Origin of the sequence: Phycicoccus jejuensis, assembly GCF_044797865.1 — a bacterium.
In the GTDB taxonomy this organism is placed as follows: domain Bacteria; phylum Actinomycetota; class Actinomycetes; order Actinomycetales; family Dermatophilaceae; genus Phycicoccus; species Phycicoccus jejuensis.
Window position 1 is genome coordinate 1,873,514 of record NZ_CP085209.1, and the last position, 905,640, is coordinate 2,779,153.

General features: G+C 73.6%; 845 protein-coding genes, 14 tRNA genes, 3 rRNA genes, 1 other RNA gene, 10 pseudogenes and 4 riboswitches (1 of these 877 running past the window's edge). Of the genes and pseudogenes, 475 read left to right on the top strand and 398 right to left on the bottom strand.

The window, feature by feature from the left end; all coding sequences use genetic code 11:
* The 3 genes from LG324_RS08840 to thpR form a co-directional block, all read right to left on the bottom strand.
* Positions 1–233 carry the 5' portion of a type II toxin-antitoxin system RelE/ParE family toxin gene (locus LG324_RS08840; RefSeq protein ID WP_404352977.1) on the bottom strand. The gene continues 82 nt to the left of window position 1, outside the view, so only the first 233 of its 315 coding nucleotides appear in the window; it begins with the start codon at positions 231–233; its stop codon lies beyond the left edge, outside the window.
* Between the two features lie 116 nt (positions 234–349).
* Positions 350–423: transfer RNA gene (locus LG324_RS08845), tRNA-Arg, on the bottom strand.
* 199 nt (positions 424–622) lie between these two features.
* A complete protein-coding gene (gene thpR, locus LG324_RS08850; protein ID WP_404352978.1) occupies positions 623–1,189 on the bottom strand; it encodes an RNA 2',3'-cyclic phosphodiesterase in 567 nt (188 codons plus the stop codon).
* A 69-nt stretch (positions 1,190–1,258) separates the two neighbouring features.
* Here thpR and LG324_RS08855 point away from each other — a divergent pair, with 69 nt between their 5' ends.
* The 6 genes from LG324_RS08855 (at position 1,259) to LG324_RS08880 (ending at position 9,039) form a co-directional block, all read left to right on the top strand.
* The gene (locus LG324_RS08855; RefSeq protein WP_404352979.1) at positions 1,259–2,965 is read left to right on the top strand and encodes a dynamin family protein; all 1,707 of its coding nucleotides are present in this window, start codon (positions 1,259–1,261) and stop codon (positions 2,963–2,965) included.
* The gene (locus LG324_RS08860; protein WP_051750327.1) at positions 2,962–4,626 is read left to right on the top strand and encodes a GTPase; all 1,665 of its coding nucleotides are present in this window, start codon (positions 2,962–2,964) and stop codon (positions 4,624–4,626) included. The genes LG324_RS08855 and LG324_RS08860 overlap by 4 nt, the downstream gene beginning before the upstream one ends.
* A 174-nt stretch (positions 4,627–4,800) precedes the next feature.
* Positions 4,801–5,304: a single-stranded DNA-binding protein gene (locus LG324_RS08865; RefSeq protein ID WP_404352980.1), complete on the top strand. Its 504-nt coding sequence runs from the start codon at positions 4,801–4,803 to the stop codon at positions 5,302–5,304.
* Positions 5,305–5,365: 61 nt separating this feature from the next.
* The gene (gene ettA, locus LG324_RS08870; RefSeq protein ID WP_030527462.1) at positions 5,366–7,048 is read left to right on the top strand and encodes an energy-dependent translational throttle protein EttA; all 1,683 of its coding nucleotides are present in this window, start codon (positions 5,366–5,368) and stop codon (positions 7,046–7,048) included.
* Positions 7,049–7,090: 42 nt separating this feature from the next.
* Positions 7,091–8,086: a glycosyltransferase family 2 protein gene (locus LG324_RS08875; RefSeq protein ID WP_404352981.1), complete on the top strand. Its 996-nt coding sequence runs from the start codon at positions 7,091–7,093 to the stop codon at positions 8,084–8,086.
* On the top strand, positions 8,083–9,039 hold the full coding sequence (locus LG324_RS08880) for an NAD-dependent epimerase/dehydratase family protein (RefSeq protein WP_404352982.1): 957 nt from the start codon (positions 8,083–8,085) through the stop codon (positions 9,037–9,039). Before LG324_RS08875 ends, LG324_RS08880 begins: the two co-directional genes overlap by 4 nt.
* 17 nt (positions 9,040–9,056) lie before the next feature.
* Here the strand turns inward: LG324_RS08880 and LG324_RS08885 are convergent, their stop codons facing one another.
* Positions 9,057–9,782 (bottom strand): class I SAM-dependent methyltransferase, encoded by a 726-nt coding sequence (locus tag LG324_RS08885; RefSeq protein ID WP_030527459.1) that lies wholly within the window; start codon positions 9,780–9,782, stop codon positions 9,057–9,059.
* Positions 9,783–9,848: 66 nt separating this feature from the next.
* The gene (locus tag LG324_RS08890) at positions 9,849–10,505 is read right to left on the bottom strand and encodes a TetR/AcrR family transcriptional regulator (protein WP_030527458.1); all 657 of its coding nucleotides are present in this window, start codon (positions 10,503–10,505) and stop codon (positions 9,849–9,851) included.
* Positions 10,506–10,598: 93 nt separating this feature from the next.
* Between LG324_RS08890 and LG324_RS08895 the strand changes: the two genes are divergently transcribed.
* Complete coding sequence (locus LG324_RS08895; RefSeq protein ID WP_404352983.1) at positions 10,599–11,744, top strand: acyl-CoA dehydrogenase family protein; 1,146 nt, start codon at positions 10,599–10,601, stop codon at positions 11,742–11,744.
* Positions 11,745–11,929: 185 nt separating this feature from the next.
* Here LG324_RS08895 and fabG (LG324_RS08900) read toward each other — a convergent pair whose 3' ends face one another.
* Positions 11,930–12,685 carry a 3-oxoacyl-ACP reductase FabG gene (gene fabG / locus LG324_RS08900; RefSeq protein WP_404352984.1) on the bottom strand — a complete coding sequence of 252 codons (756 nt, stop codon included), beginning with the start codon at positions 12,683–12,685 and terminating at the stop codon, positions 11,930–11,932.
* Between the two features lie 189 nt (positions 12,686–12,874).
* On the opposite strand from fabG (LG324_RS08900), the gene glgX reads away from it, so the two are divergent.
* From glgX to LG324_RS08935, 7 genes are read left to right on the top strand one after another with little or no spacing between them, the layout of a single operon-like run.
* On the top strand, positions 12,875–15,025 hold the full coding sequence (gene glgX / locus LG324_RS08905; RefSeq protein ID WP_030527455.1) for a glycogen debranching protein GlgX: 2,151 nt from the start codon (positions 12,875–12,877) through the stop codon (positions 15,023–15,025).
* Positions 15,026–15,028: 3 nt separating this feature from the next.
* Positions 15,029–17,551 (top strand): malto-oligosyltrehalose synthase, encoded by a 2,523-nt coding sequence (gene treY, locus LG324_RS08910; protein WP_404352985.1) that lies wholly within the window; start codon positions 15,029–15,031, stop codon positions 17,549–17,551.
* Positions 17,548–19,479, top strand: a complete 1,932-nt coding sequence (gene treZ, locus LG324_RS08915; RefSeq protein ID WP_404352986.1) for a malto-oligosyltrehalose trehalohydrolase — start codon at positions 17,548–17,550, stop codon at positions 19,477–19,479. Before treY ends, treZ begins: the two co-directional genes overlap by 4 nt.
* Positions 19,480–19,535: 56 nt before the next feature.
* On the top strand, positions 19,536–22,685 hold the full coding sequence (locus tag LG324_RS08920) for an FtsX-like permease family protein (protein WP_404352987.1): 3,150 nt from the start codon (positions 19,536–19,538) through the stop codon (positions 22,683–22,685).
* The gene (locus LG324_RS08925) at positions 22,682–25,531 is read left to right on the top strand and encodes a hypothetical protein (RefSeq protein WP_404352988.1); all 2,850 of its coding nucleotides are present in this window, start codon (positions 22,682–22,684) and stop codon (positions 25,529–25,531) included. Before LG324_RS08920 ends, LG324_RS08925 begins: the two co-directional genes overlap by 4 nt.
* Entirely contained in the window at positions 25,528–26,457 is a 930-nt protein-coding gene (locus LG324_RS08930) for an ABC transporter ATP-binding protein (RefSeq protein ID WP_404352989.1), read from the top strand. Before LG324_RS08925 ends, LG324_RS08930 begins: the two co-directional genes overlap by 4 nt.
* Positions 26,454–27,137, top strand: coding sequence for an ABC transporter ATP-binding protein (locus LG324_RS08935; protein ID WP_404352990.1), 684 nt, complete (start codon positions 26,454–26,456; stop codon positions 27,135–27,137). The genes LG324_RS08930 and LG324_RS08935 overlap by 4 nt, the downstream gene beginning before the upstream one ends.
* A gap of 55 nt (positions 27,138–27,192) precedes the next feature.
* On the opposite strand, the gene LG324_RS08940 is transcribed toward LG324_RS08935, so the two are convergent.
* Positions 27,193–28,143 carry an acyl-CoA thioesterase gene (locus LG324_RS08940; RefSeq protein ID WP_404352991.1) on the bottom strand — a complete coding sequence of 317 codons (951 nt, stop codon included), beginning with the start codon at positions 28,141–28,143 and terminating at the stop codon, positions 27,193–27,195.
* Between the two features lie 23 nt (positions 28,144–28,166).
* Positions 28,167–29,612, bottom strand: coding sequence for a PLP-dependent aminotransferase family protein (locus LG324_RS08945; RefSeq protein ID WP_404352992.1), 1,446 nt, complete (start codon positions 29,610–29,612; stop codon positions 28,167–28,169).
* 62 nt (positions 29,613–29,674) lie between these two features.
* Here LG324_RS08945 and LG324_RS08950 point away from each other — a divergent pair, with 62 nt between their 5' ends.
* Positions 29,675–30,367 (top strand): YitT family protein, encoded by a 693-nt coding sequence (locus tag LG324_RS08950; protein WP_242525782.1) that lies wholly within the window; start codon positions 29,675–29,677, stop codon positions 30,365–30,367.
* On the opposite strand, the gene LG324_RS08955 is transcribed toward LG324_RS08950, so the two are convergent.
* Together LG324_RS08955 and LG324_RS08960 are read right to left on the bottom strand one after the other, a co-directional pair.
* On the bottom strand, positions 30,324–30,797 hold the full coding sequence (locus LG324_RS08955) for a hypothetical protein (protein ID WP_404352993.1): 474 nt from the start codon (positions 30,795–30,797) through the stop codon (positions 30,324–30,326). The genes LG324_RS08950 and LG324_RS08955 overlap by 44 nt on opposite strands.
* 28 nt (positions 30,798–30,825) lie before the next feature.
* Entirely contained in the window at positions 30,826–32,277 is a 1,452-nt protein-coding gene (locus LG324_RS08960; RefSeq protein WP_404352994.1) for an MFS transporter, read from the bottom strand.
* Between the two features lie 118 nt (positions 32,278–32,395).
* Here LG324_RS08960 and LG324_RS08965 point away from each other — a divergent pair, with 118 nt between their 5' ends.
* Together LG324_RS08965 and LG324_RS08970 are read left to right on the top strand one after the other, a co-directional pair.
* On the top strand, positions 32,396–33,013 hold the full coding sequence (locus tag LG324_RS08965; protein WP_404352995.1) for a DJ-1/PfpI family protein: 618 nt from the start codon (positions 32,396–32,398) through the stop codon (positions 33,011–33,013).
* On the top strand, positions 33,010–33,477 hold the full coding sequence (locus tag LG324_RS08970; RefSeq protein WP_207022789.1) for a MarR family winged helix-turn-helix transcriptional regulator: 468 nt from the start codon (positions 33,010–33,012) through the stop codon (positions 33,475–33,477). The genes LG324_RS08965 and LG324_RS08970 overlap by 4 nt, the downstream gene beginning before the upstream one ends.
* Positions 33,478–33,522: 45 nt before the next feature.
* Here LG324_RS08970 and LG324_RS08975 read toward each other — a convergent pair whose 3' ends face one another.
* Both LG324_RS08975 and LG324_RS08980 read right to left on the bottom strand, forming a co-directional pair.
* Positions 33,523–35,655 (bottom strand): RecQ family ATP-dependent DNA helicase, encoded by a 2,133-nt coding sequence (locus tag LG324_RS08975; RefSeq protein WP_404352996.1) that lies wholly within the window; start codon positions 35,653–35,655, stop codon positions 33,523–33,525.
* Positions 35,656–35,995: 340 nt separating this feature from the next.
* Positions 35,996–37,351 (bottom strand): serine hydrolase domain-containing protein, encoded by a 1,356-nt coding sequence (locus LG324_RS08980; protein WP_404352997.1) that lies wholly within the window; start codon positions 37,349–37,351, stop codon positions 35,996–35,998.
* Positions 37,352–37,402: 51 nt separating this feature from the next.
* Here LG324_RS08980 and LG324_RS08985 point away from each other — a divergent pair, with 51 nt between their 5' ends.
* The gene (locus LG324_RS08985; protein WP_404352998.1) at positions 37,403–37,849 is read left to right on the top strand and encodes an acyl-CoA thioesterase; all 447 of its coding nucleotides are present in this window, start codon (positions 37,403–37,405) and stop codon (positions 37,847–37,849) included.
* Entirely contained in the window at positions 37,846–38,463 is a 618-nt protein-coding gene (locus LG324_RS08990; RefSeq protein ID WP_207022793.1) for a hypothetical protein, read from the top strand. Before LG324_RS08985 ends, LG324_RS08990 begins: the two co-directional genes overlap by 4 nt.
* On the opposite strand, the gene LG324_RS08995 is transcribed toward LG324_RS08990, so the two are convergent.
* The 6 genes from LG324_RS08995 to pepN all read right to left on the bottom strand — a co-directional run bounded on the left by LG324_RS08995 (position 38,445) and on the right by pepN (position 46,702).
* Complete coding sequence (locus LG324_RS08995; protein ID WP_157577402.1) at positions 38,445–39,833, bottom strand: MFS transporter; 1,389 nt, start codon at positions 39,831–39,833, stop codon at positions 38,445–38,447. The genes LG324_RS08990 and LG324_RS08995 overlap by 19 nt on opposite strands.
* A gap of 5 nt (positions 39,834–39,838) precedes the next feature.
* Positions 39,839–40,663, bottom strand: a complete 825-nt coding sequence (locus tag LG324_RS09000) for a glycerophosphodiester phosphodiesterase family protein (RefSeq protein ID WP_404352999.1) — start codon at positions 40,661–40,663, stop codon at positions 39,839–39,841.
* Between the two features lie 2 nt (positions 40,664–40,665).
* On the bottom strand, positions 40,666–42,471 hold the full coding sequence (locus LG324_RS09005; RefSeq protein ID WP_404353000.1) for an alpha-amylase family glycosyl hydrolase: 1,806 nt from the start codon (positions 42,469–42,471) through the stop codon (positions 40,666–40,668).
* A gap of 343 nt (positions 42,472–42,814) precedes the next feature.
* On the bottom strand, positions 42,815–43,213 hold the full coding sequence (locus tag LG324_RS09010) for a globin (protein WP_030527435.1): 399 nt from the start codon (positions 43,211–43,213) through the stop codon (positions 42,815–42,817).
* Positions 43,210–44,163, bottom strand: a complete 954-nt coding sequence (locus tag LG324_RS09015; protein ID WP_084696641.1) for a mechanosensitive ion channel family protein — start codon at positions 44,161–44,163, stop codon at positions 43,210–43,212. The genes LG324_RS09010 and LG324_RS09015 overlap by 4 nt, the downstream gene beginning before the upstream one ends.
* The gene (pepN, locus tag LG324_RS09020) at positions 44,150–46,702 is read right to left on the bottom strand and encodes an aminopeptidase N (protein ID WP_404353001.1); all 2,553 of its coding nucleotides are present in this window, start codon (positions 46,700–46,702) and stop codon (positions 44,150–44,152) included. The genes LG324_RS09015 and pepN overlap by 14 nt, the downstream gene beginning before the upstream one ends.
* A 112-nt stretch (positions 46,703–46,814) precedes the next feature.
* On the opposite strand from pepN, the gene LG324_RS09025 reads away from it, so the two are divergent.
* From LG324_RS09025 to trmB, 4 genes are all read left to right on the top strand, one after another.
* Positions 46,815–47,456, top strand: coding sequence for a DsbA family protein (locus tag LG324_RS09025; RefSeq protein ID WP_084696640.1), 642 nt, complete (start codon positions 46,815–46,817; stop codon positions 47,454–47,456).
* A 3-nt stretch (positions 47,457–47,459) separates the two neighbouring features.
* Positions 47,460–47,930, top strand: a complete 471-nt coding sequence (locus tag LG324_RS09030; RefSeq protein ID WP_404353002.1) for a ribose-5-phosphate isomerase — start codon at positions 47,460–47,462, stop codon at positions 47,928–47,930.
* A gap of 84 nt (positions 47,931–48,014) precedes the next feature.
* Positions 48,015–49,127 (top strand): PP2C family protein-serine/threonine phosphatase, encoded by a 1,113-nt coding sequence (locus tag LG324_RS09035; RefSeq protein ID WP_404353003.1) that lies wholly within the window; start codon positions 48,015–48,017, stop codon positions 49,125–49,127.
* Positions 49,128–49,179: 52 nt separating this feature from the next.
* Positions 49,180–49,860: a tRNA (guanosine(46)-N7)-methyltransferase TrmB gene (gene trmB / locus LG324_RS09040; protein WP_404353004.1), complete on the top strand. Its 681-nt coding sequence runs from the start codon at positions 49,180–49,182 to the stop codon at positions 49,858–49,860.
* A 142-nt stretch (positions 49,861–50,002) separates the two neighbouring features.
* Here the strand turns inward: trmB and LG324_RS09045 are convergent.
* A tRNA-Pro gene (locus LG324_RS09045) sits at positions 50,003–50,076 on the bottom strand.
* An 88-nt stretch (positions 50,077–50,164) separates the two neighbouring features.
* Between LG324_RS09045 and LG324_RS09050 the strand changes: the two genes are divergently transcribed.
* Positions 50,165–50,238 (top strand) — tRNA-Gly (locus LG324_RS09050).
* A gap of 15 nt (positions 50,239–50,253) precedes the next feature.
* On the opposite strand, the gene LG324_RS09055 is transcribed toward LG324_RS09050, so the two are convergent.
* Together LG324_RS09055 and LG324_RS09060 are read right to left on the bottom strand one after the other, a co-directional pair.
* Positions 50,254–51,228, bottom strand: coding sequence for a DUF389 domain-containing protein (locus tag LG324_RS09055; RefSeq protein ID WP_404353005.1), 975 nt, complete (start codon positions 51,226–51,228; stop codon positions 50,254–50,256).
* Positions 51,229–51,264: 36 nt separating this feature from the next.
* Positions 51,265–51,438, bottom strand: coding sequence for a hypothetical protein (locus LG324_RS09060; protein WP_404353006.1), 174 nt, complete (start codon positions 51,436–51,438; stop codon positions 51,265–51,267).
* Between the two features lie 265 nt (positions 51,439–51,703).
* Between LG324_RS09060 and tig the strand changes: the two genes are divergently transcribed.
* Positions 51,704–53,062 (top strand): trigger factor, encoded by a 1,359-nt coding sequence (gene tig, locus LG324_RS09065; RefSeq protein ID WP_404353007.1) that lies wholly within the window; start codon positions 51,704–51,706, stop codon positions 53,060–53,062.
* Positions 53,063–53,161: 99 nt separating this feature from the next.
* On the opposite strand, the gene LG324_RS09070 is transcribed toward tig, so the two are convergent.
* Positions 53,162–54,244 (bottom strand): LacI family DNA-binding transcriptional regulator, encoded by a 1,083-nt coding sequence (locus tag LG324_RS09070; protein ID WP_404353008.1) that lies wholly within the window; start codon positions 54,242–54,244, stop codon positions 53,162–53,164.
* Between the two features lie 109 nt (positions 54,245–54,353).
* Between LG324_RS09070 and LG324_RS09075 the strand changes: the two genes are divergently transcribed.
* From LG324_RS09075 to clpX, 6 genes are all read left to right on the top strand, one after another.
* Positions 54,354–55,595: an MFS transporter gene (locus tag LG324_RS09075; RefSeq protein ID WP_404353009.1), complete on the top strand. Its 1,242-nt coding sequence runs from the start codon at positions 54,354–54,356 to the stop codon at positions 55,593–55,595.
* Positions 55,596–55,761: 166 nt separating this feature from the next.
* Positions 55,762–56,388 carry an ATP-dependent Clp protease proteolytic subunit gene (locus tag LG324_RS09080; RefSeq protein WP_036829374.1) on the top strand — a complete coding sequence of 209 codons (627 nt, stop codon included), beginning with the start codon at positions 55,762–55,764 and terminating at the stop codon, positions 56,386–56,388.
* Positions 56,389–56,417: 29 nt separating this feature from the next.
* The gene (locus LG324_RS09085; RefSeq protein WP_030527423.1) at positions 56,418–57,065 is read left to right on the top strand and encodes an ATP-dependent Clp protease proteolytic subunit; all 648 of its coding nucleotides are present in this window, start codon (positions 56,418–56,420) and stop codon (positions 57,063–57,065) included.
* Between the two features lie 186 nt (positions 57,066–57,251).
* Positions 57,252–59,396, top strand: a complete 2,145-nt coding sequence (locus tag LG324_RS09090) for a hypothetical protein (protein ID WP_404353010.1) — start codon at positions 57,252–57,254, stop codon at positions 59,394–59,396.
* Between the two features lie 83 nt (positions 59,397–59,479).
* The gene (locus tag LG324_RS09095; protein ID WP_404353011.1) at positions 59,480–59,938 is read left to right on the top strand and encodes a DUF4118 domain-containing protein; all 459 of its coding nucleotides are present in this window, start codon (positions 59,480–59,482) and stop codon (positions 59,936–59,938) included.
* A gap of 239 nt (positions 59,939–60,177) precedes the next feature.
* Entirely contained in the window at positions 60,178–61,461 is a 1,284-nt protein-coding gene (gene clpX / locus LG324_RS09100) for an ATP-dependent Clp protease ATP-binding subunit ClpX (RefSeq protein WP_030527421.1), read from the top strand.
* An 86-nt stretch (positions 61,462–61,547) separates the two neighbouring features.
* On the opposite strand, the gene LG324_RS09105 is transcribed toward clpX, so the two are convergent.
* The 5 genes and pseudogenes from LG324_RS09105 to LG324_RS09125 all read right to left on the bottom strand — a co-directional run bounded on the left by LG324_RS09105 (position 61,548) and on the right by LG324_RS09125 (position 65,588).
* Complete coding sequence (locus LG324_RS09105; protein WP_404353012.1) at positions 61,548–62,066, bottom strand: hypothetical protein; 519 nt, start codon at positions 62,064–62,066, stop codon at positions 61,548–61,550.
* A 556-nt stretch (positions 62,067–62,622) separates the two neighbouring features.
* A pseudogene (locus LG324_RS09110) lies at positions 62,623–63,495 on the bottom strand (DUF58 domain-containing protein); the annotation flags it as partial.
* Positions 63,408–64,373, bottom strand: a complete 966-nt coding sequence (locus tag LG324_RS09115; protein WP_030527418.1) for a MoxR family ATPase — start codon at positions 64,371–64,373, stop codon at positions 63,408–63,410. The gene LG324_RS09115 and the pseudogene LG324_RS09110, both read right to left, overlap by 88 nt.
* Entirely contained in the window at positions 64,370–64,858 is a 489-nt protein-coding gene (locus LG324_RS09120) for a hypothetical protein (RefSeq protein ID WP_030527417.1), read from the bottom strand. The genes LG324_RS09115 and LG324_RS09120 overlap by 4 nt, the downstream gene beginning before the upstream one ends.
* On the bottom strand, positions 64,851–65,588 hold the full coding sequence (locus tag LG324_RS09125; RefSeq protein WP_404353013.1) for a DUF4129 domain-containing protein: 738 nt from the start codon (positions 65,586–65,588) through the stop codon (positions 64,851–64,853). The genes LG324_RS09120 and LG324_RS09125 overlap by 8 nt, the downstream gene beginning before the upstream one ends.
* Positions 65,589–65,648: 60 nt before the next feature.
* On the opposite strand from LG324_RS09125, the gene LG324_RS09130 reads away from it, so the two are divergent.
* Positions 65,649–66,326: a hypothetical protein gene (locus LG324_RS09130; protein ID WP_404353014.1), complete on the top strand. Its 678-nt coding sequence runs from the start codon at positions 65,649–65,651 to the stop codon at positions 66,324–66,326.
* A 105-nt stretch (positions 66,327–66,431) separates the two neighbouring features.
* Positions 66,432–66,728 carry a hypothetical protein gene (locus LG324_RS09135; protein ID WP_404353015.1) on the top strand — a complete coding sequence of 99 codons (297 nt, stop codon included), beginning with the start codon at positions 66,432–66,434 and terminating at the stop codon, positions 66,726–66,728.
* Positions 66,729–66,813: 85 nt separating this feature from the next.
* Here LG324_RS09135 and valS read toward each other — a convergent pair whose 3' ends face one another.
* The 4 genes from valS to eccD are packed head-to-tail and all read right to left on the bottom strand — an operon-like array spanning position 66,814 to position 73,399.
* Positions 66,814–69,444, bottom strand: coding sequence for a valine--tRNA ligase (gene valS / locus LG324_RS09140; RefSeq protein ID WP_404353016.1), 2,631 nt, complete (start codon positions 69,442–69,444; stop codon positions 66,814–66,816).
* Between the two features lie 43 nt (positions 69,445–69,487).
* Positions 69,488–70,735, bottom strand: a complete 1,248-nt coding sequence (locus LG324_RS09145) for a S8 family serine peptidase (RefSeq protein WP_404353017.1) — start codon at positions 70,733–70,735, stop codon at positions 69,488–69,490.
* A complete protein-coding gene (gene eccB / locus LG324_RS09150) occupies positions 70,732–72,063 on the bottom strand; it encodes a type VII secretion protein EccB (protein ID WP_404353018.1) in 1,332 nt (443 codons plus the stop codon). Before eccB ends, LG324_RS09145 begins: the two co-directional genes overlap by 4 nt.
* Before the next feature lies 1 nt (position 72,064).
* Positions 72,065–73,399, bottom strand: coding sequence for a type VII secretion integral membrane protein EccD (gene eccD, locus LG324_RS09155; RefSeq protein ID WP_404353019.1), 1,335 nt, complete (start codon positions 73,397–73,399; stop codon positions 72,065–72,067).
* 230 nt (positions 73,400–73,629) lie between these two features.
* Between eccD and LG324_RS09160 the strand changes: the two genes are divergently transcribed.
* From LG324_RS09160 to LG324_RS09180, 5 genes are all read left to right on the top strand, one after another.
* Positions 73,630–73,947: a WXG100 family type VII secretion target gene (locus LG324_RS09160; RefSeq protein WP_030527409.1), complete on the top strand. Its 318-nt coding sequence runs from the start codon at positions 73,630–73,632 to the stop codon at positions 73,945–73,947.
* A gap of 24 nt (positions 73,948–73,971) precedes the next feature.
* On the top strand, positions 73,972–74,262 hold the full coding sequence (locus LG324_RS09165; RefSeq protein WP_036829365.1) for a WXG100 family type VII secretion target: 291 nt from the start codon (positions 73,972–73,974) through the stop codon (positions 74,260–74,262).
* Between the two features lie 117 nt (positions 74,263–74,379).
* The gene (locus LG324_RS09170) at positions 74,380–74,967 is read left to right on the top strand and encodes a hypothetical protein (RefSeq protein ID WP_404353020.1); all 588 of its coding nucleotides are present in this window, start codon (positions 74,380–74,382) and stop codon (positions 74,965–74,967) included.
* 14 nt (positions 74,968–74,981) lie between these two features.
* Positions 74,982–76,457: a S8 family peptidase gene (locus LG324_RS09175; RefSeq protein ID WP_404353021.1), complete on the top strand. Its 1,476-nt coding sequence runs from the start codon at positions 74,982–74,984 to the stop codon at positions 76,455–76,457.
* Complete coding sequence (locus LG324_RS09180) at positions 76,457–77,926, top strand: WXG100 family type VII secretion target (protein ID WP_404353022.1); 1,470 nt, start codon at positions 76,457–76,459, stop codon at positions 77,924–77,926. Before LG324_RS09175 ends, LG324_RS09180 begins: the two co-directional genes overlap by 1 nt.
* Positions 77,927–78,103: 177 nt before the next feature.
* Here the strand turns inward: LG324_RS09180 and LG324_RS09185 are convergent, their stop codons facing one another.
* On the bottom strand, positions 78,104–79,678 hold the full coding sequence (locus tag LG324_RS09185) for a hypothetical protein (protein ID WP_404353023.1): 1,575 nt from the start codon (positions 79,676–79,678) through the stop codon (positions 78,104–78,106).
* A 121-nt stretch (positions 79,679–79,799) separates the two neighbouring features.
* On the opposite strand from LG324_RS09185, the gene eccCa reads away from it, so the two are divergent.
* Together eccCa and LG324_RS09195 are read left to right on the top strand one after the other, a co-directional pair.
* Positions 79,800–83,780, top strand: coding sequence for a type VII secretion protein EccCa (eccCa, locus tag LG324_RS09190; protein WP_404353024.1), 3,981 nt, complete (start codon positions 79,800–79,802; stop codon positions 83,778–83,780).
* 14 nt (positions 83,781–83,794) lie between these two features.
* The gene (locus LG324_RS09195) at positions 83,795–84,547 is read left to right on the top strand and encodes a 1-acyl-sn-glycerol-3-phosphate acyltransferase (RefSeq protein WP_030527403.1); all 753 of its coding nucleotides are present in this window, start codon (positions 83,795–83,797) and stop codon (positions 84,545–84,547) included.
* A 67-nt stretch (positions 84,548–84,614) separates the two neighbouring features.
* Here LG324_RS09195 and LG324_RS09200 read toward each other — a convergent pair whose 3' ends face one another.
* The 8 genes from LG324_RS09200 to LG324_RS09235 all read right to left on the bottom strand — a co-directional run bounded on the left by LG324_RS09200 (position 84,615) and on the right by LG324_RS09235 (position 92,345).
* Positions 84,615–85,088 carry a VOC family protein gene (locus LG324_RS09200; RefSeq protein ID WP_169742043.1) on the bottom strand — a complete coding sequence of 158 codons (474 nt, stop codon included), beginning with the start codon at positions 85,086–85,088 and terminating at the stop codon, positions 84,615–84,617.
* A gap of 146 nt (positions 85,089–85,234) precedes the next feature.
* On the bottom strand, positions 85,235–85,483 hold the full coding sequence (locus LG324_RS09205) for a hypothetical protein (RefSeq protein ID WP_404353025.1): 249 nt from the start codon (positions 85,481–85,483) through the stop codon (positions 85,235–85,237).
* A 168-nt stretch (positions 85,484–85,651) separates the two neighbouring features.
* Positions 85,652–86,191, bottom strand: coding sequence for an NUDIX hydrolase family protein (locus tag LG324_RS09210; RefSeq protein ID WP_030527400.1), 540 nt, complete (start codon positions 86,189–86,191; stop codon positions 85,652–85,654).
* Positions 86,188–87,066 (bottom strand): ECF transporter S component, encoded by an 879-nt coding sequence (locus LG324_RS09215; protein ID WP_404353026.1) that lies wholly within the window; start codon positions 87,064–87,066, stop codon positions 86,188–86,190. Before LG324_RS09215 ends, LG324_RS09210 begins: the two co-directional genes overlap by 4 nt.
* Positions 87,063–88,706, bottom strand: a complete 1,644-nt coding sequence (locus LG324_RS09220) for an ABC transporter ATP-binding protein (protein WP_404353027.1) — start codon at positions 88,704–88,706, stop codon at positions 87,063–87,065. The genes LG324_RS09215 and LG324_RS09220 overlap by 4 nt, the downstream gene beginning before the upstream one ends.
* Complete coding sequence (locus tag LG324_RS09225; RefSeq protein WP_404353028.1) at positions 88,699–89,820, bottom strand: energy-coupling factor transporter transmembrane component T; 1,122 nt, start codon at positions 89,818–89,820, stop codon at positions 88,699–88,701. The genes LG324_RS09220 and LG324_RS09225 overlap by 8 nt, the downstream gene beginning before the upstream one ends.
* A 21-nt stretch (positions 89,821–89,841) precedes the next feature.
* Positions 89,842–90,717, bottom strand: a complete 876-nt coding sequence (locus LG324_RS09230; RefSeq protein ID WP_404353029.1) for a hypothetical protein — start codon at positions 90,715–90,717, stop codon at positions 89,842–89,844.
* Positions 90,717–92,345: a hypothetical protein gene (locus LG324_RS09235; protein ID WP_404353030.1), complete on the bottom strand. Its 1,629-nt coding sequence runs from the start codon at positions 92,343–92,345 to the stop codon at positions 90,717–90,719. The genes LG324_RS09230 and LG324_RS09235 overlap by 1 nt, the downstream gene beginning before the upstream one ends.
* Before the next feature lie 110 nt (positions 92,346–92,455).
* Positions 92,456–92,528: riboswitch (cobalamin riboswitch) on the bottom strand.
* 313 nt (positions 92,529–92,841) lie between these two features.
* Here LG324_RS09235 and ileS point away from each other — a divergent pair.
* Both ileS and LG324_RS09245 read left to right on the top strand, forming a co-directional pair.
* Positions 92,842–96,174, top strand: coding sequence for an isoleucine--tRNA ligase (ileS, locus tag LG324_RS09240; RefSeq protein WP_404353031.1), 3,333 nt, complete (start codon positions 92,842–92,844; stop codon positions 96,172–96,174).
* A 115-nt stretch (positions 96,175–96,289) separates the two neighbouring features.
* Entirely contained in the window at positions 96,290–96,724 is a 435-nt protein-coding gene (locus LG324_RS09245) for a GNAT family N-acetyltransferase (RefSeq protein WP_404353032.1), read from the top strand.
* Between the two features lie 202 nt (positions 96,725–96,926).
* On the opposite strand, the gene LG324_RS09250 is transcribed toward LG324_RS09245, so the two are convergent.
* Positions 96,927–97,304 (bottom strand): rhodanese-like domain-containing protein, encoded by a 378-nt coding sequence (locus LG324_RS09250; RefSeq protein ID WP_207022830.1) that lies wholly within the window; start codon positions 97,302–97,304, stop codon positions 96,927–96,929.
* On the bottom strand, positions 97,301–97,771 hold the full coding sequence (locus tag LG324_RS09255; protein ID WP_404353033.1) for a cysteine dioxygenase: 471 nt from the start codon (positions 97,769–97,771) through the stop codon (positions 97,301–97,303). The genes LG324_RS09250 and LG324_RS09255 overlap by 4 nt, the downstream gene beginning before the upstream one ends.
* A 348-nt stretch (positions 97,772–98,119) precedes the next feature.
* Between LG324_RS09255 and LG324_RS09260 the strand changes: the two genes are divergently transcribed.
* Together LG324_RS09260 and LG324_RS09265 are read left to right on the top strand one after the other, a co-directional pair.
* Positions 98,120–98,920: a class I SAM-dependent methyltransferase gene (locus LG324_RS09260; protein ID WP_404353034.1), complete on the top strand. Its 801-nt coding sequence runs from the start codon at positions 98,120–98,122 to the stop codon at positions 98,918–98,920.
* A 52-nt stretch (positions 98,921–98,972) separates the two neighbouring features.
* Positions 98,973–100,364 (top strand): bifunctional folylpolyglutamate synthase/dihydrofolate synthase, encoded by a 1,392-nt coding sequence (locus LG324_RS09265; protein ID WP_404353035.1) that lies wholly within the window; start codon positions 98,973–98,975, stop codon positions 100,362–100,364.
* 17 nt (positions 100,365–100,381) lie between these two features.
* On the opposite strand, the gene LG324_RS09270 is transcribed toward LG324_RS09265, so the two are convergent.
* Genes LG324_RS09270 through LG324_RS09285 form a run of 4 tightly spaced genes read right to left on the bottom strand, consistent with a single transcriptional unit; the run spans position 100,382 to position 103,907 of the window.
* The gene (locus LG324_RS09270) at positions 100,382–100,993 is read right to left on the bottom strand and encodes a response regulator transcription factor (RefSeq protein ID WP_030527388.1); all 612 of its coding nucleotides are present in this window, start codon (positions 100,991–100,993) and stop codon (positions 100,382–100,384) included.
* On the bottom strand, positions 100,990–102,168 hold the full coding sequence (locus LG324_RS09275) for a sensor histidine kinase (protein WP_051750314.1): 1,179 nt from the start codon (positions 102,166–102,168) through the stop codon (positions 100,990–100,992). Before LG324_RS09275 ends, LG324_RS09270 begins: the two co-directional genes overlap by 4 nt.
* Positions 102,169–102,180: 12 nt before the next feature.
* Positions 102,181–102,999, bottom strand: a complete 819-nt coding sequence (locus tag LG324_RS09280; RefSeq protein ID WP_404353036.1) for an ABC transporter permease — start codon at positions 102,997–102,999, stop codon at positions 102,181–102,183.
* Entirely contained in the window at positions 102,996–103,907 is a 912-nt protein-coding gene (locus LG324_RS09285; protein WP_404353037.1) for an ABC transporter ATP-binding protein, read from the bottom strand. Before LG324_RS09285 ends, LG324_RS09280 begins: the two co-directional genes overlap by 4 nt.
* 128 nt (positions 103,908–104,035) lie before the next feature.
* Here LG324_RS09285 and LG324_RS09290 point away from each other — a divergent pair, with 128 nt between their 5' ends.
* From LG324_RS09290 to lpdA, 8 genes are all read left to right on the top strand, one after another.
* The gene (locus LG324_RS09290; RefSeq protein ID WP_030527384.1) at positions 104,036–104,308 is read left to right on the top strand and encodes a hypothetical protein; all 273 of its coding nucleotides are present in this window, start codon (positions 104,036–104,038) and stop codon (positions 104,306–104,308) included.
* Positions 104,305–104,718 carry a DUF4233 domain-containing protein gene (locus LG324_RS09295; RefSeq protein ID WP_404353038.1) on the top strand — a complete coding sequence of 138 codons (414 nt, stop codon included), beginning with the start codon at positions 104,305–104,307 and terminating at the stop codon, positions 104,716–104,718. The genes LG324_RS09290 and LG324_RS09295 overlap by 4 nt, the downstream gene beginning before the upstream one ends.
* A gap of 9 nt (positions 104,719–104,727) precedes the next feature.
* Positions 104,728–105,150 carry a nucleoside-diphosphate kinase gene (ndk, locus tag LG324_RS09300; RefSeq protein ID WP_030527382.1) on the top strand — a complete coding sequence of 141 codons (423 nt, stop codon included), beginning with the start codon at positions 104,728–104,730 and terminating at the stop codon, positions 105,148–105,150.
* A gap of 224 nt (positions 105,151–105,374) precedes the next feature.
* Positions 105,375–106,409, top strand: coding sequence for a rod shape-determining protein (locus LG324_RS09305; RefSeq protein ID WP_404353039.1), 1,035 nt, complete (start codon positions 105,375–105,377; stop codon positions 106,407–106,409).
* The gene (gene mreC, locus LG324_RS09310) at positions 106,406–107,245 is read left to right on the top strand and encodes a rod shape-determining protein MreC (RefSeq protein ID WP_404353040.1); all 840 of its coding nucleotides are present in this window, start codon (positions 106,406–106,408) and stop codon (positions 107,243–107,245) included. Before LG324_RS09305 ends, mreC begins: the two co-directional genes overlap by 4 nt.
* The gene (locus tag LG324_RS09315) at positions 107,242–107,733 is read left to right on the top strand and encodes a rod shape-determining protein MreD (RefSeq protein ID WP_404353041.1); all 492 of its coding nucleotides are present in this window, start codon (positions 107,242–107,244) and stop codon (positions 107,731–107,733) included. The genes mreC and LG324_RS09315 overlap by 4 nt, the downstream gene beginning before the upstream one ends.
* Entirely contained in the window at positions 107,730–109,715 is a 1,986-nt protein-coding gene (gene mrdA, locus LG324_RS09320; RefSeq protein ID WP_404353042.1) for a penicillin-binding protein 2, read from the top strand. Before LG324_RS09315 ends, mrdA begins: the two co-directional genes overlap by 4 nt.
* Before the next feature lie 38 nt (positions 109,716–109,753).
* The gene (lpdA, locus tag LG324_RS09325; protein ID WP_404353043.1) at positions 109,754–111,151 is read left to right on the top strand and encodes a dihydrolipoyl dehydrogenase; all 1,398 of its coding nucleotides are present in this window, start codon (positions 109,754–109,756) and stop codon (positions 111,149–111,151) included.
* A 110-nt stretch (positions 111,152–111,261) separates the two neighbouring features.
* Here lpdA and LG324_RS09330 read toward each other — a convergent pair whose 3' ends face one another.
* Both LG324_RS09330 and LG324_RS09335 read right to left on the bottom strand, forming a co-directional pair.
* On the bottom strand, positions 111,262–112,206 hold the full coding sequence (locus LG324_RS09330) for a hypothetical protein (RefSeq protein WP_030527376.1): 945 nt from the start codon (positions 112,204–112,206) through the stop codon (positions 111,262–111,264).
* Positions 112,203–112,442, bottom strand: coding sequence for a hypothetical protein (locus LG324_RS09335; protein ID WP_030527375.1), 240 nt, complete (start codon positions 112,440–112,442; stop codon positions 112,203–112,205). Before LG324_RS09335 ends, LG324_RS09330 begins: the two co-directional genes overlap by 4 nt.
* Before the next feature lie 252 nt (positions 112,443–112,694).
* Between LG324_RS09335 and LG324_RS09340 the strand changes: the two genes are divergently transcribed.
* From LG324_RS09340 to LG324_RS09350, 3 genes are all read left to right on the top strand, one after another.
* Positions 112,695–114,113, top strand: coding sequence for a pyridoxal phosphate-dependent decarboxylase family protein (locus LG324_RS09340; RefSeq protein ID WP_404353045.1), 1,419 nt, complete (start codon positions 112,695–112,697; stop codon positions 114,111–114,113).
* 99 nt (positions 114,114–114,212) lie between these two features.
* Positions 114,213–114,848, top strand: coding sequence for a DUF2510 domain-containing protein (locus LG324_RS09345; protein WP_030527373.1), 636 nt, complete (start codon positions 114,213–114,215; stop codon positions 114,846–114,848).
* 53 nt (positions 114,849–114,901) lie between these two features.
* On the top strand, positions 114,902–116,032 hold the full coding sequence (locus LG324_RS09350) for a hypothetical protein (protein ID WP_404353047.1): 1,131 nt from the start codon (positions 114,902–114,904) through the stop codon (positions 116,030–116,032).
* A gap of 20 nt (positions 116,033–116,052) precedes the next feature.
* On the opposite strand, the gene LG324_RS09355 is transcribed toward LG324_RS09350, so the two are convergent.
* Positions 116,053–118,104 (bottom strand): HelD family protein, encoded by a 2,052-nt coding sequence (locus tag LG324_RS09355; protein WP_404353048.1) that lies wholly within the window; start codon positions 118,102–118,104, stop codon positions 116,053–116,055.
* A 111-nt stretch (positions 118,105–118,215) separates the two neighbouring features.
* Positions 118,216–118,710, bottom strand: coding sequence for a CoA-binding protein (locus tag LG324_RS09360; protein WP_404353050.1), 495 nt, complete (start codon positions 118,708–118,710; stop codon positions 118,216–118,218).
* 106 nt (positions 118,711–118,816) lie between these two features.
* Between LG324_RS09360 and LG324_RS09365 the strand changes: the two genes are divergently transcribed.
* A complete protein-coding gene (locus LG324_RS09365) occupies positions 118,817–119,260 on the top strand; it encodes a VOC family protein (RefSeq protein ID WP_404353051.1) in 444 nt (147 codons plus the stop codon).
* A 583-nt stretch (positions 119,261–119,843) separates the two neighbouring features.
* Here the strand turns inward: LG324_RS09365 and LG324_RS09370 are convergent.
* The 3 genes from LG324_RS09370 to LG324_RS09380 all read right to left on the bottom strand — a co-directional run bounded on the left by LG324_RS09370 (position 119,844) and on the right by LG324_RS09380 (position 122,380).
* Positions 119,844–121,415, bottom strand: coding sequence for an HNH endonuclease signature motif containing protein (locus LG324_RS09370; RefSeq protein ID WP_404353052.1), 1,572 nt, complete (start codon positions 121,413–121,415; stop codon positions 119,844–119,846).
* Between the two features lie 145 nt (positions 121,416–121,560).
* A complete protein-coding gene (locus LG324_RS09375; protein ID WP_030527366.1) occupies positions 121,561–122,049 on the bottom strand; it encodes an SRPBCC domain-containing protein in 489 nt (162 codons plus the stop codon).
* A gap of 1 nt (position 122,050) precedes the next feature.
* Complete coding sequence (locus LG324_RS09380; protein WP_030527365.1) at positions 122,051–122,380, bottom strand: helix-turn-helix transcriptional regulator; 330 nt, start codon at positions 122,378–122,380, stop codon at positions 122,051–122,053.
* A gap of 231 nt (positions 122,381–122,611) precedes the next feature.
* Between LG324_RS09380 and LG324_RS09385 the strand changes: the two genes are divergently transcribed.
* Positions 122,612–123,757 (top strand): acyltransferase family protein, encoded by a 1,146-nt coding sequence (locus LG324_RS09385; protein WP_404353053.1) that lies wholly within the window; start codon positions 122,612–122,614, stop codon positions 123,755–123,757.
* 18 nt (positions 123,758–123,775) lie between these two features.
* Here LG324_RS09385 and LG324_RS09390 read toward each other — a convergent pair whose 3' ends face one another.
* Genes LG324_RS09390 through LG324_RS09410 form a run of 5 tightly spaced genes read right to left on the bottom strand, consistent with a single transcriptional unit; the run spans position 123,776 to position 129,594 of the window.
* A complete protein-coding gene (locus tag LG324_RS09390) occupies positions 123,776–124,348 on the bottom strand; it encodes a 1-acyl-sn-glycerol-3-phosphate acyltransferase (RefSeq protein ID WP_404353054.1) in 573 nt (190 codons plus the stop codon).
* A 59-nt stretch (positions 124,349–124,407) separates the two neighbouring features.
* Positions 124,408–124,665: a formate dehydrogenase subunit delta gene (locus tag LG324_RS09395; protein WP_036829348.1), complete on the bottom strand. Its 258-nt coding sequence runs from the start codon at positions 124,663–124,665 to the stop codon at positions 124,408–124,410.
* Positions 124,662–127,535, bottom strand: a complete 2,874-nt coding sequence (gene fdhF, locus LG324_RS09400; protein WP_404353055.1) for a formate dehydrogenase subunit alpha — start codon at positions 127,533–127,535, stop codon at positions 124,662–124,664. The genes LG324_RS09395 and fdhF overlap by 4 nt, the downstream gene beginning before the upstream one ends.
* Positions 127,532–129,112 carry an NADH-ubiquinone oxidoreductase-F iron-sulfur binding region domain-containing protein gene (locus LG324_RS09405; protein WP_404353056.1) on the bottom strand — a complete coding sequence of 527 codons (1,581 nt, stop codon included), beginning with the start codon at positions 129,110–129,112 and terminating at the stop codon, positions 127,532–127,534. The genes fdhF and LG324_RS09405 overlap by 4 nt, the downstream gene beginning before the upstream one ends.
* A complete protein-coding gene (locus LG324_RS09410) occupies positions 129,109–129,594 on the bottom strand; it encodes an NAD(P)H-dependent oxidoreductase subunit E (protein ID WP_404353057.1) in 486 nt (161 codons plus the stop codon). Before LG324_RS09410 ends, LG324_RS09405 begins: the two co-directional genes overlap by 4 nt.
* Positions 129,595–130,312: 718 nt before the next feature.
* Between LG324_RS09410 and rpsO the strand changes: the two genes are divergently transcribed.
* Positions 130,313–130,582: a 30S ribosomal protein S15 gene (gene rpsO / locus LG324_RS09415; protein WP_030527353.1), complete on the top strand. Its 270-nt coding sequence runs from the start codon at positions 130,313–130,315 to the stop codon at positions 130,580–130,582.
* A 196-nt stretch (positions 130,583–130,778) separates the two neighbouring features.
* Positions 130,779–133,178 carry a polyribonucleotide nucleotidyltransferase gene (locus tag LG324_RS09420; RefSeq protein ID WP_404353059.1) on the top strand — a complete coding sequence of 800 codons (2,400 nt, stop codon included), beginning with the start codon at positions 130,779–130,781 and terminating at the stop codon, positions 133,176–133,178.
* A gap of 157 nt (positions 133,179–133,335) precedes the next feature.
* On the opposite strand, the gene LG324_RS09425 is transcribed toward LG324_RS09420, so the two are convergent.
* On the bottom strand, positions 133,336–133,473 hold the full coding sequence (locus tag LG324_RS09425) for a hypothetical protein (protein ID WP_169742042.1): 138 nt from the start codon (positions 133,471–133,473) through the stop codon (positions 133,336–133,338).
* A 148-nt stretch (positions 133,474–133,621) separates the two neighbouring features.
* Between LG324_RS09425 and dapB the strand changes: the two genes are divergently transcribed.
* From dapB to LG324_RS09470, 9 genes are all read left to right on the top strand, one after another.
* A complete protein-coding gene (dapB, locus tag LG324_RS09430) occupies positions 133,622–134,371 on the top strand; it encodes a 4-hydroxy-tetrahydrodipicolinate reductase (RefSeq protein WP_404353061.1) in 750 nt (249 codons plus the stop codon).
* Positions 134,372–134,594: 223 nt separating this feature from the next.
* Positions 134,595–136,004, top strand: coding sequence for an MFS transporter (locus LG324_RS09435; protein WP_030527350.1), 1,410 nt, complete (start codon positions 134,595–134,597; stop codon positions 136,002–136,004).
* A 170-nt stretch (positions 136,005–136,174) separates the two neighbouring features.
* Positions 136,175–138,175: a molybdopterin oxidoreductase family protein gene (locus LG324_RS09440; RefSeq protein ID WP_404353134.1), complete on the top strand. Its 2,001-nt coding sequence runs from the start codon at positions 136,175–136,177 to the stop codon at positions 138,173–138,175.
* On the top strand, positions 138,172–139,650 hold the full coding sequence (locus LG324_RS09445) for an FAD-dependent oxidoreductase (RefSeq protein WP_404353062.1): 1,479 nt from the start codon (positions 138,172–138,174) through the stop codon (positions 139,648–139,650). The genes LG324_RS09440 and LG324_RS09445 overlap by 4 nt, the downstream gene beginning before the upstream one ends.
* Positions 139,647–142,229: a nitrite reductase large subunit NirB gene (gene nirB, locus LG324_RS09450; protein WP_404353063.1), complete on the top strand. Its 2,583-nt coding sequence runs from the start codon at positions 139,647–139,649 to the stop codon at positions 142,227–142,229. The genes LG324_RS09445 and nirB overlap by 4 nt, the downstream gene beginning before the upstream one ends.
* Entirely contained in the window at positions 142,226–142,600 is a 375-nt protein-coding gene (gene nirD, locus LG324_RS09455) for a nitrite reductase small subunit NirD (protein ID WP_030527346.1), read from the top strand. Before nirB ends, nirD begins: the two co-directional genes overlap by 4 nt.
* Positions 142,601–142,607: 7 nt before the next feature.
* Complete coding sequence (gene cobA / locus LG324_RS09460) at positions 142,608–143,837, top strand: uroporphyrinogen-III C-methyltransferase (protein ID WP_404353064.1); 1,230 nt, start codon at positions 142,608–142,610, stop codon at positions 143,835–143,837.
* Entirely contained in the window at positions 143,830–144,978 is a 1,149-nt protein-coding gene (locus LG324_RS09465; RefSeq protein ID WP_404353066.1) for a uroporphyrinogen-III synthase, read from the top strand. Before cobA ends, LG324_RS09465 begins: the two co-directional genes overlap by 8 nt.
* Positions 144,975–145,661 (top strand): sirohydrochlorin chelatase, encoded by a 687-nt coding sequence (locus LG324_RS09470; protein ID WP_404353067.1) that lies wholly within the window; start codon positions 144,975–144,977, stop codon positions 145,659–145,661. Before LG324_RS09465 ends, LG324_RS09470 begins: the two co-directional genes overlap by 4 nt.
* Before the next feature lies 1 nt (position 145,662).
* On the opposite strand, the gene LG324_RS09475 is transcribed toward LG324_RS09470, so the two are convergent.
* From LG324_RS09475 to LG324_RS09490, 4 genes are read right to left on the bottom strand one after another with little or no spacing between them, the layout of a single operon-like run.
* Positions 145,663–145,977 carry an AzlD domain-containing protein gene (locus LG324_RS09475; RefSeq protein WP_207022862.1) on the bottom strand — a complete coding sequence of 105 codons (315 nt, stop codon included), beginning with the start codon at positions 145,975–145,977 and terminating at the stop codon, positions 145,663–145,665.
* Positions 145,974–146,720: an AzlC family ABC transporter permease gene (locus LG324_RS09480; RefSeq protein WP_207022863.1), complete on the bottom strand. Its 747-nt coding sequence runs from the start codon at positions 146,718–146,720 to the stop codon at positions 145,974–145,976. Before LG324_RS09480 ends, LG324_RS09475 begins: the two co-directional genes overlap by 4 nt.
* Complete coding sequence (locus tag LG324_RS09485) at positions 146,717–147,322, bottom strand: GNAT family N-acetyltransferase (RefSeq protein ID WP_030527340.1); 606 nt, start codon at positions 147,320–147,322, stop codon at positions 146,717–146,719. The genes LG324_RS09480 and LG324_RS09485 overlap by 4 nt, the downstream gene beginning before the upstream one ends.
* Positions 147,323–147,324: 2 nt before the next feature.
* Complete coding sequence (locus LG324_RS09490; protein WP_404353069.1) at positions 147,325–148,056, bottom strand: enoyl-CoA hydratase-related protein; 732 nt, start codon at positions 148,054–148,056, stop codon at positions 147,325–147,327.
* A 62-nt stretch (positions 148,057–148,118) separates the two neighbouring features.
* Here LG324_RS09490 and LG324_RS09495 point away from each other — a divergent pair, with 62 nt between their 5' ends.
* Complete coding sequence (locus tag LG324_RS09495; protein ID WP_404353070.1) at positions 148,119–149,057, top strand: SMP-30/gluconolactonase/LRE family protein; 939 nt, start codon at positions 148,119–148,121, stop codon at positions 149,055–149,057.
* Here LG324_RS09495 and LG324_RS09500 read toward each other — a convergent pair.
* Positions 149,042–149,509: a dihydrofolate reductase gene (locus LG324_RS09500; protein WP_404353071.1), complete on the bottom strand. Its 468-nt coding sequence runs from the start codon at positions 149,507–149,509 to the stop codon at positions 149,042–149,044. The two genes, LG324_RS09495 and LG324_RS09500, sit on opposite strands and share 16 nt — an antisense overlap.
* The gene (locus LG324_RS09505; protein WP_404353072.1) at positions 149,506–150,315 is read right to left on the bottom strand and encodes a thymidylate synthase; all 810 of its coding nucleotides are present in this window, start codon (positions 150,313–150,315) and stop codon (positions 149,506–149,508) included. Before LG324_RS09505 ends, LG324_RS09500 begins: the two co-directional genes overlap by 4 nt.
* 34 nt (positions 150,316–150,349) lie before the next feature.
* On the opposite strand from LG324_RS09505, the gene dapA reads away from it, so the two are divergent.
* The 11 genes and pseudogenes from dapA (at position 150,350) to LG324_RS09560 (ending at position 163,977) form a co-directional block, all read left to right on the top strand.
* Positions 150,350–151,246 (top strand): 4-hydroxy-tetrahydrodipicolinate synthase, encoded by an 897-nt coding sequence (gene dapA / locus LG324_RS09510; protein ID WP_030527335.1) that lies wholly within the window; start codon positions 150,350–150,352, stop codon positions 151,244–151,246.
* Positions 151,243–152,928, top strand: coding sequence for a ribonuclease J (locus LG324_RS09515; protein ID WP_404353073.1), 1,686 nt, complete (start codon positions 151,243–151,245; stop codon positions 152,926–152,928). Before dapA ends, LG324_RS09515 begins: the two co-directional genes overlap by 4 nt.
* A gap of 363 nt (positions 152,929–153,291) precedes the next feature.
* Positions 153,292–154,188: pseudogene (locus tag LG324_RS09520) on the top strand (IS256 family transposase); the annotation flags it as partial.
* A 530-nt stretch (positions 154,189–154,718) separates the two neighbouring features.
* Complete coding sequence (locus LG324_RS09525; protein WP_404353074.1) at positions 154,719–155,642, top strand: radical SAM protein; 924 nt, start codon at positions 154,719–154,721, stop codon at positions 155,640–155,642.
* Positions 155,643–155,727: 85 nt separating this feature from the next.
* Positions 155,728–156,312 carry a hypothetical protein gene (locus LG324_RS09530; RefSeq protein ID WP_404353075.1) on the top strand — a complete coding sequence of 195 codons (585 nt, stop codon included), beginning with the start codon at positions 155,728–155,730 and terminating at the stop codon, positions 156,310–156,312.
* Positions 156,313–156,331: 19 nt separating this feature from the next.
* On the top strand, positions 156,332–157,615 hold the full coding sequence (locus LG324_RS09535) for an FAD-binding protein (RefSeq protein ID WP_404353076.1): 1,284 nt from the start codon (positions 156,332–156,334) through the stop codon (positions 157,613–157,615).
* 225 nt (positions 157,616–157,840) lie between these two features.
* Positions 157,841–158,701 carry a hypothetical protein gene (locus tag LG324_RS09540; RefSeq protein WP_404353077.1) on the top strand — a complete coding sequence of 287 codons (861 nt, stop codon included), beginning with the start codon at positions 157,841–157,843 and terminating at the stop codon, positions 158,699–158,701.
* Between the two features lie 75 nt (positions 158,702–158,776).
* On the top strand, positions 158,777–159,700 hold the full coding sequence (locus tag LG324_RS09545) for a cysteine protease StiP domain-containing protein (RefSeq protein WP_404353135.1): 924 nt from the start codon (positions 158,777–158,779) through the stop codon (positions 159,698–159,700).
* Positions 159,690–159,830, top strand: a pseudogene (locus LG324_RS09550) (hypothetical protein); the annotation flags it as partial. The gene LG324_RS09545 and the pseudogene LG324_RS09550, both read left to right, overlap by 11 nt.
* Positions 159,831–160,496: 666 nt before the next feature.
* Complete coding sequence (locus tag LG324_RS09555) at positions 160,497–163,241, top strand: DNA translocase FtsK 4TM domain-containing protein (protein WP_404353078.1); 2,745 nt, start codon at positions 160,497–160,499, stop codon at positions 163,239–163,241.
* Between the two features lie 34 nt (positions 163,242–163,275).
* Positions 163,276–163,977, top strand: a complete 702-nt coding sequence (locus tag LG324_RS09560; RefSeq protein WP_051750304.1) for an ion channel — start codon at positions 163,276–163,278, stop codon at positions 163,975–163,977.
* Positions 163,978–164,005: 28 nt separating this feature from the next.
* On the opposite strand, the gene LG324_RS09565 is transcribed toward LG324_RS09560, so the two are convergent.
* The gene (locus LG324_RS09565; RefSeq protein ID WP_404353080.1) at positions 164,006–165,199 is read right to left on the bottom strand and encodes a dipeptidase; all 1,194 of its coding nucleotides are present in this window, start codon (positions 165,197–165,199) and stop codon (positions 164,006–164,008) included.
* Between the two features lie 58 nt (positions 165,200–165,257).
* Between LG324_RS09565 and LG324_RS09570 the strand changes: the two genes are divergently transcribed.
* From LG324_RS09570 to LG324_RS09580, 3 genes are all read left to right on the top strand, one after another.
* Entirely contained in the window at positions 165,258–166,673 is a 1,416-nt protein-coding gene (locus tag LG324_RS09570) for a MiaB/RimO family radical SAM methylthiotransferase (protein WP_404353082.1), read from the top strand.
* Positions 166,670–167,413, top strand: a complete 744-nt coding sequence (gene pgsA, locus LG324_RS09575; RefSeq protein WP_404353084.1) for a CDP-diacylglycerol--glycerol-3-phosphate 3-phosphatidyltransferase — start codon at positions 166,670–166,672, stop codon at positions 167,411–167,413. The genes LG324_RS09570 and pgsA (LG324_RS09575) overlap by 4 nt, the downstream gene beginning before the upstream one ends.
* A gap of 202 nt (positions 167,414–167,615) precedes the next feature.
* Positions 167,616–167,924 carry a helix-turn-helix domain-containing protein gene (locus LG324_RS09580; RefSeq protein ID WP_030527327.1) on the top strand — a complete coding sequence of 103 codons (309 nt, stop codon included), beginning with the start codon at positions 167,616–167,618 and terminating at the stop codon, positions 167,922–167,924.
* A 374-nt stretch (positions 167,925–168,298) separates the two neighbouring features.
* Here LG324_RS09580 and LG324_RS09585 read toward each other — a convergent pair whose 3' ends face one another.
* Positions 168,299–169,174 (bottom strand): DNA-formamidopyrimidine glycosylase family protein, encoded by an 876-nt coding sequence (locus LG324_RS09585; protein ID WP_404353087.1) that lies wholly within the window; start codon positions 169,172–169,174, stop codon positions 168,299–168,301.
* A 6-nt stretch (positions 169,175–169,180) separates the two neighbouring features.
* Positions 169,181–173,884 (bottom strand): ATP-dependent helicase, encoded by a 4,704-nt coding sequence (locus tag LG324_RS09590; RefSeq protein WP_404353088.1) that lies wholly within the window; start codon positions 173,882–173,884, stop codon positions 169,181–169,183.
* Between the two features lie 151 nt (positions 173,885–174,035).
* Here LG324_RS09590 and LG324_RS09595 point away from each other — a divergent pair, with 151 nt between their 5' ends.
* Positions 174,036–175,403 (top strand): hypothetical protein, encoded by a 1,368-nt coding sequence (locus tag LG324_RS09595; protein ID WP_404353090.1) that lies wholly within the window; start codon positions 174,036–174,038, stop codon positions 175,401–175,403.
* Between the two features lie 37 nt (positions 175,404–175,440).
* Here the strand turns inward: LG324_RS09595 and LG324_RS09600 are convergent, their stop codons facing one another.
* The 4 genes from LG324_RS09600 to LG324_RS09615 form a co-directional block, all read right to left on the bottom strand.
* On the bottom strand, positions 175,441–175,914 hold the full coding sequence (locus tag LG324_RS09600) for a GNAT family N-acetyltransferase (protein ID WP_030527323.1): 474 nt from the start codon (positions 175,912–175,914) through the stop codon (positions 175,441–175,443).
* Positions 175,915–175,918: 4 nt separating this feature from the next.
* Positions 175,919–176,548 carry a dihydrofolate reductase family protein gene (locus LG324_RS09605; protein ID WP_404353092.1) on the bottom strand — a complete coding sequence of 210 codons (630 nt, stop codon included), beginning with the start codon at positions 176,546–176,548 and terminating at the stop codon, positions 175,919–175,921.
* Between the two features lie 70 nt (positions 176,549–176,618).
* The gene (locus LG324_RS09610) at positions 176,619–177,644 is read right to left on the bottom strand and encodes an agmatine/peptidylarginine deiminase (protein ID WP_404353136.1); all 1,026 of its coding nucleotides are present in this window, start codon (positions 177,642–177,644) and stop codon (positions 176,619–176,621) included.
* Between the two features lie 14 nt (positions 177,645–177,658).
* Positions 177,659–178,630 carry a nitrilase-related carbon-nitrogen hydrolase gene (locus tag LG324_RS09615; RefSeq protein WP_404353093.1) on the bottom strand — a complete coding sequence of 324 codons (972 nt, stop codon included), beginning with the start codon at positions 178,628–178,630 and terminating at the stop codon, positions 177,659–177,661.
* A 69-nt stretch (positions 178,631–178,699) separates the two neighbouring features.
* Here LG324_RS09615 and LG324_RS09620 point away from each other — a divergent pair, with 69 nt between their 5' ends.
* The gene (locus tag LG324_RS09620; protein WP_030527319.1) at positions 178,700–178,924 is read left to right on the top strand and encodes a DUF3046 domain-containing protein; all 225 of its coding nucleotides are present in this window, start codon (positions 178,700–178,702) and stop codon (positions 178,922–178,924) included.
* Positions 178,925–178,933: 9 nt separating this feature from the next.
* Here the strand turns inward: LG324_RS09620 and LG324_RS09625 are convergent, their stop codons facing one another.
* From LG324_RS09625 to LG324_RS09640, 4 genes are all read right to left on the bottom strand, one after another.
* Positions 178,934–179,917, bottom strand: a complete 984-nt coding sequence (locus LG324_RS09625) for an NBR1-Ig-like domain-containing protein (protein WP_404353094.1) — start codon at positions 179,915–179,917, stop codon at positions 178,934–178,936.
* 152 nt (positions 179,918–180,069) lie between these two features.
* Positions 180,070–180,999 carry a SpoIID/LytB domain-containing protein gene (locus tag LG324_RS09630; protein ID WP_404353095.1) on the bottom strand — a complete coding sequence of 310 codons (930 nt, stop codon included), beginning with the start codon at positions 180,997–180,999 and terminating at the stop codon, positions 180,070–180,072.
* A complete protein-coding gene (locus LG324_RS09635; RefSeq protein ID WP_404353096.1) occupies positions 180,996–181,862 on the bottom strand; it encodes a peptidoglycan DD-metalloendopeptidase family protein in 867 nt (288 codons plus the stop codon). Before LG324_RS09635 ends, LG324_RS09630 begins: the two co-directional genes overlap by 4 nt.
* A gap of 77 nt (positions 181,863–181,939) precedes the next feature.
* On the bottom strand, positions 181,940–182,773 hold the full coding sequence (locus LG324_RS09640; RefSeq protein WP_404353097.1) for a peptidoglycan-binding protein: 834 nt from the start codon (positions 182,771–182,773) through the stop codon (positions 181,940–181,942).
* A gap of 220 nt (positions 182,774–182,993) precedes the next feature.
* Between LG324_RS09640 and LG324_RS09645 the strand changes: the two genes are divergently transcribed.
* The 6 genes from LG324_RS09645 (at position 182,994) to LG324_RS09670 (ending at position 188,702) form a co-directional block, all read left to right on the top strand.
* Positions 182,994–183,923 carry an ABC transporter ATP-binding protein gene (locus tag LG324_RS09645; RefSeq protein ID WP_404353098.1) on the top strand — a complete coding sequence of 310 codons (930 nt, stop codon included), beginning with the start codon at positions 182,994–182,996 and terminating at the stop codon, positions 183,921–183,923.
* Positions 183,923–184,777: an ABC transporter permease gene (locus LG324_RS09650; protein ID WP_404353099.1), complete on the top strand. Its 855-nt coding sequence runs from the start codon at positions 183,923–183,925 to the stop codon at positions 184,775–184,777. The genes LG324_RS09645 and LG324_RS09650 overlap by 1 nt, the downstream gene beginning before the upstream one ends.
* Complete coding sequence (locus LG324_RS09655) at positions 184,774–185,589, top strand: ABC transporter permease (protein WP_030529243.1); 816 nt, start codon at positions 184,774–184,776, stop codon at positions 185,587–185,589. The genes LG324_RS09650 and LG324_RS09655 overlap by 4 nt, the downstream gene beginning before the upstream one ends.
* 40 nt (positions 185,590–185,629) lie before the next feature.
* Complete coding sequence (locus LG324_RS09660; protein ID WP_404353100.1) at positions 185,630–186,571, top strand: homocysteine S-methyltransferase family protein; 942 nt, start codon at positions 185,630–185,632, stop codon at positions 186,569–186,571.
* Positions 186,572–186,891: 320 nt separating this feature from the next.
* A complete protein-coding gene (recA, locus tag LG324_RS09665) occupies positions 186,892–187,890 on the top strand; it encodes a recombinase RecA (RefSeq protein WP_404353137.1) in 999 nt (332 codons plus the stop codon).
* An 11-nt stretch (positions 187,891–187,901) separates the two neighbouring features.
* Positions 187,902–188,702: a regulatory protein RecX gene (locus LG324_RS09670; protein WP_404353101.1), complete on the top strand. Its 801-nt coding sequence runs from the start codon at positions 187,902–187,904 to the stop codon at positions 188,700–188,702.
* 22 nt (positions 188,703–188,724) lie between these two features.
* Here LG324_RS09670 and LG324_RS09675 read toward each other — a convergent pair whose 3' ends face one another.
* A complete protein-coding gene (locus LG324_RS09675) occupies positions 188,725–189,135 on the bottom strand; it encodes a YccF domain-containing protein (RefSeq protein ID WP_030529247.1) in 411 nt (136 codons plus the stop codon).
* Between the two features lie 37 nt (positions 189,136–189,172).
* Between LG324_RS09675 and LG324_RS09680 the strand changes: the two genes are divergently transcribed.
* Positions 189,173–189,688 (top strand): hypothetical protein, encoded by a 516-nt coding sequence (locus LG324_RS09680; RefSeq protein WP_404353102.1) that lies wholly within the window; start codon positions 189,173–189,175, stop codon positions 189,686–189,688.
* The gene (miaB, locus tag LG324_RS09685) at positions 189,685–191,196 is read left to right on the top strand and encodes a tRNA (N6-isopentenyl adenosine(37)-C2)-methylthiotransferase MiaB (RefSeq protein WP_404353103.1); all 1,512 of its coding nucleotides are present in this window, start codon (positions 189,685–189,687) and stop codon (positions 191,194–191,196) included. The genes LG324_RS09680 and miaB overlap by 4 nt, the downstream gene beginning before the upstream one ends.
* A 175-nt stretch (positions 191,197–191,371) precedes the next feature.
* Here miaB and LG324_RS09690 read toward each other — a convergent pair whose 3' ends face one another.
* Both LG324_RS09690 and LG324_RS09695 read right to left on the bottom strand, forming a co-directional pair.
* Positions 191,372–191,575, bottom strand: coding sequence for a hypothetical protein (locus LG324_RS09690; protein ID WP_030529250.1), 204 nt, complete (start codon positions 191,573–191,575; stop codon positions 191,372–191,374).
* 179 nt (positions 191,576–191,754) lie between these two features.
* Positions 191,755–191,946 carry an antitoxin gene (locus tag LG324_RS09695; RefSeq protein ID WP_215514460.1) on the bottom strand — a complete coding sequence of 64 codons (192 nt, stop codon included), beginning with the start codon at positions 191,944–191,946 and terminating at the stop codon, positions 191,755–191,757.
* A gap of 144 nt (positions 191,947–192,090) precedes the next feature.
* Between LG324_RS09695 and def the strand changes: the two genes are divergently transcribed.
* From def to ggt, 4 genes are read left to right on the top strand one after another with little or no spacing between them, the layout of a single operon-like run.
* A complete protein-coding gene (gene def, locus LG324_RS09700) occupies positions 192,091–192,729 on the top strand; it encodes a peptide deformylase (protein ID WP_030529252.1) in 639 nt (212 codons plus the stop codon).
* Positions 192,726–193,682: a tRNA (adenosine(37)-N6)-dimethylallyltransferase MiaA gene (gene miaA, locus LG324_RS09705; protein ID WP_404353138.1), complete on the top strand. Its 957-nt coding sequence runs from the start codon at positions 192,726–192,728 to the stop codon at positions 193,680–193,682. Before def ends, miaA begins: the two co-directional genes overlap by 4 nt.
* Positions 193,675–194,553, top strand: a complete 879-nt coding sequence (gene dapF / locus LG324_RS09710; protein WP_404353104.1) for a diaminopimelate epimerase — start codon at positions 193,675–193,677, stop codon at positions 194,551–194,553. The genes miaA and dapF overlap by 8 nt, the downstream gene beginning before the upstream one ends.
* A gap of 58 nt (positions 194,554–194,611) precedes the next feature.
* Positions 194,612–196,495 (top strand): gamma-glutamyltransferase, encoded by a 1,884-nt coding sequence (ggt, locus tag LG324_RS09715; RefSeq protein ID WP_404353105.1) that lies wholly within the window; start codon positions 194,612–194,614, stop codon positions 196,493–196,495.
* On the opposite strand, the gene LG324_RS09720 is transcribed toward ggt, so the two are convergent.
* Entirely contained in the window at positions 196,486–197,091 is a 606-nt protein-coding gene (locus LG324_RS09720; RefSeq protein WP_404353106.1) for a class I SAM-dependent methyltransferase, read from the bottom strand. The genes ggt and LG324_RS09720 overlap by 10 nt on opposite strands.
* Positions 197,092–197,184: 93 nt before the next feature.
* On the opposite strand from LG324_RS09720, the gene hflX reads away from it, so the two are divergent.
* Together hflX and LG324_RS09730 are read left to right on the top strand one after the other, a co-directional pair.
* Positions 197,185–198,648: a GTPase HflX gene (hflX, locus tag LG324_RS09725; protein WP_404353107.1), complete on the top strand. Its 1,464-nt coding sequence runs from the start codon at positions 197,185–197,187 to the stop codon at positions 198,646–198,648.
* 222 nt (positions 198,649–198,870) lie between these two features.
* Positions 198,871–199,968, top strand: a complete 1,098-nt coding sequence (locus LG324_RS09730) for a GNAT family N-acetyltransferase (RefSeq protein ID WP_404353108.1) — start codon at positions 198,871–198,873, stop codon at positions 199,966–199,968.
* Here LG324_RS09730 and LG324_RS09735 read toward each other — a convergent pair.
* A complete protein-coding gene (locus LG324_RS09735) occupies positions 199,961–201,664 on the bottom strand; it encodes a formate--tetrahydrofolate ligase (RefSeq protein WP_404353109.1) in 1,704 nt (567 codons plus the stop codon). The two genes, LG324_RS09730 and LG324_RS09735, sit on opposite strands and share 8 nt — an antisense overlap.
* Before the next feature lie 162 nt (positions 201,665–201,826).
* On the opposite strand from LG324_RS09735, the gene LG324_RS09740 reads away from it, so the two are divergent.
* Positions 201,827–204,100, top strand: a complete 2,274-nt coding sequence (locus LG324_RS09740; RefSeq protein WP_404353110.1) for an ATP-dependent DNA helicase — start codon at positions 201,827–201,829, stop codon at positions 204,098–204,100.
* Positions 204,101–204,106: 6 nt separating this feature from the next.
* Here the strand turns inward: LG324_RS09740 and LG324_RS09745 are convergent, their stop codons facing one another.
* Positions 204,107–204,670, bottom strand: coding sequence for an adenylate kinase (locus LG324_RS09745; RefSeq protein ID WP_404353111.1), 564 nt, complete (start codon positions 204,668–204,670; stop codon positions 204,107–204,109).
* Positions 204,671–204,735: 65 nt separating this feature from the next.
* Here LG324_RS09745 and holA point away from each other — a divergent pair, with 65 nt between their 5' ends.
* Entirely contained in the window at positions 204,736–205,731 is a 996-nt protein-coding gene (gene holA, locus LG324_RS09750; protein ID WP_404353112.1) for a DNA polymerase III subunit delta, read from the top strand.
* A gap of 199 nt (positions 205,732–205,930) precedes the next feature.
* Entirely contained in the window at positions 205,931–206,191 is a 261-nt protein-coding gene (rpsT, locus tag LG324_RS09755; protein ID WP_030529263.1) for a 30S ribosomal protein S20, read from the top strand.
* A gap of 73 nt (positions 206,192–206,264) precedes the next feature.
* Here the strand turns inward: rpsT and LG324_RS09760 are convergent, their stop codons facing one another.
* Positions 206,265–207,116 (bottom strand): lysozyme, encoded by an 852-nt coding sequence (locus LG324_RS09760; RefSeq protein WP_404353113.1) that lies wholly within the window; start codon positions 207,114–207,116, stop codon positions 206,265–206,267.
* Between the two features lie 160 nt (positions 207,117–207,276).
* A complete protein-coding gene (locus LG324_RS09765) occupies positions 207,277–207,831 on the bottom strand; it encodes a type II toxin-antitoxin system PemK/MazF family toxin (RefSeq protein WP_404353114.1) in 555 nt (184 codons plus the stop codon).
* A 102-nt stretch (positions 207,832–207,933) separates the two neighbouring features.
* Between LG324_RS09765 and LG324_RS09770 the strand changes: the two genes are divergently transcribed.
* Positions 207,934–208,290, top strand: a complete 357-nt coding sequence (locus LG324_RS09770) for a DUF2200 domain-containing protein (protein WP_404353115.1) — start codon at positions 207,934–207,936, stop codon at positions 208,288–208,290.
* Between the two features lie 22 nt (positions 208,291–208,312).
* On the opposite strand, the gene LG324_RS09775 is transcribed toward LG324_RS09770, so the two are convergent.
* Positions 208,313–209,314, bottom strand: a complete 1,002-nt coding sequence (locus LG324_RS09775; protein ID WP_404353116.1) for an aminoglycoside phosphotransferase family protein — start codon at positions 209,312–209,314, stop codon at positions 208,313–208,315.
* Positions 209,315–209,555: 241 nt separating this feature from the next.
* On the opposite strand from LG324_RS09775, the gene lepA reads away from it, so the two are divergent.
* Together lepA and LG324_RS09785 are read left to right on the top strand one after the other, a co-directional pair.
* Positions 209,556–211,412 carry a translation elongation factor 4 gene (gene lepA / locus LG324_RS09780; protein ID WP_404347428.1) on the top strand — a complete coding sequence of 619 codons (1,857 nt, stop codon included), beginning with the start codon at positions 209,556–209,558 and terminating at the stop codon, positions 211,410–211,412.
* The gene (locus tag LG324_RS09785; protein ID WP_404353139.1) at positions 211,409–212,365 is read left to right on the top strand and encodes an MFS transporter; all 957 of its coding nucleotides are present in this window, start codon (positions 211,409–211,411) and stop codon (positions 212,363–212,365) included. The genes lepA and LG324_RS09785 overlap by 4 nt, the downstream gene beginning before the upstream one ends.
* Positions 212,366–212,423: 58 nt before the next feature.
* On the opposite strand, the pseudogene LG324_RS09790 reads toward LG324_RS09785, so the two are convergent.
* Positions 212,424–215,207: pseudogene (locus tag LG324_RS09790) on the bottom strand (choice-of-anchor D domain-containing protein); the annotation flags it as partial.
* Between the two features lie 186 nt (positions 215,208–215,393).
* Positions 215,394–215,978, bottom strand: coding sequence for an NUDIX hydrolase (locus LG324_RS09795; protein WP_404347431.1), 585 nt, complete (start codon positions 215,976–215,978; stop codon positions 215,394–215,396).
* A 52-nt stretch (positions 215,979–216,030) separates the two neighbouring features.
* Here LG324_RS09795 and LG324_RS09800 point away from each other — a divergent pair, with 52 nt between their 5' ends.
* On the top strand, positions 216,031–216,501 hold the full coding sequence (locus tag LG324_RS09800; RefSeq protein WP_404347433.1) for a hotdog fold domain-containing protein: 471 nt from the start codon (positions 216,031–216,033) through the stop codon (positions 216,499–216,501).
* Between the two features lie 12 nt (positions 216,502–216,513).
* Here LG324_RS09800 and LG324_RS09805 read toward each other — a convergent pair whose 3' ends face one another.
* The gene (locus tag LG324_RS09805; RefSeq protein WP_404347436.1) at positions 216,514–217,296 is read right to left on the bottom strand and encodes a tyrosine-protein phosphatase; all 783 of its coding nucleotides are present in this window, start codon (positions 217,294–217,296) and stop codon (positions 216,514–216,516) included.
* 48 nt (positions 217,297–217,344) lie between these two features.
* Entirely contained in the window at positions 217,345–218,013 is a 669-nt protein-coding gene (locus tag LG324_RS09810; protein ID WP_404347438.1) for a hypothetical protein, read from the bottom strand.
* 157 nt (positions 218,014–218,170) lie between these two features.
* On the opposite strand from LG324_RS09810, the gene LG324_RS09815 reads away from it, so the two are divergent.
* From LG324_RS09815 to hemW, 3 genes are read left to right on the top strand one after another with little or no spacing between them, the layout of a single operon-like run.
* Positions 218,171–219,307 carry a sensor histidine kinase gene (locus LG324_RS09815; protein ID WP_404347440.1) on the top strand — a complete coding sequence of 379 codons (1,137 nt, stop codon included), beginning with the start codon at positions 218,171–218,173 and terminating at the stop codon, positions 219,305–219,307.
* A complete protein-coding gene (locus LG324_RS09820) occupies positions 219,304–219,975 on the top strand; it encodes a response regulator transcription factor (RefSeq protein WP_030529284.1) in 672 nt (223 codons plus the stop codon). Before LG324_RS09815 ends, LG324_RS09820 begins: the two co-directional genes overlap by 4 nt.
* A gap of 12 nt (positions 219,976–219,987) precedes the next feature.
* Positions 219,988–221,208 (top strand): radical SAM family heme chaperone HemW, encoded by a 1,221-nt coding sequence (hemW, locus tag LG324_RS09825; protein ID WP_404347443.1) that lies wholly within the window; start codon positions 219,988–219,990, stop codon positions 221,206–221,208.
* Between the two features lie 39 nt (positions 221,209–221,247).
* Here hemW and LG324_RS09830 read toward each other — a convergent pair whose 3' ends face one another.
* Entirely contained in the window at positions 221,248–221,853 is a 606-nt protein-coding gene (locus tag LG324_RS09830) for a DUF4870 domain-containing protein (RefSeq protein WP_404347445.1), read from the bottom strand.
* A gap of 147 nt (positions 221,854–222,000) precedes the next feature.
* Here LG324_RS09830 and LG324_RS09835 point away from each other — a divergent pair, with 147 nt between their 5' ends.
* Complete coding sequence (locus LG324_RS09835; protein WP_404347448.1) at positions 222,001–222,303, top strand: TfoX/Sxy family protein; 303 nt, start codon at positions 222,001–222,003, stop codon at positions 222,301–222,303.
* Positions 222,304–222,306: 3 nt separating this feature from the next.
* Here the strand turns inward: LG324_RS09835 and LG324_RS09840 are convergent, their stop codons facing one another.
* Positions 222,307–223,182: a DUF3097 domain-containing protein gene (locus LG324_RS09840; protein ID WP_404347450.1), complete on the bottom strand. Its 876-nt coding sequence runs from the start codon at positions 223,180–223,182 to the stop codon at positions 222,307–222,309.
* A 169-nt stretch (positions 223,183–223,351) separates the two neighbouring features.
* On the opposite strand from LG324_RS09840, the gene hrcA reads away from it, so the two are divergent.
* The 4 genes from hrcA to LG324_RS09860 all read left to right on the top strand — a co-directional run bounded on the left by hrcA (position 223,352) and on the right by LG324_RS09860 (position 226,741).
* Positions 223,352–224,383, top strand: coding sequence for a heat-inducible transcriptional repressor HrcA (gene hrcA, locus LG324_RS09845; RefSeq protein ID WP_404347452.1), 1,032 nt, complete (start codon positions 223,352–223,354; stop codon positions 224,381–224,383).
* 48 nt (positions 224,384–224,431) lie between these two features.
* On the top strand, positions 224,432–225,559 hold the full coding sequence (gene dnaJ, locus LG324_RS09850) for a molecular chaperone DnaJ (protein ID WP_404347454.1): 1,128 nt from the start codon (positions 224,432–224,434) through the stop codon (positions 225,557–225,559).
* 28 nt (positions 225,560–225,587) lie between these two features.
* Complete coding sequence (locus tag LG324_RS09855; RefSeq protein WP_030529291.1) at positions 225,588–226,334, top strand: 16S rRNA (uracil(1498)-N(3))-methyltransferase; 747 nt, start codon at positions 225,588–225,590, stop codon at positions 226,332–226,334.
* A gap of 119 nt (positions 226,335–226,453) precedes the next feature.
* Positions 226,454–226,741, top strand: coding sequence for a DUF1905 domain-containing protein (locus LG324_RS09860; protein ID WP_030529292.1), 288 nt, complete (start codon positions 226,454–226,456; stop codon positions 226,739–226,741).
* A 13-nt stretch (positions 226,742–226,754) separates the two neighbouring features.
* Here LG324_RS09860 and LG324_RS09865 read toward each other — a convergent pair whose 3' ends face one another.
* Complete coding sequence (locus tag LG324_RS09865; RefSeq protein WP_404347457.1) at positions 226,755–227,192, bottom strand: VOC family protein; 438 nt, start codon at positions 227,190–227,192, stop codon at positions 226,755–226,757.
* A gap of 75 nt (positions 227,193–227,267) precedes the next feature.
* On the opposite strand from LG324_RS09865, the gene LG324_RS09870 reads away from it, so the two are divergent.
* The 5 genes from LG324_RS09870 to era are packed head-to-tail and all read left to right on the top strand — an operon-like array spanning position 227,268 to position 231,459.
* Positions 227,268–227,615 (top strand): histidine triad nucleotide-binding protein, encoded by a 348-nt coding sequence (locus LG324_RS09870; protein WP_030529294.1) that lies wholly within the window; start codon positions 227,268–227,270, stop codon positions 227,613–227,615.
* 56 nt (positions 227,616–227,671) lie between these two features.
* Positions 227,672–228,751 (top strand): PhoH family protein, encoded by a 1,080-nt coding sequence (locus LG324_RS09875; protein ID WP_404347460.1) that lies wholly within the window; start codon positions 227,672–227,674, stop codon positions 228,749–228,751.
* Positions 228,748–229,215, top strand: a complete 468-nt coding sequence (ybeY, locus tag LG324_RS09880; protein ID WP_404347462.1) for an rRNA maturation RNase YbeY — start codon at positions 228,748–228,750, stop codon at positions 229,213–229,215. Before LG324_RS09875 ends, ybeY begins: the two co-directional genes overlap by 4 nt.
* 13 nt (positions 229,216–229,228) lie before the next feature.
* Positions 229,229–230,521 carry a hemolysin family protein gene (locus LG324_RS09885; protein WP_404347464.1) on the top strand — a complete coding sequence of 431 codons (1,293 nt, stop codon included), beginning with the start codon at positions 229,229–229,231 and terminating at the stop codon, positions 230,519–230,521.
* Entirely contained in the window at positions 230,518–231,459 is a 942-nt protein-coding gene (gene era, locus LG324_RS09890) for a GTPase Era (RefSeq protein WP_404347467.1), read from the top strand. Before LG324_RS09885 ends, era begins: the two co-directional genes overlap by 4 nt.
* Before the next feature lie 10 nt (positions 231,460–231,469).
* Here era and LG324_RS09895 read toward each other — a convergent pair whose 3' ends face one another.
* The 6 genes from LG324_RS09895 to LG324_RS09920 all read right to left on the bottom strand — a co-directional run bounded on the left by LG324_RS09895 (position 231,470) and on the right by LG324_RS09920 (position 234,261).
* Complete coding sequence (locus LG324_RS09895) at positions 231,470–231,634, bottom strand: LuxR C-terminal-related transcriptional regulator (RefSeq protein ID WP_169742089.1); 165 nt, start codon at positions 231,632–231,634, stop codon at positions 231,470–231,472.
* A 63-nt stretch (positions 231,635–231,697) separates the two neighbouring features.
* Positions 231,698–231,961, bottom strand: a complete 264-nt coding sequence (locus tag LG324_RS09900) for a hypothetical protein (RefSeq protein WP_404347471.1) — start codon at positions 231,959–231,961, stop codon at positions 231,698–231,700.
* 187 nt (positions 231,962–232,148) lie between these two features.
* Positions 232,149–232,826, bottom strand: a complete 678-nt coding sequence (locus tag LG324_RS09905) for a LuxR C-terminal-related transcriptional regulator (RefSeq protein ID WP_404347473.1) — start codon at positions 232,824–232,826, stop codon at positions 232,149–232,151.
* Positions 232,823–232,969: a LuxR C-terminal-related transcriptional regulator gene (locus tag LG324_RS09910; RefSeq protein WP_404347475.1), complete on the bottom strand. Its 147-nt coding sequence runs from the start codon at positions 232,967–232,969 to the stop codon at positions 232,823–232,825. Before LG324_RS09910 ends, LG324_RS09905 begins: the two co-directional genes overlap by 4 nt.
* 18 nt (positions 232,970–232,987) lie before the next feature.
* The gene (locus tag LG324_RS09915; protein ID WP_404347478.1) at positions 232,988–233,494 is read right to left on the bottom strand and encodes a hypothetical protein; all 507 of its coding nucleotides are present in this window, start codon (positions 233,492–233,494) and stop codon (positions 232,988–232,990) included.
* 65 nt (positions 233,495–233,559) lie between these two features.
* Positions 233,560–234,261 (bottom strand): LuxR C-terminal-related transcriptional regulator, encoded by a 702-nt coding sequence (locus LG324_RS09920; RefSeq protein WP_404347481.1) that lies wholly within the window; start codon positions 234,259–234,261, stop codon positions 233,560–233,562.
* 271 nt (positions 234,262–234,532) lie between these two features.
* Here LG324_RS09920 and LG324_RS09925 point away from each other — a divergent pair, with 271 nt between their 5' ends.
* Together LG324_RS09925 and LG324_RS09930 are read left to right on the top strand one after the other, a co-directional pair.
* On the top strand, positions 234,533–235,567 hold the full coding sequence (locus tag LG324_RS09925) for an aspartate-semialdehyde dehydrogenase (RefSeq protein ID WP_404347483.1): 1,035 nt from the start codon (positions 234,533–234,535) through the stop codon (positions 235,565–235,567).
* Positions 235,568–235,741: 174 nt separating this feature from the next.
* Positions 235,742–235,996, top strand: a complete 255-nt coding sequence (locus LG324_RS09930) for an acyl-CoA-binding protein (RefSeq protein ID WP_404347485.1) — start codon at positions 235,742–235,744, stop codon at positions 235,994–235,996.
* Here the strand turns inward: LG324_RS09930 and LG324_RS09935 are convergent.
* Positions 235,986–236,921, bottom strand: a complete 936-nt coding sequence (locus LG324_RS09935) for a GNAT family N-acetyltransferase (RefSeq protein ID WP_404347487.1) — start codon at positions 236,919–236,921, stop codon at positions 235,986–235,988. The two genes, LG324_RS09930 and LG324_RS09935, sit on opposite strands and share 11 nt — an antisense overlap.
* A 69-nt stretch (positions 236,922–236,990) precedes the next feature.
* Between LG324_RS09935 and LG324_RS09940 the strand changes: the two genes are divergently transcribed.
* The 7 genes from LG324_RS09940 (at position 236,991) to LG324_RS09970 (ending at position 242,885) form a co-directional block, all read left to right on the top strand.
* Positions 236,991–237,584: an ankyrin repeat domain-containing protein gene (locus LG324_RS09940; RefSeq protein ID WP_404347490.1), complete on the top strand. Its 594-nt coding sequence runs from the start codon at positions 236,991–236,993 to the stop codon at positions 237,582–237,584.
* Between the two features lie 48 nt (positions 237,585–237,632).
* Positions 237,633–238,652 carry a 1-aminocyclopropane-1-carboxylate deaminase gene (locus LG324_RS09945; RefSeq protein ID WP_030529306.1) on the top strand — a complete coding sequence of 340 codons (1,020 nt, stop codon included), beginning with the start codon at positions 237,633–237,635 and terminating at the stop codon, positions 238,650–238,652.
* A gap of 66 nt (positions 238,653–238,718) precedes the next feature.
* The gene (locus LG324_RS09950; protein ID WP_404347492.1) at positions 238,719–239,342 is read left to right on the top strand and encodes a GNAT family N-acetyltransferase; all 624 of its coding nucleotides are present in this window, start codon (positions 238,719–238,721) and stop codon (positions 239,340–239,342) included.
* A gap of 188 nt (positions 239,343–239,530) precedes the next feature.
* Positions 239,531–241,273 (top strand): 2-isopropylmalate synthase, encoded by a 1,743-nt coding sequence (gene leuA / locus LG324_RS09955; protein WP_404347494.1) that lies wholly within the window; start codon positions 239,531–239,533, stop codon positions 241,271–241,273.
* A gap of 6 nt (positions 241,274–241,279) precedes the next feature.
* Positions 241,280–242,158 carry a PfkB family carbohydrate kinase gene (locus LG324_RS09960; protein WP_030529309.1) on the top strand — a complete coding sequence of 293 codons (879 nt, stop codon included), beginning with the start codon at positions 241,280–241,282 and terminating at the stop codon, positions 242,156–242,158.
* Between the two features lie 48 nt (positions 242,159–242,206).
* Positions 242,207–242,521: a VOC family protein gene (locus LG324_RS09965; protein WP_245616182.1), complete on the top strand. Its 315-nt coding sequence runs from the start codon at positions 242,207–242,209 to the stop codon at positions 242,519–242,521.
* A gap of 19 nt (positions 242,522–242,540) precedes the next feature.
* Positions 242,541–242,885 (top strand): iron chaperone, encoded by a 345-nt coding sequence (locus LG324_RS09970; RefSeq protein WP_030529311.1) that lies wholly within the window; start codon positions 242,541–242,543, stop codon positions 242,883–242,885.
* Positions 242,886–242,900: 15 nt separating this feature from the next.
* On the opposite strand, the gene LG324_RS09975 is transcribed toward LG324_RS09970, so the two are convergent.
* Complete coding sequence (locus LG324_RS09975; RefSeq protein WP_404347498.1) at positions 242,901–243,527, bottom strand: alpha-ketoglutarate-dependent dioxygenase AlkB; 627 nt, start codon at positions 243,525–243,527, stop codon at positions 242,901–242,903.
* Between the two features lie 118 nt (positions 243,528–243,645).
* Here LG324_RS09975 and LG324_RS09980 point away from each other — a divergent pair, with 118 nt between their 5' ends.
* Positions 243,646–244,326 carry an SDR family NAD(P)-dependent oxidoreductase gene (locus LG324_RS09980; RefSeq protein ID WP_404347500.1) on the top strand — a complete coding sequence of 227 codons (681 nt, stop codon included), beginning with the start codon at positions 243,646–243,648 and terminating at the stop codon, positions 244,324–244,326.
* 21 nt (positions 244,327–244,347) lie between these two features.
* Here LG324_RS09980 and LG324_RS09985 read toward each other — a convergent pair whose 3' ends face one another.
* Entirely contained in the window at positions 244,348–245,043 is a 696-nt protein-coding gene (locus LG324_RS09985) for a hypothetical protein (protein ID WP_404347502.1), read from the bottom strand.
* A 51-nt stretch (positions 245,044–245,094) separates the two neighbouring features.
* Between LG324_RS09985 and LG324_RS09990 the strand changes: the two genes are divergently transcribed.
* The 3 genes from LG324_RS09990 (at position 245,095) to LG324_RS10000 (ending at position 247,862) form a co-directional block, all read left to right on the top strand.
* Positions 245,095–245,931 (top strand): DNA-3-methyladenine glycosylase family protein, encoded by an 837-nt coding sequence (locus LG324_RS09990; protein WP_404347505.1) that lies wholly within the window; start codon positions 245,095–245,097, stop codon positions 245,929–245,931.
* A 402-nt stretch (positions 245,932–246,333) separates the two neighbouring features.
* Positions 246,334–247,059, top strand: coding sequence for a DNA repair protein RecO (recO, locus tag LG324_RS09995; RefSeq protein WP_404347507.1), 726 nt, complete (start codon positions 246,334–246,336; stop codon positions 247,057–247,059).
* On the top strand, positions 247,056–247,862 hold the full coding sequence (locus LG324_RS10000; protein WP_030529317.1) for an isoprenyl transferase: 807 nt from the start codon (positions 247,056–247,058) through the stop codon (positions 247,860–247,862). Before recO ends, LG324_RS10000 begins: the two co-directional genes overlap by 4 nt.
* Positions 247,863–247,878: 16 nt before the next feature.
* Here LG324_RS10000 and LG324_RS10005 read toward each other — a convergent pair whose 3' ends face one another.
* The 5 genes from LG324_RS10005 to LG324_RS10025 are packed head-to-tail and all read right to left on the bottom strand — an operon-like array spanning position 247,879 to position 251,387.
* The gene (locus tag LG324_RS10005; protein ID WP_030529318.1) at positions 247,879–248,289 is read right to left on the bottom strand and encodes a Fur family transcriptional regulator; all 411 of its coding nucleotides are present in this window, start codon (positions 248,287–248,289) and stop codon (positions 247,879–247,881) included.
* A complete protein-coding gene (locus LG324_RS10010) occupies positions 248,286–249,296 on the bottom strand; it encodes a metal ABC transporter permease (protein WP_404347511.1) in 1,011 nt (336 codons plus the stop codon). The genes LG324_RS10005 and LG324_RS10010 overlap by 4 nt, the downstream gene beginning before the upstream one ends.
* Positions 249,293–250,096 (bottom strand): metal ABC transporter ATP-binding protein, encoded by an 804-nt coding sequence (locus LG324_RS10015; protein ID WP_404347514.1) that lies wholly within the window; start codon positions 250,094–250,096, stop codon positions 249,293–249,295. Before LG324_RS10015 ends, LG324_RS10010 begins: the two co-directional genes overlap by 4 nt.
* Complete coding sequence (locus tag LG324_RS10020; RefSeq protein ID WP_404347516.1) at positions 250,093–251,043, bottom strand: metal ABC transporter substrate-binding protein; 951 nt, start codon at positions 251,041–251,043, stop codon at positions 250,093–250,095. The genes LG324_RS10015 and LG324_RS10020 overlap by 4 nt, the downstream gene beginning before the upstream one ends.
* 59 nt (positions 251,044–251,102) lie before the next feature.
* Complete coding sequence (locus LG324_RS10025) at positions 251,103–251,387, bottom strand: DUF6703 family protein (RefSeq protein ID WP_030529322.1); 285 nt, start codon at positions 251,385–251,387, stop codon at positions 251,103–251,105.
* Between the two features lie 71 nt (positions 251,388–251,458).
* Between LG324_RS10025 and LG324_RS10030 the strand changes: the two genes are divergently transcribed.
* Complete coding sequence (locus LG324_RS10030) at positions 251,459–252,853, top strand: glycine--tRNA ligase (protein ID WP_207022975.1); 1,395 nt, start codon at positions 251,459–251,461, stop codon at positions 252,851–252,853.
* Between the two features lie 35 nt (positions 252,854–252,888).
* Positions 252,889–254,151, top strand: coding sequence for a hemolysin family protein (locus tag LG324_RS10035; RefSeq protein ID WP_404347519.1), 1,263 nt, complete (start codon positions 252,889–252,891; stop codon positions 254,149–254,151).
* Positions 254,152–254,235: 84 nt separating this feature from the next.
* Here LG324_RS10035 and LG324_RS10040 read toward each other — a convergent pair whose 3' ends face one another.
* Complete coding sequence (locus LG324_RS10040) at positions 254,236–256,485, bottom strand: hypothetical protein (RefSeq protein ID WP_404347521.1); 2,250 nt, start codon at positions 256,483–256,485, stop codon at positions 254,236–254,238.
* 49 nt (positions 256,486–256,534) lie between these two features.
* Here LG324_RS10040 and LG324_RS10045 point away from each other — a divergent pair, with 49 nt between their 5' ends.
* Complete coding sequence (locus LG324_RS10045; RefSeq protein ID WP_404347523.1) at positions 256,535–258,286, top strand: hypothetical protein; 1,752 nt, start codon at positions 256,535–256,537, stop codon at positions 258,284–258,286.
* Positions 258,287–258,298: 12 nt separating this feature from the next.
* Here the strand turns inward: LG324_RS10045 and LG324_RS10050 are convergent, their stop codons facing one another.
* Positions 258,299–259,129 carry a sulfurtransferase gene (locus LG324_RS10050; RefSeq protein WP_404347525.1) on the bottom strand — a complete coding sequence of 277 codons (831 nt, stop codon included), beginning with the start codon at positions 259,127–259,129 and terminating at the stop codon, positions 258,299–258,301.
* A gap of 54 nt (positions 259,130–259,183) precedes the next feature.
* Between LG324_RS10050 and LG324_RS10055 the strand changes: the two genes are divergently transcribed.
* Positions 259,184–259,951, top strand: a complete 768-nt coding sequence (locus tag LG324_RS10055; RefSeq protein ID WP_404347527.1) for an alpha/beta fold hydrolase — start codon at positions 259,184–259,186, stop codon at positions 259,949–259,951.
* Here the strand turns inward: LG324_RS10055 and LG324_RS10060 are convergent.
* Positions 259,929–260,321: an MmcQ/YjbR family DNA-binding protein gene (locus tag LG324_RS10060; RefSeq protein WP_404347530.1), complete on the bottom strand. Its 393-nt coding sequence runs from the start codon at positions 260,319–260,321 to the stop codon at positions 259,929–259,931. The genes LG324_RS10055 and LG324_RS10060 overlap by 23 nt on opposite strands.
* Before the next feature lie 61 nt (positions 260,322–260,382).
* On the opposite strand from LG324_RS10060, the gene dusB reads away from it, so the two are divergent.
* The gene (dusB, locus tag LG324_RS10065) at positions 260,383–261,600 is read left to right on the top strand and encodes a tRNA dihydrouridine synthase DusB (RefSeq protein ID WP_404347532.1); all 1,218 of its coding nucleotides are present in this window, start codon (positions 260,383–260,385) and stop codon (positions 261,598–261,600) included.
* Between the two features lie 18 nt (positions 261,601–261,618).
* Here the strand turns inward: dusB and LG324_RS10070 are convergent, their stop codons facing one another.
* Positions 261,619–261,792, bottom strand: coding sequence for a hypothetical protein (locus LG324_RS10070; RefSeq protein ID WP_169742091.1), 174 nt, complete (start codon positions 261,790–261,792; stop codon positions 261,619–261,621).
* A gap of 202 nt (positions 261,793–261,994) precedes the next feature.
* Between LG324_RS10070 and LG324_RS10075 the strand changes: the two genes are divergently transcribed.
* The 8 genes from LG324_RS10075 (at position 261,995) to LG324_RS10110 (ending at position 268,938) form a co-directional block, all read left to right on the top strand.
* Positions 261,995–262,663 carry a YdeI family protein gene (locus LG324_RS10075; RefSeq protein ID WP_404347534.1) on the top strand — a complete coding sequence of 223 codons (669 nt, stop codon included), beginning with the start codon at positions 261,995–261,997 and terminating at the stop codon, positions 262,661–262,663.
* A gap of 10 nt (positions 262,664–262,673) precedes the next feature.
* Positions 262,674–263,915 (top strand): deoxyguanosinetriphosphate triphosphohydrolase, encoded by a 1,242-nt coding sequence (locus tag LG324_RS10080; protein WP_404347536.1) that lies wholly within the window; start codon positions 262,674–262,676, stop codon positions 263,913–263,915.
* 43 nt (positions 263,916–263,958) lie between these two features.
* Entirely contained in the window at positions 263,959–265,899 is a 1,941-nt protein-coding gene (gene dnaG / locus LG324_RS10085; RefSeq protein WP_404347539.1) for a DNA primase, read from the top strand.
* A complete protein-coding gene (locus LG324_RS10090; protein ID WP_404347541.1) occupies positions 265,896–266,432 on the top strand; it encodes a hypothetical protein in 537 nt (178 codons plus the stop codon). The genes dnaG and LG324_RS10090 overlap by 4 nt, the downstream gene beginning before the upstream one ends.
* 72 nt (positions 266,433–266,504) lie before the next feature.
* Positions 266,505–266,577, top strand: a tRNA-Asn gene (locus tag LG324_RS10095).
* 267 nt (positions 266,578–266,844) lie between these two features.
* On the top strand, positions 266,845–267,087 hold the full coding sequence (locus tag LG324_RS10100; protein WP_404347543.1) for an excisionase family DNA-binding protein: 243 nt from the start codon (positions 266,845–266,847) through the stop codon (positions 267,085–267,087).
* A gap of 182 nt (positions 267,088–267,269) precedes the next feature.
* Complete coding sequence (locus LG324_RS10105; protein ID WP_404347546.1) at positions 267,270–267,851, top strand: GNAT family N-acetyltransferase; 582 nt, start codon at positions 267,270–267,272, stop codon at positions 267,849–267,851.
* 367 nt (positions 267,852–268,218) lie between these two features.
* Positions 268,219–268,938: a MerR family transcriptional regulator gene (locus LG324_RS10110; protein WP_404347548.1), complete on the top strand. Its 720-nt coding sequence runs from the start codon at positions 268,219–268,221 to the stop codon at positions 268,936–268,938.
* A gap of 713 nt (positions 268,939–269,651) precedes the next feature.
* Here the strand turns inward: LG324_RS10110 and LG324_RS10115 are convergent.
* On the bottom strand, positions 269,652–270,464 hold the full coding sequence (locus LG324_RS10115) for a sulfite exporter TauE/SafE family protein (protein WP_030529337.1): 813 nt from the start codon (positions 270,462–270,464) through the stop codon (positions 269,652–269,654).
* Between the two features lie 345 nt (positions 270,465–270,809).
* Complete coding sequence (locus LG324_RS10120; RefSeq protein ID WP_404347550.1) at positions 270,810–272,204, bottom strand: rhodanese-like domain-containing protein; 1,395 nt, start codon at positions 272,202–272,204, stop codon at positions 270,810–270,812.
* 306 nt (positions 272,205–272,510) lie between these two features.
* Here LG324_RS10120 and LG324_RS10125 point away from each other — a divergent pair, with 306 nt between their 5' ends.
* Positions 272,511–272,912 carry a DUF302 domain-containing protein gene (locus LG324_RS10125; protein WP_404347552.1) on the top strand — a complete coding sequence of 134 codons (402 nt, stop codon included), beginning with the start codon at positions 272,511–272,513 and terminating at the stop codon, positions 272,910–272,912.
* A gap of 377 nt (positions 272,913–273,289) precedes the next feature.
* Here the strand turns inward: LG324_RS10125 and LG324_RS10130 are convergent, their stop codons facing one another.
* The 5 genes from LG324_RS10130 to LG324_RS10150 form a co-directional block, all read right to left on the bottom strand.
* A complete protein-coding gene (locus LG324_RS10130; protein WP_404347554.1) occupies positions 273,290–273,916 on the bottom strand; it encodes a DUF4396 domain-containing protein in 627 nt (208 codons plus the stop codon).
* Between the two features lie 71 nt (positions 273,917–273,987).
* Positions 273,988–274,296 carry a metal-sensitive transcriptional regulator gene (locus LG324_RS10135; RefSeq protein WP_404347556.1) on the bottom strand — a complete coding sequence of 103 codons (309 nt, stop codon included), beginning with the start codon at positions 274,294–274,296 and terminating at the stop codon, positions 273,988–273,990.
* Positions 274,289–276,574 carry a heavy metal translocating P-type ATPase gene (locus LG324_RS10140; RefSeq protein ID WP_404347559.1) on the bottom strand — a complete coding sequence of 762 codons (2,286 nt, stop codon included), beginning with the start codon at positions 276,572–276,574 and terminating at the stop codon, positions 274,289–274,291. Before LG324_RS10140 ends, LG324_RS10135 begins: the two co-directional genes overlap by 8 nt.
* The gene (locus LG324_RS10145) at positions 276,571–276,753 is read right to left on the bottom strand and encodes a hypothetical protein (protein ID WP_404347561.1); all 183 of its coding nucleotides are present in this window, start codon (positions 276,751–276,753) and stop codon (positions 276,571–276,573) included. The genes LG324_RS10140 and LG324_RS10145 overlap by 4 nt, the downstream gene beginning before the upstream one ends.
* A complete protein-coding gene (locus tag LG324_RS10150; RefSeq protein WP_030529344.1) occupies positions 276,750–276,959 on the bottom strand; it encodes a heavy-metal-associated domain-containing protein in 210 nt (69 codons plus the stop codon). Before LG324_RS10150 ends, LG324_RS10145 begins: the two co-directional genes overlap by 4 nt.
* A gap of 154 nt (positions 276,960–277,113) precedes the next feature.
* Here LG324_RS10150 and LG324_RS10155 point away from each other — a divergent pair, with 154 nt between their 5' ends.
* Positions 277,114–277,713 carry a phosphatase PAP2 family protein gene (locus tag LG324_RS10155; protein WP_404347564.1) on the top strand — a complete coding sequence of 200 codons (600 nt, stop codon included), beginning with the start codon at positions 277,114–277,116 and terminating at the stop codon, positions 277,711–277,713.
* Positions 277,714–277,720: 7 nt separating this feature from the next.
* Here LG324_RS10155 and LG324_RS10160 read toward each other — a convergent pair whose 3' ends face one another.
* Both LG324_RS10160 and LG324_RS10165 read right to left on the bottom strand, forming a co-directional pair.
* Positions 277,721–278,836, bottom strand: a complete 1,116-nt coding sequence (locus LG324_RS10160) for a sensor histidine kinase (RefSeq protein ID WP_404347566.1) — start codon at positions 278,834–278,836, stop codon at positions 277,721–277,723.
* Complete coding sequence (locus LG324_RS10165) at positions 278,833–279,558, bottom strand: response regulator (protein ID WP_404347568.1); 726 nt, start codon at positions 279,556–279,558, stop codon at positions 278,833–278,835. The genes LG324_RS10160 and LG324_RS10165 overlap by 4 nt, the downstream gene beginning before the upstream one ends.
* A 145-nt stretch (positions 279,559–279,703) precedes the next feature.
* Between LG324_RS10165 and LG324_RS10170 the strand changes: the two genes are divergently transcribed.
* The 3 genes from LG324_RS10170 (at position 279,704) to LG324_RS10180 (ending at position 282,071) form a co-directional block, all read left to right on the top strand.
* Positions 279,704–279,871, top strand: coding sequence for a hypothetical protein (locus LG324_RS10170; RefSeq protein ID WP_404347570.1), 168 nt, complete (start codon positions 279,704–279,706; stop codon positions 279,869–279,871).
* Complete coding sequence (locus LG324_RS10175) at positions 279,868–281,352, top strand: multicopper oxidase family protein (RefSeq protein WP_404347573.1); 1,485 nt, start codon at positions 279,868–279,870, stop codon at positions 281,350–281,352. Before LG324_RS10170 ends, LG324_RS10175 begins: the two co-directional genes overlap by 4 nt.
* 110 nt (positions 281,353–281,462) lie before the next feature.
* On the top strand, positions 281,463–282,071 hold the full coding sequence (locus LG324_RS10180; protein ID WP_404347575.1) for a DUF305 domain-containing protein: 609 nt from the start codon (positions 281,463–281,465) through the stop codon (positions 282,069–282,071).
* A 330-nt stretch (positions 282,072–282,401) separates the two neighbouring features.
* Here LG324_RS10180 and LG324_RS10185 read toward each other — a convergent pair whose 3' ends face one another.
* The 4 genes from LG324_RS10185 to LG324_RS10200 form a co-directional block, all read right to left on the bottom strand.
* Positions 282,402–282,731, bottom strand: coding sequence for a tyrosine-type recombinase/integrase (locus LG324_RS10185; RefSeq protein ID WP_404347578.1), 330 nt, complete (start codon positions 282,729–282,731; stop codon positions 282,402–282,404).
* An 8-nt stretch (positions 282,732–282,739) separates the two neighbouring features.
* Positions 282,740–283,270: a hypothetical protein gene (locus LG324_RS10190; RefSeq protein ID WP_404347580.1), complete on the bottom strand. Its 531-nt coding sequence runs from the start codon at positions 283,268–283,270 to the stop codon at positions 282,740–282,742.
* Between the two features lie 516 nt (positions 283,271–283,786).
* Entirely contained in the window at positions 283,787–284,446 is a 660-nt protein-coding gene (locus LG324_RS10195) for a Type 1 glutamine amidotransferase-like domain-containing protein (RefSeq protein ID WP_404347582.1), read from the bottom strand.
* 88 nt (positions 284,447–284,534) lie between these two features.
* Positions 284,535–285,215: a DUF4396 domain-containing protein gene (locus tag LG324_RS10200; protein ID WP_404347584.1), complete on the bottom strand. Its 681-nt coding sequence runs from the start codon at positions 285,213–285,215 to the stop codon at positions 284,535–284,537.
* Between the two features lie 209 nt (positions 285,216–285,424).
* On the opposite strand from LG324_RS10200, the gene LG324_RS10205 reads away from it, so the two are divergent.
* Positions 285,425–285,682, top strand: coding sequence for a hypothetical protein (locus LG324_RS10205; RefSeq protein ID WP_215514046.1), 258 nt, complete (start codon positions 285,425–285,427; stop codon positions 285,680–285,682).
* A 74-nt stretch (positions 285,683–285,756) separates the two neighbouring features.
* Here LG324_RS10205 and LG324_RS10210 read toward each other — a convergent pair whose 3' ends face one another.
* From LG324_RS10210 to LG324_RS10220, 3 genes are read right to left on the bottom strand one after another with little or no spacing between them, the layout of a single operon-like run.
* Positions 285,757–286,347, bottom strand: coding sequence for a GerMN domain-containing protein (locus LG324_RS10210; RefSeq protein ID WP_404347585.1), 591 nt, complete (start codon positions 286,345–286,347; stop codon positions 285,757–285,759).
* Positions 286,344–287,723, bottom strand: a complete 1,380-nt coding sequence (locus tag LG324_RS10215; protein ID WP_404347587.1) for an ATP-binding protein — start codon at positions 287,721–287,723, stop codon at positions 286,344–286,346. The genes LG324_RS10210 and LG324_RS10215 overlap by 4 nt, the downstream gene beginning before the upstream one ends.
* Complete coding sequence (locus tag LG324_RS10220; protein WP_404347590.1) at positions 287,720–288,430, bottom strand: response regulator; 711 nt, start codon at positions 288,428–288,430, stop codon at positions 287,720–287,722. The genes LG324_RS10215 and LG324_RS10220 overlap by 4 nt, the downstream gene beginning before the upstream one ends.
* Positions 288,431–288,552: 122 nt before the next feature.
* Here LG324_RS10220 and LG324_RS10225 point away from each other — a divergent pair, with 122 nt between their 5' ends.
* From LG324_RS10225 to LG324_RS10235, 3 genes are read left to right on the top strand one after another with little or no spacing between them, the layout of a single operon-like run.
* Positions 288,553–288,846: an STAS domain-containing protein gene (locus LG324_RS10225; protein ID WP_404347591.1), complete on the top strand. Its 294-nt coding sequence runs from the start codon at positions 288,553–288,555 to the stop codon at positions 288,844–288,846.
* The gene (locus LG324_RS10230; RefSeq protein WP_404347593.1) at positions 288,840–289,331 is read left to right on the top strand and encodes a hypothetical protein; all 492 of its coding nucleotides are present in this window, start codon (positions 288,840–288,842) and stop codon (positions 289,329–289,331) included. Before LG324_RS10225 ends, LG324_RS10230 begins: the two co-directional genes overlap by 7 nt.
* Positions 289,332–289,380: 49 nt before the next feature.
* On the top strand, positions 289,381–289,623 hold the full coding sequence (locus LG324_RS10235; RefSeq protein WP_207024826.1) for a hypothetical protein: 243 nt from the start codon (positions 289,381–289,383) through the stop codon (positions 289,621–289,623).
* 42 nt (positions 289,624–289,665) lie between these two features.
* Here LG324_RS10235 and LG324_RS10240 read toward each other — a convergent pair whose 3' ends face one another.
* The 4 genes from LG324_RS10240 to LG324_RS10255 form a co-directional block, all read right to left on the bottom strand.
* Positions 289,666–290,634, bottom strand: coding sequence for a cold-shock protein (locus LG324_RS10240; RefSeq protein WP_030529466.1), 969 nt, complete (start codon positions 290,632–290,634; stop codon positions 289,666–289,668).
* A gap of 91 nt (positions 290,635–290,725) precedes the next feature.
* Positions 290,726–291,496 carry a hypothetical protein gene (locus LG324_RS10245; RefSeq protein ID WP_404347596.1) on the bottom strand — a complete coding sequence of 257 codons (771 nt, stop codon included), beginning with the start codon at positions 291,494–291,496 and terminating at the stop codon, positions 290,726–290,728.
* Positions 291,497–291,505: 9 nt separating this feature from the next.
* A complete protein-coding gene (locus tag LG324_RS10250; protein WP_404347599.1) occupies positions 291,506–293,599 on the bottom strand; it encodes an ATP-binding protein in 2,094 nt (697 codons plus the stop codon).
* Entirely contained in the window at positions 293,596–293,991 is a 396-nt protein-coding gene (locus tag LG324_RS10255) for a response regulator (RefSeq protein ID WP_404347601.1), read from the bottom strand. The genes LG324_RS10250 and LG324_RS10255 overlap by 4 nt, the downstream gene beginning before the upstream one ends.
* 160 nt (positions 293,992–294,151) lie before the next feature.
* Here LG324_RS10255 and LG324_RS10260 point away from each other — a divergent pair, with 160 nt between their 5' ends.
* Together LG324_RS10260 and LG324_RS10265 are read left to right on the top strand one after the other, a co-directional pair.
* The gene (locus tag LG324_RS10260; RefSeq protein ID WP_404347603.1) at positions 294,152–297,238 is read left to right on the top strand and encodes a PAS domain S-box protein; all 3,087 of its coding nucleotides are present in this window, start codon (positions 294,152–294,154) and stop codon (positions 297,236–297,238) included.
* A 16-nt stretch (positions 297,239–297,254) separates the two neighbouring features.
* The gene (locus tag LG324_RS10265) at positions 297,255–297,938 is read left to right on the top strand and encodes an AbfB domain-containing protein (RefSeq protein ID WP_404347605.1); all 684 of its coding nucleotides are present in this window, start codon (positions 297,255–297,257) and stop codon (positions 297,936–297,938) included.
* A 39-nt stretch (positions 297,939–297,977) separates the two neighbouring features.
* Here the strand turns inward: LG324_RS10265 and LG324_RS10270 are convergent, their stop codons facing one another.
* The 5 genes from LG324_RS10270 to LG324_RS10290 all read right to left on the bottom strand — a co-directional run bounded on the left by LG324_RS10270 (position 297,978) and on the right by LG324_RS10290 (position 301,721).
* Positions 297,978–298,880 carry an amino acid ABC transporter permease gene (locus LG324_RS10270; RefSeq protein ID WP_404347607.1) on the bottom strand — a complete coding sequence of 301 codons (903 nt, stop codon included), beginning with the start codon at positions 298,878–298,880 and terminating at the stop codon, positions 297,978–297,980.
* Positions 298,877–299,542 carry an amino acid ABC transporter permease gene (locus LG324_RS10275; RefSeq protein ID WP_030529459.1) on the bottom strand — a complete coding sequence of 222 codons (666 nt, stop codon included), beginning with the start codon at positions 299,540–299,542 and terminating at the stop codon, positions 298,877–298,879. The genes LG324_RS10270 and LG324_RS10275 overlap by 4 nt, the downstream gene beginning before the upstream one ends.
* 90 nt (positions 299,543–299,632) lie before the next feature.
* Positions 299,633–300,460: a glutamate ABC transporter substrate-binding protein gene (locus LG324_RS10280; RefSeq protein WP_030529458.1), complete on the bottom strand. Its 828-nt coding sequence runs from the start codon at positions 300,458–300,460 to the stop codon at positions 299,633–299,635.
* A 63-nt stretch (positions 300,461–300,523) separates the two neighbouring features.
* A complete protein-coding gene (locus LG324_RS10285; RefSeq protein ID WP_404347610.1) occupies positions 300,524–301,264 on the bottom strand; it encodes an amino acid ABC transporter ATP-binding protein in 741 nt (246 codons plus the stop codon).
* A gap of 121 nt (positions 301,265–301,385) precedes the next feature.
* Positions 301,386–301,721 (bottom strand): cupin domain-containing protein, encoded by a 336-nt coding sequence (locus tag LG324_RS10290; RefSeq protein ID WP_404347613.1) that lies wholly within the window; start codon positions 301,719–301,721, stop codon positions 301,386–301,388.
* Positions 301,722–301,862: 141 nt separating this feature from the next.
* Between LG324_RS10290 and LG324_RS10295 the strand changes: the two genes are divergently transcribed.
* Positions 301,863–303,269 carry an NAD(P)/FAD-dependent oxidoreductase gene (locus tag LG324_RS10295; protein WP_404347616.1) on the top strand — a complete coding sequence of 469 codons (1,407 nt, stop codon included), beginning with the start codon at positions 301,863–301,865 and terminating at the stop codon, positions 303,267–303,269.
* Positions 303,270–303,411: 142 nt separating this feature from the next.
* On the opposite strand, the gene LG324_RS10300 is transcribed toward LG324_RS10295, so the two are convergent.
* Positions 303,412–304,311, bottom strand: a complete 900-nt coding sequence (locus tag LG324_RS10300; RefSeq protein WP_404347619.1) for a glycosyltransferase — start codon at positions 304,309–304,311, stop codon at positions 303,412–303,414.
* Positions 304,312–304,480: 169 nt separating this feature from the next.
* Here LG324_RS10300 and LG324_RS10305 point away from each other — a divergent pair, with 169 nt between their 5' ends.
* Genes LG324_RS10305 through LG324_RS10330 form a run of 6 tightly spaced genes read left to right on the top strand, consistent with a single transcriptional unit; the run spans position 304,481 to position 312,013 of the window.
* Positions 304,481–305,431, top strand: a complete 951-nt coding sequence (locus LG324_RS10305) for a glycosyltransferase (RefSeq protein ID WP_404347621.1) — start codon at positions 304,481–304,483, stop codon at positions 305,429–305,431.
* On the top strand, positions 305,428–306,606 hold the full coding sequence (gene glf, locus LG324_RS10310; RefSeq protein WP_404347623.1) for a UDP-galactopyranose mutase: 1,179 nt from the start codon (positions 305,428–305,430) through the stop codon (positions 306,604–306,606). The genes LG324_RS10305 and glf overlap by 4 nt, the downstream gene beginning before the upstream one ends.
* Positions 306,603–308,534 (top strand): glycosyltransferase, encoded by a 1,932-nt coding sequence (locus LG324_RS10315; RefSeq protein ID WP_404347625.1) that lies wholly within the window; start codon positions 306,603–306,605, stop codon positions 308,532–308,534. The genes glf and LG324_RS10315 overlap by 4 nt, the downstream gene beginning before the upstream one ends.
* Entirely contained in the window at positions 308,531–309,376 is an 846-nt protein-coding gene (locus LG324_RS10320; RefSeq protein ID WP_030529450.1) for an ABC transporter permease, read from the top strand. Before LG324_RS10315 ends, LG324_RS10320 begins: the two co-directional genes overlap by 4 nt.
* A gap of 1 nt (position 309,377) precedes the next feature.
* Positions 309,378–310,109 carry an ABC transporter ATP-binding protein gene (locus LG324_RS10325; protein ID WP_404347627.1) on the top strand — a complete coding sequence of 244 codons (732 nt, stop codon included), beginning with the start codon at positions 309,378–309,380 and terminating at the stop codon, positions 310,107–310,109.
* On the top strand, positions 310,106–312,013 hold the full coding sequence (locus LG324_RS10330; protein WP_404347630.1) for a DUF6541 family protein: 1,908 nt from the start codon (positions 310,106–310,108) through the stop codon (positions 312,011–312,013). The genes LG324_RS10325 and LG324_RS10330 overlap by 4 nt, the downstream gene beginning before the upstream one ends.
* Here LG324_RS10330 and LG324_RS10335 read toward each other — a convergent pair.
* The 4 genes from LG324_RS10335 to LG324_RS10350 form a co-directional block, all read right to left on the bottom strand.
* The gene (locus LG324_RS10335) at positions 311,905–312,759 is read right to left on the bottom strand and encodes a potassium channel family protein (RefSeq protein WP_404347632.1); all 855 of its coding nucleotides are present in this window, start codon (positions 312,757–312,759) and stop codon (positions 311,905–311,907) included. The two genes, LG324_RS10330 and LG324_RS10335, sit on opposite strands and share 109 nt — an antisense overlap.
* Before the next feature lie 46 nt (positions 312,760–312,805).
* Entirely contained in the window at positions 312,806–312,973 is a 168-nt protein-coding gene (locus LG324_RS10340; protein ID WP_404347634.1) for a hypothetical protein, read from the bottom strand.
* Between the two features lie 178 nt (positions 312,974–313,151).
* Positions 313,152–313,502 (bottom strand): hypothetical protein, encoded by a 351-nt coding sequence (locus LG324_RS10345; protein ID WP_404347636.1) that lies wholly within the window; start codon positions 313,500–313,502, stop codon positions 313,152–313,154.
* Positions 313,499–314,500 (bottom strand): SDR family oxidoreductase, encoded by a 1,002-nt coding sequence (locus LG324_RS10350; protein WP_404347638.1) that lies wholly within the window; start codon positions 314,498–314,500, stop codon positions 313,499–313,501. The genes LG324_RS10345 and LG324_RS10350 overlap by 4 nt, the downstream gene beginning before the upstream one ends.
* Before the next feature lie 149 nt (positions 314,501–314,649).
* On the opposite strand from LG324_RS10350, the gene LG324_RS10355 reads away from it, so the two are divergent.
* Positions 314,650–314,880 (top strand): hypothetical protein, encoded by a 231-nt coding sequence (locus LG324_RS10355; RefSeq protein ID WP_404347640.1) that lies wholly within the window; start codon positions 314,650–314,652, stop codon positions 314,878–314,880.
* Positions 314,881–314,933: 53 nt separating this feature from the next.
* Complete coding sequence (locus LG324_RS10360) at positions 314,934–315,596, top strand: hypothetical protein (protein WP_404347643.1); 663 nt, start codon at positions 314,934–314,936, stop codon at positions 315,594–315,596.
* Between the two features lie 129 nt (positions 315,597–315,725).
* On the opposite strand, the gene LG324_RS10365 is transcribed toward LG324_RS10360, so the two are convergent.
* A tRNA-Ile gene (locus LG324_RS10365) sits at positions 315,726–315,802 on the bottom strand.
* A gap of 171 nt (positions 315,803–315,973) precedes the next feature.
* Here LG324_RS10365 and LG324_RS10370 point away from each other — a divergent pair.
* Positions 315,974–316,549, top strand: coding sequence for a hypothetical protein (locus LG324_RS10370; protein ID WP_404347645.1), 576 nt, complete (start codon positions 315,974–315,976; stop codon positions 316,547–316,549).
* A gap of 202 nt (positions 316,550–316,751) precedes the next feature.
* Positions 316,752–317,255 carry a DUF3145 domain-containing protein gene (locus LG324_RS10375; protein WP_404353140.1) on the top strand — a complete coding sequence of 168 codons (504 nt, stop codon included), beginning with the start codon at positions 316,752–316,754 and terminating at the stop codon, positions 317,253–317,255.
* A 123-nt stretch (positions 317,256–317,378) separates the two neighbouring features.
* On the opposite strand, the gene fabF is transcribed toward LG324_RS10375, so the two are convergent.
* From fabF to argG, 6 genes are all read right to left on the bottom strand, one after another.
* Positions 317,379–318,620, bottom strand: coding sequence for a beta-ketoacyl-ACP synthase II (gene fabF, locus LG324_RS10380; RefSeq protein WP_030529437.1), 1,242 nt, complete (start codon positions 318,618–318,620; stop codon positions 317,379–317,381).
* A gap of 75 nt (positions 318,621–318,695) precedes the next feature.
* A complete protein-coding gene (locus LG324_RS10385; protein WP_030529436.1) occupies positions 318,696–318,941 on the bottom strand; it encodes an acyl carrier protein in 246 nt (81 codons plus the stop codon).
* A gap of 65 nt (positions 318,942–319,006) precedes the next feature.
* Entirely contained in the window at positions 319,007–320,020 is a 1,014-nt protein-coding gene (locus LG324_RS10390) for a beta-ketoacyl-ACP synthase III (protein WP_030529435.1), read from the bottom strand.
* Entirely contained in the window at positions 320,017–320,931 is a 915-nt protein-coding gene (locus tag LG324_RS10395) for an ACP S-malonyltransferase (protein WP_404347649.1), read from the bottom strand. Before LG324_RS10395 ends, LG324_RS10390 begins: the two co-directional genes overlap by 4 nt.
* Positions 320,932–321,033: 102 nt before the next feature.
* The gene (locus LG324_RS10400; protein WP_036830544.1) at positions 321,034–322,212 is read right to left on the bottom strand and encodes a CdaR family transcriptional regulator; all 1,179 of its coding nucleotides are present in this window, start codon (positions 322,210–322,212) and stop codon (positions 321,034–321,036) included.
* 170 nt (positions 322,213–322,382) lie between these two features.
* A complete protein-coding gene (gene argG / locus LG324_RS10405; RefSeq protein WP_404347652.1) occupies positions 322,383–323,810 on the bottom strand; it encodes an argininosuccinate synthase in 1,428 nt (475 codons plus the stop codon).
* Positions 323,811–323,883: 73 nt separating this feature from the next.
* On the opposite strand from argG, the gene LG324_RS10410 reads away from it, so the two are divergent.
* The 5 genes from LG324_RS10410 to LG324_RS10430 are packed head-to-tail and all read left to right on the top strand — an operon-like array spanning position 323,884 to position 329,252.
* Positions 323,884–325,947 (top strand): S8 family serine peptidase, encoded by a 2,064-nt coding sequence (locus LG324_RS10410; protein WP_404347654.1) that lies wholly within the window; start codon positions 323,884–323,886, stop codon positions 325,945–325,947.
* A 31-nt stretch (positions 325,948–325,978) separates the two neighbouring features.
* Positions 325,979–327,031, top strand: a complete 1,053-nt coding sequence (locus LG324_RS10415) for a hypothetical protein (RefSeq protein ID WP_404347656.1) — start codon at positions 325,979–325,981, stop codon at positions 327,029–327,031.
* Positions 327,032–327,046: 15 nt separating this feature from the next.
* Positions 327,047–327,904: a hypothetical protein gene (locus LG324_RS10420; RefSeq protein ID WP_404347658.1), complete on the top strand. Its 858-nt coding sequence runs from the start codon at positions 327,047–327,049 to the stop codon at positions 327,902–327,904.
* Between the two features lie 2 nt (positions 327,905–327,906).
* Positions 327,907–328,329, top strand: a complete 423-nt coding sequence (locus LG324_RS10425) for a hypothetical protein (protein ID WP_404347661.1) — start codon at positions 327,907–327,909, stop codon at positions 328,327–328,329.
* Complete coding sequence (locus tag LG324_RS10430) at positions 328,326–329,252, top strand: DUF4332 domain-containing protein (protein WP_404347663.1); 927 nt, start codon at positions 328,326–328,328, stop codon at positions 329,250–329,252. The genes LG324_RS10425 and LG324_RS10430 overlap by 4 nt, the downstream gene beginning before the upstream one ends.
* Positions 329,253–329,286: 34 nt before the next feature.
* On the opposite strand, the gene LG324_RS10435 is transcribed toward LG324_RS10430, so the two are convergent.
* The 3 genes from LG324_RS10435 to fdhD form a co-directional block, all read right to left on the bottom strand.
* Positions 329,287–329,589 (bottom strand): thiamine-binding protein, encoded by a 303-nt coding sequence (locus LG324_RS10435; RefSeq protein ID WP_215514013.1) that lies wholly within the window; start codon positions 329,587–329,589, stop codon positions 329,287–329,289.
* A 98-nt stretch (positions 329,590–329,687) separates the two neighbouring features.
* Complete coding sequence (gene aceE / locus LG324_RS10440) at positions 329,688–332,471, bottom strand: pyruvate dehydrogenase (acetyl-transferring), homodimeric type (protein ID WP_030529425.1); 2,784 nt, start codon at positions 332,469–332,471, stop codon at positions 329,688–329,690.
* 125 nt (positions 332,472–332,596) lie between these two features.
* Entirely contained in the window at positions 332,597–333,415 is an 819-nt protein-coding gene (gene fdhD / locus LG324_RS10445; RefSeq protein ID WP_404347667.1) for a formate dehydrogenase accessory sulfurtransferase FdhD, read from the bottom strand.
* A 268-nt stretch (positions 333,416–333,683) separates the two neighbouring features.
* Between fdhD and LG324_RS10450 the strand changes: the two genes are divergently transcribed.
* The 8 genes from LG324_RS10450 (at position 333,684) to LG324_RS10485 (ending at position 339,460) form a co-directional block, all read left to right on the top strand.
* Positions 333,684–334,217, top strand: coding sequence for a PH domain-containing protein (locus LG324_RS10450; protein WP_242525911.1), 534 nt, complete (start codon positions 333,684–333,686; stop codon positions 334,215–334,217).
* 35 nt (positions 334,218–334,252) lie between these two features.
* Positions 334,253–335,770: a PH domain-containing protein gene (locus LG324_RS10455; protein ID WP_404347669.1), complete on the top strand. Its 1,518-nt coding sequence runs from the start codon at positions 334,253–334,255 to the stop codon at positions 335,768–335,770.
* Between the two features lie 12 nt (positions 335,771–335,782).
* A complete protein-coding gene (locus LG324_RS10460) occupies positions 335,783–336,223 on the top strand; it encodes a DUF3052 domain-containing protein (protein ID WP_030529421.1) in 441 nt (146 codons plus the stop codon).
* 73 nt (positions 336,224–336,296) lie between these two features.
* Positions 336,297–336,776 carry a peroxiredoxin gene (locus LG324_RS10465; protein WP_030529420.1) on the top strand — a complete coding sequence of 160 codons (480 nt, stop codon included), beginning with the start codon at positions 336,297–336,299 and terminating at the stop codon, positions 336,774–336,776.
* 83 nt (positions 336,777–336,859) lie between these two features.
* Positions 336,860–336,932, top strand: a tRNA-Val gene (locus LG324_RS10470).
* 1 nt (position 336,933) lies between these two features.
* Complete coding sequence (locus tag LG324_RS10475; protein WP_030529419.1) at positions 336,934–337,782, top strand: Nif3-like dinuclear metal center hexameric protein; 849 nt, start codon at positions 336,934–336,936, stop codon at positions 337,780–337,782.
* Positions 337,779–338,519: a zinc ribbon domain-containing protein gene (locus tag LG324_RS10480; protein WP_030529418.1), complete on the top strand. Its 741-nt coding sequence runs from the start codon at positions 337,779–337,781 to the stop codon at positions 338,517–338,519. Before LG324_RS10475 ends, LG324_RS10480 begins: the two co-directional genes overlap by 4 nt.
* Positions 338,516–339,460, top strand: a complete 945-nt coding sequence (locus LG324_RS10485) for a reverse transcriptase-like protein (RefSeq protein ID WP_404347672.1) — start codon at positions 338,516–338,518, stop codon at positions 339,458–339,460. The genes LG324_RS10480 and LG324_RS10485 overlap by 4 nt, the downstream gene beginning before the upstream one ends.
* A 43-nt stretch (positions 339,461–339,503) precedes the next feature.
* Here LG324_RS10485 and LG324_RS10490 read toward each other — a convergent pair whose 3' ends face one another.
* The gene (locus LG324_RS10490) at positions 339,504–339,926 is read right to left on the bottom strand and encodes a maleylpyruvate isomerase N-terminal domain-containing protein (protein ID WP_404347674.1); all 423 of its coding nucleotides are present in this window, start codon (positions 339,924–339,926) and stop codon (positions 339,504–339,506) included.
* Between the two features lie 51 nt (positions 339,927–339,977).
* On the opposite strand from LG324_RS10490, the gene LG324_RS10495 reads away from it, so the two are divergent.
* Positions 339,978–340,451: a GNAT family N-acetyltransferase gene (locus LG324_RS10495; protein ID WP_030529415.1), complete on the top strand. Its 474-nt coding sequence runs from the start codon at positions 339,978–339,980 to the stop codon at positions 340,449–340,451.
* Between the two features lie 24 nt (positions 340,452–340,475).
* Here the strand turns inward: LG324_RS10495 and LG324_RS10500 are convergent, their stop codons facing one another.
* Positions 340,476–341,042: a GNAT family N-acetyltransferase gene (locus LG324_RS10500; RefSeq protein ID WP_030529414.1), complete on the bottom strand. Its 567-nt coding sequence runs from the start codon at positions 341,040–341,042 to the stop codon at positions 340,476–340,478.
* 463 nt (positions 341,043–341,505) lie between these two features.
* Here LG324_RS10500 and LG324_RS10505 point away from each other — a divergent pair, with 463 nt between their 5' ends.
* From LG324_RS10505 to LG324_RS10515, 3 genes are read left to right on the top strand one after another with little or no spacing between them, the layout of a single operon-like run.
* Positions 341,506–341,919, top strand: a complete 414-nt coding sequence (locus tag LG324_RS10505; protein ID WP_404347677.1) for a rhodanese-like domain-containing protein — start codon at positions 341,506–341,508, stop codon at positions 341,917–341,919.
* A complete protein-coding gene (locus LG324_RS10510; RefSeq protein ID WP_404347679.1) occupies positions 341,916–343,160 on the top strand; it encodes an O-succinylhomoserine sulfhydrylase in 1,245 nt (414 codons plus the stop codon). The genes LG324_RS10505 and LG324_RS10510 overlap by 4 nt, the downstream gene beginning before the upstream one ends.
* Positions 343,161–343,185: 25 nt before the next feature.
* The gene (locus tag LG324_RS10515; protein WP_404347682.1) at positions 343,186–343,653 is read left to right on the top strand and encodes an SRPBCC family protein; all 468 of its coding nucleotides are present in this window, start codon (positions 343,186–343,188) and stop codon (positions 343,651–343,653) included.
* Here LG324_RS10515 and LG324_RS10520 read toward each other — a convergent pair.
* The 3 genes from LG324_RS10520 to LG324_RS10530 all read right to left on the bottom strand — a co-directional run bounded on the left by LG324_RS10520 (position 343,637) and on the right by LG324_RS10530 (position 346,486).
* Complete coding sequence (locus LG324_RS10520; RefSeq protein ID WP_207024871.1) at positions 343,637–344,533, bottom strand: oxygenase MpaB family protein; 897 nt, start codon at positions 344,531–344,533, stop codon at positions 343,637–343,639. The genes LG324_RS10515 and LG324_RS10520 overlap by 17 nt on opposite strands.
* 115 nt (positions 344,534–344,648) lie before the next feature.
* Positions 344,649–345,743: an SLC13 family permease gene (locus LG324_RS10525; protein ID WP_404347686.1), complete on the bottom strand. Its 1,095-nt coding sequence runs from the start codon at positions 345,741–345,743 to the stop codon at positions 344,649–344,651.
* Complete coding sequence (locus tag LG324_RS10530; protein WP_215513999.1) at positions 345,740–346,486, bottom strand: YaaA family protein; 747 nt, start codon at positions 346,484–346,486, stop codon at positions 345,740–345,742. Before LG324_RS10530 ends, LG324_RS10525 begins: the two co-directional genes overlap by 4 nt.
* Before the next feature lie 32 nt (positions 346,487–346,518).
* Here LG324_RS10530 and LG324_RS10535 point away from each other — a divergent pair, with 32 nt between their 5' ends.
* The 4 genes from LG324_RS10535 to LG324_RS10550 all read left to right on the top strand — a co-directional run bounded on the left by LG324_RS10535 (position 346,519) and on the right by LG324_RS10550 (position 349,859).
* Positions 346,519–347,970 (top strand): RNB domain-containing ribonuclease, encoded by a 1,452-nt coding sequence (locus tag LG324_RS10535; RefSeq protein ID WP_404347689.1) that lies wholly within the window; start codon positions 346,519–346,521, stop codon positions 347,968–347,970.
* A 13-nt stretch (positions 347,971–347,983) separates the two neighbouring features.
* Positions 347,984–348,365, top strand: an RNA gene (gene rnpB, locus LG324_RS10540) — RNase P RNA component class A.
* A gap of 103 nt (positions 348,366–348,468) precedes the next feature.
* On the top strand, positions 348,469–349,182 hold the full coding sequence (locus tag LG324_RS10545; protein ID WP_404347691.1) for a B12-binding domain-containing protein: 714 nt from the start codon (positions 348,469–348,471) through the stop codon (positions 349,180–349,182).
* 20 nt (positions 349,183–349,202) lie between these two features.
* Positions 349,203–349,859: an MBL fold metallo-hydrolase gene (locus LG324_RS10550; RefSeq protein ID WP_404347693.1), complete on the top strand. Its 657-nt coding sequence runs from the start codon at positions 349,203–349,205 to the stop codon at positions 349,857–349,859.
* A 7-nt stretch (positions 349,860–349,866) separates the two neighbouring features.
* On the opposite strand, the gene LG324_RS10555 is transcribed toward LG324_RS10550, so the two are convergent.
* From LG324_RS10555 to map, 3 genes are read right to left on the bottom strand one after another with little or no spacing between them, the layout of a single operon-like run.
* The gene (locus LG324_RS10555; RefSeq protein ID WP_404347696.1) at positions 349,867–350,331 is read right to left on the bottom strand and encodes an anthrone oxygenase family protein; all 465 of its coding nucleotides are present in this window, start codon (positions 350,329–350,331) and stop codon (positions 349,867–349,869) included.
* Positions 350,332–350,335: 4 nt separating this feature from the next.
* Positions 350,336–351,115, bottom strand: coding sequence for a polyphosphate--glucose phosphotransferase (ppgK, locus tag LG324_RS10560; protein WP_030529403.1), 780 nt, complete (start codon positions 351,113–351,115; stop codon positions 350,336–350,338).
* Positions 351,112–351,984, bottom strand: coding sequence for a type I methionyl aminopeptidase (map, locus tag LG324_RS10565; RefSeq protein WP_030529402.1), 873 nt, complete (start codon positions 351,982–351,984; stop codon positions 351,112–351,114). Before map ends, ppgK begins: the two co-directional genes overlap by 4 nt.
* Before the next feature lie 44 nt (positions 351,985–352,028).
* Between map and LG324_RS10570 the strand changes: the two genes are divergently transcribed.
* Positions 352,029–352,220 carry a hypothetical protein gene (locus LG324_RS10570; protein WP_030529401.1) on the top strand — a complete coding sequence of 64 codons (192 nt, stop codon included), beginning with the start codon at positions 352,029–352,031 and terminating at the stop codon, positions 352,218–352,220.
* Positions 352,221–352,229: 9 nt separating this feature from the next.
* Here the strand turns inward: LG324_RS10570 and LG324_RS10575 are convergent, their stop codons facing one another.
* Together LG324_RS10575 and panB are read right to left on the bottom strand one after the other, a co-directional pair.
* A complete protein-coding gene (locus LG324_RS10575) occupies positions 352,230–352,919 on the bottom strand; it encodes a bifunctional 2-polyprenyl-6-hydroxyphenol methylase/3-demethylubiquinol 3-O-methyltransferase UbiG (RefSeq protein WP_245616186.1) in 690 nt (229 codons plus the stop codon).
* Complete coding sequence (panB, locus tag LG324_RS10580) at positions 352,916–353,791, bottom strand: 3-methyl-2-oxobutanoate hydroxymethyltransferase (RefSeq protein WP_030529399.1); 876 nt, start codon at positions 353,789–353,791, stop codon at positions 352,916–352,918. Before panB ends, LG324_RS10575 begins: the two co-directional genes overlap by 4 nt.
* 284 nt (positions 353,792–354,075) lie before the next feature.
* Here panB and LG324_RS10585 point away from each other — a divergent pair, with 284 nt between their 5' ends.
* The 19 genes from LG324_RS10585 (at position 354,076) to LG324_RS10675 (ending at position 376,828) form a co-directional block, all read left to right on the top strand.
* Entirely contained in the window at positions 354,076–356,373 is a 2,298-nt protein-coding gene (locus tag LG324_RS10585) for an immune inhibitor A domain-containing protein (RefSeq protein ID WP_404347702.1), read from the top strand.
* 107 nt (positions 356,374–356,480) lie between these two features.
* A complete protein-coding gene (locus tag LG324_RS10590) occupies positions 356,481–357,818 on the top strand; it encodes a glutamine synthetase family protein (protein ID WP_030529397.1) in 1,338 nt (445 codons plus the stop codon).
* Positions 357,819–357,828: 10 nt separating this feature from the next.
* Positions 357,829–360,819, top strand: coding sequence for a bifunctional [glutamine synthetase] adenylyltransferase/[glutamine synthetase]-adenylyl-L-tyrosine phosphorylase (locus tag LG324_RS10595; RefSeq protein WP_404347705.1), 2,991 nt, complete (start codon positions 357,829–357,831; stop codon positions 360,817–360,819).
* A 57-nt stretch (positions 360,820–360,876) separates the two neighbouring features.
* A complete protein-coding gene (locus tag LG324_RS10600) occupies positions 360,877–361,539 on the top strand; it encodes a PAS and ANTAR domain-containing protein (RefSeq protein WP_157577700.1) in 663 nt (220 codons plus the stop codon).
* A 67-nt stretch (positions 361,540–361,606) separates the two neighbouring features.
* On the top strand, positions 361,607–362,956 hold the full coding sequence (hisD, locus tag LG324_RS10605) for a histidinol dehydrogenase (RefSeq protein WP_404347707.1): 1,350 nt from the start codon (positions 361,607–361,609) through the stop codon (positions 362,954–362,956).
* A gap of 426 nt (positions 362,957–363,382) precedes the next feature.
* Positions 363,383–363,592: riboswitch (cobalamin riboswitch) on the top strand.
* A 158-nt stretch (positions 363,593–363,750) separates the two neighbouring features.
* Positions 363,751–366,177, top strand: coding sequence for a ribonucleoside-diphosphate reductase subunit alpha (locus LG324_RS10610; RefSeq protein ID WP_404347709.1), 2,427 nt, complete (start codon positions 363,751–363,753; stop codon positions 366,175–366,177).
* A complete protein-coding gene (locus LG324_RS10615) occupies positions 366,174–367,223 on the top strand; it encodes a ribonucleotide-diphosphate reductase subunit beta (RefSeq protein WP_030529392.1) in 1,050 nt (349 codons plus the stop codon). The genes LG324_RS10610 and LG324_RS10615 overlap by 4 nt, the downstream gene beginning before the upstream one ends.
* Before the next feature lie 88 nt (positions 367,224–367,311).
* Positions 367,312–368,436 carry a histidinol-phosphate transaminase gene (locus LG324_RS10620; RefSeq protein ID WP_404347711.1) on the top strand — a complete coding sequence of 375 codons (1,125 nt, stop codon included), beginning with the start codon at positions 367,312–367,314 and terminating at the stop codon, positions 368,434–368,436.
* Complete coding sequence (gene hisB, locus LG324_RS10625) at positions 368,433–369,047, top strand: imidazoleglycerol-phosphate dehydratase HisB (RefSeq protein WP_404347714.1); 615 nt, start codon at positions 368,433–368,435, stop codon at positions 369,045–369,047. Before LG324_RS10620 ends, hisB begins: the two co-directional genes overlap by 4 nt.
* Before the next feature lie 4 nt (positions 369,048–369,051).
* A complete protein-coding gene (locus tag LG324_RS10630) occupies positions 369,052–369,711 on the top strand; it encodes a hypothetical protein (RefSeq protein WP_404347716.1) in 660 nt (219 codons plus the stop codon).
* Positions 369,708–370,349 (top strand): imidazole glycerol phosphate synthase subunit HisH, encoded by a 642-nt coding sequence (gene hisH, locus LG324_RS10635; protein WP_404347718.1) that lies wholly within the window; start codon positions 369,708–369,710, stop codon positions 370,347–370,349. The genes LG324_RS10630 and hisH overlap by 4 nt, the downstream gene beginning before the upstream one ends.
* Before the next feature lie 149 nt (positions 370,350–370,498).
* Positions 370,499–371,236, top strand: coding sequence for a bifunctional 1-(5-phosphoribosyl)-5-((5-phosphoribosylamino)methylideneamino)imidazole-4-carboxamide isomerase/phosphoribosylanthranilate isomerase PriA (gene priA / locus LG324_RS10640; RefSeq protein ID WP_404347720.1), 738 nt, complete (start codon positions 370,499–370,501; stop codon positions 371,234–371,236).
* Positions 371,237–371,289: 53 nt separating this feature from the next.
* Positions 371,290–372,516: an MFS transporter gene (locus LG324_RS10645; protein ID WP_404347722.1), complete on the top strand. Its 1,227-nt coding sequence runs from the start codon at positions 371,290–371,292 to the stop codon at positions 372,514–372,516.
* 23 nt (positions 372,517–372,539) lie between these two features.
* Positions 372,540–373,289 (top strand): SseB family protein, encoded by a 750-nt coding sequence (locus LG324_RS10650; protein WP_404347724.1) that lies wholly within the window; start codon positions 372,540–372,542, stop codon positions 373,287–373,289.
* A gap of 231 nt (positions 373,290–373,520) precedes the next feature.
* Positions 373,521–374,243, top strand: a complete 723-nt coding sequence (gene infC / locus LG324_RS10655; RefSeq protein WP_404347725.1) for a translation initiation factor IF-3 — start codon at positions 373,521–373,523, stop codon at positions 374,241–374,243.
* A 60-nt stretch (positions 374,244–374,303) separates the two neighbouring features.
* A complete protein-coding gene (gene rpmI / locus LG324_RS10660) occupies positions 374,304–374,498 on the top strand; it encodes a 50S ribosomal protein L35 (RefSeq protein ID WP_030529383.1) in 195 nt (64 codons plus the stop codon).
* Positions 374,499–374,545: 47 nt separating this feature from the next.
* Positions 374,546–374,929 carry a 50S ribosomal protein L20 gene (gene rplT / locus LG324_RS10665; protein ID WP_030529382.1) on the top strand — a complete coding sequence of 128 codons (384 nt, stop codon included), beginning with the start codon at positions 374,546–374,548 and terminating at the stop codon, positions 374,927–374,929.
* An 11-nt stretch (positions 374,930–374,940) separates the two neighbouring features.
* On the top strand, positions 374,941–375,750 hold the full coding sequence (locus tag LG324_RS10670; RefSeq protein WP_404347728.1) for a TrmH family RNA methyltransferase: 810 nt from the start codon (positions 374,941–374,943) through the stop codon (positions 375,748–375,750).
* Positions 375,751–375,760: 10 nt separating this feature from the next.
* On the top strand, positions 375,761–376,828 hold the full coding sequence (locus LG324_RS10675) for an ATP-binding protein (RefSeq protein ID WP_036830533.1): 1,068 nt from the start codon (positions 375,761–375,763) through the stop codon (positions 376,826–376,828).
* Positions 376,829–376,832: 4 nt separating this feature from the next.
* On the opposite strand, the gene LG324_RS10680 is transcribed toward LG324_RS10675, so the two are convergent.
* The gene (locus LG324_RS10680) at positions 376,833–378,398 is read right to left on the bottom strand and encodes a catalase (RefSeq protein ID WP_404347730.1); all 1,566 of its coding nucleotides are present in this window, start codon (positions 378,396–378,398) and stop codon (positions 376,833–376,835) included.
* A gap of 144 nt (positions 378,399–378,542) precedes the next feature.
* Between LG324_RS10680 and LG324_RS10685 the strand changes: the two genes are divergently transcribed.
* The 13 genes from LG324_RS10685 (at position 378,543) to LG324_RS10745 (ending at position 393,037) form a co-directional block, all read left to right on the top strand.
* A complete protein-coding gene (locus LG324_RS10685) occupies positions 378,543–379,757 on the top strand; it encodes an MFS transporter (protein WP_404347732.1) in 1,215 nt (404 codons plus the stop codon).
* A 211-nt stretch (positions 379,758–379,968) separates the two neighbouring features.
* Positions 379,969–381,063, top strand: a complete 1,095-nt coding sequence (gene pheS, locus LG324_RS10690; protein WP_404347734.1) for a phenylalanine--tRNA ligase subunit alpha — start codon at positions 379,969–379,971, stop codon at positions 381,061–381,063.
* The gene (pheT, locus tag LG324_RS10695; protein WP_404347736.1) at positions 381,063–383,612 is read left to right on the top strand and encodes a phenylalanine--tRNA ligase subunit beta; all 2,550 of its coding nucleotides are present in this window, start codon (positions 381,063–381,065) and stop codon (positions 383,610–383,612) included. The genes pheS and pheT overlap by 1 nt, the downstream gene beginning before the upstream one ends.
* Entirely contained in the window at positions 383,609–384,424 is an 816-nt protein-coding gene (locus tag LG324_RS10700) for an SDR family oxidoreductase (RefSeq protein WP_404347738.1), read from the top strand. Before pheT ends, LG324_RS10700 begins: the two co-directional genes overlap by 4 nt.
* A gap of 323 nt (positions 384,425–384,747) precedes the next feature.
* Positions 384,748–385,791, top strand: a complete 1,044-nt coding sequence (gene argC / locus LG324_RS10705; RefSeq protein WP_404347741.1) for an N-acetyl-gamma-glutamyl-phosphate reductase — start codon at positions 384,748–384,750, stop codon at positions 385,789–385,791.
* 5 nt (positions 385,792–385,796) lie between these two features.
* Positions 385,797–386,201, top strand: a complete 405-nt coding sequence (locus LG324_RS10710) for an ACT domain-containing protein (RefSeq protein WP_215514050.1) — start codon at positions 385,797–385,799, stop codon at positions 386,199–386,201.
* Positions 386,201–387,355, top strand: coding sequence for a bifunctional glutamate N-acetyltransferase/amino-acid acetyltransferase ArgJ (argJ, locus tag LG324_RS10715; protein WP_404347743.1), 1,155 nt, complete (start codon positions 386,201–386,203; stop codon positions 387,353–387,355). Before LG324_RS10710 ends, argJ begins: the two co-directional genes overlap by 1 nt.
* 13 nt (positions 387,356–387,368) lie before the next feature.
* Positions 387,369–388,316, top strand: a complete 948-nt coding sequence (gene argB, locus LG324_RS10720) for an acetylglutamate kinase (RefSeq protein ID WP_030529371.1) — start codon at positions 387,369–387,371, stop codon at positions 388,314–388,316.
* Positions 388,309–389,523 (top strand): acetylornithine transaminase, encoded by a 1,215-nt coding sequence (locus tag LG324_RS10725; protein WP_404347745.1) that lies wholly within the window; start codon positions 388,309–388,311, stop codon positions 389,521–389,523. Before argB ends, LG324_RS10725 begins: the two co-directional genes overlap by 8 nt.
* Complete coding sequence (gene argF, locus LG324_RS10730) at positions 389,520–390,467, top strand: ornithine carbamoyltransferase (RefSeq protein WP_404347747.1); 948 nt, start codon at positions 389,520–389,522, stop codon at positions 390,465–390,467. The genes LG324_RS10725 and argF overlap by 4 nt, the downstream gene beginning before the upstream one ends.
* A complete protein-coding gene (locus tag LG324_RS10735) occupies positions 390,464–390,967 on the top strand; it encodes an arginine repressor (protein WP_207024900.1) in 504 nt (167 codons plus the stop codon). Before argF ends, LG324_RS10735 begins: the two co-directional genes overlap by 4 nt.
* The gene (gene argH / locus LG324_RS10740) at positions 390,964–392,409 is read left to right on the top strand and encodes an argininosuccinate lyase (protein ID WP_404347749.1); all 1,446 of its coding nucleotides are present in this window, start codon (positions 390,964–390,966) and stop codon (positions 392,407–392,409) included. Before LG324_RS10735 ends, argH begins: the two co-directional genes overlap by 4 nt.
* 4 nt (positions 392,410–392,413) lie before the next feature.
* Positions 392,414–393,037, top strand: coding sequence for a DNA-3-methyladenine glycosylase (locus tag LG324_RS10745; protein WP_036830556.1), 624 nt, complete (start codon positions 392,414–392,416; stop codon positions 393,035–393,037).
* On the opposite strand, the gene LG324_RS10750 is transcribed toward LG324_RS10745, so the two are convergent.
* A complete protein-coding gene (locus tag LG324_RS10750) occupies positions 393,023–394,069 on the bottom strand; it encodes an adenosine deaminase (protein WP_404347751.1) in 1,047 nt (348 codons plus the stop codon). The genes LG324_RS10745 and LG324_RS10750 overlap by 15 nt on opposite strands.
* Before the next feature lie 112 nt (positions 394,070–394,181).
* Between LG324_RS10750 and tyrS the strand changes: the two genes are divergently transcribed.
* The 21 genes from tyrS (at position 394,182) to aspS (ending at position 419,179) form a co-directional block, all read left to right on the top strand.
* Positions 394,182–395,456, top strand: a complete 1,275-nt coding sequence (gene tyrS / locus LG324_RS10755) for a tyrosine--tRNA ligase (RefSeq protein WP_404347753.1) — start codon at positions 394,182–394,184, stop codon at positions 395,454–395,456.
* Between the two features lie 646 nt (positions 395,457–396,102).
* Positions 396,103–397,628: ribosomal RNA gene (locus LG324_RS10760) — 16S ribosomal RNA — on the top strand.
* Between the two features lie 409 nt (positions 397,629–398,037).
* Positions 398,038–401,168, top strand: a 23S ribosomal RNA gene (locus LG324_RS10765).
* A gap of 83 nt (positions 401,169–401,251) precedes the next feature.
* A 5S ribosomal RNA gene (rrf, locus tag LG324_RS10770) occupies positions 401,252–401,368 on the top strand.
* Together the 16S, 23S and 5S rRNA genes form the textbook arrangement of a ribosomal RNA operon.
* 152 nt (positions 401,369–401,520) lie before the next feature.
* The gene (locus LG324_RS10775; RefSeq protein ID WP_404347755.1) at positions 401,521–402,519 is read left to right on the top strand and encodes a tetratricopeptide repeat protein; all 999 of its coding nucleotides are present in this window, start codon (positions 401,521–401,523) and stop codon (positions 402,517–402,519) included.
* Positions 402,516–403,454 (top strand): HAD-IIA family hydrolase, encoded by a 939-nt coding sequence (locus tag LG324_RS10780; RefSeq protein WP_404347758.1) that lies wholly within the window; start codon positions 402,516–402,518, stop codon positions 403,452–403,454. Before LG324_RS10775 ends, LG324_RS10780 begins: the two co-directional genes overlap by 4 nt.
* Before the next feature lie 47 nt (positions 403,455–403,501).
* Positions 403,502–404,305 carry a hypothetical protein gene (locus LG324_RS10785; protein ID WP_404347760.1) on the top strand — a complete coding sequence of 268 codons (804 nt, stop codon included), beginning with the start codon at positions 403,502–403,504 and terminating at the stop codon, positions 404,303–404,305.
* Complete coding sequence (locus LG324_RS10790; RefSeq protein ID WP_404347762.1) at positions 404,302–404,478, top strand: hypothetical protein; 177 nt, start codon at positions 404,302–404,304, stop codon at positions 404,476–404,478. Before LG324_RS10785 ends, LG324_RS10790 begins: the two co-directional genes overlap by 4 nt.
* 37 nt (positions 404,479–404,515) lie before the next feature.
* Entirely contained in the window at positions 404,516–405,286 is a 771-nt protein-coding gene (locus LG324_RS10795; RefSeq protein WP_404353141.1) for a TlyA family RNA methyltransferase, read from the top strand.
* 2 nt (positions 405,287–405,288) lie between these two features.
* The gene (locus LG324_RS10800) at positions 405,289–406,224 is read left to right on the top strand and encodes an NAD kinase (RefSeq protein WP_404347765.1); all 936 of its coding nucleotides are present in this window, start codon (positions 405,289–405,291) and stop codon (positions 406,222–406,224) included.
* Positions 406,221–407,909, top strand: a complete 1,689-nt coding sequence (gene recN / locus LG324_RS10805) for a DNA repair protein RecN (protein WP_404347767.1) — start codon at positions 406,221–406,223, stop codon at positions 407,907–407,909. Before LG324_RS10800 ends, recN begins: the two co-directional genes overlap by 4 nt.
* 14 nt (positions 407,910–407,923) lie before the next feature.
* Complete coding sequence (gene steA, locus LG324_RS10810) at positions 407,924–409,108, top strand: putative cytokinetic ring protein SteA (RefSeq protein ID WP_404347770.1); 1,185 nt, start codon at positions 407,924–407,926, stop codon at positions 409,106–409,108.
* Positions 409,105–410,073: a copper transporter gene (locus tag LG324_RS10815; protein WP_404347772.1), complete on the top strand. Its 969-nt coding sequence runs from the start codon at positions 409,105–409,107 to the stop codon at positions 410,071–410,073. The genes steA and LG324_RS10815 overlap by 4 nt, the downstream gene beginning before the upstream one ends.
* Complete coding sequence (locus LG324_RS10820; RefSeq protein ID WP_404347774.1) at positions 410,070–410,882, top strand: hypothetical protein; 813 nt, start codon at positions 410,070–410,072, stop codon at positions 410,880–410,882. Before LG324_RS10815 ends, LG324_RS10820 begins: the two co-directional genes overlap by 4 nt.
* Complete coding sequence (gene murJ, locus LG324_RS10825) at positions 410,879–412,516, top strand: murein biosynthesis integral membrane protein MurJ (protein ID WP_036829899.1); 1,638 nt, start codon at positions 410,879–410,881, stop codon at positions 412,514–412,516. Before LG324_RS10820 ends, murJ begins: the two co-directional genes overlap by 4 nt.
* Positions 412,513–413,589, top strand: coding sequence for a glycosyltransferase family 4 protein (locus LG324_RS10830; RefSeq protein ID WP_036829857.1), 1,077 nt, complete (start codon positions 412,513–412,515; stop codon positions 413,587–413,589). The genes murJ and LG324_RS10830 overlap by 4 nt, the downstream gene beginning before the upstream one ends.
* Positions 413,590–413,608: 19 nt before the next feature.
* Positions 413,609–415,321 carry a CTP synthase gene (locus LG324_RS10835; RefSeq protein ID WP_030528255.1) on the top strand — a complete coding sequence of 571 codons (1,713 nt, stop codon included), beginning with the start codon at positions 413,609–413,611 and terminating at the stop codon, positions 415,319–415,321.
* On the top strand, positions 415,314–415,958 hold the full coding sequence (locus LG324_RS10840) for an NUDIX domain-containing protein (RefSeq protein WP_404347777.1): 645 nt from the start codon (positions 415,314–415,316) through the stop codon (positions 415,956–415,958). Before LG324_RS10835 ends, LG324_RS10840 begins: the two co-directional genes overlap by 8 nt.
* Before the next feature lie 63 nt (positions 415,959–416,021).
* A complete protein-coding gene (locus tag LG324_RS10845) occupies positions 416,022–416,507 on the top strand; it encodes a YchJ family protein (protein ID WP_242525661.1) in 486 nt (161 codons plus the stop codon).
* Between the two features lie 3 nt (positions 416,508–416,510).
* Positions 416,511–417,233, top strand: coding sequence for a VOC family protein (locus LG324_RS10850; protein WP_404347779.1), 723 nt, complete (start codon positions 416,511–416,513; stop codon positions 417,231–417,233).
* Between the two features lie 122 nt (positions 417,234–417,355).
* Positions 417,356–419,179 (top strand): aspartate--tRNA ligase, encoded by a 1,824-nt coding sequence (gene aspS / locus LG324_RS10855; RefSeq protein ID WP_404347781.1) that lies wholly within the window; start codon positions 417,356–417,358, stop codon positions 419,177–419,179.
* A 94-nt stretch (positions 419,180–419,273) separates the two neighbouring features.
* Here the strand turns inward: aspS and LG324_RS10860 are convergent, their stop codons facing one another.
* Together LG324_RS10860 and LG324_RS10865 are read right to left on the bottom strand one after the other, a co-directional pair.
* The gene (locus LG324_RS10860; RefSeq protein WP_404347784.1) at positions 419,274–420,098 is read right to left on the bottom strand and encodes an alpha/beta fold hydrolase; all 825 of its coding nucleotides are present in this window, start codon (positions 420,096–420,098) and stop codon (positions 419,274–419,276) included.
* A 129-nt stretch (positions 420,099–420,227) separates the two neighbouring features.
* Complete coding sequence (locus tag LG324_RS10865; protein WP_404347786.1) at positions 420,228–421,025, bottom strand: GNAT family N-acetyltransferase; 798 nt, start codon at positions 421,023–421,025, stop codon at positions 420,228–420,230.
* 382 nt (positions 421,026–421,407) lie between these two features.
* On the opposite strand from LG324_RS10865, the gene LG324_RS10870 reads away from it, so the two are divergent.
* From LG324_RS10870 to LG324_RS10950, 17 genes are all read left to right on the top strand, one after another.
* Complete coding sequence (locus tag LG324_RS10870; RefSeq protein ID WP_404347789.1) at positions 421,408–421,923, top strand: DinB family protein; 516 nt, start codon at positions 421,408–421,410, stop codon at positions 421,921–421,923.
* Positions 421,924–421,970: 47 nt separating this feature from the next.
* On the top strand, positions 421,971–423,383 hold the full coding sequence (locus LG324_RS10875) for a replication-associated recombination protein A (RefSeq protein ID WP_404347791.1): 1,413 nt from the start codon (positions 421,971–421,973) through the stop codon (positions 423,381–423,383).
* 14 nt (positions 423,384–423,397) lie between these two features.
* A complete protein-coding gene (locus tag LG324_RS10880) occupies positions 423,398–423,712 on the top strand; it encodes a TraR/DksA C4-type zinc finger protein (protein ID WP_051750462.1) in 315 nt (104 codons plus the stop codon).
* Positions 423,713–423,765: 53 nt separating this feature from the next.
* Positions 423,766–424,131 carry a DUF948 domain-containing protein gene (locus LG324_RS10885; protein ID WP_173028971.1) on the top strand — a complete coding sequence of 122 codons (366 nt, stop codon included), beginning with the start codon at positions 423,766–423,768 and terminating at the stop codon, positions 424,129–424,131.
* Positions 424,132–424,133: 2 nt separating this feature from the next.
* The gene (locus LG324_RS10890; RefSeq protein WP_404347794.1) at positions 424,134–424,472 is read left to right on the top strand and encodes a hypothetical protein; all 339 of its coding nucleotides are present in this window, start codon (positions 424,134–424,136) and stop codon (positions 424,470–424,472) included.
* A 104-nt stretch (positions 424,473–424,576) separates the two neighbouring features.
* Positions 424,577–427,267 carry an alanine--tRNA ligase gene (gene alaS, locus LG324_RS10895; RefSeq protein WP_404347796.1) on the top strand — a complete coding sequence of 897 codons (2,691 nt, stop codon included), beginning with the start codon at positions 424,577–424,579 and terminating at the stop codon, positions 427,265–427,267.
* Complete coding sequence (gene ruvX, locus LG324_RS10900) at positions 427,267–427,800, top strand: Holliday junction resolvase RuvX (RefSeq protein ID WP_030528267.1); 534 nt, start codon at positions 427,267–427,269, stop codon at positions 427,798–427,800. The genes alaS and ruvX overlap by 1 nt, the downstream gene beginning before the upstream one ends.
* Positions 427,797–428,969 (top strand): endolytic transglycosylase MltG, encoded by a 1,173-nt coding sequence (gene mltG / locus LG324_RS10905; protein ID WP_051750463.1) that lies wholly within the window; start codon positions 427,797–427,799, stop codon positions 428,967–428,969. Before ruvX ends, mltG begins: the two co-directional genes overlap by 4 nt.
* Positions 428,963–429,790 carry a shikimate dehydrogenase gene (locus LG324_RS10910; RefSeq protein WP_404347800.1) on the top strand — a complete coding sequence of 276 codons (828 nt, stop codon included), beginning with the start codon at positions 428,963–428,965 and terminating at the stop codon, positions 429,788–429,790. The genes mltG and LG324_RS10910 overlap by 7 nt, the downstream gene beginning before the upstream one ends.
* Positions 429,787–430,470 (top strand): A24 family peptidase, encoded by a 684-nt coding sequence (locus tag LG324_RS10915; protein ID WP_051750464.1) that lies wholly within the window; start codon positions 429,787–429,789, stop codon positions 430,468–430,470. The genes LG324_RS10910 and LG324_RS10915 overlap by 4 nt, the downstream gene beginning before the upstream one ends.
* Positions 430,471–430,494: 24 nt before the next feature.
* Complete coding sequence (aroC, locus tag LG324_RS10920; protein ID WP_404347803.1) at positions 430,495–431,724, top strand: chorismate synthase; 1,230 nt, start codon at positions 430,495–430,497, stop codon at positions 431,722–431,724.
* On the top strand, positions 431,724–432,230 hold the full coding sequence (locus tag LG324_RS10925) for a shikimate kinase (protein WP_404347806.1): 507 nt from the start codon (positions 431,724–431,726) through the stop codon (positions 432,228–432,230). Before aroC ends, LG324_RS10925 begins: the two co-directional genes overlap by 1 nt.
* Positions 432,227–433,300 (top strand): 3-dehydroquinate synthase, encoded by a 1,074-nt coding sequence (aroB, locus tag LG324_RS10930; RefSeq protein WP_404347808.1) that lies wholly within the window; start codon positions 432,227–432,229, stop codon positions 433,298–433,300. The genes LG324_RS10925 and aroB overlap by 4 nt, the downstream gene beginning before the upstream one ends.
* A 139-nt stretch (positions 433,301–433,439) precedes the next feature.
* Positions 433,440–434,396, top strand: a complete 957-nt coding sequence (locus tag LG324_RS10935; protein ID WP_404347810.1) for a hypothetical protein — start codon at positions 433,440–433,442, stop codon at positions 434,394–434,396.
* A 216-nt stretch (positions 434,397–434,612) separates the two neighbouring features.
* Complete coding sequence (gene efp, locus LG324_RS10940; protein ID WP_030528275.1) at positions 434,613–435,173, top strand: elongation factor P; 561 nt, start codon at positions 434,613–434,615, stop codon at positions 435,171–435,173.
* 3 nt (positions 435,174–435,176) lie between these two features.
* Positions 435,177–435,590: a transcription antitermination factor NusB gene (gene nusB / locus LG324_RS10945; protein ID WP_030528276.1), complete on the top strand. Its 414-nt coding sequence runs from the start codon at positions 435,177–435,179 to the stop codon at positions 435,588–435,590.
* A gap of 42 nt (positions 435,591–435,632) precedes the next feature.
* The gene (locus tag LG324_RS10950) at positions 435,633–436,130 is read left to right on the top strand and encodes a GNAT family N-acetyltransferase (protein WP_404347813.1); all 498 of its coding nucleotides are present in this window, start codon (positions 435,633–435,635) and stop codon (positions 436,128–436,130) included.
* Between the two features lie 21 nt (positions 436,131–436,151).
* Here the strand turns inward: LG324_RS10950 and LG324_RS10955 are convergent, their stop codons facing one another.
* The gene (locus tag LG324_RS10955; protein ID WP_404347816.1) at positions 436,152–436,343 is read right to left on the bottom strand and encodes a hypothetical protein; all 192 of its coding nucleotides are present in this window, start codon (positions 436,341–436,343) and stop codon (positions 436,152–436,154) included.
* A 167-nt stretch (positions 436,344–436,510) separates the two neighbouring features.
* On the opposite strand from LG324_RS10955, the gene LG324_RS10960 reads away from it, so the two are divergent.
* Positions 436,511–436,885, top strand: coding sequence for a nuclear transport factor 2 family protein (locus LG324_RS10960; protein WP_030528279.1), 375 nt, complete (start codon positions 436,511–436,513; stop codon positions 436,883–436,885).
* A gap of 36 nt (positions 436,886–436,921) precedes the next feature.
* On the opposite strand, the gene LG324_RS10965 is transcribed toward LG324_RS10960, so the two are convergent.
* Positions 436,922–437,677, bottom strand: a complete 756-nt coding sequence (locus LG324_RS10965; protein WP_404347818.1) for a metallophosphoesterase family protein — start codon at positions 437,675–437,677, stop codon at positions 436,922–436,924.
* Between the two features lie 157 nt (positions 437,678–437,834).
* Here LG324_RS10965 and pyrR point away from each other — a divergent pair, with 157 nt between their 5' ends.
* From pyrR to coaBC, 12 genes are all read left to right on the top strand, one after another.
* Entirely contained in the window at positions 437,835–438,446 is a 612-nt protein-coding gene (gene pyrR / locus LG324_RS10970) for a bifunctional pyr operon transcriptional regulator/uracil phosphoribosyltransferase PyrR (RefSeq protein WP_051750499.1), read from the top strand.
* The gene (locus tag LG324_RS10975) at positions 438,443–439,387 is read left to right on the top strand and encodes an aspartate carbamoyltransferase catalytic subunit (RefSeq protein WP_030528282.1); all 945 of its coding nucleotides are present in this window, start codon (positions 438,443–438,445) and stop codon (positions 439,385–439,387) included. The genes pyrR and LG324_RS10975 overlap by 4 nt, the downstream gene beginning before the upstream one ends.
* Positions 439,384–440,691 (top strand): dihydroorotase, encoded by a 1,308-nt coding sequence (locus LG324_RS10980; protein ID WP_404347822.1) that lies wholly within the window; start codon positions 439,384–439,386, stop codon positions 440,689–440,691. Before LG324_RS10975 ends, LG324_RS10980 begins: the two co-directional genes overlap by 4 nt.
* Positions 440,685–441,833, top strand: a complete 1,149-nt coding sequence (gene carA, locus LG324_RS10985; RefSeq protein WP_404347824.1) for a glutamine-hydrolyzing carbamoyl-phosphate synthase small subunit — start codon at positions 440,685–440,687, stop codon at positions 441,831–441,833. The genes LG324_RS10980 and carA overlap by 7 nt, the downstream gene beginning before the upstream one ends.
* Positions 441,833–445,144, top strand: coding sequence for a carbamoyl-phosphate synthase large subunit (gene carB, locus LG324_RS10990; RefSeq protein ID WP_404347827.1), 3,312 nt, complete (start codon positions 441,833–441,835; stop codon positions 445,142–445,144). Before carA ends, carB begins: the two co-directional genes overlap by 1 nt.
* Positions 445,141–446,019 carry a dihydroorotate dehydrogenase electron transfer subunit gene (locus LG324_RS10995; protein ID WP_030528286.1) on the top strand — a complete coding sequence of 293 codons (879 nt, stop codon included), beginning with the start codon at positions 445,141–445,143 and terminating at the stop codon, positions 446,017–446,019. Before carB ends, LG324_RS10995 begins: the two co-directional genes overlap by 4 nt.
* Before the next feature lie 8 nt (positions 446,020–446,027).
* Positions 446,028–446,978 (top strand): dihydroorotate dehydrogenase, encoded by a 951-nt coding sequence (locus LG324_RS11000; protein WP_404347829.1) that lies wholly within the window; start codon positions 446,028–446,030, stop codon positions 446,976–446,978.
* A gap of 35 nt (positions 446,979–447,013) precedes the next feature.
* Positions 447,014–447,841, top strand: coding sequence for an orotidine-5'-phosphate decarboxylase (gene pyrF / locus LG324_RS11005; protein WP_245616139.1), 828 nt, complete (start codon positions 447,014–447,016; stop codon positions 447,839–447,841).
* 91 nt (positions 447,842–447,932) lie between these two features.
* On the top strand, positions 447,933–448,250 hold the full coding sequence (gene mihF, locus LG324_RS11010; protein WP_030528289.1) for an integration host factor, actinobacterial type: 318 nt from the start codon (positions 447,933–447,935) through the stop codon (positions 448,248–448,250).
* Positions 448,247–448,828 carry a guanylate kinase gene (gene gmk, locus LG324_RS11015; protein WP_030528290.1) on the top strand — a complete coding sequence of 194 codons (582 nt, stop codon included), beginning with the start codon at positions 448,247–448,249 and terminating at the stop codon, positions 448,826–448,828. The genes mihF and gmk overlap by 4 nt, the downstream gene beginning before the upstream one ends.
* A 3-nt stretch (positions 448,829–448,831) precedes the next feature.
* Complete coding sequence (gene rpoZ, locus LG324_RS11020; RefSeq protein WP_030528291.1) at positions 448,832–449,107, top strand: DNA-directed RNA polymerase subunit omega; 276 nt, start codon at positions 448,832–448,834, stop codon at positions 449,105–449,107.
* A 5-nt stretch (positions 449,108–449,112) separates the two neighbouring features.
* Complete coding sequence (gene coaBC / locus LG324_RS11025) at positions 449,113–450,381, top strand: bifunctional phosphopantothenoylcysteine decarboxylase/phosphopantothenate--cysteine ligase CoaBC (RefSeq protein ID WP_404347832.1); 1,269 nt, start codon at positions 449,113–449,115, stop codon at positions 450,379–450,381.
* 49 nt (positions 450,382–450,430) lie between these two features.
* Here coaBC and LG324_RS11030 read toward each other — a convergent pair whose 3' ends face one another.
* Together LG324_RS11030 and LG324_RS11035 are read right to left on the bottom strand one after the other, a co-directional pair.
* Complete coding sequence (locus LG324_RS11030) at positions 450,431–451,642, bottom strand: DivIVA domain-containing protein (RefSeq protein ID WP_404347835.1); 1,212 nt, start codon at positions 451,640–451,642, stop codon at positions 450,431–450,433.
* Positions 451,639–453,108 carry a hypothetical protein gene (locus tag LG324_RS11035; RefSeq protein WP_404347837.1) on the bottom strand — a complete coding sequence of 490 codons (1,470 nt, stop codon included), beginning with the start codon at positions 453,106–453,108 and terminating at the stop codon, positions 451,639–451,641. The genes LG324_RS11030 and LG324_RS11035 overlap by 4 nt, the downstream gene beginning before the upstream one ends.
* 128 nt (positions 453,109–453,236) lie before the next feature.
* Here LG324_RS11035 and metK point away from each other — a divergent pair, with 128 nt between their 5' ends.
* From metK to fmt, 3 genes are all read left to right on the top strand, one after another.
* On the top strand, positions 453,237–454,457 hold the full coding sequence (gene metK, locus LG324_RS11040) for a methionine adenosyltransferase (RefSeq protein WP_404347840.1): 1,221 nt from the start codon (positions 453,237–453,239) through the stop codon (positions 454,455–454,457).
* A gap of 70 nt (positions 454,458–454,527) precedes the next feature.
* The gene (locus LG324_RS11045; protein ID WP_404347842.1) at positions 454,528–456,579 is read left to right on the top strand and encodes a primosome assembly protein PriA; all 2,052 of its coding nucleotides are present in this window, start codon (positions 454,528–454,530) and stop codon (positions 456,577–456,579) included.
* Between the two features lie 34 nt (positions 456,580–456,613).
* Positions 456,614–457,549, top strand: a complete 936-nt coding sequence (gene fmt / locus LG324_RS11050; RefSeq protein WP_030528297.1) for a methionyl-tRNA formyltransferase — start codon at positions 456,614–456,616, stop codon at positions 457,547–457,549.
* 14 nt (positions 457,550–457,563) lie between these two features.
* Here the strand turns inward: fmt and LG324_RS11055 are convergent, their stop codons facing one another.
* Together LG324_RS11055 and LG324_RS11060 are read right to left on the bottom strand one after the other, a co-directional pair.
* Positions 457,564–458,250, bottom strand: a complete 687-nt coding sequence (locus tag LG324_RS11055) for a hypothetical protein (RefSeq protein WP_404347845.1) — start codon at positions 458,248–458,250, stop codon at positions 457,564–457,566.
* Positions 458,247–459,053: a DinB family protein gene (locus LG324_RS11060; RefSeq protein ID WP_404347847.1), complete on the bottom strand. Its 807-nt coding sequence runs from the start codon at positions 459,051–459,053 to the stop codon at positions 458,247–458,249. The genes LG324_RS11055 and LG324_RS11060 overlap by 4 nt, the downstream gene beginning before the upstream one ends.
* 71 nt (positions 459,054–459,124) lie before the next feature.
* Between LG324_RS11060 and LG324_RS11065 the strand changes: the two genes are divergently transcribed.
* The 12 genes and pseudogenes from LG324_RS11065 to LG324_RS11120 all read left to right on the top strand — a co-directional run bounded on the left by LG324_RS11065 (position 459,125) and on the right by LG324_RS11120 (position 468,057).
* A complete protein-coding gene (locus LG324_RS11065) occupies positions 459,125–460,615 on the top strand; it encodes an RsmB/NOP family class I SAM-dependent RNA methyltransferase (RefSeq protein WP_404347849.1) in 1,491 nt (496 codons plus the stop codon).
* Positions 460,616–460,662: 47 nt separating this feature from the next.
* Positions 460,663–461,319 carry a ribulose-phosphate 3-epimerase gene (rpe, locus tag LG324_RS11070; RefSeq protein WP_404347852.1) on the top strand — a complete coding sequence of 219 codons (657 nt, stop codon included), beginning with the start codon at positions 460,663–460,665 and terminating at the stop codon, positions 461,317–461,319.
* A 2-nt stretch (positions 461,320–461,321) separates the two neighbouring features.
* Complete coding sequence (locus tag LG324_RS11075; RefSeq protein WP_404347854.1) at positions 461,322–461,933, top strand: pentapeptide repeat-containing protein; 612 nt, start codon at positions 461,322–461,324, stop codon at positions 461,931–461,933.
* 69 nt (positions 461,934–462,002) lie between these two features.
* A riboswitch (FMN riboswitch) is annotated at positions 462,003–462,133 on the top strand.
* Between the two features lie 118 nt (positions 462,134–462,251).
* Positions 462,252–463,262 carry a bifunctional diaminohydroxyphosphoribosylaminopyrimidine deaminase/5-amino-6-(5-phosphoribosylamino)uracil reductase RibD gene (gene ribD / locus LG324_RS11080; RefSeq protein ID WP_404347856.1) on the top strand — a complete coding sequence of 337 codons (1,011 nt, stop codon included), beginning with the start codon at positions 462,252–462,254 and terminating at the stop codon, positions 463,260–463,262.
* 2 nt (positions 463,263–463,264) lie between these two features.
* Positions 463,265–463,879, top strand: coding sequence for a riboflavin synthase (locus tag LG324_RS11085; RefSeq protein ID WP_404347859.1), 615 nt, complete (start codon positions 463,265–463,267; stop codon positions 463,877–463,879).
* A gap of 74 nt (positions 463,880–463,953) precedes the next feature.
* Positions 463,954–464,433, top strand: a pseudogene (gene ribB, locus LG324_RS11090) (3,4-dihydroxy-2-butanone-4-phosphate synthase); the annotation flags it as partial.
* Positions 464,413–465,135: a GTP cyclohydrolase II gene (gene ribA / locus LG324_RS11095; RefSeq protein WP_404353142.1), complete on the top strand. Its 723-nt coding sequence runs from the start codon at positions 464,413–464,415 to the stop codon at positions 465,133–465,135. The pseudogene ribB and the gene ribA, both read left to right, overlap by 21 nt.
* Positions 465,132–465,638 carry a 6,7-dimethyl-8-ribityllumazine synthase gene (gene ribH, locus LG324_RS11100; RefSeq protein ID WP_051750469.1) on the top strand — a complete coding sequence of 169 codons (507 nt, stop codon included), beginning with the start codon at positions 465,132–465,134 and terminating at the stop codon, positions 465,636–465,638. Before ribA ends, ribH begins: the two co-directional genes overlap by 4 nt.
* Positions 465,635–466,402, top strand: coding sequence for a nicotinamide riboside transporter PnuC (gene pnuC, locus LG324_RS11105; protein ID WP_404347861.1), 768 nt, complete (start codon positions 465,635–465,637; stop codon positions 466,400–466,402). The genes ribH and pnuC overlap by 4 nt, the downstream gene beginning before the upstream one ends.
* 43 nt (positions 466,403–466,445) lie before the next feature.
* Complete coding sequence (locus tag LG324_RS11110) at positions 466,446–466,709, top strand: phosphoribosyl-ATP diphosphatase (RefSeq protein ID WP_030528308.1); 264 nt, start codon at positions 466,446–466,448, stop codon at positions 466,707–466,709.
* Between the two features lie 47 nt (positions 466,710–466,756).
* Entirely contained in the window at positions 466,757–467,602 is an 846-nt protein-coding gene (hisG, locus tag LG324_RS11115) for an ATP phosphoribosyltransferase (protein ID WP_030528309.1), read from the top strand.
* 14 nt (positions 467,603–467,616) lie between these two features.
* The gene (locus LG324_RS11120) at positions 467,617–468,057 is read left to right on the top strand and encodes a PH domain-containing protein (RefSeq protein ID WP_404347865.1); all 441 of its coding nucleotides are present in this window, start codon (positions 467,617–467,619) and stop codon (positions 468,055–468,057) included.
* Here LG324_RS11120 and LG324_RS11125 read toward each other — a convergent pair whose 3' ends face one another.
* Genes LG324_RS11125 through LG324_RS11135 form a run of 3 tightly spaced genes read right to left on the bottom strand, consistent with a single transcriptional unit; the run spans position 468,058 to position 471,013 of the window.
* Positions 468,058–469,296, bottom strand: coding sequence for a CynX/NimT family MFS transporter (locus tag LG324_RS11125; RefSeq protein ID WP_404347867.1), 1,239 nt, complete (start codon positions 469,294–469,296; stop codon positions 468,058–468,060).
* 32 nt (positions 469,297–469,328) lie between these two features.
* Positions 469,329–470,435, bottom strand: coding sequence for an aromatic acid exporter family protein (locus LG324_RS11130; protein ID WP_404347869.1), 1,107 nt, complete (start codon positions 470,433–470,435; stop codon positions 469,329–469,331).
* A complete protein-coding gene (locus tag LG324_RS11135) occupies positions 470,432–471,013 on the bottom strand; it encodes a hypothetical protein (RefSeq protein WP_404347871.1) in 582 nt (193 codons plus the stop codon). The genes LG324_RS11130 and LG324_RS11135 overlap by 4 nt, the downstream gene beginning before the upstream one ends.
* Positions 471,014–471,043: 30 nt before the next feature.
* Between LG324_RS11135 and hisF the strand changes: the two genes are divergently transcribed.
* From hisF to LG324_RS11225, 18 genes are all read left to right on the top strand, one after another.
* Positions 471,044–471,820: an imidazole glycerol phosphate synthase subunit HisF gene (gene hisF / locus LG324_RS11140; protein WP_030528314.1), complete on the top strand. Its 777-nt coding sequence runs from the start codon at positions 471,044–471,046 to the stop codon at positions 471,818–471,820.
* A 25-nt stretch (positions 471,821–471,845) separates the two neighbouring features.
* A complete protein-coding gene (locus tag LG324_RS11145; RefSeq protein WP_404347873.1) occupies positions 471,846–472,403 on the top strand; it encodes a hypothetical protein in 558 nt (185 codons plus the stop codon).
* 276 nt (positions 472,404–472,679) lie between these two features.
* A complete protein-coding gene (hisI, locus tag LG324_RS11150) occupies positions 472,680–473,048 on the top strand; it encodes a phosphoribosyl-AMP cyclohydrolase (RefSeq protein ID WP_404347875.1) in 369 nt (122 codons plus the stop codon).
* Positions 473,045–474,601 (top strand): anthranilate synthase component I, encoded by a 1,557-nt coding sequence (locus tag LG324_RS11155; protein ID WP_404347877.1) that lies wholly within the window; start codon positions 473,045–473,047, stop codon positions 474,599–474,601. The genes hisI and LG324_RS11155 overlap by 4 nt, the downstream gene beginning before the upstream one ends.
* Entirely contained in the window at positions 474,598–475,203 is a 606-nt protein-coding gene (locus tag LG324_RS11160) for a Trp biosynthesis-associated membrane protein (RefSeq protein WP_051750474.1), read from the top strand. The genes LG324_RS11155 and LG324_RS11160 overlap by 4 nt, the downstream gene beginning before the upstream one ends.
* A 65-nt stretch (positions 475,204–475,268) precedes the next feature.
* The gene (locus tag LG324_RS11165; protein WP_030528323.1) at positions 475,269–475,496 is read left to right on the top strand and encodes an HGxxPAAW family protein; all 228 of its coding nucleotides are present in this window, start codon (positions 475,269–475,271) and stop codon (positions 475,494–475,496) included.
* 14 nt (positions 475,497–475,510) lie between these two features.
* Positions 475,511–476,311 (top strand): indole-3-glycerol phosphate synthase TrpC, encoded by an 801-nt coding sequence (trpC, locus tag LG324_RS11170; RefSeq protein WP_404347880.1) that lies wholly within the window; start codon positions 475,511–475,513, stop codon positions 476,309–476,311.
* A complete protein-coding gene (trpB, locus tag LG324_RS11175; RefSeq protein WP_404347882.1) occupies positions 476,308–477,555 on the top strand; it encodes a tryptophan synthase subunit beta in 1,248 nt (415 codons plus the stop codon). Before trpC ends, trpB begins: the two co-directional genes overlap by 4 nt.
* Entirely contained in the window at positions 477,552–478,370 is an 819-nt protein-coding gene (trpA, locus tag LG324_RS11180) for a tryptophan synthase subunit alpha (RefSeq protein ID WP_404347885.1), read from the top strand. The genes trpB and trpA overlap by 4 nt, the downstream gene beginning before the upstream one ends.
* The gene (locus LG324_RS11185; protein ID WP_404347887.1) at positions 478,367–478,885 is read left to right on the top strand and encodes a MauE/DoxX family redox-associated membrane protein; all 519 of its coding nucleotides are present in this window, start codon (positions 478,367–478,369) and stop codon (positions 478,883–478,885) included. Before trpA ends, LG324_RS11185 begins: the two co-directional genes overlap by 4 nt.
* 30 nt (positions 478,886–478,915) lie before the next feature.
* Entirely contained in the window at positions 478,916–479,695 is a 780-nt protein-coding gene (locus tag LG324_RS11190; protein WP_404347889.1) for a DsbA family protein, read from the top strand.
* Between the two features lie 31 nt (positions 479,696–479,726).
* Positions 479,727–480,626, top strand: a complete 900-nt coding sequence (gene lgt / locus LG324_RS11195; RefSeq protein ID WP_404347891.1) for a prolipoprotein diacylglyceryl transferase — start codon at positions 479,727–479,729, stop codon at positions 480,624–480,626.
* Between the two features lie 129 nt (positions 480,627–480,755).
* On the top strand, positions 480,756–485,297 hold the full coding sequence (gltB, locus tag LG324_RS11200; RefSeq protein ID WP_404347893.1) for a glutamate synthase large subunit: 4,542 nt from the start codon (positions 480,756–480,758) through the stop codon (positions 485,295–485,297).
* Positions 485,290–486,750 carry a glutamate synthase subunit beta gene (locus LG324_RS11205; RefSeq protein ID WP_404347895.1) on the top strand — a complete coding sequence of 487 codons (1,461 nt, stop codon included), beginning with the start codon at positions 485,290–485,292 and terminating at the stop codon, positions 486,748–486,750. The genes gltB and LG324_RS11205 overlap by 8 nt, the downstream gene beginning before the upstream one ends.
* 196 nt (positions 486,751–486,946) lie before the next feature.
* Positions 486,947–488,410, top strand: coding sequence for a pyruvate kinase (gene pyk / locus LG324_RS11210; RefSeq protein WP_404347897.1), 1,464 nt, complete (start codon positions 486,947–486,949; stop codon positions 488,408–488,410).
* Between the two features lie 39 nt (positions 488,411–488,449).
* Positions 488,450–488,532, top strand: a tRNA-Leu gene (locus tag LG324_RS11215).
* Between the two features lies 1 nt (position 488,533).
* Positions 488,534–489,127 carry an ANTAR domain-containing response regulator gene (locus LG324_RS11220; protein ID WP_030528333.1) on the top strand — a complete coding sequence of 198 codons (594 nt, stop codon included), beginning with the start codon at positions 488,534–488,536 and terminating at the stop codon, positions 489,125–489,127.
* A 164-nt stretch (positions 489,128–489,291) separates the two neighbouring features.
* A complete protein-coding gene (locus LG324_RS11225; RefSeq protein WP_404347899.1) occupies positions 489,292–489,852 on the top strand; it encodes a GNAT family N-acetyltransferase in 561 nt (186 codons plus the stop codon).
* Between the two features lie 27 nt (positions 489,853–489,879).
* On the opposite strand, the gene LG324_RS11230 is transcribed toward LG324_RS11225, so the two are convergent.
* From LG324_RS11230 to LG324_RS11240, 3 genes are all read right to left on the bottom strand, one after another.
* On the bottom strand, positions 489,880–491,178 hold the full coding sequence (locus tag LG324_RS11230) for a DUF1501 domain-containing protein (RefSeq protein WP_404347901.1): 1,299 nt from the start codon (positions 491,176–491,178) through the stop codon (positions 489,880–489,882).
* 11 nt (positions 491,179–491,189) lie between these two features.
* Positions 491,190–492,944 carry a DUF1800 domain-containing protein gene (locus tag LG324_RS11235; protein WP_051750478.1) on the bottom strand — a complete coding sequence of 585 codons (1,755 nt, stop codon included), beginning with the start codon at positions 492,942–492,944 and terminating at the stop codon, positions 491,190–491,192.
* A gap of 168 nt (positions 492,945–493,112) precedes the next feature.
* Complete coding sequence (locus tag LG324_RS11240) at positions 493,113–493,544, bottom strand: hotdog fold thioesterase (protein WP_207021879.1); 432 nt, start codon at positions 493,542–493,544, stop codon at positions 493,113–493,115.
* Between LG324_RS11240 and polA the strand changes: the two genes are divergently transcribed.
* Positions 493,543–496,251, top strand: a complete 2,709-nt coding sequence (polA, locus tag LG324_RS11245; protein ID WP_404347904.1) for a DNA polymerase I — start codon at positions 493,543–493,545, stop codon at positions 496,249–496,251. The genes LG324_RS11240 and polA overlap by 2 nt on opposite strands.
* Positions 496,252–496,284: 33 nt before the next feature.
* Here polA and LG324_RS11250 read toward each other — a convergent pair whose 3' ends face one another.
* Positions 496,285–496,689: a hypothetical protein gene (locus LG324_RS11250; RefSeq protein ID WP_404347906.1), complete on the bottom strand. Its 405-nt coding sequence runs from the start codon at positions 496,687–496,689 to the stop codon at positions 496,285–496,287.
* Between the two features lie 84 nt (positions 496,690–496,773).
* Positions 496,774–498,015: a lipopolysaccharide biosynthesis protein gene (locus LG324_RS11255; protein WP_404347908.1), complete on the bottom strand. Its 1,242-nt coding sequence runs from the start codon at positions 498,013–498,015 to the stop codon at positions 496,774–496,776.
* 55 nt (positions 498,016–498,070) lie between these two features.
* Here LG324_RS11255 and LG324_RS11260 point away from each other — a divergent pair, with 55 nt between their 5' ends.
* Together LG324_RS11260 and LG324_RS11265 are read left to right on the top strand one after the other, a co-directional pair.
* A complete protein-coding gene (locus LG324_RS11260; protein WP_404347911.1) occupies positions 498,071–499,672 on the top strand; it encodes a hypothetical protein in 1,602 nt (533 codons plus the stop codon).
* Positions 499,673–499,774: 102 nt separating this feature from the next.
* Entirely contained in the window at positions 499,775–499,975 is a 201-nt protein-coding gene (locus LG324_RS11265; protein WP_404347914.1) for a hypothetical protein, read from the top strand.
* Positions 499,976–500,038: 63 nt separating this feature from the next.
* Here the strand turns inward: LG324_RS11265 and LG324_RS11270 are convergent, their stop codons facing one another.
* On the bottom strand, positions 500,039–501,223 hold the full coding sequence (locus tag LG324_RS11270; RefSeq protein ID WP_404347916.1) for a glycosyltransferase family 4 protein: 1,185 nt from the start codon (positions 501,221–501,223) through the stop codon (positions 500,039–500,041).
* A 28-nt stretch (positions 501,224–501,251) separates the two neighbouring features.
* Here LG324_RS11270 and LG324_RS11275 point away from each other — a divergent pair, with 28 nt between their 5' ends.
* Positions 501,252–502,025 carry a class I SAM-dependent methyltransferase gene (locus tag LG324_RS11275; protein ID WP_404347918.1) on the top strand — a complete coding sequence of 258 codons (774 nt, stop codon included), beginning with the start codon at positions 501,252–501,254 and terminating at the stop codon, positions 502,023–502,025.
* 80 nt (positions 502,026–502,105) lie between these two features.
* Positions 502,106–503,962: pseudogene (locus LG324_RS11280) on the top strand (alpha-(1->3)-arabinofuranosyltransferase family protein); the annotation flags it as partial.
* Between the two features lie 2,031 nt (positions 503,963–505,993).
* On the opposite strand, the gene LG324_RS11285 reads toward LG324_RS11280, so the two are convergent.
* Together LG324_RS11285 and LG324_RS11290 are read right to left on the bottom strand one after the other, a co-directional pair.
* Positions 505,994–507,244, bottom strand: a complete 1,251-nt coding sequence (locus tag LG324_RS11285; RefSeq protein WP_404347920.1) for an acyltransferase family protein — start codon at positions 507,242–507,244, stop codon at positions 505,994–505,996.
* On the bottom strand, positions 507,241–509,094 hold the full coding sequence (locus LG324_RS11290; RefSeq protein WP_404347922.1) for a hypothetical protein: 1,854 nt from the start codon (positions 509,092–509,094) through the stop codon (positions 507,241–507,243). The genes LG324_RS11285 and LG324_RS11290 overlap by 4 nt, the downstream gene beginning before the upstream one ends.
* 162 nt (positions 509,095–509,256) lie before the next feature.
* Here LG324_RS11290 and LG324_RS11295 point away from each other — a divergent pair, with 162 nt between their 5' ends.
* Positions 509,257–510,246, top strand: a complete 990-nt coding sequence (locus LG324_RS11295) for a DUF3068 domain-containing protein (protein ID WP_404347924.1) — start codon at positions 509,257–509,259, stop codon at positions 510,244–510,246.
* Positions 510,247–510,256: 10 nt separating this feature from the next.
* Here LG324_RS11295 and LG324_RS11300 read toward each other — a convergent pair whose 3' ends face one another.
* Positions 510,257–511,057, bottom strand: coding sequence for a class I SAM-dependent methyltransferase (locus LG324_RS11300; protein ID WP_404347926.1), 801 nt, complete (start codon positions 511,055–511,057; stop codon positions 510,257–510,259).
* A gap of 154 nt (positions 511,058–511,211) precedes the next feature.
* Between LG324_RS11300 and rpsA the strand changes: the two genes are divergently transcribed.
* From rpsA to LG324_RS11340, 8 genes are all read left to right on the top strand, one after another.
* Positions 511,212–512,705, top strand: a complete 1,494-nt coding sequence (rpsA, locus tag LG324_RS11305; protein ID WP_030528349.1) for a 30S ribosomal protein S1 — start codon at positions 511,212–511,214, stop codon at positions 512,703–512,705.
* Positions 512,706–512,882: 177 nt separating this feature from the next.
* Positions 512,883–513,848, top strand: coding sequence for a carbohydrate ABC transporter permease (locus LG324_RS11310; RefSeq protein ID WP_084696758.1), 966 nt, complete (start codon positions 512,883–512,885; stop codon positions 513,846–513,848).
* Positions 513,845–514,705, top strand: a complete 861-nt coding sequence (locus tag LG324_RS11315) for a carbohydrate ABC transporter permease (RefSeq protein WP_030528351.1) — start codon at positions 513,845–513,847, stop codon at positions 514,703–514,705. Before LG324_RS11310 ends, LG324_RS11315 begins: the two co-directional genes overlap by 4 nt.
* A gap of 96 nt (positions 514,706–514,801) precedes the next feature.
* Complete coding sequence (locus LG324_RS11320) at positions 514,802–516,094, top strand: ABC transporter substrate-binding protein (protein WP_030528352.1); 1,293 nt, start codon at positions 514,802–514,804, stop codon at positions 516,092–516,094.
* 13 nt (positions 516,095–516,107) lie between these two features.
* Complete coding sequence (locus LG324_RS11325; protein WP_404347931.1) at positions 516,108–517,199, top strand: ABC transporter ATP-binding protein; 1,092 nt, start codon at positions 516,108–516,110, stop codon at positions 517,197–517,199.
* A 30-nt stretch (positions 517,200–517,229) separates the two neighbouring features.
* Positions 517,230–517,700, top strand: coding sequence for a PPOX class F420-dependent oxidoreductase (locus LG324_RS11330; protein WP_030528354.1), 471 nt, complete (start codon positions 517,230–517,232; stop codon positions 517,698–517,700).
* Positions 517,697–518,902, top strand: a complete 1,206-nt coding sequence (gene coaE / locus LG324_RS11335) for a dephospho-CoA kinase (protein WP_404347933.1) — start codon at positions 517,697–517,699, stop codon at positions 518,900–518,902. The genes LG324_RS11330 and coaE overlap by 4 nt, the downstream gene beginning before the upstream one ends.
* Positions 518,903–518,990: 88 nt before the next feature.
* A complete protein-coding gene (locus LG324_RS11340; RefSeq protein ID WP_404347935.1) occupies positions 518,991–520,412 on the top strand; it encodes an APC family permease in 1,422 nt (473 codons plus the stop codon).
* On the opposite strand, the gene LG324_RS11345 is transcribed toward LG324_RS11340, so the two are convergent.
* From LG324_RS11345 to LG324_RS11370, 6 genes are all read right to left on the bottom strand, one after another.
* Positions 520,402–521,622, bottom strand: coding sequence for a pyridoxal phosphate-dependent decarboxylase family protein (locus LG324_RS11345; protein ID WP_404347938.1), 1,221 nt, complete (start codon positions 521,620–521,622; stop codon positions 520,402–520,404). The two genes, LG324_RS11340 and LG324_RS11345, sit on opposite strands and share 11 nt — an antisense overlap.
* 56 nt (positions 521,623–521,678) lie before the next feature.
* Positions 521,679–524,741 carry an alpha-mannosidase gene (locus tag LG324_RS11350; protein WP_404347940.1) on the bottom strand — a complete coding sequence of 1,021 codons (3,063 nt, stop codon included), beginning with the start codon at positions 524,739–524,741 and terminating at the stop codon, positions 521,679–521,681.
* Positions 524,742–524,757: 16 nt separating this feature from the next.
* Positions 524,758–525,681, bottom strand: coding sequence for a carbohydrate ABC transporter permease (locus LG324_RS11355; RefSeq protein WP_404347942.1), 924 nt, complete (start codon positions 525,679–525,681; stop codon positions 524,758–524,760).
* Entirely contained in the window at positions 525,678–526,619 is a 942-nt protein-coding gene (locus LG324_RS11360; protein ID WP_030528362.1) for a carbohydrate ABC transporter permease, read from the bottom strand. Before LG324_RS11360 ends, LG324_RS11355 begins: the two co-directional genes overlap by 4 nt.
* A 1-nt stretch (position 526,620) precedes the next feature.
* On the bottom strand, positions 526,621–527,979 hold the full coding sequence (locus LG324_RS11365; protein ID WP_404347946.1) for an extracellular solute-binding protein: 1,359 nt from the start codon (positions 527,977–527,979) through the stop codon (positions 526,621–526,623).
* A 140-nt stretch (positions 527,980–528,119) separates the two neighbouring features.
* Positions 528,120–529,436 carry an ROK family protein gene (locus LG324_RS11370; RefSeq protein ID WP_404347948.1) on the bottom strand — a complete coding sequence of 439 codons (1,317 nt, stop codon included), beginning with the start codon at positions 529,434–529,436 and terminating at the stop codon, positions 528,120–528,122.
* Positions 529,437–529,526: 90 nt separating this feature from the next.
* Between LG324_RS11370 and uvrB the strand changes: the two genes are divergently transcribed.
* Positions 529,527–531,641: an excinuclease ABC subunit UvrB gene (uvrB, locus tag LG324_RS11375; protein ID WP_030528365.1), complete on the top strand. Its 2,115-nt coding sequence runs from the start codon at positions 529,527–529,529 to the stop codon at positions 531,639–531,641.
* Positions 531,642–531,655: 14 nt separating this feature from the next.
* Here the strand turns inward: uvrB and LG324_RS11380 are convergent, their stop codons facing one another.
* Entirely contained in the window at positions 531,656–532,681 is a 1,026-nt protein-coding gene (locus LG324_RS11380; protein ID WP_404347951.1) for an aldo/keto reductase, read from the bottom strand.
* 244 nt (positions 532,682–532,925) lie between these two features.
* Here LG324_RS11380 and LG324_RS11385 point away from each other — a divergent pair, with 244 nt between their 5' ends.
* Complete coding sequence (locus tag LG324_RS11385) at positions 532,926–533,219, top strand: hypothetical protein (RefSeq protein WP_404347954.1); 294 nt, start codon at positions 532,926–532,928, stop codon at positions 533,217–533,219.
* 53 nt (positions 533,220–533,272) lie between these two features.
* On the opposite strand, the gene LG324_RS11390 is transcribed toward LG324_RS11385, so the two are convergent.
* From LG324_RS11390 to LG324_RS11400, 3 genes are all read right to left on the bottom strand, one after another.
* Complete coding sequence (locus LG324_RS11390) at positions 533,273–533,461, bottom strand: hypothetical protein (protein WP_404347957.1); 189 nt, start codon at positions 533,459–533,461, stop codon at positions 533,273–533,275.
* A 9-nt stretch (positions 533,462–533,470) separates the two neighbouring features.
* Positions 533,471–534,928, bottom strand: a complete 1,458-nt coding sequence (locus tag LG324_RS11395; RefSeq protein ID WP_404347960.1) for a DUF222 domain-containing protein — start codon at positions 534,926–534,928, stop codon at positions 533,471–533,473.
* Positions 534,929–535,043: 115 nt separating this feature from the next.
* The gene (locus tag LG324_RS11400; RefSeq protein WP_404347962.1) at positions 535,044–537,701 is read right to left on the bottom strand and encodes a phosphoenolpyruvate carboxylase; all 2,658 of its coding nucleotides are present in this window, start codon (positions 537,699–537,701) and stop codon (positions 535,044–535,046) included.
* Between the two features lie 66 nt (positions 537,702–537,767).
* On the opposite strand from LG324_RS11400, the gene LG324_RS11405 reads away from it, so the two are divergent.
* A complete protein-coding gene (locus LG324_RS11405) occupies positions 537,768–538,787 on the top strand; it encodes a TerC family protein (RefSeq protein WP_404347964.1) in 1,020 nt (339 codons plus the stop codon).
* A gap of 21 nt (positions 538,788–538,808) precedes the next feature.
* Here the strand turns inward: LG324_RS11405 and LG324_RS11410 are convergent, their stop codons facing one another.
* Genes LG324_RS11410 through LG324_RS11425 form a run of 4 tightly spaced genes read right to left on the bottom strand, consistent with a single transcriptional unit; the run spans position 538,809 to position 542,865 of the window.
* Positions 538,809–539,684: a DMT family transporter gene (locus tag LG324_RS11410; RefSeq protein ID WP_207021855.1), complete on the bottom strand. Its 876-nt coding sequence runs from the start codon at positions 539,682–539,684 to the stop codon at positions 538,809–538,811.
* Between the two features lie 16 nt (positions 539,685–539,700).
* Positions 539,701–540,363 carry an MBL fold metallo-hydrolase gene (locus LG324_RS11415; protein WP_404347966.1) on the bottom strand — a complete coding sequence of 221 codons (663 nt, stop codon included), beginning with the start codon at positions 540,361–540,363 and terminating at the stop codon, positions 539,701–539,703.
* A gap of 2 nt (positions 540,364–540,365) precedes the next feature.
* Positions 540,366–541,061, bottom strand: coding sequence for a maleylpyruvate isomerase family mycothiol-dependent enzyme (locus LG324_RS11420; RefSeq protein ID WP_404347968.1), 696 nt, complete (start codon positions 541,059–541,061; stop codon positions 540,366–540,368).
* A 10-nt stretch (positions 541,062–541,071) separates the two neighbouring features.
* On the bottom strand, positions 541,072–542,865 hold the full coding sequence (locus LG324_RS11425) for a glycoside hydrolase family 15 protein (RefSeq protein WP_404347970.1): 1,794 nt from the start codon (positions 542,863–542,865) through the stop codon (positions 541,072–541,074).
* 83 nt (positions 542,866–542,948) lie between these two features.
* On the opposite strand from LG324_RS11425, the gene uvrA reads away from it, so the two are divergent.
* Positions 542,949–545,975: an excinuclease ABC subunit UvrA gene (gene uvrA, locus LG324_RS11430; RefSeq protein ID WP_404347973.1), complete on the top strand. Its 3,027-nt coding sequence runs from the start codon at positions 542,949–542,951 to the stop codon at positions 545,973–545,975.
* 19 nt (positions 545,976–545,994) lie between these two features.
* Here the strand turns inward: uvrA and LG324_RS11435 are convergent, their stop codons facing one another.
* The 6 genes from LG324_RS11435 to LG324_RS11460 form a co-directional block, all read right to left on the bottom strand.
* Entirely contained in the window at positions 545,995–546,894 is a 900-nt protein-coding gene (locus LG324_RS11435; protein WP_404347976.1) for a hypothetical protein, read from the bottom strand.
* 87 nt (positions 546,895–546,981) lie between these two features.
* Complete coding sequence (locus LG324_RS11440) at positions 546,982–547,695, bottom strand: ABC transporter ATP-binding protein (protein ID WP_207021849.1); 714 nt, start codon at positions 547,693–547,695, stop codon at positions 546,982–546,984.
* Positions 547,692–548,522: an ABC transporter ATP-binding protein gene (locus LG324_RS11445; RefSeq protein ID WP_030528379.1), complete on the bottom strand. Its 831-nt coding sequence runs from the start codon at positions 548,520–548,522 to the stop codon at positions 547,692–547,694. Before LG324_RS11445 ends, LG324_RS11440 begins: the two co-directional genes overlap by 4 nt.
* Positions 548,519–550,231 (bottom strand): branched-chain amino acid ABC transporter permease, encoded by a 1,713-nt coding sequence (locus LG324_RS11450; RefSeq protein WP_404347980.1) that lies wholly within the window; start codon positions 550,229–550,231, stop codon positions 548,519–548,521. The genes LG324_RS11445 and LG324_RS11450 overlap by 4 nt, the downstream gene beginning before the upstream one ends.
* A complete protein-coding gene (locus tag LG324_RS11455; RefSeq protein WP_030528381.1) occupies positions 550,228–551,187 on the bottom strand; it encodes a branched-chain amino acid ABC transporter permease in 960 nt (319 codons plus the stop codon). The genes LG324_RS11450 and LG324_RS11455 overlap by 4 nt, the downstream gene beginning before the upstream one ends.
* Positions 551,188–551,370: 183 nt before the next feature.
* Positions 551,371–552,588, bottom strand: a complete 1,218-nt coding sequence (locus LG324_RS11460; RefSeq protein WP_242525650.1) for a branched-chain amino acid ABC transporter substrate-binding protein — start codon at positions 552,586–552,588, stop codon at positions 551,371–551,373.
* Positions 552,589–552,842: 254 nt separating this feature from the next.
* Here LG324_RS11460 and LG324_RS11465 point away from each other — a divergent pair, with 254 nt between their 5' ends.
* The 12 genes and pseudogenes from LG324_RS11465 (at position 552,843) to LG324_RS11520 (ending at position 563,133) form a co-directional block, all read left to right on the top strand.
* Complete coding sequence (locus tag LG324_RS11465; protein ID WP_207021846.1) at positions 552,843–553,322, top strand: Rieske (2Fe-2S) protein; 480 nt, start codon at positions 552,843–552,845, stop codon at positions 553,320–553,322.
* Positions 553,323–553,521: 199 nt separating this feature from the next.
* A pseudogene (locus LG324_RS11470) lies at positions 553,522–553,620 on the top strand (hypothetical protein); the annotation flags it as partial.
* A 98-nt stretch (positions 553,621–553,718) separates the two neighbouring features.
* Entirely contained in the window at positions 553,719–554,276 is a 558-nt protein-coding gene (locus tag LG324_RS11475; RefSeq protein WP_051750485.1) for a hypothetical protein, read from the top strand.
* Between the two features lie 152 nt (positions 554,277–554,428).
* A complete protein-coding gene (gene uvrC / locus LG324_RS11480; RefSeq protein ID WP_030528385.1) occupies positions 554,429–556,369 on the top strand; it encodes an excinuclease ABC subunit UvrC in 1,941 nt (646 codons plus the stop codon).
* A 10-nt stretch (positions 556,370–556,379) separates the two neighbouring features.
* Positions 556,380–557,279, top strand: a complete 900-nt coding sequence (rapZ, locus tag LG324_RS11485; protein ID WP_404347983.1) for an RNase adapter RapZ — start codon at positions 556,380–556,382, stop codon at positions 557,277–557,279.
* Entirely contained in the window at positions 557,276–558,232 is a 957-nt protein-coding gene (gene yvcK, locus LG324_RS11490) for a uridine diphosphate-N-acetylglucosamine-binding protein YvcK (protein WP_036829881.1), read from the top strand. Before rapZ ends, yvcK begins: the two co-directional genes overlap by 4 nt.
* A gap of 21 nt (positions 558,233–558,253) precedes the next feature.
* On the top strand, positions 558,254–559,234 hold the full coding sequence (whiA, locus tag LG324_RS11495; protein ID WP_030528387.1) for a DNA-binding protein WhiA: 981 nt from the start codon (positions 558,254–558,256) through the stop codon (positions 559,232–559,234).
* 161 nt (positions 559,235–559,395) lie between these two features.
* Positions 559,396–560,400 carry a type I glyceraldehyde-3-phosphate dehydrogenase gene (gene gap / locus LG324_RS11500; RefSeq protein ID WP_030528388.1) on the top strand — a complete coding sequence of 335 codons (1,005 nt, stop codon included), beginning with the start codon at positions 559,396–559,398 and terminating at the stop codon, positions 560,398–560,400.
* 21 nt (positions 560,401–560,421) lie between these two features.
* Positions 560,422–561,627 carry a phosphoglycerate kinase gene (locus LG324_RS11505; RefSeq protein WP_404347986.1) on the top strand — a complete coding sequence of 402 codons (1,206 nt, stop codon included), beginning with the start codon at positions 560,422–560,424 and terminating at the stop codon, positions 561,625–561,627.
* Positions 561,628–562,425 carry a triose-phosphate isomerase gene (tpiA, locus tag LG324_RS11510; RefSeq protein ID WP_207021842.1) on the top strand — a complete coding sequence of 266 codons (798 nt, stop codon included), beginning with the start codon at positions 561,628–561,630 and terminating at the stop codon, positions 562,423–562,425.
* A 101-nt stretch (positions 562,426–562,526) separates the two neighbouring features.
* The gene (secG, locus tag LG324_RS11515) at positions 562,527–562,769 is read left to right on the top strand and encodes a preprotein translocase subunit SecG (RefSeq protein WP_030528391.1); all 243 of its coding nucleotides are present in this window, start codon (positions 562,527–562,529) and stop codon (positions 562,767–562,769) included.
* 13 nt (positions 562,770–562,782) lie between these two features.
* A complete protein-coding gene (locus LG324_RS11520) occupies positions 562,783–563,133 on the top strand; it encodes an RNA polymerase-binding protein RbpA (protein WP_084696763.1) in 351 nt (116 codons plus the stop codon).
* Between the two features lie 450 nt (positions 563,134–563,583).
* Here LG324_RS11520 and LG324_RS11525 read toward each other — a convergent pair whose 3' ends face one another.
* The 7 genes from LG324_RS11525 to tkt are packed head-to-tail and all read right to left on the bottom strand — an operon-like array spanning position 563,584 to position 572,479.
* The gene (locus tag LG324_RS11525) at positions 563,584–564,060 is read right to left on the bottom strand and encodes a hypothetical protein (protein ID WP_404347989.1); all 477 of its coding nucleotides are present in this window, start codon (positions 564,058–564,060) and stop codon (positions 563,584–563,586) included.
* Between the two features lie 4 nt (positions 564,061–564,064).
* Positions 564,065–564,799 carry a 6-phosphogluconolactonase gene (gene pgl, locus LG324_RS11530; RefSeq protein WP_404347992.1) on the bottom strand — a complete coding sequence of 245 codons (735 nt, stop codon included), beginning with the start codon at positions 564,797–564,799 and terminating at the stop codon, positions 564,065–564,067.
* Positions 564,796–565,944 (bottom strand): glucose-6-phosphate dehydrogenase assembly protein OpcA, encoded by a 1,149-nt coding sequence (gene opcA / locus LG324_RS11535; RefSeq protein WP_404347994.1) that lies wholly within the window; start codon positions 565,942–565,944, stop codon positions 564,796–564,798. The genes pgl and opcA overlap by 4 nt, the downstream gene beginning before the upstream one ends.
* Positions 565,929–567,473 carry a glucose-6-phosphate dehydrogenase gene (zwf, locus tag LG324_RS11540; protein ID WP_404347996.1) on the bottom strand — a complete coding sequence of 515 codons (1,545 nt, stop codon included), beginning with the start codon at positions 567,471–567,473 and terminating at the stop codon, positions 565,929–565,931. Before zwf ends, opcA begins: the two co-directional genes overlap by 16 nt.
* The gene (locus LG324_RS11545) at positions 567,470–569,083 is read right to left on the bottom strand and encodes a glucose-6-phosphate isomerase (protein ID WP_404347999.1); all 1,614 of its coding nucleotides are present in this window, start codon (positions 569,081–569,083) and stop codon (positions 567,470–567,472) included. The genes zwf and LG324_RS11545 overlap by 4 nt, the downstream gene beginning before the upstream one ends.
* Positions 569,080–570,195 carry a transaldolase gene (tal, locus tag LG324_RS11550; protein WP_404348002.1) on the bottom strand — a complete coding sequence of 372 codons (1,116 nt, stop codon included), beginning with the start codon at positions 570,193–570,195 and terminating at the stop codon, positions 569,080–569,082. Before tal ends, LG324_RS11545 begins: the two co-directional genes overlap by 4 nt.
* Before the next feature lie 7 nt (positions 570,196–570,202).
* Positions 570,203–572,479 (bottom strand): transketolase, encoded by a 2,277-nt coding sequence (gene tkt, locus LG324_RS11555; RefSeq protein WP_404348004.1) that lies wholly within the window; start codon positions 572,477–572,479, stop codon positions 570,203–570,205.
* Between the two features lie 194 nt (positions 572,480–572,673).
* Here tkt and LG324_RS11560 point away from each other — a divergent pair, with 194 nt between their 5' ends.
* Complete coding sequence (locus LG324_RS11560; protein ID WP_030528400.1) at positions 572,674–573,603, top strand: heme o synthase; 930 nt, start codon at positions 572,674–572,676, stop codon at positions 573,601–573,603.
* Here LG324_RS11560 and LG324_RS11565 read toward each other — a convergent pair.
* Positions 573,545–574,861: an MFS transporter gene (locus LG324_RS11565; protein ID WP_404348007.1), complete on the bottom strand. Its 1,317-nt coding sequence runs from the start codon at positions 574,859–574,861 to the stop codon at positions 573,545–573,547. The two genes, LG324_RS11560 and LG324_RS11565, sit on opposite strands and share 59 nt — an antisense overlap.
* Positions 574,858–575,430, bottom strand: coding sequence for a helix-turn-helix transcriptional regulator (locus LG324_RS11570; protein WP_030528402.1), 573 nt, complete (start codon positions 575,428–575,430; stop codon positions 574,858–574,860). The genes LG324_RS11565 and LG324_RS11570 overlap by 4 nt, the downstream gene beginning before the upstream one ends.
* Before the next feature lie 198 nt (positions 575,431–575,628).
* Here LG324_RS11570 and LG324_RS11575 point away from each other — a divergent pair, with 198 nt between their 5' ends.
* Both LG324_RS11575 and LG324_RS11580 read left to right on the top strand, forming a co-directional pair.
* Positions 575,629–575,820, top strand: a complete 192-nt coding sequence (locus tag LG324_RS11575) for a hypothetical protein (protein WP_030528403.1) — start codon at positions 575,629–575,631, stop codon at positions 575,818–575,820.
* A 20-nt stretch (positions 575,821–575,840) separates the two neighbouring features.
* A complete protein-coding gene (locus LG324_RS11580; RefSeq protein WP_404348009.1) occupies positions 575,841–578,096 on the top strand; it encodes an ATP-binding protein in 2,256 nt (751 codons plus the stop codon).
* 260 nt (positions 578,097–578,356) lie between these two features.
* Here the strand turns inward: LG324_RS11580 and LG324_RS11585 are convergent, their stop codons facing one another.
* The 3 genes from LG324_RS11585 to LG324_RS11595 are packed head-to-tail and all read right to left on the bottom strand — an operon-like array spanning position 578,357 to position 580,785.
* Positions 578,357–579,280 (bottom strand): heme A synthase, encoded by a 924-nt coding sequence (locus LG324_RS11585; protein ID WP_404348011.1) that lies wholly within the window; start codon positions 579,278–579,280, stop codon positions 578,357–578,359.
* Between the two features lie 51 nt (positions 579,281–579,331).
* Entirely contained in the window at positions 579,332–580,075 is a 744-nt protein-coding gene (locus tag LG324_RS11590; protein ID WP_404348013.1) for an ABC transporter permease, read from the bottom strand.
* Entirely contained in the window at positions 580,072–580,785 is a 714-nt protein-coding gene (locus LG324_RS11595; RefSeq protein WP_404348015.1) for an ABC transporter ATP-binding protein, read from the bottom strand. The genes LG324_RS11590 and LG324_RS11595 overlap by 4 nt, the downstream gene beginning before the upstream one ends.
* 113 nt (positions 580,786–580,898) lie before the next feature.
* On the opposite strand from LG324_RS11595, the gene pssA reads away from it, so the two are divergent.
* The 10 genes from pssA to LG324_RS11645 all read left to right on the top strand — a co-directional run bounded on the left by pssA (position 580,899) and on the right by LG324_RS11645 (position 588,930).
* Positions 580,899–581,861 carry a CDP-diacylglycerol--serine O-phosphatidyltransferase gene (gene pssA, locus LG324_RS11600; RefSeq protein ID WP_404348018.1) on the top strand — a complete coding sequence of 321 codons (963 nt, stop codon included), beginning with the start codon at positions 580,899–580,901 and terminating at the stop codon, positions 581,859–581,861.
* A gap of 76 nt (positions 581,862–581,937) precedes the next feature.
* Entirely contained in the window at positions 581,938–582,630 is a 693-nt protein-coding gene (locus LG324_RS11605; protein WP_036829888.1) for a metalloregulator ArsR/SmtB family transcription factor, read from the top strand.
* Positions 582,627–584,048: a Fe-S cluster assembly protein SufB gene (gene sufB, locus LG324_RS11610; RefSeq protein WP_207021829.1), complete on the top strand. Its 1,422-nt coding sequence runs from the start codon at positions 582,627–582,629 to the stop codon at positions 584,046–584,048. Before LG324_RS11605 ends, sufB begins: the two co-directional genes overlap by 4 nt.
* On the top strand, positions 584,048–585,226 hold the full coding sequence (gene sufD / locus LG324_RS11615; RefSeq protein WP_404348022.1) for a Fe-S cluster assembly protein SufD: 1,179 nt from the start codon (positions 584,048–584,050) through the stop codon (positions 585,224–585,226). The genes sufB and sufD overlap by 1 nt, the downstream gene beginning before the upstream one ends.
* Entirely contained in the window at positions 585,223–585,564 is a 342-nt protein-coding gene (locus LG324_RS11620) for a non-heme iron oxygenase ferredoxin subunit (protein ID WP_404348025.1), read from the top strand. The genes sufD and LG324_RS11620 overlap by 4 nt, the downstream gene beginning before the upstream one ends.
* Positions 585,565–585,572: 8 nt before the next feature.
* On the top strand, positions 585,573–586,337 hold the full coding sequence (sufC, locus tag LG324_RS11625; RefSeq protein WP_030528413.1) for a Fe-S cluster assembly ATPase SufC: 765 nt from the start codon (positions 585,573–585,575) through the stop codon (positions 586,335–586,337).
* A gap of 1 nt (position 586,338) precedes the next feature.
* Complete coding sequence (locus tag LG324_RS11630; protein WP_404348027.1) at positions 586,339–587,634, top strand: SufS family cysteine desulfurase; 1,296 nt, start codon at positions 586,339–586,341, stop codon at positions 587,632–587,634.
* On the top strand, positions 587,634–588,080 hold the full coding sequence (sufU, locus tag LG324_RS11635) for a Fe-S cluster assembly sulfur transfer protein SufU (RefSeq protein ID WP_030528415.1): 447 nt from the start codon (positions 587,634–587,636) through the stop codon (positions 588,078–588,080). Before LG324_RS11630 ends, sufU begins: the two co-directional genes overlap by 1 nt.
* Positions 588,077–588,403 carry a metal-sulfur cluster assembly factor gene (locus LG324_RS11640; protein ID WP_030528416.1) on the top strand — a complete coding sequence of 109 codons (327 nt, stop codon included), beginning with the start codon at positions 588,077–588,079 and terminating at the stop codon, positions 588,401–588,403. The genes sufU and LG324_RS11640 overlap by 4 nt, the downstream gene beginning before the upstream one ends.
* Before the next feature lie 2 nt (positions 588,404–588,405).
* Entirely contained in the window at positions 588,406–588,930 is a 525-nt protein-coding gene (locus tag LG324_RS11645; protein WP_404348031.1) for an acVLRF1 family peptidyl-tRNA hydrolase, read from the top strand.
* A 12-nt stretch (positions 588,931–588,942) separates the two neighbouring features.
* Here the strand turns inward: LG324_RS11645 and LG324_RS11650 are convergent, their stop codons facing one another.
* Positions 588,943–589,350, bottom strand: a complete 408-nt coding sequence (locus LG324_RS11650) for a PPOX class F420-dependent oxidoreductase (RefSeq protein WP_404348034.1) — start codon at positions 589,348–589,350, stop codon at positions 588,943–588,945.
* Between the two features lie 107 nt (positions 589,351–589,457).
* On the opposite strand from LG324_RS11650, the gene LG324_RS11655 reads away from it, so the two are divergent.
* A complete protein-coding gene (locus LG324_RS11655) occupies positions 589,458–589,886 on the top strand; it encodes an iron chaperone (protein ID WP_207021822.1) in 429 nt (142 codons plus the stop codon).
* Positions 589,887–589,890: 4 nt separating this feature from the next.
* Here the strand turns inward: LG324_RS11655 and LG324_RS11660 are convergent, their stop codons facing one another.
* The gene (locus tag LG324_RS11660) at positions 589,891–590,811 is read right to left on the bottom strand and encodes a neutral zinc metallopeptidase (RefSeq protein ID WP_404348036.1); all 921 of its coding nucleotides are present in this window, start codon (positions 590,809–590,811) and stop codon (positions 589,891–589,893) included.
* A 126-nt stretch (positions 590,812–590,937) separates the two neighbouring features.
* Between LG324_RS11660 and LG324_RS11665 the strand changes: the two genes are divergently transcribed.
* Both LG324_RS11665 and LG324_RS11670 read left to right on the top strand, forming a co-directional pair.
* Positions 590,938–592,536: an ABC-F family ATP-binding cassette domain-containing protein gene (locus tag LG324_RS11665; RefSeq protein WP_030528421.1), complete on the top strand. Its 1,599-nt coding sequence runs from the start codon at positions 590,938–590,940 to the stop codon at positions 592,534–592,536.
* A 36-nt stretch (positions 592,537–592,572) separates the two neighbouring features.
* Positions 592,573–593,625 (top strand): metallophosphoesterase, encoded by a 1,053-nt coding sequence (locus LG324_RS11670; RefSeq protein ID WP_404348039.1) that lies wholly within the window; start codon positions 592,573–592,575, stop codon positions 593,623–593,625.
* 25 nt (positions 593,626–593,650) lie between these two features.
* Here LG324_RS11670 and LG324_RS11675 read toward each other — a convergent pair whose 3' ends face one another.
* Positions 593,651–594,991 (bottom strand): TrpB-like pyridoxal phosphate-dependent enzyme, encoded by a 1,341-nt coding sequence (locus LG324_RS11675; RefSeq protein WP_051750504.1) that lies wholly within the window; start codon positions 594,989–594,991, stop codon positions 593,651–593,653.
* A gap of 196 nt (positions 594,992–595,187) precedes the next feature.
* On the opposite strand from LG324_RS11675, the gene LG324_RS11680 reads away from it, so the two are divergent.
* Positions 595,188–597,089, top strand: a complete 1,902-nt coding sequence (locus LG324_RS11680) for an ABC transporter ATP-binding protein (protein ID WP_404348041.1) — start codon at positions 595,188–595,190, stop codon at positions 597,087–597,089.
* Positions 597,090–597,102: 13 nt separating this feature from the next.
* Here the strand turns inward: LG324_RS11680 and LG324_RS11685 are convergent, their stop codons facing one another.
* Positions 597,103–598,446 (bottom strand): DUF2252 domain-containing protein, encoded by a 1,344-nt coding sequence (locus LG324_RS11685; RefSeq protein WP_404348044.1) that lies wholly within the window; start codon positions 598,444–598,446, stop codon positions 597,103–597,105.
* Between the two features lie 39 nt (positions 598,447–598,485).
* Positions 598,486–599,274, bottom strand: a complete 789-nt coding sequence (locus LG324_RS11690; RefSeq protein ID WP_404348047.1) for an SURF1 family protein — start codon at positions 599,272–599,274, stop codon at positions 598,486–598,488.
* 33 nt (positions 599,275–599,307) lie between these two features.
* On the opposite strand from LG324_RS11690, the gene moaA reads away from it, so the two are divergent.
* The gene (gene moaA / locus LG324_RS11695) at positions 599,308–600,309 is read left to right on the top strand and encodes a GTP 3',8-cyclase MoaA (RefSeq protein WP_404348049.1); all 1,002 of its coding nucleotides are present in this window, start codon (positions 599,308–599,310) and stop codon (positions 600,307–600,309) included.
* Between the two features lie 21 nt (positions 600,310–600,330).
* On the opposite strand, the gene LG324_RS11700 is transcribed toward moaA, so the two are convergent.
* Positions 600,331–600,681 carry a DUF3099 domain-containing protein gene (locus LG324_RS11700; protein ID WP_404348051.1) on the bottom strand — a complete coding sequence of 117 codons (351 nt, stop codon included), beginning with the start codon at positions 600,679–600,681 and terminating at the stop codon, positions 600,331–600,333.
* A 61-nt stretch (positions 600,682–600,742) separates the two neighbouring features.
* On the opposite strand from LG324_RS11700, the gene fabG (LG324_RS11705) reads away from it, so the two are divergent.
* Together fabG (LG324_RS11705) and fabI are read left to right on the top strand one after the other, a co-directional pair.
* Positions 600,743–601,456 (top strand): beta-ketoacyl-ACP reductase, encoded by a 714-nt coding sequence (gene fabG, locus LG324_RS11705; protein WP_030528429.1) that lies wholly within the window; start codon positions 600,743–600,745, stop codon positions 601,454–601,456.
* Between the two features lie 38 nt (positions 601,457–601,494).
* Positions 601,495–602,253: an enoyl-ACP reductase FabI gene (gene fabI / locus LG324_RS11710; RefSeq protein ID WP_030528430.1), complete on the top strand. Its 759-nt coding sequence runs from the start codon at positions 601,495–601,497 to the stop codon at positions 602,251–602,253.
* A 3-nt stretch (positions 602,254–602,256) separates the two neighbouring features.
* On the opposite strand, the gene serB is transcribed toward fabI, so the two are convergent.
* Positions 602,257–603,480 (bottom strand): phosphoserine phosphatase SerB, encoded by a 1,224-nt coding sequence (serB, locus tag LG324_RS11715; protein ID WP_404348053.1) that lies wholly within the window; start codon positions 603,478–603,480, stop codon positions 602,257–602,259.
* A gap of 9 nt (positions 603,481–603,489) precedes the next feature.
* Positions 603,490–604,752, bottom strand: coding sequence for a hypothetical protein (locus LG324_RS11720; RefSeq protein WP_404348056.1), 1,263 nt, complete (start codon positions 604,750–604,752; stop codon positions 603,490–603,492).
* A 45-nt stretch (positions 604,753–604,797) separates the two neighbouring features.
* On the opposite strand from LG324_RS11720, the gene LG324_RS11725 reads away from it, so the two are divergent.
* On the top strand, positions 604,798–605,184 hold the full coding sequence (locus LG324_RS11725) for a hypothetical protein (RefSeq protein WP_404348058.1): 387 nt from the start codon (positions 604,798–604,800) through the stop codon (positions 605,182–605,184).
* Here the strand turns inward: LG324_RS11725 and LG324_RS11730 are convergent.
* Positions 605,174–606,004 carry an LLM class F420-dependent oxidoreductase gene (locus LG324_RS11730; RefSeq protein WP_404348060.1) on the bottom strand — a complete coding sequence of 277 codons (831 nt, stop codon included), beginning with the start codon at positions 606,002–606,004 and terminating at the stop codon, positions 605,174–605,176. The genes LG324_RS11725 and LG324_RS11730 overlap by 11 nt on opposite strands.
* The gene (glgC, locus tag LG324_RS11735; RefSeq protein WP_404348062.1) at positions 606,001–607,272 is read right to left on the bottom strand and encodes a glucose-1-phosphate adenylyltransferase; all 1,272 of its coding nucleotides are present in this window, start codon (positions 607,270–607,272) and stop codon (positions 606,001–606,003) included. Before glgC ends, LG324_RS11730 begins: the two co-directional genes overlap by 4 nt.
* A gap of 63 nt (positions 607,273–607,335) precedes the next feature.
* Between glgC and glgA the strand changes: the two genes are divergently transcribed.
* From glgA to LG324_RS11760, 5 genes are all read left to right on the top strand, one after another.
* Entirely contained in the window at positions 607,336–608,529 is a 1,194-nt protein-coding gene (gene glgA / locus LG324_RS11740; protein ID WP_404348064.1) for a glycogen synthase, read from the top strand.
* On the top strand, positions 608,526–609,011 hold the full coding sequence (locus LG324_RS11745) for an XdhC family protein (RefSeq protein ID WP_404348066.1): 486 nt from the start codon (positions 608,526–608,528) through the stop codon (positions 609,009–609,011). Before glgA ends, LG324_RS11745 begins: the two co-directional genes overlap by 4 nt.
* A gap of 49 nt (positions 609,012–609,060) precedes the next feature.
* The gene (locus LG324_RS11750) at positions 609,061–609,843 is read left to right on the top strand and encodes an ABC transporter ATP-binding protein (RefSeq protein ID WP_030528438.1); all 783 of its coding nucleotides are present in this window, start codon (positions 609,061–609,063) and stop codon (positions 609,841–609,843) included.
* 66 nt (positions 609,844–609,909) lie between these two features.
* Positions 609,910–610,383: an NfeD family protein gene (locus LG324_RS11755; protein WP_030528439.1), complete on the top strand. Its 474-nt coding sequence runs from the start codon at positions 609,910–609,912 to the stop codon at positions 610,381–610,383.
* 39 nt (positions 610,384–610,422) lie between these two features.
* Positions 610,423–611,613, top strand: a complete 1,191-nt coding sequence (locus tag LG324_RS11760; RefSeq protein ID WP_404348069.1) for an SPFH domain-containing protein — start codon at positions 610,423–610,425, stop codon at positions 611,611–611,613.
* Positions 611,614–611,655: 42 nt separating this feature from the next.
* Here the strand turns inward: LG324_RS11760 and LG324_RS11765 are convergent, their stop codons facing one another.
* Positions 611,656–611,952, bottom strand: coding sequence for a helix-turn-helix transcriptional regulator (locus LG324_RS11765; protein WP_030528441.1), 297 nt, complete (start codon positions 611,950–611,952; stop codon positions 611,656–611,658).
* A 111-nt stretch (positions 611,953–612,063) separates the two neighbouring features.
* Here LG324_RS11765 and LG324_RS11770 point away from each other — a divergent pair, with 111 nt between their 5' ends.
* The 5 genes from LG324_RS11770 (at position 612,064) to LG324_RS11790 (ending at position 616,728) form a co-directional block, all read left to right on the top strand.
* On the top strand, positions 612,064–613,326 hold the full coding sequence (locus LG324_RS11770) for an MFS transporter (protein WP_404348071.1): 1,263 nt from the start codon (positions 612,064–612,066) through the stop codon (positions 613,324–613,326).
* A complete protein-coding gene (locus LG324_RS11775; protein ID WP_404348073.1) occupies positions 613,242–614,018 on the top strand; it encodes a sulfite exporter TauE/SafE family protein in 777 nt (258 codons plus the stop codon). Before LG324_RS11770 ends, LG324_RS11775 begins: the two co-directional genes overlap by 85 nt.
* Positions 614,015–614,734: a sulfite exporter TauE/SafE family protein gene (locus LG324_RS11780; RefSeq protein WP_404348075.1), complete on the top strand. Its 720-nt coding sequence runs from the start codon at positions 614,015–614,017 to the stop codon at positions 614,732–614,734. Before LG324_RS11775 ends, LG324_RS11780 begins: the two co-directional genes overlap by 4 nt.
* A gap of 10 nt (positions 614,735–614,744) precedes the next feature.
* Positions 614,745–615,569 carry a TrmH family RNA methyltransferase gene (locus LG324_RS11785; protein WP_404348077.1) on the top strand — a complete coding sequence of 275 codons (825 nt, stop codon included), beginning with the start codon at positions 614,745–614,747 and terminating at the stop codon, positions 615,567–615,569.
* 82 nt (positions 615,570–615,651) lie between these two features.
* The gene (locus LG324_RS11790) at positions 615,652–616,728 is read left to right on the top strand and encodes a response regulator (RefSeq protein WP_404348079.1); all 1,077 of its coding nucleotides are present in this window, start codon (positions 615,652–615,654) and stop codon (positions 616,726–616,728) included.
* A 12-nt stretch (positions 616,729–616,740) separates the two neighbouring features.
* Here the strand turns inward: LG324_RS11790 and LG324_RS11795 are convergent, their stop codons facing one another.
* Positions 616,741–617,118, bottom strand: coding sequence for a DUF3037 domain-containing protein (locus tag LG324_RS11795; protein WP_404348081.1), 378 nt, complete (start codon positions 617,116–617,118; stop codon positions 616,741–616,743).
* Positions 617,115–617,879, bottom strand: a complete 765-nt coding sequence (locus LG324_RS11800) for a HipA family kinase (protein WP_404348083.1) — start codon at positions 617,877–617,879, stop codon at positions 617,115–617,117. Before LG324_RS11800 ends, LG324_RS11795 begins: the two co-directional genes overlap by 4 nt.
* 35 nt (positions 617,880–617,914) lie before the next feature.
* Between LG324_RS11800 and LG324_RS11805 the strand changes: the two genes are divergently transcribed.
* Positions 617,915–619,450: a protein kinase gene (locus tag LG324_RS11805; RefSeq protein WP_404348085.1), complete on the top strand. Its 1,536-nt coding sequence runs from the start codon at positions 617,915–617,917 to the stop codon at positions 619,448–619,450.
* Between the two features lie 77 nt (positions 619,451–619,527).
* Here LG324_RS11805 and LG324_RS11810 read toward each other — a convergent pair.
* A tRNA-Leu gene (locus LG324_RS11810) sits at positions 619,528–619,612 on the bottom strand.
* A 114-nt stretch (positions 619,613–619,726) separates the two neighbouring features.
* Between LG324_RS11810 and LG324_RS11815 the strand changes: the two genes are divergently transcribed.
* Positions 619,727–621,049 carry a M20/M25/M40 family metallo-hydrolase gene (locus LG324_RS11815; RefSeq protein ID WP_404348087.1) on the top strand — a complete coding sequence of 441 codons (1,323 nt, stop codon included), beginning with the start codon at positions 619,727–619,729 and terminating at the stop codon, positions 621,047–621,049.
* An 18-nt stretch (positions 621,050–621,067) separates the two neighbouring features.
* Here LG324_RS11815 and LG324_RS11820 read toward each other — a convergent pair whose 3' ends face one another.
* Positions 621,068–621,265 carry a DUF5703 family protein gene (locus LG324_RS11820; protein WP_242525646.1) on the bottom strand — a complete coding sequence of 66 codons (198 nt, stop codon included), beginning with the start codon at positions 621,263–621,265 and terminating at the stop codon, positions 621,068–621,070.
* Between the two features lie 37 nt (positions 621,266–621,302).
* Here LG324_RS11820 and LG324_RS11825 point away from each other — a divergent pair, with 37 nt between their 5' ends.
* Positions 621,303–621,623, top strand: coding sequence for a hypothetical protein (locus LG324_RS11825; RefSeq protein ID WP_030529234.1), 321 nt, complete (start codon positions 621,303–621,305; stop codon positions 621,621–621,623).
* Between the two features lie 31 nt (positions 621,624–621,654).
* Here LG324_RS11825 and LG324_RS11830 read toward each other — a convergent pair whose 3' ends face one another.
* From LG324_RS11830 to LG324_RS11840, 3 genes and pseudogenes are all read right to left on the bottom strand, one after another.
* The gene (locus LG324_RS11830) at positions 621,655–622,599 is read right to left on the bottom strand and encodes an aldo/keto reductase (protein ID WP_207021795.1); all 945 of its coding nucleotides are present in this window, start codon (positions 622,597–622,599) and stop codon (positions 621,655–621,657) included.
* A 10-nt stretch (positions 622,600–622,609) separates the two neighbouring features.
* Positions 622,610–622,732 (bottom strand): hypothetical protein, encoded by a 123-nt coding sequence (locus LG324_RS11835; RefSeq protein ID WP_404353174.1) that lies wholly within the window; start codon positions 622,730–622,732, stop codon positions 622,610–622,612.
* 245 nt (positions 622,733–622,977) lie between these two features.
* Positions 622,978–623,196, bottom strand: a pseudogene (locus LG324_RS11840) (SAM-dependent methyltransferase); the annotation flags it as partial.
* Between the two features lie 86 nt (positions 623,197–623,282).
* Between LG324_RS11840 and LG324_RS11845 the strand changes: the two are divergent.
* The gene (locus LG324_RS11845) at positions 623,283–624,293 is read left to right on the top strand and encodes a TIGR01777 family oxidoreductase (RefSeq protein WP_404348091.1); all 1,011 of its coding nucleotides are present in this window, start codon (positions 623,283–623,285) and stop codon (positions 624,291–624,293) included.
* Here the strand turns inward: LG324_RS11845 and LG324_RS11850 are convergent.
* Positions 624,263–625,729, bottom strand: coding sequence for an HNH endonuclease signature motif containing protein (locus tag LG324_RS11850; RefSeq protein ID WP_404348093.1), 1,467 nt, complete (start codon positions 625,727–625,729; stop codon positions 624,263–624,265). The two genes, LG324_RS11845 and LG324_RS11850, sit on opposite strands and share 31 nt — an antisense overlap.
* A gap of 177 nt (positions 625,730–625,906) precedes the next feature.
* Between LG324_RS11850 and LG324_RS11855 the strand changes: the two genes are divergently transcribed.
* Together LG324_RS11855 and LG324_RS11860 are read left to right on the top strand one after the other, a co-directional pair.
* The gene (locus tag LG324_RS11855; protein ID WP_404348096.1) at positions 625,907–626,953 is read left to right on the top strand and encodes an LLM class F420-dependent oxidoreductase; all 1,047 of its coding nucleotides are present in this window, start codon (positions 625,907–625,909) and stop codon (positions 626,951–626,953) included.
* A gap of 46 nt (positions 626,954–626,999) precedes the next feature.
* On the top strand, positions 627,000–627,863 hold the full coding sequence (locus tag LG324_RS11860; RefSeq protein ID WP_404348099.1) for an undecaprenyl-diphosphate phosphatase: 864 nt from the start codon (positions 627,000–627,002) through the stop codon (positions 627,861–627,863).
* 176 nt (positions 627,864–628,039) lie between these two features.
* Here the strand turns inward: LG324_RS11860 and corA are convergent, their stop codons facing one another.
* Positions 628,040–629,017 (bottom strand): magnesium/cobalt transporter CorA, encoded by a 978-nt coding sequence (gene corA, locus LG324_RS11865; protein WP_404348101.1) that lies wholly within the window; start codon positions 629,015–629,017, stop codon positions 628,040–628,042.
* A gap of 61 nt (positions 629,018–629,078) precedes the next feature.
* Here corA and LG324_RS11870 point away from each other — a divergent pair, with 61 nt between their 5' ends.
* The 8 genes from LG324_RS11870 (at position 629,079) to mshC (ending at position 634,977) form a co-directional block, all read left to right on the top strand.
* Positions 629,079–629,771: an MSMEG_4193 family putative phosphomutase gene (locus LG324_RS11870; protein WP_404348104.1), complete on the top strand. Its 693-nt coding sequence runs from the start codon at positions 629,079–629,081 to the stop codon at positions 629,769–629,771.
* Between the two features lie 113 nt (positions 629,772–629,884).
* Positions 629,885–630,574, top strand: coding sequence for an energy-coupling factor ABC transporter permease (locus LG324_RS11875; RefSeq protein ID WP_030529225.1), 690 nt, complete (start codon positions 629,885–629,887; stop codon positions 630,572–630,574).
* Complete coding sequence (locus LG324_RS11880; RefSeq protein WP_404348107.1) at positions 630,571–630,903, top strand: PDGLE domain-containing protein; 333 nt, start codon at positions 630,571–630,573, stop codon at positions 630,901–630,903. Before LG324_RS11875 ends, LG324_RS11880 begins: the two co-directional genes overlap by 4 nt.
* 1 nt (position 630,904) lies before the next feature.
* Positions 630,905–631,669, top strand: a complete 765-nt coding sequence (gene cbiQ / locus LG324_RS11885) for a cobalt ECF transporter T component CbiQ (protein WP_030529223.1) — start codon at positions 630,905–630,907, stop codon at positions 631,667–631,669.
* Positions 631,666–632,397 carry an energy-coupling factor ABC transporter ATP-binding protein gene (locus LG324_RS11890; RefSeq protein ID WP_030529222.1) on the top strand — a complete coding sequence of 244 codons (732 nt, stop codon included), beginning with the start codon at positions 631,666–631,668 and terminating at the stop codon, positions 632,395–632,397. The genes cbiQ and LG324_RS11890 overlap by 4 nt, the downstream gene beginning before the upstream one ends.
* A gap of 10 nt (positions 632,398–632,407) precedes the next feature.
* Positions 632,408–632,917 carry a DUF3090 family protein gene (locus LG324_RS11895; protein ID WP_030529221.1) on the top strand — a complete coding sequence of 170 codons (510 nt, stop codon included), beginning with the start codon at positions 632,408–632,410 and terminating at the stop codon, positions 632,915–632,917.
* Positions 632,895–633,698 (top strand): SCO1664 family protein, encoded by an 804-nt coding sequence (locus tag LG324_RS11900; protein ID WP_404348110.1) that lies wholly within the window; start codon positions 632,895–632,897, stop codon positions 633,696–633,698. Before LG324_RS11895 ends, LG324_RS11900 begins: the two co-directional genes overlap by 23 nt.
* Positions 633,699–633,720: 22 nt before the next feature.
* A complete protein-coding gene (gene mshC, locus LG324_RS11905; protein WP_030529219.1) occupies positions 633,721–634,977 on the top strand; it encodes a cysteine--1-D-myo-inosityl 2-amino-2-deoxy-alpha-D-glucopyranoside ligase in 1,257 nt (418 codons plus the stop codon).
* 7 nt (positions 634,978–634,984) lie between these two features.
* Here mshC and LG324_RS11910 read toward each other — a convergent pair whose 3' ends face one another.
* Complete coding sequence (locus tag LG324_RS11910) at positions 634,985–635,851, bottom strand: PAC2 family protein (RefSeq protein WP_404348113.1); 867 nt, start codon at positions 635,849–635,851, stop codon at positions 634,985–634,987.
* Between the two features lie 59 nt (positions 635,852–635,910).
* Between LG324_RS11910 and LG324_RS11915 the strand changes: the two genes are divergently transcribed.
* A complete protein-coding gene (locus LG324_RS11915) occupies positions 635,911–636,576 on the top strand; it encodes an HAD family hydrolase (protein WP_404348115.1) in 666 nt (221 codons plus the stop codon).
* Here LG324_RS11915 and LG324_RS11920 read toward each other — a convergent pair.
* On the bottom strand, positions 636,559–637,404 hold the full coding sequence (locus LG324_RS11920) for a RecB family exonuclease (protein ID WP_404348117.1): 846 nt from the start codon (positions 637,402–637,404) through the stop codon (positions 636,559–636,561). The genes LG324_RS11915 and LG324_RS11920 overlap by 18 nt on opposite strands.
* Positions 637,405–637,463: 59 nt before the next feature.
* Positions 637,464–641,258: a methionine synthase gene (gene metH / locus LG324_RS11925; RefSeq protein ID WP_404348120.1), complete on the bottom strand. Its 3,795-nt coding sequence runs from the start codon at positions 641,256–641,258 to the stop codon at positions 637,464–637,466.
* A 77-nt stretch (positions 641,259–641,335) separates the two neighbouring features.
* Between metH and LG324_RS11930 the strand changes: the two genes are divergently transcribed.
* Genes LG324_RS11930 through arc form a run of 3 tightly spaced genes read left to right on the top strand, consistent with a single transcriptional unit; the run spans position 641,336 to position 645,198 of the window.
* Entirely contained in the window at positions 641,336–642,433 is a 1,098-nt protein-coding gene (locus LG324_RS11930) for a site-2 protease family protein (RefSeq protein WP_404348122.1), read from the top strand.
* A gap of 10 nt (positions 642,434–642,443) precedes the next feature.
* Positions 642,444–643,427 carry a tRNA (adenine-N1)-methyltransferase gene (locus tag LG324_RS11935; protein ID WP_036830371.1) on the top strand — a complete coding sequence of 328 codons (984 nt, stop codon included), beginning with the start codon at positions 642,444–642,446 and terminating at the stop codon, positions 643,425–643,427.
* Positions 643,428–643,449: 22 nt separating this feature from the next.
* Positions 643,450–645,198 (top strand): proteasome ATPase, encoded by a 1,749-nt coding sequence (gene arc / locus LG324_RS11940; RefSeq protein ID WP_404348124.1) that lies wholly within the window; start codon positions 643,450–643,452, stop codon positions 645,196–645,198.
* Between the two features lie 98 nt (positions 645,199–645,296).
* Here arc and LG324_RS11945 read toward each other — a convergent pair whose 3' ends face one another.
* The 4 genes from LG324_RS11945 to LG324_RS11960 form a co-directional block, all read right to left on the bottom strand.
* Positions 645,297–646,307 (bottom strand): peptidoglycan-binding protein, encoded by a 1,011-nt coding sequence (locus LG324_RS11945; RefSeq protein ID WP_404348126.1) that lies wholly within the window; start codon positions 646,305–646,307, stop codon positions 645,297–645,299.
* A gap of 197 nt (positions 646,308–646,504) precedes the next feature.
* Positions 646,505–646,855, bottom strand: a complete 351-nt coding sequence (locus LG324_RS11950) for a DUF3054 domain-containing protein (protein WP_404348128.1) — start codon at positions 646,853–646,855, stop codon at positions 646,505–646,507.
* Positions 646,852–647,844 (bottom strand): ribose-phosphate pyrophosphokinase, encoded by a 993-nt coding sequence (locus LG324_RS11955; RefSeq protein ID WP_030529209.1) that lies wholly within the window; start codon positions 647,842–647,844, stop codon positions 646,852–646,854. The genes LG324_RS11950 and LG324_RS11955 overlap by 4 nt, the downstream gene beginning before the upstream one ends.
* Positions 647,845–647,848: 4 nt before the next feature.
* Positions 647,849–648,832 (bottom strand): alpha/beta hydrolase, encoded by a 984-nt coding sequence (locus LG324_RS11960; protein WP_404348131.1) that lies wholly within the window; start codon positions 648,830–648,832, stop codon positions 647,849–647,851.
* A gap of 20 nt (positions 648,833–648,852) precedes the next feature.
* On the opposite strand from LG324_RS11960, the gene dop reads away from it, so the two are divergent.
* The 7 genes from dop (at position 648,853) to LG324_RS11995 (ending at position 655,148) form a co-directional block, all read left to right on the top strand.
* Entirely contained in the window at positions 648,853–650,403 is a 1,551-nt protein-coding gene (gene dop / locus LG324_RS11965) for a depupylase/deamidase Dop (protein ID WP_404348133.1), read from the top strand.
* A gap of 63 nt (positions 650,404–650,466) precedes the next feature.
* Positions 650,467–650,661, top strand: coding sequence for a ubiquitin-like protein Pup (locus tag LG324_RS11970; protein ID WP_030529206.1), 195 nt, complete (start codon positions 650,467–650,469; stop codon positions 650,659–650,661).
* Positions 650,658–651,476, top strand: a complete 819-nt coding sequence (gene prcB, locus LG324_RS11975) for a proteasome subunit beta (protein ID WP_030529205.1) — start codon at positions 650,658–650,660, stop codon at positions 651,474–651,476. Before LG324_RS11970 ends, prcB begins: the two co-directional genes overlap by 4 nt.
* Complete coding sequence (prcA, locus tag LG324_RS11980; RefSeq protein ID WP_404348137.1) at positions 651,473–652,288, top strand: proteasome subunit alpha; 816 nt, start codon at positions 651,473–651,475, stop codon at positions 652,286–652,288. The genes prcB and prcA overlap by 4 nt, the downstream gene beginning before the upstream one ends.
* Entirely contained in the window at positions 652,285–653,664 is a 1,380-nt protein-coding gene (gene pafA, locus LG324_RS11985) for a Pup--protein ligase (protein ID WP_404348139.1), read from the top strand. Before prcA ends, pafA begins: the two co-directional genes overlap by 4 nt.
* A 120-nt stretch (positions 653,665–653,784) precedes the next feature.
* The gene (locus LG324_RS11990) at positions 653,785–654,732 is read left to right on the top strand and encodes an FKBP-type peptidyl-prolyl cis-trans isomerase (protein ID WP_404348141.1); all 948 of its coding nucleotides are present in this window, start codon (positions 653,785–653,787) and stop codon (positions 654,730–654,732) included.
* 38 nt (positions 654,733–654,770) lie between these two features.
* Positions 654,771–655,148, top strand: a complete 378-nt coding sequence (locus LG324_RS11995; RefSeq protein ID WP_404348143.1) for an FKBP-type peptidyl-prolyl cis-trans isomerase — start codon at positions 654,771–654,773, stop codon at positions 655,146–655,148.
* On the opposite strand, the gene LG324_RS12000 is transcribed toward LG324_RS11995, so the two are convergent.
* Complete coding sequence (locus LG324_RS12000) at positions 655,132–656,229, bottom strand: DUF3866 family protein (protein ID WP_404348145.1); 1,098 nt, start codon at positions 656,227–656,229, stop codon at positions 655,132–655,134. The genes LG324_RS11995 and LG324_RS12000 overlap by 17 nt on opposite strands.
* A gap of 35 nt (positions 656,230–656,264) precedes the next feature.
* Between LG324_RS12000 and LG324_RS12005 the strand changes: the two genes are divergently transcribed.
* Genes LG324_RS12005 through LG324_RS12035 form a run of 7 tightly spaced genes read left to right on the top strand, consistent with a single transcriptional unit; the run spans position 656,265 to position 663,514 of the window.
* Positions 656,265–657,278: a helix-turn-helix transcriptional regulator gene (locus LG324_RS12005; protein ID WP_404348147.1), complete on the top strand. Its 1,014-nt coding sequence runs from the start codon at positions 656,265–656,267 to the stop codon at positions 657,276–657,278.
* Entirely contained in the window at positions 657,278–658,276 is a 999-nt protein-coding gene (locus LG324_RS12010) for a helix-turn-helix transcriptional regulator (protein ID WP_404348149.1), read from the top strand. Before LG324_RS12005 ends, LG324_RS12010 begins: the two co-directional genes overlap by 1 nt.
* Before the next feature lie 3 nt (positions 658,277–658,279).
* Positions 658,280–658,594, top strand: a complete 315-nt coding sequence (locus LG324_RS12015; RefSeq protein ID WP_404348152.1) for a hypothetical protein — start codon at positions 658,280–658,282, stop codon at positions 658,592–658,594.
* Between the two features lie 34 nt (positions 658,595–658,628).
* Positions 658,629–658,934 carry a Sec-independent protein translocase subunit TatA gene (gene tatA, locus LG324_RS12020; protein WP_030529196.1) on the top strand — a complete coding sequence of 102 codons (306 nt, stop codon included), beginning with the start codon at positions 658,629–658,631 and terminating at the stop codon, positions 658,932–658,934.
* 21 nt (positions 658,935–658,955) lie between these two features.
* Entirely contained in the window at positions 658,956–659,768 is an 813-nt protein-coding gene (gene tatC / locus LG324_RS12025; protein WP_404348154.1) for a twin-arginine translocase subunit TatC, read from the top strand.
* A 5-nt stretch (positions 659,769–659,773) separates the two neighbouring features.
* The gene (locus LG324_RS12030; RefSeq protein ID WP_404348156.1) at positions 659,774–660,658 is read left to right on the top strand and encodes a YegS/Rv2252/BmrU family lipid kinase; all 885 of its coding nucleotides are present in this window, start codon (positions 659,774–659,776) and stop codon (positions 660,656–660,658) included.
* A gap of 45 nt (positions 660,659–660,703) precedes the next feature.
* The gene (locus LG324_RS12035; RefSeq protein ID WP_404348158.1) at positions 660,704–663,514 is read left to right on the top strand and encodes a DEAD/DEAH box helicase; all 2,811 of its coding nucleotides are present in this window, start codon (positions 660,704–660,706) and stop codon (positions 663,512–663,514) included.
* Between the two features lie 18 nt (positions 663,515–663,532).
* On the opposite strand, the gene LG324_RS12040 is transcribed toward LG324_RS12035, so the two are convergent.
* Positions 663,533–663,943: a VOC family protein gene (locus LG324_RS12040; RefSeq protein WP_207021764.1), complete on the bottom strand. Its 411-nt coding sequence runs from the start codon at positions 663,941–663,943 to the stop codon at positions 663,533–663,535.
* 106 nt (positions 663,944–664,049) lie between these two features.
* Here LG324_RS12040 and LG324_RS12045 point away from each other — a divergent pair, with 106 nt between their 5' ends.
* Entirely contained in the window at positions 664,050–664,487 is a 438-nt protein-coding gene (locus LG324_RS12045; protein WP_404348161.1) for a helix-turn-helix domain-containing protein, read from the top strand.
* Here LG324_RS12045 and LG324_RS12050 read toward each other — a convergent pair.
* On the bottom strand, positions 664,465–665,409 hold the full coding sequence (locus LG324_RS12050; protein ID WP_404348163.1) for a 5'-3' exonuclease H3TH domain-containing protein: 945 nt from the start codon (positions 665,407–665,409) through the stop codon (positions 664,465–664,467). The two genes, LG324_RS12045 and LG324_RS12050, sit on opposite strands and share 23 nt — an antisense overlap.
* Positions 665,410–665,475: 66 nt before the next feature.
* Here LG324_RS12050 and LG324_RS12055 point away from each other — a divergent pair, with 66 nt between their 5' ends.
* Together LG324_RS12055 and LG324_RS12060 are read left to right on the top strand one after the other, a co-directional pair.
* On the top strand, positions 665,476–665,898 hold the full coding sequence (locus LG324_RS12055; RefSeq protein ID WP_030529189.1) for an Lrp/AsnC family transcriptional regulator: 423 nt from the start codon (positions 665,476–665,478) through the stop codon (positions 665,896–665,898).
* Entirely contained in the window at positions 665,895–666,470 is a 576-nt protein-coding gene (locus LG324_RS12060) for a DinB family protein (RefSeq protein ID WP_404348166.1), read from the top strand. The genes LG324_RS12055 and LG324_RS12060 overlap by 4 nt, the downstream gene beginning before the upstream one ends.
* 12 nt (positions 666,471–666,482) lie before the next feature.
* On the opposite strand, the gene LG324_RS12065 is transcribed toward LG324_RS12060, so the two are convergent.
* The gene (locus LG324_RS12065) at positions 666,483–667,439 is read right to left on the bottom strand and encodes an NAD(P)/FAD-dependent oxidoreductase (RefSeq protein ID WP_404348168.1); all 957 of its coding nucleotides are present in this window, start codon (positions 667,437–667,439) and stop codon (positions 666,483–666,485) included.
* Positions 667,440–667,489: 50 nt separating this feature from the next.
* On the opposite strand from LG324_RS12065, the gene LG324_RS12070 reads away from it, so the two are divergent.
* Positions 667,490–668,062, top strand: coding sequence for a helix-turn-helix domain-containing protein (locus tag LG324_RS12070; RefSeq protein WP_404348170.1), 573 nt, complete (start codon positions 667,490–667,492; stop codon positions 668,060–668,062).
* Here the strand turns inward: LG324_RS12070 and ybaK are convergent.
* Together ybaK and LG324_RS12080 are read right to left on the bottom strand one after the other, a co-directional pair.
* A complete protein-coding gene (gene ybaK, locus LG324_RS12075) occupies positions 668,059–668,544 on the bottom strand; it encodes a Cys-tRNA(Pro) deacylase (protein WP_404348172.1) in 486 nt (161 codons plus the stop codon). The genes LG324_RS12070 and ybaK overlap by 4 nt on opposite strands.
* 24 nt (positions 668,545–668,568) lie before the next feature.
* Positions 668,569–670,014, bottom strand: a complete 1,446-nt coding sequence (locus tag LG324_RS12080) for a KamA family radical SAM protein (protein ID WP_404348174.1) — start codon at positions 670,012–670,014, stop codon at positions 668,569–668,571.
* Between the two features lie 87 nt (positions 670,015–670,101).
* On the opposite strand from LG324_RS12080, the gene LG324_RS12085 reads away from it, so the two are divergent.
* On the top strand, positions 670,102–671,160 hold the full coding sequence (locus LG324_RS12085) for an L-erythro-3,5-diaminohexanoate dehydrogenase (RefSeq protein ID WP_404348176.1): 1,059 nt from the start codon (positions 670,102–670,104) through the stop codon (positions 671,158–671,160).
* A gap of 133 nt (positions 671,161–671,293) precedes the next feature.
* Here LG324_RS12085 and LG324_RS12090 read toward each other — a convergent pair whose 3' ends face one another.
* Entirely contained in the window at positions 671,294–671,443 is a 150-nt protein-coding gene (locus LG324_RS12090) for a hypothetical protein (protein WP_404348179.1), read from the bottom strand.
* A gap of 98 nt (positions 671,444–671,541) precedes the next feature.
* Here LG324_RS12090 and LG324_RS12095 point away from each other — a divergent pair, with 98 nt between their 5' ends.
* Together LG324_RS12095 and LG324_RS12100 are read left to right on the top strand one after the other, a co-directional pair.
* Positions 671,542–673,095, top strand: coding sequence for an amidohydrolase (locus LG324_RS12095; RefSeq protein WP_404348182.1), 1,554 nt, complete (start codon positions 671,542–671,544; stop codon positions 673,093–673,095).
* Between the two features lie 122 nt (positions 673,096–673,217).
* Complete coding sequence (locus tag LG324_RS12100) at positions 673,218–673,655, top strand: hypothetical protein (protein WP_030529181.1); 438 nt, start codon at positions 673,218–673,220, stop codon at positions 673,653–673,655.
* A 30-nt stretch (positions 673,656–673,685) separates the two neighbouring features.
* Here the strand turns inward: LG324_RS12100 and LG324_RS12105 are convergent, their stop codons facing one another.
* Both LG324_RS12105 and LG324_RS12110 read right to left on the bottom strand, forming a co-directional pair.
* A complete protein-coding gene (locus LG324_RS12105; protein WP_404348184.1) occupies positions 673,686–675,122 on the bottom strand; it encodes a DUF222 domain-containing protein in 1,437 nt (478 codons plus the stop codon).
* A 105-nt stretch (positions 675,123–675,227) separates the two neighbouring features.
* The gene (locus LG324_RS12110) at positions 675,228–675,809 is read right to left on the bottom strand and encodes a GNAT family N-acetyltransferase (protein ID WP_404348186.1); all 582 of its coding nucleotides are present in this window, start codon (positions 675,807–675,809) and stop codon (positions 675,228–675,230) included.
* 127 nt (positions 675,810–675,936) lie between these two features.
* Between LG324_RS12110 and LG324_RS12115 the strand changes: the two genes are divergently transcribed.
* The 6 genes from LG324_RS12115 to LG324_RS12140 are packed head-to-tail and all read left to right on the top strand — an operon-like array spanning position 675,937 to position 681,555.
* Positions 675,937–677,544, top strand: coding sequence for a lysine 5,6-aminomutase subunit alpha (locus LG324_RS12115; protein WP_030529178.1), 1,608 nt, complete (start codon positions 675,937–675,939; stop codon positions 677,542–677,544).
* Positions 677,541–678,332: an OAM dimerization domain-containing protein gene (locus LG324_RS12120; RefSeq protein ID WP_404348189.1), complete on the top strand. Its 792-nt coding sequence runs from the start codon at positions 677,541–677,543 to the stop codon at positions 678,330–678,332. The genes LG324_RS12115 and LG324_RS12120 overlap by 4 nt, the downstream gene beginning before the upstream one ends.
* A complete protein-coding gene (locus LG324_RS12125; protein ID WP_404348191.1) occupies positions 678,329–678,721 on the top strand; it encodes a hotdog domain-containing protein in 393 nt (130 codons plus the stop codon). Before LG324_RS12120 ends, LG324_RS12125 begins: the two co-directional genes overlap by 4 nt.
* A gap of 14 nt (positions 678,722–678,735) precedes the next feature.
* Positions 678,736–680,298: an apolipoprotein N-acyltransferase gene (lnt, locus tag LG324_RS12130; RefSeq protein WP_404348194.1), complete on the top strand. Its 1,563-nt coding sequence runs from the start codon at positions 678,736–678,738 to the stop codon at positions 680,296–680,298.
* On the top strand, positions 680,291–681,070 hold the full coding sequence (locus LG324_RS12135; RefSeq protein WP_207021752.1) for a polyprenol monophosphomannose synthase: 780 nt from the start codon (positions 680,291–680,293) through the stop codon (positions 681,068–681,070). Before lnt ends, LG324_RS12135 begins: the two co-directional genes overlap by 8 nt.
* A complete protein-coding gene (locus LG324_RS12140) occupies positions 681,067–681,555 on the top strand; it encodes an FxsA family protein (protein WP_242525636.1) in 489 nt (162 codons plus the stop codon). Before LG324_RS12135 ends, LG324_RS12140 begins: the two co-directional genes overlap by 4 nt.
* 93 nt (positions 681,556–681,648) lie before the next feature.
* Here the strand turns inward: LG324_RS12140 and LG324_RS12145 are convergent, their stop codons facing one another.
* The 3 genes from LG324_RS12145 to LG324_RS12155 all read right to left on the bottom strand — a co-directional run bounded on the left by LG324_RS12145 (position 681,649) and on the right by LG324_RS12155 (position 685,108).
* On the bottom strand, positions 681,649–682,008 hold the full coding sequence (locus LG324_RS12145; protein WP_030529172.1) for an RNA polymerase-binding protein RbpA: 360 nt from the start codon (positions 682,006–682,008) through the stop codon (positions 681,649–681,651).
* Positions 682,009–682,146: 138 nt separating this feature from the next.
* Positions 682,147–683,709, bottom strand: a complete 1,563-nt coding sequence (locus LG324_RS12150; protein ID WP_404348198.1) for an MFS transporter — start codon at positions 683,707–683,709, stop codon at positions 682,147–682,149.
* Positions 683,710–683,779: 70 nt separating this feature from the next.
* Positions 683,780–685,108: a D-alanyl-D-alanine carboxypeptidase family protein gene (locus LG324_RS12155; protein WP_404348200.1), complete on the bottom strand. Its 1,329-nt coding sequence runs from the start codon at positions 685,106–685,108 to the stop codon at positions 683,780–683,782.
* Positions 685,109–685,453: 345 nt separating this feature from the next.
* On the opposite strand from LG324_RS12155, the gene LG324_RS12160 reads away from it, so the two are divergent.
* The 6 genes from LG324_RS12160 to LG324_RS12185 all read left to right on the top strand — a co-directional run bounded on the left by LG324_RS12160 (position 685,454) and on the right by LG324_RS12185 (position 691,858).
* A complete protein-coding gene (locus tag LG324_RS12160) occupies positions 685,454–685,816 on the top strand; it encodes a single-stranded DNA-binding protein (protein WP_051750644.1) in 363 nt (120 codons plus the stop codon).
* Positions 685,817–685,825: 9 nt separating this feature from the next.
* Positions 685,826–688,180 carry an ATP-binding cassette domain-containing protein gene (locus LG324_RS12165; RefSeq protein ID WP_404348203.1) on the top strand — a complete coding sequence of 785 codons (2,355 nt, stop codon included), beginning with the start codon at positions 685,826–685,828 and terminating at the stop codon, positions 688,178–688,180.
* Positions 688,177–688,956 (top strand): 2-phosphosulfolactate phosphatase, encoded by a 780-nt coding sequence (locus LG324_RS12170; RefSeq protein ID WP_404348205.1) that lies wholly within the window; start codon positions 688,177–688,179, stop codon positions 688,954–688,956. Before LG324_RS12165 ends, LG324_RS12170 begins: the two co-directional genes overlap by 4 nt.
* A 152-nt stretch (positions 688,957–689,108) precedes the next feature.
* A complete protein-coding gene (locus LG324_RS12175) occupies positions 689,109–689,837 on the top strand; it encodes an SGNH/GDSL hydrolase family protein (protein ID WP_404348207.1) in 729 nt (242 codons plus the stop codon).
* A 28-nt stretch (positions 689,838–689,865) separates the two neighbouring features.
* A complete protein-coding gene (locus LG324_RS12180) occupies positions 689,866–690,996 on the top strand; it encodes a methyltransferase domain-containing protein (RefSeq protein WP_404348209.1) in 1,131 nt (376 codons plus the stop codon).
* Between the two features lie 37 nt (positions 690,997–691,033).
* Complete coding sequence (locus tag LG324_RS12185; protein ID WP_030529164.1) at positions 691,034–691,858, top strand: DUF1028 domain-containing protein; 825 nt, start codon at positions 691,034–691,036, stop codon at positions 691,856–691,858.
* Positions 691,859–692,191: 333 nt separating this feature from the next.
* Here the strand turns inward: LG324_RS12185 and LG324_RS12190 are convergent, their stop codons facing one another.
* Both LG324_RS12190 and LG324_RS12195 read right to left on the bottom strand, forming a co-directional pair.
* Positions 692,192–692,815 carry an L-threonylcarbamoyladenylate synthase gene (locus tag LG324_RS12190; RefSeq protein ID WP_404348211.1) on the bottom strand — a complete coding sequence of 208 codons (624 nt, stop codon included), beginning with the start codon at positions 692,813–692,815 and terminating at the stop codon, positions 692,192–692,194.
* 20 nt (positions 692,816–692,835) lie between these two features.
* The gene (locus LG324_RS12195; protein ID WP_404348213.1) at positions 692,836–693,288 is read right to left on the bottom strand and encodes an OsmC family protein; all 453 of its coding nucleotides are present in this window, start codon (positions 693,286–693,288) and stop codon (positions 692,836–692,838) included.
* 85 nt (positions 693,289–693,373) lie between these two features.
* Between LG324_RS12195 and LG324_RS12200 the strand changes: the two genes are divergently transcribed.
* A complete protein-coding gene (locus tag LG324_RS12200; RefSeq protein ID WP_030529161.1) occupies positions 693,374–693,982 on the top strand; it encodes a histidine phosphatase family protein in 609 nt (202 codons plus the stop codon).
* Between the two features lie 4 nt (positions 693,983–693,986).
* Here LG324_RS12200 and LG324_RS12205 read toward each other — a convergent pair whose 3' ends face one another.
* Positions 693,987–695,468 (bottom strand): glutamate-cysteine ligase family protein, encoded by a 1,482-nt coding sequence (locus LG324_RS12205; RefSeq protein WP_030529160.1) that lies wholly within the window; start codon positions 695,466–695,468, stop codon positions 693,987–693,989.
* Positions 695,469–695,560: 92 nt separating this feature from the next.
* Between LG324_RS12205 and LG324_RS12210 the strand changes: the two genes are divergently transcribed.
* Together LG324_RS12210 and LG324_RS12215 are read left to right on the top strand one after the other, a co-directional pair.
* A complete protein-coding gene (locus LG324_RS12210; protein ID WP_404348216.1) occupies positions 695,561–696,733 on the top strand; it encodes an exonuclease SbcCD subunit D in 1,173 nt (390 codons plus the stop codon).
* Entirely contained in the window at positions 696,730–699,729 is a 3,000-nt protein-coding gene (locus LG324_RS12215; RefSeq protein WP_404348218.1) for an AAA family ATPase, read from the top strand. The genes LG324_RS12210 and LG324_RS12215 overlap by 4 nt, the downstream gene beginning before the upstream one ends.
* A 4-nt stretch (positions 699,730–699,733) precedes the next feature.
* Here LG324_RS12215 and gcvP read toward each other — a convergent pair whose 3' ends face one another.
* The 10 genes from gcvP to LG324_RS12265 form a co-directional block, all read right to left on the bottom strand.
* The gene (gene gcvP, locus LG324_RS12220) at positions 699,734–702,610 is read right to left on the bottom strand and encodes an aminomethyl-transferring glycine dehydrogenase (protein WP_404348220.1); all 2,877 of its coding nucleotides are present in this window, start codon (positions 702,608–702,610) and stop codon (positions 699,734–699,736) included.
* A gap of 72 nt (positions 702,611–702,682) precedes the next feature.
* A riboswitch (glycine riboswitch) is annotated at positions 702,683–702,779 on the bottom strand.
* A 50-nt stretch (positions 702,780–702,829) separates the two neighbouring features.
* Positions 702,830–703,417, bottom strand: coding sequence for a MerR family transcriptional regulator (locus LG324_RS12225; protein WP_030529156.1), 588 nt, complete (start codon positions 703,415–703,417; stop codon positions 702,830–702,832).
* Positions 703,418–703,576: 159 nt separating this feature from the next.
* Positions 703,577–704,068 carry a bifunctional nuclease family protein gene (locus tag LG324_RS12230; RefSeq protein WP_030529155.1) on the bottom strand — a complete coding sequence of 164 codons (492 nt, stop codon included), beginning with the start codon at positions 704,066–704,068 and terminating at the stop codon, positions 703,577–703,579.
* 42 nt (positions 704,069–704,110) lie between these two features.
* Positions 704,111–704,794 (bottom strand): MerR family transcriptional regulator, encoded by a 684-nt coding sequence (locus tag LG324_RS12235; RefSeq protein WP_404348224.1) that lies wholly within the window; start codon positions 704,792–704,794, stop codon positions 704,111–704,113.
* Between the two features lie 10 nt (positions 704,795–704,804).
* Positions 704,805–705,263, bottom strand: a complete 459-nt coding sequence (locus LG324_RS12240; protein ID WP_030529153.1) for an FHA domain-containing protein — start codon at positions 705,261–705,263, stop codon at positions 704,805–704,807.
* A 106-nt stretch (positions 705,264–705,369) separates the two neighbouring features.
* Entirely contained in the window at positions 705,370–705,756 is a 387-nt protein-coding gene (gcvH, locus tag LG324_RS12245) for a glycine cleavage system protein GcvH (protein ID WP_030529152.1), read from the bottom strand.
* A 27-nt stretch (positions 705,757–705,783) separates the two neighbouring features.
* Positions 705,784–706,554 (bottom strand): DUF881 domain-containing protein, encoded by a 771-nt coding sequence (locus tag LG324_RS12250; RefSeq protein WP_036830361.1) that lies wholly within the window; start codon positions 706,552–706,554, stop codon positions 705,784–705,786.
* Positions 706,551–706,883, bottom strand: coding sequence for a small basic family protein (locus LG324_RS12255; protein WP_030529150.1), 333 nt, complete (start codon positions 706,881–706,883; stop codon positions 706,551–706,553). Before LG324_RS12255 ends, LG324_RS12250 begins: the two co-directional genes overlap by 4 nt.
* Positions 706,880–707,773, bottom strand: a complete 894-nt coding sequence (locus LG324_RS12260) for a DUF881 domain-containing protein (protein WP_404348228.1) — start codon at positions 707,771–707,773, stop codon at positions 706,880–706,882. Before LG324_RS12260 ends, LG324_RS12255 begins: the two co-directional genes overlap by 4 nt.
* Complete coding sequence (locus tag LG324_RS12265) at positions 707,770–708,366, bottom strand: CDP-alcohol phosphatidyltransferase family protein (protein WP_207021737.1); 597 nt, start codon at positions 708,364–708,366, stop codon at positions 707,770–707,772. The genes LG324_RS12260 and LG324_RS12265 overlap by 4 nt, the downstream gene beginning before the upstream one ends.
* Before the next feature lie 83 nt (positions 708,367–708,449).
* On the opposite strand from LG324_RS12265, the gene LG324_RS12270 reads away from it, so the two are divergent.
* Positions 708,450–709,607, top strand: coding sequence for a MalY/PatB family protein (locus LG324_RS12270; protein WP_404348231.1), 1,158 nt, complete (start codon positions 708,450–708,452; stop codon positions 709,605–709,607).
* Between the two features lie 202 nt (positions 709,608–709,809).
* On the opposite strand, the gene LG324_RS12275 is transcribed toward LG324_RS12270, so the two are convergent.
* The 10 genes from LG324_RS12275 to ald form a co-directional block, all read right to left on the bottom strand.
* Positions 709,810–709,883 (bottom strand) — tRNA-Pro (locus LG324_RS12275).
* A gap of 89 nt (positions 709,884–709,972) precedes the next feature.
* On the bottom strand, positions 709,973–711,442 hold the full coding sequence (gene der, locus LG324_RS12280) for a ribosome biogenesis GTPase Der (RefSeq protein WP_404348233.1): 1,470 nt from the start codon (positions 711,440–711,442) through the stop codon (positions 709,973–709,975).
* 55 nt (positions 711,443–711,497) lie between these two features.
* The gene (gene cmk, locus LG324_RS12285; protein ID WP_404348236.1) at positions 711,498–712,193 is read right to left on the bottom strand and encodes a (d)CMP kinase; all 696 of its coding nucleotides are present in this window, start codon (positions 712,191–712,193) and stop codon (positions 711,498–711,500) included.
* Between the two features lie 24 nt (positions 712,194–712,217).
* Complete coding sequence (locus LG324_RS12290) at positions 712,218–713,300, bottom strand: prephenate dehydrogenase (protein WP_404348238.1); 1,083 nt, start codon at positions 713,298–713,300, stop codon at positions 712,218–712,220.
* Positions 713,300–714,211, bottom strand: coding sequence for a pseudouridine synthase (locus LG324_RS12295; RefSeq protein ID WP_404348241.1), 912 nt, complete (start codon positions 714,209–714,211; stop codon positions 713,300–713,302). Before LG324_RS12295 ends, LG324_RS12290 begins: the two co-directional genes overlap by 1 nt.
* The gene (gene scpB, locus LG324_RS12300; protein WP_404348243.1) at positions 714,208–714,846 is read right to left on the bottom strand and encodes an SMC-Scp complex subunit ScpB; all 639 of its coding nucleotides are present in this window, start codon (positions 714,844–714,846) and stop codon (positions 714,208–714,210) included. The genes LG324_RS12295 and scpB overlap by 4 nt, the downstream gene beginning before the upstream one ends.
* The gene (locus tag LG324_RS12305) at positions 714,839–715,726 is read right to left on the bottom strand and encodes a segregation and condensation protein A (protein ID WP_404348245.1); all 888 of its coding nucleotides are present in this window, start codon (positions 715,724–715,726) and stop codon (positions 714,839–714,841) included. The genes scpB and LG324_RS12305 overlap by 8 nt, the downstream gene beginning before the upstream one ends.
* 4 nt (positions 715,727–715,730) lie before the next feature.
* On the bottom strand, positions 715,731–716,546 hold the full coding sequence (locus LG324_RS12310) for a ParA family protein (protein WP_030529140.1): 816 nt from the start codon (positions 716,544–716,546) through the stop codon (positions 715,731–715,733).
* 128 nt (positions 716,547–716,674) lie between these two features.
* On the bottom strand, positions 716,675–717,613 hold the full coding sequence (gene xerD, locus LG324_RS12315) for a site-specific tyrosine recombinase XerD (protein WP_404348247.1): 939 nt from the start codon (positions 717,611–717,613) through the stop codon (positions 716,675–716,677).
* A 38-nt stretch (positions 717,614–717,651) separates the two neighbouring features.
* Positions 717,652–718,767, bottom strand: coding sequence for an alanine dehydrogenase (ald, locus tag LG324_RS12320; protein ID WP_404348249.1), 1,116 nt, complete (start codon positions 718,765–718,767; stop codon positions 717,652–717,654).
* Positions 718,768–718,890: 123 nt separating this feature from the next.
* On the opposite strand from ald, the gene LG324_RS12325 reads away from it, so the two are divergent.
* Positions 718,891–719,511 (top strand): hypothetical protein, encoded by a 621-nt coding sequence (locus tag LG324_RS12325; RefSeq protein ID WP_404348252.1) that lies wholly within the window; start codon positions 718,891–718,893, stop codon positions 719,509–719,511.
* Here the strand turns inward: LG324_RS12325 and hisS are convergent.
* Complete coding sequence (gene hisS, locus LG324_RS12330) at positions 719,495–720,844, bottom strand: histidine--tRNA ligase (RefSeq protein WP_404348255.1); 1,350 nt, start codon at positions 720,842–720,844, stop codon at positions 719,495–719,497. The genes LG324_RS12325 and hisS overlap by 17 nt on opposite strands.
* The gene (locus LG324_RS12335; protein WP_404348257.1) at positions 720,841–721,542 is read right to left on the bottom strand and encodes an MBL fold metallo-hydrolase; all 702 of its coding nucleotides are present in this window, start codon (positions 721,540–721,542) and stop codon (positions 720,841–720,843) included. The genes hisS and LG324_RS12335 overlap by 4 nt, the downstream gene beginning before the upstream one ends.
* Positions 721,543–721,613: 71 nt before the next feature.
* Between LG324_RS12335 and LG324_RS12340 the strand changes: the two genes are divergently transcribed.
* The gene (locus tag LG324_RS12340; protein WP_404348259.1) at positions 721,614–722,426 is read left to right on the top strand and encodes a peptidylprolyl isomerase; all 813 of its coding nucleotides are present in this window, start codon (positions 721,614–721,616) and stop codon (positions 722,424–722,426) included.
* Positions 722,427–722,428: 2 nt separating this feature from the next.
* Positions 722,429–723,790: a DUF349 domain-containing protein gene (locus LG324_RS12345; RefSeq protein WP_404348261.1), complete on the top strand. Its 1,362-nt coding sequence runs from the start codon at positions 722,429–722,431 to the stop codon at positions 723,788–723,790.
* Between the two features lie 40 nt (positions 723,791–723,830).
* Here LG324_RS12345 and LG324_RS12350 read toward each other — a convergent pair whose 3' ends face one another.
* From LG324_RS12350 to pdxT, 10 genes are all read right to left on the bottom strand, one after another.
* Complete coding sequence (locus tag LG324_RS12350; protein ID WP_207021726.1) at positions 723,831–726,152, bottom strand: bifunctional (p)ppGpp synthetase/guanosine-3',5'-bis(diphosphate) 3'-pyrophosphohydrolase; 2,322 nt, start codon at positions 726,150–726,152, stop codon at positions 723,831–723,833.
* A gap of 20 nt (positions 726,153–726,172) precedes the next feature.
* Entirely contained in the window at positions 726,173–726,706 is a 534-nt protein-coding gene (locus LG324_RS12355; RefSeq protein WP_404353143.1) for an adenine phosphoribosyltransferase, read from the bottom strand.
* A 5-nt stretch (positions 726,707–726,711) separates the two neighbouring features.
* Entirely contained in the window at positions 726,712–727,875 is a 1,164-nt protein-coding gene (gene secF, locus LG324_RS12360; RefSeq protein ID WP_404348262.1) for a protein translocase subunit SecF, read from the bottom strand.
* Complete coding sequence (secD, locus tag LG324_RS12365) at positions 727,872–729,659, bottom strand: protein translocase subunit SecD (RefSeq protein ID WP_404348264.1); 1,788 nt, start codon at positions 729,657–729,659, stop codon at positions 727,872–727,874. The genes secF and secD overlap by 4 nt, the downstream gene beginning before the upstream one ends.
* A 1-nt stretch (position 729,660) precedes the next feature.
* Complete coding sequence (gene yajC, locus LG324_RS12370) at positions 729,661–729,939, bottom strand: preprotein translocase subunit YajC (RefSeq protein ID WP_030529128.1); 279 nt, start codon at positions 729,937–729,939, stop codon at positions 729,661–729,663.
* Positions 729,940–730,095: 156 nt separating this feature from the next.
* Complete coding sequence (gene ruvB / locus LG324_RS12375) at positions 730,096–731,226, bottom strand: Holliday junction branch migration DNA helicase RuvB (protein ID WP_215511650.1); 1,131 nt, start codon at positions 731,224–731,226, stop codon at positions 730,096–730,098.
* The gene (gene ruvA, locus LG324_RS12380) at positions 731,223–731,828 is read right to left on the bottom strand and encodes a Holliday junction branch migration protein RuvA (RefSeq protein ID WP_404348267.1); all 606 of its coding nucleotides are present in this window, start codon (positions 731,826–731,828) and stop codon (positions 731,223–731,225) included. Before ruvA ends, ruvB begins: the two co-directional genes overlap by 4 nt.
* Positions 731,825–732,337, bottom strand: coding sequence for a crossover junction endodeoxyribonuclease RuvC (gene ruvC / locus LG324_RS12385; RefSeq protein ID WP_030529125.1), 513 nt, complete (start codon positions 732,335–732,337; stop codon positions 731,825–731,827). Before ruvC ends, ruvA begins: the two co-directional genes overlap by 4 nt.
* Before the next feature lie 91 nt (positions 732,338–732,428).
* A complete protein-coding gene (locus LG324_RS12390) occupies positions 732,429–733,190 on the bottom strand; it encodes a YebC/PmpR family DNA-binding transcriptional regulator (protein ID WP_030529124.1) in 762 nt (253 codons plus the stop codon).
* The gene (gene pdxT, locus LG324_RS12395) at positions 733,187–733,807 is read right to left on the bottom strand and encodes a pyridoxal 5'-phosphate synthase glutaminase subunit PdxT (RefSeq protein WP_030529123.1); all 621 of its coding nucleotides are present in this window, start codon (positions 733,805–733,807) and stop codon (positions 733,187–733,189) included. The genes LG324_RS12390 and pdxT overlap by 4 nt, the downstream gene beginning before the upstream one ends.
* 41 nt (positions 733,808–733,848) lie before the next feature.
* Between pdxT and LG324_RS12400 the strand changes: the two genes are divergently transcribed.
* Positions 733,849–734,364 carry a GNAT family N-acetyltransferase gene (locus LG324_RS12400; protein WP_207021719.1) on the top strand — a complete coding sequence of 172 codons (516 nt, stop codon included), beginning with the start codon at positions 733,849–733,851 and terminating at the stop codon, positions 734,362–734,364.
* A 12-nt stretch (positions 734,365–734,376) separates the two neighbouring features.
* Here the strand turns inward: LG324_RS12400 and LG324_RS12405 are convergent, their stop codons facing one another.
* Positions 734,377–735,951 carry a GGDEF domain-containing protein gene (locus LG324_RS12405; RefSeq protein WP_404348270.1) on the bottom strand — a complete coding sequence of 525 codons (1,575 nt, stop codon included), beginning with the start codon at positions 735,949–735,951 and terminating at the stop codon, positions 734,377–734,379.
* A 146-nt stretch (positions 735,952–736,097) separates the two neighbouring features.
* Between LG324_RS12405 and kynU the strand changes: the two genes are divergently transcribed.
* Positions 736,098–737,336 (top strand): kynureninase, encoded by a 1,239-nt coding sequence (kynU, locus tag LG324_RS12410; RefSeq protein WP_404348272.1) that lies wholly within the window; start codon positions 736,098–736,100, stop codon positions 737,334–737,336.
* Positions 737,337–737,362: 26 nt separating this feature from the next.
* The gene (locus tag LG324_RS12415; RefSeq protein ID WP_404348275.1) at positions 737,363–739,027 is read left to right on the top strand and encodes an MFS transporter; all 1,665 of its coding nucleotides are present in this window, start codon (positions 737,363–737,365) and stop codon (positions 739,025–739,027) included.
* A gap of 10 nt (positions 739,028–739,037) precedes the next feature.
* Here the strand turns inward: LG324_RS12415 and pdxS are convergent, their stop codons facing one another.
* Genes pdxS through pgsA (LG324_RS12440) form a run of 5 tightly spaced genes read right to left on the bottom strand, consistent with a single transcriptional unit; the run spans position 739,038 to position 743,330 of the window.
* Entirely contained in the window at positions 739,038–739,949 is a 912-nt protein-coding gene (pdxS, locus tag LG324_RS12420) for a pyridoxal 5'-phosphate synthase lyase subunit PdxS (RefSeq protein ID WP_030529118.1), read from the bottom strand.
* A 54-nt stretch (positions 739,950–740,003) separates the two neighbouring features.
* Positions 740,004–740,597, bottom strand: a complete 594-nt coding sequence (locus LG324_RS12425) for a hypothetical protein (RefSeq protein WP_404348277.1) — start codon at positions 740,595–740,597, stop codon at positions 740,004–740,006.
* Positions 740,594–741,781 carry a glycosyltransferase family 4 protein gene (locus LG324_RS12430; RefSeq protein ID WP_404348279.1) on the bottom strand — a complete coding sequence of 396 codons (1,188 nt, stop codon included), beginning with the start codon at positions 741,779–741,781 and terminating at the stop codon, positions 740,594–740,596. Before LG324_RS12430 ends, LG324_RS12425 begins: the two co-directional genes overlap by 4 nt.
* A complete protein-coding gene (locus LG324_RS12435) occupies positions 741,778–742,719 on the bottom strand; it encodes a phosphatidylinositol mannoside acyltransferase (protein WP_404348281.1) in 942 nt (313 codons plus the stop codon). Before LG324_RS12435 ends, LG324_RS12430 begins: the two co-directional genes overlap by 4 nt.
* Positions 742,716–743,330: a phosphatidylinositol phosphate synthase gene (gene pgsA / locus LG324_RS12440; protein WP_030529114.1), complete on the bottom strand. Its 615-nt coding sequence runs from the start codon at positions 743,328–743,330 to the stop codon at positions 742,716–742,718. Before pgsA (LG324_RS12440) ends, LG324_RS12435 begins: the two co-directional genes overlap by 4 nt.
* 69 nt (positions 743,331–743,399) lie before the next feature.
* Between pgsA (LG324_RS12440) and LG324_RS12445 the strand changes: the two genes are divergently transcribed.
* Positions 743,400–745,505 (top strand): elongation factor G, encoded by a 2,106-nt coding sequence (locus tag LG324_RS12445; protein WP_404348283.1) that lies wholly within the window; start codon positions 743,400–743,402, stop codon positions 745,503–745,505.
* A 7-nt stretch (positions 745,506–745,512) separates the two neighbouring features.
* Here the strand turns inward: LG324_RS12445 and LG324_RS12450 are convergent, their stop codons facing one another.
* From LG324_RS12450 to LG324_RS12470, 5 genes are all read right to left on the bottom strand, one after another.
* The gene (locus LG324_RS12450; RefSeq protein ID WP_030529112.1) at positions 745,513–746,052 is read right to left on the bottom strand and encodes an HIT domain-containing protein; all 540 of its coding nucleotides are present in this window, start codon (positions 746,050–746,052) and stop codon (positions 745,513–745,515) included.
* A 33-nt stretch (positions 746,053–746,085) separates the two neighbouring features.
* Positions 746,086–746,901: an SDR family NAD(P)-dependent oxidoreductase gene (locus tag LG324_RS12455; RefSeq protein ID WP_404348285.1), complete on the bottom strand. Its 816-nt coding sequence runs from the start codon at positions 746,899–746,901 to the stop codon at positions 746,086–746,088.
* A gap of 9 nt (positions 746,902–746,910) precedes the next feature.
* The gene (locus LG324_RS12460; protein ID WP_404348288.1) at positions 746,911–747,384 is read right to left on the bottom strand and encodes a GNAT family N-acetyltransferase; all 474 of its coding nucleotides are present in this window, start codon (positions 747,382–747,384) and stop codon (positions 746,911–746,913) included.
* 344 nt (positions 747,385–747,728) lie between these two features.
* A complete protein-coding gene (gene thrS / locus LG324_RS12465) occupies positions 747,729–749,714 on the bottom strand; it encodes a threonine--tRNA ligase (protein ID WP_404353144.1) in 1,986 nt (661 codons plus the stop codon).
* Positions 749,715–749,817: 103 nt separating this feature from the next.
* Entirely contained in the window at positions 749,818–750,294 is a 477-nt protein-coding gene (locus LG324_RS12470) for a GPP34 family phosphoprotein (protein ID WP_404348290.1), read from the bottom strand.
* A gap of 285 nt (positions 750,295–750,579) precedes the next feature.
* Between LG324_RS12470 and LG324_RS12475 the strand changes: the two genes are divergently transcribed.
* A complete protein-coding gene (locus tag LG324_RS12475; RefSeq protein WP_404348292.1) occupies positions 750,580–751,554 on the top strand; it encodes an IS481 family transposase in 975 nt (324 codons plus the stop codon).
* A gap of 163 nt (positions 751,555–751,717) precedes the next feature.
* Positions 751,718–752,470, top strand: a complete 753-nt coding sequence (locus LG324_RS12480) for an N-acetyltransferase (protein WP_404348295.1) — start codon at positions 751,718–751,720, stop codon at positions 752,468–752,470.
* A 14-nt stretch (positions 752,471–752,484) separates the two neighbouring features.
* Here the strand turns inward: LG324_RS12480 and LG324_RS12485 are convergent, their stop codons facing one another.
* Positions 752,485–753,507 carry a phosphotransferase enzyme family protein gene (locus LG324_RS12485; protein ID WP_404348297.1) on the bottom strand — a complete coding sequence of 341 codons (1,023 nt, stop codon included), beginning with the start codon at positions 753,505–753,507 and terminating at the stop codon, positions 752,485–752,487.
* A gap of 50 nt (positions 753,508–753,557) precedes the next feature.
* On the opposite strand from LG324_RS12485, the gene LG324_RS12490 reads away from it, so the two are divergent.
* The 3 genes from LG324_RS12490 (at position 753,558) to LG324_RS12500 (ending at position 758,253) form a co-directional block, all read left to right on the top strand.
* A complete protein-coding gene (locus tag LG324_RS12490; protein WP_404348300.1) occupies positions 753,558–754,481 on the top strand; it encodes an aminoglycoside phosphotransferase family protein in 924 nt (307 codons plus the stop codon).
* Between the two features lie 525 nt (positions 754,482–755,006).
* The gene (locus tag LG324_RS12495) at positions 755,007–756,350 is read left to right on the top strand and encodes a DUF222 domain-containing protein (RefSeq protein WP_404348303.1); all 1,344 of its coding nucleotides are present in this window, start codon (positions 755,007–755,009) and stop codon (positions 756,348–756,350) included.
* Between the two features lie 25 nt (positions 756,351–756,375).
* The gene (locus LG324_RS12500; RefSeq protein WP_404348306.1) at positions 756,376–758,253 is read left to right on the top strand and encodes an alpha/beta hydrolase family protein; all 1,878 of its coding nucleotides are present in this window, start codon (positions 756,376–756,378) and stop codon (positions 758,251–758,253) included.
* Here the strand turns inward: LG324_RS12500 and LG324_RS12505 are convergent.
* The 4 genes from LG324_RS12505 to LG324_RS12520 are packed head-to-tail and all read right to left on the bottom strand — an operon-like array spanning position 758,236 to position 763,043.
* Positions 758,236–759,510: an aromatic acid exporter family protein gene (locus tag LG324_RS12505; protein WP_404348308.1), complete on the bottom strand. Its 1,275-nt coding sequence runs from the start codon at positions 759,508–759,510 to the stop codon at positions 758,236–758,238. The two genes, LG324_RS12500 and LG324_RS12505, sit on opposite strands and share 18 nt — an antisense overlap.
* Before the next feature lie 44 nt (positions 759,511–759,554).
* Positions 759,555–760,406 (bottom strand): MaoC family dehydratase, encoded by an 852-nt coding sequence (locus LG324_RS12510; RefSeq protein WP_404348310.1) that lies wholly within the window; start codon positions 760,404–760,406, stop codon positions 759,555–759,557.
* 2 nt (positions 760,407–760,408) lie between these two features.
* Complete coding sequence (locus tag LG324_RS12515) at positions 760,409–761,758, bottom strand: 3-oxoacyl-ACP reductase (RefSeq protein ID WP_404348312.1); 1,350 nt, start codon at positions 761,756–761,758, stop codon at positions 760,409–760,411.
* Between the two features lies 1 nt (position 761,759).
* Positions 761,760–763,043: an acetyl-CoA C-acetyltransferase gene (locus LG324_RS12520; RefSeq protein WP_404348314.1), complete on the bottom strand. Its 1,284-nt coding sequence runs from the start codon at positions 763,041–763,043 to the stop codon at positions 761,760–761,762.
* A 100-nt stretch (positions 763,044–763,143) separates the two neighbouring features.
* On the opposite strand from LG324_RS12520, the gene LG324_RS12525 reads away from it, so the two are divergent.
* The gene (locus LG324_RS12525; protein ID WP_404348317.1) at positions 763,144–763,758 is read left to right on the top strand and encodes a TetR/AcrR family transcriptional regulator; all 615 of its coding nucleotides are present in this window, start codon (positions 763,144–763,146) and stop codon (positions 763,756–763,758) included.
* 6 nt (positions 763,759–763,764) lie between these two features.
* Here the strand turns inward: LG324_RS12525 and LG324_RS12530 are convergent, their stop codons facing one another.
* The 10 genes from LG324_RS12530 to LG324_RS12575 all read right to left on the bottom strand — a co-directional run bounded on the left by LG324_RS12530 (position 763,765) and on the right by LG324_RS12575 (position 771,996).
* Positions 763,765–765,024 carry a class I SAM-dependent methyltransferase gene (locus LG324_RS12530; protein WP_404348319.1) on the bottom strand — a complete coding sequence of 420 codons (1,260 nt, stop codon included), beginning with the start codon at positions 765,022–765,024 and terminating at the stop codon, positions 763,765–763,767.
* 21 nt (positions 765,025–765,045) lie between these two features.
* A complete protein-coding gene (locus LG324_RS12535) occupies positions 765,046–766,428 on the bottom strand; it encodes an FAD-binding oxidoreductase (RefSeq protein ID WP_404348321.1) in 1,383 nt (460 codons plus the stop codon).
* Positions 766,425–766,769 carry a hypothetical protein gene (locus tag LG324_RS12540; protein WP_404348323.1) on the bottom strand — a complete coding sequence of 115 codons (345 nt, stop codon included), beginning with the start codon at positions 766,767–766,769 and terminating at the stop codon, positions 766,425–766,427. Before LG324_RS12540 ends, LG324_RS12535 begins: the two co-directional genes overlap by 4 nt.
* Before the next feature lie 112 nt (positions 766,770–766,881).
* Positions 766,882–766,958 (bottom strand) — tRNA-Val (locus LG324_RS12545).
* A gap of 77 nt (positions 766,959–767,035) precedes the next feature.
* Positions 767,036–767,479 (bottom strand): TIGR02611 family protein, encoded by a 444-nt coding sequence (locus LG324_RS12550; RefSeq protein WP_051750631.1) that lies wholly within the window; start codon positions 767,477–767,479, stop codon positions 767,036–767,038.
* Positions 767,476–768,321: an aminotransferase class IV gene (locus LG324_RS12555; RefSeq protein ID WP_211251024.1), complete on the bottom strand. Its 846-nt coding sequence runs from the start codon at positions 768,319–768,321 to the stop codon at positions 767,476–767,478. Before LG324_RS12555 ends, LG324_RS12550 begins: the two co-directional genes overlap by 4 nt.
* A complete protein-coding gene (locus tag LG324_RS12560) occupies positions 768,318–769,349 on the bottom strand; it encodes a chorismate-binding protein (RefSeq protein WP_404348325.1) in 1,032 nt (343 codons plus the stop codon). Before LG324_RS12560 ends, LG324_RS12555 begins: the two co-directional genes overlap by 4 nt.
* A gap of 82 nt (positions 769,350–769,431) precedes the next feature.
* The gene (locus LG324_RS12565; protein WP_030529091.1) at positions 769,432–771,285 is read right to left on the bottom strand and encodes a phosphoenolpyruvate carboxykinase (GTP); all 1,854 of its coding nucleotides are present in this window, start codon (positions 771,283–771,285) and stop codon (positions 769,432–769,434) included.
* Between the two features lie 232 nt (positions 771,286–771,517).
* Positions 771,518–771,805, bottom strand: a complete 288-nt coding sequence (locus LG324_RS12570) for a hypothetical protein (protein ID WP_404348327.1) — start codon at positions 771,803–771,805, stop codon at positions 771,518–771,520.
* Positions 771,727–771,996, bottom strand: coding sequence for a 1-acyl-sn-glycerol-3-phosphate acyltransferase (locus LG324_RS12575; RefSeq protein WP_404348329.1), 270 nt, complete (start codon positions 771,994–771,996; stop codon positions 771,727–771,729). The genes LG324_RS12570 and LG324_RS12575 overlap by 79 nt, the downstream gene beginning before the upstream one ends.
* Positions 771,997–772,182: 186 nt before the next feature.
* On the opposite strand from LG324_RS12575, the gene LG324_RS12580 reads away from it, so the two are divergent.
* Positions 772,183–772,863, top strand: coding sequence for an alpha/beta hydrolase (locus LG324_RS12580; protein WP_404348331.1), 681 nt, complete (start codon positions 772,183–772,185; stop codon positions 772,861–772,863).
* On the opposite strand, the gene LG324_RS12585 is transcribed toward LG324_RS12580, so the two are convergent.
* Genes LG324_RS12585 through LG324_RS12595 form a run of 3 tightly spaced genes read right to left on the bottom strand, consistent with a single transcriptional unit; the run spans position 772,853 to position 777,623 of the window.
* Entirely contained in the window at positions 772,853–773,101 is a 249-nt protein-coding gene (locus LG324_RS12585) for a hypothetical protein (RefSeq protein ID WP_404348333.1), read from the bottom strand. The two genes, LG324_RS12580 and LG324_RS12585, sit on opposite strands and share 11 nt — an antisense overlap.
* The gene (locus LG324_RS12590; RefSeq protein WP_404348336.1) at positions 773,098–774,552 is read right to left on the bottom strand and encodes a glycosyltransferase; all 1,455 of its coding nucleotides are present in this window, start codon (positions 774,550–774,552) and stop codon (positions 773,098–773,100) included. The genes LG324_RS12585 and LG324_RS12590 overlap by 4 nt, the downstream gene beginning before the upstream one ends.
* The gene (locus LG324_RS12595; RefSeq protein WP_404348339.1) at positions 774,549–777,623 is read right to left on the bottom strand and encodes an EAL domain-containing protein; all 3,075 of its coding nucleotides are present in this window, start codon (positions 777,621–777,623) and stop codon (positions 774,549–774,551) included. Before LG324_RS12595 ends, LG324_RS12590 begins: the two co-directional genes overlap by 4 nt.
* Before the next feature lie 248 nt (positions 777,624–777,871).
* On the opposite strand from LG324_RS12595, the gene LG324_RS12600 reads away from it, so the two are divergent.
* Genes LG324_RS12600 through LG324_RS12620 form a run of 5 tightly spaced genes read left to right on the top strand, consistent with a single transcriptional unit; the run spans position 777,872 to position 782,127 of the window.
* On the top strand, positions 777,872–778,906 hold the full coding sequence (locus LG324_RS12600) for a sulfate ABC transporter substrate-binding protein (protein ID WP_404348341.1): 1,035 nt from the start codon (positions 777,872–777,874) through the stop codon (positions 778,904–778,906).
* A gap of 8 nt (positions 778,907–778,914) precedes the next feature.
* Positions 778,915–779,808, top strand: coding sequence for a sulfate ABC transporter permease subunit CysT (gene cysT / locus LG324_RS12605; RefSeq protein ID WP_030529084.1), 894 nt, complete (start codon positions 778,915–778,917; stop codon positions 779,806–779,808).
* Entirely contained in the window at positions 779,805–780,614 is an 810-nt protein-coding gene (locus tag LG324_RS12610) for a sulfate ABC transporter permease (RefSeq protein WP_030529083.1), read from the top strand. Before cysT ends, LG324_RS12610 begins: the two co-directional genes overlap by 4 nt.
* Positions 780,611–781,615, top strand: a complete 1,005-nt coding sequence (locus LG324_RS12615; protein WP_404348345.1) for a sulfate/molybdate ABC transporter ATP-binding protein — start codon at positions 780,611–780,613, stop codon at positions 781,613–781,615. Before LG324_RS12610 ends, LG324_RS12615 begins: the two co-directional genes overlap by 4 nt.
* The gene (locus LG324_RS12620) at positions 781,612–782,127 is read left to right on the top strand and encodes an RrF2 family transcriptional regulator (RefSeq protein WP_404348348.1); all 516 of its coding nucleotides are present in this window, start codon (positions 781,612–781,614) and stop codon (positions 782,125–782,127) included. Before LG324_RS12615 ends, LG324_RS12620 begins: the two co-directional genes overlap by 4 nt.
* 7 nt (positions 782,128–782,134) lie before the next feature.
* Here LG324_RS12620 and LG324_RS12625 read toward each other — a convergent pair whose 3' ends face one another.
* Positions 782,135–783,409, bottom strand: a complete 1,275-nt coding sequence (locus tag LG324_RS12625; RefSeq protein WP_404348351.1) for a competence/damage-inducible protein A — start codon at positions 783,407–783,409, stop codon at positions 782,135–782,137.
* A 77-nt stretch (positions 783,410–783,486) separates the two neighbouring features.
* Here LG324_RS12625 and LG324_RS12630 point away from each other — a divergent pair, with 77 nt between their 5' ends.
* Positions 783,487–785,691 (top strand): acyltransferase family protein, encoded by a 2,205-nt coding sequence (locus LG324_RS12630; RefSeq protein ID WP_404348353.1) that lies wholly within the window; start codon positions 783,487–783,489, stop codon positions 785,689–785,691.
* A gap of 212 nt (positions 785,692–785,903) precedes the next feature.
* Here LG324_RS12630 and LG324_RS12635 read toward each other — a convergent pair.
* The 6 genes and pseudogenes from LG324_RS12635 to LG324_RS12660 form a co-directional block, all read right to left on the bottom strand.
* Positions 785,904–787,046: pseudogene (locus tag LG324_RS12635) on the bottom strand (alpha/beta hydrolase-fold protein); the annotation flags it as partial.
* Positions 787,004–787,903: an OB-fold nucleic acid binding domain-containing protein gene (locus tag LG324_RS12640; protein WP_404348355.1), complete on the bottom strand. Its 900-nt coding sequence runs from the start codon at positions 787,901–787,903 to the stop codon at positions 787,004–787,006. The gene LG324_RS12640 and the pseudogene LG324_RS12635, both read right to left, overlap by 43 nt.
* Positions 787,900–788,178: a helix-turn-helix domain-containing protein gene (locus LG324_RS12645; RefSeq protein ID WP_404348357.1), complete on the bottom strand. Its 279-nt coding sequence runs from the start codon at positions 788,176–788,178 to the stop codon at positions 787,900–787,902. Before LG324_RS12645 ends, LG324_RS12640 begins: the two co-directional genes overlap by 4 nt.
* Positions 788,175–788,513: a MarR family winged helix-turn-helix transcriptional regulator gene (locus tag LG324_RS12650; RefSeq protein ID WP_404348358.1), complete on the bottom strand. Its 339-nt coding sequence runs from the start codon at positions 788,511–788,513 to the stop codon at positions 788,175–788,177. Before LG324_RS12650 ends, LG324_RS12645 begins: the two co-directional genes overlap by 4 nt.
* Positions 788,514–788,608: 95 nt before the next feature.
* Positions 788,609–788,989: a hypothetical protein gene (locus LG324_RS12655; protein WP_404348360.1), complete on the bottom strand. Its 381-nt coding sequence runs from the start codon at positions 788,987–788,989 to the stop codon at positions 788,609–788,611.
* Between the two features lie 104 nt (positions 788,990–789,093).
* Positions 789,094–790,035 (bottom strand): GlxA family transcriptional regulator, encoded by a 942-nt coding sequence (locus LG324_RS12660; protein WP_179658457.1) that lies wholly within the window; start codon positions 790,033–790,035, stop codon positions 789,094–789,096.
* Positions 790,036–790,143: 108 nt separating this feature from the next.
* Between LG324_RS12660 and LG324_RS12665 the strand changes: the two genes are divergently transcribed.
* Entirely contained in the window at positions 790,144–790,455 is a 312-nt protein-coding gene (locus LG324_RS12665) for a putative quinol monooxygenase (RefSeq protein ID WP_003941073.1), read from the top strand.
* 54 nt (positions 790,456–790,509) lie between these two features.
* Complete coding sequence (locus LG324_RS12670) at positions 790,510–790,674, top strand: ANTAR domain-containing protein (RefSeq protein ID WP_404348363.1); 165 nt, start codon at positions 790,510–790,512, stop codon at positions 790,672–790,674.
* Positions 790,675–790,700: 26 nt separating this feature from the next.
* Here LG324_RS12670 and LG324_RS12675 read toward each other — a convergent pair whose 3' ends face one another.
* The 4 genes from LG324_RS12675 to LG324_RS12690 all read right to left on the bottom strand — a co-directional run bounded on the left by LG324_RS12675 (position 790,701) and on the right by LG324_RS12690 (position 794,870).
* Positions 790,701–790,877 carry a hypothetical protein gene (locus tag LG324_RS12675; RefSeq protein ID WP_404348365.1) on the bottom strand — a complete coding sequence of 59 codons (177 nt, stop codon included), beginning with the start codon at positions 790,875–790,877 and terminating at the stop codon, positions 790,701–790,703.
* Between the two features lie 43 nt (positions 790,878–790,920).
* Positions 790,921–791,802 (bottom strand): MBL fold metallo-hydrolase, encoded by an 882-nt coding sequence (locus tag LG324_RS12680; protein WP_084696855.1) that lies wholly within the window; start codon positions 791,800–791,802, stop codon positions 790,921–790,923.
* The gene (locus LG324_RS12685) at positions 791,799–792,281 is read right to left on the bottom strand and encodes a DUF4383 domain-containing protein (protein ID WP_404348367.1); all 483 of its coding nucleotides are present in this window, start codon (positions 792,279–792,281) and stop codon (positions 791,799–791,801) included. The genes LG324_RS12680 and LG324_RS12685 overlap by 4 nt, the downstream gene beginning before the upstream one ends.
* Before the next feature lie 141 nt (positions 792,282–792,422).
* Positions 792,423–794,870, bottom strand: a complete 2,448-nt coding sequence (locus LG324_RS12690; protein ID WP_404348369.1) for an ATP-binding protein — start codon at positions 794,868–794,870, stop codon at positions 792,423–792,425.
* A 140-nt stretch (positions 794,871–795,010) separates the two neighbouring features.
* On the opposite strand from LG324_RS12690, the gene LG324_RS12695 reads away from it, so the two are divergent.
* On the top strand, positions 795,011–797,203 hold the full coding sequence (locus LG324_RS12695) for a catalase (RefSeq protein WP_404348372.1): 2,193 nt from the start codon (positions 795,011–795,013) through the stop codon (positions 797,201–797,203).
* A 70-nt stretch (positions 797,204–797,273) separates the two neighbouring features.
* On the opposite strand, the gene LG324_RS12700 is transcribed toward LG324_RS12695, so the two are convergent.
* From LG324_RS12700 to LG324_RS12750, 11 genes are all read right to left on the bottom strand, one after another.
* Positions 797,274–797,852 carry a DUF3618 domain-containing protein gene (locus LG324_RS12700; protein WP_404348374.1) on the bottom strand — a complete coding sequence of 193 codons (579 nt, stop codon included), beginning with the start codon at positions 797,850–797,852 and terminating at the stop codon, positions 797,274–797,276.
* Positions 797,849–798,262: a phage holin family protein gene (locus tag LG324_RS12705; RefSeq protein ID WP_051750625.1), complete on the bottom strand. Its 414-nt coding sequence runs from the start codon at positions 798,260–798,262 to the stop codon at positions 797,849–797,851. The genes LG324_RS12700 and LG324_RS12705 overlap by 4 nt, the downstream gene beginning before the upstream one ends.
* The gene (locus LG324_RS12710; protein ID WP_404348377.1) at positions 798,259–798,987 is read right to left on the bottom strand and encodes a hypothetical protein; all 729 of its coding nucleotides are present in this window, start codon (positions 798,985–798,987) and stop codon (positions 798,259–798,261) included. Before LG324_RS12710 ends, LG324_RS12705 begins: the two co-directional genes overlap by 4 nt.
* Before the next feature lie 127 nt (positions 798,988–799,114).
* Positions 799,115–799,582, bottom strand: coding sequence for a DUF4383 domain-containing protein (locus LG324_RS12715; protein ID WP_051750623.1), 468 nt, complete (start codon positions 799,580–799,582; stop codon positions 799,115–799,117).
* An 11-nt stretch (positions 799,583–799,593) separates the two neighbouring features.
* On the bottom strand, positions 799,594–800,442 hold the full coding sequence (locus LG324_RS12720) for an SDR family oxidoreductase (RefSeq protein WP_404348379.1): 849 nt from the start codon (positions 800,440–800,442) through the stop codon (positions 799,594–799,596).
* A 128-nt stretch (positions 800,443–800,570) separates the two neighbouring features.
* Positions 800,571–800,789 (bottom strand): hypothetical protein, encoded by a 219-nt coding sequence (locus tag LG324_RS12725; protein ID WP_404348382.1) that lies wholly within the window; start codon positions 800,787–800,789, stop codon positions 800,571–800,573.
* Between the two features lie 87 nt (positions 800,790–800,876).
* Positions 800,877–801,839 (bottom strand): carbohydrate ABC transporter permease, encoded by a 963-nt coding sequence (locus tag LG324_RS12730; RefSeq protein ID WP_404348384.1) that lies wholly within the window; start codon positions 801,837–801,839, stop codon positions 800,877–800,879.
* Positions 801,836–802,741 carry a carbohydrate ABC transporter permease gene (locus LG324_RS12735; protein WP_404348387.1) on the bottom strand — a complete coding sequence of 302 codons (906 nt, stop codon included), beginning with the start codon at positions 802,739–802,741 and terminating at the stop codon, positions 801,836–801,838. Before LG324_RS12735 ends, LG324_RS12730 begins: the two co-directional genes overlap by 4 nt.
* A complete protein-coding gene (locus LG324_RS12740) occupies positions 802,738–803,259 on the bottom strand; it encodes a hypothetical protein (protein ID WP_404348390.1) in 522 nt (173 codons plus the stop codon). Before LG324_RS12740 ends, LG324_RS12735 begins: the two co-directional genes overlap by 4 nt.
* Positions 803,260–803,464: 205 nt before the next feature.
* Positions 803,465–804,244, bottom strand: a complete 780-nt coding sequence (locus LG324_RS12745; RefSeq protein ID WP_404348392.1) for a sigma-70 family RNA polymerase sigma factor — start codon at positions 804,242–804,244, stop codon at positions 803,465–803,467.
* 144 nt (positions 804,245–804,388) lie between these two features.
* Positions 804,389–804,895: a hypothetical protein gene (locus LG324_RS12750; protein ID WP_404348394.1), complete on the bottom strand. Its 507-nt coding sequence runs from the start codon at positions 804,893–804,895 to the stop codon at positions 804,389–804,391.
* 150 nt (positions 804,896–805,045) lie between these two features.
* On the opposite strand from LG324_RS12750, the gene LG324_RS12755 reads away from it, so the two are divergent.
* Together LG324_RS12755 and LG324_RS12760 are read left to right on the top strand one after the other, a co-directional pair.
* A complete protein-coding gene (locus tag LG324_RS12755) occupies positions 805,046–806,056 on the top strand; it encodes an SDR family NAD(P)-dependent oxidoreductase (RefSeq protein WP_404348396.1) in 1,011 nt (336 codons plus the stop codon).
* A gap of 46 nt (positions 806,057–806,102) precedes the next feature.
* The gene (locus tag LG324_RS12760; protein WP_404348398.1) at positions 806,103–806,414 is read left to right on the top strand and encodes a cytochrome c oxidase assembly protein; all 312 of its coding nucleotides are present in this window, start codon (positions 806,103–806,105) and stop codon (positions 806,412–806,414) included.
* Here the strand turns inward: LG324_RS12760 and LG324_RS12765 are convergent.
* The 3 genes from LG324_RS12765 to LG324_RS12775 form a co-directional block, all read right to left on the bottom strand.
* Positions 806,368–808,131: a SelB C-terminal domain-containing protein gene (locus tag LG324_RS12765; protein WP_404348400.1), complete on the bottom strand. Its 1,764-nt coding sequence runs from the start codon at positions 808,129–808,131 to the stop codon at positions 806,368–806,370. The two genes, LG324_RS12760 and LG324_RS12765, sit on opposite strands and share 47 nt — an antisense overlap.
* Before the next feature lies 1 nt (position 808,132).
* Entirely contained in the window at positions 808,133–809,434 is a 1,302-nt protein-coding gene (selA, locus tag LG324_RS12770; RefSeq protein WP_030529056.1) for an L-seryl-tRNA(Sec) selenium transferase, read from the bottom strand.
* A 23-nt stretch (positions 809,435–809,457) separates the two neighbouring features.
* Positions 809,458–809,552: transfer RNA gene (locus LG324_RS12775), tRNA-Sec, on the bottom strand.
* 123 nt (positions 809,553–809,675) lie between these two features.
* Between LG324_RS12775 and fdh the strand changes: the two genes are divergently transcribed.
* The 7 genes from fdh (at position 809,676) to LG324_RS12810 (ending at position 819,778) form a co-directional block, all read left to right on the top strand.
* Positions 809,676–812,915, top strand: coding sequence for a formate dehydrogenase (gene fdh / locus LG324_RS12780; RefSeq protein WP_404348402.1), 3,240 nt, complete (start codon positions 809,676–809,678; stop codon positions 812,913–812,915).
* Positions 812,916–812,983: 68 nt separating this feature from the next.
* A complete protein-coding gene (locus LG324_RS12785; RefSeq protein WP_404348404.1) occupies positions 812,984–813,832 on the top strand; it encodes a 4Fe-4S dicluster domain-containing protein in 849 nt (282 codons plus the stop codon).
* A complete protein-coding gene (nrfD, locus tag LG324_RS12790; protein ID WP_404348406.1) occupies positions 813,829–814,767 on the top strand; it encodes an NrfD/PsrC family molybdoenzyme membrane anchor subunit in 939 nt (312 codons plus the stop codon). The genes LG324_RS12785 and nrfD overlap by 4 nt, the downstream gene beginning before the upstream one ends.
* The gene (selD, locus tag LG324_RS12795; RefSeq protein WP_030529051.1) at positions 814,764–815,756 is read left to right on the top strand and encodes a selenide, water dikinase SelD; all 993 of its coding nucleotides are present in this window, start codon (positions 814,764–814,766) and stop codon (positions 815,754–815,756) included. Before nrfD ends, selD begins: the two co-directional genes overlap by 4 nt.
* A gap of 842 nt (positions 815,757–816,598) precedes the next feature.
* Positions 816,599–817,099 carry a hypothetical protein gene (locus LG324_RS12800; protein WP_404348408.1) on the top strand — a complete coding sequence of 167 codons (501 nt, stop codon included), beginning with the start codon at positions 816,599–816,601 and terminating at the stop codon, positions 817,097–817,099.
* Between the two features lie 835 nt (positions 817,100–817,934).
* Positions 817,935–818,303 carry an ANTAR domain-containing protein gene (locus LG324_RS12805; protein ID WP_404348410.1) on the top strand — a complete coding sequence of 123 codons (369 nt, stop codon included), beginning with the start codon at positions 817,935–817,937 and terminating at the stop codon, positions 818,301–818,303.
* A 227-nt stretch (positions 818,304–818,530) separates the two neighbouring features.
* A complete protein-coding gene (locus tag LG324_RS12810) occupies positions 818,531–819,778 on the top strand; it encodes an IS256 family transposase (RefSeq protein WP_404348412.1) in 1,248 nt (415 codons plus the stop codon).
* A 211-nt stretch (positions 819,779–819,989) separates the two neighbouring features.
* Here the strand turns inward: LG324_RS12810 and LG324_RS12815 are convergent.
* The 4 genes and pseudogenes from LG324_RS12815 to LG324_RS12830 form a co-directional block, all read right to left on the bottom strand.
* Positions 819,990–820,497, bottom strand: a pseudogene (locus LG324_RS12815) (alpha/beta hydrolase fold domain-containing protein).
* A gap of 283 nt (positions 820,498–820,780) precedes the next feature.
* A complete protein-coding gene (locus LG324_RS12820) occupies positions 820,781–821,032 on the bottom strand; it encodes a hypothetical protein (protein WP_404348414.1) in 252 nt (83 codons plus the stop codon).
* Between the two features lie 1,261 nt (positions 821,033–822,293).
* Positions 822,294–822,803 carry a GGDEF domain-containing protein gene (locus tag LG324_RS12825; RefSeq protein ID WP_404353145.1) on the bottom strand — a complete coding sequence of 170 codons (510 nt, stop codon included), beginning with the start codon at positions 822,801–822,803 and terminating at the stop codon, positions 822,294–822,296.
* Positions 822,740–823,318, bottom strand: a complete 579-nt coding sequence (locus LG324_RS12830; RefSeq protein ID WP_404348416.1) for a hypothetical protein — start codon at positions 823,316–823,318, stop codon at positions 822,740–822,742. The genes LG324_RS12825 and LG324_RS12830 overlap by 64 nt, the downstream gene beginning before the upstream one ends.
* A gap of 445 nt (positions 823,319–823,763) precedes the next feature.
* Between LG324_RS12830 and LG324_RS12835 the strand changes: the two genes are divergently transcribed.
* Entirely contained in the window at positions 823,764–824,861 is a 1,098-nt protein-coding gene (locus LG324_RS12835; RefSeq protein WP_404348418.1) for a tyrosine-type recombinase/integrase, read from the top strand.
* Between the two features lie 441 nt (positions 824,862–825,302).
* Here the strand turns inward: LG324_RS12835 and LG324_RS12840 are convergent, their stop codons facing one another.
* Both LG324_RS12840 and LG324_RS12845 read right to left on the bottom strand, forming a co-directional pair.
* Positions 825,303–825,509 (bottom strand): excisionase family DNA-binding protein, encoded by a 207-nt coding sequence (locus LG324_RS12840; protein ID WP_404348420.1) that lies wholly within the window; start codon positions 825,507–825,509, stop codon positions 825,303–825,305.
* Positions 825,510–825,593: 84 nt separating this feature from the next.
* A complete protein-coding gene (locus LG324_RS12845; protein WP_404348422.1) occupies positions 825,594–826,655 on the bottom strand; it encodes a DUF4192 domain-containing protein in 1,062 nt (353 codons plus the stop codon).
* A gap of 578 nt (positions 826,656–827,233) precedes the next feature.
* Between LG324_RS12845 and LG324_RS12850 the strand changes: the two genes are divergently transcribed.
* The 4 genes from LG324_RS12850 to LG324_RS12865 all read left to right on the top strand — a co-directional run bounded on the left by LG324_RS12850 (position 827,234) and on the right by LG324_RS12865 (position 833,943).
* Positions 827,234–829,201, top strand: coding sequence for a site-specific DNA-methyltransferase (locus LG324_RS12850; protein WP_404348425.1), 1,968 nt, complete (start codon positions 827,234–827,236; stop codon positions 829,199–829,201).
* Entirely contained in the window at positions 829,185–831,974 is a 2,790-nt protein-coding gene (locus tag LG324_RS12855) for a DEAD/DEAH box helicase family protein (protein ID WP_404348427.1), read from the top strand. The genes LG324_RS12850 and LG324_RS12855 overlap by 17 nt, the downstream gene beginning before the upstream one ends.
* A gap of 1,076 nt (positions 831,975–833,050) precedes the next feature.
* A complete protein-coding gene (locus LG324_RS12860; RefSeq protein ID WP_404348429.1) occupies positions 833,051–833,347 on the top strand; it encodes a DUF6221 family protein in 297 nt (98 codons plus the stop codon).
* 209 nt (positions 833,348–833,556) lie between these two features.
* On the top strand, positions 833,557–833,943 hold the full coding sequence (locus tag LG324_RS12865; protein ID WP_404348431.1) for a hypothetical protein: 387 nt from the start codon (positions 833,557–833,559) through the stop codon (positions 833,941–833,943).
* Between the two features lie 137 nt (positions 833,944–834,080).
* Here LG324_RS12865 and LG324_RS12870 read toward each other — a convergent pair whose 3' ends face one another.
* From LG324_RS12870 to LG324_RS12890, 5 genes are all read right to left on the bottom strand, one after another.
* The gene (locus tag LG324_RS12870; protein ID WP_404353146.1) at positions 834,081–835,430 is read right to left on the bottom strand and encodes an ISL3 family transposase; all 1,350 of its coding nucleotides are present in this window, start codon (positions 835,428–835,430) and stop codon (positions 834,081–834,083) included.
* 138 nt (positions 835,431–835,568) lie between these two features.
* Complete coding sequence (locus LG324_RS12875) at positions 835,569–836,195, bottom strand: hypothetical protein (protein ID WP_404348433.1); 627 nt, start codon at positions 836,193–836,195, stop codon at positions 835,569–835,571.
* A gap of 5 nt (positions 836,196–836,200) precedes the next feature.
* The gene (locus tag LG324_RS12880; RefSeq protein WP_404348435.1) at positions 836,201–837,148 is read right to left on the bottom strand and encodes a Kiwa anti-phage protein KwaB-like domain-containing protein; all 948 of its coding nucleotides are present in this window, start codon (positions 837,146–837,148) and stop codon (positions 836,201–836,203) included.
* The gene (locus LG324_RS12885; protein WP_404348437.1) at positions 837,138–837,668 is read right to left on the bottom strand and encodes a hypothetical protein; all 531 of its coding nucleotides are present in this window, start codon (positions 837,666–837,668) and stop codon (positions 837,138–837,140) included. Before LG324_RS12885 ends, LG324_RS12880 begins: the two co-directional genes overlap by 11 nt.
* A gap of 329 nt (positions 837,669–837,997) precedes the next feature.
* The gene (locus LG324_RS12890; RefSeq protein ID WP_404348439.1) at positions 837,998–838,324 is read right to left on the bottom strand and encodes a hypothetical protein; all 327 of its coding nucleotides are present in this window, start codon (positions 838,322–838,324) and stop codon (positions 837,998–838,000) included.
* A 396-nt stretch (positions 838,325–838,720) separates the two neighbouring features.
* Between LG324_RS12890 and mobF the strand changes: the two genes are divergently transcribed.
* Positions 838,721–844,258, top strand: a complete 5,538-nt coding sequence (gene mobF / locus LG324_RS12895; protein WP_404348440.1) for a MobF family relaxase — start codon at positions 838,721–838,723, stop codon at positions 844,256–844,258.
* Positions 844,259–844,648: 390 nt separating this feature from the next.
* On the opposite strand, the gene LG324_RS12900 is transcribed toward mobF, so the two are convergent.
* The 3 genes from LG324_RS12900 to LG324_RS12910 form a co-directional block, all read right to left on the bottom strand.
* Positions 844,649–846,388 (bottom strand): hypothetical protein, encoded by a 1,740-nt coding sequence (locus tag LG324_RS12900; RefSeq protein ID WP_404348442.1) that lies wholly within the window; start codon positions 846,386–846,388, stop codon positions 844,649–844,651.
* Between the two features lie 507 nt (positions 846,389–846,895).
* On the bottom strand, positions 846,896–847,954 hold the full coding sequence (locus LG324_RS12905; RefSeq protein ID WP_404348444.1) for an ImmA/IrrE family metallo-endopeptidase: 1,059 nt from the start codon (positions 847,952–847,954) through the stop codon (positions 846,896–846,898).
* 25 nt (positions 847,955–847,979) lie between these two features.
* Positions 847,980–848,540 (bottom strand): hypothetical protein, encoded by a 561-nt coding sequence (locus LG324_RS12910; protein WP_404348446.1) that lies wholly within the window; start codon positions 848,538–848,540, stop codon positions 847,980–847,982.
* Positions 848,541–848,843: 303 nt separating this feature from the next.
* Between LG324_RS12910 and LG324_RS12915 the strand changes: the two genes are divergently transcribed.
* Positions 848,844–849,125 (top strand): hypothetical protein, encoded by a 282-nt coding sequence (locus LG324_RS12915; RefSeq protein ID WP_404348448.1) that lies wholly within the window; start codon positions 848,844–848,846, stop codon positions 849,123–849,125.
* Between the two features lie 107 nt (positions 849,126–849,232).
* On the opposite strand, the gene LG324_RS12920 is transcribed toward LG324_RS12915, so the two are convergent.
* The 26 genes from LG324_RS12920 to LG324_RS13045 form a co-directional block, all read right to left on the bottom strand.
* A complete protein-coding gene (locus LG324_RS12920; RefSeq protein WP_404348450.1) occupies positions 849,233–849,913 on the bottom strand; it encodes a hypothetical protein in 681 nt (226 codons plus the stop codon).
* A complete protein-coding gene (locus LG324_RS12925; protein WP_404348452.1) occupies positions 849,910–851,289 on the bottom strand; it encodes a type IV secretory system conjugative DNA transfer family protein in 1,380 nt (459 codons plus the stop codon). The genes LG324_RS12920 and LG324_RS12925 overlap by 4 nt, the downstream gene beginning before the upstream one ends.
* Before the next feature lie 71 nt (positions 851,290–851,360).
* On the bottom strand, positions 851,361–851,813 hold the full coding sequence (locus tag LG324_RS12930) for a hypothetical protein (protein ID WP_404348454.1): 453 nt from the start codon (positions 851,811–851,813) through the stop codon (positions 851,361–851,363).
* A gap of 17 nt (positions 851,814–851,830) precedes the next feature.
* On the bottom strand, positions 851,831–852,130 hold the full coding sequence (locus LG324_RS12935; RefSeq protein WP_404348456.1) for a hypothetical protein: 300 nt from the start codon (positions 852,128–852,130) through the stop codon (positions 851,831–851,833).
* Positions 852,131–852,229: 99 nt separating this feature from the next.
* Positions 852,230–853,777: a peptidoglycan DD-metalloendopeptidase family protein gene (locus LG324_RS12940; RefSeq protein WP_404348458.1), complete on the bottom strand. Its 1,548-nt coding sequence runs from the start codon at positions 853,775–853,777 to the stop codon at positions 852,230–852,232.
* A 22-nt stretch (positions 853,778–853,799) separates the two neighbouring features.
* A complete protein-coding gene (locus LG324_RS12945) occupies positions 853,800–855,329 on the bottom strand; it encodes an ATP-binding protein (protein ID WP_404348460.1) in 1,530 nt (509 codons plus the stop codon).
* Positions 855,326–856,837 carry an SCO6880 family protein gene (locus tag LG324_RS12950; protein ID WP_404348461.1) on the bottom strand — a complete coding sequence of 504 codons (1,512 nt, stop codon included), beginning with the start codon at positions 856,835–856,837 and terminating at the stop codon, positions 855,326–855,328. Before LG324_RS12950 ends, LG324_RS12945 begins: the two co-directional genes overlap by 4 nt.
* A gap of 17 nt (positions 856,838–856,854) precedes the next feature.
* Positions 856,855–858,312 (bottom strand): hypothetical protein, encoded by a 1,458-nt coding sequence (locus LG324_RS12955; RefSeq protein ID WP_404348463.1) that lies wholly within the window; start codon positions 858,310–858,312, stop codon positions 856,855–856,857.
* Positions 858,309–859,142 (bottom strand): hypothetical protein, encoded by an 834-nt coding sequence (locus LG324_RS12960; RefSeq protein ID WP_404348465.1) that lies wholly within the window; start codon positions 859,140–859,142, stop codon positions 858,309–858,311. Before LG324_RS12960 ends, LG324_RS12955 begins: the two co-directional genes overlap by 4 nt.
* Entirely contained in the window at positions 859,139–859,441 is a 303-nt protein-coding gene (locus tag LG324_RS12965; protein ID WP_404348467.1) for a hypothetical protein, read from the bottom strand. The genes LG324_RS12960 and LG324_RS12965 overlap by 4 nt, the downstream gene beginning before the upstream one ends.
* Positions 859,435–860,244, bottom strand: a complete 810-nt coding sequence (locus LG324_RS12970; RefSeq protein ID WP_404348469.1) for a hypothetical protein — start codon at positions 860,242–860,244, stop codon at positions 859,435–859,437. The genes LG324_RS12965 and LG324_RS12970 overlap by 7 nt, the downstream gene beginning before the upstream one ends.
* Positions 860,245–860,506: 262 nt before the next feature.
* The gene (locus tag LG324_RS12975) at positions 860,507–861,298 is read right to left on the bottom strand and encodes a hypothetical protein (protein ID WP_404348471.1); all 792 of its coding nucleotides are present in this window, start codon (positions 861,296–861,298) and stop codon (positions 860,507–860,509) included.
* 173 nt (positions 861,299–861,471) lie between these two features.
* Entirely contained in the window at positions 861,472–862,017 is a 546-nt protein-coding gene (locus tag LG324_RS12980) for a helix-turn-helix transcriptional regulator (protein ID WP_404348473.1), read from the bottom strand.
* A 395-nt stretch (positions 862,018–862,412) separates the two neighbouring features.
* On the bottom strand, positions 862,413–865,643 hold the full coding sequence (locus tag LG324_RS12985; protein ID WP_404348475.1) for a hypothetical protein: 3,231 nt from the start codon (positions 865,641–865,643) through the stop codon (positions 862,413–862,415).
* Positions 865,640–866,023: a pilus assembly protein TadG-related protein gene (locus LG324_RS12990; protein ID WP_404348478.1), complete on the bottom strand. Its 384-nt coding sequence runs from the start codon at positions 866,021–866,023 to the stop codon at positions 865,640–865,642. The genes LG324_RS12985 and LG324_RS12990 overlap by 4 nt, the downstream gene beginning before the upstream one ends.
* A gap of 62 nt (positions 866,024–866,085) precedes the next feature.
* Positions 866,086–866,514, bottom strand: coding sequence for a TadE/TadG family type IV pilus assembly protein (locus tag LG324_RS12995; RefSeq protein ID WP_404348480.1), 429 nt, complete (start codon positions 866,512–866,514; stop codon positions 866,086–866,088).
* Complete coding sequence (locus LG324_RS13000) at positions 866,511–866,936, bottom strand: TadE family protein (protein ID WP_404348482.1); 426 nt, start codon at positions 866,934–866,936, stop codon at positions 866,511–866,513. Before LG324_RS13000 ends, LG324_RS12995 begins: the two co-directional genes overlap by 4 nt.
* Positions 866,937–866,941: 5 nt before the next feature.
* A complete protein-coding gene (locus LG324_RS13005) occupies positions 866,942–867,145 on the bottom strand; it encodes a hypothetical protein (RefSeq protein WP_404348484.1) in 204 nt (67 codons plus the stop codon).
* 43 nt (positions 867,146–867,188) lie between these two features.
* Positions 867,189–868,094, bottom strand: coding sequence for a hypothetical protein (locus LG324_RS13010; protein WP_404348487.1), 906 nt, complete (start codon positions 868,092–868,094; stop codon positions 867,189–867,191).
* Positions 868,091–868,954 carry a type II secretion system F family protein gene (locus tag LG324_RS13015; RefSeq protein WP_404348489.1) on the bottom strand — a complete coding sequence of 288 codons (864 nt, stop codon included), beginning with the start codon at positions 868,952–868,954 and terminating at the stop codon, positions 868,091–868,093. Before LG324_RS13015 ends, LG324_RS13010 begins: the two co-directional genes overlap by 4 nt.
* Positions 868,951–870,558, bottom strand: coding sequence for a CpaF family protein (locus LG324_RS13020; protein ID WP_404348492.1), 1,608 nt, complete (start codon positions 870,556–870,558; stop codon positions 868,951–868,953). Before LG324_RS13020 ends, LG324_RS13015 begins: the two co-directional genes overlap by 4 nt.
* The gene (locus LG324_RS13025) at positions 870,555–871,334 is read right to left on the bottom strand and encodes a hypothetical protein (RefSeq protein WP_404348494.1); all 780 of its coding nucleotides are present in this window, start codon (positions 871,332–871,334) and stop codon (positions 870,555–870,557) included. The genes LG324_RS13020 and LG324_RS13025 overlap by 4 nt, the downstream gene beginning before the upstream one ends.
* A gap of 43 nt (positions 871,335–871,377) precedes the next feature.
* Positions 871,378–872,073, bottom strand: a complete 696-nt coding sequence (locus LG324_RS13030) for an SAF domain-containing protein (protein WP_404348497.1) — start codon at positions 872,071–872,073, stop codon at positions 871,378–871,380.
* Positions 872,074–872,089: 16 nt separating this feature from the next.
* Complete coding sequence (locus LG324_RS13035; RefSeq protein WP_404348499.1) at positions 872,090–873,040, bottom strand: hypothetical protein; 951 nt, start codon at positions 873,038–873,040, stop codon at positions 872,090–872,092.
* Positions 873,034–873,609 carry a hypothetical protein gene (locus tag LG324_RS13040; protein WP_404348501.1) on the bottom strand — a complete coding sequence of 192 codons (576 nt, stop codon included), beginning with the start codon at positions 873,607–873,609 and terminating at the stop codon, positions 873,034–873,036. The genes LG324_RS13035 and LG324_RS13040 overlap by 7 nt, the downstream gene beginning before the upstream one ends.
* Before the next feature lie 184 nt (positions 873,610–873,793).
* Positions 873,794–874,282, bottom strand: a complete 489-nt coding sequence (locus LG324_RS13045) for a helix-turn-helix domain-containing protein (protein WP_404353147.1) — start codon at positions 874,280–874,282, stop codon at positions 873,794–873,796.
* Positions 874,283–874,841: 559 nt separating this feature from the next.
* Between LG324_RS13045 and LG324_RS13050 the strand changes: the two genes are divergently transcribed.
* Positions 874,842–875,561, top strand: coding sequence for a hypothetical protein (locus LG324_RS13050; RefSeq protein ID WP_404348504.1), 720 nt, complete (start codon positions 874,842–874,844; stop codon positions 875,559–875,561).
* Between the two features lie 185 nt (positions 875,562–875,746).
* Here LG324_RS13050 and LG324_RS13055 read toward each other — a convergent pair whose 3' ends face one another.
* On the bottom strand, positions 875,747–876,691 hold the full coding sequence (locus tag LG324_RS13055) for a hypothetical protein (RefSeq protein ID WP_404348506.1): 945 nt from the start codon (positions 876,689–876,691) through the stop codon (positions 875,747–875,749).
* 221 nt (positions 876,692–876,912) lie between these two features.
* Here LG324_RS13055 and LG324_RS13060 point away from each other — a divergent pair, with 221 nt between their 5' ends.
* Positions 876,913–878,238 (top strand): hypothetical protein, encoded by a 1,326-nt coding sequence (locus LG324_RS13060; protein ID WP_404348508.1) that lies wholly within the window; start codon positions 876,913–876,915, stop codon positions 878,236–878,238.
* A 121-nt stretch (positions 878,239–878,359) separates the two neighbouring features.
* On the top strand, positions 878,360–879,082 hold the full coding sequence (locus LG324_RS13065; protein ID WP_404348511.1) for a hypothetical protein: 723 nt from the start codon (positions 878,360–878,362) through the stop codon (positions 879,080–879,082).
* Positions 879,083–879,412: 330 nt separating this feature from the next.
* Here the strand turns inward: LG324_RS13065 and LG324_RS13070 are convergent, their stop codons facing one another.
* A complete protein-coding gene (locus LG324_RS13070) occupies positions 879,413–879,802 on the bottom strand; it encodes a heavy metal-responsive transcriptional regulator (protein ID WP_404348514.1) in 390 nt (129 codons plus the stop codon).
* Between the two features lie 102 nt (positions 879,803–879,904).
* On the opposite strand from LG324_RS13070, the gene merA reads away from it, so the two are divergent.
* The 6 genes from merA to LG324_RS13100 all read left to right on the top strand — a co-directional run bounded on the left by merA (position 879,905) and on the right by LG324_RS13100 (position 886,463).
* Entirely contained in the window at positions 879,905–881,329 is a 1,425-nt protein-coding gene (gene merA, locus LG324_RS13075; protein ID WP_404348517.1) for a mercury(II) reductase, read from the top strand.
* Between the two features lie 49 nt (positions 881,330–881,378).
* The gene (merB, locus tag LG324_RS13080; protein ID WP_404348520.1) at positions 881,379–882,038 is read left to right on the top strand and encodes an organomercurial lyase MerB; all 660 of its coding nucleotides are present in this window, start codon (positions 881,379–881,381) and stop codon (positions 882,036–882,038) included.
* Positions 882,039–882,464: 426 nt separating this feature from the next.
* Entirely contained in the window at positions 882,465–882,950 is a 486-nt protein-coding gene (locus LG324_RS13085) for a TlpA family protein disulfide reductase (protein WP_404348523.1), read from the top strand.
* The gene (locus tag LG324_RS13090; protein WP_404348526.1) at positions 882,950–883,909 is read left to right on the top strand and encodes a cytochrome c biogenesis CcdA family protein; all 960 of its coding nucleotides are present in this window, start codon (positions 882,950–882,952) and stop codon (positions 883,907–883,909) included. Before LG324_RS13085 ends, LG324_RS13090 begins: the two co-directional genes overlap by 1 nt.
* Before the next feature lie 438 nt (positions 883,910–884,347).
* Positions 884,348–885,700: a dihydrolipoyl dehydrogenase family protein gene (locus LG324_RS13095; RefSeq protein ID WP_404348528.1), complete on the top strand. Its 1,353-nt coding sequence runs from the start codon at positions 884,348–884,350 to the stop codon at positions 885,698–885,700.
* A gap of 220 nt (positions 885,701–885,920) precedes the next feature.
* Entirely contained in the window at positions 885,921–886,463 is a 543-nt protein-coding gene (locus tag LG324_RS13100; RefSeq protein WP_404348530.1) for a DUF1440 domain-containing protein, read from the top strand.
* A 609-nt stretch (positions 886,464–887,072) separates the two neighbouring features.
* Here the strand turns inward: LG324_RS13100 and LG324_RS13105 are convergent.
* From LG324_RS13105 to LG324_RS13120, 4 genes are all read right to left on the bottom strand, one after another.
* Positions 887,073–887,147, bottom strand: a tRNA-Val gene (locus LG324_RS13105).
* Positions 887,148–887,162: 15 nt separating this feature from the next.
* Positions 887,163–887,233 (bottom strand) — tRNA-Cys (locus LG324_RS13110).
* Between the two features lie 22 nt (positions 887,234–887,255).
* Positions 887,256–887,328, bottom strand: a tRNA-Gly gene (locus LG324_RS13115).
* A gap of 108 nt (positions 887,329–887,436) precedes the next feature.
* The gene (locus tag LG324_RS13120; RefSeq protein WP_404348532.1) at positions 887,437–888,558 is read right to left on the bottom strand and encodes a YihY/virulence factor BrkB family protein; all 1,122 of its coding nucleotides are present in this window, start codon (positions 888,556–888,558) and stop codon (positions 887,437–887,439) included.
* A gap of 32 nt (positions 888,559–888,590) precedes the next feature.
* On the opposite strand from LG324_RS13120, the gene LG324_RS13125 reads away from it, so the two are divergent.
* Complete coding sequence (locus tag LG324_RS13125; RefSeq protein WP_404348534.1) at positions 888,591–890,270, top strand: acyl-CoA dehydrogenase family protein; 1,680 nt, start codon at positions 888,591–888,593, stop codon at positions 890,268–890,270.
* Here the strand turns inward: LG324_RS13125 and LG324_RS13130 are convergent.
* Complete coding sequence (locus tag LG324_RS13130) at positions 890,260–891,231, bottom strand: polyphosphate kinase 2 family protein (protein ID WP_030529044.1); 972 nt, start codon at positions 891,229–891,231, stop codon at positions 890,260–890,262. The genes LG324_RS13125 and LG324_RS13130 overlap by 11 nt on opposite strands.
* A gap of 39 nt (positions 891,232–891,270) precedes the next feature.
* On the opposite strand from LG324_RS13130, the gene LG324_RS13135 reads away from it, so the two are divergent.
* Positions 891,271–892,014, top strand: coding sequence for a dihydrofolate reductase family protein (locus tag LG324_RS13135; protein ID WP_404348537.1), 744 nt, complete (start codon positions 891,271–891,273; stop codon positions 892,012–892,014).
* Positions 892,015–892,033: 19 nt separating this feature from the next.
* Here LG324_RS13135 and LG324_RS13140 read toward each other — a convergent pair whose 3' ends face one another.
* The gene (locus tag LG324_RS13140; RefSeq protein WP_404348540.1) at positions 892,034–893,218 is read right to left on the bottom strand and encodes an alpha/beta hydrolase family protein; all 1,185 of its coding nucleotides are present in this window, start codon (positions 893,216–893,218) and stop codon (positions 892,034–892,036) included.
* On the bottom strand, positions 893,215–895,383 hold the full coding sequence (locus LG324_RS13145; protein ID WP_404348543.1) for an ATP-dependent DNA ligase: 2,169 nt from the start codon (positions 895,381–895,383) through the stop codon (positions 893,215–893,217). The genes LG324_RS13140 and LG324_RS13145 overlap by 4 nt, the downstream gene beginning before the upstream one ends.
* An 87-nt stretch (positions 895,384–895,470) precedes the next feature.
* Here LG324_RS13145 and msrB point away from each other — a divergent pair, with 87 nt between their 5' ends.
* Positions 895,471–895,896: a peptide-methionine (R)-S-oxide reductase MsrB gene (gene msrB / locus LG324_RS13150; RefSeq protein ID WP_404348545.1), complete on the top strand. Its 426-nt coding sequence runs from the start codon at positions 895,471–895,473 to the stop codon at positions 895,894–895,896.
* Between the two features lie 126 nt (positions 895,897–896,022).
* Here msrB and LG324_RS13155 read toward each other — a convergent pair whose 3' ends face one another.
* The 3 genes from LG324_RS13155 to hemG form a co-directional block, all read right to left on the bottom strand.
* Positions 896,023–896,940 carry a type IV toxin-antitoxin system AbiEi family antitoxin domain-containing protein gene (locus LG324_RS13155; RefSeq protein WP_404348547.1) on the bottom strand — a complete coding sequence of 306 codons (918 nt, stop codon included), beginning with the start codon at positions 896,938–896,940 and terminating at the stop codon, positions 896,023–896,025.
* A gap of 212 nt (positions 896,941–897,152) precedes the next feature.
* Entirely contained in the window at positions 897,153–897,878 is a 726-nt protein-coding gene (gene hemQ, locus LG324_RS13160; protein WP_404348549.1) for a hydrogen peroxide-dependent heme synthase, read from the bottom strand.
* Positions 897,875–899,347, bottom strand: a complete 1,473-nt coding sequence (hemG, locus tag LG324_RS13165; RefSeq protein ID WP_404348552.1) for a protoporphyrinogen oxidase — start codon at positions 899,345–899,347, stop codon at positions 897,875–897,877. Before hemG ends, hemQ begins: the two co-directional genes overlap by 4 nt.
* Before the next feature lie 176 nt (positions 899,348–899,523).
* Between hemG and LG324_RS13170 the strand changes: the two genes are divergently transcribed.
* Complete coding sequence (locus LG324_RS13170) at positions 899,524–900,483, top strand: DUF4349 domain-containing protein (protein ID WP_404348555.1); 960 nt, start codon at positions 899,524–899,526, stop codon at positions 900,481–900,483.
* Between the two features lie 227 nt (positions 900,484–900,710).
* Here the strand turns inward: LG324_RS13170 and LG324_RS13175 are convergent, their stop codons facing one another.
* From LG324_RS13175 to LG324_RS13190, 4 genes are read right to left on the bottom strand one after another with little or no spacing between them, the layout of a single operon-like run.
* Positions 900,711–900,875 carry a hypothetical protein gene (locus tag LG324_RS13175; protein ID WP_404348557.1) on the bottom strand — a complete coding sequence of 55 codons (165 nt, stop codon included), beginning with the start codon at positions 900,873–900,875 and terminating at the stop codon, positions 900,711–900,713.
* Between the two features lie 4 nt (positions 900,876–900,879).
* Complete coding sequence (locus LG324_RS13180; RefSeq protein WP_404348559.1) at positions 900,880–901,335, bottom strand: DinB family protein; 456 nt, start codon at positions 901,333–901,335, stop codon at positions 900,880–900,882.
* 32 nt (positions 901,336–901,367) lie between these two features.
* Entirely contained in the window at positions 901,368–902,444 is a 1,077-nt protein-coding gene (hemE, locus tag LG324_RS13185) for a uroporphyrinogen decarboxylase (RefSeq protein WP_030529033.1), read from the bottom strand.
* A 25-nt stretch (positions 902,445–902,469) separates the two neighbouring features.
* Positions 902,470–903,294, bottom strand: coding sequence for a DMT family transporter (locus LG324_RS13190; RefSeq protein WP_404348561.1), 825 nt, complete (start codon positions 903,292–903,294; stop codon positions 902,470–902,472).
* A gap of 454 nt (positions 903,295–903,748) precedes the next feature.
* On the opposite strand from LG324_RS13190, the gene LG324_RS13195 reads away from it, so the two are divergent.
* The gene (locus LG324_RS13195; protein WP_030529030.1) at positions 903,749–904,333 is read left to right on the top strand and encodes a DUF3000 domain-containing protein; all 585 of its coding nucleotides are present in this window, start codon (positions 903,749–903,751) and stop codon (positions 904,331–904,333) included.
* Between the two features lie 7 nt (positions 904,334–904,340).
* On the top strand, positions 904,341–905,597 hold the full coding sequence (locus LG324_RS13200; RefSeq protein WP_404348564.1) for an HRDC domain-containing protein: 1,257 nt from the start codon (positions 904,341–904,343) through the stop codon (positions 905,595–905,597).
* Positions 905,598–905,640 lie beyond the last annotated feature (43 nt).

A 905,640-nucleotide genomic window follows, 5' to 3' on the forward strand; every position in this document is an offset into this window, starting at 1 on the left:
TCCCCGCCGCAGAGCAGCAGGATCAGCCGGTCACCTTCATGCAGGTAGTAGACCCGGTAGCCCGGGCCGTAGTCGATGCGCAGCTCGGAGATGCCACCTCCGACCGGCTTCACGTCGCCGGGGTTGCCGGCGGCCAGTCGCTGGACGCGGACCAGGACCCGCGCGGCGGCCCTCCGGTCCTTCAGCTTGCGTAACCACCGATCGAACGTCGAAGACCTGACGACGTCGACCATGTGTCAACTGTAGTTCACAGTCTCCGAAGGAGGCAAGCGCGTCATCACGGCGCGGCTTAGGGCACGCTACGGAATGCGAAACCGTGTTTGTGCAGGTCAGGCCACGTTTTCGACGGCGCCCCCGGCAGGACTCGAACCTGCGACCTCGAGATTAGAAGGCTCTTGCTCTATCCAGCTGAGCTACGGGGGCCGGGCGCCGTCGAGGCGCCGGCCCACAGTGTAGGGACCGCCCCGGGGCGGAACCCCATCACCGACTTCTTGCGAGTTCCGCCGGTCGACGCGCCGTCCGCGCGGCGTGTCGGCGGCGGAACTCGCAAGAAGTGGGGAAGGAGACGCGGAGGACGACCGAGATGCCACGAGGACCGGAGCGGGCGGGGCGAAGCGGGCGGTCAGCCGGCGGTCGGGGCGCCGAGGGCGCACCGGGCCACGACCTCGTGCCGGGGCCGGTGGCCGCGCTCGGTCGGGAGGTGCGAGTGGACGACGACGACCTCGTCGGCGACCCACTGCGGCCCGCGGTAGGTGTCGAGGACGCGCAGCCAGCGCGTCGGGTCGACCGGCCGCGGGAAGCGCCCCAGCGTGAGGTGCGGCACGAAGGGACCGCCCTCGGGTGCAGCACCGACCACTGCGGCCGCGGAGCGCACGGCGCGCGACAGGGGCTCGAGCGAACCGCCGTCCTCCACACCGGTCCACAGCACGCGGGCGCGCGTCGGGTCGGGGAAGCACCCTCCGCCCGCCAGCCGCAACGACAGCGGGGAGCGCTCTGCCGCAACGGACTCCACCGCGTCGACGAGCGGTTCGAGCACGTGCGCGGGCATCCCGCCGGCGAACGCGAGCGTGAGGTGCCACTGGGCGGGCGACCCCCACCGGGGGCCCTCGACGTCACGGCGGGGCTCGAGGAAGGAGGCGAGGTCCTCGACGACCTCGGGGGGCGGCAGGACCGCGACGAAGACGCGCACGAGCGACATCATCGTCCGCGAGCACGGCGAATGGACGACCGGACACGGAAGCCTCTATAGGATTCGAGGGTGGGTGCGGACCGGGACGTGGAGGGCGTGGTCTCTGCCGTCGAGGGGCTGCGGGCCGCTGTCGACGCGGCGACGCTCCCGCTCGACGTCCCGGGGAGGGCCGAGGCCGAGGTCACGCGGCGGCAGCTGCTCGACCAGCTGGACGACTACGTGCTGCCCCGCCTGCGCTCGCTCGACGCCCCGCTGCTCGCCGTCGTCGGCGGCTCGACGGGCGCCGGGAAGTCCACGCTCGTCAACTCCGTCGTGGGCGAGGCGGTCAGCCGCTCCGGCGTGCTGCGGCCGACGACGACCTCGCCGGTGCTCGTCCACCACCCCGACGACGGACGTTGGTTCGAGGACGCCCGCGTCCTGCCGGGCCTCGCCCGGGTGACCGGCCACGACCCCGGAGAGGACCAGCCGGGCACCGTGCGCCTCGTCGCGTCGCCGGCGCTGCGGCCCGGTCTCGCGCTCCTGGATGCTCCCGACATCGACTCCGTCGTCTCGGCCAACCGCGAGCTCGCGACCCAGCTGCTCGGCGCGGCCGACCTGTGGCTGTTCGTCACGACGGCCGCGCGCTACGCGGACGCCGTGCCGTGGGACCTGCTGCGCACCGCGGCCGACCGCGGCACCGCCGTCGCCGTCGTGCTCGACCGGGTGCCGCCGGAGGCCGTCGACGAGATCCGGCCGCACCTCGCGTCGATGCTGCGCGACCAGGGCCTGCCGACCGCACCGGTGTTCACGGTCCCCGAGAGGCCCCTCGACGACGCCGGCCGCCTGCCCGCCGAGTCCTTCGCCCGCCTGCGCTCCTGGCTCGAGGCGCTCGCCGGTGACGCCCGGGCCCGCGACATCGTCGTGTCGCAGACGCTGCGCGGCGCCGTCGCCTCCCTCACCGGTCGCGCGGACGAGCTCGTGGCCGCGAGCCGCGAGCAGGACGCCGCCCGTGACGCCCTCGAGGCCGCCGCCGTCGACGCGTTCGGCGCCGGCCACCGCCGGGTCGCCGACGGGATGACCGACGGCACGCTGCTGCGCGGCGAGGTGCTGGCGCGCTGGCAGGAGTTCGTGGGCACGGGCGAGTTCTTCCGTCAGGTCGAGTCCACGGTCAGCCGCTGGCGCGACCGCATCACCGCCGCCGTCACCGGCCGCACCGCGCCGGCCGAGGGGCTGGGCGAGGCCCTGCACACGGGGGTCGCCGCGATGCTGCTCGCCAACCTCGAGTCGGCGCAGGCCGACACCGCCCGCACCTGGCGACGGTTGCCGGGCGGCCCGGCGGTCCTCGCCGACGTCCCTCCCGGGTCCAGCGCGGGCGGCGACGCCTCCGCCGTCGAGCGCCTCGTGCGCGACTGGCAGGGCGAGGTGCTCGAGCTCGTCCGCACCGAGGGCAAGGGCCGGCGCACCAACGCGCGGGTCGCGGCCTACGGCGTCAACGCGATCGGCCTGTTCCTCATGCTCGTCGCCTTCGCGCAGACCGGTGGCCTCGTCGGGGCCGAGATCGGGATCGCCGGGGGCACGTCGGTGCTGGCCCAGCGCGTGCTCGAGGCCATCTTCGGCGACCAGGCGGTGCGCGACATGGCGGCCAAGGCGCGCGCCCGGCTGCTCGAGCTCGCCGACGACCAGTTCGCGCAGGAGCGCGAGCGCTTCACCGCCGCTCTCACCGCGCACGCCGCGCCGGCCGGGCAGGCCGACGCCATCGCCGCGGCCGCGGCGCGCCTGCGGACGGCACGCCCGTGAGCCCCCTCCTCAAGGGCCGGGCGCACGGCGCCACGGTGTCGCCCGAGCGCCTCGCCGCCGCCTCCGACGCGCTGGCGGCGGCCGTCGACGCCGGTGGCCGCGAGCTGCCCGCGACCGAGTCCGCACGGGCGGCGCAGGTCGTCGCCAAGGTGGGGCAGCGCACGGGCATCGCGGGTGCCCACACGGTCGTCGCGCTGGCCGGCGCCACCGGCAGCGGCAAGTCCTCGCTCTTCAACGCGATCGTCGGCGCCGACGTCGCGACCGTCGGGGTGCGCCGCCCCACGACCTCGACCCCGACCGCCGCCGTGTGGGGCGACGAGCCCGCTGGGGAGCTGCTCGACTGGCTCGGCGTCGGCTCGCGCCACCTCGTCGAGGGGGAGGGGCCCGGCGGCCAGCTCGGCACGCTCGAGGGCCTCGTGCTCCTCGACCTCCCCGACGTCGACTCCCGCGAGAGCAGCAACCGCGACGAGGCCGCCCGGGTGCTCGAGCTCGTCGACCTCTTCGTCTGGGTCACCGACCCCCAGAAGTACGCCGACGCCCGCCTCCACGACGACCACGTCGCCGCGCTGGCGGCCCACGAGGCCGTGACGGTCGTCGTCCTCAACCAGGCCGACCGGCTCGCGGCCGAGGACGTCGCGCGCTGCCGCACCGACCTCGTGCGCCTCATGGAGCGCGACGGCGTGCCCGGCGCGACGGTGCTCGCCACCTCCGTGGCCAGCGGCGCCGGCCTCGACGAGCTGCGCCAGCGGCTGGCCAACGCCGTCGCGAGCCGGGCCACCGCCCGCGCCCGCCTCGCGGCCGACGTCCGCACGGTGGCCGGCTCCCTCGGGGGCGCCGTGGCCGACGCCGAGCCCGAGGTCGACGACGCGACCCGCGCCGAGCTGCTCGAGGCGCTGGCCCGGGCGGCGGGCGTGCCCACCGTCGTCGACGCCGTCGTCCGGGACTACCGGATGGAGGCCGCGTCCCGCACCGGGTGGCCGCTCAGCCGCTGGGTGCACCGGCTGCGGGCGCGGCCGCTGCGTCGGCTGCGGCTCGACGGCCGCGACGTGCGGGTCACCGAGTCCGACGTGCGCTCCGTGCTCGGCCGCTCGTCGCTGCCCCCGCCGACCCCGGCCGCCCGGGCCGCGGTCGCCCTCGCCACCCGTCGGGTCGCGGACCGCGCCGGCAGCGACCTGCCCGTGCCGTGGTCGGAGGCCGTCGAGCGCGCGGCCACGCCGGCCGGCCCCGAGATCGGTGACGCGCTCGACCAGGCCGTCGTCGGCACCTCGCTGCACGCCCGGCCCCCGGTCTGGTGGCGGGTCGTGGGCGTCCTGCAGTCGCTGCTGGCCGCGGCCGCCCTCGTGGGCCTGCTGTGGCTGTCCGCGTACGTCGTCGCCGGGTGGCTGCAGCTCGACACGGTCGTTCCCGACGTGCCGCGGGTCGGGGCGCTGCCGGTGCCGTTCCTCCTGCTCTTCGGAGGCCTGCTGCTCGGGCCGCTCCTCGCGCTGCTCGCGGCGTGGCTGGCGGCGGTGGGGGCCCGACGGCGGGGTGCGGTGATGGACGCGCGGCTGCGCGCGTCGATCGCGCGCGTCGCCGACGCCGAGGTCCTCGCCCCGGTGCGGCTGGTGCTCGAGCGCCACGCCGCGACCCGCACGGCCCTGCGCCGAGCCGCGGAGGTCTGAGCCGGCCTTCTCGCGGTCTCGGTGCCCCGGTGCCTCTCGGTCGGCGTCGTCCACAGGCGCGCCCGTTCACCACCGTCGTCCACAGATCGTGCGCGACCCGTTGTCGCCGTGCACCGTGGAGCCGAGGGTGGTCCCGAGGGGTCCCGACGGACGGGACCCGGGGAGGAGCACACGATGTACGAGACGCACGTGACGGTCCAGGGGCGCCTCGTGGCCGACCCCGTCGTCAAGCAGGGCCGCGCCGGGCCGTTCACGGTCTTCCGCATCGCCCAGTCCGAGCGGCACCAGGACCGCTCCGAGCCCGGGCGGTGGACCGACTCCGAGCCCAGCTACTACGACGTCACGGCCTACCGCACCATGGGCGACAACGCGTCGCGGTCGCTGCGCAAGGGGCACCCGGTCGTCGTCACCGGCCGGCAGCGGGTGCGCCAGTTCCGGCGCGACGACGGCTCGTCCGGCGCGGTCGTCGAGATCGCCGCAGACGCCCTCGGGCACGACCTGCGGTGGGGCAGCACCAGCTACACCCGCAACGGCGACCTCGCGCCCGCCCTGCCGGCGAGCGGGTTCGGCGACGCGCTGCGCGACGGCTACGAGGTGGTCGGCGAGGACGACGGGCACCGGGCCGCGGCGGCCGACACCGGGCCGCTCGTGCCCCCGGCCCGGGAGGACGCCGCCTGAGGGCGCGGCGGCGGGCGCCGCGGATTCGGGCAGGGGGTCCCGGCTCGTTAGGCTGGGGCCCATGCCCGAGTTCATCTACGTGATGTCGCGTGCCCGCAAGGCGCACGGCGACAAGGTCATCCTCGACGACGTCACGCTCTCGTTCCTGCCCGGCGCCAAGATCGGCGTCGTCGGACCGAACGGCGCCGGCAAGTCGTCCGTCCTCAAGATCATGGCCGGCCTCGACCAGCCGTCCAACGGCGAGGCGCGCCTGACCCCGGGCTACACGGTCGGCATCCTCATGCAGGAGCCCGAGCTCAACGAGGAGAAGACCGTCCTCGGCAACGTCGAGGAGGGCGCCGGCGAGATCAAGGCGAAGGTCGACCGCTACAACGCGATCTCCGCCGAGATGGCCGAGCCGGACGCCGACTTCGACGCGCTGATGGCCGAGATGGGGCAGCTGCAGGAGGCCATCGACGCCGCCGACGCCTGGGACCTCGACTCCCAGCTCGAGCAGGCGATGGACGCGTTGCGCTGCCCGCCGCCGGACGCCGACGTCACCGTCCTCTCCGGTGGTGAGCGTCGCCGCGTCGCCCTCTGCAAGCTGCTCCTGCAGAAGCCCGACCTGCTGCTCCTCGACGAGCCGACCAACCACCTCGACGCCGAGTCCGTGCTCTGGCTCGAGCAGCACCTCGCGAGCTACCACGGCGCCGTCGTCGCCGTGACGCACGACCGGTACTTCATGGACAACGTCGCCGAGTGGATCCTCGAGCTCGACCGCGGCCGCGCCTACCCCTACGAGGGCAACTACTCGACCTACCTCGAGAAGAAGCAGGCCCGACTGGCGATCCAGGGCAAGAAGGACGCCAAGCTCGCCAAGCGCCTCGCCGAGGAGCTCGAGTGGGTCCGCTCCAACGCGAAGGCGAAGCAGACCAAGTCCAAGGCGCGCCTCGCCCGCTACGAGGAGATGGCCGCCGAGGCTGAGCGCACCCGCAAGCTCGACTTCGAGGAGATCCAGATCCCGCCGGGGCCGCGCCTGGGCAGCAAGGTCATCGAGGTCAAGAACCTCACGAAGGGCTTCGGCGACCGCGTCCTCATCGAGGACCTCTCCTTCACCCTGCCGCGCAACGGCATCGTCGGGGTTATCGGCCCGAACGGCGTCGGCAAGACGACGCTCTTCAAGACGATCGTCGGCCTCGAGGAGGCCGACGGCGGCAGCGTCGACGTCGGCGAGACCGTCAAGATCTCCTACGTCGACCAGAGCCGCGGTGGCCTCGACCCGACGAAGAACCTCTGGGAGACCGTCTCCGGCGGCCACGACTACATCAACGTCGGCCAGGTCGAGATCCCCAGCCGCGCCTACGTCAGCCAGTTCGGCTTCAAGGGCCCGGACCAGCAGAAGAAGGCCGGTGTCCTCTCCGGTGGTGAGCGCAACCGCCTCAACCTGGCGCTGACGCTCAAGGAGGGCGGCAACCTGCTGCTCCTCGACGAGCCGACCAACGACCTCGACGTCGAGACCCTCGGCTCGCTCGAGAACGCGCTGCTCGACTTCCCGGGCTGCGCCGTGGTCATCAGCCACGACCGGTGGTTCCTCGACCGCGTCGCGACGCACATCCTCGCCTACGAGGGCACCGAGGCGAACCCGTCGCGCTGGTACTGGTTCGAGGGCAACTTCGAGGCGTACGAGAAGAACAAGGTCGAGCGCCTCGGTGAGGACGCGGCGCGCCCGCACCGCGTCACGTACCGCAAGCTGACCCGCGACTGACCGACGTCGCGACCCGTGTCGCCCGAGCCCTCCGGAGCAGCCGTGCCGTCCGATGAGCAACTCCCGCACCGGATCTCGGTCATCGTCCCGGTGTACCAAGGGCGTTCGACGCTGCCCGCGCTCGTCACGGAGCTCGAGCCGCTGACGAGCGTCGGGACCACACCGGCCGGCCGCGCGTACGTCGTCGACGAGCTCGTGCTCGTCGACGACTGCGGCCCGGACGGCTCGGACGTCGTGGTCCGCGAGCTGGCCGCCGAGCACGACTGGGTGCGCGCCGTCTGGCTGAGCCGCAACTTCGGCCAGCACGCGGCGACCCTCGCCGGTATCTCGGCCTCGGGCGGCGAGTGGGTCGTGACGATGGACGAGGACGGTCAGCACGACCCGGCCGACATCGGCGTCCTGCTCGACGCGGCGATGTCCGAGCAGGCCGACGTCGTCTACGCCAGGCCGTCGAACCAGCCCCCGCACGGCGCCGCCCGCAACTTCGCCTCCCGGTCGGCCAAGTGGATCGTCGGGCGGATGGCCAAGGGCGCCCCGGCCGCCGACTTCAACAGCTTCCGGCTCGTCCTCGGGGAGGTCGCCCGCTCGGTCGCGGCGTACGCCGGGCCGGGCATCTACCTCGACGTCGCCATCTCGTGGGTGGCGCGCCGCACCACGACGGCGGGGGTCCCGATGCGCGAGGAGGGCGGGCGCCCCTCGGGCTACGACCTGCGCCGCCTCGCCTCGCACTTCTGGCGCCTCGTCCTGAGCAGCGGCACCACCCCGTTGCGCCTCGTCAGCGTCACCGGCGCGGCCGCCGTCGTCCTCGCCCCGCTCGTCGCGCTCGTGCTCGTCGTCGGGCGGGTGTCCGGCAGCTGGGAGGCGCCCGGCTGGACCTCGACGATGGTCCTGCTCATGGCCTCGACGGGCGCCATCCTCTTCGCGCTGGGCGTGATCGCCGAGTACGTCGGCATGGCGGTCAACATGGCGATGGGCAAGCCGCTGTACCTGCCGGTCCGCGACCGCCGCGACGGTCCGCTCGGGCGGGACCAGGCGTGAGCCAGGGCCCGTCCGGGCCGCCGCGTGCCTGGGTGGTCGGCTCCGGCGGGCTGGTCGGGCGCCACCTCGTCGGCGCCCTGCACGCGGCCGGCCACGAGGTGGCCACCTCGCGGGTCCCGTGGGCCGACGAGGAGCGCTCCCTCGAGGTGCTGCGCCACGACCTCGACGACGTCGTCCGGCGTGCCGACGGGGGTCCCTGGGTGCTCGCGTGGTGCGCCGGGGCCGGGGTGGTGGCCACCGGCGCGGACGCCCTCGCCGCCGAGCTGCGCGTCTTCGAGCGCTTCTGCGCGCTCCTGCCCGAGGACCCGGACGGCGACGGGGTCGTCGTCCTCGCGTCGTCGGCCGGCGGCCTCTACGCCGGGTCCGGGGCGCCGCCGTTCACGGAGGCCACCCCGCCCGCCCCGCTCGTGCCCTACGGCCGCACCAAGCTGGCGATGGAGGAGGCGCTGGCCGCCGCGGTCGCCCGCACCGGCAGCCGGGCCGTCGCCGCCCGGCTGGCCAACGTCTACGGACCCGGCCAGACGCTGGGCAAGCCGCAGGGGCTGCTGTCCCAGCTGTGCCTCGCCCACGCGATGACCCGCCCGCTGCCGGTCTTCGTCTCGCTCGACACGATCCGCGACTACGTGTACGTCGCCGACGTCGCGCAGATGCTCCGGCGCTGCGCCGACCTGGTCCGGGCGGAGGCGCCCGGCGTGCTCGTCCCCAAGGTCGTCGCCTCCGGGCGTCCGGTCACCGTCGGCCACCTCGTCTCGGAGGCGCGGCGGGTCTTCCACCGGCCGGTCCGCACGGCGATGGCGCCGGGCGGGGCCGGGCAGGTCCTCGACCTACGGCTGGCGTCGGTGACGTGGCCCGAGGTCGACGTCCTCGCCTCGACCCCCCTTGCGGCCGGCCTGGCGGCGACGGCCGCCGACGTCCGCGCCCGGGTCGTCTCCGGGGGGCCGCTCGACGGCTGAGCCCGGCGGGGGCGCGGTCAGCCGACCCGCGTCGCCCCGACGAAGACCGACGAGCCGAAGGGGAGGTCGGTCCGCCGCAGGAGCGCGCGGTCGACCCGGCACATCGCGCGCAGCGTCGCGTTGAGCGGCCGTGGGACCCGCGGCACCTCGACGATGTCGGCGGCGCCGTCCGCGGTGCGGCCCGCCACCTTGCGGGCCGCGCGCTCGGCGACGAAGAGGGGGAAGACGGTGCTGAAGCCGTACGTCGCGCGCTCGACCCGGAAGCCGGACCGCTCGAGGGACGCGACCGCGCGCCGCCTCGTGTAGCGGCGGTGGTGGCCGTTGGCGACGTCGAAGTCCGACCACGCCCAGGTGTAGGCCGGCACCGACATGAGGAAGCGCCCGCCCGGCCGCAGGACGCGGCGCACCTCGGCGAGGGCGTCGGCCTCGGGGGCGCAGTGCTCGATGACGTCGAAGGCGGCGACGGCGTCGAAGGAGGCGTCCTCGAAGGGCAGGGCGAGCGCCGAGCCGCAGACCCCGTTCGCGGCGAGGCCGCGGGGGTCGATGTCGAGGGAGGCGGTGCGCCCCACGGCCTCCCGGAACCAGGCGGCGCTCGGGCCGTCCGCGCTGCCCAGGTCGAGGGCGGTGTCGGCCCCGTCGACGAGCTCGCGCAGGGCGACCTCGAGCAGGTCGGCCCGCGCGACGTACCACCAGTAGTCGGGGGTCGCGATCGAGGGGGATCCGCCGTGGCCGTGCTCCGTCACCGCGTCAGGCTATCGGCCGGAGAGGGCCGGTCCGCGCAGCGGCCGTTGCCCGGTGCGGGCGAGGGGTCAGCGGCGCCCGCCGGCGAGGCGCACGGCGAGGTCGCCGTAGGTGCGCTCGACCATCTCGGGGGTGCGTCGGCCGCCGGGGACGTACCAGCGGGCGACGTCGATGGCCATCGACAGCAGGGCCAGCGCGGTCGTGGGGACGTCCTCGACGTCGAGCTCGCCGGACTCGACGCCGTCGCGCAGCACGTCGGCGACGACCCGGTCGATCTCCTTGCGCAGGTCGATGACCTCGGCCTGGTGCTCGAGGGAGAGGTGGCGGAACTCGAACTGGACGATCCGGCCCAGCTGGTGGTGCTCGGCGTGCCAGCGCGAGAACCCGCCGATGATCGCGCGGAGGGCCTCGGTGGGGGAGGCGGCGTCGGAGGCCGCGGCGACGAGGAGGTCGCGGGCCCGGGCGTGGCCGCGCCGGCTGATCTCGAAGAGCAGCTTCTCCTTGGACGAGAAGTGCACGTAGACGCCGGCAGGGGAGAGGCCGGCCCGCGAGGCGATGTCGCGCGTCGTCGTCGCGGGGAAGCCGTTCTCGGCGAACGCGTCGGCGGCGGCGAGCATCACCCGCGTCGCGGTGTCGCCGACGTCGGTGGCGCCACCCGGCCGCCCGCCCTCGGGCGCGAGCGCGGCGAGGACGGCGGTCTCGGTCGCAGGAGTGGTCGCGGGCACGGTTGACAGCATGCCGCACCGGCGTCAGACTAAGCAAGCGCTTAGTCAACGGTGGCGTGCCGCCGCCGTCCGCCCACCGAGCCGAGGAGCCGCATGCCCCGCAACGTCTACGCCGCCGAGCACGAGGACTTCCGCGCCTCCGTCGCCGAGTTCGTCGAGCGCACGCTCAAGCCGCGCGCCGAGCAGATGCTCGAGGTCAAGGCCGTCGAGCGCGACATCTGGAAGGAGGCCGGCAAGCAGGGCCTCTTCGGCCTCGACATCCCCGAGGAGTTCGGCGGGATGGGGGCCGAGGACTACCGCTTCAACGCGATCGCGGCCGAGGTCATCGCCGGCTTCAACTTCGCCGTGTCGTCCTGCTTCGGCATCCACTCCGACGTCTGCCCGCCGTACATCGTCGACCTCGGCACGCAGGAGCAGAAGGAGCGCTGGCTGCCCGGCATGGCCAACGGCGAGCTCATCGCCGCCATCGCGATGACCGAGCCCTCCGGCGGCTCCGACCTCGCGGCGCTGAAGACCACCGCCGTGCGCGACGGCGACCACTGGGTCCTCAACGGCAGCAAGACCTTCATCACGAACGGCTACCAGGCCGACCTCGTCATCGTCGCGGCCCGCACCGACCCGTCCAAGGGCGCCAAGGGCATCACCCTGCTCGTCGTCGAGGAGGGGATGGAGGGCTTCACCCGCGGCCGCAAGCTCGACAAGGTCGGGCAGGAGGAGGCCGACACCTCCGAGCTGTTCTTCGAGGACGTCCGCGTCCCCGACTCCAACCGGCTCGGCGAGGAGGGCATGGGCTTCATCGCGATGATGCAGCGGCTGCCGCAGGAGCGCATCGGCGCCGCCGTCGCCAACACCGCGCACGCCTTCCAGATCTTCCGCGAGACCGTGGAGTACACCAAGGAGCGCAAGGCGTTCGGCCAGCCCGTCGGCTCGTTCCAGCACAACAAGTTCAAGATGGCCGAGCTGCTGACCAAGCTCGAGGTCACCCAGGCCTACGTCGACGACTGCATCGCCGCGCACGCCGAGGGCAAGCTGACCCCGGTCGACGCCGCGAAGGCCAAGTGGTTCTCGGCGCAGGTGCAGAACGAGGTGCTCGACGAGTGCGTCCAGCTGCACGGCGGCTACGGCTTCATGAACGAGTACCGCGTGGCCCGCGCCTGGCGCGACGCCCGCGTCTCGAAGATCTGGGCCGGCTCGAACGAGATCATGAAGGAGCTCATCGGCCGCGACCTCGGCCTCTGAGCACCTGACACCACGACGCCCCCGGACCGCAGCGGTCCGGGGGCGTCGTCGTGTCCGTCCGGTCAGGTCTCGGCGGCCCGGTGGTGCCGAGACCCCGGTTCGTCCACGAGACCCCGGTTCGGAACCGGGGTCTCGTGGACATTTCGGGGTGACCCCGAAAAGGGGAGACGGGTGGGGAGCAGAGGTCAGTCGAGGGGGCCGCCGGCGACGTAGATGACCTGGCCGGACACGAAGCCGGCCTCCTCGGAGACGAGGAAGGAGATCGTCGCGGCGATGTCGGCGGGCTGCCCGACGCGCGCGACGGGGATCTGCGACGCCGTGTGGGTGAGGAAGTCCTCGAACGAGACCTTGAGCCGCTCGGCGGTCGCCCGCGTCATGTCGGTCTCGATGAAGCCGGGCGCCACGGCGTTCGCGGTGACGCCGAACTTGCCGAGCTCGATGGCGAGGGTCTTGGTGAAGCCCTGGAGGCCGGCCTTGGCGGCGGAGTAGTTGGCCTGGCCGCGGTTGCCCTGCGCCGAGGACGAGGAGAGGTTGACGATGCGCCCGTAACGCTCCTGCGTCATGTGCGCCTGGCAGGCCTTGGTCATGAGGAACGCGCCCTTGAGGTGCACGGCCATCACCGAGTCCCAGTCGCCCTCGGTCATCTTGAAGATGAGGTTGTCGCGGATGATGCCGGCGTTGTTGACGAGGACGACCGGCGGGCCGAGCTCGTCGGCCACCCGCGCCACGCCGGCCTCGACGGCGGCCGCGTCCGCGACGTCGACGCCCACCCCGAGCGCGCGGCCCCCGGCGTCGCGGATGCGCCCGGCGACCTCCTCGCAGGCGGCCTCGTCGAGGTCGAGGACGGCCACGGCGAACCCGTCGCGGGCCAGCCGCTCGGCGGTGGCGGCACCGATCCCGCGGGCGGCTCCGGTGACGACGGCGACGCGCTGGTCGGACATGGGGTTGCTCCTCGGGGTCGGGGGGTAGGGCTGGCCCGACAGTAACCGAGACCCGTGACGAGGGTTCGACGGCTTGGTCCGTCGCGTCGCACGTCACCGGTAGGTTGAGTAGTCCGCAGCGGCCGGTCGGCCGCGCGACGCCGGCAGCGCCGCTGGCCCTGCAGCGACACCCCACGAAAGGCATCACCTGTGGAGATCTGGCCCGGCACCTCCTACCCCCTGGGCGCCACCTACGACGGCTCCGGCGTGAACTTCGCGCTGTTCAGCGAGGTCGCCGAGCGTGTCGAGCTCTGCCTCATCGACGACGACGGCGCCGAGACCCGCATCGACCTGCCGGAGGTCGACGGCTTCGTCTGGCACGGCTACCTGCCGGCGATCCAGCCGGGGCAGCGCTACGGCTACCGCGTCCACGGCCCGTACGAGCCCGAGAACGGGCACCGCTGCGACCCGAGCAAGCTCCTCCTCGACCCCTACGCGAAGGCCGTCGAGGGCCAGGTCGAGAACGACCCCGCCCTGTTCAGCTACGACTTCGACGACCCCGAGGTCCGCAACACCGACGACAGCCTCGGCAAGACGATGCTCGGCGTCGTCATCAACCCGTACTTCGACTGGGGCCACGACCGCCCGCCGCGCCACGAGTACCACGAGAGCGTCATCTACGAGGCGCACGTGCGGGGCCTGACGATGACCCACCCCGAGATCCCCGAGGAGATCCGCGGCACCTACGCGGCCCTGGGCCACCCGGCGATCGTCGAGCACCTGACGAAGCTCGGCGTGACGGCCATCGAGCTCATGCCGGTGCACCAGTTCGTCCAGGACACCTCGCTGCAGGCCAAGGGCCTGACGAACTACTGGGGCTACAACACGATCGGCTTCCTCGCGCCGCACAACGCGTACGCGCGCGCCGACCGCGGCGAGCAGGTCACCGAGTTCAAGGCGATGGTCAAGGCGCTGCACGAGGCGAACATCGAGGTCATCCTCGACGTCGTCTACAACCACACCGCCGAGGGCAACGAGATGGGCCCGACGATCAGCTTCAAGGGCATCGACAACGCCGCGTACTACCGGCTCGTCGACGACGCCAAGGAGCACTACTACGACACGACGGGCACCGGCAACAGCCTGCTCATGCGCCACCCGCACGTGCTCCAGCTGATCATGGACAGCCTGCGCTACTGGGTCACCGAGATGCACGTCGACGGCTTCCGGTTCGACCTCGCGGCGACGCTGGCCCGCCAGTTCCACGAGGTCGACAAGCTCTCGGCCTTCTTCGACCTCATCCAGCAGGACCCGGTGATCAGCCAGGTCAAGCTCATCGCCGAGCCCTGGGACGTCGGCGACGGGGGCTACCAGGTCGGCGGCTTCCCGCCCCTGTGGACCGAGTGGAACGGCAAGTACCGCGACACCGTCCGCGACTTCTGGCGCGGGGAGCCGGGCTCGCTCGGCGAGTTCGCCTCGCGCCTCACCGGTTCGAGCGACCTCTACGAGCACAACGGACGCAAGCCGATCGCGAGCATCAACTTCGTCATCGCGCACGACGGCTTCACGCTGCGGGACCTGGTCTCCTACAACGAGAAGCACAACGAGGCCAACGGCGAGGACGGCCGCGACGGCGAGAGCCACAACCGCTCCTGGAACTGCGGGGTCGAGGGCGAGACCGACGACCCGGAGGTGCGCGCCCTGCGCCGCCGCCAGCAGCGCAACTTCCTCGCGACGCTCCTGCTCAGCCAGGGCGTGCCGATGATCGCGCACGGCGACGAGATCGGCCGCACCCAGCAGGGCAACAACAACGTCTACTGCCAGGACAACGAGCTCTCGTGGGTCGACTGGGACCTCGACGACGAGCAGCGCGACCTCTTCGCCTTCACGAGCGCGGTCGCGAAGCTGCGCAGCGAGCACCCGGTCTTCCGCCGGCGCCGCTTCTTCGCCGGCAGCGCCGACCACGGCGGCCAGTCCGAGCTCGGCGACATCGCGTGGTTCCAGCCGAGCGGTGAGCGGATGGGCGACGGCGACTGGAGCGACGGCGAGGCGCGGATGATGACCGTCTTCCTCAACGGCGAGGCCATCCCGAGCCCGGACCTGCGCGGCCGACCGGTCGTCGACGACGACTTCCTCGTCCTGTTCAACGCCGACCACGAGGACCACGAGTTCGTCCTGCCCGGCGACGAGTGGGGCGAGCGCTGGTGCACCGAGATCGACACCGCCGCCGACAGCGTCGAGCCCGAGTGGCACGACGCGGGCTCGACGGTCACGGTCTCGGCGCGCTCGGTCATCGTCCTGCGCGACCCCCGCGAGGTGCTCACCCCCGCGGCGGGAGCGGCCGGCGCGACGAGGGTCTGACCCGTGGTGGCCCACCGCCCCGACCCCTCCCGCGTCGTCCCGACGGCGACCTACCGGCTCCAGGTCCACGGCGGGTTCGGCTTCGACGACGCCGCCGCGCAGGTCCCGTACCTGGCCTCGCTCGGCGTCTCGCACGTCTACCTCTCGCCCATCCTCCAGCCCGCGCCGGGGTCGATGCACGGCTACGACGTGCTCGACCACACGCGGATCAGCGAGGAGGCGGGCGGGCGCGAGGCGTTCGACCGGCTCGTCGCGGCGTGCCGTGGGGCCGGGCTCGGCGTCGTCGTCGACGTCGTCCCGAACCACATGGCCGTGCCCTCGCCGGAGCACCTCAACGCGCCGTTCTGGTCGCTCCTGCGCGAGGGCCGACGCTCGCCGTACGCCGGCTGGTTCGACGTCGACTGGGTCGCCGAGGACGACCGCATCCTCATGCCCGTGCTCGGCGCGTCGCTCGAGCAGGTCCTCGACCGTGGTGAGCTCGTCCTCGCCGCGGACGGCGGCCCGGGCGGGGCCGACCCGGTGCTGCGCTACTACGACCACGAGTTCCCGGTCGCGCCCGGCACCGAGGAGCTCCCGCTCGCCGAGCTCGTCGAGGCGCAGGCCTACCGGCTCTCGAGCTGGCGCGAGGGCGACGCCCTCAACTACCGGCGCTTCTTCGACGTGACGACGCTCGTCGCCGTCCGCGTCGAGGACCCCGTCGTCTTCACCGCGACGCACGCCCTGCTGCTCGCGCTGCACGGGCACGGCCAGGTCGACGGCTTCCGCATCGACCACCCGGACGGCCTCGCCGACCCCGGCGGCTACCTCGAGCGGCTCGCCGACGCCACCGGCGACGCGTGGGTCGTCGTCGAGAAGATCCTCGAGGGCGAGGAGCGGCTGCCCGACGCGTGGCGCTGCGCCGGCACGACCGGCTACGACGCGCTGCTGCGCGTCCAGCAGGTGCTCACGCCGGCCGACGAGACCGGCACGCTCGACCGCCTGTGGGCCGAGGTCGCCCCGGGAGAGGAGTCCCTCGAAGGGGTCGTCCAGGAGAGCAAGCGGCTCGTGGTGGACGACGTCCAGGCCGCCGAGGTCGACCGGCTGATGCGCCTGGCGCGCCGGGTCGTCCCGGACGCGGACGCCGTCGCCGTCCGCCGTGCCCTCGAGGCGCTGCTCGTCTCGATGGACCGCTACCGCGCCTACGTCGTGCCCGGTCGGGGTGTCGACCCCGAGCAGGCCGCGGTCGTCGACGACGCCGCCGCCCGCGCGCGGGGCATCCTCGCGCCGAGCGACGAGGACGCGCTCGACCTCGTCGTGCGCCTGGTGCTCGACCGCGAGGTCCCCGAGGCCGCCCCCGACACCGGCCGGGTCGCCGACGAGCTGCGGGTGCGCTTCCAGCAGACCTGCGGGCCGGTCATGGCCAAGGGCATCGAGGACACCGCGTTCTACCGGTGGTTCCGGCTCTCGGGGGCCAACGAGGTCGGCGGCCACCCCGAGGTCCTCGCCTCCGACGTCGACGCCTTCCACGCGTGGTGCGCCCGGCAGCAGGCCGAGTGGCCGACGTCGATGACGACGCTCACCACGCACGACACGAAGCGCTCGGAGGACACCCGGGCGCGTCTCATGGTCCTCGCCGAGGACGCCCGCGGCTGGGAGCAGTGGCTGGCCCGCGCCCGCGAGCTCGCGGCGCAGTACCGCACCGAGCGCGTCGACGCCCCGACCGAGTACCTCGTCTGGCAGACGCTCGTCGGGACGTGGCCGGTCAGCGGGGCGCGGCTCGAGGAGTACCTCCTCAAGGCGGTGCGCGAGTCCAAGGTCCACACCGCGTGGGTCGACGGCGACGAGGAGTACGAGTCGGAGGTCGTCGCCTTCGCGCGGGCCGTCGGGCGCGACCTCGCCGTGCACGAGCACCTCGACGCGTGGACCGGGCCGCACGAGGCCTCGGTGCGCGCGAACATCCTCGGGCAGAAGCTCGTCCAGCTGACGATGCCCGGTGTCCCGGACGTCTACCAGGGCTGCGAGATCGGGATGCTCGCGCTCGTCGACCCCGACAACCGTCGGCCCGTCGACTGGTCCGACCGCGCCGAGCGGCTCGCGCGGGTCGACGACGACGAGCCCTGCTTCGACCTCGACGACGACAAGATGCGCCTCACCGCGCTCGCGCTGCGGCTGCGGCGCGAGCACCCGGAGGCGTTCGTCGGGCCGGACGCCACGTACGAGCCGGTCGACACCGGCAGCGAGCACGCGCTGGCCTTCGCCCGCGGCGACGCCGACGGCGCCCGCGCGCTCGTCGTCGTCACCCGCGCCGCGGGCCGGCTCGCCGACGCCGGCGGGTTCGGCGACGCCGCGCTCGAGGTGCCGGCGGGGGAGTGGACCGAGGTGCTGTCGGGCCGTCCCGTGGCCGCCGGAGCCGCGCCGCTCGAGGGGCTGCTCGCCGACCGTCCGGTCGCCCTGCTCGTCCGGCAGGACCCGGAGGCCGAGGCCGATGACGCTGGCGTGGAGGACGCCGGCGCCGACGACGACACCGCGGAGGGACACCCGTCGTGAGCGAGCACGTCATCGAGGTGTGGGCGCCGAGCGCGACCCGCGTCGACATCGAGTGGTCCCCGGCCCCAGGGTCGGACGGTGTGCAGGAACCGACGAATGTGTCGAAAGATGCACACGCGGACGAGGGGTCCGGTGTGCAGGAATCGACACATTCGTCGGACGACGCACGGGTGGAGGCCGAGCGGCGGCGGGAGCCGATGGAGGCCGCCGACGACGGGTGGTGGCGCTGGACGCCGCCATCCGGCAGCGGCGAGCTCGACTACGCCTTCGTCCTCGACGGCGAGGAGCCCGCGCTCCCGGACCCGCGCAGCGCGTGGCAGCCCGAGAGCGTGCACGGCCGCAGCCGCACGGTCGACCCGGCGTCCTTCCCGTGGACCGACTCCGCCTGGCGCGGCCCGCGCGACGGTGCCGGCGTCCTCGGGGGCGTCGTCTACGAGCTGCACGTCGGCACCTTCACGGACGAGGGCACCTTCGACGCCGCCGTGGACCGCCTCGACCACCTCGTCGCCCTCGGGGTCGACGTCGTCGAGGTGATGCCCGTCGCGGCCTTCCCGACCGACCGCGGCTGGGGCTACGACGGCGTCGGCCTCTACGCCGTCCAGGACGCGTACGGCGGCCCGCACGCCTTCGCGCGGTTCGTCGACGCCTGCCACGCGCGCGGCCTCGGGGTCTGCCTCGACGTCGTGCACAACCACCTCGGGGCGAGCGGCAACTACCTCGCGCGCTTCGGGCCCTACTTCACCGAGGCCCACCACACGCCGTGGGGCGCGGCGGTCAACCTCGACCACGAGGGCTCCGCGCAGGTCCGCCGCTTCCTCGTCGGCAACGCGCTGCGCTGGTTCCGCGACCTCCACGTCGACGCGCTGCGCCTCGACGCCGTCCACGAGCTCAAGGACGACTCGCCGCGGCACTACCTCGCCGAGCTCTCGGACGCCGTCGCCGCGCTCGCGGAGGAGCTCGGCCGCCCGCTCGAGCTCGTCGCCGAGTCCGACCTCAACGACACCTCGATGGTCACGCCCACCGCCGACGGCGGGCGCGGGATGACGGCGCAGTGGGACGACGACGTCCACCACGCCCTCCACGTGGCGCTGACCGGCGAGACCCAGGGCTACTACGCCGACTTCGGCGGCACACCGGGCAGCGGCGAGGAGGGCCCGCTCGCGGTGCTGGCCAAGGTGCTGACCCGCGGCTTCCTCCACGACGGGACCTTCTCGTCCTTCCGCGACCGCCCGTGGGGCGCTCCCGTCGACCGCGAGCACCTCGACGCCCGGCGCCTGCTCGGGTACCTGCAGACCCACGACCAGGTCGGCAACCGGGCCACGGGCGAACGCATCTCGGCTCTCGTGGCCGACCCGGCGCTGCAGGCGGCCGGCGCAGCCCTGTACCTTCTCGGCCCGACCACCCCGATGCTCTTCATGGGCGAGGAGTGGGCCGCCTCGACCCCGTGGCAGTTCTTCACGAGCTTCGCCGAGGACTGGCTCGCCGACGCCGTGCGCGAGGGGCGCCGGGCCGAGTTCGGCTCGCACGGCTGGTCGGCCGACGCCGTGCCCGACCCGCAGGACCCCGCGACCCGCGACCGGTCGGTCCTGCGCTGGAGCGAGCTCGACGACGCCGACCACGCGCGGATGCTGCGCTGGTACACCGACCTGACGGCCTTGCGGCGGGGGCTGCTGCCGGCCGGCCCGACGCGGTTCGCCGACGTCGAGGTGTCCTTCGACGAGGACGCCCGCTGGCTCGTCCTGCGCCACGCCCCGGCCGGCGGTGACCCCTACGCGGTCGTCGTGACGCTCGGGGAGGACGGCGCCGACGTGCCGGTCGCCGGCGCTGCCGAGGTCCTGCTCGCCTGGGGCGACGGGGTCGAGGTGGACGCCGACCGCGTCGGGCATCGTTGCCGAAGCGTGTCCGTCGTGCGCGTGGAGCGGTCCTGACCCGCGGCTAAGGTGCCGCGGGGGCGGACGGTCCGCCCGCGGGAGGAGCGCTCGGCGTGGGTGGTGCACGGCTGCTCCGCCGCCGGCTGGGTGCCCACCCGGTGGCCGTCGCCGCCATCACGGTCTCCGTGCTCGCCTCCCTCGTCGTCGTCACGGCCCTGCAGCTGCTCTCGGCCCGGATCACCGACGCGGGCGTGCGCTCGGCGCTCGACGTCCCGCCCGTCGACCGGTCGGTCGTCGTCACCGGGTCGCTCCGCCCGGGGGAGCTCGGCGCGACGGACGCCGCGGTCCGTGCGGCGCTCGCGCCGCTGGCCGGCGCGACCGTCACCCGGGTCGGCACCGCGACCTCGCGGGGCATCGCCGGGCGCGGCTCGGGTGACCGGGCCGCCCTCGCCGACGTCGAGGGGCTCCGGCAGGCCGCCGAGCTGACCGCGGGACGCTGGCCGCAGCGGCCCGCCACGTCGTCGGCCGCCCCCCGGCGGGTCGAGGTCGTGCTGCCCGACGCGGCCGCCACGGCCCTGGCCGTCGCGCCCGGGGGGAGCCTGGACCTGACCGACCTCGTCGACCCGCAGGCCCCGCGCGTGACGGCCGAGGTGGTCGGCACCTTCCGGCCGCGCGACGCCGAGGACGGGCTGTGGAGCGACCTGCCGCTGGCGCTCGACGGCGTCGTGGCGTCCGACTTCACGTCCTACGGGCCCTTCGTCGTCGCCCCGGGCACCTTCGACGGCTCCCTCGTCGGCACCTCGACCGTCACGTGGCGGGCGGTGCCCGACCTCGGCGACGTGCGGGCCGGAGGGCTCGCCGGGGCCGGCGCCCGGGCCGACGACGTCCTGACCCGGCTGCGCGCCCTCACCGGGCTGCCGACCGTCGCGGGGGTACAGGCGAGCGCCGGGCCGGCCACGGTTGCGCTGCGCAGCCCGCGGGTGGCGAGCGACCTGCCCGCGCTCGTCGACGGCGCCACGGTCGTCGGCGACCGCGTGCGCGTCTCGCTGCTCACCCCGGCCGTGCTCCTCGTGCTCCTCGGCAGCGTCGCCCTCGTCGGCGCCGCCGCCCTGCTCGCCACGCTGCGCGACGGCGAGACCCGGCTGCTGCGGGTCCGGGGGGCCTCGACCCGGCGGCTCGCCGGGTTGGCGCTGGGTGATGCCGTCGTCGTCGCCGTGGTCGGCGTCCTCGGGGCGGTGCTCGTCGCCCCCGTGGTCACGCGCGCGGTCTCGGGCAGCGGGGCGTGGTGGTCGGCGACGGTGCTGCGCGACGCCACCCTCTGGCGGGCCCTCGTGCCGCTGGCCCTCCTCGCGGTGGCCGTCACGGTGGCCACGACGCTCTGGGTCGGCCGCTCCCGCGAGGACGCGCGCAGCCGTCGGGCCGGCCTGCGGCTCGCCGCGGGGTCGGGCCTCGACGTCGTCCTCGTCGTGCTCGGCGCGCTGGCGGCCGTCCAGCTGCGCCGCTACGACGCGGTGGGCCAGCGCAGCGTCGACCCCGTGACGACCATCGCGCCGGCCCTCGTCGTCGCCGGGCTCTCCGTCCTGGCCCTGCGGCTGCTCCCGCTCCTCGCCTGGGTCGTCGCGCGGTGGGGCGCCCGGCGCCCGGGGCTCGACGCCGCGTGGGGCGGATGGCAGTTCGCCCGTCGCGCGGCCACCCAGGGTGGCACGCTCCTCCTCGTCCTGCTGGCCGTCGCGATGGGCACGATCGCTCTCGGGCACTCGGCGACCGTCGGCCGCGCCGTGGCGGACCAGTCGGCGTTCGACACGGGCGCACCGCTGCGGGTCGTCCAGCAGGTCGCGGGCCCCTCCGCGGGCGCGACCGGCGCGCTCGTCGACCGCGCCGCGGGGGACCCGGGGCGCGTCACCCCGGTCTGGCGCACGTCCCTCGACCTCGGCAGCGTCGAGGGCGTCACCGTGCTCGGGATGGACGCCCGCGCCGCGGCCCGGGTCCTCCGGCCCCGGCCGGACACGCTCGACGCGCCGTGGGCGGAGGTCACCGGTCGCCTCCTCGCCGGGCGTGACCTCGGGGACGGCCTCGCCCTCCCCGGCACCCCGCGCGAGGTCTCGGTCACGGCGAAGATCGTCACCACCGGCAGCTCGAGCGCCGTCGGCCCCGAGGGGTTCGCGGCGTCCCTCGCCGTGCGGGACGCGCGCGGCATCGTCACGTCCGTGCCCCTCGGCGCCGTGGGCCCGGAGCAGCGCACCCTCACCGCGGACCTGTCCCGTCTCGGTCTCGTCGCCCCCGTGAGCGTCGTGGGCCTGTCGGTCCCGCTGCCCGACTTCGTCTACTTCTTCGTGCCCGAGCCGACCTTCGAGCTCGTGCTCACGTCGCTGGCGGCGGACGGCACCGACGTGCCGCTGGGTCGGGTGCTGGCGCCGCACTCCGACCGTGCCGGGCTCTGGCTCGCCGCCGCGCCCGGCCGGACGAGCGCCGTCCCCGCCGTCGTGACGCGCGAGGTGGCGGACGCGCTGCGGACCGGCCGCGGCGGGCGGGTGACGCTGCCCCTCGGCCTGCGCGAGCTGCCGGTCGAGGTGGTCGCCGTCGTCGACTCGCTCCCGACCGCGCAGCGGCCGGGGCGGGGCGTCCTCCTCGACCTGCCGACCGTCGAGGCGGCCGCCGAGCGCGTCGGCGGTGGCTCGGACGTCCGCAGCCGGCTCGTGCTCGAGCCCCAGGAGTGGTGGGCCGCCCCGGCGGACCCAGTGCAGGCGGCGTCCGCCGTGCGCGCCGGGCTGCCCTACGGGACGAGCCTCGAGGTGGAGGACGAGCTGGCCGCACAGCGCCTGCGCGACCCCGTCAACGCGGGGATGCGCTCGGCGATGCTGCTCGTCACCCTCGCGTCGGTCCTGCTGGCCGGGGTCGGGTTCGCGGCGAGCACCGCGGCGCTCGGGCGGGCCCGGCGGCACGAGAACGCCGTCCTCCTCGCGCTCGGCTCACCGCCGGAGCGCATCCGGGCCGTGCTCGTCCTTGAGCGCGTCCTCGTCGTGGCCGTCACCGTCGTCGTGGGCCTCGTGCTGGGTGTCGTCGCGGCCGTCACCGTCGTGCCGCTGCTCGTCGGTGGCGACGGGCACCCGCAGGTGCCGCCGGTGCGCGTCGAGCTGCCGGCCGGCCTGCTCACGGGGTACGTGCTCCTGCTCGTCCTCGCCCTCTCGGCGGTGGGCGCCGCCGTGCTGCGCAGCACCAGCCGCGACCTCGCGGGTGAGCTGCGGCGGGGGGAGTCGCCGTGAGCGGCCGCACGGCACCGGGCCGGCACGTCACCACCCGGGGCGGCCGCGCCGAGGGTGTGGCGGCCCTCGGCGCCCGCGCGCTCGCGCTGCGGGCGCTGGCGACCTCGCGGGCCCCCGCCGTCGTCCTCGCGCTGCTGGCCGCACTGACGGCCGCCTACCTCGTCGCCACCCCCCGGGCCGTCTCGGTGGCCACGGACGACGCCGTGGGCGACACCGTGGCGGCCGCCCGGGCCCAGGCGCGCGAGGTGGGGGTGCGCGCTGCCGCAGCCCCCTCGTACGACGTCCCGTCCCCCTCGGAGACACCCGGTGACGGGCCGGCGGCGCCCTTCACCGCGGTCGACGAGGCCGTACGCAGCGTCCTCGGACCCACGGTCGGGCGCCTGCTCGCCGACCCCACGTGGGCGGCGCAGAGCGGCTCGACCACGCTGACCCGCACCGACGGGACCACGCTGCGCCCCGACGGCTCGCGGGCCGTCGTCCGGGTGCAGAGCGGGCTCGACGACCACGTCCGGTGGACCTCGGGTGCCGCCCCCGGCGCCCCGAGCGGTACGCGCTCCCTCGCGCCCGTCCTGCGCGGCCACGTGACGGCCGAGGTCCCGGTCGCGCTCGCCGACGCGACCGCCCGCTTCTGGGGTGTCCGCACCGGCGACCGGCTCGTCGTGCAGCCCGGAGACCGGTTGCTGCCCCTCGCCGTCGTCGTCACCGGCACCTTCGACCCCGTCGACCCCACCGACGGCTTCTGGCAGGCCGAGCCGCGGATGACCGGCCTCGCGCGGATCGCGACCCCGCAGGGCGGCGTCGTCACCGAGGGCGCCGTCGTCGCGGACGCCTCCTCCTACGGGGCGGTGTCCGACGGGATGGCCCGGCCCGTCCCCGGCGTGGTCCTCGCCGGCGACTCGACCGTGCTCGCGGCGTCGTGGCGCTACCCCCTCGACGCCGCCCGGCTGCGCGCCGCCGACGTCGCCCCGCTGCGTGACGCCCTCGTCCGCCTCGACACCGACTCCCGCCTCGACCGCCCGGGGCTCTCGCCCCTCGAGGTCTCGACCGGGCTCGCCTCCGTGCTCGACGACTACGAGGCCTCGGTCCGGGCGACCGACGTGATGACGACCTTCGCCACGGCGGGCCTCACCGCGCTGGCCGTGCTCGTCCTCGCGCTCACCGCGGTCGTCGCCGTGGCACGGCGTGGACCCGAGGTCGCCCTCGTGCGGGCGCGTGGGGGGACCGTGGGCCAGGTGGTCGGACAGGTCGTCGCGGGCAGCGCCCTGCCCGCGCTCGTCGCCGCCGGGCTCGGGGCCGTCCTCGCGGTGCTCCTCGTCCCCGGGCGGCTCGGCATCGGCTCGTGGCTCGAGGTGGTCGCCGTCTCGCTCGTCCCCGTGCTCGCCGGGTCGGTGGCGGTCCTCCTGCGGGTCGGCGCCGTCGAGCGCGACGACTCGTCCGAGGAGTCGGTCCGCCGGCGACGGCTCGTCCGCGCGGCCCGGCGGGTGGTCGCCGAGCTCGCGGTCCTGGCCCTCGCGGTGGCCGCCGTCGCGACGGTCCGCCGTCGGGGCGCGGAGATCGCGGCGGGGACGACCGACTGGTGGGCCGCGCTCGCCCCCGACCTCGCCGCCGCGGTCGCCGCGCTCCTCGTCCTCCGCCTGCTGCCCGCCCCGCTGCGCGCGCTCGCCCGGTTCGCTTCACGCAGAAAGGGACTCGTGACGTTCGTCGGGCTCGCGCGGGCGGCGCGCACCGGGGCCAGTGCCACGCTGCCCGTCCTCGCGGTCGTCGTCGGCGCGGCGATGCTCGCCCTGCTGGCGTCGCTCACCCTCGCGGTGCAGGACCAGCGCGAGGTCTCCGCCCAGCGGCAGGTGGGGGCGGACGTGCGGGTCGACGCGGTCCGGGTCGGCGACGACGACGTGCGGGCGCTCGCCGCGCGTCCGGGGGTCCGGGGGGTCGTGGCGGCCTACGTCGCGGACGCCACCGTCTCGTCCGGGAGCCGGGCCACGCCGGTCGTCCTCGTGGCCACCGACCCGGGCGCCTACGCCGACCTCGTCGCCGGCACGCCGCTCGCCGTGCAGGGCCCGCCCGCAGCGTCCGGTCAGGGGCTCGTCGCCGTGGTGGGCCCCGGGGTCGACGCCGGCGACGGTGCCGAGGTGGTGGTGCGCGGCGAGCGGATCCCGTTGGGTCGCACCGTGGTCGATCCCGGCCTGGTGCGGCTCGAGGCCGGTCGTCAGGTCCCGGCGGTGCTCGTGCCGCTCGACCGGCTGACCGCCCTCGCACCGGCGGTGACCCCCCAGACCGCCTTCGTCGCGGCCGACGCGTCCGCCGCACGAGCCTTGACCGCCCTGCGAGACCCCGGGGCGGCGACACCGAGCGGCCGGGTGGGTGCCGTCGACTCGGTCCTCGCCGCGCAGGACCGCGTCGCCGACCGCGCGCTCTCCCGGCTCGTGGCGCTCACCTACTCCGTGGGTGCCGTCCTCGCGGGGGTCCTCACGCTGCTCGCCCTCGCGCTCCTCCTCGTCGCCACGCGTCCCGACCGCGCGGCCCTCGTCGTCCGGCTGCGGACGATGGGCCTGCCGCACGGGCTCGAGCGGCGCCTGGCCTGGACCGAGGTCCTCCCGGTCGTCGCCGTCGCGGCCCTGGCGGGGGCGGCCGCCGGCGCCCTCGCGCCCGCCCTCGTGGGTCCCGCGGTCGACCTCGCGCCGTTCACGGGCTCCGCGCCCTTCCCGCCGGTCGACCCCAGCCTCCCGGCCGCCGCGGGCGCCGCGCTGCTCGTCCTCGTCCTGGGGGCGCTCGCCCTCGTCCTCGACGCCGCGGCGGCCAGCCGCGGCCACCTCGCCGACCACCTGCGCACGGGAGACACGGCATGACCACGACCACCACGCCCCGCCGCCGCCGCGACTCCGGCCGCCCGGACGGCCCGGACATCCTCTGCGAGAACCTCGTCCGCATCTACCGGGCCGAGGGCATCGAGGTCGTCGCCCTGCAGGGCCTCGACCTGCGGGTGACCCGGGGGGAGCTCGTCGCCCTCGTCGGCGCGTCGGGGTCGGGCAAGTCGACCCTGCTCGGCATCCTCTCGGGGCTGGACCGGCCGAGTGCCGGCGTGGCCCGGGTCGCGGGGCACGACCTCGGGGCGATGCAGCGGCGCGAGCGGCTGGAGTACCGGCGGCGGACGGTCGGCTTCCTCTTCCAGCAGGCCGCCGCCAACCTGCTGCCCTACCTGAGCGCCGCCGAGAACGTCGAGCTGCCGATGATGCTCGCCGGCGTCCGGTCGGGGGAGCGCGCGCGCCGGGCCCGCGAGATCCTCGGCGTCCTCGGCATCCCCGAGTGCGCCGACCGGCGGCCCGGTGAGCTGTCGGGCGGCCAGCAGCAGCGGGTCGCGCTCGGGGTGGCCGTCGCCAACCGGCCGAGCGTCCTGCTCGCCGACGAGCCCACCGGCGAGCTCGACACCCGCAGCAGCGACGAGGTCTTCGAGGCCATCCGCCGCGCCAACACCGAGCTCGGGACGACCATCCTCGTCGTCACCCACGACGCGCACGTCAGCGAGCAGGTGTCCCGCACCGTCGGCATCCGCGACGGCCGCACGGCCACGGAGGTGCTGCGGCGCGACGCCGTCGGCGCGGACGGCGAGGCCGGCCGCGTCGTCGAGGAGTTCGCGGTGCTCGACCGCGCGGGGCGCCTGCAGCTGCCCGCCGCCTTCACCGGCGCCCTCGGGATGCGTGACCGCGTGCGGCTCGGGCTCGAGCCGGACCACATCGCGGTGCGACCGACCAGCGAGGACGAGGAGCAGGGATGACCGGGGAGCCGCTGCGGGTGCGCGAGGTGCACCGCACGTTCGGGTCGGGGGAGACGGCCGTCCACGCGCTGCGCGGGGTCTCGCTCGACGTCGCGCCGGGCGAGCTTGTCGCGCTGCGGGGCCGTTCGGGCTCGGGCAAGACGAGCCTGCTCAACGTCATCGGCGGGCTCGACCGGCCGGACGCCGGCATCGTGCACCTCGGCGACCTCGAGGTGACGACGATGACCGACGCCGACCTCCTCGCGCTGCGCCGCGGGCCCGTGTCCTACGTGTTCCAGTCCTTCGGCCTCGTGCCGGTGCTCACCGCCCGCGAGAACGTCGGCGTCCCCCTGCGGCTGCGCGCGGTCGACCCCGCCGAGCGCGAGCGCCGCGTCACCGAGGCGCTCGAGCACGTCGGCCTCGGCGGGCACACCGAGCACCGCCCGGACGAGCTGTCCGGCGGCCAGCAGCAGCGCGTCGGCCTCGCGCGGGCGCTCGTCGCCGAGCCCGGGCTGCTCCTCGCCGACGAGCCGACCGGTCAGCTCGACTCCGAGACCGGCCGCGACATCATGCGGCTCATCGCGCGCCTCGCGAAGGAGCGGACGATGACGACGCTGGTGACGACGCACGACCCCGCCCTGCTCGCCGTGGCCGACCGCGTGGTCGAGATCGCCGACGGCCACCTCGTCGACGCCGGCTGAGCGGGTGGAGGTGAAACCCGACCACGACAGGGTCGGACATCACCTCGACCCAGGGTCACTCGGGGACGCGGACCATCCCCTCCTGGGCGACGGTCGCGACGAGCGTGCCGTCCGCGGAGAACATCCGGCCGATGCCGAGGCCTCGGCCGCCCTGCGCCGACGGCGACTCCTGCGAGTAGAGCACCCACTCGTCGGCGCGTGCCGGACGGTGGAACCACATCGCGTGGTCGAGGCTGGCCATCTTCAGGCCCCGGGTCGTCCACGGCAGGCCGTGCCGGCGCAGGACCGGCTCGAGCAGGCTGTAGTCGGACGCGTAGGCGAGGACGGCGTCGTGGACGAGCGGGTCGTCGGGCAGGCGGCCGACCGCGCGCATCCACACGTGCTGCTCGGCGACCTGCTCGGCCGGCGGCCCGGCGAACAGGTTGCCCTCGACGTGGCGCAGCTCGATGGCGCGACGCGAGATGTGCTGTGCGCGAGGGTCGTCCAGCCCGGCGAAGAGCTCGGCGAGGGACGGGACCGATTCGGGGTCGGGCACCTGCGGGGCGGTGTCCTGGTGGTCCAGGCCGCCGTCGGGGGCCTGCCACGAGGTGCTCATCGAGAGGATGGGGTGCCCGTGCTGGACGGCGTGCACGCGCCGCGTCGAGAACGAGCGGCCGTCGCGCATCCGCTCGACGCTGAAGGTGATCGGCTGCGTGTCGTCGCCGGGGCGCATGAAGTAGGCGTGGAGCGAGTGCAGCCGCCGCCGCACGTCACCGACCCCGGCGACGGTGCGCCCGGACGCGACGACGCCCTGCGCGAGGACCTGGCCGCCGAACACGCGGCCGTGCGGCTGCTTCTGGCTCGAGCCGCGGAAGAGGGTGACGTCCTCGGCGAAGGTGTCGGGCAGCTCGACGCCGGGCGCCGCCGCGAGGCTGCGCGGCTGCACGCTCACCTGCGCCGAGCCGAGCTCCTCGAGGTCGAGGGTCTGGAGGAGGTCGACGAGCGGGTCCGGGTGCGGGTCGGTCACGGGGAAACGATAGCCAGCGCGCGTCAGGCGACGAGCGGGCGGCCGGGGCGCGCCCGCCCGGTGCGACCGCCCCGCACCCGCTCCGCGGCGCGGCCGAGGCGGACGGCCGCCTCGGCCATCGTCTCCGGCGGCAGCACGTGCGGCAGGCGCAGCCAGCGGTCGAGGCCTCCGTCGAGCGCGAAGCGCGGGCCGGCGGCGACGAGCAGGCCCTCGTCCTCGGCGGCGGCCGCCAGGCTGCTCGAGGGCAGGTCGGCCGGCAGCTCGCACCAGAGCGAGAGGCCGCCGCGCGGCACCCGGAAGGACGCCTCGGGCAGGTGCTCCCGCAGCCCCGCGGCCAGGGCGTCGCGCGCGGCGACGATCGCGTCGCGACGCTCGGTGGTGACACCGGGGGAGCGGCGCATCAGCTCGACGAGGACGAGCTGCTCGAGGACCGGGGCGCCGAGGTCGCTCGTGACCCGGGCCTCGACGAGCGACCGCAGCGCGCCGCGGGGGGCGCGGACCCATCCCGTGCGCAGGCCGCCCCAGTGCGACTTCGAGGAGCTGCCGATGCTCACCGCGGTCGGCGCGTGGGCCGCGAAGGGCAGCGGCATCGCCCCGCCCTCGAGGTCGATCTCGACGATCGTCTCGTCGACGACCGGCACCGTGCCGGCCGCGGCGAGGGCGCGACCCAGCCGGGCGCGGTCCTCGTCGTCGAGCAGGGCGCCGGTCGGGTTGTGGAAGTCCGGGATGAGGACGGCGGCCCGCGCCCCGGCCGTCGCGACCGCGCGCACCGCCTCGTCGACGTCCCAGCCGGTCGGGTCGACCGGCAGCCCGCGCAGCCGCGCGCCGGCGCCGCGCAGGGCGTCGAGGGTGTTCGGGTAGCTCGGGTCCTCGACGACGACGCGCTCGCCGGGCCGCAGGAGCGCGCGGACGACGACGGCGAGCCCGGCGACGGCCCCGGAGGTGACGAGCACGTCGTCGGGGCTCGTCGGCAGGCCGCGGGCGGTGTAGCGGTCGGCGACCGCCTCGCGCAGCTCGGGGACGCCGTAGGTGAGGTAGCCGGCGCCGCACAGGTAGGAGGGCAGTCGCTCGAGCGCCCGCTCGTAGGCCTCGAGCACCCCGGCGGGCGCGCGGGTGGCGGCGCAGGTGAGGTCGAGGACGTCGTCGGCGACGTCGGCCGGGAACAGGCCCCCGGTGCCACGTCGGCGGGCGCCGTCGGGGAGGGTCGCGACCGAGCCGGAGCCCTGCCGCGAGGTGAGGTAGCCGAGCTCGCGCAGCACGTCGTAGGCGCGCGTCACCGTCGTGCGGCTCACCCCGAGGTGGGTCGTGAGGTCGCGCTCGCTCGGCAGCCGGGTCCCGACGGCGATCCGGCCGTCGGCGACGGCGAGGCGCAGCGCGTCGGCGAGGCCGCGGTACGCGGGGCGGGTGGCCCCGAGGTCGCCGACGAGCCGGGCGGTGCGCGCGGCGCTGACGCTGGGGACGGTGCTCACGTGGCCACTGTCGCACGATTGGCCCTCGATTCACAGGCCAATCCCGCGGCAGGATGGGCGGCATGTCACCGCTCCAGCTGGCCCGCCGCGGGATGACCCGCCGGGTCCCCCTCGTCCCGATGACCCCGCTCGAGCAGCTGCGGGCCGGGCGGCTGCCGCACCGGCTCGCGCAGCTGTTCGTCGGGCTCGGGCTGTTCGGCGTGACGATGGGGCTGATGCTGCGCGCCGGACTCGGGGTCGAGCCGTGGGGCGTCCTCACGACGGGGCTCATCCGCTACGTGCCGATCACCTACGGCGAGATGGTCATCGCCACCTCGTTCGTCGTGCTCCTGCTCTGGCTGCCGCTGCGCCAGTGGCCGGGTGTCGGGACGGTGGCCAACGCCGTCGTCATCGGCCTCGCGACGGACGCCACGCTCGCCGTCGTCCCGCCGGTCGAGGGCCTCGGCTGGCGCGTCCTCGTCATGCTGCTCGGCGTCGTCGGCAACGGCGTGGCCGGCGCGATGTACATCGGCAGCCAGCTCGGGCCGGGGCCGCGCGACGGGCTGATGACCGGCCTGACCCGCCGCACCGGCCGCTCGGTGCGCCTCGTGCGGACCTCGCTCGAGGTGACCGTCGTCGTCCTCGGCTGGCTGCTCGGCGGGGTGGTGGGCCTCGGGACGCTCGTCTACGCGCTGCTCATCGGGCCGGTCGTCCAGCTCTTCCTGCCGTTGCTCACGGTGCGGGTCGACCCGCCGCCCACGCGCGGTACGCGCTGACGAGGGAGCGGGTGAAGGCGCCCGCGTCGTGCGGGCGCAGGGTGAGCGAGCCGCCGGCGGCGAGCGGGACCTCGACCACCCCCCGTCGGCCGGGCGGCGCGTCCGGCAGGGTGGCCGTGCCGTCGGCGAGCTCCGCGAAGCCGAAGGTCACCTCGTCGACGACGAGCCGGTCCGCGCCGACCGCCAGGCCGGACGGCTGTGGCCAGTCGCCCCACGCGCCGTCGCCGAGGACGAGCCAGGCCGGGACGGCGGCGAGGGCGAGGACGGCGACGAGCCAGTCGAGCGGGCCGTCCGGGGTGAGGTCGAGCCCGCCGTCGCGGCTGCGCAGCAGGGCACCGGCGACGAGCATGGACAGGGCGAGGACGACGACGAGCACGGTCAGCGACCGGCGCGCGTGCTCCTCGACGTACGTGTAGGCGGGGTGGGCCATGACCCCATCCTCACCCGGGGACGACCGGTCAGCCGACCCGGGCGTCGGGCTCGCGCCGCCAGGACCAGACGGCCGCCGCCCAGGCCGTGAGCAGCAGGACGACAGAGGCGCCGAGCGCCCAGCGCAGCGCGGTACCGGGGTCCTCGGTGCGGCCCACCGCGACCTGGTAGGTCGTCATGAGCACGGCCGCGCCGATGGCCGCGCCGATCCGCTGGCCGGTCTGGAGGGCCCCGCCCGCGGCGCCACCCATCGACGGCGGGACCTCGGCGAGCGAGAGCGTGATGTTCGGCGAGACGACGGCGCCTCCGCCGAGGCCGGCGACGAGCAGGGGGAGCGCGAGCAGCCACCACGGCAGGTCGCGGTCGGCCGCCGGGACGACGGCCGCGAGGGCGACGAGGCCGACCATCATCACGGCGAGCGCGACGACCGTCAGCGGGCGGCCGACGCGGCTGACCGCCCGGCCGGCCAGCGGGCTCGCGACGGCCGACCCGACGGCGAAGGGCGTGAGGAGGAGCCCGGCGTGCAGCGGCGTGAACCCGAGCCCGTCCTGGAGGAACACGCTGAGCACGAGGAAGATCCCCGTGAACCCGGTGAAGTAGAGGCTGCCGATGACGATGCCGCTGGCGTAGCCGGGCGTCTCGCGCAGCAGGCCGAGGTCGAGCAGCGGCGCACCCCCGTCGCGCACGACGCGCCGCTCGTGGCGGACGAAGGCGGCGCCGGCCAGCGGCACGAGGGCGAGGAGCAGGAGCGGCCAGCGGCTGCCGGACTCGAGGCTGACGATCGGGTAGAGGAGCGCGAGGACCGTCACCCCGAGGAGTGCGGCGCCGGGGAGGTCGAGGTGGGTGTCACCGGTCGTGTCGTCGGTGCGGCCGGGGACGAGCCGGGCGATGCCCACGAGGAGCACGAGGCCGATCGGCACGTTGACGAGGAAGATCCAGCGCCAGCCGCTCTCCTCGCCGAACGCGGCGATGAGCAGCCCGCCCAGCACCGGCCCGACGGCCGACGACACCGAGACGGTGAACCCGAACAGCCCGAAGGCGGTCCCGCGCTCGCGCCCCTGGAACAGCGACTGGATGAGTCCCGAGCTCTGCGGCGTGAGGATGCCGGCTGCGAACCCCTGGACGAGGCGCGCCGCGACGAGGACGCCGATGTTCGGCGCGAACCCCGCGGCCGCGCTCGCGACGACGAAGCCGCCGAGGCCGAGCAGCATGATCGCCCGGCGGCCGTGCGCGTCACCGAGGCGCCCGCCGATGACGAGCATCAGCCCGAGGGCGAGGGCGTAGCCGGACACGACCCACTGGACGCCGCCCGCCGAGGTGTCGAGCCCGGTCCGGATGGAGGGGATGGCGACGTTCACGATCGTCACGTCGAGCAGCACCATGAACCCGACGACGAGGGTGACGCCGAGGATGCGCCAGCGCCGGGGGTCGGGCGCGTCGTCGCGGGTGGTCTCGGCGCGTTCCTCGGTCTCCTGGCTCACCGCTCCACGCTAGGGGCCGTCGGGGCCGGTGACGCAGTCGGGTGCACGGCGAGCGGATGGAGCGTGAAGGGTCATCGGAGGTATTGACAACAGGCTGTCAAAAATGTAGGATGCTGTCATGACTTCCACCACCGTCCACCTCGCCGTCCTCGACACCATGGCCGACTGGGAGGTCGGCCACCTCGCCGCGCACCTGCGACACCTCGGCGGGCAGAGCCCCGTCGGCGGCTTCACCCTCGCGACCGTCGCCGCCCGGCCGGGCCCGGTGCGCACGATGGGCGGCCTCACGGTGCTGCCCGACCTCGTGCTCGCCGACCTCGACCCCGCCGACTCCGCGATGCTCGTCCTGCCCGGGGGCCGGACCTGGACGGATCCCGAGGTCGCCGGCCCGTTCGTCGACGCGGCCCGCGCCCACCTCACGGCCGGGGTGCCCGTCGCGGCCGTCTGCGGCGCCACGTGGGCGCTCGCCGCGGCGGGGCTGCTCGACGACGTGCGCCACACGAGCAACGACCCCGGCTTCCTGGCCTCCAGCGGGTACGCGGGCGGCGAGCGCTACGTGCACGAGCCCGCGGTCGTCGACGGCGACGTCGTCACGGCGACGGGCATCGACCCGGTGCACTTCGCGATGGCGGTCTTCCGGCGGCTCGGGGCCCACCCCGCGGAGCGGATCGACTCCTACGGGCGGCTGTACGCCGACCACGACCCGGCGGGGTACTTCGAGCTGGAGAGCGCGTGAGCGGCCGGCGCGCGGAGCCGACCCCCGAGCAGACCCTGCTGGCCGACAGCGCGCTCGCGGTCTTCCGGCTCAACGGCCAGTTCCTCGCCCTCGCCGAGGAGCTGGCCCGCCCGGCCGGCCTCACGGCGGCGTGGTGGCAGGTGCTCGGCGCCGTCCTGCCGACACCCCTGCCGGTCAGCGGGATCGCGCGCGAGATGGGCCTGACCCGGCAGAGCGTCCAGCGCATCGCCGACCTGCTCGTCGAGCGTGGCTTCGCCGCCTACCGCGACAACCCGGCGCACCGCCGCGCCAAGCTCGTCGAGGTGACCCCGGCGGGCCTGGCGGCCGTCCGCGACATCGCGCCCCAGCAGCGCGCCGCGGCCCGGCGGCTCGTCGACGAGCTGGGGGAGCGGCGCGCACGGGAGGTGCGGGATGCGCTCCAGGAGCTCGTGGCCGCGATGGAACGCCTCGGCGACGGGGTGTGACCGACGCGGGGTCCGGGCATCGGGGGGACCCGTGCGGGTGGCGCCTCAGCCGTCGACGGCGAGGACGAGCGGCAGCACCGCCGGAGCCCCGGCCTGCCGCAGCGCCCGCCCGGCGACGGTGAGGCTCCAGCGCGAGGAGACGACGTCGTCGACGAGGAGCACCGGCCCCGGGCAGTCGGCCAGCTGCGCCGCGAGGTCCGGGCCGACGACGACGCGGTCCCAGACGCCGGCCAGGCGGTAGGCGCTGTTGCCGCCCATCTCGCCGGTCGGCCCGCCGTGGGCGAGGTCGAGGGTGCCGAGGTCGCGCAGGCGCCCCATCTGCGCCAGCCCGGCCGCGAGCGACCGGACGAGCTGCGGGTGCGAGCGCGAGGGCATCGCGACCACGGCCACCGGGCGCTGCCCCCAGCCCCACTCGGCGAGGACCGGGACGCAGGCCCGCAGGAGCTCGGGGGAGGCGGGGGCGTCCTCGCGGAGCACCTCGCGCAGCCGCTGCCCCCAGCCGAGGTCGGACAGGCGGGCGAGCGCGCGGCCGGGCTCGAGCTGCTCGTCGGCGGCGATCCGGCCCTTGACCGGCACGCCGAGGCGGTCCATCCCCGAGGGCCACTGGGCGCGCGGGTCGATGACGGTGCCGACCTTCCGGAGGCGCTCGCGGGCGGCACCGACGACGGTGTCGGGGACGTCGGTCGGGTACCAGGGCCCGGCGCAGCCGTCGCAGCGGCCGCAGGGGACGGCGCTGTCGTCGTCGAGGCACTCCTGGAGGAAGGCCATCCGGCACGCGTCGGTGCGCTCGTAGTCGACCATCAGCTGCTGTTCGTCCTGCCGGGCCGCGGCGACCCGGTCGTAGCGCTCCGCGTCGTAGGTCCACGGGACGCCCGTCGAGGCCCAGCCACCGGAGACGCGCTGCACGGCGCCGTCGACGTCGAGGACCTTGAGCAGGAGCTCGAGGCGGGTGCGGCGGACGTCGACGATCGTCTCGAGGGCGGCGGTCGAGAGGGGGCGCCCGGCCTCGGCGAGCGCGGTGAGCACGGCGGCGGCCTGCTCCTCGCGCGGCATCGAGACGCTCGCGAAGTAGCGCCAGATGTCGCGGTCCTCGGGGCCGGGCAGGAGGAGGACGTCGGCGCGGTCGGTGGCGCGCCCGGCGCGACCGACCTGCTGGTAGTAGGCGACCGGGCTGCTCGGCGCGCCGAGGTGCACGACGAAGCCGAGGTCGGGCTTGTCGAAGCCCATCCCCAGCGCGGAGGTGGCGACGAGGGCCTTGACCTCGTTGTGCCGCAACGCCTCCTCGAGGCGCTCGCGGTCGGCCGGGTCGGTGCGGCCGGTGTACGGCGCGACGGCGTGACCGGCCTCGCGTAGGGACGCCGCGACGTCCTCGGCCGCCGAGACGGTCAGCGCGTAGACGATGCCCGAGCCGGGCAGCTCGCCGAGGTGCGCCAGCAGCCAGCCGAGCCGCTGCTCGGGGGACATCGAGCGGAGCACGCCGAGCCGCAGTGAGTCGCGGGCCAGGCCGCCGCGCACCGTGAGCACCGGCTGGCCGCCGGTGGACAGCTGCTCCTCGACGTCGTGGACGACGCGTGCGTTGGCCGTCGCGGTCGTCGCGAGCACCGGGACGTCGGCGGGCAGGCCGTCGAGGAGGTCGTGGATGCGCCGGTAGTCGGGGCGGAAGTCGTGCCCCCAGTCGCTGACGCAGTGCGCCTCGTCGACGACGAGCAGGCCGCAGCGCCGGGCGAGGTCGGGCAGCTGCTCGTCGCGGAAGCGCGGGTTGTTGAGGCGCTCGGGGCTGACGAGGAGGACGTCGACGGCGTCCTCGGCGAGGGCGGCGCGCACCTCGTCCCAGTCCTGCGCGTTGGCCGAGTTCATCGTCACGGCGCGGATGCCGGCGCGGCCGGCGGCGGCGATCTGGTCGCGCATCAGCGCGAGCAGCGGGCTGATGATGACCGTCGGCCCGGCACCCTCGGCCCGGCGCAGCGCCGTGGCGACGAAGTAGACGGCCGACTTGCCCCATCCGGTGCGCTGGACGACGAGGGCGCGCGAGCGGTGCTCGACGAGCGCCGAGACGGCCTCGAGCTGGCCGTCGCGGAAGTCGACGTCGTCGCGGCCGACGAGCCGCCGCAGCGCCGTGCGGGCGCGGTCGGCGACCTCGGGGGACGGGGGAGCGAGGACCTGGGCCGGTGTCGTCATGGTCCGCCCACCGTACGCACCCCGGCCGACACCGGGTCGCCTGCCGTCCACAGGCCGGCGTGCGAATGACGGCGCACCGGGACGACCCGGCCTCGCTGGGGAAGGGTGCGCTTCGCGGGGGTACCGAACTCGGGTGGAGCGCGGCCGTATCGGGTCACCCGATACGCGTGGGGCGAGTGGGGATCGGCGTGGCGGCGGCACTCGTGCGGGCGGGCTTGACCCGGGAAGGGTGCGCTTCGCGGGGGTACCGAACTCGGGTGGAGCGCGGCCGTATCGGGTCACCCGATACGCGTGGGACTGGAGGGGTTGGGGGCGGGTCGGGGTGCGGGTGGGGCGGCGGTCAGTGCCAGCCGAGTTCGTCGACGCCGCCGGGCACGTCGCTGTCGGGCGCGTAGGGGGTGCGCGAGAAGCGGAACGACGCCAGGTCGAGGTGCGAGACGGTGCCGTCCGCGCGGCGCACGACCCGCAGCGGCTCACCGGTGTGATACCCGTCGAGCCCGACCCAGGCGTCGGCCCCGACCGGCGCGAAGCGTGACCCGCGGCCCTGCCCGGGCTCGCCGAGGACGAGGTGCTCGCCGACGACCTTCGCCGTCGTCGTCGACGCGCCCCAGTGCCACGTCCCGACGAGCTCGAGCAGCGCCGGGTCCCCGTCGGCCGACCAGGGCTCGACGGACGGCGGCTCCTCGGTGCGCAGCACCTCGAGCAGGTCGTCCCCGAGGCCCTTGAGCGCCGGGGACGCGGTGGTGTTGGTCAGCGTGACGACGCCGTCGCCGCCGTCGAGCCGCACCCTCAGCCCAGCGAGGAAGCCCGGCATCGAGCCACCGTGGCCGGCGTACCGGACGCCGTCGACGTTCCAGACCTGCCAGCCGAGCCCGTGCGCGCCGGTCCACGGCTGCCCCGGCTCGTCGACGACGTGGTGCGGCTCGCACATCTCGGCGAGGGTGTCGGCGGAGAGCAGACCCGCCGTGTCGCCGCCGAGGAACGTGGCCCAGCGGGCGAGGTCCTCGACCGTCGTCCACAGCTGGCCGGCGGGCGCCATGGCCCCGCCGTCGTGCTCGGGCTCGCGCAGGAGGACGTCGGCGAAGGGGTGGACGGCCAGCCCCTGCGCGGCGCGGCCGTCCGGCCGGGTCGTCGTCCGGGTCATCCCGAGCGGCTCGAGGAGCTCGGCGCGCACGACCTCGGCCCAGCCGGTGCCGTGGGCCACCTCGAGCAGGCGGCCGAGCGCGCCGTAGCCGACGTTGGAGTAGTGGAAGCGGCGGCCGGCCCGGAAGCGCTGCCCGGCACCGGCACCCACGAGGTGGTCCCAGTCGCCCCCGGGCGTCCGCTCCCACCAGGGGCCGTCGGTCTCCGCCTGGGTGCCGGCCGCGTGCGTCAGCAGCTGCTCGACGGTGACCCCGCCGAGGGCCGAGCCGGGCACGTGCTGCTCGAAGCGGTCGGTGAGGTCCAGGCGCCCCGCGTCGCGCAGCCGCAGCACGCAGACGGCGACGAAGGTCTTGGTGATCGAGCCCATCCGGTACTGCGTGTCGGCGTCGGCCGGCTCGCCGTCCGCCCGGCCGTCGAGCGTGCCGACGGCACCGCTCCACGCGAGCCCTCCGTCGCGGACCAGCCCGGCCGCGACCGAGGGCAGCCGTCCCTCGCGCTGGGCGGTCGCGAGGCGGTGGTCGAGCAGGGCGGCGGTGCGGCGGAGGACGGTCACCCGGCCACCCTAGGACCGCGCTCCCGGGCGGTGGCTGCGAGGATGGCCCGCATGGCCGACCGCTACGTCGTCGAGGTCCCGCTGCGCTGGTCCGACATGGACGCCTACGGGCACGTCAACAACGTCCAGTACCTCCGCCTGCTCGAGGACGCCCGCGTCATCGGCTTCCGCGAGTGGTTCCCGGACCGGCCGACGCTGCTCGACGAGGGGATCGTCGTCTCCCGGCACTCCATCGAGTACCGCGCCCCGCTGACCTACCGGCCCGAGCCCGTCGAGGTCGACATGTGGGTGACCCGCGTCCACGGCGCCGGGTTCGACCTCGGGTACGTCGTGCGCGACCCCGCGTCGGTCGGCGAGGCCGTCTACGCCGTCGCCGAGACCGGTCTCGTCCTCTACGACTTCGCGACCGCCCGCCCGCGCCGGCTCGAGGCCGCGGCCCGCGAGGCACTCGCCGGGCACGTCGGCGAGCCGGTGGCCTTCCGGTGGGGTGGCCGATGAGCGACGTGCTCCACCTCGTCGACGTCGCCGCGCTCGGCGACCTCGGGCGCTTCGCCGGCCGGGCGCGCTCGCTCGACGAGCAGGGCGCGATGCGGCTGCAGGCCTCCGGCGACGTCCTCGCCGCGTGGGTCGGCGTGCTGCCGGGCAGCGGCATCCTCTCCGAGGGCGCCGTGCTCGGGCTGCGGACCTTCGCCCTCGCCGAGCCCGCCACGTGCGACGCCGTCGTCCCGCTCGGGGCGGTGACCGACCGGACCTCGAGGCCCGGCCGCGACGCGACCTTCCCGCTGCCCCCGACGCGGGCGCTCGCCGCCTGGTCGGCCGTCACCCCGCCGCGCTCCGGCTGGGAGCCCGCCGGCGAGCTGCCGGCCGACACCCTCGCCGAGGCCGCCCGCAGCGGTCTCGTCGAGGTCGGGGCGGCCGTCCGCGAGCGCGGGGCGGCCGCCGGCTTCGTGCGCGACCGGGTGTGGGGGCGTGACGTCGAGGGTGTGCGCGCGGGCGGTGCCTTCGCCGCGTTCTCGCTCGGCTTCCTCGCGCCCGGGTCGAGCGTGCGCGTGCTGCGCGCGAACCGGTGGACCCGGCTCAGCTGCGCCGGCGGTCACGTCCTGATGCGCTGACCCGTCGGGTAGACCACCGCGGCGACGACCGCCAGCCCGAGGAAGATCGCCCCGAAGAGCGCGTTGTCCTCGCCGGGGTCGTGCGCCGCGGCGAACGCGGCGGTCGCGCCCGCGATGCCGAGCACGCTGCCGAGGACGTCGGACAGCTGGATGGACGACGAGGTCTCGCCGTGCGCCTCGACCGGGCTCAGCTCGAGCGCGAGGATGGTCGTCGTCGTGACGCCGGTGCCCATCGCGAAGCCGGCGAGCAGCAGCGCGAAGACGCTGAGCCACGCCGGCAGGTTGACCCAGGCGACGAGCGAGAGCCAGCCGAGCCCGACGGCGAGCACGAGCCCTCCCACCTCGATGAGCCGGTGGCGCGGCAGGTGCAGCGCGTCGTGGCCCTGGTAGAGCGCGCCGAGCGCCCAGCCGACGGCGCCCACCGCGAGGGCGAGCCCGGCCACCTGGAGGCTGGCGCCGCGCTGGCCGGCGAGGAAGAGCGGGACGTAGGTGATGCCGCCGTAGAAGGCGGCGCAGAGCAGCGCCCGCGCGAGGACGACGCTCGGGACGCCGTGGCGCATGACGAAGGTGCCGGTCGGCAGCAGGCGCGGCGCGACGACGACGACGCCGACGAGCCCGACGACGGCGACCACCGTCTTCCACGACCACGTGATGACGAGCTCGTGCGTGCCGACCTGGAGCGCGCCGGCGGCCAGGGCGACGGCGAGGCCGGCCCAGGCGGTGCGGACGTGCGTGCCGTGGTCGCGGTTGGACACCGCCTCCTGGAGCCGGCTGACGTCGACGCGGCGCTGGGCGCGCCACAGCGAGATCCCCGTGACGATGACGGGGGCGACGACGATCCAGAACACCCAGCGCCACGAGATGTTCTCGGTCAGCCAGGCCGACAGCGGCGGCCCGGCGAGCGAGGGGACGACCCACGCGGCGGAGATGTACGTGAACAGGCGCGGACGGATCGCCTCGGGATAGATCCGGCCGGCGATGACGTAGAGCATGACGACGAGCAGGCCGCCGCCGAGGCCGGTCAGCGCGCGGCCGACGAGGAAGACGTCGAGGCGGGTCGCGCAGCCGCAGGTCGCGGCGCCGACGGCGAGCAGCGCCTGACCGACGAACGTGCCGGGCAGCGGACCGGACCGGTCGGTCCAGACGCCGGCGAGGACGATGCCGAGGAGCTGCGCGGTGAGCATCACCGAGAAGGCGAAGCCGTAGGAGCGCACGGCGTTCAGCTCGCGGGCGACGTCGGGCATCGCGGTCGAGACGGCCATCGACTCGAACGCGACGATCGTCACGAGGGCGAGGACGGCGAGGGTGACCTCGAGGTAGGACCGACTGAGCGGCCCACCCGTGGTCGTGCCGCTCCCCGTCGTGCGCATCGTCGTCACAGTAGCCCCCCGGCCTGCGGCAGGAGGGGGGAACCCCGCTGCGCCAGCACATCGGCGAGCACGTCGATCCGATCGGCCACGAGGCCGTCGACCCCGAGGTCGAGCAGGCGGTGGAACTCGGCGGCGTCCTCGCGACGGCCGTCGTGGAACCAGACGTGCACCTGCTTGCCGAGGTCGTGCGCCCGCCGGACGAGCCCGGGCGTCACGAGGACGAGGCTCCGGCCGGCGACGTGGTGCACGGCCGGGATCTGCAGGACCGGCGCCGGCGTGTGCAGCATCCGGGCGAGCAGGGCGGGAGAGAAGCGCAGCGCGGCGGTGCCGACCTGGCCGGCGGCGGTGGCGACGCGGGGGCCGAGGGCGCGGCGCAGCGCCCGGATGCGGCGCGGCGAGAACGACCCGAGGCAGACCCGGTCGAGGGCGTCGTGCTCGCGCAGGACGGCGACGGTCGGCTCGAGCGCCGCGTCGGCCTTGACGTCGATGTTGAAGCGGGTGGTCGGGAACGCCTCGAGGAGGTCGCCCAGCAGCGGGACGGGCTCCGTGCCGCCGACGCGCGCCACGCAGACCTCGTCCCATGTCAGGTCCGCGACGGCGCCGCGGGCGTCCGTCACGCGGTCGAGGACGGTGTCGTGGAACGCGACGACCTGCCCGTCGCGGGTGGCGTGCACGTCGGTCTCGAGGTAGCGGTACCCGAGGGCGACGGCGCGGGCGAACGCGGCCCGGGTGTTCTCGAGCCCGACGTTGGCGGGCAGGAGCGAGCCCCCGCGGTGGGCCAGCGCCAGGGGCGTCAGGTCCGAGAGATAGGCGTGGTCGGCGGCCCGCACGGTCAGCGGGCGGTGGGGCGCAGCCAGACTGTCGTGTCGGCCGGGAGCGTCCCCGGGTGCTCGAGCGGACCGGAGGCGACGAGGACCTCGCCGTCCGGCAGGGGGACCGGCGCCTCGCCGGTGTTCGTCACGACCAGCACGGCGTCGGCGCCCTCGCCGGAGCGGTAGGCAACGACGTCGCCGTCGGTCAGGTCGTCCCAGGTGAGGGCGTTGCCGCCGAGGCCGAGCTCGCGGCGCAGGCGCAGGAGGGTCCGGTAGAGCTCGAGGGTCGAGCCCTCGACGCCCTCCTGCCGGTCCACCGCCAGCGCGGCGTAGGCCTCGGGCTGGGGGAGCCACGGGTGGTCACCCGGGCCGAAGCCGAGGCTCGGGCCGTCGGCGGTCCACGGCATCGGGACGCGGCATCCGTCGCGGCCGACGACCTCGCCCTTGGTGTGGTGGAAGGTCGGGTCCTGGCGCACGTCGTGGGGCATCGTCGTGTGCTCGGGCAGGCCGAGCTCCTCGCCCTGGTAGAGGTACGCGCCGCCGGGCAGGCCGAGCATCAGCGCGGTCGCGGCGCGGGCGCGACGCAGGCCCAGCTCGGCGTCGGGCTGGGGGTCGTCGGCGGCGATGCCGTTGGGCCGCGGGCCGTCCTGGGGCAGGCCGAGGCGCGAGGCGTGGCGGACGACGTCGTGGTTGGAGAGGACCCACGTCGTGGGGGCGCCGACGGCGTCGTTGGAGCGCAGGGAGGACTCGATGACGGCCGCGAGCTCGCCTGCGTGCCACGGCGTCTCGAGGAAGTCGAAGTTGAACGCCTGGTGCATCTCGTCGGGGCGGACGTAGAGGGCGAGGCGCTCCTCGGGCTTGACCCACGCCTCGGCGCAGAGGATGCGGTCGGGCTCGCCGTAGGAGTCGAGGACCGTGCGCCAGGAACGGTAGATCTCGTGGACGCCGTCCTGGTCCCACATCGGGGCGCGGCCGGTGCCGGTGTGGTCGAGCACGGGGCCGTCGGCGTCGGGGACGGCGTCGGCATCGGCGCCGTCCTGCGGGCCGTCCTCGGTGAGGACCTCGTCGTAGAGGCCGACCGCGCCGTGCCAGTCGGGAAGGCCCTCCTCCTTGACCAGGCCGTGGGCGACGTCGACGCGGAAGCCGTCGACGCCCCGGTCGCACCAGAAGCGCAGGATCGACTCGAGCTCCTCGCGGACCTCGGGGTTCTGCCAGTTCAGGTCGGGCTGCGTCACGTCGAAGATGTGCAGGTACCACTGGCCGGGGGTGCCGTCGGCCTCGGTGACGCGGGTCCAGCCCTTGCCGCCGAACACGCTGGGCCAGTTGTTCGGCGGCTCGTCGCCGTTCGGGCCGCGGCCGTCGCGGAAGACGTAGCGGTCGCGCTCGGGGCTGCCGGGGCCGGCGGCGAGGGCTGCGCGGAACCAGGCGTGCTCGCTGCTCGTGTGGTTGGGGACGAGGTCGACGAGGACCTTGAGCCCGAGGTCGTGGGCGGTGGCGAGGAGGCGGTCGGCGTCCTCGAGGGAGCCGAAGAGCGGGTCGATGTCGCGGTAGTCGGCGACGTCGTAGCCCGCGTCGTTCATCGGCGAGACGTAGAAGGGGCTGAGCCACACGGCGTCGACGCCGAGGTCGCGCAGGTGGGGCAGGCGCGCGGTGATGCCGGGGAGGTCGCCGATGCCGTCGCCGTCGGCGTCGGCCCAGCTGCGCGGGTAGACCTGGTAGATGACGGCGTCGTGCCACCACGGGGCGCCGGGGGCGTCGGCCGGGTGGACCGTCGTGCCGGGGGCGGTCAGGGGGCTGCGGGAGGTCTGCGCGCTCACCGTGCCCATGCTCGCAAACAGCGGCGGCCGGCGCGAAACGAGGTCGGCGTGTCTCGCAGGGCGGGCCGGGTGGAACCCAGGTCCGCCCCACCCCGGTCGCCGAACCGTCCCGTCCGGCCGGGCGGTAGGTGCTCTCCCAGCCTCCTTGTCGATGCGAGGTTTACCTTGCGCTCCGCAAGGAATCAGTTGCTGCTGGAAGGTTTCCCTTCCCCGGCGCAGTGACTTGGTTGCGAGGTGGAAGGGAAACCTTGCGGGGTGGAAGGGAAACCTTCCGGACTGACAGGAGGCTGGGGGAGTACAGGTCTCCCGGCCGCTCTCAGGTTCGTGGACGCGTCGCCCCGCGGCTCCGGTGTCAGGGTGTGAGGGGCGGGTGCCCGTGCCCGTCGTCGGTGTTGACGAGCATGTGCGCAGCGCGCAGGAAGTAGTCGCGCATCTGCTCGGCCTGCGGCTCGGGGATGCCGGCCGCCTCGACCGCGCCGAGCATCGCCCGCATCCACCGGTCGCGCATGTCGAGCGTCACCGCGAACGGCACGTGCCGCATCCTCAGCCGCGGGTGGCCGCGCTCCTGGCTGTAGGTCGTCGGCCCGCCGAAGTACTGCTCGAGGAACATCCGCAGCCGCCGCTCCGCCGCCGCGAGGTCCTCCTCGGGATAGAGCGCGCGCAGCGGCTCGTCCGCGCGCACGTTCTCGTAGAACGCGTGGACCAGCCGCTCGAACGTCGGCGCGCCCCCGACCTCCTCGTAGACGCTCACGAGTGCGCCCCCGTCGCGAACGGCGGCAGCGGCGGGCCCTGGATGCCGGCCGCGTCGAACGCGTCCTTGAGGCGCAGCCGCAGCTCGCGCTGCACCCCGAAGTTCTCGCCGGGCAGGCACTTGACGAGCACCCGCACCGTGACCGTTTGGCCGGTAATCGCGTCGACGCCGAGCACGGCCGGCGGCTCGGTGATCTTCGGCTCCCACTCCGGGTCGTTGCCGAAGTCCTCGGTCGTGCGCCGCACGACCTCGAGCACCTTCTCGATCGGCTCGAGGTAGGAGACGGGCATGTCGATCCACGCCGCCGCGTACCCCTGCGAGAGGTTGCCGATCCGGATGACCTCGCCGTTGCGGACGTACCAGGTCACGCCGTTGGCGTCGCGCAGCCGGGTGACCCGCAGCGTGACCTCCTCGACCGTGCCGATCGCCTCGCCCGTGTCGATGACGTCACCGACCCCGTACTGGTCCTCGAGGATCATGAAGATCCCCGAGAGGAAGTCCTTGACCAGGCTCTGGGCCCCGAAGCCGATGGCCACACCGCCGACGCCGGCCGAGGCCAGCAGCGGGCCGAGCGGGAGCCCGAGCAGCGCCATCACCGTCAGCGCCGTGATGATCGCCAGCACGAAGGTCGAGATGCTGCGCAGCAGCGACCCCATCGTCTCCACGCGCTGGCGGTGCCGCTCGTTGGCGATGCCGGTCGCGTTGGCGAGGACCCGCCCCGCCCCGCCGCCCGTCGCCAGCCGGCTGGCGGTCCGCGAGGTCATCGTCGCGACGACCCGGCCGATGAGCCGGTGCGCCGCCCAGCGGGCGACGAACCCGAGGACGAGGACGAGGACGATCTTCACGCCGTTCGTGAGCGCCCACTGCTGGAACTTGTCCCAGTAGGTGCTCACCTCCTCGACGGTGGGGGTGGCGGCGTGGAGCAGGGAGAGCAGGTCAGTCACGGGCATCGCGCTCCTGGGCGGCGAGGGCGCGCGCCACCGGGTCACGGTTCTCGGCGACGAGGCGGCGCAGCGCGGCGGGGGCGTCGGGGTTGCCGTCGAGCCAGGCCTGCGTGGCCTCCAGCAGGTGGGCGTCGACGAGCGGGTGCGGGTAGAAGCCGGCGACGACCGACTCGACGAGGGCGTGGGAACCCTTCTGCTGCACCGTGTCGAGCATCGCGTGGTAGCGCTCCACGAACGGTGCGAGGAGCTCGGCCGGGGTGCCGGGGCGGGCGAAGCCCATCCCGCTGGCGTCGACGATCGCGTTGGGGCGGCCGGTCTCGTCGACCGACTCGCGCCAGGCGCGCTCCTTGGCCTCGGACGTCGGCACCGCGGCGAGGGTGCGGGCCGCGCGCTCACGCGCGGTCGCGGTGTCCTCGCGGCGCAGCTCGGCGGCGACCTCGTCCTCGGACGACGCCCCGGCCGCGGCCAGCGCGGTGAGCAGCGTCCAGCGCATCTCGAAGTCGACGTCGAGACCGTCGAGCACCTCGGTGCCCTCGTAGAGCCCGCGCAGCGTCGTGGCGTCGTCGCCGGCGGAGGTGAGCCCGGCTGCGGCGGTGACGAGCTGGAGCTGCGCGTCGCTGCCGGGAGCAGCGGCGCGGGCGATCTCCCACAGCCGGTCGCGGGTCGCGGCACGCATCGGGTCGCGGTGCGCGGGAGCCGTGTACGACAGCACCGCCGTGCGCAGCTGCATGAGCAGCGTGCGCAGCAGGGTCGAGTCGCTCTCGCCCGGAAGGCTGGCGAGCACGAGGTCGGCGAAGCGGCGCGCGCCCATCTCGCCGTCGCGGGTCATGTCCCACGCCGAGGCGAGGACGAGGGCCCGGGGGAGTGAGGAGGTGAAGCCCCGGGGGTGGGCCAGCGCCGTCGCGAGCGAGCGCTCGTCGAGCCGGATCTTGGCGTACGCGAGGTCGTCGTCGTTGACCAGGAGCAGGTCGGGCTGCTGCCGGCCGACGAGCGCGGGCACCTCGGTGCGCTCGCCGTCGACGTCGACCTCGAGGAGGTCGGTGCGGTGCAGCTCGCCGTCGCGCTCCTCGTAGAGGCCGATGCCGAGGCGGTGCGGGCGCAGCGTCTCGTAGCCCTCGGCGAAGGTCTGCTCGACCACGGCCGACGTGATGCGGCCGTACTCGTCGACGTCGACGACCGGGCGCAGCGTGTTGACGCCGGCGGTCTCGAGCCAGAGGCGCGACCAGGCGCGCAGGTCGCGGCCCGAGGTGGCCTCGAGCTCGGTGAGCAGGTCGTCGAGCGTCGTGTTGCTCCACGCGTGCTTGCGGAAGTAGGTGCGCAGGCCCTCGCGGAACGCGTCGCGGCCGACGTACGCGACGAGCTGCTTGAGCACCGACGCACCCTTGGCGTAGGTGATGCCGTCGAAGTTGACCTCGACGTCCTGCAGGTCGTTGATCTCGGCGACGATCGGGTGCGTCGTCGAGAGCTGGTCCTGGCGGTAGGCCCAGTCCTTCTCGTAGGTGCCGAACGTCGTCCACGCGTCGACCCACTCGGTGGCCTCGGCCTGGCACGTCGTCGAGGCCCACTCGGCGAAGGACTCGTTGAGCCACAGGTCGTCCCACCAGCGCATCGTCACGAGGTCGCCGAACCACATGTGGGCGAGCTCGTGGAGGACGGTGAGGGCGCGGCGCTCGACGAGCGCGTCGGGGACCTTGGAGCGGAAGACGTAGACCTCGGCGATGGTGACGCAGCCCGCGTTCTCCATCGCGCCCATGTTGTACTCCGGCGAGAACAGCTGGTCGTACTTCGCGAACGGGTACGCGCAGTCGAACTCCTCCTCGAAGAACGCGAAGCCCTTCTTCGTCAGCGCGAAGAGGTTGTCGGCGTCGAGGTAGGGCGTCAGCGACTTCCGGCAGAAGATGCCGAGCGGCACCTCGCCGCCACGGGTGGCGACGGAGTCGCGGACGACGTCGTACGGGCCGGCGACGAGCGCCGTGATGTAGCTGGAGATCCGCGGGGTGCGCTCGAACGCCCACGTCGCGGTGCCCTCGCCGGCCGGCTGCGGCTGCGGCGTGGGGGAGTTGGAGACGACCTGCCAGTGCGCCGGCGCCGTGACCGTGAAGGCGAACTCCGCCTTGAGGTCGGGCTGCTCGAAGACGGGGTACATCCGGCGGCTGTCCGGGACCTCGAACTGCGTGTAGAGGTAGACCTCCTCGTCGACCGGGTCGACGAAGCGGTGCAGGCCCTCGCCGGTGTTCGTGAAGCGCCCGGTCGCCTCGACGACGACCTCGTTCTGCTCGGCGAGGCCGGTCAGCCGGATGCGGCTGTCGGCGAAGTGGGTGGCCGAGTCCAGCGAGGTGCCGTTGACCGTGATGGACTCGACGGAGGCACCGACGAAGTCGAGGAAGGTCTCGGCGCCGGGCTGCGTGCACGTGAACCGGATGGTGCTCCGGGTCGGGAAGGTCGCCTCGCTCGACGCCACGTCGAGGACGACGTCGTGGGTGTCGACGGAGACGAGGGCCGATCGGGCCGCTGCCTCGTCGCGCGTGAGGTTCGTGCCGGGCACGGGTGCTCCTGTCGTTCGCAAGCGTGGAAGGGCGCCCGTCCACGGGCGCCCCGAGGACCATCCTGTCACGGGCCGCCACCTCTGGACCGGGCGGCGGGGTCGCGGTGGCAGGATGACGCGGGTGAGCACCGAGACCACCCCCACCGCCCGCGCCTCCGCCGAGTTCTGGTTCGACCCCCTGTGCCCCTGGGCCTGGATGACCTCCCGCTGGATGGGCGAGGTCGAGAAGGTCCGCGACGTCGACGTCACCTGGTCGGTCATGAGCCTGTCGGTCCTCAACGAGGGGCGCGACCTGCCCGAGGAGTACCGCGCGCTGATGGAGAAGGGCTGGGGGCCGGTGCGAGTCGTCGTCGCCGCCCGCGCCGCGCACGGGGACGACGTCGTCAAGCCGCTCTACGACGCGATCGGGAGCCGCATCCACCACGAGGAGCAGGACTACGACACCGCCATCGCCGGGGCGCTCGAGGAGCTCGGCCTGCCGGCGGAGCTCGCGGACGCCGCGACCTCCGACGCGCACGACGCCGAGCTGCGCGCGAGCCACCAGCGCGCGATCGACCTCGTCGGCGACGACGTGGGCACGCCGGTCGTCGCCGTCGACGGCGTCGCGTTCTTCGGCCCGGTCGTCACCCCCGCCCCGAAGGGCGAGGCCGCCGGCCTGCTCTGGGACGGCTGCGTCCTCGTCGCCCGCACCCCGGGCTTCTACGAGCTCAAGCGCTCGCGGACGCAGGGCCCGATCTTCGACACCGAGGGCTGAGCGGTGGCCCGCGTCCACCTCGGCGCCGACCACGCGGCCTTCGAGATGCTGAACGACCTCGCGGCCTTCCTCGAGGCCGAGGGGCACGAGGTGACCAACCACGGCCCGCACACCTACGACGCGCTCGACGACTACCCGGTCTTCGTCCTGCGCGCGGCGCAGGCCGTCGCGGCCGACCCCGGGGCGCTCGGGGTCGTGCTCGGCGGGTCGGGCAACGGCGAGCAGATGGCGGCCAACAAGGTCCCCGGCCTGCGCGCCGCCCTCTGCTACGACGAGGAGCTCGCCCGCCTGGCGCGCGAGCACAACGACGCCCGCGTCATCTCGATCGGCGCCCGGATGACCGACCCCGAGCTGGCGCGCACCATGGTGCGGACCTTCGTCGCGACCCCCTTCAGCGGCGAGGAGCGGCACGTGCGCCGCCTGCGGATGATCGAGGCCTTCGAGGCGGACGGGACCCTGCCGCCCGCCCCCTGACCGGCGCGTCGCCCGCAACGGTCGCCGCGTGTCAGGGCGATCGCCTACTGTGGCGCTGCCCGGACGACGACGCAGGGGGTGAGCATGGCCACAGGAGTCGAGCTCCCCGGCGTCCCGCGCCACGACCCCGAGGTCACGCGCCACCGGATGGTCGCCGGCCGGTTCTCCGGCGTCGACCAGGGGCGCGCCCTGACCTGGGGCCTCGTCACCGTCGTGACGCTGCTCGGCATCGGTGTCGTCTTCGACCCCGAGCTCGTGGCCATCTCGTTCGTCTTCCCGCTGATCGTGGTCTCCGGGCTGGTCCTCGAGCCGCAGCGGCACGGCATCGTCCTCGCGGCCGCCGGCGCCGTCGTCCTGCTGTGGGGCCCGCTCGCGCAGCTGAGCGTCGCGCGCGTCGTCGGGGTGTACGTCGCGGTCGCGCTCGTCATGGCGCAGACGGTCGTCATCTCGCGCTCGCGGGCGCTCGTCGGCACCCGGGGGCTCGGCGCCGACCGGATGTTCGCCGACCTGCGCGACCGCATCGACCAGGTCGGGCGCGTGCCGGCACTGCCGGCCGGCTGGCACGCCTCCTCGAGCATCCTCTCGGCGCACGGCGACCGTTTCTCGGGTGACTTCGTCATCGCCAACCTCTCGCCGGCGCACGACCGGCTCCAGGTGGCGCTCGTCGACGTCAGCGGCAAGGGCACGGGCGCCGGGGTGCGCTCGCTCCTGCTGTCCGGCGCGCTCGGCGGCCTGCTCGGGTCGGTCTCCGCCGACGGGTTCCTGCGTGCCGCCAACGACTACCTCGTGCGGCAGGGCTGGGACGAGGGGTTCGCGACCGCCGTGCACCTCGACCTCGACCTTCGGACCGGAGCCTTCTCGATCGGCAACGCCGGCCACCCCGCCCCGGCCCTGTTCACCGCCGGCCGCGGCCGGTGGACCGTCCTCGAGGGGCTGCACGGCCCGCTGCTCGGCGTCGTCCCGGACGTCGACTTCCCCCGCGCGACCGGCCGCCTCGACCGTGGCGACGCGCTGCTCGTCTACTCCGACGGCGTCATCGAGGCCCGGGGACGCGACCTCACCGACGGCGTCGACCGGATGCTCGGGGTCGCCGCCGCCTCCGTCGTCCGAGGTGGCGACATCGCCTGCGATGTGTGCGCGACGGCGCGTTCGGGGCAGGATGACGACCGGTCCGCCTTCTCGGTCCACCGCGGCTGAGGCCCGGCGAGCAGGCGGCCGGCCCGCCTCCCCGACCCGAAAGGCCCGACCCGTGGCACCCGGCCCGGTCCTCGACCACGAGCCCCGCGAGGGCGTGCGCACCTTCACCCCGCGCTGGCGCAACAGCCCGCTGACCGACGAGCGGATGGCAACCCTGCTGCCCGCCCGGGCGCTGCCCGACGGCCCGCTCGACCCGCCCGCCGCGTTCGGCCGGACCGGCCCCGTCGTCCTCGAGATCGGCTCCGGCCACGGCGCGGCCGCGGTCGCGTTCTGCCGCGCCCACCCCGAGGCCGACCTCGTCGCGGTCGACGTCCACGTCCCCGGTGTCGCCCGGATGCTCGCCTCCGCCGAGGAGGCCGGCCTGCGCAACCTCTGGGTGCACCCCGGTGACGTGCTGCCGCTGCTCACCGACCGCATCGCCCCCGGCACGCTCGACGCGGTGCACCTGTTCTTCCCGGACCCGTGGCCGAAGTCCCGCCACGCGAAGCGGCGCTTCGTCCAGCAGCACACCCTGACGCTCGTCGCCTCGCGGCTGCGCCCGGGCGGTCACCTGCTCGTCGCGACGGACATCGCCTCGTACGCCGAGCACTGCCGCGAGCAGCTCGCCGCGCACGGCGGCTACGACGTCGTCGAGGGGGAGCGGCCCGACTGGCGCCCCGAGGACGGCTTCGAGGCCAAGGGCCGGCGGGCCGGGCGGTCGGTCCACGAGTTCCGCTGCACCCTGCGTCCCTGAGCCCTGGGAGAGCTGGGTCGGGGTCGCCGGACCCGCCGTCGCCGCTCCCGCTCCTCCGTCGCGGGACCGGTTCCGGCTCCGGCCATCAGGCTACCCCGACGCCGAACGGCCCGACGCGCGGAGCGCATCGGGCCGTTCGGCGTCGGGGTAGCCGGATTCGAACCGGCGGCCTTCCGCTCCCAAAGCGGACGCGCTACCAAGCTGCGCCATACCCCGTGACGCGCGGGCGTCCTCGTCGATTTCCGGATCCCGCGCGAGCCGCCCTAGGCTAGCGGTGCCCTCGCGGTGCACGCCGACGAGGTGCGCGGGCGTAGCTCAATGGTAGAGCCCCAGTCTTCCAAACTGACTACGCGGGTTCGATTCCCGTCGCCCGCTCCACGGCCTCCCGGGCCCTCAGTAGTCGGGGTGTCCGAGCACCCCACGCCCGCGGACCAGCGTCCGACGCCGGACCGGCACCCGCGACCACACCGCCTGCTGCAGCGCGAGCGTCAGGGCGCCGGCGACCGCCATCCCCGCGAGGTTGAGCCCGAGCTGCGCGAGCGACCCGGTCACCTCGTGCCAGGCGCCGAACGCCGCACCGAGCGAGACGTTGGCCGCCGCCGGCACCGTCGTCACCGAGATGAAGACGCCCGACAGCCCGCCGGTGCGCGCGGAGGTCAGCGACAGGACACCCGCTGCGGCCGCGATGACCGCGACGACGAAGCTCCAGCGGTCCGGGGTGTAGATGAAGGCCGTCGCGGGGCGGTCGCCGACGATGTCCTCGTACGTCACCCAGCCGAGCGCCCGGCCCAGCAGGCCGGACAGGGCCGTCGCGACCATGCCGGCGAGGAAGCCGAGCACGAGGGTGCGCGTCGCGATGCCGAGCAGCCCGGCCTTGCGGCGGACGATCGCCAGGCCGATGGCCGCCACCGGGCCGAACTCCGGCCCGAGCACCATCGCGCCGATGACGAGGATCGGGGAGTCGAGGACGATGGCGACGCCGGCGATGAGCGTCGCGAGACCCATGAACGACAGGTAGGTCCAGTTGAGCTCGGCCTCCGAGTAGGCCCGGTGGCCGACCTCGGTCCACACGACGGCGTCGGCGCTGGCCCCGGGCGCGAGCCGCTCGGCCTCCAGGCCCGAGCGCGAGAGCCACGTGTCGACCGTCTCGACGCGAATCGTCCCCTCCTCGTGCACCCCGAGCGCGCGCAGCCCGTCGATGACCGGGTTGGCGCCCTCCCGGGCGATGTCGGCGGTGACGACGTCGCCCGGGGGGATGCGCGAGGCGCCGGGGTGCACGGCGAGGCCGGTGACGTAGTCGTCGGACTCCAGCAGCGTGAGGACGTCGTCGGTCAGCGACCCGGGGACGGAGATCCGCAGTGACAGCACCGCGCCAGTGTGCACCGGCGCGGTGCCGTCATCGCGTCACTTGCCGCCGTTGCCGCCTGCACGGAACGCGACCCACGCGTCCCTCATCCGCTCGGCCTGCCCGCGGGTGAACGTGTGCTCGAGCATCAGCCAGCGCCTGACCTCGTGGGTCGGGGTGTCGCCGAGGGCGTCCTTGCCCGCCGTGCCGCCGGGCATCGACTCGTCGAGCATGACGACGCCGTCGATGTGGTCGCGCCCGGTTGTTGTGGCGCTTCGGAAGTACGCCCCGCCGAGCAGCCCGCCCCCGACGTCCGGCGGTAGGTCCCGGGCGCCCGGGATGGCGTGAGGGCGATTCGGCCGCGCCGCGACGGGCCGCTAGCATGGGCCTTTGGTGTCGTCCCGGGCACCGGCGCCATGCGCGGCCCGGGTGCGGCCGGTGTGACCGGCCCCGCGACCCGTGACCGTCAACCCCGACACCCCAGGTGGAGTGCCCGAAGTGAAGAGTGCCGTCGAGACCCTGAGCCCGACCCGGGTCAAGCTGACCGTTGAGGTCCCGTTCGACGAGCTGAAGCCGCTGCTCGACGACGCGTACCGGACCATCGGTGGCCAGATCCAGGTCCCCGGCTTCCGCAAGGGCAAGGTCCCGGCCCGGATCATCGACCAGCGCGTCGGCCGTGGCGCCGTCGTGCAGGAGGCCGTCAACGAGGCCCTCCCGCGCTTCTTCGCCGAGGCCGCCGAGGCCGAGGACGTCCGCGCCATCGGCCAGCCCGAGGTCGACGTCACCGCCGTGCCGCTCGAGGACGGCCAGGAGCTCACCTTCACGGTCGAGACCGACGTGCGCCCGACCATCGAGCTCCCGGAGCTCACCGGCATCGCCGTGAGCGTCGACGACGTCGCCGTCTCCGACGAGGACGTCGAGGAGCGGATGACCTCGCTGCGCGAGCGCTTCGGCACCCTCGTCGGCGTCGACCGCGCCGTCGAGGACGGCGACCACGTCTCCATCGACCTGCGCGCCGAGATCGGCGGCGAGGAGATCGACTCCGTCACCGGCATCTCCTACGAGGTCGGCAGCGGCAACATGCTCCCAGGGATGGACGAGGCGCTCGCCGGCATGACCGCGGGCGAGACCAAGACCTTCACCGCTCCGCTGGCCGGCGGCGACCACGAGGGCGAGGACGCCGAGTGCACCGTCACCGTCCAGTCCGTCAAGGTCCGTGAGCTCCCCGAGCTCGACGACGAGTTCGCCCAGCTCGCCTCCCAGTTCGACACGATGGACGAGCTGCGCGCCGACGTCGTCACCCAGGCCGAGCAGGCCAAGAAGTACGAGCAGGGCATCCAGGCCCGCGACAAGGTCCTCGAGCACCTCCTCGAGACCGTCGAGGTCCCCGTCCCCGAGGGCATCGTCAAGGCCGAGGTCGACGCCCACCTCGAGGGCGAGAACCGGATGGACGACGACGAGCACCGCGCGGAGGTCGACGAGTCGACCCGCAAGGCGCTCAAGGCCCAGTTCCTCCTCGACGCCATCGCCGAGAAGCTCGAGGTCCGCGTCGAGCAGCCCGAGCTCATCGAGTACCTCGTGATGAGCGCGCAGCAGTACGGGATGGACCCGAACCAGTTCGCCCAGGCGCTCGACCAGCAGGGCCAGGTCCCCGCGATGGTCCAGGAGGTCGCCCGCCGCAAGGCGCTCGCGGCCGTCCTCGACGACGCGACCGTCATCGACGCCAGCGGCAACGCGGTCGACCTCGACGAGCTCGTGCCGGACGCCGAGGGTGACGAGGCGGCCGACGAGACCGAGGCCGTGGCCGACGAGGCCCCCGCTGACGAGCAGGCGGAGCAGGAGTCGGCGAAGGCCTGACGCCTCCCGTAGCAGCGACCACACGGCGCCGCACCCCGACCGGGGTGCGGCGCCGTGCGTCGTCCCGGGGGGGGGCGTCGGGGGTCCGGCGCGACGGCGTCAGGCGGCGGGCGGGGGAGCGGTCGTCGTACCGACCCGCAGCGTGACCTCGAAGTCGACGTCGGCGACCGGCTCGCCGTCGAGGGCCGCGCGCACGAGCCGGCCGAGGGCGCGGCCCTTCTCGGCCCCGGGCTGGACGACGGTGGTCAGCGTCTGGTCGAGCCACGGCAGGTCGACCCCGTCGAAGCCGGTGACGGACACGTCGCCCGGGACGTCGAGCCCGAGGGCCTGGGCCGCGCGGACGACGCCGGCCGCGAGCAGGTCGGCCTGGACGACGACGGCGGTCGGGCGCTCCGCCGCTGAGCGGTCGAGGAGGAGGCGGCCCGCCGCCTCGCCGGCACCGACGGTGAGGGCGGCGGCCTGGACGACGGGGGCGTCCGGGCCCACGAGGTCCCAGAAGCCGCGCAGGCGGCCGCCGGCGTCCGGGTAGAGCGCGCCGTCGAGGTCGGCGGCCGTCACGGCGCGGGTCGTGGCCGCGGGGTGCAGCGCCATCGCGACCGACGCGACCCGGGTGTGCCCGAGCCCGAGGACGTGCCGGGTCGTCAGGCCGATCGCGCCGGCCTCGTCGACCCGGACGTGCGCGACGCCGGGGTCGCCGGGCGAGCCGGCGCCGACGAGCGGGATGCCGCGGGCGCCGAGGTGGGCGACGACGGGGTTGTCACGCAGGCCGCAGAGGGGGAAGACGGCCGCGTCGACGGCCTGGGTCGCGAGCTGCCCGACGGCCCGGACTGGGTCGTCGGCCGGCTGGGCGACGAGCAGCATCGAGCGGCCGGCGGCCTCGAGCTCCTCGGCGAGGCCGTCGAGGACGGCGAGCGCGAAGGGGTCGCGGAACGCGTCGCGCAGCGGGGCCTCGACGACGACCGCCACGGTGCCGACGCGGCCCTGCCGCAGGGAGGAGGCGAGGGGGTCGGGGCCGGCGAAGCCCAGCTCCTCGGCCGCCGCGCGCACCCGGTCGGCGGTGCCCGGCGAGACCGGCCCCTTGCCGCTGAACACGAGGGAGGCGGTGGAGGTCGAGACCCCGGCCAGCTCGGCGACGTCGCGCAGGGTGGGGCGGCGGTCCCCGGCTTGACGTGGCTGGCTCATGCGGCCGACAATATCGAATCGATTCGATCGAATCGATTCGACGCGGGTCACGACCGCGTCACGGACACCCACGACCACCACGACCCGAGAGCGACCCGTGACCTCCGCCATGACCGCCCCGCCCCTGTCCCGAACCCGCGTCACGAGCGCCCGCACGGCCGTGTTCGTCGTGTTCGCGCTCGCCGGGCTCGTCTTCGCCTCGTGGGCGGCCCGCATCGCCGACACCAAGGTCGCGCTCGGCCTCAGCGCCGGCGAGCTCGGCGCGACGCTGCTCGCCGCGAGCGTCGGGTCGGTCACCGGGCTGCCGCTCGCCGGCCGGGTCAGCAACCGGCTCGGCGCCGGCCGCACCGTGATGATCGGGATGGCCGTCTCGCTCGTCGGGCTGATCGGCACCGGGGCCGTCGTCGACGCCGGCGCCTCGCGCGGGTTCGTCATGGTCGGGCTCTTCCTCGTCGGCCTCGGCGTCGGCCTCTGGGACGTGTCGATGAACCTCGAGGGCGCCGCCGTCGAGCGCGAGCTCGGCACCTCGGTCATGCCGCACTTCCACGCCGCGTTCTCCGGCGGGACGGTGCTCTCGGCCCTCGTCGGGGCCGGGATGTCGGCCGCCGGCGTGCCGCTCAGCCTGCACTTCGCCGGGGCCGTCGTCGTCACCGTCGTCGGCGCCGCGTGGGCGCTGCCGCGCTTCCTGCCGCAGGGCCTCGAGCTCGAGGAGCCGGGCGAGGCCGTCGCGGGTGGCGCGCGCGAGCGCTCGGCCTGGCTCGAGCCGCGCACCCTGCTCATCGGCGTCGTCGTCCTCGCCGCCGCCTTCACCGAGGGCACCGCGAACGACTGGCTGGCGGTCGCGTTCGTCGAGGGCCACGAGCTCCCGACGTGGGCCGGCGTCCTCGCGTTCGCCACGTTCCTCACGTTCATGACGGTCGGGCGGCTGCTCGGCACGCGCCTGCTCGACACGCACGGGCGCGTCCCGGTCCTGCGGGTCAGCTTCGGCCTGGCCGTCGTCGGCGCCGCGCTCGTCATCTTCGGGACCGACTGGCTCGCGTTCGTCGGCGCCGCCGTCTGGGGCGTCGGGGCCGCGCTCGGCTTCCCCGTCGGGATGAGCGCCTCGGCCGACGACCCCCGGCGCGCCGCCGCCCGGATGTCGGTCGTCGCGACGATCGGCTACGTCGCCTTCATCGCCGGCCCGCCGCTCCTGGGCTTCCTCGGCGACCGGGTCGGCGTGCTCCACGCCCTGCTCGTCGTCGGCGCGCTGGCCATCCTCGCCCTCTCCGTCGTCACCGCCGTCCGCGAGCCGGACGGTTGGCCGGTGGGGGAGCGGCCCCACGACCCCGCCGCGGGCAGCCCGGTCGGCTGACCCGGCCCGGGGGAACCCGGGGCGGGCCCGCGCACCCTCGTGCGCGGGCCCGCCCTCGCGCGTTGTGCTCACGGCGAACACGGGACCGGCAGTGGAGTGCGGCGGGGTGGCCGGGCGTTAGGGTCACTGACAGGAACGACCCACCACGAGCGAGGAGCATCCCAGCGTGACCAGCACCGAGATCGTCGCCGCGGGCGAGGGCCAGAAGGCCGGCCTCGACGACTCCATCTACAACCGACTCCTCAAGGAGCGGATCATCTTCCTCGGGTCCGACGTGCGCGACGACAACGCGAACGCGATCTGCGCGCAGATGCTGCTCCTCGCGGCCGAGGACCCCGAGAAGGACATCTGGCTCTACATCAACAGCCCCGGCGGCTCGGTCACCGCGGGCATGGCGATCTTCGACACCATGCAGTGGGTCTCGAACGACGTCGCCACCGTCGCGATGGGCATGGCCGCCTCGATGGGGCAGTTCCTCCTGTCGGCCGGCACCCCGGGCAAGCGCTACGCCACCCCGCACGCGCGCGTCATGATGCACCAGCCCTCGGGCGGCATCGGGGGCACGGCGTCCGATATCAAGATCCAGGCCGAGCAGCTGCTGCACATCAAGAAGCAGATGGCCGAGCTGATCGCCGAGCACACCGGGCAGACCGTCGAGCAGATCGAGACCGACTCCGACCGCGACCGCTGGTTCACCGCGGCCGAGGCCAAGGAGTACGGCTTCGTCGACCACGTCATCACCAAGGCCGACATGGCGGGACGCCGTGCCGACAACCCGGTGACCGGCGACTGACCCCGGCCGAGACGACGCGAGAGAGAGACATGAACGCAGACCTGACCGGCCGCCTCCACGTGCCCGGCCCGAGCAGCCGCTACATCCTGCCGCAGTTCGAGGAGCGCACCTCCTACGGGATGAAGCGCCTCGACCCGTACACCAAGCTCTTCGAGGACCGCATCATCTTCCTCGGGGTGCAGGTCGACGACGCGTCCGCCGACGACGTCATCGCGCAGCTGATCGTGCTGGAGTCCCAGGACCCCGACCGCGACATCCTCATGTACATCAACAGCCCCGGTGGCTCGTTCACGGCGATGACGGCCATCTACGACACGATGCAGTACATCCGCCCGGACGTGCAGACGTTCGTCATCGGGCAGGCCGCGTCGGCCGCGGCCGTGCTGCTCGGCGCCGGCGCCCCCGGCAAGCGCTTCGCCCTGCCGAACGCCCGGGTCCTCATCCACCAGCCGGCGATCGAGGGGACGGGCGGCATGGCCTCCGACCTCGAGATCCACGCGAACGAGATCATCCGGATGCGCGGGTGGCTCGAGGAGACGATCGCCAAGCACTCCGGCCGCGAGCTCGACCTCGTCCGCAAGGACATCGACCGCGACAAGATCCTCTCGGCCGAGGGCGCGAAGGAGTACGGCCTCATCGACGAGGTGCTCGCCTCGCGCAAGGCCTCGACCGTCTGAGGTCCGCCGCACCCCGCACCACCGACGCCGCCCGGCTCCGCGAGGACCGGGCGGCGTCGTCGTGCCCCCGGCCGTGGGGGCCTCGGCCCGTCCGCCCGGGTCCCGTCTGCGAGTTGTCGCAGAACGTGCGGCGTGCACCGGCCCGCGGCCCTAGGCTTCGCGCAGTTGCCGAGCAGGAGGGGGGCCGTGGTGGCTCGTCGTCGTCGTGGGTGGGTCGTCGCGGTCGTCGTGGCGATGGTCGGGGCAGGCGTCGTCGGGGCGGTCCCCGGCGCCGCCGCCAAGGAGGTGACCGGCAGCGCGATCGTCGTCTCCGGCGGCACCGACAGCAACGCCTGGGTGGACGACGCCTCGAACAGCACGATCACCTGGCGGGGCGACCGCTCGGCCGTCATCGTCACGGGGACTCACCCCGACGGCAGCAACGACAGCTACGCCTGGTTCTTCTCGCCGGGTGCGGCCGCGGCGCTGCCCACGGAAGGGACGCACGAGGTCTCGGCGTCGGGTCCGCTCTCGCTGCTCGTCGGCGAGGGGTCGCGCTCGAGCTGCCACGTCGAGGGCACGGTGTTCGTCCGCCAGCTGGCCTTCGACGACACCGGCGCCCCCACGAGCCTGGCCGTCGACTGGGAGGGACGCTGCGGCACCGCGACCTCCGGCCAGGTCCGGGTCGCCTCCGACGTGGCCTACGGGGGCCTCGACGTCCCCGAGGCGCTGGACTTCGGGCGGGTGACGATGGGCGAGATCCCGCCGGCGACCTCCCTCGTCGTCCGGGCGCGCGGGACGCAGGCGCCGGTCGTCACGAGCGTCGCGGTGGCCGCGGAGGCGGGCCAGGAGCCCCAGTACGTCGTCCTCCACGGTGGGGACGGGTGCACCGGCCGGACGCTCACGAACCTCCAGACCTGCACCATCCGGCTGCGACCCGCCCCCACGGCGCCCCGCTACACCAGCGGGAGCCACAGACTCCTCCTCGGCACGGCCGACGGGGCGACCGGCCTGACGTCCCTGCGCGACGAGGGCGTCTCGATGTCGCAGCGCGGGCAGTACACCCCGATGACGGGGCGGGTCATGGACACCCGCAAGGGCCTCGGGGTGCGCAAGGGGGCGGTCGGGCCCGGCGGCACGGTCACGCTCAAGGTCGCCGGCCGGGGCGTCGTCCCGGCGAGCGGCACCGCGGCCGCCGTCCTCAACCTCACCGTCACCGGGACCACCCGCGCCGGCCACGTCACGGCCTACCCGGCCGGGTCGACCCGACCGACCGCCTCGAACATCAACTTCCCGGCCGGCTGGACCGGCGCGAACCTCGTGACCGTCCCGATCGGCAGCAACGGCTCGGTCTCGTTCTTCAACAACGCGGGGTCGGCGCACCTCGTCGCCGACCTCGTCGGCATCTACTCGTCCGGCCCGTTCACGAGCCTGGGCCGCACCACCGACTTCTACCCCCACGAGCCGACCCGCCTGTTCGACTCGCGCACGGTGTGGAAGGAACGGCTGGGCCCGAACGAGTACTTCGCCGTGCGGGCCGACTACGGCGCCGCGATGAACGGCCGCGTCGAGGCGCTCGTGCTCAACGTGACGGCGACCGGCACGACGGGGACCTCCTACCTCAGCGCCACCGACATCGAGCCGCGCAACGCGCCGCCCTCGACCTCGACCCTCAACTACACGAAGGGCCTGACCGCCGCGAACATGGCCGTGGTGCCCCGGGTCGCCGCGACGTCCACCTCGCTGCGCGTGCCGACCGTGTGGGTCGCCAACACCGGCTCCGCGAGCACCCACGTCGTCATCGACGTCGTCGGCTTCTTCGCCACGCCGCAGGACGCTGACTACGGCCTGCGCTACCGCTCCCTGGCGCCGACCCGCGTGGTCGACACCCGCCGCGACCTCGGCGTGGCGAGCCTCGGGGCGGGCAAGGTCCAGCGCGTGCAGGTGCCGACCTCCGTGGCGGGCCGCGACACCTACAGCCTCGTGGGCAACCTCACCGGCGTCGCCCCCTCGACGAACACCTACCTCACGGCCTGGGACGCCGGTGCCCGCCCGACGGCGAGCAACCTCAACCTCATGCGCGGGGCCACCCGGGCCAACTCCGCGTGGCCCGGGCTCGACACCGGCAACGGGTTCCGGCTGCACAACGCCTCCGGCTCGGTGGAGGCGGTGATGGACGTGTCGGGCACCTTCGAGGGCTTCCCCCAGCTCCCCGACACGATCGCCGGGGTGCCGTTCGTCCTCGGGTCCACGGGCTCCGCCGTCGCCGCGCCCGTCGTCAAGGGCCCGGCCGTCGAGGCGCCGAAGGTCTCGGACGTCGCGCCGCGGGTGTCCGCCGTCGGGGGGCGCTGACCCGGCGTCAGGATGGCGTCAGGACCCCGTCAACACGGCGTCGGCGACCTCCCCACGAGGCGCAGGGGTGCTGCGCTGGGGGCATGTCCGCCCGTCGTGACCTGACCCTCCTGCACGCCGCCTCCGCCTTCGGCCCGGTCCTGCTCGCCGCGCTGCTCGGCCTCGCCCGGGACGCGCTGACGCCCACCGTCGTCGCCCTCGTGCTCGTCCTCGCGGTCGTCGCGGTCGCGGCGGCCGGCGACCGGCTCTCCGGGGTCGTCGCCGCCCTCAGCGCGGCGCTCGGCTACGACGTGTTCTTCACGCGCCCCTTCCTCAGCCCGACCATCGCCTCGCCGGCCGACGTCGAGCTCGTCGTGGCGCTCGTCCTCGTCGGGCTCGCGGTGAGCGAGGTCGCGATCCGAGGCCGGCGGGCCCAGGCCGCCTCCGCCTGCCCCGTGTCGACGGCCGGGTGCGGGAGCCGGAGCGCGAGGGGCTGCCGACCGACCGCATCACGTCCGTCGTCGCCACCTCGCCCCGGGGCGTCGTGGGACACGTGTCGCTGACCTCCGCGGCACGTGTGCGACGGCCGTCACGCGAGCAGCTGCGCGTGGCCGCGCTGCTCGTGCGGGTGGCGGCTCCGGGGGCCGACCACGAGGGACCCGGGGCCACCGGGACCGACCTCGCGTTGCGCTGACAGCGAACCCACGCGACGCGCCGGGCCCGCGGGGGCTTCAATGGGTGCGGCGGAAACCGTCGGCGGGTAGCGTCGGGGGCGTTGTCGAGCCGAGGTGGAGGACGTTCCGTGGCACGAGTGGGAGAGACCAGCGACCTGCTGAAGTGCTCCTTCTGCGGCAAGTCGCAGAAGCAGGTCAAGAAGCTGATCGCCGGCCCCGGCGTCTACATTTGCGACGAGTGCATCGACCTGTGCAACGAGATCATCGAGGAGGAGCTCGCCGAGACCGGCGACCTCGGCCTCGACGAGCTGCCCAAGCCGCGCGAGATCTTCGACTTCCTCGAGAACTACGTCGTCGGCCAGGACGTCGCCAAGCGCGCGCTCGCCGTCGCCGTCTACAACCACTACAAGCGCATCCAGGCGGGGGAGGCCGGCTCCAAGAAGGACGCCGACCACGTCGACATCGCGAAGTCGAACATCCTGCTCATCGGCCCGACGGGCTGTGGCAAGACCTACCTCGCGCAGACGCTCGCGAAGATGCTCAACGTCCCGTTCGCCATCGCCGACGCGACGGCCCTGACCGAGGCCGGCTACGTCGGCGAGGACGTCGAGAACATCCTCCTCAAGCTCATCCAGGCCGCCGACTACGACGTCAAGAAGGCCGAGACGGGCATCATCTACATCGACGAGGTCGACAAGATCGCCCGCAAGTCCGAGAACCCGAGCATCACCCGGGACGTCTCCGGCGAGGGCGTGCAGCAGGCGCTGCTGAAGATCCTCGAGGGCACGACCGCGTCGGTGCCCCCGCAGGGCGGCCGCAAGCACCCGCACCAGGAGTTCATCCAGATCGACACGACGAACGTGCTGTTCATCGTGGGCGGGGCGTTCGCCGGGCTCGAGAAGCTCATCGAGTCGCGCAACGGCAAGAAGGGCCTCGGCTTCGGCTCCGAGCTCCACACGCCGAAGGACCTCATCGAGAGCATCCACGAGGTGATGCCCGAGGACCTCATGAAGTTCGGGCTCATCCCCGAGTTCATCGGTCGCCTCCCGGTCATCACGACGGTCGCGCCGCTCGACGTCGAGGCGCTCGTGCGCATCCTCACCGAGCCCCGCAACGCGCTCGTCAAGCAGTACCAGAAGATGTTCGACATCGACGGCGTCGTCCTCGAGTTCAGCGACGACGCGATCGAGGCCGTCGCCGAGCAGGCGCTCGCCCGCGGCACCGGCGCCCGCGGCCTGCGGGCGATCATGGAGGAGGTCCTCCTCCCGGTGATGTTCGACGTGCCGAGCGACGACGAGATCGCCAAGGTCGTCGTCACCCGCGACGTCGTCCTGCGCAACGTCAACCCGACGATCGTGCGCCACGACGACGAGGGCGGCCGCAAGCGCACGCCGCGCAAGCGCTCCGCCTGACGGCGCACCCCCGCCACGTCGCGAGCCCGGACCGGTCGGTCCGGGCTCGCGGGCGTTCGGGGGCTCGGGCGGTGCGGCCGGCCGGGTCAGCCGGTGCGGGCCGCCCGCCAGGCGAGGACCGCGGTGGCGGCCAGCCCGGCGAGGGCGAGGGTCACGACGGCGGTGCCCCAGGCCGACGGGGTCCGGGTGCCGAGGAGCCCGACGATCGCCGCGCCCGCTCCCGCGGTCGCGAGCAGCCCGCCCTGGGTCGCCCAGCGGCGCAGGGTCGCCCGGGGCAGCCCGGCGCCGGGCGGGAAGGCGGCGAGCAGGGCGAGGCACAGGTGTGTCGCCAGCACGAGCGTCGCGACGAGCACCGCAGCGGCCCAGCCGCCGACGTCCGTCGGTGTCACGCCGCTCGTCCCGACGACGACCACCTGGCCGACGAGCAGCAGCGTCGCCCCCCAGCGACCCGGCCGGCGCAGCCCCCACCCCGTGAGACCGGCGAGCGGGAGCGCGAGGACGGCAGCCGTGACCGGGGTCGAGAGCGCGGCGAGCCCGAGGAGCAGGACGCCGGCGACGACGACGAGGAGGGCGGCGAGCGACCGCCAGCGGCGCGCGGGGGTCATCGGGCTGCTCCTGCCGTGCGGGGCCGACGTCCGATGCCGCGCAGCACCGTGTCGAGGGCGCCGTCGGCGCCCAGGGGACGACCGGCACCCCGGCCCGCGCGCAGCGGTGGGCCTCCCGCTCACGCTCCAGCAGCCGCAGCCGCCACGTGAGGGACGCCAGCCGCGGGTCCTCGATGCCCGTGGCGGCGACGAGCGCGGCGGGGTCGGCGTCGGGGGTCGCCAGGTGCCCCGGCAGGGTGTCGACGACGAGGACGACGTGCCCGCTGCGGGCCAGGCGGACGGCGTGAGCGAGCGGCTCGGCCGACACGAGCGCCGAGAGGATGACGACGACGGCGCCGGGTGGCACCGACCGGCGCAGCTGGGCCCGCAGGGCGCGCTCCTCACCGACCGAGCCGCCGGAGGGCTCGGCCCGGCCGAGGCCGAGGAGGATGCGGGTCAGCTGGTGGTGCCCGCCGACCGCCGGGACGTCGACGACCCCGCCGCCCCCGAGGACCGACACGCCCACCCGGTCGCCGGTCGAGAGGTAGTGGGCGGCGAGCGCACCGGCGGCGTCGACCGCGACGTCGAGGCTCGAGCGGCGACCGGTGTCGGTGTCGGGCACGCCGACGTCGCGCAGCGCGTCGACGAGGAGGCGGACCTCGGCGTCCTGGTCGGCGTGGGTCGTCGTGACGTGGAGGGTGCCGGTCCGCAGCGACACCGGCCAGCTGATGCGGCGCAGCCGGTCGCCGGTGCGGAACGGGCGCAGGTCGGCGAGCTCGGTGCCGGAGCCCTGCCGGTTCGAGCGGTGCTGCCCGACGAGGCCGGACGGGTGCGGCAGGCCGGCGCGCGAGGAGAACCGGCCCGGGCGCGGCACGACGGTCACGGCCCCGCGCAGCTGCTCGGGCGAGAGCCACACGAGTCCGCCGAGGTCGCCCAAGCCGGCGACCTGGGCGGGTCCGACCCGGCGCGAGCCCCACCGCAGCGCCTCGACCTCGACCCCGAGCGGCACCAGCTCGTGCGGCTGCAGGCCCTCGGTCGCCGCGGCCACGTGACCGTGCCGAGGCGTCGAGCGCCCCCAGCGGTCGGCGGGCAGGTGGGCGACGACGTCGCGCAGCCCGGGGACGGGCGCGAGGTCCAGCCGCCACACGAACGACTCGCCCTCGCGCACCACGAGCGGGTCGACCGACGACTGCACCCGGGGCGCCCGGCGGGGGCGCGTGACGAGCGACCACGCGGCCGCCCCGAGGAGCGGCACGCCGACGACGACGAGGTCACCGCGCCCGAACGCGACGCCCACGACGAGCACGAGCAGCCCGACGAGCAGGGCCCGACCGAGCGCTCGGGTGGGGCGCCACCCGCCGGTCACGCCGTGCGGGCCGTCGTGCGCGGGGTGCGGACGGTGCGCAGGACGTCCGCGACGACGGTGGCCGAGGTGACCTCGCCCATCCACAGCTCGGGCCGGACGACGACGCGGTGCTCGAGGACGGCGGGGGCGACGGCCTTGACGTCATCGGGGGCGACGTAGTCACGGCCGCGGACGACGGCCAGGCCGCGCGCCACGAGCATGAGGCCGAGCGAGCCACGGGGGGAGGAGCCCATCAGCACGTGCTCGTGCTCACGGGTGGCCCGGGCGAGGGCGACGCAGTACCGCCCGACCTCGGGCGAGACGGTGACGTCCTCGAGCGAGGCCTGCAGCTCGAGCAGCTCGGCGGCGTCGACGACGCGGCGCGCCTCCTGCTCCTCGCGGCGTCGCTCGAGGCGACGGCCGAGGACCTGCCACTCCTCGTCGGCGTCGGGGTAGCCGAAGGCCACGCGGACGAGGAAGCGGTCCAGCTGCGCCTCGGGCAGCGGGTAGGTGCCCTCGTACTCGACGGGGTTGGCGGTCGCGAGCACGTGGAACGGCCGCGGCAGCCGGAAGGTCTGGCCCTCGACGGTGACCTGCCCCTCCTGCATCGCCTCGAGCAGCGCGGCCTGCGTCTTCGGGGGCGTCCGGTTGATCTCGTCGGCGAGCAGCAGGCCGGTGAAGACCGGGCCCTGACGGAACTCGAAGCGCCGCTCGCCCTGGTCGTAGACGAAGCTGCCGGTGAGGTCGGAGGGCAGCAGGTCGGGGGTGAACTGCGCCCGGGTGAAGTCGAGGCCGAGCGCCTGCGCGAGGGTGCGCGCCGCGAGCGTCTTGCCGAGCCCGGGGTAGTCCTCGAGGAGGACGTGCCCGCCCGCGAGGACCGCCGCGACGACCACCTCGGTGGCCGCCCGCTTGCCGACGACGACGGTGTCGACCTCGTCGAGGACGGCGACGGCGCGTCGGTGGGTCGTGGCGAGGTCGGTCATGCGGTCTCCTTCGTCGGGGTCACGGTCTGCGTCGGGCGCAGCGACTCGAGGTCGGCGATGACCGCCTCGGCGTCCTGGGGGGTCAGGCGGCGCGGTGGCGCCGCGAGGTAGCGGGCGAGGGCTCCGTCGGGCGGGGTCACGGGGCGGCCCGCGGCTGCGCCGAGCCGCTCGGCGGTCAACGAGCGCACGAGCTCCTGGAGCTCGGCCGGGGCGCTCGTGTCCGTCCGGTTCGGGGCCAGCAGCCGGCGGAGGGCACCGATCCCGGGCTCGGGCGGGACCTCGTCGGCCCGGCGGGGGAGCCAGTCCCAGTCGACGCCGTCGTCGCGCTGCAGGGGCACGAGCAGCCCGATGAGCGAGACGACGAGGACGACCGCCGCGGCCGCCGCGAGCACGACGACGCCGCGGACGAGGACGAGCGCGACCAGCGCGACGCCGGCCACGCCGAGGCCGACGACCCGGCCTCGGGTCAGGTGCAGGTCACGCACGGGATCCGGCCTCCTGCCGTTCGACGGCGGCGCGCAGGTCGGCGGCGAGGCGGGTCAGGGCGGCCTCCGCCGTGGCCCGGTGGTCCTCGGTCAGCTCGTGGTGCGACCAGGCTGCCTCACGGTAGAGGGCCGCCAGCGACTGCAGGGTCTCCTCGTCGACCTCGAAGCGGCGCAGCACGCCCACGGCGGTCTCCGTCGAGGTGCGCGAGGCGCTGAGGGTGAGCCCGGCGGCCCGTAGCGTGTCCTCGAGCCGGTCCCACGCCGCGATGATGCCCTCCGCCGGCGTGCCCCGCCCGAGGACGACCAGCCGCTCCTCCGCGTCCTCGGAGAGCGCCGTGCCCAGCCGGGCCAGGTCCGGCCCGGCCGTGTCGTCGGCCTCGACGGCGCGCGGCCCCTGGAGCGAGCGGAGCAGCGCCCGCAGGACGAGGACGAGGACGACGAGGAGCGCGAGCCCGACGAGGCCCACCGCGGTCCACCCGACGAGCGCCGCGAGGGAGTCGCCGTTGACCGAGGCGGAGCGGAAGGCCCGGGCGTCGACCTCCGAGGAGGGGCGGAAGACGTCGTCGTCGGCGCCGTACTGTGTCACGGGGCCGAGGTGCGGGCCGCTGATGACCCGCGGGATGCCGGGGACCGAGGCCGCCCAGACGGCCAGCAGCGCCGCGGCGGCCGCGGTCGCCCCCAGGGCGACCCGGCTCCGCCGGGCGCGGTCACTGCGTCGTGCCTCCCCCACGCGACACACCCAACCACACGCGGCTTGGCGAGAGGGGGACCGGGAGGGGACGATGTGCCCGTGGCGACGACCTTCCGGCTGCGGGCCGGCGACACCGGCCCGGTGCAGCAGTCGCCGGTGACCTGCGGGTCGGCGTGCCTGACCGTCGCGCGGATGCTCGTCGACCCGGTCTTCGCGTCGTGGGTCCGGACGGGCGACCCGCACCCGCCCGGCTCACCGGCGGGGGCCACCCAGGCCGAGCGCTTCGCCGCGTACGAGCGGGTCGTCATGCGGCGCACGAACGGGGTGCTCTCGGGCGGTCGGCGCCCGAACCTGCCGTGGCCGCGGGCGCTCGGTACGCCGCCGTGGGGGGCGCTGCGCGAGCTGGAGTTCGGGGCGGCCCGTCTCGGGACCCGTTACACGCTCGACCTGCTGCGCGGCGCCGACGAGTACGGGCTGGTCGAGCGCTTCGAGACCCTCCAACAGGTCGTCGCCGACGGCGAGCCGGCGCTGCTGTACATCGGCAACGCGGTGCTGCCGCGCCACGTCGTCCTCGTCCTGCCCGGCGACGGCGACCGGATGCTCGACGTCTACGACCCCGGGACCGGCCGCGTGGGCCACCTGCGCCGGGACGAGGTCGTGCAGCACCGGATGCGCCTGTCCGGCTGGGACGTCCCCTGGGTGGCGGTGCGGCCGGCGGGTCTGCGCCGCGTCGAGGCACGCCAGGGCGCCCCGTCCCTCGGCCCGATGCCCGCCTGAACCCCGTCGAGTGAACAGGACACGCCGCGTGCGGGGCTCCGCAGACGGCGTGTCCTGTTCACTCGACGGGTGAGAGTGCCCGGGCGCGCGGTCTAGGCTGCGCTCGTGCCGCTGCCGCCCGACCTCGCCCCGGGTCGAGCCGCCGCGCTCGTCGAGGAGCTCGGCCGTGTCGTCGTCCTCTCGCCGGCCGGCACCGCCGACGCGGTCCGCACGGACCGCCGGCACCTCGTGCGGCACGCGCTGCTCGGGTCCGCCGTCGGCTTCTGGCTGGGGCGGCTGCTGGCGGCGGCGGTGCCGATGCCCCTCGCGCTCGGTGTCGCCCCCCTCTGCCTCGTCCTGGGCGCCGGAGCGGGTCCGCCTGCGCTGGCGCCCCCGCCCGCCCGCCTGAACCCCGTCGAGTGAACAGAACACGCCGCGTGCGGGGCTCCGCAGACGGCGTGTCCTGTTCACTCGACGGGTGAGGGCGCACCCGGCGAGCGAGGGGACCTCAGACGGTCGGCTTGGGGACCGGGACGAGCTCGAGGTCGCGCGTCGCGACCTCCTCGCCCTCGGCCCACTCGAGCGACCCGGTGAGCCGGCCGGCGGCCCGCAGGTCCGCCTCGCCGGCGCGCAGGTGCTCGAGCAGCGCGGCCGGGGCGACGATCGTCGCGGTGGGCACCTCGGCCCGCATCCCGACCTTGGCCTCGGACTTCGCCTTGCGGACGACCGCGAGGGCGGCCCCGACGGCGGGCAGCGCAGCGGGGTCGCCACCGGCCGGCACCTCGTCGGCGGTCGGCCACGGCGCGCGGTGCACCGTGCCCTCGTGGAACCAGCTCCAGACCTCCTCGGTGACGTACGGGAGGACCGGCGCCAGCAGGCGCAGGACGACGTCGAGGACGAGGCGCAGCGTGGCGCGGGCGGAGGCGGCCTCGGCGTCGCCGCGCGAGCCGTAGGCGCGGTCCTTGACGAGCTCGAGGTAGTCGTCGCAGAAGGTCCAGAAGAACGACTCGGTCACCTCGAGGGCGCGGGTGTGGTCCCAGCCCTCGAAGCCGGCGGTCGCCTTCTCGACGACCTCGCGCAGCGCGGCGAGCACCGACAGGTCGAGCGGGTCGGTGACCTGCGCGGCGAGGTCGCCCTCGACGTCGCCGAAGGAGAGGGCGAACTTGCTCGCGTTGAGGACCTTGATGGCCAGCCGCCGGCCGACCTTGATCTGCCCGACGTCGTAGGCGGCGTCGGCGCCGAGGCGACCGCTGGCCGCCCAGTAGCGGACGGCATCGGCCGAGTGCTCCTTGAGGAGGTCCTCCGGCGTCACGACGTTGCCCTTGGACTTGCTCATCTTCTTGCGGTCCGGGTCGAGGATCCAGCCCGAGATGGCGGCGTTCGTCCACGGCACGCTGCCGTGCTCGAAGTGCGCGCGCACGACCGTCGAGAACAGCCAGGTGCGGATGATGTCGTGGCCCTGGGGGCGCACGTCCATCGGGAAGACCTTCTCGAACAACGGGTCCGGGTCGACGCCGTCACGGCCGCGCCAGCCGGCGGCGATCTGCGGGCTCAGCGAGGAGGTGGCCCAGGTGTCGAGGATGTCGGGGTCGCCGACGAAGCCGCCGGGCACGCCGCGCTGGTCCTCGGTGTAGCCGGCCGGCGGGTTCGCCGCGGGGTCGACGGGCAGCTCGGACTCATCGGGGAGGATCGGGTGGTCGTGGTCCGGCTCGCCGTCGGCATCGACCGGGTACCAGACGGGGATCGGCACGCCGAAGAAGCGCTGGCGCGAGACGAGCCAGTCGCCGTTGAGTCCCTGGACCCAGTTGGAGTAGCGGTTGCGCATGAAGCCGGGGTGGAAGTCGACCTCCTCGCCGCGGGCCACCAGGGCCGCGTTGAGGTCGGCCTCGCGCCCGCCGTTGCGGATGTACCACTGGCGGGTCGTGACGATCTCGAGCGGCTTCTCGCCGCGCTCGTAGAAGTTGGCCTTGCGCTGCGTCGGCTTCGGCTCGCCGTCGAGGTCGCCGGACTCGCGCAGCGCGCCGACGATGGCCTCGCGCGCCGAGAACGCGGTCTTGCCCGCGACCTGCTCGGCGTAGAGGGCCTCGCCCGCCGAGCCGACGAGCCACTCGGGGGTCTCGGACTGCATGCGGCCGCTGCGCGTCACCAGCGAGCGGGTCGGCAGGCGGAGCTCACGCCACCAGAGCACGTCGGTCAGGTCGCCGAACGTGCAGCACATCGCGATGCCCGCGCCCTTGTCCATCTCGGCGGCGGGGTGCGCCACGACCGGCACCTCGACACCGAAGAGCGGCGTGCGCACGGTCGTGCCGAACAGCGGTCGGTAGCGCTCGTCGTCCGGGTGGGCGATGAGGGCCACGCAGCTGGGGATGAGCTCGGGGCGCGTGGTCTCGATGTGCACCGGGCCGTCGGCGCCGTGGAACGCCACGCGGTGGTAGGCGCCGGGGTAGTCGCGGGCCTCGAGCTCGGCCTGCGCGACGGCGGTCTGGAACGTGACGTCCCAGAGGCCGGGGGCCTCGGACTGGTAGGCCTCGCCGCGACGGACGTTACGGAGGAACGCCTGCTGCGAGGTGGCACGCGAGTGGTCGTCGATCGTCCGGTAGCCGATGGACCAGTCGTAGCTGTGGCCGATCCGGCGGAAGAGGGACTCGAACGCCTCCTCGTCCTTGACGGTCAGCTCGTCGCACAGCTCGATGAAGTTCTGGCGCGAGATGGGCATCTCGTCGGCGGCCTTCGTGCTCTTGGCGTTGCCGCGGAAGGGCGGCTCGAAGTCCGGGTCGTGGTGCAGCGACGCGTCGCCGCGCACGCCGTAGTAGTTCTGCACGCGCTTCTCGGTGGGAAGGCCGTTGTCGTCCCAGCCGATCGGGTAGAAGACGTTGAACCCGCGCATCCGCTTGTAGCGCGCCATGCAGTCGGTGTGTGTGTAGCTGAACACGTGCCCCATGTGCAGCGAGCCGCTGGCGGTCGGCGGCGGGGTGTCGATGGAGAACACCTGCGAGCGGTCACCGGCGAGGGCGGCCTCGCGGTCGAAGGCGTAGGTGCCCCGCTCCTGCCATACCGCGCCCCACTTCTCCTCCAGGCCGTCGAGGGACGGCCGGTCCGGGATGGCGGAGGCGGCGGTGGGGGAGGAGTGCTCGGTCATGGCCGACATCCTCCCAGACCCCGGAGGGTGCCCTCACCCGGGTTCAGCCGGTGCGGCGTCGGCGTGCGAGGCGCACGAGCGCCAGCCCCGTGAGGGCGCTGCCGGCCGCGACGGCCACCCAGAGCACCTGCCGCCGCTCACCGGCGCGCGGGTCCGCGACCGGGCGCACCTCGAGGCGGGTCGTGGCGGCCTCCGCGCGCGGCGGGGCGGTCGTGCCGGGCAGCGGCGGCCCGGCCATCCCGGCGTCGAGGACCGCCGTCAGCGCCTCGACCGGCTGGATGACGCCCCAGCCGACGGCGTCGTCGCGCGCGTCGCGCCGGTCGCGGGCGGCGGTGACCTCGAGGCGGTGGGCCCACAGCTGTGGCCCCTCGGACGGGAAGCGTTGTGCGAGGAGGGCGGCCGCCGCGCTGACGTACGCGGTGGCGTAGCTCGTCGACCCCTCGTCGGAGGACAGGTAGCAGTCGCCCCACGCGCCGAAGGTCGTCAGCACGTCGGTGCCGGGGGCCGCGACGTCGACGTGCGACCCCGTGACCGACCCCTTGGCCGGCCGGTCGTTGGCGTCGCTGGCGCCGACCCCGAGCACGCCGGGGTAGGCGGCGGGGTAGCGGGGGCCGCGCACGGGGTCCTGCTCGGTGCTCGTCCCGGCGGCCGCGACGACGAGGGCCCCCTTGCTCTGCGCGTGCTCGACCGCCGACCGCAGGCGGGAGTCGTCACCGGCCGTGCTCAGCGAGACGTTGACGACCTTCGCGCCGCCGTCGACCGCGGCCCGGATGCCCTCCGCGAGGGTGCCGGCGTCGGTGTCCGGCCCCTCCTGCGAGGTGCGCTCGTCGGACACGACCTTGATCGGGAGGATGCGGGCGGCGGGGGCGAGGCCCTCGACGCCGGACTTCGAGCCGACGGACCGGGCGGCGATGATGCCGGCGACCGCGGTGCCGTGCAGGCGGGTGTCGGTGCGGGCCGACCCCCCGACGAGGCTTCGCCCGTCGAGCACGGAGGAGCCGGTGAAGTGCTGGTTGCGGGCGACCCCGCTGTCGACGACGGCGACGGTGACGCCCCGCCCGGTGGCCATCGTCCACGCGGTGCGGGAGCCGAGCCGGACGAGCGCCGTCGGGGTGTCGGTGACCCACTGGGTCCGTCCCTCCTCGCACTGCTCGGCCGCGGAGGGCAGGACCGCGGCCACTGCCGGGGCGGACCCGGCGGAGGCGAGCGCCGGTGCGGCCGAGGGGAGCACGGCGGTGCTCGCGAGCAGGAGCGGCGCGGCGATGCGGGCCGCGCGGCGCCGCGAGGTCACGACGTGCCCGAGACGACCGTGCGGGCGGCGTCCTCGCCGAGGGCCGGGCCCGAGCGGAACAGCTCGGTCCAGGCCGCGGGGACCGGGACGACGTCTCCGGGCGTGTAGCCCAGGCGGGCGAGCACCTCGGTGTCGGCGCCGACGACCGAGTAGGCCGTGGCGGTCTGGTCCACGGCCAGCACGGGACCCTTGCCGAGCACCTGCCCCGACACCGCCCGGACGAGCGCGCCGGACCCGGTGTCGACGACGGTGCGGCCGCGGTCGGACGCCGGCGGGTCGCTGGTGACCGTCGTCAGCGCGACGACGGGGGCCGTGTTCGCCGCGGCCGTGAGCGTCGCGCACGGCGTGGTCTCCAGGGCCGTCGGCAGCTTCTCGGGCCAGGCCGTCGGGGCGGTGCGCTGCGGCACGACCTGGAGGCGGGCGATCTGCGCGCCCTCGACGGGCAGGACGTCGGCGGACGCCCCCGAGCCGAGGCGGTACATCGCGAGCGCGACGTCGGGCAGCGGCTCGAGGGTGCCGTCGGGGGTGACGAGGTAGTGACGACCGTCGTCCTGCAGCTCGAGCACGGACCCGACCGAGGCACCGGGCGGGAGACCGGGGAGCGGCTTGCCGAGGTCGTCGACGGTGAGCGGGCCGAGCGCCGGCCCCTCGGGGAAGAGGTTGAGCCACGCGGCCGGGGCGGCGACCGGCGGGCGCCCGTCGAGCCGCAGGGCGACCGAGACGGCCGACAGGTCGCGACCGCGCACCGGGTAGCGCATCCCGTCCGCGACGACGAACACCGCTTCGTCGGTGCGGACGAGCACGGCGGCGCCGTCGGCGGGCTCGGCCCGGCGCTTCGGACCGATGGCGGACGAGACCTGCTGCCCCGCACCGAGGCACGAGAGCCAGCCGGTGTTGACGAGGCGGTCGGCCGGTGCGAGGGAGTCGGGGGCACCGAGGATGCCGAGGGTCGCGCCGCGCTCCTTGTCGGCGAGCTCCTCGTCCGGCACGGCGAGCACCTTGAACTGGTTGCTCGGGATGAGCAGGCGGGCGCTGACGGTGTTGACGACCGGGTGCAGCACCTCGTCGATGGACACGTACCGCGCGCCGCTGTCCTCGGCGATGACCAGCCGGTCGTTGCCCCAGTCGTCCGGGAGCGACGAGCGCAGGTACCCGAACGCCATGCTGCCGAGGACGAGCACGACGGTGAGCGCGAGGCCACCCACGACGGCCCGCAGCGGGCGGTCGGGCTCGACCTCGCGACCGCCCGGGGCACCGCTGACGAACGCGGTGGTCAGCCGGCGACGGCTGAACGACTGCGCCTCGACGAGGTCCTTCTTCGTCGCCACGTCAGAGGATCCCGACGGTGGCGGCGGCCAGGGGCAGGAGCGACACGAGCGCGACGCCGTCGAGGGCGTCGGCGACCCGGCCGAGGCGGACCCGGGTGCGGGGGGCGAGGACGGCCAGCGCGACGACGACCGCGCCGGTCGCCCCGAGGAGCACCGCGAGGGCCGGTCGCCACGTCGGGTGCGTCAGCGCGGCGACGACGGCGGCGAGGGCCACGCCGAGGATGCCCGTGGCCATCGCGATGACGACGGTGGTGCGGGTGCGGGCGTGCCGCGTGCGCAGCAGCGTGGCAGCGCACCCGGCGAGGACGAGGGCGGTCCCGGCCAGCCCGTCGGCGACGAGCTGCGGCGTGACGAGGAGCACCGCCCCGCCGGTCGACAGCCCGACGGCGACCATCACCTCGTGACCGAGGGCCACCTGGCCGCGGACGCGCTCGCGGTCGACCTCGGGCACGTCGGCCTCGATCTCGGCCTCGGTGCGGGGTGCGTGCGAGCTGAGCCGGCTCGAGGAGAGGCCGGCCCAGGGGAGGACGTTGCCGACGACGACCGCGAGCACGAGGACGACGGCGCACACCGTCGTCACGTCGACCTCGAGCACCCCGGTCGCGAGGCCGACCGAGGTGGCGACGAGACCGACGACGGCCCCGGCGGCCAGCACCAGACGGTGCCGGGCCACGACGAGGGCCGCGGCGAGCCCCACGATCGCGACGGCGGAGCCGACCCAGACCAGGCCGCGGCCCCAGAGCGCGTCGGCCGGGGCGACGGCGCTGCCGGAGGTCGCCGCGAACGCGAGGGCGGTGAGCGCGAGGGCGAGCGCGCCGCCGGCCTGCGCCCGCGCGTGGAGGACGGCGGCCGACCCGACCAGGAGGAGGGCGACGGCGAGCGCGACGGCGGCGACGAGGAGCCCGGTGTCCCGAGCGGTGAACAGGGCCCAGGCCGCGCAGAGGAAGAGGACCACGGAGGCGCCGACCGCCGTGCCGGCGCTGTGCCGCGCGGTCCACGGGGCGAACTGCGTCTCGACGACGTCAGCGACGGCTTCGACGACGTCGTCGTAGACCTTGTCGGTCGAGGGGTCGACGACCTCGAGGCTCAGCACCGACCCGTCGGTCACCCCCTGGGCCGCGAACGAGCGGTCGGGGTCGAGGAGGGTCCCGCCGCCCGCGACGAGCCGGAAGCCGTGCGTGGCCTGCTCGGGGTCGAGGACCCCGAGCTCGCGCGCGAGCTCGGGGACGATCTCGACGACCGGGATGCCGCCCGGCACACCGAGATCCGCGCGGCGGGTGCCCGACGACACGGAGACTCGGACGAGCGACGCGGAGGCGGCGCTGGACTGGCTCACGGTTTCGACTCTCCCCTCGACGGCCGGCCCGGTGCCGGTCCCGACGCGCCCCGAGCATAGACGCGTGGGGTTCGGGGAGTTCTCCCCATCGACCCATTTCGCATGGCACCGTAGGGTCGAGTGCAGGACGAGGGGCCGCACCGGAACCACGTCCGATGGACACCAGCCCTTCAGGGGGTCAGTGAAAACGGCTGCGGCACGATCGTCGTCGCACGAGGGAAGGACACAGCATGGGTGACCAGTTCAGGGCCGGCGCAGGCGTCGTCAAGGCCAGCGCCGACATCGTCTCGGCTGCGCGGGGGGACCTCCGCAAGCAGGTCAACGACCTGCGCACGCAGATGGAGGCCGTCAAGGCGCACTGGGAGGGGCAGGGCGCTGCCAGCTTCCAGAACGTCAGCGAGGCGTGGAAGGTGCAGACGCAGGACATCGTCGACGTGCTCGACACGTTCGAGGCGAACCTCACCGGCACGCAGCGTCAGTACGACGCCGACGATGCCGCCGCGTCGTCGAACCTCAGCAAGTACAGCAGCATGCTCGGCAACGGCTGAGCCGACGAAGGGGACTGAACGATCATGGGTGACGGAATCAAGGTCGGCGGCGCCGGCATCGACGCGCTCGTCGACGACATGCAGAAGGGCCTCGGCCAGATCGAGGGCCGGCTCGGCGACATGAAGAACGACCTCAGCAAGTACGTGGAGCAGTGGGACGGTTCGGCCCGCGCCGCGTACTCGAAGGCCCAGGCCGACTGGGAGAAGCAGATCCAGGAGTGCAAGCAGCTCCTCATGGACGTCCGCCAGGCGGTCATCTCCTCCAAGGAGGACTACCTCGCCGGCGAGCTGCGCAACACCAACATGTGGGGCTGAGCGCCCGACGTGCACGCGCCGGGTGCCGGTGCCTCCTCGGGAGGCACCGGCACCGCGGCGTGACGGGGAGGACCACGGGCGCGGGGCGCCCGTGACGGAACGGACCGAGGAGACGACGTGCCACGACTCGACGACGGCGGACCGGGCGCTGGACCCATCCAGTACCCGAGCATCCTGCAGACGCTCGGGCTGGACTACGAGCAGGACTGGACGAGCTCGACCCACGACGCGCTGCGGACGGTCGAGTACACCGTCGCGTCGCGCTCGACCTTCGGCGACATCCCGGCGGCGCAGGATTTCGCGACCGTCTACACGGCCGCGGCCCACATCTACGAGGCGACGCTGCGGGGCATCCGCGACGACCTGACCGCCGCCGCGCAGGCGCTGGCCCAAGCCGGCGCCGAGCTCCGCGAGCGCGACGAGGCCTCCGGCGACGCCTTCCAGACCCTGCAGGCGCGCTGGGCGACGCCTGACGACTTCGCGTCCGCGCAGCAGACGGAGCGGGCCGCCCGGGACGAGGCCGCGGTCGAGGGGAGCGCGGCCCAGGTGCGCATCGCCGAGGAGGCGCCGGCGCCCACCGACCCCGTGGGCCCCGGTGTCGACACCGGCGCGGGCGGGACGTCGGCCTCCACCCCGACCGGTCCGTCGAGCGGTGGCGCCGCGCCGTCCACCCCGCCGCCCTCCAGCGGCATGGACGTCGGCTGATGCGTCGAGCCCGCGTGCCTGCCACCGCGCTCGCCCTGGCCCTCGTGGCCACGGCGGGCGGTGCCGCGGCCGCGTCCGCGACGGCCGGGACCCTCGCCGGTGCGCCCGACCGCCTGTCGGCGGCCGCGTCCCCGGGCGAGTGGTGGCGCACGGCGATGGGCGTCGACGAGCTCAACCGCCGGGGCACCGGCCAGGGTGTGACGGTCGCCGTCATCGACGGGCCGATCGACGCCGACGTCCCCGAGCTCCGTGGGAAGGTCGACTCCAGCCGGAGCCTCTGCAGGGGCGACGGCTACGACGCTCCCCTCCGCTCGCCGTCGGCCACGGGCAAGCCCGCCGAGCACGCCACGAGCATGGCGGCGCTCATCGCCGGCTCCGGGAAGGGCACGGGGCCGGGCGGTCGTGGGATCCGCGGCGTCGCGCCCGACGCGACGATCCGGCACTACGCCGCGTTCTACCGTGACGCGAAGGACCGGCCGACCTGTCCGTCCGTCGACGGCGGGGACAGCGTCGACGAGGGCATGGCCCGCGCGGTCGAGCGAGCCGCCTCGGACGGCGCCGACGTCATCAGCATCAGCCTCGTCGGCCGCTACGACGACGAGATCGTCGACGCCCTCCTCGCGGCCTACCGGGCCGACGCGATCGTCGTCGCCGGCACCCCCAACGACGCGAAGTCGGGGATGTGGCCCGGTGAGGGCAACGGGGTGCTCGCGGTGACGAGCGTCGACTCGGCCGGCCGGATCCCGGAGTTCGGCATCAAGGGCAGCGCGTCCCTCGCCCTCGCGGCGCCGGGCAAGGACGTCATGGCCGGCAGCTACGACGGCTCCGGCTGGCACAGCGACACCGTCGTCTCGGGCTCGTCGATCGCCACGGCGATCGTCGCCGGCGGCATCGCGGCGATGCGGTCCGCCCACCCGGACGCGAGCGCCGGGCAGATCCTCCACGCGGTCAAGGACAACGTGGGGCTGCGCGAGAAGAAGAGCGGCAGCGGCTACGAGACCTGGTTCCGGCGCAGCGGGGCGGACCTGCCCACGGTACGCAGCGCCAACCCCGCCTACGGCTGGGGCATCTTCGACCCTGCCGACGCCGTGGAGGTCGACCCCTCGGCGCTGCCGAAGGACAACCCGTTCGTCCGCCCGGGCAAGAACGAGGAGCCGACGGTGCAGCAGGTCGCGACGTCCATGGGCCTGCCGGCGTCGACCTCGACGGGCTCCGCGAGCCCGTCGACGTCCCCGACCGTCAGTGCGACCCCGTCCGGCACGCCGGCGGCCCAGGCGGCCCCGGCCGTCCGCGACGACGGCCCGGGTGGGCCGCCGTGGCTGCTCCTCGGCGCCGTCGGGCTCGTGCTCCTGATCCTCGCCGGAGGTGGGCTCGTCCTGCGCGGACGCCGTGCGGCCGCGGGGGCGTCCCCCACACCGACCACCTCTGCCACCACGACCAGCACCACGACGACGGACGGCGCCGCGAGCGCCGAGGGGAGGAACCACTGATGGTCATTCCTGACGAGGGCCCGAGCAACCCGGCGCTGCCGGCCGACGCGGGGCCCAACGAGCGCAAGCTCTACGGGATCTACGGATTCTCGACGGTCCTCGTGCGGATGACCGCCGACGACTGGGGGACCACCGCCGACACGGTGAGCAACCTCGCCACCGAGGTGCGCTCGGTCATCACGAAACTGCAGGGGGCGGACCGGCCGTGGACGGGCCCGGCCGCCGACGCGGCCTACGCCACGCTCCAGAGGCTCGCCGGCCAGCTCGATGACCGGGCTGAGGAGATCACCGGCATCAAGCGGGGACTGAACCAGGCCGCGGACGCGGCGGACACGGCGCGGCAGGCGTACCAGAACACGGTGCGCACGATCTCGACCGATGTCGACCGCTCGTCCTACGAGCACACCCAGGCGCGCCAGGGCGGTCAGCCCGCGCCGGACGGCAAGGTCTTCGACCAGGCCGGCTTCGACGCGGCCGTCGCCGCGCAGCGCGAGCAGCGTGAGCAGCAGTCCGCGACCGTGCTCGCCGGCTTCGGCTCCGGCATCCGTGGAGCGGCCCGGGAGATGCCCGTGGCCGCGCAGGACTCCGTGACCATCGACCCGGGGTCCTCCGGCGGGGGCGGCGGCGGGGGTGGGTACCCGTCCGGTGGCGGCCCGAGCGGGGGCTCGTACGTCGCGCCCTCGGGCGGTGGTGGGGGCGGTGGCGTCTACCACGTGTCGCACCCGACCGGCTGGGTGCAGGAGCCGGTCGTCGAGAACCCCCAGCCGCCGACGACCACCCCGCCGACGACCACCCCGCCGGTCGAGCCGCCGGCCCCGGTCAGCCCGGTCAGCCCGACGCCGACCCCGGTCCACCTCGACGGCGGCACGACCGGCACGGTCACGCCCGGTGGCGCCGGCAGCACCGGCTGGGCCGGGACCGCGCCGGGCGGTGGGTCATCCGGCGGCGGTGCCGGAGGCCTCGGCGGCGCCGGTGCGGTCGGCGGCGGCGCCCTCATGGGTGGCGCCGCGCTGCTCGGCAAGGGCGTGCTCGGGCGGATGGGTGGTGGCGCGTTCGGTGCCGCCGGCGCGGCCGGCCGCCCCGGCCTGGTGGCCGGCAGCACCTCCGCCGCGGGCCGTGGAGCCGGCGGAGCCGCGGGTCGCGGTACGGCCGGCGCGGCCGGGCGCACGACCGTCGCCCCCGGTGGTCAGGGTGCCGCCGCGCGCGGCGGTGCCCGGGGCGCCGGTGGCGGTCGCGGCGCGGCCGAAGTCACCGGGTCGCGCAGCACCGGGAAGTACGGGGTCCCGAAGGTCGGCGAGAACGGCGGCCGCGCTGCCGGGGCCAAGGGTGCCGTCGGAGCCGCCTCCGGGGGGCGCGGTGGACGCCGGGGCCGCGACGAGCAGGCCCAGGACGTCGACCACCTGACGCACGAGGACGAGGAGACCTGGTTCGAGGGCGAGGACGACGCGACTCCGCCCGTCTGGCGCTGACGCCCCGGCCACGTCACGCGAGCGCCCCTTCCCCGTGCCGGGGGAGGGGCGCTCCGTCGTGCCGGGGTCGTCCCGTCTCGCCGGGGTGGTGTGACGGGGCGGCCGGGCAAAGTCGGGGCGGCCGGGCAAAGTCGGGGCGGCGGGGCGAGGTCAGGGGTGGTCTCGCGTGGCCGGGGATCAGCCGGAGGTGAACCGGCGCAGCGCCTCGACGAGGCCACCGGCCACGACGGCGAGCGGCAGCGCGAGGACGACCGCGAGCGCCTCGAGCCGGTCGGCGCCGCGCGAGAGCCGGGTCGAGGCCCAGCCCCCGGACAGCGCGACGGCCCCGAGGACCGCGGCCACCCCGAGGACGACCGCCCCGGCGACCACGCCCCAGCGCCAGCCGCCGTCCCAGTCGACGACGGCGACCGAGGTCGAGAGGGTGAGGGACGCCGCGGTGGCGAGCATCGCGGCGCGCGCCAGCCGGTCGCGGACGTGGCGCGCCTGGTACCCCAGCGCGGCGGCCGAGGCGAGGAGGAGCGCCCAGCGCGACCACGGCGCGAGCGTCGACAGCGGCTGGGTGAGCGCGACGACCCATCCGGCGACGACGGCGAGGACGCCGAGGTAGGTCGTGCCGACCGAGACCACCGAGCGGGCCTGCGCGACGCGGTCGCGGACGTCGGTGGCGGTGACGCGGCGGCGGCGCGCGGCGTGCCGCTCGCGCACCGACCACACGGTCGTCGAGAGGCGGTCGGTGTCGACGAGCTGGGTCTGGTCGACGTCGAGGCTGGCGCTCGGCAGCGCGCGGACGACGACCGGAGCGAGGCCCACGACGAGGGCGGCGGCCACGGTCACCGGCTGCTCGGCGAGCACCGTGCCGGCGACGAGGGCGGCGAGCCCGCCGAGGCAGGCCAGGGCCGTCCGCTCGGCCCGGTCGGCGGGCGAGCCGTCGGACGACGCGAGCGCGAGCACCACGGCCCCGAGCGCGGCCGCCAGCACCACCGCGACCGCGACCCGCGACGGCGTGGACGCGAGCGGGACGAGGAGACCCGCGGCACCCGCGAGCGAGGGGGCGCCGACGAGCCGGACCAGGGCGGCACCGCTGCGGTGCCGGGGGGTGAGGAGGACGGCGGCCACGGCGGCGGCGAGCAGCACCCCGCTCGCCGCCCAGCGGACGGCGGCGGCGTCGAGGACCTGGTCGGTCGTGCCGGCCGGTGCGGCGAGGGCGAGCGCCGCGGCGACGAGCGCGACGACGGCGCTGGCCGCGACGAGCACCGGCCCGAGGTCCGAGGCGCGTCGCGCGGCGCGTCGGGCGGGCCCGCGACGACGGCGCCGCGGGTGGTGCAGCGCGGAGCGGCTGACCGTGGCGTCGACGTCGTCGACGGCGTCGCGGCGCTGGGTGGCGTCGTCGACGAGCGAGAGCCCGGGGTCGGCGGTCGCGACCGACGGCGAGCGCGACCCACCGGCCCACGCCGGGGCCGACGGGCGGGCGCCGGGGGCGGCGGAGGACCGGTCGAGGCTGACGACCCCCCGGTGCACGGCGTGGGTGGTCGTCCGGACGACGGTGAGGACGGCGCCGGCGGGCAGGTCGCCGGAGATCCGGTCCTGGGGCCCGAGGACGTGGCCGGCGGCGGTCGCGACCGAGCTCGGCGTGGCGCTGGAGGAGATGCCGAGGACCGAGAGGACCTCGCTGACACGGGTGCCGACCGGGACGACGAGGTCGTAGCTGCGCTCGTCCGCGACGAGCGTCAGCTGCTGCGTCGTCCCGTCCACCGGGCCCTCCCGTCGTTCTCCCGCACTCGATCCGGCCCACCTCGGGCCACTCCCCGCGGGGAACAGTATCCACGGGTACGGTAGGCCGAGCGCCAGAAGCACCACCGGGAGGGGAAGCAGGATGTCGGTGCCCGCACGCAGCGGCACGCGAGAGAAGGCACCGGAGGTCCCCACGGGACGTCTCGTGCTCCAGCCCCCTCCCGAGATCACCCCGTCCGAGGGCGCGAGCGGCCTGCTGATGCAGGCGGTGCCGATGCTCGGCTCGCTCGGCTCCATCGGCTTCGTGGCCCTGTCGCAGAACGGCGCCCGCGCCTGGCTGACCGCCGGGATGTTCCTCGTCGCCAGCGTCGGGTTCGTCCTCGCGAGCGGCCTGCGGCAGCGCCAGCAGCACGCCGCCGGCGTCCTCGCCGCGCGCCGCGAGTACCTCGCCTACCTGCAGGAGGTCCGCGGCACCATCCGCGACGCCGCCGCCCGCCAGCGCGAGGCGGCCCTGTGGGACTACCCGGACCCCGCGGCGCTCCCCGTCATCGCCGCGGAGGGCACGCGCGTCTGGGAGCGGCAGGTCTCCGACGTCGACTTCCTCCAGGTGCGGATGGGCACGACGTCGCAGCCGCTCTGCCTCGAGCTCGAGCCGCCGGAGACCCCGCCGCTGGCCCAGCTCGACCCCGTCGCCGCCTCGGCGCTGCACCGCCTCCTCTCGACCCACCGCGTCCAGCCCGGCCTGCCGGCCTCGGCGGCGCTGCGGGCGTGGCCTCACGTCGAGGTGACGGGCGACGCCGACCCCGCGCGCTCGCTGGCCCGCTCGCTCGTCCTCCAGGCCGCGATGCAGCACGCCCCCGAGGACCTCGTCGTCGCCGCCCTCGTCTCGCGCGAGGCGCGCGCCGAGTGGGAGTGGCTCAAGTGGCTGCCGCACGCCCTCAGCCCCCGCGAGCACGACGCGGTCGGGCCGGTGCGGCTCGTCGGCGAGTCGGTGCACGACCTCCTGCCGCTCCTGCCCCAGGAGATCGTCGAGCGTCCGCGCTTCGGCCCGAGCGAGCGCGGCGCGCTGCCGCACGTCCTGCTCGTCGTCGACGGCGGGCACGTGCCGCCGGGCAACCCGGTCGTCACGCCGGACGGCGTCCTCGGGGTCACCGTCCTCGACCTGCCGGAGCAGTGGGGCGAGCTCGACTCGGGGACGACGCTGCGCCTCGCCGTCGGTCCGCGCACGACGAGCGGCCCGCGCGCCGGCACCGCACCGCTCGAGGTCATCAGCCTCGCCCGCGGGGTGGCCCACGGGGTCGCCGACCAGCTCTCGACCACGCGCGCCGAGGCCGCCGCCCGCCGCCTCGCGCCGCGGTACACCGCCGACGAGCCCGAGGCGCGCGACGCCCTGAGCGCCTCCACCGAGCTCGTCGACCTCCTCGGCACCGGCGACGTCCGCGACTTCGACGTCGACACCGCGTGGCGCGCGCGACTCCAGCGCGACCGCCTCCGCGTCCCGATCGGCGTCGACGAGAAGGGCCTTCCCGTCGCGCTCGACATCAAGGAGTCGGCGCAGCAGGGCATGGGCCCCCACGGCCTCGTCATCGGCGCCACCGGCTCCGGCAAGTCCGAGCTGCTGCGCACCCTCGTGCTCGCGCTCGCGATGACGCACTCGCCGGAGTCGCTCAACTTCGTCCTCGTCGACTTCAAGGGTGGTGCGACGTTCGCCGGGATGGCCGACATGCCGCACGTCTCGGCCGTCATCACCAACCTCGGGCAGGAGCTCACGCTCGTCGAGCGCATGCAGGACGCGCTCCAGGGTGAGATGACCCGCCGCCAGGAGCTCCTGCGCTCGGCCGGCAACTTCGCCAACGTCACCGACTACGAGCGCGCCCGGGCCGGCGGCGCCGACCTCGAGCCGCTGCCGGCGTTGCTCATCGTCGCCGACGAGTTCTCCGAGCTGCTCGCCGCCAAGCCCGAGTTCGCCGACCTCTTCGTCGCCATCGGCCGCCTCGGCCGCTCGCTCTCGATGCACCTGCTGCTCTCGTCGCAGCGCCTCGAGGAGGGCCGCCTGCGCGGGCTTGAGTCCCACCTGTCCTACCGGATCGGCCTGCGCACCTTCTCGGCCGGCGAGTCCCGCACCGTCATCGGCGTGCCCGACGCCTACGAGCTGCCGCCGGTCCCCGGGCTTGGCTACCTCAAGCCGGACCAGACGACCCTGACGAAGTTCAAGGCCGCGTACGTCTCCGGCCCGCCGAAGGGCCGCCGGCGCCGCGCCGCGAGCGAGCCCGGCGGTGGCGGCCCGTCCGAGATCCTCCCGTACACCCTCGCCCCGGTCGCGGCCGGACGGCGCGCACCGGTCGAGCCCGCGGCCCCGGCGCCCCAGGAGGCCGCCGAGGAGCGCGCGGTCTTCGACATCGCCGTCTCGCGGATGAAGGGCCACGGCCGCCCCGCCCACCAGGTGTGGCTGCCGCCGCTCGACGTCCCGAACTCGATGGACCAGCTCTTCGGCGACCTGCGCGAGGACGCGGCGCTCGGGCTCACGAGCCCGTCGTGGCGGGCGCGCGGCGACTACGTCCTGCCCGTCGGCATCGTCGACCGGCCGCTCGAGCAGCGCCGCGAGCTGTTCGTCCTGCGCCTCGGCGGGGCCGGCGGCCACGTCGCCGTCGTCGGCGGACCGCGCTCCGGCCGCTCGACGTTCGCCCGCACGCTCGTCACGGCCATCGCCCTGACGACGACCCCGCTCGAGAGCCAGGTCTACGTCCTCGACTTCGGCGGCGGCACGTTCACGCCGATGGCCAAGCTCCCCCACGTCGCGGGCGTGGCCAACCGCAGCGAGCCCGAGGTCGTCCGCCGGCTCGTCGCCGAGATCCGGGGGATCGTCGACGCCCGCGAGGCCTACTTCCGCGCCAACGGCATCGACTCGATCGAGACCTACCGCCGGCGCCGGGCCGAGGGCCGGGTCGACGACGGCTACGGCGACGTCTTCCTCGTCGTCGACGGCTGGCCCACCGTGCGCGCCGAGTTCGACGAGCTCGAGGGGCAGATCACCGAGCTCGCCGGCCGCGGCCTGACCTTCGGCGTCCACGTCGTCCTCACGACCTCGCGCTGGATGGACTTCCGCAACCAGATCCGCGACGTCCTCGGCACCCGGGTCGAGCTGCGCCTCGGCGACCCGACCGACTCCGAGGTCGACCGGCGCGTCGCCGCCAACGTCCCCAAGGGGCGCCCCGGCCGCGGCCTGACGATGACCAAGCACCACTTCCTCGGCGGCATCCCGCGGATCGACGACCGCGGCAGTGTCGACGACCTCGGCGACGGCGTCGAGGACCTCGTCACGCGCGTCAACGCGGCCTGGCAGGGCCCGCGCGGCCCCAAGCTGCGCCTGCTGCCCGAGGAGATCACGCTCGACGCCGTCCGCGAGCTCGCCGGCCCCGACGACCGCCGGCTGCTGCTCGGTGTCGACGAGGCCAACCTCGCCCCGATCGGCCTCGACCTCGCCGAGGAGCCGCACCTCTACCTCCTCGGGGACGGCGACAGCGGCAAGACGGCGTTCCTGCGCACCGTGGCCCACGAGGTCGCGCGCCTGCACACCCCGGACGAGGCGAAGCTCTTCGTCGTCGACTACCGGCGTGGCTTGCTCGGCGAGCTGCCCGAGGCGCACGTCGGCGAGTACCTGACGACCGAGGAGCAGACCGTCGGGGCGGTCGAGGGCATCACGGAGTTCCTCCGCACCCGCCTGCCCGGCCCGGACGTGACCCCCGAGCAGCTGCGGGCTCGCTCGTGGTGGAGCGGCGCCGAGGTCTACTTCCTCGTCGACGACTACGACCTCGTCGTCACCTCGTCCGGCTCGCCGCTGCGGCCGCTCGTGCCCCTGCTCGCGCAGGCCGGTGACGTGGGTCTTCACCTCGTCGTCACCCGGCGCAGCGGTGGCGCCTCGCGGGCGCTCTTCGAGCCGGTGCTCCAGAGCATCCGCGACCTCGGCAGCCCCGGGATCCTGCTCTCGGGCAGCCCGGACGAGGGGATGCTCATCGGCCGCGTCAAGGCGTCGCCGCAGCCGCCCGGCCGCGCGCGCATCGTCTCGCGGGACCTCGGCGACCAGGTGTTCCAGACCGCGTGGCAGCCTCCTCGTCACCGCTGACCTAGGCTGCCCGCATGGAGCCCGTGTACCGCCCCGTCATCCACGCGGCCAAGACCCTGTTCTTTCTCCAGGGCACCCGCTTCACCATCACCGGTGAGGAGAACGTGCCACGCACCGGTGGCGCCGTCATGGCGATCAACCACACGTCCTACCTCGACTTCATGTACGCCGGCCTGCCGGCGTGGCCCCACCGCCGCTACGTGCGGTTCATGGCCAAGAAGTCGATCTTCGTCCACGGTGTCGCGGGGCCGCTCATGCGCGGGATGCACCACATCCCCGTCGACCGGCACAAGGGCGGCGAGGCGTTCCGGCTCGCCGTCGCCGCGCTCAAGGCCGGCGAGATCGTCGGCGTCTTCCCCGAGGCGACGATGTCGCGTTCCTTCGAGCTCAAGGAGTTCAAGCCGGGCGCGGTGAAGATGGCGCAGGTCGCCGGCGTGCCGGTCCTGCCGACGACGATCTGGGGCGGGCACCGGGTCTGGACCAAGGACCACCCCAAGCGGATGGGCCGGGCCAACATCCCCGTGCACATCGCGGTGGGGGAGCCGATCGTCCTCGAGCGCCGTGAGGACGTCACCGCGGCGACCGCGCGGGTCAAGGCGGCGATGCAGGCGCAGCTCGACGTGCAGCAGGCGGCCTATCCGGCGCTGACCGGCGACGAGCTCGTCTACCTGCCGGCGCGCCTCGGCGGCACGGCGCCGACGCTCGAGGCCTCGCACGAGGCCGACGAGCAGGACATGCGCCGCACCCGCGACAAGTTCACCGGCTGACCCCGGCTGCGCGCAGAAGGTCCCGCGGCTCCCGGATGATTCCCGGCGTCGCGGAAGGTCCTGCGCGTCAGCCGGTGCCGAGCAGGCGGGCCGCCAGGGCGGCCACCTCGTCGTCGGTGACCTCGCGCGTCGCGACGTCGGCGAGGACCGCGGCGTACTCCGCGGTCGGGGCCTGGAGCTCGAGGGCGATGCCGTCCGGGTCCCGGAAGTTCAGGTGGTACCCGAGCGGCATGTCCTGGATCGGGCTGTGCGGCACGCCCGCCGCCTCGAGCCTGGCCTGCCACTCGACGAGCTCGTCGCGGTCGGCCGCGGCGAGCCCGAGGTGGTCCAACCCGGTCACCAGCTCGCTGAACCGCGCCCGGGTGCTCTCGGGGTGACGCACCAGAGCGAGGACGAAACCGGTGCGCTGGTCGATGAGGATGCGCGCGTAGCCGGTGTCGAGGATTCGACGCAGCCCCAGCACCTGCGTGTAGAAACGCTCGCTCACGTCGAGGTCGGTGACGCTCAGCGACACGTGGTTGAGCCCGGAGAACTGCGGCACGACGACCACTGTGGGCGCAGCCGGGCGCGTCGGTCAAGATCCCACCGACCCGTCGCGCACCGACCGGTCGTCACGCAGGAGGTTCCGCGGCTCCCGGATGTTTACCGGCGGCGCGGGAGGTCCTGCGTGTGCGAGTGTCCGGGACGTCAGCCGGTGCCGGTCGGGGCGCGCGTGACCAGCCCTGCGAGCAGGCCGACGACGAGACCGAGCACCGTCGAGGGCGCCCCCACCTCGAGGACGGCGAACCAGGCGGTCGGCGGGTAGGCCAGCAGCCCCAGGACCAGGCCCACCGCGGCGCCCAGCAGTCCGAGGCCGACGGCGCCGGCCACGGCCAGGCGGACCGGCCGCGGCAGCGCCCCGACGGCGAGCGCCGTCTCCGTCCCAAGCCGGGTCATGGGCCCAGTGTGGACCGCGCCGGGCAGGAGGGGAAGACCGATGGCGAAGGACCGGAATCCCGCGCCCGAGCATCCGCGCCGTCACGGTGACGACGCGGAACCTCCACAGGGACGCGGATACATCCCCGTCCCGCCGGAGCAACCGCGCCGCGGGTGTGACCCAGCGGGTCAGACGGAGTGGCCGAGGTGGGCGAGCGCCTGCCGCAGGAGGACGCCGTGGCCGCGGTCCATCTCGGCCTGCACACCCGGGTCGAGCGCCTGGGCCGGGGTCAGCCACGTGAGGTCGAGCGCGTCGTTCTGCGGGGCGCAGTCACCGGCCACGGGCACGACGAACGCGAGCGACACCGCGTGCTGGCGCGGGTCGTGGAAGGGCGTGACCCCGGGCGTCGGGAAGTACTCGGCCACCGTGAACGGCTGGGGAGCCACCGGGATGCGCGGCAGGGCCACCGGGCCGAGGTCCTTCTCGATGTGGCGCAGCAGCGCGTCGCGGATGCGCTCGTGGTGCAGGACACGGCCCGAGACGAGCTCGCGGCAGACGCGGCCCTCGTCGTCGAGGCGCAGCAGCACACCGAGGGCGGTGACCTCGCCGCGGTCGTCGACCCGCACCGGCACGGCGTCGACGTAGAGGATCGGCAGCTTCTCGCGCGCCGAGTCGAGCTCCTCGCGGCTCAGCCAGGCGGGGTCGCGGTCGAGCTCGAGGGGGTTCATGGAGGCGATTGTGCCAACTCTCCCGGCGACCGCGACCGGGGGCTCGCCGGGGCGTCGGCGTCGCCCGCCTCCTCGAACGCCACGGGCGCCTCGAACGCGGCCCGCCGGGCGGCCCGGCGCAGCGCCCCGAGCACCGGCCGGGCGGTGACCGAGACGAGGACGACGTTGGTCAGTGCGCGCCCGAGGTCCCAGCCGAGGCTCGTCGCGAGGCTGAAGACGACGAACCGGTGGAGGTTCTCCAACAGGGGCGCCCCCGCGACGAACGACAGCCCGCCACCCATGCCGGTCGAGAACGGCCAGAACGACAGGTTGAGCAGGAACCCGTACGCGAGGCCGGCGAGCGCGCCGTAGCCCGCGAGCAGGGCCACCTCGGCCTTGCCGCGCACCCGCGGCAGGAGGCCGGCGCCCATCCCGACCCACGCGGCGCCGAGCATCTGGAAGGGCAGCCACGGGCCGACGCCGCCGGTGATGAGGGCCGACGCGAAGAGCGTGACCGCGCCCTGGACGAACCCGAACCCGGCGCCGAAGACGCGCCCGCCGAGGACGAGCAGGAAGAAGACGGTCTCGAGCCCGGCGGTGCCGGCACCGAGCGGACGCAGGGCGGCGCCGACGGCCGAGAGCACCCCGAGCATCGCCACCGCCTTGACGTCCATCCCGCCCTCGGCGATCTCGGCGAGGACGACCGCGAGCAGCAGCGGCAGGACGAGGGCGAAGACGAGCGGTGCGTCGGCCGAGTGGGCCAGGCCCGAGGACGGGTCGACGAGCAGCGGCCAGCCGAACGCGACGAGGCCGGCGAGGCTGACGAGCGCGACCGCCACGGTCGAGCGCGGCCGCATCCGGATGGCGCGCCCGGGGCGGGCGTCGGCCGCGCTCACCGGGCACCCGCCGGGAGCGCGGTCCGGACGGCGTCGACGGTCAGCCACGGACCCGGGCGCAGGACCTTGGCGACCTGCGGCGCGAACGCGGGGGAGGAGACGACGACCTCGGCGGTCGGGCCGTCGGCGACGACCTCGCCGGCGGCCATGACGACGACCCGGTCGGCGACCTCGGCGACGAACTCGACGTCGTGGGTCGCGACGACGACGGCCCGGCCGCGGGCGACGAGGTCGCGCAGGGTGGTCGTCAGGGCGGCCTTCGCGGTGGGGTCGAGGCCGCGCGTCGGCTCGTCGAGGAGCAGCACGGGCGGGTCGGCCGTCAGCTGCACGGCGAGCACGAGGGCGAGCTTCTGCCCCTCGGAGAGGTCGCGCGGGTGCCGGTCGGCCGGGATGCCCGGGGCCAGCCGGGCAAGGAGCCCGGCGCACGTCCCCGCGGGGACGGAGCTCTCACGGTCGGCCTGCGTGCACTCCCCGCCGACGGTGTCGAGGTAGAGCAGGTCCGTCGCGGTCTGCGGCACGAGCCCGACGACGGCCCGCCGGCGGGCCGGCGAGAGCTCGGACGGCTCGACGGGGGCGCCCGAGGGACGGGCCACCTCGACCCGGCCCGACGTCGGCCGCGTCGAGCCCTGCAGGGCCCACAGCAGGCTCGACTTGCCCGAGCCGTTGCGCCCCATGAGGGCGGTGACCTCGCCCGCGGCCAGGCCGAGGTCGACCCCGGCGACGGCGATGACGTCGCCCGGGTGGCGCACGACGACTCCGGCGGCGCGCAGGACGGGGGCCCCGCCCGGGCGTTCCTCGACCGCAGGGTCCGGCGCGTCGGCCAGTTCCGCCCGCAGGCCCCGGGAGGCCCGCCGGGCGTCGCGCACCGACAGGGGCAGCGGGCGCCATCCGGCCCAGCGGCCGAGCTCGACGACGGGCGAGGCGATGTCGCTCCACCGCATGACCTCGGCCGGCTCGCCGTCGCGCACGACCCCGCCGGCGCCGACGTGCAGCACGCGGTCGGCGTAGTGGAGCACCCGCTCGACCCGGTGCTCGGCGACGACGACCGTGACCGCGAGGTCGTGGACGAGCCGGGTGATCGTCGCGAGCACCTCCTCGGCGCCGGTGGGGTCGAGGGCCGAGGTCGGCTCGTCGAGGAGGATGACGCGCGGGTGGGCGGTCAGCACCGAGCCGATGGCGACCCGCTGCTGCTGCCCGCCGGAGAGCTCGCGCAGGTTCGCGCCGCGCAGCTCGGGGATGCCGAGGACGTCGAGCGTCTCCTCGACGCGCTTGCGCATCGTCGTCGCCGAGAGGCCGAGCTGCTCCATGCCGTAGGCGAGCTCCTCCTCGACGGTGTCGGTGACGAAGCCGGCGAGCGGGTCCTGGCCGACGACCCCGACGAGGTCGGCGAGGTCGCGCGGTCGGTGCTCGCGGGTGTCGCGGCCGTGGAGCAGCACGCGCCCGCGCAGGGTGCCGCCGGTGAAGTGCGGCACGCGCCCGCACATCGCGCCGAGCAGGGTCGACTTGCCCGAGCCGGTCCGCCCGACGACGAGCGCGAGCTCGCCCTCCTCGACGACGAGGTCGACGTCGCGCAGAACGGGGGCGTCGGCGCCGGCGGGGGTCACCGAGACCGACTCGAGGACGATCGCCTGGTCAGACACCGGCCACCTCCCGGGCACCGCGCTCCGGCACGCGCGACGGCGGGCGCGGCGGCTCGGGGGTGAGGAACGCCGGGAGGGCGGCGACGAGCAGCCCGACGACGGCGAGCAGGGGGAGCGCGGGGACGCCCAGCGGCTCGAGCGGCATGGCCAGGGCGTCCGGGGTGGTGCGGCCGACGACCGTGAGCACGGCGGCAGGCACGACGCCGCAGGCGACGGTCAGCCACTCGGGGCCGCCCCAGGTGTCGGGTCGGTAGGTGGTGGTGCGCACGTGGCGGCCGCCGAGCCAGAGGCCGGTCAGCGCGAGACCGAGGCCGACGACGAGCGACGGGGTGCCCATGAGCGTCGGGGTCGAGGCGTCGAGGACGCCGTAGAGGCCGACGGCGGTGAGCAGCAGCCCGAGGAGGGTGACCGCTCCCGTCACGAGGCGCTGCCGTGGGGCGGCGGTGCCGCTGCGGCCGTAGCCGCGCGAGTCCATCGCGGCGGCCAGCAGCAGGGATCGCTCGAGGGTGTCCTCGAGCACCGGCAGGGCGATGGCGGGGACGGCCCGGATGCCCGTGCGCGTCTCGCCGCGCAGGTCGCGGGCGCGCCGTACCCGCTGCACCGACTCCGCGAGCTGCGGTGCGACGGAGACCGACACGACGACCGCGGCGCCGACCTCGTGCAGCGCGGTGGGCAGGCTGCGCAGCAGGCGCTTGGGGTTGGCGAGGGCGTTGGCCGCCCCGATGCACGCGATGATGACGGCGAGCCGCAGGCCCAGCGTCGCGGCGCCGAGCAGCCCCTCGAGGTAGACGTCGCCGCCGACCTGGATGCCCGCCGCCCACGACGGCAGCGTCGCCTCGGGCAGCGGGAGCACGCGGAGGGTGCCGAACTTCAGCCCCACGGCGACGTGGAGGACCACGCGCACGACGATGATCGCCAGCCCGAGCCACAGGTAGAGCCGGAAGGCCCGGGCCCACGGCGAGGACCCACGGCGGGCCGAGACGACGAGGGCCGCGACGGCGAGCGCGAGGAGCAGCAGCAGCGGGTTGGTCACCGCGCTGACGGCCACGGCGAGCCCGATCGCCCATCCCCACCAGGCGCCCGGGTGGACGGCGCGGGGGAGCGATCGGGTCACCGTGGCATCATCCCAGCCGGCTCAGGACGCGCGACGGCGCGAGACCCACACGGCGCCGCCGCCGACGAGCAGGACGAGCGCCGCGCCCACGGCGAGCGTGCCGAGGCCGCCGCCGTCGGAGGCCTCGGCGCTGGTCGGCGCCGCGGCGAGGCTCGGGGCGTCGGACGGGTCGCTGCCGGGGGTCGCGGCCGCGGTCGCCGAGGGGGAGGCCGACGTCGTCGGTGCGCCGGTGGGGGTCGCCGACACCGAGGGGGCCTTCGTCGCCGAGGGCTTCTTGGCCGTCGAGGACGACGCCGACGGGGACGCGCCCTCGGTGGTCGAGGAGCCCGAGGTCGCCGACGAGCCCGACGTCGTGCGCGGCGCGCTCGTGGTCTTCCGCGGGGTGGAGGTGGGCTTGCTGGTCTTCTTCGGCGTGGAGGTCGGCTTCGGGGTCGACGTCGCCGTCTTCGCGGGCGGGGCCGTGCCTGGGGCGCGGCCGGAGCCGAACTTCCAGCCCTCGACGCTGCCCGGCTTCGGGTCGTAGGAGCCCGCGCCGAGGCTGCTGTAGCTCCACGAGCCCCCGCGCGAGGCGTGGAAGTACGCCCAGTACGCCGAGGCGGGCGGGGTGTTGACGCACCCGGCCGAGCTCGGTGCGCCGTCGATCCGACAGACGAAGCCCGGCTGCCGCTGGACCTGGGTCACCGAGAAGCCGGCCTTGGCGAGGGCGTCGAGGCCGCTCGTCGGGTCACCCGGAGCGCAGCGGACCGCCGTCGAGGAGCCGAAGTCGACGACGACGGTGACACCGGTCGTGCCGGAGCACGCGGCGGCCGACGCCGGGGCCGCCGCCGCGACGACCCCGGCGGTGGCCAGGGACGCCGCGGCGGTGACCGCGAGGAGGCGGCTGAGGAGGCGACGCATCAGGCGTGCGCCCCCCGACGGCCGCGCGAGAGGGCGACGGCGACGCCGCCGAGGACGAGCAGGACGAGCCCGACGAGCACCGGGACGAGCGGCTCGGACCCGGTCTGGGCCAGCGACCCGGTCGGCCCCGCCGCGACCGGGTCGGTGGTCGAACCGCCACCGGAGCCCGCGGTGCCTGTCGGGTCGCTCGTCGAGCCACCCGTCGAGGTCGGGGCGGAGGTGGAGGTGGCGGACCCGGACGGGCTGGCCGTCGGCGAGGCCGACGCACAGGCGAGGTCCGGGGCCTCGGCGTCCGCGCCGCGGGCGGTCACCGAGCCGAGCGGGGTGCCGGCGAGGGCGAGGAGCGCCTGCGAGGTGGAGCGGCGGTCCTGGTCGCCCGGGGTGGCGTCCTGGCCCGCGGTGCGCTGCGCGTCGTAGGCGGCCTGGTCGTAGGCGATGCCACCGCGCAGGGCCGTGGGGAAGGTGCAGCCGTACTGCAGGCCGGTCAGGTAGCCGACGGCGGCACGGGCCTGCGCGGAGCGGCCCCCGGCGAGGAAGGCCTGGCCGGCGAGCCCGGTGCTGTTGGCGTTGACCGCGGCGGTCGGGCCGGCACCGCCGACGGCGCCGTCGGCGTTCTGGCGCCCGGCGAGGTAGTCCAGGGCGTCGGACACGGCCGAGGACGCGCCACCGACCGCCACGAGGGCCTGGACGGCCATCGCCGTCGCGTCGGGGTCGGCGTTCGCGGCGTCGGTGCACCCGGCGTCGGTCATGTAGAGGGCGAACCCGCCACCCGGGCACTGCTGCGCGAGAAGGTAGGCGCGCGCGTCGGCGCTGACGGTGGCGCCCGCACGGTGCAGGCCGATCAGCGCGAAGGACTGCCCGAAGACGTTCGAGTAGTCACCCCACGGCGACTGGTCGGCGAAGCGGCCCTGGGCGTTCTCCAGGCCCTCGAGCGTGTCGACGAGGTCCCAGCCGCCGAAGGCGGTCGGGTCGACGCCCTGGGCGACCGCGACGTTGAGCAGCTTGGCGACCGAGCCGGCGTAGACGTCGTCGACGGTCGCCGGGTCGCCGTCGTCGTAGCTGGCGTAGTTCTTGACGTTGTCGGCGAGGTACTGGGTCGCCAGGGTCGCCTCGTCCTGGCCGGTGCCGGCGGCCGCGAGGGCGAGCACCGCGTCGGCGGTCACGCCGTAGTCGGCGTACAGCGTCCCGGCCACGTCGACGGAGAAGTGGTGCCCGCCGTCGCGCAGCTGCTCCTCGAGGTAGTTGGCGCCGACGAGCACGGGGTTCGTGGAGGTGGCGGGACCCTGAGCGGCCGCGACGCCGTAGCGGCGGGCGTCTCCACCGGGGACGAGACCGGTCGGGGCCTCGTCGGTGGGGGAGGCCGAGGGCTTCGGCGAGGCGGGCGTCGTGGCCGACGGGCTCGGCTCGGCGGTCGCGGTGGCCGAGGGGCTCGGCTCGGCGGTCTCCGAGGGACTCGGCGACGCGGAGGCGTCCGGCGTCGTGGTCGCCGACGGCGAGCTCGTGGCGGTGGCGGACGGGGAGGGCGACGCGTCGTCGGCGTGCGCCACGGCGGGCGCGCCGACGAGCGCTGCGGAGAGCAGCAGGGCCCCGAGCGCGCGGGCGCCGGGACGGAGCGTGGTGGGGGACATGGGGCCTTCCTGAGCGGTTCGTGACGAACGCCCGACCCACCGGGACACCCCGGCACCCGGGCTCCGTCCCGCATTCCTCGACGAGTGTGATGGAGCCGCTCGCGCCCGCTGGGCATTCCGACTCGCCACCCTCGCGGGTGACCTACGGCTGCGGGACAGTGCCGGACTTCGACCGGCTTCCCCCAGGCGGGTGCGTGTGGTGTCGCGCTCACGTGCGACGCGGTGAGCCTACCCCCACGGGACGTCGGCGGGTACCACGCACCCGGCCCCGGTATCATCGGGCCCACAGGCGCTCGAGCCGTCATCAGCGGTGAGCCTCCGGAAGAACGGGACGCGAGTCCTCACTAGACCCGGACGTCGGGGTCACGTCACGACCTGGTGCAAGAGCGGTCGCCCTCCGGGGCGGCAAGCGAGGTGGTACCGCGGTGGTGCCCGGTCAGCAGCCGGAGCCGTCGTCCTCGACCCCACGAGTCGACGACCCGCAGGAGCAGCCCCGATGACCTACCCCAAGGTGTCCACCACCGGCGACCACACCGGTGCGGCCTTCGGCGTCCCCGCCAGCCCGCGCCTCCCGGAGGTCGAGGAGGCGGTGCTCGCGCACTGGGCGGCCGACGACACCTTCCGGGCCTCGGTCGAGCAGCGCGACGCGGGGGAGCGCGGCGAGAACGAGTTCGTCTTCTACGACGGCCCGCCCTTCGCCAACGGCCTCCCGCACTACGGCCACCTCCTGACCGGCTACGTCAAGGACGTCGTCCCGCGCTACCAGACGATGAAGGGCAAGCGCGTCGAGCGGCGCTTCGGCTGGGACACCCACGGCCTCCCGGCCGAGCTCGAGGCGATGCGCCTCAACGGCATCAAGACGACCGACGAGATCCTCGAGCTGGGCATCGAGAAGTTCAACGCGGCCTGCCGCGAGTCGGTCATGAAGTACACCGGCGAGTGGCGCGACTACGTGACCCGTCAGGCGCGCTGGGTCGACTTCGACCACGACTACCGCACGATGAACGCCGACTACATGGAGTCGGTCATCTGGGCCTTCAAGTCCCTGTACGACAAGGGCTACGTCTACGAGGGCTTCCGCGTCCTGCCGTACTGCTGGAACGACGAGACGCCGCTGTCCAACCACGAGCTGCGGATGGACGACGAGGTCTACCAGAACCGGCAGGACCCGTCGGTCACCGTCGGCTACCTCCTCGACGACACCGGCGCCGACCCGGTCCTCGACGGCGCGCACCTGCTCGTCTGGACGACGACGCCGTGGACGCTGCCGAGCAACCTCGCGGCGATGGTCGGCTCCGACATCGAGTACGTGGTCGTCGAGGCGCCCGTCCCCGGCACCGACCGCACGTCCCGCTACGTCCTCGCCGAGGCGCGGCTGGAGGCGTACAAGCGCGAGCTCGCCTCCGCCGAGGGCGAGTTCACCGTCGTCGGCCGCTACCAGGGTGCCGACCTCGTGGGCCGTACGTACACCCCGCCGTTCAGCTACTACGCCGGCCACGGCAACGCCTTCCGCATCGTCGCGGCCGACGACGCCGTGACGACCACCGACGGCACCGGCGTCGTCCACACCGCCGGCGCCTTCGGTGAGGTCGACAAGGAGGTGACCGACCGCGAGGGCATCGAGGCGGTCATGCCGGTCGGCAAGGACGGCCGCTTCACCGCGCCGGTCACCGACTACGAGGGCATCCAGGTCTTCGACGCGAACGCGCTCGTCATCGACCACCTCAAGGCCGCGACCCGCGGCGAGGGCGCGACCGGTGCGGTCTCGCCCGGCACGGTGCTGCTGCGCCGCGAGTCCTACGACCACAGCTACCCGCACTGCTGGCGCTGCCGCGAGCCCCTCATCTACAAGGGCGTGGAGTCGTGGTTCGTCGAGGTCACCGCCGTCAAGGAGCGGATGGTCGAGCTCAACCAGCAGATCACTTGGACGCCCGAGCACGTCAAGGACGGCCAGTTCGGCAAGTGGCTCGAGAACGCGCGCGACTGGTCCATCACGCGGAACCGGTTCTGGGGCAGCCCGGTCCCGGTCTGGAAGTCGGACGACCCGGCGTACCCGCGGATCGACGTCTACGGCTCGTTCGAGGAGCTCGAGCGCGACTTCGGCGACCTCCCGCGTGACCGCGACGGCAACCCCGACCTGCACCGCCCGTTCGTCGACGAGCTGACCCGGCCCAACCCCGACGACCCGACGGGCCGCTCGACGATGCGCCGCGTCGAGGACGTCCTCGACGTCTGGTTCGACTCCGGCTCGATGTCGTACGCGCAGGTGCACTACCCGTTCGAGAACGCGGACTGGTTCGCGGGCACCGAGACCGAGGACGCCCACTTCCCGGCCGACTTCATCGTCGAGTACATCGGGCAGACGCGCGGCTGGTTCTACACGCTGCACGTCCTCGCGACGGCGCTGTTCGACCGGCCGGCGTTCCGCTCGTGCATCAGCCACGGCATCGTCCTCGGCAACGACGGCCAGAAGATGAGCAAGTCGCTGCGCAACTACCCGGACGTGCGCGAGGTCTTCGACCGCGACGGCGCCGACGCGATGCGCTGGTTCCTCATGTCGAGCCCGATCCTGCGCGGCGGCAACCTCGTCGTCACCGAGGAGGGCATCCGCGAGGGCGTCCGGCAGGTCATCCTCCCGCTCTGGAACGTCTGGTACTTCTTCTCGCTCTACGCCAACGCGGCGAACGGCGGCGTGGGGTACGAGGCGCGCTGGTCGACGGCGTCCACGGACCCGCTCGACCGCTACCTGCTCGCCAAGCTGCACGACCTCGTCGGCACCGTCGAGGCGCAGATGGACGCCTCCGACGTCCCCGGCGCGAGCGAGTCGGTCCGGCAGTTCGTCGACGTGCTGACCAACTGGTACATCCGGCGGTCGCGAGAGCGGTTCTGGGACACCGGGTCCGGCGACTCCGCAGCCGCGGAGCAGGCGTTCGACACGCTCTACACGGCGCTCGAGGTCCTCACCCGCGTGGCGGCGCCGCTCCTGCCGCTCGTCACCGAGGAGGTCTGGCGCGGGCTGACCGGCGGCCGCTCTGTGCACCTCGCCGACTGGCCCGCCGCGGCCGACCTGCCGGCCGACGACGCGCTCGTCGCCGCGATGGACCAGGTGCGCGCGGTGTGCTCGACCGGCTCGTCGCTGCGCAAGGCCGAGGGCCTGCGCGTCCGCCTGCCGCTGCGCGAGCTGACCGTCGTGACGGCCGACCCGGAGGGCTTCGCGCCGTTCACGGCCATCGTCCGGGACGAGCTGAACGTCAAGGGCGTGACGGTCCTCGACGTGGCCGAGGCGCACGAGTCCGACTTCGGCATCTCGCAGCGCCTCACGGTCAACGCGCGCGCGGCCGGACCGCGCCTCGGCCGCGACGTGCAGACCGCCATCAAGGGCTCGAAGTCCGGCGACTGGTCGGTCGCCGACGACGGCACCGTCACCTCCGGCGGGCTGGCGCTCGTCGAGGGCGAGTACACGCTCGAGACGGTCGTCGAGGGCGGCGCCGGCGGCTCGCTGGCGACGGCGATGCTGCCCGGCGGCGGCTTCGTCGTCCTCGACACCGAGGTGACGCCCGAGCTCGCCCGCGAGGGCATCGCGCGCGACCTCGTGCGCGCCGTGCAGCAGGCCCGCAAGGACGCCGGGCTCGAGGTGTCGGACCGCATCCTCCTCGAGGTGTCGGGCGACCCCGAGGTCGACGCCGCGGTCGAGGCCCACGGCGCGCTCGTCGCGGGCGAGACGCTGGCCGAGCGGGTCGACGCGCTCGACTCGCCCGACGGCGAGCGGGTCGTGGTCGTCACGGTCGGCGACGGCCACACGGCGCACGTGCGGGTCACCCGCCGGTGACCCTGCCGGCCGGCCGCTCCCCCACGGGTCCCACGCGTATCGGGTCACCCGATACGGCCGCGCTCCACCCGGGAACCGTTCCCGGGTGAAGCGCGGCGGACCCGGGTAGAGCGGCGTGGACGGCGCCGACGACGGCCCGCACTCCGTGCTGACGTGGCCCGTGGTCCCACCGGCCGCCGGGCGGGTCCGGTTGCGAGGGTTCCGGGACGCCGACCTCCCGATGGTGCTCGACCTCGCCACCGACCCCTACGTGCCGGTCATCTCGACGCTGCCTGCCGGGGCCGACGAGGCGGATGCCCTCGCCTACCTCGAGCGGCAGCACGGGCGCCTCGGGGAGGGGCGCGGGTTCAGCTTCTGCGTCGCCCTCGCGGACACCGACGAGGCGGTCGGCACCGCCGGGCTCTGGGTCGACGACCTCGGGCACGGGCGCTTCCGGGCCGGCTACACCGTCGCGCCGTCGTGGCGGGGCCGCGGCCTGGCGACGGACGCGCTGCGGGCGCTGACGACGTTCGCGTGGGCCGTCGAGGTGGCACACCGCGTCGAGCTGTAGGTCGAGCCGTGGAACACCGCCTCCCTCGCGGTGGCGGAGCGGGACGGCTACGTCCGCGAGGGGCTGCCGCGCGACCACCACCGCTTCGGCGACGAGTGGCGGGACATGGCCCTGCTGGCCGCCGTCCGGCCCTGACCCCTTCCCCGCGTCGAGTGCGGAAGTGGTTGTCCGGGCGACCACTTCCGCACTCGACTGCGGAGGATCAGCGCTCTGGGAGGCCCGCGGCGCGCCACGCCGCGAAGCCGCCGTCGACGTCGGCGGCCCGCAGCACCCCCACGTCGCGCAGTGCGGCGGCGGCCAGCGAGGAGGTGTACCCCTCCTGGCAGATGACGACGACGCGCAGGTCGTCGCTCGCGATGGGCAGCGCGGCGTCGTTCGTCGGGTCGAAGCGCCACTCGAGGACGTTGCGCTCCACGACGAGCGCGCCCTCGGGCTCGCCTTCCTCGGCGCGCTGCGCGGCCGGCCGGATGTCGACGAGCACCGCCTCGCCGGCGGCGAGCTCGGCGTGCGCCTGCGCCGGGGTCAGACGCTCGATGCGGTCGCGCGCCGCGGAGAGCAGGAGGTCGACGCGGCTGGTCACCAGGCCTCCGCGGTGCGGGTGACGACGGGCTGCAGCACCCCGTCATGCTCCTCGTAGTCGGTCATCGACGCCAGCCGCGGGGCGTACACGTGCAGCGACACGGCCGGGTCCGGGCCCTCGTTCGAGACGCGGTGGACGTACTGCGCCCCGAACCCGTGGGCGTCGCCGCGCCGGTGGACGCGCCGCAGCCCGCGGACGAGCCCGTGCGCGGCGGTCCGTTCGACGAGCGCGCCCTGGAGGACGACGAAGGCGCCCGCGCTGCCGCCGTGGTCGTGCCACTCGGTGTGCTGACCCGGGAGCCACGTGAGCAGCCAGGCCTCGTGCCCGTCGGTCGCGAGCAGGCGTCGGTAGTAGCGGCGCTCGGGGTCGAAGTCGACGGCGGGCCGCCACAGGGCGGGATCGGTGGCGAGCCGGCGGGCGGCCTCGAGGGGGGTGGTCAGGGTTCGGGGTCGGGAGATGACGGTCATGGTGGATCCTTCGGGTGGCGATGCGTGCGGGAGGGGACGTCGCGGCGCGCGAGGGCGCGGCCGCTCGACGGCGGTCGGTGGGGGAGGTCGGGCGTGCGGAGCGGTCAGCGCGGACAGCGACGACCCGCCGGCACGGCCGCCGGGGAGCAGGTCGACGATCGGGGCGAGCTCATGCGACGACCGTAGATGACAAAGCAATGGTTATGCAATCCATAACCAACTGTTGACTTCTTGTGGCGTCCTCGTGGCGACCCGCCCGTCGGCGAGGGCTGTCGCCGCGCCGGTGCTCGGGCGTAGCGTGACCGGTTGCCCACGGACGCGCCCGCGCCCCGCCGGCGAGGAGGAGCCATGGCCAGCGACGAGGTGGACGGTGCCCGGACGTTCCGGCAGCCGGGCGAGGTCTACGACCGCTTCATGGGTCGCTACTCCCGCGCCCTGGCCCCCGTCTTCGCCGACGCCGCCGGCGTGGCAGCGGGGCAGCGCGCCCTCGACGTCGGCTGCGGTCCGGGCGCCCTGACCGAGGTGCTCGTGGACCGGCTCGGGGCTGCGGCCGTCACCGCCGTCGACCCGTCTCCGCCGTTCGTCGCCTCCTGCCGCGGGCGGTGCCCGGGCGTCGACGTGCGCGAGGGGCGGGTCGAGGCGCTGCCGGTCGACGACAGTACCCACGACGTCGCCCTCGCCCAGCTCGTCCTGCACTTCGTGAGCGAGCCCACCGCGGCCGCCGCCGAGATGGTCCGCGTCGTGCGCCCGGGCGGGACGGTGGCCGCCTGCGTCTGGGAGTTCTCGGCCGGGATGGAGATGCTCCGCCTCTACTGGGACGCCGCCCTCGACGTCGACCCCGAGGCCCCCGACGAGGCACGCACCCTCCGGTTCGGGCGGCCGGGCGAGATCGCCGACCTCTTCTCGGCGGCCGGGCTGGGCGAGGTCGAGGAGAGCGTGCTGGCCGTGTCGTCGACCTACGCGGACGTCGACGAGCTCTGGACGGGCTTCCTCGCGGGCATCGGACCGGCGGGCAGCCACCTCCTCGGCCTGCCCGAGGAGCAGCGCGCCCGGGTGCGCTCCGGCGTCGAGCAACGCCTCGGCGGGACGGGTGGGCCGTTCACGCTGGGCGCGACCGCGCGCTGCGCGGTGGCCCGCCGCCCCGCGTGAAAGGGCACCGGCCGGTTCCCGTGGCGGCCGTGGGATGCGGGAGGATGGGCGGGTGAGCCCTGCACCCGACGCCGCCCAGCGCGAGGCCGCGCACGCCATCGAGGTCCGCAAGCGCCTGCGCGAGGTCGAGGAGTCCATCCTCTCCCGCGCGCCCGAGCACGACCTCCAGCCCTCGCTCGACCGCATCTCGGCCGTCATGGAGCTCGTCGGCGACCCGCAGCGCACCTTCCCGGTCGTGCACGTCACCGGCACCAACGGCAAGACCAGCACCGCGCGCATCATCGAGTCGGTGCTGCGCGAGATGGGCCTCAAGACAGGCCGGTTCACCAGCCCGCACCTGCACTCGATGCTCGAGCGGATCGCGGTCGGGGGTCGCCCGGTCGACGCCGAGCGCTTCCTCGCCGCCTACGACGACGTCATCCCGTTCGTCGAGATCGTCGACGCGCGCTCAGCGGCCGAGGGCGGCCCGCGGATGACGTACTTCGAGGTCCTCGTCGCGGTCGCCTACGCGGCGTTCGCCGACCTGCCCGTCGACGTCGCCGTCGTCGAGGTCGGGATGGGCGGCGCGTGGGACGCGACCAACGTCGTCGACGCCCCGGTGTCCGTCATCACGCCGATCGACGTCGACCACCGGCACTTCCTCGGGGACACGCCGGCCGAGATCGCGCAGGAGAAGTCCGGCATCATCAAGGCCGACGGCATCGCCGTGTCCGGCGTGCAGGACGACCGCGACGCGGCCGAGGTCCTCGTCGACCGCGCGGCCGAGGTCGGTGCGCGGATCGTGTTCGAGGGCAACGACTTCGGAGTCACGACACGCGAGGTCGCGGTCGGCGGTCAACAGCTGTCGCTCAAGGGTCTCGCCGGCGAGTATCCCGACCTGTTCCTGCCGCTGCACGGCGCCCACCAGGCGCAGAACGCCGCCGTGGCCGTCGCCGCCGTCGAGGCGTTCGTCGGGGGCGGCGAGCAGGCGCTCGACGTCGAGGTCCTGCGCGCCGGCCTCGCCGCGGTCGAGTCGCCCGGCCGCCTCGAGATCGTCCGTCGCAGCCCGACCGTCCTCGTCGACGCCGCCCACAACCCCGCCGGTGCCCGGGCGCTGCGCGACACGATGTCGGACGCGTTCACCTTCGTCAAGCTCGTCGGGGTCGTCGCCGTCATGGCCGACAAGGACGCCGCCGAGATGCTCGAGGTCCTCGAGCCGCTGCTCGACGAGGTCGTCGTCACCCGCAACACCTCGCCCCGCTCGATGCGCCCGCGCGAGCTCGGCGAGCTGGCGGCCGAGATCTTCGGCGAGCACCGCGTCACCGTCGTCGACGACCTGCCGGACGCCCTCGACCGGGCGGCGGGCCTCGCCGACGAGGGCGGCGTCGCCGGCGGCGTCCTCGCCACCGGCTCGGTCGTCACGGCCGCCGAGGTGCGGATGCTCCTCGGCACCACCGACGTCTGACCGCCGGCAGCGCGGCCTCAGAGCCAGCCGGCCTCGCGGGCGACGCGCACCGCGTCGGCGCGGTTGCGGGCCGTGGTCTTGCCGATGACGGAGCTGAGGTGGTTGCGCACCGTGCCCTCCGAGAGGTGCAGGGTCCGGGCCAGCTGCGCGATGGTCGCGCCCGACTCGGCGGCCCGCAGCACCTCGGTCTCGCGCGGGGTGAGCGGCGAGTCGCCGAGCGCCAGGGAGTCCGCGGCCAGCGCCGGGTCGACGACCCGCAGCCCGGCGTGCACGCGCCGGACAGCATCGGCCAGGGCGTGGGCCGGGGTGTCCTTGACGACGAACCCGGACGCGCCGGCCTGCATCGCCCGGCGCAGGTAGCCCGGGCGGCCGAAGGTCGTGACGACGAGCACCCGCACGTCGGGGTGGCGCTCGCGCAGCAGCGCGGTGGCGTCGATGCCGTCACCACCGGGCATCTCGACGTCCATGAGCACGACGTCGGGCGTGGTCTCGGCGACGATGCGGGCGACGTGCTCGCCGTCCTCGGCCTGGCCGACGACCTCGAGGTCGGGCTCGAGGTCGAGCAGCGCGGCGAGGGCGCCGCGCACGAGGGCCTGGTCGTCGGCGAGGACGACGCGGATGGGGGTCACGGACGGCTCCCGGTGTCGGTGGCGGAGACGACGATCTCGAAGCCGCGGGGCTCGAGGCGGCGTGCGGTGAGGACGGCGCCGGCGGTGCGCGCTCGTTCGGCGAGCCCGCGCAGACCGTGGCCGGCCGAGCGGGCGGCGGGACCTCCGGGCGGCACCCGTCCGTCGTCGGCGAGGCGCAGGCCGCCGTCGTCGATGGTGACCCGGCAGGTGCTCGCCCCGCTGTGCCGGATGACGTTCGTGACGCCCTCGCGGACGGTCCACGCGTAGAGCTCGCGCAGGTCGGGGGCGACCCCGTCGACCCGGCGCGGCAGGTCGGCCTCGATGCCCGCGGACGACAGTGCGGCCCGCGCGCGGGCGATCTCGCCGGCGAGCGAGATCTCGCGGAAGCCCTCGACCGCCCCGCGGACGTCGGCCAGCGCCTCGCGGGCGAGCGACTCGACCTCCTCCACCTCGGCCTTCGCGCGGGCCGGGTCGAGGTCGACGAGCCGGGCCGCGAGCTCGGCCTTGACCCGGATGACGGTGAGCGAGTGGCCGAGGATGTCGTGCAGGTCGCGGGCGACCCGGTTGCGCTCGTCCTCGACGGCGAGGCGGGCGTTCTCGCGCTGGGCCTCGGCGAGGTCGCGCGAGCGGCGGACGGCCACCATCCCGCTCGTGATGGCCAGCACCGCGAAGGCGATGGCGAAGCTCAGGCTGTTGTCGCGCTCCCACCCCGGGACCCGGTGTGCGAGAACCTCGTAGAGCGCGGCGAGACCGACCGCGATGACGTAGGGGACCCACCCGCCGAAGGTCCACATCGCCGACACGGCGACGAAGACCCAGGTCGCGGTGGCCGTCTGCCCGATGACGAGCACGCAGCCGGCCGACAGCGCGGAGAGCAGGGCGAAGCGCAGGGCGCGCGGCCACGGGCCGCCCTCCGGCGTCGTGACGCCCGACCGCGAGACGCCCGGCAGCGGGGAGACGACGTAGTGCCACACGTAGACGACGACGAAGAGCGCGAGCAGGCCGACGCCGGCCACCCGGTCCGCCCCGGTCGTCCGCCACGCGGTGACGAGGGGCTCGAGGAGGTAGACGACCCAGATGAGCCCGATGAGCCGCCGCGCGACCCCCGCCGACGCCGGGACCGGCGCGACGAGGTCGTCCTCGTCCCGCCGGCTCGCCCACGGCCGCCCCGTCACGCTCACAGGGTGTCAGACCCGGTCGGTGTCACGGCGGAAGCGCCACACGGCTCCCGCGACGAACAGCGCACCCCAGACGACGAGGTCGAGCACCCAGGAGACGTGGAAGGCGTCGTGCGTGCCGGCGGTGGTCAGCGTCAGGGGCCAGTGGGCCAGCTGGCTCAGGCCGTAGATCGGGGTGTACTGCGCGATCTGCCCGTAGAGGGAGTCGGTCGGGAGCGGTCCCGAGAACAGCCCGCCGAGGATGGCGAGGACGGCGAGCAGGGGCCCGAGGAACTGCATCGCGTTCTCGCTGGGCAGCAGGTAGCCCATGAAGAGCCCGAAGGCGGCGAAGACGAGCGACCCGACGACGATGACGAGCGCCATCTGCCACCACGGCGCGAGCCGGATGAGGTGCGCGGTCCCGGTGGCGGCGCCGACGGCGAAGGTCACCAGCGTGGCGCAGGTGCCGAGCACGACGGCGACGAGCATCTTGACGAGGACGTGCGACACCGGTCGGGCCGGGGTGAGCCGCAGCTGCCGGCTCCACCCGGCCGCGCGCTCGATCGAGACCGACGCGCCGGCTGACGTCGAGGCCATCACCGCGCCGTAGACCGCCATGCTCGCCATGACGTAGGCGCCGACGTTGGCGACGGCGTGCGGTCCGAGCACGTCGTCCTGGCCGGTGATCTGGCTGCCGATGAAGACGAGCATCACCGCGGGGAAGACGAAGGTGAACACGAGGACGCGGCGGTTGCGCACGAGCCGGCGCAGCTCGATGCGCAGCACGGTCGGGTTGAGCAGGGGGCGGCGCGGGGCCGGTCGGGCCGTCGACGTGGGCAGGGCGGTCATCGGGGGAGTCCTTCGGTCGTGGGGGCGGTGGCGTCCTCGCTGGTGAGCGCGACGAACGTGTCCTCGAGGCGCCGGCCGGCGATCTCGAGGTCGCGGGCGGCGGTGGCGGTGAGCAGGTGCCGGGCGAGGGCGTCCGAGTCGGTGCTCACGACGGAGATCGCGGCGCCGCGCACCTCGACCTCGACGACGCCCGGCAGCGCCCGCAGCGCGTCGGCGTCGGCGCCGGGCAGGGTGGCCCGCACGACGCGGCCCGCGCTCATCGCACCGAGCTCGGCCGGCGTGCCGTCGGCGACGACCCGTCCGCCGCGGACGACGACGACGCGGTCGGCCCAGGTCTCGGCCTCCTCGAGGTAGTGCGTCGCGAAGACGACGGTGCGCCCCTGCGCGGCGTCCGCGTGGATGGCCTGCCAGAAGGCGCGGCGGGCGGAGACGTCCATCCCGGTCGTCGGCTCGTCGAGGACGACGAGCTCGGGGTCGGGCACGAGCGCCATCGCGAAGCGGGTGCGCTGCTGCTCGCCGCCGGAGCAGTCCTTGATGCGGCGGCCGGCGATCGCGGTGACGCCCGCGGCCTCGAGCGCCTCGTCGACCGGCCGCGCGGACGGGAAGAGCGCGGCGGTGTACTCGACGCTCTCGCGGACCGTCAGGTCCTCGAGGAGGCCGCCGGACTGCAGCACCGCCGAGACGAGACCCCGGTCGACGGCCTCGCGCGGGTGCATCCCGAAGACGGAGACGTCGCCGTCGCTCGGCGTGCCGAGGCCGAGGACGAGGTCGATCGTCGTCGACTTGCCGGCGCCGTTCGGGCCGAGCAGCGCGACGACCTCGCCCTGGCCGATCGTGAGGTCGATGCCGTCGACGGCGCGCACGTCGCCGAAGTGCTTGCGGAGTCCCCTGAGGGTGATCGCGTCCATGGCCACGACCCTCCCGTGGGCGGCGGCCGGACGCCTCGGTCGGCCGTCACGAGAGCGCCGTGACGTCCGCGCGCGTCGGTGCGTGACGGATGTCAGGGCCTCCCGGCGGGCTCGCCTACGCTGGACGCATGACCCTGCTCAAGCTCGTGCTGATCGTGGCCGCGCTCGTGGCCGTCTGGTACGTCGTCCGGGCGGTGCGCGCGCAGCAGGGCGGCGCCGACGTGACGTTCACCCCGGTGGAGGAGCTCTCGGCGGACGTGCGGCAGGTCATCGACGCCTCGCTCGCGCAGGGGCAGGCGGTCGCGGCGATCAAGCACTACCGGGCGGCGACCGGAGCGAGCCTCGCGCAGTCCAAGGCCGCGGTCGAGACCTACAGCTGGAAGAGCGGCGGGCCCCGATGAGACGCCTGCACCTCTACGGGCAGCAGGGCAAGCTGACCTTCCGTCTCCTGGCGGTCGTCCTCGTCGGGCAGGCGATCGTGCTGTCGTTCTTCGCGCTCGTCGCCCGCGCGCAGGCCATCGCCGACGGGCGTCCCGACGACGGCGGCCGCCTGCTGTGGGTCGGGATGGGGCTGGCGCTCGCGGCGGTCGTCGCCGGTGGCCTGATGCGCCGTCCGTACGGCATCACCCTCGGCTGGCTCGTCCAGCTCGCGACCTGGCTGAGCGCGGTGCTCGTCCCCGCGATGATCGGGGTCGCCGTCGTCTTCACGGCGCTGTGGGTGCTGCTGCTCGTCCAGGGGGTCAAGGCGGACGCGCTCGTCGCCCGGCACGAGGCCGAGGTGGCCGCCGGGGGCGCGGTCGCCGCCGACTAGTCTGGGCGCGTGACCACCGAACGCTCCCTCGTCCTCGTCAAGCCCGACGGCTACGCCCGCGGCCTCACCGGGGAGGTCCTGCGCCGCATCGAGGCCAAGGGCTACCGCCTCGCCGCGCTCAAGGTCGTCAGCCCGACGACCGACATGCTGCACCGCCACTACGCCGAGCACGAGGGCAAGCCGTTCTTCGAGCCGCTCGTCGAGTTCATGTCCTCCGGCCCCGTGACGGCGGTCGTCATCGAGGGCGAGCAGTGCATCGCGGGCTTCCGCTCGCTCGCCGGCGCCACTGACCCGACGAAGGCCGCGCCCGGCTCGATCCGCGGCGACCTCGGCCGCGACTGGGGCGCCAAGGTGCAGAAGAACATCGTCCACGGCTCGGACTCCCCGGAGTCGGCCGCCCACGAGATCGGCATCTGGTTCCCCGAGCTCTGAGCCCCACGAGCACCACGCGTATCGGGTGACCCGATACGCCCGCGCCTCACCCGACAACGGTTCTCGGGTGAGGCGCAGCCAGGTCGGGCGAGGCGCGCGCCGCCCGCCCCGGCGAGGCACCACGCGTCACTCCCGTCACACCGACCACGGGATGCCGGAGCGCCTCGCCCCTCCCCGGCGTTGCGTCCCCGGCCCACCGGTGGGCCCGGCCTAGCCTGCACCGCATGAGCGGCTGGTCGACGGGATGGGTCCGGGGGAGGGACCTCGCCATCGACCTCGGCACCGCCAACACCGTCGTCTACGAGCGCGGCCGCGGCGTCGTCCTCGACGAGCCGTCGGTCGTCGCCGTCCGCGCCGGCACCGGCGAGCTCGTCGCCGCCGGCCGCCGCGCCAAGGAGATGCTCGGGCGCACGCCCGAGGCCGTCACGGCGGTCCGGCCGCTGCGCGACGGCGTCATCTCGGACGCCGACGTCACCGAGCGGATGATCCGCTGGTTCGTCGACCGCGTCGCCCCCTCGCGCCTGCGCCGGCCGCGGGTCGTCGTCTGCGTCCCGAGCGACATCACGAGCGTCGAGCGCCGCGCCCTCGAGGACGCCACGCTGCGCTCGGGCGCGCGCCGGGTCCACGTCGTCGAGGAGACGATGGCCGCCGCCATCGGCGCCGGCCTGCCCGTCGAGGGCACCGAGGCCTCGATGGTCGTCGACATCGGCGGCGGCACGACCGACGTCGGGGTCATCAGCCTCGGCGGCATCGTCGTCAGCCGCACGGTGCGCCTCGGCGGAGACGAGATCGACGAGGCGCTCGTCGCCTTCGTCAAGGCCGAGTACTCGCTGCTGCTCGGGGAGTCGAGCGCGGAGCGGCTGAAGATCGCAGTCGGGTCGGCCTTCCCGCTCGTCGAGGAGCTGACCGAGCGGGTCCGGGGGCGTGACCTCGTGACGGGGCTGCCGAAGACGGTGACCATCGGCTCGGCCGAGGTGCGCCGGGCCATCGAGACACCGGTCGCCCGGATCGTCGACCTCGTCCGGTCCGTCCTCGACGTCTGCCCGCCCGAGCTCGCCGGCGACGTCGTCGACCGCGGCATCGCCCTGACCGGCGGGGGAGCCCTCCTGCGCGGCCTGGACGAACGGCTCTCGCACGAGCTCGGGGTCCCCGTCCGTGCGGCCGAGGAGCCGCTGCACGCCGTCGCCCGCGGCGCGGGCCGGTGCGTCGAGGAGCTCGCGACGCTCCACCGCGTCCTCGTCGACACCCGCCGGCCGTGACCCGCGACCGACACCGCCGCCCCCGCGGCCGGCGCGTCGTGGCCGGGCTCGCCGTCGCGACCGCGCTCGTCCTCGCGCTCGACCTGTCCGGAGCCGTCGACACCTCACCCGTCCGCGGTCTCGCCGCCGCCGGTCTCGGGCCGCTCGAGCGCGCCGTCGGTCCGCGCGAGGACGAGGCCGCGCGCCTGCGGGCCGAGAACACCCGCCTGACGACGCGCCTCGCCGACACCGAGCAGCGCCTGGCCGCCGCCGAGCGTGCCGACGCCCTGCTCGACACCCCCACCCTGCGCGGGCTGACCCTCGTCGCGGCCCGCGTCGTGGGGGTCGGGCCGTCCGGACCGGCGGGGCCCGAGCGGGTCACCCTCGACGTCGGGGCGCGCGACGGGGTGCAGACCGACCGCGCCGTCGTCACCGCCGACGGGCTCGTCGGCCGCGTGGTCGCGGTCGGGCCGTGGACGTGCGACGTCCTGCTCCTCGGCGGACGCGAGGTCGCCGTCGGCGTGCGGGTCGGACCGCGGGGCGTCCTCGGTGAGGTGTCCGCGGCGGCGCCCGCGGGCGCGCCCGCGCCGAAGCCCGGCACCCTCGCGCTCGCCCCGGTCACCGGCGGAGCCCTCGCCACCGGCGACACCGTGACGACGCTCGGCAGCCCCGGCGACCGGCCGTTCCCGGCCGGCCTCGTCGTCGGGACGGTCACCGCCGTCGACGACGCCCGGGGACGGCCGACGGCCGGCGGGGTCGTCACCCCCGCCGTCGCGCCCGCCACGCTCGACGTCGTCGGCGTCGTCCTCGGTGAGCGCCGCGCGCAGCCGCGCCCGTCCGCGACCGCGGGGGGATGATGCGACCCCTCGGGCTTCTCACGCGGACCGCCCTCCTCGTCCTCGCGGCCGTCCTGCTCGCCGCGCTCGCGGCCCGGCACGTGCGGCCGGTGCCCGACCTCGTCGCGGTGCTCGTCGTCGGCTGGGCCCTCTGGCGCGGACCCGTCGCGGGCGCGCTCGCCGGGCTCGCCGGTGGATGGGCCCTCGACTTCGTGCCGCCCGGCGCCGACCTGCTCGGGCTGCACGCGCTCGTCTACGCCGGGGCCGGGCTGCTCGCCGGCCGCCTGCGCGTCGAGGGCCCGGTCGGCGCAGCGCGCGTGGCCGGGACCGCCCTCGTCGTGTCGGGGCTCGTCGAGGGGGCGGACGTGCTGCGGGCCCTGTCGGTCCGGGCGCCGGTCGACCTCGGCGAGGTGGTGGTGCGCGTGCTGCTCACCGCGACCGTCGCCGCGCTCGTGGTCCCGCTCGTGGTCCGCGCCGAGCGCGCGGTGGTGCGGCGGAGGTTCGGATGAGCGTCGTCGGCCGGCGCGGCCGCGTCACGGCGGTGCTCGTGGCCGTCGTCGTCGCCTTCGCCGGACTCGTGGTCCGGCTCGGCGAGGTGCAGCTCGCGCAGGCCGACGACCTCGCCGCCCGCGCGGTCGCGCTCGACACCCGGACGGTCCTCGTGCCGGCGCTGCGCGGGCGCATCCTCGACGCCCACGGCCGCGAGCTGGCGGGGCACCGGACGAGCACCGTCGTCACCCTCGAGCGCCGGGTCGTCGCCGACGACCGTGATGCCGCCCAGGCCGAGGTCCGCGAGGTCGCCCGGGTGCTCGGGCGCCCGCCGGAGGACCTGCTCGGGAGGCTCTGGCTGTGCGGCGAGGACGGCGCCCCGGCCGCGCCGGCGTGCTGGGCCGGGTCCGCCCAGGTGCCGGTCCCGCTCGCCGCGGACGTCGACCCGGCCCGCGCGCTCTCGCTCGTCGAGCGCCCCGACCGGTTCCCCGGCGTCGCCGTGTCCTCGGTCCCGGTCCGGACCTACCCCCGTCCGGCGGGCGCCCAGGCCGCGCAGGTGCTCGGCTACCTCGGTCGGGCGACCGCGGAGGACCTCGCGGCCGACCCGACGCTGCACCCCGACGACCTCGTGGGACGCGCGGGGCTGGAACAGCAGTACGACCGGGAGCTGCGGGGGACCCCCGGGCGGACCGTCGTGTCGGTCGACGCCCGCGGCCTCGTGACCGGGGTGGTGTCGCGGGTCGACCCCGTGCCCGGCCGTGACCTCGTCACCTCGCTCGACGCGACCGTGCAGGCCCGCGCCGAGAAGGCCCTCGCGACGGAGATGCGACGCGCGCGCGGCCGCGGATGGCCGGCCGACTCCGGCGCGGTCGTCGTCCTCGACCCCCGCTCCGGCGCGGTGGCCGCCCTCGCCAGCCTGCCGACGTACGACCCCAACGTGTGGACCGGCGGCATCTCGTCCGCCGACTACCGGCGCCTCACCGACCCCGCGGCGGGGACGCCCATGCTGTCCCGCGCCACCGACGTGGGCTTCGCCCCGGCGAGCACGATGAAGCCCGCGTCGGTCGCCGCGGCCGTCCGCGACGGGCGCTCGCTGCGCGCCACCTACGACTGCCCGGCGGTCTACCGGATCGGGAACCGCGACTTCAAGAACGTCGACAGCGCGCCGCGGGGCCGCATCAGCCTGGCGACGGCGGTCGAGATCTCCTGCGACACCGTCTTCTACCGGCTCGCGCACGACGCGTGGCTGCGCCAGGGTGGGCCCGACGCGCCGGTCACCACCCCCGACCCGTTCGCCTCGACCGCACAGGGTCTCGGCCTCGGCCGCGCGACGGGCGTCGACCTGCCGAGCGAGTCGGCGGGCCGGGTGCCCGACCGCACCTGGCGACGCGCGCAGTGGGAGCAGCAGAAGGACGAGCTGTGCCGCCGGGCGCGGACCGGGTACCCGGAGGTCGCCGACCGCGAGCGGCGCCGCTTCCTCACCGAGGTCGCGCGCGAGAACTGCGCGACCGGCTGGCAGCTGCGCGCCGGCGACGCGGCCAACTTCGCCATCGGGCAGGGCGACGTCCTCGCGACGCCCCTGCAGATGGCCGTCGTGTACGGCGCGATCGCCGACGGCGGCACCGTCCGCACCCCGCGCGTCGGGGCGACCCTCGTCGACCCGGTCTCGGGCGAGCGGACGGCGCTCGACCCCGGCCCGACCCACCGGGCGCCGATGAGCGCGGCCACCGACCGCTACCTCCGCTCGGCCCTGCGCAGGGTCGTCACCTCGGGGACGGCGGCCGCCGCCTTCGCCGGGATGCCGGCGGACTGGCCGGTCGCGGGCAAGACCGGCACCGGCGAGGTCGTCGGGAAGCGCGACACCTCGTGGTTCGTCTCCTACGCACCGGCCACCCGGCCGCGCTGGGTCGTCGCCGCCGTCGTCGCGCAGGGCGGCTCCGGCGGCTCGACGGCCGCGCCGGTGACGCGCGCGGTGCACCTCACCCTGCGCGGGCTGGGCTGAGCGTCACGAGCCGACGCCGCCCCGATAGGCTGTCGAGCATGGCTGACTTCGACGTCGTGGTGCTCGGTGCTGGTCCTGGTGGGTACGTCGCGGCGATCCGCGCGTCCCAGCTCGGGAAGAAGGTCGCGGTCGTCGAGAAGAAGTACTGGGGCGGGGTCTGCCTCAACGTCGGCTGCATCCCCTCGAAGGCGCTCATCAAGAACGCCGAGCTCGCCCACACGCTCCAGCACGAGAAGGAGCTGTACGGCATCGAGGGCGAGGCGACGATGAAGTACGGCGCCACGCACGCGCGCTCGCGCAAGGTGTCGGCCGGCATCGTCAAGGGCGTCCACTTCCTCATGAAGAAGAACAAGATCGAGGAGATCGACGGCTGGGGCACGCTGACCAGCGCCACCTCGATGGACGTCGCGCTCAACGACGGCGAGACCCGTCAGCTGACCTTCGACCACCTGATCATCGCGGCCGGTGCCGTCACCCGGATGCTTCCTGGCGTCGAGGTGTCGCAGAACGTCGTCACCTACGAGGAGCAGATCCTCGACGAGAACCTCCCCGGCTCGATCGTCATCGCCGGCTCGGGCGCCATCGGCGTCGAGTTCGCCTACGTCATGAAGAACTTCGGCGTCGACGTCACGATCGTCGAGTTCCTCGACCGGATGGTCCCGACCGAGGACGAGGAGATCTCCAAGGAGCTCCTCAAGCACTACAAGAAGCTCGGGGTCAAGGTCATGCTGTCGACGAAGGTCGAGGGTGTCGAGGACACCGGCTCCGGCGTCCGCGTCACCGTCTCGCCCGCCGCCGGCGGCGACCAGCAGGTCCTCGAGGCCGACAAGTTCATGTCGGCCATCGGCTTCGCCCCGCGCACCGAGGGCTACGGGCTCGAGGCCACCGGCGTGCAGCTGACCGAGCGCGGCGCCATCGCCATCGACGAGTACGGCCGCACCAACGTCGAGAACGTCTACGCGATCGGCGACTGCACCGCCAAGCTGATGCTCGCGCACGTCGCCGAGGCCCAGGGCGTCGTCGCCGCCGAGCACCTCTGCGGCGCCGAGACGATGCCGGTCGAGTACGACTTCATCCCGCGCGCCACCTACTGCCACCCGCAGATCGGCTCCTTCGGCTACTCCGAGGCGCAGGCCAAGGAGAAGGGCTACGACGTCAAGACGGCGAAGTTCCCGTTCTCGGCCAACGGCAAGGCGATGGGCCTCGGCGACGCCGTCGGCTTCGTCAAGGTCGTCGCCGACGCCGAGCACAACGAGATCATCGGCGCCCACATGATCGGCCCCGACGTCACCGAGCTGCTGCCCGTGCTGACCCTCGCCCAGAAGTGGGACCTCACCGCGGACGAGGTGTCGCGCAACGTCTTCGCGCACCCGACGCTCTCCGAGGCGGTCAAGGAGGCCGTCGAGGGCATCGCCGGCCACATGATCAACCTCTGAGCCGCGCACCCCACGCGCCCCTCGCACCTCCACATGTCGGGGTCACCCCGAAAAGTCCACGAGACCCCGGCTCCGAGCCGGGGTCTCGTCGACGTTCCGGGGTCCGGCCGTCACGTGGATGTCGGACGCCCCCACGCGGCAGGAACCACGACGACCGCCGCGAGACCGGCGAGGAAGAGGAGGGCCACGACACCGCTGTCGTCGACGTCCGGGGGCAGGGACGCTGCCTCGAGAGCCGAGGTCCGTGACGCGGCGACCTCGGCGACCTGCGCCTCGTACACGACGGCTCCGAGCTCGACGGGCGAGCTGACGGCAGGTGTGGGCCAGGCCGGGAGCGACGCGACGGCGGAGGGCGTGGCCGCCCGCGCCGAGCCGAGGTCGACGAAGGGCAGGACGATGTACACGAGGCCGACGCCCAGGGCGACGACGCTGGCACGCAGCGCGTAGGACCGACGGGTCGAGATGGCCGACGCGGCCGCGACGGTGGCATTGACCCGGGCGAGAACCTTGGGCTCCACCCCTCCGACGGCTTCGGGACCGCGCGTGGAGGCCTCCCGCCCGTCGACGTAGGCGAGGTACGCCGTGGACAGGACGACCGCTGCACCGAGGAACACGGGAGCCAGGACCCCGCGGGTGGGGAGCGGGTTGTCGGATGCCACGAACACGAAGCCGAGGATCCCGGTGTAGATCGTGACGATCGCCGCCGAGGCCTTCTGCACGGTGTCGGCCCCGGAACGAGCCCGGTCGACCGCGCCGACGGCGAGCGTCGTCAACGACGTGGCGAACGCCTGGAGACTGGCAAGGTCGGCCGCGCGATCGGCCGCGGCGAGTGCGCGCGCGTCGTCGTCGTCGGCCTTCAGCTCGGCGGTGGCCGCGGCCTGTGCTGCAGCAGCAGAGGCCAGTGCGCTCTTGTGCGTCTCGGTCGTGCGCTCCTCCTGCGCCGCCAGGCCGGCTGCATGCGCGGCGAGCCGCGCCTCCAAGGCCTTCTCCGCGCGAGTGTCGTCAGCGACGGCGTCGTCGGTCGGCCAGCCGTCGTCACCGAGCGGGCCCGTCATCGGTCCTCCTCGGGAGCCTCGTCGGCGGCCACGTCGAGATCCGGTCTGTGGATCTCGACGTCCGACACCGTCCATCCCTGATCGCCGTTGCCCTCGGCCCGGAACGTGGCCGGCCATCCGTCCGTGGTGTGCCCATCGTCAGCGGCCAGCACGTGGACCGTCACCCCCCGGGGCGCTCGGGCGAACTCCACGTCGTTGAACTTTCGCCGTTCCAGCGCGCAGTACGTGCGTCCCATCGCTGCCCCTCCTCGGCCACGATCCGATGACGGACGACTGTCCTCTGCACTCGGGGTGCCTGGCAAGACCCCGCTTCACCGGCACGGCTCCGACGACCGGGGCGGATGGCCCTGCCCACGACCGGGACCCACCCGGCACGTGCGGGGTGATCGTTGTCAGACCCTGTGTCCGAGAGCGACAAGCCCGCACGTGCGGGCTGAGGCGCGGGGCGCACGCGGCCGGGACCACCACGCGTGGGCAGAATGGCGCCCATGACGCCCGAGGAGTTCCGCGCCGCCGGACACCAGCTCATCGACTGGATCGCCGACCACCGCAGCCGCGTCCCGGACCTCCCGGTCGCCGCGCAGGTCCGACCGGGCGAGGTCCGCGACGCCCTCCCGCCGCACGCCCCCACCGAGCCCGAGCCGTTCGCCGACGTGCTCGCCGACCTCGACCGCGTCGTCGTCCCCGGCGTCACCCAGACCCAGCACCCCGGCTTCTACGGCTGGTTCCCCAGCAACGCGAGCCTGGCCAGCGTCCTCGGCGACATCGCGTCCGGGGGCGTGGGCGCGCTCGGCATCACGTGGCAGTCGGCGCCGGCGCTCACCGAGGTTGAGCAGGTCGTCACCGACTGGCTGCGCGACCTCTGCGGCCTGGCCCCCGAGTGGCGCGGCGCCATCCAGGACACCGCCTCCACCGCGTGCCTCGTCGCCATGCTCGCCGCCCGCGAGCGCGCGAGCGACGGCTCCGAGCACCGCGGTGGCCTCCAGTCCCTCGACGCCCCGCTCGTCGCCTACACCTCGCCGCAGGCGCACAGCTCGGTCCCCAAGGCCGTCCTCCTCGCCGGCTTCGGGGCCGACAACCTGCGCTACGTCGACGTCGACCCGGTGACCTACGCGATGGACCCCGCCGCCCTGCGCCGGGCGATGGCCGAGGACGCCGCGGCCGGTCGCGTGCCGGCGGTCGTCGTCGCCGCGGTCGGCACGACCGGCACGACGGCGATGGACCCCGTCCCCGCCATCGTCGAGATCGCCCGCGAGCACGGGGCGTGGGTGCACGTCGACGCGGCGATGGCCGGCTCGGCGATGCTCCTGCCGGAGATGCGCCACCTCTTCGCGGGGGTCGACGACGCCGACAGCCTCGCGTGGAACCCGCACAAGTGGATGGGCACGATCCTCGACACCTCCCTGCTCTACGTCCGCGACGTCGACCACCTCGTCTCGGTGATGTCGACGACCCCGAGCTACCTGCGGGCGAGCACCGACGACCAGGTCGTCCAGTACAAGGACTGGGGCATCCCGCTGGGCCGACGCTTCCGCGCGCTCAAGCTGTGGTTCCACCTCCGGCTCGACGGCGTGGAGGCCATCCGCGAGCGGCTGCGGCGTGACCTCGCGAACGCCCGGTGGCTCGCCGAGCAGGTGCAGGCCGAGCCGGGATGGCGGGTGCTGGCGCCCGTCGAGCTGCAGACGGTCTGCGTCGTCCACGAGCCCGAGGGGCTGACGGGCCGGGAGCTCGACGCGCACACCCTCGCCTGGCTCGAGGCCGTCAACGCGACCGGCCGGGTCTTCCTCGGGGCCAGCAGCCTCGACGGCCGCTGGATGGTGCGGGTGTCCGTCGGCGCGGAGGCCACCGAGCGGGCGGACGTCGAGGAGCTGTGGCGGCTGCTGCGCGAGGCGGTCGCGACCCGCTGAGCGACCCCCCTCCGGTCGAGGGGACCGACTTCGCCGGAACCGGCCGCGGACGCGCCCACCGGGTGTCACACTCGCCTCGAGCACGCCGGGAGGAGTCGTATGTCGCAGGTCAGGCACCGCAGGAGCCACGCCGTCGCCGGGCTGACCCTCTCCCTCGGCAGCGCCGTCGTCATGCTCGGGACGCTGTTGCCCGTGTACACCGTCGGGCGCGGCGCGGTGGCCCCCGACGTGTGGGCCGCGCTGGGGCTGGGCGCGGACGGCACGTCCGTCCGCCTCGCCGACGGCTTCCGCGAGTACCTCGTCCTGTCGGGCGCGGTCGCGCTGCTCATGGGGGTCGCGCTCATCCTCACCCGCCTCCGGTTCGTCGGCGGGGTGTGGCGTCTCGCGGCCCTCGTCGGGCTGATGGCGGGCTCGTTCGTCACCTTCGCCTTCTGGATGCTGCTCTTCGACCCCGGTGCGGCCGTCGGCCGCCCGTCGTGGTTCGCCGAGTCCGCCCCGGCCGTCCTCGACGCCTTCTCGGCCACCACCGTCGACGCGGGGGTCGGGCTCTACGTCCTCACCGTGGGCTGCGCGACGGGCGTCCTCGCGGCCCTCGTCCCCACCTTCCACACGCGGCGCGTCATCAAGGACGCGACGAAGGGTGGGGGCACCCTGGCGCCGGGCTGGTACCCCTCCCCGCACCACCGCCGCCGGCACCGCTACTGGGACGGCGAGAAGTGGACGGTCGGCGCCTGAGCCCGCCGCCGCGCCTGCCCTGACGCGAGGTCGCCCGAGGTTAGCCTCGGCGGGTGACCGACTCCCGCCGAGCCCCGTCCGCGACGCTCTCCGCGGTGGCGGCCGTCCTGCTCGCCCTGCTGGTCGTCCTCGCGCTGCTCGCGCTCGCCGTCGGGTGGGTGGCCGTGCTCGTCCTCGACGACGGCGTCAGCCGCTGGATCTGGGGAGTCCTCGGCGCGCTGGTGCTGTGGCGGCTCGTGCCGCGCCCCGCGCGCGTCGACCGTCGGGCGGTCGCGACGAGCCGCGAGGAGCAGCCGGCCGTGCACGAGCTCGTCGACGCCGTGGCGCGCGAGGTGGGCGTCGCCGCCCCGACCCGCGTGCTCGTCGACACCGTCGCCGCGACCCGGGTGCACCCCACGGGCTACCTGGGCGGGGCCGCGCTGGTCGTCGGCCTGCCGGAGTGGACGGCCCTCGACCCCGGGGAGCGGGTCGCCGGTCTCGCCCACGAGCTGCGCTGCTCGGGGGTCCGGCGGGGGCCGGCCGGCATCCTCGTGCGCCTCGCCGGGGACGTGCTCTCGGGAGCCCGGACGATCCTCACGCCCGTCCGAGCCGTGACCGCCGACCGCAAGGCCGTCGAGCAGGCGACCTCGACGATGGGCTACTACGGGCCGGGTGACGAGATGGCGGGCAACCTCGTGCGTCGCCAGGCGTCCGCAGCCGTCGGCGGCGCCGGGATGCACGTCGTGGCGGTGCCCTTCCGTGCGCTCCACGCGGTCCTCGACCGGGCCTGGCGTCCGACCCTGCACCACGCCGCGTTCGAGGCCGACCGGCGCGCCGCCGCGCTCGCCGGGCCCGCCGCGGTGCGTGGCTGGCTGCTCGCCGGCGTCGGGGTGCCGCGCGGCGCGACCGCCGCGCACAACGCCGCTCGTACACCGGGGGCCGACGTCTTCCTCGCCATCGAGGCGGCCGACCGGCCGGCGCCCGCCGAGCTGCGCTCCCGCCTCGAGGCCGCGCCCACGACGGCCGTCGACGCCGACCACCCGCCGACCCGCCAGCGCGTCGCCGCCCTCGAGGCCGGCGACGTGCCCGTGGGTGACGGATGGGTCGAGCGCAGCACCGTCACCGCTGCCGACGTCGAGCTCTTCCGGATGCGGGCCTCGCTCGCCGGCCGGCTCCGCGACGAGCTGGTGCACGGGCGCGGCTGACCCACCGCGCCCGACCGTCGTCAGCCGGTCAGGACCTCGGGCAGCGGCTCGGAGTGCACGACGACGAGGGCCGACACGGCCCGGGTCAGCACGACGTAGAGGCGCCGCAGGCCGGTGCGCTCGTCCGGCTCGCCGCGCACGACGGCCGCCGGCTCGACGACGACGACGCGGTCGAACTCGAGGCCCTTGGCGATGCTCGCCGGTACGAGCTCGACCTGACGGTCCTCGTCGTCCCCGTGGTCGGCGTCGAGCCGTCCGTGCGGGATGCCCGCGGTGGTCAGCGCCGACGAGACGGCGGTGACGAACGCGTCGGGCACGATGACGCCCACCGACCCGGGCTCGTCCGTCAGCGAGCGCACGGCGTCGACCACCGCGAGCGAGCGACGCTCCGGGTCGGCGCGCACGACGTCGAGGCGGCCGGGGTCGTCGCGCACCGAGACCGGCGCCGCCAGCCCCGGTGCGACGAGGGGCAGCAGGCGCGCGGCGTAGTCGATGACGAGGGCCGGGACGCGGAAGCCGCGGTCGAGGACGACGAGCTCGTGCTCGGTCCGACCGAGGTGGCGCATCGCCTCCTCCCAGGACGGGGTCGCCCACGGGGTGGTGCCCTGCGCGATGTCCCCGAGGACGGTCAGGCTGCCGGTCGAGGCCCGACGCCCGACGGCCCGCAGCTGCATCGGGGAGAGGTCCTGCGCCTCGTCGAGGATGACGTGGCCGAGGCTCGGCGTGCGGTCGAGGAGGTCGGCCAGCTCGTCGAGGAGCGCCATGTCGGCCCGCGACCAGCGCGCTGCCCCCTTGCTGCGGGGCGGCCTCTCCCAGAGCAGGACCCGCTGCTCGTCCTCGGTGAGGACGCCGTCCGCGGCGGCGGCCAGCGCATCGGCGTCCGAGAGCAGCCCGAAGAGCACGGCGGCCGGGTCGAGCGCCGGCCAGAGGTCCTTCGTCGCGGTGCGGACCGGTGCCGAGCGGGCGATCGAGTCCTGCACGGTGTCGCCCGGGAAGTCGCCCGAGCGTTCGATCTGGAGCATCACGAGGTGGGCCAGGCGCTGGGGGAGGAGCTCGCGGGCGGCGGAGTAGCGGACCCCGCGGGCGACGAGCCCGTCGAGCTCGTCCTGCACCTCGTAGGCAGGGACGCGCCAGCGGCGTGAGCCACGGGGGACGACGAGCGCGTCGTGAGCGCGGGCGACGTTGCGCCACACCGCGGCCCGTAGGACCTCGGCCATTCGGGCGTCGCCCTTGAGGAGCGCGACCTCGGTGGGGTCGTCGGCGCGCACGCGGCCGTGGTCGAGGAGGGTGTCGACGGTCGCGTGTTGCACCCGCACCTCGCCGAGCGAGGGCAGGACGGCGCCGATGTGGTCGAGGAAGGCGCGGTTGGGGCCGACGACGAGGACGCCGGCCCGGTCGAGGCGCCGGCGGAAGGAGTAGAGCAGCCACGCCGCCCGGTGCAGGCCGACGGCGGTCTTGCCGGTGCCGGGCGCCCCCTGCACGCAGATGCTCGTCGCGAGGTCGGAGCGGACGATCTCGTCCTGCTCGGGCTGGATCGTGGAGACGATGTCGCGCATCGGGCCGGAGCGGGGCCGCTCGATCTCGGCGGCGAGGATGCCGCTGCGGTCGGCGGCGTCTCCGGCGACGAGGCGCTCGTCCTCGTAGGCGGTGAGGCGGCCACGGTCGACGCCGAACCGGCGCCGCAGCTCGACGCCCATCGGCTCGGCGGGGGAGGCGCGGTAGAACGCCGTCGAGATGGGCGCTCGCCAGTCGACGACGACCGGGTCGCCGTGGGCGTCGCCGACGTGCCGCCGCCCGACGTGGAAGGTCTCCTCGCCGTGCTCGGTGCGGCAGTCGATGCGGCCGAAGAAGAGCGTGGTGCGCGGGTCGTCCTGGAGCGAGGCGACGCGGCGGGCGAGGACCAGGTCGAGGTAGGCCGCGTTGAAGGCGTCGGCCGCGGTCGACACGTCGAGCCGCTCGGTGGTCTCGCGCATCCGGCGCAGCTCGTCGCGCGCGTGGTCGAGGTGGGCCTGCTCGCGGGCGAGCACGTCGTCGGTGGGGGTGGTCGGGTGGTCGGCGGTCGTCGTGGGCACGGCGGAGCCGCCTCCTGCGGTGTGTGGGGTTCCCATGCTGGCGAACCGATGATGGTACACCCGGTGGGGGTAGGTGCGTCCAGCCCTCGGGACGTCCGACGGCCGGTCGCGTCAGACGGTCCGGGGGACCGCCCCCGTCCACGTGAGGACGCGGCACATCGCGTGGTGCACGCCGTCACCCTCGGGGTGGAACATGATCGGGCAACCACCGGCGATGACCGTCGCGCCGGCCGCCCGCGCGCGCACCACCGCCTCGGGGGAGACGGAGCCGGCGCCGGTCGAGCGGTGCAGCCAGAGTCGGCGGACGCCCGAGTCGAGAGACTCCTCGACGCTCTCGAGCGCGTGCGCGGCGGACGTGGCGACGACGACCGCGTCGACACCGCCGGGCACGGCCTGCACCGTCGGGTAGGCCGGGTCGCCCTCGACCTCGGTCGCGTGCGGGTTGACCGCGAAGACCTCGTAGCCGTGGTCGCGCAGCCACGTGTAGACGGTGTTCGCGCCGTGGCCCCGCGCGGTGCGCGAGACGCCGGTCACGGCGATGCGGCGCTGGGCGAGGACGTCGGCGGCCGCGACGCGGACCGGGACGGTGGTGGGTGTGGTGGCCATCGTGGGGCCTCCTTCTCGACGCCTCCCGATGCTCCCACCGCGGTCGGTGTCGCGCTGTTCCGTGGGTCACGCACCCGGTGTCGGTGGATGGGTCCACACTCGGCGCATGGATCGCTCAGCGCTGCCCGTCCAGGTCGTCATCGACTGCGCCGACCCCGCCGCCCTCGCGGAGTTCTGGGCCGGCGCCCTCGCCCCGCGGGGCTACGCGGTGCCGGCGCCGCCGGGCGGGTTCGCCGACTGGCCGTCCTTCCTCGCGGCGCAGGGGCTGCCGGAGGAGCGTTTCAACGACGCCTCGGCGCTCGAGGCCGAGGGGCAGCCGCGCATCTTCTTCCAGCGGGTGCCCGAGCCCAAGGAGGGCAAGAACCGCCTCCACCTCGACCTGCTCGGCGGGGGCGGCCCCTCCGTGCCGATGGAGGAGCAGCGCCGTCGGGTCGCCGCCGAGGTCGAGCGCCTCGAAGCGCTCGGCGCCGTCCGGGGCGAGGAGCACGCCGAGATGGGCGTCCACTGGGTGACGATGCGCGACCCCGAGGGCAACGAGTTCTGCGTCTGAGCGCTGCGGGCGACGGTGGCCGGCGCCGGGACGTGGCCGGTGGCGCGGGACGTGGGGCGATCACCCCCAGTCCGACGCCACGGGCGCCGCCCAGCGCGCTGCCACGGTCGGCGACGTCACGTCAGCCCACGTAGGCCGTCATCCTGATCGAGACCAGCACACCGGGGATCACGGCACCGAGCTTCGCGGCGTACCGCGCGGGCGGCGTCGCAGGGACCCACTGCGCGTAGGCGGCGTTCATTTCGGGGAAGTCGCCGGGGTCGTGCAGCAGGACCCGACCTCGACGACGTCGTCCTTCGTGCCCCCGGCCGCAGGACGAGACGGCCGACGGTCCGAGTCGGCCGAGACCGTCCGGAGCTGCGTGCCTGCCCGTCACCCGGCCACCGCCGTCTCGCTGTTCACGAGCGGTCCGACTCTCACGGGGGGCACGCGGTTCCTCGCTCCGTCACCGTCGTCGCCGTTCTCCAACCCGTCAGGCGTCCCTACCGGTGCGGTCCGTGGCGTGGGACGTGGGGCGATCACCCCCGCTCCTGCGCCACGGGCCACGCCGCCAACCAGAACACGTGAACGGGTGTCGGTCGGGTCAGAAGGGTGGCGTCGCGGGGAACGGGTCGCGCTGCCGGGGTGGGCGAAGACCGGTGACCCGATACGTCCGCGCCGGTCGATGGGCCTCGACGCGGCACCCGCGGGTGACGGGCGGCGCGGTGCCGCCGCGGTGCTCGAGGCCGAACTCGAGCGCCGAGTGCACCCGGGTCTGCGCGTCGCGTCGGGGCGGGGGAGGCGGCGGCTCGAGTTCACGTGCCGGGAGCACGAGCGGTCGGTGGTCGAGGGGGTGGGTGGTGCGGACCGCGCCGGTGGGATCGGTCCAGTGGAGGGCGCCGTCGGCGGACATCCGGACCGACCACCCCGGCCGCTGCTTGACGCGGTGGTGGCGGCGGCAGAGGCAGGCGAGGTTGGCGGCGCTCGTCGGCCCCAGCGGCCAGGCGAGGACGTGGTCGAGGTCGCAGAACCGGGCGGAGACCTGGCAGCCGGGGAAGCGGCACCGCCCGTCCCGGGCGCGGACCAGCGCGGCCAGTCGGGTACCGGGCCGGTAGGCGTCCGTCGCGAGCTCGTCGTCGGGGTCGGTGAGGGCGCCGCTGGTGGAGTGGAGCACCGGGGACACCGGAGCGGTGATCGCCGTCGCGCGCGCCAGCCATCCGCGGGGCACGAGGTCGGGGTCGCCGGCGTGCAGGCCGTGGACGGTGACGAGGTCGCGGTCGTCGAGGGGGGTGACGTCGCTAGGGGCCGCGACCACCTGAGCGTCGGCGGGAGCGACGAGCTGCACCCGCACGTCGACCGTCGCGTTCGACGTGACGAGGTCGGTGAGCGCCTTGGCCCGGGCCCGCTCGAGGTGCTCGCAGGTCCCGTCGTCGACGTACTGGCGGGCGAGGGTGTCGATGGCCGCCCACGCCGCGCAGGCGTCCTCGGACGGGAAGGTCCCGAGCCACGTGTCGACCCCTGGCTCGTCGACCCAGCGCCGCAGCCCCGAGGCCGCTCGCGCACGGACCGCCCTCTGCCGCAGCAGGTCCGGGGAGATGGCGGCCAGCACCCGCCGTGTCCGTCGGCGCAACCGGGCGGCGTCCTCGCGGTCGAACCACGGGCCGAGGGAGGCGACGACGCCGGAGGCGACCTCGGCCGGCACCTTCTCCAGCTCGGCCGCGACGACCTGCGCGCGGTAGGCGTCGAGCCGCCCCTCCGCCATCGCCGTGTGGAGCCCGCCGAGGCCGGTGCTCGTCGCCGTGCCGTCCGGGCCGTCGGCCGCACGCCGCACCGCGTCGCGCACCCGGCGTTCCGCGTGCACCGCCGACACCGACAGCACACCCGACACGACGGCCGGGGCGTCGAGGGCGACGTGCCCCGGCGCCCGGTGGGTCTCGACCAGCTCGCCCGTCTCCAGCACGACCGGCTCGATCGCCGCGAGCCGGACGATGGCCTCGTCCTGCGCCGCGGCGACCACGTCGGCGAGGGCCTGGAGCTCACTGAGCGCGTACGCCCAGTCGGCGACCGAGCCACCTACGAGGGTGGGGGAGAGCGACTCCGAGACCAGCGTGCGGGCACCGACGGCAGCGGCGGCGACGTCCGCGGCATCCGCCCGGCGCTGTGTGCTGGTGGCCATCGGCTCCCCCTCCCCTCGTGCTCCCATCCTACTCCTCGAGCCCGCGAATCGGAAGGTCATCCACGGTCAAAACGTCTGTTGCACAACGGAACAGAGAGGGAATGGGGGCGGCGTGACGGGTGTGACGACAGGCCCGGAAGCGACCTCAGCCGCGGGCGAGGAACGCGTCGATCTGCCCGATGGCGGACCGCGCCCCCTCCTCCATCCCCATGTCGAGGACCTGCTGCAGCGCCTCGGCGCTGGCGTAGGTCGTCGTGTAGACAGCGCGGGTGCCGCCCTCGGTCGCCGAGAAGTCGTAGACGCAGTCGGACACGGGCAGCTCGGGGTTGGGCGTCAGGTCCTCGTGGGCGAAGCCGTCGCGGAAGGTGAACCGCTCCGTCGGCTCCACGCCCGTCACGTCCCAGTAGCCGGCGAACTTCTCGCCCTCCGGGGAGGTCATGTAGTACGTCGTCCGAGTGCCGGCGCGCAGCTCGTGGTCGACGAACGTCGCCGGGTACTCCGGCGGGCCCCAGACCTGCTCGAGCTGGCGCGGGTCCTCGTAGAGCGCCCACACCCGGGCGACCGGGGCGGCGAACTCCGCGGTGATGGTCAGGGTGTGGTTCTCGACGTCCTTGGCGATGTCGGTGACGGGCATGTCAGGTCTCCTCGGTGAGCAACAGGTCGATCCGGGCGATCCGTCCCCGCCAGACCGCCTCGAGCTCGTCGAGCATCGAGGCGACCGACCGGACGGCCTCCACGTCACCGCTGGCCAGCTGCTCACGACCGTGACGTCGCTTCGTCAGCAGGCCCGCCCTCTCCAGGACGGCGACGTGCTTCTGGACGGCGGCGAAGCTCATGTCGTAGCCCGCCGCCAGCGTCGTGACCGAGTGCTCTCCGGCGAGGACCCGGCGCAGGATGTCGCGTCGCGTCCGGTCGGCGAGCGCGTGGAACAGCGCGTCCGCGCGGTCCTCGCTGCTCCCGGTCACGAGATCAACATACAACCAAACGGTTGTATGTTGTCAAGGGCCGGGTTCGGCGCGGGGAGGGGGCGTCGACGTGACGTACCTCGCACGCGACGGAGTCCCCGGCGAGCAGCCCCGTCGCGGACTCCGACGGCCTGACCTGCGGCATCGGGCATTCCCACTCCTTCTCAGCGACCAGCAAGACCTCGTCGTCCGACTTGAGCCGCCGCCCGACCTCTCGGCAAGGTCGTGGGGATGGAGCTGCTGACCCGCCGGCCGGCCCTCCCCGCGCTCACCGGCCTGCGAGCCGTCGCCGCGGTGTGGGTCGTCCTCTTCCACTACCGCGAGGAGATCCTCGCCCTCGAGCCCTCGCTCGCGCCCCTCGACACCTTCATGCGGGCGGGCTACCTCGGCGTCGACCTCTTCTTCGCCCTGAGCGGCTTCGTCCTCGCGTACACGTACGCCGACCGGATGCGCGCCCTCCGCTGGCGCGACACGCGCTCGTTCGTCCGCAACCGCTTCGCGCGGGTCTGGCCGGTGCACGTCGTCGCCCTGCACGTCGACGTCCTCACCGCCTTCCTCCTCGGCACCCTCGGGCGCACCGTCGAGGACAGCCGCCGCACCGGCGACGCCTACCTCCAGAACCTCGGGATGGTCCACTACTGGGTCAGCGACCGCCCGAGCTTCAACACCCCGGCGTGGTCGATCAGCGCCGAGTGGTTCGCCTACCTGCTCGCGCCGCTCCTCTTCGTCGCCGTCGCGCGCCTGCGCCGGTCCTCCACCGCGCTGGTCCTCGCCGCCGCCAGCTACGGCGTCATGCTCTGGATCTTCGCGACGATGGCCCTGCCGAACGGCAACCTCGAGAGCATGTTCTGGGTCCGGATCATGTTCGAGTTCGTCGGCGGCATGCTCCTCTGCCTCGCCTGGGTGCGCGGAGGGGCGCGCCTGGGCCGCCTCGCCCCCGTCCTGCCGCTGGCGCTCGTCGTCACCGCCGTCGTCCCCCAGACGTCGGCGGGGCGCTACTGGATGGCGCCCGCCCTCGGCCTCGGGGTCGCCGCGCTGGCGGCCTCCTCCGGCTGGCTCGCCCAGGTCCTCTCGCTGCGGTGGCTCGTCGCCGCGGGTGAGGCGTCGTTCGCGCTCTACATGGTCCACTGGCTCTTCGAGTGGCCGGTCGAGCAGGCCGTCGGCCTGGCGGCGGGCAACCCGTGGCTGGCGCAGCTCGTGCTCGTCGGGTTCGTGGGCGTCCTGGCGCTCGCCTCGTGGCTGATGATGGTCCTCGTCGAGCGCCCGGCCCGCCGCCTCATCGTCACCGGTCGCCGCCCCCGGCAGGACGAGCCGGCCGTCAGCGCGACGGCCCCGGTGCCGGCCGCGCCCCGACCGGAGCTCGTCGGCCTCCGGTGAGAGCCGGCTGCCGTACGGTCACGCCCCGGTGGGGCGGTCCTCCTCGCGCAGGCGCGGCTCGGTGCGCTTCTCGGGGTGGATCCCGCGCTTGTCGCGGTAGAACTCCCGGACGAGGTCCATGTCGGCGCGGACGTCGGGCGTCGCCGTGATGGTCGGCCCGAACCCCGCTGTGCGGGAAGGTCCGTCGATGAAGGCCAGCGCGATCGGCAGCTTGGCCGCGCGCGCGATCCGCCAGAAGCCCGACTTCCAGTACTCGCCCCGGTCGCGCGTGCCTTCGGCCGCGAGGATGAGCAGGAACGGCTCGCCGCTGCGGGCCTCGCGCACGAGCTCGCGCACGACCTGACCGGGGTTCCCGCGGTCCAGCGGGATGCCCCCGAGGCGGTGCAGCAGCCAGCCGAGCGGGCCCCTGAACAGCTCCTGCTTGATGAGCACGCGCGGCGTGACGTCGCCGCGCCACATGACGAGCAGCATCATCACGAAGTCCCAGTTGGACGTGTGCGGCGCCCCGACGAGGACGCCGGTGCGGGGGACCTCGCCGACCGCCCGCCACCGGGCCGCTCGCAGCACGGTCTTGGCCAGGGCGACGCGCATCGGGACCTCTCCGCGGCCGGCCCGTCCGGCGCGCGGCACCACGCTAGCGCCCGCCGCGGTCAGCCCCCGGAGGGCTCCCGCACCTCGGCCCGGTCGATGTCGCCGTCGACGAGGTCCTCGGCCGCGCGCACGAGCAGCGGGTGGAGGTCGGTGTCGCCCCGGCGGATGCGCGCGAGCAGCTCGTGGCGCATCCGCGGCTCCCAGAACTTCTTGATGTGGGTCGCGAGCTCCTCGGCGGCCTTCTCCGGCGCCAGCGCCTCGAAGTTGCGGACGAGGTCGTGGCCGAGGCGCACGACCGGCGCGACGTCGCCGCTCACCGGCGGTGCCTCGCCATCGCCCCGGCGGGCATCGCCGCGCCGCGCTCCTCGGGTGCGGCGCCACTCTCGGCCCGCGCGGCCTCGGTCGCCACGGTCACCTGCACGGCCGTCACCTTGTACTCGGGGCAGTTGGTCGCCCAGTCCGAGTTCTCGGTCGTCACGACGTTGGCGCCGGTGACCGGGTGGTGGAAGGTCGTGTAGACGACGCCGGCCGGCATCCGGTCCGAGACGAGCGCGGTCAGCCGGGTCGCACCGACGCGGGAGGCGAGCTCGACGACGTCGCCGTCACGGATGCCGCGCAGCTCGGCGTCGGACGGGTGGATCTCGAGCACGTCCGCCGGGTGCCACGTCGAGTTCGGCGTGCGGCGGGTCTGCGCCCCGACGTTGTACTGCGACAGGATGCGCCCCGTCGTCAGGACGAGCGGGAAGCGGCGGTTGGCGCGCTCGGTGGTCGGGACGTAGACCGTCGGCGTCAGCTGCCCGAGTCCGCGGACGAACTGCCCGACGTGCATCGTCGGCGTCCCGTGCGGGGCGGCGTCCGTGACCGGCCACTGCATCGAGCCCTCGGCGTCGAGCCGGGCGAACGAGACGCCGGCGAACGTCGGTGTGGTCGAGGCGATCTCGTCCATGATGCTGGCCGTCGAGCCGTACGACATCGGGTAGCCCATCGCGGTCGCGAGTTCGCACACGACCTGCCACTCGTCCTTGCCGACGCGGCTCGGCATCACCGGGCGGACCCGGTTGAGGCGGCGCTCGGCGTTGGTGAACGTGCCGTCCTTCTCGAGGAACGACGTGCCGGGCAGGAAGACGTGGGCGAAGCGCGCCGTCTCGTTGAGGAAGAGGTCCTGGACCACCACCATCTGCATCGAGCGCAGCGCGGCCTCGACGTGCTGGGTGTTGGGGTCGGACTGCGCGATGTCCTCGCCCTGCACGTAGAGCCCGAGGAAGGACCCGCCGATCGCGGAGTCGAACATGTTGGGGATGCGCAGCCCCGGCTCCGGCTGGATGGTCACGCCCCACAGCGACTCGTAGATCTCGCGCACCTCGGGCCGGGACACGTGCCGGTAGCCCGGCAGCTCGTGCGGGAAGGAGCCCATGTCGCAGGAGCCCTGCACGTTGTTCTGGCCGCGCAGCGGGTTGACGCCGACGCCCTCGCGCCCGAGGTTGCCGGTGAGCATCGCGAGGTTGGCCATCCCCATGACCATCGTCGAGCCCTGGCTGTGCTCGGTGACGCCGAGGCCGTAGTAGATGGCGGAGTTCGGTCCGGCCGCGTACAACCGTGCGGCGGAGCGCAGCTCGTCGGCCGGGATGCCGGTCTCGGCCTCCGTGGCCTCGGGCGAGTGCTCGGGCCGGGAGATGAACTCGAGGTAGCCCTCCGCGCCCTCGGTGCGGGTGCGGACGAACTCCTCGTCGAGCAGGCCCTCGGTGACGATGACGTGCGCCATCGCGTTGACGAACGCGACGTTCGTGCCCGGGCGCACGGGCAGGTGGTGCGCGGCCTCGACGTGGGGGCTGCGCACGAGGTCGATGCGCCGAGGGTCGGCGACGACGATCCGCGCGCCGGCCCGCAGGCGCTTCTTCATCCGTGAGGCGAAGACCGGGTGCGCGTCGGTCGGGTTGGCCCCGATGAGGAGGATGACGTCGGCCTGCTCGACGGAGCGGAAGTCCTGGGTGCCGGCCGAGGTGCCGAAGGCGTGGTTGAGCCCGTAGCCGGTGGGGGAGTGGCAGACCCGTGCGCAGGTGTCGACGTTGTTGTTGCGGAACGCCGCCCGCACCATCTTCTGGACGACGTACACCTCCTCGTTCGTGCAGCGCGAGGACGAGATGCCGCCGATGGACCCGACGCCGTGCTCGGCCTGGATGCGCCGGAAGCCCTCGGCCGCCGTCCGGATCGCCTCGTCCCACGAGACGACGCGCCACTCGTCGTCGATCGACTCGCGCACCATCGGCTGCAGCTGCCGGTCGTCGTGCGCCGCGTACCCGTAGGCGAAGCGGCCCTTGACGCACGAGTGCCCCTCGTTCGCGCCGCCGTCCTTCCACGGCACCATGCGGACGACGCGGGTGTCGTCCCCCGAGCCCTGCACCTCGGCCTTGAACGAGCAGCCGACGCCGCAGTACGCGCACGTCGTGACGACCGAGCGGGTCGGCATCCCGAGCTGCACGACGGACCGCTCCGTCAGCGCCTCGGTCGGGCAGGCCTGCACGCAGGCGCCGCACGAGACGCACTCGGACTGCAGGAAGTCGGTGCCGCCGGCCGAGATCCGCGAGTCGAAGCCGCGCCCCTCGACGGTGAGGGCGAACGTCCCCTGCGTCTCCGAGCAGGCACGCACGCAGCGCGAGCAGACGATGCACGCCGACGGGTCGTAGTCGAAGTACGGGTTGGACCGGTCGGTGGTGTCGGCGAGGTGGCTCGCGCCATCGAGGCCGTACCGGACCTCCGCGACCCCGGTGTCGCGCGCCCACTTCTGCATCTCACAGCTGCCGCGGGCGCAGCCGGCGCAGTCGGTCGGGTGGTCCGAGAGGTACAGCTCCATGACGTTGCGGCGCAGGTCCTGCACCTGCTCGGTCCGGGTGCTGACGACCATCCCGTCGGTGCAGGGCGTGGTGCACGACGCCGGGGTGCCCTTCCCGCCCTCGACCTCGACGAGGCAGAGCCGGCACGACCCGAAGGCCTTGAGCGAGTCGGTGGCGCAGAGCTTGGGGATCTCGATGCCCACCTCGGCGGCGGCGCGCATCACCGAGGTGCCGGCGGGCACCGTGACCTCGCGGCCGTCGATGCTCACGGTGGCGGGCGCACCGCCCCTGACCGGCGGTGTGCCGTGGTCGGTCTCGGACGCCAGGGCGTCGGGTCGCTCGTCGATGGTGGTCATGGCCGCGCTCCTCCGGTGGTGCTGGTGGCTGACTCGGGCATCGCGTCGGTGGCGGCGTCGGCCGCGGCGGGCTCGACACCGAAGTCCTCGGGCCAGTGCTCGAGGGCGCTGCGGACCGGCATCGGGGTGAGGCCGCCCATCGCGCAGAGCGAGCCCTTGGTCATCGTCGCGCAGAGGTCCTCGAGGAGGACCAGGTTGGACTCGCGCTGCGTCCCGGCCCGGATGCGGTCGATGACCTCGACGCCGCGGGTCGAGCCGACGCGGCACGGGGTGCACTTGCCGCAGGACTCCTTGGCGCAGAACTCCATCGCGAACCGCGCCATCGCACCGGCGTCCATCGAGTCGTCGAAGACGACCACACCGCCGTGGCCGACCATGGCGCCGGCCTCGGCGAAGGCCTCGTAGTCCATCGGCAGGTCGAACCGCGACGGGGGCAGGTACGCGCCGAGCGGGCCACCGACCTGGACGGCCTTGACCGGCCGCCCGGACGCCGTGCCCCCGCCGTAGCCCTCGACGAGCTCACGCAGCGAGATGCCGAAGTCGGCCTCGACGACCCCGCCGCGGGCGACGTTGCCCGCGAGCTGGAAGACCTGGGTGCCCCGGCTGCGACCCGTGCCGAGTGCGGCGTACGCCGCGCCGCCGTCGGCGAGGACCATCGGGACGGCCGAGAGCGTGAGGACGTTGTTGACGACCGTCGGCCGGCCGAACAGCCCCTCGAGCGCGGGGATCGGCGGCTTGGCGCGCACCTCGCCCCGCCTGCCCTCGAGGGACTCGAGCATCGACGTCTCCTCGCCGCAGATGTACGCGCCGGCCCCGACGCGGACGTCGAGGTCGAAGCGGCGACCGCTGCCGAGCACCGACGCCCCGAGGACGCCGTGCGCGTACGCGACGTCGATGGCGCGACGCAGGGTGCGGATGGCGTGCGGGTACTCGGAACGCAGGTAGACGAACCCCTCGGTCGCGCCGGTGGCGATCGCGGCGATCGTCATGCCCTCGACGAGGGTGAAGGGGTCGCCCTCGATGAGCATCCGGTCGGCGAACGTGCCGGAGTCGCCCTCGTCGGCGTTGCAGCAGACGAACTTCGTGTCGGCCTGCGCCGTGCGGACGGTCTCCCACTTGATGCCGGCGGGGAAGCCGGCACCGCCACGGCCGCGCAGCCCGGAGTCGGTGACCTCGCGGACGACCTCGGCGGGGTCGAGGGTGAGGGCGCGCTCGAGGCCGGCGAGCCCGCCGTGGGCGCGGTAGGCGGCGAGGTCGGTCGGCTCGATGACGCCGACCCGGGCGAACGAGACGCGGTGCTGGCCCGCGAGCCACGGGTGATCGTCGACCACGCCGACGCAGCGGGCGGTGTCGTCGAGCGCGCCTCCGAGCAGGGCGTCGACGTCGCCGGGTTCGACGTTCGCGTAGCCGACCCGTCCGTCGTCGGTCTCGAGCTCGACGAGGGGCTCGAGCCAGAGCATGCCGCGGGAGCCGTTGCGGCGGACGGTGGCGCCGGCCGCCTCGAGGGCCGCGGCGACGTCGTCGGCCCCGACCGAGACGGCGGCGGCGTCGGCCGGCACCCAGACGACGGGGTTCACGCCGGCCACCCCTCGGTGAGGGCGTCGAGCCGGTCGGGGGTGAGCCGGCCGTGGAGGGCGCCGTCGAGCATCCCGGACGGGCCGAGCGCGCAGTTGCCGAGACAGAAGACCTCGCCGACCTCGACGTCGGTCGAACCGGCCCACCGGTCGACGGCGGCCGCGACGGTGGCCTCGGCGCCGCGCGCCTGGCAGGCCTCGGCGCGGCAGAGCGTGACGCGGTGCGCGGTCGGGGGAGTGCGGCGCAGGTCGTGGTAGAAGGTCAGCACGCCGAGGACGTCGGCCCGGCTGAGGTTGAGGACGTCGGCGACGACCGGCACGTCGTCGTCGTGGACGTAGCCGTGCTGGTGGACGACCGCGTGGAGCACCGGCAGGAGCGGCCCGCGCATCGAGGCCATCCCCTCGGCGAGCGCCCGCACGGCGGCCGCGCGCCCGGGGTCGGCCGGCGCCGGGGCCGGTGCAGGGCTGGGTCCTCGCTGGCGCACGTCGTCCACCTCTCTGTGGGGTCGCTCACCTGTCCGGGCAGCCTACGACGGACCCGCCGGTAGCGGCAGGTCCTCCGGCCCGCGGCGCAGCCCCCCGAGCACGACGCGCCCTTGCCCCGTGGGCAACGCGCCACGACCGGCCACGACGACCCGCACGTGCGGGCTTTTCGTGGTCGCCGGGGAGCGCGGACAGCGATGACCTCGCACGTGCGGGCTTTTCGTGCTTGCCGGGGAGCGCGGACAGCGATGACCCCGCACGTGCGGGCTTTTCGTGCTTGCCGGGGAGCGCGGACAGCGATAACCCCGCACGTGCGGGATCATCCGGGACGAGAGCGGACAAGAGGTGACACATTCGTCGATTGCTGCACGCCCGAGCGGCCGGGCAGGTCCTCCGGCCCGCCGCGCAGCGCCCCGAGCACGACGCGCCCTTGCCCCGCGGGCAACCCGCGTCGGCTCTGGTCCGCTCTCCCGGGTGGCGGCGAGAAGTCGCCTCCACCCGGGCGATCACGACCAGAGCCGACGACCCGGACCAGAGCCGGGCGGTGGGAGGATGGGGGAGCAGGCCCGCCGGGAGGCCGGTCGCGCCGATTAGGGGTGCGTACCGGGCCGCTGGTAATCTTGCCAACTGCCGTCAGATCGGCCGCGGATCCAGAGAGCCCCGGTGAACCAGCCCGGGAGCGCCGCGCAGCAGAAACCCCCGAAGGAGAGTCGTCGCCCCATGCCGCTGAGCACCGACGTCAAGAAGCAGATCATTGCCGAGTACGGCACCACCGAGGGTGACACGGGCTCGCCCGAGGTCCAGGTCGCGCTCCTCACGCAGCGCATCAAGGACCTCACCGAGCACAGCCGTGCGCACAAGCACGACCACCACTCCCGTCGCGGCCTGCTGCTGCTGGTCGGCCGTCGCCGCCGCCTCCTGCGCTACCTGGAGAGCATCGACATCGAGCGCTACCGCTCGCTGATCAAGCGCCTCGGTCTGCGTCGTTGAGACTTCCGAGAGGGCGGTCCCCGCACACGTGTGCAGGGGCCGCCCTTCTCGCATGAACGGGCCCGGCCCGTTCGGAAGAACCCACAACTGAACATCGACAGCACGACCGGCGTCGCCCCGCGCGACGCCGCCTGAAGGACACACCCGCGCACAACGACGATGCGCGTGCGTGAATGACACGAGAGAAGGAGGCCCCGTGGAGGGTCCCGAGATCACCGCCACCGAAGCCGTCATCGACAACGGCAGCTTCGGCACCCGCACCGTCCGGTTCGAGACCGGACGCCTGGCCAAGCAGGCCGGCGGCGCCGTGAGCGCCTACCTGGACGAGGACACGATGCTCCTCTCCACCACCACCGCCGGGAAGCACCCGCGCGAGGGGTTCGACTTCTTCCCCCTGACCGTCGACGTCGAGGAGCGGATGTACGCCGCGGGCAAGATCCCCGGCTCGTTCTTCCGCCGCGAGGGCCGCCCGTCCACCGACGCGATCCTCACCTGCCGTCTCATCGACCGCCCGCTGCGCCCGACCTTCACCAAGGGCCTGCGCAACGAGGTGCAGGTCGTCATCACCGTCCTGGCGCTCAACCCGGACCACCAGTACGACGTGCTCGCCATCAACGCGGCCAGCGCCTCGACGCAGATCTCCGGCCTGCCGTTCAGCGGCCCGATCGGCGCCGTCCGCGTCAGCCTCATCGACGGCCAGTGGGTCGCCTTCCCGAACTTCAGCGACATCGAGCGCTCGACCTTCGACATGGTCGTCGCCGGCCGCGTCGCGGGTGACGACGTCGCGATCATGATGGTCGAGGCCGAGTCCACCGAGCACACCTGGGACCTCGTGAAGACCCTGGGCAAGCAGGCGCCGACCGAGGAGGTCGTCGCCGAGGGCCTCGAGGCCGCCAAGGGCTTCATCCGCACCCTGTGCGACGCGCAGGCCGAGCTCGCCCGCACCGCCGCGAAGCCGGTGCAGGAGTTCCCGGTCTTCCTCGACTACGAGGACGACGCCTACGCCGCTGTCGAGTCCGCCACCACCGGCGACCTCACCGCCGCCCTGCAGATCGCGGGCAAGCAGGAGCGCGAGGAGCGCATCGACGAGATCAAGGAGTCGATGAAGGCCTCCCTCGCCGAGCAGTTCGAGGGTCGCGAGAAGGAGCTCTCCGCCGCGTACCGCTCGGTGCAGAAGAAGCTCATCCGCGAGCGCATCCTGCGCGACAAGGTCCGCATCGACGGCCGTGGCCTCGCCGACATCCGCGCCCTGAGCGCCGAGGTCGAGGTCCTGCCGCGCGTGCACGGCTCGGCGATCTTCGAGCGCGGCGAGACCCAGATCATGGGGGTCACCACGCTCAACATGCTCCGGATGGAGCAGCAGCTCGACACCCTCTCGCCGGTGACGCGCAAGCGCTACATGCACAACTACAACTTCCCGCCGTTCTCCACCGGTGAGACCGGTCGCGTCGGGTCGCCGAAGCGTCGCGAGATCGGCCACGGCGCACTCGCCGAGCGGGCCCTCATGCCGGTCCTGCCGACCCGCGAGGAGTTCCCCTACGCGATCCGCCAGGTCTCCGAGGCGCTCGGCTCCAACGGCTCGACCTCGATGGGCTCGGTCTGCGCGTCCACCCTGTCGCTGCTCAACGCCGGTGTGCCGCTGCGCGCCCCGGTCGCCGGCATCGCGATGGGCCTGGTCTCCGCGGAGGTCGACGGGCAGACGCAGTACGCCGCGCTCACCGACATCCTCGGTGCCGAGGACGCGTTCGGCGACATGGACTTCAAGGTCGCCGGCACCCGCGAGTTCGTCACGGCCATCCAGCTCGACACCAAGCTCGACGGCATCCCCGCCGACGTGCTGGCCGGCGCGCTGACCCAGGCCCGCGACGCCCGCTTCCACATCCTCGACGTCATGAACGAGGCCATCGACGCCCCCGACGAGATGAGCCCCTTCGCTCCCCGCGTCATCAGCGTCACGGTCCCGGTCGACAAGATCGGCGAGGTCATCGGCCCGAAGGGCAAGATGATCAACCAGATCCAGGACGACACGGGCGCCCAGATCTCGATCGAGGACGACGGCACCATCTACATCGGTGCGACCGACGGCCCGTCGGCGGAGGCGGCCCGCGCGGCCATCAACGCCATCGCCAACCCGCAGATGCCGGAGATCGGCGAGCGCTTCCTCGGGACCGTCGTCAAGACGACGACCTTCGGGGCGTTCATCTCCCTCCTGCCGGGCAAGGACGGCCTGCTGCACATCTCCGAGGTGCGCAAGCTCGTCGGCGGCAAGCGGATCGACGCGGTCGAGGACGTCCTGTCCGTCGGCCAGAAGATCCAGGTCGAGCTCAAGGAGATCGACCCGCGCGGCAAGCTGAGCCTCGCGGCGGTCACCGCCGAGAGTGACGCCGGCTCCGAGGCCGCTGCCGAGGCGCCCGCCGCCCCGGCCGCCGAGGCGCCCGCGGCCGACGCGGACGCCTCCGACGACGACCACGACGAGGCCGGCGACGCCGGTGACGAGTCGGGCGAGGGCGGCGACCGTCCGCGTCGCAACCGTCGCCGTCGTGGCGGCCGCGGTCGTGGCGAGCGCTCCGGCGAGGGCGGTTCCAGCGAGGACTGACCCGGCCGGCGCCGCGCGCGTCATCCGGACCGGAGCCCCGGCACACCTGGTGTGCCGGGGCTCCGGCGCGTCCGGGCGCCACCGGGGACGTCCGGGGGAACGCGAGAGGCCCGCGCCCCCGGTGGGGGTGCGGGCCTCTGGCGTGACGTGCGGTCGGTCAGGCGGCGGCGCGGGGACGCAGCTGGTGCGGCGCGCTCCAGCGCATCTCCATCCGCGTGCGGCCCTCGGCGTCGGTGACCGGGACCCAGCGCACGGCCAGGCCGGTGCGGCTCGTCGTGGTCGTGACCTTCTTCATGTCAGGCCCCCTTTCCGTGGTGTTCACCTTCTGTTCACCTTCAGGATAGCCGACGGAACCGGCAAAGGTGAACGGACGGTGAACGACGGCGCGGCGCGGCGCGGACGCCGAGCGGGCCGGCATCGACGCGCTGGCTAGGGTGGTCGGCATGAGCACGACACGCGTGGCCGTCATCGGTGCGGCCGGCCGGATGGGGTCCACGGTCTGCGCGGCGGTCGAGGGCGCCGACGACCTCGAGCTCGTCGGCCGGTACGACGCCGGGGACGACCTCGGGGACCTCGGCGGGGCGGACGTCGTCGTCGAGTTCTCGGTCCCCGACGCCTCGCCGGCCAACGTCGCCCACTGCGTGGAGCGCGGCGTCCACGTCGTCGTGGGGACGACCGGGTGGAGCGAGGAGCGGCTCGCGACGCTGCGCGAGCAGCTCGGCGAGGACCCGACCGTCGGCGTCCTCGTCGCCCCGAACTTCGCGATCGGCGCGGTGCTCCTCATGGAGCTCTCCCGTCGCGCCGCCCCGTTCTTCGAGTCCGTCGAGGTCGTCGAGCTGCACCACCCCGACAAGGTGGATGCGCCGTCCGGCACCGCCGCGCGCACCGCCGACCTCATCGGCGCCGCCCGCGACGAGGCCGGCTGCGACCCCGTCCCGGACGCCACGACCCACGACCCCGACGGCGCCCGCGGCGCCCGCGTGCACGGCGTCCCCGTCCACTCCGTGCGGCTGCGCGGCCTCGTGGCCCACCAGGAGGTCCTCCTCGGGGGTCCGGGCGAGATGCTCACGCTGCGCCACGACTCCTTCGACCGGGTCTCCTTCATGTCCGGCGTCCTCGCCGCGGTCCGCCAGGTCGGCGACCGCCCCGGACTCACGGTCGGGCTCGAGCACTACCTCGGCCTCGGAGGCTGACGCTCGGACCGACCCCGAGGGTCCGGGCACCCCGGCCGCCACCCCGTGTGACGGCCGCGTTACGAAGTCCTCACTGGTGAGGCCGGTGCCGGCATGAGACCGATGTTGCGCACGGTTCACGCCCGTCACGGCCGCACGAAACACGCCCTCCCTAGATTTCCGGTCATCCAACGACGGGGCGCCGGGCCAGGTGTCCCCGGGGCACCGACCGGGAGGACCCGCGATGACCACCACGACCACACCCTCGGCGGGCACGGGCGCCGACGACCTCGGCGTCGTCGGACCCGGGCGCTGGATCGAGCGCTGGGACCCCGACGACGAGACCTTCTGGGAGCAGCGGGGACGTGGTGTCGCCCGGCGCAACCTCGTGTGGTCGATCGTCGCCGAGCACATCGGCTTCTCCGTCTGGCTGCTCTGGTCGATCGTCGTCGTCAAGATGACGGGCACCTTCGCCGCCGACGGCACCCTCGTCACGGCCGGGACCGCCGGATGGGCCCTCACGGCCGGGCAGGCGCTGACCGTGCTGGCCGTGGCATCGGGGGTGGGTGCCTTCCTCCGCATCCCCTACACCTTCGCCGTTCCCCTCTTCGGTGGTCGCAACTGGACGGTGGTGTCGGCGCTGCTGCTCCTCGTCCCCACCCTCGGCCTCGCGTGGGTCGTCCAGCACCCGGAGCTGCCCTTCGGCGTCCTCCTGCTCGTCGCGGCGACGGCCGGCCTGGGCGGGGGCAACTTCGCCTCCTCGATGGCCAACATCTCCTTCTTCTACCCCGAGCGCGAGAAGGGCTGGGCGCTCGGTCTCAACGCGGCCGGCGGCAACATCGGCGTCGCGGTCGCCCAGAAGGTCGTGCCACTCGCCATCGGGCTCGGCGGGCTGGCGGCCGGCCTGTCCAACGCCGGACTCGTGTACGTCCCGTTGGCCCTCGCCGCCGCCGTCACGGCGTGGCTCTTCATGGACAACCTGCGCGAGGCCAAGGCCGACCCGCGCCCGACGGCGACGGCGACCAAACACCTGCACACGTGGGTCATGGCCTTCCTCTACATCGGGACCTTCGGGTCCTTCATCGGCTACTCCGCGGCGTTCCCGACGCTGCTCAAGGTGGTCTTCGAGCGGCCCGACATCGCCCTCGGCTGGGGTTTCCTCGGGGCGCTCGTCGGCTCGGTGTCGCGTCCGCTCGGTGGGCGTCTCGCCGACCGTCTGGGCGGCGCCAGGGTCACCGTGGTCACGTTCGTCCTCATGGCCGCGGCCGGCTGGTCCGCCGTGATCGGGGTGCAACAGAAAAGCCTGCCGCTCTTCTTCGTCAGCTTCATGGTCCTGTTCGTCGCGACCGGCGTCGGGAACGGCTCGACTTACCGGATGATCCCGGCCATCTTCACCCGGATCGGTGCGCGGGACGGCGACGGCTCGGAGCGGTCCCGGACCGAGTTCAAGCGGCGCGCGGCCGGCGCGGTCGGCATCATCTCGGCGGTCGGCGCGTTCGGCGGCTTCGTCATCCCGTTCGTCTACAAGTTCTCGACCGAGCACTACGGCTCGATCGTCCCGGCGCTGCAGGTCTACGTCGCACTGTTCCTCGTCATGGCCGTCGTCACCGCCGCCGTGTACGTCCGCAAGGGCGCGACGATGGGCGCGGTCTGACCGTGGTCCCGACCTCCGCGCGGGAGACGGTGGGGCCGCTGTCCGGCGGCCCCACCGCCACCCACTGTCCCTACTGCGCCCTCCAGTGCGCCCAGACCCTCCTGCGCACTCCCGAGGGCCGGTTGCCCGTCGAGGTCCGCTCGCGGGACTTCCCGACGAACCGCGGGGGGATGTGCCAGAAGGGATGGAGCTCGGCCGAGGTCCTGGCGGCGCCCGACCGGCTCACCACACCGCTCGTGCGGCGGGACGGGCGGCTCGTGCCTGCCGCGTGGGACGAGGCGCTCGACCACGTCCACGCCCGGCTCGAGGCGATCCGTGCCGAGCACGGCGCGGAGGGCGTGGCCGTCTTCGGCGGCGGGGGGCTGACCAACGAGAAGGCGTACACGCTCGGCAAGTTCGCCCGGGTGGTGCTGCGCACCCCGTACATCGACTACAACGGTCGTTTCTGCATGTCCTCGGCGGCCGCCGCCGCCAACCGCACGCTGGGCGTCGACCGGGGGCTGGCCTTCCCGCTCGGCGACCTCGGCGACGCGGACGTCGTGCTCCTCGTCGGGTCGAACCCCGCCGAGACGATGCCGCCCCTGGCACAGCACCTCGCCGGTGCCCGCGCCCAGGGCGGGCTGGTCGTGGTGGACCCGCGACGCTCGGCCACCGCGCGCCTGACCGCCGACGGTGGGGGCGTGCACCTGGCTCCGGTGCCGGGGACCGACCTCGTCGTCCTCCTCGCCCTCACCCACGTCCTGGTCGACGAGGGGCTGGTCGACGCCGACTACCTCGCGGCGAGGACCACCGGCTGGGAGGACGTCCTGGCCTCGATCAGCCGGTGGTGGCCCGAGCGAGCGGAGGCGGTCTGCGGGGTGCCGGCCGACACCCTGCGTCGGGTCGCGCGGCGGCTGGCCGCCGCCGCCCCGGTGCACGGCGGCGGCGGGGCCTACGTCGTCACCGGGCGCGGGATGGAGCAGAGCGCCCACGGCACCGACACCGTCTCGGCGGCCATCACGCTGGCCCTGGCCCTCGGACTGCCGGGCCGGCGGGGGAGCGGGTACGGACCGCTCACCGGCCAGGGCAACGGACAGGGTGGCCGCGAGCACGGCCTGAAGTCGGACCAGCTGCCCGGCTACCGCCATATCGCCGACCCCGCGGCCCGCGAGCACGTCGCGCGGGTGTGGGGGGTGGACCCCCAGGACCTGCCCGGCCCCGGCGTCCCGGCGGTCGAGCTGCTCCGGCGGCTCGGCACCGGCGGCGGCCCACGCGCCCTGCTCGTCCACGGGGCCAACCTCGTGGTCTCGGCACCGAACGTCGGTGCGGTCCGGAAGGCGCTCGGCCGTCTGGACCTGCTGGTGGTCAGTGACGTCGTCCCGTCGGAGACGGCGATGCTCGCCGACGTCGTCCTCCCGGTCGCGCAGTGGGCCGAGGAGGAGGGCACGATGACGAACCTCGAGGGTCGCGTCATCCGTCGGCGCAGGGCGCTGGACCCTCCCGGGGACGCCAGGGACGAGCTGTGGGTGATGCGCGAGCTGGCCGCCCGCTTCGGGGTCGAGCTGTCCGACGACGCCCGTGAGGTGTTCGACGAGATGGCCCGGGCCTCGGCCGGCGGGAAGGCCGACTACTCCGGGATCACCTACGACCGGCTCGATGCGGGTGAGGCGCTGTACTGGCCCTGTCCCGCCGACCGGCCCGAGGGCACCCCGCGGATGTTCCAGGACGGCTTCGCCACCCCGGACGGGAGGGCGCGGCTGGTGGCGGTCGACCATCGGGCCCCTGCCGACGACGTCACGGGGGAGCGGCCGGTGCACCTCGTCACGGGCCGGGTGCTGCAGCACTACCAGTCCGGAGCGCAGACCCGACGCGTCGAGGAGCTCGTCGAGGCCGCGCCCGGGCCCGTGGCCGAGCTGTCGCCGGTCCTCGCCGACACCCTCGGCCTCGAGGACGGCGACCGGGTCCGCGTCTCGTCGGCCCGTGGCTCCCTCACCGTCCCGGCCCGGGTCACCGACGCCATCCGGCCGGACACCGTCTTCCTGCCCTTCCACTGGGCCGGCGAGCTGAGCGCCAACCTGCTGACCACCGACGCCACGGACCCGGTGTCCGGGATGCCCGAGTTCAAGGTGTGCGCCGTCCGCGTCGAGCGGGTCGCGCGGGCCGTCCCCGCCCCCGAGGAGGTCCTCGCATGAGGGTCGTCGTCATCGGCCACGGCATGGTGGGCTCCCGGTTCGCCGAGGAGCTCGTGGCCGCCGACCCCGGCGCCGAGGTCACCGTGCTCGGCAAGGAGCCCGTCCCCGCGTACAACCGGGTGCTGCTCTCGGGCGTCGTCGCGGGCTCGACCGACCCGGCCCTGCTCGCGATGGCCGGGCCGGCCCACCCGCGACTTCGGGTCCTCACCGGTGTCGCGGCGGTGGACATCGACCGGCAGGCCCGGACGGTGCGGGACGCGACGGGCCACGACCACGCGTACGACGTCCTCGTGCTGGCCACCGGGTCGGCAGCGCGCGTCCCGGCCATCCAGGGCGTCGCGGACGACCGCGGACTGGTCCCGGGCGTCCACGTGCTCAAGGACCTGGCCGACGCCACGGGCATCGTCGACCAGGCGGTGGGCGCCCGGAGGGCCGTCGTCCTCGGCGCGGGGGTCCTCGGCATCGAGGTCGCGACCGGGCTCGCCGCGCGCGGCCTCTCGGTGCGCGTGGTCCACCTCGGCCAGCGGCTCATGGAGCGACAGCTCGGGTGGGAGGCGGCGCAGGTCGCCGTGGGCAGCCTCGGGCGCCTCGGCATCACGACCCACGTCGGGGCCTCCGTCGCCGGCGTCCTCACCCGCCGCGACCGCCTGTCCGGGGTGCGCTTCGGGGACGGCCTCGAGGCCGCCGCGGACCTCTTCGTGATGTGCTGCGGCACCAGCCCGGAGACGGTCCTGGCGCGCCGCGCCGGACTCACCTGCGACCGGGGCGTCGTCGTGGGTGAGGACCTGTGCAGCCCCGACGACCCGGCGGTGTTCGCCGTCGGCGACTGCGCCCAGCCGCCCGAGGGCGGGCGCGGGCTGGTCGCCCAGGGTTGGGAGCAGGCCCGGCGGCTCGTCACCCGGCTCAGTCGGGCGGACGGCGGCCCGGGCGCCGACGGCACCACGGACGTCGTGCGCGTCAAGGCGGTCGGCCTGTCGATGGTGAGCATGGGCCTGTCCGGTGACTTCGACCGCGAGGACCCGCGCTACCGCGTGCTGTCCCTCAAGGACCCCGAGCGCGGCCGCTACGTCGAGGTCGTCGTCGCCGGGGGGCTGCTCGTCGGCGCGACCTGCCTCGGCGACGCCGAGGTCGGGGCGACCCTCTCGGCGCTCTACACCCGCTCGATGCCCGTGCCGGAGGACCCCGCGCTGCTCATGGTCCGCGTTCTCGCCGGCGGCGGCCCCGGGGTCGTCAGCCGGGCACCGGCCGACCTCGAGGACGGCGACCGGGTGTGCTCGTGCAACAGCGTGAGCGCCGGGGCCGTCCGGGCCGCCGTCCACGGCGGTTGCCGCACCGCCGTCGAGGTCTCGCGCCGGACCCGGGCGAGCACCGGCTGCGGCGACTGCCGCAGCACCGTCGAGGCGCTGGTCGCCGCGACGGCATCCGAGCAGGGCAGCCAGCAGACACACCCCGACCTCGTGAGGAGCCAGTCATGACCGAGCACGTCGTCGTCGTCGGTGGGGGGATGGTCGCCCACCGGTTCGTCGAGGCCCTGCGGGCCCGCGACACCGCGGGGGCCTTCGCCGTCACCGTCCTGGCCGAGGAGGAGCGCGCCCCGTACGACCGGGTCGGGCTCTCGGCCTTCTTCTCGGGCACGCCGCCGGAGGACCTCGCCCTGGGCGACCCGTCCCTGTGGGAGCACCCCCTGGTCACGCTGCGGCTCGGAGCGGGTGTGGGCGCACTCGACCGCGCAGCCCGCACCGTGACCCTGGCATCCGGTGAGACGCTCGGGTACGACCACCTCGTGCTGGCCACCGGCTCCTACGCCTGGGTGCCGCCGCTGCCGGGTGCCGACCTGCCGGGCGTCTTCGTCTACCGCACGGTCGAGGACGTCGTGGCCCTGCGCGACTGGGTGCACGCCCGCTCCGCGGTCCTCGGACGTCCGGTCCGCGGGGCGGTGGTCGGCGGAGGGCTCCTCGGTCTGGAGGCGGCGGGTGCGCTGACCAGCCTCGAGGTCGAGACGACCGTCGTCGAGTTCGCCCCGCGGCTGATGGCCCTCCAGGTCGACGAGGGTGGCGGCGAGGCGCTGCGCCGGATCATCGAGACGGTGGGGGTGAGCGTCCGCACCGGGGCGGCCAGCGAGTCGCTCGAGGCGGCCGAGGACGGCACGGTCGGCGGCCTGCGGCTGACCGGCGACGACACCGCGGTCCCGGTCGACGTCGTCGTGGTCGCCACCGGGGTCCGGCCTCGCGACGAGCTCGCGGCGCCCGCCGGGCTCGCCGTCGGCCCGCGCGGTGGGGTGCTCGTCGACGAGGGCTGCCAAACCGCGGACGAGCGGGTCTTCGCGGTCGGCGAGGTGGCCTGCATCGAGGGCCGCTGCCTGGGCCTCGTCGCGCCGGGCTACACGATGGCCGAGATCGCCGTGGACCGGTTGCTCGGTGGGGAGGCGACCTTCCCCGGCGCGGACCTGTCGACCAAGCTCAAGCTGCTCGGCGTCGACGTGGCCTCCTTCGGGGACGCCTTCGCCCAGGCCCCCGGGGCGCTGGAGATCGTCCACTCCGACCCGGTCGCCGGGACGTACAAGAAGCTCGTCCTGTCCGACGACGCGCGGGTGCTGCTCGGCGGCATCCTCGTCGGGGACGCCTCGGCCTACGCCTCGCTGCGCCCCATGGTCGGTGCCGAGCTGGGCGCCGACCCGGGGGTCTGGCTCTACCCCGAGGGCGCCGGCGCCCGCCCGCAGACCGAGCTGCCGGACGCCGCCCAGGTGTGCTCCTGCAACGGCGTGACGGCCGGGACGGTCCGGGCCTCGGTCATGGAGGGGTGCCACGACCTGCCGGCGGTCAAGACCTGCACCCGGGCCGGCACCTCGTGCGGCTCCTGCGTCCCACTCGTCAAGAAGCTGATGTCGGTGGAGTTGGCCAGGGCGGGCCTGGCCGTGTCCTCGGCGATGTGCGAGCACTTCGCGATGGCCCGGGCCGAGCTGTTCAACGTCGTCATGGTCAGCGGGCTGCGTCGCTGGAGCGAGATCGTGCAGCGCTTCGGCTCCGGGCGTGGCTGCGACATCTGCAAGCCGGCCGTCGCCTCCATCCTGGCCAGCCTCTACGACGAGCACGTGCTCGGCGAGGACCGGGCCGCCCTGCAGGACACCAACGACCGCGTGATGGCCAACCTCCAGAAGGACGGGACCTACTCGGTGGTGCCGCGGGTGCCGGGTGGGGAGATCCTGCCCGAGCAGCTCGTCCTCATCGGCGAGGTCGCGCGTGACTTCGGCCTGTACACCAAGATCACCGGCGGCCAGCGGATCGACCTCTTCGGGGCCCGCCTCGAGCAGCTCCCGGCCATCTGGCAGCGCCTCGTCGACGGTGGGATGGAGTCCGGGCACGCCTACGGCAAGGCCTTGCGCACGGTGAAGTCGTGCGTCGGGTCCTCCTGGTGCCGCTTCGGCGTGCAGGACTCGGTCGGGATGGCCGTGATGCTCGAGCTGCGCTACCGCGGGCTGCGCAGCCCGCACAAGGTCAAGCTCGGCGTCTCCGGGTGCGCGCGCGAGTGCGCCGAGGCCCGGGGCAAGGACGTGGGCCTCATCGCCACCGAGAACGGCTGGAACGTCTACGTCGGCGGCAACGGGGGGTTCACCCCCCGGCACGCCCAGCTGTTCGTCGAGGACGTCGACACCGACACCGCCGTGCGCGTCGTCGACCGGTACCTCATGTACTACGTCCGCACCGCGGACCGGCTGCAACGGACGGCGCCCTGGCAGGAGGACCACGAGGGCGGGCTCGACCGGATCCGCGAGATCGTCGTCGAGGACGTCCTGGGGATCGGTGCCGACCTCGACGAGCAGATGGCCCGCCACGTCGAGGCCTACGAGGACGAGTGGGCCGCAGTGCTGCGCGACCCCGTGCGGCTGCGGCAGTTCTCCTCGTTCGTCAACGCCCCCGACACCGCTGACCCCACTCTGGCCTACGTGGCCGAGCGTGGCCAGCGCCGCCCGGCCACCGAGGCCGAGCGGGCCGCCGGCCTCGCCACCCCCGGCCCCGTCCTCATCGCCTCGACCACCCTGGAGGTCCGCCCGTGACCGCGATCGCCGACCGCCCGACCCGCCTCGCCGTGTGCGACGTCGGGCAGCTGACCCCCGAGCTCGGTGCCGCCGCCCTCGTCGGCGACCGGCAGGTCGCGGTCTTCCTGCTCGGTGACGGCCGCGTCTTCGCCGTGGACAACGTCTGCCCCTTCTCGGGCGCGGCCGTGATGTCGCGCGGGATCACCGGCTCACGGGGGGAGGTGGCGACCGTCGCCTCGCCGGTCCACAAGCAGGTCTTCTCTCTCGAGGACGGCCGCTGCCTCGACGCGCTCGACCGCACGCCGCTGCCGGGACGTGGACCCGACTTGGCGACCTACACCGTGACCGTCGACCATGGACGCGTGACCATCCACCTTCCGGCGGCGTGACGCGCCCGTGACCACCCTCGTCGGCCTCGACCTGGCCGGACGCCGCGTGCTCGTCGTCGGCGCCGGTGCCGTCGGCATGCGCCGGGCACGGCGCCTCCTCGACGACGCCGCGCACGTCGTCCTCGTCGACCCCAGCCCCTCCGACGACGCCCGACGCGTCGCGAGCCACGGCGACGCCGAGCTGTTCGTGCGACGTGTCGAGGAGGCGGACCTCGACGACGTCTGGTTCGTGGTCGCCGCCACCGCCGACCCGGCCGTCAACGGGCAGGTCGCGGCCTGGGCCCGGGCACGTCGCACCTGGTGCGTCAACGCCTCGGACCGGCGCGACGGCAGCGCCCGGATGGCGGCCTCCAGCACCCACGGCGACCTCGCCCTCGGTGTCGTGTCCGTCGGGGACGCCGACCCCCGGCGGGCCGCCGTGGTGCGCGACCAGCTCGCCGCACACGTGGCCGGCGGAGAGGTCGACCTGCGCCGGCGCCGCGTCCGGCGCGGACGGGTCGTGCTCGTCGGCAGCGGCCCCGGGGACCCCGGCCTCGTCCCGCTCGCCGGGCTCGAGGCCCTGATGACGGCCGACGTCGTCGTCACCGACCGGCTGGGCGCGACCCCGCTGCTCGACCGGCTGCCGCCCGACGTGGAGGTGGTCAACGTCGGCAAGAGCCCGACCAACCACCCGGTGCCGCAGGCCGAGATCAACGCCCTCCTCGTCGACCGGGCCCTGCGCGGGCTCACCGTCGTGCGGTTCAAGGGCGGCGACCCCTACGTCTTCGGCCGGGGCGGCGAGGAGATGCACGCCTGCCGGCTCGCCGGGGTGGAGGTCTCGGTCGTCCCCGGCATCACCTCGGCGTTCTCGGTGCCGGCGCTCGCCGGCATCCCGGTGACCCAGCGCGGCGTCTCGACCTCGGTCCACGTCAGCTCCGGCCACGTCGGGGCCGACGACGCGACCCTCGCCGCGCTCGGCGCCGGAGCCACCGTGGTGCTGCTCATGGCCGTCTCGGCTCTGTCTGCCATCTGCGAGGCGGCGACCTCGGCGGGTGTCGACCCAGGGCTGCCGGTCGCGATCATCGAGTCGGGCTCGACCCACGCGCAGCGGGTGACGCGGGCGACCCTGCGCACGGCGCCCGTGGTCGCCGAGCGCGAGCGGGTGCGGCCGCCGGCGGTCATCGTCATGGGGCGGGTCGCGGCCGAGGGGTTCCTCGACGACCCGGTCTGCGCGACGGACGGGGGTGGCGATGACTGACGCGGCAGCCGGGCGCGTGCGCTCGCTGCAGGCCGGGGGGCCGGTGCTGGTCGGGTGCACTGTCGCGGTCACCGCCGACCGACGGTTCAAGGAGCTCGCGGCTGCGCTCGAGCGCCGAGGGGCGACCGTCGAGCACGCGCCGGCCCTCGAGGTCGTGCCGCACCTCGACGACCTCAGCCTCGTCGACCGCACGCGGGAGGTCCTCGAGAACCCGCCGGACGTCGTCGTCGCGACGACGGGCATCGGCTTCCGCGGCTGGGTGGAGGCCGCCGACGCGGCCGGGCTCGCCGAGGACCTCCTCGACGTCCTCGGGGCCGCCCGCCTCATCGCCCGCGGTCCCAAGGCGCGCGGCGCCATCGAGGCCGCCGGGCTGACGGCGGACTGGGTCGCCACGTCGGAGACGGCGCAGGAGATCCGGACGTTCCTCCTCGCCGAGGGGGTCGAAGGGCTGCACATCGCCGTGCAGCACCACGGGAGCGGCGCCGATGGGCTCGACGAGGCGTTTGTCCAGGCGGGCGCGAAGGTCACCTCTGTCGTCGTCTACAGCTGGGGTCCGGCCGACCCCGAGGTGCTCGCCGACTCCGTCGAGCGCACCGCTGCGGGGCTCGTGGACGCGGTCGTGTTCACCTCCGCCCCGGGGGTGCTCGCGTGGCTGGCCGCGGGGACGGAGCACTCGCTGCACGAGATCCACCGGCGCAACCACGCCGGCCGGCTGGTGCTCGCCACCGTCGGGCCGGTGACCGCCGCACCCCTCGTCGACGCCGGGCTGGCCCCACTCGTCCCGAGCCGATGGCGGCTCGGTGCGCTCGTCCGCGAGCTCGTGACGCACTACGCCGACCAACCGGCGCTCGAGACGGTGGCCGGCTCCCTCGCGGTGCGGGCCCGGGTCGCGGTCCTCGACGGCCGGGCGCTCCCCCTGGGGCCGGCCGGCGTGGCCCTCCTCGCCGACCTCGCGGCGGCCGGTGGCGCGGTGGTCCCGCGGGAGCGGCTCCAGCGGTTGCTGCCCGGCGGGTCGAGCGACGGGCACGCGGTCGACGCGGCGATCGCCCGCGTCCGAGAGGCCTGTGGCTGCAAGGACCTCGTGCGCACGGTCGTCAAGCGCGGGTACGCCCTCGCCCTGGCGACGCCCGAGGCCTCGTGAGACCGACCCTCGTCGTCTGCGGGCACGGCACCCGTGACCCGCGCGGCCGCGCGGTCGTCACGGCGGCGGTCAAGGCGGTCGCGGCACGGCTGCCGGGGGTCGAGGTGCGCGAGGCGTACGTCGACGTCCACGGACCGGCCGTCGACGAGGTCGTGGCGTCGCTGCCGCTGCGGCCCGACGGCTCGCGCGCCGGGGTGGTCGTCCCGCTGCTGCTCGCCGCCGGCTACCACGTGCGGGTCGACCTCGCCGAGGCCGTCGTCGGGCGGCCGGACGTCGTCGTCGCCCCCGCGCTCGGGCCGGACGACCGCCTCGTCGACCTCCTCGTCGAGCGGGTGGAGCAGGCCGGGGGAGCAGGCCCGCGGGACGCGGTCGTCCTCGCGCCGGCCGGGTCGAGCGACGAGCACGCGCAGGAGGCCTCGGCCGAGACGGCGCGCCGGCTCGGGGAGCGCCTGCGCCGCCCGGTGCGCCTCGGCTACGCGGCGGGCCCGCGGCCGCCGGCCGCCTGCGCGGTGACGGCGGCGCGCATCGACGGTGCCGAGCGCGTCGTGCTCGTCTCGTACCTCTTGGCGCCGGGGTTCTTCCAGCGCCGGCTCGAGGGGTGCGGCGCCGACGTCGTCACCGCCCCGCTGCTCCCGGACGACCGCGTGGTCGACGTCGTGCTCGAGCGCTACCGCACGGCCTGACTCAGCCCCAGCCGACGGCCCGTAGCAGCGCCGCGGTGGCGGCCGCCCCGGCGACGACGACGAGGAAGTTGGCGCGCACGAGGAGCAGGACGACGGCCACCGCGAGGGCCGCGGCGCGGGCGTCGAGGACGAGCGCCCCGGCGTCCCCGGCGACGGTCTGGACGGTGACGAGGGCGGCGAGCAGCGCGACGGGCAGCAGGGCGATGACGCGGGAACGACGCTCACCCTCGACCCAGTGGGCGGGCACGAGGTAGCCGGCGAGCTTGAGCGCGTAGGCCGCGGCGCAGGCGAGCAGCACGGTGGTCCAGGTCGTCACGGCAGCGGGTCCCGTCCGTCGAGCTCACCGGGGGCGGCCGTCGGCGACCCCTCGTGCCGTCCGCCGCGCCGCAGCCCGACGGCGAGGGCGGCGAGCACGGAGAGGATGACCGGCACGCCCGGCGGCAGGAGCGGGCTCGTGACGAGGGCGATGAACAGGGCGAGCACCGCGGTGGCCGCCGCGTCCCCGCTGCGCAGGCGCGGCCAGAGGAGCGCGGCGAAGGCCGCCGCCGCCGCGGCGTCGAGCCCGTAGGTGCGGGGGTCGCCGAGCGCGTTGCCGACGAGCGCGCCGACGAGGGTCATGAGGTTCCATCCGAGGAACACGGCGATGCCCGTGAGCCAGAACCCGATCCGCTGGGCCGGTCGCTCCGGCTGGGCCACCCCGACGGCGGTCGACTCGTCGATGGTCAGCTGGGCCGCCGCGAGCCGGCGCAGCCCCGCGACGCCGAGGAAGCGCGAGGTCTGCAGGGCGTAGAGGCCGTTGCGGACACCGAGCAGCGACGACGTCGCCACCGCGGCCACGCCGCTGCCCCCGGCCCCGAGCACCCCGACGACGGCGAACTGCGACCCGCCGCTGAACAGCAGGAGCGAGAGCGCCTGCGTCTGCCAGACGTCGAGGCCCGAGGCCACCGACAGCGCCCCGAACGAGACGCCGTAGAGGCCCGTGGCGCCGCCGACCGACAGGGCCTGGCGCCGCACCTCGCGCCGCCGCTCCGGGGGGAGCGGCGCCGCGGAGCCCGTCATCCCCCGTCCGGCTCGTCGAGCCGGGCCAGCACCCGCACCTCGCGCAGCGTGTCGCCGTCGGGCGAGACGACGCGGTCGCGGAAGGCGCCGTCGGGGCCCAGCCCCGAGCCCGCGAGGAAGGCGCGGGTCTCCTCGTCGTCGGCGAGCAGCCACGCGGTGACGGTGTCGGCCCCGGCCTGGCGCAGCTGATCGACGGCGGCGTTGACCAGCCGCGAGCCGTGGCCCTGGCGGCGGGCGTCGGGGTGCACGGCGAGGAGCGTGACCTCGCCCCAGGCCCCCTCGGCGTCGGGGTCCTGCGACGGCCCCAGCGCGACGGCGCCGACGACCTGCGGGCCGGCGCACGCGACGAGCAGCCGGTGCACGCCCTCGGGCGGGGCGGTCAGGCCGGCCCGCCAGGCACGCGCGAAGGCGTCCGGCTCGAAGAGCGCGATGACGTCGTCGGGCAGCCGGCCGGCGTAGGTCGCGCGGAAGACGTCGGCCTGCACCCGGCCCACGGCCGGCGCGTCGTTGGCGCGGGCGACCCGGACGCTCGCGTCGGCCGTGGGGCCGGCGTCGGACCCGTGGTCGTGCGGGTGGTCGTGGGAGTGGTCGTGCGTCGTCATCGTCAGACCCCCCGGAAGACGGCCGGGCGGCGCTCGGCGAAGGCGGTCCGCCCCTCGACGAGGTCCTCGCTCGACCACGCGTGGGCGAACGCGGCCTCGTAGCGCCCGAGCCCGGCCTCGTCGTCGTGCCGGACCCCGAGGCCGACCTTGGAGCCGGCCTGGCTCAGGGGGGCGAGCGACGCGGCACGCGTCGCGAGGGCCAGGGCGTCGTCGAGGCCCCCGCGCTCCTGCGCGAACCCGAGGCGCCACGCGTCGTCGGCGTCGAGGACGGCGGCCGTGAGGACCAGCTGCCGGGCCGCGCCCTCGCCCCAGCACCGCGCGAGCCGGTCGAGGGTCCAGTGGTCGACCATGAGGCCGAGCTTGGCGACCGGGACGGCGAAGCGGGCCGAGTCGCCGACGACGCGCACGTCGCAGGCGAGCGCGAGCTGCATCCCGAGGCCCATGCACGAGCCGTCGACCGCGGCGACGGTGGGGACGGGGACGGCCGCGAGGTGCTGGAGGACCTCGGCGAGGCGCTGCGTGAAGGAGACGTCCTCGAGGTCCGTGAGGTCGGCGCCGGCGCAGAAGTGGCCGCCGGCGCCGGTGAGGACGACCGCGCGCGCACCGGCGGCGAGCGCGGCGACGACCTCGTCGTGCAGCTGCTCGAGGGTGGCGAGGTCGAGGGCGTTGCGCCGGTGCTGGCGGTCGATCGTCAGGACGGCGACCCGGTCGGCGAGCGAGGCGTGGACGGTCACGGCCTCGACCCTACCGAGCGCCCCGGGTGACGCCCGGCCCGGCAGCCCCTACGCTCCCGGGCATGACGCTGCCGCTGACCGTCGTGCCGGTCCCGGGCCCCGGTGCGGAGGACGTGCTCGTCGGGGACGACGGGCGCGTCTGGACGGGGACGGCCGACGGCGTCGTCCACGTCCACGACCCCGCCGCCGGCACGGTGACGCCCGTCGCGGTGACGGGTGGGCGCCCCCTCGGCCTCGAGTGGCTGCCGGACGGCCGGGTGCTCGTCTGCGACGCCCACCGCGGCCTGCTCGCCCTCGACCCCGCGAGCGGCGACCTCGAGACGCTGCTCACCGAGGTCGACGGCGAGCACCTGCTCTTCACGAACAACGCCGCCGTCCAGCGCGACGGCACCATCTGGTTCACGGACTCGAGCCGGCGCTGGCAGGTCGAGGACTGGAAGAACGACCTCGTCGAGCACACGTGCACCGGGCGGCTGCTGCGCCGCACCCCGGACGGCGCCGTCACGACGGTCGTCGACGGGCTCGCCTTCGCCAACGGCGTCGCCCTCCTGCCCGACGAGCGGGCGGTGCTCGTCGCCGAGACCGGCACCTGCCGCATCCGCCGGGTCCCGCTGCACGGAGGGGAGCCCGGCGAGGTGACGACGTGGGTCGAGGACCTGCCCGGCCACCCGGACAACATCGCCCTCGGCTCCGACGGGCTGGTGTGGGTGACCGTCGCCTCGCCGACCGACCCCGTCCTCGGGGTGCTGCAGCGCAGCCCGCGCGCGGTGCGCGGCCTCGTCCGCCGCCTCCCGGACCGCGTCAAGCCGGCGCCGCGCCGCACCGCGCGGGTCCTCGCCCTCGACGACACCGCGCGCGTGGTCCACGACCTGTCCTTCGACGCGACCCGCTGGCACGTCGCGACGGGTGTGCGCGAGCACGACGGCCGGGTGTGGCTCGGCAGCCTCGTCGAGCCGGCGATCGCCGTGGGGGAGGTCCCGGGCGGTCAGCGCCGCTCGTAGGTGACCCAGGCGCAGCGCTCGCCCGGCACGCGCTCGGTCTCGACCCAGGTGGCCGGGTCGACGGGTGGGAAGTGCGTGTCGCCCTCCGGCTCGAGGTCGACCTCGGTCACGAGGAGCCGGTGCGCGTAGGGCATCGCCTCGGCGTACACCTGCCCGCCGCCGGCGACGAAGACCTCGTGGGCCGGGCCCGCGAGCGCGAGCGCCTCGACGAGGGAGTGCACCGTCTCGACCTCGGCGTGCGCCCAGTCGGCCTGCCGGGTGATGACGATGTGGCGCCGGCCGGGCAGCACCCGCCCGATGGAGTCGAAGGTGCGCCGGCCCATGACGAGGGGATGGCCCATCGTCGTGCGCTTGAAGAACGCGAAGTCCTCCGGCAGGTGCCACGGCATCGACTGCCCCGCGCCGATGACGCCGTTGCGGGCGACGGCGGCGATGAGCGAGACGCGGGTCATACGGCGATCGGCGCCTTGATCGACGGGTGCGCCTCGTAGCCGACGAGCTCGAAGTCCTCGAGCTCGTAGGCGTCGATCGAGAGCCGGGGCGCGATGGTCATCGTCGGCAGCGGCAGCGGCTCCCGGGTCAGCTGGAGCGTCGCCTGCTCGAGGTGGTTGAGGTAGAGGTGCGCGTCGCCGAGGGTGTGGACGAAGTGGCCGGGCCGCAGGTCGGTCTGCTGCGCGACCATCATCGTCAGGAGGGCGTAGCTCGCGATGTTGAACGGGACGCCGAGGAAGACGTCGGCGCTGCGCTGGTAGAGCTGGCAGTCGAGGAACGCCGGCCCGCCGTCGGCGGCCGGGCGGACGTAGAACTGGAACATCGTGTGGCACGGCGGCAGGGCCATGTCGTCGACGTCGGCGACGTTCCAGGCCGAGACGACGTGCCGCCGCGAGTCGGGGTTGGTCCGCAGCGCCTGCACGACCTTGGCGACCTGGTCGACGGTGCGCCCGTCCGGCGTCGGCCAGGAGCGCCACTGGTGCCCGTACACCGGCCCGAGGTCGCCGTGCTCGTCGGCCCACTCGTCCCAGATGGAGATGCCGCGCTCCTGCAGCCAGCGGACGTTGGTGTCGCCGCGCAGGAACCACAGGAGCTCGCCGATGATCGAGCGCAGGTGCAGCCGCTTCGTCGTGAGCACCGGGAAGCCCTCGGCGAGGTCGAAGCGCATCTGGTACCCGAAGACGCTCCGGGTGCCGGTGCCCGTGCGGTCCGACTTCTCGACGCCGGTCGTCATCACGTGGTCGAGGAGGTCGAGGTACTGGCGCACGGTCCCAGCCTAGGGGCGCACTAGTCTGGCGTGCATGACCTCCTCCCCGTTCGGCCGCGTCCTCACCGCGATGGTCACGCCGATGACCCCCGACGGTGCGGTCGACGGCCCGGGGGTCGAGGCGGTCGTCGAGCACCTCCTGGCCACCGGCCACGACGGGCTCGTCGTCAACGGCACGACCGGCGAGGCCTCCACCCTGACCGACGACGAGAGCGTCGACGTCGTGCGCCGCGTCGTCGCGGCCGCGGCCGGCCGGGCCAAGGTCGTCGCGGGCTGCGGCTCCAACGACACCGCGCACGCCGTCGCGATGGCCCGGCGGATGGCCGACGCCGGCGCCGACGCCCTCCTGCTCGTCTCGCCGTACTACAACAAGCCCACCCAGGCCGGCCTCGTCGCGCACTGCCGCGCCGTCGCCGACGCCACCGAGCTGCCGGTCATGCTCTACGACATCCCCGGCCGCACCGCCGTCCCGTTCGCCACCGAGACCCTCGTGGCGCTCGCCGAGCACCCGCGGATCGTCGCCGTCAAGGACGCCAAGGGCGACCTCGCCGCCTCGACCCGCGTCATGGCGGCCACCGACCTGCTGTGGTTCAGCGGGGAGGACGCCCTCAACCTGCCGCTCCTCGCGATCGGCGCCGTCGGCGTCGTCTCCGTCGTCGGCCACGTCGCCGGTGCCCAGTACCGGGCGATCCTCGAGGCCGTCGACCGCGGCGACCTCGACGACGCGCGGCGACTGCACCGGGGCCTGGTCCCCGTCGTCGACGCGATCATGTCGCCCTCGCAGGGCGCCATCATGGCCAAGGCCGCCCTCGTCGAGCTCGGGGTCATCGAGCACGCGAGCGTCCGCCTGCCCCTCGTCGAGTCCCCGCCCGAGCACCTCGAGGCGCTCCGGGCGGCGCTCGCCACCCTCCCCACCCCGAAGGACTCATGAGCCACCCGCACCCCGACCTCGACCTCCCCGCACCCCTCGCCCCCGGGGGCGTGCGCGTCATCCCGCTCGGCGGGCTCGGCGAGGTCGGCCGCAACATGACGGTCCTCGAGCACGAGGGCCAGCTGCTCGTCATCGACTGCGGCGTCCTCTTCCCGGACGACCACCACCCCGGCATCGACCTCATCCTCCCGGACTTCAGCGCGATCGAGGACCGCCTCGACGACGTCCAGGCGATCGTCCTCACGCACGGCCACGAGGACCACATCGGTGCCGTCCCCTACCTCCTGCGACGCAAGCCCGACATCCCGGTCGTCGGCTCGCAGCTGACCCTCGCCCTCATCGAGGCCAAGCTCAAGGAGCACCGGATCACGCCCTACACCCTCGGGGTCGCCGAGGGCGGGCGCGAGCGGCTCGGCGTCTTCGACTGCGAGTTCGTCGCGGTCAACCACTCCATCCCGGACGCCCTCGCCGTCTTCGTGCGCACCCCCGGCGGCACGATCCTCCACACCGGAGACTTCAAGATGGACCAGCTGCCGCTCGACGGCCGGCTCACCGACCTGCGCGCCTTCGCCCGCCTCGGGGAGGAGGGGGTCGACCTGGCCCTAGTGGACTCCACCAATGCGGAGGTTTCCGGGTTCACGGCCGCCGAGAGGGACGTGCGGCCAGCGATCGAGGAGGTTTTTGCAACGACACGCGGACGCGTGATTGTTGCTAGTTTTTCTTCACACGTGCACCGAATTCAACAGGTTCTTGACATTGCCGCCCAGTTCGAACGCAAGGTTGCCATGGTCGGACGCTCCATGGTGCGCAACATGGGGATCGCCGCCGACCTGGGCTACCTCAAGGTGCCCGACGGTGTCCTCGTCGATCTCAAGCAGCTCAACGATCTGCCCGACGACAAGGTCGTCCTCGTGTGCACCGGCAGCCAGGGTGAGCCGATGGCGGCCCTGTCCCGGATGGCCAACCGCGACCACCGAATCGAAATTGGTCCCGGCGATTCGGTCCTCCTGGCGTCATCCTTGGTCCCCGGGAACGAAAACGCCGTTTATCGAGTCATCAATGGCTTGATGCGTCTCGGCGCATCGGTCATACACAAGGAAAGCGCGCACGTGCACGTTTCAGGGCACGCAAGTGCAGGCGAACTGCTTTACTTCTATAACGTGTTGCGGCCAAAAAACGTGATGCCGGTCCATGGAGAATGGCGGCACCTCGTTGCCAACGCTAGAATTGCCGAGGCAACAGGTGTCGCTCATCGTAATGTTGCGCTTGCCGAGGATGGTGTCGTCGTCGACCTCGTCGACGGCCGGGTCAGCATCGCTGGGGCTGTCGAGTGCGGGTACGTCTACGTCGACGGCTCCTCGGTCGGCGACGCCGACGAGACGCTCCTCAAGGACCGGCGAATCCTGCGCGACGAGGGCTTCATCTCCGTTGTCGTCGTCATCGACTCTGTGACAGGCAAAGTCGTCGCGGGGCCGGAGATCACTGCGCGCGGCTTCGTCGAGGACGACGTGGTCTTTGAGGAGATCCGCCCGCGCATCGAGCAGGCGCTCGACGATGCGACAGCCCAGGGCGTCACGGACTCGCATCAGCTCCAGCAGGTCGTGCGCCGCACGATCGGGCCGTGGGTGGGGCGCAAGATCCGTCGTCGCCCGATGATCATCCCTACCGTGATCGAGGCTTGACTCTTAAAAATCGGATGTGCTCCGTCCACCGAAACGGGGGAGCGCATAAGGGCACCCCCCGCATATCGGGCCCATCCTCGGCGACGGGCCCGTGTCCGTTGAGACGGCTATCTTTGCCTCGGGCCTCCACACAAGAACGCTGAGGCAGGTCACGCCATTGAAGACAAGCGGAGTGCTGTAGTAGTCATCCACGAGATTGGTTACGCGGGCCGTTGATGACGGACCAACCTTCGGTTGCGGTGTGGATGTCTAAGCATCCGCCCGTGAGGTTCACGTTCGCCGCGCGCAAACTGCCGCGACGTCTTCGGCTTTACTCCGCCGGGCTGCCCCCCGCCAGAGTGGAAAGGGTGGACGGCCCGCTCCCACTGGGTGTCCACCAGGAAGGTCGATGACCTGGTCAAGGCGTTGGGCGCCGACAGCGGGATCTCCAAGTCGGAGGTGTCGCGGATCTGCGCCGACCTCGACGAGGAGGTCGGCGCGTTTCGGGCCCGCTCGCTCAAGGACGCGCAGTACCCGTACGTGTTCCTCGACGCCACGTACTGCAAGGCCCGCGTCAACAGCAGGGTGGTCTCGCAGGCGGTGGTGGTTGCCACCGCCGTGCGCGCCGACGGGCACCGGGAGGTCCTCGGGTTCGACGTCGGCGACAGTGAAGACGGGGCGTTTTGGACCGCCTTTGCCCGCTCGCTCAAGGCCCGCGGCCTGCACGGGGTGAAGCTGGTCATCTCCGACGCCCACGAAGGCCTCAAGGCCGCGATCGCCTCGGTGTTCTTCGGCGCGAGCTGGCAACGCTGCCGCGTGCACTTCATGCGCAACGTGCTGGCCAAGGTCCCCAAGGGCAACGCCGAGATGGTCGCCGCCGCGATCCGCACGATCTTCGCCCAACCCGACGCCCAGCACGTGCGTGACCAGCTCGACGTCATCGCCACCATGCTCGGGCGGCAGCTGCCGGTGGTGGAGTCGATGCTGCGCGAGGCCGCCGACGACATCCTCGCGTTCACCGCCTTCCCCCAGGCGCACTGGCGCAAGATCTGGTCGACCAACCCCCTGGAGCGGGTCAATAAGGAGATCCAACGCCGCACCGATGTCGTCGGTGTCTTCCCCAACCCCGAAGCCCTGCTCCGCCTGGCCGGTGCCGTCCTGGTCGAGACCCACGACGAATGGGCCGCCTGCGACCGCCGCTACCTCTCCGAGGAGTCCATGAAGACCATCGACACCGCCACAACCAAGGAGGTAGCCACCACCGCCGAGCTCACGGCATAGTCGACCCAGCAGAGCCTCACGCGACGGCGCAGTTACACCACCCCACGGGACTCACCCCTCCCACTTCTGCCATCTACTGGCACGCCGGCCAAGGTTCACAGCCCCCCACACGCAACGAACCCACCTTCGAAGGTCTCCCATCGGTCACCGTCCTGCAGCAAAAAGGATCTTCCGGGGTCTCTGATGCGAGCGCGGAGCCGAAGGCGACAGGCGTCCCGTAAGAAGTGCATCTCGACACACTGTCGGTGGGACTGGGTCGCGTTCGATCCAACAATTGATGTCCCATGCGAAGGCCGGAATCCGCGATGCTTTGTTGACTTGAGCCGCTCCTCGGCGACGCCGGCATGCGCTAGGGGTAGCGCAATCTCATGCTCGGCGGTCGCCGGTCATGGGTCCCACCGCGCCGCCTCGCCTGCGGAAAGCGGATGAACGGACGGACAAGGTCTGGTCTCATCAACAGACTTGCACTACCGTCTGCGTACTCGCAGTACCGCGCTGTGAGTCTGTCGGTTAGCGGGGGGGCTGAGGATATGAAGGCAGAGTGGTCGGACTACGGCGCGAGGGCCGCATTCGTTTTTGTTCCCAACCTGTGCAATGCAGCGTGCTCATTCTGTTACGTGGCGCCCAAATTCACAGAGTCTGCTCACTTAAGCCCAGTAGTCATGCGACGTGCTGGCAACTTTGCTGAAACCCTAGAAGAAATGGGATGCGAAGAGGTGAGGTTTACTGGCGGTGAACCACTACTGTTCGCCAACTTTGCTGCGCTCGTCTCGATCTTCATCTCACGCGGGTTTAAGTATCGAATATTGACGAATGGGCTATGCGTCGAGCCCCACCTTGATTACTTGACCGCTGCTCCACCAGAGCAGGTGACCATCAGTGTTCACGATACCCACATTCCCAGCATTGCGTTTGGTGTGCAAGTGGATAACGGCACTCTCTCGAAGAATCGCCGCGCCCTGGCCCAGATTACGACGGTTGAAGCGACCATAGTGATGAGCCCAAATCGTCCGAGCACCTTCACAGTCAGATCGCTAAGGAAAACTCTCCGGGAACTCAAGGCCGACGGCGTTCGACGGATCAAGTTGATTTTTGAGAACACTTTCGGCAGCGCTGGGGCCCTACAACAGTACGAATCTTTAGCGCAAGAGATCGCGACGGAATGGGGGCCTCATTTCGATGACATTAGGCGCACCGACGCCCATGAACACAAATGCAAACTACGATCCAAAGGTTTCCTGTCTCTGGATCTGGGTCGGGGCACGGCCACCGCGTGCTGCGTTCAAATGGGTGATGCTACGGTCCCGACGGCCTTCACGATGCAAATGGAAGCCACCCAGAAAGACGCGCAACGTTTGAGCGGTATGACTCTTCGCGCCGCGAAGGAAGCGGCAAGGGGCCAGCGACTTCCGTGCACTTCTCACTACGGAGGCTGCCCCCTTGCGCTCAAATGATGATTCAGGTGCCTACGCAACTTCTCGCCACGCTCTACAGCGCAGCGTCTTAGAAACTGTTGAAAGAAGCGCTGAAGGCTGCTACGTGAAAGGCTCCTTCAAATATGGAGACTTTCATTTCGCTGAAGGTAAAACATATAGCGATGTTGATGTCATCTATTCTCACAATGAGCAAGTTCGTCACGACTTAGCGCAGAGAATCGCTCGCGATTTGAAGTCATGCGGACACAATATCCGTGTCTCCGTCCTAGCCAAAGACTATACCCGGTCCATTTCCTTGACAGAATCAAGGATGTTGAGAGTTCTTGAGTATCTCAGGTTTGCCCGACGCTGTGAGGACGACCCTTCTTTTGCGTCGTATCTGTTGGCGAAGACCAGCCTAGGCTTAATATCGAACAAGCCGAGCGATCGTCTTGCGGATTCTTGCTTTAGTTCCGATGCGTTGATTGAAAAAGCGGTGGAATCTCGACTTGGGATTCGGTGCGACTTCTCCCTGGTCGACGCCAAGCTTCTCATGGAGGCGCAAGACTGTGAAAGCGCCTCGGTCTTCGTCTCCGTGCTCCTTGGCGACAGAGACTGGGCATACATGTGGTGCCTGGAAAAACTTTCAACAAGTTCGCTAGACGATTGGCTAAAGAGGCGTTTGCATGCACACCTGATTGGCGCTTGATATGTCTAGAAATTGCCCTGTGTTTGACGCAGTGGTGGTGGGTTTCGGTCTTGCGGGCGCGGTGTGCGCTGCGGAACTCTTGCGCAAGGGGGCCTCGGTCCTAATCCTTGATGCCGCATCGGCTGAGAAGGCGGGCGGCAACTCAAAGATTAGTGGGGGTGGCTTCCTCTCTAGTAGCGATCGGCGCGGAACGGTGTTATATCTGAAAGCCCTTGGCGCAGAGTCAGTGATGCTTGAGCAATGGGTCGAGGAAAGCCAAAACATTGTCTCTATCGCGAACCAGTACGGATATCGTTTAGAGAAGCGCCACAGCGCGAAGGCTGACTTTCCCGAGGTTGAGGGAGCGAATTCGATCGAAAAATGGGGTGAAGAACTTCCCGGGAAGCGCCTCAAGGACTTGCAGACGAGCGTGAAATCGAATGGCGCAGTCGTGGTGAACGGTGCTCGAGTTCGGTCTTTGCGGCTGGATCGGCTCGGCAGGGTGGACGAGGTGCATTTCACCAGAATGAATAGGAAATCCGTTGTTCGAAGTCGTTGGGGAGTAGTTCTGTGTTGCGGTGGCAGTGCGGCCACATTGCGCCAGTCTCATGCGCCGCCACTTACGCTGGGTTCGCCGTTCGCCCGTGGCGATGGAGCTCGCATAGCAGTCTCTGTAGGGGCGGTTCCGCACAATCATCTCAGTTACTGCGGTCCGTATTATGCGTTTCGCTACGGTCGAACGGTACTTGGTGTGACGCCAAGCCCACTCTATAAGTCTTACGGCCGCGACTATCTGTTGATGGATGCTGAGAGTGGCCGTCTGATTCCGCAGCCAGATGTGTCGCGTCACGGGTGGGCTTTGAGTGGTTCGCGCGGACCTTTTAGGCAAAGGTTGTCGAGGGCCATAGCCGTCACTTCGCTGGCTTCCAACTCTCAAGAGAGCGTGCTGGGGCGAGATGCCGGGCACGCGCCGGGCTATCTGGGATTTCATCACCCGGAAAAAGCAGAAACGTCCCTACGTAGGGCGCTAGTTTCGATCCGAGAAGACGCGATAATTGCAGAAACACGATCTGCCATTAAGAAGCTCGGAGATGCTCCGTTTGTAGGCATCCCAGTAGAAGGCGCGATTCTCAACACGCAAGGGGGGATCACTCGAGGTTATGGCGGAAAAGTCTGGGGGATCCATGGGGCGATTCCAGGTCTCTTCGCGGCGGGAGAGTTGGGATCCATGTTCGTTGGTCGCTATCAAGGCTCCGGAAACCTCACGGACTGCCTCCTCAGCGCCCGGTGGGCTGCTGAGGAACTATTGAAGAGAAAGGCATAGCAAGTGTCGATCCTGATGTGGTTCGTAGGCGCCGTAGGTGGCGTGGTTGTGCAATCGCTGCTTCTGACATTTTCCGCCAGGTATGCAGAGCGATGGCGTAGCACAATGGCGCATTTTCAGAGAATTTTGGGTAGATCCAGTCGAAGGAAGCTAGGCGCCAAGCCGAGGTTGAGTGGAGAATTACCGTCGTACTTTCGAGAGGGCGGTGATGCCATTGTAGATCTCGTGGTCTACGAGTTGAGTCTACGCCCGTTGATTCCGTTAATGGATTTACTATATTTTGAGTACCTGCGTAGACGCCTCGAGGTAGGTACGGTGAAGAAGGTGGTTGTGGTCCCCTGGAGTGGCTGGTCTCGGTCTGATGAGAACCTTCAGAAGGAGCACGACTTGTTGCAAAACTTGAAGATCGTTTTCGGGGAAGAATTTGGCAGAGTGAAGGTGTTGAGTGGCGCTGACTTTCAGCCATACGCCAAGTCACTTCTCCGGGAAGAGTTTTTCGACTCGTTAGAGTCTTTAGGGAGGTCGGAGTTCCTAAGAAGTTCTTCGCGAATCATGGGCTACCCCTTTCGTTCATACCATGACATAAATTCTGGACATCCAGAGAGCGTTCAATCGCGATCGTTGGTGGAACACAGTCTTCGTGGTTGGTTAGTGCTGAAATACCTACAAGACAATGAATTGCAGAGTGGAGATATCCGCTGCATTGGGGCGTTGATGTGGGAGCGTGAGCTGACCAAACTCCTGCTCCTGAAGAACCTGGAAGCATCGACTGGGGTCCGCCCCGCTTTGCTTCTGGGTAAGAGCATTACCTTTTGGCAATCGGGGCGCAAGCCGATCCCCACCTTCGAGAGTGAGGCGATTGAAGTATTTGGTGACTTCGATGAGCAGGTCACGAAGTTGACGAGGAAGTCAATAGCGGAGCTAGCTCGCACTCGGGAACTATTAGAGGCGATTCTTGAGTCACGTGCATTCGAGCTCACTTTGCGGGAATCTGCACCCCATGTGGCGCCTCGTCCCGCCCTTCGAAGGTCTGTAGAGCAGACGGCGGATTTGTTGTCTCAACTGCAAAGCAGATTGGGAGGGTGATGAGGCATGCGCAAGGTGCACATGTTGATGCAAGTCACAGACGGTGAGTTCGCTCGCAGTCTCGCCAAGGAACATATGCGTGATTTGCAGCTTGCGCCTGTTTTCGAACGTGAGTTGAGCTTCAGTGCCTGTTGGTTGCCGGACGCGATGGCTCGTTTGGTGGGGAAACTCGCAGCTCTCCCGTCGCCTATACGGCTCTTGGCACTCGCCCGGGGAGGCATCTCTGTCGGCGCCGCAGTTGCTGCGGCGTGGCCTCACTCGGTGCGGCCTCTTGAGTGGGCGATCGCTGGGTTCGACCGTGAACACGGGCTAGGGCGGTCTTCGGCGAACTTCGTTGACAGCCACCAGGTCGGTTCTGTAGTGATCTTGGACGGCTGGACGGGAAGCGGCTCAACGCTAGAGACTGTGCGTGCCAGGTTTCCGGGTCGAGAGAATTTAGTCGTGGCAGCCCTGGCGGACCCTGCTGGCGCGGCGGAAGTCTATGGCACGGATGCAGACGTGTTGGTGCCACCCGCTCTACTAATGCAGGCAGCTTCGTTCGGATTAGGGCGACCATCTTGGGACGAGGCTCATCAGGACTTTACCGTTGCTAGAGGTGGATGGTCTGACGATCTGATGAACTCGTTCATCCGCACGGCGACCACTTTTGCAGGCAAATCATCGGAAGTTCTGCCGGCGAGCGGTCCCACCTTCAACGACCCAGGCCAGAATGTGTTGCCTTCGTGCAGGTGCATAACGCACGGGATGTCTGAGACTTGGAGAGCATATGCGCGTGGACATCTAATCAGTATGCAAGTCGAGCCGGGGCTCGCCGCCATCCCACGGCTTGCTCGACTTATTGGGGCGGCGAAAGTACCAATCCGTAGGGGCAGTTGTAACGGTTTTGTGTGCTTGGGACTGGCGCCGGCATCGTGTCGCGAACACCAATCGGGCTTGGGGCGTGATCGCGCTTCTCGTTCCCTTGCTGTGGGTCGTCCACGTATCGATACGGGCGCTTGAGGACGCGACGGCCCAGGGCGTCACGGACTCCCACCAGCTCCAGCAGGTCGTGCGGCGCACGATCGGACCGTGGGTGGGGCGCAAGATCCGCCGGCGCCCGATGATCATCCCGACGGTCATCGAGGCCTGAGCCCGACCACGCGAGGGTCGTCGACCCTTCAACCGATTCCGCACTGAGCGTCCTCGCACGGTTCCGGCGCGGATCGGCTGCTCGGCGAGCCCCCACCTACGGAATCGGTAGCCGTTGCGGCGCCACGGCCACTCATCCGTTCCGATGACGTTGGGAGAGAAATCGCCGAACCCGCCCCGGAAAGGTAAAGCCTCCGTAAAGTGGTTCCCATCGGACGACATCCGGTGGGCCTGCAGGGGCCGACCGCGACAGCGTCCCCCCCAGGCGCCGTCCGACAGGTGAGCGGATCGACAAAGTTCTTCGAACCTCTAGCGAACCGGGTAAAGAGTTCGTAAAGTACGCGTCAGTGACCAGTCAACTCCACACCGGTGGAGGAGGTGGGCACGACCGCCGGGGCGCAGGGCTCCGGTGACCACGACGCACGGCAGGACGTCGGGCCGGCTCCGCAGGGGGAGCCCACCGACGGGAACGGGCAGGCTCCGCAGGGGGCCGCACCCGGTCCACCCGGCCGGCACGACTGTGCGGTGTCCCGCTCGGCGACAGGGGTCGAGCGGGGCACCGCACGTGCGTGTCGGCCGGGAACGCCGGCGGTCGGGCGGGAAATCCGTGGCTCCCGTGCCGCGTGTGACACGTGAGTCGGCTGTGACGCTCGCGTAGCCTGCGACCATGGCGACACGTACGTCCCCCACCTCCCGCTCCCGGGGTGGCAGCACGCGCCCCGCGACGCGGAAGAAGGCGGCGAGCCCCCGGACGGCGGCCAAGCGACCCGCGCGCTCGGGCGGGCTGCCACTGCCGCTGCGCGCCGCCCAGACCACGTGGATGGGCCTGGCCCACGCCACCGGCGCCGTCGCGCGCACGGTCGGTGACGCCGGGCGGGACCTCGAGCCGGAGCACCGCCGCGACGGCGTGGGCTTCCTGCTCGTCGCGCTGTCGGTCGTCGTCGCCGCCCGCGAGTGGTGGGGGATGCCGGGCGCCGTCGGCACGATCGTCCACGCCGTCGTCGCCGGGACCTTCGGCAAGGTCGGCTACGCCGTCCCGCTCGTGCTCCTCGCCTTCGGCATCCGGGTGCTGCGGGCGCCGCGCGAGGAGGAGTCGACCTCCCGCGCCGCCGTCGGCACCACCGCGCTCGCCTTCGCCGCCTGCGGCCTCGTCCACGTCTCCGCCGGCATCCCGACCCCGCCCGAGGGCGCCGACGGGATGCGCGCGGCCGGCGGCATCATCGGCTTCCTCGCCTCCAGCCCGCTCGAGGCGGCCGTGTCGGTCTACGGCACCGTCCCGCTGCTGCTCCTCCTCGGCCTGTTCTCCCTCCTCGTCCTCACCGCGACCCCGCTGCACCAGGTGCCCGAGCGCCTGCGCGGGGCGATGGACCGCCTGACCGGCCACCACCCCGACGCCGAGCCCGAGCCCGAGCCGGCCCCGAAGGCGACGCGCCGCCGCCGCACCGCCCGTGAGCTCGCCGACGCCGAGGCCTCCATGCACGGCGACGAGGCGTTCGAGCAGGCCGCGGTCGTCGACCCGCGCACCGGCAAGCGGCTGCGTCCCGGGCAGAAGCGCCCCGCGTCCGCCCCGGAGCCCGCCGCCGCGTCCTCGCAGACGGCCCCGCCGGCCGCGGCGGAGGCGCTCGCCCGGCAGGTCCAGGCCAAGGCCCCGCTCGAGGCGCCGCCCACCGCGCAGCTGCCCCCGCGCGTCGAGCAGCTCTCGCTCGCCGGCGACATCACCTACACGCTGCCGGACTCGGGCGTCCTCGAGCCGGGCAGCCCGCACAAGGCGCGCAGCGCGGCCAACGACCGCGTCGTCGAGTCGCTGACGACCGTCCTCGACCAGTTCGACATCGACGCGCAGGTCACCGGCTTCACCCGTGGCCCGACCGTCACCCGCTACGAGGTCGAGCTCGGCCCGGGCATCAAGGTCGAGCGGGTCACGGCCCTCTCGAAGAACATCGCCTACGCCGTCGCCAGCGCCGACGTGCGCATCCTGTCCCCGATCCCCGGCAAGTCGGCGATCGGCATCGAGATCCCCAACACCGACCGCGAGAAGGTCAGCCTCGGCGACGTCCTGCGCAGCCAGGTCGCGCGCGGGTCCGAGCACCCGATGGTCATGGGTGTCGGCAAGGACGTCGAGGGCGGCTACGTCATCGCCAACCTCGCGAAGATGCCGCACCTGCTCGTCGCGGGCGCCACGGGCGCGGGCAAGTCGAGCTTCGTCAACTCGATGATCACCTCGATCCTCATGCGCTCGACCCCCGACGAGGTCCGGATGGTCCTCGTCGACCCCAAGCGCGTGGAGCTGACCGCCTACGAGGGCATCCCGCACCTCATCACGCCGATCATCACCAACCCGAAGAAGGCCGCCGAGGCCCTCCAGTGGGTCGTGCGCGAGATGGACACCCGCTACGACGACCTCGCGGCGTTCGGGTTCAAGCACGTCGACGACTTCAACAAGGCGGTCCGTGCCGGCAAGGTCAAGCCGCTGCCGGGGTCGGAGCGGGTCATCACGCCCTACCCGTACCTGCTGGTCATCGTCGACGAGCTCGCCGACCTCATGATGGTCGCGCCGCGCGACGTCGAGGAGTCGATCGTCCGCATCACCCAGCTGGCGCGCGCGGCGGGCATCCACCTCGTCCTCGCGACCCAGCGCCCTTCGGTCGACGTCGTCACCGGCCTCATCAAGGCCAACGTCCCTTCGCGGATGGCCTTCGCGACCTCCTCGCTCGCCGACAGCCGCGTCGTTCTCGACCAGCCGGGCGCCGAGAAGCTCATCGGCCAGGGTGACGCGCTCTTCCTCCCGATGGGTGCGAGCAAGCCGATGCGCGTCCAGGGCGCGTGGGTCACCGAGTCCGAGATCCACGCCGTCGTCACGCACGTCACCGAGCAGCTCAAGCCCCGCTACCGCGACGACGTCGTCGTCGCCGCGCCGAAGAAGCAGGTCGACGACGACATCGGCGACGACCTCGACCTCCTGCTCCAGGCGACCGAGCTCGTCGTCACGACGCAGTTCGGCTCGACCTCGATGCTCCAGCGCAAGCTGCGCGTCGGGTTCGCCAAGGCCGGGCGCCTCATGGACCTCCTCGAGTCGCGCGGCGTCGTCGGGCCCTCGGAGGGCTCGAAGGCGCGCGACGTGCTCGTCAAGGCCGACGACCTGCCGACCACGCTCGCGCTGCTGCGCGGCGAGGACGTGCCGGACGCGGACGTGCCGTTCGACGGCGAGGCGATGGACGGGGACGCGCACACGCTGGCGTCCGCCGCGGCCGCCGGCCACGCCGTCCCCGAGGACGACACGGCGGAGGTGCCGGTCGTCCGCTACGGCGGCGACGCGGTGGCCGACGACCTCGACCGCTACCCGGCGGCCGTCGAGTACCACGACGGTGACGACGACGGCGAGGACGCCTGGGAGCTGACGGGCCGCCGGTGACCGGCCGCGGTCGCCGCCCGGCTACCGTGCTCCCATGACCTCGACCTGGGAGGAGCTGCGGGAGCCGCCGTCGACGTGGGAGCGGTGGAAGGCGACGCTGCGCAAGCAGCCCTCGGCCATGCTCCTCGCGGTGCAGATCCTCGTCATCCTCCTGCTGCCCTTCCTCGAGGACACCGAGGGCGGACGCGCCGTCATCTCGCTGCTCAGCCTCGCCGCGCTCGTCACCGCCGTCTTCACCGTGCGCAGCACGCCGGCGCTCACGTGGCTCTCGGCGACCCTCGCCCTGCCCGCGGCCGTGCTCGAGATCTGGAGCCTCGTCGACGACACCGGCTCCGTGCTGGTGTTCGCGCACTCGGTGCTCGCGCTCTTCTACTTCTACACGGCGTACGCGCTCATCTCGTACATGTTCGAGGACTCCTGGGTGACCAAGGACGAGCTCTTCGCCGTGGGCGCCGCCTTCACGGTGCTCGTCTTCGCGTTCGCCTACGTCTTCCTCGCGATCCAGGAGATCTGGCCCGGCTCGTTCATCGGGCACGCGGAGTCCGATCGTCGTACCTTCCTCGAGCTGATCTACCTCTCGGCGGCCCAGCTGACGAGCGTCGGCCTCTCCGACGTCGTCGCGGTCAAGCCCGAGGCCCGCGCCGTGAGCACCATCGAGCAGCTCGGCGGCGTGCTCTACGTCGCGATGGTCATCTCGCGGCTCGTCGCGCTGACGGTGATGCGCAACCGCCCCTGACCTGCTGCGCCCGGGGCGTCCCCGTCGCTCAGACGGCGACCCCGTCGAGGACCTCGATCCGCGCCAGGCCGGGGCCGCGGGTCGCGGCGATCTCGCCGGCGCGCTCCTGCGCCTCCCCGAGGACGCGCAGGGCGTTGCCGCTCGTGAGGGCGCCGAGGTCGGCGTCGCTCCACCCGCGCTCGGCGAGGGCGGCGAGCAGCCGGGGATAGCCGCTGACGTCCTCGAGGCCCGCCGGCTGCACGTCGACGCCGTCGTAGTCGCCCCCGAGGCCGATGTGCTCGACGCCGGCGACCTCGCGCACGTGCTCGCAGTGCGCCACGACGTCGTCGACCGTGGCCGCGGGGGCCGGGTGGGTCCGGCGGCGGGCGGCGGTGAACGCGGTGTAGGCGACGAAGTCGGACGACGAGATGCCCTCGGCCGCTGCGGCATCGGCGGCCTCGAGGTCCCACTCGCGCACGGCGGGGGAGACGAACTTGGGCACGAACGTCACCATGCAGAGGCCGCCGTTGCCGGGCAGGCGCTCGAGGACGTCGTCGGGGACGTTGCGGGGGTGGTCGCAGACGGCGAGCGCCGACGAGTGCGAGAAGACGACGGGCGCCTCGGTGACCTCCAGCGCGTCACGCATGGTGTCGGCCGAGACGTGGCTGAGGTCGACGAGCATCCCGAGCCGGTTCATCTCGCGGACGACCTCGCGGCCGAACGCCGAGAGACCGCCGAGCACCGCCTCGTCGGTGGCGGAGTCCGCCCACGGCACGTTGTCGTTGTGGGTGAGCGTCATGTACCGGACGCCGAGGGCGAAGAGCATCCGGAGGGTACCGAGCGAGGAGTCGATGCTGTGCCCGCCCTCGGCGCCCATGAGGGAGGCGATGCGGCCGGTCGCGAGGGCCTGCTCGACCTCGGCGCGGGTCGTCGCGAGGGCGAGGTCACCGGGGTGGCGTCGGACCATCTCGTGCACGGCGTCGACCTGCTCGAGCGTGGCCGCGACGGCGGCGTCGCCTTGGAGCTCGGCGGGGACGAAGACCGACCAGAACTGGGCGCCGACCCCGCCTTCGCGCAGCCGCGGGAGGTCGGTGTGGGTGGGGAGCCCGCCGGCCGCGAGGTCGAGGCGCTCCCAGTCGTAGCCGACCCGCTCGCGGGCCTCCCAGGGCAGGTCGTTGTGGCCGTCGAGGACCGGGTGGTCCGCGAGCAGCGCGGCGATGCGGGCCTGCGTGTGCTCGAGCATGCGCGCGACCCTACCGGGGGTGCCCGAGGGGCCGACCCGGCGCAACTAGAGTGGCGGCATGACGACCAGTGCGACCCGCGGCAGCGTCGCGCTCGTGACCCTCGGCTGTACCCGCAACGAGGTCGACTCGGAGGAGCTCGCCGGCCGGCTCGCGGCCGACGGGTGGACCCTCGTCGACGACGCCGCCGACGCCGATGTCGCCCTCGTCAACACGTGCGGCTTCGTCGAGCAGGCGAAGAAGGACTCCATCGACACCCTCCTCGAGGCGGCCGACCTCAAGGAGACCGGGCGCACCCGGGCCGTCGTCGCCGTCGGGTGCCTCGCCGAGCGCTACGGGCGCACCCTCGCCGACGAGCTGCCGGACGCCGACGCGGTGCTCGGGTTCGACTCCTACGCCGACATGTCGACCCACCTCCAGGGCATCCTCGCCGGCAGCCGCCCCCAGTCCCACGTCCCGACCGACCGCCGTCGCCTGCTGCCGCTCTCGCCGGTCGAGCGCCCTGCGGCGTCCGACAGCGTGGCGCTGCCCGGGCACGACGCCGAGGTCGTCCGCTCGCGCCTCGGGTCGGCCCCGTGGGCGCCGCTGAAGATCGCGAGCGGCTGCGACCGTCGCTGCGCCTTCTGCGCCATCCCGATGTTCCGCGGCTCGTTCGTCTCGCGCCGGCCCACCGACGTCCTCGCCGAGGCGCGCTGGCTCGCCGGGCAGGGCGTGCGCGAGCTGTTCCTCGTCAGCGAGAACTCGACGTCGTACGGCAAGGACCTCGGCGACCTCACGCTGTTGGAGTCGATCCTCCCCGAGCTCACGGCCATCGACGGCGTCGAGCGCGTCCGCGTCTCCTACCTCCAGCCGGCCGAGGTGCGCCCCGGCCTGCTCGAGACGATGGCCGCGACGCCCGGCGTCTCGCCCTGGTACGACCTGTCCTTCCAGCACGCCTCGACCCCGCTGCTGCGCCGGATGCGCCGCTTCGGCGGCACCGAGCCCTTCCTCGGGCTGCTCGAGGGCGCGCGCGCACGTCAGCCGCTCGCCGGCGCCCGCAGCAACGTCATCGTCGGGTTCCCGGGCGAGACCGAGGCCGACGTCGAGGAGCTCGAGCGCTTCCTCACCGCGGCCCGGCTCGACGTCGTCGGCGTGTTCGGCTACTCGGACGAGGACGGCACCGAGGGCGAGACCCTCGACGGCCACCTGCCGCAGGACGTCGTCGCCGAGCGGGTCGAGCGCGTCTCCGCCCTCGTCGAGGAGCTGACCGCGCAGCGCGCCCTCGAGCGCGTCGGGGAGCCCGTCACCGTCCTCGTCGAGGAGCACGACGAGGAGGACGCCCTGGTCGTCGTCGGCCGGGCCGACCACCAGGGGCCGGACGTCGACGGGGTGTGCCACGTGCGGATGACCGACGGTGCGCTGCCCGCCGTCGGGTCCTTCGTCGAGGGCGTCGTCGTGGGGGCGGAGGGAGTCGACCTGCTGGTGGAGCCGCGATGAGCGAACCCACCCCCCGCCCGCCACGCCCCGTGCGGCCCGGGCCGCTCGCCGACGGGCGGATGAGCGACCCGTACCGCGTCGGGATCGACCCCGCGAGCCCGGTCGTGCCCGAGACCGGCCCGAGCGCGTGGAACATCGCCAACTACCTCACGGTGCTGCGCCTCGCCCTCGTCCCGGTCTTCGGCTGGCTGCTGCTCACGCACGGCGGCGAGGACCCGGCCCACCGCTGGGCGGCCTTCGGGGTCTTCGCGGTCGCGATGATCACCGACCGCATCGACGGCGACCTCGCGCGCAGCCGCGGCCTCGTGACGAACTTCGGCAAGGTCGTCGACCCGATCGCCGACAAGGCGCTCGTGACGATGGCCCTCGTCGGCCTCTCGAGCGTCGGCGAGGTCATGTGGTGGGTCACCGTGCTCGTCCTCGTGCGCGAGTGGGGCATCACCGCGATCCGCTTCTGGGTCATCCGGCACGGCGTCATGGCCGCGGGGCGGGGCGGCAAGGTCAAGACGCTGCTGCAGACCTTCGGCATCGGGTTCTTCCTCTGGCCGCGCTCGACGCTGCCCTTCAGCGGCTTCTGGGACGCCTTGTCGTGGACCCTGCTCGGGGCCGCTGTCGTCGTCACCGTCGTCACCGGGGTCGACTACCTAATCCAGGCCCTGCGGCTGCGGCGCACGAGCGAGCGGGCGGTGCGCAAGCGCGCCGAGCGCGCGGCGCGACGGTCCGGGGGAGCCTCGCGGTGACCCCGGCGGGGGCGGCGCGGCCGGCGGGAACAGCCGTGGGGGAGCGCGCGTTCTCCGAGGACCGGCCGCGGGCCCGGGCCACGAGCCTCACGGCTCGGCTCGTCCACGAGGTCGGGACCGTCCGGAACCTCCCTGCCGACGAGGCCCCGGCGCGGTACCGTAGGGCGACCACCGACGAGCCGACGTCCCGAGAGGAGGCACCGTGATCCTGCTCCGCCACGAGCTGGGCGAGGTGCTCCGCGAGGTGCGCACCGCGCAGAAGCGCACGCTGCGCGACGTCGCCAAGTCCTCGGCGGTCTCGCTCGGCTACCTCAGCGAGATCGAGCGCGGCACCAAGGAGGCCTCCTCCGAGCTGCTCGCCTCGGTCTGCGACGGCCTCGGGATGACCCTCTCCGAGCTGCTCTCCCTCGTGCGCGACCGCGTCGCCCACGTCGAGACGATGACCGCCCCGGTCACCCTGCCCGTCGCGCCGGCCATCGCCGCCGACGAGGTCTCCGCCTCCGCGGCCTGAGCCCCGGTCCCGACCTCACCCTGCCGCCCCGACCTCGCGGCGCCGAGGTGTCATGGCACCCCGGCACGGCGAGCTGTCACCGGCACTGCGGGATCACGCCGGCGCGGCGGGATCGCCCCGGCGCGGCGAGGGGGCACCGGCACCGCGAGGGCACTCCGGCACGGCGAGCCGGCACCGTCTCGGCGGGATCACCCCGGCGCGGCGAGGGGTCACCGGTACCGCGACGGCACCCCGGCAGGGCGCGACACAGGGGAACGTCCGCGACACCCCGGTTCCGAGCCGGGGTCTCGTGGACATTTCGGGGTGACCCCGAAAAGTGGAGGCGGTGGGGGCTCGTGGGGCGGCGGGGCTCGTGAGGTGGTGGAGGCCGTGGGTCAGGGGGAGCGGCGGCGGTAGGCGCCGCGCGGGCCCGGGGTGCTGCCGAGGGGGCGCTGGGGGCGGCCGTCGTCGGTGGGGGCGAGACCGCCCTGGCACGTCGGGCACGAGAAGATCGTCCGCTCCCGAGGAGGCACGCCGGCCATCGCGACGCGCACGGTGCTGCCGCAGCGGCGGCAGGGTCGGCCCGAGCGGGCGTGGACGTAGGCCTCCTCGCCGGCCCGTTGGATGCCGGTGCTGCCCTGCCACCCGGTCCGCTCGGCCGCCGCCATGAGCCGGTGCAGCCTGGCGAGCATCCGGTCGAGCCGGTCGGGGTCGGCCTCGGCGGCCGGCTGCCACGGGAACAGCCGCTCGATGAAGAGCAGCTCGCTGGCCCAGAAGGTCCCGACCCCGGCGAGGGTGCGCTGGTCGAGGAGCGCCTCGACGAGCGTGCGCGGATGGGCGAGCAGGTGGTCGCGGGCGAGGTCGGGGTCCCAGTCGGGGCCGAGGACGTCCGGGCCGAGGTGACCGACGAGGTCGGACTCGCGCGCCGTCGGCACGAGGTCGAGCATCCCGAGGCGCAGCCCGAAGCCGGACCACTCGTCGGTGAGCACGGCGGCGCGCAGGTCCTGCCGACGCAGCGTGCGCTCGGTGCGCGGGCCGGGGTGCTCGACGCGCCACTGGCCCTCCATCCGCAGGTGCGTGTGGAGGGTCGAGCCGGTGTCGAAGCGCTGGAGGACGTGCTTGCCGCGGGCCACGACCTCGAGCGTGGTCGCCCCGCGCAGGTCGACGTCCGGGGCCGAGGGCCAGCGCAGCTCGGCGTGCGTCACGACGCGGCCGGCGAAGGCGCGGTTCAGCCGGTCGGCCGTCCGGTGGACGGTGTCACCCTCGGGCATCGACGATCACCGCCGCATCCGCAGACCGCGGGGGGTGAGGTGGAACCCGGCGGCCTCGAGCGCCGAGACGACGGGGTGGTCGGAGCCGAGGAGCTGCCCGCCGTCGGCCTTCTCGACGGTGATCCGGCCGAGGTGGCCCCGCCGGACGGCGTCGGCCAGGGCCGAGGCGGCGAGGGCGAGGACGGCCGGGTCGTCGGCGAAGGTGAGCAGTGTCTTGCCGCCGCGCTCGACGTAGAGCGCGAGGACGCCGTCGACGAGGACGACGACCGCCCCGGCCTTGCGCCCCGGCTGGTGCCGGCGCCGCTTGTCGTCGCCCTCGCCGTCGGACGGCTCGGCGACCCGGTCCGGCCACGGCAGGGCCGCGCCGTAGGGGTTGGCCGGGTCGCTCGCCGCGAGGACGACCGTCGTGGGATCGCCCCGCTTCTCGCAGCCCGCCGGACCGGTGCCGGCGCGGAGCCGGTCGACCGCGCCCGAGGTGCCGAACTGCGACGCGCCGAGCCCCTCGACGAAGTACCCGCGCCGCACCCGGCCGCTCTCCTCGGCCTTGCCGAGCACCCGGTAGACGCCGGCGAAGCCGCCGGGGACCTCCTCGGCGGCCACCGCGCCGCGGGTGACGATGCCGTGCCGGTCGAGCAGCAGCTCGGCGGTCGCGAGCGCGCGCAGCGTCGGGTCGGCGTCGGCCGGCGGCAGCAGCGCCCACCGACCGGTCACCCGGGCGGGGCCGGAGCGCGCCGGGAAGGCCGGCCGCGACGGGGCGGACCCCAGCGCCCCGAGCGGCCCACGGCGGCTGCCGTACCGGGTGCGACGCGGCGCGGGCGTGCTGCGCTTGTGCGCCGTCCGGCCGCCCGCGAGCACGGCGCGCACGGGGGCGAAGGTGTCGCCGGTGACGCGGCCGGACCAGACGAGGTCCCAGAGGGTCGTGGCGAGCGCCTCGTCGTCGGTGCTGCCGACCTGGTCGGAGAGGCCCCGGAAGAAGTGGGCGCCGCCACCGGCGAGGAGGTCGAGGACGGCGATGCCCTGCTCGGTCGGCACCCGCTCCGGGTCCGGGCCGGGCAGCGTGAGGTGCGCGGAGTCGGCGAGGTGCAGCGACACCCAGCCGTCGTCGCCGGGGAGGGAGCCGTGGCCGCACCACAGCACCTCGCCCCCGGCCATCAGCTCGTCGAGCAGGGCCGGGGTGTAGTCGGCGACGCGGGCGGGCAGGACGAGCGACTCGACGGCGCTCGCGGGCAGGACCGCACCGCTCAGCTGCTCGACGGCCCGCAGGACGCCGTCGCGCCCACGCAGTCGCCCACCGATGCCCTGCCACTCGCCGAGGAAGCGCCCGAAGGCGTCGGGCGTGACCGGCTCGACCTCGGCGCGCAGCGCCGCGAGCGAGCGCCGGCGGAGCATCCGCAGGACCTCGGCGTCGCAGAACTCGGTGGAGCCGCCGCCGGTCGGCAGGAGCTCGCCCTCGACGACGCGCCCCGAGGAGACGAGCCGGGCGAGGGTCTGCGCGGCCACGGCGACCCCGATGCCGTAGGCCCGGGCGACCTCGGAGGCGTGGAAGGGCGCGTGGGTGCGGGCGTAGCGCGCGACGAGGTCGCCGAGGGGGTCGGCGACCGGCTCGAGGAAGGTCTGCGGCACACCCGGCGGGAGCGAGGCCCCGAGGGCGTCGCGCAGCCGGGAGGCGTCGTCGATGGCGGCCCAGCGGTCCTCGCCGGCCACGCGCACCGGGATCGCCTGGCGGGCGGCGGCGAGGTCGGCGAGCCAGCCCTCGACGTCGGCGCCGGTGACGCCCTCGCGACAGCGCTGGAGCACGCCGTCGACGGACAGCGGGCCGAGGACGCGCAGCAGGTCGAGGACGTCGTCACCGTCGCGGGCCGCGCGCTCGGGCGTCAGGCGCTGCAGCTCGGCCTCGGTGCGGGCGACCTGCTCGGCGTCGAGGAGGTCGCGCAGCGCGAGCCCCTCGGAGCCGCCCAGGAGCTCGGCGAGGAGCGAGGGGTCGAGGGCCAGCGCCGCGGCCCGGCGCTCGGCGAGCGGGGTGTCGCCCTCGTAGAGGAACTGCGCGACGTAGCCGAACAGCAGCGACTTCGCGAAGGGCGACGGCGTGCTCGACTCGACCTCGACGACGGTGACCTTGCGCCCGGCGACGTCGCGCATGAGCTCCACGAGCCCGGGTACGTCGAACACGTCCTGGACGCACTCGCGCACGGCCTCGAGGACGATCGGGAAGGTCGGGAACCGGCTCGCGACCTCGAGGAGCTGCGAGGCGCGCTGGCGCTGCTGCCACAGCGGCTGGCGCCGGTCGGGCCGGCGGCGGGGGAGCAGGAGGGCGCGGGCGGCGCACTCGCGGAACCGGCTCGCGAACAGGGCGGAGCCGCCGATCTCGTCGGTGACGATGCCGCGCACGTCGTCGGGGTCGAGGGTCACGAGGTCGAGCAGCTCACGGCCGACGCTGCGCCGGTCGATGCCCTCGACGTCGTCGAACTCGAGGTCGGGCAGCCGCAGGACGATGCCGTCGTCGCCGTGCATCGCCTGCACGTCGACGCCGAAGCGGTCGCGCATCCGCGCCGACAGGGCGAGCGCCCACGGGGCGTGCACCTGCGCGCCGAAGGGGGAGTGCACGGCGATGCGCCAGTCGCCGAGCTCGTCGCGGAAGCGCTCGACGACGACGGTGCGGTCGTCGGGGACGTGGCCCGTGGCCTCGCGCTGCTCGCGCAGGTAGGTGAGGAGGTTGTCGGCCGCCCACTCGTCGAGCCCGGCCGCCATCACCCGCTCGCGGGCGGCGGTGGGGGAGAGGGCCTCGACCTCGCGGACGAACTCGCCGACCGCGCGGCCGAGCTCGGCGGGGCGCCCGAGGGAGTCGCCCTTCCAGAACGGCAGCCGGCCGGGCAGGCCCGGCGCCGGTGTGACGAGCACGCGGTCGTGGGTGATGTCCTCGATCCGCCAGGTGCTCGTGCCGAGCGTGAAGAGGTCACCGACCCGTGACTCGTAGACCATCTCCTCGTCGAGCTCGCCGACCCGCCGGCCCGGCCCCTCACCCGTCGCGAGGAAGACGGCGTAGAGCCCGCGGTCGGGGATGGTGCCGCCGGAGGTGACGGCGAGCCGCTGCGCACCACGGCGACCGGTCAGCGTGTCGGACAGCCGATCCCAGGTGATGCGGGCGCGCAGCTCGGCGAAGTCCTCGCTGGGGTAGCGACCCGCGAGCATGTCGAGGACGGACTCGAGCACCGGGCGGGTCAGTGTCGCGTAGGGCGCGGAGCGACGGGCCAGCGCGAGCACGTCGTCGACCGTCCACTCGTCGAGCGCGCACATCGCGACGACCTGCTGGGCGAGCACGTCGAGGGGCGTCTGCGGCACGTGGAGCGCCTCGATGCTGCCCGAGAGCATCCGTTCGACGACGACGGCGGTCTGCACGAGGTCGCCGCGGAACTTCGGGAAGAGCACGCCGCGGGAGACGGCGCCGACCTGGTGGCCGGCGCGCCCGACGCGCTGCAGCCCGGAGGCGACCGACGGCGGCGACTCGACCTGCACGACGAGGTCGACGGCACCCATGTCGATGCCGAGCTCGAGGCTGCTCGTGGCGACGACCGCGGGCAGGCGGCCGGACTTCAGCTCCTCCTCGATCTGGCCGCGCTGCTCCTTGCTGACCGAGCCGTGGTGCGCGCGCGCGAGCACCGGTGCGGCGCCGGCGGACTGACCGGACTGGGCCATCACCTGCGCCGGCGTGGCCTTGAGGACCGCCGGCCGCGGCGTCGCGCCCTCCGCCCCCACCTCGTCGGCCCCGTCGGCGGCCTCGACGCGCTCCTCCCAGATCTCGTTGAGCCGCGTCGTGAGCCGCTCGGCCAGGCGCCGGCTGTTGGAGAAGACGAGGGTCGAGGTGTGGTCGGCGACGAGGTCGACGATCCGCTCCTCGACGTGCGGCCAGATGCTCGCGCGCTGCTCCTGCCCGGAGGCCGCGCCCGCGAGGTCGCCGGTCGGCTGCCCGAGCTCGCTCATGTCGGGGACCGGCACGACGACCTTGAGGTCCCACTCCTTGGTCGACGGCGGCTGGACGATGTCGACGGGGCGTCCGCCGGCGAGGTAGCGCGCCACCTCCTCGACCGGACGCACCGTGGCGGACAGGCCGATGCGCTGCGCCGGCCGCTCGAGCAGCCCGTCGAGGCGCTCCAGCGAGAGGGCGAGGTGCGCGCCGCGCTTGGTGCCGGCGAGGGCGTGGACCTCGTCGAGGACGACCGTCTCCACCCCGGCCAGCGCCTCGCGCGCGGCGGAGGTCAGGAGCAGGAAGAGCGACTCGGGCGTCGTGATGAGCACGTCGGACGGGGTGCGGGCGAAGGCGCGCCGCTCGTCGGCGGGGGTGTCGCCGGAGCGCACCGCCACCGTGATGTCCGGTTCCGGCAGCCCGAGCCGGGTCGCCGCGTGCCGGATGCCGACGAGCGGGCTGCGCAGGTTGCGCTCGACGTCGACGGCGAGCGCCTTCATCGGGGAGACGTAGAGGACCCGGCACCGCTTGAGCCGCTCCTCGGGCACCGGCTCCGAGGCGAGGCGGTCGAGCGCCCAGAGGAACGCCGAGAGCGTCTTGCCGGAGCCGGTGGGCGCGACGACGAGCGCATGGTGCCCGCTGCTCACCGCCTCCCAGGCGCCCGCCTGCGCCGCCGTGGGCGCGCTGAAGCTCCCGCGGAACCAAGCGGCGGTGGCGGGGGAGAAGCGGTCGAGGACGTCGGCAGGCATGTGCTCCACACCCTCTCACCCGGCACCGACACCAGGGCGGTCCCGCGGCGTCCACGACCCTGCGCCGTGGACGGATTCTCCGGAACGGATGCCGGGTCGCACCCCGCGGCGTACGATCCCGCGCATCGGACACATCTGCTCGAGGGGACCCATGCGACGCCTTGCCGCCATCCTGCCTGCCGCCATCCTGATGGCCCTCGGGGTCAGCACCGGACCCGCCGAGGCGGTGGCCCCCGTCCCGGCGGCCAGCGCCGTCGCGGGCCCGACGGGGGCCTACACGCCGCTCAAGCCGGCCCGCCTGCTCGACACCCGCAAAAAGATCGGCGTCACGACGACGACCCCGCTCGGGGCCGGCCGCTACGTCGACCTCCAGGTGAGCACGCGTGGTGGCGTGCCCACGAGCGGGACGTCGTCGGTGATCCTCAACGTCACCGTCGTCTCGCCGAGCAGCGAGGGCTACGTGACGATCTACCCGACCGGCTCCAGCCGGCCGACCGCCTCGTCGGTCAACTTCAACAAGGGGTGGACGGGGGCCAACCTCGTCACGGTCAAGCTCGGCAGCGGGGGCAAGGTCCGGGTCTTCAACTACGCGGGCAACGCGCACGTCGTCGCCGACGTCGTCGGGTACTACCACGCGAGCACGAGCACGGCCACGAAGTCGTACGGCGGCTACGCGGGCGTGGACCCCTCGCGCATCCTCGACACCCGCACGACGAACGACCCGCTGCCGGCCGGCTACTACCTGAGCACCGGCGCCGACTTCACGACGGCCGTCAACCCGCACGTCCGGGCCTTCGCGGTCAACGTGACGGTCGTCAAGCCGACCTCCGCGGGCTACCTCACCGCCTGGAACGGTGACGAGAACGCCATCCCGGGCACCTCCACGCTCAACTTCACGAAGGGCAAGACCGTGCCCAACATGGCCGTGGTGCCGACGCGGGCCTGCGGCAGCGAGTGCGCGGACCCGACCACCCCGGTCATCGGCATCCTCAACACCTCCGGCGGCAGCGCCCACGTCGTCGTCGACCTCGTCGGGATCTACGACGACAACACGCTGACCGACACGTGGCGCTACCGCGCGCTGCCGGGCCCGACGCGCATCGTCAACACCAAGACCGGTCAGGGCATCTCCTCGGCGATCCCGTCCAACGGCACCCGCACGGTCACCACGCCGTCGTCGATCACGACCACGGACACGATGGCGCTCGTCACGAACACGACCGCGAACAAGCCCACGACGACCACGGTCCTCACGCTCTGGAACGCCGACTACACGCGGCCGACGGTGAGCAACCTCAACCCCGCCGCGGGCCAGCTGGTGTCGAACATGACGTTCACCGACATCGGCACCGACTACGACTTCTCGGTGCACAACCGCGTCGGGTCGACCAACCTCGTCATCGACGTGGCGGGCACGATGGAGGCCGCCCCGGCACCGGCGCTGGCGAAGAGTGCCGCGAAGGTCGCGGCGCCGCGGCTCGCCCCGCAGGGCGTGCAGCTGGCGGCCCGCCACCGCTGAGCCCGAGGTCCTGCGCCTCGACGGCCCGGCCCCCGGGTCAGCCGTCGAGGCGCAGGACCAGCTCGGCGACCTCCGCCCGGCGGCCGGCGGCCCAGCCCGCGTCCTCGCCGACGACGCGGAAGCCGTTGCGCTCCAGCACGCTGCGTGACGCGACGTTGTCGGCGGCCACCCGCCCGTGGACCGGCCGCTGCAGCTCCTCCGCGAGCAGCAGCCGCAGCGCCTCCGACGCGATGCCCTCGCCCCAGCGCGCGGGGTCGACCCAGGAAGTGACCTCGCGCTCGCCCTCGACGGTGAACGCGGCCACGGTGCCCACGAGCACGCCGTCGCGCTCGATGGCCCGGTGCCGGACGGCGGGGTCGGCCCGGACGCGGTGCTGGTGCGCGTCGAAGGCGGCCCGGTCGTCCGGGTCCTCACGGGTGAACGCGGCCATCCGCACGGCCGGCGGGTCGCGCTGCCACGCGAAGAGGGCGTCGTGGTCCTCGTCCCGCACCGGCCGGAGCGTCGTGCCCACGACGTCAGTCCCGACGGTCCAGCAGCAGGTGCACCACGCCGCTCGGCGAGGCGACCACCTCGATGGCGTACGTGTCCTCGAGCGACTCGAGCCCGTCCCAGAGCCGCACCCCGCGCCCGAGGAGGATCGGGACCTGGACGACGTGCGCGTGGTCGACGAGCCCGGCCGCCAGGAAGTCCCGGACCACCGTCGCCCCACCGCCCACCCGCACGTCGAGCCCGTCGGCGGCCTCCCGGGCGACCTCGAGCGCCTCGGCGACCGGGGCGTCGAGGAAGTGGAAGGTCGTGCCGGCGGCCATCTCGAGCGGGGGGCGCGGCCGGTGGGTCAGGACGAAGGTCGGGGTGTGGAACGGCGGGTCCTCACCCCACCAGCCGCGCCAGGCCGGGTCGTCCTGCCAGCCGGGCGGCCCGAACTTGTGTGAGCCCATGATCTCGGCGCCGATGCCGACCGAGTGCTGCTGCGCGAGGGCGTCGTCGACGCCGGACGAGCCGTTCGGCCCCCAGAAGCGGGTCGCGAACATCCACGTGTGGAGGCGCTGCCCGGCGTGGCCGAACGGCGCCTCGAGCGACTGCGGCTCCCCGGAGCCGAAGCCGTCGAGGGAGACGGCGAAGCTGTGGACGCGGGTGCGGGACATCGGTGGCCTCCTCGGTCGGTGCCCGGCACTCTGGCACGCCGGACCGACAGTCGGCACCCCCGCGGCGTGCTCAGCCCACCGGCTGCTGCTGCGTGATGCAGTGGATGCCGCCGCCGCGCGCGAACAGCGGGCGCGCGTCGACGCCGACGACCGTGCGGCCCGGGTAGGCCTGCCCGAGCACGCCGAGCGCCTCGTCGTCGCGCGGGTCGTCGAAGGCGCAGGCCACGACGCCGCCGTTGACGACGAGGTGGTTGATGTAGGACCAGTCGACCCAGCCCTCCTCGTCCTCGAGCGTCCGCGGCGCGGGCACCCGGACGACCTCGAGGGTGCGTCCCGCGGCGTCCGTCGACGACGACAGGAGGCCCTCGAGCTCGACCGACACCTCGTGGTCGGGGTGCGCCGGGTCGTCCTGCCAGTGCAGCAGGACCGTCCCGGGCGCGGCGAAGGCCGCGACGATGTCGACGTGGCCGCGGGTGCCGAACTCGTCGTAGTCGCGAGTCAGGCCGCGCGGCAGCCAGACGCAGCGCGTCGCCCCGATCGTGCGCGCCATCTCGGCCTCCACGTCGGCCCGCGACAGCCCGGGGTTGCGGCCGGGGTCGAGCTGCACGGTCTCGGTGAGCAGGACGGTGCCCTCGCCGTCGACGTGCAGGCCGCCGCCCTCGTTGACGAGGTCGGACCCGATGCGCTCGGCCCCGGCCCGCCCGGCGACGAACGTCCCGATGCGCGCGTCGTGCTCCCAGGTCGCCCACTCCTGCGCGCCCCAGCCGTTGAAGACCCAGTCGACCGCGCCGAGCGTGCCGTCGTCGTCGCGGACGAACGTGGGACCGATGTCACGCATCCACGCGTCGTCCAGCGGTGCCTCGAGCAGGTCGACGCGGTAGCGGCCGTGGCGGCCCTCGTCGAGCCAGTGCCGCGCCACGGCGACGGCCGCGGGGTCGACGACGACGGTGACCGGCTCGAAGCGCGACACGGCGAGCGCGACGTCGGCCCACGTCGCGCGGGCCTCGTCGGCGTCGGCGTCCGTCGCTCCGAGCGTGTAGCCCGAGGACGGCCAGGCCATCCACGTGCGCTCGTGCGGGGCCCACTCCGGCGGCATCCGCCAGGCCACGGTCAGCCCTCCCGCCGGTGCTCGGGCCGGATCGGGGCGGCGAGCGGCGCGTAGGAGTCGGGGCGGCGGGTCGCGAGGAAGGGGAAGAGGTCGATCCAGTCCCGGCCCTGGGCGAGGTCGAGGTCGGCGACGAGGACGGCCGCCTCGTCGCGCGGCGCCTGCACGAGGACCCGGCCGTAGGGGTCGGCGATGAACGACGAGCCGTAGAAGGTGATGAGGCCCTCGGTGCCGTAGCGGTTGGGGACGACGACGAAGACGCCGTTGGCGATGGCGTGCCCGACGATCGTGTGCTGCCACAGCGGCTGGGTGTCGAAGTCCGGGTGGTCGGGCTCGGAGCCGATCGCGGTCGGGTAGACGAGGACCTGGGCGCCGGCAAGGCCGTAGGAGCGGGCGACCTCGGGGAACCACTCGTCCCAGCACGTCGGCAGGCCGACGCGCATCCCGCCGACGGCGTCGAGCTCGTAGACGGGGTAGGCGTCCTGCGGCGGGCCGGCGCGGAAGTACTTGTCCTCGTGGTAGCCGGCCGTCACGGGGATGTGGGTCTTGCGGGTACGGCCGACGAGCCTGCCGTCGGGCGCGACGAGGACGGCGGTGTTGAAGCCGAGGCCGTCGTCGGAGCCGTCCGGCGCCGGCGCCTTCTCGTAGAGGCTCGCGTGCACGTGCACGCCCGCGGCGGCCGCGGCCTCCCGGGCGAAGGCCACGGTCGGGCCGTCCTCGAGCGACTCGGCCGTCGCGTCGGGGCGGCCCGTGGGCAGCGTGTCGGCCGGGTAGCGAGAGAGGGTGAGCTCGGGGAGGAAGACGACCTGCGCCCCGGCGTCGGCGGCGGTGCGGACGCCGTCGAGGAGCGTGGCGCGCAGCCGGTCGGCGTCCTCGTCCCAGGCGTGCTGGACCAGCCCGACCCGGACGGGCGGCTGCGAGGGCTCGTGGACACGGGCGAGCGAGGGGAGGACCCCGTCGGCGGTGATGAGGCGCATGGCGCCAGTATGCCGTCGCGGGACGGGCCGCCCGCACCGGCCGCGGGACGCGCCGCCTACGATCGGCGGATGCGTCACTCGAGGTTCTGGGAGCTCATGGCCGAGGAGTTCGGCGAGGGCTACGCGCGCTCGCTCGCGAACAACCAGCACCTCACCGCGCTGGGGGGCCGCACCGCGCAGCAGGCCCTCGACGCGGGCGAGGCGCCGCGCGCCGTCTGGGCGGCCCTCACCGCGCAGATGGACGTGCCCGTCGAGCGGCGGCACGGCCGCGAGGTCCCCCCGCCGCGCTCCTGAGCCGGGTCGTCAGCGCACGACCAGCTGGTAGGTGACGGGGCGGCTGCCCGGGAAGGCGACGGCGCCCTCGGCGTCGGTCAGCTTGAACCGCCCGATGCAGAAGGTGCCGGCGGTCGGTGCGGTGACCGCGGTCGCCACCTCGACGACGGCACCGGGCGCGGTGTCGGGCACCGGGACGTGCGTGATGGTCTGGCAGTCGTCCGGCCCGGCTGGACCACCGACGCGCTGCAGCCGGTAGCCGACCCACGGCCGGGTGCCGGCGTTCTTCAGCCGCCAGACCTTGGTCGTCGTGCTGCGGGGCGCGACGACCGAGCAGTCCGGGAGCGTCGCGTCCCCGACGAAGACCGCGAGGTCACCGGGGTGCGCCGGCTCCGCGGCGGGTGGGTTGGGCTGCTGGACCGGGCAGCGCGCCGGGGTCGGCAATGGCGCCGCGAGTCCGCCGGACCCGAGCGCGGCGGCCCGCTCGACACCGGCTCCGGTCATCCCGTCCGGGCTCGTCATCGACGACACGGCGGCGGCGACGAGCGCCACGGCGGCCGCGGTGCCTGCCAGGGTGAGCGCCCGCCGGGCCGCGCCGGGGGCGGCCGGCTCGGGTGGATCGGTCTCCGGGACGTCGGGGTCCGCCGTCGGGACGCTCGCGGGCGCCACCGCCGGGACGACGAGCGGCCCGGCGTCCGCCGGGGGCTGCGCCGCGCCCGGAGCCGGCCGGTCCTGCCCCGGGCAGGTGGGCGCGACGACGCGGTGGGCCGCGTCCCACGCGGTGCGTGTCGCCCCGAGATCCGCGTCGCAGGCACGGACGTACTCGCGCACCGTCTCCCACGTCGGGAGCCGGTGGCCCCGCGCGGCCTCGTGCAGCGTCGTGTGCGAGATGGCCCGCGAGCGCGCGGCCATCGCCCGGTAGGACGGGGTGCCGGCCGCCTCGCGCACCGCGCGCAGGTGCTCGGCGAAGGCGCTGACGGCCGCGCTGCGCGCGGCCCGGTCGGCGTCGGTCACGATGGCTCTCCCCTCGTCCCGGGTGGCGTCGGTGCGCCGAGGCCGAGGCTACCGACGCGTGGCGAGACTGCCACCCGGGGAGCGAGGAGGTCGATGGGGAGGCCTCCCCACCGCACGTGCGGTGGGGAGGCCTCCGGTCCGGGCGGGCCCGGTCAGGACAGGGTGATCCCGCGGTAGTAGGACGTGAGGATGGCGCGGTAGCCCTTGCCGGCGTTCGCCATGTCGCGGGAGCCGTTCTGCGACAGCCAGTCACCGGTGACCCACGCGGAGCACGCCGTGGAGGTGGCGCAGTAGTGGGCTCGCAGCACGGACCCGTCGCGGGTCATCCGCACCGACCACGTGCGGTCGACCGCGGCGCTCGTCGAGGCGACGGAGGACCCCGGGCGGTAGACCTGGTCGCCGGTGTCGTCCCGGACGTCGTAGCACGCACCGGACGGGGTCTTCCGGGTCGAGTGCAGCGCCCAGTACCAGGCGTAGCTCTTGACGGCGGTGGCGCCGGCGTCGAGCGAGGCCGAGGGCCAGGAGCTGACCCACTCGTTGGGCAGGACGTTCTTGACGTAGGTCTTGAAGTCCACCCGGTCGACCCGTCCGAGCGAGGTGCGGTAGACGAGGATCGTCGAGGGCAGCCTCGTGTTCGTCCCGTCCGTCGTGCAGCTCCCCCCGGCCCCGCCGTCGCCGATGCGGTGGGAGGCGTTGTTGTTCTTGAGGGTGGCGTTGAGGTTGGCCTTGGCGCCGGCGGCGAAGGTCTGGGAGGCGCCGGCGTGGCTGCTGTTGTAGTAGACGGTGACGCTCTTGCCGGTGCGGTTCCAGACGGAGGCGGCCTCGTTCTTGACGCAGAGCCCGTGGCCGGCCTTGGTGCCCTTGAAGTCGTAGCAGGAGGGCTGGGTGGTGCCGTAGTCGGCGATCGAGGTGGTGAAGTCGCTGACGGCGCCGGCGTTGTCGCTGTTGTAGAAGAGGCAGAACTCCCCGGTGTCGCAGACGCCGTCCCGGGAGGCCGCCTGGGCGGGGGTCGCCACGACACCCGTCGCGACGACCACCGCCCCGGCGACCGCGGCCCAGCGGGCGCGGGTCAGGGCGCTCACGGGCAGGACTGCTTGCGCCGGAGGGTCGTCGTGTTGTTCGGGTACGCCGGGCTGCCGTCCTTGAAGGTGGCCTTGACGACGGTCCCGTTGAGGCGCTGTTCGTAGTGCAGGTGCGGGCCGGTGGACCCGCCGGTGCTGCCGACGCGGCCGATCATCGTCTTCGCGGTGACGCTCTGCCCGACCGAGACGTCCTGCGAGCTGAGGTGCGCGTAGTAGGTCTTGTAGCCGCCGGCGTGCGAGATGACGACGTACCGGCCGTACGAGGTGTTGCCGAGGTTGGCCACGGTCGTCACGGTGCCCGGCGCGGACGCGTACACCTTCCAGCCGAGGTCGTCGGGGTAGTGGTTGAAGTCGACCGCGAGCGACGGGCTGTGGTTGCTGCGGGTCTGGCCCTCCCAGCTCTCGCCGCAGGGGAAGGGCAGGAGGAACCCGGACGAGGAGCCGCCGCTGCCGATGCGGTGGGAGGCGTTGTTGTTCTTGAGGGTGGCGTTGAGGTTGGCCTTGGCGCCGGCGGCGAAGGTCTGGGAGGCGCCGGCGTAGCTGCTGTTGTAGTAGACGGCGACGCTCTTGCCGGTGCGGTTCCAGACGGAGGCGGCCTCGTTCTTGACGCAGAGCCCGTGGCCGGCCTTGGTGCCCTTGAAGTCGTAGCAGGAGGGCTGGGTGGTGCCGTAGTCGGCGATCGAGGTGGTGAAGTCGCTGACGGCGCCGGCGTTGTCGCTGTTGTAGAAGAGGCAGAACTCCCCGGTGTCGCAGACGCCGTCCCGGGCCGCGGCCTGGGCGGGGGCGCTCGCGGCGACGAACGCCGTCGTCGCGGTGAGGGCGGCCGCGGCGCTCGCCGCGACCTTCTTGAAGGTGGTGCTCATCACGTCCTCCTGACGTGGGGGTGGACGGGCGCCGCGGTCGCGGCCGCCCGGGGTCGGGGGAGCGGGTCCCCCGGGGGTCACGACAGTCGCTGGTACTCCTCCCAGGTGCGGATGGTGACGCGGGGCCCGTCGTCGGGGCCGCGGTTCGCGAGGCCGTTGCGGCCGAGGTGGTAGTCGCCGACCTGGTGCTGGGCGGCGCTCGAGAGGTCGGTGTCGCTCATCGCGACGGCGTGCACGTGCCAGGGCCAGTCGCCCTGGGCGGGCGAGCGCAGCCAGGCGGCGAAGCCGACCTCGCGCAGCGCGCGGACGACGCTCGTGCGGGCGGCCGGGCCGAGCGCCTCGGCGTCGAGGTCGAGGGTGCCGCCGCCGTCGTGGGTGCCGGCCGACGTCGGGTCGCCGCCGGGGTTGTAGGAGCCCTGCTCGACGACGAGGGTGCGCCCGGCGCGCGCCTCGGCCGCCCGCAGCATCGAGCGGGTCCTCGTGTTCACCGTGACGCCGCGGAAGGCGACCTTCGAGCCGGGGGTGAGCGGCCGGACGACGCTCCACCGGCCGTCGCCGAGGTGGGTGAGCGACGTGCGCCCGGGCAGGCCGTTGGCCGCGAGCCCGGTGTACCCGAGCGAGCGCTGCCAGGCCGCGTACGCCGAGACGGTCAGGGTGCCGAAGTGGCCGTCGACGTAGGCGGGGTCGAGGAGGCCGCGGTCGGCGAGGGCGCGCTCGACGAGCCGCACGCTCGGGCCGGCGCCGGTCGTCAGGGCGCTGTCCGGACGGCGCGGGTCGACCTGGGCGGCGAGGACGACGGCCTCCATGTCGACGCTTCCGGCGGCCGCGGCGCTCGGGGCGCCGAGGGCGAGACCGAGCGGGGCGACGACCGCGCCGGCCAGGGCGGCGCGGCGGGTGGGACGGTGGGGCACGGGGTCCTCCTGCGGGGCGGGGTGGTGCGGTGCCGCCACGCTGGTCGTCCGGCGCGGCGTCCGCGCGCCGGCGGTGTCCCCGGACGGTCTGACACCCCGTGTCAGGCCCCTGACCTGCGCTGACACCATCCCTGTCAGGAGCCCGGCCGTCCCGGTCCCGGCCGACGAGGACCGAAATCCGGTGCGCGGTCGTCGGAGGGCTCGGCTAGCGTCAGCCCTCGTGACCGACGACGTGCTGCTGCGGGCCCGGGGCCTCACCAAGAGCTTCGGCGACTTCACGGCCGTCGACGGCATCGACGTGCAGGTGCTGCGCGGGGAGGCCTTCGGGTTCCTCGGCCCGAACGGCGCGGGCAAGTCCTCGACGATGAAGATGGTCGGCTGCGTCTCACCGGTCTCCGGTGGCGAGCTGCGCATCCTCGGGATGGACCCCGCCGCCGACGGCGCCGCCATCCGCGCCCGGCTCGGGGTCTGCCCCCAGCAGGACATGCTCGACGAGGACCTCTCGGTCGAGGAGAACCTCTGGGTCTACGGGCGCTTCTTCGGCCTCTCCCGCAAGGAGGTCCGCGCGCGCACCGACGAGCTCCTCGACTTCGCCCAGCTGACCGAGCGCCGTCACGACCGCGTCGAGCCGCTGTCCGGTGGGATGAAGCGTCGGCTCACCATCGCGCGGGCGCTCGTCAACGACCCCGAGGTCCTCCTGCTCGACGAGCCGACGACCGGCCTGGACCCCCAGGCGCGCCACGTCCTCTGGGACCGCCTGTACCGGCTCAAGCGCGAGGGCGTCACGCTCATCATCACGACGCACTACATGGACGAGGCCGAGCAGCTGTGCGACCGGCTCGTCGTCATGGACCACGGCCGGATCGTCGCCGAGGGCAGCCCGCGCGAGCTCATCGACACCTACTCCACGCGCGAGGTCGTCGAGCTGCGCTTCCCGGTCGACGAGCAGCAGCGGCACGTCGACGCCGCCCGCGCCGTGGCCGAACGGGTCGAGGAGCTGCCCGACCGCCTCCTCGCCTACACCGCCGACGGCGACGAGACCCTGGCCCGGCTCCACGAGCGGGGCGTCCGACCGCTGTCCTCGCTCGTGCGCCGCTCGACGCTCGAGGACGTCTTCCTCCACCTCACCGGTCGCTCGCTGGTCGACTGATGTCCGCGCCCACCGTCCCCGGACCCACCGTCGCCGACGCCCCGAGCGGGCGCCTCGGCCCGGGCCCGCGCCGCCCCACGAGCCGCGGCGAGCGGCTCGGCGCGGTGATGGCCCACCACCTGTACGTCTACCGGCGCACGTGGAAGGGCTCGGTCATCGGGCGCTTCGTCTCGCCGCTGTTCTTCCTGCTCTCGATGGGTCTCGGCCTCGGCGCCCTCGTCGACGCCCGCGCCGGCGGGGTCGAGGGCCTGCCGTACCTGCGCTACGTCGTCCCCGGCATCGTCGCGATGCAGGCGATGATGCTCGCGTTCGGCGACTCGACCTACGCTGTCATGGGCTACATCAAGTGGAACCGGATGTACTCGGCGATGCTCTCGACGCCGCTGCGGGTCGGGGAGGTCCTCTGGGGGCACCTGCTCGTCGTCGCGCTCCAGCTCGGCGTCGCGACGGCGATCTTCCTGCTCGTCGCCGCGCCCTTCGGGGCGTTCGGGTCCTGGTGGGTGCTGCTCGCCGTCCCGGTCGCGGTCCTCACCGGGATGGCGTTCTCCGTCCCCACGTTCGCGCTCGCGGCGTGGCTCGAGAACGACAACGGCTTCAGCATCCTCTTCCGCTTCGTCATGACCCCGTTGATGTTGTTCTCCGGCACCTTCTTCCCCGTCGACCAGCTGCCGGGGTGGATGCAGCCGCTCGCGTGGGTCACGCCGCTCTGGCACGGGGTCGAGCTCTCGCGCGACGCGTCCGAGGGGGTCTGGCCCGGCTGGGCCGGGGTCGGGCACCTCGGCGTGCTCGCCCTCTACGTGGGAGTCGGCGCCGTGCTCGCCCACCGCTCCTTCACCCGCAGGCTGCTGTCGTGAGCGCCGGCACGCTCGCGCGCGCGGCGCGGGCCGTCCCCGCCCCGGCCGGCATCGGCCTGGCGCGGTACGTCCTCATGCGCAACGTCACGGCGTTCCGGCGCGCGTGGCTGCTGCTGCTCAGCGGGTTCGTCGAGCCGGTCTTCTACCTGTTCTCCATCGGGGTCGGCCTCGGGGCGCTGGTGCGCACGGTCACCACCGACTCCGGCACGGTCGTGCCCTACGCCGAGTTCATCGCGCCCGCGCTGCTCGCGGCGTCGGCGATGAACGGGGCGATCGCCGACAGCACGTACAACGTGTTCTTCAAGCTGCGCTACCAGAAGCTCTACGACGCGATGCTCGCGACGCCGCTCTCCCCGCGCGACATCGCGGTCGGCGAGATCCTCTGGTCGCTCTCGCGCGGGGCCCTGTACTCGGCGATGTTCCTCGTCGTCGCGTGGGTGGCCGGGCTCGTGCACTCGTGGTGGGCGCTGCTCGCCGTCCCGGCCGCGGTGCTCGTCGGGCTGGCCTTCGGGGCGGTCGGGATGTTCGCGACGACCTTCATGAGCTCGTGGCAGCACTTCGACTACGTCACGCTCGCGGTGCAGCCGATGTTCCTCTTCTCGGCGACGTTCTTCCCGCTCTCGACCTACCCGGACGCCGTGCAGTGGCTCGTCGGGCTGACCCCGCTCTACCACGGGGTCGCGCTCGAGCGCGGGCTGATGCTGGGGGAGGTGTCGTGGGGCCTGCTGTGGCACGTCGGCTACCTCGTCGTCCTCGGGGCCCTCGGGGTCTGGGGCACGGCCCGACGCATCGCGACCCTGCTGCTCACCTGAGCCATACCCCCAGGGCGCGCGGCGGAGGACACTGCGGGGGATGGAGACCACCACCGGGTCCCTCGCGGCCCTGCACGACCCCGCGCTCCGAGGCTTCGTCACCGACGGCGGCCTCGAGACCGACCTGATCTTCCACCACGGCGTGGACCTCCCGGAGTTCGCCGCCTTCCCCCTCGTCGAGGACCCGACCGGACGTGAGCTGCTCGGGCGGTACTACGACGGGTACGCCGCCGTGGCGGCCGCCGCCGGGGCCGGGCTGCTGCTCGAGTCCCCGACCTGGCGGGCCAACCCCGACTGGGCGGCGCGGGTCGGCTACGACGTCGACGCGATGGTGCGCGCCAACGTCGCGGCCATCGACCTGCTGCGGGGGCTCGCGGCGGGCTACGACGTGCCGGCCGTCCTCGTCGTGGGCCAGCTGGGCCCCCGGGGCGACGGCTACGTGGCGGGGGAGGCGCCGGACCCGGAGGAGGCCCGCGCCTACCACGCACCCCAGGTCCGGGCCTTCGCCGACGCGGGCGCCGACCTCGTCTCGGCGCTCACCCTGACCACCCCCGCCGAGGGCATCGGGGTGGTCCTCGCGGCCCGCGAGGCGGGCCTGCCCGTCTCGGTCGGTTTCACCGTCGAGACCGACGGGCGCCTGCCCGACGGGAGCACGCTCGCCGACGCCGTGCGGGCGGTCGACGAGGCCGCCGCGCCGGACCACTACATGGTCAACTGCGCCCACCCGACGCACGTCCTGCCGGCGCTCGACGAGAGGGAGTGGGTGCGGCGGCTGCTCGGCACCCGGGTCAACGCCTCGACGATGAGCCACGCCGAGCTCGACGAGGCGGAGGAGCTCGACGACGGTGACCCGGACCGGCTCGCGGCGGACCAGATGCACGTGAGCCGTCGGCTCCCGGCGATGCGGGTGCTCGGCGGGTGCTGCGGCACCGACGTCCGGCACGTCGCGGCGATGTGGGGCGTCCCCGCACCGACCGGCTGAGGCCGGAGCCGGGTCCGGCGTGTCGTGGGCGTGTCCTGCGGGCGTCGAACACGTGTTCGCCTATGCTCGTCCACAGGTGGTGACCCCGGCAGCACTCGTCCACAGGTCCCACGGCGACCCGTGACCGGTGTCGGTGCCTCCACCTAGCGTCTGACCCAGACCTCGCGACGAGACCGACGGCGGGGGCCAGGTCGCCGGGAGGCGCGCTCGATGACGACACGAAGGACTGGTGTGACATGGCTGGATCCCGCGGAAGCGTGATGCCCAACCCGGTGGCCGCGGCCAACGGCAACGAGAAGGACAAGGCCATCGCCTCGGTGATGGCCCAGATCGAGAAGCAGCACGGCAAGGGTGCGGTCATGCGCCTCGGCGACGACGTCCGTCCGCCGATCGCCGTCATCCCCACCGGCTCGATCTCGCTCGACGTCGCGCTCGGCATCGGGGGCCTGCCCCGGGGCCGCGTGGTCGAGATCTACGGCCCGGAGTCCTCCGGTAAGACGACGGTCGCGCTGCACGCGGTCGCCAACGCGCAGAAGGCCGGCGGCATCGCGGCGTTCATCGACGCCGAGCACGCGCTCGACCCCGAGTACGCCAAGAAGCTCGGCGTCGACACCGACGCGCTGCTGGTCTCCCAGCCCGACACCGGTGAGCAGGCGCTCGAGATCGCCGACATGCTCATCCGCTCGGGTGCGCTCGACATCATCGTCATCGACTCCGTCGCGGCGCTCGTGCCCCGGGCCGAGATCGAGGGCGAGATGGGCGACAGCCACGTCGGCCTCCAGGCCCGCCTCATGTCGCAGGCGCTGCGCAAGATCACCGGTGCGCTCAACACCACCGGCACGACGGCGATCTTCATCAACCAGCTGCGCGAGAAGATCGGCGTCATGTTCGGCTCGCCCGAGACGACGACCGGTGGCAAGGCGCTCAAGTTCTACGCGTCGGTCCGCCTCGACGTCCGCCGCATCGAGACCCTCAAGGACGGCACCGACCCGGTCGGCAACCGCACCCGTTGCAAGGTCGTCAAGAACAAGGTCAGCCCGCCGTTCAAGCAGGCCGAGTTCGACATCCTCTACGGGCAGGGCATCTCCCGCGAGGGTGGCCTCATCGACATGGGCGTCGAGCACGGCTTCGTCCGCAAGGCCGGCGCCTGGTACACGTACGACGGCGACCAGCTCGGGCAGGGCAAGGAGAACGCCCGCGCGTTCCTCAAGGACAACCCGGAGCTCTCCGACGAGCTCGAGCGCAAGATCAAGGAGAAGCTCGGGGTCGGGGTCAAGCCCGAGCTCGAGGCCGTGCCGGACGTGCCGGTCGACTTCTGAGGTCGACGCCGATGGCGTTCAGCGAGGGATCGGCCCCGCCGCCCGAGTGGGCGGTGGGGCCGTCCCCGTCCCTCGACGACCTCCGCGCGCTCCTCGAGGGCGGCGGCGACCCGGTGACCACCGGGTCGCCGGGGTCCGCGGGGTCCTCGGGGGGAGCGTGGACCGCGCCGGGGGGCGACGACGCGCGCGAGGCGAGCAGCGGGGAGGTGCGCGGTGGGCCGCGCGGGCGCGGTGCCCGGTCCCGGGGTCGCCGGGCCGAGGGGCGCGGGGGCCGGGCCGGCTCCCGGCCCGCCGACCCCGAGGCCGACCCGCGGACGCGGGGCAGCGAGCCGGACCCGCACGACTGGGCCCGGCAGATCGTGCTGCGCCAGCTGACGGCGGCGCCGCGCAGCCGCCACCAGCTCGAGGACGTGCTGCGGCGCAAGGACTGCCCCGACGACGTCGCGGCAGCCGTCCTCGACCGGATGGAGGAGGTCGGTCTTGTCGACGACAACGCCTACGCCGGGATGCTCGTGCGCTCCCAGCAGGCGGGGCGCGGCCTGGCCCGGCGCGCGCTGCGGCAGGAGCTGCGGCGCAAGGGGGTCGACGACGACACCGCCGCGGCCGCCCTCGCCCAGGTCGACCCGCACGACGAGGAGGACCGGGCGCGCGCGCTCGTCGCGAAGAAGATGCGCACGATGCACGGCCTCGAGCCGCACGTCCAGACCCGACGCCTCGCCGGGATGCTCGCGCGCAAGGGCTACGACGCCGAGATGACCATGCGCGTCGTGCGCGAGGCGGTCCGCGAGGCGCCCGAGCACCGGCGGGACTGACCCGCGCTGATCCGTCCGGGGCTCAGAGCGAGTGCAGTGGGCGCCGGCCGGGCGGCAGGGCGTCCGTCGGCACGATCTCCTTGCCGTAGGGCACGAGCGAGACGGGCAGCATCTTGAGGTTGGCGATCGCCAGCGGGATGCCGATGATCGTCACCGCCTGCGCGACGGCGGTCATCAGGTGGCCCAGCGCCAGCCACCAGCCGGCGAGCACGATCCACACGACGTTGAGCAGCACGGACCCCGTCCCGGCGCCGGGCTTCTCGACCACCGCGCGGCCGAACGGCCACAGGGCGTAGCTGGCCATCCGGAAGGACGCGACGCCCAGGGGGAACGTCACGACGAGGACGCAGAGCACGACCCCGGCCACGGCGTAGCCGAGGGCCAGCCAGAAGCCCCCGAACACGAACCAGATGATGTTGAGCAGCGTGCGCACGCGTGTCCTCTCGTCGGTACCGGGTGCAACGGGCGCAGTGGCCGGAGCGTTCCGTCGGCCGCGCCGGCGGTCGTCCGCGTCAGGCGCCGGCCGGCCGACGGGCGACGACCTCGTCGTCGTCGACCTCGCCGGTCTCGACGAAGCCGAGCGAGCGGTACAGCCCCGCCGCGCGGGTGTTGGCCGGCGCGCAGGAGAGCGCGAAGCCGGCGGCTCCGGCCTCGGGCCGGCCGAGCTGGGGGAGGCCCGTTACCTCTTCCTCAACCAGCTGCCGGTGGTCCTCACGGCCCTCGTGCTCGCGGTGGTCCTCGCGTCGCCGGTCCTGCCGTGGGCCGGGCGGGTGGCGGCGTGGACGGCCGCCGGCGCCGTGGTGCTCGTCCTCGCCGGGGCGCGGCTCGTCATCGGCTGGTCGACGGCGAGCGAGGTCGTCCTGGGGCTCGGCGTGGGGCTGGCGTGGGCGGCGCTGCTGGCCTCCGCGGCCCGGCCGCCGACCGCGCCGGCCGACGCCGGCGTGACCGAGCCCGCCGTGGCGCCGCGTACCCTTGACGGGCCATGACTGCTGCCAAGACCTACGACGTGCGCACCCACGGGTGCCAGATGAACGTCCACGACTCCGAGCGCCTCGCGGGCCTGCTCGAGACCGCCGGCTACGTCGACCTCGCGAGCGTCCCCGACGCCGAGCGCCCCGACGTCGCCGACGTCGTCGTCTTCAACACCTGCGCGGTGCGCGAGAACGCCGACAACAAGCTGTACGGCAACCTCGGGCAGCTGCGACCGGCCAAGACCGCCAACCCGGACCTCCAGATCGCCGTCGGCGGCTGCATGGCGCAGAAGGACCGCGACACGATCGTCAAGCGCGCCCCGTGGGTCGACGTCGTGTTCGGCACCCACAACATCGGCAGCCTGCCGGCCCTGCTGGACCGCGCCCGGCACAACAAGCGCGCCGAGGTCGAGATCCTCGAGTCGCTGGAGACCTTCCCCTCGACCCTCCCCACCCGGCGCGACTCCGCGTTCGCCGGCTGGGTGTCGATCTCGGTGGGCTGCAACAACACCTGCACGTTCTGCATCGTCCCGAGCCTGCGCGGCAAGGAGCAGGACCGCCGTCCCGGCGACGTCCTCGCCGAGATCGAGGCCCTCGTCGCGCAGGGCGTCGTCGAGGTGACGCTGCTCGGCCAGAACGTCAACACCTACGGCGTCGAGTTCGGCGACCGCCTCGCGTTCGGCAAGCTGCTGCGCGCCTGCGGCGAGATCGACGGCCTCGAGCGCGTGCGCTTCACGAGCCCGCACCCGGCGGCCTTCACCGACGACGTCATCGACGCGATGGCCCAGACGCCGAACGTCATGCCGAGCCTGCACATGCCGCTGCAGTCCGGGTCCGACCGGGTGCTCAAGGCGATGCGCCGCAGCTACCGCAGCGAGAAGTTCCTCGGGATCATCGACCGCGTGCGCGCGGCCATCCCCGACGCCGCGATCACGACCGACCTCATCGTCGGCTTCCCCGGCGAGACCGAGGAGGACTTCGCCGAGACGCTGCGCGTCGTCGAGGCCTCGCGCTTCTCGAGCGCGTTCACCTTCCAGTACTCCATCCGTCCCGGTACGCCGGCCGCGACGATGGAGGACCAGGTCCCGAAGGCCGTCGTCCAGGAGCGGTTCGACCGGCTCATCGAGCTCCAGGAGCGCGTGTCCTGGGCGGAGAACCGCACCGTCGAGGGCCGCGAGGTCGAGGTCCTCGTCGCCCCCGGCGAGGGGCGCAAGGACGGTGAGACCGCCCGGATGAGCGGTCGCGCGCGCGACAACCGCCTCGTGCACTTCGCCGTGCCGGACGGGGCCGAGCGGCCGCGCCCGGGCGACGTCGTGACCGTGGGCGTCACCTACGGCGCCCCGCACCACCTCGTGGCCGACAGCGGCGTGCAGGGCGGGACCTACCGGCTGCGCCGCACGGCGGGCGGCGACGCGTGGTCGGCGCTCCAGGACGCGCCGGTGCCGGGCAAGCCGGCGGTGTCGCTCGGGATGCCCGGGGTCGGCCGTCCGGCGCCGGTCAGCGCCCCCGCCTGCTCGGCCTGAGCGTCCGGGGCGTCGAGGCGTCCTGCGCGCTGATTCACGCGGGTCGAGGTGAAACCCGACCACCAGAGGGTCGCGTTTCACCTCGACCGCGGTGGGGCAGCGGGAGTCGAGGTGAAACCCGACCACCAGAGGGTCGCGTTTCACCTCGACCGCGTGAGGAAGCGAGCGTCCCGGCTCAGACGAGGGACACGACGAGCCAGCCTGCTCCGGCACACACCGCGAGCACGGCGGCGAGGCCCCCGACGACCCGCAGGGCGGACCGGCGTCGGCGCGTCACGACGGCCTGCTCGGCCTGCGTGGACCTCACGGCGTCGTACAGCGGCGTCGGGTCGAAGGGCTCGATGTCGAGCTTCGGCAGACCGGAGTGCCAGTGCGACACGGAGGATCCTCTCGTCGTGATGGGGGAGCGGCCTGTCGACCATAGGGCCCGCAGCGGGTCGTTCGCGCCGGATCCGGGCCCGCGACACGGGTCTTGACCGAACCCCGAGGAGACCGTGACCGAACGGACGAGACCCCCGACCGGTCGTTCGGTCGGGGGCCTCGCGGCCGCGGTTCTGCTCAGCGTCCGCCGATCGCCTCGTCGGCCCGGGTCTGTGCGCTGTCGACCTGGTCGGCGTACTTGCCGCCGGTCAGCGAGTCCACGGCGTCGCCGCCGCGCTCGATGGCCTGGTCGCTCAGCGACTCGACCTGGTCCGGGTGCTGCTCGGCCAGCTCGGTGAGCTTCTCCTTGGCACTGTCGAGGAATCCCATCGGCGACCTCCTTCCGTTTCGGGGACAGGGCGCGCCCGCGACGGGGCGCCCCTCCAGTGGACACCCGGGGGTGCCCGCCGCGCCAGCCTTTTCAGTGCCGGGTGCGGTGCGGCTCGGTCGGCGCACTCTGGAAGAATCGCGCGCATGGCCATCCGACCCGTCGTCATCTGCGGCGACCCCGTGCTCCACCGACGCGCCGAGCCCGTCGAGGTCATCGACGACGGCATCCGCGAGCTCGTCGCGGACATGTACGAGACGATGGACGCCGCGCGCGGCGTCGGCCTCGCGGCCCCCCAGATCGGCGTCGGCCTGCGGATCTTCACCTGGCAGCTCGGCAACGAGGACGGCATCCCGGCCCGTGGCGTCGTCATCAACCCCTACCTCGTCCCCGCCAAGGCGGTGCCCGGCGACCCCGACCCGCACGACGAGTCCGAGGGCTGCCTGTCGGTGCCCGGCGAGGCCTACCCGCTGCGCCGCGGCGAGAGCGCCGTGCTCACCGGTCAGGACCTCGACGGCTCCGAGCTGCGCTACGAGGCCACCGGGTGGTTCGCCCGGATGCTCCAGCACGAGTACGACCACCTCAACGGCTTCCTCTACGTCGACCGGCTGCAGGGCAAGTGGGCCCGCCGCGCGAAGAAGGCGGTCAAGGCCAACGGCTGGGGCGTGCCCGGCCTGTCGTGGATGCCCGGCGAGGACCGTGACCCGTTCGGCCACGACGACGTCGACGACGACGGCCTCGACGCCGAGGGCGGCGGCCACGACCACGGGGACGGGGCGCGCTGAACCCGGCGCCGCCCGTCGTCGCCGTCGTCGGGGCCACGGCCACCGGCAAGTCCGGCCTCGGGGTCGCGCTCGCGCACCGGCTCGGCGGTGAGGTCGTCTCGGCCGACGCCTCCCAGCTCTACCGCGGGATGGACGTCGGCACGGCCAAGCTGACCCTCGCCGAGCGCGAGGGCGTGCCGCACCACCAGCTCGACGTCCTCGACGTCGTGGAGGAGGCGAGCCTCGCGGCCTACCAGCGGGAGGCGCGGGCCGACCTCGGGGCGGTGGTCCAGCGGGGGCGCGTGCCGCTCCTCGTCGGGGGTTCGGGCCTCTACGTCCGGGCGGCGCTCGACCGGCTCGAGATCCCCCCGACCGACCCCGAGGTCCGCGCGGCGCTGCAGGCCCGCGCCGACACCGAGGGCACGCCGGCGCTGTACGACGAGCTGGCGACGCTCGACCCCGCCGCCGCGGCCGCCATCGAGCCGAACAACACCCGGCGGGTCGTGCGAGCGCTCGAGGTCGTCCGGCTGACCGGCCGGCCGTTCAGCGCGACGATGCCCACCCGCGAGCTGCTGCGCCCCACCGTGGTCGTCGGCCTGCGGGTGCCCCGCGACGAGCTCGACGCCCGCATCGCCCGACGCACCCGGGCGATGTTCGACGCCGGCCTCGTCGAGGAGGCGCGCGGGCTCGTCGAGCACGGGCTGCGCGAGGGCCGCACCGCGAGCCGGGCCGTCGGCTACGCCCAGGCGCTCGCGGTCCTCGACGGCACGTCGACGCTCGAGGAGGCGGTCGAGGACACCGCGCTGCGCACCCGGCGCCTCGTGCGCCGCCAGGAGTCGTGGTTCGGCGCGGACCCGCGCATCCACTGGCTCGACGCGACCGGCCCGCGGCTGCTCGACGAGGCGCTCGCGCTCGTCGAGCAGGCGCAGGACGCCCGGTGCGGGGCGGGATGCGACGATGGGCCGCATGGCTGACCGGTTGGCGTTCACGAAGGGGCACGGGACCGAGAACGACTTCGTCCTCGTCCCCGACCTCGACGGTGCCCTCGGGCTGAGCGCGGGCCGGGCGGCGTGGCTCGCCGACCGGCGCGCCGGCCTCGGCGGCGACGGCGTCATCCGGGTCCTGCCGACGGAGGCCGCGGACGAGCCGTCGGTGCGCGAGCAGGCCTGCGACGCACGGTGGTTCATGGACTACCGCAACGCCGACGGCTCCGCCGCCGAGATGTGCGGCAACGGCACCCGCGTCTTTGCCGAGTACTTGCGCCGTGAGGGGCTCGAGACCGCCGACGAGTTCGTCATCGCGACCCGGGCCGGGGCCAAGGTCGTCCGCCGCGACGGCGACCACTGGGCCGTCGGCCTCGGCCCGTGGCGGCTCGCCGACCCGGTCGCGGCCGAGCGCGACGGGTTCGACGCGCTCGTGCACGTCGGTGAGGGCGACCCGTACTCGGCGCTCTCGGTCGACCTCGGCAACCCCCACACCGTCGTCGCCCTGCCCGAGGACGTCGACCTCGACGCGCTCGACCTGACCCGCGCGCCGGTCGTGCGCCCCGAGCCGCCGCACGGCACCAACGTCGAGCTCGTCCGCCCCGTCGGGCCCGGCCACGTCGTCCTGCGCGTCCACGAGCGCGGGGTCGGCGAGACCCGCTCGTGCGGCACCGGGGCCTGCGCGGCGGCCATCGCGACGAGCTTCTGGGCCGGGTCCCTCGACACCGGCGCGTCGTGGGTCGTCGACGTCCCGGGCGGCCGGCTCGCGGTGCGCCTGTCGGACGGCGGCGGGGTCGAGCTCGCCGGGCCCGCGGTGCTCGTCGCCGACGGCTCCGTGCCGCTGGGCCTCCTCCCGGCCTGAGCCCGGGCCGCGCCGCTCTCGCCGCGACAGGCCGCGGACCCCGGTCTACGGTGCTGTGATGGGGACCACATCCACCGTCGCACCCGTCCGCCCACGCCGCCTCGCGGCCGCCGGCCTCGCCCTCGGCCTCGCGGCGGCGCTCGGCGCCGGCGCGCCGTCGGCGCAGGCCCACGGCGGACCCGGGCACCCGGGGCACGGGGGCCCGCCCCCGGTCGGGCACGAGCTGCCCAAGGTCGCGGTGATGACCGGCTCGGGCGGGGCGGTCGCCAGCGTCGACCCGGTGGCCAGCCAGGTCGGCATCGACGTCCTGCGGGCCGGCGGCAACGCAACCGACGCCGCCGTCGCCACGGCGGCCGCGCTCGGGGTGACCGAGCCGTACTCGACCGGCATCGGCGGCGGTGGCTTCTTCGTGCACTACGACGCGCGCCGGCACCGGGTCCAGACCATCGACGGCCGCGAGGCCGCACCCGCCACGTACGACGCGCACCAGTTCCAGGCGCCCGACGGCACCGCCCTCGACTTCGCCACGGTCGTCGGCTCCGGCCAGTCGGTCGGTGTGCCCGGCACGCCCGCGACCTGGCAGCGAGCCGTGGAACGGTGGGGGACACGGAAGCTCGGCACGCTCCTCAAGCCGGCGGAGGAGATCGCCCGGCGCGGCTTCGTCGTCGACCAGACCTTCCACGACCAGACCGCCGACAACGCCGAGCGGTTCTCGGTCTTCCCCGCGACGGCGCGGGTGTTCCTGCCGGGTGGTGAGGCGCCGGCCGTCGGGTCCGTCTTCCGCAACCCCGACCTCGCCCGCGCCTACCGCGAGCTGCGCACGCACGGCGTCGACAGCCTCTACCGCGGCCGCCTCGGCGACGCCGTGCTGGCCGCCTCGCGTCGTCCGGCCACCGTGCCGGGGACGAGCGTCGCCGGGGGCGAGCTGACGCGCGCCGACCTGCGCCGCTACCGGGCGCTCGACAAGGACCCGGTGCACTCGCGGTACGAGGGCCGGGACGTCTACGGGATGCCGGTGCCGAGCAGCGGCGGCATCGCCGTCGCCGAGATCCTCAACCTCATCGAGGCGTACGACGCCCGGACCGGTACCCCGACCTCGCGCGTCGACGAGGTGCAGTACCTCCACCGCTTCTCCGAGGCCTCCGCCACGGCCTTCGCCGACCGCAACCGGTACGTCGGCGACGTGCGCGGCGTCCCGGCCCGTCAGCTCGTCTCGCAGGCCTTCGCCGACGAGCGGGCCTGCCTCTTCTCGGGCACCGCGGCGATGGCCCGCCCGGTGCCCTTCGGCAGCCCCGACGGGGACTACGCCGGGTGCGACGACGGCTCGGCCTCCGGGGTGCTGCCGCACGACGGGATGTCGACGACCCACCTCTCGGTCGTCGACCGCTGGGGCAACGCCGTGTCCTACACCTCGACGATCGAGCAGACCGGCGGCTCCGGCATCACGGTGCCGGGCTGGGGCTTCCTGCTCAACAACGAGCTGACCGACTTCGACTTCGTGCCGGTCACCCCCGGCGTCCCGGACCCCAACCTGCCCGGCCCCTCGAAGCGGCCGCGCTCGTCGATGGCGCCGACCATCGTCCTCCACGACGGCCGGCTCGAGCTCGTGGCCGGCAGCCCCGGCGGCGCGACGATCATCACGACGGTGGCCCAGGTGCTCCTCGGGCACTACGAGCGCGGCCTCACCGTCGCGGAGGCGCTCCAGGCGCCGCGGCTGTCGAGCCGCAACGGGACGAGCGAGCAGGTGGAGCCGGCGATCGCCGGCGGCCCGGTCGGGGCCGGCCTGGCCGCGCTCGGGCACCGGCTGTCGCAGACGTCGGAGATCGGGGCGGCGACCGCCATCAGCGTGCTGCGCGACGGGCGCTACACGGCCGTCGCCGAGAAGGTGCGCCGTGGTGGAGGCTCGGCCATGGTCGTGCGGCCGCAGGGGCGTCAGCCCTGACGGACCTCGAGCACACGGAACCCCTTGACCGAGGTGCGCCGGGTGCAGGGCATCCCGAGCTCGTGCTGCACCCAGCGCTGGAGGCTGTCCGAGCCGAGGTTCTTCTGGACCACGAGGGACGCGACGCCGTCGGGCGCGAGGCGGGGGAGCCAGGTGCTCAGGAGGTCGTGGAGGACCGCCTTGCCGACGCGGATCGGCGGGTTGGACCAGATGACGTCGAAGCGCACGTCGGCGGGGACGGCGTCGGCGGTGCCGGCGCGCACGCCGTCGAGGCCGAGGGCGGCGGCGTTGCGGCGGGTGAGGTCGAGGGCGCGCTCGTTGACGTCGACCGCCCAGACCGTCGCGGCCGGCGAGCGCAGCGCCAGGGTAAGGGCGACCGGCCCCCAGCCGCAGCCGAGGTCGAGGAACGTCCCGGCGGGCGGGGGAGCGGCGACCTCGTCGAGGAGCACGGCGGTGCCCTTGTCCAGGCCACCGGGCGAGAAGATGCCGCGGGCGACCTCGACCTCGACCGACCGCCCGGCGAGGCGCACCCGCAGGGGGCGTCGCTCGGCGTCGCTCGCGGGCTGCGCGGTGAAGTAGTGCTCGTGCTCGCTCATCGGGTCGAGAGGCTAGCGGCGCGGCCGCCGTCGGCGTGAACCGGAAGAATGCGGTCGCCTCCGGGCGTTGGACGGTGAGACCCTAGGGAGAACATGACTGGACGACACACCATCACCGGGCGGGCCGCGGCGCTCGCCGACTCCACCCGCCTCGACGACGCCGGGTTCGTGCTCGACGACGAGGCCTTCGACTACGACGGCGACCAGTACGACCGCGAGGAGCGGGCCGCGCTGCGCCGCGTCTCCGGGCTCTCGACCGAGCTCGAGGACGTCACCGAGGTCGAGTACCGCCAGCTGCGGCTCGAGCGCGTGGTGCTCGCCGCCGTGTGGTGCGACGGCACGCTCGTCGACGCCGAGAACTCCCTGCGCGAGCTGTCCGCGCTCGCCGAGACCGCCGGCTCCGAGGTGCTCGCCGGCGTCATCCAGCGCCGCACCAACCCCGACCCCGCGACCTACCTCGGCAAGGGCAAGGCCGCCGAGCTGCGCGACGTCGTCATCGCCGAGGGCGCCGACACCGTCATCTGCGACACCGAGCTCGCGCCGAGCCAGCGGCGTGCCCTCGAGGACGTCGTCAAGGTCAAGGTCATCGACCGCACCGCCCTGATCCTCGACATCTTCGCGCAGCACGCGAAGAGCCGGGAGGGCAAGGCGCAGGTCGAGCTCGCCCAGCTCCAGTACCTCCTGCCCCGCCTGCGCGGCTGGGGCGAGTCGATGTCACGGCAGGCCGGTGGCCAGGCCGCCGGCGGCCAGGGGATGGGCTCGCGCGGCCCGGGTGAGACGAAGATCGAGCTCGACCGCCGGCGCATCAACAGCCGGATCGCCAAGCTGCGCCGCGAGATCAAGGACATGAAGACGACCCGCGACACCAAGCGCGGGGGCCGCCGGGCCAACCGCGTGCCGGGCGTCGCGATCGCCGGGTACACCAACGCCGGCAAGTCGAGCCTGCTCAACCGGCTGACCGGTGCCGGGGTGCTCGTCGAGAACCAGCTCTTCGCCACCCTCGACCCCACGGTGCGCCGCGCCGAGACGCCCGACGGGCGCCTCTACACGCTCGCCGACACGGTCGGGTTCGTCCGCCAGCTGCCGCACCAGCTCGTCGAGGCCTTCCGCTCCACGCTCGAGGAGGTGGCCGACGCCGACCTGCTGCTGCACGTCGTCGACGGCTCGCACCCCGACCCCGAGGGGCAGATCTCCGCGGTCCGCGCCGTCCTCGCCGACGTCGACGCGACCGACGTCAAGGAGGTCATCGTCGTCAACAAGGCCGACCTCGCCGACCCCGAGGTGCTCGACCGGCTGCGCCGCCACGAGAAGCACTCGATCATCGTCTCCGCCCGCACCGGCGAGGGGATGGACGAGCTGCGCGCGCTCGTCGCCGAGGAGCTGCCGCGGCCGGACGTCGACGTCGACGTGCTCGTCCCCTACGAGCGCGGCGACCTCGTCAGCCGGGTCCACGAGACGGGGGAGGTGCTCGAGAGCGAGCACGTCGCCGACGGCACGCGCCTCACCGCGCGCGTCGACCCCGAGCTCGCCGAGGACCTCTCCGCCTACGCCGTCTGACCTGGTGATCTGCGGCGCGTCGAGCGCCGGGCGGGACCGGGTTCCGGCACGAGCTTCCGCGTCGTCACAGTGACGACGCGGAAGCCGGCCGTGGACGGGGATGCATCCCCGTCACGAGAAAACAACCGCGTCGTCACGGTGACGGCGCGGTTGTTCGAGCGGCCTCGTCCTGCGCTGCCCCCTGACGCTGCTGTTGCGAACAGTTTGCAATAGGGTGCCCGGGTGACGACCGTCCGCACCCTGCTCACCGACCGCCTGCGGCTGCGACTGCTCACGCCGGACGACCGCGACCTCTGGGTGCGGCTGCACACCGACCCCGAGCAGTACCCGTTCGCACCGTGGGCCGTGGCCCGCACCACCGACGAGGCTTCGGAGAAGCTCGACCTCGCTCTCGCGCACTGGGTCGAGCACGGCTTCGGGTACGGCGTCGTCGAGGACCGGGGCTCGGGGGAGGCGCTGGGCGTCGCGGGGGTCATCCACGGCCGCGAGCGGCGCCACCTCAACCTCTACTACCGCTTCGACCGTCCGCACCACGGGCGCGGGCTCGGACCCGAGGCGGCGCGGGCCGTGGTGGCGGACGCGCTCGAGCACGGCCCCGCCCTGCCGCTCGTCGCCACCGCCCGGCCGGAGCACCTCGCGTCCACCCGCACCGCCGAACGGGCCGGCCTGACGCACGTCGGCGCCGCCGACGAGGGCGCTCTTCTGCCGGGGGTGCCGCCGGAGGTCGTCGCGCGCGCCCGGGCCGCCGACCCCGCCGACGTGCCCGCGCCGGTCGTGCTCGTCGCGCCGTCCGTCCACGTCCACCGGGCACCCTTCGACCCCGGGGTCCGCGCCGAGGTGCTCGACCTCTGGTGCGCCGTCAACGACGCCGGCGGCGCGGTGGGCTTCCTGCCCGGCGCGGCCCGCGGACGGGTGGCCGAGGCGCTCGCGGCGCACGAGGACTCGATGGCCGACGGCCGTGCCGTGGCGGTGCTGCTGAGGGACCCGGTCGGGGCCCTCGTCGCGCTCGGCTGGTGGGTGGAGGGCCCGAACCCGCTGCTCGCCCACCGGCGGACGGCCTTTCGCGTGATGTCGCACCCGGAGCGGCGCGGCCGCAACCTCGGCCGACTGCTCATGGCCGCGCTGCACCGGGTGGCCCGCGCGGACGGCGCCGAGGTCGTCGAGCTGGGGGTCCGCGGCGGCACGGGTGTCGACGCCTTCTACGCCGGCCTCGGGTACGAGGAGGTCGGCCGGCTGTCCGGTGGCATCCGGGTGGCGCCGGGCGACGAGCGCGACGACGTGTGGATGGCCCGCCGGCTCGACGGGCGCCGGCTCAGCTGAGGCCGACGATCCGCCCGTCGTCGTCGACGTCGATGTGCTCGCTGGCCGGCACCTTCGGCAGCCCCGGCATCGTCATGATCTCGCCGGTGACGAGGACGACGAAGCCGGCGCCGGCGGCCAGCCGCACCTCGCGGACCGAGACCGTGTGGCCCTCGGGCGCGCCGCGCAGCGTCGGGTCGGTCGAGAACGAGCTCTGCGTCTTCGCCATGCAGATCGGCAGGTGGCCGTAGCCCTCGGCCTCGATGGCCGCGAGCCGCTTGGCCGCCTTCGGCTCGAAGACGACGTCGGCCGCGCCGTAGACCTTCGTCGCGACGGCGCGGGCCTTCTCGGCCAGCGGCACGTCGTCGGGGTAGACCAGCTGCATGTCGGCCGTCCCGCCCTCGATCACCTCGAGGACGCCGCGGGCCAGGGCCTGGGCGCCCGCCCCGCCCTCGGCGTAGTGCGTCGCCTCGTAGGCCCGGAAGCCCTCGGCCTCGACGAGGCGCAGGACCTCGGCGACCTCGGCGTCGGTGTCGGTTGGGAAGCGGTTGAGCGCGACGACGGCCGGCAGCCCGTAGACGTCGCGGACGTTGCGCAGGTGACGGCGCAGGTTGGCCATTCCGGCGGTGACGGCCTCGACCGACTCGGGCCCGAGGTCGGCGACGGCGACGCCGCCGTGGTACTTGAGGGCGCGGACGGTGGCGACGACGACGACCGCCGACGGGCGCAGGCCCGAGGTGCGGCACTTGATGTCGACGAACTTCTCGGCGCCGAGGTCCGCCCCGAACCCCGCCTCCGTCACGACGTAGTCGGCGAGCCTGAGCGCGGTGCGCGTCGCCATCACCGAGTTGCAGCCGTGCGCGATGTTGGCGAACGGCCCGCCGTGGACCATCGCGGGCGTGTGCTCGAGCGTCTGGACGAGGTTGGGCGCCAAGGCATCCCGCAGGATGACGGTCATCGCGCCGTGCACCTTGAGGTCGCGGGCGTGCACGGGCTGCTTGTCGCGGGTGTAGCCGACGACGATGCGCCCGAGCCGTTCGCGCAGGTCGGCGACGGAGGTCGCGAGGCAGAGGATCGCCATCACCTCGGACGCGACGACGATGTCGAAGCCGTCCTCGCGCGGCACGCCGTTGGCGACGCCGCCGAGCCCGACGACGACGTCGCGCAGGGCGCGGTCGTTGAGGTCGACGACGCGCTTCCAGGTGATGGTGCGCGGGTCGATGCCGAGCGCGTTGCCGTGGTGGAGGTGGTTGTCGAGGACCGCCGAGAGCAGGTTGTTCGCGGCGGCGATGGCCGCGAAGTCGCCCGTGAAGTTGAGGTTGATGTCGGTCATCGGGACGACCTGGGCGTAGCCGCCGCCGGCCGCGCCGCCCTTGATGCCGAAGACCGGTCCCATCGAGGGCTCGCGCAGGGCGACCATCGCGTTCTCGCCGAGCGAGGCGAGGGCGTCCGCGAGGCCGACCGACGTCGTCGTCTTGCCCTCGCCCGCGGGCGTCGGGGAGATCGCCGTGACGAGGACGAGACGGCCCTCGGGGCGGTCCGCGAGCGAGCTGACGAAGCCGAGCGAGACCTTGGCCTTCGTGTGCCCGTAGGGGACGAGGTGCTCGGGGTCGATGCCGAGCTTCTCTCGCGCCAGCTCGACGATCGGGGTGAGCTCGGCGGCTTCGGCGATCTCGATGTCGGGCGGGACGGGACGGGTCTGCGCACTCGTGGTCACGGTCGCCATCGTGGCACCCGCCGGGCCGGTGCGACAAGGGAAGCGACGCGCTGTTCGCAACGCGCCGCGCCATACGCAACACAAAGCGAGGGCTTCCGCCCGGCTGACGCTACCGGGGGACGGCCGCCGGAGCGCGTCGGGCCGACCGCCTAGGCTGCTCGGGTGCCCGACCTCGACGACCTCCTCCACGCCGCCGTCGGGGGCGTCGGCGGCACCGAGCGCCCCGGCCAGGTCGAGATGGCGCACGCGGTGGCCCGGGCCGTCGAGACCGGCGAGCACCTGCTCGTCCAGGCCGGCACCGGCACCGGCAAGTCCCTCGCCTACCTCGTGCCCGCCGTCCAGCACGCGATGGCGACGGGGAAGACCGCCGTCGTCGCCACGGCGACGCTCGCCCTCCAGGCGCAGATCGTCGACCGCGACATGCCGCGCCTCGCCGAGTCGCTGACGCCCGTGCTCGGCCGCCGCCCGACCTACGCGCTCGTCAAGGGCCGCCGCAACTACGTCTGCCTGCACAAGCTCGAGGGCGGCTTCCCGGACGACGACGCCGACAGCCTGCTCGCGGTCGGCGACGTCGACCGCGCCGCCTCTCGCCTCGGGGCCGAGGTGGTGCGCCTGCGCGACTGGGCCGAGGTCACCGAGTCCGGCGACCGCGACGAGCTCGTTCCGGGTGTCTCCGAGCGCGCCTGGCGGCAGGTGTCGGTCAGCGCCGAGGAGTGCCTCGGGTCGCGCTGCCCGATGGTCGCCGAGTGCTTCGTCGAGCGATCCCGCGAGGCCGCGCGCGACGTCGACGTCATCGTCACCAACCACTCGTTCATGGCCATCGACGCCTTCGAGGGCCGCCAGATGCTGCCCGAGCACGACGTCCTCGTCGTCGACGAGGGCCACGAGCTCGTCGACCGCGTCACCTCGACCATCACCGACGAGCTGACCCCCGGGTCGGTGCGGGCCGCCTCGAAGCGCGCCGGGCGTCAGGCCGACTCCGCCGAGGCGCTCGACGACGCCGCCGCGCTCCTCGAGTCCGTCCTCGAGCCGATGCCCGAGGGGCGGCTCACCGCGGTGCCCGACTCGCTCGCGCTGGCGCTCGGACGCATCCGCGACGTCGCCCGCCAGGCGCAGACCGAGCTCAAGCCGCAGCAGGGCGAGGAGGTCGACGGCGCCAAGCAGGTCGCGCGCGCCGCCGTCGAGGACCTCTTCGAGACGGCCGCCCGGATGCTCGAGGAGCGCGAGCTCGACGTCGTCTGGCTCTCCAAGGACCCCCGCCGCGGCCCGGTGCTGAGGGTCGCGCCGATGAGCGTCGCGATGCTGGTGCGCGACAAGGTCTTCGAGGACCGGACGGTCGTCATCACCTCCGCCACACTGGAGCTCGGTGGCACCTTCGACGCCGTCGCCGGCACCATCGGCCTGCGCGGCGAGGGCGCCCCGCGCTGGCGCGGCCTCGACGTCGGCAGTCCGTTCGACTACCCGAAGCAGGGCATCGCCTACGTCGCGAAGCACCTGCCGCCCCCGGGGCGCGACGGCACGGCGCCGCAGACCTTCGACGAGATCGAGGCGCTGGTCCGCGCCGCGAACGGACGCACCCTGGGCCTCTTCTCGTCGATGCGCGCCGCGCGCGAGGCCACCGAGGAGATGCGGAACCGGCTGGAGGACACCGACATCGTCATCCTCTGCCAGGGCGAGGACCAGATCTCGACCCTTGTCCGCGAGTTCGCCCGCGACGTGCGCACCTGCCTCTTCGGCACGCTGTCGCTCTGGCAGGGCGTCGACGTACCGGGGTCGTCGTGCCAGCTGGTCATCATCGACCGCGTGCCGTTCCCGCGCCCCGACGACCCGCTCGCTTCGGCGCGCTCGCAGGCCATCGCCCGGATGGGCGGCAACGGGTTCATGGCCGTCTCCGCCACGCACGCCGCGCTGCGGCTCGCGCAGGGCGCGGGCCGGCTCATCCGCCGTGGCGACGACCGCGGGGTGGTCGCCTTCCTCGACTCACGGATGATGACCGCGCGCTATGCCGGCTTCCTCCAGCGCTCGCTCCCGCCCTTCTGGCCCACGGCCGACCGCGAGATGGTCCTCGGGGCGCTGCGGCGCCTCGACGAGATCGCGCCCCCGCCGCTGCCGGTCCTGGAGCCGACCCGGCGCGGGCTGACCGGCGCCGTCGCCGGCACGTCGATGGCGGCCGCCGCCCCTGTCGCCGGGGTCACCGAGGCCGACGAGCGGCCGGTCGCCGACGCCCCGCCGCCCCCGCCGTCCTCGCGCACGGCCGTCACCGAGGGCCACGCGTGGACCGCGCAGGAGGACGAGGAGCTGCGCGACGGCGTCGAGCTCGGTCTCTCGCTCGGCGAGCTCGCCGAGTCGATGGAGCTGCCGCCGTCCGCCGTCGAGGCGCGGCTGGCCGGCCTCGGCCTCGAGGCCGGGAAGGGCCCGACCCTCACCTTCGACTGACCGCCGTCAGTCACTCGGCGAGGGTTCGAGCGCGGACAGCCACGTCTCCGTCCCCCGCGGGTCGGTGAACCGGAGCACCGGCGGGCCGTCGGGCGCGGCGCACATCGTGGCGACCTGCTGCTGCTTGCGCCGGAACGAGCGGTGGTGCCACGCGAGGATCGAGTCGCGCGAGAAGGTCTGTCGCCACGACTCGACGTTGCCGCCGCAGATCTCCTCCCGGTCGACGAGCCGCCGCGCCGTGCGCCGGAGCAGGCGGCTCAGCGAGACCCGGCGCCGATAGTCGAGGGCGACGACGAGGTCCGTGCGCTCGAGCACGAGGTCGCGCGTCGCGCTCCACAGGGAGTCCATGACCCACGCGGGACCCTCGACGTGGGGGCGCACGGCCCCGACCTGGGCGGCCGGGCCGAGCTGAACCCACCCGGGGCGCCACATGAGGTCGTCCGTCGCGACGTGGGGGACCCCCGTGGCGGCCGCCAGCCGGGCGGCGAACGTCGACTTGCCCGACCCGGTCACGCCGACGACGACCACCCGGCGGTGGCGGGCAGGGTCGAAGGGGGCGTCGAGGAGCACCGGGGGATCGTAGGACGACTCGGGGGCGGACGCGCGGCGTCGGCGCCGGGTGGCAGAGTGGCGGCATGACCGAGGACGTCGTCGCCGTCGCGCACCGCGTGCCGCCCTTCGTGCTCGTCTCGGGGCCCGAGGGCATCCTCGCCGAGCGCGCCGTCGCGCAGACCCTCGACGACCTCCGCGTCACGAGCCCGGACCTCGAGGTCATCCGCGTGTACGCGACGTCGTACCAGCCCGGTGAGCTCGTCCTCCACACGAGCCCGTCGCTCTTCGGCGGCGCCAAGTGCGTCGTCGTCCACGACCTCGACGAGGCCCCGGACGAGCTCCAGTCCGACCTGCTCGCCGTCCTCTCGGGGCCGGCCGAGCCCGACCTCACGCTCGTCGTCATGCACAAGAGCGGCCAGCGCGGCAAGAAGGTGCTCGACGCGCTGCGCGGTGCCGGCGCCCGGGTGCTCGACGCCCCCGCGGTCAAGACCGACCGCGACAAGACCGACTTCGCGACGCACGAGTTCCGGCGCGCGCGGCGCAAGGCGACCCCCGAGGCCGTCCACGCGCTCGTCGAGGCCGTCGGCAAGGACGTCCGCGAGCTCGCCGCCGCCTGCCAGCAGCTCGTCGACGACACCACCGGCGTCATCGACGAGCAGATCGTCCTCACCTACCACGGCGGCAAGGTCGAGGCCACGGGCTTCCGGGTCGCCGACGCGGCGCTGGCCGGCGACCCCGGCGAGGCGCTGCGGCTGCTGCGTCACGCGATCGCCGTCGGGGTCGACCCCGTCCCGATCGTCGCGGTGCTCGCCCAGCAGGTGCGCCAGCTCATCAAGGTCGGGTCCGCGGGCCGGGGGCGCCCGGCCGACATCGCCCGCGACGTCGGGATGGCCCCGTGGCAGGTCGACCGGGCCAAGCGGACGCTGTCGGGCTGGACCGCGGAGGGGCTCGCGACCTCGCTCCAGGCGCTCGCGGCGGCCGACGCCGAGGTCAAGGGCGGTGGTCGCGACCCCGTCTACGCCGTCGAGCGGGCCGTGCTGACCATCACCGCCCAGCACGGTCGTCACCGCGACGGCTGAGCCCGCGTCACCCTCTCGCCCGCCCGTTTTGGCGGGGGTGCGGGCCGCTGGTACCATTGTCGACTGCGTGCGCGTGTGGTCGCGCGCGCACGAGCACCACCCAGCGCGAGTCAACCACGGGTGCCCCACGCCCGGTCCCGACCCGCGACTGCCGCCCTCTAACGGCAACCGATTCCTCGACCGAAGGCACGATTTCACAGTGGCGAACATCAAGTCCCAGCTCAAGCGCATCAAGACGAACCGTCTCGCGACCGAGCGCAACAAGGCCGTCAAGAGCGAGTTCAAGACGGCCATCCGTCGCTTCCGCGAGGCGGCCGACTCCGGCAACGCCGAGCAGGCGCGCGAGGCGCTCAAGTTCGCGTCGACCAAGCTCGACAAGGCCGTGAGCAAGGGCGTCATCCACAAGAACCAGGCCGCGAACAAGAAGTCCGCGATGGCCAAGCGGGCCGCCTCGCTCTGAGCGGAGCAGCCCACGCACGAGGGCCCGTCACCGATCCGGTGACGGGCCCTCGGGCGTCCGCGGGGGAGTCGGCTCAGCCGAGGGCGAGCCGGCGCAGCCCGGCGAGGTCGCCGTTGAAGCGGTCCTGGTCGAGCGGGCTGTCGGTCCACTGCCAGAACGTGTAGTAGCCCCATCCGGCCGGCAGCGTGCCGACGCTCGTGCTGTACCGCGCGACCCACAGGGGGTTGGTCGTCGCGAAGGCGGTGCTGCCGCCGGTGCACTGGGTCCACCAGCTCGTCGCCGTGTAGATGACGGCGTCGCGGCCCGTGCGTGCCTTGTACCGGGACGTGAAGTCGCGGATCCACGACACCATCCCGCTCTGGCTCTTGCCGTAGCAGGTCGCGCCGTAGGGGTTGAACTCGATGTCGAGCACCCCGGGGAGCGTGCGCCCGTCGGCGCTCCAGCCGCCGCCGTGGTCGACGAACCAGTCGGCCTGCGCCGCACCGGAGGAGGAGTCGGGCAGGGCGAAGTGGTACGAGCCCCGGATCATCCCGACGTCGTACGAGCCGGTGTACTGCGCGCTGAAGGTCGGGCTGCGGTAGGTCGTGCCCTCGGTCGCCTTGACGTAGGCGAACTTCGTCCCCTTGGCCCACCATGACGCCCAGTCGACGGTGCCCTGCCACTTCGAGACGTCGATGCCGGGGGTCTGGGTGACGGCGGTGCGGGACGGCGCTGCGTCCGGGGCCACGCGCCGGGTGTCGCGGGCGGCAGGCCACCCCATGAAGGCGTCGCCGGTCCGGTCGATGCCGACCGCGCGGGCCTGCGCGGTCGGGTGCGGTACGGGGGCGGCCTGCGCCGGGAGGGCGGCGACGAGGCCCGCGAGGGCGGTGGCCCCGGCGGCGAGGGCCGCGAGGCCGCTGCGTCGGGTCGTGCGGTGTGGTCGCATCGGGGGGTCTCCTGCGTCGGGGGCTGGGGGAGCGCCTCGACGCTAGGACGGTGCGGGTCCGGACCGGGTCTGCCGGAGGTAAGGAGTTCCGCTCATCAGGTCAAGAGCGTGGAAATGTTCCGCTCCTGGCCAACGGGTGGGACGTTGCGCCCGCGACGGGTCAGCGGTTCGCGCGGACGGCGGCCGCGACCTCGAGGAAGCGGTCGCGGTCGAGGACCGCGCCCTCGCGGCGGACCGCGGCCGGGTCGACCCGCAGGACGCGGTTGACGCGCACCTCGCTCGGACGGCCCTGCCGGTCCCAGGCGCCGGTGCCGATGTCGACCCAGCGCCGCCCGGCCCGGCGCTCCTGCTCGGCGTCGCGGTCGTGGTCCTTGCTCGTCAGCTGGAGGCCGAGCAGCCAGTCGGCGTCGTGGCCGACGAGGAGGACCGGGCGGTCCTTGCCCTGCGTGTGGTCCTCCTCGTAGGGCACCCACGTCCAGACGATCTCGCCGGGGTCGGGGCGGCCGTCGGGGCGTGGCGCGTAGACCGGGTCGAGCGGGCCGGTGTAGTCGCCCGGGTAGCCGCCGGTCGGCCGGGTCGGTGCCGGCGGGCCGGAGCGCGGGGAGCGCTCCCTCGGAGTGGGGCCGTCCGCGCGGGGTGCACGCCGTGAGCCACCGCGCAGCAGCTCGCGGAGGGCGCCGTCGAGGACCGGGCGGAGAATGCGCTGCCACTGCATGGGCCCGACCCTAGCCGCGGACCGTGACGCGGCGGCCGAGGTCTCCTAGGCTCCGCAGAGGGCGGCCGCCGGGGCGCCGGCCCACGACGTGGAGGAGGACCCGTGACGGGACACCGCATCTTCGGGACGCCGTTCGCGAGCATCTACCCGCACTACGTCGCCAAGGCCGAGCGCAAGGGACGCACGCGCGCCGAGGTCGACGAGGTCATCCACTGGCTGACCGGCTACGACGAGGCCGGGCTGCGCCGGGCGCTCGAGGACGAGCGCGACCTCGAGACCTTTTTCGACCGGGCTCCGGCCTTCACGCCGCACGCCGGGCTCATCACCGGCACGATCTGCGGCCACCGGGTCCAGGAGATCGAGGACCCCCTGATGCAGCGCATCCGCTACCTCGACCTGCTCGTCGACGAGGTCGCGCGCGGCAAGAAGATGTCGTCGATCAAGCGAGGCAGCGCCTGACCCCTCCCGCGTCGGGAGCCGCTCAGCCGGTCAGGGACCAGCCACGACGGTGCGCGAGCAGGCGGGTCGTGGTGTCGGAGAAGAAGAGTGCGTGGGCCCGCAGGGCCTGCGTGCAGCCGGGGGGCGGGGGCGCGTCGAGGCCCTCGAGCATGAAGCCGACGAGGAAGGCCAGCACCGCGTCGACGTCGTCGTCGGCGGCGTCCTCGAGCAGGGGGGAGCGCTCGAGGTCGGTCAGGTCGATGCCGTGGTGGTGCATGAGCGGCCAGAGCGTGACGAGGTCGAACCACGCGGGGCCGACGGCGGCCTGGTTCCAGTCGACGACGCGCATCCGGCCGTCCGGCTCGCGCAGGAGGTTGTCGGGGCGCAGGTCGAGGTGCGTCAGCGCGTCGCCGTGGACGGCGTCGAGGACCCGCGAGGCCAGGTGGACCAGCTCGACGGCGCCGGCCCGCTCGGGGACGGCGTGGCCCATCGGCCAGGGCTGCGAGCCCTCCGCGAGCCGGCGCAGCGCGGGGACCGACGCGGTGGCGCCGGCGAGCTCGTCGCGGACCGTCGCCAGCCCGAGGCGCTCCACGACGGACGCGGGCGTGGCCGCGATCTCGCAGCAGGCGTCGTGCACCGCCGCCACGTCCTGCGAGGTCCACGGGTCACCCGGGCGGGTGCCGTCGACGAGGTCGAGGACGAGGACCCGCCAGCCGCCGCCGGCCTCGACGTCGGCGAGGCCCAGCATCCGCGGGGCGCGGGTGAGCCCGGTGAGCCCCGGCAGCAGCTCCGACTCGCGGCGCAGGGCACGCAGCACGTGCGGGGTCGAGGAGCCGGCCGCCTTGACGAACACCGTCCGGCCGTCGGCGAGGTCGACGGCGCCGGCGAAGGCGCCGCCGAACCCCGAGCCCACCGGGGCCTGCGCCCCGGCGACGGCGCTGCCGGCCACCGCGGTCACCGCGTCGCAGACCGCGGCCGGCAGGGTGTCGAAGGCCGGTCGCCGGCTCGTGCGGCCGTAGTCGACCTCGGGCACCGGGGGAGTCATCCGCCCACCGTGCCACGCGCCGTGTGCGGGCACGACCGGGTTCCCGCGCCGTGCCGGGGTGGTCGCGTCGTGCCGGGGTGGTCTCGTCCTGCCGGGGTGTCACAGCAGGGCGGCGAGGCGGGGTTGGGGCGGCAGGACAGCGTCGGGGCGGCAGGGCGCCGTCGCGTTCGGACCTGTCCGCCCGGCGTGGGAGACTGAGTGCACCGCCCGCTCGCCCCCGACCGCAAGGAACCGCGCACCCGTGTCACCCCGCGCCCGCACCGTGCTGCCGCCGCACGCGACACCGCCGGAGGCGATCCGCAACTTCTGCATCATCGCCCACATCGACCACGGCAAGTCGACCCTCGCCGACCGGATGCTCCAGATCACCGGCGTCGTCGACGACCGGGCGATGCGCGCGCAGTACCTCGACCGGATGGACATCGAGCGCGAGCGCGGCATCACGATCAAGAGCCAGGCCGTCCGGATGCCGTGGGAGGTCCAGGGCGCGAGCCACGTGCTCAACATGATCGACACCCCGGGCCACGTCGACTTCACCTACGAGGTCTCGCGCAGCCTCGCGGCGTGCGAGGGCGCCGTCCTCCTCGTCGACGCCGCGCAGGGCATCGAGGCGCAGACCCTCGCGAACCTCTACCTCGCGATGGAGAACGACCTCACGATCATCCCGGTCCTCAACAAGATCGACCTGCCCGCCGCCCAGCCCGAGAAGTACGCCGAGGAGCTCGCCGGCCTCATCGGCTGCGAGCCCGAGGACTGCTTCCAGGTGTCGGGCAAGACCGGCGTGGGCGTCGAGCCGCTGCTCGACGCGATCGTCGCGCAGATCCCGGCGCCGACCGGTGACGCCGACGCGCCCGCCCGCGCGATGATCTTCGACTCCGTCTACGACACCTACCGCGGCGTCGTCACGTACGTCCGGGTCGTCGACGGCAACCTCAACCCGCGCGAGCGCATCGCGATGATGTCGACCAAGGCGACGCACGAGCTCCTCGAGATCGGCGTCATCAGCCCGGAGCCGGTGCCCGGCAAGGGCCTCGGCGTCGGCGAGGTCGGCTACCTCATCACCGGCGTCAAGGACGTGCGCCAGTCCAAGGTCGGCGACACCGTCACCAACGCGGCCAAGCCCGCCACCGAGGCCGTCGGCGGCTACCGCGACCCCAAGCCGATGGTGTTCTCGGGCCTCTTCCCGCTCGACGGCTCGGACTACCCCGACCTGCGCGACGCCCTCGACAAGCTCAAGCTCAACGACGCCGCGCTCGTCTACGAGCCCGAGACCTCCGTCGCGCTCGGCTTCGGCTTCCGCTGCGGCTTCCTCGGCCTGCTCCACCTCGAGATCGTCCGCGAGCGGCTGGAGCGCGAGTTCAACCTCGAGCTCATCTCGACCCAGCCCAACGTCGTCTACGACGTGACGATGGACGACGGCACCGAGGTCGTCGTCACCAACCCCAGCGAGTTCCCCGGCGGCAAGATCGCCGAGGTCCGCGAGCCAAAGGTCCGCACCACCGTCCTCGCACCGAGCGAGTTCATCGGCGCGATCATGGAGCTCTGCCAGGGCAAGCGCGGGACGCTGCTCGGGATGGACTACCTCTCCGAGGACCGCGTCGAGATGCGCTACACGCTGCCGCTCGCCGAGGTCGTCTTCGACTTCTTCGACCAGCTGAAGTCGCGCACCCGCGGCTACGCGAGCCTCGACTACGAGCCCGACGGCGACCAGGCTGCCGACCTCGTCAAGGTCGACATCCTCCTCCAGGGCGAGACGGTCGACGCGTTCTCGGCGATCGTCCACAAGGACAAGGCGTACTCGTACGGCCTGATGATGGCCGGCAAGCTCAAGGACCTCATCCCGCGCCAGCAGTTCGAGGTGCCGATCCAGGCGGCCATCGGCGCCCGGGTCATCGCCCGCGAGAACATCCGCGCCATCCGCAAGGACGTGCTCGCCAAGTGCTACGGCGGTGACATCAGCCGCAAGCGCAAGCTGCTCGAGAAGCAGAAGGCCGGCAAGAAGCGGATGAAGAACATCGGCTCGGTCGAGGTGCCGCCGGAGGCCTTCATCGCCGCGCTGACGTCCGACGGCGCCGGGGCCCAGGCCACCAAGAAGTGACGCCCGTCGCGCGCTCCGGCTTCCTCGCCGGGCACCGACGTTCACTCCTCGTCCCCTCCGCGGCGCTGCTGTGGGGCACGCAGTTCGCGTTCCTCAACCCGGCGATCGGCATCATCCTCGTCTCGCTGTACGGGGCGTCGGCGGGGGAGGTGGGGCTGGCCCTGGCCGCCTACAACGTCAGCGGCTTCGTCTCGACGCTCGTCGTGCCGACGCGGGCCGACCGGCGCGGCGACTACCTCGAGCCGCTGCTGTGGTGCGGTGGCTTCACGATCGCGCTGACGACCGCGCTGGCGCTCGCGACGACCCTGCCGCTGGCGGTGCTCGCCCTCGTGGCGCTCGGCGGGCCGGCGGGCATCGCCATCGGCCTGCTCTTCGCCTACCAGCGGCACACCGGCGCGAGCGTGCAGCAGATCATGCGCACCCGGGCGGTGTTCTCTTTCGCGTGGGTCGGCGGCCCGCCGTTCGCCGCGTTCCTCATGGGTGTGCTCGGCCAGCGCTCGGTGCTGTGGGTCGTCGCGGCGCTGGGCGTCCTCGGCCTCGCGCTGACGCGGGTGATGATGCACGCGCACGCCACGTCGCCGCACGCGAACGCCGCTCCGCCACAGGGGGAGCCGATGGGCGTCGCGCCACGCGCAGGGCGGCGGTGCCCGGAGCGACGGTGTCGCAGCCCGGTGTGGGCATCGGCTCGCTGTCGGCGACCGCGTAGAACAGCTCCGGCGGGTAGTTGTCCGGGAACGAGATCGGCTGCGTCGGGTCGTAGCCGTCACCGGCGAGGACGATGCAGCCGGGGTCGGTCGGGTCGTCGCAGAGGTCCAGCCGCAGACCGTCGGCGTCCTGGTACCAGAGCGGGAACCCGTCGGCCCGACGCCCGGCCGAGACCGCCGGGTCCGAGGTGCTGCCGCGGCCGGAGAGCCCGACGTCGACCTGCGAGGGGCGTGCGCCCGGTGCGGTGAGGCGCAGGGCCGTCGTCCGGGTGCCGGCGGCCGAGGGGGTGAACCCGACGGTCACGGTGCACGTCCCGTCGACGGGGACCTCGGTGTCGCAGGTCGTGCCGACGACCGAGAAGTCCGCCGTGTCGCCGCCCACGAGGGTGGGGGCGTCGAGGACGAGCGGCGCGGTGCCGCCCCGGTTGGAGACCGTCACGGACTGGACGGCGGCGGCGCGTCCGACGTGGCGCTGCTCGAAGGCGAGAGGCCCGGAGGTGGACAGGGCTGCGATCCCTTGCGCGACCGACCCGACGCCGCGCAGGCGTACCTCGAACGGGTCGTTGAGCCCGGTGTGCCGCACCCGCAGGAGCGCGCTGCGGTCACCGACGGCACCGGGGGTGAACGTCAGGTCGACCTGGCAGGCGGCACCCGGGGCGAGGTCGCGACCGGAGCAGGCGTCGCTGCCCACCGCGAAGTCGGCGGCGTCGTTGCCCGCGACGGAGAGCGAGGTGACGCCGAGCGTCTCGATGCCCTCGTTGCGCAGGGTCACCCGGGCCGGGCCGGAGCTGCCCTCCTCGACAGTGCCGGCGTCGACGACCTCGGGGTCGGCGACGAGCGGACCGGCGAGCTTGCCCATGACCGTGAACAGGTCGGTCTGCGCGACGGTCGCCCCTGCGCTGACGAGCCGGACGTAGTTGGCCGGAGCCGTCTCGCCGACGGGGACGTAGGAGGAGCCGACGACCCGGTGCAGGGTCGTCGCGTCCCCGAGGTAGCCGGCCGGGGCGGCGGCGCCACGGGCCGGGTCCCAGCGCAGGAAGCCGGCGAGGACGGGGCTGGAGATGGCCTGGTCCCAGGCGCAGGGGGCGTCGGCCGTCGCCGCGAGGCAGCCGACGTCGCTCGTCCCGGTCGTCCGCTTGAGCCCACCGGCGTCGTCGGCCACGAAGGTGTACGTGCCGTACGGGTGGACGACGGAGTACTCCTGGCCGGCGCACAGGCCGCTCGTCGCGTTGACGCGGATGCGCCCGAAGGTCATCTGCTCGCCGCTCACCGGCTCACCGTTGACGAAGGCGGCCTCGAGGGCCATCCGGACCATCATCTTCCCGGGCGGGCTGTCACCGCAGCCGGGCGTGGTGATGAGGTCGCTGTCGACGACGCTGTAGAAGAACTCGTCGGGGAAGGTCGTCGGGAACGCGACGGGCCCGCTGCCGGGGTAGGTGCCACCGGCGAGGACGATGCAGTTGGGGTCGGTGGCGTCGATGCACTGCGCGAGGCGCACACCGCGCTCGTCCTGGTACCAGGTGGGGAACCCGGTGGCCGGGTCGATGGCCGGAGAGGACTTCGCGACACCGCCGAACCCGGTGCCCTGGAGGGCGACGTCGAGCGTCCCGGCGGGGTCGTCCGACGGGATGCGCAGCGTCGCGGAGTGCTCGCCGACGGCCTGCGGGAGGAAGGAGACGTCGACGCGGCAGGTGCCGCCCACCGGCACGACCGCTCCGGTGCAGGTGTCGAAGCCCTTCTCGAAGTGGGCCCGGTCCGAGCCGGCCAGCTCGAGCGTGCCGAGCGTGAGAGGGGCCGTGCCCGTGTTGCCGACCGTGACCGTCCGCGCGGACGAGGGGACGCGCAGCCGTTCCTGGCCGAAGCCGAGGGAGGAGGGGGCGGCGGTGGCGTGCGGCGCCTGGTGCGGCGCCGTGCCCTCGCCGGTCAGCGGGACGGTGGTGGGGGAGCGCAGGCCGTCGTGGGCTACGGTCAGCGTCGCGGTCCGGGCACCGAGTGCGGTGGGGGAGAACTGGACCCGGATGAGGCATGTGGCGTCGCGGACCAGAGCCGTTGCGGGACAGGTCGAGTCGACGACCCGGAAGTCGCCCGCGGCGGCTCCGGTGACCGTGACGCTGTTCGGCGTGGTGGTCCCCGCCGCGACGTTGCGAACCGTGACTTCTCGCACCGAGGACGACTGGCCGACCTCGGTCGAGCCGACGGTGACCGCCGCGGGGGAGACCTCGAGGGGACCGGCGACCTTGCCGGCGACCGTGAACAGGTCGGTGCGCAGCGGGGTCGCCAGCTTCGTGCCGGCGATGCTGAAGTAGTTGGCCGGGGACGCCTCGCCCGGAGCGGTGTAGGTGGCGCCGACGATGCGGTGCGCGGTGACGGCGTCGCCGAGGTAGCCGGCGGGCGCCGAGGGGGCGACGGCCGGGTCCCAGCGGAGGAAGTTGCGGGCCACGGGGCTCGAGAGGGCCAGGCGCCAGTCGCACGTGGCCGGAGCGACCGGGACGCACCCGATGTCGGTCGTCCCCTGGTTGCGGGCGAGCGCGCCCGCGGCGTCGGTCCGGAAGGAGATCGCACCGAACGGGGTCGTCGCGGTGTAGGTGCCGTTGGCGCACAGGCCACTGCTGACCGAGAGCCGGACCCGCCCGAAGACCATCTGCTCACCGGGGACCGGCGCGCCGTTGGCGAACGCGCCCTCGAGGGCCAGGCGGATCGAGGCGGTGCCGCGCTTGGTGCCCGAGCAGCCAAGGGTCGTCAGCCGTTGGGAGTCGGCGACGAGGTAGAAGAACTCCGAGGGGAAGTTGGTCGGGAAGACCTGCGGCCGGGCCGGGTCGTAGCCGGCGTCGGCGAGGACCACGCAGCGGGTGTCGGTCGGGTCGAGGCACGGCGCCAGCCGGGTCCCGCCGGAGTCCTCGAACCACGTCGGGAAGCCGTGCGCCGCGTCGAGGACGGGCGACACGGCGGGCTGCCCGCCGGCCGCGAGGGCGTCCCGCGCGGGCAGCGCAACGAGGCCGAGCGCCACCGCCAGCAGCGCGACGAGGGCCGTCGTCAGCCCACGGCGGGGTGCGGCGGCTGGACGGTCAGGGTGGATGGTGGTCGCGGTCATGACCGTGCTCCTCGGGTCCGCGGGTCGCGATGGACACGGTCATTGACCCAGCGTCACCTTGGGGAAAGCCTGTGGCGCACAGGGGCGACGGGCTGCGGGCGAGCGAGCGTCCGCGCCGGCCCGCCGGCAGGCGAGGACGACGCCATCGTGCGGGCGCGCGGGAGGGGGAGGACGCCGGAGGGACGGTCAGCCGGCGTGGGGGTCGACGGGGACCGTCGACTCCTCCACCCGCCCGCCGTCGACGGCCGCGTCGCGCCACCGGTCGCGGTCGGAGGCCAGGGCGACGAGGGCGCGCAGGCCGACGGGCCAGACGAGGTCGCCGGTGGCCTCGAGCGCGTCGAGGTCCCACCACGTCAGGCCGACGACCGTCATCCGCTCCTCCTCGGTGTGGCCGGAGGTGTCGACCTCGAACGTCGGGACGCGCACCGCCCAGAAGGTCTCCTCCTGGTCGACGACCTTGTCGCTCCACCCGTGCAGGACGCGTCGCTCCAGCAGCGGTCCCTCGAGGTCGGCCTCCGTGACCCGCAGGCCGGTCTCCTCGTGCAGCTCGCGCACGACCGCCTCGGCGTCGCTCTCGCCGGGGTCGACTCCGCCGCCGGGCGTGTTCCACCAGTGCGCGACGGGGTCGAGCCCGAGGTCGGAGTCCTCGATGAGCAGCACGCGGTCGTCCTCGTCGAGCAGGAGCACACGCACGGCCCGGCGGGTGAAGCGAGGACGGTCCGACGGGGCGGGAGCGACGAAGCCGGGCTGCCCGGGCAGGGGAGAGGTCACCGGCGCCACGCTACCGAGGGCCCCGTCGCTACCCGTGGGTAACATCAGCGGGGTGACCGACACCCACGCGCTCTACCGTCGCCTCGCCGCCCGACCCCTCGGACGGGAGGCCTTCTCGGTGCTCTTCGCGCTCAAGGCGCCCTACTTCCGCACCTTGCGTCCCCGGGTGCGCGAGATGCGTCCTCACCACGCCGAGCTCGTCGTGGCCAAGCGCTGGGGCGTCCAGAACCACCTCGGCACCGTGCACGCCATCGCCGTGTGCAACGGTCTCGAGGCGGCGATGGGCCTGCTCGCCGAGGCGACCACTCCGACCACCCACCGCTGGATCCCGCGGGGGATGGAGGTGCGCTACCTCGCGAAGTCGACGACCGACCTGCTCTGCGTGGCCGAGACCTCGCCGGCCGAGTGGGATGTCGGCGCGTCGGGTGACGTCCCGGTGCGCGTGCGGGCCCTGCGCACCGACGGCACGGTGGTGGTCGAGGGTGTCATCACCATCTACGTCAGCGAACGTCCCTCGCGCTGAACGCGACCGGTCTCAGTCGAGGGTGAGGCGGTCGCGCAAGCGCTCGACGTCGGCGTCCGACCAGCCCTGGGCGCGCAGCCAGTCGGCCGCCCCGCCCCAGCCCTCGTCGACGGCGTCGAGGATGGCCTCCATCGACTCCGCGCGGGGCCGCTGGTCCTCGAGGCTCTGGCGCGCCAGCGCCTCGCCGTACACCGGCCGCGGTCTGAGCCGGCCGACGATCTGCTCGAGCCGCTCGGCGGTCAGGACGTAGTCGGCGACGATCTCCTCGCGCGGGACGCCGGCCACCGACAGGGCCATCGCGACGACCGTGCCGGTGCGGTCCTTGCCGGCCGCGCAGTGCACGACCGCGGCGCCGCTCGCGCGGGAGACGACGTCGAGCGCGGCCGCCACGGCCTCCGGCCGCTTGGCGAGGTACCCGAGGTAGTGCTTGGCCCAGAAGGCGGCGTCGCGCTCGGGCTCGTCCTCGCTCCACGGCAGCGCCCGCTCGGCGGTGTCGCGCAGGCTCTCGCTCGGGCGGCGCTCCGGGATGAGCGAGTGGTGGTGGTGGGTCAGCGACCCCACGGCGTGCAGCGGCCCCGGACCCTCGACGCGCACCTCGGCCTCCGTGCGCAGGTCGACGACGTCGCTGACGCCGAGCTCGCGCACCAGCCGGTCGACGTCGGCGTCGCTGAGGTCCTGGAGGTTGTCGGAGCGGATGAGCCGCCCCGGCATGGTCGTGCGGCCGTCGCGGGTCGGCAGCCCGCCGAGGTCGCGCATGTTGACGAGCCCGTCGAGGTGGATCCAGCGGTCTGTCACCTCGTCATCGTAGGTCGACACCCGGACGCGTTCGGGCCCGGCCGCCGCTCAGCCACGGATCAGGGTGTCCGGACCGGGTCGGGCCGCCGCCGCGAACACCGGCATGGCGAGCACCGCCCAGCCGACGGTGTTCCACGCGCTGGGGGAGAAGTCCGCCGCGACGGCGAGCACGGCCGGCGCGACGAGCCACCACCCGGCGCGGCCGGCACGCCCGGCGCGTGCGACGCCGGCGGCGAGCAGGAGCACTGCGAGCGAGACGCCGAGGAGCAGCGCGAGGATGGACACCGCCGCCGTCGGGCCCTCCTCCAGCCGCTCGAGCGCGGTGGCGGGGACCCCGCCAGAGAGCACCTCCGTGAGCGTGAGCGTCAGCGTGTGGTGCATGACCAGTCCCAGGCCGCCGAGGGCCCCGAGGACCGAGGCGGTCCGCAGCGTGCGTCGCCCCCGTCCGTGCGCCCCGGCGCCGACGAGCGTGAAGCCGGCGACGAGGAGCATCCCGGCGAGGGCCCCGAGCAGCCCGCTCGCCGTGAACCGGCCCGTGTGGGCGAGGAGGAAGGCGGCCTCCCCGGTGGCGTCGAGACCGGCCGGGAAGCGCGGGGCGACGAGCTCGGAGACGAGGACGAGCACGGGCCCGGCCAGCACGGTGGCGGAGGGCCGGCGGCGGGGAACGCGGTCGTCGGTGCGCTCGCCGCGGTGACGGGTGAGGGCGGAAAGGGTCATGGCGGGCTCCTGGGTCCGGTGGGTCGAGGCCATCACCGTCGTCCCGACCCGGCGTCGCGCACCACGGTCCCGGGACCGGACGGACCCGCCTCGGGGGGCGCTGCACCCCCTCCGCGAGAGGGTGTCGCCCACCCCGCCGCGGGTCTAGCGTTCGCCCATGGACCGGGTGCGGGGGTGGGTGCGCGACACGGTCTCGCCGTGGGACGCGGCGCTCGCGGTCGGACTGGCCACGGCCGCCGGGCTCGACACCCTCCGCACGTCGGCCCCGCACCCCGGGGCGCGGGCCGTCCTCGCCACCCTCGTCGTCCTGGCTCTCCTCGTGCGCGTCCGGCACCCGATCGCCGCCTGCACCTGGGCCGCCTGCGTCCTCCTGGCGGAGTCGCTGCTCCTCGAGTCGCCCGACGAGGTCGCGGTGCTCGTCGCCCTCGTCGTGCTCTCGTACTCGGCCTACGCCCACGCCCCGGCCCGACGGGCGGGGCGCGGCGCCGCCGTCGTGGCCGCCGCGGCCTCGGTGTCGGTCGCCGTCGACCCCTCCGACTCGCTGTCCAACCTGCCCGCCACCCTCGTCTTCTTCGTCGTCGTCCCCGCAGCCCTCGGATGGTCGGTCCGCCGCCGGGCGCGCACCATCGACGTGCTCGAGGTGCAGCGCGAGGCGCTGACCCGCGAGCTCGGCGCGGTGGCGGCCGAGGAGCGCGCACGCATCGCCCGGGACCTGCACGACGTCGTGGCGCACGCGGTGACGCTCATCGCCGTCCAGGCCGAGGCAGGGAGCGCCCGGCTGCCACGCGACACGGAGGGTGCGGCCCGGTCGCTGGAGGCCATCGCGGCCGCGAGCCGCGAGGCGCTCGCCGAGCTGCACCGCCTGCTCGGGCTCCTCGACGACGTCCCGGTGGCCGCCGTCGGGCTCGCCGGCCTGCCGGGGCTCGTCGAGGGGGCACGGGCGGCCGGGCTCGAGGTCAGAGTCACCACGGAGGGGACCGTGCCGGTCCTCGACCCGGAGGTGGACCGCTGCGCCCTGCGGGTCGTGCAGGAGGCGGTGACGAACGCGCTGCGGCACGCCGACCAGCCGGTGGTGGACGTCGTGGTCCGGCACCACGGCGGGACGGCCCACGTCAGCGTGGCGAGCCGCGGCGCCCGTCCCCGTCTGTCGTCGTACGGCGGCTCGGGTCGGGGTCTCGTCGGGCTGCGCGCCCGGGTGGAGGCGCTCGGCGGCCAGTTCTCAGCGGGCCCGGTCGACGACCGCTTCGTCGTCCGGGCAGACCTCCCCGCCCGCGCCCGGGCGGTGGCGTCGTGACCACGGTCGTCGTCGTCGACGACGAGGAGCTCGTGCGCGACGGGCTCGTGGCCGTGCTCGGCGCGGCACCCGACCTCGTCGTCGTCGGCACCGCGGCGGACGGTGCCGCGGCCGTGGCCGTGACGCTCCGCGAGCGCCCGGACGTCGTCCTCATGGACCTGCGCCTCCCGCAGGTCGACGGCGTCGAGGCGACCCGTCGCATCGTCGCGGCCCGGGTCCCGTCGACCGTGCTCGTGCTCACGACGATGGAGACGGACGAGGCGGTCACGGCGGCCCTGCGCGCCGGGGCCTCGGGCTTCCTCCTCAAGAGCTCCAGCCGCGAGCGGCTCCACGCCTCCGTCCGGGCCGTCGCTGTCGGTGACTTCGTCCTCGCGCCGTCCATCCTGCGGCGACTCGTCGACGAGCGGCTCGCGGTGGGCGGCGCGCGGCGGTCGCCCGGGATGCGTCTCACCGATCGACAGCGTGACGTCGCGCGCCTCGTGGCCGCCGGGCTGACGAACGCCGAGGTGGCCGAGCGGCTGTCCCTGTCGACCGCCACGGTCAAGGGGTACGTGAGCGACGTCCTCACCGCCAACGGGCTCCGGGACCGCACTCAGCTCGTGGTGCGGGCGTACGAGAGCGGGCTGGTGCGCCCGGGAGGTGCGGTCGGTCCGCCCGGCACCGGGTGACACGATGAGGGCGTGCCCCGACTGCCCGACGGCGACCCCGCGCCGGCCTCCGGCGAGCTGCCCGCCGACGCGCTCGCCCGCCTCGCCGACGGACGGTTCGGCCTCTACCTCCACGTGCCCTTCTGTGCGGTGCGCTGCGGCTACTGCGACTTCAACACCTACACGCTGACCGAGCTGGGGCCCGGCGCGTCGACCGAGGACTTCGCGGGCACCGCGCTGGCCGAGCTCGACCTCGCCGCCCGGGTGCTCGGCGCTGCCGCGCCGGTCGTCGACACCGTGTTCGTCGGCGGCGGGACGCCGACCCTCCTGCCGGCGCACGACCTCGTGCGGCTCCTCGACGGCGTGCGCGAGCGGTTCGGGCTCGCCGACGGCGCCGAGGTGACGACCGAGGCCAACCCCGACTCGGTGACGCCGCAGGGCCTCGAGACCCTCGCGGCGGGTGGGTTCACGCGGGTGAGCCTCGGGATGCAGAGCGCCGTCCCGAGCGTCCTCGCCACCCTCGACCGCACGCACGACCCGGCGCGGGTCGGGCAGGCCGTCGCCGCCGCGCGCGCCGCCGGCCTCGCGACGAGCCTCGACCTCATCTACGGCACCCCCGGGGAGTCGCTCGACGACTGGCGCACGAGCCTCGAGGCCGCGCTGGCGCTCGAGCCCGACCACGTCTCGGCGTACGCCCTCGTCGTCGAGGAGGGCACGCGGATGGCCCGGCAGGTGGCCCGCGGCGAGCTGCCCGAGCCCGAGGGCGACGACGAGGCGGACAAGTACGAGCTCGCCGACTCGGTTCTCGCGCAGGCGGGTTACGGCTGGTACGAGGTGAGCAACTGGGCACGCACGCCGGCCGACCGGTGCCGTCACAACGAGGGCTACTGGCGGGGCGACGCCTGGTGGGGCGTCGGTCCCGGGGCGCACGGGCACGTCGGCGGCGTCCGCTGGTGGAACGTCAAGCACCCGCGCGCGTACGCGGCCCGGCTGGCAGCGGGCGAGTCCCCGGCGGCGGCCCGCGAGGTCCTCACCGCCGAGCAGCGGCACGACGAGGAGGTGCTCCTCGGGGTGCGCCTGCGCGAGGGGCTCGACCTCGGCCGGATCGACGACGCGGGCCGCACGGCCGTGGCCGGTCTCGTCGCCGACGGGCTGCTCGAGGGACCCGCCGCCGTCCGCGACCGGCGGGCCGTCCTCACCCTCCGCGGCCGCCTGCTCGCCGACACGGTCGTGCGCCGGCTGCTCGGTCCCTGACGGGGGAGCGGCCGGCGTACGGACCGGGTCAGCCGCGGGTCACTTGACGAAGCGCGGTGTGAACGGCGGGTTCCACCACTCGCCGTTGTTCGCCTTGACCATCCCGATGATGTGCATGACGAACGCGTAGATCCCGACGAGGAAGATCGTCACGAATCCGACGAGCACGAACATGAGGATGACCGAGACGACGACGCCGATGGCGGTCGTGATCTGGATGTTGAGCGAGTTCGCCGCGTGCGCCCGCACGAACGGCCCGCGGTCCTTGTAGACGAGGTAGATGACGAGGCTGCCGACGAAGCCCAGGGTCCCGGCGCTGATGACCATCGCCACGAGCCCGGCCGCGTGGCTGAGCAGGGCCCAGGTCTTCTCCTCCTGGGCGGTCAGCGGGGCAGCGGGCGCGTACTGGGGCTGGCCGTACTGCTGCTGGCCGTACGGCTGCTGGGCGTACTGCTGCTGCCCCGGGGCCTGCTGCGCGTACTGGGGCCGCGGCGGGGGCGGGGGCACCTCGCCCGCGGCCGGGGTCTCCCAGCCGGGCGTCGGTGCGGGGGCGGCGGGGGGCGCCGGGGGCTCGGCCGGCGGCGGCGGCACGATCTGCGTGGGCTCGTCGCGCGGGGCGTCGTCGCGAGGGGTGTTCTCGCTCATCTCTTCCTCCTGGAGTGGGTCTGGGACCATCGAACACCCGACGGCCGCGCGGCCCAAGGGGTTCCGGGGGCATGTCGGGGTCCGGGTCGGGGTGCGCTCAGGGCCGACCCCTACCGCCGGCACCGGTGCCGGGGCCACACTGGGCCCGTGGAGCTGCTCGAGCGGGTCCGGGCGGCGCTGCCGCCCGCGGAGGAGAAGCGGATGTTCGGGGGTGTGGCCTTCCTGGTCGACGGCGCGCTCGCGTGCTCGGTCGGGTCCCGGGGCCTCCTCGTGCGGACCGGTCCGGAGCGCTTCGACGAGCTCGTCGCCCGCCCCGGCGTCGAGCCGATGGTCATGAAGGGGCGGACCAGCCGGGGGTGGGTCGACGTCCACGCGTCGGTGCTCGAGGACGACGACGCGCTGGCGGGCTGGCTCGAGGTCGGCGTCGCCGCCGCACGGGCCGCCCGCTGACGCCTACTCGGGCGCCGTCACGAAGTCGATGAGCTCCTCGACGCGACCGAGCAGCTCGGGCTCGAGGTCGGTCCACGAGTCGACGGAGGCGAGGATCCGCCGCCACGCCTGCGCCATGTCGGCCTGGGTCGCGTGCGGCCAGCCGAGGTGCGCGGCGATGCCGTGCTTCCACGACGTCCCGCGCGGGATGACCGGCCACGCGTCCATCCCGAGGCGGCCGGGCTTCACGGACTGCCAGACGTCCACGTAGGGGTGGCCGACGACGAGGACGTGCTGCGCCCAGGGCCGCAGCGCCCGCGCCTCGTCGACGACGCGCGACTCCTTGGTGCCCGGCACGAGGTGGTCGACGAGCACCCCCATCCGGCGGCCGGGGCCGGGGGCGAAGTCGCGGATGGCGCCCGTGAGGTCGTCGACGCCGTCGAGCATCTCGACGACGACACCCTCGACGCGCAGGTCGTGCCCCCACACCTTCTCGACGAGCTCGGCGTCGTGCTTGCCCTCGACGAAGATGCGCGAGCCGCTCGCGACGCGGGCGCGCTGCCCGTGCACCGCGACCGAGCCGCTGGCCGTCCGGGTTCCCGCGGCCTTCGCGGCGGCGAGGCGCTGGGCCTCGGCGGCCCGCGGCGCGACGAGGGTCACGGGGGAGCCGTCGACGAGGAAGCCCGGGCCGAGCCGGAAGCCCTTGGTCCGGCCCCGCCGGTCCTCGAGGTGGACGACGTGGACGCCGCCGGCCTTCTCGACGCGCACGACCGCGCCGACCCATCCGGTCTCGACGTCCTCGACGACCGTGCCGGGCTCGGCCGGCAGCTCGACCGAGCGCCCCCGCCGGGGAGCGCGCCAGTCCCCCGAGAGCACGTCGGATCCGTACCTGTCCACCACGGCCGCGAGGCTAGCCGCGGGCGGCGACGGTCGCCGGGAGCGGCACGCGGGAGCGCCCCTCGGCTTTCGCGCGTGACGGTGCGACGACGTAGCATTGGCACTCGGACGGCGAGAGTGCCAGAGCCCGCCGTGCCGCCCGACCCGACGAGCCGCCCGAGGAGGAGCCCCGATGAGCGAGGACCGCCGCCTGCGCGTGCTCCGGGCCATCGTCCAGGACTACGTGCACACCTCCGAGCCGGTCGGCTCCAAGGCGCTGCTCGAGCGCCACCACCTCGGCGTCTCCGCGGCCACCGTGCGCAACGACATGGCCGCGCTCGAGGAGGACGGCCTCATCGCCGCGCCGCACACGAGCGCCGGCCGGGTGCCCACCGACGCCGGCTACCGCCTCTTCGTCGACCGGCTCTCGCAGATCAAGCCCATGTCGACCGCCGAGCAGCGCGCGATCGCGCACTTCCTCGAGGGGGCCGTCGACCTCGACGACGTCGTCGACCGCACGGTCCGGCTGCTGGCGTCGCTGACCCGGCAGGTCGCGGTCGTGCAGTACCCGTCCCTGTCGCGCTCCTCGGTGCGCCACGTCGAGCTCGTCCCGATCGGCCCCGGGCGGCTCCTCGTCGTCCTCATCACGACGACCGGCCGGGTCGAGCAGCGGGTCATCGAGGTCCCGGCCGACCTGACGACCGACGACGGCGAGCGCGTGCTGTCGGCGCTGCGCACCGAGCTCAACTCGGCGACGGCCGGCCGCACCCTCGCCGACGCCTCCTCCGAGCTCGCGGGCGTCCCCGAGTGCTTCGAGGACGGGGCGCGACCGGTCGTGCGGGCGGTCGTCGGCGCGCTCGAGGACTCCCTCGTCGAGGAGCGTGAGGAGCGGCTCGTGCTCGCCGGGACGGCCAACCTCGCCCGCGCCGGCGGCGACTTCACGTCGAGCATCGGCCCGGTGCTCGAGGCGCTCGAGGAGCACGTCGTCCTCCTGCGCCTGCTCGGCACGGTCGCCGAGGAGGGCGGCAGCCTCGCGGTGCGCATCGGGCACGAGAACCCCTACGCCGGGCTGCAGTCGACGTCGATGGTGAGCACCGGGTACGGGTCGGGCACCGACCTCGTCGCCGGGCTCGGCGTCGTCGGCCCCACGCGCATGGACTACCCCTCGACGATGGCCGCCGTCCGCGCCGTCGCCACCTACGTCTCCCGGATCCTCGCGGACTGACCCGCGCGGACCCCGCCACCACACCGACCCACGGAGGACCCCCCACCCGTGAACGACTACTACGCCGACCTCGGCGTCGCCCGCGACGCGAGCCCCGAGGACATCAAGCGCGCCTACCGCAAGGCCGCGCGCCGGCTGCACCCGGACGTCAACCCCGGCCCCGAGGCCGAGGAGCAGTTCAAGAAGGTGTCGCAGGCCTACGACGTGCTGTCCGACGCCGACAAGCGCCGCCAGTACGACATGGGCGCCGACCCCTACTCGGGGGGCGCCGCCGGCTTCGGCCAGGGCTTCTCGTTCAGCGACATCATGGACGCCTTCTTCGGCGGGCAGGCGGCCGGGCCGAACGCCGGCCCCCGCTCGCGCACCGCGCGCGGTCAGGACGCCCTCGTCCGCCTCGACATCGACCTCGGCGACGCCGTGTTCGGTGGCGAGAAGGAGCTGACCATCGACACCGCGGTCGGCTGCGGCACCTGCCACGGCGACGGCCGCCAGCCCGGCACCGGCTCGCGCACCTGCGACGTCTGCGAGGGCCGCGGCGAGATCCGCCAGGTCCAGCGCAGCTTCCTCGGCCAGGTGATGACCACCCGTCCGTGCATGACCTGCCAGGGCTTCGGCCAGATCATCACCGACCCCTGCTACGAGTGCAGCGGCGACGGCCGCGTCCGCACCCGCCGCACGCTCACCCTGCGCGTCCCCGCCGGTGTCGACACCGGCACCCGCATCCAGCTCGCCGGCGAGGGCGAGGTCGGCCCCGGCAACGGCCCGGCCGGTGACCTCTACGTCGAGGTCGCGGTCCGCAAGCACCCGGTCTTCCAGCGTCGCGGCGACGACCTCCACGCGAGCGTCGAGCTGCCGATGACGGCCGCGGCGCTCGGGGCCTCGCTCTCGATGGACACCTTCGACGGGGCGCAGGAGCTCGACATCAAGCGCGGCACGCAGTCCGGCGACACCCTGACCCTGCGCGGCCTCGGTGTCACGCACCTGCGCGGCGGTGGGCGCGGCGACGTCATCGTCCACACGAGCGTGCAGACCCCGACGAGGCTCGACGGCGAGCAGGAGGAGCTGCTGCGGCGGCTCGCGGCCCTGCGCGGCGAGGAGCGTCCGCAGGGGAAGATGGCCAACCCCGCGGACGGCGGCCTGTTCGGCAAGCTGCGCGACGCCTTCAAGGCCCGCTGACCCCGGCTCGTCCGACGCACCCAGCCCGATGACGCTGCCCGTCCACCTCGTCCCCGCCGGGACCCTCGACGCCGTGGGCCCCGGCTCGGCCGTGCGGCTCGACGGACCCGAGGGCCGGCACGCGGTGGCGGTGCGGCGCACCCGGGTCGGTGAACGGCTGGTGCTCGCCGACGGGGCGGGACGAGCCGTCGAGGGGGAGGTCGTGGGGGTCGAGCGCGACGCCCTCGACCTGCGCGTCGACGAGGTCCGCGACGAGCCCGAGCCCGCGCCGCGCTTCGTCCTCGTCCAGGCACTGGCCAAGGGGGAGCGTGACGACCAGGCGATCGAGTCCGCGACCGAGTGCGGGGTCGACGAGGTCGTGCCGTGGCAGGCCGCGCGCAGCATCGTCCAGTGGCGCGGGGAGCGCGGCGAGAAGGCCCGCCGCAAGTGGGACGCCGTGCTCGTCGCGGCCACCAAGCAGTCACGGCGCACCCGCCGGCCGGTGCTCGGCCCGACCGTGACCACCGCGGGGCTCGTCGAGCGCGCCCGGGACGCCGCGGCCCTCGTCCTCGTGCTGCACGAGGACGCCGAGGCCCCGCTGGCCGGGGTGGCCCTGCCGGGCGACGGGGACGTGCTCGTCGTCGTCGGGCCCGAGGGCGGCATCGCCCCGGAGGAGGTCGCGGCCCTCGAGGCGGCCGGGGCGCGGACGGTGCGGCTGGGGTCGACCGTGCTGCGGGCGTCGAGCGCCGGTCCGGCCGCGCTGGCGGTGCTCAGCGCCTCCTCCCGCTGGCGCTGACCCGACCTCTCCGCCGCCCTTCCCTCTGCCCGAACGCGTGTGAAACCGCCGGGGACGACCGGCGAGTTCACACGCGTTCGCGACGGGCGCGGGGTCGGGGACGGTCCTACGCTGGCGCGATGGACCTGGAGTTCACGGGGGAGGTCGTGGAGTGGCGCGGCCCGGCGCCGCACCACTTCGTCGCCCTGCCCGAGGCCGAGGCGGCCCGCGTCCACGAGGTCGCGCGGCTGGCGACCTACGGCTGGGGATGCATCCCGGTGGCGGGACGGCTCGGGGGCAGCGACTTCACGACCTCGCTCTTCCCCAAGGACGGCGGCTACCTGCTGCCGCTCAAGCTCGCGGTGCGCCGCCGCGAGGGTGTCGAGCTGGGTGACGTCGTGACGGTGTCGGTCTCGCTCGACGTCTGACGGGTGCCGCCGCTCACACGACGCAGAGCTCGTTGCCCTCCGGGTCGGCGACGACGACGTGGTCGAGCGCGCCGTCGTGGTGGTGCTCGGCGAGGACCGAGCCCCCCGCCGCCAGCAGCCGGCGCACGGTGGCGTCGAGCGCGGCCCGTCGCTCGTCCGCCGGCCGGTGCCGGCCACCGCTCACCTGGAGGTCGAGGTGCAGCCGGTTCTTCGCCACCTTGCGCTCCGGCACCCGGAGGAACGAGAGCCGGGGGAGCGCGCCGTCGGGGTCGACGAGGAAGGCGCCGTCGTCCCACTCCTCCTCCGGGACCCCGAAGGTGCGGTTCCACTCCTCCCACGAGCCGAAGCCCTCCGGTGGCGGCGCGTCGACGTAGCCGAGCGCCTCGCGCCAGAACGCCGCGACCGCCCGCGGCTCCGCGCAGTCCACGGTCACCGTCCAGTGCACCGTCATGCCGCACCTCCTGCTCGTCGGGGGCTCCAGTGCAGCACGCCGCGCCGACACCCCGCGCTCGTCTAGGGTCGGCGCATGAGCGAGACCTCCGAGTGCCTGTTCTGCCGCATCCTCGCGGGTGAGGTCCCGGCCGACGTCGTCGCCGAGACCGACCACTCGCTGGCCTTCCGCGACATCGGCCCCCAGGCGCCGACGCACGTCCTCGTCATCCCGCGCCGCCACGTCCCCGACATCGGGACGCTCGCCGCCGAGGCACCCGAGGAGCTCGCCGACGCCGTCGCGCTCGCGGCCCGCGTCGCCGACGACGAGGGTCTCGAAGGGTTCCGGCTCGTCGCCAACACGGGCGCGGCCGCGCAGCAGACGGTCTTCCACTGCCACCTGCACGTCCTCGGCGGGCGCGAGCTGACCTGGCCCCCCGGCTGACCGGCGCGCATTCCCGCGTGATGCCCGTCGGTGCGGGCCTCTAGACTGGCCCGACGATGTCAGACGCGCAGAACGACGGCCCGGCCCCCGACGCCGGCTCCAGCCCCAGCCAACCGCACGTGCCGCTGCACACGGTCACGATCCCGGCCGACGTCCAGATGGTGACGCTGCTCGGTCCCCGTGACGAGATGCTGCGGACGATGGAGCGCCAGTTCCCGCAGGTGCAGGTGCACGTGCGCGGCAACGAGTTCCACCTCGCCGGCCCGAGCGCCGAGGTCGCCCTCATCGAGCGGCTCATCGACGAGCTCCTCGACGTCATCGACGGCGGCCAGCCGCTCAACCGCGACGCCGTCGAGCGCTCCATCCAGATGCTCCGCGCGCAGACCGTCGAGCGTCCCGCCGACGTCCTGACGATGAACATCGTCAGCAACCGCGGGCGCACCATCCGGCCGAAGACGCTCAACCAGAAGCGCTACGTCGAGGCGATCGACGCGAACACCGTCGTCTTCGGCATCGGGCCCGCCGGCACCGGCAAGACCTACCTCGCGATGGCCAAGGCGGTCGCGGCCCTCCAGGCCAAGCAGGTCAACCGGATCATCCTCACGCGTCCGGCCGTCGAGGCGGGGGAGCGGCTGGGCTTCCTGCCCGGCACGCTCAACGACAAGATCGACCCCTACCTGCGGCCGCTCTACGACGCGCTGCACGACATGGTCGACCCGGAGTCGATCCCGAAGCTCATGGCGTCCGGCACCGTCGAGGTCGCGCCCCTGGCATATATGCGGGGTAGGACGCTTAACGATGCGTTCATCATTCTCGACGAGGCGCAGAACACCTCGGGCGAGCAGATGAAGATGTTCCTCACCCGCCTCGGCTTCGGCTCGAAGATGGTCGTCACCGGTGACGTCACGCAGGTCGACCTGCCCGGCGGCACGACGAGCGGCCTGCGGATCGTGCGCGACATCCTCGGCGACATCGAGGACGTCCACTTCTCCGAGCTGACGGCCGCCGACGTCGTGCGCCACCGGCTCGTCGGGCACATCGTCGACGCCTACGACCGCTGGGACGCGGGGCAGCAGAAGGGTCCGCGCCGCGCACCGGCCCGCCGTCCCTCCCCGCAGGACGGTCCGGGCGCATGAGCATCGACGTCCTCAACGAGACCGAGGTCGCGCTCGACGAGCTCGAGCTCGTCGCGTGCGCGCGCTACGTCCTCGCCGAGATGCGCGTCCACCCGCAGGCCGACCTCTGCCTGCGCCTCGTCGACGAGGCCGCGATGGAGACCCTCCACGTGCAGTGGATGGACCTGCCCGGCCCGACCGACGTCATGAGCTTCCCGATGGACGAGCTGCGCCCCGGCCGCGACGGCGTGCCGCCGCAGGAGGGCGTCCTCGGCGACATCGTGCTCTGCCCGACCGTCGCTGCGAAGCAGGCCCGCGAGGCCGGCCACGCCACCGAGGAGGAGCTGCTCCTGCTCACGACGCACGGCATCCTCCACCTGCTCGGCTTCGACCACGCCGAGCCCGAGGAGGAGAAGGAGATGTTCGAGCTGCAGCGCCAGCTCCTGCTCACCTTCCTCGCCACCCGCGGTCGACCGAGCACCTGAGCCGGAGGACCCCATGACCCGGCTCGTCGTCGCAGCCGTCCTCGCGACCTTCGTCGCGTTCCTCATCTCGATGGCCGAGTCGGCCTTCCAGCGGATGTCGCGGGTGCGCGCCGAGGAGCTGGTCGACGAGGGCCGCCCCGGCGCCGCCGCGCTCGTCCGGGTCGTCGGCGACACCGCCGCCTACCTCTCCGTGCTGTCGTTCCTGCGGGTCATCGCCGAGTCGACCGCTGCCGTGATGGTCACCCTCGCCGCGGTCGCGCTCGTCGAGGGCACGTGGCAGCCGTTCCTCGTGGCGATCGGCGTCATGGCGCTCATCAGCTTCGCCATCGTCGGTGTCTCGCCGGGCACCCTCGGCCGCCAGCACAGCGTCCGCGTCGCCCTGCTCGCGGCGCCGGTGGCCATCTGGCTGCGCCGGGTGCTCGGCCCGTTCTCCCGGCTGCTCATCGCGCTGACCAACGCCGTGACGCCGGGCAAGGGCTTCCGCGACGGGCCGTTCGAGAGCGAGTCCGAGCTGCGCGACCTCGTCGACGTCGCCCGCGAGAACCGGCTCATCGACTCCGACGAGCGCGAGATGCTCCACTCCGTCTTCGAGCTCGGCGACACCCTGACCCGCGAGGTGATGGTCCCGCGCACCGACATGGTCGCGGTCGACGACGACCGGGTCTGCCGCCAGGCGATGAAGCTCTTCCTCCGCTCGGGGTTCTCGAGGATCCCCGTCGTCGGCGAGAGCGTCGACGACGTCGTCGGCATCCTCTACCTCAAGGACGTCGTGCGGCGGATGAACGCCGACCCGGCGGCCGTCACCCTGCCGGTCACCGAGCTGATGCGCCCGGCCCGCTTCGTCCCGGAGAGCAAGCCGGTCGACGCCCTCATGCGCGAGCTCCAGCTCGAGCAGACCCACCTCGCCGTCGTCGTCGACGAGTACGGCGGCACCGCCGGCATCGTGACGATCGAGGACATCCTCGAGGAGATCGTCGGCGAGATCACCGACGAGTACGACCGCGAGGCCTTCGAGGTCGAGGAGCTGCCCGACGGCCGCACCCGCGTCGCCGCGACGATGCACGTCGACGACTTCGCCGAGCTCTTCGACGTCGACCTCGACGAGGACGAGGTCGACACCGTGGGCGGGCTCATCGGCAAGACGACCGGGCTCGTGCCCATCCTCGGGTCGTCCTGCGAGGTGGCGGGGCTGCGGCTCACGGCCGAGCGCATGTCCGGGCGGCGCCACCGCGTCGCCACCGTCCTCGTCGAGCGGGTCGCCCCCGAGCTGCCCGCCGACGCCGAGCTCGAGGAGAGCGTCGGATGACCGACAGCACCCCCATCGCCCCGCGCGAGGGCTACGTCGCCGGGTTCGCCTGCTTCGTCGGCCGTCCCAACGCGGGCAAGTCGACCCTGACCAACGCGCTCGTCGGGCAGAAGGTCGCCATCACCTCGAGCAAGCCGCAGACGACGCGGCACACCATCCGCGGCATCGTCACGACGAACGCGAGCCAGCTCGTGCTCGTCGACACGCCGGGCCTGCACCGGCCGCGCACGCTCCTCGGGGAGCGGCTCAACGACCTCGTCCGCGAGACGCTGCTCGAGGTCGACGTCATCGGCTTCTGCCTGCCCTCGGACCAGCGCGTCGGCCCGGGCGACCAGTTCATCGCCAACGAGCTCGCCGAGCTGCGCCGCGGCCGCCGCGTGCCGGTCGTCGCCATCGCGACCAAGTCCGACTCCGTCGACCGCCAGCGGCTCGCCGAGCACCTCATCGCCGTCGACCGGCTGGGGGACTGGGATGCCATCGTGCCGTGCTCGGCGACCCGCGGCGACCAGGTCGACGACGTGGCGGAGGTGCTGTCCGGCTACCTGCCGCCCTCGCCCGGGCCGCTCTACCCCGACGGCCAGCTGACCGACGAGCCGGAGGCCGTCATGGTCGCCGAGCTCGTCCGTGAGGCGGCCCTCGAGGGGGTGCGCGACGAGCTGCCGCACAGCCTCGCGGTCGTCGTCGAGGAGATGGTCCAGCGCGAGGACCGGCCGGCGGACGACCCGCTCCTCGACGTGCGCGTCCACGTGTTCGTCGAGCGCGACAGCCAGAAGGCGATCGTCATCGGCCGCGGCGGCTCGCGGCTGCGTGAGGTCGGCACGAACGCCCGGCAGGGCATCGAGGCGCTGCTCGGGCAGCGGGTGCACCTCGACCTCCACGTCAAGGTGGCCAAGGACTGGCAGCGCGACCCCAAGCAGATGCAGCGCCTCGGGTTCTGACGACTCCCGGTCAGCGGGTGCCGGCGGCGACGAGCATCGCGACGGCGTGCGAGCGGTTGCGGGCGCCCAGCCACGCGACGACCTCGCGGACCTCGTGCGACACGGTGCGCGCACCGACGCCGAGCGCGGTGGCGATCTCCCGGTCCGAGTGGCCGTCGAGCAGGAAGAGCGCCACACGAAAAGGTCTCTCCGGCAACGGGGTACGCAGCCCTAGTTCTTGCCACGGCACGGCGGCCTCTCACGCCTCCTCGAAGGCGGCACACGCGAGGGCCACGAGGTCGGGGTCGTCCGAGCCGTAGGCGGACCCCGACACGGCCACGCCGTCGGGACCGGGGACCACGAGGTACCGCTCGTCGAGGACGATCATCTTGAGGTGGACCGGCCCGATCCGGCAGCGCGGGTCGAAGGACGTGAGCAGGGGCGACTCGTGCGCGTGACGGGTGGAGAAGACGACCCTCTCGTGGAGGCCCCTCGACCGGGTCCGGTGGTTGAGGTGGTCCATGGCCGGGAGATGGACGGGACGTGACGGTCGGCGACCCGCCAGAACGAGCGTTCGGTCGCGGCCTGGAGCTCGCCGAACGCGCGGGCCAGCTCGCGGCCCTCCCCGAGCGGGCGCAGGACCCGGTCCCCGGAGGACAGCAGGGCACGGACCCGCTCGGCCAGCCGTCGGGTGTCGGCGAACGCCCTCGTCATGCAGCCCCCGCCAGCATCGCGATGGCGTGGGCCCGGTTGCGCGCACCCAGCCAGGCGACGACCTCGCGGACCTCCTGCGGCACGGTGCGCGCGCCGACCCGCAGCTCGTCGGCGACCTCGCGGTCCGAGTAGCCCTCCAGGAGCAGCAGAGCGACCTGGAAACGTCTCTGCGGCAGGGGTGGACGCAGCCCGACCTCCTGCCAGGGGGCGGAGCGGGACCACATCTGTTCGAACGCCCCGATGCCGAGCCGGACCAGGTCCGGGTCGTCGGTGCCGCACGCGGTGGCCGACACCCCGACCCCGTCGGGGCCCGGGACGACGAGGTAGTCCTCGTCCACGACGAGGACCTTGAGGGTGACCGGACCGATTCGGGCCTGCGGCTCGAAGGACGTGAGGAGGGGCGAGGAGCGGGCATGGGGCGTCGAGTAGATCGAGCGTTCCTCGATCCCTCGGGCGCGCGAGCGGTCGTCGAGCTCGTGCATGCCCCGGGCGGTCATCCGGATGTGGCGCTGCGCGGCCAGCCACACCGAGCGCCTCGTGCGCGCCTCGAGCTCCTCGAACGCCCGGACGAGCGCCCAGCCCTCGCCGAGCGGCCGGAGGACGGGGTCGTTCGCCCGCAGCAGGGTCTCGACCTGCGTGGCGAGTCGCCGGGTCGCGCTCCCTCCGACGCTCACGCCGCCCCCACGAGCATCGCGATGCCGTGGCCCCGGTTGCGGGCACCGAGCCAGTCCAGCACCGCCCGCACCTCGACGGCGACGGTGCGCGCGCTGACCCCCAGGGTCTCGGCGATCTGTCGGTCCGACAGCCCGTCGGCCATCCCGAGCGCGACATGGAACTAGCGGGGGTCCAGCGGGGGGCGCAGCCCGGCGTCCTGCCAGCCACGCCCGTGCGCCCACGCGTCCGCGATCGCCCGGGCAGCGAGGGCCACGAGGTCCGGGTCCTCGGTGAGGAAGGCGTGCACCTCACGGTCCAGGGGCCTCGGCGACGCGAGGAGCGCCGCCCGCTCGTCGACCACGAGCGCAGGGAGCGGGACATCCCCGATCCGGACCTCCGGCTCCAGCGTCGTCAGGAGGGGGAACGAAGCCGCCGCGCGGGGCGAGTACACCGTCCGCTCGTCGACCGCCCGGTCACGCGCCGGCCCGTCCAGGCCCAGCGTCCGTCGCAAGGACGAGAGCCTCGCTCCCCACTGCATGCTCCACACGCGGGCTGCCGTCTGCGCCGCCAGCCCGACGAGCACCTGCGTCACCTCGGCGGGCGTCGGCAGCGGGGTGAGCACGGGGTCCTGCTGGTCGATCGCCTCCGCGACGCGGCCGGGCAGCTCCGTCGCGGGCGGCTGGGGCACGGCGGTGTCTCCTGGGGCTGGTGGGGCCGCCCAGCCTAGAGGGGGTGGCGCGGACCCGCAGCAGGTCAGGGGCCGGCGTCGCCGATGAGGGCGATGGCGTGCGACCGGTTGCGCGCGCCGAGGCGACGGATGACCTCGGCGACCTCGGCCGAGACGGTCCGCTCCGAGACCCCGATGGCCCGCGCGATCTCCCGGTCGCTGGCACCGTCGGTCAGGTGGAAGGCGATCTCGACCATGCGCCGGGTGAACGGTGCCGTGTCGCCCGGGTGGGGGTCGACGGCGGCCCGCCACACGGCGTCGAAGGCGCGCACGGCGCCGCCGACGACCTGGGGCGCCGTGCTCGTCCACACCGAGCCGGCGAGCTCGTGGCCGGGCGGCGCACCGACGTAGACGCGCCGGGCGTCGACGACGAGCAGCGGCGCGTGCACCGGGTGGTGCCGGAAGTACGGGTGGTGGTGGCTGGCGAGCACCGGCAGGCGGGCCGAGGTGACGCGGTCGGTGACGTACCGGCCGTCGATGCCGGTCCGCCGCGAGGCGTCGGCGAGCGGGCGCGCCATCCGGACCTCCGACCACGTGGGGCGGAACGTCATGTGCCAGATGCTGCGGCGGACCGATCCCGCGAGGGCGGCGATGCCGGACTCGAAGGCCGGCGCGAGGTCACCGAGCGGTTCCATCCGCGGGTCGCCCCGGACGGCGAGCGCCTGCACCCACCGGAAGAACTCGCCCACGTCGTACGCGTGCTCCCCGGCACCGTCCTGGGTCCCCACGGATCCTGCTCCCTCCCACGGTTGCGAGATCTCGCAATCACGCTTCCCCCCTCGGGGCTCTTCGGGTCACAGTAGTGCCGCGACGGCCACCGCCGACGGAGGTCGTCGCGCCACGCGGTCCTCCGGGGCGGAGAGCAGGCGTGGCCGGGTGCACCGTTCCAGGGGTGGGGGTGCCCCGGCCACGCCACCGGCTCGGGCTCCTCGCCCGGGCGGTGACCGGATGCCGGGCCGTCGACGGCCGGCGGACGCCGCCCTCCCTAGACTGGCCGGCATGCGAGTCGGAGTCTTCGGTGCGACCGGTCAGGTCGGCAAGGTCATGCGTACCCTCCTGCACGAGCGGAACTTCCCGGTCGAGGAGATCCGCTACTTCGCGTCGGCGCGCTCCGCCGGCTCGACGCTGCCGTGGGACGGCCGCGACGTGACCGTCGAGGACACGGCCACGGCCGACTTCTCGGGCCTGGACCTCGCGCTCTTCTCCGCGGGGGGCGCGACCTCGCGTGAGTGGGCGCCCCGCGTGGCCGCTGCCGGGGCCGTCGTTGTCGACAACTCCAGCGCCTGGCGCAAGGACCCCGAGGTCCCGCTCGTCGTCTCCGAGGTCAACCCCGACGACCTCGACGACATCCCGAAGGGCATCGTCGCCAACCCGAACTGCACGACGATGGCTGCGATGCCGGTCCTCAAGCCGCTGCACGACCTCGCCGGGCTCGTCCGGCTCCACGTCTCCAGCTACCAGGCGGTGTCCGGCTCCGGCGGCGTCGGCCTCACCGAGCTCGACGGTCAGCTGCGTGGCGGGTACGCCGCCGGCGACCCCAAGGACCTCGCGCTCGACGGCTCCGCGCTCACCCTGCCCGACCCGCAGGTCTACGCCGTGCCGGTCGGCTTCAACGTCGTCCCGCTCGCGGGCTCGCTCGTCGACGACGGCAGCCTCGAGACCGACGAGGAGCAGAAGCTGCGCAACGAGTCGCGCAAGATCCTCCACATCCCCGGCCTGCGCGTCTCGGGCACCTGCGTGCGCGTCCCGGTCTTCAGCGGGCACAGCCTCGCGATCCACGCCGAGTTCGAGCGCGACATCAGCCCCGAGCAGGCGCTCGAGGTGCTCGGCCGCTCCGCCGGTGTCGTCGTCACCGACGTGCCCAACCCGCTCCAGGCGACCGGGCGCGACGAGGTGTTCGTCGGCCGCGTCCGCGCCGACCAGGCGGCGCCCGAGGGCAAGGGGCTGGCGCTGTTCGTCGTCGGCGACAACCTGCGCAAGGGTGCGGCCCTCAACGCGGTCCAGGTCGCCGAGGAGCTCGTCAAGCGCCGCTGAGCGCTGCCCCCGTCCGCGCCTCAGCTTTTCGGGGTCACCCCGAAATGTCCACGAGACCCCGGCTCCGAGCCGGGGTCTCGTGGACGAACCGGGGTGTCGAGGCGCCACGGCGGGCGTCGACGGCCGCCGGACGAGCGCTGGCCCCCGGGCGGGCCGACGCCTAGAGTCGCCGCCATGGCCACCGAGGACGAGTTCCGCGCCGCCGTCGAGGCGGTGTCCGGGCTGACGAAGGACCCGGGCAACGACACCAAGCTGCGCCTCTACGCGCTCTACAAGCAGGCCACCGAGGGCGACGTCGGCGGCAAGCGCCCGGGGATGATGGACTTCGTCGGCCGCGCCAAGTACGACGCCTGGGCCGCGGCCCGCGGGACGGACGCCGAGGCCGCCCGCACCGAGTACGTCGAGGTCGTGCGGGGCCTCAGCAGCTGACGCCGTCGTGGTCGCGGACGAGGTGGACCCACGTCGCGGCCACCCGCATCCCGACGCGCCGGTAGAGGTCGAGGGCCCCGGTGCGGCTGTCGGTCGACAGCTCTCTGCGCACCGCGCCGTGGGCGGCGGCGTGGCCGAAGCCGTCGGCGAGGAGCGCCTGCGCCAGACCCCGCCCGCGGTGCTCGCGCGCGACGGCGACCTGGTCGACGAACCCGCACCGCCGCTCGTCGACGACGGTGAAGCAGGCGCCGACGACCTCGTCGCCGAGCGCCGCGACCCGCAGGTTCCACGGCTCGAAGCCGGGCCGCCGGACGGTACCGGCCGCCCACTCGTCGTAGGTCTCGCCGGTGCGGTCCGACCACTCCCCGAACGCGGTCTCGATGACCTCGTGCGCCGCGTGCCGGTCGGCGTCGCTCGTCGCGGTGCGCAGCTCGTACCCCCGGGGGAGCGGACGCTCGGGCACCCGCGCCCCGGCCGGCAGCTCGAGCACCCACGAGGTCCAGCCGTCGCGGTAGCCGCGCGCCTCCAGCAGCCGGTGCCCGGCGGACCCGCGCGGTACCGTCTGCCCCACCGACGCCGCCCCGGTGGCGCGTGAGCGCGCCTCGGCCCACGCGGCGAGCCACGTCCCGACCCCGTGCCCGCGCGCGTGCGGGTGGACGGCGCCTTCGGCCCGGCTCCCGCGCCGGGCCACCTCCACCGCGCCCACGAGCCGCCCGGCGCGGAGGACGCCGCGGGTGTCCGTGGCCAGGTCCATGCTCGGGCGTGACCAGTCGGCCTCGATGTCGGCCCGCTCGAGGGCGACGACGCCGCTGTCCTCGAGCTGCGCGCTCGAGTACACGAAGTACACGGCGTCGAGGTCGTCGGCGGTCAGCGCACGCTCGGAGCAGCCGGCCGGGAGGGTGGGCAGATCGGGGGAGTGCGTCACCGGGACAGGATGTCCGACGGGCCGCGCGCCCCGCACCCGCGTTTCCGGCGGTGTCGCACACTGGGGTCCGTGACCACCGCCGACACCGACCTCCTCGCCGCCGCGTCGACGGGGGACGCCGACGCCGTCCGGGCCGCCCTCGACGCCGGGGCCGACACCGAGGCCCGCGACGAGCACGACCGCACGCCGCTCCTCCTCGCGGCCGCCGCCGACCACGTCGAGGCCGCCCGGGTCCTCGTCGCCGCCGGCGCCGACCCGGACGCCCTCGACGACCGTTACGACACCCCGTGGCTCGTCACCGGCGTGACCGGGAGCGTCGCGATGCTCGAGGTGCTGCTGCCCGCCGACCCCGACCTCACCGAGGTCAACCGCTACGGGGGCGTCTCGGTCATCCCGGCCAGCGAGCGCGGCCACGTCGACTACGTGCGCCGGGTGGTGACCACCGGCATCGACGTCGACCACGTCAACCGGCTGGGCTGGACCGCGCTCCTCGAGGCGGTCATCCTCGGGGACGGGGGAGCGCGCCACCAGGAGATCGTCCGCATCCTCCTCGAGGCCGGCGCCGACCCGTCCGTCGCCGACGCCGAGGGCGTGACCGCGCTCGAGCACGCCGAGCGCCTGGGCCGCACCGAGATCGCGCGCCTGCTCCGCGAACGGGGCTGACACGCGGGCCCCCCCGCGGTGGTAGACCTGCGGTGGTAGACCTGCGGGATGCGCCTGCACGAGATCCCGCGGTACCCGCTGACCTTCGGCCCGAGCCCGGTGCACCACCTGCGACGGCTGAGCGAGCACCTCGGCGGGGCGCAGGTGTGGGCCAAGCGCGAGGACGTGAGCAGCGGGCTGGCCTACGGCGGCAACAAGGTCCGCAAGCTCGAGTACATCGTCCCGGACGTGCTGGCCAGCGGCGCCGACACCCTGGTCTCCATCGGCGGGTACCAGAGCAACCACACCCGCCAGGTCGCCGCCGTCGCCGCGCACCTCGGCCTGAAGTGCCGTCTCGTGCAGGAGAAGTGGGTGCCGTGGGACGACCCGGTCAACGACCGGGTCGGCAACATCCTCCTCTCGCGGATGATGGGCGCCGACGCGCGGCTGGACCCGGCGGGCTTCGACATCGGCATCCGCGACTCGTGGAAGGACGCGCTGCGCGAGGTCGAGGAGGCCGGCGGGACGCCCTACCCGATCCCCGCGGGGGCGAGCGAGCACCCGCTCGGCGGAGTCGGGTTCGCGAACTGGGCCTTCGAGGTCGCCGAGCAGGAGAAGGCGCTCGGCGTCATCTTCGACACGGTCGTCGTCTGCACGGTCACGTGCTCGACGCACGCCGGGATGGTCGCCGGCTTCGCGGCCCTGGAAGACCTGACGGGCGTTCGCCGTCGGATCATCGGCATCGACGCCAGCGCCACGCTCGAGAAGACGCGGGCGCAGCTGGAGCGCATCGCCCGCCACACCGCCGAGGTCATCGAGCTCGGCCGCGACCTGCGCGACGACGAGCTCACCCTGCTGCCGGACTGGGCCGGCGACCTCTACGGCATCCCCGTCGACTCGACGATGGAGGCCATGCGCCTCGGCGCCCAGTACGAGGCGATGATCACCGACCCCGTGTACGAGGGGAAGTCCCTGGCCGGGCTCGTCGACCTCGTCCGGTCCGGCGACATCCCGAAGGACTCGACCGTGCTCTACGCCCACCTCGGCGGCCAGCAGGCGCTCAACGCGTACCACTCCCTCTGGCCGTGACCGGCGGGCACCCGCTCGACGACGTCGCCTGGTCCGCGCTCACCGGCCCGCAGGCCGGTCTGGCACGTGCGGCCGCGGGGGGCCCGCGCCCTCGGCTACCGCGACGGCATCGCCCCGTTCTGCGGCGTCGGCGTGCTCGACGCCGAGGGGTGGGACGCCCTCGCCGAGCTCGTCGGACCCGGGAACACGGCGGTGTTCCTGCGCGGCGAGGTGCCGCCCACGCCGGCCGGCTGGACCGAGCTCGTGCGCGAGCCGGCGACGCAGCTGGTCGCGGAGCGGCCCGTCGGTCGCAGCGGGGAGGACGGGCTGGTCGAGCTGGGTGACGCCGACTCGCCCGAGATGGTCCGGCTCGCGGCCGAGACCGAGCCCGGCCCCTTCGGCCCGACGAGCCACCTCGCCGGTCGCTGGTTCGGGGTGCGCCGCGAGGGACGGCTGGTCGCGATGGCCGGCGAGCGCATCCGGCCGCCCGGGTGGGGCGAGGTCTCGGGGGTCTGCGTGGCCGCCGAGGCGAGGGGCGCGGGACTCGGGGCGCTCGTGACCCGCGCCGCCGCCGGTGCCATCGAGGAGCGCGGTGACCGGGCGATGCTCCACACCCGGCTCGGCAACGACGGCGCCGACCGGCTCTACCAGCGCCTGGGCTTCACCGTCCGGCGGCAGGTCGACGTCGTCGTGCTCCGGCGCGACGGGTGAGCCCGACGGCCCGAGTCGTGGACACATCGCTCGCCACCCCGCGACCCCTGTGGCATGCTCGACGTGTGCGTTCCTCGCGCCTCCTCCTTCGCTGCCGCGGCGGGGCCTGACATCGGCCGCCCCTCGTCGCGGAGCTCCTGCTGCACCCGGCCGGCCCCCCGCAGACGAGACGAAGGCGTAGCGCAGAGATGATCCACCCCCAGCAGACCTCCGGGATGCCGACGGCGAAGTACGTGCCGTTCCAGGACCAGATCGAGGTCCACCTCCCCGACCGCACCTGGCCCGACCGCACGATGACGAAGGCGCCGCGCTGGTGCGCCGTCGACCTGCGCGACGGCAACCAGGCGCTCATCGACCCGATGGACTCCGAGCGCAAGATGCGGATGTTCAAGCTCCTCGTGCGGATGGGCTACAAGGAGATCGAGGTCGGCTTCCCGAGCGCCAGCCAGACCGACTTCGACTTCTGCCGCGAGCTCATCGAGGGCGGGCACATCCCCGACGACGTGACGATCCAGGTCCTCACGCAGAGCCGCGACCACCTGATCGAGCGGACCTTCGACGCGATCCGCGGCAGCAAGCAGGCGATCGTCCACTTCTACAACTCGACCTCGGTCCTCCAGCGCCGCGTCGTCTTCGGGATGAGCGAGGACGGCATCGTCGACATCGCGCTCCAGGCCGCGCGCCTGTGTCGCAAGCTCGAGGAGACGGTGCCCGAGACCGACGTCTACTACGAGTACTCGCCGGAGTCGTACACCGGCACCGAGCTCGAGTTCGCCGTGCGCATCTGCAACGAGGTCATCGACGTCATCGACCCGACGCCGGACCACAAGATGATCATCAACCTGCCCGCGACGGTCGAGATGGCGACGCCCAACGTCTACGCCGACAGCATCGAGTGGATGATCCGCCATCTCGACCGGCGCGAGTCCGTCGTCGTCAGCCTGCACCCGCACAACGACCGCGGGGAGGGTGTGGCCGCCGCCGAGCTCGGCTACCTCGCCGGCGCCGACCGCATCGAGGGCTGCCTCTTCGGCAACGGCGAGCGCACCGGCAACGTCTGCCTCGTCACCCTCGGGATGAACCTCTTCAGCCAGGGCATCGACCCCGAGATCGACTTCTCCGACATGGCCGAGGTCCGGCGCACCGTCGAGTACTGCACCCAGCTGCCCGTCCACGAGCGGCACCCGTGGGGCGGGGACCTCGTCTACACGGCCTTCTCCGGCTCCCACCAGGACGCCATCAAGAAGGGCCTCGGGGACATGGAACGCCGGGCGAAGGACAAGGGCACGAGCATCGACGACCTCGACTGGGGCGTGCCGTACCTGCCGATCGACCCGCACGACATCGGCCGCTCCTACGAGGCCGTCGTCCGCGTCAACAGCCAGTCCGGCAAGGGCGGGGTCTCGTACCTGCTCAAGGCCGAGCACGGGCTGGACCTGCCGCGCCGCCTCCAGGTCGAGTTCAGCCACGTCGTCCAGCGCCGCACCGACACCGAGGGCGGCGAGCTCTCGGGCGCCGAGATCTGGGCGATGTTCGCCGACGAGTACCTGCACGCCGAGTCGCCCGACCACCGGTGGGGACGGTTCAGCCCGGTCCGCTCGACGATCGCCGGCTCCGACGACGGCACCGACGTCATCGACGCCGTCATCCGGGTCGACGGGGTCGACACCCCGGTCCACGGCCGCGGCAACGGACCCATCGACGCCTTCACCGCGGCGCTCGCGACCCTCGACGTCGACGTCCGCGTCCTCGACTACCACGAGCACGCGCTGTCGGCCGGTGGCGACGCCCGCGCGGCCGCCTACGTCGAGTGCGCCGTCGGCGACCGCGTCCTCTGGGGCGTCGGGCTCCACGAGTCGATCGTCAAGGCGTCGCTGCGGGCCATCCTCTCCGCGGTCAACCGCGCCGAGCGCGCTCCCGCCGAGGGCTGAGCGCCGGTGTCCGGCACGGTCCTCGCGTGCGGGCTGGCGACGGTCGACGTCGTCCAGGTCGTCGAGGCCGTGCCGGGCCCGGACGAGAAGGTCGTGGCGCTCGCGGCCGACGTGACCGCGGGCGGCCCGGCGTGCAACGCGGCCCTGACCGCCGCCGCGCTCGGTGTGCCGACCCGGTTCGTCGGGGCGGTGGGCAGCGGGCCGCTGTCGGCGGTGGTGCTGCGCGAGCTCGCCTCCGGGGGTGTCGCGGTGACCGACCTCGCGCCCCCGGCCTTCGAGCCGCCCCTGTCGACCGTGCTGGTGACGCAGGCGACCGGGGAGCGGGCCGTGGTGTCGCGCAACGCCGTCGGGGTGGGGGATCTCGGGGCGCCGTCGGACTCGGCGCTCGACGCCCTGCTCGACGGGGTGGCGGCGGTGCTCGTCGACGGGCACCACCTGCCGGTCGCCGTGGCGGTCGCGCGGGCGGCCCGGCGGCGGGGCGTGCCGGTGCTCCTGGACGGGGGCTCGTGGAAGCCGGGGCTCGAGGAGCTGCTGGCCGAGACCGACCTCGCCGTGCTGTCGTCCGCGTTCACGGTGCCGGGCGACCCGGGGTCGGCCGGGGCGCTCCAGGCCGTCCTGACGGCGGGGCCGTCGTGGGCGGCGGTGTCCGACGGCGCCGGGCCGGTGCGCTGGCGCTGGGCGGGCGGTCTGCACGGCGAGGTGCCCGTGCCGGTCGTCGACGTCGTCGACACCCTCGGGGCCGGTGACGTCCTGCACGGAGCGCTCCTCGCCGAGCTCGGCCGTGGGGGAGCCGGCGACCTGCCCGCAGCCCTGGCCCGCGCGGTGGAGGTCGCCTCGCGCTCGGTGGCCCACCCGGGCGCCCTCGGCTGGGCGCGGCAGCGATGAGTTCCTGCCCCGGGACGGGTCTGCTCTGACATGGAAGCAACCCTCGTGATGCCCAACCTCCGCGTCTCCGACCTCGACGCCGCCGAGCGCTGGTACACGGCGCTGCTCGGGCGGGGGCCCGACGAGCGCCCGATGGACGGCCTGCTCGAGTGGCGCCTCGGCCCCGGTGCGGGCCTGCAGGTCTGGCGCGAGCCCGACGCGGCGGGTCGCTCCGGCTGCACCGTCACCGTCTCCGACCTCGACGCCGTCGCCGCGCGGTTGACCGCGGCCGGCGTCGCCCACGAGGGCGTCGAGCAGGCGAGCAGCGTGCGCATCCTGCGGCTCGCCGACCCCGACGGCAACCGCGTCGTCCTCACCGACTGACCGCCCCCGAGGAGCCCCCATGGCCGACACCGTCGACGAGTACCTGGCCGGCTTCGAGGGCGAGGTGCGCGAGCGGCTCGACGCGATGCGCCGGGTCGTCCGCGAGGTGGCGCCCGACGCGGTCGAGTCGATGGCCTACGGGATGCCCGCGTACAAGCTGGACAAGAAGCCGTTGGTCTACTTCGCCGGGTTCGAGCGGCACGTCGGCTTCTACGCGACCCCGAACGGGCACGAGGCCTTCGCGGAGGAGTTCGCCGCCTACCGGCAGGGCAAGGGCTCGGTGCAGCTGCCGTTGGACCGGCCGCTGCCGCTCGGGCTCGTCCGGAGGGTCGTCGAGTTCCGCGTCGCGAGCATCCGCGGCTGAACGGGTCCTCGCGCGTCAGCGCACTCCCCGCACCCGGAACTGGATGCTGATGCGCGGACCGACGGGGCGCGCGGTCTTCGGGACGGCGTGGTCCCAGGTGCGCTGGCAGGAGCCGCCCATCACGAGGAGGTCGCCGTGCCCGGCGGCGAACCGGCGGGAGGCGCCGCCCTCGCGCGGGCGGAGCAGGAGGTCGCGCGGGGCGCCGACGGACAGGATCGCCACCATCGTGTCCTGGTTGCGGCTGCGCCCGATGCGGTCGCCGTGCCACGCGACCGAGTCGTGCCCGTCACGGTAGAGGCACAGGCCGGCGGTGACGAACGGCTCCCCGAGCTCGGCGGCGTAGTGCGCCGAGAGGGCGTCGCGGGCCTCCTCGAGCGCGAGGTGGGGGAGCGGGTCGCCCTCCCCGTAGAAGGACAGCAGGCGCGGGGTGTCGACGACCGAGTCGTACATCTGCCGCCGCTCGGCGAACCACGGGACGTCACGGCGCAGCGCCTCGTAGAGCTCGTCGGCGCCACCGACCCATCCGGTGCGCTCGTCGACCCACGCGCTGTGGTCGAGCACCGTGCGTCGCACCGAGTCGCCGAGCGGCCGGACCTCGATGCCGTCGGCGAGGTCGAGGAGCGAGCCCTGGAGCACTGCCATGTGGTGAGCGTAGCCCGGAATCGAACACGTGTCCACGATCTCGCCCCACGTTCGACGCGCGCCGGAGGCGACGGGTCCGTGCCCGCGGGCACGCGGCGCCCGCTGCGAGAGTGGCGCCATGAGCGAGGAGAACGCACAGGTCGTGGCGGTCGTCGGTGCCTCGGGGGTGCTCGGCGGGCTGGTCGCGCGGGGGCTGCAGGAGCGGGGGTCCACCGTCGTCGCGGTCGGACGGGACGCGGGTCGGCTGGGCGAGGCCGTCCCGGGGGCGACCCAGGTGGTCGGCGAGATCGGGGACGCCGCGCTGGGGGACCGGCTCGTCGCGCACTGCCGCCAGGAGCACGGACGGCTCGACGGGGTCGTCAACGCGGCGGGCGTCGTCGCCTTCGGGACGCTCGTCGACACCGACGACGCCGTCATCGAGGAGCTCTTCCTCACCGACGTCATCGGCCCGCTCTTCCTCGCGCGCCGGGTGCTGCCCGCCCTGGGGGAGACCAAGGGCTACCTCGCGAACCTCAGCGCCGTCGTCGCCGAGGCACCGCTGCCCGGGATGGTCGCCTACGCCGCGGCCAAGGCGGCCCTGACCGCCGCCGACCGCGCGCTGGCCCGCGAGGCCCGCCGCAGCGGGGTGCAGGTCATCGACCTGAGGCCCCCGCACACCGAGACCGGGCTCGCGACGCGCCCGCTGGCCGGGACGGCGCCGTCGCTGCCGCAGGGGCTCGAGCCCCAGCAGGTTGCGCAGGTCGTGCTCGACGCGATCGAGCAGCGCACGGCCGAGGTGGCATCCGGCGACTTCGCCTGAGCCCGGTCGTGGTGGGCGGGCCTACTCCTCCTCGTCCGAGCTCTCCCCGGCGTCCTCGCCCTCGTCGTCGTCCCACGTGATCGCCAGCGAGGAGCCGTACGTGGCGCCCGACATCGGCGCGTAGGCGAACCAGCCGACCCCGTCCTCGCCGGGCGGCGGAGGCGGGTCCCAGAGGACGTGCTCGCCCGTGGCGGCCTCGCGCAGCGGTGCCAGGGGGAGGGAGGCCGCGCTCTCGGGCACGCCGAGGTGGTCCCAGCGCACGACGAGCTCGAGCGCGTCGCCGTCGGGGAACGGGTGGAGCCACCACCAGCGGCTCGAGCGCAACGCGTCGCCCTGGCCGCTGGTCTGCGCGAGGGTCGAGGGGCCGGCGTCCTCGTCCGGAGGGCCGTGCGGGGGGCGGTGTCCGAGGCGCGTCCCGTCGGCGAGCCGGACGCCGAAGCGCGGCTCCTGCTGCTCCCAGACGTGCGCGACGTCGTCGACCGGTCGGGTGGCGCCGGGCCGGACCCACGCCTCGACCTCGATCTCGAGACCGCGCGAGAACGCACGCGCCCGGGTCGCCCGGACGACGACGTCGGGGCCGGTGAAGATCGCGACGTCGAGGGGGACGGTCACCCCCACGACGTGCCGCGGCGGCATCCACGGGATGTCGTACTCGGGCTGGTCGGGCTCGAGCTCCTCCGGCTCCGGCCACGGGTCGAAGAACGGCTGCTGCGTCATCCCGGCAGCGTAGGGCGCAGCGGTGTCGCCGGGGTGGGGTTGGATGGGCGCGTGCCCGTCCCGCCCCTGACCGAGGAGGTCGTGTCCGCGCCGGTCGACGTGCCGGCGCTGCGGGCCTGGCTCGTCGCGCATGCCGTCGACGGCGTCGAGACGACGACGGTGGAGCCCGGCGGGAGCATCCACCGGCGGTCGGTCGGGGACGGGTGGCTCGAGGTCGTGCTGCCGGGGTCCGGTGCGCCGGTGCTGCGCTCGGGGGGACCGGGGGCGGCGGGCGCCCTAATGGCGGGGCGGCGGTGGCTCGGGCTCGACCTCGACCCGGCGCCGGGGGTGGCGGCGCTCGCCGACGACCCCGTCCTGGGGGTGCTGGTGCGAGCGCGGCCGCACGTGCGAGTGCCCGGTGCGCCGGACCCGTTCGCCGCCGCGGTCAACGTCGTCCTCGGGCAGCACGTGTCGCTCGCGGCCGGCCGGGTGTTCGCGACCCGGCTGGCGGCGCTGCTGCCCGTCGAGCCGGTGGCGCTCGCGGCCGCCGACCCCGACGAGCTGCAACGAGCGGTGGGCGTCACCGGCGCCCGCGCCCGCACGCTCGTGGCCCTCGGCGCCGCGGTGGCCGGGGGGCTGTCGCTCGAGGCCGAGCCCGACCCGGCGCTGCGGACCGCGCGGCGGGCCGAGCTCCTCGCGCTGCCGGGGGTCGGCCCGTGGACCGCTGACCTCGTGATGATGCGCTGCCTGCGCGACCCCGACGTCTTCCTGCCCGGAGACCTCGTCCTGCGCAAGGCGCTCGGCGGCGTACCGGCGCGTGAGGCGGCCCGGCTGGCCGAGGCCTGGGCGCCGCACCGCAGCCTCGCCGTCGTGCACCTGTGGACCCATCACGCCCTCGACCCCCGCTGACACCGGCGGACGCCGGGGCGCGGATGGTGGCGTCCCTCATGGCGCCAGAGCGGGGGTGATCACCCCATGTCCCGCGCCACGGTCGCGTGCAGGTCGTCAACGGGTCGTGACGACCCCGCACGTGCGGGCTTTACGTGCGCTGGGAGGGCGCCGGACAGCGATAACCCCCGCACGTGCGGGCTTTACGTGCGCTGGGGTGGGGCTCGGACCGCGATAACCCCGCACGTGCGGGCTTGTCGTGCGCCGGGAGGGGGTCGGACAGCGGCAACCCCGCACGTGCGGGCTTGGCGTGCGCTGGGAGGGCGCCGGACAGCGACAACCCCGCACGTGCGGGGATGTCCGGGGCGGGGTCGTCGGCGGGGCGGCGCCGGGGATGTCGGTGCGGGGGCGGATGATGGTGCGGTGCCCCTCTACCGCGACGAGGCGATCGTCCTGCGCACCCACAAGCTGGGTGAGGCCGACCGCATCGTCACCGTCCTGTCCCGGCGCCTCGGCAAGCTCCGGGTCGTCGGCAAGGGCGTGCGCCGCACCCGCTCCCGGTTCGGGGCGCGTCTCGAGCCGGGGATGCACATCGACCTCCAGTGCTACGAGGGCCGCACCCTCGACACCGTCACCCAGGTCGAGACGATGGACCCGTGGGGCGAGGCGATCGCCCGCGACTACCCCGCGTGGACGGCGGCCACGGCGGTGCTCGAGACCTGCGACCGGCTGACCGAGGAGCGCGAGCCCGCCCTCCAGCAGTACCTCCTGCTCGCCGGCGCGCTGCGCAGCCTGGCCCACCGCGAGCACGACCCCGGCCTCGTCCTCGACGCCTACCTCCTGCGGGCGATGGCCATCGGCGGGTACGCCCCGAGCTTCCACGACTGCGCCAAGTGCGGCGCGCCCGGCCCGCACCGCGCCTTCCACGTCGCGGCCGGCGGCGCGGTCTGCCCGGTGTGCCGCGCGCCCGGCTCGACCGCCCCGCACCCCGACACCCTGCGTCTGCTCGCCGCGCTCCTCGCCGGGGACTGGGCGCTCGCCGACGACGCCGACCCCCGGCAGCGCCGCGAGGGCAGCGGCCTCACCGCGGCCTTCCTCCAGTGGCACCTCGAACGCGGTATCCGCAGCCTCCGTATGGTGGAGCGGTGAGCGGCCCCACCCCCTACGAGCGCCCCTTCCCGCACCCCAGCGGCGCGCAGGCCCCGGTCATCGAGGCGTCGCGGATGCCGCGCCACGTCGCCGTCGTCATGGACGGCAACGGTCGCTGGGCCAACCAGCGCGGGCTCGCCCGTACCAAGGGCCACGAGGCCGGCGAGGCCGCGCTCCTCGACGTCGTCGCGGGCGCCATCGAGGTCGGCGTCACGCACCTGTCGGCGTACGCCTTCAGCACCGAGAACTGGAAGCGCAGCCCGGACGAGGTCCGCTTCCTCATGGGCTTCAACCGCGACGTCATCCGTCGCCGCCGCGACCAGCTGCACGCGTGGGGCGTGCGGATGCGCTGGGTCGGCCGGCGGCCACGCCTGTGGGGCTCGGTCATCAAGGAGCTCGAGACGGCCCAGGAGATGACGCGGCACAACACCGGCCTGACGCTGTACTTCTGCGTCAACTACGGCGGCCGCGCCGAGATCGGGGACGCCGTGCAGCGCCTCGCGCAGGACGTCGCCGCGGGCCGGCTCAAGCCGCGCAGCGTCGACGAGCGCACCGTGGCCCGCTACCTGCCGGAGCCGGACATGCCGGACGTCGACCTCTTCGTCCGCAGCTCCGGTGAGCAGCGCACGAGCAACTTCCTCCTGTGGCAGAGCGCCTACGCCGAGATGGTCTTCCAGGACCGGCTCTGGCCCGACTACGACCGCCGCGACCTCTGGGCCGCGGTCGAGTCCTACGTCGACCGCGAGCGGCGGTACGGCGGCGCCGTCGACGCACCCGGCGTGCCGGAGGCCCCGGCCGGCTGACCCCGCCCGACGGACGTCAGCGGCGTGCCGCGCACTCCGCGCAGAGGCCGTCGATCTCGACGGTGTGGCGCACCTGCGTGAAGCCGTGCTCGGCGGCCACGGCCTCGGCCCACCGCTCGACGGCGTCGCCGGTGACCTCGACCGCGAGGCCGCAGGAGCGGCACACGACGTGGTGGTGGTGGTCGTCGGTCGCGCACGAGCGGTAGACCGCCTCGCCGTCCGCGGTGCGGATGACGTCGACCTCGCCGTCGGCGGCCATCGCCTGGAGGTTGCGGTAGACCGTGGCCAGCCCGACGCGGGTGCCGTCGCCGGCCATCGACGAGTGGATCTCCTGGGCGGAGCGGAACTCGACGGTGCCGGTGAGCGCCTGCGCGATCGCGGCCCGCTGGCGGGTGGGCCGGCGGGCGGCCTGCGTCTGCTCGGTCATCGGGTCCCTGCCTCCTGCGGCCGGTCGTGCTCGGGTGCGTGGTGGTGGCCGTGCTCGTCGTAGTGCCCCTCGTGGGCGGCGTGGCGGTGGCCGTCGTGAAGGTAGTCGACGTGGTCGTCGTGCTCGACGGCGTCGTGGCCGCACCGGGGGCCGTGCTCGTGGTCGTGCCGCTCGGCGCGGCGGTGCGCGGCCCGCCGGGCGCGGCCGACGAGCCCGGTCACGACGGTGACCGTGAGGAAGAGGCCGATGGCGATGAGGACGATCGTGCCGCCGGACGGCGTGCCCGCCTCGTACGACACCGCCACCCCGCCGACGCTCGAGACGACGCCGACGAGCACCGCCCAGCGCACGCTCGCCCCGAAGCTGCGGGCCAGCAGCTGCGCCGTGGCGTTGGGGACGATCATCAGCGCGCTGATGAGCAGCAGCCCGACGATCCGCATCGACACGACGACCGTCACCGCCGTGAGCACGGCGAGCACGAGGTTGTAGGCGAGGACCGGCAGGCCCGCCGAGCGCGCGTACTCCTCGTCGTTGGCGACCGCGAAGAACCGCTGCCGCAGCACGGTCGTCACGACGAGCACGACGACGGTGAGCGCGGCGAGCAGGGCGAGGTCGCCGCCGCTCGTCGTGAGGATCGCCCCGAAGAGGTAGGCGGTGAGGTTCGAGGGGTTGCTCGCCGACGAGCGCGCGATGAGCACGACGCCGAGCGCGATGCCGCCGTAGAACATGACGGCGAGCGCGACGTCTCCGCTCGTGCGGCCGCTGGCGCGGATCAGCTCGATGGCGACCCCGGCGAGCACCGCCGCGACGAGGGCGCTGAGCACGGGCTGCGACCCGGTGAGGATGCCGACCGCGACGCCGGCGAGGGCGACGTGGCCCATCCCGTCGCCGATGAGCGACATCCGCCGCTGGACGAGGAAGGTGCCGACCAGCGGCGCGGCGATCCCGGCGAGGAGCGCGGCGACGAACGCCTGGCGCATGAAGTCCAGGGCGAGCATCTCGCTCACGGGTGCACCTCCCGGGGCGCGTCGAAGGGGCCGCCGACCGGCGCGGGGCGGGTCGGGTGGTGGTGGTCGTCGTGGTGGTGACCGGCGCCGGGGGCGTGCGCCGCGAGGTGGGCTGCGTACTGCGGCGGCGTACCGTCGAAGTCGAGGTGGCCGTCGTCCATGCAGACGATGCGGGAGACGACGTCGCGCAGGGCGTCGAGCTCGTGGGTGACGATGAGCATCGACGTGCCGTCGGCGGCCAGGTCACGGAGGGTCGCGGCGAGGGCGTCCTGGCTCGCGCGGTCGACGCCGGCGGTCGGCTCGTCCATCACGAGCAGGTCGGGGTGCCCGGCGAGGGCGCGGGCGATGAGCACCCGGCGCTGCTGCCCGCCGGAGAGTGAGGCGACCTCCTCGTCCGCGCGGTCGGCGAGGCCGACGGCGGCGATCGAGGCGGCGACGACGTCGCGGTCGGTGCGCCCGGCGGGCTTCCACCACGGGCGGTGCGGCAGGCGCCCGACGGCGACGATCTCGGCGACGGTGGCGCGCACCGTCGCCGACAGCGAATGGCGCTGCGGCACGTAGCCGATGCGCGTGTGGTCGTGCAGCTCCGCGCGCGGCACCCCGAGCAGCCGGACCTCGCCGCCCTGCTGCTCGGTCAGGCCGAGGAGGCCGCGGACGAGCGTCGACTTGCCGGAGCCGTTGTGGCCGAGCAGGGCCACGACCTCGCCGGCACGGACCGTGAGGTCGACGCCGGAGACGACCGTGCGGTCGGCGTACCCGAAGGCCGCCGACCGCAGGTCGATGAGGGGGGCGTCGCTCACCGGCACTGCTGGCCCTTCTCGAGCGTCGCGAGGTTGCTGCGCATCACCTCAAGGTAGTCCGTGCCCGCCGAGGAGTCGGTGATCCCCTCGATGGGGTCGAGGACCTGCACGGTGGCCCCGGTCTCGCGGGCGAGGGTCTCGGCGAGGGCGGGGGAGACGAGCGTCTCGCTGTAGACCGTCTTCACGCCGTGCTCCTCGATGTGGGCCGCGAGGTCGCGCAGCGTGGCGGCGTCGGGCTCGGCGTCGGGGGAGATGCCCGCGATGCCCTCCTGCGAGAGTCCGTAGCGCTGGGCGAGGTAGGCGAAGGCGGCGTGCCCGGTGACGAGCTCCTTGCTCTCGCACTGCGCGAGGCCGGTGCGGAACTCGGCGTCGAGGGCCTTCAGCTCGCCGACGACCGTCGAGGCGTTCGCCCGGTAGGTGGCGGCGTGCTCGGGGTCGGCCGTCGCGAAGCGCTCGCCGACGGCGGTGGCGACCTTCTCGAAGCGGACCGGGTCGAGCCAGAAGTGCGGGTCCTGGCTCCCCTCGTGGGCGTGGTCGGCGTGCTCCTGCGCGCTCTCGCCGGCGTGGTCGTGGCCCTCCTCGGTGGCGGTGAGGCTGAGGTCGGCGTCGGCCGAGACGTCGAAGGCGGCGTCCTTCGCCTGGCTCGCGACGGCGTCGTCGACGGCCGGCTGGAAGCCCTTGAGGTACAGGACGACGTCGGACTGCGCGAGCTCGCCCACGTCCTTCGGGGTCAGCTCGAGGTCGTGCGGCTCGGCGCCCGGCTTGGTCATCGCGCGGACGTCGACGAGGTCGCCGCCGACCTGCTGCGAGACCCACTGGAGCGGGTAGAACGCGGCCGACACCTCGAGGGCCTTGTCGCCGGAGCCACCGGAGCCGGGGTCGCTGCTCCCGCAGCCCGCGAGGACGAGGAGGGGGGCGGCGGCGAGGGTGGCGAGAGCGCGCTTCATGACAACGATTCTCATTCGGGATGAGAACCGTTGTCAAATCGCTCGGGGCGACCGTCCCGTCAGGTGCGGGGGAAGGCCTGGGTCAGGAGGATCGCGACCATGAGGACGACGACCGCGAGTCGCATGAGGCGCTCGGCCGTCGACAGGCGCGGCCACGCGAGCGCGAGGATCCATCCGAGGAGCAGGACGACGACGCCGATGAGCAGCCAGCCGGGCGAGGGCAGGAGGATGCCGGCGACGACGAGCACGAGCACGAGGAGGAAGGGGAGCGCCCGGGGGAGGGCGTCCAGCCGGCGCAGCGCGGGCAGGCTGGCCCGCTCGAAGGACTCGCGGAGGGTCGACACGGTGGACCAGCCTACGGGCCCGCGGCAAACCGGTTCGGAGCGCCCCGCCGCCCCTGTATAGCCTTGGCGCCATGGCTGCCCCCACCTCCGTCGTCGACACCGTCGTCTCCCTCTGCAAGCGCCGGGGCTTCGTCTTCCCGTGCGGCGAGATCTACGGCGGGACGCGGTCGGCCTGGGACTACGGGCCGCTGGGCGTCGAGCTCAAGGAGAACATCAAGCGGCAGTGGTGGAAGAGCACCGTGACCAGCCGCGACGACGTCGTCGGCCTCGACTCCTCGGTCATCCTCCCGCGCCAGACGTGGGAGGCCTCCGGCCACGTCGCGACGTTCTCCGACCCGCTCGTCGAGTGCCTCTCGTGCCACAAGCGCTTCCGGGCCGACCACCTCCAGGAGGCCGTCGCCGAGAAGAAGGGCATCGAGAACCCCGACGACGTGCAGCTCGCCGACGTCGCCTGCACGAACTGCGGCACCCGCGGCCAGTGGACCGAGCCGCGCCAGTTCTCCGGCCTGCTCAAGACCTACCTCGGCGTCGTCGAGGACGAGTCCGGCCTGCACTACCTGCGCCCCGAGACCGCGCAGGGCATCTTCCTCAACTTCCTCAACGTCATGCAGTCCTCGCGCCGCAAGCCGCCGTTCGGCATCGCCCAGACCGGCAAGAGCTTCCGCAACGAGATCACGCCGGGCAACTTCATCTTCCGCACCCGCGAGTTCGAGCAGATGGAGATGGAGTTCTTCGTCAAGCCCGGCGAGGACGAGGAGTGGCACCAGTACTGGATCGACGAGCGCACCCGCTGGTACGTCGACCTCGGCATCGACCCGGACAACCTGCGCCACTACGAGCACGCGCAGGAGAAGCTGAGCCACTACTCCAAGCGCACCGTCGACATCGAGTACCGCTTCCGCTTCGCCGGCAGCGAGTGGGGCGAGCTGGAGGGCATCGCCAACCGCACCGACTTCGACCTCACGACCCACAGCAAGCACTCGGGCACCGACCTCGTCTACTTCGACCAGGCGAGCGGCGAGCGCTACACGCCGTACGTCATCGAGCCGGCGGCCGGCCTCTCGCGCTCGCTCATGACCTTCCTCGTCGACGCGTACACCGAGGACGAGGCGCCGAACACCAAGGGCGGGGTCGACAAGCGGGTCGTGCTCAAGCTCGACAAGCGCCTCGCGCCGGTCAAGGCCGCCGTGCTGCCGCTCTCGCGCAACGCCGACCTCTCGCCGAAGGCCCGCGACCTCGCCGCGACGCTGCGCCGGAACTGGAACATCGACTTCGACGACGCCGGCGCGATCGGCCGCCGCTACCGCCGCCAGGACGAGATCGGCACCCCGTTCTGCATCACCGTCGACTTCGACACCCTCGAGGACCACGCCGTGACCATCCGCGAGCGCGACACGATGACGCAGGAGCGGGTGGCCCTGGACCAGGTCGAGGGCTGGCTCGCGCAGCGCCTCGTCGGCTGCTGACGCCGGTCGAGAGGGGCTGACCGATCGTGCCGGCCGTGCTGGGCGACATCGCCCTCGTCGTGGTGTTCGTCCTCGTCGGCGGTGTGTTCGCCGGCACCGAGCTGGCGCTCGTGTCGCTGCGCGAGAGCCAGCTCGTCCAGCTCGAGCGGCAGGGTGGCCGGGGCGCGAAGGTCGCCAGCGTCGCCCGCAACCCCAACCGCTTCCTCGCGGCCGTCCAGATCGGCGTCACGTTCGCCGGGTTCCTCTCGGCGGCGTTCGGCGCCTCGACGATCTCGCCGTACCTCACGCCCGTGCTCGAGGGCTGGGGCCTGCCCGAGGGCGCGGCTGCGACGGTCTCGCTCTTCGGGCTGACCGTGGCCATCGCCTACGTCTCGCTCGTGCTCGGCGAGCTCGTGCCCAAGCGGATCGCCCTCCAGCGCTCGACCGCGGTCGCGCTGCTCGTCGCGCCGGCGGTCGACCGCTTCGCCGCGCTGATGCGGCCCGTCATCCGGCTGCTGTCGGTCTCGACCGACGGCGTCGTGCGCCTGCTCGGGCTGGACCCCAAGGCCTCCGGCGAGGAGATCTCGGAGGAGGAGCTCCAGCACCTCGTCACCTCGACCGACGCGATCCCGGCCGACCGGCGCGCGGTGCTCGCCGAGGTCTTCAGCGCGTCGCAGCACACGATGACCGAGGTGATGACGCCGCGTCACGAGGTCGCCTTCCTCGACGCCGACCTCGGGCTCGCGGAGGCCGTCGCCGAGGTCGCGGGCCGGCCGCACTCGCGCTACCCCGTCATCGGCAGCGACTTCGACGACGTGCTCGGCTTCGTCCACGTCCGCGACCTGCACGAGGCGTCCGGCGGCGACGCACGGACGGTGCGCGACGTGACGCGGCCGATCGTCGCGCTGCCCGGCACCAACCGGCTGCTGCCCTCGCTCACCACGCTGCGGCACGAGCGGGCGCACATCGCCGTCGTCGTCGACGAGTACGGCGGCACCGACGGCATCGTCACGCTCGAGGACCTCGTCGAGGAGCTCGTCGGCGAGATCTGGGACGAGCGCGACGTCGTGCCGCGCGAGGCCGTCGACCCGGACGGCGAGGTGCTCGACGCCCGCTCGACGCTCGAGGAGTTCGCCGAGCGCACGGGGGTCGAGCTGCCCGACACCGGCGCCTACGAGACGGTCGGCGGCTTCGTCCTCGCGCAGCTCGGACGGGTCGCGGTCGCGGGGGACCGGGTCCCGGTGCAGGACAGGGTCATCGAGGTGCTCGACGTCGACGGCCACCGCATCGGCCGGGTCCGCCTGCTGCGCCCCACCTGACCGTCCGCGCCCCCTCCTCCCGCGAACGCGTGTGAAACCGCCGGTGGAGCCCGGCGGTTTCACACACGTTCGCGCTGAGTCGGCTCAGTCCTCGTCGCCCCAGGTGGCCCAGACCGACTCGGCCTCCTCGATGCGCCCGGCGCGCTCGAGGGCCCGGGCCAGGGCCGCCGCGACCTCGACCTGCTCCTCGCGCATCCCGGCCTCGCCGAGGGCGTCGAGCGACCCGCGGAGCACGGGCTCGGCATCCGCGAGCCGGCCGGCCTCGGCGAGGAGGACGCCCCGCTCGGCGTGCAGGACGAGGGCGAAGTCGCCGCCGACGAGCGCCACCGCGGCGTCGAGCCGGGCCAGCGCCTCGTCGAACCGGCCGGCGCCGGCGAGGACGTGCGCACCCTCGCGCAGGACGTCCGGCTCGAGGACCTCGGCGTCGAAGGGCTCCTCGCCGTGCCGCTCCTCGGGCAGCCGGGCGGCGAGCACCGCGACGTCGGCGAGCACGGCGTCGAGCGCGGCGAGGCCGCCGTCGACGTCACCGGACTCGGCGCGCACCGCCGCGCGTGAGCGCAGCGCCTCGAGGAGCACCGGCAGGGTCTCGCTGCGGCGGGCCAGCGCGACGGCCGCGTCGAGGTCGGTCGCGGCGACGTCGAGGTGGCCGCCGTCCCAGGCCGCAGTGCCAGCGCGGTAGCGCGCGTGGCTCGCCTCCTCGATCCGGGCGCCCTGCTCGAACGCGTCGCCCGCGACGACGAACGCCCCGCGCGCCGGCTCCCAGGCACCGAGGGCGAGGGAGGCGTTGCCGAGCGCCCAGGCGGTCGGGCCGACGAGCTCCGGCGCGTCCCGCCGGACCACCGGCAGGGCGGCGGCGAGCAGCTCCACCGCCTCGGCAGGCCGCCCCTGCTCGACCCACGAGAGGCCGAGGTGGCGCTGGGCGACCGCGAGCGAGAGCGGGTCGCGCAGCCGCACCGCGAGCGCGAGGGCGTCCGCGGCGCGCGGCTCCAGGCCCTCCCAGTCGGCGCGGTCGACGAGCAGGTCGCACCACGCGAAGAGCACCGACGTGCGCGTGCCGTCCGGGACCCCCGGGGCGGCGGCCGCGCGCTCGTAGAGACGGTCGGCGGTGTCGAGGTCGCCGGCGGCGCGGGCCACCCGGGCGCGCAGGTCGAGCGCCTGGACCGCGAGCACGGGATGCCCCGCCGCGAGCTCCTCGGCGGCGTCGAGCAACCGGTGCCCGGCCGGGAGATCGCGGGCGAGGACGAGGGGAGCGGCGTCGAGGTGGCAGAGGGCCCGGCGGGCCGGCTGGCCGAGGCGTGCGTACGCGTCAGCGGCGCGCAGCAGGTGGTCGGCGGCGTCGTCCGGGCGGGCCGACAGCGCGTACCAGCGACGGCTCGCCGCGGCGGCCTCGGTCCATCCGCGGGCCTCGAGCGCGTCGACGGCGTCGAGGATGCGGCGTCGCGCCCGCTCCACCTCGGGAGCGCCGGCGCCGAAGGAGGCGGCGGCCTCGCGCGCGTCGAGGACGAGCAGCTCGCAGCGCGCGTGCGCGACGCCCTCGTCGTCGAGCCCGCGCCCGGCCGCGGCGAGCGCCTCGTCGAGACGCAGGCGCTCGCGCACCGGGTCGCGCAGCAGGTGCACGGAGCTGCGGTCGAGCAGGGCCGCAGCCGCCCGGTGCGCCGGCTCGGTGAGCAGCGGCAGTGTCTGCTCGCGGGTCTCCAGCCAGCCGTGGAGCAGGCGCTCGAGCGCAGGGTCGAGCGTGCGTCGCCACGCCCGCGCGCGCTCGGCGAGGGCGACGACCTCGGCACCGCTCGCCGCCGCGCGCAGCCCGGCCTCGCCGGTCGGGGGCAGCGGCAGTCGGGTGGGCGGCAGGGCCGGACCGGGGGAGACGGCCCGGTCGTCGTGGGCCCGCTCGAGGGCCGCTCGATCCTCGTCGTCGGCGCAGAGCCCGCGGGCGAGGTCGTCGAGCCGGGCGCGGGCGGCCTCGACGTCGTCGTGCGCGACGCGCGACGGCACCATCCCGAGGCGCATGCCGTGGCCGAGGGTCCAGGCGGCGGACGCGGCGAGCCATCGGCGCTCGGTGGGGTCGGTCAGCGCCTCGACGCGGTCGACGCGCGGCAGGAGGAGGTCGAGGGCCCGGTCGGTGTTGCCCATGAGGACGACGGTGCGCAGGCACGCGGCGAGGCCGACGCCGTCGTCCGGTGTCGCGGAGAGCACCGGCCACGCCTCGCGCCAGCCCGCGACGGCGGCGTCGAGGTCGCCGGCGCGGGCCGCGGCCTCGGCGTCGAGGGCGGTCGCGCGCGCCCGGTCGACCTCCGCGCGGTCGGGGCCGGAGCGGACCTGCGATGCCTGCGCCATGGGCTCGATGGAACCAGATCGGTGCGACGATGTCGCGAGGAGGTGGCGGATGTCGGGCGAGGAGGCCGGGCGGGCGGCGGCGCGAGCCGGGTTCGCGGAGTTCGCCTCCGCCCACGAGGGGCTTGCGGTCCGGTCGGCGGTGCTCGTCTGCGGCGACGCGCGGACGGGCGAGCGGGTCGCGCTGGAGGCGCTGACCGCCGTCGCGCGCGACTGGGCCGTCGCCCGCGAGGAGGGGCCCGAGGCCGCCCTGCGGCGGGAGCTGCACCGCCGGGCCGTCGCGGCCGCCGAGCACCGCCCGCCCCGTGACGGGGACCTCGAGCCGGTCCCGGTGCCGGACGACGCCGGGGACGCCGTCGAGGCCCGACGCACCTCCGTCCGACGGGCGCTCGCCGCGCTCACCCCGCGGCAGCGCTCGGTCGCGGTGCTCACCTGGCTCGAGGACCGGCACCCCGGCGACGTCGCGACCGTCGTCGGCCGCCCCCTCGAGGACGTGCACGCCGACCTCGACACCGCCGAGGACGCCCTGCGCGCCGCATCCACCGGGGCGACCGGCGACGACGCCCATCCCTGGGCGCTGCTCGCGCTCGTCGCCGACGGGGTCGAGGAGCCGCCGCTCGCGGCGGCCGCGGAGGAGACCGCGGCGCGGAGCCGGCGGGTGCGACGGCGCGGCGCGCTGCTCGGCGGAGCGGTGCTCGTCGCCGGCGTGGCGGCTGCCGTCAGACTCGGCGGCGACCCCGAGCCACCGGCGCCCCGCCCGAGCCCGACGACGAGCGAGGGCGACGGACGCCTGACCCGCCTCGAGGTCGCGGGCATCGGCGTCTACCTCGCCCCGGTCGACGAGGAGCTGCTGCCGCCCTACCCCGACGCGCCGGAGCTGGCCCTGCCGGGGCGGCTCGGACCCGGTACCGACCGCCCGCTCGAGCTCCTCTCGGCGGCGGGCTCGAGGGCGTCGGTGCGCGCCGCGTTCCTCGTCCAGGTCGAGCCGGCCCGCTACCAGCCGGTCCTCTTCCTCCCGCGGCAGACCCCCGACGGCCTCCTCGTGCCGATGGCGCCGTTGCGTCCCACGGCCGACACGGCCGGCGCCCGCGGGGTCCCGCTCGGGCCGCGCACCATCGACACCGACCGGCACCGGCTGGTCTTCGCGCAGCCGGGTGCGGTCGTCATCCTCGAGGTGCGCAGCGCCCGGACCTTCCGCATCCCGGTGCGCGACGAGAACCTCGTGACCGCCGGCTGGGCCCCGGACGGGCACACCGTCGTCGCGACGAGCAGCACCGGTCGCTGGCTCGTCGACACCCGGCGCGGCACGGTGGTGCGGGCGGGGGGCGAGATCGTGCCGGGCTGGGCGGACATCGGGGTCTCGGGTGGCCGGCCGATGATCCGCACCTTCTCCGGCGCCGGTCGCCTGCTGTCGCTGCGCTCGCTCGACGGCCCGGAGATCGACGCGTACGGCGAGCCGATCTCCAACATCGAGGGATGGGCCTGCCGGGCGACGTTCTTCGGCGCCTCCAACGCCACCCTCGGCCGGATGCAGGGATTGATGGCGGCGCAGTCGGACGTGCGCCCGCAGCCGCGCATCCTCGCGGCCCCGAACGACGCGCCGCTCTTCGCCTACCGGCCGCTCGGGTGGGGGCCGCGCGACACCGTGCTGCTCGAGTCGCGCTCGGTCGGCCGCGACGGGCCGGTGCGCCGACTGCTGGCGTGGGACGTCATCGAGGGACGGATGTACCGGGTCGCCGAGCTCGACGCCGTCGCGCGCTACTCGCCTGACACACAACCCTTCACGGGCGCCTGGGCGCTCTGACGCGCCCCGGGCTCAGGGGGTCGGGCCGGTCGCCCGTGGGCGCGACGGGTCCGCGATCCAGCCGCTCCACGACCCGACGTAGGGCACGGCGTCGATGCGGACCTCGTGCAGCGCGAGAGCCATCTGCGCGGCCGTCACGCCCGAGCCGCACGACGTGCCGACGGGGGTGTCGCGGTGCACGCCGGCCGCTGCGGCGACCTCGCGGATGCGCGCCGGCGACAGGAACGTCCCGTCCGCGGTCAGCATCTCGGTCATCGGCAGGTTGACGGCCCCCGGCACGTGGCCGGCCTCGGGGTCGATCGGCTCGACCTCGCCGCGGTAGCGCTCGGGGGCGCGCACGTCGAGGAGCACCCCGTGGCGAGCCATCGCAGCGGCGCCGTCGGCGTCGAGCACGGGGACGGACCCGGCGCGGACGACGAGGTCGCCCGGCTCCGGCGACGGCACGTCGGTCGTGACGGGCTGCCCGGCGCGCTGCCAGGCCGCGAGGCCGCCGTCGAGGACGCGCACCTGCGGGTGCCCCGCCCAGCGCAGAATCCACCACGCGCGCGCCGCCGAGAGCGACGTGCGCTGGTCGTAGACGACCACGGCGTCGTCGTCGCCGACCCCGCACGCCCGCAGCGCGGCCTGGAGCACGTCGGGGTCGGGCAGGGGATGGCGCCCCTGCGCGCCGGGCGGGCCGGCGAGCGCGGTGTCGAGGTCGAGGAAGGGCGCCCCCGGCACGTGGCCGGCGGCGTACAGCTCGCGCCCGGGCGTCCCGGTCAGCGCGTACTGAACGTCGAGGACGCGGACCTCGCCGCGGGCCAGCGCCGTCGCGAGGTCGTCGGCGGTGATGAGGGCGCTCACCCGGCCATCCAACCACCGGTCCGCGGCGTCGGGCGGGTGCGCGAGGATGACCCCGTGCCTCGTCCCGTCCGGCTCGTCCTCGTCCACGGTTCGCAGCTAAGCCACGCGATGTGGGCCCGCTACGAGGCGCTGCTCGGCCCGGACGTCGAGCTCGTCCTGCCGGACCTGCCGGCGCACGGGGCCCGCCGCGGCGAGCCGTTCACCTGGGACGGCGCGCTCGCGGTCGTCGGGGAGGCCGTCGAGGCCGGTGACCCCGACGTGCCCGTCGTCCTCGCCGGTCACAGCCTCGGCGGCTACCTGGTGATGGCGTGGGCCGCACGGCATCCCGATCGGCTCGCCGGGCTGGCGCTCCTCGGGGCGTCGGCGGTGCCGGCCGGCCCGGGCGCCGCGCTCTACCGAGCGATCGCCGGGGTCGAGCAGCGGCTGGGCGCCGACCGGATGTCGCGCGCGCTCGACCGGCAGTTCGACACGATGCTGCCGCCGGCGTTCGCCGCGCTGCTCAAGGAGGCCGGCTACGGGTTCGACGGCATCCCCGCCGCGTGGGGCGGTGTGATGGGGGAGTGCCGCCCCTCGATGCTCGCCCAGGTGACCGCGCCGGTGCTGCTCGTCAACGGGCAGCTCGACCAGCTGCGCGTCGACGCCGGGCGTTTCCGGCGTGCCGCGCGCTCGGCCCCGTGGGTCCACGTCGTCACGGTGCCGCGCGGGCTGCACGTCTTCCCCCTGACGCACCCGGCCGAGACGGTCGCCGCCCTCTGGGAGCTCGTCTCCTGGGCCCGGCGTGGGCCCGTGGGCGACGGGGTCAGCGAGCGTCCAGCGCCCTGACCCGGCGCACGCCGGCCGTGCGCCGGTACGAGGTCTCGACGAGCTCGGCGACCTCGTCCCAGTCGGCGCCGGCGTCCAGGTCGAGCCCGAGCCATCCCGACGGCCCGAGGTAGGCCGGGACCCACACGCGCGGGTCGTGGAGGAGCGCCTCGCGCTCGGCGGGGTCGGGGAGGACGAGCACCGCTTGCTCGTGGCTCTCCCAGGCGCCGTCGACGCGCCGCGAGCCCCCGAAGTACGCAAAGACCTTGGTCGTGAAGAACGCCGGGTGCCCGTGGCTGACCTTCTCGGCCGCGTCCGGCAGCGCGAGCGCCACCGCGCGCAGGCGGTGCAGCAGCGGGTCGTCCTCGTCGAACATCGGCGGGTGCGCCATCGCGTCACCGTAGCCGCCGATTCACGCATCCCGCCCTCCCTCGGTGACAATGGACGGCGCCATGACCGCCACCACCGCCCCCACCACGCCCGCTCCCGTGCTGCCGCCGCTGCGCATCGGCAAGCACGTCGTCGAGTCGCCCGTCGTCCTCGCGCCGATGGCCGGCATCACCAACCGCGCCTTCCGGCGGCTGTGCCGCGAGTACGGCGCGGCCGGGCTCGAGGCCGGTGGGGCGTCCGGTGCGACGAGCCTCTACGTCGCCGAGATGGTCACCTCGCGCGCGCTCGTCGAGCGCACCCCCGAGACGATGCGCCTCATCTCGCACGACCCGCAGGAGCAGCCGCGGTCGGTGCAGCTGTACTCGGTCGACCCCGCGACCGCCGGGCTCGCCGCGCGGATGCTCGTCACCGAGGACCGCGCCGACCACATCGACCTCAACTTCGGCTGCCCGGTGCCCAAGGTGACGCGCAAGGGCGGTGGCTCGGCCCTGCCGTGGAAGACCGACCTGTTCCGCGGCATCGTCCGCGCGGTCGTCCGCGAGGCCGCGCCGTACGACGTGCCGGTGACGGTCAAGATGCGCATCGGCATCGACGCCGACCACGTCACCTACCTCGACGCCGGGCGCATCGCCGAGGCCGAGGGCGTCTCGGCCGTCGCGCTGCACGGGCGCACCGCCGCGCAGTCGTACTCCGGCACGGCCGACTGGGAGGCGATCGCGCGCCTCAAGGAGGCCGTGACGACGGTGCCGGTGCTCGGCAACGGCGACATCTGGTCGGCTGAGGACGCGCTCGAGATGGTCCGGCGCACCGGCTGCGACGGCGTCGTCGTCGGGCGCGGGTGCCTCGGGCGGCCGTGGCTGTTCACCGACCTCGCCGCGGCGTTCGCCGGGTCGGACTACCGGGTCGAACCGGGCCTGCGCGAGGTGACGTCGGTGCTGCGCCGGCACGCCGAGTACCTCGTCGACTTCTACGACGGCGACGAGCTGCGCGGCTGCCGCGACATCCGCAAGCACATCGCCTGGTACCTCAAGGGGTTCCCGGCGGGCTCGACGGTGCGCAACCAGCTGGCGCTCGTCGACTCGCTCGCCGCGCTCGACGACCTCGTCGCGACGATGGACCTCGACGCGCCCTGGCCGGGGGAGCCGGCCGAGGGGCCGCGCGGCCGGGCCGGCTCGCCCCGGGTCGTCGCGCTGCCGGAGAACTGGCTGCTCTCGCGCGAGCTCGACGACGCCCAGCGCGCGCAGGTCGCCCAGGCCGAGCTGTCGGTCTCCGGGGGCTGACGCGCCGTTCCGTCCGCGTCAGGCGTGGTCGGTGTCGCGCCCGAACACGCCGACGGCGATCCAGGCCAGGGCCACGACGACCCCGCCGATCGCGGCGTAGCCCTTGGGGGCGCCGCCGTCGAAGAGCGCGAAGCTCGCGCCGTAGAGCAGCGTGATGGCGAGGGCGGCGAACGAGAGGTAGCGGCGGTTCATGCCTTCGACCCTACGGGCGGCCCCGTCGCGGGCGGGTCCACCGGGAGGTGGACCGGCGGGTCCACCGCCGGGTCCACCACCCGACCGCTGGGCGCCACACCCGGAAGCTCCCGCGGCACGCAGCAGCCTCGCGGCGGCGTGGGAGGTCCTGCGTGCCGGCTCGGGGCTGCGCGGTGTCGGTGGGGCGCGGCAGGATGGCCGCGTGAGCGAGTCGACGGGGACCCCTGGTGGCACGGCCGAGCGGCCGGCGCTGTTCTTCGCCGACGCCGCCGAGTTCGGGCGCTGGCTCGCCGCGCACCACGACACCGCGCCCGAGCTCTGGATGGGGCTGTGGAAGAAGGACTCCGGCCGCGGGGGCATCACGTGGGCCGAGGCCGTGCGCGAGGCCCTGTGCTGGGGGTGGATCGACAGCCGGGCCGAGCGCATCGACGACGAGGCACGCCGCCAGCGGTGGACCCCGCGCCGCAAGGGCAGCAACTGGAGCGCCGTCAACGTCCGCGCCGTCGAGGAGCTGACGGCGCAGGGCCGGATGCAGCCGAGCGGCCTCGCCGCCTTCGCCCTGCGCCGCGAGGACCGCACCGGCACCTACTCCTTCGAGCAGCCCGCGGCCGCCCTCACGCCCGAGCAGGAGGCCGCCCTCGCCGCCGACCCCGCGGCCGCCGCGTTCTGGGCCGTCGCGACCCCCGGCTACCGCAAGATCGTCACGCACTGGCTGCAGGACGCCAAGCAGCAGGCCACCCGCGACAAGCGCCTCGCCGAGCTCGTCGAGGACTGTGCCGCAGGGCGGCTCGTCAAGTTCCAGCGCTACGGCACGCCGCCGTCCTGGGTGGCCCGGGCCGCTGCCGCCGCCGAGGCGGCGCGCGGGTCGTAGGCTCCGGCGGGTGACCTACTCCGCGCACGACCGTGAGCGCTGGGTCGCCGAGGACCCGGCGCAGAAGCTCTCGGACCGCGACGACTTCGCTCGCGACCGGGCCCGCCTCCTGCACTCCTCGGCGCTGCGTCGGCTGTCGGCCAAGACGCAGGTCGTCGCGCCGTCGTCCGACGACTTCGTGCGCAACCGGCTCACCCACTCGCTCGAGGTCGCGCAGATCGGCCGCGAGATCGGCGCCGCGCTCGGCTGCAACCCCGACGTCGTCGACACCGCCTGCCTCGCGCACGATCTCGGCCACCCGCCGTTCGGGCACAACGGCGAGTCGGCGCTCGACGCCGTGGCGGCCGGCATCGGCGGGTTCGAGGGCAACGCCCAGACCCTGCGGCTCCTGACCCGGCTCGAGGCCAAGCGCTCGCACGCCGACGGCCGTCCGGCCGGGCTCAACCTCACGCGGGCCAGCCTCGACGCGGCGACGAAGTACCCCTGGCGGCGCGGCGGCGGCCCGACGCCGACGACCAAGTTCGGTGTCTACGACGACGACCTCGACGTCTTCACCTGGTTCCGCGCCGACGCCCCCGCGGGCCGCCGGGCCTTCGAGGCCGAGGTGATGGACTGGGCCGACGACGTCGCGTACTCCGTGCACGACGTCGAGGACGCCATCGCGTCGGGCTGGCTCGACCCGCGTCGGCTGCGCGACGGCGCCGACGTCGACGCCGTGCTCGAGGTCGCCGGCCGCGTCTACGAGCCGGGCCTGGGCGCCGACGCCCTGGGCGCCGCGCTCGAGCGCGTCCTCGCGACCGGGGCGGTGCCCGAGGTCCACGACGGCTCGCGGGCCGCTCTCGCCGCGCTCAAGGACATGACCTCGCGGCTCATCGGCCGGTTCGCCGTCGCCGTCGAGGTCGCGACCCGGGCCGCCCACGGCGACGACGCCCTGGCCCGGCACGGCGCGACCCTCGTCGTCCCGGCCGAGGCCCGGGCCGAGTGCGCGGTGCTCAAGGCCGTCGCCGCGCACTACGTGATGCTCGCCGCCGAGCGGGTCGCCGTCTACGAGATGCAGCGCGAGGTCGTCGCCGCGCTCGTCGACGCCTACCGCACCGACCCCGCCCGGCTCGACGCCGACCTGCGCGCCGACCACGACGCCGCGACCGACGACGCGGCCGCACTGCGGGTCGTCGTCGACCAGGTGGCGTCGCTGACCGACGTCCGCGCGCTGGCGCTGCACCGGGCGTGGTGCCGCCGCCCGACGGCCTGACGCCGGCACGACCTAGACTCGGCAGCGGACGAAGGGAGGTCGGGTGCCGGGTCTCATCAAGGCGGAGGACATCGCCGCGGTCAAGGAGCGGTCCTCCATCGAGGACGTCGTGCGCGACCACGTCACGCTGCGCGGTGCCGGCGTGGGTTCCCTCAAGGGCCTGTGCCCCTTCCACGACGAGAAGACGCCGAGCTTCACGGTGCGCCCGGCGGTCGGCAGCTACCACTGCTTCGGCTGCGGCGAGGGCGGCGACGTCATCAGCTTCGTCCAGAAGGTCGAGCACCTCACCTTCTCCGAGGCCGTCGAGCGCCTCGCCGCAAAGGTCGGCATGGAGCTGCGCTACGAGGAGGGCGGCGGCCCCCGCGAGGGTGGCGTCTCGCTCGGCAAGCGCTCGCGGCTCGTCGAGGCCCATCGTGTCGCCGAGGAGTACTACACCGGAATGCTGCTCGACCGGGCTCGCTCCGACGCCCGGGTCGGGCGCGACTTCCTGCGCGAGCGGGGCTTCGACTCCACGGCCGTCGAGACCTTCGGGGTCGGGTTCGCGCCGATGGACGGTGACGCCCTGACGCGGCACCTCCTGCAGAAGGGCTTCACCGACGACGAGGTGACGACGGCCGGCCTGAGCGGGCGCGGCAGTCGGGGCCTCTACGACCGCTTCCGGGGCCGGCTCGTCTGGCCGATCCGCGACACGACCGGCGACACGGTGGGCTTCGGGGCCCGCCGCCTCTTCGACGAGGACCGCATCGCCGCCAAGTACCTCAACACCTCCGAGACCCCCATCTACAAGAAGGCGACCGTGCTCTACGGGCTGGACCTCGCGAAGAAGGCCATCGCCACCGACCGGCGCGCCGTCGTCGTCGAGGGCTACACCGACGTGATGGCGGCGCACCTGGCCGGCGTCGGGGGAGCCGTGGCCACGTGCGGCACCGCGTTCGGCGTCGACCACGTCAAGCTGCTGCGCCGCATCATGCGCGACGAGGCCGACCACGCCCCGGCCCGCGTCGTCTTCACCTTCGACGGCGACGCCGCCGGGCAGAAGGCCGCGATGAAGGCGTTCGGCGAGGACCAGCGCTGGGCCGCGCAGTCGTTCGTGGCCGTCGCGCCGGAGGGGATGGACCCCTGCGAGCTGCGCCTCGCGCGTGGCGACGCCGAGGTGCGCGCCCTCGTCGACGACGCCGTGCCGATGTTCGAGTTCGCCGTCCGCACGACGATCCGCCGCTTCGACCTCGAGACCGCCGAGGGGCGCGTCCAGGCGATGAAGGCCGTCGCGCCGATCATCGGCTCGATCCGCGACACCAGCCTGCGTCCCGAGTACGTCCGCACGGTCTCGGGCTGGCTCGGCGTCGAGGTCGAGCAGGTGGCCGACGCCGTGCGCCGCGCTGGCAAGCTCGCCGTCCCCGACGACGGGCCGGAGCGCCGGCAGACGGGCACCGACGAGGTCGCCGAACCCGGTCCGGGAGAGGGCGGCCCGGCGATGCCGATGCCCGACCTGCGCGACCCGGTGGTGGCCGCCGAGCGGCAGCTGCTCCAGACGATGCTCCAGTACCCGTCGCAGTACCCCGAGTCCGTGCTCGACGGGCTGCCCACCGAGGCGCTCACCGCGCCCGCGCACCGGGCGGTGCTCGACGGCGTGCGCATCGCCGCGGCCGCCGGCCACCGCACCGGCTCGACGGCCGGCTGGGTCGCCGCGGTCGGCGAGGCCGTCGCGGCGCCGGTGCGTCCGCTCGTGGCCGAGCTGTCCGTGGCGCCGCTGCCGGTCCGCTACGACGCCTCCACCGGGATGCCCCCGCAGCGCTACCTCGACAGCCTCGCGACGGGGGTCCGGGACGCTCACCTGACCCGGCGCATCGCCGACGCGATGGCCTCGCTGCGACGGGTGCAGAACGACCCCGACGTCGACGCCGAGGCGCTGCGCGAGCGCACGACCGCCCTGCACGCCCTCGAGCTCGAACGGGTCCGCCTGCGGCAGGGGGTGTCGTCGTGAGGTTGCGCTGGACGGGCCTGCGCGCCCCCACCGTTCCCGCCGACGTGGCCGCCGCCGTCGACACCTCCGGTGGCGAGAAGCTGCTCGCCTGGGCCACGGACGGCCTCGGCACGACGCTCGTCGCCGGGCGCCACCGCCTGCACGTCGTCGGTGCCGGCAAGGGGGAGGGGGCCGCGCCCGTCCTGCGGAGCGCCCGCCCCTGGCACCTCGTCGACGCCGGCCTGTGGAGCGAGGACGGCGTCCTGCGCATCACGTGGGTCGACGACGAACCGCCGCTGCGCGTCGCCCTCACCGAGCCGGGGATGTTCCCCGAGACGCTGCGCGAGCGGGTGCAGGCGTCGGTGGTCCTCGCCGAGACCATCGAGGTGGGTCGCAAAGGCACCGCCAAGGTCGTCGTGCGGCGTGACCTCGCGACGAACGCGCTGCTCAGCCAGGCCGTCCTGGGGCGCGGCGTGCGGATCTCCGACCCCGGCGTGGCCGACGACGTGCAGGCCGGCATCGACCGCGTCCGCGAGCAGGTCGGGCTGGACTGACCCCGATTTCGGCGGGCGGCCCAGGTGTTGCTATCGTTGCGGCGCTGCTGCGGCGACCCCGCGGCAGCACTTTCCCCTGTAGCTCAATTGGCAGAGCAGCCGACTGTTAATCGGCAGGTTGTTGGTTCGAGTCCAACCGGGGGAGCGAGCTGAAAGGGCGTCTGACCAGCGGAAACGCCGGTCGGGGGCCCTTTCGCTTACTCGCTGCATCGGATATGCATCGTTTGCACGCCCGTGCAAGAAGACTGGTGGGATGCCCAGCGCCTCCTCTTCGCGGGCTCCGTTGGAGCTAGGCGAGGCGCGTGCGCGCTGACAACGCGTGTCCTTCGCGCGTCACAGGAGGCGTCGTCAGGAGGACATGCGGGTCCACTGGGACCCTCGCTCAACCATTAGGGAGCGAGGAGGTGGTCGTATGCCGGTCATTGCTGAGCGACACCTGGAGTCGTTGGCGACGGCGGCGCGCAGAACGGGAGTGAGCGTCAAGACGCTGCGGCGACGGATCGCGGCGGGGGAGCTGTCTGCGTATCGAAGCGGTCGGCTCATCCGGGTCGTGGCAGGTGACGTAGATGCTCTGTTCGTCCCGATACCAACGCTCCGCGCCGTGGGAGAGGGCGCGGCTGCTCGTCGGAGTGCGGCGCGTCGCTCATCCGCCTAGCGAGGTTGTGCCGCGTTTCGCGGGTAGCATTCGACAGCCGGGGGAGTTGTTGCGGCGGGTTCGAGAGACAGGTCGGACCCGCCTCCGCCGCCTCGTTGGAGGCGGAGGGACGCACCGCCGAAGTCACGGAACGACTGTTACGGCGTCGCAGCTGGCACGGGCCTCGCCTTTAGTCTCACGGTATGCCCGAGTTCAGCTGGCGACCGGCCAACGACGCGACGAGCAAGGACGTCGAGGCCGTGTTCGACGCCGGCGGCGCCAGCAAGTGCCGCTGCCAGGCGCTCAAGGTGCCGGGCTGGATCTGGCGCGACACGACTCAGGATGAGCGCGATGCCGCGCTCTTGGTGCAGGCCGGCTGCGGCACGGCCGGCCTCGTGGGATACATCGACGACGAGCCGGCGGGATGGGTAGCGGTAGAGCCGCGGCAGAACTACCCGAGAATCTGGGCCCGGCAGAAGTCGTGGATGCGGATGGATCCCGACCGTGAGGGCGTCTGGTCGGTGACCTGCTTCGTCGTGCGCAAGGGCTTCCGTCGAAAGGGGCTGATGTACGAGCTCGCGGCCGCCACTGTCGAATACGGCAGGCAGGTCGGTGCTCTCGTCCTCGAGGGCTACCCCACCGAGCCACTACCGGGGAAGACCGTGATCTGGGACGAGGCGTCGGTCGGGCTGCTTCAGGTCTTCCTCGACGCAGGCTATGAGGTCGAGGCGTCGCCCACCCTGCGCCGGAGAGTGGTGCGATACCGGCTCGGCGCGTCGTCCTAACGGTCGGTTAAGCAGACCTGGGGAGACTCGTGAGACGAGTAAACGCGACTACGTGGAAGGGGTACTTCAGGTCGAACGGGCAACAACCGCGTTCCGATGGATTAGCCGTTCGAGCCCAACGGAGTAGCCGTCTCTGGGCCACGCCGCTGCAGCGGCGAAAAGTGGCGATCCGCGGCGAATGTGTAGCCGCCTATGGGTGCCCCTACAGCGAGGTGCTGGCCTCGGCACGGGTGCAATGGTCCGGGTAGGGGCCGGCCTTTCGTTCGGCTCACCGCGACGGTCCGGATGGGAGGCGGCCGGGCGGGCACGCGGTAGGGCACGATGTCGGCCTTGACCCTCAAGTAGGTCGAGACGGGAGGTTGCAGTCGTGGAGAACGAACTGCTCGGCATCGGCAAGGTGTCAGCTCTGAGCGGCTTGCCCGTCAGCGCACTGCGTTTCTATGACGGGGCCGATGTGCTGCCGCCGGCGCTGGTGGACCCGTCGTCGGGGTATCGCTACTACCGGCCGGACCAGGTTCGCCAGGCACGTCTGGTGGCGCACCTGCGGCGGGTCGGCCTCCCACTGGACGAGATCCGGACAGTGGTGGCCGAGCCGACGCACGCGGGACCGGTCCTGGCGGCCCACCTGGACCGGCTAGAAGCGGGCCTGGCCGACGCACGCAGGGAGATCTCCATCGTCCATGACCTGCTCAAGAACACGGAGACTCCCATGTACCACTGCACCCTGCCCGCCACCGCCCTAGTCCAGGCCCTGCGTGAGGTGAGGTACGCGGTCAGCCACGAACCGACGGAGGAGCGGCTGCACGGGGTCTACCTTGACAGCGAGGCCGGACGGGTGCGGGTGGTTGCGACCGACCGGTACCGGCTCGCCGCCAGCGCCATGTCCGCTTGCCTTGAGCGGCCCTCGGTGGGCGACAGCCTTGCCCAGAGGCTGCGGTTTCCGCGTCGCTCGGACCGGGATGCCCCCGAGTCCCGTAGAGATCGACGCACTGGCCGACCTCTTCGCTCGTCGCGTTCCGAGGTTTCGTTGCGAAAGCCCTGCGCGGAGGTTAAAGGCCGGGTAAAGTCATCGTCAGCGGAAGGGTAGGACAGAGGGTCGCAGGGGCCCGACGAAATCCGGTCTGCGACAGCCCGTAGGGCTTGGCAGGGAAGCCACCCGAGAAGTCTTCGGGACGACAAGTGAATCCAGCAGTTCGGGTCGGTACTCACCCACTCCGTGCAGGGCGGAACCGGTGAGGACGGACGAAGCACCAAGGGCGCAGGGGCTCGCGGTGGATTGGACTGGAGGCCAGGTGGCCTGGCCGGCTCCGCAGGGGGAGCTGACGCCACAGCCGCCGAACCGACACCACGGCGCCCCGTCCGACCACCACGTCGGGCGGGGCGCTGCCGCATTTCGTGTGATGCGGCGGCATCGAGGGAAGTGCAGGCGCGCCGCTCGGTCCGCGCGAGTTTCGAACGCCAGGTGGCCAGCGCGAACAAACTCTCGCCTGCCGATAAGCAGGGCTGCCTGCGGTTCGCGCTGAAGGTTGTAGGGACGTTCCTGTCGGCGGCCCGTCTGCGGTGCGTCCGGGTCTACCGGCAGCTCTTCCATCCGCTCATGGGGCGCCGCGGGTTCGCGTGAACTGGCTCAGCGATGTCCTTCATGCCACGAGCGAGATTTCCCTCTCGGCTGGTGGCTCTGGCCGTTACCGATGGGACTTGCGGCCAACCCACTCAAGGCCGAATTGTTCTGTCTTGGAGTCGAGTCGGTGGTTTCAGATTGCCATCCTTGGAGATGGCGAGGGCGAGCAAACGTTCCGGTCAGGAGAGCTGCAGGGCGCTGCGTGCTCCGGTGTAGAGGGCGACGGCCGTCAGGAGGAGGGCGAAGGCGCGGGTGAGGTGGCGGGGGGTGACGAGCGTGCTGATCCGTCCGCCGACGAGGCTGCCGAGGACGGCGACGGCGGTGAAGGTGGCGATGAGGGGCCAGTCCTGCTCGGCGGTCGTTGTCGTGACGCGGGCGGCGAGAGCGGTGGCGCTGTTGACGACGATGACGAGGAGGCTGGTGCCGACGGCCACGGGCATGGGGAGCTGGAGCACAAGGATGAGCGCGGGGACGAGGGCGAACCCGCCGCCGACCCCGAAGAACCCGGTGAGCAGACCGACGACGGTGGCGGTGACGACGAGCTTGACCACCCGGGGGCATGCGCACCGCAGCGGGCGCAGGGTGAGCATAGGGTCATGGGGCCCGACGGAGGGGTCGCCCTCGGCGGGGTTGGACCGGAGGGAGCGGCGCAGCATGAGGCCGGCGACGAAAAGCATGAGCGCGGCGAACGACGCAAGGAGGACGGCGGCGGGGACGTGGGCGCCGGCGGCGGTCCCGGCGAGGGACCCGGCCGTCCCCAGCGCGCCGAAGGTCAGGCCCTGCCCGAAGCGGACGTTCCCGCGGCGGGCGTGCGGGACCAGAGCGATGAGCGAGGTGGCGCCGACGATGAGCAGGGAGCTGGTCGTGGCGTGGTGGGGGTCCTGACCCAGGAGATAGACCAGGGCCGGGACGGTGAGGATCGAGCCGCCGCCGCCGAGGGCGCCGAGGGACAGGCCGATGAGCAGTCCGACGGGCAGGACGAGGGCGGACACGGTGGGGCTCCTTTGGTCGAGGTGCCGGGGGCAGGGCCTCCGGGTGAGATGAGGCTCCTGCCCCCGGCGGTCGTGGCGACCGTGCCGCGGGGCGGCGTGGTGGCCACAGTGGGCGCCGTCGGGAGGGGGTCCGGGCGCCCGGTTCGGTGGGCTGGGGCGGCTAGCGGCCCGTGGCCGGAGGGGCCGGCTCTGTCGGGACGTGGCAGATGCAGCGGGAACCGGCGGGGACGCTGGCCATCACCTGGTCGGCGTGCTGGCCGCAGCCGGCCCAGGTGGTGAGGCCGCAGGTGGGACAGGTGGCGGGGCGGCACACGGAGGTCTCCTTCGGTCGGTAAAGGGTGGGGGTCAGGCGGCGGTGACGAGGGGCAGGCCGGAGCGGGCGGCCTGCTCGGCGAAGCTGTCGTCGACGGCGACGACCCGGTGGCCGTGCGCGGCGAGGAGCGAGGCGGCGATCGAGGCACGGTAGCCGCCTGCGCAGTGGACCCACACCTCGCCGGCGGGGATCTCGTCCAGGCGGGTGAGGAGCTCGTGGAGCGGGATGTTGGTTGCGCCGTCGATGTGCTGCTCGGCGAACTCGGAAGCGCGGCGGACGTCCAGCACGCCGATCCGGCGGTGGTGGCGGACCTGGGCGAGGTCGGCGAAGACGGCGCGGGGGAAGGCGGCCAGCGGCTCGTCGGTCCAGTCGGTGGGGGAGCCGGTGGCTGCTCCGGCGAGGTGGTCGATCCCGATGCGGACGAGCTCGCGCTGGGCGTCGGCGACCTGCTGGGCGTCCTCCCCGAGGAGGGTGAGGGGAGTGCCCCACGGGATGAGCCAGCCGAGGTAGGTGGCGAACTGACCGTCCAGGCCGATGTTGAGGGTGCGGGGGACGTGGCCGGCGGCGAAGGCCGTCCGGGTGCGCAGGTCGACGACCCACTCGCCAGCGGCGAGGCGCGCGACCAGCGTGGACTTGTCGGCCTCCTGCGGGGCGTTGAGGTCCGGGGCGTCGGGCCCGGCGCTGTTGGCCGGAGCCATGTGGACGTAGTAGGCGGGGTAGGCGTCCAGCCCGGCGAGGGTGGCGGCTACCCAGGTGGCTTCGTCGTCGGTCAGCGCCGAGTTCTGTCGCTTCTCGACGCCGATCGTTGACGACGTGCTCCCGCCGGTGGAGCCGGCCGAGCAGAACGACCCGAAGCCGTGCGTGGGCAGGACGTGGGTGTGGTCCGGCAGGTCGTCGGCAAGCCGGTGCGCGGAGGCGAACTGGTGATGGACGAGCGCGTCGGTGTGTTCGTCGCCGAGCAGGTCGGGCCGGCCGGTCGCCCCGAAGAGCAGCGAGCCACCGGTGAAGACGCCGACGGTGTCGCCGTCCTCGCCGGAGGTCTCGAGCGCGTAGGCGAGGTGGGTCAGGGTGTGCCCTGGGGTCGCGATGACGCGCACCCGCATGCTCGGGGAAACCTCGACGACGTCGCCGTCCGCGACGGGGGTGTGCTCGAAGGCCACTTCGTCCGCGGCGTTGACGTAGTAGGCCGCGCCGGTCAGGCGGGCGAGCGCGAGGCCGCCGGTGACGTAGTCGTTGTGGACGTGGGTCTCGAAGACGTGCGTGATCCGCACCCCGGCGGCAGCGGCGAGGTCCAGGACGCGGTCGATGTCGCGCTGCGGGTCGACCACGACCGCCACCCGGCCGTCGTGGGTCAGGTAGGAGCGGTCGCCCAGGCTGGGGGTGTCGATCGGGACGATAACGGGCACGTGGGGCTGGATGCGGCTCACGGGAGCTCCTTCGACGGTGAGGCGGACGCGACGGGTGGCGCGGCAGCGTCTGGGACGGCGTGGGGCCGGGGGGCCGCCGGCGACGGGACACCGGCCACGGTCGGGTAGGCCCGCCGTCCACGGTTTTGCTCTGTCGTCTTTCGTGCAGCCGAAGATGTCCCCTAGGACGCTGGGCTGAGTTAATACCCCTAGGGGTATCTTTGTCAAGCCGCTCCGGAGAACTCGTGCCGCCGTCGGTCGTGTGACGATCGGCGTGCGCGGTGCCCGCGTGAAGACAGGCACCGCTCGCCGACCAGGAGGAAAGAGATGAGCTACGCACTGAGCATGACGGTCCACGCCCCGTACGCGCAGACCGTGGAGGCGACCCGCGTCGCGCTGGCCGACCAGGGCTTCGGGGTGCTGACCGAGATCGACCTGGCGCGCACGCTCGAGGAGAAGATCGGCGTCGACATCCCGCCCCAGGTCATCCTCGGTGCGTGCCGGCCGCCCCTAGCGCACGCGGCCGTCCTGGCGGAGCCGTCGATCGGTTTGCTGCTGCCGTGCAACGTCGTCGTGCGCGCGCTCGACGACTCGACGACGTTGGTGGAGGCCCTGGACCCCGGCATCATGGTCGGCCTGACGCACAACGACGCGATGGCCCCAGTCGCCTCGGAGGCCGGAGAGCGCCTCCAAGCAGCGCTGGCGAGCTTGTCCGAGCGCTCGAGCTAGTGAGGAGCCTCTACTTGTGCAGGCGGGTCAGCCTTGTTCGCGGGCGTCGCCGTGGCCCCTGTGGGGCGGCTCGTGGTGACCCGGGCGACCAGGCTTGCTCGAGACGCAGCCGGGCCTCCTCCGGGGCGGCCCCATGGTGGGTCCCGTGCGGCCTGTTGACGCACTTGAACAGCTGTAGGGACTGCAGCACCGATGGGTGACGACCTGTCACCTGTCATCTGTCAGTGCAGCAGTCCCGCATGAGCGACTCGGTTGCGAGGCCAACTGTTGGGGCACGGTTAAGGCACGCACTGTTCGACGATCCGGTGCCCTTGCAGGTCAGACGCCACCTTGAGATGCGCCCCCGGTAGGACTCCACCCTGCTGGCCTCGCTCAGGCTAAGAGCTGATGCTGGCGGCGATGGAGACCACGAATCCGCCGAGCATGAACGCAGTCAAGGTGGCGACGAGGGCGCCGGTGCCGAACGTGGGGATGAGGCGTCGTGCTCCGTGAGCGGGTGCGGCGTCGTGGTACTCGTGGGTGAGGGCGTGGCCCTTGCCGCGCTTGAGCAGGTAGGCGTTGACGGGGTAGGCGGCGACGAAGGCGACGGCGAGTGCGATGGCCATGCCGACCCAGAAGACGGTGTTGACGATGCCGGCGTTCATGGCGCCGGGGATGAGGGCCATGACGACGTTGTCGGTGACCTCCATCGTGGCGATGGAGACGGTGTCGGCGGCCAGGACGACGCGCAGGGCGGTGCCGACGGCGAGCCCGGCCTTGAGCAGGGGGAGGGTGGAGAGGGTGTAGCCGAAGAAGAAGGCCAGGGCGATGGAGAGGGCGATGGTGCTCGCGTTCCCGAGCCCGGCGGCGGTGCCGATGATGAGGCCGGCGATCTCACCGATGGCGCAGCCGGTCAGGCAGTGCAGGGTGGCGCTGACGGCCATGCGGGCCACGCCGCCGGTGGCGTGGCCGCCGTGGTGGTCGTGGCCGGTGTGGGTGGGCGCGTGCTCCGCGTGGCTGCTCATGGGTCCTCCCGGGGATGCGTGGTGGGGGCGTACCGGCGCGAGTGCGTCGGCACGCGTGGGGTCGGGCGTGGTCACGAGCGCACGAGGCGGCGGATGGCGTCGGAGGCTTCCTTGAGCTTGGCGGCGCCTTGGTCCTCGCCGGCGCGGGCGGCGTCCAGGATGCAGTGGGCGAGGTGGTCGTCCATGAGGCCGAGGGCGACGCCTTCGAGGGCCCGGTTGAGGGCGCTGATCTGGGTGAGGATGTCGATGCAGTACTGCTCCTGCTCGATCATCCGGGCGATGCCGCGGGCCTGGCCCTCGATGCGGCGCATCCGGTTGAGGTAGCCGTCCTTCTCGCTGATGTAGCCGTGGTGGTGCTCGGGGCTGCTGGGCTCAGGCATGGGGGTCCTCGGGGGTGTCGGTGGGCTGGGTGGTGGTGCCGGTGAAGGTGCGCAGGCGCAGGCTGTTGCCGACGACGAAGACGCTGGAGAAAGCCATGGCGGCGCCGGCGAGCATGGGGTTGAGCAGGCCGAGCGCGGCCAGGGGGAGGGCGGCGACGTTGTAGGCGAACGCCCAGAAGAGGTTGGTCTTGATGGTGCGCAGGGTGGCGCGGGAGAGGCGGATGGCATCGACGGCGGAGCGCAGGTCCCCGCGCACGAGGGTGATGTCGGAGGCCTCGATGGCGACGTCGGTGCCGGTACCCATGGCCAGGCCGAGGTCGGCCACGGCGAGGGCAGGGGCGTCGTTGACGCCGTCGCCGACCATCGCGACCGTCTTGCCCTCGGCCTGGAGGCGGGAGACGACCTGGGCCTTGTCTCGGGGGAGCACCTCGGCGATGACCTGCTCGATGCCGACCTGGGCGGCGATGTGCCGGGCGGCGGCCTCGTTGTCGCCGGTGAGCAGGACCGGTGTCAGGCCCATGGCCTGCAGCTCGCGCACGGCCAGATCGCTGGTGGGTTTGACGGTGTCCGCGACGACGAGCAGCGCCCGGGCTTGCCCGTCCCACCCGACGGCGACGACGGTCTTGCCCTCGGACTCGGCGCGCGCCTTGGCCTGCAGGAGCGCGGGGGAGAGGTGCTGGGACCAGTCGGCGAGCAGGGAGGGGCGTCCGACGACGACGGCGTGACCGTCGATGACGCCGTGGACGCCGCGGCCTTCGAGGTTGGTGAAGTCCTCGGGCGTCGGCAGCGGCCCGGTCTCGTCGGCGGCGGCGCGGGCGACGGCCTGGGCGATGGGGTGCTCGGAGGCGGCCTCGAGCGCTCCGGCCAGCCGGAGCGATTCGCGCCGGTCCTGGCCCGGTTCGGTGACGACCTCGGTCAGGGTCATCCGGCCGGTGGTGACGGTGCCGGTCTTGTCCAGCACGACGGTGTCGATCGTGCGGGTCGACTCCAGCACCTCGGGGCCTTTGATGAGGATGCCGAGCTGGGCTCCGCGACCGGTGCCCACCAGCAGGGCCGTGGGGGTGGCCAGGCCGAGGGCGCACGGGCAGGCGATGACCAGGACCGCGACGGCGGCCGTGAAAGCCGCGGAGGCGGGTAGGCCCGCTCCGAGCCAGGCGCCGAGGGTCGCGACGGCGAGGGCGATGACGACGGGGACGAAGACGCCCGAGATGCGGTCGGCCAGGCGCTGCACGGCGGCCTTCCCGGTCTGCGCCTGTTCGACCAGCCGGGCCATCTGGGCCAGCTGGGTGTCGGCGCCGACCCGGGTGGCGCGCACGACGAGGCGACCGCCGGCGTTGACGGTGGCGCCGGCCACGGCGTCCCCGGCGGCGACCTCGACCGGCACCGACTCGCCGGTGAGCATGGAGGCGTCGACGGCGGAGGTCCCGGCGACGACGACGCCGTCGGTGGCGATCTTCTCGCCGGGCCGCACGACGAACTCCTGGCCCGCCGTGAGCTGCTCGACCGGGATCTTGGTCTCGACGCCGTCGCGCAGGAGGGAGACCTCCTTGGCGCCCATCTCCAGCAGTGCGCGAAGGGCGGCGCCGGCCTGGCGCTTCGAGCGCTTCTCGAAGTAGCGCCCGGCGAGGATGAACAGGGTCACCCCGGTGCCGACCTCGAGGTAGATGTTGGCGGCGCCGTCCGAGGGGGCGATGGTCAGCTCGAACGGGTGGGTCATGCCCGGTGTGCCGGCGGTGCCGAGGAAGAGGGCGTAGAGGGACCACAGGAACGCGGCGAGGGTCCCCATGGAGATCAGGGTGTCCATGGTGGCGCTGCCGTGGCGCAGGTTGGCCCATGCTGCGCGGTGGAAGGGCCACGCGGCCCAGAGGATGACCGGGGCCGCGAGGGTGAGGCTGGCCCACTGCCAGTACGTGAACTGCAGCGCGGGGACCATCGACATCGCGATGACAGGGACCGACAGGGCTGCGGCGCCGATCAGCCTGTGGCGCAGCCCGGTCAGCTCGGGGTCTGGTGCGTCCTCGCTCGGCGCGCCTGGGGTGGCGGCCGGCGCCGGCAGGGCCGCGGTGTAGCCGGTCTTCTCGATCTCGGCGACCAGTGCGGCGGGATCGTAGCCCGCGGGGGTGGTGACCGTGGCCTTCTCGGTGGCGTAGTTGACGCTGGCCTGGACGCCGTCGAGCTTGTTCAGCTTGCGCTCGATGCGGTTGGCGCAGGAGGCGCACGTCATGCCGCCGATCTGCAGCTCGATGGACTGGCCCGTCCCGGGTGTGGTGGTGCTCATCGCTCGGACCCTCCGTGCTGGTGCGATGTGGTGGAGGCGGGTGAGTGGGGGGTCTGGCCCTGGTGCTCCCAGCGAGTCACCACGGCCTGCGGGACAAGCGCGCCGGCGGCGGTGAAGGAGGCGACGAAGACCAGGGCCAGGGCGGTCCCGAAGAGCGCCAGCCGGGTGGCGGCGCTCATCGGACGGGCTCGGCGGTGTACCCGGCTTCCTCCACGGCGGCCAGCACCTGCGCCTCGTCGACCTGGTCTCCGCCGACCACGAGCCGCCCGGACGAGGCGTCGACCTCGAGGACCTGGACGCCCGGGAGCTCGCCGACCTCTTCACGGACCGACATCTCGCAGTGCCCGCAGGTCATGCCGGTGACTCGGAACTCGGTGGTGCTCATGGTGTCTACCTCTCGTCGGGATACCCCTACCGGGTACCTGTACAGTTCAACGTATGCCCCAGGGGGGTATTCCGCAAGAGGCTGGTGTCCCACAGGTTCGGCACAGGTGGGAGCGGCACACTGCGGTGTCCCTGTGGAGAAAGGCCGCACCTGCATGCCCACGTCCTCGCTCGACGAGCGGCTCTTCGCCGCGGTCCAGTCCTTCGCCCGCTCGACGCCCTGGCTGCACGGGCCGGCCGTGCTCTTCGCGACCTACGGTGTCGTGCTGTTCGCCGGCCTGGCCCTGTGGGCGCTGCTGCGGGCCCGAGGCTGCAGCGACCGTCGCCTCGCCGCCGCCGGGTGGGTCGCGCTCGGCACGCTCGTGGCCGTGACCGTCAACCAGCCCGTCGCCGCCCTGTTCGGCGAGGCGCGCCCCTACGCGACGCACCCCGGCGCGCTCCTGCTCGTGCAGCGCACCACGGACGTGTCCTTCCCCTCGGACCACGCGACGATGGCCGGCGCCGTCGCTGTCGGTCTCCTAGTCGCCGCACCCCGGCTGGGCCGCTGGGCCGTCGCGGCTGCGGTCGCGATGGCGTTCACGCGCGTCTACGTGGGCGCCCACTACCCGCAGGACGTGCTCGCCGGGCTGCTGCTCGGCGGCCTCGTGGCGGGGGCGGGATGGCTGCTGCTGCGCCGTCCGCTGACCGCGCTGACCGGATGGCTGCGCGGCCGCCCCGTCGTGCGGGAGGTCTTCCGTCCCGTCGCGACCGGCTGACCTCCGGTCAGGCGCGCGGCAGCCGGAGCGCGAAGGTGGCGCCGGTGCCCGCGCCGTGGCTGCGGGCGGTCAGGGTGCCGCCGTGGGCCTCGGCGATGGCGCGGCTGATCGTCAAGCCGATGCCCGAGCCGCCTCCGTCGGCGGCGGTGCGGGAGGTGTCGGCGCGGTAGAAGCGCTCGAAGACGTGGGGCAGGTGCTCGGCGGTGATGCCCTCGCCGTCGTCCACCACGTGCAGGACCGCGTGGGCTCCGTCCTGTGCGGTGCGCACGGTGACGGTGCCCCCGGCCGGCGTGTGCCGCAGGGCGTTGCGCAGGAGGTTGGTCAGAACCTGACCGATGCGCTCGGGGTCGGCGTCGACCGCGAGCGTCGCAGCCGAGGTGTCGGTCCGCAGGGTGACCCCGCGAGCCTCGAAGGCCGCTGCCTCGGTGGCCAGGACGTCGTCGACGAGCGCGTCGAGGTCGACCCGGGCGGGGTGCAGCTCGAGGCGGCCTTCCTGGGCGCGGCTGACGGCCCCGAGGTCGTCGGCGAGGCGGCGCAGCCGGTGGGTGCTCGAGCGCAGCACCGCGAAGGTGGCGGCGTCCGCGGCGACGACGCCGTCCTCGAGCGCCTCGAGGTGGGCCTCGACGGTGGCCAGCGGGGTGCGCAGCTCGTGGCCGAGGTCGCTGAGCATCCGGCGGCGGGTGCCCTCGACCTGCTCCAGGCGGGCACCGAGCTCGTTGATCGTGCTCGACATCCGGTCCAGCTCGACCCCGAGGCCGGAGGCGGGGACGCGCACGTCGTAGCGCCCGGCCGCGACGTCGGCGGCGGCGTCGACGACGCGGCGGGTGGAGCGCTGGACCCGGCGGGTGAACCACACGCTGACGGCGAGCGCGGCACCGACGGAGACCAGCAGGGCGACGCCCATGGCCACGAGGAGCGCGTCGCGGAAGGCCATCTCGAGGTGGTAGGTCTCCGAGCTGCTGGGGTCGGTGCCGGCCTCGAGAAGGTGCTGGTGGAAGAGCCCCGGGCCCACGAGGGAGGCGACGAGGTAGGCGGTGACGGCGCCGGCGACGAGCAGCAGCGCCTGCGCGAGGAGCAGCCGCGCGCCGAAGCCGCGCGTCGCGCGGGGGCGGGACCGGCTCATGCTCCGGGGCCCATCCGGTAGCCGACCCCGCGCACGGTGCGCACGAAGACCGGGTCGGTGGCATCGTCGCCGAGCTTGCGACGCAGGTGCCCCACGTGGACGTCGACGAGGTGCTCGTCGCCGACCCACTCCGGCCCCCACACGGCGTCGATGAGCTGGCGCCGGGAGAAGGCCATCCGTGGGTTGCCGGCGAGGGCGGCCAGGACGTCGAACTCGGTGCGCGTCAGGTGCACCGGTTCCTGGTCCAGCCACACCTCGCGGCCGACGGGGTCGACGGCGAGCCGGCCGACGGTCAGGGCGTGGTCGGTGGGCTCGGGGTGGGTGGGTCGCCGGGGGCGGCGGAACATCACCTGGATGCGGGCGACGAGCTCACGGGGGCTGAACGGCTTGGTCAGGTAGTCGTCGGCGCCGACGGACAGGCCGATGAGGGTGTCGACCTCGTCGTCGCGGGCGGTGACCATGACGACGTAGGCGTCGGAGAAGGTGCGCAGCTGCCGGCAGACCTCGATGCCGTCCAGGCCTGGCAGGCCGAGGTCGAGCACGACGACGTCGGGGTCGACCTCGCGAGCCGCCTCCACGCCGGCCGGGCCGTCGTGGACGACGTGCGCCTCCATCCCGGCGCGCTCCAGGTAGCTGCCGATGAGCCGCGCCATGTGGACTTCGTCCTCGACCACCAGCGCGCGGACCCCCGGTGTGGTCGGGGAGGTCGGGACGCTCGGCATGGAGCGATCGTGTCACGCGACCACCGTCCGCGCGCCCGGGTGCGGGTACCCCCGGCGGGCATCTTCATCGAACCTTCACGCCACCTCGACGGGACCGTCGGGCTCGGCGCCAACCCTTGGTGAGGAGACGAAGGAGATGGTCCCGATGATGAACGGGTTCGCGGGCACCGGCTGGGTGATGTGGCTGGTGATGGGTGGCGTGGTCACCGCGCTGTGGGTCCTGGTGGTCCTCGCCGTCGTGGCGCTGGTGCGCCCCGGCGCGCGGGCCGCGCTCGACGAGACCGCCTCGCAAAACACGGTGGCGCGTCGATGAGCGCCACCCGCCGCAGCGTGCTCACCGGTGGGCTCGGCCTGCTGGGCCTGGGCGCGCTGAGCGCGTGCGGGGGCGGCGCCCGGCCGGTCGGGCCCCGCTCGGCCGCGGTAGCCTCGACCGAGGCTGCCCGCCACGCCCGGGGACTGGTCACCACCTCGCTGCGCGCCGCCCCGGCCACCGTCGACCTCGGCGGCGTCGTCGTCGACACCTGGGCCTTCGGGGACACGGTGCCCGGGCCGACACTGCGCGTCGACGCAGGCCAGGTCCTGCGCGTCGACGTGCGCAACGACCTGCCCGCCGACACCTCGGTGCACTGGCACGGCATCCGGCTGCGCAACGACATGGACGGCGTGCCGATGATGACGCAGGACGCGATCCGCCCGGGTGGGGCCTTTCGGTACGAGTTCACCGTGCCGGACCCCGGTACCTACTTCTTCCACCCCCACGTCGGCGTCCAGCTCGACCGTGGCCTGTACGGCGTCCTCGTCGTCGAGGACCCGCACGAGCCCGGCCGCTACGACGACGAGTGGGTCCTCGTCCTCGACGACTGGGTCGACGGCACCGGGCGCACCCCGGACGACGTGCTGGCCGGGCTGACCACCGGATCCGGTTCGGCCGACGCCTCCGGAGGGCACGGCATGGGTGGCTCGATGAGCGGCATGGGGGGCATGGGCTCCGGTGGGATGGGTGGGATGTCCGGCGGCGGCGGTGACGTCGTCTACCCCCACTACCTCGTCAACGGACGCGTCCCGGACGACCCGGACGTCCTGCGCGCCCGACCCGGCGACCGCATCCGCCTGCGCGTCGTCAACGCCGCCTCGGACACCGTCTTCCGGCTCTCCCTCGACGGCCACCACCTGACGGTCACCCACAGCGACGGCTGGCCCGTGGAGCCCGTCAAGGGCGACGCGCTCCTCATCGCGATGGGCGAGCGCTACGACCTGCTCGTCACCCTCGGCGACGGCGCCTTCCCGCTGACGGCGACCCCCGAGGGCAAGGACGGGCAGGCCCTGGCCCTCGTGCGGACCGCGAGCGGCACGCCCTCGGCCTCCGCAGCGGCGACCACCACGTTCGGCACCGTCCTTTCGCTGGAGAGCCTGCGCCCGCTGGCGGGGACCACGCTCGCCGCCCGCGAGAGTGACCGCACGCACGACCTGGCGCTCTCCGGATCGATGAACCCCTACCGCTGGACCATCAACGGCCGCAGCTTCCCCGACACCGACCCCCTCGAGGTCCGCTCGAGCGAGCGGGTCTCGCTGGCCGTGAGCAACATGTCGATGATGGTCCACCCCTTCCACCTGCACGGGCACACCTTCTCCGTGCGCGGCAGCGGGGTCCGCAAGGACACGGTCCTGCTGCGACCGATGCAGCGTCTCGTGCTGGACCTCGACGCCGACAACCCCGGCCAGTGGGCCGCCCACTGCCACAACGCCTACCACGCCGAGACCGGCATGATGACCACGCTCGGCTACGTCACCTGACCGGGCTGCGGTCGAGCTTCTTCACCGAACCTTCATGAAGCCTTCGGGGAACGACCGCACGCCCGCGAGACGGTGGGGACGTTCCCGTTCTCCACCACCGAAGGACACCCGTGCCCTCCACCACCCGTCGTCTCGCCCTCGGCGCCGTCGCCCTCACCGCCGCGACCCTGCTCGCCGCCTGCGGCTCCGACACCGACCACTCCGACATGCCGGGTATGACCGGGATGTCCAGCTCCAGCGCGTCCGCCACGGCCGGCGGTTCCTCGGCCCAGGGCGCGCCCGGCGACGTGATGTTCGCGCAGATGATGATCCCGCACCACCAGCAGGCCGTCGAGATGGCCGACCTCGCCCTCGACGCCAAGGCCGACGCCTCCAAGCAGGTGCGCGCCCTCGCCACCGACATCAAGGCCGCCCAGGACCCCGAGATCCAGACCATGCAGGGCTGGCTCAGCTCCTGGGGCGCCCCCGCCAGCGCCGGCATGGACCACGGCATGCCCGGCATGATGGGCGAGACCGAGATGGCCTCGCTCAAGGACGCCACCGGCACCGACTTCGACCGTCAGTGGCTCACCATGATGATCGCCCACCACGAAGGCGCCATCACCATGGCCCAGGACGTCCTCAGCAGCACCAAGGACGCCGAGGTTCGCACCCTTGCCGAGGCCATCATCGAGGCACAGCAGCAGGAGATCACCACCATGCAGGACCTTCTCGGCTGACCCAGCCCGTGCGAACGGGGCCCCACCGCGACGGTGGGGCCCCGTTCGCGCAGTCACGGTGCTGGGATGTCGAGTTGGCCTTGATCGGGCCGTCGCGGGGTCAGCTGTCGTCGCGGGGACTCGAGGTCTCTTGGACGCGATCATGGGGGTGTGGCGCACCGTGAGAGCCGGGCGGCCTTCCAGGCGGGGCGAGCCGAGTGGGTATGCACGGGGTCTCGAGTGATATGCGTGCAGCTCACAGATAATGATTGACAGTGACCCTCGGGCAGAACTCCACCTGTTGCAGGGCACGCCCCTCCAGGGGTCGGCTAATGGACCAGCGGCGGCCGTTCACGCAGTCATGGTGCTGCCGAAGTGGATGTCGGAGAACGCGGCGGCGGTGAGTTCGTCCATGCGACTTTGGGTGGCTCGGACGTATCGCTCGGCTGCTTGGGTCGAACTGTCCCCAAGGAACAGTTTGACCTCTGCGACATGCGCTCCCCGCTGAGCCATGCGGGTCGCTCCTGTTGCGCGCAGGTCATGGAAGTTGATCGGCCTGCCGACCGCGTTGCGCACGGCGGCCCACCCGCCTCTGCCCTTGCGAAAGGTGGTCTCAGAGAGCCATCCACCGTCATCGGCGGGGAAGAGCAGTCCGTTTCGCCCGACGATCCAGGTGTCCATGTGATGCGTCAACACCTCGAGCACGGGTACGGGAATCCGCTGGTCTCGCCTGCCGCTTGGCTCTTGGGGCCCTTCTCGTAGCGACGTCCATTGGGCCCGGTACCGATGGCTCGCGTCACTCGGACGACGGGGACCTTGGCCTTCAGCTCGATGTCCGAGCGGCGCAGCGCGATGATCTCTCCGAAGCGGAGGCCACAGCCGAGAGCGAGCGCGACCATGGCTCGCCACTCGGGGCGGATGGTGGTAAGGATGAGGCGCAGGTCGTCGTCGTCGATCACTTCGGTCCGGGACTTCGACCGGCGGCCAATGGAGCCGGCTCCGTCGATCTTGAAGGGGTTGATGGCCCCCGGAAGGACACCGTCGGCTGCGGTTGCGCTTCGCATGATGGCTGAGCCCAACGCGTAGCACTCCCGAGTGGTTTTGGGTTTGTCGTGGGGGAGGCTCTGCTCGTACCAGCGAAGGACGACCGTCGGTGTGATTTCGTCGAGAGAGAGTGGACCCAGGGAGGGCAAGAGGTACTTCCTGCCCTCTATCGTCACGCACGAGGGCATAGTCGTGTGTCACCGGCCATCATCGATCGTCGAGCCGCCTCCCACCCGCTGATGCGAAAGGACTGTCGCTACGCGGCGGAATGCCGCAGGCCAATAGAGGCCCTTCACATCGCGCTGGCGACTTGGGACACTCGGCCATGGAGATGTCCGGGTCTGAGATTGCAGCACTTGTCGGGGTGGCCGTACTTTTGAACGGTCTTGGGGTGCTGGCTTGGCGCCGAGGCTTGGTAGGCCGGTGGTTCCTGTGGGTGCTCGGGCTTGCGCTGCTCGCGGTTCCTGTCGACCCAATGCAGTTTCCTGGCGTGGGTGCAGCTGGATGCCTTGTCGCGCTTGCCCTCGCCCCGGTCGGTCCCGTTGCACTCTTGCGGCATCGCGCGAATCGCAAGCCGTTGCCAGCCCGCTAGCTCGCGCTCTACGCGGCGGTGTGCAACGGGTTGGCTCATCGGCCCCCGACGAGTCTCTGACGCAGCAGTTTGCGTTCCTGCGCCGCACGGGCAGGGACGGTTACGGCAGCCTCACCCAGGTGCCCTCGGAGACGACGTCGACAGAGTCGCCCACGACGGTGAGGGCTGTTTGGTCGTCGATGACGTAGGCCGGTCCGCCGATCGCGGTGGCCCACTGCTCGGCGTCGGCCATCGTGTTCGTCGGAAAGACGTCGAGGTGTGGGAAGAGGGAGAAGTCGACGAGCCCCAGCGTCCGGTCGTCGGGGGCGTCCGCCCACGCCACGAACTCGGACCCGATGCGCGGGGTCAGCACCATGCTGCCGGCGCTCACACCGACCCAGACCGTGTCCGTCAGCGAGGGCAGCAGGTCGGCGAGCCCGGACGTGCGCATCCAGTGGGCCAGGTACGTCGCGTCGCCGCCGTCGACGAGCAGGACGTCCGCGTCCCGCACCCACGGCAGCCAGCGGTCCTCACCGATGCTCGGCAGCGCGGTCAGCTCGAGGACGCCCACCGAGGCCCAGCCCAGCGCGGTGAGACCCACCCCGTGGCGCTCGCCCGTGACGAACCCCCGGACCGAGGCGGGCCCGCACATCGGGTGACCCCACTGCGCCGTGGGGACGGCCAGGGCCGTGCACTCGTCGATCGGCCTGTCCAGCAGGCCGACCAGCGCATTGCGGATGCTCGGGTTCGTGACGCCTCCGGAGGTGAGGAGCAGCTTCACGGGGTCTCCCGTCGGATGGTCGGTCGGGGTGGGTCGGTGTGCAGACCGGTACCGGTCGCCGGACTCATCGGCGTCGCCGCCGGCTGCGTCACATGCGCTCCTTGACGCCCCGGCGGACCAGCCACCAGTTCATCGGGTACGCCGTGGCGAAGCCGGCGAGCATCGCCAGCTGCATCGCGCACCAGAAGACGGGCGAGGACGCCTCGGGCCGCGCGCCGAGCAGCGGCTGGAGGACCCCGAACACGAGCAGCGCCATCATCCCGTACATGCCCACCTGCCACGCGGTGAGCGAGAGCGCGTCGGCCTTGAGGGCGGCGAGCAGCCCACGGCCGGGGGAGAGGTCACGCATCGGCACGATCGCGAAGTACTGGAACGCGATACCGATGGCGAAGGCGGCGACGAAGTCGAGCCCCCAGACGGCGAACATCCGGTCGGGGAGGAGACCGGGGTACCCGAACGGGACGAGCACGGAGGGCACGAGGAACGCGGTCGTCTCCGCGACCACGTCGCCCAGGGTGCAGCCCGCGCCGCAGTGCAGCGCCCCCTTGCCGACCGAGACCGCCATCGTCGACTCGTCGTCCACCCCGGCACGCCCGTGGCGGCGGTAGAACCAGAGCGCGGCGACGCTGCCGAACAGGGCCGTCACCGGCCAGACCACCGCCATCACGCCCATGCGGGGCGGCCGGCGGACGACGTCGACGGCGATCCACACGCCGCAGGCCAGCGCCAGGACGAGGGAGAGGGAGACGGCGGTCAGCCAGGTGGGCACGGGGCTCCTCGAGGTGCGGACGGTGGGACGGCGACCCGACCGTGATACCCCCGCCACCGGGCGTCGGAACGGTTGCGTGACATCCCGAGCGCGTTCGTCACGCAACCGCAAAGAAGCCGTCCGGTCGCTCGCAGCATCCCGCTGCCAATGTGGAGGGGTCAGACCGACCCGCCCACACGGAGCGGGTCCGAGCGAGACAGGGAGTTGACATGACCACCGGTTCCATCGTCCTCGAGACCAGCGACACCATCGACGAGCGCACGTCGCACGCCCTCGCCGCTGCCCAGCTCAAGGGGGAGTCGCGCGCCAAGGGACGCCGGCCGCGCCAGGTGGTCGAGTCCATCGCCCGCGAGATCCGGGGGATCGGGCTGCATCCGAACCTCACCGAGCTCTCGCGGCGCTACCAGGCGGGCGCTCCGCGCCTGCCTGGCTGGATCTCCGACGCGCCGGCCACCCGGGAGGCCTGAGGGAGCGCTCGGGATCCGGGCAGGGGACGGCCCGGGGTCGGACGGTGGAGGCTCAGCCGCTCGGCTCCGGGCCGTCAGCGTGTCGTCGCGGAGGTGACCGAGCGGTAGTCCTCGGCCGTCAGGGGGCGGTCGACGAGCGCGCCGCCGGGGACCGGTGCGGCGAGGGGCTGCCCACCGGAGGTCAGTGTCACCTCGTCCACGCCGGGCACCGAGGTCACCGTCAGCACGAGCTGGCCGACCGCCAGGGTGAGCCGACCGGCCCCCGGCGGCAGGTCCTTGGTGCCGATGTCGACGACCGCCCTGCGCCCGGACAGGGCCACGAGGGAGACGGGCACGTCGGGTCCCAGGGCGGAGGAGCGGCCGGCCGCCCGGTCGTCCTCGGTCGGACCCGCGGTCAGGCGGGCCAGCGTGCGCCGCACGGTGTCCGCGGTGGACGAGCCCGGCGACACCGGCGAGGTCGGCACGAGGGCGTCTCCCCGCACGAGGAACGCGCGCCCTCCGCCGCGGTCCGCCTCGGTCGGCGACGGCTCGGGCGCCTGCGAGGGCGCGAGCAGGTCGTAGGGCACGCTCTCGAGCGTGGTCGCCGGCGAGCTGCGTGGGGCGCCGCAGCCGGCCAGCAGGACGGCAGCGGTGAGGAGGAGCGCCGCGCGGCGCCGGCCCGTCATGCCCCGGCCCCCGACGACGGCGCGAGCGGCAGGCCGAGCACGAAGGTGGCGCCGCCGCCCGATGTCTCCTCGCAGCGGACCCAGCCCTCGTGCGCCCGGGCGATCTCCGCGACGAGGCTGAGCCCCAGCCCCGAGCCGGGTGCTGACCCCCGCGACCCGACCCGTGCGAAGCGCTCGAACACCCGCTCGCGCTCCGACGGCGGTACACCGGGCCCCCGGTCGACGACGCGCACGAGGACGAGGGAGTCCTCGCGGCGCAGCTCCAGCCGCTCGGCGCCGCCGCCGTGCAGGTCGGCGTTGTCGAGGAGGTTGACGACGGCGCGGTGGAGCTGGGCCTTGCTGCCGAGGACCGGGCCGAGGCCTGCGTCGGTGTCGACCGGGACGTCGGGGCGCGACGTCTCCGCGAGGGTGTGGCGCACCAGCTCCTCGAGGTCGACCGGCTCCGGCTCCCGCTCGAGCACCCCTGCGTCGAGGCGTCCCAGCTCGAGCAGGTGCTCGAGCGAGCGGTGGAGGCGACGCACCTCACGCCGGACGAGCTGCGTGGCGGCCCGCCGACGCTCGGTGTCCCCCTCGGGCGCGGCGTCGAGGACGTCGATGCTCGTCATCAGCGTCGTGACCGGGGAGCGCAGCTCGTGCGCGACGTCGGCGGCGAACCGCGCGTCGCGCTGCATGCGCTCGTCGAGCGCCTCGACCATCGTGTTGAACGACCCGACGATGACGGCGAGGTCCGGGTCCGAGGTGCGGGGCAGCCGCGTCGTCATCCGACCGGCGGCGATGGCGGCCGCGGCGGACGCCACGTCGCGCAGCGGCGCCACCACGCGGCGGGACGCGGCGCCACCGAGCAGCGCCCCGGCCGCGGCCGTCACGAGGGCGAAGGAGCCGAGGACGACCGCGAGCGTGCGCAGGGTCGACTCGAGCTCGGTCGTGGGGGAGAGCTCGTAGAACTGCACGCCGACGGCCGGGACGGGGACGCCGACCACGACCGCGGGCTCCCCACGCACCACCGTCCACGCGCGGGCGGCCGTGCCGTCGGCCACCAGCCCGCGCACGCGGTCCGGCACGTCGTCGGCACCGGTCTCGAGCGAGGAGGTGAACCACTGCCCACCGCGGTTGACGACGACGACGGCCCCCGGGGGCGGCGAGGTCTCGTCGAGGACGTCGCTCACCGAGGCCCCCGCGGTCAGCAGGCCCTCGCGCACGAGCGAGGCGTCGACGAAGGCCTGCCGGGCGGCCGTCGCCTCGCGCTGGCCGACGAGGTAGTGCCGGGCCGTCAGGTAGGTGCCGGCGGCGAGCAGCGCGGACACCGTGAGGGCGAGCAGGGCGAAGGACGCCGCGGAGGTGGCGCGGATGCCGAGGACGGGCAGCGTCGGCCTCACCCGGGGTCCAGCCGGTAGCCGAGGCCGCGCACCGTGACGAGCAGCGTCGGCTCCGATGGGTCGGCCTCGATCTTCGTGCGCAGGCGCCGGACGTGGACGTCGACGATGCGCTCGTCCCCGAAGTAGCCGCGGTCCCAGACCCGGTCGAGCAGGACCTGCCGGCTGAGGACGCGCCCGGCGGACTCGGCGAGCTCGCGCAGCAGGTGGTACTCCGTCACCGTCACGTGGACCTCGTCGTCACCGCGGCGGACGCGGCCCGCGAGGGTGTCGAGGACGAGCGGTCCGTGGGCGGCGTCGAGGACCACGACACCACCGGGCGGGGAGGCGGGTGCCGGCGCCGCCATCGGGGGCCGTCGCCGCAGGGCCCGCAGCCGCGCCCCGACCTCCTTGATCTCGAAGGGCTTGGTCACGTAGTCGTCGGCACCGGCCTCGAGGGCCGCGACGATGTCGTGCGTGTCGGCCTTGGCGCTGATGACGATGATCGGCACGTCCGAGCGCCGGCGGATCTCGCGGACGAAGCCGAAGCCGTCCATCCCGCCGAGCATGAGGTCGACGAGGAAGACGTCGACCTCGGCGAGCGACGGCTCCTGGAGGGCGTCCTCGGCGCTGGCGTGCGCGACGACGGCGTAGCCCTCGTCCTCGAGCGCCATCGACAGCGACGTGCGGATGCCGTCGTCGTCGTCGAGCACCAGGAGCCTCACGGACATCCCGGCAGTCTGCCAGCACGCGACGCCCGGACCGCCTCGTGAGGGCGGTCGGCCGTCAGTCGTCACACGACTGCAAAGAAGCGGGCCGTCCCGTCGTCATCCCGCGCTGGGAGCCTCGCGGGATGACCACGACGAGCGCCGAGACGCTGACCGTCCACCTCGACGGGGCGGTGGCCGGTGGGGACCTGAGGAGGGTGCGCGAGGCGCTCGCCCGGGGGCTGCGGACGGGCCGGCCGGTGCGGGTCGACCTCTCGGGCGTGGAGCGGCCCAGCTCCGAGACCGTCGCGACCATCCTCTGGGCGCACCGCAGCTGCGCCGGACGCAACGTCACCTTCTCGATCGTCGGGGACCGCGGGCCGACCCGCCGCGTGCTGCGCGGCTGCGGCGTCGTCGTCGAGGACGCGGACGCGTGCTGAGCCACGTGGTCGGACCGGCCCTCGTGCACCGGCACGCGGCCTGCGGCTGGACGGTCACGACGGTCGAGTACCCGGGCGGGGTGGCCGAGATCCGGCCCCGCACCCGCCTGACGCAGGTCGTCGTCAGCGACCGGACGGAGAGCGGCGGCGGCGTCGCCGGGGAGTGCTACGCGGCGGCCGCGTGCACCCACGACGGTGAGCTCGTCGTGGCGGTACGGGCTGCGCCGCCGGCGATCGTCGTCACCCCCGGTGGCTGCTCGACGGCGCCGGCGGACGGTCGACTGTGGGACAGCCGCTTCCCGGTCGTCGGCGAACGACTCGTCCTCCTGTCGGCCGACGCGCTCGAGGCCGCGCCCGACCTGCTCGCCGAGGGAGTGCGCTCCGGGACCGGTGCGCTCGCGAGCGACGACCCGGAGGCACTGCTCCTCGCGCTCGTCGGGGCCGGGGGGCGGGGCGCCGGAGCCGTCATCGACACGACGCCCTGACCGACCGCGGAACAGCTCACCGTGCGGCGCGGCGCACTACGGTGGGCCGGTGCGAACCCGGGTGGTGGTCGGTGCGGTGCTCGTCGCGCTCGCCTGCCTCCTCTCCGCGGCGGTCCTGTGGGCCGAGCCGGTGGAGTTCGGGTGGTTCGCGTACGCGGGCCCCGTGGATGTCCTCTCGCCGGGGTTCACCGTCGTCACGCCACGGCGCGGGGTCGGCCTCGCTCTGACCGGCCTCGCCCTGGTACTGCTCGGTGCGGCCGGGGGAGCCCTCCTCGGTCGGCGCCGGGGCTGAGCGGGTCCCGAGTCGACGGCGACCGCCGAGCGGGCCTGCGGCTCAGAGGAGCTCGACGCGGTCGGCCTGCGGCCCGCGGTCGCTCTGCCGCACCTGGAAACGCACCCGGTCGCCCTGGTAGAGCGCCTCCGCGCCGCGGATGACGGACACGTGGACGAACAGGTCCGGCCCGCCAGCGTCCGGGGCGATGAAGCCGAAGCCGCGCTCGTCGTCGTACCGGGCGACGACGCCCGTACCGCCCCGTGCAGGCGGGGCCGAGGACTCCCGGCGGTCGGACCGTCCGCGGTCGGGCCGTCCGCGGTCGGAGCGCCCACGGGCGGACGGTGCGGGCGCGCTCCGGCGAGCCGGGCGGCCGGCGAGGCGCACGTCGCGGGCCTGCGGCCCCTTCTCGCCCATGACGACGTCGTAGGTGACGCGGTCGCCCTCCTCGAGCTCCTGGAGGCCGTCGGCCAGCTCACGGACGTGGACGAACGCGTCCGGCCCACCGTCCTCCGGCGTGATGAACCCGAACCCCTTGTCCCAGTCGTACCAGGACACCGTGCCGTCGGCCCCGTCCGATGCCGGGCCGGACCCGGCGGCCTGCGCGGCGAGGGGGAGGAGGTGGTCGGCCTGCGGACCCTTCGGCCCGTCGACGACGAGGAAGGCCACGCGCTGCCCCTCGGACACGACGCCACCGCCGACGACGGCGGAGGCGTGGAGGAAGACCTCGGCGTCACCGTCGTCCGGCGTGACGAAGCCGTAGCCCTTGGTGGGCTCGTACCAGGCGACCGTGCCGAGCACGCCGAGCGTCGACTCGTCGCGCTCGGCGACGACGCGGACGCGGCGGGCGATCGGGCCGCGGTCGCCCTCCCCGACCTCGAGCTCGACGACCTGGCCCTCCCGCAGCACTCGCGTCCCGTCACCCCCGACGACGTCGGACGCGTGGACGTAGAGGTCCTCGGCGTCCTCGCCGAGGGCGATGAAGCCGAAGCCCCGGTCGGCGTCGAACCAGCGGACGGTTCCTTCGGTCACGGTGACTCCTCGGCGGTGCGTGGACGGTGCCCGCCCATTGTCGCCGACCGGCGGGGTGCGCGCGTCCACCGGTCCCGCCGGACCGTGACCGTCAGCCGGCCGCGGAGACCTCGTCCGCTGCGGGGGCGTCCGGCACGGCGAGGGTGCCGCGCTCCTCGCGGGCCCGGGCCGCGGCCATGACGGTCGCGAGGTCGGCGCCGAAGGTGTCCACGCCGGCGGCGTAGGTCAGCAGGAGGCGGTCGAGGTCGGCCATCGGGGTGGTGAGCTTGAGCTCGAGGGAGTCGGGGAGCGTGCCGGCGAGGCGGGCGAGCACCCGGGTGTCCGGCCGCGTCCCTCCCACCTCGAGGGAGTCGAGCCCGACGTGGGCGGCGACGGCGACCACGTCGTCGACCCGGTCCTCCGTGAGCCCGACGAGGTGGAGCCGCAGGTCCGCGGTGGCGGCGCGGGTGAGGTCGCGCAGCGTCTCGAGCCGGGACACGACGGTCCGCAGGTGCCGGCGGTCGAGGTCGTCGAGGGCGGCGGTCACCCGGACCTGGTCGGCGCCGTCGGCGACGGCGTCCTCGGCCTGCGCGAGGAGCAGCTGGAACGAGCACCAGTCGCGCAGCGGCTCCGTGGACTCCAGGTGGGCGGTGACGCGCTGGGCGTCCGGGAGGAAGGACCGGACCGCCGCCACCCGCTCGGGCACGCAGGTCACGCCGCGCAGGCCGTAGGCGGCAGCCCGTCGCGAGCTCCGTTCCACGTCGAGGAGCGAGCACCAGTCGGGGGAGGTGTCCTCCTCGAGCAGGGCCGCCACCGCGCCCGCGGTGAGCGGGCGCCCGTGGCGGTCCCGGCGGGTCGCCGGGAGGGTGTGACCGGGCATCATGGCTGCTCCTCAGGCCGGGACGACGGCCCGGCGTGCACGGACCTCGCGCAGGGTGTCGATGGTGTGGGCGACCGCCGCCGCGGCGTCGGCGTCGGAGGCCCCGAGGACCTCTGCCGCGGTGTCCTCGGCGGTGGGCAGGACGACGAGGACGGGGACGCCGGCCAGACGGGGGGCCGCGAGGCAGGAGCGGAGCAGCCCGCTGCGGTCGTGCGCGGCGAGCGGCGCGTCGACGACGACGAGGTGGAAGTCGTGGTGGTCGACGACCGCCGACACCTTCGCCGCCCGGGTCACGGTGCGGCACAGCAGGCCCCGGTCGGTGTAGCGCTGGCGCAGCTCCTCGGCGCGGTCGGCGGTGTCGGCGAGGACGAGCGCCCGGCGCGACCCGGCGAGCAGCTCGGCCACCGAGGTCCCCTCGGGCTCGGTCGACGGGGCGGGACCTTCCCCCGCGCGGACGCCGTCCGGGCCGGCGACGAGCACGACGGGCACGTCGGCCAGCTGCCGGTCGGCCTGCAGCCGCTCGACGAGGTCCCAGCGGGGCTCGCCCGGGACGCGGTCGCCGGCCACGACGGCGGTGGGGCGGCGCGCGGCCGCGGCGGCGGCCACCGTCGCGGGGCCGGAGCGGCTGACGACGTCCGCGGGAGCGGCAGCGAGCAGACCCGCGACCCGGTCGGCGGCGGCGCCGTCGGTGTCGACGACGACGACGCCGGCCGTCGACGCCGGCGCGGCGTCGGACGCCGTCACGGGCAGCGGCAGCTCGAGCGTGAGGGTCGTCCCGGCGTCCGGACGCGAGGTGGCCGTGACCCGGCCGGCGTGGGCCTCGACGATCGACCGGCTGATGCTCAGGCCGAGGTTGGCCCCGTCGCCGCCGCGGCCCGACGCCGGGCCCGACGCACCCGTCGAGCGGTCGAAGAGGGTCGCCAGCGCGGCGGTGGACACGAGCGGCCCGAGGTCGGTGACGGCGATGACGGCCGTCGTGTCGCGGACCTCCGCGGACACGCGCACCGAGCCGTCGACCGGGCTGTGCCGGACGGCGCTGCCGAGGACGTTGACGAGCGCCTGGACGAGCCGGTCGGCGTCCGCCATCAGGTGCGTGGGCCCGGCCGAGGTCACCCGGATCCGGACGTTGCGGCTGTCGGCCTGGGGTTCGACCTCGTCGACGGCGGCCCGGACCACCTCGTCGAGGTCGACGGGGACGAGGTCGAGGGTGAGCCCGTCCGAACCGGTGCGGGCGCGCTCGAGGTCGAGGACGCCGTTGACGGTGCGGACGAGGCGCTCGGTGCCGCTGAGGGCGACGCTGGCCATCCGGTGGACCGCCGGGCTCGCCGGACCGGCGGCGCCACCGGTGATGAGCCCGAGCGCGCCGCGGATGGAGGTCAGCGGTGTCCGCATCTCGTGGCTGACGACCGAGAGGAACTGGGCCCGCAGCAGCTCGGCGTGCCGCTCCTCGGTCACGTCCTGGAGCGTGCCGCGCAGGATCCCGCCCGGCGCGTCGACGCGCGCTCGCACCCGCACCTCGAGGAGGTCGCCGCGCGGCGCGGAGACCCGGCAGGTGAAGTCGACGGATTCACCGGTCTCGGTGCTGCGGCGCAGCTCGGGTACGGCGAGGCGGTCGCGGTCGTCCGGGTGCACAGCCTTCAGGACCTGTTGCGTCGTGAGATGGCCTGTGGTGGAACGGATCCCGAGGATCCGTCGGAACTCCGGGCTGACGGTGACGTCATCGGACGTCGGGTCCCAGGACCACGAGCCGACGTGCGAGAGAGACTGCGCGGCTTCCATCTCGACGGCGGCGGCGCGGGCGGCGCCGGCGGCGGAGCGGAGTCGTCCCGCCTCACGGTCGACGTCGCGCAGCAGCGACCGGCAGGCCAGGAGCGCGACCACGGCCCCGGAGGCCGAGGCGACGACGGCGACGAGGGCGAGCGCGGCCCGTCCGCCCGAGTCGGTGTCGAGCGCCCCGAGCAGGGCGAGGACGGCCCCGAGGGCGAGGACGGACGTCACGAGGGCGACGCCGAGCGAGCGGGTCAGGCGTCGACGGCCCCGCGCCGCCCACGCCTGCGGTGGGTGCCCGAGCTCGTCCGGCGAGGTGGTCGAGGGTGCGGTGCTCATGCGCGGACCAGCACCTCGCGGAGGCGGTCGGGCAGCGTCATCGGGTCGAAGGGCTTCTCGAGGACCGCGAGGACGGAGGTGCCGTCGATGCCGTCCCGCACGGCCTCGCCCTTGGCCGTGAGCACGACGACGGGGACCGTGGAGGCGCCGGGCAGGCCGTTGATGGCCCGCGCCGTCTCGGCGCCGTCCATCCCCGGCATCATCATGTCGAGCAGCACCAGGTCGGGCAGCCGGTGGCGGCAGGCCTCGACGGCGTGGGCCCCGTCGACGGCCGTCTCGACGGTGAACCCTCCGACGGCGCGCAGGCTCAGGGCCGCGACCTCGAGGACCAGCTCGTCGTCGTCGACGACCAGCACGTGCCAGGGGGAGTCCGTTCCCTCTGAGATGTTCATGGCGGCAGTGTGAAGGACCGGTCAAGGCCGCGTCTGCGGAAACTCTGGGGGGACAGCCGTTCGGCCAGTGTCTACGTGCGCGAGGCATCAGGAGGCGGGGGCGCGTCCTACGCTGCCGCCTGACCGGCGAGGTGGTCGTCCGGCGCCAAGGAGGGCCTCGATGCCAACGGAGACGGCGGTCCGCGCGCCGGCGGTCGACCGCGTCCCCGCCCGGCGGGTCATGACCTACCGGTCGGTCCCGGGCGCCCGCGGGCGGTTCGTGTCGGTGGGCGGTGGCGTCCGCGAGATGTTCGGGCTCGACCGCGACGAGCTGCTCGCCGACGTCGACTTCTGGGAGTCGCGCCTGCACCCGGCGGACCGCGACGCGGCGCTGCTGCGGGAGGAGGCGGGGCTCGAGCTCGGGGTCCTCGTCTCCGAGTACCGCTTCGTGCGGCACGACGGCCGGCTGGTGTGGGTGCTCGACGAGGCGACCGTCGTCGAGGACCCCGTCCACGGCCCAGTGTTCGACGGGGTGTTCGTCGACGTGACCTCGTTGCGGCGCTCCGAGCTCAAGGTGGCGGCGCACGGCCGGCTGGTCGACCTCACCAGCGCCGGGAGCACCCTGGGGGAGGCCCTCGAGCCGCTCGTGCACACGGCGATGGAGCTGTGCGCGGCCGAGCGCTGCGAGGTGTCCTTCCGCGACGGCCTGCACGTCTCGGTGACGGCGGCGGCGTTCGACGCCGGGGCGGCCGTGCCGGAGGACGTGACCCGGACCGGGTCGCGCGGCGAGTCGGTGCGGCTCGTGGCGATGCCCTCGCCCGAGACCGACGACACGCTGGAGTGGCTCGAGCTGATGACCCTGCGGGCCCAGCGGATGCTCGAGGACCGCGCCCGCTCCCTGGAGTCGGCGGCCCTGCTCAGCGCGACGCTCGAGTCGACGGTCGACGGCATCCTCGTCGTCGACCGGCACGGGCGGTTCGCGGGGTGGAACGAGAAGTGGGCGACGATGTGGCGGGTGCCGTCGGCGCTGCTCGCCGCCGGCGACGACAAGGCGGTCCTCGAGGCGGTCGTGGCCCAGGTTGCCGACCCGGTGGCCTTCATGGCGCGCATCGAGTACCTGTACGCCGCGACCGAGGAGACGAGCTTCGACGAGATCCTCTTCGAGGACGGCCGTGTCTTCCAGCGCTACTCGCGACCCCAGTCCGTCGACGGGGAGGTCGTCGGGCGGGTCTGGAGCTTCCGGGACATCACCGACGGGCGCGCGCTGCAGGAGGCGCTCTCGTCGCAGCAGCAACGGTTCCGGATGCTCGTCGAGCAGGTCAGGGACCACGCGATCGTCCACCTCGACGAGGACGGCGTCGTCACGAGCTGGAACGCGGGCGCCACGCAGGTGTTCGGTTACGAGGCGGCCGAGGTGGTGGGCCGGCACGTGGCCGTCCTGCACCCGGGGGAGGGTGACACGGCATCCGAGGAGATCCTGCGCCGGGCCCGCGCCGAGGGGGTCTCGCGCGACGAGGGCTGGCGGGTGCGACGGGACGGCTCGCTCGGCTGGATGAGCTCGACCGTCACGGCGCTGCGCGACGCCCGGGGCGGGCTGCAGGGCTACGCCGAGGTCGCCCAGGACCTGACGGACCGGCGCGCCGCGGCCGAGGCGCTGCGCGCGCAGCGCCAGGTCCTCGAGCTGCTCGGCACCGTCGCGTCCGCGGCGAACGCCGCGCCGGACGTGGAGTCGGCCGTGCAGCAGACCCTCCGGGCGCTGCTCGACCTCGGGGGGTGGGACCTCGCGCACGCCTGCCTCGCCCCGGACGGCGCGCCGTCCGGCGACGGCCGGTCGGACGGACGCCCCTGCGGTGCGGACCCGACGCACCTGTGGCTCGCCGTCGACGGGCTGTGCACCGAGGGCCTGCGGCGCGAGGTCGAGACCGCCGGCGTCGCCTCCCTCCCGGTCGTCGCCGAGGCGATGCGGCGCGGCGGTCCCGCCTGGGAAGCGGTCGACGCGTCGGACGGCTCGGCCTCCGCGCACGCCGTCCGCGCCCTCGGGCTGCGCACGGCGATGGCGCTGCCGATCACGGTCAGGGACCGGACCGTCGGTGTGGTGCAGGTGTTCTCGCGCGAGGAGACCGAGGTCGAGCCCGGCCTGCTCGACGTGATGGCGCAGGTCGGCGTTCAGCTCGGGCGGAGCGTCGAGAGGCACCATGCCGAGGCCGAGCTCGCGGCCCGGGCGGCCGACCTGCGCGACCTCAGCGACCGCCTCTCGACGGTGCTCGACTCGGTCGAGGAGGGCATCTTCGGCGTCGACGACCACGGCGTCGTCACCTTCGTCAACCGGGCCGGCGCGGACCTGCTGGGGCTGGCGCGGGAGGACGTGCTCGGCAGCCTCGACACCGACGTGCTGAACCGCCCGAGCGCCCCGGACGAGGCGATGTCCGACCCGCGGCTGCCCACGCGTGCCCGCCACGTCCGACCCGACGGCACCTCCTTCGCGGCCGAGTGGATGGTCTCACCGATGCAGACCGGCCGCGGCGCGGTCGTCATCCTGCGCGACGTCGAGGCCGCCCGGGCGGTCGAGCGGATGAAGGACCAGTTCATGGCGATGGCCAGCCACGAGCTGCGCACGCCGCTCACGTCGCTGCGCGGGGCGCTCGGGCTCCTCGGGGGCGGCGCGGTCGGTGAGCTGCCGGCGCCGGCGTCCCGGCTCGTCGACGTCGCGACCGCCAGCGCGGACCGGCTCGTGCGGCTCGTCGGGGACATCCTCGACACCGAGCGGCTGCGGACCGGGCGGATCGTGCTGCGCCACCGTGACGAGGTCGTCGAGGACCTCGTCGCGTCGGCGGTCGCCGACTCCTCGGCCGCGCGGGGGGCCACCGACGTGGTCGTGCACGGCGGCGCCGAGCCGACCCCGGTGCACGTCGACCCCGACCGCGTCGTGCAGGTCGTCACCAACCTGCTCGTCAACGCGGCGAAGTTCTCCCCGGCCGGGGCGCCGGTCACGGTGCGGGTCTCGCACGACGCACTGTGGGTGCGGGTCGAGGTGCAGGACGAGGGCCCGGGCATCCCGGCGGGTATGGAGGAGCGGATCTTCGAGCCGTTCGTCCAGGCCGACGCCAGCGACACCCGCGCGCACAACGGGTCGGGCCTCGGGCTGGCCATCGCCCGCGACATCGCCCGACTCCACGGCGGCGACCTGATCGGCCGCACGCGCGCTCAGGGCGGTGCCTGCTTCACCTTCACGCTGCCCCTGCCGGGGACGGGTCGCACCTCCGGCTGAGCGCGACGACGAGGATGTGCCCGTCGCTTCGGACCCGTCCGTCACGACGAGCTCGGGCCTGTCGCAGTACTGGCGGATCGGCAACGGGGGGCACGGGGTCATGGCTTCGCGCTGGCCGGGCGAGGCGTCGAGCACGGCTCTCGCGGGCAGCCTCGCCTTCGCGTCCTACTACACGTCCGCGCTGACGCCCCCCGACGTCCTGCGGCACCACGCCGCCGGTCGGACCGGACCGCCGACGAGCGGCCGGTGGTCGTTCTCGCGGTCGACGGTCGGCGACAGCACCTCGTACCTGCGGCACTGGGCCTTCCGCCTCTACGTCGCCCCCATCTCCATGAGCGACCCCGTCGGCACCTACGACTCGACCTGGACCCTGGAGCCGGGGCTCGCGGACGCCCGCTGCGTCTCGTTCCGGTCGACGAACTACCCGGACCGGCTGATCCGCCACAGGAGCGACATGCGGATGGTCATCGAGGTGCCGGACGGGTCGACGGCGTGGGACCAGTCGGCGACGTTCTGCCCCCACCTCGGCAACAACGGCGAGGGCACGTCGTGGTCGGCCTACGACGCCCCCACGCGCTACTGGCGCTCCTACGGCAACGAGGTGTGGCTGGCCTCGGACGGCGGCCCGAACTGGTTCGACGACCACACGAACTGGGCCGATGAGACGAGCTGGAACACCCGTCCGCCCGTCGTGCCCTGAGACCTCGGTGCCGCCCCATCGCGGGGCGACACCGAGACGTCAGCGGGCGCTGCTGCTCGTGGCCTCCGCGGTCGGCACCGTGTCCGAGGGCACCGCCGCCGAGCGGGGCGTACCGGCCGAGCGACCGCGCCGGCCGAGCCAGCGTTCCACGCGGCCCGCGAGGACGGTCAGCGCGTAGTTGACGAGCACGAACACCGCCGCCGCGACGATGTACGCCTGCAGCGTGTTGGCGTACGCGGACCCCAGCGTCTTCGCGGCGGTGAGGAGCTCCGGGTAGAGCACGACGGTGCCGAGCGCGGTGTCCTTGAGGACGACGACGAGCTGCCCGACGAGCGCGGGCAGCATCGCGCGCAGCGCCTGCGGCAGCTGGATGCTGCGCAGCGTCTGGCTGGGGGAGAGGCCGATCGAGAGGCCGGCCTCGGCCTGCCCGGCGGGCAGTGAGTGCACGCCCGAGCGCACGAGCTCGGCGATGACCGAGCCGTTGTAGAGCGTCAGGCCGACGACGACGGCGGCCATCGGGGCGTACTGGTTGGGCAGCCACGTCGCGGTCGCGAAGTAGCCGAAGAAGAGGAAGACCATCATGAGGAGGACCGGCACCGAGCGGAAGAACTCCACGACGACACCGCTCACCCAGCGCACCGCGCGCACGTGCGAGAGGCGGCCCATCCCGAAGACCAGGCCGTACACGCCCGCGAGGACGACCGACGCGGCCGCGGCCTTGAGGGTCTCCCAGAAGCCGGGGAGCAGGTACTCGGTCCACACGGCGGGGTCCGTGACGAAGGGGGTCCACAGCGCCGGGTCGAGCTGGCCGGCCTCCGACATCTTGCGGTACACGATCCACCCGGCGGCGACCACGAGGAGGACCCCGATGACCGTGAGGACGCTGTGCCGCAGTCGGGCCCGCGGGCCGGGGGCGTCGAAGAGGACGCTGTCGCTGCTCATCGCTTGACCGCCAGACGTCGGGAGAGGGAGGTGACCGCGAGGCCGATCGGCAGCGTGAGGATGACGAAGCCGAGGGCGAAGAGGAAGAACGTCGGCAGGCTCGCGCCCTCGTTCTCGGTGATCTGCGCGAGGAGGCCGGCGGCCTCGGCGGTGCCGAGGATGACCGCGGCCACCGTCGTGTTCTTGATGAGCGCGATGAGGGTCGAGCCGAGCGGCGCGATGGCGCCACGGAACGCCTGCGGCAGCAGCACCTCGCGCATCGACTGGCCGAAGGTCAGCCCGATGGAGCGGGCGGCCTCGGCCTGCCCGGCGGGGATGGTGTTGACGCCGCTGCGGATCGCCTCGCAGACGAAGGCCGCGTGGTAGACCGACAGCATGATGACCGCCCACCAGTAGGAGTCGCGGGCCTGGTCCTGGCTCAGCTGCAGCCCGAGGATGATGCTCATCCCGAGGATGCTGAAGACCATGAGGAGCGTCAGCGGCGTGTTGCGCAGGACGTTGACGTAAAACGCCCCGAGGGCCCGCAGGACGCGGACGGGGGAGACGCGGAAGACCGCGAGCACGGTGCCGATGACGAGCGAGCCCAGCGCGGAGAGCACGGAGAGCTGGATCGTCACCCAGAAGGCACCGAGGATGTCGTAGTTGCCGATGATGTCGCCCATCACCTCACCTTTCGGCCGGGGCGGTGGCCCTCGGGCCCGGCACCGCCCGCCCCGAGGGGCGGGCGGTGCGCGGGTCCGGACGGGCTGCGGTCAGGAGCAGGCGTCCGGGGTGGGCGGGTTGCCCGCCGGCGGCTTGTAGCCCGCCGGGCCCAGGTTCGCGTCGACGATCTTCTGCCAGTCGCCGTCGGTGATCATCTTGTTGATGGCGTCGGTGACCTTCTGGCAGGTGGCGGTGTCGCCCTTCTTGAGGCCGATGCCGTAGTTCTCCTGCGAGAACGGCTGGCCGACGACCTTGAGCTTGCCCTTGTACTGGTCCTGCGCGGCGTAGCCGGCGAGGATCGTGTCGTCGGTGGTCAGCGCGTCGACGCCGCCGGAGACGAGCGCGGTGACGCACTCGGAGTAGGTGCCGAACTCGCGGAGGTTGACGCCCGCGACCTCGTCCTTGACCTTCTGCGCCGAGGTCGAGCCGGTGACCGAGCACAGCTTCTTGCCGTCGAGGCTGTCGGGGCCGGTGATGGAGGAGTCGTCGGCCCGCACGAGGAGGTCCTGGCCGGCGACGAAGTACGGTCCGGCGAACCCGACCTTCTCCTTGCGCTCGTCGGTGATCGAGTAGGTCGCGACGATCATGTCGACCTGGCCGGTGCTCAGCAGGTTCTCGCGCTGGGCGCTCGGGGCCTGCACCCACTGGATGTCGCCCTCCTCGTGGCCGAGCTGCTTGGCCACGTACTTCGCGACGTCGACGTCCATGCCGGCGTAGTCGCTGCCCTTCTTCAGGCCGAGACCGGGCTGGTCGAACTTGATGCCGATCTTGATGCCGTCGCCGCCGGAGCCCTCCCCGCCGTCGTCGGAGCCACAGGCGCTCGCCGTGAGCGCGAGGACCGCCGCCGCGGCGACGAGTCCGATCCGGGTGCTCTTCATGTCGGTGTTCCTCCTGGTGTTGGTCGACTCGTGGTCGTCGGGTGGCCCGGTCGGCCGCCCCGGTCAGTGGGTCAGGATCTTCCCGAGGAAGTCCTTGGCGCGCTCGCTGCGGGGGTTGGTGAAGAACTCCTCCGGCGTGTTCTCCTCGACGATCTGCCCGTCGGAGAGGAACACGACGCGGTTGGCGGCCTTGCGGGCGAAGCCCATCTCGTGGGTGACGACGATCATCGTCATGCCGCTCTTCGCGAGCTCGACCATGACGTCGAGGACCTCGGTGATCATCTCGGGGTCGAGCGCGGAGGTCGGCTCGTCGAAGAGCATGACCTTCGGGTCCATCGCGAGGGAGCGGGCGATCGCCACGCGCTGCTGCTGGCCGCCCGACAGCTGCGCGGGGTACTTCTGCGCCTGGTGCGCGACACCGACGCGCTCGAGCAGCTCGGTGGCGCGCTTCTCGGCGTCGGCCTTCTTCATCCCGCGGACCTTGATCGGCCCGAGCGTGACGTTCTCGAGGATCGTCTTGTGGGCGAAGAGGTTGAAGGACTGGAAGACCATCCCGACGTCGGCCCGCAGCGCGGCGAGCTCCTTGCCCTCCTCGGGCAGGGCCTTGCCGTCGATGGTGATCGAGCCGGACTCGAAGGTCTCGAGGCGGTTGATCGTCCGGCAGAGGGTGGACTTCCCGGACCCGGACGGTCCGATGAGGATGACGACCTCGCCACGGCCGACCTCGAGGGTGATGTCCTTGAGCACGTGGAGGTCACCGAAGTGCTTGTTGACGTCCTTGAGGACGACCAGGGCTTCGCTCATGCACAGGGAACCTACTGATGCCGGTGCGGTCCGTGGCAAGCCGGGGTCGTCCGATGGGGCGGATGGGGCGCATTGTGACCGTTCCGAGACCTCCCCGCACCTCCAGCGCCTGCCGGAGCCCTCAGGCGACCCACACCTTCCGGAGCGGTTTCTCGACGCTCCACACCGTGCGCTCGCCGGCGTGCAGCCGGACGGCCGTCCCCGGGGCCAGGCGGATGCGCTCTCCGTCCTCGAACTCGACTGTGCCCGAACCGGACAGGATGACGAACACCTCGTCCACCTCGGTGTCACGGGCGGTGCCGGCGGACATCTCCCAGACCCCGACCTCGACCCCGCCGACGGCGCCGAGCGTCTGCACGGCGGCCGTCGGGTCGCCGTCGACGACCTCCTCGGCCGGCAGGGCCTCGTAGGCGAGCGGCAGCCGGGTCACGTCGTCGGCGAGGAGGCGCTGGGGCATCCCCGGATGCTGCCACGCGACGGATCGAGAAGCCAGGTGTGCGTGTGACCGTCCCGATCCGGAGGTGTCCTCGTCCCGCGGTGACGGATCCCGTGGACGACCCCTCGCCGCCGACGGTGCCGCTCGGGCATGATGCGGGGCATGGCCGTCTCCCCGGGTGCCGCGCACGCCTCCCTCGCCGACGCCGTCCCGGACGTGTTCTGGACCGACCGCCCGGCGCTGCGGCCGCCGGCCCGCGCGCCGCTCACCGGGCACGGCCACCGCGCCGACCTCGTCGTCGTCGGCGGTGGGTTCACCGGGCTGTGGGCGGCGGTCCAGGCCAAGGAGGACGACCCGTCGTGCGACGTCGTGCTGCTCGAGCGCGGGCGCCTCGGGGTCGCGGCCTCCGGACGCAACGGCGGGTTCGTCTCGCCGTCGCTGACCCACGGGCTCGGTCAGGGGGTGGCCTGCTGGCCGGACGAGGTGCCCACCCTCGAGCGGCTCGGGGCCGAGAACTTCGCCGCGCTCGCCGCCACCGTCGAGCGGTACGGCATCGACTGCGACCTGCACGTCCCCGGCGAGCTGACCCTCGCCCTCGACGAGCGCCAGGTCGAGACCGTCCGCGAGGCGCACGCGCTGCACCGGGCGCACGGGGTGCCGACCGAGCTGCTGACGGCGCAGGAGGCGCGGGCCCGGGTGGACTCGCCGCGCTACCTCGCCGGGATGCACGACCCCACCGTCGGCCTCGTCGACCCGGCGCGGCTGGTGTGGGGCCTGGCCGAGGCCGCCGAGCGGCTCGGGGTGCGCCTGCACGAGGACACCGCGGTCACCCGCCTCGACGAGGACGGCGACGGCGTGCGCGTCGGGACCGAGTGGGGGAGCGTGCACGGGCGCCGGGTCGTGCTCGGCACCGGCGCGTTCAGGGGTGTGCTCAAGCGGCTCGCGCTGTACACGCTGCCCGTCTACGACCACGTGCTCATGACCGAGCCGCTGTCCCCGGCGCAGCTCTCGTCCGTCGGCTGGGAGGGGCGCGAGGGCGTGACCGACGCCGGCAACCAGTTCCACTACTACCGGCGCACCCTCGACGACCGCGTCCTCTTCGGCGGCTACGACGCCAACTACCACTTCCCGGGGCGCATCGACCCGCGGCTGGAGCAGTCGGGGTCGCACGACCTGCTCGCCCGCCACTTCCTCGGGATCTTCCCGCAGCTCGAGGGCGTCCGGTTCACGCACCGGTGGGCGGGCGTCATCGACACGACGTCGCGCTTCACCCCGGTCTTCGGGACGGCGATGGGGGGCCGGCTCGCCTACGCCGTCGGGTACACCGGCCTGGGCGTCGCCTCGACGCGCTTCGGCGCGCGGGTGGCGCTCGACCTCGTCCACGGTCGCGACACCGAGGTCACCCGGCTCGGGATGGTGCGCCGCAAGCCGCTGCCGTTCCCGCCGGAGCCGGTGCGCGGCCTCGGGGTGCGCCTGACCCGGGCGAGCCTCGCCGCGGAGGACCGGACCGGGCGCCGCAACTTCTGGCTGCGGGCGATGGACGCCGTCGGCATCGGCTTCGACAGCTAGCCGGCCGGCGCCCGGGCGGTGTGCAGCAATCGTCGAATGTGTCGATTGCTGCACGGTCGGCGGGTTCGGGGTGTGCAGGAGTCGTCGGATGTGTCGGTTGCTGCACGGTCGGGCACTGCGGCGTGGCCGGGCTTCCCCGCCGTCAGCGGGACGGGGCGAACTGCTCTCGGCGCCCGGCGGCCGAGCGCTCGCGCCAGACGCGCCAGCCGTCGGGGTCGCGCTGGACGACGAGGTGGTACCAGGCGTAGCGCGCCTCGTCCGGCCAGCGGCGCCAGCGCATCCCGGGCTGGCTCGTCAGCCAGCCGAGGTTGCGGTAGGCCACCTTGGCCCGCTCCGGGTCGGCGGGGACGTAGACCGGCACCGACCCGCCGAGCAGCGGCACGACGTCGCGGGTGCCGGACGGGTGCAGCCAGGTCGCGTCGAGGACGGTCGCGAAGGGCAGGCCGCTGCGCACGAGGCGGCGGTGCATCTCGACCTCGTCGCCGCGCACGACGAGCCGGGGGTCCGGCACGCCGATCGCGTCGAGCGCCCGGGTCGACAGGAGCATCCCGTTGACGGGGTTGGCCACCCCGCGGACCACGCCGGTGCTGGGCAGGTCGGAGCGCAGCGACGCACGCCGCGTCCCCCGGCGCAGCCCGAAGGCGAGGCGCTCCGGGGCGTCGACGTCGAGGACCAGCGGGGCGGCGACCTCCAGCCCCTCGGCGTCGGCCGCGGCCAGCAGGGTGGCGAGGGTCGACGGCGTCGCCGGGCGGCCGTCGTCGTCGGCCAGCCAGACCAGGTCGGCACCGAGGGCGCGGGCCGTGAGCACCCCGTAGGCGAAGCCGCCCGCCCCGCCGAGGTTCGTCGAGGACGGCAGATAGGTGGTCGGGAGGTCGCAGCGCTCGACGACCTCGCGGGTCGCCGGGTCGTCGGCGTTGTCGACGACGACGAGGTCGTCCGGGCGGCGGTCCTGGCCGGCGAGCGCGGTCAGGCCCACGGACAGCAGCTCCGGGCGCCGGTAGGTGACGACGACGGCCACGACGCGGGGTTCGAGTGGTGCCACGTCCCCGACGCTAGGACCGCGCCGCGGCGCCGGCGCGACCCTCAGGTGAACGGCGGGGGAGCGGGACGTGTCGGTCCGTGGCGTCCGTGGGCGGACGGCCGGTCAGCGATCACCTCCCGGTCGTGGCGGGTTCACCGTCCGGACCCCTGCCGTCCCTAGCGTCCACGACGTGAGCGAACCCTTCTCCCTGCTCCTCCCCGTCTACCGCGGGGACCGTCCCGACCACCTGGTCACGGCGTTCCGCAGCACCGTGCACGAGCAGCTGCGGCGACCCGACGAGGTCGTCGTCGTGCAGGACGGCCACGTCGGGCCCGACCTCGCCAGCACCCTCGAGCGGCTCGAGTCCGGGTCACCCGTGCCCGTGCGTCGGCTCCGCCTGTCGCACAACGTCGGTCTGGCCCAGGCGTTGCAGAGCGGGTTGGCGGCCTGCCGCCACGACGTGGTCGCCCGGATGGACGCCGACGACATCTCGCTGCCCCACCGCTTCCTCGTCCAGCTCCCCGTCATCGAGGCGGGGGCCGACCTCGTCGGTGCCGCGGTGCTCGAGGTGGAGGAGACGGACGTGCGAGCCGGCGAGGGCGGTGTGCTGCGGGTCCCGCCCACCACGCCGCGCGAGATCGCCGAGGTCGCGCGCTGGCGCAACCCGTTCAACCACCCGACCGTCGTCTACCGGCGCAGCGCGGTCCTCGCGGCCGGCGGCTACCGCGAGCTCCCGCTCATGGAGGACTACTGGGTCTTCGCCCGGATGATCGCTGACGGCGCACGGGTCGCCAACCTCGCCGAGCCCCTCGTGCGCTACCGCGTCGGAGCGGGCGCCTACGAGCGCAAGGGCGGTCTGGGACAGCTGCGCTCGGAGCTGAGGCTCCAGCGTCGGCTGCACGACGAGGGCTTCACCACCCCCGCGCAGATGGTGCGCAACACCGTCGTCCGCGGGGGCTACCGCCTCGTCCCGACCGCGCTGCGCCGCCGGGCCTACCGACACACCTTCACGACCACCGCCGCGACGGCGACGGCGAGCCCGGAGCTCACCCTGCCCGTGGCGACGGACCGGAACCGCCCGCCGACCGGGGGGCGCCCCGTCCCGCCGTCCGCCCGCACGACGGCGGAGGAGCAGGCGTGACGCGCGCGGACCTCGTCGTCGTCGGGTCGGGGCTCTACGGGCTGACCGTCGCCGAGCAGGCGGCCCGTCGTGGCCTGGACGTGCTCGTCGTGGAGCGCCGGGACCACGTCGGCGGCAACGCCTGGAGCGAGACCGAGCCGGAGACGGGCATCGAGGTGCACCGGTACGGCGCCCACCTCTTCCACACGAGCAACGCGCGGGTCTGGGAGTACGTCAACCGGTTCACGGCCTTCACCGACTACGTCCACCGCGTCTGGACCGTCCACCGCGGCGAGGTCTACCCGATGCCGATCAACCTCGGCACGCTCAACCAGTTCTTCCGCAGCGTCCACGGGCCGGAGGCGGCCCGGGCCCTCGTCGCGGAGCAGGCCGCCGAGCTGACCGGCGAGCCGCGCAACCTCGAGGAGAAAGCGGTCTCGCTCATCGGCCGGCCGCTCTACGAGGCCTTCGTCCGCGGGTACACGGCCAAGCAGTGGCAGACCGACCCGACGCAGCTGCCCGCCGAGGTCATCAGCCGCCTCCCGGTCCGCTTCACCTACGACAACCGGTACTTCAACGACACCTGGGAGGGCCTGCCGGTCGACGGCTACGCCGCCTGGCTCACCCGGATGCTCGACCACCCGCGCATCGAGGTGCGTCTCGAGACCGACGTCCTCGAGCGCGGTCACGCGCTGCACCGCGACCGGCTCGTGGGGCAGGTGCCCGTCGTCGTCACCGCGCCGGTCGACCGCTGGTTCGACCACGCGCACGGTCGGCTGGGCTGGCGCACACTGGACTTCGAGCAGGAGGTCCTCCCGGTCGGCGACCACCAGGGCACGGCCGTCCTCAACGAGGCCGACGAGTCGGTCCCGTGGACGCGGGTGCTCGAGTTCCGCCACTTCCACCCCGAGCGGACCCACTACCCGAGCGACCGGACCGTCGTCGTGCGCGAGCACTCGCGGTTCGCCGGGCCCGACGACGAGCCGTACTACCCGGTCGCGGCCTCCGCGGACCGGGAGCGGCTCGCCGCCTACCGCGAGCTGGCCGCGACCGAGCGCGCCGTCGGCGTGCACTTCGGCGGGCGCCTCGGCACCTACAAGTACCTCGACATGCACATGGCGATCGCCTCGGCGCTCACCTTCGTCGACAACGAGCTCGACGCTCTCGTCTCGCGTTCCGCGGTGGGGGCCCGGTGAGCGCGCTCGACGTCGTCGCGCGGGTCGTCCTCCCGCTGGACGGCGACCTCGACGTGCTGCCCCTCTACGTCGACGGGCGCCACGTCCAGGAGCCGGTGGCCGCCTACGAGCCGCCGCCCCCGTCCCTGCCGTCCGACCAGCACCCCGACCAGGTGCTGGGCCGACGGTCCTACCGGGTCCCCGCCGGCGGGGGGACGTCGTTCGGCACCTACCTCAACGCCTTCCCGGCCTCGTACTGGCGTCGGTGGACCGGTGTGCGCGAGGTCGTCCTGCGGGTCCGGACGAGCGGCCGCGGGGTCCTCATGGTCTACCGGTCCTCGGCCCGCGGCGCGAGCGCGCGGGTGACCTCCCGCCGGCTCGAGGGCGACGCGACGCACGAGCTCCGCCTGCCGCTGGACACCTTCGCCGATGGCGGCTGGTACTGGTTCGACCTCGTGGCCGGCGACGAGGACCTCGTCCTCGAGCAGGCCGACTGGGCCGCGCCGGTCGACGACGACGGGCCGCGGCCCGCGGGCGGCACGACGGTCGGCATCACGACGTTCGACCGACCCTCCTCGTGCGCCGCGCTGCTCGCCCAGCTCGGCGCCGCCGACGAGCTCGCCGACGTCCTCGACGAGGTGCTCGTCGTCGACCAGGGCACCCGCACGGTCGAGGCGGACCCCGGTTTCGAGGAGGCGCAGCGTCTCCTCGGCGACCGGCTGCGCGTCATCCGTCAGCCGAACCTCGGTGGCTCGGGCGGCTTCTCGCGCGCGATGCTCGAGACGCTCGACGCGGGACGCTCCGAGCACGTGCTGCTCCTCGACGACGACGTCGTGTGCGAGCCCGAGGGCATCGCGCGGGCCGTCGCCTTCGCCCGGCACTGCCGCCGCCCGACCGTCGTCGGCGGCCACATGTTCTCGATGCACGAGCGCTCGGTGCTGCACGCCGTCGCCGAGGTCGTGCGCCCGTGGCAGTTCCGGTGGGCGCCGGCCGGGCCGTCGGTGCACGACCACGACCTGGCGCGCCGGACCCTGCGCGGCACCCCCTGGCTGCACCGCCGCCTCCACGCCGACTACACCGGCTGGTGGATGTGCCTCGTCCCGGTCACCGTGCTGCGCGACGTCGGGCTGTCGCTGCCCTTCTTCATCAAGTGGGACGACGCCGAGTTCGGGCTGCGGGCCGGCGCGGCGGGCCATCCGACGGTCTCGCTGCCCGGTGCCGCGGTCTGGCACGTGCCGTGGACGGACAAGGACGACAGCACCGACTGGCAGGCGTACTTCCACGCGCGCAACCGCATCATTGCCGCGCTGCTGCACTCGCGCTACGACCGGGGTGGGCGGCTGGTCCGCGAGAGCCTGCTCGTGTCGGTCAAGCACGTCCTCGCGATGCAGTACGGCGCGGCCGCGCTGCGCACCCGGGCGCTGCGCGACGTGCTGCGCGGGCCCGAGGCGCTGCACCCCGAGCTGGGCTCGACCCTGGCCGAGGTGCGCCGCCTGCGGGCCGGCCACGACGACGCCCGCGTCCGTCCCGACGCCCACGACTTCGAGCCGGTGACCCCGCGCCAGCGACGCCGTCGCGAGCCGGCCACCACCGCGCCGGCCGGCCGGCTGGGGACGGTGCTGGCCGGTGGCGCCGGGCTGGTGCACCAGGCCCGCCCGGTGCCGCCCCGGGCGGTCGAGGCCCCCGAGCACGAGCTCGCCGCCGCGGACGCCAAGTGGTGGTCCCTCGCGCGGATGGACTCCGCCCTCGTCGCGACAGCGGACGGCTCGGGGCTCGCGTGGCTGCGCCGCTCGCGGGGGGAGGCGGCCCGCGCGACCGCCGAGGCCGTGGCCGTGCACCGCGAGCTGCATCAGCGCTGGCCGGAGCTCGCCTCCCGCTACCGCGGCGCGCTGCCGGAGCTGACCGGCGAGGACGCCTGGCGCCGCACGCTCGGGATGGACCGGCGGTGAGCGAGCTCGTCGTCCAGGGCGTCGGCGGTGGGCTGGCGGAGGTGGCACGGCGGCGGTACCTGCTCTCGCTCCTCGTCCGCAAGGAGCTGCGCGTCCGCTACCGGGCCTCCGTGCTCGGGCTGGGCTGGTCGTACGTCAAGCCCGCGGTCACCTTCGGCGTCTACTTCGTCGGCCTCGGTCTCGTGCTGCGGCAGAACACGATCGCCGACTACGCCGTCTACCTCTTCGGGGGGCTCGTCGTCGTCACGGCCTTCTCGGAGGCGGTGGGCAACGCCACCCGCTCGGTCGTCACGAACGGCGAGCTGGTACGCAAGGTCTTCCTCCCGCGCGAGCTGTTCCCCGTCGCCAGCGTGTGCGTCGCGGGCGTCCACCTGCTGCCGCAGGTGCTCGTCCTCGTCGTCGGCGCGCTCGTGTCCGGGTGGCGACCCGACGGCGTGGGCGTCCTGGCGCTGCTCGCCTGCGTGGTGCTCGTCGCGCTCCTGTCGACGGGTCTCGGGCTCGTGCTGTCCGCGGTCGACGTCCTCTTCCGCGACGTCGAGAACGTCGTCGACCTCGTGCTGGCCGTCATCGTGTGGACCTCGCCGGTGCTCTACCCGACGCACCTCGTCGAGAGCCTCCTCGGGCCGGGGTCGTGGGGCTTCGCTCTCTACCAGCACAACCCGCTGACCGTCGCGGTCGACCTCGTGCACCGCGCGACGTGGCCCGCCGCGACCGCGCCGGGTGCGCTGCCCGACGGGCTCGTCGGCCGCACGGTCGTCGCGCTCGCCACGTCGCTCGTGCTGCTCGCGGTCGGGCAGCTCGTCTTCCGCCGCCTCTCCGGGCGCTTCGCGCAGGAGCTCTGAGGTGGCGAACCAGGTCGCGGTCTCGGTCGAGGGTGCCTCGAAGCACTTCCGGCTGCGGCACACGCACTCGCTCAAGGAAGGGCTGGTCTGGGCGGTCCAGGGCCGGCCGCGGCACGAGGACTTCCGGGCCCTCGAGACGCTGGACCTGGACATCCGGGAGGGCGAGTCGGTGGCGCTGCTCGGCCGCAACGGGTCGGGGAAGTCGACGCTCCTCAAGCTCGTCGCCGGGGTCATGTCCCCCGACAGCGGACGGGTGAGGGTGCGCGGCAGGCTCGCCGGGCTGCTCGAGGTGGGGGCCGGCTTCCATCCCGACCTCACCGGCCGCGAGAACGTGCACCTCAACGCCGCGATCCTCGGGATGGACCCGGGCGCCATCCGCGCCCGCTTCGAGGACATCGTCGAGTTCGCCGACGTCGGTCCGTTCCTCGACACCCAGGTGCGCTTCTACTCCTCCGGGATGTTCCTCCGGCTCGCCTTCAGCGTGGCCGTGCACACCGACCCCGACGTCTTCCTCGTCGACGAGGTCCTCGCCGTCGGGGACGAGGCGTTCCGGGACAAGTGCATCGCGCGGATCGGGCAGCTCTCGGCCGAGGGGCGCACGCTCGTGGTCGTCAGCCACGACCTGCCGCTCGTCGAGCGGCTCTGCGACCGCGGTGTCGTCCTCGACGCCGGCCGCGTCGTGCACGACGGCCCCGTCGTCGCGGCGGTCGAGCACCTCCGGGCGGTCCTGTGACGTGGTGGGGCGCCGCCCCGGCCGTCGGCACCGCGCTCCTCGCGCTGCTCCTGCCCGGGCTGCTGGTGGGCCGGGTCGTGGGGGTCCGGGGCGTGCTCGGCGTGGGCCTGGCGCCGGTGCTGTCCGTGGGCACGCTCGCGGTGACGGCGGTCGCCGCGTCCGTCGTCGGGGTGCCGTGGGGGCCGGTGGCCGCCGGGGTCGGGGCGCTCGTCGTCGTGGCCGCCGCGGCCGGCGTACGACAGCTCGTGCGGACGGTCCGGCCGGACGGGGTGGTGGACGCCGCGGAGCCTGCGTCCGTCCGGGTCGCGGCCGTCGTCGGCGTGGTGGCCGGGGGTGCGGCGCTCGTGGCCGGGTCCGTGCGCGGGGTCGGCGAGCCCTCCCGCTGGCCGCAGACGTTCGACGCGGTCTTCCACCTGTCCGCGTCCTGGCGGGTGCTGACCACCGGCGACGGGTCCTCGCTCGACCTCGGCACGCTCAACGCGCCGGGGCTGACGCACGCCTTCTACCCCGCGGCCTGGCACGACCTCGTCGCGCTCGTGGCCGGCGTCACCGGCTCGACGGTCGTCGTCTCCTCCACCGCCGTCGCGCTCGTCGTGGTCGCCGTCGTCCATCCGCTCGGGTGCGTCGCCCTCGCCCGCGTCGCCCTCGGGCGCCGTCCGGTCGCCGTCGCGGCCGCCGGGGCGCTCGCCGCCGGCGTCACCGCGTCACCGGTCGTCCTCTCCTCCTACGGCACCCTCTGGCCCAACGCGCTGGGGACGGCCCTGCTGCCCGCGGCGCTCGCCCTGCTCGTCGTGGTCCTGGGGGCGGGACGCGAGGTCGCCGTCGGCGCCTCCACGTCGGTCGTGCTGCTGCCGGTCGCCGCGGCGGGGCTCGTGCTCGCCCATCCCAACACCGCGGTCACGTGGCTCGTCCTCGGGGTCGTCGTCGCCCTCGTGACCCGGTGGCCGGCGGGCGGACGCAGACGGGTCCTCACGCTCGTCGCGGCCGCCGCCACCGTCTGGCTCGTCGCGTGGTCACCGCTGTTCGCCGCCACGCGGCGCACGTCCTGGCCGGCCCGCGAGACGGTTCCGCAGGCGCTGGGGGAGTGGGCGCTCCTCTCGCCGCAGCGGGTCCCCGTGCCCCTGCTGCTCGCCGGCCTGACCCTCGTCGGGTGCGTCGTGGCCTGGCGGCGGGCCCACCTGCGCTGGCTCCTGGCGGTGCACGTCGTCGGCGGCGGGCTCTTCGCGCTCGTCGCCGGGAGCGACTCCGTCGTCGCGCGGCTCGCGAGCGGGCCCTGGTACGACGACGCCTTCCGCCTCGCCGCGCTCGCGGCGGTGGGCGCCGTGCCCCTGGCCGCGCTCGCCGTCGAGGCGGTCGCCGCACGCGTGGCGGCCCAGCGCCGCGGGGTGTCCCCGGCGGTCGTGGGCGGCGCGCTGCTCGCCGCGGTGGCGGTCGCGACGAGCGGTCTGTCGTGGGCCGACACGGCGTCCGTCGTCGCGCGGTGGTACCGGTCCGAGCCGATGCTCGACCCCGCGGCCGCGGCCCTCCTCGGACGGCTCCCACGCGAGGTCGGGCCGGACGCCGTCGTCGCGGGCAACCCGTTCGACGGCGCAGCCCTCACCGGGCCGCTCGGCGACCGTCGTGCGCTCTTCCCGCACCTCACCGGTGCCTGGGACCCCGACCGCGTCCTCGTCGGCAGCTCGCTCGACGAGGCCGCCCGGCGGCCCGAGGTCTGCGCCGCCGTCCGTCGGCTCGGGGTCACCCACGTGCTGACGGGAGGCTCGCGCTTCTGGACGGACGACCGTCGCCGCCAGGGCTACGCCGGGCTCGAGGTCGAGGGATCGCCGGGGTTCGAGCGGGTCGACGCGGGCGGTGCCATGGTGCTCTGGCGGGTGACCGCCTGCGGCGCCGCCGCGGACGGCTGACCCGCGTCACCGCCGGTGGAGCCGGCCCGCAGCTCCTCGACCGTCCGCTGGAGACGGGCGATCTGCGCCGACAGCGCCTCGACGTCCGAGGCGGTCGCGGACCGCGAGGTCTCCTCGATCTCGGCCACCTGCTCGATGAGCCGGCTGGCGAAGGTCGCCGTCACGACACCGATGAGCGCGATGCCGGCGAGCATGAGGCCGACCGCGACCCACCGACTCTGCGTCGTCACGTGGTAGAGGTCGCCGTACCCGACCGTCGTCACGGTGGTCGCGGCCCACCAGAGCGCGTCGCCGAAGGTCCGGATGAGGGCGCCCGGTGCGCCGCGCTCGGCCTGGAGCTCCGCGAGGCTCGCGACGAGGATGACCATGAGCGCCGCGCCCGCGACGTAGACCGACACCCGGCCGCGCAGCGACCCGCCGGCCTTGCGGTTGAGGACGGCGAGCAGGGTGACGAGCCGCAGGAGCCGCAGCGGCCGGAGCAGCGGCAGCACGACCACCGCGAGGTCGATGAGGTTGTGCCGGACGAACTCGACCCGGTGCGAGGCCAGCCGGAGGCGCACGAGGTAGTCCACGAGGAAGGCCGCCCACGCCGTCCACGACAGGACCTCGAGGGCCGTCAGCCATCCCCCGGAGAGCGTCGGGTCGAGGACCGGCCACGCGTAGGCCACGAGGAAGAAGAGGGCGGCCACGGTCAGCGGCCACTCCGTCGCCCGCTCCCACCGGGCGCGGCGCAGGTCGTCGCTCATGCCGTCATGCTGGCACGCGGTCCGTCGGTGCCGGTGGACGCTCGGGTCAGGCGCCGTTGGCCTGCACCGCGATGACGACGACCCAGACGACGACGCCGAGCACGACGACACCGGCGAGCGCCTGCGGGAGCCGCGAGGCCCCACCCGCGCGGCGGCCCCGCGAGGCGAGCACCACGGCGACGACGAGCAGCACGGCGATGACGAGCAGGATCACGGAGGTCCCCAGGGTCGAGTGACGGTGGTCGGTGCGTGGGCTCGTGACCGGGCGGTCTCCGGGACCATGGCGTGGACGAACCCGGGGGGAAGAGTGCCACGCGAGCGCCGCTGCCGGGGCGTCGGGCACCCACGGCGATTCCGCGGTCGCACGAGGCCGGCGGCGGCCGGTGCGGACGTCAGCGGGGACCGGCCGCCACCCCGAGGGCGGCGCCGACGAGGGCGACGGCCCCGGTGGTCGTGGCGACGGTGCGCCGGGACGGTGACGCGAGGGCCAGGGCGAACATCGTCGCGGCGTGGACCACGTCGACACCGACCGCCACGCGGCGGCTGGCGCGGGGGGCGAGGAGCTGGACGCCGCCCTGGACGAGGTGGCGGCCGCCCAGCGCCCGGATGGCGAGCTCCTCGACGGAGTCGGGCGAGCGGCCCTCGAGCCGGCGCCACACGTCGTCACCCCGTGCGAGGAGCACCCCGCCCCAGGCGGTCCCCGCGACGCCGGCGAGCCGCAGGAGCGCGGAGCCGCCGTTCACCGACGCCTCCCGGCGACCGCGGCACCGGTGGCCACGAGGACGGCGGCGGCGCCGGCGAGCAGCGGGTAGTGCTGCGCGACCCACTGCTGGGGGCTGTGCGCGTGGGCGCGGTCGTCGAACGCGCCGTGGGCGCCGAAGTCGCGCCCGTCCGGCCCGTCGGCGGGCTCCCAGAGGTTGCTCGGCTGGTCGTCGGGCTTGCGCTCACCGGTCTGCTGCGACCCGAATCCGGTCCGGCCGAGGTAGCGGTCGAGCAGTCCCGGGACGACCGCGTTGGCCGCCAGCGTGCCGACGGTGCTCGCGCCGACCCAGTACTCGCGGCGCCGGGGGTGGTCGGCCGCGAACACGACCGCCCGGGCGGCCACCTCCGGCTGGTAGATCGGGGGCACGGGCTGTGCCTGCTGGGGGAGGCGCGAGAGCACCCAGGAGAACTGCGGCGTGTTGACCGCCGGCATCTGCACCATCGTCACCCGCACGGCGCTGCGCTCGTGCAGCAGCTCGGCGCGGACGGCCTCGTGGAACCCCTGGATGGCGTGCTTCGCGCCGCAGTACGCGCTCTGGAGGGGGATGCCGCGGTAGGCCAGGGCCGACCCCACGTGGACGATCGTGCCGCGGTCGCGCTCCTTCATCCGGCGCAGGATGCTCATCGTCGCGTAGACGTAGCCGAGGTAGCTGACCTCGGTGACCCGCCGGAACTCCTCGGGTCGGATGTCGTCGACGCGGGAGAACACCGAGGTGAACGCGACGTTGACCCACACGTCGACCGGGCCGAGCTCGCTCTCGATGCGCTCGACGGCGGCCTCGACGGCGTCGGCGTCCGCGACGTCGGTCGGGACGACGAGCGCTCGCGCCCCGAGCCCGCGCACCTCCTCGGCGGCGGCCTCCAGCCCGCGCTCACCGCGGGCGACCAGGGCGAGCGTGTCGCCCCGTCTGGCGAACTCGCGGACGGTGGCCCGCCCGATCCCCCCACTGGCTCCGGTGACGACGACGACTCTGGACACGTCGGTTCCTCTCGCTCGGGTACGGCGCGGATGCGTCATCCCGGTGCTACCCCGACCGGGCCGGGTTGACGCGTGCGGGGGCCGGCAGCAGACTGCCCCGACGGAAGGGACCCGGGGGACCGCGGCCGGGGAGCGACGGGGGTGGAGCGATGACGTCGGACGTGCACGACGCGGTGGAGCGACGACGCCGCCGGTGGGTGTCGCTCGTGCTCATCCAGGTCGGCCTGCTGCTCAGCGCACTGAAGGTCATCGAGGCGACGCACGAGCACCGGGGGTGGTGGGTCGCCGCGGCGGTCGTCACCGAGCTGCTTCTCGTCGGGGCCGTGGTGGAGGTGGCCCTGCGCAACCGGCGCGAGTCCAGGGCGGAGGCGAGATCGTAGGCGGCGACGACAGGCGGCCGCCTCTCGGCGACCGGGTCCGGGAGGGTGGGGCCGTGGATGACCTGCCGGCCGCGCACGTGGTCTGGCTGCTCGGCCAGGACGAGCAGTGGCTGCGGCCGCGCCACCATGCCGTCGTGACCGCGGCCCGCGCCGCCGCGCTCTGCGACGTCGTGGCGAGCGGTGCGGCCGAGTGGGTCGACGGTCCCGGAGGCGCCGCGGTCCGACCGGGACCCGCGGCCGGCACCGGGGACGGCGGTCTCGTCGCGTCGTGGGGTGCCGCGATGGCGGTGTTCGGCCCCGGACCGGTACCGCTCGTGCAGGCACTCGACGCCATCGGCCCGGACCTGTGGGACCGGCTGGGGACCGATGTCGTCCGGCGCGGGGCAGCGCTGGCCGTGCCGCGCAGGGTGCGCCGATGGAGGCCACCGCGCTGCCGCCCGCGACGTGAGGTCGTCGAGCCGCTCCGTCATCACCTCCTCGCCGTCGTCGCCGGCGCGACCCCGGCCGGGGCACGTGACGAGGCGGTGCTCGCGTCGGCGTCGTGCGCCGGTGTGCTCGAGCACGTCCTCAGCGACACCGCGTTCACCGACCTCGCGGTCATCGCTCCCGCCGAGGACGTCCTGGGCGAGAGCCACCTCGTGGCCAGGCTCGAGCCCGCGGTCTCCTCCCTCACGAGCCTCGGACCCCTGACCGGCCACCCGCCGCCGTCCGGCTGATGCCGATGCCCGCGGTGGCAGTGGTGGTGGCACACGTGGCGTCGGAGGTGGGGTCATCGCCCCACGTCTCGCGCCACGGGGCGCGCCACGACGGGGTCAGGCCGGCGCGGCCGGTGCATCCACGAGGCGTGGTGGGGCGTGTCGGGCTTGAACCGACGACCGACGGATTATGAGTCCGCTGCTCTGACCGACTGAGCTAACGCCCCGGGCCGTGACGCGTCGGCCACGGGTGCGCCGAGCCTAGCGGCGGCACGCCGTCGTCCGGACGGCGGTGGGCGGCCGTGAGGACACAGGGCAGGGACGTTGCGGCGACAGGTGCGGCACAGCCCGGCCCGTGACCGTGGGTGCAGATGGTCCCCACGACGAAGGAGCACCCCATGGACCGACAGACCAGGATCCTCGCGATCGGCGGGGTCGGCATCGCCGCCGCCGTCGCGCTCGGCCTCACCGGCGCCTCGCTCGCCGGGGCGGCCGACACGACGACGAGCACGTCGACCCCGTCGGCGTCCGCGTCCGCGTCGCCCGGCACCGGCGCCGATGCCAACGGCGGGGGCTCGTCGAGCGGCACGGTGCCCGACGGGGGTCAGGCCGGCGCCGACGGGATGCCCGGCGGTGGGCGCGGCGGGATGATGGACGAGGGCGGCACGCTCACGGCCAAGGCCGCGAGCAAGGCCGTCGCGGCGGCGCAGGGAGCCGTCGACGGCGGGACGGTCAGCGGCGTCCGCGCCCTGTCCGACGGCAGCTACGAGGTGACCGTCACCTCCGACGCCGGCCGGGTCGACGTGCTGGTCTCGGCGCAGTTCGCCGTCACCGGGACCGAGGAGCACGGCGGCCCGGGCGGGATGCCCGGCGGCGGGCAGGGCACCGGCGGCGGGCAGGGCACCGGCTCGAGCGACCCGAGCGACGCCAACGGCGCGAGCAGCACGAGCACCTCGGGCGCGACGACGATCTGACGGGCCACCGCGGCCGGGGCACCCGCACCACGAATCCGTGTGATCTCTGGTGCGGGTGCGTCGTGTGGGGCAGACTGTGCGCAGACAACCGGCACGCGTGGCGTGCCCGCAGACGCGAGACACGGCACGAACCGGCCCACGGCTCGAGCGGCGACGTTGGGGAAGACGTCCACCGCACGACAAGGAGACCGGGATGTCCGCGATGCAGCGCGCCACCACGCGTGGAGTGGTCTACGTCCACTCCACGCCCAAGGCGCTGTGCCCGCACGTGATCTGGGCGATCGAGGGAGTCCTCGGCGTCCGCGTCAGCGTGGACTGGACCGTCCAGCCGGCCGCCCCCGGGATGGTCCGTGGCGAGCTCAGCTGGGCCGGCGAGGCCGGCAGCGGCGCCCGCATCGCGTCGGCGCTGCGCGGCTGGGAGCACCTGCGCTACGAGGTGACCGAGGAGCCGAGCCCCGGCTCCGACGGCTCGCGCTGGTCGCACACCCCCCGCCTCGGCATCCACCACACGTGGACCTCGGCCAACGGCGACGCGGTCGTCAACGAGGACCGGCTGCGCGAGGTCGTCGTCCTCGCCCAGGGCAGCCCCGAGGCGATGCAGGAGATGATCGAGGAGCTGCTCGGGCTCGAGTGGGACGAGGAGCTCGAGCCGTTCCGCTACGCCGGCGAGGGTGCGCCGGTCCGCTGGCTGCACAAGGTGGGCTGACGCTCATCGCGTGCTACACCGCAGTACGTGTCGTTCCAGCGACACGTACTGCGGTGTAGCACGCAACCAGAGCGCGACGAACGCCCCCGGACCGGGTCGGTCCGGGGGCGTTTCGGCTGCGGCTCAGATGCTCTTGACGACGAGCGCGACGTTGTGGCCGCCGAACCCGAAGGAGTTGTTGAGCGCCGCGATGTCGCCGTCGGGCAGGGTGCGGTGCTCGCCGCGGATGACGTCGAGGTCGATCTGCGGGTCGAGGTCCTCGATGTTGATGGCCGCCGGCGCCGTGCGGTGGTGCACCGCGAGGACGGTCAGCAGCCCCTCGAGCGCGCCGGCCGCGCCGAGCAGGTGCCCGGTCATCGACTTCGTCGCGCTGACCGGCATCGCGTCGGCCGCGGACCCGAAGGCGCGGCGGATGGCGTTGGCCTCGGCCACGTCGCCGACCGGGGTCGAGGTCGCGTGCGCGTTGATGTGCACGATGTCGCTGTCGGTCAGCCCGGCCCGCTCGACGGCGGCCCGCATCGCGCGGGAGGCGCCGGCGCCCTCGGGCTCCGGGGCGGTGATGTGGTGGGCGTCGGCGGACATCCCGATCGAGGCGAACTCGGCGTAGATGCGCGCGCCGCGGGCCTTCGCGTGCTCGTACTCCTCGAGGACCATGACGGCCGCGCCCTCGCCCATGACGAAGCCGTCGCGACCCGTGTCGTAGGGGCGCGAGGCGCCGGCGGGGTCGTCGTTGCGGGTCGAGAGGGCCTGCATCTGGGCGAAGCCCGCGAAGCAGATGGGGTGCGTCGCGGCCTCCGTGCCACCGGCGACGACGACGTCGGCGCGGCCGTCACGGATCATGTCGTAGGCGGTGCCCATCGACTCCGCACCCGACGCGCAGGCCGAGACGGTCGTGTGGGCACCGGCGCGCGCGCCGAGCAGCAGCGACACGTTGCCGGAGGAGGTGTTGGGCATGAGCATCGGCACGGCGAGCGGGAAGACGCGGCGGACGCCCTTCTCGCGCAGGTTGTCCCACTGGTCGAGCAGCGTCCACACGCCACCGATGCCGGTGCCGATCGCGACGCCGAGGCGCTCCGGGTCGACCTCCGGCGAGCCGGCGTCCTCCATCGCGGCCTGCGAGGCGATGACCGCGTACTGCGCGCTCGGGTCCATCCGGCGGACCTGCACCTTCGTGAGGACCTCGAGCGGGTCCTGCGCGATGGTGCACGCGAAGTGGACCGGCATCTCGTACCGGTCGAGCATCTCCTGGGGCAGGGGCTTGGCCCCGGACCGTCCGGCGAGGATGCCCTCCCACGTCTCGGCGATCGTGCCGCCGAGGGGCGTGGTGGCACCGAGTCCGGTGACGACGACGCGACGCTCGCTCATGGGTGCTGCAGCTCCTTGTGGGTGCGGGTGGGGACCGGCGCGGCCTCCCGGTCGGGGAGGCCGCGCCCGGTGGGGTCAGCCCTGGTTGGACTGGATGAACGTGACCGCGTCGCCGACCGTCGTGAGGTTCTTGACCTCGTCGTCGGGGATGCGAACGCCGAACTTCTCCTCGGCGTTGACGACGATCGTCATCATCGACAGCGAGTCGATGTCGAGGTCGTCGGTGAAGGACTTGTCCATCTGGACCTCGGCCGGGTCGAGGCCGGTCTCCTCGTTGACGATCTCGGCGAGGCCGCTGAGGATCTCCTGCTGGTCAGCCATGTGCTGTCTCCTTCGGTGTGGGTGGGGTGGTGCTTCGGCCCGGGTGACCCGTGGGCCCACGGGAGTCAGGGGATGACGACGACCTGCGCCGCGTAGGACAGGCCCGCGCCGAACCCGATCTGCAGCGCGAGGCCGCCGCTCGGGATCTCGCCGTGGCGGACCATCCGCTCCATCGCCAGCGGCACGGAGGCCGCGGAGGTGTTGCCGGTGTACGCGATGTCGCGGGCGATCGGGAGGTCCGCGGGCAGCCCGAGCTTCTTGGCCATCGCGTCGATGATGCGGACGTTGGCCTGGTGGGGGATGAACGCGTCGAGCTGGTCGGCGGTGATGCCGGCGGCGTCGAGCGCCTGCTGGGCGACGGGCGCCATGCCCCAGACCGCCCAGCGGAAGACGGTCTGGCCGGCCATCCCGATGTGCGGCCAGCCGAGCTGCTTCTCGTGGACGTCGATCCAGGACTCGGTCTGCGAGATGGCCTCCCACTGCGCGCCGTCCGAGCCCCACACGGTCGGGCCGATGCCGACGGTGTCGGACCGGCTGACGACGGCGGCGCCGGCGCCGTCCGCGAAGATGAAGGCGGTGCCGCGGTCGTCGAGGGAGGTGAAGTCGGAGAGGCGCTCGACGCCGACGACGAGCACGTGCTCGGCCTGGCCGGTGCGGACCATGTCCGAGGCGAGCGAGATGCCGTGGCAGTACCCGGCGCACGCGGCGGAGATGTCGAACGCCGCGGCCGTGGACCCGAGGCGCTCGGCGACCAGCGGTGCGGCGGCGGGGGTCTGGTAGGGCCAGCTGACCGTCGCGACGATGACCGCACCGAGGTCGGCGCCGGTGATGCCGGCCATCTCGAGCGCGGGGGCGGCGGCGAGCACGGACATGTCGATGACCGACTCGCCCTCGCCGGCGAAGCGGCGCTCGATGATGCCCGAGCGCTCGCGGATCCACTCGTCGGAGGAGTCGATGCGCTCGACGAGCTCGCTGTTCGGGACGACCCGGCGCGGCCGGTACCCGCCGATGCCGGCGATCCGGGAGTGCGTGACCGGGCCGGCGGTGAGGTGGCCGGTGCCCTTGGGGGTGGGGCTCATGCGGAGTGCTCCTCGATGAGGGTGCGAGCGGCGTCGAGGTCCTCGGGTCCCTTGACCGCGAGCAGCTCGACGCCCTTGAGGGCGCGCTTGGCGAGCCCGACGAGCGTGCCCGCCGGGGGCAGCTCGATGATCGCGGTGACGCCGAGCGCGGCGAACCGGTCGGAGCAGAGGTCCCAGCGGACCGGGTTGGAGACCTGGGCGACGATCCGGTCGAGGACCTCGCGGCCGTCGGTGACGACCTCGCCGTCGCGGTTGGAGACCAGCGGCACGGCGGCGTCGGCGGGGGACAGGTCGCCGGCCGCGGCGGCCAGGGCGTCGACCGCGGGCTGCATGAACGACGTGTGGAAGGCGCCGGCCACCTTGAGCGGGATGACCCGGGCGCGCGTGGGCGGCTCGGCGGCGAGGGCCGCCAGGGCGTCGAGCTCGCCGGCGGCGACGACCTGGCCGGCGGCGTTGACGTTGGCCGGCGTGAGGCCGTGCGACTCGATGGCCGCGAGGACCTCGGTCGGGTCCCCGCCGACGACCGCGCTCATCCCCGTGGGCGTCGCGGCGCTGGCCTGCGCCATCTCGCGCCCGCGCAGGGCGACGAGGCGCATCGCGTCGTCCTCGGCGAGGACCCCGGCCGCGGCGGCCGCGGTGATCTCACCGACGGAGTGGCCGGCGAGCGCGCCGACGCCGCTGGTTCCGCCGAGCGCGCGCACCGCGAGCAGGCCGGCACCGACGAGGAGGGGCTGGGCGACCGCGGTGTCCTTGATCGTGTCCTCGTCCGAGGTCGTGCCGTGGGCGACGAGGTCGACACCGGCGGCATCAGACAGGGCGGTGAGGTGCTCGCGGGCACCGGGCAGCTCGAGCCACGGGGCGAGGAAGCCCGGGGTCTGGGAGCCCTGACCGGGGCAGACGATGATGATCACGTGCCCCAGCCTGCTATCCGGCGGGGTCGTGGCCCGGGACGGGCGGGGACGAACCTGTCGGGCGCCTTTTGTGGGATCCCCACAATCTCTGTCAGCGGGGCCTCAGGGACGCGGGGCGGTGCGGGCGGCCGGGCCGAGGCGGTGGAAGGCCAGGGCGAGCCGCACCGTCTGGGCGTCGTGGGCGTCGGTCAGGTCGTAGCCGGTGGCCTTGGCGATGCCCTGGAGCCGGTAGCGCACGGTGTTCGGGTGGACGATGAGCGCCCGCGCTGTGCCCTCGACCCCGACGCCCCCGTCGAGCCACGCCTGCGCGGTCTCGAGCAGCGAGCCACCGCTCGCCTCGAGCAGCGGGCGCACGATCCGGGCGGTGAGGGCGTTGCGGGCCGGGAGGTCGCCGAGGAGGGCGCGCTCGCCGAGGAGGTCGTCGGCGAGGACCGGGCGGGGCGCGGCCGGCCACGCGGGCGCAGCGGTGTGGCCGGAGATCGCGGCCCGGGCCGAGCGCCCGGCGGCGAAGAGGTGGGGGACCGTCGGGCCGACGACGAGGGGGCCGTCGCCGAGGTGCGGGTCGAGGGTCTCGGCGAGGGCGACGGGGTCGACGACGCCGCCGCCGATGCAGACCACCCGCGGGCCGTGGATGGCCACGAGCAGCTCGACCCCGCGGCGGCGGGCCGTGCGGTGCAGCTCGCCGAGCACCGGTCCGGTCGCGCCCGACGGTGTCGAGCCGACGACGACCGCGACGCCGCTCACCGCGCCCCAGCCGAGCGCCGCGGCCCGCGACTGCATCGACTCGTCCGCCTCGCCGCGGATGACGGCGTCGACGACGAGGGACTCCAGCCGGGCGTCCCACGCGCCGCGCGCCTCGGCGGCCTCGGCGTAGACCTCGGCCGCGGCGAAGGCGACCTCGCGGCTGTAGCGCAGGACGGCCTCGCGGGCGAGGTCGCCCTCGCCGGGGGCGGCGATGCCGGCGATCTCGCGCTCCACGACGCCGATGCTCGTCCGCAGGAGGTCGAGGGTCTGCGCGAGGCTGATCGAGCGGGTCAGCTCGCGCGGGGCGGTGCCGAAGACGTCGGCCGTGGCCGGCGCGCGCTCCTGGTCGCCGCCGAACCAGTCGATGAAGCTCGTGATGCCCGCCTGCGCCACGAGCCCGACCCACGAGCGGTTCTCGGCGCTCAGGGCGCGGAACCACTCGTGGTCGGTCTCCATCTGCCGGACCGCGGCCGCCCCGAGGTCACCGGCGGCCCGGCTGACCCGGGTGCGGGTGTCCTGCGAGGCGGTGGGCGGCACACGGTGAGTCTATTTGTGCGGCCCGGACAAGGAGCGGCGGGCGACGTCCCGGGGCGCGGCCGGTGGACACCGACGGCCCGAGACCCCGGAACGTCCGCGAGACCCCGGAACGGATCCGGGGTCTCGTGGACATTTCGGGGTGACCCCGAAATGTCGAGGCGGGTGGGGCGTCAGTCGGTGCCGGACTCCATCGCCGCGTGGTCGAGCGCCTGCTCGGCGTCGCCCGAGGCCTGCGGGTTGTCGGTGATCCGGTCGTAGCCGCCGGCCGGCAGCTCGCCGAAGAGGGTGCCGTTCTCGACGAGCAGCTGCCCCTGGTCGTTCGGCTGCTCGGCGTAGAGCTCGAGCTTGGCACGGCTGTCGGCGATGTCGAGGTTGCGCATCGTCAGCTGCCCGATCCGGTCCTGCGGGCCGAAGGCGGCGTTCTCGACGCGCTCCATCGACAGCTTGTCCGGGTGGTAGCTGAAGTTCTCACCGCGGGTGTCGACGATGGAGTAGTCCTCGCCGCGCCGCAGCCGCAGGGTGACCTGGCCGGTGACGACGGAGGCGATCCAGCGCTGGATGGCCTCGCGGAGCATGAGGCTCTGCGGGTCGAGCCAGCGGCCCTCGTACAGCAGCCGGCCGAGGCGGCGGCCCTCGTTGTGGTAGTTCGCGATCGTGTCCTCGTTGTGCACGGCGTTGAGCAGCCGCTCGTAGGCGATGTGCAGCAGCGCCATGCCGGGGGCCTCGTAGATGCCGCGCGACTTCGCCTCGATGATGCGGTTCTCGATCTGGTCCGACATCCCGATGCCGTGCCGGCCGCCGATGGTGTTGGCCTCGTGCACAAGCGCGACGGGGTCGAGCGCCTTGCCGTTGATGGCGACCGGGCGGCCCTCGACGAACGCGATCGTCACGTCCTCGCTCTCGATGGCGACGGCGGGGTCCCAGAAGCGGACGCCCATGATCGGCTCGACGACCTCCATCGACTCCTCGAGGTGCTCGAGCGTCTTCGCCTCGTGGGTCGCGCCCCAGATGTTGGCGTCCGTCGAGTACGCCTTCTCCTGGCTCTGCCGGTAGGGCAGGTCGCGCTCGGTCAGCCAGGCGCTCATCTCGTGCCGCCCGCCGAGCTCGTGGACGAAGTCGGCGTCGAGCCACGGCTTGTAGACCCGCAGGTTGGGGTTGGCGAGCAGCCCGTAGCGGTAGAAGCGTTCGATGTCGTTGCCCTTGAAGGTGGACCCGTCGCCCCAGATCTCGACGTCGTCGGCCTGCATCGCGCGCACGAGCAGCGTGCCGGTCACGGCCCGGCCGAGCGGCGTCGTGTTGAAGTACGTGCGCCCGCCGGTGCGGATGTGGAACGCGCCGCAGGCGATGGCCGACAGGCCCTCCTCGACGAGCGCGGCCCGGCAGTCGACGAGGCGCGCGACCTCGGCGCCGTACTGGCCGGCGCGGTCGGGGACGGTGTCGATCTCGGGCTCGTCGTACTGGCCGAGGTCGGCGGTGTAGGTGCAGGGCACCGCCCCCTTCTCGCGCATCCACGCGACCGCGACGGAGGTGTCGAGACCCCCGGAGAAGGCGATGCCGACGCGCTCGCCGACGGGGAGGGAGGTGAGGACCTTGGACATGGTGCAAGGATATACAGAGTTCTGCATACATCCAAACTCGTATCACGGAGCACGGTCCGGTGCTCCTCCCGTCGTGGCCACCCTTCACCGACCCCCAGCGGTCCACGTCAACGGCGTCCCCGTCGAGGTCCCCGACGGCGCCCGGCGGCGTGGGAGCGGCCCGCGCGTCGTGGCCCGCTTCAGCGGACCGGTCCTCGGGCACTGGGTCCCGACGCTGCGGCGGGCCGGCGCCGAGGTCGCCTTCTGGTGCCCGCCGCGGGGGGCCTGCCTCACGGTCCGGCGCGACCGGACCGCCGAGGCCGTCGGCCGCCTGCCGTTCGTCAGCGGGTTCGTCCCGTACGACGAGGCGCTGTGCCGCAGGCCGCTCACCCCGCCGGACGACGGGCCCGGGCGGACCTGGCTCGACGTCGTGTGCTTCTCGCACTCCGTGCGCCCCCTCGTCGTGGCCCGGCTGCGCGAGCTGGGGGCGACGGTCCTCGACCAGGGACGCAGCAAGGTGCGCATTGAGTGGCCGGGGGACCCCGCGCCGGTGCGGGCCCTCGTCGGCGTCAAGCTCGTCGAGCGGCCCCGCCTGCCACGCACCGCCACCGCCGGCCTCGCCCCCGACCTCGGGTGGGCCGCGGCCGGCGGATGGCGTGACGACCTCGACGGTGACGGCGAGGTCGTGGCGGTGTGCGACACCGGGTTCGACACGGGCGACCCCCGCACGGCGGTCGCCGACCTGCGCGGGCGGCTGCGCCACCTGCGCTCCTGGCCCCTCGGCCCCTCGTGGACGCCGTACGTCACCAACCCCGGCGCGGACGACGGCCCCGCCGACGTCGCGAGCGGCCACGGCACGTTCGTCACGGGCGTCGTGGCCGGCGACGGCGCGCAGAGCGGCGGACGCAACCGCGGCGTCGCCCCCGGGGTCGAGATCGTCGTCGAGGCGATCGAGCAGTTCGTCGCCGTCGCGCCGGGGCACCCCGAGGTCGGCCCGTCACGGCACGCCCTCGCCGGGCGTCCGACCGACCTGCGCGAGCTCTTCGACGACGGACGCAGGCGCGGCGCGCGCATCCACGTCGCCGCCTGGGGGACACCCGCCGGGGGCGCCTACGACAACGACGCGTACGAGGCCGACCTCTTCCTCCACGAGCACCCCGACACCGTGCTCCTCGTCGCGGCGGGCAACGGAGGGTCCGACCGGGGCGGCGACCGGGTCGCGGACCCCGGGTCCGTCGAGTCGCCGGCCTGCGCCAAGAACGTCCTCGCCGTAGGGGCCACCGAGGGGTCGACGCCGAACGGGTTCCCCGGCACGTGGGACCGGCTGCAGACCGAGGGCCGGCGCTTCGCCGACCCCCGCGACCGCGCCGACGCCACGAGCGGGCAGCCCGACCGGATGGCCCCGCTGTCCGCCGCCGGGCCGACGCGGGACGGCCGGCGCAAGCCCGACCTCTGTGCACCGGGCACCAACCTCGTCGGACCCCGCTCGACCGTCGCCACCGGCCGCGGCTGGGGGCTGGCCTCTCCCGCACCGCACTACGTCGTCGACGGCGGGACGAGCGCCGCCGTGGCCGCCGCCGCGGGCGCCGTCGCCCTCGTGCGCCAGGGCTGGCGCCGGGAGCGGGGCGGCCACGCACCGGCGGGGGCGACGCTCAAGGCGCTGCTCGTCGTCGGGGCGACGACCGTCCGCAGCCGCGACGGCTCCCGCCCCGAGGACCCGCGCTGGTGCGGCTTCGGCCGCGTCGACGTCGACGGGTCGCTGCCCCGGCCGGCCGACGGCAGCGAGGTGCGCATCCTCGAGAACGCCACCGCCTCCAAGGCCCTGCGGACCGGCGGGACGCGTGGCTTCAGGGTGCGCGTCCCCGACGGGGGCCGGCTCCGGGCCGCCCTGTGCTGGTACGACCTCCCGGGGGAGCGCCTCGTCTGCGACCTCGACCTCTCGCTCACCGGACCCCTCCCTGCGTCGCCGCCGGTCCACGGCAACCACGAACCCGGCCGACCCGACCGGCCCGGCGTCCCCGACCGCGTGAACACGGTCGAGGTCGTCGACGTCGACGGGCTGGCCGGCGGCACCTGGGTGCTCGCCGTCCACGGCGCGAACATCCCCCAGGGGCCGCAGCCCTACGCCCTCGTCGTCAGGACGTGGCCCGCGGGCTGACCGCACCCCACCCACCGCAAGGAGAGCCACCATGGCCAGCACCACCCGCCGCCGTCCGGCGAAGACGGCCGCCCGGGCCCGTACGCCCGAGCGTGAACCCACGACCACCGTCCCGGTGACCCCGGCGCCGCGCACCGCGGCGCCCGTCGTCCCCGCCCCCGCCGCGGCCCTCGCCGGCCTCGGCGCACCCGCCGGCCTCGGGGCCGGGGTCGCCGCCGCCGACGTCAGCGGCCAGCTCCGGGCCGTCGCGCCGACCTTCGGCGACGTCCTGAAGTCCATCGGCATCGGCGTCGCCGACTCGCAGGCCGCACTCGACCAGGGGGTCATCGACACCGTCAACGAGCTCGCCGACACGAACATCACCGTCGTCACCGACGTCATCCAGCACCTCGACGACGACGGCCTCCCCGTCGCCGCCGACACCGAGCTCGTGAGCACCGACCTCTCGGTCCTCAACTTCTTCATGCCGACCGTCCACGAGTGGAAGCGCGTCGCCCTCTCGATGGACCTCTCGTGCGGGGCGTTCAACGAGAGCGACGGGCTGACCTTCAGCGCCAAGCAGTCCGGCGGCGGCATCGGGGGAGCGGGCCTGTTCTGGGGCTTCCTCGGGGTGAACTACGAGTACGGGTACGAGAACACCCAGGACGTGCGGACCTCGCACGAGCAGGAGGCCAGCTGGTCCTCCGGCGAGGTGCGGCTGGATGCCATCCTCGGCCCGCGCACGACCGGCAAGCTGCCGGTGCCCAGCCAGGTCGCCATCGGCCCGCAGATCGTCTTCTCGCAGGGACCGGTCAAGGAGACCGCCGTCGCCGGCGCGGGCGTCAACCGCTCGGTCGACGTCGTCGTCACGGTGCGCAAGGCCGGTGGCGACGTCAACCCCAGTGTGCCGCTGCGGATCGAGGCCGGGGGGCTGCGCACCAGCTTCTCGACCACCGCGCCGTTCACCGGCAACAGCACGAACGCGGAGGGCCAGGTGCTCGTCACCGTCACCCGCAACGTCCCGAACGCCGGCGCCGCCGGCGCCCGCGTCACCCTCGTCGCCCGGCTCGGCGCGATGAGCCAGAGCTACGCGCTCACGATCTGAGAGAAGGAGAGTCCCATGGCAGACACCGACGTGAGCGGTCAGCTCAACACCGCCGGCATGGCCTTCGGCGACCTCGTCCGGCTCACCGGGCAGGCCGTCGCCAGCACGCAGCAGGAGCTCAACAAGACCGCGGCGGACACCACGTCCGCGCTGTCGCAGACGCTCGTCGACGTCATCGCGGTCCAGGAGGTCGAGTACGACGACGCCGGCACCGTGACGGGCGCGCAGACCTTCACCCAGAAGCTGCCGCTCATCGACGTCGTCGACCCCGTCCTCTACGAGTGGAAGCAGGTGCGCCTCCAGGGCCGCTTCTCGGCGTCGCAGTTCGCGACGACGCAGTCGAGCGACAGCTACGTGCACGGCAACACCGACTCGCACGGACAGGCCGGCATCGGCCTGATCTTCGGGGGCGGCTACAACAACTTCCAGTACGACTCCTCGCAGGCGCACGTCGACACGCGCTACCGCTCCGAGAGCTCGGTCGGCCTCCTGCGGATGAACGCCATCCTCGAGCCGCGCCACGACATCGGGGTGCCGCGCCCGCGCCAGGCGGTCGTCGGGCCGTCGATCGGCATCGACGCCGGCCCGATCACCGACGTGGGCGGGCCGCCGGCGGAGTCGAGGACGATGGAGGTCGTCATCACCTACGAGAACGCCGACGGCGACCCCATCCCGGGCAAGACGCTCGCGGTCGACTCGGCGGGTGTCGCCTGGGAGTACGTCGGTGGCGTCGACCAGACCGACGGGGACGGGCAGCTGACGATCCTCCTGACCCGGACCTTCGTCGACGAGACCGCCGACCGCACCCCGGTCGACGTCGTCGTCAGCGTCCGCAAGGGCATCGTGTCCGAGTCCACGACCGTCACGTTCTGACCGTGGCCACCGGCGACCCCTCGCCGACCGCGGGGAGCGGCACCCGGCAGACCGAGCTGGGTGCCCTCCTCGCGGGCACGGTCACCGCCGTCGTCGAGGCGCAGGACCTCCTCGACGAGCACGCCCGCGCCCGGGCCGCGGAGTACGCGGCCGCCGCGCCGGGCAGCCTCGCCCTCCCGCCGCTCTGGTACGCGTTCGACGAGGCGTCGGTCGACCTCGAGCTCTCGACCGAGGCCGTCCGCGTCGCGTCCGACGACGGCGGCCCGGCCCGCACGCGCCTGCTGTGCCGGACCGTCAACCCCGTCACCGTCGGCGTCTACGGCTACCGCTCCGCCGCCGGCACCCGCGTCCGGCTCACCCTGACCCCCCAGCGCGTCACCCCGACCCCGCTCCCGGTGACCGAGGAAGGACCCCCGTCGCCATGACCCCACCCCAGGTCCGCACGACGCTCGACCCCGGCCGGCTCCCGGCCCTCGACCGCATCGGCGTCGACCGCCTCGTCACGGTCGACGGCATCACCGGTGTCTTCACGCCGGTCACGGGCGCCGACCCCGCCGCCTCGGGGGAGAACCTCGAGAAGATCGTCGACGCCCTCCGCGGCGAGCTGGCCTCGGCGCGCGCCGAGAACGCCGCGCTCGAGGCGAAGCTCGCCGCGCTCGCCGACCCGCCCCGCTCGTCCGACGACCTCGCCGACGGGTTGCAGCACGCGCTCGACGGCATCGCCGAGCGCCTCGGGACGATGGGCAACGGCACGTCGAACTTCGCCGTGCGCGAGTTCACCCTGGAGTCCAAGGTGCACGTCGACGTCACCGCCGTCGGGACCATCGGCTTCCAGTTCGTGCGCCCCGGCGACCAGGTCAACGCGGCCGCGCTCTCGACCGTCTCGATGACCGTCGTCCCGGTCCCCAAGCCGCCGCCGGACGAGGTCGTGGCCGCGCCGGTCGTCGAGCGTCCGGTCGAGGACATCGACGGGCTGACCGACGCCCAGGTGGCGACGCTGCGCGGGGCGCACGTGACGACGACGAGCGGGTTCGCCCGGCTCGCGACCCGCGCGACCGCCTCGGCGGGCCTCGTCAGCCTGCTCGGCGTCGACCGCGAGGAGCTCGGCCGGTTCACCGTGCTCGCCGGGCTGCTCGGCGTCCCCGGGGTCGACCGGACGAACGCCGCGGTGCTGCACGACGCCGGCGTCACCGACGTCGCGACCTTGGCGGCCGCCGACCCGGCGGACCTCGTCGAGCGCTACCGGGTGGCCGCGAAGCCCCGGCGGGCGCTCGGCACGACGCCGGGCTTCGCCGAGGCCACCCGCTGGGTCGAGGCGGCCGCCGCGCTGACCACCACCCCGGCCTGAGCGGCGTCCGCTCGGGCGGGACCAGCGGTGGGGCTCAGCCCTCGCCGAGCACCTCGTCGATGCGCTGCACCTTGGAGGTGAGCATCCCCGTGTGCCCGGGCCGGATGTCGGCCTTGACGACGAGCGAGACGCGCGGGTGGCGCGCGGTCATCGCCTCGGTGCACTGCTTGAGGACGCCGAACACCTCGTCCCACTCGCCCTCGAGGTTGGTGAACATCGCGTTCGTCTCGTGGGGGAGGCCGGAGGCGCGGACGATGCCGACCGCCTCCGCGACGGCCTCGGCGTAGGAGCCGGTGTCGTCCGGGCTCGCGGGGGCGATGCTGAAGGCGACGATCATCGGGCTGCTCCTGGGGTGCTCACCCGTCGAGAGTAGAGAACACGCCGCCCGCGACGGTGCGCGGGCGGCGTGTCCTGTTCACTCGACGGGGTGGGCGGTCAGCTGTCGCCGCCCTCGTTGCCGGACGCGCCGGCGGTCACGTCGTGCAGCCGGTAGCGCTTGGCCGCCTCGGCCGGCACCGACGCCTCGACCTCGCCGCGCTCGGCGAGCACCTGCAGGGCGCGCACCGCCATCGACGGGCCGTCGATGTGGAAGTAGCGACGCGCCGCGGGGCGGGTGTCGGAGAAGCCGAAGCCGTCGGCGCCGAGCGACGAGAAGTCACCGGGCACCCACTGCGCGATCTGGTCCTGGACGGCCCGCATGTAGTCGGACACCGCGAGGACCGGGCCCTGGCGACCGGACAGCTGCGAGGTCACCCACGGGGTGGGCGCCTCCTGCTCCGGGTGCAGGAACTTCGCCTCGTCGCACCGGAGCCCGTCACGACGCAGCTCGTTCCACGACGTCACCGACCAGACGTCGGCGGCGACGTGCCAGTCGTTGCGGAGCAGCTCCTGGGCCTCGAGCGCCCACGGCATCCCGACACCCGACGCGAGCAGCTGCACGCGCGGGGCGTCGTCGCCGATGCCCTCGGTCGAGCCCTCGGCGTAGAGGTACATGCCCTTGAGCAGGCCCTCGCGGTCGAGGTTCTCGGGCTCGGCCGGCTGCGCCATCGGCTCGTTGTAGACCGTCAGGTAGTAGATGACGTTGCGCTGGTCGTCGGTCAGCGACTCGTCCGTGCCGTACATCCGGTGCAGACCGTCCTGGACGATGTGCGCGATCTCGTACGCGAACGCCGGGTCGTAGTGCACGACGGCGGGGTTCGTCGCCGCGAGCAGCGGGCTGTGGCCGTCGGCGTGCTGGAGGCCCTCGCCGGTCAGCGTCGTGCGGCCGGCGGTGGCCCCGATGAGGAAGCCGCGCGTCATCTGGTCGGCCGCGGCCCACACCGAGTCACCGGTGCGCTGGAAGCCGAACATCGAGTAGAAGACGTAGATCGGGATCATCGGCTCGCCGTGCGTCGCGTACGACGTGCCGGAGGCCGTGAACGCCGCCATCGAGCCGCCCTCGTTGATGCCGAGGTGGAGGATCTGGCCGTTCTTGGCCTCGCGGTAGGCGAGCATCAGCTCCGCGTCGACCGGCGTGTAGCGCTGGCCGTGCGGGTTGTAGATCTTGATCGTCGAGAAGAAGCTGTCCATCCCGAAGGTGCGCGCCTCGTCGGGGATGATCGGCACGATCCGCTTGCCGAACTCCTTGTCGCGCATGAGGTCCTTGAGCAACCGGACGAACGCCATCGTCGTCGCGACCTGCTGCTTGCCGGAGCCCTTCTTGACCTGGCCGTAGGCCGAGTCGTCGGGCAGGTGGATCGGGACGTGCGTCGAACGACGCTCCGGCACACCGCCACCGAGCTTGGCGCGGCGCTCCATCGCGTACTGGATGACCTCGTCGTCGGCGCCCGGGTGGAAGTACGGCGCGTTGTACGGGTCCTTCTCGAGCTGCTCGTCGCTGACCGGGATGTTCAGCGAGTCACGCAGGTTCTTGAGGTCGTCGAGCGTGAACTTCTTCATCTGGTGCGTCGCGTTGCGGCCGGCGAACGAGGTGCCGAGGCCGTAGCCCTTGATCGTCTTCGCGAGGATGACGGTCGGCTGGCCGGTGTGCTCGACCGCGGCCTTGTAGGCGGCGTACACCTTGCGGTAGTCGTGGCCGCCGCGCTTGAGCTTCCACCAGATGTCCTCGTCGGACCAGTCGGCGACCATCTTGCGAGTGCGCGGGTCGCGCGCGAAGAAGTGGTCGCGGACGTACTTGCCGTCGTTGGCGCGGAAGGTCTGGTAGTCGCCGTCCGACGTCGAGTTCATGAGGTGGACGAGGGCGCCGTCGCCGTCGGCGGCGAGCAGCGGGTCCCAGCCGCGGCCCCACACGACCTTAATGACGTTCCAGCCGGCGCCGCGGAAGAACGCCTCGAGCTCCTGGACGATCTTGCCGTTGCCGCGCACCGGGCCGTCGAGCCGCTGGAGGTTGCAGTTGACGACGAACGTGAGGTTGTCGAGCTCCTCCTGCGCCGCGATCTGCAGGGCGCCGCGCGACTCGGGCTCGTCCATCTCGCCGTCGCCGAGGAAGGCCCACGTGTGCTGCTGGCTCGTGTCCTTGATGCCGCGGTTGTGCAGGTACTTGTCGAACTGCGCCTGGTAGATGGCGTTCATCGGGCCCAGGCCCATCGACACCGTCGGGAACTCCCAGAAGTCCGACATCAGGCGCGGGTGCGGGTAGCTGGGCAGCGCGAGCGGCGAGCCGTCGACGACGTGGCTGTGCTCCTGGCGGAACCCGTCGAGGCGGTCGGCGCTGATCCGGCCCTCGAGGAAGGCGCGGGCGTACATGCCGGGGGAGGCGTGGCCCTGGAAGAAGACGTGGTCGCCGCCGCCCGGGTGGTCCTTGCCGCGGAAGAAGTGGTTCATGCCCACCTCGTAGAGCGTCGCGGCCGACGCGTACGTCGAGATGTGGCCGCCGACGCCGATGCCCGGCTTCTGGGCGCGGTGCACGACCATCGCGGCGTTCCAGCGCAGGAGGGCGCGGAAGCGGCGCTCGGTGTCCTCGTCACCGGGGAACCACGGCTCCTGCTCCGGGCCGATCGTGTTGACGTAGTCGGTCGTCGTCAGCGACGGGACGCCGACCTGCATCGACCGGGCCCGCTCGAGCAGGCGGAGCATGAGGTAGCGGGCGCGCATCCGTCCCGGGCCGTCGATGACGGCGTCGAGGCTGGCGAGCCACTCGTCGGTTTCGCTCGGGTCGATGTCCGGCAGGTGCGTCGGGATGCCGTTGAGGATGGGGCCGACGTCTTCGTGGAGGGCCACGCGCACGTCCTTTCAGCGGTCGCGGTCCGTGCCCCGGTCGGGGGCCGGAGCACCCATCCTTCACCCTCGCGCGGCCCGCGTCACAATCCGGGTCCGTGCTACTGGACGGTACGTCGAGCCGCAGGTCACGCCGGGGGGTCGGGCACCCGGTCCGGGCGGGAGTACAGCGAGATGCGCCCCTCGCGGACGAAGGCGGCGAGCGTGATGCCCGCGTCGGCCGCGAGCTCGACGGCCAGCGAGGTGGCCGCGCCCACCGCGACGACGACGGGGATGCCCGCGACCGCCGCCTTCTGGACGATCTCGAAGCTCGCCCGGGCGCTGACGACGAGGACGGTGCCGGACAGCGGCAGCTCGCGCTCGCGGGCCAGCCCGCCGATCACCTTGTCGACGGCGTTGTGCCGGCCGACGTCCTCGCGGACGGCGAGCAGCGTGCCGTCGGCGTCCGCGACGCCCGCCGCGTGCACGCCGCCGGTGCGCTCGAAGGTCGCCTGGTGGGTGCGCAGCGCGTCGGGCAGGCCGGCGAGGACGGAGGCCTCGACCCGCACCGCGTCGGCGGCGACGTCGAAGCGGCTCGCGGTGCGCACGGCGTCGAGGGACGCCGAGCCGCACACGCCGCAGGCGCTCGTCATCGACTCCGTGCGCTCGCGGGCCGGGCGCAGGAGGGAGACGTCGGGGGAGAGGGCCGCCTCGACGACGTTGAAGGTCGGCGAACCGTCGGGCCCGACGTCGGTGCAGTGCATCATCGTCGCGACGTCGTGGGCCGAGGCGACCATCCCCTCGGTGAGCAGGTGACCGAGGGCGAGGTCGAAGTCGTCGCCGGGGGTGCGCATTGTCGTCGTCACGGAGCTGCCGTCGACCCGGACCTCGAGGGGCTCCTCGACGGCCACGGTGTCGGGGCGCCGGTCGACGACCGCGCGGCCGAGGTCCATTCGCGTCCGCGGCACCCGTGTCGTCACCCGTCCCACGGCCCCATTCGAGCACACCGGGCCGCCGGTGTTGCGCGGAGCGGAACGGCGGGTGCCGACCTGCCGGCCGCGTCCTCGCGTGGAGCGGGTGAGCGCGACGGAGACCACGACCCCGCCGGAGGTCGGCCTGCGGGTCGACGCCGACGGCATCGGCACCAACGACCACCGGGTCGTCACCGACGTCCTCTCCGCGCCCTGACGGCCCGGGCACCCCACCGCCGTCGGGGCGCTGGGGCAGACTGGGCGCGTGCCCGAGACCCCGCCTCCCGCCGTGACCGCCGACCCCGGTGCGCCCTCCGGGCCCGTCACCCTGCGCGGCGGCGACCTGCCCTGGCGCACGGTCGCCCCGCAGCTCGCGACGGTGCGGCTCATCACCCTCGCGGTCGTCCTCGCGGTGCCGCTGCTCGCGACCGTCGTCGTCGCGCTGCTCGTCACGCCGTGGGTGTGGCTCGGCACCCTCGGGCTCGTCCTGCTCGGCGCCTGGGCGGCCTGGCTGATCTCGCGCCAGGTGAGCGCCATCTCGTGGGTCGAGCTCGACGAGGAGCTCGTCATCCGCAAGGGACGCCTCTTCCGCAGCCTCGTCAGCGTCCCCTACGGGCGGCTGCAGTACGTCGACATCCAGTCCGGGCCGCTGGCCCGGGCCTTCGGCATCGCCTCGTGCGAGATCCACACCGCCTCCCCCGAGAGCGGCGGCTCGTTGCCGGGGCTGCCCACCGAGGAGGCCGAGGCCCTGCGGGCGCGGCTCGCGGCCCGCGGCGAGACCCAGCGGGCGGGTCTGTGACCACACCGGGGGGAGCGCCCGACGAGGTCGGGACCGTGCGGGAGGCAGAGGACGCGGACGGCTGGCAGCGGCTGCACCCGCTCTCGCCGCTGCTGCGCGGCGGCGTCGTGCTCATCGCCGTGCTCGGCTACGCCGTCAGCCGCCTCGTCGACTCGGTGCTCTCCTCGCTCGACCCCACCGCCGAGCCCGACCCCGGCGCCGACTACGAGCTCGCGTGGACGAGCCACCCGCTCCTCGCGCTCGGCGCGCTCGTCGTCGTCATCGCCGCCGTCGCGGCCGTCGGCTGGGTCAGCTGGCGGTTCTCGCGCTTCCGCGTGGCCGCGGGGCAGGTCGAGCTGCGCACCGGTGTCCTCTTCCGCCAGCACCGACAGGTGCGGCTCGAGCGGGTCCAGGCCGTGGAGACGACGCGCCCGCTGCTCGCGCGCCTCGTCGGGCTGAGCCAGGTCGTCGTCCAGTCCGCCGGCGGCTCCGACTCCCACCTGACCCTCGCCTTCCTCGGCGCCGACCGCGCGGAGGAGGTGCGCGCGCACCTCCTCGAGCTGGCCGGCCGCTCCGACGAGGCCGCCCGGCCGGGGATGCCTCCTGCCGCCGAGCACGACCCCGGGGTCCCGGTCGGTGCCGCGCCCCGGGCCCCGGCGGTCGAGCCGCCCCCGCTCGTCGTCGTGCCCAACGGGCGCCTGTTCGTCGCGACGATCCTCCACGGCTCGACCATCGTCCTCGGGGTCATCCTGCTCGGCGCCGCCGTCACGGTGGGGGTCGCCGAGGCCGGCCTCGCCGTCCTGGCCGGGGCGCCGGCCCTGCTGCCCGTCGTCTTCGGCCTCGGCGTCAGCCGGGTCAAGGAGCTCCTCGTCCACGGCAACTTCTCCATCGCCCGCACCGGCACGGCCCTGCGCGTCCGCCACGGCCTGACGGACCTGCGCGTCTCGACCGTGCCGGTGCACCGCGTCCAGGCGGTCGAGGTGCTCCAGCCCCTCTGGTGGCGGCCGTGGGGATGGTGGCGCGTGCGCGTCAACGTCGCCGGCGTCCACGGCGGCGACAACGACGACGACGAGACCGTGATGCTGCCCGTCGGCACCGCCGACGAGGCGCTCGCCGTCCTCGCCGCGCTCGGCGCCCACCCCGAGGACCCCGTCCTGCTCGAGGCCCTGCACGGCGCCGGCGGGGAGCACGGATGGGTCGGACCTCCGCGCGTCGCGCGCTGGCTCGACCCGTGGAGCTGGCGGCGGACCGGCTACGCCCTCGCCGAGCACGCCGTCTACCTGCGCACCGGGCGGTTCACCCGGCGCACCGTCGTCGTGCCGCACGCGCGCATCCAGTCCCTCGGCCTGGCCCAGGGTCCGCTCCAGCAGCGACTCGGCCTCGCCAGCGCCCGCCTCGTCTCCACGCCCGGCCCGGTCGGCCCGGACGTCCCGCACCTCGCGCAGGCGGACGCCGAGGAGCTGCTCGAGCTCGTCGGTCGCCGCGCCCGCGAGGCGCGACGACTCGCCGGCCACCCCCTTGCACCCGGCCACGCGCCGTTGGTGGACTTTCCCCAGAACGATCCCCGAACGTGAGAGGTTGACACCGTGAACACCCCGACGCCGCCCCCGGTCGACCCCGGGTCCAGCGCCCCCGGAGCCGTCGAGCGACTCGGCTTCGCCCCCGAGCAGGTCGTCCAGGAGTTCGGCTGGGACGCCGACGTCGACGAGGCGCTGCGCGTCGCCGTCGAGGAGGCCTGTGGCGGTGAGCTCGAGGACGACGAGTACACCGGCGCCGCCGACGCCGTGCTCCTGTGGTTCCGCGAGGAGGACGGTGACCTCGGCGACGCGCTCGTCGACATGGTCGGCGTCCTCGAGGAGGGCGGGTTCGTCGTGCTCCTCACGCCGCGCGAGGGGGGTGAGGTCGACCCGACCGAGATCGACGAGGCCGCGGTGACCGCCGGCCTGCACCTCGCGGGGACCTACAACGCGTCGGGGGAGTGGCGGGCGCACAAGCTCGTGGCCCCGAAGGGCAACGGCCGCCGCTGACCGGGGTTGCACACCGTGGGGGGTACTCGTCACCGGTCGGCCGTGAGCACCCCCCAACTGGCAGGATGGACGCATGACCCCCGCTCCGAGCCCCCTCGCCGTCGGCGACGTCGCCCCGGACTTCACGCTGCGCGACCAGAACGGCGCCGACGTGACCCTCTCGGAGCTGACGGCCGAGAAGAACGTGGTGGTCGTCTTCTACCCGTGGGCGTTCTCGGGCATCTGCACCGGGGAGCTCGACGAGATCCGCGACCACCTCGAGCGGTACGTCACCGACGACCTCCAGGTGCTCTGCGTCTCGTGCGACGCCGTGTTCAGCAACCGCGCGTGGGCCGACATCCAGGGCTACTTCTTCCCGCTGCTGTCCGACGCCTGGCCGCACGGCGAGGTCGCCCGCGCCTACGGCGTGCTCAACGAGGCCAACGGAGCCTCGCTGCGGGGCACCTTCCTCGTCGGCCGCGACGGCCGGGTCGCGTGGACGCTCGTCAACGGCCCGGGGGAGCCGCGCGACTTCTCGGCCATCCCCTCCGCCGTCGCCGCGCTGGCGGTCTGAGCCCGGGTGGACCGACCGGTCCGCACCCGGACCTGCCATGATGTCGGCGGTCGGTGGCGCCGCGCACGGCGGGCCACCGCCCGGGGCCTGTAGCTCAGCTGGTAGAGCGCCGCGTTTACACCGCGTCGGTCGTCGGTTCGATCCCGGCCGGGCCCACATGAGCGACGACGCCCTGACCCTCCGCGAGGTGCTCGAGGTGCTCGAGCGCCTCTACCCGCCGGCCACCGCGCAGTCGTGGGACCGGGTCGGTCTCGTGACCGGCGACCCCGACCAGCCCGTTCGCCGCGTCCTCCTCGCGGTCGACCCGACGCTCGAGGTCGTCGAGGAGGCCCGCTCGCTCGGGGCCGACCTGCTGCTCACCCACCACCCGCTGCTGCTGCGCGGCGTCCACTCCGTGGCCACGACCTCGGCCAAGGGCGCGACGGTGACCGGCCTCGTCGTCGGGGACGTCGCGCTGTACGTCGCCCACACGAACGCCGACGTCGCCGACGAGGGCGTCTGCGAGGCGCTCGCCGACGCGTGCGGGCTGGCCGCGACCGAGCCGCTGGCCGTCGTCGAGGGCCAGGCGCTCGGCCGCGTCGGCGACCTGCCGTCGGCGCTGCCGCTGCGCGCGTTCGTCGAGGGGCTGGCGCGGCACCTGCCGCCGACCGCCGGCGGGGTCCGGGTCTCCGGTCCGCCGGACGCCCCGGTGCGCCGCGTGGCGCTGCTCGGCGGGGCGGGGGACGACCTGTTCGACGAGGTCCGGGCCAGCGGCGCCGACGTGTACGTGACGGCCGACCTGCGCCACCACCCGGCGCTCGAGGCCCGCGAGGAGGCGCGCGGCGGCACCCCGTACCTCGTCGACGCCGGGCACTGGGCGAGCGAGTGGCTGTGGCTGGCCCGTGCGCAGCAGGCGCTGGGTGCGGCCCTCGGCGACGACGTGACTAGGGTGGAGACCCACATCAGCACAGTGCGCACCGACCCGTGGACCTTCCTCGTCGGTGCCGACCTTGGAGGTACCCCGTGAGAGCCGACTCGTCCCGTCAGCAGCGGCTGCTCGACCTCCAGGCCATCGACACGCGGCTGGACCAGCTGGCGCACGCCCGCCGGACCCTTCCGCAGCTCGCGGAGCTCGAGGACCTCGCCGGCAAGGCGCGCCTCCTCGAGGACCAGCTCGTCCGCTCGCGCACCGAGCTCGGCGACGTCCAGCGCGAGGTCGCCAAGGCCGAGGCCGACGTCCAGCTGGTCCGCGACCGTGCGGCGCGCGACCAGGCCCGGCTCGACTCGGGCACCGGCACGGCCAAGGACCTCCAGGCGCTGCAGCACGAGATCGTCTCGCTCGCGCGTCGCCAGGGCGAGCTCGAGGAGGTCGAGCTCGAGGTGATGGAGCGCGCCGAGGCCGCCGAGCACGACGTCGCCGAGCTCGAGCGCGGGATGGGCGAGCTGACCGCCCGCATCACCGCGCTCGAGACCGCCCGCGACCGTGAGACCGCGCGCCTCGACGACGAGGCCGGCCACGTGGCCGCCCCGCGCGACACCGTCGCCGCCGAGGTCGGGGAGGACCTCGTCGCGCTCTACGAGAAGATCCGCAAGAGCTCCGGCGGGACCGGCGCGGCAGCGCTGCACCAGCGCCGTTGCGGCGGCTGCCGGCTCGAGCTCAACCCCGTCGAGATCCAGCGCCTGCGCTCGGCCGACGAGGACGAGGTGCTGCGCTGCGAGGAGTGCAACCGGATCCTCGTGCGCACGCCCGAGTCCGGCCTGTGAGCCGCCGGCTCACCGTCGAGGCCGACGGCGGGTCGCGCGGCAACCCGGGCGTCGCCGGGTACGGGGCGCTGGTGCGCGACACCGAGACCGGCGCGCTGCTCGCCGAGCGTGCGGAGCCGCTGGGCAAGGCGTCGAACAACGTCGCCGAGTACCGCGGCCTCATCGCGGGGCTCACCGCGGCGCACGCGATCGACCCCGGGGCGGTCGTGCTCGTCCGGATGGACTCCAAGCTCGTCGTCGAGCAGATGGCCGGGCGCTGGAAGATCAAGCACGAGGACATGCGCCGGCTGGCGCTCGAGGCCCGCGACGTCGTCGAGGCCATCAGGGCCGCGGGCGGCACGGTGCGCTACGAGTGGATCCCACGCGCCGAGAACAAGGACGCCGACGCCCTCTCGAACGACGGCATGGACGGCCTCACCGTCCATCGCGACCACGAGGGCGGGGCGTCGTCGGGTGAGGCCGACGCTGCCGGTGGTGACGACGAGGCGTCGGGCGGGGCGGCGTGCGCGCCGGTCCCGCGCCGCGACGGCACGCCGGTGCGGGTCGTGCTCGTGACCGAGGCGGAGGGGAGCGCGGCGCAGCAGGCCGCGCGGTCCGTCGAGCGCCTGCTGGGCGGCGCGCCCCGGTGCCTGCTCGAGGCGGGCACCGAGGCCTCGACCGAGACGGCCGCCGAGGTCGGTGACGCGCTCGGCGTCGACGCGGTCGTGGACGCGGCCTGGGCCTCGGCCGCCGCTGCTCCGATGGCCTGGGAGCGGGTCGTCTCCCGTGGCGGCACGACGGTCGTCGTCTGCCCGGCCGCCGTCGTGCAGGCGGCCCTGGGGCACGTCCTCGGGATGCCGGCCGAGCGCCACGACCGGCTCGCGGCGGCGCCGGGGTCGCTCACCGGGGTCGAGGTCTGGACCGACGGCGACGTCTCGGTGGCCTTCACCAACCGCACCTGAGGAGTCGCCGGCCGGTGCGGCCGACGACGTGCCGGCCGGGGCCTCAGCCCAGCGCGTCGGGGCCGTGGTGCCCGTCGGGCAGGGCGTCCGACGCGGCGAGCACGCGGTCGGCGACGTCGAGGAGCCGGGCGACGGCTGCCGAGGGCCGGCGGTGGGCGTCGGTCCACCGCCGCTGGTCCATGAGCACGAGCACGGGGTCGTCGCCCGAGCCGGCCTCGGCGTAGGCCGCCCAGTAGCTCGCGGCATCGACGGTGGCGGGGCCCGCCGTCCGCCGCGCGAGACCGCCGAGCAGCTCCTCCCATCCGGCGAGCACGTGGGCCACGACGTCGAACCGGGTCCATCCCGCGCAGCGCGAGGGCTCGAAGAGCGCGGGCTCCGGGAGGTCGCGGACGGCGTCGGCGACGGCGACGACGGACGCACGGAACGCGGCGAGACCTTCGGCGTGGTCGACGGTCAGCGGGGGCACCCGACCACCCTCGCACCGGCCGGGCCGGTGCGGGCGGGTACGGTCGCGCCGATGCCGCTGACCCGACCGCTGACCCCGGACGACCTCGACGCCCTGCTGCCGCTCCAGGAGGCGGGGGCGGTCGCCGCGCTCGGTCACATCTTCCCGCAGGAGACCCACCCCTTCCCGGCGGCCGAGGTGCGCTCGCGCTGGGTGCACGAGCTGGCGGACCCGGGCATCCGGTCGTTCGCGGCGGTCGAGGACGGCGAGCTCGTCGGGTTCGCGGCGGTGCGCGGGGCGGAGCTGTTCCACCTCGGGACGGCGCGCCCGACGTGGGGGAGCGGGCTCGCGGCCCGGCTGCACGACGAGGTCGTCGCGGCGATCGCCCGCGACGGGCACGCGGTGGCGTGGCTGCGGGTGTTCGAGGAGAACCGGCGCGCCATCCGGTTCTACGAGCGGCGGGGATGGGTGGCGACCGACGAGGTGTCGTGGTCGCTCTTCCCGCCGCACCCCGTCCTGCGGCGTTTCGAGCTGCCGCTGCGGTGAGCCCCCGCCCGGGCGGACGGCGCCTCAGCCGCCGAGGATCGCCATGAGGTGCACGTCGACCCACCCGTCGTCGAAGCGCAGGGCGTCGCGGCCGGTCCCCTCGTGGACGAAGCCGACCTTCTCGTAGACGTGGCGGGCGCGCGGGTTGAAGGCGTACACCTCGAGCGTGATGCGGTGCAGGCCCATCGTGCGCAGGCCGTGCTCGACGACGAGCCGCGTGGCCTCGGTGCCGAGGCCACGCCCGCGTCCGGCGCGACCGACGAAGGTCCGGAAGCCGCACGAGCGGTTGGCGGGGTCCCAGTCGTTGAGGACGACCTCGCCGACGACGGCGGCCGTGGTGTTGTCGACGACGGCGAGGACGAGCCGGTCGTCGGCGACGGCCCAGGACTCGTAGATCGCGCGGAGCCGGGCGGGGTCGATCGGCGGCGGCGAGTCGCCCGTGCGGTGGACGGAGCCGGTGAGCTCGGCGACCTCCGGGTCGTCGCGGACGACGGCGTCGAGGAGAGCGGCGTCATCCCCCGTGACCGGCCGGAGCGTCACGAGCTCGCCGCGGAGGGTGGGCTTCTCGCTGAACGGCGTCGCAGGGGCCATGCCCGTCAGCCTCCCCGCCGGACGGTCGGGCGATCAAGCGGGTTCTCGGCGCCGTGCGACGCCCGGGTCCCTGCCGCGCCGGCCCGAGGACGGAGAGGAGCGCGGCCCGCTGTTGTTCGCGTCACCCCCTGACGCAGTCATGATGAGCGGTCGGACCGCTCGTCCCGGTTGCTTCGAGGGGTGGAGCAACCGGCAGCGGCCGCAGGACCCCCGTGCTGCCGGGGGAGCCGGCGGGTGGAGGTGATGGTCGACCCTGGGGTGGTCGGGTTTCACCTCGAATCGGCAGCGGAGTCGGCGGGTGGAGGTGATGTTCGACCCTGGGGTGGTCGGGTTTCACCTCGAATCGGCAGCGGAGCCGGCGAGTCGAGGTGATGGTGGACCTTGGGGTGGTCGGGTTTCACCTCGACCCGGCGGGGCTGAGACGTCGTGCAGGCCCGGCAGCGACCGTCCTACCCTCGTGGGCATGACGTACGCAGGAGACGTGACCCCGCCCGAGGCCTACGCCGCCGTGACGGGCCCCGACGACGCCGTGCTCGTCGACGTCCGCACGAGCGCCGAGTGGTCCTTCGTCGGTGTTCCGGACCTCGCCGGCGCCGGCAAGGACGTCGTCTTCGTCGAGTGGAGCCGCTTCCCCGGCGGCGCCGTCAACGACTCCTTCGTGGACGACCTGCGCGCCGCCGGCGTCACGCCCGGTCGCCCCGTCTACTTCCTCTGCCGCTCGGGCGTCCGCTCGGTCGCCGCGGCGAACGCCGCCACCGCCGCCGGCCTCGGCCCCGCCTACAACGTCCTGGAGGGCTTCGAGGGCCCGGTCGACCACGCCGGCCACCGCCACGTCTCGGGCTGGAAGGTCGACGGCCTGCCGTGGAGCCAGCGGTGACGGCTCGCGACTCGCACACCGACCCCCACCCCGCGCCGACGCTGCGCCCGCGGACCCTCGCGGTCCGGGGCGGCCTGCAGCGCAGCGGTTTCGACGAGACCGCGGAGGCGCTGTACCTCACCTCCGGCTTCGTCTACGAGTCCGCGGCGCAGGCCGAGGCGGCCTTCAAGGACGAGATCGAGCACTACATCTACAGCCGGTACGGCAACCCCACCGTCTCGACCTTCGAGGAGCGGATGCGCCTCCTCGAGGGCGCCGAGGCCTGCTTCGCCACCGCCTCGGGGATGTCGGCCGTCTTCACGGCGATGGCCGCCCTCTGCGGGGCCGGTGACCGCGTCGTCGCCTCGCGCGCCCTCTTCGGGTCCTGCTTCGTCATCGTCGACGAGATCCTCCCGCGCTGGGGGGTCGAGACCGTCTTCGTCGACGGCACCGACCTCGACCAGTGGCGCGAGGCGCTCGCCGTCCCCACCACCGCCGTCTTCTTCGAGACCCCCAGCAACCCCATGCAGGAGCTCGTCGACGTCGCCGCCGTCTCCGAGCTGGCCCACGCCGCCGGGGCCACCGTCGTCGTCGACAACGTCTTCGGCACACCGGTGTTCAGCCACCCGCTGGCCCACGGCGCCGACGTCGTCGTGTACTCGGCCACCAAGCACATCGACGGCCAGGGCCGCGCGCTCGGCGGGGCGATCCTCGGGCCGAGGGAGTTCATCGAGGGCCCGGTCAAGAACCTCATGCGGCACACCGGCCCGTCGCTGTCGCCGTTCAACGCTTGGGTGATGACCAAGGGCCTCGAGACCCTCGACCTGCGGGTCCGCGCGATGGCGGCCACGGCGCTGCGCGTCGCCGAGACCCTCGAGCAGTGGCGGGAGGAGGGGCGCGGCCTCGTCCGGGTCGTCTACCCGCACCTGCCGAGCCACCCCCAGCACGAGCTCGCCCTGCGCCAGCTCGAGGGCGGCGCCGGCACCGTCGTGACCTTCGAGGTCGAGGGGGGCAAGGACGCGGCGTTCGCGCTGCTCGACGCGCTGCGGCTGGTCGACATCAGCAACAACCTCGGCGACGCCAAGTCCCTGACGACGCACCCCGCGACGACGACCCACCGCCGCCTCTCGCCCGAGGACCGTGCGGCCGTCGGGATCACCGACGGCACCGTCCGCGTCTCCCTCGGGCTGGAGGACCCGGACGACCTCGTCGAGGACCTCGACCGGGCCCTGGCCGCCGCGGAGGCCACCCACCGTCGGTGACCCACAGGCTGTTAGCGTCGCGCGCATGACCTCCCGCGACGTCGTCTCCGTGCAGCGACTCATCCCGTCCGACCCCGAGCCGATCTTCGCGCTGCTCGACGACCCGGCCGGCCACGCGCGCATCGACGGCGGCGGCTCCGTGCAGGGTGCCCGCAGCGGCGGCCGGCGGCTCGCCCTCGGCGACCGCTTCGGGATGGACATGAAGATCGGGCTCGCGTACTCGACCCTCAACACCATCATCGAGCTCGAGGAGAACCGGCGCATCGCGTGGCAGACGACCGCCTCCGGTCCCGTCGGCAAGTTCGTCGGCGGCCGCATCTGGCGCTACGACCTCGAGCCGGTCGAGGGCGGCACCCTCGTCACCGAGTCCTGGGACATCTCCGAGGAGGCGGCGGTGAGCAAGCCGTTCGTGCGCCGGATGGAGGGGATGACCCGCAAGAACATGGCGGCCACCCTCGAGCGCATCGAGGCGCTCGTCACGACGACGGGCTGAGCCCCTCCACCTGTCGCTCCTCGGCGACGCCGGCCATCGCCCACCGCACCGCCTTGGTGCCGACGAGGCCGAGCACGCCGGCGGCCCCGCGCACCGGCCCGTGCACCGGCAGCCGCAGCTCGCGCCGCGCCCAGTCCGGGAGGATGGCGACCCCGCCCGAGGCCAGCAGCCCGTAGCCGGCGCGCTGCGTCCAGGGCAGCGGGGGGTCGAGGAGCAGGAACCGGGCGGCGTCGCGCGCGGCGTCCGTGGCGCGCAGGACCGGCCGGTACGCCTCGAGCGCGGCGTGCAGCCCCGCGACGTCGGTCGGCACGGCGTCGGCGCCCAGCAGGCGTGCGACGACGGCCGACTGCTCGACGTAGGCGTCGGCCTCGTCGGGGTCGAGCGGCGTCGACGCGTAGCGCTGGTAGGCCGTGAGGAAGCTCCACGCCTCGGCGACGTGCACCCACGACAGCAGGTCCGGGTCGGAGGCACGGTAGGGCACGCCGTCCTCGTCCTTGCCGCGCACGCGCTCGTGGATGGACCGGACGCGGGCGATCGCCTCGTCGGCGTCCTCGACCGTCCCGAACGTCGTCGTCGCGAGGAAGTGGGACGTGCGCTGCAGGCGCCCCCACGGGTCGCTGCGGTAGCCGCTGTGCCCCGCGACGCCGGCCATCGCCGACGGGTGCAGGGACTGCAGGAGCAGGGCCCCCACGCCGCCGGGGAACATCGCGGCGTCCGCGTGAACACGCCACACCGGGTCGTCCGGGGTGAAGCGGCGCTCCCCGACACGCCCCCAGATGACGGCCGCGCGCTCCGACGCGTCGTCACCGGCCACGCGGGCCCGCAGGGCGTTGCCGAGGCGGCGCTGCGCCTGCCTGCCGATGTCGTCGACGACGCTCATCGTCCTCCGTCCGTCAGGGGCGACACGTCGCCCGGGGCTTCCTTCCTACCCACCCAACGGGCGACGGCACCCTCCGGCTTCCGGCTGTCGAAGGTCGGACCGGTGGGCGGTCGGCTCAGACGAGGGTGAGCGACAGGGTCGCGCTGACGACGACGAGCACCGCGCAGGCCAGCCCGGCGGGCACGAGCCACCGCCACGGGATGACCACGTCGCGCGCCCGGCAGCGCTGGATCCACAGCAGGGTGGCGAGCGAGGCCCACGGCGTGACGAGCGGGCCGGCGTTCGTCCCGACGAGCAGGGCGACGAGCCGCTCGACCGACCCGGCCGCGGCCGGCTCCAGCGCAAGGTAGGCCGGCAGGTTGTTGACGACGTTCGACAGCCCGGCCCCGGCGCCGGCGAGGGCGAGCAGCGCCCTGGCCCCCGTCCCCGCCGGGAGCGCCCCCGTCACGAGGTCGGAGAGGCCCCGCTGCTGGAGGACCTCGACGACGACCGAGATGGCGACGAAGCCGGCGGCCATCAGCCACGGCACCGGCAGGCCCCGCAGGAGGGACCGTCCGCGCCACCAGGTCGTGGCGAGCAGCACCGCGGCGGCGACGAGCGACACGAGCCACGGCGGGGCCCCGAGGGCGAACAGCGGCCCGAGGACGACGCAGACGACCGCGGCGGCGCGCAGGAGCACGACGTCGTGCGGCTCCGCCGGGGGAGCGACGTCGTAGGAGCCGCGCAGGCTGCGCCGGTGCAGCAGCGCGACGAGGAGGAGTGTCACGACCACGGCGACGATCGCCGGTGCCCACGACGCCTTGACGAAGTCGGTGTGCCCCAGCCCGGCCCGGCCGAGGGTGTGCAGCGCCAGGAGGTTGGTGAGGTTCGAGACGGGCAGGAGGAGCGACCCGGTGTTGGCGATCCAGAGGGTCGTCACGGCGAGCAGCCGCGGGTCGAGGCCGACCTGTGCGGCGATGGCGAGCCCGACCGGGGTCAGCAGGACGGCCGTCGTGTCGAGCGAGAGGACGATCGTCGCGCCGACGGCGAAGACCGAGAAGAGGACCCAGAGCACCCAGCGTCGGCCCCCGCCCATCCGCGCCACGGCGTGGCCGGCGACGTCGAAGACGCCGGCCCGCTCGGCGAGCTCGGCGGTGACGGTGATCGCGAGGAGGAAGACGACGACCGGGCCGAGGCGGCCGGCGAGGTCGAGCGCCTCTGCGCCGGTCACGGGGCGACGACGTCGAGCACCCAGGGCGCACCGCGCCGGGCCGGCTCGTGCAGCTCGGTGTCGAAGGCCCGCGCCACGACCTCGGCGACCGCCGGCACGGAGCGGGCCGCGACGCCCTCGACGCACAGGTGGCGTGCGACGAGCCCGCGGGTGTGCTTGGCCATGTGGCTGGCCCCCGGGACGCGCACCTGCACCCAGCGCTCGGCGACCCCGGGGCCGGGACGCCACGCGGCGGCGTACGCGGCCGAGCGGCAGTCGACGACCGCGCCGCGTCCGGCGGCCTCGGTCAGCGGCCCGTCGAGCGCCGGCCGCCAGTGCGACGCCAGCGCACCGACCTCGGGCAGCGTCACGCCCATCGAGAGGCGGTAGGCGGTGATCCGGTCGGTCGGGCGGACGGCGCCGTGCAGCGCCGAGACGACGACGAGCCAGCGGTTGGCCCGCCGGCGCGCCGCGGTGTCGAGCGAGGCGAGGTCGAGGGCGTCGTAGAGCACGCCCGTGTAGACCTGTGCGGCCGGGGTCGCGGGCAGCCGGTCGAGCGCGAGGTTGCGGGCGACCTCGTCGAGCAGGCCCTCCGAGACGCCGAGCGCCGCCGCCGCGTCGGGCGAGGCGCTCACCGCGGCGAGGTCGCGGGCGACGGCGGCGCGGGCCGGGGCGAGGTCGGGGAAGGACCAGGTGCCGGGGTCGGCCGGGCCACCGCGGGGACGGTTCCACTTCGACTCCGACGGCGGGAGCAGGATGAGCACCGGCACAGCCTACGGAGGTTAGGTTGGCTGCCATGCCGCATCCCAGGGTCGCGCTGCGGCCGACCGACGCCGACACCCCGCGCACCGTCGAGCAGGCCCTCCGGGACCGGTTCGCCGCCGTCCGCGCCGAGCTCGGCCTCGACGCGCCCTACCCCGCCGACGCCCTCGCGGAGGCCGAGCGCGTGGCCGCCGAGCAGCCCCGCGACGGGCACCCCGACGAGACCGACGTGCCCTACGTGACGCTCGACCCGCCCGGGTCGATGGACCTCGACCAGGCGCTGCACATCGAGCGCGACGGCGCGGGGCACCGGGTGCGCTACGCCATCGCCGACGTCCCGCTCTTCGTCCGCCCGGGCGGCGCCCTGGACCGGGTGACGCGCGAGCGGGGCCAGACCGTCTACTGCCCCGACGAGCGCGTGCCACTCCACCCGCCGGTGCTGTCCGAGGCGGCCGCCAGCCTGCTGCCCGGCGAGACCCGCCCGGCCTTCGTCTGGGACCTGCGCCTCGACGGCGAGGGCGTGCTGACGGACGCCGAGGTGCACCGGGCGACGGTCCGCAGCCGCGCCCGCCTCGACTACGCCGGCGTGCAGGCCGACGTCGACGCCGGCACCGCCGACGAGGTGCTCGTCCTCCTGCGGGAGGTGGGGGAGCGGCGCATCGCCCAGGAGCAGGCGCGCGGGGGCGCCAGCCTCCCGATGCCCGAGCAGCAGGTGAGCGAGCGACCCGACGGCGGCTTCACGCTCGAGTTCCGGCCGCCGGTCGCCTCCGAGGAGTGGAACGCCCAGCTGAGCCTCCTGACCGGCATGGCCGCCGCCTCGATGATGCTCGAGGGCGGCGTGGGCGTCCTGCGGACCATGCCGGCGCCGACCGAGGACGCGGTGGCCCGCTTCCGCCGCGCCGCCCGCGCGCTGCGGGTCGAGTGGCCGGAGGGGATGCCCTACGGCGACCTCGTGCGCGGTCTGGACCGCACCGACCCGCACCACCTCGCGCTCATCCACGAGGCGACCTCGCTCTTCCGCGGGGCGTCGTACACCGCCTTCGACGGCGAGCCCCCGGCCGAGCGCGAGCACGCCGCCGTCGCCGCGCCGTACGCGCACGTCACGGCGCCGCTGCGCCGGCTCGTCGACCGCTTCGGGCTCGTCGTGTGCGAGGCCCTCTGCCGCGGCGCCGAGGTGCCGGCGGAGATCCGGGCGGCCCTGCCGGAGGTCCCGGGCCTGATGACCGCCTCCGACCGCACCGCGCGGGCGGCCGAGCGCGCCTGCGCCGACGCCACCGAGGCCGCCGTGCTCGCCGGCCGGGTCGGCGAGCGGTTCGACGCCGTCGTCGTCGACCACCTCGAGAAGGGGATGGAGGTGCAGCTCGTCGACCTCCCCGTCCTCGCGAAGGTCACCGGTGACCGCGCCGCCCTCGGGTCGACCGTGCCGGTGCGGCTCGAGGCGGCCGACGTCGCGGCGGGGCGCGTCACCTTCGTCCACGACCGCTAGACTCCACCGCGGACGAGCCGGGCGGACGGTCGCGTCGGTGGGGAGACCCACCGCCGAGGAAGGTCCGGGCTCCGAAGGGCAGGATGGTGGCCAACAGCCACCCGGGGTGACCCGCGGGACAGTGCCACAGAGAACAGACCGCCCCGGTCGCGCGAGCGAGCGGGGCAAGGGTGAAACGGTGGTGTAAGAGACCACCAGCGGCCTGGGTGACCAGGTCGGCTCGGTAAACCCCATCCGGAGCAAGCCCAGACAGGATGCGTTCGAGGGCGGCCCGCCCGAGCATCCGGGTAGGGCGCTGGAGGTGGTCGGCAACGGCCACCCGAGATGGATGACCGTCACCGTGCGGCCGGCGACGGCGCACGGCACAGAACCCGGCCTACAGCCCGGCTCGTCCCCCGGCGCACCCGTGACCAGCGCGTTTTCCCCGACCCGCGATGCAGGATCGGCGCTTGTCGAAGGTTAGGCTCTTCGGGTTCCCGACAGAAAGCAGGCGTTCCGGTGCCCGGTGACCCGGCGATCGACCTCGGTCTCGCGCGTGAGCGCGTCATGGCCGCCACCCGCGAGCTCGACGGTGGGGCGGTCCGCGACGTGCTCCTCGACGCGCTGCTCGTCTCGGGGGTCGACGACACGGTGACCGGCGTCATCATGCCGGTGCTCAAGGAGGTCGGCGACGACTGGGAGTCGGGACGCCTCGGGGTCGTCCACGAGCACTTCGTCTCCAGCGCGTTCCGCGGCGTCCTCGGCGAGCTGCGGTTGCCGGTCTCGGGCCCGCAGGCGCGCACCGTCGTCCTGGCCTGCCCCCCGCGCGAGCTGCACGACCTGCCGCTCGAGCTGTTCGGCGCGATGCTGCACGCCCGCTGGTGGCGCGTCGTGAGCCTCGGCGCCAACTCCCCGATGACCGCGATCGGCGAGGCCGCGCGCTTCCTGCGCGCCGACGCCGTCGTCCTCGCCGGGGTGCGGCGCACCGCCTTCGACGCCCGGATGCCCTCGCTCGTGCGCCTCGGGCGCTCGCTGCCGCTCTTCGTCGCCGGCGAGGGCGCCAAGGCGCTCACCAGCTGCCCGCCCGAGCTCACCGTGCTGCCCGACGACCTCGTCGCGGCGGCCGACGTCGTCGACGCCCGCGTCCCGCGCCACGACACCGCGGAGGTTGCCGACCCCGCCGTGGCGAACGGCTCCCGACGCGACGACGACGCGGAGCCCGCGCTGGGCTGAGGCGGCCTAGCGTGGGGTCCATGCGGATCACCCACCTCGGTCACGCCTGCCTCCTCGTCGAGTGCGCGGGCACCCGTCTGCTCATCGACCCCGGGACCTTCGCCGACGACCTCACCGGCGTCCGCGACCTCGACGCGGTGCTCGTCACCCACCAGCACCCGGACCACCTCGACCTCGACCGCGTCCCCGCCCTCCTCGCGGCCAACCCCGGCGCGCTCGTCGTCGCCGACCCCGGCAGCCTCGAGGTCCTCTCGCGGGCCGGCATCGAGGCACGGGGGCAGGACGGCCCGACGCGGGTCGGCGAGGTGACCGTCACGCCCGTCGGCGAGGTGCATGCCCTCATCCACGACGAGATCCCGCGCATCCCCAACGTCGGCGTGCGCCTCGACGCGGACGGCGAGCCCTCGTTCTTCCACCCCGGCGACGCGCTCGACGCCGACCCCGGCCCGGTCGACGTCCTCGCCTTCCCGCTCCAGGCGCCGTGGGCGCGCAGCCGTGAGATGACCGCGTTCCTGCGCCGGCACGCGGCTCCCCACGCGGTGCCCGTCCACGACGGGCTGCTCCGGGCCCGCGGCCGCGCCCTCTACCTGGGGCAGGCCGAGCAGCTCGGCAGCCCCGACACCCGCATCCACGACCTCGCCGGCGCCGGCCCGACCGAGTTCCGCGCGGGCGAGTAGCCCCGCCTCAGGCCGGGACGGCGGCCATGGCGAGCAGCAGCGCCGACAGCAGCCCGAGCCCGGCCCGCGCGTGGTTGGCGCGGGTCCACGGGCCGGCGTAGGCGGGCCACGCCCGGGCCCCGTCCGACGGGTCCGTCGCGCCCAGCCGGTCGTTGAGCGGCACGTTGACGACACCGGTCACGGCGAACGCCACCACGGCCAGGAACGCACCGGCGACGGCCGGGACGACGCGGCCTCCCGTGACCACCGCCCCGACCGCCCCCGCGACCGCGAGCAGCGTCGAGCCGACGAGCAGCGCCATGAACGCCGGCGACGGGGCGCGCCGGTTGACCGCCTGCATCGCCCGGACGGCGTCCGCCGGCGGCAGGTCGCCGAGGGCGCGCATGACGAAGGTCGAGAAGGCGACGAACACCCCGGCGGTCGCCGCGACCGCGACCGACGCGACGACGAGGAGCCAGGTCGCGCCGCCCACGGTGTCAGCCGGTGTGGCGGCCGTGCCGCTGCTGGCTCGCGGTGGCGAGCACGGCGGCGCCGATGATGCCGGCCTTGTTGCGCAGCACCGCCGGAACGATCGGGGTGCGGATGTCGAGGAGCGGCAGGAACTCGTCGGAGTCCTTGGAGACGCCGCCACCGACGACGATGAGGTCGGGCCAGATGAGGTCCTCGAGGACGCGGTAGTAGCGCTGGAGACGTTCGGCCCACTCGGGGTAGCTGAGGTCCTCGCGCGTCTTGGCCGAGCTGGCCGCCCGCGTCTCGGCGTCGTGCCCGTCGATCTCGAGGTGCCCGAGCTCCGAGTTCGGCACCAGTACCCCTTCGTTGAAGATCGCCGTGCCGATGCCGGTGCCGAGGGTCGTGAGGACGACGAGGCCGTCGTGCCCCTTGGCCGCGCCGTAGTTGAGCTCGCCCACGCCCGCGGCGTCCGCGTCGTTGACGACGACGACGTCGTGCTGGAGGCGGTCCTCGAGCAGCTTCTCGATCTCGCAGCCGATCCACGACTTGTCGATGTTCGCCGCGGTCTTGACGACGCCGTGCTGGACGACGCCGGGGATCGTCACGCCGATGGGGGAGTCGCTGCGCACCTCGTCGAAGTGGTCGACGACCTGGGCGATGACATCACAGACGGCCTCGGGGGTCGAGACCGCCGGGGTGTCGATCCGCAGCCGCTTCTGGGCGAAGGTGCCCTCCGCGAGGTCGACGGGCGCCCCCTTGATGCCGCTGCCGCCGACGTCGATGCCGAGGGGGTGTCCGGTGCTCATGCTGCGTCTCCCAGGGTGAGGATCTCGGGACCGTCCTCGGTGACCAGGACGGTGTGCTCGAACTGTGCCGAACGTCGGCGGTCCTTCGTGACGACCGTCCACCCGTCGTCCCACATCTCCCACTCGTGGGTGCCGAGGTTGAGCATCGGCTCGACCGTGAAGGTCATGCCGGGCTCGATGACGGTGTCGTAGGAGGGCGCGGCGTCGTAGTGGGGGACGATGAGCCCGCTGTGGAACGCGGTGCCGATGCCGTGCCCGGTGAAGTCGCGGACCACGCCGTAGCCGAAGCGCTTCGCGTAGGACTCGATGACCCGGCCGATGACGTTGATCTCGCGCCCCGGGCGGGCGGCGCGGATGCCCCGCATCATCGCCTCGTGGGTGCGCTCGACGAGCAGGCGTGACTCCTCGTCGACCTCCCCGACGAGGTAGGTGGCGTCGGTGTCGCCGTGGACGCCGCCGACGAACGCGGTGATGTCGATGTTGACGATGTCGCCGTCCTCGAGCCGGCGGTCGTCCGGGATGCCGTGGCAGACGACCTCGTTGACCGAGGTGCACAGCGACTTGGGGAAGCCGCGGTAGCCCAGGGTCGATGGGTAGGCGCCGTGGTCGAGGAGGTACTCGTGCCCGACCCGGTCGATCTCGTCGGTCGTCACGCCGGGGGCGATGACGGCGGCGGCCGCGGCCATGGCGTCGGCGGCGATGCGGCCCGCGACGCGCATCCGCTCGATCGTCTCGGCGTCCTTGACCTCCGGCCCGGTGTACGGCTGGGGGGCAGGGCGGTCGACGTACTCGGGCCGGGGGATGCCGGCCGGCACGTCGCGACGCGGGGACACCGCACCGGGCGCCACGCTGGCGTGGGTCAGGGGCATAGGTTGGAGTCTAGGCAGAGCGCCCCGGCGAAGGAGAACCCGAGATGTCCTACTGGTACAACGTCGACACCGGCCAGGTCGAGACCGACGCGGACCGCAGCCAGGACGCGAACGTCCTCGGCCCGTACGACTCGCGGGAGGCGGCCGAGGGGGCCCTGCAGAAGGCGCGCGAGAACTCCGAGCGCTGGGACGCCGAGGACAAGGAGTGGGACGAGCGCGGGAGCACCTCGTCCTGAGCGGAGGGCTCAGCCGCCGAGGCGGCGGTGCACCGACAGCGAGTAGTCGCTGTCGGGGGTGAACCGGGTGCGGTCCCACCCGGCGAAGCGTCCGATGAACGAGAGCCCGGCCGCGCGGGCCCACCGGTCGTAGTCGGCGGGCGCGACCGCCGCGGCGCCGTCGGGCAGCGACCCCGCGAGCGAGAAGCCCGCGACGAGGTGCCCGCCGGGCGCCAGGTGCGCGGTCAGCCGTTCGAGCACCGCCGGAAGCGTGCCGTCCGCGAGGAAGGGCACGACGTTGCCCGCCATGACGACGACGTGGAACTCCTGCTCCGTGCGCAGGTCGAGCGTCGCGAGGTCGGCGACGACGAACCGGGTCCGGTGGTCCTCCTCGGCCAGGGCCACGAGGTCGGGGTCGGCGTCGACCCCGACGGTGTAGTGGCCGAGCCGGGTCAGCTCGCTCGCGACCCGTCCGTAGCCGCACCCGGCGTCGAGGACCCGGGAGGGCGGCGGCGCGAGCTCGGTGACGAACCGGGCCTCGCCGTGCAGGTCGCGGCCGGACGCCGCGAGGTCGAGGAAGCGCTGGCGGTAGGCGCGGGCGGCCTCCGGGCCGTGCTGGTGGGCCGACCAGCGGGTCGGCGGCCCCGGGCGGGGCGGGGGCGGGGTCGGGCTCCACATGGCGCTGGGACGCTCGCTGCCGGTGGCCGGGTTCCCGGTCACGACTCGAAGGAGTGCTCGGCGGCGGGGAACGTGCCGCCGGCGACGTCGTCGGCGTAGGCACGCGCGGCGCCGAGCAGCTCGCCGCGCAGGTCGGCGTACTTCTTGACGAAGCGGGGCGCCCGCCCGCCGCGCAGCCCGGCCATGTCCTGCCAGACGAGGACCTGCGCGTCGCACTCCGGCCCGGCGCCGATGCCGATCGTCGGGATGTGCAGGGCCTTCGTGACCTCGGCCGCGGCCGGCGCCGGGACCATCTCCATGACGACGGCGAAGCAGCCGGCCGCCTCGAGGGCGAGGGCGTCGGCGAGGAGCTTCTCGGCCCCCGCCCCGCGCCCCTGCACCTTGTAGCCGCCGAGCACGTGCTCGCTCTGCGGGGTGAAGCCGATGTGCCCCATGACCGGGATCCCGGCGCGGACGAGCAGCTCGACCTCGGGCACCATCGCGGCGCCGCCCTCGAGCTTGACGGCGTGCGCCATCCCCTCCTTCATGAAGCGGGTCGCCGTCGCCAGGGCCTGCTGCGGGCTCGCCTGGTAGCTGCCGAAGGGCAGGTCGGCGACGACCATCGCGCGGCGGGCGGCGCTCGTGACGGCGCGCACGAGCGGGACGAGGTGGTCGACGGTGACCGGCACGGTCGTCTCGAAGCCGTAGACGTTGTTGCCGGCCGAGTCGCCGACGAGCAGGACGGGGATGCCGGCCTCGTCGAAGATCTCGGCGGTGTACATGTCGTAGGCGGTGAGCATCGCCCAGCGCTCGCCGCGCTCCTTCATCGCGAGCAGGTGCGGGACCCGGACGCGACGCTGCGGGGCGGCCTGGGCCCCGGTGCCGTAGGGGGCGGTGGACTCGGGTGCGGGGGAGCCCGCGGCCTGCTCGCTCATGGGCCCGATCGTAGGCCGACACGCGTCGAGCGCCTTGGTAAAGAATTTACCTTTGCGGGGTGAAGTGCAGACCTTTTGCGCAATTCCGGTGCGGGCGAACGAATTCGACCATCTCGACGATACCCCCGCCGGTGACTTTCGGTCCCGTTCGGATGACCGTTCGCCGAAAAACCCACCGGTCAACCCTCGATCTGCCGCCGATCCTGTGGTTACGTCCACGGTGCCTTGCGCTGACAGGACGCGGGGCATCCACCCATGGAGGAGATCTCGTGAAGAGACGACACGTGAACGTGGTGTCGGGTGTGGCGGTGGCAGCCCTCGCGCTGACGCTGGCCCCGACCACGGCACAGGCGGTCCCCGCCGGTCCGGACACCCCGGAGAAGGGCACTGCGAAGAAGCTCGACAACCTGCCCAACCCCCTCGCCGAGGCGCAGGCCGAGCTGCGCGAGGACGCCGTCAAGCAGCTCGTCAACGGCACGGCGAAGACGACCACGATCAACGGCAACCGGGTGATCGAGGTCAAGAGCAAGAAGGGCGACGCCAACCGCAAGGGCAGGACGGCGGGCAAGACCAAGTACGTCAACTACCCGGTCGACCGCGAGGAGGACATCTTCACCGTCCTCGTCGACTTCGGTGACAAGGTCAACGCGGCGACCGGCGGCACCGCCGGCCCCGTGCACAACCAGATCCCGAAGCCGGACCGCAAGAACGACAACTCGACGTACTGGCTCGCGGACTTCAACCGGCAGCACTACCTCGACATGATGTTCGGCAACGGCGAGTCCTTCAAGGACTTCTACCTCAAGCAGTCCAACGGCCGCTTCCTCGCCAAGGGCGACGTCTCCGACTGGGTCAAGGTGCCCTACAACGAGGCGCGCTACGGCTCGAACAAGTACTCGGACGCGACCACCTACTGGCCGTTCGTCAAGGACACCGCCCAGGCCTGGTACGACGACCAGAAGGCCCAGGGCAAGACCGACAAGCAGATCAAGAAGTACCTCGCCCAGTTCGACAAGGTCGACCGCTACGACTACGACGGCGACGGCAACTTCAACGAGCCCGACGGCTACATCGACCACTTCCAGGCCATCCACGCCGGTGAGGGCGAGGAGGCCGGTGGCGGCGCGCAGGGCGAGGACGCCATCTGGTCCCACCGCTGGTACGCCTACTCCACCGACCAGGGCAAGACCGGCCCCGCGGGCAACAAGCTCGGCGGTGTGCCGCTGGGTGACTCCGGCATGTGGATCGGTGACTACACGACCGAGCCCGAGAACGGCGGCCTCGGCGTCTTCACCCACGAGTTCGGCCACGACCTCGGTCTGCCGGACCTCTACGACACCGCGGGTGGCGACAACGGCACCGGCTTCTGGACCCTCATGTCCGGCGGCTCGTGGCTGAACCACGGCAAGGACTCCATCGGCACCACGCCCGGCTACATGGGCCCGTGGGAGAAGCTCCAGCTCGGCTGGCTCGACCCGGTGGTCGTGCCCTACGGCCAGGACACCACGGTCAAGCTCGGCTCCGCCGACAAGGTGACCAACAGCGAGGCGCAGGCGATCGTCGTGCCGCTGCCCAAGCGCACGGTCGTCACCGAGAAGAACACGCCGCACTCCGGCAAGGGCGAGTGGTGGAGCGGGCTCGGCAACGACCTGTCCTCCACGCTCACCAAGGACGTCGACCTCACGGGGGCGACCTCCGGCTCGGTCGAGGCGTTCGTCTCGGGCAACATCGAGGTCGACTACGACTACCTCTACGGTGAGGTCTCCGCCGACGGCGGCGCCACCTGGACCCCGGTCGGCGACGGCATCGACGGCTCGCTCGACGGTGACACCGACAGCGCCCTCGCCTGGACCAAGGCCAGCTGGGACCTCTCCGACTGGGCCGGCAAGAAGGTCCAGTTCCGCTTCCGGATGTCCACCGACGGCGGTGTCGCCTCCGAGGCCTTCGTCGACGACATCACCACCAAGGTCGGCACGATGACGACCACGGACGACGTCGAGTCCGGCGCCGGCGCGTGGACCGCCAAGGGCGGCTTCGAGATCATCAACGGCACGACCGAGCGCCAGGTGCAGGACACCTACTTCGCCGAGAACCGCACCTACAGCGGGTACGACAAGACCCTCAAGACGGGTCCGTACAACTTCGGCTGGAGCAACACGCGTCCCGACTGGGTCGAGCGCTTCCCGTACCAGAACGGCATGCTCGTCTGGTTCGCCAACGGTGAGTACGGCGACAACAACACCAGCGCCCACCCGGGCGGTGGCCAGGTCCTCCCGGTCGACGCGCGTCCGAACCCGGTGGCCTTCGCCGACGGCTCGCTCCTCGGCAACCGTCGCCAGCCGTTCGACGCCACCTTCGGCCTCGAGCGCACCGACCGCGTGACGTTCCACAAGAACGGGTCCGCCTCGACGGTGCCGTCCTCGAAGGGCATCGCGACCTTCGACGACAGCAACCCGACGAAGTACTGGTCCTCGATCAACCCCTGGAACTCGACCAAGGTCGCGGGCTCGGGTACGACGATGACCGTCAAGAAGTCGAAGAACGGTGGTCGGACGCTCATGGTCAAGGTCGCCTTCAAGTGACCTGACGAGCACCCCGCTCACACACGGAGGGGGCCCGGGCGAGACGCCCGGGCCCCCTTCGGCGTCCCGTCGCCCCCGTGACGCACGGATGCGGCAGGATGCTGCGCATGGACCGTCAGCAGGAGTTCGTCCTCCGCACCATCGAAGAGCGCGACATCCGGTTCGTCCGGCTCTGGTTCACCGACGTCCTCGGCACCCTCAAGTCGGTGGCCGTCGCCCCGGCCGAGCTCGAAGGGGCCTTCGCCGAGGGCATCGGGTTCGACGGCTCGGTCATCGAGGGCTTCGCCCGCGTCTACGAGTCGGACATGCTCGCCAAGCCGGACCCGTCCACGTTCCAGGTGCTGCCCTGGCGCGGCGAGAGCAACGGCACCGCCCGGATGTTCTGCGACATCACGCTGCCCGACGGCACGCCGAGCATGGCCGACCCGCGGCACGTGCTCCAGCGGGCCCTCGCGAAGGCCGCCGACATGGGCTTCACCTTCTACACCCACCCCGAGATCGAGTTCTTCCTCCTCAAGCAGGGCTGGGTGCCCGGGCAGAGCCCCGCGCCGATCGACACCTCGGGGTACTTCGACCACACGCCGCACGGCTCGAGCGCCGACTTCCGCCGCGCCGCGATCACGATGCTCGAGGAGATGGGCATCTCGGTCGAGTTCAGCCACCACGAGGCCGCCCCGGGCCAGAACGAGATCGACCTGCGCTACGCCGACGCGCTGACGACGGCCGACAACATCATGACCTTCCGGACGGTCGTCAAGGAGGTCGCGCTCGAGCAGGGCATCTACGCCTCGTTCATGCCGAAGCCGTTCGCCGAGCACCCCGGCTCGGGGATGCACACGCACATGTCGCTCTTCGAGGGCGACACCAACGCCTTCCACGAGCCCGGCGCGCCCTACCAGCTCTCGAAGGTCGGGCGGCAGTTCATCGCCGGCCTGCTGCACCACGGCGCCGAGACCGCGGCGGTCACCAACCAATGGGTCAACAGCTACAAGCGACTCTGGGGCGGCGGCGAGGCGCCCGCGCACCTCACGTGGGGCCACAACAACCGCTCGGCCCTCGTCCGGGTCCCGATGTACAAGCCGGACAAGGGGCAGAGCACCCGCGTCGAGGTGCGCAGCATCGACACCGCGTGCAACCCCTACCTCACCTTCGCGGTGCTGCTCGCCGCCGGGCTCAAGGGCATCGAGGAGGGCTACGACCTCCCGCCCGAGACCGAGGACGACGTGTGGAGCCTCACCGACTCCGAGCGCCGCGCGATGGGCATCCAGCCGCTGCCGGCGAGCCTGTCCGAGGCGATCGAGGTGATGGAGTCGAGCGAGCTCGTGGCCGAGACCCTCGGCGAGCACACCTTCGACTTCTTCCTGCGCAACAAGCGGGCCGAGTGGGCCGACTACCGCAACCAGGTGACCGCCTTCGAGCTCGAGCGCTACCTGCCCGCCCTCTGAGCGTCGGACCGTGAGCTCCCGAGCGCCCGAGTCCGTCCCGGCGGGGATCGCCCGCCTCGGCTTCGCCGACCCCCGCCGCGCCAACGCCCTGCTCGACGACCCCGCCGTCGCCGAGCTCGCCGGGGACCCCGCGCGGATCGAGACCGGCGGGCTCAGCCAGTCGCTGGCCCGCACGGCCGACCCCGACGCGGCGCTGCTCGGGCTGGTCCGGTTCATGGAGGCCGTCGCCGTCGACCGCGCGCGACGGGCCGAGGTGGTGCGGGTCGTCGGGTCCGACCCCGTCGCCCGGCACCGCCTGCTCGCCGTCCTCGGCGCCTCGACCGCGTTGGCCGACCACCTCGTCGCCCATCCGGAGCAGTGGACCGCGGCGACGCAGGCCGCCCCCGTGCCGGCGGCGGAGCGGGTCCGCCGGCTCGTCGGGCAGGTGGCCGAGCCGGGGGAGCTGACCGGCGCCGACGCGCTGCGCATCGGCTACCGCGAGCAGCTCATCGGCATCGCCGCCCTCGACCTCACGGCCGACGACCCGCTCGAGGTGCTCCCGTCCACCGCGGAGGCGCTCGCCGACCTCGCCGCCGCCGCCCTCGAGGCCGCCCTGCACCTGGCCCGGCAGGAGGTCGGCCCGGACGCCGCGCGCACCCGTCTCGCGGTGGTCGCGATGGGCAAGACCGGTGGGCGCGAGCTGAACTACATCTCCGACGTCGACGTCATCTTCGCGGCGGAGCCCGCGGACGGCGTGCCGGAGGAGGAGGCCGTGGCGGTGGCCACCGACCTCGCGACCCGGCTCATGCGGCTGTGCTCGGCCTCGACCGGCGCGGGGTCGCTCTGGCAGGTCGACCCGGCGCTGCGGCCCGAGGGCAAGAACGGCCCGCTCGTGCGCACCGTCGCGAGCCACCTCGCCTACTACGAGCGCTGGGCCAAGACGTGGGAGTTCCAGGCGCTGCTCAAGGCGCGCCCGGTCGCCGGCGACGTCGAGGTCGGGGCCGCCTACTGCGACGCGGTGCAGCCGATGGTCTGGCAGGCCTCGACCCGTGAGCACTTCGTCGACGACGTCCAGGCGATGCGCCGCCGCGTCGAGGAGCACATCCCGAAGGCCGAGGCCGACCGCCAGATCAAGCTCGGCGCCGGCGGCCTGCGCGACGTCGAGTTCTCCGTCCAGCTGCTGCAGCTCGTCCACGGCCGCGCCGACGAGTCGCTGCGCACGGCGACCACCCTCGAGGGGCTCGCGGCGCTGTCGGCGGGCGGCTACGTGGGCCGCGAGGACGCCGCCGTCCTCGAGAACGCCTACCGCTACCTGCGCGCGCTCGAGCACCGCATCCAGCTGTACCGGCTGCGCCGCACGCACCTCATGCCGACCGGCGAGGACGACCTGCGCCGCCTCGGGCGGTCGATGGGGCACCGGAGCGCCCCCGGCGAGACGGTCATGGAGCAGTGGCGGGCCCGGCGGCGCGAGGTGCGCCGGCTCCACGAGCGCATCTTCTACCGGCCGCTGCTCTCGGCCGTGGCGCGCCTGTCCGACCAGGACGTGCGCCTGACCCCAGAGGCGGCCCGGGAGCGCTTCTCCGCGCTGGGCTTCCGCGACCCGGCGAACGCGCTGCGCCACCTCGAGGCCCTGACCGGCGGGGTGAGCCGCCGCTCGGCCATCCAGCGCCAGCTCCTGCCCGTCATGCTCGGCTGGTTCGCCGACGAGGCCGACCCCGACGCGGGGCTGCTCGCGTTCCGCCGGATCAGCGAGGAGCTGGGCTCGACCCACTGGTACCTGCGGCTCCTGCGCGACGAGGGGTCCGCGGCGGAACGCCTCGCGCACACCCTCGCCCGCAGCCGGTACGCGGCGTCGCTGCTCGAGCAGGCGCCCGAGTGCGTGCAGTTCCTCGGCGACTCCAGCGGGCTCACCCCGCGCTCGCGCGACGACGTGCTGCGGCGGATGCGCTCGGCGGCCGGGCGCAAGGACGACGCCGAGTCGGCGGTCCTCGCCGCCCGCGTCATCCGGCGCTCCGAGCTGTTCCGCATCGCCGTCGCCGACCTCGCGGGCACGCTCGGGCCGCTCGACCTCGGCGCCGCGATGACCGACCTCACCTCGGCGCTGCTCGAGCTGACCCTCGAGGTGTGCCTGCGCGAGGTCGTGGGGGAGGGCGAGCCGCTGACCCGGCTGCTCGTCGTCGGGATGGGCCGGCTCGGCGGGCGCGAGCAGGGCTACGGCTCCGACGCCGACGTCCTCTTCGTCCACGACCCGCTGCCGGGCGCCGACGAGGTCGCGGCGCAGGCCCAGGCGATGGAGGTGGTGCGCCGGCTCGTCGCGCTGCTCGGCCGCCCCGGGCCCGACCCGGTCCTCGACGTCGACGCCGGCCTGCGGCCCGAGGGCAAGCAGGGGCCGCTCGTGCGCTCGCTCGCCTCCTACCGCGAGTACTACGCCCGCTGGTCGCTGGTCTGGGAGGCGCAGGCGCTGCTGCGCGCCACCCCCGTCGCGGGCGACCCCGACCTCGCGCGGCGCTTCGTCGACCTCGTCGCACCCATCCGGTGGCCCGAGGGCGGTCTGGACGCCGGGCAGGTGCGCGAGATCCGCACGCTCAAGGCCCGGATGGAGTCCGAGCGGCTGCCGCGCGGCGCCGACCGCAAGACGCACTTCAAGCTCGGCCACGGCGGCCTGTCGGACGTCGAGTGGGTCGTCCAGCTCGTCCAGCTGCGCCACGCGCACGCGCACCCCGGGCTGCGCACGCCGTCCACCCTCGCGGCGCTCGAGGCGGCGGCGGAGCTGGGGCTCGTCGACGCCGAGCACGCGTCGGCGCTGGCCGGCGCGTGGCGGCTGGCGTCCGCGATGCGCAACGCCGGGGTCCTCTTCCGGGGCAAGGGGGTCGACTCGGTCCCCACCTACGACCGCGACGCCGACGGCGTGGCCCGCATCCTCGGGATGGAGTCCGGGACCGCCCAGGACCTCGCCGAGCGCTACCGGCGGGTGGCGCGCCGGGCGCGGGCGGCCTTCGAGGCCGAGTTCTACGACGCCTGACCCCCATCCTTCGACACCGCGGTGCGGGGCGTCGCGGGCCCGTGGCATGCTTCCGGCGTGGCATCGACTCCTGGTGTCCCTGCAGGTCAGGGCGGCGCGGTCTTCGCGGAGGCGACGTTCGACATCGCGTCCGCGCGCTGGACGTGGTCACCGGAGATGTACGTCCTCATCGGCGTCCGCGACACCGGTCGGGACCCCTCGGTCCTCGTCTTCGAGCGGATGCACCCCTCCGACCGGCCGGTGGTCGCGGAGGTCCTCGAGCAGGCCGTCCGCGAGCCCGGACCGTTCGCCGGGCAGTACCGGCTGCGCGACGACGAGGAGCGCGAGCGGGTCATCGCCTTCGTCGGTGACGTCATCCGCGACGCCGCGGGGGAGCCGACCGCCCTGCGGGGCATCGCCTTCGACGTGTCGCGGGCCAGCCGCCAGGTGTCGGCCGAGGCGGTGGCCGCCGCCACGGCCGACCGCGCGGCCATCGAGCAGGTCAAGGGCGCGGTGATGTTCGCCTACGGGCTCGACGCCGACGCCGCCTTCGGGCTGCTCTCGCGCTACTCGCAGCGGGGCAACGTCAAGCTCGCGACGATCGCGAGCCGGGTGACGGACCTGCTGGCGTCGCAGCCGGAGCCCGGCACCGAGCGCTCGCTGCTCCAGGTGCTGGAGCAGGCGCTGCGTCCCCCGCGCCGCGCGGCGGGTCGGGACGACGACGAGGCCGAGACCGGCTGAGCCGGACGGACGCCGGCTGTCGAACGTCGGCGCGGGGCGCTCGCGCACCGAACCTAGACTGGACGCCATGCCCGACCGCACGACGACCGTTGTCCCCCGCCTCGACCTGCGCGGACGCCGCCCCGGCCTGCGCGAGCTGCGGGCCGCGCTGCCGCGCGCCGAGTTCGACGTCGAGGCCGCCCTCGCGGCGGTCCGCCCCATCGTCGAGGACGTCCGTGACCGCGGCGCCGCCGCGCTCTACGAGGCCGCCGAGCGCTTCGACGGCGTCCGACCGCCGGCGCTGCGCGTCCCCGCCGACGTCATCGCCCGCGCCGTCGAGACCCTGGACCCGGTCGTGCGCGCCGCGCTGGAGGAGTCCATCCGCCGCGCCCGCCTCGTCCACGCCGACCAGCGCCGCCGCGACACGACCACGCAGGTCGCCGACGGCGGCACCGTCACCGAGCGCTGGGTGCCGGTCGACCGGGTCGGCCTCTACGTCCCCGGCGGTCTCGCGGTGTACCCGAGCAGCGTCGTGATGAACGTCGTGCCCGCCCAGCTCGCCGGCGTGCCGGGGCTCGCGGTCGCCAGCCCGCCGCAGCGCGACCACGGCGGGTGGCCGCACCCGACCATCCTCGCGGCCTGCCACCTGCTCGGCGTCGACGAGGTGTGGGCGATGGGCGGCGCGCAGGCCGTGGCCGCGTTCGCGTACGGGGTCGAGGACGGCGACGACGTCTGCGACCCGGTCTCGCTCGTCACCGGCCCCGGCAACATCTACGTCGCCGCGGCGAAGCGGCTGCTCAAGGGGCTCATCGGCATCGACGCCGAGGCCGGCCCGACCGAGATCGCCGTCCTCGCCGACGCCACCGCGGACGCCGACCACGTCGCGTCCGACCTCGTCTCGCAGGCCGAGCACGACCCGCTGGCCGCGGCCGTGCTCGTCACCGACAGCCCGGAGCTCGCCGAGGCCGTCGAGGAGGCGCTCGAGCGTCGGGTCGCGGCGACGAAGCACACCGAGCGCGTGGCCACGGCGCTCGCCGGCCGCCAGTCGGCGATCGTCCTCGTCGACGACGTCGAGGTGGGGCTGGACGTCGTCAACGCCTACGCCGCCGAGCACCTCGAGGTCATCACGGCCGACGCCGCCGCGGTCGCCGCCCGGGTCACGAGCGCCGGCGCCGTGTTCGTCGGCGCGTGGTCGCCGGTCAGCCTCGGCGACTACTGCGCCGGGTCCAACCACGTCCTGCCGACCGGCGGGTGCGCGGCGCACAGCAATGGCCTGTCGGTGCAGTCCTTCCTGCGCGGCATCCACGTCGTCGAGTACACGCAGGACGCCCTGCGCGAGGTCGGGGCGCACGTCGTCTCGCTCGCCCGCGCCGAGGACCTCCCCGGCCACGGCGAGGCCGTCCTGGCCCGCGTCCCCGAGGTCGAGCCCGGCGCCTGACGCCCGCCTCTGGTCCGGTTCGCCGAGTGGCGGTGACATCTCACCGCCATCCGGCAGACCGGACCAGAGCCGGCGGATCGGACCAGAGCCGGCGGACCGGACCAGAGCCCACGAATACCCCGCACGTGCGGGCTTTTCGTGGTCGCGCCGGTTCGGCGAGCGCGATGTCCGCGCACGTGCGGGCTTTTCGTGGTCGCGCCGGTTCGGCGAGCGCGATGTCCCCGCACGTGCGGGCTTTCCGTGGTCGAGCGGGCATCCGCTCGCTCCTCCGTGCGACCTGCGCGGCTGCGTGTGCGACCGCACCGGGACCTGCGCAGGTCGCCGGGAGGAGAGGAACGGCCCGGCCCGCGTGGTGAGGAGAAGCGCCCCGGACGACGGCGACACGCCACGACATGTGGGTGCGACGTGTTGTCGGTGACCCCACATATGGTGTGTCTCGCAGCTGGTCCTCGATCCACCCCCGGGTGGGAAGAGGGGCAAGAGGGAACCCGGTGAGAGTCCGGGACTGCCCCGCAGCGGTGAGTGGGAACGACCCCCGTCAGAGCACTGGGCCGAGAGGCCTGGGAAGCGACGGGCAGTAGGCGGCGCGAGCCGGGCCCGCGAGTCCGAAGACCTGCCAGTCGCGCCGTCCCCACCCGGGGGCGGCACCTTTCGCGGTCTCGTGGGACGGCCGACGGAGGGCAGGTGGGTTGTCCGGGGGACGGTGCGCGACACCGCCCACCCGGCGCTCCCGACGCTCCTCGTCACCCCTCGCGCGGCTCGCGACAGGCTCATCGAGCTCGCGAGGAGAGAGCATGACCACCACCGCCCAGGGCCCCGCCCCGGCGACCACCACCCCCGACCAGCCGGCTCCGGGGACCCACCGCACCGCGATGCGCGTGCGCAAGCGCGACGGGGACACCGAGCCCGTCGACGTGACGAAGATCGTCCGCGCGGTCGAGCGCGTCAGCGACGGCCTCGACGAGGTCGACCCGCTGCGCGTCGCGACCCGCACCATCAGCGGCCTCTACGACGGCGCGACGACCGCCGAGCTGGACCGGCTCTCGATCCAGACCGCCGCCGAGCTCATCGGCGAGGAGCCGGAGTACAGCCGCCTGGCAGCACGGCTGCTCGCCGGCTACGTCGACAAGGAGGTGCGCGGCCACGGGGTCGCGTCCTTCAGCCAGTCGGTCGCGCTCGGGCACGCCGAGGGCCTCATCGGCGACGCGACGGCGGAGTTCGTCGCGGCCAACGCCGTCAAGCTCGACCGCGCCGTCGACCCGGCCAACGACCGGCTCTTCGAGTACTTCGGGCTGCGGACCGTCTGCGACCGCTACCTGCTGCGCCACCCGACGACCCGGCTGGTCCTCGAGACGCCGCAGTACTTCCTCCTGCGCGTCGCCTGCGGGCTCGCGACGAGCACCCGTGAGGCGCTCGAGCTCTACCGGCTGATGGCGCGCCTGGACTACCTGCCGAGCAGCCCGACCCTGTTCAACTCCGGCACCCGCCACACGCAGATGAGCTCCTGCTACCTCGTCGACAGCCCGCGCGACGAGCTGGACTCCATCTACGAGCGCTACCAGCAGGTGGCGCGCCTGTCGAAGTTCGCCGGCGGCATCGGCATCGCCTTCTCGCGGGTCCGCGGGCGCGGCGCGCTGATCCGCGGCACGAACGGCACGAGCAACGGCATCGTCCCGTGGCTGCGCACCCTGGACGCGAGCGTCGCCGCCGTCAACCAGGGCGGCCGGCGCAAGGGCGCCGCGTGCGTCTACCTCGAGCCGTGGCACCCCGACGTCGAGGAGTTCCTGGAGCTGCGCGACAACACCGGCGAGGACGCCCGCCGCACCCACAACCTCAACCTCGCCAACTGGCTGCCCGACGAGTTCCTGCGCCGGGTCGAGGCCGACGAGCCGTGGAGCCTCGTCGACCCGAGCGAGGTGCCCGGGCTGACCGACCTCTGGGGCGAGGAGTTCGACGAGGCCTACCGCGCCGCCGAGCGCGAGGGCCGGGTCGTGCGCCAGGTGCCCGCGCGCGAGCTGTGGGGACGGATGATGCGCACGCTCGCCCAGACCGGCAACGGCTGGATGACGTTCAAGGACGCCGCGAACCGCGCGTGCAACCAGACCGCCGAGCCCGGCCAGGTCGTGCACCTCTCCAACCTCTGCACCGAGATCCTCGAGGTGAGCAGCGACGAGGAGACCGCCGTCTGCAACCTCGGCTCCGTCAACCTCTCGCGGCACCTGACGGCCGACCGCACCGACGTCGACTGGGCCAAGCTGCGCGCGACCGTCCGGACGGCCGTGACCTTCCTCGACCGCGTCGTCGACGTCAACTACTACCCGAGCGAGCAGGCGGCGGCGTCCAACCCGCGCTGGCGCCCGGTCGGCCTGGGCTATATGGGCCTGCAGGACGTCCTCTTCACGCTGCGGCTGCCCTTCGACTCCGACGAGGCCCTCGCCCTCTCGACGCGGATCGCGGAGGAGGTCCTGCTGACGGCGCTCGAGCGTTCCAGCGAGCTCGCCGCGGCGCACGGCCCGCACCCGGCGTTCCGGCGCACCCGGGCGGCCCGCGGGGTCCTCCACCCGGACCACTTCGACGTCACGCCGACGCAGCCCGAGCGCTGGGACCGGTTGCGCGAGAACGTGGCCGAGCACGGACTGCGCAACAGCCTCGTCGTCGCCATCGCCCCGACCGCGACGATCGCCTCGATCGCGGGCTGCGGCGAGTGCATCGAGCCGCAGGTCTCGAACCTCTTCAAGCGCGAGACGCTGTCGGGCGAGTTCCTCCAGGTCAACGGCCACCTCGTGCGCGAGCTCAAGGCCCGCGGCCTGTGGACCGCCGCCACGCGGGACGCCGTCAAGCGCGCCGAGGGGTCGGTGCAGGGCCTGACCGACCTGCCCGAGGACGTCCGCACGCTCTACCGCACGGCGTGGGAGCTGCCGCAGCGGGCGCTCATCGCGATGGCCGCCGCCCGCCAGCCGTACGTCGACCAGAGCCAGTCGCTCAACCTCTTCATGGCCAGCCCGACGATCGGGAAGCTGTCGTCGATGTACCTCCACGCGTGGAAGTCCGGCCTCAAGACGACGTACTACCTGCGCTCGCGGCCGGCGACGCGCATCCAGCAGGCGACGGTGTCCGAGACCCGCTCCGCCGCACCGCTGCCCACGACGACCACCCCGACCGACGAGGAGGCCCTCGCCTGCTCGCTCGAGAACCCCGAGAGCTGCGAGGCCTGCCAGTGACCACCCCCGCCACCACGCCCACCACCGCCTCGACCTCCGGCCAGGACGCGCGGCTGCTCGACCCCGGCATGAGCCTCACGCTCCGCCCGATGCGCTACCCGCACTTCTACGACCGGTTCCGCGACGCCATCAAGAACACGTGGACGGTCGAGGAGGTCGACCTGCACTCCGACCTCGCGGACCTCCGGAGGCTCAGCGCGGCCGAGCAGCACCTCGTCAAGCGCCTCGTCGCGTTCTTCGCGACGGGCGACACGATCGTCGCGAACAACCTCGTGCTCAACCTCTACGAGCACGTCAACGCCCCCGAGGCGCGCCTCTACCTCTCGCGCCAGCTCTTCGAGGAGGCGGTGCACGTGCAGTTCTACCTGACGCTGCTCGACACCTACGTCCCCGACGAGCGCGAGCGGTTCGAGGCGTTCGCGGCCGTCGAGAACATCCCGTCGATCAAGGCCAAGGCCGACTTCTGCTTCCGGTGGATCGACTCCCTGGCCGACCTGCGGACCCTCGAGACCCGTGAGGACCGGCGGGCGTTCCTGCTCAACCTCGTGTGCTTCGCGGCGTGCATCGAGGGGCTGTTCTTCTACGGTGCCTTCGCGTACGTGTACTTCCTGCGCTCGCGCGGCCTGCTCAACGGCCTCGCCTCCGGCACGAACTGGGTCTTCCGCGACGAGTCGATGCACATGGCGTTCGCCTTCGACGTCTTCGACACCGCCCGCGCCGAGGAGCCGGACCTCGTCGACGACGCCTTCGCCGACGACGTGCGCCGGATGCTCGCGGAGGCCGTCGACGCCGAGGCGCAGTTCGCGCAGGACCTGCTCGGGGGAGGGGTGGCGGGGCTGTCGACCGCCGACATGCGCTCCTACCTCGAGCACGTCGCGGACCGGCGGCTGGAGCGGCTCGGCATCACGCCCCTGTACGGCTCCCCGAACCCGCTGGCGTTCATGGAGCTGCAGGACGTCCAGGAGCTCTCGAACTTCTTCGAGCGCCGCGTCTCGGCCTACCAGGTCGGGGTCGGCGGCTCGGTGACGTTCGACGACGACTTCTGACCTGGACGGGCCGCGACGGGGCGGCGCGGCGGGCCGCAGGGTGGTCCGCCGCGCAGCCCCTCCCGGCAGCCCTCCTAGACTCCACGGCATGGACCCCCGCACGACGATCGAGGCGATGCTCCGGCCGGACCTGCGGGGCCGGACCGCCTACGGGGCACCCCAGCTCGAGGTGCCGGTGGCCCTCAACACCAACGAGAACTCCTACCCGGTGCCGGCGGTCGTCGCCGAGGCGATGACGCGCGCGGTGGCCGAGGTGGCCACCGGGCTCAACCGCTACCCGGACCGCGAGTTCACCGCGCTGCGCACCGACCTCGCCGCCTACCTCTCGCGCGGCGGCACCGCCGTCACGGCCGAGCAGGTCTGGGCCGGCAACGGCTCGAACGAGGTGCTCCTGCACCTGCTCCAGGCCTTCGGCGGCCCGGGCCGGGTGGCGCTCGGGTTCACCCCGGCCTACTCGATGCACCCGATCATCACGACGACGACCGGCACGACGTGGGTCGACGGGATGCGGGGCGTCGCGGGTGCCGGGGCCTTCGACCTCGACGCCGCGTCCGCGGTCGCCCAGGTGCGTGGGCTCCGCCCGGACGTCGTCTTCCTCTGCTCGCCGAACAACCCGACCGGCACGGCCCTGGACCTCGCGACGGTCGAGGCGGTGCACGACGCCACCGACGGCCTCGTCGTCGTCGACGAGGCCTACGCCGAGTTCGCGCGGCCCGGCACGCCGTCGGCCCTCACCCTCCTCGAGGGGCGCCCGCGGCTCGTCGTCACGCGGACGATGAGCAAGGCGTTCGCTCTCGCCGGGGGCCGCCTGGGCTACCTCGCGGCCGACCCGGTCCTCGTCGACGCCCTCCGGCTGGTCCGGATGCCCTACCACCTGTCCTCGCCGACGCAGGCCGTCGCCCGCGCCGCGCTCGCCCACGCCGACCTCATGCTCGAGACCGTCGGCGTCGTCAAGGACCAGCGCGACCGCATCGTCACCGAGCTCGCCGCGCTCGGGCTCGACCCGGTGGCCAGCGACGCCAACTTCGTCCTCTTCGGCGGCCTGCGCGACAGCCACGCGACGTGGCAGGCGCTGCTGGAGCGGGGTGTCCTCGTCCGGGACGTCGGCATCCCGCACTATCTTCGTGTCACCGCCGGGACGCCCGAGGAGACCACGGCCTTCCTCGACGCCCTGACCGCCCTCGTCCCCACCCACGCTGGAGCAGCCCCGTGAGCACCGCCGAGAGCCACCGCACCGCCACGGTGCGCCGGGCCACGTCCGAGAGCACCGTCGAGGTGACCGTCGACCTCGACGGCACCGGCCGCGGCGAGGTGAGCACCGGCGTCCCCTTCTACGACCACATGCTCCTCTCGCTCGCCAAGCACTCGCTGATCGACCTCACGGTGCGCGCCGACGGCGACACCCACGTCGACGCCCACCACACCGTCGAGGACGTCGCGATCGTCCTCGGGCAGGCCGTCCGCGAGGCGCTCGGCGACAAGTCCGGCATCTCGCGCTTCGGCGACGCCACCGTCCCGCTCGACGAGGCGCTCGTCCTCGCCGTCGTCGACGTCGCCGGCCGCCCCTACTGCGTCCACGAGGGCGAGCCGGCCGGCCAGGAGCACGTCGTCATCGGCGGCCACTACGTCGGCTCGCTGACGCGCCACGTGCTCGAGTCCTTCGCCTTCCACGCCCAGGTCGCCCTCCACGTCCGCGTCCTCGCGGGCCGCGACCCGCACCACGTCGTCGAGGCCCAGTTCAAGGCGCTCGCGCGCGCCCTGCGCGCCGCCGTCGCCCGCGACCCGCGGGTCGAGGGCGTCCCGAGTGCGAAGGGTGCGCTCTAACGCCGTGGCCGCCGACGCGCGCCCGAGCGCAGGGCACGGGCTGCTCCTGGTGCGCCGGCCACCCGCCGCGGTCGGCCGGTGGCTGCGCCGTGGGCTCGTCGCGGCGACGGTCGTGCCGTATGGGCGCTGGACGGCGGTGACGGTCGCCGAGGACGCGGCCCGCAGCGCCGCCCCCTTCGACGTCGCCCTCGAGGTGCTGGCCGCCCGGCCGGTGCCCCGCTCGGCGTGCCCGGCCATCGGGATGTTCGCCCTGGGCGGTCACGCGGTGGTCACCCTCCAGCCCGGCGGCGTCCGGCGCGCCCAGCACTGGCTCGTCTGGCAGCCCCGGACCGGGGTGGTCGAGACGCCGTCCCTGCCACGGCTCGCCCTCGGTGAGCTGGTCGGGGCCGCCGGTGGCGGCGCCCGCGTCCAGGACGTGGCCGGCGTGCTGCGCGCCGGGGACGGCGAGCCGCTCGACGTCCTCGTCACCGTGCTGCGCCTGCTCGGGCTGCCCGGCGAGGAGCTGCTCGTGCGCGGCCATCCGGTCGGCGCTGCCGACGTCGAGCCCGGCGCCCGCGGCGTCCTCGCCTTCGACCGCCTCGTCGCCGACGAGGCACAGCACCGCGCCGAGTGGGAGGCCGCCCGCGGCGAGCCCTCCGTCGGCCGGGAGCGGGAGGTCCGATGAGCCCCGACGTCGTCGTGCTCGACTACGGCAGCGGCAACGTCCGCTCGGCCGTGCGCGCGCTCGAGCACGTGGGCGCCCGCGTCACGCTGACCGGCGACCCGGAGGCGGCGCTGGCCGCCGACGGCCTCTTCGTGCCCGGCGTCGGCAACTTCCACGCCTGCATGGCGGGGCTCGCCGCCGCCCGCGGCCCGCTCATCATCGGCCGGCGCCTCGCCGGGGGCCGCCCGGTCCTCGGGGTGTGCGTCGGGATGCAGGTGCTCTTCGACGGCTCGGCCGAGCCGAGCGGCGCCCCGGTGCCCGGGGTGGGGGAGTGGCCCGGCACCGTCACCCGGCTGCACGCGCCGGTGGTGCCGCACATGGGCTGGTCCGAGGTCGAGGTCCCCCCTGGAAGCTCCCTGTTCGCCGGGGTGGAGTCCGAGCGCTTCTACTTCGTCCACTCCTACGCGGTCCACGACTGGGAGCTCGCGCCCCCGGACGACACCTTCGCGGGCGTCGCCCCGAAGGTCACGTGGGCCACGCACGGCGAGCGGTTCGTCGCCGCGGTCGAGAACGGTCCGCTCGCGGCGACGCAGTTCCACCCCGAGAAGTCCGGCGAGGCGGGGCTCACCCTCCTCGCCAACTGGGTCCGCTCGCTCTGACCGCGCCGTCAGCGGGACACCAGGTCCCCGGGCCGATCCCCCACGTCACGCGCGTATCGGGTCACCCGATACGCGTGAGGTCCGAGGGTGGGGGTGAGGTCGGGTGGACCGGTCGGTGGCGGCCGGTGGGCGACCGGCAGACTGGACCCATGAGCGACCAGCCCCGCCTCGAGCTCCTGCCCGCCGTCGACGTGGTCGAGGGCCGCGCCGTCCAGCTGGTCCAGGGCGTGGCCGGCAGCGGCGGCGAGTTCGGCGACCCGATCGAGGCCGCCCTGCGCTGGCAGGAGCAGGGCAGCGAGTGGCTGCACCTCGTCGACCTCGACGCCGCCTTCGGGCGCGGCTCGAACGCCGACCTGCTCGCCGAGATCGTCGGCCGCCTCGACATCCACGTCGAGATGAGCGGGGGCATCCGCGACGAGGACTCGCTGAACCGGGCCCTCGCCACGGGCTGCCGGCGCGTCAACATCGGCACCGCCGCCCTCGAGGACCCCGCGTGGACGGCCCGCGCCATCGCCGAGCACGGTGACCGCGTCGCCATCGGCCTCGACGTCCGGGGCACCACGCTGGCCGCCCGCGGCTGGACGAGCGAGGGCGGCGACCTGTGGGAGACCCTCGAGCGGCTCGACCGCGAGGGCTGCGCCCGCTACGTCGTGACCGACGTCGCCAAGGACGGGATGATGAAGGGCCCGAACGTCGGACTGCTGCGCGAGGTCTGCGCCCGCACCGACCGGCCTGTCGTCGCGTCGGGCGGCATCTCGACCCTCGAGGACATCGCCGCGGTCCGCGGGCTCGTCGCCGAGGGCGTCGAGGGCGCCATCGTGGGGTCGGCGCTCTACCGCGGCGCGTTCACCCTCCCCGAGGCCCTCGAGGTCGCCGGCCGCCCCTGAGGGGTGCGGGCGCCGTTTTCGCCAGCGTCGGTGGTGGGTGCGACCATCGGCGGGTGACCACCCGCTACCGCCGCGTGCTCGCGGTGCCCGCCCTGCGCCGTGCCCTCCTCCTCGGGGTGCTCGTGCGGATGCCGATCTTCGCCGGCGGGGTCGTCATCACGCTCCACGTCGTCTCGGCGCTGGGTCGCTCCTACGGCGAGGCGGGTGTGGTTGCTGCCGCTGCGACCCTCGCGATCGCCGTCTCCGGGCCGTGGCGCGGGCGCCTGCTCGACCGTCGGGGGCTGCGCCGCGTCGTCGCGCCGTCGGTGCTCGTCACGGCGGCCTGCTGGTCGGTGGCGCCGTTCCTCGGCTACTGGTGGCTGCTCGGGCTCGCGACCCTCGCCGGGCTGTTCGTCGTCCCGTCCTTCAGCATCATCCGGCAGGCGGTCATCGCGGCCGTCCCCGAGGAGGACCGGCGCACCGCCATCTCGCTCGACGCGGTCGCGGTCGAGCTCTCGTTCATGGTGGGGCCGGCGCTCGGCGTCTGGGCCGCGGCCGCGTGGCGCACCGACCTCGTCCTGCTCGCGGTCCAGGGCGCCGGCGTCCTCGCCGGGGTCCTGCTCTGGGTCGCGAACCCGGTCCTGCGCGAGGACGTCGACCCCGACGAGCCGGCGCGGGCCGCCGTCCCGCGCTCGGCCTGGCTGCGCCCGGGCTTCCTCGTCGTCTGCCTCGGGGCCGCGACGAGCACCGTCGTCCTCTCCGGCACCGACCTCGGCGTCGTCGCCGCGCTGCGCGACCTCGGCGCGCCGGGCGCCATCGGCCCGGTCCTCGCGGTCTGGGCCCTCGGCTCGCTCGTCGGCGGCCTCGTCTACGGCGGGATGCACCGCTCGGTCAGCGCCTTCTGGCTGCTCGGCGGCCTCGCCGTCACCACCGCTCCGCTGGCGCTGGCCGGCGGCCCCTGGACCCTCGGGGTCCTCGCGCTCGTCTCCGGCCTGTTCTGCGCCCCGACCATCACCGCGACGATCGACCAGGTGAGCCGGGCGGTCCCGGCGTCGGCCCGCGGCGAGGCGATGGGCTGGCACGGCTCCTCGATGACCGCCGGCACCGCGCTCGGTGCGCCCCTCACCGGGTTCGTCATCGACCACGCCGGCTGGGGCGCGGGTTTCCTCGTCGTCGCGGCGGCGGGCGTCCTCGTCGCGCTGCTCGGGAGCCTCGTCACCTCCGGTGCCGCCCGGGGACGCCGGGCCGCCCGCGCGGCCGCACGGGTGGCGCCGCCTCCCGCCCGCGAGCCCGTCGCCTGAGGCCGCTCGGTACCGTGACTGACGTGCCTGACGACCATCCCGAGACCAGCGGCGCCGCGAGCGACTCCGCGGGCACCCCGTGGCAGCGGCGCGAGCTGAGCCCGTCCGGCTTCGAGTCCGACACCGGCGAGGCCGACCCGGCGCTGCGGGCGCTCCTCGCGGCCCCGGGCGACGACCTCGCGCTCATGCGCGCGCTCGCGGGCGGCCGCCTCCTCGTGCCGGTCGTCGCCGAGCCGACCGAGGTCGACGCCACCGGCCCGCTCGCCGTCGAGAAGGGCGTCGACATGGCCGCGGTCACCCTCGTCGCCCCCGACGGCTCGCGCGCCCTGCCCGTCTTCACCGGCGCCGACTCGCTCGCCGCGTGGGACGCCGCCGCCCGACCCGTGCCGGTCACGCCGGCGCGCGCCGCCCAGGCGGCGGTCTCCGAGGGCTGCGACGTCCTCGTCGTCGACGTCGCCGGCCCCGCGACGAGGGTGCTGCGGCCCTCGATGCTCTGGGCGCTGGCGCAGGAGCGGGCGTGGGAGCCGGCCCACACGGACCCCTTCGTCGCCCGGGCGGTCGCCACCGCCCTCGCCGAGGAGCCCGCCGTCGCCGGCCACGAGGTCGAGGAGGGCGCCCCGCACGGCGCCGGCGTGCTCGGCATCGTGCTCCACCTGCGGGCCGGGCTGGACGCGGACGAGGTGCGGGCGGTCGCCACCCGGGTGGGGGAGCGGCTCGCCACCGACGGCGAGCTGCGGGCCCGCGTCGACGGCCTCGCCTTCCGCATCGTCTGAGCGATTTCGGCCCGAGGGCCGCTGCTGGTAACGTTGACCGCTGACCGACCGCCTCGTCACGGGGCGGTGTGCAAGAGAAGCCCCGCTTCCACCCGCGTCGACCCCAGGGTCGCCGGGTTCCCGGTCCGCGACGAGACGTCGTGCGCACCCGCAGAGGGTGTGCCGCGGCATCCCGTGGTGGGCCGGTCGGAAACGACAGGCTCCTCGCACCCGGCGCGAGGAGCCTTTCTCGTGCCGGCGGGCACCGATTCGCAGGACGTGACGAAGGAGAAGCACATCAGCGAGCCACGCATCAACGACCGCATCCGGGTTCCCGAGGTGCGGTTGGTCGGCCCCAACGGCGAGCAGGTCGGCATCGTCCGCGTCGAGGACGCGCTCCGTCTCGCGGCGGAGGCGGACCTCGACCTCGTCGAGGTCGCGCCGATGGCCAAGCCCCCGGTCGCCAAGCTCATGGACTTCGGCAAGTACAAGTACGAAGCCGCCATGAAGGCCCGTGAGGCACGCAAGAACCAGGTCAACACGGTCATCAAGGAGATCAAGCTCCGCCCGAAGATCGACCCGCACGACTACGGCACCAAGAAGGGCCACGTCGTCCGGTTCCTCGGGGGCGGCGACAAGGTCAAGGTGACGATCATGTTCCGCGGTCGCGAGCAGTCGCGCCCCGAGCTCGGCTTCCGCCTCCTCCAGCGCCTCGCGCAGGACGTCGCGGAGCTCGGCATCGTCGAGTCCCAGCCGAAGCAGGACGGCCGCAACATGGTCATGGTCCTCGCGCCGACGAAGAAGAAGGCGCAGGCGATGGCCGAGCAGCGCAAGAAGCGCGACGAGGCCAAGGCCGGTCACGCCGCCGCCGACGAGCCGCTCGACGAGACCACGACGAGCGACGAGGCGACCGTCTCCGAGGACAGCGCGGCCGAGCCGGCCGCGACGGCCGACGAGACCACCACCGCGGGCTGACGCCCGCCCCCCGACAGACACACCCCCGACGCACCACCGACGCAAGGAGAGATCGGCACCATGCCGAAGAACAAGACCCACAGCGGCACGAAGAAGCGCTTCCGGATCACCGGCTCGGGCAAGGTCATGCGCGAGCAGGCCGGCCACGTGCACAAGTTCCACGAGAAGACGCCGCAGAAGGCCCGTCGCCTCTCCAAGGACGTCCTCGTCTCGCCGGCCGACGCCCCGAAGATCAAGAAGCTCCTCGGCAAGTGAGCCGACCCACCCCCACCTACTGACGAAGCAGAGCAAGGAGAACTCACGTGGCACGCGTGAAGCGGGCGGTCAACGCCCAGAAGAAGCGCCGGGTCGTCCTCGAGCGGGCCAGCGGCTACCGCGGGCAGCGCTCGCGCCTGTACCGCAAGGCCAAGGAGCAGGTCCAGCACAGCCTCGGCTACGCCTACCGCGACCGCCGGGCCCGCAAGGGTGACTTCCGTCGCCTCTGGATCCAGCGGATCAATGCCGCGGCCCGCGCCAACGGCATGACCTACAACCGCTTCATCCAGGGCCTCAAGGCCGCCGAGGTCGAGGTCGACCGCCGCATGCTCGCCGAGCTCGCGGTCAACGACGAGGCCGCGTTCGCCGCGCTCGTCGAGCTCTCGAAGGCCAACCAGCCGGCCCGCGAGCCCGCCAAGGCCTCCGCCTGAGCGACCCCCGAGTGCTGACCAACCCCCGGTCCGACCGGGTCAAGGCGGTCCGCTCGTTGCAGAAGCGGTCGGTGCGACAGCGCACCGGCCGCTTCTGCGTCGAAGGACCACAGGGCGTGCGCGAGGCCGTCCGGTACGCCGCCGGCCGGGTCCGCGACCTCTACCTCACCCCCGAGGCCGCGGCCAGGTACGCCGACGACATCGTCGCGCCGGCCCGGGCCGCGCAGCTGTGGCTGCACGAGGTGAGCGCCGAGGTCCTCGCCGGGATGGCCGAGTCCGAGGCGCCGCAGGGCGTGCTCGCGGTCGTCGACGACGAGCCGCTCACCCTCGGCGCGGTCCTCGACGCCGGCCCCCGCCTGCTCGTCCTGCTGACCAACGTCCGCGACCCGGGCAACGCCGGCACGGTGATCCGCGGCGCCGACGCGGCGGGCGCCGACGCCGTCCTCGTCAGCGACTCCTCGGTCGACGTCCTCTCGCCGAAGGTCGTCCGCTCCACGGCCGGCTCCCTCTTCCACCTCCCCGTCGTCACCGGGCTCGAGGTGGAGGGGACCCTCGCGGCCCTGCGGGAGCGGGGCGTGCGAACCCTGGCGGCCGACGGCACGGGCCGCACCGCGCTGCCCGACGCCGACCTCACCGGCCCGCACTGCTGGGTCATGGGCAACGAGGCGTGGGGGCTGCCGGAGGAGACCCGCACCCTCTGCGACGAGGTCGTCAGCGTCCCGATCCACGGTCGGGCCGAGTCGCTCAACCTCGCGATGGCGGCGACGATCTGCCTCTACGCCTCGGCGGGTGTGCTGCGGTCCGGCGGGTCCGGGAGGTAGCGTGCGACCCATGACGGAGCGGTTCATGGTCCCCGACGACCTGGCCGCCAACGGGCTGGAGTTCATCCCCGACGGGCTCGTCGCCGCCGTCGGCCCGAAGCGGATCGTGCGCTTCATGAACAGCCGGGCCGAGCGCATCACCGGCCTGCGCGCCGCCGACGTCGTCGGCCGCGACGTCGTCGAGGCGCTGCCCCTGCAGGACCTCGGGGGCGACTCCTGGTGGGAGCTGTCCTCGCCCTGGGAGGGCCTCGAGACCCGCACCGGGCACCGCGAGCGGCTCCTCGTGCTGCCGAGCGGCCGCGAGCTCCTCGTCACGGCGAAGTACGTCCGCGAGTGGCGCTGCGGCCCGGTCCGCTCGGTCGTCATCGGCATCCGCGACGCCGAGGGCCGGCGCCGCGCCGAGAAGGAGTCCGCCGCGCTCCTCACCTCCGTCGCCCACGAGCTGCGCTCGCCGCTGACCGGGGTCAAGGGGTTCTCGAGCACGCTGCTGCGCAACTGGGACCGGTTCACCGACGACCAGAAGCGCCTCATGCTCGAGACGATCGAGGCCGACGCCGACCGCGTGACGCGCCTGATCACCGAGCTGCTCGACACCTCGCGGATCGGCACCGGCCGGCTCACCGTCCACCCGCAGCCCCTCGACCTGCGCACCCGCTTCGAGGGCCAGGTCGAGCGTCGGGTGGCCGCCGGGATGGACCGCGAGCAGCTCCAGGTCGAGGTCGAGGAGGGGCTCGACGTGGTGTGGGCCGACCCGGACCGCCTCGAGCAGGTGATGACCAACCTCGTCGACAACGCGCTGCGCCACGGCAAGGGGACCGTGCGGCTGTCCGCCGAGCGCTCGCACTGGGACGGGCCGGCCGCGGTCGACGTCACGGTGAGCGACGACGGTGACGGCATCGCGCCGCAGCACCGCGAGCTCGTGTTCTCCCGGTTCTGGCAGGCGGGCGCCAAGCACGGCACCGGCCTCGGGCTCTACCTCGTGCGCGGGCTCGTCGAGGCCCACGGTGGTGAGGTCGTCGTCGAGGACGCGCCCGGAGGCGGTGCACGCCTCCGGGCCACGTTCCCCGACGTCGGCTAGCGGGTCAGCGGGCCGCGCTCTCGTGCAGCGGTCGCTCGACGACCGCCTTGTCCTCGTCCGGGGCGCCCGGGATGGGGTCGCCCTCGCCGGCTCGCACCTTCTCCTCGATGCGCTTTCCGGTCTCGGCGTCGACGTTCTTCCAGTAGACGAACGCCCGCTCGAGCACGTCCTCCCGGACGCCGCCGAGCGCGCCGGCGACGGTGTCGACGAAGCGGTCGCGCTGGGCCTCGTCGAAGACGTCGCGCACGAGCATCCCGGCCTGGGTCCAGTCGTCGTCCTCGGCGTGGAGGACGTACGCCTGCCGGACCATCTCGCCGTCGGCCTCCCAGCCCTCGGCGACCGGCCCCTGGAACGTGGAGTGCCCGCGCCCCATGCTGTTCGGGATGTACGTGGGGCCGCCCTTGACCTCGTAGTTCATCGCGCCGTCGAAGACGAGGTGGTTGGCCTTCTCCTCGACCTCCGGCAGGGGCCGGTTGACCGGGAGCTGGTGGGCGTTGGTGCCCACCCGGGCCCGGTGCGCGTCGGCGTACGAGAAGACCCGCGCGAGGAGCATCTTGTCGGGCGAGAAGCCGATGCCCGGGACGATGTTGCTCGGCGCGAACGCGGCCTGCTCGATCTGCGCGAAGTGGTTGACCGGGTTCTCGCTCAGCTCGAAGGTGCCCACCTCGATGAGCGGGTAGTCCGAGTGCGGCCAGACCTTGGTCAGGTCGAACGGGTTGTAGCGGTAGTCCTTCGCGTCCGCGTACGGCATGGCCTGGATGAACATCGTCCACCGGGGGTTGTCGCCGCGGTCGATCGCCTCGAACAGGTCGCGGCGGTGGTAGTCGGAGTCCGCCCCGGAGATCCGCTCGGCCTCCTCGTTCGTGAGGTTCTCGACCCCCTGCTCGGTGTGGAAGTGGAACTTCACCCAGTGCTTCTCGCCGGCCTCGTTGCTCATGAGGTAGGTGTGCGAGCCGTAGCCGTTCATGAACCGCCACGAGCGGGGCAGCCCGCGGTCGCCCATGAGGTAGGTGACCTGGTGGGCCGACTCGGGGGAGTTGGTCCAGAAGTCCCACTGCATCGTGCCGTCGCGCAGGCCGGAGTCGGCCAGGCGCTTCTGGCTGCGGATGAAGTGGGGGAACTTCATCGGGTCGCGCAGGAAGAAGACCGGGGTGTTGTTGCCGACGAGGTCCCAGTTGCCCTCCTCGGTGTAGAAGCGCACCGAGAACCCGCGCACGTCGCGCCAGGTGTCGGGGGAGCCGAGCTCACCCGCGACGGTCGAGAACCGGGCGAGCGTGCGCGAGGTCGCCCCCGGCCGGAAGACCGCCGCCTTCGTGTACTTCGTGATGTCGTGGGTGACGGTGAAGGTGCCGAACGCGCCGGAGCCCTTGGCGTGCGGCTTGCGCTCGGGGATGTTCTCGCGGTTGAAGTGCGCGAGCGTGTCGAGCAGGTGCACGTCGTGCAGCATCAGCGGCCCGTTGGGGGACAGGCTGAGGCTGTGCTCGTCGCTCTCGGTGGGCGCGCCGTTCGACATGGTCGAGCCGGTGGGCGTGCCGAGCTGGTCGGGGTTCTCGTACGGGTCGTTCGTCATCGGGTTCCTCTCGAGGTCGGATCCTCCCTCGCCATCATCACCCCGCCGACCTGCTGCGACGGCCGTGAGCGACAGGGCATCTCGGGGCCGGTCCGGGCAGTTCCCCGGATGGCGAGCGGGCCGCGGCGGTGACAGAGTGTGCGGGTGACGACGGTGACCCTGGCGCCCTACCGGCGCGTCCTCTCCAGACCGTCGCTGCGGCGCACCCTGCTCCTCGGCGTCTTCTCGCGCCTGGCCCTGTTCGCGACCCCGGTCCTGCTGACCGTCCACGTCGTCACGACCCTCGGTCGCAGCTACACGCAGGCCGGGCTCGTCGGTGGTCTGGTGACCGTCGCCATCGCCCTCGGCAGCCCCTGGCGCGGGAAGCTGCTCGACCGTCGCGGTCTGCGGGCGCTCGTCGGCCCCTCGGTCCTCGTCTCCGGCGCGTGCTGGCTGGCGGCGCCCTTCGTCGGCTACTGGGTCCTGCTCGTCCTGGCGACGATCGGGGGGCTCTTCCTCGTCCCGGTCACCTCGATCATCCGGCAGGCGGTCATCGCCGTCGTGCCCGAGCAGGACCGGCGCACGGCCATCTCGCTGGACTCCGCCGCCCTCGAGCTCGTCTTCATGACCGCTCCCGCCGTCGGGGTGTGGGCGGTCACGCAGTACGGCAGCACGTGGGTGCTCTTCTGGGTCCAGGTGCTCGGCGTGCTCGCCGGGGCGGTCCTGTGGCTCGTCGACCCGCCCCTGCGCGGCGAGGCCGAGCGCGAGACCCACGACACCGGCGTGCGCCGCCGGACCTGGCTCTTCGGGCCGTTCCTGCCGGTGCTGCTCAGCGTCCTCGCGACCGCCGTCGTCCTCTCCGGCTCCGACCTCGGCTTCGTCGCCGCCGTCCGGGAGCTCGGCGAGGTCTCGGCGCTCGGGCTCGTCATCGTGCTCTGGGGCCTGGGGTCGCTCGTCGGGGGCCTCGTCTACGGGGCGCTCTCGCGCGAGGTGCCCTCGCGGTGGCTGCTGCTCACGCTCGTCGTCGTCACGGCCCCGATGGCCTTCGCGCAGACGCCGCTGCAGCTCGGCGTCCTCGCCCTCGTCGCCGGCCTGCTGTGCGCGCCGACCATCACCGCGACCGTCGACGAGGCGGTCCGGGCGGTCCCGGTGCGGGTGCGCGGCGAGGCGATGGGCTGGCACGGCTCGGCCCTCACCGGTGGCGGCGCCGTCGGCGCCCCGCTCGCCGGCTTCGCGGCGGACCACTACGGCGCCCCGAGCGCCTTCCTCGCCGTCGCGGCGGTGGGGCTGCTCGTCGTCGTGGTCGTCTCGGCCTGGCCCGCGCGCCCCTCGGGCGCCGCGCCCGTGCCCGAGCCCGCGGCGGAGCGCTCGACGCACTGAGCGCCCCTGCGGCTAGGGTGGGCGCGTGACCACCGCTCCGCAGCGATTTATCGGGCCCTCGGGCCCGGTGTCGCGCGCGTCCTGAGCGCCGCACCCCGCAGCCGGTCCCTGCGACCGGCTCCCGCGCCCGGGGGCACGACCCCGTCCAGCCACCGGCGCGCCGCTCCCTAGACTCGGTGCCGCCGACCCCGACCGACGTGGAAGCAGACAGATGTCCGGACCCAACACCAGCTACGACCCCGTCGAGGTCGCCGCCCTCGACCCCACCACGATCGACGCCGCCGTCGAGGCCGCGCTCGCCGCCGCCGCCGGCGCGACGAGCCTCGAGGAGCTCAAGGCCGTCCGCGGCGCCCACCAGGGCGACAAGAGCCCGCTCGCCCTCGCCAACCGCGAGATCGGCGCCCTGCCGCCGAGCGCCAAGGCCGAGGCCGGCAAGCGCGTCGGGCAGGCGCGCGGCCGCGTCGGGCAGGCCTTCACCGCGCGGCAGGCCGAGCTCGAGGCCGAGCGCGACGAGCGCATCCTCGTCGAGGAGGCGCTCGACGTCACCCTGCCGGGCGGCCGCCGCCCGCTGGGCCGCCGCCACCCCATCGAGCTGATGTCGCAGCGCATCGCCGACCTCTTCGTCGGCCTGGGCTGGGAGGTCGTCGAGGGCCCGGAGATCGAGGCGGAGTGGTTCAACTTCGACGCCCTCAACTTCGACGCCGACCACCCGGCCCGCCAGATGCAGGACACCTTCTACGTCGACCCCCCGCAGGACGGGCTGATCCTGCGCACGCACACCTCGCCGGTGCAGGCGCGCACCCTGCTCGAGCGCGGCGTCCCGGTCTACGTGGCGGCCATCGGCCGGGTGTTCCGCACCGACGAGCTCGACGCCACGCACATGCCGGCCTTCCACCAGGTCGAGGGCCTCGCCGTCGACGAGGGCATCACGATGGCCCACCTCAAGGGCACCCTCGACCGGCTGGCCGCCGAGCTGTTCGGCCCGGACATCACCACGCGCCTGCGCCCCTCCTTCTTCCCGTTCACCGAGCCCAGCGCCGAGATGGACCTGCGCTGCTTCGTCTGCCGCGGCGAGGACCCCGACTGCCGCACGTGCAAGGGCACCGGCTGGATCGAGTGGGGCGGCTGCGGGATGGTCAACCGCAACGTGCTGCTGGCCTGCGGGGTCGACCCGGACCGCTACACCGGGTTCGCCTTCGGGATGGGTATCGACCGCGCGCTGATGTTCCGCACCGGGGTCAGCGACATGCGCGACATGATCGAGGGTGACGTGCGCTTCGACGCGCAGTTCGGGATGGAGATCTGATGCGGGTTCCGGTCGACTGGCTGCGCGAGTACGTCGCGGTGCCGCAGGAGGCCACGGGTCTCGACATCGCGGCCTCCCTCGTCGCCGTCGGGCTCGAGGAGGAGGGGCTGCACGGTGGCGGGGTCACCGGCCCCCTCGTCGTCGGGCGGGTGCTGACGCTGGAGAAGGAGCCGCAGAAGAACGGCAAGACGATCAACTGGTGCTCGGTCGACGTCGGGTCGGCCAACGGCACCGGCGAGCCCCAGGGCATCGTCTGCGGCGCGCACAACTTCGAGGCGGGCGACCTCGTCGTCGTCATCCTCCCGGGGGGCGTGCTGCCGACCCCGCAGGGTCCGCTCGAGGTCTCGGCGCGCAAGACCTACGGCCACGTCTCGGCCGGGATGATCTGCTCCGAGCGCGAGCTCGGGCTCGGCGAGGACCACGACGGCATCATCGTCCTGACCCGTCGCTACGCCGACGACCCCGCGATGCTCGAGCGCTGCGTGCCCGGTGCGGACGCCATCGCCCTGCTCGGGCTGGACCGCGAGACCGTCGAGGTCAACGTGACGCCCGACCGCGGGTACTGCTTCTCGGTGCGCGGCGTGGCCCGCGAGTACGGCCACGCCACCGGCGCGGCGTTCTCGGACCCCGTCGCCGACCTCGCGCGGCGCGTCCCGCCGGCGAGCCCGAGCGGCTACCCCGTCGAGCTCGCCGACGACGCGCCCATCCGCGGCCGTGCGGGCTGCGACCGGTTCGGGGCGCGGGTCGTCCGCGGCCTCGACGTCGCGGCGCCGACGCCGGGGTGGATGCGCACCCGGCTCACCGAGGCCGGCATGCGCCCCATCTCGCTCGCCGTCGACGTGACGAACTACGTGATGCTCGGGCTCGGCCAGCCGCTGCACGCCTACGACCTGGCGACCCTCGGCGAGAGGATCGTCGTGCGCCGCGCCCGGCCGGGGGAGCGGCTGACGACGCTCGACGACGTCGACCGGGCCCTCGACCCGGAGGACCTGCTCATCACCGACGGCGGCGGGACGCCGATCGGGCTCGCCGGCGTCATGGGCGGTGCGAGCACCGAGGTGTCCGGCTCGACGACCGACGTCCTCCTCGAGGCGGCGCACTTCGACCCGGTGACGATCGCGCGCAGCGCCCGCCGGCACCGGCTGCCGTCGGAGGCCTCCCGCCGCTTCGAGCGCGGCGTCGACCCCGAGCTCGCGCCCGCGGCGCTCCAGCTCGCGGTCGAGCTGCTCGTCGAGTACGGCGGCGGCACGGCCGGCGACGAGGTCACCGACGCCGGGTCGGTCGAGGCGCCGGCGGCCATCCCGATGTCGGTGGGCTTCCCGTCGCGGATCGTCGGCGTGGAGTACGACGCCGCGACCGTCGTGGGCGTCCTCGAGCAGATCGGCTGCACGGTCGCGGCCGACGGCGACCTGCTCACGGTCCTCCCGCCGACGTGGCGCCCCGACCTCACGACCGCCGAGGACCTCGTCGAGGAGGTCGCCCGCATCCACGGGTACGACCGCATCCCGTCGGTTCTGCCGACGCCACCGGGTGGATCGGGGCTCACGCACGCGCAGCGGGTGCGGCGCACCGTCGCCGACCTGCTCGCCGCGCAGGGCCTCTCCGAGGTGTGGGGAGCGCCGTTCGTCGGCGAGGACCGCTGGGTCGCGCTGGGGCTCGACGTCGCCGCCGAGTCGGCGCGCACCGTGCGCATCGCCAACCCGCTCTCGGACGAGCAGCCGTGGATGCGCACCTCGCTCGTGTCGACGATGGTCGACGCGCTGCGCCGCAACGTCTCCCGGGGCGCCAAGGACGTCGCGCTCTTCGAGCTCGGGCTCGTCACGGCCCTCACCGGCCCGCGGCAGGCGGCCCCGACCGAGGACGTCGGCATCCACCCGTCCGACGCGACGCTCGCGGCCATCCGCGACGCCGTGCCCCCGCAGCCGCGCCACCTCGCGGTGCTCCTCGCGGGCGACCGCGACCGCGCCGGCTGGTGGGGCGCCGGGCGCCGGGCCGAGGTCGTCGACGTCCTCGAGCTCGTGCAGGCGCTCGCCGAGGCGCTGGCCGTCGAGGTCGTCGTGACCTCCGACGCCGTGATGCCCTGGCACCCCGGCCGGTGCGCACGGGTCTCGCTGGCCGACGGCACGGTGCTCGGCCACGTCGGCGAGCTCCACCCCAAGGTCGTCGCGGCCCTCGGGCTGCCCGCCCGCACGGTCGGCGGCGAGCTGGACCTCGACGCGCTGACCCGGGCGTCCGACCGCACGGTCAGCGCCTCGACGCTCGCGACGTACCCGATGGCGCAGAGCGACGTCGCGCTCGTCGTCGACGCGTCGGTGCCCGCCGCGCAGGTCCACGAGGCGCTCGTCGCCGGGGGCGGCGACCTCCTCGAGGAGGTGCGGCTCTTCGACGTGTACGAGGGCGACCAGGTCGGGGAGGGCCGGCGCTCGCTGGCCTACCGGCTGACCTTCCGCAGCCCCGAGCGCACGATGACGACCGACGAGGTCTCCGCCCTGCGTGACGCGGCGGTGGCCGAGGCGGCGCGCGTCCACGGGGCGGTGCAGCGGGCGTGACCGACGTCCTCGACGAGCCGGTCGACGACGACGGCGACGTGACCCCGGAGCCGGACACCGAGGAGGAGGCCGGCCGCGGCGGGCACCTCGTCGCCGTCGTCACCGGTGCCTCGCGGGGCATCGGCCGGGCCGTCGCGGACGCGCTCGAGGACGCCGGCTGGGTCGTCGAGCGCGGCTCGTCCGCCGTCGCGCCGGTCACCGACCGGGCCGCGGTGCAGGAGTGGGTCGCCGACGTCGTCGAGCGGCAGGGTCGCATCGACCTCCTCGTCAACAACGCGGGGGTCATCGACACCGAGGTCGACCTCTTCGCCTCTGACCCCGACGAGTGGTGGCGCACCGTCGAGGTCAACGTCCTCGGCGCCTACCTCGTGACGTGGGCCGTCGCCCCGCACCTGCTCGCCGCGGGCAGCGGTCGGGTCGTCAACCTCAACTCCGGGGCCGGCCGGCGGGCCGGCGCGGAGGCGAGCGCCTACAACGTGAGCAAGACGGCGCTGGCGCGCATCACGGGGTCGACGCACCTCGCGGGGTGGGATCGCGGCATCCGGGCCTTCGACCTCATGCCGGGTGTCGTCCGCACCGACATGACCGAGTCGATGGAGGCGCACGCCGGGCGCACCGAGTGGACCTCCCCCGAGGAGGTCACCGCGCTCGTGCTGGCCCTCGCCTCGGGCGAGCTCGACGCGTTCTCCGGTCGGTTCGTCCGCGCCGGCGTCGACACCCCGGCGTCGCTGCGGGCGATGGCCGAGCGCGGGCTGGAGCCGGGGGAGCGGATGCTCGACCTCGTCCTGCGTCCGGACGACCCCCTGGCCTGACCCACCGCGTCCCGGGTCCCGGGTCACGCTCCCCAGGCGCGTGCACGAACCGACGAAAGTGTCGAATCCTGCACGCCTCCCCGGCCGTAGCCGTCGACAACCCGGCACGTGCGGGCTTTCCATGGTCGGCGTGCCGATCGGACAGCGATGACCCCGCACGTGCGGGCTTTCCGTGGTCGACGTGCCGATCGGACAGTCATAACCCCGCACGTGCGGGCTTTCCGTGGTCGGGCGGGGGTGCGGACAGCGATGACCCCGCACGTGCGGGGTCGGCGCCCGGACCGCGTGTGCATGGATGTACCGACTCCTGTATGGTCATGCACATGACGCAGCGTGTCGCCGTCGCCGGAGCGAGCGGGTACGCCGGGGGAGAGGTCCTCCGGCTCCTCCTCGCGCACCCCGGGCTCGAGGTCGGGGCGGTCACCGCCGCCGGCAACGCGGGCCAGAGCCTCGGGAGCATCCACCCCCACCTCACGCCGCTGGCCGACCGGGTGCTCGAGCAGACGACGGTCGAGGTCCTCACCGGGCACGACGCGGTCGTCCTCGCCCTGCCGCACGGCCACTCCGCGGCCCTCGCCGCCGAGCTGCCGGACGACGTCGTCGTCGTCGACTGCGGCGCCGACTTCCGGCTGCGCGACGCCGCGGCCTGGACCGCCTTCTACGACACCCCGCACGCCGGCTCGTGGCCGTACGGGATGCCCGAGCTGCCGACCGCGGACGGTCCGCAGCGCGACGCCCTCACCGGCGCCACGCGGATCTCCGTCCCCGGCTGCTACCCGACCGCGGTGTCGCTGGCCCTCGCCCCCGGCCTCGTCGCCGGCGTCGTCGAGCCGGGCGACATCACCGTCGTCGCGGCCTCCGGCACCTCGGGCGCCGGCAAGGCCCTCAAGCCGCACCTGCTCGGCGCCGAGGTGATGGGCGCGATGTCGCCCTACGGCGTCGGCGGCGTGCACCGGCACACCCCGGAGATCGAGCAGAACCTCAGCGCCTGCGGCGCGGGCGAGGTGACGGTCTCGTTCACCCCCACCCTGGCCCCGATGCCGCGCGGCATCCTCGCGACCGCCACGGCCCGGGTCACGCCCGGCACGAGCGCGGCGACCGTCCGCGCGGCGTGGGAGGCCGCCTACGCCGACGAGCCCTTCGTGCACCTCCTCCCGGAGGGGCGCTGGCCCAGCACGGGGAGCGTCCTCGGCAGCAACTGCGTGCACCTCCAGGTCGTCCTCGACGAGCGGGTCGGACGGGTCGTCGTCGTCGCGGCGGTCGACAACCTCACCAAGGGCACGGCCGGCGCGGCCGTCCAGTGCCTCAACCTCGCACTCGGCCTCCCCGAGACCACCGGCCTGCCGGTTGCGGGGGTGGCCCCGTGAGCGCGATGCCCCTGCACCTCATGGAGCACCCCGAGGACGTCTCGGTGGTCCGCCTGCCCAGCGGGGAGGACCCCGCGTTCGACTGGAGCACCGGCCCCCTCGCGTCCCTGACCCGCACGGCCGACGAGACCTCCGTCGTCTGCGCCAGCGCCTCGGTGCCGGCCGGCGCGCGCACCGAGGGCCCGTTCCGCGCGGTCGAGGTCGCCGGCCCGCTCGACTTCTCCGCGGTCGGTGTCTTCGCCGACATCCTCGCCCCGCTCGTCGACGCGCAGATCAGCGTGCTCGGCATCTCGACGTTCGACACCGACTGGGTCCTCGTCCCGTCCGAGCGCACGGCCGACGCGTCGGCCGCGTGGCGCAAGGCCGGCTTCGTCGTCACGCCCAGCTCGCTCTCGGGAGGTCTGCGCTGATGTCCGTCACCACGCCGAAGGGCTTCCGCGCCAGCGGGGTCACGGCCGGGCTCAAGGCCTCCGGCCGCCCGGACCTCGCGCTCGTCGTCAACGACGGCCCCGACCACCACGTCGCCGCCGTCTTCACGAGCAACCGGGTCGAGGCAGCACCCGTCACCTGGTCGCGCGTGGTCGTCGCCGACGGCCGGGCCGACGCCGTCGTCCTCAACAGCGGCGGCGCCAACGCCTGCACGGGGGCGCCCGGCTTCCAGGACACCCACCGCACCGCCGAGCACGTCGGCGCCGCCCTCGGGGTCGCCCCCGGCGACGTCGTCGTCTGCTCGACGGGCCTCATCGGCGAGCGGCTGCCGATGGACCTCCTGCTGCCCGGCGTGGATGCCGCCGCGGCCGGCCTCGCCGACGACGGGGGAGCGGCCGCGGCCGAGGCCATCATGACCACCGACACCGTCGCGAAGACCGCCGCCGAGGTGCACGCCGACGGCTGGGCGGTCGGCGGGATGGCCAAGGGCGCGGGGATGCTCGCGCCCGCCCTCGCGACGATGCTCGTCGTCGTGACGACCGACGCCGTCGTCGACCCGGCCGCCCTCGACGGCGTGCTGCGCGCCTCCACCCGCGAGACGTTCGACCGGGTCGACTCCGACGGGTGCATGTCGACCAACGACACCGTCGTCCTCCTGGCGTCGGGGGCCTCCGGTGTCGAGGCCGAGCCCGCCGCCCTCACCGAGGCCGTCACCGCGGTGTGCGCCGACCTCGCCCGGCAGCTCGTCGCCGACGCCGAGGGCGCCCACCACGACATCGCCGTCGAGGTGCGCTCGGCCGCCACCGAGGACGACGCGCTGGAGGTCGCCCGGGCGGTGGCGCGCAACAACCTCTTCAAGTGCGCGGTCTTCGGCAACGACCCGAACTGGGGCCGGGTGCTCGCGGCCGTCGGCACGACCGCCGCCGCGTTCGACCCGGCGACGCTCGACGTCGCGATGAACGGCGTGCAGGTGTGCCGTTCCGGCGGTGTGGGAGAGGACCGTTCCCTCGTCGACCTCACGGCCCGCGAGGTGCGCGTCGTCGTCGAGCTGCACGCGGGCGACGACACGGCCACCGTCTGGACCAACGACCTCACGCACGACTACGTCCACGAGAACTCCGCCTACTCCACCTGATCGGAGCGGACCGATGACCCCACCCGAGCAGCAGTCGCTCCGCGGCGCGATCGACGCCGCGGCCCTGCGCGTCGCGCAGTCCAAGGCGACCACCCTCGTCGAGGCGCTGCCCTGGCTCGAGCGCTTCCGCGGCGCGCTCGTCGTCGTCAAGTACGGCGGCAACGCGATGACCGACGACGCGCTCAAGGCGGCGTTCGCGCAGGACATCGTGTTCCTGCGCTACGCCGGGCTGCGACCCGTCGTGGTCCACGGCGGCGGCCCCCAGATCAAGGGGATGCTCGACCGGCTGGGCCTCGAGTCCGAGTTCCGCGGCGGCCTGCGCGTCACCACCCCCGAGGTGATGGACGTCGTCCGGATGGTGCTGACCGGGCAGGTCGGGCGCGAGCTCGTCGGCCTGCTCAACCAGCACGGGCCGGTCGCGGTCGGGCTCTCCGGCGAGGACGCCGGTCTCTTCGGCGCCCGGCGTCGCGGCGTGACCATCGACGGCGAGGAGCAGGACATCGGCCTCGTCGGCGACGTCGTCGAGGTCGACCCGGGTGCGGTGCTCGACCTGCTCGACGCCGGGCGCATCCCCGTCGTCTCGACGATCGCCCCGGACCTCGAGGTCGACGGCCAGGTGCTCAACGTCAACGCCGACACCGCTGCCGCCGCCCTCGCGGTCGCGCTCGGCGCGCGCAAGCTCGTCGTCCTCACCGACGTCGAGGGCGTCTACGCCGACTGGCCGGACCGCGGCTCGCTGCTGTCGCAGCTGCGGGCGGGCGCCGCGCGCGAGCTGCTCACCCGCGTCGACGCCGGGATGATCCCGAAGCTCGAGGCGTGCATCCGCGCGGTCGAGAACGGCGTCCCGCAGGCGCACGTCGTCGACGGCCGCCAGCCGCACAGCATCCTCCTCGAGGTGTTCACCTCCGAGGGCATCGGCACGATGGTCCTGCCGGACCGGGAGGAGGGCGAGGATGCCTGAGGCACAGCCCGCCCCGCACACCGAGGAGCTCCTCGGCCGCTACGAGTCCGCCCTCGTCCAGGTCTTCGGCCGCCCCCAGCTCGTCCTCGAGCACGGTGACGGCGCGTGGGTCTGGGACGTCGACGGCCGTCGCTACCTCGACCTCGTCGGCGGCCTCGCCGTCAACGCGCTCGGGCACAACCACCCGGCGCTCGTCGCCGCCGTCTCGAAGCAGGCCGGCCAGCTGGTCCACGTCTCGAACTTCTACACCTCGGTCCCGCAGGTCGAGCTCGCCGAGCGCATCCTCCAGGTGGCAGACGCACCTGCGGGGTCGGCGGTCTTCTTCTGCAACAGCGGCACCGAGGCCATCGAGGCCGCGGTCAAGCTCGCACGGCGCACCGGGCGCACCGGCATCGTCGCCGCCGAGGGCGCCTTCCACGGCCGCACGACGGGTGCGCTGGCGCTCACCCACAAGCCCGCCTACCGCGAGCCCTTCGAGCCGCTCATCCCCGGCGTCGTCCACGTGCCGTGGGGCGACGTCGCGGCGCTCGAGGCCGCCGTCGACGAGCACACCTCCGCCGTCGTCCTCGAGCCGATCAAGGGCGAGGGCGGCGTCGTGCCGGCCTCGCCGGAGTTCCTCCGCGCGGCCCGCCGGGTCACGACCGAGGCCGGCGCGCTGCTCGTCCTCGACGAGATCCAGACCGGCGTCGGCCGCACCGGCTCCTGGTTCGCCTGGCAGCAGGCCGGGGTCGTGCCCGACGCGATGACCCTCGCCAAGGGCCTCGGCGGCGGCGTGCCGATCGGTGCGCTCGTCACCTTCGGGCCCGAGGTGTCCGGGATGCTCACCGCCGGCCAGCACGGCTCGACCTTCGGCGGCAACCCCCTGTCGTGCGCGGCCGGGCTCGCGGTCCTCGACACGATCGAGTCCGAGGGGCTCGTCGACCACGCGCGGGCGATGGGCGAGCACCTCGAGCAGCGCATCGCGGCCCTCGCCGACCCGCGGGTCACCGGCGTGCGCGGCGCGGGCCTGCTGCGCGCCGTCACGCTCGCCGGCGACTGGGCGCCGGCCGTCGCCGCGCACGCCCGCGAGGCCGGTCTCATCCTCAACCCGGTGGCGCCCGACGCCATCCGCCTCGCCCCGCCGCTGGTCGTCACCGCCGGCCAGCTCGACATGTTCGTCGACTCCCTGCCCGGGCTGCTCGACCTCGCCACGGAGGAGACCCGATGACCCTGCGCCACTTCCTGCGCGACGACGACCTCTCGCCCGCCGAGCAGGCCGCCGTGCTCGACCGCGCCCTCGCGCTCAAGGCCGAGCCGTTCTCGGACCGCCGGCTCGAGGGACCGCGCACCGTCTCGATCCTCTTCGACAAGCCGACGCTGCGCACGCAGGTGTCGTTCGTCGGCGCCGTGTCGGGCCTCGGCGGCTTCCCGATGGTCGTCGACGGGCGCCTGGCCGGTGTCGGGGTGCGCGAGTCGGTCGCCGACGTGGCCCGCATCCTCGGGCCGCAGTCCGCGGCCGTGGTGTGGCGCACCTTCGCGCAGTCCGACCTCGCCGAGATGGCGGCGTACGCCGGTGTGCCGGTGGTCAACGCGCTGACCGACGACTTCCACCCGTGCCAGGTCCTCGCCGACCTGCTGACCCTGCGCGAGGCGCTCGGCGACCTGCCGGGCCGCACCCTGGCCTACGTCGGCGACGGCGCCAACAACATGGCGCACTCCTACCTGCTGGGCGGCGTCACCGCCGGCCTGCACGTGCGCATCGGCACCCCCGCGAGCCACCCGCCGGCCGCCGACGTCGTCGAGCGCGCCCGCGAGCTGGCCGCCACCACCGGCGGCTCGGTCCACGTCACCGACGACCCGGTCGAGGCGGTCACCGGCGCCGACGCGGTGGCGACCGACACCTGGGTCTCGATGGGCCAGGAGGCCCAAGCCGACGACCGCAAGGGCGAGGGCAGCCCGTTCACGACGTACGCCGTCGACGACGCGCTGATGGCGCACGCGGCCGCAGGCGCGGTCTTCCTCCACTGCCTGCCCGCCTACCGCGGCTACGAGGTGAGCGCCGAGGTCATCGACGGGCCGCGCTCGGTCGTCTGGCAGGAGGCCGAGAACCGGCTGCACGCCCAGAAGGCGCTCCTGTCCTGGCTGGTCGAGCAGGCCGGGGCGAGCGCGTGACCGTCTCGACCTCGCGCGCCGCGCGCCAGCAGCGGATCACCGAGATCCTCCAGTCGACCCCGGTCCGCAGCCAGACCGAGCTGCTCGACCTGCTCGCGGCCGACGGCATCGAGGTGACGCAGGCGACCCTGTCGCGCGACCTCGTCGACGTCGGCGCCGAGCGCGTCCGGGTCGGCAAGTCGCTCGTCTACGCCGTGCCGGGGGAGGGCGGCGACCGGACCGTGCGCCCGGCACCGGACGAGGACGAGCGCACCACACGCCTCGCATCCCGGTGCCAGGAGCTGCTCGTGGCCGCCGAGCACTCGGCCAACCTCGTCGTCCTGCGGACCCCGCCGGGCGCTGCGAACTTCCTCGCGTCGGCCATCGACCACACCTCGGTCGAGGGGGTGCTCGGCACGATCGCCGGCGACGACACCATCATGGTCATCACGTCCGGCCCCGCCCGCAGCCGCGAGGTGGTCGACCGGCTCCTGTCGTACACCCGGAAGGACACCCCGTGACCCCGCCCGACGCCGACCCCGCCGCCTCCGTGAGCCTCTGGGGCGGACGGTTCTCCGGCGGGCCGGCCGACGCCCTCGCCGCGCTCTCGAAGTCGACGCACTTCGACTGGCGGCTCGCGCCGCACGACCTGGCCGGCTCCCGGGCGCACGCCCGCGTCCTCCACGCCGCGGGTCTGCTCGACGACGCCACGCTCGACGCGATGCTCGACGGCCTCGAGCGGCTGCGCGCCGACGTCGAGTCGGGCGCGTTCGTCCCCGCCGAGTCCGACGAGGACGTGCACACCGCCCTCGAGCGCGGGCTCCTCGAGCGCGCCGGGGCCGACGTCGGGGGCCGCATCCGGGCCGGCCGCTCGCGCAACGACCAGGTGGCCACGCTCTTCCGGATGTACCTGCGCGAACACGCCCGCGTCGTCGCCGGGCTCGTGCTCGACGTCGTCGAGGCCCTCGTCGGGCAGGCCCGCACCCACCTCGGGGTGCCGATGCCGGGGCGCACCCACCTCCAGCACGCGCAGCCCGTGCTGCTCTCGCACCACCTGCTCGCGCACGCCTGGCCGCTGCTGCGCGACGTCGACCGCCTGCGTGACTGGGACGCGCGGACCTCGCTGTCCCCGTACGGTTCCGGCGCGCTCGCCGGGTCCTCGCTCGGCCTGGACCCCGAGGCCGTCGCGAGCGACCTGGGCTTCGCCGGCGCGGTCGAGAACTCCATCGACGGCACCGCCTCGCGCGACTTCGTCGCCGAGTTCGCGTTCGTCTGCGCGATGACCGCCGTCGACGTCTCGAGGCTCGCGGAGGAGGTCATCCTCTGGGCGACCAAGGAGTTCTCCTTCGTCACGCTCGACGACGCGTACTCGACCGGGTCGAGCATCATGCCGCAGAAGAAGAACCCCGACGTCGCCGAGCTCGCCCGCGGCAAGGCCGGCCGGCTCGTCGGCGACCTCGCCGGGCTGCTGACGACCCTCAAGGCGCTCCCGCTGGCCTACAACCGCGACCTCCAGGAGGACAAGGAGCCGGTGTTCGACGCCGTCGACACCCTCGAGGTCCTCCTGCCGGCGTTCTCCGGCATGGTCGCCACCCTGACCTTCCACACGGAGCGGATGGCCTCGCTCGCGCCACAGGGCTTCTCGCTGGCCACCGACGTCGCCGAGTGGCTCGTGCGCCAGGGCGTCCCCTTCCGCGTGGCGCACGAGGTCGCGGGCGAGTCGGTGCGCGCGTGCGAGGAGCGTGGCATCGAGCTGTGGGACCTCGACGACGACGACCTCGCGGCCATCTCGCCCCACCTGACGCCCGGGGTCCGCGACGTGCTGAGCCTCGAAGGGTCGATGGCCTCGCGGTCCGCGCTGGGCGGGACCGCACCGGCCCGGGTGGCCGAGCAGCTCGAGCGTGTCGAGGCGCTGGTCGCGGCTGCCCGTGACTGGTCGCGGGACCTGCCGCGGGCCCGCTGACCCCGTGCCCGGCGTGGCCGAGGTGCTGCGGGGCGACGTCCTCGACGTCGCCCCGCGCCTCCTCGGCGCGCACCTGACCCACGCGGGGGTGACGCTGCGGATCACCGAGGTCGAGGCCTACGCCGGGTCGGTGGACCCGGGGTCGCACGCCTTCCGAGGCCGCACCCCGCGCACCGAGGTGATGTTCGGCCGGGCCGGGCTGCTCTACGTGTACTTCACCTACGGGATGCACTTCTGCGCCAACGTCGTCACCGGCCCCGAGGGCAGCGCGTCGGCGGTCCTGCTGCGGGCCGGGGAGGTCGTGGACGGCCACGCGACCGCCGCCGAGCGGCGCCCCGGCGTGCGGGCGCGCGACCTCGCCCGCGGACCCGCGCGGCTCACGCGCACGCTCGCGCTCGGACGCGAGCAGAACGGGCTCGACCTCCTCGACCCCGCCACGGACGGCCGGCTCGTGCTGGCCGACCCCCCGGACCCGGCCGTTGTCGCGACCGGGCCGCGAGTGGGCGTGAGCGGCGCCGGCGGCGACGGGGCGGCGTTCCCCTGGCGGTTCTGGCTCGCGGGCGAGCCGACGGTCAGCCCCTACCGGGCGGCCGTCGCCCGCCGCCGCCCGGCGTCAGGCCGGGGCTGACGCCGCGTAGGCGCGGATCTCGTCGCGGAGGGCCGTGCGCACGGCGTCCGGCGCGAAGGAGGCGTCGACCGCCGCCAGCGCGAGGTCGGCGACCCCGGCGGCGTCGAGATCGAGCAGCGCAGCGGCGACCTCGTACTCGCGGTTCAGGGTCGTCCCGAACATCGGCGGGTCGTCGCTGTTGACCGTCACCACGACGCCGGCCTCGACCATGGCGCGAATCGGGTGCTCCTCGAGGCGCTCCACGACCCGGGTCGCGACGTTGCTCGTGGGGCAGACCTCGAGCGGGATGCGGTGCTCGGCGAGGTGCGCGAGCAGCGCGGGGTCCTGCACGGACGACGTGCCGTGGCCGATGCGCTCGGCACCGAGCAGGAGGAGGGCGTCCCACACCGACTGCGGACCGGTCGACTCGCCCGAGTGGGGCACCGAGTGCAGGCCCGCCGCCCGCGCCGCGGCGAAGTGGGGCTCGAACTGCGGCCGGGGGACGCCGATCTCGGGCCCTCCGAGGCCGAAGCCGACGAGCGCGCCGGGACCGTGGTCGAGGGCGTGCGAGAGCGTCGCGTCGGCGGCGGGCCGCCCCGACTCGCCGGGGATGTCGTAGACCCATCGCAGGACGACGCCGAGGTCGCGCTCGGCGGCCACCCGGGCGTCCTCGATCGCGGCGGTGTAGGCCTCGATGGGGATGCCGCGCACGACCGAGGTGTACGGGGTCATCGTCAGCTCGGCGTAGCGCACGTTCTGGCCGGCCAGCTCCCGCGCGACCTCGTAGGTGAGCATCCGGACGTCGTCGTCGGTGCGGACGAGGTCGACGGTCGCGAGGTAGAGGTCGACGAAGTGCGCGAAGTCCGTGAACGTGAAGAACCGCGCCAGCTCCTCGGGATCGGTCGGGACCGGGCTGGAGGGATGGCGGGCCGCGAGCTCGGCGACGATGCGCGGCGAGGCGGAGCCGAGGTGGTGCACGTGCAGCTCGGCCTTGGGCAGGCCGGCGACGAAGTCCGTGAGGTCGGGGCGGGGCGAGGGGGCGGGGGCGGTCACGAGCCGCAAGCATGACGCACCGCCGGACCCCGGGGCGGCGTCGGCGCCCCGCGTGGCAGGCTTGGCCGGGCCGGCGCACCGCCGGCACCCGACGACCCCAGGAGCGCGCACCGTGACCGACATCCTCGACGAGCTGCAGTGGCGGGGGCTGGTGGCGCAGTCCACCGACGAGTCCGCGCTGCGCACCGCACTCGCCGACGGGCCGATCACGGCGTACTGCGGGTTCGACCCGACGGCGCCGTCGCTGCACTTCGGCAACCTCGTCCAGCTCGTGCTGCTGCGCCACCTCCAGCGGGCGGGACACCGCGTCATCTGCCTCGTGGGCGGGTCGACCGGGCTGATCGGCGACCCGCGGCCCACCGCCGAGCGGGTGCTCAAGACCAAGGAGCAGACGGCCGAGTGGGTGGCGAACATCCGCCGCCAGGTCGAGCCGTTCCTGGGGGGCGACGAGGCCAACCCGGCGGTGTTCGTCAACAACCTCGACTGGACGGCGCCGATGTCGGCGCTGGACTTCCTCCGGGACGTCGGCAAGCACTTCCGCGTCAACCAGATGGTCAAGAAGGACGCCATCGCGGCGCGCCTCAACAGCGACGAGGGCATCTCGTACACGGAGTTCAGCTACCAGCTGCTCCAGGGGCTGGACTACCTCCAGCTCTACCGCGACTTCGGCTGCACGCTGCAGACCGGCGGCAACGACCAGTGGGGCAACCTCACCGCCGGCTCCGACCTCATCCACCGCGTCGAGGGAGCCTCGGTCCACCTGCTGACGACCCCGCTGCTCACGGACTCCTCGGGCGAGAAGTTCGGCAAGAGCGCGGGCAACGCCATCTGGCTCGACCCGTCGATGACCAGCCCCTACGCCTTCTACCAGTACTGGCTCAACGTCGAGGACGCCTCGGTCGTCACCCTCCTCAAGGTCTTCACCGACCGGGGGAGCGAGGAGATCGAGGACCTCGGGCGCCAGGTGCAGGCGGAGCCGTGGAAGCGGGCGGCCCAGCGGGCGCTCGCCGAGGACGTCACCACGCTGGTTCACGGGCAGGCCGCGACCGACGCCGCGCGGGCCGCGGCCGAGGCGCTCTTCGGGAAGGGTGACCTGCGGGCGCTCGACGGCCCGACCCTGCGCGACGCCGCGGCCGAGCTGCCCTCGGGATCCGTGACCGTCGGGATGCCCCTCGTCGACGCGCTCGTCGCGGTCGGCCTCGCCGACTCCCGCAACGCCGCGCGGCGGACGCTGGGGGAGGGCGGGGCCTCGGTCAACGGGGCCAAGGTCTCCGACCCGGACGCCGTGCTGGGCGCCGACGACGTGCTCGCGGGCGGCGTCGTCGTGCTGCGGCGAGGGCGCAAGAACCTCGCGGCGGGGCTCGTCGAGGCGTCGCCGAGCGCCTGAGCTGACGATCTGACGACGAACCCCGCTGTGCTGCAGCGGGGTTCGTCGCGTTCTGGGCGAAGGCGTCGTGCGGCGGGGCAGCGGATTTGTGTTCTGCGCGAGGAGTCATCTACTGTTCTCGACGTCAGCCCGAGAGGGCGAACCGGACACCAAGCGGCAGGGCCGTCCAGCCCCGCACCAAGTAGGCCGGACCACCGAGCTGACACCCCCCACGCAGGACCCGAGCACCACGGTGCACGGAGAGCGCGTGGCCGGCCCCACCGGACAGCGCGCCCCGCACGGAGCGAGTTTGACCGGGACGGAACGGAGAGGGTAACTTGGAGTGGTTGCCGCGGAGCGAGAGCGCCGCAGACAGCAACTCCCACGGAACAGCCCCGGCGATCGCCTCGATGAGGTGCTCGTGGGTGCGCGTCCGGACCTTGAGAACTCAACAGCGTGTCAAGAATCGATGCCAATTTTTACCTCGTCGCATCGCTTCGTTCCTTGCCCGTTCGGGTGGGGGTGGGAGTGGTGCCGAGTTTTTCCTTTGGTTGATGACGAACAAACAGCTTTTGCTGGTTGTTCGTGCTCAGCCGGGTTTCACACGATCTCGTGTGTATGAGTTGTCCACTGGGTGCCCTTGCGGGGCTTGGTGGATGTGTATTCATCAACGGAGAGTTTGATCCTGGCTCAGGACGAACGCTGGCGGCGTGCTTAACACATGCAAGTCGAACGGTGACCTCGAGAGCTTGCTCTTGGGTGATCAGTGGCGAACGGGTGAGTAACACGTGAGTAACCTGCCCCAGACTCTGGAATAACCCCGGGAAACCGGAGCTAATACCGGATACGACATCAGGCCGCATGGTCATGGTGTGGAAAGTTTTTCGGTCTGGGATGGGCTCGCGGCCTATCAGCTTGTTGGTGAGGTAGTGGCTCACCAAGGCGACGACGGGTAGCCGGCCTGAGAGGGCGACCGGCCACACTGGGACTGAGACACGGCCCAGACTCCTACGGGAGGCAGCAGTGGGGAATATTGCACAATGGGCGAAAGCCTGATGCAGCGACGCCGCGTGAGGGATGACGGCCTTCGGGTTGTAAACCTCTTTCAGCAGGGAAGAAGCGCAAGTGACGGTACCTGCAGAAGAAGCACCGGCTAACTACGTGCCAGCAGCCGCGGTAATACGTAGGGTGCGAGCGTTGTCCGGAATTATTGGGCGTAAAGAGCTTGTAGGCGGTTTGTCGCGTCTGCCGTGAAAATCCGGGGCTCAACCCCGGACTTGCGGTGGGTACGGGCAGACTAGAGTGTGGTAGGGGAGACTGGAATTCCTGGTGTAGCGGTGAAATGCGCAGATATCAGGAGGAACACCGATGGCGAAGGCAGGTCTCTGGGCCATAACTGACGCTGAGAAGCGAAAGCGTGGGGAGCGAACAGGATTAGATACCCTGGTAGTCCACGCCGTAAACGTTGGGAACTAGGTGTGGGTCTCATTCCACGAGATCCGTGCCGCAGCTAACGCATTAAGTTCCCCGCCTGGGGAGTACGGCCGCAAGGCTAAAACTCAAAGGAATTGACGGGGGCCCGCACAAGCGGCGGAGCATGTGGATTAATTCGATGCAACGCGAAGAACCTTACCAAGGCTTGACATATGCGAGAACGCGGCAGAGATGTCGTTCTCTTTGGACACTCGTATACAGGTGGTGCATGGTTGTCGTCAGCTCGTGTCGTGAGATGTTGGGTTAAGTCCCGCAACGAGCGCAACCCTCGTTCCATGTTGCCAGCGCGTAGTGGCGGGGACTCATGGGAGACTGCCGGGGTCAACTCGGAGGAAGGTGGGGACGACGTCAAATCATCATGCCCCTTATGTCTTGGGCTTCACACATGCTACAATGGCCGGTACAAAGGGCTGCGAAACCGCGAGGTGGAGCGAATCCCAAAAAACCGGTCTCAGTTCGGATTGGGGTCTGCAACTCGACCCCATGAAGTCGGAGTCGCTAGTAATCGCAGATCAGCAACGCTGCGGTGAATACGTTCCCGGGCCTTGTACACACCGCCCGTCAAGTCACGAAAGTCGGTAACACCCGAAGCCGGTGGCCCAACCCTTGTGGAGGGAGCTGTCGAAGGTGGGACTGGCGATTGGGACTAAGTCGTAACAAGGTAGCCGTACCGGAAGGTGCGGCTGGATCACCTCCTTTCTAAGGAGCACTGGCCGGATGCCTCTTGAGGTGTCTGGTCCATGTAACGCCCGGTCTGTCCCCGAGTGTGGGGCAGCGGGTGCTCTGGGTGGAACATCGATTCTGGCATCGTGGACCTGGTGGTCCTCGCTAGTACGGCTCGCTCTTCGGGGTGGGTGTGGAACGTGGGGGCATCATGGGGCGCGGTGCCTGACACGTTGTTGGGTCCTGAGGGTTCGGGCCCGCCGGCTTGATGCTGGTGGTGTTCCCCCCTCGGGCCTTCACTCCTGCCGTTGCGGTGGGGTGGGGCTGTCGGACCTTCGTCGCGGTCGAACCGCCGAGCAGCTGCTTGGTAGGCGCCGGGTACGGCGAGGGCCCGCCCGTATGTTGAGAACTACACAGTGGACGCGAGCATCTTAAAATCTTTGTGCATCAAGTTTTTAAGGGCACACGGTGGATGCCTTGGCACCAGGAACCGAAGAAGGACGTAGGAATCTGCGATAAGCCTCGGGGAGTCGATAACCAGACTGTGATCCGAGGATTTCCGAATGGGGAAACCCGGCTGGAGGCAAGTCCAGTCACTCCCGCCTGAATATATAGGGCGGGTAGAGGGAACGTGGGGAAGTGAAACATCTCAGTACCCACAGGAAGAGAAAGCAACCGCGATTCCGTGAGTAGTGGCGAGCGAAAGCGGAAGAGGCTAAACCGTATCTGTGTGAGAGCTGTCAGGCGTTGCAGGTACGGGGTCGTGGGACTTCTCGGACGAGGCTGACACCTTGTCATGGAGTCAGAAAATCGTGTCATAGTCGAAGGACATTGAAAGGTCCGGCACAGAGGGTGCGACCCCCGTAGACGAAATGTCATGATCTCCAGAGAAGTATCCCAAGTAGCACGGGGCCCGAGAAATCCCGTGTGAATCTGGCGGGACCACCCGCTAAGCCTAAATATTCCCTGGTGACCGATAGCGGACAAGTACCGTGAGGGAAAGGTGAAAAGTACCCCGGGAGGGGAGTGAAATAGATCCTGAAACCGTGTGCCTACAATCCGTCGGAGCCCTCTTTGTGGGGTGACGGCGTGCCTTTTGAAGAATGAGCCTGCGAGTTAGTGCTCAGTGGCGAGGTTAACCCGTGTGGGGAAGCCGTAGCGAAAGCGAGTCCGAACAGGGCGATTGAGTCGCTGGGTCTAGACCCGAAGCGGAGTGATCTACCCATGGCCAGGTTGAAGCGACGGTAAGACGTCGTGGAGGACCGAACCCACTTAGGTTGAAAACTGAGGGGATGAGCTGTGGGTAGGGGTGAAAGGCCAATCAAACTCCGTGATAGCTGGTTCTCCCCGAAATGCATTTAGGTGCAGCGTCACGTGTTTCTTACCGGAGGTAGAGCTACTGGATAGCCGATGGGCCTCACCAGGTTACTGACGTTAGCCAAACTCCGAATGCCGGTAAGTGAGAGCGTGGCAGTGAGACTGCGGGGGATAAGCTCCGTAGTCGAGAGGGAAACAGCCCAGATCACCAGCTAAGGTCCCTAAGCGTGTGCTAAGTGGGAAAGGATGTGGAGTTGCATTGACAACCAGGAGGTTGGCTTAGAAGCAGCCACCCTTTAAAGAGTGCGTAATAGCTCACTGGTCAAGTGATTCCGCGCCGACAATGTAGCGGGGCTCAAGCACACCACCGAAGCTGTGGCATTGACACTTTGCCCGGCCACCACGCCTGCGGGTTGGTGGTCCAAGCGTGTCGATGGGTAGGGGAGCGTCGTGTGGCCAGGGAAGCGGCGGAGTGATCCAGCCGTGGAGGCCACACGAGTGAGAATGCAGGCATGAGTAGCGAATGACGGGTGAGAAACCCGTCCGCCGAATAACCAAGGGTTCCAGGGTCAAGCTAATCTGCCCTGGGTAAGTCGGGACCTAAGGCGAGGCCGACAGGCGTAGTCGATGGACATCCGGTTGATATTCCGGAACCGGCGAAGAACCGCCCATGACGAACCTTCTGATGCTAAACGCCTGAAACCGGCCATTGCCGCCCGTCTTCGGATGGGTGGTCGGCCGGCGGAACGCGTGACCCGAGGTTGTAGTAGTCAAGCGATGGAGAGACGCAGGAAGGTAGCCTCCGCGTGGCGATGGTAGTCCACGTCCAAGGGTGTAGGGAGTGACATAGGCAAATCCGTGTCACACATGTCCTGAGACCTGATAGTGACCGCGAATGCGGGAAGCAGGGTGATCCTATGCTGCCAAGAAAATCTTCTAGCGAGGTTCGAGCCGCCCGTACCCCAAACCGACTCAGGTGGTTAGGTAGAGAATACCAAGGCGATCGAGTGAATCGTGGTTAAGGAATTCGGCAAAATGCCCCCGTAACTTCGGGAGAAGGGGGGCCCGGACCCTGAAGGAGCTTGCCTCCTAGGGTGAAGGGCCGCAGAGACCAGGGAGAAGCGACTGTTTACTAAAAACACAGGTCCGTGCGAAGTCGCAAGACGATGTATACGGACTGACGCCTGCCCGGTGCTGGAAGGTTAAGAGGACGGGTTAGATCCTTTGAGGGTCGAAGCTCAGAATTTAAGCCCCAGTAAACGGCGGTGGTAACTATAACCATCCTAAGGTAGCGAAATTCCTTGTCGGGTAAGTTCCGACCTGCACGAATGGCGTAACGACTTCTCCACTGTCTCAACCGCGAACTCGGCGAAATTGCACTACGAGTAAAGATGCTCGTTACGCGCAGAAGGACGGAAAGACCCCGGGACCTTTACTATAGCTTGGTATTGGTGTTCGGTACGGCTTGTGTAGGATAGGTGGGAGACTGTGAAGCATGCACGCCAGTGTGTGTGGAGTCAACGTTGAAATACCACTCTGGTCGTTCTGGATATCTAACCTCGGTCCGTGATCCGGATCAGGGACAGTGCCTGGTGGGTAGTTTAACTGGGGCGGTTGCCTCCTAAAATGTAACGGAGGCGCTCAAAGGTTCCCTCAGCCTGGTTGGCAATCAGGTGTCGAGTGTAAGTACACAAGGGAGCTTGACTGCGAGACTGACAGGTCGAGCAGGGACGAAAGTCGGAACTAGTGACCCGGCGGTGGCTTGTGGAAGCGCCGTCGCTCAACGGATAAAAGGTACCCCGGGGATAACAGGCTGATCTTGCCCAAGAGTCCATATCGACGGCATGGTTTGGCACCTCGATGTCGGCTCGTCGCATCCTGGGGGTGGAGTTGCTCCCAAGGGTTGGGCTGTTCGCCCATTAAAGCGGTACGCGAGCTGGGTTTAGAACGTCGTGAGACAGTTCGGTCCCTATCCTCTGTGCGCGTAGGAAACTTGAGAAGGGCTGTCCCTAGTACGAGAGGACCGGGATGGACGAACCTCTGGTGTGTCAGTTGTCCTGCCAAGGGCACCGCTGATTAGCTACGTTCGGAAGTGATAACCGCTGAAAGCATCTAAGCGGGAAGCACGCTTCAAGATGAGGTTTCCATGGGACTCGTTCCCGAGAGGCTCCCGGCTAGACGACCGGGTTGATAGGCCAGATGTGGAAGTGCAGCAATGCATGCAGCTGACTGGTACTAATAAGCCGACAACTTGATACACACCCAAAGATTCTTTGCGTGCTCGCGTCCACTGTGCAGTTCCCGAGATACGGTCGGGAACCCGATTGAGATCTCCATAGAGTTTCGGCTGTCATAGCGAAGGGGAAACGCCCGGCTCCATTCCGAACCCGGAAGCTAAGCCCTTCAGCGCCGATGGTACTGCACTGGTGACGGTGTGGGAGAGTAGGACGCAGCCGGACAACCATTCCAGAAAGGGCCCACCAACACACTTGGTGGGCCCTTTCTCATTGTCCGAAAAGCATGTCCCGGAGGACATTCTCCGAGCCCGCGCGGTGGCGCCGATAGACTGGCGCGCCGCCTGCCGGCATCCGACGACCGAGAGGACCACCAGGTGTCCGACGACGACCAGCGCCGTGGGGGAGCGTCCCGCTCCGACCGAGGCGGCAGCGACCGCCGCCCCTCGAGCGGAGGCCACGGCGGCCCCCGTCGGGGCGCGAGCGGTGGCGGACGCGGTCAGGGTGGTGGTCCACGCGGACAGGGCGCACGCGGTGGAGCAGGAGCCCCGCCGCGCAGCGGTGGTGGCGACCCCCGGCGGGGTGCCGGCGGCGGCGCCCGCCCGGCCGACGGCCCGGAGCGTGGCGGCAGCCGGCTCGCGCCGAAGAGCCCCCGCCTGCCCGAGCCGCGGATCCCCGACGAGGTGACCGGCAAGGAGATCGACCGCAGCGTGCACCAGCAGCTGCGCACCCTCTCCAAGGAGAACGCCGACGGCGTCGCGAAGCACCTCGTCATGGTCGCCGTCATGCTCGAGGCCGACGAGATCGACGCCGCGATGGCCCACGCCGAGACCGCGGTCCGCCGCGCCGGCCGCGTGCCCGCCGCGCGCGAGGCGCTCGGCATGGTCGCCTACCGGACCGGCGACTTCGCGCGGGCCCTCACCGAGTTCCGCACGGTGCGTCGCCTCAGCGGGTCCTCCCACCTCCTGCCGCTCATGGTCGACTGCGAGCGAGGGCTCGGACGGCACGACCGCGCTCTCGAGCTCGCGTCGTCCCCCGAGGCCAAGACCCTCACCGCCGCGGAGCGGCTGGAGCTGGCCATCGTGGTGTCGGGCATCCGGCGCGACCTCGGTCAGCTCGACGCGGCGCTCCTCGCACTCCAGGTGCCGGCGCTCACGCAGGGTCGCAAGGCCGGTGCTCACCGTCTGCAGTACGCCTACGCCGACACGCTGCTGGCCCTCGGTCGCACCGACGAGGCCCGTGAGTGGTTCCACAAGGTCGTCGACGCCGACACCGACCTCGAGACCGACGCCGTCGAGCGGCTCGAGGAGCTGGACGGCGTCGTGCTCGAGGACTTCGGAGACGACGAGGAGCTCGCGCCGGAGCCCCCCGCGTGAGCACGCTGGCCGCGCGCTACCGCGCGCTGGTCTGCGACCTCGACGGCGTGGTCTACCGAGGCCCCAGCGCCGTGCCGCACGCGGTCGAGGCGCTGTCGGCCCTCGACCGTCCGGTCGTCTACGCGACGAACAACGCCTCCCGCCGTCCCGCGGACGTCGCCCAACACCTGACGGACCTGGGTCTGGAGTGCGCGCCCGAGGACGTCGTGACGAGCAGCCAGGCCGCGGCGTGGCTGCTGGGCGAGGCGGGTACCGAGCCAGGGGCGCGTGTGCTGGCCGTCGGGGGCGCCGGCGTCGCCGACGCGCTCGGCGAGGCCGGCTTCACCGCGGTCCGGCGGGTGGGCGAGGGCGCCGTCGCCGCCGTCGTGCAGGGCTACGGTCCCGACGTCACCGCCGCAGACCTCGCCGAGGCCGCCTACGCCGTCGAGGACGGCGCCCGCTGGGTCGCCACCAACACCGACGCCACGCTGCCGACCGACCGGGGCGTCGCTCCCGGCAACGGCTCGCTCGTCGGCGCCGTCGCCCGCGCGGTGGGTCACGAGCCGGACGACGTCGCCGGCAAGCCCCGGCCGCCGCTGTACCTCCTCGCCGCGCGCCGCCTCGGGCTCGAGGCCCCGCAGGTGCTCGCCGTGGGGGACCGCCTCGACACCGACATCGAGGGCGCCGTGAGCGCCGGGGCCGAGTCGCTGCTCGTGCTGACCGGCGTCGACGACCTCGACGCCGTGCTCGCGGCGCCCGCCTCCCGCCGCCCGACCTGGGTGGCACCGGACCTGCGGTGGCTGCACGACGCGCCGGAGGACGGCGAGACCTCCCTCGCCGCGCTGGCCGACGCCGTCCGTGCGGTGCACGAGGCGCACGACGCCGGGGACGCCGCTCGTGCCGAGGGCCTGGCCGACGTGGCCCGTCACCTGCTGGAGCGGATGGCCGACCGGTAGCGTGGGGCTCCCGCGGCCGACCCGCCGCACGACACCAGGAGGACCCCATGGCCAAGCGCTCCGTCCGCGCCTACGTCGAGCTCGCCTCCGGGCTCGGTGAGATGACGCGCGCCCGCGCCGTCGAGGCGGCCCACGAGATCGTCGTGCTCGCCGGGTCCGCCGGCTCGAAGTCCAAGGTCGCCAAGCAGGCCGAGAAGCTCGCCGGCGACCTGCTGTCCGCGGCCGAGCAGAACCGCGCCCAGATGGTCGGCCTCGTCCAGCGCGAGGTCGAGTCGGCGGTCGAGCGGGTCGACCTCGGCCGGGTGCTCGGCGAGGTCCAGGGGCTCGCGGCCACCGTCGCCGGCCTCGCGGCCCGGGTCGACGAGCTCGCGCGCTCGGCGGGGATGCGCTCGGGCCTGCCGGGTGCCGGCCTCGTCGAGACGGCCGAGCCCGCCCTCGCCGCGCCGCCGGTGACGTCCGTCCGGCCGGCGCGCCCGGCGCCGCCGCGCACCCGGCGCGCGGCTACCTCGAGCAAGCCGGCGTCGTCGGCCCCCGCGAAGAAGACCACGGCGAAGAAGGCGTCGGCTCCCACGGCGAAGAAGGCGTCGGCGAAGAGGGCCTCGGCCGCCGCGAAGACGTCGACGGCCACGAAGACGTCGGCCCCGGCGAAGAAGTCCACCGCGAAGAAGTCGACGGCCACGAAGACGTCGGCCCCGGCGAAGAAGTCCACCGCGAAGACGTCGACGGCCACGAAGACGTCGGCCCCGGCGAAGAAGTCCACGACGAAGAAGTCCCCGGCGAAGAAGTCCGCGGCGAAGAAGTCCACGGCGCAGAAGTCCACGGCCACGAAGACGGCGGGAGGCTCTGCGTGAGCCAGCAGACCCCTGCCCCGCTGACCGAGGCCCCCGAGACCGGGGACCCGGCCATCGACGCGACGCTGCGCGACCTCGCCGCGGTCCCGGCCGACGACCTCGACGGCCGGCTCGCGGCCGGCGAGGAGGTCCAGCGCACGCTGCGCCAACGCCTCGGCGACCTGGGCGGCTGACATCGCGCGACTCGACGCCGAGCTCGTCCGGCGCGGCCTGGCCCGCTCGCGCGGGGAGGCCCGTGACCTCGTCGCCGACGGCCTCGTGCGGGTCGACGGCGAGCCGGCCCGCAAGCCCTCGACCCCCGTCGAGCCCGAGACCGCGCTCGAGGTCGACGCCGCGGCCCCCCGCTGGGTGGGGCGGGCGGCGCACAAGCTGCTCGCGGCCCTCTCGCTCTGGGGCCCGCGCGGGCTGACCGCCGACGGAGCGCGCTGCCTCGACGTCGGGGCGTCGACGGGGGGCTTCACCCAGGTGCTCCTCGCGCACGGCGCCGCGCACGTCGTCGCGCTCGACGTCGGGCACGGGCAGCTCGTCGCGGAGCTCGCGGACGACCCCCGCGTCGAGGACCGGCCGGGCACGAGCGTGCGCGGCCTCACCGCGGACGCCGTCGGGGGCCGCGCGGACCTCGTCGTCGCCGACCTCTCCTTCATCTCGCTCACCCTCGTCGCCGCCGAGCTCGCCGGCCTCGTGACCGACGACGGCGACGTCGTCGTCCTCGTCAAGCCCCAGTTCGAGGTGGGTCGGGCCAAGCTCGGCCGCGGCGGCCTCGTCACGTCGCCCGCCGACCGGGCCGTCGCGATCGAGGCGGTCCACGGAGCGTTCCTCGGGGTCGGCCTGCACACCCGGGCCATCGCCCCGAGCCCGATCGCGGGCAGCACGGGCAACGTCGAGTACCTCCTGTGGGCGCGGTCGGACCCGTCGGACACAATGAGCCTCGAGGAGGTCCGCGCGAGCGTGCGGGCGCTGACCGAGCAGGGCGGAGGCTGACGATGACCAGTCCGACCCGACGTGTGCTCCTCGTGACGCACGCGTCCCGCGCCGACGCCCAGGAGCTCGCGGCCGCCGTCGCGACGCGGCTGCTGTCCGCCAAGATCGGTGTCTGCGCACCGGAGTCCGACCTCGTGGGTACGCCGCTGTCGCGGGTCGAGGGCGTCGGCGCCATCCCCGAGGACGAGCCCGACATCGGCTGCGAGCTCGTCTGCGTGCTCGGTGGCGACGGCACGATCCTGCGCGGCGCCGAGCTCTCCCGCGGCTCGGGCGTCCCGCTGCTCGGGGTCAACCTCGGCCACGTCGGCTTCCTCGCCGAGGCCGAGCGCGACGACCTCGACGCCACGGTCGAGCGCATCTGCGCCCGCGACTACACCGTCGAGGAGCGACTCACCCTCGAGGTCACCGTCCGGCGCGACGGTGCGACCGTGTTCTCGTCGTGGGCCCTCAACGACGTCTCGGTCGAGAAGGCCGCCCGCGAGCGGATGCTCGAGCTGACCGTCGAGATCGACGGGCGACCCCTGTCGACGTGGGGCTGCGACGGCGTGGTCGTCGCCACCCCGACCGGCTCCACCGCGTACGCGTTCTCGGCCGGCGGCCCGGTCGTCTGGCCCGACGTCGAGGCGCTGCTGCTCGTCCCCATCAGTGCGCACGCCCTCTTCGCCCGCCCCGTCGTCGTCGGTCCCCGCTCGCACCTCGCGGTGCAGCTGCTCGCCGACTCCGACGCCGCCGCCGTGCTGTGGTGCGACGGCCGCCGCGCCGTCTCCCTGCCGCCCGGCGCCCAGGTCGAGGTCCAGCGCTCCGAGCAGCCGGTGCGCCTCGCACGCCTGGGCGCCGGCGCCTTCACCGACCGGCTCGTCGAGAAGTTCGCGCTACCCGTCCACGGCTGGCGCGGCGCGGCCCGCCAGCGCCAGGCGACCGAGGGCACCGACCGGTGATCGAGGAGATCCGCATCCGCGACCTCGGCGTCATCGACGACGCCGTGCTGCCGCTGCACCCCGGCCTCACCGTGCTGACCGGCGAGACCGGCGCCGGCAAGACGATGGTCGTCACCGGCCTCGGCCTCCTCCTCGGCGGCCGCGGCGACTCCGGGCTCGTGCGGACCGGCACCGACCGCACCGTCGTCGAGGGCGTCGTCGACCTGCCCGCGGCGCACCCCGCGATGGTGCGGGCCGCGGAGGCGGGCGCCGACGTCGCGGACGGGCTCGTCCTCGTCCGCACCGTCCAGGCCGACGGGCGCTCCCGCGCCCACGTCGGAGGGCGGGCCGCGCCGGTCGGCGTGCTCGGCGACCTCGCCGAGCACCTCGTGGCCGTCCACGGGCAGGCCGACCAATGGCGGCTGCGCCGGGCCGACGAGCACCGCGAGGTCCTCGACGCGTTCGGTGGCGACACGGTCGCCGCCGCCCTCGCCACCTACCGCGAGGCGCACACCGAGCTCGTCGTCGTCGAGGCCGAGCTCGCAGCCCTGCGGACGGCCGCCGAGGAGCGCGCCCGCGAGGCGGAGTCGCTGCGCGTCGGGCTCGAGCGCATCGAGGCCCTCGACCCGCAGCCGGGCGAGGACGACGACCTGCGCGCCGAGTCCGGGCGGCTCGGCCACGCCGAGGAGCTGCGCGACGCGGCGGGCGCCGCCCACGAGATCCTCAGCGGCGAGAGCGACACCGCCCTCGAGACCCCCGCCGTCCTCGAGGCGCTCGGTGCGGCGTCGGCGCGCATCGCCCACGCGTCGGCGGCCGACCCCGCCCTCGCCGCGCTCGGTGCCCGGGTCGACGAGCTGCGCTACCTCGCGGCCGACGTCGCCGCCGACCTCGGGGCCTACCTCGCGGACGCCGACGTCGACCCCGCCCGCCTCGAGCAGGTACAGCAGCGGCGCGCCGCCCTCACCGAGCTGACCCGCCTCTACGGCCCCGGCGTCGACGACGTCATCGCCTGGGGTGGACGCGCCGCGGTCCGGGTCGCCGAGCTCGAGGGCACCGGCGACCGCATCGAGGAGCTCGCGGCCCGGCTCGAGGACCTCACCACCCGGCGCGCGGACGCGGCCGAGGCGCTCTCGGCCGCCCGCCGCAGCGCCGCGGAGGCGCTCGGCACCCGCATCACCGCCGAGCTCGCCCACCTCGCGATGGGCTCGGCCACCGTCACCGTCGCCGTCGAGGACTCCGGGCGCTTCGGCGCCGACGGGCGCGACACCGTCGAGGTGCGCCTGGCCGCCGGGCCGGGCACGACCCCGCGCTCGGTCACCAAGGCCGCCTCGGGCGGTGAGCTCTCGCGGGTCATGCTCGCCCTCGAGGTCGCGACCGCCGACGCCGGCACCTCCGTGCCGACGTTCGTCTTCGACGAGGTCGACGCCGGCGTGGGCGGACGCGCCGCGCTCGACGTCGGCGCACGGCTGGCCGCCCTCGCCCGGCACGCCCAGGTCGTCGTCGTCACCCACCTCGCGCAGGTCGCCGCCCACGCCGACCGCCACCTCGTCGTCGAGAAGTCCGTCGACGGGCACGTGACCCGCAGCATGGTCCACGCCGTCGAGGGGGAGGACCGCGTCGCGGAGCTCGCGCGGATGCTCGGGGGCTCCGGCACCGACGCCGCCCTCGAGCACGCGCGCGACCTGATGGCGCGCGCTCGCGCCTGAACGCATCTGGCACGATGGTGCAGATGTCCATCCGCCTGACGAGCCGCCGCGACCGGGACCCCACCGAGGGATCCGGCCCCGCGCGCGTCGACCGGCGCACGAAGAACCTCACGAGGCGGCTCAAGCCGGGCGACGTCGCCGTCATCGACCACGAGGACATCGACCGCGTCAGCGCCGAGGCGCTCGTCGCGTGCCGCCCGGTCGCGGTCGTCAACGCCGCCTCCTCGATCTCGGGGCGCTACCCGAACCTCGGCCCGGAGATCCTCGTCGAGGCGGGCATCCCGCTCCTGGACGCCGCCGGCCCCGACGTCATGGCCATCAAGGACGGCACGTCGCTGCGCCTCGAGGACGGACGCCTGCTCGCGGACGGCCGGCCCGTCGGGGACGGCGTGCTCCTCACCTCGGACGCGGTGCAGGAGGCGATGACCGCCGCGCGCGCCGGCCTGTCGGCCGAGATCGAGGCCTTCGCCGAGAACACGATGGACTACCTGCGCAAGGAACGTGAGCTCCTCTTCGACGGGGTCGGTGTCCCGGACGTGCGCACCGACCTCGACGGCCGGCACGCGCTCATCGTCGTGCGCGGCTACCACTACAAGGAGGACCTCGAGATGCTGAGGTCCTACATCCGCGAGTACAAGCCGGTCCTCATCGGCGTCGACGGCGGCGCCGACGCGCTCATCGAGGCCCGGCACACCCCCGACATGATCGTCGGCGACATGGACTCGGTCTCCGACGGCGCGCTGACCAGCGGCGCCGAGATCGTCGTCCACGCCTACCGCGACGGCAACGCCCCCGGGGTCGAGCGGGTGCGTGCGCTCGGGGTCGACCCCGTCGTCTTCCCCGCCACCGGCACGAGCGAGGACGTCGCGATGCTCCTCGCCGACGACAAGGGCGCCGAGCTCATCGTCGCCGTCGGCACCCACGTCACCCTCGTCGAGTTCCTCGACAAGGGCCGCTCGGGGATGGCCAGCACGTTCCTCACGCGCCTGCGCGTCGGCGGCAAGCTCGTCGACGCCAAGGGCGTGAGCCGCCTGTACCGCGCACGCATCTCGTCGCCGAGCATCGTGCTCATGTTGTGCGTCGCCGTCTTCGCGCTCGGCGCGGCGCTGTGGTCCACCACCGGTGGACGCGCGCTGCTCCAGGTCCTCGCCGCGAAGGTCGACGACCTGTGGACCGCCCTCGGAGGAGTGCTCGGGTGATCGACTTCCGCTACCACATCGTCTCGATCGTCTCGATCTTCCTCGCCCTGGCGGTGGGGATCGTGCTCGGCGCCGGCCCGCTCCAGGGCGAGATCGGCTCGACGCTGCAGAACGAGATCGCCGGCCTGCGCACCGACAAGGCCGACCTCAACGAGCAGCTGACGACCGCCCGCGCCGGCACCGAGGCGCGCGACTCCTTCCTCGACGCCGTCTCCGGGCGGGTCTACGGGGGTGCGCTGCGCGACCGCACCGTCGCCGTCGTCGTCATGCCCGGCTCGGACGCCGCCGTCAGCGAGTCCGTCACCGCCGCCCTCGGCACCGCGGGCTCGCGCGTCACGTCGACGACGACGGTCACCGAGGACTGGGTGAGCACCAACGCCAAGACGGTGGCCGCGCGCGACGAGGTCGTCGGGCAGGTCGCCACGAGCACCGGTGTCGACACCTCGGCCGGCTCCGCCGCGCCCCGCGACCTCCTGCTCGCGACCCTGCTGGCCCGCACGGCGCCGGCGGGGGACGACGGCCCCGACGACAGCACCGCCCGCACCGGGCTCCAGGCGCTCGCCGACGCCGGGCTCGTCTCGCTCGACGCCGAGTCCTTCGCCCGGGCCGACCTCGTCGTCGTCGTGGCGGGCACGGTCTCCGACGGCGACTCCTCGGCCCGCACCGCGACCGCGCAGGAGTGGGTCGCCCTCGCCTCGGCGCTCGACGCCCGCTCACGGGGCGTCGTCGTCGCCGACGACCTCGCGGCCCAGACCGACGGCACTCCGGTCCTCACCGTCCTGCGCGACACCGCGGCCGCGACCCGCGAGGTCTCCTCGGTCGACGACGCCGGGTCGCCGCTCGGCGTCGCGAGCGTCGTGTTCGCGCTCGTCCAGCAGGACGGTGGCAGCGCCGGCCAGTACGGGCTCGGGGCCGGCACCGACGCCGCGTACGCGCCCGTCCCCGCGTCGGCCGCCACCTCGTGACCCCGCTCCGCCGGCTCGCGGCCGGGGTCGTCGGCACCTCCGCGGGCGCGGCGTCCTTCGCCGCGATGACGCGCGCGGTCCGCTCGCCGCGCTGGACCCGGACCAACCACGCCGGTGACCCCGTGACCCTGCTGGAGGGCCCGGCCTGGGTCCTCGCCGGTGCGGCCGGCGCCGCCGCGGGCGGCTCCCTCCCGGGTGCCGTGGCGGCCGCCGGTGCCGGCGCCTTCGGGGCGCTCGACGACCTCGCCGGCGACGGCTCGTCCAAGGGCCTGCGCGGGCACCTCGGCGCCGCCGCGCGCGGCGAGCTGACGACGGGCGCCGTCAAGATCGGCGGACTGGCCCTCACCGGTCTCGTCGCGGCCGCGCTGACCGACCGGGGCCGCGACGACGTCGGAGCGCTCGACACCCTCGTCGGCGGCGCGGTCGTGGCCGGTGCCGCCAACGTCGCCAACCTGCTCGACCTGCGCCCCGGGCGCGCCCTCAAGGCGACGACCCTCGCGGCGCTGCCGCTCGCCCTGGCCTCCGACGGGCGCGGCGCCGGCGCGGCGGCCGCCGCCGTCGGCGCCTCCCTCGGCACCGTGCGCCCCGACCTGGCCGGTCGCGCGATGCTCGGGGACACCGGGGCCAACGCGGCCGGCGCCCTCGTCGGCGCGGCCCTGCTGGAGCGCTGCGGGCGCCGTGGACGGCTCGCTGCCCTCGCGGTGCTCGTCGCCGCGACGCTCGCCTCCGAGAGGGTCAGCTTCACCGCCGTCATCGAGTCCACGCCGGGCCTGCGCGAGCTCGACGCGTGGGGCCGGCCCGCCCGATGACCCGCCAGCGCGCGGCCCTCGGCATCGCCGGGGCGGCCGGGCTCATCGCCGCCGTCACCCTCCTGGCCCGGGCCGCCGGCTTCACCCGGATCCTCGTCTTCGCCGGCTCGGTGCGGGCCGAGGGCGTGGGGTCGGTCTACCAGAGCGTCAACGCCATCCCCAACGTCCTCTTCGAGGTCGCCGCCGGAGGTGTGCTCGCCGCCGTCGCCGTCCCCCTCATCGCCCACCGGCTCGGGGCGGGGGAGCGCGAGCACGCCGACCGGCTCGCGTCGGTGCTCCTCAGCTGGGCGCTCGTCGTCCTCGTCCCGCTCGGGGCGCTGCTGTGGCTCGCGGCCCCGCTGCTGGCCGACTGGCTCGTGCGCGCGTACGACCCCCGCACCCACGACGTCGCGACGACCCTGCTGCGCATCTTCTCGGTCCAGGTGCCGCTCTACGGCGTCGGGATCATCCTCGTCGGGCTGCTGCAGGCGCACCGTCGCTTCCTCGCCGCCGCTCTCGCGCCCCTCGTCTCCTCGGTCGTCGTCCTCGGCTCCTACCTCTGGTACGGCCACCTGACCGGGGGAGCCACCGCCCCCTCGGCCGTCGGCGACGACGCCATCGCCGTCCTCGGCTGGGGCACGACGCTCGGGGTCGTCGTGCTCTCCCTGCCCCTGCTCGTCCCGGCGCTCGCCACCGGCTGGCGCTGGCGGCCCGGGCTGCGCCTCGAGCGCGAGGACGCCGTCCGCATCCGGGCCCTCGCCGGCGCCGGGGTGCTCGCCCTCGGGGCCCAGCAGGTCGCGGTGCTCGTGACGATGTGGCTGGCCAACCACTCGGGCACCGACGGTGCGTTCGCGGTCTACCAGTACGCGCAGGCGGTCTACCTCCTCCCGTACGCGGTCCTCGCCGTGCCCGTGGCGACGAGCGCCTTCCCGGCGCTCGCGACGAGCACGGGGGCGGGCGAGGACTCCAGCGCGACGCTGGCCCGGTCGCTGCGGGCCGTGCTCGTCCTCACCGCGCTCGCCGCCGGGATGCTCGTCGCCGCCGCGCCGCCCATCGGGGCCTTCTTCACCGTCCTCGACGCCCGCCAGGGCGCACAGGGCGCCAGCCCCGAGGCCCTCGCCGCCCTCGCCCCCAGCCTCACCGCGTTCGCGCCCGGGGTCGTCGGCTTCGGGCTCACCGCCCTGCTGACCCGGGCCCTCTACGTGCGCGGCCGCCCCCTCGACGCCGCGATGGCGGTCTCGCTCGGCTGGGCGGTCGCCGCGCTCCTGCCGCTCGTCCTCGTCGGCCCGGACCGCGGGGCCGCGACGACCCTGCGGTGGGTCGGGCTCTCCTCGACCCTCGGGATGACCCTCGCGGCGGTCCTCCTCGTCGTCCTCGTGCGCCGTAGCTGGGCGCCCGAGGTGACCCGGGGCCTCGCCCGCACCACCGGAGCGGCGGTCGTGGCCCTCGCCCTCGCGCTCGTCGTCGGCGACCTCGTGACCCGCGGCCGGACCTACGACGGGCTGCTCGACGCCGTGCTCTGGGGCCTCGCGGCCGGCGGCGCGGCGCTGATGACAGGACTGCTCGCGATCTTCTACGGTGACCGTCGGGCGATGGGGGCCGTCCGCGACCGAGGCCGGGCCCGCCGCCGTCGGGGAGGAGAGGACACGACGTGAAGGTGCTCCTGGTCATGGGGACGAGCGCCGGAGGCGTGGGCACCCACGTGCGCGCCCTCGCCCGGCTGCTCGAGGCCGACGGCCACCAGGTCGTCGTCGCGGCGCCCGCCGAGGCCGCCGACCGTTTCTCGCTCCTGGAGTCCGCCACGCTCGTCGAGCTCGACCTCTCCGACCGGCCGCACCCGGCCCGCGACGCCGCGGCCGTCCGGTCCCTCGCCGGCCCGGTGCGCGGCGCCGACGTGGTCCACGCCCACGGCCTGCGTGCCGGCGCCGTGGCCGTGCTGGCTGCGGCGCGCAGCGGGGTCCCCGTCGTCACGACCCTGCACAACGCGGCGCCGGCGGGCCGGCTGTCCGCGGCCGTCTACGCCGGCCTCGAGCGCGTCGTCGCGCGCGGGTCGGACGCGGTGCTCGGCGTCTCGGCCGACCTCGTCCAACGGGCCGCCCGGCTCGGCGCCCGGCGCACCGGCCTCGCCGTCGTCCCGGCGCCGCCGTTCCAGCCCGCCCGGCGCGACCGGTACGCCGTCCGGGCCGAGCTCGGGCTCGACGCCCGGACCTCGCTCGGTGTCGTCCTCGCACGCCTGGCCCCGCAGAAGGGGCTGCACCGGCTCCTCGACGCGCACCGCGAGCTCACCGACCTCGACCTCGTGACGGTCGTCGCGGGGGAGGGGCCCCAGCACGACGAGCTCCAGCGCCGGATCGACGCCGAGGCGCTGCCGGTGCGCCTGCTCGGGCGCCGGGGCGACGTCCCGGACCTGCTCGCCGCCGCCGACGTCGTGGTCTCCAGCGCGGTGTGGGAGGGCCAGCCCGTCGGGCTCCAGGAGGCCCTGCACGCCGGCGCGGCCATCGTCGCGACGGACGCCGGCGGCACCGGGGCGGTCGTCGGCGACGCCGCCGTCCTCGTCCCCGTCGACGACGCGACCTCGCTCTCCCGGGCCATCCGCGACGTCGTGACGCACGGCGCGGTGCGCGACGACCTGCGCTCCAAGGCCGTCGAACGGGCCGACCACCTGCCCTCCGACGCCGACGCGCTGGCCGCCGTCCTCGACACCTACCGCGGGGTGGGCGCGGCATGACGTATCGTTGAAGCCCGTGGTGCTCCAGACGACGAAACAGATCTTCGTGACCGGAGGCGTCGCCTCCTCGCTCGGCAAGGGGCTCACCGCCTCGAGCCTGGGGCACCTGCTCCGCGCCCGCGGTTTGCGGGTGACGATGCAGAAGCTCGACCCCTACCTCAACGTCGACCCCGGGACGATGAACCCGTTCCAGCACGGTGAGGTCTTCGTCACCGACGACGGCGCCGAGACCGACCTCGACATCGGCCACTACGAGCGCTTCCTCGACGTCAACCTCAAGGGCAGCGCGAACGTCACGACCGGGCAGGTCTACAACCGGGTCATCACCAAGGAGCGCCGCGGCGAGTTCCTCGGCGACACCGTCCAGGTCATCCCGCACATCACGAACGAGCTCAAGGAGCGGATGCGGGCGCAGGCCGCGGGCTCCCCGGGTGTCGAGGACGCCGACGCGCCCGACGTCATCATCACCGAGATCGGCGGCACCGTCGGCGACATCGAGTCGCTGCCCTTCCTCGAGGCCGCCCGCCAGGTGCGCCACGACCTCGGCCGCGACAACGTCTTCTTCCTCCACGTCTCGCTCGTGCCCTACCTCGCGCCGAGCGGGGAGCTGAAGACCAAGCCGACCCAGCACTCCGTCGCCGCGCTGCGGCAGGTCGGCATCCAGCCCGACGCGCTCGTCCTGCGCGCCGACCGCGAGCTGCCCGAGTCGATCAAGCGCAAGATCAGCCTCATGTGCGACGTCGACAACGAGGCCGTCGCCGCGGCCGTCGACGCCCCGAGCATCTACGACATCCCCAAGGTGCTGCACCGCGAGGGCCTCGACGCGTACGTCGTGCGCCGGCTCGGCCTCGTCTTCCGCGACGTCGACTGGACCCAGTGGGACACCCTCCTCGAGCGCGTGCACCACCCCGAGCACGAGGTCGAGGTCGCGCTCGTCGGCAAGTACATCGACCTGCCCGACGCCTACCTCTCGGTGACCGAGGCCCTCCGCGCCGGCGGCTTCCACCACGACGCCAAGGTCAACATCCGCTGGGTCGCCTCCGACGACTGCTCGACCGACGCGGGGGCGCAGCGCGCGCTCGGCGGGGTCGACGCCGTCCTCGTGCCGGGCGGCTTCGGCGTCCGGGGCATCGAGGGCAAGGTCGGCGCCCTGCGCTGGGCGCGCACCCACGGGGTCCCGACCCTCGGCATCTGCCTCGGCCTGCAGTGCATGGTCATCGAGTACGCGCGCTCCGTCGCCGGCATCGACGGCGCGAGCTCGACCGAGTTCGACCCCGACAGCCCCGCCCCGGTCATCGCGACGATGGAGGAGCAGAAGGCGTTCGTCGAGGGCGCCGGCGACCTCGGTGGCACGATGCGCCTCGGCAGCCAGCGGGCGGACCTCAAGGCCGGGTCGGTCGTCGCGCAGGCCTACGGGTCCACGAGCGCCGACGAGCGCCACCGTCACCGCTACGAGGTCAACGAGGGCTACCGCGCACAGCTCGAGGACGCCGGGCTCGTCATCAGCGGGACCCACCCCGAGCTCGGGCTCGTCGAGTTCGTCGAGCTGCCGCGCGAGGTGCACCCGTACTACGTCTCGACCCAGGCGCACCCCGAGTTCAAGTCGCGGCCGACCCGCGCGCACCCGCTGTTCGCCGGGCTCGTCGGCGCGGCCATCGAGGAGCAGCGCGCGTCGCGCCTCGTCGAGGTCGAGCGGCCGCGCAGCGCCGAGCCGGCCGACGCGCGTGCCTGAGCCGCTCGAGGACGTCCTCGGCCGGCGGCCGGTCCTCGGCTCGCGGCTCGCCTTCGAGGGACGCGTCTGGGACGTGCGCACCGACGAGGTCGACCTCGGCGAGGGCGGCGTCGTCGTCCGTGACTACGTCGAGCACACCGGCGCGGTCGCGATCCTCGCGCTCGACGAGCAGGACCGGGCGGTCGTCATCCAGCAGTACCGGCACCCGGTCGGGGCGCTCGGCTGGGAGATCCCGGCGGGCCTGCTCGACGTCGACGGCGAGGCGCCCCACCTCACCGCGGCGCGCGAGCTGCACGAGGAGGCCGACCTGACGGCCGGCTCCTGGTCCACGCTCGTCGACCACTGGGCCTCGCCCGGCGGGTCCTCCGAGGGGGTGCGGGTCTTCCTCGCCCGCGACCTCGCCGAGGTGCCGGAGGCCGAACGGCACGCCCGGACGGGGGAGGAGCTCGGGATGCCGGTGCGCCGCGTCCCCCTCGACGAGCTCGTCGAGGGCGTGCTCGCCGGCCGGCTGCACGGCCCGACGCTCGTCATCGCCGTGCTGGCCGCCGAGGCCCTGCGCGCCCGCGGCTGGGCGGGCCTGCGCCCCGCCGACGCGCCGTGGCCCGCGCGCAGCCCGGGGCGACGCCGGAGGGTGTGAGCGGTCACCCTCCGGGGTACGGGGCGACTCGTGGGAGTCACCGGGGCGTGGGACGATGAGCTCGTGGCCGAGACCTTCGGAGCGGGACGGGGCAACGCCGCCTGGCTCAAGGTGTCGGGCGGCTCCGACGAGGCGCTCGACCGCGACGCGCGCTGCCCGTGCGGTGGACGCCCCGAGGGCGCCAGCTTCGCGCAGTGCTGCGGCCAGGCCATCGAGGGCAACCGCCCGGCACCGACCGCCGAGGCCCTGATGCGCTCGCGGTACACGGCGTACGCGCTCGCCGACGGCGACCACCTCTTCCGGTCGTGGCACCCGCGCACGCGCCCCGAGCGGGTCGACCCCGAGCCGTGGGTGCGCTGGGTCGGCCTCGAGGTGCTCGACGTCGTCGACGGCGCACCCGACGACACGACGGGGGTCGTGGAGTTCCGGGCCGGCTGGGTCGCCGGCGAGGGCGCCACGCGGCAGCGCGGTGACGTCCACGAGCGCAGCCGCTTCGAGAAGCGGGCGGGGCGCTGGTTCTACGTCGGACCCGTCGACGCGGGGGCCTGAGGCGTGCAGATCGAGAACGTCGTCCTCGACGCGGCCGACCCGCACGTGCTGGGCGCCTTCTGGGAGTCCCTCCTCGGCGGCCGCCGCGTCACCGACGAGCCCGACACCGTCGAGGTCCGCATCTCGCCCGACGGGGCGCCGGTCCTCGACCTCTGCCTGACCACCGTGCCGGAGCCCGCGCCGTCCCACCCGCGCCTGCACCTCGACCTGCTCGGCGGCGACGCGCAGGACGAGGTCGTCGTGCGCGCCCTCGGGCTCGGCGCCCGGCACCTCGACATCGGGCAGGGTGACGTGCCGTGGGTCGTGCTCGCCGACCCCGAGGGAAACCCGTTCTGCGTCATGGAGTCCCGGCCGGAGTACCGCGCCGGGAGCCCGGTCGCGGCCCTGCCGCTCGACAGCGCCGACGTCGAGCGCGACCTACGGTTCTGGACCGCGCTCTCGGGCTGGGCCCCCGTCGCCGGGGTCCTTCCGAGCGCCCTGCGCCACCCGAGCGGGCACGGCCCGCTGCTCGAGATCTGTCCCGAGGAGCGGCCCAAGCCCGCGGGGGAGAAGAACCGGCTGCACCTCGACGTCCGGCTCGACGGGGACGAGGACCTCGACGACGCCGTCGAGCGCGCCCTCGACCTCGGCGCTGCCCTCGTCGAGCACGACTGGGGTCCGCTGCCCTGGCGCGTGCTCACCGACCCCTCGGGCAACGAGGTGTGCCTCCTGCCCTCCCGGGGCTGACGCACGGGGCCGCGGCCCCGGGTGGGGCCGGAATCTCGGTTCGGGCGGGGAGCGGGCCTTCCGTAGGATGGCCGTCGGCCGTCCAGCGGCCACCTCCCGACCCCGAGACCGAAGGACCCCCCGTGCTCCGCACCCACGAGGCCGGCACCCTGCGTGCCGCCCACACCGGCCAGACCGTCGCGCTCACCGGCTGGGTGGCGAAGCGGCGCGATCACGGCGGGGTGGCGTTCATCGACCTGCGGGACGCCAGCGGCGTCGTCCAGGTCGTGGCTCGGGACGAGGTGCTCACCGGGGCGGCCCACGACCTGCGCAGCGAGTTCGTCGTCAAGGTCACCGGCACCGTCACCGCGCGCGAGGAGCGCAACGTCAACGCGGACCTCCCGACCGGTGAGGTCGAGGTCGTCGCCGAGGCGATCGAGGTCCTCAACGCCAGCGCGCCGCTGCCCTTCCAGGTCGACGAGCGCGTCACCGTCGGCGAGGAGGCGCGCCTCAAGCACCGCTACCTCGACCTGCGCCGTCCGGGCGCGCACTCCGCGGGCCACGCGATCCGCCTGCGCAGCAAGGTGAGCGCCGCCGCCCGCCGGGTCCTCGAGGCCCGCGACTTCGTCGAGATCGAGACCCCGACCCTCACCCGTTCCACCCCCGAGGGCGCCCGTGACTTCCTCGTGCCGGCCCGCCTCGCGCCCGGCTCCTGGTACGCGCTGCCCCAGAGCCCGCAGCTGTTCAAGCAGCTGCTCATGGTCGCCGGGATGGAGCGGTACTACCAGATCGCGCGCTGCTACCGCGACGAGGACTTCCGCGCCGACCGTCAGCCCGAGTTCACGCAGCTCGACATCGAGATGTCGTTCGTCGAGCAGGACGACGTGCTCGAGCTCGGCGAGGCCGTGGTCCGCGAGATCTGGCAGCTCATCGGCGTGGAGCTGCCGACGCCCTTCCCCCGGATGACCTACGCCGAGGCGATGCGCCGGTTCGGCTCCGACAAGCCCGACCTGCGCTTCGGCCAGGAGCTCGTCGAGTGCACCGAGTACTTCGCCGACACCCCGTTCCGGGTCTTCCAGGCCGAGTACGTCGGCGCGGTCGTCATGCCCGGCGGCGCGAGCCAGCCGCGCAAGCAGCTCGACGCGTGGCAGGAGTGGGCCAAGCAGCGCGGTGCGCGCGGCCTCGCCTACGTCCTGATCCAGGAGGACGGCACGCTCGGCGGCCCGGTGGCCAAGAACCTCTCGGAGGCCGAGGTCGCGGGTCTCGCGGAGCACGTCGGGGCGAAGCCCGGCGACTGCGTCTTCTTCGCCGCCGGCCCGACCCGCTCCTCGCGGGCGCTCCTGGGCGCCGCCCGGCTGGAGATCGGCCGGCGCTGCGAGCTCATCGACGAGGACGCGTGGGAGTTCCTCTGGGTCCTCGACGCCCCGCTCTTCGAGCCGGCGTCCGAGGCCGTCGCCGCGGGCGACGTGGCCGTCGGCTCGGGCGCGTGGACGGCCGTCCACCACGCCTTCACCTCGCCCAAGGCCGAGTTCCTCGACACCTTCGACACCGACCCGGGGCCGGCGCTCGCCTACGCCTACGACATGGTGCTCAACGGCAACGAGCTGGGCGGCGGGTCCATCCGTATCCACCGCCGCGACGTCCAGGAGCGCGTGTTCAAGGTCATGGGCCTGTCGCAGGAGGAGGCGCAGGAGAAGTTCGGCTTCCTCCTCGACGCCTTCCAGTTCGGCGCGCCGCCGCACGGCGGCATCGCCTTCGGCTGGGACCGGATCGTCATGCTGCTCGGCGGCTTCGACTCCATCCGCGACGTCATCGCGTTCCCGAAGTCCGGCGGCGGCTACGACCCGCTGACCGACGCCCCGGCCCCGATCACGCCGGAGCAGCGCAAGGAGGCCGGCATCGACGCGAAGCCGACGACCGACGCCGCGCCGCAGGGCGCCCCCGAGGTCTCGCCGAAGCAGTCCTGACCACCCGTCGAGGGAGCAGAACACGCCGTGCGGAGTCGTCTCCGCACGGCCTGTTCTCTTCTCTCGACCACTCCGCCCCACCGGGCGGGTGACGTCAGCGGGCGAGGAACTCCAGCAGGGCCGAGGTGAACTCCTCCTTGTGCGAGACGTTGATGCCGTGCGGGCCGTCGCTGACGACGTGCAGCTCGGCGCCGTCGACGACCTGGGCGGTGCGCTGGCCGGAGACCTCGAGGGGCACGATGCCGTCGCCGTCGCCGTGGATGACGAGGGTCGGGACGGTGCTCTTGCGCAGGCCGCCGGTGAAGTCCTCGACCCAGGAGGCGATGCACTGGACGGCGGCGTGGACGTCGGCCTGGGCGGCGAGCGCGATCGCCTCCTGCCGCTCGTCCTCGGTGACCTTGAGCTCGCCGCCGGCGCTGAAGAAGTTCGTCGTGAAGTCGTCGAAGAACGCCGGGGGGTCCTGCGCGAGCTGCTCCTGCATGCCGCGGACGTCGTCGTCGGTCAGGGCGCCGTCCGGGTGTTCGTCGTCCTTCTTGAGGCACGGGGGCACGGCCGCGGCGTAGACGACGCTGTGGAGCCGCTCCTCACCGACGGTGTCGATGTAGCGGGCGACCTCGCCGCCGCCCATCGAGAAGCCGACGAGGCTGGCGTCGCGCAGGTCGAGCTCGGTCATCAGCGCGTCGAGGTCGGAGGTGAGGGTGTCGTAGTCGTACGACGAGGCCTCGCCGGGCTTGCCGGACTCGCCGAAGCCACGGCGGTCGTAGGTGACGACGCGGTAGCCGGCGTCGCGCAGTGCCGGGACCTGGTTGCTCCAGGACTTCCCGCTCAGGGGCCAGCCGTGGATGAGGACGACCGGCCGGCCGTCACCACCGTGGTCCTCGTAGTGGATCTCGACCGAGCCGTTGGTCAGCGTGCTCACGGGGTTCCTTCCGTCGGGGGATGTCCTTCCACCCTAGGCGCGCTGACCTGCAGTGTTGAAAGTTCGTCCAAGGTAGTGCTGCGATGTCGAGGCCTGCGGGCGCACGGGCGGTCGCGCGGCGTCGCGCCGTCAGTCGCGGGCCAGGCGGGGGAGCGAGCCCTCGCGCCAGCGGCTGCGCCAGGCCATCCCGGTCGTGAAGCCGAGCCGGTGGTAGATGCGCCGGGCGTCCTCGTTGTCGGAGAACATCCCGAGGGCGCAGGCGCCGGTGCGGGCGACGGCCTCGCGGGTCAGGGCGGCGGTCACCGCGGCGCCGAGCCCCTGTCGGCGGGCGACGGGGGCGACCGCGATGCCGGCGAGCGTCGGGGTGCCGCCAGTCGAGGGCTCGCTGCCGCCGCAGGCGAGCAGGCTGCCGTCGGCGGCGCGGACACCGAGCCACACCTGGTCGGGGCGGGCGAACGGCTGGCCGTGGGTGCGCGGGCTGGCCTCGAGCAGGAGGGCGACGATCTCGTCGCGGGCGGCCTCGGTCAGCGGGACGACGCGCTCCTCGCCGGCGACGGGCGCGGGGGCCGTGCGGGTCCACATCCACTCCCAGTCGCCGCCGACGGAGCCGACGGGCAGGTGGGCCTCGACGAGGTCGTCGAGGTCGACGGGGCGGCTGAGGTGCCGGAGGCCGCCGTCGTGGAACCAGCGCTGGACCGCAGGGTCGGCGACGAGGGCGGCGAGGGCCGCGGCCGGGCCGAGGACGGACGCGCCGGGGACCCCGTGGTCGCTGTTGCGCGCGAAGGCGACGGCCACGCCGCCGCGCTCGTCGCGGGCGACCCACGACGGGCCGGGAGCGCCGCGCCCCACGTCGAGCTCGACGACCGGGTGGTGGCCGGAGGCTTCCAGGAGCTCGTCGTAGGAGGTCAGGGACGTCGCGCCGGTCACGCGGCACAGAATGGCACGCCAGCGGCCGGGGTGACCGCGGCGGTGGGGCGAGCGTGGCGCGGCCCAGCGAAATGGTGCTCTCCCGAGATCCATGCGCCTCGGAAGGAATCCCTTGCCCCGGGAAGGTGTGGTTGCGCTCCGGAAGGGATCCCTTGCCCCGGGAAGGTGTGGTTGCACTCCGGAAGGGATCCCTTGCCCCGGGAAGGAGCGGTTGCGCCCCGGAAGGGATCCCTTGCCCTCTGAGGGTGTGGTTGCGGGTGGAAGGGATTCCTTCCGGACCGCATGGATCCCGTGAGCACCCCATGGACGGCCGGGCGCCGCACCCGTCGCTGGGGCCCGCTGCCACCGCGCGGCGACCCGCTCCGAGCGCTAGCGTGCCGGGATGGCAGCGACGCGCGAGCGGCCCCCGTGGACCGGCGACGAGCGCACGCAGCTCCTCGGGTGGTTCGACCTGCAGCGGGGCATCGTCCGGCTCAAGTGCGAGGGCCTCTCCGACGCGGACGCGCACCGGGTCCTCCTGCCGTCCTCCCCGCTGCTCACCGTCGCCGGGATCGTGGGGCACCTCACCGCGGTCGAGGACCTGTGGTTCCGCGAGGTCCTGCTCGGGGAGTGGGGCGACGGGCCGGGCCTCGGCCCCGACGCGGGGGAGGACGACGAGTTCCGGGTGGCGGGCCGCCCGCTGCCCGCGCTGCTCGAGGAGTACGCGGCCGCCTGCGCCCGCTCCGACGCGGCGATCGCGGCGCACGACCTCGACGACACCGGCAGCACCGCCCTGCACGCCGTCGGGGGCGCCACGCTGCGCTGGATGGTTCAGCACATGCTCGAGGAGACGGCCCGGCACGCCGGCCACCTCGACCTGCTGCGCGAGATGCTCGACGGCGAGACCGGCTACTACTGACCGACCGGGCGTCGGGGACCGTCGGGCGCCGGCGCTAGCCTCACGGGGTGGCACAGGACGGGACCGACCTCTTCGGCGCGGCCGCGCAGGCGGCGGACGGCGCACCGACCTCCGTCGTGCCCCCGCTGGCCGTCCGGATGCGCCCGCGCAGCCTCGACGAGGTGCGCGGCCAGGCCGACGTGCTGCGCCCCGGGAGCCCCCTGCGCCGCCTCGTCGAGGGCAGCGGCGGCGCGGCCGGCCCGCTGTCGGCCATCCTCTGGGGTCCGCCCGGCACCGGCAAGACGACCCTCGCGCACCTCGTCGCCACCGCCTCGGAGCGCGAGTTCGTCGAGCTGTCCGCCGTGACCGCCGGGGTCAAGGACGTCCGCCAGGTCATGGAGCAGGCCCAGCGCACGCGCGACCTCTACGGCCGCCAGACCGTCCTGTTCCTCGACGAGATCCACCGCTTCACCAAGGCCCAGCAGGACGCGCTCCTGCCCGGCGTCGAGAACCGCCAGGTCGTCCTCGTCGCCGCGACGACCGAGAACCCCAGCTTCTCGGTCATCGCCCCGCTCCTGTCGCGCTCGATGCTCGTCACCCTCGTGTCGCTCACGGACGAGGACGTCGCCGACGTCCTCACCCGCGCCACCGCGGACGAGCGCGGCCTCGCCGGCGCCTACGCGCTCGCCGACGACGCCCGCGAGCACCTCGTCCGACTCGCCGGTGGCGACGCCCGCCGCGCGCTGACCTTCCTCGAGGCCGCCGCCGGGGTGGCCGACGACTCCGTGGCCCCCGGGGCGGCGCGCCCCGAGCCGCTCGTCGTCACACTCGCGCACACCGAGCAGGCGGTCGCCCACGCGGCCGTGCGCTACGACCGCACCGGGGACCAGCACTACGACGTCGCCTCGGCGCTCATCAAGTCGATGCGCGGCTCCGACGTCGACGCCGCCCTGCACTACCTCGCCCGGATGCTCGAGGCCGGCGAGGACCCGCGCTTCATCGCCCGGCGCATCGTCATCTCGGCGTCCGAGGACGTCGGGATGGCCGACCCGACCGCCCTGCAGACCGCCGTCGCGGCGATGCACGCCGTCGCGCAGATCGGGATGCCCGAGGCGCGGATCATCCTCGCGCAGGCCGTCGTCCACAACGCCCTCGCGCCGAAGTCGAACGCGTCCTACGGTGGCATCAACGCCGCCATCGCCGACGTCCGCGCCGGGCACGGCGGCTCGGTGCCGCTGCACCTGCGGGGCAGCGGCTACGGCGGCGCGAGCCGGATCGCCGAGGCCTCGGCCAAGGCGGCCGGCCGCTCGAAGGCCCCCGCGTACGTCTACGCGCACGACGAGCCGGACGGCGTCGCCGCCCAGCAGTACCTCCCCGACGACCTGGCCGGCGCGGCCGACTACTACCACCCGACGGACCGCGGCTTCGAGGCCCGGCTGCAGGAGCGCTGGCGCTGGCTGCGGGAACGGCTCGGGCGCTGACCTACGGTGGGGGGATGGACACCGACGCGACCCTGGCCGCCCACGAGGACCAGCTGGAGGCCGACCTCGCGACGCTGACCGCGAGCCCGCCCGAGGGCGAGAACCTCTCGTTCGGCAAGCGCATCGGCGACGGCACCTCGCTCGCGGTCGACCGGCTCTCGGCCGTCGCCGTCCAGGAGCAGCTGCTCGACACGCTGACCCAGGTGCGCCGGGCGCGCGCCCGGGTCGCCGACGGCACCTACGGCACGTGCGAGGTCTGCGGCGAGCCGATCCCCGCCGCCCGCCTCGAGGCCCGCCCGTGGGCCGCCCGCTGCGTCCGCCACGCCTGAGCCCCCGGGAATGGGTGCGTCGGCCGCCACGGCCGCCCGGTAGGGTCGGCGCCATGGACGTCACGCTCGGAGGGATCGCGGGACTCGTCGCCGCGCTCGCGTTCGCCTACCTCGTCGTCCGGGTCGCCGGGCTCGTCGGCAAGGCGGGCCGGATCCTCGACGAGGCGCGCGAGAGCGTGCGCACGACGACCGAGAACGTCCAGCCGACGCTCAAGAGCCTCACCGACACCGTCGGCCTGACCAACGACCAGCTCGCGCGGGTCGACGCCATCACGAGCTCGGTCTCGACGATGACGACCAACGCGTCCGCGCTCACGTCGGTCTTCGCCGCGACCGTCGGCTCGCCCCTCATCAAGGTCGCGGCCTACAGCTACGGCGTCCGCACGGCCGTCCGCGGCCTGCGCAAGGTCTCGTCGTGAGGATGCGCACCGCCGTCGGCGTGGCCGTGCTCGCGGGCGCGGCGTACGTCCTGTGGCGGCGCCCGGCCACGCGCCGGTTCGTCGCCACCGTCCGCGAGTCCGCGACCGAGCGCGAGGCCCAGCTGCGCGCGGCCGTCGAGACCGCCGTCCGCGAGGATGCCACGACCCGCGCGCCCCGCCACGCGGTCGACGCGCGCGTCCCGGACCTCGACGTCGACGCGGGCTGGGGCGAGGGCGAGGGCCGGTCGCTCACCCCCGAGGAGGCGCGTGACCTCCTCCTCGACCCCGCGGGCCGGGGCCGCCGAGCCGCCGACGCCGGGCCCGCCGAGCGAGCTCGCTAGGGGCACCCGCCCCCGCCTCCGCACGCCCGTCACCCCCCTCGTGCGCGCACCGGCCTACGATCGAGGCTGCCCGCGCACGGCCGACCCCCAGGACTGAACCCGACATGGAAACCTCCGAGATCCGGCGCCGCTGGCTCGACTTCTTCGAGCGCAACGGCCACACCGTGGTCCCCTCGGCGCCGCTCGTCCACGACGACCCGAACCTCCTGTTCGTCAACGCCGGCATGGTGCCCTTCAAGCCGTACTTCCTCGGCCAGGAGACCGCGCCCTACGACCGCGCGACGAGCGTCCAGAAGTGCGTGCGCACCCAGGACATCGAGGAGGTCGGCAAGACCTCGCGGCACGGCACGTTCTTCCAGATGAACGGCAACTTCTCCTTCGGCGACTACTTCAAGGAGAAGGCCATCGCCCTCGCCTGGGAGCTCGTCACGACCCCGCAGGACCGCGGCGGCTTCGGCCTGGACCCCGAGCGCATCTGGCCGACCGTCCTCGACGGCGACGACGAGGCGCTCGGCATCTGGCACGAGCAGGTCGGCGTGCCGCTCGAGCGCATCGTGCGCCGCGGCCTCGCGGACAACTACTGGCACATGGGCGTCCCCGGCCCGGGCGGCCCCTGCTCCGAGATCTTCTACGACCGCGGCGCGGAGTACGGCCCCGACGGCGGACCGGCCGTCGACGAGGACCGGTTCATGGAGTTCTGGAACCTCGTCTTCATGCAGGAGAACCTCACCGAGGTCCGCACCAAGGTCGACTTCGACGTCAGCGGCCCGCTGCCGCGCAAGAACATCGACACCGGGATGGGGCTGGAGCGCATCGCGTCCATCCTCCAGGGCGTCGACAACATGTACGAGATCGACGAGGTCTACCCGGTCCTCGCCCGCGCGGCGGAGATGACCGGCAAGTCCTACGGCGCGCACTCCGGCCACTCGGCGGGCTCGAGCCACCCCGACGACGTGCGGCTGCGCGTCGTCGCCGACCACGTCCGCTCCTCGCTCATGCTCATCGGCGACGGCGTGACCCCCGGCAACGAGGGCCGCGGGTACGTCCTGCGGCGGATGCTGCGCCGCTCGGTCCGCTCGATGCGACTGCTCGGCTACGAGGACCCCTGCCTGCCCGAGCTGCTGCCGGTCTCGCTCGAGCGGATGAAGCAGTCCTACCCCGAGCTCGAGGCCGGGTTCGACCGCATCGCGCAGATCGCCTACGCCGAGGAGGAGGCGTTCCGCCGCACGCTCGCGTCGGGCACGACGATCCTCGACACCGCGGTCGCGCGGACCAAGGAGTCCGGCGGCACGGTGCTCGCGGGCGACCAGGCCTTCCAGCTCCACGACACCTACGGCTTCCCGATCGACCTCACCCTCGAGATGGCGGCCGAGCAGGGCGTCGAGGTCGACCGCGACGGCTTCACCCGCCTGATGCAGGAGCAGCGCCAGCGGGCGAAGGCCGACGCGAAGGCCAAGAAGTCCGGACACGTCAACACCGAGGTGTGGCGCGACCTGCGCGCCCTCGGCGCCACCGACTTCCGCGCCTACCAGGAGCTGACGAGCGAGGCCAGCGTGCTCGGCCTCGTCGTCGACGGCGAGCGGGTCGAGGAGGTCGAGCCGGGCACGCGCGCGCAGGTCGTCCTCGACCGCACCCCGTTCTACGCCGAGTCCGGTGGCCAGGTCGCCGACGAGGGCGTCATCACCGCCGACGGGCTCGAGCTGCGTGTCCTCGACGTGCAGCGCCCCGTCAAGGGCCTCATCGCGCACACCGTCGAGGTCGTCTCCGGGGCGCTGCGCTCCGGCTCGTCGGTCCTCGCGCAGGTCGACCGCGACTGGCGGGTGGCTGCGTGCCAGGCGCACTCCGGCACGCACGTCGTCCACGCGGCGCTGCGCCAGGTGCTCGGCCCGTCGGCGCTGCAGTCCGGCTCGTACAACAAGCCCGGCTACCTGCGCCTCGACTTCGCCTGGGGGCAGGCGCTCTCGCCCGAGACCCGCAGCGAGATCGAGGAGGTCGCCAACCTCGCGCTGCGCCAGGACCTCCCGGTCTCGGCCACGTACATGCCGCTGCCGCGGGCCCGCGAGATCGGTGCGCTCGCGCTGTTCGGCGAGACCTACGACGAGGACGTCCGCGTCGTCGAGATCGGCGGCCCGTGGAGCCGCGAGCTCTGCGGTGGCACCCACGTCGCCCACTCCAGCCAGATCGGCGCCCTCACCCTGACCGGCGAGTCGTCGGTCGGCTCCGGCGTGCGCCGGGTCGAGGCCTTCGTCGGGATGGACGCGCTGCGCCACCTCGCGAAGGAGCGCGCCATCGTCGCCGAGCTGACCGGCCAGGTCGGCGGACGTCCGGACGAGCTCGCCGAGCGCGTCGCGGGCCTCATGGGTCGCGTGCGCGACGCCGAGCGCGAGCTCGACCGCCTGCGCAAGGAGCAGCTCCAGGCGCAGGCCGGCTCGCTGACCGACCGCGCCCGCGACGTCGGCGGCATCACCTTCCTCGGCCACGACGCCGGGGACGCCGGCGCCGACGACGTGCGCACGATGGTCCTCGACCTGCGCGGCCGCCTCGGCGACGAGCGCCCGTCGGTCGTCGCGATCACCGGGGTCGCCAAGGGCCGGCCCGTGGTCGTCGTCGCGACCAACCCGGCCGCGCGCGAGCGCGGCGTCAGGGCCGGCGAGCTCGTCCGCGCCGCGGCGCAGGCGCTCGGTGGTGGCGGCGGCGGCAAGGACGACATCGCCCAGGGCGGCGGGCAGGACCCGGCCAAGGTCGGGGAGGCGCTCGCCGCGGTCGAGTGGCGCGTCGGGGAGATCGCCGGCTGATGCCGGCTCCCGGCGCGGGGAGCGAGCGCGGCGCCCGGCTGGGCGTCGACGTCGGCTCGGTGCGCGTCGGGGTCGCCGTCAGCGACCCCGACGGCCTCCTCGCGACCCCGCTCGAGACGGTGCCGCGCACCTCGGAGGCGCCGGCCGCCCCGGGGGACGACGACGTCGAACGGGTGGCCTCGCTCGTCGCCGAGCACGCCGCCGTCCGGGTCGTCGTCGGGCTCCCGCGCTCGCTCTCGGGGGACGAGGGTCCCGCCGCGGAGCGTGCGCGCACGTATGCTTCCGTGCTGGCGGTGCGCGTGGCACCCGTCCCGGTGCGGCTCGTCGACGAGCGGCTGACGACGGTGGACGCGCACCGGATGCTCCGGCAGAGCGGTGTGGCCGGGAGGCGGCAGCGGGCCGTGGTCGACCAGGCCGCGGCGGTGCTCATCCTCCAGGCCGCGCTCGACGCCGAGCGGTCGACCGGCGCCCCCGCGGGGGAGCAGGTCGGCGGACGACGGCGCAAGCCACGGACGAAGGGCACGACGACGTGAGCCACGACTTCACCGAGACCATCTTCGGTGACGAGGAGAGCCCCGAGCGGGGCCACCGCACGCGCCGCGAGGCGCACCGGCGGCGGCGGCCACCGCGCCGTCGTGGCCGCCGGCTCGTCGCGATCCTCCTGGCCCTCGGCCTCATCGGCGGCGCCGCCTACGGCGCCTGGACCGTCCTCGGACCCGGCGTGAGCGGCCTGTTCGGCGACGAGCCGACCGACGTCGACTTCGCCGGCCCCGGTGAGGGCGAGACGCGAGTCGTCATCAAGCAGGGTGACACCGGCGAGACCATCGCCTCGACCCTGCGCGACGCCGGGGTCACCAAGACCCGGACCGCCTACCTCGAGGCGGCCAAGGGCGACCCGGCGGCCGCGGCCGGCATCCAGCCCGGCACCTACGTCATGCTCAAGGGGATGCGCGGCGCCGACGCCTTCACCTTCCTCGCCGACCCCGACAACCGGTCCGCGAAGCGGGTGACGATCCGCGAGGGCCTGTGGAAGAAGGAGGTCTTCGCGGCGCTCGCCGAGGCGACGGGGGTGAAGGAGTCCGAGTACGAGAAGGCCGCGAAGGACGGCGAGGCGATCGGGCTGCCCGCCGCAGCCAAGGGCAACGTCGAGGGCTGGCTCTTCCCCGCGAGCTACGAGTTCGACGACGACACGACCGCCACGGAGCAGCTGACGCAGATGGTCGCGCTCACGAAGAAGGCGCTTCAGGATGCCGGCGTCGCCGAGAAGGACTGGGAGCGCACGCTCGTCATCGCCTCGATCGTCGAGGGCGAGGTGAGCGGCGACGCCGACCGCGGCAAGGTCGCGCGCGTGGTGCTCAACCGACTCGAGGGCGGCCCGCCGAGCTACGGCCTGCTCCAGATGGACTCCACCGTCCACTACCTCGCGCAGCAGCGCGGCAAGGCCGGCACCACCGACGCCCAGCGCGCCTCCGACAGCCCGTACAACACCTACAAGGTCCAGGGCCTGCCCCCCGGCCCGATCGGCAACCCCGGTGCCGCGTCCATCGAGGCGGCCGCGAACCCCGAGCCGGGTAACTGGGTGTTCTTCGTGACGGTCGACCCGAGCACCGGCGAGACGAAGTTCGCGAGCACCTCGGCCGAGCACGACCGCAACGTCCGCGAGTTCCAGCAGTGGTGCTCCGACAACCCCGGCCAGTGCTGAGGGCCGCGGTCCTCGGGTCGCCGGTCGCGCACTCCTTCTCGCCCGCGCTCCACGCGGCCGGGTACGCGGCGTGCGGCCTGGAGGACTGGGAGTACGGACGGCACGAGGTCGACGCCGCCGGGCTGCCGGCGTTCGTCGCCGGGCTCGACGACACCTGGCGCGGGCTGTCGCTGACGATGCCGCTCAAGGAGGCCGCCCTCGAGGTGGCGTCGAGCGTCTCCGACGTGGCGCGGCAGGCCGGCGCCGCGAACACCCTCGTCCGGCGCGACGACGGCGGCTGGGACGCGACGAACACCGACGTCTCCGGAGCGGCCGAGGCGCTGCGCCCGCACCTCCTGGGCGAGCCGCGACGCGCGCTCGTCCTCGGCGCCGGGGCCACCGCCCGCTCGGTCGTGCTGGCCCTGGCCGGCCTCGGCGTCACCACGCTCACCGTCCGCGCCCGTGACACGGCCAAGGGCGCAGACCTGCTCGCGTGGGCGCTCGACGCGGGCATCGGCATCCGCAACGGGTCGGTCGCCGCCATCGACGCGTGGGTCACGACGAAGGACGACGTCGTCGTCTCGACCGTCCCGCCGGCCGGGGGCGAGGACGTCGCCGCCACGGTGCCCGCGCAGCACGGCGGCGTCCTGCTCGACGTCGTCTACGCCGGCTGGCCGACGCCGGTCGCCCGGGCCGCCGCGGCGGCCGGGATGACGGTGGTCTCCGGGCTCGACCTGCTCGTCCACCAGGCCGCGGCGCAGTTCACCCTCTTCACCGGCCGGCCCGCGCCGGTCGAGGCGATGGCCGGCGCCGGGATCGCGGCCCTCGGGGGCCGCGCGTGACGATCTGGGGGGTCGCGGCGCTCGCCGCGCTCGTCATGGGCGTCGTCGGCCACCTCACGGGGCGCGAGCTCGCCACCGGCGGGTACCGCATCCCGGAGGACGAGGCGACCCACCCACCCGGCCACCCCTGGTGGACCGGCCCGGCGACGGCCGTCCTCGCCGCGCTGGCCGTCTGGTCGGTCGGCGACCTCGGCGGCTGGGCGGCCCTGCCGCCGTTCCTGCTCTTCGCCTGGCTGACCGTGGCCCTGGTCTGGATCGACCTCGACGTGCACCGCCTGCCCGTCGGCCTCGTCGTGCCGACCGGGGCCGTGCTCGCGGTCCTGCTCGTCATCGCCGTCGTCGCGACGGGGGGCCCGCGCTGGCAGGGCACCCTCGTCGGGGCCGGGCTCATGGGCGGGTTCTACCTGCTGCTGGGCATCATGCCGGGCGGCGGCGTCGGGGGCGGCGACGTGCGCCTGGCGCCCGTCATCGGCGCCCTGCTCGGCTTCCTGGGCGTCGGGCACGTCGTCGTCGGGATGGCCGCCGGCTTCCTCGTCGGGGGAGTGGCCGCCGCGGCGCTGCTGCTCCTGCGGCGGGTCGGGCTCGGCTCGGCGATCGCCTACGGGCCGGCCATGTGCCTCGGGGCTTGGGCCTCCGTCGTGCTCACGCCTCGCATCGTGACCGGCCTCGCGGGGGGCTGACCCCTCCGTGTCAGGATGGGCGCCATGCTGCGCTGGCTGACCGCGGGCGAGTCCCACGGACCCGCCCTCCTCGCGACCATCGAGGGCCTCCCCGCCGGGGTCGAGGTGACGACCGCCGACATCGCGGACGCCCTCGCCCGTCGCCGCCTCGGCTACGGCCGTGGCGCCCGGCAGAAGTTCGAGCAGGACGAGGTCGAGGTGCTCGGCGGGCTGCGGCTCGGACGGACCCTCGGCTCGCCGGTCGCCATCCGCATCGGCAACACCGAGTGGCCGAAGTGGCGCACCGTCATGAGCCCCGACCCGGTCGCCGCCGCCGACTACGCCGCCTCCGACGACGTCAACGCCGAGAAGGAGGTCGCCCGCAACCGGCCCCTGACCCGGCCGCGCCCCGGGCACGCCGACCTCGTCGGCATGCAGAAGTACGGCTTCGACGACGCCCGCCCGGTGCTCGAGCGCGCCTCCGCCCGCGAGACGGCCGCCCGGGTGGCCCTCGGCGCGGTCGCCGCGGCCTTCCTCGAGCAGGCCTACGGCATCCGGCTGCTCTCGCACACCGTCGCGATCGGCGCGGCCGGGGTGCGCGACGACGCCCCGCTGCCCGGGCCGGACGACGTGCCCGCGCTCGACGCCGACCCGGTGCGCGCCTTCGACGCCGAGGGCTCGGCCGCGATGGTCGCCCAGGTCGACGCCGCCCACAAGGACGGCGACACGCTCGGCGGCGTCGTCGAGGTCGTCGCCGTCGGGGTGCCGCCGGGCCTCGGGTCGCACGTGCACTGGGACCGGCGCCTCGACGCCCGGCTCGGCGCGGCCCTCATGGGCATCCAGGCGATCAAGGGCGTCGAGGTCGGCGACGGCTTCCGCACCGCGGCGCGCCGGGGCTCGCAGGCCCACGACGAGATGGAGCGCGGCGCCGACGGCGTCATCCGGCGCCGCACGCTGCGCGCCGGCGGCACCGAGGGCGGGATGTCGGTCGGCGGCGTCCTGCGGGTGCGCGCGGCGATGAAGCCGATCTCCACCGTCCCGCGGGCGCTCGACACCGTCGACGTCGCCTCCGACGAGCCCGCGACCGCCATCCACCAGCGCTCCGACGTGTGCGCCGTGCCCGCGGCGGGCGTCGTCGCCGAGGCGATGGTCGCGCTCGTCCTCGCCGAGGCCTGCCTCGAGAAGTTCGGCGGCGACTCCGTGGCCGAGACCGCCCGCAACCACCGCGCCTACCTCGACGCGATCCCCGCGTCGATGCGCACCTGGGAGTCCTGATGCCCCGCGTCGTCCTCGTCGGCCCGCCCGGGTGCGGCAAGACCACCACCGGGGAGGCGCTCGCCGCGCTGCTCAGGGTCCCGTTCCACGACACCGACGCCGCCGTCGAGGCCGCGGAGGGTCGGACCATCGGCGACATCTTCGTCGTCGACGGCGAGCCCGCGTTCCGCGAGCTCGAGCGGGCAGAGGTCGCGCGCTCGCTCGCCGAGGAGACGGGTGTCGTCGCGCTCGGCGGGGGAGCGCCGGTCGACCCGCTGACCGAGCCGTTGCTCGCCGGCCACACGGTCGTCTTCCTCGACGTCGGGATCGCCGACGCCGCCAGGCGCATCGGGCTCGACCGTTCGCGGCCGCTGCTCGCCGTCAACCCGCGCGCCTCGTGGGTGCGGCTGATGGGGGAGCGCCGGCCGGTCTACGAGCGGGTCGCGACGCACGTCGTCGACACCGCGGGCCGCCCGGCCGACGACGTGGCCGCCGAGATCGCGGGCCTGCTCGGGGCGCCGGCGTGAGCGAGCCGGTCGTCATCCCCGTCGGGGACCTCCACGACGTCGTCGTCGGGCGCGGGGTGCTCGACCGGGTGGCGGGCCTCGTGCCCGAGGGGGCGCGCCAGGTCCTCGTCGTCGGTCCGGAGGGGCTGGACCGCTACGCGGGACCGGTCGCGCAGTCGCTGCGGGCGGCCGGGCTCGTGGTCCACGAGGCGAGCGTGCCGGACGCCGAGCGGGCCAAGACCGCCGAGGTCGCCGCGTCGCTCTGGGCGGTGCTCGGGCAGCACGCCTTCACGCGCACCGACGCCGTCGTCGCGGTCGGCGGCGGCACCGTCACCGACCTCGCCGGCTTCGTCGCCGCGACGTGGCTGCGCGGGGTGGCGGTCGTGCACGTCCCGACGACGCTGCTCGCGATGGTCGACGCCGCCGTCGGCGGCAAGACGGGCATCAACACCGCCGAGGGCAAGAACCTCGTCGGCTCCTTCCACACGCCGGTCGGTGTCGTCTGCGACCTCGACGTCCTCTCGACGCTGCCGCAGGCGGACCTCGTCGCCGGGCTCGCCGAGGTGCTCAAGGGCGGGTTCATCGCCGACCCGCGCATCCTCGAGCTCGTCGAGGCCGCGCCGCAGGACGCGGTGCGCTGGGACGCGCCCGTCCTCGACGAGCTGGTGCGCCGCAAGGTCGCGGTCAAGGCCGAGGTCGTCGCCGGCGACCTGCGCGAGGCGTTCGCGCGGGAGGTGCTGAACTACGGGCACACGCTCGGGCACGCCGTCGAGCAGGTCGAGGGCTACCGGCGCCGCCACGGCGAGGCGGTGGCCATCGGGATGGTGTTCGCGGCCGAGCTCGGGCACCGCACGGGCACGGTCTCGTCCGAGCTGCTGGCCCGGCACCGGTCGGTGCTGGCGGCCGTCGGGCTGCCGACGACGTACGACGCGGCGCCCGTCGAGGAGCTGCTCGTTGTCATGGCGCGCGACAAGAAGTCCCGCGGCGCCCGGCTGCGCTTCGTCGTCCTCGACGGGCTCGCCCACCCGGTGCGCCTCGAGGGGCCGCCGGAGCCCCTCCTGCGCGAGGCCTACGCCGCCCTCGCCCCCTGACGCCTCTTCTCCCCGCGACCTGCGGTGGTCCGCGTGCGACCGCAGGGGGATCCGCGCAGGTCGCCCGGAGCAGAGCGGCGTCAGCGGGGCCTGTGGATGACGGCGTCGGCACTCCCTCCCGACGTGCCACCGTCGGGGGATGCTCGGCGACCCGCCACCCGCACCCTTCGACCCCGCGCTCCTGCGCGGGGCGCCGGACCTGCGCCCGATGGGTATCGACCCCGGTCGCCGTGGGTGGCACCACGTGCGCCACGGCGCCTGGGTCGACGAGGCGGTGTGGCGCGGCCTGACGCCCGAGCAGCGACCCGCCGCCCTGGTGCACGCCACCGACCTCGCGGCGCGTCGCCCGGCCCGCAACATCTACGCGCTCGAGTCCGCCGCGGCGGTGTGGGGCCTGCCCGTCATCGGAGCCTGGCCCCAGCACGTCACCGTGCTGCGGAGCCGGGCCGAGCAGCGCGGCTCGGCCGTCGTGCGCGTCCACGTCGGCCTGCCGACCGGGGGCGTCCTGCGCGAGGGCCTCAGGGTCACCGAGGTGGCGCGAACGGTCGTCGACCTCGCCCGGATGCGGTCCTTCGAGTCGGGGCTCACGGCTGCGGACCACGCCCTGCGCCATGCGATGACGACGCCCGAGGCACTGGTCGCAGCTGCCGGTGACGTGCCGCCGCGCGTGTGGGGGCGGCCCCGGGCGCTGCTCGTGGCCGAGCTCGCCGACGGGCGCTCCATGTCGCCGGGCGAGAGCCTGTCCCGGGCCCGCATGTTCACGTTGCGGCTGCCGCGCCCGACGCTGCAGGTCCCGCTGGAGGACGACGAGGGCCTCGTCGGGTTCGGTGACTTCGGGTGGCCCGGGGTGGTCGGCGAGTTCGACGGCCGGCGCAAGTACGCCGTCCCGGCGGGCGCCGACGCCGTCGCGGCCGAGCGCGCGCTGTGGGCCGAGAAGCTGCGGGAGGACCGCATCCGACGCCGATGGCGCCTGGCTCGGTGGGTCTGGGCGGATGCGCTCGAGGAGGCACGGCTCGCGCGGATCCTCCTCGCCCAGGGGGTTCGTCCCGTGGCGCGACCACGGTGGGTGGACCTCGGCGCCCGCGACGCGTCATGACACCCCTGCTCCGCGCGACCTGCGGTGGTGCGCGTGCGCTCGCAGGGGGATCCGCGCAGATCGCGGGGGGAAGGGCCGCTGCGGGGGAGGCGGCGTGGTCCGGGGGGTGGGGCGCGGGACGGTACGATGATCGCTGATCCCCCACCCCTCGCCGGGGTGACGCGCGCCCGCCCGACGGTGGTGCGCCGCTTCCGAGACACGAGAGAGATCCCGCACGTGGCATCGACCAACGACCTCAAGAACGGCCTCGTCCTCAACCTCGAGGGCCAGCTGTGGTCCGTCGTGGAGTTCCAGCACGTCAAGCCGGGCAAGGGCCCCGCGTTCGTGCGGACGAAGCTGAAGAACGTCCTGTCCGGCAAGGTCGTCGACAAGACGTTCAACGCCGGCGTCAAGGTCGAGACGGCGAACGTCGACAAGCGCACGATGCAGTACCTCTACAACGACGGCACCGACTTCATCTTCATGGACGGTGACACCTACGACCAGCTCCCCGTGAGCCCCGAGGTCGTCGGCGACGCCGCGAAGTACCTCCTCGAGAACCAGGACGCGATCGTGGCCCGCCACGACGGCTCGGTCCTCTACATCGAGCTCCCCGCCTCGGTCATCCTCGAGATCACCTACACCGAGCCGGGCCTCCAGGGCGACCGCTCGACCGGCGGCACCAAGCCGGCGACCCTCGAGACCGGTGCCGAGGTCCAGGTCCCGCTCTTCCTCGAGCAGGGCACGAAGATCAAGGTCGACACCCGCGACGGCTCCTACCTCGGCCGGGTCAGCTGACCCGTGGCCGCTCGCACCAAGGCCCGCAAGCGCGCCCTCGACCTGCTGTTCGAGGCGGAGCAGCGGGGCATCGACGCCGCGGAGCTGCTGCGTGAGCGGCTGGCCACGCCGGTCACCGAGCACGCGCTGCCCGAGCTGACCGCCGACCTCGTCACCGGGGTCTCGGAGCGCCGCGAGACGATCGACGAGCTCATCACCACCTACGCGCAGGGCTGGTCCCTGAAGCGGATGCCCGCCGTCGACCGCAGCATCCTGCGGCTCGGCGCGTGGGAGGTCCTGTACTCGCCGGACGTCCCCGAGGCCGTCGCCATCAGCGAGTGGGTCGGGCTCGCCACCGAGCTCTCGACCGACGACAGCCCCCGGTTCGTCAACGGCCTGCTCGGCCGGCTCGCCGAGGTCAAGCCGACCCTCGCCTGAAAACCGGTTGCCGCAGTGCCGTGCGGGCGGCACGGTCGGGGGATGAGCGTCCGCCCGGCCACCACCGCCGACCTGCCGCTGCTCGGCCCTCTCGAGGACACCGGCGACCGGCAGTTCACCGACCTCTTCGGTGACCTCGGCTGGCCGGCGGCCACGCCGGGGGAGGAGCGCGCGGGGGTGCCGGGGTTCCTCCTCGTCGCGACCGGCGACGAGACCCCGGGCGCGCCGGTCGTCGGGTTCGCCCACGTCCTCGACCTCGGGGGCGCGTGGCACCTCGAGCAGCTCTCGGTCGACCCCGACCACCAGGGGCGAGGCCACGGCACCGCGCTGCTCGCGGCCGTCGACACCGAGGTCGCCGCGCGGGGCGGCGGCACGCTCACCCTCATGACCTACGCCGACGTCGCGTGGAACGGCCCGTTCTACGCGCGGCGGGGCTGGGTGGAGGTCGAGCCCCCGGACCGCCTCGCGCCGATGCTCGCGGCCGAGGAGCGCGAGGGGCTGGCGCGGCACGGTCGGCGGATCGCGATGGAGCGCTGCTGACGTAGCGTTCGCACCCGGGGGTCAGCGGGCGCCGGCGCTCGCGAAGACCACCTCGGGCCACGGGGACACGGCCAGCCAGGCGCGGTAGGTCTCGGTGTCCGCGTCCGCCGGCGGGAAGAGCGGCTGGCGTGCGGCCACCGCCGCGACGGCCGGACCGTCGGCGTCGTCCGCGCAGGAGGCCGCACCGGCAGTGGGGGGAGCGATGGTCGTCACGGGGGCCTCCTTCGGGATCGGGCGGGTGCTGCAACAACACCAGTGCATCACAGTGTGTTGGGTCAGGCATAGTGATGCGTTATGCGTCTCACGACCCGGATGACGTCCGTGCCGGGTGCCGCCCGTGGGGGCTGGCGCCGGCCCGCGCACCGTGCTGGACTGTGCGGATGAGCACGCTCGGGCCGCGGCTGGCCGCGGCGATCGCCGCCAAGGACCCCGACACCGTCCGCGCGCTCGTCGCCCCCGACGTCGACTTCCGTGGGCTCACCCCCGGCCGCGCGTGGGAGGGCACCGGCGCGGAGGCGCTCGTCGAGGTGTTGTTCGGCGCGTGGTTCGAGCCCTCCGACGAGGTCCGGGCGCTGCTCGACGTCACCGTCGGCGCGCCCGTGGAGGACACCGAGCGCGTCTCGTACCGGCTGGCGCTGCGCAACGGCGACGGGGACTTCACGGCCGAGCAGCAGGCGTACTACCGCACCGAGGGCGAGCGCATCACGTACCTGCGCGTGCTCTGCTCCGGCTTCCGGCCGCACACCTCCGGCTGACCGGCCGCACCCGCGGCACCCGCCGCGACCGTCGGGTCAGCGGCCGTCGCGCGGCCCGAAGACCGTCAGGGCCACCGCGTCGGAGTGCTCGCCCCGCACGTACTCGTCGACCCACGCCCGCGCGTCGGGGTAGGCGGACTCGGCGACGATGCGCTCGCACACGGCGTCGACGTCGATCTCGGTGTGCCGCAGCGAGACCTGACCGCCGGTCAGCAGGGCCCACGCCCCGCCGACCCGCCCGTAGGGCATCCCGATGCTGCCGGGGTTGACGACGAGCCGGCGGTCGACGAGCCGGACGAACGGCATGTGCGTGTGCCCGCAGCAGACGGTCCGCACCGCCTCGGGCACGTCCGCGAACGCCTCGGCCCACCGCCCGAGCCGCGTGTCGACGAGGACGACCTCGTCGTCGTCGCGGGGGCTGCCGTGGCAGAAGAGCACGTCGCCGAACCCCTCGACCGACCGGACCGCGGGGTGGGGGAGCCCGGCGAGCAGCTCCACCTGGTCGGGCCGCAGCACCTCCGCCGCGAACACCGACTCGGGGTGCTCGCAGCGGCCACCGCGCGCGACCTCGACGACCTCGCGGTCGGCGTTGCCCCGGACGAGCAGGCCCCGGTCACCGAGCGCGGTGAGGGCGTCGAGCGTCTCGACGGGCATCGGCCCCGACACGAGGTCGCCCGTCACGACGACGAGGTCGGCGGCGCGGACGTCGGGCTCGGCGAGGACGGCCTCGAGCACCGGGAGGACCCCGTGCGTGTCGGACAGCAGGGCGACGGAGCGGACGGCGACGACCATCCACCGACCCTAGGCGCGGCGGCGTCCACGGGGCGGGCCGGAGTGCGACCCGTCCGCCGTCGGCCGCTAGAGTGGCCACCGCAAGACCGCTCGACGTCCTTTAACGACCTGTCCCGTGAGGCAGGGAAGGAGGTCCGCGCCTGTGCGCGCTGACGACATGCTGCCCACCGCAGACGATGCCGCCGCTCCCGGTGCCCCCCGCACCGTGATGAGCGAGCCGGACGTCGCGAGAGCCCTCCGCCGCATCGCCCACGAGATCGTCGAGCGCAACAAGGGCGCCGACGACCTCGTGCTGCTCGGCATCCCGACCCGCGGGGTCGAGCTGTCGCGGCGCCTCGCGGCCCTCCTCCAGGAGGTCGAGGGCGTCGAGGTCCCGGTCGGGGCGCTCGACATCACGATGTTCCGCGACGACCTGCGCCACCAGCCGACCCGGGCGCCGATGCCGACGCGCATCCCGCCGGGCGGCGTCGACGACCGTGTCGTCGTCCTCGTCGACGACGTCCTCTACTCGGGCCGGACGATCCGCGCGGCGCTCGACGCCCTCGCCGACCTCGGCCGCCCGCGGGCCGTGCGCCTCGCCGTGCTCGTCGACCGCGGCCACCGTGAGCTGCCGATCCGGGCCGACCACGTCGGCAAGAACCTGCCGACGGCCCACAGCGAGCGGGTCATGGTGCGGCTCACCGGGGTCGACGACGCCGGCGACTCGGTGACCATCGCCTCCGGCGAGACGCGCGCCGGTCGCCCCTCGACCCCGGGAGGTGCGCGATGAGGCACCTGCTCTCCAGCGCGGACCTGACCCGCGACGACGTGCGGATGCTCCTGGCCACCGCCGCCGAGATGCACGACGTGCAGCGGCGGGACGTCAAGAAGCTGCCGACCCTGCGCGGCCGCACGATCATCAACCTCTTCTTCGAGGACTCCACCCGCACCCGCAGCAGCTTCGAGATCGCGGGCAAGTGGATGAGCGCCGACACGATCAACATCACCGGCAAGGGCTCCTCGACGAGCAAGGGCGAGTCCCTGCGCGACACCGTGATGACGATCGACGCGATGAGCGTCGACTGCGTCGTCATCCGCCACATGGCCAGCGGCGCCGCGCACCAGGTGGCGCAGTGGGTCGACGCGAGCGTCGTCAACGCCGGCGACGGCACCCACGAGCACCCGACCCAGGCCCTGCTCGACGCCTACACGATGGAGCAGCGCCTCGGCAGCCTCGAGGGGCGCCGGGTCGCGATCGTCGGCGACCTCACGCACAGCCGGGTCTTCCGCTCCAACGCCATCACGCTGCGCCGCCTCGGCGCCGAGGTCACGCTCGTCGCCCCGCCGACGCTCATGCCGAGCGGCATCCGGCCCTGGGCCGAGCGCGACGGCCTGCACCTCACCGACGACCTCGACGCCGTGCTCGCCGACGGTCCCGACGCGGTGATGATGCTCCGCGTCCAGCGCGAGCGGATGAGCGGCGGCTTCTTCCCCACCCCGAGGGAGTACACCGTGGGCTTCGGCCTGACCCGCGACCGGCTGCGCGCCCTGACCGACGCCAACCCCGAGGCGGTCATCTGCCACCCGGGCCCGATGAACCGCGGCCTCGAGATCAGCGCCGACGCCGCCGACGGGGCCCGCAGCCTCGTCCTCGACCAGGTGTCGGCGGGGGTGGCGGTGCGGATGGCCGTGCTCTACCACCTGCTGGCCGGCGAGGAGGTGGCCGCGTGAGCGACCTGCTCATCACCGGGGTCACCTGGCACGACGCCGACGGCACGCCGCGGACCGGCGACGTCGCCGTCCGCGAGGGGACGGTCACCGAGGTCGGCCGCGTCGAGGACACCGAGGGCCTGACCCGCCACGACGCCGACGGCCTCACCCTCCTGCCCGGCTTCGTCGACCTGCACACCCACCTGCGCCAGCCCGGCCGCGAGGACGCCGAGACCGTCGTGTCCGGCTCGCGCGCCGCCGCGGTCGGCGGCTACACGGCGGTCCTCGCGATGGCCAACACGACCCCGGTCACCGACACCGCCGAGGCGGCCGAGCACGTCCAGCGCCTCGGGCGCGACTGCGGGCTCGTCGACGTCGTCCCGGTCGGCGCCGTGACCAAGGGCCTCGAGGGCGCCGAGCTCGCCGAGCTCGGGCTCATGCACCGCAGCCGTGCCCGGGTCACCGTCTTCTCCGACGACGGGCGCTGCGTGGCCGACCCCCGCGTCATGCGCCGCGCGCTGGAGTACCTGCGGCCCTTCGACGGGGTCGTCAGCCAGCACAGCCAGGACCCCTCGCTCGCCGGCCCGCAGGCCTGCTGCCACGAGGGCGAGCTGTCCGGGCGCCTCGGCCTGCCGGGGTGGCCGCCGGTCGCGGAGGCGAGCATCATCGCCCGCGACGCGATGCTCGCCCGGCACACCGGCGGGCGGGTCCACGTCGCGCACGTGAGCACCGCCGAGGGCCTGGACGTCGTGCGCTGGGCGAAGGAGCGCGGCATCCGGATGACCGCCGAGGTGGCGCCGCACCACCTCGCGCTCGGCACCGACCTGCTGACCGGCTACGACCCGGTCTACAAGGTCAACCCGCCGCTGCGTCCCACCGAGGACCAGGAGGCGCTGTGCGAGGGCCTCGCCGACGGCACGATCGACGCCGTCGCCACCGACCACGCCCCGCACGCGCGGCACGACAAGGAGCACGCGTTCGTCGACGCCGCGTTCGGGATGCTCGGCCTCGAGACCGCGTTCTCGGTCGTCCACGACCTCCTCGTCACCACCGGCCGGATGTCGATGGCCGACCTCGCCCGTGTCCTCTCGACGGCGCCGGCGGGCATCGCCCGCCTCGCCGACCACGGTCGTCCCGTCGCCCCCGGCGAGCCGGCCAACCTCGTGCTCGTCGACCCCACGGCAGCGGTCACCGTCGACCGTGACGCCTCCCACTCCCTGTCCCGCAACACCCCGTGGCACGGGCGCACCCTCACCGGGGCCGTGCACACGACGATCCTGCGCGGTGCCGTCACCGCGCGGGAAGGAGAGCCCGCACCGTGCTGACCACCCGCGAACCCGCCGTCCTCGTCCTCGAGGACGGGCGCACCTTCACCGGCTCCGCCTACGGCCGCCGCGGCGAGACCGTCGGCGAGGCCGTCTTCTCGACCGGCATGACCGGCTACCAGGAGACGCTCACCGACCCGAGCTACCACCGCCAGGTCGTCGTCATGACGGCGCCGCACGTCGGCAACACCGGCTGGAACGACGAGGACGACGAGTCGGGCCGCATCTGGGTCGCGGGCTACGTCGTGCGCGACCCCGCGCTGCGCCCCTCGAGCTGGCGCAGCCGCCGCACCCTCGAGGACGAGCTCGACGCGCAGGGCGTCGTCGGCATCTGCGACGTCGACACCCGGGCCCTGACCCGCCACCTGCGCGAGCGCGGCGCGATGCGGGTCGGCATCTTCTCCGGCGAGCTCGCCGCGCGCCCGCGCCCGGAGCTCCTGCAGCGGGTCACCGAGGCGCCGCCGATGACCGGCGCCTCGCTCGCCGCCGAGGTCGCCACGAAGGAGGCCTACGTCGTGCCGCCGGTGGGGGAGAAGCGGTTCACCGTCGCCGCCGTCGACCTCGGCATCAAGTCCAACACCCCGCGGATGATGGCCGAGCGCGGCATCGAGGTGCACGTCCTGCCGGCCACCGCGACCCTCGAGGAGGTCCGCGCGGCCGGCCCCGACGGCGTGTTCTTCTCCAACGGCCCCGGCGACCCGGCGACGGCCGACGTCCAGGCCGAGCTGCTCCGGGGCGTGATGCGCGAGGGCATCCCGTACTTCGGCATCTGCTTCGGCAACCAGATCCTCGGCAAGGCGCTCGGGTTCGGCACGTACAAGCTCAAGTACGGCCACCGCGGCATCAACCAGCCGGTCATGGACCGCACGACCGGCAAGGTCGAGGTCACCGCCCACAACCACGGGTTCGCCGTCGACGCCCCGCTCGAGGGCTCGACGAGCACCGACTTCGGCGAGGCGAGCGTCAGCCACGTCTGCCTCAACGACGACGTCGTCGAGGGCCTCGAGGTCCGGCGGGACGGGCGGCTCGTCGCCTTCTCCGTCCAGTACCACCCGGAGGCCGCGGCCGGCCCGCACGACGCCGCCTACCTCTTCGACCGCTTCTGCGATCTCATGACCACCACCCAGGAGGTGCGCGCCTGATGCCGAAGCGCGACGACATCAAGTCCGTCCTCGTCATCGGCTCCGGCCCGATCGTCATCGGGCAGGCGTGCGAGTTCGACTACTCCGGCACCCAGGCCTGCCGGGTGCTGCGCGAGGAGGGCATCCGCGTCGTCCTCGTCAACTCCAACCCGGCGACGATCATGACCGACCCGGAGTTCGCGGACGCCACCTACATCGAGCCGATCACCCCCGAGATCGTCGAGAAGATCATCGCCAGGGAGCGGCCGGACGCCGTCCTCGCGACCCTCGGCGGCCAGACCGCGCTCAACTGCGCGATGGAGCTGCACGAGCGTGGCGTCCTCGAGCGCTACGGCTGCCCGCTCATCGGCGCCAACGTCGAGGCCATCCAGCTCGGCGAGGACCGCGAGAAGTTCAAGGGCGTGGTCGACCGCTGCGGCGCCGAGTCGGCCCGCTCTGCCATCTGCCACACGATGGACGACCTCATGGCCGCCGCCGACGACCTCGGCTACCCGGTCGTCGTCCGCCCGTCCTTCACGATGGGCGGCCTCGGGTCCGGCTTCGCGCACACCCCGGAGGAGCTGCGGCGCATCGGCGGCGCGGGCCTGCAGTACAGCCCGGTCACCGAGGTGCTCCTCGAGGAGTCGATCCTCGGCTGGAAGGAGTACGAGCTCGAGCTGATGCGCGACACGGCCGACAACGTCGTCGTCGTCTGCTCCATCGAGAACCTCGACCCGATGGGCGTGCACACCGGCGACTCGATCACCGTCGCACCGGCCCTCACCCTCACCGACCGCGAGTACCAGCGGCTGCGCGACATCAGCATCGCCGTCATCCGCGAGGTCGGCGTCGACACCGGCGGCTGCAACATCCAGTTCGCGGTCAACCCCGAGGACGGCCGGATCATCGTCATCGAGATGAACCCGCGCGTCTCGCGCTCCTCGGCGCTGGCGTCCAAGGCCACCGGCTTCCCGATCGCGAAGATCGCGGCGCGGATGGCCATCGGGTACACGCTCGACGAGGTGCCCAACGACATCACGCAGGAGACCCCGGCCTCCTTCGAGCCGACGCTCGACTACGTCGTCGTCAAGTGCCCGCGCTTCGCGTTCGAGAAGTTCCCCGCGGCCGACGACACGCTGACCACGACGATGAAGTCGGTCGGCGAGGCGATGGCCATCGGCCGCTCCTTCACCGAGGCGCTCCAGAAGGCGCTGCGCTCGCTCGAGAAGGCCGGCAGCAGCTTCCACTGGGACGGCCCGCGGCCGACGACCGAGGCGGCCCGCGCGCTGCTCGACTCGGCGCGCCGGCCCACCGACGGCCGCCTCGTCCAGGTGCAGCAGGCGCTGCGCGGCGGCCTGTCGGTCGAGGAGGTCCACGACGCGACCGGCATCGACCCGTGGTTCCTCGACCAGATCGAGCTCGTCAACGAGGTCGCCGAGCACGTCGCGACCGCCGAGGAGCTGACCCCCGAGCTGCTGCGCCTCGCGAAGCGCCACGGCTTCAGCGACACCCAGCTCGCGTCGCTGCGCCGGATGCCCGAGGCCGTCGTCCGCGGCGTCCGCCACGCGCTCGGGGTGCGCCCGGTCTACAAGACGGTCGACACCTGCGCGGCCGAGTTCGCCGCCCGGACGCCGTACCACTACAGCGCCTACGACGAGGAGACCGAGGTGACGCCGCGCGAGCGGCCCGCCGTGCTCATCCTCGGTTCGGGCCCGAACCGGATCGGGCAGGGTGTCGAGTTCGACTACTCCTGCGTCCACGCGAGCTTCGCCCTGCGCGACGCCGGCTACGACACCGTGATGGTCAACTGCAACCCCGAGACGGTCTCGACCGACTACGACACGAGCAGCCGCCTCTACTTCGAGCCGCTGACCCTCGAGGACGTCCTCGAGGTCGTCCACGCCGAGCAGCAGGCCGGCCCCGTCGCCGGCGTCGTCGTCCAGCTCGGCGGGCAGACCCCGCTCGGCCTGGCCAAGGCGCTCAAGGAGGCGGGCGTGCCGATCGTCGGCACCTCGCCCGAGGCCATCGACCTCGCCGAGGACCGCGGGGCGTTCGGCCGCGTCCTCCACGAGGCCGACCTGCCCGCCCCGAAGCACGGCACGGCGTACAGCGCGGCCGAGGCCGTCGAGATCGCCCGCGAGATCGGCTACCCGGTGCTCGTGCGCCCGTCGTACGTCCTCGGCGGCCGCGGGATGGAGATCGTCTACGACGACGAGACGCTCTCGGGCTACGTCGAGCGCGCGACCGTCGCGAGCCCGGAGCACCCGGTGCTCGTCGACCGCTTCCTCGACGACGCGATCGAGATCGACGTCGACGTCCTCTACGACGGTGAGGAGATGTACCTCGGCGGGATCATGGAGCACGTCGAGGAGGCCGGCATCCACTCCGGCGACTCCTCGTGCGCGCTGCCGCCGGTCACCCTCGGCGCGACCGAGCTCGAGCGGGTGCGCGAGTCGACCCTCAAGCTGGCGCAGGGCATCGGCGTGCGCGGCCTCATGAACGTCCAGTTCGCGCTCGCCCAGGACATCCTCTACGTCCTCGAGGCCAACCCGCGGGCGTCGCGCACGGTGCCGTTCGTCGCCAAGGCGACCGGTGTGGCCCTCGCCAACGCGGCGGCCCGGATCATGCTCGGCGCCTCGATCGCGCAGCTGCGTGAGGAGGGCGTCCTGCCCCGCCACGTCGACGGCGGCCGGATGCCGGCCAGCGCGCCGGTGTCGGTCAAGGAGGCCGTCCTGCCCTTCAAGCGGTTCCGGACCGCCGAGGGCCTGGTCGTCGACAGCCTGCTCGGCCCGGAGATGCGCTCGACCGGCGAGGTCATGGGCATCGACCGCGACTTCGGCCGGGCGTTCGCCAAGAGCCAGCTCGGCGCGCTCAGCGGGTTGCCCACGAGCGGAACGGTGTTCGTGTCCGTGGCCAACCGCGACAAGCGCGCGATCATCTTCCCGGTCAAGCGGCTGGTCGACCTCGGCTTCCGCATCCTGTCGACCTCGGGCACAGCAGAGGTGCTGCACCGCAACGGGATCGAGGCCGACGTGGTGCGCAAGCACGCCGAGCGCGGCGAGCACGAGCAGTCGGTGGTCGACCTCATCAACGCGGGCGAGATCGACATGGTCGTCAACAGCCCGAGCGGACCGAGCGCCACGACGCGCGCCGACGGCTACGCCATCCGGGCCGCGACGGCCGCGATGGACAAGCCGATCGTCACCACCGTGCAGCAGCTGTCGGCGGCCGTCCTCGCCATCGAGGCCGTGCAGCGTGACGACCTCGACGTCATGTCGCTGCAGGAGCACACGGCGGCCCTCGACCTGTTCGGCATCGGGGCGCAGGCGTGAGCGGGAGCGGGGTCGTCCAGGTCGCCGGCGAGGTCGTCGCCAACCGGCGGGTCGGGGCCTACCACCACCTGACGATCGTCGCGCCGGGCGTCGCCGAGCTCGCCCGGCCCGGCCAGTTCGTCGCGCTCGCGGTCGGCGGCCCGACGTCGGCCAACCTCCTGCGCCGCTGCTTCTCGCTGCACAAGGTCAAGGCGTCGGGCACCTACGGCGGCACCCTCGACGTCGTCGTCGCCGCGCACGGCCCGGGCACGCAGTGGCTGACCGGCCTGTCGACGCACGACGCCGTCGACGTCGTCGCGCCCCTCGGCCGGCCCTTCCCGCTGCCGGCCGAGCCGGTGCCCTGCGTCCTCGTCGGCGGCGGCTACGGCTCCGCGCCGCTGTTCTGGCTCGCCGAGGCCCTGCGCGAGCGCGGCTGCCACGTCGAGATGGTGCTCGGCGCGGCGTCCGAGGACCGGCTCTTCGGCGTCGTCGAGGCGCGGCGCAGCGCCGACGGCGTCACCGTCACCACCGACGACGGATCGGCCGGGCGCAGGGGCTGGGTCTCCGACGTCCTCGGCGAGGTGGTCGACCGCACCGGGGCCGGCGTCGTCTACGCCTGCGGCCCGATGGGGATGCTCCGCTCGGTCACCGAGGTCGCACAGGCCCACGGGGCCGTCGCGCAGGTGGCCGTCGAGGAGTCGATGGCCTGCGGCATCGGCGTCTGCATGACGTGCGTCATGCCGGTCCGCGGCACCGACGGCACGACCCGGATGGTCCGCTCCTGCGTCGAGGGTCCGGTCTTCCGCGGCGACCTCGTGCGCTGGGACGCCATCGGCGGGGGCATCACCCGCGTGCCCGAGGACGCGGTGGGCGCCCCGAGGCCGGGGGGTCACTGATGGTCGACATGAGCACGACGCTCGCCGGCGCCACGCTGCCCAACCCGGTGATGACCGCGTCCGGCTGCGCCGCCAACGGCAAGGAGCTGCACCGCTTCTTCCCGGTCTCCGACCTCGGCGCGTTCGTCACCAAGACCGTGATGCGCGACCCGCGCTCCGGCCGGCCGACGCCGCGGATGGCCGAGACCTCGTCCGGGATGCTCAACTCGATCGGCCTCCAGGGGCCGGGCATCGACGCCTTCTGCGAGCAGGACCTGCCGTGGCTCGCCGCACAGGGTGCCCGGGTGCTCGTCTCGGTCGCGGGCAACACCGCCGAGGAGTTCGGCGAGGTCATCCAGCGCCTCGTCGCCTCGCCCGCGTGGCCGTGCGTCGTCGGCGTCGAGGCGAACATCTCCTGCCCCAACGTCGCCAACCGCGGGCTCGTCTTCGCCTGCGACCCGGTCTCGTCCGAGCGCGTCGTCCAGATCGTCCGCACCCGCGTGCCCGAGGGGGTGCCGGTGTTCGCCAAGCTCACCCCCGACGTCACCGACATCGTCGCGATCGCCGACGCGGTGCTGCGCGCCGGCGCCGACGGCCTGACGATGATCAACACCCTGCTCGGCATCGTCATCGACACCGACCTGCTGCGCCCGCAGCTCGCCGGCGTCACCGGCGGGCTCTCCGGCCCGGCCGTGCGCCCGGTCGCCGTCCGCGCCGTGTGGCAGGTCACCGCCGCGATGCGCGCGGGCACCATCCCGACAGCACCGGTCATCGGGGTCGGGGGAGTGCGCACCGGGGCGGACGCGCTCGAGCTCGTCGCCGCCGGCGCCTCGGCGGTGCAGGTCGGCACCGCCACGTTCAACGACCCGTCCGCGCCGCGCCGCGTGCTCACCGAGCTCGAGGAGCACCTCGCGCGGCACGGCTTCACCCGCTTCGCCGACGCCGTCGGCGTCGCCCACGAGAGGATGGCCGCCCTGTGAGCCAGGTTCCCTTCGGCACGCGGCTGCGCACCGCGATGGACGAGCACGGCCCGTTCTGCCCCGGCATCGACCCGCACGCCGCCCTCCTCGAGGCCTGGGGCCTGCCGGACACGGTCGACGGCCTCGAGCGCTTCGCGATGACCTGCGTCGAGGCCTTCGGGGGCCAGGTCGCGTGCGTCAAGCCGCAGTCCGCGTTCTTCGAGCGGTTCGGGTCGCGCGGCGTCGCCGTCCTCGAGCGGACCCTCGAGGCCCTGCGCGAGGCCGGCACGCTGTCGCTGCTGGACGCCAAGCGCGGCGACATCGGCACGACGATGGGCGGCTACGCGCAGGCCTACCTCTCCGACGACTCGCCGGTGCGTGCCGACGCGGTGACCGTCAGCCCCTTCCTCGGCTACGGCTCGCTGCGGCCCGCGCTCGACCTCGCCGCCGCCACGGGGCGCGGCGTGTTCGTCCTCGCGCTCACCTCCAACCCGGAGGGTCCGTCCGTCCAGCACGCGGCCGTCGACGGGCGCACCGTCGCCGCGTCGGTCGTCGAGGGAGCCGCCGCCGACAACGCCGACGCGCGCTCCGCCGGAGGTCTCGGGAGCGTCGGGCTCGTCGTCGGCGCGACGGTCGGCGACGCCGCCCACACCCTCGGCCTCGACCTCGCCGGGTCGGCCGCGCCGCTGCTCGCCCCGGGCCTGGGCGCCCAGGGCGGGACCCCCGAGGGGCTGCGCGCGACCTTCGGCGACGCCCTGCCCCAGGTGCTCGGCAACAGCTCCCGCGAGGTGCTCGGCGCGGGTCCCGACACCACCTCGCTGCGTGCCGCGGCCCGCCGTTCCGCGGCCGAGCTGGTGGCCGTCGTCGAGGCGGCGCGGCCCTGACTCGGGAGCGCTCCCGCGACCGGTAGAGTCGGTCGGGTACAGCCGGGTGTTGAGCAGCCAGCACTCGCAGTGACAGCAAGGATCCGATTCCGTGGCTCTCCCCCCGCTCACCCAGGAACAGCGCGCGGCCGCGCTCGAGAAGGCCGCCGCCTCACGACGTGAACGTGCCGAGGTGAAGAACCGCCTCAAGCACGGCGGTGCCTCCCTCGGAGGCGTCATCGAGGACGGGAAGGTGAACGACGTCATCGGCAAGATGCGCGTCTCTGCCCTCCTCGAGTCGATGCCGGGCGTCGGCCGGGTGCGAGCCCGCCAGATCATGGAGGAGGTCGGCATCAGCGAGAGCCGACGCGTCCGTGGCCTGGGCCAGAACCAGGTCGCGGCGCTGCTGCAGCGCTTCGGGCGGCAGTGACGACCCCCTCCCGCCTCACGGTCCTCGCCGGTCCCACCGCGGTCGGCAAGGGGACCCTCGCGGCGTACGTCCGTGAGCACCACCCCGAGGTGTGGCTGTCGGTGTCGGCGACGACCCGACGGCCGCGACCCGGGGAGGTCGAGGGCGTGCACTACCACTTCGTCTCCGACGAGCAGTTCGACCGGATGGTCGAGCAGGGCGAGCTCCTCGAGTGGGCCGTCGTCCACGGCCGGGCCAAGTACGGCACACCGCGCGGACCGGTCGAGGAGGTCCTCGCGACCGGTCGTCCGGCCCTGCTCGAGATCGACCTCCAGGGCGCCCGCCAGGTGCGCGAGTCCATGCCCGACGCGTTCTTCGTCTTCCTCGCGCCCCCGAGCTGGGACGAGCTGGTCCGCCGGCTCGTGGGCCGGGGCACCGAGGACGAGGAGGAGCGGGCGGCCCGCCTCGACACCGCGCGCATCGAGCTCGCGGCCGCCGAGGAGTTCGACGTCACCGTCGTCAACGACGACGTTCGGCGCGCGGCCGAGGACCTCGTATCATGGACGCGAACCCCTGTCCCCGCAACGAAACGAGACTGACGCGTGTCCGGAACCACGGCGAACCCCATCGGCATCACCAACCCGCCGATCGACGAGCTCCTCGAGCAGGCCGACTCCAAGTACGCCCTCGTCCTCTACTCCGCGAAGCGGGCCCGGCAGATCAACGCCTACTACGCCCAGCTCCAGGAGGGCCTCCTCGAGTACGTCGGCCCGCTCGTCGACTCCGAGGTCCACGAGAAGCCGCTCTCCATCGCCCTGCGCGAGATCAACGAGGGCCTGCTCACCTCCGAGCCCACCAACGAGCCCTCCGAGGGCTGACGCCCGTGAAGGTCGTCCTCGGGGTCGCCGGGGGCATCGCCGCCTACAAGGCGTGCTCGCTCCTGCGCCTGCTCTCCGAGGCCGGCCACGACGTCACCGTCGTCCCCACCGCCTCCGCCCTCCACTTCGTCGGTGAGGCGACGTGGGCGGCGCTGTCGGGCAAGCCGGTCCACACGGACGTGTGGTCCGACATCACCGAGGTCCCGCACGTGCGGATCGGCCAGGAGGCCGACCTCGTCGTCGTCGCGCCGGCCACGGCCGACCTGCTCGCGCGGGCGGCCAGCGGGCAGGCGGACGACCTGCTGACCAACGTCCTGCTCACCGCGCGGTGCCCGGTCGTCATGGCCCCGGCCATGCACACCGAGATGTACGAGCACCCGGCGACGCAGGCGAACATCGCCACCCTCACCGAGCGCGGCGTCCACGTCGTGCCGCCGGCCTCGGGGCGCCTGACCGGCCGCGACACGGGCCCGGGACGCCTGCCGGAGCCGGAGCAGCTCTTCGAGGTCTGCGTGCGCGAGCTCGCGCGAGGCGCCGGGGGAGCGGCGCCGTCCGGTGCGGCGGCCGCTCGGGCTCCCCGGGGTGACCTCGCGGGCCGGCGCGTCGTCGTCACCGCCGGCGGTACCCGCGAGCCGCTCGACCCCGTCCGCTACCTCGGCAACCGGTCGTCCGGCAAGCAGGGCTACGCCCTCGCCGCCGTCGCGGCCGGGCGCGGCGCCGAGGTCGTCCTCGTCTCCGCCGCCTCGCTCGAGGCGCCCGCCGGGGTGCGGGTCGTCCGCGTCGAGACGGCGCTCGAGATGGAGGCAGCCGTCCGCGCCGAGGCGGCCGAGGCGGACGTCGTCGTCATGGCCGCGGCCGTCGCCGACTTCCGGCCGTCGAGCTACGCCGACCACAAGATCAAGAAGACGCACGAGCCCGGTGCCGACGGGAGCGCGGACGAGTCCGCGCCGGTCGTCACCCTGGTGCGCAACCCCGACATCCTCGCCGGCCTCGTCGCCGCGCGCGGCGGGGCGGCTGCGCCGGTCGTCGTCGGGTTCGCCGCCGAGACCGGCGACGAGAGCGCCTCGGTGCTCGAGCACGGGCGCGCCAAGCTCGCCCGCAAGGGCTGCGACGTCCTCGTCGTCAACGAGGTCGGCGCCGACGTGACGTTCGGCAAGGACGACAACACCGTGCACGTCCTGCGCCGGGGGAGCGACGCCGTCCTCGACGTCGGTCCGGTCACGAAGACCGCTGTCGCGCAGGCCGTCTGGGACGTCGTCACCGACATCCTCTGACCGGTCGGTCACCAGCCCCGCGGCACCGGCTTGGGTCGAACGGGGCGGGTCAGCGGCGGGCGCCGGCCTTCTTGCCGCGGGGAGCCTTCGCCGTGGGCTGCGCGTCGGCCTCGGCGGTGTCCTCCGCCTCGACCTCCTCGTCGACCTCGGGCTCGGTCTCCTCGATGTCGTCGGTCCCGGTCTCGGTGTCGTGCGCCTCGACGGGCTGCACCTCGTCCGACTCCTGCTGCTCGACGGGCTGCGCGTCGGCCTCGGTCGCGTGGACCTCCTCGACCGCGACCTCCTCGCGCTCCGGCTCCGCGGCGGGTGCGGGCGCGGGCTCCTCGACCGCCCCGACGGCCGCCGGGCCGCCCAGCGTCGCGAGCATGTTGCGGACGTTGGAGAGCTGGGCCGTGATGCTGTCGCGGCGCGCGGTCGCGGCGGCCAGCTCGCGCTCGGAGTCGCGGCGGACGCGGTCGGCCTGCTCCTTGGCGGTGCGGACGAGGCCGGCGGCCTCGGCGCGCGCGGCCTCGAGGACCCGGGCGGCCTCGCCGGTCTTGGCGGCGTGGTCCTCCTCGGCCTCGCGGGCGAGGAGGTCGGCGCGCTCCTGCACGGCGGCCAGGGCGTCGTCCTGTGCGGCGATCTGCGCGTTGAACTCGGCCGCGGCGGCCTCGCGACGCTCGCCGAGCGTCGTCTCGAAGTCCGCGGCCTGCTGCGCGGTGCGGGCCCGCTGCTGCTCGTAGTAGGCCTCGGCCTCCTCGCGCCGGGCGGCGGCCTCGCGGGCCGCGTCGTCGACGATCGCGTCGGCCTCGGCCTTCGCCTGCGCCACCACCTGGGCCGCGGCGGCGTCGGCGCGCCCGCGGACCTCCTCGGCGTAGCGGTCGGCCTCGGCCCGTGCCAGCGCGGACTCCTCGGTCGCCACGCGCCGGGCCTCGTCGGCGTCGGCGGCGGCGGCCGCGCGGATGGCCCCGGCCTCCTCGTCGGCGAGCCCGAGCATCGTCCCGATGCGCTCGCCGAGGTCGGCGAAGGTCGGGCTGGAGGCCTTGCGCGCGTCCTCCTCGAGCGAGGCGAGCCGTGAGCGGTGCTCCTCGAGCTGCGCCGCCGTCGCCTCGTGGTCCTGGCGTGCCTTGGTCAGCTGCACCGACGTCTCCGCGGCCTCCTGCCGGGCCGACTCCGACTCCTGGCGCGCCGTGTCGACGGCCTGGTGCAGGGCCGCGAGGTGGGCGTCGACCTGCACCGGGTCGTAGCCGCGGAAGACGGTGGGGAACTCGGGGTGGGTCATGCGGACTCCTCGTCGGGGGTGGGGGCCTCGGGGGTGGGTGCGTCGGTGGTCGGGGGTGCGTCGTCGTGCACGTCCAGCGCCTCGATGACACCCGTGAGCCGACTCAGCTGGGTGGTGATGGCGTCACGTCGCGCGGCGAGTGTATGCACCTCGGCGCGGGCCCGTTCGACGGCGGCGTGCGCCTCGGCGCGGACCAGGTCGGCGCGGGCACGGGCGTCGTCCGAGAGCCGGGTGATCTCGGCGCGGGCGGCGCGGTGCGACTCGTGCGCCTCGCGCTGCATGCGCTCGACGTCGGCGGCGACCTCGTGCCGGACGCGGCGGGCGCCCTCCTCGGCGTCGGCGACCCGGCGCTCGGCGCGGAGCGTGGCCTCCGCCTCGCGCCGGCGCGCCTCCTCGAGGATGCGCTCGGACTCGCGCGCCGCGGCCTCCCGGGTCCGCTCCGCGTCGGCGCGCGCCTCGGCGAGCACGCTCTCGGCCTGCTCGCGCATCCGACGGGCCGCGGCGTCGGCCTCGGCCAGCCGGTCGCGGCTCTTCGCCCCCGCGCTGCCGAGCAGGGTCTGGACACGCTGCCGGTGCGTGCGGGTGCGCTCGACGATCTCGGCGTGGTGCTCGCGGGTGCGCCGCTCGCGCTCCTCCTCCGTCCGCGCCAGGACCTCGCGCACGGTGCCCTGGGCCCACGCGAGGTGGCGCTCGGCCGCCTCGACGACGGAGGCCGCCTCGGCCTCCGCGGCGGCGGCCAGCCGGGTGGCCTCCCGCTGCGCGTCCTCGACGAGCAGCTCGGCCTCGACCCGGGCGCCGCGCTCGCGGGTCGTCAGCTCCGCGATGCGCCGGGCGACCTCGGTCTCGGCCTCCTCGCGGTGACGGACCGCGAACGACTCCGCCGCCTCGCGCAGGGCGGCCAGCTCGCCGTGGGTCGTGGTGCTCAGGGCCTCGAGCTCGGCCGCGTGCCGGGCGTGCTCGTCCTGCCACCGCTCCTGGTGGGCCCGCTCGTCGTCGGCGAGGCGTGCCATCGTCGTGTCGTGCTCGGCCCGGGCGCGCTCCAGCACCGCGGCCGCGCGCTCCTCGGCGTCGCGCACGAGCGTGGCGGACTGCTCCTCGGCGAGACCGATGGCCTCGTCGCTCACCTTCGTCGCCCGCTCGCGCAGCAGGGCGGCCTGGTCGGAGGCGTCGGCGAGGAGGATCTCGACCTCGGCGCGGGTGTCGGCCAGGCGCTGGTCGGACTCGGCGCGGGCGTCCTCCAGCCGGGCGGTCAGCTCGGCGAGCTCGTGCGCGGCGCGGTCGCTCTCGGCGCGCACCCGGGCGGCCTCGGCCCGCGCCTCGCTCAGCTCGCGGCCCGCGTCCTCGCGCAGCTGGTCGGCCAGCTCCTGGGCGCGCGTGAGGAGCGAGAGCGCCTCGTCGACCGGCCCCGCGGGCGCGGCGGGGTCGTTCCCGGCGCGCACCGGCTCGTCGTGGATCCCCTCGGACACGCGCGCCATGATTTCACGTGCGGCCGGGGGGGACGGACCGGGCGGCTGTCGTGTTCCACGGACCGGTATCTTGGGCCGGGCGTGCCCGCTCAGGTCCGGGGGCGCCCGTCCATCGAAGGAGTTGCCGCGTGTCCGCACGTCTGTTCACGTCCGAGTCGGTCACCGAGGGTCACCCGGACAAGATCTGCGACCAGATCTCCGACAGCATCCTCGACGCGATGCTCGAGCAGGACCCGCACAGCCGGGTCGCCGTCGAGACGATGGTGACGACCGGCCTGGTCCACGTCGCTGGCGAGGTGACGACCGAGGCGTACGTCGAGATCCCGCGGATCGTGCGCGAGACGGTGCTCGGCATCGGCTACGACAGCTCGACGAAGGGCTTCGACGGCGCGTCGTGCGGCGTAGAGGTCTCGATCGGCCAGCAGAGCCCCGACATCGCCCAGGGCGTCGACACCGCCTTCGAGAACCGCAGCGGCGGCGTCGACCCCAAGGACAAGCAGGGCGCCGGCGACCAGGGCCTGATGTTCGGCTACGCGTGCGACGACACCCCCGAGCTCATGCCGCTGCCGATCTACCTCGCGCACCGGCTCTCCGAGCGCCTCACGGCGGTCCGCAAGGACGGCGAGCTGTCGTACCTCCGCCCCGACGGCAAGACCCAGGTCACCATCGCCTACGACGGCGACACCGCCGTTTCGCTCGACGCCGTCGTGCTCTCGACCCAGCACGCCGAGGACGTCAGCCTCGAGGGCCTGCTGCAGCCCGACATCCGCACCCACGTCATCGAGCCGGTCCTCGCCGAGCTCGCCGACGGCGGCACGGACCTGCGCACCGACTCCTACCGCACCTACATCAACCCCACCGGCAAGTTCGTCATCGGTGGTCCGATGGGTGACGCGGGCCTGACCGGCCGCAAGATCATCGTCGACACCTACGGCGGGATGGCCCGCCACGGCGGCGGCGCGTTCTCGGGCAAGGACCCGTCGAAGGTCGACCGCTCGGCGGCGTACGCCACCCGCTGGGTCGCGAAGAACGTCGTCGCCGCGGGCCTGGCCCGCCGCTGCGAGGTCCAGGTCGCCTACGCCATCGGCGTCGCGCAGCCGGTCGGCCTCTACGTCGAGACCTTCGGCACCGAGACCGCCCCGGTCGAGAAGATCCAGGACGCGATCCGCCGCGTCTTCGACCTGCGCCCGCTCGCGATCCTCGAGAACCTCGACCTGCTCCGTCCCATCTACAAGCCGACCGCCGCCTACGGCCACTTCGGGCGCACCGCGGTCGAGGGCGTCGAGAACGCCTTCACCTGGGAGCGCACCGACCGCGTCGAGGCGCTGCAGCGCGCGGTGGCCGGCTGACCGGCCGCTCGTCCACAGCCGGAGCCCGCCGCCCCCGAGGGGGTCGGCGGGCTCCGCTAGGTTCGGGGCCGTGAGCGGGACGGACGAGGCGGGGGAGCAGCTGGCCCTCCTCGCCGGTGCCCGGCCCGCCCGCCCGCGCCTGCGGGGCGAGGACCCTCCGGCCGACGAGCGTCCCGTCGCGCTCGTCCAGGTCGACACCGGCCTGGCCCACCTCGACCGGCCGTTCGAGTACGTCGTCCCCGCGTCGATGGCGCAGGGCGCGATCCCCGGGGCGCGGGTCAAGGTCCGCTTCGCCGGGCAGGACCTCGACGGCTGGGTTCTCGAGCGTCGGGACGAGGCCGAGCACACCGGGCGGCTCAGCCCCCTGCGGAGGCTCGTCTCGCCCGAACCAGTCCTCACCCCGGCCGTCCTCGACGCGGCGCGCACCGTGGCCCGCCGGTACGCCGGCACCCTCGGCGACGTCCTGCGCCTCGCGGTGCCCCCGCGGCACGCTCGCGCCGAGCAGGCGCTCGCCGCCGACGCCCCCGAGCAACCGCCGCTGCCGGACGCCCCGTCCGGGGCCTGGGCGCCGTACGCGGCGGGGGAGGCGTTCCTCGCCCGGCTGCGCTCCGGGGGCGACCCCGGCGCCGCGGTCCTCGCCCTGCCGGCCACCGACCCGTCGCGGGCCTGGCCGGCCCTGCTCGCCGAGGCGGTGCGGGCCACGGTCGAGGGCGGGCGCGGGGCGGTCGTCGTCGTGCCGGACCACCGTGACGTCGTGCGGACGGAGGCCGCGCTCGTCGCGGCGCTCGGTCCGGGCCGGCACACCCGCCTGACCGCCGACCAGGGCCCGCAGGCCCGCTACACCGCCTTCCTCAAGGCGCTGCGCGGCCACGTGCCGGTCGTCGTCGGCACCCGCGCGGCGGCCTTCGCCCCGGTCGCCGACCTCGGGCTCGTCGTCTGGTGGGACGACGGCGACGACCTGCTCGACGAGCCACGGGCCCCCTACCCGCACGTCCGTGAGGTGCTGCTCGCCCGGGCCGCGCGCGAGGGCACGGCCGTGCTCGCCGCCGGCCACGTGCGCTCCGCGGCCGTCGCCGACCTCGTCGCGTCCGGGCGTCTCTCGGTCGTCGAGGCCCCGCGGCGGGCCGTCCGCGATGCCGTGCCCGCCGTCCGGGTCGCCGGGGAGGGCGCCGACGTCGAGCGGGACCCCGCGGTGGCGGCGGCGCACCTGCCGAGCGTCGCCTGGCGGGCCGCGAAGGAGGCGCTCGCGGCGGGGCCGGTGCTCGTCCAGGTGCCACGGCGCGGCTACCTGCCCTCGCTCTCGTGCCAGGACTGTCGTCGCCCTGCCCGCTGCCGGGTGTGCTCGGGCCCGCTCGGGCTCACCGGCCCGCAGCGTCCGCCGGCGTGTCGCTGGTGCGGTCGCGTCGAGACCGCCTTCTCCTGCCCCAGCTGCTCCGGCACCCGGCTGCGCTCGTCGGTCGTCGGTGCCCGGCGGACCGCCGAGGAGCTCGGGCGCGCCTTCCCCGGCGTCCCCGTGGAGCGCTCGGGTGCGGGCACGGTGCTCGACGCGGTCGAGGGCACCCCGCGCCTCGTCGTCGCGACGCCCGGCGCGGAGCCGGTGGCCGAGGGCGGGTACGCCGCTGCCCTCCTCCTCGACGCGTGGGCCCTGCTCGACCGGCCCACGCTCGACGCCGGCGAGGAGGCGCTGCGCCGGTGGTGCTCCGCCGCCGCGCTCGTGCGTCCGGCTGCGGCCGGTGGCCGCGTCGTGCTCGCCGGCGCGCCGCTCCACGTCACCGTCCCGGCCGTCGAGGCCCTCGTGCGGTGGGACCCCGCGTGGTTCGCCGAGCGCGAGCTCGCCGAGCGGCGCGAGCTGTCGCTGCCCCCCACGGCGCGCGTCGCGGCCCTGACCGGCTCCCGGGCCGCCGTGGCCGCCGCCCTCGACGAGCTCACGCTGCCGGAGGGAGGCACCGTGCTGGGTCCGCTGCCGCACGGCGAACAGCGCTGGCGCACCCTCGTCACCGTGCCGACCGGTGCCGGTCCGGAGCTGACGAGCGAGCTCTCCGCCCTCCGGGCGAAGGCGTCGGCCCGCAAGGACCCCGACCCGGTCACCGTGCGGGTCGACCCGCGCGACCCCGCCGGCTGACCGGCGGCGCCACCGGCCCTCCTAGACTCGCCGGGTGCGCCTCGTCCTCGCCGGAACCCCCGACACCGCCGTCCCGTCGCTGCGGGCGCTGCTCGCCTCGCGCCACGAGGTGGCCGCCGTCGTGACCCGCCCGGACGCCCGCGCGGGCCGGGGCCGGACGCTGCACCCGTCACCGGTCAAGGAGGTCGCGCTCGAGCACGGCCTCGAGGTGCTGACCCCGGCGCGCCCCGGAGACCCCGACTTCCTCGACCGGCTGCGCGAGATCGCCCCCGACTGCTGCCCGGTCGTGGCCTACGGCGCGCTCCTGCCCCGGCCCGCGCTCGACGTACCACGGCACGGCTGGGTCAACCTCCACTTCTCGCTGCTGCCAGCGTGGCGTGGCGCCGCGCCGGTGCAGCGCGCCGTCATGGCCGGGGACGAGGTGACCGGCGCCAGCACGTTCGTCATCGAGGAGGGCCTCGACACCGGGCCGGTGCTGGGGACGGTGACGGAGCCGGTGCGCCCCACCGACACCGCGGGGACGCTCCTCGAGCGGCTCGCCGGCATCGGCGCCGGGCTGCTCGTCGCGACGATGGACGGCCTGGAGGACGGCTCGCTGCGCGGCGTGCCCCAGCCCGACGACGGCGTCAGCCACGCCCCCAAGCTCACCGTGGCCGAGTGCGAGGTGCGCTGGTCGCTCCCCGCCCACCTCGTCGACCGCCAGGTGCGCGGCGCCACGCCCAACCCCGGCGCCTGGAGCACCTTCCGGGACGAGCGGCTCGGCATCGGCCCGTTCGCCACCGCCGACCTGCCGCCGGACCTCCCGGCGCTCGCGGCCGGCGAGCTGCACGCCACCAAGCGCGCCCTCCTCGTGGGCACCGCCTCCGGCCCGGTCGTGCTCGGCGAGGTGCGTCCCCAGGGCAAGCGCGCGATGGCCGCCGCCGACTGGGCCCGCGGCGTGCGGATCGCGCCGGGGGAGCGGCTGGGCTGACGGCCCGGGCGGCCTCAGCCGCCGGGGAGGGGCTGCTCCGGCAGCGGCCCGAGCCCGGCGAGGGCGGGCAGCCAGGGGGCGACGTCGCCCCGGACGACGAGGGCCCGCACCTCGTCGGCCGTCCGGCGCGCGGTGACGGCCCGGAGGAAGTCGACGGTGTCGGCGCGCAGGAGGACCGCGGCGTCCTCCGGTCGCCCGGACGTGACGCGGACGCGGGTGCCGTCGTCGAGCCCGAGCGGGGGCAGGCCGTCGCCGGCCTGCGCGACGCGGCCGAGCATCCGGTCGAGGACGATCTCGACGCCTGCGCCCGAGCGGCCGCCCGGCTCGCCGAGCGCACCGCGCAGGTCCTGCTCGTGGATGACGACGTCACCGAGCGGCCGCGTGCCGTGGGCCGTCATCCACTGCACGAGGCCCGGTGCGAGGGAACGCCACTCGTCGACGAGTGTGCCGACGTCGCGGCCCCGGCGCGCCTCCACCTGGGCGGCCGTCCACTCCTCGCCGTGGTCGTCCGGCTCGTTGCCGTCGAGCACGTCGGCGCCGAGGCCGACCATGTGCGAGAGCAGGTCGCGGGCGCTCCAGGCGGGCGTGGCGGGGACGCGGACCTCCATCCGGTCGTCGCCGGCCGCGAGCACGAGGGCGCAGACGCGCTCGTGCGCCTCGCGCCAGGCCGCGACCGCCGGGTCGGTGGTCCCGGTGGTCATCGGGCCTCCAGTGCCGCAAGGTCGCGCTCGGCGTAGCGCCGGTGCCACCACTCCTCGGTGAGGATGGTCAGCAGGCACTCGCGCACCGGGAAGGCCTCCGGCTCGGGCCAGCCCGGCGCGTCGACAGGCACCGTGTCGCGGGCGAGGTCGTCGTCGCCGAGTGTGGCGAGGTGCGCCCGGACCCGGTCGGCACGGTCACGGCGCAGCGCGAGCGCCACCTCGAGGTCGGGCCGGGCGTCCCGGTCGGCGGTGAACGCGTCGGTGTCCGGAGCCTCCTCCCAGGGCAGGGAGAGCGGGTCCCAGGGCGCCGGGTCGCCCTGGACAGCGCGCAGCAGCCAGCACTCCGTCGCGAACGCGAGATGGCGCAGCGTGTCGACGAACGACCACTCGCCGTCGACGCGCTCGTGCAGGAGGGCGGGGTCGAGACGGCGGGCCCGCTCGACCGTCCCGGCCCACAGGTCCTCGAGGACGTCCCACGCGTGCCGGAAGCCGTCGGCGTCCGTCGGCCGGATGTCGGCGTGCCCCCGTGCGGTCCGGTCGAGCTCGGCGACGACGAGCGGGGCGACGTCGACGCCGTTGACGACGAGCCGGCCGATCTCGCCGCTCACCTCCAGGCCCTCGACGTACGCGCCCCGGACCCGCACGTCGGCGAGCAGGACGTCGCGCAGGAGCATCCCGGAGAGGTCGGCGGAGCGCAGCCGCGCCCCTCGCAGGCGGACCTGCTCGGCGGTGGTGCCGCTCAGGTCGACGCGCCGCGCGCTCGTCCCGGAGAGGTCGAGGCCCTCGTGGTCCACGGTGTCCATGGGCCCACGCTAGGGGTGGATGCGGACGAGGGGCGTCCGCTGTCCCGACCGGCCGCCGGTAGCCTGCTGCGGTGCCCGACCGACCCACCCGCCCCCACGGCCGCGGGCCGCGGCAGCGCTCCCGGACCGCCCCCGCGCAGCGCACCCGCGCCGCCGAGCCCACCCGCTTCGCCGCCTACACCCTCCTGCGGGCGGTCGCCGACGGCGCCTACGCCAACCTCGAGCTGCCGCAGATCCTCCGCCGTCGCCGGCTCGAGGGGCGCGACGCCGCCTTCACGACCGAGCTGGCGTTCGGGACGCTGCGCTGGCAGGGCCTGTACGACAAGGTGATCGAGGTGGCCGCCGGTCGCCCGGTGGAGCGGCTCGACCCGGCGGTCCTCGACGTCCTGCGCCTCGGCGTGCATCAGATGCTCGGGATGCGCGTCGCGCCGCACGCCGCAGCCGACCAGACCGTCGGGCTCGCCCGCAGCGTCGCGAGCCAGGGGGCAGGCGGCCTCGTCAACGCGGTCCTGCGCCGGGTGGGGGAGCGCCCGCTCGAGGAGTGGGTCGAGGAGGTCGCCCCGCGCGACGGCGGGAGCGCCGCGCTCGCGGTGCGCCACTCGCACCCCGAGTGGGTCGTCAAGGCCCTGCGCGCCGCCCTCCTCGGGCACGGTCGCGCGACGCCCGAGACGGTCGACGCCGAGCTCGACGCCCTCCTCGCCGCCGACAACGTCCCGCCGGTCGTGCACCTCCTCGCGCGCCCCGGGCTCGCGACCGTCGAGGAGCTGCTCGAGGACGCCGACGCCGAGGCCAGCCCTGGCTCGCCCATCGGCGCGGTGCTCCACGGCGGGGACCCGGGCCGCATCGCCGCGGTGCGCGACGGTCGGGCCGCGGTGCAGGACGAGGGGTCGCAGCACCTCGCGCTCGCGCTGGCCGCGGTCGACGTGCCCGACGACGCCCCGGCCCGCTGGCTCGACCTGTGCGCCGGCCCCGGTGGCAAGGCCGGCGTGCTCGGGGCCCTGGCGCTACAGCAAGGCGCGGACCTCACGGCCGTCGAGGTCAGCGAGCACCGGGCCGACCTCGTGCGCTCGAGCCTCGCCGCCCTCGCCCAGCGTGCCGAGGACGCCGGACGCTCCGTCGAGGTCCGCACCGCCGACGGCCGCGAGATCGGCGAGGACGAACCCGCCTCCTACGCGAAGGTGCTCGTCGACGCGCCGTGCACCGGGCTCGGTGCGCTGCGCCGCCGGGCCGAGGCGCGCTGGAGGCGCACGCCGGCCGACCTCGCCTCCCTCGGACCGCTGCAGCGCTCGCTCCTCGCGTCCGCGCTCGACGCCGTCGCGCCCGGCGGGGTCGTCGCCTACGCGACGTGCAGCCCGCACGTGGCCGAGACACGGTTCGTCGTCGGCGACGTGCTCAAGAAGCGCGACGACGTCGAGGTCCTCGACGCCCGCCCGTTCGTGCGCGACGCCGCCGGCGAGCAGCTGGCCGAGCTCGGCGACGGCCCGTACGTGCAGCTGTGGCCGCACGTGCACGGGACCGACGCGATGTTCCTCGCCCTCCTGCGCAAGCGGCCGGAGGCCTGAGCCCGGCTGCGCCCGGACCGCCGGACGACCTCGCTAGGGTGGCGGGCGTGCAGATCTCGCCCTCGATCCTCTCGGCCGACTTCGCCAACCTCCAGTCCGAGCTCGAGGCGATCGCCACGGCCGACTGGGCGCACGTCGACGTCATGGACAACCACTTCGTCCCCAACCTCACCCTCGGCCCGCCGGTCGTCGAGGCGCTGCTCAAGGTCTCGCCGGTCCCGCTCGACTGCCACCTGATGATCGAGGACCCCGACCGCTGGGCGCCGGGGTACGCCGAGGCCGGGGCGCAGTCGGTGACCTTCCACGTCGAGGCAGCCACCGACCCCGTCGCCACGGCCCGCGCCATCCGCGCCGCCGGCGCCCGGGCCGCCTTCGCGGTCAAGCCGGGCACCGACTTCGCCCCCTACGAGGACCTGCTCGCCGAGGTCGACATGGTCCTCGTCATGACCGTCGAGCCCGGGTTCGGCGGCCAGTCCTTCATGGCCGACCAGATGCCCAAGGTCCGCCAGGTCCGCGAGGCGGTGCGCCGGCGCGGTGGCGAGATCTGGGTGCAGGTCGACGGCGGCGTGTCCGCGAGCACGATCGAGCAGTGCGCCGAGGCCGGGGCCGACGTGTTCGTCGCCGGGTCGGCCGTCTACGGCAAGGACTCCGCCGCCGACGCCGTCGCCGAGCTGCGTTGCCTGGCCGAGAAGCACCGGCACTGAGCGTGCCCTCCCTCGCCGGGCGCCTCGCGCAGGAGGACGGCTTCGCTGCCGACCTCGACCTGACCGAGGGGCTCGCTCCCGGCGAGGTGCTGGCCGGCGCCGAGCTCGAGGGCTGCCGCCTGACCGGGGCGGTGCTCGAGCGGGCCGTCCTGCGGGACTGCACCTTCACCGACTGCACGTTCACCGGGTGCGACCTCTCGATGGCCGTCCTCGACGGCTCGCGCTTCACCGACTGCCGGTTCGTCGAGTGCAAGGCCCTCGGCGTCGTCTGGGCCCGGGCGGCGCCCGCACCGCTCTCGACGCGGCCGTGGGACCTCGAGCGGTGCCGGCTCGACCTCGGCTCGTTCCGTGACGCCGCCGCCGCGGGGTCGCGGTTCGTGGACTGCTCGATGCGGGAGGTCGACCTCGCCGGTGCCGACCTGCGCCGCGCGACCTTCACCGGGTCCGACCTCGCCGGCGCGACCTTCGCCGGAACCGACCTGCGGGAGGCCGACCTCGTCGGGGCCTGCGGCTACGTGGTCGACCCGACCGAGAACCGGGTCCGCGGCCTGCGCGTCGACGCGGTCGCGGCCGGCGGCATCCTCCGCGCGCTGGGGCTGGTCGTCGAGGGCTGACCCGTCCGTGCGCGGGACGTCACACCGGACCTCCTGGCGGCCGACGGGGCGAGGGCGCATAATGGCCGCATACGTGCTCCGGGGTCGGTGCAATTCCGAACCGGTGGTGACAGTCCACGACCCGACCGCAGCCAGCGGCCGGTTGACGCGGTGAAACTCCGCGACCGACGGTGAGAGTCCGGATGGGAGGCAGCACGTGTCGACGGGAGCAGTGTCCCGTCGGCGGTCGCCGTGACCGCGCACCGAGGTGTGCGCGAGCCGTCGACCCGTCCACCCGGAGCCCGACCGAGACCGGTTCGAGGCACGAGGACGGACACCGTGGAGCGAGACACCGCGCTGATGCGCCGGGCGCTCGATGCCGCCGTGCGCGGGCCCGAGGCCGACCCCAACCCCCGTGTCGGCTGCGTCGTCACCGACCGCGACGGCGAGGTCGTCGGCGTCGGCCACCACCGCGGCGCCGGCACGCCGCACGCGGAGGTCGACGCGCTCGCCCAGGCCGGGGCCGCCGCCCGCGGCGGCACGGCCTACGTCACGCTCGAGCCGTGCGACCACACCGGGCGCACCGGCCCGTGCTCGCGCGCCCTCCTCGACGCCGGGGTGGCCCGGGTCGTCCACGCGGTGCCCGACCCGTCCGCCGAGGCCGCCGGTGGGGCCGAGCGGCTCGCGGCCGCCGGGGTCGCGGTGCAGGCCGGCGTCCTCGCCGAGGACGCCGAGGCGGTCAACCGCACCTGGTTGCACACCCGGCGCACCGGTCGTCCCTTCGTCACGTGGAAGGCCGCCGCCACCCTCGACGGGCGCTCGGCCGCCGCCGACGGCTCGAGCCGCTGGGTCACCGGGGAGGCCGCCCGCGCCGACGTCCACGCCCTGCGCGCCCGCTGCGGCGCGGTCCTCGTCGGCACCGGCACGGCCCTGGCCGACGACCCCGCCCTCACCGTCCGCGACGCCGAGGGCCGCACCGTCGGCCGCCAGCCCCTGCGCGTCGTCGTCGGCAAGCGCGACCTGCCGGACGGCGCCCGGCTCGCCGACGGCGCCGCCGAGACCCTGCACGTCCCGACGCACGACCCCGCCGCCGCCCTGGCGGCCGTCCACGCGCGCGGCGTCCACCACGTCCTGCTCGAGGGCGGGCCGACCCTCGCCGCCGCCTTCCTGCGGGCCGGTGTCGTCGACGAGGTCGTCGCCTACCTCGCCCCGGCCCTGCTCGGCGGCGGCCACCCCGTCGTCGGCGACCTCGGGGGCAGCTCGATCGGGGACGCCCTGCGCCTCGAGACCACCGACGTCACCGTGCTCGGTGGCGACGTCCGCATCACCGCCCGACCGCTGAGGAGCTGACCGTGTTCACCGGAATCGTCGAGGAGCTCGGCACCGTCGTCGCCCTGGACCGGGGCGCCGACTCCGCCCGGCTCACCGTCCGCGGCCCCCTCGTCACCGAGGACGCGACGCACGGCGCCTCGATCGCCGTCAACGGCGTGTGCCTCACCGTCGTCGAGCACGTCGACGGTGAGTTCACCGTCGACGTCATGGCCGAGACCCTCCACCGCTCGAGCCTCGGCGCGCTCGCCCCGGGCGACCGGGTCAACCTCGAGCGGGCGATGGCCGCCTCCTCCCGGTTCGGCGGGCACGTCGTCCAGGGCCACGTCGACGGCACGACGACGATCACCGCCCGCGAGCCGGGCGAGCGCTGGGAGGTCGTGCGGTTCGGGCTGCCGGCCGCCCTCGCGCCCTACCTCGTCGAGAAGGGGTCGATCACGGTCGACGGGGTGTCCCTCACCGTCGTCGACGTGACGGACGGCTCGTTCTCGGTCTCGCTCATCCCGACCACGCTCGACCTGACCACGCTGGGGCACAAGGGGGTCGGCGACCCCGTCAACCTCGAGGTCGACGTCCTCGCCAAGTACGTCGAGCGGCTGCTGGCCACCCGGTTCGCCCCCACGGAGGTGGCCCCGTGAGCGCCGGCCCCGGTCCCGCGCCGACCCTCGCCTCGGTCGAGGAGGCCCTCGACGCCCTGCGCACCGGCCGGCCGGTGCTCGTCGTCGACGACGCCGACCGCGAGAACGAGGGCGACGTCGTCCTCGCCGCCGAGACGCTCGACCCGTCCTGGACGGCGTGGGCGGTGCGCCACAGCTCGGGCTACCTGTGCGCGCCGATGCCCGAGGCGAGGGCCGACCGGCTCGGCCTGCCGCTCATGGTCCGCGACAACGCCGACCCGCTCGGGACCGCCTACACCGTGACGGTCGACGCCGCGGTCGGTGTGACGACGGGCATCTCGGCCGCCGACCGCACCCGGACGGCGCGCGTCCTCGCCGACCCGGCCTCGACGCCGGCCGACCTGCGCCGGCCCGGGCACGTCGTGCCGCTGCGCGCCCGCGCGGGCGGCGTGCTCGTCCGGCCCGGGCACACCGAGGCGACCGTCGACCTCTGCCGGCTCGCGGGGCTGGAGCCGGTGGGGGTCATCGGCGAGCTCGTCGAGGACGACGGCACGATGACCCGCCTCGACGGCGTGCTCGCCCTCGGTGCGCGGTACGACCTGCCGGTGCTCGCCATCGCCGACCTCGTCGCCTGGCGCCAGCGCCACGACCGCGTCGTCCGGGTCGCCGACACCGTCGTCCCGACGCCGCACGGCCGCTTCCGGGCGCTCGCCTACCGCGACGACGTCACGGGGGAGGAGCACCTGGCGCTCGTCAGCCCGATGGGTCTCGGCACCGGCCCGGTGCTGACGCGGGTCCACTCCGAGTGCCTGACCGGCGACGTCCTCGGCTCGCAGCGCTGCGACTGCGGCCCGCAGCTGGACCGTGCGCTCGAGCGCGTCGGCGCCGAGGGCGGGCTCGTCGTCTACCTGCGCGGCCACGAGGGCCGGGGGGTCGGGCTCGCGGCCAAGCTGCGCGCCTACGAGCTGCAGGACCGCGGGCTCGACACCGTCGACGCCCAGCTCGAGCTCGGGCTGCCCGTCGACGCCCGCGACTACACGGTGGCCGCCGGCGTCCTCACCGACCTCGGCGTCGACGCGGTCCGGCTGCTCACGAACAACCCGGCCAAGGTCGAGGGCCTGCGCGCCCACGGCATCGAGGTCCCGGCCGTCGAGCGGCTGCGCACGACGCCGCTGCCGACGAACAGCGAGTACCTGCGCACCAAGCGCGACCGGATGGGCCACGACCTCGTCGTCGACGCCCACGACCCCCGAGAGAACCCGAGGAGCACGGCATGAGCGGAGCAGGGTCCCCGAGCGTCGCGGCGGACGGGCGCGGCCTGCGGGTCGCGGTCGTCGCCGCGTCGTGGCACGACACGGTGATGGACGGCCTCCTCGACGGCGCTCGCCGCGGCCTGGCCGAGTGCGGCGTCGAGGACCCCCTCGTCGTCCGCGTCCCCGGCACCGTCGAACTGAGCGTGGCGTGCGCCCGCCTCGCCCCCGCGCACGACGCCCTCGTCGCCCTCGGGGTCGTCGTCCGCGGCGGCACGCCGCACTTCGACTACGTCTGCCGGAGCGCGACGGCCGGGCTGACCGACGTCGCCGTGCGCACCGGCGTGCCGGTCGGGTTCGGGGTCCTGACCTGCGACGACGACGCCCAGGCCCTCGACCGCGCCGGGCTGCCCGGCTCCCGCGAGGACAAGGGCCACGAGGCGGCCGTCGCCGCCGTCGCCACCGCGGTCACCCTCCGCGACCTCGGCGCGCGTGCGCCGCTGCCCACCGCCGACCGACAGGACGGATGACGACCGTGCCCCTCCTCGCCGCCGCGGCCCAGCCGGGCCCGAACCTCTTCCAGCAGCTGCTCGACGCGAGCATCCCGATCGGCACCTACCAGCTGCACTACCTCGAGGTCCTCGGCGTGCTCATCGGCATCGTCTCGGCGTGGTTCGGGATGCGTCGCGCCGTCTGGGCGTGGCCGGTCGGCATCGTCGCCAACGTCATCCTCTTCTTCGTCTACCTCGGCGCGCTGGTCGGGGCCGACCAGCGGATCCCGCTGCTCGGGCAGGCCGGGCGCCAGGTGTTCTTCATCGTCGTCAGCGTCTACGGCTGGGTGACGTGGGCCGCCCTGCGCCGCCGGCGCGGCGGGGGAGGGGCCCCGGCGGTCGACCCGCGCTGGATGACGACCCGCGAGCGGGCCGTCGTCGTCGCCGGCTGGCTCCTGAGCACGGTGCTCGTGCACCAGGTGTTCCAGGCGATCCTCGACGCCAACCCCAACCCGTACTACACGCCGGCCTGGTGGTTCTCCTGGTGCGACGCGTGGATCTTCGTCGGCTCCGTCGTCGCGACCTACGCGATGGCCCGCGGCTGGAACGAGTTCTGGCTGGCCTGGATCGGCGTCGACCTCGTCGGGGTGCCGCTCGGCTTCGCGACCGGGTACGTACCGACCTCCGTCATGTACGTCTTCTACGGGATGTTCGTCCTCTACGGCTTCTCGCAGTGGGTACGGGTGACCCGCGCGGCGGGTGAGGCGGCCTCCCGCGACGACGTCGTGGCGCCCGTCGCCTGACCGGCGGTCGGGCGGCCCTCCGCACCCCCGTACGCTGGTGCCCGTGAAGACGTTCGACGCGCTGTACGCCGAGCTCGCCGAGAAGGCCCGCACCCGCCCCGAGGGCTCGGGGACGGTCGCGGAGCTGGACGCCGGCGTCCATGCCATCGGCAAGAAGATCGTCGAGGAGGCGGCCGAGGTCTGGATGGCCGCCGAGCACGAGGGCCGCGAGCGCACCGCCGAGGAGGTCAGCCAGCTGCTGTACCACCTCCAGGTGCTCATGCTCGCCGCCGACCTCTCCCTCGACGACGTGTACAAGCACCTCTGAGCCGGCCTCCCCGCCGCTCGTCGACGCCCCACCCCAGGAAGACCCCCATGCTGCGTATCGCCGTCCCCAACAAGGGATCCCTCGCCGACCCGTCGGCCGCCATGCTCCGCGAGGCCGGGTACCGCACCCGCCGCGACACCAAGGAGCTCGTCGTCACCGACGTCGACAACGGGATCGAGCTGTTCTACCTCCGCCCGCGCGACATCGCCGTCTACGTCGGCTCCGGCACGGTCGACTGCGGCATCACCGGCCGCGACCTGCTCCTCGACTCCGCCTCCGCGGCGGTCGAGGTGATGCCGCTCGGCTTCGGTGCCTCCACCTTCCGCTGGGCCGCGCGCCCGAACACCGCGACCGACGTCGCCGGGCTCGCCGGCCGCCGCATCGCGACGAGCTACTCCGGCCTCGTCGAGAAGCACCTCGCCGACCAGGGCGTCGAGGCCTCGGTCGTGCGCCTCGACGGTGCCGTCGAGACCGCGATCACCCTCGGGGTCGCCGACGTCATCGCCGACGTCGTCGAGACCGGCGCGACCCTGCGCAGCCAGGGCCTGGAGGTCTTCGGCGAGCCGATCCTGCGCAGCGAGGCCGTGCTGGTCCGGCGCGAGGGCAGCGAGGAGACCGCCGGCATCGAGGTCCTGCGCCGGCGACTGCTGGGCGTCGTCACGGCCCGCCACTACGTGATGCTCGACTACGACGTGCCGGCGGACCTCGTCGACCGCGCCTGTGCCGTCACCCCCGGTCTCGAGAGCCCGACCGTGTCGCCGCTGCAGAACCGCGACTGGTGCGCCGTCCGCGCGATGGTGCCTCGGATCGGCACGAACGCCGTGATGGACGAGCTGTACGACCTCGGCGCCCGCGCCATCCTCGTCACCGACATCACGGCCTGCCGGCTCTGACCCGGGTGCCGACCGTGACCGACGCCCCCGCCCCCGACGCCCCCTTCCGGCCCCGGCGCGGGCGCGTCGTGCCGCTCGTCGTCGCCGGCGCCTTCGTGCTCATCTGCACGGCCGTCGCCGTCGGGATGGGCGTCGCGGGCCAGTGGGGGCTCGGCGACCAGCTGGCCCTCGTCGTCTTCGGCGTCGCCGTCGCCGCGTTCCTCGCGCGCTACGCCGCCATCCGCGCGACCCCCGGCGAGGCCGGGCTGACGGTGCGCAACCTCATGTTGACCCGCACCGTCGGCTGGGACGAGATCGAGGCGGTGCGCTTCGTCGACGGCGACCCCTGGGTCAGCCTCGAGCTCGTCGACACCGACGTCGTCGCGGTCATGGCCGTGCAGCGCGTCGACGGCGAGCGCGGCCGCGCCGAGGCCGCGCGCCTGCTCGAGCTCGTCCGGGCCCGCCGCCGCGGCTGATCACACGGCGACGCCCTCCCGCTCGGACCCCACCCGCGCGGCGGTGGGCCGCAGCCGGCCGAGCGCCAGGAGCTGGGGGAGGGCCATGAGCGCGAGCAGCGCCCAGAGCAGCGTGAACCCGCCCGAGGCGTCACGGACCGCGCCCATCGTGGCGGGCCCGAGCGAGGCGAGCGAGTAGCTGACGAGGAAGGCCATCGCGGTCAGGCGTGCGCTGTCGCGCGGGGTGACCGAGTACCGGACGAGCAGGCCGAGGCCGAGCGCGAAGCACGCCCCCTGGCCGGCGCCGATGAGCAGGGCCCACCCCCAGGCGAAGGCGTCCGGCGCGAGCCAGACCCCGGTCTCGCCGACGCCGCCGAGGAGGGTCGCCCCGGCGAGCAGCCACCGCGGGTCGTGGACGCGGTCGAGCAGGGTCGGCGCGACGAGGCCGCTGACCAGCTGCGCGCCGGTGAAGACGGACATGAGCAGCCCGGCGTCGCCGGCGCTCCACCCGTGGGACTCGTAGGTCGGCGCGAGCCAGGCCAGCGACGAGTAGAACTGCCACGACTGGAAGGTCAGGTAGGCCGCGAGCGTCCAGGCGGTCACGCTGCGCCACGGGAGCCGGTGCGTGACGGCCTCCGCGTCGGGGTCGGCGGGCGCGGCGGCCGCCCGTCGCGCGGAGCGACGCGCCAGCGGCACCCACACCAGGCCCGCCAGGGCGGCCAGCGGCGCCCACGCGAGCAGGGAGCCCGCCCAGCCACCGAATGCGCCGGACAGCGGCACGGCGACGGCCGAGGCGACGGCGGCGGCGCCCATCATCGCCATCATCGTCAGGCCGGTGCCGAGGCCCGACCGGTGGGCGGGGAAGACGCTCTTGACGATTCCCGGCAGCAGCGTGCCGGCCACCGCGATGCCGGCGCCGGCGACGAGCGTGCCGGCGTAGAGCGACCACGTCTGCCCGCCGCCGACGCCGCGCACGACGAGCCCGACGAGCACCAGCCCGACCCCGTGGCCGACCGCGACCCCCGGGCCGACCCGGCGCGCCAGGACGTTGGCGACCGGCGCGAGCAGGCCCATGCAGAGCACCGGCAGGGTCGTGAGGACGCCCATCGCCGCGCCCGAGAGGCCGAGGTCGTCGCGGACGGTCTCGGCGAGCGGCGGCAGGCTCGCCATGAGGGTGCGCAGGTTCGCGGCGACGAGGACGAGCGCGGTGACGACGAGCCAGGGCGGCGTCGAGGTCGTGGGGCGGGCGGGGGTGGTCACGAGGCACTCACCGCGGCATCCTCACACGCGCCTCAGGGGAGGTGGGACTCCGGGACCAGCTGGAGCGCCTCGTCGTCGTCGAGGCCGGCGACGACGAGCAGGTCGACGACGATCGAGCGGACCTGCCCGCGGACCATCTCGGCCGAGAGCCCGGCCGACGGCTCGGCCCGCGCGGAGAGCCCGGCGACCCGGGCGAGGACGACGCGTCCGGCGGACGGCAGCGCGTGCTCGTCGAGGACGCGGGCGAGGTCGTCGGCGGCCCGGGCGAGCTCGGCGACGAGGTCGACGTACCGGGGTGGCACGGTCTCGTCGCGGCGGACGGCCACGCCGGCGCGGCGGGCGAGGACGCGCAGGTTGCGCACGCAGCGGTCGAGCGGGACGACGAGCGCGGACGCCGCGACGGCCTGGGGGCGGTGCCGGCGCAGCAGTGGGGACTGGCGCACGACCGCCACGCCCTCGGCGGCGGCGGTGCGCAGGTCGGTCAGCCGGTTTTCCAGCGCCCGGGCCTCGTCCAGGGCCTCGCGGGCGAGGTCGACGTCGCCCGTCCGCAGCGCCTCGGCCACCGACTCCAGGGTCCGCGCGACGGCCCGCACCGTGCGGGCGGCCTCCGCGCGGGGCCGCGCCACCGGGCTCGTCGGGACCACGGCCCCGATGAGGAGCGCGACGAGGCCGCCGACGAGCGCGTCGAGCCAGCGCCCGACCCCGGTGCTCGTCGTCGCGGCGAAGGCGACGATGAAGACCGACTGGACGCCCGCCTGGATGACGACGAGCTGCCCGGACGAGATGACGATGGCGATGGCCATCGCGGCGACGACGACGGACGCCATCTGGAGCCCGCCGCTGCCGAGCAGGAGGATCGTCACGTCGCCGACGAGCACGCCGATGGCGACGCCGACCGTCACCTCGACGATCCGCCGCAGGCGCTGCCCGTAGGTGAGCCCGAGGCAGAGGATCGCGGTGACCGGGGCGAAGAAGGGCCGGGGGTGTCCGAGGGCGAGCCGGGCGGTGAACCAGGCGACGACGACGCCGAGGCCGATCTGGAGCAGGAAGACCACCCGGTCGTGGAGGCGGTGCAGCCCGCGCTCGAGCGCCGAGCGCAGGCCGTCCGCCCCGGAGCGGACGCGCGCGGCGACGCTCACCGACCGTCCGTCGAGACGCGGACGTCGGCGTGCTCGCGGGTGCGGTCGTCGGCGAAGACCCGCTCCTCCTGGGCGGCCCAGCGCTCCCAGTGCGGGCGAAAGGTCTCGCCGTCACGGTCGATGCCCCGGCGCATCCGCTCGTCCCGGGGTGCCTCGACCCACACGCGGACGGCGGCGTACTCGCCGGCCCGGCCGACGCTCGCGCCGCAGCCCTCGACGACGAGGACCGGGGCCGCGGGCACGTCCCGCGTCTCGCCCCAGCCGTGGCGGTCCCAGTCCCACACCCGGTAGCGCGCGTCCTCGCCCCGTGACAGGGGGTCGAGGACCTGCTCGACGAGGAGCGGGACGGCGTCGGCGAGCCCGTCCCAGCCGGGGTAGAGCTCGTCCATGTGGACCACCGGGGCGGCCAGGGCCTCGACCACACCCTTGGCGAGCGTGGTCTTGCCGGAGCCGCTCGGCCCGTCGACGGCGACGACGGCCGTCGCGCCACACCGCGGGCGGGCGTCGTGGAGGGCCTCGAGCACCGCCTCGACGTGCTCCGGCTCGGCCGGGTCCGTCACCTGGAACCACACGGTCACCGACCCTAGCGCCGCCACTACGCTGGCGCCGTGTCGTCCGTCGCCGTCCGTGTCATCCCGTGCCTCGACGTCGACGCCGGCCGCGTCGTCAAGGGCGTCAACTTCCGCGGCCTGCGCGACGCGGGGGACCCCGTCGAGCTCGCCCGCCGCTACGGCGAGCAGGGCGCCGACGAGCTGACCTTCCTCGACGTCACCGCGAGCAGCGGGGACCGCGCGACGATGTACGACGTCGTGGCCCGCACGGCCGAGGAGGTCTTCATCCCGCTGACCGTCGGTGGCGGGGTGCGCACGGTCGACGACGTCGACCGTCTGCTGCGCGCCGGGGCCGACAAGGTCGGCGTCAACACCGCCGCCATCGCGCGCCCGGAGCTCATCGCCGAGACCGCCGACCGCTTCGGGGCGCAGGTGCTCGTCCTGTCCGCCGACGTGCGGCGTCGTCGGACCGAGGACGGCTCGCCCGCAGGCGGGTTCGAGGTGACGACGCACGGCGGGCGCACCGGCACCGGCCTCGACGCCGTCGAGTGGTGCGCGCGGGCCGAGTCGCTCGGCGCCGGCGAGATCCTCCTCAACTCGATGGACGCCGACGGCACCAAGGACGGCTTCGACCTCGAGCTGATCCGGCTCGTCCGGGCCGCCGTCTCGGTCCCGGTCATCGCGAGCGGGGGAGCGGGCGCCGTCGAGCACTTCGCGCCCGCGGTCGAGGCCGGTGCGGATGCGGTCCTCGCCGCGAGCGTGTTCCACTTCGGCGACCTCACGATCGGTCAGGTCAAGGACGCGCTGCGCGTCGACGGGCTGCCCGTGCGCTGAGGCCACGGGCGACGGAGGGGGAGAGATGCTCGACACCGCGCACCCGCGCGACCTCGTGATGGTGGGGGCCGTGTTCGGCCTCGCGACGTTCATCTGGTCCGGCTGGGCCCAGGAGGGTCCGCCGCGGCCGGTGCTCTGGCGGGTGCTGCTCGGCGCGCTCGGGGTCGCCGGGCTCGCGCTCGCCGGCTGGAGCACGACCCTGGCGGTGCGGCACTGGGACGGCTCGAGCGCGATCGAGCCGGGGAGCCGGGCCTTCACCGTCTACCTCGTCGTCTTCTGGGCCGAGGTCGTCGTCGCCGGGGTGGCCGGGGTCCTGCTCGCCCGGCGGGGGCGCGGCGACCTCGTCGCGCCGCTCGTGCTCCTCGTCGTCGGGCTGCACTTCGTCGCGCTCGCGGTCGTCTTCTCGCAGCCGGTGCTGCACCTCACCGCGGGGCTGCTCGTGGCCGTCGCGGTCCTCGCGGCGCTCGTCCCGGCCGGCGCGGTCGCCCGCAGCTTCTGGTGCGGCGTCCTGGGGGCGCCGGTGTTCCTCGTCGTCGGGCTGTGGTGTGCCCTGACCGGAGAGCCGCTCCTCGACCCCTCCTGATGCGGCGGCCCCACCCCTACGCTCACCCTTGTCACGGACGGTGGCCTGCGCCGCCGTGGCCGTGGCGACGACGGCGATGGCCGTCGTCGACCCCGCCGCCGCCAGGAGGCCGCGTCGTGATGTCCCTGCCATGGTGCTTCCCTTCGTGGGGCGCGGGAGGACCTCCCGCGCGGGAGCGGGCCGCGGACGTCGACCACCTGGGTCCACAGCGACCCGTCGGTGTCCGGAGCCGTGCCCCGGAGCGAATGGGTCGACCCGTCACGGCAGAATGGGCGGGTGCCGACCGACCCCGCCCTCGACCCCTCCGTCGCCGCCCGCCTGAAGCGCGACGAGCACGGTCTCGTCGCCGCGATCGTCCAGCAGCACGACAGCGGTGAGGTCCTCATGCTCGGCTGGATGGACGACGAGGCGCTGCACCGCACCCTGACCGAGGGCCGCGTGACGTTCTGGTCGCGCAGCCGCCAGGAGTACTGGCGCAAGGGGGACACCTCCGGGCACGCCCAGCACGTGCGCTCGGTCGCGCTCGACTGCGACGGCGACGCTCTCCTCGTCCGCGTCGAGCAGGTCGGCGCCGCCTGCCACACCGGCGACCGCACGTGCTTCGACGCGGGGGACCTCGGCGCGGTCGTCGGGGCGGGCGCATGAGCGCCGCCGAGACGCCGGACCTCGCGTACGGGCAGACCTGGCCGGCGCTCGACGCGTTCGGCGTGCTCGCGCGCGACCGGCGCGTCATCCCCGTCGTCCGGCGCCTCATGGGCGACGCCGAGACGCCGGTCGGGGTGTACCGCAAGCTCGCCGGCGACCGGCCCGGCACCTTCCTCCTCGAGTCCGCCGAGCACGGCGGCGTGTGGTCGCGCTGGTCGATCATCGGGGCGGCCAGCCGCGCCACCCTCACCGAGCGCGACGGCGAGGCGCACTGGCTCGGCGAGCCGCCGGTCGGCGTGCCCACCGACGGGCCGGCCACCGAGGCCCTGCGCGCCACGATGGAGGTCCTCGCCACACCGCCCATCGCCGGTCTGCCCCCGCTGACCGGCGGGATGGTCGGCGCGGTCTCGTACGACGCGGTGCGCCGCTGGGAGAAGGTCCCGAGCGACCTGCCGGACGAGCTCGGGGTCCCCGAGCTCGCGATGATGCTCGCCACCGACCTCGCGGTGCTCGACCACGCCGACGGCTCGATCCTCCTCGTCGCCAACGCCGTCAACTACGACGACACCGACGAGCGCGTCGAGCAGGCCTGGTCCGACGCCGTCGCCCGCCTCGACACGATGACCGCGGCGCTCGCCGCGCCGGCCCCGAGCACCGTCGCCGTCGTCGACACCGACGCCGTCGAGGCCGCGATGGCCGGCGTCCGGTCGAACACCACCCGCGAGCGCTACGAGGAGGTCGTCGAGCTCGCCAAGGAGGACATCCGCGCGGGCGAGGTCTTCCAGGTCGTCCTCTCGCAGCGGTTCTCGCTCGACTGCCCGGCCGACCCGCTCGAGGTCTACCGCGCCCTGCGGGCCTCCAACCCCAGCCCCTACATGTACCTCTTCCGCTTCCCGGCGCCGGACGGGTCCGACTACGCCGTCGTCGGCAGCAGCCCCGAGGCGCTCGTCCGGGTCACGGGGGAGCGGGCCATCACCCACCCGATCGCCGGGTCGCGGCCGCGCGGCAAGACGCCCGAGGACGACGTGCGGCTCGCCGAGGAGCTGCTGGCCGACCCCAAGGAGCGCGCCGAGCACGTCATGCTCGTCGACCTCGGCCGCAACGACCTGCAGCGCGTCTGTCGCCCGGGCACGGTCGACGTCGTCGAGTTCATGGACGTGCGCCGCTACAGCCACGTCATGCACCTGGAGTCGACGGTCGTCGGCGACACCCGTCCGGGCGTGGGCGCCTACGACGTCCTCGTGTCCACCTTCCCGGCCGGCACCCTCTCCGGCGCCCCGAAGCCGCGCGCGCTCGCACTCATCGAGCACTACGAGCCCTCGCGGCGCGGGGTCTACGGCGGCGTCGTCGGCTACCTCGACTTCCACGGCGACCTCGACATGGCGATCGCCATCCGCACCGCGCTCGTCCGTGACGGCGTCGCGCACGTGCAGGCCGGCGCCGGCATCGTCGCCGACTCGGTGCCCGCCCGTGAGCACGAGGAGTGCGTCGCGAAGGCCACCGCCGCGCTGCGCGCCGTCGCGACGGCCGGGGCGATGCGGACCGTGTCGTGAGGCGGCTGACCGGCAAGGGCCCCGTCGCCCTCCTCGCGCTGCTCGGCGCGGGCGTCGTCCTTGTCGCGGGGTTCCGGCCGTGGGTCTCCGGCACCGTCGCCGACGCCGTCCTCGGGGGCAGCCGGGTCGAGGCCACCGGCGCGGAGGTCGCGCCCGGGCTCTCGGCGATCGCCCTCGCGGTCGCCGCCGCGGCCGTGGCCGTCGTCGCCGCCGGCCGGGTCGGCCGCACGGTGGCCCTCGTCCTCTGGGCCGGGTGCCTCGTCGTCGCCGGCGCGCTCACCGTCCGGGTGCTCGGCGACCCCTCCGGCGCGCTCGGGCCGGTCGCGGCCACACGCGTCGGCCGCACCGGCACCGTCGAGGCGGTCGCCTCCGCGACGGCGATGCCCTGGGTGGCGCTGCTCGGCGTCCTCGTCGCCGCGCTCGCCCTCGGCTGCGCGCTCGCCGGGGCGCGCCGGTGGGCCGGGCCGTCCCGCCGTTACGAGGCGCCGGGCACGGCCGAGGGCCACGTCGCCGGCCGGCGGGGCGAGCGGGTGGCGAGCGACTGGGACGACCTCTCCGCGGGCCGTGACCCCACCGACGTCGGCGACGACGCCACGACCTGACAGAATCGACACGACGCCACGCCCCGGGCCGACCGGCCCCCGACCCCTTCCGAGGTGGAGCCCCCATGAGCGAGATCGAAGACCACGGCCACAGCCTGGCGGCGTGGACCGCGGTGGGGATCATCATCGTCGCGTCGGCCATCATGTGCCTCGCGGTGATGTTCCCCAACGTCCCGCTGTTCATCGGCGGGGCGGTGCTGGCCGTCGTCGGCGGCATCGCCGGCAAGGTCCTCTCCATGGCCGGGTACGGCGCGGCCGGGCGCGACCGCGGCGAGGCCCCCTCGATCCGATGACCGGCGGTCCTCCTGTGGCCTCCGTCCTCGAGTCCATCGTCGATGGGGTCCGTGAGGACCTCGCCGAGCGCGAGGAGCACCTGCCGCTCGAGCGGGTCCGCGAGCTCGCGGCCGCCGCCCCGCCGGCGCTCGACGCCGAAGCGGCGTTCCGGCGCCCCGGTCTCGCGCTCGTCGCCGAGGTCAAGCGCGCGAGCCCGAGCAAGGGAGCGCTCTCGGACATCCCGGACCCCGCGGCCCTCGCCGCCGCCTACGAGGTCGGTGGCGCCAGCGCGATCTCGGTCCTCACCGAGCAGCGGCGCTTCGGCGGCAGCCTCGCCGACCTCGACGCCGTGCGCGCCGCCGTGTCGATCCCCGTGCTGCGCAAGGACTTCGTCGTCACCGACTACCAGGTCTGGGAGGCGCGGGCCCACGGCGCCGACATCGTGCTGCTCATCGTGGCCGCGCTCGACGACGACCTGTTCCGCTCGCTGCTCGCCCGCGTCGGCGAGCTCGGGATGACCGCGCTCGTCGAGGTCCACGACGAGGCCGAGACCCAGCGCGCCGTCGACGCCGGCGCCACCGTCATCGGCGTCAACGCCCGCGACCTCAAGACCCTCGAGGTGCACCCCGACACCTTCTCGCGGCTGCGGCCGCTCGTCCCGGACGGCGTCGTCATCGTCGCCGAGTCGGGCATCACCGGGCCCGCCGACGCGGCGGCGTACGCGTCGCAGGGCGCCGACGTCGTCCTCGTCGGCGAGGCCCTCGTCCGCGACGGCGACCCGGCGGCCGGGGCCGCCGCGATCGTCGCCGCCGGAGCCGTGGAGGCGACCCCGTGACCGACACCACCGACACCACCGAGACGGGCCTGACGGTCGACGAGCTGCCCCGCCCGGGACGCTTCGGCGACTTCGGCGGCCGCTACGTGCCCGAGGCGCTCGTCCCGGCGCTCGAGCAGCTCGACGAGGCCCGCCAGAAGGCCGCCGTCGACCCCGAGTTCCAGGACGAGCTCGCCCGTCTGCACGCGACGTACACCGGACGGCCGAGCATCATCACCGAGGTGCCGCGCTTCGCCGCGCACTGCGGCGGCGCCCGGGTGGTCCTCAAGCGCGAGGACCTCAACCACACCGGGTCGCACAAGATCAACAACGTCCTCGCCCAGGCCCTGCTCACGAAGCGCATGGGCAAGACCCGCATCATCGCCGAGACCGGCGCGGGCCAGCACGGCGTCGCGACGGCCACCGCCGCGGCGCTCATGGGCCTGGAGTGCACGGTCTACATGGGCAAGGTCGACACCGAGCGCCAGGCCCTCAACGTCGCGCGGATGAAGATCCTCGGCGCGGAGGTCGTCGCCGTCGAGCACGGCTCGGCCACGCTCAAGGACGCGATCAACGAGGCCCTGCGCGACTGGGTCACGAACGTCACGACGACGCACTACGCCATCGGCACGGTCACCGGCCCGCACCCGTTCCCCGAGATGGTCCGCGACTTCCACGCGATCATCGGCGAGGAGGCTCGGGCGCAGGTCCTCGAGCTGACCGGGCGCCTGCCCGACGCCGTCGTCGCGTGCGTCGGTGGTGGCTCGAACGCGATGGGCATCTTCCACCGCTTCGTCCCCGACGCCGGCGTGCGGCTCATCGGCGTCGAGGCCGGCGGCGAGGGCGTGCAGAGCGGGCGCCACGCCGCCCGCTTCGCCGCGGACGCGACCCCCGGGGTGCTGCACGGCGCCATGAGCTACCTCATGCAGGACACCGACGGGCAGACGGTGGAGTCGCACTCGATCTCGGCCGGCCTCGACTACCCGAGCGTCGGCCCCGAGCACGCCCACCTGCGCGACAGCGGCCGGGCCGAGTACCGCTACGCCACCGACGACGCGGTGATGGAGGCCTTCCGCCTGCTCTGCCGCACCGAGGGCATCATCCCGGCGCTGGAGTCGGCCCACGCCCTCGTCGGGGCGATGGAGGTCGGGCGCGAGCTCGGCCCCGACGGCCTCGTCCTGGTCAACCTCTCGGGCCGCGGTGACAAGGACATGCACACCGCCGCCGCGTACTTCGGCCTCGTCGAGGAGGGCACCCAGTCGTGAGCACCACCCAGGCCACCCGCCTCGGGGAGGTTCTCGAGCGCTGCCGCGCCGAGGGCCGCGCCGCGCTCGTCGGCTACCTCCCGGTCGGCTACCCGAGCGTCGAGGGCTCCATCGAGGCGATGAAGGTCCTCGTCGAGGCCGGCTGCGACATCGTCGAGGTCGGCGTCGCGTACAGCGACCCGGTCATCGACGGCCCGGTCAACCAGGAGGCGATGGCCGCCGCCCTCGCCGCCGGGGTCCGCGTCGACGACGTCTTCACCGCCGTCTCGGCCGTCCGCGACGCGGGCGCCGTCCCGGTCGTCATGACCTACTGGAACCTCGTGCTCAAGCGGGGCGTCGAGGCCTTCGCCGCCGACCTCGAGGCGGCCGGGGGCGCAGGCCTCATCACCCCGGACCTCGTGCCGGACGAGGCCGACGACTGGCTGGCCGCGAGCGAGCGGCACGGCCTGGACCGGGTCTTCCTCGTGGCCCCGAGCAGCACCCCCGACCGCCTCGAGAAGGTCACCTCGGCCTGCCGCGGGTTCGTCTACGCCGCCTCGACGATGGGCGTCACCGGCGTGCGCACGAGCGTCGACACCGACGCCCGCACGCTCGTCGAGCGCGTCCGCGAGGTCACCGACGTCCCCGTCTGCATCGGCCTCGGCGTCTCCACGCGCGAGCAGGCGGCCGAGATCGCCGCCTACGCCGACGGCGTCATCGTCGGGTCCGCGCTCGTGCGGACGCTCGCCGGAGACGGGGAACTCTCCGAGCGGCTCGAGGCGTTGCGCAGTCTGACCACCGTGCTGGCCCAGGGTGTCCGGGAGGGGAAGCGATGAGCACGAGCACCGACGAGGTGGGCACCGCGCCCGCCCCCCGGTACCGCTCGGAGCGTGTCCTCGACGTCGTCGGGCTCGCGGCCCGCCTCTTCCTCGGGGTCGTCCTCGTGTGGGCCGGGTTCGCCAAGGTCGGCCGCCCGCTGACCTCGCAGCGCGCGGTGCAGGCCTACGACCTGCCGTTCCTCTCGTTGGACGTCGCGGGCTGGATCGGCCTCGCGCTGCCCTTCCTCGAGATCGTCCTCGGGGTCCTCCTCGTCCTCGGGCTCTTCACGCGGCCGGCGGCGATCGTGGGGACGCTGCTCATGGTCGTCTTCGTCATCGGGATCTCGCAGGCGTGGGCCCGTGGCCTGACCATCGACTGCGGCTGCTTCGGCGGCGGCGGCCAGGTGGGCGCCAACGAGACGAAGTACCCTCAGGAGATCGCGCGCGACGCCTCGTTCGCCCTCGCCGGCGCGTGGCTCTGGTGGCGGCCGCGCACCCTCGCCTCCCTCGACCGCGTCCTCTTCGGACACTGACCGACCGCACCGAAAGGCATCACCCCCGACATGGCCAAGAACTCGACGAAGCCGAGGCCGGGCAACGCCCGCCAGGCGAAGATCCAGGCGGCGCAGAAGGCGAACGGCGGCGGGGGTGTCAACAAGATCGTCGTCGCGACGGTCGTCGTGGTCGTCGCCATCGTCGCGGTCGTCGGCGGTGTCATCTGGATGGAGACCTCGCAGAAGAACGCCGTGACCGGTGGCGGCAACGCCGTGCCGGCGGGCGCCGCGGGCCTGGGCGCCGGGTACCCGGCGTTCACCGACGTCAAGGCGGCCGCGGGCGCGCCGACGCTCGACGTCTTCGAGGACTTCCAGTGCCCGGCCTGCAAGGCCTTCGAGGACCAGCTCGGCCCGACCGTCGAGTCCCTCGCGAAGGAGGGCAAGGTCAAGGTCGTCTACCACGTGAAGAACTTCCTCGACGACAACCTGCGCAACGACAGCTCCACCAAGGCCGGCAACGCCGCCTTCTGCGCGGCCGACGCGGGCAAGTTCCAGGAGTTCCACGACCAGGCCTACGCCAACCAGCCGAGCGAGGGCGCCGGGTTCACCGACGCACAGCTCAAGGGCTTCGCCTCCGCGGCCGGCATCACCGGCAGCGCGCTGACGACCTGGCAGCAGTGCTACGACGCCGGCAAGTACGTCGACTACGTCAACTCGGTCGAGAAGAAGAGCTTCGAGGACGGCGTGCGCGGCACCCCGACCCTGCGTCTGAACGGCAAGGACCTCGACCTCGGCCAGGTCGGCACCCCCGAGCTGCTGACCCAGGCGATCCAGGACGCCACGAAGTGACCCCGGTGATCCGGCAGGCGGGTCGTCCGGCGTGACGACCTACCTGCCGAGCCCGACGGTCGCGGCCTTCGACCTCGGGCCCCTGACGATCCGGGCGTACGCCCTGTGCATCCTCGCGGGCATCGTCCTCGCGGTGTGGCTGACCGGGCGCCGGCTCGCGGCGCGGGGGGTCGACTCCGGCGTCGCGCTCGACGTGTCGGCCTACGCCGTCATCCTCGGGATCATCGGCGGCCGGCTCTACCACGTCATCACGACGCCCGAGCCGTACTGGGGCGAGGGCGGGCACCCGCTCGACGCGCTGAAGATCTGGAACGGCGGCCTCGGCATCTGGGGCGCGATCGCGCTCGGCGCGGTGGGCGTCTGGATCGGCTGCCGCCGGGCCGGCGTCCCCTTCCTCACCTTCGCCGACGCCGCCGTGCCGGGCGTCGCCTTCGCCCAGGCGATCGGCCGGTGGGGCAACTGGTTCAACAACGAGCTGCACGGCGGCCCGACCACGCTCCCGTGGGGGCTGACGGTCCACCAGTGGGACCAGGCCGCCGGCCGCGCCGTCACCGACGCCTCCGGCAACGCCGTCGTGGCGGGTGTCTACCACCCGACGTTCCTCTACGAGTCGCTCTTCCTCCTCGTCCTCGGGTTCGGGCTCCTCGCGCTCGACCGGCGTCGTCGCCTCGCGCCCGGGCAGCTGCTCGGCCTCTACGTGGCGGGGTACCCGGTCGGGCGCATCGTCGTCGAGAAGATGCGCACCGACGAGGCCGAGCTGATCCTCGGCCAGCGGCTCAACGTGTGGACGAGCGTCCTCGTGTTCCTCCTGGGCGTCTGGATCGTGTGGCACACCGGCCGCCGGGCCCGCCGGGCCGAGCCCGAGCAGGTCGACGAGCCGGCCGCGGAGGCGTCCACGGCGGAGCACCCCGAGTCCCAGGATGTGGGATAGCGACGCTCGAATGGCAAGACGCGGGGGGCCGGGGATAGCATTCCGGGACGTGGCCAGAGACGTCCGCGCCTGACCTTGCCGTGCCCGGTCCCGTGAGGGGCCGTCGACCCCCGAGGACGGTGATCCGACGTGACCGTCGCCCGCTTCTCCGCCCAGCCCGACGACGTCGGGCTGTACCGCCGCGAGCACGAGCACGACGCGTGCGGTGTGGCGATGGTCGCGACGATGCGGGGGAGCGCGGGCCACGACATCGTCGCCCACGCCCTCGACGCGCTGCGCAACCTCGACCACCGCGGCGCCACCGGCGCCGACCCGCTCGTCGGTGACGGCGCCGGCATCCTCACCCAGGTGCCCGACGCCTTCTTCCGGGCCGTCGTCGACGCCGAGCTGCCGCCCGCCGGCGCGTACGCGGCCGGGATGGCCTACCTGCCGACCGACGCCGCCGAGCGCGAGAGCGCGCAGGAGCGCATCGAGGCGATCGCCGCCGAGGAGGGCCTGCGGGTCCTCGCCTGGCGCGACGTGCCCGTCGTCCCCGACCTCGTCGGCGAGGCCGCCCGCGCGACGATGCCCTGCTTCCGTCAGCTCTTCGTCGCGTCGCAGGAGGGCCTCACGGGCATCGAGCTCGACCGGGTCGCCTTCGTCGTGCGCAAGCGCGCCGAGCGCCAGGCCGAGGTCTACTTCCCGTCGCTGTCGGCCCGCACGGTGGTCTACAAGGGGATGCTGACCACGGGTCAGCTGGAGCCGTTCTTCCCGGACCTCTCCGACGAGCGCTTCGCCACCGAGCTCGCCCTCGTGCACTCGCGCTTCTCGACCAACACCTTCCCGAGCTGGCCGCTCGCGCACCCCTACCGGCTCATCGCGCACAACGGCGAGATCAACACCGTCAAGGGCAACCGCAACTGGATGCACGCCCGCGAGAGCATGCTCGCGTCCGACGTCCTGCCCGGCGACCTCTCGCGCATCTCGCCGATCTGCAGCCCGGAGGCCTCGGACTCCGCGTCCTTCGACGAGGTCCTCGAGCTGATCCACCTCGGCGGGCGCAGCCTGCCCCACGCGGTGCTCATGATGATCCCCGAGGCCTGGGAGAACCACGCCTCGATGGACCCCGCCCGCCGCGCGTTCTACGAGTTCCACTCGACCTTCATGGAGCCCTGGGACGGCCCGGCCGCCGTCTGCTTCACCGACGGCACCCTCGTCGGGGCTGTCCTGGACCGCAACGGCCTGCGTCCCGGCCGCTACTGGGTCACCGACGACGGTCTCGTCGTCCTCGCCTCCGAGGCCGGTGTCCTCGACCTCGAGCCCGAGAACGTCGTGCGCCGCGGCCGCCTGCAGCCCGGCCGGATGTTCCTCGTCGACACCGCCGCCGGGCGGATCGTCAGCGACGAGGAGGTCAAGTCCGGCCTCGCCGGCGAGCACCCCTACGAGGAGTGGCTGCACGCGGGACTCATCGGCCTGAAGGACCTGCCCGAGCGCGAGCACATCGTCCACACCGCCGCCTCCGTCGCGCGCCGCCAGCGCACCTTCGGGTACACCGAGGAGGAGCTCAAGATCGTCCTCGCGCCGATGGCCCGCACCGGCGCCGAGGCCCTCGGGTCGATGGGCACCGACACGCCGATCGCGGTGCTCTCGGAGCGGCCGCGGCTCGTCTTCGACTACTTCACCCAGCTCTTCGCGCAGGTCACCAACCCGCCGCTCGACGCCATCCGCGAGGAGCTCGTCACCTCGCTCGCCGGCTCGATCGGGCCGGAGGGCAACCTCCTGGACGCCAACCCGGCCCACGCCCGTCAGGTCGTCCTGCCGTTCCCGGTCATCGACAACGACGAGCTCGCGAAGATCGTCCACATCAACGCCGACGGCGACCTGCCCGGCTTCGAGACCGTCGTCGTCCGCGGCACCTACGACGTGAGCGGCGGCGAGGCGGCCCTGCGCGCCCGCCTGCACGAGATCTTCGCCGAGGTGTCCGAGGCCATCGCCGGCGGAGCACGCTTCGTCGTCCTCTCCGACCGCGACTCCGACCGCGACCTCGCGCCGATCCCCTCGCTCCTGCTCACCTCGGCGGTCCACCACCACCTGATCCGCGAGAAGACCCGCACGCAGGTCGGCCTCGTCGTCGAGGCCGGTGACGTCCGCGAGGTGCACCACGTCGCGCTCCTCGTCGGCTACGGCGCCGCCGCGATCAACCCCTACCTCGCGATGGAGTCCGTCGAGGACATGGTCCGCCGCGGCGACATCACCGACGTCACCGAGGAGAAGGCGGTCGCCAACCTCATCAAGGCGCTCGGCAAGGGTGTCCTCAAGGTGATGTCGAAGATGGGCATCTCCACCGTCGCGTCCTACCGGGGCGCCCAGGTGTTCGAGGCGATCGGGCTCTCGCAGGAGCTCGTGGACGAGTTCTTCACCGGCACGGTCAGCCAGCTCGGCGGCATCGGCCTCGACGTCGTCGCCGCCGAGACCGCGGCCCGGCACGGGATGGCCTACCCGCCGGACGGCATCCGCCAGGCGCACCGCAAGCTCGTCGTCGGCGGCGAGTACCAGTGGCGCCGCGAGGGCGAGCCGCACCTCTTCGACCCCGAGACGGTCTTCCGGCTCCAGCACGCGACCCGCCAGCGCCGCTACGACGTCTTCAAGCAGTACACGCAGCGGGTCGACGAGCAGTCCGGCCGGCTGATGACCCTCCGCGGGCTCTTCGAGCTCGGCGGCGCGTCGCCGCGCGAGCCCGTGCCGCTCGAGGAGGTCGAACCGGTCGAGTCCATCGTCAGGCGGTTCTCCACCGGCGCGATGAGCTACGGCTCGATCAGCAAGGAGGCGCACGAGACGCTCGCCGTCGCGATGAACCGCCTCGGCGCGCGCTCGAACACCGGCGAGGGCGGCGAGGACGTCGACCGGCTCCTGGACCCGGTGCGCCGCTCGGCCATCAAGCAGGTCGCCTCGGGCCGCTTCGGCGTGACGTCGATGTACCTGACCCACAGCGACGACATCCAGATCAAGATGGCCCAGGGCGCCAAGCCCGGTGAGGGCGGCCAGCTGCCCGGCCCCAAGGTCTACCCGTGGGTCGCGCGGACCCGGCACTCGACGCCCGGCGTCGGCCTCATCAGCCCGCCGCCGCACCACGACATCTACTCGATCGAGGACCTCGCGCAGCTGATCCACGACCTCAAGAACGCGAACCCGCAGGCGCGGGTCCACGTCAAGCTCGTCTCCGAGGTCGGGGTCGGGACGGTCGCAGCGGGGGTCAGCAAGGCGCACGCCGACGTCGTCCTCATCAGCGGCCACGACGGCGGCACCGGTGCCGCGCCGCTCACGTCGCTCAAGCACGCGGGCGGCCCGTGGGAGCTCGGCCTCGCCGAGACCCAGCAGACGCTCGTCCTCAACGGCCTGCGCGACCGGATCGTCGTCCAGGTCGACGGGCAGATCAAGACCGGCCGCGACGTCGTCGTCGCCGCGCTGCTCGGCGCCGAGGAGTTCGGCTTCGCCACCGCGCCGCTCGTCGTCTCCGGCTGCGTGCTCATGCGGGTCTGCCACCTCGACACCTGCCCCGTCGGCATCGCGACCCAGAACCCGGAGCTGCGCACGCGCTTCTCGGGGCAGCCCGAGTTCGTCGAGACCTTCTTCGAGTACATCGCCGAGGAGGTGCGCGAGCACCTCGCCGCACTCGGCTTCCGGAGCATCGAGGAGGCGATCGGCCAGATCCAGCACCTCGACGTGAGCAAGGCCGTGCAGCACTGGAAGGCGTCGGGGCTCGACCTCGGGCCGGTCCTCGCGGCCGTCGAGAGCCCCGACGGCTCGGGCATCCGCCACCGCGTCGCGCAGGACCACGGCCTCGAGAAGGCCCTGGACCACCAGCTCATCGCCGCGGCCCGCGACGCGATCGACCACGGCGAGGCGGTGCAGGCGCGCTTCGCGATCCGCAACGTCAACCGGACGGTCGGCACGATGCTCGGCCACGAGGTGACCAAGGCGCACCCGGACGGGCTCGCGGACGGCACGATCGACCTCACTCTCACCGGCTCCGCCGGGCAGAGCTTCGGGGCGTTCCTGCCGGCCGGTGTCACGCTGCGGCTCGAGGGCGACGCCAACGACTACGTGGGCAAGGGCCTCTCCGGCGGCCGCGTCGTCGTCCGGCCCGCCCCGGGGTCGGCGCTCGTCGCCGAGGAGAACGTCATCGCCGGCAACGTCATCGGCTACGGCGCGACCTCCGGCGAGCTGTTCCTGCGCGGCCGGGTCGGTGAGCGCTTCTGCGTCCGCAACTCCGGCGCCACCGCCGTCGTCGAGGGCGTGGGCGACCACGGCCTCGAGTACATGACCGGTGGCACGGCGCTCATCCTCGGCCCGACCGGGCGCAACGTCGCGGCCGGCATGTCCGGTGGTGTGGCGTACGTCCTCGACCTCGACCACGACCGGGTCAACCCCGAGCTGGTCGACCTCCTGCCGCTCCGGCCGGACGACGAGCTCGTCGTCCACGACCTCCTCGAGCGCCACGTCCGGTGGACCGACTCGGGTGTCGCGGCGCGGCTCCTCGCCGACTGGGGCAGTGCCCGGTCGGCCTTCACCCTCGTCCTCCCGCGCCAGTACCAGCGCGTCCTCGACGTGCGGGCGCAGGCGGAGACGGAGGGACTCGACCCCGACGGCCCCCAGGTGTGGGAGCGGATCATGGAGGCCTCCCGTGGCTGACCCCCAGGGTTTTCTCAAGACGCGTGAGCGCGAGCTGCCGCGCCGCCGCCCGGTCCCGGTGCGCATCCGGGACTGGAAGGAGGTCTACGAGGCGCAGGCCGTGCCAGAGCTGCAGCGCCAGGCCGGTCGCTGCATGGACTGCGGGATCCCGTTCTGCCACAGCGGCTGTCCGCTGGGCAACCTCATCCCCGAGTGGAACGACCTCGCGTGGAAGGGGGAGTGGCGCGAGGCCATCGAGCGGCTGCACGCCACGAACAACTTCCCCGAGTTCACCGGTCGGCTCTGCCCGGCGCCGTGCGAGTCGGCGTGCGTCCTCGGCATCAACCAGCCGCCGGTCACCATCAAGCAGGTCGAGGTGACGGTCGTCGACCGCGCCTTCGAGAACGGCACGATCCTGCCGGTCTCGCCGGAGCGGCTGTCCGGCAAGACCGTCGCGGTCGTCGGCTCCGGCCCGGCCGGCCTCGCGGCCGCCCAGCAGCTGACCCGCGCCGGGCACACCGTCGCGGTCTACGAGCGGGCCGACCAGCCCGGCGGCCTGCTGCGCTACGGCATCCCCGAGTTCAAGATGGAGAAGGCCGTCCTCGACCGGCGCATCGCGCAGATGAAGTCCGAGGGCACCCGCTTCCGCACCGGCGTCGACGTCGGTGGCGACCTCACCGGGGCCGACCTGCGCAAGCGGTTCGACGCGGTCGTCGTCGCCATCGGCTCGACCGTGCCGCGCGACCTGCCGGTCCCCGGCCGCGAGCTCGACGGCATCGTCCAGGCGATGGACTTCCTGCCGCCGGCCAACCGGGTCGCGCTCGGGCAGAGCGTCGAGAACCAGGTGACCGCCACCGGCAAGGACGTCGTCGTCATCGGCGGCGGCGACACCGGCGCCGACTGCATCGGCACGGCGCACCGGCAGGGCGCCCGCTCGGTGACGAGCCTCGAGATCATGCCGCAGCCCGGCATCGATCGCGCCGACGCCCATCCGTGGCCGACCTACCCGATGCTCTTCCGCGTCGCCTCGGCGCACGAGGAGGGCGGCGAGCGGGTCTACGCCACGACGACGAGCGAGGTCGTCGGCGACGACCAGGGCCGGGTGCGGGCGCTGCGCCTGCACGAGGTCCGGATGGGCGAGAACGGCTTCGAGAAGGTCGAGGGCTCCGAGCGCGAGATCCCGGCCCAGCTCGTGCTCCTCGCAATGGGCTTCCTCGGGCCGCAGCCCGGCGGGCTGCTCGAGCAGCTCGGGGTCGACAAGGACGAGCGCACGAACGTCGCGCGCGACGGCCACTTCATGTCGTCGGTGCCGGGCGTGTTCGTCGCCGGCGACGCCGGCCGCGGGCAGTCGCTCATCGTCTGGGCCATCGCCGAGGGACGATCGGTCGCCCACGAGGTCGACGCCTGGCTCATGGGCAAGCCGTCGCGGCTGCCCCGGCCGGTCGCGCCGACAGACCGTCCGCTGACGGCCTGAGCCGGCACCCCGGTCCGACCTCCCGCCCGACACAGGGCTTCGTCCGCGAGACCCCGGTTCCGAGCCGGGGTCTCGCGGACATTTCGGGGTGACCCCGAAATGTCGAGGTGCGTGGGGCCGGTGGGGTTCGGCGGGGGAGCGACCGCGCTGTGGCCCGCGTCACGATGGAAGCGGTTGCACCGATAGGCTCGGCGACATGCGTCGTGCCAAGATCGTCTGCACCCTCGGCCCCGCCACCTCCAGCGCCGAGAACCTGCGAGAGCTCGTCCGGGCCGGGATGGACGTGGCCCGTCTCAACCTCAGCCACGGCGTCCACGCCGACCACGAGCAGGTCTACCTCGACGTCCGTCGCGCGAGCGACGCCGTCGGCCGCGCGGTCGGCGTCCTCGTCGACCTCCAGGGCCCGAAGATCCGCACCGCGCGGTTCAAGGACGGCCCCGTCGTCCTCCAGAACGGTGCGACCTTCACGATCACCACGCGCGACGTCCCCGGTGACGTCACCGAGGTCGGCACGACGTACGACGGGCTGCCGGGCGACGTCCACACCGGCGACCGCATCCTCATCGACGACGGCAAGATCGCGCTCATCGCCACCGACGTCACCGAGACCGACGTCGTCTGCCAGGTCCTCGAGGGCGGCCCGCTGAGCAACAACAAGGGCATCAACCTGCCGGGCGTCGCCGTCTCGGTGCCGGCCCTGTCCGAGAAGGACGAGGACGACCTGCGCTGGGGCCTGCGGGTCGGCGCCGACATGATCGCGCTGTCGTTCGTCCGCAGCGCCGACGACATCCGCCGCGTCCACGAGATCATGGACGAGGAGGGCCACCGCCTCCCGGTCATCGCGAAGATCGAGAAGCCGCAGGCCGTCGAGAACCTCGACGAGATCATCCGCGCCTTCGACGGCGTCATGGTGGCCCGCGGGGACCTCGGCGTCGAGATGCCGCTCGAGCAGGTCCCGCTCGTGCAGAAGCGTGCCTGCGAGATCGCCCGCCGCCGGGCCAAGCCCGTCATCGTCGCGACGCAGGTGCTCGAGTCGATGATCGAGAACAGCCGCCCGACCCGCGCGGAGGCCTCCGACGCCGCGAACGCCGTCCTCGACGGCGCCGACGCGCTCATGCTCTCCGGCGAGACGAGCGTCGGCAAGAACCCGTTCGCCGCGGTCCGGACGATGGCCCGCATCATCGAGAACACCGAGACGCACGGCCTGCACCGCATCCGCCCGCTCGGCACCCGGCCGAACTCCAAGGGCGGCGCCGTGACGGCCGCGGCCGCCGAGATCGGCGAGCTGCTCGGGGTCAAGTACCTCATCACGTTCACCGAGGGCGGCGACTCCTCGCGGCGCCTGTCGCGGGTGCGCCCGCGCATCCCGATGCTCGCCTTCACGCCCAACCAGTCCACGCGCAGCCAGCTCGCGCTCACGTGGGGCGTCGAGACCTTCCTCGTCGGCAAGGTGCGGCACACCGACGAGATGGCCATGCAGGTCGACGAGGTGCTCATGGGGCTCGGCCGGGTCCAGGAGGGCGACCAGGTGGTCATCGTCGCGGGCTCGCCCCCCGGCATCCCCGGCTCGACGAACGCCCTGCGCGTGCACAAGGTCGGCGACGCCAAGAACCGGGTCGCACCGGCCTACGTCGAGGCGGCGAAGCACGGACACGCCTGAGGCCGGCACGGTGGCCCTCGATATGCTGTCCACGCCCCGGCCGGGGTGGTGGAACGGCAGACACGGCGGACTCAAAATCCGCTGCCCGCGAGGGCGTGCGGGTTCGAGTCCCGCTCCCGGCACATGACCCAGAGTGCAGCCACCACCAAGCGCGTCCTCGTCGCCGAGGACGAGGCCATCATCCGGCTCGACCTCGCGGAGATGCTCCGCGAGGCCGGGTACGACGTCGTCGGCCAGGCCGGCGACGGCGAGCAGGCCGTCGAGATGGCCCGCTCGCTGACCCCGGATATCGTCATCATGGACGTCAAGATGCCCGTCATGGACGGGCTGACGGCCGCCGAGACGATCGGCGCCGAGCGCATCTGCCCGGTCGTCATGCTCACCGCGTTCAGCCAGCGCGAGCTCGTCGAGCGCGCCCGCGACGCCGGCGTCATGGCCTACGTCGTCAAGCCCTTCACCGCGAGCGACGTGACGCCGGCGCTCGACATCGCCCTCTCGCGCTGGAGCGAGCTCAAGCAGCTCGAGGCCGAGGTCGCGGACCTGGGGGAGCGGCTCGAGACGCGCAAGGCCGTCGACCGCGCCAAGGGCGTGCTCATGGCCAAGCTGAAGATCAGCGAGGCCGACGCGTTCCGGTGGATCCAGAAGACCGCCATGGACCGGCGGATGGGGATGCGCGAGGTCGCCGACGCCGTCGTCGCCGGCATGGAGAAGAGCTGACCGGATCCGTGGGCCGGGAGCGGTCCCACGACCGGATCCGCGGGGCGCGTCGGGCCGTTCGGACCGGTTCCGGCCATCCGAACTTCCCTCGGGTGCCTACGGGGGCATAGTGTCCGGTGTCGGTGCGGTTCCCGCGGGGGACCACCGTCGGACAGGAGGCGAACGTGGCGCGACGACCCGTCGAGGTGGCTGCCGTCGAGGGTGACCTCGAGGCCCTCACCGCGCTCTGGCGCGAGGCGAAGGTCGACGCCGGGACGAGCCCCGAGGTCTGCGCCCGCGCCATCTCCGACGGCCGCCTCTCGAGCGCCCTCCAGCGTCCCGGCGTGCAGGCGTTCATCGCCACCCTCGAGGCCGAGCCCGCCGGCTACGTCATCACGACCGACAACCCCTTCGGCCTCGCGCCGAGCCCCGAGGTCGCCATCGAGCAGCTCTGGGTCACCCCGGACGCCCGGCGCCACGGTGTCGCGAAGCAGCTCCTCGCCGCGGTGCTCGCGGCGGCCGAGCGCGCCGGCTGCGAGCAGGTCGTCTCCAACGTCCCCACGACGAGCCGCGAGGCCAACCGGTTCTTCGCCCGCCTCGGCTTCGGCTCCACGGTCACCCGTCGCGTCGTCGCCACGGGCACCCTGCGGCGCCGGATCGCGCCCGAGACGGCCGACACCGGCCTCGAGCTGACCCGGCGTCGCCGCAGCCTGCGCCAGCGGGCCTTCTCGACCCGCTCGGCCTGAGCCGGCCTCCCCGGCGGCCGAGCCCGGTCAGGCCTTCGGGCGCAGGAGGCCCAGCCGCGCGCTCGGGGCCCCGGGCAGGACGCCGCCCGCGGTGAGGCCGCAGCGCTTCTCGAGCACCTCGGCGAGGACCGAGCGGTAGTCGGTCGTCGCCTTGAGGTCACCCGCCTGCGTCTGGTCGGGGGCGACCCCGGGCCAGGTGCCGTAGACCTTGCCCCCGTTGACGCCGCCGCCGAGGACGAAGCTGAAGTTGCCGTAGCCGTGGTCGACGCCGCCGGAGCCGTTCTCGGTGACGCGGCGCCCGAACTCCGAGAGCGTCACGAGGGTGACCCGGTCGGCGGCGCTGCCCAGGTCGGTCATGAACGCGGCGAGCGCCTTGCCGACCTCGCTCAGCTGGCCGAACATCCACCCGCCGGTGCTGGACCCGAGGTCGGTGTGCATGTCCCAGTTGCCGGAGTCGATGCTCACCGCGCGCAGGCCGACGCCGGCCTTGACGAGGCGGGCGGTGTCGCGCAGCGCGTCGCCGAGGCCGCCCGAGGGGTAGGTCGCGCCGTTCGCCGGGGTGTAGCCCGCGGTCCGCAGCGTGCCCGCGGTGGTCAGCGCGTCGAGGGCGGTCCGGGCGGGGGTCGTGATGGCGTCGGCGTCGCCGGCGTGCATCGCCCGCAGCGCCGTCGTCCAGCGGGCGGTCTCCGTCGCGTCCCACGCCCCGCTGAGGGTGAAGGAGTCCACCGAGCGCATCGAGAGGTCGGAGGTCAGGTCCCCGAGGAAGGAGCGCGGGGCGGTCGTCGAGCCGATCGTGGTCCCCGCGAAGGGGCCAGGGGTGGTCGTGGCGCCGACCATGCGGTCGAGCCAGCCGGTACGGATCGAGGAGCCGGGGGCGGCGCGCTCCATCTCGTCCATGTCGGTGAAGTGCGAGCGGGTCGGGTTGGGCTGCCCGACGGCGTGGACGACGGCGAGGCTGCCCGCGGTGTAGAGCGGCAGGAGCGGCGCGAGGGCGGGGTGCAGGGCGAAGCGGGTGTCCAGCGCGAGGCCCCGGGACTGGGGGATCGCGATGGAGGGCCGTGCGGTGTAGTAGGCGGGGTCGCCGACCGGCGGGACGACGGACAGGCCGTCGATGCCGCCGCGGAAGGAGAGCACGACGAGGGTGTCGCCGGTGTAACCGGCGTCCGCGAAGGTCAGGCGGGTCATCGCCTCGGCCGGTCCGGCGAGGGCGAGGGTGGCGCCGGCCGCGCCGAGGACGGAGGCGCCGGCGAGCAGCGCGCGGCGGCTGGGGGCCATCGCGGCGAGTCCCTCGGGGCAGCCGCAGGTGGGGGTGCTGGTGGTGGTCATCGGGGCGCTCCTCAGCGGGTCGCGAACTCGGGGGTGTCGAGGATCAGCGCCACGACGTAGGGCAGGCGCCAGCCGACGGCTCCGTCGGTGGGCTTCAGCGGGTTGCTCGCGCTCCGGCCGAGGAAGGTGCAGACCGCGTCGCGCTTGGCGGCGGGCAGCGGCGCGGAGAGCAGCCGGGTGGACAGGGCGTCGACGTAGTCGCCGTACGTGGCGGGCAGGGTCGTCGGGAGCAGCCCGCGCAGGGCGGGGAAGACGACGCGCTTCTCGTTCGTGTCCGCGGCCTGCCAGCCCTGGTACATCGAGAAGTTCCACGTCGCGAGGGTCGCGCCGGCGCCGGCCCAGAAGCCGGCCACGTCCGGGTAGCCGTTGGGCGCGGGCCAGGCGAGGGGGGCCTGGCCGGCCACGCGGGCGTTCCACACGACGTCGCCCAGCCACGCGCGGGGGTCGGCGCCGGGACGGACCCCGAGGATCCGGGCCGTCGAGACGATGCGCTCCAGGGGCCGCTTGACCTTGAGGCCGGTCGAGCCGGCGAACTCGGCAGAGGCGAAGAGGGCGCGCAGGACGGGGGCGATCGCGGTGTCGTTGGCCAGGTAGACCTGGGCGAGGGAGTCGACGAGGCTGCTCGGCGGGGTGTCGGACACGAACCGGATCGCCAGCTTCGTGGCGATGCGCCGGGCGGTGCTCGGGTGGCGCGCCAGGTGCTGGAGGTAGGAGGTCGCCACCGCGTCACCCTTGGGCGAGGTGTTGGGGCTGGACCACCCGAGGAGACCCAGCTCGCCCACGTGGTGGCGGTTGTAGCGGTAGAAGTACTCGCCGGTCTCGTGCTCGGTCGACACGCCCGTCATCACGAGGGCCGAGGTACGGATGTCGGACTCGGCGTAGCCGCCGGTGACGCCGACGGTGTGCAGCTCGAGGAGCTCACGGCCGAAGTTCTCGTTGGGGGCCCGCTTCGAGGAGGACTCGTTGTCCAGCTGGGCGAGCATCGCCGGGTGCTTGGCGGCGGCGACGAGCATGTCGACGTAGCGGCCGAGGGCGTGCTTGCGGACGACGTCCTCGTGGAAGCGGTGCACGCAGTCCCACGTCTCGCCCCAGGGCGCCGTGACGACGAGGTGGTTGCTCCAGAAGTCGACCATCACCTCGAGCAGCTGGCGCTTGGACCAGATGGCCCGGGCCGTGTAGGCCTCGATGGTGTCGTACCCGAGGTCGCCCGTCTGGTTGGGCCAGTAGCGGTCGCGCACCTCCCAGGTCTGCCACCACAGCCGGGGGAAACGGGTCTTGAGCAGGTCGTCGACGACCGGGTCGGGCATCGTCTTCGGCGACAGCTGCGCCTCGAGCCACGCGCTCGCGCCCATCGACGTGATGGCGTCGATGACCTCGGGCGTCGCGCCCCAGGTCGCCCGCCGGGCCAGGTGCAGCGCGGCGACGGGACTGCCGGTCACTCCGGCGGTGGAGCTGCGCCGCGGGGCCGTCCGGACGGCCGTGTAGGGCAGCGTCCGGCCGCGGGTGGTGCGCGCGGGCGTCGCGGCGGCCACGGCCGCGCGCGGGGTGTACGCGGCGTCGACCGCCTTCGCGCTCGCCGTCCGGGTCGGCACCACCACGCCGGCCGGCGCGGTGGATCGCGGCGGGGTGGGGTCGGGCAGCCGGGTCTTCGCCCTGGCGGCCTTGGCGGCCTTCTTCGCGGGCGCGGACGGGTCGGAGCCGGCGGTGGCGGCACCGAGGATGGCCTGGAGGGTCGCGGCCCGGCGAGGGGGCAGGGGAGAGCTCACCCTTCAATGGTTTCGGCCTGTGCCGCAACCGTCCTCGTCCGTTCGGGTGCCGCGCCATCGGGCCAACGGCCCTCGTCCGCCGGATTTGACCGGGGCTTTACCCGGGCTTGGCCCGGGGGTGGTCCGCCGCTGGTGAGCGCCTGACCCGAGCCGTCCGCCGGCCCGGCGTCACGCGCCCGGGGCGGCGTCCCGTATGAGGCAGGTGATGCGGCTCGTGCAGACCCGGCGGCCGTCCTCGTCGGTGACGACGACCTCGTAGCAGGCGAGGGTGCGCCCGAGGCTGAGCGGCGTCGCCGTGCCCGTCACGAGGCCGGAGCGGGCGGCCCGGTGGTGGGTGGCGTTGATGTCGAGCCCGACGACCGCCTTGCCCTCGCCCGCGTGCAAGGCGGCCCCGATGGACCCGAGCGTCTCGGCGAGGACGACCGAGGCGCCCCCGTGGAGCAGGCCGTAGGGCTGGGTGTTGCCGGCGACCGGCATCGTCGCGACGAGCCGGTCGGACGTGGCCTCCAGCACCTCGATGCCCATCCGGTCCATGAGGGAGTCGGGGTTCATCGCGCGCATCCGGGCGACGGCTGACATGAGGTCGGGGCTGTCGGTCATGGTCGTTAGGCTGCCACGCGTGAAGCTCCTCCTCCTCGACGGACACTCCCTGGCCTACCGGGCGTTCTTCGCCCTCCCCGTCGAGAACTTCTCGACGAGCACGGGGCAGCACACGAACGCCGTCTACGGCTTCACCTCGATGCTCATCAACGTCCTGCGCGACGAGGCGCCGACGCACGTCGCCGTCGCCTTCGACGTCTCGCGCCAGACCTTCCGGCTGGAGCAGTACGGCGAGTACAAGGCCGGCCGCTCCAAGACGCCCACCGAGTTCACCGGCCAGCTGCCGCTCCTGCGCGAGGTGCTCGACGCGCTGCGCATCAAGCACATCGGCGTCGAGGGGTTCGAGGCCGACGACGTCATCGCGACCCTGACCCGCCGCGCCACCGAGGCCGGCGCCGAGGTCGTCGTCTGCACGGGGGACCGCGACGCCTTCCAGCTCGTCACCGACAAGGTCAGCCTCATCTACCCGGTCCGCGGCGTCTCCGAGGTCTGGCGGATGGACCCCGCCGCCGTCGAGGAGAAGTACCTCGTCCCGCCGGACCGCTACAGCGACCTCGCGGCGCTCGTCGGCGAGGCCAGCGACAACCTGCCCGGCGTGCCCGGTGTCGGCCCGAAGACCGCGGCCAAGTGGATCGCGCAGTACGGCGACCTCCAGGGGATCGTCGCCCACGTCGACGAGATCAAGGGCAAGGCCGGCGAGAACCTGCGCGCGCACCTCGACGACGTCCTGCGCAACCGCCGCCTCAACAAGCTCGTCGACGACCTCGAGCTGCCCCTGTCCGTGCCGGACCTCGAGCGCGCCACCTGGGACCGCGAGGAGGTGCACCGGGTCTTCGACGGCCTCGAGTTCCGGGTGCTGCGCGACCGCCTCTTCCAGACCTTCGACGTCGAGTCCGACGAGGTCGAGGGTGGCTTCGAGCTCGGTGGTGACGTGCTCACCGCCGACGACCTCACGACGCGGTTCGCCGACGACGGCCCGGGCCGCGCGCTGCCGCACGGTGTCGTCGTCTCCGGGCACTACCGCGCCGGCGAGGGCGACGCCACCGCGCTCGCGCTCGCGGGGGAGGACGGCGCCACCGCCCACCTCGACCTCACGGCGCTCACCGCCGAGCAGGAGCAGGCCCTCGGCGGCTGGCTCGCCGACCCCGACGCCCCGAAGGTCCTCCACGACCTCAAGCCGCAGCTACAGGCCCTCAGCGCCCGCGGCCTGGCCCTCAACGGCGTCGTCAGCGACACCGCCCTCGCCGCCTACCTCGTGCGCCCCGACCAGCGCTCTTACGACCTCGAGGACCTCGTCGTGCGCCACCTCGGCCGCGAGCTGACCGCCGAGGGCGACGCGACGAGCGACCAGGGCGCCCAGGGCACGCTCGACTTCGACACCGACGACGACACTGCCGCCCGCGACGCGATGGTCCGCGCCCGCGCCGTCCTCGAGCTGTCGTCCGTCCTCGCCGAGAAGGTCGAGGAGACCGGCGGCACCGAGCTGCTCGCCGACCTCGAGCTCCCGCTCGTCGGCATCCTCGCCGAGATGGAACGCACCGGCATCGCCGTCGACGAGGACGCCCTCACCGCGCTCGAGGCCGACTTCGCCGCGAAGATGCGGCAGGCCCAGCAGGACGCGTACGACGCGATCGGCCGCGAGGACGTCAACCTCGGCAGCCCGAAGCAGCTCCAGGAGGTCCTCTTCGACCAGCTGGGCATGCCGAAGACCAAGCGGACCAAGACCGGCTACACGACCGACGCCGACGCCCTGGCCGACCTCTTCGTCAAGACCGAGCACCCCTTCCTCGAGGCGCTGCTGCGCCACCGCGACACCAGCCGGCTGCGGGTGACCGTCGAGGGGCTCATCAAGTCGGTCGCGCCCGACCGGCGCATCCACACGACGTACCTGCAGACCATCGCGGCCACCGGGCGGCTCTCGTCCACGGACCCGAACCTCCAGAACGTGCCGATCCGCACCGAGGAGGGCCGGCGCATCCGCGACGTCTTCGTCGTCGGCGAGGGCTTCGAGTCGCTGATGTCGGCCGACTACAGCCAGATCGAGATGCGGATCATGGCGCACCTCTCCGGTGACGAGGGGCTCATCGAGGCCTTCCGCACCGGCGAGGACCTCCACCGCTTCGTCGGCGCGCGGGTGTTCGCGGTCGAGCCGGCCGACGTCACCCTCGAGATGCGCAGCAAGGTCAAGGCGATGAGCTACGGCCTGGCCTACGGCCTCTCGGCGTTCGGCCTGTCCAAGCAGCTGACGATCTCGACGGGTGAGGCGCAGGGCCTCATGGACGAGTACTTCGCCCGGTTCGGCGGCGTGCGCGACTACCTGCGCGAGGTCGTCGTCGAGGCCCGCGCCACCGGCTACACCGCGACGATGCTCGGCCGCCGCCGCTACCTCCCGGACCTGCTGAGCGACAACCGCCAGCGCCGCGAGGGCGCCGAGCGGATGGCCCTCAACGCCCCGATCCAGGGCACGGCCGCCGACATCATCAAGCTCGCGATGAAGGGCGTCCACGCGGCGCTGCAGGCCGAGGGCGCACGCAGCCGGATGCTCCTCCAGGTGCACGACGAGCTCGTGCTCGAGGTCGCGCCCGGCGAGCGCGAGGATGTCGAGGCGCTCGTCCGCCGCGAGATGGGCGCGGCGATCGACCTCGGGGACGTGCCGCTGGACGTCAGCGTCGGGGTCGGTCGCTCCTGGCACGACGCCGCGCACTGACGCCCGTCCCCGGGGCGACCCGGGCGTGGCGGCTCAGGGCAGGACCCGCAGCAGGTCGTAGCCGTCGGTGTGCTCCTCGCCGTCCGCGCCCCACTGGAACCACACGGCGTAGTCGCCGGGCGCGAGGTCGGTGGGCTCGCTGACAAAGGTGTGCTCCGCGACCGATCCTGGCAGGACCCGACCCTCGGCGATGTTGCTGGGCATGTCGTCCCACTGGCGGGATCCGCGGTCCACGAGCGGTGCGACGAGCATCCGCAGACCCACCAGGTCACGCATGTCGGGTCCGAGATCCGCACCCACCGAGGCGCTCACCGACGAGCCACGAGGTACGTCGTTCGGCTCCACCAGGGACATGTGCCCCTGCCGCGGGGTGCAGCCCGTCGTCGTGACGGCGAGCACGGCACAGCCCACTGCCAGCCCCCACCGCGTCCACGCCATGGCCGGGAGGCTAACGGCCGGTGCGGTACGGAGGATGTCCTTTCACCCATCCGTGACCGAGTCGAGTCGGGCCCGTGACCGCCGTCACCCCTGGGCGGCATGCTCCTCGTCGGGCACCGGCCGCTCCGAGGGACGGGCCCGGGCGAGGAGGGTGACGCCCCACGCGACGACGACCAGGCCACCCGCGAGCACGACGGTCGCGATGTGCGCGATCGTGCCGTGCCGCACCGACACCGTCGCGATGGCGACCGCGGCGACCCCCCAGACAACCCAGCCGAGCCGGTGGTCGCCGCGCGAGAGCCGCCAGTACACGAGCACCTGGGCGACCGACCACGCGGCGCCGGACGCGACGAGGAGGGGGACGAGCGGCGTCAGGTGGGCGTACGTCGAGCCGCCCACCGCGACGACCAGCGGACGGGCCAGCAGCCACGCCGCGACCACCCCGACCAGAGCCGTCGCCGCCGTCGCGCCCACCGCCGCGACCGCCGTGCGTCGACCGGTCGCGGTCGCCATCCGCGGGTAGAAGAGGGTCGCCAGGAACGCCGGCCCCCAGAAGGCCGCCTTGCCGAGCACGGCCAGGACGGCGTACTCGCCCGCAGTCGTGGCCGGCAGCAGGGCGCGGGCGAGCGGCACGTCGAGGTTGGTCGCCACGAGCAGCGCGGAGGTGGCCGCGGTGCCGTGGACCACGCTCCTGGTCCACAAGGGCACCGGGCCGGCAGCCGCCCCCAGCGACCCGCGGACCGGCCAGAGGGCGGCGACAGCGGTGGCCCAGGCCGCAGTCACGGTGAGGGCGAGCACTCCCGAGACCCCGAGGCCGAGGGTGCCGCCGAGCGCGGCCGCGGCGAACCTGCCCCCGGCGACCGCGACGAGCACGGCGCCCAGGGCCGCGAACCGGTGCGCCCCCTGGAGCGCGCCCTGCGCCGCGAAGGTGACATAGGTGGGCAGGACGACGCCGGCCAGCAACACGGCAGGTCCCGGCCCCGGGAGGTCGAGCACGGTCGTGACGACGGGGGAGAGGGCCAGCAGCAGGACCGTCGCAGCAAGTCCCACGAGGACGCCGGTCCGCAGTCCGGAGGCGGCCTCGTCCACGACCCCGCCCGGGGCGGCTCGGGCGACGTGCCGGGCGGTGACCAGCTGGAGGGCAAGGGCGGGGACGCTGGCCATCACCAGGAGGTTGCCCAGGGCCGCGAACGCACCGAGGTCCGGGGCGGACAGGACGCGGGCCAGAACGAGGTAGACGCCGTAGACGAGGATGTTGGCGAGCAGGGTCGACACCCCGACGGCTGCTGCCGCCGGGCCCCCACGTCGTCCCGTCGGCGCTGACACGCGGGACAGCGTAAGGCGCACGGCGGTGGACGCCTTGCGCGCCTAGGCTTCCGGCGTGCCGAGCCCCGACCCCGCGTCCACCGAGGCGGACGACGGCGCCCGCACGCGGGTCGCCGTCCTCGCCGCGGTCGTCACGGGGCTGCTGACGACCTCCGTGGTCCTGTGGGGGAGCGTCGGGTCCGACATCCGCCTGGTCCGCGACCACGTCACCGTCCCGGACCCTGCCCGCCCTGTCGGCGGACTGTTCCCCACCGGTGCCGCCGAGCTGCGGGCCTGGCCGTTGGACGGTGTCACCTGGCTGCTGACCCGGGCGTTCCCCGCCGGGTCGACCCAGTCGGCGCTCGTCGTGCTCAGCGTCCTCGCCGGTGGGGTCGGCGTCGGCGTTCTCCTGCGGCGACGCGGGGTCACCGCGGTCGCGGCCGCGGTCGTCGTGGGCGTGTGGAACCCGTACGTCGCCGAGCGCCTGCTCCTCGGCCAGCCCGCGGTCCTCCTCGGGGCTGCGGCCCTGCCGTGGGTGCTCCTCGCGGCGCGAGCACGAACCAGGCTCCGGCGGCGTCTGGTCCTCCTCACCCTCGCCATGGCTCCGGCGGCCGTGACCCCGTGGGGTGGGGTCGTCGCGCTGGGGGCGGCTGTCCTCGGCACCGCCTCCCGCGGCGACCGGACGTGGCGTGACGTGACGGTGGTCGGCGGACTGGGTCTGCTCGGGTGCGCCCCCTGGCTCGTGCCGGCGCTGGTGGGCGGCGGGGTCGACGCGGACCCCGACGGCGCCGCGGCCTTCGCGCTGGCGGACGACACCGGAGCCGGCGCCCTCGTCTCCGCTCTCCTCGGCGGCGGGATCTGGGCCCCGGGGGCCGTCCCGCAGTCCAGGACCGAGGTGCTGGCTCTCGGCTGCTCGCTCGCCCTCCTCCTCGCCGCGCTCGCCGGGGCCGTCGTGGGCCTGCGGGGGCGCCGCCGGCTCGCCGCCCTCGCCGCCCTCCTCCTGCCCGCCGCCGTCCTCGCCCTCGCCTCGGGCCCGGCCCTCCCGGTGACCACGGCCCTCCAGTCCATCCCCGGCGTTGCCCTCGTGCGCGACCAGCACCGGTTGCTCGCGCCGACGGTGCTCGTCGGCGCGCTGCTCGTCGGGCTCCTGGTCGAGGTGGTGGGGCGGTCCGCGGGGCGTCCGGCCGCAGCCGTCGTCGCCGTTCTGGCCGTCGGTCTGGCGGTGGGCTCCGTCCCCGACCTGCCGCGGACGCTGCGGACGGCCTACCGGCCGGTGGACTTCCCCGCGGACTGGCGCTCGGCGACGGCCGCGGCGACCCCGCCTAGGGGTGCGGTCCTCTCGCTCCCCTGGCAGCCCTTGCGTCGTCCCGCCTGGCGCGGAGCCGGTCCCGCCTTCCTCGACCCGACACCGCGCGCGGTGCACGTCGAGGTGCTCACCTCCGGTGTGCTCACGGTGCGACGGGAGGACCGGGTGCTCGTGGTCGACGACACGCCGGTCCTCGACGCGTCCGACTGGGCGCGCGGTGTGGTGACGGGGGAGTCGTTGCGTCGCCACGGCATCGTCCGGGTCGTCGAGTGGCTCGGGACGCCGGGCACCCTGCCTGCCTCCCGCCGGGGATGGGTGCTGCTCCACGACGGTCCCGACCTGCGGGTCTGGGACGTCACCGCCGCGTCCTGACCCGCGCAACATGCGGCGACACCGGATGTGCCGCTTCGTGGCGGGGAGTGCCGCGAGCCGTTACAGTGCGGTGATACTGCTGAGTAGGAAGGCACCTCTCCAATGAGCCAGACCCCCGCCATGGGCGCCGGTGGCCGCACGGGCATCATCATGCTGGTGCTGAGCATCCTCCTGGGACTGGGCATCTCCTTCGCGGCAGCCGCGACGATCATCCAGGCCAACGGGCCCGGCGACAGCGCCGCCGTGACGGAGGGCCCCAAGGAGCTCATCCCGGCGGAGCAGCTCCTCGGCTACGGCGGCTGACCTTCCCGACGACGACGAAGCGGCGGACCCTCAGGGGTCCGCCGCTTCGTCGTCTTCCGGCCGTCAGGGCCGTGGGGGACCCACGACGTCGAGGTCGGCGCCCTGGGCCAGCGGCGAGACGGTGTCGGTCCCCCCGGTCGGGGCACGGCCCGCGGCCTGCGCGGCGAGCAGGGCCTCCCAGGACCGCACCGTGGCCTCCCAGGTGAAGTGGCGTGCGTGGAGCACCGCCTCGCGCCCGAGCTCGTCTCGCGCCTCGTCGTCGGTGAGGAGCCGTCCGACCGCCTCGGTCATCGCGGCGAGGTCGTCGACGAGCAGGCCGGTGTGGCCGTCGACGATCGACTCCGAGAGGCCGCCCGCGTCGCGATAGGCGACCGTCGGGGTGCCGTGCGAGGCCGCCTCGACGACGCACAGGCCCCAGCCCTCCTTGACGCTCGGGGCCAGGGCGACCCACGCCGAGGCCAGCTCGGTGTGCTTGGTCTCCTCGTCGACGTGACCCAGCTGGTCGACCCGGTCGGCGACGCCGAGGACGACGGCGTGCGCACGCACCTCGTCGGTCCACCACCCGTCGCCGACGACGCGCAGCCGGAGGTCCGGGTGCTGGTCGGCGAGGCGGGCGACGACCTCGACCGCGTGCTCGACCCGCTTGTGGGGCACCACCCGGCCGAGCACGACGAGCCGCGGCTCGGGGTGACGCTGCACGCCCGTGGCCAGGGCCGGCTCGGTGCCGTTGTGGATGACCGTGACCCGGTCGGGAGGCACGCCGAGGTCGGCGAGCTCGTCGCGGGTCCGCCCGGAGACGGCGACGTACTGGAGCCCTCGGAGGAGGAGCGGCGCGACCCGGGACTCCAGGGCCCAGCCCACGCGGGCGCTCACCGGCCCGAAGACGATCGGCCACTGCTCGCGGTGCACGTGGTGCACGAGGACGACGACGGGGGAGCGGGTCGCCGTCCGCGCCGCGAAGGGGATGCCGTTCTGCGTGTCGACGACGACGTCGAAGGCGCCCTCGGTGCGCTCGAGGCGCCGGAGCACCCGCAGGGAGGCGGGGTAGACCCCCAGCCGGCCGCCCTGCCGGAGCACCCGCACGCCGTCGCGATGCTCCTCGGCGGGGGCGCTCCCGTGCTGCGCGCAGAGCATTGTCACGTCGTGCCCGAGGGCCGCGAGGCCGGCACAGACGGTCTCGGCGTACTTCTCCGCGCCCCCACCTTCGGGGTGTGTAGAGTCGCGCCAGTTCAAGAAGGCGATGCGCACGTGTGCCCTTCCAGGAGACCGGAGACGGATGCTACCCCACGCCCTCGCGCGCCCCGGCGCGGTCGACGGACGTGCGTCGCTGGCCCGCTCGGTGGCGCTCTTCCGCGCCTTCCGGGTGGAGCAGACCGATCCCGCTCGCTTCTACGGGGCCCTCGCCGCGGACTCGGTCACGATGATGCGCCGCTGGGTCGACCTCGAGGGCGCGAGCGTCCTCGACGTCGGGGGCGGGCCCGGGTACTTCGCCGACGCGTTCACGGCGGCCGGGGCCCGGTACGCAGGCCTGGAGCCGGACGCCGGTGAGCTGACCGCTCGCGGGGAGGCCGCGGGCAACGCCGTCCGGGGGTCGGGGCTGGCACTGCCGGTCGCCGACGCGTCCCTGGACGTCGCCTTCTCGAGCAACGTCCTCGAGCACGTCCCCGACCCGGTCGCGATGGCCGAGGACATGCTGCGCGTCACCCGGCCCGGCGGCGTCGTCTTCCTGTCGTGGACCCCGTGGCTCTCGCCGTGGGGCGGCCACGAGACCTCCCCGTGGCACTACCTGGGCGGACACCGCGCGGCCGACCGCTACGCCCGACGCCTCGGCCGGCGGCCGAAGAACGACCTCGGCCGCACCCTGTTCAAGTGCCCGATCGGCCCGATGGTGCGCTGGGCCCGCCGGGCCGAGGGCGAGGGCCGCGCCGACGTGCTCGCCGTGTTCCCGCGCTACCACCCGGCGTGGGCGCAGTGGGTCATCCGGGTCCCGGGCCTGCGCGAGGTCGTCAGCTGGAACGCGGTCATCGTCCTGCGGGCCCGGGCGGCGTGAGCCACGACGCCTCGGTGCGCCGGTGGCGGCGCAGGCTCGACCTGCTCCTGCCGACCGTGCTGCTCACCGTGCTCGCCTTCGTGCAGCGCCCCGGGCTGCTCGCCGCCGACACCAAGCTCGACCTCGTCGTGGACCCCGGGGGGTTCCTCGCCCGGGCGCTCGCCATCTGGGACCCGCTCGCGGCCGGGGGCCAGCTCCAGAACCAGGCCTACGGCTACCTCTTCCCGATGGGCCCCTTCTTCTGGCTCGGAGAGGCGGTGGGCCTGCCGGGCTGGGTGGTCCAGCGCTGCTGGTGGGCGCTCCTATTGGTCCTCGGGTACCACGGGACCCGGTGCGTCCTCGAACGGCTCCGGGTCGGGACCGGCTGGTCGCGGGTCATTGCGGCCTTCGCCTACACGACGGCCCCTCGGATGCTCATCGGGCTCGGTGCGATCAGCTCCGAGATCTGGCCGATGGCGCTCGCTCCCTGGATCCTCCTGCCGCTTCTCGCGCCCGAGCCGGGGCGGGAACGGGTGGCGGCGCTGCGCTCGGGACTCGCCGTGCTGCTCGTCGGAGCCGTCAACGCGGTGGCGACCCTCGCGGTGCTCGTCCTGCCCGCGTGGTGGATCCTCACCCGCCGCGGTGCCGTGCGCCGCCGGCTGGCGGTCTGGTGGACCGTCGCCGTGGGGCTCGCCTGCGCATGGTGGACCGGCCCGCTGCTCGTGCTGGGGCGGTCCAGCCCACCGTTCCTCGACTGGATCGAGGACTCACGGACGACGACGAGCGGGGCGTCCGTGACCGAGGCCCTCCGCGGCACGACCCAGTGGATCCCGGCGCTCGGTGGCACCCGACCGGTCTGGCCGGCCGGATGGGTGGTGCTCACCTCCGCCAACGTCGTCGCCCTCGGACTGGTCGTGGTCGTCGTCGGTCTCGCCGGACTGGCCGTCGCGCGCGGGCCATGGACTCTCTTCGCGAGGGGTGGCCTCGTCCTGGGCCTGGCGCTCGTCACGCTCGGACACGTCGGCCCGGCGACCGGCCCGTGGGCGCCGTTCCTGGCGGACCTGCTCGACGGGCCACTCGCCCCGCTCCGCAACACCCACAAGTTCGAGCCGGTCCTCCGGCTGCCCGTGGCCCTCGGTGTCGCGGTGGCCTTACCCCTGGCGGTGCGCTGGGCGGTGGCGCGGCGCGCCCCGTGGCCCGCGCTGGGGCCGGCCCTCGTCGTCGTCGCCCTCGTCGGGCAGGCGGCTGCTCCGGCCTTCGCCGGGGTCGTCCAGCGCGGTCCGTTCGAGGAGGTGCCGCCGGCTTGGGCACAGACCGCCCAGTGGCTCGCGGAGCACCCGGACGGAGGTCGGACGCTCGTGCTGCCGGGTGGCAACGCCCCGGCACGGTTCTGGGGAGAGCCGAAGGACGAGCCGCTCCAGCCGTACGCGTCGACGCCGTGGATGGTGCGCGACGGGGTGCCGCTGGGGTCGGCCGGGGCGACGCGCCTGCTCGACGAGGTCGAGCAGCAGGTTGCACAGGGGCGGGGCGGGCCGGAGCTGCTGCGGGCTCTCGGCCGACTCGGGGTGACGCGAGTCGTCTTGGCGGGGGACCACCTCCGCCCTGCCGGGACGCGGACGACGCCGCCGCTCGTCGTGCGCGCCGCGCTCCGGTCGAGCGGCGCGACCCCGGTCGCGGCGTTCGGCCCGTTCGTCGGGGGGTCGACGGAGGTGACGGTGGCCGCCGACTACGGGCTGGACCGGCCAGTCCGTACGATCGAGGTGCTGTCCGTGCCGACCGACGCGTCCGTCGTGCCGTCCGTGACGAGCCCGGCCTCGGGGGCCGTGGGGCTGGTCGGCGGCCCCGAGGGCGTCGCCCGGGTGGCAGACGACCGACCGGTCGTGCTCAGCCTCGACGAGGCCTCCACGGGTGCGCTCTCGCCGGGTGAGCACGTCCTCACGGACACCCTGCAGCGGCGCCAGGCCTCCTTCTCCGTGGCGACGGACGTGTACGGGCCGCTGCTGCGGGCGGACGAGGCGTACCCGGCGCCCCGGGCGGTCCACGACTACTGGCCGGCGCCCCTCACGGAACACACGGTCGAACCGCAGGGGCAGACCGTGCGGATCGAGGACGGTGAAGCCCGGGCCGAGGCGTCGAGCTCCCTCGACGAGCCCGGGCTGGGCCAGCAGCGCGACCTCGGGGCCGACGCCTCGCGGGCGTTCGACGGCAGCGGCGAGACCGGATGGCGCTCGGCCGGGCTGGACCCGCGGGGTCAGTGGGTGCAGGCCCGCTGGGGGACGCCGACCACGTTGCCGTCGGAGGTGACCGTCGTCCTCGACACCGAGCGAGGGTCCGACGTCGCGGCGCTCGTCGTCACGACGGACGCCGGTTCGGCCCGCACTCCGGTCAGCACGCCGTCGTCGACCGGTGACGTCGATGCCTCGCGCTACGCGGTGCGCGTCGCGGTCCCTGCGGGCGCCACTCGAACCCTGCGCCTGACCGTCGCGGCGGTCCGGGACGAGCGCCCCTCGGTCCGTGTGCTCGACATCGGATCGGGTGTCGTTCCCCGGGCCGAGCCGTCGGTCCGGCTGCCGTTCGAACCAGCGGGCGCGGACGTCGTGGCCCTGGGGGCGACGGCGGACGACCGCGCGGGGTGCTACCCGCTCGACGACGGCACGCTCGCCTGCTCACCGGACCGGCGCCGGGAGGGGGAGGAGGAGTCGACCATGCGGCGCAGCCTCACCCTCGACCGGGAGCACCGGTACACGGTCTCGGGCACGGCCGTCTCGACCCAGGGCGCCGACCTGCTGCTGCGTCGCCCCGACGGCGTGCGCGCCACGGCGAGCTCGCGCTGGCTGCCCGAGCCCGGGGTCTCGCCCGAGCTCACCGTCGACGGAGACCCCACGACGTACTGGGCCTCGGACCCCGAGGAGGCCGAGCCCACCCTCACCGTCTCGTGGCCGACGGCTCGTCGGGTCACCGGGATCCGGCTCACCACCGACGCCCAGGTCGCCGGCCGGCGCCCGACGGTCGTACGCGTCACGGTGGGCGGGCGCACGACCGAGGCGACGGTCGGCCGCGACGGCACGGTGCGGCTCCCGGCCTCGCGGGTCCGCAAGGTCACCGTCGCGGTCGTCGGGACGACACGGCAGGAGTCCCTCACCCTCTTCGGGTCGCGACCGATGCCCGTGGTCGTGGGCGAGCTCGCCGTCCTCGGGCAGCCGTGGGATGGGGTCCTCGAGCGCACCGCACCGGTCGTCGTGCCCTGCGGCCTCGGCCCGACCCTCCAGGTCGACGGTGAGACGGTGCCGACGACCGTCGTCACGACGCGACAGGCGGTGCTCACCCGTGAGCCGGCCGGGCTGCGAGCCTGCCGCCGGGTCGAGATGGGAGCCGGTCCGCACCGGCTGCAGACGCTCGCCTCGGGTCAGTTCGCCGTGCGCAGCCTCCTCCTGGACGCGCGCCCCGACACCTCCACGGGCGCCGAGGAATCGACCTCCGTCTCGGTCGTCGACTGGGGGCGCACCTCGCGCAGCCTGCGGCTCGGGGCGGCCGTCGGCAGCGATCAGCTGCTCGTCGTCCGCGAGAACGCCAACGCCGGCTGGGAGGCCACGCTGGACGAGTCCAGGCTTCGCCCCGTGACCGTCGACGGCTGGGCCCAGGCCTGGGTGGTGCCCGCCGGGCTCACGGGCACGGTCCGCCTCGAGTTCACCCCGCAGCGCCCCTACGCCGCCTCGCTCGTCGCGGGCGGGCTCGCGGCCCTGCTCCTCGTCGTGCTCGTGGCAGTCACGGCGAGACGGCGTGCTGCGCCCCGGGGCCGCGTCGCATCGGAGGTGGCGACGGGGTGGCCCGTGGTGGGGCTGCTCGCTGCGCTCGTCGTCGTCGTCGGTGGGGTGGCCGGCCTCGCGGGCGTCGTCGGCGCCGCGGTCGGTCGGCTCCTCGCGCGGCACGGTCGCGGAGCCATGGTGGGCGTCGGTTTCTCGGTGGTCGCCGTCGCCTGGATCGGCTGGTCAGCCCTCGGGCCGTGGCCGGACGCGCTCGCCAGCAACCGCGACGTCGTCTCGGCGGTGCTCGCCCTCGCCCTCGTCGGCGCCGTGGTGTTCCGTACCGGGGGGCCGGGAGGCAGTGACGCGCCGCGCCCAGGCCTGGACCGGCCCCTCGACGACGAACCAGCTGAGGCTCGCGAGGACGACCGAGGCGACGAACGTCAGGACGGTCGTGGACCAGAAGCCCCACTCGAAGATGTCGAGGCCCAGCATCTGACGGACCCAGAACATCAGCGGTAGGTGCCAGAGGAAGATCCCGTAGCTGATCGTCCCGAGGAAGGTGAGGACCCGGGAGCGCAGCACCCGGGAGACCACCGTGGACGCCCCCAGCACGGACGGGGCCACGACGAGGACCGCGACGAGGCCGTAGCCGATGTGCTTGACGTCGGCCGCCCAGCCGTCGGGAGGGGTGAGGTCGTAGGGCCCGGCGGTGCGCGTCGTGAGGAGCCAGAAGACGCACGCCGCGAGGCCGTACAGGTGCCACGGCGCCGCACGCACGACCGCGGTCACCGGGCCGGTGAGCCGACGGTCGGCGACGACGACGGCGAGGACCATCCCGCCGACGAACCAGTCGAGGGTGGCCGGCAGCGAGCGGTTCCACGACCACCCGGACGGGAGGGCACCGACGGCGAAGAGGACTCGGAAGGCCAGCGCGCCGAGCGTCAGGCCGGCCAGCGCCGCGAGGTGGGCTCGCGGACCCCGACCGCTCGCCGTGCGGCCCACGAGCAGGGCGAGGACCGGCAGGGCGAGGTAGAACAACACCTCGGTCGAGAGGCTCCAGAGCTGGGCGAGCCCCGGCAGGTCCCAGTCTAGGCGCAGGGATTGCAGCTGCAGCAGGTTGGCCAGCCACGGTCCGACCCCGGCACGCCGGGACTCCGGGACGAGGACGATCGTCCCCCCGAGCACGAGGACCCAGGCCGGCAGCAGGCGAGCGGCGCGCCGGACGGCGTAGGTGCGCAGGGGCGCCGGCGGTGGTCCGCCGGCGACGTGCCGGGCGTGCGGCAGGTAGAGAAGGAAGCCACTGAGGACGAAGAAGACGGCGACCCCGAGGTCGAGGCGGGCGAGGAACCCCGGGAGGACGTCGCGGCCGGTGGCGCCGGACAGGAAGCCGACGTGGGTGAGCAGGACGGCCAGCGCGGCCAGCGCTCGGAGTCCCTCCAGCTCGCGCAGGTGGTGGGCCGGGTCGACGGCATGGGGGTGCGTCGGCGTGCTCACGGCGTCTCCACACGGACGACCTGGGCGGAGGTGACACAGACTCCGGCGGTGTTGGGGGTGAGGACCTCCACACGGACCGAGGCCACCGCGGCGTCCAGGGGGACGAGCGCGGTCACCCGGTGCGGACCCCGCAGCAGCTCGGGATGGTCGGCCGCCAGGTGCTCCGTCACCCGCCCGTCACGGTCGGTGACGCCCAGGTCGAGCCGCGTGGCGTCCCCGACGATGACGCCGACGAGCAGCAGCGAGCCGCGGTAGTAGGGCGCGGGCTCGACGAGCGGGACGTCGAGCGACTGGACGCCGGGGCGGATGGCGTTGCCGCAGAAGTCCCCCTTGTCGACCGCTGGGCTGGATCCGACGGCGACGAGGCGAGCCGGGCGCACGGTCCCGTCCTCGGCGACGGCCACGGGCGCGGTGTCCAGCAGGCTTGAGCCGCGGTCAGGAGCGAGCAGTCGGACGAGGGGTGACGTCGTGAAGCCGGGGTCGACCCAGCCGGGGACGACGTCGGATGGCACGGTCGTCGGCAGCACCGGAGCGCGGGATGCCGGGACGCCGCTCCGGAGGGCGTCGAGCCAGGCGCTGACGGTCGTCGCGTGCCAGCGGTCGGCGAAGGCGACCCACGAGGAGCCCGTCGCCAGGACCACCGCGACGACGAGCACGCCCCCGGCCAGCCGGGACCGGCCCACCGGCCGGACGGCACGCTCCCCGTGGCGGACGCGGCGCTGGAGCAGCGTGCGGTCGGCGAGCGCAGCGAGCGCGAGCGTGAGGGCGAAGCCGGCGTCGGGCAGCAGGCGCAGGTCGTCGACGGCCGTGACGTCGCCGACGACCGCGAGCCGGCCGACGTAGACCATCGCGAGCACGGGCACGGCGTACGCCAGCGCCGGGCCGACGACCGGTGCGGCTGCACGCACCGCGCCCCGGGTCCGGGCCGCCGTGCCGAGCAGCACGAGGGCCGCCGCCGCGCCGAGGACGACGAGCGGCAGCGGTGTCTGGGCGAAGGAGTAGGCGCCGTTGCCGGGCCGCCAGGTGAGCGGGCCGCCGAGCAGGGACGGGAGGTAGTCGTGCAGCAACCAGCGGCCGATCTTGCGCACGGCGTCGAGGAGGCCGGGTTGCGCCCGCTCGGCGCGGTCGTACTCGCCGCTGGAGTAAGCGATGAGGAAGAGCGCATCGACCACCGCGAACGGCAGGCTCGCCCGTGCGGCGCCGCGCCACGGCACGCGGAGGGCCACCAGGACCGCCCCCACGACCAGCGGGACGGTGACCGCGCGCTCCGAGAACGAGAGCGCCACCGCGTGCACGGGGAGCGCCCACAGCAGAGGGCTGCGGCTCCGGCGGTGGACCGCGAGCGCCACGAGCAGGACGACGGCGAGGACGAGGGTGAGCGGCAGCACGGTCGTCATCGCCTGGCGGAACCAGGCGTACGTCGGGACGAGCAGGGGGGAGGAGAGGACGAGACCGGTCGCCAGGGTGCGGACCAGCGGTGCGCGGACCGCCAGTCGCACGACGCCGGCACTGGTCAGGGCGAAACCGGTGGCGATGACGGTGGTGAGCAGCACGGCCGGCCAGTGCGCGAGCGGGGCGTAGGTCGCCATGAGCCAGTCGACGGTCCTCGCCCCGGGTGCCAGGTGCGTGCCGTTGCTCTCGACGGCGAAGGGCCACCACGACCGGCCCGCGGCGTAGGCCTGCGCCCGGACGTCGTCGATGAACAGGCTCCCGCCGGCACTCAGCCAGAGGACGGCGAGGACGTGGACCGCGACGAGGCCGAGCGTGAGCCGGTCGTGGGCCGTCAGCGGGCGACGGGCCTGCGCCCAGCGGGCCGGCGCCGAGGACGCGGCGACCACGGTGTCGGTCATCAGGAGCCTTCCGGGACGTGGCGGACGTGCAGCGCCCACGGCCAGCAGTGTACGGAGCAGGCGCGTCCCCGCCCGGTCTTCCGGCGCCGCGCCCTGACCTGCGTACGTGCGTGCTTACCCACTGGTAGGGTCCAGCCACCATCCATGCAAAGGAGCGTGTCCATGCGTCGCGTCTTGGCGGTCGCCCTCATCGTCCTGGGGGCCCTGTTCGTAGGGTTGGGGATCCTCGCCAAGCCGTACCTGTACCGCAGCCTGGCGGTCGTGCCACTGGACCAGCGCTCCACCTCGATCTCCGAGGGCCGCGGGATGTCGGTGCTCTACCCGCACCGCGAGGACGGCGCAGCGGCCATCGACAAGCTCGTCGACGTCGACGTCCGCAGCACCCGGCAGATCGCCGGTATCCCCGGGAAGGTCCCGGCCGGCGACCGTGCGAAGAACGTCTTCTGGCAGACCACCGTCCGTTCGCAGGCCATGCTCGACGGCCAGCCGGTCGACCTCAGCTACAGCGAGGCCGGGGTCTCCCTCGACCGCGTGACCGCGGAGGCGACGAACTGCTGCGGTGACTTCCGGTCCACGGGTGACCTGGAGGACCCGACGAAGACGGAGAACGCGACGTACGAGGGCCTGTACTTCAAGTTCCCCTTCAACGTCGAGCGCAAGGACTACCTCTGGTACGACACCACGCTGCGCCGCGCCGAGCCCATCTCCTTCGTGCGGGAGGAGGACGTCGACGGCACGCCGGTGTTCGTCTTCGAGCAGAAGCTGGGGCCCGAGGAGGTCGGCAGCCTCGAGGCGCCGGCGAGCCTGTTCAGCACGGGCGCGACGGGGACCGTCACGGCCACCGAGATGTACTCCAACACCCGGACGCTGTGGGTCGAGCCGGTCACCGGTGTGCTCATCGACGGCAAGGAGCAGATCAACGACGTCTACGAGGCGGAGGGCTACGAGCCCGTCGCGAAGACGGTGGGACTCATCGGCTTCAACGAGAAGACCGTCGCGGACAACGCGAAGGAGTGGGGCGGCAAGGCCTCGCTCCTCTCCCTCATCGACCGGTGGGGCCTGCTCTTCGGGCTCGTCATCGGCTTCCTCCTCGTCGTGGGCGGTGCGTTCCTCCTCCTGACCGGTCGGCAGGCCGAGCCGCGGCACGCCTGACGAGCGGGGCTCAGGCCGGGCGCTCGGTGACGAGGATCGCCGTGCCCGGCAGCACCCGGCCGCGCAGCGGGGACCAGCCGCCCCACTCGGCCTCGTTGCGCTCGGGCCACTCCGGCTCGACGAGGTCGACGAGCACGAGCCCGGCCGCCACGACCTGGCGCACGAGGTCGCCGAGGGTGCGGTGGTGCTCGGTGTACGTGACGACGCCGGCCTCGCTCTCGACGTAGGGGGTGCGGTCGAAGTACGACTGCGACACGGTGAGCCCGGCCGGCCCGGGCACGTCCGGGAAGGCCCAGCGCACCGGGTGCGACGTCGAGAAGACGAAGCGCCCGCCGGGGCGCAGCACGCGGGCGGCCTCGCGCAGCACGGCGGCGCTGTCGGCGACGAACGGGATGACCCCGTAGGCGGTGAACACGCGGTCGACCGACGCGTCCGCGAGGGGGAGGACCGCCCCGTCGCACTGGAGCAGGGGGAGCGGGGCGGCTCCGGCCCGCACGTCGAGCCGACGCCCGGTGCGCAGCATCCCGGCCGACAGGTCGCTCGCGACGACCCGCACGTCGTGGGTGCGGGCCAGCCAGCGCGAGCACTGGGCCGCGCCCGCGCCGATCTCGAGCACGGTCATCCCGTCGCGGACGCCGAGCAGGTCCAGCTCGGCCTCGGTCCAGCCCTCGGGCCCCCAGACGAAGGAGTCGTCGCCGAGGAAGGCGCCGTGCTCGGTGTAGTAGTCGTCGGCCTCGGCGTCCCACCACGACCGGTTGGCCGCCCGGGTCTCGTCGGCGCCGACGGGTCGGCGCCCCGCCTCGGACGTCATCGGCCGGCGCCCCCGACCGCGACCGTCCCGGACGTTTTGCCCGCTGCACCCGGAGCCGAGTAGGCTGCCCGAGCACACGTGTGCCCTGCGTGGGTCACGCGTGCGCGCGAAGCATCCCATCGATTCCATCTGTCCACATCGGAGTTCCTACTACATGACTGCCAGCACGGTCGACACGACCGCCCCCCAGATCGCGATCAACGACATCGGATCTGAGGAAGACCTCCTCGCCGCCATCGACGCGACGATCAAGCACTTCAACGACGGCGACATCGTCGAGGGTCGCATCGTCAAGGTCGACCGGGACGAGGTCCTGCTCGACATCGGCTACAAGACCGAGGGCGTCATCCCCTCGCGCGAGCTGTCCATCAAGCACGACGTCGACCCCAACGAGGTCGTCGCCGTGGGCGACGAGGTCGAGGCCCTCGTCCTCCAGAAGGAGGACAAGGAGGGTCGTCTGATCCTGTCCAAGAAGCGCGCCCAGTACGAGCGCGCCTGGGGCACGATCGAGAAGATCAAGGAGGAGGACGGCGTCGTCACCGGCACCGTCATCGAGGTCGTCAAGGGTGGCCTCATCCTCGACATCGGCCTGCGCGGCTTCCTCCCGGCGTCCCTCGTCGAGATGCGCCGCGTCCGCGACCTCCAGCCGTACGTCGGCAAGGAGATCGAGGCCAAGATCATCGAGCTCGACAAGAACCGCAACAACGTGGTCCTGTCGCGCCGTGCCTGGCTCGAGCAGACGCAGTCCGAGGTCCGCACGACCTTCCTCAAGGAGCTCGGCAAGGGCCAGGTCCGCACGGGTGTCGTGTCCTCGATCGTCAACTTCGGTGCGTTCGTCGACCTCGGCGGGGTCGACGGCCTCGTCCACGTCTCCGAGCTGTCCTGGAAGCACATCGACCACCCGTCCGAGGTCGTCGAGGTCGGCGACGAGGTCAAGGTCGAGGTCCTGGACGTCGACATGGACCGCGAGCGCGTCTCCCTGTCGCTCAAGGCGACGCAGGAGGACCCGTGGCAGCACTTCGCCCGGACCCACGCGATCGGCCAGGTCGTGCCGGGCAAGGTCACCAAGCTCGTCCCGTTCGGTGCGTTCGTGCGCGTCGACGACGGCATCGAGGGCCTGGTCCACATCTCCGAGCTCGCCGAGCGTCACGTCGAGCTGCCCGAGCAGGTCGTCACCGTCGGCCAGGAGATCTTCGTCAAGGTCATCGACATCGACCTCGAGCGTCGCCGCATCTCGCTCTCGCTCAAGCAGGCGAACGAGGACGGCGCCGGCCAGGTCGAGTTCGACCCGACCCTCTACGGCATGGCCGCGGAGTACGACGAGCAGGGCAACTACAAGTACCCCGAGGGCTTCGACCCGGAGACCAACGAGTGGCTCGAGGGCTTCGAGACCCAGCGCGAGGCCTGGGAGAAGCAGTACGCCGAGGCGCACGCGCGCTGGGAGGCGCACCGCGCCCAGGTCGAGGCGTTCGCCAAGGCCGACGCGGAGGCCGCCGGCGGCAGCGCCGAGACCTCGTACTCCTCGGAGTCGGGGTCGTCCTCCTCGAGCGACAGCTCGCCGCGTCCGCAGCAGGCCGCGCAGTCCGAGGGCACGCTCGCCTCGGACGAGGCCCTCGCCGCCCTGCGCGAGAAGCTCACCGGCAACTGAGCCACCGCGCCGCCACGGCGCACCGGCTCTGCCACGAGGGGCCCGGACCACACGGTCCGGGCCCCTCGCCCGTCCCCGGGTCCCCGCGCGTGACGACTTCACGGATGTCATCGGCCGGATGGAACTCGTTCACCTCCAAGCCCCCGTCGGTCGACCTGCGCGGTTAGGGTCGCGCACGTGCCGCCGACGTCGACGACCCAGCCCGATGTCGCGCGAGGGGGAACCACCGGCCCACCCGAGCCGGTCGGACCCCCTCCGCGACGCTCGTCCGGACGCGCCTGGGAGTGGTCCCTCGCGGCGCTGCTCCTCGCGCCGAACCTCGTCCTGCTCATCGTCTTCACCTACCGTCCGCTGCTGGACAACATCCGGCTGTCCTTCACGGACTGGAACATCTCGGCGCCGGTCGCGAACCCGGTCGGGTTCGCCAACTACGTCGAGTGGTTCGGCCGGGAGGACACCCGCACCGTCCTCGGCAACACGCTCGTCTTCACGGTCGCGACGGTCGGCATCTCGATGGGACTCGGCCTGGGCCTGGCGATCCTCCTCGACCAGCGGCTGCGCGGGAGGAACCTCGTCCGCTCGGCCGTCTTCGCCCCGTTCGTCATCTCCGGCGCGGCGGTCGGTGTCGCGTTCCAGTTCGTCTTCGACCCGAGCTTCGGCCTGGTCCGCGACCTGCTCGCCCGCATCGGGGTCGAGGCACCGGACTTCTACCAGCGCTCCGGCTGGGCGCTGTTCATGGTGACCTTCACCTACATCTGGAAGAACCTCGGCTACACCTTCGTCATCTACCTCGCCGCCCTCCAGGGCCGACGCGCCGACCTCGACGAGGCCGCCGAGATCGACGGCGCCTCGCCGTGGACGCACTTCCGCAAGGTGCTCCTGCCGCAGCTGCGCCCGACGACCTTCTTCCTCTCGATCACGGTGCTGCTCAGCTCGGTCCAGGTCTTCGACATCATCAACGTCATGACCCGCGGCGGGCCCGTGGGCGACGGCACGATGACCCTCGTCTACCAGGTCTACCGCGAGACCTTCGTCAACCAGCGGGCCGGCTACGGCGCGACGGTCGCGACCGTCATGTTCCTCATCCTCCTGGTCGTCACCGTCGTCCAGGTGCGGATCATGGACAAGGGGCAGCGCTCGTGAGGGCCCGGGCGCACGGGGCCGAGGCCGCCTCGCACCGCTCCCGCGGGATGACCGTCGCCGGCTACGTCGGGATGGTCCTCGTGCTGCTGCTCGTCGGCGTCCCGCTGTTCTGGATCGTCATCACCTCGCTCAAGGAGCGCGGCGACATCTACGTGCAGCCGGCGCAGTGGCTGCCCGACCCCGCGACGACCGCGAACTACCACGACGTGACGACGCGCATCCCGTTCCTCGACTACTTCCGCAACTCGGTCATCATCACGCTCGTGCTGTCGGCGTCGAAGATCGTGCTCGGCGTCATCAGCGCCTACGCGCTCTCGCTGCTGCGCTTCCCGGGGCGCGGGGTCGTCTTCCTCGTCGTCATCGCCGCGCTCATGGTGCCGAACCAGATCACGGTGATCAGCAACTACGCCCTCGTCGCGCAGCTCGGCTGGCGCAACACCTTCCAGGGCATCATCGTCCCGCTCGCCGGGGTGGCCTTCGGGACCTTCCTCATGCGCAACCAGTTCCTCAGCCTGCCCGGCGAGATCATCGAGGCGGCGCGGCTGGACGGGGCGGGGCCGATCAAGCTCCTCTGGCGGGTCGTGCTGCCGATGTCGTGGCCGACGCTCGTCGCCTTCTCGCTCATCACCGTCGTCAACGAGTGGAACGAGTACCTCTGGCCGTTCCTCATGTCCGACGACCAGCGCACCGCCCCGCTGCCGGTCGGCCTGACCCTGCTGCAGAACAACGACGGTGTGACGAACTGGGGCCCGGTGATGGCGGGCACCGTGCTCGCGATGCTCCCGGTGCTCGTCCTCTTCCTCGTCCTCCAGCGCCAGATGATCAAGGGCCTCACCGCGGGGGCCGTCAAGAGCTGACCCGGGCGACCCGCGAACCACCGACCAGCACCACCGACGACCACGACGCACATCCACCCCGGGCGAGCAGTCCCGGACCACAGGGAGGGCACCACCATGAACAACGTCACCCGCCGGGGCTTCCTCGGCCTCGCCGGCGTCGCCGGCGCCGCCGGTCTCAGCGCCTGCGCCGGCACCGGCACCAGCGCCACCTCGAACCAGGGCGGCGACGGCAACACGCTCGAGTTCTGGAGCAACCACCCCGGCAACAGCAAGCCGGTCGAGCAGGAGCTCATCGCGGCGTTCCAGAAGGCCAACCCCGGCATCACCGTCAAGCTCGTCGACGCCGGCAAGAACTACGAGGAGGTCGCCCAGAAGTTCAACGGCGCCCTCGTCGGCGGGACCCTCCCCGACCTCGTCGTCGTCTCGGACGTCACGTGGTTCAACTTCGCGCTCAACAAGCAGCTGACCCCGCTCGACGACCTCATGACGACGGCGAAGGTCGACCCGTCCGACTACGTCGACGCCCTCTACGGCGACTACCTCTTCGACGGCGGCCACTTCGCGCTGCCCTACTCGCGCTCGACGCCGCTCTTCTACTACAACAAGGAGATCTGGTCCAAGGCCGGCCTGGAGGACCGCGGCCCGAAGACCTGGGACGAGTTCAAGGAGTGGTCGGAGGCGCTCAAGGCGGCCGCCGGCAACGGCAAGTTCGCGATGGAGCTGCCCGACGGCTCCAACTACCTCGACTGGCACTTCCAGAACATGGCGTGGGGCTACGGCGGCGGGTACTCGCAGGAGTGGACGCCGACGTTCACGGCCGAGGGCACCGTCAAGGCGGGCCAGTACCTCCAGGACATCGCCAAGGCCGGTGTCGTCAAGTTCAACGCGACCCCCGAGGCCGACTTCTCCGCGGGCCTGGCCGGCTGCATCCTCCAGTCCACCGGCTCGCTCGGGGGCATCGCCAAGGACGCGAAGTTCGAGGTCGGCACCGCGTTCCTGCCGGGCGAGGGCAACTGCCCGACCGGCGGCGCGGGCCTCGGCATCCCGGCGAACATCTCGGACGAGCGCAAGGCCAACGCGCTCAAGCTCGCCGAGTTCATCACCAACGCCGAGAACACGGTGACCTTCACGCAGGCGACCGGGTACATGCCGGTGCGCAAGTCGGCCGTCGAGCTGCCGGCCGAGAAGGAGTACCTCGCGAAGAACCCCAACGCCAAGACCGCGATCGACCAGCTGCCGCAGACCCGCTCGCAGGACAACGCCCGCGTGCTCCTGCCCGGTGGCGGCGCCCGCATTGGCAAGGGCCTGGACCAGGTCGCGCAGGGGCAGGACGTGGCGACGGTCTTCGCCGGCCTCGACAAGGAGAGCCAGCAGGTCTTCGACAACCAGATCAAGTCCAAGCTCTGAGGAGAGCCATCCGATGGCAACGGTCTACTTCGACGCGGCGACCCGCCGCTACGCCAAGGACGCCTCCCCGGCGGTCGACGCGGTCACCCTCGACATCGAGGACGGCGAGTTCCTCGTCCTCGTCGGCCCCTCGGGGTGCGGCAAGTCCACGACCCTGCGGATGCTCGCCGGCCTGGAGCCGGTCGACGACGGCCGCATCCTCGTCGACGGGCACGACCAGCAGGGGGTGCGCCCGCGCGACCGTGACATCGCGATGGTGTTCCAGAGCTACGCGCTGTACCCGAACATGACGGCCGCGCAGAACATGGCCTTCGCGCTCGACAACTCCGGTGTCTCCAAGGCGGAGACGAAGACCCGGGTCCAGGAGGCGGCGCGCATCCTCGAGATGGAGGACCTGCTGCACCGCAAGCCGGGGCAGCTCTCCGGCGGGCAGCGCCAGCGCGTCGCGATGGGCCGGGCGATCGTGCGCCAGCCCAAGGTGTTCTGCATGGACGAGCCCCTCTCTAACCTCGACGCCAAGCTGCGTGTCTCGACCCGCAGCCAGATCGCGGGGCTGCAGCGACGGCTCGGGGTGACGACGGTCTACGTGACGCACGACCAGGTCGAGGCGATGACGATGGGTCACCGGGTCGCGGTCCTGCGCGACGGGAGGCTCCAGCAGGTCGACGCCCCGGAGGTTCTCTACGACAAGCCGGTCAACACCTTCGTCGCCTCGTTCATCGGCTCCCCGGCGATCACCCTCGTCGAGGCGCCGGTGCGCGAGGGCCGGGCCGAGGTGCACGGGGTGCCCGTCGCGCTCGACCGCTCGGTTTCGTCGGCGGCCGGTGACCGCGTCGTCGTCGGGCTGCGCCCGGAGGCCTGGCGGATCGCCGGCGCCGAGGACCCCGGCGCGCTCGAGCTGACCGTCGAGCTCGTCGAGGCGCTCGGCTCGGAGTCGTTCGTCTACGGCCGCCGGCCGTCGACCGACGGCACCGAGGGGGAGCGGGTCACCATCAAGACCGAGAAGCGGGCCGGCGTCGAGGTCGGTGACGTCGTGCGCGTCCGTCCGCTCGAGGCCGAGGCGCACGTGTTCGACGCGGAGAGCGGCGAGCGGCTCGGCGCCTGACGGGGTGGTCGTGCGTGGCAGGGTGGAGCCATGCCACGCACGATCGCTACGAACACCTCCGTCGAGCTCGCCGAGCTCCTCGACTTCGTCCGCCCGCGCCACCAGATGGTGCTCATGACCACCCGCGCCTCGGACGGCCGCCCGCAGGCGTCGCCGGTCACCGGTGGGGTCGACGACGCCGGCCGCATCGTCGTCACGAGCTACCCGGAGCGGGCCAAGGTCCGCAACGCCCGTCGCGACGCGCGCTGCAGCGTCCTCGTGCTGTCCGACGACTTCGGCGGGGCGTGGGTGCAGGTCGACGGTGACGCCGAGGTCGTCGACGCGGTCGACGACGTCGAGCCCTTCGTCGAGTACTTCCGCAACATCTCGGGCGAGCACCCCGACTGGGACGAGTACCGGCAGGCGATGGTCGAGCAGGGCAAGTCGCTCCTGCGCATCACGCCGACGCGCTGGTCACCGGTCGCGACCGGCGGCTTCCCCGCCCGCCTCGCCGGGGAGTGACCGCCCACGCCGGCCCGTTGCTGCGCGTGGGCCTGACCGGGGGCATCGGGTCCGGGAAGTCGACCGCCGCGCGGGAGCTCGCGCGGCTCGGGGCGCACGTCGTCGACGCCGACGCGGTCGCCCGCGAGGTCGTCGAGCCCGGGCAGCCGGCGCTCACCGAGATCGCCCGACGCTTCGGCGACCACCTCCTGCGCCCGGACGGCTCGCTCGACCGGGCGGCCCTCGGGCGCGTCGTCTTCGGTGACCCGGCGGCGCTGCGGGACCTCGAGGCCATCACCCACCCCGCGATCTGGGCGCGCACGGCCGAGCTCGTGGCCGAGGTCCCGGAGGGCGGTGTGCTCGTGCACGACATGCCGCTCGTCGTCGAGAAGGGGATGGCGGGGGAGTACCACCTCGTCGTCGTCGTGGGGGCCGACGCCGAGGTCCGCGTGGCGCGGCTGGTCCGCGACCGCGGGATGGACGAGTCCGACGCCCGCACACGGGTCGCCGCGCAGGCGGACGACGCGGCGCGCCGGGCCGCCGCCGACGTGTGGCTGCCCAACGAGGGGAGCCCCGAGGCGCTGGCCACGGCGGTGCGCCGGCTGTGGCACCGACGTCTCGAGCCCTTCGCCGACAACATGCGCAGCGGGACCCGCAGCCGCCTGCCCGCACCCGTGCTGTCCCCGCCGGACGCCGACTGGGCGCCCACCGCGGCCCGGCTCCTCGCCCGGGTCCGGCACGGCGTGGGCGAGGCGGCGGTGACGCTCGACCACGTCGGCTCGACCGCGGTCCCGCACCTGCCGGCCAAGGACGTCGTCGACCTGCAGGTGGGTGTCGCGACCCTCGCCGACGCCGACGACCCCGCCTTCGTCGCCGGGATGGCGCGGATGGGGTTCGTGCGCGTCGAGGACGTCACCGAGGACCACGGCAGGGACGGCTCGCCGTGGCCCAAGCGCTTCCACGGGTCGTCCGACCCTGGGCGCGTCGCCCACGTCCACGTGCGCGAGGTGGGTTCTGCCGGTTGGCGGTTCGCCCTACTGTTTCGCGACTGGCTCCGCGCCGACGCCGGCGAGCGCGACGCCTACGCCGCCGTCAAGGCCGACCTCGCGGCCCGCCTCGTGACGACCGAGGAGTACGCCGACGCCAAGGAGCCGTGGTTCGACGCGGCGTCCCCGCGAGCCCGCGCCTGGGCCGAGCGGACCGGATGGGCGCCGGGGGCCTGAACCTCCCCCCGACCGGCGGGGTGTGACAGGGTGGGTCGATCGCGCTCCGGTGGGGGGACCGGGGCACCATCGACGAACTGGGGACTCCGTGACCGCGACCGACACCACCGCCGTCGACGACGGGACCGGTGCGCTCAGGCGCTCCATCAACGGCAAGCAGCTCTTCTTCTACACGCTGGGTGACGTGCTCGGCTCGGGCATCTACGTCCTCGTGGGGCTCGTCGCGGCGGCCGTCGGCGGCGCGTTCTGGGTCGCCTTCGCCCTCGGCATCCTCGTGGCCGCCATCACCGGGTCCGCGTACGCCGAGCTCGTGACGAAGTACCCCCGGGCGGCCGGTGCGTCGCTCTACGTGAAGAAGGCGTTCGGCAGCCCCGTGCTGACCTTCCTCGTCACCGTGTCGTTCCTCTCCGCGAGTTTCGCCGCGACGGGGTCGCTCGCCACCGGCTTCGCCTCGTACTTCGCGACGCTCTTCGACGGCGGCGGCCCGCCGGCCCTGCTCGTGTCGCTGGTCTTCGTCGCGCTGCTCGCCGTCGTCAACTTCGTCGGCATCACCGAGTCGGTCGTCATGAACATGCTCATGACCTTCGTCGAGGTGGCCGGCCTCCTCGTCATCATGGCGATCGGCGTCTACCACGTCGTCCAGGGCGACGCCGACTTCGGCGTCCTCACCGACATCAGCACCGACGGCAACCCGGCGCTGGCGATCCTCGCCGGGATCGCGTTCTCGTTCTTCGCGATGACCGGCTTCGAGAACACGGCGAACGTCGCCGAGGAGACCGTGGACCCGCACCGCCACTTCCCGCGCTCGCTCGTCGGAGGCATGGTCGTCGCCGGCGTCGTGTACGTCCTCGTCTCGATGGCCGCCGCCCTCACCGTGCCCGTCGACCGGCTCGCCGACTCCGACGCCGCGCTGCTCGAGGTGGTGAAGTCCGGGATCCTGCCGTTCTCGACGGACCTCATGGCGACGGTGTTCTCGGTCATCGCCCTCGTCGCCATCACGAACACGACCCTCGTCACCCTCGTCACGCAGCCGCGCATCCTCTACGGCATGGCGAACGAGGACGTCGTGCCCGGCATCTTCGCGACGGTCCACCCCCGTCGCCGCAGCCCCTGGGTCGGGCTGCTGTTCAGCGCGCTCGTCGTCGCGGCGCTGCTCGTCACCGGCACGCTCGTGCTCGAGGCCGGCGGTGGGATCGACCTGGTCAACCGGCTCGCGCTGGTCACCGTCGTCTTCCTGCTCTTCATCTACGCCCTGGTCATCGTCGCGTGCCTGCGCCTGCGCGGGCAGGACGAGCACGAGAAGACGTTCCGGGCCAACACCCCGCTGCTGCTCCTGGGCCTCGTGGGCAACCTCGCGATCCTCGCGTTCGCGGTCTACGACGACCCGACGTCACTCCTGTGGTGCGGGGGCCTGCTCCTGCTCGGGGTGGTGCTGTACCTCGTCGAGCGGGTCGTCGGCTCGCGGACCGGCAGCGACGACACGGAGACGGACCCGGCGCTCACCCGGTGACGGTGGCGACGGCCCGGGGTCCGAGGCGCTCGAGCGCGGCGACGAACAGGTCGAGGTCCTCGGGCCGGGTGCGGTGGTTGCCGATGGCGACACGCACGGCGAGCCGTCCCCGCAGCGTCGTCTCGGTGACGACCGCCACGCCGCTCTCCTGCACGAGGAGGACGAGCTCGCGGTTGACGGCGTCGAGCTGCTGCTCGTCCAGGCCGTCGACCCGGTAGCGCAGGCACACGATGTCGCAGCCGACGGGGGCCAGCCGCTCCCGCGCGGGGTGGCCGTCGACGAGCTCGGCCAACCGGTGGGCCAGCGCGGTGGTCCGGTCCATCACCGCGCCGTGCGCGTCGGCGCCGTGAGCGAGCAGGGCCATCCACACCCGCAGGGCCCGGAAGCCGCGGGTGAGGTCGATGCCGTACTCGGTGAACCAGACGTCGCCGGCGGCCAGCCCGCGGGTGGCGTGCCGCAGGTAGGCGGGCACGACCGAGAAGGTCGCGCGGTGGGCGGCCTCGTCGCGGACGAGGACGAGCCCGACGTCCATCGGCGCCTGCATCCACGTGTGCAGGTCGAGCGCCAGCGAGTCGGCCCGAGCCATCCCCCGCACGAGGTCGCGGTGGGCGCTGAGGCCGAGGAAGCCGCCGATCGCGCCGTCGACGTGCAGCCAGAGGCCCTCGCGCTGGGCGAGGTCGGCGACGGCGTCGAGGGTCTGGTCCTCGTGCACGGGCAGCAGCCGGAGCGACGCCTCGCCGAGACCCAGCAGCTCGCAGCTCTTCCGGTGGCAGCTGTGGACCTCGCTGCTCGCGTAGACGGCCACCGGCCCCACGCCGGCCAGCCCCTCGGTGCGCACGGTCGGGCCGAGGACCGCGCTGCGGGCGACCGCGAGCCCGACGAGGTTCGCCTCCGACGCGCCGCTGACCAGCAGGCAGCTCGCACTCGTCGGGTAGCCCACCGCCTCCGCGCACCAGCGCACGACCTGCTGCTCGACGAGCACCGGCGCGTGGTCGCCCCCGCCGAGGTTCGGGTTGAGGGCGCTGGCCACGAGGTCGGCCAGGTTGCCCACCGGGGTGCCGGCCCCCATGTACCAACCCCAGAACCGGGCGTGGTCGTTGCCCATCGTGTACGGCACGACGCGCGCGAGCACCTCGGCGTAGGCGGCCTCCGCCCCGATGCCCTCACGGGGGAGGGGGCCGGCGAAGGAGTCGGGCACGGAGCCGGTCATGGCGCCGATGCTCCCCCCGGGCGCGCGGCGGGGCCAGTCCCCGCCGCGCACCGGTGTCAGGCCCGCCGCAGCCGCAGCGTCGCGATCTGGAAGGGCCGCAGCGAGATCGAGCCGTCACGGTCGGTCAGCGCCCGCGGCTCCCGGAGCGGCCGTTCGAGCAGGTCGGTCTCGACGACCTCGGTCGCCTCGAACCCGGCGACGAGCCGTGCCGACGCGCGCCCGCCGTGGGCCTCGTAGAGCCGGACGACCACGTCGCCGCTGCGGTCCTCGGCGAGCTTGACCGCCTCGACGACGACACCCGGGTCGCCCTCGAGCCGCACGAGCGGAGCGGGGGCGGCCGCACCGCGCACCGAGCGCACCGGCAGGTTCGCCCGGTAGCCCTCGACGACGGCCTCGGCGACCTCGGCCCCGACGACGAGCCCGGCCCGCAGCCGGTGGTGGCCCTGGTCGGCCTCGGGGTCGGGGTAGACCGGCGCGCGCAGGAGCGAGAGCCGGACGGTCGTCGTCGTGCCGGGGGTGGCCTCGGCGTCGCCGCGCGAGGTCCGGCCGACGTCGTGGCCGTACGTCGAGTCGTTGACGACCGCGACGCCGTACCCCGGCTCGCCGACGTGGACCCAGCGGTGGGCGCAGGTCTCGAAGCGGGCCGCGTCCCACGAGGTGTTCGTGTGCGTCGGGCGCAGGACGTGGCCGAACTGGATCTCCGAGGCCGCGCGGTCGGCATGGACGTCGAGGGGGAAGGCGAGCTTGAGCAGCTTCTGACGCTCCCGCCAGTCGACGTCGAGCTCGACGTCGACGACCCGGCTGCCGGCCCGCAGGGCGAGCACCTGCTCGACCCGGGAGGAGCCGAACCGGCGCACGACGCGCACGGCGACCCGCTCCGGCCCCTTCTCGACGAGCTCGACGAGCTCGGCGTCGACGAGGTCGGTCGTGTGCCGGCGGTAGTGCTCGTCGACGTCCCACGCGTCCCACTGGGTGGGGGTGTCGCGGTGCAGCTGGAGCAGGGCGCCGCGGCTCCCCGGCGCGAGGACCTCGCGGCCCCCGGCGGCGAGGTCGCGCACCGACGCGAGCAGCCCGTCGCGGTCGACGACCAGGCGCACGAGCCCGTTGTCGACGACCCACCCGCCGGTGTCGGGGTCGGGGGAGTCCTCGACACCGACCGGGGTCTCCGGTCCCGAGCCGTCGAGGACCGCCGCGCCGAGGGCGGTGACCCCGTCGCGGTCGTGCGGCGCCGCGTTGAAGACGACCTCGTGCCCGCCCTCGCCCGCGAGAGCGGCCAGGGCGTCGTCGACGAGCGTCTCGAGCTCGGTCGCCACCCGCTCGTAGTTGGCCTCGGCCTCGCGGTGGACCCAGGCGATGGACGAGCCGGGCAGGATGTCATGGAACTGCTGCAGCAGCACCGTGTGCCACGCCCGCTCGAGCGCGTCGTAGGGGTACTCCGCGCCCGTCGTCACCGCCGCCGTCGCCGCCCACAGCTCGGCCTCGCGCAGGAGGTGCTCGCTGCGGCGGTTGCCCCGCTTGGTCCGGGCCTGCGAGGTGTAGGTGCCGCGGTGGAACTCGAGGTACATCTCGCCGCTCCACACGGGTGCGTCCGGGTAGGCCGCCTCGGCCCGGCGGAAGAAGTCGTGCGGGTCGCCGAGCTCGACCCGCGGGGACCCCTCGAGGTCGTGGGTGCGCGCAGCGGCCGCGAGCATCTCGCGGGTGGGACCGCCGCCGCCGTCGCCGTACCCGAAGGGCAGCAGCGAGAGGTCGGTCCGCCCCTTCTCCGCGAAGTTGCGCTCGGCGCGCGCGAGGTCGGCCGCCGAGACGTCGGAGTTGTAGGTGTCGGCCGGCGGGAAGTGGGTGAAGACCCGGGACCCGTCGATGCCCTCCCACCAGAAGGTGTGGTGCGGCATCCGGTTGGTCTCGTTCCACGACGGCTTCTGGGTGAGGAACCAGCGCGCGCCCGCCGCGAGGGCGATCTGCGGCATCGCCGCCGTGTAGCCGAACGAGTCGGGCAGCCAGACGTCCTCCGGCTCGACCCCGAGCTCCTCGAGGAAGAAGCGCTTGCCGGCGACGAACTGGCGGGCCAGCGCCTCGCCTCCGGGCATGTTGGTGTCGGACTCGACCCACATGCCGCCGACCGGCACGAACCGGCCCTCGCGCACGCGCTCCTTGATCCGCTCGAACAGCTCGGGCTGGCTGTCGCGCACCCAGGCGTACTGCTGCGCCGAGGAGCACGCGAAGACGAGGTCGGGGTCCTCGTCCATGAGGGCGAGGACGTTGGAGAAGGTGCGGGCGCACTTGCGCGCGGTCTCGCGGGTGGGCCAGAGCCAGGCCGAGTCGATGTGCGCGTGCCCGACGGCGACGACGCGGTGCGCGCTGGCGTCCGCCCCCGCGTCGAGCACGGGCCGCAGCGCGGCGCGGCCGGCCGCCGCGGTGCCGGCGACGTCGTCGGGGTCGACCGCGTCGACGGCGTCCTCGAGCGCCTTGAGGGCGCCCGCGCGGCGGCTGCCGGCGGGCAGCTCGACGACGAGGCCGCGCAGGGCGGTCACGTCCTGGAGCAGCTCCCACACCTCGACGTCGACCTCGGCGAGGTCGACCCCGTCGTAGCGGTAGCGCGGCTCGCGCCCGGCCGTGGCGAGGTCACCGAGCGGGGTCGGCTCGAAGGTGAAGGCGCCGGCGCCGGCGACGTCCGGGTTGGACGACGCCTCGAGCAGCACCTCGACGGCCTGTCCGTCCGCGGAGACCGCCGCGAGGGGTAGGTACCGGTTGCGGGGGTGCAGGCCCTTGATGACGGTGCCGTCCGGGCGGTAGGCCGTGGCCTCGGCCTGGAAACCGGGGTGGTCCTCGGAGTAGCCGAGGTCGGCGACGACCTCGACGCGCGTGCCGTCACCTCCCCAGCCCTCGGGGACGGTCCCGGTGGCGCGGAACCACGTCGTGCCCCACGGGCGGCCCCAGCGGGTACCGGGGGAGACGGGTTCGAACGCGGAGGTGGTGGCCTCGGCGAAGGGGACGGGCTCGCCGGGGGCCTCCCACCACTCGACGGTGAGGGGGGTGCGGCGGCGGTGGAGGCCGGGGACGAGGCGCTCCCGCACGAAGCGGTCGACGCGCAGCTCGACGAGGTGGCTGTTGTCGTGCACGGGTGGTGGTTTCCTCTCAACCCTTGACGGAGCCGGCGAGGGCGAACGAGCCGCCTCCGAGGCGTTGGACGACGAGGTACAGGACGAGCACGGGCAGGGAGTACAGGACGGAGAAGGCGGCGAGCTGCCCGTAGGCCACCGCTCCGTTGGTGCCGAAGAACGTGTAGATCGACACGGCCGCAGGCTGTTTCGCCGGGTCGAGCAGGAGCACGAACGGGACGAAGAAGTTCCCCCACGCCTGCGTGAACACGAAGATGAAGACGACCGCCATGCCGGGGCGCATGAGCGGGACGACGACCCGCCACAACGCCTGCATCGAGCTCGCCCCGTCGACCCAGGCGGCCTCCTCGAGCGACACCGGCACCGAGTCCATGAAGTTCTTCGTCATCCAGACGGCCATCGGGAGCGCCGTCGCGGAGAGGAAGAGGACCGTGCCGGGCACCGAGTCGAGCAGCCCGAGCGTGACGAAGAGGGCGTAGACCGGCACCATCACCGCGGTGATGGGCAGGCAGCTCCCGAAGAGGATCGTGTGGAGGAACGCCCGGTTGAACCGCATCCTGTACCGCGACAGCGGGTACGCCGACAGGGTCGCGACGAGGACGACGATGACCGCCGTCGCGCCCGAGACGACGAGCGAGTTGAGCAGCGGTCGGAAGGTCAGCTCCGGGGTGAGGACGTCGCGGTAGTTCTGCAGCGTCGGCTCCTCCGGCACCGAGACCGACACCGTGGCGCTCGGGTTGACCGACGCGAGGAGGATCCAGGCGAGCGGCACGAGGAACGCCACGCCGACGACGACGAGCGCGAGCCCGGCGGCCAGTCGCGGGCCCTTCGTGCGGCTCGGCGCCGCGGGGCTGACCCGGGGGCGCCGGGGTGGGCGGGTCGCGGCCGGCGGGACCGGCACGGCGGCGGTGGGCGACGGCGTGGTCGTGGGCGTCGTCATGAGTCGACCTCCGGCTTGAGCACCTTGACGTAGACGACGGCGAACAGCGCACCGACCATGAGCGTCACCGTGGCGATGGCCGTGCCGTAGCCGACCTGTGCGAACTTGAAGGCCTGCTGGAAGGCGAGGATGGGCAGCGTCGAGCTCTGCGTCCCGGGGCCGCCGCCGGTCATCACCCAGATGAGGGTGAAGACGCCGAGGGTCTGCAGCGTCGTGAGCATCATGTTCGTCGCGATGGCCCGGCGGACCATCGGCAGCGTGATCCGCGTGAAGCGCTGCCACCAGCCGGCGCCGTCGATCTCCGCGGCCTCGGTGAGGTCCGGCGGGACCTCGGCGAGGGCGGCCGAGTAGACCATCATCGAGAACGCCGTGCCGCGCCAGACGTTGGCGAGGATGACGGTGAGCAGCGGGAACGTGATGAGCCAGGTCGGCCCGTCGAGGCCGAGCCACCCGAGCATCTCGTTGAGCGTGCCGTCGGTGGCGAAGAACGCGTAGAGGGTGAACGCGGCGACGATCTCGGGCAGCACCCACGCCGTGACGACGAGGGAGCTGACGACCGAGCCGAGCCGCTTCGGCCCGTTGCGGACGAGCAGCGCGAGGGCCATCCCGAGGACGTTCTGGCCGACGATGGCGGAGCCGACGACGAAGACGAGGGTGAGCCAGACCGACTTCCAGAACTGGCCGCTCGTGAACAGCTGCGTGTAGTTGTCGAGACCGACGAACTCGGGGGCGACGGCGCGGTAGCCCGACAGGGCCGCGTTGGTCAGCGAGCCGTAGAGGGCGTACCCGATGGGGCCGACGAGGAAGATCCCCATGAGGACGACGCCGGGGGCGAGGGGGAGGAGGCGCAGGAGCGTGCGCCGGCCGCCGGTGGCGGCACCCCGCCCCGGGCCGCCGCGGTCGCGGCGGCTCGGGGCGGGTGCGAGGGCGGTGCTCACCTCAGCCGCCCTGGACCTTGTCCTGGCCGACGATGCCGACCAGCCCCTCGTCGTAGGTCTTCGCCGCCTCGTCGGGCGTCGCGGACCCGGTGGCGACGGACTCCGCCGCGACCTGGATGTTGCCGGAGATCTGCGAGTAGTCCGGGGTCGCCGGCCGGAAGTTCGTCGTCGGCACGAGCGAGGAGAAGAACTCGAACGACGGGTTGTACGAGGTGTACGCGTCGTCCGAGGCGACGTCCTTGCGGACCGCGATCTGGCTGTTCTCGGTGTCGTACTTGAGCGAGTTCTCGCGGTTGAGCGCGACCTTGATGAAGTCGAACGCCGCGTTCTTGTCCTTCGCGTTGGCGCCGACCGACAGCAGCCAGCCGCCGGACATCGACACCGAGCCGGGGGCCTGGCCGTTCTGGGTCGGCATCGGGGCGAAGCCGATGGTGTCCTCCCAGCCCTTCCAGGCGTTGTCGCCCTCGATCCACTGGCCGGGCAGCCACGAGCCGTCGAGCGCGATGGCCAGCTCGCCCTTGGGGAGCATCTCGGTGGCGACGCGCGAGCCGACCGTGGCGTCGAGCGCGACGTCGAGGGCCGGGGCGAGCTTCTCGCCGAAGATGGTCTGGTAGAAGCCGAGCGTGTCCTTGAAGCCCTGCGACCCGGTGACCCACTTCTGGCTGGAGTCGTCGTACAGCGTGCTGTCGGTGCCGTAGAGCAGCATCTCGAAGCCCTGCATCGAGGTGGCCTCGCCGGCGGCCTTGCCCGCGTAGACGTTGATCGGCGTGACGCCCGGGGCCTTCTGCTTGATGGTGCGGGCGGCGCTGAGGACGTCGTCCCAGGTCTTCGGCTGCCAGTCGGTCGGCAGTCCGGCCTTCTCGAAGATGTCCTTGTTGTAGACCAGCGCACGGGTGTCGGTGCCCATCGAGACGCCGTAGGTCTTCTTGTCGTCGCCGAGGCCGGCCTGCTTGGCGACGTCGTCGAACTGGCTCCAGTCCGACCACCCGGCGAGCTGCTCGTCGATGGGGGCGAGGTAGCCGGCGGCGGCGTCGCTGCGGACCTGGAAGCTGTCCTCGTAGATGACGTCGGGGGCGGTGGAGGGCGAGCGGTTCATCAGGGCGAGCTTGGTGAAGTACTGGTCCTGCTCGGCCTCGATCGCGGTGAGCTTGACCTTCTTGCCGGGGTTGGCGGCCTCGTACTCCGAGGCGGCCTTCTTGAGGACGGCGTCGAGCTGCGTGAACTGCGCCGTGCGCTGGTAGGCGACCGTGATCGTGTTCGTGTCGCCGGACCCGGAGGAGGAGCCCGAGCCGCAACCGGCGAGGACGATCCCGAGGGAGAGGGCGGCGGCACCGAGGGCCGCAGGACGGGTGCGCTGCATCGGGGGGTCCCTTCGCGTTCGCGGGTCACCGTTGACCCGGCTTGCGAGGTTTATACATCAAATGGACTAACTGACGTCAAGGGGGATCCGGAGTTCGTGGACACGTAACCTCGACAGGTGGACGCCGGCCGGCGGGGGTGTCAGTCGACGAGCAGGGCGGAGGAGCGCGCGCTGAAGGCGTGGTCGAGGACGGTGCTCGCGGCGCCCACCGCGGCGACGTCGGGGCCGAGGACGGTGCCGCGCACCGCGATCGGGTGGATGGCCGCACCGACGGCCCGGTCACGCACGAGCGCGGGGACGAGCGTGAGGAACGTGGGGGAGAGCCGGGCCCAGAGCGGCCCGCCGAAGACGACCTGGTCGGCGTCGAGGACGTCGACGAGGTCCGTCACCGACTTGGCGACGTGCCGGGCCCAGTCCTCGAGCAGGGCGAGGGCGCGGGTGTCCCCGGCGTCGGCGAGGTCGCAGAAGGCGTCGAAGGCGACGAGGACCGAGGCGCCGGGGTGGAGGGGGTCGCCGGCCGGCGGGGGCACGGTGGGCCCGCCGGCGTCCGTGAGGTCGGGCGCAGCGGGGTCGAGGTCCCAGTGCCCGATGCCCTCGCGGACCGCGCGCCGCACGACCTGGCCCGGCGCGCAGACCTCGCCGAGGCAGCCGCCGAGGCCGCACCAGCAGGACGGGGCGGTGGCGCCGGTGCCGAGGTGGCCGACCTCGCCGGCGTTGCCCGAGGCCCCGCGCAGCACCTCGCCGCCGACGACGAGACCGGCGCCGACACCGGTGCCGAGGTAGAGGAAGACCGCTGTCGCGCCGGGTCCGAGGCCGCCGGCCCACACCTCGCCGACGGCGGCGGCGACGACGTCCTTGTCGAGCAGCACCGGCAGCCCGGTCGCGTCGGCGAGGGTGTCACGCACCGCGACCCGCTCCCAGCCGGGGAGGTTCGGGGGGCGCACGAGCGTGCCGGCCGCGCGATCGAGCGGACCGGGGGCGGCGACGCCGAGCCCGACCAGCCGCCCCGGGTCGATGCCCGAGTCCGCGACGAGGCGGTCGACGTCCTCGACGACGTCGCGCAGCACCTCGTCCGGGTCGGCGCCCGGGCGCAGCGCGCGGGCGGAGCGGGCGACCGGCTCCCCGGTGAGGTCGAGGAGGACGTGGCTGACGACGGCCGGGTCGAGGTGGACGCCGACGGCGTAGCGGCCCGAGGGCTGGAGGCGCAACAGGGTGCGCGGCTTGCCGGGACCCGAGGCCCGGCGGCCGGCCTCGACGACGAGGTCGTCGTCGAGGAGGCGGCGGCAGATGTTCGAGACGGCCTGGGGGGAGAGGCCCGTCGCGGACGCCAGCTCGACCCGGCTCAGGCCCTCCGGGTGGTGGCGGATCGCCTCGAGGACGACGACCTGGTTGTAGCCCCCGACGCGGGGCAGGTTGGAGCCCCGGCGGATGGTCGGGGGCGCGGGCACGCCCGTCATCGTCGCACGTGGGCGCCCGGGCTGGGCAGCGATCCCGTCCACGCGCACGCGGCCGCGGCCCCTGTCGGTGCCGGGGCCTACCGTGGATGCATGCGCCCCACCACCGAGCTCCAGCGCCGCGTCGCGCCGTTCGAGGTCGTCTCCGAGTTCTCGCCCGCCGGCGACCAGCCGAAGGCCATCGAGGAGCTCGCCCGCCGCATCAAGGCCGGCGAGCAGGACGTCGTCCTCCTCGGCGCCACCGGCACCGGCAAGTCGGCCACCACCGCGTGGCTCGTCGAGCAGGTGCAGCGCCCGACGCTGGTCATGGCGCCGAACAAGACGCTCGCCGCGCAGCTGGCCAACGAGTTCCGAGAACTGTTGCCGCACAACGCCGTCGAGTACTTCGTCAGCTACTACGACTACTACCAGCCCGAGGCGTACGTCCCGCAGAGCGACACCTACATCGAGAAGGACTCCTCGATCAACGAGGAGGTCGAGCGGCTGCGGCACAGCGCCACGAACAGCCTGCTGACCCGCCGTGACGTCATCGTCGTGGCCTCCGTCTCGTGCATCTACGGCCTCGGCACGCCGCAGGAGTACGTCGACCGGATGGTCCCGCTGCGCGTCGGCGACGAGGTCAACCGCGACGACCTCCTGCGCAAGTTCGTCCACATGCAGTACACCCGCAACGACCTCGCCTTCACGCGCGGCACCTTCCGGGTCCGCGGCGACACCGTCGAGATCATCCCGGTCTACGAGGAGCACGCCGTCCGCATCGAGTTCTTCGGCGACGAGGTCGAGGCGCTCTACACGCTCAACCCGCTGACCGGCGAGGTCGTGCGCGAGGAGCAGGAGATGTACGTCTTCCCCGCCTCGCACTACGTCGCCGGCCCGGACCGGATGGAGCGGGCGATCGCCGGCATCGAGCGCGAGCTCGAGGACCAGCTGGCGAACTTCGAGCGGCAGGGGAAGCTGCTCGAGGCGCAGCGGCTGCGGATGCGCACGACGTACGACATCGAGATGATGCGCCAGATCGGGTCGTGTTCGGGGATCGAGAACTACTCGATGCACATCGACGGCCGCTCGCCGGGCTCGGCGCCCAACTGCCTCCTCGACTACTTCCCGGAGGACTTCCTCCTCGTCATCGACGAGTCGCACCAGACCGTCCCGCAGATCGGCGCGATGTACGAGGGCGACGCCTCGCGCAAGCGCACCCTCGTCGATCACGGCTTCCGCCTGCCGTCGGCGATGGACAACCGGCCGCTGAAGTGGGAGGAGTTCCTCGAGCGGATCGGCCAGACCGTCTACCTGTCGGCGACCCCGGGCGACTACGAGCTGGCCAAGAGCGACGGCTTCGTCGAGCAGGTCATCCGCCCGACCGGGCTGGTCGACCCCGAGGTGATCATGAAGCCGACCAAGGGCCAGATCGACGACCTGCTCCACGAGATCCGGCTGCGCACCGAGAAGAACGAGCGCGTCCTCGTCACGACCCTCACGAAGAAGATGGCCGAGGACCTCACCGACTACCTCCTCGACAAGGGAGTGCGAGTCCGGTACCTGCACAGCGACATCGACACGCTCCGCCGCGTCGAGCTGCTGCGCGAGCTGCGGATGGGGGAGTACGACGTCCTCGTCGGCATCAACCTCCTGCGCGAGGGTCTCGACCTGCCGGAGGTGTCGCTCGTCGCGATCCTCGACGCCGACAAGGAGGGCTTCCTCCGCTCGACCCGCAGCCTCATCCAGACGATCGGCCGCGCGGCGCGCAACGTGTCGGGCCAGGTGCACATGTACGCCGACAAGGTCACGCCCTCGATGCGCGACGCCGTCGAGGAGACGACGCGCCGGCGCGAGAAGCAGGTCGCCTACAACCTCGCGCACGGGGTCGACCCGCAGCCGCTGCGCAAGCGGATCGCCGACATCACCGACATGCTCCAGCGCGAGGACGCCGACACCCAGGAGCTCCTCGGCTCCGGGCGGGCGCGGTCGCGCGGTAAGGCCGACGGTGGTCGTGGCCGCGGCGCGGTGGCGGCCGACGCGGACGCCGCGATGGGCACGCAGCGCGGCAAGGACCTGCCGGCGAGCGAGCTGGCCGGCCTCATCCAGGAGCTCTCGACGCAGATGCACCAGGCCGCCGGCGACCTGCACTTCGAGCTCGCGGCGCGGCTGCGCGACGAGATCGGCGACCTCAAGAAGGAGCTGCGGCAGATGAGCGAGGCGACGCGCTAGCCCGGGCGACCGGCTCAGCCGGCGAGGTCGCGGCTGCGCTGCTGCACGCCCATCTCGCCGTAGGGGTAGTCGGTCGCCTCGAGGTCGCTCGCCGCGTCGAGCGCCGCGTTCTCCTCGGGCGTCAGCTCGACGTCGACGGAGCGGAGGTTGGCTCGGAGCTGCTCGGTGGTGCGTGCGCCGAGGATCGTCGCGGTGACGGCCGGGCGGTTGGTCACCCACGAGAGGGCGACCTCGGCCATCGAGACACCGCGCGCCTGGGCGACCTGCTCGACGGCCTCGATGATCCGCCACGTGCGGTCGGTGCCGCGGCGGTCGTAGGCCTCCATCCCGCGGTTCGGGTCGTCGCCGAGGCGGGTGTCGCCGGTGGGTCGCTGGTCCCGGGTGTACTTGCCCGACAGCCAGCCGCCGCCGAGCGGGCTCCAGGGGAGCAGTCCCATCCCGGCGTCGAGCACGGCGGGGACGATCTCCCACTCGATCTCGCGGACGATGAGGCTGTACTGCGGCTGGAGGGTCACCGGCGGGCGCACCCCGAGGGCGCGCGCGGTGTGGACGAGCTTGGTCAGCTCCCAACCGGTGAAGTTGGAGAGGCCGTAGTAGCGGATCTTGCCCGCCTGCACGAACCCGTCGAGGGTGCGCAGGGTCTCCTCCATCGGCGTGTGCTCGTCGGAGGCGTGCACCTGGTAGAGGTCGACGGAGTCGACGCCGAGCCGGTCGAGGGAGGCGTCGAGGGCGCGGGTCAGGTGCCGGGCCGAGAGGCCGCTGCTGTTGGGGCCCTCCTCGAGGGCGAAGCGGCCCTTGGTCGCGAGGACGACCCGGTCGGTGACGTCCGTCGGGCGGTCCTTGAGCCAGCGGCCGATGATCTCCTCGGACACCCCGCCGGAGTACACGTTCGCGGTGTCGACGAGCGTGCCGCCCGCCTCGAGGAAGACGTCGAGCTGCTCGTGCGAGCCGGTCTCGTCCGTCTCCGTCCCGAAGGTCATCGTGCCGAGGCAGAGCTCGGAGACCGCGGTTCCACTGTTGCCGAGTCGTCGGTAGCGCATGCGTTCGACCCTAGACCGGGGTCCGTCGCGGGACGGGCCCGCGATGCCGACCGACTCACACGTTCGTTCGGTTCCGGCGACAGGGCTCTCACGCAGGCCCTAGCCTCCGGGGGTGGCTGTGGTGGAGATCGGTGAGCCCGGTCGCGTCCGACGAGACCTTCCTCCGCTGTGCGTGAAGTCGGGTGTCCCGACGGAGGACTCGGTACGGCTGGCCGGCAGCGCGGCCCCGGGGAGGACCGGCGCGATGATCCTCTTCGGGATCCTCCCGTGGCTCTTCGCGTCGACGATGTCCGGTCGGCGGTACGAGGTGGAGCTGCCGTGGCGACGCGACCTCGTCCTGCGCTACCGGGGATGGCGCCGCGCCGGCTGGGTCCTCGTCGCCGCGGGACCGGTCATGGCGCTCGTGGGGGCTTCGGCCGGGGTCGAGCGGGCGGGGTTCCTCGTGTGGCTGTCGGTCCTCGGGCTCGCCACGGTCGTCGTCACCGAGTGGCGCCACGCGTCGGCGTCCGGTTGTCGCCGGAGGGCGTCCTCGTCGTGACGCGGGTGCACCCGGACTTCGCTCGGGCCTGCCGGCGCTGACCGCGCCGACGGTCAGCCCTCCGGGGGAGTCTCGGCCGAGAGGCCGCCGTACCACCGCACCACGCCGGCGGCGACGAGCAGGAGCACGCCCGAGACGAGCACCGCCCCCTCCCACGACATCCCGCCGAACCCGGCGAAGAACGCGACGAGCACGGCGCACAGACCGACGGCGGCCGCAGCGGCCGAGAACGAGGACCCCATGCGGTCACCCTAGGGGTGGTCGAGCGGGTTCGGGACGCGGTGCTGGGGTTCGGTGGTGCGGGTGGCGCCGTCGGGTCCGTGCCAGGTGACGGTGCCGTCCGGGTCGAGGTGGGGTCGCCACCGGCCTTGCTGCTTGAAGCGGTGGTGGCGTCGGCAGAGGTCCTCCAACCCGATGGGGGTGGTGTGGCCGACGGGCCAGGGACGCACGTGGTCGAGGTCGCAGCTAGCGGCCGGTCGGGTGCAGCCCCACATCCGGCACGTCCCGTCCCTCGTCTTGACGAACTCGCTGATCGCCGTCGGTGGCTTGTACGCGCCGGTGGTGAGGGAGGCCAGGGTGCCGGTGTCGGCCTCGAGCACGGCGCGGGCGACCTCGAACGGCAGGACCTTGAGGAGGTTGGCGAGGGTGGCGGGGTCGACCCAGCCCAGGCCGGGCAGCTGAGTCCCGGACACCGCGTACCCGGGCGACACGACCGCTTGGGTGTAGGTGAGGTCGCCGTCGAGCTCGGCCGGCTCCTCCAGCCACGACAGCGCTTCCCGGCTGGCCGCGTCGAGGTCCCCGTAGCGCGTCTCCAGTCCGGTCACCGCGTCGATGACCGTCTCGTCGTCGTCCCACTCCATCCGGAACCTCGTCCCGCACTGCTCCTCGGGTGCGGGCCGGTCGGTCACGACCGGCACCCCGAGGGTGACCTGGGCGCTGACCTTGACGTTGCGCAGCACGAGGTCGGCCAGCGCGTCCGCCCGCGACTCCGGCACCGACAGCGCGCCGTCGCTCTGTCGGTAGTCACCAGCCAGCTCCTCCACCGCCGCCCACATCGCGCTCGAGGTCGCCGTCGGCAGGGACGCGAACCACTCCGTCAGCCCGTCCTCACCCGGGCACACCTCCACCCGGCGCCCCTTGCGCGTCCGCGCCACGTGCGCGGCCACCTGGTCGGCCGCCACCCGCGTCGCGACCCGACGTGCCTCACCCGCGACCCGCGCCGGGTCCATCCCCGCCAATCGCGGCGCGAGATCGGCATCGACCCGCACGCACGCCGCCACGTCAAGCCCGGCGCACGCGTCGACCACCTTGTGCACGTTCACCACGGCCACCTCGCCCGCGACGAGCAGCTCGCGCACCCGCGGGAACCGCTCACCCAGCGCAGCACCCAACGCCGCCTTCCGGCCCGCCACCCCCTCGGTCAACCCCGTCGCAAGCGACATCCGCGTCGAGGCCATCGCGTCGACGAACCCCACCGGGTGCACCCGCTCCCACGACCCCGAGCGCACCGTCGTCTCCACTCGAGCACCCCACGCGCCAGCCACCGCCGTGGCCCCCTCGGCCGCGTTCACGACACCCTGCAGCTCCCCCGCCAGCGCGAAGGCCTCCTCCGAGGACAGCGAGTGACCACCCTCGACCAGCTCACGACCCAGCCGCGCGCACTCCTCGCGCAGCGACGCGATGCGGCGGGAGAGGGTCTCGGTGTCCATGCCTCAGTGTACCGAACATCTGTTCGACGGACAAGTGTTGAGACGCCCCTGTGGACAACGAAAGTGCCTGCACCCCAGACCTGTTCGAGCGCCAACCGTCACCGGCCGGCACGCATCACCCGGTGTTCTGCAGCCCCGCCGCGAGCCCGTTGACGGTCAGCAGGAGCGGCCGGTGCCACTGCGACCCCTCGTCCTCGCCGGTCGCCCGCAGCTCGCCGAGCCCGCGCAGCAGCAGGTGGCTGAGCATGTCGACGAACGGCCGCCGCAGCCCGACGGCGGTGTACAGGTGCGGCTTCCGCTCGAGCATCTCGTCCTGCCCCAGCAGCTCGAGCACCATCCGCCGGGTGAGCGCGAGCTCGTCGAGCACCTGGGTCGCGAGCTCGGGCCGCCCACCGAGGGCGAGGAACGCGGCCGCCAGGTCGTCGTCGGTCTTCGCCAGGCTCATCTCGGCGACGTCGACGAGCGCCGCGAACACCGGCCACTCGCGGTAGGCCTGCCGGGCCTCGTCGAGGTCGCCGAGCGCGGCGAGGCCGCTGCCGAGCCCGTACCAGCCGGGCAGGTTGACCCGCGTCATCGACCACGCGAACACCCACGGGATGGCGCGCAGGTCGTCGAGGCTGCGTCCCGACTCCGAGCCGCTGCGCCGCGAGGGACGTGACCCGAGCCGCAAGTCGGCCAGGAGGTCGAGCGGGCTCGACATCGCGAAGAAGTCCGCAAAGCCCGGCTGCTCCACCAGCGAGCGGAACGCCGTCCGGCTCGCCTCTGCCACAGCGGAACCCACGGCGTCGAACCGCCCGGCCGCCTCGTCGCGCGCGGCGACGTGCTCCGGCGCGTCGGTCAGCAGCACGGCCGATGCGACCCGCTCGAGGTGCTGCTCGGCGATGCGGACGTCGGCGTACCGGGCGAAGATCACCTCGCCCTGCTCGGTCACCTTGAACCGCCCGTCGACCGACCCCGTCGGCTGCGCCGCGATGGCCCGGTGCAGCGGACCGCCCCCACGGCCGAGGGACCCACCACGACCGTGGAAGAGCGTCAGCTCCACCCCGTGCCGCCGGGCCCACGCGACGAGCCCGACCTGCGCGCGGTGCAGCGCGAGGGTGGCCGCCGCCGGACCCACGTCCTTGGCCGAGTCGGAGTAGCCGAGCATCACCTCGACCTGCCGGTCGACGCCCTCGAGCCACGTCGCCGTCGACGGCAGGGCCACCCACTCCTCGAGCGTGTGGTCGGCGGCGTCGAGGTCGGCGCCGGTCTCGAAGAGCGGCACGACGTCGAGCGCCAACGGGCGCGTCCCCACCGCGAGCCGGGCCAGCGCCCGCACCGCGACGAGGTCGGCGGCGGACTGGCTGAACGAGACGACGTACCGGCCGCAGCTGCGCCGGCCCCACCGCTGCTGGAGCCAGGCCATGACGCGCAGGGTGTCGAGCACCTCGCGGGTCCGGTCGCCGGGAGCCCCGACGAGCTCGGGCCAGCCGTCGACCGCGAGCCGGTCCAGCAGCGCGGGGTCGGTCGCCGCGACCTCGGGGTCGGCCGGCCGGGCGTCGTCCGGCAGGAGCCCGAGCGCCTCGACGAGGGCCGCCCGGTGGACGGCCGAGTGCTGCCGCACCTCGAGCTCGGCGAGGTGGAACCCGAACGTCTGCACCATCCAGACGACGTCCTGCAGCTCGCCGTGGGCCGTGCGCGCGTCACCGGCGGCGACGAGCGAGTCCTGGACGAGGGCGAGGTCGGCCAGCGCCTCCTCGGGCGAGCCGTACGCGACGCCGGCCCGCTCGTCACGGGTCGCCGCCAGCCGGGCCGCGACGACGAGCAGCTTCTGGCGGTGCGGCTCGTTGGGGGAGTCCTTGGTCACCTCGGCGAGCAGGCGTGGGTGCGCGGCCGCGTCGTTGGCGAGGGCGTCGCGCAGCGCCGCCGTCGGGGGCGTCGACTCCTCGTCGACCGTGATCATCCGGGCGACCCGGTCCACGGCGTCGTGGAGGATCTCGAGCGCCTGGTCGGCATGGGCGCGCACCGTCTCGCGCGTCACCTCGGCGGTGACGAACGGGTTGCCGTCGCGGTCACCCCCCACCCAGGACCCGAACCGGACGATGGGCGGGAGCGGTGTGTCGGAGGGCCGCTCGTCACCGCCGAAGGCCGCCTCGACCGCACGCTGGAAGCGCGGCACCGCGTGGATGAGTGACTGCCGGAAGACCGTGAGCACCGTCTTCACCTCGTCGGCCGGCGTCGGCCGGGTGATGCGCAGCGTCGAGGTGCGCTGGAGGATGTCGATGTCCTCGAGCATCCGGCGCCGCGCGCGGGCCCGCTCCGAGGGGCCCGAGCCCGGGTCGGCGTGCGTGTCGAGGTGCTCGGCGATGCGACGCAGCGCCGACGCCACCGCCCGGCGGCGCGCCTCGGTCGGGTGGGCGGTCAGCACGGGGTGGATGCGCATCCGCTCCAGGCGCGCCCGGGCGTCCGGACCCGCCGCGGCGACGGCCGGCCCGATGTCGCCGGTGTCGCTGCCGCCGCCGTACTCGCCGTCCTCCCGGCGCAGGGACCGGGCCCGGTGCCGCTCCTCGGCGAGGTTGGTCAGGTGCAGGTGCACCGTCAGCAGGCGCGCCAGCCGGGACGTCGTCTCCGGGTCGAGGGCCGCCACGAGCGCCGCCGGGTCGCCGTCCTCCTCGCCGCGGCAGCGCCGCTCGAGGGCGTCGGTCAGCTCGAGGAGGTCCGCGCGTCCGGACTCCTCGACCACCTGCCGGTGCAGGCTCGTCAGCAGGGACAGGTCGTCGAGCATGCTGGCCATGACGGCCAGCCTAGGAGCGCGCGGACGTGGCGCAACGGGGCGTCCACCCACCGTTACGCTGGCGCGGTGCTTCCCGCCCTGCTGCCCGCCGCCACCAGCGACCTCGACCTCGCCCCCTGGGTCTGGTGGGTGACGATCGGCGTCGCCGTCGCCGTCCTCGCCTTCGACATCGCGGTCATCGCCCGCCGCCCGCACCGTCCCTCCACCAAGGAGCTCGTGTCGGCGCTGGCCGTCTACGTCGGTGCCGCGGTCCTCTTCGGGCTCGGGCTCTGGTTCACCGCCGGGGGCCAGCTCGCGGGTGAGTTCTTCGCGGGCTGGCTGACCGAGTACTCGCTCTCGGTCGACAACCTCTTCATCTTCATCCTCATCATGGCGAGCTTCCGGGTGCCGGAGAAGTACCAGCAGTTCGCGCTCATGGTCGGCATCGTCATCGCGATCGTCCTGCGCGGCATCTTCATCGCCGTCGGCGCGGCCGCGATCAACAACTTCAGCTGGGTGTTCTACATCTTCGGCGCGTTCCTCGTCTACACGGCGTGGAAGCTGGCCAGCGGCGGCGAGACCGACGACGACGAGTACGAGCAGAACCGCTTCATGCGCCTGGTGTCCAAGCGCTTCCCGGCCAGCGAGGACTACGACGGCACGAAGCTCTTCACGCGGCAGAACGGGGCCCGGCTCGCCACGCCGCTCTTCTTCGTCATCGTCGCGCTCGGCACGACCGACCTGCTCTTCGCGCTCGACTCCATCCCCGCGATCTACGGCCTCACCGACGAGCCCTACCTCGTCCTCGTCGCCAACCTCTTCGCCCTCATGGGTCTGCGGCAGCTGTACTTCCTCATCGGTGGCCTGCTCAAGAAGCTCATCTACCTCAGCTACGGCCTCGCGGTGCTGCTCGCCTTCATCGGCCTCAAGCTCATCCTCCACGCCCTGCACGAGAACGAGCTCGCGTTCATCAACGGCGGCGAGAAGGTGCCGGTGCCGGAGATCCCGATCTCCGTCTCGCTCGGCGCGATCGTCGTCATCCTCGGCGTCACCACCGTGCTCAGCCTGTGGCGCACCCGGCGCCACCCCGAGCTCGTCGAGGACTGACCCCCGGCCCGGTCCGGCGGCTCAGGCGGCCTGCGCCTCGGCGGGGTCCTTGCGCGCCCCGAGCCCGAGGACGAGGGCCGACGCGCCGACGACGAGCGCCATCCCGACGAGCTGGCTCGGCGCGAGCCGCTGGCCGAGCACGACCAGCCCCGCGACCGCCGCGGCCGCCGGCTCGAGGCTCAGCAGGATGCCGAACACCTGCGCGCGCAGCCGACGCAGCGCCAGCAGCTCGAGCGAGTAGGGCAGCACCGACGACAGCACCGCGATGCCCAGGCCCTTGAGCAGCGCCTCGCCGGTCCACGACGGGACGCTGGTGACCCCGAGCGGCAGCGTGACGAGGGTGGCGACGACCATCGCCAGCGCGAGGCCCTCGAGCTTCGGGAAGGCCGCGCCGGTGCGACCGGACAGGACGATGTAGGCCGCCCAGAAGCCGCCGGCGGCCAGGGCGAGCAGGATGCCCGTCCACTCCAGCTCGGCGAACGGCACCTCGAGCGCCTCCGAGATGAGGACGACGCCCGCCGCGGCCGCGAGCACCCCGAGGGCGTCGACGACACGCCGCGACAGCACGGCCGCCAGCGTGAGCGGCCCGATGAACTCGATGGTCACCGCGACGCCGATCGGCAGGTGCGCCAGCGACTGGTAGAAGGTGTAGTTCATGAGGCCGAGCGCGACGCCGAAGGCCGCGACGGTGGCCCAGGCGCGCCGGGTGTGACCGTGCCAGCGGGGCCGGACGAAGGCCAGCAGCAGCGCGGTCGCGAACAGCAGCCGCATGACGACCGAACCGCCCGCACCGATGACCGGCACGAGGGTCTGCGCCAGCGCGCCGCCGAACTGGACGGACACGACCCCCGCGAGGACGAGCAGGGGAGCGGGAACCCGGTCGGCGGCGGTCGTCACCGCTGCAGGCTAGCCATCACCATGCGCGCTCGCGCCACTCGTCCAGGTGCGGCCGCTCCGCCCCGAGCGTCGAGTCGCCGCCGTGCCCTGGATAGAACCACGTCTGGTCGTCGTACACGCCGAAGATGCGCTCGGTGACGTCGCCGTAGAGGGCGTCGAAGTCCTGGCCCTCGTTCTTCGTGTTGCCGACGCCGCCGGGGAAGAGGGTGTCGCCGGTGAAGAGGTGCGTCACCCCGTCGGGCGCCCGCCAGGCGAGCGCGACCGAGCCGGGCGTGTGGCCGCGCAGGTGCACCACGTCGAGCACGAGCTCACCGACCCGCAGCGTGTCGCCCTGTCGCAGACGGACGTCCGGCGCCAGCGGCAGCGCGTCCGCGTCCTCCTCGCCGGCGTAGGTGCGGGCGCCGGTGGCGCGGGCCACGTCCGGCAGCGCCCGGACGTGGTCCCAGTGCTGGTGCGTCGTCACGAGGTGGTCGAGGCGCCCGGTGCCCTCAGCGACGAGCGCGAGGCAGCGGTCGGGGTCGTCCGCGGCGTCGACCATCAGCTGTTCGCCGGTGGCCGTGCAGGTGAGGAGGTAGACGTTGTTGTGCATGTCCGAGACCGACATCTTGCGCAGGGTCGCGGGGCCGAGCTCGCGCACGTCGCTCGGGCCGCCGGGGGTCACGTCGCCGGTGTAGGCCATCGTCATCGTCCGTCCGGGAGTCGGGGCAGGGGGTCGGCGGAGACACCGTCGGTGAGGCCGCGGGCGAGCCATCCGAGGAGCGCGGCGCGGCTGCCGGTCACCGAGGTCGTGCCCAGGCCGACGGTCCACTCCTCGCCCTCGTCCGAGCGCAGCGTCACGTCCGGGGCGTCGTCGAGGGTGCGCAGGCGCTCGGCCTCCTCGTCGAGGAAGGCCAGCAGGAGCTCGGGCTCGAGGTCGGCGAACCCGAAGCCGGCGTCGAGGTCGACGTGGTGCCACGTCACCTCGCGCAGCCGCATCATCGGGATGTCGGCCGCGGTGCCGCGCACGTCGCCGGGGGTGCGCTCGAGTGCGTGCCCGGCGTGCTCGGGGCCCAGGCGCGGCGCCTCGGCGGCGTACTCGGCGGCGGTGCGCTCGAGGTCGTCGGCGAGCTCGGCGGGGGTGCGGCCGGCGCCCTCGTCGATGTCGGCGTTGCGCTGGTCCCGGCTCGCGTACATCGTCTCGCGGGTGCCGTCGACGGCCGAGCGCACGAGCCGGGCGAGCCCGTCGGCGTTGCGCGCGACGTGGGTGACGACGTGCCCGCGGGTCCACCCCTCGCAGAGCGTCGGGCCGGCGGCGTCGGGCAGGGCCCGCGTGGTGGCGACGAGCCGGGCGGTGTGCGCGCCGACGTACTGGGCGGGGTCGATCCGGGTGCCGGTCATGCCGCCGACGCTACCGCCGCCCGGCCTGCGCGTCGGCCTCCGCGATCGCGATGGCCGCGCGGACGAGCGCGAGGTGCGAGAACGCCTGCGGGAAGTTGCCGACGAGCCGGTCGGTCGACGGGTCGTACTCCTCCGAGAGCAGGCCGAGGTCGTTGCGGATCCCGAGGAGCCGGTCCATCAGGGTGTGCGCGTCGTCGACGCGGCCGCACCGGGCGTAGGCCTCGGCGAGCCAGAACGAGCAGGCGAGGAACGGGTTCTCGTCGCCGCGCAGCCCGTCGACCCCGCTCTCGGTGCGGTAGCGCAGGACGAAGCCGTCGCGCAGCAGGTCCTCCTCGACGGCCCGGACGGTGCCCAGCACGCGCTCGTCGTGGGCCGGCAGGAAGCCGACGGTCGGGATGAGCAGCAGCGCCGCGTCGACCTCGCGGGTGCCGTAGTGCTGGACGAAGGTGCCGCGCTCGGCGTCGAAGCCCTGGTCGAGGACCTCCGCGTGGACGCGGTCCCGCAGGGCGCGCCAGCGCTCGACGTCGCCCTCGTGGCCGTCCTCCTCGACCGCCCGGACGGCCCGGTCGAAGGCGGCCCAGACCATGACCCGCGAGTGCGTGAAGTGCTGCGGCTCGCCCCGGATCTCCCACAGGCCGTTGTCGCTCTGGTCCCAGTGGTCCGCGAGGTCGTCGACGAGGGCCTCCTGGACGGCCCACGACTCGTGCGACTCGCTGACGCCGAGGCGCCGGGCCTCGTCGAGCGAGATCATCACCTCGCCGAGGACGTCGCTCTGGCGCTGGTCGACCGCCGCGTTGCCGACCCGCACCGGGCGCGAGCCCTCGTAGCCGGGCAGGTGGTCGAGCGTGCGCTCGGGCAGCTCGCGGCTGCCGTCGACGGCGTACATGATCTGGAGGTCGGCCGGGTCGCCGGCGACCGCCCGCACGAGCCAGTCGCGCCACAGCCGCGTCTCGTCGACGTAGCCGCAGGCGAGCAGCGCCTCGAGGGTGAGCGAGGCGTCGCGCAGCCAGCAGTACCGGTAGTCCCAGTTGCGCTCGCCGCCGACGTCCTCGGGCAGGCTCGTCGTCGGCGCGGCGACGATGCCACCGCGCAGCTCGTCGGTGAGCAGGCGCAGGACGAGCAGCGAGCGGGTGACCGCGTCGCGGTAGGGCCCGTCGTGGGTGTGCCGGGCGGCCCAGTCGTCGAACCGCCGCACGGTGTCGTCGACGCGGCTCGGCACGTCGAGCGCGCCGGGGACCTCGCACCACGACGGCACCCAGGTCATCGCGAACTCGTAGCGCTCGCCCGCGCGGACCGTGAACTCGTCGCGGTGGTGGTGGTCGGTGGGCTCGGGCAGCCGGTCGCCGCGCAGCACGAGCATGTCCGGCCCCGCGACGGCGCGGATGACCGTGACACCGTCGCAGTCCTCGGTCCGCGACACCCAGGGCAGGACCTTGCCGTACCCCGTCCGCACGACCCACTCGTGGAGCATCGCCACCTCGCCCTCGAGGCCTTCGACGATGCGCACGAGGTCGGCGCGACCGTCGCCGAACGGCATGAGGTCGGTCACACGCACCCGCCCCGTCGCGGTCTCGTGGACGGTGTCGAGGACGAAGCTGTTCTCGCGGTACGCGCGCGTCGCCGTCGCCTCGTCGACCGGCCCGAGGAACCAGCGGCCGTGGTCGTCGGTCCCGAGGAGGGCCGCGAAACAGGCGGGGGAGTCGAAGCGGGGGAGGCAGAGCCAGTCGACGGCTCCGTGCCGGCTGACGAGGGCCGCGCCCTCGGTGTCCCCGAGGAGGGCGTACTCGGCGATGGGGGTGCTCACCTCGTCGACCCTAGACGCCGGGTCTGGACGAACCCCGGATGCCGTCACCGCTGATGAGGGGGCTGTCGGACCCGACACCTAGCATGGCGGGTGTGAGTCATGACCACCTCGTCGTCCGCGGCGCCCGCGAGCACAACCTCAAGGACGTCAGCATCGTGCTCCCCCGGGACGCTCTCGTCGTCTTCACCGGCCTCTCGGGGTCGGGCAAGTCCTCGCTGGCCTTCGACACCATCTTCGCCGAGGGCCAGCGGCGCTACGTCGAGTCGCTCTCGGCGTACGCCCGGCAGTTCCTCGGGCAGATGGACAAGCCCGACGTCGACTTCATCGAGGGCCTCTCGCCCGCGGTGTCGATCGACCAGAAGTCGACCAACCGCAACCCCCGCTCCACCGTCGGCACCATCACCGAGGTCTACGACTACCTCCGTCTCCTCTTCGCCCGCGCCGGCCGCCCGCACTGCCCGGTCTGCGGCGAGCCGATCACCCGGCAGAGCCCGCAGCAGATCGTCGACCGGCTCCTCGAGCTGCCCGAGCGCACCCGCTTCCAGCTGCTCGCGCCGGTCGTCCGCGCCCGCAAGGGCGAGTACGTCGACCTCTTCGCCGAGCTCCAGGCCAAGGGCTTCTCCCGGGCCCGGGTCGACGGCGAGGTCGTCACCCTCACCGACCCGCCGAAGCTCGAGAAGCAGGTCAAGCACACGATCGACGTCGTCGTCGACCGCCTCGTCGCCAAGGGTGACGACACCTCGGCCAAGCGCCGGCTCACCGACTCCGTCGAGACCGCCCTCGGGCTGGCCGGCGGGGTCCTCGTCGTCGACTTCGTCGACCTCGAGGAGGGGCACCCGGAGCGCGAGCGCCGCTACTCCGAGAAGATGGCCTGCCCGAACGACCACCCGCTGTCGATGGACGAGGTCGAGCCGCGCTCGTTCTCGTTCAACAGCCCGTTCGGCGCCTGCCCCGAGTGCAGCGGCATCGGCACCGAGCTCGAGGTCGACCCCGACCTCATCGTCCCCGACGACGACCTGACCCTCGCCCAGGGCGCCATCGCCCCGTGGGCCACCGCGTCGGGCGCCGCCGACTACTTCCAGCGCGTCATGTCGGCCCTCGCCGACGAGATGAAGTTCTCGATGGACACGCCGTGGCGCGAGCTGCCGAAGAAGGTCCGCGACGCGTTGCTCACCGGGCGCAACCACAAGGTGCACGTCCGCTACCGCAACCGCTTCGGGCGCGAGCGCTCGTACTCCACCGGCTTCGAGGGCGCCATCCCGTTCGTCCGGCGGCGCCACTCCGAGACCGACTCCGACTGGAGCCGTGAGCGCTACGAGGGCTACATGCGCGAGGTGCCCTGCCCCGTGTGCAAGGGCGCGCGCCTCAAGCCCGAGTCGCTCGCCGTCCTCATCGGCGGCCGCTCGATCGCCGACGTCTCCCGCCTGGCCATCGGCGACGCCGCGCAGTTCTTCTCGACGGTCGAGTTCACCGAGCGCGAGCGGCAGATCGCGGCGCGCGTCATCAAGGAGATCGACGCCCGGCTCGGGTTCCTCCTCGACGTGGGCCTGGAGTACCTGAGCCTGGACCGGCCGGCCGGCACCCTGTCCGGCGGTGAGGCGCAGCGCATCCGGCTCGCGACCCAGATCGGGTCCGGCCTTGTCGGGGTCCTCTACGTCCTCGACGAGCCGAGCATCGGTCTGCACCAGCGCGACAACCACCGCCTCATCGAGACGCTGACCCGGCTGCGCGACCTCGGCAACACGCTCATCGTCGTCGAGCACGACGAGGACACGATCGCGACGGCCGACTGGGTCGTCGACATCGGCCCGGGCGCGGGCGAGCACGGGGGCGAGGTGGTGCACTCCGGCACCGTCGCCGACCTGCTGACCCACCCCGACTCCATCACCGGCAAGTACCTGTCCGGCCGTCGCGAGATCCCGACCCCGGCCGTCCGTCGCCCGCAGGAGCGCGGCCGGGAGGTCGTCGTCGTCGGGGCGACCGAGCACAACCTCGACAACGTCACCGTCGGCTTCCCGCTCGGCAACCTCGTCGCGGTCACCGGGGTCTCGGGCTCGGGCAAGAGCACGCTCGTCAACGACATCCTCTACAACGTCATGGCGAACAAGCTCAACGGCGCCCGCCACGTCCCGGGCCGGCACAAGTCGGTCACCGGCCTCGACCACCTCGACAAGGTCGTCCACGTCGACCAGAGCCCGATCGGGCGCACCCCGCGCTCGAACCCGGCGACGTACACCGGTGTCTTCGACCACGTCCGCAAGCTCTTCGCGACGACCGAGGAGGCCAAGGTCCGCGGCTACCAGCCGGGGCGGTTCTCGTTCAACGTCAAGGGCGGCCGCTGCGACGCGTGCTCCGGCGACGGCACGATCAAGATCGAGATGAACTTCCTCCCCGACGTCTACGTGCCGTGCGAGGTCTGCCACGGCGCGCGGTACAACCGCGAGACGCTCGAGGTCCACTACAAGGGGAAGTCGATCGCCGACGTCCTCGACATGCCGATCGAGGAGGCCGCCGAGTTCTTCGCGGCGGTCCCCGCGATCGCGCGGCACATGCGTACGCTCAACGACGTCGGCCTCGGCTACGTCCGGCTCGGCCAGCCCGCGCCGACCCTGTCCGGCGGCGAGGCACAGCGCGTCAAGCTCGCCTCCGAGCTGCAGAAGCGCTCGACCGGGCGCACGGTCTACGTGCTCGACGAGCCGACGACCGGCCTGCACTTCGAGGACATCCGCAAGCTCCTCAAGGTGCTCCAAGGCCTCGTCGACAAGGGCAACACCGTCATCGTCATCGAGCACAACCTCGACGTCATCAAGTCGGCCGACTGGCTCGTCGACCTCGGCCCCGAGGGCGGCAGCGGCGGCGGGCGGGTCATCGCCGAGGGCACGCCCGAGGAGGTCGCGGCGCTCGAGGAGTCGCACACCGGGCGCTTCCTCGCGCCGATCCTCGCGAAGACCGCGCGCACGACGGCCGCCCCGGCCAAGCGGGCTGCGTCGAAGAAGACGGCGGCGACGAAGGCCCCGGCCACCAAGGCGCCGGCGAAGAGGACCGCGGCCAAGAGCTCGACCGCCCGTCGGGAGCCGACCCGCAGGACCACCTCCCGCAAGGCCGGCTGACCCGGCCCCCGGACCGCGCTCAGGCGCGGCCGGGGGTGCCGGGCAGCCAGCCGGCGTCGATGACCTTCTTCACCACGGCACGGGCCGTCGTCAGCAGCTGCTCGGCGTCGTCGACATCCGCCCAGGCCGCGGCCGAGGCGTCGTCGGTGGCGTCCTCGAGGTGGTCTCGCAGCCGCCGCCCGGCCTCGGTCAGCGTCGGCGCCCCACCCTCGCGGGCCGGTGTCAGAAGGCCCGACGTGCCCAGCGACTCCTCGGCCCCGGCCCACTCCTCGTCGGTCCACCTCCGGGTGGGCTGGAGGAAGGCACGACCGCGGCTCGCGCGCTCCGGGCTCGTCGCGCGCAGCCAGGCGTCGTAGAGGACGAGCGACTCGAGCGGGCGCAGCCCCGCCGAGGTCAGGGCCGCGACGTGCCCGTCGCCGCGCCACTCGCGCCACAGGGCGGTCGCGTGCCAGAGGGCCAGGTGCGGGGACGCCGGCCACTCCTGCGCCGCATAGGCGGCCGCCAGCGGCCGACCACCGTGGTCCAGCCGGTCGAGGACCGGACGCAGCCGTCCGACGAGCTCGGCCACGGCGGGGGAGCCGACGTCCGCTCCCAGCGCGGAGCGCAGCCCGTCGTCGAGGCAGCGGGTGCGCACCTCGTCGAGCCCGCTCGGGGTGTGCCGCCCGAGCGCCAGGCCCCAGGCCTTGGCCACCGCCTCCGGCCGGAAGCCGAAGAAGGTCGCCGCGACCACCTGGCCCGGGACCGCGCCGAGCGGGGCGGCACGCATCCCGGTGTAGGCCCCCAGCCACCCGACACCGAGCTCCTCGCGGGCGGCGTCCACGTGCGGGCCGAAGTACGCGGCGAGGTGGTAGGGCTCGAGGGTGCGGTAGGCCAGGCGAGCCACCGCGCGCGCGGCCTCGTCGTGGCGGAAGGTCGTCATCGACCCACCCTAGGCGGGCCGTGCGGCGGGTGAGCAACGGGAACGGGCCGCGCGACGTGGAGTCGCGCGGCCCGTCCTCGTGTGTGATCAGTCTTCGCCGAGGTAGGCCTTCCGGACGTCGTCGCTCTCGAGGAGCTCCTTGCCGGTGCCCGAGAGGACGATCGAGCCGACCTCGAGGACGTAGCCCTTCGTCGCGCGCCGCAGCGCCGCCTGGGCGTTCTGCTCGACGAGGAGGATCGTCGTCCCCTGCTGCTGCAGGGTCGTCACGGTCGTCATGATCCGCTTCATCATCAGCGGCGAGAGACCCATCGACGGCTCGTCGAGCATGAGCATCTTCGGGCGGCTCATCATCGCCCGGCCCATCGCGAGCATCTGCTGCTCACCGCCCGAGAACGTGCCGGCGGGCTGCGCGCGGCGCTCCTCGAGGATGGGGAAGAGCTCGAACGCCGCCGCGAGGTCCTCACGGATGCCCTTGTCCTTGCGCGAGAACGCCCCGAGGAGGAGGTTCTCCTCGACGCTCAGCTTCGGGAAGATGCGCCGGCCCTCGGGGGAGTGGGCCAGCCCGAGCGAGACGATCTCGTGCGGGGCGACCTTCGTCAGGTCCCGGCCGTCGAAGACGATGGAGCCAGACACCGGGCGCAGCAGGCCCGAGATCGTCCGCAGCGTCGTCGTCTTGCCGGCGCCGTTCGTGCCGATGAGCGAGACGACCTCGCCCTGGTCGACGGTGAACGAGATGCCCTTGACGGCCTTGATCTTGCCGTAGGACACGACGAGGTCCTTGACCTCCAGCATGGCGCTCACGCGCTCTCCTCCTCGTCCTCGTCGGTGTCGTCGCCACCGATGTAGGCCTCGATGACCCGCGGGTCGGACTGCACCTCGCCGGGGGAGCCCTCGACGAGGACCTCGCCCCGGACCAGGCAGAGCACCCGGTCGCAGAGGTTGAAGATGAACCGCATGTCGTGCTCGATGACGACGACGGCGAGGCCGCTGTCCCTGATCTTGAAGATCAGGTGCATCGTCTCCTCGGTCTCCTTGGGGTTCATGCCCGCGGTCGGCTCGTCGAGGAGCAGGATCTGCGGGTCCGTCGCGAGGGCCCGCGCGATCTCCAGCCGGCGCTGGTCGCCGTAGGGGAGGTTGCGCGCGAGGATCTCGGTCGACTTCCCGAGCCCGACGTAGTCGAGCAGCTCCTGCGCCCGCAGGCGGGTGGCCTCCTCCTCGCGTCGGAACTTCGGCCCGCGGAGGATCGAGGTGAGCGCCATCGACGAGGTGCGGCAGTAGCGCCCGACCATGACGTTCTCGAGGGCGGTCATGTTGCCGAACAGCCGGATGTTCTGGAACGTCCGGGCCATGCCGGCGCGCACGACCTTGAGCGGCTTCGGCGGCAGCTGCTCACCGCCGAGGGTCACCCGGCCCTCGGTCGGGACGTACATCCCGGTGAGGCAGTTGAAGAAGGTCGTCTTGCCGGCGCCGTTCGGGCCGATGAGCCCGACGATCTCGCCGTCGTGCACCTTCATGCTGACGTCGCCGACGGCGGTGAGGCCGCCGAAGCGCATCGTGACGTGCTCGGCCTCGAGGACGACGCGGTCCCCGATCACGTGGCCGCTCGGTGTGGGGTCGGTGACGGTCACTTCGCCTCCTCAAGGTGTTCGGACTGCACGATCTCGGCGAGCTCCTCGTCGTCCTCGTGGAACTCCAGCTGCCGTCGTTTGCTCGCGACGAGGCCCTCCGGCCGGAAGCGCATCATGACGACGAGCAGCAGACCGAAGATGAGCAGCCGGTAGTCGTTGACGATGCGGGCCTTCTCGGGGAGGAGCTTGAGGACGGTCGCGCCGACGAGGACGCCGGCCACCGTGCCCATGCCGCCGAGGACGACCGCCGCGAGGAGGAACGCCGACTCGAGGAAGATGTACTGGTCGGGCGTCACCGAGGTGTCCTGGTGAGCCTTGATCGTCCCGGCGAGGCCGGCGAGCGAGGCGCCGACCGCGAACGCGAGCAGCTTGAGCCCGAAGACGTTGACGCCCATCGCCTCCGCCGCTCGCTCGTCCTCGCGGATCGCGACCCAGCCGCGCCCGATCCGGCTGTCGTTGAGCCGGGTGAAGACGAGGATGACGAACGCGATGAGCAGGAGCAGCAGGAAGTAGTAGTTGCTGAACCGTCCGAGCGGGATGCCCGCGACCGTGTGCGTCTGGCCGAAGTCGAACCCGAAGAAGTTGAGGTCCGGGATGCCGGGGATGCCGTTCGGGCCGTTGGTCAGGTCCGGGCCGTTGTTGCCGTCGAGGTTGAACATCGCCAGGCGGAAGATCTCGCCGAAGCCGAGGGTGACGATGGCGAGGTAGTCGCCGGAGACCCGCAGCGTCGGGGAGCCGATGATCAGGCCGAAGATCGACGCGACGAGCATCCCGAGGAGCATGACGACGAGGAAGGGCGGGTTCCACCCGATCGTCGCGAACGCCGACTTCGACAGCATCGCGCCGACGTAGGCGCCGGTGCCGAGGAAGGCGATGTAGCCGAGGTCGAGCAGGCCCGCGAGCCCGACGACGATGTTGAGGCCCAGCGCCGTCGCCGCGAAGATGAGGATCTGCGTGGCGATCGACATGTTCGCGTCCGAGCCGTCCTGGGTGAACGGGAAGAGGAACGCGACGAGGAAGGCCGCCAGCAGCAGCGGGCGCCGGTTGTTCTGCCCGATGAACCCGAGGTACTCGCCGAACCCGCTGCCCACGAGGCCGATCGCGACAGCGAGCAGCGTGATGAGGAGGCACCCGAAGGTCGCCGGGTCGTCGACGTTGAGCGTGTACGCCGTCGCGAAGAGCAGCAGCCCGAGCATGACGACGATGACGAGGATCTCGGCCCACGAGGGCAGCCGCGGCCAGGTCCGGACGTCGAGGTCCACGTGCGGCGAGAGCAGGCCACCGGCGAGGACGAGCACGGCGCCGGCGAGGCCGACCCAGCCGCCCTCGTTGACGTTGATGAGCCCGCCCGCCTGGTAGGCCACGGCGATGATGCCGGCGAGGGCGAAGACCACCGAGCCCCAGCCGACGGCGCGCAGGCCCCGGCCCGGGTTGAGCCACCGCGGCCGCCGGAAGAGCAGCACGCCGAGGGCGAGCGCGACGATGCCGAGGAGCATCGCGTAGAGCTGGATCCCGAGCGGGTAGAACCGGACGCTCACGTCGTCGAGGATCCGGTTGTCGTAGGACCACGACAGCAGGCCGCTCACGAGGAGCAGCGCGCCACCGGCCACCGCGAGGATCGCGGCGCGGTCGCCGTGCTGCTCACGCAGCCGGTCCAGGCGCGAGAGCTCGGTGTCGGTCGTGTCGGGGGAGTGCGTCACGGTGCTCATGCGCGGTCCACCACCTTTGCGCCGAGGAGGCCCTGCGGTCGGAAGACGAGGACGAGGATGAGGAGCGCGAACGCCCACACGTCCTTCCACGGGCTGCCGCCGAAGGTGCCGGGGATGAACTGGACGGCCAGCGCCTCGACGAGCCCGAGGGTGAGTCCGCCGATGACGGCGCCCCAGACGTTGCCGATGCCGCCGAGGACGGCGGCGGTGAAGGCCTTGAGGCCCGCGAGGAAGCCCATCTTGAAGTTGATGTTCGTGACCTGCAGGCCCTGGGCGATGCCGGCGACGGCCGCGAGGGTCGCGCCGATGACGAAGGCGACGACGATGATGCGGTCGACGTTGATGCCCATGAGCCGCGCGGTGTCGGGGTCCTGCGAGACGGCCTGCATCGCCCGCCCGGTCTTGGTCCGGGAGACGAAGTAGAACAGGCCCGCCGCGCAGATGACCAGGGCGCCGACGGTGAAGATCGTCGAGCGCTGGAGCGTCACGCCGCCGAGGTTGAACGCGGGGCCGCTCACGACCTCGATCTGCGGGAAGGGGACCTTCTGCTTGGCGTCCGGGAAGCTCGGGATCTTGCCGTAGAGGAGGCGGACGGCCTCCTGGAGGAAGACCGAGATGCCGATGGCCGTGATGAGGGGGGCGAGGCGCGGGGCGTTGCGCAGCGGCCGGTAGGCGATGCGCTCCATGAGGACCGCGATGGCCACCGAGGCGGCGACCGCCCCGACGATGAGGACGGGGAGCGCCCAGAAGGGGAGCATCTCGCCGCCGTCGACGTAGCTGCGGAAGAACAGGAGCGCGGTGCTGAGGGCACCGAACGCACCCACCATGAAGATCTCGCCGTGGGCGAAGTTGATCAGCTGGATGATCCCGTAGACGACCGTGTATCCGACCGCGATCAGGGCGTACAGCGATCCCAGGGTCAGCCCGTTGACGAGCTGCTGGGCAAGTTCCACCACGACCTCCTAGGCGTGACGTGCGGGTGGGCTGGGGGGAGAGTAGCGGGTGACGTGCGTCACGGACAGGCGCCACACGGGGGGTGGGCACGCAGCCGACTGCCGGGTCCGGACACGGACGGCGGGGGTGGTCTTCTCGACCACCCCCGCCGTCGGGGTGCTCACGACTGTGTCGTCAGGAGCGGCTTACTTGAACTCCTCCGTGTTCACGGGGGCCCACGCACCGTCCTTGACCGCGTACACGGTGAGGACCTTGGAGGTGGTGTCGCCGTACTCGTCGAACGCGACCTTGCCGGTCACGCCGTCGAAGGAGACGCTGCTCATCGCCTGGACCGTCGCCTGGCGGGCGGCCTCGGCCGAGTCCGCGTCCTTGAGCGAGGTCTTGAGGGCGTTGATGATCGCGTTCGCCGCGTCGTACGCGTAGGCACCGTAGGCCTCGTACGGCTCGGCGTAGCCGCCCGCGTTGTAGGCCTCGACGAACGCCTTGGCCGACTCGAGCTGGTCGGTCGGGGCGCCGACCGAGGTGGCGAGGTCGCCGGTGGCGGTGCTGCCCGCGAGCTTGATGAACTCGCCGGAGTAGATGCCGTCGCCGCCCATGAGCGGGACGTTGAGGCCGGCGGCCTTCATCTGCTGCGAGAACGGACCCGCCTGCGGGAACTCACCGCCGTAGTAGACGGCCTTGGGGTTGCTCGGCTTGATCTTGCTGACGACGGCGTCGTACTTGTCGTCGTCGGGGTTGATCGTCTCGGCCGCGACGATGGTGCCGCCGAGCTTCGTGAACTCCTTGCTGAAGGCGTCGACGAGGCCCTGGCCGTAGGTCTTCTTGTCGTGGACCGTCGCGACCTCCTTGATGCCGGCCTTCTCGAAGAGGTAGCGGGCCGCGAACGGGCCCTGGATCGAGTCGGTCGTGCAGGTGCGGAAGTAGTTCTGGTAGGTCCGCTTCGGGGCCGTCGCGAAGTCGGCGCCCTGGGTGAGCGACGGGTTCGTGTTGGCCGGCGAGACCATCGTGATGTTGGCCGTCGAGAGCACCGGCTGGACGCTCTGCGCGACCGAGCTGTTGAGCGTGCCGACGACGCCGACGACGTCCTTGTCGGACGCGAGCTTCGTCGCGGCGTTCTTGCCGACGTCGGGGGTGGCCTGGTCGTCCTCCGCCGCGAGCTCGAGCTTCCAGCCGGGGATGGCGTTGGACTCGTTGGCCTGCTTGATGGCGAGGTCGACCGAGTGCTCGATGCCCTTGCCGAGGGCGGCGAGGTCACCGGAGAGCGGCGCGATGACGCCGATCTTCGCGGTCTTGGTGCTGCCGGAGCCGCTGCCGGTGTCGCTGCCGCCGTCGTCGCCGCCGCGCGTGCCGCAACCGGAGAGCGCGAGCGAGGCCACGAGCAGCGAGGCGCCAACGGCAACCACGGAACGCTGAGGCACAGTTCCTCCTGGGGATCTGGTCTGGTGAGCGGATGCTCCTGCCCGCCGACGCGGACCTGACGGAATGTAGCCGTGATCGGCCCGTTTGCCGAGGACCTTCTTGTTTGTGGTGCCGAGTTGTTACCTGCGGATCCAGCAGGTGGGCGGGCCGGACGGACAGTGGACGAAGGTCCACAGGCGGCGTCCAGTGACGACATGGATACTGCGAGGGACACCCACGGACCGAGAGGGACAGCCCGATGAGCACCGACCGCCCCACCCCGTCCAGCACCGAGTGCGGCTCCGGCTGCGCGTGCGTCACCCGACGCCAGTCCTTCCGCACGGCGGGCGCCGTCGGCGCCGTCGTCGTCGGGGCCGGCTCTCTCGCCGCGTGCGGGTCCGGCGACGTCGAGGAGGCCGCCAGCTCGGCCGCCGGCGCCGCGAGCTCCGCCGTGTCGCAGGCCATCAAGGCCGCCGAGATCCCCGTCGGCGGCGGCAAGGTCTTCGAGTCGATCTCGACCGTCGTCACCCAGCCGACGCAGGGCGAGTACAAGGCGTTCTCGTCCGTCTGCACCCACCAGGGCTGCCAGGTGGGCGGCGTCGCCGACGGCGTCATCACCTGCCCCTGCCACGGCAGCCAGTTCGACGCCGCGACCGGCGCCGTCAAGCAGGGACCGGCGACGAAGCCGCTGCCCGAGAAGTCCGTCACCGTCAGCGGCGACGGCCTCACCGTCTCCTGACGTTCGTCCCTCCCGTCACTCCCGTCACGACATTTCGGGGTGACCCCGAAATGTCCACGAGACCCCGGCTCCGAGCCGGGGTCTCGTGGACGAACCGGGGTTTCGTGCCGTCGTCCACAGGTGCCGGAGCGGACGGCCGTCGTCCACAGATCCGTCCCGGCCGCTGGCCCCTCGGCTCGGCCGCGTCGATCGTCAGGGGATGGACGAGACGGATGACCTGGGCTTCCTCGGGCGGCTGCACGACAGCGTGTTCACGACCGCCGAGGCAGCCGGCCTCGGTGTCTCGCGCGAGGCGCTGACCCGCGCCGTGAGGGCGCGCACGCTCCGGCGCCTGGCGCGTGGCCTGTACGCGACCGGGGCCGCGGCAGCACGTCCGGAGGACCGACACCTCGAGCTGTGCCGCGCCCTGCGTTCGGCCCGGTCGAGCCGCCGTTCGCCGCCCTCGTCGGTGTCGCCCTCGACCACGGGACGGTGGCGGCCGTCGTCTCGGTCGACGCCGCGATGCACCGGGGGATCGTCACCCTCGACGGGCTGACGGGCGAGGTCGCTCGGCGAGCCGGCCATCGCCACGTCCAGCGAGCCCTCGCGATGCTCCGGCTCGTCGACGCGGCCAGCGAGAGCCCGGGGGAGAGCCGCACGCGGGTGACGCTCGAGTCCCTCGGGCTCGAGCTCGACTCGCAGGTCGAGGTCCGTGACGAGGACGGTGAGCTCGTCGGGCGCGTCGACCTCGCCGTCCGCGGGACGAAGGTGCTCATCGAGTTCGACGGAGCCGTCAAGTACTCGGCGGGCGGTCCGGAGGCCGTCATCGCCGAGAAGCGTCGTGAGGACAGGTTGCGGGAGCTGGGCTACGTCGTCGTCCGCGTCATGTGGGACGACCTCGCGCACCCCGAGCGGCTGCTGGCCCGGGTGCGGCGGGCGATGGCCCTGGCCGAGCGGCTGACCGCCGGCGCGTGACCATCTCCGTCAGCTCGACACACGAGCTCGTCCGCGAGACCCCGGCTCGGAGGTCGTGCCTCGTGGACATTTCGGGGTGACCCCGAAAAGGGGAGGCGGGTGGGGTGGGTGGGGGCAGTCGGGGTGTCGGGGGCGCGGCTTAGGGTTGACGGGTGGCCGACCCCTCGACGTACCGCCCCCGGCCGGGCGAGATCCCGACCGACCCGGGCGTCTACCGCTTCCGCGACCGCGAGGGCCGCGTCATCTACGTCGGCAAGGCCAAGTCGCTGCGCCAGCGGCTGTCCTCCTACTTCCAGGACGTCGCCGCGCTCCACCCGCGCACCCAGACGATGGTGCGCACCGGCGCGAGCGTCGAATGGACGGTCGTCGGCACCGAGGTCGAGGCGCTCCAGCTCGAGTACGCGTGGATCAAGGAGTTCGACCCGCGCTTCAACGTCAAGTACCGCGACGACAAGTCCTACCCCTACCTCGCCGTGACGATGGCCGACGAGTACCCCCGCGCCCTCGTCGTCCGCGGCGCCAAGAAGAAGGGCACGCGCTACTTCGGCCCCTACGCCCACGCGTGGGCCATCCGCGAGACCCTCGACCTCGCGATGCGCGTCTTCCCGATGCGCACCTGCTCGACCGGCGTCTTCCGCCGCGCCGAGCAGGTCGGCCGCCCGTGCCTGCTCGGCTACATCGACAAGTGCAGCGCCCCCTGCGTCGGCCGGGTCGACGCCGCGCGCCACCGCGAGATCGCCGAGGACTTCTGCGACTTCATGGCGGGCAACAGCGGCCGGTTCGTCTCGCGCCTCACCCGCGAGATGAAGGCCGCCGCCGCCGAGCTCGACTTCGAGAGGGCGGCGCGGCTGCGCGACGACATCGGTGCGCTCGAGCGGGTGCTCGAGAAGTCGGCGGTCGTCCTGCCCGACGCCACCGACGCCGACGTGTTCGCCCTCGCCGAGGACGAGCTCGAGGTCGCGGTCCAGCTCTTCCACGTCCGTGGGGGCCGCGTGCGGGGCCAGCGCGGCTGGGTCGCCGAGCGTGACGCCGAGACGACGCCCGAGGTCGTCGAGCACCTCCTCCAGCAGGTCTACGGCGGCGAGTCCGGCGAGGGCGTGCCGCGCGAGGTGCTCGTCCCGGTCCTGCCGGACGACGACGAGGCCCTCGCGGCGTGGCTCGCCGGCCTGCGCGGCAGCCGGGTCGACCTGCGCGTCCCCCAGCGCGGCGACAAGCGCACCCTGATGGAGACGGTGGCGCGCAACGCGACCCAGAGCCTCGCCCGCCACAAGGTCACCCGTGCCGGAGACCTGACGACCCGCAGCCAGGCCCTCCAGCAGCTCCAGGAGGTCCTCGACCTCGACGACGCGCCGCTGCGCATCGAGTGCTTCGACATCAGCCACGTCCAGGGCACGCAGGTCGTCGGCTCGATGGTCGTCTTCGAGGACGGCCTGCCCCGCAAGTCGGAGTACCGGCGCTTCATCGTCCGCGGTGACGAGACCGGGGCCACCGACGACACCGCGGCCATGCACGAGGTCCTCACCCGTCGTTTCCGCCGCGGCCGGAAGGAGGCGGAGGAGCGCGAGGCCGAGGTGGCCGAGGGCCGCGAGCGGCCGGCGCGCTTCGCCTACACCCCGAACCTCGTCGTCGTGGACGGCGGTCTGCCGCAGGTCAACGCGGCGGCCCGCGCCCTCGAGGAGGCGGGCGCCGTCGACGTCGCCGTCGTCGGTCTCGCGAAGCGTCTCGAGGAGGTCTGGGTGCCGGGGGAGGAGTTCCCCGTCATCCTCCCGCGCACCAGCGAGGGGCTCTACCTGCTCCAGCGGCTGCGCGACGAGGCGCACCGGTTCGCCATCACCTTCCACCGGCAGCGCCGTTCCAAGGCGATGACCCAGAGCGCGCTCGACGGCATCGCCGGTCTCGGCGAGAAGCGGCGCCAGGCGCTGCTCAAGCGGTTCGGGTCGGTCAAGAAGATCCGCGCCGCCTCTGTCGATGAGCTCGCCGACGTGCCGGGCATCGGGCCTGCGTTGGCGGCCGTCGTTGCGGCAGAGTTGGGCTCGACCGAACAGGACATGCCGGCCATCGACCCGCTGACGGGCGAGGTCGTCGAGCAGTAGGGAGCATCCAGTGGCTGACGCACCGTCGTCGGGGTCGAACGGACGGGCGGACTTCCTCGTCGTCAGCGGGATGAGCGGCGCCGGCCGCTCGACCGCCGCCAACGTCCTCGAGGACCACGGGTGGTACGTCGTCGACAACCTCCCGCCCCAGCTCATCCCGGCGATGGCGGTGCTCGCCGGTCGCGCCCGTGACGAGGGGGCCGGCGACCTGCGCATCGCCGCGGTCGTCGACGTGCGCGCCCGCCCGTTCAGCTCCGAGCTGCGCGAGGGCATCGCCGCGGTGCGCGAGCACGGCTGGCACCCCCAGCTGATGTTCCTCGACGCCACCGACGAGGCCCTCGTCCGCCGCTTCGAGAGCGTCCGCCGGCCGCACCCGCTCCAGGGCGAGGGGCGTCTGCTCGACGGCATCCAGACCGAGCGCGAGCTCCTGCGAGACCTGCGGGCCGACGCGCACGTCGTCATCGACACCTCCGGCCTCAACGTCCACCAGCTGGCGCGCAAGCTGACCCCGATCGTCGGCAAGAGCGGCGGACCGTCGCTGCGGCTGGCCGTCATGTCCTTCGGCTTCAAGTACGGCGTGCCGCTGGACGCCGACTTCGTCTTCGACATGCGCTTCCTGCCCAACCCGTTCTGGGTGCCCGAGCTGCGCCCGCTGACCGGCGTCGACGCGCCGGTCGCCGAGTACGTGATGTCGCAGGCCGGTGCCACGTCGTTCGTCGACCGCGTCGTCTCCCTCATGGAGCCGGTCACCGCCGGCTACCGGCACGAGGGCCGGCGCTACGCGACGGTCGCCGTCGGCTGCACCGGCGGCAAGCACCGGTCGGTCGCCGTGGCCGAGGCGCTCTCGCGCCGCCTCGGGAGTCCGGACGTCGCGACCTTCGTCGTCCACCGCGACCTGGGGCGCGAGTGAGCGGGCCGGTCGTCACCGCCCTCGGCGGGGGCCACGGGCTGTCGGCGACGCTCACGGCGTTGCGGTTCGTCACCGACGAGATCACCGCCGTCGTCACGGTCGCCGACGACGGCGGGTCGAGCGGGCGGCTGCGCGACGAGTTCGGCGTCCTGCCGCCCGGCGACCTGCGGATGGCCCTCGCCGCCCTGTGCAGCGACACCGAGTGGGGCCACACCTGGCGCGACGTGCTCCAGCACCGGTTCGAGGGGGAGGGCCCCCTCGGCGGGCACGCCCTCGGCAACCTGCTCATCGTCGCGCTCTGGGAGCTGCACGAGGACCCCGTCGCGGGCCTCGACCTCGTCGGGCGCCTGCTCCAGGCCCACGGGCGGGTGCTGCCGATGGCGGCGGTGCCGCTCGCCATCGAGGCCGAGGTCGGCGGGCTCGACCCGCAGGCCCCCGCGACGGTGACGACGGTCCGCGGGCAGGCCCAGGTCGCCCGGACCCGCGGCCGGGTGGAGCGCGTGCGCCTCGTGCCGTCGGACCCGCCTGCCTACCCCGAGTCGGTGGCGGCCATCCGCAGCGCCGACTGGGTCGTGCTCGGCCCCGGCTCGTGGTTCACCTCCGTCATGACCCATCTGCTCGTGCCCGACCTCGAGGAGGCGCTGCGGGTCACGCGGGCCCGTCGCCTCCTCGTGCTCAACCTCGACCCGGGAGCGGGGGAGACGGCCGGCTTCGACGCCGTGCGCCACCTCGAGTCGTTCGCGGCGCTCGCGCCGGGGCTGCGCCTCGACGGGGTGCTCGCCGACCCCGCCGCGGTCGAGGACCACGCCGCGCTGGAGGCGGCCGCCGCGCGGCTCGGCGCGCAGCTGCACGTCACCCCCGTCTCGCGCGCGCGGGCCACCGGCGAGCACGACCCGCTCCGGTTCGCGGCCGCCCTGCGGGACATCCTGTACACCCCGCGACCCGGTCACTGACGCGTGGCAGGATGACCCGCTATGGCGATGACGGCGAAGGTGAAGGACGAGCTGAGCAGGCACGTCGTGACCAAGCCCTGTTGCCGCAAGGCCGAGGTCGCGGCGATGCTGCGGTTCGCCGGGGGCCTGCACATCATCGGAGGGCGGATCGTCGTCGAGGCCGAGCTCGACACGGCCAGCGCGGCGCGCCGGCTGCGGCGTGAGCTCGCCGAGGTGTACGGGCACACCCCGGAGGTCCTCGTCCTCGCGGCCGGGGGGCTGCGCAAGGGGAGCCGCTACGTCGTCCGGGTCGTCCAGGACGGCGAGGCGCTGGCCCGGCAGACCGGCCTCATCGACAGCCGCGGCCGCCCGGTCCGCGGGCTGCCCGCCAAGGTCGTCAGCGGCTCCGTCTGCGACGCCGAGGCCGCGTGGCGGGGCGCCTTCCTCGCGCACGGCTCGCTGACCGAGCCCGGGCGCTCCTCCGCCCTCGAGGTCACCTGCCCCGGGCCGGAGGCCGCGCTCGCCCTCGTCGGTGCCGCCCGCCGGCTCGGCATCCAGTCCAAGGCCCGCGAGGTCCGTGGCGTCGACCGCGTCGTCATCCGCGACGGCGACGCCATCGGGGCGATGCTCACCCGCCTCGGGGCGCACGACGCCGTCCTCGCCTGGGAGGAGCGCCGGATCCGGCGCGAGGTCCGGGCCACCGCCAACCGGCTCGCCAACTTCGACGACGCCAACCTGCGTCGTTCGGCCCGGGCGGCGGTCGCGGCCGGGGCACGCGTCGAGCGGGCCCTGGAGATCCTCGGCGAGGAGGTGCCGGAGCACCTGCGCGAGGCCGGCGAGCTGCGGCTGCAGCACAAGCAGGCGTCCCTCGAGGAGCTCGGCCAGCTCGCCCAGCCGGTCATGACGAAGGACGCGGTCGCGGGGCGCATCCGCCGCCTGCTCGCGATGGCCGACAAGAAGGCGCAGGACGAGGGCATCCCGGACACCGAGGCGGTCCTCACCGCCGACATGCTCGACGGCTGAGAGCGGCCCGGACCGTCTCACGGACGGGCGTGCGTAAACGGTTACTCGCCCGTACCCCGGACACCGTGATGGTGCTCCCGGGTGGGGTCTAGGGTGTGTGGTGGACCACAGGGACGTGGGACCCGCCCCGTCCTCACCCTCCCCATCGGAAGGCAACGCAAGTGACCGTTCGCGTAGGCATCAACGGCTTCGGCCGCATCGGGCGCAACTTCTTCCGCGCGGTGCAGGCGTCCGGCGCCGACATCGAGATCGTCGCCGCCAACGACCTGATGGACAACGCATCCATCGCGCACCTCCTCAAGTACGACTCGGTCCTCGGCGTCCTCGCCGACGACGTCTCGCACACCGAGGACTCCATCACCGTCGGGGGCAAGACCATCCGCGTCTTCGCCGAGCGCAACCCCGCCGACATCCCCTGGGGTGAGGTCGGCGCCGACGTCGTCATCGAGTCCACCGGCATCTTCACCGACGGCGAGAAGGCCAAGGCCCACATCGCCGGCGGCGCCAAGAAGGTGATCATCTCCGCCCCGGCGAAGAACGAGGACGCCACCTTCGTCATGGGCGTCAACGACGCCGACTACGACCCGGCCAACCACCACGTCATCTCCAACGCCTCGTGCACGACGAACTGCCTCGCGCCGATGGCGAAGGCCCTCAACGACGAGCTCGGCATCGTCAAGGGGCTCATGACGACGGTGCACGCCTACACGCAGGACCAGAACCTGCTCGACGGCCCGCACAAGGACCTGCGTCGCGCCCGCGCCGCCGCCCTGTCGATCATCCCGACGAGCACCGGCGCCGCGAAGGCCATCGGCCTCGTCCTGCCCGAGCTCAAGGGCAAGCTCGACGGCTACGCGCTCCGCGTCCCGACCCCGACCGGCTCCGCCACCGACCTCACCTTCGAGGCCGGCCGCGAGACCACCGTCGAGGAGGTCAACGCGATCGTCAAGAAGGCCGCCGAGGGCGCGCTCAAGGGCTACCTCAAGTACACCGAGGACCCGATCGTCTCCGCCGACATCGTCACCGACCCGAGCTCGTGCATCTTCGACTCGGGCCTGACCAAGGTCATCGGCAACCAGGTCAAGGTCGTCGGCTGGTACGACAACGAGTGGGGCTACTCCAACCGCCTCGTCGACATCACCGCCCTCGTCGGCAAGAGCCTGTGAGCCGGGGGGACCGACCGACCCATGGCTGACATCGCCTCGCTGGGCGACCTGCGCGGCAAGCGCGTCCTCGTCCGGTCAGACCTCAACGTGCCGCTCGACGGCACGACGATCACCGACGACGGCCGCATCCGGGCGTCGGTCCCCACCCTGCGGCAGCTGTCCGAGGCGGGCGCACGCGTCATCGTGTGTGCCCACCTCGGGCGCCCCAAGGGCGCGCCGGAGGAGAAGTACTCCCTCCGGCCCGTCGTCGGGCGGCTCTCCGAGCTGCTCGGCCGCGACGTCGTGTTCGCCACCGACACGGTGGGGGAGAGCGCGCGGGCCGCGGTCGACGGGATGGCCGACGGCGACATCGTCCTCCTCGAGAACCTCCGGTTCAACGCCGGCGAGACCGCGAAGTCCGACGAGGACCGCGCCGAGTTCGCCGACGCCCTCGCCGGGCTCGCGGACGCGTTCGTCTCCGACGGCTTCGGCGTCGTCCACCGCAAGCAGGCGTCGGTCTACGACGTCGCGACCCGGCTGCCCTCGGCCATGGGCGGGCTCGTCCACGACGAGGTCGAGGTGCTCAAGCGCCTCACCGAGTCGCCCGAGCGCCCCTACGCCGTCGTCCTCGGCGGCGCCAAGGTCGCCGACAAGCTCGCGGTCATCGACAACCTCATGGGCACGGCCGACCGCCTGCTCATCGGCGGCGGGATGCTCTTCACCTTCCTCGCGGCCCAGGGCCACGAGATCGGCACGAGCCTGTTCGACGCCGACAGCGTCGACGCGTGCAAGGGCTACCTCGAGCGCGCCGAGCGCGAGGGCGTCGAGATCGTCCTGCCGGTCGACGTCGTCGTCGGGCGGGAGTTCTCGGCCGACACCGAGGTCGACACGGTCGCCGCGGACGCCATCCCGGCCGACACGATGGGGCTGGACATCGGCCCCGAGTCGGCCCGCCTGTACGCCGAGAAGCTCGCCGACGCGCGCACCGTGTTCTGGAACGGGCCGATGGGCGCGTTCGAGATGGAGCCGTTCGCGGCCGGCACGAAGGCCGTCGCGCAGGCGCTCGTCGACGCGACCGAGGGCGGCGCGCTGACCGTCGTCGGGGGTGGCGACTCCGCCGCCGCCGTGCGGCAGCTCGGGTTCTCGGACGACCAGTTCGGCCACATCAGCACCGGCGGCGGTGCCTCCCTCGAGTACCTCGAGGGCAAGGAGCTGCCGGGCATCGCGATCCTCACGAAGGAGCACTGAATGGCCTCCGGCCGCACCCCGCTCATGGCGGGGAACTGGAAGATGAACCTCGACCACCTCCAGGCGACGCACCTCGTGCAGAAGCTCGACTGGACGCTCAAGGACGGCAAGCACGACTTCGGCGCCGTCGAGGTGGTCGTCCTGCCGCCGTTCACCGACATCCGCAGCGTCCAGACGCTCATCGACGGTGACCGCCTCGAGCTCAAGCACGGCGCGCAGGACCTCTCCGCCCACGCCTCCGGGGCGTACACCGGCGAGGTGAGCGGCGCGATGCTCGCGAAGCTCGGCTGCTCGTACGTGGCGGTCGGCCACAGCGAGCGGCGCGAGTACCACGGCGAGACCGACGAGGTCGTCAACAGCAAGGTCAAGGCGGCCTTCGCCGCTGGGCTGACGCCGATCTTCTGCGTCGGCGAGGGCCTGGAGGTCCGCCAGGCGGGCACGCACGTCGAGCACGTTCTCGCGCAGGTCGAGGCCGGTTTGGCGGACGTGCCCGCCGAGCAGGCACGCACCGTCGTCGTCGCCTACGAGCCCGTGTGGGCCATCGGCACCGGCGAGGTCGCGACCCCCGAGGACGCGCAGGAGGTGTGCGGGGCCATCCGCACCAAGCTCGCCGAGCTGTACTCCGGCGACGTCGCGGACGGCATCCGGGTGCTGTACGGCGGCTCGGTCAAGTCCGGCAACGTCGCGGCGATCATGGGCCAGGACGACGTCGACGGCGCGCTCGTCGGCGGGGCCTCGCTCGAGGCGGGCGAGTTCGCGGCCATCTGCCGTTTCCGCGACCACCGCGGCACCGTCTGACCCGATCCGTGCCGCCGCGCCCCCCGGGGTCGCGGCGGCCGGGCCGGGCAGCGGTTATCCTTGTCCGGTTGTCCCCGACCCCCACACCGAAGGATCCCTCCGTGGACGCGGTTCGTATCGGCCTCCAGGTCCTCCTGGTCATCGGAGGCCTGTTCCTGACCCTCCTCATCCTGCTCCACAAGGGCAAGGGTGGGGGACTCTCGGACATGTTCGGCGGTGGCATGTCGAGCTCGCTCGGCGGCTCGTCCGTGGCCGAGCGCAACCTCGACCGCATCACCGTCGGGGTGGCGGCCGTGTGGTTCACCTGCGTCGTCGGTCTCGGCGTCCTCGAGCGGTTCGCCTGAGAGGGGCTGGACGATGGCTGGTGGTAACGCGATCCGTGGCTCGCGCGTCGGCGCGGGCCCCATGGGAGAGGCCGAGCGCGGCGAGGCCGCGCCCCGGCGCTACGTCTCCTTCTGGTGCTCGAACGGGCACGAGACGAAGCCCAGCTTCGCCGAGGAGGCCGGCCTGGTCGTCCCCGAGCAGTGGGACTGCCCGCGCTGCGGCTTCCCGGCCGGGCAGGACCGGGACAACCCGCCGGCCCCGCCGAAGGTCGAGCCCTACAAGACGCACCTCGCGTACGTGAAGGAGCGCCGCTCGGACGAGGACGGCCAGGCCATCCTCGACGAGGCCCTCGCGAGCCTGCGCGGCCGCGGCCTCATCCAGTGAGGCACTGACCTCCTCGCACGAACGCACGCGACCCCCGGCCAGCGGCCGGGGGTCGCTGGGTGTTCGGCGTGCTGACGTTCCCCAGCTCCATACCCCTCCGACCCCTGACACCCAGGGTCAGAGGGGTCGGCCCGCCGCTGTCGTTCGCTCCCGATGCTGACGCACTCATGACGAGCGGTCGCCGAGCAGCTGCTCGTCCCATGTGCTCCGGATGGTGGACCACACACGATGAACGGCCCTTCATCCGCCGCTCGTCCCGTGTGCTCCGGATGCTGGAGCAGTCATGATGAGCGGTCGGGTGCAACCGCTCATCATGACTGCGCCGAGGGGTGGAGCGAACGACAGCGGCCGCGCGAGTACTGACAACTCGGCCAGGTCCGCGCTCGCTCGAGGTGAAACCCGACCTCGTGGCGGTCGGGTTTCACCTCGAACCGGCAGCGGGGTGGTGCCTCAGCGGCGAGCGGCGCGGGCCAGGTGGCCGACGACGTTCTCGACCCAGTCCTGCTCGCGCTGCATCCACCGCACCGCGACGAGGGTGCGCACGACGACCGGCACCCCGCGGCGCGGCGGCTCGACGGCGAGGTCGGTGCCGAACGGGTCGGTGCTGACGACCCAGCGGTAGCCGGCGCCGACGAGGTGGTCGCCGACCGCCGTCGCCACGACCGTCACGGCCTCGGGCCCCTCGGCCTCGTCACCCCGCGCGAGGGCCGCCGACCACGCCGCGGCGATCGTCGCCAGGTCGGCGGGGTCGATGCCGTGCTCGGCGTAGCGCAGGCGGTAGGCCTCGAGCCGCGCCTCCTCCTCGCCGGTCAGCGGACGCGTCGCGACCTCCTCGACCGGCTCGACGCCGTCGTTGCCACCGGGCCCGTCGTCGGCGACGACCGCGTCGTCGTCGCCGCGGGTGCGCCAGCGGTCGAGGATGCCCACGACGTCAGCCCCGGTCCAGGTCGGCGGCGGCGTCGGTGTCGACGAGCCAGAGCGTCTGCTCGCTGCCGTGGACGTGCGCGGCCGGCGTCTCCTCGAACGGCGACCCGGTGACCCCGCGACGGACGGCGTCCGCCTTGTCGGCACCGGCGACGAGGAACCAGACGAGGCGCGAACGCTCGAGGCACTCGCGGGTCAGCGACACCCGGTCCGGCGGCGGCTTGGGGGAGTCGTGCACCGCGACGGCCATCGCATCGGTCGTCCCGGCGGCCGGGTGGTGCGGGAAGAGCGAGGCGATGTGCCCGTCCGGCCCGACCCCGAGCACCATGACGTCGAACGCGCCGTTGCCCGCAGCGTGGATGGCCTCAGCGTAGGCGTGCGCCGACTCCTCGGCCGAGGCCGAGCTGTCCGGCCCGGCGACGCGGTGGACGTGCGCCGGGTCGAGCCCGAGCGTGTCGAGACCGGCCTCGTCGTTCTGGGTGTCGTTGCGGTCGGGGTCACCGGCGGGCAGGTAGCGCTCGTCGCCCCACCAGACGTGGACCCGCGCCCAGTCGACCGCCGCCCGCGCCGGGGTGGCGGCGAGCGAGCGGACGATCTCGGAGCCCATCGAGCCACCGGTCAGCGACACGTGGGCCACCCCGCGGACGGACTGCGCGTCGACGAGCGCGACGACGAGCCGCGCCGCCGCGGCGTCCGCGAGGGCCTGCTTGGACGGGTGGACGACGACGGTGCTCCCGCTCACGAGCGACGCTCCTTGACCTCGGCGAGCTTGGCCGCCGCGGCGGCCTTGACGGTCTCGGTGTCCGCGCCGTCCTCGGGCATCGGGCGCTTCTCGACCATCGCCGAGCTCCCGGCCACGCGAGCGGCCCGGCGCAGGCGCTGGGTCGTGCGCTCGGCCTCGGCCGGCGACGGGGCCGCCCCGGCCTTGACCGCCTCGCTCGCGGTGCGGCGTGCGCTCGTCAGCGTCGGGAAGCCCTTGGTGAGGGCGTCCTCGTAGACCTCGTCGGGGTCGAGCCGGCGCAGCTCGTCGGCCAGGCACTCGGCGTCCGAGCGGTGCGGCAGCGCGAGCGTGCGGTCCGGCTGGCCGACCTGGCGCAGCATCGACGTGCTGCCGTCCTCCGGACGGACCAGGTCGACGGTGCCGCTCTTGCGCTCGAGACGGACCGAGATGATGCCCGAGCCGCTCTTGGAGCGGGCGAGCGACACGGGGCAGCGCAGCCTGCTCGCCAGCCATCCGGCGAGCAGCTCGCCCGACGGGCTGTCCGGGGCCGCGACGACGAGCGCCTCGGTGACCGGCTCGAACGGCGGCTGGTCGAGGGCAGCGGTGAGCAGCCCGCGCCACAGCGTGATGCGTGACCAGGCGAGGTCGGTGTCGCCGGGCGCGTACGACTTCGCGAGCCGCTTGAGGACCGTCTTCGGCGGCCCCTGCGTCCGGGCCGCGTCGGTGATGCGGCGCTGGGCCATCTCGCCGATCGGGTCGGTGGACGGGTCCTTCGGGGCCTCGGCCGGCCACCACGCCACGATCGGCGAGTCGGCGAGCAGGAGCGGGGTGACGACGGCGCGGCCGTGGCTCGCGAGCCGGCCGTACAGCCGCAGCACGACGACCTCGGACGCGCCGGCGTCGCCGCCCACGCGGATCTGGCCGTCGAGGCGGGCGGCGCCGCGGCGGTTGCTCCCGACGACGACGATGATCCGGCAGGGGTGCTGCCGGCTCGCGTCGTTGGCGACCTCGATGGCATCCTCGGCCTCCGCCTCGTCGACGACGACGACGAGGGTGAGGACGCGGGAGAGCGCCATCGCGCCGGTGTCGGAGCGCAGGGCGACGAGCTTCTTCGAGACCGCCGCGGTCGAGGTGTTGGGCAGGTCGACGATCAAGGCAGCCTCCACTCGCGTCCGTCACGGTGCATCAGCTCGTCGGCCGACGCGGGGCCCCAACCACCCGAGGCGTACTGCTCGGGGGCCTTGCCCTTCGTCGCCCAGAACTTCTCGATGGGGTCGAGGATCTGCCACGAGAGCTCGACCTCCTCGTGCCGCGGGAAGAGCGGCGGCTCGCCGAGGAGCACGTCGAGGATGAGCCGCTCGTAGGCCTCGGGGGAGGACTCGGTGAACGCGCGGCCGTAGCCGAAGTCCATCGTCACGTCGCGCACCTCCATCTGCGACCCCGGCACCTTGGCCCCGAAGCGCAGGGTGACGCCCTCGTCGGGCTGCACCCGGATGACGATGGCGTTCTGCCCGAGCTCCTCGGTGGCGGTGTGCGTGAACGGCAGGTGCGGCGCCTGCTTGAAGACGACCGCGATCTCCGTGACGCGCTTGCCGAGCCGCTTGCCGGTGCGCAGGTAGAACGGCACGCCGGCCCAGCGCCGGGTGTCGACCTCGAGGCGCACGGCGGCGTAGGTCTCGGTGGCGGAGCCGTCGGCGACGCCGTCCTCGTCGAGGTAGCCGACGACCTCCTCGCCGCCCTGCCAGCCGCGGGCGTACTGCCCGCGCGCCGTGCCGGACGCGAGGTCGTGCGGGATGCGCACCGCCGAGAGGACCTTCTCCTTCTCGAGGCGCAGTCCTTGGGCGTCGAACGACACCGGCTCCTCCATCGCCGTCAGGGCCATGAGCTGGAGCAGGTGGTTCTGGATGACGTCGCGCGCCGCGCCGATGCCGTCGTAGTACCCGGCGCGGCCGCCGATGCCGATGTCCTCGGCCATCGTGATCTGCACGTGGTCGACGTAGTTCGCGTTCCACACCGGCTCGAACATCTGGTTCGCGAAGCGCAGCGCCAGGAGGTTCTGGACCGTCTCCTTGCCGAGGTAGTGGTCGATCCGGAAGACCGAGTCGGCCGGGAAGACGTTCTCGACGATGTCGTTGAGCTCGCGGGCGGAGGCGAGGTCGTGCCCGAACGGCTTCTCGATGACGACCCGGCGCCACGACCCGCTCTGCGGGGTCGAGAGGCCGGAGCGCTCGAGCTGCTCGCAGACGGTCGCGAACGACCCCGGGGGGATCGAGAGGTAGAACGCGTGGTTGCCGCCGGTACCGCGCTGCTCGTCGAGCTCGGCGACCGTCTCGGCGAGGAGGTCGAACGCGGCGTCGTCGTCGAAGCTGCCCGGGACGAACCGGATGCCCTCGGCGAGCGTGCGCCACACCTCCTCGCGGAACGGGGTGCGGGCGCGCTCCTTGACCGACTCGTAGACGATCTTCCCGAAGTCCTGGTCCTCCCAGTCGCGGCGGGCGAACCCGACGAGCGAGAAGCCGGGCGGCAGGAGACCCCGGTTGGCGAGGTCGTAGATCGCCGGCATGAGCTTCTTGCGGGCGAGGTCACCGGTGACGCCGAAGAGCACCATCGAGCACGGGCCCGCGATCCGGGGCAGGCGCTTGTCGCGCGGGTCCCGCAGCGGGTTCTGCTCGGCCGTGACGCGAGCCGGGCTCATGCGCCCCGTCCCAGGGCCGCGCGGACCCGGGCCAGCCCGGCGTCGTGCTCGGTCAGGTGCAGGCGCAGCACGGGCCGGCCGTGCTCGGCGAGGACCTTCGCGTCACCGGCCGCCTGCGCGGCGATGAACTGGCCGAAGGTGAAGTCCCGCCCGGGCACCTCGAGGTCCTGGGCCGGGTCGGCCGTGACCTGCACGTACACCCCGGTCGCCGGCCCGCCCTTGTGGTACTGGCCGGTGGAGTGCAGGAAGCGCGGGCCCCAGCCGAAGGTCACCGGGCGACCGGTGCGCTCGAAGAGGTCGCGCGCGACCTGCTCGAGGTCGGCGTCGGCCTCGCGGTCGAGGTAGGCCATGACGGCGACGTACCCGTGCTCGGCGTCGAGGCCGGCGAGGAGCGCGTCGACGGCGGCGTCGACCGAGCCGGCGTCGCCGAGCCAGTCCCCACCGAGCGCGCGGACCTCCACGGCCCCGTCGGTGAAGGCGGGGTCGTCGCCGGCGCCGATGCCCGCGTCGAGCATCTCGCGGGCCGCGGCCTTGGCGCTCTCGACGTCGGGCTGGTCGAACGGGTTGATGCCGAGCAGCCGACCGGCGACGGCGGTCGCGGCCTCCCACAGGAGCATCTGGGCCCCCAGGCGACCCGCGACCGTGACGACCGAGTCGCCGTCCGCGCCGTCGTCGTCGGAGTCGGTGGCCACGAGCCGGACGACCGTGCCGTCGGCGTAGAGGTGCGCCGGCTCGGTGCCGATCGCGACGACCGGGAGGATGCCGGTGCCCTCCTTGCCGGTGGACTCGGCGATGAGCTGCTCCGCCCACGCCGGGAAGCCGACGTTCTCGGTGCCGGCGTCGACGAGGACGAGCTTGTCGCGCAGCGGCTCGGTGCCGGCCATCGCGGCGCCCAGGCGCAGCGCCGGGTTCGCCTCGTCGTCGGCGGCGAGCAGGTCGGCGACGAGCTCGGCGTCGTCGAGGAGGGCCTCGACGTCGGCCCCGGCGAGACCGGACGGGACGAGCCCGAACGCGGTGAGCGCCGAGTAGCGGCCGCCCACGGCCGGGTCGGCGTTGACGACACGGAAGCCCGCCTCGCGTGCCTGCCCGTCGAGCGGGCTGCCCGGGTCGGTGACGACGACCATCCGCGTCGTCGGGTCGATGCCCGCCTCGCGGTAGGCGGCCTCGAACGCGCGCCGCTGGCTGTCGGTCTCGACGGTCGACCCGGACTTGCTGGAGACGACGACGACCGTGCGGTCGAGGTCGGTCAGCGCGCCGCGCACGACGTCGGGGTCGGAGGAGTCGAGGACGACGAGGGGGACCCCGGCCGTGCCGCAGATGACCTCCGGCGCGAGCGAGGACCCGCCCATCCCGCAGAGGACGACGCGGTCGTAGCCCGCCTCCTGCAGCTCGGACCGGATCGCGGCGATCTCGCCGACGAGCGGGCGCGAGCTGCGGGGAAGGCCGGTCCAGGAGAGGCGCTTGGAGGCCTCGTCCTGCGCGGCCTCGCCCCACAGGGTGTCGTCCTGCGCGAAGAGCCGGCTCGCCACCCGGTCGGCGACGAGCTGCGGGACGTGCCGCGCGACGGCGTCGGCGGCGGCCCCGGTGGCGGAGACGTCGATCGTGCTCACGCGGCGGCCTTCTCGAGCTCGCTCTGGACGCGGTCGAGGAGCTCGGCCCACGACTTCTCGAACTTCTCGACGCCCTCGCGCTCCAGGAGGTCGACGACCTCGGAGTACGAGATGCCGAGGCGCTCGAGCCCGTCGAGGACCGCCGTGGCCTCGGCGTAGGAGCCGGTGACGGTGTCGCCGGTCACCTCGCCGTGGTCGGCGGTGGCGTCGAGCGTCTTCTCCGGCATCGTGTTGACGGTGCCGGGCGCGACGAGCTCGGTGACGTACATCGTGTCCGGGTAGGCCGGGTCCTTGACACCGGTCGAGGCCCAGAGCGGACGCTGCGGGTGCGCACCGGCCGCCTCGAGCGAGGCCCAGCGCGGGGTCGAGAAGACCTCCTCGTAGGCCTGGTAGGCCAGGCGGGCGTTGGCCAGGCCGGCCTTGCCGCGCAGGGCCTTCGCCTCGTCGGTGCCGATGGCGTCGAGGCGCTTGTCGATCTCGCCGTCGACGCGGCTGACGAAGAACGACGCGACGGAGCGGATCTGCGAGAGGTCCTTGCCCTTCTCGCGGGCCTGCTCGAGACCGGTGAGGAAGGCGTTCATCACGGCGCGGTAGCGGTCGAGGCTGAAGATCAGCGTGACGTTGACCGAGATGCCCTCGGCGAGCACCTGCGAGATGGCCGGCAGGCCCTCGAGCGTCGCCGGGATCTTGATGAGGACGTTGGGCTGGTCGACCGCGTCGCGCAGCGCCTTGGCCTCCTGCACGGTCTTCGCGGTGTCGTGCGCGGAGCGCGGGTCGACCTCGATCGAGACGCGGCCGTCCTCGCCGTCCGTCCGCTCGAACACGGGCATGAAGATCTCGCAGGCGTCGTGGACGTCACGGGTCGTCAGCGAGAAGACGGTCTCGTCGACGCTGCGCCCGTCACGGGCGAGCTCGGCGACCTGCTCGTCGTAGGCGTGGCCCTCGGCGAGGGCGGCCTGGAAGATCGACGGGTTGGTCGTCACGCCGACGACCCCGTGGTCGTCGATCATCTCCTGGAGGTTCCCCGAGGAGATGCGGTCGCGGGAGAGGTCGTCCAGCCAGACGGACACGCCGTTCGCGGCGAGGTCCTGGAGGGGCTTCGGTGTGGTCATGCGGCTCTCACTTCCCTGCCGAGGCCTTCTGGCTCGGCGTCTTCGTGTTGCCGGCAGCGCGGGAGGACTTCGCCCGCGGAGCGGTGTCGGTGACGGCGGGGACACCGGTGGCCGTGCGCGCCGCCTTGAGCGAGTCCTTCGCGGCCTTGGCGACCGCCTCGGGCGTGAACCCGAACTCGCGGAACAGCGTCCCGGCGTCGGCCGAGGCCCCGAAGTGCTCGAGGCTGACGCAGCGGCCGGCGTCCCCGACGAGGTCGTGCCATCCCATGGCGACACCCGCCTCGACGCTGACGCGGGCCTTGACCTCGGGGGGCAGGACCTTGCTCTGGTAGGAGCGCGGCTGCTCCTCGAACCATTCCCGGCACGGCATGGAGACCACGCGGGTGCGGGTGCCGGAGCGCTCCAGGCGCTCGCGCGCGGCGAGGGCCAGGCTCACCTCGGAGCCCGTCGCGATGAGGATGACCTCGGGCGCCTCGTCGCCGTTCGTGCCACCGTCGACGAGCACGTACGCACCCTTGCGGACGCCGCTCGCCTTCGCGTGCGTCGTGCGGTCGATGGTCGGCAGGTTCTGGCGCGACAGGGCGAGACCGGCGGTGCGGCGGCGGCGGAGGATCTCGGCCCACGCCTCGGCGGTCTCGTTGGCGTCGGCCGGGCGGACGACGTCGAGCTGCGGGATGGCGCGGAGCGACGCGATGTGCTCGACCGGCTGGTGGGTCGGGCCGTCCTCACCGAGACCGATGGAGTCGTGCGTCCACACGAAGGTCACCGGCAGCTGCTGCAGGGCGGCGAGACGGACCGCGGGCCGCATGTAGTCGGAGAAGACGAGGAAGGTGCCGCCGTACGGGCGGGTCATCCCCTCGAGCGCGATCCCGTTGAGGATCATGCCCATCCCGTTCTCGCGGATGCCGAAGTGCAACGTGCGGCCGTAGGGGCCGCCCTTCCACTCGGCGGTCTGGCGGCTCGTCGGGATGAACGAGTCGGCGCCGGCCATCGTCGTGTTGTTGGACTCGGCGAGGTCGGCCGACCCGCCCCAGAGCTCGGGCAGGACGTCGGCGAGGGCGCCGAGGACCTTGCCGGAGGCGGCGCGGGTGGCGAGGCCCTTCTCGTCGGCCTCGAAGACCGGGAGGGCCTTGGCGAAGTCCTTCGGGAGCTCGCCGGCGACGAGCCGGTCGAGGAGGGCGGCGCGGTCGGGGTTGGCCTTCCGCCACGCCTTGTAGCCCTTGTCCCACTCGCGGTGGACGGCCTTGCCGCGCTTCTTGACCTCGCGGGCGTGGGCGAGGACCTCGCGCTCGGCGGGGAAGGACTTCTTCGGGTCGAAGCCGAGGATCTCCTTGGTGGCCGCGACCTCGTCGTCGCCGAGGGCGGAGCCGTGGGCCTTGCCGGTGCCGCGCGCCGACGGGGCGGGCCACGCGATGACGGTGTGCAGGCGGACCAGGGTGGGGCGCTTGCCCTTCCGGCTCTTCTCGAGCGCGGCGAGGAGGGCGTCGACGTCCTCGGTGTACTCCGGCGTGCCGGCCGGGTCGTCGGACTGGCGCCAGTCGACGTCGACGACGTCCCAGCCGTAGGCCTCGAAGCGCTGGGCGACGTCCTCGCTGAACGAGATGTCGGTGTCGTCCTCGATGGAGATCTGGTTCGCGTCGTAGACGACGGTGAGGTTGGCGAGCTCCTGGTGGCCGGCGAGCGAGCAGGCCTCGGCCGACACGCCCTCCATGAGGTCGCCGTCGGAGGCGAGCACCCACACGTGGTGGTCGAACGGGCTCTGGCCGGGCTTGGCGTCGGGGTCGAGCAGGCCGCGCTGGCGGCGCTGGGCCATCGCCATGCCGACGGCTGAGGCGAGGCCGGAGCCGAGCGGGCCGGTGGTGATCTCGATGCCCTTGGTGTGGTGGACCTCGGGGTGGCCGGGGGTCAGCGAGTCCCAGGTGCGCAGCGCCTTGAGGTCGGACAGCTCGAGGCCGTAGCCCGACAGGTAGAGCTGGACGTACTGCGTGAGCGACGAGTGGCCGCAGGACAGGACGAAGCGGTCGCGGCCGAGCCACGAGGGGTCGGACGGGTCGTGGTTCATCACCTGCTGGTAGAGCAGGTAGGCCACGGGCGCGAGGCTCATCGCGGTGCCGGGGTGGCCGTTGCCCTTGTGCTGGACGGCGTCGGCGGCGAGGATGCGGGCGGTGTCGACGGCGCGGACGTCGAGGTCCGACCACTTCGCCTTGCGGGCCACCGGCTTCGAGAGCTCGGGGGAGCGGCCGGCGACGGGGGACGCGGAACGGGGACGGGCGGTGGGGCTCAAGGGGTTCCTCTCTCGCGGGGACGTGCTCGTGACGTCGCCACCGGCGGTGAGGGCGCCGTGTGACGCAACTGGCAACCACCCTAGCCCTGCGTGAGGGGGTGACGACCGGGGGCGTCACGGGTGGTTCCCACGGGCGGATAGAATGGGCGGGCACGCTTCCGGCCGACCCGAAGGACGACGTGGCCACCACCCCCGTGACGACCGCTCCCGCGGCGGTCTCCGCCCGCCGCGGTCCGCGACGCGTCGGGGCCTTCGTGGCGCTCACCAAGCCGCGCATCATCGAGCTGCTGCTCGTGACGACCGTGCCCGTGATGTTCCTCGCCGAGCGCGGGGTGCCGTCGCTGTGGCTCGTCGTCGCGACGCTGGCCGGTGGCATCCTCAGCGCCGGCGCCGCGAACACCTTCAACTCGGTCTACGACCGCGACATCGACCGGCTGATGCACCGCACGAGCAGCCGGCCGATGGTCACCGGCGAGGTCACCGTTCGTGAGGCGATGCTCTTCGGCGGTGTCCTCACGGTGGCGTCCACGGTGTGGTTCGCGCTCGTCGTCAACGTCCTCTCGGCCGCGCTGTCGCTGCTGGCCATCGCCCTCTACGCCGTCGGCTACACGATGCTCCTCAAGCGGCGCACGTCGCAGAACATCGTCTGGGGCGGGATCGCCGGCTGCATGCCGACGCTCATCGGCTGGTCCGCGGTCACCGGCTCGGTCGGCTGGCCGGCGCTCGTCCTCTTCCTCGTCATCTTCTTCTGGACGCCGCCGCACTACTGGCCGCTCTCGATGGCCTTCCGTGACGACTACGCCTCGGCCGAGGTGCCGATGCTCCCCGTCGAGAAGGGGCCGGTCACGGTCGGCCGCCAGATCGTCGCCTACTCCTGGGTCATGGTCGCGGTCTCGCTCGCGCTCGTGCCGGTGGCGTCGATGGGCTGGCTCTACACGGTCGTGGCCGTCGCGTCCGGTGCGCTCTTCGTCGCCGAGGCCCACCGCCTCCTCCGCGCCGCGCGGCGCGGGGTCACGGGCCTGGCGCTCAAGCCGATGCGGCTCTTCCACTACTCGATCACGTACGTCACCGTCGTGTTCCTCGCGGTGGCCGTCGACCCGCTGCTCCACCTGCCGCTGCGCTGACCCCCGCGGGGAGGTCGCGGCCGGTGCGGTAGGGGCCGATCCACACCGTGAGCGACACGAGCGCGTGCAGCGCCGTCATCGCGACGATCGTCTCGTGCACCCCGATCGCGCTGCCGAGCCACCCGGCGGCGAGCCCGGCGAGCGGCATCGTGCCGAAGTTGAGCACCGACGAGGCCGACATCGTCCGTCCGAGGAGGCTCGGTGGGGTCCAGCGCTGCCGGAACGCGGACCGGACGACGTTGGCGCCGACGACACCGACCCCGACGAGGGCGACGCCGAGGGGCACCAGGCCCACCGCCGCGCCGGGGCCGGCGAGCGGCACGAGCAGGGCGGTCGGTCCTCCCACGACCTGGAGCCACCGCATCGCCCGTGCGGTGCCGACGCGGCGCGCGAGGGGCGTGGCGACGGCCGCGCCGACGAGACCGCCGACGCTGCCGGCGGCCACGAGGAGGCCGACGGTGCCGGGCGCGACACCGAGGTCGCGGACGAGGAAGAGGACGAGCAGCGCCCCGTAGCCGGTCAGCGCGAAGTTCGAGGCCGCGCCCTGCAGGGTGAAGAAGCGCAGGTACCGGTCGCGCGCGACCACCCCCACGCCGTTGGCGATCTCGCGCCGCAGCGGCTCGCGGGCCGGACGCTCCGGCGGGGGGCGGAGCGCGGCGGGGTCCATCCGCCACAGGCAGGCCGCCGACACGAGGAAGCCCGCGACGTCCGCGACGACGGCGGTCGCGGCCCCGACGAGCTGGACGAGCAGGCCGCCGACGCCCGGCCCGGCGACCTGCATCGCGGACTCGGTGCCGTAGAGGCGGCCGTTGGCGGCGTCGAGGTCGTCGGCCCGGACGACGCGCGGCACGAAGGCGCCGTAGGCCGTCCGGAAGAACACGGCGCACGTGCCGTTCGCGAGCACCGCGGCGAGCAGGTGCGGGAGGTCGAGCACCCCGAGCAGGGCCGCGACGGGGATGGAGCCGACGGCGGCCGCGGCGACGAGGTCGGCGACGAGCATCACCCGGCGCGGGTCGAGCCGGTCCACCCAGGCGCCGGCGGGCAGGCCGACGAGGAGCCAGGGCAGCCAGGCGGCGGCCGTGAGCAGCCCCATCCAGCCGGGCCCGGCGTCGAAGGTCGTCACGGCGAGGAGCGGGACGACCACCGTGGCGGTCATCGCGCCGAGGACGCTGACGCCCTCACCGGCCCAGAAGAGGCGGAAGTTCCGGTTGCGGCGCAGGGGTGGTGGCTCGGCCGCGGCGCGGACGGCGCCCGTCACGGACGGCACGGGAACCCCCGGGCGACGACGAGGACCGGCTCGCGCTCGACGCCGTCGTCCGGGACCTCGCGGTCGGCCCAGCGGCGGTAGAGGGCGATGGTCTCCTCGGCGACCTGCCGGAGCTCGGCGGGGGAGAGGCGCAGCCAGTTCTGGTTGGCGAACGCCGCGTCCTCCCAGGCCGGGTCGGCGTCGCGGTCGGCCAGCCACGTGGTGATGCGCTCGACCTGGCGGCGCAGCTGGAGGGCCTCGGCCTCGCGGGCCGCGGTGGCGGCGGCCGGGTCGTCGGCGAGCTCGGCGCTGCTCCACCGGGTGCCGGCGGAGACCAGGCGCCACCACCGCTCGCGGCGGTCGCGCGCGAGCTCGGGGGCCTCCTCGACGAGGCCGGCCCGGGCGAGCACCTTGAGGTGGTGGCTCGCGTTGCCGACGGCCTGCCCGGTGCGGGCCGCGAGCATCGAGGCGGTGCCGGGGCCGTCGACCTTGAGCGAGTCCATCATCCGGGAGCGGAAGGGGTGGGCGAGCGCCGCGAGGGGGGCGGCGTCGCGCAGCGTGCGGATCTCGGGTCGGGTCATGCGGTCGACAGTAGACCCACAATGACTGTTGTGCAACGAATGTTGTGGATATCCGTAGGACGGGACAGCCACCTGAGGTACCTCAGGACCCGCGTCGCGCCGCCGATCCGGGAGGACGCCCCATGTGCCGCCCTGCCTCAGCGCCCGACGGTGGAGGGGTCGGCGGCACCCGGCCGCCGGCACCGAGAGGAGACCACCGTGAACACCTCCGCCGACCCGCTCTTCGTCCGCGCCGAGCTCGAGTACCGCCTCGAGCGGTGGGGGAGCACCCGCATCGCGTCGACCCCGGACCGCGGAGCACCGGACCACCCGGTGCGCCGGCTCGCCGAGCGCCTGCGCCGCCGGGCGTCGCGCCCGGTGCTCGCGCCGGGTCGCCCCCGCCACCCGTGACGGGTGCCATGATCGGCACCGTGCCCACCCGTCCGAGCGCCGTCCTCGTCGGCCGTGACCCCGAGCTGGGCCGACTGCGGGAGGCCCTCGGCGGACCGGGGGACGGTGGGGCGGTCCTCCTCGGCGGCGACGCCGGCATCGGGAAGAGCGCCGTGGTCGCCCGCCTCGTCGACGAGACCACGACCCGGCGGGTCCTCCTCGGCCACTGCGTGGGTGACGTCGGGACCCTGCCGTACCTGCCCTTCGTCGAGATGCTGGCCGCCCTCGACGGGCGCGAGCGAGACCTCGTCGACGAGCTCGTCGAGGCGCACCCCGGCCTCGTCCCGCTCGTGCCCCGGCTCTCCGCCTCGGCGAGGGAGACGGCCCGCGCCGACCTGGTGGAGGCCGTCCACGCGGTGCTGGGCGTCCTCGGACGCGAGGGCGGCGCGCTCGTCGTCGTCGAGGACGCGCACTGGGCCGACGAGTCCACCCGTGAGCTGCTGACCCTGCTCTTCACGCGCGGTGCGCCCGAGGGCGTCTCGCTGGTCGTCACCTACCGCAGCGACGACGTGCACCGCCGGCACCCGCTCGCCCCGGCGCTCGCCGTCTGGTCGCGGCTGCCGCGCCTGGCCCGCCTCGAGCTCGGGCGACTGCCCGACGACGCCGTGCGCCGGATCGTCCGCAGCGCCGCGGCGCTGCCCGACCCGCTCGTCGACGAGGTGACCGCCCGCGCCGAGGGCAACGCCTTCCTCGCCGAGGAGCTGGCCGCCGTGGTCGGCCGGCGCGTGCCGCACGCCCTGCTCGAGCGGGTCGCCGACGTGCCGCCCCCGACGTTGCGCTCGGCCCTGCGACAGGCGGTCGAGCACCACGTGCTCGAGCCGTGGGGGGAGCTCGGCTACGAGTTCCGGCACGCCCTCCTGGCCGAGGCGGTGTCCGAGGACCTGCTGCCGACCGAGCGCCTCCAGCTGCACCGCGCCTGCGTCGAGGCCCTGCGCGAGGACGAGCGGCTCGGTGCGGCGGCGGACCTCGCGCGCCACGCCCTCGCGGCCGGCGACCGCGCCACCGCCCTGCACGCCTCGGCCCGGGCCGGGGACACCGCCCGCCGGATGGGTGGACCGGCCGAGGCGCTGGGTCACTACGAGACCGCGCTGGGGCTCACCGACGACCCCGAGGTCGTGCACGACCTCACCCTGCGGGCCGCGGCCGCCGCCAACGGGGCCGGACGCGCCGGCCGTGCCGTCGCGCTGCTGCGGGCCCGGCTGGCGGACGCCGAGGGGGCGCCGCGCGAGCGGGCCGAGCTGCTCGCGGCCCTCGCGTACGCCGCACGGCTGACGGAGGAGCGCGTCGACCGGCTGACCGTCACGGCCGAGGCGCTCTCGCTCCTCGACACCGACGCCCCCGTGGCCCTGCGCGTGTCGGTCCTGACCCGTCGCGCCGACGCGCTGACCGACGCCGGGCTGGTCGAGGAGGCGCTCGCCGTCGCCGACGAGGCGATGGGCCTCGCCGTCGAGCACGGACTCCACGCCGACCGCGTCGACCTCAGCTCGAACCTCGCCTGGCTCGCCCAGGCCGCGGGCGACCCCGACGGGTCGGTCCGGCGCCTCCAGGGGGTCGTCGAGGGCTGGCGGGACACCCCGGACCTCGCGTTCCTCCGGGCGCTGCACATCCTCGCCGTCGTGCACCACCGGCAGAGCGACCTCCCCGCGGCGCTCGCCCTCGCGATCACCGTCGCGTTCGAGCTCGGTCGGTGGGACCACGCGCTGGAGCTCGCGGAGCGGGGCCGCGTCGGCGCGTCGCCGTCGGCGCGCGCCAGCATCGACGCGGCGGTGGGCTACGTCCACGCCGCGCGTGGGGAGCCCGACGTCGAGGCCACCCTCGCGGCCGGGCGCCCGTTCTGGCCGGACGACTCCCGCATCCCGGTGCAGGCCGGCGTCGCGGCGCTCGACGTGCTGGGGCGCTGCGGCGTGCTCGACCGCGTCCTGGCGCTGCGCGACGAGCTCGTGACCTCGCTGCGCGCGGCGTGGTCGGTCGAGCACGCACCGGTGGAGGTCCGTCTGGCCGCCCTCGTCGTGGGACACCTGGCGAGCGCCGCGTCGACGGCCTCGGCGGCGACCCGCGGGCGGCTCCTCGACGAGGGGGAGCGGCTCGCCGCGGCGGCGGACCTCGTCTGGCCGGAGGGCTCGCCCGGACCCGAGCTGGAGGGGCGGATGTGGCTGGCGCGGCTCGCCGCGGAGCGGCTGCGGCTGCGGCGCGCCGCAGGTGAGCCGGTCGAGGCCGAGACCCTCGTGACGGCCTAGGAGGACGCCGTGACCCTGGCCGAGGAGCGGGGAGACCCCTACGAGAGCGCCCGGGCCCGCCTGCGGCTGGGGGAGGTGCTCCTGTCGACCGGGGACCGCCGGGCGGACGGGGTGCTCGAGAACGTCCGGGTGGTCGCCGTGTCGCTCGGGGCGACGCCGCTTCTCACCGCGCTCGACGCCCTCGCCACCGACCGTGGTCCCGCCCAGGGGCTCCCGCAGCACCGGCCTCCTGGACCCCTGAGCGGTCGGGGCCGGGCGCCTCAGGCGGTGAGGGCGGCGTCGCGCCGGCGCGCAGCCGGCGTGCCCGGCACGAGCACCCCGCGGGAGAGGAGCAGGACGCGCGTGGCGGCGGCGACGAGCACCGCGGCCCCGAGCAGGTGCAGCGCGACGAGCGGGATGGGCAGACCGGTCCAGTACTGCGCGAAGCCGATCGCGCCCTGGGCGAGCTCGACGACGAGCAACGTCGTGACCGGGCCGCGCAGGGCCGTGCCGCGCGAGCCCCACCAGAGGACCACCGTCACGGCGACGAGGGCGTAGACACCCACGGCGTGCACGTGGCTCCACACCTGCGGGTCCAGGCCGTTGCGCGGGGCGTCGGCATCGCCCGCGTGCGGGCCGCTGCCGGTGACGACGGTGCCGAGGTAGACGACGACCCAGACGAGCGCCTGCATGAGGAGGGTCGCGCGCCGCAGACCCGGCGCCGCGGGCGTCCCGAGCCGGTCCGTGACGCGCAGGAGCAGCCACACCGACCCGGCGACGAGCACGAGCGAGAGCAGGAGGTGGATCGCGACGACCCACGGGTTGAGCTGGGTCAGGACGGTGATCCCGCCGACGACGCCCTGGAACGGGATGCCGAAGGCCAGGAGGAACGCGTGGACCCGCAGCGACCGGCTCGTGCGGCTCCACCGCCAGACGGCGACGAAGGTCAGCACGGCGACGGCGATGAGGACGTAGGTGAGCAGCCGGTTGCCGAACTCGATGACCCCGTGGGCGCCGAGCTCGCGGTGCGGCACGAAGGACTCGTCGGTGCAGCGCGGCCACGTCGGGCAGCCGAGGCCGGAGCCGGTGAGGCGCACGAGGGCCCCGGTGACGATGATGACGGTGTTCGCGACGAGGCTCGCCCAGGCCCAGCGACGGACCGTCCGGGTCGAGACCTCGCCGGTGACGAGGGAGAGGGGGCTCACGCGTCAGATGCTACGACGGGCCGTCGTGGCCGGCCGAACCCGCTCGGCCGCTCAGCCGGACCAGCGGAACCAGCGCACGGCGGCCGCGCCGGCCGCCGCACCCCACACGACAAGGACGGCCCACTGCCCCCACGGCCAGCCGCCGTCCACGAGCGCGACGCGCGTCGCGTCCCCGAGGGCTCCGGAGGGCAGCGCCGCGGCGACGGTCGAGAGCGCGCCCGGGAGCCGGTCGGTCGGCACGAGCACGCCGAGCCCGAGCAGGACGACCCACGCGAGGTTGGCGATCGCGAGCACGGCCTCGGCCCGGACGGTCCCCGCGAGGAGCAGGGCGAGACCGACGAACGTCGCTGTCCCGAGGAGCAGCGAGACCAGCCCCGGCAGCAGCCCGCCCACCGGGGGACGCCAGCCGAGGGCCAGACCCAGCGCGCCGAGCACGACCACCTGGACGGCGAGGACCGTCAGCACGGCGAGCGCCTTGCCGGCGAGCAGGCCACCGCGCCCCAGCGGGGTCGTCCCCAGCATCCGCAGCACGCCCGAGCGGCGGTCGAAGCCCGTCGAGATTGCCTGCCCCGTGAACGCGGTGGAGACGACGGCGAGGGCGAGCGCCCCGGCGGCGGCGAGGTCGACCCGGCGCCCCGCGCCGAGGTCCGGGACGGAGGCGAGGGCGAGCCCCGCGAGCGCGAGGGCGGGCAGGACGACCGACACGAGCAGCTGCTCGCCGTTGGCCAGCAGCACCCGGCTCTCGAAGCGGGCCTGCGCGAGCACCCGGCCCCGGGCCGCCGTGGGCGCGCTCACGACGCCTCCCGGCGGCGGGTCAGGGAGAAGTAGACGTCCTCGAGCGACCGGTCGCCGCGCACCCGGGCCAGCGGCCCCTCGGCGACGACCCGTCCGCCGGCCATGACGACGACGTCGTCGGCGAGCCGCTCGGCCTCCTCGAAGGAGTGGGTCGTCACGACGACGCAGACGCCGCGCCCGGCCTCGGCGCGCACGAGGTCCCAGACCTCGAGGCGCGCGTGGGGGTCGAGCCCGGCGGTCGGCTCGTCGAGGAAGAGAACCTCCGGCCGCCCGACGAGGGCGGCGGCCAGTGCCACGCGCTGCCGCTGGCCGCCGGACATCCGGCGGACCGTCGTGCGGGCGAACTCGTGGATGCCCAGCCGCTCGGCGAGCTCGTCGACCGGCCGCGGTGCCCGGTGCAGGGCCGCGAGGTGGTGCAGGAGCGGGAGGGGGCGCACGGTCGTCGGGAGGCCGCCGTCCTGGAGCATCACGCCGACGGCGGCGCGGTGGGCGGCGCCGGCGTGCCACGGGTCGGTGCCGAGGACGCGGACCTCGCCGGCGTCCGGGCGCTGCAGGCCCTCGAGGCACTCGACGGTCGTCGTCTTGCCGGCGCCGTTGGGGCCGAGGAGCGCGGTGACGCGCCCGGCATCGGCCGACCAGGAGGCCCCGTCGACGGCCGTCGTCGTCCGGAACACGCGCCGCAGCTCACGCACGAGGACAGCGGCCACCATGCCCGGCATCCTAGGGTGGGGCCCATGCCACGCATCGACCGGGAGGCCGGGCCCGCCACGTCGCCCACCGAGACGACGGGCCCGGAGGCGGGCACGGGCCACGAGGGGGAGCGATGAGCAGCGACGCGTCCGACACGAGCACCGGCCGCCGGCGGATCCTCGACCGCTGGCGGCTCGTCTCGCCGACCGGTGCCCGCGTCGTCTCGCTGCGCCAGCTGCCCAAGCGGGAGCGCGCCCGCCTCCTCGCCCCGAGCACGTTCACGACGCTCAACATGGTGAGCGGCTTCTCGTCGGTGCTGCTCGCGTTCCGGGGGCACTTCACCCTGGCGGCGGTCCTCATCGCCTTCTCGATCGTCATGGACATCGCCGACGGCTTCGTCGCACGCCTGGTCGGGGCGACCTCGCCGTTCGGCCTCCAGCTCGACTCCCTGGCCGACCTCATCTCCTTCGGGGTGGCTCCGGCCGTCCTCGTGCACACCTGGGCCCTGAGCGACTGGCCGGTGCTCGCGTGGCTCGTCGCCTTCCTCTGGCTCTCGTGCGCGGCGTTCCGCCTCGCCCGCTTCAACGTGACGATCGACCCCGCCGCCGACAAGCGGTACTTCGTCGGCCTGCCGTCCCCGGGCGCCGCGAGCGTCGTCATCGCGACGATCTTCGCCCTCGACTCGCCGTTCTTCGGCCCGGGCACCGGCCCGTGGCAGGCCTGGTTCCCGCTGCTCGTCAGCGTCGTCCCCGCCTTCCTCATGGTGATGACGATCCGCTTCCGGTCCTTCCGCAACCTGCTCCAGCCCACGACGCCGGGCGCCCGGCTGACGACGGGTCTCGTCGCGGCCGCCATCGTCATCGGGCTCGTCGTGGCACCCGGCCTCACCGGGATCGTCGTCGCCTACGGGTACGTCCTCACCGCCCCGCTCGGCGTGCTCACCGCGCCGGTGCGCGAGCGGCTGCTCGGGTCCGAGTCGGTCGCCCCGCCGCGCCGCCGGATGCAGTCGGTCTTCCTCCCGATCGAGGGCGACGACGAGCTCGACGGCCCGGACGCCGACGACCCCTGCGACGAGCCGGGCACGGCCCCCGCCTGACCCGGTCCCTCACCCGTGTCACGGGTTAGGCGACCCTTCCTTGGACGTCGTCGCATCAATTACCTAACATGGGTGTGTGGTTAATCCCGCAGCCTCCGTCGACGAGTCGCGCACGCGCGACCGGGTGCTGCGTGTCGTGAGCCAGGAGGGCCCGGTGAGCATCACCGCCCTCGTCGAGCGGCTCGGCCTCACCGAGACCGCCGTGCGCCGCCACGTCGACAACCTCTTCGCCGAGGGCCTCGTCCTCGCCCGCGACGCCGCCGGCCCGCGCCGGCGCGGCCGCCCCGCGAAGGAGTGGCTCCTCACCGACGCCGGCCACCGCGCCCTGGCGTCCGACTACGACGACCTCGCCGGCGAGGCGCTGCGCTTCCTGCGCCGCACCGGCGGCGAGCACGCGGTCCAGGCCTTCGCCGAGGAGCGCGTCGCCCACCTCGAGGCCCGGCTCGCCGGGCGCCTCGACGACGCGGGGCAGGACGTGCGCTCGCGCGCCGACGCCCTCGTCGACGCCCTGAGCACCGAGGGCTACTCGGCCTCCGCGCGCCCGGTGGGAACACCCGGCGGCCCGGCGGCCTTGACCGGTGTGCAGCTGTGCCAGGGTCACTGCCCGGTCCAGCACGTCGCGAGCGAGTTCCCCGAGCTGTGCGAGGCCGAGACCGAGGCGTTCTCCCGTCTCCTCGGCGTCCACGTCCAGCGCCTGGCGACCCTCGCCCACGGCGACCACGTCTGCACCACGTTCGTCCCGACCCCTACCGAGAGGCCATCGCGATGACGAGCCACATCGAAGAGCTCAACCCGGGTCTGAAGGACCTCGGCACCTACGAGTACGGGTGGGCCGACAGCGACACCGCGGGCTCCACCGCGCGCCGCGGCCTGTCGGAGGAGGTCGTCGCCGACATCTCCGACCGCAAGAGCGAGCCGCAGTGGATGAAGGACCTGCGGATGAAGTCGCTGCGGCTGTTCGACAAGAAGCCCATGCCGAGCTGGGGCAGCGACCTCACCGGCATCGACTTCCAGAACATCAAGTACTTCGTGAAGTCCACCGAGAAGCAGGCGACCTCCTGGGAGGACCTGCCCGAGGACATCAAGAACACCTACGACAGGCTCGGCATCCCCGAGGCCGAGAAGCAGCGCCTCGTCGCCGGCGTCGCCGCGCAGTACGAGTCGGAGGTCGTCTACCACCAGATCCGCGAGGACCTGGAGGAGAAGGGCGTCATCTTCGTCGACACCGACACCGGCCTGCGCGAGCACGAGGACCTCTTCCGCGAGTACTTCGCCTCGGTCATCCCGGCCGGCGACAACAAGTTCGCGGCGCTCAACACCGCCGTGTGGTCGGGCGGCTCGTTCATCTACGTCCCGCCGGGCGTCCACGTCGACATCCCGCTCCAGGCCTACTTCCGCATCAACACCGAGAACATGGGCCAGTTCGAGCGGACGCTGATCATCGCCGACGAGGGCTCGTACGTGCACTACGTCGAGGGCTGCACCGCGCCGATCTACAAGTCGGACTCGCTGCACTCCGCGGTCGTCGAGATCGTCGTCAAGAAGAACGCCCGCGTCCGCTACACGACGATCCAGAACTGGTCGAACAACGTCTACAACCTCGTCACCAAGCGCGCGACCTGCGCCGAGGGCGCGACGATGGAGTGGATCGACGGCAACATAGGCTCCAAGGTGACGATGAAGTACCCGGCGGTCTTCCTCCTCGGCGAGCACGCCCGGGGCGAGACGCTGTCCATCGCCTTCGCCGGCGAGGGCCAGCACCAGGACGCCGGCTCGAAGATGGTGCACGCCGCCCCGAACACGAGCAGCTCGATCGTCTCCAAGTCCGTCGCCCGCGGCGGTGGCCGCACCTCCTACCGGGGCCTGGTCCAGGTGATGGAGGGCGCGACCGGCTCGAAGAGCTCGGTCGTCTGCGACGCGCTGCTCGTCGACACGATCAGCCGCTCCGACACCTACCCCTACGTCGACATCCGCGAGGACGACGTCCAGATGGGCCACGAGGCCACGGTCTCCAAAGTCTCCGAGGACCAGCTCTTCTACCTCATGTCCCGTGGCATGTCCGAGGAGGAGGCGATGGCGATGATCGTGCGCGGCTTCGTCGAGCCGATCGCCAAGGAGCTGCCCATGGAGTACGCCCTCGAGCTGAACCGCCTCATCGAGCTGCAGATGGAAGGAGCAGTCGGCTGATGCCGTTGCTGACCCCCCAGCGCCCCACCGAGGGCGCCCACACCCACAGCGCCGCGACGATGGTCCCGGACCAGTCGCGCGCCGAGCGCACGGCGTCCTTCGAGGTCGACGCGTTCCCGGTCCCGCACGGGCGCGAGGAGGAGTGGCGCTTCACGCCGGTCGACCGGCTCGGCACCTTCTTCCGCGATGAGGCGACCGGTGAGTGCCTGACCTGGGAGGAGAACCTCCCCGAGGGCGTCACCGTCTCGACCCTCCCCGTCGCCGACTGGCAGGCGCTCGGCGTGCCCGCGCCGCAGGACCGCGCGGCCGCCGTCGCCGCCGCGCACAGCGGTGGCGTGGCGCTCGTCGACGTCCCGGCCGAGGCCGAGCTCACCGAGCCGGTGCGGCTGCGCCTGACCGGCGGCGAGCAGGGCCTCGTCCACGGGCACGTCACCGTGCGCGTCGGCCGCTTCGCGAAGGCCACCGTCCTCCTCGAGCACGACGGCACCGCGGACTACTCCGAGGTGCTCACGGTCCTCGCCGGCGACGGCTCGGACGTCACGCTCGTCTCGGTCCAGGAGTGGGACGACGCCTCGCACCACCTCGGCCAGCACGACGTCGTCGTCGGCCGCGACGCCCGCGTCCGGCACATCGCCGTGACGCTCGGCGGCGGGGTCGTCCGGCTGAACACGAACGCCACCTACGCCGGTCCCGGCGGGTCGTTCGAGGGTCTCGGTGTCTACTTCGCCGACGCCGGCCAGCACCTCGAGCACCGGCTCTTCGTCGACCACGAGGCGCCGCACTGCCGCAGCAACGTCGAGTACAAGGGCGCGCTCCAGGGCGAGACCGCCCGGACCGTCTGGGTCGGCGACGTCCTCATCCGCGCCGCGGCCGAGGGCACCGACACCTACGAGCTCAACCGCAATTTGCTGCTCACCGACGGCGCCCGCGCCGACTCGGTGCCCAACCTCGAGATCGAGACCGGCGAGATCGAGGGGGCCGGGCACGCCTCGGCCACCGGCCGGTTCGACGACGAGCAGCTCTTCTACCTCATGGCGCGCGGCATCCCCGAGGACGAGGCCCGCCGCCTCGTCGTCCGCGGGTTCTTCGCGAGCGTCGTCGGCCGCATCGGCGTCCCCGAGGTGCAGGAGCGCCTCATGGAGGCCATCGAGCGCGAGCTCGCCGGGGGCGCCGCGTGAACGAGCAGCTGACCGAGGAGGGCTTCACCTACGTCTGCCGGCTCGACGAGCTGCCGGCCGTCGGGGCCGCCCTCGCCGAGATCGAGGGGCGCCGCGTCTCGATCGTCCGCACCGAGGACGGCGCCGTCCACTGCGTCGACGACACGTGCAGCCACGCCAACGTCTCGCTCTCCGAGGGCGAGCTCGACGGCTGCACCCTCGAGTGCTGGCTCCACGGCTCGCGCTTCGACCTGCGCACCGGCGAGCCGACCGGCCCGCCCGCCATCACCCCCATCGCCGTCCACACCGTCCGCACCGAGGGTGACGACGTCTTCGTCGCCCTGTCCGAGGAGCTCTGACCCCACGTATGTCCACCCTTGAGATCAAGGACCTGCACGTCACCGTCGAGACCGAGCAGGGCACCAAGGAGATCCTCCGCGGTGTCACCCTGACCATCGAGTCCGGCCAGACCCACGCCATCATGGGCCCCAACGGCTCGGGCAAGTCGACGCTCGCCTACTCGATCGCCGGCCACCCGAAGTACACCGTCACCTCGGGCACCGTCACGCTCGACGGCGAGGACGTCCTCGCGATGAGCGTCGACGAGCGCGCCCGCGCCGGCGTCTTCCTCGCGATGCAGTACCCCGTCGAGGTCCCCGGCGTCACCGTCTCGAACTTCCTGCGGACCGCCAAGACCGCCGTCTCCGGCGAGGCCCCGAAGCTGCGCACCTGGGTCAAGGACGTCAAGGACGCCATGGGCAACCTGCGCATGGACCCGGCGTTCGCCGAGCGCAACGTCAACGAGGGCTTCTCGGGTGGCGAGAAGAAGCGCCACGAGATCCTCCAGATGGAGCTGCTGCGGCCGAAGTTCGCCGTCCTCGACGAGACCGACTCCGGCCTCGACGTCGACGCGCTGCGCATCGTCTCCGAGGGCGTCAACCGCGCCAAGGAGTCGACCGGCTCCGGCGTCCTCCTCATCACGCACTACACGCGCATCCTGCGCTACATCCGGCCCGACTTCGTCCACGTCTTCGTCGACGGCCGGATCGCCGAGCAGGGCGGCCCCGAGCTCGCCGAGCGCCTCGAGGCCGAGGGGTACGACCGCTTCCTCCCGGCGACCACCGAGGCCTGACATGGCGGCCGCCCCCTTCACCGACGAGGAGCTGGCCCGCCTGCGGGCCGACTTCCCGATCCTGTCGCGCACCGTGCGCGGGGGGCACCCGCTGGTCTACCTCGACTCCGGGGCCACCTCGCACAAGCCGACCGTCGTCCTCGACGCGGAGCGGCACTTCTACGAGCACGCGAACGCCGCCGTGCACCGCGGGGCGCACCAGCTCTCCGAGGAGGGCACGGACGCCTACGAGTCGGCCCGCGAGACCATCGCCCGCTTCATCGGCGCGCAGGCCTCCGAGGTCGTCTTCACCCGCAACGCCACCGAGGCCCTCAACCTCCTCGCCTACGCCTTCACGAACGGGGCGCACGGCGGCGGGGGCGGCCACGGCGACCGGTTCGCGCTGCGTCCGGGCGACGAGGTGCTGGTCACCGAGATGGAGCACCACGCCAACCTCATCCCGTGGCAGGAGGCGTGCCGCCGCACCGGCGCGACCCTGCGCTGGGTGCCCGTCACCCCGGACGGCCGGCTCGACCTCACCGACCTCGACTCCCTCCTCACCGAGCGGACGAAGGTCTTCGCCTTCACGCACGTCTCGAACGTGCTCGGCACGGTCAACCCGGTGCGTGAGCTCGCCGAGCGCGCGCACGTCGTCGGCGCCCTCGCGGTCCTCGACGCCTGCCAGTCGGTGCCGCACCTGCCGATCGACGTCACCGACCTCGGCGTCGACCTGCTCGCGTACTCGGGTCACAAGATGTTCGGCCCGCTCGGTGTCGGCGTCCTCTGGGGCCGCCCGGAGCTCCTCGACGAGATGCCGGTGTTCCTCACCGGCGGCTCGATGATCGAGACCGTGACGATGGAGTCGGCCACCTACGCGCCGGTGCCGCAGAAGTTCGAGGCCGGCGTGCCCGTCGCGGCGCAGGCCGTCGGGCTCGCCGCCGCGTGCGACTACCTCAGCGCCCTCGGGATGGACCGCGTCCACGCCCACGAGCAGATGCTCACCGAGCGCCTGCTGCGCGGGCTGGCCGAGCGGCCGTGGGTCACCGTCCTCGGGCCGGCCGACCTGCGCGAGCGCGGCGGCGCCGTCGCGTTCGCCGTCGACGGCGTGCACCCGCACGACGTCGGCCAGGTGCTCGACGACCGCGGCGTCGAGGTGCGCGTCGGCCACCACTGCGCGTGGCCGCTGCACCGGACGCTCCGCGTGCCGGCCAGCACCCGGGCGAGCTTCGCCGCCTACACCACCCCCGGCGAGGTCGACGCGCTCCTCGAGGCGCTCGACCGCGTGCCGGCGATCTTCGGGACGGAGGTGCCCGCCTGATGGACCTCTACCAGGAGCTCATCCTCGACCACTCGAAGAAGCCCGTGAACCACGGTCTGCGCGAGCCGTTCGAGGGCGAGAGCCACCAGGTCAACCCCACGTGCGGCGACGAGGTCACCCTCCGGGTGCACCTCGTCGGCGAGGGGCCCGAGGCGGTCGTCGAGGACGTCTCGTACGACTCGATGGGCTGCTCGATCAGCGTGGCCTCCGCGTCGATCCTCGCCGAGGAGCTGACCGGCGGCACCGTCGCCCACGCCCGCGACACCTACGAGGCGATGCGGGCGATGCTCACGAGCAAGGGCGAGGACCCCGGCGACGAGGACGTCATCGGCGACGGCGTCGCCCTGTCCGGCGTCGCCAAGTACCCCGCCCGCGTCAAGTGCGCCCTCCTCTCGTGGGCCGCGTTCACCGATGCCCTGTACAAGGCCGAAGGAGCCCAGCAGTGACCGACACCGCAACCCCCGCCAACGTGGCGGACGTCGAGGAGGCCCTGCGCGACGTCGTCGACCCCGAGCTCGGGATCAACGTCGTCGACCTCGGCCTCGTCTACGGGATCACCGTCGACGGCCAGAACCACGCCGTCATCGACATGACCCTCACCTCGGCGGCCTGCCCCCTCACCGACGTCATCGAGGACCAGACCGCGGCCTCCCTGGAGGGCCTCGTCGCGTCCTACCGCGTCAACTGGGTCTGGATGCCCCCGTGGGGCCCGGACAAGATCACCGACGACGGTCGCGAGCAGCTGCGCGCCCTGGGCTTCAACATCTGAGCGTGACCACGCGCGTCGTCGAGGTCGCGCCCGGGCGGTACGACCGCTGGCGGGCGCGCTTCGACGAGAACAACGGCGCCGGCGGCCCCCAGCGGGTCGTCGGCGTCGACCGTCTCGACGCCGACTCGCTGGCGCTCCTCCTCGTGCGCCGCGGTGGCTACGCCGTCGGGGTCGCGGTGGGGGAGAGGCTGACCGAGCACAAGGTCGGGACCCGCTACGTGCAGTCGCGCACGGCGGCCGGTGGCTGGAGCCAGCAGCGCTTCGCGCGGCGGCGGGCGAACCAGGCCGACGAGCTCGTCGGGGCGGTCACCGAGCACGCCGTGCGGTTGCTCGCCGGGTCGGGGGCGGCGGGGCTCGTCGTCGGCGGTGACCGGTCGCTCGCCGAGGCCGTCCTCGAGGACCCGCGGCTGCGCGGTCTCGTCGGGCTCCCGCGGCGCGAGCTCTACGACCTGCCCGACCCGCGGCTGGCCGTGCTCCAGACGGCGCTCGAGCGCGCCCGCGCCGTGCGCGTCACCATCGAGGAGTAGCGCGACGGGTTCTCAGGGCGTCGTGTCGCCCGGCGTGATGCGCAGGACGACGCGGTCGGTGTGCCCGCGGCGCATCACCCGCTCGATGCCCATGACGAGCCGGAACTGGAACCCGTACTCGGCCCGCAGGACGTCGTGCGCGTGGGCGACACCGGCCTCGTCCTCGACCAGCTGGGCCCGCCCGGTGGCGACCGGCGCGTCCGGCTCGACGGCGCCGCGTCGCGAGCACGGGCGCATCTCGACGCGCGGGTCGCGGCGCAGACGCTTGACCTTGCCGCTACCGGAGGGCGTCGTGACGAGCAGCGACCCGTCGGCGTCGGGCGCCACCCAGACGGGCGTCGCGACGGGCGCACCCGAGCGGCGGAATGTGGTGAGCGAGACGAAGTCAGCCTCGCCGACGGTGGTCCAGACGTCGGTCATCCGGCCAGCCTGTCACGCCCAGCGCGTCCGCGACCTCTCGACGGGCGCGGTTCAGCGGGAGCAGGATGGGCCGCGCACGCACGGCACGACGACACCGAGGGGTGGACATGGCAGGCACGACGGGTGGGTTCTCGGCCGAGGAGAAGGCGGCGATGAAGGCGCGGGCCGCCGAGGCGCGGGCGGCGAAGAAGGGCGCCAAGGCCGAGGAGGAGCGGCAGGCACTCCTGGACGCCATCGCGAAGATGGACGACGGCGACCGCGAGCTGTGCACGCGCCTGCACGAGGTGATCACCTCCGCCGCACCGGAGCTCGCGCCGCGCACGTGGTACGGGATGCCGGCCTACGCGAAGGACGGCAAGGTCCTGCTGGCGGTCAAGAACTCCGGCAAGTTCGGGCAGCGCTACTCGAGCCTGGAGTTCCAGGACGTCGCCGCCCTCGACGACGGGACCCTGTGGCCGGTGGCCTGGGCCGTGACCACCCTGACCGCCGAGGGCGAGGAGCAGGTCGCCGCGCTCGTGCGCCGAGCGGTGGGCTGACGCCTCAGCTCTCGACCGAGGCGACCGCGAAGGTGTCGCACTGGTTGAGGTCGCCGGTGCGGTAGCCCTGGAGGAACCACTTCTGCCGGGAGGCGCTCGAGCCGTGCGTCCACGACTCGGGGGAGACCCGGCCGGTCGCGGCCTCCTGGATGCGGTCGTCCCCGACGGCGGAGGCCGCCGAGAGTGCCGACTCGATGTCGGCGTCGGTCAGTGGCTTCAGGAACGGCGTGCCGGTGTCCTCGTCGGGCACCTGCGACGCGTGCTGCGTCCACACGCCGGCGAGGCAGTCGGCCATCAGCTCGATGCGGACGCCGTTGGACTCCGGCCCGGTGCCGCCCTGCTGGGCCTTGCCGAGCAGCCCGAGCTGGTCCTGCAGCGCGTGCCCGTACTCGTGGGCGACGACGTACTCCTGCGCGAGCGCGCCGTCGTCCGCGCCGAACTGGGTGCTGAGCACCTGGAAGAAGCTCGCGTCGATGTAGACGGACTTGTCGAGCGGGCAGTAGAAGGGCCCGACCTGGTTGCTCGCCGTGCCGCACGCCGACTGCGTCGCGCCCGAGTAGAGCACCGTCGGCGTCTCCTGCCACTCGCGCTTGTAGCGGGGGAGCTCACCGGCCCAGAACGCCTGCACCGAGTTGACCGTGCCGATGACCCGGCAGGTGTCGCTGCGGTTGGCGTCGGCGCCGGTCCGGCACTCCTGGAAGGCGGTGGGGTCGACCTCGCCACCGGCCTGCACCTGCCCGGGCGCGGCCTGGCCGCTGCCGCCGGTCGGGAGCTGCGAGGGGTCGATGCCGAAGACGAGCGCGAGGATGAGCAGGACGATGCCGCCCAGGCCGCCGCCGACGACGAGCCCGCCCGGGCCACCCGACCCGCCGCCACCGGAGCGGATCTGCGAGGTGTCGAGGGTGACGTCGTCGTTGAAGCTCATCGCACTGCCTCCGTGGTCGGGCCGTTCCGGAGCAGCGTCCGGCGCGACCTAGACTAGGGGGAGCCCGGGCGGCCGTGCCGCCACGCGACGCAGGCCCCGGGACCCACCACACCGGAAGGCCCCACCGTGATCACCGCTGCGTCCGTCGAGCTGCGCGCAGGCTCCCGCCTGCTCCTCGACGGGGCCACCTTCCGGGTCGCCCCCGGCGACCGCATCGGCCTCGTCGGCCGCAACGGCGCCGGCAAGACGACGCTGACCAAGACCCTCGCGGGGGTCACCCAGCCGGCCGCCGGCACGATCACCCGCTCCGGCGAGGTCGGCTACCTCCCGCAGGACCCGCGGACCGGCGACCTCGGCATCACCGCCCGCGACCGCGTCCTGTCCGCGCGCGGGCTCGACACGATCGTCCGGGACCTGCGGGCCGCCGAGCAGGCGATGGCCACCGAGACCGGCGAGAAGCAGGAGCGCGCGATGCGCCGCTACAGCCGGCTCGACGCCGAGTTCACCGCCGCGGGCGGGTACGCGGCCGAGTCGGAGGCGGCCCAGATCGCCGCGGCCCTCGGCCTCGAGGAGCGTCTGCTCGAGCAGACCATCGGCACCCTCTCCGGCGGTCAGCGCCGACGCGTCGAGCTGACCCGCATCCTCTTCAGCGGCGCCGAGACGCTGCTCCTCGACGAGCCGACCAACCACCTCGACGCCGACTCCATCGCCTGGCTGCGCGACCACCTCAAGGGGTACCGGGGCGGGCTCGTCGTCATCAGCCACGACGTGCACCTGCTCGACGTCGTCGTCAACAAGGTCTTCCACCTCGACGCCAACCGCAGCGAGCTCGACCAGTACAACCTCGGCTGGAAGGCCTACCTCCAGCAGCGCGAGACCGACGAGCGCCGCCGCCGCCGGGAGCGGGCCAACGCCGAGAAGAAGGCGTCCGCCCTCATGGCACAGGCCGACAAGATGCGCGCCAAGGCGACGAAGACCGTCGCCGCGCAGAACATGGCCCGCCGCGCCGAGCGGCTGCTCTCGGGCCTCGAGGCCGACCGGGCGCAGGACAAGGTGGCCAGGCTGCGCTTCCCCAAGCCCTCACCGTGCGGTCGAACCCCCCTGCGGGCCTCGGGCCTGTCGCGCTCCTACGGCTCCGCCGAGGTCTTCACCGACGTCGACCTCGCGATCGACCGCGGCTCGCGGGTCGTCGTCCTCGGCCTCAACGGCGCGGGCAAGACGACGCTGCTGCGCCTCCTCGCCGGGGTCGACACCCCCGACACCGGCCAGGTCGAGCCCGGTCACGGCCTCAAGCTCGGGTACTACGCGCAGGAGCACGAGAACCTCGACGTCGGCCGGACCGTCCTCGAGAACATGAAGTCGGCGGCGCCCGATCTCGGCGAGACCGAGGTCCGCAAGGTGCTCGGCAGCTTCCTCTTCAGCGGCGACGACGTCGACAAGCCCGCGGGCGTCCTCTCCGGCGGCGAGAAGACCCGGCTCTCCCTCGCCCTGCTCGTCGTGTCGTCGGCGAACGTCCTGCTCCTCGACGAGCCGACGAACAACCTCGACCCCGCCTCGCGCGACGAGATCCTCGGCGCGCTGCGCACCTACGAGGGCGCCGTCGTCCTCGTGACGCACGACGAGGGCGCCGTCGACGCGCTCGAGCCGGAGCGCATCCTCCTGCTGCCCGACGGCGTCGAGGACCTCTTCAACGCCGACTACCGCGACCTCGTCACCCTCGCCTGAGGCGCGCCGACCCGTCGGCGGGCGCATACTGCCCGGGTGAGGTCGCTGCGGGTGCTGGTCACCGTCGTCGTCCTGCTGCTCGCGGGGTGCGGCGCCGGTCCGCGCCCGGGGGATGCCTCGACCGCGCCCGCGGCGTCGCCCCCGGCCCCCGCCCGACTCACCCCCACGGCTCCCGTCACCCTCGCAGCGCGCCCTGCCCCGGTGCGGTTCTCGGTGCTCGGCGACGTCGGGGCGACCGCGGACACCACGCGCGTCCTGCGCGGCATCGACGACCGTGCCGACGACTTCACGCTCGTCGTCGGCGACCTCTCGTACGGGGCGCCCGGCGCCGAGACCGGCTGGTGCCGGCAGGTGTCCGCGGCCCTCGGCGCCCGCTACCCGGTCGAGATCGTCTCGGGCAACCACGAGGACCACGGGCCCAACGGTGACGTCGACGCCTTCGCGCGCTGCCTGCCCAACCGCCTCCCGGGGCTCGTCGGGCAGTACGGCCGCGAGTGGTACGTCGACGTCCCGGCCGCGAAGCCGGTCGTGCGCATCGTCATGGTCTCGCCGGCGCTCGACTTCGGGTCCGGGACGTGGTCGTACGCCGCCGGGACCTCGCACTACCGGTGGACCGAGAAGGCCCTGACCTCGGCGCGGGCCGCGGGCATCCCCTGGGTCGTCGTCGGGATGCACGAGCCGTGCCTGTCCGTGGGCGTCTACGCGTGCGAGCCGGGGCCGGACCTGACCAACCTGATGCTCCGCGAGAAGGTCGACCTCGTCGTCACCGGTCACGAGCACATGTACCAGCGCACCCGCCCGCTCACCCTCGGTGCGCAGTGCCCGCGGGTCACGCCCGGCCGGTACGACGCGGACTGCGTGACGAGCGGCCGGGGCACGACGACCGTCACCGTCGGCACCGGTGGCCACCCGCTCCGGGACGTGACCGCAGGCGACCCGGAACGGCCCTACTTCGCGGCGGTCAGCGCCCGCGACCTGCACCCGGCGTTCGGGTCGCTGGCGGTGTCGGTGACCGCGCACGACCTCCGGGCGCGGTTCGAGCCGGTCGGCGGCGCGACGTTCACCGACCAGGTGCACCTGACGCGCTGAGCGCCCGGCGGCGTCCCGGCCCTCGTCAGCCCGGGATGGCCGGCAGGCGGGTGAGGGCCGCGGCCACCGACTGCTGGAGCTCGGTGTCGTCCCACGTGTGGTCGACGAGGTCGCCGCGCAGGTAGGCGTCGTAGGCCGGCAGGTCGAGGTGGCCGTGACCGCACAGGGCCGTGAGGATGACCTTCTCCTCCCCGGTCTCGATGCACCGGATGGCCTCGTCGACCGCCGCCGCGACCGCGTGCGTCGGCTCGGGCGCCGGCACGATGCCCTCGGTCCGCGCGAAGAGCACGCCGGCCGCGAAGCAGTCCTTCTGCGTCTTGGCGACGGCCTCGATGAGGCCCTCCTCGTAGAGGTGGCTGACCAGCGGGCTCATGCCGTGGTAGCGCAGGCCGCCGGCGTGGATCGGGTCGGGGATGAAGTCGTGCCCGAGCGTGTGCATCTTGAGCAGCGGCGTCAGCCCGGCGACGTCCCCGAAGTCGTAGGCGTACGTGCCCTGGGTGAGCGAGGGACAGGACGCCGGCTCGACCGCGCGGATGACCGGCCCGGCCCCGCCGGCCTGCAGCTTCTCGCGGAGGAACGGGAACGTCAGCCCGCCGAAGTTCGAGCCGCCGCCGGTGCAGCCGACGATGAGGTCGACGCTCTCGCCGACCTTGGCCAGCTGGAGCAGCGCCTCCTCACCGATGACGGTCTGGTGGAGCAGGACGTGGTTGAGGACCGAGCCGAGCGCGTAGTTGGCCGTCGGGTCCTGCGCGGCGACCTCGACCGCCTCGCTGATGGCCAGGCCGAGCGACCCGGGGGAGGCGGGGTCGCTCGCGAGCATCGTGCGACCGGCCTGCGTGAGGTCCGAGGGGCTCGGGTGCACCGTGCCGCCGAAGGTCTCCATCATGATCCGGCGGTACGGCTTGGCGTCGTACGAGGCCCGGACCTGCCACACCTCGCACTCGAGGTCGAACTGCGCGCACGCGAACGCGAGCGAGGTGCCCCACTGCCCGGCGCCGGTCTCGGTCGTCAGCTTCCGGATGCCCGCCTTCGCGTTGTAGTACGCCTGCGGCACGGCGGTGTTCGGCTTGTGCGAGCCGGCGGGGGAGACGCCCTCGTACTTGTAGTAGATGCGGGCCGGCGTGCCGAGCGCCTTCTCGAGGCGGTGCGCCCGGAACAGGGGCGAGGGCCGCCACAGCCGGTAGACGTCCTGGACCTCCTGCGGGATGTCCACGTACCGCTCGGTGGTCACCTCCTGCGCGATGAGGTCCATCGGGAAGATCGCGGCGAGGTCCTCGGGCCCGACCGGCTGCCCCGTCCCGGGGTGCAGCGGCGGCGGGGGAGGCGTCGGAAGGTCGGCCAGCACGTTGTACCAGCGGGTCGGCATCTCGTCCTCGTCGAGCAGGATCTTGTGGCGCAGCGGCTCGGGCACGGGGCTCCTCGGTGGATGTCGCGGACGGTCGGCGTGGGCACATCGTGCGGTCGCGGCGCCCCGCGCACAAGAGGGTGACCACCGTCGGGGGAACACGTGTCGGCGCGCGGTGGTTGACTGGCGAGCAGCGACACCGAGGAGACCGACACCGATGAGCATGACGGGCTGGCAGGCCCTCCACAGCCTGAGCCGCGACTCCAGCGTCAAGGAGCGCCGCCTGGCGCCCGGCACGACGCGCCGGGTCTTCGGCTACGCCCGCCCGTACAAGAAGGCCATCGCGTGGTTCCTCGGGCTCGTCGTCGTCGAGTCCGCCCTCGTCGTCGCCACGCCGCTGCTGCTCAAGGCGATCATCGACGACGGCATCTACCCCAAGGACTCCGGCGTCGTCGTGCGCCTCTCGTTGTTCGTCGCGCTCATCGCCCTTGTCGGCGGGGTGCTGACCCTCGTCGAGCGATGGTTCTCCGCGCGGATCGGCGAGGGCCTCATCTACGACCTGCGCACCCAGGTCTTCTCGCACGTCCTGCGCCAGCCGGTCGCCTTCTTCAGCCGTGCGCAGACCGGTGCCCTCGTCACCCGCCTCGGCAACGACGTCATCGGCGCCCAGCAGGCGTTCACCTCCGTGCTCTCGAGCGTCGTGAGCAACGCGATCACGCTCGTCCTCATCGTCGGGGCGATGGCGCTGCTGTCCTGGCAGCTGACCCTCGCCGCCCTGCTGCTCGTCCCCTTCTTCCTCCTGCCGGCACGCTTCATGGGCCGGCGGCTCGCGAGCCTCGCGCACGAGCAGATGGTGCAGAACGCCGACCTCGGGACGCGGATGACGGAGCGCTTCAACGTCGCCGGCGCGCTGCTCGTCAAGCTCTTCGGCCGCCCCGCGGTCGAGGACGACGAGTACGCCGTCCGCGCCGCCCGGGTGCGCGACATCGGTGTGAAGATCGCCGTCAACCGGTCGGTCTTCTTCGTCGCGCTCACCCTCGTCGCCTCGCTCGCGACGGCGATGGTCTACGGGGTCGGCGGTGTCATGGCCGTCGGCGGCTCGTTGACCGTCGGCACGCTCATCGCCCTCACCGCGCTGCTCGCCCGCCTCTACGGGCCGCTCACCGCCATCTCCAACGTCCGCGTCGACATCATGACCGCCCTCGTGTCCTTCGAGCGGGTCTTCGAGGTGCTCGACCTCGAGCCGCTCGTCGCCGACGCCCCGGACGCGCGACCGGTCCCCGCGGGCCCGGTGCGGGTCGACGTCGAGAACGTCGGCTTCGCCTACCCGTCCGCCGACGAGGTCTCGCTCGCGTCGCTGGAGAGCACGGCGACGGGCGACCGCCGGGGCAGCGGGCCGGTCCTGCGCGACGTGTCCTTCACCGTCGAGCCCGGCACCCTCGTCGCGCTCGTCGGGCCGAGCGGTGCCGGCAAGACGACGATCACCTCGCTCGTGGCGCGGCTGTACGACCCGACCGCCGGCTCGGTGCGCATCAACGGCGTCGACCTGCGCGAGGCGTCCGGCGAGTCGCTCCACGACGCGGTCGGCGTCGTCACCCAGGACGCGCACCTCTTCCACGACACCATCCGCGCCAACCTCGAGTACGCCGCGCCGGGCGCCACCGAGGAGCAGATGGTCGCCGCGCTGCGCGCCGCCCAGGTGTGGACGCTCGTCGACTCCCTGCCGGCCGGCCTCGACACCGTCGTCGGCGACCGCGGCCACCGCCTCTCCGGCGGCGAGAAGCAGCGCCTGGCCATCGCCCGCCTGCTGCTCAAGGGGCCCGGCCTCATCGTCCTCGACGAGGCGACGGCCCACCTCGACAGCGAGTCCGAGCAGGCGCTCCAGCGGGCCCTCGACGAGGCCCTGCGCGACCGCTCGGCGCTCGTCATCGCGCACCGCCTCTCGACCGTCCGGCACGCCGACCAGATCCTCGTCGTCGACGACGGCCGCATCGTCGAGCGCGGCACCCACGCCGAGCTCGTCGCGGCGGACGGCCTCTACGCCGAGCTCTACCGCACACAGTTCGACGACGAGCTCGGCGAGGTCCTCGACACCCCGACGGAGTCCCACCCCGCCTGAGCCCGCACCGGTGTCAGGCCGGGGCGACGTGCTCGAACGCGCCGCCGCGGAAGGCGTCGACGAAGAGCCGGTAGTCCTCGGTGGCGCGCGTCGAGTACGCCCGGGCGAACTCGACCATCGTCGCGACGAGCGCGTCGGTGTCGTCGCCGACGGCTCGCCCGACGACCTCCTCGACGCTGACCCGGACGAGGTCCTGGTCGGACTCGGAGTCGGCGACGCAGTGGATCTTCGCGGTCGCCCGTCCCAGCTGGGGGAGGAGCACCTCGAGGTCCTCCGGCTCCGAGACGTCGTCCCAGGACAGGTCCGCCTCGTACGGGGAGACCTCGCTGACCACGTACCCGACCTCGCGTCCGTCGGTCTCGAGCGAGGTCCAGCCGAGGAACCGGTCGGCGTGCGCCTGCAGCGCCCGCTGCGAGACCGCCGTCCGGTGGCCGTGGTGGTCGAAGTAGGTCGCGCCGCGCTCGTCGTCGACGACCCGGCTCGGTGCGGCGACGTTCCCCTGCTTCATCGAGAGCACCACGTCGTTGTCCAGAGCCTGGGTGAACCCCTCGACGAGCAGGCTGTAGGCGGGCAGGCCGGCGCTGCCGATGCCGAAGCCGGAGCGTCCGACGACGTCGAGGACGTCGAACGTGACGGTGCCGCGGTGCCGCTCGGGCAGGGTCTCCCGGTAGCGGGCGAACGCCGCCCGCACCCGCTCCTCCTCGTCGGCCTCGAGCCGACGCACGCCGCTCCTCTCGGCGAAGGAGCGGCGGTAGTCGTCGACGACGGTCATCGACTCGAGCATCGCGAAACGGGTCGACATCTTCGCCGCCCGGAGGGCGTCGAGGACCGCACCCTCGGCGGTGTCGAGGGTGAGGGCCCACTCGGTGTCGTCGTCGACCTGCCGGTAGTGCGCGACCTGGTCGACGTAGGCGCGGACGTAGAGGCCGACGAGGTCGTCGATGACGTCGTCGGGCAGCGCCTTCTGCCAGCACATCAGCGACAGGCTGGCGCAGAAGCGCGCGAGGTCCCACGTCCAGTGCCCGAGGTAGGCCTCGTCGAAGTCGTTGACGTCGAAGACGAGCCGGCCGTCGGCGTCGAGGTAGGTCCCGAAGTTCTCGGCGTGCAGGTCGCCCTGGATCCAGACCCGGGCGCCGTCGTCGTCGACCCAGCGCTCGTCGAAGCCACCGAACAGCCCACCCTCACCGACGTCGGCGTAGAACAGGCAGGCCGTGCCGCGGTAGAAGGCGAACGGGTCGCGCGCCATCTTGCGGAACTTTGTCCGGAACCCGTGCGGGTCCGCGCGCATGAGCGGCTCGAAGGCCTCGAGGAGGGTCGTGACGATGAGGTCGGTGCGCTGCTCCGGCGTCGTGGTCATGCGGCACTCTCGCACGCCGCCCGCCGCGCTGGACCGGCCTCAGGCGTCCTCCTCGTCCCAGATGCGAACCTTCTTGGGCTTGGGCGGGTACTTCTCGGGGTGCGCGAGCCGTTCCTCGCGCCGGATGCCGAAGCCGACGAGGACGAACCCGAGGACCGTCGTCATCCACCACTGGTAGGCGTAGGCGAGGTGCGGGCCGAGGCTGCGGTCGGGCGGCAGCAGGGGCGCGGGGCGGGGCGGCGTCGCGCCGTCGGCCGTGCGCTCGGACTCCAGCAGCACGTACCCCGGCAGCAGCGTCGTGCCGAGGGCGCGCGATGCGTCCGGCACCGAGAGGTTGGCGATCTGCCCGGCCGCCGGTGGCTTGTCGGCCGACTGCTCGCCGGGGCGGGCCCAGCCGACGACCGTCGTCTCGCCGGAGGGAGCCGGCGGCACGGTCGGCAGGACGCTGGCGCCCTGGTCCGAGACGCGCACCCAGCCGCGGTCGACGAGGACGTCGGTGCCGCCGTCGTCCGGGCGGAAGGCCCACAGGACCTCGTAGCCGACCGCACCGTCGTTGGGGCGGCCACGGACGAACACCGGACCCGCGGCGTAGCTGCCGGTCATCGTCACGCGCGTCCACTCGGCGTCCGTGCTGACGCCGTCGGCGGTGATGGCCTCGCCGACGGGCACGGGCGTGGCGCGGTAGTGCCGGTCCAGCCGGTCGTTGCGCTCCACCTTCGCCTCGTGCCGGTGGTACTGCCACCAGCCGAGGTGGTAGGCGGCCACCGCGAAGAGGGCCGAGAGGACGAGCGCGCCCAGCCATCGAGGTGTCAGGAGCCGACGCAGCACCTCTTCACGCTACGCGACGTACTGTGGACTCCTATGACCGACCTCCCAGAGCCCCGCCTCCTCGACCGCTTCGGCCGCGTCGGGCGAGACCTGCGCGTGTCGGTCACCGACCGCTGCAACCTGCGCTGCACCTACTGCATGCCCGCCGAGGGCCTCGACTGGCTCCCCAAGCCCGAGATGCTCACCGACGACGAGCTCGTCCGGCTCGTGCGCATCATGGTCGGCCTCGGTGTCACCAACGTCCGCCTGACCGGCGGCGAGCCGATGCTGCGGCGCAGCCTCGTCCACGTCGTCGCCAGCATCGCGGCGCTCGAGCCGCGCCCCCGGATCGCCATGACGACCAACGGCATCGGCCTGGACCGGCTCGCCGCGCCGCTCGCGGCCGCCGGGCTGGACCGCGTCAACGTCAGCCTCGACACCATCGACGCCCAGCGCTTCCGCGACCTCACCCGTCGCGACCGGCTCGAGGACGTCGAGGCCGGGCTCAAGGCCGCCGCCGACGCCGGGCTCACCCCGGTCAAGGTCAACGCGGTCGCGATGCGCGGGTTCAACGACGAGGGTGTCGCCGACCTCCTCGGCTGGTGCCTCGACCGCGGCTACGAGCTGCGCTTCATCGAGCAGATGCCGCTGGACGCCCAGCACGCCTGGGACCGCTCGCAGATGGTGTCGCAGGCCGAGATCCTCGAGCGGCTCGGGGAGCGGTTCCGGCTCACCCCCGTCCAGGAGCGCGGCAGCGCCCCGGCCGAGCGCTTCCTCGTCGACGGCGGACCGCAGACCGTCGGCGTCATCGCCAGCGTGTCCGCGCCGTTCTGCGCCGCCTGCGACCGGGTGCGGCTGACGGCCGACGGCCAGCTGCGCAACTGCCTCTTCTCCCGCTCCGAGATCGACCTGCGCGGCCCGATGCGCGAGGGCGCGTCGGACACCGAGCTCGCCGACCTCGTCATCGGCGAGATGTGGGCCAAGAAGCCCGGGCACGGCATCGACCGCCCGGACTTCGAGCAGCCCGACCGCCCGATGTCGGCGATCGGCGGCTGAACCGGCGCGACCGCGACGGCGTCAGCCGCGGGGCTCGTCCTCGTGGCGCACGGTGCTCGGCACGTGCGTGTACGCGTGGTCGGTCAGGCGCGGGGTCGGGTCGACGCTCGGCGTGACCGGCGTGCGCCGGCCGCGCACGCGCGGGGCGACCGAGTTGACGGCGACGACCGCGATGAAGGGCAGGAACACCGCCGCGGCGGCGAAGATCCAGCGGTACCAGTCATCGATGACGATGGTGAGCACGAAGCAGACGGTGCGGATCGTCATCGTCACGAGGTACTGCTTCATCCGGTGACGCTGGTCGGCCTCGCGGGAGTCCGCCGCCGTCGTCACCGACTGGGCGTCGGGGTGGCGGTGGCGGGTCGTGGGCACCCGTCCACCATACGTCCGCGGCTGTCCGGCTACCGCTGGGTAGTCCACTAGGTTCGACAGCATGAGCGACCCCCGCACCGTCCTCGTCACCGGCGGCAACCGCGGCATCGGGCTGGCCATCGCCCGCTCCTTCGCGCAGGCCGGCGACCGCGTCGTCGTCACCCACCGCAGCGGGGAGCCGCCGGAGGGCCTAGAGGGCGTCATCTGCGACGTCACCGACAGCGCGTCCGTCGACGCCGCGTTCACCGAGGCCGAGGAGAAGCTCGGCGGTCCGGTCGAGGTGCTCGTGGCCAACGCCGGCATCACCAAGGACGGCCTGCTCATGCGGATGAGCGACGAGGACTTCGACAGCGTCCTCGAGACCAACCTCACCGGCGCCTTCCGGTGCGTGCGCCGCGCGAGCAAGGGGATGATCCGCCTGCGCCGCGGCCGCATCATCCTCATCTCGAGCGTCGTCGGCCTCTACGGCGGCCCCGGGCAGGCCAACTACGCCGCGAGCAAGGCCGGCCTCGTCGGCCTGGCCCGCTCGGTGACGCGCGAGCTCGGCGGCCGCGGCATCACGGCGAACGTCGTCGCGCCCGGCTTCATCGAGACCGACATGACCGCGGCGCTGCCCGAGGAGACCCAGAAGACCTACAAGGCGGCGATCCCGGCCGGCCGCTTCGCGACGACCGACGAGGTCGCCGGTGTCGTGCGCTTCCTCGCCTCGCCGGAGGCGGCCTACGTCTCCGGCGCCGTCGTCCCGGTCGACGGCGGCCTCGGCATGGGCCACTGACCGCGACCGTCCCCCGACCCACCACCGAAAGGCCAGCCATGCTGCTCGAGGGCAAGAAGCTCCTCATCACCGGAGTCCTCATGGACTCCTCGATCGCCTTCCACGTCGCGAAGATCGCCCAGGAGCAGGGGGCGGAGGTCGTCCTCACCTCCTTCGGCCGCACGACGAAGATCACGACGGCCATCGCGCGGCGCCTGCCGCAGACCCCGCCGGTCATCGAGCTCGACGTGACGAGCGAGGAGGACCTCGCGGCGCTGCCCGACCGGGTCCGCGAGCACGTGCCGCACCTCGACGGCGTCCTGCACTCGATCGGCTTCGCCCCCCAGGGCGCCTTCAACTTCCTCGAGGCCTCGTGGGAGGACGTCTCGACGGCGGTGCACGTCTCGGCGTACTCGCTCGCCGCCCTCGCCAAGGCCTCGCTGCCGCTCATGCCCGACGGTGGCAGCGTCGTCGGCCTCACCTTCGACGCCCGCTTCGCGTGGCCGGTCTACGACTGGATGGGCGTGGCCAAGGCCGCCTTCGAGTCCACCAACCGCTACCTCGCCCGCGACCTCGGCCCGAAGGGCGTGCGCTGCAACATCGTCGCCGCCGGCCCGATCCGCACGACCGCGGCCAAGTCCATCCCCGGCTTCGAGCAGTTCGAGGAGGCGTGGGGCACGCGCGCGCCGCTCGGCTGGGACGTCAACGACGCGGTGCCCACGGCCCGGGCGTGCGTCTCGCTGCTGTCGGACTGGTTCCCGGCGACGACCGGCGAGATGATCCACGTCGACGGCGGCTACCACGCCATCGGGGCCTGAGGGTCAGGCCTCCGCGGTCTCGGCGTCCTCGATCTCCTCGCGGCTGACGCCGAGGAGGAACAGGACGGTGTCGAGGTAGGGCACGTTGACCGACGTGTCCGCCTGCTCGCGCACGACCGGCTTGGCGTTGAACGCGACCCCGAGACCGGCCACGCCGAGCATGTCGAGGTCGTTGGCCCCGTCTCCGATGGCGACCGTCCGCGTGAGCGGCAGCCCCTCGAGGGCGGCGAACTCGCGCAGCGCGGCCGCCTTGCCCGGCCGGTCGACGACCGCGCCGGTGACGCGACCGGTCAGCCGGCCGTCGAGCACCTCGAGCCGGTTGGCGCGGACGTGGTCGACGCCGAGCTCGACCCCGATCGGCTCGACGACCTCGGCGAACCCGCCCGAGACGAGCGCGACGGTGAAGCCGAGCGACTTGAGGGTGCGCACGAGCGTGCGGGCACCGGGGGTCAGCCGGACGGAGGCCCGCACCTCGTCGAGGACGGAGACCGGCAACCCGGCGAGCGTCGCGACGCGGGCGTGGAGGCTCTCGGCGAAGTCGAGCTCGCCGCGCATCGCGCGCTCGGTGACCGCCGCGACCTCCTCGGCGGTGCCGGCGTGCTCGGCGATGAGCTCGATGACCTCGTCCTGGATGAGCGTGGAGTCGACGTCCATGACGACGAGCCGGCCCCCGCGCCGGGCCAGGCCGGCCGGCGCCACCGCGATGTCGCAGCCGGTGCTCGCCGAGACGAGGGCGAGGTCGCGGCGCAGCCGGTCGACATCGGCACCGGAGACGTCGAGCTCGACCGTCGTCACCGGCCAGCGCGACAGGCGCCGGATGCGGTCGATGTTCGCGCCGTGCGCGGCGACCGCCCGGGCGACGGCCGCGACGTGACGCGTCTCGAGCGGACGGGCCATCGCGACGACCGCGGCCCGGCCGGTGCGCCGGCGGGCGTTGTCGCCGCGCCCGGCCACGAGCTGGACGTGCATCCCCATCTCCTCGCCGGCCCGGGTGATGCGGTCGGTGAGGACGTTCTCGTCCGGCCCGGGTGCGAGGAGCACCGACAGGGCGAGGTGCCCGCGGACGACGACCTGCTCGAGGTCGAGGACGTCACCGCCGACGGTCGCGGCCGCCGCGAAGACGGCGCTCGTGACGCCCGGTCGGTCCGGCCCGCTCAGCGAGACGAGGAGCGTGCGCGCCTCGGGGTCGGGCTGCGGCGGGAGGGGCGGCGTCTCGGGGGAGGGCACACCGGCAGGCTAGCCGGGGATGGTCGGATGCTGGCCCCCGGACCGGTCACTGGAAGGACCTTCCAGCGTCATGGTGGTGAGCAGTTGGTGCAGCTCGGCCCACCGCGGGTCGTCGCCGTCGGTCGCCAGCCTGTGGTCGACGACGGCCGAGGCCTCGGCCAGCATCGTCGCCGCCAGCGCAGGATCCGGCTCCGCCCTAGCACCACGCAGCAGAGCGTCGACCAACCTCTCGGCATACTGACCCCCGAACGGACTCGCCACCTCGAGGAGCCGCAAATCGTCGAGGGTCAGTCGGGGATCCGGCGGCTCGAAAGCCGACGGAATCTCGGACTCGCACGCCAGCCACAACGCCCTGGCGAGGTCGCCGATCCAGTCGACTTCCTCGTCCGTTCCACGCCGGATCGTGTCCGCCAGCTCTCGAACGCGTCCGGCGGAGACGGCGGCCTCGACGACTGCGTCGCCGTCGATCGTCGCAAGACCCCCCAGGCGAGCGGCGGCCAGCCTCTTGTCGAGCTCGGCCGAGCGCTCTCCCAGCAGCCGATGTGCCCGGGCCCGCATCAGCAACCGTCGGGACTGTGAGCCCGTGGCCATCCAGTCGGCGGTCTCGTGCTCGCCTGTCCGTTCAAGCCATTCCGGCGACCAGGGCTGTGCGTCAGCATGGTCGATCTCGGTCAGGGCCTCGGCGGCGTGCCCCTCGTCCAGCAGCACCTCGGCGTACGCGAGGTGTGCCTCTGCCAGCTGCCTGCGGAACGCACCGTCGGGCACGTCGCTCGGAACGGTGTCGACCGCGAGCTGGACCATGGCTAGGTGCTGCCGCACGACGCCGCGCCGTCCGGGCGTGTCACGGGGAGGGACGTCGAAGCCCAGTGCCTCGAACATCACCCATGCGGCGGATGTCTGGCGCGTCGACCGGTAGCGAACCGCGGCCTCGGAGCACTCGCGGAGGGTCCACCACAGCACGACGGCGTGTGTCACGAGGTGGACGCCGACGACCCCGACCTCCCAGGCGTCCGCGTCGTCGACGAGTCCCGAAGCGCCGAGCACGAGATTGGCGACGAAGAGCGTGCAGGCGACGATCCGCACCCCGGACACCCCCAGCCTCCCGACCGGAGGATCGGGGTCTCGCTCGTCACGGGTCCAGTCCAGCGTCCGGGCGAGATCGCTCGGCAAGCGCGCCAGCACCGTCTCGGCGCGCGACCCGAAGGCGCCGGCGACGAACGCCGCCGCCGTGATGAGGACCCCCATGGGGATCGCGAGATCCGGTGCTCCCATCCCAGCCCCCCCTCTCGGGCCACATGGTCTCGCAGCGGACGGGACGTGGCAAGGGCGTCGTGTGTTGGTCGACGGGCGAGGTCAGCCGCCGAGCGCGGGCCGCTGGACCTGCTCGCCTACCTCGAGGCGCTCGACGCGCCGGGCCGGCCCGGCGTCACGGCGGGCTCGGCGCGCGCGCTGCGGTCGCTGACCGCTCGGGCGCACGCGCACGTCGACCTGCTCGTCGTCCTCCCGCTCGCGGGTACCATCGGCGTGTCCGTGCCGGACGAGGAGGACGCAGCGCTGCGCGAGGCCGCCGACACCGCGCTGCTCGACCTGCTCGACGACGACGAGCTCCTCCCCGCGAGCACGACCGTCCTCGAGGTCGGGGGAGACCGGAGCCGGCGCGTCGGCACGGTGCTCGACGTGCTCGCCCGCCGGGTCAGCCGGTGAGGGAGTCCCGCCAGGCGATCAGGTCGCGGACCGGACCGAGGTCGTGGTCGGGGCCGTTGAGCCCGACCGTGAACAGCCGCGTGCCGACGTCGTGCAGGGCCTGGGCCCCGGCGGCGTAGTCGTCGACGTCCTCGGGCAGACGCCCCGGCTTGGGCGAGACGCCTGCCGAGCGCTCGATCTCGGCGGGGTCGCGCCCGACCTTGGCGCACCACTCGTCGAGGACGGAGTGCTTGTGCGCCACCGTCTCCGGGTCGCCGAAGCCGTGCCAGATGTCGGCGTGCTCGGCGACGATGCGCAGCGTCTTGCGCTCGCCCCCACCACCGATGAGGACGGGGATCTTGCGCGTCGGCGCGGGGTTGAGCTTCGACCACCGCTCCTCGATGAGCGGCAGGTCGCGGGCCAGCGCGTCGAGCCGGCCTCCCGCCGTCCCGAACTCATAGCCGTACTCGGTGTAGTCGCGCTCGAACCATCCCGACCCGATGCCGAGGATCAGGCGACCCTCGGCGCCGTCGCGGGCGCTGACGTGGTCGACGGTGCGCGCCATGTCGGCGAGCAGCTGCGGGTTGCGGTAGCTGTTGCACGTGACGAGGGCGCCGATCTCGACGCGCTCCGTGGCCTCGGCCCACGCCGCGAGCATCGTCCAGCACTCGAAGTGGGCGCCGTCGGGCTCGCCGTAGAGCGGGAAGAAGTGGTCCCAGTTGAAGATCACGTCGACGCCCGCCTCCTCGAGCCGCGCGCAGGTGCGGCGGATCTCGGCGTAGCTCGCGTGCTGGGGCTGGAGCTGCGCGCCGATACGGACCGGCCGGGCGGTGCCGCTCACGCGCCCTCCACCGGCCGGGCGCTGATCTCCTGGCCCTTGCCGACGACCGTGATGCCGGAGTCGGTGACGGTGAACCCGCGGGCCAGGTCGGCCTCGCGGTCGACACCGATCGTCGTCCCCTCGGGCACCGTGACGTTCTTGTCGATGATCGCGCGGCGGATCGTGCAGTTGCGCCCGATCTGCACGCCGTCGAGCAGGACGCTGTCCTCGACCTCGGTGTAGCTGTGCACGTGGACGTCGGGGGAGACGACCGAGCCGATGACGCGCGCGCCGGAGATGACGACGCCGGGGGAGACGGCCGAGTTGAGCGCCTCGCCGAACCGGCCGTGCGCACCGTGGACGAACTTGGCCGGCGGGAACGGGCCGTAGGTCGTGTAGATCGGCCAGTCGTAGTTGTAGAGGTTGAAGACCGGGTGGATCGACACGAGGTCCATGTGCGCCTCGTAGTAGGAGTCCATCGTCCCGACGTCGCGCCAGTAGCCCATGTCGCGCTCGGTGCCGCCGGGGACGACGTTGTTCTTGAAGTCGTAGACCGACGCGGCGCCCTGCGCGACGAGGGCCGGGACGATGTCGCCGCCCATGTCGTGCTTGCTGCCCTCGGTCGTCGAGTCCTTGGTCACGGCGTCGATGAGCGCGTCGGCGGTGAAGACGTAGTTGCCCATGCTCGCGAGCACCTCGTCCGGGGAGTCCGGCAGGCCTTGGGGGTCCTTCGGCTTCTCGAGGAACGCGCGGATGCGGGTCGGGTCGTCGGGCTCGACGTCGATGACGCCGAACTGGTCGGCGTCGGCCTTCGGCTGGCGGATCGCGGCGACGGTGACGCCGGCGCCGCTCGCGACGTGCTGGTCGACCATCTGCGAGAAGTCCATCCGGTACACGTGGTCCGCGCCGACGACCACGACGATGTCGGGCTTCTCGTCGGTGATCGTGTTGAGGCTCTGGAAGATCGCGTCGGCGCTGCCGAGGTACCAGGACTTGCCGATGCGCTGCTGCGCGGGGATCGGGGCGACGTAGTTGCCCAGCATCGTGCTCATCCGCCACGTCTTGGTCACGTGCCGGTCGAGGCTGTGCGACTTGTACTGCGTCAGCACGACGACCTTGAGGTAGCCGGAGTTGACGACGTTCGACAGCGCGAAGTCGATGAGCCGGTAGATGCCCCCGAACGGCACGGCGGGCTTGGCGCGGTCGCGCGTCAGCGGCATCAGCCGCTTGCCCTCCCCACCCGCGAGGACGATGGCCAGGACCTTGGGACCTCCGCTGCGGTACGCCATGCGACCAACCTATGGGGTGATCGGCCTCGTCGGCAGCCCCCGTTCGCCACTACGGTGAAAACCGTGCGCATCGACATCCTGACCAAGGAGTACCCGCCGTCGATCTACGGGGGAGCGGGGGTGCACGTCGCCGAGCTGACCCGGGCCCTGCGGGAACGGGACGACACCGACGTGCGCGTCCACGCCTTCGGGGGCCCGAGGGACGAGGAGGGGACGACGAGCCACCCCGACCTGCCGGAGCTCGAGGGCACCAACGCCGCCCTCAGCACCCTCGGGGTGGACCTGACGATGGCCGCCGCCTGTGCCGGAGCCGATCTCGTCCACTCCCACACCTGGTACGCCAACTTCGCCGGGCACGTCGCCGGCCTCCTCGAGGGCGTGCCACACGTGCTGTCGGCCCACAGCCTCGAGCCGATGCGGCCGTGGAAGGCCGAGCAGCTCGGCGGTGGCTACCGGCTCTCGTCGTGGGTCGAGCGCACCGCGTACGAGGGCGCGGCGGCCGTCATCGCGGTGAGCGGGGGGATGCGCGAGGACATCCTGCGCTCCTACCCGAGCGTCGACCCCGCCAAGGTCCTCGTCGTGCACAACGGGATCGACGCCGAGCTCTGGCGGCCGAACGACGCCCCGGACGTCGTGCGCCGGCACGGCATCGACCCCGACCGCCCGGCCGTCGTCTTCGTCGGCCGGATCACCCGCCAGAAGGGCCTGCCCTACCTGCTGCGCGCCGCCGCGCAGCTGCCGCCCGAGGTGCAGCTCGTGCTCCTCGCCGGCGCGCCGGACACCCCGGAGATCAAGACCGAGGTCGAGGGGCTCGTCGATGACCTGCGCGCCGAGCGCGACGGCGTCGTGTGGATCAGCGAGATGCTCCCGCGCGACGAGGTGACGGCCGTCCTCAGCGCCTCGTCGGTGTTCGTCTGCCCGTCGGTGTACGAGCCGCTCGGCATCGTCAACCTCGAGGCGATGGCGTGCGAGCTGCCCGTCGTCGCGACGGCGACCGGCGGCATCCCCGAGGTCGTCGTCGACGGCGAGACCGGTTGGCTCGTGCCGATCGAGCAGGTCCAGGACGGCACCGGGACGCCGGTCGACGAGGACCGTTTCGTCGCCGACCTCGCGGCCGCCCTCACCGACGCCGTCTCCGACCTCGACCGCGCGGCCCGCTTCGGCGCCGCCGGCCGGCGCCGGGCCGTCCAGTCGTTCTCGTGGGGCACGATCGCCGAGCGCACCCTCGAGGTCTACCGCGGGGTCGTGGGCGCGTGAGCGACACCCGGCACGACCCCGTCCTCGGCAGCGGCGCCACGCCGGTCGAGGGCGCCCTCGGGCACCTGGTCGCCGTCTTCGACAACCGGATCGCGCAGTCGCTGGTGGCGATCGCCACGGCCACGGGGTGGGATGCCACGCTGCTCGACGCCGCCCCCGTCGGGGACGCCCTCGGCGCGCTCGGGACCGTCGACGCGCTCGTCGTGTGCAACCACGACGGCGACGGCGCCTACCCGCTCCTCGGCGACGCGCTACGGGCCGGGGTGCCCTACGTCGCGATGATGGCCAGCCGCCACCGGTCGGCCGCCCTGCTCGAGCAGCTGCGCGGCGAGGGCCTCGACGACGAGCAGCTGGACCGCCTGCACGTCCCCGCCGGCCTCTCGATCGGGGGCAGCTCGCCCGGTGAGATCGCCCTCTCGGTCGTCGCGGAGGTGGTGGCCGACGGCCACGGGCGGCCCGGCACCCCGATGCGGGCCTCCTGACCGCGCGGCGCGGCCGGCGCGGAGCACGCCGTCAACTAGGGTCGGTGGCATGAGCGACGTCCTGGCCCTCGCCGGTGTCGGCGTCGTGCGCGGCGACACCACCATCCTCGACGACCTGTCGTGGGAGGTGGAGGAGGGCCAGCGCTGGGTCGTCCTCGGCCCCAACGGCGCCGGCAAGACCACCCTCCTGCAGATCGCCGCCGGCCGGATGCACCCGACGACCGGGGTCGCGGGCGTCCTCGGGGAGGTCCTCGGCGCGGTCGACGTCTTCGAGCTCCGGCCGCGCATCGGCCTGTCGAGCGCCTCGCTCGCGGAACGCATCCCGCCGCACGAGAAGGTCCGCGACGTCGTCGTCACCGCCTCCTACGGCGTCGTCGGCCGGTGGCGCGAGGCGTACGACGGGATGGACGAGGCGCGCGCCGCCGAGCTCCTCGACGCCCTGGGCGCGAGCCACCTCGCCGAGCGGCGGTACGGCACGCTGTCGGAGGGGGAGCGCAAGCGGGTGCAGATCGCCCGCGCCCTCATGACCGACCCCGAGCTCATGCTCCTCGACGAGCCTGCCGCCGGCCTCGACCTCGGCGGCCGCGAGGACCTCGTGCGCCGGCTCGGGGCGATCGCCGCCGACCTCGCCGCGCCCGCCCTCGTCCTCGTGACCCACCACGTCGAGGAGATCCCGCCGCACTTCACCGACGTCCTGCTGCTGCGCGAGGGCCGCGTCGTCGCGCAGGGCCCGATCGAGATCACCCTGACCGCCGAGAACCTCGAGCGCACCTTCGGCATGCCGCTCGAGCTCGAGGTCCGCGGGGACCGCTACGCCGCCCGCGCCCGCTGAGGCGACAGGGAACCGAGGGCGCCGACCGCGCGTCCGAGCCACGACACCGGAGGGAAGGGGAGGCCGATGGACTGGCTGACCGACAACGCCTGGCTCGGATGGCTGGGCGTCGCACTCGTGCTCGCGGCCATCGAGGCCGCCACCGTCGACTTCGTCTTCGTCATGTTCGCCGGCGGCGCGCTCGCCGGGGCGATCGCGGCGGCGCTCGGCGCACCGTTCTTCTTCCAGGTCGTCGTCGCGGTCGTCTTCGCGATGGTGCTCCTGCTCGTCGTGCGCCCGATGCTCAAGCGCAAGTTCACCGACGCGGTCACCGACCACCACATCGGTGCGGCCGGCCTCGTCGGGCGCGAGGCCTGGGTCCTGCAGGCCGTCACCGAGACCGACGGCCGCGTCAAGCTCGCGGGCGAGACGTGGTCGGCCCGGCTCGCCGAGGGCGGCGCGCCCGCCGGTCCCGGCGACCAGGTCCGGGTCATCGCCATCCACGGCGCGACCGCGATCGTCGTCCCGCTGCCCGCACCCCCGATTACCCCCACCACCTGACCCCGTGCCCCGACCGGGCACCGACGGAAAGGCACCACCATGGACGGAATCGGTCCACTCGTCGTCATCCTGCTGCTCGCGGTCTTCGCGATCATCGTGCTCGTCCGCACCGTGCGCGTCGTCCCGCAGCAGACCGCCCTCATCATCGAGCGCCTCGGTCGCTACTCGCGCACCCTCGAGGGCGGGTTGCACTTCCTCGTGCCGTTCGTCGACATCGTGCGCGCCAACATCGACCAGCGCGAGCAGGTCGTCTCGTTCCCGCCGCAGCCGGTCATCACGAGCGACAACCTCGTCGTCTCGATCGACACCGTCATCTACTACCAGGTGATCGACCCGAAGTCCGCGGTCTACGAGATCGCCAACTTCATCGCCGGCATCGAGCAGCTCACCGTCACGACGCTGCGCAACGTCATCGGCTCGCTCGACCTCGAGCAGACGCTGACCAGCCGCGACCAGATCAACGGCCAGCTGCGCGGCGTCCTCGACGAGGCGACCGGCAAGTGGGGCATCCGCGTCAACCGCGTCGAGCTCAAGGCCATCGACCCGCCCGCCTCCATCCAGGAGTCGATGGAGAAGCAGATGAAGGCCGAGCGCGACCGCCGCGCGGCCATCCTCAACGCCGAGGGCACCAAGGCCAGCCAGATCCTCACGGCCGAGGGCGAGAAGCAGAGCCAGATCCTGCGGGCCGAGGGCTCGGCGCAGGCCCGCATCCTCGAGGCCCAGGGCCAGGCCCGCGCCATCCAGCAGGTGTTCGACGCCATCCACCGTGGCAAGCCGACCCAGAAGCTGCTCGCCTACCAGTACCTCCAGGTGCTGCCGCAGATCGCCCGTGGTGACTCCAACAAGATGTGGATCATCCCGAGCGAGCTGACCGACGCGCTGCGCGGCATCGGCGGGGCGCTCGGCGCCACGAAGCCCTCGGGCGACGGCGGCGACGACGAGTGGGTCGACCCGGGCGAGATGCTCGGCAACGCCTTCGAGGAGACGACGCTCGAGGACCCGAAGTCCGCCCTCGAGCGGGCCCGCGGCCAGGCCGCCCAGTCGAGCAAGGAGGCCGAGGAGCACGCCCAGCCGGCCTCGCGCGTCCAGCCCCCCATCCGTCCGGACGCCGACGCGGTGCCGCCGCGCGAGGCGCCCGCGGCCCCGCCGGCGACCGAGCCGATGGCCCCGCCGGCCACCCCGCCGGTCGAGCCGCCGCCGGCCCCGCCGGCACCTCCGGCCCAGCCCTGAGCGACGCGACCGAGCGCCCGGACCTCGACGAGGTCCGGGCGCTCAGTCGTGGACGACGGCGTCGAGCAGGCCGGGGAAGCGCGCGTCGAGCTCGTCGCGGCGCAGGGTGACGACCCGGTGGCGCCCGGCGGGCTCGTTGCGCACGACGCCGGCCTCGCGCAGCGTGCGCAGGTGGTGCGAGAACGTCGACTTCGGCACGCCCGGCTCGCTCTCGCGGCACTCCTCGACGGTCCGCGGGCCCTCCGTCGCGAGCTCGCGCACGAGCGCGAGGCGCGTCGGGTCGCTCAGCGCGAAGAGCACCACCGGGAGCTCGACGGCGGCGAGGTCGGGGTGGTCCATGAGGCGGGGCGAGGAGGGCCGGGACAACGGTTCGACTTCCTTGGAATAGTGGCCGGTGGCACGAGGTTCAACGAGGCGAACGGTTCGATGATTCCAGAACGGAGCACGGCGATGTCCCTCCGCCTCACCCCGGCCCCGGCCTTCGTGGTCGTCGGTGCCACCGTGGCCACCTTCCTCGCGGCCTCGAGCGCGCCGAGCCCGCTGTACCCGGCCTACGAGGAGGCCTTCGGCTTCGGCCCGGCGACGCTCACCGTCGTCTTCGCCGTCTACGTCCTCGCCCTGCTCGCCGCGCTCCTGCTCGTCGGGCGGCTCTCGGACCACGTCGGCCGCCGTCCCGTCCTCGCCGCCGCCCTGCTCGTCGAGCTCGGGGCCCTCGCCCTGTTCCTCGGGGCGGAGGGGACCGCGGCGCTCGTCGCCGCCCGGGTGGTCCAGGGGCTCGCGACCGGCGCGGCCATGGGCGTGATGGGTGCCTTCCTCCTCGACCTGCAGCGCCACGGGACCCAGCGCGGCGCCGTCGTCAACGGGGTGGCGCCCCTCGTCGGGCTGGCGCTCGGCGGGGTGGTCGCCGGTGCGCTGGCCGACCTCGCGCCCGCTCCGCTGCGCCTGGTCTACGCCGTGCTCGGCGGGCTCGTGGTCGTCCTGCTGCTCGCGGTGCCGTTCCTGCCCGAGACCGCACCCCGTCGCCCGGGCGCGCTCCGCTCGATGCTCCCGGTCGTCGCCGTCCCCGCGACGGCCCGCGGGACCTTCAGGACGTCGGTGCCCGTCATGGCCGCGACGTGGTCGCTCGGCGGGCTGATGCTGTCGGTCAGCGGCAGCGTGCTCGCGACCCGCTTCGCGGTGCCGGGGCACCTCGTCGCCGGACTCGTGCTCGGCGCGTTCACCGGGACCGGCGCGCTGGCCTCGTACGCCGGGCGGGAGCGACCGGCCGCCGACCTGCGCCGCTTCGGGCTCATCGCCCTCGTCACCGGGCTCGTCGCCTTCGTCGCGTCCCTCGTCCTCACCCTCCTGCCGCTGCTCGTCATGGCGGTCGTGGTCGCCGGGGCCGGGTTCGGCAGCGCCTTCCTCGGTGCGCTGCGCGCGGTCAGCGCGCTCGCGCAGCCGCACGAGCGCGCCGGCCTGATGTCGGCCGTCTACGTCGTCAGCTACCTCGCGTTCTCGGTGCCCGCGCTCGTCGCCGGTGCACTCACCCTTGCACTCGGGCTCGACACCACGACAGTCGGATACGCCGTGCTCGTCGGTGTCGTGGCCGCGGCGGCCCTCGCGGTGGAGCTCCGCACTAGGGTGGCCCGGTGTCCCTCGGAGAAGCCCTGCTCGTCGTCCTCGCGGGCATCGGCGCCGGCACCATCAACACCATCGTCGGCTCCGGCACGCTGATCACCTTCCCGACCCTGCTGCTGCTCGGGATCTTGCCGGTCACGGCGAACGTGTCGAACAACATCGGCCTCGTCCCCGGCAGCGTCACGGGCTCGATCGGGTACCGCCGCGAGCTGCGGGGGATGGGTCCGCAGCTGCGTCGCTACGCCCCCATGTCCTTCCTCGGCGGCACCCTCGGTGCGGTGCTGCTGCTCGTCCTCGACCCCGACCTCTTCCGCGCGATCGTGCCGGTGCTCATCGTGCTGGGCCTCGTCCTCGTCGTCGCCGGACCGCGCCTCAACGCGTGGACGGCACGGCGGCGCGAGGCGGGAGGGGCCGAGGCCGCGAGCACGCACCGCCGGCTCATGCAGGGTGGGGTCCTCGGCGCCGGCGTCTACGGCGGGTACTTCGGTGCGGCGCAGGGCATCATCCTCGTCGGCATCCTCGGCGCCCTCTCGAGCGACCCGCTCCAGCGCATCAACGGCCTGAAGAACGTGCTCGCCTCGGTCGTCAACTTCGTCGCGGCGCTCGTCTTCGTCCTCGTCGCCCCGGACCAGATCGACTGGCTCGTGGTCCTCCTCATCGCGGTCGGCTCGACGATCGGCGGCGTCGTCGGCTCCACCGTCGGGCGCCGTCTGCCCGCCCCCGTGCTGCGGGCGATCATCGTCGTCGTCGGCGTCGTGGCCGTCGTCAAGCTCGTCGTCTTCCCGTGACGCCGCTCGTCCTCGTCGCGCTCGGGCTGTCGGTCCTCGCGGGCGCGCTCGTCCAGTCGGTCGTCGGCTTCGGGATGTCGGTCGTCGCCGCCCCGCTCGTCGTCCTGCTGGCCCCGGACCTCATGCCGGTGGCCCTCCTGCTGCCGAGCATCACCCTGCCCGTCCTCCAGCTCTCGCACGGCGTCCGCGACCTGGCCCGCGGGCCGCTGGCCCTCGCCCTCGTGGCCCGGGCCGTCCTGACACCGGCCGGGGTGGCCGTCGCCGCGTGGTTCTCGCCGCGGGCCATCGCGGCGCTCGTCGGCGCGCTCATCCTCGTGACGGTCGCCCTGTCGGTCCGCGCGGTCGACCTGCGCCCGACGCGCGCGAACACGCTCGTCGCCGGAGCGGTCTCGGGGGTCTCGGGCACCGCCGCCGCGATCGGGGGGCCCTTCCTCGCCCTGGTCCTCCAGCACGAGCGGCCCGAACGTGTGCGCTCGACGCTCGCGGCCTTCTTCCTCGTCGGGTCCGGGATGGCGGTGGCGGGGCTGGCGCTCGGCGGCGAGGTCCACCGCGACCAGGTGCTCGCCGGGCTTGCGCTCATCCCGTTCGCGCTGGTCGGCTACGCCCTCGCGGTGCCCGTCCGCCGGCGGGTGGACCCCGAACGGTTCCGCCGGCTCGTGCTCGGCTTCTGCGTGGTCGCCGGCCTCGTCGTCATCGCCCGCGCCGTCCTGGCCTAGCCTCGTGCGCGTGCCGACGACCGTCTCCGACCCCGCCGACCCCCGCCTCGCCGACTACGTCTCGCTGACCGACGTCGCCCTGCGACGCCGCCTGGAGCCCGAGGGCGGGCTGTACGTCGCGGAGTCCGAGAAGGTCATCCGGCGGGCCCTCGCCGCGGGGCACCGGCCGCGCTCCTACCTCATGGCCGAGCGCTGGCTCACCGACCTCGCGGACGTCGTCGCCGACGCCGAGGCCGACGGCGTGCCGGTGTTCGTCGGGGCCCACGACGTCATCGAGCGCCTCACCGGCTTCCACCTGCACCGCGGCGCGCTCGCGGCGATGCACCGCCCCGCGCTGCCGTCGCTCGCCGAGGTCCTCGAGGCCGCCCGGCGGGTCCTCGTGCTCGAGGACGTCGTCGACCACACCAACGTCGGCGCCGTCTTCCGCTCGGCGGCCGCGCTCGGCGTCGACGCCGTGCTCGTCACCCCGCGCTGCGCCGACCCGCTCTACCGCCGGGCCGTCCGCGTGTCGATGGGCACCGTCTTCCAGGTGCCGTGGACACGCATCGACCCGTGGCCGGGCGGTATCGAGGAGCTGCACGGGCTCGGCTTCCACGTCGCCGCCCTCGCCCTGACCGAGGACTCTGTCGGGCTCGACGAGCTGGCGGCCGACCCGCCCGGGCGGCTCGCACTCGTCCTCGGCACCGAGGGCGACGGGCTGGCCCGGCGCACCCTCGCCGGGGTCGACACCGTCGTGCGCATCCCGATGGCCGGGGGAGTGGACTCGCTCAACGTCGCCGCGGCCGGCGCCGTTGCCGCCTGGGCCCTGCGCGCCCCGGCTCCGCCGGAGGGGTGATCACGGCATCGGCCGTCCGGACCGAATCCGCGGCGGCGCGTCCGTCGCGGCGTCGCTCCTGGAGTCCGAGGGCTTCCGGGTCGTGCAGGCCGACAACGGCGCCGCCGGCGTCGAGGCCGCACGCCGCCACGACCGCGAGGTCGTCCTCCTCGACATCTCGCTGCCCCAGATGGACGGCCTCGAGGTGTGCCGCCGCAGCCGGGCGATGCGCCGGCGCCCCCGCGTCCACGTCGCCGAGACCGACCTGCGCCGCTTCGGCCCGCTCACCCTCGACCCCGAGGCCCGCGAGGTGCGCCTGCACGGCGAGGTCGTCGACCTCACGCGCACCGAGTACTTCAGCGCCCTCGAGAGCGGCGAGCTCGAGATGGAGTCGACCTCGACCGACGTGCGCGCACTCATCCAGGACGTCTGCACGATGTTCACGACGAAGGCCGAGCGGCGGGGCCTGTCGCTGTGGTGGTCGGTGGACCCCGACGTCCCCGAGCTCGTCTGCAGCGACCTGGTCCGCCTGCGCCAGGTGCTCGTCAACCTCGTCGGCAACGGGCTGAAGTTCACCGAGCGCGGTGGTGTGCGGATCCACGCGAGCCACCTCGCGGCCGCGCCCCTCCTGCGCCCCGACGCCGAGACTGCCCCGGGCACGCTCGTCCTCGAGGTGGTCGACACCGGGATGGGCATCCCCGCGGACCGGCTCTCGCGGATCTTCACCGCGTTCGCCCAGGGGGACGCGTCGACGACGCGCACCCACGGCGGCACCGGTCTTGGCCTCGCGATCTGCGCCCGCATCGCCCAGCGGCTCGGCGGCGCGATCCAGGTGCAGTCGACGGTCGGCGAGGGCTCGTCGTTCACGTTCTCGCTGCCCGTGCTCGGCTGCGCCGGCGGCAGCGCCGGCGCCACCGGCATCGAGGCGCTCCAGGCGCTCTCGGCGCACCGCTACGACGTCGTCCTCATGGACGTCAACATGCCCAACCTCGACGGCGTCCGTGCGACGGAGCAGCTGCGCGTCCGCCCGGGACCGCCGCCGCGGATCATCGCCCTGACGGCCAATGCCGCCGAGGGGGACCGGGAGCGGATGCTCGCGGCGGGCATGGACGACTACCTGAGCAAGCCGTACACGCTGGCCGACCTCGAGAAGATCCTCGCGCCGGTCCGCGCGGGCTGACGCCCGGGGCGCTCAGCGGACGAGGTGGTCGAGCAGCCGCTCGACCTCGGCGGCCGGGTCCGCGGCGGACCCGCCGTGGACCGGGCCGGGCTGGAGGACGGTCGAGCGCGGCGCGCTGAGCCACCCGAAGCGCTTGCCCTGGGTCGTCAGCGTCGCGTCCACGCCCGCCGGGGGCCGCTCGCACATGCCCCCAACGGCGTCGAGCGCCCCGCGCAGGCCGTCGAGGTCGGCGTCGGGCGCGAAGGCCCGGATGCGGTCCTCGTCGAGGTGCCAGGCGCAACGCAGCACGCCCGCGGACTGGGAGTGCAGGACGACGCCGACGTTGAGGCACTCGCCCCGGTCGACGCGCGGCACGAAGCGCACGACCACGTACTGGTAGGCGTGGCTCACTGCGCACCGTCCAGCCAGGCGGAGGGCGCGGCGAGGCGCATCCCGAGGTGCTCGCGGTAGGCGGCGCGGACGGCGTCGAGGTCGGGCAGGCTCGCCGTGGTCTCGAGCCACTCCTCCGGCACCTCGTCGACGACCTCGCGCAGGACGTCGTCGGTGAGGAGCGGGGCGAACCGCTCGTGCGCGGCCCGGACCGACCCGGCCACCGGCGCCAGGACGTGGCCGCTCGCGTCGAACGGCTGGGCGACGAAGCGCCCGACGTCCGGCGGGCGGCTCGGCCAGGAGTGGTGGAACCACAGGGCCGCCCCGTGGTCGATCGCCCAGGCCCGGCGGTGCCAGACGAGGAGGTTGGGGTTGGCCCAGGTGCGGTCGACGTTGGCCGTGTAGGCGTCGAGCCAGAGGATGGCCGCGGCGTCCTCGGCGCTCGGCGGCCGCGAGCCGTCGTAGCCGAAGGCCCCGGGCAGGAAGTCGACGCCGAGGTTGCGGCCCGGGCTGGCGTTGAGCAGGTCCTGGACCTCCTCGTCGGCCTCGTAGCGGGCGATCGCGCTCGGCAGGTCGACGACGGCCAGGCGCGGGGTCGGGATGCCGACCCGGCGGGCGACCTCGCCGACGAGCACCTCGGCGACGAGGACCTTGCGGCCCTGCCCGGCGCCGGTGAACTTGACGACGTAGGTCCCGAGGTCGTCGGCCTCGACGAGCCCCGGCAGCGAACCGCCCTCCCGCAGAGGGGCGACGTAGCGCACGGCGGTCACTGACTCGAGCACCCGCCCACCCTACGGCAGCCGTTTAGGGTTGTCGGATGACCACGCAGGAGCGCAGGCTGGCCGGTCGCTACGTCCTCGACACGCCCATCGGGCGGGGCGGGATGGGCGAGGTGTGGCGCGCCACCGACACCGTCCTCGGGCGGCAGGTGGCGATCAAGACGATCGACCTCACCCGCGTCCCCGACGAGTCCGGTGCGGTGCGGTTCGAGCGCGAGGCCCGCGTGACGGCCGGCCTCAACCACCCGCACGTCGTCACGGTGCACGACACCGGTGTCGAGGGCGACACCGCGTACCTCGTGATGGAGCTGCTGCCCGGGCCGAGCCTCGCCGAGCGGCTGCGGGAGGGCCCGTTCGCGGTCGACGACGTCGTCGACGTCGTCCGCCAGGTCGCCGGCGCGCTGCAGGCCGCGCACGGCCGCGGGCTGGTCCACCGTGACATCAAGCCCGCCAACGTCGTCACGGCCGCGGACGGCCGGCTGCGGGTCCTCGACTTCGGCATCACCCAGCTCGGCGACGCCTCGAACCAGCAGGCGCTCACCGCCACGCACACCGTCATGGGGACGGCCGAGTACCTGTCGCCGGAGCAGGCGATGGGCGGGCGCGTCGACGGCCGGGCCGACCTCTACGCGCTCGGCTGCCTCGCCTTCGCGCTGCTGACCGGTGAGCCGCCCTTCTCGGGCCCCACGGCGGTGGCGACGATGATGATGCACACCCACGACCCGGTGCCCGACGTGCGCGACCTGCGCCCCGACACCCCGGCCTGGCTGGCCGGCCTCGTGTCGTCGCTGCTCGCCAAGGACCCCGCCGACCGACCCGCCGACGCGGGCGCCGTGCTCGCCGCCGTCGACGCGCGCCGCGCCCCCACCGGTGGCGCCGCGGCCGCGGGGGCTGCCGCAGCCGCGACGACGGTCCTGCCCGCCGGTGGGGCCGACCGAACCCAGCGACTCTCGAGCACCCCGCTGCCCCCGCCGCCGCCGCCGACGACCGGTCTGCCGCCGCGCGAGCCGGAGCGGAGGCGCGGCGCGTCCACCCCGTGGGTGCTCGCGATCCTCGCGCTGCTGGTCGTCGGCCTCGTGGGCTGGTACCTCGTCACCTCGCAGGACGACACCGGGGGTGCCGACGCCTCGCCGAGCGCCTCGCCCACCGCGTCGGCCCAGCAGTCGGCCCCGGAGCAGTCCACACCGGCCGAGACCACGCCCGAGCCGGAGCCGACGACGGCCTCGCCCGAGCCCACCCCGAGCGAGACCCCCTCCGACACGCCGACCGACACCGCGCCCGACGGCACTCCGGTCACGGACGCCTACGCGTCGCTCCAGGAGGCGGTGCAGCAGGCCGCCGCGGACGGCACCGTCGACGCCAAGGTGGCGCGCGACGTCGCGAGGCACGCTGAGGCCACGGAGCGGGCGCTGTCCGGCGCCGACGCTCGCAAGGTCTCCGACGAGGCGCAGAAGCTCGCGGACCAGTACGCGAAGGCGGTGGAGGACGGCTCGGTGTCGGCCGACGCCACGGGCACGCTCGACCCGCTCGTCCAGGCGGTGCTCGACGCGGCCGACGCCTACGCGGGCGGCTGACCCGGCGGGGCGCCGGCCCCGCCCACGACGCAGGCCCCGAACCTGTGGTTCGGGGCCTTCGTCGTCGTGCTCTGCTGTGTCCGAGGGGGGACTTGAACCCCCATGCCCTATACGGGCACTAGCACCTCAAGCTAGCGCGTCTGCCAATTCCGCCACCCGGACGAGTGGTGTTCTTCGGGCCCGTGGGGAGGCCTTCCGACAGCGCGAAACATTACACGGTCACCGGCCGGGAACCGAAATCGCCCCTGCCGCGCCGAGGCTCCTAGGGTGGGGGACATGACCGACACGCTGCGCCCCGAGGACGAGGTCGTCCGGATCTGCCAGGAGCTGATCCGCATCGACACGAGCAACTACGGCGACGGGAGCGGTCCCGGTGAGGCCGAGGCGGCCGCCTACGTCGTCGAGCAGCTGCGCGAGGTCGGGCTCGACCCGCAGACCTACGAGTCCGAGCCCGGTCGGGTCACCGTGGCGGTCCGCATCCCGGGCGCCGACCGCGAGCGCGGCGCCCTGTGCGTCCACGGCCACCTCGACGTCGTGCCCGCGAACGCCGAGGACTGGTCCGTCGACCCGTTCGCGGGGGAGGAGCGCGACGGCTGCGTCTGGGGCCGAGGCGCCGTCGACATGAAGGACATGGACGCGATGATGCTGGCCTCGGTCCGCGACATCGCCCGCCGCGGCGTCGTACCGCCGCGCGACCTCGTCGTCGTCTTCTTCGCCGACGAGGAGGCCGGGGGCGTGCAGGGCTCGCACTTTATGGTCGAGCAGCACCCCGAGGTCTTCGAGGGCGTCACGGAGGCGATCAGCGAGGTGGGCGGCTACAGCGTCACGGTCACCGACCGTGACGGACAGGAGCGCCGCACGTACCTGCTGCAGACGGCCGAGAAGGGCATCGCCTGGCTGCGGCTCACCGCCACCGGGCGCGCCGGGCACGGGTCGGTGCCCAACGACGAGAACGCGATCGTGCGCCTGGCCGAGGCGATCGCCCGGATCGCGGCGCACAAGTGGCCGCGCGAGTACATCCCGTCGGTGCGCACGCTCCTCGACGGGCTGTCCGAGCTGACGGGCACCGGCTGGTCCGACGAGGATCTCGAGGACCTGCTCGAGCACCTCGGCGGAGCGCAGGGCTTCGTGCGCGGCACCCTCCAGGACACGAGCAACGTGACGATGCTCGACGCCGGGTACAAGCACAACGTCATCCCGCAGCACGCCTCGGCCAACGTCGACTGCCGATTCCTGCCCGGGCACGAGGACCTGCTCATGGACACCCTGCGCGAGCTGGCCGGGGAGCACGTGCAGGTCGAGGTGCTCCACCGCGACATCGCCCTCGACGCGCCGTTCGACGCGCCGCTCGTCGAGCGGATGGTCGACGCGCTGCGCACCGAGGACCCGGACGCCGAGGTGCTGCCGTACTGCCTCTCCGGGGGCACCGACAACAAGGCGCTGTCGCTGCTCGGCATCACCGGCTACGGGTTCGCCCCGCTGCGGCTGCCGGCCGACCTCGACTTCGCCCCGATGTTCCACGGGATCGACGAGCGCGTGCCGACGGACTCGCTCCGCTTCGGCACGCGCGTCCTCGGGCGCCTGCTCGAGACCTGCTGAGCCGCGCCCGCGGCGTCGTCAGACGGCGATGTCGTAGGTGCGGCGCGCGCGGATGATCTTCCGGCGCAGCCAGGTGCGGGTCAGCCCACCCACGTAGGTGCGGGTGGTCGCCAATTCCCAGTGCCCGTACTCGGCGTGCTCGGTCAGGGCGCGGCGGATGTCGTTGCGCTTCACCTCGCGCCCGAAGCTCAGGACGAGGTACTCGTAGTCGGCCACCGACACATTCTGCGCCAGGACCGGTACGGTTCGGGACATGGCCTCGGACCCGCGCGCCGCGCTCGCCCACCTCGTGTCCGCTCTCGAGCGGCACCTGGAGGCCGCAAGCACCCGGCGCGGTGAGGACGACCCGACCGTCGTCGCCGCCTACGAGGACGTCGCCGACGCCTTCGAGGAGTACGACGGCGCCCTCTACGACGCCTACGGCGAGATGACGCCGCTCGACGTCTACGCCGGGGACGACGACGAGGACCTCGACGACCACGACGACGAGGACGGCGACCGCGCCCGGATCTACTCCGGTCTCGACGACGACGAGTTCGACGACGAGGACGACGACGACGAGAAGGACGACTGAGCCCTCGTCCGCTCCGCCCGCGGGCCGCGGATCAGGCGTGCTCGGCCGAGACCTCGTCGAGAGCGTCGACGATCTGCTCCGGCAGGTCGAGGCCCTCGGAGGCCAGGAGCACGCTCAGCTGGCCCGGTGTGCGCGGCCCGACGACGGGCGCGGCGACTCCCGGCCGGTCACGGACCCACGCGAGCGCGACGACGGCCGGCGCGACGCCGAGGCCGTCCGCCGCGGTGCGCACGGCGTCCACGACACCGCGGGTGTGGTCGCCGACGTGCCGTCCGGCGAACCGCGAGAACTCCTCCGAGGCCAGCCGCGAGTCGGCGCTCACCCCGGCGCGGTAGCGCCCGGTGAGGACCCCGCGGCCGAGCGGCGACCAGGGCAGGAGGCCGAACCCGAGCGAGGCCGACGCGGCGACGAGCTCGCGCTCGGGACGTCGCTCGACGAGGGAGTACTCGACCGAGTCGACGGCCAGCGGGACGCCGGCGTCCTGGAGGAGCGACATCGTGCGGGCGGCCTGCCAGCCGACGTGGTTGGAGACGCCGACGTAGCGGGCCCGTCCGCTCTGCCAGGCGTGCACGAGGGCGCCGACGGTCTCCTCGAGCGGGGTCTCGTCGTCCCAGGTGTGCGCGAGCCAGACGTCGACGTGGTCGGTGCCCAGGCGGCGCAGCGACAGCTCGAGCTGGTGGAGCATCGTGCGGCGGGAGCAGTCGACGACCCGGTGGCCCGTGGACCGACTGATGCCGGATTTGGTCACGAGGACGACCTCGTCGCGGTCCGGGCCCCGGAGGAGGTCACCGAGCAGCTCCTCGGCGGCGCCGCCCGCGTAGCCGTGGGCGGTGTCGACGAGGGTGCCGCCGGCCGACCGGAACGCCGTGAGGAGGTCCTTGGCGTCCTCCGCCGACGTGCGGGTGCCCCACGCCATCGTCCCCAGGCCGAGCCGCGAGACGGTGAGTCCGGTGGCTCCGAGGCGGCGCGTCTCCATGGCCGCGACCCTACCCGCGCGCGTCGACCGGCCTGCGCCACACCGAGACGTGGGCCTCGCTGTCCGCGGTGAAGGGGGAGCCCCGCCAGTCGGCGCTGCGCCGCTCGAGCTCCATCCCGGCGAGGCGCGCCATGAGGTCGCACTCGGACGGCCACACGTAGCGGAAGTGGTGCTCCCCGTTCCGGAACGAGCCGTCGGGCTCGCGCGTGTAGTGGTGCGAGGTGGCCTCCTGCGTCGCCGGGTCGTAGGTGTCGAACCCCGCGTGGTCGGGCGAGACGTCGAACGGGACGGCCGTCTGGCCCGGGGGCAGCCGGCGCTCGCCATGTCACCGACGGTCACCGGGAGGCCGGGGAGCGTGCGGTGCAGGACGTCCACCATGGGCTCGGAGAGTTCTATGCCGTGCACCTCGAGGCCCCGATCGGCGAGAGGGATGGCCACCCGCCCGGTGCCGACGGCCAGCTCGAGGACGGGCCCGTCCCCGGCGAGCGCAGCCAGCGCGTCGACGGCGGGATCGAGGACCTCGGGGGCGAACATCCCGGCCGACACCCGGTCGTAGCGTTCCGCGGTCGCGCGGTCCCACAGGTCGCTGCTCGTCATCGGGATCACGATGCCGTCCTGCCCGGATGCGCGCCACCGGTTTTGCCCTCGTGCGGACCGCGGGGCGCCCACCTATGCTCGGCCTCGTGAAGGTCGTCATCCCGGGGGGAACCGGTCAGGTCGGAGGCATCCTGCGCAGGGCGCTCGCGGCGAGCGGGCACGAGGTCGTCGTCCTCAGCCGCAGCCCGCAGCAGCTCGAGGGCGGGGTGCGGCACGTCGTCTGGGACGGGCGGACGGTGGGGGAGTGGGCGCGCGAGGTCGACGGTGCCGACGCCGTCGTCAACCTCGCGGGTCGGACCGTCAGCTGCCGCTACACCGAGCGCAACCTGCGCCAGATGATGGACTCGCGCGTCGACTCGACCCGTGCCGTCGGCCGGGCCCTCGAGGCCGCCGCCGCGCCGCCGCGGGTCTGGCTGCAGATGAGCACGGCGACGATCTACGCCGACCGCCGCGACGGCGCGCACGACGAGGCGACCGGCATCATCGGCGGTCACGAGCGGGGGGTCCCGGACTACTGGGAGTACAGCGTGCGCATCGCGCGGGCGTGGGAGGCGGCGCAGCAGGAGGCCGACCTGCCGCACACCCGCCGGGTGGCCCTGCGCGCCGCGATGGTCATGAGCCCGGACCGGGGCGGTGTCTTCGACGTCATGTCGTGGATGGCCCGTCTCGGCGTCGGCGGGCCGGTGGCCGGAGGGGAGCAGTACGTGTCGTGGATCCACGACACCGACTTCGTCCGCGCGGTGCTCCTGCTCCTCGAGCGCGACGACCTGTCCGGTCCGGTCAACCTCGCCGCCCCCGGACCCGTGACCCAGCGCGAGCTGATGCGCGGCCTGCGCCGCGCTTGGGGCGGGCGCCCTGGCCTGCCGGCCACCGCGTGGATGGCCGAGCTGGGCGCGCTGGTCCTGCGCACCGACACCGAGCTGCTCCTCAAGAGCCGCCGGGTCGTGCCCGGACGCCTCCTGGAGGCGGGCTTCGAGTTCGAGCACCCCATTTGGGACGAGGCGGCCCGAGACCTGGTCAGCCGCCGCCGAGGGCGCGGCGCGACGGAGCCCGTGCCGGTCCTCGGTCAGAAGGGCGGCGCTTCGCCGGGGTCGTGACGGCGCTCGGCGACTCTGCGACGGTGCGGCGACAGGTCGACCGGGGGCCACCTCGTCACATGCTGCAGCTCGACCCGGCAGCCGTCACGTGGTCGCCCGGCCAGGGCGGCGGACTCGAGCCGGTGCTCGAGCGCCGAGTGCGGGCCGTCGGGGACAGCCAGACGGGGTGCGGCCGTCGAGGATGGCGCCGGAGCCTCCTCTTCGGTCCGCCGCAGGACGAGCCCGGGCGGGTCGGGTGGTCGCGTGGTCCGGGTGCGACCGGCCGGGTCGAGCCATGTGAGCTCGCCGTCGGCCGAGAGCGTCACGCGCCACCCCGGACGCTGCTTGACGCGGTGGTGTCGACGGCAGAGGCAGACGAGGTTGGCGGCGTCGGTGGGACCGGCCGGCCAGGGACGGACGTGGTCGACGTCGCAGAACCGCGCCGAGACGGGGCAGCCGGGGAAGCGGCAGTGCCGGTCCCGGTCCCGGACGAACGCGGCGAGGCGGGCGCCGGGGCGGTAGGCGGCCGTGGCGAGCCATCCGGCCTCGACGAGCACAGGATCGGGGCCGCCGGGGCCGACGACCTCGACGAGCGCGTCGGCCGGGAGGTCCGCGACGGCCGCGGACGCCATGACGACCCGGACCTCGACCGAGGCGTGGGCGACGACGAGGTCGGTCAGCGCCTTGGCCCGGGCACGGTCGATCGTGGCGCAGGTGCCGTCGGCCACGTAGCGCTGCGCGAGGTCGTCGACGGCGGCCCAGGCCGGGCACGCCTCCTCGGAGGGGAAGGTGCCGAGCCAGGTGTCGACCCCGGGCTCGTCGGCCCAGCGCCGCAGCGAGGAGGCCGCACGCGCGCGGACCGCTCGCTGCCGGAGCAGGTCGGGGGAGAGGCGGGCGAGGACGCGACGGACCCTGCGCCGCAGCCGGCTCGCGTCCTCCCGCTCGAACCACGGTGCGACGGCGTCGACGACCGTGCGGGCGACGTCGGCCGGTGCCTCCTCGAGCTCCCGCGCCACGACGTGGGCGCGGTGGGCGTCCAGCGCGCCGCAGGCCATCGCCGTGTGCAACCCGCCCAGCCCGGTGCACGACGGGCTGCCCTCCGGTCCGTCGGCGGCCCGGCGGACGGCGTCACGGACCCGCGACTCGGCGGCCTGCGGCGACAGGTGGAGGACGCCGCTGACCACGGCGGGTGCGTCGAGGGAGACGTGCCCGGGCGCCCGGTGCCTCTCGACGAGCTCGCCGTCGTCGAGCACCATCGGCTCGATGGCGGCGAGGCGCACGAGCACCTCGTCCTCGCGCGCGGTGGCGACGTCGACGAGCGAGCGCAGGGCGCCGAGCGCCTCCGCCCACTCCGCGCTCGACCCCGACGAGGCGGCGAGCGGACCGACCGCCGTGAGCGTCTCCCTGGCGCTGCGCACGGCATCGAGCACGTCCTGCGGTGCGGCTGTGGTGGGCATCCGGCTCCCCCTCCCCTCGTGCCCCCATCCTACCGGCGGGCACCGACAGGCCCTCTCGTTCTCCACAGCCCGATCGGGGCTCACCGCAGCCTTTTTCGCACCACAGGACCCACCTGACGCAGGGCGTCAGCGCCGTCGGACCCACCGCGCCCGCGCGGGTGGGGCTAGCCTGCGGTCATGCGTCTGGGACTGGCCGGCGGGTACGCCGGGATGGGCATGGGTGAGGACCTCCTCGACCTCGTGCAGGAGGCCGACCGGCTCGGCTACGCGTCCGTGTGGGTGGCCGAGGCCTACGGGTCCGACAGCCCGACGGTCCTCGCGTGGCTCGCCGCCCAGACCGAGCGGATCGGGCTGGGTGCGGGCGTCATGCAGATCCCGGCCCGCACGCCCGCGATGACGGCGATGACCGCGGCGACCCTCGACACCCTCTCCGGGGGGCGTTTCCTCCTCGGCCTCGGGGTGTCCGGGCCGCAGGTGAGCGAGGGCTGGCACGGGGTGCGCTTCGCCGACCCGCTCGGTCGCACCCGCGAGTACGTCTCCATCGTCCGGTCGGCGCTGCGCCGCGAGGCCGTCAGCCACGACGGCGAGCACTTCACGCTGCCGCTGCCCGACGGCGCCGGCAAGGCCCTCCGCCTGACGATCCACCCGCCGCGGCAGGACCTGCCCGTCTACCTCGCCGCCGTCGGCCCCCGGAACCTGCGCCTCGCCGGCGAGGTCGCCGACGGGTGGCTCGCCGTCTTCCTCTCGCCGGAGCACTCGGCCGACCAGTTCGCGGCCGTGCGCGAGGGGCGCGAGAAGGCCGGCCGGGGCACGCCCGAGGACCCGATGGCCGGCTTCGACATCGTCGCGTCCGTCCCCGTCGTCGTCACCGACGACCTCGAGGCCGCCCGCGCCGCCGTCGCCCCGTACACCGCCCTGTACATCGGGGGGATGGGCAGCCGGGAGCAGAACTTCTACAACCGGCTGGCCCGCCGGATGGGGTTCGACGAGGCCGCCGACACCATCCAGGACCTCTACCTCGCCGGCCGTCCCCGCGACGCCGCCGACGCCGTGCCGATGGAGCTCGCCGACGCGACGGCCCTCCTCGGCCCGCCGGAGCGGATCGCGGAGCGCGTCGGCCGGTACGCCGACGCGGGGGTGACGACCCTCTCGGTGGCGCCGTACGCGCGAACCACCGAGGAGCGGCTCGCCGTCCTGCGGCTGATGGCCGACGTCGTCCGCTGAGCGCGGCGTTTGGGCGATGACGGGGCGCGCCCCCTAGTCTCGTCGGGTGCCCGTCGAGCTCTCCTACTTCCAGGCCGTCGTCCTCGGCGTCGTCGAGGGACTCACCGAGTTCCTGCCGATCTCGTCGACCGGACACCTCACGATCGCCGAGCACCTGCTGGGGCTCCCCGTCGACGCCAACGCGGTGACGGCGTACACGGCCATCATCCAGATCGGCGCGATCGCCGCGACGTTCCTCTACTTCGCGCGCAAGATCGGCCGCCTGTTCATGGCGTGGGTGAACGGCCTGCGCGACACCGGAGCCCGCGAGGCGCGCGACTACCGGCTCGCGTGGGTCGTCATCGTCGGGTCGATCCCGGTCGGCCTCGTCGGCTTCGCCCTCAAGGACGTCATCTCGGGACCGCTGCGCAGCCTGTGGGTCGTCGCGGCCGCCCTCGTGCTGTGGAGCGCGGTCATCTGGTGGGCCGAGTCACGCCACGACGCGCTCGAGGCGGCCGGCACCCAGCGCGACGAGACGCAGCTGACGCTCAAGGACGGCCTCGTCATCGGCCTCGTCCAGTGCTTCAGCCTCATCCCCGGCGTCTCCCGCTCGGGCGCGACGATCTCCGCCGGGCTCGCCCGCGGCATCAACCGCGTCACGGCGACCGAGCTGTCGTTCTTCATGGCCATCCCGGCCCTCACCGCCGCCGGCCTCTTCGAGCTCGTCGACGCGTGGGACGACCTCAAGGTCCTCGGCGCCGGCCAGATGCTCGTCGGCATCGTCGTCGCGTTCGTCACCGCCTACGCCTCGATCGCGTGGCTGCTCAAGTTCGTCGCGAGCAACTCGCTGCGCCCGTTCGTCTGGTACCGCGTGGCCCTCGGCCTCGTGCTCGCCGGCGCCCTCGCGGCGGGCCTCATCACCGCGACCTGACCGGCCCCTCGCGCCCGCGCCGTCACTGGGGTGACGCGGATGTTGGCGCGGGACGCGGATGTATCCGCGTCCTCCGTGAGCTTCCGCGTCGTCACCGTGACGGCGCGGAAGTTCACGCCGATCGCGATGTCCGTTGACACGGCCGGGCGGGGCCTGCGACGGGCGCACGCCCGGGGTCAGAGCCAGCCGGCGCGCTTGAAGAGGCGGAAGAGCGTCGTGCACCCGAGCGCCATGACACCGAGCACGGCGAAGTAGCCGTAGTGCCAGCGCAGCTCGGGCATGTTGTCGAAGTTCATCCCGTAGATGCCGGCGATCATCGTCGGGAGCGCGGCGATGGCGACCCAGGCCGAGATGCGGCGCATGTCGTCGTTCTGCTGTACCGACACCTGGGCCAGGTGCGCCGAGAGGATGCCCGACAGCAGGTCGTCGTAGGACTCGACGTGGTCGAGCACCGACTGCAGGTGGTCGGAGACGTCGCGCAGCTGCAGCCTCAGCTCGCCCTCGGGCACGGGGCTGCGGGGCGAGTGGTGGAGCATCTTCAAGGGCTCGGCCAGGGGCAGGACCGCGCGCCGGAACTCCAGCACCTCGCGCTTGAGCCGGTAGATGACCGCCGTGTCGGTGCGCGCGTCGGAGAAGACGGCCGTCTCGATCTCGTCGAGGTCGGTCTGCACCTCGGCGTCGATCTCGACGTAGCCGTCGACGACCCGGTCGAGCACGCCGTGCAGCACGGCCAGCGGGCCGGCGCGCAGCAGCTCGGGGTCGGCCTCGAGGTGGGCCCGGATGCCGGTCAGCGGGGTCAGCTCGCCCCGGCGGACGGTGACGACGAAGTAGTCGCCGACGAAGACCATCACCTCGCCGGTCTCGATGTCGGAGGTGCGGTCGATGTAGCGCAGCGGCTTGAGGACGACGAAGACGCTGTCGTCGTAGAGCTCGACCTTCGCGCGCTGGCGCCCCTTGACCGCGTCCTCGACGGCGAGCGGGTGCAGCTGGAGCTCGACGTTGACGTCGTCGAACTCCTCCTGCGTCGGGTCCTTGAGCCCGATCCACAGGAACGAGGTGGGGTCGGCCGAGGCACGCAGGCCCTCGAGCTCGTCGGACAGGTCCCCGCAGGTGCGGCGGTGCCCGTCCTCGTAGATGGCGCGGTCGACGATCACGGTGGCCATTGTGGGTGACGCGTGGGCCGAGCACGGGGTGCGACGCCTACAGTTCACTCTCGTGGCGATCGTCCTCCTCCTGCGGCACGGGCACTCGACGGCGAACGCCGAGGGGGTGCTCGCCGGCTGGACCGAGGGCGTGGGCCTGACCGACACCGGTCGCGGGCAGGCCGCCCGGGTGGCCGAGCGGCTCGCGCCGCTCACCGTCGTGCGGGCCGTCAGCAGCCCCCTCCAGCGGTGCCGCGAGACCGCCGCCGTCGCCGTGCCGGAGCTCGAGGTCGGCACGGACGAGCGCCTCGGCGAGTGCCACTACGGCTCGTGGACGGGGCGGAAGCTCGCCGACGCCGCGAAGGACCCGCTGTGGCGCACCATCCAGGACGACCCCGCCGCGGCGACCTTCCCGCCGTCGGACGAGCACGCGGGGGAGTCGCTCGGGCAGATGGCCGAGCGCGTCGTCGGCGCCGTCCGTGCCCTCGACGCCGAGGTCGAGGCCGAGCACGGGAAGGCCGCCGTGTGGCTGGCCGTCAGCCACGGCGACCCCATCAAGGCGGTGCTCGCCGAGGCGGTCGGGGCGGGCATCGGCGGGCTGCAGCGGGTGCGGGTCGACCCCGGCTCGGTCAGCGCCGTCCACGTGACACCGACCCGGATGGTCCTGCTCACGAGCAACACCCACGGCGGCGACCTCGCGGGGCTCGTCGCCATGCCGACCCAGCACGCCGCCGGCGACTCGACGGTGGGCGGGGGAGCGGGCTGACCGGTCGGAGGGGTTCGCGGTCCCGGCGTTGATCGACCGTCACTCCTGCGAATAGTGTGCAGGAGTTGTTGCACACTGTTCGCAACAACAACCGTCGACAGCCGGAGGTCACCATGCACGTCCCCGACGGGTTCCTCGACGCACCGACCTCCGTCGCCACCGGCGTCGTGGCCGCGGGCGTCGTCGGGGCCTCCCTCGTGCGCGCCTCCCGGCGCGAGCTCGACGAGCGCACCGCGCCGCTGGCCGGCCTCGTCGCCGTCTTCGTGTTCGCCGCCCAGATGGTCAACTTCCCGGTCGGGGCCGGTACCTCCGGGCACCTGCTCGGGGCGGCGCTCGCCGCGGTGCTCGTCGGCCCGGCGACCGCGACGCTCTGCCTCGCCGTCGTCCTCGCCGTCCAGGCCTTCCTGTTCGCCGACGGCGGCGTCACGGCGCTCGGCACGAACGTCGTCCTCATGGGCGTCGTCGGCGTCTGGGTCGGCTACGCGGTCGCCCGCGGCGTGCTGGCCCTGCTGCCCAGGCGCCTCGCGAGCATCCCCGTCGCGGCCTCCGCCGGCGCGTTCGTCAGCGTGCCCGTCGCCGCGCTCACCTTCACCGGCCTCTACGCCGTCGGCGGAGCAGCGCCGATCCCGCTCGGCACGCTCGCCGCGACGATGGTCGGCTGGCACGTCCTCATCGGGCTCGGCGAGGCGGCCATCACCTTCCTCGCGGTCACGAGCATCGTCGCCGCCCGTCCCGACCTCGTCCACGTCGCACGCGGTCGGATGCCCGCGCTCGAGCTGCGCACCCCGGAGCCCGTCGCATGAGCACCGCCACCGACACCCCGCGCGTCAGCACCCGTCGTCTCGTCGTCGTCGGGCTGGCCGTCTGTCTCGTCATCGCCGGCGTCGTCTCCTTCTACGCCTCCAGCCACCCGGACGGCCTCGAGCACGTCGCGGCCACCCTCGGCTTCGAGGGCGTCGCCCGCGACTCGGCTGCGGCCGGGTCGCCCCTGGCCGACTACGGGGTCAAGGGGGTCGGCGACGCCCGGCTCTCCGGCGGCCTCGCCGGTGTCATCGGCGCGGTCGTCACCGGCCTGGTGATGTTCGGCCTCGTGCTGCTCGTGCGTCGCCGCGGCCACCGGACCCACGACTGACGTGGGGTCCGGCCCCGGCCGGCACCTGCACGTCGAGGGCCGCTCGGTCCTCCACCGGCTGCCCGCCCACGTCAAGCTCGTCGGCCTCGTGGCGTTCGTCCTCGCCGTCGTCGCCGTGCCCTCCGAGGAGCACCCGGCTCTCGGCGCGCTGCTCGCCCTCGCCGTCGTGCTCCTGCTCACGGCGCGGGTCCCGGCCCGCCACGTGCTGCCCCGCCTCGCCGTCGAGACGCCCTTCGCGGTGTTCGCGGTCGTCCTGCCGTTCGTCGCGGTCGGCCCGCAGGTCGCCCTCGGACCGGTCACGGTGTCGCAGACCGGCCTCACCGCCGCCGTGGCGCTGCTCCTCAAGGGGACGACCGGCGTGCTCGCCGCCGTCACCTTCGCCGTCACGACCCCGCCCCGCGACCTCGTGCGGGCGCTGCAGCACCTGCGGGTGCCCGACCCGCTCGTGCTCATCGCCTCGTTCATGGTCCGCTACCTCGACGTCGTCGCCGACCAGCTGCACCGGATGAAGGTCGCCCGCCTCTCGCGGGGGTTCTCGGCCCGCTCGGTGCGCTCGTGGCCGGCGCTGGCCGCCGGCACCGGCGCGCTGTTCATCCGCAGCTACGAGCGCGGCGAGCGCGTGCACCTGGCGATGGTCAGCCGGGGCTGGAGCGGGTCGATGCCCGTCACCGCGCCCCTGACCGCCACCGGCCGCGACTGGGCCGTCGGCCTCGCACCGGCCGCGGTGGCGCTCGTCGTCGCCGTCTCGACGAGGATGGCCGGATGACCACCCCCGTCCTCGACCTCCGCGCCGTCGCGTACGCCTACCCGGGCGGCCACCAGGCGCTCTTCGGCGTCGACCTCCACGTCCACCCGGGGGAGCGGGTCGCGCTCCTCGGCCCCAACGGCGCCGGCAAGACGACCCTGGTCCTGCACCTCAACGGCGTCCTGCTGCCGGGCCACGGATCGGTGACGGTCTCGGGCCTGCCGGTCGTCGAGGAGAACCTCCTCGAGGTGCGCCGGCGTGTGGGCATCGTGTTCCAGGACCCCGACGACCAGCTCTTCATGCCGACGGTCCGCGACGACGTCGCCTTCGGACCGGCCAACCTCGGCCTGCGCGGCGCCGAGCTCGAGGGCCGGGTCACCGAGGCGCTCGAGGCGGTCGGGGTCGGTGACCTCGCCGACCGCGCCCCGCACCACCTGAGCTTCGGCCAGCGCCGACGCGTCGCCATCGCGACCGTCCTCGCGATGCGCCCCGAGATCCTCGTCCTCGACGAGCCGTCGTCGAACCTCGACCCCGCGTCGCGGCGCGAGCTCGCCGAGATCCTCCACGGCCTCGACGTGACCATCCTCATGGTCACCCACGACCTGCCCTACGCGGTCGAGCTCTGCCCCCGGTCGGTGGTCCTCTCGGAGGGCACGATCGTGGCGGACGGGCCGACTCTCGACCTGCTCCGGGACGAGGACCTCATGGCCCGCCACCGCCTGGAGCTGCCGGCGGGGTTCTCGATCTAGGGTGGGTGCCATGCCTGCCACCGTGTTCGACCCGCCGGAGCGCTTCGTCGCCGGCACCGTGGGCCCCCCGGGCGGCCGCACCTTCTTCCTCCAGGCCCGGGGCGGGGGTCGCACCGTCTCGGTCTCGCTGGAGAAGGTGCAGGTCAACGCACTCGCCGACCGGGTCAACGACCTGCTCGACGCGCACGCCGAGGGCGCGGCCACCGAGCCGCTGGGCGAGGGCGACACCGACCCGCTCGACGCCCCCATCGAGGACGAGTTCCGGGTCGACACCCTCGCCCTCGCGTGGGACCCCGAGCGTCGTGTCCTCGTCATCGAGTGCCACGACCAGGACCCGGAGGAGACCGACGAGGACGGGCTCGAGACCCTGCGCGTCGTCCTCGACCCGGTCGCGGCGCGGGCCTTCGCCCGGCGCTGCGGCAAGGTGCTCTCCGCCGGCCGGCCCGCGTGCCCGTTCTGCGGCCAGCCCCTCGACCCCACCGGCCACATCTGCCCTCGTGCCAACGGGTACCGGCGCTGACCTCGAGGAGCTGCTGACCCACGGCGAGCTGACGCCGGTGGGCCGCATCCAGGGCTCCTCGAACGGCGCGCTCCTCTGCTTCGTCGGCGACCCGGCCGACGAGGTGCTGGCCATCCACAAGCCCGAGATGACCGAGCGCCGGCTCTGGGACTACCCGGACGGCACGCTCGTGGCCCGCGAGCGGGCGGCGTGGCTGGTCAGTGAGGCCGGCGGCTTCGACGTCGTCCCGCCGACCGTGCTGCGCGACGGTCCGCGAGGGCACGGCTCGGTGCAGCTGTGGGTCGGGTCGGTGGGGGAGGACGACACCCCGCCGCTCGTCGACGTCGTCACGCCGGGGGAGGTGCCCGACGGCTGGCTCGTCGTCCTCGAAGGGGAGTCGCCGCTCGGGGAGCCCGTCGTCGTCGCGCACTGCGGTGAACCGGCCCTGCGCACCGTGGCCGTCCTCGACGCCGCGCTCAACAACTCCGACCGCAAGGGCAGCCACGTCCTGCGCGACGGCGCCGCCGTGCGGGGATGCGACCACGGGGTCAGCCTCGGCGTCGAGCCCAAGCTGCGGACCGTCCTGTGGGGCTGGGCCGGCGAGCCGCTGCCGGACGCCGACCTGGCCCGCCTGGAGCGCCTGGCCACCGCGCTGGGCGTCGACCTGCCCGACGCGCTGGAGCCGCTGCTGACCCCCGCGGAGGTCGACGCGCTGACCCACCGGGTCGCCATGCTGCTGCGCCGCCGGCGTCACCCTCTCCCCGCACCGGGCTGGCCCGCCATCCCGTGGCCGGCGCTCTGACCACGCCCCGTACGCTTGCCCGGTGAAGTCGTGGCCCACCCCCTTCGTCCCTGAGGTCCCCGGAGTCGGAGAGCCGCTCCGGCTGCACGACACCAGCCGAGGCGCCGTCGTCCCCGTCGGGGCCGGCGAGGTCGCCCGCATCTACGTCTGCGGCATCACGCCGTACGACGCGACCCACCTCGGGCACGCGGCCACCTACGTGACGTTCGACCTCGTCCAGCGCGCGCTGCGCGACGCCGGGCACCGGGTCGAGTACGTGCAGAACGTCACCGACGTCGACGACCCGCTGCTCGAGAGGGCGGCGCGCGACGGCCGCGACTGGCGCGAGCTGGCGACGTCCGAGATCGACCTGTTCCGCGAGGACATGACCGCCCTGTCGGTCATCCCGCCGGACGCCTACCGCGGTGTCGTCGAGTCGATGGACGAGATCCGGCTCGCGGTGCGGCGGCTGCTGGACTCCGGTGCGGCGTACCGGGTCCCGCTGCCCGAGGGCGAGGGTGACGGTAACGACGTCTACCTCGACCTCGCCCGGACGCCGGACTTCGGCGATGTCTCGCGGTGGACACGGGAGCAGATGCTCGACGTCTTCGCCGAGCGCGGTGGCGACCCCGACCGCGAGGGCAAGCGCGACGCGCTCGACCCACTCCTGTGGCGCGGCGCGCGGGCCGGCGAGCCCTCGTGGGAGGACGAGGTCCTCGGCAGCGGCCGTCCCGGCTGGCACATCGAGTGCACGGCCATCTCGCTCGAGCACCTCGGCCACCCCATCGACATCCAGGGCGGCGGCAGCGACCTCGTCTTCCCGCACCACGAGATGAGCGCCGTCCAGGCCGACGCGCTGACCGGCGACGACGTCTTCGCCCGCCTCTACGTCCACCAGGGCATGGTCGGCTACGAGGGCGAGAAGATGAGCAAGTCCAAGGGCAACCTCGTCCTCGTCTCGAAGCTCCGCGCCGACGGCGTCGACCCGATGGCCATCCGCCTCGTCCTGCTCGCCCAGCACTACCGGACCGACTGGGAGTACACCGACTCCCTGCTGGCGCAGGCCCAGACCCGCCTCGACCGGTGGCGCAGCGCCCTCTCGACGAACGGGGGCGCCGACCCGACGGCGACCATCGCGGCGGTGCGCGCCGCCGTCGCCGACGACCTGTCGACGCCGCGCGCTCTCGAGGCCGTCGACGCGTGGTGCGACGAGACCCTGGCCGGCGCCTCCGGCGAGGACCCCGCCGCGCCCGGGCTGCTGGCCCGGACGCTCGACGCCGTGCTCGGCGTCCGGCTCTGACCGACCCTCAGACGGGGCCGGAGGTGCCGGACTCGTCCGTGCCGCGGCGGCGCAGGTAGCGCTCGAACTCCTTGGCGATGGCGTCGCCGCTCGCCTCGGGGAGCTCGGCGGTGTCCTGCGCCTCCTCGAGGCTCTCGACGTACTCGGCGACCTCGCTGTCGGACTCGGCGAGCTCGTTGATGCCCCGCTCCCAGGCGCGGGCGTCGTCCTCGAGCTCGTCGTGCTCGATCGGGGCGTCGAAGAGCTCCTCGAGGCGCCCGACGAGCGCGAGCGTCGCCTTCGGGCTGGGGGAGTGGCCGGCGTAGTGCGGCACGGCGGCCCAGCACGACACCGACGGAATGCCGACCTGGGTCGCCGCGTCGGAGACGACGCCGACGATGCCGGTGGGCCCCTCGTAGCCGCTCACCTCGAGGCCGTGGCGGTGCCGGGTGTCCTCGTTGTCGGAGGTGGCGGTGACCGGGATCGGGCGGGTGTGGGCGACGTCGGCCATGAGGGCGCCGAGCGTGACGACCATCGAGACGTCGGCGGCCTCGGCGAGCTCCATCAGCTCGACGGCGAAGGCCCGCCAGCGGAACGACGGCTCGACGCCCTGGACGATGATGACGTCGCGGCCGAGCGAGGTGTCGCGGGCCACGAGGATGCGGGTGGTGCGCCAGCTGATGCGGCGATTGCCGCCCTCGACGACGACCCGCGGCCGGTTGACCTGGAAGTCGTAGTAGTCCTCGGGGTCGAGGGCCGCGACGACCTCGGCGCCCCAGACGTCCGCGAGGTGCTCGAGCACGGAGCTGGCGGCCTCCCCGGCGTCGTTCCAGCCCTCGAACGCGGCGATCATCACGGGGTCGTGCAGATCGCCGATGTCCTCGAGCTCGATCACGGGGGGTCCTCCTCAGGCGGGTCAGGACTCCACCCTACGGCTCGATAGGCTCCTCGTTCATGAGCCTCCCCGCAGCGGTCCTCTGGGACATGGACGGCACCCTCGTCGACACCGAGCCGTACTGGATCGCCGCCGAGCACGCGATCGTCAAGGAGCACGGCGGGACGTGGAACGACGAGTTCGCCCACCAGCTCGTCGGCAACGACCTCATGGTCTCGGCCGAGTTCATCCGGGCCAACTCGCCGATCGACTGGGAGCCCGAGCGGATCGTCGACGAGCTGCTCGTCCGGGTCGTCGCCCAGGTCCGCGAGCACGTGCCGTGGCGGCCGGGGGCGCGCGAGCTGCTCGCCGCCCTGCGGGACGCCGGTGTGCCGAGCGCGCTGGTGACGATGTCGTGGCGCGTGCTCGCCGACGCGGTCGTCGAGGCGCTGCCGGACGGTGCGTTCGCGGTGGTCGTCACCGGCGACGAGGTGTCGCACGGCAAGCCGCACCCGGAGCCCTACCAGGCGGCGGCGCGGATGCTCGGCGTCGACCCGGCCCGCTGCGTGGCCATCGAGGACAGCCCGACGGGCGTCCGCTCGGCCGTGGCGGCCGGGGTGCCGACCCTGGCGGTCCCGCACGTCGTACCCGTGCCCGAGACGACCGGCGCGGTGCAGGTGAGCGGCCTCGACGGGATGACCCCGCAGCAGCTCGCCGAGGCTGTCGCGTCACTCGTCGTCGGGTGACGCCTCGCCCGAGCGGGCGGGGTCGAGCGCGATGAGCCCCGCGCCCTCGGGCAGCGGCGGCGGCGTGCCGCCGAACTCGGGGCAGTACTCGTGGAAGTCGCACCAGTCGCACAGCCGGGAGGTGCGCGGGCGCCAGTCGCCGGTCTGCGCGGCCCGCACGACGGCGTCCCAGATCGCGCGGATGTTGCGCTCGATGGCGCGCAGGTCGCGCTCGTCCGGGACGTAGCGGACGACCTCGCCGTTGCCGAGGTAGACCAGCTGGAGCATCGTGGGGACCTCGCCGTGGATGCGCCACAGCACGAGGGCGTAGAACTTCATCTGGAAGAGGGCCTTGGCCTCGAAGAGCTCGCCGGGGGAGCGGCCGGTCTTGTAGTCGACGACCCGCATCGCACCGTCGGGGGCGACGTCGAGCCGGTCGACGTAGCCGCGCAGCGTCAGGCCCTCGATCTCGGTCTCGACGTAGAGCTCGCGGGCGGCGGGCTCGAGCCGGGTCGGGTCCTCGAGGTCGAACCACTGCTCGACGAGGGTGCGCGCGCCGGCGAACCAGGCCTCCTCGGTGAGCTGCTCGTCGTCCTCGATCATCGCGGCGAGCTCGGGGCGCTCCTCGACGAGGGCGCGCCAGCGGGGCTCGAGCAGGGCGGTGGCGGCCGCGGGGGTGCGCTCGTCGGCCGGCAGCTCGAAGAGGTGCTCGAGCACGGCGTGGACGAGGGTGCCGCGCGCGGCGGCGGGGGAGGGCGGGCCCTGCAGCTTGTCGATCGTGCGGAAGCGGAACAGCAGCGGGCACTGCTTGAAGTCCGCGGCGCGGCTCGGCGAGAGGGCGGGGGTCATGGGGCCCACGGTAGGCGCCGGCCCCGACACCGCCGAGCCGCCACCCCGGCGACCGGGCCTCAGTCCTCCGGGGTGTAGCCGAGGTTCGGGCCGAGCCAGCGCTCGGCGGTGCGCAGGTCCCAGCCCTTGCGGGCCGCGTAGTCCTCGACCTGGTCGCGCCCGAGCCGCCCGACGACGAAGTACTGGCTCTCCGGGTGGGCGAAGTACCAGCCGGACACCGACGCGCCCGGCCACATGGCCATCGACTCCGTCAGCCGCACCCCGGTGCGCTCCTCACCGCCGAGGAGCGCCATGAGGGTCGTCTTCTCCGTGTGGTCGGGGCACGCCGGGTAGCCCGGCGCGGGTCGGATGCCGCGGTACTTCTCCGCGACGAGCGAGGCGTTGTCGAGGCGTTCGTCGGCCGCGTACCCCCAGAGGTCCGTGCGGACCCGCTGGTGCAGCCGCTCCGCGAACGCCTCGGCGAGCCGGTCGGCGAGGGCCTCGAGCATGATCGCCGAGTAGTCGTCGAGGTCGTCCTTGAACGCCTGGAGCCGGTCCTCGAGGCCGAGGCCGGCCGTCACCGAGAACGCGCCGACGTGGTCGCGCAGGCCCGTCTCCTTCGGCGCGACGAAGTCGGAGAGGCACTTGTTGGCGACGCCCTCGCGGTGCCGCCCCTGCTGGCGCAGCCCGTGGAGGGTCGTGAGCACGCTGGTGCGCTCCTCGTCGGCGTACACCTCGAGGTCGTCCCCGACGGAGCTCGCCGGGAACAACCCGACGACGCCGCGCGGGTGCAGCCAGTGCTCCCGCTCGATGCGGTCGAGCATCCGCTGCGCGTCGTCGAAGAGCTTGCGCGCGACCTCGGACGTCGTGGGGTTGTTGAGGACGTCGGGGTAGCGCCCGCGCACCTCCCAGGCGAGGAAGAACGGCGTCCAGTCGATGTACTCGCGCAGGTCCGCGACCGGGTAGTCCTCCCAGACGCGGGTGAACTGGTGCGCGGCGCGCCGCCAGCGGCTGTCCTTCGGCGCCGACCAGCGGTCGCCCTCCTGCTGCGCGAGCAGGTGCGGGCGCATCGGACGGTACGAGGACCAGTCCAGCGCCGGGGCGTTCGCGCGGGCGGTGGCGAGGTCGGCCAGCGGGCGCTCACCGGACTTCGCGGCGTGACGGCGACGCAGCTCGGCGTACTCCTGGGCCACACCGTCGACGAGCGGGCCGCGCTGGGCGTCCGAGAGCAGCTGGCTGACGACGGGCACCGACCGGCTCGCGTCCTTGACCCAGACGACCGGACCGGAGTAGCGCTGGTCGACCTTGACGGCCGTGTGCGCCTTCGAGGTCGTCGCCCCACCGAGCAGCAGCGGCAGGTCGAGGCCCTGGCGCTCCATCTCGGTGGCCACCTGGACCATCTCGTCGAGGCTGGGCGTGATGAGCCCGGACAGGCCGATGACGTCGGCCTTCTCCTCGCGCGCGGTGTCGATGATCTTCTGCAGCGGGACCATGACGCCGAGGTCGACGACGTCGTAGTTGTTGCACTGGAGGACGACACCGACGATGTTCTTGCCGATGTCGTGCACGTCGCCCTTGACCGTGGCCATGACGACCTTGCCCTTGCTCTTCTGCCGGGCGGCCTCGTCCTTCTCGGCCTCGATGTACGGCACGAGGTGCGCGACGGCCTTCTTCATGACGCGGGCGGACTTGACCACCTGGGGGAGGAACATCTTGCCGTCGCCGAAGAGGTCGCCGACGACGTTCATCCCGTCCATGAGCGGGCCCTCGATGACCTCGAGCGGGCGGCCGCCGGCCTCGGCGATCTCGAGGCGCAGCGCCTCGGTGTCGTCGACGACGTGGTCGTCGATGCCCTTGACGAGCGCGTGGGTGATCCGCTCGCGCAGCGGCAGCTCGCGCCACTCCTCGGCGGCGGCCTCGGCGGCCTGCCCGTCGGAGCGGAACTCCTCGGCGAGCTCGAGCAGCCGCTCGGTCGCCTCCTGCGGGTCCTCGCGCCGGTTGAGCACGACGTCCTCGATGGCGTCGCGCAGGCGCGGGTCGAGCGTGTCGTAGGGCACGAGGGCGCCGGCGTTGACGATGCCCATGTCCATCCCCGCGTGGATCGCGTGGTAGAGGAACACGGCGTGGATGGCCTCGCGGACGGCGTTGTTGCCGCGGAAGCTGAACGAGACGTTCGAGACACCGCCGGAGACGAGGGCGTGGGGGAGGTTCTCGGAGATCCAGCGGGTGGCCTCGATGAAGTCGGTGCCGTAGGCGGCGTGCTCCTCGATGCCGGTGGCGACCGCGAAGACGTTGGGGTCGAAGATGATGTCCTCGGCCGGGAAGCCGACCTCCTCGGTCAGCAGCCGGTAGGCGCGCCCGCAGATCTCCTGGCGGCGCTCGAGGCTGTCGGCCTGGCCTTCCTCGTCGAAGGCCATGACGACGACGGCGGCCCCGTGCTTGCGCGCGAGCCGGGCGTGCGCGAGGAAGGGCTCGACGCCCTCCTTCATCGAGATCGAGTTGATGATCGCCTTGCCCTGGGTGACCTTGAGGCCCGCCTCGATGACGTCCCACTTGCTCGAGTCGACCATGACCGGGACGCGGCAGATGTCCGGCTCGGAGGCGATGAGCTTGAGGAAGCGGTCCATCGCCGCGACGCCGTCGATCATCCCCTCGTCCATGTTGACGTCGATGACCTGCGCGCCGGACTCGACCTGCTGGCGGGCCACCGAGAGCGCGGTCGGGTAGTCCTCCTCGCGGATCAGCCGGCGGAAGCGGGCCGAGCCCGTGATGTTCGTGCGCTCGCCGATGTTGACGAAGAGGCTGTCGTCGGCGACGACGAGGGGCTCCAGGCCCGAGAGCCGCAGCGCCGGCGCGACCTCGGCGGGCTCGCGCGGCGTGCCGTCCGCGGCGGCCGCCGCGATGGCGGCGATGTGCCCGGGCGTCGTGCCGCAGCAGCCGCCGACGATGTTGACCAGGCCGGCGGAGGCGAACTCGCCGACGACCTCGGCCATCGCCTCGGGCCCCTCGTCGTACTCGCCGAAGGCGTTGGGCAGGCCGGCGTTCGGGTGGGCGGAGACGAAGCAGTCGGCGATCCGCGACAGCTCGGCGACGTAGGGCCGCAGGTCGCTCGCGCCGAGCGCGCAGTTGAGGCCGATGGCGAGCGGGCGGGCGTGGCGCACCGAGTACCAGAAGGCCTCGGTGACCTGCCCGGACAGCGTCCGGCCCGAGGCGTCGGTGATCGTCCCCGAGATCATGACCGGCCAGCGGCGGTCGTGCTCCTCGAAGAGGGTCTCGAGGGCGAAGATCGCCGCCTTGGCGTTGAGCGTGTCGAAGATCGTCTCGACGAGCAGCACGTCGGCGCCGCCGTCGACGAGCCCGCGGGCCTGCTCGAGGTAGGCCTCGGCGAGCTCGTCGAAGCTCGTGTTGCGCGCGCCGGGGTCGTTGACGTCGGGCGAGATGGAGGCGGTGCGGTTCGTCGGCCCGAGGGTGCCGAGGACCCAGCGCGGACGGCCGCTGCGCTCCTCGACCGCGTCGCACGCGGCCCGGGCCAGGGTCGCGGCCGCGACGTTCATCTCGTACGCGAGCTCGGACATCCCGTAGTCGGCGAGGGAGATCCGCTGCGCGTTGAAGGTGTTGGTCTCGACGAGGTCGGCACCGGCGTCGAGGTAGGCCTCGTGGATCTCGCGGATGACGTCCGGCTGGGTCAGCGACAGCAGGTCGTTGTTGCCCCGCAGGTCGCTCGGGTGGTCGGCGAACCGGGCTCCGCGGTAGTCGGACTCGGACAGCTGGCGGGCCTGGATCATCGTGCCCATCGCGCCGTCGAGGACGAGGACCCGCTCACGGAGTGCACTGGTCAGGGCGTCGGTGGCATCGGGTCGGTGCTGGGCGATCACGGGGCTGCTCGGGGTCCTCTCGGGACGTCGTCGGGGAGGACATCAGTATGCCGTCCGGCTCGCGTAGGGTCGGCGGCATGTCCACCTCGCCCCCGGCCCCGGCGGGATCCGTGCGGCTGGGCCGGGTCGCGACGGTCCCCGTCTACCTCGACCGGACCTGGCTCATCCTCGCCGTCCTCGTGGCGTTCCAGGGCTACCGGGCCGGCTCGGTCAACGGGCCGACCTACGGCGTCGCCTACGCCGCCTGGCTCGTCGTGTCGATCCTCGTCGCCGTCCTCGGGCACGAGGTCGGGCACGCCCTCTCGGCCCGGCGCCTCGGTTTCCACGTGCACCAGGTGGTCGCCACCGTCTGGGGCGGGCACACCTCGTACGACGCCACCGGCGCCACCCCGGGGCGCACCGCCGTCGTCGCGCTCGCCGGGCCCTTCGTCAACGCCGTGCTCGCCGCCGTCGGCCTCGGGGTCGGCTGGTCGCAGGACGGCGACATCGGCCAGTTCGCGTGGTCCTTCGGCCTGCTCAACGCCCTCCTCGCGGTGTTCAACCTCCTGCCCGGGCTGCCGCTCGACGGTGGCGCCGCCCTCCAGTCGCTCGTCTGGGCGGTGACCGGCCGCCGCGACCTCGGGCTGCTCGTCGCCGGGTGGATCGGACGGCTCGTCGCCGTCGGCATCGTCGTCTGGTTCCTCGTCCTGCCGCTGCTGCGCGGAGACACCCCGCAGCTGTTCGACCTGCTCATCGGCCTGGTCATGGCGTGGGTGCTGTGGAGCGGCGCGACGGCCGGGCTGCACCGCGCCAAGGTCGAGCGGCTCTTCGACACCGTCCGGGTCGGGGACGCCGCGGCGGCCGTCACCGTCCTGCCGCCCGAGACCCCGCTGGCCGTCGCGCGCGAGCACCCCGCCTACGTCCTCGTCGCCGACGACACCGGCCGCCCGACCCTCCTGCTGCGGCGCGTGCCCCTGGACGCGCCTGCGACGACCCCGGTCGGGGCCCTCGTCGAGCGCCTGCCCGACGCCAACGTCCTCGAGGCCGAGCCGGGCGACGAGCTCGGCCGGCCGCTGCGGGCGATGGCCGAGTCGGGGGTCGAGGTCGTCGTCCTCACGCGGGGCGGGGCGCCGTGGGGCCTGCTCGTGCCCGCCGGCATCGACGCCGCTGCCGGACGCACCCGACGCCGCACCTAGACTCCCCGCCATGAGTGCCACCGGAGCCGAGCACCGCCGCGGCCCCTTCGCCGAGGGCGACCGCGTCCAGCTGACCGACCCCCGGGGCCGGCTGCACACGATCACCCTCGCCCCCGGGAAGCAGTTCCACACCCACCGCGGCCACCTGAGCCACGACGACCTCATCGGGGCGCCCGACGGCTCGACGGTGACCAACACCGCCGGCGTCCAGTACCTCGCCCTGCGGCCGCTCCTCGCCGACTGGGTCATGTCGATGCCCCGCGGCGCCGCCGTCGTCTACCCCAAGGACGCCGGCCAGATCGTCATGATGGCCGACGTCTTCCCCGGCGCGACGGTCGTCGAGGCGGGCGTCGGGTCCGGCGCGCTCTCGATGTCGCTGCTGCGCGCGGTGGGGGAGCACGGGCGGCTGCTGTCCTTCGAGCGGCGCGAGGACTTCGCGGACATCGCCCGGGGCAACGCCCGCGAGTTCTTCGGCGGTGACCACCCCGCGTGGACGGTGACCGTCGGCGACCTCGTCGAGTCGCTGCCCGAGGCCGTCGAGCCCGGCACCGTCGACCGCGTCGTCCTGGACATGCTGGCCCCCTGGGAGTGCCTCGACGCCGTCTCCGAGGCGCTCGCGCCCGGCGGCGTCCTCATCTGCTACGTCGCCACCGCGACCCAGCTCTCCAAGGTCGCCGAGGCGATGCGCGACCACGGCACGTACACCGAGCCGCAGGCGTGGGAGTCCCTCGTGCGCGGCTGGCACCTGGAGGGCCTCGCCGTCCGCCCCCAGCACCGGATGCACGGGCACACCGGCTTCCTCGTGACGACCCGCCGCCTCGCCCCCGGCACCACCCCGCCGCTGCGCAAGCGCCGGCCCGGGAAGGGCTACGTCACGAGCGAGGAGGCGACCGAGGCCGACTGGACCCCCGAGAACGTCGGCGAGCGGGTGCCCTCGGACAAGAAGGTTCGCAAGGTGCGGCGTTCGGTGGCCGGAACCTCCGGCTCACCCTGATCCGCCGGGGTTAGGCTCGGGTATGAGCACCGACGAGCCCCGTGGACCCGAGGACACGACCGAGCGCCTGGAGGCCGAGCGCGCGTCCCTCGAGGCCGAGCTCGCGGCGATGCGCCGGTCGGGCGAGGCCAGCCCGGCCCAGCTGCGCTCGCTCGAGCGCGACCTGGCCAAGGTCCGCTCGCAGGCCGCCACCCTCTCGGCGCAGAACGAGCGCCTCGTGCGCACCCTCCGGGACGCCCGCGAGCAGATCGTCACCCTGAAGTCGGAGGTCGACCGGCTCGCGCAGCCGCCCGCCGCGTACGGCACGGTGCTCGAGCTCTTCGACGACGGCACCGCCGACATCCTCACGAGCGGTCGCAAGATGCACGTGGCGGTCAGCCCGTCGATCGACGCCGGCGACCTGCGGCCCGGCCGCGAGGTGATGCTCAACGAGGCGATGAACGTCGTCGCGGCGCACGGCTTCGAGACCGTCGGCGAGGTCGTCCTGTGCAAGGAGGTGCTCGAGGGCGGGCGCGTCCTCGTCGTCGCGCAGGCGGACGAGGAGCGGGTCTGCCGGATGGCGGCCTCCCTCGACGACGTCACGGTCCGGGCCGGCGACGCGCTGCTGCTCGAGTCGCGCTCCGGGTTCGTCTACGAGCGCATCCCCAAGGCGGAGGTCGCCGACCTCGTCCTCGAGGAGGTCCCGGACATCGGCTACCGCGACATCGGCGGGCTCGGCCGGCAGATCGAGGCCATCCGCGACGCCGTGGAGCTGCCCTACCTGCACGCCGACCTCTACACCGAGCACCAGCTCAAGCCGCCGAAGGGCGTCCTGCTCTACGGCCCGCCCGGCTGCGGCAAGACGATGATCGCCAAGGCGGTCGCGGCGAGCCTGGCCCGCAAGGTCGCCGAGAAGGAGGGGCGCGAGCCCGGCAAGTCCTTCTTCCTCAACATCAAGGGCCCCGAGCTGCTCAACAAGTACGTCGGCGAGACCGAGCGGCACATCCGCCTCATCTTCCAGCGGGCGCGCGAGAAGTCGAACGAGGGCTTCCCGGTCGTCGTGTTCTTCGACGAGATGGAGTCGCTCTTCCGCACCCGCGGCTCGGGTGTCTCCTCCGACGTCGAGACGACGATCGTCCCGCAGCTGCTCGCCGAGATCGACGGCGTCGAGGGCCTCGAGCACGTCATCGTCATCGGCGCATCGAACCGTGAGGACATGATCGACCCGGCGATCCTGCGCCCCGGCCGCCTCGACGTGAAGATCAAGATCGAGCGCCCGGACGCCGAGGCCGCCCGCGACATCTTCGCGAAGTACCTGACGGTCGGCCTGCCGCTGCACGCCGACGACGTCGCGCAGAACGGCGGGTCGGACGACGCCACCGTCCAGGCGATGATCGACGCGGTCGTCCTGCGCATGTACTCCGAGGAGGAGGAGAACCGCTTCCTCGAGGTCACCTACGCCGGCGGCGACAAGGAGGTCCTCTACTTCAAGGACTTCAACTCCGGCGCGATGATCCAGAACATCGTCGACCGCGCGAAGAAGATGGCCATCAAGGACCTCCTCGACACCGGCCAGCGCGGCCTGCGGGTCGACCACCTGCTCCAGTCGTGCACCGACGAGTTCCGCGAGAACGAGGACCTGCCGAACACGACGAACCCGGACGACTGGGCGCGCATCTCGGGCAAGAAGGGCGAGCGGATCGTCTACATCCGCACGCTCATCAAGACCAAGGAGGGCACCGAGCCCGGCAAGTCCATCAGCACGGTCGCCAACACCGGCCAGTACCTCTGACCCCACCCGCCTCACCTTTTCGGGGTCACCCCGAAATGTCCACGAGACCCCGTCTCGGAGCCGGGGTCTCGTGGACGAAGTCCTGTGTCGGGGGCCGGTCAGGCCTCCAGTGCCTGCCAGGTGTCGGAGCCGACGACGCCGTCGACGACGAGGCTGCGCGAGGACTGGAAGGACCGCACGGCCGAGTCCGTGCCCGAGCCGAAGACGCCGTCGACCGACGCCGCGAAGCCCTTGGCGGACAGGCACGTCTGCACCGCACGCACGGCGTCCCCGGACGAGCCGGACCGGACGGTGACGACGAGCGCCGTCCACGTGTTGGTGCCGACGATGCCGTCGGCGGTGAGGCCCCGCGAGGACTGGAAGGACCGGACGGCCGAGTCCGTGCCGGAGCCGAAGACGCCGTCGACCGACAGCGACTGCCCGCGCGCCCGCAGCAGGTACTGCGCGGTCGTGACGCGGAAGCCGCTGCTGCCGCTGCGCACCGTCGTCCAGCTGATCGGCTCGGGGTCCGGGGTGCCTCCTCCGCCACCGAGGGACGCCGCGAGGGACGAGAGGCGCGAGTCGCCCGGCGGCACGTTGATCTCGAAGTGCATCTCGTCCTTGCGGCCCGAGTAGTCGCCGCCCCACCGGACGACGCCGTTGCAACGGGTGAGGATCGTGCGGATCGCCGAGACCTGCGCCGAGGTGAACGTGCCGGACGCGCCGAGGGGATGGTCCGGGGCGTTGACGTCGATCGCCGTGCCGCTGGAGTGGTTGGACAGGGTCGTGCTGCCGGAGATCTCGCGATAGCTGTGGCCCCAGCACCCGGGGGAGTAGAGGGCCTCGACGGTCGAGTTCACCTGCTGCGCGACGTAGCGCAGGACGGTGTACACGTCACCGGTCCGCACACCCGCCGGGAAGGTCGCGGCCCCGACGGCGAGGGAGGTCAGCGGCACCTGGCTCGAGGTGCCGGCGGGCCAGCCGTTCTGCGACGTCGCCGCGAACGCGCCCTCGGCGGTGGCGGCCACGGCGCCGCCCGCGACGAGCAGCCCGCCCGCTCCGCGCAGGAGGGCCCGCCGACCGAGCGGACGGGGTCGGGCGGGGACCGTGACGTCGTGCTGGTCGCACATCGGGGGCTCCTCGTGGGGTGCGTGGGGGTGGGCACGGACCCACCGACGCTACGAAAAGGCATGGAGCGGGGCCAGCCGGGGCGCCGGCGGACCACCGCCTGCGCCGCACGCGGGAAGCACGAAACCACAGGTCAGGGCGCGTGGGTAAATGTTGCGCCAACGTTCGGCAGGCACCGGTCAAGCCGGGCCGGGGCGCCTCAGGAGGGCAGCAGCCGGGCGACGAGGCGCCAGCCGACGAGGAAGACCGTCAGCACGGTCGTCGCGACGACGACGAACGAGACCGCGACGCCCTGCGCGGCCACGGCCCGCAGGGCCATCCCGACCGCCACGGTCGCGACGACGACGACCGCCCCGAACGCGACGCTGCGCGGGCCGGAGTCCAGGACGATGCTCGCGAGCAGCCAGCCGGCCGCCGTGCCGACGAGGAACGGCAGCGCCGTGCGCGCGATGCCGGCGAGGTCGAGCCCCTCGGCGTGCGAGCGCCGGCCGACGGCGGCGAAGACGACGACGAGCACGACGTCGAGCAGCGCCGGGACGAGCCGGCTCATCCGCGCACCTTGTCGAAGAGCGAGCGCTGGCGCGGCGGGGCGTGCATCGGGTCGACCCCGTCGAAGAGGCTCGAGACCGACTCGCCCTCGTGGATGCGCTTGATGGCCTCCGCGAAGAGCCCGGCGACGGACCGGACGCGCAGGGCCGGCCAGTCCTGCGGGGCGGGCACGGTGTCGGTGGTCACGACCTCGCGGATCATCGGGTGCGCGGAGAGCCGCTCGACCGCCCGGCCGGCGAACAGCCCGTGGGTGCAGGCGACCGAGGCCTCGGTCACCCCGCGCTCGGCGAGGCGGTCCAGCAGCTCGACGATGCTGCCGCCGGTCGCGATCTCGTCGTCGAGGACGATCGCGCGCTTGCCGACGACGTCGCCGACGATCGAGTCGATGACGACCCGGTCGTCGCCGAGGCGCTTCTTGGAGCCCGCCGCGACCGGCAGCCCGAGGAGCCGGGCGAACTGGGTCGCGTCCTTGGCGTTGCCGAGGTCGGGGGAGACGACGACGGTGTCGTCGAGGTCCTGGTCGACGAAGTGGTTGGCCAGCTCGCCGAGCGCGGTGAGGTGGTCGACCGGGACGGAGAAGAAGCCGTGGACCTGCGGGGCGTGGAGGTTCATCGTGATGACCCGGTCGACGCCCGCGGTCGCGATGAGGTCGGCGACGAGCCGGCCGCCGAGCGAGATGCGCGAGGCGTCCTTCTTGTCCGAGCGGGCGTACGCGAAGTGCGGGATGACCGCGGTGACCATCGCCGCGGAGGCACCCCGGGCGGCGTCGACCATGAGGAGGAGCTCCATGAGGGAGTCCTGCGTCGGCGGCACGAGCGGCTGGACGATGTAGACGTCGCGCTGGCGGCAGTTGGCGAGCAGCTGGGCCTGGAGGCAGTCGTTGCTGAACCGCGCCGTCACCGACTCCGAGAGCGGCACCCCGAGCCCGTCGCAGATGCGGTGCGCGAGGTCGCGGTGCGCCGAACCGGAGAAGACGACGATCTCGCGCATGGCGTCAGGCTATCGGCCGCGAGAGCGCACGGGACAGCTCGGTGACGAGCTCGACGCGCTGCATCCGCCCGACCCGCGTCGCCCCGGGGAAGGTGGCGAAGCCGTGCGGCACGCCGAGGTAGTTGGTGAGGCGCACCGGCACCCCGGCCTCCTCGAGCGCCGCGGCGTAGCGCGACCCGTCGTCGCGGATGGGGTCGCGGTCGGCGGTCTGGACCAGCGCCGGCGGCAGGCCGGCGAGGTCGCCCCAGAGCGGCGACACGAGCGGGTCCTTCGCGTCGGCGCCGGGCGGGAGGTAGTGGTCGCGGAAGGCGTCGACGGCCGCGCGGTCGAGGACCGGGGCGTTGGCGTTGGTGACGAGCGAGGGGGAGGCCATCGTCAGGTCCGTCGCGGGGTAGAGCAGGGCCTGGTGGCGCAGGTTCGTCATCCCGTGGTCGCGCAGCACCTGGGCGACGACGGCCGCGAGGTTGCCACCGGCCGAGTCGCCGGCAACCGCCATCCGGGAGGTGTCGGCGCGCAGGACGTCGCCGTTGGCCGCGACCCACGTCGTCGCGTCGACGCAGTCGAGGGCCGCCCGCGGCGCCCGGTGCTCCGGCGCCATCCGGTAGTCGACCGAGACGACAACGGCCCCGACCTGCCCCGCGACGAGCGTGCAGAGGGAGTCGTAGTCGACGACGTTGCCCCAGACCCAGCCGCCGCCGTGGAACCACATGACGACCGGCACGTCGTCGCGCGCGTCGGGCAGCGCCCGCGGCCGGTAGATGCGCAGCGGGATCTCGTGCTCGTCGCGGGCCGGAGCCGTCCCGTAGGTGATGCCGACGGCCGGGTCGACCCGTCCGAGGACGCGGTCGGCGAGCGCACCGCGCGGCCGGGGCGTGGCCCGCGCCTTCTGGATGGCGGCGAGGTCGGCGGTCGCGATCTGCGACCGTCCGAGGTCGGCCACCAGCGAGACGAGCGTGGTCAGCGGGGGCATCCCGCGGTAGTCGTGCACGGGCTCAGTATGGTCGGCACATGACCGTGCGCCGGGTGATGGGGATCGAGACCGAGTACGGGATCGTCGTCCCGGGGGACCCGCAGGCCAACCCGATGGTCGCCTCGGGCGACGTCGTCACGGCGTACGCGACCTCGCGCGGCATCCGACCGGCCCGGGCCAGCTGGGACTACGCCGACGAGGCGCCGCTGCGCGACGCCCGCGGCTTCGACATGGGGCGGGGCACGGCACACCCGAGCCAGCTGACCGACGTCGAGGACCCGACCCTCGCCAACGTCGTCCTGACCAACGGGGCCCGGCTCTACGTCGACCACGCCCACCCGGAGTACAGCTCGCCCGAGGTGACGACCCCGCGGGCCGCGGTCGCGTGGGACCGGGCCGGTGAGCTCGTGATGCGCGAGGCGGTCGAGCGCCTGGCCACGGTCCCGCCCGGGGTCAACCTCTACAAGAACAACACCGACGGCAAGGGCGCCTCGTACGGCACCCACGAGAACTACCTCATGTCGCGCGCCACGCCGTTCGCGTCGGTCGTCACCCACCTCACGCCGTTCTTCGTCGCCCGCCAGGTGATGTGCGGCAGCGGGCGGGTCGGCATCGGGGTCGACTCGCGGACCCCGGGCTACCAGATCGCCCAGCGCAGCGACTTCTTCGAGGTCGAGGTCGGCCTCGAGACCACGCTCAAGCGGCCGATCATCAACACCCGCGACGAGCCGCACGCCGTCGCCGACCGCTACCGCCGCCTCCACGTCATCATCGGCGACGCCAACCACGCCGACGTCGCGAACCTCCTGAAGATGGGGACGACCTCGCTGGTCCTCGCGATGATCGAGGCCGACGCGCTCGTGCCCGACCTCGGTGTGCGCCGCCCCGTCGCGACCCTCCACGAGATCTCGCACGACCCCACGCTGCGCCAGCGCCTCGAGCTGCTCGACGGCCGGAAGATGACCGCGCTCGAGCTGCTCTGGGAGTACCACGACCGCGCCGCCGCCTTCGTGGAGGAGCGCTCCGCGGGCGAGCCGGACGCCGACACCGCCGAGGTCATGCACTGGTGGGGCACCGTCCTCGACAAGCTGGGCCGCGACCCGATGGAGGCGCGCCGCGAGGTCGACTGGGTCGCCAAGCTCGCCGTGCTCGAGGGCTACCGGGAGCGCGACGGCATCGGCTGGGGGGACCCGCGCCTCAAGGCCGTCGACCTCCAGTGGTCCGACGTGCGAGCCGAGCGCGGCCTCGCGCACCGGCTCGTCGCAGGCGGGCGGCTCGAGGTCCTCGTCGACGAGGCCGAGGTCGTCCGCGCCGTCACCGAGCCCCCGGCCGACACGCGCGCGTGGTTCCGCGGCACCTGCCTGCGGCGCTTCCCGGAGTCGGTCGTCGCGGCGTCGTGGGACTCGGTGATCTTCGACGTCGCCGGGCAGCGGATGCTCCAGCGGGTGCCGATGCTCGAGCCGCTGCGGGGCACCGAGGCCGGTGTCGGCGACATCGTCCGCAACGCCCCGGACGCGGCCTCGCTCCTGCGCGCGCTCGCCACCGCCGACGAGCGGGGTGACCGAGGTGCGGACGCCGACGCGCCCTGACGTCGGCGAACCCGGGTCTGCGACTAGGCTCGGGGACACGACCACGACCCGAGGAGGGTGACCATGGCCGGTCAGGAGCAGATCAAGCCGCAGCGTCGCGACGACGGGCCCGACGACGTCGACACCCCGGGGCCCGCAGCCGCCGCCCCCGCCGCGCAGGTGAGCGAGATCGACGACATCCTCGACGAGATCGACGGCGTCCTCGAGTCCAACGCGGAGGAGTTCGTCCGAGGCTTCGTCCAGAAGGGCGGCCAGTGAGCGCCGGAGCCGACTCCGGGCGCCTGCCCTCCGCGTACCTCGTCCCGGGGTCCTCCAGCTTCACCGACTTCCTCTCCGCCCACGCCCCGGCCCTGCTGCCCTCGCGCCGGCCGCTGCCCCCGGGCGCGGCGCTCGAGGCGCCGCACGGGACGACCATCGTGTCCGTCACCTACACCGGCGGGGTCGTCATGGCCGGTGACCGTCGCGCGACGATGGGCAACGTCATCGCCAACCGCGACATGGAGAAGGTCTTCGCCACCGACGAGTTCAGCCTCGTCGGCATCGCGGGCACGGCCGGCCTGGCCATCGAGCTGGTCCGGCTCTTCCAGGTCGAGCTCGAGCACTACGAGAAGATCGAGGGCACGCTGATGTCCCTCGAGGGCAAGGCGAACCGCCTCGCGTCGATGATCCGCGGCAACCTCGGGATGGCGATGCAGGGCCTCGCCGTCGTGCCGATGTTCGCCGGCTACGACCTCGAGGAGGGGCGCGGCCGGATCTTCTCCTACGACGTGACCGGCGGGTGCTACGAGGAGCAGGACCACCACAGCGTCGGCTCCGGCTCGCTCTTCGCGCGCGGCGCGCTGAAGAAGCTCTACCGGCGCGACCTCACGGCCGAACAGGCGGTGCGCGTGGCCGTCGAGACGCTCTACGACGCCGCCGACGACGACTCGGCCACCGGCGGCCCGGACGTCGGCCGGCGCATCTGGCCGACCGTCGGGCTCGTCGACGCCGAGGGCGCGCGGTTCGTGCCGCAGCCGGACCTCGCGCCGGTCGTCGACGCCATCATCACCGAGCGCTCGGAGGAGGCCCGATGACCGCCGGGATGCCGTTCTACGTCTCGCCCGAGCAGCTGATGAAGGACCGGGCCGACTTCGCGCGCAAGGGCATCGCTCGCGGCCGCTCGGTCGTCGTCCTCCAGTTCGACGCCGGCATCGCCTTCGTCGCCGAGAACCCCAGCCGGGCGCTGCACAAGGTCTCCGAGATCTACGACCGGATCGCCTTCGCCGCGGTGGGCAAGTACAACGAGTTCGAGAACCTGCGGGTCGCGGGCGTGCGCTACGCCGACCTGCGCGGGTACTCCTACGACCGCTCCGACGTCACCGCGCGCGGGCTGGCCAACGCCTACGCCCAGACGCTCGGCACGGTGTTCACGCAGGAGTCCAAGCCCTACGAGGTCGAGATCGTCGTCGCCGAGGTGGGGGCCACGCCCGAGGGCGACCAGGTCTACCGCCTCACCTACGACGGCTCGGTCGCCGACGAGCACGGCTTCGTCGCGATGGGCGGGGGAGCGGAGCAGATCGAGACCGGCCTGCGCGAGGCCTGGCGCCCGGGGATGCACCTCGCCGACGCCCTCGCCCTCGCCGTCCGCCTGCTCGGCGCCGACCCGGCCGGCGGCGAGCCGCGCACGCTGGCCCCCGAGCAGCTCGAGGTGGCCGTCCTCGACCGCCACCGGCCGCGCCGGCGCTTCCGCCGCGTGCAGGGCGACCTCCTCGCCCGGCTGCTCAGCTCCGACGACCCCACCGCCGACGTGCCCGCCGGCGACGACGGCGACTCGGCCCGCAGCGCGGCCACCAACCCGCAGACGCAGCGTCCCGAGGCGGCCTCCGAGGGCGGCGAGGACGCGTGAGCACCCGCGGCAACCGGCGGATCTTCGGCATCGAGAACGAGTACGGCATCACCTGCTCCACCGGCGGCCAGCGCACGCTGACCCCGGACGAGGTGGCGCGCTACCTCTTCCGGAAGGTCGTCGCCTGGGGCCGCTCGAGCAACGTCTTCCTCACCAACGGCTCGCGCCTCTACCTCGACGTCGGCTCGCACCCCGAGTACGCGACGGCCGAGTGCGACTCCATCCGGCAGGTGGTCACCCATGACCGGGCGGGGGAGCGGATCGTCGAGGGCCTCGTGGCCGACGCCCAGCAGCGCCTGCGCGAGGACGGCGTCGCCGGCGACATCTACGTCTTCAAGAACAACACCGACTCCGCCGGCAACTCCTACGGATGCCACGAGAACTACCTCGTCACGCGCTCCGGCGAGTTCCAGGCGCTCTCCGAGACGCTGCTGCCGTTCCTCATCAGCCGCCAGCTGACCTGCGGCGCAGGCAAGCTCGTCACGACGAGCAAGGGCGCGTCGTACGCGCTCAGCCAGCGCGCCGACCACATCTGGGAGGGCGTCTCGTCGGCGACCACCCGCAGCCGGCCGATCATCAACACCCGCGACGAGCCGCACGCGGACGCCGAGCACTACCGGCGGCTGCACGTCATCGTCGGCGACTCCAACATGGCCGAGCCGACGACCATGCTCAAGATCGGCTCCGCCGACCTCGTCCTGCGGATGATCGAGAGCGGCGTCGTCATGCGCGACCTCACGCTCGAGAACCCGATCCGGGCGATCCGCGAGATCTCGCACGACATGACCGGCCGGCGCACCGTGCGCCTGGCCAACGGCCGCGAGCTGTCGGCCTTGGATCTCCAGCGCGAGTACCACGCGAAGGCGGCCGAGTTCGTGCAGCGCGAGGGCGCCGCCGACCCGCTCCACGAGCGCGTCCTCGAGCTGTGGGACCGCACGCTGACCGCCGTGGAGACCGGCGACCTCGGGCTCGTCGGCCGTGAGATCGACTGGGTCGTCAAGTACCGGCTCATCGACGAGTACGCCTCACGGCACGGCCTGGACCTCGACCACCCGCGCCTGGCGCAGATCGACCTGGCCTACCACGACATCGACCGCTCGCGCGGTCTCTTCTATCTGCTCCAGCGGTGCGGACGCATCGAGCGGGTCGTGTCCGACCCGGAGGTCTTCGAGGCCAAGGTGCGCCCGCCGCAGACGACACGCGCCAAGCTGCGCGGTGACTTCATCCGGGCCGCGCAGGCGCAGCGGCGCGACTTCACCGTCGACTGGGTCCACCTCAAGCTCAACGACCAGGCCCAGCGCACGGTCCTGTGCAAGGACCCGTTCCTCGCCGAGGACGCCCGCGTCGACCGGCTCATCGAGGGCCTCACCGCCTGACCGGCGTCCACCGGGCTCTCAGGGAGCGATGCGGGAGTTCCCATCCGTCGCGGTTATCGTGAGGAGACCGGTCGCGTCCCACTCCGCGCGGCGTCCCCGTCCCGAAGGTGTCCCAGACTCGTGCCCCGTCGCCTCACGTCCGTCCTGTCCGTCAGCGCCCTCGCCGGCGCGCTCCTGCTCACCGGCTGCGGTGAGGAGGAGGCCACGACCCCGTCGAGCTCGATCAGCGGCGTCCAGGTCACCGGCGAGGCCCAGAAGGAGCCGAAGGTCACCGTCAAGGCGCCCGTCGCGGTCTCGCGCACCCAGTCGCAGGTCCTCACCGAGGGCGACGGCGCGGCCGTCACCAAGGACGACCTCGTGACCCTCCAGGCCATCCTCGTCAACGGCAAGGACGGCAAGGTCGTCACGAGCACGTGGAAGACCGGCACGGTCGGCCTCGACCTCGACGACCAGAACCTCTTCGCCTCCTTCAAGAGCCAGATCCCGGGCAAGAAGATCGGTACGCGGATGGTCATCGCGTCCACGCCGGCCGACGCCTACGGCGAGACCGGCAACCAGCAGCTCGGCATCACCAAGGACGACCCGGTGATCTTCGTGCTCGACCTCGTCGGCGCCACCAAGGTCCTCGACGAGGCGCAGGGCACCGCCGTCGCGCCGAAGAAGGGCCTGCCGACCGTGACGATGAACGCCGGCAAGCCGGCGACCATCACTCCGGCCAAGGGCGTCAAGGCCCCCACGAACACCGTCGTCCAGCCGCTCGTCGAGGGCACCGGCGCCGCGGTGAAGAAGGGCCAGACCGTCCGGGTCGCCTACACCGGCGCGCTCTACCGCAACGGCGAGGTCTTCGACTCCAGCGCCAACCGTCCCGAGCAGCCCTGGTTCGAGTTCAAGCTCGGCGAGGGCCAGGTCATCAAGGGCTGGGACACCGGCCTCGAGGGCCAGAAGGTCGGCAGCCGCGTGCTCCTCGTCATCCCGCCGGAGGACGGCTACGGCGAGCAGGGCAGCGGCGAGAAGATCAAGGGCACCGACACCCTCGTCTTCGCGGTCGACATCCTCGCCGCCTACTGACCCACCACCCCCACCGACACCCAGAGAGGCATCACCCTGTGACCGAGCTGACCAAGCCCGAGATCGACTTCCCCGGCGACGAGGCCCCGACCGAGCTGGTCGTCGAGGACATCACCGTCGGCGACGGCGCCGAGGCCACCCCCGGCAGCACCGTGTCGGCCCACTACGTCGGGGTCACGCACTCCACGGGTGAGGAGTTCGACGCCTCGTGGAACCGCGGCGCGCCGCTCGAGTTCCGCCTCGGCGTCGGCATGGTCATCGCCGGCTGGGACGAGGGCATCGCCGGGATGAAGGTCGGCGGCCGCCGCAAGCTGACCATCCCGTCGCACAAGGCCTACGGCGAGCGCGGTGCGGGCGGCGTCATCAAGCCGGGCGAGTCGCTGATCTTCGTCGTCGACCTCATGGACGTGCGCTGACCGACCCCGCGTGGGACCCGGCCGCCGCCGCCACGAGGAACGGCGCCGGGTCCTCCGCGAGGCCGCGGCCCATCGTCGACAGGCCCACCGGGCTCGTCGCGAGGGCCTCGGCCAGCCCGTCCGCGGGCACCTCCACCGGCGTCAGCCGGGCACGCGCCGTCCCGACGAGCCGCGCGAGCTGGTCCCGCACCCGGGCGTCCAGCGCCGGGTCCGGCAGGCTCGTGACCGGCACGTCGGCCGGGGCGTAGAGCGCCCGCCCGTACGCGGTGAGGCTGTGGTGGCTGATGCCGAGGTGCCGGTCGCGCCGGTCGGCGCCCGAGACCCGCAGCGCCGCGACCGACCGTCCGCCGAGGACGTCGGCGGCGTGCAGCGCCTCCGCGGCCGCCACCCCCGAGTACCCCCAGCGGGTGCCGGTGCCGACGTTGCCCGGGCCCTGGGCCACGACCGCGACGTCGGCGCCGACGACGTGCCGTGCCGCGAGCAGGCCCGTGTGCACCGTGACGGCCTCGTGGTCGCCGCCGTAGGCCTGGCCGACCGTGAGGCACGACGCGAGCCAACCGGCCTCGCGCAGCCCGGCCACCGCCCGCGAGAACGCGGCCGGGAGGGCCCCGCCGTCGGTCATCACGTAGGCGACCGTCGCGTCCGGCCGCACCGCCCGGATGCCGGCGAGCACCGCGGGCAGCGCGCTGTGCAGGTCCGCGACGACGACCGGCATCCCGCCGAGGTCGTCGGCCCCGGCGAGCACGTCGTGGTGCGGGGACTCCTGCTCATCGACGGCCAGGAGCATCTGCTGCAGCGGCGTGTAGCGCGCCTTGACGATGTGGCCCGGCCCGGCCGGGGGATCGGCCGGCAGCACGTCGCCCCGGGCGACGACGAAGGCCAGCCCACCGGTGCCGAGGCCGCGCAGCAGCGCCGACGCGTTGAGCAGCACCCGCTCACCGGGCTCGGGCGCGCCGGTCAGGGCCGTGTAGGCCAGCGCGCGCACCCGCTCGCCCGTCCCCTCGAGGTCGACGGCCAGCTCGACGGAGCCCGGCCCACGCCGGACCTCCTCGGCCACGGTCCCGGCGCGCCAGTGCATCACGCGGGGCAGCGTAGCCGTCGGGTAGCGTCTCCCGGGTGAGCAGCCAGAGCGGGGGAGGTGCGCCGAGCGCGGCCCAGGTCAAGACCGAGCGCCTGCTCAACCTCGTCCTCGTGCTGCTGTACGCGCGCCGCCCCCTCGCGAAGGCCCAGATCCGCCGGCTCGTGCCGCAGTACGGCCAGTCGGCCTCCACCGAGGCCTTCGAGCGGATGTTCGAGCGCGACAAGGACGAGCTGCGCGAGCTGGGCATCCCGCTCGTCACCGAGGACATCGACGCCTTCCACGACGACGAGCCGGGCTACCGCATCCACCAGCGCGACTACGCGCTGCCCGACATCGCCTTCGAGCCCGACGAGCTCGCCGTCCTCGGCCTCGCGAGCCGCACCTGGGCGCAGGCGTCCCTCGCCGGCCCGGCGGCGCAGGCCCTGCGCAAGCTGCGGGCCGCGGGGGTCGAGCGCGACACCGAGTCGCTCATCGGCATCGAGCCGCGGCTGCGCACCGCCGAGCCGGCCTTCGACGCCGTCAAGGACGCCGTCGTGCGCCGGGTGCCGCTCACCTTCACCTACCGCCGGCCCGAGGCGGCCGAGGGCGCCGAGCGCCGCGTGCAGCCGTGGTCGCTCGTGTCGTGGCACGGGCGCTGGTACCTCAACGCCTGGGACCTGGACCGCGAGGCGCCCCGGGTCTTCCGCCTCTCGCGCATCAGCGGCACGGTCCGACGCGCAGGCCGCCCCGGCTCCTTCGAGGTCCCGGCCGACCACGAGCCGCGGGTCATGGTCGACAGCATGGCCGGGTCCGCGACGCAGCCCAGCCCCGCCGTCCTGAGGGTCCGGGTCGGGGCGGGCCACGCGCTGCGGCTGCGCGCCCGGACGGTCGGCGAGGTCGACGACGAGTGGTCGCTCGTCGACCTCGACTACGGCGACGTCTGGTCCTTCGCCGAGGAGGTCGCCGGTTACGGCGCCGACATCGTCGTCGAGCAGCCGCCGGAGCTCGTGGACGCCGTCGTCGAGCGCCTGCGCGGCACCCTCGCCGCGCACGGCGGAGGGGGGTCCTGATGCCGCCCGCACCGCAGGAGACCGCCACCGCGCGGCTCGCGCGCCTGCTGACGATGGTGCCGTGGCTGGTCAACCGCCAGGGCATCGACCTCGAGGAGGCAGCCGCCGACCTCGGCGTCTCGACCGAGCAGCTCGAGGCGGACCTGCAGCTGCTCTTCCTCTGCGGCTACGGCCAGATGCCCGACGAGCTCATCGAGGCCGACTGGGAGGGCGGACGCGTCTTCGTCGGCAACGCCGACTCGATCGCCCGGCCGCTGCGCCTCGGCGTCGACGAGGCCGTCACCCTCATCGTCGGGCTGCGCGCCCTGCGCGAGGTCCCGGGCCTCGACGAGCGCGACGCCGTCGACCGGGCCCTCGCCAAGCTCGAGGCCGCCGCCGGCGAGGCCGCCGACCCCGCGAGCCGCGTGCTCGCGGAGGTCGCCGACGGCACCTCGGCCGACCTGCTGGCCCGCGCCCGCACCGCCCTCGCGACCCGCCGCCGGGTGCACCTGCGCTACCTCGTGCCCGCGCGCGACGAGGCCACCGAGCGCGACGTCGACCCGATGCGCGTCGTCGGCATCGACGGCCGCTGGTACCTCGAGGGCTGGTGCCACCGCGCCGAGGACACCCGCCTGTTCCGCCTCGACCGGGTCGAGGAGCTGACCGTCCTCGACGTCGACGGCACCCCACCGCCACAGGCCGCCGAGCGCGACCTCTCCGAGGGCACCTTCCGGCCGGCGCCGGACGACCTCGTCGTCACGCTGCGCCTGCTGCCCGGTGCCACCTGGGTCTCGGACTACTACCCGGTCGAGTCGCTCGAGGAGGTGCCGGCCACCGAGGGCGGCGGGCAGGTCGTGCGCATCGCGACGGCCGACACCGCGTGGCTGCACCGGCTGCTGCGGCGCCTCGGCGGGCGCGGTTACGTCACCGAGCCGGCCGACGTCGTCGCCGAGGTGCGCGAGGGCGCGGCCGCGGCCCTGGCCGGCTACCCGCGGCGCACCGCCGCCGGGGAGCGCTGACCCGTGCTGCCGTGGTGGGGCTGGGTGCTGCTCTGGGTGCTCCTCGTCGTCGGGGGCGCCGTGCTCGTCGGGCTGCGAGCCCGCGCGACGTGGCGCAGCCTGCGGGCGCTGACCGCCGAGCTCGCGCGGGCGGGCCGGCTCGTCGAGGAGCTGGAGCAGGTGGCCTCGCGGCAGCCCGACCCGGAGCCGCCGGTCACAGCGGTCCTGCAGGATCCTCACAGCCTCCGCGAGGGGCATCGGCGCGAGCGGGCCCGGCAGGCCGACGCGCGGAGAACCCGCAACGCCGAGCGGATGCCTCCCTGGGCCCGCGTAGACTGACGACGACCTCGACCGCGGAAGGCGGTAGTACGTAATGTTCCGGAACTTCGGTGCGCCCGAGATCATCATCATCGCGGTGCTGATCATCCTCGTGTTCGGGTGGAAGCGCCTGCCCGACGCCGCCCGCAGCCTCGGCCGCTCGGCGCGTGTCTTCAAGTCCGAGGTCGACGAGATGAAGAAGGACGGCAAGTCCTCCTCGGCCGCCTCCAGCGAGACCGTGCGCGGCGAGTCGCTCGGCACGAACCGGCCGGTGGACGACGTCGTCACCCCCGACCCTCACGGCAACGCCGTGCACGAGCGCGCCCCGCGGACGGACAACCCGTCCGGCCCGACCGCCTGACACCGGGGGTCCACGCCCTCCATGGCCCGACTGCGCCGCCGCCCTCGCGACCCCGAGGGCCGCATGACGCTGGCGGAGCACTTCAAGGAGTTCCGTCGTCGGCTCTTCATCGCCGCGGCCACGGTGTTCGTCGCCGCGATCGTCGCCGGCATCTACTACGAGCCGATCTTCGAGTTCCTCAAGGCGCCGTTCCAGCAGTACGCCGACGCGAACCCGCAGAGCGACATCAGCATCAACTTCGCCGAAGCGACGTCAGCCTTCTCGAACCTCATCAGCCTGTCGATCTTCATCGGGGTCATCGCCTCGAGCCCGATCTGGATGTACCAGTTCTGGGCGTTCATCGTCCCGGGGCTGACCCGCAAGGAGAAGCGGATCAGCCTGACGTTCATCGCCTCGACGGTTCCGCTCTTCCTGCTCGGCTGCTGGCTCGGTTACACGATCCTCCCGCAGAGCCTGTCGATCCTCTACGGCCTCTCTCCGGCGGGCACGTCGAACATCCAGGCCGCCTCGATGTACTTCTCGTTCGTCACGCGGTTCATCCTCGTGTTCGGTCTCGGGTTCCTCTTCCCGGTCTTCCTCGTCGGGCTCAACCTGATCGGTGCCCTGCCGGCCAAGCGGCTCATCGCGGGGTGGCGCTTCGCCATCGTCGCGATCTTCGTCTTCGCCGCGGTCGCCACGCCGACGGCCGACCCCTTCACGATGTTCGTCTTCGCCGCCCCGCTCTGCGTCCTCTACTTCGGCGCCTGGGCGGTCTGCCGTGTCCTCGACAAGCGCAAGGCCGCCAACCGGCCGGACTGGCTCGACGTCGACGACACCGAGGCCTCCCCGCTCTGAGCGCCGTGCGCGTCGGCGTCGTCGTCAACCCCACGTCGGGCAAGAACACCGGCGCCCGCGTCGGGGTCGAGGCGCTGACCCTGCTGCGGGCCGCCGGGGCCGAGGTCGTCGACCTCTCCGCCGCGGACGCGGTGGGGGCCCTCGCGCACGGGCGTGCGGCCGTCGCGGAACGATGCGTCGACGCGCTCGTCGTCGCCGGCGGTGACGGGATGGTCCACCTCGGGGCCAACCTCGTCGCCGGCACCGGCATCCCGCTGGGCGTGGTCGCCGCGGGCACCGGCAACGACATCGCCCGCGAGCTCGGCCTGCCGGTGCGCGACGCGGCCGCGGCGGTCGAGCGCATCCTCGCCGGGCGCACGCGGGCCGTCGACGCCGCGCGGCACGTGACGGCGTCGGGGGAGGAGCGGTGGTTCCTCGGGGTCCTCGCCGCCGGCTTCGACGCCGTCGTCAACGAGCGGGCCAACCAGTGGCGCTGGCCGAAGGGGCGGATGCGCTACAACCTCGCGATCGTCCGCGAGCTGCCCGTCTTCCGACCCATCCCGTACGCGCTGACCCTCGACGGCGAGCGGCACGAGACGGAGGCGATGCTCGTCGCGGTCGGCAACGGACCCTCCTACGGCGGCGGGATGCGGGTGACGCCCGACGCACGCTTCGACGACGGGCTGCTCGACGTCCTCGTGCTGCACCGCCTCCCGGTGCCCGAGTTCCTGCGCGTGTTCCCCAAGGTCTTCAGCGGCGGTCACGTCGGCCACCCGGCGGTCGAGGTGCTGCGCGCCCGCCGCGTCACGCTCGAGGCCACCGGCATCGTCGGGTACGCCGACGGCGAGCGGTTCGGGCCGCTGCCGCTCGACGTCGAGGCCGTGCCCGGCGCGGTGTCGGTCCTCGCGTGACCCGCACCGCGCTGCGGTGACGCACCCCTGACGTAGCCTGAGGACATGCCCAGTCCCGCCGAGCGGTACGCCGCGGCGCAGGCGCGGTCCCGCCGGGAGCGGACCGAGCTCGGCCGCTTCACCGCCGCCCTCGACTTCCCGCTCGACGACTTCCAGCTCCGGGCGTGCGAGGCGGTCGAGGAGGGCAAGGGCGTCCTCGTCGCGGCTCCGACGGGGGCCGGCAAGACGATCGTCGGCGAGTTCGCCGTGCACCTGGCGCTGGCCACCGGCCGCAAGGCGTTCTACACCACGCCGATCAAGGCCCTCTCCAACCAGAAGTACCACGACCTCGTGCGCGTGCACGGAGCGCAGAACGTCGGTCTGCTGACCGGCGACAGCTCCGTCAACGGCGAGGCGCCGGTCGTCGTCATGACCACCGAGGTCCTGCGCAACATGATGTACGCCGGCTCCTCGACGCTGACCGGGCTCGGCTTCGTCGTCATGGACGAGGTGCACTACCTCGCCGACCGCTTCCGAGGCGCGGTCTGGGAAGAGGTCATCATCCACCTGCCCGAGTCGGTGCAGGTGGTGTCCCTCTCGGCGACCGTCAGCAACGCCGAGGAGTTCGGGGCGTGGCTGGCCGAGGTCCGCGGCAACCACGAGGTCGTCGTGTCCGAGCACCGGCCGGTGCCGCTCTTCCAGCACATGCTCGTCGGCACGACGATGTTCGACCTCTTCGCGGGCAACCGGGTCAACCCGGACCTGCTCCACGCCATCCGGAACGCCGAGCAGCGCGGCCGGTACACCGAGGACGCGCGCCGGCTCGGCGGCCCCTCAGGCGGCGGCCACCGCGGGGGTCGGGGGCGCCGCGACCACGCCGCCCCGCGCGGTCCCGGCGGGGGAGCAGGAGGTCGGGGCTTCGCGCGCGGCAGCCGCCCGGCCGGGGGCGCCACCCGCGCCGAGGTCGTGCTCGACCTCGAGCGCGAGGGCCTGCTCCCCGCGATCACCTTCATCTTCAGCCGGGTCGGCTGCGAGGCCGCCGTCGGGCAGCTGCTGTCCGCCGGCGTCCGGCTGGTCCCCGAGCGCGAGGGCGAGCGGATCCGCCGGCACGTCGAGGAGCGGGTCGAGTCGCTCGCCGACGAGGACCTCGGGGTGCTCGGCTTCTGGGACTTCCTCGAGGGGCTGAGCCGCGGCTTCGCGGCGCACCACGCCGGGATGCTCCCGCTCTTCCGCGAGATCGTCGAGGAGCTGTTCACCGACGGCCGCATCCGGGCCGTGTTCGCCACCGAGACACTGGCGCTCGGCATCAACATGCCGGCCCGCACCGTCGTCCTCGAGAAGCTCGTCAAGTACAACGGCGAGGCGCACGTCGACATCACGCCTGCCGAGTACACGCAGCTGACCGGGCGCGCCGGGCGGCGTGGCATCGACGTCGAGGGGCACGCGGTCGTCCAGTGGACCCGCGGGATGGACCCGATGGCCGTCGGCGGCCTGGCCTCGACCCGCACCTACCCCCTGCGCTCGAGCTTCCGCCCGACGTACAACATGGCGGTCAACCTCGTCCGGCAGGTCGGCCGCGAGACGACCCGCGAGCTGCTCGAGACCTCGTTCGCGCAGTTCCAGGCCGACCGCGCCGTCGTCGGGCTCGCGACCCAGCTGCGCAAGAACGAGGACGGACTCGACGGCTACGCCGAGGCGATGCACTGCGACTTCGGTGACTTCCGCGAGTACGCCCGCATCCGCCGCGAGCTCGCCGACGCCGAGAAGGACGGCCGCAAGGCACGGGCCGCGTCGCGGCGCGCCGAGGCGGCGGTGTCGATGGAGGCGCTGCGCGTCGGTGACGTCATCCGCATCCCCGCCGGGCGACGGGCCGGGTGGGCCGTCGTCGTGCAGCCCGCGCGCACGGCCAAGGGCGCCCCCACCGGGCCCGGGGTCGTCACCGAGGACAAGCAGTTCCGCCGCCTGACGCTCGTCGACGTCCCGGAACCGGTCGAGGCAATGGCGCGGGTCGCGGTTCCCAAGCACTTCAACCCCAAGTCGCCGAAGTCGCGCCGCGACCTCGCGACCGCGCTGCGCGTCGCGACGCCGCACGGCCTCGAGGACGCGCCCTCGCGCCGCGGGCGCACCGACGCCACCGCCGACACCGACCTCACCGACCACCTGCGACGGCAGCTGCGCGAGCACCCGTGCCACCAGTGCCCGCGCCGCGAGGAGCACGCGCGGTGGGCCGAGCGATGGTGGCGGCTCAAGCGAGAGACCACGGGTCTCCAGCAGCGGGTCGAGGGGCGGACCAACACGGTCGCGCGCACCTTCGACCGCATCTGCGACGCCCTTGAGTCCCTCGGCTACCTCGCCGAGCACGGCTCGGTCGTCACGGAGCGCGGCGAGCGGCTGCGGCGTCTCTACACCGAGAAGGACCTGCTGGCCGCCGAGTGCCTCCGGCACGACGTGTGGAAGCGGCTCGACGCCCCGGGGCTCGCGGCCGCGGTCTCGGCGCTCGTCCACGAGCCGCGGCACGAGGAGGCCGACGTCTCGCCGCGGATGCCGACCGACGAGGTCGCCGACGCCGTCCGCGAGATGGAGCGGCTGTGGGCCGGCATCGAGGAGCTCGAGACCGAGCACGACCTGCCGACGACGTCGATGCCCGACGGCGGCATGGCGTGGATGGTGCACCGCTGGGCCTCCGGCGGCCGCCTCGACGACGTGCTGCGCGGCCAGGACATGGCCGCCGGCGACTTCGTGCGCCGGTGCAAGCAGCTCGTCGACCTCCTCGACCAGGTCGGGACGGCCGCCACCGACACGACGCTGCGACGCACGGCCCGTCAGGCCGTCGACGCGGTGATGCGCGGCGTCGTCGCCGCCGACCGGCTCGACTGAGCCGGCCGGCGCGGCGCGTCACCCGGCGAGGACCTCGCCGATCCGGATGTGGTTGCCGAACGGGTCGCGCAGGGCGAAGTCGCGGCCGTAGGGCTGGTCGACGATCTCCTGCGTGATGTCGGCGCCGGCGGACTGGACGCGCGCGAACATCTCCTCGACGTCGTCGGTCGTGAAGGCGAGCCAGCCGCCGCCGGCCCCCTTGGTCACGAGGGCGCGCACCTGCTCGGCCGTGGCCTCGTCGTGCGCGGGGGCGCCGGGCTTCTCGAGGAGGATGGACTTGGGATCGCCGGGCACGTGGACGGTCAGCCAGCGCATCGGGCCGAAGTCCATGTCCTGCTCGACCTCCAGGCCCAGCACCTCGGTGTAGAAGCGCAGCGCCTCGTCCTGGTCGAGCACGAAGATCGAGGAGATGTTGTTGCGGGTCAGCATGGTGGTCCTCTCGGTTCGGGTGTCGGGGACGACGCTAGGGCGCGGACGGGGAGGCTCGCTTCTCCGAAAGTGCGCCGTGCGCGACGACCCGTCGTACGGTGGCCCGGTGAGCGCCGCCGAGGAGGACCGCAACCGGCGGCTGCTCCGGGCGCGCGACCTCGTCGACCGGCACAGCACCGAGCCGCTCGACGTCGAGGCCCTGGCGCGGGTGGCGCACATGAGCCGCGCGCACTTCATCCGGGAGTTCCGGACGGTCTTCGGCGAGACGCCGCACCGCTACCTGCAGCGGCGGCGCATCGAGCGGGCGATGACCCTGCTGCGTACCACCGACACGCCCGTGACGGACGTCTGCATGGCCGTCGGGTTCTCCAGCCTCGGCACCTTCAGCCGCACCTTCACCGAGGTGGTCGGCCTGTCTCCCACCGAGTTCCGTCGTCAGGACGACCCGGCGACGGCGTTCGTGCCGACGGCGTTCCGGATGCGCTGGACGCGGCCGGCGGGGGAGCGGGCCGCGGACGGGGTCAGGCCAGCCCGAGGGCGGTGAGCAGCCGGCCCACCGGGTTCTCGATGCCGTGGCGCGCCGCGAGCTCGTCGAGCGCGAGCCGGTCGGCGACCTGCACGGGCAGCGCGAGGTCGACCTCGGGCACCGGGGCGTCGCGCACGACGCGGACGACGGTCGGGGCGACGTCGAGGTAGGCCGAGGCGGCCTCGAGGTTGGTCCGCCGCGCGCCCTTGATCGCCGGGTCGCCGGAGTCGACGGCCGCGCGCAGGGCCGCGAGGGAGCCGTACTGCTCGATGAGCTGGGCGGCGGTCTTGTCGCCGATGCCCTTGACCCCCGGCAGCCCGTCGCTCGTGTCGCCGCGCAGCACCGACATCTCGAGGTAGGCCTCACCGGTCGGCACGCCGTACTTCTCGCGGAGCATCGACTCCGTGGCGATGTCCGGCTCCCGCACACCGCCCTTGCCGGTGTAGAGGACGCGGACGGCCTGCGCGTCGTCGACGAGCTGGAGGAGGTCTCGGTCGCCGGTCACGACGTCGACCGGCATGACCCCGTGGTGCCGGGTCGTCAGGGTGCCGATGACGTCGTCGGCCTCGTGGTCGGGCACGCCGATCCGGGCGATGCCCACCGCGGCCAGCGCCTCGCGGATGAGCGGCACCTGCGGGGTGAGGTCGTCCGGGCTCTCCTCGACGGCGTCGGAGCCCTCGGTCAGCCGGTGCGTCTTGTACGTGGGCACGAGGTCGACGCGCCACTGGGGGCGCCAGTCGTCGTCCCAGCACGCGACGAGGTGCGTCGGCCGGTGCTGCGTCACGAGGGTGGCGATCATGTCGAGGAACCCGCGCAGCGCGTTGGTCGGCGTCTCGGAGGCGTCCTTGCGCTGGTCCGGGACGCCGTAGAACGCCCGGAAGTACAGGGAGGCGGAGTCGAGCAGCAGCAGCTTCGGGAGTCGTCCGTCGTCGAGCGCCATGCCGAGAGCCTACGGGCGGTCGGCGAGTCCGGGTGGTGACGGGGGAGGTCGCACTACGCTGACGCCGTGGAAGACCTCGACCGGCGCATCGTCGACCTGCTCACCGAGGACGGCCGGACCAGCTACACCGACCTCGGCAAGGCCCTCGGCATGTCCACCTCCGCGGTGCACCAGCGGGTCCGCCGGCTCGAGCAGCGCGGGGTCATCAAGGGCTACACCGCCCGGATCGACCACCGCGCCGTCGGACGACAGCTGACGGCCTTCATGTCCGTGACCCCGCTCGACCCGAGCCAGCCCGACGACATCCCGGAGCGCCTCCAGGGCATCGAGCAGATCGAGGAGTGCCACTCGGTCGCCGGCGACGAGAACTACATCCTCAAGGTGCGTGTCGCGACGCCGGCCGAGCTCGAGGAGCTCATCGCCCGGATCCGTGGCGCCGCGCACGTCTCGACCCGGACCACGGTGGTGCTCTCGACCCCGTGGGAGTGAGCATCCCGCCGGGGCTGCCGAGCGACCTGCACCACTACCTGCAGGACGCCCGGGACGCGATGTTGCGCACGCTCGACGGCCTGTCGGAGTACGACGTCCGGCGGCCCCTGACACCGACGGGCACCAACCTCCTCGGCCTGGTCAAGCACCTCACCGGGGTCGAGGTCGGGTACTTCCTGCAGTCCCTGGGGCGCCCGGCGCCGACCCTGCCGTGGGACGAGGACGGCTCGGTCTGGGACAACGGCGACCTGTGGGCCCGCGCCGACGAGAGCCGGTCGTGGGTGCTGGACCTCTATCGCGAGGCGTGGACGTCGTCCGACGCGGCGCTCGCCGAGGTGCCGCTCGACACCCCCGCCGAGCCGCCGTGGTGGCCGGAGGCGACCCGGCGGACGACGATCGGTCACCTCGTGGTGCGCGTCGTCGCCGAGACCGCGCAGCACGCCGGTCACGCCGAGATCCTCCGCGAAGGGCTCGACGGGCAGGTCGGCCGCGACGCCGCGGCCTTCGGCGAGGACGCCGGCTTCGAGCGTCTCGTCGCCGACGTCCAGCGCGCGGCCGACGCCCACCGCTGACGGCGACGGCGGTCATCCGTCCGCGAGGCGGCGCTCCTGGTCCTCGGTGACCAGCTCGGCGTTGACCATCGCTCCGGTCCGGGTGCCGGCCGCGGCGGCCATGACCACCTGACCCATCGGCTCGGTGACGTTGCCCGCGACCCAGACCCGGGGGACGGACGTCCGCCCGACGGGGTCCGCCGCGACGTGCCGCGCGACGACCTGCCCCTGCATCTCGAGGTCGACGAGCGCGAGGCCGAGGTCGTCGAGGAGCGCGTCGCGTGCCTCGACCCGCGTCTGCACGGCGACGGCGTCGGCGCCCACGACCCCTCCCGGGGTCTCGAGGCCGACGAGCGCACCATCGCACTCGACGACACCGGTCGCCGGGCCGTCCACCACCGCGACGCCCAGCCGCACGAGGCGCTCGCGCGCCGCGGCGTCGAGCACGGACGGCTCGTGCACGAGGACGGTGAGGTCGGCGGTCAGCTGCCCGAAGAGGCCGGCCTGGTGCACGGCCATCGGCGTCGTCGCGAGCACGACGACCCGGCGGTCGCGCACCTCCCAGCCGTGGCAGTAGGGGCAGTGGACGACGGCCGTGCCCCAGTGCCGGTGCAGCCCCGGGACGTCGGGCAGGACGTCGACGGCGCCGCCGGCGAGCACGAGGTGACGCGCCGTCCACGCGGACCCGTCGGACGCCGTGACGACGAGCCGGTCGTCCTCCCGGCGGGCCGAGCCGGCCGCGGAGGCGACGACGCGGCCCCCGTACGCCTCGAGCTCCGCACGGCCACGCGCGAGCAGCTCCAGCGGCGGCACGCCGTCGTGGCCGAGGAACGCGTGCACCCCGCCGGCCGGGGCGTTGCGCGGCTCACCGGCGTCGAGGACGACGACGGACCGGCGGGAGCGGGCGAGGACGGTGGCGGCCGAGAGGCCGGCGGCCCCACCGCCGACCACGAGGACGTCGACGGGCAGGGGAGCGGAGGTGGTGGTCATGGACCGACGATGCGTCCGCGCCGAGCGGGTCGGCAAGGTACGTTGCCGGAGTGGCAAACCTCGACCCGACCGCCGTGGGGCAGCGCCTGCGCGAGGTCCGCACCCGCCGGCACATGACCCTCGCCGAGGTCTCGGCCGGCACCGGCATCTCGGTCAGCACCCTGTCCCGGCTCGAGTCCGGCTCGCGGCGGGCGACGCTGGAGCTGCTCGTCGGGCTGGCGCGCGTCTACCGGGTGACCCTCGACGAGCTCGTCGACGCGCCCCGCACCGGCGACCCCCGTGTGCACCTGCAGCCGGTGGAGCACCCGTACGCGCAGGTCGTGCCGCTCACCGAGCGGGTCGGCGGCCCACGAGCGTTCAAGATGGTGCTTCACCCGGACGGGCGCGAGCCCGACCCGCGCAGCCACGAGGGCTACGACTGGATCTACGTCCTCGACGGCCGTCTGCGCCTCGTGCTCGCCGAGCACGACGTCGTCCTCGGCGTCGGCGAGGTCGCCGAGTTCGACACCCGCACGCCGCACTGGTTCGGCTGCGCCGACGACCACCCGGTCGAGCTGCTGAGCATCATGGGACCCCAGGGGGAGCGGATGCACGTGCGCGCCCGCCCGCGGCGCCGCGACTAGCGCCCGATGTCGGCGAGGGTCGCGCCGGTGACCCGGACGAGGTCGGCCGGCGCGAGACCGAGGTCGAGCCCACGGCGGCCGCCGGACACGTAGACGACGTCGAACAGCTCCGCGGACTCGTCGACGACGGTCGGCAGGGCGCGCTTCTGGCCGACCGGCGAGATGCCTCCCACGACGTAGCCGGTCGAGCGCTCGGCGGCCGCCGGGTCGGCCATCGTCACGCGCTTGACCCCGAGCGCGCTCGCCATCGCCTTGAGGTCCAGCTGCCCGGCGACCGGGACGACGCCGACGGCGAGCCCGGCGCCGGTGTCGACGAGGAGGGTCTTGAACACCTGCTCGGCGGGCAGCCCGAGGACGTGCGCCGCCTCGAGCCCGTAGGAGGGCGCGGCCGGGTCGTGCGCGTAGGCGTGCTGGGTGAACGCGACGCCCGCCGCCGTGAGGGCCACGGTGGCGGGCGTCCCGGACGGTGCGCGGCGGACCATGCCGCCGAGCCTAGAGCCGGCGGTTCAGACGAGGTCGGCGACCGACGCGGCACGGGACGCGCCGGCGCCGGCGACGGCCTGCTCGTGCACGGCCTCGACGTCGGTGTTGGCGCGCCACCACTCCTGGCCGGACTCGGGGAGGGTGTAGATCGGGTCGTAGTAGACGTACTCGCGCGAGAGCGCCTCGGCGTCGTCACCCTCGATCGAGGTGCGGTAGTTCTTGCGCCAGAACGACATCCCCTTCTCGGTGTCGTAGCTGTCGACCTGGTGGACCCACCGCTTGCCGACGAACGGCACGTCGCAGACGATGCGCGGCGTCGCGAACCCGGGCAGGTAGCCCATGATCGAGTGCTGGAGGTGCTGGGCCTCGGCCAGCGATAGCCGCCAGTGCTCGGCGAACGGGATCATGTCGCACATGTAGAAGTAGTACGGCGTGATGCTCGCCTCGTCCTGGAGGGCGAAGCAGAGGTCGAGGAGCTGCTCGGAGGAGTCGTTGACGCCCCGCATGAGCACGCCCTGGTTGCGCACGTCGCGCACCCCGGCCTCGAGCATCGCCTTCGCGGCCTGCGCGACGAGCGGCGTCACGGACTCGGCGTTGTTGACGTGCGTGTGGATGGCCAGCGAGACACCGCGCGAGCGCGCCTTGGCGCTGACCCGGGCGACACCCTCGACCACGTCGGGCTGGAGCCAGTGCTGCGGCAGGCCCATGAGCGCCTTGGTCGCGAGCCGGATGTCGCGGATGTTCTCGACGTCGAGGAGCTTGTCGAGGAAGCCCTCGAGGTTCTTCCACGGCATGTTCGCGACGTCGCCGCCGGAGACGACGACGTCCCGGACACCGGGGGTGCGCTGGAGGTAGTCGAGCATCGCGGCGTAGCGGTCGACCGGCTTGCCCGCGAGCTTGAGCTTGGTGAACTGCGGGGTCGAGTTGCCGACGAGGTCCATCCGCGTGCAGTGGCCGCAGTACTGCGGGCACGTCGGCAGCATCTCGGCGAGCACCTTGGTCGGGTAGCGGTGGGTCAGGCCCTCGACCGCCCACATGTCGTGCTCGTGGAGGCTGTCGCGCGTCGCGAACGGGTGGCTCGCCCAGTCGGTGCGCCGGTCGGAGAACACCGGCAGCATGTAGCGGCGCACCGGGTCGGCGTAGAACGCCTCGGTGAACGCGGCGCCGGCCGACGGCATCGGGCCGTCGGTCGAGGCGACCATCGTGTTGAGCATCTGCGGCGGGACGAGCATCGACATCGTCGCCCGCTCGGCCTGGTCCCGGTCGACGTCGGCGTAGAAGCGCTCCTCGAGCAGGTCGCCCATGACGGCGCGCAGCTGCCCGACGTTCTTCACGCAGTGGGACCGCTGCCACTGCGCGCTCTCCCACTCCTCGCGGGTGACGTCCCGCCAGCCGGGGAGGCGGGTCCAGTCCGGCTCCACCAGCTCGCGTCGCCGGTACGCGTAGGGCTGCTCGATGCTCGTCGCCATGCGTGGCAGGATACGGGACGGATGGCGCCCCTTGCACGCGCTCACCGTAAGAAATGCGGCGGCGTGTCGGATATCGAGGAGATTCTTGTGCGGACGACCCCCAGCTCACCCGTCGGCCTCCACCGCGTGCTCGAACCCGCCGGTGCGTCGCTGCCGCAGGCGGCGCGCGTGCTCGACGCCGGCCCCGAGCTGTGGCCGGACGAGGTGCGCATCGACGTCGAGACGCTCAACCTCGACGCGGCCTCCTTCCGGCAGCTGACCGAGAAGCACGGAGGCGACGGCGAGGCCGTCCGCGCGGAGGTGCTCGCCATCGTCGGGGAGCGCGGCAAGATGCAGAACCCGGTGACGGGGTCCGGCGGGATGCTCGTCGGCACGGTGGCGGAGGTCGGCCCCGAGTCGCCGCTCGGGCTGGCGGTGGGGGACCGGGTCGCGACCCTGGTCTCCCTGTCGCTGACCCCGCTCGTCGTCACCGACGGACTCGAGCGCTGGGACGGCCGCTCCGAGCGCGTGCCCGCGGCCGGGACGGCCGTGCTCTTCGGTCGCTCGATCGCCGCGCGCCTGCCCGAGGACCTCTCGCCCGAGCTCGCCCTCATGGTCATGGACGTCTGTGGCGCCCCGGCGCTCGTCGCCCGGGTCGTCGCGGAGCACCTGGCGCGGGGGAGCGCCCCGACGGTCGCGGTGCTCGGCGCGGCGGGCAAGTCCGGTTCGCTCTCGCTGGCCGCCGCGCGCGACGCCGGCGCCGGCCGTCGCATCGGGGTCGTGCCGACGCAGGCCGAGGCCGACCTGCTGCGGCCGACCGGCCTCGCCGACGAGGTCGTCGTCGCGGACGCCCGCTCGCCGCTGGGGCTCTCGGAGGCCGTCGCCGCCGCCGGGGGACCGGCCGACGTCACCGTCGTCTGCGTCGACGTGCCCGGCTGCGAGCAGCCCGCCGTCCTCGCGACCGCGCAGGGCGGCACGATCATCTACTTCTCGATGGCCACCAGCTTCGCCGCCGCGGCGCTCGGGGCCGAGGGGCTCGCCGCCGACGTGCGGATGTTCGTCGGCAACGGCTACGTCCCGGGACACGCCGACCTCGCCGTCGACATCGTCCGGCGCGACCCGGCGGTGCGCGGCCTGTTCGAGTCGCGCCTGGCCGCGGAGGGCTAGCCGGCGGGCTGCTCGCGCAGCACCGGCATCTCGACGAACCCGTCGACCGACGCCAGGCGCAGCACCACGCGGGCCGGGGCGGGCATCCGCCGCAGGCCCTCGGCCAGGTCGAGGTCGTGCGGCGGACCGAGGGTCAGGACGCTCCGGCCGCGAACGTCACGTGGTCACCGTCGCGGAACGCGTTGACCGGGTTCCGGTACGTCCGTCCCGACCGCCGCCCGACGTGCTCGACCTCGGCGAAGGAGCCACGACCGACCAGGTGCACCGTCAGCCGGTTGGTCACGTGCTTGTTGACGGACCGGAGGGCGTTCGGGAAGGCACGACACCATCGTGGCCCCGTCCCCGGCCCGGCGCCAGCGTCCGGGATCCTAGAGTGGCGCCGTGCCGACGACCCTGTACCGCAACGCCCGTGTCCGCACCCCCGAGCACCCGGCGTGCACGGCGCTCGTCGTCGGCGACGACGGACGCGTGGCTTGGCTCGGCGACGAGGCCGGGGCTGACCGGCACGCCGACGCGGTGGACGCCGTCGTCGACCTCGGCGGGTCGCTCGTCCTGCCCGGGTTCGTCGACGCGCACGCGCACGTGTCGCACACCGGACTCGGGATGCGCGGGGTGGACCTGTCCGGGACGCGCACCGTCACCGAGGCGCTCGACCTCGTCGCCGCGGCGGCCCGCGAGCTGCCCGGCGCACCGGTCTTCGCGCACGGCTGGCAGGAGCAGGACTGGACCCGCGAGCGGGCGATGACGTCCCTCGAGCTGGACCGTGCTACCGGTGGAGGGGTGGTGTACGCCTCGCGCATCGACGGCCACTCGGCGGTCGTCTCGACCGCGCTCGTGGCCCTCTCCGGGGCCGACGCCCTCGACGGCTGGTCGGCGAGCGGTTTCGTCGTGCGGGACGCGAAGAACGCCGCCCGGTCCGCCTTCGACGCCTCCCGCAGCCACGCCGACCGGCGCGAGGACATCGAGGTAGCCCTGCGAACCGCGGCGACGCTCGGAATCGTGTCCGTGCACGAGTGCGGCGGACCGCTGCTCACCTCCGCCGAGGACTTCGCCGACGTCCTCGACCTCGGCCGCCGGGCCGACCTGCCCGAGACCGTCGGCTACTGGGCCGAGGCCGTCACCGAGCCGGGCCAGGCCCGTGCGCTGGCCGGGCTGCACGGAGCCGTCGGGCTCGGGGGCGACCTCAACATCGACGGGTCCATCGGGTCGCACACGGCGCTGCTGCGCGACGACTACCTCGACGAGCACGGCTGCCGCGGAACGGCGTACCGCGACGCGGCCGGGGTCCGCGACCACGTGGCGGCGTGCGCCGCCGCCGGGGTGCAGAGCGGTTTCCACGTCATCGGCGACGCCGGTCTCGACCTCGTCCTCGAGGGCTACGTGAAGGCCGCCGAGCTGGTGGGGGAGGAGACCGTGCGCGCCTCGCGGCCCCGCCTCGAGCACGCCGAGATGGTCGACCCGACCGGCATCGCGACGATGGCGCGGCTGGGGATCGCCGCCAGCGTGCAGCCGGCCTTCGACGCGTACTGGGGTGGGCGCGAGGGGATGTACGCCGCGCGCCTCGGCGCCGAGCGCGGGGTGGCGACCAACCCGTTCGCGTCGTTCGGCCGGGCGGGGGTGCGCCTGGCGTTCGGCGCCGACTCCCCGGTCACGCCCTTCGCCCCGTGGGTCGCCGTCCGGGCCGCGGTCGAGCACCGCGACACCGCCGAGCGCATCGACACGGCGACCGCGCTCGCGGCCCACACCGTCGGCGGCCACGACCTCGCCGGGCGGGAGGGTGGCGTCCTCGCGGTCGGAGCGGCGGCCTCGTTCGCGGTCTTCTCGGTCCCGGCCTACGCCGCTGACGACCTGCCCACGCTCGGTGGCGGTGCGCCGCTGCCGGAGTGCCTGCTCACCGTGCGTGACGGGGTCGTCCTCCACGACGCCTCGGCCTGACCCCCACGTCGGTCGGCGCGTCCGGTCGGTTCCCGTCGCGCGCAGGCTGGCGCCGTGCAACGCTTCGGCCGTCGCGTGCGTCCACGGCACGAGGACCACACCACGGCAGCGGGGAGGCAGTCATGAGCGACGGCGGCGCGAGCGGCGGGTTCGACTCCGGGTCGAGCGGGGGAGGCTTCGACTCCGGCTCGTTCGGCGGAGGCGGCTTCGACTCCGGGAGTCCCTCCTTCGACCCCGGTCCCGCCGGGGGCATCGACCACCACGGGATGCACGGGACTCACGGGGTGCACGACCACGGGATCCCGGGGATGCACGGCGCTGAGTCGCCGCTGTGGATGCACGAGCAGCAGATGCGCCACCACCGGGCGCAACGCTCGGGGAGCAGCCTGCCGACGAGCCCGGTCGGCATCGTGCTGTTCGTCGTCATCGCGATCATCGCGCTCGTCGTGTTCTCGAACATCGCCTCCCGCTCCACCGAGGTCCACCCGGGCGTCCCCTCGAGCGAGGTGTTCGACGACGGCTCGGGCGACGTGCCGTTCGACCTCCCCGAGGAGCCCTGACGTCGCCGCTCTCCAGCATCCCTCCGCGCGTCAGCGCTGCACGCAGTGCTGGGGTTCGGTGGTGCGGGTGGCGCCGTCGGGGCCGTGCCAGGTGACGGTGCCGTCAGGGTCGAGATGGGGTCGCCACCGTCCTTGTTGCTTGAAGCGGTGGTGGCGTCGGCAGAGGTCCTCCAGCCCGGTGGGGGTGGTCTGGCCGATGGGCCAGGGCTTGACGTGGTCGAGGTCGCAGTGCACGGCCGGGCGGGCACAGCCCCACATCCGGCACGTCCCGTCCCGCGTCTTGACGAACTCGCTGATCGCCTTCGGTGGCCTGTACGCGGCAGTCGTGAGCGAGGCAAGTGTGCCGGTCTCGGCCTCGAGGACCGCACGGGCGACCTCGAACGGCAGCAGCTTCAGCAGGTTGGCCAGGGTGGCGGGGTCGACCCAGCCCAGACCCGGCAGCTGCGTGCCCGACACCGCGTACCCCGACGACACCACCGCCTGCTTCACGCTGAGGTCGCCGTCGAGCTCGGCCGGCTCCTCCAACCACGACAGCTCCTCGCGGGACGTCGGGTCGAGGTCGCCGTACCGCACGACCTCACCGGTGATGGCGTCCACGAGGGTGTCCTCGTCGTCCCACTCCACCCGGAACCTCGTCCCGCACTGCTCCTCGGGCGCGGGACGGTCGCTCACCACCGGCACCCCGAGCGTGACCTGCGCGCTGACCTTGACGTTGCGCAGGACGAGGTCGGCCAGCGCGTCCGCCCGCGACTCCGGCACCGACAGCGCCTCGTCGCTCTGCCGGTAGTCCCCGGCCAGCTCCTCCACCGCCGCCCACATCGCCGAGGACGTCGCCGTCGGCAGGGACGCGAACCACTCCGTCAGCCCGTCCTCACCCGGGCACACCTCCACCCGGCGCCCCTTGCGCGTCCGCGCCACGTAAGCGGCGACCTGATCGGCCGCCACCCGCGTCGCGACCCGCCGCGCCTCACCCGCGACCCGCGCCGGGTCCATCCCCGCCAGCCGCGGCGCCAGCGCCGCATCCACCTTCCAGCAGGCCTCGGCGTCCAGACCGGCGCACGCGTCGATGACCTTGTGCGCCGACGCCGCCGGGACCTCACCGGCCAGCAGCAGCTCCAGCAGCCGCGGGAAGCACCCACCCAGCGCCGCCCCGAGGGAGACCTTCCGCGAGGCCAGACCCTCGGTCAGCCCGGTCGCCAGCGCCATCTGCGTCGAGGCCATCTGGTCCATGTACCCCAGCGGGTGGACCCTCTCGGTCCCCAGCAAGGTCAGCTCGAACCGCGCACCCCAGGCCCCCGCCACCGCCGTCGCGCCCTCGGCCGCGTTGACCACACCCTGCAGCTGCCCCGCCAGCGCGAACGCCTCGTCCTCCGACAGCGACTGACCCGACTCGGCCAGCTCACGACCCAGCCGCGCGCACTCCTCGCGCAGCCCCGCGATGCGGCGGGCGAGGGTCTCGGTGTCCATGCCTCAGTGTACCGAACACGTGTTCGACGGACAAGGGTCAGTAGGCATCTGTGGACAACGAACATCCGCCCACGACAGCCGGTTCCGAGCGGCCCTCAACGACGTTCAGCGCGCTTCTCGTTCCATCCACTCCTCGCGCAGCAGGGCGTAGGTCAGGCCGTCGACCCACCCGAGCTCGGCGTGCCAGGAGTCGCGGACGCCGTGCTGCTCGCGCCGCATCCCCGCCTTCTCCATGACCTTCCACGAACCGATGTTGTCCGCGAAGCAGCCGGCCGTCACCCGCCGCAGCCGCAGGTCCTCGAACGCGATCTCGAGGAGCAGCACCAGCGTGCGGCTCGCGAAGCCGCGCCCGTGCACCGCGGGGTCGAAGAGGTACCCCACCAGCCCCTCGGAGCGCAGGTGCTCGGTGCCGCCGTCCTGGCCCATGCCGTCGAGGACGTCGACGAACGCGGTCCCCACGACGCGCCCCTCGTGCTCGACGGCGAGCGGCAGGGTCCACTCCGGTCGATCCCGGAGGCGCTCGAGCATCTCGGCCTCGGTCATCGTCGTGCGCAGCAGCCACCGGGCGACGTCGGGGTGGTTGCGCCACGCCATGACGGCCGCGACGTCCGCCTCGACGGCCGGGCGGAGCAGGAGGTCCCCGTGCCGGCGCGGGCGGACCGGGGGCAGGCCGGGGTCGTCGCTCATCCCTCGATCGAATCAGACGGGGACGCGCGCTTCCATCGAGTTCTCGTGCCCGGGTCGCGCCGCGAGGATCTGCGGCGCGCGGCCGGATCCGCTACAAGTTCTGCGGCCGAATTGCTAGATTGACGCCGTGTCTTCGCGTCGTCCTGCCCTGCTCGACCTCGACCCCGCCGTCGTCCGCAAGGCCCGCAGCCTCGCACGGCGCGCCGGCAAGCCCGTCGTCGACCTCGCCCGAGCCCACACGACCGTCTCCGTCGAGCGCGCCACGCTGCGCCTGGCCGGTCTCTCCGGTGCCGACCACGAGGGCACGCCGTGGGTCAACCACCTCGTCGACGCGGTGCGCGGCGAGGTCGGGCTCGAGCACGGCGTCACCACCCCGGTCTGGGACGCCCTGCGCCGCGGCGAGGCCCCGGACCTGCTGACGCTCGCCCAGAAGGCGAGCAGCGGGGGAGTGTCGTTCCGCCTCCCCGAGGGGCGTGACCTCACCGGCTCGCGCAAGGCCGCCCGCAGCGCCGTCGCGAAGGGCGTCCGCACGGTCGACTCCCAGCGCCGCGCCCGGGAGCGGATGATCGCCAAGGTCGGTGACGCACCGCGCACCCCGTGGGTCTACCTCATCGTGGCGACTGGCGACATCCACGAGGACATCCCACAGGCGCAGGCCGCGGCCCGCGAGGGCGCCGACATCATCGCGGTCATCCGCTCCACCGGACAGAGCCTCCTCGACTTCGTCCCCGAGGGCGCGACGCGCGAGGGGTACGCCGGCACCTACGCGACGCAGGAGAACTTCCGCCTGATGCGCGCCGCCCTCGACGAGAGCAGCCGCGAGCTCGGCCGGTACGTCCGCCTGACCAACTACGCCAGCGGCCTCTGCATGCCCGAGATCGCCGCCCTCGCCGGGCTCGAGCGGCTCGACATGATGCTCAACGACTCGATGTACGGGATCCTCTTCCGCGACATCAACCCGATCCGCACCTTCGTCGACCAGCGCTTCAGCCGCCAGGTCCACGCGCGCGCCGGCATCATCATCAACACCGGCGAGGACAACTACCTGACGACCGCCGACGCCGTCGAGGCCGCGCACACCGTCACGGTCAGCCAGCTGCTCAACGAGTACTTCGCCAAGGAGGCGGGCCTCGAGGACTGGCAGCTCGGCCTCGGGCACGCGTTCGAGATCAACCCCGACATCCCCGACAGCTTCCGGATGGAGCTGGCCCACGCCCTGCTCGCCCGTCAGCTCTTCCCGGACGCGCCCCTGAAGTGGATGCCGCCGACGAAGCACATGACCGGTGACGTCTTCCGCGGCTACCTCCTCGACGGGTTCTTCAACCTCGTCGGCGCGATGACCGGGCAAGGCATCCTCCTCGTCGGGATGATGACCGAGGCCGTCGTCACGCCGTGGCTCTCCGACCGCGACCTCGCCCTCCAGAACGTCCGCTACGTCATGGACGCGGCCGGCGGCCTCACCGAGGACTTCCACCCGCCGCGCGACGGGTTCATCCAGACCCGCGCCCGCCAGGTGCTCTCGGAGGCGGTCGACCTGCTCGACACGATCGTCACCGACACGAGCACCCGTGGCACGCAGTACCCGCAGCCGCTGCTCGCCGCGATCACCGACGGCACGTTTGGGGCGATGAAGCGGCCGCCGACCAAGGGCAAGGGCCTCGACGGCGTCTTCGTCAAGGCCGACGGCTACGACAACCCCGCGACCGCCCTCCTCGAGGAAGGGGCCACCCGATGAGCGCGACCCCCACCCCGGCCACGCCCGGCCCCCTCGTGCGCCCCTACGGCGACACGACCGGCGACGGGATGGTGCAGGTCTCCTTCACCCTGCCGCTGCCGCACGACAAGCGCGCCGAGGGGGCCGCGCTCCAGCTCGCCGCGAAGATGGGCATGAGCCCGGCGCTGCTCGTGCACGCCAAGGCGATGGGGCCGCACTTCACGTTCTTCGTCGTCTACGGCTCGGTCACCCACCTCGTCGACCTGCGCGAGGTCCAGGTCGTCGAGCGCGAGTTCCCGCTGCTCGGCTCGTCCGAGGTCAACCAGGCGATCCGGAGCCACCTGGGGCGCAAGCTCGTCGTCGTCGGCGCGTGCATCGGCACCGACGCGCACACGGTCGGCATCGACGCCATCCTCAACATCAAGGGCTTCGCCGGCGAGAAGGGCCTGGAGTACTACCGCGAGATGAAGGTCGTCAACCTCGGCGCGCAGGTCCTCGTGCCGGAGCTCGTGGCGAGCGCCCGCGAGGTCGGCGCCGACGCGGTCCTCGTCTCGCAGGTCGTCACCCAGAAGGACGCCCACATCCACAACACGACGACGATGTCGGCCGCCTTCCGCGAGGCGTTCCCCGCCGGGGAGGTGCCGCTGCTCGTCGTCGGCGGCCCGCGCTTCGAGGAGGGCTCGGCCTCGGCGCTCGGTGTCGACCGCGTCTTCGGCCGCGGCACCACACCCGGCGAGGTGGCGTCCTACCTCGTCCACGAGCTCGTCGCCCCCCGCACGAGCACCGACCCCCGAGGAGAGCAGCGATGACCCGAGCCGAGGTCGGCCGCACCGTCACCCACCGCCGCTACGTCCCGTACTCGCACGCGCACTACGCCGGCAACCTCGTCGACGGCGCGTACAGCCTCGCCGCGTTCGGCGACGTCGCCACCGAGATGTGCATCGTCACCGACGGCGACGAGGGACTCTTCGCCTCCTACTCCGACGTGCAGTTCCGCGCGCCGGTGCGGGCCGGCGACGTCATCGAGATCGAGGCCCGGATCGTCCGGGTCGGCAGCCGCTCGCGCGAGATGGAGTTCGAGGTCCGCGTCGTCGGCCGTGGCGCCCCGGCGCGCGGGGAGTCGGCGGCCGACGTCCTCGACCCGCCGGTGCTCGCCACGACCGCCCGCGGGGTGGTCGTGGTCCCCCCAGCCGGGTGACCTACCGTGGGCCGGTGCCCACCCCGCTCCGACTGCCGGCCGCCCTCGTCGGTGCCGTCCTCGCCGGCCTCGCGCTCTGGCTCGCCTTCCCCACGCACGACCTGTGGTGGCTCGCCCCGGTCGGCGTGGCGCTGCTCGGGGCCGTCGTCCTCGTGGCCGGCGCCGCGCGCGGGTTCCTCGTCGGCCTCGTCGCCGGCCTGGCGTTCTTCGTCCCGACCCTCTCGTGGTCCGGGGTGTACGTGGGCAGGCTGCCCTGGTTCGCCCTCGCGACCCTCGAGGCGCTCTACCTCGCCGTGATGGGCGCCGTCGTCGGGTACGCCGGGCGACGCCTGGTCGCTGCCGGGCACCGACGCGCGGCGCTGCTCCTCGTCCCGCTCGCCTGGGTGGCCCAGGAGTGGGCGCGCTCCACCACTCCGTACGGCGGGTTCCCGTGGGCGCGACTGGCCTTCAGCCAGGCCGACAGCCCGCTGGCGCACGTCGCCCGCTGGCTCGGGGCCCCCGGGGTCACCTTCGCCGTGGCCGTCGTCGGCACCGGCCTCCTGGCCCTCGGGTGGGGCCTCGTCGGACGCCGGCCGGGCCGCGTCGTCGCGGGGCTCCTCGTCGCCGTCGCCCCGCTCGCCGCCGGACTGCTGCCCCTGCCCACCGACGGCCGCCCCGAGACGATCGGCTTCGTCCAGGGCAACGTCCCCACGGCGGGGCTGGAGTTCAACGCCCAGCGGCGGGCCGTGCTCGACAACCACGTCAAGGGCACCTTCGAGCTCGCGAAGAAGGCCCCGGAGGACCTCAGCCTCGTCGTCTGGCCCGAGAACGCCTCGGACATCGACCCGTTCCGGAACGCCGACGCCGACGCCGAGATCCGCGCGTCGCAGGCCGAGGTCGGCGTCCCGCTCATGATCGGCGCCGTGCTCGCCGAGCCGGTCGGGGCCAACTCCAACGTCTCGCTCTTCTACACCGGCTCCGGTCAGCCGCAGCGCTACACGAAGCTGCACCCGGTGCCGTTCGCCGAGTACATCCCGCACCGCGAGTTCTTCGCGATGTTCACCCCGATGGCCAACCTCGCCGGCAACTTCGTCGCCGGCGACACGATCGGCGTCTTCCGGGTGCCGGCGGCGGGCGGCGCGTACGTGGCCCTGCCGACCATCTGCTTCGAGGTCGCCTACGACGGCCTGATGCGCGACAGCGTCGCGGCGGCCGGCACCACGCCCTCGGTGCTCGTCGTCCAGACGAACAACGCGACCTTCGGCTACACCGCCGAGAGCGAGCAGCAGTTCGCGATCTCGCGCATCCGGGCCATCGAGCACGGCCGCAGCGTCGTCCACGTCTCCACGGTCGGCGTGTCCGGGTTCGTCGCACCCGACGGCAGCGTCTCCGCCGAGACCGGGCTCTTCACCGCCGCACAGGCCGCCGAGCCCGTCGTCGTGCGGACGGAGACGACGCCGGCCGACCGGGTGGGGGAGGCCCCGGTGCTGCTCGCGAGCGCGCTGCTGGCCCTGCTCGTCCTGTCGTCGGTGCGCGTGGGCCGGCGCGTTAGGGTGACAGCAGAGTCCAGCCCACCCGAGGAACACCCCGTTGCCTGAGAGTCCCCGCCCGCCGATCACGCGTGTCGCCGTGCTCGTCCCCACGTACAACGAGCGCGAGAACCTCCCCGCCGCCGTCCACGGCGTCCGGACCGCCGTCCCGACCGCCGACGTCGTCGTCCTCGACGACGCCTCGCCCGACGGCACCGGCCAGGTCGCCGACGAGCTGGCCGCCGCCGACCCGCAGGTGCACGTCCTGCACCGCGCGGGCAAGGAGGGCCTGGGCGCCGCCTACCTCGACGGCTTCCGCTGGGCGCTCGAGCGCGGCTACGACGCCGTCGTCGAGATGGACGCCGACGGCTCCCACCGCCCCGAGCACCTCCCGTCGCTGCTCGCCGCGGCCGCGGACGCCGACGCCGTCATCGGCTCGCGCTGGGTCCCGGGTGGCAAGGTCGTCAACTGGCCGCTGCACCGCAAGGCCCTCTCGGTCGGCGGCAACCTCTACGTCAAGGTCCTCCTCGGGATGCCCGTCAACGACGCGACGGCCGGCTTCCGCGTCTACCGGGCCGACGCCCTGCACGTCATGGGGCTGGACGACGTCGCCTCGCAGGGCTACTGCTTCCAGACCGACCTCACCTGGCGGGCCGTGCGGGCCGGCCTGCGGGTCGTCGAGGTCCCCATCACCTTCGTCGAGCGCGAGGTCGGCGCCTCGAAGATGAGCCGCGACATCATGACGGAGTCGCTGCGGCGGATCACCGGCTGGGGCGTGCGGCACCGGGCCCGCCAGGCCCGGGAACTGGCGCGCCGCCCGGAGCGTTGGCACGAGCTGTGAACCACCCCGGCGCCACCCCCTACGCCGGCCGCGGCCGGCGTGGACGGCTGGTGCGCCGCCTGCTCGTCGTCGTCCTCGTGCTCGTCCCGCTGCTCGAGATCTCGACCGTCGTCCTCGTCGGCGACGCGATCGGCGGCTGGCCCACCGTCCTGCTCCTCCTGCTCACCTCCGTGCTCGGCGCGTGGGTCATCCGCCGGGAGGGCTCCCGCGCCTGGGCGGCCCTGCGCGACGCCCTGCGCAGCGGCCGGATGCCGGCCCGCGAGCTCGCCGACGGCGTGCTCGTGCTCGTCGGGGGCGTCCTGCTGCTCGTCCCGGGCTTCCTCACCGACCTGCTCGGGGCGCTCGTGCTCCTGCCGTGGACGCGTCCGCTGGCCCGGGTGTGGCTCGAGGCGGTGGTCGCCCGGCGGCTGCTCGCGCCCTTCGGCGGTCCGCGGCGCCCGGGGGAGGGCCCGCCCGACGTCGTCCAGGGACAGATCGTCGACTGACCCGGCGTCCCACGACGTCCGACGCCACGCACGACGAAGCCGGAGCCCCGGTCACCTGCTCGGTGACCGGGGCTCCGGCGTGGGGTGGACGGCTCAGGCCGTCTTGCGCGAGGTCTTCTCGCCGCGCGACTGGCGCAGCAGCGTCAGGCGCTCCTCGAGCAGCTCCTCGAGCTCGGGGATGGAGCGACGCTCGAGCAGCATGTCCCAGTGGGTGCGCTGCGGCTTGACGGGCTTGGCCTCGGGCTCGGGGCCACCGCCCTGGAGTTTGGCCTCGGCGCCGCACCGGCACTCCCACGTCGGCGGCACGTCGGCCTCGACGGAGAAGGGGAGCTCGATGGTGTGGCCGTTGGGGCACAGGTAGGTCGTGATGTTGCGGTCGGAGGGGACGACGTTCGCGTCCGTCTCCATGCTGAGGGCGCCGAGCCGGCTGCCGCGCAGGCTTCGCTCTGCCATGGGTGTCTCCCGGAGTTCGAATGTCCCGGGCCGGGGTCCTCGCGGCCGGGTCAATGGTTGGAGAACGTGCGCCCGGGGTTCGTTGTTCCGGGGGTCACCGGATGGCAGGCGGGCGTGTGACGCAGATCACCCGAAGGCTCACACGATCCGCGGCAGCTCGTTCCCCGCGTCCATGATGCCCTGTCGGACGTCGACACGCCGAAGGACGAGGTAGCCCAGGACGAAGAAGACGACGAGCGCGACGATCGCCGGGCGGTAGGAGTCGGTCAGCTGGTGGACGACCCCGAAGATCAGCGCCCCGAACCACGAGGTGCCGCGCTCCATCGCCTGGTAGAAGGCGAAGAACTCGGCCTCCCGGGCGCGGGGGACCAGCTGCGAGAAGAGCGAGCGGCTCAGGGCCTGGCTGCCGCCGAGGACGATCCCGATGAAGATCCCGAGGACGAGGAAGGGCAGGAACGCCTTCTCGGGCAGGAAGAACGCGAGGACGACGATCGCCGACCACGCGACCAGGCTGCGCAGGATCGTGCGCCAGGCCCCCCAGCGGGTGGCGAGCCAGCCGAACAGCAGCGCGCCGCCGAAGGCGACGAACTGCACGAGGAGGATCAGGGCGATGAGCTGGCTCTGCTCGAACTTCAGCTGCTCGGCGCCGTAGAGGCTGCTCGAGGAGATGACCGTCTGGATGCCGTCGTTGAAGAAGAGGTAGGCGAGCAGGAACAGCAACGTGTTCGGGTAGGCGCGCAGGTCGCGGAAAGTGTGTCCGAGCTGGCTGAGGCTGCCGCCCACGATGCCCGCCCGCGGCGCGTCCGCGAGCTCGGTGCGCGGGGCTCCGCGCAGGTTCCACATCCCGACGACCGGGATGAGGGTGAACAGCGCCCACCAGAGGCCGGCCGAGAGGAGGCTGATGCGGACCGCGGTGCCGGTCGTGGCACCGACGAGCTCGGGCTTGCTGACGATGACGAGGTTGACCGCGAGGAGCAGGCCGCCACCGAGGTAGCCCAGGGCCCAGCCGCGGCTGGAGACGCGGTCGCGGTCGTCCGGGCGGGCGATGCGGCACAGCAGCGCGTCGTAGACGACGAGCGAGGCTCCGAGGCTGATCGAGGCGATGATCATCATCAGGGCCCCGAAGCGCCAGTTCGTGCCGGACAGGAAGTACAGCAGCACCGCGGCCGCCGAGCCGGTCCACGCGAAGACGCCCATGAGGCGCGCCGGGCGGGGCGTGCGGTCCGTGACGGCGCCGACGAAGACGAGCAGGACCGCGGAGACGATGGTCGCCAGCGTCACCGTGTACGGCGCGACCGACCCCGGGTCCAGCGGCGCGGTGAGGACGAGGACGACGGTGGCCAGCGCCAGCGGCGGGACGAGGGTCGAGGGACGGTAGGGCAGGCGCGTGTCGCGCGCGTACGCGACGAGCGAGAGGACGAGGCCGACGAGCAGCGCGACGGCCGCGACCATCGCGAGGCCGGGGACCCAGCCCGGCAGGCCTTCCGCCGCGGGGACCACGTAGAGGTCGGTCGTGCAGCGGGCGTCCTCGGCGAGCCCGGGGCAGGCCGCCTCGGTCGCGACCTCGGTGAGGTAGGGGCCGAACAGGACGGTGCCCACCGTCGTCACGAAGGCCGAGTTGGCCCAGTCGTACCAGTACCAGGGGCGGTGGTAGCGGGTGGTGTCGGCCCAGGCGTTGGTGGCCTCGGACTGCGTCGTCATGAGCGGCAGCGTTCCACACGCGGGGGCGGCGCCGCCGTAGGTCGCGCTACTCGGTCGGGCGCGTCACCGCTCAGCCCGCGTACTCCCAGTGCCACGGCTCGGGGAGCTGCCCGCCGGCCTCTGCCCACGCGGGGTGGAACCAGCCGTAGAGGGGTGCGTTCTGCCGCATCCAGCGGTGGGCCGCCGAGCCGAAGTCGTCGATGCCGCCGCACAGGTCGAGGGCCCGGCCGAGACCGTGCCGGCTCGTGCCGGGGGTGGCGGCGAAGCTGCCGCGGGTGCCCTTGATCGCCACCTGCTCGGGGTAGGAGCGGTAGGAGTCGGTGACGCACAGGGGGCTGCCGGTCTGCGCGGCGTAGGCCTGGCTCATCGCGTTGAAGGCGGCGGCCGCGGCGGGGGAGAGGCGCTCGCCCGGGGCGCTCCACAGCGGGCATAGCGCGCTGTCCGGGAACTGGCCGTTGGGGTGGTCGCCGCTGTCGTCGGAGCACGGCTTGCCGACGTGGGCGGTCTCGACGACGGCGTTCGAGAGCGCGTCGCGCAGGCGGGCGGCCGCCTTCTTGGCCTCGGGGGTCCGGGCGCCGACGAGGGCGCTGGCGATGGGGCCGGCCTTGTCGACCTCCTTCATCTGCAGCGCCCGCAGCGCGCCGATCTTCTCGCGCTGCTCGCGCATCACGCCGTCGAGCTCCTTCTTCGCGGCGGCGACGCGGACGCGGGCGTCGGTGGCGGTCCGCTCGGCCTGCTCGGCGGTCGTCGTCAGGCGGACCTGCTCAGCGGTGAGGACGCGCACCTCCTGGAGGGCGCGCGTGCGCTCGCCCGTCAGGTAGGAGAGGTCGCCGAGGGGGTCGCTCACCTCGTCGTCGCGGGCGTCGAGCGCGTCGAGCATCCCGGTGAGGTCGGAGTTGCCGCCGCCGTTGGAGTAGACGTCGAAGACCCAGTCGCGGACCACGGCGCGGGCCCGGGCCAGCCGGTCCTCGAGGGCGGCCAGGTCGGCGCGGGCGCCCTCGGCCTCCTCGTGGGCGTAGTTCTCGGTGTCGGTCGCCGCGGCGAGCTCCTCGAGGACGGTGTTGGAGCGGGCCGAGAGCTCGTCCATCTTCCGGGTCTGCACGGCGAGCTCGGAGGTGGAGCCCTCGATGACGGCGGAGATGCGGTCGGCCTCGGCGACCTGGGCGGCGACGACCTCGGGGGAGAGGGTGGGGTCGGCGTCGGGCTCGCTGTCGCCCTCCGGCGGGGTCCCGGTGACGACCGGCGCGAGAGTCGCTGTGGCAGTGGGGGATACGCTCGGAGACGGCGTGACCGAGGCGGTCGGCGTGGGGGTCGCGACCGGGTCGGCGACGGCGGCGGCCGCAGCCGGGCCGAGCGGCACCGCGGCGGCGACGGCGACCACGAGTGCGCGGCGGAGCACGGCCCCACGGACGACGGAAGAACGCACCACGACTCGTTTCGAATGGTCTCGGGGCGCCGCGGACGACACCCGGCGCGCAGCCCTGCACCGCGTACCTGCACCCACCATAGGTCGCCGACCCGGCACCTGTCCCGGGTCCGCGGCGAAAGGTCACCCGATCGTCAGGTGCACGTCGGCCGGGCGGCCGGGCCGGGGTCGGCCGGTCGGCCCCCGTCGTCCACAGGCGGGGGAGCGGGCCGCGCCCGTCCACAGGTCGCGCTGCGGTCCTTGCCGCCACCCTCCGTCCGGGGGTGTGCTGGTCCCGGGACCCGGCGACCGGCGCCGGGCCGGGCTCCAGGGGGTCTCATGGCACGAACCAGCGACGTCGACCGCACGACCGTCGACCGGACCGGCGACGTCAACACCGTCCACCTCGTCGGGCGCGTCACCTCGCTCGACCCGCCGCGCACGCTGCCCAGCGGCGACGTCGTCCACGGCGTCCGGGTCACCGTCGGCCGCGACGCGCGGGCCCGCCCGGGTGTCGACGCCCTCGACGTCGCGTGCTGGAGCGCCGTGACCCGCCGGGTCGCGGGCCGGCTCGAGGTGGGCGACCGCGTCGAGGTCGACGGCAGCCTGCGGCGGCGGTTCTTCCGGGCCGGCGGCGCGCCGGCGAGCCGGTACGAGGTGGAGGCACGGCGGCTCCGGCGGGTCGCGGGGGGCTCGCCCTAGGGTGGGTGGATGCACGGGGCCGACTCGCACGACGTCATCCGGGTCCAGGGGGCCCACGAGAACAACCTCAAGGACGTCAGCGTCGTCCTGCCCAAGCGCCGCCTCACGGTGTTCACCGGGGTGTCGGGGTCGGGCAAGAGCTCGCTCGTCTTCGGCACGGTCGCCGCGGAGGCCCAGCGCCTGGTCAACGAGACCTACAGCGCGTTCGTCCAGGGCTTCATGCCGAGCCTCGCCCGGCCGGACGTCGACCGGCTCGAGGGGCTGACGACGGCGATCATCGTCGACCAGGAACGGATGGGCGCCAACCCGCGCTCCACGGTCGGGACGGCCACCGACGCGCACGCGATGCTGCGCATCCTCTTCAGCCGCCTCGGCCGTCCGCACGTCGGCCCGCCGACCGCGTTCTCCTTCAACGTGCCGACGCGCACCGCGAGCGGGGTGATGGCGACCGAGAAGGGTGGACGCGTCGAGAAGAGCGTCGTCAAGGGGGCGGTCTACCTCGGGGGGATGTGCCCCCGGTGCGAGGGAATGGGCCAGGTGACGGACATCGACCTCGGCGCCCTCTACGACGCCGAGCGCTCGCTGGCCGACGGTGCGCTGCTCGTGCCCGGGTACTCGATGGACGGCTGGTACGGGCGGCTGTTCGCCGGGATGGGCCTGCCCATGGACGTCCCCGTCGGCTCGTTCACCGCGAAGCAGCTCGACACGATGCTCCACGCCTCCCCGACGAAGATCCGCGTCGAGGGCGTCAACCTCACGTTCGAGGGGGTCGTGCCCCGCATCCGTCGCTCGATGCTCAGCAAGGACCCGGAGGCGATGCAGCCGCACGTCCGGCGGTTCGTCGACCGGGCCGTCACCTTTCAGACCTGCCCGGACTGCCACGGGGCCCGGCTCGGGCCCGAGGTCCTCGCGTCGCGCGTGCACGGGCACAACATCGCCGAGCTGTGCGCGATGCAGGTGAGCGACCTCGCCGCGTGGGTCGCGGATCTCGACGAGCCGTCCGTCGCGCCGCTGCTCGCGGGCCTGCGCCACCTGCTCGACTCCTTCGTCGACATCGGGCTGGGCTACCTCTCGCTCGACCGGCCCGCCGGGACGCTGTCGGGCGGGGAGGCCCAGCGGACGAAGATGATCCGGCACCTGGGGTCGGCCCTCACCGACGTCACCTACGTGTTCGACGAGCCGACGATCGGGCTGCACCCGCACGACATCGGGCGGATGAACGAGCTGCTGCTGCGGCTGCGCGACAAGGGCAACACCGTGCTCGTCGTCGAGCACAAGCCCGAGACCATCGCCGTCGCCGACCACGTCGTCGACCTCGGGCCGGGAGCCGGCGGGGCCGGGGGAGAGGTCTGCTTCGAGGGGAGCGTCGAGGCGCTGCGCCGGAGCGACACCGTCACCGGCCGCCACCTCGCCGACCGGGTCGCGCTCAAGCGCTCGGTCCGCACCGCCACGGGCGTGCTCGAGGTCCGCGGCGCGTCGGCGCACAACCTGCGCGACGTCGACGTCGACCTCCCGCTGGGGGTGCTCTGCGTGCTCACGGGGGTCGCCGGCTCGGGCAAGAGCTCGCTCATCAGCGGCTCCGTCGAGGGACGCGACGGGGTCGTCGTCGTCGACCAGGGCGCCATCAAGGGCTCCCGCCGCAGCAACGCGGCGACGTACACCGGCCTGCTGGACCCGGTCCGTAAGGCCTTCGCGACGGCGAACGGGGTGCCGGCGTCGCTGTTCAGCTCCAACTCCGAGGGCGCGTGCCCGACCTGCGGAGGGGCCGGGGTCGTCGTGACGGAGCTCGGCGTGATGGCGAGCGTCGAGACCCCCTGCGAGGAGTGCGAGGGCCGGCGGTTCCGGGCCGAGGTGCTCGGGTACACCCTCGGCGGCCGCTCGATCGCCGACGTCCTCGCCCTGACCGTCACCGAGGCCGAGGCGTTCTTCGCGGCGGGGGAGGGGCGCGTCCCGGCCGCCCACCGGGTGCTCCGGCGGCTGGCCGACGTGGGCCTGGGGTACCTGACCCTCGGGCAGCCGCTCACCACGTTGTCGGGTGGCGAGCGCCAGCGGCTCAAGCTCGCGACACGGATGGGGGAGTCGGGCACGACCCTGTACGTGCTCGACGAGCCGACCACCGGCCTGCACCTGGCCGACGTCGAGAACCTGCTCGCCCTGCTCGACCGCCTCGTCGACGGCGGCACCTCGGTCCTCGTCGTGGAGCACCACCAGGCCGTCATGGCGCACGCCGACTGGGTCGTCGACCTCGGGCCGGGCGCCGGCCACGACGGCGGGCGCGTCGTCTTCGAGGGCACACCGGCGGACCTCGTCGCCGACGGCTCGACGCTCACCGGGCGCCACCTCGCCGCGTACTGCGCGTCGTGAGCGCACCGTTCGACCAGTCGGACGCTGCGGTCCGGATGGAGTGGGGGCCGGTCGGCGCGGCCGTCGTGCGCGCCGACCTCGCGGTCGTCGTCGACGTGCTCAGCTTCACGACGGCCGTCACCGTCGCCGTGGGCCGGGGGAGCACCGTGCTGCCGTTCGCCTGGCGGGACGAGCGTGCCGCGGCGTACGCGGCCTCCCACGACGCCGTCCTCGCCGTCGGCCGACTCGAGGCCCGGCGCGCCGGGGCCGTCGGGGCGCCGTCGCTGTCGCCGTCCGGGCTGCTCACCGGGCCGGTCGCGCCGCGCCTGGTGCTGCCGTCGCCGAACGGTTCGACGATCAGCGCGTCCCTGCGCGACGCCGGCGCGCACGTCGTCGCCGGGTGCCTGCGCAACGCCTCGGCCGTCGGGCGGTGGCTCGCACCGTCGGTGGCGTCCGGGTCGACCGTGGTCGTCGTGGCCGCGGGTGAGCGCTGGGTCACCGACGGGTCGCTGCGCCCGGCGCTCGAGGACCAGCTCGGCGCAGGAGCCGTCCTGACGGCCCTGAGGGACGCCACGGGCTCGACGTCGGCGTGGAGCCCGGAGGCACTGAGCGCGGCCGAGCTGTTCGACGTCGTCCGGCCGCGGCTGCGCGACCGACTACGGGCGTGCGTCGGTGGGCGTGAGCTCGCCGCGGCCGGCTTCGGGGACGACGTGGACGTCGCGGCCGACCTCGACGCGAGCGAGGCGGTGCCGGTGCTCACCGAGCGGGGTTTCGTGGCTGCCGGCGCCCTCTCGTAGAACGCCGATAATCGACATTATGTCATTACGCGTCAGGAGAGACCATGGTGAGGTGGCCGACCCGCTCCCCGCGTAGGCACGGGCCGTCACCGCGGCGTCGAGGTGTGACCGGTCGGACGTCGACGCCGCGCAGCGCCTCCTACAGTGAGCCCGTGCCGGACCTCGACCCGCTCCTGGGCTACGCCAACCGCACCGGCCGTGCGCCGGGACGCGGCGTGCGAGCCCTCGGTGTCGTCCTGCCGGGCGTGCGCCGGGTCCAGGGCACGGCCGCCCCGTGGGCCGACGCCTGGGCCGCGCACAACCGCCGCGCCCTCACGACGCCGGGTCGCCGGTGGGTCGTCCTCGGCGACTCGATGTCGCAGGCGGTCGGCGCCTCGGCCTGGGACAGCGGCTGGGTCGACCGGGCCGCCGCGAGCCTCGCCGACGACGGCCTCCCCCTCGTCGTCGTCAACCTCTCGGCCACCGGCGCCCGCACCGCCGACGTCGTCGACCAGCAGCTGCCCGTCCTGCGCGCCCTGCCGCCGGCGCTCGGCACCGACGCCCCCGACCTCGTCTCGGTCATGGTCGGGTCCAACGACCTCTTCGCCGGTGGTGCCGTCCGCGACCGCCTCCCCGACGAGTTCGGCCGGATGGTCGCCGGCCTCCCCCGGGGCGCTGTCGTCGCAACGCTCCCCCAGCCGCGCACCGCGGCGCACCGGGCCAACGCCCACCTCGAGCAGGCCGTGGCCCGCGGCGAGCTGCGCCTGGTCGACATGCGCGCCGAGGGCCCGAGCAGCTGGCGCGGGCGCCTGGCCGCCGACCTGTTCCACCCCAACGACGCCGGCTACGCCGAGCTGGCCCGCGCCTTCGTGCCGCACCTGCGCGCCGCCCTGCAGGCCTGACCGCCGCACCGCCGTACGCTGTCCCGCGATGCAGTGCGACTACTACGACGCCGGCCGGTGCCGCTCGTGCACCCTCATGGGCACGCCGTACGCCGACCAGCTGGCCGAGAAGGTCCGGCACGTCCGCAGCACGCTCGCGCGGCACGCCGGCGCCACGACCTGGCTCGAGCCGGTGCGCTCCCCCGCGTCGCACTTCCGCAACAAGGCCAAGCTCGTCGTCGGCGGCAGCGCCGGACGCCCGACGCTCGGCATCCTCGACACCGGTGGCCGGGGTGTCGACCTGCGCCGCTGCGGCCTCTACGAGCCGGGCCTGTCGGCGACCTTCGACCCGCTGCACCGCCTCCTCGCCGACCACCGCGTCGTGCCGTACGACGTCCCGGCCCGGAAGGGCGAGCTCAAGCACCTGCTCGTGACCCACTCCCCCGACGGCGAGCACCTCGTGCGCTTCGTCGTCCGGACGCGGGAGGGGCTGCAGGCCGTACGCCGGCTCCTGCCCGACCTGCGCGCGGCGCTGCCGTCGGCCCGCGTCGTCACCGTCAACCTCCACCCGGAGCACAAGGCGGTGCTCGAGGGCGAGACGGAGGTCGTGCTCACCGACGACGCGGTGCTGCCGATGCGCCTGGGCGGGGTCACGCTGCGGCTCGGGCCGCGCGCGTTCTTCCAGACCAACACGACGGTCGCGACCGCCCTCTACGCCCAGGCGGCGGAGTGGGCGGACCGACTCTCCCCCACCGCCGTCACCGACCTGTACTGCGGCGTCGGCGGCTTCGCGCTGCACCTCGCGGCCCCCGGTCGCCGCGTCACGGGCGTCGAGGTGTCGTCCGAGGCGGTCGCGGCCGCCCGAGCATCGGCCAGCGAGATACGTTCTGCCACAGCGGGTCTCGACATCACCTTCACCGCCGGGGACGCGACCGACGGCGTGCCCGGCGACCCCGACCTCGTCGTCGTCAACCCGCCGCGGCGGGGCATCGGCGCCGACCTCGCCGCTCGGCTCGAGGCCTCGCCCGCCCGCCACGTCGTGTACTCCAGCTGCAACGTCGACACCCTCGCCCGCGACCTCGACGCCATGCCGTCCTTCACCGTCCGCGCGGGGCGCGTCGTCGACATGTTCCCGCAGACCCGGCACGTCGAGACCGTCCTGCTCCTCGAGCGCGCCTGACCCGCCCGCATCCCCGGCGCCGACCTAGGGTCGGGTCATGACCTTCTCCATCGCCGCCCGCGACGGGGACGCCTGGGGCGTCGCCGTGGCCAGCAAGTTCCTCGCCGTCGGATCCGTCGTACCGCGGGTCGTCCCCGGCGTCTGCGCCGTCGCGACCCAGGCGATGGCCCGCGTCGCCTACCTCGACGAGCTCGAGGCCGGGCTGCGGGCCGGCGACGCCACGTCCGCCGTCCTCGCCGCGGCCACGGCGGCCGACCCCGGTCGCGAGGACCGCCAGGTCGGGGTGGTCGGCCCGGACGGCGCCGCGACCTTCACCGGGTCCGGCTGCATGACGTGGGCCGGCGGCGAGGCCGAGGGCGACGGGCGCACCGCCTTCGCCGTGCAGGGCAACATCCTCACCGGGCCCGAAGTGGTCGAGGCGATGGTCACCGCCTGGCGCGCGCAGGCGGACCTGCCGCTGGAGACCCGGCTCATGGCGGTGCTGCTCGCGGGCGACGCGGCCGGCGGCGACTCCCGCGGCCGGCAGAGCGCGGCCCTCCTCGTGCGCGCCCCCGGCGCCGGCTACGACGCGAGCGGCGTCGTCGCGGACCTGCGGGTCGACGACCACCCGGACGCGACGACCGAGCTCGCCCGCCTGCACGGCCTCTCGACGCTGTACTTCGGCACGGCGCAGGACGTGCGGCCGCTGACCGGCGAGCTGCGCGACGAGGTCGGCGCCCGCCTCGCGGCGCTCGGCCACCCCGGCGAGGTCGAGGCCGCGCTCGAGGCGTGGATGGGCGAGGCCAACCTCGAGAACCGGCACGCCGCCGGCGGCATCGACGCGCGCGTCCTCGCCGTCCTGCGCGGCGAGGAGCAGGGCTGAGACCGCCGGCAGACCGGTCCTTGACCGAACTGTTCGCAACCCTGACCGACTCCTGACGCCACGCTGGCCACCGCCTGACCCACCGGCGATAACGTTGTCGGCAGGTGGTCAGCAGGTCCTCCGGCCGCAGGCCCGGCACCGTCGAGGTGCCGCCTGTCCTCCCCCTCCGGCCGCGGCCGCGGACCGACCACCCACCGCCGCCTCGGCGCCGGCCGGCTCACCGGCGCCGAGGCGCACAGACCCGTCGGCGTCGCGCCGCAGGCCGTGGGTACCCCGGTCCGGCGCGACGCCGACAACCACTGAGACGTCGACGACCACTGCCCCGGGCCTCGCTCAGCGTGCGGGCCAGGCCCCCGCCCCCTGGCGGACGACCTCGCCCGACGGGTCGGCGCCGGTGAAGTCGACGACCGTCGTGGGCTCGGTGCCGCACTCCCCCGAGTCGATGACCACGTCGACCACGTGGTCGAGCTCCTCCTTGACGCTCCAGCCGTCGTTCATCGGCTCGCTCTCGCCGGGGAGGATGAGCGTCGAGGAGAGCATCGGCTCGCCGAGGGCCGCGAGCAGCGCCCGCACCACGGGGTGCTCGGGGATGCGGACGCCGACCGTGCGCTTCTTCGGGTGCAGCAGCCGCCGGGGCACCTCGTGCGTCGCCGGGAGGATGAACGTGTACGGCCCGGGGGTGGCCGCCTTGACCGCGCGGAAGACGTGGTTGTCGACGTGGACCAGCTGCCCGAGCTGCGCGAAGTCCCGGCAGACGAGCGTGTAGTGGTGGCGGTCGTCGAGCCGGCGGATCGTCCGGATCCGCTCCTTGGCCTGCTGGTCGCCCATCCGGGCCCCGAGCGCGTAGCCGGAGTCGGTGGGGTACGCGACGAGGCCGCCCTCGTCGAGCACCGCGACGGTCTGCGCGATCGAGCGCGGCTGGGGGTCGACCGGGTGGACGTCGAGGTAGCGCGCCATCCCGTCAGCGTAGGCCCGCGTCAGTCCTCGTGGTACGTCACCGGGGCGCCGCGCTGCACGGTGCGCGAGACGGTGCACAGGCGGTCACCACTCTGGGCGATGGCCCGCGGCAGGCGCTCGCGGGCGCGGTCGCCGTCGGCGCCCTCGGGGAAGCGCACGCGGAAGGTGATCTCGATGTCGGAGAGGTGGTTGCCGCCCTCGTCCTTGCTCTTCTCGCCCTCGGACACGACGTCGAAGGAGGTCGGCTCGGCGATCCGGCTCGTGATGAAGTCGACGTCGGTCGCGCTGCAGGCGGCCATCGAGACGAGGAAGAGCTCGACCGGCGTGAAGTCCGGCGAGTCGCCGCCACCGCCGACGAGCATCGTGCCGCCGCGCTCGTTGGTCACCTCGTAGAGGCCCTTGCCGACGCGGGTCATCGACACGCTGCGGTGGCCGAGCCCGGTCCCGCCGGTCTCCTCCTGGGGCTGCACCATGCCTGCTCCGTCCTCTCGGGTCCGGGGCCGACGTCCGCCGGCCGCGGGCGCCATCCTGTCACCCGGGGGCTGGAAGGATGCGGGCATGTCCTCGCGCGGCCGCCTCGTCCTGCTCCGTCACGGCGAGACCGAGTGGTCCGCCACCGGACGGCACACCGGTCGGACCGACCTGCCGCTGACGTCGGCGGGCGAGCGCGACGCCGCGGCGCTGCGGGGGCCGCTCGGCACCTTCGACGTCGCCCGCGTCGTCTCCTCCCCGCTCCAGCGGGCCCGGCGCACCGCGGAGCTGGCCGGGCTGCGGGTGGACCGGGTCGACCCGGACCTGCACGAGTGGGACTACGGGGGCTACGAGGGGCTGACGACCCCACAGGTGCGCGAACGGCGCGGCGGCGACGCGTGGACCGTGTTCGAGGACGGCGTGGTCCCCGGCGACACCCCCGGTGAGACCGTCGAGGAGGTCGCGGCGCGGGCCTCGCGGGTGCTGCAGCGGGTGGAGCCCGACCTCGCCACGGGCGACGTCGTCCTCGTCGGGCACGGCCACGCCCTGCGCGTCCTCACCGCGACCTACCTGAGGCAGGAGCCGCGGTTCGGGGCCTGCGTCGTCCTCGACGCGGGGGCGCTGTGCGTCCTCGGGCAGGAGCACGGGCGCCCGGCCATCCTCGCCTGGAACGCGCGCGACCGGCCCACCGGCTGACGCCCTACGGCAGCGGCCAGGTGTGCACCGGCTCGTTGGAGTCCATCAGCTCGGAGTAGCGGGCGAGCATCCGGCGCAGCGCGTCGCGCCGGCCGTGCCCCTGCGCCTCGAGGTGCTCGACCGTGCGGGTCTGCCACTCGGCGCCGTTGACGCCCGTCGTCGCCCGCCCCTCGATGATGCCGAGGTAGCGCTCGCGCACGGCGTCCGAGACGCCCCACGACCGCAGCCCCTCGTGGGCCATCGGCAGCAGGTGGCGCAGGACGAGCTCGTCGGCCGAGACCTCGCCGAAGCCCGGCCAGTACAGGCGCGCGTCCATCCCCGATCGGGCCGCCCGCTCGAAGTTGTCGGCGCAGGCGGCGAAGCTCATCTTCGTCCAGACCGGCCGGTCGGCGGCCGCGAGGTGGCGCACCGCGCCGTAGTAGAAGGCGGCGTTCGCGAGGACGTCGGCGATCGTCGGGCCGGCGGGCAGGACGCGGTTCTCGACCCGCAGGTGCGGGGTCCCGCCGACGATGTCGTAGATCGGGCGGTTCCAGCGGTAGACCGTGCCGTTGTGCAGGCGCAGCTCGGCGAGCTCGGGCGCGACCCCGGCCTCGAGCTTGGCCATCGGGTCCTCGTCGGTGATCTCGGCGAGGAGGGTCGGGAAGTAGCGGACGTTCTCCTCGAAGAGGTCGAAGATGGAGGTGATCCAGCGCTCGCCGAAGAACACGCGCGGGCGCACGCCCTGGTTCTTCAGCTCGATGGGGCGGGTGTCGGTGGCCTGGCTGAACAGCTCGATGCGCGTCTCGGCGTGCAGGCGCTTGCCGAAGAAGTACGGGCTGTTGGCGGCCAGGGCCAGCTGCACCGACGACAGCGCCTGGGCCGCGTTCCAGTGCTGCGCGAACTCGTGCGGCGCGACCTGGAGGTGCAGCTGCACCGACGTGCACGCCGACTCGGGGGCGATCGAGGAGCAGTACGTCGCCACCCGCTCCCCCGTCGGGCCCTCGATGTCGAGGTAGACGTCCTCGCCGCGGGCCAGGACGATCGAGTCGTTGAGGGCGGTGTACCGGTTGTTCGCACTGATCCAGTCGCCCTCGTAGTGCTCGGGCATGATCGTCGGGAGGATGCCGATGGCGACGATCTTCGAGCCCACCTCCTTGGCCGCCTGGTCGGCGGCGTTGAGGCTCTCGCGCAGGTCGTGCTCGAGCTCGATCGCGGAGTCACCCGGCAGCGGCCGCGGCGGCACGTTGAGCTCGATGTTGTAGCGCGCCAGCTCGGTCTGGTAGCCGGGGTCCGCGATGGCCTCGAGGACGGCCGCGTTGTGGAAGTGCGGGTCCTGCTGCTCGTCGACGAGGTTGAGCTCGATCTCGAGGCCGGTCATCGGCCGGTCGAACTCGAACGAGCTCGTCGTGAGCATCCGCTCGAAGACGTCCAGGTTCTGACGCACCTTCTCGCGGTACCGCTGACGCTCCTCGCGCGAGTAGCTCTGCGCCGTGACCTCCGCACCCATGACGACAACCAACCACATCCGGTGGGGGCGCGGAAGCCGGAGCCGCGTTTCGGTCCACGGGGCTGTCGGGGGCGTCTCCTAGCGTGGACCCCGTGCGGTTCCTCCACACCTCCGACTGGCACCTGGGACGCTCGTTCCACGGGGTCGGGCTCCTCGCTGCCCAGGCGGCCCACCTCGACCACCTCGTCGAGGTCGTGCGCACCGAGCGGGTCGACGCCGTCCTCGTCAGCGGCGACGTCTACGACCGGGCGATGCCGGCTCCCGACACGGTCGCGCTGCTGTCGCAGACCCTCGAGCGGGTCGTCGACGCGGGTGCGCAGGTCGTCGTCTCCAGCGGCAACCACGACTCGGCGGTGCGGCTCGGGTTCGCCTCGGGCCTGCTCGAGCGCGCCGGCGTGCACATCCGTACCTCCGTGGCCGACGTCGGCCGGCCGGTGCTCGTCGGCGACGTCGCCGTGCACCCCCTCCCCTACCTCGAGCCCGCCCTCGTCGCCGACGCCCTCGGCGCTCCCGAGCGCACCCACGCCGCGGTGCTGCAGGCGGCCCTCGACCGCGTGCGCGCCGACGCGGCGACCCGTGGGGGGCGCACCGTCGTCATGGCCCACGCCTTCGTCTCCGGGGGGTTCTCCAGCGACTCCGAGCGCGACATCGCCGTCGGCGGGGTGGCCGCCGTGCCGCTCGACGTCCTCGACGGGGTCGACTACGCGGCCCTCGGGCACCTGCACGGGCGCCAGCGCGTCTCCGACACCGTGCGCTACAGCGGCTCCCCCGTCGCGATGAGCTTCAGCGAGCACAGCCACCGCAAGGGTGCCCTGCTCGTCGACCTCGGCGGGGCGAAGCCTGTCGTCACCGAGGTCGACGCGCCGGTGGAGCGTCCCCTCGCCGTGCTGCGCGGCACCCTCGAGGACCTGCTCGCCGACCCGCGGCACGCACCGGCCGAGCGCGCGTGGTGCCAGGTCACGCTCACCGACGCCGCCCGCCCGATCGGCGCGATGGAACAGGTCCGCCGGCGCTTCCCGCACACCCTCGAGCTGCGCTTCGAGCCCGAGGGCGCCGCCGTGCCGCTGCGCTCCTACGCCTCGCGGGTGCAGGCGGCCTCCGTCGTCGACGTCTGCTGCGACTTCCTCGACCACGTGCGGGGCGGGCGCCCCGCCGACGAGGAGGAGCGGGGCCTGCTCGACGAGGCCGTCACCGCGGCGCGCGTCGCCCGCGGCCTCGCCGACGACGAGGGCGTCGCGTCGAGCCGGGGAGCGGGCGCGGCGTGAGGATCCACCGCCTCGAGGTCCAGGCCTTCGGGCCCTTCGCCGGGCGCGTCGACGTCGACCTCGACGCCGCCGCGTCGGCGGGGCTCTTCCTCGTCCACGGCCCGACCGGGGCCGGCAAGACCAGCCTCCTCGACGCCGTCTGCTTCGCGCTCTACGCCGACGTCCCGGGCAGTCGCTCGCGGCGCTCGCTGCGCTCCGACCACGCCGACCCCGGGACCCCGCCCGAGGTCGTGCTCGAGGTGACGGTCGCCGGCCGGCGCCTGCGCATCACCCGCTCCCCGGAGTGGTACCGCCCCAAGCGCCGCGGCGACGGCACGACCCGCGTGCAGCCCTCGGTCGTCCTCGAGGAGCTGCGGTCCGGGCGCTGGGCGGCGCTGAGCACCCGGCACGACGAGGTCGCCGACGTCGTCAAGGACCTGCTCGGGATGGGCCTGCAGCAGTTCTCCACCGTCGTGCTGCTCCCGCAGGGCGAGTTCGCGCGCTTCCTGCGCGCCGAGCCCGAGGAGCGACGCGCGCTGCTCGAGCGGCTCTTCGACATCGGCGTGTACTCCGACGTCGAGCAGTGGCTGGCCGAGACCCGTCGCACCGGCGCCGCGGAGCTCGACGAGGCCCGCTCGGCGCTGGACGCCGACCTGCTGCGGCTCGCGGACGCCCTCGAGCCGCTCGCGACGGCCGACGCCGACACCGCCCTCGCCGAAGGCCCCCTCGAGCAGCTTCAGGACCGGCTCGGTGCCGTCGCCGCCGACCTCGCCGAGCGCCTCACCGACTCGCTGGCCGCCCTCGACGCGGCCGAGGGCGCCGAGGGCGCCGCCCAGCAGGCGCTCGCCGACGGCCGGGCCGTCGCCGCGGCCCGCGCCCGGGGCGAGGCGGCGCAGGCACGGCTCGACGCGCTGGAGGCCGCCGCCCCCGAGCACGATGCGCGCACCCGCCGGCTCGAGGCCGCCGACCGCGCCGCCGGCCTGCGCGGCCACCTCGCCGCGGTCGAGCGGCTCGGGCGCGAGGTCACCGACCTCGAGCGCGCCGTCGGAGACGGGCGTCGCCGCGTCGCGGACCTCGGGGTCGAGGTCGGCGACGACGCCGACCTCCTCGCCGAGCAGGTCGCCGCCCTCGACGACACCGTCGCCGCCGTCGCCCGGCACACCGAGGCCGCTCGCGACCTCGGGACGGCGCTCGCGGAGGGCACCGCCCGGGCCGAGACCCTCCGCGCCCGGCACGCGCGGCTCCTGCTCGAGCTCCCGGCCGCGCGCACGCTCGCCGCGGACGCCGCCGCCCTCGTCACCCGGCTCAGCGTCGAGGGCGGGCGCACCACCGACCTCGCCGCCGCCGTCGCCGAGGAGGAGCGCCGGCTCGCCCTGCTCGACGAGGTCGAGGCCGACCGGGCCGCGCGGGCGGCCCTCGACCCGGCGCTGCTCGCGGCCCGCGACGCCCTCTCCGAGCGGCTCGCGGACCTCATCGGGCTGCGCCAGCGCCGCCTCGACGAGATGGCCGCCGAGCTCGCGACGGCGCTCGCCGAGGGTGAGCCGTGCCCGGTCTGCGGCGGCACCGAGCACCCGAGGCCCGCCCACGCCACGGACCCCGTCACGCCGCAGCAGCTGGCCGCCGCCGAGGACGAGGCGAGCGCCGCGCGCGCCACGCTCTCCGGGCTCGAAGCCCGCGCCGGCGCCCTCGACGCGGCCGTCCGCACCCGACGCGAGGTCCTCGAGGGCGCCGACCGCAGCACGGTGGTGGCGGCGCGCGACGCGGCCACCGCATCCCTCGCGCAGGCCCGCGCCGCCGAGCACCGTCTCGCCGAGGCCACCGCCGAGCAGGCCCGGGCCGGGGCGGAGGCCGAGCGCCTGTCCACCCTCGTCGAGCAGACCGCGACGACGCTCGGCACGCTCGAGCAGCGGCTCGGCGAGGTCACCGCCGAGGCCGAGTCCGTCCGCAACCGGCTGGCCGAGGACCTCGCCGCGCACGCCGACTGCCCGTGCCGCGGCACCGAGCCGGCGCACCACCGGTCCGTGCACCGGGTGCTCGCCTCCCTCGCCCTCGAGCAGGACGCCCTCGTGGCCGCCCACCAGCGGCGGGACGAGGCGGCCGCCGCCCTCGAGGCCGCCCTCGCCGAGGCCGGGTTCGCCGCCGTCGACGAGGTGGTCGCCGCGCTCCTCCCGGTCGCCGAGACGGACCGGCTGCGCGACCTCGTCCTCGCGCACGGCCGCGACCGCGCCGCCGCCCGCACCGTGCTCGACGACCCGGACGTCGCGGTCGCCCTCGCCTCCCCCGCACCCGACCTCCCGGCCCTGGTCGAGGCCCACGGCGCCGCCCGGCGCGCCGCCCTCGCCGGCAGCGCGGCCCACGACGTCCTCGTGCGCGCCGGCCGGGCCCTGGACCGCCTGCGCCCGGCGCTGGAGGAGCAGGCCGCGCTCGTCGTGCGCCTCGCCGAGCGCCACGCGCGGGTGCGCGACCTCGCCGACACCGTCGCCGGGACCGGCGCGGACAACACCTTCCGGATGCGCCTCAGCGCGTTCGTGCTCGCCGCCCGCCTCGAGAAGGTCGCCGCCCTGGCCAACGAGCGGCTCGCCGTCATGGGCGCCGGCCGCTACCTGCTCGAGCACTCCGACGACCGCGCGGCCCGCGGGGCGCGGTCCGGGCTCGGCCTCAAGGTCCTCGACCAGTGGACCGGCCGCGTCCGCGACACCGCCACGCTGTCCGGCGGCGAGGCGTTCATGGCCTCCCTCGCCCTCGCGCTCGGCCTCGCCGACGCCGTCCGCGAGGAGGTCGGCGGCCTCGACCTCGGCACGCTGTTCGTCGACGAGGGATTCGGCAGCCTCGACGACGACAGCCTCGAGCAGGTCGTGTCGGTGCTCGACGGGCTGCGTGAGGGCGGCCGCGCCGTCGGTGTCGTCAGCCACGTCGCCGACCTGCGCTCGCGCATCACCCACCAGGTCGTCGTGACCAAGGGGGTGTCCGGGAGCGGCGTCACCGTCCGTGCCGGCGACGCCGCCCCCGCGGCCTAGGGCCTCAGTCCTCGAACGCCTCGGGCGAGGGGCACGAGCAGATGAGGTGCCGGTCGCCGTACGCGCCGTCGATGCGGCGCACCGGCGGCCAGTACTTCGCCGTGGCGTCGACGCCGTCGGGGTAGGCGGCGGTCTTCCGGTCGTACGGGTGGTCCCACTCCCCGACCAGCGAGACGGCCGTGTGCGGCGCGTGGCGCAGCACGCTGTCGGCGACGGCCACCGAGCCCGCGGCGACCTCGTCGATCTCGCGGCGGATGGCGATCATCGCGTCGCAGAAGCGGTCGATCTCCTGGAGGTCCTCGCTCTCGGTCGGCTCGACCATGAGCGTGCCCGCGACGGGGAAGGACATGGTCGGGGCGTGGAAGCCGAAGTCGACGAGGCGCTTGGCGACGTCGTCGACGGTGACGCCGGTCTCCTTCGTGATGCCGCGCAGGTCGAGGATGCACTCGTGGGCGACGAGGCCGTCGGCGCCGGAGTACAGCACCGGGTAGTGGTCGCGCAGCCGCGCGGCGACGTAGTTGGCGTTGAGGACGGCGACCTCCGTGGCGTGCCGCAGGCCCTCACCGCCCATGAGCCGGACGTAGGCCCACGAGATCGGCAGGATGCTCGCCGAGCCGTACGGCGCCGCCGCGACCGGACCGACGCCGGTCTCGGGCCCGGCCGCCGCGTCGAGGGGGTGGTTCGGCAGGTACGGCGCGAGGTGCTCACGGCACGCGACCGGGCCGACGCCGGGGCCACCGCCGCCGTGCGGGATGCAGAAGGTCTTGTGCAGGTTGAGGTGCGAGACGTCCGCGCCGAACTTGCCCGGCCGGGCGAGCCCGACGAGCGCGTTGAGGTTGGCGCCGTCGACGTAGACCTGGCCGCCGGCGTCGTGGACGAGCCCGCAGAGCTCGGTGATCGTGTCCTCGAAGACGCCGTGCGTGGAGGGGTAGGTGACCATGATCGCGGCGAGGGTGTCGCGGTGCTGCTCGATCTTGGCGCGCAGGTCGTCGAGGTCGACGTTGCCCGACACCGGGTCGGTGCCGACGACGACGACCTTCATCCCCGCCATGACCGCGCTCGCCGCGTTCGTGCCGTGGGCGCTGCTCGGGATGAGGCAGACGCGGCGCTCGTCGTCGCCGTTGGCGCGGTGGTAGGCGGCGATGGCCAGCAGGCCGGAGAGCTCGCCCTGGCTGCCCGCGTTCGGCTGCAGCGAGACCGCGTCGTACCCGGTGACCTCGCAGAGCCACTGCGAGAGCTCGTCGACGAGGCCGCGGATGCCGCGGGTCTGCTCGTGCGGTGCGAAGGGGTGCAGGTTCGCGAACTCGGGCCAGGTGACCGCGACCATCTCGGTCGTCGCGTTGAGCTTCATCGTGCAGGAGCCGAGCGGGATCATCCCGCGGTCGAGCGCGAAGTCCCGGTCGGCGAGGCGGCGCAGGTAGCGCAGCATCGCGGTCTCGGAGCGGTGCGCCGAGAAGACCGGGTGGGTGAGGTACTCGGAGGTGCGCACGAGCGCCTCGGGCCACGCCGGGGCCGCGACCTCGACCCGCTCGGGGGCCGTGGCGCCGAGCGCGCGGGCGACCTTGCCGAGCACGGTCGTGTCGGTGGTCTCGTCGACGCTCAGCCACACGGTGTCGTCGTCGTGCTGCCAGAGGTTGACCCCCTCGGCGAGGGCGGCGGCCACGACGGTGTCGGCCCGCCCCGGGACGTGCAGGGCGAGGGTGTCGAAGAACGGGACGTCCGCGACCTCCACGCCCGCGGCACGCAGCGCGTCGGCGAGGGCTACGGCGTGCGCGTGCACCCGCAGCGCGATGGCACGCAGGCCGTCGGGGCCGTGGTAGACCGCGTACATGCTCGCCATGACGGCGAGCAGCACCTGCGCGGTGCAGATGTTCGAGGTCGCCTTCTCGCGGCGGATGTGCTGCTCGCGGGTCTGGAGGGCCAGGCGGTAGGCCGGCGCGCCGTCGGCGTCGACGGAGACGCCGACGAGCCGGCCCGGCAGCGTGCGCTCGAGCCCGGCGCGCACGCTCATGTACCCGGCGTGCGGGCCACCGAAGCCCATCGGCACCCCGAAGCGCTGGGTCGTGCCGACGGCGACGTCGGCGCCCCACTCCCCCGGCGGCGTGGCGAGGGTGAGGGCGAGGAGGTCGGCGGCGGCGGTGACGAGCGCGCCGGCCTCGTGCGCGGCGTCGGCGACGGCGCGCAGGTCGTGGAGGCGGCCGTCCGCGGCCGGGTACTGGAGCAGGACGCCGAAGACGTCGCGGTCGCCGGCGGCGGCGCGCAGCGCCTCGGCCGAGGCGACCTCGGTGAGGTCGGCGACGACGACGTCGAGCCCGAGCGGCACCGCGCGGGTGCGCACGACGGCGAGCGTCTGCGGGAAGACGGCGGCGTCGACGACGAGCACGGCGTCGGCGGCGGCCTTCGACGAGCGGCGCATCAGCGTCATCGCCTCGGCCGCGGCGGTGCCCTCGTCGAGCAGCGAGGCGCCGGCGGTCGGTAGGCCCGTGAGGTCGGCGACGACGGTCTGGAAGTTGAGGAGCGCCTCGAGACGGCCCTGCGAGATCTCGGGCTGGTAGGGCGTGTACGCCGTGTACCAGGCGGGGTTCTCGAGCACGTTGCGCTGGATCACGGCGGGCGTCAGGGTGCCGTAGTAGCCGAGGCCGATGAGCGAGGGGACGACGCGGTTGCGCGCCGCGACCTCGCGCAGCTCGGCGACGACGGCGGCCTCGGAGCCGGCCGCCTCGACGTCCAGAGCGCCCTCGAAGCGGATGCCGTCCGGCACGGCGGCGGCGAGGAGGTCCTCGAGCGACTCGCGCCCGACGACCTTGAGCATCCCGGCGAGGTCGGACTCGCGGGGGCCGATGTGTCGGGCGGCGAAGGCGGGAAGGGCTGGCGTGCTCACGAAGGTCCTCCGGAGGGCAGACGATGCTGACGTCCTCCCCCTCTGTCGGGTCGGTGGACCCTCCAGAGGTGCCTGTCCCGTGCGGTCCCTTGCGCCTGAGAGGTTCTGGGGAGAATTGCCCCTTCGGCGCCCCGGCCGGCAGTGCCGGGGACTCTCCCGCACGGTGTGAGCGGCAGGGTCAACCTACCACCGGAGGCGCCGGCGGCCGGGGTGGCGGACTCAGGCGAGACGGGCGATGCGGCGGGCGCCGAGCTCGTCGCCGGGCTGGATCGCCTCGGCACCGCCCTCGGAGGCGGCCCGCTCGCTCGGCAGGTCCGAGAGCGTGCCCTCGACCTCGCGCCAGACCTTGCCGACGGCGATGCCGAACACGCCCTGGCCGCCCTGGAGCAGGTCGATGACCTCGTCGTTCGAGGTGCACTCGTAGACCGAGGCGCCGTCGCTCATGAGGGTGATGCCGGCGAGGTCGTCGACCCCACGGGCGCGCAGCACGGTGATGGCGCCACGGATCTGCTGGAGCGAGACCCCGGTGTCGAGGAGCCGCTTGACGACCTTGAGCACGAGGATGTCGCGGAAGCCGTACAGGCGCTGCGTGCCGGAGCCGCCCGCCGAGCGGACCGAGGGCTCGACGAGCCCGGTGCGCGCCCAGTAGTCGAGCTGGCGGTAGGTGATGCCGGCCGCCTTGCACGCCGTGGGGCCGCGGTAGCCGACCTCGTCGTCGAGCTGGGGCAGGTCGTCGGCGAACAGCACGCCCTGCGCGACGACGGGCGCGGGGGTGCCGCCCTGTCGCGCTTCTCCGGTGGAGCCCACGCCTACCTCCTGATGGTGCCGGCTGCTCCGGACGACGATACGCCCGGGAATGACATCGACGTCACTCTCCCGGCCACTTCTGTGACTGGTGTGACAGTAGGGGCGGCTGTGACGGCGGTCAACGACCGCAGGCCCCGTACCCTCACCGGCGTGTCGCGGTCAGGACCCCGTCTCGGTGTCGAAGTCGTCGGCGGAGACGTCCTCGAGGAAGGCCTTGAACTTCTCGACCTCGTCGTCCTCGCTCTCGGCCATCTCGACCCCGGCCTCGTCGAGGAGCGCCTCCTCGGCGACGATGTCGGCGCCGGCGCGCAGCGCGAGGGCGATGGCGTCCGAGGAGCGGGAGTCGATCGTCGTGCCGCCGGCCTCGCCGCCGCCGTCGATGTCGAGCGCGGCGTGGAACGCGCCGTCCTGGAGCGAGACGATCCGCACCCGGGTCAGCGTGTGCCCGAGGTCGTCGATGACGGTGCGCAGCAGGTCGTGGGTGAGCGGGCGCGGGGGCACGACACCCTGCTGGGCGTACGCGATCGCCGTGGCCTCCGCCGCGCCGATCCAGATCGGCAGGTAGCGGACGCCGTCGCGCTCCCGGAGCAGGACGATCGGCTGGTTGCCCGGCATCTCGACCCGCACGCCGAGGACGTCCATGAGCTTCACCCCGTCACCGTACCTCGCGACCCCGACGCCGTGCCCGGGCGCTCATCCGGAGGTGTCGAGGCCGGCACGTACGAGCGCCGTGTGGAGGGTGAGGACGAGGTGGGTGACCTCGGCGGCGGCGCGGCGCCGGTCCTCGCCGCGCAGGCCGCCGGTCACCTGCTCGACGAGCCCGACCTCGCGGTCGGCCGCGGTCCGCGCCGCGCGCAGGTGCCGGGCCTCGACGCCGAAACGGGCCAGGCCCGCGGCCGCGCGGGCGGCGCGCAGGTCCTCGCGCCCGTGCATCCCGTCGGCCCCCGGACGCAGCAGGCCGTGGTCGAGGAGGTCGGCGACGAGACCGGCGTCGAGGCCCGCGGCGGTCGCGAGCTCGGCCCGGGTGAGCCGGAGCGGGGTGCCGGTCTCGACGAGCTCGGCGACGGCGGGCACGGCGGGGTCCGCCGCAGGGTCGGGCACGACCGGCGGGCGACCCGGGCCGTCCGGCACCAGGCCGCGCTCGAGGGCCTCGAGCGAGTCCTTGATGACCCGCAGCGGCCAGAACAGGTCGCGCTGGGCCCGCAGGACGTAGCGCAGGCGCTCGACGTCGGCCTCGGTGTAGCGCCGGTAGCCCGACCCGGTGCGCTCGGGCGTCACGAGACCCTCGGCCTCGAGGAAGCGCACCTTCGAGACGGTGACGTCCGGGAAGTCCTCGGCGAGGGCCGCGACGACCGCCCCGATGGTCAGGGGTCGCACGGCGGGGGCGTCAGGCCTGGGCCGAGGCGTAGAAGACGAGCCGGAACTTGCCGATCTGCACCTCGTCGCCCGTCGACAGCTCCGCCTCGTCGACGAGGTCGCGGTTGACGTACGTCCCGTTGAGCGAGCCCACGTCGCGCACGACGAAGGTCCCGCCGGAGCGCTGGAAGACCGCGTGCCGGCGCGAGACCGTCACGTCGTCGAGGAAGATGTCGCTGTCGGGGTGACGACCGGAGACGACCTCGTCGTCGTCGAGGAGGAAGCGCGCGCCGGTGTTCGGCCCGCGGAGCACGACGAGGAGGGCCGTGCCCGCCCGCAGCGCCTCGACGGTGGCGAGGTCCGCCTTCGTGAGGACGTGCTCGGCCTCGCTCTGCGGCTCGACCCGGGTCCCCTCGACCGCCTGCAGGCGCATCGTCGTGGGCTCGGGAACGGGCGGCTGCTGCTGCTCGCCGCGCTCGTCGCCAGTCATGTCGTCCTACCACCCTCTCCGTCGGCGGTCGCCGGGACCTGCCACCCTAGATCACGTCGGCGCGGAAGTCCCGGTCCCGGGGGAAACCGGTTGCGCAGGGCAGTGATCAGGAGAGCTGGGCGCGGTAGGCGTCGACGTCGAGCAGCGCGGCGACGGCCGCGGCGTCCGACGGGCGCAGCTCGTACATCCAGCCCTCGCCGTAGGGGTCGGAGTTGACGAGCTCCGGGGTGGCGTCGAGGGCGTCGTTGACCGCCGTGACCTCGCCGGCCACCGGCGCGTAGAGGTCGCTGACCGACTTGGTGGACTCGACCTCGCCGCAGGTGTCGCCCGCAACGACGGAGTCACCGACCGCCGGCAGGCTGACGTACACGACGTCGCCGAGGGCCTCCTGCGCGAAGGCGGTGATGCCGATGCGCACGACCCCGTCCTCCTCGCGGACCCACTCGTGCTCGGCGGTGTAGCGCAGGCCGGCGGGGTACTCGAGGTCGCTCATGGTTCTCCTGTCTCGGACGCGGTCGCGTCAGGGGGTGCTCGTGGGTACGGGGCGAGCGTACTGAGGCGTGGTGACGCTCAGCAACGCGTCGACCTCCACCTCGTCGCGGATGTCGACGGAGGCCTCGGCGCCGGCCCGGCGCGCGGTGGCCGTGACGCCGCCGGGGATCTGCATGGCCCCGGCGAGGGTGTTGGGGTCGCCGATGGCCCGGATGACGTAGGGCGGGGTCACCTCGGACCCGGACACCGAGATGCCGCCGCCGTCGGTGTCGGCGAACCACGTCGAGGCCACGACGCGCACGTCCCCGACCTGGATCGCCTCGGCGCCGGCGGCCCGCAGCTCCTGGACGGCGTCGAGGAGGAGGTTCTGGCGGACCAGGCGCTGCGGGTCCTCGATGCGCAGGAGGATGCCCGGGCCCTTCGCGGGTGCCGTACCCGCGAGGATGCCGAGCGCGTCGAGGCGCTCCTGGGCGGCGCGCTGGGCCTCCTGCTCGCCGGTCGTGCGGCTCTTGAGCAGCTCGAGCGAGGACTGCAGGTCGCGGACCTCGCCGGAGAGCTGGTCGCCGTCCTGGTCGACGTCGGAGAGGATGCGCACGAGCTCGTCCTCGCGGAGGGTCTCCAGCCCCTGGATGGAGGTCTGGCGCACCTGGGCGATGATCGCGAAGCCGAGCGCCAGCGCGAGGAGCATCGCGAGGAGGTTGGAGCGGCTCGGGCGCGGCGAGCCGGCGCGACGCAGCCGGGCCCACGCGTGGCGCGCGTCCCGGGGTCCCGTCGGCGTGGAGTCGTGGGGCTCGCTCATGCGTCGAACAGGTGGCGCCGGATGGACGCGACGTTGGAGAAGATCCGGACGCCGAGCACGACGACGACGCCGGTGGAGAGCTGGCTGCCGACCCCCAGCTTGTCGCCGAGGAAGACGATGAACGCGGCGACGACGACGTTCGAGAGGAACGAGACGACGAAGACCTTGTCGCTGAAGATGCCGTCGAGGATGGCGCGCACCGCCCCGAACACCGCGTCGAGGGCCGCGATGACCGCGATCGGCAGGTAGGGCTGGAGCCACACCGGCACGGTCGGCTGGAGGAGCAGGCCGACGAGGACGCCGACGGCGAGGCCGAGGGCAGGGATCACGACGGGCCCTCCTCCTGGTCGCTGCGCTCCCCGCCGCTCGGGGACGCCCCAGTATCCACCGGCGTCGCCTCGCGCAGCGTGAGGCCCCGGCCGGCGGGCACGGTGAGGTCGTCCTGGGAGACGTCGGTGTCGGCGCGGATGCCGAAGGTCGAGTGCAGCGTCGAGAGGTAGCTGCCGCCCACGCCGTCGGCGAACGCGGCGGGCATCGAGCGCGGGTCGCCGAGCGCGGTGATCCGGTACGGGCGGGCCAGCGGCCGGAAGTCGACGACGAGCGCCGACCCCGCGAAGCGGATGGCCGAGACCGACGTCATCCGGTTGCCGTTGATGCTCACCGCCTCCGCCCCCGCCTGCCAGAGGGCGTTGACGACGTACTGGAGGTCCTTGGAGAGCACGCGCTGCTCCTCGGTGCCGTCGGTGCCGTCGCCGGTGTCGCCGGCCGGGGCGTCGTCGAGGGTCACGACCATCCCCGGGCCGGTCATCGCGACGGCTCCGACGGCCTGCGCCAGGGTCCGGCCGCGGGCACCGCCCGCGGCCGAGGGACCGAGCTGGGCGGCCTCGAGCGTGGAGACCTCGGCCTGGAGGCCCTGCTGCTGGGCCGACAGCTGCTCGACCTGCGTCCGGCGCTGCTCGATCTGGCGCACGAGGTCGGCGCGGGCGGCGGAGCGCGGCGTGTCCGGGGCGGTGAGGTTGGAGGCGGCCACCCCGACGACGAGCCCGAGCGCGAGCGTCGCGGCGAGCAGCCGGGGCGCGCGCAGCGACGTCGAGCCCGGCAGGCCGGCCGCCTCCCGGCGGGCCGCGGCGGCGGCGTACCCCGGGTCGAGCGGGCGCTCCATCATCGTCCGGATGAGCGTCATCGACGCGTCCGGTCGGCGCTCGCCCGCGGCGCTCACGCCGGGACCGCCCGCTCGTGGGCGAGGAGGTGGCGCAGCTGCGCGGCGTAGATGAACGCCGAGAGCCAGTACAGGACGATCCCCCACCACGCGAAGCCCCAGCCCACCGGCTCGGCGACGCGGGCGAGGGTGCCGTCACCGTCGGCCAGCAGGAGCAGCGGGAAGGCGTAGAGGAGGTTGAAGGTGGCGGCCTTGCCGGCGAAGTGCACCGGCAGCCCGACCCAGCCGTGACGCTTGGCCACGAGCACGACGACCGCCATGAACGCCTCGCGGGCGAAGAGGACGACGACGACCCACCACGGGAGGATGTCGCGGTAGGCGAGGCCGAGCAGCGTCGAGGCGATGTAGAGCCGGTCGGCGACGGGGTCGAGCAGCTGGCCGAGGCGCGACTCCAGGCCCCAGGCCCGGGCGATCTTGCCGTCGAGGTAGTCGGTGACGCCCGACGCCATGAGGAGCACGAGCGCGAGGACGTCGTGCTCGGTGACGATCGCCCAGAGGAAGACGGGCACCCCGACCAGGCGCAGCGAGCTGAGGACGTTGGGGAGGGTGAGGACCCGGGAGCTGGCCGGTGCCGGGGACCCCTCGTGCGTCATGCGCGCCACTGTATGGGGTGGTGGCCGGTCGGCGCGCCGTCGCCCCGCCGGTCGGGCGCGGGTCCGCGACCTAGGGTGGCGGGATGACGACCACGAGCATCCTGGGGGCCTCCGAGGCGGAGCTGCGGCGCGACCGCACGAGCGTCAAGTGGCTCGCCTACCCGCCCGACGTGCTGCCCCTGTGGGTGGCCGAGATGGACTGCGACCCGTGCCCCGCGGTCGCCGACGCCGTCGCGTCCGCCGTCTCGCGCGGCGACACCGGCTACGGCTGGGCCCCCCGCTACGCCAGCGACGTCGCGCGCTACGCCGGCGAGACCTGGGGCTGGGACGTCGACCCGTCGTCGATGCTCGTCGTCACCGACGTGATGATCGGCGCGAGCGAGGTCCTGCGGATGCTCACCGACGAGCGCGGCGCGGTCGTCGTCTCGCCGCCGGTCTACGACTCGTTCTTCGGCTTCGTCGACGCCATCGGCCGGCGCCGCGTCGACGCCCCGCTCGGCGCCGACGGGCGGCTGGACCCGGAGGCGCTGCGGTCGGCGTTCCGCGAGGCGACCGCCGGCGGCGGCCGGGTCGGCTACCTCCTGTGCAACCCGCAGAACCCGACCGGGACGGTCCACTCCCCCGACGAGCTCGCGACCCTCGCCGCGCTCGCCCGCGAGTTCGGTGTGCGCGTCGTCGCCGACGAGATCCACGCGCCGCTCGTCCACGACGACGGGCCCGCGTTCACCCCCTACCTGACCGTCCCCGGCGCCGAGAACGCCTTCGCGGTCTTCTCGCCCTCGAAGGGCTGGAACCTCGCCGGCCTCAAGTCCGCGGTCGTCGTCGCCGGCCCGCAGGCGCAGGACGACCTCGCCCGGCTGCCCGAGGTCCACACCCACGGCAGCTCGCACCTCGGCGAGATCGCGCACGTGGCCGCGATGCGCGACGGCCTGGACTGGCACGCCCGGCTGCGGGCCGAGCTGACGGCCAACCGCGACCTCGTCGGCCGGCTGCTCGCCGAGCACCTGCCCGGCGTGCGCTGGACGGTGCCGCAGGCCACCTACCTGGGCTGGCTCGACTGCCGGGCGCTCGACCTCGGCGACGACCCGGCCGCCGCCTTCCGCGAGCGGGGCCGGGTCGCCCTCGGCTCCGGGCCGCGCTACGGGGCGCAGGCCGGCCGCGGCTTCGTCCGGCTCAACTTCGCCACCTCGCCCGCCATCCTCGAGGAGGCCGTCCGGCGGATGGCCACCGTGGTCGGCTGATCCGCGCCGAGCTTCCGGGTCATCACCGTGATGGCTCGGAAGTTCCGCGCGGACGCGGATGCATCCCCGTCCGCGGCGACTTTCCGCGCCGTCACCGTGACGACGCGGAACTTCACGGACGCGCCGGCTCGGGCTGACAGGATGCCGGGAACGAGAGAGCCGCTGCGGTCGACTCCGTCGATCCGCAGCGGCTCTCGTTCTGTCGGGCTGACAGGATTTGAACCTGCGACCCCTTGACCCCCAGTCAAGTGCGCTACCAAGCTGCGCCACAGCCCGTGGCTCGCCCCCTCGCGGGAGCGTCGAAACCTTATCCCACGCGCGCCCGCGCGACCCAATCGGCCTGCCCCGCGGACGCGCGCACGGGGTCAGCGCCGGTCGCGCCGCTTCTCGCGCACCCGGACCGAGATCTCGATCGGGGTGCCCTCGAAGCCGAACTCCTCGCGCAGGCGGCGCTCGACGAAGCGGCGGTAGCCGGCCTCGATGAAGCCCGACGCGAAGAGGACGAAGCGGGGCGGGCGGGTGCCGGCCTGGGTCGCGAAGAGGATGCGCGGCTGCTTGCCGCCGCGCACCGGGTGCGGGTGGGCCGCGACGATCTCGCCGAGGAAGGCGTTGAGGCGCCCGGTCGAGATGCGGGTCTCCCACGAGTCGAGCGCGCGGTCGATCGCCGGGACGAGCTTCTCGAGGTGGCGGCCGGTGCGGGCCGAGACGTTGACCCGCGGCGCCCACGGCACCTGGACGAGGTCGCGCTCGATCTCGCGCTCGAGGAAGTGGCGGCGCTCCTCGTCGGTGAGGTCCCACTTGTTGTAGGCGATGACGAGGGCACGGCCGGCATCGATGACCTGCTGGATGACGCGGACGTCCTGCTCGGCGATCGTCGCGCTCGAGTCCACGAGGACGACGGCCACCTCGGCCTTCTCCAGGGCGGTCTGCGTGCGCAGCGAGGCGTAGAAGTCCGCGCCCCGGGTCTGGTGCACGCGGCGGCGGATGCCGGCGGTGTCGACGAAGCGCCAGGTGCGCCCGCCGAGCTCGACGACCTCGTCGACCGGGTCGCGCGTCGTGCCGGCGACGTCGTCGACGACGACGCGGTCGGTGCCGGTCAGCTTGTTGAGCATCGAGGACTTGCCGACGTTCGGGCGACCCAGCAGGGCGACGCGACGGGGCCCGCCCCGGGCGTAGGCGCCGACGGCCGAGACCTCGGGCAGCACCTCGAGCAGGGCGTCGAGGACGTCACCGCTCCCCCGGCCGTGGAGGGCCGAGACCGGCCACGGCTGGCCGAGGCCGAGGTTCCACAGCGCCGCGGCGTCTGCCTCGGTGCGCTGGTCGTCGACCTTGTTGGCGACGAGGACGACCGGCTTGCCGGCGCGGCGGAGCATCCGGACGACGGCCTCGTCGTCGTCGGTGGCGCCGACGGTCGCGTCGACGACGAACATCACGGCGTCCGCGAGCTCGACGGCGATCTCGGCCTGCTCGGCGACGCGCAGGTGGATGCCGGTGGCGTCGACCTCCCAGCCGCCGGTGTCGACGACGGTGAAGCTGTGCCCGGTCCACTCGGCGTCGTAGGCGACGCGGTCGCGGGTGACGCCGGGGACGTCCTCGACGACGGCCTCGCGACGGCCGAGGATGCGGTTGACGAGGGTCGACTTGCCGACGTTCGGGCGGCCGACGATCGCGACGACCGGCGCGGGGCCGCCGCGCTCCTCGTCGCCGTCGGGGTCGCCCTCGGAGTCGAGGAGGGCGCGGTCGTCGTCGTCGAGGTCGAAGTCCTCGAGTCCGGCCCGCAGGGCGCGCTCGACGGCCTCGGGGTCCTGCGTCTGCGTCGGGTCGTCGGTGCTCACGGGTCCATCCTCCCGCACGGGGGCCCGCTCCCCCGAATCGCGCCGGGCGGGGAGGTCAGGCCGGCGGCTCGTCGGCCGCGGCGACGACGTCGAGGACGGCCTCGATGCTCTCGTCGAGGTCGAGGTCCGAGGTGTCGACGAGGACGACGCCCTCCGCGGCCTCGGTGAAGGTCGAGACGGTCGAGTCGTCGCGGTCGCGGCGGACCACCTGGTCGCGGGTCGCCTCGACGGCGGCGGCGTCGGCGGTGCCGTGCAGCTCCTTGCTGCGCCGGCGCAGCCGGGCCTCCTCGGAGGCCGTGAGGAGCACCCGTACGCGGGCGTCAGGGGCGACGACGGTCGTGATGTCGCGCCCCTCGGCGACGACTCCCCCGGTGCGCTCGGCCGCGCTCGCCATGAGGTCGCGCTGGAGCTGCTGGAGGACCGGGCGCACCTCGCGGTTGGTGGCCACCGCGGAGACGGCCGTGCTCACCTCGGAGGTGCGGATCGCCTCGGTGACGTCCGTGCCGTCGACGAGCACCCGCGGCGAGGTCGGGTCGGTGCCCAGCTCGAGCGGCAGCTCCCGCGCCGCCGCGGCGACGGCCTCGGTGTCGGCGAGGTCGATGCCCCGCTCGACGCACCACCAGGTGAGGGCCCGGTAGGTGGCGCCGGTGTCGACGAACCCGATGCCGAGGCGCCGCGCCACGGCCCGCGCGACGCTGCTCTTGCCGGAGCCGGAGGGACCGTCGATGGCGATGGTGAGCGGCGTGGTCATGGGTGGAGAGCCTACTGACGCCGGTCAGCCGTGCAGGCGCCAGCCCCGGTCCGCGAGGGCCTCGGCGAGCCCGGCGGCCGCGCTCGGCACGACGTCGACCTCCGCGAGCCCGAACGGCTGGCCGAGCCCGTGGTCGAGGTGGAACTCCTCGATGTTCGTACCGATCTCGCCGACGTCGGCGAAGAGGCGGCCGAGCTGGCCCGGCTCGTCGGGGATGAGCACGCGCACGGTCGTGTACGCCGTCGGCGCGGCGCCGTGCTTGCCGGGGATGCGGGCGTGGCCGGCGTTCCCGGCGGCGATGGTGCGCGCCAACGTGCCGCGCGCCCCGACCGGGTCCCCCCCGGCCTCGAGCGCCGCGAGCGAGTCGACGACGGCGGTGAGGTCGTCGGCGAGGTCGGCGAGCACGGCCCGCACCGCGCCGGCGTTGCCCGCGAGGATCTGCGTCCACAGGTGCGGGTCGCTCGCGGCGATGCGTGTGACGTCGCGCAGGCCCTGGCCGGCCAGGGCGACGGCCGGCTCGTCCAGGTCCTCGAGCCGGGCGGCGACGAGGCTCGCGGCCAGCTGCGGCACGTGCGACACGGCGGCCACGGCGCGGTCGTGCGCGTCCGGCGGCAGGCGGCGCACCGCGGCGCCGGCCGCCGTCGCGACGGCGGTCACGAGGTCGAGGACCTCGGGCAGCGTCTCGTCGGTCGGCGTGACGACCCACGCGCGGCCGTCGAAGAGGTCGTGCCGCCCCGACACCGCGCCGGACCGCTCGCGTCCCGCCATCGGGTGCGAGCCGCAGTACCGGCCGAGGTCGGCGCCCGCCGCCCGCAACGAGGCGAGCACCGCGCCCTTGACCGACGCGACGTCGGTGACCGCCGCGGCGGGCCAGCGGCGCAGGGCGTCGAGGACGCACCCCGCCGTGACGTCCGGCGGTGCCGCGACGACGACGAGGTCCGGCGAGAGCTCCTCGCCGTCCGACGGCAGCCGCCCGGCCCCGAGGTCGCGGGCCAGCGCGGCGTGCGTCGGCACGGCGTCCTCGAGGGTCACGTCGTCGCCGTGCCGGGTCAGGGCGAGCCCGATCGAGGCGCCGATGAGCCCGGTGCCGACGACGTGGACGCGCATCAGAGCCCTGCGGCCTTGTAGAGCGCGGCGACCTCCGCGCTCGAGAGGGCGCGGAACTTGCCCGGCTTGGTCTCGCCGAGGCGCACCGGCCCGACCTGCGTCCGAACGAGCGACAGCACCGGGTGGCCGACCTCGGCGAGCATCCGGCGCACGATGTGCTTGCGCCCCTCGTGGAGGACGACCTCGACGATCGCCTTGCCCGGCTGCGAGTCGACGACCCGGAAGGAGTCGACGCGCACCGGCCCGTCCTCGAGCTCGACGCCCTCGCGCAGCCGCTTACCGAGGTCGCGCGGCACCGGACCGGGGATCTGCGCGAGGTAGGTCTTGAGGACGCCGTAGCGAGGGTGCTGGAGGCGGTGGGCGAGGTCACCGTCGTTGGTGAGCAGCAGCAGTCCCTCGGTGTCGGCGTCGAGCCGGCCGACGTGGAAGAGCCGCTCCTTGCGGTCGCCGAAGTAGTCGCCGATGTCGACCCGGCCGAGCTCGTCGCTCATCGAGGTGACGACGTTGAGCGGCTTGTTGAAGGCGAGGTAGACGCGCGACTCGTCGAGCTGCACGCGCTCGCCGTCGACGTGCACCGTCTGCGTGGCCTTGATGCGCACGCCGAGCTCGCGCACGACCTGCCCGTCGACCTCGACGCGGCCCTGCGCGATGAGGTCCTCGCAGACGCGCCGCGAGCCGACGCCGGCGGCGGCGAGCAGCTTCTGCAGGCGCACGCCGTCGGGGTCGTGGACGTCGACGACGGGCCGCTGCGGCTCGCGCTTGGTCTGGGTCGGCTGGCTGGCCCGGGTCGTCCCGGTGCCCCGGGCCCGGCCGGAGCCGCCGCCCTGCTGGGGACGACCGCCCTGCTGCGGGCGACCACCCTGCGGGCGGCCTCCTCGTCCGGCGTTCCCACGGTTCTTCGGCGGCGTCATGCGCGGCCTCCTTCGGCGATCTCGTCGAGCACGTCGACCTCGGGCAGGTAGGGGGCGAGCGCCGGCAGGTCGTCGATCGACTGCAGGCCGAGGCGCTCGAGGAAGTAGCTGGTGGTGCCGTACAGCGTCGCGGTGGACTCCTCGTCCTGGCCGAGCTCCTCGATGAGGCCGCGGGTCAGGAGGGTGCGGATGACGCCGTCGACGTTGACGCCACGCACCGCCGCGACGCGGGAGCGGGACACCGGCTGGCGGTAGGCGATGACGGCGAGGGTCTCGAGGGAGGCCTGCGTGAGGCGGGCCTGCTGGCCGTCGAGGACGAACTTCTCGACGACCGGGGCGTACTCGTGGCGGCTGTACATCCGCCAGCCGCCGCCGACCTGGCGCAGCGTGAAGCCGCGCAGCTGCTCGGCGTAGCCGGCCTCGAGCTCGGCGAGGGCCTCCTCGACGTCGCCGACCGGCTGCTCGACGGCGGAGGCGAGGGCCATCGTCGTCACCGGCTCGTCGACGACCATGAGCACGGCCTCGAGGGCGCCGCGGATGCCGCCGGGGAAGTCGGCGACGTCGAACGCCAGCTGGTCCTCGGGGACGGCGTCGGCCACGGCCTCGGGCGCGACGTCCGGCGCGGGGTCACTCATCGGGGGTCTCCTCGGAGGTGTCGGGCAGGTCGTCGAACTCGTCGGTCACCTGCACCTCGCCGTCGTCGGGTCCGGTCCAGCGGACGGTCAGCTCCCCGAGGGCCTCCGCCTGCTCGAAGCCGATCGCGGCCTCCCGGAACAGCTCGAGGAGGGCGAGGAAGCGGGCGATGACGACCAGGGTGCTGTCGGCGTCCTGGACGAGGCTGCGGAAGGACGCGACCCGGTCGCGGCGCAGCCGCTCGCCGATGACGGCCGCCTGCTCGCGCACGCTGACCTGCGGCGCGTGCAGGTGGGCCAGGCCCACCGTCGGGACCGGCTTCGGGGTCAGCGCCCGCGCGGCGATGATGGCCAGCCGGTCCGGCGAGACCGTCATGACGAGCTCGGGCAGCAGGGCCGCGAGGTGCGGCTCCAGCGCGACGGCGCGGGGGTGGCGCCGGCCGGCGGTGGCCATCCGGTCGGCGAAGGTGCGGGCGATGTCCTTGAAGGCGCGGTACTGCAGCAGCCGCGCGAAGAGGATGTCGCGGGCCTCGATGAGGGCGAGGTCCTCCTCGTCCTCCGGCCCGGACTGCGGCAGCAGGCGGGCGGCCTTGAGGTCGAGCAGGGTCGAGGCGATGACGAGGAACTCGGTGGCCTGCGAGAGGTCCCACGCGTCGCCCTGCTCGCGCGCCGCACGGATGAACGCGATGAACTCGTCGGTGACGGTGGCGAGGGCGATCTCGGTGACGTCGAGCTTGTGCTTGCTGATCAGCCCGAGGAGCAGGTCGAACGGGCCGGTGAAGTTCTCGAGGTGGACCTCGAAGGGCGTGGCCGCGGCCCGACGGGTGATGACCCCGCCGGGGACGACCGCCTCGTGCTCCGCGGCCCCGGGGGGCGAGGACATCGGGTCAGGCCGCCCCGCCCCGCGCGATGAGCTCGCGGGCCAGCTGACGGTAGGAGTCGGCGCCCTTGTGGGCCGACTCGTACGTCGTGATGGGCTCGGCCGCGAGCGAGGCGTCGGGGAACTTGACGGTGCGCGAGATGACCGTGTGGAAGACCTGGTCGCCGAAGTGCTCGACGACGCTGGCCACGACCTCGCGCGAGTGCAGCGTGCGCCCGTCGTACATCGTCGCGAGGATGCCGTCGATCTGCAGGCGGGGGTTGAGCCGGTCGATGATCTTCTCGATCGTCTCGACGAGGAGGGCGACGCCGCGCATCGCGAAGAACTCGCACTCGAGCGGGATGACGACCCCGTGCGCCGCGGTGAGGGCGTTGACGGTGAGCAGGCCGAGCGAGGGCTGGCAGTCGATGAGGACGACGTCGTAGTCGTCGAGGACCGGGCGCAGCACGCGGGCGAGGATCTGCTCGCGGGCCACCTCGCCGACGAGCTGGACCTCGGCGGCGGAGAGGTCGATGTTGGCGGGGACGACGTCGAGGTTCGCGACCTTGGTGTGCTTGATGACGTCGCGGACGTCGAGGCCGCGCTCGACGAGCAGGTTGTAGATCGTCGTGTCGAGGTCGTGCGTGGGGATGCCGAGGCCGACCGAGAGCGCACCCTGGGGGTCGAAGTCGACGAGCAGCACCTTGCGCCCGAGCTCGGCGAGGGCCGCACCGAGGTTGATGGTCGTCGTCGTCTTGCCGACGCCGCCCTTCTGGTTGCACATCGCGATGATGCGCGCCGGACCGTGGGAGGCCAGGGGCTCGGGCTGGGGGAACTCCGGCATCGGGCGCCCGGTGGGCCCGACCTGCCCGTCGATGCGGATCTGGAACGCCGCCTCGGTCTCGGCCACCTGTGTACTCCCCGGTCCCTCTCGTGCGTCGGTCAGCCTCTCGCTGATCGGTGTCGACCCTATCAGCGTGCGGCGTCCCCGCCCGGGACCCCTCGGGCGCGCGGGTGGCTCTGGGCGTAGACCTCGCGCAGCTGCTGGACGGTGACCCGCGTGTAGATCTGGGTCGTCGTCACCGACGCGTGCCCGAGCAGCTCCTGGACGACCCGGACGTCGGCGCCGCCCTCGAGCAGGTGGGTCGCGAAGGAGTGCCGCAGGGTGTGCGGCGAGAGGTGACCGCGCAGGCCGGCGCGGTCGGCCGTCGCGCGCAGCACGGCCCAGGCGCTCTGCCGCGAGAGCCGGGCGCCGCGGACGCCGAGGAACACCGCCGGCGTCCCCCTCCCCTGCCCCACGAGCACGGGGCGGCCCCGGACGAGCCAGGCCGAGAGGGCCTCGGCGGCGTACGAGCCGAGCGGGACGATGCGCTCCTTGCCGCCCTTGCCGCGCAGCCGCACCACGCGCTCCTGCGTGTCGAGGTCGTCGACGTCGAGCCCGACCGCCTCCGAGATGCGCGCCCCCGTGCCGTAGAGCACCTCGAGCAGGGCGCGGTCGCGCAGCGCCGCCGGGGTGTCGCCGAGAGAGGCGGCCTCGAGCAGGCGCTCGACGTCGGCGAGCGGGATGGCCTTGGGCAGCCGGTCGGGCGTGCGCGGCGGGGCGACGTCGCGCGAGGGGTCGGCGTCGAGCTCGCCCTCGAGCGCGAGGAAGCGGTGCAGGCCGCGGACGGCGACGAGCGTGCGCGCGGCCGACGACGCGGCGAGCGGCCGGTGGTCGTCGTCGCCCGCGCGCAGGCCGGCGAGGAAGTCGGCGACGTGGGCCTGCGTGACGTCCTCCGGACGCTGCACGCCGCGAGCGGTCAGGTGGGCGCTCCAGCGGGCGAGGTCGCGCCGGTAGGCGGCGAGGGTGTTGCCCGACACGCCGCGCTCGACGTCGAGGTGGGTCAGCCACGCGTCGACGGCCCGCCCCACGGGGGTGGGGCGGGCCGTCGGCGGCGGGGTGTCGTGCGTCAGGAGAGCGCCTCGTCGAGGGAGATGCTGTCCATCCCGAAGGCCTCGGCGACCGCGCCGTAGGTGATGTGGCCGGCGTGCGTGTTGAGGCCGAGGGCCAGCGACCGGTCCGCGCGCGAGGCCTCGAGCCAGCCGTGGTCGGCGAGCTTCGTGGCGTACGACAGCGTCGCGTTGGTCAGCGCCCACGTCGAGGTGTGGGGCACCGCGCCGGGCATGTTCGCGACGCAGTAGTAGATCGAGTCGTGGACCTCGAAGGTCGGCTCGGCGTGGGTCGTCGGGCGGGAGTTCTCGAAGCAGCCGCCCTGGTCGATGGCGACGTCGACGAGCACCGAGCCCGGCTTCATCTGCGCGACCATCTCGTCGGTGACGAGCTTGGGGGCCTTGGCACCGGGGATGAGGACGGTGCCGATGACCAGGTCGGCCTGGAGCACCTGCTCGCGGACCGACATCGCCGAGGACGCGATCTGCGCGACGCGGTTGTCGTAGCGCCAGAAGCTCATCCGCAGCTTGTCGAGGTCGGTGTCGAGGAGCGTGACGTCGGCGCCCATGCCGAGCGCGATGTTCGCCGCGTTCTGGCCGGCGACGCCCGCGCCGAGGACGACGACCTTGGCGTTCGCGACACCGCCGATGCCGCCCATGAGGACGCCGCGGCCGCCCTGCGCCTTCATCATCGAGTGCGCGCCGACCTGCGGCGCGAGGCAGCCGGCGACCTCGGACATCGGGTAGAGCAGCGGCAGCAGGCCCGAGGGCAGCTGGACCGTCTCGTAGGCGATGGAGGTGACCTTCTTGTCGACGAGCTCCTTGGTGAGCGGCTCGTCGGCGGCGAGGTGGAGGTAGGTGAAGAGCGTGAGGCCCTCGCGCAGGCGGTGGTACTCCTCGGCGACGGGCTCCTTGACCTTCATGACCATCTCCGACGCGCCCCAGAGGTCGTCGGCGGAGTCGATGATCGTCGCGCCCTGCGAGACGTACTCGTCGTCGGTGATCGAGGAGCCGAGCCCCGCGCCCTGCTGGACGAGGACCTCGTGCCCGCGGCGGACGAGCTCGTGGACGCCGACGGGGGTGATCCCGACGCGGAACTCGTTGTTCTTGACCTCGGTGGGGATGCCGACCTTCACGGATACCAGCCCTGTCTCGTGTCGATGACCGCGGGCGACGCTGCCCGTGGTGGTGCCTCCTGCTGGAGTGCGGTGGAAGTCTAGTGCCGAGCCGGACCGGCCCCGACACCGCAGGAGACCACCGTGAAGCTCTACAGCGACCTCCCCGCCCGCCGCACCGTCCAGGTGCTCGCCGACCTCGGGGTGGTCGCGTGGGTGTACCTCTGCGTGCGGGTCGCCCAGCGGGTGCACGACGCGACGCTCGGGCTCGCCGAGCCGGGACGCCGGCTGGAGGCCGCGGGCACCGGGTTCACCGGCCGGATGAACCAGGCGGGCGACTCCGTCGACGGCCTGCCGCTGCTCGACGACCGGATCGCCACCCCCTTCCGGTCGGCGGCCGGGGTCGGCGACGACTTCGCCTCCGCCGGGCGCGACCTCGTCGGGGCGGTCGAGCGCTTCGCGACGGTGCTCGGGCTCGTCACGGCGCTGACCCCGATCGTCCTCGTCGTCGGCCTGTGGCTCGTGCTGCGCTGGCGCTTCGTCCGGCGGGCCACGGCGGCGCAGCGGTTCGTCGACGGCGCACCGGACCTCGACCTCTTCGCGCTGCGGGCGATGGCGAACCAGCCGATGACCCGGCTCGCGCGCATCTCCCCCGACCCCGCCGGCGCGTGGCGGCGCGGCGACCCCGAGGTCGTGCGGGCGCTGGCCGTCCTCGAGCTGAAGGAGGTCGGCCTGCGCCCGCCGCCGGTCAGTGCTGCGGGATGACGACGCCCGGGCGCAGGTCGGCCGCGGGGCACTCCCAGCTGGCGGCGTCGGCGTCGACCTGGTCGCCGGAGCGGATGTCCTTGACCTGGTCGCCGCCGTCGTCACCGGCCCCGGGGAACCAGACGAACGGGATGCCGCGACGGTCGGCGTAGCGGATCTGCTTGCCGAACTTCGCGGCGCTGGGCGCGACCTCGACGGGCACGCCGCGCGCCCGGAGGGCCGCCGCGACCGCCACCGAGCGGGCCCGCGTGTCCTCGTCGACGACCGCGACGAGCACCGCGGCCGGGGTCGAGCGGCTCGCCGTCAGCCCGCGCTTGGTCACGAGGAGGTGGACGAGCCGTGAGAGGCCGATGGAGATGCCGACGCCGGGGTAGGTCGTCCGGCCGTCGGAGGCGAGCGAGTCGTAGCGGCCGCCGGAGCAGACCGAGCCCCACTCCTCGTTGCCGACGACCTGGGTCTCGTAGACCGTGCCGGTGTAGTAGTCGAGACCGCGGGCGATCGACAGGTCGGCGACGAGCGTGCCGGGGGCCTGCTCCGTCCCGGCGCGGATGACCGCGGCCAGGGCGTCGAGGCCCTCGTCGAGGACGGGGTGCTCGACCCCGAGGGCGCGCACCTCGTCGACGAACGACAGGTCCTCGCTGCGGATGCCGGCCAGCGCGAGGCACTGCCGCGCCTGCTCGTCGGTGGCACCGGCCTCGACGAGCTGGGCCGCGACCTTCTCGGGGCCGATCTTCGCGAGCTTGTCGACGACGCGGAGCGTGCCGGCGACGTCGGTCAGCCCGATCCCGAGGTAGAAGCCCTCGGGGACCTTGCGGTTGTTGACCTGGATGCGGAACTCCCCCACCGGGAGCCGCCGGAAGGCCTCCGCGATGACGAGCGGCATCTCGGCCTCGAAGTGCGGCGCGAGGGTGCCGACGTCGACGACGTCGATGTCGGCCTGCGTGAACTCGCGGAAGCGGCCCTCCTGCGGGCGCTCGCCGCGCCAGACCTTCTGCACCTGGTAGCGACGGAACGGGAAGGAGAGCTTCCCGGCGTTCTCGAGGACGTAGCGCGCGAAGGGCACGGTGAGGTCGAAGTGCAGCCCGAGCTCGGACTCGCGCCCGGTGTCCTCGCCGGCGAGGCGGCGGATGCCGTAGATCTCCTTGTCGGCGTCGCCGCCCTTGCCGAGCAGGCGCTCGACCGGCTCGACGGCCCGGGTCTCGAGCGGCGCGAAGCCGTGGAGCTCGAAGACCTCGCGGACGGTGTCGAGGAAGTGCAGCTCGAGGAGCCGCTCGGCGGGCAGGAGCTCGGGGAAGCCCGAGATGGGCGTCACCTTCTGGGCGGGAGGAGTCACGCGCCCAATCCTCGCAGGTACGGGTTGGTGCCCCGCTCCCGGCGCATCGTCGTGGCCGGGCCGTGGCCGGTGAGGACGAGCGTGGAGTCGGGCAGCGGCAGGACGACGTCGCGCAGCGAGCGCTGCATCGCCGCGCCGTCGCCGCCGGGCAGGTCGGTGCGGCCGATCGAGCCGGCGAAGAGGACGTCGCCGGAGACGACGGTGCGGTCCAGCCCCTCGTCGGTGGGCAGGCCGTCGGGGACGGTGTCGAGGGCGAACATCACCGAGCCCTCGGTGTGGCCGGGCGCGTGGAGGACCTCCAGCGGCAGCCCGGCGACCTCGAGCCGCTGCCGGTCGGTGACCTCGACGACGCGCTCGGGCTCGCGCCAGGCCGCCCGCTGCCCGAACTGCGACTCCATCATCGCGAGCGTCCCGGGGTCGATGGTCGAGAGCGGGTCGGCGAGGCGGTAGCGGTCGTCGACGTGGACGTACGCGGCGGTGTCGCCGCCGCACACCGGGGTCACCGAGTAGACGTGGTCGAGGTGGCCGTGCGTGAGCAGGACGGCGGCCGGGCGCAGGCGGTGCTCGGCGAGCACCTCGCGCAGCGTCTCCTCGACACCGATGCCCGGGTCGACGACGAGGCACTCCTCCCCCCGGCCGGTCGCGAGGACGTAGCAGTTGGTGGCGAAGGCGGCGGCGGGGAACGCGACGGCGAGCACGCGGCGAGCCTAACGGCGCCGTGCCTAGACTGGGCGCCGCTGTTCGATCGACGACGACGAAGGACCACGGGGTGACCAGGAAGCAGGAGCGGGCCCGCGCCCGCCGCCGCTGGGAGAAGCAGCAGGCGAAGCAGTCGCAGCGGCAGCAGGACCGAGCGCGGCTCCAGCGGCTCTCGGCCGTCGTGGCCGTGGTCGTCGTCGTGCTCGGCGTCGTCGGGGTCCTCGCCGTGACGGTCGGCCGCGGAGGTGGCGACGAGGCCGCACCCGGCGCGGACAACACGCCCGCGACCGTGGTCGCCGGCTGCCAGCCGCCGCCCAGCCCCCTCGGGACCGCGTCCGAGCTGACCCTGCCGGACAAGGCGACCGCCCAGGGCAAGGTCTTCGACGCCACGATCGCGACCAACTGCGGCGACATCGTCGTGCGCCTCGACGGCGCCAAGGCCCCGCAGGCCGTCGCCTCCTTCCTCCAGCTGGCCCGCGATAGCTACTGGAAGGACTCCCCCTGCCACCGGCTGACGACCGCCGAGACCCTCAAGGTGCTCCAGTGCGGTGACCCGACCGGCACCGGCCAGGGCGGCCCGGGGTACGGGTTCGGCGTCGAGAACGCGCCGAAGGACGGCAGCTACCCGCGGGGCACGCTCGCGATGGCGCGCACCCAGGACCCGAAGGAGGGCAACGGCGGCCAGTTCTTCATCGTCTACGGCGACTCGAGCCTCCCCGACCCCGACGGGTACACCGTGTTCGGCACGGTCACCTCCGGGTTGGATATCGTCGACCGCGTCGCCGCCGAAGGGGTCGCTCCGAACGCGAGCTCACCGGACGACGGATCGCCTGCCGCACCGATCAGCATCCTCAGCGTTGCTGTCACCGAGGAGAAGTCCTGACCGTGTCCGAGGACCAGCCCACACCCCGTCCCCCCGTGCCCTCGCCGGCCGCGCTCGCCAAGCGGGTCGCCCCGCGCCCCGCGGCGCCGCCTGCCGCGGTGCCCGAGCACTCCGAGTCCGCGCGCTTCGGGCGCGCCGACGAGGAGGGCCACGTCTTCGTCACCGTCGGTGACGAGGAGCGCGAGGTCGGCTCCTACCCCGGCGCGACCCCGGACGAGGCCCTGCAGTACTTCGCCCGCAAGTACGACGAGCTCGCGGCGTCCGCCGCCCTGCTCGAGGCCCGCCTGGCCAACCCCGACGTCTCCGCGAAGGAGGTCGCCGACGGGCTGGGCACGCTCAAGGAGCACGTCGAGCAGGCCAACGTCGTCGGCGACCTGCCGGCCCTGCACGCCACCGTCGAGCGGGTCGAGGCCGGCCTCGAGGCCAAGCGCTCGGCCGAGTCCGAGCAGCGCCGCGCCGCCCGCGCGGAGGCCGCGACCCGCCGCGAGGCGATCGTCGCCGAGGCCGAGACCATCGCGGCGCAGCCCCCGGGCAGCACGCAGTGGAAGCAGAGCGGCGAGCGGATGCGGGCCCTCCTCGAGGAGTGGAAGGGCCACCAGCGCAGCGACGTCAAGCTCGACAAGCCCACCGAGACCGCGCTGTGGCAGCGCTTCAGCCACGCCCGCAACGCCTTCGACAAGGCGCGCCGTGCGTGGTTCGCCGAGCTCGAGACGACCCGCGCCGACGCGAAGTCGACCAAGGAGTCGCTCGTCGCCGAGGCCGAGTCGATGTCGACGAGCACCGACTGGGGCCCCACCGCCCGCGCCTACAAGCAGCTGATGGACCGCTGGCGCCAGGCCGGCCGGGCCAGCCGCAGCGACGACGACGCCCTGTGGGAGCGCTTCCGGGCCGCCCAGGACGCGTTCTTCACCGCGAAGGACGCCGCCTCGGCCGCCGAGGACGAGGAGTTCCGCGGCAACCTCGCCGTCAAGGAGGAGCTCCTCGTCGAGGCGGAGGCGCTGCTGCCGGTCACCGACCTCGAGGCCGCCAAGGCGTCCCTGCGGGGCATCCAGGACCGGTGGGAGGCCGCGGGCAAGGTCCCGCGCGCCGACATCGAGCGCGTCGAGAAGCGGATGCGCCGCGTCGAGACCGCCGTGCGGGAGGCCGACGACCAGCGCTGGAAGGCCACCAACCCCGAGCTGTCCGCCCGGGCCCGGAGCATGGCCGAGCAGCTCGAGGCGGCCGTCGCGAAGGCGGAGGCCGACGTCGCGACGGCCGAGGCCTCCGGCGACGAGCGCAAGGCCGCGGCCGCGCGCGAGCGGCTCGCGTCGCAGCAGCAGTGGCTCGACCAGGCCCGCGCCGGCCTGGACGAGTTCGGCGGCTGACGCCCCGCACCGACGCCCACCCGGCGGGGCGCCGCGGACCTCAGTGGTCCCGGCGCCCGCCGGTGACGCGCTCGGCGTCGAGGACGCCGTCGACGTTCTGCACGGCCCGGATGACGTGACCGAGGTGCCCCGGGTCGCCCATCTCGAAGGTGAAGCGCAGGATCGCGACGCGGTCGCGCGAGGTCTGGACCGATGCCGAGAGGATGTTGACCCCGTGGTCGGAGATGACTCGGGTGACGTCCGACAGCAGCCGTGAGCGGTCGAGCGCCTCGACCTGGAGCTGGACGAGGAACAGGCTCGCCGACGTCGGCGCCCACTCGACCTCGATGATCTTGTCCGACTGCGCGAGCAGCGAGTCGGCGTTGGTGCAGTCGCGCCGGTGGACCGAGACGCCGTTGCCGCGCGTGACGAAGCCGAGGATCTCGTCACCGGGCACCGGCGTGCAGCAGCGCGCGAGCTTGACCCAGACGTCCGACATCCCCTTGACGACGACGCCCGGGTCGCCCGAGCGGCGCGCCCGTGGGCGGCTGAGCACGGGTGAGGCGACCTCGGCGATGTCCTCGCTGGCCCCCTCCTCGCCGCCGACGGAGGCGACGAGCCGCGAGACGACGTGCTGCGCGCTGACGTGCCCCTCCCCGACCGCGGCGTAGAGCGCCTCGATGCCGGGGTGGCGCAGCTCCTCGGCGACACCGGTGAGGGACTCGACGGAGGTGAGCCGCTGCAGCGGCAGGCCCTGCTTGCGCATCGCCTTCGCGAGGGCCTCCTTGCCCTCCTCGATCATCTCCTCGCGGCGTTCCTTGGTGAACCAGTGCTTGATCTTGTTGCGCGCCCGGGCGGAGCGCACGAACGAGAGCCAGTCGCGCGAGGGGCCGGCCGAGTCGGCCTTGGACGTGAGCACCTCGACGACGTCGCCGTTGTCGAGCCGGCTCTCGAGCGGCACGAGCCGCCCGTTGACCCGGGCACCGATGCAGTGGTGGCCGACCTCGGTGTGCACCGCGTAGGCGAAGTCGACGGGCGTCGCGCCGGCGGGCAGCCCGACGAGCTGGCCCTTCGGGGTGAAGACGTAGACCTCGCTCGCGGTGATCTCGAAGCGCAGCGACTCGAGGAACTCGCCCGGGTCGGCGGTCTCCTTCTGCCAGTCGAGGAGCTGGCGCAGCCAGGCCATGTCGTTGACCGGGCCGGTCTGCCCGTCGCGGGCGTGGGCACCGGGGGCCGGACCGTTGGGGTCCTCCTTGTACTTCCAGTGCGCGGCCACGCCGTACTCCGCCCGGCGGTGCATGTCGTGGGTGCGGATCTGGATCTCGACGGCCTTGCCGCCCGGGCCGATGACCGTCGTGTGCAGCGACTGGTACATGTTGAACTTGGGCATCGCGATGTAGTCCTTGAACCGGCCGGGGACCGGGTTCCACCGCGCGTGGAGGGCGCCGAGCGCCGCGTAGCAGTCGCGCACCGTGTCGACGAGGACGCGGACGGCCACCAGGTCGTAGATCTGGTCGAAGTCGCGGCCGCCGACGATCATCTTCTGGTAGACGGAGTAGTAGTGCTTCGGGCGCCCGGTGACCGTCGCCTTGAGCTTCGCCGAGCGCAGGTCGGACCCGACCTCGTCGCGCACCTGCGCCAGGTACTCCTCGCGGGCCGGGGCGCGCTCGGCGACGAGCCGCACGATCTCGTCGTAGACCTTCGGGTAGAGGGTCTGGAACGAGAGGTCCTCCAGCTCCCACTTGATCGTGTTCATCCCGAGCCGGTGCGCGAGCGGCGCGTAGATCTCGAGGGTCTCCTTGGCCTTGCGCTGGGCGCTCTCCTGCGAGACGTAGCGCCACGTCCGGGCGTTGTGCAGGCGGTCGGCGAGCTTGATGACGAGGACCCGGATGTCGCGGGCCATCGCGACGACCATCTTGCGGACGGTCTCGGCCTGCGCGGCCTGGCCGTAGGTGACCTTGTCGAGCTTGGTCACGCCGTCGACGAGCATCGCGATCTCGTCGCCGAAGTCGCGGCGCAGCGCCTCGAGGCTGTACGCGGTGTCCTCGACGGTGTCGTGCAGGAGGGCGGCCGCGAGGGTCGTCGGGGTCATGCCGAGCTCGGCGAGGATCGTCGTCACCGCGAGCGGGTGGGTGATGTAGTCGTCGCCGCTGCGGCGCTTCTGCCCCTGGTGGGCGCGCTCGGCGACGGCGTACGCGCGCTCGACGAGGGCGATGTCGGCCTTGGGGTGCGTGCTGCGGACGGTCTGGAGGAGCGGCTCGAGCACCGGGTTGCTCGGCGGGCGGTTGCGCCCGACGCGCGCGAGGGCAGCCCGCGCCCTGGCCCGGGACCCCACCCCGGCCGCGCCGTTCCCCGGGGTGGCGGCTGTCGTCTGCTCCGCCATGCCGGGAGTCTAGTCGCGGGTCAGGCGACGACGTGCAGCGCCCGCACCTCGCGGTCGCCGAGCCGGTCGCGCCCACCGAGGAAGGCGAGCTCGACGACGCAGTCGAAGCCGACGACGTGCCCGCCCACGCGCTCGAGCAGCTCCCAGGCGGCGAGGGCGGTGCCGCCGGTGGCGAGCACGTCGTCGACGAGGACGACGCGGGCGCCGGCCGGGACGGCGTCGGCGTGCACCTCGATGGTCGCCGAGCCGTACTCGAGGTCGTAGGACGCGGCCACCGTGTCGCCGGGGAGCTTGCCGGCCTTGCGGAGCGGCACGAACCCGACGCCCATCGCGTGCGCCAGCGCGGCGCCCACGACGAAGCCGCGGGCCTCGACGCCGGCCACGAGGTCGACCTCGCCGCGGCGGCCGTCGGCCAGCGCGCCGATGACCTCGCCGAAGGCCACGGGGTCCGCGAGCAGCGGGGTGATGTCCTTGAAGACCACCCCGGGGCTCGGGAAGTCCGCGACGTCGCGCAGCGAGCGGGCGACGACCTCGTCGACGCCGTCGTGGGGCAGCGCGGTCACCGCTTGGACTTCGGCGTCCGGCGCGGCTGGTTGCGCGGGCCGGAACGGGCGTACTCGTGGACGGCCCGACCGGTGAGGGTCGCGCCCTCCTCGCGGTCGACCTGGCCGGCCGCGACCGAGGCGGCGGGCACGGAGTCGTCGTCGGCCGCGGGCACCGGCTCGCCGGCCTCCTTGGCCTTCTTCGCCTGGTGGCGGCGCGCGCGCTTCTCGAGGTCGACGACCTTCTCCTCGCGGCGGCGCAGCGTGACGAGCACGGGCGTGGCGATGAAGATCGACGAGTACGCGCCGACGAGGATGCCGACGAACAGCACGAGCGAGAGGTCGACGAGCACACCGGGGCCGAGGAAGACCGTGCCGACGGCGAGCACCGCGGCGATCGGCAGGAGGCCGATGACCGTCGTGTTGATCGAGCGGACCATCGTCTGGTTGACGGCGAGGTTCGCGGCCTGCGCGAAGGTCATCCGGCCGTTGGCGAACGCCTCGTTCGTGTTCTCGCGCACCTTGTCGAAGACGACGACGGTGTCGTAGAGGCTGTAGCCGAGGACGGTGAGGAAGCCGATCATCGTCGCCGGCGAGATCTCGAAGCCGCTGAGGCTGTAGATGCCGACGGTGATGATGAGGTCGTGCACGAGCGCGACGAGCGAGGCGGCCGCCATCTTCCAGTTGCGGAAGTAGATGCTCAGCATGATGACGACGGCGACGAGGAAGATGACGAGCGCGCGCAGCGCCTGGCCGCTGACCGACGCGCCCCACGACGGGCCGATGAAGGTCGCGCTGACGTTCTCCTCGGGGACGTCGAAGGCCTGGGCGAGCTCGCCGCGGACCTGCTGGCTGTCGGTGTCGGACAGCTTCTCGGTCTGGACGCGCACGGTGTTGTTGCCGACGAGTGTCACGTTGACGCCGCTGGCGTCCTCGGCCGCACCGACGGCCTCGCGGGCGGTCTGCTCGTAGCCGCTCGGGGTCGAGCCGGTGGCGATGCGGAACTCGGAGCCGCCGCGGAACTCGAGGCCGAGGTTGAGGCCCTGCACCGTGAGGCCGAGGACGGCGACGACGATGAGGACGAGCGAGCCGAGGTAGAACGACCGGCGCTTGGCGACGACCGGGATCGAGCGCTTGCCGGTGTAGAGGTCGTTGCCGAGCTCGGAGAACGAGGTGCTCACGCGCGGCTCCCTTCGGTGGCGGGGGCGGCCGGTTCGACGGGGGTGAACCGGCCGCGTCCGGCGTACGTGCGCTTCTTCGCGCCGAGCCTGCGCGGGTCGAGCCCGGAGAGCCGGTGGCCGTCGCGGAAGAACGGCACCCGGGTCAGCAGCGTGAGCAGCGGGTGGGTGAACCAGAAGACGACGAGCAGGTCGATGAGCGTCGTGAGGCCGAGGGTGAACGCGAAGCCGCGCACGCTCGAGCTCGCGAGCACGTAGAGGACGATCGCCGCGAGGAAGTTGACGCCGTCGGCGATGAGGACCGTGCGCTTGGCGCGGTTCCACCCGGTCTCGACGGCGCTCGCGAGGGAGCGGCCCTCGCGCAGCTCGTCACGGACCCGCTCGAAGTAGACGATGAAGCTGTCGGCGGTGAAGCCGATGGCGACGATCAGTCCGGTGACGCCGGCCATGTCGAGGCGGTAGTTCTGCGCCCACCCGAGGATCGTGATCGCCAGGTAGGTGAGCAGGCCGGCGACGACGATCGAGCTGATCGTCACGAACCCGAGCACCCGGTACTGGACGAGCGAGTAGACGACGACGAGCAGGAGGCCGATGAGCCCGGCGATGAAGCCGTAGCGCAGCTGCTCGCCACCGAGGGTCGGGCTGATGTCGACGCTCGACTGCTCCGTGAAGGACAGCGGCAGGGCGCCGAACTTCAGCTGGTCGGCGAGCTCCTTGGCCTCGGCGAGGGTGAAGCCGCCGGTGATGCTCGCGCGGCCGTTGGGGATCGCCTCGTTGAACTGCGGCGCGACGATGACGCGCGAGTCCAGGACGGTCGCGAGCTGGTTCTGCGGCGAGGGCAGCGAGACCATCGTGCGGCTGATGTCGGCGTACTGGCGGGCGCCCTCGCTGTTGAAGGTGAGGGCGATCTCGACCGTGCTCGTGACGACACCCTGCGGGTTGGTCTGGTAGCCCGCGGTGGCGTCGGTGATCTTGTCGCCGGAGACGGCGACCGGGCCGAGGATGTACTTGGTCGAGCCGTCGTCGGAGCAGGTCACGAGGGGCTCGGACTCGACGTCGCGGACGTTGTCGAGGGCCTTGGGGTCGGCGCAGTTGAGGTCGTCGTACGCCTGCTGGACCTCGGGCGTGATCCACGCGAGGTCGGTCGGGCCGCTCGGCGCGGCGCTGCCGCTGCTGCTCGGGGACGGGCTCGGGCTCGCGGACTCCGAGGGGCTCGCGGACGGGATGGGGCTCGCCGCGGTGAGCGCCTCGTTGACGGCGCTGTTCTGCGTCGAGGACGCGCTCGGGGCCGGCGAGGCGGTGGCCGATGCCGAGGCAGAGGGGGACGGGGACGCCGCACCGCTCGCGGAGGCGCTCGGCGACGTGCTCGGGGACCCCGTCGGCACCGGGACGCCGGAGCCGATCGCGAGGACGGGGCGGAACTGCATCTGCGAGGACTGGCTGATCGCGTTGCGGACGGCCTGGGTCGGGATCTCGGGGATGCTGACGACGATGTTGCTGTCGCCCTGGGTCGTCACCTCGGCGCCGGAGACGCCGTTGGAGTCGACGCGCTGGACGATGATGTCACGCGCTTGCGCGAGGGCCTCGGCCGAGACCGCCTGGCCGCTGCTGACCCGCGGCTCGAGGATGATCTGGGTGCCGCCCTCGAGGTCGAGGCCGAGCTTGGGGGTGGCCTGCCCGTCGCTCCAGAGGATCGACCCGGTGAGGACGCCGCCGAGGGCGACGACGAGGACGGTCAGGCCGATGAGGGCCCGGCGGGCCAGCGTGCGCGGTGCGGTGCTCGCCACGTCAGCGCACCTCTCCCGCGCGCATCCCGATGGCCCGGCGGTCGAACCGCAGGGCGACGCCGCTGCCGACGTCGAGCGTCGCCACCTGGTCGTCGAGCGCAGTGATCGTGCCGTAGAGACCCGACGTCGTCACGACCTCCTCGCCGACCGCGAGGGAGGCCTGGAGGGCCTGCACCTGCTGCCCGCGCTTGCGCTGGGTGAAGAACATCCAGACGAGGAGGAGGAACGGCAGTCCCAGGATCAGGAGGTAGGCGAGGCCGGAGCCGGAGCCGGAAGACATCGGAGTTGGTCCTTCGGAGCGGGGGTCCCCCGCGCTGTGGTGAACAGTGGGTCGGCCCGGGAGCACCGGGCCGAGGACTCACTGTAGGCGAGACGCGGACGCCCCACCAACGATCCGACACGCCGGCGCGTGCCCGGCCCGCCGCGGCGGCGCGGGTCAGCCGCCGAGCCGGCCGGGGCCGTCGTCGAGCAGCGGCAGGGCGCCCTGCTGCGGGGCGCCGGCCGGCGGGTGCAGCCCGAGGTGGCTCCAGGCCCGGGCGGTCGCGGCCCGCCCGCGCGGGGTGCGCGAGATGAAGCCCTCCCGCACGAGGTAGGGCTCGGCGACCGTCTCGACGGTGTCCGACTCCTCCCCCACGGCGACGGCGAGGGTCGAGAGACCGACCGGCCCGCCGGCGAACCGGCGGCACAGGGCCTCGAGGACGGCGCGGTCGAGGCGGTCCAGGCCGGCGTCGTCGACGTCGAAGAGGGCGAGGGCGGCCCGGGCGGCGGCGTGGTCGACGTGGCCGTCACCGTGGACCTGCGCCCAGTCGCGCACCCGGCGCAGCAGGCGGTTGGCGATGCGCGGTGTGCCCCGCGAGCGGCCGGCGACCTCGGTGATGCCGTCGGCGTCGGCCTCGACCCCGAGCAGGCCGGCCGAGCGGCGCAGGATGGCCACGAGGTCGGCGGTGTCGTAGTAGTCGAGGTGGCCGGTGAACCCGAACCGGTCACGCAGCGGCGCCGGCAGCAGCCCGGCGCGGGTCGTCGCGCCGACGACGGTGAAGGGCGGCAGCTCGAGCGGGATGGCGGTGGCGCCGGGGCCCTTGCCGACGATGACGTCGACCCGGAAGTCCTCCATCGCGAGGTAGAGCATCTCCTCCGCGGAGCGGCTCATCCGGTGGATCTCGTCGAGGAAGAGGACCTCGCCCTCGTCGAGGCTGGAGAGGACGGCGGCGAGGTCACCCGCGTGCTGGATGGCCGGGCCGCTCGTCACGCGGATCGGGCGCTCGAGCTCGGCGGCGACGATCATCGCCAGCGTCGTCTTGCCCAGGCCCGGCGGGCCGGAGAGCAGGACGTGGTCGGGCGGGCTGCCGCGGCGGCGCGCGGCCTCGAGGACCAGGCCCAGCTGGTCGCGCACGCGGGGCTGGCCGGGGAACTCGGCGAGCCGGCGCGGGCGCAGCGCGGCCTCGACGACCCGCTCGTCGTCGCTGCCCCCGGCGTCGACGACCCGGGCGGTGGCGTCGAAGGAGCCGTCGTCCTCGCGGTCGTCGGCCTCGTGGACCTCGCTCCCCCAGGCCCGTGACGCGCTCACGGCCGCAGCTCCCGCAGGGCCAGGCGCAGCAGCGCGGCGATGTCGGCGTCGGCCGGGGCGCTGCCGGCGACCCGCTCGACGGCGTCGCCCGCCTGCTTGGCGGACCAGCCGAGGCCGACGAGGGCCTCGGCGACCTGGCCGCGCCACGGCTCCTCGCCGGGCACGACCGGGGCGGGCGCGTCGGGCCCGGCGCCGGTGCGCACGGCGCCGACCTTGTCGCGCAGCTCGAGGACGAGGCGCTGGGCGGACTTCGCGCCGATGCCGGGGATGGCGGTCAGGGCCTTGGCGTCGCCCGACGACAACGCGGCCGCGAGCTGGTCGGGCCCCATGACCGAGAGCATCGCGAGGGCGAGGCGCGGCCCGACGCCCGAGACCGTCTGGACGGTCTCGAACATGTCGCGCTCGGCCGGGCTGCCGAAGCCGTAGAGGGTCAGGGAGTCCTCGCGGACGACGAGGGTCGTCGCGAGCGCGGCCTCCTGGCCGCGGTGGCAGGCCGCGGCCGTCGCCGGGGTGGTGTGCACCAGCATCCCGACGCCGCCGACCTCGAGGACCACGTGGTCGAGCCCGACGTGGCCGACCGGCCCGCGCAGCGAGGCGATCATCCGCGGGCCGCCTTCGCGAGGGCGTCGAGGCGCGCGGACTGGGCGCCGCGCCAGGCGTGACAGATGGCGAGGGCCAGGGCGTCGGCGGCGTCCGCCGGCTTCGGCGGGGTCGCGAGGCCGAGGATGCGGGTGACCATCGCGGTCACCTGGGCCTTGTCCGCGCGGCCGGAGCCGGTGACGGCCGCCTTGACCTCGGTCGGGGTGTGGAAGACGACGGGCACCTCACGCTTGGTGGCGGCGAGCAGCGCGACGGCGGTGGCGTGCGCGGTGCTCATGACATTGGTGATGTTGGAGTCGGCGAAGACCCGCTCGACGGCGACGACGTCGGGCCGGTAGCGGTCGAGCCAGCCCTCCATCTCGCGCTCGAGGAAGACCAGCCGCTCCCCCGGGTCGCCGTCGCTCGGTGTGCGGACGACGCCGACGGCGACCATCCGGGCACGCCCGAGCCGACCGTCGACGACCCCGAGGCCGCAGCGGGTGAGGCCGGGGTCGACACCGAGGACGCGCACGCGGGCTCCTTCACCGACCGATGGAACAGGTGTTCGACACCCACGCTACGACCCCGCGGGTCGCTCCCCCGGCACCGACACGCGGCGCCGGTCAGTCCTCGGCGTCGAGCTCGGCGAGGACGTCGTCGGGGATGTCGCCGTTGGCGAAGACGTCCTGGACGTCGTCGGAGTCCTCGAGCGCCTCGATGACGCGGATCATCTTCTTCGCGCCGTCGGCGTCGAGCGGGACCTGGAGGTTCGGGACCCACGAGGCCTCGGCCGAGTCGTAGTCGATGCCGGCGTCCTGGAGCGCGGTGCGGACCGCGACGACGTCGGTCGCCTCGGAGACGACCTCCCACGCGTCGCCGTTGTCGTTGACCTCCTCGGCCCCGGCCTCGAGGACGACCTCGAGGATCTCGTCCTCGCCCTTGTCGTCGCTCTTGGGGACGATGACGACGCCCTTGCGGTTGAAGACGTAGGCCACCGATCCCGGGTCGGCGAGCTGGCCGCCGTTGCGGGTCAGGGCGGTGCGCACCTCGGCCGCCGCGCGGTTGCGGTTGTCGGTGAGGCACTCGATGAGCAGGGCCACGCCGCCGGGCGCGTAGCCCTCGTACGTGATGGTCTGCCAGTCGGCCCCGCCCGCCGTCGCACCGGAGCCGCGCTTGACCGCGTTGTCGATGTTGTTGTTGGGGACCGACGACTTCTTGGCCTTCTGGATCGCGTCGTAGAGCGTCGGGTTGCCCGCCGGGTCACCACCGCCGGTGCGGGCCGCGACCTCGATGTTCTTGATGAGCTTGGCGAAGAGCTTGCCGCGCTTGGCGTCGATCGCCGCCTTCTTGTGCTTGGTGGTCGCCCACTTGGAGTGGCCGCTCATGAACGCTCCCTCTGGCTCTGCTTCACGATGTCGACGAACAGGCGGTGGACCCGGTGGTCACCGGTCACCTCCGGGTGGAAGGACGTGACCAGCAGGTCCCCCTGCCGCGCGGCGACGATCCTACCCGCGGCCGGGCCGTGCTCGACCCGCGCGAGGACCTCGACGGCCTCCCCCGCCTCCTCCACCCACGGCGCCCGGATGAACACCGCGCGCACCGGCTCGCCGCCGAGCTCGCGGATGTGCAGGTCCTCCTCGAAGGAGTCGACCTGCCGCCCGAAGGCGTTGCGGCGCACGAGGATGTCCATCCCGCCGAGCGTCTGCTGACCGGCCGCACCGTCCGCGAGGCGGTCGGCGAGGAGGATCATCCCGGCGCAGGAGCCGTAGACCGGCAGGCCGGCCGCGATGCGCTCGCGCAGCGGCGCCTGGAGGTCGAAGGCGCGCACGAGCTTGTCGATGGTCGTCGACTCGCCGCCGGGCAGGACGAGCCCGTCGACGGCCTCGACCTCGGCGGGCCGGCGCACCGTGACGGCGCGGGCGCCGCCGCGCTCGAGGGCGACGAGGTGCTCGCGCACGTCGCCCTGCACGGCGAGCACGCCGACGGTGGGGGTGGTGGTCACGCCGACCGACTCTACGGGCCGCCGCGACCTAGGCTGCACCGGTGCCCGAGCCCACCGTGCGCCCCCGCCGGCCCGCCGACGTCCCTGCCCTCGTCGAGGTGCTCGCGGCCCAGCAGCCGGCCTCGCGCTACCCGGTGCGCTGGCCGCTGCCCTTCCCCGTCGAGGAGTTCGTCGTCCGGCCGGGCGAGCTCGGCGCGTGGGTCGTGACCGTCGACGGCGCGGTCGCGGGGCACGTCGCCGTCCTCGAGCCCGGGGAGGGCTGGGAGACCGCGGCGTTCGTCGAGGCGACCGGGTTGCCGGCCGCGCGGCTCGGCACGGTGTCGACGCTCTTCGTCGACCCCGCGCGCCGCGGCCTCGGGCTCGGCTCCCGGCTGCTCGAGGTGGCCGTCGGGCACGTCCGGTCGCTCGGGCGCACCCCGGTGCTCGACGTCGTCCAGGAGCACTCCGTCGCCGCCGACCTCTACCGGCGCCGCGGCTGGCGGGTCGTCGGCGAGGCGCGCCCGCACTGGCTGCCCGCCGACCGCGAGCCGGTGCTGCTCATGACCCTCGACGCCTGACGGCGCCCCGCGTCAGACCGAGACGCCGTCCCGCCCACGCTCCTTGGCGCGGTAGAGCGCGCGGTCGGCCATGTGGCGCAGGCCGTCGAGGTCGGCGACCTTGCCCACCGCGAGCCCGACGCTCACCGTGACGCGCAGGTCGTCGGCGAGGTCCTCCCAGTGGTCGCTGCGCACGAGCTCGGCGAGGTCGAGGCACCGGTGCAGGGCGGTGTCGAGCCGGTCGGTGTCGAGCAGGAGCAGGAACTCGTCCCCTCCCCAGCGCACGACGAGGTCGGTGCCGCGCACGACCGTCCGCAGGCAGCTCGCGACCCGGACGAGCACCTCGTCGCCCACCTCGTGGCCGTGGGTGTCGTTGACCGACTTGAAGTGGTCGACGTCGACGAGGACGAGCGTCACCTCGTCGCGCACGGTGCCCGGCTCCGCGCCGAGCAGCCCGTCGACGTGGGTCTCGAGCCCGCGCCGGTTGGCGACCCCGGTCAGCGCGTCGACCTCGGCGGCGACCCGCAGCCGGGCGTGCTCGCTCGACAGGTACTCGTTCTGGATGAGCGAGCCGATGGCCTCGAGGGCGGCGATGCGCGCCTCCTGGCGCCGCTGCGCCAGCTCCCGGGCGACCCGCAGCCCGGCCGTCTCGTAGCCCAGCTCCTCGGCCTCGAGCTCGGCGTCACGGGTCAGCGCCAGCAGGTACAGCTCGGGCATCCGGACCCGGTCCCAGGCCTCGATCGCGGCGGCGAGGTGCTCGCGCGCCGTGCGGGGGTCGGGCTCGGTGAAGGAGCGTGCGAGACCGAGGTAGGTCGCGAACTCCGCGTTCTCCTCGTCCGCGGGCGGGCGCGGCGTCCCGGAGGCGGGCGGCGCGATGGCGTCGATGAGGTTCTCGAAGATGTGCAGGTCCACCTGCCAGCTCTCGGGCAGCAGCTGCAGCGGCACCCGCTGCACCGCGTCGCGCGCGAGGATGCCGAGCTCGTGGAGGTCCTCGCTCGGGCCGGTCTGGCGGGTCACGCACAGCCGGCGCAGCTGGATCTCGGCGCGGTTGTACATGGCCGTGGCCATCCGCCAGGCGTCGCGCTCGTCGCTCCCCAGCTGGTCGGCGGCCGACGAGGTGTGCTCGAGGGCGAGGTCCCACATGTCCCGGTCGAGGTAGCCGGTCGCGCACTCGACGTGCGCCGAGCCGAGCATCTCGTGGCCCCGCGGCGCCCCGCGCAGGAGGACGGTCGCGCGGGTCAGGTCGCGGTCCGCGTCGAGCCGCGGCCGGTCGTCCCACATCTCGGCGGTGGCGCCCTGGGCCAGGGCCAGCGCCTCCCAGACGATGTCGCCCTGCGCCCGCGCGCGCTCGCGCAGCCGGACGAGGTGACGGCGCCGCTCGACGGCACCGTCCGCGGCGAGCAGCCGCACGTACTCCAGCACCATGAGGACGTCGACCCAGCCCTCCTGCGCGGCGCGCGAGGCGATCTCCTCGAGCCGGAGACGGTCGAGGGCGTCCGGGGTCTGCGCCGTGAGGATGAGCGCGCGCGACTCCTCGAGCAGCTCCTGGTGCTCCGCGCTGCGCGCCTGTGGACAGTCCGGTGGCTGTGTCGTCGTGGCTCCCCGCATGACGTCGAGTGTGCGACGTCCGTCACTGCACCGCAGGGATGTCCGCAACTCGGAGGCGCAAGTGTGGCCGAACGTCCATCACCTGCGCGAGGTGCTTGCCGGACGGCGCGCGAGGTGCCGAGGGGCGGACCGGATAGCGTCGGGCCATGTCGTCAGTGCTGACCGCCCGCGCCCGGGACCTCGACGCCGACCACGCTGGGACGGACCTGCGCTCCCGCTTCGTGCTGCCGGAGGGGGTCGTCTACCTCGACGGCAACTCGCTCGGCGCGCTGCCCACCGGTGTCGCCGACGCGGTCGCCGACGTGGTGCACCGGCAGTGGGGCGAGCGGCTCATCGCGAGCTGGAACGAGGCCGACTGGTGGGGTGCGCCGACCCGCGTCGGCGACCGCGTCGGGGCGCTCGTGGGCGCCGCCCCCGGGCAGGTCGTCTGCACCGACTCGACGACCGTCAACCTCTTCAAGGTCGTCGTCGCGGCCGCCCGGATGCGCCCGGGGCGGCGCGTCGTCCTCACCGACCCCGCCTCCTTCCCCACCGACCTCTACGTCGCGGCCGCCGCCGCCCGCGACACCGGGCTCGTCGTCGAGCACGTCTCCCCCGCCGACGCCCCGGCCCGCATCGCCGAGCTCGGTGACGACCTCGCGCTCGCGTCCTACAGCTCGGTCGACTACCGCACCGGCGAGCTCTGGGACCTGCCGGCGGTCACGCGCGCGGCCCACGCCGTCGGCGCCCTCGTGTGCTGGGACCTCTGCCACTCGGCCGGGGTGCTGCCCGTCGACCTCGACGCCCACGAGGTCGACCTCGCCGTCGGGTGCGGCTACAAGTACCTCAACGGCGGGCCGGGCGCCCCGGCGTACCTCTACGTCGCGCAGCGCCACCAGAACGCCTTCGACCAGCCGCTGTCGGGGTGGAACGGGCACGCGACCCCCTTCGCGATGGCGCCCGAGTTCGCGCCGGCCGCCGGGATCGCGCGCGGCCGCGTCGGCACGCCCCCGCTGCTGTCGATGCTGGCGCTCGAGGCGGCCCTCGCCGCGTACGACGACGTCGACGTGGCGGACCTGCGGGCCCGCTCGCTCTCGCTCACCGGCTACTTCCTCGAGTGCCTCGACACCCTCCTGCCCGACCTCGAGGTCGCGACCCCGAGGGACGACGCCCGGCGCGGCTCGCAGGTGAGCGTCCGGCACGAGGGGGCCTACGGGGTCGTCCAGGCGCTCATCGCCCGGGGCGTCGTCGGCGACTTCCGCGAGGCCGACATCGTGCGGCTCGGCTTCAGCCCGATGTACCTCACCCACGCCGACGTCCTGCGCGCCGCCGAGGAGCTCGTCGCGGTCCTCGACGGCGGCGAGCACGAGCGGCCCGAGTTCGCGGAGCGCGCCCAGGTGACCTGAGGCCCGTCGGCTGGTTCGATGGTCCGGTGAGCGCCGCCTCCGTCACCACCGACCGCGGGACGCTGGCGGCCTTCATCCTCCTCGGCGGCGTCCTCGGCGACCGGTTCGGCCGCCGGCGGGTGTTCGTCGTCGGGGTGGTGTGGTTCGCGGCCGCCTCGCTGCTGTGCGGAGCCGCCCCGGACGCCGGGCTCCTCGTCGCGGCCCGGGCCCTCCAGGGGGTCGGCGCGGCGCTGCTCACGCCGGGCAGCCTCGCGATGATCCAGGCGAGCATCGCCCCCGCCGACCGCGGCCGGGCCATCGGCGCGTGGTCGGGCCTCGGCGGCGTGGCCACCGCGGTCGGGCCCTTCCTCGGGGGCTGGCTGGTCCAGTCCTTCTCGTGGCGGTGGGTGTTCCTCGTCAACGTCCCGCTCGCCGCGGTGGTCGTCGTCCTCGCGGTGCGGCACGTCCCCGAGAGCCGCGACCCCGGCGCGAGCGGCCCGGTCGACGTCGCCGGCGCGGTGCTCGGCGCGCTGGCCCTCGGCGGGGCCACCTACGCCCTGATCTCGGCCGGCGAGTCCGGCGCCTCGGCCGCCGTCCTCGTCGCCGGTGTCACCGGGCTGCTCGCCGCCGCCGCCTTCGTCGTCGTCGAGCGGCGGGCCCCCTCTGCGATGCTCCGCTTCGACGCCTTCCGGGGGGCGCAGTTCCGTGCCGCCAACCTCGTGACCTTCCTCGTCTACGCGGGCCTCGGGGCGGTCTTCCTCCTCCTCGTCGTCCAGCTGCAGGTGGTGTCCGGCTTCTCGCCGATCGCGGCCGGGACGGCCCTGCTGCCGGTGACCGGGGTGATGCTCCTGCTCTCCTCGACCTCCGGCGCGCTCGCCGCGCGTCTCGGGCCCCGGCGGCAGATGGCGGTCGGACCGGTCGTCGCTGCGGCCGGGGTGCTCCTCATGCTGCGGCTCGGCCCGGGGGCGTCGTACCTGCTCGACGTCCTGCCGGCGGTGCTCGTCCTGGGCCTCGGCCTCGTGACGATGGTCTCGCCGCTCACCGCCACGGCGCTGGCGGCCGCTCCGGCGGAGCACGCCGGGATGGCCTCGGGCGTCAACAACGCCGTGGCCCGCACCGCCGGCCTGCTGGCCGTCGCCGTCGTCCCCGCCGTGGCCGGGCTGTCCGGGCGCGCCTACGACGACCCGGTCGCCTTCGACGCCGGGTTCGCGGTCGCCCTGTGGGTCAGCGCGGCTGCCCTCGCCGCCGGCGGGGTGCTCGCGTGGCTCACCGTGCGCGACGACGTCCTCGCCCCCGCGGCCGGCGACCGGCAGCTGACGTTCTGCGCCGGGGTGGGCGCGCCACCCCTCGCGACCCGCGTCGACGCCACGGGCCGCCCCGACTGCGAGCCGGTCCGGCCCGTCACCACCACCGAGGAGGACCCGATGCCCTGTACGCACCTGACCGACCCCACGCCCCCGACCCCGAGCGGCGACGGCTGTGTGGAGTGCCTGCGCGACGGCGGCACGTGGGTGCACCTGCGGCTGTGCCAGGAGTGCGGCCACGTCGGCTGCTGCGACTCCTCACCCGGCCGCCACGCGACGGCGCACGCGCACGCCACAAAGCACCCGGTCGCGCGCTCCTTCGAGCCCGGCGAGGAGTGGTTCTACTGCTACGTCGACGGCGTGGCGCTCGAGGTGCCCGGCGCCCCACCCGCGCCGAGCCACCCCTGAGCGCCGGCCGTCACCAGCCGCGCTCGGCGAGGCGGTGCGGCTGCGGGATCTCGTCGACGTTGATGCCGACCATCGCCTCGCCGAGGCCGCGCGAGACCTTGGCGATGACGTCGGGGTCGTCGTGGAAGGTCGTGGCCTTGACGATGGCCTCGGCGCGCTGCGCGGGGTTGCCGGACTTGAAGATGCCCGAGCCGACGAAGACGCCCTCGGCGCCGAGCTGCATCATCATCGCGGCGTCGGCCGGGGTGGCGATGCCGCCGGCGGTGAAGAGCACGACGGGCAGCTTGCCGGTCTCGGCGACCTCCTTGACGAGGTCGTACGGGGCCTGGAGCTCCTTGGCTGCGACGTAGAGCTCGTCGGGCTCCATCGAGCGCAGGCGGTTGATCTCCTTGCGCAGGGAGCGCATGTGCGTCGTCGCGTTGGAGACGTCGCCGGTGCCGGCCTCGCCCTTGGAGCGGATCATCGCCGCGCCCTCGGTGATGCGGCGCAGCGCCTCGCCGAGGTTGGTCGCACCGCAGACGAAGGGGACGGTGAACTGCCACTTGTCGATGTGGTTGGCGTAGTCGGCCGGGGTGAGCACCTCGGACTCGTCGATGTAGTCGACCCCGAGGGACTGCAGGACCTGCGCCTCGACGAAGTGGCCGATCCGGGCCTTGGCCATGACGGGGATCGAGACGGCCTCGATGATCGAGTCGATCATGTCCGGGTCGCTCATCCGCGAGACACCGCCCTGGGCGCGGATGTCGGCGGGGACGCGCTCGAGGGCCATGACGGCGACGGCGCCGGAGTCCTCGGCGATCTTCGCCTGCTCGGCGGTGACGACGTCCATGATGACGCCGCCCTTGAGCATCTCGGCCATGCCGCGCTTGACGCGGGTCGTGCCGGTGCCGGTGGTCGTGGGGGCGCTCTGCTGCTCGGTCATGGGCGCGATTCTAGGACGGTCGCGCGGGTGCTCCCGACCACGGTTCGACAGCGCTCAGCGGGCCAGGGCGGAGGGCAGGTCGTCGTCGAACTCGACCCGCTCGGGCAGCGCCGCGTGACCCGCCAGCCGGAAGACGCGCACGACCCACTTCCCGCGCACCCGGCGCACCTCGCGCACCGCGTCGTTGTGGAACCGCCGGGCCATCCGCACCCGCAGGGCGCTGGAGGCGATGCGGTCGAGCGACTCCTCGACGAGCTCGGCGCCGTCGGCCCGCAGCCGCGTCACGACGTCGTCGGTGAGGGTGACCGAGAGCACCTCGCTCAGCGCGGACTCGACCTCCTCGCGCCCGCCGAAGTGCTGCCCGTCGAGGAGGTCCTCGGCGAGCGGGTGCTCCGTCGTGCGCTCGACCGACTCGGTCGCGGCGTCCGCGAGCAGCAGGGCGGTGGCCGGGTCGAGCGCACCGCTGTTGGCCAGCTCGAGGGTGGCCTCGGCGCGGCGGACGAGCTGGGCGTCGAGCGCGCTCATCGCGCCCTCGGCCTTGGCGTGCAGCCGGTCGAGCCGGGCCGCCGCGTACGAGAGGTACCAGGCGGCGACGATGAGGACGATGACGACGAAGGTCGTCACCTGGAGGATGTCGACGTCGCTCACGAGCCCCCCGTCCCCGGGACGCTGCGGACGAACCGGCTCCACAGGCCGCGGGGCGGCTCCGCGAGCTCGGCGTGCGCGCCCTCGAGCACCGTCTCGTAGACGGCCATCACCTGGCCCGAGACGCGCGACCAGTCGAAGGTGCGGGCCCGGTCTCGGCCCTCGCGGGACAGGTGCTCGCGGCGGGCGGGGTCCGCGATCAGGCCGACGACGGCCTCACCGAGCGCGGCGGCCGAGCCCGCCTCGAAGGTGACGCCGACGCGCCCCCCGTCGAGCACCGCCACGAAGGCCGAGAGGTCGGAGGCCACGACGGGTGCGCCGGCGGCCATCGCCTCGACGAGCACGATGCCGAAGCTCTCGCCGCCGAGGTGCGGCGCGAGGTAGGCGTCGACCGAGCGCAGGAGGCTGGCCTTGTCGGCGTCCGAGACGGCGCCGAGGACGACGGTGGCGGCGGCCACGCGCGGCTCGACCCGCTTGAGCAGGTCGTCGGCCTCCCCCGGTCCGGCGACGAGCAGCCGGGCCCGCGGGTGGACGTCGAGGACCGCCGGCAGGGCCGCGAGGGCGACCCCGAGGCCCTTGCGCGGCTCGTCGACCCGGCCGAGGAACGCGAGCGTCGGCGCGTCGGGGGTGCCGGTCCACTCCGGACGGCGGGGCGCGACGTCGAACGCGTCGACGTGCACGCCGTTGGGGATGATGTAGGTGTCACCGCCGAGGTGCCGGCGCACGGTGCGCGCGGCGTCCTCCGAGACGGCGATGCGGGCGCGGATCTTCTCCAGCGAGGGCCGCAGCAGCGGGTTGGCGGCGTGCATGGCCCGGGAGCGGACGGTCGAGGTGTGGAAGGTGGCGACGACCGGCTCCTCGGCCGCCCAGAGCGCCATCAGCGACACCGACGGCGTGACCGGCTCGTGCAGGTGCACGACGTCGAAGGCGCCCGTCTCGAGCCAGCGGGTGACCCGCGCGGAGGTCACCGGGCCGAAGGTCAGCCGGGCCACCGAGCCGTTGTAGCGCACCGGCACGGCGCGCCCGCACGAGGTGAGGTACGACGGGAGGTCCGAGTCCTCGTCGGCCGGTGCCAGCACCGAGACGTCGTGGCCCTGCGCGATGAAGACCTCCGCGAGGTCGCGGACGTGGAACTGCACGCCTCCCGGCACGTCCCACGAGTAGGGGCAGACGATCCCGATCCTCACGAGGTCACACCCTGCCGCGCCAGGCGGTCCTCGTCGAGGTCCTCGAGGAAGACGCGCTGGAGCATGTGCCAGTCGGCCGTGTGCTCGCGCACCGCGGAGCCCAGCGCGTCCGCGCACTGCTGCACCATCGAGACGACCTTCTCGCGGGTGGCGCCGGTCTCCGGCACGGTGACCGCCGGGTGGAACGTGATGACGATGCCCCAGCCGCGGCCGCGTCGCTCGTGCCGGATCGACACCGGGAAGAGCGGCCGGCGCTCGGCGAGGGCGAGGGCCGCGGGACCGGGCGCCATCCGCGCCGGGTGGCCGCAGAGGTCGACGGTGACGCCCTGGTGGGTGAGGTCGCGGTCGGCGAGCAGCGGGACGAGGCCGGGACGGCGCGCGGCCTCGCGCAGCGCCGGGAAGACGGCGGGCCCCCCGGTGAGCGGCAGGATGGTCATCCCGAGGCCCTCGCGGAAGGCGAGGAACTCGCGGAAGACCTCCTCGGGCTCGAGCCGCTCGGCGACGGTCGTCACCGGGCCGAGGTGCACCGTGCACCAGGCGCCCGCGAGGTCCCAGTTGCCGAGGTGACCGAGGAAGCAGACGACGCTGCCGCCGGCGTCGAGCGCCTCGCGCACCGGGGCGTCGCCCTCGAGCCGGACGCGCGCGGCGAGCTCGTCGGGGCCGAGCTCGGGCAGCCGGAAGGCCTCGCAGTAGTAGCGCAGGTAGGAGCGCATCCCGTCGCGGACGAGGGCGTCGAGCGCGGCGTCGTCGAGCTCGGGGCGCACCCGCGCGTAGTTGGCGCGCATTCGCGCGGCACCGCCCCGGGCGACCGTGAGGTCGGCGACGGCGTCGAAGAGCCGGTAGGCGGCGCGCTCCGGCATCCGCCGGACGGCGGCCCAGCCCAGGCGGTGCCCGGCGAGCACGGCGGCGTCGCCGAGCCGCGCCGGCACTCCCCTCACGCGGCGCCCAGCGCCTGCCGACGCACCTCGAGGATGCGCTGGACGACGGTGACGAGGCTCGCGAGCGCGAGGACGGCGAGGACGACCCCGAGGAAGACGGTGGGGATGGAGAACAGCCCGGTGAGGCCGGTGGCCACGAGGACGGCGACGAGCCGGTCGGCGCGCTCGGCGATGCCGACGTTCGCCGTCATCCCCAGGCCCTCGGCGCGGGCCTTGGCGTAGGAGACGACGCTGCCGAGGATGAGGCAGGCGAGCGCGAGCGCGGCCATGTACGCGTTCCCGCCGTTGCCCGCGTACCAGAGGACGAGGCCCCCGAAGACGGCCGCGTCGCCGACCCGGTCGAGCGTGGAGTCGAGGTAGGCGCCCCAGCTGCTGGAGCGCCCGAGGCGCCGCGCCATGATGCCGTCGACGGTGTCGGAGAAGACGAACGCCGTGATGACGAGGGTGCCGACGAAGAACTCGCCGCGCGGGTAGAACACGAGCGCGCCCGCGGCCACGCCGATGGTCCCGATGACGGTGACGACGTCGGGGCTGATGCCGAGCCGCAGGAGCAGCGAGGCGACCGGGGTGAGGAGCTTCGTGAAGAACGCGCGCGCGTATCGGTTGAGCATGGTCCGGTCAGCGTAGTGGGGACCCGCGATCCTCTTGTGCAGGGTGCCGGGGAGGAGTTGATTGGGGGCATGAGCGGAACACCGGCCCCGACCGTCACGGACACCACCCGCCTGCGCACCGTCCTCCTCCTCGGACCGAGCGGCGCGGGGACCTCGCGGCTCTTCGACCGCGTCGTCGAGGAGCTCGCCCCGCGGTCGGGGACCCGGTCGAAGGGCTCGGAGCCCTCGGGCCTGCGGGCCGCGACCCTTGCGTGCGGGGAGGTGGTGATGACCCTCCTCGACGCCCCGGGCAACCCCGACTTCGTCGGGCAGGTGAGGGCGGGTCTGCGTGCTGCGGACGCCGCCCTCTTCGTCGTCTCGGCCGCGGACGGCGCCGACGCCCGCTCGCGCCAGCTCTGGCACGAGTGCGCGGTCGTCGGCATGCCACGGGCGGTCGTCGTCACGCAGCTCGACGCCCGCGACGCCGACTTCGTCGCGACGCTCGAGGACTGCCGGGCCCACTTCGGCGCGGGCATCCAGCCGCTCGGGGTCCCGGTGGCGGGCGTCGACGGCGCGGTGACCTCCATCGCCGACCTCCTGCTCGGCGAGATCCACGACTACGCCGGGGGCGCGCGGACGGTGCGGCCCGCCGGCGCGGAGCACGCCGACGCCTTCGACACGCACCGTCCCGGGCTCGTCGAGGGGATCATCGAGGAGTCCGAGGACCCGGAGCTGATGGACCGCTACCTCGCCGGGGAGGACCTGCCGTTCGAGACGCTCGAGCGCGACCTGCTCCAAGCGGTGGCCCACGGCGCGTTCCACCCCGTGCTGCCGGTCTCGGGTGAGACCGGCGCGGGGCTCGACGTGCTGCTGCACCTCGTCGAGGCGGCGTTCCCGCACCCGGGGATGCGTCCGCTGCCGACCGTGACGCCCGTCGGCGGCGGCGACCCGGTGCCGATCACGGCCGACCCGGACGGCCCGCTCGTCGCCGAGGTCGTCCACACCGAGTCCGACGCCTACGTCGGCCACCTCTCGCTGGTGCGCGTCTTCTCCGGGACGCTGCGCGCGGACCGCCCCGTGCACGTCTCGGGCCACCTCGAGCTGCTCGACGGCCCGACCGGCGAGGGGCACGAGGCGCACGACGACGACGTGCGGCCCGGGTCGCTCGGGTCGCCGCTCGACGGTGAGCTGCTCGCGAAGGAGCAGGCCATGGCCGGGGAGGTCGTGGTCGTGACCAAGCTCGCCGGCGCGCAGACCTCCGACACCCTCTCCGACCCCGCGCACCCGCTCCTCGTCACCCCGTGGGCGCTGCCGGACGCCCTCCTGCCGGCGGCGGTGCGGGCCGCGACGCGCGCCGACGAGGACCGGATGCCCGTCGCGTTCCGCGAGCTCGCGGCCGAGGACCCGTCGCTGCGGATCGAGCACGACCCCGAGACCGGCCAGGTCGTCCTGTGGACCACCGGCCCGGCGCACCTCGACCTCGTCCTGCACCGCCTGCGCGACCGCTTCAACGTCGGGGTCGAGCAGGAGCCGGTGGCCGTGGCGCTCAAGGAGACCGCGGTGACCCGGTCGCAGGCGCAGGGCCGGCACGTCAAGCAGTCCGGCGGCCACGGGCAGTACGCGGTCTGCCACCTCACCCTCGAGCCGCTCCCCCGCGGCTCCGGCGTCGAGTTCGCCGAGGTCGTCGTCGGCGGCGCCGTCCCGCGGCAGTTCATCGGCAGCGTCGAGAAGGGCGTGCACGCGCAGCTGGCCAAGGGCCTGCTCGCCGGGTGGCCGGTCACCGACGTCCGCGTCACCCTGACCGACGGCAAGGCGCACAGCGTCGACTCCTCCGACATGGCCTTCCAGACCGCGGCCGGGCTCGCGCTGCGCGAGCTCGCCTCCCCGCAGTCGCTGTGCCTGCTCGAGCCGATCGACACCGTGACGGTCGAGGTCGACGACGAGCACCTCGGGGCGGTGATGACCGACGTCAGCACCCGACGCGGGCAGATCATCGGCTCCGAGCCGGCCGAGGGCGACACCGGCCGCTCGGTGCTCACGGCGGCGGTGCCGCGCCTGGAGCTGCTCGACTACGCCGTGGCCCTGCGCTCGCTCGCGCACGGCACGGGGACCTTCCGGCGCGAGCCGCGCGGCTACGAGGTGCTGCCGGACCGCCTGGCCCGTGAGCACCTGAGGGCCACGGCCGACTCCGCCTGACGGTGCCTCAGGCGGGCCAGTGCGCGGCGAGCCGGGCGCGCACGTCCTCCAGCAGCATCGGCACGGCCTTGGTGCGCGCGACGATCGGCAGGAAGTTGCTGTCGCCGCCCCAGCGCGGCACGACGTGCTGGTGCAGGTGGGCCGCGACGCCGGCCCCGGCGACCGCGCCCTGGTTCATCCCGAGGTTGAAGCCCATCGGCGCCGACGCCGCCTCGAGCGCACGGACGGCCTGCTTGGTCAGCAGGGTGAACTCGGCCGTCTCCTCGTCGGTGAGGTCGACGTAGAGCGGGACGTGCCGGTAGGGGCAGACGAGGACGTGGCCGGGGTTGTACGGGAAGAGGTTCATCACGACGTAGCAGTGCTCGCCGCGGTGGACGACGAGCCCCTCCTCGTCGCTCTTGCCCGGGGCCGCGCAGAAGGGGCAGCCGTGGCCGGCGTCGGGGTCGGGGCGGTCCCCCTGGATGTAGACCATCCGGTGCGGGGTCCACAGCCGCTCGAAGCCGTCCGGCTCACCAGCGAAGTCGGCGGTGCTCTCGAGGTCGGCCATGCCCCCGATCCTAGGTGCGTCGCCCCGGCGGGCTCAGCGCAGGTACGACGCCCCGTTGAAGTCGAGCACGGCGCCCGAGGCCCACTCGGCCGCCGGCTCGGCGAGGGCGACGACCGCCGCCGCCACCTCCTCCGGCTGCGCGACCCGGTGGAAGGGGCTCTGGGCGCGGGTGGCCTCGGCGGCGGCCGGGTCGGCCATCGCGTAGCCGGCCATCTCGGTCGCGATGAAACCCGGGGCGATGCTCGTGACGGCGATGCCGTGCCGGCCGAGGTGCTGCGCCATCGACTGGCCGAAGGAGTGCAGGCCCGCCTTGGACGCACCGTACGCGGGGATGTCGGGCTCGCCGCGGTACGCGCCGCGGGAGCCGACGTTGACGACGCGGCCGACCGGGACGCCGTCGGCCGGGGCGACCTCGAGCATGTGCCGGGCGACGCACCACGTGAGGTTCGCGGGGCCGAGGAGGTTCGTCGCGATCGTGCGCTGCCACACCGCGACCCAGTCCTCGTACGACGTCGCGTCGAGCGGGTGGTCGCCGCGGCGGCTCGCCGACGAGCCGGGCTCCGCGATCATCGCCGCGTTGTTGACGAGCACGTCGACGCGCCCGAGCGCCACCACGGCGTCCGCGGCGAGGGCCTCGACGGCGGCCGGGTCGGCGAGGTCGGCCGCCAGGCGCACGTGCCCCTCCCCGGCCAGCGAGCCCAGCACCTCGTCCGCCCGGTCGGCGCTGCCGGGCCCGCGGTGGTGGACGACGACGCGGTCGCCTCGCTCGGCGAAGGCCCGGGCGACGGCGGCTCCCACCCCTCGGGACGCGCCGGTGACGAGGACTCCGCGGGAGGTGGTGGGCTGCATCCGCCCACCCTAGGTCGGGCGGTCGAGCCTCAGCTCCATGAGGCGCTCGGACGGGGCGCCGAACCCGACCCGCTCGTAGAGCCCGCGCGCCTCCGGCACGGCGTTGAGCTGGATGCGGGTCACGCGGTCGGTCACGGCCCACGCGACGAGGGTGCGCAGCAGGCGTTCTCCCAGCCCGGCGCCGCGCGCGTCCGGCGTGACGAAGAGCAGGCTGACGTGGAACCAGGCGTCCGCCGGGCGGCGGGCGCTCGGCAGCTTCTGGACCCGGGTGCCGTGCACGAGCCCGAGCGGCCGGCCGCTGCCGTCCTCCGCGAGCCAGGTGCGGCGGGCGCGGTCGGCCAGCCAGGCGTCGGCGAAGGAGTCGAGGAAGCCCGGCGGCAGCGCGTACCCCTGCTCCCGCTCGTCCTGGATGTGCAGCGCCGCGACCGAGAACGCGTCGGTGGGCAGCGCCTCGCGCACCCGCACGTCCCTCGCCGTCTCCACGTGCCCAGCATGGCCCATCCGGCGCCCTGGTGGGAGGTGGAATGGGTGAGGCCCCGGAACCAGTATGAGTGGTTCCGGGGCCTCGGGTGACGCGTCGTGATGCTCCGCGTCTCGCGGTCCGGCTCCCCGGTCACCACCACCGCCATCACCCGGTGGCTCCTCGCGGCGAGGCCGCGGGGCCTGGTGTCCTTCGTCCGGTCCGTTCCCTCCGCCACCGAAGTGGTGGAGTGGTCTGATCTTGCTCCTCGGTCAGCCTGCGCCGCAAGCGTTTCCGACGAGAAATGTCGGACCTGTGAGGCCGGCGGCGTGTCGTCGGCGTGTCGTGTGACGGACGTGACGGGTGGTCAGACCTGCGCCTTCGTGCGGATGGCCTCGAGCACCTCGGCCACGGCGTCGTCGACCGGCACCCCGTTCTTCTGCGACCCGTCGCGGTAGCGGAAGGACACCGCGCCGGCCTCCCGGTCCTCGCCGCCGGCGATGAGGACGTAGGGCACCTTGGACTTGCTCGCGGTGCGGATCTTCTTCGGGAAGCGGTCGTCGGACTCGTCGACCTCGAAGCGGACGCCGTGCTCCGCGAGCTTCGCCCCGACCTCGCGCAGGTACGGCACGAACTCCTCGGCCACCGGCACGCCGAGCACCTGGACCGGAGAGAGCCAGACGGGGAAGGCGCCGGCGTAGTGCTCGACGAGCACCCCGATGAAGCGCTCGATGGAGCCGAACTTCGCCGAGTGGATCATCACCGGCTCCTGGCGCGAGCCGTCGGCGGCCTGGTACTCCAGGCCGAAGCGGTGCGGCTGGTTGAAGTCGTACTGGATGGTCGACATCTGCCAGGTCCGGCCGATGGCGTCGCGTGCCTGGACCGAGACCTTCGGGCCGTAGAACGCGGCGCCGCCCGGGTCGTCGACGAGCTCGACGCCGAAGGTCGAGGCGGTGGAGCGCAGGACCTCGGTCGCCACCTCCCACTGCTCGTCGGAGCCGATGAACTTGTCCTTCTTGTCACCCTCGGTCGCGCGGGTCGAGAGCTCGAAGTAGTAGTCGTCGAGGCCGAAGTCCTTCAGGAGGCCGACGACGAACTTGAGCAGGTGCTCGATCTCGGCCGGGGCCTGCTCGGGCGTGACGTAGGAGTGCGAGTCGTCCTGGGTCATCGCCCGCACGCGGGTCAGGCCGTGGACGACGCCGGACTTCTCGTAGCGGTAGACCGACCCGAACTCGAAGAGGCGCATCGGCAGCTCGCGGTAGGAGCGGCCGCGCGAGCGGAAGATGAGGTTGTGCATCGGGCAGTTCATCGCCTTGAGGCGGTACTCGGCGTGCTCGAGCTCCATCGGCGGGAACATCGTGTCGGCGTAGTACGGCAGGTGGCCCGAGGTGTGGAAGAGGCCGTCCTTGCTGATATGGGGGGTCCCGACGTACTGGAAGCCCTCCTCGATGTGCCGCCGGCGGACGTAGTCCTCCATCTCGCGCTTGATGACGCCGCCACGCGGGTGGAAGACGACCATCCCGGACCCGATCTCGTCGGGGAAGGAGTACAGGTCGAGCTCGGCGCCGAGCTTGCGGTGGTCCCGCTTCTCGGCCTCGGCGAGCCGGTCCAGGTAGGCCTTGAGCTCGTCCTTGGTCGGCCACGCGGTGCCGTAGACGCGCTGCAGCTGGGGGTTCTTCTCCGAGCCGCGCCAGTAGGCGGCGGCGCTGCGCATCAGCTTGAAGGCGTTGCCGAGGACCTTGGTGGAGGGGACGTGCGGGCCGCGGCACAGGTCGCCCCACGCGACGGTGCCGTCGCGGCGGACGTTGTCGTAGATGGTCAGCTGGGCGCCACCGACCTCCACGCTCGCCCCCTCGGCGGCGTCCTCGGCCGCCCCGCCCTTGAGGCCGATGAGCTCGATCTTGTACGGCTCGTCGGCGAGCTCGACGGCGGCGTCGGCGTCCGACACCTCGCGCCGGCGGAAGGTCTGGCCCTCGTTGACGATGCGCTGCATCACCTTCTCGAGGGACTTGAGGTCCTCCGGGGTGAACGGGGTCTCGACGTCGAAGTCGTAGTAGAAGCCGTCGCGGACCGGCGGGCCGATGCCGAGCTTCGCGGACGGGTGGACCTCCTGCACGGCTTGCGCGAGCACGTGGGCGGCGCTGTGCCGCAGGACGTCGAGGCCGTCCTGCTCGGCGGCGGTCACGGGCTCGACGGCCTCGCCGTCGGCGGCGGCGAGGTGGAGGTCGCGCAGCTCGCCGCCGACGCGGGCGACGAGCACGGCCGGGTCGCCCTCGAAGAGGTCGCCGTAGGTCGTGCCCTCGGCCACCGATCGCTCGCTCCCGGCGACGTGGACGGTGATCTGGGCAGCCATGGTGAGGGTCTCCTCGTGGTGGTGGGCGCGCCGGGATCCCGGCACGCCCCGATGCTAGCGAGGCGCACCCGGGCGGGTCGCGGCAGTTCCGGTGGCGGGCCCGTCAGCTGGTCGCGGCGGCCGTCGCCGCCGTCGCCGCGACGACGCCGGCCACGACCGCGGCGTTGACCTCCTCCACGGCGGCCCGGACGGCCGGAGCGGCCCAGTCCCCGGCGGTCACGGCGTCCGCGCGCCGCTTGGCCTCGCGCTTCGGCAGCACGGTGAGGGCGGCGAGGTGGTCGACCGACGACAGGAGCGCGACGAGGGCGGTCGTCCGGGCGTCGGGCACCGGCGCGCCGTCGGCCAGGGCGGCAGCGACGCGGTGGCGCAGCGCCGGCACGAGCGAGGGGTCGAGCACCGTCCAGCGGGAGCGCGGGAAGAGCCCGAGCACCCTGGTCTCCTCGTGGCGCAGCACGCCGGCGGCCGTCATCCGCTGGAACGACAGGTCGCGCAGCGCTCCCGCGCGGTCCCGCCACGCGCCGGCGCCGCCGAGCTTCGAGACGACGTCCTTGGGCCGCCGGCCCTCCGCGAGGTCGAGCACCTCGCGCAGGGGGGCTCGGTGGGCACGGCGGTGCCGGTGCGCCGCAGCCGGGCCCGCTTGTCGGTGCCGTCGAGCGCGAGCGCGCCGTCGAGCACGAGCCCGGCCACGGTCGCGCCTCCCACGACGGCCCGCAGCCGCGTGCTGTCGATGGCGGGTCGTCCGCTCGTGGGGTCGAGGACTAGCTGTACTCGGCCGGGACGTTGGTGACGCGTAGGCGTTGACGAGGAGGAGAACCTCCGGGTGAGGTGTGGATTTGTCTAGGTCCTACACCGCCCGGAGGTTCTCGTGGCCCACGCTAACGCTCGTCTGAATGTTCATGGTCGTCGTCTTCTGGTGGACCGGGTCCGTCGCCAGGGGTGGGCGGTGGCTCATGCGGCGAAGGCGATGGGGATCTCGCGTCAGTGCGCCCACCGGTGGGTGGCCCGCTTCGATGCCGAGGGCGAGGCCGGGCTGGTGGATCGGTCCTCCCGGCCGAGGTCGAGCCCACGCCGCACCAGCGCAGCGGTCGAGACCGCGATCCTGGCTGCCAGGGTCGAGCACCGCCGCGGGCAGGACTGGCTCGGGCCCGAGCTGGGCGTGCCGGCCCGCACCGTCAGCCGCGTCCTGCGCCGCCACCACGTCCCGCTCCTGCGGGTGCTGGACCCACTCACCGGCGAGGTGATCCGCTCCAGCAAGTCCACCGCGGTCCGCTATGAGCGGGACCGGCCCGGGGAGCTGGTCCATGTCGACGTCAAGAAGATCGGGAAGATCCCCGACGGTGGCGGGTGGCGCGCCCACGGCCGCTCGATGGGTTCGAGCGCGGCGAAGAAGAAGGCCCGGATCGGGTACGACTACGTGCACTCGATGGTCGATGACCACTCCCGCCTGGCCTACAGCAAGATCCTGCCCGATGAGAAAGGAGCCACCTGCGGGGCCTTCATCCAGCGCGCCGCGGCCTACTTCGCCGATCACGGCATCCCCGCCATCGAACGGATCATCACCGACAACCACTTCAGCCACCGCAAGAGCAACGACGTCGCGGCCGCGATGACCGCTCTGGGCGCGAAGCACAAGTTCATCCGCCCCCACTGCCCCTGGCAGAACGGCAAGGTCGAACGCTTCAACCGCACCTTGGCCACCGAATGGGCCTACCGACAAGTCTTCACCAGCAACCAAGCCCGCGCCGACGCCCTAGCCCCCTGGCTCGAGCAGTACAACACTCAACGACGCCACACCGCCCTCGGCGGACTCCCACCGACCAGCCGCCTGTCACCAACCTGATGGCCGGGTACAACTAGCAGCAGCAGCTCGTCGGTCAGCGAGACGGTCATCGTCGCCTCCTCGGGGATGTCGGATGCCTCCATCGGACCACCGCCGCGGCGCCGGCGCCTCCCCCTGCGGGCGGAGCGCGACGTCGCCCCCGCGAGGGACCTAGCCTGACCCCATGGACCTCGTCGTCGTCAACCTCGCCGAGCGTCCGGACATGGCCCACCACCTGTGGGACCCCGCCCTCGACTGGCCGCGCTTCCTGCAGCAGGACCCGGTGGGCGACCTCTTCTTCCCTCGGGCGGGCACGACGTTCGCCGCCCACACGCTCCTGGCGTTCGACGCCGACCACCTCGACCGTCCGGTCGCCCGCTCGTGCTCGGTTCCCTTCGCGTTCGGAGGCGACACCGGCCGCGACGAGCTGCCCGACGACGGCTGGGACGGGGTCATCCGGTGGGCCTGGCTCGACGAGGTCGCGGGTCGCCGGCCGACCCACGTGTCGGCGCTCGAGGTGACGATCCGCCCCGACCTGCGCGGCACGGGGCTGGCGTCCGTCCTCCTCGAGCACAAGCGGGCCAACGCCGCCGGGCTGGGGTACCGCGACCTCGTGGCGCCGGTGCGGCCCAGCCGCAAGGCCGACGAGCCGCACACCCCGATGACGGAGTACGCGTCGCGCCTGCGGGCCGACGGCCTCCCCACCGACCCGTGGCTGCGGTTGCACGTGAGGGCGGGTGGCACGATACGGACGGTGTGCCCACGGGCGATGACGATCTCCGGGTCGCTGGCCGAGTGGCGCTCCTGGACCGGCGAGCCCTTCGACGCCTCGGGTGAGGTGGTGGTCCCCTTCGCGCTGAACCCGGTCCACGTCAGCCTCGAGCACGACCACGCGGTGTACGTCGAGCCGGCGGTCTGGGTGCACCACTCCCTCTGACCGCGGCGAGGCCGTCAGCCCTCGACGTGGAGGCGGAACGTGCCGGTGTCGAACCAGTGGCGGAGCCTCGCCACCGTCGTGACGAGGTAGCCGGCGGCCATGGCGCGCAGCGAGGCCGTGCTCGACCCGAGGAGGTCGTTGGCCAGGAGCAGCTGGCGGGACGCGACGAGCGCCTCGACGTCGGCCGGTGCGACGTCGGGCCACGGCAGGACGTCGGTGTACCCGTCGCGCAGCGCCACCTCGGCCGCCTCGTCCCCGCCACGCCGCAGGTAGAAGGTCGTGATGGCGAGGTCGAGGACGGGCAGGCCCAGGCCGGCGTCGTCGAAGTCGAAGACCGCGAGCCGTCCCTCGTGCCACTTGAGGTTGCCGCCGTGCAGGTCCGCGTGCAGCGGCAAGACCTCGGCACCGGCGTAGAGGCGGTCGAAGGCGTCCCGGGCGCGGGCCATCCCCTCGGCGACGACCGCGCGGCCGTCGGCGTCGAGCCCGGGCGCGCTGCCCAGCACGTCCGCGTCGCCGAACAGCGGCTCGTCGAACCGCGGCAGCTCGGCGCCGTCGGGCATCCGCCAGGTGGCGGCGTGCCGGTGCAGCGCGGCCGTGGCGCGGCCGAGGGCGCGCGCCCACTCCGCCCCGGCCCCGTCGCGCGCGTCGTCGCCCTCGAGCCACGACGCGGCGGTCACGAGCACCGGGCGGCCCAGCGCGGCGGGCGTGGTGCGGGCGAACCACTCCCCCGCACGCGTGCGCAGCGGCCGTGGCACGACGACGTCGGTCTCCGTCGCGATGGCCTCCTGCCACGCCTGCTGGGCCAGGACGTTCGCCGGGGTGCTCTTGGAGTTCGTCCCCACGCGCAGCGCCAGGCGCCGGCCGTCGCGGGTGTCGACGCGGAAGGTCGTGTTGTACGCGTGGAGCAGGACCTCCATCCGGTCGACGTCCAGCCCGAACTCGGCGGCGGCGTCGAGCGCGGCGGGGCGCAGCGCCTCGACCTGGCCCTCCTCGTCGAGCTCGTCGTAGGGCCGCGGGGCCGTCCCTGGGTCCGTCATGGCGGTGAGTCTGGCACCGCCATCCACCACGGCGCCCGCATGATGTCCCGGTGCCCCCGCCCTCGCCCGCCGCCGTGCCGCCCTCGCCGAGCCTGGTGACGCGGCTGCTGCGCGACCAGCTGCCGCACCTCGCCGACCTGCCCGTCCGCCCGAGCCCGACGAGCGGCAGCAGCAACGTGGTCTTCCGGCTCGGGGACGACCTCGCCGTGCGGATGCCGTGCGAGGCGCGGTACGTGCCGGACCTCCTCGCGGAGGCGCGCTGGCTGCCGCAGCTCGGGCCGTCCCTGCCGACGCCGGTGCCCGAGGTGGTGGCCGTGGGACGTCCGAGCGCCGACTTCGACCGGCCGTGGTCGGTCGTCACCTGGCTGCCGGGCGAGGTGCCGCTGGCGCTGACGGCCGACGACGAGGAACGCCTCGCGCGCGACCTCGGGACGTTCGTCGACGCGCTGCACGCGCTCCCCGTCGCCGGCGTACCGGTCGGGCCGGAGCACTGGGGGTACCGCAGCGGCGAGCCGGTGACCGACACGATCGACGCCTGGGCCGACGAGGCGGCGGACGTGCTCGCCGACCTCCTCGACCCGACCGCCGTCCGCGAGGCCTGGCGCCGGCTGCGGGACGTGCCGCCGGCGTCCGCTCCCCCGTGCTGGGTGCACACCGACCTCTCGCCCGAGAACGTGCTCTGCGCCGACGACGGCCACCTGACCGGTGTGGTCGACTTCGGCGGGCTCGGCGTCGGCGACCGCTCGGTCGACCTGCTCTACGCCTGGGGCCTGTTCGGGGCCTCCGCCCGGACGACGTTCCGCTCGGCCGCGGGCGCCGACGACGCGACGTGGGCCCGGGCGCGCGCCTGGTCCTTCGTCGGTCCCGGCATCCTCACCCTCGCCACCTACCGCCGCACGATGCCCGCCCGCGCCGCGCGCCTGACGACGATGGTCGAGGCGGTGGCGGCCGAGGTCGGCGTCCGCCTGCGCTGAGCGCCCCCGGTCGGGGTGGAGCCCGGTCGTCTAGCGGCGAGGGGCGAATTCCGTGCTCCCCTCGAGGCGCGGGTTGACGATCTTGTACCGCCAGTACCCGCTGTGTCCGCGGGCGACGTGTCTGCCGTCCGCCGGTCGGACTCCTTCGATGTCGTCGGTGGTTCCCGTGACGTAACCCGACGCCGTGCATCCGGTCCTCAGGTTGCGGGACAGCGTGTCGGTGACCATGAGCACCATGGGGTCGTCGACGGCAAGGCACCCTCGGTCGACCTGTCGGCCGGCACGAGGATGAAGCGACGAGTCCGACTGTGAACGCCACCTCGTGTGACGTCGAGACGGGTGATCGCCCGAACGCTGAGCGACCCCCACGCCGTACGGCCCGGTACCGACGAATGCGTGCACCGACGTCCCCACCCGGGTTCGTTCCGACCAAGACGATCGGCGCACGGCCGACCTCGGACCTGAGGGCGCCCGCTGCCCTTGCCGGGAAGGGGCTCTGTCGGTGGTCGCGTCTAGGTTTGGGTCATGGAGGCGACGGCCCGCACCGCGGCCCTCGACCGGGGGCCGGTCGAGCGGATGGCGGACGTGCGAAAGTCGTTGGCGCACATCGACATCGCGGCGATGAGCGACCATGATCGCCTCGCGCTGGTCGACGAGCTCGAGCGGCTCAAGGGTGCCGCGACCGCGGCACAGGCCCGCGCCGTGCACGCCGTCCGCCGCTCGCGCGAGGCCGCCGCCCCGCAGGACGCGCTGCGCTCGGTGGGCTCCGAGGTCGCCCTCGCCCGGCGGGAGTCGCCGACGCTCGGTGACCGGTTCGTCGGGCTCTCGCGGGCGCTCGTCGAGGAGCTGCCCGCCACGCTGGCCCACCTCACGACGGGCGCGATCGGCGAGCGGCACGCCCTCGAGGTCACGCGCGAGACCGCGACGCTCACCCGCGAGCACCGCGCCGAGGTCGACGCCCGCCTCGCCGCCGTCATGCCGGCGCTGTCCCCGCACGCGCTCGGTCGAGCGGCCCGGCGCGTCGCCGCCGAGCTCGACGCCGCCTCCGTCGTGGCCCGGATGGAGGCCGCCGTCCGCTCGCGCCGGGTGTCGGTCCGCCCGGCCCCCGACGGGATGGCCTGGCTCACCGTGCTCGGGCCGATGCGCGAGGTCATCGGCGCCCACGCGGCCCTGACCGCCCGCGCCCGCGCCGTCGTCGGTGGGCAGTGCCCGGACGAGTCCCCGGAGGGCCGGGGTGCCGGGGCCGTCGCCGCCGACACCGCGCTGCGGCTGCTCGCCGGCCTCCTCCCGGGCCAGGTGCAGCCCGTCGAGGTCCACCTCGTGATGACCGACCGCGCACTCCTCGGTCTCGGCGACCCCGACCGCTCCGTCGACGAGCCGGCCCGAGTCCCCGGCCACGGCTCGGTCCCTGCCCCGGTGGCCCGCGCCTGGGTGCGCGACGCCGGGCCCGCCTCGGTGTGGCTGCGTCGGCTCTTCACGACGCCGGACGGCCGCGACCTCGTCGCGATGGACGCGCGCCGGCGCACCTTCGCCGGTCTCCTGCGCCGGATGGTCGTGCTGCGCGACGACGTCTGCTCCACCCCGTGGTGCGACGCGCCGGTCGTGCACGCCGACCACACCGAGCCCGTGCGCCTCGGCGGACCCACGAGCTACGTCAACGCCGGGGGTCGGTGCGCCCGCTGCAACCAGGTCAAGGAGGCACCCGGCTGGCGGGTCGACCTCGTCCGCGGCCCGCCGCACACCCTGCGCACGACCACCCCGACCGGCCGCACCCACCACGGGACGGCACCGCCGCTGCTCGGGTGGGGCACCGACCCGCCCCGACGCTCGGCCCTCGAGGACCACCTGCTCACACTCCTGCCCGCCTGAGCGCCCCGACGCCTAGGCTCGCCCGATGCGGACCCTCCCCTACGGCACCTGGCCCTCCCCGATCTCCCCCGAGGACCTCACCGGCGGGCAGGTGATGCTGGACGAGGTGCGTACCGACGGCGAGCACACCTACTGGCTCGAGTCGCGCCCGCGCGAGGGTGGGCGCCAGACCCTCGTCCGCCACGACGGCACGACGAGCACCGAGCTCCTCCCCGCGCCCTGGAACGTCCGCAACCGCGTCCACGAGTACGGCGGCGGGGCGTACGCCGTCGCCGACGGCACCGTCGTCTTCTCGCACCTCGGCGACGACCGCGTCCACCGGCTCGACCCCGGCAGCACGGACCCCGTCGCCATCACCCCCGAGGCGAACCGACGCTACGCGGGGTTCGTGCTCCACGGCGAGCACGTCTTCGCCGTGCGTGAGGACCACACCGGCGACGGCGAGCCCGCGAACGAGCTGGTCCGCCTCGACCTCCACGGCGACAACGCCGACGGCGGGCTCGTGCTGCACACCGGCAGCGACTTCGTCTCCCGGCCGGCGGTCTCCCCCGACGGCACCGACCTCGCCTGGGTCGTGTGGGACCACCCCGACATGCCGTGGGACACCACGCGGCTCCTGCGCGCCCGGCTCACCGACGAGGGCGCCGGCGAGCCCCACGTCGTCGCGGGCGGCGACGAGGTCTCGGTCGCCCAGCCGACCTTCGGCCCCGACGGCGCCCTGTGGTTCGTCTCCGACGAGTCCGGCTGGTGGCTGGTCCACCGCGACGCCGGCGACGGTCCGCACCCGGTCCACGCCACCGAGGCCGACCACGCCCAGCCCCAGTGGTCGCTCGGGATGCGCGACCTCGCCGTCCTCGACGCCGACCGCGTCCTCGTCCGCTGGTTCGAGGAGGCCGGCCAGGGCCTGGGGGTCCTCGAGGCGTCGAGCGGCGTGGTCGTCCCGAGCGCCGGTGCGGGCTCCTTCCACGACCACCTCACCGCCGCCGGGGACGAGGTCGCGTTCAAGCGCGGCCGCACCGACGGGCTGCCGCAGGTCGTCCGCGGCCCGGCCGGCGGGCCCTTCCGCGTCCTCGCCTCCTCCGCCCCCACCGACCCCGACCCGGCCTCGGTCTCGCAGCCGGAGCCGTGGTCGTGGACCAACTCCGACGGCGACGCCGTCCACGGCTTCCTCAACCCGCCCTGCCTCCACGGCGTCACCGGGCCGGAGGACGAGCGACCCCCGCTGCTCGTCCTCGCGCACGGCGGACCCACGAGCCGCGCCGAGACCTCGTACCTGTCCTCGACCCAGTTCTGGACGACCAGGGGCTTCGCGGTGCTCACCGTCAACTACTCGGGCAGCACGGGCTACGGCCGCGCCTACCGCAACCGTCTGCGCGGCCGCTGGGGCGTGCTCGACATCGACGACTGTGTGACCGGCGCCCGCTCCGTCGCCGAGGCGGGGCGCGCGGACGCGACCCGGCTCGCGGTCCGTGGCGGGAGCGCCGGCGGGTACGTCGTCCTGCGCGCGATGACGACGAGCGACGTCTTCGCGGCGGGCACGAGTCTTTTCGGGGTCGCCGACCTCGCCGCCCTGGCCCGCGACACGCACAAGTTCGAGTCGCGCTACTGCGACCGCCTCGTCGCGCCGTGGCCCGAGGGCGAGGAGGTCTACCGCGACCGCTCGCCGGTCCACCACGCCGACCGCCTCCACGGCGAGCTGCTCCTCCTCCAGGGCACCGACGACAGGGTCGTCCCGCTGGCGCAGGCCGAGGACATGGCCGCCGCGATGCGCGCCGCCGGCCACGACGTCGTGCTCGCCGTCTACGATGGCGAGGGCCACGGCTTCCGCCGCCCGGAGACCGTCGTCGACGCCCTCGAGCGCGAGCTCGCCTTCTACACCCGGGTGCTACGCCTCGGGACCTGACGCACGGTCGGCAGCCTCGCGCCGCCGCAACGCCTCCTGCGCGCGGGCTCCGGCCATCCCGGCGATGCCCTCGGCGAGCGGTGCGCGCAGCGCCCCCGTGTCGGTCGGGACGGACGCCCCGGCGTGGCCGGCGCGGATCTCCTCGACGAGCCGGTGCGCCTCGACGACGAGGCTGCCGTACGCCGGCCAGGCCCGGGGGTCGTCCAGCGGTGTCGAGCGCACCTCGTCCGCGAGCTGCTGAAGGGCCGCGACGGCGGCGTCGAGGTGCTCCTGCACCTCGCGGTCGGACTCGCCGCGGTGCACGCCGAACCGGGCCGCCGCCGCGCCGAGGTGCTCGAGGACCTCGGCGTAGCACCCGAGCCACTCGGGCGACGGCGACGCCTGCCACCGCGACTCGGCCGCCGCGTCGGCGAGGGTGCGGGCGATCCCGGCAACCGGCCACTGGCTGCGCTGCACCGCGTGCACGGCCCCGACGTACCCGTCCCAGTCGATGCGGGCCGGGCGCAGCCGGTGGCGCAGGTTCAGCCGCGTGCTCTCGCGACCGGTCTCGACCGCCTCGAGGACCGCCGGCACGTCGACCCCGACGCTGGTCGCCCGGTCGTGCCAGCCCCGGGCGAGGTCGGCGTCCCAGCCCGCGCGCAGCCCCTCGGCCATGTCGTCGAGGAGGCCCCGCAGCCGCTCGGTCAGCTCCAGGACGGCGCGCCGCGGACCGGTCAGGTGCATCGGGGCGAGGACCACCGCGTTGACGACGACGCCGACGACACCGCCGAGCATCGTGTCGAGGATGGTCGCCGCGGTGAACGAGACGCTGTCCCACTGGAGGCTGAGCAGCGAGAGCAGGACCATCGTCGGCACCTGGATGCCGTGCGCCCCCAGCCGGTCCCACCGGCCGATGACGAGCGCCAGCAGGAGGACGAGGACCATCGACCACCACGTGACGCCGACGAGGTTGCCGACCCCCCAGGCGACGCTCATCCCGACGACGACGGCGACGAGGCGCTCCACGCTCTGCCACAGCGACCGGACGATCGTGCGGTCGACGACGAGGAGCGCCGCGAGGGGCGCGTAGAACGAGGTGCTGCTGTCGACGACGACGACGGCGAGCTGCCACGCGAGGACGGCGGCCGCCGCCGACTTCACGAGCATCAGGGCGTCGTCGCGCTCGGGCCCCGGGCCACGCAGCACGGCCCGGGCGGTGTCGCCCCACCGCTCGAGGGTCGCGCGGATGCCGCGGCGGGCCGTGGCCTGGGTGGTCATCCTCCCGACCCTAGCCACCGCCGGAGGTCGACGGAACCGCCGGGTCAGGCCTCCAGCGTCAGCACGAGGTGCGTCGTCGGGGGGTCCCGACGCGACCGCAGCGCGGCCGTGGTGGCACCCGGTGCGCGCCCGACGACGAGCTCGACCGTGCTCGGCAGGAACACGGGCTTGGTGAACCACACCCGGCTCGTCGAGGGCCCGAGCGAGGTCCGGCCGAGCGCCGCGAGGGTGCGTGCGTAGGTCCACATCCCGTGGGCGATGTGCCGCCGGAAGCCCATGGCCCGCGCCGCCAGCGGGTGCAGGTGGATGGGGTTGACGTCGCCGGAGACGCCGGCGTACTCACGCCCCAGCCCGTCGGGCAGCCGCCAGACGGCGACGGCCGGCCCGTCCGGGGCCTGCGGCGGGGCGTCGCCGCGCGGAGCGTCCTCGTCGCCGCGACCGCGGGAGAGGTAGACGCTGTCGCACGTCCAGACGAGCTCGTCGTCGACGCGCGTCTCGAGACGGACGTCGAGCGTGCGCCCCCTCCGGTGCGGACGGAGGTCTCCCGCCGTCACGTCGAGCGTCAGCGGCTCCGAGGCGTCGAGGGGGCGGTGCGTCGTGACCCGGTTCTCGAGGTGGACCAGCCCCGGCAGGGCGAGCGGGAAGTCCGGTCGCGTCATGAGCGCCGTCTGCAGCGGGAAGGCCAGCACCCACGGGTACGGCTGCGGCACGGTGTCGGACACGTCGTACCCGGTCAGCCGCTGGTAGGCCGCGAGCCGGCCCCGGTCGACGCGCACGTCCTCGACGCGCAGCGTCCGCTGGGGCACCTCGCTCCCCCGGCGGCCACGCGCGGTGACCGCGGCCCGGGCGAGCAGGGGCGCCGTCGCGGGCAGCGTCGCCAGTGTCTCGACGGCCACCGTCAGGCCCCGAGCAGGCTGTGGCCGCACACGCGGACGACGTTGCCGGACACCGCGGCCTGGGCATCACCGGCGAAGAAGGCGATGGCCTCCGCGACGTCGACCGGCAGCCCGCCCTGCGCGAGGCTGTTGAGCCGGCGCCCCACCTCGCGGGTGCCGAGCGGGATGCGCGCGGTCATCTCGGTCTCGATGAAGCCCGGTGCGACGGCATTGACCGTGATGCCTCGTCGGCGCAGCGCACGGTCGTCCGCGTACCCGTCGACGAGACCGATGACACCGGCCTTGGACGCCGCGTAGTTCGCCTGGCCACGGTTGCCGGCGATACCGGCGATCGACGACACGAGCACGACCCGGCCGCCCTCGCGCACACCGTCCTTCGCGAGGAGCGTCTCGTTCATCGCGAGGATCGAGAGGAGGTTGACGCGGACGACGGAGTCCCAGCGGTCGGCGTCGGTGTTGGCCAGCAGCTTGTCGCGGGTGATGCCCGCGTTGTGCACGACGACGTCGAGGCCACCGTGCCGGGTGCGGGCGTGCTCGAGGATGCGGGCACCCGCGTCGGCCGCGGTGACGTCGAGCTGCAGTGCGGTCCCCCCGACGGCGTTGGCCACCGTGGCCAGCGAGGCGCCCGCGGCGGGCACGTCGACGCAGACGACGGTGGCGCCGTCGCGGTGCAGCGTGCGGGCGATGTCGGCCCCGATGCCGCGCGCAGCCCCGGTGACGACGGCGACCTTGCCGGCCAGTGGGCGCTCGGCGTCCGCGGGTGCGGCCGCCTCCCCCTCGCCGACCCGGAACACCTGACCGTCGACGTACGCCGACCGGCCCGACAGGAGGAACGTCACCGTCCCGAGCGCCGCGGCCTCGGATCCCTCGGTGACGAGCACGAGGTTGGCGGTGGCGCCGGCCCGCAGCTCCTTGCCGACCGAGCGCGTGATGCCCTCGAGCGCCCGCCGCGCGGCCCGCTGGGCCACCGTGGCGGCGCCCTCGGGGTGACGGCCGACGACGACGACGCGGGCGCAGCGCCCGAGCCGCTTGAGCGCCGGACCGAGGGTCGCGCGCAGCGACTCGAGGTCCGCGGGCGTCCGCGCCGCCGTGAGGTCGACGACGACACCGCCGAGCCGCGCGCCGTCGGGCACGGTGTCGACGAGCTCGGCCCCGGCGGCGGCCAGACCGTCGCGCAGCGCCCCGACCGCGGGGGTGTCGTCGTGGCCGCCCACCAGGACCGGACCCTCGACGAGCGGCGCGCCCGGCGAGTACCGGCGCAGCGGGACCGGCTGCGGCAGCCCGAGCGAGGAGGCGAGCCGCCGGCCGAGGCCGCTGTTGACGAAGGAGGTGTAGCCGTCGGAGCGCGGCATCTCAGGCCGCCTCGAGGATCGCGACGACGCCCTGCCCGCCGGCGGCGCAGATCGAGATGAGCCCCCGTGCGCCGGAGCCCTTCTCGTGCAGCTGCTTGGCCAGCGACGCGACGATGCGCCCACCGGTCGCCGCGAACGGGTGGCCGGCGGCCAGGGAGGAGCCGTTGACGTTGAGCCTCGACCGGTCGATGCTGCCCAGCGGCGCCTCGAGGCCGAGGCGCTCGCGGCAGAACTCCGGGCTCTCCCAGGCGGCGAGCGTCGAGAGCACGGTCGCCGCGAAGGCCTCGTGGATCTCGTAGAGGTCGAAGTCCTGCAGGGTCAGGCCCTGGCGGGCGAGCATCCGCGGGACGGCGTAGGCCGGCGCCATGAGCAGGCCCTCCTCGCCGCCCAGGTGGTCGACCGCGGCGGTCTCGCCGTCGACGAACCACGCGAGCGGCGTCAGCCCGTGGGCGGCGGCCCACTCCTGCGAGCCGAGCAGCACCGCCGAGGCGCCGTCGGACAGCGGCGTCGAGTTGCCGGCCGTCATCGTCGCGTCGGGGCCGGAGCCGAAGGCGGTGCGCAGCGACCCCAGCTTCTCGAGCGTCGTGTCCGGGCGCAGGTTCTGGTCCCGTGTCAGCCCGAGGTACGGCGTCACGAGGTCGTCGAAGAAGCCGCGCTCGTAGGCGGCCGCGAGGTGCTGGTGCGACGCGAGGGCGAGCTCGTCCTGCGCCTCGCGGGTGACCCCCCACCGGGCGGCGGTGATCGCCATGTGCTCGCCCATCGACATGCCGGTGCGCGGCTCGGTGGCCGCCGGCACCTGGATACCGAGGTCGGTGGGGCGCAACGTGATCGCCGCCCGGGCGCGGTCGGCCGGGGTCTTGGCGCGCGAGAGGCGCAGCAGCTTGCGGCGCAGCCGCTCGGGCACGACGATCGGCGCGTCGGAGGCCGAGTCGACCCCGCCCGCGATGGCGGACTCGGCCTGCCCGAGCGCGATCTTGTTGGCCACGAGGATCGTCGCCTCGAGGCCGGTGCCACAGGCCTGCTGGATGTCGTACGCCGGGGTGTCGGGCGCGAGGCTGGAGCCGAGCACCGCCTCGCGGGTGAGGTTGAAGTCGCGGCTGTGCTTGATGACGGCGCCGGCCACGACCTCCCCCACGCGCTCCCCCGCGAGGCCGTGCCGGGCGACGAGACCCTCGAGGGTGGCGGTCAGCATGTCCTGGTTCGAGGCCTCCGCGTAGGGGCCGAACTGGCGGGCGAAGGGGATGCGGTTGCCGCCGAGGACGGCGGCGCGACGGGTGGTGGGCACCGGGTGGCTCCTGGGTCTGCCGGGTCGGCGGGGGTCCCCGCCGCTTGTATCCGATACCGAAGGTAACAGGTACCGCCGGTCCCTGCTACCGTCGGCTCCCGTGACCTCGAGCGCAGCCCCGGACGGCCGCAGCGCGCGCTGGGACGAGCACCGGCTCGCCCGCCGCCGCGAGCTCGTCGAGGCCGCCGTCCGGGCGGTGCGGCGGCACGGGGCCCAGGTCGGGATGGACGAGATCGCGGCCGAGGCCGGCACCTCGAAGACCGTCGTCTACCGTCACCTCACCGACCGCGCCGGCCTCTACGCCGCGGTCGCCGACCGGGTCGACGGCACGATCATCCGCGGCATCACCCGCGCCGCCGGCGAGACCGCCGGGGCCACCCCGACGCGCGAGCTCGTCCGCGCCGTCATCGGCGCCTACCTGCACCTCGTCGAGGACGACCCGGAGGTCTACCGGTTCATCGTCAACGCGCCGATCCTGCCGCCGGGCGAGCGACCGGCCGGTGACGTCGCCGCCGGCATGACCGGCCGCATCGCCGACCACGTCGCGGGGCTGCTCGGGGCCCACCACCTCTGGGGTGTCGCGCTCGTCGGGATGGTCCGGGCCGCCGCGGACGCATGGCTCGCCGACGGCGCGGCCGCCGGTGGCCGCACCGCCGACGAGCTCTCGGACGACCTCACCGACCTCGTGTGGGACGGGCTGCGTCCGCGGCCCTGAGCCGCGTCAGGCGGACCACCACGGGCGCAGCGGCAGGTCGTGCCGGCCCTCCGCGTCCGTCTTGACGGCCAGCACGTGGTGCAGCTGGATCTCGTTGCGCTCGAACCCGAGTCGCGACCCGGCCATGTACAGGCCCCAGACGCGTGCGGTGCCCTCGCCGACCTCGGCGACGGCTTCGTCCCAGTGCTCGACGAGGTTCGCGCACCAGCCGGCGAGGGTCAGCGCGTAGTGCTCGCGCAGGTTCTCCTCGTGGAGCACCTCCAGGCCGGCGTCCTGCACCTCGCTGACGATCCGCCCCGAGCCGGTCAGCTCGCCGTCGGGGAAGACGTAGCGGTCGATGAAGGCGCCGGTCTCGGTGCGCCGGTTGTGCGGCCGGGTGATGCAGTGGTTGAGCAGGCGCCCGCCGGTCCGCAGGCGGTCGCGGATGAACCCGAAGTACGCCGGGTAGTTGCGCACGCCGATGTGCTCCGTCAGGCCGATCGACGAGACGGCGTCGAAGCCGGTGTCGCGCACGTCGCGGTAGTCCGTGTGCCGGACCTCCGCGAGGTCGGCCAGCCCCTCCTCGGCGATGGCCTTCTGCGCCCAGAGCGCCTGCTCGCGCGAGAGGGTCGCGCCGACGACCGAGACGCCCCGACGCGCCGCGTAGCGGACCATCCCGCCCCAGCCGCACCCGATGTCGAGCAGCCGGTCACCCGGCTGCAGGCGCAGCTTGTCGAAGACGAGCCGGTACTTGTTCTCCTGCGCCTGCTCGAGCGACGCGTCCGCCGTCGGGTAGCAGGCGCAGGTGTAGGTCATCGAGGGCCCGAGGACCATCTCGTAGAACCGGTTCGAGACGTCGTAGTGGTGGTGGATCGCCTCGGCGTCGCGCACCGTCGAGTGGCGCAGCCCCTCGGCGAGCCGGCGCCAGCGCGGCAGGCTCTCCTGGGGCGGCGGGGGCGGCGGCGTGAAGCCCTTCATCCCGAGCATCCGCGAGAGCTCGAGCACCTGCTCGCGCCCCGGGCGGCGGAACCGGATGCTCGACATCGCGGCGAGCACGTCGTACGGGTCGCCGGGGTGCACGCCGTGCACCGTGAGGTCGCCGGTGACGTAGGCGCGCGCCAGCCCGAGGTCCCCCGGCGCCGTCGCGAGGTAGGACATCCCGCGCCGGTTCTCGATGCGCAGCCGGACGTCGGCGCCGACGGGTCCGACGCTCGACCCGTCGTACGCCTCGACGCGCAGCGGCAGCGGTCCGTCGACGACGGACTCGACGATCTGGGCGATGCTCACTCTTCTCCTCCTGGGTGGTGGTCAGGCACCGCGCACGGCCTTCGCGTAGAGGTCGGGCAGCCGGTGTCCGGGGTCGTAGCGCTCCTTGAGCGCCGGGTAGTGGTCGCCGCCGTAGTGGCGCCAGAAGGTCTCCTCGTCGTAGAACGCCTCGGAGTACAGGGACTTGTGCCCGCCGAGGGCGCTCACCGCGTCCTCGATGCGGCGGTTCGCCGCGCCGGGCGGCTGCGCCGGGTCGACCGGCACCGTCGACCAGAACCCGACGTTGACGTACCGCTCGCCGGGGCGCAGGGGGTAGAGGGTCCACGTCCGCTCGTCACGGAGCTGCAACGGGCACAACCAGATCGGCTCGATCGGGACCTCGCGGAGGAACCAGCGCAGGAACTCGGCCGTGCGCTCGAGCGGGATCTCGACGTCCTGGACGACGCGCTCGCGCGGAGGCCGCCCCTTGCGCGCCTCGAGGCGGTCGGCGACGTCGAACCGGCGGTCCAGGGCGACGAGCCGCCAGTAGGCGCTCGAGCGCAGCCAGCGTCGCGGCCACACCCGGCGCAGCGCCGGGTTCTGCGCCCCGAACGCGCGCGAGCACCAGAACCAGTCGGTGTCCCATCGCCAGAGGTAGTCGAGGGTGCTCAGGGTGTCGCGGGTCGGGCGCGGGTGGTCGTGCTGGATGGACCGGTAGAAGACCCGCTGCCCCGTGTAGTCGCTGGTCGGGCCGGGCTCGTCGCTGCGCCGGCCGAGGACGAGGTAGGACTCGTCCGCGCTGAAGACGACGCCGTCGAGGTAGTCGACCTCCTCGCCCTCGTGGGCGCCGGTGGACATCACCTCGCCGACGGCCGCGAGGAGGGCGTCGAGGTCGTGGAAGCGCACGTGGCGCAGCGACACGGTCCGGCCGACGGGCTCGAGCTCGATGCGCAGCCGGGTCGCGTACCCGAGCGTCCCGTAGGAGTTGGGGAAGCCGTGGAAGAGGTCGGGGTGCCGGTCGACGGCGTCGCAGGTGACGATGTCGCCGCCGCCGGTCAGCACGTCCATCTCGAGGACGGACTCGTGCGGCAGGCCGTTGCGCCACGACGTCGACTCGATGCCGAGGCCGGTCACCGCTCCCCCGAGCGTGATGGTGCGCAGCTGGGGGACGACGAGGGGCGTCAGGCCGTGCGGCAGCGTGGCGTCGACGAGGTCCTCGTACGTGCACATGCCCTGCACGTCGGCCGTCCGCGCGTCGGGGTCGACGGACACGACGCCCCCGAGGCCGCTCGTGTCGAGCCCGGGCACGCCCGTCGGGGTGCGGCCCCGGAAGAGGTTGCTCGTGCGCTTGGCCAGGCGGACGGGGGCGCCGTCGGGGATGGCCCGGTGGCTGGCCAGCAGCCGCTCGACGCCCGCGTCGTGCGCGGTGGTGGCGAGCGTGCTCACGCCTCGTGCTCCACCCGCTCGACGACGTCACCCACCCGCACCGTGCCGACCCGGCCGACCGCGGCGTAGAGCCCGGGACATGCGTTGCCGGTGCCCTCGACGGCGAGCAACGTGCCCCCGACCCGGACGAGGGTGCCGGCCAGCCCCTCGACGGCCGCCGTCGGCGCGTCGAGCACGAGGTTGGCCCGGGTGTGCGGCGAGTCGTGGCCGACGATCGAGACGGCCGCGCGCTTGCGCCGGTCGCCCTCGAGGCCGTCGGCCTCCACCGCGACGGACTCGTGTGCCACGGCGTCCCCACCGCGCACCGGGAAGGTGTGGATGGCCCGGACGGTCAGGTGCATCCCCCATGCATACACCTCCGCCCCGACGTCGCACCCCTCCGTTTGTCACGCGTCGAGGAGTGGGACGCGTGAGGCCCCGGTCCGCGTCGCGGTCCGGGGCCTGTCGTCGTGGTGGTGGATGTGGAGGGGCTCGAACCCCCGACCTCTCGCGTGTGAAGCGAACGCTCTGACCAACTGAGCTACACATCCGCGCCGTGCGGCCTGCCGAGGATACCCGGCGCCGGGGGCCCGGCGGAAATCGGGGTGGCCGGCGTGGTGCGGCCCCCTCAGAGGGCGAGGTGGCCGTGGATCCAGGCCTCGAGCCCGTCGGGCAGGAACGTGGGGACCCCGGTGAGCCGGAACGTCACCCAGAGCACGGCGAGGACGAACAGGAAGGTGGCGAGGGCCACGAGCGCCTGGACGCCGCGGGACTGCCGGCGCATCCAGTGCTCCCACCGGCGCACCTGCTTCTTGACCCACTCGAGGAGGTCGGACGCCGGCTCGATCTCCGAGGCCCAGACGCCGAGACCGAGGATGACGATGAGCCAGCCGGGGCCGGGCAGGGGCACGAGCGCGAAGCCGCCGAGCACGAGGACCAGCCCGACGACGGCGACGACGAGGCGCAGTGCCAACCGCGTGCCGGGGTTGGCCCGCAGCCGCTGCCGCCACGCCCACTCGTCGTGGTCGTCGGCCGGTCGGAAGAAGGGTCGGCGGGTGGGGGTCTCGGTCACGGGTCGACTCCTTCGGCGGCGGCGTGACGGGCCCAGGCGGCCCGGACGGCGGCGGTCAGCGGTCCGGGCGCCGGCAGCGGCCGCCCGTCGACCGCCGAGACGGGCATGACGTCCTTGACGGACGAGGTGAGGAAGAGCTCGTCGGCCTCGGTGAGCACCGACAGCGGGAGGTCCTCCTCGAGCACCTCGACGCCCTCGGCGCGGCACCACTCGAGGACGAGCTCGCGCGAGATGCCGGCGAGGCACCCGCTGGACAGAGGCGGGGTGCGCACGACCCCGCCGGTGACGACGAAGACGTTGCTGCCCGTGCCCTCGCACAGCTCGCCGCGCGTGTTCGCGAACAGCGCCTCGACGGCGCCCTGCTCCTGCGCGCGCGCCAGGGCGACGACGTTCTCGGCGTAGGACGTCGTCTTGAGCCCTGCGGTCGCCGACCGCTCGTTGCGCACCCAGGGGACGGTGACGACCGCGCCGGTGGCGGGAGGACGTGCGTGCTCGACGGCGGTGACGATGTAGGTGAGCCCCGCGTCGAGCCGGTCCGAGCCCAGCGGCCCCCGGCCGCCGGTCACCGTCCAGCGCAGCCGCCCGAAGGGGATGGCGGGGCCGTCGAGGACCGCCGCGATGCCCTCGCGGACGCGGTCGTGGTCGGCGGCGGGCAGGCCGAGCCCGGCGAGCGAGCGGTCCATCCGGGCCAGGTGCCGGCTCACGGCGTACGGCACGCCGGCGTCGATCTTCGCCGTCTCGAACGCCCCGTCGCCGACGGTGACGCCGTGGTCGACGGCACTGACGGCCGGGCCGTCCGCCGCCACCCGGGCGCCGTCGACCCACACGCGGATGTCGTTCATGCGCACACTGTCCCAGACGCGACCGGCCGTCCCGCGGCAAGGGCGACGAGACGCGCCGCCTTGAGCTCGGTCTCGGCCCACTCCCCCTCCGGCGAGCTGCCCCACGTGATCCCGGCGCCCGTGCCGAACCGCAGGACGCGCCGTCCGTCGTCGGTGCGGGCGGCCCAGAAGGTGCGGATGCCGACGGCCAGCTCTGCCTCGTCGCGGTCGGCGTCGACCCAGCCGACCGCGCCGCAGTAGGGGCCGCGCGGCACAGGCTCGAGGTCGGCGATCGCCCGGAGCGCCGTGTGCTTCGGCGCGCCGCTGACCGAGCCCGGCGGGAAGGTCGCCGCGAGCAGCTCGCGCCACCCCGTGCCCGGGCGCAGGCGGCCCGCGACGTCGGAGGTCAGGTGGACGAGCCCGGGGTGCTCCTCGAGCCGGCAGAGCGCCTCGACCTCCACCGTCCCGGGACGGCTGACGTGCCCGAGGTCGTTGCGGACGAGGTCGACGATCATGACGTTCTCGCTGTAGTCCTTGGGGAGCAGCCCTCCGGCGGTCGGCGCGGTGCCCTTGATGGGTCCGGAGCGGACCAGGTCACCACGCCGCTGGAGGAACAGCTCCGGTGAGGCACAGGCGATCTCGAGTCCCGCCTCCGGGAGGTCGAGGGTCGCCGCGTACGGCGCGGGGTTGCCGCGGGCGAGCACCGCCCCCAGCCCCAGCACCGAGGCGTCGTCGGGCAGGTCGCGCTCGAGCACCCGGCAGACGTTGACCTGGTAGACCGTGCCCACGGCGATGCGCGCCCGTACCTCCTCGACGGCCGCGACGTACCCGTCCCGGTCCAGGCTCGTGCGCCACTCCCCCGCGAGGCCGGCCCAGCCGGCGTCGACGGCCGGCGGCGCCCCGCGGCTGACCTCCCCCATCCGGACGGCGGTCAGCTCGCCCTCGAAGGTGACGACGACGGCCCAGAAGCCGCTGGTCAGCGCGTCGGGGTCGTGGACGACCGCCTCGACGCCCCGGGCCTCGAGCCCCGCGAACCGTGCGACCGCCACGCCGAGCATCGTAGGGGTGGACGCGGGAGGGCCCGGGCCCCGAGGGTTCGCACCCCCGGGGCCCGGGCCCGTCCGAGGTCGCTCAGGCGCGGACGCTGGCGTCCGCCTCGAGGGCCGCGGCCACGCGCCGGTGGGCCTCCCAGATCTCCTCGGGCAGGTCCGCGAACTGCCGCAGGTGCTCCTCGCGGTGGCCCATCTCCTCGCGCCAGCGCTGCACGTCGACGTCGAGGATCGTGTCGAGGTCGTCCTCGTCGATCTCGAGACCGACGAGGTCGAGCTCGTCCTTGGTCGGGAGGATGCCGACCGCGGTGCGGCGACCGGTCACCTCGCCCTTCTTGAGCTGCACGAGCCAGAGGAGCGCGCGGAGGTTCTCGCGGTAGCCGGGCCAGAGGAAGTGGCCGTCCTCCTCGTCGCGCTGGAACCAGTTGACGTGCGCGAAGATCGGCTGGTCCTTCGCGGCCCCGACGATCTTCAGCCAGTGCGCGGCGTAGGGGCCCTCGGGGTAGGACATGAACGGGCGCATCGACATCGGGTCGTAGCGCAGCTTGCCGTCGACGCCCTCGGCGGCGAAGGTCGCCTCGGCGCCGAGCGTCAGGCCGTCGTAGACGCCCTCGGCGAGGTCGGTGATGGCGCGCACGAGCGGCTCGCGGTCGCGGGTGCGGCCACCGAAGATGATCGCGTCGATCTTGACGCCCTTCGGGTCCTCGAAGTCGGGGGCGACGTTCGGCACGTTGGCGAGCGTCGTCGTGAACCGCGAGTTCGGGTGTGCCCAGGGGTCGTTCGCCTCGTCGGGGTTGCGGTCGGCGATGAGCTCGCCCTTCCAGTCCCGCCAGCCGGTGACGTCGGCGGGGCGCTCGGGCGTCTTGCCCTCCCACCAGACCTCGTGGGTGCTCTCGTTGTAGGCGACGTTCGTGAAGAGCGCCTGCGTGCCCTCGGCGATGGAGTCCAGCGCGGTCGGGTTGGTCTTCTCGTTCGTGTCCTTGGCGACACCGAAGACGCCGTTCTCGGGGTTGAGCCCGTAGAGCTGGCCGTCGCTTGGGTCGACCCAGAGCCACGCGATGTCGTCACCGTAGAAGCTGACGTGGTACCGGTCGCCGAGCGCGTCCGGGGCGAGCGTCATCGCGAGGTTCGTCTTGCCCGATGCGCTGGGGAAGCCGCCGCAGACGTGGTGGGTCTCGCCGGTCTCCTTGTCGGTGATGCCGAGGAGCATGAACTGCTCGCCGAGGAACTCGCCCGACGCCCAGCCGTCGTACGCCGCCTGGCGCAGGCCGTGGGCGATCTTGCCGAGCAGCGCGTTGCCGCCGTAGCTGCTGCCGAAGTGGAGGATGGTCCGCTCGTCCGCGACGGTGACGAAGTAGCGCTGGTCGTCGGGCGTGCCCTGGCCGAGGTTCGGCAGGTCGCCGGTCACGTGCACGGCGCGGACGAACACGTCCTGCTCCGCGAGCGAGTTGATGTGGTTCACGCCGACGCGCGCCATCCGGATCATGTGGAGGCAGACGGTGCGGTTGTCGGTGATCTCGACGCCCGCGGCGAAGCGCTCGAGGGGGCTGCCGGGCGGGGCCATGAGGTAGGGGATGACGTACATGGTCTTGCCGGCCATGGCGCCCTTCATGTGGCCCTCGACGACCGGCCGGATCTCGTCGCTGTGGCGCCAGTTGTTGTAGACGCCCCGGTCCTCGGGGCGGCTCGTGGCGACGATCGTGCGCTCCTCCGACCGCGCGGTGTCCTTGGAGTAGCTGCGCGAGTAGTAGAGCCCCTCCCCGGCCGGCTCGATCTCCCCCGCCTCCAGGGCCTCCCGCACGAGGCGGGCGTCGTCGGACGCCGAGACCACCTCGATGCGCTCGGCGCCGAGGAAGTCCGCCCAGTGACGGACGTACTCCCGGACGCTCTCGTTGGTCAGTCCCGCTTCGTCCAGGGACTTCTCCAGGTCGGCCACAATGCTCACCCTTTTCGGTCGTCACGCAGGTCAACCCGAGGGCGGGACCACGACGTCGTGCGTCCCGCCCTGCGAGACAGCCATTGCACCGTAGGCGCGGGTGGCCGGTCCACGGTCGAAGCGTTTCGACGCGGGAGTCCTTCGTCACATCCGACGTACCGCCAGAGATCCTGCTCACACCTACTGGCCGGTTACGTGTGATGTAAACGATTCCGCCTGTGCGACAACGATGTCAACGCTGTCGGGCCCGTCGACGAGCCGCATGGTCGTCGGCCTCGTCCATCGCCGCCCGGTCCAGCCGCGCGGCGTCAGCCGCGTCCGGAGCCCCGCCACCGCGGGTGGCCGGCCACCACCATGCGGACACCGGGTCCCGCGGCGCGTCCGGGTAGCGGTCGACGAGGCCCTCGACGAGCGTCTCGAGGCGGGCGTGGAGCCGGTCGGTCAGCTCCTCGACACCCTCCCCCGGCCGGGGTACCAGCGGCTCGCCGACGACGACGCCGACCCACCGTCCGCGCCGCACCGAGAGCCGGCCCCCGACGCTGAGGACCCGGTGCAGCCCCCGCCGACCACCTCGCCGGCGCGCAGGAGCCGCAGCGCCCGGACCGCGGCCGCCGCGCCCGCCCGGCGGTCGACCGGGACGTGCCCCATGGCGCGCATCAGCCACCCGGCGACGGGCGCGCGGAAGACGGCCTCCTTGGCGAGGAAGCGCACGAGCCGACCCCGCTGCCCCGCACCTCGACGCGCAGGCCGAGCACGCGGAACACGAACCGCGCCACGGCGACGACGGCACGGTAGGGACGGTCACGACGGGTGGGCACGCCGGGAGTTCGGCCCGCTCCTGCCCACCGGATCGGAGCCGGCCGGGTGGGACACGGGCGCCCGGGGTAGACAGGACCCGTGACCGACGTGCGCAGCCGCCTGGAGCCGACGACCGTGCCCGCCGAGCCGCGGGGCGCCGTCGTCGTCCTGCACGGCGGCGGCAGCCGGACCGGCGGCGTGCCCGTCAGCCCCACCCAGCTGTCCGTGCTGCGGATGGTGCCGGTCGCGGGCCGCCTGGCCACCACCGGACGGCGCCGGCTCGCGGTCTGGCGGCTGCTCAACTCGACCCGCGGCTGGTCCGGCCACCCGAACCCGGTCGACGACGCGCGGTGGGCGCTCGACCGCGTGACGGAGCAGGTCGGCGACGTCCCGGTCGCGCTCGTCGGGCACAGCCTCGGGGGCCGCGCCGCCCTGCTGGCCGCCGGGGACGAGCGGGTGCGTGCCGTCGTCGGCCTCGCGACGTGGCTGGCTCACGGCGACCCCGTCGGGCCGCTGTCCGGCCGCGACGTCCTCCTCGTCCACGGGGACGCCGACCGCGTCGCCCGTCCGGACCTCGCGCGCGACGTCGCCCGGCGTCTCGGGCCGGGCACGCGTGGCGGCATCGTCACCGTGCCCGGCGGCACCCACTCGATGCTGCGCCACCTCGGCACGTTCGACGGCCTCGCCGCCCGGTGGGTGGCGGCCTCGCTGCTCGGCGACGAGCCCGGCCCGACGCTCGCGCCCCTCCTCGCGGGGCGGGAGCGGGAGGTCAGCGCCTGAGGGCGTCCTCGTCCCTCGCGGCATCCGGGGCCACCGGGTGGATGCTGCGCGACTGGGCGCGCTGGTAGCGCCGCGGCAGCCACTCGCGCGGGTCGACCTTGGGGAGGATCTTCGCGACGGCCAGCGCGACGTACATGACCGTGTTGATGGCGACGAAGACACTGAGCACGGCGAACCACGGGGAGTAGATCGTGCTCTCGGGGAACAGGAGCCCGGTCGGCACGGCGACGGCGGTCATGCGTGCGGCCCGTCCCGGACGACGACCTTGCCGTCGGCCGACCGGGTCACGTGGGACCATTGCGCCTGCCGTCCGACGAGGATGTCGACCACGCCCTTGAGGAAGACGACGTTGAGGAACGTCGCGTAGACGAGCTCCGGGAAGAGCGTGGCCGCGACGAGACGGGCCCGCCATCCCCCACGCCAGGCGGTGACGACGCGCTCGACCATGAAGAGCCCGCCGACGCCGAGCCAGAAGGGGAACCAGACCCAGTCGTCGAGCGACACCGCCATCGTGAAGATCGCGGCGTAGTAGCTGAGCAGGGCGACCGACCCGTACCCGATGCCGAACTGCTGCACCCAGTACCGCGAGGTCTGCGGGGTCAGGCCGTAGGCCCCGAGGTTCTCGAGCGCCCCGCGCTGCCAGCGCAGGCGCTGGTGCCAGATCGCCCGCCAGGTCGGCATGACCTCGGTGACCACCGTGCACTGCGCCGGCGAGGTCATGAGGGCGCCGAGCGACTTCAGGGCGAGCGTCAGCTCGTTGTCCTCGGTGAGCGCGACCGTGTCGTAGACGTCGCCGGGGACGCCGGGGAGCAACCGGCCGCGCTGGGCCGCGACCTCGCGCAGCGCCGCGGACCGGAAGACCGACGCCGTACCGGTGAGGACGAACAGCCGCCCGCGCCGGCGCTTGATGTCCCGGCTGTAGCGGATGTACTCGTTGCGCTGGAACTGCCCGATGAGACCGTGACCGTCCTCGCCCATGAAGAGGCCGCCGATCGCCATGAGGGCGCGGTCCTCGGTCATCCGCTGCTTCGCCGTCTCGAGGTACTCGTGGCCGATGACGGTGTCGGCGTCCATGACCATGACGGTGTCGTTCTCGCCGAGCTCCGGCAGCAGGCTCGCGAGGGCCTGGTTGAGGCCGCCGGCCTTCTTGTGCGCGTTGTCGAGGGTCGTGAAGACCTCGACCCCCGCCGCCCGGGCCAGCTCCTCGGTCGCGTCGGTGCAGTTGTCGGCGACGACGACGACGCGGTCGGGACGGGTCGTCTGCTCCTGGAGGGAGGCGAGCGTGGCGACGATCCGGTCCTCCTCGTTGTGCGCAGGGATGAGGACCGTCACCGTGACCGGGCCGTGGTAGACCCCGGCGGTGCGCGCCATGACGAGCTTCGGCGCCAGCGGCGTCTCGCCCGAGTTCTCCGAGCGGCGGTAGCGCTTGGTGATGCGGCTCTCGACGAGCGCGACCCCGGCGGCCAGGAGGAGGGCGAGGCCGATCGCGGCGACGAGCAGCTGGGTCGAGGGAGCCTGCGTGTCGTAGAGGACCTGCCAGACCCCGAACACCGCGCCCTCCTTGGCGGGGCGCCGCGCCTCGGGGTCGGTGAGCGTGAGGGCGAACCAGAGCATCCCGGCGGCGGCCGTCGCCATGAGGACGACGAAGATGCCGGTGCCCCGCTGGAGCCGGTTGGTCGTGCTGCTCACGGGAGATCCCTCCGCGGGTCGATGACGTGCGGCGTCGTTGCCCGGGCGAGGTCGCGGCGCCGTCCCCCCGGGGCCCCCGCCTCATCCCCCAGGTGACGGGCCACGAACTCGTCGAACGGCACCGGCTCCCCCAGGAGGTAGCCCTGAGCGTAGTCGATGCCCAGGTCACGGACGACGTCGAGGGTCTCCCACCGGCCGACGAACTCGGCCACCGTGCGCTTGCCGAGGAAGTGCGCGATGCGGACGATCGACTCGAGGATGGCCCGGTCGGTGTCGCTCTGGTCGGAGTCGGCGACGAACTCGCCGTCGATCTTCACGACGTCGAAGCGCATGTGCTTGAGGTAGGAGAAGGACCCGAACCCGGTGCCGAAGTCGTCGAGGGCGAAGCGGACGCCGAGGGCACCGAGGCGGGCGGCGAAGGCCCGCGCGGCGAGCACGTCGGAGACCGCGGCCGTCTCGGTGACCTCGACGACGAGCGAGCCGGCGTCGATGTCGTGCGGCTCCAGGCCGGCGACGAGCTCGGCCTCGATGCCGGGGTCCCCCATCGAGCTGCCGGAGATGTTGACCGCCAGCGTGAGCCCGGGGGCCAGCGCCTGGAGGCGGCGGAGCATCGCGATCCCGTGCCGCACCACCCAGGCGTCCATGGCCGGGGCCAGACCGGTCCGCTCGGCGATGTACACGAAGCGCCCGGGGGCGACCGGCTCTCCCTCGTCGACGAGCCGGAGCAGGGCCTCCGCGCCGCTGACGCGGTTGGTGCGGACGTCGACGATCGGCTGGAGGTAGAGCTCGAAGAGGTCGTTCTCGATGGCGTTCTCGAGGCGGGAGCGCCAGGCCAGCCGGGCGCCCGAGCGCGGCTCCGGTCGCGCCGAGTCCCCGAGGAGGACGTAGCAGTTGCGGCCGTCGTCCTTCGCGTCGTACATGAGCATGTCGGCGAGGGCGAGGATGTCGGAGTCCTGCTGCTGGGCGTCGGCGAACGTCACGACGCCGACGCTCGCGGTGACCCGCCGGTTGACGCCGTCGAGGGTGGAGGTGTGCGCCCGCACGCGCTCGACGATCTCGGCCGCGACGATCTCCGCGCCGGCGCGGTCCGCGTCCGGCAGGAGCACGGCGAACTCGTCGCCACCCAGCCGCGCGACGAGGTCGGACGGGGGCACCGTCGCCCGCAGGACGTTCGCCGTCGAGACGATCAGCTGGTCGCCGGCCGCGTGGCCGAGCGTGTCGTTGACGTCCTTGAAGTTGTCGAGGTCGAGGAGGATGAGGGCGCCGGTGGGCCCGTACCGCTCGACGCGGCGGTGCTGGCGCTCCAGGTCCTCCTCGAACCGGCGTCGGTTCGGCAGGCCGGTCAGCGCGTCGTGGTCGGCGAGGTGGGTGAGGCGCTGCTCGTAGCGGTGCCGCTCGGAGACGTCGATGACGTTCATGACCACGACGCCGTCGGTCTCGGCCCGCTCCTCCCCCGCCGAGAGCACCCGGCTGGTCAGCGCCACGCGCACGTCGACGCCGTCGGGCCGGGTGAGCGTCCACTCGTCCCGGACGGGGCGGCCGTTCTCGTGGAGCACGCGCTCGAGGTGGCGGGCGACGTCGTCGGGGTGGCGCGGCGAGAGACCGTCGACCGGCAGGCCCTCGAGCTCGTGCAGCGGCCGCCCGGTGACCTCCGCGAGGCTGTCGTTGGCCCGGATGATGCGGCCCTGGCGGTCCAGCACGGCGATCCCGTGGGGCGCGTCGGCGACGAGCCGCTCGGAGCGCTCGCGCGCCGCGTCGAGGTCGGTGACGCGCCGGTGCTCCTCGGTGCTGTCGTGCAGCACGACGAGGGCGCGGTCGGGGCTGCGGGTGTCGAGGTCGCGCAGCGGGACGGCGTGGACGGTCACCATCCGCGTCTCGCCGCTCTCGACGTCCTCGAGGAGGACCAGCTCGTCCTCGACGCGCTCGCCCCGCAGGGCCCGGCCCGGTGCGCTCGTGTCCTCGGCGCGGTCCAGGCTCTCGGCCGAGAGCGCCAGCGGGGGCCGCGCCGCGAAGCCGTCCGGCAACGGCGGTCCGAGCCAGCGGTGGGCGGCGGTGTTGAGCGGACGCATCCGGCCGAGCCGGTCGACGACCGCGAGCGCGTCGGGGATGGTCTGGGTGATGGCGACGAGGTCCGCGGCCTGGATGCGCGCCGAGCGCCGCGACACCGAGAGCGACTCCAGGAGCCGGTCGCGCTCGGTCTGGACGGTCGCGAGGATCACCGCGAGCCCGGAGGCGAGGATCATGTAGGCCTGCAGGACCTGGGCCGCGGAGACCGGGTCGGCGATGGCGCCGAACGGACCACCGTCGGCGAACCGCACGAGGAGGAAGGTCCCGAGCGCGATGAGCGCCCCGTGGGCCGCCGCGAGCGGGACCGGCAGCCGGATGCCGCTCCAGAGGAGCAGCGCGATGGGAAGGAAGGCGAGCGGCAGCGTGTGGCGGGTCCCGAAGACGGCCCAGACGACGGGGACCGTGACGACGAGGACGAGGCCGAACTCGGCGAGCTGCGCCCAGGTGGTGCGGGCGCGGGCGTGCCTGGTCGTCAGGCCTGGCCCCGTGAGGACCGCGACCGCCGCGCCGTTGCGCAGGACCCACGCCAGCGCGGTGGCCGGCGTGACCGGTGCGCCGCCGACGGGCCCGAGGGCGACGACGGCGACCAGGGCGCTGGCCGTGGTCGCGACGAACCCGGCGAGCATCAGCCGCCAGAAGTCGGACAGGCTCGCGTAGCGCTCGGCGTCCCAGCGGGGGCGGCCTCCCTGCCGGCGGCTGGTGCGCACCCGGAACTCGCTGTAGACCAGGCGCGTGCCCGCGGCGACGACCGCGTTGGCCACGCCGAGCAGGAGCGCGGTGCCCCAGCCGAACCCGGTCAGCCCGTTGGCGAGGGCGGCGACGACGCCGGCCACCGCGGCCACGACCGCAAGCTCGCGGCGTCCGCGCGCCATCAGCCCCCAGAGGGCGCCCACCCCGGCGGCCGGCCAGAAGAGGGCCAGGCCCGTCGCGGGGTCGACGACGGCACGCCCGAGCACGGTGGCCAGGGCGTAGGCGACACCGAAGGACAGGGAACGCACGAGCACGCGGGACCTCGAGGACAGGGAACGAGGGGGTGTGCCCATCATGGACCGGGCGCGCCGAGTCGGCAGGTCGAGACGGTCCACCACGCCCGCCCCATCGGTCGCACGAGTCCCGACCTGAGGGTTTCGGGCCGGGCTCCTGTGCTCGCTCGCCACTTTCTCCGTTTCCTTGCGGCCATTCCTACTAACCCCATAGGGTTTGTGTGGCGAGCAGGGGTCCGCGACACACGCACGAGCCGCAGGAGCACATGATGACGAGCCGACGAACCGCACTGGCTGCCTTCCTCACGGGGGCGACCCTGATGGTGGGCGCCTGCGCCGGGGGCGGGGCCAGCGACAACGTCGACGCCGCCGCCGGCGGGGGGGCCGCAGGCGCCACGACGACGCTCAACCTCTACGGGTACGCCGTCCCGAAGGTGGGTTACGACCTGGTGATCCCCGCCTTCCAGAAGACCGAGGCGGGCAAGGGGGTGCAGTTCCAGCAGTCCTACGGCGCCTCGGGCGACCAGTCGCGCAAGGTCGCCGCCGGCGCCGAGGCCGACATCGTCAGCTTCTCCGTGGAGCCCGACGTCACCCGCCTCGTGGACGCCAAGATGGTCGACCCGGGCTGGAGCTCCGGCGAGCACCGGGGCATCCCCTTCGGGTCGGTCGTGACGATCGTCGTCCGCAAGGGCAACCCCAAGGGCATCAAGGACTGGGACGACCTGCTGAAGCCCGGCGTCGAGGTCGTGACGCCCAACCCGTTCAGCTCGGGCTCGGCGAAGTGGAACCTCCTGGCGCCCTACGCCGTGAAGAGCCAGGGCGGCCAGGACGTGCAGGCCGGCCTCGACTACGTCAACGCCCTCGTGAGCGACCACGTCAAGGTGCAGCCGAAGTCGGGACGCGAGGCCACCGAGACCTTCCTCCAGGGCAGCGGCGACGCCCTGCTCAGCTACGAGAACGAGGCGCTGTTCATCGAGCGGGAGGGCGACCCGGTGGAGCACGTGACCCCGCCGCAGACCTTCAAGATCGAGAACCCGGTGGCCGTCCTCAGCACCAGCAAGAACGCGGCGAAGGCCAAGGCCTTCGACGAGTTCCTCTACACGCCGCAGGCGCAGAAGCTCTGGGCCCAGGCGGGGTTCCGCCCGGTCGACGAGACCGTCGCGGCCGAGTTCGCCACGGACTTCCCCGCCCCGGAGAAGCTCTGGACGATCGCCGACCTCGGCGGTTGGAGCACGGTCGACCCGGCCCTCTTCGACAAGGAGAAGGGCTCCGTCGCGAAGATCTACAACGCCGCGACGCAGTGAGCGCAGGCGTGTCCACCACCACCCAGCCGGTCGGGGCTCCCCCGTCCCCGGCTCCCCCGTCGGCCGCCCCGGCCCGCGCCTCCTCACAGGGAGGGAGGCGCCGCCGGGGCGGTCCCGGGGGCCGCGCCCTCGGTCTCGGCGTCGTCGGCCTGTGGCTCAGCCTCATGGTGCTGCTACCGCTCGCGGCCCTCACCGTCCGCTCGTTCGACGACGGCCTGTCCGGCTTCTGGGCCGCGGTCACCGCGCCGGCCGCCCTCGCGGCCCTCGAGGTCACGCTCGGGGTCTCCGTCGTCGTCGCCCTCGTCAACGCCGTGATGGGGACGCTCGTCGCCTGGGTCCTCGTCCGCGACGAGTTCCCGGGGCAGCGGGTCGTCAACGCCCTCATCGACTTGCCGTTCGCGCTGCCGACGATCGTCGCGAGCATCGTCCTGCTCTCGCTCTACGGCCCGAACAGCCCGATCGGCGTGCACCTCAACGCCACTCGCTGGGGGCTCGGGGTCGCCCTGGCCTTCGTCACGCTGCCGTTCGTCGTCCGGTCCGTGCAACCCGTCCTCATCGAGCTCGACCGCGAGGTCGAGGAGGCCGCGGCCTCGCTCGGCGCGTCGAACACGACGATCTTCCGCCGGGTGGTCCTGCCCTCCCTCGCGCCGGCGGTCATCTCCGGGACGGGGCTCGCCTTCGCCCGGGCGGTCGGCGAGTACGGCTCGGTCGTCCTCATCGGGGGCAACATCCCGCGGGAGACCCAGGTGGTGTCGCAGTACATCCAGCAGCAGATCGAGATCGACAGCCCGGCCGCGGCGGCCGCCGTGTCGGTGGCCCTGCTGTCGGTGTCCTTCCTCACCCTGTTCGTCCTGCGGGTCTGGGCCACGCTCAGCCAGCGGCGGGAGGCGAGCACCGCATGAGGACCTCCCGTCGGGCGACCCTCGCGCTGCGCACGCTCGCCCTCGTCTACCTCGTCGGTCTCCTCGCGGTCCCGATCGTCGTCATCCTCTGGCGCACCTTCGGGGAGGGTCTCGGCCCGTTCCTGGCGTCCGTGCGCACTCCCGCGGCGGTCTCGGCGCTCAACCTCTCACTGCTCATCGTCGCGATCACCGTGCCGCTCAACGTCGTCTTCGGCGTGGTCACCGCCATCGCGCTCGCCCGGTGGCGGGTGCCGTTCCGCGGGGTGGTCCAGGCCGTCGTCGACCTGCCCTTCGCGGTGTCCCCCATCGTCGTCGGTGTCTCCCTCATCATGCTGTGGGGGGTCGGCGGGTGGTTCGGCGGCCTGGAGCAGAGCACCGGCATCAAGGTGATCTTCGGCCTGCCCGGCATGGTCATCGCGACCGTCTTCGTGACGCTGCCCTTCGTGGTCCGCGAGGTCGAACCGGTGCTCCACGAGATCGGCACCGAGCAGGAGCAGGCGGCCGCCACCCTCGGCGCGTCCGGCTGGCAGACGTTCTGGCGCATCACCCTGCCGGCCATCCGGTGGGGACTGACCTACGGCGTCGTGCTCACCGTCGCACGGGCCCTCGGCGAGTTCGGGGCGGTGATCATGGTCTCGTCCGGCTTCCCGGGCGTCAGCCAGACCCTCACCCTCCTCGTCCACTCGCGCTACATCGACGACCACAACACCTACGGCGCGTACACCGCGGCGACCCTCCTCATGGGCCTCGCGCTGCTCACGCTCCTCGGCATGACGCTGCTCGACCGGAAGAGGACCCACCGATGATCACCGTGACCGACGCCCGCAAGACCTACGGCGGCTTCGTCGCGCTCGACGACGTGAGCCTCGAGATCCCCGCCGGGTCCCTCACGGCGCTGCTCGGCCCGAGCGGCTCCGGCAAGTCGACGCTGCTGCGCTCGATCGCCGGGCTCGAGGACCTCGACGGCGGCATCGTGCGCATCGACGGCGAGGACGTGACGCACCAGCCGCCCCAGCGCCGCGGCATCGGCTTCGTCTTCCAGCACTACGCCGCCTTCAAGCACATGACGGTGCGCGACAACGTCGCCTTCGGGCTGACCATCCGCCGCCGCCCGAAGGCGGAGGTCGCCCGCAAGGTCGACGACCTGCTCGAGATCGTCGGGCTGGACGGGTTCCAGCACCGCTACCCGGCGCAGCTCTCCGGTGGGCAGCGGCAGCGGATGGCCCTCGCCCGGGCCCTCGCCGTCGACCCCCAGGTGCTGCTCCTCGACGAGCCGTTCGGTGCCCTCGACGCCAAGGTCCGCGCCGACCTGCGGCGCTGGCTGCGCCGCCTGCACGACGAGGTCCACGTGACGACCGTCCTCGTCACGCACGACCAGGAGGAGGCGCTCGACGTCGCCGACCGGATCGCGGTGCTCAACAAGGGTCGCATCGAGCAGGTGGGCGACCCCGTCAGCCTCTACGAGCGGCCCGAGAACGACTTCGTCATGTCCTTCCTCGGCGCCGTCTCGCGCCTGGGCGACCGGCTGGTGCGTCCGCACGACATCGTCCTCGAGCGCGACCACGCGACGGCCGCGTCGCGCCAGGCCGCCGAGGGGGCGGTCGGCCCGCTCGTCGCCGCCCGTGTCGACCGGGTCGTCCGGCTCGGGTTCGAGGTCCGCATCGAGCTGACCGCGGACGACGGAGAGCGGTTCGTGGCCCAGGTGACCCGGGCCGAGGCGGAGCGCCGCCGGTACACCGCCGGCGAGGACGTCGTCGCGTGGGCCCTGCGCAGCGAGGAGCCGGTCGGCGCCGGGCCCGTGGCATGACGGGCAGGCTGCGCGAGGGGCCGCCCCGACCGGTCCGCCACAGCGCGGTGCTCGGCATCTCGGCCCGCACCGACTACGCCGTCCGGGCGATGCTGGCGCTCGCCGACGCCCGGGCGGCGAGCGCCGAGCACCTCACCTCGGAGCTGCTCGCGCGGCGGCAGTCGCTCCCCCACAAGTTCCTCGGGTCCGTCCTCCTCGAGCTGCGGGTCGCCGGGCTCGTCACGAGCCGGCGCGGGCCGCGGGGTGGCTACGTCCTCGCCCGGCCGGCCGCGGAGATCTCGCTCGGCGACGTGTTCCGGGCGGTCGACGGCCCGCTCGCCGAGGTCCGCGGGCTGCGGCCCCAGGACACCGCCTACGAGGGCGTCGCCGAGCACCTGCCGGCGGTGTGGGTCGCGGTGCGCTCCAGCCTCAGCGAGGTGCTCGACGGCACCAGCCTCCAGGACCTCCTCGACGGGGACCTGCCGCCGCACGTCGCGAGCCTCGTGGACTCCTCCGAGCAGGCGGGCGGCTGACGGCGCGTCAACGGGCCGCGTCCAGCAGCACCCGGAGCAGGTGCAGGCACTCCACCACGGTCCGCCGGCGCACGGCCTCCCGCGAGCCGCCGAGCCGCAGCACCCGGTGCTCGGTCCGGTCGGCGCTGCTCGCGCACACGTGGACGAGGCCGACCGGCTTCTCGGGCGTCCCTCCCCCCGGTCCGGCGACCCCCGTCACCCCCACCCCCCACGTGGTGCCCAGCCGCTCGCGCGCCCCCCGCGCCATCGCCTCGGCGACCTCCGGGCTCACCGCCCCGTGCTCCTCGAGCAGCCGTGGGGGGACGCCGACGAGCGCGGTCTTCGCCTCGTTCGCGTAGGTGACGAAGCCGCCGACGAGGTGGGCCGAGGACCCCGGCAGGTCGGCGACGCGGCCGGCGAGCAGCCCGGCGGTGCAGGACTCGGCGGTCGCGAGCGTGGCGCCGGTGCCGGCGAACAGGTCGAAGACGACCTCGTCGACGGTGCGCCCGTCGGTGCTGTAGACGGCGTCCGCGAAGGCCGCGACGAGAGTCGCCTCGAGCTGGTCGTACGCGCCCTGGGCGGCGGGTGCGAACCGGGTGACGACCTCGAGCTCGCCCGAGCGCAGACAGGTCGTGACCTCCAGGCCCTCCAGCCCGTGCTTCGCCTCGTGCGTGCGCAGGACCTCGGCGAGCTCGGCCTCCGGCGGTCCCCAGATGCGCACCGTCCGCTGGCGCAGCTCCTCGCGCCCGGCGAGCGCGGCGAGGACCAGCGTGTCCCGCACCGCGTCCTCCCACATCGGCCGCAGCTCCCCGGGCGGACCGGGCAGGACGAGCACCGCGGGGCCCTGGGCGGAGGGGACCACCAGCCCCGGCGCGGTGCCGACCGGCTCCAGGACGTGCGCCCCCTCGGGCACCATCGCCTGCTTGCGCACCCCGCGGGCCATCGTCTCCGGGGCGGTGGCCCAGCCGCGGGCGGCGGTCAGCGAGGCGACGCGGGCCGCGATGCGGGCCTCGAGGTCGGGGTCGAGGCGCAGGACCGCGCCCTGCACCTCGGCGACGACCTCGGCCGTCAGGTCGTCGGCCGTGGGGCCGAGACCGCCCGTCGTGATGACGAGGTCGTGGCCCCCCGCCAGGTGGCGCAGCGCCGCGGCGAGGTCCTCGCGACGGTCGCCGACGACGACCACCTGGCCCACGTCGACCCCGAGCAGCCGCAGCCGCTCGGCGAGCCACGGACCGTTGCGGTCGGTGACGCGGCCGGTGAGCACCTCGGTGCCCGTGACGACGATGCCCGCGCGTGCTGCCATGGAGCCGAGCCTAGGTGTTCGCCTGCGCGTCACGTGGTGTCTGACCGGGGGTCACCGCGGGCCGCTCGGATGTCCGGGTGCCCGGTCCGAGCCCGTCCCGCAGGAACGACGTCGAGGGGCTGCGGGCCCTCGCCGTGCTGCTCGTCGTCGCCTACCACGTGTGGTTCGGGCGCGTCAGCGGCGGCGTGGACGTCTTCCTCCTGGTGTCGGCCTTCTTCCTCACCGGTGGGCTCGTACGCCGGCTCGAGCGGGGTGAGCGGGTGAGCCCGCCCCGGGAGTGGGCGCGGATCTTCGCGCGCCTCGTCCCGACCGCCGCCGTCGTCGTCACGGCGACGGTCGGCGCCGCCCTGCTGCTCCTGCCCGCGCCGCGCTGGCGGTCGGTCCTCGTCGACGGCATCGGCTCGATGACGTACTCCGAGAACTGGGTCCTCGCCCACCGCGCCGTCGACTACTACGCAGCCGACAAGGGGTCAGCCAGCCCGCTGCAGCACATGTGGTCCCTCTCGGTGCAGGGGCAGCTGTTCCTCGTGTGGCCCCTCCTCGTCCTCGCCTGCGCGGCCGTCGCCCGCCGCACCCGGAGGATGGGCGTCCCCGCGGCCGTCGCCGCCGGCCTCGCGGTGGTCACCCTCGCCTCGTTCGCGTGGTCGGTGCACACGGCGGCGACCCGGCAGTCCTTCGCCTACTTCGACACCACCGCCCGCCTGTGGGAGCTCGGCCTCGGCGGGCTGCTCGCCCTGCTGGTCGGCCGCGTGCGCGTGGGGCCGCGCGTCGCGGCTCCCCTGGGCTGGGTCGGCGTGGCCGGGCTGGTGTCCTGCGGTGTCGTGCTCGACGTCCAGGGCTCGTTCCCCGGCTGGGCCGCGCTGTGGCCCCTCGTGAGCGCCGCCGCCGTGGTCCTCGCCGGTGGCGCGACGACGCGGTGGGGCACCGACCGCGTCCTGGCCCTCCCCCCGCTCGTCGGGCTGGGCGGCGTCTCGTACGCGCTCTACCTCGTGCACTGGCCGGTGCTCGTGCTGTGGCTCGCCACCACGGGACGGCCCCACGCCGTCGTCGCCGACGGCGCCGTCCTCGTCGCGGTCTCGCTGCTCCTCGCGTGGGGGCTGACCCGGGTCGTCGAGCGGCCGCTGCGCCGGCTCGACCTGGGCCGCGTCGCCCCGCGCCGCGCCGCCGTCCTCGCGCTCGGGACGGCCGGGCTCGTCGTCGCGGTCGCCGGCGCCGGCGTCCTCACCCTCGACGCCGCCGGGCGACGTGGGGCCGAGCTGTCGCGCGGCGCGGTCGTGGCCGGCTACCCCGGCGCCCGGGCCGTGCACTCCGGGGAGGTCGCGCCGGCCGTGGCGCTCGACCGCCGCCTCCCCGCCGTCACCGCGCTGCAGGACGAGTTCGCGACTCTCCCCGCGGTCTGCAGGGGCCCGTGGGCCGACCCCGCCCTGGGGACGTCGTGCACGCAGCTCGAGCCCGAGGGTGCCGCGTCCGCCACGGTCCTCGTCGTCGGCGACTCCCACGCCGAGCAGTGGCTCGCGGCGCTGGAGCCCCTGGCCCGGGCGCACCGGTGGCGGCTGGTGGCCGTGCTCAAGGGGGCGTGCTCGTTCGGCGAGGCGTCGACCCGCACGGGCGCGTGCGCACGCTTCAACGAGGAGGCCCTCGCCTACGCCACGAGCCGGCGTGTCGACCTCGTCGTCGTGGTGTCGACCGCCGCCCACCCGACCACCCCGGCGGAGCGCGTGGTGACCGGGCTGCCGGGCGCCGTGCGGGCGCTCACCTCCCGCGGCACCCCCGTGGTCGGCCTGCGCGACAACCCCCGCTTCCCCTCCGGCGTCGTCTCGTGCGCGCTCACCCGTGGCGACGAGGCGTGCACACGGCCCGTGGCGGAGAAGCTCGCCGCCACCGACCCCGCGGCCACGCTCGCCGGGCGCGGTGGCATCCCGGGGTTCACCGCCGTCGACCTCACCGACCTCGTCTGTCCCGGGGGCCGCTGCACCCCCTCGGTCGGCAACGTCTGGGTCTACCTCGACGACAACCACCTGACCCGCTCGTTCGCGGCCACGCTGGCACCGGCGCTCGAGGAACGGCTGGACGCCGCGGGGGTGCTGCCGGGGTCCGTCGCGGCGACGACCGCAGCGCGCCGTAGCGTGCCGAGCGCCCCCGAGTCCCGCAGGGCCGTCATGACGGCGTCGGCGAGCGGCGAGTTCCCGCTCTCGTCGGTGTGGTCGCCGTCGGCCTGGAGGTCGTCCGTGGGGTCGCGACCGCCGGTCGGTCCGAGGAGCACGCGGGCGACGTCGACGTAGAGCGAGCCGGTGGCGCCGACGACCGACGCGATGACGTCGTTGACCGCACCGGTGACGGCGCGGCCGTTCGTCAGGACGTCCGGGCCCCGCCCTCGGGCCACGTCACCGTCCAGCCCGACGTTCCAGTAGCCGAGCAGCGCGACCACGGCGTGCGGGGACGCGCCGTGGACGACGGCCACGACGTGCTGGAGCGCGCTGCGCAGCGCAGCGAGCTTCGGTGCCAGGCAGGCGGAGTCATCGCTCGTCGAGCAGGCCGTGCCCGAGCTCGGCTCCAGCGGGAGGTCGTTCGCGCCGATCATCACCATGACGACGGCCGCGGAACGCAGGTGGGAGAGCACGTCCGGCTGCCCGACCTGGGACACGAGGTCCGTGCTCGTGGCGCCGTTGACGGCGTCGTTCTCCAGCTGCACCGGTCGACCCACCTGCGTCCGGAGGCGGGCGGTGACCATCTCGGGGAAGCTCGCGCAGTCGCAGCCGTACCCCGTGCTCACCGAGTCGCCGAGGGCGACCACCTGGAGGGCGGCGGCGTCCAGCTCGTGGGGACGTCGGGCCGTGGGCGCGCGCACGGAGTGGAGGAACGCGGCGGAGCTGGGGTAGGAGAGCGTGTCCTGCCGCGAGGTCTCGACCCATCCCGCGAAGGAGTAGCCGACGGCCGCCCAGTCCTGATGGCCGGTGCGCACACGCAGGTGCGCGACGACCCAGCGGGGCAGCTCGTGGCTCAGCCACGTGTCCACCCGGGGGCCGCCCGCGGCGTCGACGCACTCGGTGTCGTCGTGCTCCGGCGCGTTGATCTGCGGGATGACGACGACCGCCGGGGCGATGCGGTGCGCGGCGGCCTGCTGGTCCTGCGCCGTGACGATCCCCTCCCGGACGTACGACAGCGGGACCGAGGGGAAACCGTGCAGGCCGACGACCACGGGGTAGGTGCGCGTCGCGTTCTGGTCGTACCCGGGGGGCAGCTCGACGAGCACCTGCACGTCGGTCCCCAGGCTCGCGGAGCGCACCGTCCAGACCTGCTGGCGCCGCCCGGGCTGCGGCAGCGCCGGGAGGTCACGGGGCGAGGTCAGCCCGGCCAGTCCCGGACCGGCGACGGCCGCGCTCCCGCCGGCCGAGCGGGCGCCGAGCACGGTGCTCGACGCCGCCCCCGGGGAGCCGAGGAGGTCACCCCACGACGTGTAGAAGAGGTACTCGTCGTTGAGGGCGATCCCGCTGACGAGCACCGCGAGCACCCCAAACTCCAGCGCGTCGAGGAGGTCCTCGTCGGGCGCCACCGCCGCGGGTGCCCACCGCTCGCGCTGCTCGACGGGGTCGGTCAGCCGCGTGCAGCCGGTGGCGCCGACCGTCCCGGCCGCCACGAGGTCCGAGCGCGCGGCGAGCCGGGGTCCTCGCGGTCCGCCCGCGCGAGCGGCGAGGCCGTGACCGGGAAGCCGCCGACGAACGTGGGGCTCGTCCGCTCGGTCGCGACCGGGCCGCCCTCGCCGGGGACGGCCGCCGACGCCACGAGGCGTCGGACGAGCGTGCGCATCGAGGCGTCGTCGCCAAAGGGCTCCAGGAGCTCGAGGACGGTCGGCCGGACGACGAAGACCGGGCCGGCGCCCCCGGCGAGCAGCCGCGCGAGGTGGCCCTGCGTCGTGGTGCCCGTAGGCACCTCGACCTCGAGGCAGCCGTCGTCGAGGAGCGTCCGCCGCAGCGCGGCCAGCACCGCACCGCGCTGCCGTGCGCGGGTCACCGCCGACCTCGTATCGTCGCCGGGCCCTGCCCGGAGCGTCTTGGCCTCCGGCGACCACTGCTCGACGCCGATGCTCGGCACCCCACGGCGCGTCGTGGTGAGCCGGCCGGCCACCCGCAGGAGGTCGCCCGCGTCGACGACGCCGGCCAGCTCGGCCACCCGCTCGCTCCCCTCGAGCAGCGCCTGCACGCCGACCTCCCCGTCGACGAGGTCGACGAACGCGACCCCGCCGTGGTCGCGCACCCGCCGGACGCGAGCGCACACCTCGACGGCGGCTCCGTCCTCCCAGCGCGCGAGCACCTCGCCCACGGTGTCCGCCGGACGGCCACGACCGGCCGGGTAGGGGTCCGTGCCGGCGTCGACGAGGGACTGCCGGTGGCGGAGCAGCTCCTGCTGCCGGTCGTCGAGGACCGGTGCGGCCGGGTCGCCGGCGGCGGGTGACGGTGCGGCGGTTGATCGTGAACCCGAGGTCGGCGAGCTCATCGGTGATGCGCTGAGCGGACCACTTGCGGCTCGCGTCGCCAGATCTCGATCTGCTCGATGACCCAGACTGGTGTGACATTCGGGCTCCGGTGGGGGCTCGATGGGCGGTCGCGCAGTCCGGCATCGCCGTGACGCCGCCACCGGTTGACCCACTTCGATGCGCACGCACGCGAGAACCCCATCTCGGCGGCCACGTGGGCGATGGGACGCGTCTTGCATCGCTCGACCAGCCGGCGGCGTCCCTCGAGGCTGAGTGGGGCGTTGGCGTGGCTCATGCGTCCATCGCGTAGGAACGCTCGATCAGGTCGGTCATCGCCTGCTGGAAGTCATGGCGCTTCTGGTCGCTCCAGTCTTCGGTCAGCCGAAGGAAGATGTCTTCCTGCCAGCGGTGCGCCTGGTCCAGCATTGACCGGCCCGCAGACGTGAGTGATGCTTCGCGTCGTCGGCCATCGGTCGCGGACGCTGCCATGACGAGATACCCGGCTGCCGTGGCACTCTTGATCAACCGTGACGCGCCGCTCTGGTCGATCCCGACCTCCTGTGCGATCGCGTTCACCGTTGCCGAGGTCGCGCGCTGACTCAGCGCATGGACAGCCTCGCAAACGAGCACGAGTCGCCCCTGCTCACCGCCCGCGTCCGCTGCGACAGACCGACGTGACCAGTGCCTGACGAAATGGAACAGGACCTGTCCCGGGCCGGGGTCTATCACTCCGTTGCCGCCATCTCGCGGCAGATGTAGGCCAGCTCGAGAGCGGCCTTCAGGTCCGGCAGCCTGAGCGCAGCCGTGACCTTCCCGCCCGAAGCGCGGAAGACCGTCGCCACCCGCATGGATTCCGTGCTCTCGGGCCAGGTCGCGTCCTCCTCGACCACCATCAGTCGCTCGCTGACAGGGTGCCAGGACCGAGGTATCAACGTGATCCCCGAGCGCTCCACCCACTCGGCGAACTGCGCAGGCGTGATCGGACCCGCGCCCTTCGGGCCAAGCACGACGACCGGATCGCCGACCGCCCGCGCAGATCGCTGCAGCTCGCCGGCATTGACACTGGTGTGCCACTCGTTGATCGCTTCTTCAAGGTTGCGCTCCATAGCCAGAACTCTATGCGATTCGCATACATCTACGCTTGAGCGGGTGCGACATCAACCTCCTGCCCCGCAACAACTAGGACACCGGCTACAGGCATGGCGATAGGTCAGGAACGGCGTCGCTCCCTACGCAGGAGGGAGCGCAGAGTCTCGGCGTTCGCGTAGCCGACCCGTAGCGCGATCTCGGCGGAGGTAAGGTCCGTGGTTGCTGAGAGGTGCCGAGCTCGTTCGATGCGAAGCCGTTGGACGAAGCCGAGCGGAGTGAGGTTGAGCGCCGCCCGGACTCGTCGTTCGAGGGTGCGCCGGCTGGTGCCGAGCGACTGCGCGACGAAGGCGACGTTGAACGGTTCGTCCAGGCGGGCGCGCACGAAGCGTTCGAACTCGACGACGATCGGGTCCTCGTGCCGGAGATGTTCGTAGGCGACGAAGGCCGCCTGCGACGGACGCTCGTCGATGATGAGGAGCTTGGCGACATGTTGGGCCAGGTCGGGGCTGATCGATCGCACGAGTGAGAGCGCGAGGTCGATGTGGGCGAACGCGGCGCCGGCGGTGACCAGGTTCCCGTCGACCACGACCATGGTGTCGAGATCGAGGGCGACGGTCGGATAGCGCTTCAGGAACTCCGGCCCCAGGAACCAGCTGGTCGTCGCCCGCCGATGATGCATCCGTCCGGTCTCGGCGACAGCGAACACGCCGGTGCACGCCGCGGCGATCCGGGTGGTCGCGTCGTCGAGGCGCCCGAGCGAGGCGATAACCGAACGAGCATCTCGGCTCTGGAGGGCGTCGTTGGTAGCGGCGGCCGTGAGGGTTCCAAGCGCAGGGACGACGACCACGTCGAACTCTGCGGACTCCGACAGCGGGTGGTCCACCGACAGGGTCATCGATGTCGTCGTGGTCACTCTCCGTTTCGGTCCGAGGATGGCGAGTTCGATCGGGTCGATCCGCGGGTCGACATCGCCGCGGGCTCCGTCGGCCACCCGCACGATGTCGATGACCGACGCGACAGCCGAACCGAAGCAGCCGTCGATCGCGATCAGTCCGATACGCATGGCGCGAACAATAGCAATACTGCCGTATACGCCACTTCTCACATGCCCTTGGTCGTCATACGCTGAACTCGCTTCACCAAGAAACCTCGACGCCTAGGAGAACCCCTCATGTCCACACCCGCATCACTGCCGTATGCCTTCGTCGCCAAGATCGTCGCGGCCGATGGACAGCACGACGCGCTCGCCGATCTGCTCGCCGGCGCTGTCGCGCTCGCCAACGAGGAAGTAGGAACGATTGTCTGGTTCGCGGTCAGGACCCACGCCGACACCTTCTGGATCTTCGATGCATTCCCCGACGAGGCCGCTCGCGACGCCCACGCCAACGGCGCCATCGTCGCAGCCCTGATGGCCAACCAGCACCTCCTCGGCGCAGCACCCGAGATCCTGGCGGCCGACGTCCTCGCGTCCAAGCTCCCGTAGTCCGCCAACGCACGAGACGTTCGCGCGGCGCTCGAGAGCAGCCGGACCATCGGGATGGCGGTCGGCATCCTCATGACCACTTTCCGCGCCGACCGGGAGACCGCCTTCGCGCTCCCGCGGTCCACGAGCATGACGCTCAGCGCCACGCTGCGCGACGTGGCCGGCGAGGTCGCGGACACCGGAGCGCTGCCCGTCCCGCGGCCGTCGCGCCGGCCCTGACACCGCCGCCGACGGGACGGCGGCGCTCAGCCGGACGTGGAGCCCGCCCCGCGCAGGAGCGGCGAGTCCTCCAAGGGGTCGGTCCACCCGGGTGGGGGTGGAGGGTCCCGCAGCAGCGGGCCCCCGTCGCGGTCCACGTCCGCGTCGTCCACCCGGGGCGGGTCGCCGGACTCCTGCGTGCCGTCGTCCTCACCGGTGCCCATCGTGCGCCTCCTGACGACCGGGGCTCACCGGCCGGAAGGGGTCCTACCCCGCCCCCGGCGGACCAACCCCGCCGGCGGTGCCGTCCTCGGGTGGAGTCATGAGGTGCTCACGGCCGCGGTCGACGACGACCACGCGGTCGCTCAAGCCGGCGGCCGTCGCGGCCTCGAGGAAGTCGTCGAGGGATGAGGTGAAGACGTCGTAGTCCTCGTGGTGCACGGGGACGACCTGTCGCGGGTCGACCATCCGCATCGCCTCGACACCCTGGTCGGCGTCCATCGTCACGAGCACCCCGAGGACGCGCGTGCCGCCGAGATGGAAGAGTGCGACGTCGATGTCGGGGTGCCGCAGCGGGACCTCCCGCAGGTCGTCGATCGCGAGGGTGTCACCGGTGACGTAGAGGCGGCGCCCACGACCGTCCGCCTCCCACTCGAGGACGCTGCCCATGACGTCGGGCAGGACGAGCCCGGCGCCGGGCGGGCCGTGCCGCCCGGGGGTCGAGGTGATCCGCACGCGGCTGTCGCCACGCGTGACGACGACCGCGTCCCAGGTGTCGAGCCCGAGCGCCGCGTGGAAGCCGAGCTCGTGCAGCGCCGAGGCCGACTCCGGGGTGGTGACGACCGGCAGGTCGTGGTCGAGCCGGGCCTGTGCCACCTGGTCGAAGTGGTCGCCGTGGAGGTGCGAGAGGAGGACCAGGTCGATCGGCGGCAGGTCGTCGATGTCCATCGCCGGGTCCAGGAGCCGTCGGGTGCTCAGCCCGTGCCCCAGGTCGACCGACTCGTGCCGGTGCACGAAGGTCGGGTCGGTGAGGACGGTCAGGCCCCCCACGTGGAGGAGCGTCGTGGCGTTGCCGACGACGACCAGCCCGTCGGGCCGCCCCTCCCCGGGATCCGTTCCCGGGAGGGGCAGCTCGAGGACCCTGCTCATGCGCGGGCACGCTCCCCGTCGGCCGGCGCACGGCGCGTCGTGGCGATCCCGAGGGCGACGAGCACGACCCCGAGGGCGAGGTGCAGCCAGTCGTCGGCGGTGTCGAGGGGCACGAAGTTCGCCTGCGAGGTCTCGCCGACCACGAGGCCGTAGAGCCAGAGGACGAGGTAGACGACGCCACCGACGACGAGGTAGGTGCGCGCGGCGCCCGCCGTCCGGGACACGAGCAGACCGGCGACGCCGAACAGCAGGTGGACGACGTTGTGCAGGACCGAGACCTGGAAGATCCCGAGGAGCATCGCGTGCGACTGGTGGCCCGCGACCTCCAACTGGTCGTAGTCGGTCGTGATGCCCGGCACGAAGCCGAGGACGCCGACGACGAGGAAGACGACGCCGAAGACCCGCGCGGCGCGGCGGGCGGGGTGCACGCCGGGTCGGTGGTCGTCGGCGCGCTCGGACGTGTGGGGTGATGTGGACATGAGTCCCTCCTTCGAGTAGGTGCTGGCTGGTCTCTACCCCTGCGTCTCAACCCCATTCGCAGACGACCGGGCCGTTGCGCGGGGCGGGGAGGCGCGTCGAACGGTGGACTGGGTGGTGCGTACGTCGCTGAGGACGGGGTATCAGCCCGGGAGCACGCCGGTGTGCACGACCTCCTCGGCGATGTCGCGCAGCTTGCGGTTGGTCGACGTGCTGCGCCGGCGCAGCATCTCGAAGGCCCGCTCGCTCGGGACCCGGTGGCGCGCCATGAGCACCCCGACGGCCATCCCGATGCTGCGGTTGGTGCGCAGCGCGACCTCGAGGTTCTCGGCCCGGGTCTCGGCCTCGTCGACGAGCCTGTTGCGCCGCCGGGCGAGCTCGTGGTGCGTGCGCAGCCGTGCGAGGAGCTCGACGGGGTCGAAGGGCTTCGCGACGTGGTCATCGGCGCCGGCGGCCAGCCCCTCCGCCGCCTCCCGTGCCCCGGAGCGCGCCGTGAGCAGGACGATCGGCACCGTGCTCCAGCGTCTTTCGGCCCGCAGCACGCGGACGAGGTCGAGCCCACTCGGGCCGGGGAGCATGACGTCGCAGAGCAGGAGGTCCGGGACGACCGGGACGGCGAGCGCGGCCGGGACGTCGGGGACGGCGACCACCCGCCACCCGTCCCCCTCGAGCATCCGCCGGAGGTAGCCGCTCACGTCGTCGTGGTCCTCGACGAGGACGAGGAGCGGGCGGTCGTCGGGCATTCCCTCGTCGACGGCGACCGGCTCGCGACGACCGGCGGTCACCGCCCCGTCGAGCAGCCCGGCGACGAGAGAGGAGTCGCTGACGACGGGTGCGGGCGTGCCGCCACCGCCAGGGTCGCCGACCGGCACCCGGACGCGGGCGAGCGTGCCTCCTCCCGCGCCCGGCTCCAGCGTCAGGGAGCCGCCGTGCGCCCGGACGAGGTCCCGCGCGTGGGCCAGCCCGATGCCCGTCCCCGTGTGGCCGCGGACCGGACGACCGGGGCCGCGGCTGAACCGCTCGAGCACGGCGTCGACCTCCTCGGGCGCGATGCCCCGGCCGGTGTCGGCGACCTCGAGGACGACGTCGTCGCCCTCCCGCCGCAGGGCCACGCGGATGCTGCCGTCCGCGGTGAAGCGGTAGGCGTTGGACAGCAGGTTGGCGACGACGGTGCTCCAGGAGTCGGGGTGGGCGAGGGCCACGACGTCCTCCACGTCGGTGTCGAGCACGAGGCCCGCCGCCTCGACGGCGCTGCGGAACATGGCCACCACGTCCCGGGTCAGCCCACCCAGGTCGACCGCCGCACGCTCGACCTCGAGCCGACCCGCCTCGGCCCGGGCGACGTCGAGCAGGGCCCCGACGAGGCGGTCGAGGCGGACCGCGGCCCGCTCCACGGCGTCGAGGTGCTGCTGCGCCTCGTCCGCCGCCAGGTCGAGACCGCGCAGCTCGCGCGCGGCCGCGAGCACGACGGTGAGCGGGGTGCGGAACTCGTGGCTGACGTTGGCGACGACGGCGCTCTTCGCGGCGTCGAGCTCGGCGTAGGCCGCCACCCGGGCCCGCTCGGCCGCCGCCCCGCGGACGTCGCCGAGGAGGGTGGAGATTTGATGCGCGAGGAGGGTCACGAAGCGCTCGTACTCCTCGTCGACGGAGCGGTACGGCGTGAGGCCGAGGGTCAGCACACCCTCGAGGGGACCCTCCGCCGTTCCGAGCGGGACGTGCACCAGACCGGTCGGGCGGTGGCCGGCCAGCGGAGGGGGCTCGACCACGAGGTCCCCCGGGCCGATCCCGACGTGCTGCGCCGAACGCGTCCGTCCCGACACGGCGAGCGCGTGCGCCCCGGCCTCCTCGACGCGGGCGGGGACGACCTCGCCCCCGTCCACGACACCGGTGCTCGCCGCCCGGACGAGGGCGCCGTCGCCGTCGGGCAGGTGCAGGGCCGCGAAGGGTACGGCCCGACGGTCGGCGGCGAGGAGCTCGACGACTCGCGTGGCCGCCTCCTGCGCCGAGCCGACCGCGAGGCTCGGCAGGGCCGCCAGCTCGCGGACGACGGCCGAGCGGTAGCCCTCGACGACGACGGGCGTCACCTCGGTCGTCGCGACGAAGACCCCGAGGACCTCCCCGTCGGCCGCCCGCACCGGGCTGAAGGAGTAGCGCCAGTACGTCTCCTCGACGAAGCCGTGGCGCTGGAGGAGCAGCAGGAGCGCCTCCTCGTGGTCCGGTACGCCCTTCTCGACGACCCGCCGCACGCGGGGTCCGAGCTCCGGCCAGGCCTCGGGCCAGCACTGCGCGGCCGGCTGGCCCATCGAGCGGGGGTGCTTGACGCCGCAGACCGGACGGTAGGCGTCGTTGTAGACCTGGACGAGGTCCTCGCCCCACCACAGGAGCATCGGGATGCTCGCGGGGAGGACCGTGCGGATCGCCGCGGCGAGCTCCGGTCGCCACGTCGAGGGATCGCCGAGCGAGGTCGCCGACCAGTCGGTCGAGCGGGCGAGGGCGGAGGTCTCGTCGCCGCCGGGGAACAGGGAGTCGAGCAGGGCCCGGGGGCTCTTGCGCGGGTCGCGCGCGCGGGCCCGGGGGGACGGGTCGGTCATCGAGGTCCTGGCGTGTCGCACGGAGCGCCGGTCAGCCGTTGGTTGGACCTCCGGCACTCCGTCGCTCACCCTAGACGAGCCCGCGGACACCCGTCGCCACGGTGACGCATGGCCCCGGAGCGCAGGGGTATCCGCGCCGCATGAGCGACACGACACCCGACCCGACCGCCACGGTCCCCGGAGCCCCGTCCTCGGAGCCGCCCACGCTGGAGGAGCCCACCGACCCCCGTCCCCCGCCGCCCCCGAAGCCGGAGCAGGGGACCCCCGACCCCCGCACCCCGACGGGGGTGTCCCTCGAGGCGGACCCCACGGACTTCGCCCAGCAGGGCGAGTACCTGACCACGTCGACCGGCACCCGGCTGCGCGACACCGACCACTCGCTCAAGGCCGGCGAGCGGGGGCCGACGTTGCTGCAGGACCACCACTTCCGCGAGAAGATGACGCACTTCGACCACGAGCGCATCCCCGAGCGGGTGGTGCACGCCCGGGGCACGGGCGCGCACGGCGTCTTCCTCGGCTACGGCACCGCGGGCGACCTCTCCCGCGCGGCGTTCCTCGGCAAGGACGTCCTCACCCCCGTCTTCGTCCGGTTCTCGACCGTCCTCGGCTCCCGCGGCTCGGCGGACACCGTCCGTGACACGCGGGGGTTCGCAACGAAGTTCTACACCTCGGAGGGGGTCTTCGACCTCGTCGGCAACAACATCCCGGTCTTCTTCATCCAGGACGGCATCAAGTTCCCGGACGTCATCCACGCGGGCAAGCCGCACCCCGACCGCGAGATCCCGCAGGCCCAGTCGGCGCACGACACCTTCTGGGACTTCGTGTCGCTGCACACCGAGGCGCAGCACCACACGATGTGGAACATGTCCGACCGCGGTATCCCCCGGTCCTACCGGACGATGGAGGGCTTCGGCGTCCACACCTTCCGGCTCGTCGCCGCGGACGGCTCGAGCTCGCTCGCGAAGTTCCACTGGAAGCCGCGGCTCGGGGTGCACTCCCTCGTCTGGGAGGAGGCGCAGATGCTCGCCGGGTTCGACCCCGACTTCCACCGGCGCGACCTCTACGACGCCATCGAGGCCGGGGCGTTCCCCCAGTGGGAGCTCGGCGTCCAGGTCTTCCCCGACACCCCGGACCAGACCTTCGAGGGCATCGACCTGCTCGACCCCACGAAGCTGGTCCCCGAGGAGCTCGCCCCGGTGCAGCCGATCGGTGAGCTGACGCTCAACGCGACGCCGACGAACTTCTTCGCCGAGACCGAGCAGGTCGCCTTCCACCTCGGGCACCTCGTGCCCGGCATCGACGTCACCGACGACCCGCTGCTCCAGGCGCGGCTCTTCTCCTACGTCGACACCCAGCTGACGCGCCTCGGCGGCCCGAACTTCAACCAGCTGCCGGTCAACCGGACGCACGCCCCGGTCAACGACATGCTGCGCGACGGCATGCACCAGAGCGCGGTCCACGGCGGGGTGGCGCCGTACAAGCCCAACAGCCTCGACGGCGGCTGCCCGTTCACGGTCGGCGCCGGCGAGCCGGCCCTGGAGGACTTCCCGGCGGCCGTCGCGGCCGAGGCGACCAAGGTCCGTCGCAACCCGGCGTCCTTCGAGGACCACTTCAGCCAGACCCGGCAGTTCTGGGTCAGCATGAGCCCGGTCGAGCAGGACCACATCGTCGCCGCGTACGCCTTCGAGCTCGGCAAGTGCTGGGACTCCACGATCCGGACCAGGCAGCTGCTCGCGCTCGCACAGGTGGACGACGGGCTGGCCGCGCGGGTCGCCACCCGACTGGGGATGCCGGCGCCGGCGAGCGTCGACGTCCCCGAGGTGGAGCCGAGCCCGGCGCTCTCGCAGATCGGCCGCGAGTGGCCGGTCGAGGGGCGCCAGGTGGGGGTCGTCGTGTCGGCCGACACCGACCCCGCGGACGTGGAGGCGTTGACCACGGCGCTGCGCGAGGCGCTCGTCACGGTCCTCCTCGTCGCGCCGGTGGGCGGCCCGGTCTGGCCGGACCGGCCGGAGCAGGCACATCGCACGCTGCACACCGCCCGCTCGGTCGAGCTCGACGCCGTCGTCCTCGCCGACGCCCCGCCGCCGCTCGGTGACGAGCCGGTCGTCGACGCGACCGTGCCCGACGTCGACCTCCGGGTCACCACCCTCGTCAGCGAGGCGCTGCGGCACGCGAAGCCGGTGGCCGTCCTCGAGCCCTCGATCGCGGAGCGGCTCGGCGTCGACACCTCGGCGCCGGGAGTGCTGACCGGCGACCTCGACGGCCTCGCGGGCGACCTCGTCCGGGCGCTGTCGACGCACCGGGTCTGGGAGCGCCAGGGCCGCACGAGCTGACAGGGCTGGTCCCGGGACGGCGACGGGCCCACGGCCGCCGAAGCGGTCATGGGCCCGTGCCGGCGGTGGCTCAGCCGCCCGAGGAGGTCTGCTCCTTCGCCTCCTGTGTCACGTCCTGCGCCGCGGACGAGCCCTCGTCCTTGACGCGAGAGACGCTGTCGGACGCGGTGTCCCGCACCGACCGCACGGCCTCCTGGGCGCTCTCCTGCAGGCCGCCGGCGGTCTCCCCGGCGACCGACTTCACCTCGTCCACGAGGGGCTGCGCCTTCTCGGCCGCGCTCGCCGCGAGGCGGCGCTCGGCCGCGCTCGGCGGCAGGAGAGAGCCGACGAGCCAGCCGGCGGCCAACGCGACCGCCCCGGCCGCGAGCGGGTTGCCGCGGGCGGTCTCGCGCACCTGACCGGGCACCTCGCGGACCGCGTCGGTCGCTCCGTGCGCGGTGTCGCCGCCGGCGCCCGCGACGTCGTGGGCCGTGCCCATGACGCGGTCGCGGAGCCCGGCGGCGCGGGAGCCCGCCCGCTGGGTCGTCCGGCGCGCGACGCTCGACGGGCGGACGCTGTCGGCGAGGACGTCGACGTCCTCCGTCAGCCGCCCGCGCGTGCGGTCGATCTCGCGGCGGATCTCGTCGGGGTCCTGCTGGGTCGGGGTCATGACTGTCCTCTCAGGGCGTCGGGGATCTCGGTGGTGGTGTCGACGGTGCGCGGGGCGACGGGGGTGGCCCGGCGCAGGCGGTTGCGGCCGAGGACGGCGGTGACGGCGGCGACGAGCGCCCAGACGAGGGCGACGACGAGCGCCGACCAGTCCCGGCCCATCCACTGGCCGAGCCCCCACCAGGCCGCGACCGACAGGAAGACGAGCACGAGGTGCCCGGCCACCGCGGTGACGGCGAGCATCGAGGCCCCCGCCTTCGCGTGGTCGGCGCTCTGGCGCAGCTCGGCCTTGGCGAGGTCGACCTCCTGCCGCACGAGCGTCGAGAGGTCGGAGGTGACCTCGCCGAGGATCTCGCCGACGGACCGCAGCGACGGCTCGGGCAGGTCGGGCCGGGTGCTCCGCTCGGTCATCGTCCGCTCCGGCCGAGGTCGCCCGGCCCCTCGAGGAGGCCGTCGTCGCCGATCGGCGTCGGGCGTCCGTCGGGGTCGATGGGCTGCGTCTGGCGGTGGACGCCCCGCAGCTCGTCGTCAGGGAGCGTGGCGCCTCCGGCGTCACCCGTGCCGTCGGACGACCCTGCGCGCGCACCGGACCCGCTGCCCGTCGCGCTCGAGCCGCCGGCTCCGTCCGTCGTGGCGGAGCCGCCGCCGGAGGTGTTCGAGGAACCGCTCGGCTCACCGGCGGCCATGCCGCGGCTCATCCGCCCCGCGAGCACGCCGAGCCCGGCGGCGACCGCGAGGAAGGTCCCCGGGCGGCGCTGCGCGAAACGGCGGGTCTCGTCGAGCAGGGCTCCGGGGTCGCGGTCCTCGAGCCATCCGGCCGCGGTCCCGGCCCGCCGGGCGACGTCGTCGACGAGGTCCCGGGCCGGGCCTCCGTCCTCGGCGTCGCGGGCCATGGCCCCGAGCTGGTCGGCGAGAGCTCGCAGCCCCTCGGCCGCGCGCTGCTGCTGGGTCCCGGCCTGGTCGGTGAGGTCGGAGCGGGCCTGGTCCCACAGCTGTCGGGCCTGGTCCTTGGTCTCGTGGGCGACGTTGCGCGCCTCGTCGGCCGCGGTGCCCGCGACGTCGGCGGTCGCCTGCTTCGCGTGCTCCCCCGTGGCCTGGACGCCCTCGGCGTCCGTCCGGTTCGTCTGGGTGGTCATCTGCGCCCGTCCTCTCCCGCCGTCGACCCTCGACGGCGTGGCCGGGGCGTACCCGGTGGTGGGAGCCGGAAACGTTCTGCCGGAACGGATGCGCACTCCACGTCCGACGATGTGCGCAGCCAGGAGGTCATCCGTCCTCGGCCGTCACCGGGCGCGGACGCAGCAGGACGAGGGCGACGAGGACCATCCCGAGCAGGAGGTGCAGCACGCCGCCGACGTCGTCGACCGGCACGACGTTGGCCGCGGAGGACGGCTCGACGACGAGGCCGTGCACCCACAGTCCGAGGAACACCGCACCGGCCGTCAGCAGGAACGCCCCGGCCGCACGCGCCGACCGGGCGGCCCACACCCCCGCCACCCCGAGCCCCAGGTGCACGAGGTTGTGCACCACCGAGACCTGGAGGATCCCGAGGAGGTGCGCCCCGGACGCGTGGCCGGCGGGGGCGAGCTCGCCGAGCCCGGAGGTGATGCCCGGCAGGAACCCGGCGACGCCGAGCGCAGCGAGCCCGAGGCCGACGAGGCCGGCAGCCCGCCGACGCGCGAGACCGACGGCGTCGACGGGGGCAGGCCGGTGTGGCGGGTGGTGCGTCGGCACGGCCGGTCCCGTCAGAAGACCGGCTTGCCGCCCGTCACACCGAGCACCGTCCCGGACACGTAGCTCGCCTCGTCCGAGGCGAGGAAGACGAAGGCCGCCGCCACCTCGACCGGCTGGCCGACCCGCCCGAGCGGCGTCTGCGTCCCGAAGCCCTCGACCTTGTCGGCGGGCATCGTCGCCGGGATGAGCGGGGTCCAGATCGGTCCGGGGGCGACCGCGTTGACGCGGACGCCCCGCGGGCCGAGCTCCTGGGCGAGGTTGACGACGAGGTTGGTCAGCGCCGCCTTCGTCGCCGCGTAGTCGAGGAGGTGCTCGGCCGGCTGGTAGGCCTGGACCGAGGTCGTGACGACCACCGACCCCTGCGACTCCTCGAGGTCGCGTGCCAGCTCGCGGACCAGCCAGAAGGTCGCGAAGACGTTCGTCGCGAAGGTCCGCTCGACCTGCTCGGGCGGGAAGTCCTCGAGACCGTCGTGCGTCATCTGGAAGGCCGCGTTGCTCACGAGCACGTCGAGCCCGCCGAGCTCGGCACGCACCCGGTCGACGACCTCGACGACCGCTCCGTGGGTGCGAAGGTCGGCCTCGACCGCGACCGCCCGACCGCCGGCCGCCTCGACGGCGGCGACCGTCTCGCGGGCGTCCTCGGCCTCCTCCGGCAGGTGGGTGACGACGAGCGTCGCACCCTCGTGGGCGAACGTGACGGCGACCGCCCGACCGATGCCGGAGTCGCCACCGGTCACGAGGACCCGCTTGCCGACGAGGCGGTCACGGCCCACCCACGACGTCTCACCGTGGTCCGGCTGCGGGTCGAGCGCGGCGGTCGTGCCGGGCCACTGCTGCTCCTGGGCGGGGATCTCGGTCATCGGGGTGCTCCTCGGTCTCGGGGCACCGCCGGGTCCGGCGGCACCTCCAGCCCGTACCCGCCGCCGGCGGCGTCACACCCGGGCCGGACGCGCCCGCCCCGCCGCGGGCGGTCCGGGCCCGGGTGGCCTCAGACGAGGATCTCGAGCGGCTCACGCGTCACGAGCTGCTCCCAGGGTCGGGCCCCGGCCGAGGCCGCGACCACCTCCCGCAGACGGACCCGGACCGACGACGGCAGCGACGCCGGCCTGGGGAGGAGCGTTGCCGCGCAGCGGCACTCGCGCATCGAGTCGGCCCAGTAGAGCGAGGGGGTGGCGCGCGGGACCAGGGGCACCTCGGCACGGAGCATCCCCACGAGGCGGCCGCACCGGCGGCACGAGGCGGCCGCACCGGCGGCACGAGGCGGCCCCCACGTCACTGAGCCGGGCGGCGGCGCTCATCCCTGCCTCGCCGTCGTCGCGATGCCGTCGAGGACGAAGCGTTGCGTGAACGCGAAGACGACGATCATCGGGACCGTCGCGATGAGGGTTGCGGCCATGGCGATCTCCCAGTGGTACTCGCCCGAGAGGGCGACGGTGTCGACGATCTGCTTCAGTCCCCGGGGCATCGTGAAGTACTCCGGGGTCTGGAGGTAGATCAGGGGTTTCATGAGGTCCGACCAGCTGGCCTGGAGCTCGAAGACGAACACGATGACGAGCGCCGGCCGGGCGAGCGGCAGCGCGATGCGGCGGAACATCGTCAGGTGGCTGGCGCCGTCGACGCGGGCGGCCTCGAACAGCTCCCGCGGGATGCCGAGGAAGAACTGCCGCAGCAGGAAGATGTAGAACGCCGACCCGAAGAGGTTCTGGGCCCACAGCGGCACCTGCGTATTGACGAGACCGGCCTGGTTCCAGATGAGGTAGGTCGGGATCATCGTCACGGCACCGGGCAGCATCATCGTCGCGAGGACGAGGCCGAACAGCGGCCCGCGCCAACGGAACCGGAAGTAGGCGAACCCGAAGGCGACGAATGCGCTCGAGAGCGTGACGGCCGTCGCGGCCATCAGCCCGACCGTCGCCGAGTTGAACACCCAGCGCAGCACCGGGCCGGCCTGCCAGACCTCGACGAAGTTCGACCACTGGACCGTCTCCGGCAGCAGCGAGTTGTCGAACACCTGCGACTTGGGCTTGAGCGACGCGGAGACCAGCCACGCGAGCGGGTAGACGAACAGGGCCGTCGCGCCGAGCAGCACGACGAGGTAGGCGGCCTGCCCCAGCCGGCGGCGCACCGTCGTCGGACCGGCAGCGGGCCTGCGCCGCAGCGGGACCGGTTCGGGGACGGGCCCTGCCGGGGTCGGCTCCGTGCCGGCGACCGGCAGCCGGGCGAGGTCAGGACGGGCGTCCGAGGTGGGCGTGGTCACGAGCGGCTCCCCTCGTAGTGCACGAAGCGGTTGCCGATGCGCACCTGGACGACCGTGACGACGAGGATGATGACGAACAGAAGCCACGCGAGGGCCGACGCGTAGCCCATCCGGAAGTACTGGAACGCGTTCTGGAACAGGTAGACCATGTAGACGAGCGAGGAGTCGGACGCGCTGGCCTTCTGCTGCGGGCCGTAGAACATCGTGTACGCCTGGTCGAACATCTGCAGCGCCGCGATGGTGTGCGTGACGACCCCGAAGAAGATGGCCCCCGAGATCATCGGCACGGTGACGTGCCAGAAGCGCCGAACCGGGCCGGCACCGTCGAGCATCGCCGCCTCGTGGAGAGCGACCGGCACGTTCTTGAGCGCCGCGAGGTAGATGACGACGCTGCCGCCGACCGCCCACAGGCTGACGACGGCGAGCGAGGGCTTCATCCACGTCGGGTCCGTCGTCCAGCTCGGGCCCTGCACCCCGAACCAGCCGAGGACCTCGTTGAGCAGTCCGCGCTGGCCGTTGAGGAGGAGCAGCAACATCGCCCCCGCGGCCACGGCCGGCGTCATGACCGGCAGGTAGAACGCGGTGCGGAAGAAGCCCGCCGCGCGGCCGACCCGGTGGAGAAGCAGCGCGAGCCCGAGCGCCACGACCGTCGCGGCAGGAACGTAGAGCAGCGCGTAGACGACCGTGTTGGTCAGGGCGGTCCGCACCCGCGGGTCCTCGGCCAGCTCGCGGTAGTTCGCCAGCCCCACCCCGTGGGCGGTGTCGACGATCGAGTAGTCGGTGAACGAGAGCACGAGGCTTGCGACCATCGGCCCGGCGGTGAAGAGCAGGAACCCGACGACCCACGGCGAGATGAACCCGAAGGCGGCCCGGGTCTCCTGCCGCTGCAGCCGCCCGCTCACCGCGCGGCCTTCTCGTACGCGGACTCGGCCTCCCCCTGCGCCTGCTGGAGGGCCTGCGCGGCCGGTGTGCCCTCGAGCGCGCGAGAGACCGCGCTCTGCCAGGCGGCGTCGATCTCGGCGCCGGCCGGCGAGGGGTTGACCGCGGTGGCCTTGTCGAGGACCGAGTAGTAGTTGTCGATGGCGTGCGCGAAGCCGGGGTCGGGTGCCGGCGTGAGGTACTGCTCGCGGATCTGCTCGTCGGCCTCGGTGTTGGCCGTGAACAGCCCGGTGAAGAACGACTTGTCCTTCTCCACGGTCTGCATGCGGGCCTCGGCGGCCTTCATCCAGGTGTCCGTCGAGGTCATCGTCTTGGCCCACTGGCACGCCGCGACCGGGTTCTTCGCGCCCTTCGGGATCACCCACGCCGAACCGCCGAGCATGCTGACCGGCTGCCCCTGGCGGTCCGTGATGATCTCGGACTCCAGCTCCAGGCCCCTCGGGATGGAGTCGCGCAGCACGTTGACGTACCAGTTCTCCATCGGGAAGGCGGTGATGGTGCCCAGCGTCAGCGGGTTGTCGGCACCGAAGATGTCGAAGCTGTCGCGGAAGGACTTGAACTTCGTCCAACCGCCCTGGGCCTGGACCAGCCCGACGGTGTACTCGAGCGCAACAAAGGAAAAACGCTTCTCCCCGGAGAAGTGCTCCTCCGCCGGCTCCCGCGCTGCGCGCAGGCGGTGACGACCCTCAGGCGGCGACCACGTCCAGGCTCCCCCGCAGCTGACGCAGGATGCGCGACAGGATGCGCGACACCTGCATCTGGCTGACCCCGAGCATCGACCCGATCTCGGACTGCGTCAGCTCTTCCACGAAGCGCAGCCGCACCACCCGGCGGTCCCGCTCCCCGAGCGAGTCCAGAGCCAGCCGCAGGTCGGTGTGCAGCTCGAAACGGTGGTAGAAGTCCCCGACGTCGGCCAGCCGGTCGCCCTCCGTCCCGCCGGCCAGCACCGGGGCATCGAGCGATGCTGGGCGAAAACCGCTGCCGCACAGCCGTGCCGACTCGACATCGGCAGGCTCGCACTCCATCAGGTCCGCGACCTCGGCGACGGTCGCCTCGCGTCCGAGCCGGTGGCGCAGGCTCTCCTCGGCCACGACGACCTCGGCCCTCAGCTCCTGCACGCGACGGGGCGGCCGCACGACCCAGCCGCAGTCCCGGAAGTGGCGCTTGAGCTCGCCGGCGATCGTCGGGACGGCGAACGCGACGAAACCCGCCCCGGAGTCGGGGTGGTAGCGGTCCACGGCCGCGACCAGGGCCGTCCGGGCGACCTGCTCGAGGTCGTCCCGCTCGATGCCCCGCCCGGAGTAGCGATGAGCCAGACCGTCGGCCAAGGACAGCATCTCCTCGACGACCTGGGCGCGCAGCCGTCGCTGCTCAGCAGGATCCGTCGTGACGGAGACGCGGTCGAGGAGGCCTTCGACGACCTGGTCGCGCTCGCCGGTGACAGTGGAACGAAGGGTCTTGGACATGGCTGTCCTCCATCAGGGAGAAGGAGGGCACTCTGTCTGACCCGTTACCCGGCCGGGTCTGGACCGATACCTCGACGGTGCCACGGATGGGTCCCGCACGGGGGTTTGGTGACGCGAAGTTCTCGCGCGGTCGTGACCGACCGCTCAGGACGGATGCCGGGCTCGCTCGCGGACCACCGCCCGGGCGTCGCGCAGCGTGCGGCCGAACCCTGTGCCGGGGGGCACCTCCTCGTCGACCACGGCGAGGTCGTCACACCCGAGCAGCAGCTGCGCCGCCCGGTCGAGGTCCCCCGCCTCGTGCGTCGTCACGAAGCGTGGCAGGACCTCCCGCTCCGACCTCGTCTCGTGGTGCACCATCCCCGCCGCGAGGAGCCCGAGCTGCACCACGAAGGACGGGCAGTCCGTGCCCAGGTCGTTGAGGCGCTCCGCCCCCTCGACGATCTCGTGGTCCTCGGCGGCGTCCCCGGCCCCGGCCACCCCGTCGGCCGCGAGGGCGACGCGCTCCGCGGCCAGGTGGACCACGAGGTGGCGCAGAAGCCGGTGGAGCGCCGCGTCCCGGGCCCCCGGTGCTGCGCGCGCCACGTCAGCGACCATCTCGCGCAGCCGCCGGTGCTGGGTGACGACCACGCCGACGAGCGCCGTGTGCGACATGCCTGTTCCTTCCGGGGGTGACGACCAAGGGGCAGCCCTGCCGCCCACCCCCTGGTCGCACGGACCACTACCCCGATGCTCCACCGGCATGCCTGACACGGGGATTCCCGAGACCGGTGTGGCGACATCCGAACCGGGTAGCGCACGGGCATGGACACCACCTCACGGCCGGGACGGACGGGCACCGACGGGAGCGCCGGGGTCGCCCTCGTGGCCGGCGCCTCGCGCGGGCTCGGGCTCGAGATCTCGCGGGTGCTGCTGGAGCGGGGATGGGTCGTGCACGCCACTGGCCGCGACCCGGCCGCGCTGCAGCGTGCGCTCGACCTGCTCGACGCCCCGCCCGGACGCCACCACGTGCACGTCGCCGACTCGCGCGACCCCGCCGCCGTTGACGAGGTGGTCACCACCGTCCTCGAGCAGCACGGCCGGGTCGACGCCGCCGTCCACGTCGCCGGCGTCATCGGGGTGGGCGCGGTCGAGTCGGTGACGCTCGGTCACGTCCACGAGGCCGTCGACACGATGCTCTGGGGTCCGGTGCACCTCGCCCTCGCCGTCCTGCCCTCGATGCGCAGCCGCCGCGAGGGTCGCATCGGGATCGTGTCGTCGGTCGGCGGCCTCGTCGCGGTCCCTCGCCTGGTCCCGTACTCGGTCGCCAAGTTCGGGGCCGTCGGGCTCGCCGAGGGCCTCGCGGCCGAGCTCTCGGGCACCGGGGTCACGGTCACCTCGGTGACCCCCTGGCTGATGCGCACCGGCGGACACGTGCACGCCCGCTTCACGGGTGACGCCGCCGCCGACGACGCGTGGTTCGCGCCGGGCGCGACGTGGCCCGGGGTCAGCCTGCCGGTCGAGCGGGCCGCCCGGCGCATCGTCGACGGCGTGCTCGCGGGGCGGCCGGTCGTCAGCGTCTCGCCGTGGGTGGCGGTGGCCCGCCGGGTGCACGGCCTCGCCCCGGCGACGACGGTCCGGGCCCTCGGCCTGGCCGCCCGGCTCCTGCCCGGCGACGCGCCGGTCCGCGACTGGCGCCGCACGGACGCACCGGCCGCCGAGGGTCACGCGGTCGCCGCCCGCTCCCGGTGGCTGCGCGTGCTCGCCGCCCCCGGCCGCCGCTCGGCCCACCGGCAGAACCAGACCGGCTCGCGTGGCGGCGCCACGGACCGGTAGTGCCGCCGGCCTGGCCAATCGTTCGCGCACCCACGTCGGTCTCCTCATGCTGCGGCTCGGTTACGGCTTCTCGCCGGAACTGCGGCGCCACCTCGGGGGTGGCCCAGCCTCGACGGTGCCGCACCGCCCCTCGGTGCCGCGCCGCCTCGTGGTGCTCGCGGTCGCGGTCGCGGCCCACGCCGTCCTCGCCCAGCTGCTCTACGCGGGGTGGCTCGTCGACGTGCCCGGCCCGGCCGCGGACCGGATGGCGGGAGCCCAGCTCATGTACTGGTTCGGCGACCTCGCCGAGGTGGCCTTGGCCCTCGCCGTGCTCAGCCGCTGGCGTCCCGACCCGCGGCCGGCCCCCGTGGCGGCCTGACCCGACGCGTGTCGTCGGCCAGGCGCACCGTCATCCCGGCGGCGTCGAGGTGGGCCAGCAGCGGCAGCACGACCCGACGGGTGGTGCCGAGGGCCACGCGGGCCTGCGCCACGGTGAAGGGCTGCTCCAGCTCGCCGAGCCGGCGGGTGGCCTCCGCCGTCGCCCCGGGGAGGAGGATCACCCCGCGCCCGGCCCGTTCGAGGTGCCCCGCGCGCACCAAGGCGTCGAGCCGCGCCCCGACCAGGCCCAGCTCGCGCAACCGCTCCGCCGTCGGGGCCCCGAACGGCGCCTCGTCGAGGTCGGCCGCGAGGGCGGCGAGCGCCGCTGCGTCCTCCGGTGTCGTACGGCCCTGCTCGTCGAGCACGACCCGTCCGCCCGTCAGCCGGAGAGGCGGTTCCAGCAGGGCCTCCACGAGGAGGGCGTCCCCGAGACCCGCGGCCCGTGCGGCGGCGGCCGGCGCCAGCCCGCCCGCGCCGGCCGCACGCACCGCGGCCAACACCTCCTCCCGCAGGACGTGTGCACGGTGCGGCGCCACCACGACCTCCCCCGCGACGATGCTGCCCTCGGGCACCGGTCCCCCGACACCGAGCCGCCGCAGCAGCCCCCACGTGACCGCGCCACGCCGCTCGACCTCGTCGGCCACGGTGCCGCGCACCGTGGAGAGCTCGCCGGCCCGGGCCGCCGCGGCGCCGCGGCCCCGCAGCGGCGGGGGCGCCGGGTCGAGCACCTCGACCCCCCAGACCCGGCGGTCGCCGGGGTCGCGCAGGACGGCCCGGTCGCCGACCCGCAGGGGCAGCGGGCGGGTCGGCCGCAGGCGCACGACATCACCGGCCAGCGGTCGCACCCGCACCTCGACGTGGTCGGTCCCGACGTGGAGCACCGGTTGCCGCGGTGGGCGGTCGCCGGGTCGCACGCGGACGTCGACCTCGACCGGGGCGAGCACCGAGCCGGGGGCGACGAGCTGCGCCCCCCGGCGCACGCCCGCAGGGGCCCGGCCCCCGAGGTCGAGCGCGACCCGCGCGGGCGCCGACACCTGGGCCCGCGGTGTGCCCAACGCCTCCACACCGCGGACTCGCACGGGCTCGCCGTCCGCCTCGAGCACGTCACCGGGCCGCACCGTGCCGGCGGCGAGCGTGCCGGTGACGACGAGCCCGGTGCCGCGCACGCGGAAGCGCCGGTCGACCCAGAGCCGCACGTCGGCGGCCGGGTCGGGGCGCGGAACGGCCGCCAGCACGCCGACGAGCGCGTCGCGCAGGGCGTCCAGCCCCTGCCCGGTCCGGCCACTCACGACGACGTCCGGGGCGTCCCGCAGTGACGTCCGGGCGACCTCCGCCCGCGCCCGGGCCAGCGCAGGCGCCGGGTCCACGAGGTCGGCCCGCGTCACCACGAGCACCCCGTGCCGCACGTCGAGGGCGTCGAGGGCGGCGAGGTGCTCGGCCGCCTGCGGCATCCACGGGTCGTCGGCCGCCACGACGAGCAGGGCGACCCGCAGGGCCCCCAGCCCGGCCAGCGTCGTCCCGAGAAACCTCTCGTGGCCCGGCACGTCGACGAAGGCGACCTCACCGACCCCTGGCAGGTCGGTCCAGCAGTAGCCGAGCTCGATGGACAGCCCGCGGCGCGCCTCCTCGGCGAGGCGGTCGGGGTCCTGGCCGGTGAGGGCCCGCACGAGGGTCGACTTGCCGTGGTCGACGTGCCCGGCGGTGGCGACGACGTGCACGTCAGCCCCCCGCTTCCGCGCTCGCCCTCGCCCGGTGCACCGCCTCGACGAGCACGTCCTCGTCCGCCTCGTCCACCGTCAGCAGGTCGAGGAGCAGACGACCGCCGTGCACGCGCCCCACCACCGGCGGGTCGCCCGCGCGCAGGACGGGAGCGAGAGCCGACGGGAGCGACACTGCCGCACTGGGCAGGGGCACGCCCGGGGCGCCGCCGCCGCCCACCCGCCCCTCGGTGTCGACGACGGCCACGTCGCCACCGAGCGCGGATGCCACGTGGTCCGCCCTCTCGCGTAGCGACTCTCGTGCCCGACCGAGCGCCTGCACCACCGGGGGCTCGGGTCCGGTCAACGTCGCCTCGAGGGCGGCGAGGGTCAGCTTGCCCACGCGGACGGCCCGCGCCATCGGGTGGCGCCGGACCTGCTGGACGAGGTCGGCACGGCCGAGCACGAGGCCACACTGCGGGCCGCCGAGCAGCTTGTCGCCGGACGCCGTGACGAGGGCGGCCCCGGCGCGGAGGGCGCCGGCCGCGTCCGGCTCGTCCGGGAGCCTCGGGTGGGGACGCAGGAGCCCCGACCCGAGGTCCGCGACGACGGGGACCGGCAGGGTGGCGAGCTCGCCGACCCCCACGGAGGACGTGAACCCCTCGACGCGGAAGTTGCTCGGGTGCACCTTGAGCACGAACGCCGTCCGATCGCCGACGGCCCGCGCGTAGTCCTCCAGGCGTACCCGGTTCGTCGTCCCGACTTCGCGCAGCCGCACCCCCAAGGACTCCACGAGCTCGGGGACGCGGAAGCCGTCGCCGATCTCGACGAGCTCGCCGCGCGCGACGACGACCTCCCGGTCCGCGGCCAGCGCGCGGGACACCAGCGCGACCGCCGCCGCGCCGTTGGTGACGACGTGCACGTCGCCGGCGTCGGGCACGGCGGACCGCAGGGCGTCCAGCGCCCCGGTGCCGCGGGGTCCGCGCCGTCCGGTGGCGAGGTCGAGCTCGACGTCGGTGGCCCCCGCCGCGACGACCACGGCCTCGACCGCGGCCCGGGACAACGGGGCCCGACCGAGGTTGGTGTGCACGACCACGCCGGTCGCGTTGAGCACCGCGCGCAGCGAGGTGCTCGAGCGCGGCAGCCGGGCGAGCACCTCGGCGGGCACGTCCACCGGTGCGAGCCCACCGTCCCGGCAGACCTGCAGGACCTCGACGACGATCGCCTTGACGGCCGCCCGGCCCAGCCGGCCGACCGCCTTCGCGACCCGGGGCTCGGCGAGGACGGCGTCGGTCCGCGGCACGTCACGGCGGCGGTCGTCCACGGGGCTCCTCACGAGGCGAAAGCTGGCGGAGGCGGACGGGAATCGAACCCGCCTGACCGGGTGACCCGGTCACGTCGGTGTTGAAGACCGCGCCCGTCACCAGACAAGAAACGCCTCCGCGACCGACCCTAGACCGCTGCGTACCGACCCGCCGCGAGAGGGGCGCACCGGTTTCCCCGTCCGAGACCGGGGAGGGCTACGGTGCTGGGAGGGCCCCTTCCCGACGTCGAGAGGATCCGCCGTGCCGACACCGCTCGAGTGGCCGTTGCTGCGCCAGCTGCGCGGGCGTGACCGCCTCGGTCGCGGCGCCGCGGTGGAGTCCGCGACCACCCGGTCGATCACCCCCCGCACCCGCACCGCAGACCGCGTCGTCGACTCGGTCTGCCCCTTCTGCGCCGTCGGCTGCGGCCAGAAGGTCTACGTGCAGGACGAGAAGGTCACCCAGATCGAGGGGGACCCGGCGAGCCCGATCTCCCGTGGTCGCCTCTGCCCCAAGGGAAGCGCCAGCACACAGCTCGTCACGTCCGACCACCGAGTGACGAAGGTCCGCTACCGTCGGCCGCACGGGACGGCGTGGGAGGACCTCGACCTCGACACCGCGATGGACATGATCGCCGACCGCGTGGTCGCCACCCGCCGGAAGTACTGGGAGTGGGAGGACGAGCACGGCCGGCGCACCCGCCGCACCCTTGGCATCGCGAGCCTCGGAGGAGCGACCCTCGATAACGAGGAGAACTACCTCATGAAGAAGCTCTACACCGCGATGGGCGCGGTGCAGATCGAGAACCAGGCGCGTATTTGACACTCCTCCACCGTTCCCGGTCTGGGGACGAGCTTCGGCCGGGGAGGGGCCACCACCTTCCAGCAGGACCTGTCCAACAGTGACTGCATCGTCATCCAGGGTTCGAACATGGCCGAGTGCCATCCCGTCGGGTTCCAGTGGGTGATGGAGGCCAAGCGCAAGGGCGCGACGATCATTCACGTCGACCCGCGCTTCACCCGCACCTCGGCGGTCGCCGACCTCCACGTGCCGCTGCGTGCGGGTACCGACATCGCGTTCCTCGGCGGGCTCGTCCACCACGTGCTCGAGAACGACCTGGACTTCCGGGAGTACGTCGTGCACTACACGAACGCGGCGGCCCTCGTGTCCGAGGACTTCCGCGACACCGAGGACCTCGACGGCCTGTTCTCCGGCTATGACGCGGAGGAGCAGCAGTACGACCCGACCACCTGGCAGTACGAGAACGCACCCCAGTCCGCGGCGGCGGGGATGCGCGACCCAGGCCAGCCCGGCGGCCCGGCGGCCTCGGAGGAGCCGGAGGAGCACGAGGCCGCACGGTCCGAGCAGGCCGGCTCCGGCGGACCGACCGTGTGGGCCAAGCCGGACCGGGACGAGACGCTGCAACACCCCCGGTGCGTCTTCCAGATCCTGAAGCGGCACTTCGCCCGGTACACCCCCGAGCTCGTCGCCGAGGTGTGCGGGGTCTCGGAGGAGGACTTCCTGAGGGTCGCGAAGGCCCTCACCGAGAACTCTGGGCGCGAGCGCACCAGCGCGTTCTGCTACGCCGTGGGGTGGACCCACCACTCGACCGGGGTGCAGACCATCCGGACGGCCTCGATCCTGCAGACCCTGCTCGGCAACATCGGCCGGCCGGGTGGCGGCATCCTCGCCCTGCGCGGGCACGCGAGCATCCAGGGGTCCACCGACATCCCGACCCTGTTCAACATCCTTCCCGGGTACATCCCGATGCCGCACGCGGCCCAGCACCGCTCGCTCGAGGAGTTCGTCGCCGAGGACGCCGGCTCGACCGGCTTCTGGGGCAACATGGACGCCTACACCGTGAGCCTCCTCAAGGCCTGGTGGGGCGACGCAGCGACGCGGGACAACGACTTCCGCTTCGACTACCTCCCCCGCTTGACCGGCCACCACGGCACCTACGACACGGTCGTCAACCAGATCGAGGGACGCAGCCCGGGTTACTTCGTCGTCGGCGAGAACCCGGCGGTCGGCTCGGCCAACGGCAAGATGCAGCGGCTCGGGCTGGCCAACCTCGAGTGGCTCGTCGTGCGTGACCTGACGATGGTCGAGACCGCCACCTTCTGGAAGGACGGCCCGGAGATCGAGTCCGGCGAGCTGAGCACCGAGGGCATCGGGACCGAGGTGTTCTTCCTCCCGGCGGCCTCGCACGTCGAGAAGAAGGGCAGCTTCACGAACACCCAGCGGATGCTCCAGTGGCGCCACCAGGCGGTGCAGCCGCCCGGGGACGCCCGCAGCGACCTCCAGTTCTACTACGAGCTGGGTCAGCGCATCCGAGAGAGGCTGGCCGGGTCGACCGACGAGATGGACCGGCCGCTGCTCGACCTCACGTGGGACTACCCCACCGAGGGCCCGCTCGGGGAGCCGGACGCCGAGGCGGTGCTGCGCGAGATCAACGGCTGGGACGGCTCCGGCGACGCGCTCTCGTCGTACACCCAGCTCGCCAAGGACGGCTCGACCGCGTGCGGCTGCTGGATCTACTGCGGCGTGTACGCCGACGAGACCAACCAGGCCGCCCGCCGCAAGCCCCACTGGGAGCAGTCACTCGTCGCCCCCGAGTGGGGCTGGGCCTGGCCGGCCAACCGGCGCATCCTGTACAACCGCGCCTCGGCCGACCCCGACGGCAAGCCGTGGAGCGAGCGCAAGAAGTACGTCTGGTGGGACGCCCAGCAAGGGAAGTGGACCGGCGACGACGTGCCCGACTTCGTCGCCGACCGGGCCCCGGACCACGTCCCCGAGGAGGGAGCCCAGGGTCCGGACGCCCTCGGCGGGCGCGACCCGTTCATCATGCAGACCGACGGCAAGGCCTGGCTGTACGTGCCGACCGGCCTGGCCGACGGCCCGCTGCCGACCTTCTACGAGCCGGTCGAGTCGCCCGTGCGCAACGCCGCCCACCGGCCCCAGCGCAACCCGGCGCTCGAGGACGTCGCGGAGCCGGCCAACCCGCTCAACCCGCCCGAGAGCCGGGTCTTCCCCTACGTCTTCACGAGCTACCGCCTGACCGAGCACCACACGGCGGGTGGGATGTCGCGGACGCTGCCCTACCTCAGCGAGCTCCAGCCAGAGATGTTCTGCGAGGTCTCGCCGCGGTTGGCGCGCGAGCGCGGTCTCGATCACGGCGGCTGGGCGACCATCGTCACCTCCCGCTCGGCCATCGAGGCGCGCGTCATGGTGACGGCGCGGATGCGCTCCCTGCGGCTCGGCGAGCGGTGGGTCGAGCACGTGGGGCTCCCCTACCACTGGGGCGCCAACGGCCTGGTGACCGGGGACTCGGTCAACGACCTCGTCGGCATCGCGCTCGACCCCAACGTGCACATCCAGGACAAGGTCGGCACGTGCGACATCCGACCCGGGCGGCGGCCGCGCGGCCCGGCGCTGGTCGACTTCGTCGACGACTACCGGCGCCGCTCGGGCGCCCACCCGGCCGAGGAGGACGACTCATGAGCAACTCGCTGTCCGGACCACTCCATGACGTTGCCGGCGACGCCGGCCACGAGGCCCATCCGCCCCGGATGGGATTCTTCACCGACACCTCGGTGTGCATCGGCTGCAAGGCCTGCGAGGTGGCGTGCAAGGAGTGGAACCTCGTCCCGGAGGACGGGCTATCCCTCACCGGGATGTCCTACGACAACACCGGCGCCCTCGGGGCGAGCACCTGGCGGCACGTGGCGTTCGTCGAGCAGCCGACCGGCCGCGCCTCCCGCAGCACCGACCTCGGGATGCCGGGGATGGGCCCGCCACCCGACGCCACTCCCCCGGCCGGCCCCGGCCAGGAGACCGAGTCGGGCGAGGGCGGTGTGCGCTGGCTGATGTCCTCGGACGTGTGCAAGCACTGCACCCACGCCGCCTGCCTCGACGTCTGCCCCACCGGCTCGCTGTTCCGCACCGAGTTCGGCACGGTCGTCGTCCAGGAGGACATCTGCAACGGGTGCGGCTACTGCGTACCCGCCTGCCCCTACGGCGTCATCGACATCCGCCCCGGCGACGGCCGCGCCTTCAAGTGCACGCTCTGCTACGACCGCATCGGCGAGGGGATGACTCCCGCCTGCGCCCAGGCCTGCCCGACCGAGTCGATCCAGTACGGGGAGCTCGACGAGCTGCGCGAGCGGGCCGGCCGCCGCCTCGGCGAGCTGCAGGAGCAGGGCGTCGATGGGGCGCGCCTGTACGGCGCGGACCCCGACGACGGTGTCGGCGGCGACGGGGCGTTCTTCCTCCTGCTCGACGAGCCCGAGGTCTACGGGCTGCCGCCCGACCCGGTCGTCACGACCCGCGACCTCGGCTCGATGTGGCGCCACGTGGGTGCCGCCGCCGGCGCGCTCGTGGGCCTCGGGGTCGCGTCCTTCCTGGGGAGGCGCCGGTGAGGGAGCAGCGGATGGTCCCCGAGGCGAGCCCCGACTCGTACTACGGGCGGCCGATCATCAAGGAGCCGACGTGGAAGACGCCGGACGTGCCGCTCTACCTCTTCCTCGGCGGGCTGGCCGGTGCGTCCGCCGTCCTCGCCGAGGGTGCTGCGGTGACGGACCGGCCGGACCTCGAGCGGGTCGCCCGGGTCGCGGCGGGTGCGGGCGCCGCCCTCGGCACCGTGGCGCTCGTCCACGACCTGCACCGACCGGAGCGCTTCCTCAACATGCTGCGGGTCCTCAAGCCCACCTCACCCCTGTCGGTCGGGTCGTGGATCCTCGCCCCCTTCAGCGGGCTCTCGGCCGCCGCCGCGGCCTCCTCGGTCACCGGCCGTCTGCCGCGGGTGGGCCGGCTGGCAGGGGTCGGTGCCACCGTGCTCGGCCCCCCGCTCGCGACGTACACGGCTGCGCTGCTGGCCAACACGGCGGTCCCGGCCTGGCACGAGGCGCACCGCGAGCTGCCCTTCGTCTTCGCCGGGTCCGGGGCGACGGCCGCGGGCGGGTTCGCGTGCCTGTTCACCCCGCTCGACCAGGCCGGCCCGGCCCGACGGATGCTGGCGGCCGGCGCCCTGGTCGAGCTGGCCGCCGCCGAGCGGCTCACCGGTCGGCTCGGGCTGGTCGGCGAGCCCTACGGCCAGGGTCGTCCCGGACGGCTGATGCGGACGGCCCGCGTGCTGACCTCAGTCGGTGGCACCGCCGCCCTCGTCGCCGGGCGACGCTCGCGCACGGTGTCGGTGCTCGCCGGTGCGGCGTGCGTCGCCGCCTCGGTGCTCACCCGCTTCGGCATCTTCGAGGCCGGGATGGCCTCGGCCCGCGACCCGAAGTACACGGTCGAGCCACAGCGCGAGCGGCTGCGGGCCCGTGCCGCCGAGCGGGCCGGGACACTGGGTCGATGACGGCGGACACCACGACCCAGCGGCTCACCCAGTACGCGTCGGGGGGCGGCTGCGCCTGCAAGGTGCCCCCGGGCGAGCTCGAGCGGGTGCTGGCCGGTCTCACCCCGGCCGGTGGTCCGGACCTGCTCGTCGGCGTCGAGAGCGGTGACGACGCCGCCGTGGTCCGCATCGAGGGCGGTCGCGCGGTCGTGCTGACCACTGACTTCTTCACGCCCGTCGTCGACGACCCCTACGACTGGGGCCGCATCGCCGCGGCCAACGCCCTGTCGGACGTGTACGCCATGGGTGGCGAGCCGCTCGTAGCGGTCAACCTCCTCGCGTGGCCCCGCGACCGAGTGCCGTTCGACCTCGCCGCCGAGGTCCTGCGCGGCGGCGGGGACGTCGCCCGGGCGGCCGGCTGCCACCTCGCCGGGGGCCACAGCATCGACGACCCGGAACCCAAGTACGGGCTGGCCGTCACCGGGCTCGCCGACCCGGAGAGGTTGCTGCGCAACGACTCCGGCGTCGCAGGGGTCCCGCTCACCCTCACCAAGCCGCTGGGTCTCGGCGTCCTCAACAACCGGCACAAGGCGACCGGCGAGGTGTTCCCCGAGGCGGTCGAGGTGATGACGACCCTCAACCGCGACGCCTCCCGCGCCGCGCTCGCGGCCGGCGCCGTCTGCGCCACCGACGTCACCGGCTTCGGCCTGCTGGGGCACCTGTTCAAACTCTGCCGCGCCAGCGGCGTGTCGGCCGTCGTCGACGCCGCCGCCGTCCCCTACGTCACGGGGGCGCGCGAGGCGCTGGCCGACGGCTACGTCCCCGGCGGCAGCCGGCGCAACCTGGACTGGGTGCGGCCGCACCTGGAGTCCGGGGTCGGTGAGGACGAGCTGCTGCTCCTCGCCGACGCCCAGACCAGCGGTGGTCTGCTCGTCGCCGGCGAGGTCCCCGGCCACCCGGTCGTCGGGCAGCTCGTGCCGCGAGGTGGGCCGACCGTCACCGTCCGCTGACGGGGGACAACCCCTCCGGCCGGAGGTGCTCCAGGGCGTCGCTGCGGGCCCTGTCCAACACCGCGCGGCGGTGTGCTCACCCCGGCGGAGCGCCCCGCCCCCGGCAGGTCGCCCGTCATCGGCGCGATCTCCGATACGGACACCCATGACCGGACCCTTATCGGGGCGAGGCCACGGGGCCGACGCTATCGATGACCTCCTGGCCCCGGTGGCCAGGAACAACGCCCGCCTCGACGCGCTCGAGGAGCAGCTTCGGCAGGCCCAGCGGTCGTCACGCAGGATGGTGCGGCCGTGGGCATTGTCATGGGCCGGCGCACCGTCACCAAGAGCGGGCGTTAGATGCCCTGACGCAGGCCAGCACGGACAGCCAGCGCAAAGTCCGGGACCTGGCGGACGAGATCGCCGAGACGGGCATCACCGAGTCCCTACGCACCCGGTGAGCACCTGGGGGATCGCGACCTCCCCTCGCATCATGACCGGCAACCAGGGCGTGGGGATGCTCCGCGCCCTCATCTGGCGCGCTGCGCTGGGTCCGGTTGAAGCCTGGGCTGAGCCTCTCCGCGGTGATGGGTGGGAGCTCGCTCTTGAGGAGGACACACCTCACCACGACGAGGACGGACAAGCTTTGGTCGTCACCGGACGTCGCTGGTTCGCGGACCCTGGCAGATACCGCCCCGCTGGGCCGGCGACGCCGCCTTCTGTCAGACGACGCCGCCGGCGGAGGGGTAACCATGGGGTCGACGTCGAAACAACTGGGGCCGGCGGCCGTTCGACCACCCGGCCACGGCCCGCGCCGTGGGTGCAACACGTGGCGCGCCGCCGGCCGTCATATGGTGCCGCCCATGGTCGACAGCCACCGTGAGCTCGACTGGCTCGCGCGACGCCGCGCCGGCGAGTCGGTTCGCCTGATCGCGCAGCGCGCTGGCGTCTCGCCGTGGGAGGTGACGAAGGCGACGAAGCGCTTCGGGCCGTTCCCGCCGGCCGATCGGCAGGTTGGCCGGACGTATCTCACCACGTTCCTGCTCGAGGAGCGGCGTCAACGGTGGATCGCGGACCGCCGGCGCGGGGTGCGCGTGAAGGAGATCGCTGAGCGCGACGGCGTCAACCATCAGACCGTGACGCGCGCGACCAGCGGCTGGGGCCCTTACCCCGCCCGGGAGACCGTGGAGGCGTGGGTGGAGGCGCGCCAGCGTCGGCGTTCGCTGGGGGCGATCGCCTTGCAGTTCGGCGTCCGGCCGGCGACGGTGCAGCGCTTCACGACGCCGCACGGCCCGTCCCCCGCCCGGCGCAGGTTCCGGACGGGATCGAGACGCGCGAGTCGATCGCCCGCCGGGCCGGTGTGAGCGACTCGGCCGTGCGGAAGTGGCGGCACTTGCCTGAGCCGGACTGGGTCACGGCGAAGGGGCGACCGGTGTGGTTGTCGTCGACGATCCACCGCTGGCTCGAGAGCGAGGCGCTGCCTCGGTGTGACGCGTGCGGCGCGCACCCCCTCGCTCACCCCAAACGATGCGCATGTCAGGGCCCGGCGAGAACCTCCAGAACAGGGAGGAGGTATCACCCGGGCGGCACCGACGTCGGTGACCCTGCAGGGTCAGCGCGGGTCACAGGACACTCGCGCCCGACTTACGGCCAACCATGGGCGATGAAGGACGGTAGCGCCGTGACGGGGTGGGGCGCTAGGTCTTGTCCAACCCCGTACGGCGGTGTCCCTCCCCCTGCGAAAGGACACCGCCTGCACGCGGGGTGGGTGGCGTGCACCGGCTCATGGCCGCTCGCGACGACCGATCAGCCGCTCCGCACCTCGTGTGCAGGTCAGATTATTCACCCGAGATGACCGCTCGTGAAGGTATCCGTGCAGGTCAGAGTGGGCAAACCTGTCGGCGACATGAGCGGGCCGCCGCCCTCCCCGCTCGAAGGCGGCCCGCGCACGCAGGGCGGGCGCGGATCCCGGATCATGGGGGCCAGAGGGGGTGATCGACCAGCCCATCCCCGTCGCGCGTTTTCACGCCCTGCGTGCTGACTTCAGGATGGCATGGCACAGGCACCGTGACTAGCCCCCGCGGGCGTTCTGCGCGTCCCAGAGCACGCAGACTTTCCGTAGGACAAGCGGCGTTGTGTAGCCCTCGAAGCGAACGGAGCGGCGTTGCCCCGCCGCTCGGGGAAGATCACAATGGTGTCATGACCGGACAGCCCTCAGGGCGCGGCCATGACGCCGACGCCATAGACCAGCTCCTGGCCACCGTGGCCCGGAACAGCGCCCGCTTGGACGCACTCGAGAGCCAGGTCACGGATGGACAGGAGCAGATCGCTGAGCTCCAAGCCCAAGGCCTCGTCAGCGCCCGTCAAGCCGACCAGCTGAGGCACGCCCTGTGCACGTCTCGCAGGATCGGCGCGGCCGTCGGCATCGTGATGGCACGCACCAATGTCACCGAGGAAGCCGCGTTCGACGCCTTGGCGCAGGCCAGCATGCGTGGCAACTGCAAGCTTCGCGACTTGGCCGAGTACATCGTAGAGACAGGCAGCACCGAAGTACTGCACGTGCCCTGAGCGAGAACAGCCCGCACCCACTCAGGGTGAGTGGGTCCGCGCATGGCCGCGTGCGGGCAGACGTCATTCATTCGTCCTGAATCGCGCAGGAATATCTCGCGCCGGAGTTGAGTCCCCGATAGTGGTGTAGCGCGGTTGCGGAGATCGTCCTGATGATGGACGTGGATGCGGCCACCGCGTGATCCTTCGAGTGAACGTCTCACAGCACCCTCGAACGGAGCATCACGATGACCGCACCACACATTGTCGACCCTGCAGGCCTTCTGGGTGAAGCCCTCGCGCAGGCCTCCCCGGATCTGATGCGCAGCCTGCTGCAGTCGATCATCAACACGCTGCTGTCCGCGGATGCCGACGCCGTTGTCGGGGCGGAGTACGGCCGGCCCTCCCCGGGACGCAGCGCCCAGCGCAACGGCTACCGGCACCGGGACCTGGACACTCGGGTCGGCACGATCGATGTCGCGATCCCCAAGCTGCGCACCGGCACCTACTTCCCCGAGTGGCTGCTGGAGCGGCGCAAGCGGGCCGAGTCCGCGCTGATCACGGTGGTGGCCGACTGCTACCTCGCCGGCGTGAGCACCCGACGGATGGACAAGCTGGTCAAGACCCTGGGTATCGACTCGCTGTCGAAGTCGCAGGTGTCCCGGATGTCGGGCGAGCTCGACGCCATCGTCGAGGACTTCCGCCACCGCCCCCTGGGCGATGCCGGACCGTTCACGTTCGTCACCGCGGACGCGCTGACCATGAAGGTCCGCGAAGGAGGCCGCGTGGTCAACTCCGTGGTCCTGCTCGCCACCGGCGTCAACGGCGACGGACACCGCGAGGTCCTCGGGCTGCGCGTGGCCACCAGCGAGAGCGGGTCGGCGTGGAACGAGTTCTTCGCCGACCTCATCGCCCGCGGCCTGGCCGGGGTGCGCCTGGTCACCTCCGACGCCCACGCCGGGCTGCGCGAGGCGATCGCCGCGAACCTGCCCGGAGCCTCCTGGCAGCGGTGCCGCACCCACTACGCGTTCAACCTCATGGGCGTGACCCCGAAGTCGATGTGGCCGGCGGTCAAGGCGATGCTGCACTCCGTGTACGACCAGCCCGACCACCACGCCGTCCACGCCCAGTTCGACCGGCTCCTGGACTACGTCGCCGACAAGCTCCCCGCCGTCCACGACCACCTCGACGCCGCCCGGGCCGACCTGCTGGCCTTCGCCACCTTCCCGAAGGAGATCTGGACCCAGATCTGGTCCAACAACCCCACCGAACGCCTCAACCGGGAGATCCGCCGCCGCACCGACTCCGTCGGCATCTTCCCCACCCGCACCGCGATCGTGCGACTCGTCGGCGCTGTCCTGGCCGAGCAGACCGACGAATGGGCCGAAGGGCGCCGCTACCTCGGCCTCGAGGTCCTCGCCCGCTCCCGCGTCACCATCGTGCCCTCAACCGACCAAGAGATCGGAGCCGACGCCCTCCCCGCCCTGACCGCATAATCACAAAGAGGAGCGCGCAGCGCTACACCACCATCAGGGACTTGACCCGCGCCGGCCTGCTCGCAGGTGGCTGGGGTCAACCCCTCCCGCCGGCATTGGTGGGTCTGACCCAGCTGACCGCGCTGCCGTGCTAGCCCACTTGCCCACCGTCGACGGCCGAGGCCGCCAACAGCGGCGAGACTACGACCAAGGCCAAGACGTGGTGGCGGGCTCAAGGGTTGCGTGTCGAGTGCAGCGACGGCCCGTTCATGCTGACGTGCGGATCGGTCATGGCTCTCTCCATGACTGACGACACCCGGGCCCGGGGGTACTCTTGAGCGTCGGTGAGCGGCGTCATTGCCACCACGGCATCGGGCAGGCGCCCCCCTGACCCTTGCGCCCGAAGAAGTTGCAGCAATCCCAGTGCCAGGTTCGCTCCCGCCGAGACACCGACGAGCGCACCTCGTCCGGGGTGACGGGACGACAGGTCGTCCCACACGTGCAGGCATTCATGCAGCGCTTGGGAAACGCGCCTCGGGCGCCAACTGGTAGTCAATCGAGTAGGTTGGCAGCCCGGTTGCGGTAGCCAGTTGCAGGCCGATGGGATCGATGGCCGCACCGAACGCGAACGCTCCGCCATGGATGAACATCATGTAGTCGTCTCGCCCGGCCTGATCCGCGCCGCCGATGGAAACGACCGGCGTGTCCTGGACCCGAACATGCTCGAAGGGTCCGGACATGCGCGAGCGAGCTGTCGCAATGGACTCGGCGCTTCTCCGACCCACCAGTCGACGCAGCACGGGGGCCGTCCAGCGGCTCAGCGGGACGGGTATGCGACTCGCCTCGTTCTCTGACAGGAAGCGAGCTGCTTCCTCGCTCAGTCCGGCGACTCGTGCCGCGTCGCCATGACTCACGGGCCAAGGATACGGAGACACAAGCGGGGACTGAGCGATGCTCGCTCAACTGTGAGTACCAACGGTCGGTGGTGGCGTTCTGTGATCGCTTGGTGTCGGCGGTCTGGCTTCATCTATCGACGGCACTTGACTTCATGTAGAACGAGCCGCGTGACATTCCTGGATCGAATGCGACCTTGGCGGCTGACTGTCCTTCCTCGACGAGACGTACGGCTCTTCGGATTTGATCATCACTGAAGACGAGGGGGCGGCCGCTGAAACTATTGCCGACATGGCGACGTCGTTCGACCGAGTCGCGGGCGCGTTCGCGCCGCAGCTCACGCTCCGTTTGGGTCAGCGCCGCAAGGGTCGTGAATAGCATCGAGCCTGCCGCCGTCGAAGTGTTGACGGCGTTCCCGCGAAGGTCCCGGTCACCGTCGGCACCATCAGTTCCACCACTGCCCACCCGTCGTCAGAGATCTCCTGTCGTGTCACCGTTCAAAACTCGCCCACCCGACCATGGAACCACTTGATCAACGCGGCCTAGTGCGAACTCTGAGACGTCGCAGACGACGTCGTGCAGACCGGTGCCGCCCAGCACCCGGACACGCATCAACGACGTCCAGAGTGCCCCGGGCTGCGGCCGACGAGCTCTACAGCATCGACGACGAGCGAGGCAGTACCAGCGTCGCTCAGCATCCGACACGACGGCGGCGCTTGACTCTTCCCTCCGCTCCGTATGACGTCGCACGCACGATCTGCGGCCAGCCGGCTCACGGGCGGCGCCCTTCCGTGCAGGGGAACGGTAGGGCGCCTCGTCCACGGCACTCGCACTGAAGGCACACGCCTGGCAACTGCCAAGCCGGCGGTCAGGCCTCGCACGAGATCTACCGCGAACGTGTTAGTACGGTAATGCGTCGAAGGGCGGTGGGGAAAGGCTCTGTCAAAGGTTAGGGTCAGCCGTCGTGCGGCCTCTCACGTGAGCGAGCCGCCCTCCCTGCTCGAAGGCGGCTCGCGCACGAAGGGCGGTGCGTCGCCCTGCCTACCGGGGCTGAAGGGGGGTCCAGCTCTCCCGTGCCGGCGCATCGTCTTGGCCTTCCGTGCTGATTTCAGGATGGCACGCCGGTCGCATCAGCACCAGAGACGACCGGCGTGTCGTCCCGCACACGTCGCCAGCAGCCCAGCTTGGCGGCCGACGATCGCGACACATCACAGCCCTCCCCGACGTCGTGCCGACCCAGCACATCTGTGTCCGTGACGACAGCCCCACGACCCGGACCTGGCCCGACCCCACCCAGGGTGCGCGAACCGCCGGATGACGAGCAACCACTCGAACCCTGGTCGGGACGCGAGCTCAGCCATGACGCCCGGCCCCCGACCCATCGTCGATCGCCCATGCGCAGCGTGGGTCAGCAGCGACTCTCTCTGAGACGTCGCTCCACAGTGCCACTAGCCATCGCAAGGACGCGACGACTCGACCCGAAATCGAGGCGCCATCCGACCGCCCACCGGGTCTAGCGCTCGGTTGGCCATGCTGCGGGCGTCCGCGTTGGCAGGCCCGCCGTCCGCTCCGGGAATCGACGGAGTCGGTCCGCCCGCTCGACCAGCTCGGATTGGCGCCTCTCAGGCGACGGCGCCCCGGGTCAGGACGGGCTCGCAAAGAGGTCGCGCACATCGATCAGCGACGATGTCGAGACCTGAGGGGTGACGCGCAAAACGCGCGCGTTGTCACCCCCGATGCGCTTCGCGGAGTACATGGCCGAGTCGGCCAGCACATGAACGTCGCGGCCGACGGCATGGGCCTGAGCGAAGGTCGCGATGCCGATGCTCGCTGTGACCGCGCACCCGTGCGCGAGCTGGGTGGCTCGGCCGTGCTTGCCGACCGCATGGACGAGGGCCCTGGCGGTCGCCTGGGCTTCCTTGAGGTCCGCGTCCGGCAGGAGCACTTCGAACTCGTCGCCGCCCCTTCGCCCGACGGTGCCGCGCGTCCCAACGGCGCCGGTCATGACCCGGGCAAGATCCGTCAGCAGCTGGTCGCCGGCTGCGTGACCCCGCGTGTCATTGACCTGTTTGAAGTGGTCGAGGTCGATCAGCAGCACGGCACCGCGCTGACCGGTGTGCTGGCTCTGATGGCGAACGACGAGGGTCTCCAGCTGGCGGCGGTTGGCAGGCCGGTCAGCTTGTCATGAGCGGCGTCGTGCGCGTGCCGCTCTTCGATGCGGCGCTCCGAGACGTCGACGACGTTGACCAGGACGACGATCTCGCCGTCCGGGCCCGGCACCGCTCGAGCCCCATACGCGAGGGTCAGCCGCATCCCCTCCGGTGTCCGAGCTGTCCACTCCCCCTCGATCAGGGCAGCCTCGGCCTCGATTGCCTGATGAAGGATGGGTGTCAACCCGGAGGCGGGGTCGTCGTCGAAACTGTCGCTTCGCAGGCCGACAAGGCCGGGCGCGTCGCGCCGCAAGATCTCGCCGACGGCCTGGTTGGCCTGGAGCACCTGGCCGGTGGGCCGAACGACGAGCAAGCCGCTCGGGGCGAACGCGATGAGCCGGTCAGACCACTGATGCTCGCGCCGCAGGCTCCCGACCAGCGAACTCAGCTCGGCCCGATAGGTGCCCAGGGCAAGAGCGAGGAAGACCGCGGCGTCAAGCCAGCGTTTCACCGTCAACCGGCGCCGTCTGGCGTCGCTCCGTCCGACACGTATCCGACACGCCGCAGACAACGAACGGCCCCTGACTCGCATTTCTGCAGGTCAGGGGCAGTTTCTCGTGGTGGGCGATACTGGGTTTGAACCAGTCCGCCGGGCGTTTGCCGTCACTGGCACGACCTGCGAATATGGCTTCTGACCTGCAGACATGTCTTCAAGTATCCTTGTCGTAAGCGGACAGTTGTGGCTACAAAGCAACGTTCGAGTAGCACGTGAGTAGCACGCAGCCCAAGGGGGATAGCGCATGGCGGGGACCGCGGGGCGGCGAGGATTCGGGCGGACGCGCAGGCTGCCCAGCAGTAGATGGCAGGCGTTCTACAACGACCCTGACGGGCGCACGACGCTGTCTCGCACCGGGAAGGTCACTCCAGTGCGCCACGCAGGGCCGGCGACGTTTGACAGCCGCATGGATGCCGAGGCGTGGCTCACCGACGAGCGCCGACTCATCTCCTCAGGTGCGTGGACTCCCCCAGCCCAACGCCGCGCCGAGCGGCGGGCTCGCGAGCTGACCTTCGACGAGTACGCCGCCGCGTGGCTCGAGAGTCGCAAGGTGCACGGCCGAGCTCTTGCCGACCGGACCCGCGACCACTACACCGACCTGCTCGATCGGTACATCAGCCCCACGTTCGGGGACGTGGCGCTCAGCGACATCACGCCGGAGATGGTCGATAAGTGGTACGAGCTGTGCGCGGTCGGGCGGCCGACGACGCAGGCGCACGCCTACAGCCTCTTGAAGACGATCCTCGGCACTGCCGCCACCGGCAAACCGCGACCGCTTATACCGTTCAACCCCGCGGACATCCGCGGCGCTGGCACGGCCTCCCGCGCGAAGAAGGTGCGGCCGGCCACCACCCAGGAGCTAGCGGTCATCATCGACGCGATGCCCGAGCGACGTCGGCTGATGGTCGCCCTCGCCGCCTGGTCCGCCCTGCGGTTTGGCGAGCTGACCGAGTTGCGTCGCTTCGACATCGACCTCAAGCACAGCGTCATCAAGGTCCGCCGCGGCGTTGTGCGCGTCCGCGAAGCCACGGAGGACGGCGGCTCGCACATGGTCCGCAAGGTGAAGTCGCCGAAGAGCGAGGCCGGTGTGCGTGACGTACCGGTCCCCCCTCACCTGCTGCCGGAGATCCGCGACCACCTACTGCGTTTCACCGCCCCCGGCAGGGACGGGCTGCTCTTCCCCGGCCAGCACGGCAACCACCTGTCCACGAGCGCGTTCTACGGGCGCGTCTCGACAGTCGACCCACAAGGCGCGATCATCCGCAATGGTCACGGCTACTACGAGGCCCGCCGCCTCGCCGGGCGCGAAGACCTGCGGTTCCACGACCTACGCCACACCGGGCTCACCAACGCCGCGACGGTGGGAGCAACGCTCGCAGAGCTCATGCAGCTGGCCGGCCACTCGACGGCATCTGCGGCTCTGCGCTATCAGCACGCGAGCCGAGATCGGCTGCAGGACCTCGCGGAGCGGCTGTCCCAGATGGCCGAGGGAGGCGCTGAATGACCGGGACGGAATTGACGGACGTGGCGGGAACTTCCTCTAGATGGCTCTGACCTGGCCCTTTGACTTGCTCTCCGCTGGTGTGTCAGTGGTGTGACAGTCTGCAGCACGCCCGACGCGGAGGCTTCGTGGCTCCACGAGAGGACCACCTGACTCGGTCTGAGGCACCCTGGGCGCCCGAAACCCGATCATCGAGAGGCGCGTCTCGAGCAGCCTAATAGGCCCCCACGCGCAGCTGGCCGGCATTCGTCGACCCCCGGTGGCGTGACCACCCGGCATCCGGAGCCGTGTTGCAGAACAGCGCCCAAACAACAGCCCGGGAGAGCTCCGCAACCGGGCCGGATCGCCCAGCGCTGGGTACACCCAACGCGATGGGCGGTGAGTGCAGCCATCAACCTAGGGACGTCGTGCTCCGCTGCAACTTGACGGTGGGACCGAGCCGGATCACCGCCGAGCGGCGTGGCTGGGGGTGGCGACGGTGGCCATCGGTACCAGGAGCCCGTCGACGTCCTTGGGGTCGAGTCGGATGATGCGCGGACCGCTGCGGTACGCGCGCAGCTGGCCCGCCGCGATTCGGCGACGCAAGGTCCGGACGCTCACCCCTGTCCGTGCTGCGGCCTCGAGCATGGACTCGTATTCACGCTTAGCCATCGGCGCCTCCCCCGTTCGAAGGTGTCGGGCGACCGCGCCCGAGCCGTTCCTCGAGGTCCGGCTCGTTTCGAGCTCTAGCGCAGTTCACGGCGCCGTCCCGGGGTTGTGCCGCCCAGGGTTCGGTGTGGACGGGGTGGCCCTCTGGGCCCGTGCACCCGGGGATGGGGACGGGGCGTTGGGGCTGTCGGCGAGCGGGCTCGAGGGGTCCGGGGTCGCGAGCAGCTCGCCGAGCAGGGGCATCGTGTTCGGGTTGCGGCCGGAGCGGACGAGAGTGTCGATGAGGCGTGCTAGCGGGTAGTCGTGGGGAGCTTGCTGGAGCGCCAAGCGGGTCGAGAGCCCGTCTCCACCCATGAAGAACGAGTACGCTGCCAAGCTCGCCACCGGGGCGCGCAGCTGGGCCGGGGTGCGGGTGGTCACCTCCCGCCACAGCTCGCCGTGCTCACGGGCGTGGCCGCGGGTGATGATCGCCGCCGCATAGTCCCGCGGGCCGACGCTCTGGACGTCGGCAACCAACCGGGCCGCCTGCTGATTCGATAGGGGCTCGTTCGAGGCCAGGTGCTGCTCCAGGACCATCCTCATCCATGCCCGCTCGGCCGCATCCGCTCCCTCCCCCGTCCGATCACGCGCCACATCGACGGCGTCCGCGACCAGCTCAGGCGGAAGCGGCTGCGCCGGCGCGAACCGCGCCTCCAGGTCGGCCATGCTTGTCGCCGGGGACGCCCCCCGCCGGAAGATCGCCTCAGCGGCGAAGCGATCCCGAGTCGACTGGGACACCTCGCCGGCGTCGAGGGCGTCCAGGCGCTGCCACCGGTCGCCGTCGACCATCACCATCGCCCGCACCGGCACCAGCGGCTCGAGCTCGCCCGTCACGGCCGCGCACGCCGCGGCGGCCTGATCCCGGTCGGCGGTGAACACCATCAGCACCACCGGCTGGCCGGTCCCGTTCCGGTGGTACGGCCCGGCGATCGCCTCGGCCACGGCTGCGCGTGTGGCCTCCGTCGATGGCAGGTCCACCCGCGCCATCGGCGCCTTGTCCGGGTCGAGCGAGAACACCACCAATGACCCGGCCGGGTTCGCCCCCAAGAAGTAGGGCACTGCCGCCACCGCCTCGCTCATCCCTTGCACGATCATCGGCTCGCGGCTCATGGCTCTGCTCTCCGTCTTCGGGGTGCCCCTTTACCCCCTAGACAGATTCCGGAGCTGGCGAGGAGTCAACTCGGTCAAGAATTGTTCGACGCTTGGCCGAACAGTCGAGAACTGAAATCGGCTGTGCTGAGACGACTCGAAATACCGCTCGACCCTCACGGTCACCCTGGCCTCACACGTCGAGCGGGCACCGCGACGTCGCCCCGGTTGTGGCGACGACCGGGCAGCAACAGGATCGCGCCAAGCACCCAGCAGAGGCCCGGCCCGGCACATCCCGACTTGGTGCAGTCCATCTACCCGGCCCCGTCAAGCACTCGAGGTGTCGACTCGCTCCGTGCCGCCCACTGTGACGCAGGCTTCGCGTGGCTCCTGAAAGCCGCTGGGCCAACAGGACTCTTCACGTCTCCCCCACACAGGTAGAACGAGCCCGGCGCGTATCGCTACCTGTGGGCTACCGGTAGGCAACCCCACCGGGACGGCCTGCCACGACCTGTCGGGGCCGGTCGGTAGGGTTCTGAGCCAGTCCTTGAGGGCGCGCATCAACTCCCTCGGACCCGTAGATCATTCGAGAGGTTGTCATGACTGAGCTGTCCCAGGTGCCGGGATCGACTGGGGACGAGCAGGCGGAGCTGTTGGCTCGGCTTGCTGACCTGGTTCCCGCAGCCTTTCCCGACGGTGCCCTAGATGCGGGCTTGCTGCTCGACGCGCTCGGCCAGACGGATCGGAGCGGCGCGTCATTCTCCTTCACCTGGCCGGGGATCGATCAGGCTCGGCTGGAAGCGCGAGCGGCGACGACGGCCACCTTGGTGCCCGACCCCGACGCATCTTTGAACTGGCAGACCGCCCGCGACGTCCTGATCGAGGGCGACAACCTGCAAGTACTCAAACTCCTCAAGGCTGGCTACAGCGGAACTGCCAAGCTCATCTACATCGACCCGCCGTACAACACCGGCGAGACCTTCACCTACAACGACGACTATTCCGTGCCAGAGAGTGTGTACCTACGGGTGAGCGGCCAACTCGACGAGCAGGGCAACGTGCTGACCAGCAAGCTCGAGAAGGCCGGCAAGAAGCACGCGCCGTGGCTCTCGATGCTCTTTCCGCGCCTCGCGGTGGCGCGCCACCTGCTCCGACGCGACGGAGTCATTCTCGTCTCGATTGACGACAACGAGGTGCACCATCTGCGGCTACTGCTCGACGCTGTGTTCGGTGCGTCCAACTTCGTCGACATGATGACCTGGCGCGGGGCCCGCAAGGGTGACGCCAAGCTGACTGGCGGCGGTCAAGACTACATTCTCGTCTACGCGCGGGACCGCGAGTGGCTGCGCAACAACGACACTCGGTGGCGTGAACGCAAGAACGGCCTTGAGCCGATCTACGCAAAGGTCGACGAGCTAATGGCGGAACATGGCGAGGACTACGCGGCCGCTACCCTGGCGATGAAGGCTTGGTATAAAACCCTCTCGGATGAGGATCCCTCCAAGGAGCACGAGCACTACTGCCTTGTGGAACGTCGCGGTGTCTACTACGCGGGCGACATCGCGAGTCCGAACCCCAGACCAAACCTGGTCTACGAGTGGAAGGGCTACGCGATTCCGGAGAACGGATGGCGATACCAACCATCAAAGATGGCCGAGCTCGACGCCGATGACCGACTCATATATCCCGACTCATTCGACAAGCGGATCACAGTTAAGCGCTTCCTGAAGGAGCACGAAGAGTGGGCCCCGCCATCGGTGTTCTATCGAGATCGTCGTGCTGCGTCTCGAGCGGTGAAGGACCTTATGGGTGCAGCCGTCTTCGATAACCCCAAGAACACGGATGTCCTGGCGCGTTTGATTCATTCGCTGACCGGGGATGGCGACCTCGTCGTCGACTTCTTTGCGGGCTCAGGCTCAACTGGACACGCCGTCTGGGAGCAGAACGCCCAAGACGGAAAGACCCGACACTGGGTTCTCGTGCAGGCTCCCGAGAAGCCTGACGAAACAGAGAAGACAGGCAAGGCAGCCATCAAAGCGGGCTACAAGTCGATCTTCGAGATAACCGCGGAGCGCCTGCGCCGCGCAGCCAAGAAGTGCGGCGAGGACAACCTCGGCTTCCGCGTGTTTCGAACGCGTGCGACCAACCTGATTGTCGAGGAGCCGATCGTGGCCGAGGAAGGCATGACCGGCGAGGTATTTGTTCAGCAGGCGCTTGCCAAAGTCGAGCGGTCTGCGGTGGTCGACGGAGCAGATGAAGTTGCGGTTGCCTGGGAGGTCGTGCTCAAGGCCACCGGCACCAAGCTTGATGCCCGGGTGGCTACCCATGACGTCGATGGCGTTACCGTCCACGAGTACGTCCAGGCCGACGGAGAGGACTCCGAGCGCCTGTTCGTGTCGCTGGGTGCCTTCACCGTGGAGACGGCCGACAAGCTCGGTCTCAAGCCTGACGACACGCTCATCCTGCGCGGCGACAAGGTCGATGACGCAACCGCGCTGACGCTGGCGCCGCGTCTGCAGAAGAACCTTGTGCTCCTTGAGCGGGTGGCTCGTGAAGTTTCGCTTTGAGGATCAGCCTCACCAGGCGGCAGCCATCGCAGCGGTTGCGGATCTATTCGAGGGTGCTCTGACTCCACCCCTTGGCGGTCTTGTTGGTCAAGCGCCCGGCGCGACTGGTCATGCCGGCTTCCGGCTCGACCGTCAGGCGCTGGCCGAGCGGCTGGATGAGGTGACCAACCGCGAAACCGGCGTGGAGCCGCAAAGCGAACTGGTGCTGCTAGAAGCAGACGAACTCATCGAGTCCGAGGCGCGAGACTTTCCCAACTTCGCGGTCGAAATGGAGACCGGAACCGGCAAGACCTACGTCTACATCGCGACCGCACTGCAACTCGCCCAGGCGCATGGACTGCGCAAGTTCGTCATTCTCGTTCACTCGGTCGCCATCCGGGCCGGTGTCGTCAAGACTTTCGAGCAGACCGAAGAGCACTTCCGGGCGAAGTTCCCATCGCTCCAGTACCACTGGGGTGTGCTCGGCGAGGGGCCGGCGCTCGACGACTTCCTCGAGCCGAGCAGTACGGTGCAGTTCCTAGTCGCGAGCGTCCAGGCCATCGACAAGCCGGACACGGGTGTCGTCTACCAGGAGGCGGAACAGCCGCAGCTGTGGGGTGACTCGGGCAGTGGCATGGCGTCGATCTCAAAAACCAAGCCGGTCGTCATCGTCGACGAGCCGCAGAACTTCAAGACCGACCTGCGCAAGAAGGCAATCGCAACGCTCAATCCCATGGTCGTGCTGCGCTACAGCGCGACGCACGCGGAGAAGTTCAACCTTGTGCATCGCCTCAGCCCGAAGATGGCAACCGAGCTAGGCCTGGTCAAGCGCGTATCGGTCAAGGGCGTCACAGCCGGCGACTCCGGCAAGCCGTATTTCCGGATGGACAAGATCCGTTCCAGGTCAGGGCGACTTTTCGCCGAGGTCATGATGGATGTCGACGGCAGCGGTGGCCCGCAACGCAAGCCGGAGGTGCTGCAGAACGGCTCGGATCTGTACGCGGTCTCAAAGGGGCTCGATCAGTACCGCGGCATGGTGGTAGATCGGTTTGAGCGCAAGCCCGACCGCGTCGTATTCGAGAACGGCTTTGTGGTGCGGGTCGGTGAAGAGACGGGCGTCGATCGGATGGCGATCTGGCAGGACCAGCTTCGCCACACGATTCGTGCCCATCTCGCCCGTCAGAAGCAGATCGATTCGACCAGTCGCGACGTGAAGGTGCTCTCGCTCTTCTTCGTTGAGCACGTCGCGGACTACTGGCCAGTTGACGGTCAGCCTGCGCCCGTCCTGCCCGAACTGTTCGACCGGCTGTTCCGGGAGGAGTGGGCTCGGGCTGGCCATGATCCAGCCGACTGCCCTGACCCGGCCACGCTTCGCGTTCACTACTTCCCGTCGACCAAAACAGGCATCTACAAGGACTCGGTCGGTACGTCCGCAAAGGCTCAGGAAGAACAGGCGCGCGCATACGAGGAGATCATCGAGAATAAGGAGAGAATCCTCACGAAGGACAACCCGCGGGCCTTCATCTTCTCCCACTCGGCTCTGAAAGAGGGCTGGGACAACCCAAACGTCTTCCAGGTCGGCTTCCTGCGCCAGACAGGCTCGGAGGTCGAGCGTCGACAGCAGATCGGCCGCGGTTTGCGACTGCCGGTCGACGAATCGGGCACGCGCGTCACGGATCCGACGGTCTGCCGTCTGACGCTCGTGGTCGACGAGACCTTCCAGGAGTTTCGCGACGGCCTGAACCGCGAGTACGTGGCCGCCGGCGAGGGCGGCGGCGGCCCGGAGCCGGACAACGAAGACGACCGGGTCACCGTCAAGCGACGCAAGGACAAGTACGAGAGCCCTGAGTTCAAAGAGCTGTGGGACCGGATCCGCTACAAGGCGCGATACCGCGTCTCGCTCGATCCGAGCGTGCTACCTGCAGCGGTTGCGGGTTCGGAGCACCTCGACGACATCAGATTCATCGCCAGGCGCACCAACGTCATCCAGTCCGCCGAGCTCCGTTACGACGATGACGGCAAGGTTGTCACCGAGGACGTCGAAGTTGCCGAGAGCGCAGGCACGTCGCTCACCATCGTCGGTCAACGCCTGCCGGACATCGTCCGTCTGGTTGAGGATCAACTGCTCGCAACCAAGTTCCCGCTGCAGCTCACCCGGCCAACCGTCGCGGCGATCATCGCTGCTATCCCGGGCGACCTGCAGGCGCGCGCGATCGATGACCCGGAACGTTGGGCACGTGTCGTCGCCTTCGCGATTCGCACGGTGACGATCGAAGAAATGGTGGATCACATCGAGTACGAGGCGGATCCAGAGGAGAACTGGTGGGACGCCGACGTGGTCTTCCTCGAAGCCGAGGACAAGACCAAGCCGGTGCTGCGTGGGGGCCGCGAGCCCGAGAACGGCGTCGATCCGGCGCCAGCTGGCGGACTCAACCTCTTCGACTACGTGATTCACGACAGCGGGGTTGAGCGGGACTTTGCTCGCTACTTGGAAAACAACCCCGACGTCAAGTTCTTCACCAAGCTCCCACGCCGTTTCCGTGTCCGCACGCCCGTAGGGGAGTACTCGCCTGACTGGGCAATCCTCTGTGACAGGGATGGTGTGGAACAGCTTTACCTCGTGCGCGAGACCAAGGGCACCCTGAACCTGGACGATCTCCCCTGGGACGAAGCCATGCGCATTCGCTTCACGCGCCAACACTTCGCCGTTGCACCCGCGGGGAGGGTCGACTACTACTTCACCACGAGTGGTGCTGGGCTGCGCGTCGAAGAGGACTGGAAGGACCAGGTCTGATGGATCGTGGGATGGAGCCCGTTCGGGCTCGACGGTCGTGAGTTCAAGCTGACACAGAACAACTTCGAGACTCGGCTGTCACGCGACACGCGGATGCCGTGCCTGAGTACGGCCTGACTTGGTCACCTCCCCCTAATCGTCGAGGGCTCGGTTCTGGCGCACTCCTACACTGTGACCGGCCCGCGCTCCGGCCGCGCTCGGCGCACTAGACAAGTCTCAAAGCAGACGAGCGTCCGGCTGTCCGTGCGGCTGAGGGCCTTGCGACCCTTCCGCATCTTGCCGCTGCAGCGCGGGCACGTCCCCCTGGTGGCCGTAGCGATGCTCGCCATCACACACCCGCCTTCGAGATCGTGGAGGGGTGGCCGTAGACCAGCAGGCCGCGCGTGCAGGCCGCGTGGTTCATGCAGTGGATGCCGTGGCTCGGCCCTCGCAGGGCCGTGGCCCAGGTCCTTGAACTTGCAGTCCATCGTTGTATCCCTTCGTCGTTGCGGATCCAGAGCGGTGCTGTCGCTTCGCAACGTAACGGGATGGCATCGATGTGTACACCGGATCTGCCGTGGCGCCCCTCAGCGGGGATACGGTCGGAGACAGCGACGAGCCGGGGCAACTTTCCCTTGCCCCGGCTCGCGCTTGTGGTCAGCGCCTACTTCTTGCGCTTGGGCTTCATGGTCTCGACCACGTGCGTGGACTTGTTCGTCCGCGCCTTCTTGACCGTCGTGAAGCGCCCGGTCTTGGCGCTGCGTCCGACCTTGGTCATGCCGCTCACCTCCTCTCGCTCGGGAGGAATCCCACTCGTGTGATTCCCCTCGCAACGAGAGTACCGACGACCCCCGACATACTCGGCGTGTCGTCCACAGGCTCTCTGGAGGGCTGTCGCCGCAGGTGGCTACGGTCTGGGGCATGACGTGGGAACAGGTGGGACCGCAGAAGACGAGACGGAGGAGACCCGCGCCATGATCAAGGCGGCGAACGGCCTGCTCTGGGCGTTGCTCAAGCGGCGGGAGCAGACGTGACAGCGAAAATTGCGGACGTGGCAGCGGCTGAGTTTGTGCTCGCTCGGCTGCAGGAGGAAGAGGATGCCGCACTGGCGGCTGCGAACGCTCGGCCGGAGAGCGGGTACAGCGACGGCGCATGGGGCGTGGTCACTGCCCGAGCCGACCCGTACGCACGTCCTGGCTCACGGGCCGAAGCGGGTGCTTGCCGGAGTGAAGGCGCAGCGGAGGATCGTCCAGGAGGCCGAGACGATGACGCGCCACGCTGCGAACGTCGAGACTCCGTCTCAGCTCGGCGCGTACGCGTTGGCGTGTCGCGGCGCAGTGCGGATGCTGGCGGCGACGTGGGCGGACCACCCCGACTACGACAAGACCTGGTGAGTGACGCGGCGGAGTACTCACTGGGGGCCGCCTCCGGTCATCGAGTGCCAGAGCTGCGGCACGGTGGCTCCGCCCGGCCTGCGGGGTCGTCGCCCACGGCCACGGCCGAGTCACGGTGCGGCTGGTCGACGCCCCGGGCGATGGGCCGGCCGGTGCGGATCGTGTGGCGCAAGCGGCGGTGGGTATAGCGGGACACGGGCTGCCCGGTCGTGACCTTCGTCGAGCTGGACGAGCGGGTCACCGCGCCTCGCTCGTCGTTGACGATCGGGGCGTGCCGGTTGGCGATCGAGCAGCTGCGCCGTGAGCACGCGTCGGTGAACAGGGTGCGCCGTCAGCTCGGCACCGGGTGGCGCACGGTGTGGGAGTCGATCCGGCCGATCCTCACCGCGGCCGCCGCGGACGAGTCCCGCTTCGAAGGCGTGAGGATCTTGGGCGTGGACGAGCACGTGTGGCACCACGTGTCGGCGCATCCAACGGCGGCACCGAAGCCGTCGGCGGGCTCATCGAGCTGCACCGCCGCATCGCGCGCGGCCTACCGCAACCGCGAGAGCTACCGACTCCGGATGCTCCTCATCGCCGGTGGCCTACGCCTGTAACCCCACACTCATCGGCGAAGAGCCTGAAATCCGAAGTACCCGCTCTGTCCTCAGAATCAGACCCACCTAGCCGAGATGCCAGTCACGGCTCATCGTCCTGAAGACGCTCGCATTGAGGGCTGCAGATAACGGGCTCTTCACGGATGAGCGTGGGTCGGGATCGTTAGCCCTCCGGCGATGAGGAGCATCCGCAGGCGGTAGTTGTCTCGGTTGCGGAGGCCGCGGGCGATGCGGCGGTGGAGCTCGATGAGGCCGTTGACGGCTTCGGTGCCACCGTTGGACGCGCCGGCGGTGTCGAAGTAGCCGAGGAACTCCCGGCGCCACCGGCGCAACGTGGCGCCGAGGCGGGCGACCTCGGGGATGGGGCAGGTGTGCAGCGTTGCGACGAGCTTCTCCGCGACCGCTCGATCGGCGGCGTGGCTGTCCTGGTGGTAGGCGGAGCGGACTCGTTGGGCGCACCGGTAGGCGACCTCGACCTCGAGGTGCTCCTCGCGGGCGGTGAACGCCGCCTGCAGGCGGGCACGCTGCCGGTCGGTGAGACGGTCCTCGCCGGCGCGCAGGATGTTGCGGACCCGGTACAGCGGGTCGCCGCGTCGGCCGCGGTGGCCGGTGGTGTCCTGCTGCACCCGGCGCCGGACGTCGTCCACGACCTGGGTGGCGAGCTTGACCACGTGGAACGCGTCCAGCACCGAGCGGGCGTCCTGCAGCTGGTCGTCTATCGCGTTCTTGTAGCCGTGGAACGGGTCCAAGGTGGCGATCTCGACGTTGGCTCGGAACGCTGCGCCGCGCTCGGTCAGCCAGGTCTTGTAGGTCTCCCCGGAGCGGCCGGGCACCAGGTCCAGCAGGCGGGCCCGGGTGCGGCCGTGGCTGTCTCGGGTGAGGTCGACCATCCCGGTCAGCTCCTTCGGTCCCCGCCCGCCGTCCTCGACCGGCTTGGTCGACACGTGGTGCCACACGTGCTCATCCACGCCCAAGATGGCGACCCCCTCGAAGCGGGACTCATCCGCGGCGGCCGCGGCCAGGATCGGCTTGATGCTGGTCCACACCGTCGACCAGGACGTGCCGAGCTGGCGGCGGACCCCGTTCACCGAGGCGTGCTCGCGGCGGATCTGCTCGATCGCCCACCGGCACGCCCGCACGGTCAGCTTCGCCCGCGGCGCGGCGACCCTCTCGTCCTGCTCGACGAACGAGGCGACCGGGCACCCGGTGTCCGGGCACATCCAGCGCCGCTTGCGCCACCGGATCCGCACCGCAGCACCGAACGCGGGCGCGTCGACCAGCTCCACCTCGTCCCGGCCATGACCACGGGCCACGACGCCGCAGGACGGGCAGCCCATCACCACCGGCTCGGACTCCACCGTCACCACCAGCCGGCCGCGATCGTCTCGCTCGGCCACGGTCACGTGCAGCCCATCGATGCCGACGATCAGGTCGCACCGGTCGCAGTAGCCGACGAAGGCAGGGCAGCACACCGTAGGGTCATCCATGTCGAGGTCCTTGAGATCAGGAGAGGTAGAAGTCCTCTGATCCTCGGGGGCCTCGACCCCTATCCCCGGCAGCCACCCCTCCTCAGCGCGTCGAGCCCTCACCCACGCTCATCCGTGAAGAGCCAGATAACGTCAGGGTCAGGATGCCAGCAACCAGTCAAGATCGGCGAGTTGCCGCTTCTCTGTGACTGGCTGCGGCGCCGTCGCATCGCCAGCCAGGCAACACCGCCATCTGCGGTTCCGAAGGTGCACCTGCGCGACCATGAGGTAGATGTCGGCTGAGCTCATACCCAGCTCCGCCATACCTGCGTTGCCTGGACCGTCGAGCCACTGGGGTGTTAGCTGCTTCGAGCGCGCACGGGACAAGCGCGGCCAGCGGCCTTGCTGGATTGTCGACTTGACCTCGATCGCGACCAGACGTGACAGCGTCGGATCCAGCATGAGCAGGTCGACTCCTGGCCCAGAGGAGAACCCTCGGTCGTCGTCGTACACCGGCTGCCATCCGTGGTCGACAAGCAGAGCTTCAAGGACCGCCTCGGCGACATTCCCCAGCACAGGCAGAGCAGATGAGCGAAGTGCAGCCGGCAAGGGGGCGCCCTCAATCAGAGTCTCCTTCACCAAGACCTCGAGCAACGCGAGTCGGGCTGGGTCTCGGATGAGTGCCGGGGTCGCCCTCAGCGTCCCCCGAAGCGTCTCCTCGGGAAACATGAAGGCCGTGGCCTCACGCAGTGCCCGTTGCGTCGCGGCGCGAAGCTGATTGGGCATGCTAGCTACTTCTGAAGACGTTGCTTAGACCCGGCCTCGTAGTTGCGGTCCGTGAGGTAGCTGTGCAGGTAGTCATCGGCCAGCAGCCGCGGTATCTGGTGCCGGTGCTGAGGTGAGGGATCAAAGGCCAGGACCTTCTTGCCCTTGAGCGTGGTCAGCATGATGTCGTAGTCGGGGTATGTCTCGACGAACTTGACCAACTTCTTGGTGGTCAAGTTCTTCGCATAGTCGGGGTCGGTCTGAATCAGACGTGCGACCGAGGCCATCTTGGCGCGCATGCTCGGGTCATCCATAACCGCCTTCTCCAACTCGGCGAACCCGTCGATGGTCACCTTCGATGTCACCGCGACCAGCGTGTCCTTCGCCAACTTGCGCGCCTTCTCGTCGGCTTGGAGCTTGGTCTGGATGAGGGTGACCGTGGTGAAGTAGACATAACCCGCGCATGTGTACGCATCGAAACGGGGCTCGTAGAAGAGCACGTCGCCGCCGACGGGCCTATAGACGCCGTCGCGTGGGATGAGCGTGAACCCCCTGGACCGCCGCGTCGCGATGCCCGAACCCTTCAGCCTATAGGCGACGACCTGGCCACCCCCTTGGCCGACAGCATGGGCCATGGCCACCACCGCGGGGCCGCCGGCCGTGTACGCAACGTCTCCTCGTCGGATCTCGGCGTCGACCGCGGCGAGTTCTGGAATCTGGTCCAGGTTCTCCACGAGCACTTGGGAGGTGCTGGTCTGGTAGGAGGGGTCGTAGTTCAAGAACTGCTTCTTGGTGAGCGCCTCGACACCCTTGAGGACGTCGGCGCCAACTTGGCCGGCCATGTCGTCCTCGAGGTCGAACCGGGTCACCGCTGCCCCGGCGAGCACGTCGCCGCGAAGGACGAAGTTGTCGAGGGCACCTCCCCCCGCGGCGAAAGCGTTGATAAGCGCTTGTCGGGCCGGTTCAGCTGCCACGCTCTACCCCCATTTGGATGGCCACGTCCTCACCAACGTAACGGCACACGAGTTGTCCCTTTTGGCTCAGGTGCCTTTGCCTAGTGAGCACCATAGTGACGGTGCCATTTCTGGCTGTCACCTCGTAGAGACGGTAGCCCGCCATGGCGAGGGTGGGGTTCAAGTGATAGAGCCCGGCGCGGACGTAGATTGTCGCCATCAGCGCAACCAATGCCAACGTCGCCACGAGCGTAGGAGTGTCGGACTGACCGAACACGGCAACCACCAGGGGAACGACGTAGCTAGCGGTAAACGCGAGCACGCGCTCATCCGCCCGCCGCACCGACTCGCAGTCGATGGTTCTCGCTTGGATGCCGGCCACGCTGCGCAGCGCCAGTAAGAGAAGAACGACAGCCACTCCGCACATCGCAACAATGACCCAACTCGCGCGACCGAGCTCCTCGTAGCTGACGAGCGCGAGCAGAGCCACCATCGGCGCGAAGGCCGACGCGAGCAACCCGAACCCCACAGCCCTGCGCATGCTTTGACTCTAGGCGCGAGCACCGTCAATCGGCAGGCACGCCAACGACGGGGAGCGATCTGCGCGGCATCAAGGCCCCTGCAGACCTGTGGTCCTTCTTGAGGTGGCGATCGACGAGGTTGCGACGGTTGTGCTCCCGCGGAAACCATCTCGGGCCGTGACCGCGACGTCCACAAGTGCCTAAGCAGCGCCGCGAGCGAACAGCGCAGCCGGAACCGATGTAGCGGACGCGCCACCCGAGCAGTCGCTAGCGACGACGATCGTGCGACGCCAACGCGCGACCGCCGTGGCGTCTTCGACCGCCGCCGCCAACCGCGCCCAGCCCGCTCTCATCCAGCCGAGGCGCCATCAGGCGCGCACCCGGAGTCAGACCGGGACCGAGCAGCCACGACCAGCCGTTTGACCTCCGAGGCGGTGACCCGCTCGGGACCGCCGCACCACTGCACGACCGCCGCCTGTGTGAGCCCCTCGTCCTGGACCAGCCGCAGCATGGCGTCCCCGGCCCGCTGCTCGGCCCCGGCCCGCTCGACCAGCGCAACCGTCGCCGCCATCGCCAGGTCGCTGCGTCGCCGCTCCTGCGCCGCCTGCTGCGCCCGCATCCGGTCCCGCGCCCGCAGCGCCGCCTGCCGCGCAGCCGTCTTCTCCGAGTGAGCCATCGCCGCCTCGCCCTTCCACCTCGCTGTTGCCTTGACACCCATAGACAGATTTCGACCCCTCCGAGGAGTCACTTTCGCCGACTTCCTCGCCACTGCCCCGCAGCCCTGTGCGGCAGACGCCCCGGCACCAGCCCACCCGGCGACTAAACCGACCCGCCGAGCCGCACCCACGCGACCGCCCCACGGTCGTTCACAGCCGACGCCGCGACCCCCGTTTGTCCCGCTGCCCGGGCCATCACACCTCATGCACCGCCGGGCCCACGTCGCGAATCGCGCCCGGCGCAGACACCGCCGGGGCGCCCGTCTTGGGGTGAGCCCAAGCCGGAAGGCTCGGCGACGGTTGTTCCCGGTCCTGACTCCTCGGACTCGTCGGAATCGGTCTAGGGGCGTGTGACGATGAGCATCCACAAGCTGACCGCCGGGAGCGGGTACACCTACCTGACCCGGCAGGTCGCCACGCAGGATGCCGACGAGCGCGGACACAACGGGCTGGCCTCGTACTACACCGCCAACGGCGAAACACCCGGGGCGTGGGTCGGGTCAGGCATGGCCGGCCTGGAGGGGCTGTCCGCCGGCGACGAGGTCACCGCCGAGCAGATGACCAACCTGTTCTCCCTCGGGATCCACCCACTCGCAGGACAGCTGGAAGCCGCGGCCGCCGAAGCAGGTCTGAGCGTCCGCGAGCAGGTGCAGGTCAAGTACATCGGCCAACCGTTCCCGCTCGCCGGCGACGAGGTCTCGCAGTTCCGCCGCCGAGTGGCGGTGCGGGTCGGGGAACGCAACGCCGAGCTGGGCCTGCCCACCGGTAGCGCGGGCAGCCTGGAAGACCGAGCGCGCATCCGCACCCAGGTCGCGCTCGAGGTGTTCCGCGACGAGCACGGGCGCGACCCGGCCAACGAGCGCGAGATCGCCGCGACCATCGCCCGTCACTCCCGCCCGCGCACCTCGGCGGTGGCCGGCTTCGACCTGACGTTCTCCCCGGTGAAATCGGTCAGCGCCTTGTGGGCGGTCGCGCCGGCCCACGTGGCCGCGGCGATCGAACGCGCCCACAACGCCGCCGTGCAGGACGCGTTGGCGTACCTGGAGAAGCACGCGACCTGGACCCGCGAAGGCCATCAGGGGGCACGCCAGGTCGAGACCCGCGGGCTGATCGCGGCCGCGTTCACCCACCGCGACTCGCGCGCCGGCGACCCGGACCTGCACACGCACGTCGCGGTCTCCAACAAGGTGCAGACCAAGGACGGAGGCAGGTGGCTGGCCCTGGACGGGCGGGTCCTGTACAAGGCCAACGTCGCCGCCTCCGAGACCTACAACACCCGCCTGGAGCATCACCTGCGCGACGCGCTCGGTCTGGTGTTCACCGCCCGCCGCAACACCGACAACCGCAAGCGGCCGGTGCGCGAGATCGTCGGGGTCGACCCGGCCCTGAACGAGCGATGGTCCGCGCGGCGGGCCAGCATCGAGATCCGCCGCGCCCAACTCGCCACCGCGTTCCAGGCCGACCACGGACGCCCCCCGACCCCCATCGAGTCGATCCAGCTGGCGCAGCAGGCCACCCTGGAAACCCGTCAGGGCAAGCACGCACCGCGCAGCCTGACCGAGCAGCGAGACGCGTGGGCCGCGCAGGCCCGCGACGTCCTCGGCGGCCAGGGCGGCGTCGACGCAATGATCCGCGCAGCGCTCACCCCCGGCCACCGCGGGGTGCGAATCGACACGGCGTGGATGAACACCACCGCGGCCGCCATCGCACACACGGTGCAGGCCCGCCGTTCGCACTGGCAGCGATGGCACATCGAGGCCGAGGCGCTGCGCCGGGTCCGCGGCACCGACCTGCCGCCGGCCCACCTCGACCGCGTCGTCGACCTGCTCGTCGACCAGGTCCTGGACACCCACTCGATCGCCCTGACCCGGCCACGCAGCGGCGAGGAGCAGGCCCCAGACGAGCTCAAGCGCAGCACCGGGGAGAGCGTCTACCGGATTCACCGGTCCACGATGTTCTCCTCGGCAGCGATCCTCGCCGCCGAGCAGCAGATCCTCGACCTCGCCGGCCGCTGCGACGGCGCCCGGCTCCCCGCCGGGGCAGTCGAGGCGGCGCTGCGAGCCAGCGCGGATGCGGGGCGGCCGCTGAACGCCGGGCAGGCCACCTTGGTGCGGGAGATGGCGACCTCCCGGGCACGGGTGCAGCTGGCGATCGCCCCCGCCGGAGCCGGCAAGACCACCGCCATGCGCGCCCTCGCCGCGGCGTGGACCAGCGCCGGCGGGCAGGTGCTCGGGTTCGCCCCGTCCGCGGCCGCAGCCAGCGTCCTGGCCGAGAACATGGACGGGACCACCGACACCATGGCCAAGCTGATCTGGCACCTCGAGCACGACGCGCTGGCCAACCTGCCGCAGTGGGTTGCCAGCATCGGCCCGCGGACCCTCGTCGTGATCGACGAGGCCGGGATGGCCGACACCCTCTCCCTGGCCCGCGTCATCACGTTCGTCACCGACGCCGGCGCCTCGGTCCGGCTGATCGGGGACGACCAGCAGCTCGCCGCGGTCGGCGCCGGCGGGGTCCTGCGCGACATCCAAGCCCGCCACGGCGCCCTGCACCTGAGCGAGCTGATGCGCTTCACCGACGCCGCCGAGGGTGCCGCCTCCCTCGCACTGCGCGACGGAGCCCCCGAAGCGCTCGGGTTCTACCTCGACCGCGGCCGGATCCACGTCGGGGACCTGGCCACCTTGACCGAGCAGGTGTTCACCGCCTGGCGAACCGAGCGCGACGCCGGCCGTGACGCGATCATGCTCTCCCCCACCCGTGAGCTCGCCACCACCCTCAACCAGCGCGCCCAGGGCCACCGCCTCGCCACCCCTGGCACCACCCGGACTGCGCAAGCACGCCTTGCCGACGGTTCCCGCGCCGGCGTCGGCGACCTCATCATCACCCGCACCAACGACCGCAGCCTGCGGATCACGGCGACCGACTGGGTCAAGAACGGCGACCGGTGGCAGGTCACCGCCATCGGCCACGACGGCACGATCACCGCCCAGCACGTCAAGAACCGGCGCGTGGTCGAGCTGCCCGCCGCCTACGTCGCCGCCTCCGTCGAGCTCGGGTACGCCTGCACCATTCACACCGCCCAAGGCGTCACCGCGGACTCCAGCCACACCCTGTTGACCGGGGGCGAGACCCGACAGCTCGCGTACACCGCCGCCACCCGCGGCCGCGGCGCGAACCACCTCTACCTGGAGGTCGTCGGCGACGGTGACGAGCACGACATCATCCGGCCCGAAAGCACCCACCCGGCCACCGCCGTCGACGTGCTCGAGCAGATCCTGGCCCGCGACGACTCCGCCCGCTCGGCCACCACCATCACCCGGGAGGACACCGCCCCGGCCACCCTGCTCGCCGACTCCGCCGCCCGCTACACCGACGGTCTCTACGTCGGCGCAGCCGTACTGCTCGGCGCCAAGGCACTCGAGACGCTCGACGAGGCCGCCGAGCGCGTCGTCCCCGACGTCACCCGCGCCAACGCGTGGCCCACCCTCCGCGCCCACCTGGTGCTGCTCTCCGCGCACGGCGTCGACCCCATCGCACAGCTGCACGCCGCCGCCACCGGCCGGGAGCTCGACACCGCCGGCGACGTCGCGTCCGTCCTGGACTGGCGCCTGGACGACACCGGCCTGCGCAACGCCGGCACCGGGCCGCTGCCGTGGCTGCCCGGCATCCCCGCCGCCCTGATCGACGACCCGCAGTGGGGCCCCTACCTCGCCGGGCTCGCCGCGCAGGTCCGTCAGCACGCCACCGACGTCGCACAGGCCGCCACCAGCGCCGACCTGCCCGCCTGGGCCCGCCAAGGACAGGCCCGGCCCGCCCCGGCCCTGCTCGCCGACGTCGCCGTGTGGCGTGCCGCCACCGCCATCCCCGACACCGACCGGCGACCCACCGGTGCCGCCCAAGACTCCAAGGCCCCCCGCTCCTGGCAGATCGGGCTCAACGCCCGGCTCGCCGGGAACCGCGTCCCTGCCCTGGCCGAGTGGGCCGAGGTGTTCGACCGGGTGCTCACCCACCCCCGCCGTGACCCGTTCACCCCCCTGCTCGCCGAGCGGCTCGCCGCCCTCGGCCGAGCCGGCCTCGACGCCCCCACCCTCCTGCGCCGCGCCCTCGCCGGGGGGCCGCTGCCCGACGAGCACAACGCCGCCGCACTGTGGTGGCGCATCGCCGGTCACCTCTCCCCCGCCGTCGCCGCCGCAGCCGTCACCGACCACACCGTCGCCACCGCCTGGCCCCCCCGCCTCGCCGAGCTCCTCGGCGACGACCTCAACGCGGCGCTGCAGGCCAGCAGCTGGTGGCCCACCCTCGTCGCCACCGTCGACCACGCCCTCGCCCGGGGCGCCCGGCTCGAGGACCTGCTTACCGACCCGACCTCCAGCGGCGAGGACGTCGACCCAGCCCAGGCCCTCGTCTGGCGCATCTCGGTGCTGACCGACCCGCCCCCCATCGACGAGGACCGCGACCACCGGCCCGAACCGGGTGACGACCACGCCGGCGAGGCCAACCCGTTCTGGGAGGACGACGTGCCCACCAACCACGTACCCACCGACACCGAGTGGACCGTCATCGCACCGGCCCACTCCCCCGCCGACAACACCGCCCGCACGGACGAGGACCAAGCCCCCGCGACCGATGCCGGCCAGGCCGCCCTGACCCTCGCACTGGCCGCGGCCACCCGCCCCTACGCCGGTGTCCTCGAGCCGAGCGACCACGAGATCGAGACCGCCCTTTCCCGCGCCCACGCCGCCGAGATCGCCCCGGTCAGCCCTGAACGGATCCTCGAGCTGAACCGGCTCACTCTGGACTACTACACCGCCGCCTTCCGAGGCTCCTGGGCGCGCCCCTACCTCGCCGACCGGCTCGGCACCGACCTCGCCGGCGACCCGCACGCGCGCCCCGGCTACGCCCCGGCCGGGTGGACCCACCTGGTCACCCACCTTCGCCGGCTCGGCGCCGACGACGACGAGCTACTCGAGGCCGGACTGGCCAGCCTCACCCGGGGCGGCCGACTCATCGACAGGTTCCGCGACCGGCTCGTCCTTCCCATCACCGCCCCCGACGCCGACGGGCAACCCGCGACACTCGGGTTCGTCGCGCGGGCCAACCCGACCCTGGCGGGCGCGGGCCCGAAGTACCTCAACACCCCCGACACCGTCCTGTTCCACAAGGGCGCCCAGCTCTACATCGCCGGCAGCACGCAGCCCGACCCAGGCGCAGCGCCGGTGCTGGTCGAAGGCCCGCTTGACGCCCTGGCAGTCACCGTCGCCGGCGCTGGCCGGTACGTCGGGATGGCGCCGCTTGGGACGTCACTGACCGAAGAACAGGCCGCCCAACTGGCACGAATCAGCAAGCATCAACAACGCCCGCCCGTGATCGCCACCGACGCCGACCTCCCCGGACAGGTAGCCGCGCACCGGGACTACTGGCTCCTGACCCAGCACAACCTCGCACCCCAGGCCGTGACGCTGCGGCCCGGCACCGACCCCGCCGACCTGCTCGCCGAGGGCGGCGCTTCCGCGCTGCGAAGCGCGCTGACCCATACCCTCCCGCTCTCCCGGGCACTGCTGAACGAGCGGCTCACCCACCTGCAGGGCATTACCGCCTTGCGCCAAGCCGTCGTCGTTGCCGCCGCCGCCCACCCCCGCGAATGGGTCAACGCGATCGAGCGGACCGCTCAGAGCACCGGCATCCCGGCCGAGGTCGCCCATCGCGAGCTCGCAGGCGCGGTCCGACAATGGGACACAGACCCTCGCAGGGTGGTCGCCGAACAGATCGCGCAAGTGACCGAACGTCGGAGCCGTCCCACCGCCCGCCCAGCCGGGCACCCAGGTGCCCCCTCGAACCAGCCCCACCAACTCCCTCAAGCGAGCACTATCCAGCCAACTGCCCCCCGCCCCTGAGCTCCATGAGGCGAGTCGCCCGCGACCGGCAACTTCCCCGGCCGCCTCGATCAGCCGCACACTTCACACCACCCCGCTGGAACTGCGTCTCTTCGCCCCTGAGGGGCTGGCCGCGGGACATGCCAGTTCGCTCACGTTCCGTTGGCGTCGTCGCGCACGGCGGTGCCCGCCGGAGGGCGAGCCCGGCGCCAAAGACAACTGGCTGCCGTTGAACCGATCCCAAACGCTGAAGGTCTTCGGGGAGGATCGAGCAGGACCCGCTTCACCCTCGAATGAACCCCAAGGACCAAGAGGACATCGCTGCGCCTCCCCAGCTCGCTTGATCCGGTCATCGCCCGCGTGGCGGCTGGGTGTCCTTCGAGCTGCAGATGCGGCCCCGTCCGAGCAACTCTATTGTGCGTCGGGTTCACCCTCGGGTCGTGTTACCGAATCCTGCTCTCTACCAAGTTCTTCGATGATGATCGCCGGGTCAAGAATTGACGGAAGCTCCCGAGGCAAAGGCACAAACTGAGCATCCTCGGTGTCCGCCGTGTTGCGAGTCGTACCCAGCCAGCGAACCGTTCTCCAGTTGACGACTGGGTCACTCCGCTTGCTGGCTGTTCGCCGCCATAGCGATGCGCGTTCAGCCATTTCCGTGGCCGCAGCGGAAATCAGCCCGACGTCTGGCTCCGGGTGTACGCCTGCAGCGAGGCCCCGCGTCGCCGATTCCGGCTCTTCTGGGTCATACACGATCTCGGTTGGCCGCAGATCAACGTCGACGCCCCCCACCCCATACTCATCCGGAATCCCAAGATTCTCGCGGACCCAGACGGGGTACACGTCTCCAGTAGGCGTGACCAAGGCGAACTCCGCTTTGCCGCCTTGCCCATTGGATTGCCGGACGGCGCGTAAGTTCAGTAGAACGCCCTCGACCGAAGTGAGTTCCGCTACGGTGCGAGCGCGTTGGCGGAGTCGGGTCAGCCAGCCGTTGCGACGATCCACAGTAAGCCGCACGAAAGGTATGCCCTCGTGGTAGGCCTGCAGGGTGAACCAACGCGCGAAATCGGGCCACGCGTCGAGCGTTGACACTTCTCGCCGAAAGAGGGCCTCGCGGGCCCAAGCCTCCGACAGTGCGTCCTCCCGCAGACTCTCGCACTTGGCGATTGCAGCCTCGAGCCGAGGAATCGACGCAGACGCCACGGTCGCAGCGCGTTCCATGTCTTGCGTAGGGCCTGCCCATCGACCTTCGGGCAAATCGGGATCCTGGGTTCCTTTAATCAACCCATTCGCTAGCAACTCTCCGAACATCTCCGCCCGGTGAGAGGCGGCGTCACGATCCGCAACCATCCTCTTAGCGTCGTGCAACTGTTGTGTCAAACGGAGCTCTTCGCGCTTGAGGTCCATCGCTCGCGTGAAGTTCTCAAGGACACCGAGGCGCGCCGCGCTGAACCGTTCAAGGGGCGGTCCGCCAAGCAGGTCTGCTATAGGCTCCGCCGCGCGAGGTCCACGATCTACTTCGCGGATCCAGAGGGCTGCGCCGACAGCGACGACATCGTAGCTGCCTAGTTCATCACCCAGATCAACGTCAGTATCGAAGGTATGAATGTCGGCCAGGGCCACGACAGGTCGTAGCCGGTCGCCGGCACACATGAAATACAAACTTGCGGCTTCATGGATCAATTCGCTCTTGCTGAGCTTCCGATCTTCCTTCAGACGGAAGGCATCGGGTTTGCGATCAGAGTTAGGATCACGAGCGTCTTCAAAGATCGCATAGAGCCCGTTCATGTCAGAGGGCGTCTTGCCAAGTCCGTTTTGGACGCGCTGACGCACGCCGTCGGTGAGCAAATTGTGCTGCGAGCCGATGAGAACGACGAGCGCTCGACGCCCGTCCACCAAGCGATGGCTTGCACCAAAGAGTACGATTCTTTGACCATAGCCACCACTCTTGCCGAACCCGCCACCGATCGCTTCCGTAGCGAGCGATCCGTCCATTCGCAGCAGAACGTGCTTCTTAAGGTGGGGGGCGTCTAGTAGCGTGCCGATGCGTTTCGCGGAGGCAAGAGCGCGGGTCGCCTCTGCCGCGGCATCTACTCGAGCCCCTAGCTCGCCAAGGTGATCTACAGGATCCTTATGCTGGTACTTGAGATCCACGCCACCCATATCCCCGGCGCGGGGGGCGAGAGTCAACTCATCCAACTCCCAGTAGGCCTCACGTTGCCCTCGGACCGACGGAGTACCGAGCTCGGCCTCTACGAGGCGCGGAGAAAGGTAGAGATACGCACCAAGGACTTCTGGGTCCATGAACTTCTTCGCCCTCCACCTGTGGGACTAGGGCCGCCACCAGACTGTGAGCGGGTGCTCGGCAGGAAACGGGTACAGCATGGCCTGCCGAGTCTAAGCAAGCACGGCTACGACGACACGCCCCGCGCAGGCGCATATCCCACACCCGACTGAGGCTCTGCCCTCAATCGCTCCTGCCGGGCGTCGTCGACGTAGCGTCCGTGTCAGTCGCGGCCTTGCTGGAGGCGCCAGGCGGCTTCGACGGCGCCCTCGGCTCCCGGATCGCCGTCGGCCAGGTCTGCGATGACCATTCATGCGCTTTGCGATCAGCGCTCCCCCTGACGGTGGGGCCGGGGGGCCAGTGCGCGGTGACGCGCATCAGCCCACCGTCCCCTTAACAAGTCGAAGCCGTCCCTCTGTTGGGGCTTCGCCGAGGAAACGACAGCGGAACTCTGCCTCGGTTACGACCATCAACTTGCACAGCTCAGGAATCGAATAGCCCTGTGCCACATAGGCGTCGATGACGTGACGCACCAGTGTGGGCTCCTCGCGAGTGAACTCTCCTGGCTCGCGCTTCCTCCCGCCGGGCAACTTGTTGAGCTCCATGTACAAGGTGCGAGCGTGTCGCTCTGTGATCAACCCGAGGGCGCTTGCCCGGTAGATGAGAGAGGCGAGCGACACCCGCCAGTAGGCCTTCAAAGGCCCAAGATCTCGGAACCTGACGTTGCGCAGCTTGGGTGCGATGTCGTTCTCGGGCATCAGCAGCGCGGACGCGAAGGAGTCGGCCTCCTTCTCCATCTCTTCGCTGGCGACTCCTTCATGCATAATCAAGTGGCCGATCTCGTGCGCTAACGCGAAACGTTGGGCCGACGGCGGGAGCCGATCGTTCAGAAGGATGATGTGGGTCCCGTAGCCCTTGGCGCCGGGCATGCTCATCGCCCGGAGCTTCTCGTGGCCGAGGTCCATGAGGATGACTGGGGTGCCTGTCGCTTCGACGACCTTGACCAGGTCCGGAAACGGGCCATTGGGAACCTGCCAAATGGCGCGAGTCAGTGCAGCCACCTCGGAGGGGGACTCATGCTGGTCGACATTGAGGTTTGGGAAGGGAAGGGTCACAGGCACGTCAAAAGTGCGGAGCAGGTGCCCGACATGGAGCCGGGTCAACTGCGCCTGAGCGTTTGCGGCCTTGAGCGGCTTGGCTGGAAGGGTAAGGCGCTTCTTGTGGAAAATGTCGAAGAGGGTGCCGGGAAGAAGATCGTCGTGCTGGTAGAAGATCTCGGGCACTACCCCTGCAAGCTCGCTCACTTGCTGCACGAACTGGGGCGTAGGCTCCTCGAGCCCGTTCTCGACCTTCGACACGCTCGCTTGTGAGAGGCCGACGTAATCGGCGATCCCGGTCTGGGTCAAGCCGGCTGCATCCTTGACCGTCGTGAACATGGTGGGGCTGAAACGCATGGTCGTGTCAGGAGCTGCGGTCGCGGAGGCGGATGGAGTCGAGCGCCCGCCAGGGCGCGTCGAGGTCGGGCATCTCGATCAGCGTCTGCGTGGGAGCCGTGTTGCCTGCCGCGAGGTCTTCGAGGTCGATGATCCACTCGTCCGCTGGCGACGTGATGACGCACTGCTCCACGCCCGCTTCCGCGGTGTCGAGCTTGTAGCCGAACATCACGTTCGGAAGGTCGAGCTCGGGGAAGTAGCCGCTGCGGGCCACCTGTCGCTGAGCGCGGGTCGGGTAGTTGCGCGTGAGCAGCTGGCGGTCGTGCATCTTCGGCCGCATCATGACGCTCTCGCGCAGCACGTAGAGCGGACGGTCGTGGCGCTCGTCGCGGCGGACGCCCTCAAGGTCGCACAGGTCCGCGTCGGCCCGGGTCACCATGTAGTCCCAGACGATCGCCGCGCGCGTGGAGCGGTGGAACCGCGGGCGGCCTTCGCTCACGTAGTCTTCCCACGCACCATGAGTGATGTCGATAAGGACCTGAGCGCCTTCGGGTCCCACGATGTGTCGCACCATCGCCTCGCTGAGCATGGATCCTCCTCCGTGGTGGCATATGGCCGTAATATTATCACCCGTGCTTGACAGTGCTTGGGCGACTCGCCGGGGCAGGAGTGGCCACCGCACTACGGCATGAACCGGCGCCTCCGGACCGGGGTTGGCAGATGAGTCGTGTGAACCATGACGCGAGCGTTGTCCGTCCGGTCGTCGCGAGAAGTCGATCGGCGCTCCGCTCGATTTCGCGGCGAAGGCGGGGCGCCACCTCGACCAGCAACAGAGCGCCGGCATATGCCGACGCCGGCAACTTGCTCGACAAGACGGTACGAGCATGGGCGGATGGCGATGAGGACGCTGCCGGTCTCGATCTACTGGGGGCCGGACTCCGCCGCCGACCTGTCCACTCCCGAGGCGGTGAAGAAGGCCTACGAGAACATCGTGCGTGATGGCAGCTCGCGGAAGCAGAAGGAGCTGTCAACGCGGACCTGCTGCGGCGGGTGTGATCGCAACTTCGTCTGCCGAGCCGGTGCCGCGATGCGTGGCAGGCCCGCTTCCCCGAGCTGGTCGACCGGTAGGAATGCCGCCGCACGCTGGAACACCAGCGTGCGGCGGCGACACTGATCCTGGAGGCGATCGGCGAGGACGCCTTCGCGTTGGCGGGGTCGGGCACCATCTGCGATCACGGTGTGATCCTGCGGGCGACCAGGACACTGACCTGGCACGGCGGCCTACTCAAGAACCTCGCCAGTGTCGCCGTCCACGAGGGTTGGCCGTGCGTCGTCGCCCAGGATGACGCGGAAGGCCCGGGCGGGTGCTGACAGTGGGGTGGTCGGCGGTTCGGGCTGGAGTGTCTCGGTGTCGGCGGTGAACGCTCGGCGCCGGTCGGTGCTGGCCTCCTGTGAGGCTTGCCGGGTGTAGCGGCCGTGGGAGGGCCAGGGCTGGTGGTCCTTGTCTTCGCAGTGAGTCTTGGTGCGGGTCCGCAACCGTTCAGCGAACGCAGGCAGGGCGTAGCGGTGCCACTCCTCGAGGGGGTCGCTGGTCAGGGCGACGCCGCAGCGGTAGCGGAGGTCGGCGATCACGGCGATCTCGTGGACGAGATGGGGGTGGCGGGGCCAGCAGGCCGGGATCATCGCGTCGGTGTCCCACACGTACTCGTGGTTGATCCAGAGCACGACGTCGTCGAGCCAGCGCCACAGCTCGAACCGGTCGGCCGGTTCGGTCAGCGAGGCGGGGTCCCAGGGGCGTCGGAGCAGGCTGAAGGGGCCGAGTGCCTTCTTCTCGTTGTCGGTGCCGTACATCGCTATTTCGAGCTCGCGGTACGCGCGGGCGATGCGGCGACCGGGCTTGGGGAACGCGGCGACCATCGCCCGAGGCTGCGGGAGAGCGGTGTTGGTGGGTTGGGTGGTCACGGGTGCAGGTCCTCAGTGTCGTGGGTCAGGCCCCGGCGGCGGGCTTCGGCCTCGGCGGCGGCGGCCCGTGCCCGAGGGTCGACTTGTCGGGCGTGCCCGGCCGCGACTTTCGCGCGAAGGTCGGCCTGTTCGGCGAGGAGTCGCCGGCCAGGTTTGCCGTCGATGCAACGGTGCAGGTTGGCGATGATCGGGCCGGCGGTCTCGGCCAGGACCAGGGCGTGCCGCTCCTTGAGCTGGCGCAGTTCGGCGGGGGTGAGGATGGGGATGTCGTCGGCGGTGTACTGCCGGCCGCCCATCCGGCCGGTCTGATAGTTGCTGCGGGTGACCCGGACCTGGCCGAGCAGGTCGGAGATCTCCCGGTTGAACGCGACGTCCTTGGAGCCGCCGAACACGACCAGGGCGTTGGTCAGGCTGAGCAGGGTGCGGGCTTCTTGTTCGCCGAAGATCGCGCTCAGCTGGGGCCAAGCTTGAGCAGCCCACAGGAACGAGATGCCCAGCGCTCGCTCGTTGGCCATCCGGGTGCGCAGCGTGGGCAGCGGTGCGGTGGAAGGCAGCTCGTCGAGGATCGCGTGGAACGGGGGGCACAGCCTGCCCCACGGTGAGGTGTTCGCCACGGCCAGGGCCGCGTCCAGGACGTACTCGGCGAACGCGGTCATCAGCGGGGACGCGGAGGCGTAGGGGTCTTCGCGGCCGAGGAGGTACATGGTGCCGCCGCGGGCGATGACCTCCTCGATGTCGGTGGCGTCCTGACCGGGACGGGGCACGCAGCGGCGGCGAATGTCCTCCTGGAAGAACAGGGACATGGCCTGTTGGACGGTGGTGACGGTGTTGCCGGCGGTGCGGTCGTCGCCGTGCAGTGCGCCGTGGAGCAACCCGTCCCAGAACGGGGCGGCGGCGGGGTGCTCCCGCAGGATCTCCAACGGCGCCGACGCTCCGAGCGGTTTGGCGACCCAGCCCAGGACGTGCTCGAGGGTGCGGCCGGTGAGGGCGGCGGCGTGGAAGAACCCTTGCAGCACCTTGGCGGCCTCGGCGGCGTAGAACCGGGCGGCGTCGTCCGCGTGGCCGCCTGCGACGGCACCCTTGACGGTGCCGGCGGTGAACGCCTTGGCTCGTCGCTCGGCGATCACCGGGTCGACGCAGCCGCGGATCGGGTCCCACACGACCTCGGGGAGTCCCGGCACGAGCCCGAACGGATCGAGCACCACGCACGGGCGGTCACCGGTGGACCGGCACGGGAAGGACAGCAGCAGGTCGTCCACCTTGGTCAGGGTGGTCATCGCCGCGCCGGGCGCGTCGAGCAGGGCCGGGACGAGCAGGTCGAGGGTCTTGCCGGAGCCTTGCGGTCCGATGACGCCAGCGGTGCGGTCCCACGGCACCCACAGCTCTCCCCCGTGGGGCTCTCTGGCCGTGCCGAGCCTCCACCCGACCTGGTGGGGCGCGAACCGCCTCACCGCCGGGCTCCCCTGCCGTACAAATCGGGTCGGATGACCTTGGCCTGCTTGCGCAGCCGGGTCCGGCCCAAGGTCGCCTCGGCCTCCTCCCGGGTCGCCATGCCCTGCATCCGGCGCGACCCCCACCGGTTCCACGCCCACCTACCTGCGATGACGAGCACGGCCAGCATCGCCGCCTCGGCGGCGGCGATGCACGTCCACATCAGCGTCGGTGTCGCGGCCACGCCGACGCCGGACACCCCGGCGTCGGCGTGGCCGCCGACAATGCCGGGCAGGCTGGTGAACAGCTCACGGCGGTCCACGAAGACCCACCCGTTGCCGGCGAGAAGGTTCGCGCCGGAGCGCCCGGCCTGGATGCCGAGCAGGAGCAGGAAGGCCACTGCCATCGTCACCGCGACCGGCACCTCCCAGGTCATCGGGTAGGGGTTGGTCCGTCTGGAGTGCTGCATGGTCTCTCTCCTCCTGGTCAGCGGGCGGGTGGGCCGGGGTCGTCGTGCCGGATGGGTGTCGGGGTGGCTCGTTCGGCGCTGGTGGACCGCTCGTGCCGGCCGCTCGCCGGTGCAGCCGGCGGCCCCGGGTGCAGGCCCATCAGCTGGTGTAGGCGGGCGTGAGCGTCACGGGTGGTGGCGGCGTCGAGCCGCACCGGGTCCGGTGTGGTGCCGTAGTGGTCGGCCAGCTGCTGGGCCAGGTCCGGGCGCCGCTCGACGAGCAGGTGCAGCCGGCCGCGCAACTGGTCGAGGCTTCTCTCGAGGTCGGCGGTGGCCACGTGGGGGCTGGTGGTGCGGGCGGCCGCGGACGCCACGTACGTCGATGTCCCAGGAGACGATCGCCACGATGCCGTCCTCCACGGTCGGGGGTGTCAGGTTCATGCGAGCGTCCTCTGCGTGGGCTGGCCGACCCTCCAGATCTCGAAGATCGAGTGGCCGGTGTAGCGATAGGTGAAGGACCCGACCCCGTAGCGGGTGCTGAGCGCCTCGACGGTGCGCTGGGTGGCCGGGTCCAGCACGATCTGGACGTGCCCGATGGCGTTCGGGCCGAGGTAGCTGTCGATGAAGATCAGGTCCCCGGGCTGCTCCTGCCCGGGGGTGACCCGGTAGCCGTGTCCGGCGGCGAGCCAGTTGCGTTGGGCGCTGGCCGTGCGCGGCAGGCTCACCCCGATCTGGGCGTAGGCGGCTTGGGTGAACCCGGAACAGTCCCAGGCGTCCGGGCCGGAGGCGCCGAAGACGTAGCGGTCCCCGGCGTGGGAGAGCGCCCAGGTGAGCACGGTGGCGACCTGCGGTGAGGACACCGCGGTCAGGGACGGGTCGCCTTGGCCGCCGGGTCCGCAGTCGCTGGGGTCGCCGGCGATGATCCCGCCGCCGTAGGCGTAGGCGTAGTAGAGGACGTCGTTGACGTACCAGTCGGCGTGGTTGTACGCCAGCAGGGCTCGGCGCACCCCTTCGGCGCCGCCGGTGGTCAGCCCGGCGGCGGTCAGGTAGTTCGCAGCGCTCATCACCGAGTCGGCCGGGTTGGTGATGACCGCCTTGCCGTCCCGGTCGCCGTCGACGCCGTAGCTGGCCCAGGTGGCCGGCATGAACTGCATGAGTCCCTGCGCGCCGGCGCTCGAGGTGGCGGTGGTCTTCCCGTGGCCGGTCTCCTCCATCCCGACCCCGGCCAGGACGGTCCACGGCAGGTGGTACCTGTCGGCGGCGGCGAGGTAGAGCGCCTTGACGGCTGCCGGGATCGGCAGCGGCGGGTTGTGCAGCGACGCCAGGCGGGGCGTGCGTGGACCGGGCAGTGGGTACCCGATGCCGCCCTCCTGCGCGGCGGGCGCCGTGGTCGCGTCGGAGGGTGACGGTGAGGCGGCGACCGCGACCCCGTTGAGCGGGGCGCCGTGGGCGAGCATGAAGGGCACCGGGTCGACGGGGTCGCCGTCGACGCGGACCTCGAAGTGCAGGTGGTCCCCGGTGGAGGTCCCGGTCGAGCCCTCGACGCCGAGCCGCTGTCCCATCCACACACTTGCCCCGGCAGTGACAGCGGCGTCGATGCGGGCGAGGTGGCCGTAGTAGGTGCGGACCCCGTCGCCGTGGTCGAGCACGACCAGGTTGCCGTACCCGCCGGAGACCCCGGCCGCCGCGACGGTTCCGGCGGAGGCGGCGACGACCGGACCGGCGTCCGGGGTAGAGGCGAGGTCCTGCCCGGTGTGCATGCGCCAGTCACCGTGGATCGGGTGCAGCCGCATCCCGAACCTGTCGGTGGTGGTGTACCCCTGCTGGAACGGGGGCCGCCACGTTCCGGTCGCCGGCATCCCGGCGAGCGTGCACGTACTGGCGGCAGCGGCCGTGGTGACCGTGGCGGCGAAGACCACCGCGAAGGCCAGCGGCGTCACGGCCAGCACCAGCAGCGCGGCCAGTGCCCATGCGAGCTGCTTCATCGCCGTCTCCTCCCCGGCGTGGTCACGCCGCGCCGGCGATCGCCTCGTTGGTGAAGGTCAGCTGCTCTTCGACCGGGTGCAGCCGGGTCTCGACCTTGTATGCCTGCTCCCCCACCAGCCACAGCGCCCGGCCCTTGCGTTGCATCGCCCACCCGGTCATCACCTCGCGGGCCTGGGTGCCCAGGCCGAGCATGGTGTCGAGCTCCCCGGCGACGGCGGCCTTCTGCCCGTGCAGGATCTTGATGTCGGCCAGGTGCATCAGGTCGCGGGCGATGTTCGCGGCCTGGGAGCCCTGGTCGCCGACGGTGAGCATGTCCGACGGTTTGTGCGCGTTGGCCCACTGGATGTCCCCGCCGCGGCCGGCGACGCCGCGGGAGAGGCGGAAGTCCTCATCGAGGCTCTTGACCGCCTCCACCCCGAGGCGCATCACCTTCCACACCTCGTCGCGCAGGACGATCCGCAGGTCCCCGGGGGGTGCGATCTCCCGCATTCCCCGGCCCCAGCTGTTCAGGCACACCAGCGCGATCCCGACCGCCTCGTCGCCGAGGGGGTTGAGCCGGGACAGGGACAAGGACTGGATCGGGGCGCTCCAGTCGACGTCGATGTTGGTGTGGTCGTCGAACAGCCCGGCCAGCGCGCCGGAGACCAGCTGCCCGAGCGCGTCGCGCAGCAGGCGGGTCTCGTCGAGGAAGTGCTGCCGGTCCGAGAACCGGCACGCAGCGACGAGGTCGTCACTGGGCTCGTCGAGCGAGTGCCACAGCCGCGGGATGGTGGTCTCCCTCAGCGTCGAGGCGGCGCGGGAATAGCCGGTCAGGTCGCGCAGCGCGGCCTTGACCGCCGACTCCTCAGACGGCCCGAAGGGCACCCGTTCGTTGCCGATCCTTTGGGAGCCGACCAGTGCGCGCACCAGGGTGAGCCATCGGCTGAAGACGACCGCGGCCCGGCTCTGCGCCTCCGCCGCGGACAGGTCCGCCCAGCCCTGGCCGAGCGGGCCGAGGCCCAGCGGGTTGATCCGTGCCGACATCCCCGGACCGAGCGTGAACGGGGTGACCCCGAAGAAGCGGCACAGCTGCTCGTACTCGTCCTTGGGGTCGCCCAGGATCAGGACCCGGTACCCGAAGTCGGTCATCCGCAGGCAGAACGCCTTGGCGGTGGCGGACTTGCCGGTGCCCGGTTTGCCCATGCAGATCACGTTGGCGTTGGTGGCCGGGATGTCATCGCGCAGCACCCACCCCACCGGGTCGGCGTAGAACGCGGCACCGCTCAGGACGTCGACGCCCATCTGAGCACCGGTCGGCGGCAGACCCGGGCCGGCGATGAACGGCCAGAACGCGGCGGCCTGGTCCGAGGCCATCCGGTAGGAGGCCACCGGCGCCGACGCCGGCACCCAGCCGCGGCCGGCGCGGCGCACCCCCCGGGACGGGACGTGCCGGAAGAGTCGCATCTGACGTTCCTGCGGCGGCGACACCCGGGTGCGGGGTAGGTCGTGTCCGAAGTCGGCCAGCAGGCGGGCCATGTCCCGCCCGGTGCCGGCGGTGCGGCGGGTGGTCATGACGCCTTCGACCGGGTCAGGCTCACCCCGAGCGGGACCACCGACGCCGCGAACGCGACGTCCTGGGCGAGGTCCAGGCGCAGCGGGGCGAACCCGGACCGCCGGATCGAGGCGTCGAGCAGGCGTCCGTACTCGGCCACCCGCGCCGTCTTGGACACGGTCACCGTGCACACCGCGTAGGGCCGGGTCATCGCCGACCCGCGAGCCAGCTTCGCCTCGAGGGTGCGTACCCGTTGCGCGTCGTCCCGCGCCCTGGTGGTGGCCTTCATCCTCGCCTTCTGGCGGATGCCCTCGCCCATGTCGGCTGCCCACTCGCTGCTGGCCGACTGCCGTGCCGCCTTGCTGTGGCTCAAGATCGGGTAGGCGACGAGGAAGGAGCGCCGCTCCCCCGGACCGGTCGCGGCCAGCACCGGCGCCAACGCCCCGACCAGCGCTCCCTTGACCGGCAACCGGATCGTGGAGGACACCGAGTTCCATGCGTCGTGGCTGTAGTGCCGCGCGGCGGGGTCCGCACCTGAGGGCCCGGCCAGCGCCCACGGCACCTCGCTGTTGACTTCGTCTCCGGCCTGCGCGGCCAACACTGCGTCGATGATCCCGGCCCGGTCCCCGGGTGCGAACCCGGTGCGGCACGCGACGGCCAGCTCGGGGCTGGTCAGCCACGAGACGCTCGTGGCGCCCAAGCCGCCCTTGAGCTGGGACTCCACCTCGGCCATCAGCCCGTACATGACGTGCGCGCGGGCCTCGATTCCCCGGCCGGTCTCCTTGGCGGCCTTTGCGATCCGGCGCTCGGGGACCACGATCGTGACGAATGCTTCGGTGCGTACCGAGGCCCGGGTCAGGGCCGCTTGGAGGTCGTCGTTGACCCGGCGGACCTGCTCCGGGCTGCCGGGCCGGCGGTGCCGGGCGGTCCACTGGTCACGTTCGGCGCCGTCCTCGGGGACGGTGCGGACCAGGACGAGGATCTCCTCGATCATCTCGGTGGTCGCGGCCTGGTCGATCAGCTCGGCCAGCCCGCGAGCCATCCGGTCGCGGTCCTCGCCGTCGCGCAGCCCGGTCCCCGGGTGCACGACCGCGGCGGTCGCGGCCCAGGTGCGGGCGAGGTGGTTCTGGATGATCGCCACCCGCGCCCCGGCCAAGCCGGTCGGTGGCCCCTCGTGGATCTCCACCCCAGCCAGCGACCCGGGCAGGTCGAGAGCGGCGAGGTCGTCGACCTCGCCGGTGGAGGCCTTGGAGCGGTACCGAGTCCACCCGGTCAGTGCGCCCGCGGCGAACGTCGTGCTCGCCAGGATCCACCCGATCGCCGAGCGGCCCCGCACCGGGACGACGGTGACCACGGTGACCGCCGCGCACCCGAACATCAGGATCGCCGCGGTCGCCCACTGCTGTTCCTTCAGGGACCAGAACATCGGCAGCGAGGACAGCGCGACCACACCGGCCTGCCACCCGGTCAGCCCGAACGGGAACCACCCGATCCGCGCCTTCGAGTATTCGTCGTAGACCTGACTCATGACATCTCTCTCCTTGGCTAGGCCGGGACGATCGGGACCGCGGCGGCGCCACCGGCTGCACCGGTCGCGCCGGCACCGCCAGCTGCGCCCGCGCCGCCGGCCGCGCCCGGCGGGGCCGGGGTCGGGCCGGCGCTGGACGGCTCGGCACCGCCGAGGGTGGGTGGGGAGGGGACCTGGTTCGTCGCGCCGCCGGTGCCCGCCTCCCCCGAGCCGTCGTTGTCTGCGCCGTCGGCGCCGTTGATGGCGGGGTTGTTCTTCGCGCTCGGGCCACCCTGGTTGCGGCCCTTGCCGCCGAAGTCGGGGATGTAGGTGTTGTGCCCGACGCCCATCTGGTTCGTGGTGTCGGCGCCGATAACGGTGGCCGCGTTCGAGGCCGCGAGGACGCCGCCCAGCCCGGTGCTGTACGCCGTCCCGGCCGCGCCGAGCGCACCCATCGCCTTCCCGAGCTTGCCGGTGACGGCGTCCTGGGCACTCTGCTCACCCTGGGAGGACCCGTCCGCGGACGCAGTGGACGCCGCCGACGTCGCTCCCCCACCGCCGGCCCCACCGGCGCCGAGCAGCCGCCAGATCCCACCCTGGGCGGCCGCCCCGGCCCGCATCGCCGCACCGGAGGAGGTGCCCGGGTCCACGAACGCCAGCATCTTGAACAGCGCCAGCGGCGCGAAGCAGCTGACCACGAGCAGCAGCACCCCGGGCAGCGCGGTCCCGACCGCCTTCTCGAGGGAGTCCCCGCCGCTGAGGGCCACCGAGGTCGTGACCTTGACCCCGGCACCCATCACGATCACCACCAGGACCGGGGTGAACGCGGCCGCGTGGAACCACCGGAACGCCTTCCAGAACCAGGCGCGCCCGCCTTCCCACATCAGCCCAGCCGCGGCGATCGGGGCGGTCGCGGACAGAACGAGCAACGCCACCCCGCGGGCCAGCAGGATCAGCAGGTGACCGATGGCGGCGAAGATCACGAACACCCCGAGCACGCCGAGCACGGTCGCGGTCGCGACCTCGCTGATGTCGCCCACCGACAGCGGCGCCCACGGCTCCCACGCCGAGAACGTGTCGACGTTCAGCAGCGCCTGCATCAGGGAGTGGGTGAGCCCCCCGGCGGCCTTCTGCACGGCGACCGCGTAGGCGACCCACGCAGCCCACACCGTGACGAACTGGCCGCCGCCGAGGAACACCCGGGCCAGGCTCTGCCCGTCGCGGCGGATCATCGTCACCCCGAGCTGGACCATGAGCAGCACCAGCGCCAGCACCCCGGCGATCCAGAACGTCACCTGGTAGATGCCGGACAGTGGACCGTCAGTGCCCAGGTCGGGGTCGAGGAACTGGTCCTCGAGGAGCAGCACCCACTTCAGCACCATCAGGCCGCAGTTCCAGAGCGCCACCATGACGACCGTGAACCCGTCCGCGGCGGCCTTGCCGACCACCGTCCCGCTGAGCCCGGACAGCGGGTTGATCGCCTCCCACCAGTTCACGACGGCTCCCCATCGTCGGCGACCCAGGTGCGCCAGCCCGCCTCCAGGGCCAGCTGGGTGCCCGGCCAGGTCGCCGGCGCCCGCGCCGGTTCCGTCCCGGGGGCGATCACCCACCGGTCCCCGGTCCACTCCATCCGGGCGCACATGCCGTCCACGACGCTGTCCTCGGTGACCACCCGAGCGGTCACCTTCACCAGGACGCACGCCAGCGCCCAGTCCGGCCCGTCGACGCCCTTGACCTGGCCGGCGACCGGGGCCGCGGTGATGACGGTGGTGGCGTCGTCGACGTACTGCGCGGCGGGGCCGGAGCGGAACGCCACGACGTCCACCGCCGGCCGCCACTGCCGTACCGGGGCGGCGCCCGGGGAGGCCCAGGCACGATGTACCGCGTCGGTGACCTCCAGGCTCATGTGCGCCAGCACCGTCGAGGCGATGGCGCCCCATTGCCCCAGGGCCCCCTCGGGGGTGCGGGGATAACCGGTCGGCACCTGCGCCGGCCCGACCGTGGTGGCGGGCGGGACGACCACCGTCGGTGGCGGGGCGGTCCCCGACGCCCCACCCCAAGCCGCAGTCGGCGGCGACGCACGCATCGGCGCCGCAGCGATAGCGTCACGTCGCGCCTGCCCGCTCAGACCGGTCGCCACGTCCCCTGCCGAGACCGGTGCCGCGTCTACCGCGGCCGTGGAGGGGGTGTCGTGGCCGGTCAGGGCCGAGTAGGTCCCGTAGCCGAGCGCGCCCAGCAGCACCGCCGCCACCGCGGCGACAGCGAGCATCGTCGCCAGCAGCCGGCGACGCGACCACGGTTCCGGCGTGGCGTCGGCGGCGGTCATCCGACGCAGCCCGACCCGGTGATCCCGGAGAGCATCCCCGGCACCACCATGTAGGCGACGGCAGCGACGAACACGACGGCGACCCCGACGACGCCGGCCTTGGAGGCGTGCGGCATCGCGAAGACCCGGCCGCCGACCACGGCACCGACGGAGACGACGACCCCGACGAGCATCAGCGCGAGCACGCCCCACAGGACGTACCCGGTCAGGGTGTTGGCGTAGGCCTGCGCGCCCGGTGGGGCGACCGGGCAGACCTGGGGCAGCGCGAGCGGCCCGGCCGCGGCGAGTGAGTTCAGCATGAGCCGTTCCTTTCCGTGAGGTTCCCGGCGTCGAGGTGGCGCAGGACGGTCGCCGCTGCGCGACGCAGCGGGGCAGATGGGGGCGCCCAGCCGGGGGCCCGTGACGCCGCGCGCCTGTCCAGCGGCACCGGCAGCAGCAGCCCGTCGCGCTCCCGCACCCTCAGGCGGTGGCCGAGCTCGGCGCTCACGTGGGCCGGCCAGCGGCGGCGCTCCGCGCCGACGACGACGACCACGACCCGTTCCGCGCCGAGCAGGGCCAGTGCGGTCTCCGCCCGTCGCAGCCCCGGAACCGTGGCTGTGGTGACTGCGACCACCAGCGCGGCGGTGTGCAGGTACTCCCCCAGCCAGCCGCTCGACTCGAGTGCGGCGCCGACCTCCCAGCCGACGTCGAGCACGGTCAGAGCCGGGTCAGGGTCCGGCAGCGGCAGTGAGTCCGGACCGGACAGGATGTGCCCGGTGCGGGCTAGGGTGACCTCGCCACGGCGTCCGCGGGTCCAGCCATTCGCAGAGACCCCCAGCTCCGCGGTCGACGCCCCGGCCAGGCCGGAAGCGGACGCCGAGCAGCACTCGACCACCCGGGCGGCGCCGGCTTCGCCGGCCAGGGCGAGGGCGAACGTCGACGCGCCGCACTGACCCAGGCAGCCGATCACCGGCACTGCGTGGCCATCGGGGTGCCACGCCTGTCCGTCGCTGCGGCGTCGGGAGCTGCGACCGGGCGCCTGCCGGAACTCCCCGGCCTGCGCGGCCGCCCAGGCCCGCTTCAGCTCGTCCACGCCCACCGGGCGCACCACCCCGGCGGTCATTTGCCTTGCCCCGCGAGCTGGACCTGGCGGGCGGCCAACGCGGCCTGCTCCGGCGCCGCGGGCAGGCGCGGCAGTCGGCGCCTGGCTGCCGGGGCGCGGTGACTCCGCTGCACGCACCGGCCGGCTCGGGCCCTCCGGTCGGCCCCAGCGGCCATCAGGTCAGCCACGGCGCCGTCCTCGTCCCCGGCGACCTCGAGCGTGCGGGTCAGCCAGGCCGTCCCCTCCCCGGCCGGCGTGCGGGCTTCGGGTGCGGGCTCGAGGGTCACGAGACCCACCCCGCCTGTGCCTGCGCGATCGCCTTCAGACTCCGGACGGCGCGCCGTCGCAGCGTGGCCGGGGACACCCCGTGGAACCGGGCGACCGCGTCGAGGACTGCGGGTGCGCACAGCCCGCCGGCGCCACGCCCGGACCGGACTCCCTTCTGGGCGGCTACCTCCGCCAAGCGGGTGAGGAGGTCCCGGTCGGCTTTGGTGATGATCCCGCCGGTGACGGCTCGATCGAGCACCGAGTCGGCGAGGTCGGGGTCCATTCCTTCTTCGTGGTCCCGCATCTGCGGCTCCCAGTCCGAGACCAGGCCCTCCAGCGACACCCGCCGGATCCAGCGCCGCTCGGGGTCAGCCTCTGCGGGGGGTACGCCCAGGTCGCGCAGCACCGCAGCCCGGGTCTTGGCCCTGAGCCCCGCGCTCACTGCTGATCGGGTCTCCCACGGGAAGGTGCGGATCTCCAGCCACAGCTGCGCGGCCACCATCTCGTCGATGTTCGGCGACAGGTCCCCCAACGAGGCGGCCAGGCGGATCGCGGCAGGAAGCAGCGCCCACGCCACCGCGCCCACCGCGGCCAGGTCGTCATCGCCACGCGGGCTGGCGAGCACCGTGAGCGGGTGCAGCAGCTCGTCGACGGTCGAGGTCTGCTGCGTGCGCGTCCACGCCCGCAGGTCGGTCAGGTCCTCCACGACCGCCAGGGCCGGGGTGTTCCGGCACCAGCGCGGCCACGCCGCTCGGGCGGCGCCCAGCAGACCCGCCTGCGGGTCCGCCAGGCCGAGGTGCTCGGCCACCGTGCTCGATTGCTGCGTCATGGCCGCAACCGTGCAGATCAGGCGTTACCCCACGGCGTTACCCCCGTGAGTGAACCCTCCGAATGGTGGGGGTAACGGGCCCCAGCAGGGCACGTTCGTGCAGGTCAGCGGGGGGTAACGACTTTCCGCCCGTCGACGTCCCGGCTGCGTGGTCAGGCTTGGCCGCGGTGCGCGAGGGCACGGTGCTGACGGGTGCCGACGCAGCGGGCGCCGCACTCCGGGCAGGTCTGGAGGTCGGTGCTTGCGAGCCACCGGGCGACGGTTGCCTCAAGCCAGAGGGTCCGGCCGTTCTCGAGCCGGAAGTCGGGTTCGGGCAACCGCCCAGCTCGCCGCCAGGTGAGCAGAACGGGGTGGCTGATCCCGACACGCCGGGCCAGCTCGTTCATGCCGACGACCCCGTCGGGAAGTCGCGGACCGCGGCGCGGGAACGGGCCGTGCGGGCGGGTCGCCCGCCGGATCGTGGCGACCGGGGCTCCGTAGTGGTCGGCGATGCGGTCCGGCGATTCACCGGAGCGGCGCGCCCGAACCCACTCGTCGACGACCTCCGGGGCTGGAAAGGGTCCGCGGCCGGTGGTGCTCTTGGTGACCCACTGGTGGCTCACGCCGTACTGATCGGCCAGGGACTGCACCTGGACGCCGCGACGTCGGGCTGCCACCCACTTCTCGGTGCGCACGGCGACGTCAGAGTCGGACGCCATCGTTCGTCCGAGCTGGCGTGAAGGCCGGGGGAATGGTCCGGCGTGGGCTGTGGCCCGCAGCACCGCCCCCTCGGTGACGCCCTCCGCGTCCGCGATGAGAGCCGCGGACTCCCCACCGCGTCTGCGGGCGACCCACACCCGATCTCGTTCCTTCGGTGGCGGCACGAGTCACGACGCTAGAGCGGTCTGGCGCTGCTCGCCTCCCGGGACGGCTCAGTCGCGCACCGTCCGGCGTGTGGCGCCGGGCTGGCGGTTCACCGGGCTCGATGACGCCTCCGTCTGGAGCGACCGGCACGATCGGACCCGGGCACCCGGCGTGAGCGAACGCGCATTCTCGTTCGCTCCGGGTCTTGCTGGCCCGGCCGTGTCCGCTGCTGGAGGGACTCATCGACTGGCTAGCTTGCCCGGTGGTCGCGCCAGTCCTTGCGCTGGGCGAGGACTTCCTGGGTCCGTTCGGAGAGCTCGGGCGGTGCGCCGTCGTCGTCGCTGCGGTTGCACACCTGGTCACGCACGATCCTCTGGGCTTCGCTGGGGCGGCCCTCGGCGGCGGCAACGGCGGCGAGGTCGAGGCGTGGGATCTCCTCGTGGGGTGCGGCCAGGGCGGCGGTCTCGGCGGCGGCCTGGGCCACGGCGAGGTCGCCGGTGGCGAGGGCGTGGGTGGTGACGGTGTGGGCGACATCGACGACCGCCACGACGAGGCTCTCGTCGAGTCGCTGCCCGTTGATGAGCCACGCCCACCCGGCGGTCTCCCGCTCCACGGGGTAGTCGAACGGGCGGCCCTCGACGAGCCGAAGCGCGGTCTGCAGGTCACTGATCCCGTCCGCGCCGCGGGCCTGTCCGCGGACCCGGAGCCGGCGGAACAGGTCGGCATCGACGAGGAGGTCTTGCACCTGGTAGGTCGGGATGCCGCGAGCTGCGGCTGCGTCCGTCTTCCTGGCTTCTGGCAGGTGTGGTTGACCGGTCCGCGGGTTGGTCCCCAGCCAGTTGCGAACCGTCAACGCGTAGGCACGGGCCGACCCCGTGGTGATGTGGAACGCCTCGGCGATCTCCGTGCTCGTCGCGCCATTACGCAAGGCGATGAACGCGAGGAGCTCGGTCATGTACGGCTCCCGGCCGCGCGGGGCGGTGCCGTGACCGGTGGCCTTGACCGGCCCGAGCAGGCGCAGCTTGGGCAGCGGACCCTCGGGGTCGAACCAGGCGGCCACGTCGTCGTCGAGAGTGGGGTCCGCGTGCGCGAGCTCGTCGCGTAGGGTCGCGCTGACCCTTGGGGCGACGGCTTGAAGGTCCTCGGTGGTGGTGGCGGCTGCGCCGGTGTAGGTGTCGTCATCGGCGTCGAGCAGGCTGGAGGACTCCGCCGCGGCGGGTGCGGTGGTCGCGGCGTCGACCGGTGTTCGCGGGAGGGTGTGCTCTGGTCGCAGCGCGCCGGCCTGGTCGGCGTAGGAGGCCCAGCCCGTCACCGCTGTCTCGTCGACTGGGACGTCGACCGGGGTGATGGCGGTGTCGGCGTGGGCGAGGAGGGTGGCGCAGCCACGGGCTTCGTCGGCGGTCAGTCCGACGGCCTCGAGGTCCAGCCCGACCTCGGGCAGTCGCAGCCGGCCGTCGGCGGTGACCTCGAGGACCATGCCGCCGCTGATGGAGGGCTGCCCGGAGACCACCACCGAGGTGGCGGTCTCCCCGGCGTGTTCGCGCACCAGTCGCAGCAGGTGCTCCATCGTTGGGGAGTCGCTGGCGTCGGCGTCGGCCAGCAGGAGCCGGCTCGGCCACGCTTCGTCCCCGGCCTGGGTGGCGCGGGCGGTGGCGACGTCGGCGCCGACGGCGCGGGCAAGGTCGATGGTGGCGACCGCGGCTGCCAAGGTCCGCCCCACCGGGTCCTCGTCCGCGCCGTTGCTCGAGTAGACGTGGATGCGTTCGGGGGCCATCGCGGCGAGCTCGGCGGCGACGCCGACGCAGCTCACCTCGACCGCGGAGGCCCACGGGTTGCAGGCCACCTCGGCGGCGAGGTACCGGGCGAAGTCGACCCCGTAGGTGGCATCGCCGGTGATGGTGACCGCCAGGTCCTCGATGTTGAGCAGCCACACCGCGTCATCGTCGCCGACGCCGATGGTGACCAGCAGCGGATAGGGGGCGGGCTGGTCCGTCTCGGCGGGACCGATCGCGTCCAGCGGGGTGGCGGGGGTGATCCGCCAGTGCATGGCGTCGGCGCCGACCGGTTCCCACGGCTTGGTCAGGTCGGCGGGTGCGGACAGGTGCAGCACGATGTGGGTTGCGGTCAGCTCGACCGCGGCCAGCAGCGGCATCATGTCCCCGTCGCGGGCGGTGGCGGCGCCGAGGCGGCGGAGCACCTGGTCGAGGTGGCCGAGGGTGGGCGCACTGACCTGACCGACCATGGCGATCGTCTTCTCCACCGGCGCCAGCAGGGGCGGCGGCGCGGCGAGCGTGCGTCCCGGGCGGCGATGACGGAACTGGGCCTGCCGGCGTCGGCGCAGTGTCAGCAGCAGAGCACCGGCCAGCAACGCCCCGCCCGCGGTCAGCCCGGCGAGCATCCACGGCGCGGGCTGGGCGTCTTGGCCCTCCCCGGGGGTCGCGAGACTCGCGCCGGCCGGGACTGTGCCCTTGGTGTGGGGTGGGGCCGCACCGGCCGGGTCGCCCGTGGTGGCCGACGGCGACACGGAGCCTGCGCCGTCGGGCGCGGCGCTGGCGGTCGGGCTGGCCGAGGGGGTCGCGGCGGCGGACGGTGAACCCTGCGGGGCCGGCTCGGGGGTGACCTCCAGGCGATCCCCGCGAACTCCGGGGTTGACCGGACGCGCCGCCGTCGAGGCGGCGGCCCCCGGATCGGTCGTGGAGGTGTCGACTCGCGGCGCCCTGCCGGGACTCTGCGGGGTCGACCGGGCGGAGGGGGTGCTGATCTCCGGTTCGTTCGCGGTGGTGGGGTCGAGCTCGGCGGGGATGTGGATGCGCCACCCGACGTAGATCAGGTCGGGGTCGGTCAGCCGGCGCCCGTCGGGTTGGGTGACGTGGCGGGTTGCCTGATAGAGCGCCTTGTAGAGCATCCCGTCGCCGAGTTCGCGTTCTGCGATGCCCCAGAGGCTGTCGCCCTCGTGGACGGTGACCGTCCGGTCCTTCACCGGCGCATGGTGCTGGGACCGGGCCGTGGCGGTCGTGGTGATGGTGTGCGCGGTGGCCAGGCCGACAGTTGATGCCGGGGCTGCGGGGGCGGTGACGGCCAGTGTGGTGCCGGCCGGGGGTGCCGCGGCGGCGGGGGCGGCACCGGTGCCGGCCGGAACGGCGACGAAGAGCAGCGCGGCGGCGGTGACCAGCTGTGCGGCGGCGCCTTGCGGCAGAGACAGGCCTGGCAGGTGGGGGGCGCGCACCCCGCGCACCCGGGATGCGACCTCGAGCAGGACGCTGATGGTCAGCACGGCCCAGGCGATCCACGCGACCCACGTGACCAGCCCGAGCAGGATCGTGCCGTCGTCGGGGGTGCTCAGTGCCGTCCATACCTGGTCCACGCTGGGTATCGAGCTCGGGACGGGGTTGCCCGCGATGGTGAGCAGCACCACTGGCAGACCGGCGACGAGGCCGAGCAGGGTCAGGCTCGCCAGGAGGCCGAGGAGTCGGGTTCTCATTGCCGTACCCCTTCCAGGACACGCTCGACCCGGACCTCGGCGTGGCCGGTGACCCGCAGGGTGCGGATCCCGATGATCGAGAGGAACTTGGTCGTGTAGGTGGTGTGGGTGTCGGCGACCACGGTGGTCCCGCCGGTGACCCGGGCGCTGCCGCTGTACCCGGGGGCGCCCGCGATGTAGGTGCGGGCCGCGGCGACGGCGGCGGCCGGGTCGACGCGGGCGCTGACGCCGCGTACCGAGCTGCTGGCGATCAGCTGTTGGCCGCCGCTGCGGGCGGCCTGGGCGGCGAGGTCCTGGGCGCGCTGCTTGGCGTACACCTGCCCGCCGAGGTCGACGGCGAGGCCGACGAGCAGGGTCATGGTCAGCGCGGTGGTGATCATCCACACCGAGATTGAGCCCTTCTCGTCTCGGCCGTGGGTGCGTGAGCGTGGAAGCATCCCGATCACCGCTCCCGGTAGGTATCGAGTGGGGAGCGGATCGAGGCGGTCACCGGCACGGTCGCGGGCAGCCCGGGCAGCAGACCGGACAGGTCGACGCGGCAGGTCACTGTCGCACCGACCGAGGCGGGAATCCCGACGGGTGTGGCGAACTCGGCGGTGTCGACGGTGACGGTCACCGATGCGCAGTTGACGCGTTGCGAGGCCAGCCGCGCCCGGGCGGCCGACGAAGCCGCGGCTTGGGCGTCGCTGTGGGTGCGGGCAATGGAGGCGGACCGGGCCGCTTCGGCCGCGGAGGACTGCACCGCCTGGGAGGCGATGGCGAGGCGGCCGCCGGCGATCGCGAGCAGGACCAGAACGCCCAGTGCCGGGGCGAGGATCACTACCTCGACCGTCGAGGTGCCCCGCTCGTCATGGGTGCGTTGACGGCTCATCGGGTGATCCGTTCGAGCGGGGAAGACGATGACTGGGTGACCGTGGGGTGCCAGCCGGGGATGACGCTGGGGGTGGAGCCGGTGACGACCACCGTGGCGGTCGTCGCCGTTCGGGTGACGCTGACCCGGACCCCGGTGAGCACCCCGTCACCGCCGGCGGAAGCGACGAACGCCGACGCCGCGACCCGGCCGGCGGCGCTGGAGGCACCGAGGGCGCCCGCAGCGCGGGAACCCTCCTCGGCCGCGGCGATCGCCACGGTCCGGCCGTGGTAGGTCAACGCGGCCTGCATTCCGAGGAACATCAACGCGAACATCGCCGGCATCAGCACGACCAGTTGGACCGCCGCCGAGCCACGCTCGGGTCTGCGGGCGCGCATCACCAGGCGCGTCCACCGGTGGCGGGCGAGGTCGGCTGAGGTCATCGGGGCTAGCGGATCTGGCCGACCTTGTTGGTGACGTACGCGGAGATGGCGGCGTAGACCAACCCGGCGAGGACGAGCAGGGCGACGACCCAGAACACGACCTCGATGGTGCTGGCACCGTCCTCGTCGCGCAGCCGTTCGCGGCGGGAGGTCACGACGTCGCCGGCCTTGATGCCGACGGTGTGCAGGGTGGCGATCAGGTAGTGCATCGGCGTGCCTTTCTCGTGGTGGTGCGGTGGAGTCGGGTGGGATTCATGAGGCGTCCAGCAGGCGCAGCAGAGGTGGCGCCATGAGCAGGGCGAGGAAGACCAGGCCGAGGATGGAGGCGGGGAAGTACATCCGCTCCTCGACCAGGCTGGCCCGGGCGAGTTCCTCGCTGAGCAGCGCGGATCGGGCGGAGGCGCTGCGGGCCCGCAGCTGGCGGTAGACCTCGCTGCTCTCGTCGCTGGCCAGGCGCATGATGTCGGCGACGTCGGCCAGCTCGGGCAGCGCCAGGTCATCGGCGAGGGCGTTCAGGGCGTCCCACGGCGGCTGCCCGTTGTAGCGGGATCGGGCGATCTCCTCGCCGATCTTGGCGAACATCCACGAGTCGCCGACCTCGGCCGCGGTCGCCAACGCCACCGATGCGCCGGCGCCGGAGTTGCGTTCCAGGGCGCACAGCTCGATGTAGGCGCTCAGGGCGCGGGCGAAGTTGCTGCGGGCCTCCTTGGCCTGGGCGGCGAGGTCGCGTGAGGGCATCACGAACAGCACCGCGGCCAGGACCAGCGATGCCCCGAACGGGATGACGAGCGGGACGTGGATGCCGATGAGGGTGAAGAACGTGCCCAAGAGGGGCGGCACAGCCAGCCCGAGCAGGGCGTAGAGGACCTTGCGCCCGTAGAACTGGGCGGGGGTCTGCCGCATGACCGCGAGGTCGCGGGCCGGTGGTATCCCGAGCAGGCGGGCCGGCAGGGTCCGCTCGGCCCACATGCCCATCCGCTCCTCCATGCCGGGGGCGACGGTCGGGGCGACGGCGCCGGGTCGGCGTCGGGCGGGCGGGGCGAGCCGGTCGACCACGTCGCCCAGGTCCGGCTGGGCGGGGACCAGGTAGTAGACGAGCCCCGCCAGGCCGATGCCGACGACGGCGCCGAGGATGATCGCCAGCTGCACCCCGGTCATCGCGCCGCCCTCGCTTCGGGACCGAGGAACCGTGGGAGGTCCTTGCCTTCGGCCATCTTCCGCATCCACAGCAGCCCGCCGGCGTAGGCGACCAGCAGCACCACGAGGATGACCTGACCGAGACCGGTGCCATACGGGGCGACGTAGTCGCCGGTGAACGCGAGCACGACGAGCACGCCGAGTGAGAACGCCGAGACCATCCGGGCTGTGCCGCGGGGCTTGGCTCGGCCGGCCTCGACCCGGCGGCGGGCGGCGACGTCCTCGGAGACCGACTCGGCGACACCGTGCAGTGCGCTGGCCAGGGACCTGTTGCGTCGGCGGGCGGCGAGGATGAGGTTGGCGGCGACCAGGTCGCCGGTCACGTCGTCGAGGTCGTCGGCGAACGCCCGCAGCGCGGTCTCGGTGTCCCAGCGCGCCCGCAGCCGTGCGACGAGTTGGGTGACCTCGGGGCGGATCGGGTCGGGCACGGAGCGCAGTGTCGCGGTCAGCGCCTGCTCCATCCCGATCCCGGCGCCCAGGACCCCGGCCAGGGCGCGGGTCCACTCCTCCATCGCCTCGACCCGCCGGATCCGCTGCGCGGTCGGTGGCGCGGAGAGCAGGTAGGGCAGGCCGAGCCACGCGGCGGGGATGGCCAGCACGAGGACGAGCCACCCTGTTACTGCCGCGGCCAGCCCCCCGATGAGGATCGAGGCGGCCAGGTCGATCCGTTGCCGCCGGGACAGGCCGGTGAGGCGGCGCGCCAGCGCCGACGGCGGCCGCGGCTCGACCGGTGTCTCCGGCCGGGCCCGCAGCGCCCACATGGCGCCGGTCAGGCCGGTGACGATCAGGGCACCGCACAGCCCGGCGAGCAGCGGGGTCACGGCCGCCACCCCCGTCCGTCGGCCTCCGCCTGGTACAGGTCGGGGTCGAACCCGAACGCCGCAAGGGCCTTCGCCTGCTCGGGCAGGATGCCGGTGGCCTGGGCCGGCCCGTCGTGGGAGGGGCCGAAGATGTAGGTCAGGGCGTACCCCTTCTCTCGCTCCCCCGGCTCGACCACGGCGATCTCGCTGACCCATCGGCGCAGGATCTGGGTGCCGTCGGGCTGGTGGTCGATGCGCCGGTGAAGCTGCACGACGAGGTTCAGGCAGCCGGCCAGCTTCTCCACGGCCAGGTCACGGCTGACGTGGGAGCCGGCCTCCATCGCGCAGGTGACGAGTTTGCGGATGCAGGCCTCGGCGTTCGCGGCGTGGGTTGTGGACAGCGAGCCGGTGCCGGACTCCATCGCCTTGATCATCGTCCACACCTCCGGTCCGCGGATCTCGCCGACGATCTGGCGGGAGAGGGCGAACCGGAAGCTGTCGCTGAGAGCGTCAGAGAGCTCGAACGCTCCGGCGGCGCGGCCGCTGGCGTCGACCTCGCCGACACCGGGGCGGGACTCCCAGTCGATGACGATCTCGTGTCTGCCCGACTCCTCGAGGAACAGCTCGTACTCGGTCTCGAAGGTGCCGATCGCCTCGTCCCGGGGGATCTCCGAGCACAGCGCCCGCATCAAGGTGGTCTTGCCGGCCGACATGGGCCCCGAGACCGCGACGCTCCACGCGGCCCGCACCGCCGCGCCGAGCAGGTTCGCCGCCGCCGGGGAGAGGCACCCGCGGTCCACCCACCCCTCGAGGCTGTCCACCCGCAGCCGGTGCCGGCGGATGACGACGGTGGGTTTGGAGGTCACCCACGCGGTCGCCGCCAGCCGGGCACCACCGTCGAGCTTGAGGTGCAGCCGCGGGGTGCTCTCGGAGAACGGCCTGGGGTTCGACTCCGAGCGGTTGGCCAGGAAGCGCAGGAAGTCCAGCAGCTCCTCGTCGCTGTCCGCCACCGGCGGCCCGGTGATCCGCGAGCCGTCGGTGAGCTCGAGGAGGACCTGGTGGTGGCCCAGGATGAAGATGTTCTCCACTCGGTCGTCGTCGACCAGCGGCTGGAGGCGGCCCAACCGGAAGACCGCGTTGAAGGTGGCTTGCTCCATCAGCGCCTGCTGACGCGGGGTCCACGCCTCTGCCCCGGTGGCGACCGCGTCCGCGGTGTGGTCGCGCACCAGCTCGTGGATCGCGGTTCGTCCGAAGGCCTCCTGCTCCTGGCGGGTCATCGCGGCGCGGGCCACGGCCGCTGGCTCTCCGTCGGTCGGGACGGAGCGGCTGTGCCAGTCGCCGCCGAGGGCTTGCGCGAGGCGGTTGGCAACCAACGTGCGGAACGCCGCGACCAGGCCCCATTCGACTCCGGCCTGCTCCCCCAGGTGGTCGACGACCTCCACGGGCGGCGGTGTCGGCGGAGCGTGCCGGCGGCGCACCGCGTCGAGGTCGACCGGTGGTTGGTCGCTCGAGCCGGGAGACATCGAGAACGTGCCCCGCACGCGGCCTCGACGCTCAGGGGCCGACCGGAAGAACGGGATGTCGGTGGGGTCGGCGTGGGACGGTTCGGGCTTTTCGATGTTCATGCCGGACCCCCCGCGGTCGCTGCCAGCCGTTCCTCGTTCGCCCGGATCGCCCCGGTGATCGCGCTTCGGGTGGACCGCAGCGACCGGTTCAGTGGCCTGTCCGCCCAGTGGCCGCAGCCGGTGGCCCGCTCCCGCAGGGTTGCCTTGGGCACGTCCTGGCCCTCGGAGATCACCGCCGCGGAGACCGGGTCCCACATCACCTTCGCAACGGTCGGAAGCTGGAGCACCCTGGTGATCTCGCGGGCGGTGTACGGCTCCTTCTCCCCGACCAGCAGCAGCCCCAGCGACGCTGCCGCCCCGGCCTGCTCGAACTTCTCCCGGAGGGTGTTCCCCCAGGACACCGCAGCCGCCAGCGTCGGCAGCTCGGTGCGGGTGACCAGCAGCATCAGGTCCGCCCCATACACCAGCGGCTCCGGCCATCCGTACAACCCAAGCCGACCGGCATCCACGATCACGTCCTGCCCGGTCTCCTCCAGCGACCGCAGCACCGCGAGCAGCGGGTCCCACAGCGCCAGCAGGCTGCGGGCCTGGTCGTGAGACTTGGCCCCCGGCACCACCCGCGCCTGACTCTGCGGGAGGTCGATCGAGACCTGAGCCAGCGTCTCGCGCAGCCGGTCGTCGAAGTGGGCGTTCACCAGGTCGGTCATGGCGTTCGGCGGCTCGACCTGCCCCCGCAGGTACCCCGAAGCGACCGCGGACGCACCGGTCGGGTCGGCCTCGACCAGCAGCACGGGCCGGGGCCAGCCCAGCGCCAGGCCGAGTGCGGTGGTGCTCACCCCCGGCGACCCGGACGCCGAAGCGAGCACGATCAACGACATCTCAGCGGTCCCTGGAGTCCAGGACTACGGCGACCTGCCCGGTGCCGGCCATCTCCGCGAGCTTCTCGGCGTCACCGGAGGGGACCTGAACGGTCACCACGGTGGGCGCGCCCTGCCCGGTGACGTCCTCCCCGGTCTGAGCGGACACCACCACACCCTGGACCGACACCGCGGTGGTTGCGGCGAGGTCGTCCACCTGGGCTGGGGTCGCCACGACCCGCACCTTGTCCCCGGCCAGCAGCGGCGTGCCCGGGGTCATCCCGGGCGGGACCGGCACCCCCACCAACGAGTAGCCGCTGCCGGGCAGGTTCTCCGCGGTGGTCGATGCCGGGGTCAGCAGGGAGCCGGCCGCAACGTCCACTGCGGCCCGCTGGCCGACCATCGACTCCAGCTGCGCGGTCGGGACGGTGCGCAGACCGGGGTCTCCACCGATCTGCACGGTCATCAAGTCCTCCTGGGTGATGACCTGACCGCGCTCGATCGCGTTGCGGGCTGCGACCACCGCCGTCGAGCTCGTCGAGATTGAGAGCAGCCACACGTTGCCCAGGACGCCGAGGCACACCAGCGTCGCCATCGCCCCGAGCAGCCCCCACCGGCGGCGTGCCTTCGGCGGCGCCGGGACCACTGTTCCCTCCGACTGGTCGGCCGGGACGATGGTGTCCCGCCGTGGCGACTCGCGTCGCAGAGTCGTCGTCATCGCCAGCTCCTCGTCCTCACTTGACCAGCACCTGCACTTCGCCGACGGCGATCTGGGCGGTGCGCGAGAGGGTGACCGGGATGCTCCCGCTCTGCCCGATTCCAGACCAGTCCACGCTCCAGTAGGAGCTCGCCGTGACCGTGTAGCGGCCTTGGCGGGTGTATGTGTACCCGCACGTCGGGGATGACTGCTTGCCGTACCGGTCCTGGTACTGCGTGCCCGCCCCGCTGCAGGTCACGCTCTGCCCGTCACCCATGTCCCACACGATTTTCTGCAGCCAGCCCGTCGCCGTGACCGTGTAGCCGCCGGCACTGACTGAGCGGGTGATCGGGCCGGTCGTCGACGCGCCGGGGTCTGCGACCCACATCCAGGTCGGCATCCCCACCAGCCCGACCCTCCCGGGCGCCGACTCCGGGACGATCCCGATGGCACCGGCCCTGAGGTTCATCCGCGCCAGCGCGGTGCGCGCCAAGGCCCGCGGATCCGGCGGCGCCCCCGCCGGAGGCTGCGCCAACCACACGTAGAACACCGCGGCCGCGATCGCACCGATGTTGATCGGTCGTGTGCACTCGTAGACCTGGCCGTCGGTGTGCCCCTCCCAGGCCGGGTCGTCCGCCGGCGGCTGGGGGGAAGCTGCCCTGCAGTACGCCTGCTGCGACTGCGACCACCAGCCGGTGTCATTCGAACAGGGCACTTCCTTCTTCTTGCCACCCCAGGTGTAGGTGCACTTGGCGGGATCCGAGCTCCCGCCACCGCCCGGAGTGCCCCCTCCCCCAACGCCACCCTCGTTGCCTCCGCCGGCCGGCGGGGGAACGGAAATCGCAAGGCGACAAGTACCGGTGGCCGGATCGAGGTGCTCACCGGGCGGGCAGGTCACTCCGCCTGGGGGTGCTGCCGCGGCGCTGGCGATTCCGGCGAGGGTGAGTAGCAAGGCAACCAGGGGCGCCAGCACTCGTCGGGTCAGCATGTCTCGATCGCCTTGCGGCCAGTGACGTAGAGGGTGCTCCCGTCCTTCTGCACGGTGTAGCGGAACTTCACACGTTCGGCCGCATCGGGGTTGCGCACGGACTTGCCGCTCTTGTCGACAACGTCCACCTGAGAGCCGTCCTGGCAGACCATTACGACCCAGTCGCCGGACTTGTTCTTGCTGGAGGAGAGGACCTCGAGGCTGAACTTGCCGGTCTGGGTCCAACCCTTCTCCCGGTACGCCGTCAGGTCGCTGTAGGTCTGGTTGAGGGCATCATCGCGGGCGTACTGGTACAGCTTGCTGAGGTCCAGGTCCCGGTTAGCGCCGAACCGGTCGACGACGGCCACCCAGTTCTCCACCGCGTCGGCAGCCGCCTGAGCGTCCTTGTCCAACGTCGACGCGCTCTCGGACGGCGTCGGACTCGCCGAGGACGGCGTGGCGCTCGAGCCCTGCGTCGAGGGCGGCGGCGTCTGGTCGGTGCCGGCAGTGTCGGTGCACGCCGACAACAGCAGCCCCGCCGCAATGAGGGCGAGAGCGGCCTTCCTGACCCCCAACGAGACACCCGCCACGTTGATCCCCTCCGGTGTGTTCCCCGCTACCGTAGCAATCTTTTCACACTAGTGGCAAGAGATCATCCATCGGATGTGCAGATGCCTCCCTGCTGCCACTCGTGCGATACCCCTCGCCCGCCTCCCCTCACTGGCGCAACCGAGACCTGCGCCCCGGTTGTGCTCTACACGCAGTGTGACGCACCTACTGCTCGGCCGCGACTTGTGCGGGACGCAGCGCTTCCGGCTCGACGCCGAGTACCTCGGCCAAGCTCTGGGCCACTTGCGGCGACAGACTCGCCGGCAGCCCGTGTCTCTCCCACCGCCGCACCGTCGGCGGCGGTGTGTCCGCGGCCTCTGCCACCTCATCCAAGGTCACCCCGGCCGAGAACCGCAACCAGCGCAGGTCAACCTGCGGTGACGGATCGTCCCGTAGGAGTGCGCTCGGGCGGACGTGACATGCGCGTGCGACGCGGTGCAGCAACTCCGGTGTACGTGGCGACGATGCGCCACGTTCCCATTCCGAAATTCGCTCTCCCCCAGCCAAGCCGACCGCGACCGCGAGCTGTGCCTGAGTCAAGCCGGCGGCCTCCCTGGCCGCGCGCAGCTTCTCGCCGCTGAGAACTTGTTCACTCGGCATGATGCCCACACTGTAGAGCTCCCGCCAGATCCGGAACGCGAGATCCGATCGCATTCGGCTGGCGCCGTGGCAGCGTCCCACCGCGCGGCGCTCGAACGCATAGACCGGACTCCTTCAGCGCGGGTTGGAGCGGGTCGCAACCAGCGATGGCTTGAGCGGCTCGGCGTTGGCGCACCTCGCACCAGGTACGGCCCGCCGGGGGCCTCGCCCTGACCGCGTGTCCGACAGCTCCAGAGAAGCTTCTTCCGAGCTTCTTGCTCGAAGTGACTCCTCAGCAGCCCCGAAATCGGTCTAGGTGCGGTGAAGGGGTACCCCTCTGGATGGAAGGGGCAGCGCCATGGGTCGAGGGCCGACGGGCGTACCGGGGATGTGCGAGGCGGGCTCTGCGACGTCGAACCGGTTCTGGACACATCTTGACGGCGAGGAGGCTCCGGCGACGGATCGGGCCTGGCGGCCCACTTCCTCACCACCTGGCGGAGGATCTGCCGACCGGGGCGGCCAGCGGCGACCCGCCAGGCCCCACTCACGTCGCGTCTGGGAAGTCGGGTACGCCCGTGACCGCGAGGCGGGGCGCACCCGCTACGTCGACGCCTCGCGCACCCGCCGCCGCCTGGTGCGTCTGGTCGAGGCCGGGATGCCGGTACGTACCCTGGCCCGGGTCTGCGGGGTCAGTGACACCGGCCTCGGGCTGATCCTCGCCGGTGAACGGACCTGGGTGCAGACGCGGACCGCCAAGGCAGTCGCGGAGGTGACGTTGGCGCGGGTGTACGCCTCGCAGACCACCGGGCACCTTCCCCGCATCGGCGCGGTCCGCCGAGTCGAGGCGCTCCTCGCACTCGGATGGCCGCATCCGGCCCTGGCCGCCGCCGGCGTCCCCAACACGGCGCAGCTGCTCGCCGCGACCGACCGAAACCTCATCACCGCCCAGCGGTGGCGGGCGATCGCCGCCGTGTACGACCGGTTGAGCATGACCCCGGGACCGTCGGCCAGGACCCTCAAGGCAGCGCGCGCCCGGGGGTACGCCCCGCCGCTGGCGTGGGACGAGGACGCCATCGACGACCCGCACGCCCAGCCGTGCGGAGTCGGGCACGACAAGAGCGACGCGCAGGTGATGGACCTGGTGGCGGTCCGCCGCGCGCTCACCGGGGAGGCACCCAGCCCCGCCCTGGCTCGGCCCGAACGCAAGCGGGTAGTCGAGGCTCTCGCCGGCGCCGGCTTCAACGACACCGAGATCGCCACCCGGGTCGGCGCGTCCACGCGCACGATCCAGCGGGTGCGACACGACCGCTCCGCCGGGGCGACGACGCGGCCGGCGCTGAGGGTGGCCAGATGACCACGGCGGCCGAATCCACTCCCCCGCCGAACGCCCAGGGGAAGAGCGACGTTGTTTGCGTTCTGGTACGCCACGCCCTCGCGCTGCGCCTGACAGGCCCGGTCGGCCCGGGAGCGGGCCGCCGCGGTCGCGGCCGGGCACGACGCCGAGGGGCGTGCGTGCGGGCCGGCGTGCTAGTCCCCGGGTCAGCCACGGACCAGGCGCAGCGCGGCGCGCCCGGGAACCGTCGCGCGTGCTGTCGGGGCGGGGCGCGAAGGGGCCGCAGCGCTCTCGCAGTCGGCGAGGAACTCGCTGTGCGCCCGCGTGAGTCGCCGCAGGTGAGCCAGCCGCTCGGGGGTCGCAGTCCAGCGCCGCCGGTAGGCGATCAGGGCCGGCCCGAACCCGGCCCTGATCGCACCCCGCTCCCCCGCCCAGGTCATCGACCGCGTCCAGCCCCGATGCCACCGCGGGACCAGGGAGGTCAGCGCCTGCAACATGCCGGCGCCCGCGCCCAGCCAGAGGTCGCCTTGCTGGACGGAGTGGATGACGGTCACCGTCATGACCAGATGCCGCATGTGCCACAACGCTTGGCCCCTGCCACGCAGCGGGGTGAGCACGATGCGAACGAGCAAGCAGGCCAGGGACCACGGCAGCGTGAACAGCTCGAGCGCGAACTGGCGGCGGGTCCACCCGTCGCGCACCTGCGCGGCCGAGACCCCGAGCAGGGCAGTCACCTCCTCAACGCTGACCCGGCCGGCGCGGTAAGCGAAGAGCAACCCGGTAGTCAGGGTGATGGTGCGCCGGCCCATCGCCTCGGTCTGCCACGTTGGTCCAGGGACCACGCGCAGCGTGATTCGCGGTGGGCCGAGCCCGACGCTGCACAGGGCGGCCAATACGGGGGCGAGGTCCTCGGCCTCGTCGAGGCGCAGAGGCCGGCTCCACCCGAGCAGGCGCGCCCCGAGTGGCTCGAGGCCCCCGAACGCGAGGACCAGCCCCAGGAGGGTCCACAGCGCGGTGAGAGCCAGCCAGTAGTTCGCCGGGATGAGCCCACCGGCGACGACCCAGAGCAGGACGCTGACCGTCAGCGGCACCCAGGTGGCCGCGACCCGGCGGACCCATCGCGGGGTGCGGGCAGACATCCACTCGCGCATGGCGGCCACCTCCACTGCTTGCGTCGGCGCGTGCTTCGCCCCGGCCTGGGCCCGAGTGTTGTCCGCACCGCCGACACGCGCAGGAGGAGACAGGGCCACGCACCCGCGGATGCGCCGTGGGTGGCCCTGTCGCGGCCCCCGGTGATTCATCGCCCTGAACTGCCGGATCGCTGTGTCCGCGAGGTGCATCGATGAGCGCCCCGGCGCCGGATCACCGGAGCGTGGGTGAGCTGCTGGCCAGCGCGGACCTCGCTGCCCGAGAGTGCCTGTGGGACCCCAACGGCGACAACGCTCAGGCTCGGGTGCGATCTTGGGTGGGGCTGGTCGAGGAAGCCGCTCGGGTGTGGGAGCTGCTGCCGACGGCGCCGTGGGCGGACCAGCAGCTGATGACCGAGGTGCTCCACCGGCGCACCTCGCTGGCCGAACGGTGCGTCCGGTTCGGTTGGCCCGGCCGCGGCGAGCTGGACCCGACGGTCGACGAGGCCACCGAAGCACTGGCCCGTGCCGGCGCGCTGCTCCGCGGCCGGGTGGACCACACGAGGCAGCCGACGCCGCCGGTGGACGCCGACGCCGCGGCGTCCCGGGTGCGCCTGATGCACACCCTTCTGGCTGCCACTCACGGCACCGCCCTCAGCGTTTCAGCCCTTGTCCGCAACCGCGACCGGGCCGCCGGGCCGCCGGGCCTCAGCGGACAGGGTGCCAGACAAGCGTGCCGAGCCACCTCGGTGACCCTGGCCGGCATCGAGAGCCGAGTTCAGGCCTACCTGACGCCCCGCTGGCCGCGCCTGCTGCACGGTGAGCATCGCGAGCCGGTCGACCCCGGACGCCTCGAGCACGCACTGGCGGTGTGGGCTGTGACGGCTCTGCGCAGCATGGCCGTCTCCCCCGAGCCCGACGCGGTGCTGTTCGTGTCTCGGGTGCAGGGCACGCTGGGCCACTCGCTGCAGGTGCTCGGGGCGGCCTCGGCATCGCTCGGTGCGGTGGACCCGCAGCAGTACGCCTCCCGCGCCGCGCCTGCGTTCGCTGCGATGACGGACGGATGGGCCGCGCTAAAGGCCTCCTTCCCCGCCAGTCCACGAGCCCTGCGACTGGTGGACCGGCACCTCCTCGCCGCCGGTCAGGAGGTCCTGGCCGCTGCCCGCGAGATCACCCTGGACGGCGGCGCCACCGCAGCCCAGGCCACCATCGCCGCGCGAGTCGACCTGCGCGAGACGGGCGCGGCGCTCCACCGCAACGTCACCACCGCAGCCGACCTCGCCGCCAGTATCCGTCAGGGCGTGGCGGACCCTGCCATGCCTGTCCCCGGCTACGACGCGGCCGAGAAGGCCCGCCGGCGCATCGCCGCAGGCAGCGCCGCGCAGGCACTAGTTCAAGCGGCCGCCATCGCGGACTCGGCCGGCAGCTTCCTGACCGCCCGGCCCACCACCCACCCCTCCCCCGACCCGACCATCAGCACACCCTCGCGGGCCCCGCACGCAGGGCGCGAGCGCCACCGCAGAGCCATCCCCGTGATGCGTGCCGAACCGCGCAAGGCACCGAGCCGATGATCCACAGCTCGGGCAGCCTCGCCCGGTCATCCACAGCCCCAGAAGCAGCGCTGTCGGTGCCGGGCCGGGTCTGCGGGAATCCGAACCGGAGACACGCAAGGCCAACACTCAAGGAGCAACGATGAGCACCGCGGACTCGCCTGAGCCTCCCCAGTCGGTCTGGCCTCAGCCGACTCCGGAGTCCCTGCCCGCGTGGCACCATGCCGGGCGGCTGCTGCGCGAAGCCAGCCAACGCTGCGACGGGGAGATCTCGTACGGCGCCGACCGCCTCGCCAACCTGATGTACACGCTGAACCCCGACCCGTCCACGGCGCTGCTGGTCGACCTCGACCCGATCTCCGCCGACGCCACCCCTCTCGGGCTCATCCGTGGGGCCGAACTGCTCACCCACAGCTACGGCATCGAGGCGTTTCCTCCCGGAGCGTCGGGCGTCATCGCCGATCTCGTGCGCCTAGCGGCAGCCGCCAGCCGGGCGCAGGAGCCACCCCTTCCCCGGGACACGCTCACCAGCCCCACCCCGGGCGCGCTGGACACGCTGATGGATGTTGGGACGATTCTCTCCCAGGCCTTCTCACGCGCCTGGCAGGCCGGCGCCACCGGTATGTACGACACCGCGGACCGCATCGAGGAGGTCGGGCTGGCCTTCGCCGTCCTCATCCCCGCCGACCTGTGGCAGACCTACTGCCACCGCAAGCTCGACGCCGAGCTCGCCAACCACTCCCCCGCCGAGCTCGTCCGTGAGGCTCTAGCACGCGTGAGCCACGTCAATCTTGAGAACTACCCAACGGGAACGTCCACCGCGATCTACGCACTGGTGAGACTGACCAGCCACGTAGCGCAGTGACAGATCAAGAGCCGGGGGGGGTGTCTTGCTGTCCCCCTCGAGGACCTCCGCCGACTCGCCCCCCCCCTTGCGCCCAGACGTGCCTATGGGTGTGCCCCCTTGGCGGCGGATAGACGCCAGTGTTCGTTCCGAATGGGGATCGGTGGCCGGCCACGGTCGACGCGGACCGCCTCCAGCTCGCGCTCCGAAAGTGTCGGCGTGCCGCACCGGTCACGCCTGCATAGTCACGATTCCGTACCGGACGCTTCGCGGGACCATGCCCCATCCGGAAAGCGTGCGCACCGGCTGGCGCTCTTGCGTTGTGCAACTAGCGACCTGACAGCCCCCGGCCTACAGGTAGCGGCAGACCTGGTCGGGGTTGCACAGCTCGGGTTCGGGCCGGGCCGCTTGGTCGCGTAGCTCGGCGATGGTGTCGCGCAGCGCGGCGAGCCCGGCGAGTTGTTGCTCGATTTCCGTCAGACGTGCGTCGAGCAGGTCGCGGACGTGGTCGCAGGGTGCTTGTCCTCGATCGCGGATGTCGAGGATCCGTCGGATCTGGGCGAGCGTGAGTCCGGCCGCCTGGCCGCGGCGGATGAAATCGATCCGGGCGACGGTCTCGGGCGTGTAGTCGCGGTAGCCGGCCGGGGTGCGCTCAGTCGGCGGGAGCAGCCCTTGGTCTTCGTAGAACCGCAGCGTTTTGGTGGTGGTGCCGGCCGTGTCGGCGATCTCCCCGATCCGCATCGCGCCTCCTGTGTCGCAGGTCTCCCTTGACCTTCCCCTGTACTGGAAGGTCCAGTATCGCCGTATCAAGTGAGTTTCCCAACCGACCGGGGAGGTACTGGCATGGGTTCGAGGTATGACCTGGCGGTGATCGGGTCGGGTGGGGCGGCGTTCGCCGCCGCCATCCGCGCGACCACGCTGGGCAAGTCGGTGGTGATGGTCGAGCGTGGCACGTTCGGCGGCACCTGCGTGAACACCGGCTGTGTGCCGTCCAAGGCGCTGATCGCCGCGGCCGAGGCCCGCCATGTGGCCGCTGACGCGAGCACCCGGTTCCCCGGCATCGCCACCACCGCCTCCGCGGTCGACATGCCGGGCCTGATCGGCGGCAAGGAAGGTCTGGTCGAGGCCCTGCGGAGCGAGAAGTACGTCGACGTGGCCGATGCCTACGGCTGGCAGGTCCGCCAAGGTGAGGCGAGCTTCACCGGCACCCCAGACGCACCGGCCCTCCAGGTCACCGCAGCCGAGGGCAGCGTCGAGGTGATCGAATCCGAGAACTACCTGGTCGCCACCGGCGCCCAGGCTTGGGCCCCGCCGACCGCCGGTCTGGCGGAGGTCGGCTACCTGACCTCGACCACGGCGATGGAGCTGACCGAGGTTCCGGACTCGCTCCTGGTGCTCGGCGGCGGCTACGTGGCCCTGGAGCAGGCCCAACTGTTCGCCCGGCTGGGCTCCAAGGTGACCATGTTGGTGCGATCGCGGCTGGCCTCGAAGGAGGAGCCGGAGGTCTCCAAGGCGCTGCAAGAGGTCTTCGCTGACGAGGGCATCCGGGTGGTCCGCCGCGCCGTCCTGAGCCGGGTCACCCGCGACGGGGCTACCGGGCAGGTCGTCGTGACCGCCGAGGTGTCCGGGGGCGTGCAGGAGTTCCGCGCCGACCAGGTCCTGGTCGCGCTCGGACGGCGTCCGGTCACCGACGGCCTCAACCTCGACGCGGTGGAGGTGAAGACCGGCGAGGCCGGCCAAGTCGTTGTCACCGACCAACTGCAGTCCTCCAACCCGCGGATCTGGGCCGCCGGCGATGTGACCGGACACCCCGAGTTCGTCTACGTCGCTGCCCACCACGGCACGATGGTCGCCGAGAACGCATTCGGCGCCGCCGACCGGTCCGTCGAATACAGCCGGCTGCCGAGGGTGACGTTCACCAGTCCCGCGATCGGGGCAGTCGGGATGACCGAGGCCCAGGTCCTCGAGGCCGGGATCCGCTGCGACTGCCAGGTACTTCCGCTGGACTACGTACCCCGGGCGCTGGTCAACCGCGACACCCGCGGGTTCATCAAGCTGGTCGCCAACGCCGAGACCGGCGAGATCCTCGGCCTGACCGCGGTCGCCAGAGACGCAGGCGAACTCGCCGCCGCCGGCGTCCACGTCCTGGGCAAGACCATCACCGAGGTCGCCGAGGCGTGGGCGCCCTACCTAACCATGACCGAGGGCATCCGGATCGCCGCCAAGGCCTTCAGCGCCGACGTCTCGAAGCTGTCCTGCTGCGCCTGACCCCGCACCCGAGGGCACTCTCACCCCGACAAGAACGGAGCCAACGCACGTGTCGAACCTCAGCACCGACCTGACCGACCGACTCACCCGGCCCGAGGAGACCGGCCTGGACGCAGGCCTGCTCGTCCCGCTGTTGCGGCTGCTCGTGGACGGTGAGCCCGTCACCCTCGAGCAACTCGCCGCCGCATCCGGCCGCACCGTCGACGACGTGCGCCGTGGTCTGGCCGCCGTGCCGGACACCGAGTACGACGACCAGGGCCGGATCATCGGCCAAGGCCTCACCCTGCGCCCCACCGCGCACCGGTTCACCGTGGCCGGCGAGGAGCTCTACACCTGGTGTGCCCTCGACACCCTGATGTTCCCCGCCCTGCTCGAACGCGCCGCCCGCATCGAGTCGGTCTCGCCGGTCGGCGGTGACGCGATCCGGGTGGGCGTTGACCCCGCCGGCGGTGTCACCAGCGTCGAGCCTTCCACGGCTGTGGTGTCCCTGTTCAACCCCGACGAGATCACCTCGATCCGCTCCTCATTCTGCAACCAGGTGCACTACTTCACCTCCCCCCAGGACGCGGCGGACTGGCTCGCCGGGCACCCCGAAGCCGAAGTGGTCACCGTGGCCGACGCCTTCCAGCTCGGCGTCGCCCTCACCGCCAGCCTGCTTGGCCGGATCCAGGCCGACCCGGCCGGGTCCGAGGACCCCCACTGCTGCTGACACAAGGCCGACGAGAGGGCCGACGAGAGAACGAGAGAGGGAACACCCATGGCATCAAACCGCGACAACCAACCAGGTGGCGGTGGCCTGCTCATGGCCGCTGGAGCCGGGCTGCTCATGGTCGCTTGCTGCGCCCTTCCCCTCCTCATCGCCGGCGGAGCACTCGCTGGGATTGGCGGGTTCATTCGCAGCCCGTGGGTGATTGCGGCAGGCGTCCTGCTCGTCGTCGTTGCGGTGCTGGCCGTCCCACGACGGCACAAGCGCGATGACGACGACTGCTGCGCACCCCACCCGTCCCGGAACGAATCCACGCCGGGCCGCGCCCGAGGAGAGGACCGCTGACCAGTGCACCCCACTGACATTCCCGATCGCACCGGTAACGCTCGCCGCGCCCGCCCATTTCGGCGCCGATTCACTGCGCTGGGCATGATCAGCGTGCTCGCCGTCTTGTTGACCGCCTGTGGAGGCCTGACCAAGGACAACCCCTCCCCGGCAGGTAACGGAGGCGCCTCCACGGCAGGTTTCACCGCCCGCACCATCGCCGGCAGCTCCATCACGCTGCCCGGTGAGCGTCCGAGCGTGCTGCTGTTCTTCTCCGTCGAGTGCGGCGGCTGCGGACCCACCGCCAACGCCCTGGCCCAGGCGCGGGCCCAGGATCCCAAGGCGGCGGACTTCGGGGTCATCGACGTGGCCGCCTACGAGACGTCCAAGGACATCGAAGGATTCCTCAAGGACTACGACGCCACCGCCCTGGCCTACGCCAGTGACCCCGACGGCACGTTGACCGCCCGCTACGGGGTCACCCAGTTGAGCACCGTGGTAATCGTCGACCCCGACGGCAAAGTGGTCTTCCGGGGCGTGGAGCCCAACGCCGAGAAGATCCGTGCCGAGCTGGACAAGGTGACGGGCTGATGGGCGGGCTGCTTGCGCTTGCCTTCGCCGCCGGCATGGTGGCCCCCGTCAACCCCTGCGGGTTCGCGCTCCTGCCCGCCTGGATCACCCTCTCCCTGGGAGACACCACCCACCACACCGCCCTGGCGGGCCGCCTAGCCCGGGCCCTGCCGTCCGGAGTCGCGCTGACCATCGGGTTCGCCGGCACCCTGGTGGCCGTCGGACTCATCGTGAGCGCCGGAGCCCACGCGGTCATCAAAGCGGCGCCCTGGCTCGGGCTGGCCACAGGAGTGGTGCTGCTGCTGTTCGCGGGGGCGATGCTCACCGGTCGCTCACTGGGCCTCCGTCTGCCCGGCATTGGCGCGAAGCCCGCAGCGCGAGGCCACGGGGTGGGCCAATCGGCCGCCTACGGCGTCGGGTTCGCCGGGGCCTCGCTATCGTGCACCTTCGGGGTGCTCCTCGCGGTCATCGCTCAGGCCCAGGCCACCGCCACCTACACCGGCCTGATCGTGGTCTTCGCCGTCTATGCCGCCGGGGCAGCCACCGTCCTGCTGCTCCTCGCCATCGCCACCGCCATCGCCGGCACCGCCCTCACCCGGGGCACGGCCTCCCTGGCCCGGTACGGCCCCACATTCACCGCGATCGTGCTCGCGGTCACCGGCACCTACCTCATCTGGTATTGGTACCCGACCGCAGTGACGGGTGACCGCGCGACCAGCGGCACCGGCCTGACCGGCGTCGCCGCCACCGCCGCCACCTGGGTGCAAGCCCACGGCACGCTCATCGCCCTGTCCGCGACGGGAGGCGTCCTGCTCGCGCTCGCGGTGGTCATTCACCACCACCGAACCAGCCGCATCACCGACCCGGGGGAGGCCGCGGATCCGATGGTGACCGATCCCGGGGGCTGCTGCGCCCACGCGCTCACACGACCGGAGACACCCGCGCGCGACCAGGATCGTCGCGAGGGCCGTTCGCGGTGAGGCCGACAGCCACCTCACCCCACCTTGCCGGAGCCGCCGGCCGTCTCGCATTGCGGCTGTTCGCGGTCATCGCGGCAGGGCTCGGCGCTGTGGCCGCCTTCATCGGAGCAGGGTTGGCGATGCTCGGCCTCTGCTGTGGCGCCCCCTTGGCCGTGGCCGGCGCCGGTACGGCTGCAACTACCGCAGGGGCCAGCGTGAACGGGCCCGCGTCCTGGCCGTTCTTCCTCGGCGCTGCCGCGTTCTTCGCCGCAGCGTGGATGCTGCACCGCGGCGCTTGGGCCCGGGCTTGCCGCCCGCCCGCGCGGCGGTCAGATCGAGCTCGTCAGCACGTACCTGAAGGGTAGCTGGCTGCTGCGCGTCGCCAACGGATCGCCAAACACCTACCTGGTCGCCCCAACCCACCGCCTCTTACAACCATTCCACTATGGAGAGATGCAGATGAATGAACAGTTCGACCTGATCGTCATCGGCGCCGGCATGGCCGGTGTCGCCGCCGCCAACAAGTGCGCGGCGCAGGGATGGAAGGTGGCCATCGTGGACTCCCTGCCCTACGGAGGCACCTGCGCGCTGCGGGGGTGCGATCCGAAGAAGATCCTGCGCCGCGGGGCCGAGGTCATCGACAGCGCACGGCTGATGCGCGGCAAGGGCATCGACGACGCTGACCTTTCCATCAACTGGGCCGACCTGATGAAGCACAAGCACGGCTTCACCGACCCGGTGCCCCAGAACGTGGAGGACGGCCTCACCGGCAACGGGGTTACCACCCTCCACGGCCGCGCCAGGTTCACCGGCCCACGCCAACTGGAGATCGAGGGCACCCCCTACGACGCACACCGCTTCCTGGTCGCCACCGGCGCCCGCCCCCGCCCCCTGGACTTCCCGGGCCACGAGCACCTCATCGACAGCACCGACTTCCTGAACCTCGAGCACCTCCCCTCCCGGATTCTGTTCGTCGGCGGCGGTTTCATCTCCTTCGAGTTCGCCCACATCGCCGTCCGTGCCGGCAGCTCGCCGACCATCGTCGACCGTGGCGAGCGCCCACTGAAGAACTTCGACCCGAACCTCGTCGAGCTGCTGGTCGACCGTGGCCACGAGATCGGTATCCAACTGCGCCGCACCACCACTATCCGCGAGGTACGGCCGTCCGGTGATGGCTACCAGGTCACCCTGGAACGCGACGGTGACCAGGAGACGGTCGAGACCGACCTCGTCGTCCACGGCGCCGGACGCGTCGCGGACCTGGCTGACCTGGGACTCGACGCCGCGGGCGTCGAGTGGGGCGAGCACGGCATCCACGTCGCCGACTACCTGCAGAGCATCACGAATCCCCACGTCTGGGCGGCCGGGGACTCAGCCGACACAGCGGGAATGCCGCTCACCCCGGTCGCGGTCTCCGAAGCCAAGGTCGCCGCCTCCAACATGCTCAAGGACACCACCACGGCCCCGGACTACTCAGGCATCCCCACCGCGGTCTTCACCATCCCTGAACTTGCCCGCGTCGGCATGCTCGAGGCCGAGGCCCGCGACATCGGCATCGTCCTCATCGTCCGCTACAACGACACCAGCGACTGGTACTCCAACTACCGCATCGGGGAGACAACCGCAGCCGCGAAGATCCTCATCGACCAGACCAACGACCAGATCGTCGGCGCCCACCTCCTCGGACCCGAATACGGCGAACTGATCAACACCCTCGGCCTGGCCATCAAGCTCGGCCTCACCACTCGGCAACTCAAATCCGCGACAGCCGCCTACCCCACCACCGGGTCCGACCTGGGCTCGATGCTGTGAGAGCCCTCTGACCTTCCGGGCCGCCCGTTCATCAGGCTCGCCTCGCGGACGTGTCGTCGCCGAGCACAACTCAGCCGCCGCGGTCGCGAAGCCGTTGCCGTCGGCCCGCGACCCAGCCCGACGCCGCGGGATGGCGTGACTAGCAGGCACACCACGGCTACATCCCGGCGCGGATGCTCAGCCGCCGTGACAACCTTTCAACGCGACCTTTGGAGGAACGGTGCACATCCGACAAGCCGCCCTTGACCTGGTCCTGGCCGTCGCCGCGGGATACGTCGGCACCAAGGCCATGGAACCGGTCAGCATGAAGTTGTACGACATGGAGTCCGCAGCTGACCGAGTGCGCGAGGACGCCGTACGCCCGGGACCGCCGTACCGGGTCGCAGCAGAGAAGCTCAGCCGCCGCGTCGGCTTGGATCTCAGCGACGAGCAGCTGGATCGCTTGAGCCTGGCCTTCCACCACGGCCTGGCCATCCAGTGGGCGCCGCTCTATCCCCTCCTGCGGCGTAGCACCGGGTGGTCTCCGCCAATCGCCGGGCTCGCGACCGGTGCGGCCATGAGTATCGTCGCCGACGAACTCATCACCCCCGCCTTCGGGTTCTCCGCAGCAAACCTCGACTATCCGCTCAGCACGCACCTCCGCGGAGTCATCGCGCACCTGGTCTTCGGGCTCGCCGTCGCCGGGACCGTCGAGGCCGGATGGGCGGTAGGCAGAGGGCGTACCTCGACGGCAGACCGACGGGTAGGCACGAGCGGGCCTTGACTCACGCAGCACATCGGCGATCTGGGGCCGTCCCTTACTGGAACGCCTAGCGGGAACTGGCTGGTCATGCCCGCTGCGGCTTCACTCAAGCGGCACGAGATGCCCGTATGACCCGTCCGGGGCCCTCGCCGGGACTGGACCGTCGTACGGCAACGCCTACTGCTTGCCTGTAGATGGCTAGCCCAATTTGGGCGGAGTGGGGCACACACAGTGGACGCAGCGTCGCGGCTGGAGACGCGCGCTGCGCGGCGGCAGGACGCATCCGGCAACGACCACTCCGGACCTGACCGTGACGTCACAGGGGACGCCGGATCGCGGCTTGAGACTTCGGTAGTAGACGAGCTGAGTCGAACCGGTAGGGCGCCGGTCGGACTCAGCTGCATGTTCCCACGGTGCTCCTTCGTGACCTTTGGTCTCGAGCACCAACCGAGACAGGAAGAACTACTCGGCGTTGGGCGCCCAGCCGTCCGAGCGGCCGAAGGTCAGCATGCCGCCTCCAGGAGGTCGCGAACGGCCGGCGCTGTCGAAGCGGGATAGCACTTGGGTAGCACGACGGAAAGCGAAACAGCCCCCGACTCTGCGTTTCCGCAGGTCAGGGGCCGTTCTCGATGGTGGGCGATACTGGGTTTGAACCAGTGACCTCTTCCGTGTCAAGGAAGCGCGCTACCGCTGCGCCAATCGCCCGTGGGGTCCTACTCGAGGTGGAGACGGGATTTGAACCCGTGTACGCGGCTTTGCAGGCCGCTGCCTCGCCTCTCGGCCACTCCACCATTGGGGGCGGCTAACCCTCCGAGCGGATGACCGGGTTCGAACCGGCGACCTCAACCTTGGCAAGGTTGCGCTCTACCAACTGAGCTACATCCGCGCGCGTCGGAAGCGATCCCTTTCGGCATCCCCTCTCGGCGTGCTCCGAAACAGTATCCGACCCGTGCCGCGAACTCCAAACCGGGGCCGCGGGAGGCCCGTCGGGCGCTCAGCGGTCGTTCTCGGAGCCCGCGAGGACCTCGCGCGAAGCGGGCGTCTCGGCGGGCTCGGCGGCGTTGGACAGGGGCGTGATCGGCTGGCTGGCGGCGGTGCGCAGGCTGCGCAGGTCGAGCTCGTCGGTCTCCCCCGTGCGCCGGTAGTCGCCGAAGGGGTCGCGCGGCGCGGCCGGTGCGGCCACCGAGCGGTGACGGATCCGGTCGAGGAGGCGCGTGTGCAGCGCGCGGCGCTCGTCGGCCGGCCACAGCTCGCGGATGGCGCCGTTGAGCGCGGCGCCGATGAGCACCGCGATGGCGAGGGCGTAGAGCCAGATGAGGATGACGATCGGCGCCGAGAGCGGCCCGTAGATGGACGTGCCGCCGAGCGAGGCGGCGATCGAGCCGCGCACGACGAACGAGGCCAGCGCCCAGATCACGAGGGTGAGGACCGCGCCCGGCACGTCCCGGGTCCACGGCGACCGGCGTGGCGTGGACACGTGGTAGAGGCTCGTGAGCCCCCCGACGGTCAGCAGCGTGACGAGCGGCCAGTAGAGCAGGGTCAGCGGGTGCCACGCGGTCGGCAGCAGGTCGCCGAGGAGCGTCGGGCCGAGGAGCACGAGCGGGATCGTGACGATGCCGAGGAGCAGCGCGACGACGTAGAGCGAGAACGACAGCGCCCGCGTCTGGATGATGCCGCGCACCCCCGACTGGCCGTACATGATCGAGATGGTGTCGACGAAGACGTTGACCGCGCGCGAGCCGGACCACAGCGAGAGGACGAAACCGATCGACAGCAGGTCGAAGCGTCCGCCGCGCAGGACGTCGTCGACGGTCGGCCCGAGGACCGAGTTGATGACCTGCGGCGTGAGGAACTGCGTCGCGTACCGCAGGATGGCCACGCGCACCTCGTCGACGGTGTCCGGCCCGAGCGCGCCGCCGAGGTAGCCGAGCCCGCCGAAGAGCCCCAGGACGAGAGGCGGCAGCGAGAGCAGCGCGAAGAACCCCGCCTCGGACGCCAGGCCGGTGACCCGGTATCGCAGGCAGACCCGCGTGGTCACCACCGTCAGACGAGCGAGCGGCAGCGCCCCCGGGACCCGCGCGAGGGCCCGGCTCACGCGGCGCTTCGCGTCGGTCATGCCGCCCACGGTATCCGCCGTACAGTGCATCGGTGCGCACCCACGACGTGACCAACCAGGTGCCGCCGATGGAGGGGCACGACGTCCTCGCCGCCGACGCGGCCCTGACCGAGGCCGTGGAGCGCTGGGTGCGCCCGGCCGACGGTGGCGCCGCCGACGCGCTCGGGGCCCTCGGCCGGCTCGCCGGGACCCCCGAGGTGCGGACCTGGGCCGACCACGCCGACCGGGTGCCGCCGACGCTCCGGACGCACGCGCCGACGGGCGAGCGCCTCGACGAGGTCGACTACCACCCGCACTACCACCGGCTGCTCGAGGTCGCGGTCGGCGAGGGCCTGACCGCCGAGCCGTGGACGCGACCGGCCGGCAGCGGGGCGCACGCACGCCGGGCGGCGGGCTTCGTGCTCTGGTCCCAGGTCGAGGCCGCGCACCCGTGCCCGGTCTCGATGACCTACTCGGCGGTGCCGGCGCTGCGCCACGCGCGGGAGCTCGCCGACGCCTGGGTGCCGGGGCTCGCGGCGCGCGTCTACGACCCCGTCCTGCGGCCGCGGGCCGACAAGCAGGGCCTCACCCTCGGCATGGGCATGACCGAGAAGCAGGGCGGCTCGGACGTGCGCGCCAACACGACGCGGGCCGTCCTGACTGCCGGCGGTCCACTGCCCGGCGAGACCTACCGGCTGACCGGCCACAAGTGGTTCTGCTCCGCCCCGATGAGCGACGGCTTCCTCGTCCTCGCGCAGGCCGACGGCGGGCTCACCTGCTTCCTCCTCCCCCGCGTCCTCGACGACGGCACCCGCAACGCGCTCCACCTCCAGCGGCTCAAGGACAAGCTCGGCAACCGCGCCAACGCGAGCTCCGAGATCGAGCTCGACGGCGCGTGGGCCTCGCGCGTCGGCGACGAGGGGCGCGGCGTCCGCACCATCATCGAGATGGTGTCCTCGACCCGGCTGGACTGCGTCCTCGGCTCGGCGGCGACGATGCGGGCCGCGCTGACCCGTGCCGTGCACCACGCCCGTCACCGCCGGGCCTTCGGGGCGGCGCTCTTCGACCAGCCGCTCATGCGCAACGTGCTCGCCGACCTCGCGCTGGAGTCCGAGGCGGCCACCGTGCTCGGGATGCGCCTGGCCCACGCGGTCGACGCCGGCGAGCACGACCTCGCGCGGCTCGGCGTCGCCCTCGGCAAGTTCTGGGTGTGCAAGCGCACCGCGCCGATGGTCGCCGAGGCGCTGGAGTGCCTCGGCGGCAACGGGTACGTCGAGGAGAACGGGCTCGCCCGCCTCTACCGCGAGGCGCCGCTCAACTCGCTCTGGGAGGGCTCGGGCAACGTGGGCGCGCTCGACGTGCTGCGCGCGCTGACCCGCGAGCCCGCCTCGCTCGCGGCGCTCGGCCAGGAGCTCGCCCTCGCCCGCGGCCACGACCCCGCCTTGGACGCCGCCATCGACGCGTGCGAGCACGCAGGGGCCGAGGCGATGGAGCCCGACGCCGCCTGGAACGCGCGCCGCGTCGTCGAGCGGCTCGCCGTCACCCTGCAGGCGGCGCTCCTCGTGCGCCACTCCCCCGGCCCGGTCGCCGACGCCTTCGTCGCGAGCCGCGTCCGCCGCGAGCACGGCGCGGTCTTCGGGACGCTGTCGGACGCCGTCGGAGTCACGACGGCGGGCATCGTCGTCGACCGGGCGCTGCCGCCCGGGGCCGCCGACGGGCCGGTCAGGGGCTGAGCTCGAGCCGCTCGCGCTCGGCCTCGACGTCGAAGTCGGCCGCGGGCCACTGCGGGTCCATCCGCTCGAGCGCCTCGAGCAGGAGGTTGGTCACGGCCAGCCGGGCGTACCACTTGCGGTCGGCCGGGACGACGTGCCACGGCGCGGCGTCCGTCGAGCAGCGCTCCAGCGCAACCTGGTACGCCTCCATGTAGTCCGTCCAGCGGGCCCGCTCGTCGAGGTCGCCGGGGTTGTACTTCCAGTACTTGTCGCCCCGCGAGAGCCGCTCCCCGAGGCGCTCCTTCTGCTCCTCGGGTGAGAGGTGCATCATCACCTTGACGACCGTCGTGCCGTCGGCGACCACCTGCTCCTCGAACCGGTTGATCTGGCCGTACCGGCGCGACCACGTCGTGCGCGGCACGAGGTCGTGGACGCGGACGATGAGCACGTCCTCGTAGTGCGAGCGGTCGAAGACGCCGATGAGCCCCGGCGTCGGCAGCGCCCTGCGGATGCGCCAGAGGAACGGGTGCCGCTTCTCCTCGGCGCTCGGCGCCTTGAAGGAGGTGATGCGCACGCCCTGCGGGTCGACGGCCCCGACGACGTGGCGCATGATGCCGCCCTTGCCGGAGGTGTCCATCCCCTGGATGACGAGGAGCACCGAGCGCGTGCCGCCGCCCTTGGACTCGGCGAAGAGGCGCTCCTGGAGGTCGGACAGCCGCTGCTGGAGCTCGACCATGACCTCCTCACCGTCGGACTTCTTGCCGTCGAAGCCGGGCGTCGAGCCCGGGTCGACGTCACTGAGCCGGTCACCGGGTCGGAACCGGAGGGCCTCCGACCAGGACGCGGCCTCGACCGCCTCGTCCGCACGCGCCTGCGCGGCCGCCTCGCGCTTCTTGCGCGCCTTCTTCGCCGCCTTGCCCTCGAGGTCGGCCGCCTCGACGGCCCGGCCGGCCTTCGTCCCCTTGCCCTTGCGCTTGCCCATCTCGGCATCCTCGCAGAACCGGGCTGCGAGGATGCCGTCGTGCGCGTGCTCATCGACCCCCGCCGTCCCGCCTCCCCCGGCAGCCGGGTCACGGCCGCCGACCTCGTCGACCTCTACGCGCCTGCACGGCACCGCCGCTGGGTGCGCTCCAACATGGTGACGACGCTCGACGGCTCCGCCACCGGCGCGGACGGGACGAGCGGGTCGGTCAACACCCCGGCCGACCACCGCGTCTTCGCGGTCCTGCGCGACCACGCCGACGCGGTGCTCGTCGGCGCGGGCACCGTGCGCGACGAGGGCTACACCCGCGTCCCGCCCACCCGTCGCTCCCCGGTTCCGGCGGCCCTCGTCGTCGTGACCCGCAGCGGTCGCGTGCCCAAGGGCCTGCACACGCCGACGGAGGGACGCGGCGCGGGCCTGCTCGTCACCTGCGCGTCCGCCGGCGACGCGGCGCTCGCACGGGCGCGCTCCGTGCTCGGCGAGGAGTCGGTGCTCGTGTGCGGCGACGACGAGGTCGACCTCCCGGAGGCGCTGGACCGCCTGGCCGAGCGCGGGCTGCGGCACGTGCTCGTGGAGGGCGGGCCGTCGCTCCTCGGCACGGCGCTCGCGGCCGGCGTCGTCGACGAGATGGCGCTGACGACGGCCCCGGTGGTGGTCGGCGGCGACTTCCCGCGGATCGTCGGCGGGCCGGCCCTCGCCGTCCCGGACGGCGTCGCGCTCCGGCCCCACCTGCTGCTCGAGGAGTCGGGCACCCTGCTCGGCCTCTGGCGCGTCCGCCGCTGACCGGCGCCGCCAACTGGTTTCAGCCCGAGGCGAACTCGCGGACGAGCGACTCCCACCGCTCGGGGTCTGTGTTCCACTCCTTGCAGTGCCGCGCCAGCCGCCACTCGTGGAACTGCACGAGGTCCGGGCGCGCCTGGGCGAGCGCCAGCGACGGACCGAAGGGCACGAACTCGTCGTCGGCGGAGTGGATGAGCAGCACGCGGTGGCGCAGCTCGTCGGCGCGCCGCACCCAGTCGGTGAGGGCGAGGTCGACGCCCTCGTGCACCCCCACCAGCCGGTGCCCGAGCCGGTGGCGCATCAGGAGGCGCGCGAGCGAGCCGACCGGCGGCGGGATGTGGTGCTCGTGCGCATGGTGCGCGAGGACGTCGCCCCAGTCGACGACCGGCCCGTCGAGGACGACCCGGCCGACCGCGTCGGCGTGCACCGACCGGTCGAGGGCCTGGAGCACGATGGCTCCCCCCATCGACCAGCCGGCGAGCAGCAGCTCCTCGGCGCCGCGGCCCAGGGCGTAACCCATCGCGGCGTCGATGTCGCGCCACTCCGACAGGCCGAGGGCGTACCGGCCGTCGGGGCCGGCGGGGACGCCCTCGTCGTTGCGGTAGGTCGGCACGAGACAGGTCCATCCCTCGGCGAGCAGGGGCGCGAGCGCCCGGACCGTCTCCTCGCGCCGGGCACCGCGGCCGTGCACGAGCACCGCCCAGCGCGTGGTCGGCACACCGTCCGGCGTGACGACCCAGGCGGGCATCGGGCCGAGCTCGCCGTCGTAGGTGACGTGCTCGGTCGGCAGGTCGAGGCTGTCGTCGGGGGCGCTGCCGTGGAAGTAGGGGTTGAAGCGTGCCGTGCCGGGCGCGAGCACGCCGCGGTCGACCCCGAGCAGCTCGCGGCGGACGCGGCCGGCCGTCGCGTCGAGCTCGAGGACCTCGCCGTAGCGGGCGTGCCCGAGGCCGCCCTCGAGCCACAGCCCGTAGCGACCGGGGACGACCGTCTCGGCGGTCGTGCCGAGGACGACGCTCGTGGCGTCGGCGGAGTGGACGACGACGTCGTCGGGTCGGGCCCGCTCGGGGGTGACGACCCTGCGGGCGAAGTAGGCCGCGGCGGCGACGGACCCACCACCGGACGCGAGGGCGGCCGTCCCCCCGACGGCAGCGCCGGCGAGGGCGAGGCGACGAGCACGGCCGGCCCGGGTCGGTGCGCGCTCGGTCACGTGGGCTCCCCGGCCAGGACGGCCGAGAGGTCGTACGAGACCGGCTCGTCGAGCTGCTCGTACGTGCAGTCCGCCGGGTCCTTGTCAGGGCGCCAGCGCACGAACTGGGCGGTGTGCCGGAAGCGCACACCCTCCATGTGGTCGTAGCGCACCTCCACGACGCGCTCGGGCCGCAGCGGCGTGAAGGAGAGGTCCTTCCCGGCGGCCCACCGGCTGCCGGCCGCGTTCTGCGGGGTCCGGTTGCCCTCCTCCTGCTTCGCCCAGGCCCACGGGTGGTCGTCGAAGCCCGTGACGAGCGGCTGGAGCTCCTCGAACAGCTCCTTGCGGCGGGCCATCGGGAACGCGCCGATGACCCCCACGGACACGAGCGTGCCGTCGGCGTCGTGGATGCCGAGGAGCAGGCTGCCGATGACGTCGTCGCCGGACTTGTGGGTGCGGTAGCCGGCGACGACGCAGTCGGCCGTGCGCTCGTGCTTGATCTTGAGCATCGTCCGCTTGTCCGGCTCGTACGCCCCGTCGGCCGGCTTGGCGACGAGCCCGTCGAGGCCCGCCCCCTCGAACTCGGTGAACCACCCGGCGGCGATCCCGGGGTCGCGCGTCGCGGGGGTGAGGTGGACGGGGGCCTGCGCGTCGGCGAGGGCCTCCTCGAGCAGGGCGCGGCGCTCGGCGAAGGGCCGGCCGGTCAGGTCGTCGTCGCCCAGGGCCAGCAGGTCGAACGCCACGAACCGGGCCGGCGTCTCGACGGACAGCTTCGTGACCCGGCTGGCCGCCGGGTGGATGCGCTGGCTGAGCAGCTCGAAGTCGAGCCGGTCCTCCCCCGGCCGGACGACGATGATCTCGCCGTCGACGACGCAGCGCTCGGGCAGGTTGGCCAGCGCCGCCTCGACGACCTCGGGGAAGTAGCGCGTCATCGGCTTCTCGTTGCGGCTGCCGATCTCGACGCGGTCGCCGGAGCGGAAGACGATGGAGCGGAACCCGTCCCACTTCGGCTCGTAGACGACCTCGGTGTCGCGCAGCACCTTCGCGTCGAGGCCCTTGACCGGCTTGGCGAGCATCGGCGCGACCGGGGGCACGACGGGCATCCCCCACTCCTCGCGCAGCGCGGCGTCGCGCTCGGCCTTGGGCGCCATGTACTCGGCGTCGGCCTTGTCCTGGCGGCGCTTGCTCGGCTGCACGCGCGGCGGCTCGCCCGGCATCTTCGGGTAGTCGGGTGGGAAGTTGAGCTCTCCGAGGCCGCGCTCCTCGACATCCCTGTCCCACAGGGCGATCGCCGTGGTGACGTCACCGACGGTGCCGTCGATGCCCTCCCAGGCGTCGCCGCGGTCCTCGAGGACGTCGGGGACGGTCAGCACGGTGAAGTCGCCGGGCGAGACGGTGGGCAGCTCGTCCCAGGTGACCGGCATCGAGACCGGCGCACCGGGCAGCGGGCGCGGGCTGTACGCCGACGCGATGGTGCGGTCGCGGCAGGCCTGGTTGAAGTCGACGAAGACGCGCTCGCCGCGCTCCTCCTTCCACCACGACGCGGTGACGAGGTCGGGCAGGCGGCGCTCGAGCTCGCGGGCGATGCCGATGACGCCGTGGCGCACGTCGAGGAACTCGTGCGTCGGCGCCACGCGCGCGTAGACGTGCACGCCGCGGTTGCCGCTCGTCTTGGCCCAGGCCGTGAGCCCGAGCTCGCCCATCAGCTCGCGCAGGGCGACCGCGGCCTCGACGGCGTCGGAGAACGCGCGCCCGGGCTGCGGGTCGAGGTCGATGCGCAGCTCGTCCGGACGGTCGGTGTCGGCGGTGCGCACCGGCCACGGGTGGAAGGTGACCGTGTTCATCTGCACGGCCCAGACCGCGGTCGCGACCTCGTCGACGACGATCTGCGGATGGCGCCGGCCGCTCGGGTAGCGGCAGCCGACCGTGCCGACCCAGTCGGGCATCCCCTTCGGGGGGTTCTTCTGGTAGAACTCCTCGCCCTCGATGCCCTCGGGGAAGCGCTGGAGGGTGACCGGCCGGTCGCCGATGTGGCGCACGAGGCAGTCGCCGACCGCCCGGACGTACCCCGCGAGGTCCCCCTTGGTGATCCCCGCGTCGGGCCACATGAGCCGGTCGGGGCTGCTCAGGCGGACCTGCCGGACGCCGTGCGGCCCCTCGACCTCGACGATCTGTGCATCGGCCATGTCCCGGAGCCTAACGACGGGTGCCGACGGGCGGGTGGACGCGGCGGGAACCATCGGGGCGCGCGTGGTGTTGGGACGGACATGACGATGAAGCCCACCGGTCACGAGTACACCGTCCGCAAGACCGACGCCGAGTGGCGCGAGCAGCTCTCGCCCGCCGAGTACCAGGTGCTCCGCGAGGCCGGGACCGAGCGCCCGTGGGTCGGGGAGTACACCGACAGCAAGACCACCGGCGTGTACGCCTGCCGGGCGTGCGGCGCCGAGCTGTTCGAGTCGGACACGAAGTTCGAGTCGCACTGCGGCTGGCCGTCGTTCTGGAGCCCGCTGGCCGGCGACGCCGTCGAGCTGCTCGAGGACCGCTCGATGGGCATGAAGCGCGTCGAGGTCCGCTGCGCCGCGTGCGGCAGCCACCTCGGGCACGTCTTCGAGGGCGAGGGGTTCGACACCCCGACCGACCAGCGCTACTGCATCAACTCGATCAGCATGACGCTGCGCCCGGCCACCGACGCCTGACCCGCCCGCACCGCGCCGCCCCCCACCCCGCTCGTCACACGCGTATCGGGTCACCCGATACGACCGCGCCTCACCCGAGTTCCGTTCTCGGGTGAGGCGCACCGTTGTCCGGGATGGCCGGCCGCGTCAGGCGTCCGGCCGGCGCTCGGCCCTGGCGCGCGCCGCCGTCAGCCGCGGTCCCAGGACCGCCGGCGCATCGAGCTCGGACCAGATGATGCGCTCGAAGAGGTAGCCGGCCCGGCGCCCGCGGTCCTCGCGGCGCTTCTCCTTCCAGAGCGCGTCCGCGTCGCTCGCGTACTTGACCCGGCCGTCGAACTCCAGCACGAGGTTCGTGCCGTCGACCCCGAGGTCCCCGTAGCCGAAGACCCCGGCGGCGTCCCGCAGGGGTAGCTGCGGCGTGACGCGCCAGCCCAGGGCGACGACGAACCGGCGCGCCAGCGACTCACCGACCGACTCGGAGCGTCCGTCCATGAGGGCGACCGTCGTGCGCACCCGGGCCGACTCGGGCCATCCCTCGACGAGGTCGGCGACCGCCTCGATCTCGGCGCGGGTGACCAACCCGTGGTGCAGGGCGTGGTCGGCCGCCACGACGGCGGCGACGTGGCCGTGGTCGAGCGCGGTCTGCACGATGGCCTCGGCCAGCCCCGGTGCCGTCGACGGGCTCGTCGAGGACCGCAGCGACGGGTGCGGCGGACGGATCCGGCACAGGTCCGTCAGCACCTCGCGATGGACGGGTCGCGCGACGTCGGCCCGGTCGGAGCCGACCCGGTGGACCGGCACGCCGGCCAGCACGAGAGCGGAGGCACCGACCGCGTACGAGTCCGGGTACAGGGCCAGCGCCCCGCGTGTCCGCACGAGGAGGCGGGCATCGACCCGACCGTCCCGCCACGGCGTGGTGCTGGAGACGGAGCGCGCGACGGCGTGCACCTCCTTGTCCCGCCGCAGCCGCGCCAGGCCACGGTCCCCGACCCCGATGCGCCGGGCCTGCATCGTCGTGAAGACACCGCCCTGGGCGTCGGCCAGCGCTCGGAGTGCGTCATCCATCGGGCCAGCGTCGGGCGGCGCGACGGGTCACGTCATCGGGGTCGACCCGATCTGTGGACGACCGCGCTCGGTGACGCGCCCTGTGGACGACGCCCCTTGCCACTGACAAGGCCGCGCCTCACCCGACAACGGTTCTCGGGTACAGCGCGGCCGTATCGGGTCACCCGATACGCGTGGTGCGGATGATGTGGGTCGGGCGGGGCGGCGGAGGGTCAGCGCAGGCGGGCGACGAGGTCGCGCACCTCGACGAGGGGGCCGGTGTAGAAGGGGATCTCCTCGCGGACGTGCAGCCGCGCCTTGGACGCGCGCAGCTCGCGCATGAGGTCGACGATGCGGTGCAGCTCGTCGGCCTCGAAGGCCAGCACCCACTCGTAGTCGCCGAGGGCGAACGCCGCGATGGTGTTGGCTCGCACGTCCGGGTACTCGCGCGCCATCTGCCCGTGCTCGACGAGCATGTCGCGGCGTTCCTTGTCGTCCATGACGTACCACTCGTACGAGCGCACGAACGGGTAGACGCAGACGTACTTCCGCGCCTCCTCGTCGGCCATGAACGCCGGGATGTGGCTCTTGTTGAACTCGGCCGGGCGGTGGAGGGCCGCGACCGACCACACCGGGTCGAGGTGCTGCCCGAGCTCGGTGCGCAGGAGCGCGTGGTACGCCTGCTGGAGCGCCTCGATGGTCGGAGCGTGCCACCAGACCATGAGGTCGGCGTCGGCGCGCAGGCCGGCGACGTCGTAGACGCCGCGGACCACGACGTCCTCGGCGCCGAAGGACGCGAAGAGCTGCTCGACCTCATCGGCGAGGGCGGCGCGGTCGGCGTCCCCGAGCGGCTCGGCGAGGGCGAACACCGACCACATGGCATAGCGGATGGTGTCGTTGATCTCGCGGATGCGGCTCGCGCCGGGCTTGCTCGGGGCGGGGCGGCTGGGGGTGCTCATCGCGACTCTCCTCGGGGTGCTGCGGTGCTCGCCGCGCCTGCCGCGGCGGAGGTCAGGTGCTCGACGACGGCGCGGGCGGCGGTCGTCGCGGAGGCGATGACGGCCGGGACGCCGACGCCGTCGTAGGTGGCGCCGGCGACCTCCACGCCGGCGAGGCCCGCGACGTCGGCGCGCACGCCCGCGACGCGCTCGACGTGGCCGACCGCGTACTGCGGCAGCGCGCCGCCCCAGCGCTGGACGTGGTGGTCGACGACCGGCGTCAGCGGGGCGCCGAGCGCCTCGCCGACCTCGGCCACCGCGAGGGTCACGAGGTCCGCGTCGTCCCGCTGGAGGACGGCCTCCTCCCCGGCCCGGCCGAGCGAGGCACGCAGGTGCACGACGTCGGGCGACAGCGCGCCGACCCACGCCCACTTGTTGGCGCTGAAGGTGCTCGCCTTGATGCTCCGCCCGTCGACCGGCGGCACGAGGAAGCCCGACCCGGGCAGCTCGGGCAGCCCCTCCCGGCGCACCGCGAGGGTGACGACGGCCATCGACGCCGTCTCGACCTCGCCGAGCAGCCGGGACGCGGCCGGCGCCAGGTCGGCCAGCAGGCGCGCGGTGGGGGCGGGCGGCAGGGCGAGGACGACGGCGTCGGCCTCGACCGCGACGGGGTCGGCAGCGGAGCCGACGACGAGGCGCCAGCGCGAGCCGGCGCGCTCGAGGCCGCGGACGACGGCGCCGGTGCGCAGCAGGGCCCCGCGCGCCCGCAGGGCGTCGGCGACCTCGACGGGCAGCCGGCCGATGCCGCCGCGGATGCCCGCGAACGGCTGGCGCGGCGCGGCGGCGGGGGCGTCGGGGCCGGGCGGCCGGACGGGTGGTGCAGCGGTCGGGGCCTCACCGGCCGCCGCACGCTGCCAGAGCGCCGGCATCGTCGCCCGGAGCGAGAGCCGGTCCGCGTGGCCGGCGTAGACCCCGCCGAGCAGGGGCTCGACGAGCCGGTCGACGACGGCGCGACCCATCACGTGCGACACGTACTCGCCGACCGACACGTCGTCGTGGACGGCGCCACCCGGCCACGGCTGCGGGTCGGCCGCGCGCGCGACCTCGTCGTCCGAGAGCAGGCCGCGTGCCGACTCCGGGTCGGTCGGGACGCCCATGAGCGTGCCCTGCGGCAGCGGGCGCAGCACGCCGCGGGACCAGAGCGTGGCGGAGGTCGTCGCCGGCGTGACGAGGTCGTCGTCCCCGAGGCCGACCCTCCGGGCCAGCCCGACGGCCTCGGGCCGGACGGCGAGCAGCGACTCGGCGCCGACGTCGACGAGGAGTCCCGCGACGGCGTCGGTGCGCAGCTTGCCGCCGAAGCGGTCCCCGGCCTCGAGGACGGTGACGTCGGCGTCCGGCAGCGCGTCGAGCACCTCGAGGGCCGCGGTGAGCCCGGCGATGCCGCCTCCGACGACGGCGACGTGGGGCCGGGTCGGGGGCGCGTCGGGCATGTCCTCAGGTTCTCACGGGGCATCCGGGGGTTCCCGGGCGGGTGGCGCGCCGGACCGGGGTCCGGCGAGACCCGGCCGATGCCGACCCGTGACCACATCGAGACCGCCGACGGGGAACTCCGACGGACCGTGCGGCGCCCCAGCGGAGACCGAGCCACCGACGAAGGAGTCACCCCGTGCCCACCACCTCCCTCCCCCCGTCCCGACGCCTCGCCGCCGCCCTGGCCGCCGGCGTCCTGTGCGTCAGTGCCCTCGCCGCGTGCAGCGCGTCCGACTCCGGCGCCTCGTCGTCCGCCGCCGGCGGTGCGGCCGATGCACCGGCCGCGAGCGTCGAGGCGCGCGACCAGGCGGCGACCGCCGTGGACCAGCAGGGCACGGGCAGCAAGGCCGCAGGGGGCGGCGCCTCGGCGGCGGTCGTCCCGGCCGTGGCCGAGCGCAAGCTGGCGCGGCGCGCCGACGTCTCGCTCGAGGTGGGCGACGTCGCGCGGGCCGCCTCGACCCTGCGGGCCGTCGCCACGCGCCAGGGCGGGCTCGTCGTCGCGGAGGAGGTCTCGAGCGACCCTGCCGCGCAGGGCAGCTGGGGCACCATCACCATCTCGGTGCCCACGGCGAAGCTCGACGCGACGCTCGACGAGGTCGGGAAGGCCGGCAAGGTCCTGTCGCGGCAGACGAGCACCGACGACGTCACCGGTCAGTACGTCGACACCGCCGCCCGCGTCGAGACGATGAAGGCCAGCGTCGAGCGGGTCCGCCTGCTCATGGGCCGCGCGGACAAGCTGGCCGACGTCGTGAGCCTCGAGGCCGAGCTGTCCCGGCGGCAGGCGGACCTGGAGTCGATGGAGCAGCAGCTCGCCGCCCTCGACGACCAGGTGAGCCTCTCCCCCGTCACCGTCCGGCTCGCGACGAAGGCCGGTGCGGCGCCCACGGAGGAGCCGACCGGGTTCGTCGCCGGGCTCGCCGCGGGCTGGACGGCGTTCACCCGGTCCGTGCAGCTCGTCCTGACGCTCCTCGGCGCGGTCCTGCCCTTCGGCGTCGCCGCGGCGCTCGTCCTCGTCCCGCTCGTCGCGTGGCTGCGCCGCCGCCGGCCGGTCGCCGTCGCGACGGAGCAGACCCCGCCGGCCGCCCCCTCGGCCTGAGGCTCAGCGGCGCCCGGTCTCCAGGGACCACCGGGTCTCGCCGTCGACGACGACGTCCGGCGCGCGACGCCCCTGCCCTGCCACGGAGTCCCGACGACCCACGCGAGCTCGACGCTGGCTCCGTCGCGGGTCAGCGTCGCCTGGACGTAGCCGACGAGAGGGCCGTCGCCGCCGTCGCGGACGACCCAGGTGCACCACTCCTCGCTCGGGTCTGCGGGCCCGCGCAGCTACAGGGCGTAGCGGGCGCGCAGCTCGTCGGCGCTCGCCGGACGGCCCCCGATCACCGTGTGCAGGGCCGGGTCGCCGAGGGCGCTCGCCATCGCCTCGGCGTGCTCGACGCGCAGCGGCTCGAGGGTCAGCCCGTCACCGGTGAGGACACGGTCGGCGGGCACGGGCTCAGGCGTCCCGGGCATCCGCGGCGAGCACCTGCTCGCGGAGGATGTCGGCGTGCCCCGCGTGCTGCGCGAGCTCGCGCAGGAGGTGCAGCTGCACCCAGCGCATCGACAGCGGCCCGCGCCGGTTGCCGTGGACGAGGTCGTCGAGGCCGACGGTCGCAGCGATGGACCGCGCTGTGGCGCAGGCCTTCTCGTGATCGGCCAGCACGGAGGCGATGGTGTCGGCGTCGTCGAGGACGAACGTCTCGTCGACCGTGGCGGGCAGCCCGATCTCGGTCCGCGGCCGCTGCAGCACGGCCTCCTCCGACCACACCCGCTCGACGAAGGTGACGTGCTTGAGCAGCCCGAGCAGCGTCGTCGCGGACGGCACGAGCCGGCGTCGCGCCTGCTCCTCGGTCAACCCGGCGAGCGTCTCGCGCAGCCCGGCCCGGTGCTCGTCGAGGAACGCGTCGAGCATGGCCCGCTCGTCGGGTACCGCCGGGCCGCCGGTCACCGCGCGGAGACCTCGTGGACGAGCTCGACGACGCGGGTGAGCACGTCGGGGTCGGTGTGCGGCAGGACGCCGTGGCCGAGGTTGAAGACGTGCCCGGGAGCGGCCCGACCCTCCTCGACGATCTCGACGACCCGGCGCTCGAGCGCCTCCCACGGCGCGAAGAGCAGCGCCGGGTCGAGGTTGCCCTGGAGCGGCCAGCGTCCGCCGGTGCGCTCGAGGGCGTCGGTCAGCGACACCCGGTAGTCGACCCCGACGACGTCGGCGCCCGCCTCGCCCATGAGGGTGAGCAGCTCGCCGGTGCCGACCCCGAAGTGGATGCGCGGCACGCCGAGGTCGGCGACCGACGCGAGCGCGGCGGCGGAGTGCGGCGCGACGAACCGTTCGTAGTCGGCGCGGCTGAGGAAGCCGGCCCAGGAGTCGAAGAGCTGGAGCGCCGAGGCACCGGCCTCGCCCTGCACCCGCAGGAACGCGCCGGAGATGCGGGCGAGCCGGGCGCACAGGTCGTGCCACAGCTCGGGGTCGCCGTGCATGAGCGCCTTGGTGTGCTCGTGGTTCTTCGACGGCCCTCCCTCGACGAGGTAGGACGCGAGGGTGAACGGCGCGCCGGCGAAGCCGATGAGCGGCGTCGCGCCGAGCTCGGCGGTGAGCATCCGGACCGACTCGGTGATGTCGGGGACGTCCTCGGGGACGAGGTCGCGCAGCCGCTCGAGGTCGGCGCGGGTGCGCACCGGCTCGGCGACGACCGGGCCGACACCGGCGACGATGTCGAGGTCGATGCCGACGGCCGCGAGGGGCACGACGATGTCGGAGAAGAAGATCGCCGCGTCGACGCCGTGGCGGCGCACGGGCTGGAGGGTGATCTCGGTGACGAGGTCGGGGCGCCGGCAGGACTCGAGCATCCCGACGCCCTCGCGGACCTTGCGGTACTCGGGCAGCGAGCGCCCGGCCTGGCGCATGAACCAGACCGGGGTGTGCGGCACGGGCAGGCCGCGGGCGGCCCGCACGAGGGCGGAGTCGGAGGCGGGCGCGGCGGCCGGGCTCGGGGAGGTCGTCACGGCTCGACATCCTCCCATCCGCCGGCGGGGGTGGACGCCGCGGTCAGAGGGCGATCAGGACCGCGCCGCCGAGGGCGAGGGCGACGCCGGCCTGCTGCACCCGCCGCAGCCGTTCCTTGATGACGACGCGCGCGAGCACGATCGTCACGACGGGGTAGAGCGAGCCGAGCACGGAGGCGATGCTCACCTCGCCGCGCGAGGACGCGATGCCGAAGAGGAAGTTCGCGCCGAGGTCGCCGCAGCCGATGAGCAGCAGACAGGGCACCTCGCGCGGGGTGACGCCGCCGGTCGAGCGCACGAGCAGGGCGACGACGACGAGGATGCTCACCGACGTCAGGCGCATCCCCCAGAGCGTGAGGAGCGCGGACTCGCGGGCGCCGCGGTCGAGGCAGTAGAGGGCGAGACCGAAGCCGAGGGCCGCGACCGAGGCGAGGACGACCGGGCGTGGGGAGACCTCGCCGGTCAGCTCCGGGCCGCTGGCCAGCGTGACGCCGATGATCGCGACGAGCATCCCGACCCAGGCCCACGGCGAGGGGGTGTCGCCACCCGCCACGCCGAGGACGACGGGTACGACGACGCCGAGGGCGGCGATCGGTGCGACGACGCCCATCGTCCCGGCGGACAGGGCGGAATAGAAGCAGACGAGGCCGGTCATCCCCGCGAGGCCGGCGGCGACCGACCACAGCGGCCAGCCCTCGAAGGTGACGGTGTCGCGACGCACGAGGACGATCGCCGAGACGACGAGGAGGGCCAGGCCCTGCGTCCAGCCGACGACCGCGACCGGTGGGCGGCGCCGCGAGGCGAGGCCGGCGAAGAAGTCCGAGGTGCCCCAGACCGCCGACGAGGCGAGGGCGAGGAGGCTCAGCACAGCCGCAGGCTAGGCGAGGAGGGGCGGGCCGGGCAGCGCCGTCCGGGGCGCGTTCGGGGTCGGAGGGGTGGGTCAGTCGGTTTCCACCGACGGGTCGAGGTATTCGGCGACCCTCTCGCGGTGGCCGAATACCTCGACCCACTCGAGCCCGTCCGGGTCGAGGTGAAACTGGACCCCCTCGCGGTCGCGTTTCACCTCGACTCGGCGGAGTCCCGTCGCCCGATGGTGGATGCCCCCGACCTCCTTGCCCGTGCGAGGTTTCCCGTGCGCCGTGGAAGGAACACCTTCCGCGGTGGAAGGGAAACCTTGCCGAGTGGAAGGAAGAGCTTGCCGGGTGGAAGGGAAACCTTGCCGGGTGGAAGGGAAACCTTGCGGGTGCAAGGGGTCGACCGGTCGGCTGCCGTTCGGCGCGCCCTGCCGCGCTGGGGCGGGCGCGCGTCCTACTGTGCTCCACGTGGCGCGCAGCACCGTGACCGGGAGGGAGTCCCCGGACTTCACCCGGGCACTCGACGAGCTGCACCGTGCGCGGCTGCGGCCCGAGGTGCGGCTCACCGAGGTGCCCGCGCCCCAGCGGATCGCCCCGCACGCGGTCGCGCTGACCGCCGACGTCATCGACCCGCACGACCCCGACTCCGAGCTCGCCTCGGGCCGGTTCGTCCTCCTCCACGACCCCTCCGAGCCCGAGCCGTGGGGCGGCGCCTGGCGCGCCGTCACCTTCGCCCGGGCCGAGCTCGAAGAGGAGTTCGCCACCGAGCCGCTGCTCGGCGAGGTCGGCTGGAGCTGGCTGACCGACGCGCTCACGGCGCGCGGTGTGCCGTTCATCGCCGAGGCCGGCACCGTGACGCGTGTCGTGTCCGAGAGCTTCGGCGGCCTCGCCGACCGCCCCGCGAGCGTCGAGATGGAGCTGCGGGCGTCGTGGACGCCGCTCGGCCCCGAGGCCGGCGAGCACCTCCTCGCCTGGTCCGACCTCCTGTGCACGATCGCCGGGCTGCCCCCGCTGCCCGACGGCGTCGTCGCCCTCCCGGGCCCTCGACGGTGACCGCCGGATGAGCCAGGAGACCCCCCACACCGACCCGACCCCGGAGGACGACCACGTGCCCGCCACTCCCGTCGCGGAGCCCGTGCCCCTCGAGGAGCCGGCCGAGGGCGTGCCCTCCGTCGTCGAGACCGAACGCGGCCTGGACGAGGCCGCCGCCGCCATCGCCGCGGGCGTCGGCCCGGTAGCGATCGACGCCGAGCGCGCCTCGGGCTACCGCTACGGCCAGCGCGCCTACCTCGTGCAGCTGCGCCGCGAGGGCTCGGGCACCTGGCTCATCGACCCCGTCGCCGTCCCCGACCTCACGCCGGTCAACGACGCGATCGGCGCCGCGGAGTGGATCCTCCACGCCGCCACCCAGGACCTCGCCTGCCTCGCCGAGGTCGGCCTGCGCCCGCGCCAGCTGTTCGACACCGAGCTCGCCGCCCGCATCCTCGGCCTGCCGCGGGTCGGTCTCGCCGCCGTCGTCGAGCACTACCTCGGGCTGCGCCTGGCCAAGGAGCACTCCGCGGTCGACTGGTCCACCCGCCCACTGCCCGACCCGTGGCTGCGCTACGCGGCGCTCGACGTCGAGGTCCTCGGCGAGCTGCGCAACCTCATGGGCGTCGACCTCGCGGCGCAGGGCAAGGACGAGTGGGCGCGCCAGGAGTTCACCGCGCTGCTCACCTGGGCCCCGACCGAGCGCGTCGACCCGTGGCGGCGCACCTCCGGCATCAACACGCTGCGCTCGCGCCGGGCCGTCGGCGTCATCCGTGAGCTCTGGTACGCCCGCGACACGATCGCCCGCGAGCGCGACACCTCGGTCGGCCGCGTGCTGCCGGACGCCGCGCTCGTCGACATCGCGGCCGCGCTCCCCCGCGACACCGCGGCCCTGCCGTCCGGCCACCGCGCCATCAAGCGCTACGGCCGGCAGTGGGTCGAGGCGGTCGAGCGGGCTGTCGCCCTCCCGGAGGAGAAGCTGCCGCCGCGGACCCTCCCGTCGGACGGCCCCCCGCCGCCGCGCGTGTGGGCCGACAAGAACCCCGCGGCCGCCGCCCGGCTCTCGGCGACGCGCGCCGCCCTCACCGAGTTCGCCGACGAGCACAGCATCCCGGTCGAGAACGTCTGCTCCCCCGACCCGCTGCGCCGCGTCGTCTGGACGCCGCCGGAGCAGCGCGACGTCGAGGGCTTCTCGGCCGCGCTGGCCGCCTACGGCGTGCGCCGCTGGCAGGCCGACGTCGTCGCGCCGATGCTCGTCGTGGCCTTCGAGGCGCACCCCGACTCCTGACGGCAGCCTCACCGGCCGCCCCTGGCGAGGCTTGCCGCCGCGC

What these genes read in the sequence shown, in the direction of transcription:
- LG324_RS10250 (WP_404347599.1), bottom strand. Translation starts at nt 293,599, where the DNA reads ATGAGCACCGCACCCTCGACCACCTCGCCGGACGAGCTCGGGCACCCA.
- hemE (WP_030529033.1), bottom strand. Translation starts at nt 902,444, where the DNA reads ATGGGAGGATGTCGAGCCGTGACGACCTCCCCGAGCCCGGCCGCCGCG.
- LG324_RS10125 (WP_404347552.1), top strand. Translation starts at nt 272,511, where the DNA reads ATGAGCTACGCACTGAGCATGACGGTCCACGCCCCGTACGCGCAGACC.
- LG324_RS09340 (WP_404353045.1), top strand. Translation starts at nt 112,695, where the DNA reads ATGACGCCCGAGGAGTTCCGCGCCGCCGGACACCAGCTCATCGACTGG.
- LG324_RS13130 (WP_030529044.1), bottom strand. Translation starts at nt 891,231, where the DNA reads ATGGGCAAGCGCAAGGGCAAGGGGACGAAGGCCGGCCGGGCCGTCGAG.
- LG324_RS10375 (WP_404353140.1), top strand. Translation starts at nt 316,752, where the DNA reads ATGCAGCGCGCCACCACGCGTGGAGTGGTCTACGTCCACTCCACGCCC.
- fabF (WP_030529437.1), bottom strand. Translation starts at nt 318,620, where the DNA reads ATGAGCGAGCGTCGCGTCGTCGTCACCGGACTCGGTGCCACCACGCCC.
- LG324_RS09005 (WP_404353000.1), bottom strand. Translation starts at nt 42,471, where the DNA reads ATGGGCACGGTGAGCGCGCAGACCTCCCGCAGCCCCCTGACCGCCCCC.
- LG324_RS13090 (WP_404348526.1), top strand. Translation starts at nt 882,950, where the DNA reads ATGGGCGGGCTGCTTGCGCTTGCCTTCGCCGCCGGCATGGTGGCCCCC.
- LG324_RS12295 (WP_404348241.1), bottom strand. Translation starts at nt 714,211, where the DNA reads ATGACGCCGCCGAAGAACCGTGGGAACGCCGGACGAGGAGGCCGCCCG.
- LG324_RS11355 (WP_404347942.1), bottom strand. Translation starts at nt 525,681, where the DNA reads ATGACGACGCCCACGACCACGCCGTCGCCCACCGCCGCCGTGCCGGTC.
- LG324_RS11000 (WP_404347829.1), top strand. Translation starts at nt 446,028, where the DNA reads ATGAGCACGACGCTCGCCGGCGCCACGCTGCCCAACCCGGTGATGACC.
- LG324_RS11680 (WP_404348041.1), top strand. Translation starts at nt 595,188, where the DNA reads ATGAGCATGACGGGCTGGCAGGCCCTCCACAGCCTGAGCCGCGACTCC.
- LG324_RS10020 (WP_404347516.1), bottom strand. Translation starts at nt 251,043, where the DNA reads ATGAAGCGCGCTCTCGCCACCCTCGCCGCCGCCCCCCTCCTCGTCCTC.
- LG324_RS09965 (WP_245616182.1), top strand. Translation starts at nt 242,207, where the DNA reads ATGCCCAACCTCCGCGTCTCCGACCTCGACGCCGCCGAGCGCTGGTAC.
- LG324_RS09925 (WP_404347483.1), top strand. Translation starts at nt 234,533, where the DNA reads ATGCGAGTCGGAGTCTTCGGTGCGACCGGTCAGGTCGGCAAGGTCATG.
- LG324_RS09910 (WP_404347475.1), bottom strand. Translation starts at nt 232,969, where the DNA reads ATGGCCGACGGGCTGTCGGACCGACAGATCGCCGAGACCCTGGGGGTC.
- LG324_RS10220 (WP_404347590.1), bottom strand. Translation starts at nt 288,430, where the DNA reads ATGTCCGTGAGGCTCCTGGTGCTCGACGACGACGACGGCATCCGCACG.
- LG324_RS11880 (WP_404348107.1), top strand. Translation starts at nt 630,571, where the DNA reads ATGAGCACCGCCACCGACACCCCGCGCGTCAGCACCCGTCGTCTCGTC.
- LG324_RS12450 (WP_030529112.1), bottom strand. Translation starts at nt 746,052, where the DNA reads ATGGCCGACCTCGAGAGCACCGCCGACTTCGCTGGTGAGCCGGACGGC.
- LG324_RS13045 (WP_404353147.1), bottom strand. Translation starts at nt 874,282, where the DNA reads ATGCGATCGGATCTCGCGTTCCGGATCTGGCGGGAGCTCTACAGTGTG.
- LG324_RS11345 (WP_404347938.1), bottom strand. Translation starts at nt 521,622, where the DNA reads ATGACCGGCTCCGTGCCCGACTCCTTCGCCGGCCCCCTCCCCCGTGAG.
- LG324_RS12755 (WP_404348396.1), top strand. Translation starts at nt 805,046, where the DNA reads ATGGACACCACCTCACGGCCGGGACGGACGGGCACCGACGGGAGCGCC.
- LG324_RS10105 (WP_404347546.1), top strand. Translation starts at nt 267,270, where the DNA reads ATGCCCGAGTTCAGCTGGCGACCGGCCAACGACGCGACGAGCAAGGAC.
- LG324_RS12695 (WP_404348372.1), top strand. Translation starts at nt 795,011, where the DNA reads ATGAGCGACACGACACCCGACCCGACCGCCACGGTCCCCGGAGCCCCG.
- LG324_RS12785 (WP_404348404.1), top strand. Translation starts at nt 812,984, where the DNA reads ATGGGATTCTTCACCGACACCTCGGTGTGCATCGGCTGCAAGGCCTGC.
- LG324_RS09165 (WP_036829365.1), top strand. Translation starts at nt 73,972, where the DNA reads ATGGGTGACGGAATCAAGGTCGGCGGCGCCGGCATCGACGCGCTCGTC.
- LG324_RS10280 (WP_030529458.1), bottom strand. Translation starts at nt 300,460, where the DNA reads ATGAAGAGCACCCGGATCGGACTCGTCGCCGCGGCGGCGGTCCTCGCG.
- LG324_RS10520 (WP_207024871.1), bottom strand. Translation starts at nt 344,533, where the DNA reads ATGAGCGTCGTCGACGACATCGGCAGGCAGGCGCAGCGCCGCCTCGGC.
- LG324_RS09875 (WP_404347460.1), top strand. Translation starts at nt 227,672, where the DNA reads ATGTCAGACGCGCAGAACGACGGCCCGGCCCCCGACGCCGGCTCCAGC.
- LG324_RS12750 (WP_404348394.1), bottom strand. Translation starts at nt 804,895, where the DNA reads ATGTCGCACACGGCGCTCGTCGGCGTGGTCGTCACCCAGCACCGGCGG.
- LG324_RS09295 (WP_404353038.1), top strand. Translation starts at nt 104,305, where the DNA reads ATGAGACGCCTGCACCTCTACGGGCAGCAGGGCAAGCTGACCTTCCGT.
- LG324_RS12555 (WP_211251024.1), bottom strand. Translation starts at nt 768,321, where the DNA reads ATGAACGACATCCGCGTGTGGGTCGACGGCGCCCGGGTGGCGGCGGAC.
- LG324_RS09205 (WP_404353025.1), bottom strand. Translation starts at nt 85,483, where the DNA reads ATGACCCGGCTTGGGACGGAGACGGCGCTCGCCGTCGGGGCGCTGCCG.
- LG324_RS12620 (WP_404348348.1), top strand. Translation starts at nt 781,612, where the DNA reads ATGACGGGCAGGCTGCGCGAGGGGCCGCCCCGACCGGTCCGCCACAGC.
- LG324_RS09060 (WP_404353006.1), bottom strand. Translation starts at nt 51,438, where the DNA reads ATGCTCGACGAGTCGATGCCCGGCGGCACGGCGGGCAAGGACGCCCTC.
- murJ (WP_036829899.1), top strand. Translation starts at nt 410,879, where the DNA reads ATGACCCGCCAGCGCGCGGCCCTCGGCATCGCCGGGGCGGCCGGGCTC.
- LG324_RS08955 (WP_404352993.1), bottom strand. Translation starts at nt 30,797, where the DNA reads ATGGCCCACCCCGCCTACACGTACGTCGAGGAGCACGCGCGCCGGTCG.
- LG324_RS11855 (WP_404348096.1), top strand. Translation starts at nt 625,907, where the DNA reads ATGCGTCTGGGACTGGCCGGCGGGTACGCCGGGATGGGCATGGGTGAG.
- pyrR (WP_051750499.1), top strand. Translation starts at nt 437,835, where the DNA reads ATGCTGCCCACCGCAGACGATGCCGCCGCTCCCGGTGCCCCCCGCACC.
- LG324_RS10725 (WP_404347745.1), top strand. Translation starts at nt 388,309, where the DNA reads ATGCCTGAGGCACAGCCCGCCCCGCACACCGAGGAGCTCCTCGGCCGC.
- LG324_RS12150 (WP_404348198.1), bottom strand. Translation starts at nt 683,709, where the DNA reads ATGACGACGCAGTCCGAGGCCACCAACGCCTGGGCCGACACCACCCGC.
- gcvH (WP_030529152.1), bottom strand. Translation starts at nt 705,756, where the DNA reads ATGAGCGACCTCGAGTACCCCGCCGGCCTGCGCTACACCGCCGAGCAC.
- polA (WP_404347904.1), top strand. Translation starts at nt 493,543, where the DNA reads ATGGTCGTTAGGCTGCCACGCGTGAAGCTCCTCCTCCTCGACGGACAC.
- LG324_RS09515 (WP_404353073.1), top strand. Translation starts at nt 151,243, where the DNA reads ATGAGCCACCCGCACCCCGACCTCGACCTCCCCGCACCCCTCGCCCCC.
- LG324_RS12905 (WP_404348444.1), bottom strand. Translation starts at nt 847,954, where the DNA reads ATGTTCACGACGGTCAAGGATGCAGCCGGCTTGACCCAGACCGGGATC.
- LG324_RS08950 (WP_242525782.1), top strand. Translation starts at nt 29,675, where the DNA reads ATGTCACCGCTCCAGCTGGCCCGCCGCGGGATGACCCGCCGGGTCCCC.
- LG324_RS12615 (WP_404348345.1), top strand. Translation starts at nt 780,611, where the DNA reads ATGATCACCGTGACCGACGCCCGCAAGACCTACGGCGGCTTCGTCGCG.
- LG324_RS09230 (WP_404353029.1), bottom strand. Translation starts at nt 90,717, where the DNA reads ATGCGTCGCCTCCTCAGCCGCCTCCTCGCGGTCACCGCCGCGGCGTCC.
- LG324_RS08975 (WP_404352996.1), bottom strand. Translation starts at nt 35,655, where the DNA reads ATGACGACACCGGCCCAGGTCCTCGCTCCCCCGTCCCCCGAGGTCGCC.
- LG324_RS12495 (WP_404348303.1), top strand. Translation starts at nt 755,007, where the DNA reads ATGGAGGCGACGGCCCGCACCGCGGCCCTCGACCGGGGGCCGGTCGAG.
- LG324_RS09695 (WP_215514460.1), bottom strand. Translation starts at nt 191,946, where the DNA reads ATGGGATTCCTCGACAGTGCCAAGGAGAAGCTCACCGAGCTGGCCGAG.
- LG324_RS11435 (WP_404347976.1), bottom strand. Translation starts at nt 546,894, where the DNA reads ATGACGACCTTCCGCCACGACGAGGCCGCGCGCGCGGTGGCTCGCCTG.
- LG324_RS12655 (WP_404348360.1), bottom strand. Translation starts at nt 788,989, where the DNA reads ATGGAGCGCAACCTTGAAGAAGCGATCAACGAGTGGCACACCAGTGTC.
- LG324_RS11450 (WP_404347980.1), bottom strand. Translation starts at nt 550,231, where the DNA reads ATGAGCACCGTGACGCACTCCCCCGACACGACCGACACCGAGCTCTCG.
- pgsA (WP_404353084.1), top strand. Translation starts at nt 166,670, where the DNA reads ATGAGCGAACCCACCCCCCGCCCGCCACGCCCCGTGCGGCCCGGGCCG.
- LG324_RS12305 (WP_404348245.1), bottom strand. Translation starts at nt 715,726, where the DNA reads ATGTCCTCGCCCCCCGGGGCCGCGGAGCACGAGGCGGTCGTCCCCGGC.
- LG324_RS09615 (WP_404353093.1), bottom strand. Translation starts at nt 178,630, where the DNA reads ATGCGCCTCATCACCGCCGACGGGGTCCTCCCCTCGCTCGCCCGTGTC.
- LG324_RS12660 (WP_179658457.1), bottom strand. Translation starts at nt 790,035, where the DNA reads ATGCGTATCGGACTGATCGCGATCGACGGCTGCTTCGGTTCGGCTGTC.
- LG324_RS09425 (WP_169742042.1), bottom strand. Translation starts at nt 133,473, where the DNA reads ATGAAGAAGGTCACGACCACGACGAGCCGCACCGGCCTGGCCGTGCGC.
- argJ (WP_404347743.1), top strand. Translation starts at nt 386,201, where the DNA reads ATGTCCGTCACCACGCCGAAGGGCTTCCGCGCCAGCGGGGTCACGGCC.
- nirB (WP_404353063.1), top strand. Translation starts at nt 139,647, where the DNA reads ATGACCGAGCACGTCGTCGTCGTCGGTGGGGGGATGGTCGCCCACCGG.
- LG324_RS10975 (WP_030528282.1), top strand. Translation starts at nt 438,443, where the DNA reads ATGAGGCACCTGCTCTCCAGCGCGGACCTGACCCGCGACGACGTGCGG.
- LG324_RS12705 (WP_051750625.1), bottom strand. Translation starts at nt 798,262, where the DNA reads ATGACCGAGCGGAGCACCCGGCCCGACCTGCCCGAGCCGTCGCTGCGG.
- LG324_RS11265 (WP_404347914.1), top strand. Translation starts at nt 499,775, where the DNA reads ATGAGCCAGACCCCCGCCATGGGCGCCGGTGGCCGCACGGGCATCATC.
- rpmI (WP_030529383.1), top strand. Translation starts at nt 374,304, where the DNA reads ATGCCGAAGAACAAGACCCACAGCGGCACGAAGAAGCGCTTCCGGATC.
- LG324_RS11815 (WP_404348087.1), top strand. Translation starts at nt 619,727, where the DNA reads ATGACCGACACGCTGCGCCCCGAGGACGAGGTCGTCCGGATCTGCCAG.
- LG324_RS12810 (WP_404348412.1), top strand. Translation starts at nt 818,531, where the DNA reads ATGACCGCACCACACATTGTCGACCCTGCAGGCCTTCTGGGTGAAGCC.
- era (WP_404347467.1), top strand. Translation starts at nt 230,518, where the DNA reads ATGACCGACAGCACCCCCATCGCCCCGCGCGAGGGCTACGTCGCCGGG.
- LG324_RS09830 (WP_404347445.1), bottom strand. Translation starts at nt 221,853, where the DNA reads ATGAGCGAGAACACCCCTCGCGACGACGCCCCGCGCGACGAGCCCACG.
- LG324_RS09870 (WP_030529294.1), top strand. Translation starts at nt 227,268, where the DNA reads ATGAGCGAGACCTCCGAGTGCCTGTTCTGCCGCATCCTCGCGGGTGAG.
- LG324_RS12680 (WP_084696855.1), bottom strand. Translation starts at nt 791,802, where the DNA reads ATGAGCAGGGTCCTCGAGCTGCCCCTCCCGGGAACGGATCCCGGGGAG.
- LG324_RS12945 (WP_404348460.1), bottom strand. Translation starts at nt 855,329, where the DNA reads ATGACCACCCGCCGCACCGCCGGCACCGGGCGGGACATGGCCCGCCTG.
- hisD (WP_404347707.1), top strand. Translation starts at nt 361,607, where the DNA reads ATGCCCGACCGCACGACGACCGTTGTCCCCCGCCTCGACCTGCGCGGA.
- scpB (WP_404348243.1), bottom strand. Translation starts at nt 714,846, where the DNA reads ATGAGTGACCCCGCGCCGGACGTCGCGCCCGAGGCCGTGGCCGACGCC.
- LG324_RS10710 (WP_215514050.1), top strand. Translation starts at nt 385,797, where the DNA reads ATGCCCCTGCACCTCATGGAGCACCCCGAGGACGTCTCGGTGGTCCGC.
- LG324_RS10155 (WP_404347564.1), top strand. Translation starts at nt 277,114, where the DNA reads ATGCCCACGTCCTCGCTCGACGAGCGGCTCTTCGCCGCGGTCCAGTCC.
- LG324_RS09885 (WP_404347464.1), top strand. Translation starts at nt 229,229, where the DNA reads ATGACCCGGCTCGTCGTCGCAGCCGTCCTCGCGACCTTCGTCGCGTTC.
- LG324_RS12165 (WP_404348203.1), top strand. Translation starts at nt 685,826, where the DNA reads ATGCACGGGGCCGACTCGCACGACGTCATCCGGGTCCAGGGGGCCCAC.
- valS (WP_404353016.1), bottom strand. Translation starts at nt 69,444, where the DNA reads ATGACCGAGCACTCCTCCCCCACCGCCGCCTCCGCCATCCCGGACCGG.
- LG324_RS10430 (WP_404347663.1), top strand. Translation starts at nt 328,326, where the DNA reads ATGACCCCACCCCAGGTCCGCACGACGCTCGACCCCGGCCGGCTCCCG.
- LG324_RS11250 (WP_404347906.1), bottom strand. Translation starts at nt 496,689, where the DNA reads ATGGCGTGGACGCGGTGGGGGCTGGCAGTGGGCTGTGCCGTGCTCGCC.
- pssA (WP_404348018.1), top strand. Translation starts at nt 580,899, where the DNA reads ATGAGCAGCGACGCGTCCGACACGAGCACCGGCCGCCGGCGGATCCTC.
- LG324_RS11370 (WP_404347948.1), bottom strand. Translation starts at nt 529,436, where the DNA reads ATGACGGGCGTGCCCGCGCCCCCGACCATCCGCCGGGGCTCCAACCTG.
- LG324_RS09595 (WP_404353090.1), top strand. Translation starts at nt 174,036, where the DNA reads ATGCGACGCCTTGCCGCCATCCTGCCTGCCGCCATCCTGATGGCCCTC.
- pyk (WP_404347897.1), top strand. Translation starts at nt 486,947, where the DNA reads ATGCGTCGTGCCAAGATCGTCTGCACCCTCGGCCCCGCCACCTCCAGC.
- mrdA (WP_404353042.1), top strand. Translation starts at nt 107,730, where the DNA reads ATGAGCGTCGTCGGCCGGCGCGGCCGCGTCACGGCGGTGCTCGTGGCC.
- LG324_RS11850 (WP_404348093.1), bottom strand. Translation starts at nt 625,729, where the DNA reads ATGCCCACCACAGCCGCACCGCAGGACGTGCTCGATGCCGTGCGCAGC.
- LG324_RS09855 (WP_030529291.1), top strand. Translation starts at nt 225,588, where the DNA reads ATGACGCTGCCCGTCCACCTCGTCCCCGCCGGGACCCTCGACGCCGTG.
- LG324_RS11395 (WP_404347960.1), bottom strand. Translation starts at nt 534,928, where the DNA reads ATGGACACCGAGACCCTCTCCCGCCGCATCGCGTCGCTGCGCGAGGAG.
- LG324_RS09650 (WP_404353099.1), top strand. Translation starts at nt 183,923, where the DNA reads ATGTCCGCGCCCACCGTCCCCGGACCCACCGTCGCCGACGCCCCGAGC.
- LG324_RS11290 (WP_404347922.1), bottom strand. Translation starts at nt 509,094, where the DNA reads ATGACCGACACCGTGGTCGCCGCGTCCTCGGCGCCGGCCCGCTGGGCG.
- LG324_RS10935 (WP_404347810.1), top strand. Translation starts at nt 433,440, where the DNA reads ATGCTCGGCGACCCGCCACCCGCACCCTTCGACCCCGCGCTCCTGCGC.
- LG324_RS09985 (WP_404347502.1), bottom strand. Translation starts at nt 245,043, where the DNA reads ATGACGCAGCAGCCGTTCTTCGACCCGTGGCCGGAGCCGGAGGAGCTC.
- LG324_RS12100 (WP_030529181.1), top strand. Translation starts at nt 673,218, where the DNA reads ATGAGCGACGGCGGCGCGAGCGGCGGGTTCGACTCCGGGTCGAGCGGG.
- LG324_RS11060 (WP_404347847.1), bottom strand. Translation starts at nt 459,053, where the DNA reads ATGGACACCGTGGACCACGAGGGCCTCGACCTCTCCGGGACGAGCGCG.
- LG324_RS10060 (WP_404347530.1), bottom strand. Translation starts at nt 260,321, where the DNA reads ATGGCGCACCCGCCGATGTTCGACGAGGACGACCCGCTGCTGCACCGC.
- LG324_RS10290 (WP_404347613.1), bottom strand. Translation starts at nt 301,721, where the DNA reads ATGCCCCAGCGCCTCCTCGCCGACGACGTGACCCGGCTGCCGCTCGCC.
- LG324_RS10355 (WP_404347640.1), top strand. Translation starts at nt 314,650, where the DNA reads ATGACGTCGGACGTGCACGACGCGGTGGAGCGACGACGCCGCCGGTGG.
- LG324_RS11930 (WP_404348122.1), top strand. Translation starts at nt 641,336, where the DNA reads ATGTCCACCTCGCCCCCGGCCCCGGCGGGATCCGTGCGGCTGGGCCGG.
- LG324_RS11385 (WP_404347954.1), top strand. Translation starts at nt 532,926, where the DNA reads ATGATCCTCTTCGGGATCCTCCCGTGGCTCTTCGCGTCGACGATGTCC.
- LG324_RS11295 (WP_404347924.1), top strand. Translation starts at nt 509,257, where the DNA reads ATGCGTCGCGTCTTGGCGGTCGCCCTCATCGTCCTGGGGGCCCTGTTC.
- LG324_RS12185 (WP_030529164.1), top strand. Translation starts at nt 691,034, where the DNA reads ATGACCTTCTCCATCGCCGCCCGCGACGGGGACGCCTGGGGCGTCGCC.
- LG324_RS11825 (WP_030529234.1), top strand. Translation starts at nt 621,303, where the DNA reads ATGGCCTCGGACCCGCGCGCCGCGCTCGCCCACCTCGTGTCCGCTCTC.
- LG324_RS10140 (WP_404347559.1), bottom strand. Translation starts at nt 276,574, where the DNA reads ATGAGCACCACCACACCCGGGACGGGCCAGTCCATCGAGCTGCAGATC.
- LG324_RS12540 (WP_404348323.1), bottom strand. Translation starts at nt 766,769, where the DNA reads ATGCACCTGACCGTCCGGGCCATCCACACCTTCCCGGTGCGCGGTGGG.
- LG324_RS09565 (WP_404353080.1), bottom strand. Translation starts at nt 165,199, where the DNA reads ATGCTCGAGCACACGCAGGCCCGCATCGCCGCGCTGCTCGCGGACCAC.
- pdxS (WP_030529118.1), bottom strand. Translation starts at nt 739,949, where the DNA reads ATGACCGAGCAGCAGAGCGCCCCCACGACCACCGGCACCGGCACGACC.
- LG324_RS09480 (WP_207022863.1), bottom strand. Translation starts at nt 146,720, where the DNA reads ATGACGGGCTCCGCGGCGCCGCTCCCCCCGGAGCGGCGGCGCGAGGTG.
- LG324_RS10890 (WP_404347794.1), top strand. Translation starts at nt 424,134, where the DNA reads ATGCGCACCGCCGTCGGCGTGGCCGTGCTCGCGGGCGCGGCGTACGTC.
- LG324_RS12180 (WP_404348209.1), top strand. Translation starts at nt 689,866, where the DNA reads ATGCAGTGCGACTACTACGACGCCGGCCGGTGCCGCTCGTGCACCCTC.
- LG324_RS09385 (WP_404353053.1), top strand. Translation starts at nt 122,612, where the DNA reads ATGGAGCTGCTGACCCGCCGGCCGGCCCTCCCCGCGCTCACCGGCCTG.
- LG324_RS10800 (WP_404347765.1), top strand. Translation starts at nt 405,289, where the DNA reads ATGACCAGTCCGACCCGACGTGTGCTCCTCGTGACGCACGCGTCCCGC.
- LG324_RS12850 (WP_404348425.1), top strand. Translation starts at nt 827,234, where the DNA reads ATGACTGAGCTGTCCCAGGTGCCGGGATCGACTGGGGACGAGCAGGCG.
- LG324_RS11920 (WP_404348117.1), bottom strand. Translation starts at nt 637,404, where the DNA reads ATGACCCCCGCCCTCTCGCCGAGCCGCGCCGCGGACTTCAAGCAGTGC.
- LG324_RS12675 (WP_404348365.1), bottom strand. Translation starts at nt 790,877, where the DNA reads ATGGGCACCGGTGAGGACGACGGCACGCAGGAGTCCGGCGACCCGCCC.
- LG324_RS12050 (WP_404348163.1), bottom strand. Translation starts at nt 665,409, where the DNA reads ATGGCGCTCGACGACGGACGACTCCCGAAGCTGCTGCTGCTCGACTCC.
- LG324_RS09525 (WP_404353074.1), top strand. Translation starts at nt 154,719, where the DNA reads ATGAAGGCAGAGTGGTCGGACTACGGCGCGAGGGCCGCATTCGTTTTT.
- LG324_RS12690 (WP_404348369.1), bottom strand. Translation starts at nt 794,870, where the DNA reads ATGACCGACCCGTCCCCCCGGGCCCGCGCGCGCGACCCGCGCAAGAGC.
- LG324_RS09035 (WP_404353003.1), top strand. Translation starts at nt 48,015, where the DNA reads ATGGCCACAGGAGTCGAGCTCCCCGGCGTCCCGCGCCACGACCCCGAG.
- LG324_RS10385 (WP_030529436.1), bottom strand. Translation starts at nt 318,941, where the DNA reads ATGGCTGACCAGCAGGAGATCCTCAGCGGCCTCGCCGAGATCGTCAAC.
- alaS (WP_404347796.1), top strand. Translation starts at nt 424,577, where the DNA reads ATGGAAACCTCCGAGATCCGGCGCCGCTGGCTCGACTTCTTCGAGCGC.
- dapB (WP_404353061.1), top strand. Translation starts at nt 133,622, where the DNA reads ATGAGCACGACACGCGTGGCCGTCATCGGTGCGGCCGGCCGGATGGGG.
- LG324_RS09605 (WP_404353092.1), bottom strand. Translation starts at nt 176,548, where the DNA reads ATGTCCCGCACCCGCGTCCACAGCTTCGCCGTCTCCCTCGACGGCTTC.
- LG324_RS08865 (WP_404352980.1), top strand. Translation starts at nt 4,801, where the DNA reads ATGTACGAGACGCACGTGACGGTCCAGGGGCGCCTCGTGGCCGACCCC.
- LG324_RS11300 (WP_404347926.1), bottom strand. Translation starts at nt 511,057, where the DNA reads ATGACGTCCGAGGCGGGGCGCCGACCCGTCGGCGCCGACGAGACCCGG.
- LG324_RS11660 (WP_404348036.1), bottom strand. Translation starts at nt 590,811, where the DNA reads ATGAGCTTCAACGACGACGTCACCCTCGACACCTCGCAGATCCGCTCC.
- LG324_RS11330 (WP_030528354.1), top strand. Translation starts at nt 517,230, where the DNA reads ATGCCACGCACGATCGCTACGAACACCTCCGTCGAGCTCGCCGAGCTC.
- LG324_RS10225 (WP_404347591.1), top strand. Translation starts at nt 288,553, where the DNA reads ATGACCACGACGAGCGCCGAGACGCTGACCGTCCACCTCGACGGGGCG.
- LG324_RS10100 (WP_404347543.1), top strand. Translation starts at nt 266,845, where the DNA reads ATGCCGGTCATTGCTGAGCGACACCTGGAGTCGTTGGCGACGGCGGCG.
- LG324_RS12760 (WP_404348398.1), top strand. Translation starts at nt 806,103, where the DNA reads ATGCTGCGGCTCGGTTACGGCTTCTCGCCGGAACTGCGGCGCCACCTC.
- hrcA (WP_404347452.1), top strand. Translation starts at nt 223,352, where the DNA reads ATGAGCGAGGACCGCCGCCTGCGCGTGCTCCGGGCCATCGTCCAGGAC.
- LG324_RS10570 (WP_030529401.1), top strand. Translation starts at nt 352,029, where the DNA reads ATGTCCTACTGGTACAACGTCGACACCGGCCAGGTCGAGACCGACGCG.
- LG324_RS09345 (WP_030527373.1), top strand. Translation starts at nt 114,213, where the DNA reads ATGTCGCAGGTCAGGCACCGCAGGAGCCACGCCGTCGCCGGGCTGACC.
- LG324_RS12820 (WP_404348414.1), bottom strand. Translation starts at nt 821,032, where the DNA reads ATGCTATTCACGACCCTTGCGGCGCTGACCCAAACGGAGCGTGAGCTG.
- pnuC (WP_404347861.1), top strand. Translation starts at nt 465,635, where the DNA reads ATGACGACCGTGCCCCTCCTCGCCGCCGCGGCCCAGCCGGGCCCGAAC.
- LG324_RS09445 (WP_404353062.1), top strand. Translation starts at nt 138,172, where the DNA reads ATGAGGGTCGTCGTCATCGGCCACGGCATGGTGGGCTCCCGGTTCGCC.
- msrB (WP_404348545.1), top strand. Translation starts at nt 895,471, where the DNA reads ATGAAGCCCACCGGTCACGAGTACACCGTCCGCAAGACCGACGCCGAG.
- LG324_RS11390 (WP_404347957.1), bottom strand. Translation starts at nt 533,461, where the DNA reads ATGGGGTCCTCGTTCTCGGCCGCTGCGGCCGCCGTCGGTCTGTGCGCC.
- LG324_RS12190 (WP_404348211.1), bottom strand. Translation starts at nt 692,815, where the DNA reads ATGGCGCGCTACCTCGACGTCCACCCGGTCGACCCCCAGCCGCGCTCG.
- fabG (WP_030528429.1), top strand. Translation starts at nt 600,743, where the DNA reads ATGAGCGACCCCCGCACCGTCCTCGTCACCGGCGGCAACCGCGGCATC.
- LG324_RS12720 (WP_404348379.1), bottom strand. Translation starts at nt 800,442, where the DNA reads ATGACCGAGATCCCCGCCCAGGAGCAGCAGTGGCCCGGCACGACCGCC.
- LG324_RS12670 (WP_404348363.1), top strand. Translation starts at nt 790,510, where the DNA reads ATGGCGGTCGGCATCCTCATGACCACTTTCCGCGCCGACCGGGAGACC.
- LG324_RS09560 (WP_051750304.1), top strand. Translation starts at nt 163,276, where the DNA reads ATGACCTCGACCTGGGAGGAGCTGCGGGAGCCGCCGTCGACGTGGGAG.
- LG324_RS12080 (WP_404348174.1), bottom strand. Translation starts at nt 670,014, where the DNA reads ATGGCGACGAGCATCGAGCAGCCCTACGCGTACCGGCGACGCGAGCTG.
- argG (WP_404347652.1), bottom strand. Translation starts at nt 323,810, where the DNA reads ATGTCCAAGGTCCTCACCTCCCTCCCCGTCGGCGAGCGCGTCGGCATC.
- LG324_RS12915 (WP_404348448.1), top strand. Translation starts at nt 848,844, where the DNA reads ATGGCGATGAGGACGCTGCCGGTCTCGATCTACTGGGGGCCGGACTCC.
- LG324_RS12250 (WP_036830361.1), bottom strand. Translation starts at nt 706,554, where the DNA reads ATGAGCGAGCCCCACGACTCCACGCCGACGGGACCCCGGGACGCGCGC.
- LG324_RS11765 (WP_030528441.1), bottom strand. Translation starts at nt 611,952, where the DNA reads ATGGACCACCCCGACCTCGCCGCCGTCGAGCTCCCGGTGGTGCTCTTC.
- LG324_RS10185 (WP_404347578.1), bottom strand. Translation starts at nt 282,731, where the DNA reads ATGGACACCTGGATCGTCGGGCGAAACGGACTGCTCTTCCCCGCCGAT.
- ppgK (WP_030529403.1), bottom strand. Translation starts at nt 351,115, where the DNA reads ATGAGCACCGGACACCCCCTCGGCATCGACGTCGGCGGCAGCGGCATC.
- LG324_RS09260 (WP_404353034.1), top strand. Translation starts at nt 98,120, where the DNA reads ATGGCCAGCGACGAGGTGGACGGTGCCCGGACGTTCCGGCAGCCGGGC.
- ruvX (WP_030528267.1), top strand. Translation starts at nt 427,267, where the DNA reads ATGCCGGCTCCCGGCGCGGGGAGCGAGCGCGGCGCCCGGCTGGGCGTC.
- LG324_RS10965 (WP_404347818.1), bottom strand. Translation starts at nt 437,677, where the DNA reads ATGGTCGTCGCCGTCCGCTCCGTCGCCCTGCTGTCCGACACGCACGGG.
- LG324_RS12120 (WP_404348189.1), top strand. Translation starts at nt 677,541, where the DNA reads ATGAGCGCGACCCCCACCCCGGCCACGCCCGGCCCCCTCGTGCGCCCC.
- pheS (WP_404347734.1), top strand. Translation starts at nt 379,969, where the DNA reads ATGTCCGGACCCAACACCAGCTACGACCCCGTCGAGGTCGCCGCCCTC.
- dusB (WP_404347532.1), top strand. Translation starts at nt 260,383, where the DNA reads ATGACCGCCACCACCGCCCCCACCACGCCCGCTCCCGTGCTGCCGCCG.
- ribH (WP_051750469.1), top strand. Translation starts at nt 465,132, where the DNA reads ATGAGCGGAGCAGGGTCCCCGAGCGTCGCGGCGGACGGGCGCGGCCTG.
- LG324_RS09775 (WP_404353116.1), bottom strand. Translation starts at nt 209,314, where the DNA reads ATGACTCCCCCGGTGCCCGAGGTCGACTACGGCCGCACGAGCCGGCGA.
- LG324_RS10515 (WP_404347682.1), top strand. Translation starts at nt 343,186, where the DNA reads ATGACCTCCCGCGACGTCGTCTCCGTGCAGCGACTCATCCCGTCCGAC.
- LG324_RS12035 (WP_404348158.1), top strand. Translation starts at nt 660,704, where the DNA reads ATGCCCAGTCCCGCCGAGCGGTACGCCGCGGCGCAGGCGCGGTCCCGC.
- LG324_RS09975 (WP_404347498.1), bottom strand. Translation starts at nt 243,527, where the DNA reads ATGGCAGTGCTCCAGGGCTCGCTCCTCGACCTCGCCGACGGCATCGAG.
- LG324_RS09255 (WP_404353033.1), bottom strand. Translation starts at nt 97,771, where the DNA reads ATGACCGTCATCTCCCGACCCCGAACCCTGACCACCCCCCTCGAGGCC.
- LG324_RS09570 (WP_404353082.1), top strand. Translation starts at nt 165,258, where the DNA reads ATGACGACCAGTGCGACCCGCGGCAGCGTCGCGCTCGTGACCCTCGGC.
- LG324_RS13065 (WP_404348511.1), top strand. Translation starts at nt 878,360, where the DNA reads ATGAGCACCGCGGACTCGCCTGAGCCTCCCCAGTCGGTCTGGCCTCAG.
- mobF (WP_404348440.1), top strand. Translation starts at nt 838,721, where the DNA reads ATGAGCATCCACAAGCTGACCGCCGGGAGCGGGTACACCTACCTGACC.
- leuA (WP_404347494.1), top strand. Translation starts at nt 239,531, where the DNA reads ATGATCCACCCCCAGCAGACCTCCGGGATGCCGACGGCGAAGTACGTG.
- LG324_RS11220 (WP_030528333.1), top strand. Translation starts at nt 488,534, where the DNA reads ATGACCCAGAGTGCAGCCACCACCAAGCGCGTCCTCGTCGCCGAGGAC.
- ettA (WP_030527462.1), top strand. Translation starts at nt 5,366, where the DNA reads ATGCCCGAGTTCATCTACGTGATGTCGCGTGCCCGCAAGGCGCACGGC.
- LG324_RS11595 (WP_404348015.1), bottom strand. Translation starts at nt 580,785, where the DNA reads ATGGTGGCCGCTGTCCTCGTGCGTGAGCTGCGGCGCGTGTTCCGGACG.
- LG324_RS12105 (WP_404348184.1), bottom strand. Translation starts at nt 675,122, where the DNA reads ATGGACACCGAGACCCTCGCCCGCCGCATCGCGGGGCTGCGCGAGGAG.
- LG324_RS10495 (WP_030529415.1), top strand. Translation starts at nt 339,978, where the DNA reads ATGCCGCTGACCCGACCGCTGACCCCGGACGACCTCGACGCCCTGCTG.
- LG324_RS09085 (WP_030527423.1), top strand. Translation starts at nt 56,418, where the DNA reads ATGAACGCAGACCTGACCGGCCGCCTCCACGTGCCCGGCCCGAGCAGC.
- LG324_RS10675 (WP_036830533.1), top strand. Translation starts at nt 375,761, where the DNA reads ATGACGGAGCGGTTCATGGTCCCCGACGACCTGGCCGCCAACGGGCTG.
- LG324_RS11505 (WP_404347986.1), top strand. Translation starts at nt 560,422, where the DNA reads ATGGCTGACATCGCCTCGCTGGGCGACCTGCGCGGCAAGCGCGTCCTC.
- LG324_RS10610 (WP_404347709.1), top strand. Translation starts at nt 363,751, where the DNA reads ATGACCACCACCGCCCAGGGCCCCGCCCCGGCGACCACCACCCCCGAC.
- LG324_RS11415 (WP_404347966.1), bottom strand. Translation starts at nt 540,363, where the DNA reads ATGGCCTACACCGGCGACGTGACCCCCGGCGGCCCGAGCGACGTGCGC.
- LG324_RS10885 (WP_173028971.1), top strand. Translation starts at nt 423,766, where the DNA reads ATGGACGTCACGCTCGGAGGGATCGCGGGACTCGTCGCCGCGCTCGCG.
- LG324_RS11155 (WP_404347877.1), top strand. Translation starts at nt 473,045, where the DNA reads ATGAGCGCCGCCGAGACGCCGGACCTCGCGTACGGGCAGACCTGGCCG.
- LG324_RS10210 (WP_404347585.1), bottom strand. Translation starts at nt 286,347, where the DNA reads ATGACGGGCCGGCGCCGCGCGGCGCTCCTCCTCACCGCTGCCGTCCTG.
- tpiA (WP_207021842.1), top strand. Translation starts at nt 561,628, where the DNA reads ATGGCCTCCGGCCGCACCCCGCTCATGGCGGGGAACTGGAAGATGAAC.
- lpdA (WP_404353043.1), top strand. Translation starts at nt 109,754, where the DNA reads ATGGCTGACTTCGACGTCGTGGTGCTCGGTGCTGGTCCTGGTGGGTAC.
- LG324_RS08895 (WP_404352983.1), top strand. Translation starts at nt 10,599, where the DNA reads ATGCCCCGCAACGTCTACGCCGCCGAGCACGAGGACTTCCGCGCCTCC.
- LG324_RS09860 (WP_030529292.1), top strand. Translation starts at nt 226,454, where the DNA reads ATGGACCTGGAGTTCACGGGGGAGGTCGTGGAGTGGCGCGGCCCGGCG.
- LG324_RS13000 (WP_404348482.1), bottom strand. Translation starts at nt 866,936, where the DNA reads ATGACCTCAGCCGACCTCGCCCGCCACCGGTGGACGCGCCTGGTGATG.
- LG324_RS11760 (WP_404348069.1), top strand. Translation starts at nt 610,423, where the DNA reads ATGGACGGAATCGGTCCACTCGTCGTCATCCTGCTGCTCGCGGTCTTC.
- LG324_RS10170 (WP_404347570.1), top strand. Translation starts at nt 279,704, where the DNA reads ATGATGAACGGGTTCGCGGGCACCGGCTGGGTGATGTGGCTGGTGATG.
- map (WP_030529402.1), bottom strand. Translation starts at nt 351,984, where the DNA reads ATGCCCCTGACCCACGCCAGCGTGGCGCCCGGTGCGGTGTCCCCGCGT.
- LG324_RS09360 (WP_404353050.1), bottom strand. Translation starts at nt 118,710, where the DNA reads ATGGCCACCACACCCACCACCGTCCCGGTCCGCGTCGCGGCCGCCGAC.
- LG324_RS10550 (WP_404347693.1), top strand. Translation starts at nt 349,203, where the DNA reads ATGCGGATCACCCACCTCGGTCACGCCTGCCTCCTCGTCGAGTGCGCG.
- sufU (WP_030528415.1), top strand. Translation starts at nt 587,634, where the DNA reads ATGGACCTCTACCAGGAGCTCATCCTCGACCACTCGAAGAAGCCCGTG.
- LG324_RS08935 (WP_404352990.1), top strand. Translation starts at nt 26,454, where the DNA reads ATGACCGGGGAGCCGCTGCGGGTGCGCGAGGTGCACCGCACGTTCGGG.
- tatA (WP_030529196.1), top strand. Translation starts at nt 658,629, where the DNA reads ATGTTCCGGAACTTCGGTGCGCCCGAGATCATCATCATCGCGGTGCTG.
- LG324_RS13200 (WP_404348564.1), top strand. Translation starts at nt 904,341, where the DNA reads ATGAGCCAGGAGACCCCCCACACCGACCCGACCCCGGAGGACGACCAC.
- LG324_RS13010 (WP_404348487.1), bottom strand. Translation starts at nt 868,094, where the DNA reads ATGACCGGGGTGCAGCTGGCGATCATCCTCGGCGCCGTCGTCGGCATC.
- LG324_RS11685 (WP_404348044.1), bottom strand. Translation starts at nt 598,446, where the DNA reads ATGACCACGACGCCGGAGCAGCGCACCGACCTCATCGTCACGACCCTC.
- LG324_RS10475 (WP_030529419.1), top strand. Translation starts at nt 336,934, where the DNA reads ATGAGCGACGACGCCCTGACCCTCCGCGAGGTGCTCGAGGTGCTCGAG.
- LG324_RS12845 (WP_404348422.1), bottom strand. Translation starts at nt 826,655, where the DNA reads ATGAGCCGCGAGCCGATGATCGTGCAAGGGATGAGCGAGGCGGTGGCG.
- LG324_RS09070 (WP_404353008.1), bottom strand. Translation starts at nt 54,244, where the DNA reads ATGAGCCAGCCACGTCAAGCCGGGGACCGCCGCCCCACCCTGCGCGAC.
- LG324_RS09210 (WP_030527400.1), bottom strand. Translation starts at nt 86,191, where the DNA reads ATGAACCCCCTCGAGCTCGACCGCGACCCCGCCTGGCTGAGCCGCGAG.
- uvrA (WP_404347973.1), top strand. Translation starts at nt 542,949, where the DNA reads ATGGCGGGTGTGAGTCATGACCACCTCGTCGTCCGCGGCGCCCGCGAG.
- LG324_RS09500 (WP_404353071.1), bottom strand. Translation starts at nt 149,509, where the DNA reads ATGACCCGCGTCTCGCTCATCGCCGCCGTCGCCCGCAACGGCGTCATC.
- LG324_RS11145 (WP_404347873.1), top strand. Translation starts at nt 471,846, where the DNA reads ATGCTCGACACCGCGCACCCGCGCGACCTCGTGATGGTGGGGGCCGTG.
- LG324_RS10270 (WP_404347607.1), bottom strand. Translation starts at nt 298,880, where the DNA reads ATGAGCAGCGACAGCGTCCTCTTCGACGCCCCCGGCCCGCGGGCCCGA.
- LG324_RS12205 (WP_030529160.1), bottom strand. Translation starts at nt 695,468, where the DNA reads ATGGGTGCGGAGGTCACGGCGCAGAGCTACTCGCGCGAGGAGCGTCAG.
- LG324_RS10150 (WP_030529344.1), bottom strand. Translation starts at nt 276,959, where the DNA reads ATGAGCACCACCGAGTTCCGAGTCACCGGCATGACCTGCGGGCACTGC.
- dapA (WP_030527335.1), top strand. Translation starts at nt 150,350, where the DNA reads ATGACCTCCTCCCCGTTCGGCCGCGTCCTCACCGCGATGGTCACGCCG.
- LG324_RS11055 (WP_404347845.1), bottom strand. Translation starts at nt 458,250, where the DNA reads ATGACCACCGGGACCACCGACCCGGCGGTCGCGGCCTGGCGCGAGGCG.
- tatC (WP_404348154.1), top strand. Translation starts at nt 658,956, where the DNA reads ATGGCCCGACTGCGCCGCCGCCCTCGCGACCCCGAGGGCCGCATGACG.
- LG324_RS12350 (WP_207021726.1), bottom strand. Translation starts at nt 726,152, where the DNA reads ATGGCGGAGCAGACGACAGCCGCCACCCCGGGGAACGGCGCGGCCGGG.
- LG324_RS12585 (WP_404348333.1), bottom strand. Translation starts at nt 773,101, where the DNA reads ATGACCGCCGTCGCCGTGCCGACCGGGCTCCTGTTCCCCGAGAGCACG.
- hisG (WP_030528309.1), top strand. Translation starts at nt 466,757, where the DNA reads ATGCTGCGTATCGCCGTCCCCAACAAGGGATCCCTCGCCGACCCGTCG.
- LG324_RS12665 (WP_003941073.1), top strand. Translation starts at nt 790,144, where the DNA reads ATGTCCACACCCGCATCACTGCCGTATGCCTTCGTCGCCAAGATCGTC.
- ybaK (WP_404348172.1), bottom strand. Translation starts at nt 668,544, where the DNA reads ATGGTCCGCCGCGCACCGTCCGGGACGCCCGCCACCGTGGCCCTCACG.
- LG324_RS09015 (WP_084696641.1), bottom strand. Translation starts at nt 44,163, where the DNA reads ATGCCCGTGACTGACCTGCTCTCCCTGCTCCACGCCGCCACCCCCACC.
- LG324_RS11890 (WP_030529222.1), top strand. Translation starts at nt 631,666, where the DNA reads ATGACCACCCCCGTCCTCGACCTCCGCGCCGTCGCGTACGCCTACCCG.
- LG324_RS09865 (WP_404347457.1), bottom strand. Translation starts at nt 227,192, where the DNA reads ATGACGGTGCACTGGACGGTGACCGTGGACTGCGCGGAGCCGCGGGCG.
- thrS (WP_404353144.1), bottom strand. Translation starts at nt 749,714, where the DNA reads ATGGCTGCCCAGATCACCGTCCACGTCGCCGGGAGCGAGCGATCGGTG.
- LG324_RS10260 (WP_404347603.1), top strand. Translation starts at nt 294,152, where the DNA reads ATGCCAACGGAGACGGCGGTCCGCGCGCCGGCGGTCGACCGCGTCCCC.
- LG324_RS11420 (WP_404347968.1), bottom strand. Translation starts at nt 541,061, where the DNA reads ATGACCGGCACCCGGATCGACCCCGCCCAGTACGTCGGCGCGCACACC.
- LG324_RS13145 (WP_404348543.1), bottom strand. Translation starts at nt 895,383, where the DNA reads ATGGCCGATGCACAGATCGTCGAGGTCGAGGGGCCGCACGGCGTCCGG.
- LG324_RS10535 (WP_404347689.1), top strand. Translation starts at nt 346,519, where the DNA reads ATGCCGCATCCCAGGGTCGCGCTGCGGCCGACCGACGCCGACACCCCG.
- yajC (WP_030529128.1), bottom strand. Translation starts at nt 729,939, where the DNA reads ATGTCTTCCGGCTCCGGCTCCGGCCTCGCCTACCTCCTGATCCTGGGA.
- LG324_RS12265 (WP_207021737.1), bottom strand. Translation starts at nt 708,366, where the DNA reads ATGACGCACGAGGGGTCCCCGGCACCGGCCAGCTCCCGGGTCCTCACC.
- LG324_RS12195 (WP_404348213.1), bottom strand. Translation starts at nt 693,288, where the DNA reads ATGGTGCAGCCCCAGGAGGAGACCGGCGGGACCGGGCTCGGCCACCGC.
- LG324_RS09900 (WP_404347471.1), bottom strand. Translation starts at nt 231,961, where the DNA reads ATGGACCACCTCAACCACCGGACCCGGTCGAGGGGCCTCCACGAGAGG.
- pgsA (WP_030529114.1), bottom strand. Translation starts at nt 743,330, where the DNA reads ATGCTCAACCGATACGCGCGCGCGTTCTTCACGAAGCTCCTCACCCCG.
- LG324_RS12505 (WP_404348308.1), bottom strand. Translation starts at nt 759,510, where the DNA reads ATGACCACCCAGGCCACGGCCCGCCGCGGCATCCGCGCGACCCTCGAG.
- LG324_RS12710 (WP_404348377.1), bottom strand. Translation starts at nt 798,987, where the DNA reads ATGACCACCCAGACGAACCGGACGGACGCCGAGGGCGTCCAGGCCACG.
- LG324_RS09235 (WP_404353030.1), bottom strand. Translation starts at nt 92,345, where the DNA reads ATGTCCCCCACCACGCTCCGTCCCGGCGCCCGCGCGCTCGGGGCCCTG.
- zwf (WP_404347996.1), bottom strand. Translation starts at nt 567,473, where the DNA reads ATGAGCCCGGCTCGCGTCACGGCCGAGCAGAACCCGCTGCGGGACCCG.
- LG324_RS10175 (WP_404347573.1), top strand. Translation starts at nt 279,868, where the DNA reads ATGAGCGCCACCCGCCGCAGCGTGCTCACCGGTGGGCTCGGCCTGCTG.
- LG324_RS08965 (WP_404352995.1), top strand. Translation starts at nt 32,396, where the DNA reads ATGACTTCCACCACCGTCCACCTCGCCGTCCTCGACACCATGGCCGAC.
- LG324_RS10040 (WP_404347521.1), bottom strand. Translation starts at nt 256,485, where the DNA reads ATGGCGCAGGCATCGCAGGTCCGCTCCGGCCCCGACCGCGCGGAGGTC.
- LG324_RS12610 (WP_030529083.1), top strand. Translation starts at nt 779,805, where the DNA reads ATGAGGACCTCCCGTCGGGCGACCCTCGCGCTGCGCACGCTCGCCCTC.
- def (WP_030529252.1), top strand. Translation starts at nt 192,091, where the DNA reads ATGGCCATCCGACCCGTCGTCATCTGCGGCGACCCCGTGCTCCACCGA.
- LG324_RS12860 (WP_404348429.1), top strand. Translation starts at nt 833,051, where the DNA reads ATGCCGCACTGGCGGCTGCGAACGCTCGGCCGGAGAGCGGGTACAGCG.
- LG324_RS11190 (WP_404347889.1), top strand. Translation starts at nt 478,916, where the DNA reads ATGGCCAAGAACTCGACGAAGCCGAGGCCGGGCAACGCCCGCCAGGCG.
- LG324_RS12890 (WP_404348439.1), bottom strand. Translation starts at nt 838,324, where the DNA reads ATGGCTCACTCGGAGAAGACGGCTGCGCGGCAGGCGGCGCTGCGGGCG.
- LG324_RS09720 (WP_404353106.1), bottom strand. Translation starts at nt 197,091, where the DNA reads ATGAGCGAGCACGAGCACTACTTCACCGCGCAGCCCGCGAGCGACGCC.
- LG324_RS09180 (WP_404353022.1), top strand. Translation starts at nt 76,457, where the DNA reads ATGGTCATTCCTGACGAGGGCCCGAGCAACCCGGCGCTGCCGGCCGAC.
- LG324_RS13155 (WP_404348547.1), bottom strand. Translation starts at nt 896,940, where the DNA reads ATGGATGACGCACTCCGAGCGCTGGCCGACGCCCAGGGCGGTGTCTTC.
- whiA (WP_030528387.1), top strand. Translation starts at nt 558,254, where the DNA reads ATGGCGATGACGGCGAAGGTGAAGGACGAGCTGAGCAGGCACGTCGTG.
- LG324_RS09610 (WP_404353136.1), bottom strand. Translation starts at nt 177,644, where the DNA reads ATGCCGCCGGAGTGGGCCCCGCACGAGCGCACGTGGATGGCCTGGCCG.
- LG324_RS12290 (WP_404348238.1), bottom strand. Translation starts at nt 713,300, where the DNA reads ATGCGCGTCCACGTCGTCGGCACCGGGCTCATCGGCGCCTCGATCGGG.
- ribA (WP_404353142.1), top strand. Translation starts at nt 464,413, where the DNA reads ATGACCCGCCTCGACGGCGTGCTCGCCCTCGGTGCGCGGTACGACCTG.
- LG324_RS11770 (WP_404348071.1), top strand. Translation starts at nt 612,064, where the DNA reads ATGTCCCTCCGCCTCACCCCGGCCCCGGCCTTCGTGGTCGTCGGTGCC.
- LG324_RS11325 (WP_404347931.1), top strand. Translation starts at nt 516,108, where the DNA reads ATGGCAACGGTCTACTTCGACGCGGCGACCCGCCGCTACGCCAAGGAC.
- LG324_RS10275 (WP_030529459.1), bottom strand. Translation starts at nt 299,542, where the DNA reads ATGGGCGACATCATCGGCAACTACGACATCCTCGGTGCCTTCTGGGTG.
- miaB (WP_404353103.1), top strand. Translation starts at nt 189,685, where the DNA reads ATGACTGCTGCCAAGACCTACGACGTGCGCACCCACGGGTGCCAGATG.
- LG324_RS13020 (WP_404348492.1), bottom strand. Translation starts at nt 870,558, where the DNA reads ATGAACATCGAAAAGCCCGAACCGTCCCACGCCGACCCCACCGACATC.
- LG324_RS11320 (WP_030528352.1), top strand. Translation starts at nt 514,802, where the DNA reads ATGAACAACGTCACCCGCCGGGGCTTCCTCGGCCTCGCCGGCGTCGCC.
- merA (WP_404348517.1), top strand. Translation starts at nt 879,905, where the DNA reads ATGGGTTCGAGGTATGACCTGGCGGTGATCGGGTCGGGTGGGGCGGCG.
- LG324_RS10435 (WP_215514013.1), bottom strand. Translation starts at nt 329,589, where the DNA reads ATGATCGTCGCCTTCAGCATCGCCCCCGCGAGCCCGGACGACACCGGC.
- LG324_RS12405 (WP_404348270.1), bottom strand. Translation starts at nt 735,951, where the DNA reads ATGCGGGGAGCCACGACGACACAGCCACCGGACTGTCCACAGGCGCGC.
- LG324_RS09810 (WP_404347438.1), bottom strand. Translation starts at nt 218,013, where the DNA reads ATGACCCTTTCCGCCCTCACCCGTCACCGCGGCGAGCGCACCGACGAC.
- dop (WP_404348133.1), top strand. Translation starts at nt 648,853, where the DNA reads ATGACCGTGCGCCGGGTGATGGGGATCGAGACCGAGTACGGGATCGTC.
- LG324_RS12985 (WP_404348475.1), bottom strand. Translation starts at nt 865,643, where the DNA reads ATGAGAACCCGACTCCTCGGCCTCCTGGCGAGCCTGACCCTGCTCGGC.
- LG324_RS10370 (WP_404347645.1), top strand. Translation starts at nt 315,974, where the DNA reads ATGGACCGACAGACCAGGATCCTCGCGATCGGCGGGGTCGGCATCGCC.
- LG324_RS12480 (WP_404348295.1), top strand. Translation starts at nt 751,718, where the DNA reads ATGGACCTCGTCGTCGTCAACCTCGCCGAGCGTCCGGACATGGCCCAC.
- LG324_RS09815 (WP_404347440.1), top strand. Translation starts at nt 218,171, where the DNA reads ATGGACCGGGTGCGGGGGTGGGTGCGCGACACGGTCTCGCCGTGGGAC.
- LG324_RS09375 (WP_030527366.1), bottom strand. Translation starts at nt 122,049, where the DNA reads ATGCCCGTCACCGACATCGCCAAGGACGTCGAGAACCACACCCTGACC.
- LG324_RS12270 (WP_404348231.1), top strand. Translation starts at nt 708,450, where the DNA reads ATGACGACCACGAGCATCCTGGGGGCCTCCGAGGCGGAGCTGCGGCGC.
- tal (WP_404348002.1), bottom strand. Translation starts at nt 570,195, where the DNA reads ATGACCACACCGAAGCCCCTCCAGGACCTCGCCGCGAACGGCGTGTCC.
- LG324_RS11185 (WP_404347887.1), top strand. Translation starts at nt 478,367, where the DNA reads ATGAGCACGAGCACCGACGAGGTGGGCACCGCGCCCGCCCCCCGGTAC.
- argB (WP_030529371.1), top strand. Translation starts at nt 387,369, where the DNA reads ATGACCCCACCCGAGCAGCAGTCGCTCCGCGGCGCGATCGACGCCGCG.
- LG324_RS12995 (WP_404348480.1), bottom strand. Translation starts at nt 866,514, where the DNA reads ATGAGCCGTCAACGCACCCATGACGAGCGGGGCACCTCGACGGTCGAG.
- LG324_RS09025 (WP_084696640.1), top strand. Translation starts at nt 46,815, where the DNA reads ATGACGCGGGTGAGCACCGAGACCACCCCCACCGCCCGCGCCTCCGCC.
- hflX (WP_404353107.1), top strand. Translation starts at nt 197,185, where the DNA reads ATGACTGGACGACACACCATCACCGGGCGGGCCGCGGCGCTCGCCGAC.
- LG324_RS08990 (WP_207022793.1), top strand. Translation starts at nt 37,846, where the DNA reads ATGAGCGACGTGCTCCACCTCGTCGACGTCGCCGCGCTCGGCGACCTC.
- LG324_RS09105 (WP_404353012.1), bottom strand. Translation starts at nt 62,066, where the DNA reads ATGACCCCCGCGCGCCGCTGGCGGTCGCTCGCCGCCCTCCTCGTCGTC.
- LG324_RS09280 (WP_404353036.1), bottom strand. Translation starts at nt 102,999, where the DNA reads ATGACCGCCCTGCCCACGTCGACGGCCCGACCGGCCCCGCGCCGCCCC.
- LG324_RS09585 (WP_404353087.1), bottom strand. Translation starts at nt 169,174, where the DNA reads ATGCCCGAGGGTGACACCGTCCACCGGACGGCCGACCGGCTGAACCGC.
- LG324_RS09305 (WP_404353039.1), top strand. Translation starts at nt 105,375, where the DNA reads ATGAGCGGCTGGTCGACGGGATGGGTCCGGGGGAGGGACCTCGCCATC.
- LG324_RS11675 (WP_051750504.1), bottom strand. Translation starts at nt 594,991, where the DNA reads ATGCCGACCCGCTGGTACAACGTGCTGGCCGACCTTCCGACGCCTCCC.
- LG324_RS12310 (WP_030529140.1), bottom strand. Translation starts at nt 716,546, where the DNA reads ATGCCGGAGTTCCCCCAGCCCGAGCCCCTGGCCTCCCACGGTCCGGCG.
- LG324_RS12455 (WP_404348285.1), bottom strand. Translation starts at nt 746,901, where the DNA reads ATGCAGCCCACCACCTCCCGCGGAGTCCTCGTCACCGGCGCGTCCCGA.
- LG324_RS13070 (WP_404348514.1), bottom strand. Translation starts at nt 879,802, where the DNA reads ATGCGGATCGGGGAGATCGCCGACACGGCCGGCACCACCACCAAAACG.
- LG324_RS11465 (WP_207021846.1), top strand. Translation starts at nt 552,843, where the DNA reads ATGAGCACCGACCGCCCCACCCCGTCCAGCACCGAGTGCGGCTCCGGC.
- LG324_RS12805 (WP_404348410.1), top strand. Translation starts at nt 817,935, where the DNA reads ATGACCGGACAGCCCTCAGGGCGCGGCCATGACGCCGACGCCATAGAC.
- LG324_RS09365 (WP_404353051.1), top strand. Translation starts at nt 118,817, where the DNA reads ATGGATCGCTCAGCGCTGCCCGTCCAGGTCGTCATCGACTGCGCCGAC.
- LG324_RS10415 (WP_404347656.1), top strand. Translation starts at nt 325,979, where the DNA reads ATGGCCAGCACCACCCGCCGCCGTCCGGCGAAGACGGCCGCCCGGGCC.
- LG324_RS10925 (WP_404347806.1), top strand. Translation starts at nt 431,724, where the DNA reads ATGCCCCGCGTCGTCCTCGTCGGCCCGCCCGGGTGCGGCAAGACCACC.
- LG324_RS11570 (WP_030528402.1), bottom strand. Translation starts at nt 575,430, where the DNA reads ATGACCCGACCCGAGATCCGCACGCTGCGCGACGCCGCCCCCCTCGCG.
- LG324_RS12110 (WP_404348186.1), bottom strand. Translation starts at nt 675,809, where the DNA reads ATGAGCGACGACCCCGGCCTGCCCCCGGTCCGCCCGCGCCGGCACGGG.
- LG324_RS12065 (WP_404348168.1), bottom strand. Translation starts at nt 667,439, where the DNA reads ATGACCACCACCTCCGCTCCCCTGCCCGTCGACGTCCTCGTGGTCGGC.
- LG324_RS09980 (WP_404347500.1), top strand. Translation starts at nt 243,646, where the DNA reads ATGAGCGAGGAGAACGCACAGGTCGTGGCGGTCGTCGGTGCCTCGGGG.
- LG324_RS12600 (WP_404348341.1), top strand. Translation starts at nt 777,872, where the DNA reads ATGACGAGCCGACGAACCGCACTGGCTGCCTTCCTCACGGGGGCGACC.
- LG324_RS12835 (WP_404348418.1), top strand. Translation starts at nt 823,764, where the DNA reads ATGGATGCCGAGGCGTGGCTCACCGACGAGCGCCGACTCATCTCCTCA.
- LG324_RS12515 (WP_404348312.1), bottom strand. Translation starts at nt 761,758, where the DNA reads ATGCCGCGCTCCGACGGCTACACCTCCTTCGTCAACAGCGGCCTCGGC.
- LG324_RS12390 (WP_030529124.1), bottom strand. Translation starts at nt 733,190, where the DNA reads ATGAGCGGCCACTCCAAGTGGGCGACCACCAAGCACAAGAAGGCGGCG.
- LG324_RS12725 (WP_404348382.1), bottom strand. Translation starts at nt 800,789, where the DNA reads ATGCTCCGTGCCGAGGTGCCCCTGGTCCCGCGCGCCACCCCCTCGCTC.
- pyrF (WP_245616139.1), top strand. Translation starts at nt 447,014, where the DNA reads ATGGACGAGCACGGCCCGTTCTGCCCCGGCATCGACCCGCACGCCGCC.
- LG324_RS09495 (WP_404353070.1), top strand. Translation starts at nt 148,119, where the DNA reads ATGACGCTGCCGCTGACCGTCGTGCCGGTCCCGGGCCCCGGTGCGGAG.
- uvrB (WP_030528365.1), top strand. Translation starts at nt 529,527, where the DNA reads ATGCGCCCCACCACCGAGCTCCAGCGCCGCGTCGCGCCGTTCGAGGTC.
- LG324_RS09590 (WP_404353088.1), bottom strand. Translation starts at nt 173,884, where the DNA reads ATGCCTGCCGACGTCCTCGACCGCTTCTCCCCCGCCACCGCCGCTTGG.
- LG324_RS08985 (WP_404352998.1), top strand. Translation starts at nt 37,403, where the DNA reads ATGGCCGACCGCTACGTCGTCGAGGTCCCGCTGCGCTGGTCCGACATG.
- LG324_RS09545 (WP_404353135.1), top strand. Translation starts at nt 158,777, where the DNA reads ATGCGTGATTTGCAGCTTGCGCCTGTTTTCGAACGTGAGTTGAGCTTC.
- argF (WP_404347747.1), top strand. Translation starts at nt 389,520, where the DNA reads ATGACCCTGCGCCACTTCCTGCGCGACGACGACCTCTCGCCCGCCGAG.
- hemQ (WP_404348549.1), bottom strand. Translation starts at nt 897,878, where the DNA reads ATGAGCACCCCCAGCCGCCCCGCCCCGAGCAAGCCCGGCGCGAGCCGC.
- LG324_RS12700 (WP_404348374.1), bottom strand. Translation starts at nt 797,852, where the DNA reads ATGACCCCGACCCAGCAGGACCCCGACGAGATCCGCCGCGAGATCGAC.
- LG324_RS13120 (WP_404348532.1), bottom strand. Translation starts at nt 888,558, where the DNA reads ATGACCGACGCGAAGCGCCGCGTGAGCCGGGCCCTCGCGCGGGTCCCG.
- LG324_RS11755 (WP_030528439.1), top strand. Translation starts at nt 609,910, where the DNA reads ATGGACTGGCTGACCGACAACGCCTGGCTCGGATGGCTGGGCGTCGCA.
- LG324_RS09555 (WP_404353078.1), top strand. Translation starts at nt 160,497, where the DNA reads ATGGCGACACGTACGTCCCCCACCTCCCGCTCCCGGGGTGGCAGCACG.
- LG324_RS13095 (WP_404348528.1), top strand. Translation starts at nt 884,348, where the DNA reads ATGAATGAACAGTTCGACCTGATCGTCATCGGCGCCGGCATGGCCGGT.
- priA (WP_404347720.1), top strand. Translation starts at nt 370,499, where the DNA reads ATGAGCGACCAGCCCCGCCTCGAGCTCCTGCCCGCCGTCGACGTGGTC.
- LG324_RS12200 (WP_030529161.1), top strand. Translation starts at nt 693,374, where the DNA reads ATGTCCTCGCGCGGCCGCCTCGTCCTGCTCCGTCACGGCGAGACCGAG.
- LG324_RS11750 (WP_030528438.1), top strand. Translation starts at nt 609,061, where the DNA reads ATGAGCGACGTCCTGGCCCTCGCCGGTGTCGGCGTCGTGCGCGGCGAC.
- hemG (WP_404348552.1), bottom strand. Translation starts at nt 899,347, where the DNA reads ATGCCCGACGCGCCCCCGACCCGGCCCCACGTCGCCGTCGTCGGAGGC.
- LG324_RS10680 (WP_404347730.1), bottom strand. Translation starts at nt 378,398, where the DNA reads ATGACGAACGACCCGTACGAGAACCCCGACCAGCTCGGCACGCCCACC.
- LG324_RS12910 (WP_404348446.1), bottom strand. Translation starts at nt 848,540, where the DNA reads ATGCTCAGCGAGGCGATGGTGCGACACATCGTGGGACCCGAAGGCGCT.
- sufC (WP_030528413.1), top strand. Translation starts at nt 585,573, where the DNA reads ATGTCCACCCTTGAGATCAAGGACCTGCACGTCACCGTCGAGACCGAG.
- LG324_RS12930 (WP_404348454.1), bottom strand. Translation starts at nt 851,813, where the DNA reads ATGCAGCACTCCAGACGGACCAACCCCTACCCGATGACCTGGGAGGTG.
- LG324_RS11240 (WP_207021879.1), bottom strand. Translation starts at nt 493,544, where the DNA reads ATGACCGACAGCCCCGACCTCATGTCAGCCGTCGCCCGGATGCGCGCG.
- LG324_RS09095 (WP_404353011.1), top strand. Translation starts at nt 59,480, where the DNA reads ATGTCCGCCCGTCGTGACCTGACCCTCCTGCACGCCGCCTCCGCCTTC.
- LG324_RS09635 (WP_404353096.1), bottom strand. Translation starts at nt 181,862, where the DNA reads ATGAGCACCACCTTCAAGAAGGTCGCGGCGAGCGCCGCGGCCGCCCTC.
- LG324_RS12950 (WP_404348461.1), bottom strand. Translation starts at nt 856,837, where the DNA reads ATGAGTCAGGTCTACGACGAATACTCGAAGGCGCGGATCGGGTGGTTC.
- LG324_RS10245 (WP_404347596.1), bottom strand. Translation starts at nt 291,496, where the DNA reads ATGATGCCCGGTCACACCCTCCCGGCGACCCGCCGGGACCGCCACGGG.
- LG324_RS09930 (WP_404347485.1), top strand. Translation starts at nt 235,742, where the DNA reads ATGGCCACCGAGGACGAGTTCCGCGCCGCCGTCGAGGCGGTGTCCGGG.
- LG324_RS12940 (WP_404348458.1), bottom strand. Translation starts at nt 853,777, where the DNA reads ATGAAGCAGCTCGCATGGGCACTGGCCGCGCTGCTGGTGCTGGCCGTG.
- panB (WP_030529399.1), bottom strand. Translation starts at nt 353,791, where the DNA reads ATGAGCGAGCAGGCCGCGGGCTCCCCCGCACCCGAGTCCACCGCCCCC.
- LG324_RS11955 (WP_030529209.1), bottom strand. Translation starts at nt 647,844, where the DNA reads ATGCGCGAGATCGTCGTCTTCTCCGGTTCGGCGCACCGCGACCTCGCG.
- LG324_RS11950 (WP_404348128.1), bottom strand. Translation starts at nt 646,855, where the DNA reads ATGAGCCGGCTCGTCCCGGCGCTGCTCGACGTCGTGCTCGTCGTCGTC.
- LG324_RS12885 (WP_404348437.1), bottom strand. Translation starts at nt 837,668, where the DNA reads ATGCGCAGGGCTGTGGGGTTCGGGTTGCTCGCGTCGGCCTTCGCGCCG.
- LG324_RS12645 (WP_404348357.1), bottom strand. Translation starts at nt 788,178, where the DNA reads ATGAGCCACGCCAACGCCCCACTCAGCCTCGAGGGACGCCGCCGGCTG.
- LG324_RS10500 (WP_030529414.1), bottom strand. Translation starts at nt 341,042, where the DNA reads ATGGCCCCTGCGACGCCGTTCAGCGAGAAGCCCACCCTCCGCGGCGAG.
- fabI (WP_030528430.1), top strand. Translation starts at nt 601,495, where the DNA reads ATGCTGCTCGAGGGCAAGAAGCTCCTCATCACCGGAGTCCTCATGGAC.
- LG324_RS09945 (WP_030529306.1), top strand. Translation starts at nt 237,633, where the DNA reads ATGCGCCTGCACGAGATCCCGCGGTACCCGCTGACCTTCGGCCCGAGC.
- LG324_RS09760 (WP_404353113.1), bottom strand. Translation starts at nt 207,116, where the DNA reads ATGCGACCACACCGCACGACCCGACGCAGCGGCCTCGCGGCCCTCGCC.
- LG324_RS11875 (WP_030529225.1), top strand. Translation starts at nt 629,885, where the DNA reads ATGCACGTCCCCGACGGGTTCCTCGACGCACCGACCTCCGTCGCCACC.
- argC (WP_404347741.1), top strand. Translation starts at nt 384,748, where the DNA reads ATGACGCAGCGTGTCGCCGTCGCCGGAGCGAGCGGGTACGCCGGGGGA.
- LG324_RS11805 (WP_404348085.1), top strand. Translation starts at nt 617,915, where the DNA reads ATGACCACGCAGGAGCGCAGGCTGGCCGGTCGCTACGTCCTCGACACG.
- LG324_RS10390 (WP_030529435.1), bottom strand. Translation starts at nt 320,020, where the DNA reads ATGAGCCCCACCCCCAAGGGCACCGGCCACCTCACCGCCGGCCCGGTC.
- LG324_RS10005 (WP_030529318.1), bottom strand. Translation starts at nt 248,289, where the DNA reads ATGACCGAGCAGACGCAGGCCGCCCGCCGGCCCACCCGCCAGCGGGCC.
- LG324_RS13030 (WP_404348497.1), bottom strand. Translation starts at nt 872,073, where the DNA reads ATGACGACGACTCTGCGACGCGAGTCGCCACGGCGGGACACCATCGTC.
- LG324_RS10135 (WP_404347556.1), bottom strand. Translation starts at nt 274,296, where the DNA reads ATGCCTGAGCCCAGCAGCCCCGAGCACCACCACGGCTACATCAGCGAG.
- LG324_RS13085 (WP_404348523.1), top strand. Translation starts at nt 882,465, where the DNA reads ATGATCAGCGTGCTCGCCGTCTTGTTGACCGCCTGTGGAGGCCTGACC.
- ggt (WP_404353105.1), top strand. Translation starts at nt 194,612, where the DNA reads ATGGGGACCACATCCACCGTCGCACCCGTCCGCCCACGCCGCCTCGCG.
- LG324_RS10255 (WP_404347601.1), bottom strand. Translation starts at nt 293,991, where the DNA reads ATGAACATCTCAGAGGGAACGGACTCCCCCTGGCACGTGCTGGTCGTC.
- rpsA (WP_030528349.1), top strand. Translation starts at nt 511,212, where the DNA reads ATGACTGCCAGCACGGTCGACACGACCGCCCCCCAGATCGCGATCAAC.
- LG324_RS10465 (WP_030529420.1), top strand. Translation starts at nt 336,297, where the DNA reads ATGACCCCCGCTCCGAGCCCCCTCGCCGTCGGCGACGTCGCCCCGGAC.
- recA (WP_404353137.1), top strand. Translation starts at nt 186,892, where the DNA reads ATGGCCCAGATCGAGAAGCAGCACGGCAAGGGTGCGGTCATGCGCCTC.
- LG324_RS11400 (WP_404347962.1), bottom strand. Translation starts at nt 537,701, where the DNA reads ATGGCCAGCATGCTCGACGACCTGTCCCTGCTGACGAGCCTGCACCGG.
- LG324_RS10285 (WP_404347610.1), bottom strand. Translation starts at nt 301,264, where the DNA reads ATGAGCGAAGCCCTGGTCGTCCTCAAGGACGTCAACAAGCACTTCGGT.
- LG324_RS09160 (WP_030527409.1), top strand. Translation starts at nt 73,630, where the DNA reads ATGGGTGACCAGTTCAGGGCCGGCGCAGGCGTCGTCAAGGCCAGCGCC.
- LG324_RS10070 (WP_169742091.1), bottom strand. Translation starts at nt 261,792, where the DNA reads ATGAACCGCCGCTACCTCTCGTTCGCCGCCCTCGCCATCACGCTGCTC.
- LG324_RS10505 (WP_404347677.1), top strand. Translation starts at nt 341,506, where the DNA reads ATGACGTACGCAGGAGACGTGACCCCGCCCGAGGCCTACGCCGCCGTG.
- rpsO (WP_030527353.1), top strand. Translation starts at nt 130,313, where the DNA reads ATGCCGCTGAGCACCGACGTCAAGAAGCAGATCATTGCCGAGTACGGC.
- LG324_RS10145 (WP_404347561.1), bottom strand. Translation starts at nt 276,753, where the DNA reads ATGAGCGCCGCCACCCGGCTGGCGCTCTTCGGGACCGCCCTGGCCCTG.
- LG324_RS11365 (WP_404347946.1), bottom strand. Translation starts at nt 527,979, where the DNA reads ATGCAGCGCACCCGTCCTGCGGCCCTCGGTGCCGCCGCCCTCTCCCTC.
- LG324_RS11915 (WP_404348115.1), top strand. Translation starts at nt 635,911, where the DNA reads ATGAGCCTCCCCGCAGCGGTCCTCTGGGACATGGACGGCACCCTCGTC.
- pheT (WP_404347736.1), top strand. Translation starts at nt 381,063, where the DNA reads ATGCGGGTTCCGGTCGACTGGCTGCGCGAGTACGTCGCGGTGCCGCAG.
- LG324_RS09390 (WP_404353054.1), bottom strand. Translation starts at nt 124,348, where the DNA reads ATGCGCGTCGCCCTGGCCAAGACCGTGCTGCGAGCGGCCCGGTGGCGG.
- LG324_RS11165 (WP_030528323.1), top strand. Translation starts at nt 475,269, where the DNA reads ATGAGCGAGATCGAAGACCACGGCCACAGCCTGGCGGCGTGGACCGCG.
- LG324_RS12745 (WP_404348392.1), bottom strand. Translation starts at nt 804,244, where the DNA reads ATGTCCAAGACCCTTCGTTCCACTGTCACCGGCGAGCGCGACCAGGTC.
- glgC (WP_404348062.1), bottom strand. Translation starts at nt 607,272, where the DNA reads ATGGCGTACCGCAGCGGAGGTCCCAAGGTCCTGGCCATCGTCCTCGCG.
- sufD (WP_404348022.1), top strand. Translation starts at nt 584,048, where the DNA reads ATGCCGTTGCTGACCCCCCAGCGCCCCACCGAGGGCGCCCACACCCAC.
- LG324_RS11630 (WP_404348027.1), top strand. Translation starts at nt 586,339, where the DNA reads ATGGCGGCCGCCCCCTTCACCGACGAGGAGCTGGCCCGCCTGCGGGCC.
- LG324_RS09075 (WP_404353009.1), top strand. Translation starts at nt 54,354, where the DNA reads ATGACCGCCCCGCCCCTGTCCCGAACCCGCGTCACGAGCGCCCGCACG.
- LG324_RS09315 (WP_404353041.1), top strand. Translation starts at nt 107,242, where the DNA reads ATGATGCGACCCCTCGGGCTTCTCACGCGGACCGCCCTCCTCGTCCTC.
- LG324_RS09620 (WP_030527319.1), top strand. Translation starts at nt 178,700, where the DNA reads ATGCGTCACTCGAGGTTCTGGGAGCTCATGGCCGAGGAGTTCGGCGAG.
- LG324_RS09370 (WP_404353052.1), bottom strand. Translation starts at nt 121,415, where the DNA reads ATGGCCACCAGCACACAGCGCCGGGCGGATGCCGCGGACGTCGCCGCC.
- moaA (WP_404348049.1), top strand. Translation starts at nt 599,308, where the DNA reads ATGACCGACCTCCCAGAGCCCCGCCTCCTCGACCGCTTCGGCCGCGTC.
- LG324_RS10295 (WP_404347616.1), top strand. Translation starts at nt 301,863, where the DNA reads ATGGCCGTCTCCCCGGGTGCCGCGCACGCCTCCCTCGCCGACGCCGTC.
- LG324_RS10205 (WP_215514046.1), top strand. Translation starts at nt 285,425, where the DNA reads ATGACCACCGGTTCCATCGTCCTCGAGACCAGCGACACCATCGACGAG.
- LG324_RS11230 (WP_404347901.1), bottom strand. Translation starts at nt 491,178, where the DNA reads ATGACCACCACCAGCACCCCCACCTGCGGCTGCCCCGAGGGACTCGCC.
- LG324_RS09330 (WP_030527376.1), bottom strand. Translation starts at nt 112,206, where the DNA reads ATGACGGGCCCGCTCGGTGACGACGGCTGGCCGACCGACGACGCCGTC.
- LG324_RS13005 (WP_404348484.1), bottom strand. Translation starts at nt 867,145, where the DNA reads ATGCACTACCTGATCGCCACCCTGCACACCGTCGGCATCAAGGCCGGC.
- hisH (WP_404347718.1), top strand. Translation starts at nt 369,708, where the DNA reads ATGAGCCCCGACGTCGTCGTGCTCGACTACGGCAGCGGCAACGTCCGC.
- LG324_RS12840 (WP_404348420.1), bottom strand. Translation starts at nt 825,509, where the DNA reads ATGGCTAAGCGTGAATACGAGTCCATGCTCGAGGCCGCAGCACGGACA.
- LG324_RS08930 (WP_404352989.1), top strand. Translation starts at nt 25,528, where the DNA reads ATGACCACGACCACCACGCCCCGCCGCCGCCGCGACTCCGGCCGCCCG.
- LG324_RS12685 (WP_404348367.1), bottom strand. Translation starts at nt 792,281, where the DNA reads ATGTCCACATCACCCCACACGTCCGAGCGCGCCGACGACCACCGACCC.
- sufB (WP_207021829.1), top strand. Translation starts at nt 582,627, where the DNA reads ATGACGAGCCACATCGAAGAGCTCAACCCGGGTCTGAAGGACCTCGGC.
- LG324_RS12980 (WP_404348473.1), bottom strand. Translation starts at nt 862,017, where the DNA reads ATGGCGTCCGACTCTGACGTCGCCGTGCGCACCGAGAAGTGGGTGGCA.
- LG324_RS12740 (WP_404348390.1), bottom strand. Translation starts at nt 803,259, where the DNA reads ATGGAGAACTGGTACGTCAACGTGCTGCGCGACTCCATCCCGAGGGGC.
- LG324_RS11830 (WP_207021795.1), bottom strand. Translation starts at nt 622,599, where the DNA reads ATGGAGACGCGCCGCCTCGGAGCCACCGGACTCACCGTCTCGCGGCTC.
- LG324_RS09440 (WP_404353134.1), top strand. Translation starts at nt 136,175, where the DNA reads ATGTGCCAGAAGGGATGGAGCTCGGCCGAGGTCCTGGCGGCGCCCGAC.
- LG324_RS10620 (WP_404347711.1), top strand. Translation starts at nt 367,312, where the DNA reads ATGGACCCCCGCACGACGATCGAGGCGATGCTCCGGCCGGACCTGCGG.
- LG324_RS12970 (WP_404348469.1), bottom strand. Translation starts at nt 860,244, where the DNA reads ATGACCGCCGGGGTGGTGCGCCCGGTGGGCGTGGACGAGCTGAAGCGG.
- LG324_RS09285 (WP_404353037.1), bottom strand. Translation starts at nt 103,907, where the DNA reads ATGGACGCGATCACCCTCAGGGGACTCCGCAAGCACTTCGGCGACGTG.
- LG324_RS13055 (WP_404348506.1), bottom strand. Translation starts at nt 876,691, where the DNA reads ATGCGCGAGTGGATGTCTGCCCGCACCCCGCGATGGGTCCGCCGGGTC.
- LG324_RS12640 (WP_404348355.1), bottom strand. Translation starts at nt 787,903, where the DNA reads ATGAGCTCGCCGACCTCGGGTTCACGATCAACCGCCGCACCGTCACCC.
- LG324_RS11935 (WP_036830371.1), top strand. Translation starts at nt 642,444, where the DNA reads ATGAGTGCCACCGGAGCCGAGCACCGCCGCGGCCCCTTCGCCGAGGGC.
- LG324_RS10030 (WP_207022975.1), top strand. Translation starts at nt 251,459, where the DNA reads ATGGCTGCCCCCACCTCCGTCGTCGACACCGTCGTCTCCCTCTGCAAG.
- LG324_RS11380 (WP_404347951.1), bottom strand. Translation starts at nt 532,681, where the DNA reads ATGCGCTACCGACGACTCGGCAACAGTGGAACCGCGGTCTCCGAGCTC.
- cmk (WP_404348236.1), bottom strand. Translation starts at nt 712,193, where the DNA reads ATGACCACGCCGCTCACCATCGCCATCGACGGTCCCTCCGGCTCCGGC.
- LG324_RS12160 (WP_051750644.1), top strand. Translation starts at nt 685,454, where the DNA reads ATGGCACGAACCAGCGACGTCGACCGCACGACCGTCGACCGGACCGGC.
- LG324_RS10045 (WP_404347523.1), top strand. Translation starts at nt 256,535, where the DNA reads ATGTCGGGCGAGGAGGCCGGGCGGGCGGCGGCGCGAGCCGGGTTCGCG.
- LG324_RS10165 (WP_404347568.1), bottom strand. Translation starts at nt 279,558, where the DNA reads ATGCCGAGCGTCCCGACCTCCCCGACCACACCGGGGGTCCGCGCGCTG.
- LG324_RS09435 (WP_030527350.1), top strand. Translation starts at nt 134,595, where the DNA reads ATGACCACCACGACCACACCCTCGGCGGGCACGGGCGCCGACGACCTC.
- LG324_RS11835 (WP_404353174.1), bottom strand. Translation starts at nt 622,732, where the DNA reads ATGGCGCGCCTCGCCGGGATGGAGCTCGAGCGGCGCAGCGCCGACTGG.
- LG324_RS11655 (WP_207021822.1), top strand. Translation starts at nt 589,458, where the DNA reads ATGGCAGGCACGACGGGTGGGTTCTCGGCCGAGGAGAAGGCGGCGATG.
- LG324_RS11650 (WP_404348034.1), bottom strand. Translation starts at nt 589,350, where the DNA reads ATGACCGACGTCTGGACCACCGTCGGCGAGGCTGACTTCGTCTCGCTC.
- ileS (WP_404353031.1), top strand. Translation starts at nt 92,842, where the DNA reads ATGACCTACCCCAAGGTGTCCACCACCGGCGACCACACCGGTGCGGCC.
- LG324_RS09195 (WP_030527403.1), top strand. Translation starts at nt 83,795, where the DNA reads ATGGAGCCCGTGTACCGCCCCGTCATCCACGCGGCCAAGACCCTGTTC.
- LG324_RS09660 (WP_404353100.1), top strand. Translation starts at nt 185,630, where the DNA reads ATGGAGACCACCACCGGGTCCCTCGCGGCCCTGCACGACCCCGCGCTC.
- LG324_RS12445 (WP_404348283.1), top strand. Translation starts at nt 743,400, where the DNA reads ATGAGCGGAACACCGGCCCCGACCGTCACGGACACCACCCGCCTGCGC.
- steA (WP_404347770.1), top strand. Translation starts at nt 407,924, where the DNA reads ATGGTGCAGATGTCCATCCGCCTGACGAGCCGCCGCGACCGGGACCCC.
- LG324_RS09335 (WP_030527375.1), bottom strand. Translation starts at nt 112,442, where the DNA reads ATGGGACGCACGTACTGCGCGCTGGAACGGCGAAAGTTCAACGACGTG.
- carB (WP_404347827.1), top strand. Translation starts at nt 441,833, where the DNA reads ATGCCGAAGCGCGACGACATCAAGTCCGTCCTCGTCATCGGCTCCGGC.
- LG324_RS11520 (WP_084696763.1), top strand. Translation starts at nt 562,783, where the DNA reads ATGGCTGGTGGTAACGCGATCCGTGGCTCGCGCGTCGGCGCGGGCCCC.
- LG324_RS09115 (WP_030527418.1), bottom strand. Translation starts at nt 64,373, where the DNA reads ATGACCGACCTCGCCACGACCCACCGACGCGCCGTCGCCGTCCTCGAC.
- LG324_RS10160 (WP_404347566.1), bottom strand. Translation starts at nt 278,836, where the DNA reads ATGAGCCGGTCCCGCCCCCGCGCGACGCGCGGCTTCGGCGCGCGGCTG.
- LG324_RS10785 (WP_404347760.1), top strand. Translation starts at nt 403,502, where the DNA reads ATGGCCAAGCGCTCCGTCCGCGCCTACGTCGAGCTCGCCTCCGGGCTC.
- LG324_RS12875 (WP_404348433.1), bottom strand. Translation starts at nt 836,195, where the DNA reads ATGCCCAATCAGCTTCGCGCCGCGACGCAACGGGCACTGCGTGAGGCC.
- holA (WP_404353112.1), top strand. Translation starts at nt 204,736, where the DNA reads ATGACCGAGGACGTCGTCGCCGTCGCGCACCGCGTGCCGCCCTTCGTG.
- LG324_RS09765 (WP_404353114.1), bottom strand. Translation starts at nt 207,831, where the DNA reads ATGCAGTGGCAGCGCATTCTCCGCCCGGTCCTCGACGGCGCCCTCCGC.
- LG324_RS12990 (WP_404348478.1), bottom strand. Translation starts at nt 866,023, where the DNA reads ATGATCACCACCGCGCTGACCATGACCCTGCTCGTCGGCCTCGCCGTC.
- aroC (WP_404347803.1), top strand. Translation starts at nt 430,495, where the DNA reads ATGCTGCGCTGGCTGACCGCGGGCGAGTCCCACGGACCCGCCCTCCTC.
- prcA (WP_404348137.1), top strand. Translation starts at nt 651,473, where the DNA reads ATGACCGCCGGGATGCCGTTCTACGTCTCGCCCGAGCAGCTGATGAAG.
- arc (WP_404348124.1), top strand. Translation starts at nt 643,450, where the DNA reads ATGAGCACCGACGAGCCCCGTGGACCCGAGGACACGACCGAGCGCCTG.
- ybeY (WP_404347462.1), top strand. Translation starts at nt 228,748, where the DNA reads ATGAGCATCGACGTCCTCAACGAGACCGAGGTCGCGCTCGACGAGCTC.
- LG324_RS10880 (WP_051750462.1), top strand. Translation starts at nt 423,398, where the DNA reads ATGGACACCGACGCGACCCTGGCCGCCCACGAGGACCAGCTGGAGGCC.
- LG324_RS09290 (WP_030527384.1), top strand. Translation starts at nt 104,036, where the DNA reads ATGACCCTGCTCAAGCTCGTGCTGATCGTGGCCGCGCTCGTGGCCGTC.
- LG324_RS10960 (WP_030528279.1), top strand. Translation starts at nt 436,511, where the DNA reads ATGAGCACGCTCGGGCCGCGGCTGGCCGCGGCGATCGCCGCCAAGGAC.
- LG324_RS10420 (WP_404347658.1), top strand. Translation starts at nt 327,047, where the DNA reads ATGGCAGACACCGACGTGAGCGGTCAGCTCAACACCGCCGGCATGGCC.
- LG324_RS12870 (WP_404353146.1), bottom strand. Translation starts at nt 835,430, where the DNA reads ATGGATGACCCTACGGTGTGCTGCCCTGCCTTCGTCGGCTACTGCGAC.
- LG324_RS12500 (WP_404348306.1), top strand. Translation starts at nt 756,376, where the DNA reads ATGCGGACCCTCCCCTACGGCACCTGGCCCTCCCCGATCTCCCCCGAG.
- LG324_RS09485 (WP_030527340.1), bottom strand. Translation starts at nt 147,322, where the DNA reads ATGACGACGCACGACCACTCCCACGACCACCCGCACGACCACGGGTCC.
- LG324_RS08995 (WP_157577402.1), bottom strand. Translation starts at nt 39,833, where the DNA reads ATGCGCACGACGGGGAGCGGCACGACCACGGGTGGGCCGCTCAGTCGG.
- LG324_RS11030 (WP_404347835.1), bottom strand. Translation starts at nt 451,642, where the DNA reads ATGACCCACCCCGAGTTCCCCACCGTCTTCCGCGGCTACGACCCGGTG.
- LG324_RS11720 (WP_404348056.1), bottom strand. Translation starts at nt 604,752, where the DNA reads ATGGGAGCACCGGATCTCGCGATCCCCATGGGGGTCCTCATCACGGCG.
- LG324_RS10335 (WP_404347632.1), bottom strand. Translation starts at nt 312,759, where the DNA reads ATGAGCGACGACCTGCGCCGCGCCCGGTGGGAGCGGGCGACGGAGTGG.
- LG324_RS10130 (WP_404347554.1), bottom strand. Translation starts at nt 273,916, where the DNA reads ATGAGCAGCCACGCGGAGCACGCGCCCACCCACACCGGCCACGACCAC.
- ruvA (WP_404348267.1), bottom strand. Translation starts at nt 731,828, where the DNA reads ATGATCGCCTCGCTGCGCGGGCCGGTCGGCCACGTCGGGCTCGACCAC.
- LG324_RS10870 (WP_404347789.1), top strand. Translation starts at nt 421,408, where the DNA reads ATGGCAGCGACGCGCGAGCGGCCCCCGTGGACCGGCGACGAGCGCACG.
- selD (WP_030529051.1), top strand. Translation starts at nt 814,764, where the DNA reads ATGACGGCGGACACCACGACCCAGCGGCTCACCCAGTACGCGTCGGGG.
- LG324_RS11945 (WP_404348126.1), bottom strand. Translation starts at nt 646,307, where the DNA reads ATGTGCGACCAGCACGACGTCACGGTCCCCGCCCGACCCCGTCCGCTC.
- eccCa (WP_404353024.1), top strand. Translation starts at nt 79,800, where the DNA reads ATGTCGGTGCCCGCACGCAGCGGCACGCGAGAGAAGGCACCGGAGGTC.
- LG324_RS11895 (WP_030529221.1), top strand. Translation starts at nt 632,408, where the DNA reads ATGCCTGCCACCGTGTTCGACCCGCCGGAGCGCTTCGTCGCCGGCACC.
- LG324_RS10950 (WP_404347813.1), top strand. Translation starts at nt 435,633, where the DNA reads ATGAGCGTCCGCCCGGCCACCACCGCCGACCTGCCGCTGCTCGGCCCT.
- LG324_RS12965 (WP_404348467.1), bottom strand. Translation starts at nt 859,441, where the DNA reads ATGCTGAACTCACTCGCCGCGGCCGGGCCGCTCGCGCTGCCCCAGGTC.
- dapF (WP_404353104.1), top strand. Translation starts at nt 193,675, where the DNA reads ATGGCTGACCGGTTGGCGTTCACGAAGGGGCACGGGACCGAGAACGAC.
- LG324_RS12240 (WP_030529153.1), bottom strand. Translation starts at nt 705,263, where the DNA reads ATGACTGGCGACGAGCGCGGCGAGCAGCAGCAGCCGCCCGTTCCCGAG.
- LG324_RS13180 (WP_404348559.1), bottom strand. Translation starts at nt 901,335, where the DNA reads ATGCTCGACGCGTTCCTCGACGAGCACCGGGCCGGGCTGCGCGAGACG.
- LG324_RS12800 (WP_404348408.1), top strand. Translation starts at nt 816,599, where the DNA reads ATGGTCGACAGCCACCGTGAGCTCGACTGGCTCGCGCGACGCCGCGCC.
- LG324_RS11275 (WP_404347918.1), top strand. Translation starts at nt 501,252, where the DNA reads ATGCTACCCCACGCCCTCGCGCGCCCCGGCGCGGTCGACGGACGTGCG.
- LG324_RS12625 (WP_404348351.1), bottom strand. Translation starts at nt 783,409, where the DNA reads ATGGCAGCACGCGCGGGCATCGTCGTCACGGGCACCGAGGTGCTCACC.
- kynU (WP_404348272.1), top strand. Translation starts at nt 736,098, where the DNA reads ATGTCGTCAGTGCTGACCGCCCGCGCCCGGGACCTCGACGCCGACCAC.
- LG324_RS12040 (WP_207021764.1), bottom strand. Translation starts at nt 663,943, where the DNA reads ATGCTGACCCGCAACAACATCTCCTCGATCTTCGTGCTCGACCAGGAC.
- fabG (WP_404352984.1), bottom strand. Translation starts at nt 12,685, where the DNA reads ATGTCCGACCAGCGCGTCGCCGTCGTCACCGGAGCCGCCCGCGGGATC.
- LG324_RS09670 (WP_404353101.1), top strand. Translation starts at nt 187,902, where the DNA reads ATGGCGTTCAGCGAGGGATCGGCCCCGCCGCCCGAGTGGGCGGTGGGG.
- LG324_RS11970 (WP_030529206.1), top strand. Translation starts at nt 650,467, where the DNA reads ATGGCCGGTCAGGAGCAGATCAAGCCGCAGCGTCGCGACGACGGGCCC.
- LG324_RS12145 (WP_030529172.1), bottom strand. Translation starts at nt 682,008, where the DNA reads ATGGCAGAGCGAAGCCTGCGCGGCAGCCGGCTCGGCGCCCTCAGCATG.
- LG324_RS12960 (WP_404348465.1), bottom strand. Translation starts at nt 859,142, where the DNA reads ATGACCGCCGCCGACGCCACGCCGGAACCGTGGTCGCGTCGCCGGCTG.
- LG324_RS10590 (WP_030529397.1), top strand. Translation starts at nt 356,481, where the DNA reads ATGGACCGTCAGCAGGAGTTCGTCCTCCGCACCATCGAAGAGCGCGAC.
- LG324_RS12485 (WP_404348297.1), bottom strand. Translation starts at nt 753,507, where the DNA reads ATGACGGACCCAGGGACGGCCCCGCGGCCCTACGACGAGCTCGACGAG.
- LG324_RS09970 (WP_030529311.1), top strand. Translation starts at nt 242,541, where the DNA reads ATGGCCGACACCGTCGACGAGTACCTGGCCGGCTTCGAGGGCGAGGTG.
- LG324_RS13035 (WP_404348499.1), bottom strand. Translation starts at nt 873,040, where the DNA reads ATGCTGACCCGACGAGTGCTGGCGCCCCTGGTTGCCTTGCTACTCACC.
- LG324_RS12125 (WP_404348191.1), top strand. Translation starts at nt 678,329, where the DNA reads ATGACCCGAGCCGAGGTCGGCCGCACCGTCACCCACCGCCGCTACGTC.
- fdhF (WP_404353055.1), bottom strand. Translation starts at nt 127,535, where the DNA reads ATGACCACCATCGACGAGCGACCCGACGCCCTGGCGTCCGAGACCGAC.
- LG324_RS09465 (WP_404353066.1), top strand. Translation starts at nt 143,830, where the DNA reads ATGACTGACGCGGCAGCCGGGCGCGTGCGCTCGCTGCAGGCCGGGGGG.
- LG324_RS12010 (WP_404348149.1), top strand. Translation starts at nt 657,278, where the DNA reads ATGCCGCCCGCACCGCAGGAGACCGCCACCGCGCGGCTCGCGCGCCTG.